The sequence below is a fragment of the Sandaracinaceae bacterium genome (genome assembly GCA_020633055.1).
Lineage (GTDB): Bacteria > Myxococcota_A > Polyangia > Polyangiales > Houyiibacteriaceae > JADJJE01.
In genome coordinates this window covers 173,014-974,549 of sequence record JACKEJ010000006.1, presented here as the reverse complement: position 1 = coordinate 974,549, position 801,536 = coordinate 173,014, and the positions used below count along the sequence as shown (strand labels likewise).

Genomic DNA, 801,536 nt, shown 5'->3' with positions numbered 1-801,536 from the left:
CGACAACATCAGGCGGCGCTCGAGCAGGTGGAACGCCACGCCCGCGCGGATCATGTGCGGGACGTACCAATCCGTCTCAGCGGCCAGGCTGGCTGCCCTGCGGCCACCGATCGACCCGAGGCCGTTCGGCAGGTCGACTCGCCCCGACATGTGCACGCGAACCTGGCTGCGGTACGCAGCGCCGATGGTCACCACGTCGCTCACGTCGTACTGCACCCCCAGAAAGACCCCCGGGATGCCGAAGCCCGCCACGGTCTGCTCTGCCGGCGCCCACGTACCCACGATGTCCTGGAACGCCACAGCCTTGAAGTTCCCGTAGGGGAGGCGCAGGGCGGCCGCCAAGCGGAGCCCCTCGATTGGCTCCCACGCGACAGGGATGGCCAGCTCGGCGATGAAGAGCTGGACGGACTGATCGACCGGAGGGTCCGTCACGAACGGGTCCTGCGTCCCATCGGTAGAGACCACATTGCCCTCGGTGTCGCGCGTCACGCGTGCGCCCTCGGTGAGCAGTCCAATGTTCGTGAAGTTGCCGCCGAACCCGACCGAGATGTACAGGCTGAGGCCGACCACCCAATCGTCGGCCACGCGGAAACCCGCGCCGAGGAACGGGAGCGGTCCGATCAGCGGCGGGCTGTCCTGCTCGCTGCCGTAGCCACCGAAGGGCGCGTTGTACGTGACCAGCAGCGTCGTGAAGCCCAGCGTCAGCTCGAACTTGTCGATGGACAACAGGCCCGCCGGGTTGTGGAAGACCGACGGAGGGCCCTCGACGAACGCCGCGCCGAGGCCACCCGTGCCGGTGTAGCGGGCGCCGTGCACGCTGGGCGGCTCCGAGTTGGCGCGGGCGCGCTGCGCGGGAAGCGCGAGGCCCGTCGCGAGGACGAGGAGTGCCAGCGCGGCGGTGGTCGACTGGCGACGAAACCGAAGCTTCATAGTGGGCGAGTAGACCACGAGCGAAACCCTCCGTAAACCATGCTGAGACCCCCCGTGAGGCGTATTTCCACCATCACGGAGGCGGGTCGACCGACCGTGCGGCGCCGAAACTCGGCGCGGGGTCGGTCGACCACGGCTCAGCCCAAAGACACTGGTGGAATCAGGAGAGCGCGCCGCCGTCGGCGCGGATCTCGGTGCCGTTGATGAAGCGCGCGTCGTCGGAACCGAGGAACGCGAACACGGAGGCGATCTTCTCCGGCTTGGCGAAGCCCACGAAGGGCATGGCACCCGCGAGCAGCTTCATGTCGCCACCGGGAGGCGCCTTGAAGTCCGAGTGCAGGCTGGTGGCGATGCCGCCGCCGACGACGCTGTTCGCGCGCAGGCCCTGCTTCACGTACTCGATGTACAGCGCACGGGTGAAGCTCACCACGGCGCCCTTCGACGCGGCGTAGGCGCTCATCCACGGGTGGCTGCCGATGGCGGCGGTGCTCGCCATGTTCGTGATGCAGCTGTACTTGTTCTTCAGCAGGTGCGGCAGCGCGGCCTGGTTCACGTAGAACGTGCCGTGCATGTTGATGTTCATGATCTGGTGGTACTGATCGAAGGTCATCTCGTGCGTGTGGTAGGTGCGCAGGATGCCCGCGATGTGGAACAGCGTGTCGAAGCCGCCCAGGGCCTCCGCCGCGGCGTCCACCGTCTCTTTGACCTTCGCGCCGTCCGTCACGTCGCACTCGAAGCTGAAGGCCTTGCCGCCCAGGTCTTCGACCATCTTGTGGGTCTTCTCGAGGCCCTTGATGTCGATCAGGGCGACGCTGCCGCCCTCTTCGGCGATGCGCTTTGCCGTCGCCTGACCGATGCCCTGGGCCGCGCCCGTGATGACCACGTTCTTGTTCTCGTACCGCTTCATGGCTGTGTCTCCGCTGTCGTTACATGAGCCCGTGAACGGGCGAGTCGTCAGTACCCGTTGAGCTCGGCCCAGCGCGCCCGCAGCGCGTCGTTGGTGCCGAAGGTCACGAGGGTGGTCTGGGCGCGCTTCAGGTAGAACCCGATGTCGTGCTCGTCGGTCATGCCGATGCCGCCGTGCATCTGGATGGCCTCGCGCGCCACGTCGTAGAAGGCCTCGCTGGCGCGCACTTTCGCCAGCGCGGCGTACTTGGCCACCTCCCGCGGGTCGCCGCTCTGGTCCACCACGCGCGCCGCGGCGAGCACGGCGGAGCGCGCCAGCGCGATGCTGCAGTAGAGGCGCGCGGCGCGGTGCTGCAGGGCCTGGAACGAGCCCAGCGGGCGGTCGAACTGCACGCGCTCCTTGAGGTACGCGACGGTGTCCTCGAAGGCCTGCTCCATGCCGCCCAGCATCTCGGCCGCGAGGCCGATGCGCGCGCGGTCCAGCACGCGGTCGACCAGGGCCACGCCACCGTCGCCGACCTCGAGGGCCGCGTCGCCACCGAGCAGCGCCTCCGCGCCCACCGCCACGTCAGCCAGCGTCACCGTGCCCGCGTTGCGCAGGTCGAGCGCGACGTGCCGCGTGACGGTCACGCCGGCGGCCTTCGGGTCCACCAGGAACAGCCCGAGCGGACCGCCCTCCCCCACCTGCGCGCTGACGAGGATCAGGTCGGCCACGTGCGCGTCGAGGACGCCCACCCTGGTCCCGCTCAGCGTGAAGCCCGCGCCGCTGCGCGCAGCCAGCGCCTTGCCGGCATGCGGGTTGCCACGCGCGCCGCGCTCGTCGAACGCGAGCGTGACCACCTTCTCGCCCGTCGCGATGCCGGGCAGCCAGGCCGCCTGTTGCGCCTCGGTCCCGCCCAGCATGAGCGCCTGCGCCCCCAGCAGCAGCGTGCTCACCAGCGGCTCGGGCATGAGCTTTCGCCCACACTGCTCGAGCACCACCGTGAGGTCGAAGAAGCCCAAGCCCAGGCCATCGTGGGCCTCTGGCACCTGCAGCCCCAGCCAGCCCAGCTCGGCCATCTCGGACCACACGGACGCGCTGTAGCCGCGCTCGTCACGCGCGTCGCGCAGCGTGCGCAGGCGCCCCACGGGGGCGTGCTGGTCCACGAACTGCCGCACGGTGCTGCGCAGCATCTGCTGCTCTTCGTCCAGCACCAGCGTGAGCGTCTCCTGCCCGTTGCTCACCACGACACTCATCACTTCACCTCCGGCAGGCCGAGCACCGCCTTGGCGATGATGTTCAGCTGCACCTCGGAGCTGCCGCCCTCGATGGTGTTGGCGCGCGAGCGCAGCCACTCGCGCGTGTAGCTCAGGTCCTCGTCGTCGAACGCGTCGCCCTCCCAGCCGAGCCCCTGCGCGCCCGCGAGCGCCATGCCCGCCTCGAAGCGCCGCTGCTTCAGCTCGGTCGCGACGATCTTCATGATGGAGCTCTCGGTCCCCGGCCCGCCCGCAGCGCGCGCCTGCGCCAAGCGGTCCAGCGTGAGCTGGAAGGCCGCCTCTTCCATGGAGACCGCCGCCACCCGGTCGCGCTGCAACGCATCGGGCAACGGACCCTCGGGCGCGTCCAGGTGCTTGCGCGCCAGCTTCACCAGCTCACGCTGCGTGGAGCCCGGGTCGCGCCCGATGGACTGCCCGATCATCGAGCGCTCGTGGCCGAGCAGGGCCTTCGCGACCGTCCAGCCCGCGTTGACCTCGCCCACCACGTTGCTGCGCGGCACGCGCACGTTCTCGAAGAAGGTCTCGCAGAACGGGGACGCCCCGCTGATGAGCTCGATCTTGCGCGGCGTGACGCCCTCGGTGCGCATGTCGACCAGGATGAACGTGATGCCCTTCTGCTTCTTCGCCGCGCGGTCCGTGCGCGCCAGGCAGAAGATCCAGTCGCTGCGGTCGGCGTGGCTGGTCCACACCTTCTGCCCGTTGAGCATGTAGTGGTCCGGCCCGTCGGGCTCGCACGCCAGCTGCACGTTGGCGAGGTCGGAGCCCGCGTTGGGCTCGCTGTACCCCTGACACCAGCGGATCTCGCCCGCGCAGATGGCGGGCAGGTGCTGCAGCTTCTGCTCCTCGTTGCCGAACTGCAGCAGCGTGGGGCCGATCATGGCGAACCCGAAGCCCACCACGGGGCGCGGCAGCCCCAGCTCGCGCATCTCGTCGTACAGCACCTTCGCGTGCGCGAACGTGAGCCCCGCGCCGCCGTAGGCCTTGGGCCAGGTGGGCGCCGTCAGGCCACGAGCGAGCGTGACGTCGCGCCAACGCAGCACGTCGGCCGGCACCTCGGGGTGCAGCTTGCCGCCCCAGTAGCCGTCGAAGGGGCCGCAGGGCGACGTGCCCAGCAGGCTCTTGGGCGCCTCCTCACGCATGAAGGCGCGCATCTCTGCGCGGAACTCGCGCAGCTCGGCGCTCTCGCTGTGCTCGCTGGGCTGGCTCATGAGCTCACTCCGCTTCGGCGCTGGCCGCCGCGCGCGCCTTGGCCAAGTCGAGCGCCAGGTCCTCGATCATGTCTTCCTGACCGCCCACGGTGCCGCGGCGACCCAACTCCATCAGGATGTCGCGCGAGGGCACGCCGTACTTGGCGCTGGCGCGCTTGGCGAACAGCAGGAACGACGAGTACACGCCCGCGTAGCCCAGCGTGAGCGAGTCGCGGTCCGTGCGCACCTTGTGGTGCATCATCGGGTAGACGATCTCCTCGGCCACGTCCATGAGCTTGAAGAGGTCCACGCCCGACTGGACGCCCATGCGCTCGAGCACGGCGACGAACACCTCGAGCGGCGTGTTGCCCGCGCCCGCGCCCATGCCCGCCGTCGAGCCGTCGATGCGGTCCGCGCCGGCCTCGATGGCGGCCAGCGAGTTGCTGATGCCCATGTGCATGTTGTGGTGGCCGTGGAAGCCCACCTGCGTGCCGGCGTTCACCTGCGACTTGAGCAGCCCGATGCGGGCCGTGACGTCGTCCGGCAGCATGTAGCCCGCCGAGTCCGTGATGTAGAGGCAGTTGGCGCCGTAGCTCTCCATGAGCTTGGCCTGCTCCACCAGCTTCTCGGGCGAGATCATGTGCGCCATCATCAGGAAGCCCACCGTGTCCATCCCGAGCTTCGCGCCGAGCTTGATGTGTTGCTCGGAGACGTCGGCCTCGGTGCAGTGAGTGGCCACGCGGATGGTGCTCACGCCGCAGTCGAGCGCCATGCGCAGGTGGTCGACGGTGCCGATGCCGGGGAGCAGCAGCGCCGAGACCTTGGCGTTCTTCATCTTGGGCACGACCGCGCGCAGGTACTCCTCGTCGCTCGCCGCGGGGAAGCCGTAGTTCACCGACGCGCCGCCGAGCCCGTCGCCGTGCGTGACCTCGATCAGCGGCATCCCGGCCGCGTCGAGCGCGGTGGCGGTCTGGACCATCTGGTCGACGGTGATCTGGTGCTGCTGCGGGTGCATCCCGTCGCGCAGGCACATGTCGTGGAGGATGATGCTCTTGCCGTTGAGGTTCATGGCGGAGTCCTTTTCGTCTGCGTCGGGTGGGGGTTCAGGCGGCGGCGTCCGCGAGCATCTGCTCCGCGAAGATCTCGGCCGTGCGGAGCCCGGCGGCCGTCATGATGTCCAGGTTGCCGGCGTACTTCGGGAGGAAGTCCCCCAGGCCCTCGACCTCGAGGAAGACCGACACGCGCTTGCCGTCGAACACCGGGCCGTTCTTGAGCGTGTAGCCGGGCACGTACTTCTGGACCTCCTTGACCATCTCCAAGATGGACTTGGTGATCGCCGCCTGGTCGGGCTCGCCCTCGGTCAGGCAGTGCACCGTGTCGCGCATGATGAGCGGCGGCTCGGCCGGGTTGATGATGATGATGGCCTTGCCCTCCTTGGCGCCGCCGACCTCGGTCACGCCGCGCGCCGTCGTGCGCGTGAACTCGTCGATGTTCTTGCGGGTGCCGGGGCCGGCCGACTTCGACGAGACGGTCGCGACGATCTCGCCGTAGGCCACGGGCTGCACGCGGCTGACGGCGGCGACCATGGGGATGGTGGCCTGCCCACCGCACGTGACCATGTTCACGTTCTGGGCCTGCTCGCCGACCATCGCGGCCAGGTTGACCGGCGGCACGCAGAACGGGCCGATCGCCGCAGGCGTCAGGTCGATCATCTTCACGCCGTACTTCTTGACGATGTCGTTGTTGGCGGCGTGCACGTAGGCGCTGGTGGCGTCCCAGGCGATTTGGATGTTGTCGGCGGCGATGTGCGGTTCGAGCCCGGCCACGCCCTCGTGGGTGCACTTGAGCCCGAGCTGACGCGCGCGCGCCAGACCCTCGGAGGCCTCCTCGATGCCCACCATCCACACGGGCTCGATGACCTCGCTGCGGAGGGCCTTGTAGAGCAGGTCCGTGCCGATGTTGCCGGACCCGATGATGGCTGCCTTGATCTTCTTGGACATCGTTGCCTCGCGCTGCGCCGCGTGTGCGGCCGAAAACTGGGGAGATGGAGGAGTGGAGAACGAGCGCGACGCGCTCAGGTGAAGCGCACGCTCGCCGTGCCGACGCCGTCGACCTCGAGGCGCATCTCGTCGCCCGCGACGACGGGCTCGAGCGGCACGAGTGACCCGGAGAGCACCACGTCGCCCGCGTTGAGCGAGATGCCGAACTCGCCGAGGGTGTTGGCCAGCCAGGTGACGCAGTTGACGGGCGAGCCGAGCGCCGCGCTGCCGAGGCCCTGGCTGAGGAGCGCGCCGTTCTTGTAGACGCGCATCTGCAGGTTGGGGAAGTCCAGCCCCTCGGGGCTGACGTGCTCGTCACCCAGCACGAACAGGCCGCAGCTGGCGTTGTCCGCCACGGTGTCCTGGATCCGCACCTTCCAGTCGTTGACGCGGCTGTCGACGATCTCGAAGCAGGCCATCACGTACTCGGTCGCGGCCAACACGTCCTCGTTCGTGACGCCGGGGCCCACCAGGTCCTTCTTCAGCTTGAACGCGATCTCGCCCTCGGCGCGCGGCTGGATGAGCTGCTCGCTGATGGGCATGGGCCCGCCGTTCGGGTACATCATCTTGTCCGTGAGGTAGCCGAAGTCCGGCTGGTGAACGTCTAGCATCTCCTGGACGGCCTTGCTGGTGACGCCGATCTTCTTGCCGATGATGACCTCGCCGTCGTCGCGGATGCGGCGGTTCACCATGTGGAGCGACACGTGGTAGGCGTCGGCGATGGTGATCTCGGGCCAGCGTTGCGTCAGCGGCGTGAGGGTCTTGCGCGCGCGCAAGGCGGTGTAGAGCGCGTCGCCGTGCTCCTCGATCTTCGCTCGGTCCAGCGCGTCGTTCGTCATGTCGTCCGGTCTCCCGCGGCTCAGGCCGTCGTCTCGGGCTTGGGGCGCTTGCGCGGCGGGCGACGGTGCCCCCACTCGCTGATGGCGTGGTACGTGGTGGGCTCCCACGTGGCGTCGTCGATCAGACGGCCCCCATGGCCGAACTCGAACTGGGTGCCGCTCGGCGTCTGCGCGTAGAACGAGAACATCCGGTCGTTCGGGTGCCGGCCCAGCTCCTGCTCGATGACCACGCCGTTGTCGCGGGCGCGGTCGTAGGCCAGGCCCACGTCGTCGATGTTCGCGACCTGCAGCATGAAGTGGTGCACACGCTTGGGCATCGGCCCGCCCATGGCGAGGCTGTGGTGGCGGGGGTTGGTGTGCAGGAACGCGATGTCCACCTGGTACGTGCCGATCTCGCAGACGATGTGGTCGCTGAGCTTGAAGTCGAGCACGTTCATGTAGAAGTCGCGGCTCTCGTCGCGGTTGCGCGTGGAGATGACCAAGTGCCCGAGCCCCAGCTCGTCGGCCACGAAGTGCGAGCCCACGTAGTCGCTGCGGAACGGCTCGCGCCCGAGCGACGGACCGTGGAAGATCTCCACCGGGATGCGGCCGGGGTCACGGAACGCGATGAGACCGAGCACTCCGCGAGCCACGCACATCGCTGCGTCGCCGCGCGTGATCTCGACGCCAGCAGCGGTGAGACGCGCCGCGCACTCCTCGAGCTTGGCGGCGCTCTCCACCTGCCAGCCCATGGTGCGCAGGTCGTCGCGCGGGCCGGGCGTGACCACGAAGCGGTAGGCGTGGCCGTCCATGCGGAAGCGCATGGTTCCGTCCTCGGCCTTGTCCACCAGCTGGGTACCCAGCACCTTGGTCATGAAGCCCTCCCACGCGGGGAGGTCCGAGACCTCGAACTCGAGGAAGCCGAGCTGCTGAATGAGACTCATGTGCGTTCTTGCTCCGTGCTCGGGGCGCGCCGCCGGAAACCCGACGGGCACGCGCACTTCAGATGAAGAAGTCGGTGTTCTTGTTGCCGAACTGCATGGCGCCGAAGTTGGCGGCGGGCTTGTCCGGGCCGTTGGCGTGGTGCGCGCGGATGGCGTGCACGTCCTGCCAGTGACGGTTGATGTCGTTGCCCTGGAAGAGCACGCGGCCACCGCACGCGGTGAAGAGCGCGTCCACCACCTCGACGGCGGCGCTCACGGCGCGCGCCGAGTCGTTGCGGAAGCGCGCGCGGCGCTCGAGGGGGATGGGCTCGCCGCGCTCGAGGTAGCCGAACATCTCGTCGAAGTTGCGCTCCAGCGTGATGATCTCGCGGTCGATCACGGCCGCAGCCTCGGCCGCCGCGATGTTGTTGAGCAGGTTGTCGGAGGCCTTGCCGCCGGTGGCCTGCGAGACCTTGGTCTTCATGTACTCGTTGAACGACTCGAGCGCGCCCAGCGCGGCCCCGAGCGCCGGCGTGCTGACCGAGCGCACGTGGATCTGCCCGAACGGATAGCGGTAGACCGGCGAGGTGTTGACCTCGTTGCCGGGGCTGTTCGAGCGGAAGCCGTCGAAGAACTTGTGCATGTGGTGCGCGGGCACCTTCGCGTTGTTGACGAGGACGTCCTTGCTGCCCGAGCTCTTGAGGCCGGACACGTACCAGTTGTCCTTGATCTCGTAGTCCGCGCGCGGGAGCAGGAAGGTGCGCATGTCCGGGGGGCTGCCCGCCTCGGTGGGCACGAAGCCGCCGAGGAAGATCCACTGCGCGTGGTCGCAGCCGCTCGAGAACGACCAGTGCCCGCTGAGGGTGACCGCGCCGTCGTCCAGCCACGATGACTTGCCGACCGGCATGTAGCTGGACGAGATCAGCGTCTTCGGGTCGTCACCCCAGACCTCGTCCTGCGTCTCCTTCGGGAACAGGGCGAGCTGCCAGGTGTGGACGCTGAGCACGCCGAACACCCACGCGCTCGACGCGCAGCCCCGCCCGAGCTCCACCTGCAGCTGGTAGAGCACCTTGGGGTTCATCTCGTAGCCGCCGTAGCGCTTGGGCTGCACCGCCTTGAACAACCCCAGCTCGTGGAAGTCCGCGATGGTCTCGTCGGGGGTGCGCCGCAGCTCGCTGGCCTTCTCGGCGCGCTCGCGCAGGGTCGGAGCCAGCTTGCGGGCTCGCTCGATCAGGACCTCGGGGGTGACTTCCGCCATGGAATCCTCGTACTGCGGCAGGGCCGCGGCTTCGGGTGGGGGTTTCTGCTGCTCGCGTGCGCGACGGCTTGCGTGGAGCGCGCCGTGCGCCATAAAGTAGAACACGTTCTATCTCACGCAGGTGCCGCTGTCCAGCCGCGCCCGCCGCTATTCGAGCCCCCAGCCGAAAGTCCCCGCATGTCTCTCCCTGCAGACCCCAAAGACTACCGCGCCATCGACCTGATGCTCCAGATCCCCGGCGAGGACAACAGCGCCTGGTACGAGTCCATGAAGCCCCTGCTGCGCGACGAGGAGAGCCGCAGCGTCTTCAAGATGCCCGCGCAGTACATGTTCAAGGACATCCCGGACACGGGGAAGCACGAGGACTACGTCGCCTACACGCTGAGCGAGATGGACCGCTGGGGCATCGCCCAGGCGATGATCAGCGTCAACACGGACAAGAACCAGAACGTCGGCGCCATCGAGCGACACCCGGACCGCTTCTTCGCCTGCTACGGCGCAGACCCCAACCTCGGGATGGACGAGGTCCGCAAGATCAAGCAGCTGCACAAGCAGTACGGCATCAAGTGCGTGACCGGCTTCCCCTCGGGCCTCTGCCCGCAGGTGCCCATCAACGACAAGAAGTGGTACCCCATCTACGCGGCGTGCTGCGAGCTGGACATCCCTGTGTCTCTGACGGTGGGCGTCCCGGGCCCACGCCTGCCCATGGCCCCCCAGAAGGTGGAGCTCATCGACGAGGTCTGCTGGTTCTTCCCCGAGCTGCGCTTCGTCATGCGCCACGGGGCCGAGCCCTGGGTCGACCTGGCCATCAAGCTGATGCTCAAGTACCCGAACCTGTACTACTGCACCAGCGCCTTCCGGCCGAAGCACTACCCCAAGGCCATCATCCAGTACGCCAACACGCGCGGCGCGGACAAGATCATGTACGCAGGGTACTTCCCCATGGGTCTCTCGTTGGAGCGCATCATGACCGACATGAAGGACGTCCCCTTCAAGCCGGAGGTGTGGCCCAAATTCCTCCACGAAAACGCCCGCCGCGTGTTCAAGCTGGCTTGAACTCCAGGCACCGGATCCGCTCAGTATTCGAAGTTTCCACCCCAGCACGACATTTCGGACCGCACTTCCGGCCAGTCGCAGTATGCTCCCGCCGTGGACGAGCGTGAACGCCTGCTCGATGAGATCTCGCAACACTGCGATCTGCAGGTGCGGCTCGCGATCATCCCGCCATCCGCCAAGTGGCGGGGCATGTACTTCAACGCGGTGAGTGGGATGCTCGAACGGGCCGGGAAGCTGGCAGCATACCAACGTCTCATGCCGGAGACATACTCGCCCCTTCGCATGTACCCCGCGGGTGAGCTGCTCGAGCACGTCGCCGTCGCCGGTGCGCTCCTGCGGTCCCCCGAAGAGGTCCACGCGGGCATGCACGAGGTCGGGCGCGACAACGCGGTGTACTTCTCCCGCAGCCTGCTCGGCCGGACGATGTTGCGCCTGCTCTCGGAGGATCCGTTCCGTGTCCTCCAACAGGGCGTGGCCGGACGGCGGCAGTCTGCAACCTACGGACGGTGGCGGCTGGAGCGGACGAGCGAGCGTACGGCGCTCATGCACTTCGAGCAGGAGTACGCGTGGATCGAGTCGTACATGCTCGGCGCTGGGGTGGGGACGTTCGAGTCCGTCGGGGTCGAGGGCACGTTCACCGTCGAGCTGGACGGCCCCTACGATGGGCGCCACGTCATCAGGTGGTAGCCCCAGCCGCCATGGCGTCCGCATTCGCCGGCGATTCCGTGCGCCACGCGAACCAGCGCGGAAAGATCAAGACTTGAAATTTCGAAATTTTCAAAGTCCAGCACTCTTTCTGTAGGTATCCAGTCATGGCATAGTGCCTGCTAGCCGGGCATTCATGACCCGCTCCGCTTCCCCCTCCGCCGCAACCGCCCTCCCACTCGACCCGGCCCACGAGCCGGACGCGCACCGTGACTCTGCCCCCGACGGGGACCGTGGGTCCGACATCCGCGGCATCCTGAGCGCACCGCTCTCATCGTCGCTCGCGCCCGACGCCGCCGCGATGCGACTCGTGCAGGCGCTCCTCGAGCGTGGCGTCGACACCTACTTCGGAATCCCCGGCGGCCCCGTCTGCCCAATCTTCGAGGCGCTCAGGATGACGAACGGGGTGACACTGATCGAGTCACGCCACGAGTCCAACGCTGCGTTCGCCGCGGCGGCGTACCAGCGCGCGAGCGGCAAGACACCATGCGTCGTGGTGACCGCGGGACCGGGCATCACGAACACGGTGACCGGCATCGCGTCGGCTAGCCTCGAGCGGATCCCCATGCTGGTCATCTGCGGCGACGTGCCGTGGGCGACCCACGGAGGCTGCCTGGCACAGGACTCGGGCCCCGCAGGGCTCGGCGTCGAGCAAATCCTGGCGCCCATCACGCGCGGTCGCGTCCGCGTCGCGCACGCACGCTCGGCAGCGACCCAAGCGCTGGCTGCCCTCGACATGGCGAACGCCCCCATGGACCCGGGACCGGCTCTGCTCGTCGTCCCGCTCGATCGAGCCACCGCGCCCGCGCCGGAGGTCCCCGTCACCCCGGCCGCCAAGCGGTACGTGATGGCCCCTGATGCGACGGCCACGGAGACGGCCATGCGCTGGCTGTCCGGTGCCACCCGCCCGCTGATCGTCCTGGGTGGTGCGTGCCGCGGACACGAGCCCGCCATCCAGCGCTTGGTCGACCTCCTGGATGTTCCCTTCGTCACGACGCCGCGCGCCAAGGGCGTGGTGAGCGAGCTGCACCCCCGTTCGCTGCGCACGGGGGGGATGGCAGCCTCGATGTGGGCGCGTCGCTACACGGCGGAGCCCGTGGACGTCGCCATCGTGCTCGGGACCGACCTCGACGACACGTCGATGGGACCCACCCCGTACATCGGGGCCGGAGGCCGGCTCGTCCACGTGGACATCAACCCCGCCGTGTTCAACCGGAACGCGCCAACGGCGCTCGCCATCCAGGCGGACGTCGGAGCGTTCGCGGACACGGCTTACGAGGTCGCCGCGCGCGAGGGGCTGCGCAACGGCGCGTGCCACGCCACGCTCCGCGCCATCAAGCGCGAGTCGGCGTTCGACGTCCCGGACTTCGCCGGCGACGACGCACCGCGCATCCGCCCGCACCGCGCCCTCGCCGACGTACAGGCTGCGATGGCGCCAGACACGCGCTTCATCACGGACATCGGGGAACACATGTTGTTCGCGCTCCACTACTTGGTGGCGACCTCGAGCGATCAGTTCCAGATCCACCTGAACCTCGGCAGCATGGGCTCGGGTATCGCGGGGTCGGTCGGCGTCGCCCTCGCCGATCGAGCACGCCCCGTGGTCTGCGTGTGCGGCGACGGCGGCATGCAGATGGCTGGCATGGAAGCGCTGGTCGCCGTGCGGGAGCGCCTCCCGGTGGTGTTCGCCGTGTTCAACGACGCCCGCTACAACATGGTTCACCACGGCATGAAGCAGATCTTCGGCCAGGCGGACGCCTGGGAGTCGCCCCACGTGGACTTTGCTTCGTGGTCACGCGCCATCGGGATGCCCGCCGCGGTGATCGAGCGGCCGGGGGAGATCACGCCGCAGCTCCTCAGCGACCTACGACCCTTTGGTGGACCGCTGCTGCTGGACATCCGCATCGACAGGGAGAGCCGCATTCGTGGCGGAGGTCGCGTCGAGGCCCTACAGCACATGTCCATGCTCGCAACGGGAGCGAGCGGCCGATGACGGCCGCGTACGTCAGCGGTCTCGGCACGTGGCTCCCGGACACCGTTCGGACCAACGACGCGTGGCCTGCCGAATGGAACGCACGCCGCGAGAGCGTCTCAGCGGACCGTTCGTTCGTCGACATCCCCACGCACACGACGGACCGCGCCGGCGCAGTCTCGGCGCGCTACATCGAGCGTGAGCGCGCGGATGCGTTCCTCGGGGTGCGCGAGCGTCGCGTGGCTGAAGACGCGATGACGGCGCGTGAAGCCGAGACGCAGGCGGCCCACCGGGCCCTGGCCGATGCCAACCTGAGTGGTGAAGAGGTCGACGTCGTCCTGTCGTGGGCGATGGTGCCCGACCGCGTGACGCCATCCTCCGCCAACTACGTGGCGCACGCCATCGGTGCACGCCGCGCCACCGCGTGGGGGGTCGACGCAGCTTGCGCCAGCGCCCTCGTGCAGCTGCAGACGGCCGCGGCGCTGGTGGCGTCCGGGCAGGCGCGCGTCGTCTTGGCCACGCAGTCGCACTTGATGTTGCGCGCGTTCCCGATGTCCCACCCTGCATCGCCGGGACTCGGGGATGGCGCGAGCGCCTTCGTCGTCACGCGCGCGCCAGGACCGTTCCGAGTGGGGGCGATCCACGGAGTCACCCTTGGCGAGCACTATCTATCGGTGGCGTTCGTGCGCGACGGCGACCCTGACGACGCCCCGTGGTTCTGCGCCGGGGGCGCGTCGCGGCTCGGCAGCGTCGACGGCGAGGGGGCGCGGTACCTCATGAAGGAGACCGTCCGCATGGGGGTCGCGACGATGGAGGAGACCGCGCGCGCCGAGGGCATCCGCGTCCAGCAGCTGGACACGCTTTGCTCGGTCCAGCCGCGCGGCTGGACCGGCGCGGCCATCGCGGAGTGTCTGGACTTGGGAGACGATGCCGCGGTCGACACGTACGCATCGATCGGACACCTGGGGGGCTGTGGTCCCGTGGTGAACTGGCACGCCGCACGGGAGCGCGGCCGCCTACCGACCGGCGCCATCTTGGGACTCTATGCGCAAGGCGCCGGGTTCACCCGTATGGGCGCAATCGTCCATTGCGAATGAACGCCCCCTCACCGATCACTGCCCCTCCTGCGTCGCGCATCTGGTAGGCTGCCACGCGACTGCTCGTGGACTCATCGACCGACACCGCCAATCGGGTTTCCGTGCTGCTCGTCGTGCAGGTGCAGAGCGTCGCGGATGCGCTCCGCCCGCTCCTGTCCGCCCACCAGCCCGCGTGGAACTACGAGGTGTCGGTGGAGGCGGACTCTCGACCGGCAGAGACCGCCGTCCTGGCCGCGAGAGAGGGTTTCCCGAACGCCCCCATCGGCTACCTTGCCGCCTCCGAGGTGACCCGTTTCGACGCCATCAAGGCGGGCGCAGACGAGGCCGCCGTGATGCTCGTCCCCGACAGCAAGTCGGTGTCGACGTTCCTCGACTTGCTCGTGTTGCGGGCCCAGCTGCGACGGGAGCACGCGGCGCTCTCCCAGACGGCAGCGCAGAACGAGAAGCTCGCGGCGTTGGCCACCCTCGTCGCGGGCGTCGGACACGAGATCAACAACCCGTTGTCCGCCATCATGCTCTCCGTCGCGGCCTCGCAGCGCTACCTGCAACCCCTGGTCGACGCCGGGAGAGCGGTCAGCGTCGCGTCGGAGTCGGGGGTGGGCCTGGGCGCCGACGACGTCGCGCGGCTGTCGATGTCCGTCACGCCGATCCTCTCCCGCGAGGGCGGGCCCGCCATCATGCGCGTCCTGGACGACATCATGGGCGCGGCTGGCTCCATCGCCTCGGTGGTTCGCGATCTGCGCGTCTTCGCACGGGCCGACGGCGAGGAGCCCGCCAACCTCTGCTCCGTTCCCGAGGTCATCGACCACGCCCTCCGACTGGTGGGCCGAGAGTTCGCGTCCCGGGCGATCGTGGAGCGTGACTACGCGGACGACCTGCCCACTCTGGTGTTGCCGCGCCACCGACTGACCCAGGTCCTGACGAACCTCCTGGTCAACGCAGCGCACGCCATGACCGAGATCGAGCGCCCTACGCACCGTGTACGCATCACGGCACGCGGGGATGGGGACATGGTGATCATCAGCGTGTCGGACACCGGGCGTGGCGTGCCGAGCGACCAGCTGGAGCGCATCTTCGACCCCTTCTTCACGACCAAGCGTGAAGGCCTCGGCACGGGCCTCGGGCTGAGCATCTCACGCTCCATCCTGCACCGGCTCGGGGGCGACCTGCTGGTGGACTCCGTGCACGGCGAGGGCGCCACGTTCATGTGCCTCCTCCCCTGCCCCACCCCCGAGGAAGTGCGCTCTGCGAAGCACGTCCCAGGGCAGCGCATGGAGGTCCCTCTGGAGCGCCCGTATCAATGGTCGGTCCTCGCCGTGGACGACGACGAGCGCATTCTCCGGGCGTACTCCCGTCTGCTCGGCAGGGAATTCCGACTCGTCACGGCGCGCGACGGGCTCGAGGCCATCGAGCTGCTGAGGTCGGGGACGCAAGTGGACGCCATCGTGGCGGAGGTCGACCTCCCCGAAGTGTCGGGACCCGACCTGCTGGAGTGGCTCGCGCAGAACATGCCAAGGCTCGCGTCGCGGATGCTCTTCGTCACAGGCGCCCAAGATCGACCTCCCTTTTCGACCTTCGTGCGCGACCACGCGGAGCGTGTGCTGATCAAGCCGGTCGCACCCGCCCGACTCAGGGAACAGCTGGAGCGCATCGCGTCGCTGCGTCCCGACGACGCGGCGGACCGGCCCAGCGCCCCGCTGGACGCGCCGTGACGCAACGTTCGCGTCTCGGGCCGCCTTGTGCGGTCGAAGGGCGTCGAGCCTGCTACGCTCCGGCGCAATGACCGACACGGCCTGGGGTCCTACGTTCGATGGTGTGCGCTTGGGCATCGACCCTGTCGCGCCTGGCGCGCCCTTGCAGCTGCCGCTGCACATCGAGAACCACGGGCGGACCGCCATCCGCGTGTTCGGGTTCTCCCAGAGCTATCCGCGCTCGCTGCGCATCTCACCGCCGAAGCCCCACCGCCCATACGTGCGCGTGTCCTTCGCCGACACCAACGTGCTGCACCCGCCCGACGCCTTCACGAAGGTGGTCATCGGGGCGCGAGTGTCCACGCTGCTCGACGTGGGCTTCGCCCTCGACCTCGCCGCGACGGGGCCGCTGGACCTATGCTTCGCGTACGACGCGGTGCAAGCGCAGGTCATCGAGCCGTGGAACGCCCCGGAGGGGGTGGAGGCGCTGACGGGCATGCTCACGCTGCGCCCCGCCTGATCGGGCGCGCGCTGTCGGACAGCGCACCGCGGCGCCACCGCTCCGCGACGCGCGACGCTCCCGGGCTGCCGTGCTCCGGCCGGGCCGCCCCTCGATGGCCCGCACGCCATGGGCCACTCCGTCAGATGCTGTAGCCGCCGTCCAGCATGAGCGTCTGGCCCGTGATGTAGCTGGCGCGCGAAGACGAAAGGAACGCCACCGCCTCGGCCACCTCCTCCGCACGCCCGAAGCGCCGCAACGCAATGTTGCGCTTCGACGCGTCGAGGTACGCCTGGTTGAGCTCACCCGTCTCGACCAGGCGGTGGAACATGCCCGCGTCGATGACACCGAGCGCGACGCTGTTGGCGCGCACCCCAAAGCGCCCCTCCTCCTTGGCGATGGCGCGCAGCAGGGCCTCCACCGCCCCCTTGGGGGCCACCGAGAGCACGTCTCCGGTGGGGTAGCGCGCGAGCCCGGCGCTGCTGATGTAGACGAACGACCCGCCGCCGCCCGCCTTGAGCGGGGCGAGCGCGTGGTGTGCGACGTGGAAGAAGCCGTTCACGTCGGCGTCCATCACGCCGCGCCACTGCTCGGGCGTGACCCCGGAGAAATAGGGCTGGTCGATGGGGCTGCCCGCGGCGTGCACCACGGTGTGCAGGCGCCCGTAGCGCTCCGTCACCGCCGCGACGCAGGCGCCCACGCTGGGCTCGTCCGTCAACGACAGCGGGTGAGCCGAGGCGCGCCGGCCCATGCCCTCGATCTCTGCGACCACGGCCTGCGCCGCCGCTTCGTTCGAGCGGAAGGTCACGGCCACATCACACCCCTGCTGGGCGAGGGTCGTGGCGATGACGCGGCCGACGCCGCCGCTCCCACCGATGACGAGGGCGACCCCCTCGGGAAACACGGACTCAGACATCGAGGGACTCCCGCAGCTTGAACTTCTGGACCTTGCCGGTGGGATTCCGCGGGAGCGCGTCGACCACCTTGGCGCTGCGCGGCACCTTGAAGTTCGCCATGTTGTCGCGCGACCACGCGAGGATCTGTTCAGGCGTGACGCTGGCACCGGGGGCGAGCACCACGAACGCCATGCCCACCTCACCCAAGCGCTCGTCGGGCACGCCGATGACGGCCACCTCGCCCACGCCCGGCATACGCAGCAACGTGTTCTCGATCTCGGCCGGATAGGCGTTGAACCCCCCGACGATGAACATGTCCTTCATGCGGTCGGTGATGCGGATGTTGCCCTGCTCGTCGAGGGTCCCCACGTCGCCCGTGTGGAGCCACCCGTCGGCGTCGATGGCCTCGCGGGTCTGCTCCTCGGCGTCGAGGTAGCCCACCATCACGTTGTAGCCGCGCAGCACGATCTCTCCCGGCTCGTTCACGGGCACCGGCTGGTTGTCGGCGTCGACGATGCGCACCTCGACGTCTGGCATGGCCCGGCCGGAGGTCTGCGCGATGGTCTCGGGGGAGTCCCCCTGACGGCACATGGTCACGCAGCCGCAGCTCTCCGTGAGGCCGTAGGCCGTGATGACCGTGTCGAAGCGAAGCTCGTCGCGCATGCGCTCGATCAGCTCGACGGGGATGCTCGCCGCACCGGTGACTGCCAGGCGCAGCGACGAGATGTCGTAGTCCGCGCGCTTGGGGTGCATGAGGATGGACTGGTAGAGCGCGGGCGGGCCCGGCAGCACGGTGATGCCGTCCTTCTGCGTGCGCTCGAGCACCACGTCGACACTGAAGACGGGCTCGGGATACGTGGTGCAGCCGTTCATCAGGGCCGACAGCCAGCCGGCCTTGTACCCGAAGCTGTGGAAGAAGGGCATGACCACCAGGTAGCGGTCACCCGGCCGCAACCCCGCGATGTAGCTCCAGGCGCGGAAGGTGCGGAGGTCCTGCGCGTGGCTGCACATCGCGCCCTTGGGCTCCCCCGTGGTGCCCGACGTGAAGAGCACGTCCGCGATGTCGTCGGGGCTCAGCTCCGCGCGGCGGGCTGCGGCGTCAGCCTCGCTGACGCGCTCGGCGCCCGCCAAGAAGGTGGCCAGCGACTCGCTGCCCGCCGAGACATCGCCGCGCAGGATGACCGTCTTGGTGAGCGCCGGGAGGTCTTCCCCAGCGGACGCGAGCAGCGCGATGTAGTCGTTCCCGAGGAAGCCCGACACGGTGAGCAACACCTTGGCGCCGCTCTTCTTGAGCAGGAACGCGGCCTCGATGCCCTTGTACCGCGTGTTCACGGGCACCACGACCGCACCCGCGGCGTGCGCGCCCACGGCCACCACCATCCACTCCCACATGTTCGGTGCCCAGATGGCGACGCGGTCGCCCTTCTCGACGCCTGCCGCCATGTACGCTCGAGCCGCCTGCTCCACGCGCGCCGCGAAGTCGACGAAGCTGATTCGCACGTCGCCGTCCACGACGGCCAGCGCATCACCGTAGGTCGCGGCGCAGCGCTCCACCATGCCGGGGATGGTGCCGAACTCGAGGTCCCCACGCGGGCATTCTTCACTCATGGGCCTAACGTAGCAGAACTCGGGAAAAGTGAAACACGTTCTAGTTCTACGCCGAGCGTCCGAGACGTGGGGTGCCCCCCGACACGGTCTGTCGCCTGCGACCAGGGCACGACGACGGCACGCTATAGTCCCCCCATGACGACCTCACGCACTCGGGTGGCCCTCGGCTGGCTCATGCTGTCGCTGCTGGCCAGCGCCCTGCCCGCACGCGCGATGTGCCCGGCGCCGCAATACTACGTCACGCTGCGCACGCCCACCGACCAGCCGCTTCCGCCGGAGCTCCCGCTGCTGCTGGTGGTGTCGATGGACCGCACCGGCACGCAGGTGTACACGTCCGACGGCGCCATCGCGCCCCCCTCACTGAGGGTGACGGGCGGAGACGACTTCGCACAGGATCTCGCGGGTGAGCTCGTGGGACCGGGTCTCGTGGCCTACCACGCCGAGCCGTCGCTCGCGCCCGGCGCGTACCAGGTCGAAGGGTTGAGCGCACCCGTGAGCGTCACGGTGGCGGCACGCGCGCTCCCTCCCCTCGCCGCGCCACAGGTGAGCTCGGTGGTGCATCGCGAGCGAGAGTCCGAGGGGCGCTACGGTGGGCGCACCTGGACGGACCGCATCACGCTCGGTGCGCCGTTGCCTCGCGAGGCGGTCGCGCTGGTGTTCGCGCTCGACGGGTCGCGTGCCCAGCTGGACATCCCGTCGAGCGCCCTAGCGTCGGCGGCGCGCGAATTGGAGATCGGCGGGAGCATGGGCGGACACTGCGGCGGCGACCGACCCCCGGGAGACTACCGCCTCGCCGGCCGGAGCGCGCGTGCTTCCCTGGTGGACCAGTGGGGTCGCGTCGCCGTGGCTGGTTCGGACGTGAGCATCGCGCAGGAGGGTGCGCTCTCGCGGGCCAGCTCCGGGGGCGCGAGCCCGCACACGTCGCGGTGCGACGCCGTGGTGAGCGCTCAGGGTTCCCTCGCGTCGCCGCTGCTCACGGCGCTCGCGACGCTGGCCCTCGTGACGTGGCGCCGCCGTTCGGCCCACGCGCGGCGCGCCGCGCGATAGGCGGGCGGTTCGGCGCACGGCTGCTACGCTCCCACGCATGGGTCAGCGCGAGTCCGCGATGGTGGCGCTTCGAAGAGAGTTCACGCTCTACAAGTGGCTGCTGCTCTTCGTCATCGCGTCGTGGTGGGTGGTCGAGGCCATCGACACCGTGCTGCCGGGGATGACGCTGGACGTCTTCGGCATTCGTCCCCGCACCCAGGCGGGCCTGGTGGGCATCCTGCTTGCGCCGTTCCTGCACGGCGGCTTCCAGCACGTCCTCAACAACAGCATCGGCATGCTGTTCCTGGGGGGCGCCGTCATCCTGCGCAGCGTCCGCGACTACGTCGTGGTGTTCCTCAGCGCGATGTTCGTCGGGGGCCTGGGCGTGTGGCTCATCGCGCCTTCCAACAGCGTGCACATCGGCGCCAGCGGTGTGGTCTACGGCTACCTGGGGTACCTGCTGACCACCGGCTGGTTCGAGCGCAAGCCCCTCGCCATCGTGCTGAGCGTGGTCGCCGCGGTGCTGTGGGGCGGCCTGCTCCCCGGCGTGCTGCCAGGCCAACCTGGCATCTCGTGGCAGGGTCACCTGTTCGGCTGCCTGGGCGGCGTGCTGGCCGCGAGCTACCTGGCCAAGCGTGCCCCAGCACGCGAGGCCCGGCCAAACGGCGCCGGGCGCGCGAAGTCGCGCTGAGCCTCTTGCTGGTAAAGGCGCGGCGACGTAAGACAGCCGCATGAGCCACGCGCAGCTTGCCCTCGTGCACGTCGAGGAGCCCACCGACGGTGATCCCGACGCCACACGCTTCTCGTTCGACTCGGCGCTCACCGGCGGCCGCGTCACGCTCGCGGACACGCTCGAGCACCAGCCGGCGGGGCTGCGCAGCGCAGCGCTGAAAGCAGGCATCAAGTACGCGGATACCCTCGACTTCATGGTGGTGACCATGGACGCTGCGGGTCCCGCCACCGGTGTCTTCACGCGCAACCGCTCGTGCAGCCCTGCGGTCACGCTGGACCGCGCGCACCTGGCGGACGGCACCGCGCAGACGCTGGTGGTCATCAGCAAGAACGCCAACGTGTTCACGCCCACGGCCATGGACGACACGCGCGCCATCGTGAACGCCGTCGCCAAGCGCCTCGGCGTGCGCGACGTCGACGTCCTCACATCGGCCACGGGCGTCATTGGCGTGTCGTTGCCGATGGCCAAGGTCAACGCCGCCATCGCGCAGCTGCCCGAGGCCCTGCAAGAAGGCCTGCTCCCGGACGTGGCGTCCGCCATCCTCACCACGGACCGCGGCCCGAAGGTCGCGTCGGCGCGCTTCGGCGACGTGGTGCTGGCCGGCATGGCCAAGGGCGCGGGGATGATCGAGCCCAACATGGCCACCATGCTGGTCTACTTCTTCACCAACCTGGACGTCCCCAGCGAGCGCCTGAACGCGCTCGTGAAGCGCGCGGTGGACGCCACGTTCAACGCCATCTCGGTCGACACCGACACCAGCACCAGCGACTCGCTCATGCTCCTGTCGACCGGGGCGGTCGCCACGTCGCCAGACGCAGAGCGTGACCTCGAGGCGTGCCTCACGGCCATGTGCCTCAAGCTCGCGCGCGAGGTCGTCTATCAGGCCGAAGGCGCGACGAAGCTGATCGAGGCGCGCGTGCACGGCACCGACAACGACGTGGACGCGAAGGCGATGGCCAAGCAGATCATCAACTCGCCGTTGATGAAGGCCGCCGTTTTCGGGGCGGACCCCAACTGGGGGCGCGTGGTGATGGCCATCGGCAAGCCGGGCCCCGGCCGCGAAGCGCTGCTCGATCCCACGCAGATCCGCATCCACATCAACGACGCGCTGCTGTTCGACCGTGGCGCCGCGGTGCCCCTCGACCTCGGCGCGGTCAGCGCCAGCATCCGCGACCGCAAGAAGGTCACCATCGACGTCGCCGTCGGGGGCGGCAACGGCTCCGCCACCGTGTGGGGCTGCGACCTCAGCTACGAGTACGTCAAGGTCAACGCCGAGTACACCACCTGAGGCCTCGCGTGACCGAAGCCCCGTGAGCCTCGCTCAGTCGTCGTAGAACGTGGGCGCGCGCTTGCGGATGAAGCGCATGATCAGCTCGCGGTCCTTGGCCTGCAGGTTCTCGAACTGGATGCCCATGCCGGGATCGGAGTCGGCGCTGAAGTCGAACGGGTCGCGCACGTAGCGGACCCACCCGTTGACCTTGAACTCGTAGCCGCCCGGGAGCGTGACCAGCACCTCGACCGAGCTGCGCACCGCCAGCACGTCGTACGTGGCGAGGAAAACGCCGCCCTCGGAGATCTCGCCGGAGAACCCCACGAAGAAGTTGCTCTCGGTGGTGGCGCCGATGTTGGCCTCGACCGACGCACGCGCGCCCGCCGGCGTCGGGGCGGGGGGTGGCCCGGAGGTGCGCGTGCGCGCGACGGGCTCGGGTTCCGGGGCCGGTGCGGGGGCTGGCTGCAATGCCGCTGGAGCGGGCGCAGCAGCTGCAGGCGCCACGTACGGGGCTGCCGCGGGCGCCGCCTGTTCGGACACGGGAGCCTGGTAGGAGTATTGCGACGGCGAGGGCGCTGGCGCCGCAGCGGCCACGTGGGCCTCCTTGGGCACAGGCGCGTGCGGTGGGATGTGTCCGACCGCGGTCGCGGCGTAGGCGGACTGCGCAGGCGGCATCGACGGCGCGTGCGCGAGCGGGTACAGCGCGCTCATGGACGCCGCGATGGCCTCGACCGCTGGCTCCAGGCGCTGCTTGTATTGGGCCGGTACGTCCTGCAGCAGCGCGAGTGTCTGCCCCAGCGTCCCGAGCGCGTTCTTCACCGACGCGCGACCGTCGAGCTCGGACGACGCGCGCTCGGCCTCGAACAGGGCCCCGATGGACTGCGCGATGTTGGAGGCGACCGCCATGACGTCTTCGGGGATGTCGGAGTGCTGCTGGAGCGCGGCGAGCGCCTGGCCGAGGCGTTCACGCGCGGTGCGAGCGGTCTGGGCCGCAGAGTAGGTCATGTGGTCTGCCCAAGTGGAGTGAAAGCGGGAGGATAGCCACGATCGGCGCAGTGCGTCAAAGGTCCTTGGTGAAGACCATGCGGGCGCGACCGCGACCAGCGTAGTCCGGGTCCTCCGCGCCCTCGAATCCGAGGGCGAGGTGGAAGCGTGTGGGTCCCTCGTGTCCCACCGCGGCGATGGCCTTGACGCGCGCCATCCCCGCCGCGCGCGCGTGTTCGCAGAACGTGGTGTAGAGGTCCTGTCCAACACCACGGCGGCGGTGCTCTGGGTGGATGCCCACCAAGTGGATGTACCCTGTCGCGGGCTGTGAGCGGGTGTGCAGGCCGAGCAGGAAGCCGACCAGCAGCCCCCCCTCCTCGGCGACCAGGGCGGTCTCACCGAACTCGTGGAAGAACAAGGGGTGGGCGCGCTCCGGCGATGGTCCCCCCCACCAGCGGTCCAGAACGGCCACGATTTGATCGAAGTCCGGCTTGGTGGCGGACCTGATCTGGAGTCGCGACTCCGTCGTGACGGCTGAGGTCATGCTGTGGTGCTACCACGGCCCGCCGGGGACATGGAAGCCCCACGAGGGCTGCGACGGCGCATGGTACGCGATGGCGGTTCCCGTCCCGCCCGCTCCTGTGGCGGCGGGGCGCCCTGACGGTCCGGCTGCCGCGGGTGGATGACGGTCGTGGGCACACCGACAGGACCGGGCCAGGCGCGCCGCGGGCACCGTGATGCCCGCGGGCTCACCCCTCGTGCTCGGCCTCGCGCGCTCGCTGCCGTTCGCGCGCCTCCAGCTCTTCGAAGCGCGCGCTGAGCTCGTCCACGGGCGCCACACGCACCTTGGGACCTCGACCGACCAGCTCGACGAAGCGGAACAGCACCACCCCCTCGGAGCTGATGTCCACGCTCACCCGTGCGCCATCCGCGGCCAGGTTCGTGAGCAGCTGCTCCGCGTCGGCCGACGTCATGTGCAGCTCGGTCGCGACGTCCGTGACGGTCAGCACGCCGCCGCGCTGCTCTGCCAGGCGCAGCACGTCCAGCTCGGCCTTGCGCTTGGCCCGCGCGATCGCAGCGTCACCGGCGCGGTTGCCGGCGCGCACGGACAGACCGCCCACACCGACCCCGGCCAGGCCCAACGCCGCGGCCCCTACGACCACCCCAGCGCCGAAGGGAAAGACCAAGAGCAGGGCCCCGGCCCCGAGCACCCCAGCGGCCATGGAGAACGCGCCGAAGGCCCGCAGGGCCGTCCCGGCGGAGCGCCCCGCGGCGAGCTCCAGCTGCGCCCCCGAGACCGGCTCCATCGCGGCCCCAGCGCCGTCGCCGCCGAGCACGACCGTGCCAGGCTTGACGGTGCGCGGCTTGTTGCACGCGACGCAGACGTAGCCCCCGCCCCGCGCACGCACGCCAGCCACCGCGTGGCAGTGGGGGCAGCGGTTGTCCTCACCGAAGACCCGCGCGCACCCTGGACAGCGCGTCGCGCCGCTGGGGATGGGTGTGCTGCACACGGGGCACACGGCGGGGACCGCGCTCACGTCAGCCCTCTCCGAGCAGCTGGCTCATGGACGCTTCGTCGGCGGGGGTGAAGGGCAGCTCGTCGAACTCGTCCGAGGTCACCCAGCGGAAGCCATGCACCGAGCGGGTCTCGAGCGGGGCGGACACGTCCGCGAACGCGCACTGGTACAGGTAGAGGTCCACCGTGTAGTGCTCGTAGGGGTGACTGACGAACGAGATGAGGTCTCCCACCTGCAGCTGCACCGCGTCGCCGAGCCGCTCGGCGAACTCGCGGCAGAGCGCCTGGGCGTCGGACTCGCGGGGCTCCACGCGACCGCCCGGGAACTCCCAGAGGAGGGGCAGCACGGCGCTCGGACGCCGCTGGGTGATGAGATAGCGCCCGTCTCGCTCGACGAGCGCGGCGACGACACGAATCGATTTCGGAGGCGAGGTCACGCGCAGCGGGTATAGCACGCCCCGCTGCACGGCGGCCGTCCGTCAGTCCTCGTACTGCTCGACGATGGCGCGCTCGGGGCGCTCGATGCGCACGATGGGGCTGGTGACGAGATCGCGACCGCTGGCTACGAAGAACAAGGACTCGCCGACGCTGGGCACCCCGTCGGTGGCGCGGACGCCGCCGGCCGCGAGGAAGGTGAGGCCCCCCGACACGCGGCTGCGGAGCGCCAAGTGACCCTGCATCCACTCGCCCGTGCGCGCGTCACGCACCCCCACGCACTGGTTGCGGCGTACGTGGTACTCGGTGTTGCGGGTAACGAACACTTGGTGGATGCGGCGTTCACGACCGATGTAGCGCATGATGGGGCTCCTGGGTTGGGACGGACGGCAACCAACCTACATGTGATCCATGACCCCACCAAAAAACCGACTGAACGCGGTGCGGACCACCCCTGCCATCACGCCCACGAGCCGCACGCCCTGGGGCGGGACGCGTATGGCGGAGCACTACCGCGCGGCGCTCGGACTGGACGCGGGGCAGCGCGTCGGCGAGGCGTGGGTGTTCTCGCTGGACCCTGCGTTCCCGAGCCTGGTCGACGGGACGCCACTCGCTGACGCGGTCGAGAGCACGCTCTTGCTGAAGCTCCTGGACGCCGCCGAGCCCCTGTCCGTGCAGATCCACCCGGCGGACGACTACGCGGGCCTCACCGCCGGGCAGTCTGGCAAGCCCGAGGCCTGGTACGTGTTGGCGCGAGACCCAGGCGCCGGGCTGTTCCTCGGGTTCAAACCGGGCGTCACGGAGGCGCGCGTCGCGCGGGCGCTGGCAGAGAGCGAAGATGTCAGCGCCCTGATGCACTTCGTCCAGGTGGAGCCGGGTGACTTCTTCGTGATCGACGCAGGGACCCCGCACGCCATCGGGGCCGGCGTGATGCTGGTGGAGCCGCAGCGCGTGCTCCCCGGGTGGTCGGGGGTCACGTACCGCTACTGGGACTGGAACCGCCGCTACGACGCGCATGGGCGAGCGGACCCGAGCGGCGAGGCGCGCGAGCTGCACGTCGCGCACGCCCTGGCGGTCACGGACTGGGCGCGGGTCACCCGCCCGGGTTTCGTGGACGAGATCCGGGTGCGCACCGAAGTCGCCCGCGCGTGGGACCCCCCGGTGCAGCAGTTGCTGACCAGCCCCACGCTCGAGGAGCCGAGCTCGGACCGACGGGGTCGCGTGGCGGTGCCCAGCAAAGACCTGTCGGTCATGCGCCTCGCAGGCTCGGGCTCGTGCGAGCTGCCCGACTGGAGCTCGCAGGGAGCGGCGGCGCTGTGCGTGTTGGAGGGTGTCGTCGAGCTGGACGGGCTCATCGCCACAGCCGGACAGACCCTGGCGCTGGTCGCCCACGGGCAGACCGTGGAGCTCACACTCGCCCACGCGATCCTGGCCGCCGCACGCCCCTGAGCGTGATGCACGGGCGCGCGCCGGGCTCAGCCGAACTGCCGTTGAGCCCGCTCGAGGTCAGCCGCGAAGTCAACGTCCATGCACGCGTCCCCGTCGACGTAGAGCACCCCCACCGGTCCTCCACGCTGCGCGATGCGCTCGACGGCCGTGATGTACCACGCCGTCGCGGGGTCCGAGTCCCGCCCCATCGCCTCGAGCTCGTCGCTCAGCAGCTGGCGCCCCTCTCGAAAAAAGGCGCGGATGCCCAGAGACTCGCCCGAGGCCTCGTCGAGCGGGATGGTCTTGGCGATCTCGAGGATGCGTCCGTCGACGATGCGCACCTTCATGTCCTCGGCGTCGTACGCCGGACGCTGCGCCACGGGCACCAGGATGGGATGCTCGTCGCAGCGCGCGATGGCACGCAGCGTGTCCACGGCGAACACGTTGTCGGCGTTGATGACCAAGAAGTCTCGGTCCATGAAGTGTCGGGCGACCCACAGCGAGAACATGTTGTTGGTGGTCGCGAAGTAGGGGTTGTAGACCGTCGAGACGCGCGCCTTGGTGCCCGCAGCGGCCCGCCAGCGGGCGACCTCGGCCTCCATCATCTCGAACGCATAGCCCGTGACGAGCACGATGTCGTCCACGCCGATGGAGAGGCACGCGTCCAGCTGCCGGCTGAGGATGGTGCCCTGCCCCAACGGCAGGAGGCACTTGGGGCGGTCGTCCGTGAGCGGCTGGAGCCGGGCGCCGCGGCCGGCGGCGAGGATGATGGCGCGGTGCAGCATGATCAGTCGGCGGGTGCTTCCTGGGTGAGCCACGACACGATGGGCCGCCCGGTCGCCTTGTAGAGCGCGGCCTGCACCACCTGCAGCAGGTGCACGACGAAGCTGAACACCGTCCAGGCTGCGACGACGAGGATGCCCTCGAGGGGCCGCCCCACGAGCGTGGCCAGCGTCAGGATGATGAGGTTCGGGTTGCGACGGGCCGTCACCAGACGGAACGCGCTGTCGACCGGGCGCCAGATGTGCATCTCGACGCCGAACCCGACGATGAACAGCCCCTCGAGCAGCCGCTGCGCCACGTAGAGGATCATGATCGACCAGAACACCGCGGTGGACCAGGGGTGGTCGGAGAACGCAGCACCCAGGCCCGTCATGAACCCCCAGTACCAGAAGGGCGGGTGCACCAGGTCGATCGAGTGGTCGAAGTAGTCTCCGAACTTCGAAGAGGTGAGCGTCACGCGCGCGAGCTTGCCGTCGACCGAGTCGAGCAGGCACATGCCCCAACCCACGATCACGCCGAGCCCGAATTGGCCACGGTAGAAGAGCCACGTCGCCAACACGGTGAGCACGAAGCTGAGCGTGGTGACGTGGTTCGGGCGCAGCCCCAGGGCGGCGCTGAGCTGAGTGAGCTTGCGCACCGGAAACGGAAACAGGTACTTGGTGGCGACGTCCGTCACGCCCTTGTACGACCCGGCGAACACTTGGCGCTCGATGGCGTCGCGCGCTTCGTCGGAGATGGGCAAGACGTACGGCGTGGCGCGCTTGCGCAGCTGCTGGTTGTACGCGAGATCGGCCGGCAGGACGACGCGCTGGCTGTCGGCGAGCGGCCGAGGGAGCGCGGCTTCCCCAAGCGCGGCGGCCGCGTCACGCGCGAGCGCGGAGGGGACGTGGAAGGCCACCGGCTGGCCGCTGGGGAGGCACAGCACGGTGCCCTCGGTGGCCATGAGGTTGACGATCAACGTCGCCTCGAAAACGTAGTCCCCACGGATACCGATGACCGCTCCCGCCTGATCCGCGCTAGCCCCGGCCGCCAGCACGGCGGCAGCCACGTCCGGCACCAGGGTCGCCTCGATACCGCGCGTCGCGAACAAGCGACGGAGGCGCTCTTCGCCGCTGAGCCCCCACACCCGCGTGGGCACGGAACCGACGATCAGCGCCCGCGGAGCGGGCGATGCGGCTGCGTTGGCCTCGTTCATGGCAGCGGGTGTAGCAGACCTGGCATGGGACGCCCTGACTATAGCGTCCCTCGGGCGTGTGTCAGGGTCCCCTCCTCGACGGTCGCCCACCGGGGTCTGGTGGGCGAGCGGTCGGTCAAGCCGCGATCGGGGCGTGCCCATGTCGCCACGCCTCGACCAGCGCGGTGTCTCCGTGGTCGAGCGGATGGAACGACGGGCGGAAGTAGTCGAGCAGCGGGAGCGCCAGCTGCTGAAGGCGCGCCGGCTTGCCGAACATGAAGCGCCCGAGCTTCACCCACTCGCGGGGCGACGTCGCGATGCCATCCGCGTGCATCAGGCGCACCTGCTGCTCGAACAGCACGGCCCAGAAAATGACGGTCGCGAGCACCATGATGGCGCCGCGCTCGACGGTGTGGCCGCCCGCGGCCTGGTAGACGTCGAAGGCCACGCACTTGTGCTCGCTCTCCTCGGCCGCGTGCCAGTTCCACATGCGCACCATCTCGGGGTGCGCCTCGGCCAGGATCGCGGGGTTCTTGAGCAGCAGGTCACCCAGCAGCGCCGTGTAGTGCTCGAGCGCACAGGTGGCGGCCAGCTGCCAGCGCTTTGGGAGCGTCTTTTGAACGAGGCCCAAGAGCTTGACGAGGCGGGCCTCCAGCTCGTGCGCGGGGTACCCGTGCGCGTCGATCATCGCGTTCATGCGCTCGTGCTCGCGCCCGTGCATCGCCTCCTGCCCGCAGAAAGCGCGCACGGCGGAGCGCAGCTCGGCGTCCGTCACGTGCGTGAGGTGTGCGCGTACGCTGGCGATGAAGAAGCGCTCACCCTCCGGGAAGAGGGTGGACAGGTTGTCGAAGAACAGCGTCACGCCGCGTCCGCCGCCGTGCCAGTGCTTGGGGACGCCGGTCTCCAGGTTGAAGCGCATGTTCCGAACTTCGATGGGGTGAGTCGTCGTTTGCATCGTGCTTTCCTTGGCGTGGGCCGGTGCTTACCGACCTTCTGTGCACAATGTGCCGACGGGCACCCCCTCTGACGAGGGCGGCTGAGGCCGCATTTCGGTCGGATGGGGCCAGCGATGGGGGACCCGACCCGACGAGTCAGCTGCGACCCTGTCGCTGAAAGACCGCAGGGGTCATACCCGTCCAGCGCCGAAACGCCCGCGAGAAGGCGCTCGCGTCGGCGTACCCGAGGCGCTCGGCGATGTCGGCATGAGAGCTCTTGTCCTCGCGCAACCACACCATCGCCCGTTCGCAGCGGGCCTCGTCGAGCACCGAGGTGAAGCTGGTGCCCTGTGTCGCGAGCCGCCGCTTCAACGTGCGCTCCGACATGTGCAGCGCGCGCGCCACCTCTTCCAACGTGCGATAGCCCACGCCATCTGCCGGCTGCAGCACGGAGCGCACGCGCGACACGATGTCCCCGCCGAAGCCCAGGGCCTGCAGCTCCCGCTCGCAGTGCTCGCGCGCCACCTGCATGGCGGCTGGGTCCGACATGGTCATGGGCAGATCGAGCAGCTCGCGCGCGAACACGAGCTGCGCGACCGGCTGATCGAAGCGCAGGCCGCCCGGCATGTACTTCGTGAAGCGGTCCATGTACGCCGGGCGCGGAAACGGGAAGTCGGCCTCGCCTCCGACGGCTTGCCCAGTGGCGGCCTTGGCGATCTGCCAGATGCCCATGGTGAATGCGAAGAGCACCGCGTCGCGCGCGCTCCCCAGGTCCACGTGCTCGTCGATGATCAGGGCCGCCGTGTCGGTCCCCTCGACGACACGCAGACCGATGGCGGTCGTGCGGGTGGGGACGTAGCGGATGGCCAGGTTGAGCCCCGCGCGCACCGTGGCGGACGTGAGCGCGGCGTATCCCAAGAGCCCGTGCGAGGACACGCGCATGTCCATGCCGAAGTAGATACCCAGGGCGGGCTCCCCGGTGAGGGTCCGGGCCCGCTCGATCAGCTCTTGGAAGACGGAGATCTCCAGCCGCCGATCGGGCTGGGTCAGGTCCTCTTGGGTGACCCCGAGACCATCCAGCAGCTCGGCCGGGTCCACCTGCCAGCGCTGCACCAGCTCGGTGAGGTGGTGCGCGTGGATGGCCGGCAGCGAGTGGGAGGTCTCGGTCATGGGCGCATCGTGCCTCGCCAACCGGGGAAGGTCACCGACGAAACGTCCGCGGGGCCTGTCGGCTCCTCACGTTCGGGCGCGTGGCCCGGACTCTGGCGACTCGGCGATGGGATCAATCCCACCACCTCGTCCGCCGGAGCGTCGTGCAGCTCTCGCTCGCCAGCAGCGTCGTACGCCCGCCGGAGCGCGCGGTGGAACGCCAGGCAGCTCTCGAAGCGGTCCGCCGCTTGGTCGGCCAGACCTCTGCGCAAGACGGCCGCGACCGGCGTGGGGACCTCGGACAGCGCGTGCTCCCGTCGCACGAGGCTGTCGGGCGACCACTGCCCGAGGCGACGGTCGAGCGCCGTGACGATGGGCCGGAACAGCGTGGCGCACTCGAGCGCGACCGTCGCCAAGGCGAAGAGGTCGGTCCGACCATCGACCGTGCCCCCCTCCAGGTGCTGCTCCGGGGCCATGTAGCCCAGCGTCCCGACCACTTCGTGCGTCGTGATGTTCACGTCGGCGCGCTGCAGCGCTGCGACCCCGAAGTCGATCACGCGAAACGACGGCGATCCGTCGACGACCATGCGGAAGATGTTGGAAGGTTTGAGGTCACGGTGCACCACACCGTGCTGATGTGCGACGTCCAGCGCGCACGCGACGTCGTGCACCAACACCAAGAGCTCATCGGGGGTGAGCTCGCCGTAGCGCACCAGGTAGCGCTCGAGATCCATCCCCGACAGCAGCTCCATGGCGATGAAGGGAAACTCGTCCGCGTCGCCGCTCACCTCGATGACCCGCGTCAGATAGGGTGAGCGGACCTCGGCCATCACCCGACTCTCGCGCTCGAAGCGCGCGAGGGACTGCGCGTTGACGCCTCCGCGGCCGAAACGCAGCACCTTGACGGCGACGGCGTGCCGACCGTCGTCGCGCGCCTCGTAGACCTCGCCCATGCCCCCGCTGCCCAGCAGGCGCCCGAGCTCGAATCGACCAAGGCGCACCCCCGTGAAGCGACCGCGACCCACCGCGCGCGCCGCGTCCAGCTCGGCGCGCGCGTCGTCGAGGAGAGCTTCGGTGCGAGCGACCGCACGGGCGGAGGTCTCCAGCTCGTGTTGCGCCATCAGGCTCTCCGCCAGGAGGCGACGGCCGAAGAGGTGCGCCATGACGTACACCATGACCGTGCCCGCGTTGACCACCAAGCGCACGGCTTGAGTGGACGCATGACCATGCCAGTCCACGCGGTGAATGGGCGACCCCGGCAGCTCGGAGAGGGCGGCCAGGACGAAGTGCTCGACGCAGACGGTCGCGACGACGACCCGCGGCCAACGCGTGGTGTCGTCCATGGCATGGGCGAGCACCCCCACGGTGATGAGAGCAGCGGCCGCCGAACCGATACCGAAGTACGCCTGCATCAGCATCGCGCCGGTGGCGATGACGACCGCGAGCGGCCCTGCCAGGTGGCGCTGGTCCGTCTGGCCAGGCCGCAACGCGTACAGCTTCCCGAGCGCGCCCGCCATGGCCACGCCGGCGCCCAGCCACGCGACCCACGCGTCCTTGGGGGTCCCAGGGACCGCGAGCACCGGGAGCGCGGCTGCGACGGCGATGGCGGAGGCCCCTGCAGTCCACCGCAGGCGTCGTTGGCGCAGCGCTTCGTGGGGCTCATCGGCCTGCCACGAACGTGCGGGGAGCGGCAGGGGACCAGCGTCTTTCCCTCTCATGAGAGCAAGACGGTAGCATCACAGTCCCATTTTGGGGACCCCTGTATTGGGTCACGCCACCGAGGGCCCGGGGCCTCAGGCGGCCATGCCCATCATGGCGCGGGCTTCCGCCGGAGACGCCACCTCGCGTCCCGCGTTGCGCGCACAGGTGGCCAGGGCCTCGATGAGCTGGCCGTTGCCGGTCGTGCGGTCACCGTTGGGCAAGTAGAACGTGTCTTCGACGCCCGTGCGGAGCATGCCGCCGAGGTCGGCCGCCTTCTGGTGCGCGGGCCAGATCTCCTCGCGGCCGATCAGGGTGCACTGCCACACGGACTTCTCGTCCTTGTAGCGCAGCAGCAGCTCGAGGAGGTCCACGTCGACCGGCATACCCGAGGCCACGCCCATCACGAAGTTGTACTGAGCGCTGTCCGTCATACCCGACTTCATGTACAGCGCGATGGAGCGCACGATGCCGACGTCGAAGCACTCGAACTCGGGGAGCGTGCCGACGCGCTGCATGGCGTCGAGCATCTTCTTCACCTTCTCGACCGGGTTGTCGAAGAGCATGGGCGGCCAGGCCCACGTGCCGTCTGCGCGCAGCTTGAGGTAGTTCAGGCTGCCTGCGTTGAGGGCTGCGATCTCGGGCTCGAGCGCGTCGATGCAGGCGATGGGGCCGGACACATCGGGCCCGAACACGCCGGTGGTCTGGTTGATGATGACACCCGGGCAGGCCTCACGGATGGCGTCCGCACAGGCCTTGGCCACAGCGGGATCCCACGACGGCATGTGGCCGAGGTTGGGCTCCTGCCGCCGGAAGTGGATGTGCATGATGGACGCGCCGGCGTTGTATGCGTCGCGCGCGGACGCAGCCATCTCCTCGGGCGTGACGGGCACGGGGTGCTGCTTGGGGTTGGTGAGGACGCCGTTGAGCGCGCAGGTGAGGATGGCTTTGTCCATGGCGAACAGGGGTAGCGCGTGTTAACGTATACGTCAACCAGCTCCTTCATTGGGCAGATGATGACCGTGCGCCGCAAGCCAGCCTCCCCTCCCCCCACTCCCCGCAGCGCGGACGACACCGCCGGCTTCGTGGACGCCCACCGCGCGCAGCCAGCGCGGCAGGAGGTGTGGGGCATCGGTGAGCTGGCGGAGTCGCTCGGGACCACCGCGCGCGCCATCCGCTTCTACGAAGAGAAGGGCCTGCTCACGCCCCGGCGCGTGGGCCAGAACCGTGTCTACACGCGCCGAGAGCGAGCGCGCCTGCAGCTCATCCTGCGCGGCAAGTCGCTGGGGCTCACGCTGCGCGAGCTGCAACACTACCTGGACCTGTACGGCGAGCACGGCGAGGGGCGCAGCAAGCAGCTGGAGCTGGCCATCGCGCGCTCCGAGCAGATGATCGCCGAGCTGAGGGAGCGGCGGGACGCCCTGGACCGGACGATCGACGAGCTCACGCTGATCCGCCGGGTCAGTCAGGAGCGACTCGCCGAGCTGACGGACGGCAGGCGCGGTCGCTGAGCGCCCCCCAGGCCCACAATTCACCAACGGGTGAGCTTGTGCTCGACGAGCGACCGGGCGATGCTCCGGGCCCCCACATGACTTCCCGCACCCCGATGGAGAGAGAGGACGAGCACACGCACGCGGCCCCGGACGACCGCTTCTGGAACGAGTCGTACTACTTCAACTTCTTCGACGAGCGCGCGGAGCTGGGCGCGGCGATGCGCATCGGCTTCTCACCGAATCGGGGGCACATGGACGGCTTCGTGTGCTTCTACTTCGCGACGGGCGAGGTCGGCTTCGTGCGCCTGCACGCGCCGCTCGAGCGAGACGCCTTCGGGAGCGACGTGAGCCGCGTCGCCATCGGCGCGCTGTCGTTCGAGATGCTCCGCCCCTACGATCGTTGGGTGCTGCGGTACGACGGCCCGATCTTCGTGTCCGCCGACGGAGCCGAGTTCGGAGACCTGATGCAAGCCGCGTGCGTCGACCTCCCGCGCCGCCAGGTTCGCTTCACGCTGACCGCGGACTCGCTGCACCCGCCCTACGACTTCCACGCGAGCTCGCGCAAACGGCCGGTCGCTCGGCGCGCCCTGTGGCAGACCATGGCGCAGCCCGGCCGGCTGATGCGTTTGGGCCTGGCGCTGCGAGCGGCACGCGCGCTCCCGTCCATGGCAGGCGCCGCGCACTACGAGCAGGCGACGCGGGTGCACGGTGAGGTGTTCGTCGACGGGGTGCGCGCAGAGGTGAGCGGCAGCGGGCAGCGGGACCACAGCTGGGGCGTGCGCGACATGCGGGTGCCGCGCCGCTGGCGCTGGGTGTCCTTTCAGTTCGGCGCGGATCTGTGTGTCAATGCCACGCGCGTCGAGGTCCTTTCGCTGGTCGTCGATGGCGGCTACGCGTTCTACGGTGGCCGGTCGCAGCCGCTCGACAGCTTCGAGCTCTCGCCCGACGCGGGCGCCCGAGGCCGCTGGCCAGCGCGGAGCACACTGACACTGGGCATCGGAGGAGAACGCCACGTGGTGGACGTCACGGTGTTGCGGCAGCTGCCGGTCGCCATCGAGACCGACGGCCATGGCAGCCTCGTGAACGAGGCCCTGGCGCGCTTCCACTGGCGGGGGCGGACCACCCTCGGAATCGTCGAGGCCATGGAGCAACGACTGGTATGAGCGCCCGCAGCCACGACCCCTCGAGCGCACCGTTGGTGCTCCGCCTCGACGACCCACGCGCACAGGACCGGCGCATCGCGGGTGGGAAGGGGAGCAGCTTGGCGCGGCTCGTTGGACAGGACCTGCCGGTGCCCGATGGCTTCGTGCTCACGACACACGCGATCTCGCAAGCGCTCCCGACGTCGCTGCAGCAGGCGCTCGAGGAGGCCCTCGCGGCACACCACACCGCGCCAGCACCGGCCTCGGCTGCCGACGCCACGGGCGCGCTGGAGGGGCGGATCGCGTCGTTGCGAGACGCGGTGGCGGCGACCCTGGCCGCAGCCGGCTCTGGTGGGTCGGACCCGGCCACCGTCGACCTGGGGGCGCTCGCGCGCGACGCCGCAGCTGCTTTGGACGACGGGGACGACGCGCTGTTCGCCGTGCGTTCCTCGGCGGTCGCGGAAGACTCTGGCGCCGCCAGCTTCGCCGGGCAGTACGAGACCCGCCTCGGCGTCGCTTGGGCCGACCTCCCCGACGCGGTCGGCGCGGTGTTCATGTCATTCCTCGCCCCGCATGCGCTCGACTACCAACGGCAGCGGGGCGTCGCGCGCCTGGACGCCGCGATCGTGGTGCAGCGACTCGTGCCGGCGGACGCGGCGGGGGTGTGCTTCAGCGTGGACCCGACCGGTCAAGACCCGCTGTCGGTGGTCATCGACGCCAACTACGGCCTCGGAGAGTCCGTGGTCTCTGGCCTCGTCACCCCCGACCACATACGCGTCCCGCGGGGTGGCAGTGGGACCGTGAGCACGCGCATCGGAAGCAAGGGGGTCAGAACGGAGTTGGCGCCAGGTGGCGTGCGCCACGAACCCACCCCGGCGAGCTCACGCGTGGTGGCCTGCCTGACGGACGCGCAGGCGCGCAGCGTCGCGGACCTGGCGCTACGGGTGGAGCGCTTGGTCGGTCACCCCGTGGACATCGAGTGGGCGCTGCGCGGCGACCGCCTCCACCTGCTGCAGTCACGGCCCATCACCACCGGGGACGGAGACCGTGCCGCGTCCTTCAGGGCCAGCCTCGACACCCCGATCGACCCCCGCTACCCGCTGTTCTCGAACGGCAACATCAGCGAGGTCCTCCCCGGCTGCGTGACACCCCTCGCCTTCAGCGCGGTCGCGCCTACCATCGACCACGCCTTCCGCGAACAACTGAGGGAGACCGGCGCGCTCATCGACGACAGCCCGCAGCTGCGCGTCGTCGGGTTCTTCTACCACCGGCTGTACCTGTGTGTGTCGTTCCTGCTCGAAGGAGCCCGCAACAGCCCAGGCATCTCACCGGACCGTGTGCTGGAGGAGTTCGTGGGTCCTGTCGAGACGCCCACGCCCGCCTTCACACGCAGCGACCTGACGCCACGCGGCCTGCTCCGTCTGGGGCGCGCCACGCGTGCCCTCCTGCGGCGCCTGCGCACCCTCGAGCGAGATGGCGCGCGCGCCCTCGAGGCGGTGCGCGCCGAGCATGCGCAGACGGACGCGCCGTTTGCCCGGTCGCTCAGCGACGAGGCGCTGGGCGCCGCGATGCGCTTCGACCCGGACCGCGACCCCATCGCGATGGTGCACGTCTGGGCGTCGACCTTCGCGGTGGGGGCCTTCGGCGCGCTGCGCGACTTCACGCGCGCGCACCTGGACGACGACGGCCCGCTGGCCGCCAGCCTGGTGACTGGGCTCGGGACGCTCCCTAGCGCAGACCCCGCGTTCGGTCTGTTCGAGCTCGCGACGCTGCTCCGCGCGGACGATCAGCTCCTACGGTCGGCCGCCGAGCACCCGTCGGACGACGCGTGGCTGCGTTGGCTGACCGACCCCGCGCGACGTGAGACGGCCGCGTTTCGCGGTGCGCTCGACGCCTTCCTGAAGACCCACGGACACCGCGCGGTGTGCGAGGCCGAGCCGCGCAAGCCCTCTTGGCGCGAGGACCCCACGCAGGTGCTGGCGCTGCTGCGGAACGCCATCACTCACGGCGCCGAGGACCCGCACGCCATCCGTGCGCGTCAGGAGCGCGTGACGGCCGAAGCGGCTCGCGAGGCGCGCCGACGGCTGCCGGTGTACCGCCGCGTGGCGTTCGACAAGATCCTGGGTACCGCGCGGCGGTTCATCGCCCTGCGCGAGCAGCTGAAGGACGGCGTGGTGCTGCGCGCGGACCGGCTGCGCGTGCTGTTCCGAGAGACCGCCGACCGCGGCGTCGCGCGCGGCTTCTTCGAGACCCCCGACGACGTGCACTTCCTCTTGGTGGACGAGCTGGGCGCCATGCTCACGGGCCAGCTCGACCAGGCAGAGACGAAGGCCCGGGTCGCGCTCCGGCGGCGCGACTTCGAGCGTTGTGAGCGCCTGCACGTCCCGAAGCTGCAGGATGGCACGCCCGTCACCACCCGGCCCCCGGCCGTCGTGGGCCTGCGCACGCTGCGAGGCCTGGGCGTGTCCCCGGGCCGTGTGGAGGGGCGCGCGCGCGTCATCCACGATCCTCGACAGTCGGCGACGCTCGAGCCGGGCGAGATCCTGATCGCCCCCGTCACCGACGCGGGTTGGACGCCCCTCTTCGTGCATGCGGCTGCGCTCGTCGTCGACGTCGGCGGGCTGCTCTCCCATGGCTCCGTGGTCGCCCGTGAGTACGGCCTCACGGCGGTCGTCGGCGCCGCGGGGGCCACACAGCTGATCGCCACGGGGGACCGCGTGGTGGTCGACGGAAGCCGCGGCGAGGTGACGGTGCTCTGACCGGACCCTTCGACCGTCCCGCGCCTCAGATCACGCGCAGGTCGATGGTGTTCGGGATGTCGCAGCAGACGATCACCACGGCGCCGCCGCTGAGCTGGATACGACGGCTGTAGGTGACCGCCATGCGGCCCGAGGCCATGCTCACATAGGGACGCGTGCTGTAGGTGCTCCCGTCGGCCAGCCCGAGGAAGTAGTCCTTCAGCGCCAAGTCCGTCCCCGCCACGGCGGGCCGGAAGCTGGCCTTGCGCGGCCCGTCGGCGCGCAGCCACGTGGACGTGAGCTGGATGCCATTCTCGTCCAGCACGTAGAGCGCCTCGAGCCCGTTCACCGCGTCCAGGGCGTCGGCGGTGGCGAGCTCGAGCGTGCCGAGTGACGCACGCACCAAGCGCCCCACCACCAGGCTGACGATGCGGTCATGACGCTTGCGGAGCCTCCGCCGACGATCGAGCTCCAGATCCGCGCGAGAGCGGAGCAGCGGACGACGAGCGGCTACCGCCAGCTCGGCTTGCGAGGTCCCGGCGGCGATCTCGGCGTTGGGACGCGCGATCAAGAACCCTTGGAAGAGGTCGATGCCCATCATGGACAGCTCGACCAGGTCTTGGTCGCGCTCCACTCCCTCGGCGATGACCACGGCGCCGATCGCCCGCGCCAGCTCGGCCACCGACCGACACGCCTCTCGGCGGGGCACCGACGACGCCGCGCCATGCACGAGCGCGCGATCGATCTTGACGATGTCGGGCTCGATGCGGACCAAGCGCTCGGGGTTCGAGTGACCCGTCCCATAGTCGTCGACGGCAATGAGGAAGCCCTCGGCTTTGCGGTCCTCCACGAAACGCACCAGCGCGTCGAGGTTCGGCGCCCGCCCCTCGAGCACCTCGATCACCACGCGCTCGGGAGCGATCTCGCTCCTCTTCACGGCGCGCACGAACTGCTTCGGGTCGTTGTCCGCGGCGCCCAGCGTCCGGGTGTCCCAGTTGAGCGTCAGCAGGGCGTCGTGGGGCTTGTTGCTCTCCGCGAAGCGCTCGATGGCGTGCCTGCGGCAGAAGCGGTCGAACTGTGGCAACAGCCCGGCTCGCTCGGCGTCCGCGAAGAGTGCGAGCGGTGGGATGGTGACGCCGGTCTTGGGGTCCTTGGCGCGACTGAGGGCCTCGACGCCCCACGTGGTGCCCGTGCGCATGGACACGATGGGCTGGAAGTCGGTCCGTAGCTGCCCGCGCTGCACCACGACGGGCGGCGAGGTCTCGCGGACCGGGCGCTCGTTCGGCGTGTCCGCTCGGTCACCGTCATCGGCGTTCATGTGTGTGTACGTCATCCGAGCTCTAGGGGGGTGGCGTCGGTCGATTCAGGAAGAACCTAGGGGACACGCGTTTCCGGTCGATTTCCGAGCTGTAACGATTGACAGCGCGACGCGTGAGCGCCCTTGAGCGGGGGCGCTCACCCCCACACCAGCGGCTACGGAGGGCGCGGCGTGTTTCGTGTGACGAGCCCATGGGCCGCGACACACGCAATGGCATGACCTGCACCACGGCTCCTCTCCCCGCGCGTCGCCGCATCCCGCACCCCTGCATCCTCATCACGCTGTGCCCATGGCTCTTCGCTGCCTGCGGAGGCTCGGGCCCGACATCCGCGAGCGCGCCGGACACCACCCTGAGCGCTCCCCCCAGCGGGATCGTCAACGCGGCCACCGCAGTGACCTTCGACCTCGGTTGCGACGGCGGGGACTGCACGTTCGAGTGTTCCCGCGATGGGGCAAGCTTCGACCCGTGTAGCTCTCCGACGACGCTGACGGGTCTCGGCGACGGGTCACACACCTTCGCGGCCCGCGCCACGCGCGATGGACTGACGGACCCCACGCCCGCCAGCGCGTCGTTCGTCGTGGACGCGCTGGCACCCACGGCGTCCATCACACCTCCCGGGAGTGTCCTGGGCGCGGGCCTGCTGACGTTCGCGTTCGCCTGTGACGAAGCGGCGTGCGCGTACGAGTGCGCGCTGGACGGAGAGGCGTTCACGCCCTGCGCGGCCCGGGCAGACTTCGACTTGTCGCCCGGCGACCACACCCTGCGGGTGCGGGCCACCGACGCCGCTGGGAATCCCCAGAACGACGCGACGAGCTTCTCCGCGAGCGTGGAGCTTGGCTTTCGCGAGGTAGCCGTTGGCACCTCCACCTGCGCCATCGCGTCATCCGGGAGCCTCTACTGCTGGGGACGTGACGAGTACGGCGAGCTGGGCAACGGCGCAGGCACGACCGAGAACCAGACGCTCCCACAGCGCATCGGGACGCGCACGGATTGGGAGCACGTAGCCTCCAACGGAAGGCAGGTGATGTGCGCTTCCACCCGCGCGGGCGAGCTGTACTGCTGGGGCAACCTCGAATACCTCGGTGGCGCGACGCTGACTGACGCGCCAGCGCTGATCGTGAGCGGGCGCCACGTGCGCAGCGTCGGTGTCGGCGCGCGTCACCTCTGCGTCCTAGACGACGCCGGGCTGGTCGCCTGCCTCGGCGACGCGAGCAACGGACCGACAGGCACGGGCTCCACCGCGTTCGTCGGAGCGCTCACCGACGTGGACACAAACCGCTACACCGCCCTCACGGTGGGCGGCCAGCACACGTGCGCGGTGCGCGAGGGAGGCCGTCTGTTCTGCTGGGGCCTGGCGAGCAACGTCGGCATCGCGGCCCTGGCGGACGACGTACTGGAGCCCACCGCGGTCGACGCGAACACCGACTGGACAGCCATCGACGCCGGATACGGTCACGTGTGTGGGCTGCGCTCGGGCGCGCTCTACTGCTGGGGCTACGTATACGGGTTGGACCCTGCGTACACGGACGCGCCGCGCGAGGTGGGCGCGCTGGACGACGCGCTGGTCGTCTGGTCGGGCTCTGGCGGGTCGTGCGTCCGCAGTGAAGGCGGGGTGGTGTCGTGCATCGGGAGCGGTTCCTTCGGCGACACGGAGCCCGCGACGGACGCTCCGCGCGAGGTGTCGGTGCAGCGCGCCGCACGCGCGCTCGCCGACGGCGTCATGACCTGCGCCATCGACGCTGCCAACACCCTCGCCTGCTGGACGGTGCTGGGTGAGAGCCGCTCGAACATCTTCCTCGGCAACGGGGAGTCCTACGCGCGCGCGACCCCCACGTACGCCGACGACGGGTGGACTGATGTGGTGGTCAGCTCGGGCGGCTACCACGCCTGCGGCATCAAGACGGACGGCACACTCTGGTGCTGGGGCTACAACGACCGCGGCGCGCTCGGGCTGGGCGATGAGGAGCTACGCACGGCGCCAACCCGGGTGGGCGAACGCGACGACTGGAGCGTCGTGTCGGCTGGACGCTCGCGCACCTGTGCGATCGCCGACGGAGACCTGTACTGCTGGGGAGACAACCAGAGCGGACGCCTCGGCGTGACGAACGCGCCGGCCCGCGTCCTCGAGCCCGCGCTCGTCGATGGCGCGCGCTCGTGGACGGACGTCTCCGTCGCCCCCGAGACCACCTGCGCGGTGGCCGACGGCGAGCTCTACTGCTGGGGCAGCAACTACGGGGGCATGCTCGGCGTCGGCGACACCGCGCCGCGCGCCACACCCACGCGCGTCGGCACCGAGACGCGCTGGCAGTCGGTGTCCATCGCCGAGCAGCGCGCCTGCGGGACGCTCGCGGACGGCTCGGGCGGGCTCGAGCTGTGGTGCTGGGGCTACAACGGTGTGACGGTCACGGACCCCGCGCGGATGGGCAGCGCCAGCGACTGGAGCGTCGTCGCCGCGGGCGGTGGCCAAGACTGCGCGCTGAACGACGCCGGGCAGCTCTACTGTGTCGAACGCGCCAGCATGGGCCCCGTGCCCGACTTCACGCAGGCGTCTGCCGACACCGGCTTCAGCTTCGTCGCGGAGCCGAACTGGGGTTCGGGGTGCGCCGCACGCGCAGGCCGCCTGTACTGCTGGGGGGCCGACGAGGCCGTGTTCGACGCGACAGGCCCTGTCCCGACGACCGCCCCCCTGGAGGTCCCAATGGCTGGGGTGCCTGCGAGCGTCAGCCTGGGACCGCGGACGTACTGCGCGCTGGACTCCACTGGCGGCCGTCACTGCTGGGGCGACGGTCCTACGCTCGGGCTGGGCCTCGAGTGGCGCACCCCTCAGCGGATCGCGACGCCCGTCGAGTAGCGCGCTGTTCATGGCCTCGAGGGCACGGCGCTCTGCCAGCGGAATGGCCGCGCGCCGCTCGTCCGGACGGGCCGATTCGCCGTCCAGCGAGACTCTCTCCCGGTCCCGCAGAGCGAGGAATCACCAAACAGGGTTCCTCAGAGGTCGATTGGATCGAAGCGCAGCGTGTCGCTTCGGATCAACCGGAGCCCCTCACGCAAGGCGGCCGTATCCGCGCCTCCGTCGGCGAGCCACGCCCGCTCCAAGAGGTCGGCCCCTTCGGTCGGACTGGAGACTACGTGCACGGGGATGACCGGCCGCGAGATCCAGTTGAGGGCGGTCAGCGCGGCACGGAGCGCCGCGTTCTCGAGCACCACCACCGAGCAGACCGAGAACTGGTGACCCTCGGCTTCGAGCTCATCGGTATAAGCGGCGATCTGCTTTCGGTAGAGCGCGTCAGCGCGTGTGGCGCGGCGCGCGTCCATGTACCACAGCACCCGCTCACGACGCGCAAAGGCCCTGGCCATCACCGCGCGAGCCTGGTCCGCGTGCTCCACGCGCAGGTGCCCGAACGTGGCCTGCGCGACGATGGGGAACCAGCGTACGTCCGCGTAGTGTCCATCCGAGCGGCTTGCGTCCATGCGCCGAGGGTCGTCAGCAGGCCCTGGCGCGTCAAGAGGTGACGCCCCGTTCACACGTCTCGAGGCGCTCGTGCGGCCGCCTCGCCCACACGACCACCCACGAGCCCGAACGTTCGGACTCGTGGCGTGGCTGGGGGTTCGTCCTAAGCTGCGCCCCGGAACGCAGACGGGCAGACGCCCGAAGGAACACGCATGAGCTCTACCCCCCGACACCAGGCCATCAGCGACATCACCAACCGGGTGCCGATCCCCGACCGCGCCCCGCACCGTCCGCTCAGCGAGATCTGGGCCTGCGATGTGTTCGACCTGCGCGCGATGGAGGAGCACCTCTCGAAGAGCGCGTTCAAGGCGATGAAGAACACCGTGCACACGGGCGCCAAGTTGGACGCCGCCACCGCCGACGTCGTGGCCGCCGCGATGAAGGACTGGGCGCTCGCGAAGGGCGTGAAGTTCTTCTCCCACATCTTCTACCCGATGACGAACATCACCGCGGAGAAGCACGACGGCTTCATCGTCACCACCCCCGAGGGCAACGCCATCACGGAGTTCACGGGCAGCCTGCTCATGAAGGGCGAGCCCGATGGATCGTCGTTCCCGAACGGTAGCCTCCGCATGACTGCGGCTGCACGTGGCTACACGGCGTGGGACCCCACGAGCCCGGTGTACATCATGCACACGGCCAACGGCGCGACGCTGATGATCCCGAGCGTCTTCATGTCGTGGACGGGCGAGGCGCTGGACAAGAAGATCCCCCTGCTGCGATCGAACGCCGCGCTCGACACGGCCGGCCGTCGCGTGCTCTCGCTGCTGGGCGAGACCGACATCGCGCCCATCAGCGCGAGCTGCGGCGCCGAGCAGGAGTACTTCCTGGTGGACGCCCGCTTCGCGCGCGCACGCCCGGACCTGCTACTCGCTGGCCGCACGCTGTTCGGCGCCCCGCCCGCCAAGGGGCAGGAATTCGACGACCACTACTTCGGCGCCATCCCGTCGCGCGTGCAGGTCTACATGCAAGCCGTGGAGGACAAGCTGTACCGGTTGGGCATCCCAGCCAAGACGCACCACAACGAGGTCGCGCCAGGACAGTTCGAGATCGCGCCGTACTTCGAGGGCGCGAACGTCGCCGCCGACCATCAGCAGCTCATGATGACCATCATGAAGGCGACCGCGCTGGAGCACGGCTTCGTGTGTCTGCTGCACGAGAAGCCGTTCGCGGGCGTGAACGGCTCTGGCAAGCACGTGAACTGGTCCGTGGGCAACGCCACGCAGGGGAACCTGCTGGATCCGGGACGTACCCCACACCAGAACGTGCACTTCCTGCTCTTCTGCGGCGCCGTCATCCGCGGCGTCCACCTGTTCGGGCCGCTGCTGCGCGCCGTCATCGCGTCCGCCTCGAACGACCACCGCCTAGGCGCAAACGAGGCTCCCCCCGCCATCATGTCGGTCTATTTGGGCGACCAGCTGGAGACCATCTTCAACGACATCCGCGATGGCAAGACCTCGGTGTCGACCGAAGGGGGCGTGATGGACCTGGGCCTGCCGCAGATCGCACCGTTCGAGCGGGACCCAGGCGACCGCAACCGCACGTCCCCGTTCGCCTTCACGGGGAACCGCTTCGAGTTCCGCGCCGTCGGCTCGTCGCAGTCCGTTTCGGGTCCGCTGGTGGCGATGAACACCATCCTGGCGGACTCCCTCTCGTGGGTGGCCGACAAGCTCGAGGCCCAGCTGGGGGCGGGGAAGAACACGGCGGAGGCCGTCGCCCTCGTGCTGAAGGAGCTCGTGAGCGCGCACGGGAGCGTGGTCTTCGGTGGGAACGGTTACTCGGAGGAGTGGCACCACACGGCGGTAGCCGAGCGTGGCCTCGCGAACCTGCCTACCAGCGCCGACGCGCTCCCCGCCTTGAACGACCCGGCCGTGGTCGCCCTGTTTCAGCGGAACTCGGTGCTGTCGCCGGTCGAGCTGAAGAGCCGCTACGACGTCTATGCCGAGCAGTACATCCTCTCCATCGGGGTCGAAGCCAAGCTCGTCGTGGAGCTGGCCAAGACTGTCATCTACCCCGCCGCCATGGCCTACGCCGGGACGCTGAGCGCCTCGCTCAGTCAGGCCGCGAGCCTCGGCGTCACGTTCGACGCCACCGTGCTGCAGGCCGTGGCGCGCGACACGAACGCGCTGACGGCCGCCGTCGCAGCCCTCGAGGCGGCCATCGCCAAGCACGACTTCGCCTCGACCGAGGCGCACATGCGGTACTGCGCTGGTCCCCTGCGCGAGGGGATGGATCGGGTTCGAGCGCACGCCGACGCGCTCGAGACGTTGGTCGCCGACGAGCACTGGCCCCTCCCGAAATACCGCGAGCTGCTCTTCATCAAGTAGGCGCGGGCGAGGAGACCCGAGGTCGGACCCACACCGTCACCCGCGCGTGGCTCCGCACGGCGTGTACCGCGGCCCCCTCTGGGCGGGCCGCGGACACGGAACGTCAGCCCGGCGAGTCGAACAAATGCTCCAGCTTGGGCGTCGCCAAGATCGAGTCGTAGGCCGAGATCAGCCCGTCCGGGCCAAGCTCGATGCGCGTGACCACGCGCTCCGCGTAGCGGTCCTTGCGCGGGCCGAACTCGCTCACGATCGCGGGCCCACCGTTCAGCTCCACGATGGCGAAGCGCGTCGGCAGCTCGCCGCGCACGACACGGATCAGGAAGTTGATGACCTTCTCGCGACCGCGGACCATCTTCTTGCTGGCGAAGAACTCGCCGCCCCCGTCCGTGTGCAGGCGCACGTCGTCGGACACACAGGCACGCATGCCATCGACGTCACCGAGCGAGAGGGCGAGCATGAAGCGCTGCAGCATGGCCAGCTGCGCGGCGTGTCCCTGCTCCGTGAGCCGCTGCGTGCGGTACTCCCCCTCCTCGGCCTCGGCGTGGGCGAGCGCCTTCTGGGCGCGGTGCAGCGTGACCTTCACGTTGGACTCCGAGATGCCGAGCGTCCCCGCCGTCTCCGCCACGCTGTGGTCGAGCACGTCCCGCAAAATGAGGACCGCCCGCTGCTGCGGGGTCAGGCGCTCGAGCGCCAGCAGGAAGGCGAAGCTGGCGCTCTCGAGGCGCTCGTAGCGGGCGGCGCTGGGCACCTCGACGTCGTGGGTGTCCGGGAGCTCCACGGGCGCAGGCAGCCAGGGCCCCACGTAGCCGCGGGTCTTGCGGCGGCGCAGGCGGTCCTTGCAGAGGTTGACGGCCACGCGCGTGAGCCACGGTCGCCACGGCTGCGCGGTGTCGGCCGGTGGGCGCTCGAGCGCACGCAGGAACGTGTCCTGCACCACCTCCTGCGCGTCGGCGTGCGTCCCGGTCATTCGGTAGCAGACGCCGTACAAGAACGCCTCGTGTTCGCGCGCGTGCGCCCCTTGAAAGGCGGGGTGTCGCTCGGACCGTTGGGACGAGGGGCTCACGAGGCGCAGCGTAACCCGCCTTCCCGCGCGACGGCGATGCCCCGCACCACCGACACCGCCGACGCTGCAGCCGCGTCGGCCAGGTGCCCCTGCGGTCCCACCCAGTCCCCTGCGAACCACACGCCGGGGACCTGCGATGCGCACGCAGGGCGCCCCAGCATCCCGGCACGCCGCCAGTCGGGCAGGGCATGGTGCACCACGGCGCGCGCCAGCACGCGGCGCTCCACCGTCCGCGCGGCCAAGTCTGGCACGAGACGCTCGAGGGCGGCGTCCAGCAGGCCCGCCGGGTCCGCCACGGCGTCCCCGCCTTCCGCCCCGAGGTACACCCCCGTGTGCACCGTGAGGCCGCCCGCGGGGGCCACGTCGCGCACGCCCCGCTGCGGGGAGAAGTAGACAGGCGTGTCCACGCCCAGCGTGAAGCGCAGATCGCGCCCGGGATCGCGCAGTCCCAGGTCCACGCCCCGCATCGTGACGGGGCGTGCCCCGCGCGCGAACTCCGCGAGCACCGGGTCTGCGCCGTCGAGCAGGCTGGCTGCGACGTTGGGGGCGCACGCCAACACCACGTCCGCGGCCCGCAGCGTGCGCCCGTGATCGTCCGTGACGGTGTGCATGCGGCCCTGCAGCGCCCCAGAAGCCTCCAGGCCGAGCGACGCCGCGCGCGCATGACGCACGGTGACTCCGGCGCGCGCCGCGCGGTCGAGCAGCCCCACCACCAGCGACTGCCACCCGCCGTGCACGTAGCGCACGCCGTGCCTCACCGACGCCGTCAGCTGCGCGTGGGCGACGTCGGCGCTCAGCTCGGACGGGTCTCCGCCGTAGGTCGCGAGGCGCACCAAGGTGGCGAGCATGCGCCGCGCCCCGTCGCGCGTGACCAGCGCGTCGATGAAGGCCGCGGCGGACGTCTCGTGCAGGTCGCTCGTGCCCGCCCCCGCGCGGATGCGACGGAGCGCCGCCAGCATCTCGCGCGCGTCCCGAGCTCCGAACCAGTCGGCGCGCAGGACGCCGCCCAGCCCCACGGGTAGCGCGTCCAGGTGACCGTCGGCAAACAGCGCGCGCGCGCCACCGAGCGAGGGCGCGACCCCCGCGGTCGACACCCCCGCAGCACGCAGCGCATGATGCAGGGGCCCCTCGAGATACAGCGCGTGGGGACCGAAGTTGAAGCGATGAGCCCCGTGCGTTGCCGTCCGCGCGCGCCCGCCCGGGGCAGGCGATCGCTCGAGCACGACCACACGCCGGCCTGCGCGTCCTAACCCCTCCGCGACGAGCAGGCCCGCGAGCCCGCCACCCACCACCACCACGTCCACCGACTCGTTCCGCTGTGTCATGGGGACTCCACGCACCACCCCCGCCGTCGGTTACAGGGCCGCGGAGAAAGTTGCGCTGCTCCGCCCCGCCGCACGGTCCGCTTCGAGCGAACGCGCGATCGCTCGAATCGCGCGCCGAGGCTCCCGCATCTCCGCCCGAGCGCGTAGACTCCCGCGATGGATCAACGACAGATCGCGGTCTTGGGCGCTGGCTCGTGGGGCACCGCCCTCGCCAAGCTGCTCGCCGACAAGGGTCACCACGTCCGCCTGTGGGCGCGCTCCGCCGAGCGCGCGAGCGCCATCGCGTCCGCCAACGAGAACGCGCGCTACCTCCCGGGCTTCTCCCTGCCGCCCACGCTGACGGCCACGGGGGACCTCGCCACGGCCCTGATCGACGCCAGCATGGTGGTCTCGGTCATCCCCACGCACGGTCTGCGCGCAGTGCTCGAGAGCGCCAAGCCGATGATCCCGGCCGGCGTGACCATCGTCAGCGCCACGAAGGGTATCGAGGAGGGCACGCTCATGCTGGTGAGCGACATCTTCGAGAACGTGCTGCCCAAGACCATGCACTGGCAGCTCACCTACTTGGGCGGGCCGTCCTTCGCGCGCGAGGTCGCGGACGGGATCCCGACCGCGGTGTGCATCGCCGGTCACGACCGCGACAGCGTGCGCGACGCGCAGCACACGTTCACGACGGACCGCTTCCGCGTCTACAACACCGAGGACGTCGTCGGCGTGGAGCTGGGAGGCGCGCTCAAGAACGTCATCGCCATCGCGGCAGGCGTCGCGGACGGGATGGGCCTCGGGCACAACGCGCGCGCGGGGCTCATCACGCGCGGCCTGGCGGAGATCTCGCGCCTCGCGACCGCCATGGGGGCCCACCCCCTCACGCTCAGCGGTCTGGCGGGCATGGGCGACCTCGTGCTCACGTGCACCGGCGACCTCTCGCGCAACCGACAAGTCGGGATGGAGCTCGGCCAGGGCAAGACCATCGACGAGATCCTCAGCTCCATGAACATGGTCGCCGAGGGGGTGCGCACCGCGAAGAGCCTCTACAACCTCACGCAGGCGCGCAAGGTGGAGATGCCCATCTCGCACGAGGTCTATCGCATCCTCTACGAAGGCAAGTCGCCCACCAAGGCGCTGACCGACCTGATGTCTCGGCCCCTGCGCCACGAGCGGGAGTGACGTGCCACGGCGCCTGCCCTCCGTGTACTTCGTGCTCATCCCGGCGCTCACCATCGCCGCCGGGGTGCTCGGCTACTACACGTACCTGACCGCCTCGCGCTTCGCCCGCCTGAACGAAGAGGCCATCGCCGCGTCCTCCATGCTGCTCGCGCGGGAGAAGGTGGAGAACATCGAGCGCTACGTCATCCAGCAGGACAACACGGTCTTCACCGACTACCCGCTGGACGACCCCGACAGCTTCGAAGCGGCCTGGCGCCCCACCTCCATCGACGTCACCCCCAGCGTGCGCTCCGTGCTGCTGCTGAACGAGCACGGGCACGTGGTGGGCCTCGCGTCGCGCGCCGGTGCGCAAGACCGGCGCGACTTCCTCGACCTGTTCCTGCAGGACGTGGTGCAGGAGCTCGAGTTCGACGACGCACCTCTGAACCGGCTCAAACACCTGCACGGGCGCTTCCGGGACCGCAGCCACCTGTTCTCGTACATGGCCGTGCGCCACGAGGGGCGACGCATGTTCCTGGTGGCGCACCACGACACCGGCTTCATCGTGCGCTCGCAGTTCCCGACGCTCTTCTCCACGGAGGAGGGTCGCAGCACGTACAACGTCGTCGACATCGACAACCGGCGCGTCTATGGGCCGAGCCTGGCGTCCGCGGGCGACTACGTCGTGGGGCACCGCTTCCCGACCACGCTCTACCAGTGGCGCCTCCAGATCGCGCCGCAGCAGGCCACGCAGCTCGAGACCCAGGGGCGTTCGGGCCGCACCGTGCAGCTGGGCTCGCTGGGCCTCTCGTTCGCGGTCATCCTGCTCGGCATCGCCTTCCTGCTCTACGCCGCCAGCAAGGAGCGGCGCTTGAACGAGATGAAGAGCGAGTTCATCGCGAACGTGTCGCACGAGCTCAAGACGCCCCTCTCGGTGGTGCGCATGTTCGGCGAGATGTTGCTCACCAACCGGGTGCGCACTCCCGAGAAGCAGAAGCAGTACCTCGAGATCATCTGCCGCGAGTCGGAGCGCCTCAGCGGGCTGATCGAGAACGTGCTCGACTTCGCGGCGCTCGAGCGCGGGAAACAGAAGTACGACTTCCACGAGCGCGACATCGGGCCCGTGTTGACGCAAGCCATCGACGCCTTCCGCTACCGCCTCGAAGAGGACGGGAAGCGCGTGACGCTACAACTGGCCGACGACCTGCCGAAGGTCGCCATCGACGAGCAGTCCATCGTCCTCGCGGTCGTGAACCTGCTCGACAACGCCGTGAAGTACGGCGAGGGCTCGGCCATCGAGGTCTCCGTCACCTGCAGCGCGCGCTCCGTGCACGTGCGTGTGCGCGACCACGGCCCCGGCATCCCCACCGACGACCTGCGTCGCATCTTCGAGCGCTTCTACCGGACCGCCAGGCACCGCGAGGTGCGCGGCTCGGGCATCGGCCTCGCGCTGGTCAAGCACATCGCCGATGCGCACGGGGGCCGCGCGTGGGCGGCAAACGCCGAGGACGGCGGCGCGGTCGTGGCCTTCACCCTCCCCGCGGTCTGAGCCGGGTCGAGACTGCGCGCACGTCAGCGCACGGCGCCAGCGCGTCGGAGCTGCAGGAAGACGCCTGGCGCCCCCAGGAACGGGTGCTTTCGTTGCCAGTCGCTCAGCTCGACGGACACGCCCGAGTGACGCTCGACCTTCCACAGCAGGTAGTCCACCCCGCCTGAGAAGGTGAGCGCGCCCTTCACGATGCGCGCGACCGAGATACCCTTGCCGCTGCGCTGGCGCGCCACGAAGCCCCGCTTGGCCACCGCCTGCGCTGCCGCATCGACCACGGGGGTCAGCACCTCGCCATCCACCGTGTAGGGGATGTCGAGCGCCGCCCAGGCGTCGCGCAGCAGGGCGTCGTAGCGCTCGGCGTTCGCGTCGTAGATGATGGCCGGGCGGTTGTTGCGCTCGGGGCGCAGCTCGGCGCCGTACGTCGCCGCGAACAGCGCCGTCCAGTAGTCGCGCGTGCTCCCGGAGCGCGGGCCGAGATAGGCGGCCCAGCGCGCCGCCGTGAGAATGGCCGTCACGATGGTGTCTACCACGCGCTCGCGCGCAGCCTCGTCGGGGGAGTCCAGCAGCACGCAGGGCTGGCAGAAGCGCGCCCAGATGGACGGGCTCCACGCGTCGAAGCGCGAGCCGTCCGCGAACTGCTGCTCGGTCACGACGGCCACCTTGGCGCGCAGCGAGCCGTGCTCCGCGTGCGGGATCATCCAGAAGTAGATGTTGGGAGGGATGAGCCAGTTCAGCCCCGCCAGCGCGCGGCCCCCCGAGCTGCGGCCGTGGAACTCGGCGTGCGAGCGGCTCAGGAGGTACACGTCCATGATGCCCTCGGGGCTGTCCGCACGCAGGCACGACCCGTAGAACAAGGCCGGGCCATACGTGTCCCCGTGAAGCTCGCGGGCGTAGCGCGCCACGTCGTGCGCCTCGGGCAACACGGGGGCGTCGAGCTCGGTCCGCACACGCGCCGCGAGGCGCTCACGCGCGGCGTGCCGCTCGTGTGTCGCGCCCGTGGACTCAGCGTCATGCGCGTGGGTGCCCGCCTGGGCGAAGCTCTCCGAGGCTGGCGACGTGCTCATGACGACCTCCAGCTCAGGGCGCGACGAAGTCCACGACGGGGTCGGCCGTGACGCGCACGCGACCATCCACCGGGCGGAAGATCTCTCCGTCGATGATCATCGAGCGCTGCATGCCGAGGTCGAGCGTCTTGGCCGCGCCCGCGTTCCAACCGGGACCCGCCAGCCACGGCTTGCGGACCACCATCGAGCTGAGCGCGCGGGTGAGGCCCTTGGCGGGCGCGTCCACCTCGACGTACTGGAGCTGGTCCTCGGCGTAGTCGCCAAAGAACGGGGTGCGGCCGAGCACCAGACGCTCGCGTAACGTACTGACCAGCAGCAGCGAGCGGGACGCGTCCGGCCCCTTGTCATCGGCCTTTCCGTCCACCGAGAGACCCAGCGGCTCGCCCTTGAGCAACCCGTCCGGATCTCCCTTGAACAGGATGCGCCCGACGACGCGAGCGACCGTGATGCCCACCGCAGTCGCATGACTGGCTCCGTCCGCGTGCACCTCGGTCTGACATAGCTCGGTGCCGTAGGAGAACGCAGCCGCGCCCATCAGCATGCCGCGTGGAGTCACCGCCACGCCGTCCGTGTCCACGACGCCCTCGACCCGGAGGATGGGACGACGGGTGCGCCGCAGCTCGCCCGCCTTGGCCGACGCGAGCAGGCGCGCCAGCTCGTCGCGGCGCCCGCTCGAGCCCACCTCACCCGCGATCAGGTCCGTGCGCCCAGCCGCCAGGATCGCGATGGCCGGGTGCGGCAGATCGCCGTAGGCCTGTGGGATGGCCGTGAGCACCTCGCGGATGGTCCCATCGCCACCGCTCACCGCCACGATGTTGACCTCGGCGTCCGCGAACCCACGCAGCACGCTGACGAGCTCTCCGCGCGTCGTCGGTTGCCCGCACGCCACGCCGATGGCGCGGAGGGGCGACCGCCCGAGGTTGGCCGCGCTCTTCGGGTTGTAGATGACGCCGATCTTGGGCGTCTGCAGGCCGGAGCGGCGCTCGATGTCGGCGCGGAGCCGCACCCCCTCCCGCAGGGTGCGCTTGGACTCGAGTTGCTTGAGCGTGGCTTCACCCACACGTGCAATGGCTGGCTTCATGAGCGGCTCCGTTCCAGGTTGGTAGCGGAAAGCGATGGCATCGTAAAAATTTCGTACAGCAAGGAACCTCGGGCGGGGGCCGCCATGACTTCACGGAGGTGACGCAAGAAACTCACAGGTGTGAAACGCAACCACACATGGCTTCCAAAAACGTCGTGATCGTGAAGGGTTCGGAGGGTCATTGCGTTCTGCCAGCGGTCCCATGCAACAGCAGTGCCACGAAGGAGACACAGCGTTGCAACCTGGGTCGGCCTTGGGGCCAAAGCGTGTCGAAGACGACCTGCAGGTGAACGGTTGCCGGGCACGCGCCGTGCAGCTAGGTCGCTGCCATGAACGACCCCTCTGACACATCGGTGCCCGGGCCCTACACCGCGCTGCTGATGGCGGGCAGCCGCGGACCCTCCGACCCTGTCGCGACCTTCTGTGGGATCTCGCACAAGGCGCTCGCCGACATCGCTGGCCTCCCGATGGTCGAGCACGTCCTGCGAACCCTGGCGGACGCGCGCGAAGTAGGTCGCATCATCGCGGTGATCGAGGCGCCCGAGCTGATCGAGGCGCTCCCGACCGCGCGGCAGCTCACCGAACAAGGACGACTGATCGTCACGACGGCTGCGCCTTCTCCGAGCCGGAGCGTAACGAAGGTCTTGGACGAGTACGCCCCCTACCCGGCCCTGGTGACCACGGCGGACCACCCGCTCCTGACGACCGCGATGATCACCGACTTCGTCAGCCGGATCCCAGCCGATGTGGACGTGGCAGCCTTGGTCGCCCGCGAAGACACCATCCGCGCAGAGTATCCCGAGACCCGCCGCACCTACTTTCGCTTTGCGGACGAGGCCATCTCTGGGTGCAACCTCTTTGCCCTCCCCACTCCCCGCGGACGCAACGCGATGGCCTTCTGGCGCAAGCTCGAACAAGACCGGAAAAAGCCCTGGAAGATGGCCTACGCCCTCGGACCGTGGACGCTCGTCCGCTTCGCGCTGCGACGCTTGACGGTCGACATGACGGCCGACGCGATCGGCCAGCTCGCGGACGCACGGGCAGCGCTGGTGCGAACGCGCTTCGCCGAGGCCGCGATCGACGTCGACAAGCCCGACGACCTGCGCCTCGTGACGCGGATCGTAAACGCCAGGCGGCCTGCCGGGAGACCGAGGGCCGACAGCACGCCCCCGCGGTGAGTCTCTGCCGAGGTCATCCGACGTCGACAGCACGCGGCCGGCGTCGCCGGGTTGACCTCGGGCCCCGGGATCGGTACAAAAGGACACCAATTTCGCGGATCTGCGGCGCCAAGACACCGCACGCCGCTCCCACACGAGAAGTAGATCATCCCCCACATGCCCGCAGAGTCGCGCGGCGTTACTGCCTCTGAACCGGAAGAGCCGGAGTCCCGCGAGCGGCGTCGCACCGTGGGACTCGGGCGGCGGCTGGTGCTCGCGGTGTGGGGTTGCGGGATCGTCTACATCACCATCGTGGCCTTCACCTCCATCGTGCCGCAGGCGCTCTTTCCCGAGCGTGGTCGCGCGGCGCAGCAGCCTGACGCAGCGGCTGGTTCCGCCACGGACTGCGACCACCGTCTCCGCGCGCTGTACGCCGACCTCATGGCGCACGCCGCCGATCAAACCCAGAACCCGAGCGCAGACGCGTCCCGTGACGCGGCCTTCTTCGGCGCATGGGACCGCGAATACAATGCTCTCACAGGCCAGTGCGACGAGTCGCTGCACGCGAACCTCGGCCGGCTGCGCCACCGTATCCAAACCAGTCTGCGACGCTTCGAGCGCGAGGAGGGCCGCTTGGCGCGCTCCCTGGCGCGGCGGTTGGCAGACGACGGCGCCCACGGCGCGTCCACATCAGAAGAGAATCCACCATGACAGAAGGTCAACCGTCCACCGACGCCCCCGGTGGCGACCCCACCGAGCCCGGAACCACCCCCGCGCCCGAGCTCCCCACGTTCAACGTCCTGCCGCTCAAGCCCGAGGTGCGCCGCGCCATCGACGACATGGGCTGGACCAACCCCACCCCGGTGCAGGTAGAGGCCTACCCCCTGGCCGTGGCAGGTCGGGACATCATCGTCCAGTCGCGCACCGGCACGGGCAAGACGGGCGCCTTCGGCTTGCCGCTGGTCGACCGCCTGATCGACATCGACGGCGGTCCCCAGGCGCTCATCCTCGCCCCCACGCGTGAGCTGGCGCTGCAGTCCGCGCGCGAGATCGGGCGCATCGGCGCGAACGTCGGCGTGCGTACCACGGCGGTCTACGGCGGCGCGCCGATGGAGCGGCAGGTACGCGAGCTGGCCGAGGGCGCGCAGATCATCTCGGGCACGCCTGGGCGCGTCCTGGATCACCTGCGCCGCGGCACCATCAACGGCGACAAGCTGAAGGTGCTGGTGCTGGACGAGGCGGACGAGATGCTCTCCATGGGCTTCGCCGTCGAGCTGCACGCCATCATGGAGATGCTGCCGAAGAGCCACCAGACGCTGCTCTTCTCCGCGACCGTGGACGGTCCGGTGCAGCGCGTGGCCGAGCGCCACATGACCAACCCCGAGTTCATCACGCTGAGCGGTGACGCCGTGGGCGCGCTGGGCATCGAGCACTTCACCTTCATGGTGTCGGGCATGGGCCGCACGCGCGACCTGGTGCGCATCATCGAGGTGGAGGACCCCGAGAGCGCCATCATCTTCTGCAACACCAAGGTGGACACCGAGCGCGTCGCCACGGAGCTGCAGAACGCGGGCTTCAACGCCGAGTGGCTGAACGGCGACATGGCCCAGAGCGACCGCGAGAAGGTCATGGCGGCCACGCGCAAGGGCGACGTGCGCTTCCTGGTGTGCACGGACGTGGCCGCGCGCGGGATCGACATCTCGCACCTGACGCACGTCATCAACTTCGAGATGCCGAACCACCTCGAGCAGTACGTGCACCGTACCGGCCGCACCGGCCGCGCGGGACGCACGGGCACGGCCATCACGCTGGTGGCGCCGCAGGAGCTGGGGCAGCTCTACTACCTGCGCCTGCAATACAGCATCTTCCCAGTGGAGCGCTCCATCCCCACGCCGGGCGAGGAGCGTACGCGCCGCGAGGCCGACCGCATCCTGATGCTGGCGCGGACGTTCCAGGGCGGAACGCACGAGCTGGACCGCGCCGTGGCCAAGCGCCTGCTGACGCACCCGGACGCCGAGCACCTCATCGCGGGCCTGCTCGGGGCCTTCTTCGGGAAGGTCGAAGACGACGTGGACGAGCGCGCCACGGCGGCGCGACGCGAGCAGCGCCCGCGGCCGGCGCCGAACCCGGAGCGCGAGCGGAGCTCCAACAAGGCCACCCGCCCCCTGCGGGTCTCGGGCGCCGCGCCAGAGGCAGAGACGGCTGGGCACGACGACAACGACGACGACAACGACGGTGAGAGCACGGACGGCGAGCGCAGCAGCCGCCGCCGTCGGCGTCGGCGCCGTGGGGAGTCGGGCGCGGCCGAGGGCGAGCAGGGTGAGCTGACGTTCGACGCTACCGCGACGGGCGCCGCCGCGCCGGAGTCCAGCGAGGCCCCACGGCGCGACGACGCCGACGACGCCGCAGCGGAAGACGAGGCCAAGCTGTACGTCAGCCTCGGTCGCCGCGACGACGTGAGCGCGGGCGAGCTGAACCGCCTGTTCATCGAGGTGGGCGGCGTACCGGCAGACCAGGTGGGCCGCATCCGCGTGCGCGACCGGCACTCGTTCGTCTTCCTGCCCGTCGAGCTCGCCGACGCCGCCATCGCGAAGCTCAACGGCACCACCCAGGGTGAGCGCGAGCTGACCGTGGAGTTCGCCCGCAAGTAGGACGAGGAGATCCCGGGCGGTCATGTCTCGCGGGTCAGCGCCGGTGGCTGACACCGCGGGATGATTCGGGCATCGTTCGTCCGTGGATGCTTCACTCGACGGGGCTCAGGGAATGCTCGCCGCTCCGGCGCACGCATGGTTTCGACTCCTCTCGCCTGGGCTGGTCGAGTTGGTGTTCCCCGAGCGGACGAGCGACGCGGAGCTACACCGCGCCTTCCGAGAGCTCGAGCGGTGGATGCGCGACGACGTACACGCCCCCTATGGCTTCTTGGTGCGCATCGATGCACGTGCTGATGTTGACCTCGAAGCAGCGCCAGATCGTGGCGGGATACGAGGCGCGCTACGCAGATGTCGAGCGTCGCTTCAACGCCGGACAGGCGATGGTCGTCGCTTCTCCGGTGCAGCGCGGCCTCTTCACAGCCTTCACGTGGCTATCGCCTCCCGTGTGGCCGTATCGCGTTTTCGGGGATACCGAGGCTGCCCTGCAATGGTTGCGCGCGCACTGGGCCGATGTCACCCACGACTACCCCACCGGCCCGCGATGGATGGGCCGTCTCCGTGGGGACCAGGACAGAACCCGCGCTGGCTAGCAGTCCGTTGAAGAACGGCTAGCGCGAAGTGCAGGATTGCCGGAAGGGCCTTTCGCCGGGCGAAGGTTCGCACGCAAGGTGCGACGACGAGTCAGTCCACGCGCTGGAGAACCGCGATCAGGAAGCCACCGAAGTAGCGCAGCGGGGTGTCCACCACGAGGCTCTCGGCGCGGCGGAGGGCAGCGCCCACGACCGGCACCCTGTGCACGAAGGCGGCCGGGGTGAGCACGCGCACACCACGAAAGCCCTTCAATTCCACGTTGGGCGGCAGCAACTTGGGGATGACGAAGGGCGAGTCCCAGCGCGTGAACATGTCGGCCTCCGTGCGGGTCTCGCTGATGCGCTGCGGCCCGGCGAGGCGCTTGGCCGCGTAGCGCAGGCTGAGCGGGTTGTAGAACTCGAGCAGCAGGTGGCCGCCGGGGCGCGTCACGCGCGCCGCCTCGCTGAGCGCCTGGCCGATGTCGGGGATGTGCGCCAGCACCTTGAAGCTGTAGACAAGGTCGAAGCTCTGGTCGTCGAAGGGCAGCTCCGTGACGCTGCCGAGCTGCACGTCGAGGCCGCGCTCCTTCGCCAACTCGATCATGCCCGGCGAGATGTCCACGCCCTTGGCCGAACGCGCGAGGGGGGCAAGACGCCTCATGATGAGGCCGGTGCCGCAGCCCATCTCGAGGATGTCCTTGCCGCGCGCGAACGGCTCGGCCACCGCGACCTCGATGTCGTCCAGCATCACGTGGTAGCCGCGCGAACGCTCACGCTCGTACCACCCGCTGAAGTCGTCGTAGTAGGTCTTGGCCTGCGCCTGGGACGCGTCCCCCGTGGGGCTCTGCTTGCTGGACATGGCGCGTTTGGTGAGGCCAAGCGGTCCCCGGGTCAAGCGCACAGCTCGTCGTAGAGGGCCTCGTAGGCCGCCGCCATCGGCGCGCGTGTGTACTGCGCGAGGACCCGCGCCCGCCCGCGCTCGCCGTGAGTCGCGCGCGCGCCAGCGTCGTCGACGAGCCGCTGCATCACCGCGAGCACCGCGTCGCGCGAGACCTCGGTGGCAATGGCCGCTCCGTCCACGCACAGCTCCTCGGCCGGCGTCCCAGCGCCGACGACGACCGGCTTGCCCAAAGACATCGCCTCGAGGATCACCAGCGGGTAGTCCATCTTCGCGTAGAGGGTGTCGGTGGGCAGCAGCACCACGTCCACGGCACCGAGCAGATCGTGGATGGCGTTGGTCTCGCCCACCCACACGACGCGCGATCCTACCCCGAGTGACTCCGCGTGGGCGCGCAGCGTCTGCTCCGCCTCCTTCGCCCCCGCCGTCTTCGCACGACAGGCCATGACCAGCAACGCATCGCGCCCTGGCAGCGCCGCGAACGCATCGAGCACGGTGACCGCGCCGCGACCGAACTCGAGGTCGCCCGGGTAGCACAGCACGGGCGCGTCGGTGGGGAGCGAGAACAGGGCGCGCGCAACACCCACTTGCGCCGCCGACCGCGGGGCGAGCGCTTCGATGGCCGGCGGGATGCGCACCAGCCGCTCGCGCGGCACGCCAGCGTCCAGCATGCGCGCCTCCGTGTGGGCGCTCAGCACCACGTTCTTGTCGGCGAAGAGCACCTTGGCCACAGCCTGCTCCTCACGCGGCGCGCTGCAGATGGTGTGCACGGACGGCATGCCGCGCAGCGTCGTCGCCAAGCGGCCCGCAGCCGAGCTCTTGGGGTTGGGCGCAAAGAAGAAGTGCGCCAGGTCGGGAGCTGCGCCCAACACCAGGCGACCCATCACGCGCGCGTTGTCCTTCATGCCCGGCGCGAAGCCTCCCGCGCTGGCAGGGTAGACCGGATCCGCGGCCACCCGCGCACCCAGCGTGTGGTCCTCGCCACGGCGCGTCATGACGGCGGGCTCGTAGCGCAAGAGGCCGAGCGCGAGATCCCGCACAAGGTTCTTGGAGCTGTCGTTCCACGGCGGGGCGACGGGCTTGGACACGTAGAGAACGCGAGGCATACGGGCCGGGATAGCCCATTCCCGACCGGCGCGCCTCCTGGTGCCTCCGGTGAGGTCACCTCCGGGCGCTACGGGTCGTCGCGGCCGCGCCCCTTGTCGCGGTCGCGACCCTTCTCTGGATCGCGGTCGCGCCCCTTGTCGCGGCGTGGAGCCACCTTGGCGCGCACGTCGGGCCTGACGCCCCCTTGGTCGTTCGGGATGAAGCGGATTTCCGTCTTGATCTCGAACGAGAGGCTGGTGAGGGCGCGGTAGAACTCGTCGGCGATGTCGGTGGCGTCCAGGAACTCGCGCACCTCGCGCGCGACGACCCGCACGACGGCGTTCTTGGTCTCGTCGACCTGATTGAAGAAGACGTTCGCGAACTCTTTGGGGAGCTTCACCTCGTCGACCACGCCACGGAAGGCGCTGTCCACCCCTCGGAAGGCACTGTCCGCCTTGGTGAAGGTCTCGACGCCCGCCTCGACGCTCTTCTCGACGGCGCGGCGCAGCGTCTCGCGAAAGAGGCTCTCACGGCGGTCTCGGCGGGGCTCGGACTCGCTGCGCGGTGGCTGGCTGTGACTCTCGGGGCGCGCGCTGCGAGGCGACTCGCGCGGCGGCGTGGTGCTGTCGCGGTGATCGCCGTCCTCACCGCGCGCTCCGCCGTCTCCGTCGTCGTCCAGGTCGCCGCCGTCGTCCTCGTCGTCCTCGTCGTCCTCGTCGCCCTCGTCGTCGTCCGCTGCGGAGGCAGCCCGTGCAGACGCGCTGCCTCCAGGTGAGGCCCCCGCGCTCGATCCACCGCGGTCGCCTCGCGCCCGAGAGCTCGCGCGGGCGCGGGGCTTGGGGCGCTCGTCTTCGTCGGCGCCTTCCGCGTCGTCTTCGTCGAAGAGGTCTTCATCCGTAGGGTCGACCATGCTCCTTCCGTACTCGCTTTGGACCCCTCTGGTCAACGACGGCGAGCGATTGCCCTCGCCGCGCGGGCCTCTACACTGCCGCGCGTGTCCACAGCGCCCGCACTCGGTCGTGTCTACCTCGTCGGCGCCGGTCCCGGCGATCCGGCCCTCATCACGCTGCGGGCCTTGCGACACCTACAGCAAGCTGACGTGGTGCTGTACGACGCGCTGGTGCACCCCGAGCTCCTCGAGCACGCGCCTCCTGGGGCGGAGCGCGTCTTCGTCGGGAAGCGGGGAGGTCGCGTGAGCGAACGCCAGACGGCCATCAACGACAAGCTCGTCGCCGCGGCGCGCGCTGGCCACTACGTGGTGCGGCTCAAGGGCGGTGACCCGTATCTGTTCGGGCGCGGGTCCGAGGAAGCGGAGGCCCTGGCCGAGGCGGGCATCCCGTTCGAGGTCGTCCCGGGCGTTCCGTCCCCGCTGGCAGCGACGGCCTACGCAGGGCTCTCGCTCACCCACCGCGACCTCGCGTCCAGCGTGGCCTACATCACCGCCACGGAGTCGCCCGAGAAGGACGCGTCGAGCCATGACTGGGCGCGCCTGGCGACGGCCACCCAGACGCTCGTCATCTTCATGGGGCGCCGCCGGCTGGCCGGGCTCATGCAGTCGCTCATGGCGCACGGACGCGCACCGACCACGCCAGTCGCCGTGGTGCAGTGGGCCTCGCTCCCGCGCCAGCGCACCGTCGTAGGAACCGTCGCCGACATCCACCAGCGCGTGGCGGAGGCGGGCATCGGCACACCGGCCCTCACCATCGTGGGCGAGGTCGTGACGCTCCGCGACTCCCTGCGCTGGTTCGACAACAAGCCCCTGTTCGGGCGACGCGTGCTGGTCACGCGGGCGGTCGACCAAGCCGGTGCGCTGGTCTCCCGGCTGCGCGCGGCGGGCGCCGACACGCTGTGCGTGCCCACCATCCGCATCGCCCCTCCAGACGACGACGACGCCCTGCGCGCCACCGTGCGCGGCCCGCTGACCTACGACTTGATCGCGTTCACGTCGGCCAACGCGGTGCGTGCCTTCTTCGACGCATTGTACGCAGCCCGGCGCGACGCGCGGGCCCTCGGCGCCGCGCGCGTGCTGGCCATTGGCCCCAAGACCGCGGACGAGCTCCGCGAACGTGGCGTGAATCCAGAGTTCGTCCCCGACGACAGCACGGCGGAAGGGGTGCTCGCGGCGCTCGACGGGGTCCTCCACGCCGGCGCTCGGGTGCTCTTGCCGCGGGCCGAGGTGGCGCGCGAGGTGCTTCCCGACACCCTACGGTCTGCAGGGGTGCTCGTGGACGTGGTCACCGCCTACCAGACCCTCGGACCCGATGCGGCCACCTGCGGCGCGCTCCGAGCCGCCTTGTCCGACGCTGAAGACGAGGACGGCGTTCCCCCCGTCGACACCATCGCGTTCACCTCGTCGTCGACGGTGCGCAACCTCATGGACGCTCTCACCGCCGAAGGTCTCGACGCGCGGACGACGTTGGCCTCCCGCACGCTGCTCTCGATTGGGCCCATCACGTCTGCCACGCTGAGGTCGGTCGGGCTCGAGCCCACGCTCGAGGCCTCGCCACACACGGTCGCGGCCATGGTCGAGACCCTGGAAGCCCACGCACGCGCAAGGACGGACACGCCATGACTCATGCACCCCTGCCCTCCCGGCGCCAGCTCGCCACGCTGTGCGCCCTGCCCTGCGTGCTCTTGCTGCTCTCGCACGCGCTCGCCGGGTGCGGTGACGCCGCCGCACAGACCACCGTCCAGGTCGACGCGGCGGACCTGGCGTGCGCAGACTTCGACCCCACCCTCGAGGCCTGGGAGTCCGCGGGCTGGGCAGGCGACACCTGCGCGTGGATCACCTTCTCGCCGCGCACGACGTTCGAGATCGCACATCCTCTCGGCCGTGTCCCGAAGGCGGTGCTCGTGTACATCGCGTTCTCGGAGAGCGGCGCGTCCGCAACATTGGCCTCTGGCGACGCGGGGCTCATCCTCGGAGCCACCACCGAGACCGTGACCGTGCGCAACAACACCGACCAACGCTTCTTCCTGCGCGTGGTGGCGCACTGAGCGCGATGGCGCTCGACGAGCCCCCGCAGCATCTCGCTTACGCTACCCACGTAGAGCGCGACTTGGCGCGCGCGCGGTTCGTCGCGGCGCTCGTCACTGGGCCGGCCGGTGTGCTGCTCTTGCTCACCACCCACCGCCACGCGATCCTCGGAGTCGTCGGGCTGCTGTGTGTGCTCGCCGCCCTCGGCTGGGCGATGGCGGCGAGGGGGGGCGGGAGGCGTGCGCACGAGCGGGCGACCTGGCGACTGCGGCTCACCAGCGACGCGCTGACGGTCTCCACCGAGAACGGCGACGTGTCCCTTCCCCGCGACGCGATTGGCCACGTCTGGTTGGACGACGACGCCCTGCAAGTCGTGCTCGAGCGACGTGGCGGGGAGCCGCTGCGGCTGGACGCCACATGGGGGGGGCTGGGCGCGGTCGATCTCCATGAACACCTGCGACGCTGGTGGACCGGCGGGCCCACGAAAACGTGCGATAACTAGCCAAAACCAGACGGGTTTCCAGGCGCCGCAATCGTTGACACGCGATTCCGGCGCGAACTATCCTGCGGCTCCCCGTGGCGCCCTAGGGTCCACCAGACCGAGCGCGCGACCGTCGAGCGCCCGTGCGACGGGGCCGAAGGAGCAGCATGTCGCAGCGGATTCTCGTTTTCGAAAAGGACAGCGCCTTCGCCGAGCAGCTCTCGGCGGGCTTTGGACAGGTGGGCGCCAGCGTCTCCGTCGTGGCGGATGGCAAGGCGGGCATCGCCGAGGCCGAGGCGTCTCCCCCGACGCTGATCCTGCTGGCCATCGAGCTCGACGGCATGAACGGCTTTTTGGTCTGCAAGAAGATCAAGAAGGACCCGACGCTGGCAGAGATCCCGCTCGTCATCCTGTCGAGCGACGCCAACGCGGACGAGATCTTCGAGCAACACAAGAAGCTCCGCACGCGCGCCGACGAGTACGTCAAGAAGCCCGTCTCGTTCGATGCGCTCTTCGACATCTGCGCGCGCCTGGTTCCGCTCGACGCAGGGGGCGAGCCCCTCGAGGAGGAGGTCGAGGCCTTCACGGACGACGCGTTCGACTCGCTGCTGCTCGAGGAAGAGCCCGCCGAGCCTGCTCCTGCACCCGAACCCGCTGGCGAGTTCGAGGACCTGTTGGACTCCTTGGAAGAGGACCTTGGTCCAGGGCCGGAACCGGAACCGATCGAGATCGCGGCAGAGCCAGAGCCAGAACCAGAGCCAGAGCCAGTCGTGGTGGAGCCCGAGCCAACGCCGGAGCCCGTGATGGCGGCGCTCACGGCTCCGGTCGTCGACACCGCTGCGGTCGAGGCCGCAGAGGCGCGTGCGCGCGATGCGGAAGAACGCGCGAGCGACGCGGAGGGGCGCATCCGCGAGGCCGAGGCGCGCGCCGAGGCGCTGCAGACGCGCTTGAGCGGCCTCGAAGGCGAGCTCGCGACGGCCCAGTCCCAGGCGAACGAAGCCGCGGTCCTGAAGACCGAGGTCGCCGCCCTGCGCGAGCAGGCCAGCAAGAGCGGCGGCGTGTCGAGCCGCGACTACCTCGACCTGCGCGAGGCGCTCAACAGCAAGGACAAGGAGCTGCTGGGGCTACGCGACCAGATCACGTCCAAGGAGCGACAGCTGCTGGACCTGAACGACAAGAGCCTCGCCACGGAGCGGAAGGTCGCTGACTACGAGGACAAGGTGCTTGGCCTGGAGCGCGAGAAGGTGCGCGCCACGGAGGAGATCACGGCCCTCCGCGCCGACAAGGAGGCCGCTGCCAAGCGCAGCGAGGACCAGAAGGCGCGCATCGAGCGGGCCGAGGCCACGGCCAGCAAGCTGGAAGGTGATCTCGAGGCCGCGCAGGCGAAGGCCGCGCAGGATCTGACCGAGGCGCGTGAGGCGAGCGCGAGCGCGCTGGCCTCACTGACCGAGAGCAAGGACGCCGAATTCGCGATGCTGCGCGCCACGTCGGCGGCTCAGCTGGAGGAGGCCAAGAACGAGGCCGCAGCCGCCCTCGAAGCGCTGCGCTCCGAGCACACCGCGGCAAGCGAAGCGCTACAGGCCAACCACGACGAGGCGCTGCGGAGCGCGCAGGCAGCGCATGAGAGCGCCATGTCCGAGGCAGCTGCGGCCGCTGCAGCGGCCGCCTCCGCGGCCGAGGCCGCGGCCAACGAGGCGCGCGAGTCCGCGCTCGCGACGCTCCGTGGCGAGCTGGAGACTGCCATGGAGCAACAGGCCGCTGCTGCCGCCGCCGAGCTCGAGGCCCGCGTGGCCAGTGAGCAGGAGGCCGGACAGAGCGCCAAACAAGCCGCGCTCGCGGCGGCGGAAGCCGAGCACAGCAAGCAGCTCGCCCTGGTGGGTCGCAAGCTGGCCGACACGGAGTCCAAGCTGGCCGAGGCCAACACGAAGGGCACCGAGCTGAGTGCCCGCATCGCGGAGCTGGAAGAGTCGCTGGCCAGCGTGAACGCACGTCTCGCGGGCACGGAGGCAGAGCGCGATCAGCTGACCGCCGAGCTCGCCACGCGCACGGCCGAGCGCGACGAGCTCGACGCCCAGGTCGCGGCACACGTCTCCAGCATCGCCGCCCTCGAGACCCAGAAGGCCGACGCCGAGGCCAACATCGCGACGCTCACGGCAGAGAAGGCTCAGCTCACCGAGCGCCTGGAACGCGCGAACGCCAAGATCGAGACCGACGAGCAGCTGCTCGAGCGCGCGCGTCGGGCCATGGCCATCGGCCTGGGGCTCCTGGAAGACCAGAAGAACAACGCCATCGCCGCCGAGTAGCCGTGTCGCCTCGCCCGACGGCTGGTCTGGTCATCCTCTCTCCAACGCGGGCGCCATCATGTCGCGGCAGTTGCGCAGCATGAACGGCGTCTTGACGCTGAACCCCAACGCGGGCTCGATGACGGATGCGCTCCTGGACGAACTGCGCGCGCTCGCGGAGGAGCACGACCTCGAGACGTTCATGGCCGAAGGTGCCGACGCGCTCGAGGCGCGCGTGGTGCAGGCCGTGGGCGAGGGATGCCCCCTTGTGGTCGCAGGGGGCGGCGACGGAACCGTACACGCCGTCGCCTCCGCGCTGCTCACGGAAGCGACACGCCAGAGCGCCGCCTGCCCGACCCTGGGCGTGGTGCCGCTGGGGACCGGCAACGACCTCGCGCGCACGCTCGGCCTCGCGTTGGTGCCTACCGAAGCGCTGACGCAGGTCTTGAGCGGAGACACTCGCGCGCTCGACGTGCTGGCGGTCGACGTGGGCGAGACGCGCCGCTACGCCGTGAACGTGGCGGCAGGTGGCTTCGCGGGCCTCGTGGACGAACAGCTGGACCCGGACACCAAGCGACGCCTCGGACCCCTGGCCTACCTGACGGCGGGCGTCGCGGCGGTCCGGGAACTCGAGGGTCACGACGTGAGCTTCGAGATCGACGATCTGCGCATCACCGAGCGCGTGGTCAACATCGTAGTGGCGAACGCCCGCACGTGCGGAGGCGGTGTGCTGGTGGCACCGGCGGCGGACCCCGAAGATGGCCTCTTGGACCTCGTGCTGGTGACCGAGGGTTCACTGCTCGAGCTGGCCGAGGTCGCCGCCAGCCTGCGGCTCGGGCGAGTGCTGTCGAGCTCGCGCGTGATCCATGCGGTCGGTCGGTCGGTCACGCTCACGGGGGCGGATGGCGTGCTGTTCAACCTGGATGGCGAGCTGCTCGACGAATCCCCGTCCCGCTTCACCGTGTGCCGTCGCGCGCTCCCCGTGCGCGTTGGACCGGGGTACAAGCGCGAGCGTTGGACCCTGCCGCCCGACTGACGCCCAGCCAATGCGAGGGTCAGCCCGTAGGACGCAGCAGAGCGTCCAGCGCGCCGCGTCGATCCAGCGCCGCGATGTCCGTGTAGCCCCCATAGGGTCGGCCGTCGATGAAGACCTGTGGCACGGTGTGCTGGCCCGTCTGCTCCAGCAGCCAAGCCCGTTTCGCGCGGTCTCCATCGACGTCGATGCGCTCGTAGGCAACGCCCTTCTGGTCCAGCAACCGCAGCGCAGCATGGCAGTAGGGGCACAGGGACGTGACGTAGATGGTGACCGGCACGGAGCTCATGCTCGCGGAGTCGACGGCGGCGCGTCGTCGTTACGGGCCACCGCAGTACCCAGCCATCCGCCGCGCGCACGAGGCCCCTGGGGAACCGGAGCAAGAAGCCGTCGGCAGCGCGTGGGCAGGTGGCGGCGTCGGTGCGTACGACCCCACGGCGCGATGCACGCCCAGCGTCGGTCTGCTACCCCGGCCGGGTGAGCGCACGACGAGACCTCCAGACCGTTTGGAACCGCGCGCGACCGCTGATGACGACGGCGGCGCGCGCGCCGCGTGTGCGCCAGCGCCCCGGGCGCCTGCGGTTGGCGCTCGCGCTCGTGGTCGCGACGACGGCGAGCGCCTGGGGCGGCAGCGTCGCCGAGGCACAGCGGCTGGCTTCTGGACCCACCGCCTGGACCGACACCGAGCGCGGGGGCATCCGCGGGGTGACCATCGGCCCCATCGAGTCGGCCCAACAACCCGGTCGGGGGTACGGCACCCAATCCAGCGAGGCGCTGCTCGATCACCTCGCCGAGATGGGTGTCACGTGGGTCTCGCTCACCCCCTTCGGACGTATCTGGTCACTGTCCAGCACGGACATCCAGATGGACTTCGAGGCCCCCTACGAAGACAACCGGATCGCCGTGCGGACGATGATCCACCAGGCACGCGAGCGTGGGATCCGCGTGCTGCTGATCCCACACCTGTGGGTGGAGACCACCGGCTGGCGGGGCGAGATCGACCCTGGGACCCCGGAAGGTTGGATCGCGTACCAGGCGAGCTATCGCGCGTTCCTCATGCGCTGGGCGCAGGACGCCGCTGACGCCGGAGCAGACGCCCTGAGCCTGGGCGTGGAGTGCAAGAGCTGGTCGGGGCGCTTCCCGCGGTTCTGGACCGAGCTGATCCGTGACGTGCGCGCCGTGTTCCCTGGCCTGCTGACCTACAGCGCCAATTGGGACGAGGTGGAGGACGTACTGTTCTGGGACCAGCTGGACTTCATCGGCGTGAACGCCTTCTATCCGCTCGCGGAAGCGCACGGCGCCTCGGACGAGCAGTACCTCGATGGCGCCGTCGAGCGCGCCCGCGACGTCGCGGCGCTGGCCGAGGCCATCCAACGGCCTGTCCTGTTCGTCGAGGTCGGCTATACGACGCGCGCCGACGCCGCCGTGGAACCCTGGCTGTGGCCCGACGGCATGGAGGGTGTCGTCATCGACGAGCGGGAGCAGGCCCGCGCCCTCGAGGCCATGTTCCGTGCGTTCCTGGGGGAGCCTTGGTTCGCTGGCTTCTTCGTGTGGCGCTACTACGCCAGCCTGGACGACGTGTCCCAGGAAGCACGCTGGGGCTTCAGCCCGCACACCAAGCTGGCCGAGCAGGTGCTGCGCGACGCGTTCGCAGCGCCGTGGGCCGCCGACCCCTCACCGTTCCCCGCCGAGCGCACACCGCGGAGTTGGCTGCCTCCAGTGTTCGCCGACGATCCGCACCGCTGAGTCCATCGCGCGCAGCCAGCCCCCACGTGGCGCCAGCGAGCGCGCCTGGACCGAACAGCCCGCATAGCAACCCTTCAGACACGGCGTTCGGATACAGTTGCTGCTAGGGGTCGGTGCGGGCCTCGTCGGCCTCGGCGTCCGCCTTTCGCTCCTCGGCGGGCGACTCGTGCTCGGTGTCCTGCGCCTCGCCGCGCGGGGAGACTGGCTGGACGCCGCTGGTGCGCTCCTCGCCGTGTCGCGCTCGCAGCGCGTCCCGAACGTCCGTGACCGGCCACGACAGCGCCTCGACCAAGAGCGCCAGCGACAGGACGAGGCCCAGGTTGCCCGCCACCGAGAGGGACAGCACGCGCCCGAACATCGCCTGGGCAAACAGCGCGGCGAACAACAACGTGACGAGCGAGAACAGGCCGGCCAGCACCCCCGCCAGGTTCAGCAGCGCTCGCCAGCCGCGGCTTGCGACCCGCTCCACCCCGAAGGGCAGCGCCAAGAACGCGAGCGTGACAGGGACCGCCCACCACACCTGCGCCTCCGCGTACACCGAGGTGTGCGAGACGGGCAGCAGCGCCACCGGCGTGTCCGAGGAGCAGCCCTGCGTGCGAACCCCCCACGACGAGAACAGCGTGGGGAGGAGGAGGCCCGCCAGGATCAGGCGGTAGAAGCGACGCGGGGGGAGACGGGAGCGGAGGTCGGTGCCCATGAGCGGCGTGCAGTGTACCCGTCACGCACCAGAAACCCAGCGGTTCGAGGCTGCGCGGGTTGAGCGAGACCGAGCGAGCTGCCAGGCTGCGCGCCGTGATCCGCCTCGACTCCGTCAGCAAGCAACACGGCCGCCAGATCCTCTTCCTCGAAGCGTCGATGGGCGCGTTCGCGGGAGACCGCATCGGGCTCGTGGGTCCGAACGGCGCCGGCAAGTCCACGGTATTCCGCATGATCGTGGGCGAGGAGCCCCCGGACAGCGGAAACGTGGTGATCGAGCGTGGGGTGACCGTCGGCTACTTCAGCCAGAACGTGGGCGAGATGGCGGGCCGGAGCGTCGTGGCCGAGACCATGGCGGGCGCTGGCGAGGTGTCGGTGGTGGGCGCGGAGCTGAGCGAGCTCGAGGAGGCCATGGCCGACCCGGAGCGGATGGACGAGCTCGACGCGCTGGTGGAGCGCTTCGGCCACGTGCAGGCGCGCTTCGACGAGCTGGGAGGGTACTCCCTCGAGTCTCGGGCGCGAGAGGTGCTCGCGGGACTCGGCTTCCGCGAGGAGGTCATGAACGGGCCCGTGGACGCGCTCTCTGGGGGCTGGAAGATGCGTGTCGCGCTCGCCCGCATCCTGCTCATGCGGCCCAACGCGCTGCTGCTGGACGAGCCCACCAACCACCTCGACATCGAGTCCATCATCTGGCTCGAAGGGTACCTGCGGGGCTTCGAGGGCGCGCTCATCCTCACGTCCCACGACCGCACGTTCCTCAACGGGCTGGTGACCAAGATCGTCGACATCGACGGGGGCGAGCTCACGACCTACACGGGCAACTACGACTTCTACGAGCAACAGCGCAAGCTGGCGGACGCGCAGCAGGAGGCCCAGTTCGCACGACAGCAGGCGCGCCTCGCCAAAGAGCAGGCCTTCATCGACCGATTCAAGGCCCGCGCCAGCCACGCCGCGCAGGTTCAGAGCCGCGTGAAGAAGCTCGAGAAGATGGACCTGCTCGAGCCTCCCCGGCGTGTCGCCCGGACACGCTTCGAGTTCCGCAAACCGCCGCGCGGGGGCGACGACGTGGTGCGCGTCGAATGTCTGCGCAAGGCCTACGGCGACCGCGTGATCTACGACTCCTTCGACTTCCTGGTGCGGCGGACGGAGCGCTGGTGCGTGATGGGTGTGAACGGCGCGGGCAAGTCCACGCTCTTGAAGCTCATGGCCGGCATCGGCGAGCCAGACGGCGGCGAGGTGGTGCTCGGCGCGAGCATCAAGCTCGGCTACTTCGCGCAGCACGCGATGGAGACCCTCGAGCCGAACGAGACCGTGGTGGAGTCCTTGCAGCGCGCGTTCCCCACGGCAGGCCTCGGGCAGCTGCGCAGTCTCGCAGGGGCCTTCGGCTTCTCCGGCGACGAGGGTGACAAGCCTTGCCGCGTACTCTCTGGTGGCGAGAGGGCGCGTGTGGCGCTCGCGCGCATGCTCTACGATCCCCCCAACCTGCTGATCCTGGACGAGCCCACCAACCACCTCGACATGGAGACCAAGGAGATGCTGGTGGAGACCCTGCGCGACTTCGAGGGCACGATGGTGTTCGTGTCCCACGACCGTTCGTTCCTGTCCGCCTTGAGCAACCGCGTCCTGGAGCTGACCGACGAAGGCCCCCTGGTGTACGAAGGCGACTACGACGAGTACGTCGCCCGCTCCGGGCACGCGGCCCCGGGGCTGCGCTGAGGAGGCGCGGTGCGGATGCGTCAGGCTGACGCGGACGCTCCGACCGAAGCGCTCGTGACGCTCCTGCTCGCGCGGAGCGCGCACGTAGCCGCACGGACGGACGACGACAGCGAACGTCGGTTCGCCACCGTCCGCTGGCTGCGCGCCAAGCTCGCGGCCCACGGTGTGTGGCTGCTGGACGACCACGACCCGCGGCTCGCGCCCGGCTTCTTCGAGGCCCACGAGGGTGCGCTCGACCTCGACCGCCTGCGGCCCACGCTGCGCTCATGGGAGGCGTTCGACCGCGGGTTCGACGCGTGCGACGCCACGCTCGAGGCGACCCTGGTGGACACGCGGGTCATCCCGTTCCTCGAAGCGATCGGCGTCGCCGAACACTCCGAGGACGCGTTGGATGTGTTGGGGCACCATCTGGTGGTGCTGGACCAACGTTACGCCGGCTCGTTCCCGACGGACCGTTGGCAGGAGCACCTCACGCGGCGCGTTGCCGGGGACGCTGCTCAGAAGCCGAACGACACCCCCGCGTGAACGGCGGCCTGGAGGTACGTGGTCTTGGCGTCGTCGATGTTGAAGTAATCGAGCCGAAAGCCCGCTTCCAAGAAGAGCGCGATGCTGTCGCTCAGGTGCGCCTGCGCGCCGCCGAGCACCCCGGTGGCGAGGCCGAGCTCGGCCTCCGTTCCGTCGGTCGTCGGGACGTAGACGCTGAGCCCGATGGGCACTCCGACGTAGAACTCGAGCAGGCTCCAGTCGAGGTCGATGATGACGCGTCCCTTGAGCCAGCCCCCGACTCCGAGGAGCGCCAGCCGGTCCGTACCCGACGGGGCGCCGCTGGCCTGCAGGGACACGAAGTCGACGAAGCCACCGAAGACGAAGAAGGGTCCGAGGGGGATCTCGAGGCGCGCCCCGAGTGACGGCGCGGGGGCCAGGTCCTGCGTAAACGACGTCCCGCCCAGCGACTGCTGCGCGCGTCCCGCGAAGTGCGGACCGAAGTAAACCGTGCCTCGCACGCGGTCCGGACCATAGCCGGGCGGCCGCTGCTCGACGTACTCGACCTGTTGGGCCCGGGCGTCGCCCAGGGAGGTGGCGAAGGTCACGATGGCCGCCACGACGGCGAACATCCGAGAGAGGGTCATACGGGTCATCATCTTCCTCCGGCAGCGCCGAGAAGAATCGTCCATGCGCGCTGACCGTGCAACTTCGCGTGTTGACGGGCGTACCCGTGTACCCCAGGAGACTCCTCGGAACATGGGCACGCACGCACAGCACGGCCTCGTCGAGGGCCACCCCGAGCGGCGCGAGCTGGTGGGCACGGCCGTGCCCCTCGCGCTCACGGCGCTCTCGTTCGCGCTCATGTCCGCGGTGGACACCGCCTTCGTGACGGGGCTGGGGGTGGCCGCGCTCGCGGGTGTCGGGCTGGGTGGCACGCTCACCTTCGTCGCCATCATCACCACGGGGAGCATCCTGCGTGGCCTCAAGATCTGCATGGTCCAGGCCGAGGGGCGGGGCGAACCCAGCCTGGGCTACCTGGGGGCGGGCTTGCGCCTGGGAGCGCTGGGCGCCCTGCCCACCATGCTCGCGCTGGTGGCCCTGGGCTTCGCGGCGCCGTTGATGCTGAGCACACCGGAGTCGGGACGCGCGGCCAGCGAGTACATCTGGGTGCGCAGCACATCCATCCCGCTCCTCTTCGTGCTCATGAACCTCCGTGAGGCGTTCTATGGCCGAGGCGACACCAAGACCCCGCTCGGCGCCATCATCGGCGCCAACGTTCTCAACGTCGCGCTGAACGCGCTCGCCTTGTACGTCCTCGACTGGGGCGTCCCCGGCATCGCGCTCAGCACCGTGCTCTGCGTCACCTTCCAAGCGCTCTGGCTGGGCCTGCGGCAGCGTCGGATCGGCTTCGGGTGGTCGCTCGCGACCGTCGCCCATCGCCGCGCCATCATGGCCATCGGCCTCCCTCTCGCGGGCCAGAAGCTGCTCGAGACCAGCGCCTTCACCGCCATCGCCGCGATGATCGCGCACACCGGTGACAGCGCGGCCGCGGCGCACCAGATCGGCTTGCAGCTGCTGCTGCTCGGCAACCTCCCCTCGGTGGCGCTCGGCGACGCAGTCAGCCTGGTGTCCGGACGCCTCGCCGGAGCCGGCGATCCCGTGCGTGCCCGCGGTGTCACCTCGTTCGCGCTGCGCCTGGGACTGGGCTGGGCGGCTGGGGTCGGCGCCGTCGCCGCCCTGCTCGCGCCAGTGATCGGGCCACGCCTCGTGCCATCCGACCCGGAGGTCGTCGTCGTGCTGTGGGCCTGCGCGGTCATGTTGGTCCTGGAGTCGACCTCGCTCGTCGCGCAGGGCTACCTGCGCGCGACAGGAGACCCTCGCTACCCGTCCGTGGTCGTCATGGTGAACGCGGTCTTCGTCAGCCCTGCGCTCGCCGCGCTGGGTATCTTCGGGCTCGGGCTGCGCGCCTCTGCGGGTTGGATGGCGTTCATCGTCGAGGTCAGCGTGTCCAGCACGCTCCTCTGGCGGCGGATCGCGAAGCGCACGGCGACCCTCCGCGCCCCCGCGTCGGAGCCGCAGCTGGCCGACGACGTGGCCGACGACACGCTGAACGCCGACACGCCGCTGGCAGGCGGCGTGGGCTGAGCCCGGTTCGACGGTTTGCCGTGCCGCCGAACCTCGCGAGCGAGGCGGCCACCGAGGTGAGCGGGCACGAGGCCGTGGTGGACCGTGCGTCCAAGAGCCCCCGTGCCTCCGGCCCGCTAAGGGGTGGGTGGGACGCGGACCAGACCCACGGCCGCCCAGCGGCGCTCCCCGCTCGCGAGCTCGACCTGGACTCCATGGGAGGCCCGCAACAACACCGTCCCGGGCAGCCACTCCGGCGACTGTCGCGTGCGCGCCTCGATGTGCGCACCCACGGCGATCCCCCCTGCGCGCAGAGCCTCCAGCGGGCGATCCTCACTGCTGCCATCGGCGTAGACCACCCGACGCATGTCGCCCACGATGTCGCCCACGACGGCCTCGTACCAGTGCCCATCCCCGCTGTACTGCGCTTGGACGAGCGAGCCGACTTCGCCGAACGGCACGGCCGCGGTCGGCGTGTAGACGTTGGCGGGGAGCTGGTCGGCCGTGACACGAGCGAGCGCGACCGAGGTCCACAGACGACGACCGTCGGGATACACCACCCCGAGCGCGTGTCCCACGCGATGCTCGATGTTGACTGGCTGGTAGTCCCCGCTGCTCTGTGCGATGGCGCCTGGCAAAGGAGGTGTCAGGCGGTCGGGCAACACGGCGTCCGTCCCGAGCGTCTCCGTGTCGCCATCTGCGTACAGGACGGAAAGCTGGTTGCCTGTCACGGCCGTGATCACGGCCGCGTAGTAGTTCCCGAGACCGTGGTAGTTGGCGAGCACGACCGTGCCTGGCACGGCGGCGCCTACCGGCACGGGAGCGGGCGCCGCTGCCGTGGCAGCTCCAGTGGGTGGCGTCTGCGACGCGCCGGGCGGCGGGACGACTGGAGCCACTGGGGCGGGCGGCGGCGGCGCCGTCGGGGCCTCCGACGAGCAGGCCGCCGTCATGACGAGCATCACGGCGGACAAGCTGTGAAGGCTGAGGCAGGGCCTCGACTGCAGGGACATCATCTCATCTCCTCGCGCTAGGGGTTCATCTGCTCCATGTCCTGCCACGCGGGATCGTGATCCACGAACTGCTGGAGCCAAGGGAAGATCATCGACGTGTCGCCGACCCCGGTGATGGTCCCCGCGACCAACGCGGTGTGTCCCTCGCCAGGGATCAGATAGCGCCCGTAGCGGTCGCCATAGCGCTCACTCAGCGCGGCGGTCTCGCGCCGGAGCTCGGTCTCGAACCAATCCAGCGGCACGCCCAGGAACGTGCTCGCGATGACGTTGTCGCGGGTATGGCTGAGGACGGCCATCCTGATGGCGGGGTCGTGCTGCAACACCCAGTCTGCGAACTGAATGGCGTGACCACCCACGAAGCACTGCGTGCAGCTCTCGGGGATGAACTGCGACGCGCCGAGCGAGTCGAGCAGTTCGTCGACGAATTCGGGCTCGCGCTCCCCACGCGTAATGCCGATGCCCGAGTCGTTGACGACCATCACCTCGGCCTCGGGGAAGTAGATGCGCACCATGGGCGCCGCAAAGAGCGTGGCGAAGCCGCCCGCGCTGACGCCGATGAGCGCAATGCGTGGCGGGTTCGGGAAGCGCTGCGCGATGGCGTCCAACGCCGCCGTGATGTTCTGGCGCCCACGCTGGACGTATTCCTCGCCGTCGAGGACCTGCGTGACGTCCCCGAGGAACAGGCTCCCATCACAGTAAGGGACGTACGCGAGGTCGAAGTCGCGGAACGGCTGCTCGATGGCACCCGAGAGGACGCCAGAGGGGAGGAACGGAATGCCCTCGCGCTCGCACGCGCCCTCCGTGGAAGCGGCGCACAGCCCACCGCCCTGCAGGTAAATGATGAGGTCGTCGCTGTTGCGCTCCCGCGTGATCACCTGGAACACCTGCGTCGCCGGGTCGTCCGTGCCGATGCAACGAGGGCCGTTCTCGGTCGCGGGATCCCAGCGATAGTCGATTCGGCCGCCACTGCCCAGAACCTCCGGCGGGAACACCCCACGGTACTGCAGCGCCCCGTTCTCGAGGAGCTCGGCATAGATGTCGTCTGGGCGTGGGGCCACTGGACCGTCCGTGCCGTGCGTGCAGCCGAGCCCAAACAGGAGGACGGCCAGCGGGGGGAGCGAGCGTCGCATGGTGGCCGAGGGTACGCGGATGGCTCCGGCTGCAACACCCCCAAAGCGGGGCGTGGCGAAACGAATCGCAGGCGCCGCCAGCGCCGGAGTACGGTATCGTCGGCCCATGGCCAAGCCCATCTTGCTCCGCCACGAGGGGTCGGTGTCCACCCTCGACCACACACGACTCGAGCGCCGCAAGCTGTACGGCTACCGCAAGCGCGTGGCCCTCGACCCTGCGGGCGAGCCCTGCGCCCGCGCCGCGCTCACGGAGGACGGGGCGCTCCTCATCCGCGCCGGCATGACCGCGCAGGGGTACTTCGACGACGAAGGCGAGTGGGTACCCAGCAAGGACCTGGTCGGGCTCGATCCCGATGGACGCGCCCTGCCCCTCGTGCCCTCGTCGCTGGGTGAAGAGACGCCGCTCGAAGGCCCGGTAGACCCGCAACTGCTGCTCGATCACGCCATCACGGCGGTCTACGCGCTCTCCCCTGTCGAGCTCGCTCCAGCGCTGGCGGAGGCCCTCTCGGCGGGCGCCATCTTCCGCTTCGCGTTCAACCCGCGAGCCGACTACCGGGAAGACTTCGCGTTCCTGCTGAGCAACCCCGAGGGGGCATTGTTCGCGCTCGCAGGCCAGCCCATCACGCCGGAGTGGCTGACGCTGGCGCAGACCGCCGCTCCCGTCACCGACGACGACGACGAGGGTGACGACGACCTCGACTTCGAGATGTTCTGATGCGACCCATCCACCTCACCAACGCCGCCGGGCGCGACGCCACCGTCCAGTTCGGCAACCTCCCCACCGGCGCCGCGCCACCCCAGGGTATCCCGGGCAAGCGCGTCCACTTCCAGCGCTACCTGGCCGCCACCGAGCGCTGCCTGCACGACGCGCTCACGGCGACCCACGGCGACGACTACCATCAGGCGCTGATCGACGGTGACCCGGAGGTCGACCTCGAGCGCGTGGGGCGCCGCATCGGGAACACCCAGCTGGTGTACCTGACGTCCGGCGGAGAAGTCCTCTACGCGGCGCCCGAGGTCATCGAGGTGCTGTACGCCCCCGACGGGTCGGAGCGCGAGCGACGTGCGCCCTCCGACGTACCCGCCAACACCAACGTGGAGGAGCCCGTGCGCTACACGGGACGCATGTTCACGCGGGCGGACGTGGCGCGACGCTTCGTGTTCCGGCGCACGGTGCAGCTGGTGCACGCTGACGGGCTGACCTTCGACTATCTGTTCGAGATGGCGCGCGAGCTGGACGCTCGCGACAGCGTCGTGCTCCTGGGCGCTGGACCCAAGGGGGCCCAGCCGCTCGTCTTCCAGACCAACGGCAGCCCGTACCGCGCGTTCCTCGAAGGGCGCACCCGCGACGACTCCTATCAGCTCTTGCTGCACCTCTCGAACATGGAGCTGAAGCTCCCGGAAGGAGGGGGGGCGTGACCTTCTTCGACAGAGACGCCGCCCAAGCGTTGGGCGCAGGGCACCGAACGGGGCTGGGAGCGCTGCGCGACGACGAGCTGAGCAGCATCGTCGGCGGCTACAAGCGCAACGTGGCCAGCCGCTACCGCAGCCTCACTCCGGACGAGCCGGAGCTGATCCCGAGTGGACCTCTCTTCGCGTCCCCGAAGATCGACGGTGAGCTGTGGTTCCTGGTGAGGCGCGGTAGCGACCTCGTGCTCGTCAACCCTCGTGGGCGGGTGATGTACGGTGATCTACCGCTCCTGACGGAGGCGCGGCAGACGCTCGGTGGGCGGCTCGAAGAGGATGTCGTCCTGGCAGGCGAGCTCTTTGCCGCGCGCAAGGCTGGGCGCCCACGCGTCGGGGATGTTGCGGCGGCCGTGTCCGAGGACCGCCCCGAGAAGCTGGGCTTCGCGGCGTTCGACCTCGTGCGACAGGGGGACGTGGATGGTTACACGCTGTCCTACGAAGCGCGCCTCGAGCGGCTGCGTGGGTGGCTCGATGGAGGCAAGCGCGTCGCCGCCATGAAGACCGAGGTGGTCAACGACCGCGAGAATGCGCTGCGTCTTTTCAACGAATGGGCGGCTGAGGGCAAGGGCGAGGGTGTCGTCTTGCGTCCTGCCGACGGTCGCATCTTCAAGATGAAGCCGTACGTCACGCTCGACGCCGCGGTGATCGCGTTCACCGTACGTGCGGACGCTCCCGAGCAGGCGCGGTCGTTGTTGCTGGCGCTCATGCGGGAGAACGGCCAGCTGCAGATCATTGGCTCCTGCGGGAACCTCGGAGACGAGGAGCGGCGACGCGACCTGTACGCCCAGCTGGCCGACACGACGGTGGAGTCGAACTATCGCTACGCCAGCAGCTCCGGTGCCCTGTTTCGCTTCGTGCGCCCCCAGCTGGTCGTCGAGGTGCGCTTGACGGATCTGCAGAGCGCAGACTCGAGCGAGCGCCCCGTGGAGCGAATGGCGTTGGCCTTCGACGACGCGCGCGGCTACGAGGCCCGTCGGCCCATGGAGGGCGTGAGCATCCTGCACCCGGTGCTGGAGCGCGTGCGGGAAGACAAGAGCGTCAACCCCACGGACGTGCGCGTGGCACAGGTGCTCGAGCGGTGCCACGTGGACGCGCTGGACGCCGCTGCCGAGGCCATCGCGCTGCCGGCCAGCGAGGTGCTGCGCCGCGAGGTGTACGTGCAACACAAGGGGGACAAGCACGGGGTGCGCAAGCTGCTCGTGTTCCAGACCCACAAGGAGGCGCTGGACGCAAGCTACCCCGCCTATGTGGTGCACTTCACCGACTACAGCTCGGGCCGCAAGGACCCGCTGCAGCGTGAGGTGAGGTTGGCCAACACGCGCGAACAGGCGGACGCCATCGCGGATCAGATGATCGCGGACAACATCAAGCGCGGCTGGGCGCGCGCCGACGCCACCTGACGTCAACCAAGCCGAAACCACCTTGGATCGACGGTCGGGGTCGCCGGCGCCTCGGCCTGGGCCCGGTCGCGCTGGCGCTCCCTGCGGTGCCTCCCCGTTTTCGGCGCGTCGCTGCGCGGCGCTTGAAAACGGGACCCCCCGACACCCTGGCCGAGGCGCCGGCGCCCCCGACCTCATGTGCGCAGGTGGGGGTCTGGGATCGGCTCGACGGATGTCGTGGGCGCGCTTTGTACGCCGGGGGAGGCGGGAGTGAGTGCGACGTCGGGCGCAGGTGAGTGTGGGGCGCTGCGGGCTCGCCGGGTCGGATGGTGAGCGCTGATGAGCGCTGGTGAGCGCTGGGCTCGGCGGGTCGGAGTGGTCAGCGCACGTGAGCGCTCCGCTCACTGGACGATCAGCTGAGCGCACCGAGCGCCCCCCGCGGCATCCTCGTCTCACCCGCGCACCATGAGCCTCCCGCGCAAAAGACCGTCAGGAGGAGCGCGGGGGGAGGCCGTGGCGGCGGGTGTCGGGGGGGCCCCATTTCACGCGCCGAAGGCGCGTAGAAATGGGGGAGGCACCGCAGGGAGCGCCTGCGCGACCGAGCCCGCAGCCGCGGCCTCCCCCCGCGCTCCGCGACCCACGGTCGACCCCTTGCGCCCTAGGCGCGGATGGCGGCCACCAGCGCGCGGGTCACGCGCTCGGCCACGGACACCCCGGGCACGTCGCCTGGCTGCTGGAACGGCCGCAGGTGACCGTCCAGGTAGAGCGACGCCACACCGTGCACGACGGACCACGAGAGCAGCGTGATGTCCTCGGCGTCGAGATCGCCCAGCTGCGCCTGCTGCACGGCGGCGGCGGCCTGGGGCAGGTGTGCGCCCGCGCGTCTGACGGCCTCGGCGAGCTCGGGGGACGCATCGGTCGTGGGCGCAAACTCACCGAACATCAGGCGGAAGAGGGCCGGCTGCGCGACGGCGAACTCCACGTACGCAACGCCCAAGGTGCGCAGGCGCGCGAGTGGAGGCTGGCCGGGGTTGGCGTCCGCGACGCTGCGCAGTGCCGCGTCGAGAGCCATGAAGCCGCGCGCGGCGAGCGCCGTGAGCAGCTCGTCCTTGTCCTTGAAGTGGCGATACGGCGCCCCAGTGCTGACCCCGGCGCGGCGGGCGGCCTCCCGCAGCGAGAGCCCTCGTGGCCCTCCCTCCGACAGCAGCTCGGCGGCGCCGCTCAGCAGCGCCTCGCGCAGGTCTCCGTGGTGGTAGCGCTCCGTCATTCGCGCTTTTCTCTTGCACAGGGCGCGAATGTAAGCAACGCTCACGAAGAAGTATGCGCCGCTTACATGGGCGCCGCCAACGCGGGAGCGAGCCCGCACGGCAGTCCAGCACACGGCAGTCCAGCAGAGGAGCGAGTCATGGCGAAGCGAGCAGTGGTGATCGGGACGGGCGCGGGGGGACTCACGGCGACGGCGGCGCTCGCGCGGGCGGGCTTCGAGGTGGTGGCGCTCGAGCGCGCCAAGCAGCTCGGCGGGTTCCTCAACCCTTTCGCGCGGCGGCACTATCACTTCGACCCGGGCGTCCACTACGTGGGTCAGGCCGCGCCCGGCGAGGGCCTCCACCGCGTGCTACGGCGCGTCGGCTTGGACGCTCAGGCGCTCTTCTGCCCGATGGATCCAGACGGCTTCGACGTCCTGCGTTTCCCCGACTTCGAGCTGCGCATCCCGGTCGGACTCGACCGCTTCCGCGACCGCATCGTCTCGCTCTTCCCAGCCGACCAGCGCGAGATCGACGCGTTCGTCGCGAAGCTGGCTTCGCTGCACGCGCTCATCAACGGTCACGGGCGCGACCTCGCGCGCCTGCGCGGGCTGCCCATCGCTGCGCTGTGGTACACGCGCACGTTCGGCGAGCTGCTGGCCCAGAGCTTCACCAACCCCAAGGTGCGCGCCGTGTTCGCGGCGCAGTGCGGCGACTATGGGCTCCCGCCCAGCAAGGCCCCGGCCATCCTCGGTGTCGCGGTGTTCCTGCACTTCATCGACGGCTCGTACTTCCCCCGTGGGGGCAGCGGGAGCTTGCGCGATGCGTTGGTCGATGAGGGGCGCGCGCACGGCGCGGTCTACCGTCGCCGAGCGGAGGTCACACGCATCCTCACTCACGGCCGCCGAGTGACGGGTGTGCTCCTGTCCGATGGCGAGCGCCTCGACGCTGACGTCGTGGTCTCTGCCGTCGATCCCAAGCTCACCTACGGGCGCTTCCTGCCTTCGTCCGTGCTGCCCAGCGGCATGCGCCGCAAGGTCCAGAAGACGCGGCCCTCGGTGGGCAGCATCTGCTTGTTCCTGGGGCTCGAGCGCGACCTGCGTCAGCACGGGATGGGCGCGTTCAACGTGTGGGACTACCCCACGTGGGACATCGAACAGGCGTTCGGCCCCGCCCTCGAAGGGCGCTTGCCGGACGACTATGCGTTCTTCCTCTCACCCAACTCGCTCAAGGACGACACGGGTGAGATGGCCCCAGCGGGCTGCTCCACCCTGGAGGTGGTCACCCTCGCGCCCTTCGCGCCTTTCGCGGCGTGGGCGGACTCCAAGTCCATGAAGCGCCCGGAGGAGTACGAGACGTTCAAGGAGCAGGTCGGCGACCAGCTGCTCGCAGCGGTGGAGCGCCGCTGGCCCGGCTTGGTGGGCGACGTGGCGGTGAAGGACGTGTCCACGCCCGTCACCAACATCCACTTCGCGGGCGCCGTGGACGGCGCCATCTACGGCCCCGCGGCGGTCCCCGAGCAGTTCGCTCTCCGCGCGTTCAAGCCCAAGGGTCCTCTCGAGGGGCTCTACCACGCCGGTGCCGGAGTCATGGGGCCTGGCGTGGTGCCGTGCCTGGCCAGCGGGGTCGTCGCGGCGAACCTGGCCATCGCGGAGCAGCGGGAGCGGCGGCTGGCGTGGCTGCCGCGTCCGCGCCTGGCTGCCAGCTGACGCTTCGTCGGTCACCGACGCCTCCGCGCGCCGCACGGACTCCGCGGCTGCACCAGCAGCGCAGGGCTGGCATAGTGTGTCGCATGTCGCGTTTCGGTGTAGTCCCTCTGGTCCTCCTCACCTTCGCCCTCGGCGCCGCGGGCTGCAGCTGCGAGAGCGGCGGCCCCAACCGCGGCGACCAGGGCAACGCCGGCGATGGCGGAGGAGGCGACGGCGGGGGAGGTGATGGGGGCGGAGGCGACGCCACGGTGGACATGAACCGGCCGGACAGCCCGCCCCCCGTGCCGCCCGACGTCCACGTCCTCCTGACGGCGGACAACGCGTACGGCTTCGGCTACGGCAGCAGCGCGGCGCTGGTGGACTACTTCGAAGGCGTGGAGGACGGAAGCGATCGGATCTTCCTGTGCAGCGCCGCGTGCGACGACGAGACCCCCTGCGCGGACAACGTCGAGTGCGACATCTTCGGCACCTGCAACGACGACCGCTTCGGTCCCGAGACCTACGTCGTGCCCGGCGACACCGCGCCGGCGAACGGTTACCTCTACGTCGTGGTCTGGTCCGACGAGTTGGTGACGCAAGGGCTCATCGGGCAGTTCCGGACCTCCGACGGAAGCGGCACGGCCGTCTACACCGGATCGCCCGACTGGGAGGTGTGCGCCACGGGTGTCGACATCGACCCGCAGGACGCGGACCCAACCGTGAGTGACATCAACACACAGATTGCGAACTGCAACATGGGCGCCGCAGGCACGACGTTCAGCAGCGGCTGGATCGGCACCGAGTTGGGGAACAACCCGAGCGGCGTGATGGAGCTGAGCGTGCTGACGAACGTCGCCGACGAACCCACGCAGTTCGCGTCGCTGTGCCAGGCGGACGACAACGACGACCCCAACCGCACCGGCGACTCCATCGACGCCGAGGCGCGCTGGATGTGGTTCGACGAGGACAACACGGACGCCACCAGCGCATTCCAGTCGAACGGTCAGCCACGCGGCGACTTCCTCATCTTCCGCTTGCCCATCAACTCGGTCATCTTCGGCTGACGGACCACCCACGCGCGGGTCGGCCTCGGGTCCACGGGCCGCTAGCGACGGCGGACGGCGCGTAGGAACGCACGCACGGCGTATTCGATCAGCTGGCCGCTGGGGCCTGCGGGGTTCGCCTCGCACCCGTGTGTCGCCCACGGCAGCGAAAGCAGGTGATGGGGCACGCCCAGCGCCGCCAACCGCTCGGCCAGCCGCGCGCTGTGGACGGGGCGCACGAGCTCGTCGCGGCCACCGTGGATCAGCAGCGTGGGGGGCGCCGCTGGGCCCGCCGCGAGGTAGGGGGAAGCGTCATCGTACCGCGCCCCCATGGCGGGGCTGTCGTCGGGCGCCCCGCCCATGAACGCGCGCAGCGTGCCAGGAGTGTCCAGGATACGGGGGTTGCTGGGGTGCTCCCAGCTGTAGCGGAGGTCTGTGGGCGGATACAGCGCGACCACGCCCCGCACGAACGGCGCGCCCCACCGGTAGGCGGCGAGCAGCACCAAGTGCCCGCCCGCCGAGCGCCCATAGAGCACGACCGAGTCGGCGTCGATGGACAGCTCCTCCGAGCGCCCACGCAGGTGGTCCACCGCGCTGCGCAGGTCGTCGTAGGCCGCGGGAAACGGATGCACGGGGGCCAGCCGGTAGTTGATGGCCGCAACGGCATACCCGGCAGCCGCGAGGCGCTTGGCCATGGACGTGAGCTGTTCGCTGTTGCCGTTGCGCCACGACCCACCGTGGACGATGACGATCAGCGTGCGAGGGTGTGGGGCCACGCGGCCGCCGTAGAAGTCGAGCTCGAGCGGGGACGACCCGTCGGGCGTGGCGTAGACGAACGTCTCCACGGGCGCGTCTGGATCCGTCAGCGACAGCAGCGCCAAGGCCCGGTAGGGCGCGACGGGCTCGCCAGCGTCCATCGCGGTGACGACGGGCGGACGCACCCCGAACGCGTCGTGCAGCTGACGTGGGAGCTCACGGGCCACCGCCCCCACGCGCGCGAGCGGGCTCAGCAGCAGCACCAACGTGGCTGCGCCCACGGCGCTGAGCGCGATGTCACGTGGCGTCGCGAGCCCCCCGACGAACGCGGGCAGTGTCAGCAAGGCCAGCAGGTAGCCCGCCTCGGTCGCGGCTACGGTGGCGTAGAACAGCACCCCGTGCGGCATGCGGAACACCGCCAACAGCGCCCACGCGAGCATGAGCGACACCCAGAGGACGCGCAGCGCGGCGAGCCAAGGCACCCGCGCAAGGTACCATGGTCAAGCGCGCGCGCCCGTGGCAGCCTCTGCGGCATGACTCACCGTTATGGACGACCGCTGCGCCTCCTGGGCGCGTTCTCGGCCCTGGCCACCACCGCCTGCGCGGGCTTCCTCATGCAGCCCACGGCGAGCGAGCCGCACGCCACGCTGGAGATCCGGCACCAGGTGCACGGCATGATGGGCGACTCCTACGACACCCGCGTGTTGGTCGACGACCGCCTCTACGATACGCGCTCGTACCGGGACAGCGAGATCTCGGGCAACCCGGTGCGCCTGCGCCTGCGCCTCGAAGCGCAGACCATCACGGTCGGCGCCAGCACCTACGAGGCCGGCACGGGCCCCCGCGCGGGCACCGAGGAGCGGCGCGAGGAGTACGCCTGCCAACGCGAAGAGTGCACCAGCGACGACCCGCCCGTGTGCCACATCGTGGACTCCACCTGCGTGCGCACCTACCAGGTGCCCACCTACACGCGCGGCGAGGCCGGCAGCCGCAGCGCGGAGTGCGTGGCCAGCGTGCAGATCGCGCCCGACGTGAACCGTCAGTACGTGATCGACTTCGAGTACACGAGCGAGACCGAGTGCCGCGCGACCTGCACACAGCACGTCAGCCGCGCCGACGGTTCGTTCGAGCGCGTCCCCTGCCCCACCGCGTACTGACGCCGCCTCCTCGAAGCAAGAGCCCCGGGTCGTGACGACGCGGGGCTCTTTCGTTTGCAGGGGGTCGGTCTGGTCAGGATGCGTGCGAACGTGGCCCACGACACGGCGCCCAGGCCTACGCGACTGACGCGCCGTCTCGGGCCAGGCCGCGCTCAGCCCACGATGAGGTTCAGGATCTTGCCGGGCACGAAGACCACCTTGCGCAGCGTCTTGCCCTCCAGCTGACCCGCGATGGCCTCGTCGGCCTTGGCGAGGGCGAGCGCGTCCGGCTCGCTCACCTCGGCCGGCATGGTCACGCGGGCGCGCACCTTGCCGTTGATCTGCACCGGCATGACCACGCTGTCTGCCACCAGGCGCGCCTCGTCGTGCTTGGGCCAGGCGGCGCGCTGCACGCTGCCCGTCTTGCCCAGCAGCTCCCAGGCCTCCTCGGCGATGTGCGGCGCGAAGGGGTGCAGCAGCACGGTCAGGGTCTCGAGGGTCGCGCGCGGGGGCACCTCGTAGGCGACCAGGTCGTTCACCATCACCATCATCTGGCTGATGGCCGTGTTGAAGCGCAGTCCGTCGATGTCCTCGGTGACCTTCTTGATGGTCTGGTGCAGCAGGCGCTCGGTCTCGTCCGACGCGCTGACCGCCGCGCCCGACGCCTCGGTCGCGCGCAGCACGCAATTGAAGAAGCGGTCGAGGAAGCGCCGAACACCCCCGATGGACGCGCTGTTCCACGGCTTCACGGCCTCGAGCGGGCCCATGAACATCTCGTACAGGCGCATGGAGTCCGCGCCGTACTCCTTGGTGATGACGTCTGGGTTCACCACGTTGCCGCGCGACTTGCTCATCTTGTGAGCGCGCGCGTTGACGCTGATCTCGGGCTGCGCGGCGAACACGAAGCTGCCGCCCTTGCCCTTCTTGAGGTCCTCGAAGGCGACCTTGTGCTCGCTCACGAGCGCGCTGTCCGAGCCGCGCACGAACGTGCCAGGGTCGGTCCCCTTGCGCACCTCGCTGGCGGACACGAACGCGCCGTCGTCCCCCTCGCCCAGGCGGAACGCGCTGTACTCCACCTCGCCCAGGATCATGCCCTGGTGCACCAGCTTGGTGAACGGCTCGGGCACGGGCACCACGCCCGAGTCGAACAGCACCTTGTGCCAGAAGCGGCTGTAGAGCAGGTGCAGCACAGCGTGCTCGGCGCCGCCCACGTACAGGTCCACCGGCAGCCAGCGCTTGGCGGCTTCCTGGCTGAACGGTGCCTCGGCGTTGTGCGGGTCGACGAAGCGCAGGAAGTACCAGCACGAGCCGGCCCACTGCGGCATGGTGTTGGTCTCACGCGCGAACCACTTTCCGTCGCGCTGGAAGAAGCGCCAGTCGAGCGCTCGAGTGAGCACGCCCTGCGGGTCGTCGCCCGGGCGGTAGTCCTCGAGGTCCGGCAGGCGCAGCGGCAGCTCGCTGCGGTCCACGGGGATGGGCTGGTCGTAGCGCACGGTGCACGGGGCGCCGGTGCGCGGGTCGTCGCCCTCGGCCACGTCCACCGGGAAGTACACGGGGATGGGCTCGCCCCAGTAGCGCTGCCGCGAGAAGATCCAGTCGCGCAGCTTGTACTCGACGCGCCCCTTGCCCTGCCCCTTGGCCTCGAGGTCCGCGATGATGCGGCGCTTGAACTCGGCCGTCTCGAGCCCGTCGTACGCCCCGCTGTTCACGGCCTTGCCGTGCTCGGTCATGGCGCTGGTGAGCGGCTCGCTCGCCGGCTCGCCCGTGCGGCTGACCACCTCGATGATGGCGATGCCGTGCGCCTGCGCGAACTCGAAGTCGCGCTCGTCGTGCGCGGGGACGGCCATGATGGCGCCCGTGCCGTAGCCGTAGAGCACGTAGTCCGCGATGTAGACGGGCACCTCGGCGCCGTTGACCGGGTTGAGCGCGAACCCTCCCGTGAAGACGCCGCTCTTGTCCTTGCTCTGCATGCGGTCGCGGTCGCTCTTGTTGCGCGCCGCGGCGACGTATGCGTCCACCGCCTCGCGCTGCGCGGCCGACGTGAGCTGCGCCACCAGCGGGTGCTCTGGCGCCAGGACCATGAACGTCGCGCCGAACAGGGTGTCAGGGCGCGTGGTGAAGACCTCGACGAACGTCTCGGGCGCGCCCTTGACCGCGAAGCGCACCTCGGCGCCCTCGGAGCGGCCGATCCACTCGCTCTGCATGGTGCGCGTGCTGCCTGGCCAGTCGAGCTCGGCCAGCCCGTCGAGCAGCTTGTCCGCGTACTGCGTGATCTTGAGCACCCACTGCCGCAGCGGGCGCCGCTCCACGGGGTGACCGCCCACCTCGCTGAGGCCGTCGGTGACCTCCTCGTTCGCGAGCACCGTGCCCAGCGCGGGGCACCAGTTGACCGCCACCTCGCTCTGCTCGGCCAGGCCGCGCGCGTAGAGCTCGAGGAAGATCCACTGCGTCCACTTCACGTAGTCCGGGTCGGTAGTGTTCACCTCCCGCGTCCAGTCGTAGCTGAAGCCCAGCTCCTTGAGCTGCCGCTTGAAGGTCGCGATGTTCGCCGCGGTGGTAGCTGCCGGATGCGTGCCCGTGCGGACGGCGTGCTGCTCGGCGGGCAGCCCGAACGCGTCCCAGCCCATCGGGTGCAGCACCGCGAACCCCTGCGCACGCTTGGCCCGCGCGATGATGTCCGTCGCCGTGTAGCCCTCCGGGTGCCCCACGTGCAGCCCCGAGCCGGACGGGTACGGGAACATGTCGAGGATGTAGGCCTTGGGGCGCGCGTCGTCGTCGACCGGCGTCAGGAACGTCTGGTCTTCGTCCCAGAAGCGCTGCCACTTGGGCTCGATGCTGGCGGGATCGTAGCGGCGCTCGCGCTCGTCGGTCTGCTCGTCGCGCACGGCGCTACCCTCGTTGGGCTCGGTCATGTGCGCGGTCTAGCACCGCCGCGCGCCCGGTCCAAAAAGCTCCGATGTGTGCCGCGCGTGTGATGTACCCTGAGGGCCACCGTGACTCATCCTCCTGCGACCCCGGCGCTCTCCTCTCGCGGCCCACGGGCGCTGATCGCGGCAGCCTTGCTGGTCGCTTGCGCAGCGGCCGGGCTAGGCGTGCCGACGGCCCACGCGCAACGGGGGTCGAGGCCCGCGACGGGGAACCCGGAGAACGCAGACGCATCGCGGCAAGCGCGTGAGCACTTCGTCCGCGGGCAGCAACACTTCGACGCGCGCGAGTTCGCGGAGGCGGTCGAGTCCTTCGAGGCCGCTGCGGCGCTCGTCCCCTCGGCCGACCTCTGGTACAACATCGCGCGCGCCCACGAGGAGCTGCGACACTTCGACCAGGCTGTGGACTACTACCGCCGCTACCTGCGCGACCGTGTCGACCCCCCCGACCGCGCCCGCATCGAGCAACACATCACGGAGCTGGAAGCCGAGGCGGAGGCCCAACGCCTGGCCGCCCACGCCGCACCGACGACCGGGACGCTCACGGTCAGCGTCGCGCAGGACGGCGCCAGCGTGTCGGTAGACAGTGCCCCGGTGGGCACCTCCCCCCTGAGCGAGCCCTTGACCCTGGAGCCTGGCCTGCACGCGCTCTCCGTCGACCTCGATGGGTATGTCCCGTTTCGGAGTGAAGTGCGCTTGAGCGCGGGCCTCGGGACCCTCGCCACGATCGACCTCCAACCGCTGACGCAGTTCCGCAGTGTCCGAGGGCGACGCATCTACACGTGGATCGTCGGGGCCCTGGCCGTCGCGGCAGCGGGGACGAGTCTCGGGCTCGGCATCCGCGCCCAGCGCCTCGAGAACCAGGGGCGCCTGGCAGACGCCCGCGACTTCGCGCGCTACAGCGACATCGCGCTGGGCTCCGGCATCGTTCTGGGCATCGGGAGCATCACGCTCTACTTCGTCGAAGGCCGCGCCATCTCCACGGAGCGCGTCTCGGGTCCCACGCCCAGCGGTGACGAGGACTGAACCCGTCGCGCGTGGTTCTGCCCGAGCACGCGCCGCGCGTCAGCCGTGTTCGCGGAGCATGCTGCGCTCGAACGCGTCTCCCACGACCACGCACGCCTCGCGGACCTCGACCTCGCCCCCTACCAGCACGGCGAGCGGGTTGATCTCGACCGCCCGCACGTACTCCCGGAACGCGTGCAAGAACGCCGCGAGGCGCATCAGCACGTCGCCCACCTCCTCGACGACCACGCGGCGCTCGGCGTCGTTCGGGTAGAGCAACGTCCGGCCCCTCAGACCGTCCAGAACACGCCCGATGCCATCGCGGCTGCGTGGGAGGAAGGTACGCACCCCGTCTCCTGACGCGACGCCGTGCGGGTCGGCGAACTCGAGCTCGCAGCGCACCAGCCCGGCTGGCATCGGAACCAGCTTCACGCGCAGCAGGGCGCGCGCCTGAGTGGCAGCGCTGACCGTGACGCCCAGCAGGCGGTCCTCTGACGCCCGGTTCTTGGCCAAGGCCATGATCTGGCGGAACGCGTCGCGCGTACGGGTGGCGGAGTCGACGCCGTCCAGCGCGAGGTCGGGGTGGTCGCCGATGCGCAGGTCCGGGGACGCGAGCGCCACGCGCACTGGAAACCCAATGCGCTGTGCCTCGGACGCGGCGCGGGACGCGCTCGCGCAGAGCTCCTCGAGCGGCAGCGGCAGATCGAAATAGGCCAACGCGGCCTTGCTGGCTGGGTCGGAGAGCGCCCGGGCCGGCCCGAAGATCACGTCCATCACCGCCGCCGTGTCCACACCCTCCACCGCCGGGGGGCTCAGGCGCTCGCCATGCTCCGCAGCCCGGTACGCGTCGAGCGCGGCCGCAATGTCCCGCGGCTCACCCACCCGGGCGAGCGCCCCGCCCTCCGTCTCGTACGCCAAGAGCCCCGCGTCTTGGCGCGTGAAACGGCCGGCGCCACGGTGTCCGGGAGACAGGTGAAGCTGTGCGCGGTCCGCTCCGCCCAGCCCCCGCGCAGATGCCAACCACGGCTTGTGGGCGCGAAAGGGGAGCAGCGCGGCGGCGGCGAGGGCGGGGCGCACCCCCACGACGGCAACCGCACCGAGATCCCGCGCCAGCTGGACGGTGCTGCTCGGCTCCAGCAGCCCGAGGATGACGACGTTGCCCTGCGCCCGCGCGAGGTCTGCCAAGGTGACCGTGTCGGCGTCGCTCGGGGTGCGCGTGCACAGCAGCACGCACGACTCCCCCCGCGCGAGGATGTCGCGTGCCCGAGCTACGGGGTCGCTCGGCACTTCGGGGCTCAGCGCCAGGCCGAGCGCTTGCGCGACCACGGCGGCGTCCACCGCCAGCTCTGCTTCGTCGCACAGCGCCCGCAGCGATGCCCCATCCGTCAACGCGCAACCTCACCAGAGCCGCTCAGAGGCACCATGCCGCAAGGATACCCGGGATCGCGAGCCCACCCGAAAATTACCGCGGGATACTCGCGCGCTCGTCCGAGCGGGTCCCATCGAGCCATGGGGCCCTCTCGTACCGCCCGTGAAGGGAGACGGAAAGCGTGGGGCCTCTCCCATCAGGGAGAGGCCCCACAGCTTTCACGCGAGGGCGCCTCTCACTCGGAGGCGGTCTCTGCGTGGAACCCTCGCTCCTGCGTCGTGCCACCCTCGGGCTCACTGTCGAACACGCCGCCCCACATGAGGATCGCACCGATGATTCCGACGACGCCAACCACCAGGGCACCCTTCACCGGGGTGCTAAGGTCTTCCCAAAACGACATATGATGGCCTCCTGTAGCCAGTGTGAGTGGGCACTTTGGCCCATGGAGATGTCACAGCGTACGAGCGCTTTCGTGATCGGGTCAACCAATTTCAAGCGCGGCTCACTGGAAACTTTCAACTAGGCCGCTCGACCCCGATTCGTCCGTCCGACGGAGCGCCTGGCCCGTGGCGGACTGCGAACAGCTCGTGAGGCCCGCGGGAGCCCCTTCGTACACCACCCGTCCTCCGTCGCGTCCGCCTCCCGGGCCCAAGTCGATGACGTGGTCCGCGGCGCGGATGACGCGCAGATCGTGCTCGATGACGACCACGCTGTTGCCCGCATCGACGAGCTCGTCGAGCAACCCCAGGAGCACGTCGACGTCACCGAAATGGAGGCCGGTGGTCGGCTCGTCCAGTACGTAGAGCGTACGACCGGTGCCGCGCTTGGACAGCTCGCGCGCGAGCTTGACCCGCTGGGCCTCACCCCCGCTGAGGGTCGTGCCGCTGCGCCCCAACGCGAGGTGGGCGAGGCCCATGCGTCGCATGGTGTCGAGCACGGGCGCGATGCGAGGGTGCGCTGCGAAGAAGTCGGCGGCGGCCCCCACGTCCATGGCGAGCACATCGGCGAAGCTCGCGCCGCGATAGCGAACCTCGAGCGTCTCGCGGTTGAACCGGGTCCCGGAGCACACGGCGCAGGTGACCTCCACGTCGGGCAGGAAGTGCATGCTGACGCGCGTCACCCCCTCCCCGGCGCACGCGTCGCAGCGTCCGCCCTTGGTGTTGAAGCTGAAGCGGGCGCTGGCATACCCGCGCGCCCGAGCCTCGGGCAGCCCCGCGAACAGCTCGCGCAGGTCGGCCAGGATGCCGACGTAGCTGGCAGGGTTGGAGCGCGGCGTGCGCCCGATGGGCGACTGGTCGATCTGCACGAGCTTGTCCAGCTGCGCGAGACCCGTCAGCTCGGCCTGTACGGCGACCGGATGAGCACCGTTGAGGAGCTCGCGCGCCTTGGGCACGAGCGTATGTGTGATCAGCGAGCTCTTGCCGCTGCCCGACACACCGCTCACGCAGACCAGGCGCCCCAGTGGGATCGACACGTCGACCCCGCCCAGGTTGTGGAGCGTCGCCCCCTGCACGCGCACGTGGCTCACCGCAGGCGGACGCCGTGGCTGCTGGTCCACGTCGCCCCTTGGGCGCAGGGCACGTCCCGTGGGCGAGCGCGGATCGGCCAGCAGCACGCTGAGGGGCCCCTCGGAGAGCACACGCCCGCCTTCGCGCCCCGCTCCTGGCCCCATGTCGACGAGGTGGTCCGCGGCGCGGATGACCGCCTCGTCGTGCTCCACGAGCAGCACGGTGTTCCCGCGATCGCGAAGCGCACGCAGCGTGCCGAGCAAGCGCGCCACGTCGCTGGCGTGCAGACCCACCGTAGGTTCGTCCAGCACGTAGAGGACACCCGAGAGAGCTGCGCCGATCTGGGTCGCTAGGCGCACGCGCTGCGCCTCCCCCCCGCTGAGGGTGGCCATGGAGCGCGCGAGGGACAGGTAGCCCAGCCCGACTTCGTCGAGGAACGCCAGCCGCGCGCGCAGCTCACCCAGCAGGCGGTCCGCCACGGCGTGGCTGCTCTCCGGGAGCGTGAGGTCCGCGAAGTGCGCGCGCGCGTCGCGCACGCCGAGCGACAGCAGCGGGACGATGCCCAGCCCCGCGACGCGCACGCCTCGCGCCGCCGCACACAAGCGCCCCCCCAGACATTCGGGGCAGCGCTCGTAGCTCGCGAAGCGCCCGATCTCCCTCTCCAGGTAGTCGAAGATGCGGTCTGGATCGCCGCCCTCGCCGGCCTTGCGTGCGCCGTAGTCGGTCGCGCGGCGCTCGAGGCTCGGGAAGACGCCCTCGTAGCCCTCGCGCTTCGCGGTGGGCGCTTGACCCATCAGAACGGCGCTCCGCGCCTTCTCGCTGAGCGCCGCGAAGGGTTTGTCCAGATCGACACCGCGCAAGGCGCCGACGCGCTCGAGCTGCTCGCGATGCAGGGCCCCGCCGGGCTTCCCCCAGGCTGCAATGGCGCCCTCTCGGAGCGACAGGGTCGGGTCGGGCACGACGCGGGCGGCGTCCCACGAGCGCACCTCGCCGAGCCCGTCGCAGCGTGGGCACGCGCCCACCGGGCTGTTGAACGAGAACAGCTGCGGCGAGAGCTCGGGCACCGAGGGGTGCCCTTTCGAGCAGGTCAGGGCCTCGTGGAAGCGCCGGGCGTGCACCTCGAGGTCGGGACCGCGCGTGCTCGTCTCGACATCCAACACGCCTCCAGCGAGCGCATAGGCCAGCTCCACGGCTTCCGCGACGCGTGCGCGGACACCCGTCTTCACCACCACCCGGTCGATCACCACCGAGAGCGACCGGGGCTGTGCGCTCCTCGCCCCAGCGGACGGGGTGTGCAGCTCGCCGAGCTCGGTCGCCACACCGTCGAGTCGCACACGCACATAGCCCTCGCGTCGGAGCCGCTCGATCCACTCTCCGAGCGCCACCTCGCTCCCCCCGCGCAGCACGGGAGCGAGCAGCGTGAGGCGCGTGCCCTCGTCGAGCGTCAGCAGCTGCTCGACCACGTCTTGCGCGGAGCTCGCGCGCAGAGCCTCGTCACACACAGGGCAGTGCGGTACGCCAGCGCGCGCGTACAGCACACGTAGGTGGTCGCTGATCTCGGTGGCCGTCGCGACCGTCGAGCGGGGGTTGCGGCTGGGCGAGCGCTGAGGCACCGAGAGGGCCGGACGGAGCCCTTCGATGAGGTCCACGTCGGGCTTGGGCAGCTGCTGCAGGAAGCGACGTGCGTGCGCGCTGAGCGACTCGACGTAGCGGCGCTGCCCCTCCGCGAAGATGGTGTGCAGCGCCAGCGACGACTTGCCGGAGCCGCTGGGACCCGTGACCACGACCAGCGCGTCGTGCGGCAGCCGCACGTCCACGTTCCGGAGGTTGTGTACGCGCGCACCACGAACGACCAGCTCACGCAGTGGCGTCATCCGACGGCCTCGCGCCCCCCAGCCGCACGCGTCAAGCGTTGCGCGAGGGCGATGGCGGCCCGCATGCCCTCGTCGTCGGCTTGGCCAGCGCGCGCGGCGTCGTACGCCACGCCGTGGTCCACGCTGGTGCGCACGAATGGCAAGCCCCACGTGACGTTCACCGCGCTGCCCCAGTCCAGCAGCTTCGACGCGATGGTGGCTTGATCGTGGTACATCGCGACCACCCCGTGGGCCCGCCCCGAGCTGGCAAAACGAAACGCAGCCTCGGCCGGGATGGGCCCTTCGAGCTGCACGGCGCCACCTTGCAGCGCGGGGTGCCTCGTGAGCTCGGCGAGAGCGGGTTCGATCGCGAGCTGCTCCTCGTGCCCGAACAGGCCGTGCTCCCCTGCGTGGGGGTTGAGCCCTGCGACGAGGACGCGCAACGGGCGCTGCTCCTCCGCGCGCAGCAGCGCCTCCACGAGGTGGCGCGTGGCGCGCTGTACGCGCGCGCCCGTGACCTGCGCGGGGACATCGGCGAGGGCCAGATGCGTCGTGACCAGCGCCACGCGCAACCGGGGCCCGAGGAACATCATGGTGACGTCGTCGTCGGCCAGCCCCGCGCGCTGCGCGAGGCGCTCGGTCTGGCCGACGAAGCCGTGCCCTGCGGAGACGATGGCCTCCTTGCTGGTGGGGCCGGTGACCACGGCGCGGCCTTCGCCGGCGAGCACCCGGGTGATCGCCTCGTCGAGCGCGCGCAGCTGCGCCTCGCCCCCCTCGGGGCTGGGCGCGTGCGCAGACACCATCGCGTCGGTCCAGTCCGCGACGTGCAGCAACGCAAGCTCGCCGGGGCGCGCATCGGCAATGCTCGCAACGGGCTCGGCGTGGACGCCTGCGGCGCGCGCCATGCTTCCCAGCGCGCCCGCGTCGCCCAGCAAGACGATGCGGTCGCCCGTGACCGCGCGCGCCGCGGCTGTCAGCGCCACGCCGGGCCCCACGCCAGCAGGGTCTCCCACGGGCACGAGCAGCGGAGTCACGGCGTCTTGATCTTGTAGCCGACGCCGCGCACGGTCTCGAGTCCATCCACGGCGGAACCGAGCTTCATGCGCAGGCGCCGGACGTGGATGTCCACCGTGCGGCTGGTGCCGTAGTAGTCGACGCCCCACACGCGCTCGAGCAGCTGCTGGCGCGAGTAGACGCGGCCACGGTTCTGACAGAGGAAGCGCAGCAGCGCGAACTCCTGCTGGGTGAGCTGTACCGGGCGGCTGTCCACGGTGACCTCGTGTGCCGCGAGGTCGATGCAGAGCACGCCCATCTTCAGGCGCTCCGGCGCGTTGAAATCACTCCGGCGCCACTCGGCGCGGCGGATGCGGAGGTAGAGCTCGGGGGCAACGTACGGTACGAGCGCAAAGTCGTCGAAGCCGTCGCTCGGATCGAGGCGCGAGAGGCCGCGGACGGTGACGGCGGCGAGCACGGGCACCTCGGCCAGGGCCGGCGCCGCGCGGAGGCGCATCAACGCCGCGCGGGCGGCGTCGACCTGATCGATCGCCTCGACGACCACGACCGCAGGGGGGTCGTCCACCATCTCGGGCTCGGACAGGGAGTCCCACAGCGTCGCGATCCGCACGTTGCAGCCGAGGTCACGGAGGACGTTGACCGCCCCATCTTCACGTTCCAAGAGGCCTTCGGGCCCGACGACGAGTATCCACATGGTGTTTCCGATGTTTCCGCCGCAGCCTAGATGAATTGGCCAGGCATGCAACGTGGACGACTGACACGTTGACGAATTAGACCGGCGCGGGGCCGAACGGAGAATGCCAACTGGGCCGCTCCCTGATAAGCTCCGGCGCGATGAGCAAACGATGGCGTATCGAGGTCTCCGCGCTGGGTAGCGACGAGACCAAGGCAGAGGCGACGGTCGAAGCTGCCAACTGGATGACCGCGCTGAAGGCCGGCCGCGCTGCGCTGGGAGAGAGCGGGGGGCTGCCCCCGGGAGCGAACCTTCGCCACGAGTCGGGTGGCTCCGTGACCATCCACGACGCGCGCGAGCGCAAGACCTACCGGCTGTATCCCGCCGAGGAAGGCCCCGTCGCGCCCGCGGCCGTCGCCCAGGCCGCCGCGGCCCCGGCTGGGGCCCCTGTGCGCAAGGCACGGCCGAAGACCATCGCCTACATCCCCAGCGAAGACCTGGCGCCCGCGCTGCATGCCGCGACGGCTGCCACCCAGCCCGCGCAGCCGCAACCCGTCGCGCAGGCGCAACCCGTCGCGCAGCCCCAGCCCACCATCATCGGGGCGGACGCACCGCTCGCCGCGAAGAGCAACAAGAAGAAGATGGCCATGACCATGGCCTACATGCCCGGCGACGACCTCCCCGTCGCGCCTCGGCAGGTCGTCGTGAGCGGCCAGGCGGACGTGGGGACGGCCGACACCATCCAGGAAGAGGCGCCCCTGCCCGTCGCCACGCCACAGGCGTCCTCGTCCCCTGCCACGTCCGCGGAAATCGAGCCCACGCTCACCGAGGTGGACGTCGAGCTCTTGCTCTCACGGGACGCCGAGCCGAACGAGGAGAACCCGCTGCGCTACCGCGAGCGCGCCTACGTGGTGCCGCCCACCCTCAGCGCCGCCGAGGCCGAGGCCGTGGCGCGGGGCGAGCTGGCCGCGCTGCAAGCAGAGCTGGAGCCCTTCCCGACGGGCAAGTACGTCTCCATCGCCGTGTTCGACCACGCCTGGGACGAGCACCCCGCGCGGCCGCCCGTGGTCACGCTCGACTGGAAGGACTGGCACGGCGAGCCCGTGGTCACGTTCCCGCTGCAGAAGGACACCGGACGCCCGCTCTCCGTCGCGCCCGCGCCCGCCATGGACCAGGGCGAGCGCCTGAGCGCGGCGTTCGAGGCCTGCCAGGACCTCTTCTTCCTCGAGAAGCCCATCGACGCCCTCGACTTCTCGGTGCGCCTGCTGGCCGAGCTGCTGCCCACCGACGCCACCATCGCGAGCCTCTACGACATCGACACAAACGAGCTGCGCGCGGCGACGGTGCTGGGTGTGGACGGCGTGGCAGGGCGTGGGGTCAGCGCGGACACCGGGCTGCTCGGCGCGGCAGCGCACGAGGCGGTCGCTCTGCGCGTCCACGACCTCGCCGCCGAGCCGCGCTTCGACGCCTCGGTGGAGGGCATCCCCGGGATGAAGGGGGGCGCCGCGCTGTACATGGCCATCGGCCACCAGGGGCGGCTGTATGGGATGCTGCAGCTCTTTCGCCGGTCTCAGCCACGCTTCTCGCGTCATGACGCCGAGCTGGTGCGCTACGTGAGCGAGCAGGTCGGCGAGTTCATGGGGCAGTTCAAGACGGTGCAGGCGCGCCGCTGAGCACGCCCCCGAGGTCGGGGTTGCCGCGCTTGCGCCACACCAAGCCGTCCAGCGCGTAGTGCGTGGTCTGGGGCAACGACAGGAGGGGGACGAGCCACGTGAGCGTCGCGCGGCTCTCGTCGCGCCCATCCCCGAACAGCCACGCGCGCTCGTGCCACACGAAGCGGTCCCACAGGCACTCCTCCGCGAAGGCGAGCCCGAGGACCAGCAGCAGCGCCACCGGCACCCCCGCCCGCATGACCCGCCCGAGCGCGCTGCCCGGGACGTGCGGGGCGCGCGCCCGACCGTACAGGATGGTCAGGCCGAGGTACGGGATGCCGTGGATCAGCACGTTGGTGACGGTGAACGCGTAGTCGCCGTCCGTGAGGATGATGCCCACGGCCCAGCACGCGGCTGTGCTCAGCACCAGCAGGACCACGCCGGGCTGCGCGTCGCCACGGACGAACCGTTGGGCACCGCGGAGGGCGAAGAGCACCAGCAGGCCTGCGTAGACAGGGCCGGCTGCCGCGCTGAGGGCTGCGAGCCACGCCCCGGAGATCCGCACGAAGTCGCCCTGCATGAACCACGCAAAGCGCCGCGGGAGGTGCGCATGCCAGTAGAGCGCCGGGTAGAGCATGCACGCGTAGAGCGTGAGCGTGTCGAGGCCACGATCGAGCGCGGTCGTTTCGGGCGCCCGCCGGTGGTAGAGCTTCAGCCAGCCCACCTGCTGTCGCACGAAGTGGAACAGGGCGAGGTAGGCCAGCGCACGCCAGAACGTGGCATCGGAGTGCGCGTGCAGCGCGACGCCCAGCGCGTAGCAGCTGACCGGGACACCGACGTAGAGCCCGAGGCGGCGGCGCAGCTCGATGGGGTCGAGGTAGACGCGGTACAGCGTGGACCACACGTGCGCGACGTCCACCCCGAGCACGCACAGCAGCCACACCCACTCGGGCGAGTCGCCAGTCGCGAGCCCGAGCGCGTGGCCGCCGAGCAAGAGCGCGAGCGACAGGGCCGCCGACCCGCCAAAGAGCCAGAGGTCGAGGCGCGCACCAAAGAGCCACGGCGCCTCGCCGAAGACCGCGGGCCGCGCGGCGCTCACCCGGCCTCCACGGCCGTAGCGGCGGGTTGGGTCGCGAGAGCCGCGACGACCTCGTCGGCGGCGCGCGTCCCGTGAAAGAAGGCCTCCTCGAAGATCGCAATACCAGACAGGTCGCTGTGCGCGAAGTGAACGCCCCCGAGCGCCGTGGTCAGGCCCGCCCGCAAGTCCGCGCCGAGCCGCCCAACGCGGGGCTGGATCATCGCGTGGCCCCATCGGAACACGTCCAAGCGCGTGAGCACGTCGGGGAGATTGCGGTGGGCGCGCCGGAGGTCGCTGACGATGGCGTCGCGCCAGGTGCCGTAGTCGGCGTCGAACAGGTGCTGCCGTCCGGTGTCAGCGTCCGCCGTGGCAAGCGGCCAGTAGTATGTCAACACGCCCTGCCCTTGATCGCGGCCGCGCTGGTGCGTCGCGCTCACATAGCCGAGAGAAGGGCTGTCGTAGAGCACGTTGTCCCAGCACTCACCGACCCCGCGGGACGTCGGTCGCTCACGCACGTGCAGGTTCGCGACCATCCAAGCGCCATAGGTGAAGCGCGCCGAGGCAACCCGGTCCCGCTCCCCGAGCCCGCGCACGACCCGCTCCGCGATGAAGCGCGGCATGGCGACGATGCAGCGGTCGGCCGTGACGCGCCGCAGCGCTCCGCTCCGGACGTCCTGCACCGCGATCCGCACGGGGCCTCCGGGGTCGGGCCCCGCCGGGATCACCTCGAGCGCCATCTGGCCTCGCTCGATGCGCACCCCGCGTTGCGCCGCGCGCGCCGCCATGTGCTGCACGAGCGCGCCGTTGCCCTCGGGCCACGTGAGCAGGTCCACCGTGTCCTCCCCCGGCTCCTCGGTGCGCGCGACCCAGTAGAACAGCATGGCCCAGGCGCTGGCCTGCTCGGCGCGCAGCCCGTAGTCGTCGCGGCACGCGTAATCCACCAGCCAACGCAGCCGCGCGGAACGGAAGCCCTCGCGCTCGAGCCACGCGGCAGCGCTGAGGCGGTCGAGGCTGGTGATGGCTTCGTCGCGCGAGCTGAGCGCGAGCGGGATGGAGAACGCACGGCGACCCTGCGCGTCGCGGAAGCGCACGAGCTCGTCCACGCGCTGGCGGAAGCGGGCGAGCTCGGCGAGGTCCTCGGCGCTGGCGCCCGCGTAGGGGTACAGGCCGCGCTCCCAGTAGCCCTGGTGGAACACACGGGACTCGGGCTCGCGGACCAGCAGCTCCTCTCGACCGCGCGGGACACCGTCGGGTGTGTCCTCCTCGAGCGCCCCCATGTCGCGCAGCAGTGCCAGGAGATCCGGGTTGTGCGCCATGGGCATCGGCAGGTAGTGCGCCCCCCACGGATACGGCGTCACGTCGCTCGCGGCGCTGCGGCTGGTCCCGCCGAGCACGGTCTCGAGCTCGAACAGCGCCACACCCTCCGAGAGCGACTGGCTGGCGCGATACGCGGCGCTCAGCCCGGCTGGGCCGCCGCCGAGGATGGCCAGCCTCAGGTGCTCGGTGGGCGCCTGACCCAGCGCGGCCAGGCTCACGCCGTCGCGCAGGCGATGCCCCGCCGTGAGGTCCTGGCCCAGCAGCTCACCCTCGATGCGAGCGACGCGCGAGGCGGAGGACGCTTCTCCCCCGCACCCCGCGAGCCACCCACTCGCGAGCGCTTGCCCCAGCAGCGGCGCTCCCAAAAGCGCGCGCAGCACGTCCCGGCGGGAGCTCACTCCACCCTCGACCACTCGCGCTCGTAGTACCGCACGAGCATCTGGTTGTTGAGGCGGTTGGTCTCCACTGGCACAGCCGCCATGTCGGGACCGAAGACGAACAGCGAAGCGAGCGTGGGCCCGTCGAGGAAGCGCAGGTCGGGCAGCGCGGGGGCGCGAGGAGGTTCGAACGGCGCGCGGCGGGCGAGCACGTAGCCCCACTCGCCGAACGACGGAACCGTGGCGTGGAACGCGTGCGTGCTGAAGCCCGCCTCCCGCATGGTGGCCTCGATGCACCAGAAGCTCTGGCGCGCGTAGAGCGGCGAGGTGCTCTGCACCACGACGGCCGCGTCCTCCGCCATGGCGGTCTGCAGGAGGCGATAGAAGCTGCGCGTGTAGAGCTTGCCCAGGCTGAAGTTGTTGGGGTCCGGGAAGTCCACGATCAGCACGTCGAAGGGCGTCGGGGTCGTCCCCTCGGGAGCGTGCCGCATGCGCTCGTCCAGCCAGACCATCGCGTCGTCGTTGATGACCGTGACGCGCGGGTCCGTGAGGCTGTCGCGGTTGAGCTCGCGCAGGAACGTGTCCTCGCGCGCCAGGCGGGTCATGGCAGGGTCGAGGTCCACCAGCACCACCTCCCGCACGTCGGGGTACTTGAGGATCTCCCGCACGGCGAGCCCGTCACCCCCGCCCAGCACCAAGACGCGCTCGTGACGCGCGGCCGCCGCGAACGCCGGGTGCACCAACGCCTCGTGGTAGCGGTACTCGTCGTTGGAGCTGAACTGGAGGTTCCCGTCCAGGAACAGCTGCGTGCCGCGCGCGCCGCGCGTCATGACGATGCGTTGATAGCGCGACTGCTGGGCGTGCACGATGGGGTTCGGGTAGAGGGCCTGCTCGGTGTAGTCGATGATGCGGTCCGCGTAGGCGAACGTGACGCCGAGCGCGACGGCCAGGAGCAGCGCCGTGGCCCGCAGCCGCGCACGCGCCGCCGCTGGAATGAGGGCGCTCAGGAGCGAGACGCCCATCATGGCGACACCGCAGTTGAGCAGCCCGAAGAAGAGCGACGTGCGCATCAGCCCCAGGTTGGGCACGAACAGGATGGCGAACAGGATGGAGCCGAACAGCGCGCCGATGTAGTCGAAGGTGAGGACCCGCGCGACCAGCTCGTCGAACTCGAGCTCCTCCTTGAGGATGCGCATCAGCAGTGGAATCTCGAGTCCGACGAGCGTCCCGATGGCGATGATGGTCCCATAGAGCAGCAGCGCGAACGCGTCCGTGTAGCCGGCGCCGAGCTGCAGCAGGGGCACGGAGCCGCCTCCCACGAGGGCCGCGCCGAGCTCCACCTCGATGAAGCGCCGGGCCACGTCGCGCTTCACGAAGCGTGACAGGTACGACCCGATGCCCATGGCGAACAGGTAGACGCCGATGGTCGTGCTGAACTGGCGGACGGAATCGCCGAGCACATAGGACGAGTACGCGCCCGCCAGCAGCTCGTAGACGAGCCCCGACGTCGACACGATGAGCACCGTGACGAAGAGGAGCGGCGTGCGGAGAGGCGAAGGGGCTGGGGCGTCTGCGCTCGTCGGGTCAGCCATGCATCGCAGCAGACACGATCATCGCGACGCCGATGATGACGGAGCCGATGACGATGCCGAGCGCCGTGTTCTGGTCTTCTTCGATCTCCTTGCGGATGGAGAACGGCGCGACCTTGTTGATGATCAGGAAGGCGATACCGAAGAACACCATCCCGATGATGCTGAACACCACCGAGGCGACGATGGCGTTGACGAACGAGTCGATGCTGCCGCTCATGATTCAATCCTCTCGAAGTGAAGCCCTTGCTATCACGAATCGGGCGTCGAGGGAACGTCGCGTGTCGGGGCCCTTGGACGCAGGAGACCCGCGATGGCGGGCGCCCAGACCAACACGCACGCGAGCAGCAGCGGCCACGGGGTGCGCCGCCCACCGGTCACCCGCACGTGCACGGTGGCGGGCGCGCTCGCGGCGTCCGTCGCGCCTTCGACGCGCAGCAAGTAGCGCCCCGGGGCCACGTCACTGATGTGCGCGCGTGCCAGCGTCTCCCCCTCCAGCAGCTCGAGGGGGACCTCCCGCACGTCCGCCTCGGTGTCCCCCTGGGGCACCACCCCCAGCAGGACGCCAGCCCACCCCGTGGGCTCCTCGCGTTCGAGCGCGACAGCCAACGCCATGCGGTCCTCCACGGCGAAGGGCTCCCCGTGCGTGACCGAGCGCGCGGCCCCCTCTTCGCCGTCGATGGCCTCCTCGAACGTGTGCAGTGTCACCTCCGTCGCGTGATCGAACGCAGGCGCACCGAAGTCCGCGACCCCTGCAGCGACCGCGAGGGCGACGCTGAGCACGAGTGCGACCCCGACCCGCTGCCGGTCGGGCGCGTCCATCAGATGCGGCGCTCGATCAGGGCGGACCGGCGGAGCTCGGTGAGGAAGAGCTGCTCCTGGCGGGCCATCGCGGTGTCGAGCATCTGGCGGAAGATGTGCTCGCGCACGTCCTCGTAGTCGGGCACGTCCGCCTGCCCCTGCTCGCGCTCGTGCAGCAGGAAGATGTGGTAGCCGTTGGGCCCGCGCACGACCGAGCTGATGCGGCCAGGCGTCATGGCCAGGAGCTCCTGCTCGAGGTCCTCGGGCAGGTCCCCCTGACGCAGCCAGCCCAGCTCACCGCCCCCGAACTCGGCGATGGCGTCCTGGAAGTTGCGCGCGGTCAGCTGCGATCGCAGCTCCTCGGCGCGTTCACGCACGGCGGCCACGTCGCTGGCGCTGGCGCCGGCGGGGAGCTCCACGAACACGTGCGAGGCGCGGAAGCGGAGCGTCCGGTTCGAGCGGCGCACCTCCTCGTCGTAGCGCGCGCGCACGTCTTCTTCGGTGATGTTCACGCGGCCGCGGGCGCGCTGGTTGAGCACCTTGAGGCGCAGCAGCTGACGCCGCAGGTCGTCGCGGTACTGCGCCGGGGAGAAGCCCTGCCCGCGCACGGCCTCCCAGAACTCGGCCTCGCCGAGGTTGTTCTGGCGGCGCACGTTGGCGATGGCGCGCTCGACGTCCTCGCTGGAGACGCGCACCCGCATGCGTGTGGCCGCTTGGCGGATGAGCTCTTCGTCGATGAGGCCGTCCAGCACTTGCGTGTAGAGCTGCTCACGCAGCGCCACGCGCTCGGCCTGGCTGGACGCGGCCATGATCTGCGGGACGTAGGGCGCGGCGCGGCGACGCACCTCGCTCAGCCAGATGGCCTGGTCGTTGACGACCGCCACCACGCGCTCCACCACGTCGGCCTGCGCGCTCGGCGCCGCGAGCCCCAGCAGCCCGAGCAGGGACAGGAGGCCCGCCGTGCGGGCGCGACGAGAGGCTGGACGCATCGGCGACTTGGTCATGGCGCTTGGGTCTCCGTCGTCTCGCTCGGCGCGTCTGGCGCATGGGGCACCGGGACCTCCTCGCGTGGCTCCAGCTGGAGGCTGTCGAGCACGTCGAGGTGCTCTTCGATCTGCGCGTCGCCGCGTAGTTCGTCCAACAGACGCTGCCGCGCCTCTTCGCGCTGCGCGGCCCAGAGCGCGTTTCGGATCGGCCCCTCGACGTCGTCGAGCGAGCGCTCGAGTGCAGCGCGACGACCGGTCAGGCGCACCACGTGGAAGCCCATCGGGCTCTCGATGACCTCGGGGCTGACGTCCCCGATGCGCGCCAACGCGAACGCGGCCTCGCGGACGGGCGCGGGCGGACCGTCGCCCTCCATCCCGAAGAACAGCAGGTCGCCACCGCGCTCGCGCGTGTCGTCGATGTTGTGCTGCTGCGCTAGCGCGCGGAAAGGCGCGATGTCGGCCTGGTCGCGCACCTGCTGAAGGTAGCGTTGAGCTTCGGCGCGCGTGCGCACGACGATGTGCACGGCGCGCACCTGAGCTGGCTGGTTGTACTCGCTGAGGTGCGCTTGATAGTAGGCCGCGATGGCCTCGTCCGTGATGTCGGAGCGCTGCACACGGGCGTCCACCAGCTCACGCAGCATCTCCTCGCGCATGGCCTGTTCGCGAGCTTGCACCACCAGCGGGTCGTTTTGGTATCCGAGGCGCTCCGCCTCGGCGGCCAGCAGCGCGAGCTCGATCATCTTGTCGAGGTACTCGCGGCGACGCTCGGGGCTGGCGAACCGCGCCTGCGTGTAGCGCCCCTCGGCCGCGAGGCGGGCGGCCAGCTCACCCGCGGTGATCTCGCGGTCACCGACGCGCGCCAGCACCAGCGCCGCCTGCTCGGGCGTCAGCCCGTTGGTGCGACCGTTCGCGTTGGGATCTTGCTCCGCGCTGGTCGCCGTCGCGGACGCCGTGGACGTGCCCTCGGCACCTTGTTCGCCGGAGCAACCCTGCCCGCAACCCGTGCAGGCGAGCCCGAGCCATAGCCCGAAGGTGCCCGCGAGCAGATGCACGCGCACGGGGGAGGCGGGGCGGACCCGCAGACGGTTCGGGGCGAGCATCGCAGCCGAGCTAGCATATGCCCGCAGCGTCATCAACGCTGCGCGCCGTGCGTGAGACTGCACGCCGGTTCACCCCTGGGGACGACAGCCCACCAACTCCTCGATCCGATCGCTGAGATCGTCGAGATCGAAGGGCTTGTCGAGGTAGGCGTCCGCGCCATACAGGGGGCTGGTCATCTCGTTGAGCCGCTCACCGATGCCCGTGAGCATGATGACCTTCGCGCCCGCGAGGCTCTCTTCCTCACGGATGGCGCGGCAGACCTCCCAGCCGCTCATGCCCGGCATCATGACGTCCAGCAGGACGAGCGCGGGGCGCTCGCTGCGCGCAAGGCGCAGGGCCTCTTCTCCGTCGGAGGCTTCGACGACCGTCGAACCTTCGATGCTCCGCGCATGGGAAGAGATGAGGTTCAGCAGCTCGGGGTCGTCGTCGGCTACCAGGATCTTGATGGAGGGGGCAGTTGTCACAGAGGTTCCTCTCGCCGCGCGATGGTCCGTGTTCGGCGCGGGGAAGTCAACCTGATGCTGCCCCAGTCGGCGCGGATCTGCCGAGTCCGGCGGGGCTCCCTGGGGCGCGGTGGCGGTGGCTCCCTGGGGCGCGGTGGCGGTGGCGGGATCGCTGACGGGAGGGGAGATGGCCGGCAACGGGCCCGGTCGCGCAGGCGCTCCCTGTGGTGCCTCCCCCGTTTCGGCGCGCCAAGGCGCTTGAAACGGGGCCCCCCCAACACCCGTCGCCGGCCATCCCCCCTCCCTCGGCGACGTGTCGGGGCCCGGGGCGCGCGGCTGGGACTCGGATGACTCGGGATCCGCTCTGGGGCCGAGGAGCTCGGGTGAGCGCGGCTGGGACTCGGGTGTACGCGGGGTTCCCGCTCGAGGTGGTGCGTGGGTGCGGGACCGAGATGTGGGGTGCGGGACCGAGATGTGGGGTGCGGGACCGAGATGTGGGGTGCGGGACCGAGATGCGGGGTGCGGGACCGAGATGTGGGGTGCGGGACCGAGATGCGGGGCTGGGCGCGGGTCAGCGGGGGATGGCGCGGGCGACGAAGGTGCCTTGGGCCGCGGACATGACGGCTTGCTGGACGGTGATGTCCATGCGGACGCGGCGATCGTCCAGGATGCGGAAGCAGGCGGCGGCGTCGTCGGGGGCCTCGTGGGCGACGCGGGAGCAGGTGGTGTCGTAGCGTTGGTCGGAGGTCGCGACGAGGGCCCCGACCCCTCCCGTCGTGTGGGTGAGCATGCGGTAGTCGTTGGTGACCGTGACGCTGCCGACTTGCCCGCGTCGCACGACCCCGCGCGCTGGGACGCGCTCTACGACGGCGCACTCGTCGTTCGTGGTCCCGCAGACCAAGAGCAGGCAGTCGCACACCAGCGGGATGGCGCGGAGGTGGTGCACGGCGCGCTCGTAGGGGAGACGCGCCGTGAGCGCCTCGCGCAGCACGAGCGCCACCGGCGCGCCGAGGCCGGGGGCTTCGTCGCTCACGACGGCGTTGAGAGACACGGAGAACGCGCCGGGGGACACGCCCGTGAACACGCCGATGAAGCCGGGCCACGCGAGCGAGCGGCAGACGACCTCGCCGCCTCGGACGAACTCGTGGATCTCGGAGTGGCGCCGGAGCGCGTCGCGCGGGCTGTGCCAGTCGAGGTTGCGCGCATGGACCGGGCCGTGCGCGGTGTTGCTGGCGAACGCGGTGCACGCCATCGCGTGCTTGAACGCGTCGTAGTAAACGTTCACCAGCACGAGGGCCAGCGGGTCCACGTCCGTGCGCGCCGCGATGGACTCCAGCTCGATGCGCTGTTCGTACGGCACGTACGCGTCGCGGTACAGCGTCAGCAGCTTGAGGAAGTCGCCGAGCGGCCCAATGTCCTGCTGGTAGACGTCCACGAGCTCACGCACCGCGTCGGCCCGCACCTCGATGCCCGCCCAGCGCTCCGCGGGAGAGCTGTCGAGGTCGACACGACGTGTGGGGAGGGTGTCCATGGCGGGCTCATCCTGGGGTCCCGGGGTACGTCGTCAAGCATGCCGCGTCAGGGACACGGACGCGCACGCCGAGATCCGGGGCGCGGGCTCAGGCCGAGAACGCGACCGCGCTGGCGACGCTGGGGACGACCACCCGAAACACGGACCCGCGGCCGACCTCGCTCGAGACCTCGATGGTCCCGCCAATGGCCTGCACCAGCTGCCGGACCAGCGCGAGCCCGAGCCCGACACCTCCGTGTTCGCGCACGAACGAGCCATCGTGGACCTGCTGAAACGGTTCGAAGATGCGCTCACGGTCTGCCATCGCGATGCCTACGCCGGTGTCCTCGACCTCGATCACCACGGCGCCGCCGCGTCTGTCGCTGTGCGCGCGCACGAGCACGCGCCCGCCATCCGGCGTGAACTTCACGGCGTTGGTCACCAGGTTGGTGAGGATGTGCTGCAGCATGGCTGCGTCCGTGGTGATGTCCGACACGCGCCCAGCGACCTCTACCTCGATGGGCAGATCGCGGGTGCCCACCATGGCCTGCACGTGCGCGACCGCCGCCTCGATCTGAGCACTCACGTCGACCCGCTCCAGCTTGGGGGTGATGCGCCCGTCCTCGCTGCGCGCAAGCGAGAGGAGGCCGTCCACCAACGCCAGCAGCGAGCGCGCGCTGCGCTTGACCTCGACGTGGGCCTTGCGTTGGCGGTCGGTCACGGGACCGTAGATCCCAGCCTCGAGCAGGTCCGCCAAACCGGAGATACCGTGGATCGGCGTGCGCAGCTCGTGCGTGAGGTTCGCGATGAAGCGGGCCTTCGACTGACTGGCGGCCTCGAGGTCGCGGGTACGCTGCTCGAGCGCGCGAGACTTGGCCCGCAAGTCCGAGAGGATGAAGGTGGTGAACACGGTCGGGATGCCCAGCACGACCCCGTACGCGAACAGCACCACCATCAAGTGTGTCGCGTCGAGCGCGTCCGCCGCGAAGTGCGGCGGCGGGAAGGACGGGATGGTCTTCGTGTAGATCAGGCACGCCATCGCGGCATGGAGGCCCATGGCGAGCCCCATGATGGTCAGCGTCACGCCCACGTTGGAGAGCAGCGCGACCACGGTGAGCTCGATCGCGTAGACGGCGAAGAGGGGGCTCTCCAACCCACCCGACAGATAGATCGCGAAGGTGAGCGCAAGCGTGTCCATGGCGACGTTGAGGCTCGCCGCCTCCACCACGAAGCGGTCCGCCTTGAGGGACCACCACGCGAGCGTGTTCGTTACCAGCTTGAGGCCTACGGGCGCCCAGAAGAGCGGCGTCCACGGGATCAGCCCGGTCTGCATGGTGAAGAGCCCGAACACGGTGAACGCGACGACGATGGTCAGGCCCGAGCGGACGCTGAACCACAGCTTGCTGCGGTGTTCGGGGAGGCCGACCTCCTCGACGTAGGCCGGAAAGCGCACGGGCCGCTCAGGCCGAGGCCACCAGCAAGGACTCCAGCTCGCTCAGCATGGCGCGCATGTCGAACGGCTTCACCAGGTACGCCTGCGCACGCAGGTCCTCACGCGCGTACTTCTTCGCGTGGTCCTCGTCGCGATAGACCGCGCTCATGAGCATGAGCGGCATGGTGCGCCCCTTCTCCGTGCGCTTGACCTCGAAGCACACCTCGAAGCCGCTACGCTTGGGGAGCATGACATCCACGAGCATCGCGTCCGGAGACACGCGCTCGAACTCGGTCAGGGCGTCCACGCCGTTCTTCGCGACCGTCACCTCGTAGCCGTTGGCCTCGAGGAAGTCCCCGATCACCATCGAGCTGAGGGCATCGTCTTCGACTACCAGGATCTTCTTCATGGGGACCTCGGGGGAATGGATGGAGCGTCTAGCTGTGTGAATATTGCACAACCCCGTTATAGCACCGACGGAACCGAAAAATCCACCCCCGAAACATGTTCTAGTGCATCCACAGTGTCCAGCCCTCGTAAGGTCCTACACAAAAATCACAGAATGTCAGCGTAGCTGTCCGACATCCGCCGTGCGGGCCCATCCTTGCCGCGCGCCAAGTCGCAAACGCACGAACCCCTCATACTCGTCGAGGACGACGCCGCGTTCACCAGCCCGCGCTGGCGCGTCCAAAACGGGACTGCGAGCGTCAGGGGACTGGTGGAGCGGCACTTCGTCCTCGAGCACGACGGCCGGCACGCCATCACGCAGCCACCCCTGCTTCACGACGAGTCCGACCGCCGCCACGACGCAGAGCACGAGCGCAAACAGCGAAGCCACACCCGCGGCCACGCGCGGCACCTCGTCTTGCGCCCGACGCCGCGCGACGAGCGCGAGACACAGCAGCGCCACCGTCGACAGCAGCGCGATGGCGAGCGCCTGCTCGCTCACGGAGCGGACCATCGCGCGCACGAAGTGCTTGTCCGTAGCGAGCTCCGCCTCCCCCTCCGCCTCGGCGCGGGCCCTGGCCAGGGCATCCTCGACGGCGGCCAGGCCCCGCTCGATCCCCTCGTCTCCGGGGCGTAGCAACAGAGCGCGCTCGAAGTGGAAGATGGCGCGCGCCAGGCGCCCAGTGCGGGCGTAGCAGACCGCGATGTTCTGCTCGACGTCTGGATCCACGATGCCGACGTCCGTGAGGGCGCCGTAGACTTCGAGCGCGCCCGCGTAGTTCTCTGCAAACGCCAGTTCGTTCGCCCGTCGGAACAGAGCGTGTACCGTGTCCGCCTCGGCGCGACTCTGGTCCGTCGCCCCCGTCGCGCGCATGCTGGACTCGGTCGCCGCGTCCTGCGCACGAACGGGGGACCACGGACGTCCTGCGACTGCCACGACCACCAGCAGCATCAGCGCGACGCGGCGCAAGAGCCCTGTCCCCGTCATGCGCGGCCCTCCCCACTCGCGACGGCAGGTGTGAAGCGCTCCAGGCGCTGCACCATGGCGCGCACACGCGAGAGACAACGCTCGAGCTCTTCGTCGCTGCCCGCCTCGGCGCTGAAGCGCGCGAAGTCGCAGGCCTCGAGCTCTTCCACCAAGCGCTCACGCAGCTCGGCGCTCATGCCGCGTTGTTCCAGGCGTTCGCCGAGCTGCGCGTGCGTCAGGCTGCCCACCGACTCGCCCAGCCGTCCCTCCAGCGCCGCTCGGAGCGCGGCCGCGACCGCAGGATAGAACGCGCCCGCGTCCGCCGTCTTCAAGGCACGCTTCGCCGTCTCGAGCTTCTCGCGCACCAGCGCCGCCGCCTGCCGGTCGGCGCGCTGGTCGTGTGCGCGACGCCGGGCGCGCTGCGCGAGCACACCCCAGCCGAGAGCCAGCGCGAGCGGCATGGCCAGCAGCCCCAGCCAGTAGGCCCACGAGCTGCTCAGTGGGGACCGCGCGCGCAACAGCTCGCTGCGCGTACGGATCTCGCCGATCGTGCTGGCGTCGACCACGGGGGGCTCTTCGGGAGCGGTGCTCGTCGTCGCCGGTGCTGGCGCGGGAGCGACGACCGGGGCACCCGCGACGGTGAGCGTGAGCGGCTCCGACCGCACCGTGTCGTAGCGCTCTGCGAACGGGTCGAACACCACCTGCGTGAGGGGGGGGATGGTGTACGTCCCGGGTTGCTCCGCGACCAACAGCCACTCCATGCGCGTCGTGCCTCCGACGCGTACGCCCTGCGCCCTGATGTCGTCTTCTCGCCGCGGCGGGTGGACGCGCAACCCAGGCAGGTCAGGCAGCGTCAGGCTCACATCACGGAGATTGCCTTCGCCCTCGACGAACGCCGTCAGCGTCACCGCGTCGCCCGTGCGGATGGTGGTGCGGTCGAGCTGTGTTCGAATGGTGTAGCGACCCACCACGGCGCCGCGCGGGGCGGGCGCGGGCAAGGGCCGCACGTGCACCGTCACCGGCACCCCCTCGCGCACCAGCTGCTCGGGGCGTGAGCCGAACATGAAGCCGCCCCCCGTCTGGATCGCCATGCGCGGCGAACCGAGCACGAGGTCTCCGGACTCCAGAGGAAACGCCGCGAAGTGACGCACCACGTGCACGTCGTAGGGAACCCCCTGCACGACCTCGCGACGGGACTGCGGTGGGGGCGCGTTGGGTCCGATCAGGTCGTGGACCCAGAAGCCGTCGGTCGCGATCTCTCGCTCGGGCTGGAGGTTGCGCGCTGCGACGCGCGTGTAGAACAGAAGCGTGACAGTGACCTGCTGGCCCACGACGGGGTCGACGGGGTCCGCCACCGTGCGCAGAAACGCGACCGAGTCGACGTTTGCCCCGTCGAGCACCCCGTTCATCGGAGGAGGCGCGGGCACGGGCGGCGGCGGCGCCGGGCCGACCTGCCCACCAGCGGCGGGGAGCACCTGGAGATCGACCGCGTTTCCCGCATGGCGCTGACCAGCGACTACCGCCACTGCAGGCTCGATGCGGACGCGCCCGGGTTGCCGTGGACGCAAGCGCAGTCGGTGGATGACCGACTCCTGCACGCGCGTGCCGTTGGGCCCCATCTGAACCGAGGTGGGCCGCATGAGGCTGCGGTTCACGATGTCGAACTCCACCAGCGCGGGCAGCTCGAGATTCTGCACCTGGCAGCTGTCGCAATCCGCCCGCACTTCGAGCGAGAAGTCCGTGCCTACGGTGACCTGCGGCGAGCTCGTGGTGGTCACGACGGTCACGTGCTGGGCATGGGCGACGGCGACGAGCGCGTCCAGCGGGAACGAGCCGAGCAGCACGACGGCGAGGAGCACGACACGCTGCACCCGAGCGAGCGGCCCGCGAGCGAAGCGGCCCGACCCACTCACGCACACGCCCGGCCGGCATGAGCGCGTGATCGCGACGCGCGAGCCGAGGGTCGAGTCCGAGCCGCGTAGCCTCGGGTGCGCGTGTGGGATGGGGGTCGTCACCAGTCCTGCTCCACGCGCCGGTTCTCACGCTGTCCGCGCTGCGCCGCGCGATACTGCTCGAGGCTCTCTTCGCCGTCCTGGAGGGCATCCAACACGCGCTGCGCTTGGTTGGGCAGCTGCTGACCGTCGGCCTGATCCTGGCTGTCACGCGGGTCGTTCTGCTCGTCGCCGGAGGAGCTCTCCGGCTCCTGCCCCTGTTCGGGCTGGCTGGGCTCGTCCTGCCCGTCCTGCCCGTCCTGCTGCTGTTGGTCCTGCGAGTCCTGCTGGTTCTGGTCCTGGTCCTGCTGGTCCTGGTCTTGCTGGTCCTGGTCTTGCTGGTCCTGGTCCTGCTGCTCCTGGTCTTGCTGATCCTGCTCGTCCTGGTCTTGCTGATCCTGCTGGTCCTGGTCCTGCTGGTCCTGGTCCTGCTGCTCCTGCTCTTCGCGCTCCTGCTCCTCGCGCTCTTCGTTCAACCGGCGCAGCGCGATCTCCAGGTTCCACGCCGTGTTGTGGTCCGACGGCCGGGCGCGCAGCGAGCGACGATACTCGTCGACGGCGTTGCGAAAGGCGGTCTGTGCCGTCTGGTGGTCGTCCTCCGCGGCTGCCGCCTCTCCGTCTTGGAAGTAGGAGAGGCCCAGGTCGTAGCGGATGTCCGCGACGAGATCCGGCGGCGTCTCCGGCCCGATGGCCAGCAGGAGGGCCTCGCGCGCACGCTCGCGGTCGCCCTTGTGCAGGAAGGCGATGCCGCGGTCCAGGTGCACCCCTGGAGCCGACGGGAGCTCACGCGCCGCGCGATCGTACGCCTCGAGCGCACCGTCGTAGTTCTCGGCGGTGACGCGGGCGTTGCCTTCCTCGACGTTCGGGTTGGGTCGGTGGAACGGGTCCCACCCGCCGAACAGGGAGGCCAAGAAGACGAGTGTGAGCGAGACCAGCGCCTTCATGCCCGACCAGCCTCCCGCTCATCGCTGGTTCGCGCCAGCCGTCGGCGCCGACGCAGCAGCCACGCTTCTGGCAAGAGGCCCTCGAGCACGAGCAGCAAGAAGCCTGGCAAGAGCGCCAACGCATAGCGGTTCTCGTGGACTGTCACGCGTCGTGACTCGCGCTCCCCCTGCTGCAACGTGCGAATCTCTCGCGCGACCTGATCGACGCCGACTCCGCCGTCCTCTGCGCGTAGGTAGCGCCCGCCGGTGGCCTCGGCGATGGCCTGCAGCTGTACTTCGTTCTCCGCCGTGAGCGCGGTGGTCACGACGTTTCCGTCGCGATCGCGCATGTAGCCCGTCCACGTACCATCTTCGCTGTAGGTGGGGATGGGCTCTCCGGTGCGCGACCCGATGCCCACCACGAAGACTTTCACGCCTTCGGCGGCGAGGTCGCGCGCGGCCTGGACGGGGTCTCCCTCGTGATCCTCCCCGTCGGTCATGAGGACCACGACGCGCGCTGGGCGCGTGTCGGCCCACTCGGCGTCGGTCACGCCCTCTGGAGTGCGACTGCTGCGCTCCAGCAAGCGCCCGGCGGCTACCAGCGCGCGCCCGATGGCCGTGCCCCCAACGGGCATGTCGAGGGGCGTCAGGTCGCGCAAGAACAGCTGCACCGCCGCGTAGTCGGTCGTCAGCGGGAACTGCATCGTCTCTCCCGCGAAGGCCACCACGCCCACGCGGTCGCCGCCCAGGCCCTCGATGAAGCGGGTGAGCTCCACCTTCGCGCGCTCGCTGCGGTTCGGGCTGACGTCGCGAGCCAGCATGCTCTTGCTGAAGTCGAGCGCCACCACGACATCGATCCCGCGCTGCCGCAGCACGCGCGTGCGGCTACCGTACTGGGGCCCCGCGAGGGCGGCCACCACCAACAACAGGCCCAACACCAACAGCACGCCCCGCGCGGCGCGTAGGGGCCCCGACCGCCCGACACGCAGGCTCTGCAACGCGGTGGGCTCGCCAAAGCGGCGCGTGGCCCGTTCGCGCAGGCGCCACCCCGCGAGCAGCACACCCGCCACGACCAGCACGGCCAGGACGAACCAGAGGACCACGGGCGAGTGCCACGTCATGGCCACCTCCGCAGGACGAGCGCCCCGAACACGGCCTCCAAGAGGAGCAGCAAGAGGCCGGGCCACACGAACGCGGGGTAGAGCTCGCCATACACCTGACCGAGGTCTTCGATCTCGCTACGCTCGAGCTGGTCGAGGATGCTGTGGAAGGTCCGCTCCAGGGCGCCCCGATCGGCGACCGAGTAGTGCTGCCCGCCCGTGCGGGCCGCGATGCGCTGCAGCAGCTCGGGGTTCACCGGCTGGTTCTGCATACCGAAGATGGTGCGCCGCGTGAGATCCACTCCCTGCGCGACCGGCGCGTCGTCGCTCACCCCCATCAACACCGTGAAGACCTTCACCTGCATCGTCGCAGCCAGCTCCGCCGCCTGCTCTGGAGAGACGTTGCCTGCGTTGCTGTCACCGTCGGTCAACAGGATGACGACCTTGCTGCGCGCGCGGCTCGGGCGCAGGCGGTTCAGGGCCGTCCCGATGGCGTTCCCGATGGCGGTGCCGCGTCCCTCGATGAGCTCCAGCTGGAGCTCCGAGATGACGGTCTGGAGGGCCTCCTTGTCGGTCGTGAGCGGCATGAGCGTGAAGGCGTCGCGACCGAAGACCACGGCGCCGATGCGGTCGTTCGGGCGTCGACGCACGAAGTCCTGCACGACGATCTTGGTCGCCTCGAAGCGGTTCGGACGGATGTCGGCAGCCTGCATCGACAGGGACATGTCCATCACGAGCACGATGTCGATGCCGTCTACCTCGGTACGGTCACGGGCGTGGATGCTCTGCGGGCCCATCAGCGCGATGCCGAACAGCCAGAGCGCGGTGACACGCAACCCGAGCGGCAGGTGCTTGACCCACACGCGATAGCCCGGGCGCACTTGCGCGAGCGTCTTGCCGCGGCTGACCAGCAAGCGCGGGGCGGCCGTCTTCAGCAACCACACTCGGGCGAGCCACACCAGCGGCGCCGCGATGAGCAACAGACCGGCCCACGGGCGTTCGAAGCGGAAGCTGTCGGCGCGCAGCGGCACGCCGTACACACCCTCCACGAGGTAGGCGGACACCCACAGCGCGGGCACCCCCAAGAAGAGGATGTAGAGAGCGGCCATGGAGCGACGGACCCACGCGATCACGACGCGCCTCCCGACGAAGGTTCGTCTGACCCCGAGTCGCTGGCCGCTTCCGAGTCCATCGCGTCTGCAGAGGGGTCCGATGACGCCGTGGGTTCGGACGCGACCCACGGTGACGGTGCTGCCCGTGCGGCCGCGCGCGCGGCTGCCGCCGCCGCCGCTTCTTCGGCAGCTGCAGCGGCTTCCGCGGCAGCCTTCGCCGCCTCACGAGCGGCGCGGGCCTTCTGCGCCAGCGCCGCGGCTTCGTCGTCATCCGCGAAGCCGGGCAGCGTCGGCACGGACTCGTGGGCGTGGACGCTACGGGTCGGAGAAGACGTGGAAGACGACGAGAACGCGGTGTCCGTGGGACTGCCGTCACCCGCGCCGAGCTCGGCCGAGGCGACATCTCCGCGGGCGTCGGGTGAGCCGCCCTCGTGTGAGGGACCCGCCGTGAGTCCGACGCGCGCCCCCAGCGGGAAGGGCTCCATGCGCGTTCGCCCTTGGTCCCCCACGTGGGTCGGCGGGATGACCTTGGCGGTGTAAGGCCGAGGCGCGGGGAGGATCTCGTCGTCTGCGCCGGGCACGCCACCGAGCGCGCTCGCGGGCTCGGAAGACGAAGTCCCCGCCGCGCCTGCTGCCTCGTCGGTGACCATCGAGTCGGCCGAGACGGGCTGGGGCGACGTCGCCTCGCGGGCAGCCAGCCGGTGTGCCGCGTCGAGCGGCGCTTCGTCCCCATCGGGCGCGGCGTGCGTGTCCTCCGTGGCGGGGGCCTCATCCTCGGGATCACGCGGCATCCAGCGGGCGTTCGGGTCTTCGTCCGGCGTCGGCGCGCGCTTGACACGCGATGGTCCGACGCGCGTGTCGGGGATGGGAATGGCCGTGGGCTCCGTCGGCATGGGCGGCAGCGCAACGCCTCCGACGACGGGGCGCGTCTCGCGCACCATCACCAGGGCAGACGCCAGCATCTTGTCGGTCTCTTCGTCGCCCGCGGGCGAGTTCGCGAACTTCACCAGGTCGCACGCGTCCATCAGCTCGGTGACGCGCTTGACCAGCGAAGGGTCGGTCTTGCGCGCCTGGAGGTGCGCCACCAGCTCGTGCGTGGTGCACTCGAGGCCATCGAACTCGTAGCGCGCGCCGAGGTAGCCGCGGAGCACGTCGCTCAGCTTGTCGACCCACGCATCCCAGCGGCCCTCTTCGATGTGCTGACGCCGCGTCTGCGCCAACCACGAGAGCTCGCCCGCGGCGATGTCCCAGGGCGGCAGCGGCGGCGGTGCGGGCTTGGGCGCCTGGGCGCGCTTCTGGAGATAGCGGCGCAAGAGATAGCCGAGCAACAACCCGACCAGGAGGACGCCCAGCGCACCCATCACCCAGTACGGGCGGTCGTCCTCCTCCATCACGCTCACCGGGTCGCTGGGCGGAAAGGGCTCGGCGTCGGGCTCGTTGCCCAGTACGGAGGCCACCGACAGGTGCTGCGCGTCCGCCTCCACGACGCCCACCTGCCCGGACGCGGTGAGCACGCGCACCCGCAGCGGGCCGACATCGTGCTCCCCGGGTTCGAGCAGGAGCAGGTCCAGCTCGAAGTGGAAGTCGCGCCCTTGATCCGTGCGCGTCTCGACGCGCACACGGCTGTCGACCAGCTCGATGGGATCGGGCGTGACCGCGCTGGTGCGCTCCCCGAAGTGCTGTTCTTCGGGGAGCGTGATGTCGTCCCCCGGGGCAGCGTGCACGGAGAGACGCACGGTCGTCATGTCCCCGGTGTGCAGGCCGTCACGCGGTTCCACCGAGATCTCGATGCGCGGCTGGTGCTCGGCTGGGAGCGGCGGCGGCGTCGGACGCGCGACCCCCGCGTCGGACTCCGCCACCCCAGCGTCGCCCGCGCTGGGGACCCCAGCATCTGCGGCAGCGACGGGCGCCACGGGCGCCACGGGCGCGACGGGCGCGACGGGCGCAGGAGCGACGTCTGCGGCGGGAGGCGCGACGGTCGGCGCGTCGGGGGTCGGTACGGGCGTGGCAGGGGACCCGGGCGGCGTTGCCGGAGGCCGCGGGGGTGCAGCCGCGGGACGCGACGTCGCGGGCTCGGCCACGGGGGGCGGTGCGATGGGCGTGGGCGCGGGCACAGGCGCGGGCTGCGCGGCCAGCCGGGTCGCGGGCCCCACGACCAGCAGCGCCAACGGCACCCAGAGCACCGCCTGAGCGGCCCCTTGCCAAAGACCCTCGTACCGGCCCCGCGACCTGGTCACCGGAACCCCATCATGCGCTTCTGCCGAAAGCGAAAGAACTCGGCGATGGGCCGCACGTAGTCCTCGTCCGTGTGCACCGTCAGGTGGTCCACACGCAGCTTGCGGAACAGCCGCTCCCGCAGCGCGCGCTGCCGCAGCACCTCGTGCGCGAAGGCCTGCCGCACGCGCGGGTCGCCCGTGTCCACCTCGACCAGCTCACCGCTCTCGAGGTCTTCCACCAGCGCGAGCCCCACGTCCGGGAGGTTCTCTTCACGCGGGTCCACCACCTGCACGGGGATCAGGTCGTGGCGCTTGGCCGCGACCCGCAGCTGCTTCTCGTAGTCGTCCGCGATGAAGTCGCTCAGCAAGAACGCTACCGAGCGGCGCTTGCGCAGGCCTCCGAGCATGTCCAGCGCGGAAGCGAGGTCGGTGCCGGTGCCCGCGGGGGAGGCGTTGAGGATCTCCGTCACCACGCGCATCACGTGCCCGCGCCCCTTCTTGGGCGGCACGAAGCGCTCCACGCGGTCGGTGAACAGGATGAGCCCCACGCGGTCGTTGTTCTTGATGGCGCTGAAGGCCAAGAGCGCCGCGATCTCGGCCACGGTCTCGATCTTGGGCTTGCCGACGCTGCCGAACTTCTCGGAGGCCGAGAGATCGACCAAGAGCATGACCGTCATCTCGCGCTCTTCCGTGAACATCTTCACGTAGGCGTCGTTCATGCGGGCGCTGACGTTCCAGTCGATGAAGCGCACGTCGTCGCCCGGCTGGTACTGGCGCACCTCGCTGAAGGCCATGCCGCGGCCCTTGAAGACGGAGTGGTAGCTCCCCGCGAGCTGATCGTTGGCCAGGCGCGCGGTGTGGATCTCGATCTTCCGGAGCTTCTTGACGAGCTCGCGCGAGATCATCTCAGGGGACCTCCACCGCCTCGAAGATGCGCCGGACGATGTCGTCGCTGCTGATCTCCTCGGCCTCGGCCTCGTAGGTGCGGATGATGCGGTGCCGGAGCACGTCGGGCCCGATGGCCTTGATGTCCTCGGGGGTCACGTAGCCGCGGTGGCTCACGAACGCGTGCGCACGCGCCGCGATGTTGAGCCAGATGCTGGCGCGCGGGCTGCCGCCGTGGGCGATCATGTCTCGCATGTCCTTGAGCCCGGCTCCGGCCGGGTTGCGGGTCGCCTGCACCACGGAGATGATGTAGTCCTTGATCTTGTCGTCCATGTAGACGTGCCCGATGCAGCGCCGCGCCTCGATCAGCTGCTCGGTCGATGCGACCCGCTGGACGTCCATCGTATTGGGTCTTCCGTCGCCCTCCTTGGGCCCCTCCAGCGTGTGCTGGGCGATGCGCTCCATGATGGTGCGCTCCTGCTCCGCGGTGGGGTAACCGACACGCACGTGCATCATGAAGCGGTCCACCTGCGCCTCGGCGAGCGGGTACGTGCCCTCCTGCTCCACCGGGTTCTGCGTGGCCATCACCATGAACGGCTCCGGCAGCTTGTACGTGGTGTCGCCGATGGTGACCTGCTTCTCCTGCATGGCCTCGAGCAGCGCGCTCTGCACCTTGGCCGGGGCGCGGTTGATCTCGTCGGCCAGCACCAGGTTGGCGAAGATGGGCCCCTGCTTGGCCGTGAAGTCGCCGCTCTGCTGGTTGTAGAGCACCGTGCCCACCACGTCGGCGGGGAGCAGGTCCGGCGTGAACTGGATGCGCGAGAACTCGGCCGCGACGGTCTTGCAGATGGTGTTGACGGTCAGGGTCTTGGCCAAGCCAGGCACGCCCTCGAGCAGCACGTGACCGCCCGTGAGGAGCCCGATGAGCACGCGCTGCACCATCTCCTCTTGTCCTACGATGACCTTCTTCACCTCGTGCAGGAGTGGGTCGATGAAGGCGCTCTCGCGCTGGACCATGTCGTTGATGGCGCGGACGTCGATGCTCATGAGGGACCACCCTGGGGAAACGAAGGAAGTGCGAGCGAAAGAACAGCGGGCGGCGGTACTAGCACGCCGCCATCGGCCCCTTCAACCGCTGGAACGCTGGATTATTCGGGGCGCGCCGGGACCCGCGGGAGGAGAGCGGAGATGGAGGCCGTCAGCCGGGTGCGTGGGTGATGGACACAGCCGCGAGTTGACCCGCGAAGAGCGCGAGCTCCCCGTACGTCCCACCACCGCCCGCGGCGAAGCGCGGCACCGCGAAGAGCGGGGCTTCTCCGGTGCGCTCGGCGACGGCTTCGCGGAGCTTGCCGTAGAGCGCGACGACCTGCGCTGGCGCGTCGAGGGCGGGCGTCTGGCTGGCGATGACGAGGAGATCGTCCGCGAGGCGTTCACAGCGGCGGGCGAGCGGGGGGACGTCTTGCTCGGAGGACATCGCGCGAGGCTACCTCATTCCGAGGCGCTTTGCGCGCGCACCGCCTTGAACGCCTGCTGCGCCGCGCGGAGCGTGGTCGCGAGCACCTCCGCATCGTGCGCCGTGGACACGAACGCGGCCTCGAACTGGCTCGGGGGCCAGTAGACGCCGTGAGCCAAGAGGCTGGCGTGGAAGGCCCCGAACGCGCGTCGGTCGCAGCGGTCGGCGCTGGGCCAGTCGCGCACGGGCGCGTCCGTGAAGAACACGGTCAGCATGGAGCCCACGCGCTGCACCCGTGCGACCACGCCAGCGTCGGCGGCCGCCTGCACCAGACCCGCTTCGAGGGACGCGGAAGCTGCCTCGAGGCCCTCGTATAGCCCCGGTTCGCGCAGCAGCCCCAACGTGGTGAGCCCCGCCGCCACGGCCAGCGGGTTCCCGCTGAGCGTGCCCGCCTGATACACGGGGCCGAGCGGGGCGATCTTCGACATGATCTCACGCCGCCCGCCGTAGGCGCCCACGGGGAGGCCGCCCCCGACGATCTTGCCCAGGCACGTCAGGTCCGGCGTGATGCCGTACAGAGCCTGGGCGCCACCGCGTGCCACGCGGAAGCCCGTCATGACCTCGTCGAAGATCAGGAGCGCCCCGTGCTCCAGCGTCTCGGTGCGCAGCGCCGCGAGCCACTCGGGATCCGGGGGCACGCAGCCCATGTTGCCCGCCACGGGCTCGATGATGACGGCCGCGATCTGCGCTCCCTCGGCGGCGAACAGGGCGCGCAGCCCGTCCACGTCGTTGTACTCCACGAGCCTGGTCGTGGCGGCGATCGACGCGGGGACGCCACCGCTGTCGGGCTCCCCCAACGTCGCCAAGCCGCTCCCGGCCTTGACGAGGAGGTAGTCCGCGCCGCCGTGATACCCGCCCACGCACTTCACGACGAGATCGCGCCCCGTGAACCCGCGAGCCACGCGCAGGGCCCCCATCGTGGCCTCCGTCCCGCTCGACACGAGCCGCGTCATCTCCATCGACGGGAACGCGTCGGCGATGGCCTCGGCCATGTCCGTCTCCCCGGCAGTCGGGGCCCCGTAGCTGCATCCGAGGGTCGCAGCCTCCTGGATGGCCGTGACCACGTCGGGCTGGGCGTGGCCCAGGATCATGGGTCCCCAGGAGCCCACGTAGTCCACGTACGCCGTTCCGTCCGCGCCATAAAGGAAGGGGCCGTTGGCGCGCTGGACGAACACGGGCTCACCGCCCACCGCACGGAACGCGCGGACAGGGGAGTTGACCCCCCCGGGGATGCGTTGCTGAGCGGCGGCGAACAGGGCCTTGGAGGTGGCGTCGGTCATGGCGCGCAGCGTGTCCTCGCGGCGGGCACCCGGTCAACCCAGAAGCCCCCACGAATCAGGTGTATTGCAGCGTTCCTGCGAGGTGCCGACCAGCCTTGACCCCCCCTAGGGTGCGTGCTAGATGCCGGCCGCGTTCGCACGGGGTCCCGTGCCAGCGCAGCTTTGAAAGGAACGGTGCGAAGTGCCCTCGATGTTTCTGGGTCCAGAAGGCCGGAAGCAGCTGAAGGCCCTCGGTGACGTCTCCACCATCGGTATCGAGATGGCGGTGTCGGTCATCGTGGGACTGGTCGGGGGCCGCTGGTTGGACGACACGTTCGCCACCGGCCGAGTGTTCGAGATCATCGGGCTCCTCGCAGGTCTTGCCGCCGCCTTCCGAAGCCTCTACAGGGTCGCTCGCAAAGTAAAACAGCAGCTGGCAGTGACCGACCCGGGGGACGACCCCACACTCTCCAAGCCCGGCTCTTCCAAAGACTCCTCCGAGTCTCCCGCCACCCCCCCGCCTACCTCCCGCCCCTCTTCGCCGAAGCGCCCCTAGCTCCCCATGAACGCCCTCCTCCGCACGACCACCCACACGACGCTCGGCTTCGCTGCCGTGCTCGTGCTGCTGTCGTTCGCGGCCATCGGCGTCCCCACGGGCATCGGCGCCCTGGTCGGCTCGGCGGTCGCGGTGGCCAACTGGTTCCTGCTGCGCGTGAGCCTCGCCAAGCTGGTCGAGGCCCGCGTCGAGCAGCGCGGCGGGATCACCCTTCTTCTTTGCCTGAAGCTCGGATTGACCGGGGTCGTCGCGTTCATCGCGATCCGTCGCCTCCACGTCGATCCGCTGGGCTTCATGATCGGCTTCGGTGCCCTCGTCCTGGGCATCCTGACGGCCTCCATCCTCTTCAGCGCCGAGGCGGCGTCCGCAGACCCTGCGGCCGAGGCCCCCGGCGAGGAGTTCTGAGCGATGCCTCACGGTGAATCGTGGTTCAGCTTGCTTCCCGGATACGCGCACTGGCTGAGTGACGCCCGGCACAGTCACGGCGCGACGTGGATCGCGCACGGCGACGTGGGCATCCAGCACATCCTGCACTGGATCTTCCTCATCGTGGTGCTGGCCGTGGTCGGCCTGCTGGTGCGCTCGAAGGTGGCCGACACCCAGGCTGCCATCCTGCCGGACGGGCACTTCTCCCTGCGCACCCTGATCGAGGGCTTCGCGGGCCAGGTCTACGGCACGCTCGTCGACATGATGGGCAAGAAGGCCGCCAAGTTCTTCCTGCCGCTCATCGGCACCTGCGCGTTCATGATCTTCTTCTCGAACGCGTTCGGCCTCCTGCCCGGCTTCCAGCCCCCCACGTCGAACCTCAACACCACCATGTCCATGGCGCTGGTGATCTTCTTCGCCACGCACATCTTCGGCGTGAAGGAGAACGGCCTCGGGTACTTCAAGCACTTCCTCGGGCCCTTCCTGCCCCTGGCGCCACTGATGCTCCCCATCGAGCTCATCAGCCACATCGCGCGCCCCATCACCCTGGCCGTTCGCCTCATGGCGAACATGACGGCTGACCACTTGGTGCTCGCCATCTTCCTGACGCTGGCGCCGTGGTTCATCCCCCTTCCGCTTCCCCTCTACTTCCTCGGCTGCATCGTCGTGGTGGTTCAGACCATGGTCTTCTGCTTGTTGTCCACGGTCTACATCTCCATGGCCATCGCGCACGACCACTGATCCCTCTCCCAACCCCAAACCCACAGATTCTGCTTTCTCTCCCCTCGATTAACCCTGGGTGGCCGGAGCGCCGCCAAAAACCTCGAGAGAAAGCCTAGGAGGCACTCCAATGAAGAAGACGGCACTTCGACTCGTTTCCCTGCTCACCCCCCTCTTCGTCACGGCCACCGCGTTCGCGCAGGACGCCGCCGGCGGCGTGGACAAGTCCTCCCTGGCGTTCGCCGCGGGTGGCGCCATCGGCGTCGCCGCGTTCGGTGGCGCGCTCGGCCAGGGCAAGGCCGCTGCGGCTGCGCTCGAGGGCATCGCGCGTAACCCCAACGCGTCCGACAAGCTCTTCACGCCGATGATCCTCGGCCTCGCGCTCATCGAGTCGCTCGTCATCTACGCGCTCGTCATCGCGTACATGCTTCAGGACAAGATCTGAGCAAGCCCCGCGTTCGCGCGGAACCATGATGCAACGCCGGCCCCTGGGTCGGCGTTCGTCGTTTCAGCGCCCTGAGCTGGAGGGCTGCGCCAGCCCTCCAGGGTTGGTGCTCGTCGTGTGGGGTGCCTACATCAGCCCCTCCGCGGCCAGCGCGGACACGAGCGCAGGGGCCACGAGCCACGCGCCAACCCTGGCACGCGAGGGAAGACGCCCCCATACTCCGGTGAGATGAGCGCCCCCACTGACACGCCCAGCCTCGAACCAGCCGACTCGTCCGTCGGCGATCTCCCGATCGAGGCCGGCGCCCCCGCACACGCTGCGCGCGAGAGCTCGGGCGGCCTCGGATCCGGCCCGAAGATCATCGCGGTGTTCGCGCTGCTGGGCGCGGCCATGCTGGTGCTCGCCTTCGGACAAGCGTCCGAGGTGGCCACCTACTCGGTGACGGTGGGTGAGGCCCTCGCCCACGCGCAGGGCGATCGCCGCATCCGCGTGGAGGGCGATCTGCGCCACGGCTCCATCCAGTTCCGCGAGTCTCCCTGCGAGTGGCGCTTCACCATCGAGCGCGACGGCCACGAGATGCCCGTCCAGTTCCCCCGCTGCGTGGTGCCCGACACCTTCCGCGACGACTACGACATCCAGGTCGTCGTCGAGGGGCGCGTCGACGAGCACGGCACCTTCCTGGCGGACCAGATCATCCCGCGCTGCCCGTCCAAGTACGAAGAGCAGGCGGCGCAGCTGCGCACGGCGGGTTCTTGAGCTGTCGCGACTCCGGCGGGGTGCGCTGGGGTACTGCGGCTGGAAGAGGCGGTCTCGGGAGCGCCGAATATCCCCGATTTGGTCGGCTCGCCGAACTGGAGAGGCTGTCTCGGGGTGCCCCTACTGAAGCGCCGCCTTGATCGCTGCGGCGACCTCGCCCGCGGGTAGCTCGGTCTGGGTGGAGGCGCGCAGGTCCTTGACCTGCACGGTCCCCGCCGCGACCTCGCTCTCACCCAGCACCAGCGCGAAGCGCGAGCCCAGCGAATCCGAACGGCGCATCTGGCTCTTGAGCGACTGACCGCGCAGGTCGTTCTCGACGCGCAGCCCCGCCGCGCGCAGCTGCTTGCCGAGCAGGAGCGCAGCCGTGCGCTGCTCTGGACGAAGCGCGACGATGAACGCATCCGGGGCGGGCGCGCTCGGCTTCTCTGGCATCGCCAGGAGCAGGCGCTCAACGCCCATGCCGAGACCCAAGGCGGGCACGTCCGGGCCGCCCATGCTCTTGACCATGCCGTCGTACCGGCCTCCGCCCAAGAGCGTGTTCTGCGCGCCGAGATCTCCACCCAACCCACGCACCTCGAAGATCGTGCGTGTGTAGTAGTCGAGCCCGCGCACCACGGACGCGTCCACGACGTAGGGCGTCCCCAGCGCGTCGAGCGCTGCCTTCAAGCCGTCGAAGTGCTCGCGGTCTGCGTCGTCGAGGTGATCCAACAGAGAAGGCGCGAGCGCCGCGATGGCGGCACACGCCGGCACCTTGCAGTCCAGGACCCGCAGCGGGTTGCGCTCCATGCGCCGCTGACAGTCCGCGCACAGCTCCGCGCGCCGCGGCTCGAGATAGGCGAGCAGCGCCTCGCGATACGCCGCCCGGCTCGCCCCGCTCCCGAGGGAGTTCACGCGCACCTCCACGTCCGTGATACCGACCGCTGCCAGGAAGGACACGGCCATGTCGATCATCTCGGCGTCGACGAACGGACCCGGGTCGCCATACACCTCGAGGCCCATCTGATGGAACTGCCGCAAGCGGCCCTTGGCCGGACGTTCGCGTCGGTACATCGGCCCGATGTAGAACCACTTGGTGATGGGGCTCTGCGCGTGGACCGAGTGCTGCACGAACGCGCGCACGGCCGACGCAGTTCCTTCGGGGCGCAGGGAGAGCTGCTTCTCACCTTGGTCTTCGAAGGTGTACATCTCCTTCTCGACGATGTCCGTCGTGTCGCCGATGGAGCGCACGAAGAGCGCTGTCGGCTCGAGCAACGGAGTGCGTACCTCCCCGTAGCCATGCGCCGCCGCCACCGCACGGAAGGTCTCCTCCAGGTGCCGGAAGGCCGAGACCTCAGCGGGAAGGATGTCATTCATGCCCTTGACGGAACGCAGCGTGCTCATGGTCGGGACCTCATAGCGCAACCCTCGTCCCCACGCGACCTTCGGCAAGCCCCGCTCCCATGACGACGTGCACCCCCGGTCGACGATAGCCGTAACATCTGTACACTGCCTGCGTGATGACCGTCCCCCCCCTCCTCCGACCTCGCGCTCGGTCGCGTTCGCTCGTTCTACTGGTCGCGCTCGCGAGCTGCTCCTCTCCCGCGGGCACCCCCCTCGGAGGCCCCGCCCCCGTCGCCTACGCCGGCAAGGCGCAGCCGCCAGCCATCCTGCGGGACGTGTCGATGGTCGACGACGACAACCAGTGGAACAACCCGTTCGTCCCCGGACTACGCACCACCATGGACGGGCGCGTCGCGCTGCGCGTGCAAGGAGGACCCTCGACGCTCTCCTTCTACCTGTTCCGGCCCGAGTCACTGGACGAACCCATCCTGACGAGCCCGGCGGGCGCGCACTTGCTGGCGGACACGACCCCCGTGCAGGTCGTCCTCCCACCCGCGGCCGAACCGAACCTGCTACGCGTCGGACACCACGCCATCTGCGACCCGACCCAGGAGTTCCCCGTGGACGGCGAGCAGCCCAACCCCTATGCGTGTGGCGCAGACCTCGCCAACGACTGCTACGACATCACGGTCATCAGCTCCATCTCGCAGTCCTTCCGCGCGGTGCGCATGTGGGGCACGCCGGTCACCGTCGAGGTGGCCTCTCCGAAGACCCGGGACGCGAACATCGTGCGCGTCGAGCTGGGCGCGTCCGTCCAGGGTGTCGAGATCTCCCTCTCGCCCGAGTTCGCAGAGGTCGCCGTGACCAATGACGGTCGGCTCCTGACGGGCCGGGTCGGCGGTGCGGCGCGCTACTGGACGAACCCCAACACGGGAGAGGAGCTGCTCCGCAGCTACGACCTCATGTACTCGGTGCTGCCCAGCGGCGCAGACCCCTGCGACATCACCGCATGGACCGACTTTCACCCGATGAGCCACGCCCCATTCGACCCGAACATGCGCCACTACGGCCTGGCCGCGTACCCTTTCCGCGACACCGAGGGGCGCCTGATCGGCGACGGCGAGGACATGGGCGGCAGCTACCCTTGGGTGGACCGCGAGGGGTCGAACATGTTCATGACCGGCGTGCCCGGCTACATCACGGAGCAGTCCGAGGAGGACTTCCCACGGCGCTGTGTGGTGGAGGGATGTGAGCAGTTCACGTACGCGATGGACTTCGACCGCGGCTTCCTCGTGGCGGGCCTCTGGACACACGGCAAGCTGGTGCACCTGGACGCACGCATCAACAACGTGGACTGGTCCGTGGGTTCGCGACCCGACGCTCACTACCTCGTGGATCTCTACGAGGACGAGCAGGGGGACCCCGTGGCGGTGCGCTTCGGCGCCGGGCGCGGCCTCGGGACCAGCGCGCCAGGCTACCCAGGCAACGAGAACATCCTGGACTCGCTCCAGAACATGCTCAATCACCACCCCGCCGCGCGGCCCGTCACGCCACGTGACGTGGTGTGGGTCATGAGCAGCGGCGTGGCCACCGACGAGGTGGTGTTCGACGACTTCCTCGACCCGCGGGCCTTCATCGTGTCGAACATGCAGGCCAGCGTCACCCAGCTGCTGGACTATCGCGGGTTCTCCACGGGGGTGCCCGTGCACTGGAACGGCCAGCACCGCGACATCGGCGTCAACCTGGGGATCAGCAACCAGCGCTCGTATCGCCTGGACCACGCGGTGGACGAGGACGTCCACATCCAGAACGCCGCCACGTCGCTCGGCTTCCAGGTGCCGCCCTACGGTCTCGTGGAGGCCGGGACGGGCCGAACCGAACCCGTGGCGCTCGGGGGGTTCTACGGGCGTGGCTTCTGGCTCGATGGGACCAACCGCATCGCCTACGAAGTGCCCGCCCAAGCCGAACCCCTCGAGAGCGACTGGTACATCGGACTCTTCGTGGACGTGCGCAGCGCGGACGGGGCCACGCGCTCGCTGCTCTCCTTCCCCGACGGTAGCTCGGTGCGCCTGGTCGACCGGGACACGCTGCAGTACGTCCGCGACGAGCGCGTCATGCACGCGGTGACCCTCCCCGAGAGCTCGGCGGGCTGGGTCCACCTCGGCTGGAACGTCCGTGACCGCAACCGTGAGCTGACGCTGCTGGTGGACGGCTTCCCCTTCGACCGCTTCGACTCCGGGCGCCCGTTCTTCCTGCTGCCAGAAGGCACGCTCGCGCTCGGGCGTGGGCCGGACCGCCTCGCTGGCGACGCCGACGCGGGTGTCCGCGGCTGGGTGGACGACTTCAAGGTGCTGGCCCACGACGTGGACCTCGAGATCGCGTGCAACCACGCTGGCGGGACGCTCGTCGCGCTCAGCGGCGACGCGCTCGCGAGCACGGCGGCCATCTATCCGGAGTGGGCGCACGCCGAGGTCGCCCAAGGCGTGGGCCGCGAGGCCGGCGGGCGCTACGCGTGCTTCCACGACTACAGCGCCGACAACGCGGCCACGTTGGCCAACATCCCAGCAGGGGCCGAGTCGCTGCGCAACACCATCATCTTCCCCGAGGGCCCGCTACGCGCGGGCGTCCCTCGTCCGGACTCGTCGGACAACGCCTTCTGCCTCAGCTGCCACTCGTCGTCGGGCGTCGGACCGATGGGGCTCGAGGCCCTGGCGCTGCACCCTGGCGTGAACCTCGAGGACGACCCACGGAGGCAGCCACACCAGCCCCCGCGACGGGTCTTCGGCAACATCCCGGGGGGTTGGATCCCTGCCGGCGAAGGCGAGGGGAGCCCCGACGAACCGATGCGCGCGCCGCCTGAAGGGGTGCTCATCGACCGCTGGGTGCTCGCCCACTGAGCCGCCGCAAATGCGACACAACGCCGACGAAGATCCCATGGACCACAGCAACCCGACGACCTCGCGCCCTACCCCTCGCGTCTCCCTGCCGCTCCTCGGTCTCTGCGGCGCGCTCGCGCTCGCCGCCGGGGCCTGCGACGACGACTCAGTCACCGGCACGGCGCCCCCCATCATCGATCTGATGGCGACGGCGGGCGCGCTCCAGGAGAGCACGACGTACACGGTCCCTGGGACGGGGGAGGAGCGCACCCTCCCACTGACCATCTGGTATCCGACCCTCGACACCAGCGGAACCACGACGCGCTTCAACCCCATCCAGCGTGATGGCCTCAGCTTCCTGAATGCCAGCGTGGCGGCCCCGCGGCGCCCAGCGCCGCTGATGGTGTACTCCCACGGTGACCGCGCCTGGGGCGGATCGGCGCACCGCCTGGCGCGGCAGTTCGTGAACAACGGGTGGATCGTCGTCGCTGCGGACCACATCGGGAGCACCCTCCTCGAGAACTACGATCCACGTCCGGGCGAGTACGAAATCGTGCGGGCGTACGACGTTCAAGCGGTGATCGACTACATGGAGAACCTCCCCCCGGAGCACCCGCTGCACGGACTGGTGCGCACGGACGAGGTCTACCTCACCGGCCACAGCTACGGGGGACGCACCGCCTGGCTCAGCAGCGGGGTCACGCTCGACATGGACGCCATCGCGGCGGACTGCGCGGGCTGCACCCAAGGCCAGCTGGACGCCTTCGCGTTGTACCGGCCAGACGAGCGCATCATCGCCATCGCCCCGTTCGCAGGCGACCTGCGCACCAACCGCGCCTCTGCGGCGGGCTACGCGACCGTGGAGATGCCCGTGCTCTTCATGACTGGCACCAACGACGGCGACGGTGGCATGCCGATGTTCGAGCGCGCCGCGCTGGCAGACGTGACCTGGATCCAGTTCCAAGGTGGCTGTCACGAGTCGTTCACCGGCACGCTGACATGCGACACGCTGGACCTCGACGCCAGCGTGGAGGCGACGGCAACGTACCTGATCGCGTTCGGGGAGGTGCACGTGCGCCACTCGTCGAACCCCGCCATGCAGGCGATCGTGGACGGCACCACGGAGGTGGCCAACTTCGCCACCTACCAGCACAGCCCCACGCGTCGCCCCTGACCGTATGGTCCCCGCACGGGGCCGGCCGTGGACGTCGCGGACGAATTCGTGAGCCGCTTTCCGCGGTAGAACCTACAAGCGCTCCGACAGGCCACACATGAGCGCAGCGGAGCAACGAACGGTGACGACCGAGGTCCTGAGACTCCCCGACCGCGAGACGGACGCCCAGCTGGTGCTGGCCGCCCAGGACGGGGACTCGGGGGCGAGCGCACAGCTCTTCCGCCGCCACGTGCGCGCCGCCTACGGGACAGCGTACCGGCTCATGGGTCGCGACCAGGACCTGGAAGACATCGTCCAGGAGAGCTTCACGAAGGCCTTGTCCACCATCGACCAGCTGCGGGACCCGCAAGCGTTCCGGCCTTGGCTGATGCGCATCGTCGTGGGGGTGGCCGTGGCGAACCTGCGACGGCGTCGACTGCTGGCTCGGCTCGGGATGCTACGTACGCGGGCGATCGCGCCGGACGAGCTCATCTCACCGAAGGCTCCGCCGGACGTGGTCGTCGAGCTGCGCGCCATCTACGGCCTGCTCGACCAGCTCCGCACGGATGAGCGCGTCGTGCTGGTCCTGCGGCGGGTGGAGGAGATGACGCTGCCAGAGATCGCGGCGTGCACTGGCAAGTCGTTGGCGACCGTCAAACGCCACCTGGCCCGCGCCGAGACACGACTCGCCGCTGCGCTGGAGGACCCGCGATGAAACATGCGCCCAACCGACACCCCGCTGCACACGTCGAGCCCGAGCTCTCGGAGGCGCGGGTCGAGCGCATGTGGCACGCGGTCTCGGCGCAGCTGGATGCGAGCGGGCAAGGCAGCGCGCGCGGCCATGAGCCCGCGACGCGGTGGCGGTGGCGGCTCCGGCCCTCGCTCACGCTGGTGCTGGGTCTCGCAGGCACGTGCGCTGCCGCCTGTGCTGTCTGGTGGAGCCGCGCGACGCCCACGTCGCCTGGCCCTGCGCCGGCGCTGGTGGCCACCACGGCTCAGGGGGAGTGGGTCGCGACGGCGGAGGTGGGGCGCGTGCTCCACTTCGACGACGGCTCGACGCTCACGCTCGGCCCTCGTACGCAGCTGCGGACGCTCGCCGTCTCCCGCGACGCGCTGCGCGTGCGCCTCGAACGGGGCGGCGTGTCCTGCGCGACGGGCGGGCGCTCGCAGGTCGTCGTCGAAGTCGCAAGCGCGGAGGTCGCGAGCGCGGCCATGGGCGCCGAGCCGTCGCCCGGCGCGACGCGCTTCCACGTCGGCCTCGACATCCCTGGGCGTGAAGGGCCGACGCTGACGGTCGGGGTCACGCGGGGCCGCGTCGAAGTGCGACACGACGGCGCCAACGCCACGCTGGGAGCAGGCGAGACTTGGACCCGAACCCACCGCGCCGCTTCGAGCGAGCCCGTCATGGAAGAAGGGCAGAGCGCCGACTCGCCGACCGAACATGCGAGCCGAGAAGCGACCTCACGGACGTTCCGCGCGCGCGCCGACATCGAGCGTGGCGAAGGGCCTCGGCCCGGTCGGCCGACACGCGAGCCCGCACGTCCGCGCAACGCAACGGAGGAGGGGAGCGCGGAGTCCGATGGCGCGACGCAGCTCTTCGAGGAGGCCTTGCGGGAGCGCCTCGCGCATCGCCCCGCCGAGGCAGCACGCGCCTACGCCGCCTTCGGGCGCGAGCACCCCACGGACCCTCGTGCGCCCCTGGCGGCCTTCGAGCTGGGGCGCCTCCGGCTATACCAGCTGGGCGACGCGCAGGGCGCGCTCCAAGCCCTGGACCAGGCGCTGGGAGGTGGTGGAGGCGGCTTCTTCGCCGAGGACGCCGCCGCGGCGCGCGTGGAGGCGCTCTCGCAGTTGGGCGACGCCGCTCGCTGCCGCGCTGCTCGGACGCGCTTCCTCGCCACCTACGCGACGAGCGTCCACCGCCAGCGCGTGAGCGCGCAGTGCGGCGCGTCCAGCGGGGACCGCCCCTGATGCGCGTCGCCCTGACCCTCCTCGCGTGGGGTGTGGGCCTGTCCTTCGCCCCCACGCTGGCGCGCGCACAGAGCCCCTGCCCCGCGTCGGATCGGCCCCTGGTATTGATGTCGGCCGACGTGTTGCCCCCCGACCAGGTCATCGCCGACGCGCTGCGCGACCACCTCACGGCAGAGCTGCAAGCGCGGGCCGTCGACCTGTGCGTGGCGGAGACCTCCGAGCGCACCGTCATCGCGCACGTGTTCCTGGGAGTCGCCCGCCACGCGGACGGACGGGTGGTGGCGACGATTCGGCTGGGCGACCACATCACCGACAAGCGCGTGGAGCGCGAGCTGGACCTCACCCAGATGCCGAGCGACGCTCGCCCGCTGGCTGTGGCCGTCGCCGCCGACGAGCTGCTGCGTGCGAGCTGGGCCGAGCTGGCCATCCTGGATGCGCCGCCGCTCGCGATGCCCGCGCCCGACGCGGTGCTCACGGCCCTGGCGGAGACCATGGGACCGCCGCCTCCGCCCCCACCTCCGCCCCCAGAACCGTGGACCGTCGAGCTGCACGCGTCCGTCGTTGGCCTGCGCTTCCGGCACCTGACCGCGCTCGGCCCGGAGGTCGGCGCCCAAGCCTGGGCGAGCCATCGTCTGGGCTTCTTTGCCCGGGCGCAGCTCCTGTCGGGCGCCCGCGAGGACGCGCCCACGGGCAGCGCACGGTCCACGCGGCGCGGAGCCCAGGTGGGCGCGGTCTACGCGCTCACCCCCCGCGACGCGCGCATCGGGTGTGCCCTCGAGGGTGGGCTCGGCCTCTTCCGCATGCGCTTCATTCCATCGGCCGACTTCGGCGCGCTCGAGGCGGCGTACCAGGACGTGAGCGTGGAGGCCGTGCTGGTCGCGCGCGCGTGGATCGACGTCGGTCCGCTGCGTCTGTCGCTGCGCGTCGGGGGCATCGCGGGGCTGCGCGCAGCGTCTGCCGTCGATGAGACCATGCGCGTGGTCTCCACCTACGGCGTGGGCGGCGAGCTGGCGCTCGGGCTCGGGCTGCGCTTCTGACCGAACGCCATCGCGAGACGCGTGAGCCGAATGGGCGCCGTCGAACTACCCAGTGCGTATGACACAGCCGAAGATCGCCGTGCCCCCTCGGGGCTCCGAGAGCTCCTCCCCACCACGCGCCAGCGGCCTCACCCCTTCATGGCGCTACGTGGCCGTCGTGTGCGCGGCATGGAGCGCACTGACCGCGGCGAGCGGCTGCGAGGGACGCCGCGAGGTGCTCACGACGCGGCCGCCGGGCGACACCGACGACGTGATGACCGTAGATGCAGAGGGCAACGTGATCCTTCACGTCCCCTACCGCGACGAGTACCCCGGCGCCGGGTCCGCCACCGTCGGGCGACACTGCGTCGCGCGCATCAACGCCTATCGCGCGCGCATCGGCCTCGATCCCTACCAGCGCAACGAAGACGGCGAGGCATGTGCCGCGCGCGAAGCGCGTGACGCGGTGCTGGCAGACGTCGCGCACGTGCTCGACTGCCCTGGCGCGCGCTCGCAGAGCGCCGGGGGCGGCTGGGGCCACCCGGTACGCAGCGCGCTCAGCCCTGAGCTGGACTACCGCGAGGGCCCCAGCGGCGGCCACTACCAGGGCATGCACCGCCCCGTGCCGCGCTCCGTGAGCTGCGGCTACTACCGCTCCAGCACGCTCGAGACGGACGAGGCCCGCGACAAGATCCTGTACGACTACTACAACGATCAGGATGCCATCCTGGGGCTCGCGCAGCCGGGCCCAGCGCTGGCGCCCCAGGGTTCGCTACGCGCCGTAGCGGTCGCCGCTGGCGGCCTGCATACCTGCGCAGTGCTGGAAGACGGCAGCGTCCGCTGCTGGGGCGCGCGTGACTGGGGACAGCTCGGAGACGGAGACTTCGCGCCGCGGGTGGGCGAGGTGGTCGATGGCGTGGACGCGCCGAGCACGGCCGTCCCCCTCGCGGGGCCGGCGACCGCCGTCGCGGCGGGCTACCTGCACTCGTGCGCCCTCCTGAGCACGGGCGAGGTCCAGTGCTGGGGCGCGGGCTTCAACGGTCAGATGGGCAACGGCGTGCTCAAGAGCGGTACCACGCCGCCCGCCGCGGCGACCCCGGGCCGCTGGGACTCGACGGCCTGGCAGGGTGTCGTGGAAGACGAGCGCTCCCTCTTCACCGAGCCCGAGTACGTGCTCTTGCAGGACGGCTCACGGCTCACGGGCGCAACGCGCATCGAGGCGGGGCACAGCGTGACGTGCGCGGACCGCGGAAACACAGGCGGCGTGTGCTGGGGCTGGCTGGAGCGCCCCGTGCGCGGGCAGCACTTCCCCGGAGCGGACGCGCCCGACTGGGTGGGTCCCAGCTCTGTGAACGACTACCCGGGGATCGACGTGGGCTACGCCGCGCCCATTCGTGGACTCGAGGCGGCGGTGGAGCTGTCGCCCGGGGGCATGCACACCTGCGGGCGCTTCGCCGACGGGCAGGTGCGCTGCGTGGGCCGTGAGATCCACGCGCAGGCAGGCGACGGCGTCAACGGAGGAGAGTCGGTGGACGCAGGCGCGTGGTGGCAGAAGGCGGACCAATACGCGCCGCAGTCGGCGGTGGGCCTGACCAACGCCACACAGGTGAGCGCAGGCGGCAGCCACACGTGCGTGCTCGCAGGCAACACGACCGTTCGGTGCTGGGGCAACAACAGCATGGGTCAGGCGGGCACCGCGAACGCCGGGGAGGCGGCCCTGACCGAGCCCCAGACGCTCACGCTGGACTTCGCTCCCGTGTACGTGGCGGCCGCTGGCGCGCACACCTGCGCCATCGACGACGGCGGAGGCGTGCATTGCTGGGGCAGCCCCTACTACGGCCAGCTGGGGAGCGGGGGCACCCTGCCGACCGCCCCAGGCACGCCTGTTCAGGTCAGTGGCCTCGGCGATGTGGTGGCCATCTCCTCGGGGTTCACGCACTCGTGCGCGCTCACGAGCGCAGGCCGCGTGCTGTGCTGGGGCTACAACGAGTACGGTCAGCTTGGTGCTGGCGACACACTGCACCGTTCGACGCCGGTAGCGCCCGTCGGGTTCTGAGCGCGCCGAGCGCCGGGACGCAGGCACCGAACCTGCTACCACTCGCGCATGAAGCCACACCGTGAGACGCATCGCGCGGAGCGGGCCAGCTGGCTCCGGGCCGCGGTGCTCGGGGCCAACGACGGTATCGTGTCCACGGCCAGCCTCGTGCTGGGGGTCGCCGCCTCCAACGCGAGCCCCGAGGCGGTGCTGACCGCGGGCCTCGCGGGTCTCGTCGGCGGCGCACTCTCCATGGCCGCGGGGGAGTACGTGTCGGTCAGCTCGCAACGCGACGTGGAGCAGGCGGACCTCGCGCGGGAGCGGCGCGAGCTCCACGAGCAGCCGGAGCACGAGCTGGTGGAGCTGACGGAGATCTACGCCAACATGGGTCTCGACCGCGCGCTCGCAGCCCGCGTCGCCCAGGCGCTGACCGAGCACGGCGACCCACTGCGCGTGCACGCGCGCGAGGAGCTGGGGCTGGATCCAGACGACCTCGCCCGCCCCGCCCGCGCGGCGCTGGTCTCCGCGCTGTCGTTCGCGCTGGGCGCCGCGCTGCCCCTCGCCGTCATGGCGCTGACCCCTGGAGACGCGCGCGCCGCCGTGACGCTGGCCTCCGCGCTCGTGACCCTCGGGGCGTTGGGCGCCGTCAGCGCTTGGCTGGGAGGCGCACCCATCCCCAGGGCCATTGCGCGCGTCGTCGTCGGAGGCGCGCTGGCCATGGGGCTCACGTCGCTGCTGGGCACGTGGTTCGGCGCCGTCGTGTAGCCCTTCGCGCCTGGACGCCGCGGTTCATGGCGACGCGTCGCATTCTGCCCCGGTTCCGCGCGTCGGGTGTTGACCCGCGCGCCACCGTGCGGAAGAGTGCCGGGCGCTCATGACGACCGACCCGCAGCCCCGCGTCTCCATCATCATCCCCGTGTACAACGAGGAGGCCATCCTCCAGACCGCGGTGGTGGACCTGATCGACCGCCTGCAGGCGTTCGACTGGACGTACGAGCTGTGCCTGGCCGAGAACGGCAGCACGGACCGCACGGTCGAAGTGGGCGAGGAGCTGGCGCGGCGTTTTCCGCAGGTCAGCATCCGCAGCGTGGGAGAGCCCAACTACGGCCTCGCCCTGCGCCGCGGCATCATCGCCGCCCGCGGCGAGTACGTCATCTGCGACGAGATCGACCTGTGTGACACGGACTTCTACCGGCGTGCGCTCGAGGCCCTCGAGACGAAGCAGGCGGACTTCGTGGTGGGATCGAAGGTCATGGCGGGCGCGAGCGACGAGCGCCCCTTGTTCCGGCGCCTCGGCACCGTCGTCATCAACGGGATGCTGCGCGTGGCCCTCGGCTTCCGCGGCACGGACACCCACGGGCTCAAGGCCTTCCGGCGCGCCTCCGTGGTCGACGTCGCCAACGCGTGCCTGGTCGACAAGGACCTCTTCGCCAGCGAGCTGGTCATCCGCGCCGAGCGCGGCGGCGTGCGCATGCTGGAGATCCCGGTGCGCGTGCTGGAGAAGCGCCCGCCGAGCATCGGCCTCACGCGCCGCGTGCCCAACGTCCTCAAGAACCTGGCGCGCCTGTTCATCGCCATCCGTATCCGCGGCTGAGCGCACGAGTCGACGAGAGCGAGGAGCGCGAGCGAGACCATGCGGGGCAGGCGGAGAGGAACGAGGGGTGTCGCGGCCATCAGCGTCGACCTGGACGAGATCCCCTGTTACGCGGCCATCCACGGACTGCTGGACGACGCGGCGCTGCGCGAGGCTGTCCTGGCGTCGCAGTCGGCCATCTACGAGCGCGCGCTGCCGCGTCTCGTCCGCCTGTTCGAGGAGGAGGGGCTGCGCGCTGCGTTCTTCGTCGTTGGTCGCGACGTGAGCACGACCGGCAACGCCGCACGCCTGCGCGAACTGGTCGACGCTGGCCACGAGCTGGGCAACCACACGTTCCACCACCTGTACGACTTCTCCCGTGGCTCCCCCGCCGAGATCGAAGCGGACGTCGCCGACGCGCACGCCGCCATCACCGCCGCCACTGGCTTCGCCCCCCATGGGTTCCGGGCGCCGGGCTACACGCTCAGCGACCTGGTCGTGGAGAAGCTCGTCAAGCTCGGCTATCGCTACGACTCGAGCGTCTTCCCGTGCCCGGCGTACTACGGCGCCAAAGCCCTCGCGATGGGCGCCATGCGCGCGCGCGGACGTACGAGCCGCAGCGTGCTGGACGATCCACGCGTGCTCGCGGCCTCGCCGGACCCGTACCGCATGGCGCGCCCCTATCGCCGACGTGGGCGAGGCATGCTCGAGCTTCCCATCGGCGTCACACGTGCCGTGGCCGGACGCCTGCCGTACATCGGCACCAGCCTCGTGCTGGCGGGGCCCGCGGGCGCGCGGGCGCTGTCACGGGGCATGGCGGGGCGGCCGCTCATCAACTTGGAGCTCCACGGGATCGACCTGGCGGACGCCGAAGCGGATGGGCTCGGGTGGCTCACGCCGCACCAGCCCGACCTACGTGTGCCGTTGGCTCAGAAGGAAGCCGCCCTGCGAGCGGCCATCCGCGAAGTGCGCGCGATGGGCTACCCCTGGGTGCGGCTGGACGACGCGGCCGACGAGTTCGCTGCTCGCGGCTGAGGACCGAAGGAACCTCGACGCCGAATCACGCCGCCGCGTCCCATCGAGTACGACTGGCGACCACTCGGGGCTGCTTCGTGCGCCGCTCGGGAGGCGCCCCTCACGCGTGCTCACATCCCGGGTGGTCGCTCTTCGTCGCGCATGCCGGGCGGGGGCAGCGGGCGCGGCGAATACTCGGGGGTGTCGTCGGGGTCGTCCTGCTCCGACTCGAAGCGCTCGGAGTCGTCGCGTGGCGCGTCATACCCACTCGCCGGCGCGGGCACGGGGGCCGGCCCTTCGACGTACGTGCCCGGCGGGAAATCCACAATCACGAAGTGGTACCCGTTGGCACCGGCCTGCTGGCTGACGGTCGGCATGACGTCCGCGCGCATGTCGAACACGAACGCCAGGTCACGGGAACGGCGCTCCACCCGTGCGCGCGTGACGGGCGTGTTGAAAAAGCGTGTCTCGAGCGGGCGGCGTGTGTTGCGGACGTGGGTGGTGGTGGCACGCACCAGCAGCTCCAGGCGGCCCTCGGTGCGCACGAGCTGTGTCTCGGGTGCGTGGCTCACCTGCAGAAAGAAGCGTGATCCCCCGTCGCGGCGCATCTGGAAGCCAGGCCACGTGATCAGGGTGCGGTCCGAGGCGCGCTGCACCGCGCCATGCCGCGGCGGCGTGTGCCCGTTGTCCGGCGCGACCCCTGCGTACTCCCCCGTCTGACGCGCTTCCCGCACCTCGAGGCGCGGCTGCGCGAGGACCGGCGTGGCCATGACCGCGAGGGCACCCAGAACCAGTGACCAATCGTGCTTCACACGGAAAGGGTAGCGCAGAGAGCGCCCCCGCCGGCAAGTTCGCGACGAAACAGCCGGCTGGCGCTCCCGGGTCTTCGTCGTGCGAGGCGCGACGACGAGTGGATGCCACCGCATCGGCGAGGACGCACCACACCAGCGGCGGCCCGTCGGACGAGCTGGGGCTTCCGCCGCCCCGGCTCCGTGCTCTATGCTCGGGGGTGTCGCCGAACTCCCCCCGTCGCGCCTCCCGGCGAGCCTCCGCATGAGCGGCGCCATCGCGCTACGCGTCGCGCTGGCCTGCGTGTTCGGATACGCGGCCCTGTACCATGGACTGCTGTTCCGAGGCCGGGCACGCGAGCGTGAGCACTTGTGGTTCGCCATCGTCGCTCTGGGGTTCTGCTCGCTCGCGGCCTCCAACGCGCTGGTGCTGGCGTCGGCAACACGCGAGGCGGCCATGCTGGGCACCCAGATCGGCGGCGCAGCCGCCATCATCGTGCTGGGCGGCTCCTACGAGTACAGCACCCTGGTGCTGGGGCTGCCGACGCACTTCCTGCGAGCCCGGCTCACCTGGTATGCTGCTGGCCTCGTCCTCGTCGCGGCTGGCGCCTTCGTGTCCCTCACCCCGCTGCCGACGCTGATCGACCTACCGGGTCCCTCCGCGCCCTACCCGCACATCTACATCACGGTGCCTGGTCAGCTGTACTTCAGCGCGACCTGGGCGCTGGCGCTGCACGGCTTCAGCAGGCTCCTGCGCGCCGCGCGCGCGCATCCCGAGCTGGTGCGCGTGGCCGTGGCGTGGGGGGTCACCTGGCCGATGGCCTCGCACGACATGGCGACCAGGCTCATGGGCGTGAATTCGTTCATGCTGACCGAGGTGTTGGGTCTGGCCACCATCGGCGCCATGACCGCGGCCGTGCTCGACCGCTTCGTCAACGCCGAGAGCGCGTTGCAGCTGCGCACGGCCGAGCTGCACCGCAGCCACGAGGAGCTGGTCGGGATCCAAGAGCGCTTGGTGCACCGCCAACAGCTGGCGGCGGTCGGCGAGCTCTCCGCGGTCATCGCCCACGAAGTGCGCAACCCCATCGCGGTCATCAAGAACGCCGTGTCGGGACTGCGACGCGAGCGCACCCGCGACGAGGACCGTCAGACGCTCCTGGGCATCCTCGACGAAGAGACGGACCGGCTCAACCGGCTGATGCACGACCTGTTGGCGTACGCGCGGCCCGTCGTCCCGCAGTCCGAGTCCGTCGACCTTCAAGCGCTCATCGACCTCACCCTCGAACAGGCCCTCGCAGGACAGGAGATCGATGCGCCCGCCACGCAGGTCGAGGTCGACATCCACCCGCTCACGGCCACTGTCGCGGGCGACCCCAAGCTGCTACGCCAGGCCCTGTCGAGCCTGCTCGAGAACGCGCTCCAAGCCATGCCCGAGGGGGGCACGCTGCGCGTCGAGGCGGGGCCAGCGAGCCTACGCGACCACCCCGCGGTCGCCGTCCGTGTACGCGACACGGGCCACGGCATGGACCCCGAGGTGTTCGGGCGCGCCAAAGAGCCTTTCTTCACGACACGTCCGCGTGGCACCGGCCTGGGCTTGGCCATCGTCGAGCGCGTCGCGCTGAACCACGGCGGTCAGATGGCGATCGACAGCACTCCGAGCGAGGGCACCTGTGTGTCGCTGCTGCTGCCGACGGAGCGCACGAGCGTCGCCCCCCTTCCCCCGCTCGACACGGGTCGCCGCAGCGCACCCAACGAGGCTCCGTGACGCTCTACGCCACGCTTCCGCTGGGGTGGGCTGCGGTCCATACGTTCATCGCAGCCTCGTACTTCTACCTCCTGTTCAAGCGACGTGGTGGGGACGAGTACCTCGGCTTCGCGCTGTTGAGCGCGTTCCTGGCGCTGTACGCTGTCGGTGCGCACTTGTACGCCACGGCGACGGATGAGGCGGAGCTGGTCGTCGCGTTGAACACGCGGCTCTATGCCATCGGCGGCACTACCGCCGCGTTCGTTGCCTTCGGACACCAGCTCATGGGCCGGCCGCACGACCGCGTCGTCACGATCGCGTGGGTCAGCTGCGTCGTGGGCATGGTCCTGACCCTTGGCGGGCTCTTCGTGGACCCTGCCAACAACACCTCGTTCCGCGCGACCTGGGTCGACGTCCCCCCGCCGTTCGCCGTGGAGGGTTCACCGCTGATCGCGCTCTGGGCCCTCTCGACGGGGACGTGCGGTCTGGTCACCAGCATCCGCGCCCTGCGGCGCCCCCCCGATGGCGCCGACCTCCGCCTGCTGGCATGGGGAGGCATCATCACGGTCCCCTCGTTCGTCTTCGACATCGTGGTGAGCGCGCTGCGCATCCGGACGCCAACCCTGTTGGAGCACGCCTCCGTGATCGGCACCGTCCTCGCCAGCTGGATGTTGCTGGAGCGCTCCTTGCGCACGGGGGACGAGCTCGCCGCACGCACGGACGAGCTGCTGCGCACCTACGAGGAGCGACAGCACATCCAAGAAGAGCTCGTTCATCAAGAGCAGCTGGCGGCGGTCGGCGAACTCTCGGCCATCATCGCCCACGAGGTGCGCAACCCGCTCGCGGTGCTCAAGAACGCCGTGGCGACGCTACGACGCGCCAAGCACCCCCCCGAGGTGCACGCGACGCTCCTGAACATCTTGAACGACGAATCCGACCGCCTGAACCGCCTGGTGGGTGACCTCCTCACCTACGCGCGCCCCGTGGCCGTCCAGGCCCAGGCCATCTCGCTGAGTGCGCTGATCGAGGACGCCCTCGACCGAGTCCGCCGCGCCAACCCGCGCAGCGAGCAGGTGCAGTGCAGCCTCGCGCTCGACGACCTCCCGAGCACCCTCGATGGTGACCGCGACCTGCTCGAGCGCGTGTTCATCAACGTCTTCGAGAACGCCCTCCAGGCCATGCCAGGTGGTGGGTCTCTGTCCATCACGGGCGGACGGGAGCTGTTGGATCAAAGCGACGCCGTGCGCATCCGCGTGCAGGACTCTGGAGAAGGGATGGACACCCTCGTCCGCTCCCGAGCAAGCGAGGCGTTCTTCACGACGAAGGCGACGGGCACGGGGCTCGGCCTCGCCATCGTCAGCCGCATCGTGACGGCCCACGGCGGCAACATCGAGTACCTCAGCCGACGCGGCGAGGTCGGCACCACCGTGAGCATCGTGCTCCCCGTCCGCAGCCCGGCGACGACGACTGCGGCCGAGGACCCCGACGGCACCTGAGCCTTCTGGGCATCGCGAGACGAAAACGCCGAGCCCCCCGAAGGTGACCCGGCGATTCCATGCGTGTCGGCCAGGCGCAGCGCGCGCGTCAGTGGGCGTAGCCAAGGGCGCGGAGCTGCCCCTGGATCTCGTCGTCCATGACCGCATCGCCGCCGCGCAGCTCGGTGCCGCGCCGCTGCTGGGAGCCCGTCCAGTTGCCCCGCTCGGTGGAGCCGAGGAACTGAGAGAGCATCACGCGGCAGAAGCGCTGCGCTACCGGGCTCGAGCCGGCCGGGAGCTGCTGACGCTCGCGCGGGTCCTGCTGGAGGTCGAACATGGTGGAGGTGAGGTTCCCGCGCAGCAGGAACTTCCAGCGCCCGGTGGTGATGACACGCCGCTCGTCCTGGAAGTCGCTGAAGGCCACCTGCGGGCCCGGCTGGTTCACGCCCAGCATGAGGTTCACCAGGCTACGCCCCTCCTGCGTGGGCATCGTGGGCACACCCAGCAGGTCGGTCACGGTGGCCGGGATGTTCAGCGTGCTGACCGCCGTGCCGACGCGCGTGTTGGTCGGGATGCGACCCGGAAGGCGGAACATCAGGGGCACGTGCAGCAGCTCTTGGTAGACGGAGTGGCCGTGGCCGTAGGACCCGTGGTCGTTGAACTCCTCGCCGTGATCGGACACCACCACCACCAGTGTGTCCTCCGTCAGGCCCAGCTCCTCGAGGCGCGCCAGGAAGCGGCCGAAGAAGTGGTCGTGCTGCGTGATCTCGGCGTCGTGCAGCGCCTCCAGGCGGCGTCGGTCGCTCTCGTCGAAGGTGACGGTGGGTGGGTTGCGCTTGGCGCCGACCAGGAGATCCGGGGTCATGCGCGCACGCACCTGACCGGCGTAGTTGGGGCGGGCATCGTAGCGGCGCAGGTACTCCTCGGGCGGGTCGTAGGGCACGTGCGGGTCGATGGTCTGGATGTACGCGAAGAAGCGCTCGCCGCGGTTCTGCTCGATCCACGTGGCCGCCTCGCTGAAGACGTTCTCGGCCTCGGTGCTCTTGTTCTCGCGGATGTAGTTCGTGTAGTGGTCCCAGCCCTGGTTGAAGCCGAAGCGGTCCGACACGTAGCCGTTCGCCAAGAAGCTGCCGGTGCGGAAACCCTGCTCCTTGAGGTGCTCGCTGAGCAGCACGGCGTCGGGTGAGAGCGACGAAGACTCCGTCTTCTGGCCATGCGTCATGGGGTAGAGACCCGTCAGCACCGACGCCACGGAGGGCTTGGTCCAATTCTCGGCCGACTGCGCCAGCTCGAACACGGCACCCGCCTGCGCCAGCGAGTCGATGGTGGGGGCCTCGACGCGGCTGTTCGAGTTGAAGGGGCGCAGCTTGTCGGCGCGCAGCGTGTCGATCAGCACGACCACGACGTTGCGGGCCGGCTCGATGGTCGGCCGCTCCACGTGCGGCACCAGGATGCGCGGCACGCTCCAGGCCACGCGCCCGGCGCCGGCGCTCTCGGAGGCGAGCTCGAGGCGCACCACCTGCCCGGCGAACGCGTTCAGGTCGACCACCTGGTCGTTCCAGCTCCCTCCGGCCGTGCCCGAGAAGACCTCCTGCCGGGTGCCGTTGTCACCCGTGACGAAGACCTTCACCGGTGCGTCGCCCTCGCCCTCGAGCCCCACGCCGAAGCCCAGGCGCCCGTTGGCGGGCACCTGCACGTGGTAGCGCAGGCTCATCGGGCGACGCGTCACCACGGCCTGACGCTCGGTTCCGCCCAGCGCGACCGTCGCGACGAGCGCGTCGAAGGCCGGCGCGTCGAACTGACCGTCGGGGAAGCTGCCGCGCACGACGCGCACGGACTCGATGGCCGCAGAGACATCCTCACCGCCCACCTGCGTGCTGCCGCCGAAGACCAGCTGGATGTTGTTCTCGCCCACCACCAGCTTCGAGCCGGGGAGCGTCACGTCGTAGTCGGCGAACTCGCCCTGGCGGATGGTGAGCGACTGCACCGTCTCACCGTTGAGGTACGGCGTGAGGCGCTCCGTGCCGTGCGCGCGCAACCGAATGCGCAGGGTGTGGTCGCCGGCCTCGTCCACCGGGAAGTAGAAGCGGGCGCGGGTCCCTACGAACGAGAAGGTGGCGTCGCCCTCGGCGGCGCGGGCGCCCCAGCCCGAGCGCCAATCGCCGACGCTGTACTTGGCCTGGGCGGCCGTGCCGAAGTCCATGTAGAGGCCGTGGTGGTAGACGTCCGCCAGGTGCACCAGCTCGATCAGGTCCAGCTGGGTGTCCAGGTCCTCGAACACCTCGGACACCGGCGCCTCCGCGCCTTCGCCCGTGCCCGACTCGCCGTCACCGCCGCCGCAGTTGCAGCCCGCTACGCCGAGGGCGAGCGAGAGCAGGAGGAGGGCCGGGATGGGCCGGAGGGGCTCGAGGGGGGTTGTGCGCTGGGTCATTCGCGTTGCTTCTCCTTCACCGCGCTGAACGAACGTTTCCTGCTCAGATGAGCGGCTGTGCACACGTCCAGCGAGAGCTGGCACCTAGCACGCTGCCTGGGAAGGGGTCAAAAAAGCGCCCCTTGACGGTGGCGCGACCCGGGCGCTAGGAACCGCACGTGTTCCTGACCCCCCTCACCCCCACGCCCGAAGCGGCGCTGCGCGACGTGCACGCCACGCGCGCGGAGTTTCGCGTGGCGGCGGCCCGTGCCCTCGGGAACGTGCCGGCCGAGCACCTCGCCGCGGCCCTCGAGGGGCTGCGCACGCTGTGCCGCGACACGGACGCCCGGGTGCGCCTCGAGGCGCTGGCGGCGTTGGGACTGGTGGGCGACGCGACCGTCCTGCCGGACGTGCTGGCGCAGCGTCAGGACCCCGCCCCCGCGGTGCGCGCCACCGCTCTGCTGACGGCGGGTGCCCTCGGATGTGACGAAGCCGTGCTGGTCGAGAGCGTCACGCGGGCGGACCCACCGCTGCAGATCGCGGGGCTCGAGGCCCTCGCCCAGCGGGTCGCGGGCGAGTCCGGCGCGCGCGGCGACGCCCCCGAGCCGTGCCACTCGGCAACGAGCGGCGCGCGGCAGGCCAGCCCGACCGCGCTCCACGCCACGCTCCGCGCGCTGGACGACGTGAGCGAGGCCGTGCGCGCGACCGCCGCCGCCGCCCTGGCCGCGCTCGACGCCCGCTCTGCCACCGACGCGCTGGCGGGGCGCCTCACGGACGTTCCGCGCGTGCGCGCCAGCGCCGCCCTCGCCCTCGCCGATCTGGGCGACTCCCGCGGCGTGCCCGTCTTGATCGAGCAGCTGGCCCGCGGCTCGTTCGAGGCCGCCGAGGCCCTCGGCACGCTGGGGGTCGACGCGGCGCGCGAGCCGCTGGCCGCGTCCGCGGGGCGCCTCTTCACACCCCTGCTCACCAAGGCGGCGGCGGGGGCTGCCCTCATCCGCCTGGGCGATCCGCGCGGCGAAGACGCCCTGCGCGCCGTACTGAAAGCCTTCCGCCCGGACGGCCGCCCCTACGCGGTCACCCAGGTCATGCAGCTGAAGCTCTCGGGCCTGCGCCCCGAGCTGGAGGCACTGGTGAAGCGTCCGCGCGGCGTGGACCTGGACCTCCTGCGCGACGCGCTCTCGGCGCTCGGGACGGGGAGCCCGGCATGACCCTGTTCGACACCCACTGCCACCTGGACGACAAGCGCTTCGAGGGTGACTTCGAGGCCGTGCTGCAGCGCGCACGAGACGCGGGCGTCACCCGCATCGCCACCATCGGCTGCTGCAGCGACGTGGAGAGCGTGCCGCGCGCGCTGAACGTCGCCCGCGCCCACGCGGACTGGGTGGTCGCCTCGTCCGGCGTGCACCCGCACGACGCGAAGAGCTGGAGCCCTGCCCTGCGGGACGCGATCGTCGCCGTGGCGGCAGACCCGCTGCTCGTGGCGATCGGCGAGGCCGGCCTCGACTACCACTACGACAACTCGCCGCGGGCCGAGCAGCAGCAGGCCTTCCGCGACCAGATCGCCCTCGCCCGCCAGGTGAAGAAGCCGCTCATCGTGCACACGCGCTCGGCCCCGGAGGACACCCTGGCCATCCTGCGCGAGGAGCACGCACGGGACGTGGGGGGCATCATCCACTGCTTCAGCGAGACCCCGGACTTCGCCAAGCAGGCGCTCGACATGGGCTTCGTGTCGAGCTTCAGCGGCATCGTCACCTTCAAGAACGCCACGGAAGTGCGGGAGGCGGCGCGGGTCCAGCCCCTCGACGCGCTCCTGGTGGAGACCGACGCGCCCTACCTCGCGCCCATCCCTCATCGGGGACGGCGCAACGAGCCGGCCTACGTGGCGCACACCGCCGACTGCATCGCCGCCCTGCGCGGCATCGACCCCGCCGAGGTGCGTGAGCGCTCCTTCGCGAACGCCCTGCGGGTGTTCGGGCTGCCCCCCGTGGCCGTCGCGGACGCCGGGACGCGCCCGGGATCATAAAAATTGCGCCGTGCGCCTTGACCTGACCCCCCGCGCACGTATCCTTCGCACCCTTTTCCAGACCCTCTGTGTGGGCCTGCCGCGGCGAGAGCGACCAGGCGGAACGCCCCCAAAACGAACTTCGCGATCATGAACACGAACTTTGGTCTCATCGGCAAGAAGCTTGGAAACACCCAGATTTTCCAAGAGGACGGCGAAGTCGCCCGCGTCACCGCCATCCAGACCGGCCCCTGCGTGGTGGTCGGCAAGCGCACCCAGGCCAAGGACGGCTACAGCGCGCTGCAGATTGGCTTCGGCACCAAGCGCAAGAAGCTGGTGAAGAAGCCGCAGCTCGCCGTGTACGAGAAGCTGGGCGTCGAGCCCCCCTCGGTCGTGCGTGAGTTCCGCGTCCCGGCCGACGTGGCGGACAAGTACGAGGTCGGCCAGACGCTCAAGCCGTCCGACGTGTTCTCCGAGGGTCAGTTCATCGACGTGTCCGGCACCAGCAAGGGCCGCGGCTTCGCCGGTGTCATGAAGCGCCACAACTTCTCGGGCGCCGGCACCGTGGGTCACGGTACCCACGAGTACAAGCGTCATGGTGGCTCCATCGGCATGAACATGACCCCGGGCCACACGCTCAAGGGTCAGCGCATGGCCGGTCAGTACGGCAACAAGACCATCAGCATGCTCAACCTGAAGGTCGCCAAGGTCATGGACGAAGAGGGCATCCTCCTCGTCGAGGGTGGCGTCCCCGGTGCCCGCAACGGCATCGTCACGGTCCGCGGCGCGGTGAAGAAGAACCCGCAGCCGCGCGGCTGAGAGCAGCTCGTTGTCTGGTCGACGTCGCAGCGGCGGCGGCAACCGGCGACTCCAGGACACCTATGGCCGTCGCGCGAAAGCCGACGGCTTTCCTGCTCGTTCGGTCTACAAGCTGGAGGAGATCGACCAGAAGGTGCGGCTCTTCCGGCGCGGTCAGCGCGTGCTCGACCTGGGCGCGGCTCCCGGCTCGTGGACCATGTACGCGGCCACCAAGGTGGGCCTCGAGGGCAAGGTGTATGGCGTGGACATCCAGCCGCACCGCGCGGCCCTGCCCCCCAACGCCGTGATCGAGGTACTGGACGTGCACGACCTGCAGCTGGACACGCTCGGCGCGTTCGACGTGGTCATCAGCGACATGGCCCCGAACACCAGCGGCGTCCGCGACGCGGACATGTACCGCAGCTACGAGCTGTTCATGACGGCGCTCGACGTAGCCGACCGCGTGCTGGTGCAGGGCGGACGCTTCACCGGGAAGATCTTCCAGGGCAAGGAGTTCCCCGACGCGCAGCGCGCCGTGCGGGAGCGCTACGAGGAGTGCAAGGTGGTGCGCCCCAAGGCCACGCGCGACGAGAGCTACGAGGTGTTCCTGGTGGGCCTGAAGAAGCGCGCCGCGCCGCCTGACCCGGCCGCGGCGGAGCCCCCGGAGGCGCCCACGCCCGCCGAACCCGTCCCCGAATAGGGGCACACCGGACTGAGGAAGAAGGCGGGACAGATCCCCGAATATGGGCACCCCGGACTGAAGTCCGGGGCAGCAATCTCAGGTGATCGCGTGCTCGAAGTCCGCCCCCTGCGGAGGCGGACTGCGTCTCGTGGATTGCTGTCGGGTGGTCGGTGGGACGGCTGCGTTCTCGGATTTGCGGTGGCGCCGAGCAAGACAGTCCTCCCCCTTGTGGGTAGGACTTTTCCGAGTGCCCGGCGGTAGCCGGGCGCTCGGAAGGATGCTGCCCCGGACATCAGTCCGGGGTGCCCCTAATTCAGGACGGCTATCAGGAGGCCGGTTTCGAGACAGCCTCTTTAGTCCGGGGTGCCCCTAATTCGGGATAGCTAGCCGTTCTGAGACAGCCTCTTCAGTCCGGGGTGCCCCCTCTGCGGCGGGATTTCGCAGCCAACCTCAGCCCGGGTGGGCCGCCAGCCACGCCCGGGCGCTGTCTGCTGCAGGACCATTCGGGTCCAACTGCAGCATGCGGGTGAGCGCCCTGCGCGCCGTCGGCACGTCGCCTTGCTCCGTCGCGATCCGACCGAGCAGCATGTGCAGCGTCGGGTCGTTGGGCGCGCCCGTGAGCGCCTGCTCCACCGTGCGCCGCGCACCCCCCGTGTCACCCCCGCCCAGCTGCGCCAGGGCCAGCTCGGCGGCCAGGGCTGGGGTCTGACGGTCGTCGTTGGCCGTGATGGCGTCGCGCAGCGCCTGCTGGGCGCCCGTGAAGTCTCCCAGCTGACGCAGGGCGGAGCCGATCTCCAGCAGCGTGGCCGCGTCGCCCTGGGCCAGCGAGCGGGCGCGGTTGAGCTCCGTCTGCGCGGCGGTGGTGTCGCCCTGCGTGGCCAGCAAGAGGCCCAGGCTCACGCGTGGGTAGGCGTCGTCGGGCGAGAGACGCGCGGCGCGGCGGTAGGCGTCCAGCGCGCCGGTGGCGTCCCCCTGCGCCTCGAGCGCGAGCCCCAGGTTGAGCGTGGCCTCCGCGTAGCGCGGACGCAGCGCGACGGCGCGGCGCAGCAAGGTGGTGGCCTCGGCGGCGCGCTCGGTGTTCAGCAGCAGCAGCCCCAGGTTGTTGAGCGCCTCGGGGAAGTCCTCGTCGATGGTGAGGGCGCGGCGATAGGCCCGCTCGGCCTCCTCGTACGCTTCGCTCAGCTCCAGCACGAGGCCCAGGTCCAGGTGGGCCCGCGCGTCGTCGGCGTCCTCTGCGATGGCGGCGCGGAAGTCTGCGAGCGCGCCCTCGAGGTCGCCGACCACGAGCTTGGCCTCCCCCGCCCGCACGTGCTCGCTGGCCGGGTGGCTGGCGTCGCCGTCCTCCTCGAAGTCGACGTCGTCGCTGAGCCGTGTGTGGACGCTCTGCGTCGAGCCTCCGCTGCTGCAGCCCCACGCGACTGGCACCGCGATCCCCGTCAGCACCCACAGCACGATGGCCGGGCGCACCCCTCTCGTTCGATGCATCACGCGCGCTTCTCTCCCTGCTCGGCGTGAAACGCCGCCACGCGGTTGCGCAGCGCGTCGCGCAGGGCGATGACGTCCTCGCGCTCGCTGACCTTGCTGCCGTCGGGCCGCTGCACGTAGAAGACGTCGGCCACACGCTCGCCTTCGGTGTTCACCTTGGACAGCACGATGTTCAGCTCGCGGTCCGCGAACACGCGCGCGATGACGGACAACAGGCCCGGCCGGTCGCGGGTGAACACGTCCACCACGGTACAGGTGGACGAGACCTCATTGTCCACCGAGACCTCGGTGGGCGCGTCGGGCACCTGGCGCGTGGCCCACTGCGGCGGCTTGGGCGGGCGCGAGATGAGCTCTTTGGCGCTGACGCGGTTGGCCAGGCGCTCGCGGATGTCGTGCGTGAGCCGCGCCGCGGCGTCGGCCGGGATCGCCCCCGTCCCCGCGGCGCGTCGCACCAAGAACGTGTCGAAGGCCCGCACGGCCGTGCCCGTGTCGCGCGCGTAGACCTCGGCGCCGATGACACCCAGTCGGTGGGCCGCCAGCACCGCCGCCACATCGGCCAACAGGCCGGGGCGGTCGTCGGTCATGACCACCAACTCGAACGCATCGTCCTCGGGGCCGGGACCCAGACGCACGGCCACGTCGTCCGCCTCGTGCGCGATGGCGAAGCGCGCGTGCGCCACGATGCTCTCGACGTTGTTGGCGAGCATGTAGCGCTCGGGCATCTGCTGGACGAAGGCGTCGAGGGCCGCCACCTGGGCAGAGGTTGCCTCGCCGAACGCACGCCGCACCTCGTCGCGGATGTCGGCAACGCGCTGCCGTGGGTCGTGCCCCTCTTCGAAGTAGTACATCAGCGCGACGTACAGCTCCTCGAGCATGCGCGACTTCCAGGTCGTCATGGCCGTCGTGTTGATGGTGCCCAGCACGCAGACGGTCATGACGTAGAGGTCGCTGAGGGCCTCGTGGCTGGCGATGGACTTGGCCACCTCGGCCAGCGTGGCCCGGTCGTGCACGTCCCGCTGCGTGGCCATGCGGTAGAAGTTCCAGTGTTCGCGGATGAGGAAGCCCACGCGCTCGGCGTCGGCCTCGCTCAGCCCAAAGCGGCGCGCCACGTCGTGCGCCATCTGCGCACCACGCGCCTGCTGCCCGCGGCCGTACGCGCGGCCCAGGTGGTGCAGCAGCAAGGCCAGGAAGATGGGCAGGCGGCGTGGTGCGACGGCGGCCAGGCGCGAGGCCATGCCCATCTCCGTGTGGTCGCCGCGGATGAGCGAACGGAACTTCTCGGCGGCCAGGATGGAGTGGATGTCCACCGTGTACACGTGGTAGGCGTCGTGCATGACGCGCCCCACCAGGGGCCCGAACTCGGGGACCATGGCCGTAATGAGGCCCACCTCGTGCAGCTCGGTCAGCGCGCCGCCGCGGAAGGGCGCGTCGCCCACGTCCTTGATGATCTCGACGAAGAGCTGGGTGGCCTCCTCGGAGCGGCGCAAGCGCTCGCGCCAGGTCTTGTTCGCGGCGGAGCGGGCGATGACGTCGCGCGTCTGCGGGTGCGGCGTGAGCTGGTGGCGCAGCGCGCGGCGGTACAGGCGCAGCGCGAGCGCCGGGTCGTCCTTGAGCGACTCGGGGCGCTCGAGATCCACGCGCCCGCCCACCTGCACGGTTCCGTCGCCGAACACGCGGATGCCGCGCGGGTGCGAGCTCTCGCGCACCGCTCGGGCGCGGTCCAGCATGCGTTCGGTGGTCTGGGCCACCACGCGCGCGTGGCGGTAGTAGGCCTGCATGAACTGCTCGACGGCCAGGGAGATGCCGTCCACGAAGCCCAGCTGCTCGGCGATCTCTTCTTGGTCCGCGAAGGTGAGGCGGTCCTGCTGCCGGCCGGCGCGCAGGTGCAGCAGGTTGCGGGTGCGCCAGAGCATCTCGCGCGCGGCCTCCAGGCGCTCCACCTCGCGCTCCACCAGCGCGCCGCAGGTCACGTACTCGGAGACGTCGCGCACGCCGTGACGGGCGCGGATGGTCCACTCGGCCACGTCCAGATCGCGCAGCCCGCCGCGCCCCTGCTTCACCTCGGGCTCCAGCAGGAACAGCGAGTCACCGAAGCGACGGTGACGCGACTCGGTGTCCTCCGTGAGGGCGTCCAGGAAGCGGTCCAGGTTGGACTCGAAGACCTCCTCCTGCCCGCGCTTGTGGAGCTCGTCGACGATGTGCCGGTCACCCGCCACGCAGCGCAGGTCCAGCAGGGTGGTGCTGGTGCGGATGTCTTCGAGGGCGAGGCGGATGGTCTCGTCCACGCCGCGCACGGCGTGCCCGATGTCCACGCCCAGGTCCCACAGGGGGTACAGCAGGCCCTCGGACACGCGCCGCACGTAGGGCTCGGACGGGTCGTCGCACAAGAAGAGCACGTCCACGTCGCTGTGGAGGCCCAGCGTGAGGCGGCCGTATCCACCGACCGCCACCAGCGCGAGGCGGCCGACGGGCTTGGCCTCGAGCCGCGCGGCCGCGTCGGCGGCGCAGTAGAGCGCGTTCAGCAGGCCGTCGATGGCGCGCGCGTGCTGGCAGGCGCCGGCCACCCCGGGCGTGCCCTGACGGACGGCCTCCTCGAAGCGGGCACGGTACGACTTCAGGTACCCTCCGCAGGTCGGGCCGAGTGTGGGGGCGAAGCGGCCGAGATCCATGGTGGGGGAGGACGTTACGTCGCGCACGGTGAGGGAGTATGAGAAGCGGTGGGGGGTACCGCAAGCAGCCGACCTGGGCGGGAATCCGCTTGTCCTCGGGGTTCGCTGGTGTGTGATCGCTAGCTGGTTGCTTGGCGGGCGGGGGGTGGCCTGGTCACGGGCCCGGTCGCGCAGGCGCTCCCTGTGGTGCCTCCCCCGTTTCGGCGCGCCGAGGCGCTTGAAACGGGGCCCCCCCAACGCCCTTTGACCAGGCCACCCCCCGCCCGCCGGCTACGTGGTCGTCGGTGCGGAGCGTGCGCGGCCGAGGTCGGCGGGGTTCCCTGGGACGGTGAAGGGCTCGACTGGGCTGGGAGTGGACGGGTGGGGTCACGTGGGTCACGTGGGGCTGTTCGCAGACCACCTCAGGGCACCGAACGTGGTTCACCCGGCGTGTGCTCATGCTGACGTACAGCGATAACCCACGAATACTGCGCGCGACCGTGGGTGACGACCAGTACATGCGCTCGCCCATCCAGCCCCAACTTCGTGAGAAATCGAGTGGGCGCCGGCGCGCGCGCGGAACTCGAGCGCATGGTCCGCTACATCCTGCGCCCGCCGCTCAAAGAGAAGCGCCTCTCCCTGACCCCCGACGGCGTAGTCCTCGAGCTCAAGGCTAGCGCGACGGTACCACCCACATCCGCATGAGCTGCGACCGCTTCATCGACCGTCTGGTGGCGCTGGTCCCCCCGCCCGCCGCGAACAACCTCCTGTACGGGGGCATCCTCGGCGCCAACGCCCGCCTGCGTAAACAAGCCGTCAGCTACCAACGCCCCTCCGTCATCGGCTCCAAGAGAGCGGTGAAGTCCGCCTCCTCCCGCGCCCGCAACACCGCGTGGGCCGAGCTCATGCGCCACAGTCTTGGTCTAGACGTACTTGCCTGCGAGTTAGCGAGGTTCGGATCCCGTTCAAATAGAACCCCGGTTCTGTGAAATGGCGCCCAGCGCGTCCCACAATCGGGGGATAGGCGTGGCGGCTGAACAAGTGCTATTGGTTCCACCTTCACGAACCGACCACGAGGGAGTTTCCGATGACTCAGGGAATGACCCCCCACCCAGCCCTCCAGGCCGCCCTGCCCCAGCCTGGCGCTACAATCGCCGGTAGATACATCGTCGAGCGCGAGATCGGCCGCGGCGGAATGGGCGCAGTTTTCGTCGCCCGGCACAACGTCACGGGGCGCAGGGTCGCCATCAAGTGGCTGCTCCCGGGCTTCGCCGACGGTGAGCAGGCGGTGGCCCGCTTTCTGCGCGAGGCGCAGCTGGCCGCCTCAGTGGATCACGAGAACGTCGTGGATATCTACGACGTCGGCCGGGACGAGAGCGGCTTCTATCTGGTGATGGAGTTCTTGAAAGGGCGCTCGCTCGCCGACCGCCTAGCCGAGGGCCCGATGTCTGTGCGCGAGCTCGTGGACGTGATGCGCGGCGTGTGCGCGGGGCTCGCGGCGGCGCACCTGACGGGCGTGATCCATCGAGACCTCAAGCCGGAGAACATCTTCCTGGCGGAGGCCCGAAACCAGCAGGGTGGTGTGGTCCCGAAGCTGGTCGACTTCGGCGTGTCCAAGACGCTGGTCACGGGCGAGAGTTACGTGCGGCTGACCGGCACGAACGTCGCGATGGGCACTCCCTACTACATGTCCCCCGAGCAGATCCGGTCCGCGGCGGACGTCGGCATCGAGGCCGACATCTACTCCCTTGGGGTGATTGCCTACGAGGCGCTGGCGGGCGTCCTACCGTTCGTCGGGGACTCCGTGGCCGCCATCATTCTGAAGGTGGGGATGGAAAAGGAGGCGCCCATCCAGACCCACTGCCCGGACCTCCCGGCGCACGTCGCGAACGCCGTCCATCGGGCGCTGTCAAAGGACGCGCAGCAGCGCTTTCCGTCCGCCGGCGCGTTCTACGCCGCCTTGGCCGAAGGCTTCGACGTCGTCTCGTATCAGTCGTTCCCTCATCCTGCTCAGCCACACACGGCGAGCCAGACACGGGCCGTCATCGGAGGCGCCGGCGTTGGGCTGCTCGCGCTAGCGGTGGTGCTCGGCGGCGGGTTCATGAGCTGGTCGCAGCGCGATGTAAGCGCGCACATCGACGGGAGGGGTGGCTCCGGCCCCGGCGGCGGTGCCCCGGCGCATGGCACCCCGGGCACGCCTCAGCCCGGGGTGGAGGGCGCGGGCGGGACCCAGCACCGAGCCTCGCTGTCGCTCGCGGACGCGGTGCGTCCGATCGCCGCGCCGCCGCGCTGCCGGGACGGACAGGTCTTGATCCCAGGAACAGGAACGGAGGCGGCCGGCTCCGGCCCCTTCTGCCTCGACCGCACCGAGGTCTCCATCGCGGCGTTTCGCGAGGCCAACAACTGCGCGAGCACGGGCTCCTGCGCCGCGCTGCCGACCGAGGCGGGCTGCACCAGCGACGAAGGCCTAGACCTAGCGAGCGGTGTCCCGGTCCTCGACAGGCCAGTCTCGTGCGTGCCGTACAACGCGGCCGTCGCGTACTGCGCGAGGCTAGGCGAGAGCTGCCGCTTACCGAGCGCGGCGGAGTGGGAGCGAGTCGCCTCCGCTGCGGGGCCGACGGCGGCATTCCGCGTGTTCGCCGTCAACGCGCCCGCAGACAGCGCCAACACCTTCGGGCTCTTGCACACGCAGGACAACCTGCGGGAGTGGGTGGCAGGCGACGAGCAACGCGACGGCCTCCGTCCTATTCGCGGCGACGGCTGGTTTCGGCGTGAGGCAGACCCCAGGTTCGAGTCCACGCTGGCCGACGCCGCGCGCCCGGCGAGTGATGTTGGATTCCGCTGCGCGTGCGGGGTCCCCATGGGAGACGAAGGATGAGACACATCGGCCACCGGCAATGGACGGTCCGTCGGACGCGGGTCGCGGCGTGCCCGATGGCGCTTCGATTCAGCGCTCTGTTTGCGGCCCTGGTGACCGCGCTCCCCGCCGCGGGCGCCGCCCAGCAGACCGGCACGCGCAGCGCTTCCTCCTGCATGCAGTGCGCCTCTGAGTCCCGCGACCCGCGCTGTTGCCGGACCGCGCCCGCGGCGGAACGTCGCAGCACGAGCCGCGCTGGCGGCAACCGCCTCGGCCGCCTGCGCGCGACCTGCGAGCGCCAGCGGGACGCCACCGACGCCTGCGCCGAGTACGCGACGGCCCTCTTCGAGCAGCGGGGCAACCCCTCGGCGTCCTCGCTGGCCGTCGTCGAGCGCGCCTGCGGCACGCACCACATTGGCGCGGTGTGCACGATCCTCGGAGTGAACGCGATCGCGGGCCTGGCGGGCGCCCAGCCCTCGTGGCCCGAGAGCGCGCGATACTTCGGCTTGGCGTGTGACGAACATGACTGGGAGGGGTGCTCCGCTCTCGCGAGCCTGCTCGAAGAGGGTGGGCCTGGGCTGCCTCGCGACACGTCGCGAGCCGTCGATCTGCGCGCGCGAGCATGCGCCGGTGGGTTCGGCGGCGCGTGTCACGACCTCGCGCTCATGTACCTGAACGGCATAGGCGTCCGGACCGACAACGACCGCGCCCGTGAGTACTTCAGCCACGGCTGCGGGCGCGACTACGGAGACTCCTGCTTTGCCATGGCGATCTTCGCGCGGAGCGGCGGGGCGTCGCTGACCTCTGCCGAGGTGGGGCGTTTCGCTCGACAGGGTTGTGCGCACAGAAGCGCGGACGCCTGCGAGATGGTGCTTGAGCGCGGCGTTCAGGCCGAAGTTCGCGCGGCCTTGACTCAGCTGCGGGCGGGCTGCAACGCGGACCAGGCGTCGGCCTGCGCGGTGCTCGCCGGCCACCTCGCGACGCAACCCCGGGAGCGTCGGGCCTTCGCCAACTTCGCCGCGCGCGGGTGTGCGCTCGGCGCCCCGGACGCCTGTCTGCTCCACGCCGGCGCGATGCTGCGAGGCGAAGGCCGACAGCGCGACCCCTCCGGAGCGGTCGAGCTGCTTGACACGCACTGCACCGCCGGGCTCGCGGGGGCCTGCCTAGAGCTCGGCCGCGCGCTGCTCGGGGTCGCTGGCGTACGCGCCGACGAGCGCCGCGCGCAGCGCGCCTTCAGGGCCGCGTGTGAGGGCGGCTTGGAAGACGGCTGCCGCGCCAGCCGCGCCCTCGAGCCGACCACGGACCTCGAGCGGCGCGAGTTCCCGCAGGCCTGCGGCCAGGCGGCCGGACAAACCGACTACGGCACGCTCACCGCCGGGCAGCAGGTCACGCTCGGGCGCCACCGCCCCTACGCCGGGTCCGACAACTGGTCCCCCGAGATGGACGCCTACGTTGGGCGCGTCGCGCGCGTCGTCGAGCTGCCGGGGCGCGACCTGGCCGGATGCCCCGTTGTCCGCGTGGACGTCGACGGACAGCGCTTCGCGTGGCGCATCCGCGACCTGTCGTCGCGCGCGGCGGCCGCCGTCGACCCGCGCGCGTCGGCCGCGGACCGCTTCTCGCTGACCGCCTCCGAGACGCGGCGCGGCGTGGGTGGCGGCCCCGTGTCGGTTCGCTACCTAGGGGCCTCCTGCGTGGGCTACGTCAACACCGCGCCGTCGCACACCATGACGCTCACCGCGGCTGGCGAGGTGCGCTTGGTCGCCCAATCCACCGGCGATACTACCATAGCCGTTCTGACGCCCGATGGGCGCTGGCTCTGCAACGACGACTTCGACGGCCTCAACGCCGGGGTGCAGGAACACCTCGTAGCGGGGAGGTACCAAATCTGGGTGGGGGCCTATCAGCGCGACGCGAACCCCGCGTACTCGCTCGTAGCCACGCGCACCCAAGAGGCCTACGCGCGAGGTCCCCAGGAGTGCGGACAGGAAGAGGCCAGCGCCAATTTCGGCAGCGTTCGGCGAGGGGCGCGCGTGGTGCTGCGCGCTCACCGCGCGGTCGACTCTGACCCCAACTGGGCGCCCTCGATGGACCGCTTCGTGGGCCAGTCCACCACGGTAACGGACGTGCAAGGAGTCGACAACCAGGGCTGCCCCGTCGTCCGAGTCGCCGCCGACGCCGGCGAGTTCAACTGGCGCGTGCGCGACCTGGAGGTGGTCTCCGCCGCCGCCGCGTACGGCTGGCAGGACTGCGGCCAGATCGAGAGCGCCATGGAGTTCGGACCCATGAGCGCCGGCGCCCGCGTGCGCCTCGGTCGCCACCGACCCGTGGGGGGCGACGACAACTGGGCTCCCGACATGGACGCCTTCGTGGGGCGCCCGGCCCAGGTCGTGCGCCAAGGGACCATCGACAACGCCGGATGCCCCGTTGTCCGCGTGGACGTCGACGGGCAGCGCTTCGCGTGGCGCATCCGCGACGTAGCGCTGACGCAGGGGGCGCCGACCGTGAGCCCCACCGCGGCGTCGTGGCGCATGTGCGGCCAGTCGCGCGACAGCATCGACCACGGACCCTTGCGCGTGGGAAGCGTCGTCACGCTGCGCCGCCACACACCCATCGACGGAGACGCCAACTGGGCCGAAGACATGGACGCCTTCGTCGGCCGCCGGACGCGCGTAACCGCGATCCGCACGTTGGATGACGCGGGCTGTGCGATGGTGGAGGTCGAGGCCGATGCGGGTCAGTTCGTCTGGCGTATCCGCGACCTGGACGTCGACGGTGCCGACAGTGCGCCCACGCCGCCCCCCGCTCCCACGACCGCCCCCTCCCCGGTCCCGTCGTGGCGCATGTGCGGTCAGTCGCGCGGCAGCGTCGACCACGGCCCGCTGCGCGTCGGGAGCACCGTCACGCTGCGCCGCCACACGCCGGTCAACGGAGACGTCAACTGGGTGGCCGCCATGGACGCGTTCGTCGGGCGGCAGACGCGCGTTTCGGAGCTCCGCACCGTGGATGACGCTGGCTGCGCCATGGTCAAGGTCGAGGCCGACGGGGGTCAGTTCGTCTGGCGCATCCGCGACATGGACGTGGAGGGCGCCGCCGGCGTCCCCACCGCGACCACGGACACGCGAGTCATGCGCTACGTCTCCGGGCAGACCGAGACGCTCGTCGTGCAGGCGCGCGGCGAGGTCTCGCTAGCGGGTATCGGCCCGTCCTGCGTCGGCTTCTCGCCGGACCTGGCGCACATCGAGATGGAGGTCGCGGGAGACGCTGGCACCGTGCGCTTCGCGGCGACCTCCGGGACCAACCTGGTCATGGTCGTGCGGCTACCGGACGGCTCCTTTCGCTGCAACGACGACTTCGCGGGCACCAACCCGGCCGTCGACGTGCGGGCGACGTCGGGCGTCTACCGTGTGTGGGTCGGCACGTTCAGCCAAGGCGCGAGCGCCCAGGCCAACGTGACGATCAGTCCGGTGGCTGGTTCCATCTGAGCGCCCCCCACAACGACGCGCTTGACAGGCGAGAGCGATGGAACGTGACCGGGCCCATGAGCACCTATACTGCCTAGGAGGTCGCGCAGCACTACGCGCAGCAGCAGGAGCTGGCCACATGGCTGGCCGCGTCGTTCGAGGAGCCGCGCCGGACCTGCCTCACGGACGAAGCCAAGTTCCACGCCGAGCTGGAATTGGGCCCACCACCGACAGGAACGACCTCTTGTAAGCACGCGAATTGTTTGCCACAAAAACAATGACCGTTCGGTGAGGCGCGCCCTGAGCGCGAGACAAGGCGATGGTATGTTGGCTCAGCCTGAAGGTGACGCGGGTTGGACTCACTACATCGACATGCAGTGGTGAGGGTGCTTCATGTTTCCTTCAGTGAAGCGCCACATGAAGTCAAGTGACCGCACGTTGTGTGTGTGGCGCTTCACAGAAGCCGACATGAACGCGCCTTCGGCTATGGTCCGGGTGGGGGCTGCCGAGGGGGGGGCGTTCCGGCGAGTGCACACTCCCCGTTCGCCTCCTTTCGCAGCGTCCTGCTTGACAGCAAGAGTCGAGGCGAAAGTCATCCGCAGTTCGGAGATCCCCTGTTTGGGGGATTGTTCGACGCGTGCGCCGTCGCTATCAGAACTCGTGCACGATTTCGTCACGACGGCATGTCGTCTGACCACTCGAGGGGGGACATAGCGATGTGCCCTCAAAGGATTCCGATGCCCGCTCACTCCCACCATCTACGACGTCCACAATCCATTGCGTTCTCGCTCCTGGGACTCTTGGTTGGTGTCACCACGGGGTGTGGCGGGGGCGAAGGCACTCCGGCCTGCGTCGATGGCCAAACCTCCATCTGCGCTTGCGCCGGGGGAGTGTCTGGGGTTCAGACGTGTAGCGCAGGGAGCTACGGGGCGTGCGACTGCGGCGGCGGGGGCGACGCTGGGAGGCCTCCACCGGATGGAGGGAACTCGCAGCTCGACAGCGGAACCGCGCCGGACTCCGGAATGATGACGGGCTCGGGTGAGAGCGTGACGATGATGGTCGGAGCGGCCGGCGCGACAGTCGCGCTCGGATCCGCGGAGGTCGTGATCCCCTCGGGCGCGCTCGCGCAAGACACGATGATCACGATCACCGAGACCACGATGCCGACACCAGCCGGCTATCGGGCGTTCTCGCCCCTCTACCAATTCGAACCAGAGGGGACGGCCTTCGCCCAGCCGATTCAAGTGACCCTACCATCGAGCGCGGCCTCGGCCGACGTCCCGCTCGCGACCCTCTTCTGGTCCCGCAACACCGCCGACGGTGGCGGCTGGCAGCGACTCGGCGGCATTCCCACGACGGGCGCGGTGACCGGGGAGGCGGAGCACTTCAGCTACGGGTTCATCGCGGATGGCGTCGACTACACCGCGAACGCGGATCGCTCGTGCGTACGCACTCGAATCCTCGACAATCGCACCGCCGATCCCTCCGGCGTCGCGCTCTTCTTCGCGATGGAGGATTGCTGGGGCCGCCCCATCACGGACCTCTCCCAGTCGCAGCTCGACTCCGGCGAAGTGGTGGTCGAGGAGAACGGTATCGCGACCAGCTCCGAGGCCCAGACCACGCTCCTTGAGCGTCGTGGCCTTCAGGTCTTCGTGACCCTCTCCATCGACATGTCGACCTCGACCACGGCCGTCCTCTCGGATGTCATCGCTGCTTCGAGGCAGTTCGTGGAGACCCTTCAGGAGCCCGCGCGGGGTCTCGTCGACAAAGTTCAGGTGGGCATTCAGCTCTTCGCCGGCGAGGCCACGCCGACCCTGTGGCAGCCCCACACTCTCGATCTAGCGCTAGTGCTGACCCAGCTCGACGCGCTCAGCGGGTACACGGTCCCCGACCCGGGCTCGACGAACCTTCACGGCGGGGTGGTGGACGCCCTCGCGCGCAGTGGCAGCGCACAGCAGGCTTTCCGGACTCGCAACGAGGGCGGGGCCTTCACCTCCGGCTATGTCGTGCTCTTCACGGATGGAGCGGACACGGCAGGGCTGCTTCCCGCGAACGCCGCCGTGGCTGCGATCGGAGCCACGACCGACGAGGTCTTGGCGGTCGGTCTGGTCGGTCGCGACTACAGCGCGTCGGCACTCGCGAGCCTCGTCGGAGAAGAGCACGTCATCGACTCCCCGGACCCCGTGACGCTCGGCCGCGACTTCTCCCACCTTGCGGCCCGAATCGCAGGTCAGGTGCGGCGCACCTATCTGCTCGGGTACTGCTCCCCGAAGCGCTCGGGCACACACACCGTCGTCATCAGCCTCGATGGCGCCACGTCTCAGACTTGGGGTGACCCGACGACGTTCGATGCGACGGGCTTCGGTCCTGACTGTACCACGGCGTCGTTCACGGACGCGTGCTCGGGCATGGAGTGTGGCGGTCTTGGGTGCGGCGCGTGCGATGATCGCGTCGATCTTTGCTCGAGCGGCACATGCGTGGACCATTGTGACACAGCAAATATTTGCGGTGGTGATTCGTTCACGAATTCCCTGGGGTATGACCAAATCTGCACCGACGCCCCTGGTCGAATGTTGTGCGATGCTGCCTGCCGCGATGAAGTCTATCTTCGTCCGATGGGCGGAGCGTGCATGGACATTTCTATTGTCGATCAGTTCGGAACAAGTGGTCAGGCTTCACGACTAACTGTTTCCACAGACAACGCTGGTGCCATCATATTTTGCGGAACATTTCCTGCTCGCGGAGGAGCTGGAGGTAACGTGGGAATTATGCACAGATACCTCCCGAACAGATCCCTCGACTGGGCGCAAGATGTCGGCGACGATTTGGTTCGATGCGTATCATTATCTGATGGAAGCATCGTCGCTCTCGGACTTCAGATCCACGCGTCGGATGGTCTGAAGCACCCATTCTTGGCCCGATACTCGGCGTCAGGTGCCGAGATGTGGAAGGTGGACCTGGCACAGTCTATTTCCGAAGTTCAGGTACAGCATGTGGCGGCCAGCAACGAAATTCTCGCTGTCGTGGGTAGTACCAATGTGTCGCTGAACGGAACCCCAATCAGTGGGACGACCGACGCGTTTGCAATGTTCTTCGACGCTTCGGGAGACCTCGTTCGCACGCTTCAGTTCGGTTCGAGCTCGGGAGACGATGCGCGACGCATTGAATTCTATGGGGATGGTGGATGGATCGTGTCCGGCAACGCTGGTGGATCCATTGGAGGAACGGGAAATACTGCTTCACGCGGTGTCTATTCGAGGCGATATTCCGCAGATAATTCCGAGATTTGGACGGCCCAACACACTTTCTTTGGTACCTATATTGGGAAACAAGTTACGGGGTCTTGTGCGCTTGATGATGGGGGAGGAATCGAGGTAGGTATACACGACAGCGACCACGGATCGAACTCCTATATTCGCCGTTACGATGTGGCAGGATCGGTTCTTTGGAATCATACATTTGGTCTCACTGGAGACGAGGCTCGCTCAGTAAGATGCAATGGCGAAAGCGTCGTTGTGACCGGTGAAACCGGGTCGAATATTGGCGAAACAGGAAGCGATGCAGAACGGTATATGTTCCTGAGGGAGTATGACCTGTCAGGGAGTGCCGTTCGGACGCGTCAATTGAATGCCAACGGTACATTCGGATACGATATCGAGTTCCTGTTCGACGGTAGTGTCGCTGTCGTTGGAACCACTCCGGTCGCACTGGAGGGATTCTCTCAGACCGGGTTGACCGATGCGTTCGTTGCGGAGATCCGACGTCCGTGAAGGGTGCAGATCACTTCCTGAGCACTCCGCGCTGTTAGTTGCCGTCACGCCATGTTAATGGTGGGTGAGCGCAGTCGCGAGAGCGTCGCGCGAGCCAGCCTGCCTGCAGTGGGGTTGGTCAGGAAGCGGGCGGTCGCGGTGCTGGTGAGCTGACGTCGCGCGAGCACCACAGCACCGCGCTCAGTACGCCGAGTCGTGGTACGCATGCGCCCGGATGGTGGCGCCCACGTCGCGCTGCGCGGCGCCGCTCGACGCGCTGCGCGAAAACGACGACTGCCTGCGGTACGTCGCGGCGCGCTCGTTGAGGCGGGCACGGGCTGGGGCGCTGGGGGCTTGGTTGGCTGCGACCTCCAGGCGGGCGGCGGCGGCGTCGAGGGCGGTGGCGGCGGCTTGTTGGTCGCCGGTGCGGAGGGCTTCGACGGCGCGTTCGTTGTCGCGCAGGGCGAGCTGGGTGTGGCTGATGACGTAGGCGCGCGAGGAGACGCTGCGCGTGGCGGCGCGGCGGTCTTGGGTGACCGTGTAGGTCACGGGGCGCTCCTGGACGCGCGCTTCGCGGGTGCGGTTGGGCAGCTCGTAGCGCAGACGCGCCACGCCGAGGGGGTGTGCACCCAGCGTGTCGGTGGGCAGCTGCACGTGCACCAGCAGCTCGACGCGCCGGCCCGTGTAGAGCGAGCCGATGGAGAGCTGGAAGCGGCCGGCCGTGACCTGGCTGCCTTCCGTCACGCCCTCGAGGACACGCACGCCCACGGCGGGCTCGAACTCCACCACGGCGTTGGTCGCGAGCGTCTGAGACAGCGCGGCGATCTCCTCGGCCACCACACCCGCGAGTTGGTGCGGCTCGGCCAAGTGATAGAAGCGCCCGGCGCTGCGCACGACCACCTGCCCCACCGTGGCCGGGTCGTAGTCCACACCCACGCCGATGCCGGTGACGTGTACGTCGTGCTGCAGGCCGGTGGCCGCGAGCGCGCCCAGCTGCTCGGCCGACGACGGACCCACGTTGGCGTGTCCGTCCGAGATCAAGAAGAGCCTGCGCACCGGGTGCTCGGAGCTGGCCTGCGACAGCGCGGCGAGGCCCGCGGCGAGCCCGTCGTACATGGCCGTCCCGCCGCCTACGTCGATGCCCTCGATGGCCCGGACGATGGCCCTGCGCGAAGCCTGAGTCACCACGGTGGGCGCGACGTGCTGCCAGACCTGACTCTCGAAGCCCAAGACGCTGACCACGTCGCCGTCCCGCACGGTCTCCAGCAGCTGGAGCGCGGCCCGGCGAGCCTGTTCGATCTTGGTGCCCGCCATGGAGCCGCTGGTGTCGACCACGATGGAGACCGCCATGGGAGGCCGCCGGGTGGCGCGGGGCGCCGCGGGGACGTCGAGCCAGATGGCGACGTAGGTCTGGCCGTCGTCACCGACCATCACCTGCGTGTGGACGGGATCCGCCTCGATCCACGTCCCGTTCTGCGGTGGAGACGCCTGGGCGCAGACGAGCGAGACGCGCGTCGTGGTGGCGCCGAAGAAGGCGCACGCAAGGCAAAGGGCGGCCAGCGCCCGGTTCGAGAGCCGAGTGGGTTCCATGATCACCTCGTGCGGACGAGGCCCAGCCGAGAGAGCCGGCGCGTGCCCGCGTGCTTCCCCGAGACGCACGACCCCGCGCGATGGTCTCTGCACCGCGTAGAAACTTCAGGACCCGGACACGTAGCGCGTGATGCCCGCCGCGATGCCTTCGGCGAGGGCCTGCCGGTAGCGCAGCGTGCCCAGCGCCGCCGCCTGTCGGGCCTGAGGAAGGAGGCCTCGAGCAGGATGGCGGCGTATGCGCGCGCCCACTGTGGAACTGCCAGCACCCCGCGGTCGGGCAAGCGGGGGAGATCGGCGCCCGCCCGCGAGGTGCCGCGGCTCCTGCCAGCTCGCCGCGAGAGGGCTATCTGTCGCGCTGATGCAAGCCCGCGAGCAACCGCTGCATGTCCGTGATCGCGCGGAGTGTCCGTTTCGCGCGCGGCCCAGGCGGGTTACCTGACGCGCCGCTGGTAAAGTGCCGAACGTAGTCACGCCACCGTGCTCCACCGGCTCGTCGGCGGCGTTGAGGTGGATGACAGCGAGGTCGGCGCCCACGGCGCGGCTATGGCGGTGCGCCCCGAGGAGAGGGGTCACGTCGGCCTGACGCGTGAGCAACACCGCACCCCAGGGCGCGCCGCAGCAGGATGGCGACGCGTGGCCGGTCCAGGCCAGCTGGTCTCGCGGCGCCCTGCCGACGCCCCGCGCCCGGTCCTGCCGCGGCCTGGGTCCAGCATACGATGCGCGCGGGTGCGGCGCGCCCCTCGGGAGCCGAGGCTGCACTGCGCGCGCGACGCTGATGGGCGACTCGATGTCCACCACCAAGCGGAATGGCTCGGGGAGCGCGAACACGCGGTGGCGGGCGCCCGGCATGAGGTCGAACAGCACGCGCACGCCGCCGCTCGCCGTGGTCAGCCGCCGCACCTGCTGGAGCCCGCCCGAGGCGACCCGCCACGTCTCCCCGAGGGTCGGCTCCGCGACCACGTTGGCGATGTCCAGCCATGCGCGCGGCGGCTCGTCTGCCCCGCCTCGGGACTGGCCCACCGTGAAGGTGGGGATGCCGTCGAAGCGCAAGACGGCCCGCGCGCCCTCTTCGCCCCCGGAGTACACCGCGATGTCACGCAGGGTGGGCGCGTCGCCCGAACGCGCGGCCTCGTCGCCCGGCGCGCCTACGCCCGCACCAGCCGGCCCACCCGCGCCGGCGCTCTCCGCGGTCCCGCCATCGGCCACCTCCGAGCCGTGGAAAGCGTGGGGATCCTGCGGACCACCGTCGAGCTCCGCCGCACCGTCCAGCGAGGCGCTCATCCGACGCGCGCGGCGCAGGCAGTCCAGCAGACGCAGCTGGTCGGCGGCGTGCTCGGGCGCGGCGTCCGGGCGCTCGTCGGCCACTGCGAAGCGCTCCACCAGCCCGGCGGCCACGCGGCGCGCGGCGGCCAGGTCGTGCGCCTCGATGGACTCGAGCTTCACCAGCTCGTCGCCCGCCTCACAGCGCTCCGCGTCGAGCGACCACGACGCGACCTCGTCGGCTGGAGCCGCCAGCGCCGACGTGAGCCATGCGCGCGCCTGGTTCAGGTCTGCGGCGTCGCCGGTGCGCGCGGCCAGCATGCGCGCCAGCTGACCTCGCTGCCGAGCGAGTCGGGCGCGTGTGACGGCGTCGCGCGCCTCCTCGACCTCGGCCCCCAGGGCCTCCAGCTCGCTGCGTGTGCGCTCGAGGTCCCAGTCACCGGCCCCCTCCAGGCGGTCCACCGGCTGCTCGTGCTCCTGGGACGAGGCCTCGTCGCCCGCGCCGGACCCGCAGCCAGAGAGCAGCGTCACGGCCAACAGCAGCGCGAGCTGGGCCGTGGCGCACGGTGCCGCTCGCCAAGCTCCGCGCACCCTGATACGTTCCGACCAACTCGGGGGGCCGCCTCGCGCAGGCCCCCTCAACCGCCCTCCCCCGTGAGCCGTTGACCCAGTCCCCACTGTTCCAAGACCGACCGAGCGGGCGCGCCTACCGAGACGCTCCGGAGATGGTGAACGACTACCTCCGCCGCTTCGGCGATCAGGTCGGCATCGCCATCGCGCCGCTGGACCGGGACGGGTACACCGAGGTGCAGCGCGGCTCGGCGACGGTGGGCATCAACGTGCTGGTAGAGCATGGAACCTTGTTGCTCCTGTCGCGCATCATGGACGTGCCGCGCGAGGGCCGCGAGGAATTTTATCGCCGCCTGCTGGAGCTCAACTTCTTGGTCACCAGCGATGGCGCGTTCGCGATCGACAAAGACCGCGACGCCTTGTATCTCCGGGCGCTGCGCCGCCTGGGCGGGCTCGACTTCGAGGAGTTCGAGGACCTCATCACGACGGTGGCGGCGGTGGCCGACGAGTGGGATGACCGCCTGGCGGAGCTCTTCCCAGGCAACGACTGAGCGGGGACCGGCGGTCTTCGGGAGACACGAGTGGCGAAGAAGAAGAAACGAAACAAGGAAAGCACCGCACCGGCGAAGTCGGCGTCCATGGCGCCGGCCGCCAACGACGCCGGGAAGAGCAGCGACACGGGCTCCGCTGCAGCCAGCGCGGTCGACGCTCCCGACACCCGAGCCGCTGCCGCGGACGCCGCGGGCCCAGCGGGTGACGCCCCGGCCACCGCCAAGGCCGGTGCCGAAGACAACCCCAAAGACAGCCCCAAAGACAGCCCCAGAGAGTCCAACCGCCAGGGGGACGCAGCCCCAGCCAGCGCCGAAGCAAAGTCGTTCGACGCGGCCGCGCACGACCGCTTCGCCAGCAGCTTCAAGCCGTCGTGGCAGGTGGCCAACGACGGCGCCGGGGCCAGCCCCGCCGAGGTGGCGCAACGTGAGCACGCGCTGTCTGGGGAGATCTCCCTCGACGCCATCCCGCTCCCGCCCCTGCCCACCGAGAAGCCCAAGCGGCAAGTCATTGGTGTGGTCGTCGTCCTGTTGCTCATCATCGGAGCCGGCGTCGCGGCCAGCATGCGCGGGTCCGAGCCCACGGCCCCCCAGGCTCCAGCAGACGCCCCCAGCGCGGCCGAGTAGCGCGGGGCGCTTCGCCGCCGGGCGCGGAGCGTGCTACACGCGGCTGCATGAAAGGCCTCACCTACCGCGACGCGGGCGTCGACATCGACGCTGGAGAACGCTTGGTCGACCGCATCAAGCCCCTGGCAGCCGCGACGCGCACGCCGCACGTCATCGGCGGCGTAGGGGGCTTCGCGGGGTTGTGTGGGCTCCCCAGCGACATCGAGGACCCGATCCTGGTGTCGGGCACCGACGGCGTGGGCACCAAGCTGAAGCTCGCCTTCGCCCTCGATCAGCACGACACGGTGGGCATCGACCTGGTGGCCATGTGCGTGAACGACGTGCTCACCGTGGGCGCGCGGCCGCTGTTCTTCCTGGACTACTTCGCCACCGGCAAGCTGGACGTGGACCAAGGCGAGGCCGTGGTGCGCGGCATCGCCGACGGCTGCAAGCAGGCGGGCTGCGCGCTGCTGGGCGGCGAGACGGCCGAGCTGCCAGGCTTCTACGCCGGCGGCGAGTACGACCTGGCCGGCTTCGCCGTGGGCGTCGTCGGGCGCAAGGCGGTCATCACGGGCGAGCGCATTGCCGTGGGGGACGTGGTGCTCGGCGTGGCCAGCTCCGGCCTGCACAGCAACGGCTTCAGCCTGGCGCGCCGCGCGCTGCTGGACCGCGAGAACCCGCTATCGCTGAACGACACGCCGGAGGGCCTCGACGCGCCCTTGGGCGAGGTGCTGCTGCGCCCCACCAAGATCTACGCAGACGTCGCGCGCGCCGCGCTCGCCGCCGGCGACATCCGCGGCTTCTGCCACATCACGGGCGGCGGCCTGCCGGGCAACCTGCACCGCGGCCTGCCAGACGGTGTGGGCATGCGCGTGGACCTCGGCAGCTGGCCCCGCCCGGCCATCTTCGACCTCATCCAGCGCGAGGGCGGCGTGGCCGAGCCCGAGATGCAGCGCACCTTCAACCTGGGCCTCGGCTTCACCATGATCGTCCCGCCCGCCGACGTCGCCGCGGTGCAGGCTGCCCTCGACGCCGTCGGCGAGCCCGCCTACCGCGTGGGCGAGATCATCGCGTCGGACGCGACCGGCGAGGCCCGGATCAAGGTCGTCTGAGTGTCCACGGTCGACATCGTGGTGCTCGCGTCCGGCCGGGGCTCCAACCTGTCCGCGATCTTCGAGGCCATCGACGCCGGCCGTTGTGACGCGCGCGTGGTGGGTCTGGTCAGCGACAAGCCCGGCGCAGGCGCCCTCGCGCTGGCCGAAGCGCGCGGCGTGCCCACGCGCGTGGTGCCGCTCCCCCGCGGAGCCGACCGCGACGCGTGGAACGTCACGCTAGCGGACGCCGTGTCCGACCTGAGCGCGCAGCGCGACGTCTTGTTGGTGCTGGCGGGCTTCATGCGCATCCTCGGGCGCCCCCTGCTCGAGCGCTTCCCCGGCCGTCTGATCAACGTGCACCCCTCGCTCCTGCCCAGCTTCACAGGGCACGACGCGCCGCGGCAAGCGGTCGCCGCCGGCGTGCGCCTCACGGGCTGCACCGTGCACGTCGTCGATGACGGCGTGGATACTGGCCCCATCCTGGCGCAGGCGGCCGTGCCCGTGCTCCCCACGGACGACGCAGACGCGCTGCACGCGCGCATCCAGGTGGCCGAGCACGCCCTGCTGCCCACGGTCATCCACTGGGTGGCGCAGGGCCTCTTGACCCTCGCTCCCCCCACCCTCACCCAGGCGCCCTGCGCGGCGGGCTACTACACCGCGCCGCGCTTCGACGACCCCGCATGAGCGCGAGCTCGTACGACGCGGTGGTGCTGGGCACGAGCCTGCCCGGCCTGTTGACGGGAGCGCTGCTCTCGCGCCGCGGCTACCGCGTGCTGGTGCTGGGGCAGCACCGACTGCCCGACACGTACGAGATCGCCGGGTACACCCTGCCGCGCGAGCGCACCCCCTTCCTGGCTGCGCACTGCCCCGTCGCGCGCCGCATCATGAGCGAACTGGCGCTGCACCAGCTGCTGCGCCGCAAGGCGACCGCGATGGATCCAGCCTTCCAAGTCGCGCTGCCGGGCGTACGCTTCGACATGGCGGCCGAGGCCGAACTGCTGGAGCTGGAGATCTTGCGTGAGTTCGGCGACGTGAGGCGCCCGGTCGCCGAGGCGTTGCGCACCGTGACGCACGTGGGGGAGCGGCTCGACGCCCTGTTCGAGCGCGAGCTGGTCTGGCCTCCGCAGACCTTCTTCGAGCGCCGTGAGTTCGCACGCGCGACGGCGCACCAGGGCTTCCGCGAGCGCAGCGGGGACTGGGACCCGCTGGACGAGCTCCCACGCGACCACGCGTTCCGACGCGTGATGCAGCTGCCCGCCATGCTGGGCACCGGCCTCGATCCGCAGCAGCTGGACGGACAGGCCATGTGCCGCGTGTTCGAGGCGTGGTGGAAGGGCGCCGCGCACATCGAAGGCGGGATGACGTGGCTCGAGGAGGCGCTGCGCGAGAAGATCGTCTCGCACAGCGGATCCGTGCAGGCGCGCGACGCCGCCGATCGCGTGCTGGTCCGCGGCGGGCGCGTCGCCGGGGTGCGCCTACACGACACGGAGGAGGACATCGGCGCGGACTACGTCGTCGCGTCCGGTAGCATCTCGGAGCTGCTGCAGCTCGTGCCGGACCGCGGGGTGTTCGAGCCCCTGTTCGAGCGCCGGGGCGAGCCTCAGCCGCGCTGGTTCCGCTTCACGCTGAACGTGGTCGTGCGCGCCGGCTGTGTCCCCGAGGGCATGGGCAGCGATGTCTTCTGCGCGCTCGGCGACCCCAGCGAGGCCCCCCTCTACATCTCGGTCGGCCCCATCACCGACGGCACCCAGCTGCTGTGCGTGCAGACGCTCATCGCGCGACGCGACGTGGAGGAGCGCGGCGACCGTCTGGGGACCGAGCGGGAGCGCGTGCTGGCGGGGCTCGCGGAGCTCATTCCGTTCTTGCTGGACGGGCACCGCCTGCTGTTGGTGGACTCACCCCACGACGGGCGCGACGCGTACGACCCGGTGCGGGACGAGCACATCCCGAGCGCAGCCCCGTGGGAGCGCGGCCCCAGCACCATGACCACGCTCTATGGCTACCCCGTGCGTGACGGACTCGGCTTCTGCGGGCTGCCCACGCGCACGCCCATCAAGAACCTGCTGCTGGCGGGCCCGCACAACGTCCCTGCGCTCGGCATGGAGGGGCTCTTCCTCGCCGCGCAGACCGCGGGGCGCGTGGTGGGGCGCCGCGGTCGCGCCCGTCAGCTGCACAGCCGCGCCTGGATCAAGACCGAACTATAGCGCGCGGGTTCCGGGGACTCTGATATCGTCGGCGCCATGGACGAGCAGCAAGAAGGCCCGCGATTCTCCATCCGACAGCTGCTGAAGGTCATGACCGACCGGGGCGGCTCGGACCTGCACGTCACCACCGGGACCCCGCCCCAGATCCGCATCGACGGCAGCCTCGTGCCGCTGCGCACGCCACCGCTCACGCCCATCGAGACGAAGGCCCTGTGCTACGAGGTGCTCTCCGACGAGCAGAAGATCCGCTTCGAGCGGGACAACGAGCTGGACTTCTCCTTCAACGTGAAGGGCATCTCGCGCTTCCGCGCCAACGTCTTCATGCAGCGCGGCGCGGTCGGGGCGGCCTTCCGCGCGATTCCGTTCAAGGTGCGCACGCTGGACGAGCTGGGGGTGCCACCGGTGTTGCGCGAGATCGCCCACCTGCCGCGCGGCCTGGTGCTGGTCACCGGTCCCACTGGGTCGGGTAAGTCCACCACGCTCGCGGCCATGATCGACGAGATCAACTCCACCCAGCGGCACCACATCCTGACCGTGGAGGACCCCATCGAGTACCTCCACCCCAACAAGCTCTCCGTCGTGAACCAGCGCGAGATCGGCGCGGACACGGAGTCCTTCAAGGGCGCCCTGCGGTACGCCCTGCGCCAAGACCCGGACGTCGTCCTGGTCGGTGAGATGCGCGACCTCGAGACCATCGAGGCCGCCATGACCATCAGTGAGACGGGCCACTTGGCGTTCGCGACGCTCCACACGAACAGCGCCGTGCAGTCGATCAACCGCGTCATCGACGTGTTCCCGCCGCACCAGCAGTCGCAGATCCGCGCGCAGCTCAGCTTTGTGTTGCAGGCCGTCATCACCCAGATGCTCGTGCCACGCGCCGACGGTCCCGGACGCGCCTTGGCACTGGAGGTCATGATTCCGAACCACGCCATCCGGAACCTCATCCGCGAGTCCAAGGTGCACCAGATCTACGGCATCATGCAGACGGGCCAAGGCATCAGCGGCATGCAGACGATGAACCAGGCGCTCTATCAGCTGTACACCAATGGCACCATCGACTTCGAGACAGCGCTTGGGCGCTCCGCGGAGCCCGGAGAGCTGCAGTCCATGATCCGCACCCAGGTGCCCGTCGCGCAGTCCGGACAACGGCGCGAGACCTAGCCCCGCGTGTGGCGGAACGGGGCTTTCGAACGGGCGTTGGGAACACCCATCCCTGATTGGGGATATATTTCATCCCCCCGTCACACCAGTCTTGACTAGCCAATAAACCTACAGGCATTCTGGGGGCAGCATTGAAATGGCGAACGCTCGCATGAACCACACGAAATCCATTGCCTTCGCGCTGACGGCGCTCGTCTTCACCATGGCGCTGGCGGCCAGCGCGAGCGCGCAGGGACGTGAGCGCGCAGCGGCGGCGCAGGCCTTCGACCGGGGCACGCAAGAAGCGCTGACCGAGAACTGGGAAGCCGCCGCGCAGTGGTTCGAGACGGCAGACCGTCTGTCCCCCGCGCCAGCGGCCCTCTCCCACGCCATCGAGGCGCGCCGCCGCGCCGGCCACCAGATGCGCGCCGCGTCGCTCGCGCTGCGCCTGCAGCAGACGTACCCGGACAACGAAGCTGCACAGGCCATGGCGGCCGAGGTGCTCGAGGGAGCCGCCGCCCAGTACGTCCGCATCGACGTGACGTGCGACGCCAACTGCGCCGTCGAGGTGGACGGTTCGCTCACGGGTGGCCTGTCGTTCTTCGTGGAGCCGGGCGTGGAGCACGAGGTCGCCGCTGGCTTCGAGCATGGCCGCGTGACACAGACCGTCCGCGCTCGCGCGGGCCAGACACGCGCGCTCTCGTTCGAGGCGCCGCCTCCGCCGCCCGAGCCGTTGGTGCAGCGTGACTCCGACGGAAACCCGATCGTGATCAACGAGCCCTTCCGCTTCCCGCGCGCCACCTTCATTGTGGCGGGCGCGCTCACGCTCGGCGCGGGCGCCGCGATGCTGTGGTCGGGCATCGACACCCAGAACCATGTGGGCGCCTACGAAGACGCGGCGGAGATGTGCACCAGCGCCGGCGGCGACTGTACGGAGGCGCGGCGCCTGCTGCGTGACGGGCAGCAGCGCGAGAAGCGCACCAACGCGCTCATCGGCGTCACCGCCGGTCTCGCCGCCACCACCCTGGTCATCGGCATCCTCACCGACTGGCGCGGCAGCGACGACGACGAGGACGCGAGCAGCGAGGACTCCCAAGGTGTGACACCGACGGTGGGTCTGTCCCGGCAGGGAGGCATGCTCCTCCTGGAAGGTACGTTCTGAGATGACCGCAGCTGCCAACGCTCCGGGCGGAGCCAACGAAGCACGAAACATGGCCGGGCGCGTGCTCGGCCGCTACGAGGTGCTGACCCAGCTCGCGTCCGGCGGCATGGCAGCCGTGTACATCGCGCGCGCCATCGGCGTCGCTGGCTTCGAGCGCCTCGTCGCGATCAAGGTGCTGCACCCGCACCTGGCATACGAGGAAGAGTTCATCTCGATGTTCCTGGACGAGGCGCGCCTCGCCGCGCGCATCCGGCACCCCAACGTGGTGCCCACGCTCGACATCAGCGACTCGGGCGGCGACGGCTACTTCCTGGTGATGGAGTACATCGAGGGTGACCACCTGGGCGCGCTGCTCGGGCGCTCCGCGAAGCAGGGCCGTCGGCTCGACACCAGCCTGGTGATGAAGATCATCATTGACGCGCTGGGGGGACTCGGGGCAGCTCACTCGCTCACGGGGGACAAGGGCGAGCCCCTCAACATCGTCCACCGCGATGTGTCGCCGCACAACATCATGGTCGGCACCGACGGCATCAGCCGCCTGACCGACTTCGGCGTGGCCAAGGCCGAGGTACGCATGGCCTCCACGCGCGCGGGCCAGTTCAAGGGCAAGCTCAGCTACATGGCGCCCGAGCAGGCCTCGACGGGTGAGGCCGATCAGCGCTCCGACCTCTTCAGCATGGGCATCATCCTGTGGGAGTCGCTCACGGGCCGGCGGCTCTTCCGCGGCGAGAACAACGCGGCGACGCTGGCGAAGATCCTCAACGACCCGATCCCCATGCCGTCCAGCCTGTGGCCGGACTTGGAGCCCTTCGACGCGCTGCTCGAGAAGGCGCTGCACCGTGACCCCAACCTACGCTTCCAGACCGCAGACGAGTTCATGGAAGCCGCGGAAGAGGTGGCCCGCCTGAACGGCGGCATCGGCACCACCCGCGCCGTCGGCGCGCTGGCCACGGAGCTCATCGGCGCCAAGCTCGACGAGGAGCGCGGTCGCGTTCAGGAGGCCATCGAGTCCCTGGGTCAGCGCGAGATGGGCGAGGCGCTCATGCCGGTGGCCCGAGACGGGTCGTCCGGTTCCATGTCGCTGCCTGGCGTGTCCGGCCGGCGCATGATCACGGGCATGCACTCGGAGTCCGGCACCGGGATGATGCCGGTGATCCTGAGCGGACAGCACATGCTGCCCACGATGGGTACCCCTGCGCCGCAGTCCAGCGGTGGGAGCGGCATCAAGATGCTGGTCGTGGCCCTGCTGCTCGTCGCCTTCGTGGGTGGCGGTCTGCTGGCCTGGCAGGTAGCCAACCGGCCGTCCCCCGTGGCGCAGCCGCTCGGGCCTGCCACACCGGCGCCCGTGGTCGAAGCGACGCCGCAGCCAGCCACGGCCACGGTCCCCGATGCGACCCCCGATGCGACCCCGGAAGAGACGCCCGAGGTCGCCGAGGCACCCGCTGCGAGCGCGATGGACACGCACGAGGATGGCGCCGACGAGTCGAGTTCCGGGTCCGAAGGCGGCCACATGCGCAGCGTGGGCCGTCGTCGAGGGTCGAGCGAGGCAGCGGCGGCCACGACGACCGCGGCGGCCGAACCCACCCCGCCTCCGGCGATGGAGCCCACCCCACCACCCGCGACGCGGCCCGATCCGCCGCCCGCTCAGATGGGCTTCAGCTTCGGCACCAACCCCTACCTGCAGCAGTAGCCCCGTCGAATGTGGCTGCAATCGTGTAGCCGATTTTGACGGGCTGCCCACGCTTCCGGTAGCATGCTGGCTTCCGAGAGAAGGTTTCCGGAGGTTTCATGGCCGAGTGGGTTTGGGAAGCGAAAGCGCGCACAGGTGAGACCCGCAAAGGGGTCATGGAGGCCGACACCATGGAAGTGGTGGAGCAGCGCCTGCGCACGCAACAGCTGAACCCGGTCAAGGTCAAGAAGAAGCCGAAGGAGATCAACATCACCATCGGCACGGGGGTGACCGACAAGGACCTCGTCGTCTTCATCCGCCAGTTCGCGACGATGATCGACGCGGGTTTGCCCCTGGTGCAGTGCCTGGACATCCTCTCGACCCAGGGAGAGAACGCGATCTTTCGGAAGATGCTGACCGACGTGAAGGGGTTCGTCGAACAGGGCGGCACCTTCTCGGACGCCCTCCGTGAGCACCCCAAGGTCTTCGACGACCTTTTCGTGAACCTCATCCAGGCCGGTGAGGTGGGCGGTATCCTCGACGCCATCCTGCGGCGCTTGGCCGTGTACATCGAGAAGCGCGTGAAGCTGCAGCGGCAGGTGCGCTCGGCGCTCGTCTATCCATCTGCCGTGTTGGTCATCGCGTTCGCCGTCATCGCCATCATGCTGCAGTTCGTCATCCCGACGTTCCAGGACATGTTCCGGCAGTTCGGCTCCGAGGACGGGCTCCCGTGGCTCACGCAGAAGATCATCGGCTTCTCGAACTGGTTCCGCGGGAACGTGATCTGGCTCATCCTGGGCATCATCGCGATCAGCACGTCCATCAGCTACAGCTACAAGACGCCCGGCGGGAAGCGCTTCTGGCACAAGACGATGATCACCGTGCCCGTGCTCGGACCCGTCATGCGCAAGATCGCCGTGGCACGCTTCACGCGCACCATGGGCACCCTGCTGAGCTCCGGCGTCCCCATCCTGGATGCCATGGCCATCGTCGCGCGCGCGTCGGGCAATGTCATCGTCGAAGAGGCCATCAACAAGACCGCGAGTCAGGTCCGTGAAGGCCGGACCATGTCCGAGCCGTTGATGGAGACAGCCGTGTTCCCGAGCATGGTGGTGCAGATGATCGCGGTCGGTGAGCAGACCGGCGCGCTCGACACGATGCTCAACAAGATCGCCGACTTCTACGAAGAGGAGGTCGACGTGGCCGTGGCGGGCCTGATGTCGCTGATCGAGCCGTTCATGATGGTCTTCATCGGCGGCATCGTGGGCACCATCCTGATCGGCATGTACCTGCCCATCTTCACCATCGCCGACAACATCCAGCAGCACTGAGCGTGGTCGCGCAGCCGAGGTCACGAGTCGAGCGCCGCCTGCTGGCGTGGCTGATGGTGCGCCTCGGGGTGGCGCTGTTGATCCTCGTCGGTGCGACGGCCCTCGGCACTGGACGCTACGCGTTCACGCGCGACACCATCTTCGCGCTGGACGTCGTGCTGTTCGCGTCGAGCACCATCGGGCTGGCGGGTCTCGGGCGTCGCGCACAGAGCGCCACGGCGCTCCTGCTGGGAATGGACCTGCTGGTGACCACAGGTCTACTGTGGCTCACGGGCGCGGCCGCCAGCCCCCTCACGTTCCTGTACGGACTCCTGACGCTCGCTGGCGCGATGGTGGCTGGCCCCCGCACGGCGCTCTGGGTCGCGGGGAGCTCCGTGGTGCTCTTCCTGGGGCTGAGCTGGAGCGTCCTGGCTGGCGTCGTCCCGACCCCTCCCGACCAGGTCGAGATGCTGGGCACGCTCTCCACCGTGGAGCTGGCGACGTTCACGCTGAGCAACGTGGTGGGCATCGGGACGGTGGCGCTCCTGGCGACCAACCTGGCGCTGCGCGTGCAGACCGCGGGTGGGCAGCTCGCGGACGCCGAGCGTACCGTCGCGGAGCTGCTCCGTCGCAACGCGGACATCGTACGATCGCTCTCGTCTGGCTTGATGACGACGGATCTATCGGGGCGTGTGGACTCCATGAATCCGGCGGCAGCGGCGATGTTCCACTCCGATCCGGCACCCCTGCTGGGTCTGCCCGCCGCGCAGCTGCTCCCGCTCTCCGAAGCGGACGACGAACGCACGGAGGGGCTCGCCACCCGCCCCGACGGGACGACCTTCCCCGTAGGGTTCCGCGAGGGACCTCTGATGGACGCCGAGGGCCGCGTCACGGGCGCGGTCATCACGTTCCAGGATCTGACGGACGTGAACAAGCTGAAGCATGCGGCCGCCGAGGCGCAGCGACTGGCCGAGCTGGGGAAGCTGGCCGCGAGCCTGGCCCACGAGATCCGCAACCCGCTGACGAGCATCTCCGGGAGCGTCGAGCTGGTGCGGGACAGCCCCACGATGGACGCCGATGACCAGCGACTGCTCGGCATCGTGCTCCGCGAGACCGAGCGCTTGAACAACCTGGTGGCGACCATGCTCCGCGCCGTGCGCCCCTCCGTCCCGCAGCCCCTCCCCGTGGACGTGGGCGCGATGTGCGCCGAGATCGTGTCGGTAGCGCGCATGGAAGCGGAAGATCTGGGCGTGCGCATCGCGCTGGGGGACCCCGAACAGGAGGGAGCCAAGTTCGTGGTCGAGGCCGATGGCGACCAGCTGCGCCAGGTGCTGTGGAACCTGCTTCGCAACGCGCTGCAGGCATCTCAGCCGGGCCAGACCGTCGTGGTGAGCGTCGTGGACGGCGGCGACAGCGTGCGCATGATCGTGCGCGACCACGGGCGGGGGCTCGATCCCGAGGCGCGCGAGCACCTGTTCGAAGTGTTCTACTCCGGCCGCAGCCACGGCATCGGCCTGGGGCTGGCGCTGGTACGCCAGATCGTGACGGATCACGGTGGGAGCATCTCGGCGGAGGACGCGGACGACGGCGCGGGAGGCGCGAGCTTCTGCGTCACGCTGCCCAAGCGAAGGCGCGGAAGCGATCCCAGCGCGGCTGCCAGCCAGGCCGAGCGCAGCGCATAGCGGAGGAAGCCGGCCAGCACGACGACCACGACCGCCACCGCGTCACGGAGGACGCCGGTGAGCGCGCTCGCCGTGACGAGCGCGACGACGCCAAGGCAAGTCGCCAGCGCCCAGCGGACGTAGAGCCCGAACGACAGCGCGCGCAGCGCGGTCGCCAACGCGGCACTTGCGCCCAAAACCCCTGGGCCGGAGGTGCGCTGCCGCGCGTCGAGCGCCAAGGCCTCGCCAGCGGCTGGGGCCTCGAGCACCAGCGCGGCGTGGCCGAGGTCACTGACGACCCTGAGGGGGCTGAGCCCGAGGAGCCCCAGCGTGAGCGCAGCGAGCGCGGCGAGATCGGAGGCGCGGTCCGAGGCCGCGCGGAAGACCAGCTGAGCGTAGACGACGGCGATGACGATGGTCCCAACCCCGAGCGCGGCGGGCACCAACAGCAGGAGTCGCAGACGCAGAGCGGCGCCCAACCGCGCCACGCCCCGCGCGGCGGCCGCCGGAAGATCGGACGCACCCGAGCGCAGCCCAGCGAGCCACACGAGCTGAAGCAGGGGCGCGAGCAGCGCCCACGCGGCGACGCAGGCGAGCGCGGCGAGCCAAACGCGCGGCGACCCGAACACCAACGGCAGCGCGCCCTCGATCAACCACGGCGCACCGGGAGCCTGGGCCGCGGCGAGCAGGCCACCCGCGTTCGCGAACGCCGCGTCGAGGGGCCCCGTGACGCCGAGGGAGAGCAGCGCCGCGATCACGCTCTCGGCGATCAGCACGTACCCCGCCGTGATGAGGACGGCGCGCGCGTTCACGGCCCCCCCAGAGAGAGCAGCAGCTGGAACAGGGACAGCATGCGCGTGGACAGACCCGCGCCACGCGTGGGCGGCGTGCTGGCTCGCGCCGGAAACACCCGCACGTCGTCCAGTCGACGCGGGTCGCTCAAGTTGCGGCGGCCGGGGTCGACCGTGACGCGATGCACGTGCGCGGGGTCTACGACCACAGTCAGCTCGTGAACGTCTGCGGGGAACGGGAGCCGCCGCGTGCCCTCGTCGGACGTGATCTCGATCTGGAGGGGCAAGGGCAAGCACCCACGACGACGGGCCACGAGCTCCTCGCGGCACCCGGACGCGTCACAACGCGACACGGGTTCGCTCAGCTCCGTGTGCAGCGTACAACCTCGCGTGAAGATCGCGTCGAACACGTCCTCGACGAACCAGGCCCCGTACTCGCGCTCGAACGCTGCGCGCAGCTCTTGCGGACCCGGGTGCTGGAAGCGCCCGGCGCGCGCGTAGTCGCCCAGCGCCCGCAGCAGGCGCTCACGGCCCCAAGTCCGCGCGACGCTCTCGAGCGCGAGCGGCACGTACACGTACACCGTACGAAAGTAGGCGTCCGTGTCGAAGTCCGACGCGGCCGACAGCGGGGAGCGCGGGGTCACGCGAGGCAGCGAGTAGCTACGCTCGACCTCGAAGACATCGAACGTGACACGACCCACACGCCCCCCGCTGGCGTGTCCGTCCCGCGTCTGGAAGAAGTCCATCGCCGCCCAGCTGGTGAGGCCCTCGTCCAACGCGGGGTGTCGCACCTCGTCAGTCGCGACGAGGCCTTGGAACCACTGGTGAGCCAGCTCGTGGACGCAGGTCTCGGCCGCGCCCATCCCGAACGAGGGTCGTGCCGAGGCCCACCACGGACCACTCGACACGAAGAGGGTCGGGTACTCCATGCCCGAGACGGCGACCGCCGCCTCGGGTGGGACGACGACGGTGAGGGTGGCGTAGGGATAGTCGCCGTACGCACTCGCCATGTGCTGGAGCGCGGCGGTCGTGAGCTCCAGCTGCGCCTGCGCGGCGTGCTCGTAGCCCGGCGGGTGGGCGACGCGCAGCCGCACAGCCCCTCGCGCAGCGGGTGCGTCGCGCTCGAGTACGGTCAAGTCGGGGGCCGCCGCAAAGGCGATGTCGTGCACCGCACGCGCTTCGAAGTGGTAGACGCGCTCGCCACCCTCTTCGCGTGCTGGGCGCGCGTCTCCTCCCGCGACGACCGTGAGCGACACAGGGACACGCACCTCGAGCGTGTAGTCCGCGAAGTCCGCGTAGAACTCGCCCATGCCATGGTAGGGGAAGTGTGCCCAACGTCCGTTCGGCTCGAGCCGCGCGAGCTTGGGGAACCACTGCGCCACCATGTGGAAGTCCCCCGCGAAGCCCGAGCGCGCGACCGCTTCCGGGAGCTGCGTCACGAACGAGGCGCGCAGCGTGAGGGTGCCCCCGGGGGGGAGCGGCCGGGGGAGCGACGTCTGGAGCTGGGTGGCGTCATCCGGGATCCCGACGTCCAGGGTCGAGCGGGCGAGCAGGTCCGTGCCGTCGTCCAGCGCGAGGGAGGTGAGCTCGAGGTGGCCCTCCCGACCCAGCGCGCGACGTCGAATCGCCGTGCCCCCTTCGCGCAAGAACACGCTGCCTCCGCGCTCGGGGGCTCGGAAGGCGTTGGGATACAGGTGCCAGTACAGCGCTTCGATCGCGCGTCGACTGCGGTTGGTGAAACGCCACGTCAGCGACCCTTCGACGCGGTGCGTAGAAGGGTCGAGTCGCGCGCGCAGGTCCACCCGATCCCTGGGTTCGTCTGCGGTGACGAGCGCTCGCGACCCCTCGGCCGCGGGACTCGGGCGCTGCGCGGCGCCGCGTGACGCGGACACGCCGACCCCGAAGGCGAGCAGCGCGAAGCTCACGAGGTGGGCGCGGCCGACCACGAGGGTGCGACGCCCGCGAGGCGTGAGGGGCACGCGCGTCACGACGGGGGTGCGCATCCGGGGCATCGTCACAGCCAAGCGTCCAGCACGCAAGGCGGGCACGGCTCTGGGCACGGCCCTGGGCGCGGCGGGGGCAGCGCAGTGTTTTCGCAGTATGCTCGCGCGCGATGAGTCCTCCCGACCACGCCGAGCCCGCGTCGTACGTGATGCCACTCCGGAACGAAGAGCACACCCGCGCACTCGCGCGCGCGCTCGCGGGCACCCTGGCCCCAGGCGACCTGCTGGTGCTCGAGGGACCCCTGGGCGCAGGCAAGACGTTGCTCGCCAGCGCGTTGGTGCATGCCCTCGGCGTGCCGGAGGACGAACCCGTCGCGAGCCCCACGTTCGCCCTGGTCCACGAGTACGACGCGCGTCACCTCGTCCTTCACGCCGACCTCTATCGGCTGTCGGGACCAGAGGAAGTCGAGGAGCTCGGGCTGCTCGAGCGGCGCGAGGAGGGCGCCGTCTGTGTGGTCGAGTGGGGGGCGCGCTTCGATGACGTGCTGCACCCCGACGCGCGCTTGACGCTGGCCGTCACAGGCGAGTCCACGCGCGAGGCGCGTGTGCGAGCCCACACGGCGCGAGGGGCCTCCCTGCTGGCGTTGCTGCAGAGTCTGGTGGGCTGAGCCCACGGAGAGCTCGGCCGATGGGTTCCGCCGATGGGCTCGCCCTCCACGCGCTTGCCCTCTATCATCCGCGGCTCATGCCCGTACCCCCCGACGAGCCACCCGCGGATCCCCCGGCGAGAGACGCGCTCGGAACGCGGCCCGACGAGGCCGGGAGACACGACCGCGCCTCCCCGCCGGCAGGAGAGGGTCTGGCGCCGCCGGCTGTGGGGGTCGGGTCGCCGCCCGGGGCCTGGCTGCGCGCCTGGCTGGTGGGCGGTCTGGCGGCCACCACCGTGGAGCTGGCGGCCAGCCTGGACGGTGAAGTCCCGTTCAGCGCGTCGGGCGCGCTGCTCGTCCTGGGGTTGTTCACCCTCGCCGCGGTGCTCTGCGCCGCCGTGACGGCGGTGCTGGAAGCGCTCGTGGCACCCGGTGGCCTGGACCGCGTCAGCGCGTCGGCGCGGGGCGCGCTCGCCCTCCGGGCGGACGAGGAGACGCGAGCGCGCCGCGTGAGTGGCCGGATCCTGTCGTCGGCGGTCGCCACCGTGGCCCTCGTGTTCGACGTGGCCCTGGCCGTCGCGCTCGTGGTGCGGACGACCCGTAGCGACACCTGGGTCCCGCTGGCGTCGGGCCTGCTCGCGCTCCCCGCAGTCGGGGGCGCGCTGCTCGTGGGTCTCGCGGTGCGCCGGGCCTTCGACACGCTCCCGCGGGTCCCCACTCCGCGCGTGCTCCTGGCCTCGCTCGCGCTCGCCGCGCTGCTGCTGAGCGCGCTCCTCGTCGCCACGCACCACGAGACTCTTTCCCACCTGGGCGCCTACGCGCTGTGCGCGCCCACGGCGCTCGTGCTCGTCGCCCTCGCGGTGTTCGTCCGAGCCCCCCGTGGGCTGCGGCGTCCCGCTCCGCTCGGGCTCGCGCTCGCCGTGCTGGCTGCGGCCACGGTCGTGCTCAGCTGGCGCCAGCCCAGCGCGCGTGCCTTCGCCGGCCGCGCCACGTGGAGCACGGGCTATCTCGTCGCGGGGCTCCAAAGCCTCAGCGACCTCGACCGCGACGGCGTGGCGTCGTTCCCCTTCGGAGGCGACTGCGCGCCGCTCGACGCCACACGCAACCCGCTCGCGCGCGAGCTCCCGGGCAACGGCGTCGACGAGAACTGCGACGGCACCGACAGCGTGGTCGAAGCGTCGCCGGCGCGCGCCGCCGAGAGCGCGTTCGTTCCATTGAGCGGTGTCGCCCCGGATCTGTTCCTGATCACCGTGGACGCGCTACGGGCAGACCACCTGGGCTTCATGGGGTACCGCACGCACCCGACCTCCCCCGACCTGGACGCCGTGGCGGAGCGCGGGATCGTCTTCGAGCGCGCGTACAGCCAGGACTCGGGCACGGGCCCCAGCCTGTGGTCGCTCATGGTCGGCAAGACGCCCTTCCAGGTGGAGCTGGTGGCCGAGGGCTTTCCGCCCAACTACGCCGAGAGCGAGACGACCCTGGCCGAGCACCTCAAAGCCGCTGGCTACACCACCCACGCGCGCCTGTGCGGTTCACTCTTCGCGAACGTCGCGTGGAACCTGCGCCGTGGCTTCGACGAGTTCGACGAGGTGTGCCACCGACGCCCTCGAGACCTGGGGCCGTTCGTGCTGGAGAGCGCCCGCGCGTTGCTCGCCCCACCCGCCGACGACGCCGCCCCCGGGGATCTGGAGCGCGCGCCGCGCTTCGTGTGGCTGCACTTCTTCGACCCGCACCACCCGTACGTCGACCACGAGGCGGTTCGCTTCGGAGAGCAGTCCATCGACCTGTACGACGAGGAGATTCACCACGTGCAAGCGTTCGTGGCCGAGGCGCTGCGCCTGGTGCTCGATCCTGCCCACACGCGGCCACGCTACGCGGTGCTCTCCGCGGACCACGGCGAGAACTTCGGCGAGCACGGCCGTGATCCGCACGCGCGGACGCTCTACCGCGAGGTGACCCACGTGCCGCTGGTTTTCCTGGGCTCTGACGTGCTGCCGCGGCGCGTGCCCGAGCCCGTCGCGACGGGCGACGTCTTCCCGACGTTGCTGAACCTGGCGGGCGTCCCGACGCCATCGAGCGCGACGATGGAGAGCTTGCTGCCCACGCTGCTGGGTGGCAGTCCGGCGCCCGACCGGCCGATCTTCCAAGAGAACTCGTGGTCCCGACCCACGCACCACGTGAAGGCGCTGATTCGAGGGCGCTACCATCTCATCCGCGACCTCACGACCGACACGGTGGAGCTGTACGACATGCTCGCGGACCCACGCGAACGCAACAACCTGGTGGACGACGAGCTGCCGGAGCAGCGCCAGCTGATGCAGACGTTGGAGACGTTCATCGGCACGACGAACGTCCCGGAGGCGTACCGATGAGCGCCCGCAAGGTCGCGTTCTCCGCGCTCTCCGCGGCCACCGTGGCGCTCTTGGTGGGGGCGCCCCTGCTGCTCCGACGCGCGGAACACGGCCTCGACATCGCCGTCACCGTGCGCGACCCGGGTGGCGAGTTTCCGGTCTACCACGGCTACGAGCCCCGCCCTCTGTTCGAGACCAAGCACCGCATCAACGCCATCTTGGTACAGCGCTGGAACTTCCGCGCGCACCCGCTCCCGCGCGGTCGCGTGCCCTACCGGGTGACGCTCGACGGGACCATCGAAGTGCCCGCGGGCGCGCGCTGGACGATCCGTCCCCGGCACACACGGCGCAACGCGTTGCGTGTGGCGAGCGAGGCGGTCGACCTCGACCCCGGGCGCCACCCGCTGACGCTCGTGCTCGACGCGCAGTTCCCGGACGACGCGGCGATCGGCCTCGAATTTCGCGACACCACGCAGCCCGGGAGCGGCTATGCGCGCGTCCCCGTGACGGCGCTGCGTCCCTCACACCCCCTCCCGCTGACCCGCTCGCCCGCCCTCCCCTGGGTGCTCTGGGGCACCGCCCTGCTCGTGGCGTGTGGTGTCCTGCTCGGAACGCGGGACCCTGAACGCTTTCGGCGTCGCGCGGGGCTGGCCGCGCTGCTCGCCATCCTCGCGTTCGGGCTGGGCGCGCGCCTGTTCGACTACGCCGCCATGCCGGAATACGGCGAGAACCCCGACGAGCTGTTCGCCACCTGGAATGGCTTCCAGCTCCTCACCGACGGTGGCACGCGCGGCTGGTCGCTGTGGGCCGACGTGTATGGGGACCGCGTCGCCGTCGAGCAGGTGGACTACTTCGGCCTCAACCCCTTCGCGGTGATCAGGCCATACCTGGAGCACCCTCCCCTGCTGCACCTGCTGGCCGGAGCTGCAGCCAAGCTGGGCGGGGCGCGCACGTACCTCGAGGCGCGCCTGACGTATACGCGCTTGGTCCCCATCGCGCTCTACGTGCCCTCGCTGCTTCTCCTGGTCGCCATCGGGCGCCAGCTGTTCCCGCGCTCGCGCACGCCCTATCTCGCCGCGCTGCTGTACAGCGCCCTCCCCACCCTCATCGTGCAGCAGCGTGTCATCAAAGAGGAGGCGCTGCTCACACCTCTCGCGCTCTTGGGCGTCTACCTCTTCCTGCGCTGGCAGGCGGACGATGACCGTCGCGAGCGCTTCATCTGGGCAGCAGCCTTCGTGACGGGTCTGGGGGCGCTGGCCAAGGTCCCGGGGGCCTTCTTCCTGCCGCCCCTGGTGTTGCTGTTCTTCCTCCACGGCGGCATCCGGCCTGCGCTCGTGGCGTGCGCGGGCGGCGTGTTGGGGCTGCTCCCGCTGGCGCTCTACGGGGCGTACGTCGACTGGGACCTATTCGTGTTCAGCACGGCGCACCAGGCGTCCGGGCGCCCCGCCCACTGGAACATCTTCCCGCGATTCTTCGCCGACGGCCTGATCAACCACAACCTCGTCGGACACGGGCAGGTCCTGTTCGCGTGGCTCGGCTACGCGCTGGGCTTCGGCAAGCTGGACGACGCGCGGCGCAGCGTGCTCAGCCTGCCTCCGCTGGTGTATCTCGCGGCGCTGGCGCTCTCGAGCGGGAACTGGACCTTCGGCTGGTACATCTTGCCCGTCATGCCGTACGTGTGCTTGGGCGCGGGCCACTTCTTGGACGACCTGCTCGAGCGCCCGAACCTCTTCGGCGGTCTCCTGTTGGTCGGGCTGCTCGTCATGTACGGGTTCAATTTCATGCACGAACTGCCATGGGCGATGGAGCCCGCGGGATGGAGCGTGTTGCGGAAGATCATCACCCCGTTCTTGTTGTTCGCGTTGGTCCCGTTCGTCGTGGCGGAGGCCTGGCCCTCGCGCTGGACGACGGGCTGGGCTCGCGTCACGACGGCCGCCGGTCTGCTGGCGCTGCTGGTCAACAGCGCATACTTCGTCGTTCACTACGACGCGCTCTACGAAACCCACCGTGACTTCGACCGACGCACCCACTTCGACCGCTGAGCGCCGAGCTCCGCGGCGTCGAGGTGCGCGGCGGGGGACTCACGCCGCCGCGGTCTCTTCGCCGCGCGGGCGGTAGCCGTACACGAAGACGAGCCAAGACAGCAGCAGCCCCATGCCGGTACCCGTCAGACCCGGCACGAAGGTGTGGGGAGCGTACCGCACGATGATCTTGTGCTCACCCTCGGGTAGATCGACGGCGAGGCGGCCTCGATCCTCGACGACCTCTCCGAAGTTGCTCTGCCAATCGGGGTCGTAGTTCTGGTTGAACACCACGCGGCCGTCACGAATGAGCTGCGCGGTCGCGTGGAAGCGGTTGGGGGTACGCGCCACCTCGACGACCTCGCCGGCCCGGTTGCGCCGGCCTTCGACGCGCGCCTGCGGACGCTCCCCGGTCCACATCCCACTCCCGATGCGCCAGTTCATGTTGCCCACGTAGCACATGGAGGTGCCGACGTTCATGCGCGGGAAGCTGGCGACGAGCAGGCCATAGGTGTGTGGCGGCGCGAAGTGGAAAGACTCGGCCGGAGGCTGCTCCACGAGCGGTGGGTCGTGGAACTTGTTGCTCACCGCCGCGCTCCACACGACGAGCCAGGCGGTACAGCCCACCGCCAGCGCCGGCGCGACGAAGCGCATCACACGCGCGACGTCGAGCCGTGCGCGGCGTGCCAGCAGGCGCGCGCACACGTCCTGCAGCGCTTGGAAGCCGAAGCCCGTCAACGCTGCGACGTAGAGCGTGGCCAGGCCGGAGAAGCGGGAGGGCAGACGCAGCGAGTCGTAGATCGGGAGGCGGTGCAGCAACGCCCACGGGGAAAAGGGGCCGTGGTCACCGAGGAGCAGCGCGATGAAGAAGAGCACGCCGACCCACGCGCCGTGCGAACGACGGTTGATGGCGACCCCGACGCCCGCGATGGCCAAGACCAGCAACGGCGGGCTGATGAACGCGACGTACTCCGGCCAGACGAAGTCGTGCAGTGGGTGCTCCCACGGGAAGGACCAGCGCCCCCACAGGTCGAGCAGCTCGAACGGCTGCATGCGGTCGGTGCTCGGGACTGTGCGAGGGTACCGCCGCAACACGTCCATGATGGGGAGGAAACGGATGGCGCCGAGCAGCCCCGTGAGCGCGGCGGCCGTCAGCACACCCCGCAGGACGGCGCCACGTGATCCGAGGCGCGTGAGGGCGTCGGCCGCTCCTGCACCGGTGCGCCGCGTGAACAGGCGGGTCAGCGCATCGAAGCCTACCAGGACGACGAAGTAGGGGAAGGCGTAGGTGCCGCCCTCCATGACTGTCAGACCCATGAGCCCCGCCAGCGCGACGGCACCTCGCGCGTCGGTCGCGGACGCCCTCGCGGCCATGAGCAGTCCCGGCGCGAAGTAGAACGGCAGGAAGGTGGCGTGCCCTCCCCCGATCTGCCACGCGAAGTAGCCGCTGGCGGCCCACGTGATGCTGGCCACGTAGCTGGGCATGATGCCGAGGCCGTGGTGCGCGCGCGCCCAGCGGTAGGCCCAGTAGAAGCCGAACCACGCATGCAGGATGAGCAACACCTTCAACGCCAGCGTGGTCCCGAGCGGGAACGCCAGCAGGAACTGAGGACCGAAGGCCTGGCTCTCCGGGTTGCCCAGCTGGGGAACCCCGCCGCAGTGAAAGGGGTCCCAGAGCGGCACTTCTCCAAAGCGGGTCACCGACACCCAGGCGGCCTCCCAGCCGTGGTGGACCATCTGCCAGTCGCCGAAGCCCGTGTGGAGCCCCGTCGCCAGGGCGCTCCCCCACTGCCCGAGTGCAAGGCCGAGGGTCACCAGCAAGGCGACCCGCCGCTCTGCCCGGACGTCGACCGCGACGCCCGAGAGCCACGCTCGCACGCGCGCTCCCAACGAGCCCATCACTCCTCCCCTCGGCGGCGAGCGCGGGTCTCTTCGGCCGCGCGCAAGCTGTCCAGACGTCGCTGCGCTTGGGCAGCGTCGTCGTCACGCCCTTCTGCGCGCAGCAGCTCCGTCCGCAGCTCGACCTCGTCGATACGCCGCGAGGAGGCGAGCGCCGCGGCGCGATCGTGGCCCTCGGGCGTCCAGTGCTCGCATACGAACGCGACCGCGTCGCGCACGGCGCGGGTGCGCTCGGGCTCCCAGACGAAGTGCTGCGCGACGACCACCCCCGCGATGAGCACGGCGGCGACGCTGACACCCACGCGCGACACCCTCGAGGGGAGGTCGACGCCATCTGGCGCGGATGACCGGAGCACCGCCAGCAACACGAGCACCAGCGGCGCCATGGAGGCGCTGCCGTACCAGTGGAGCAGGTTGCCCGCGTTGTACGGGGCGTAGTCGTGCCCGATGAGCACGGGCAAGAGCTGGGAGACGGGCGCGGACAGCTCTGGCATGAGGTGCGGGTAGTACATGGACGGGAGCGAGGCGCTGACGAAGCCCGCGAGGAGCAGGCCCAGCCCGAGCCCAGCCGCAGCGACCGGCCAGCGCTGCGCTAGGCGCTCCAGCGCGACCAGACCGAAGAATCCGAGGAAGGGGATCAGCGCGACGAGATAGCGTGGCCCCACCGACCAGCCCGCGTGCCAGATGTTCATGAAGCAGATGAACACGTACAGCCCGACGCAGACGAGCGCAGCAAAGAGGGCGTCTACCCGCGATCCCAGGCGGCCCGGCGAGACGAGCATGACGCCGAGCCCCACCAGCCCGAGCGCGAGCCACGGGGAGGTCCCGAACATACCGAGGCGTCCGTCGAAGAGGAGCGCGAAGGCGCCGTCCCAATGGAACGACTGCGCACCGTAGAAGCCCTCGTGGTGGATCGCCCGGAAGCTCGGGTTCTCGACGAAGAGGTGGCCGGGCGAGAGCGGGTTGCCGAACGCGCGCCACTGGAAGTGCATCATCAGCAGCGTGGGGACCAAGGCGCCGACCCCGAAGCCGACGAGGCGCGACCACGGGCGGACCGCGGTGAGCGCGTAGACGGACAGCAGCACGCTCACCACGAAGCACGGGTACTCGAACAGGCTCGCCCCCGCGGCCAGCATGCCCGCTGCAGTGGCCTGGTCCCAGGAGATGTTCGCGAGCGCGGGGCGCGGGACCCAGCCCCGGGAGCGGCTCCGCGCGCGGGCATCGAACAGGATCATGAACGCGCCGAACGCGCACGCAGCGCTCTGCGTGTGGCTCGCGAACATGTATGCGTAGCCGAGCATCACCGAGCCGAGCGCGACGCCGAAGAACGCGAGCTCTCGCAGCCAACGGCGCCGCGTCTGGCGGCACAGGAAGCGATGGAAGGCGAACAAGAAAAGCAGCGTCGGCAGGATGGTGCCGCTCAGGCGCATGCTGTACACGGCCCACCGCAGCTCGGGCTCGTCTCCCTCACCGAGCAGCGCGTGGTAGATGGCGTAGCCCGGCACGCCGAGAAAGCTCGCTCCCGGCGCCTTGACCGAGTAGTAGCGTCGGACCGCCCCAGCGGGGGCAGTGCGCTCACAGGGCACCAGCGTCCGGTCTGGGAGTTCGTCCACGCACGCGGCGTCGTTGACCCACCCCCAGCGTCGGCGTGGGCCGCCGATGTCGTACGAGTGATCCTCGACGAGCGCCGCCGTCATGTACACACGCACGTTCTCGTTCGGGTTGTTCAGCGCCGGGAAGTACGGGACCACATACAGGTAGACGACGGCGACGAGCGCTACGGAGACCCACGTCTGCCGGGTGGCCGTGCTCGTTGGCCACAGGGGGAGGTCCTCGGGTGCGCTGTCACTCACGGGCGGTTCCGACACGGTGCGGAACGTAGCAGCTTCCACCGCGAAGGACGCGCGGGATGGCACGCCCCGTGGGGAATAGCGGTCCGCGGTCGTAGGGTTGCCGGGGCGATGAGCGCCCCTTACCATCCCGTCGCCGTGCCCACGCCTTCGTCCTCCGACGCCCTCGCGGGCGCAGCCCACGTGCGCGGGCTGAGCATCGTGCTGCCAGCCCACGACGAAGAGGCATCACTCGCCCATGTCGTACGCGCCGCCCTCGAGGTCGGTGCAGCGTGCGCGGACGTGTGCGAGGTGCTGATCGTCGATGACGGGAGCCGCGACGGGACCTCGGAGGTGGCCCGGTCACTCGCCTCCGACGACGCGCGCGTGCGCGTCATCACCCACGCGACCAACCGGGGCTATGGCGCGGCGCTCCGCTCCGGGTTCGAGCAAGCTCGCTTGGACTGGATCTTCTACACCGACGCAGACGGCCAGTTCGATCTCGACGAGCTCCCGGCGTTGCTCGCTCTGCTGGGGCGGTACGACGTGGTGACCGGCTATCGCGCGGAGCGCCGTGACGGGCCGCTCCGTGGCTTCTTCGGGAGCACGTTCAGCGCGGCCGTCAACGGTCTGTTGGGTGTCTCCGTGCGCGACGTCAACTGCGCCTTCAAGGTCTATCCACGCAGCCTGTTCGACGACCTGCGGCTGCACGCCACAGGAGCGCTGATCGACGCGGAGATGCTGAGCGCCGCCCGCCACGCCGGGCTCCGCATCGGCGAGCTGCCCGTCACTCACCGGCCTCGAGAGGCTGGCCTCCAGAGCGGCGCGCGGGTAGACGTGATCGGGCGCGCCGTGCTGGAATTCGTCGCGCTCGCACTACGCCACGGCGCCGCCCGCCGCGCGCGAGCGCTGGCCCAACCGACCCCATGAACTTCAAGCTGCTCTTCCCCACCTACCGCGCTCGGGAGCGGTACATCGCCGCGACCCTCGACACGCTGGGGCGCGCAAGGGGCAGCGCCGACGGGGCCGGCAAGCCCTTCGCGAGAGGGCTGGACGTGGGATGTGGCGAGGGTGAGCTGCACGCCTGCCTCGCGGAACACGCCGAGACGCTGGACGCCTGCGACGTGAACGCGGGGGATCTCGCGCGCGCCGCCACGCTGAACGCCGACCTCCCGAACGTGCGCTACACCCAGGTGTCGGGCGCGCGACTGCCCTACTCCGACGCGAGCTTCGACCTGGTGACCTGCCTCGAGGTCATCGAGCACGTCGAGCAGCCACTGGCTCTGGTGAGCGAGCTCGCCCGTGTGACGCGGCCGGGTGGCACGCTGGTGCTGACCTGCCCGAACCACGACTTCCCCGTGACCTACGACCCTATCAACCACGTCCGGCGCCGTTCGCGCGCGCCGCTGCCGGTGGGCGCGTACGGCTACGGGCACGCGTGGCTGGTCCGTCGTGAGCAAGCAGCGCGTTGGTTGAACGAGGCCGGGTTCGAGGTGGTCCAGGTCACGGGGCTGTCGGGCGCCCTCGCCGCAGCCGCCGAGCTCTACGTGCCTGGCCTGCTCCAACGCGCGCTCAAGGCCAACGCCGCCAACAGCGGTGCAGCGGCGACGGGGAACGCCAAGCGCAGCTTGCACGTGCGCGACCGCCTCCCGCCTCGGGGACTGGTGGCGTTGACCGACACCCTGAACGCGCTCGACGCGCGGCTGCTCGCGCCGCACGCCCCCTCCGTCGGGCTCGCGTTCGTGGCCGAGCGTCGCTGAGGCCGCCCGGTGACGCACGCGACCACCTCGGCCCGCCGACACCGGGCGCGCACCTGGGCCGCGCTGGTGGGGTTGGGCGCCCTGTGCTGCGTGCAGGTCGCGCTGGTGGTCGCAGGGCTGCCCTACCTGCGGAGCATCCCTGCGTGGTTCTATGGCCCCACGTTCCGGGGGCTCGGGGCGGGCTGGGCCATGCTCGCGGTGTGCGTGTTGGTACCGTGGCTGGCCAGCGTCGCGCTCCACGCGGCGCGCAACGGTCGGCGCATCCGCGCGTATGCCGCGGTGTTTGTGTTGGCGTTGTCGAGCCAGGCGCTGTTCGTGCCGCTCGACGCCCGCCGCGTGGAGTCGCTCCTGTCGCGACACGAGGGTGGGCACGGCGAGTTCCACGTCATCGCGGCGCAGCGGCGCGAGGTGCAGCTGGACACCCTCCGTCGCTACGACGAGCTGGCAGAGACGCGGCAGCTAGGCGCGTTTCCCCCGAGCAAGCCCCCAGGCGCGCTGGCCATCTACATGGGGCTCGACGCGCTCGGGCGGGGCCCGCTGGCCGGACACTTCGCGCCCCTACGCCAGCTCGCTCGGCACAGCGCGCGCGTGTCAGGGTTCGAGGACGGCTTCGTGGCCGCCGCGCTGCTCTTCCCCTTGGCCACCGCGCTGCTGGCGCCTCTCGTGCTGGCGCTCGGCGTGCGTCTGCACGGCGATCACGGCACAGGCCCCTCCGAAGACCAGAGCGCGCTCGTCGCGGCGAGCGCGGCGGCGATCCTCACAGCCACCAGCCCGGCGCTCCTGCTCATCACGTATCACCTCGACGGCGCGTGCTACCCCCTGCTGGCCCTGCTGGCCTTGTGGTGCCTCTGCCGTGCCATGCAGGCGAACCCGACGCGTGGGAGCGTTGCCCTGGTCGTGCAGCTGCTCACCTTCGCGTTGCTCGCGGGAGGCCTGTTCGGCCTGGGGCTGTACGTCAGCTTCTCGCTGGTGCCCGCGCTCGGCCTCGCGGTGGGGGTGGTCCTCGCCGTCTCTCTCGCCAGCGCTCCGGAGACGCACGCCAGCAGGCGCGCGCTGCTGACGCTGTTCGGCTTCGCGCTCGGGGTGGCTGCGGTCACGGGCGCGCTCATGGCCTGGCTCGAGTATCACCCCGTCCAGCGCTTCCAAGCAGCCCTCGCGTACCATGCACGATGGAAGGCTGGGGTCCCGGCCGAGCCGTGGCGCGTCGGAGCGTTCCTCGAGTGGACGCTCTACGCTGGGGCGCCGCTGGTGGCGCTCCTGGTCTGGCGCGCAGGCGCTTCGCTGGCACACCTGCGCGACGCGCGGCGGGCGGCCAGCACGCTCTTGCCGTTGGGGGTGTTCACCATGCTGCTCGCCCTGAGCGCGCTGACCGGCACCAACGAGGTGGCGCGCATGTGGCTCTTCATGGTGCCCGTGGCGGCGCTGGCGGCGGTCTCTGGTCTACGGGACACGCGCCTCGCTGCCGCCCTCGGCGCAATGCAGCTCCTGATCGCGCTGGTGATGAAGGCCAACCAGCCGTGGTGATGCCCAAACGCACGTTCGCCTCGCGCCTCTCGCGAGCGCCCAGCGGAAGGCCCGGCTGCCTCGACGGCTAGGCCCCCCGCACGCAGTTGCGACCACCCCGCTTGGCCTCGTAGAGCTTGGCGTCCGCGGCGCGCACCAGATCGTCGCCGGACTGCATCGCCGTAGACCACTCGGCCACGCCGAGGCTGATGGTGATGGGCAGCCGTGTGCTCTCGAACTCGAAGTGGGTCGTCTCCACCAGCGTGCGCAGCTTCTCCGCGAAGACTTGCCCGTGTGCGCCATCGAGCTCGGGTGCCAGGATGGAGAACTCCTCCCCGCCCGTGCGACAGACGATGTCGTCGCGCCTCACGTGATCACGCACCAGGACGCCCAGCTGTCGCAGGACGGCGTCCCCCGCCAAGTGACCGTGCGTGTCGTTCACCGACTTGAAGTGATCGATGTCGAACGTGACCAGCGCAAACGTGCGACCGTAGCGGGTGCAGCGCGACACCTCGCGATCGAGGGCCTCGTCGAAGAAGCGCTTGTTGTGCACCTGCGTGAGGCCGTCCACCGTCATCAGGCGGTAGATCTCCTCGTGGTACTGCGCCTCGACGTTGCCCCCCACGATGAACTTGAGGATGGTGCGCCCCACCTTGAGCTGGTCACCGTCGCGCAGGACGATGGTGTCGACCAGCGTGTCGTTGACGTAGCTGCCGTTGGTGGAGCCCATGTCCTGCAGGGCGTAGGCGTCCTTGTGGAAGATCAGCCGGCAGTGGTTGCGCGACACGCTCTCCTGGTCGATCTGGACGTCGGCCTTGCTGGAGCGCCCAATGACCATCGGCCGGCGCGTCAGCGGGACACGTCGGCCAAGGTCGTCCCCGTAGATGACCACCAAGCACGCATCTTGGTGCTTGGGCGCCTGGGGGGGCATGTCGGCGGCCGTGATGACCGTCCTATGGGGGTTCGTGGTCCGCTCGTCGTCGGACATGGGGGGACCATAGCGAATTTTGCTGCGGCGGACACGACCCAAAAATGAGCTTCGCGCATTCTGCCGTGAGGGCGATCGAGTCCGCTGTCGCCGAACGAGCACGGTCCGGTCTCGACCTGCGGGACACGGACGGGACACCACGTGGGGTGGCTCACAAACTGGTCAGTTGGACCCGGCGGCGGCGGCCCGGCGCTTGGCCGCGAGGCGCTCACAGCGCTTGTCACGCTGGGCCTCGTCTTCGGCCGGGACGGTGTACCGGGCGTGCTCGTGGGCCCGCGCCAGATCCCGGAGGCCGTGCTCGTAGAGCTTGGCCAGCGCCAGGTGCAGCGCGGCGCGCGTCGCGACGTCCACCTCGGGCGCGCCTTCGAGGGCCTTCACCCCCGCCTGCAGCGCAGCCTCCTGGGCGGGCTCGTCCCCGGACCGACGTGCCACGCGCGCGCGCAGCAGCCAAGCTTGGGCCGCCGCGGGGCCCCGCGCCTCGGCATCCGTGGCCGCGCTGGCGAGCGCCGTCGCGAGCGCCGTGTCCCCGGCGCGCTCGGCGACGCGCGCGCACGCCAGCCGGTCGCGTGGGTCGTTCTCGGCACCGAGCCCCTGGAACCTCCCGACCAGCTCGGCCAGCAGCGCGGAGAGCGCAATCAGGTCGAGCCGGTTGTGGTCGATGACCCGCGCGATGGGCTCGGGGTCGCCGCCGCGCAGGTAGCGCATGTAGAGCTCGGGGATCTCGGCGCCGGCCACGTCGTCCACCCGCGTGAAGCCGAGCACCTCGCGCTCGATGTCGATCAGGCGTACACGCTCCATGCGCTCGCGGAACACGCGCCGGGCGCAGTGCAGCAGGTCGAGGTGCGGCGGCACGGGCGGGGCCTTGACGCGGTTCATCACGAAGCGCGTGCGCAGCAGCGGCCAGTCGAAGCTCTTGCCGTTGAAGCTCACCACGCAGCTGGCGGCGCGCAGCTGCTCGGCCAGCGCCTGCAGCATGGGCACCTCCTCGCCCAGCCGGCGCAGCATGTACTTGCGCACCACCAGCGCCTCGCCCTCGAAGGCGGCCGTGCCGATCAAGAACGGGACGGTGCCCGTGCCGCCCATCAGCCCGGTGGTCTCCGTGTCGATGTACAGCGCGCGCGAGAAGTCGAGCCCGCGCATCTGGGGGTCGAGCGCGAGCGTGGCGACGACGTCCCCGTCGACGTGGCGCGCAGGGGCGATGGCGCGCGCCCCGTGATGGTGGTCGGCGGCGCAGCGGTGCGAGACGACGTGCAGCTCGCCGAACGCCGTGAGGTGGGTCTCACCCGGCAGCTCGTCCACACGGGGGCCGCCCCCCCGGGCGCCACGCTCACTTCGCTCGGGGGCACGACGGGTCGCCCGACCGTGCATGCGCAGCCGCTCGAACTCGGCGCGCATGCTGGCACGTGGGTCGTCCTCCGCCCCGAGCGCAGGCACGCTCGCCTGGCCGTGCGGCGCAACGCTGGTCATCCCCTCGGTGGCGACTTCTGTCTGCGCGTGGCGCGCCTCCGCGCTCGCGGTGGCCGTGGCGTGGTCGCGCGCGACATCCCGCTCGGCGCCGGGCGTCGCCCCGCGCCCCTGAGACACGGGCGACGTCAGCCGACCGAGGCGCGTGCGCAACGAGGACACGCGCCATGCGTAGTCGGAGCCGCGCGCCATGTAAAGGTCCGGCGCCACCGAACGCACCAGAACGCCATTGGGCATGCCGCGATCCGCGCTGCTACCCTGAGGGCAGACGACCACGGAGCCTCTCCCGGCACCACGTCGGGACGCGCGATCCGAGGCTCTCTTGGCCGCCGAAAGGAGAGAGTGAGATGTTCAGCGAACACTCGGTCATGCCCGTGTGGGTGCAGATCGCGGTCACGCTCGTGACTGCCGCGATGCTCTTCCCGATGGTGATCGTGATCGCCATCCCCTTGATCGCCGTGGCCCCCGCGACCCTGCCCTTCGTGGCCTTCGCGTTTGCAGGCGATGCCCACGAGGAGAGCGAGGTGGTGCACCTCGTGCTGCACCCGCCACGCGCCCAGCACCGCTTCCGCGTGTCGTTGGTGGGCGGGCTCGCGTACGCGTGACCCACTCAGACACGACAGCCCCGGTTGGGCGCAGCGTACGTGGCGCTCCTCAGGACGATGGGGGCAGCGATGGGTCCCCTCGCTGCAGGGCGAGGTAGTCGCAGAGGAACGAGAACACCGACCGCGACGCTCCCGCGTAGGGCGCCTGATCGCTGAGCAACTCAGCGAGATCTGCCTCGTGACCCGGCCCCCAGGCGCCGCCGTTGGCTTGGCGCAGAAGCGGTATCAACGTGGCCCGTACGTGACGATTCACCTCATCCTCCAATAAGGCGAGTCCGAGTCGTTCCAGAGTGACCTGGCCGCGCGGAGTGACGGCGACCAAGACGTAGCGAAAACGCTCCCACAGCACGCGACGGTCTCGAGGAACCCACCGCAGATGCTCGGACGCGTCGTCCTGTGCAGGGTCTAGCAGAAGTGCATCTTCGCGATGCACTTCGAATGCTGGGCCAGCTCCGTTGCGCAACTGCTCTGCGTCCGGCAGCGAGAGGCGCTCACCCGTTGCGAGCGGAAACCAGTTTCCCTTTCGGTTGACGCCGTTGCAGGACACACAAGCGAAGAACAAATTCTCCCAGGTCCACGCGAGCCACCAGTAATGCCGGGCGTCCGACCCCGCGTTTGGGAGTGTCGCTGGCCTTGCGCCGCCCTTGGGCCGAAAGTGCTCCACCGGTTGAGAGTCGTACCCGACGACTCGCTCGCAGTACGCGCACTTGCCATGTTGCGCGGCGAACAGAGCCCGCTTGGCGATGCCGTAGCCATCGAACCTGACGGATGCTCCCGAGACGTCGGAGTCCGCCGCATTCAGGAGCTTCGCGACACGCTTCGCCGTCAGCTCAGCCGGCTCAGGTCCACGCACCACGCGGATCAATGGCGTCCATCCTCCGTGTCGCGGGTGCCATCCGACACGACCAACGGGAGATCCGAGACCCCCAGCGACTCCAGCTGGCTCCTCAGCGTCGCTATGCCTGCCGAGTCGTGCAATCGATGGTCGGGGTCGGTGACGACCCGGTAGTACTCCCGAAGCTTCTCGCCGCGCTCGTTGAGTGTAAGCCCCTCGACGCCGAAGAAGCGTTCGTACACTTCGGTCCCGGTCATGACCCGTGGGTCGGGCAGCGCAGTGCTAGCGTCTGCTATCGGCACGAGCGAGACTTCCTCCGTCATGGGATCGATGTGCGTCGCGAGGATGTCCCCGGTGTTGGGGTCCTGGCCAAGCACGACGATGGATGCGGGAGCGACGTTGGCAAGTACCACCGGTGAGTGGGTCGTCACGACGAACTGCACGTTCGGAAACGTACGGATCAGCGCCGGGATCAACGTACGCTGCCATCTTGGATGCAGATAGAGGTCGATCTCATCGACCAAGACGAGACCACGCACCTCGGCCATGGTCGGCTTCCCACCATGCTCGAGCATGTAGTGACCGAACACGTCCGAGATCCATGCCAGGGTCGACTGATATCCGTGGGCGAGCGCCACCGCTGGGAGCTTGTAGGAGGTGCCACCGAAGGTCTGGTGGACACGGTCCCGCTCCATCAGGTCGCCAGCTTGTTTGACTCCGCCACGCCCGCGCAGCTCGAGCCCCTCGATACCCGGCACGAGGTCCGACGCGATGACCCGCGCGAGTTCGGATGCGAAGTGCCGCGCTCGATCGTCGTCGAAGTAGTCGGCGAACCGAAAGGCGGTCAGTTGTGCGCTGGCGCCAAACAGTGGCTGGATGCGGTCCACATGGGGCCGATTGAGGTCGACCGTCTTCGCCGGAGAGGGAAGATGTCGGGCCACGCCGTAGGCGGCTACGAAGTAGCCACGCTCTCCTTTCGACCGGACCACGTCGAGGCGCGAGGTACCACCCACAGGATCGCCCATGGACATGATGCCGTCGCTCTTCGCCCCGTCCTCGTACTCCTCGTCGGCGCCCCGGATGACGGTCTCGTCGCTGCCAAGCCACAGCTGAGAAGTCAGCATGCGCGGGTTGGATGCTGCGACATCGCCCGTGCCGGCCGGCATCGGGACAACGAATGCTGCATCGATGCTGAGGGGATCACTGGTACGTCGATCACGCAGGTGCCCTACAACGTCCCCGGCGAGCACGTTCACCTGCGACCGCCCAGTCGCTGCCAGCGCGATCGCCTGCAGGATCGTCGTCTTGGCGGTACCGTTTTCTCCGATGATCACCGTCAGAGGGCGCGGGGTGCCATCCGTGCTGACGAATCTCAGTGTCAAATCACGGATGCGCTTGGTCCGCTTGAGTCGGAGCGCCTTGATGTACATGTGGAAGATCCTACTCGCAGCGGCGGCTGGCGACGACCGCGGTCTCGCGACCGGCTACTCATACCACAGAGCGTCTCGACCGCCCCCGAAGAGAGGTGGGCGTGGCGGCGTTCAGTGTAGCGCCGCCACGCCGAGCGAGCGCAGCACGTCCAGGACGATGTCCTTACGCGTCAGCAGCGCAGCCTCGATGGGCACGCCGTGCTCGTCGCTCTCGCCCGCGTCGGGACCGATGCACGCCGGACACCCCGCGCGACAGTCGCAGGACTCGACCAGCACCCGCGTACGCTGCAGCAGCGACTCGCGCTCGTCGAACAGCCGGGGCGCGAGGCCGATGCCACCCGCCACGTAGTCGAACAGGAAGATGGTCGGGTCGAAGCCCGGACCCCCACCGTGACCCTTGCCGGGCGGACCATCCGCGTCGGTCTTGTCGCCCAGCGTGCGCCCGAGGTCGCGCGGATCGACCATCAGCCCGATGCTGGCCACGGTGTGCATGGCCTTGCTGAGCCCACGCAGCGCGTCGATGACGGCGGCGCGGGGCTCGGGACGCGCCATGACCCAGGCCTCGGGGAACGTCAGCCAGAAGCCCGTGGTGTGCATCTGCATCTCGGGCAGGTGCACGTCGCCGTAGCCCACGTTCTCGTGCGAGTGGTACTTGATCTTCTTGTAGCCCACCACGCGCTCGATGACGCTCACGTCGCCCAGGCCCGCGGCCAGCGACACCTCGGGCGTGAACCGCACGCTGGCCCCGTCGTCTTGCTCCAGCACGCTCACGCGCGTGTGCGTCTGCGCGGTGGTGTAGTAGTCGGGGGCGACGGATCGGACGTAGGCCTTGTGGTTCTCGAAGTCCAGGCGCTCCACCTGGAACTGCCCGCCGTCGTGCTGGTAGATGGCCTGCACGTGCAGCATGGTGTGCGTGCTGCGCCAGTCCATCTCGGCGATGGTCTTGTCCGTGTCGAGATCGATGATGACGAAGTTGTCCCAGCCCACGCTGCGCAGCGACACGTTGTTGGCGGGGTAGCTGTCCGCCGACCAGTGGTAGACCAGCTCGCCGCGACCGTCCCGCGCCGGGTGCAGCACCTCGTTGTCGGCCAGGAACCCAAGGGCGTCGGCCAGCGCGTCCGCGGGGACGTCGCCGAACGCGTCGGACTCGGAGAAGGGCAGCTCGAACGCGGCGCACTTCAGGTGCTGGATGAGGATCTCCACATTGTTGGGGTCGATGCGCGCCTCTTCCACGGGGGCGCCCACGATCTGCTCGGGGTCGCGCGCCACGAACTGGTCGTGCGGCTGGCTGGACGTGACGAGCACGGCGACGCTGGGCTCCTGGCGGCGCCCGGCCCGCCCGAAGCGCTGCCAGAGCCCCGCGATGGTGCCGGGATAGCCGGCGCACACCACAGCCGAGAGCGCGCCGATGTCGATGCCCAGCTCGAGCGCGTTGGTGGCCACCACGCAGCGCACGGTCCCCTCGCGCAGGCCGAGCTCGATGCGCCGGCGGGTCTCCGGCAGGTAGCCGCCGCGGTAGGCCTGGATGCTGTCCGGCGGGATGTCGGGCAGCTTGTCGCGCAGGTACTTGAGCATCACCTCCACGCCGTTGCGCGACTGCCCGAACACGAGCGTGGGCACCTCGGCCGACACGAGATCCACCGTGAGCCGGACGGCCGCCTTGATGTAGCTCTCCCGGATGCCCAGCTCGGCGTTGATGACGGGCGGGTTGTACACGCGCACGTGCCGCGGACCCGCCGGCGCGCCGCTCTCGCCCAGCACGCGCACGGGGCGCCCGATGACGCGCGACGCGTGCTCCCCCGGGTTGCCGATGGTGGCCGAAGCGGAGATGAACAGCGGCTCGCTGCCGTGGAAGCGCGCCACGCGCAGCAGGCGCCGCATGACGTTGGCCAGGTGGGAGCCGAAGACGCCGCGATACATGTGCAGCTCGTCCACCACCACGAAGCGCAGGTTGGCGAAGAAGCGCGCCCAGTTGGCGTGGTGGGGCAGGATGCTGGCGTGCAGCATGTCGGGGTTGGTGATGAGCACCCCCGCGCGCTCCCGCGCCGCGCGCCGCGCGTCGCCAGGCGTGTCTCCGTCGTAGGTGATGGCCCCCTGCGCGATGCCCGCGTCACGCAGCAGGCCGCGCAGGCCGTCCTCCTGGTCGCGCGCCAGCGCCTTGGTGGGGAACAGGTACAGCGCGCGGGCCGTGGCGTCCCGCGCGAGGCCGTCCATGACGGGCAGGTGGTAGCAGAGGCTCTTGCCTGACGCGGTCGGCGTCGCGACCACGAAGTCCCGACCCGCAGCCGCGAGCTCGAGCGCCTCGAGCTGATGCGTGTACAGCGTCTCGATGCCGCGCTTCTCGAGGGCGCCACGGACCGCGCCCGTGAGCGACTCCGGCAGGGGGCCGGTGCGTGCCTCACGCGGCGGCAGCTCGTGCTCGAGCACCATGTTCTTGCCGCGCCGACCCTCCTCCCAGCGCTCGAGCACCGAGGCGATCCCCACTTCACGCTGCCAGGGCGCGCGGCGGCGCCCGTCGAAGGCCTGGCTGGACATTCGCACACTGTACGTGCGTCCAGTAACACGAGCAACAAGGCTCGCGGGGAACGGCGCCCTGACGCTCGGGCCGCAGGCGGAGCCCCGCATGGGCGAGGAGCAGCGGCGCCGCCGACCAGTGCTCCCACCATTGGCAACGTGCAAGGCGTCGGGCCCTTCCGACCGGGTCGGGGCTTCGGCCGGTTCTACGGATGCGCCACGGTGAGCGTCGCGTCGCGCGCAACGTCACGCACGACGATGCGCTGGTCCGTCGCGGGCCAGTACACGTCGACCGCGTGTACGGGCGCATCCCCTGCCCCCAGCCCGAAGTGCGCCACGGCCTCTTCTTGGGCGAAGAGGTGCGCCCCCACGCCGATGTGGCGCACCTGCCAGGCGCCTCCCGCATCCACTTGAACACGCACGACGGCGCCGAGGCTGTGTGGGTTGCCGACGCCCCCCTCGGCACGGACCACGAGCCAGCCGCCGGGGGGGTCGTCGTTGCGGAGCAGCGCCGCGGGCGATGTGTTGCCGATGACCAGCAGGTCCAGATCTCCGTCGCGGTCGTAGTCGAAGGGTACCAGGCCACGACCCCCCGATCGGTAGTCGATGCCAGCCGCGGCGGCCCCGTCCTCCCAGGGCGCTCCCGCGCCGCCCAGCCACAAGCGCATCGGATCGTCCAGGAACGGGTACACCGGCCAACCGCTCGCCAGCGCGAGGTCGAGCACGCCGTCGTGGTTGGCGTCGAAGAACGCTGCCCCCCACCCCCAGTCGCCATCGCGCACCCCGAACGCGTCCGTGACATCGGCGAAGCGACGCGCCCCCACGCTGCGGAACAGACGGTTGCCCGTCGCGTTCGGAGGCCTGTGCACGCCGCTGATGAACCAGTCGAGCACTCCGTCGCCATCGAAGTCGCCGAAGGCCGAACCCATCCCGTTCGCGTTGTTGGACACGCCCGCCGCCGCCGTCCCGTTCACGAAGCGCTGCCCGGCGTCGTTCCAGTAGAGCCTCGTCGTGCCGTAGTCCGCCGCCACCGCCAGCTCCGGGTAGCGGTCACCGTCCAGGTCCACGAACGCGGGCGCAAACGCGAACGCCCCAGCGGGCAACCCAGGCGTGGTGCGATCGTCGTCCAGCGCGACGCCGAGCGCGGCGCCCACGTCCTCGAAGAAGCCGGGCGCGGCGGCGCCCCGATTGCGCAGCAGACGGTTGAGGTCCGGCTGCGCGCCGAGCGCCCCCTCCGGGTGCCAGTCCCCTACGAACAAATCGACATATCCGTCGAGGTCGAAGTCGCCCAGCGCCACGCTCGTGCCGACGTGTGCGTGTTCGCTGGTGACGTCGACGCCGCGCTCCACCGCGCGCTCTTCGAAGTGTCCGCTGCCATCGTTCAGGTAGAGCTCGTTGCGCAGCGCTCCCATCGTGAGGAGCAGCAGGTCCAGGTCGCCATCGCCCTCGACGTCGACCCACGCCGCGCCCGAGTGGACCGCCGTCGATGCGATGCCCCGAGCAGCGCCCTCGTCCGTGAACGTGCCGTCCGCGCCGTTGCGCAGGAGCTGCCCAGGTCCACCCACGCGCGTGACGAACAGGTCGGGCCAGCCGTCGCCGTCGAAGTCACCGACCGCGGCCGCCCCAATGAAGCGCTCGGGTAGGCAGTAGTCCCCTGGTCCGCTGCGGTGCACGTAGTCCAGCAAACAAGCCGGTGGCTCCCGGAGCTCGCCCGGGTCGTGATGCAGCCCAGCGACCACGCTGACGTCCACGAAGGTCGGTGATGGCGGCGAGACCCGCGGCCCCGCGTCGCGCGGCATGGCGTCGCCGCCCGCATCTCCAGGCGGAGGCGGCGATGCCCCGTCGGCGCGGCCCGCGTCGCCACCAGGGACCGAGGCATCGTGTCGGAGCGCAGCGTCGGGACTCGGTGTCTCCACGAAGGCGTCCGTCGCGCCGTCGCTCACGCCCGTTGGCCCCGCGTCACGTTGCGTCCCGCGTGGCGCGCTGCACGCGAAGAGGCACGGCACGAGAGCCGCACACCAGCCCAGCGCGCGGAGGCGAGGCAGGGCGGGGCGCAGCGCGGAGCGGGGCAGCACCCGCTCAGGGTGACCGCATTCCGCGTCGCTGTCCCGAGCAACCTGCCTTGGGGGGCTCAGGGCGCGGCCCGCACCAGCACGAAGTACGCCGTGAAGCCCAGCACCAACGCACAGAAGACGAGCACCACGCGCACCATCCCCGCGCGCCGCGCCCGCGTGCACAACGCCGTCGCGGGGGCCAGCGCATCCTCCAAGACGGCCGCCACCTCTGGCCGCAGCACGCGACGTGGCAGGCTGACCACCACCCGCTGTCGGGTGCGCAGCGCCACGGAAGCCGCGGTCCACGCCACCCGCTCCACGTCTGCGAACGCGATGTGCACGACGCTACGACCCAGGCGATAGTCGAGGCCGTCCTCCGAGACGGCCAACCGAACCGTGCGCGCCTCGGGGGTCAGCGTGCGGTGCTGCCACCAGACGATCACGGGCCCGAGCACGGACAGCGACAACGTGACCAGCGGGAAAGTCAGGTGCGCGCGGTCGACGGGGTCGGGCGACAAGAAGGCGGTCAGGAGGGACAGCAGCCCCATCACCGGGACGAGCATCACGAGGTGCGTGGACACGCCCGACAGCCGCAGCTGGGCTGCGATGCTCGCGAGCATGTCTGCGACGGTCAGCGTCACCGTGAGCTCGGCGGAGGGCGGTGTGGCGGTGTGCCTCACTCCCGCACGCTAGCAGCCCAGTGGACGAACGGCTCTTACATCGCGCTGGCGACCCCGTTGCGCCCGAGGTCGCCACGCAGCGCCGGGTTCAGCGCCCGCGGCGGGGGCGCGCCCGGAGCGGGTGCTGTGGGCCGAGCGTCTCGATGATGGGCGCCGCGGCCTCGCGCTGCGCGGTCGCCTCCGCTCGCTGGCGACCCGCCTGGAGAGCCGTGGCGAACGCCGTGCGCACGACGGCGACGTCGGGGTGGGTCTCCCCATGCACCGCCACCGTCTCGGCGAGCGCTTGGGCACACACCTCGCGGGTGGCTTCGGCCGTGGCCGCGAGCCGCGCCCGCAACGCACAGTCGGCGGCCACGATGCGTGCAGCGCGCGTGTCGGCCTCGAAGTCCCCACTCCCTCGGGTGTAGCGGCCGCGGAGGGCGCCGAGGGAGGGCTCCGCGCTCTCCAAGGAGGAGGCCGAGCTCGCCAGCGCGTCTGCGAAGTGCACGGCGTACGGTTGGCAGACGGGGTTCCCGGCGCGCCCCATGCAAAGGGCACGCATCACGGAGAGCGCCTCGGCGGTCTGCCCCGCGAACAGCAGCACGCGCACGCGCGCGACTCCGTAGTCGGGGAGCGAGGGGGTGGTGTCCGCGTCCAGCCGCGTGAGCGCCTCCTCCTCGCGGCCCAGCAGCGCCAAGGCGGCCGCGCCGCAGCTCCGGACCAGGAACACGTGCTCTGGGTGCTCCGCCTCGCTCACCGCCTCGAGCGCCCGCTCCGCGTTGCCCTGCGCCAGGTGCAGCTCGCACAGGAGCGCGCTGTAGTTGGCGATCCAGTCGCGGGCCTGGTGGTCGCGGTACTGCTCCTGCTCGCTCGGCGGGCTGACGAGCCGCGCCCGGTCGGCCTCGAGCAGCGCGCGCGCGTCGTCGAAGCGACCGAGCACGGCGTAGGCCCGCGCCAGCGTGGTCAGCATGTCCCCGCGGAAGTAGGGATCCGGCTGCGCGCGCACGAAGTCCAGGTGAGGCTCGATGGACTCGATGACGCTCTGCGCCGAGTCGCGCGGCCCCTCGGCGAGCATCATGCGCAGCTCCGCCTCTGCCCGCCCCTCGGGGTCCTCGACGGCCCGGGCGAAGGACTCGATGGGCTCGGGGACGGCCGCCTCCAACATGCGCGCGATGACCTCGTGTCGCGTGTGACGCACGATCTGGTACCCGCCGCGCTGCTCCTCGATGCGCACATCGCGCACGAACTCCACGAGGAAGGGGTGTCCTTCCCTCGCGATGCGATAGCTGACCAGGGCGCGCAGCACGTCGAAGTGGATCTCGGTGAGCTCGCGCCACATGGCCATCCGCCCCTCGTCGCTGGTGACCACCTGGGTCCGCGTCTCGAAGCCGTCGCCCTCGCTGCGGATCTGCCAGCTGACCCCGGTGAGCCCATGGGTCACGAGGCGCAGCACGGCCCGGGAGAAGTTCGCCATCCGTTGCTGGCGAGCCGCGTTCTCCTGCATGTCGGCGCGGTAGCGCTCGGCGTCCTCGTCCGAGAAGCCCTCCGGGATCTCGACCTCCGCCTCGGACGCGGCAGGGTCGAACGTGACGTCGGCGAGCATCTCCGCCACGGCCGGGCTGTCCAGGCGCAGCGCCATCCTCGCGATCCCCCCGGGCCCCGCCACGAGGTGCTCCGCGATGTCGGCCGTGGGACCGCTCTCCTCCAGCAGGGCGTCCACCAGCGGAGTCCACGTCATGGCGCAGAAGGAGTCCCCGCGCATGACCAGCGCGACACCGTTCATGTCGACCACACGGAAGCCCCGTCGCTCCGTCCCATCCAGCCCTTCGCTGGCCAGCCGACAGGCCCGCGCAGCGCCTCCGTCGGCGATGGCCACGAGCTTGGGGAGGCGCCCGTGCAGGCTGCGCGCGAGGTCGGCCCAAGGCGGCGCCGAGCGGTAGTTGCCCTCCGCATCGTACGGGGGCGGAGGCGCGGGCACCGGCACCAGGCCCCCCACCGCGAAGTACATGTGTCCGGTGTCGGCGGCGAGCTCGGCGATGGCCTGGTCTTCGCGCTGGAGCTGGGCCAGGATCGCGTCCCAGTGCGGCGTCCCGCGTAGCGCGCCTACGTCGAGGCGCCCCGCGAAGAACGCGTCGCGCGGCACCAGGTCGAGCAGCGACGTCTCGGCCGTCGGCAGCGTGCCGCGGGTGAGGGCGGCGCTCGGCGCACCACCGCAGGCGACGAGCGAGGAGGCGACGACGAGCAGGCCGAGGGACCCGCAGAGCGTTGCGCGGGAGCGTGCGGAGCGAGGACGAGAGGTGACGAGCATGGGGTCTCCGAGAAGACGCCCATTGCAGCGGAGCCCGCCCGCTGGGTCAATGCCGGAATTCCGAGAGGTGCGTGATGTACCAGCGCTCGTCCCACGCGATCATGGTGCGCACCTCGATCCGCCCTTCCGCGCCTCCGCTCTGGTAGACGATGTGGTTGTGCCGCTGCGCCCAGTAGGGCAGCCGGTTCGACTCTTCGCGCAGCCCCACCCAGCCGCGACGGGTGGAGAACTCGAAGCGCACGAACTGTGCGTCCGCCGGCACCTGCCCGTGCAGCGTGTGAATGTCGTTCTGGAACATGCGGACGATGCGGTCGTAGAGTCCGTCCGGGTCGGAGATGCCCTTGATGGCGCGGAACACCTCACGCGACATGAAGAAGTCCGTGGTCAGCGCCGGGTCGTCCGCCAGGATGGCGGCCAAGAGCGCCCGGGAGCGCTCCTCGACGTCGCCGGGCCCAGGGCGCGGTGGGGCCTCGCGCAAGCTCCGGCGGTTACCTGCCGGGACGGGGATGTCTTGGGCGAGGGTGGTCGCGGACAGCAACGTCAGCAGGGCGAAGAGCAAGACGTGGGAGCGGCGCATCACGCAGGGCTACCGCGGGGCGGACGGACACTCAAGCGGAGCCCCCGCATGCCCACCACGCCAGCGCCTGGTTCCGGGCAGCCATGCGCACGGGGGGGCTTCGACGGCTCCTGCGCTTTCCTGGCGCAAGACTATGGACAAGCGCCACGCGGGACGGTATGAGTCCGCCCTCGTTGGTGCCGTAGCCAAGTGGTTAGGCAACGGTTTGCAAAACCGTCACACACCGGTTCGAATCCGGTCGGCACCTCCACCGCGCCCCTCGCCCGTGTTCTTCGGCGTTCGGGGGAGGAGGCGCGACGCCTGACGGAATCGGGGGTAAGCTGGGGGGGCCACATGCAGGACCGTTTCGACACCGACACCTCACAGTACCCCTTCGTGCTGGTGACCATCCCGAGCCAGCGTGTGCCGGACGAGGAGGTGCTGCGCTTCATCGAAGGGCAGCGTCAGATGCTGGCCCGGCGCTCCAAACACCTGATGCTCTGCGATGCGCGCAATGGTCACGCCATGCCGGCGACACAACGCAAGCTGTTCGGTGACTGGCTGAAAGAGTCGCAGGCGAGCAGCGGCCGATACACGGCGGGGATGGCCATCGTGGTGGACAACGCCCTCATCCGCGGCGCACTCACGGCCGTGCTGTGGTTGGTGGAGCCGGCCTGCCCCACCAAGGCCGTCGGCACCGTCGAGGAGGGCTTCGCCTACCTCACTGAGTGCGGTGAGCGCGCGGGCATGTCCGGCGTGCGCGAGCTGCTCGATGCAGCCCGGCGAGTGCGCCGTAGCGCCTGAAGGTCGGACGCCCGACCGCCCCCGTCCGGCGCCGCGCTCATGACGCGGACGCCGCGGGCTTCCTGACCCGCATGTTGATGATCTCCACGACCAGGCTGAACGCCATGGCGAAGTAGATGTAGCCCTTGCTCACGTGGTGTCCGAGCCCCTCGGCCACCAGCATCACGCCGATCAGGATCAAGAACGCGAGCGCGAGCACCTTCAGCGTCGGGTGCTTCTCGACGAAGTCGCCGATGGGCTTGGCCGAGATCAGCATCACCACCGTCGCCACGATCATGGCCACCACCATGACCCACACTTGGTCCGCCATCCCGACCGCGGTGATCACGGAGTCGAGCGAGAACACGACGTCCACCATGATGATCTGAGCAAGCACCGAGGCGGCGCCGGCCGCGACCTTGGGCGTCTCGTCGTCCTGGCGCGCGGCCCCCTCCACCTTGTCGTGGATCTCGTGGGTGCTCTTCGCGATGAGGAACGCCCCGCCCGCCAGCAGGATCAGGTCCCGCCCCGACAGGTCGTTCCCGGCCACGCTCAGCACCGTGTCGGTCAGGCTCATGATCCACTCGATGGCCATCAGGAGCCCGATGCGCATGCCGAGCGCCAACACCAGCCCGGCCCGTCGCAGCCGCTCACGCTGCTCGTCTGGCACGCGCGCCACGAGGATCGCGATGAAGATCACGTTGTCGATGCCCAGGACGACCTCCATCGACGTCAGGGTCAGCAGGGCCAGGAGAGCATCGATCACGGTCGCGTCCATGGAGCGGGACGGTAGCGCAGCCGGTCCATGGCGGCTATCAAGCGGCATGTCCCCCACCCCGACGAGCGACCGGCCCCTCGCGCGGCTGTTGGCCTATGCGCGCCCGCAGCGCGCGCGCGTGCGCATGGCGGCGGCCTACTCGTTCTTGAACAAGCTGTTCGACCTGGCCCCGCCGCTGCTCATCGGCGCCGCCGTGGACGTCGTCGTCACGCGTGAAGAGTCGCTGCTCGCCCGCGTTGGCGTGGTGGACCCGGTGCACCAGCTGTGGGCCCTGGCGCTGCTGACCATCGTCATCTGGGGTCTCGAGTCGGTGTTCGAGTACCTGTTCCAGGTGGCCTGGCGCAACCTCGCGCAGACCATCCAGCACCAGCTGCGCATCGAGCTGTACGACCACGTGCAGTCGCTCGACGTTGCGTGGTTCGAGGAACGCGGCACGGGCGAGCTCATGAGCGTGCTCAACGACGACGTGAACCAGCTGGAGCGCTTCCTGGACACGGGCGCCAACGAGCTCATCCAGGTGGGCACCACGGTGCTCGTCATCGGCGCGGTGTTCTTCGCGCTCGCACCCACGGTCGCGGTCCTCGCGTTCCTGCCCGTGCCGTTCGTGCTGTTCGGCTCGTTTCGCTACCAGGCGCTCCTCATCCCGCGCTACGCGCGGGTGCGTGAGAAGGTGGGCTCGCTGAACAGCCGGCTGGCCATCAACCTCGGCGGCATCCGCACCATCAAGAGCTTCACCAACGAAGCGCACGAGCTCTCGCGCCTCGAGAAGGAGAGCCGTGGCTACGAGGCCGTGAACCAGGACGCCATCCGCCTCAGCGCGGCCTTCGTGCCCATCATCCGGATGGTCATCGTGGTGGGCTTCGTGGCCACGTTGATCGCGGGCGGTCACCTGGCGCTCGCGGGTACGCTCGCCATCGGGTCGTTCTCGGTGCTGGTGTTCCTCACGCAGCGCCTCCTGTGGCCGCTCACGCGCCTGGGCGAGACCTTCGACCTGTACCAGCGCGCCATGGCGTCCACGACACGGGCGCTCGATTTGCTCGACACGCAGCGCGCCCTGGTCGACGGTGAGCGTGCGCTGGCACTCGGCGACGTGCGCGGCGCGCTCTCGCTGCGGGACGTGCACTTCGCCTACCGCCCGGACGTGCCGGTGCTGCAGGGCCTCGACCTGGAAGTACCCGCCGGTCAGACCGTGGCCGTGGTGGGCGCGACCGGCTCTGGCAAGTCCACACTGGTGAAGCTGCTGCTGCGCTTCTACGACCCCACGCGGGGCAGCATCACGCTCGACGACCACGCCCTGCCGGGTCTCACCCTGCGCTCGCTGCGGGACGCCGTCGGGCTGGTCAGCCAGGACGTGTTCCTGTTCCACGGCACGGTCCGCGAGAACATCGCTTACGGAAAGCTGGACGCGACCGACGAGCAGATCCTCGAGGCCGCCCGCAAGGCCGAGGCGCTGGAGTTCATCGAGGCGCTGCCCGAAGGGCTCGACACGGTCGTGGGCGAGCGCGGCCAGAAGCTGTCGGGCGGGCAGCAGCAGCGCCTGTCCATCGCGCGCGCCATCCTGAAGGACCCGCCCATCCTCGTGTTCGACGAGGCGACCTCCGCTGTGGACAACGAGACCGAGGCCGCCATCCAGCGCTCCCTGGCCGAGGTGAGCCGCGGGCGCACGACCGTCGTCATCGCACACCGACTGTCCACCATCCGTGCGGCGGACCGCATCGACGTGCTCAGCGAGGGCCGCGTGGTGGAGTCCGGGCGCCACGAGGAGCTGCTCGCGCTGGACGGCGTGTACGCTGCACTGTGGCGCGTCCAGACGGGCGAGCTGCCGTCGCACTGAGGGCCGATGGTCCCGGGGGGCGCTGGCAGCGGCACCCTCCCCGTGATACGGGAACCCCCTGTCGCGAAGACGGGTGGAGCCCCGCGACGCCCCGCAGGCATGCCGCAGTATCCGAAACGAGAGCCCCCGCGCCCCTCCCTCGCGCTGAGCTTCCTGGTCGGCGCGCTGCTTCTGTCGGTGTTCCTCCCTCTCTGGGCCGGCGTGTACATCGACCTTCGCTGGTTCCGTTCCCTCGGCCACGGCGCGGTCTACGCTACCATCCTGCGCACACAGCTCACGGTGGGCGTCCTCTCTGGACTGGGGTTCGCGGGCTTCCTCTATGCGCAGGGCAGGCTCGCGCTGCGCCTGTCGAACGGCTTCACCTCGCCCCGGCCACGCACCCCGAACGGGCTCCCCACGCCGCAGCTGGACCTCGGCGACTGGGCGCCGCGCATCGTCAGCCCCGTGTCCACCCTCGCGGGGGTACTCTATGGCATGGTCGCCGCGCGCGACTGGGAGGTCTATTCCAAGTACGTGCAGGGCGTGGCGTTCGGGCGGCAGGACCCCATCTTCGGGCGCGACCTGAGCTTCTACTTCTTCGATCTGCCCGCGTTGACCGCGGTGTTCGGCGCGGTCCAGGCCGCGGTGGTCATGAGCGGGCTGCTGACGGCCGCGGTCTACGCGCTGCGTGGCGGCGTGGTGCTCGACGTCGGCAAGCTCCGGGCTCATCGACGCGTGCGGGTGCATGGCAGCGCGCTGCTCGCCTCGTTCCTCGTGCTGCTCGCCGTCGGGGCTTGGCTCGACCGCTTCGAGCTGCTCTTCTCCGACCAGGGGCCGGTGGCGGGCGCCAGCTATGCCGACGTCCACGCCAAGCTGCCCGCGTTGTTGCTGCTCTCCGGCGTCGCCGTCGTCGCGGCGGTGCTGGTGCTCGTGAGCGCGACCCGCCAGCGTCTCGTCCTCGTCGGCGTGGCCCTCGGCCTGGTCATCGGGACGGACCTGCTGGCGGTGCGCGTGTACCCGGCGCTGGTGGAGCGCTTCAGCGTGCAGCCCAACGAGGCGCAGCGTGAGGCGCCCTTCATCGCGCACAACATCGCCGCCACACGCCACGCGTACGGGCTCGACAACGTCACCGTGCGTGACCTGAACACGGCACGCGCGCTCACGCCCGAGGACATCGCGAACAACCAAGGCACGCTCGACAACGTTCGGCTCTGGGACCACCGCGAGTTGCTGGACACGTTCGCGCAGATCCAAGAGATCCGCACGTACTACGACTTCGAGTCCGTCGACAACGACCGCTACGTCGTGAACGGTCAGCTCCGCCAGATCATGCTCTCGCCCCGCGAGCTGCAGGCAGAAGCGCTGCCATCGCGCACGTGGATCAACGAGCGCTTCACGTTCACCCACGGCTACGGCCTGACCCTCGGCCCGGTGAACCAGGCCACCCCCGAGGGCCTGCCCGTGCTCTACGTCCAGGACATCCCGCCACAGGCGGTCGAGGGCACGACGTTCGAGGTCACGCGCCCAGGCATCTACTTCGGCGAGCTGAGCAACGACCACGTCTTCGTCCGCACGCGCAACGACGAGTTCGACCACCCCGCGGGCGACGAGAACGTCTTCACCACGTACACCGGGCGCGCTGGCGTGCGCCTGGACTCGGTCTGGACACAGCTGCTGGTGGGGCTGCGGTTGGGGCAGCTCAAGCTGCTCCTCAGCAACGACATCACCGAAGACAGCCGGGTGTTGCTGTACAGGAACATCCGCCAGCGGGCGGAGCGCATCGCGCCCTTCCTGACGTACGACCGGGACCCGTACGTGGTGCTGCGCGACAACGGGTCCTTGGTGTGGATCCTGGACGCGTACACACAGAGCGACCGCTACCCCTACGCGCAGCCCCTGGCCGACGGCACCAACTACATGCGCAACGCCGTGAAGGTGGTGATCGACGCCTACGACGGAACGGTGGACTACTACGTCAACGACCCGTCGGACCCCGTGCTCTCGACCTACCGCCACATGTTCCCAGAGCTCTTCCGCGACCTGAGCGACATGCCCGACGACCTGCAGCGGCACCTGCGCTACCCCGAGGACCTCTTCGGGGTCCAGACGCGGATGTTCACCACGTACCACATGAGCGAGCCCGAGCTGGTCTACAACCGCGAGGACCAGTGGGAGATCCCGCAGCTCACGCGGGCGGACGCGTCGCAGGCCATGGCGCCCTACTACACGGTCATGCGCCTGCCGGGGGAGCAGCAGGAGGAGTTCATCCTGATGCTGCCGTACACCCCCAAGCGCAAAGAAAACCTGGCCGCGTGGATGGTGGCGCGCAGCGACGGCGAGCACCGGGGCGAGCTGGTGGTGTACAAGCTCCCGCGCGACCGGCTGGTGTTCGGTCCGCAGCAGATCATGAACCGCATCCACCAGGACGCGGAGATCTCACGACAGGTGTCGTTGTGGGACCAGCGCGGGTCGCAGGCGCTGTTCGGCACGCTGTTGGTCATCCCCATCGAGGAGTCGCTGATCTACGTGGCCCCCCTGTACCTGCGCTCGTCGCGTGAGGGGGCGGGGACACGCGCGCCCGGCACGGGGCCCGCTGGGCGCATCCCCGAGCTCAAGCGCGTGATCGTGGTGTACCAGAACCAGATCGTGATGGAGTCCACGCTGGATCTCGCCATCCGACAGCTCTTCGGGGGCACGCCCAGCGCCCCTCACGCCGGCGCCGAGGGTCGCGCGGCCTCGAGCACGACGGACACCGCCACCGGGGTGGTCGCGCCCGCTGGGACGCTTGCAGATGCGCCGCCCACCGACGAGGGAGACGACACGCTGCCCGACCTCAGCACAGACCCCCGTGTGCGTGCCCACCAGCTGTACGAGCGCGCGCTACGGGCGCAGCGTGAGGGGCGCTGGGCGGACTACGGTGACTCCATCAACGCCCTCGGGGAGACGCTGAGCGAGCTGCGCAGCGACGCGGAGTCGCAGGCGGTGGACACCGGCAACGACTGAGCCGCACGCCGCGTCGGGGCACGCGCCTCACGCACGAGGCTCGATGCCGAGAGGGTCAGCGGCCGTGTCGTCGCGGTCGCCAGCCGCAGTGTTGAGAGCGCCGTCTCACGGCTCCCAGCCACAGCCGGGCCCGTAGATGTCGCCCTCTCCGGAGCCACCGATGGCGTTGAACTCGCGCAGCCAGCTGGTCCAGAACGTCTGCATTCGGCGCGCCAGCTCGGCGACGTCCGCGTCCGTCTCGCCAGCGGCCTGCATGGCCTCCGACGTGGGGTCCACAGCACCGGAGGGGGTGCCCAGACCAGGCACGCGCGACGACAACCGACGCACGCCAGGACCTTCACCCCACGGGTCCTCCGCGGGATCGTCCATGGGCAGATACTCCGGCAGGTCGGACCAGGCCTCGACGAATGTGATCTCGCCCGCGTCGTTGAACGTGAACTCCTCGTAGATGCCGCAGGGCCCTCCGGGATACTGGAACGACACGCGGCAGCGCGCGAAGGGCTGCACGTCGAACGCACGGCAGTCTCGGATGGGCACCATCGAGGGCATGGCGAGGAGGACCACCCGGTCGACCGACTCGATCAGGTCGCGGCCGTAGCCGGTCAACAGCAGCCACGGGGGCCACTCCCAGCGGATGACGCCCTCCGCATAGGTGGGCCGACTGCTCGGATCGGATCCGGCGTCGTAGCTGTCGAAGTAGCGCAGCGCCTGGTCGACGTAGTGCTCCGGGGCCTGCTGCGGCGCCGAGCAAGCGGACAGGGCGCCCTCTCCCACGCAGACTTCGCTGCCACCACAGGCGGAGAGCGCTATGCTGGCGAAGATCAACCCCAAGCGGTGGGTGCGCATCTCAGCACGGTGCGTCATGCCCCCCCATCACGTCAACGCCTGCTCCCCAGGACCCGAAGATGCCCAAGCAAGCCCTGCGCGACGCGCTCGCCACCCTCCACAGCGAGCTGACCGCAACCGAGTCACTCGACGCCGAGACCCGGGCGCTGCTGCTGAACTCTGCGATGGAGATCACGGAGGCCCTCGACCGAGACACCGCGGAGCACGCCGATGGAGCGCTCGGCGCCCGCCTGCGCAGCGCGGTGACGCGCTTCGAAGGGGAGCACCCCGATCTGGTGCGCGCCGTGGGGCGACTGGCCGAAGCGCTGGGTGCCGCCGGCATCTGAGCCCTCGCCGCGCTGGGGGCTTGACGCACGCGCGGGATGCCGCGAGCTTGGTCGCCATGCCCCGCGCCCTCCTCGCCGCGAGCCTGCTCGCCGTCACGTGCGCGCTGACCGGGTCGCCCGCCGGACGGGCACAGCAGGCAGCTGACGCGGAGGAGCCCGAAGCCGCTACGCAGGCGCCCGGGGCCAGCACGCAGGCGCCTGAACCGCACCCCGTCGCGGCGCGCGCGGACAGCCCCTGGGAGGAGCGTCAGCGGCGGGAGCTGGGTGTTTACGCCCGCGAGGAAGTGCGCGTGGGCCCAGAAGACTGGGGGCCGCTGGCGCAGGCCCCGGCCGAGGTGGACCCGGCGCGCTTCGCCACGGCGCTGCGCACGCTCTGCGGCGGGATGCGCGAGCGTACGGCGACGGAGCTCACGGGCTACGTGCTGGCGAGCGCGCGCGAGTTCCAAGTCGACCCGTTTCTGCTGGGCGGGCTCGTGCACCAACAGAGCGGCTGCCGCAGCCGCGAGCGCGAGGCCGGCGGGGTCGGCCTCACCCTGCTGCCCTTCCGCACGTTCCGGCGGCGCGTGCGCGACGGGGCGCTGCGCTACTTCGTGGCGGACACGAGCGGGCTCCGTGAGGCGCAGCTGAGCGTGCCGCGCCACCCGTTCACCCCGGCGCACCTGCTGCGGGCCGAGGCCAACCTGTACCACGCGGCAGCGCTGCTCCACGCCCTGCGCGCCGAGCACGACGCCATCCACCGGGCATTCCCCCAGCAGCAGCCGCACCGGCACGTGGTCAGCCACTTCGTGTGGGGCGACGTGGTGCGCTCGAGCCGCGCAGAGGACCGCATCCTCAGTGAGCGGCGGCGGCTGCTGGAGCACTACGGTGCGTACACGCCGCCTGCGCCCCTGCACTTCCGGGGGTTGCCCATGAGCGCACCTCTGCACGGTGCGCCGCGCGTCATCTTGAGCTGGCGCGGCGCGCGGCGGCAGAACCGCGACGGGTCACGCAGGCAGCACCACGGCACGGACATCGAGTCCTACGCCGACGAGGCGGTGCTCGCTGCCGCCGACGGGAGGGTGGTCGTCGCGGGCGTGGACCTCCCCGGCGTGGCGCACATGGACAACCTGCGCTGGCGCGAGATCCGGATCATCCCGCGCGACACCCTGGGCGCCGGTGGGCGCTACGTGTGCGTGCAGCACGACCCTCCAGAGGGGAGCAGCTTCCGCACCTGTTACATGCACCTCGAGCGGGTAGACGTGCGGCGCGGGCAGGTGGTGACCCGGGGTACGCGCGTCGGCACGGTCGGGCGCACGGGCATCCTCGACTCGGCCGCCCACCTGCACTTCGAGCTGCGCGACCCGGAAGAGCACCTGGACGCCTCCGTGGTGCTGGCGGGGCACCTCATCGGCCACCGGCCGCGTCAGCGCGCGTGGTGGTGAGCGCGTCGTCCAGCACCATGTCCAGCACCATCGCCGGTAGGGACGCGTGAGCGACGGAACAGACTACTCACAATCACGACCACACCCGGCGCGGCACTCGCGCGGGCGCGTCGTGACATCCAGCAGCACGGAGACCTCGCGACCATCAGGCGCGAGCTCGACGAACACGGGGGTGTCGAAGATGCACCGTTGACCGAGAGAGGCGCCGTCCACGGCGACGACCACCTCGCCGAGGGCATCGAACTCGGCGCGGAACCAGCCCGCGCGGTCCGTGACGACCAGCTGATCGCCGACGCGCACGCGTACGTTGGCGAGCGCGCGTCCGTCCACCCGCAGCGCGCCACGCACCCTGCCGGCGCGACTCGGAAGCTGCTGGCACACGTGGGCGACCTGGGCCTCGGCCGTCGCAAACTCGGGCGGCAGCGCGCCTCCCAGCGCCATGCGTCGGCAGCGCAGGGCGAGCGAGGTCGCGTCCAGCACGCGCACGTCGTAGGAGGTCGCGGCGACGATGTGGTCTCCGCGGGCGCTCAGCACGCGCGCCCCTTCGACACGGAAGCGTTCCTGCCCGCTCGCGTCGCGCAGGTGCAGCGCCACGCCGTCGCTCCACACGTACGAGCCGTCGTCCAGCAGTCGCGCTGCGGTGGTCCACGTGCCCAGCGAGAAGCGCTCACGGACCTCGCCCGTCCAGGTGCGCAGCTCCACCTCGCCCCCCGTGTCGATGGCCACCCCCGCCGCGCTCGCGGAGACGAGGGGCAGCTGGTCGGACGTCCAGACACGGAACACGAGGGTGTGGTCGAGGCCGAACACTCCCACCCACGTACGACAGCGCTCGGCCGCAGCGCGAGCACAGCGCAGCACCACGAGCAGACGGTCGGCGTGCTCGCTCACCACCAGCGGCACACGCAGCGGAGAGGCCCCCACGGGCAAAGCATCGCCAGCGATGAAGGGGTCGAGCGACCACTCGCCACCTCGCCAGCGCGCGCGCAGCGGAGCGCCTGGCGAGTCCGATGGAGCGAACACCTCGGGCACGGAAGACGCTCGGTCGGGGACACCAGACTCCGTCTCGTCCCGCGTCACGTCCTCGGACGCGACACGCACCGAGCGCTCGCGCGCCGGCGCGGGCGGATCCGATTCGGGATCGGATCGGGTTGACGGTGTCGCCACGGACTCCGCCACCGCGACCTCACGAGCGCACGGCCGGGCCGCCGCGCAGCCCACGGAGCCGAGGCTGGATGCCACGCTGATGACCACAAGCGCCCCGCGTAGCCACTTGGTACGCCGTCGGCCGCGCTGAGCTGGAGGCTGCCGCACCTCCGCAGGATACGCGCTCGAGCGCGAACGGCGAGCATCCAGCCTCTCACGTGGTCTCCCGTCGAGAGACTGGCCGTCGCAGCCAGGGCCCCATCGATCCCTCCGCTGGGGCGCCTGGGAGCGCAGCCCAGCGCGGAGGCCGCCCCCTACGAGGCCAGTCATGCGGTGTTATTGGCACTGCGTGGTAGTGTTCACCCCATGGCCCGAGGCGGCGTCATCGAGCGACTGAGCTTGATTTGTTCGAACGTGGGGTTCGACCTCCGCGACGTGGACGCCGACGTGCTCAGCCGCCTCGAGCTGCTCGCCGAGCGCTCCCAGACGGTGGCCGACCTCGAGCGCATGGCGACGCTCGCCTTCGGGCTGTTCCGCTATTACGACGCGAACCGCCCGCACGAGCTGTTCGACGAGCTGGAGCAACGCACCATCGTGCTCGGTTGTCTGTTCTCGGACATTGGCAAGACCGGGCCCAAGCGCGCCACCGGCCCCGAGCGCCAGCTGATCGTGGACATGTTCTCCGTGGAGGCGGTGGAGGACGTGATGCAGCCTGTGCGGACGTTCATGGCGCGCTACTTCCCGGACGACGCGGACGAGCGCGTGCACCGCTTCGAGGCGCTGGGTCTGGACGCCGACATGCCCATGCGCGCGCTCTGGAACCTGCACACGTCGTGGACCCTCGAGATCATCGACGGCGCGGGCGTCCCGGCCGAGGCCGTCGCAGCCGCCGCGACGCACCACCTCCTGGACGACATCAACCCGGAGTCCATCGTGGGCGCCGACGACCGCTTCACGCGGGGATTCGGGGCCAACACCTGCTTCGACCGCTCCGAGAAGCTGGTCATCATCCTCGACAAGTACGACGCTCTCCGCCGCCGCGGCCGCCTGAGCCACGCAAAGGCCGTCGCCTGGCTGCGCGAGCGCCTGGAGAACAACGCGCGCTTCCGCGGTGACCGGGAGCTGGAGACGCTGATCGCCGACATCGACGTGGTCGCCGGCGCGCGGGCGGTCCCCTCCAGCTGAGCCCGCGGCCCTCGCGAGGCGCAGCGTCGCCGGGCCTCACGACCGTAGAGCCGCCACGGCGCCGCGTGCCATGATGCGGCGCCGTGACTGCGCCACCCAAGGACAACGCCGCCGCGCTCGCCCGCGCACGACCGCGGCTGCGCTCGGTCGGCGTGACGGGCACCAACGGAAAGACCACCACCACCAGCATGGTGGCGAGCATCGTCGCGGCTGCGGGCGAGGTGGCCGCGCGGGCGACCACGCTGGGCACGTGGGTGGGTGACCGGCAGACCTCGGACCAGGTGACGCTCGACGCGTTCCGGACCCTGGTGGACGAGGCCGTGGAGCGGGGCGTGCGCACCCTCGCGGTGGAGACCACGTCGCACTCCCTGGCGGGTGGCTTCGCGCGGGTGTGGCCCGTGGACGTGGCGGTGTTCACCAACCTCACGCGCGACCACCTGAACGTGCACGGCTCGCCCGAGGCCTACTTGGCGGCCAAGGCGCAGCTCTTCATGGCCGTGCCGCGAGGAGGCGCGGTGGTGTGGAACCTGGCCGACCCGTGCAGCGTGCTGATGGACGGGCTGGTGTCCAGCGAGGTGACGCGCCTCGGATACGTGGTGGGCGACGTGCACCCCGACTGCGCGGCCCTGCCCGTGAGCCTGCGCGCCACACAGGTGCAGAGCGGCCTCGAGGGGACGCGCTTCGAGGTCCAGGCGGACGAAGCGCACCAACTACTCGCGGGCGCGTTTCAGCTGGGCGCCATCGGCGCGGTGCACGTGCATAACGCGCTCGCGGCGGCCCTCGCCACGGCGGCCCTCGGCTACGCGCCCGACGCCATCCGCGCCGGTCTCGCGAGCTTTCGCGGGGTGCCCGGGCGCTTCGAGGTGCTCGCCGCGCACCCCACCGTGGTGGTGGACTACGCCCACACGCCCGACGCGCTCGAGCGTACGCTCGCCGAGGCGCGCGCGCTGGTGGGCGCCGACGGTCGGCTCACGTGCGTGTTTGGCTGCGGCGGCGGGCGCGACGAGGGGAAGCGGCCCGAGATGGGGCGAGTGGCGGACGGCATCGCCGACGACGTGGTGCTGACCGACGACAACCCGCGGCGCGAGGACCCCGCGCGCATCCTCGACGCCATCGAGGCGGGGGTGCCAGCCGGCGAGCGTGACGCGCGTTGGGTGCGCATCCCCGACCGGCGCGCCGCCATCCGGCACGCCGTCGAGCGCGCTCGGCCGGATGACGTCGTCGTCATCGCCGGCAAGGGGCACGAGCAGGTGCAGCTGCTGGCCAGCGGCCCGGTGGCCTTCTCGGACCACGAGGTGGCGCGCGAAGCCCTCCGGGACGCTGGTGTCGAGAGTCCGTCCCGGAGATACTCGCCGCCTCGAAAGGGAAACGACGAATGAAGATCAACAAGGACCTCTTCATGGCCGCGGCCATGGCCCTGGCCGTCCCAGCCTCTCCCCTGGTCGGCTGCGGCGGCGCGAGCAGCGGCTCCGGCACCGTGCACGAAGGCGACAGCACGGGCCCAGCCGACGAGCGCGACTGCAGCGTCGAGGACTGCAGCGACCTGCGCGGACCGTCCGACGAGCGCGACTGCAGCGTCGACGACTGCAGCGACCTGATGGGTCCCGCTGACGAGCGCGACTGTAGCGTCGAGGACTGCAGCGACCTGCGCGGACCGTCTGACGAGCGCGACTGCAGCGTCGACGACTGCAGCGACCTCTACTGACCCCGGGGCGCGCGGCGGTGGTCGGGCTGGGGGACGCGCACCGCTCGGCCCGAAGCAGGTAGACAGCGCGCACGCGGGGCCGCACCCTGCCCCGCATGTCTCTCGTTTCCATGATCAAGGGTCGGAGCGGCGCGAGCGGCTTCGGGTATGCGTCCACCGCCGAGGAGGTCACCGCCGGGCTCGACCTGCGCGGCAAGTCGGTGCTCATCACCGGCGTGAACTCGGGCCTCGGCCAGGAGAGCGCGCGCGTGCTGGCCATGCGCGGGGCGCGGGTGCTGGGCGCCGCGCGCACCAAGGAGAAGGCGGCCGAGGCATGCCGCGCGTTCGGGCCGGACGCCGTGCCGCTCGCGTGCGAGCTGTCGGAGCCCGAGTCGGTGCGCGCGTGCGTGGCCGAGGTGCTCGCGCTGGGCATCCCGCTGGACGTCCTGCTGTGCAACGCCGGCATCATGGCGCTGCCCGAGCGGACCACCAAGCACGGGCAGGAGCTGCAGTTCCTGACGAACCACATCGGCCACTTCATCCTCGTGACGGGGCTGCTCGATGCGCTGACGGACAAGGGCCGCGTGGTGATGCTCTCGAGCGGCGCCCACCACCGAGCGCCACAGGTGGGCATCGACTTCGACGACCTCACGCTCTCGAAGAGCTACACGGCGTGGACGGCCTACGGGCAGACCAAGCTCGCCAACCTGCTGTTCGCCAAGCAGCTAGCCAAGCGCCTGGCGGGCACGGGCAAGACGGCCAACGCGCTGCACCCCGGGGTCATCAACACCAACCTCGGGCGCCACATGAACCTGGCCGTGCGCGTCGCCTACCCCATCGCCGCGGCCATCGCGATGAAGGACATCCCGCAAGGCTCGGCGACCCAGTGCTACGTGGCCACGCACCCGTCCCTGGAAGGCGTGACGGGCGAATACTTCGCGGACTGCAACGTCACGAAGCCCTCTCGGCACGCGCGCAACGAGGCCATGGCCGAGCGCCTGTGGGAGGTCACGGAGGGCATCGTCGCGGGCCTCTGATGTGCTACGGTGCCACTGGAACTTTCCAGGAGAAACCGTGAACCGCATCCCCCCCGCCTGCTTCTTCATCGCCACCCTCTACGCGGCAAGCGCCTCGGCGCAGTTCAGTGTCGTCACCAGCACCACGTCGTCCTACTGCTATGGGGTGAACAACGGCTCCGCGACCGCCATCCCTGTCGGTGGCGTCGCACCGTACATGTACCTCTGGTCGAACGGCGCCGTAGGAGCGACCGCCGTGAACCTCGAGGCCGGGACCTATCGAGTGTTCGTCACCGACAACGACGGCCGGCTGGTCGAGGCGTCGGTCGTCGTCACGGAGGAGTTCGTCGTCCACGCGAACGCCACGATCACCGGAGAGTCGTGCTTCGGCGCTTCGGACGGATCGATCGCGTTGGAGCCGACCAACGGCACAGCGCCCTACACCTACACTTGGAGCAATGGCGACACGCGCCAAACCAACACGGGACTCCAGGGGGGTGTCTATGGCTACTGGCTGACCGACGCCAACGGCTGCACCACGGAGGAGTCCGTCCTGCTGACACTTCCTGGGCCGACGGAACCCTTGTCCGCGTCGATCACGGTGGACGCCGACGAGAGCTGCGCAGGCGGCGCCGACGGCGCGTTGACGGCCGTCGGCGCGGGCGGCACGGCGGACTACACCTTCACGTGGAGCGACGGCCCTGCGACCACGGCCTCGCGCACCGGGTTGGGCCCCGACGAGTACATGGCCACGGTCACGGACGCGAACGGCTGCACCGCGATGGGGTCGGCCAGCGTGGCCGCAGGGAGCGGAGCGTGTGTCGTGGACGCGGGCGTGCCGGAGGACGCAGGCACGATGAGCGACGCCGGCGCGGAGAACGACGCTGCGGTCGACGCTACCGACGCGGGCCAGGCAGAGGACGCCGACACGAGCGACGACAGCGGGACCGTGGGCGGAGACGCCAGCACGCGTGACGCCGGGGCCACGGTCGACATGGGCGCCCCTCGCGGCAGCGGGGGCGGCTGCTCCACGCAGGCCGACGTGTCGCTGGGCTGGTCCAGTGGCGCATTCATCCTTGCGCTTGCGGGCGTCGCCACGCGACGCAGGCGACGTCGCACGCCACGTTGAGCTCTCGTCCTTGACGGGCGCGTGCTTTGCGACCACGTTCCGCTCGCGCTTGGGTCGTGGCTCACCGAGAGTCACGCGAGGTCGCGGCGGAGACATGCCGGGACCGAAGAGGGAAGTCGGTGAAACGCCGACACGGTTCCCGCCACGGTATGCGATCGAACACCGCGTCATGACGCCACTGGGTGTGCGGCTCCACCGGAGCCGCTCCTGGGAAGGCGACGGGGTCTAGGGTCGCGAGTCCGGAGACCTGCTCGAGCGTGCACCCTCCGCTGCGGGATACAGCAACGAGGGCACGCGCCGCTCGGTGCTGCCTCTCTCGCCGTTTCTCCGCACGGGACCCCTTCGCAAGGAACCGGCATGAAACAGGCACTCCCCGCACTCTCGACGCGCTCCTTGGTGGCGCTCGTCACCCTCCTCGCTTTGGCATGTGGGTCGGACGACCCGGCCCAGACACTCACCCTCGGACCCGCCGGAGGCGAGCTCAGCGCCGGCGACGCGCACGTCACCTTTCCCGAGGACGCGCTGACCACGGACACCGAGCTCACGCTGGGGCGCATCTCCCAGCGCGACGTGGCCGCGCTAGGCCCCAACGAGCAGTTCACCGGCGCGCCCTACCTCGTCGCTCCCGCCGACGCCGAGCTGGAGAGCCCCGTCACCATCGTGCTGCCCTACTCCGGCGACGACGCCGACCTGTTCGTCTTCGCCGCGCCCGGCCTCGAGGGCCCGTGGCGCTTGGTGCGCGACCCCGTGTTCGAGAACGGTCGGGCGACGTTCAGCACCAGCACGCTCGGAGTGTTCGTGGTGGTGCGTGCCTTCTCGGCGTCGCTCTCGCCGCTGCCCGCCACGCCACGCTTCGTGGTGGTGAACAGCGACCGCAGCAGCGCCGCCATCTCCATGTTGAACGCTCAGGCCGAGGCCATCGACGCCGAGTGGTTCACGTCGGGCGACGCGCTGTCGGGCTTGGTGGCCGCGCTCGGGAGCGACGTCACGCTGCCGACCACGTTCACGGCGGGGCACATCATGGTGCTCGACCGCTTCCGCGTGGACGTGCTGACGAACATCGCCATCCCGGGCGGCGAGATCGTCGGCCAGCTGCGCACGCACGAGCGCGCCGTCACCACGGGCTTCTCCAGCAACCCTCAGGACTACCTCGAGCTGAGCGCGACCAGCGGGTGGGTGAGCCGCTTCGGAGCCAACCTGGACGAGGCCGCTCCCGCCACGGAGCGGGGATCCGACCTGATCGAGATCGACCCGAGCACCATGCAGCGCACCGGGCGGCGCGTGGACCTGACGAGCTTCACGCAGGTGGTGGACGACACGGACGTGCACCCGCGCCCCTCGCGCATGCTGGCGATGGGTGGCCGGATGGTGATCGGCCTGGGCCTCCTCAGCAGCAACTTCCGTGCGTCCAGCGAAGGCGTCCTGGTGGTCGTGGACCCGAGCGACCTGAGCGTCACCTCGCTCGCGCTCTCGGGGCTGCGCAACTGCGGCACCCTCGTGCCGGTCCCGGGCGACGCGACGCGCGCCATGGTCGCGTGCATCGGGCACTCCCCCACGTATGACGAGGCCGAGGTGCGCGCCACGGCCGGCGTGGTCGTGGTGCACATGAGCGACGCGCACGAGCTCGTCGAAGAAGCGCGCTGGGAGGTCGCTGCGGATGAAGGCGCGGGGGCGTCCGTGTACGGCCACGTCGCGCTGTCCGACGACGAGTTCGTCGCGGTCGCGTACGGCAACCGCACGGCCGGCACGAACGACGTGCTGTACCGCGTGGTCATCTCTACGGGCGAGCAGACGCAGCTGGCCGAGACCGCGGGCCAGTACATGCTGGGCACGCTCGCGTTCGACCCCATGAGTGACCTGCTGCTGGTGCCCGACGCCGCCACGGGGCTCCGCCGCTTCACGCTCACCGGAGACGGCGCGTCCGAGGGCGGCACCGTCGCGCTCACCATGCCGCGTGGCTTGCCCCCGCGTCACGCCTACCTTCTCGCGCCATGAAGCCGGCACGCGACGCCGCGCCGCAGCAGGCGCTGATGGTCATGGGCACCGGGTCAGGGGTCGGGAAGTCCTTCATCGCGACGGGCCTCTGTCGGCTGCTCGCTCGGCGCGGCTATCGCGTGGCGCCCTTCAAGGCGCAGAACATGTCCAACAACGCCGCGCCCGCGGAGGGCGGGGGGGACGAGGCCGAGATCGGTCGCGCCCAAGCCACGCAGGCCGAGGCCGCCGGGCTGCGCCCGCACGTGGACATGAACCCCGTGTTGCTGAAGCCCACGGGAGACCAGCGCGCTCAGGTGGTGCTGCTCGGACGCTCGGTCGGTCACCTCTCGGCAGCCGCCTATCGCGCGCAGCACGCGCGCTGGTGGAACGTCGTGAGCAGCGCCTACGCGCGCTTGGCCGCCGCGAACGACGTGGTGGTGATCGAGGGGGCTGGGTCGCCCGCGGAGTTCAACCTGCGTGACACCGACATCGTCAACATGGCCGTCGCGCTGCACACCCGGGCCAACGTGCTGCTGGTGGGAGACATCGACCGCGGTGGCGTGTTCGCCAGTCTGCTGGGCACGATGGCGCTGCTCGCCCCAGACGAGGCCGCGCGCGTCGCAGGCTTCGTGATCAACCGTTTCCGGGGCGACGCGTCGCTGCTCGCCCCGGCGTTCGCGCCCTTCACCGCGCGCACGCACGTCCCGGTCCGTGGTGTGGTCCCGTACCGCGCGGACATCCTCGTGGACGACGAGGACAGCCAGGGGCTGGTGGACGCGGACCACGTTCGGCCGAGCGCGCTCGACATCGCGGTGGTGCGCGTCCCGACCATCGCGAACTTCACGGACGTCCAACAGCTGGCGGTCATGCCCGGGGTGGCGGTGCGCTATGTCACGCGCGCCGAGCAGCTGGGCAACCCCGACCTGGTCATCGTCCCTGGTGCCAAGGACACCTTCGCCGCGCTCGACTTCGTCCAGACGAGTGGCGTGAGCGGTGCGCTTCACGCTGCGGTGCGGCGACAGATTCCAGTGCTGGGCCTGTGCGGTGGCTACCAGCTGTTGGGTGACGAGCTGGTGGACGAGCACGGACACGGAGGCAGCACGGGGACGCGACGCGGACTCGGCCTCTTGCCCGTGAGCACGCGCTTCGGCGAGATCAAGCGCACCCGCGACGTGCGGGGCGTCACGCGCGGCTCGTGGCTCTTCCCACCCGGCCTGGCCGTCGCAGGGTACGAGATCCACCAGGGTCGAACTCACGGCGGAGAACCCCTGCTGAGCATCGCGCGTCGCCCCGAGGGCGCGGTGAACGGTCTCGTCGCCGGCACCTACGTCCACGGGCTCCTCGACGCCGAGCCCGTACGCGCTGCGCTCGTGGACGCCCTGTGGCGACGACGTGGAGTGGCGCCACCCCGCGGCGCTCCCGAGGCGCTCACGCGTCTCGCGCACTACGACGCCATCGCCGATCTCCTCGAGGCAGAAGTCGACTTGAGCGGTCTGCTGCCGCCCCGACCTCAGCCCGGCTCGCCGGGTTCCAGGAACGGCTCGAGGTCGTGAAAGCGCTCGTAGTCCACCATCATGCGCCCGTCGGGCAAGCGCGAGACCACGTCCACGAAGCGCTGTCCCACGCGGACGTCCGCGCCGCGGTAGAGGTGCCGCGCGTGCGTCGTCTGGGCGTACGTCCCGTCGTGTCCTCGCACGACGGCGATGAACAACAGGCTGTCCGCCTCGGCCTCGAGGTCCACGCCGAAGAGCGGGCTCTGCTCATCGATGACGTGCATGACCGTCCAGGTGAGCCGGAACAGCGGCGTGTTGGAGCGGACGAGCGCGAGGTCGGTGAGGCGCCGCATGTGCTCGCCCTCGCGCGTGATCTCGTCGCGCACCACGGTGAGCGAGATGTTGGCGTCCACCACGTCGTTGCCGCGCGCGTTGCCCAGCCGTAGGTGCAGCGTGGGCACGCCGTCACGCGGGTGAACGGTGAGGGTGCTGGTGAAGAGCGCGCTGGCCTGGGGCCGCGAGACCTTGGCGAACACGAGCCCCGTCGCGAGCGCGGTGCCCAGCACGCCCACGGCGGCTTCGAGGGTCACCACCCAGTCGGCGAAGGGCGAGTCGGGGGTCCACGCGCCGTAGCCGATGGTGGTCATGGTCTGGACGCTGAAGAAGAACGCGTGGGCGAAGTCGACCGGGGCCGGGCCCGCGAGAGAGGCGGGAACCGACACGTACAGCGCCGCGAAGAAGACGTTGGCCACCAGGTACACGAACGTGAACGTGAGAAACAGCCGCGTCCACGACCCGTCCACCAGGAACACGTAGAGGTCGTTGCGCAGCTCGGAGGGCGCGCCCTTGCGCACGGGGGCGTCGGCGCTGCCCGTCACGGCAGGCAGCCGCGAACCCTCGGCTTGGCTGCGGCGAACCTCGTCCGCCAGCGTGTGCGTGGCGTGCGTCTCTGGCGCCGCCTGCAACGGAGACGCGGCCATGTCGAACAGCACCTGCCCGACGCATACGGCCCCGAGCCCCACCAGGAAGACCCACGCGTTCATCCCGACGGCGGCGGGCGCGAGCACCAGGACGAGCGCGCCCGAGGCGACGCGCGCGTTCACCCGCCAACGGTCGCTCAGCTCAGACTGCCGCCGCTCCGTGACCGAGTCCACGATGGCGACCGAGAACAGCGTCAGCGCGAGGGACCCTGCCAGCAGCCACGCGTACTTGGGGTTCGGCGGCTCCGAGAGGTGGAAGTGCACCGCCTTCTTCAGCGCCACGCCCACGGCCGTGATGCCCAGCGTGACGGGCAGGTGCCCGAGGAACCACAGCAGCCACGCCCCTGGCGCTTGGCGCACCCGCGAGCCGCCGATGTCGTCGAAGTAGATCCACCAGAGGCAGCAGGTGATGAGCAGCACGGCGCTGGCCTGCCCCACCTGCTGCGTGCTCGCGCCGGCGCTGGCGAGGTCGGACAGCACCTTCACGAAGGACTCGCCCAGCACGATGATGGTGAGCAGCCCGAAGCGCTCGGACAGGTGCTCGTTGTCGATGGGGAAGCGCTCCTGCAGCGCGCGTGAGGCTCGGCTCATGGGCGCCGAGAGGATGATCACCACACCCAGCGCCCACAGCCCGTAGGCGTACGGGGCCGGGAACAACACGGACACGCCCCACAGCACGGCGCCGATGGCGAACACACCGCCCCAGTAGCGGCTGTAGTCGCGCGAGCTGGGCTCCTGCGCGTGCGAGCGCAGGTGCATGAGCGCCACCGTCGCCTGCGTGGTCGCGTACGACAGCGCGAAGCCACGGAACTCGCCCTCCATGACCCGTGGCGCGAAGATGGCCATGCCGCCCACCGAGAACATGGCCGCGAACGCCGTCACGCGGTGCGCGAAGTCGTCCAGCTCGAAACGGTTCATGAAGAAGGTGAAGCCCGCCCAGGCCACCCACAGCGGCACGAACAGCGCCGCAAAGATGGCGAAGCCCCCCGCCCCGACGTGATCCGCGAGGACGTTGCCCAGCTGGATGATGGCGGCGACGAAGATGAGGTCGTAGAAGAGCTCCAGCCAGGAGACCTTCTTCTCGCTGCCGTGCGAGGGCGTGTGCAGCGTGGGGGCGTGGAACCAGCGGTTGCGCATAGCGGGCGCGGCTAGGATGCCACGGCGGCGGTCAGAGCATGCCCAGCTCGAGCAGGGCGTCCTCGCTCATGCGCTCCTTGGTCCAGGGCGGATCCCACACCAGCGTCACGTGGGAAGTGGCCACGCCCTCCACGTCGCCGCTCTTGTCGGCCACCTCTTTGACCAACATGCCGGCCACGGGGCACGCCGGCGCGGTGAGGGTCATCTCGATCTCGACCTCGCCGTCGGGCTCCACCTTGACGCCGTAGATGAGCCCCAGCTCGTAGATGTTGACCGGGATCTCGGGGTCGTAGACGGTCTTCAGCGTCTCGATGATGGCCTCGCGCACCGCCGCGGTGTCGATCGGGGTCTCGGGCTTGACCCCCGAGCCCCCGTAGGCCTCGCTGATGTCCGCCTCGGATGTGGCGGGCATGGGCGGCAGGAACGTGGGCAGGAACACCCGGCTGGCCTGGTCGTGCGCCTTGGCCGGCGGGGGGATCTTGTTGACCTTGAGGGCCTCGATGTCGGCGTCTTTGTCGCTCATGAGAACATCTCCCGCACCACGTGCAGCCCCGCGACCAGCGCGTCGATGTCCTCGCGCGTGGTGTACAGCGCCATCGACGCGCGCGCCGTGGCCGGGATGCCGAAGCGGTCCATCAGGGGTTGCGTGCAGTGGTGGCCGGTGCGCACGGCCACCCCCAGCTGATCGAGCACGGTGCCCACGTCGCTCGGGTGCGCTCCGTTCATGAGGAACGAGAGCACGCCGACCTTGGCCGCGGCCGTGCCCACCAGGCGCAGGCCCGGCACGTCGTGCAGCTTGGCCGTGCCGTAGGCGAGCACGTCGCGCTCGTGCGCGGCCAGCGCGTCCGGGTCCAGCGCCGTGAGGTAGTCGATGGCCGCGCCCAGGCCGATGCCCCCCGCGATGTGGGGCGTGCCCGCCTCGAACTTGTAGGGCAGCGCGTTCCACGTGGTCTCGGCGAAGGTCACGCGGTCGATCATGTCGCCGCCGCCCTGATAGGGGACCATCGCCTCGAGCAGCTCGCGCCGCCCGAAGAGCACGCCCACGCCCGTGGGGCCGTAGACCTTGTGCCCGCTGAAGGCGTAGAAGTCGCAGCCCAGCTTCTGGACGTCCACGGGCGCGTGCGGCGCCGCCTGCGCGCCGTCGATGCAGACGACCGCGCCGACCTCCTTGGCCAGCTGCACCAGCCGCTTGGCGGGCAGGATGGTGCCGAGGGCGTTGCTCACGTGCGCGAAGCTCACCACCTTGGTGCGCGGCGAGAGCTTGCTGGCGAAGGCCTCCTCGGTGACCTCGCCGGCGTCGTTCACGGGCGCGACCACCAGCTTGGCGCCCGTGACCTTCGTGACGAGCTGCCACGGCACGATGTTGCTGTGGTGCTCGAGCTCGGTGATGAGGATCTCGTCGCCCTCGCGCAGCCGTGGGCGCGCATAGCACTGCGCCACCAGGTTGATGCCCTCGGTGGTGCCACGCACGAAGATGGTCTCCTCGATGCTCGGCGCGTTCAGGAAGCGCCGCGCCTTGTCGCGCGCGTCCTCGTAGCGCTGCGTGGCGCGCTGCGAGAGGGTGTGCACCCCGCGGTGGATGTTGGCGCAGTCCTGCCCGTACACGCTCGCGACCGCGTCGATCACGCTCTGCGGCTTCAGTGCCGTGGCCGCGTTGTCCAGGTAGACCAGCGGGTGCTTGCCGATGCGTTGGTCGAGCGCCGGGAAGTCGGCCCGGGCGCGCGCCACGTCGAAGACCACCGTGGCTGGGGCCGTCACCCGGCGGCTCTCCTTGCGCGAGACTACGTCGCTCATTCGACCTCCCCGAAGAGCTCCAGCAGCCCCTGCCCATCCGGCAGACGGGCCGCCATCTCTTCTTCCACTTTGTGGCGCGTCCCCTCGTCGGAGATGCGCGCCAGCAGCTCGCGCACGAACGCGAAGGTGAGCAGCGCGCGCGCCTGGCTGTCGCGCAGCCCACGTGAGCGCAGGTAGAACACCTGGTCCTCGTCGAGCGTGCCCACCGTGGCGCCGTGACTGGCCACGACCGAGTCCGTGTCGATCTCGAGGTGCGGCTTGGTGTGCGCGACGGCGGTGTCCGTCAGCAGCAGGTTGCGGTTCTGCTGGTGCGCCTCGCTCACCAGCGCCGCCTCGTGCACCCACGCGATGCCGTCGAACACGGAGGTGCCCTTCTCGTCCACCACGCCGCGGTAGTCCTGGTGGCTGGTGCAGTGCGGCGCGCGGTGCTCGACCCGGGTGTGGTGGTCCACCAAATCGCGGCCGGCCACGTGGTAGGCCCCGTCCAGCGTGGCGCTGCCGCCCTTGCCCACGAACGCCACGTGCAGGCTCAGCCGCATCAGCGGGCCGCCCAGCGTGACGACGCGCGAGTGATAGCGGGCATCGGCGCCCACCTCGACGGCCACGTCGCCCACCAGCTGCTGGGCGCTGCGATGCACGCGCACGTGCTCCAGCTCCGCGTTCGCGCCGACGCGCACGTCGGTCACCGCGTTGAGCAGCGTCTTCGCGGCTTCGTCCGTGCGCTTGGCCGAGACGAAGTGCTCGATGACGCTGGCCCGCGCGCCGCGCACCAGCTCCACGTGCAAGCGCGCGTGGGACACGGTGGCCCCGGTGCTCACGTACAGCACGTGGATGGGGTGCTCCTGCTCGCCCTCGACGCGCAGCAGCCCGCCGCGCTCGAAGCGCGCCGTGTTCAGCGCGCGAAAGTGCCGCTCCTGGGTGAGCGCCACGGGCTCGGGCGCCACGCTCCCGGCCAGCGCGTCGTCCAGGCCCATCAGCTGCACGCCCGCGGGGAGCCCCTCCACAGCAGTCACCAGCGGCAGGCCGTCGACCACGGGGAGCACCACCGCGTCTGCCGCGAAGCGCGCGCGCACCTCCGCGCCAGCGCGCTCCAGGTCCCACACGTCGGCTGGCTCGCTCGGCGAAAGCTCCAGCGCAGAACGCACGGGCGTGAAGCGCCAGGCCTCGTCCTTGCGACCTGGCAACCCCCACTGCGCGAGGGCCCGCTCGGCCGCGCGGCGCATGGCGGCCACCTCCGGCGCCTCGGTCGCGGGCGAAACGCGGCTCCCGGGCTGGGGCCGCAAGAGAGCGATACCCTCCTCGCCGTCGTGGGGCGCCGCGCTCACGCTCGCTTGGCTGACACGCACCTCGCTCATGCCGCGCCGCTCCGGTGCTCGGCGTAGCCGTCGCGCTCCAGCTGCTTGGCCAGCTCGGCGTCGCCGCTCTCCGCGATCTTGCCGTCCACCAGCACGTGCACGCGGTCGGGCACGATGTAGTCCAGCAGGCGCTGGTAGTGCGTGATGACCAGCATGGAGCGCGACGGGTCACGCAGCGCGTTGACGCCCCCCGACACCACGCGCAGCGCGTCGATGTCCAGGCCCGAGTCGGTCTCGTCCAGGATGGCCAGCTTCGGCTCGAGCAGCGCCATCTGGAAGATCTCGTTGCGCTTCTTCTCGCCGCCGCTGAAGCCGTCGTTGACCGAGCGCTTGAGCAGCTCGGGGCTCAGCTCCACCAGCTTGGCCTTCTCGCGCGCCAGGCGCATGAAGCTGGGCGCGTCCAGCTCCGCCTCACCGCGCTGCTTGCGCACGCCGTTGAGCGCTGCGCGCATGAAGTAGAGGTTGCTCACCCCCGGGATGGACACCGGATACTGGAAGGCCAGGAACACCCCGGCCGCGGCGCGCTCTTCCACACCCAGGGCGAGCAGGTCCACGCCGTCCAGCGTGACGCTGCCGCCCGTGACCTCGTAGCCCTCGCGCCCCGAGAGCACGTAGCTGAGCGTGCTCTTGCCCGCGCCGTTGGGGCCCATGATGGCGTGCACCTCGCCGGACGGAATCTCGAGGCTGAGCCCCTTGAGGATGGGCGTCCCGCCCACCTCGGCGTGCAAGTCCGTGATCTTCAACATGCGTGTCTCTCCGCTGGCTCTGCTCAGCCGATGGCGCCTTCGAGGCTGACGCCGAGCAGTTTCTGGGCTTCCACGGCGAACTCCATGGGCAGCTCCTTGAGGACTTCCTTGGCGAAGCCGTTGACGATGAGGCTGACCGCGTCTTCCTCGCTCAGCCCGCGCTGCTGGCAGTAGAAGAGCTGGTCTTCGCCGATGCGCGAGGTGGTCGCCTCGTGCTCCACCTTGGCGGTGGGGTTCTTCACGTCCACGTAGGGGACGGTGTGCGCCTGGCAGTGCCCGCCGATGAGCAGCGAGTCGCACTGCGTGTAGTTGCGCGCGCCCTCCGCGCTGCGGGCGATGGTGACGCCGCCGCGGTAGGTCTGACGCCCGTGGCCCGCGCTGATGCCCTTGCTCACGATGGTGCTGCGCGTGCGCTTGCCCAGGTGGATCATCTTGGTGCCCGTGTCGGCCTGCTGCCGGTGGTTGCTGAGCGCCACCGAGTAGAACTCGCCCACGGAGTCGTCGCCCTTGAGCACGCAGCTCGGGTACTTCCAGGTGATGGCCGAGCCCGTCTCCACCTGCGTCCAGCTGATCTTGCTGCGCGCGCCTTCGCACAGGCCACGCTTGGTGACGAAGTTGTAGATGCCGCCCTTGCCGTCCTCGTCGCCGGGGTACCAGTTCTGGACGGTGCTGTACTTGATCTCCGCGTCCTGGTGCGCGACCAGCTCGACGATGGCCGCGTGCAGCTGGTTCTCGTCACGCTGCGGGGCGGTGCACCCCTCGAGGTAGCTCACGTGCGCGCCCTCGTCGGCGATGATGAGCGTGCGCTCGAACTGCCCCGTGTTGGCGGCGTTGATGCGGAAGTAGGTGCTCAGCTCCATCGGGCAGCGCACGCCCTTGGGGATGTACACGAACGACCCATCGCTGAAGACCGCGCTGTTGAGCGCGGCGAAGTAATTGTCGCGCACGGGCACCACCGTGCCGAGGTACTTGCGCACCAGCTCGGGGTGCTCCTTCACGGCCTCGGAGAAGCTCATGAAGATGATGCCCTCCTCGGCCAACTTGCCGCGGAAGCTGGTGTGCACGGAGACGCTGTCGAACACGGCGTCCACGGCCACACCCGCCAGGATGGCGCGCTCGTGCAGCGGGATGCCCAGCTTCTCGTAGGTCTCGAGCAGCTTGGGGTCCACCTCGTCCAGACTCTGCGGCGCGTCCTCGGGGCGCTTGGGCGCCGCGAAGTACGAGATGCTCTGGTAGTCGATGCTGGGGTAGTCGACGTTGGCCCAGGTGGGCTCCTTCATCTTCTGCCAGGCGCGCAGCGCGCTCAGGCGCCACTCCAGCAGCCACTCGGGCTCCTCTTTCTTGGCCGAGATGAAGCGCACGGTGTTCTCGTCCAAGCCGGGCGCGATGATGTCCTGCTCGATGTCCGTGACGAACCCTGCGCCGTAGGACTTCTTGAGGACTTGATCGATCTCTTGGGTTGCTTCGGCCATCTCTTCACCATGCCTGCCGGGTGGGCTCCCGGGCTCGAGCCTGCGCTCAGACGCTCATCCGTGCGCGGTTGGCCTCGCCCGCGCTGCGCACGAGCTGCACGAGGCGCTCGCCGCCGGGCTCGGCCATGTCGGACAAGCGGATGTTCTCGAGCGCGGCGTATACCGCGTCGTTGATGCGCTGCCAGTTGGCGCGCACGCTGCAGCGCGCCTCGTGGGAGCAGACGGTCTCGTCGTCCACGCACTCCGTCACCGCGATGGGCCCCTCGAGGGCCTCGATGACGTGCACCACGCTGATCTCCTCCGGACGCCGCGCCAGCTGGTAGCCGCCGCGCGCGCCGCGCTGGCTGACCACCACCTCGGCCTTGGCCAGCGCCTTGAGCACCTTGGCCACGGTCGGGGCCGGGATCTGCGTCTCGGCGCTGAGGTCGCTCACCGGATGCGGCTCACCGCACGACGCGAGGTGCGTGGCGATGACGATGCCGTAGTCGGTGAGTTTGGAAATACGGAGCATGGGGACAATGAAGACCGGATTAGTCCTCTTTATGTCCCGCAGGCGCCGGAGGGTCAAGCGCGGGAGGCGCTGCATCAACGGATGTGGGCCGCTTCGCGCTCGGCGCAGCGGGCGAAATGCACCGCAAGGACTGGGTCGCTCGGGGCCATTGCGGCCGCCTTGGTGAGCGACGCGAGACACGCCCAGTGCCACGGGCCAGGGTCGTCACGCGGGAACCCGGGTGGGCACTCGTTCGACTGGTCCGCGTAGTCCTGTAGCTCCTGGGCGCGGGCCTGCGCGGCTTGCTGCTGGGCGGGGAGCGCTGGGTCCAATGCACGGAAGGCGTCGATGACGCGCCACATCGCGTCCAGCTCATCGCGCCCGAAGCGGGCAGCGAGCGGCTCGAGCAGCGCGAAGACGTGTTCTGGAGTGTTGCTCATGGTGGTGGTCGTGGGGGACGCCAGCGTAGCGCGAGCCGGGCGCTCGGGACATTCGGCGAGACAACGCGAAGTGCCGAGCGCGATCCGCCCGCTTCACGAGCGCATCTCGCGTGGGGCCCCGATCCGCCCGCTGCACGAGCGCACCTCGCGTGTGGCCCCGATCCGCCCGCTGCACGAGCGCATCTCGCATGTGGCACGCTGCGCCTCCGTCATGCTCGACCCGCCGCACGCACGCATCCGTCCATCGCACACGCGGGGTCCGGCGCGACTCCTGCTCAGCGTGATGCTCGCCGCGTGTTTCGTCGGAACCGCATCCTGCGCTGGCGCACCGTCGTGCCCTGCGTTCCAAGACACGCTCTCGATCGAAGACAACGCACTCAGCTGCGTGTCGGCCCACGTCCCGCCCCCGGCGGCGGGCATCGCCCTCGTGGTCGTGGACGACGGTGACGTGGTGCTGCGCACCAGCCACGGCGAGGTGAACCAAGCCGAGCACCTGCCAGCGACCCCGAGCACGCCGTTCTATCTGGCGTCCGTGTCGAAGCCGTTCACGGCCATGGCCGTCCTCCTGTTGGTCGAGCGAGGACGGCTCCAGCTCGAGGACACGCTGGACCGCTGGTTCCCCGAGGCAGGTGTGCTCTGGGGCGAGGTGACCGTGCACCACCTGCTGACGCATCAGTCGGGCATCGAGGACTACTTCGCGATCACGCGCGGAGGCACCTCGGGGATGACCAACGCCGACGTGCTGCACCTCGTCGCGGAGCGCCCGCTGCTGTTCACGCCGGGTTCCAGGCATCAGTACAGCAACTCGGGGTACGCGCTGGCGGCGACGCTGGTCGAGCGCGCATCCGGGGAGGACTTCGCCACCTTCCTCACGGACGAGATCTTCACGCCCCTCGGGATGACGCACAGCTACGTGCAGACACCGACGCGTGAGCCCGACGCCTTCGCCGTGTCCTATGCGCCCGACGGAACCGCCCTCCCCTACACGCTGCGCACGTATGGCGACGGCGGGGTCTTCGCGAGCGCGGACGACCTGGGTCGCTGGCTGATCGCGGTGGGACGTGGCGAGATTCTGTCGGCGGCCATGTGGGAGCGTGCCCTGACGTCGCATCAGGGTCACGGGTACGGGTACGGCTTCTTCCTGGGCCAAGGCGGCGAAGACGTCGTCGGGCACAACGGGGGCTTGGCGGGCTTTCGGAACGTCGTGCGCTTCGACCGCGCCCGCCAGAGAAGCGTGGTGTTGCTCTCGAACGGCGCCTTCGACGGATGGATCCTGTCGCTGGCGGACGCGTTGATGGAGGACTGAGGCGCGGCGGAGCGGACCGCCGCGGACGGAAGGGCTCAGTCGTCGACTTCGTGCGTGACGAACGCGTCGCACGTGGCGCAGCGCATGTCGTGGATCTCGCTGCGCCAGCCGGTGCCGCTGTCGTTGCGGTAGTAGACGGTCTCCGTCGTGGGCGCTGCACACACGCGGCAGGGGCTCGGTTCCGGGGGCACGCCCTGTGGCTCCTCCGCACGCGTAGGGCAGGTCCAACGCGCGGTGTACACGTGGATGGGGCCCCCCTCCCGGCCGCCGAGATCCGGCTGACCGTCGCCAGGCCCCCGATAGGCAGGGAGCGCGCAGGACGCGGCCGCTGCGACATGACGCGCCGCGCATGACAGGAAGAACCCCACCTCGTGCGCAGTCAGCTCGTGCGCAGCCGCCGCGGCATCGTCCAGCGCACGCGCGTCCGCCGCGTCGCCACCTTCACGCCGTGCGCGCATCCACAAGGCGCGCGCCACGTGAGCGTCGAGCCCTCGCTGCGCCATGCCCTCCGCGACGACGTCGGCCAAGACGGGCTGCACACCGAGAGCTCGGGACACCGCCTCGGCGGCGCGCCGCGGCCACCCCCGGTCGAACGCCTTCGTCACGAACGGCGCGAAGGCTGCAGCCAGCTCCGGCGTGGTCACTGCTGCCTCGAGCGCGTCGATGGTGCGGTCGTGCACCGGCATGCTCCCGCCGCCGAGGCCCACCTCCAGCAGCTCGCGCGCCTCCTTCACGGGCCCTTGCGCGCCGCTCACCCGCGCGAGCAACCGCTCGATGGCCTCGCCCGCCCGCGCGCTGGTCAGCTGCGCGAGGCGCGGAAACACGGAGCCCACCGCCTCGTGCTCGGCCTCCGTCCCCGCGAACACTACGCGCATGAGCTGCTCGAGCCCCGTGCGATAGCTCGCCCGGAGCGTGATAGCCGCGGGCGGACCCAACGCGCGCAGCTCGGTCCGCGACTGCACGAGCGCCTCGTCACCCCGCGTCCACGTGAGCCGCTCGCCGTCGACCTCGACTGACCACTCGCCCACGCGCACGCGCGTCGCCACCGCTACCTCTGCCCATCCGCCGCGCGCACGCCCACGCTCAGCGTCCTGGCAGCGTGCCCATGGTCTTGCAGATGATGTTCAGCATGATCTCGTCTGCGCCGCCGCCGATGGAACCCAGCCGTCCGTCGCGGTACAGCTGCCCGGCGGGGTTCTCCCACATGAAGCCGTTGCCGCCCCAGTACTGCAGGCACGCGTCGGCCACCTCGCGCGTCAGGCGCCCCACCTTCAGCTTCGCCATGGACGCCAGCTGCAGCACGTCCTTGCCGTTGATGTACATCTCGCACGCGCGGTACGTGAGCGCGCGCAGGCACTCCACCTCGCACTTCAGCTCCGCCAGCCGGAAGTGCACGGACTGGTTGTCCAGCAGCGGGCGCCCGAACACCTTGCGCTCCCGCGCGTAGGCCGCCGTCTCGTCGATGACGCGCTCCATGGAGCGGATGCTGTTGGCCGCCGCGAACAAGCGCTCCTCCTGGAACTGCAGCATCTGCATGGTGAAGCCCGCGCCCTCCTGACCAATGCGGTTGCGCTGCGGCACGCGCACGTTGTCGAAGAACACCTGCGCCGTCTCCGAGGCGTGCATGCCCAGCTTCTTGAGGGGCTTGTCCACGGTGATGCCGCCCGCGTCCTTGGGCACGACGATGAGCGACTTGTTCACGTGGGGCTTGCCCTCCGACGTGTTGGCCAACAGGCAGAACCAGTCCGCGCTGGGCGCGTTGGTGATCCACATCTTGGTGCCGTTGATGACGTAGTCGTCGCCATCCTTGGTGGCGGTGGTCGCGACGCCCGCCACGTCGCTGCCCGCCTGCGGCTCGCTCACCGCGATGGCCGCCACCATCTGGCCCGCGATGGCCGGCGCCAGGTACTCCTTGCGCAGCTCGTCGCTGCCGAAGCGCGCGAGGGCCGGGGTGGCCATGTCGGTCTGCACGCCCACGGCCAGCGGCACACCGCCGCAGGTGACGCGCCCCATCTCCTCGGCCATGACCATGCCGTACGAGTAGTCGAGCCCCATCCCGCCGTACGCGGTGGGCTTGGTCACCCCCAGCAGGCCCAGCTCGCCCATCTTCGCGAACACCTCGTGAATGGGGAAGCGCCCTGCGTCCTCCCACTCGCGGACGTGCGGGTTCAGCTCCTGTTCGACGAAGGTGCGGACGGTGCGGCGAAGCTCATCGTGCTCTGGCGTGAAGATCATGCGTGACTCTCGGGGTGACGGGGCGCGTGGTCCGTGCACGGGGCGCGGAAGACGGCCCTCGGGGGCCGGGCGATGGTACCCGCCGCGACGCACCCTGCGAAGACCTGACACGTTCCGTTGCGCGGCCCCCCGTACACGCCGCACCGCGACGTCTTCCGACCCGGTGTGCCCAAGACCCGGACGCGACGCCAGTGACCGAGCGCTGGCGCGATGCCGCCTCGGCGTTCACCTTCACGGCCAGCGCGGGGACCCCGTTCGGCGCCCCGACCCACATCCATGGCAGGCAAGCACTTCGAGAGCCTCGACGACGAGGCACGCGCGCTCCACGACTCCTGGGACTCCATCGTCCGCATCGTGCTCCTGGTGGCGATGCTCACCATCCTGGTGTGGGGCGCCTGCACGCTGCTGCGCCTCGCGGTGCACTTCGCGCTGCACGTGGTGCTGGAGGCCGTCACCCCCAAGACCTGGGAGGCCGCCGCCATCCTGCTGCTCTCGCTCACGGGCTCCGGGATCGTGCGCGGGCTCTTGGCGCAACGCGCGGTGTGGCAGTCGGCCTTCGGCGACGGCATGGGCACGGCGCTGTCCAACTACCACGTCACCTACGACCACGAGGGCGACGACCCCCAGCCGCGCTACGAGCGCCCCGCCTTCGCGCTCGCCGCGCGCAAGTTCGTCACGACGTTGCTCACCATCGGCAGCGGCGCGTCGGGCGGGCTCGAGGCCCCCGTCGTGATGATGGGCGAGGCCGTCAGCGCGGGCTTCGCGCGTGTGCTGGCGGTGCGCAGCGAGCACGAGCTGCGTACGTATCAGCTGGCGGGCATCGCGGCGGCGGTGTCCACGCTGCTCGGCGCGCCCTTCACGGCGGCCCTGTTCGCGACCGAGGTGGCCTACGGAGACCGCATCATCTACCGCAAGCTCGCCTACTGCCTGTGGGCGGGCGTGATCGCCTTCTGGCTGAACGGCTGGCTCAGCGGCGGCTACGAGCCGCTCTTCGTCGGCCCCGCGCACTCCGAGGTGTACTCCATCGCCGAGCTGGGCGCGGCGGCGCTGGTGGCGGTCACCGTCTCGGTACCGGTCGCCTTCGGCTTCGGTAAGGCCATGGTCGCCATCGAGAAGTTCTTCGCCGCGCGCGTCCGGTCGGGGTGGCACGCGGTCGTCAGCGCGCTCGGGACGGGGATCGTGGCGCTGGCCCTCTCCTACGCGGCGGACCTCAGCCCCGCGCACGTGCTGGGCATGGGCGAGCGCACGCTCAGCGGCATCCTCGCGGGCGACGCGGTGCTGGCCACCTGGTGGATGCTGCTGCTCGTCCTGGTCGGCAAGACCATCACCACCGGCCTCACCATGGCGGGCAGCGGCAGCGCGGGCCTGCTGGTGCCGTCCATGTACCTGGGTGGCGTGTCCGGCGCGCTGGTCGCGCACCTGGCCAACCTCACGGGCTGGACCCAGCTGGACCCGGCCCTGTTCGCGGTGGTGGGCCTCGGCAGCTCGCTCGTCGCCGTCATCGGCGTGCCCCTCGCCGCGATCGCGCTGGTGCTGGAGGTGTTCGGAAAATCCTTCGGCCCGCCCGCCATCCTCGCCTGCGGAGTCACCTACCTGCTGACGTTGAAGTTCAAGCTGTACGACGCACAGCGCAGCTCTCCCACGCCCACGGCCGACGAGACTGGCGGGTGAGCTCGTGAGGCAATCGGCCACGACGCCATGGTGCCGCGTTCTCGGGTGCTCGTGCCGCCTTCACGCAAGCGCGTTCCTGCGCCCACATGTCGCAGGCAGCACCACCAAACCACCCTCCGGCGCTACCGCCGCGCCGGTCTGATCGTACACTCAGCACGTGTCCAGCGACGAAGGCTCCCCCCAACTCACACCGCAAGCCGCAGACGCCTCCGGCCGCAGGACCGAGCCGCGCGTCGAGGCCAGCTACCTGGTGCGCTTCCGCTCCATCGACGACATGGTGGAGTCGTACACCCGCAACATCAGCCGGGGTGGCCTGTTCATCGCAACCAAGCGCTTCCTGCCCATCGGGTCCATCGTGCGCCTGAACGTCGAACTGCCTGACGACAAGCCGCCCGCGAGCGTCCTGGCGCGCGTCGCGTACGTGCTGGACGTGGAAGCCGCCGAGGCCCGGAAGAGCAACCCGGGCATGGGCATGGAGTTCCTGCACGCCGACCACGAGGTGGGTCGTCGCATCGCCGAGCAGCTGGTGCGTGGCCTGGACCCGCAGCCTTCGGACATGCCCATCACCGCGGACGTCCTGGTCGTGGACGACTCGCCCATGTATCTGGAGCGCGCCGCTAGCCTGGCGCGCAACCTCGGTCACCGCGTGCGCACCGCCAAGAACGGGCTCGAGGCCATCGGCCTGCTCATGAAGGAGCCCGCGGACATCGTGCTCTCCGACGTGCAGATGCCCATGATGGACGGCTGGCAGTTCCTGCGCATCGTGCGCTCGCGCCCCACCCTGGCGCGCACCCCCGTCATCTTCCTCACCACGCTCACGGGCGAGCCGGAGCGCCTGCGCGGCTACCAGCTGGGCGTGGACGACTACCTCGGCAAGCCCTTCGACGACGAGGAGCTCGCCGCGCGCATCGGCCGCGTGCTCCTCCGCAGCAAGCACCGCCCCAGCAGCTCGGCCGACCGCGGCGCGCTCAGCGGGGACCTCAGCCTGGTGTCGCTGCCCAGCGTCCTCTCTTTCATCGAGGCCGAGCGCCGGACGGGGGCGCTACTGGTCATCTCCGAGCCGCACATCGCCACGCTGCACATCCAGGCGGGCGCCGTCCACCGGGTGGACCTCTCCACGGACGTGGGCCTGGCTGGCGTGGAGCGCCTGTTCCACGTGCTGGACTGGACCCACGGGCGCTTCGAGTTCGGGCCCAGCGACGCCAACGTCGACGACGAGCTCAAGCTGCCCACGTCGTACGTGCTCATGGAGCACGCGCGGCGCCGCGACGAGTCCGGCCGGGACTGACGCGCAGCCGCTCGCCACGCGACCGCGCGCGTGTCGTCCTGCATGCGCGTTCGTGCGTGCCGGGACGTCGTCGTACCGAGGCGCTCGGCCGAGCCTCCTGCCGCGCGTTGCTGGGCGCGCCCCCTGCGCTATGCCCCGCCATGATCGAGATCGAGTTCCTGGGTGCGGCGCAGGGGGTCACGGGCTCCATGCACTTGGTCCACACGCCGCAGGGCAACGTCCTGTTGGACTGCGGGCTGTTCCAGGGGCGCCGCAAGGAGTCGGTGGAGCGCAACCGCAACCTGCGCGTCGACCCGCGCGAGGTGGACGTGGCCGTGCTCTCGCACGCGCACATCGATCACTCCGGCGCGCTGCCCGTGCTCTACAAGGCGGGCTATCGCGGCGCCATCTACGCCACCGAGGCCACGACCGACCTGTGCAGCGCCATGCTGGAGGACGCGGCCGCCATCCAGAAGCACGACGCCGAGTGGATCAACGGCAAGGTGGCGCGCGGCACCACGTCGATGGACCCAGTGGAGCCGCTCTACGAGCAGGCGCACGTGGACGGCGTGATGAAGCAGATGGTGGCCACGCCCTACCACGAGCCGCGGCAGATCCTCCCGGGCGTGACGTTGACCTTCTTCGACGCAGGTCACGTGCTGGGCAGCGCCATCGTGGTGCTCGACATCGACGACGAGGGCGACATGAAGCGCGTCGTCTTCACCGGCGACCTCGGGCGCCACGCCATGCCCATCCTGCGCGACCCGGAGCTGCCGCACGGCGCCAACGTGCTGCTGATGGAGTCCACCTACGGCGACCGGCTGCACCCGCCCCGCAAGGCCATGGAGGACGACCTGGCCCGCATCGTGGAGGAGACGGTGGCGCGGCGGGGCAAGGTGGTGATCCCCTCGTTCGCGCTCGAGCGCGCGCAGGAGATCCTCTACACGCTGCGGCGCCTGCTGGACGCCGGGCGCCTGCCCGAGGTCCCCGTCTACCTGGACTCGCCGCTGGCGCTGAAGGTGACCGACGTGTTCCGTCGCCACCCGGGCTGCTACGACGACGAGACGGCGCAGATGCTCGCCAACGACGGCTCCCCCTTCAACTTCCCGGGGCTGCGTTACGTCGAGTCCGTGCGCGAGTCGATGGACATCGACGCCAACCGCGAGCCCTGCATCATCATCGCGGCCAGCGGCATGTGCGAGTTCGGCCGCGTGGTGCACCACCTGAAGGCCATCGTGGAAGACCCCAACAGCGTGGTGGTCATCGTGGGCTTCATGGCGCAGCACACCCTCGGCCGCCGCCTGGTCGAGCGCCGCCCGCGCGTGCGCATCCTGGGCGTGGAGTGGCAGCGCTCCTGCCGCGTGGAGGTGCTGGAGGGCTTCAGCGCCCACGCCGACCAGCGCGACCTCCTGGCCTTCGCGGAGAAGGTGCGCACCCGCGGCCAGCTCCGGCAGGTGGCCCTGGTCCACGGCGAGCTCACCGGCCTGCGCGCCCTCGAGCACGAGCTGCGGGAGCGGCAGTTCCCGAGCGTGGCCGTGCCCGCCGAGGGGGACGTGCTGCGGTGCTGAGCGCGGGGCGCGTCAGGGGCGCGGGCCGCACGGTGCGCTCTCGACGCGCCTACTCCACGCCATCGCAAGGGTCGCTCATTGGGAGGCTCGGAAAGTAGTTCGCGCAGACACCCGGCCCGCAGTTCGCAATGAACGGTCCATCGCAGTTCTCCGAGTAGCACCAGCACTGGGAATAGCGGTTGTCGATGCAGCAGGTCTCCCAGCGTCCCGCGTCCTGCCCGCCGTCCGGAACTGGCTCGGACCCGCCTCCGCAACCGAGCGCGGCCGCGACGAGCCCGATCGGTATCCAGCGCCGTAGGGCGCGATGGAATTCTCTACGAGTACGTGTTGGCTGCATTCCGAGCTACCTCCATCGCAGGTTCAGACTACGCCCGAATGCGACGAAATCCGACCCATCAATGCCAACCGTCAGGCAACGAGGTCTCGAGCGCCTCGGCAGCCTCTCGCACTCGTGGATTCGAGTCGCACATCAGCTCGGTCCACACCATCAGCGGGTGCGGGACGTCCCGAGGCCAGCCGGGGAGGCCTGCGTGCTCTGCGGCCAACGCAATGGGGAGCCGCAGGACGCGCACGTTGTAGATCGCCGAACGCTGCAGCGGCAGCTCACGCTCGACGTCCACTCCCGGAACCACCGCGAGACGCAGCAGCGGCACGCCATCGACGAGCTCATGGTGCTGGGGGGTGCGCGCGAGCGCGTCGACGCCAGACCACGTCCAGCGCGTCGTGTGTGCGCGTTGGTGCGAGGTCTGCCACGCCTCGGTCAGGATGCTCTCTGCCTTGGTCATGTTGGCGTCCGCGTCCGCGACATGGAACCCACCCAGGTCCAGCTGGGGCCGCAGCACCATGCGATAGCCCTCCAGCCACATCTGGCGTGCGCGGCGGCGCCCATGCGGTGTCCACACGCGGCCCTTGCCAGCGCCCGCCACGTAGCCAAGCTCGTCGAGCCGCTTCCGCATGTCGCGCGCGGCCGTCACGCTTACGTCGGCCGCGTCGCATGTGGCGTGGAGCGTGCCCCCGACGAGGGTCTCGTCCAGCAGCCACGCGAGGAGCACCCGTAGGCCCGGCGCTCGCATGGCCCCCGCGGCCTTCGTGGGCAGCCGCTTCCCTTCAATGTGCACGTACGTCGGCGGGAGCCGCAGCGTCATGTTCCCAGCCTGGTCGACATAGCTCGCGCCCGCGTCGGCGACGGCCGCGGCCATGGCCTTGGTGACCCGGGGCGCCACGAGCAGCGTGTCTGGAGCCAAGCGCGCGGCCAAGTCCCCTGCAGCGCGCCCGCGCAGGGTGACGACTTGGAGTTCCTTCTCGCCGTCGTCGAGCGCAATGCGCACGCGCGTGCCGCGCGGGCCTTCGTGCAGGGCAACACCCTGAACGGGGGGCGCCGCCGCCAGGTGGCCTTCGACGGCCTGGAACAGCTCGATGTCCGCGCCTTGATTCACTCACTAAGTAAATGAATGTAAAATATGCGCGTGTCAATTCTGCCGTGCGTCTAGACCGGACGGAGCGGTCGGGGATCAGGTCGCGTCTGACACCGGACACGAACCGAAGTACAGTCGCGGCGCGCCGCGTGGCGCCAGCAGGAGAGGAGCCCCGATGAACGGCAAACGAGACCAGCCCACGCGATGGTTCGGCGCACTCCAGTCCGAAGGCAGCACCGAGCTGTCCACGCCTATCGCAGAGGCGCTCATCACCACGCGCCGCTTCTCCCTGGGCCGCTTGGTGCTCGGGGTGGGTGGGAGCCTCGCGCTCCCCGTCGTGCTCGGCGTGGTCGGGTTCGGGTTGGACGTGGAGGCGTTCAAGCTGCTGTGCTTCCTCGCGGTCTTCGCCGGCCCCATCCTGGCCGCCACCGCGCTCATCAAGTACGGAGAGATTGCCTGGCGCTACCGCGGCGTGCGGGCCGGCAACACCGTCGAGCGCTTCACGGGGCGCGCCCCCCTGGGCTTCGACGACACCATCACGAAGCGTCTGCGCAAGCGCAAGCTCATCAACGACGAGGGCCGACACACCCTCCTGGTCGACCCCGACTCTGGTGTGGTGCTGGCCGTGGACGACGCCGCCTCGCAACAGGCCGTGCGCGGCACCATCACCGAGACCGCCCCGCTGCGCGCCGCGGACGACTTGCAGCGCCCCCTCGACGCGCTCGAGCGCGCGGAGCTGGCTGGCGTGATGCACCGCATGCAGAAGCTCCCCGTGGGCAACAGCGTCGCCCTCGGGTGGGTCGCCGCCCTCATCCTCCGCCGCTACGTTTGGCTCAGCGACGGCGCCGCGCGCTGGTTCGGCACCAGGGGTTGGATCATCTGGTTCGGCATCGCCGCCGTGCTGCTGGTCGTCGCCCGGCTCAACGCGCGACGCCGCATCGCCGACCTCCGCAACGAGCTCCACGGACCCCTGCACGCACTGCCCGCCGGAGACTGTCCCGGCAGCATGCAGCCCATCGCAGGCTTCCCCCGCAGCGACGTGGTGTGGCAGTGCGGCGCGTACCCGGGCCCCGCGCGCCTGGAAGGCGGAGGCCTACGCGGGAAGGTCGCGCACAAGGCGCGCGGGTAGACGCTCGCTGCCGACAGTCCCCATGACGCTCGCGTGGACGCTAGCGGTCGAGCATCGCGAGATACGGATCAAAACTCGTCTGAGGGATGCCCAGGTTCGGTGTCGCCCCCGCAATGCTCCTCGTGCCTCCGAGGAACTCGGCGTTGAAGCCGAAGACTCCATCCACGCAGCGCATGCGCTGAATGTTCTTGTAGCGGTTCGTCTTGATGGCCTCGCGCTGGTCTCCGCAGGCGATGACGACACCCACCCGATGTTCGATGGCACGCAGCACCGCCAGGGCAAGCACGGCGTCTCGCGACCCCGGCGTGTGCGGCGACCAGTACAGCACGACGTGATGGTCGATCGCATCGTGCGGCGGCAGCGCCGCGTAGAGCGCTCGACCGTCCGCGAGCGCGTCGAGCGGCAGCGACAGGACTCCGACGCGACCCACCTGGCTGGCGAACCGGCGCCATGGACCGACGCCACCCAATTCCTCCCCGCGAAACGCCGCGACCCCCGTGCGCTCATCAAGCAGGATGCTGGCGCGGCGCTCGGCGCTCAGCGACACCGTGATGTCGTCGTACTGTTGATTCGTGAAGGCTTGCTCGTAGGGCTCGCGGGTGCTTCGCGACGCGGGCGCCGTGCGGCTCGGCACCTGATACACCTCGAAGCCGCCGCTTCCCGCGGCCGTCACTTCGCTGCGAACGGCGCGCATGCGCTCCCCGCGATGAAACGCGATCGCCCGCCCCACACCGCTCCTCTGGCCCCGCTCGGCCATCGTGCACAGGAAGGGCGCGTCCAGTTCCAGAGAGCGACCCCGGACGACGTTCGTCCACTTGCGTTCGTTCACGTTGCCGCCGGTGATGTTGATGAACACGTCGGCACCGGCGCGCTGCATGCGCTGTCCGATGAGCCCGAAGAACATGTCGTGGCACACCTGGACCGACAGGCGACGCCCCCCGAGCACGATGGGCTCGAACATCTTCTCCGCCCCCGTCGCGTAGCCGGGCCACTCGAACGCGATCCGCGGGGAAGTCGAGTGCTTCACGTACAGGTGTGCCTCTGTCTCCCCCTTCGAAGGGTGAGGGTTTCGGTAGGCGGCGGTCTGGAAGCCAGACTCCGTCTCGATGCCGAGCATGGTCGCAACGCCGAAGTACCAGGCTTCGTCTTCCGCGATCTCGTCAACGTCCTCGGCAGTTCCGCACGCGTAGTGCTCCGGAAGTACCACCAAGTCCACCTCGCCGTCCTCGCAGGCACGCTGCAGCACCGCAAAGCGAGCATGTCGAGGGTCTTCCCACTCGTATCGGTAGTCCGGCACGACAAGCGCGATTCTCAGCATGGGTGCACCTCGGTTCCTTCACTCAGGCCAGGGGGCCCGTGCGTCGGATCAACCGAGGCCCCTCCCCTCAAGTGTACTCGACCCAGTCTGTGCCGCAGGCTGGACAAGCGCCCTCGGCCCGTGTCCGCGTTGTTGCGCGCCGGTTCGTCAGAATGTGGTGTAGTCGCATGGTGAGCGCCTCCGAGCGCGAGCCTCCGCCATGCGAGCGACTGACGATGCGCCCAGAGACAGAAGTCATGCACACCCAGGTCGAGCACATCGGCCGCACTCTCGGACTGGTCTCCCGACGCGAGGTCAGCGTGCTGAACACCTCGCAGCCGGACGCCTACGCGCCCCGTCTCGACGTCGCGTGGTTCCTCCCGCTGGACGCGAAGAAACGAGCCGCGCTGACGAGCGTTGGTGCGAAGGTACCGCTCTTCGACGGGTCGCTCATCATCGCGGGGTGGGAAATCGAGGGCTCGGACGCGCCCACCCGTGCCATGCAAGCCGACCTCGCGAACATCCGTGTCTCGGGAGCCCCCTATGGGTTCCTCGCGCTCCGCGGCGACACACGAGACAACCTCTACGCACGAGCACGAAACATGGCGCGAGCGCAACGCCATGCGTTCGGCACACACGACGTGCTCGTGCTCGACACGGCTTGGATCGAGCCGCTCAGCCGCACCGCGTGGTCCGCGGTTCATCAGCCCCTCCCAGCCGCGCGCGGGCTCGACAAGAAAGCCTCAGGCGGCGAGACGGAGTGGGCCAAGGACGTGCGCAAGACCCTTCGGAGTCGGGGAGAGGCCGCAGGCTTCGACGTGTGGTTCGACTTCAAGACTCGGGTCCCACCGAAGGCGCCGCGGACGGTCAGCGCCATCGACGTGGTCTGGACGCTCCCCATGCCGCGCGGCCTCGCGAGCCTCGCGGCGGACGTGGTCGCGCGCGCCACGGACCCCCACGACGAACCACACGTCCCCAAACGGTTCCACCATCTGCCCGTCGTCGCGTTCGAGGTCGAGAACAACGCCGCCAAGCATGCTCACGGCGCCCTGCTGAACTTGGCGAGCCACGCCCTCGCGGGTGTGTTCGTCGGAGGCGATGCGGCCGCCGTGCGAGCCGCTCGAGCCGCGCACGACACCTACCGCGACACCTACCCCCTGGCCCGCGTCAGTGTCAGCGCCGACTTCGTGCGGCAAGCGACCAAGCTATCCAGCCCCTGATCGTGGCGACGGCGCAATTCAGTCCTCGTCGTCGACGACCACGGCGACGTGCCGCACGCGGTCTATCTGAAACCGGCGTCCTTGCCGGCCCAGCTCACCCTCGCAGCGCAAGAAACGCCCCTCGTCGTGCGCACGGATGGCCTGGCGGTAGTCGGCAGCGTCCATCGGCACGTGCACCTTGCGCGGCTGTCCATCCACCTGCCCGGCGATCACCACCACGCCTCCCGCTTCCAGGTTGTCGCTGTCGAGGCGCACCACGGCCCCCTCCAGCTCGAAGTCGGGTGTACTCCCGCGCGCGCGGAGCAGGCGCGCCCCTTCCCGCAGGATGGGCGAGAGGTCCGATCCCACGTGCAACGCGGTCGGCGTGCCGGCGGGGACCAACCGGGAAGCCGCCCAGGCAAACTGCAGGTCGAGCGCGGTGGTCTCGTCGCCGTCCACGAACCCCGCGAGCGCATCGCACAGGTTGGCGCTGATGCCCAGGGCGGCACCATCCAGCAGCCCCTCGGCGCCACCGCCCTGCCCTGCGCGCTCCGCGGCCGCCCGCGCGGCCATCGTGGCCGACGCCAGCGTCAGCGTGGCGCGACGCTCGAAGGGGACCTCCCCATGTTCGTCGAAGAGCATCGGCTGCAGTGCAGGCGGCACCGGTGCGTGCACGGTCACCACGAAGCTGCCCTCCTCGGGCGGCCCCAGCTTCACCCGGCGCAAGAACTCCATGGCCTCCGGCGGCCTGCGCGTGCGGTACACCGGCCGCGGGTCGTGCGCGGAGCACGCCGCCGCCAGCACCAGGTCGCGCGTCAGCCCGAACAGCCGCGCCCCCAGCTCGACGGGCACCCGCCCCTGGCCCACGCCCGGCCCTGTCGAGCGCAGCCGGATGATGTCGAACGTGGACGCACGCACCTCGCCCAGCACCCACGCCGCGGGCTTGCCGGTCGCGATGACGAGCGTGTCCAAGACCTCACGCATGCGGCGCGCGTAGTCGCGGAAGCTCGTGCTCAGCGGCAGCTCCACCACGTACTCGCCCTCCGCCCCCGCGTTCTTTCGCCATGTCGCGGCACGGTCGGGCAATACGTCGACCAGCTCCCACCCGTTCGCGCGGAGCCACGCCGCCGCCTGCCGCGGCTCGACGGCCGCCAACATGTCCGTTGGGATCGTCACGGCGCCCGTCGCCGTGCACGGCGGGTCGTGCCTTCCGCGATACCCTGCACATCGTCATTGGGGTCTTGCGGCACGAGCGCGCCCCGAAACGCCTTCGCCAAGATCGCACGTTCGAGCAAAGCCAGCTGCTCAGCGCTTCGGACCGTAGCCCCTCTTTGCATCGCAACGCATTTGTCTGCGGCCTCGATTAGCGGCTCCAGGACGGTCCACTCCGCCGCGGGAAGCACGGGCACGACGAGTTCACGCATGTGGGCGACGTTCAAGCGTTGGACGGCATTTCCGAAAGCCAACCGCTTCATTTGTGCCTGAACTGGCGCACAGCCGAGTGTCCAGAGGATCTGCGGGGCGGACAAAGGTGCCATCGGACGGATCCGAACGGCAGACTGAGTGATGTTCGCGCCCTCCAGCGACGCGTCCACGATCAGGTGCTTTCCAATCGTTCCAACGATCGAGTACACGAGGTCGCCGACCCCGAGAGTCGCTCGCCCGTGCTTCCCCGCGATGGCGGCACTCGTCCGCAGAAGCGCGTGCGGGTCAACGCGCCCCTCAGTAATGTCGGCAGGACGCACGTAGGGCACACCACCGGGTACGTGGGGTCCAGGCTGAACGATCCCGTACACGACAGGAGCCTCTGGTGGCGTGAGTTCTTCCAGCCTCGCCCACGACCACGACGCGGGCAGTTCCGGCAACCCCTCCGTGTCCACCGGCTCGGGCTCGACGTACTTCGCCTTCCACTTGTCGTTCGTGGGCTCCTTGCCCTTCGCGCGCTGTCCGGCGAGGTAGTCCTCCTCCCAGCGGCGGCGGCGCTCGGCGCGGATGCGCTCGAGGAGCTTGTCGGCGGACTCGACGTCGGGGTTCTTAGCGCGCCAGTCCGCCGTGAGGTCGCCGCGGAAGGCCGCCGCGAGCACGGACTGGCGGAAGCGCTCGAGCAGCGGCGGGATGGCGTCGAGGGCCTCCTTCGCGCGCCGACTGCGTTCCGTCAGGGCTTCGATCTTGTCGACGATGCGGCGCTGCTCGTTGAGTGGAGGCATGGACACGTCCACTGAGCGGATGTCGTCGAGTCCGAGTCCGGCTTTGGTTGCACCACGTCGCAGTCGCTCGAGTTGGACCTTCCCCTCAGTGGCGAAGAACCAAGCGAGGAAACGCGCGTCGACGTCGCCGACCGGTCGCGCCAACGCAACGTGCTGATTGATGTACGCCTCCGGTAGGTCCTCAGGGACGAGTCCGACCATGCCGAGTTCCGCCGTGATCGAGATCAGGATGTCGTTGGGCCTGAGCTGCGTGCGATTGCCTTCAGCCCCCTCGGGCGGTCTCACATGCTGGACTCCGTTGAGGTCGAGGCGGATGGTGTTGTGGTCCAGGTTGCCGACGCGAATGAACAATGGACCCTGGTCAGCGTAGTACTTGGCCCACCCGCGCGAGCCGCTAGTAACAAGGGTGAACAAGTCCCGCGCCGCCATGCGCACCCAGCCCGGTGGCAGCTCGTTATTAGTCACAGGGACGTGACCTCGCCACCCAAGATCCCCTGCAGCGCCTCCAGCTCCTCCATCGCGGTCCGCAGGTGGCCCATGATCTCCTCCGCAATCTCGTCCGGCTCGCCCAGCTCGTCGTGGCCCTGCGCGCCGGCGTCCTTCAGCCAGGCGATGTCGAGGTTGTCCCCGCGCTTGGCGATGTCCGCGCGGGTGAACGCTCGGAAGCGGCCGTCCTCGCCTTGGTCCTTGCGCTTGCTGGCGCCCAGCGGGCTCTTGCCGAAGCAGGTCTCGAAGTCGGCAAAGTGCTCGCGGGTGAGCGGGGTGCGCTTGCCGAAGCTGGGGGCGTTGGCGCGCATGTCGTAGACCCAGGTGGTCTTGGTGTTGCCCTTGTCGGTCTTGCCGCGCGTGAAGAAGAGCACGTTGGTCTTCACGCCGCCTGCGTAGAAGATGCCGGTGGGCAGGCGCAGGATGGTGTGCAGGTCGCACTTGTCCATGAGATCCTGGCGAATCTTGGTGCCGGCGTTCTCCTCGAACAGCACGTTGTCCGGCAGCACGACGGCGGCGCGCCCGCCGGGCTTCAGGCCGCGGTAGATGTGCTGCAGGAAGGCCAGCTGCTTGTTGCTGGTGGGGAAGGTGAAGTCGTCGCGCGTGGGGCTGCCACCGCCCTTCTTGGTGCCGAAGGGCGGGTTGCTGAGCATGACGTCGGCCTTGGGCAGGCTCTCCCCCATGGGCGAGAGCGTGTCGCCCAGCACCAGGTCGCCCTCGATGTCGTGCAGCATCAGGTTCATGAGCGCGAGGCGCTGCGTGTCGGGCACCAGCTCGGCGCCGTAGAAGGCGCGCATGCGCTGGAACTCCTGCTGCTCGGTCTTCAGGTCGAACAGGTCGCCCGTGTGCGCCTTCACGTAGCGGTCCGCGGCGATGAGGAAACCGCAGGTGCCCGCGGCCGGGTCCTGCACCAGCTCGCCCGCCTGCGGCTGCACCAGCGCCACCATGGAGTCGATCAGCGGGCGCGGCGTGAAGTACTGCCCGGCGCCGCTCTTCTTCTCGCCGGCGTTCTTCTCCAGCAGCCCCTCGTACAGGTCGCCCAGCTGCTCGCGCTCCACCGAGTACCAGTCCAGCGCGTCGATGCTGTCGGTGAGCGTCTTCAGGTTGCGCGGCACCTTGAGCGCGGTGTTGGCGTTCACGTAGATGGCCTTCACGCGCGCCGAGGCCTCCGTGCCCAGATGCAGCAGCTGGCCGCGGTAGAAGGTGAGCTGCTCGGCCCCCTCGCGCGTGTGCAGGTCGTCCCAGCGATAGCCCTCGGGCAGCTGCTCCTCGCGGCCCGTCTCCTTGGCCATCTTGAGGAACAGCAGGTAGGTCAGCTCGGTGACGTACTCGTGGTAGGTGATGCCGTCGTCGCGCAGCACGTCACACAGGCGCCAGAGCTTCTGAACGATGTCTTGGGTGGTCGTCATGGCCTTCGTTTCGCGGGGCGGGCCCAGGTGGGCGCGGGCGCTCGCTGGGGCGGCATAGCTCAGCCGGCCTCGTCTTCCCAGAGGGCGTCGCTGAGGTCGCCCAGGATCTGCTCCAGCTTGCCGTCGAAGGTCTTGTTCAGGCGGTCGAACCCGCCCTTGGCCTTGAACTGCCCCTGGTCGAGCGCGTCCTTGTCCACCACGTGCTCCACCGTGAGCTGCTTGCCAATGCGCTCCAGCCACTGCCGCTGCGGCGGGGTCCACGGCTGCGAGGCCAGCACCTTCTTCAGCGCGCGCGCCACGCGCTCTTCGTAGGGCACCAGCGCGTCGCCCAGCGCGGCCTGGCGGATGTAGCCCATGATGGACGCGGCGATGTCTTGGTTGGTCTTGTCGCGCCAGGCGGTGCGCAGACTGGCGCTGGTGTAGCCCGCGCGGTCGAGGGCCAGGCGCAGCTCCTTGAGCTGCTGGCGCGTCAGGCTGCGCGGCCGTTGCGTCACCACCAGCAGCGCGGGGATGTCGTTCAGGTGCTCGGTCACGTACTTGGCGAAGCCGGCCAGGTAGTCGTCGGGCTTGGTGCCCGCGCCGTAGCCGTGCTCCACCCGGCGCACCTCGTCCGGGTGGTGGCTGACCAGCATGCCGCCTCCGTCGCCCGTCGCCCGGTCCAGCACCTCGCCCAGCAGCGGGTGCTCGGCGAACCACACGCGCGCGGCCTCGGCGCCATGCTGACGCAGGAACGCGAGCAGCTCCTTGGGGGTCACACCCGCCGCAGCCTCGAAGCGCTCGAGCGCGTCACCCTTCAGGCGCCCGCTCTTGCGGCCCAGCTTGGCCAGCAGCTGGTCCAGCACCTCGTCGCGCGCAGCCTCGCCCTCGGCCTCGCCCAGCTCGGCGATGAGCTGCGTGAACGGCACCGAGGGGTTGGTGACCACGGGCTTCATGTCCGTGTAGGGCGCGAGCGACTTGTAGAGGTCCACCGCGTCGTAGATGCGGAACACCTCCTTGCCTATCTCGTCGCAGCGGCGCGTGGCCCGGCCCAACATCTGCTCGTAGAGGATGCGCGAGCGCACGCGGCGCAGGAACACGATGTTGCAGATGCGCGGGATGTCCACGCCGGTGGTGAGCAGGTCCACCGTGACCACCACGTTGGGCTCGCGCTCGTTGCGGTAGCGGCGGATGAGGTCCAGCGGCTTGTCGGCAGTGCCCGTGATCTTGACCACGGCGTCGTCGTCCACGGCGCCGTACACGTCGCGGAACGCGTCCTTGAGCAGCGTCACCACCATGTCCGCGTGCACGTCGGTGGCGCAGAAGACGAGCGTCTTCTCCTCCAGGCTGGGGTCGATGTGCTTGGCCAGCTCATGGCACACGGCGCGGTTGAAACCCTCGGTCAGCACGCGCTTGTTGAACTGCTCCACCTCGATGCTGACCGCGTCGGGCAAGAGCGAGAGCTGCAGCTGGCCCGTGGCGGGCACGTACTGCTCCACCTCTTCGCCGGCCTGGAAGTGGATGCCGTCCTCGGCCAGCGCGGTGACGATGCGCGTCGGGGGCTCGTGGTCGATCAGCCAGTTGTCGATGACCGCCTCGCGGTAGGTGTACTTGAACGCGGGCTCGCCGAAGATCTCGACGGTGTGCACCGCGGGCGTCGCGGTGAGGCCAATCTTGGTGGCGTCGAAGTGCTCCAGCACGCGCCGGTACTTGGAGATGTAGTCGGCCTCGTTGCGGAAGGTGAGCTCCGCGTCGCTCAGCTCGCGGTCCAGGACGTAGCCGCGGTGGCACTCGTCCACGACGATGCAGTCGTAGCTGTCCACCGGGGGCACGGCGTCGTCCGAGTACAGCAGGCGCTTCACCATGCCCTGCACGGTGGCGATGTGCAGCTTGGTGTCCGAGTCGGGGACGATGTCCGTCAGCTCCTTGATGCCGAAGATGTCGCCGAAGGTGAGCAGGTTCTCGAGGCGCGCGGACTTGAACGCGTTGGTGGTCTGCACCCCCAGCGCGCTGCGGTCCACCAGGAACAAGATGCGGCGGAAGCGCTTGGACTTGAGCAGGCGGTAGCAGAGCCCGATGCACGTCATGGTCTTGCCGGTGCCGGTTGCCATGGCGATCAGGATCTCGCGCTGCCCCTTCTCCAGACACGCCTCGGCGGCCTTGATGGCGCTCACCTGATAGTCGCGCAGCGCCAGGTAGTCCGTGGGCTCCTGCGCGAGCAGGCGATGCGCCTCGTCCATGTCTTGCCGCAGCAGCGCGGACAGCCCCTCGGGCGTGTACCACCCGTCGAGCGCGTGCGAGTGGTTCTGCTTGCGGCGCGCGTCCAGGAACCAGATGCCGCTCTTGGTGGCGAGCTGCTTGAGGTAGGGGCGCCCGTTGGTCGCAAACAGAAACGGGATGCGGTAGCCGTCCCACGGGCCGGCCGCGGCCTTGTCGTCGCCCTTGGGCGTGTACGCGCGGCTGTAGCGCTTGGCCTGCTCGATGGACGCGGCGACGTCCTTGGCGGCCCGCTTGGCCTCGATGACCGACACGGCCTCGAGCCCCACGAACAGCACGTAGTCCGCAGGCCCGCTGTCGGTGGGCCACTCGGCGATGGCCAGGTTCTTGTGCTTCTGGGGCCGGACGCCGCGGCTGTAGCGGAGCTCCACGCTGTCGGCTTCCCAGCCGGCGTCACGCAGCTGGGCGTCGATGAGCTGGCGCGTGTCGGCCTCGTCCAGCGCGAGCTGGGTGCCCACCTCCTCGGCTTGCTCGGCCACACGTTCCAGCTCGGCCGGGGGGGCCGCGAGGGCCTCGGCCTGGAGGCGCGCCAGGCGGTCCAGCATGGCGGCCTGGCGCTCGGCCACCTCGTCCAGCAGCTCCGCCAGCGCGGCCCGCTCGGCATCCGCCGCCCGGGCGCGGTCGCCCGCGGACATGGCCTCGAAGGCCGCGTCTTCAGCGGCCTTCTGCGCCTTCTCGGCCTCGGACTGGCTCGCGGCCAGCTGGGCCCGCAGCTCCGCGATGGCCGCCTTGAGCGCGGCGCTCGCGTCGTCCGGGGGTCGCGGCGGCACGAACGCGCCCGGGCGATAGCCGCGGTCACCGAAGCTCTGGTGAAACCACACCGCCGCTGCGCGCGCGAGCTTGAGCGCGTGCAGGGCGTCACCCGCGTTGCCCACGTTCTCGTGCACGGCCTTGTTGCCCAGCACCTTGAGGCGGTGGAACAGGTCGCCCACGTCGCGGGGGAAGCCCCGCTGCTGGCTCAGCCGGCGCAGCAGCTCGGCCTGGGTCTCGTCGCGCACCTGGTACAGCCCGAAGTGCGCGGCCGCCTCCTGCGCCAGCACCTCGCCGAACTGCCTCAGCCGAATGAGCGTGACCACCGGGTCGTCGTGGAACGCGCGCTCCGCCGCCGCACCGAGCAGCACCAGGCGCTCATCGTAGGGCTTCAGAAAGGTGAAGTTCGGTGAAGGCGCCCTCATCGCTCCGGGAATACTACCCTCTGGGTGAACGACCGCGCGGACAATCATGGGCGGCGAGTGGGATTTCCCGCTGCGTTCCTGGTGGCGTACGGATGCCGCCGCGAGCTGGGCCACCCCTAGGTCAGGCCAGCGCTGTCCCGTGAACCACCACGGGCAGCCGGAACCGCCGCAGCGTCTCATCTTCCAGCCACTGTCCGAACGCCTCGTCGTGGGCGCGCGCGCGCTCCAGCTCCTCGAGGTCCGCGACGAGCTGCCCAATCGCCGCGTCATCGAGCTCGGACGGCTCGCCCATGAACTCCTCCATGGCGCGGTTCTCTCGCTCGGCGTGCTCTGCGGCCGAGCTAAGGCGCCGGCGCCACCAGCGCGCCAAGGGTGCAAACGCGTCGGCGGGCCTCGCGCGCGCAATGAGCTCACCTGCCCGGGTCAGGCCCAGGCACGCGTGCGCGTGTTCCAGCGCTCGCAGGTACTCGGCCTTGTCGGCTGTCCGCTTCCTACGCGAGGTCGGCACGGGCCACTCGACGACGTGTCCAACGCTCCGGGCGGTGGCCTCCACGATGGCCCGGGCGGTTCGCCCGTTCCCGTCGACGAAGGGGTGGATGACGAACAACTCGCGGATGAACATGGCCGCCCACTGCGCGAAACGATGGATGTCCTCTGGCGCACGCGCAGGAGCGAGGCGATCACCCAGCGCGCGGAGGCTGCCCTCGATCTCGTCGCCAGGAGCCCCTTGGAACCGGTGCTGATCGTGGCCGACGACGACGTCCTCCCCTGGAGCGCGCAGGCGGCCCGCGTCATTGCCGAAGGCTCGCTCGAAGATGGTCTTGTGGGTACCCGTGACGAGACCGACGAACGACTCACCGTCCATGGCAAGAGCAACTTGGCCTGGGAGCAACAGATGAACGGCTTCGGTCCCGACCTCGATCTCGCGCCCCATCGCCATGTACTCGGCGACGGTCCGCCCAGGAAAGTTCGCAACCATCGAGACGTCGATGGCATCGCAGAGACGAAAGGTCTTGCAGTGGGGCGTCCCTGGGGGTCCACCCGTGCGCGCGCCGGCGAGAACGCACCCGTGGCAGCGGTTGCTCCGGCTCTTGAGCACGGAACCTACGCTCGCGCGCGGAGCGCCTGCGCCATGTCGTGCAGTGACTCGAAGCGGGCGCGCGGGACCCCATCCACCGACGCGCTCTGAGCGCCCCGGAAGTACACAGGCAGCATCACTCGCCCGTTCGCGAACTTGCGTGCGAAGTGTTCGCGGATCTCGTCGTTGGAGAGCGACGAACGCGCATGCATCGCCCGCACCCAGGGCTCCTCGAGGTGCGACTCGCACCGGATGTCCCAAGACGACAGCCGCCCGTACACCTCGACGACGTCATCCACGACCTGGTGGGCGTCGGGCGTACCCCAGCTCGGATCCGGCAGCGCATCGAGCGGAGGCAACGGGGCAGCCTTGTGCGCCTTGAATGCGTCCCAGATGGGACGACTGACCGGACCGTGCTTCCAGGCATCGAACACGACCGTACCAACCCCATCTGCGACGCCGAGTCCGATGGCCGCGCCATAGGCGTAGAAGCAGAGCTTCTGCAGCTTCAGGTGATCGGTGCCACCACGCACGTCGAGACGCGCGCGCAGCTGATCAGCGAGAGCAAGGGCATGGGAGGAGTGCATGGGGTTCTGATTCTGCAATGAGCTACGCGAACACCAGCGGGGAGGCGTCAGCGCGCAAATCGAGTCTCTATCGGCAATTTATGCAGCATTTTGCGCGAGGCGGGCGAAGATTTGACGAACTGGTGTTCGTGAGCGGGGGTTTTACGGCCAAAGCCTGCAGTCGCAAGCAGCCCGCCCCGCGTGGGACGGATCGCATGCGGGGCGCCCGCCCCCCCCACAGCCCCACCAACGAGCGCAGACCCGCGTCGACAGCACGCCGCGTGTCCCGTGGATGGATTTGGGCTCGATGTCGTCACCCGGCGGGTCACCAAGACTCGCAGACCCCTCGCCTCATGGTTCCGGGAGGAGGATTCGAACCTCCATTCACGGATTCAAAGTCCGTTGTCCTGCCCTTGGACGATCCCGGAGCGTCGGCCCGGGCGTGAGCCCGAGCCGAACGGGGGCGTGTCTATCACGAGTCGCGCTTGGGTGCACGACCCCTTGCGCCCGATGGACCCGCCCCCGCCCTACTCGGCCGCGGCCGCGACGCCCCACGCGGACCACACCGGCGGGGTGACCCCCAGCTGGTCGCGGGCCGGGCCGCTCGGCAGCCAGGTGGGCACGGCGGGCGGCTTGGCCAGCACCAGGCCCGAGCGGGCCAGCGCGCGGTCTCCCTTGCGCTGGTTGCACGGGCGGCAGGCCGTCACGACGTTCTGCCACTCGGTGCGCCCGCCGCGCGCCTTGGGCACGACGTGGTCGATCGTCAGCTCCTTGGCGGTGCCCTCGTGCCCGCAGTACTGGCAAGCGAAGCCGTCGCGCCGCAGCACGTTCAGCCGCGAGAAGCGGATGCGCTGCACCCGAAACGGGACGGGCACCCGCAGCCGCACGACCGCCGGCAGCCGGAAGACGCTGCTCACCGTGCGCACCTCGTCGTCGTACTCCTCCAGCACGTCCACCTTGCCGCGGAACAAGAGGGCGATGCCCTTCTGCCACGAGACGATGCGGTGCGGTTGGTATCCTTGGTCGAGTACGAGGGTGCGCATGGTGGAGTGAACTCCGTAACGAATGTTCCACGACCTAAGGTTATGATGTACATCGTCAAGCGCTCCGTCGCGCTCGCGCGAATGATGACTGTATAAGCACTGACAGGATGTTCATGCGTCTTTCACCTCGATTCCTGCGGACTGCGCTGCTGGCCTCCTCGTTGGCCCTGACGGTCGTCTGCCCCTCCACCGCCTCGGCGGACCGCATCAACGCGCCGTCGCACGACGCGGGCCTGGGCTTCCACACGGTCCGCTTCCGCACCGAGGACGGCGACGCGTACTCGCTGCACGCGCTCACGCTCACGTTCGACTACTGGGTGGGGCGCCGCTTCGGGATGATGCTGCACGGGGAGGCCTACTTCCCCATGCGCGCCGCCCAGCCAGGCAGCGGTGAGAACTACCGCGGCTCCCTCCGCCGCGACTACGAGCAACACTGGGGCCTCGACGGATCGGTCATGGTCGGCATGCACGAGGAGCTTGCCGAGAACCTCCACCTGTACGCGGGCGTGGGTGTTCACCTGCAGTCGTTTCGCATCAACGACGCCGAGTTCTCCGCGGTAGAGGCCGTCACGATGGGCCTCGGGGGCGTGGCGCGCGTGCGCTACGACTTCCACCGGCACATGCACGTCAGCGGGCTGGTGGCCGCGGCGCTCGACCCCATCGACCTCATCAAGCACCGCAACCGGGTCGTCGTGCTCTTCCCCATCACCTTCGCCGTGTCTCTGGGCACGCACTTCTGAGGTCGCAGCATGTCCCGCTCTACCTTCGCTCCGCTCCTCGCCCGCGCCGCTGGCGCGTGTCTCCTGCTCGCGCTGGCCGCTTGCGACAAGTCTGGTGTACACGACCTCGGTCGCGCCAACGACACCCTGTCCACCTGCGGCTCACGGACCAGCACCTGGCTGCGCTCGCTCGACGAAGAGACCGAGCTGTTCGTGCTGGGCAGCACCCGCCCGGGAACGGGCTCGTCCTCTGGCTGCTTCGTGCGTGCGCTGGTCAACCAGGACAGCTCCGTCGCCATGGAGACCGGTACGTACTCGGTGGACGGCGGAGGCGCCGGGAGCACATCCATCACCGCCACCTACCGCTTCCTGTTTCAGCCCGACCGTGGCCCGTTGCAGCGCGAGGGCGCGGTGCGCTTCGATCAGGACCCGCCCATCACGCAGGACCTCCGGATCGGCATGGACGCCGCTCAGCTGACGATCGACGTGGACGGCGAGGCCCGCCACCTGACAGCCCTCCCCGAGGTCATCCGTCGCCTGCAGCCGGACACGCAGGCTGGCGCGGAGGACATCTTCCGCCTGGTCAACATCATGTTCTACATGAGCCAGACGCGCGTGCAGGGCTTCGGCGCGACCGGCATGACCATGTACATCACGCCCTCCGACTTCAACGGCATCGTGTCGGGCACGTACCGTGTGGCCGTGCAGGGGGGTCTGCGCATCGGCGCCGACTTGACGTACTTCGCGCTGCGCGACCTGACCGACATCCAGATGGATGGCAACCAGCACACCATGATCGATCTGGGAGGCAACGGGCCCACCAGCGAGATGATCACGTTCACCCTGGACCACCCCGACCGCTCGACCCCCATCACCTACACCATCTTCTACGACGAGTTGATCGTCGTGAACGGCGCGGCCGGCGACGGGCAGTACGTGGTGGACTCGGACGGGGACATGTTCACCCTCGACTGGCCCATCGCGCAGGACGTGCACCTGCGCAACGTGCTGCCCGTCGGCGAGTAGCGGTCAGGCGCCTCCCGCGCGGGGCGCCTACCCGTGCCGTGCCCCGCGCTCCCCTGGCTCGTCCGACGCAGGTTCCAGGCGCTGGGCTCAGCTGGCAGGACGCGCTGCGCTGGCGCTCGAACCGGCGCTCCCCACGGAAGCCCCGTCCTTGACCCACAGGGCCAGGGCGTCGCGTAGCGAAGCTCGCTCCCGCGCGTAGAACTCCGGCCCCACGTCGCCCGCCGCGTGCTGCGCCTCGAGCGCCGTCAGCTGCTCCAACAGGGCGTCGCGTTGGGCCTCTCGTGCGGCCAGCAGCAGCTGCGTGGCGTCCTTGGGCGAGGTCAGCAGCGCGCCGCCCACCACGAGCAGGAGCAACGCGAGCGTGACCGCGATCAGGCGGCCCGGGCCGGGCCCCGGGATGTTGTCCAGCGTGATGACCATCTCGCCCAGGGGCCCCTCGGTGGCGTGGCGCTGCGCGCCCGTCACCAGCAGCCGCGCCGGCGCCTCGTGGATGCGCGGCTCCGGCAGGCCCGACACCGACAGCCCGATGCCCTGCGCCTCCTCGGCCACCACCTGCACGGTGCGCACGCGCAGCGGCACGCCCATGGCGATGCGCATGGTGCCCGGAGTGATGGGCAGGTCGTAGCCGTAGAGCAGCGTCTGGCCACCTGGGGGCACGGAACCACGCAGCAGGAAGCCCTCGTCGTCGGGCTCGATGCGCTGGTCGCTCATCATGGCCTGCGACTGGAACCCCACGACCCCTTCCGGGAGTGGGAAGCGCAGCCCCTCGTTGGGCAGACGCACGATGGCGTCGCCGCCGTTCACCAACTGCACCTGTTGCACGAAGTGCAGCTTGCCCGCCGTGAACTCCACGCTGGTGTCGTACTGCCAGACGAACAGGAAGCGCGGGTCGTCGGTGATGGGCAGCCGCATGATCTCCACGCGGTAGCCCGCCTCGTCCGGCAGGCGAAAGGGCGTGGTGCTGGTCGTGGCTCCGTCGTCCTCGAGGTTCACGCGGTAGGCCTGCACGTCGCCGGTCGGGAGGTCGCGAAACACCGCCACGCCCTCCGCGTCGGTGCGCGCGTCGTGCGAGGAGCGCGCCTGGTCCTGACCCATGATGCCCAGGCGGATGCGCGCGCCAGCCACCGGCTGGTTGCGGAAGTCGCGCACGTGCACCTCGATGGAGCCCACGGGCACGCCCTGCATGATGCCCGCTGCCGCCAGGGGGATGGCGTCGCCCGCAAGCTGACGCATGCCGAGGCTGGGGGCGGCAGCGGGAGCCGCAACGGCAGCCTCGGGAGTGCTGTGAGGGTTCGAGCCCGGGCCCGTGAGCACGTCCGCCGGACCGCGCGGCGCCGGCGGCGGTGGGGTCTCGACGCCGTCCTGGGCCAACACTGGGCGGGCCATCATGAGGGAGGCGCACAGGGTCAGGCCCAGCCTGGCCAGCGGACGGTGTTGGCGTGGACTACGCATCAGTCGGACTTCCTCGACGAGTCGCTCGCTGCACCCAACGCGGCGCCGCACTTCTTGCAGAACGTAGCGTCCGCGTCGTTGACCGTCTCGCAGGCGCGACACGCGAGCGGCGCCACACGCGCGCGGCACTCCACGCAATACTCCGCGTCGGGCACGTTGGGCGCCATGCAGGTGGGGCACAGCAGGTGGTTGTCGCGCGACCCGCTGTCCGACATGGACGGCCGGCTGCGTCGCCTCGGCTTGGACACAGGGGCCTCCGAGTCCCCCGTGTCGCGCGGTTGGCGCGCGGTCTTGGGGGCTTCCGAACCCAGCCGGGAATCGCTCTCGCGCGCACGGTCGGCGGAGCGCCCGTCCAAGGCCAGCGTCGCCAGCGAAGGGAGCGAGCTGCCAGCGAGGTGCGCCTCGATCAGCCGCTCGGCCTCGGCGCGGTAGGGCTCGAGCTCCTCGTCCAGCGCGCGCAGCACCTCCTTCGCCTCGGCGCGCATCTGCGCGTCCACCACGGCGAAGTCCTCGGCGTTGATCTTCCCGGCGTCGTGCTCGAAGCGCAGGTCCGCGATGCCGTCCAGCAGCGCGGCCTTGCGCTCCAGCAGGCGCGCGCGCTCGCGGTCGGCGTCGTCCGAGAGACCGACCTCCACCACGCCCAGCGCCGCGCGCACGCTCTGCCACACGAAGAAGAGCGCCGTGAGCAGGCCGCCCGCCGCGAGGGTCAGGAAGAACCAGGGGATGATGTCTTGGCTCATGACTCGTCCTCGAGGCGCCGCAGCTCGTCATCGAGCGCGCTGTCGTAGCTGCCGTCCGCGCTGGGAGCCGCCGCATCTTCGCTCGCCGGGGCGCTCACGGGCGCCGCCGCCGCGACGTGCGCCTGCTGCCAGCGCTTGCCGATGGTCACCACCAGCGCGCCACCCAGCACCAGCGCGACGAGCGGCGCCACCCACAGCACCTTCCGGCTGCCCTCGTCGGACGGGATGCTGATGGACGCGTCGCCGTACTGCGCGCGGTAGCTCCGGATGAGCGACGAGTTGGTCTCGCCCGCCGCCATGCGCGCCCGCAGCTCGGCGCGCTTGTCCTCCGCCCAGCTGCACGCGCAGGTGTCGAGGGCCAGGCGCTCGCAGCTGCCGCAGTCGCACAGCAGCGTGTGGAAGAGCTGCCGCTCCTCGTGGTCGTGGATGACCACCGTGCCTGCGTGCAGGCTGCTGCTGTCCCCCTGCGCCGACGCCCACGCGGGCAGGCTCGCCACGGCCGCCAACGCGAGCGCGATGAACGCTGTGGTGGCGAGACGCAGCGCGCGCTGCTTGGGTCCGCGGGTGCCGCGGGCGTCCCGTGCGCCCAGCAGGTCGGCGGTGCGCGGCCAGAGCGAGATGACGCAGCCCAGCAGCACCAGCATGCCGCCGAACCAGATCCACCACACCAGCGGCCGCACCTTCACCTGGAACGTGGCGCGCCGCGTCTGCGGGTCCACGGTGGCCATGATGACGTAGAGGTCCTCGCTGGGGCGGCTGTGGATGGCCACCTCGGTGGTGGGCATCTCGGGGCGCAGGCGGTAGATGAACTTGGCCGGGCTCACGCGTTGGCCGCTCTGCGCGCCGTGGCGGGTGAGCAGCATGTCCGTGAAGATCATCTGCTTGGTGGGGTCCACCTCGCGGCGCGGGCCCTCGTAGCGCAGGTCGTACTCGCCCAGGTTCATGCTGGCCCCGGGCAGCAGCGCCGACTCCTCGGTCCGGTCGTACGCGGCCCCCGTGAAGCCCACGAACATGAAGACGATGCCCAGGTGCACCACGTAGCCGCCGTAGCGGCGCCGCGCGCGGGCCACCAGCTTGAACAGGGCCGTGCCCACGCCCTCGCCCTTGCGCATGCGCACGGCCGCCCCGCGCGCGAACTCCTGCACGATGCTGGCCGCGACGAACGCGCAGGTGATGCTGGACACCAGCGGCGCGGCGTCGTGGAAGGCGCCCATGACGAGGCCCAGGCCGCCGTCGTAGATGGACTCACCTTGCACGATGGCGGGGCGCCCGAGCTTGCCGCCCACCAACAGGTGCAGCGCCCCCGCCACCACCGACGCGGCGATGGGCACGCGCAGCGACATGAGCAGGCTGCGCCCGCTGGCCTTGCGCCACGCGATGAGGGGCCCGAGGCCAGCCAGGAAGAGCAGCGCCAGCCCCAGCGGCGTCATCCACTCGTTGAAGAACGGGGGCCCCACGGTGGCCTCCTCGCCGTAGATCCAGTCCGAGATCTTGGGCCACAGGGTGGCGCCCAGGACGCCCACGGTCATGCCCAGCAGGATCCAGTTGTTCACCAGGAAGGCGAACTCGCGGCTGAGCATGGACTCCATGCGGTGCTGACCCACCAGCTTGGGCAGGCGCCACACGATGACGGCCGCGACCACGGCGATGAGGAAGCCCATGTAGTAGACGAAGTACGTGCCGATGTCGCTCTGGGCGAACGCGTGCACGCTGGCGATGAGCCCCGAGCGCGTGAGAAACGTGCCGAAGATGGTCATGAAGAACGTCAGGCACATGAGGAAGACGTTCCAGACCTTGAGCATGCTGCGCCGCTCTTGAATGAGCGCGCTGTGCAAGTACGCTGTGCCCGTGAGCCAGGGCATGAACGACGCGTTCTCCACCGGGTCCCAGGCCCAGTAGCCGCCCCACCCCAGCTCCTCGTAGCTCCACAGGCAGCCCAGCAGGAGCCCCAGCGACAAGAACGCCCAGGTGACCATGGCCCACGGGCGCGCCATGTGGACCCACTCGTTGTCCAAGCGACCCGACAGCAGCGCCGCGAACACGATGGAGAACGGCACGGACCAGCCGACGAAGCCCATGTAGAGCGAGGGCGGGTGGATGGCCATCCAGTAGTTCTGGAGCAGCGGGTTGAGGCCCTCGCCGTCGGGGGGCCCACCGTCCAGGTAGGTGGCGAAGGGGTTGGCCGGGAACAGCAGCAGGATGCCGAAGAACAGGAAGATGCTCATCAGCGTGGCCAGCACGTAGGGCTGCAGCTCCACGTAGCGCCCGCGCATCCACACAGTGAGGGCCGCCGTGTAGCCCGACATCAGGAACGTCCACCACAGCAGCGAGCCGTCCTGACCGCCCCACAGGGAGGTGACCAGATACCACCAGGGCATGCTGCGATCGCTGTAGCGCGCCACGTAGGTGATGCGGAAGTCGTGGGTCTGGAACGCGAAGGCCAGCACGGCCACGGCCATGAGCACGAAGGCGCACGTAGCGAAGGTGCCCGCGCGGGCCGCGACCAGGAGGTGCCCCCGACCGCTGGCGGCGCCGAGGCTCATGGCCAGCGTGTACGCCGCGCTCACCAGGATGAGGCACAGCGCCAGGTTGCCGAAGAAGGGGATGTCGGGGGTCAGCACGGGCCCGAACATACCCCCTGGCCCGGGCGGGCGCACCCCGTCCGGACGCTTCCTGCCGGATGCCCCGGACCGCCTCCGGCCAGGGCCCACCCGCGCCCGTGCGACAGCGGGGGCCTCGTCTGCTAGCGTCCGCCGCCTATGGTGACCCGCCCCCGGCCCAGCCCCGGCCTCTACGACCGCTTCTGTGGCCTCTACACCCCGCGTCAGATGAACACGGTCGGCCAGTACCTCGAGGAGGAGCTGCAGCGCAGCCAGGAGCTGCTCTCGCGCCCCGGGCACCCCAAGGTCTGCTTCCTTTCGTACCTGCTGCGCAACGAGCGCCGCGAGACCGTGCGGGCCCGCCTGGGCGCCATCGCCGAGCACCGCGTGGACACGCGCACGCACGTGTTCTGCGACGTGCGCGTGGGCAGCTACCGCTACGACCAGGTGGCCCAGGGCGGGCTCGAGGACAACGCCCCCGAAGACGAGAGCGTGCGCTACATCGAGATGCCCACCGAGGTGTCCGAGGACGCGTACCGCGTGGCCCTCTGGCGCCTGACCGAGGCGCGCTACCGCGAGGCCGCGGTGCAGTACTACGCGCGCAAGAGCGACGAGGTCCACTACGTGGACGAGGCCCGCAAGCTCCCCGCGCGCCGCCGCATGGAGGGCGAGCGCCATGGCGAGCTCACCCGCTACCCCGAGCTGGACGTGGAGCGCTGGCACCGCGTGCTCAAGCGGGCTTCGGCCCTTCTGCGCGGCACGCCAGACATCCAGGTGGCCGAGATCGAGCTCTCCGCGTGGCATAGGCAGCAGCGCTTCGTCAGCACCGAGGGCGCGAACATCGCGGAGCAGCGCGTCGTGTACGACCTGCACGCCACGTTCTGGATGCTGGCCCCCGGGGGCTACCGTGTGGAGCAGGAGGTGAGCTTCGTCACGGGCGACGCCGCCGAGCTGCCCGACGAAAAGGGCATCCTCGCCCTGGTGCGCGAGCGCATCAAGCTGCTGCGCCAGATCGCGACCGCGCCACACCTGCCCTCGTACACGGGCCCGGTGCTGCTCGCGCCGGTGCCGGCCGGGCTGTTCTTCCACGAGGTCATCGGGCACCGCCTGGAGGGCTCGCGCCTGCTGTCGTCGGACGAGGGCGCCACCTTCGCGAACCTGCGCAACAAGGCCATCGCGCCCAGCTTCGTGGACATCGTGGACGACCCCACGCTCACGCACTACGGCGACCGCAGCCTGATCGGCGCGTTCCTCTACGATGACGAGGGCGTGCGGGCGAAGCGCGCCAACCTGGTGGAGCGCGGGGTGCTGCAGGGCTTCCTGACCACGCGCACGCCCATCCCCGGGCAACGCGAGCTCAACGGCCACGCGCGCGCGTCGCGGCACGAGCGGCCCATCTCACGCATGGGCAACCTGATGGTGTCCAGCCGTGACCCGAAGAGCGAGGACGAGATGTTCGCGCTGTTCCTGGAGGAGATCCGCCGCCGGAAGCTGCCCTACGGCATCCACGTGCTCGCCACGCTGGGCGGCGAGACCGACACACGCAGCTACGACTTCCAGGCGTTCAAGGGCGAGATCATGCACGCCGAGCGCGTCACGCCCGATGGCGAGCGCACGCTGTGCCGCGGCGTGGACTTCGTGGGCACGCCCCTCTCGGCGCTGGACGCCCTGGTGGCCCTGGGCGACGACGTGACGGTGGACAACGCCTACTGCGGCGCCGAGTCGGGGATGATCCCGGTGTCCACGGTCTGCCCCAGCGCGCTCATGTCCAGCCTGGAGCTGCAGTCCAAGGACCGTCAGCGCTTCGCCCCGTTCGCGCTGCCGCCGCCGCCCATCAATCGGCGGCCCTGAGGGGCTTCGTAGACGGCCAGCGGCTCGTGCAGCGTGGCAGGCGCGACGTCACACGAGGACCAAGACCACCACCGTGGCCACCTTGGCCGCGGCCAAGGACCAGCCCACCACGCGCAGCCTTCTGGGGCTCGGCCGCACGAGCAGCAGGCCCACCGCCACCGAGAGGGTGGGCACGAGCGCCCACGCGAAGGCAGGGTCCACCTCGCCGCGCAGCACGCGGGTCACGAGCGCGATGACCGCGACGGCCACCGACAGGAACCCGACGTAGGCCAGCACCCCCGCAGCGCGCCTGCGCTTGGGGATCAGCTCGCGCACCGTCAGCATGGCGAGCGCCCCCGTCACCGCGAACACCCCGGCCGTGAGCCAGGCGTGCTCCGGCGCCCAGCCGTTCGAGAGCGCCACGGGCACCCCCGACAACGACGCGGAGAGCGCGAGCAACAGCGTCCCCACGTCGCTCTTCTCGGCCCGGCGCAGCGCGACGAACGCCTGCAGCGCGCCGAGCACCCCGAGCACGATGAACGCCTCCAGCGCAGCGCGCGGCGCGACCACCAGCGCCCCCGCCCCCGCCAAGACCGTGACCAAGCCACGCCGCACGAGCGCCCTCCGAGCGACAGCCCCCAGCTCCCGCTTCGCCCGCACCCCACGGTGCCCGAGCAACACCAACGCCGGCTCGTGCGCCAAGAACGCCACCACCGCGAGCACCGCAAACCCCAGCCCCGCCCACGACGGCTCCCCGCGACAGAACGCCGTCAGCAGCGGCGCCAACACCAGCGCATAGGCACCATGCTCCCGCGGCATCAACCACACCCGCGGCGCGGCCTCCATCTCCTCGCTCTCGTTTGGGCTCTCGGTCGGGCGCATGCCCAGATCCCAAGCACACACTGTTCCACCGCCACCCCACGCCGTTTCCAGCGCCGAAGCGCCTCCCTCCGCACACCCCCGCGCAAGACCTGCGCGCCCCGCCCGCCCACGCGCACGAACCCGCCCCGCGCGGCCGAGCCGCGAACCCCTCGCGCCAACCTCACGCCCATCCGAGCCTCCACCACCTCAAACGGACCACGCAGATCCCCCGAACTCACCCGCGCCCATCCGAGCCTCCCCCACCCCGAGCGGACCACGCGCATCCGCCGGGCTAAATCGCGCCAACCGACACGTCGCCGAGGGAGGGGGGAGCTCCGGGCACGGGTGTCGGGGGGGCCCCATTGCAAGCGCCCTGGCGCGCCGCAATGGGGGAGGCACCGCAGGGAGCGCCTGCGCGACCGAGCCCGTGCCCGGAGCTCTCCCCTCCCGCGCGCAACCGCCTCGCCAGCGAGCCACCCCAGACGCGCGCGTTCCGCGCCAAAGGGGTGGGCACTTGCACACATGAGGTTTGATCGGCAGGATGCCCTCGCCTGATCAGCCCAGGCGGAGGCCCACGAATGAGTCAATCCAAGATCCTGCTCGACCTCGTCTACCACTGGGAGCAGACCAGCCCCTCGCAGCTGTACATGACCCAGCCCTTCGGCGGGGAACGAATCGAGCAGTACACGTGGAAGCGCACGATGGACGAGGCGCGCCGGATGGCGTCGTACATCCAGTCGTTGGACCTGCCCGCGGGGTCGCGCATCGGGATCCTGTCGAAGAACTGCGCGCACTTCATCATGAGCGACCTGGCCATCTGGATGGCTGGGCACGTGTCCGTGGCCCTCTACCCCACCCTCGCCGCGGAGACCGTGCGCTACTGCCTCGAGCACGCGGACGTGAAGCTGCTCTTCGTGGGCAAGCTCGACGGTTGGGACGAGATGAAGCCCGGCGTGCCCGACGGCATGGCCTGCGTGAGCTACCCCCTCAGCCCGCCAAACAGCTTCCCCACCTGGGACAAGCTCATCACGGAGCACGAGCCCCTCGCCGGCAACACCGCGCGCACACCGGACGACCTCGCCATCATCGTCTACACCTCCGGCTCGACGGGGCAGCCCAAGGGCGTGATGCACAGCTTCGGCACCATGAGCGTCGCCGCCGAAAACTTCGTGCGCATGTTCAACGTGAACACGCGGGACCGCCTCATCAGCTACCTGCCCTTGGCCCACGTGTTCGAGCGCGCGGCCATCGAGTGCCTGAGCATCTTCTCGGGCGCCCAGGTGTTCTTCGCGGACTCGCTCGACACGTTCGTTCAGGACATCCAGCGCGCGCGCCCGACCATGTTCCAGAGCGTCCCGCGTCTGTGGCTCAAGTTCCAGCTGGGCGTCTTCTCCAAGATGCCGCCCAAGAAGCTGAGCACCCTGCTGAAGATCCCCATCCTCAACAACATCGTGCGCAAGAAGGTCCTCACGGGCCTCGGCCTGCAGGACGCGCGCATCGCCATCAGCGGCTCGGCGCCCATCCCGCCAGACCTCATCGGCTGGTACCGCAGCCTCGGCCTCGAGCTGCTCGAGGGCTACGGCATGAGCGAGAACTTCTGTTACTCGCACATGGCGCGCCCCGGTCGCGTGCGCCCCGGCTACGTGGGTGAGCCCGATCCGGGCTGCGAGGTGCGCATCAGCGACGCCGGCGAGATCCTGGTGAAGAGCCCGGCGAACATGCTGGGCTACTACCTGGCGGACGAGGTCACCAAGGAGTCCTTCACGGAGGACGGCTTCCTCAAGACGGGCGACCGCGGCGAGGAGGACGAGCTCAAGCGCCTGCGCATCACGGGCCGCGTGAAGGAGCTGTTCAAGACGTCGAAGGGCAAGTACGTCGCCCCCGCGCCCATCGAGAACCTGATCAACACCGACGCCAACGTCGAGGTCAGCTGCGTGAGCGGCTCGGGGCAGCCCGCCGCCTACGCCACCATCATGCTGGCGCCGGAGAAGAAGGCCGCGCTGTCGGACCCGGCGCAGAAGGCCGCGCTCACGAAGGAGCTGGAGGCCCTGCTGGCCAGCGTGAACTCGCAGATCGAGAACTTCGAGGAGATGCAGTTCTTCGCCGTGGTGAAGGACGACTGGCAGATCGAGAACGGCTTCCTCACACCCACGATGAAGATCAAGCGCAACGTCATCGAGGAGACCTACGAGACCAAGCTCGAGGGCTGGTACAAGAGCAAGCAGCGCGTCATCTTCGAGGAGTGAGCGCGCGCGCGTTCGGGTAGTCTCCCCGGGTGCCGTACCGCAAACGCGACATCGAAGAGCGCGCCGCGCCCGAGGGCGACGCTGGCATCGTCGGCGACCTGGTCCGTCAGTTCGCCGACCCGTACGCCTTCTTCCGGGAGCTGGTGCAGAACGCCATCGACGCGGGGAGCGCCGACATCCGCGTCGACATCGGCCTCGACACGGACGGCGCGCTGAACATCTCCGTGCGCGACAAAGGCGAGGGGATGGACCGCGAGGTGCTCGAGAACAAGCTCCTGGTCCTGTTCCGCTCGGGCAAGGAGGGCGTCGCCGGGAAGATCGGCAAGTTCGGCATCGGCTTCGTGTCGGTGCTGGCCATCGGCCCGACCGTCGTGAAGGTGCAGTCCACGCGCGGGCGCGCAGGCCACACGCTGCACCTCTACGCGGACCACTCGTACGAGCTGTTCGAGCACGGCGGAGGCACCCCTGGCACGACGATCACGCTGGTGGTGCCCATCCGCGACAAAGCCAAGGAGGCTGCCGTGGTGGAGCACGTGCAGCGCTCCCGCGCCTCGCTGAAGCGCTGGTGTGAGCACGCCCAGGTGCCCATCGAGCTGAGGGTGGACGAGAGCGCGTTCGGCTCGGGTGAGATCGAGCGCGTGGACCGCCCGATGCAGCTCGACGGGTCGCTGTGCGTCGCGTCGGCGTCCAGCAGCGACCAGCGCACGCAGGTGATCGTCGGGCTGAATGGACGCCCAGGGCAACGCGCGGCGTTCTACAACCGGGGGCTGCTGCTGGCCGAGACGGAGGAAGACCTCGGCTTCCCGGGGCTCGCGCTGAAGGTGCAGGACGCGTCGCTCGAGCACACCCTCAGCCGCGACAACGTGCGCCGCGACGCGCACTTCGACCACGCGCTGGGTCTGGCCCGCAGCACGGCCCACGGCGCGCTACGCAAGGCGGTGCACGAAGCCCTGCTCGAAGCCACGGAGTCGCGCGAACGATACCTCGGCCTGGCGCTGGCGCTGACCCAGACCAACCTGGACCCCCTCGGGTTCCCGCTCCCCCTGCTGCGTGCCCCCGCGAGCCGTCGAGGAGGCGACGTGGGGCACGTCCTGGCGGCCAAGGGCGCCAAGCTACGCGGAGCGCGGGAGCACAGCACCATGACGGCGCTGCTGGCCGATCGGGGAGAGCCGGTGGTGGACCTGGCTGCGCTCCCAGAGCTCTATGCACGTCGCCTGCGCGCGGGCGGCGTGCAACTGGACGAGACCTGGCTCCGGGCCCTGTCGGCGGTGGAGCTGATCGGCGTCGCGAAAGGGTCCGCGGACGAGCAGCTGCTGATCTCCGTGCGCGCCACCCTCGACGGAGCGTACCGCGCCCCCAGCGAGGTCTTGCTCGCCACGGTGTACGGCGCCCATGGCGAGCACATCGCGATCGGCCGTCCAGACGACACCGGACGCCCGGAGGACCCCTTCACCCTGCTGCCCTTCCTGCGCGCCCCGCTGGTGCTGAACGCCGCGCACCCGCTGGTGAAGCACGCACGCGAAGCCGCGGCGGAGCACCCCGCGTTCGGCGCCGACATCGTCGTCCGCGGGTTGCTCGAACAGATGGAACAGCTGAACGCCGCGCGGAGCGAGCGCCTCGCGACCGCCACGCTCACGGCGCTCCTCGGGCCGGATGATGGCCGTCAGGAGGGCGCATGAGCCGCGGCCGCATCGAGGGCCCCGGCCGCAAGGTCGCGACGGGGCACTTGCGCGTGGACACCGCCCGCGCCGTGAAGAAGCTGCGCGAGTACCAGCTGGCCGAGCCCGAGACCTGGGTGCTGGAGGTGCTGCGGGCGGCCGTCACGCTCGGCGCGACCCGGCTGTACGTCGAGGGAGACGCGGGCGACGTCGTCGTCGGCTGGGACGGTGGACTGCTCGACGACGAGACGATGCGCACGGTGCTCGACGAGCTGGTCAACCCCGGCGCCGCACGACTCGAGGGCGCCATCCGTCGCCTCGCGACCGGGCTCAACACCGCCCTCGGCCCGGTGCGCGTCCTGGGCCGACACGCGCAGCCGCCGCGCCACGTGGATCTCGAACGCACGGACGCCGATGGGAGCCGCACGCGCGTGCGCTACACGAGCGAGCTCCTGGACGCGGAGGTCACCGCGAACGACGAGCCCACGGCGGGCGAGAGCGCCCTCGCTTCCCTGCGCGCCGAACGTGTTCCCCCCGCGCCTCCCGGCGCCCCCCCGGGCATGCGTGTCCACCTCGAGCGGCGCTCGCTGCACACCTTCGTGCGCTTCCTGGGGCGCGCCGAGCCCGACGAGCTGCGCGTGGTGCGTGAGTGCGCCGACGACGTGCCCGTGCCCCTGCACATCGGTGGAGACGTCCTACACGTCGCGGACTCCTCCTACGACCTCGTGCGCGTCCCGCTCGGGCAGGGCCTGGTCGGGTTCGTCGCGCTCGTCGATGCCGACTCCATCGCGGCCGGGAACCATCCGGCGTGGGTGGACTTCGCCGAGCGCGGCGTCATCCTCGCGCGCGAGCCGCTCCCGCTGGGAGACCAGTGGCGCGACCCCCGGGCCAGCGTTCCCATCCGCGTCTTCTTGGACCGCCAGACGCTACCGACGAACGCGTCGCGCTCCGCCGTCCGCATGGACGGCGCGCTACGCAGCGCCCTGGACGTCGCGAGCGAGCGCGTACCCACGTTGCTGCGGGAGCTGCACAGGGTGCTCCGCGGGACGCTGACGGAGGACGCTGACGAACCTGGTGATCCGGACACCGCGCGCAGCGACGCGAGCGCGCTCGCGAGCGAGCCCAACGCGCCGCTCTCGGAAACGCCGCGACGCCACCATCGGCTACGCAAGAGCGCGCTGCAGCTGCTGGCTGCGCACGTGCGCGGGCGGCCATGGACCTACACGAGCAGCGGCATGCCGAAGGAGCTCGAGCCCCTGCTCGAGCTGCCGCTGCTGCGCGACGCGCTCGGAGCGGCGCGCGGCGTGGGGCACTTCGGAGACGTGGCGGGGCTGGTGTATCGCGGGACGGCGCCCCTCGACCCAAACGTCTATGGCGAGATCCCGACGCGCTTGCCGTACATCCCGCGAGGTGACGCCGCAGAGCGACTGCTGGCCGAAGACGGCCACGACGAGGCGGCCGTCCGCGCGCTCCTCGAGGCCGCCGCCGCCGCTGGGCGCGCGAAGGCAGCCTTCATGCAGACCGCCACGATGGACGCCAGCGTCCCGAGCAGCGACCGGGACGCGTGGCTCGCCATTCCGCTGCGCGCGAAACGCGCACGCTCGCTGGCGCGTGGACGACCCGTTCCCAACGAGGACATCGAGGGCGAGCTCGGTCTGTACGCGACGCGCGGCAGCGCACGTGGACGCATCACGCTGCTGCACGAGGGCCGCCCGTTGGACGAGATCCTGCTTCCTGCGCCCTGCAGCTACCGAGCCGTCGTCGCGTGCAAGCGCATCACACCGCGCGCGGACTACCGTGGCGCGCAAGAGGACGACGTACGACGCGAGGTCGTGGCAGCCGTCGAGCGGGCGCTGATCGTCGCCGCCGAGCAAGCGGCGCTGGTGGAGCGCGGGCAGCGTCCCACCGTCGAAGGGACCCGCGTGCTGCGAGCCCCCGAGAGTGACGACGCGAGCGTCCGAGAGCGGACTCGGGCGCTGCTCGCCGTGTTCGCGCACGCCGCGGAGGACCCCGACGCAGTGAGCGCATCGCCGCTGGGAACCGCGCCGTTGTTGACCGTGCTGGAGCCGTCCGGCAAGCAACACCAGAAGTCCATCGCCCAGGTGCTCACCCAGGCAAAGAACGAGCGTGCGCTGCTCTATCGCCCTGCGCTGCAGGGGAGCCCTCCCACCCATACCGTGGTCATCTTGGACCAGGAGTGGGTCGTCTCACTGGGTGCGCTCATCGGGGTCCCCACGGCGCGGCTCGACGCCACCACGGCGACCACACCCAGCAGCACCATCCCGCGAGTGTCGGACGACGTCGTCTTGCGTGTCTGGTCACGCGACTTCGTCGCGGACATCGGCTGGGGACAGACGTCGGACTCGTGGACCGTCTTTCGCGAGGGAGCGGTGATCGACCGCGGTAGCGTCCAGGGACGGATCGTCCCCGTGAGCGTACGCATCGACGACGCCCGGGTCATCGTCGATGGGCGCACACGCGAGATCGTCGCGCGCCCCGACGCAGCGGGGCAGCTGGCCCTGCTGGAGCGAGAGCTGGTGCTCGCGCTGGTGGCCGCCGCCAAGGGCGACCCGCCCGCCGAGCTGCGCGCGCTGCGCGCCGTCGATGTGCCGCGGCAGCTGTGTCGCGCGATGGCCCTGGCGCCCAAACCGCTCCGCAAGCTCTTCGGGGACGAGCACCAGTGGCTGAGCGACCACCTCGAGCTGCCCACCTCGCGCGGCGCGCACGTCCCGCTCGCCACCCTGCGCAGGCGCGAGGTCATCTACTGGCTACCGACCGGCGTGCGCGTCCCGTTCGAGCACCCGGACTTCGACCCCGTGGCGCTCGACCAGGAGTGGGCCCAGTGGCTGCGCACGATGTTGGGCCGGGGCCTCCAGGACGGCCTCGCGGTGATGTCCGAGTTCGCGCGCCAAGCGGGCGGCAAGGACCAGCGTCGACGCGTGCTCGCGCAGCCGCCGCTCCCGCCGCCGAGGGTCGCGAAAGACGATGCGGGCGCCCTGCGCGTGCAGCACAAAGATGGCGAGGGCACGCTGTGGATCACGAGCGACGCGCGCCCCCGCCTTCGCATCACCGTGGCAGAGCGTGCGCTGATCGAGATCGACACCCCAGACGACCTCCCTCTCGGCGGTCAGCTCGATGTGCCGGAACGCGCCGTGGACGCCGCATGGGATGCGCTCACCCCGGCCGCGATGGCGTCCCTGACTCACGTGCTGCGCGGGCAGTTGAGCGAGCTGCTCGTTCAGCTGGCCGAGCGGCAGCCCTTGGACCTGCTGAGCCCGCGTGGTGAGCGGCTGGTGGCGGCGTGGGCGAACGGTCGGCACGAGAAGAGCGAGTCCCGCGTCCGCCAGGCCCTGATGCACGCCGTGGCGTGGCCCAGCGTGCAGGGGGAGCGCGTCTCGATGCTCACGGCCAAGCGCCGGTCTCGCATCCAGTGCGCCGTCTTCGAAGGGACCTGGCTGGGACAGTCCAAAGGCGAACGGAAGACCACCTACGACCACCCCGTGATCGCCATCGTCGCCCCGGTCGAGAGCTCACAGCTGGCGCGCTACGCCGAGTGGCTGGACGCGGGCGCCGTGGGAGACGTCACCATCGGGCTCCAGCAGCTGCAGGCCCGTCGACGCGTGGAGCAGGGGCACAGTGAGCGCCCGCGACTGGGGCACGCGGACGCGGTGTCCATCGCGGAGCTGTGTCAAGACGAGGCGCGCCTGCGGACCGGCTTGGGTCCGGGCGAGGTCCGGCTCGCGCTGGGCACGGAGGGCAACAACCCGACCAGCGTGCGCCTGCATCGCGGCGGACGCGTGGTCGCCACGCAGGCGCTGCCCGTGTTCCCGCCGCTCCAGGTGGCGCTCGAAGGGAGCGGCTACCTGAGCCCGCAGCGCCCCGACCAGATGGACCCGCTGCAGGTGAACACCTTGACCCAGCGGGTGCAAGCGCTCGCCGCGCTCCTCGTCCAGCGCGCGTTCCAGGCAGAACCACCGCCTGCACTGCGCGGCGCCGTCAGGGACGCGTGGCTGGGTCGCGGGAAGCTCGACGACAAAGCCGTGGCGGCGCTGCCGGTGCTCCAGACCACGGCGGGCACGTGGGTCACCCCCGGGGAGCTCGCGGCGTCCACCGGGCGGCACGGTCAGTGGTACACCACGGACCTCACCTGCACCGTGATCCCCGAAGACACGAGCCGCAGCGCGCTACGGCTCTCGGACCGTGAGGGCAAGGCGCTGGGCCAACGCGTGAAAGTCCGCGACGCGACGGAGGAGCTCGCGCTGCAGCCCATACGTCAGGCGAACCGGGCGCGCCCGAAGGCCACCACCCTGGACGCACGCCAGGTGCTCGCGACGCTCACTCCGCACAGCGACGCCTTGATTCTCGCGTTCCGCGAGTTCGAGACGAGTGACGGGCGGGGGTCGCTGGTGCTCCTCACTCCAGAGGGAGCCGCCTTCGAGGGGCTGCACGTACACCGAGCCATGCATCCCCTCGGCGTGCATGCCTGCCCACTCCCCTGGCCCGCCCTGGTCGTCGTGGACGACGCTGGGCTGACCCCCAACAAGCGCTACGACGGCCCGAAGGAAGACGCGCGCTTCCGGTCGTTGGTCGAGCTTGCCGCGAACGAGGGCTCGGCCGCTCTCACGGCACGGTTCGGCCCGGGCCAAGGGTTCGGTGAGCGCAGCGTGGACCAGACGCTCTCCACCGGCACCCTGGTCCGAGGGCTCGTGAGCTTGGGTGGTCCGAGCGATGGGGGCGCGCTCTCCATCGCCGCGACAGGACGCTCCGTGACCGAGTGGCCGCTGCGCGGCGAGCTCTGGTTGTGCCTCCCGCGCGGCGCCAGGGTGCGCCATGGCGTGCGCGTGGACGAGGTCCGGACGGCCGCTCGAGCGGCCTACGAGCGCCTCCTGTCCGACCTCGGGGACGCGCTCATCGGCGCCGCCCCGGACCCGGGGCACGCACCGTTCGTCGCGCGAGCCAGCAGTTGGTCCCACGCGCAGCGGGACCAGGCGGTCGCCCACGTGATCGTCGGTGCGCGGGCGGGCTGCCTCCACAGAAAGCACCCAGCGCGCACGCGCCTGCATCTGCATGCGTTCACCGCGCCCATGACGCTGGCTGACGTGTTGGCCGTCCTCGACGGACACGTCCCAGTGTTCCGCGCCGCGCCCGGTGACATCTACGCCATCGCCACCGAGGGGCCGGCCCTGCGCATCGACGGCTCACAGACCTGCGCCGTGCTCGTGCGTGCGCTCGGCCTGCGCCTGAGAGCCCGCCCTACCCCGACGCCCCCGCACCGCACCGCCCCCGCCCCGACACTCGCGGAGCTCGAGGACGACACTGCGCGGACACGCACCGAAGGTCGCGGCAGCGTGGCAGCGCCCGCTACCAAGCCCTCCAAGTCGCCCCACCACCCCATTCCGCGTACCGTGGAGGCGCTGCGCTCCCTGCTCGACGTGGCACACACCCCGGGCAAGGTGGTCCGCGTGGCCCTGGCCGTCAGCCCTCACCGCCGACAGCCGCTCGTCATCTACGACCACGTCAAGAAGGTGGTCGCCCTCTCCGGCGGCGCCCCCGAGCTCGAGCGCCTCGAGCAAGCCCTCCGCGCGAGCGACCCGCGGGCGCCCAGGGCCACGGTAGCGTTGGCAGCGCACGTGCTGGCCGTCGTGGACGAGGACGTCCTCCGTCCAAAGCGCATCGACCACGTCGCGCTGCTCGAGACGTGGTGTCGCCTCACGACGGGAATGTAACGCTCGCGCCGCTGGTCCTACTCACGAAGTGTGACTCCCCGGTGACGTCTTCCCCACGCGCTGCTAGGCTCTTTAAACGGGTCAGGCGTCCGCAGTCGAGCCACGAACGCCGTTCCCATTCAGCCTACGCCCTACTCAAGAGAATCAAGCGGCCCAACCGTACGTCGAGCGAGTCGCGAGCCAAGCATCCAGAAGCCAAGTCAAGTCAAGGTCGGAACCAGACCACGCCATGCCGGGCAAGGGACCGCGTGGTCTGGTTCCTAAAGCAAGGCCCAAAGCTTGTGCAACATGGGTGCCAGTGAATACGGTGGAGCACTCCTGACGTCCTCGGGGACCAGCGCGCGTGCGAGAACCCTTTGTTTCGAGCGTGATCACGAGTGGCGCGGGTGACGGGCGTCTACAGGTGGGGACCCGTCGGGAGCGGGATGCCCGTGACATGGCCCGCCGCTGCGTCCACCCTGCATGACACGAATGTCGTGGTGCCCTGCACGGCGCGCCCGCTGGGGTCAGCTCGGTCGTGCGGCGGCCCAGCCCACCCAGACGCAGCAGAGGGCGTTGGCGAGCAACCAGGGCCCCACCAGGAGGCTGGGGATCACCATGAAGAGCACGCTGGGGGACACCGCCTCCCACACCAACTGACCCGCCACGGCGAACGACAACACGCTCAACGCCGGGCCCAGTCGGCCAACGCTCCCCGCGAGACCATACGCTAGAACGGGGAGCCCCGCAGTGTACGCGAGCAGCGCCGACACCCCCCCGAGCTGGAGCAGCGCGTGTGGTCCACACCAGGTGCCGAGCACCGCCGTGGCGGGCGACCACGCGAGCAGCGCCGAGAGGCCACCGCCAACCACGAAGGCCCCAAACGCCGCAGCAGACGGGGCCACACGCAGGCGGCGGCGGCGTCCCCCACCACCAAACAGTGCGAACAGCGCCAGACCGGCCGCGGCGGCGCCCCCCCACGAGCGCTCGCTCGCCTGGGCGCGGAGCGCATCGTCCGCTTGCAGGATGCCAGCCCCGAAGTCGTTCGCCGGACCCGCCTCACGCGCGCTCTCGCGCAGCACCCGCTCCAACGCGTCCGGATCGCGGAGGCCCTGGGCGCGCAGCAGCGCTGCGACGCCTGCCACGTGCGGTGCCGCCATGGACGTGCCTTGGAAGCCCAGGTAGTCGTGACGCATGGGGTCCCCGCGCAGCATCGTGTTCTGCACGACGCCGTCGGGCATTCCGTCGCCGTTCTGATCGACGCGCAGGTCTCCGCCGGGGGCCATCAGGTCCAGCGCGGCCCCGAACGAGGAGTAGAACGCACGCGCACCGTCCGCGCGAACGGCGCCGACCGCGACCACGTGATCATGCGCAGCGGGGTACTCCACGCGGCCACGCCCGGTGTTCCCGGCCGCGGCCACGACCAGGACGCCCTTGCCGTGCGCGTAGCGGATGGCGGACTCGGTCGCGCGTGAGGGCAACCCGCCGCCGAGGCTCATGTTGATGATGTGCGCGCCATGGTCGGCCGCCCAGCGAATCGCGGCGGCGATGTTGCCCGAGCGCCCAGCGCCCCGCGCGTCCAACACACGCAACGGCATGATGGACGCTTCTGGCGCCACGCCCGCGACGCCGATCGCGTTGTGCGTGGACTGCGCCACGGTCCCCGCCACGTGGGTGCCATGACCGTGCTCGTCGTCGGGGGTGTCGTCGCCATCGACGAAGTCCCAACCAGGAACGAAGCGCGTGCCTGCCAGGTCCGGCGCGCGTCGCCCGCGCTCGTGGTCGCGGTAGAGCACCCCCGTGTCGATCACAGCCACGACGCTCCCGCGCCCACGCGTACGGAGCCACGCGGCGGGCATCTGGATCTGGTCCAGGTGCCACTGGTGCTTGTAGTACGGGTCGTTGGGCCGGAAGCCCCCACGCAGGGCCTCGTCCTCGGCCGGGGCGAGGACGCTTGGTTCGGCTGGGCCCTGCTCGTCGTCCGCGGGCGTGACGTCCACGAAGTCGCCGTCCTCGGGGAGGCGCAACGTGTGCTCCAGCTCGAGCCCCTCGAGCGCTTCGCTGTGGCGCAGGGCGCTCACCACGTCCCGCAGCTCACCGCGAGGGACGTGCACTCGGAAGAGCGCAGCCTCATGGCTCAACTCCACGCCGAGCGAGCCGTCCTGCCACGGAAACGGCGCGATGGCGTCGTCCAGCTGCTGCGCGACGCGTGCCCGCGCTTCGCCGTCCAAGTCGTCGTCCAGGTCCAGCAGCAGGTCCACCTCCGCCCCCTGCGCGGCGGCGGCCACGACCTCGGAGGGCAGACGTGGGGCGTCATCGCTCGTTCGTTCAAGGCGGACGGACACGGACCAAACCGTCGCGCCGGTCGCCAGCAGCGCACCGAGCAAGAGCCGAAGCGGGAGGGAGCGCGCGGAGGAGCGGGTCACACGCACACGGTAGTCGGCCAGGCGAACGCCGGCAAACGCCAGCGCGAGCACCTTGGTCGTCGTGTCGCGCGCGGGAGCCGCGCCCGGGTCACTCCCAGAGGAGGCGGAGATCGATCAACTTGCGGCTCTCACGCTCGAACGTCGCGAACGCGATGCCGTCCACCGCGCGCCCGCCGTGCAGCGCCGAGCAGCGCGCCGTGACCACGTCGCCAGACGCGATGGGGTCGCGCAGCGTGAGCCCCAGGTCCAGCGCCGCGAGCTCGTCCAGGCTCAGCGGCTGCTCACGTAGGCGGAACGTCGCGCCCGTCGCGCAGAGCGCGCGCGCGGCTTCGAGGTCCGACGCGCGCAGGGCGTCCCCGAACGCCAGCGTCGCCTCACGTCCGGGCCGTCGCGCGCCTTCCTTGGTGCCCTTGACATAGCGCTGCATCCACGCGCGCCCGAGGTAGCGAGCCATGCGCGCGCTCGAAATCAGCATGGAGCCCTTCCCGCGCAGCCCGGCGCGCAGCGTGCGCTGTGTGGCTCGAGACGCGTCCCAATAGGCCCCGAGCCGCTGCACCACCAGTCGCCCGTCTTCCCGCGTGAGCTCGTAGAGCAAGCGCGTGGGGATGGCCGACTCGACGCCGAACGCCATGGTAGGGCGCAGGACGACGTCCCGAGCCACCACATCGCCCACCACCACGTCGAGCAGGACGTCCACCTGCATGGCCTGCATGCCCGCGATGAACGTGTCGAAGAACAGCTCGAGGTCGTTCTTCCCGGTGCCGGGCCGCGTGCTGTGATCCTTGCGGCAGACGGGTGTCCCCACCGGGTCGCGTACCTCCGCGTCGCTCGCATAGAGCGCCAGCCACTCGGCCCGAGCCCGCCGGTGGGCAGCGTCCGGCGAGGCAGCGGCCACTCCGAGGGCGGCTGCCCGCGAGGTGGAAGGGTCGGCTGTGGTGGCGGGGGAGGCGTCGGCGTTGGCCATGCGCCGCTATAGCAGCGGCTCAGAGCATGAGCATGTCGTCGTCGATGTCGCCGCCATCGAGGGTGAGCTGGGTGTCCATCAGGCGCTCGTCGCCCAGCTGCTCGATGTACTCACGGATCTCCTTCACGGCCTTCACCAGCACGGCGAAGCGCTCGCGCGACAAGAAGAGTACCGTGCATTGGGTCGCGGCCGTCACGCTCGCCGTGGTGCGCTCTTCGTGGATGAGCGCGATCTCACCGAACACATCTCCGGGCTTGAGCGTGGCCAAGAGCACACGCTCGGCACCGTCCACCTTCGACACGTCCGCCTCGCCGCTGAGCAACAGGAACAGGCCGCGCCCCTCCTCGCCCTCACGGATGATCGGGGTTCCAGCCGCGAGGTCGTGGGCCGCGAACCCGCGCACGAGGTCGATCCGCTGCTTCTGGTCCAGCGGGCGGAAGATGGGCGAGGTGGCGAGCAGATTGTTGAGGAGGCGCTCGCGCGTAAACTTCTCGAGGGCGGCCGCGATGGCGCCCACCTGCTCCGCTGCGGCCGAGAGCGCCTCGCGGGGGAATTCGAGGAGGTCGCAGTCGTCGAGGGCCACCACCGTCGCGCTGCGGGGCTGGGCCGACACGAGCGCCATCTCGCCGAAGATGGCGCCGTCGTGGAGCTTCGCGAGCGCCTGCTGCGACCCGTCGTCCCGGGCGCGCACCACCTGGACCTCGCCGCGGGCGAGCACGAAGAAGGACGTGCCGATGGTCCCCTGTTGGATCAGCACCTGACCCGGGCGCGCCCGCACCAGCCGCAGCGCGCCCAGCACGGCCGCGAAATTCCCAGCGGGGAGCTCGCTGAACACGGGAATGGGCGTGACCTTCTCGGGGTAGGCCGCGATGCGGGACAGGTCCATGGCGATCCGCGCGGCCTGCGTCGCCAGCTCGGCGAGGGGGGGTGGCGTATCGAAGCGCAGTCCGTCCGGCAACGCGGTGTCTGGGTCCCCGAGCGAAAGACGCACGCCGCGGCCGAGCTTGGGAGACTCCTTCGCGTAGAGCTCGGCGAGGCCACCCAGCAGCTGCCCCAGCTGCGGCTCGAGCGCCTCCAGCACCTTGAGCGCGACGAGGGCGCGCAGCGGATACCCCGCGTGCGCTGCATACTGAGCGAGCTTGGTGTAGACCATGGCGGCCGCTTGCGGCTCACCGAGGGCCAGCAGACAGTCCGCCACCCGCAGCCGCCCGTCGAGGCTGGCCGGGTTGAGCTGGACCTCCGCAGCGTAGACGTGGAGCGCCTCGGCGTAGCGCCCGGCGTAGAGGTGCTCGTCGGCGTGCTCGTGCAGATCCTTGAGGGTGCGCATCGGCCGCAGCGTACCAAACAATGCGCCGCACGAGCGGGTCGTTGGAATGGAGGTGCGCTGTTGTCAGGGGGTCAGCGCCGTCGCCTGCAACAAGTCCGCCACCCCGGGGCGACAGCCATCCGTCGAGAGCCCCGCGTGCGACACCAGGTGGTCGCGGCGCCGCGCGATCCAACGCATCATCTCTTCCCGCAGTTCGCCCGGCCAGTCGGCTGGCGGCTCCAGCGGGGGGCCACACGCGGCCAGGGGCGTCAACCGGAAGCGGGGCGCGCGTTCGAAGCCACCCCAGAAACGCACGTAGCGGTCATCGTTCATCCAGAGTGGGAGGAAGCGCAGCGCCATCGGCTGCCCCTCGCGCAGCTCCACCCGCACCACCAGCCCCTCGCGCAGCATGGGGTTCTGGTCCTTGGGCATCCCGCGGTAGTAGTCGCGCCGCGGCGTCGCCTGCCGAGCCATGTCGCCGACGAAGTTTCCGAGACCCCATATGATGGGGACGCGGCGCTCCCCCACGACCAGCTGCTCGATGGGCAGCGGGACGTGCGTGCCGTGGACGACGATCACGTCTGCCCCGCCGACCGCCAACGCTCGCGCCCACTCGCGCCAGCGTGGCTTGGGCTGGTCCACCGCTTCGCCCAAGACGTGCACTACGGGGATGAGCAGCTCGGTGTTGGTGCGTAGCGCCGCGAACGCAGCGATGGACGCCTCGCTGAGGTCGGCGAGCGCCGGTGTCCCAGGCTCGAGGCGACCGTTGCGGTGACCGTCGTAGAAGGGCACCAGCGTGATGCGCGCGCCTTCCTCGCCGATCAGGACGGGCCAGCTGGTCCGAGGATGGTGTCCGGCGCCACTGGTGACGAAGCCGTGCTCGTGCGCTGCAGCGAGCGTCTCCACCAGGCCTTCCTCGCCCTGATCGAGCGCGTGGTTGTTGCTGAGCATCAGGCCGTCGACCCCTGTGCGGCGCAGTCCCTCGAGCACATAGGCGGGCATGTTGAGCGGGATGGCCACGAGCCTCTCGCCCCCCCACGTCGAGCGATCGATGGTGTTGCGGCGCGTCGCGACCGGGCTCTCGAGGTTGGCAAAGACGAAGCTCTCGGGGTCGCGCGCGAACCATTCGGCCACCGGGGCGAGGATTCGCGTGTACGCGTCGGCCTCGGTGCCTTCGAGCGCCGCCTCCCCCTCGATGACGCGGCGCATGCCCTCGGAGATGAGCACGTCGCCCGTGATCCACACGACCGTGTGAGCCGCGCGCCGCGCCGCGCCCGGCACCAGCGTCGGGTCTCCGTGCACCGGAACGCCTCCGCCGCCAGACGCCGCGCTCGCGGCAGCAGGCGACGCACCACGCGCGGGCTGCGAGATGCCGAGGCTCACCGGGGGGGCATCGGCGCGGGTGTGCTCGGTACACCCCGCCCCGACGAGCACGACCGGCGCGCTGGTCAACAGCAGGGAGAATACCCACGCGGGTGTTGCGAGCGGCCGCGCGCCACGGGTCCCATCCCGCCAAGACCCCCGCGCCACGTCAACCCGCCCGCAACGCAAGCAGGCGGCGAAGCGCGTCCTCGGAGTCCGGATCACGGTCGAGCGCCGCCTGGAACGCGCGAGCGGCCAGCTCGTGCTGCCCGGCGCGCTCGCCGAGAATGCCGAGGTTGAGGAGGGGGTGGGGGTCGGCCGGAGCGAGGGCCGCGGCTCGCTCGAACGCGACCCGCGCCTCGTCGGTTCGTTCGCTGTACATCAGCGCGACGCCTCGCCCGTTGTGGGCCTCCGACATGCCCGGAGCGCGCGCCAAGACACGGTCGAACACCGACACGGCGCCAGCGAAGTCGCCCAACGTGATGCGTGTGTTGCCGAGGCGCACCTCCGCGACGATCGCGCCAGGCTCGAGCTCGAGCGCCCGCTCGTACGCCTCGACCGCCGCGGGCAGGTCGGCGCTCGCGCGGCGCAAGTCGCCGAGGGCCAGCCACACGGCGGGATCTCGCGGCGCGAGCGCGACGGCGCGCTGCAGATCGAGCAGCGCGGCGGCCGCCAGCCCCTGCTCCATGCGCACCAACCCGCGCCCTAGGACCGCATTCGCGTCGTCGGGCGCCAGCGCGACCGCCCGACCGTAGGCCTGCTCCGCGCTCGCGAGGTCGCCGCGCACGCGCAGCACCCGGGCCAGATCCAGATGGGCGAGGACGTCGCGTTCGTTGAGCCGGATCACCTCCCGGTACGCGCGCTCCGCCCCGACGACGTCGTGTTGCGCTTCGAGCGCCTCGCCGAGCAACGCATGGGCGCGGCTGGCGTCGGGCTCGCGCGCGACCAGCTCGCGTGCGAGGGTCGCGGCGGTTCGCGGTTCGTCACGCACGAGCGCGAGCTCCGCGCCCATCATCAGCGCGCGAGGGTGTCCGGGCGTCGAGGCCAGCGCGGCCTGCAGGTGCTCGGAGGCGCTCGTGAAGTCGGCGGAGCGCCGCGCGATCTCCGCCGCCAACAAGTGCTGCTCGGCGTCCCACGTCGCGGGCTCGCCGGCCGCATCGAGCCGCCGCGACGCCTCGGGGAGGTCGCCCTGCTGAAGGGCGAGGATCACGCGTGCGCGTCTCTCGAGGGACGCCAGGTCCGCCTCCGACACGCCGCTGGCGCGCGCCCGCGCCAGGTGCGACAGCGCGTTACTGGCGGCGAGCCGGTCCAGCGCGGGAGCCTCGACGATGGACGCGGCCAGGCGCTCTCTGGCCTCCGCGAGGTGCCCTTCGCCCTCCGCGCGTCGCACCTCCGCCCAACGCCACCAGCCCACGGCGGACGCCACGCCGACGAGCGACGCGCAGGCGATGACGACCACGCGGCTTCGCGTGAGTAAGCCGAAGGGATGCCGCGTGCTCGTTGGGAACGACCGCATGCCCCTGCTTGCCTCGGCGATGCCGAACAGGTCAACAAATGTGCAGGTGTCGGGCACACATCCCAATTCTGGGGTTCAACATTCCGCTAGGATGCGCTCCCCGCGCATCACTGCTACCTTCGCCGCATGCTCGGGATCCTCAACTCCAAGTACGAGCTCGTAGAACTCGCGGGCGAGGGGGGGATGGCGCACGTCTTTCGGGCCAACACGCTGGGCGCCGAAGGCTTCCGGCGCCCAGTCGCGGTCAAGCGCATCCTGGAGGGCTACACGGACAACGCCGAGTTCCTCGAGATGTTCATCGAGGAGGCGCGCGTCTCGGCCACCATCCACCACCCGAACGTCGTACAGATCCACGACTTCGATCGCGACGACGCGGGGCACTTCTTCCTCGTCATGGAGTGGGTGCCGGGGGTCAACCTGCTCGACTGGTGCGAGGGTCACCGGCAGCGCGGTGAGCGCACGCCGTGGCACCTGGTCGCGGCCATCGGCATCGAGGTGTCGAAGGGGCTCGGTGCAGCCCACGAGAACACCACCGAGGACGGGCGCCTGTCGCCCATCTACCACCGCGACGTCACACCGCAGAACGTGCTGCTGAGCCAGTTCGGCTACGTGAAGCTCACCGACTTCGGGCTGGCACGCGCGACCGACCGCGCCCGCATCACGCGCGAGCACATCGTGAAGGGCAAGGTCTCCTACCTGTCGCCGGAGCTCACCGAGGGCGCAGACCCCTCCCCGCAGTCCGACATCTTCGGTTTGGGCGTACTGCTGTGGGAGTCGCTCATGGGCCGCAAGCTCTTCCACGGCGATGGTCCAGTGGACGTGGTGCGCGCCATCCAAGCGGCGGTCATACCGTCGGTTTGCCGCGAACGCCCCGAGATCCCTCAGGCATTCGACGCCGTGCTGGCGCAGGCGCTCGCGCGCTCACCCGTCGACCGTTACGCCAACACGCGACAGATGTGCCGCGCGCTCTCCAACATTCTGCGCCTCACGCCCGAAGCGACCGACGCCGACGTGCTCGCGCGCAGCGTCATCAACGCACGCGACGCCCTGCGCAACGGCCAGATCACGAGCGCCCTACACGCCGAGGCCGAGGCTCTCCCCCTGACGCGCCGGAAGTAGCCATCCGCTCGTCGGTGCCGGGCCTGCGAGGGCCAGCGCATCGGCGGTGGACCCGCGCCTCGCGCAGCACCACGGCCGACCAGCGTCGAGAACGTCGGCACGAGCGGGCAGCGCGTCGGCGCCGCCCGTCGCCATCACGCGCGTTCGCCACCCGCGAGGATGCTCGCGAGCTCGCCCGACTCGTAGAGGTCGCGCACGATGTCGCAGCCGCCCACCAGCTCGCCGCGCACGAAGAGCTGCGGGAACGTGGGCCAGTTGCTGTAGTCCTTCATCCCCTGACGCACCTCGGCGTCCGCCAGGATGTTCACGGTGGCGAAGTCCGCGACGCCGGCGCGCTTGAGCACCTCCACCACGGTCGCCGAGAACCCGCACTGCGGGAAGTTCTTGGTGCCCTTCATGAAGAGTACGACCGGCGCCTGGTGGACCAAGCCGTCGAGGCGCTCACGGAGCTCGGGAGACAGCGCGCTCATCTCAGCCCTCCCCCGCGCCCTGCTGGGCGCTCCACACGTCCGGCGTGAACGTCTTGAACGTGAGCGCATGCACGGGACCGTCCATCAGCTCGCCGAGCGCGCCGTAGACCAGCTGGTGCTGCTTCACGCGGGACTGTCCCGCGAACGCAGACGCGACGATGACGGCCTCGAAGTGGTCCTTCGTGCCCGTCATGTCCTTGACCTCGACGTGCGTGACGCCGCTCAGGTTCTCGCGGAGCCGCTGCTCCAACACACTTGGTTCGACCATTCCGCATGGCTAAGCCCGCGGCCGCCCCGTGTCAACGGCTGAGGCGGCGTGACACACCGCCTACTCGATGCGAATGAGCTTGAGCCGTCGGTTCACGTCCCGCGCGAGCGTGAGTTCCTGATCGCGCGGCAGCGTGGTGGTGGCCGAGAACAAGGCGAACGCCGCCAGCTCGTGCAGCGCCTGGTGCAGCGCCTCGACCGGGCTGTCGTGCTCCACGGCGTGCAGCGCCTGCGAGATGATGGCAGCGTCGACGCAACCGAAGTCGTCCATCCCTTGCCCGAAGAAGGGCCCGTACCCGCTGCCCTCGATCCACGCGTCCAGCGTGGCGCGCGTCTGGGCCACACCACCGTACGTGGCGACCGCCACGAAGATGTCCTGCATGACCTCGTTGAAGGAAGCCACGAGCCGCGCCACGGTCTCCACGTCGATGTTGGCCGCGCGGCGCAGGGTCACCATCTTGGCCTGCAAGAGGTGGTACACGGCCTTCGTCGTCGCGAACTCGCCGTGACCCGTCAGGCGGGCGAGCTCTTCGATGGTGCGGCGCCCGTCACAGTAGCGGAGCAACCCCTCCGCCGTCTCGTCGAGCTTCTTCGGCGCGGGCGCGTCCGGCACGGGCACAGGGCACATCTGACTGCTGGGGACCCGCTCCCGAAACAGCGCCATCTCGTCGATGCGTTGAACGCCCTCCATCAGGAGACCGTGGATGGGGATGTGCAGCTGCGTGCCGACCGGGTCGTCCTCGTCCGTCGGCAGGTGGAAGACATAGTAGCCCTCCCCGGCGAGCAGCGCGCCGTGGAAGATCTCGACGCTCTGCCGCTGCAGGAACTGGAACAGCTGCGCCTGATCGATGATGCCGCGAGCCACGACCGTCTCGCCGAAGCGGTCGGTGGGCGACATGTCGGAGAGCACCCGCTCGAGGTCGCGCCTCGAGATGCCCCCGGAACGGAAGATGACCTCGCCGAGGCGGTCGTCCTCGGACGAGCTCATCGCCCCCTTGAGTGCGCCCTGGTCGAAGTAGAGCCGTCGCTGCCACAGCGGGGTAGCGACCAGCATCGTGCCGCGCCAGTTGGCGGTGGCGATGACGTTGATCACCTCCATGACCGTCATGCGGGTCACGATCTCGCCTGCCATCAGGACGCGGGCGCGCCCCTCCGCGCTCGGGTTGGCGTCGCCGAGGAGCAGCATCCCGGGCGTCGCCACGGCCACGCGGTATGCCCCGGCGCATCCAGCGAGCGTGGACGTGTCGGCGGTGGCGTTGCGGGCGACCCCGCTGGGTTCGATGACGAGGTCGGCTTCTTCAACCACGGGGGGCATAGTAGTTCAGCACGCGCAGCGGGGGCAACGTTCTCGCGTCGCCCCACTCGCCTTAGTTACCCGAAATTTCAGCCGAATCCGCTGCAGTCGATCGACATGGGGAGGTTCGCGCGGTTGTTTCCGTCGTTGCACTCGGGGACGACGTTGTTCGGGTCGACCACGCCGAACAGCTGGAACAGCGAGCGCGGGACGGTCATGGTGTGCTGGGATGTCAGCTGTCCTCCAGCTGGGACGGTGCCCGTGACGGTGATGGTCTCGATGATGGTGCCCCCCGCCGAGGGGTCACCCGCGAAGAAGCGTACGACGGGATCGGTGACCGGTGCGCTGCCATCGTTGAACAGCGTGAACGACACCATCTGCGAAGGACACACGCCCGTGGACGTGGTCAGCTCGAGGCGAAGGTCCGCTTGCGTCGCGCCGGTCGTGAGGGTCGCGACAGCGTCGTTGTTCCCCTCGCGACACTCGCGCTCCACGTTGGCTTCGTCGATGACCGCACGCACGGAGTCGGGCAACCCCGCGGGGGTCCGCCCGGCCGAATCGTAGCGCGCCACCAGGAAGAGCTCCCCCCCTGCCTCGAGCGACGTCGCGAGCGCCACAGCGAGCGGGCCGCTGCCCGTCATGAGCGGGTGCTCGACGCCCGCCCACGTCCCGAAGAAGGTCACCTCGATGCCCGGACCCACGCGCAGGTCGCCCGCGTTGACGACGCGCGCGGACAGGTCGATGACCGACGAGAAGGACCCGCACGCGGCATCGGGCGAGGACACCTGGAGCCCGGTGATCTGCAGGTCGGGTGCGATGCCGAACGGGCTCTGGGGGTTGCTGCGGTAGGAGTTGTACAGGCGCCCGTTGAGGGGCTCCCAGCTGTGCGGCTCGACGACGGGGACGCCGCCGCCCTCGTACACGTTGGTGACGTGATAGGCATGTTGGTTCCAGACGCGTCGTGCGCTGACCCAGAAGTCACCCGCGTCGCCCCACATCTCGATGCCGTTGTTGAGGAGTGGCCGGTTGGCGGCGATGCCGCAGAAATCGGACTCGTTCGTCGTGGCGAAGAGGATCTCGGCGTTTCCGTCATTGTCCGCGTCCGCGACGACGGGGTACTCGGTGCGTGTGCGGCTCTCGCTCGGCTCCTTGAAGTACACCGTTCCGTCACGCCCGTCGTACACGCGGAAGAAACACTCGTCGTTGTAGACCACCTCCGCCGCGCCGTCGCCGTTGAAGTCGAACAGCGTCGACCCGGTCACTTCGCTGGAGGCGTCCTGCGTCCGTCGCGTCCACCCGTTGTGGAGGCACGTGCAGGTCTGGGCGCGCACGTTGCACACCGCCTCGCCCGGCAAGCCGCAGTCACTGTCCACGCTGCAAGGGAGCGTGTTCGGGGCACGCGTCGGGTTGCCGGCCGGGAGCGGCATTCCGTCCACCATCACGTTCGGCCACGCGGGGCAGTTCGTCGTCGCGGGCTGCAGGTCCAGCATCAGGTACTCGGTGGCACCGGCCGTGCCGATCTCGGGGAAGCCGTCGCCGTCGAAGTCGTCCACGTTCGGCGGACCGCCACGCGTCCCAGGGATGTCCCTGTCGATGACCATCGCGCCAGTCTGCCCATTGAAGACCTGCAGTCGCCCGCCGCTGATGCTGATGACCTCGGGCAGGCCGTCGAGAGGGTTGCTGGGGCCAGGTGTGGCGGCCTGGTTCGCTCCCATCACGTCCGCGATCGCACAGAAGCCCTCGCGCAGCGCGTTCGAGTCGATGGAGCGCGCGTCCCAGAGCCGCAGGAGCGTGCCACTGCAGTACGCCATCTCCTCGGGGTCCGTCTCGGAGCCGCTGCACTCCGACCGCCGGGTCACGCCGCTGGGCGGGTTCGGAAAGCCGTACGCGGTGCTGCCTCCCACGATCTCGAGGCGCGAGTCACCCAGGATGTCGGCCACACAGGAGATGGCCCCCTGGCCGTTCGTCCCGGTGCCGCCCGTGACGCTGGTCGTGAACGTGTCGCGGACCTGCAGGGCCCCCATCGCGCTGTGCTCGAGCGTGAACACCTTGCGCCCGACGATGACCTCCGCGAACCCCGCTCCGTCCACGTTGGCCAGGGAGATGGCGGGGTTGCTGCCGTTCAGCGAGGTCACGAGGGTGCTCTCGATGGCGCCCGTATTGTCGTACACGACGATCCCGTTGGACTCGTGCACGGCGAAGATCTCGGGGACTCCGTCGTTGTCGACGTCGCCCGCCGCGAGGGTCGCGGTGGGATCGAGGATGCCCGCGGTACACGAGCAAGCCGCATCGAATGCCGCTGTGCTCTCGCCTTCGCGCCAGTGAGCGGTGCCGCACGACGCGAAGTAGTCTTGCCCCTTGTTCGGCCCCCCGCCGTGGATGGCCCGCAGCACGCCGTGCATGTCGTAGCGCTCACCCCCGCTGGTGGAGATGCTGTCGCAGAACGTCGTGAACACGATCTCCGGGAAGTCGAGCTCGTTCACGAGACCGTCGCCGTTGTCGTCGTCGAGGTTGATCACGATGGGAGGCACGACAGCCTGCGCAGAGGGCGGGTAGGCGCTCCCCACGGCGTTGCGAGCGCTCTGCGTGCCGCCCCAGGTGATCTCGTTCGTCGGCAACACGCTGGTGAACGGCTGGGGAGACAGGAAGCACGTGGGCGCTACGCCCGTCCCCGCGCAGCGGTCCACCACGCACTCCGTGTTCGCCGGGCAGTCCCAGTCGTCCACGCACGGGCAGGCGGCGGTGCCCGTGGCGTCGGAGCAGGCGTTCGAGCACTCGTGGCGCACGAACGTCCCCGACCCGTTGCCGAGACACTCCAGCACCTGTGTGCCGGAGCAGCTTCGCTCACCCGGGACGCACACGTCGCCGACGCACACCCCGCCCGTGCAGTTCTCCATCGGCGCGCACTGCACGTCCATCGTGCACGTGTTGTCTCGGCAGACATTGCCACCACCCACCGCGGGCTCGCACACCTCCGTGGTCGTGCAGGCGAGGTCCGCGCACGAGTTGTCCACGCACACGAACGCGTTGCTGACGGTGGCGCAGCGCTGCCCCACCCCACAAGTGCTGGTGCAACCCGTCACGCACTCCGGGCTGCCGCTGGCCGCGCTGCACGTCTGCCCAGATGGGCACGGGAAGCCCGTGCAATCCAACACGCACGTGGGGACACCCGAGACGTCGCGGCAGCCGAACCCTGGGTCGCAGGTGATCGTGCTGCAGTCGGCGACACACAGGTAGGTGCTCCCGCGATTCTCGCACAGCTGGTTCGCCTGACACGGGTTGGGGTCGCAGCGGTCCACGACGCCCATGTCCATGGTGCCGCTGTCGCCGCCGCCGAGGTCGTCGCCCCCTCCCCCGCCGTCCATGCGCATTGGGTCCCCATCGCTGCAAGAGCACCCCGCCGCCCCGAGGACGAGCGGCGTCAGGAGCAGCGCCCAGGCGACCGCGGCCGAAGTGAGAGCTGGGAAGGTCGACCGGGAGCGCCACGTACGGAGGTGCATCGCAGAAGGATACACGTTGGAGACGCGATGATCACCGGGCGCCACCGTGCTATCGCACGGCATGACGAAGATCGCATGGGTGTTCCCGGGCCAGGGGAGTCAGACGGTGGGGATGGGGCGCGACGTGTACGACGCCTCCCCGGCAGCGCGGGCCGTGTTCGACGAGGCGGACGCCGCGCTCGGGGAGTCGCTCAGCGGCCTGTGCTTCGATGGCCCTGCGGAACGGCTCGCGCTGACGGCGAACACGCAGCCGGCCATCCTGACGACCTCCATCGCCTTGCTCCGTGCGCTCGAGGAAGCGGGGCCGCTGCCCGTCGATGTCATGGCGGGCCACTCGCTCGGCGAATACTCGGCGCACGTCGCCGCAGGGACGCTCACCTTCTCGGACGCCGTGCGCGTGGTGCGACGGCGCGGACAGTTCATGCAGGAGGCGGTGCCCGTGGGAACCGGGGCCATGGCCGCCGTGCTGAAGGCCGAGCGTGAGCTGGTCGAGCGCGTGTGCGCGGCGGTCGACGGCGTCGTCGAGCCCGTCAACTTCAACTCCCCAGGGCAGATCGTGATCGCCGGCAGCGCCGAGGGGGTCCGTCTGGCGAGCGAAGCACTGACGGCTGAGAAGGCCCGCGTCATGGCGCTGCCCGTGAGTGCACCCTTCCACTCGAGCCTCATGCTGCCCGCCGAGCAGCGCCTCGAGCCTGTGCTGCGCGAGCTGACGTTCGCGGAACCGCGCGTCCCCGTGTATGTCAATGTAGACGCGGCGGCTGTGGTGTCGGGGGACGCTGCCCGCGACGCGCTCGTGCGCCAGGTGAGCCGCGCCGTGCGCTGGGACGAAGCCGTCACGGCGATGATCGCGGACGGCGTCCAGACGTTCGTCGAGATCGGGCCGGGAAAGGTCTTGAGCGGACTCCTCAAGCGCATCGACAAGGGTGCTACCGCGCTCTCCGTTCAGACACTCGCAGACATCCCCGCGGCCCGCGAGGCGCTGCAGGTCGCGCGGGCGTAGGGCACGAAGGCGCCCCCCGCTCATGTGGCGGAGGGCTGGCCATGCCACGCGCGGCAACCCGGGGCAGAGGCGTCATAGCCTCGTTTGGGGACAGTGCGATTTGACGCACTCACGAAATGGGTCATAAGCGGGGCGCGTTTGCGGGCGCCAATCCGGCCCCGTCTCCCGAGCCCCGCACCCCTTACGGGAACAGGAAATCATGGAACAACTCATGTACGCAGCACCCGCTGCTGGCGCTGCCGCGCTCCTCTACGCGGTCTACTGGGCCAGCTGGGTCAAGAAGCAAGACGCCGGCGACCAGACGATGAAGGACATCGCCGAGCAGATTCAGACCGGCGCCATGGCCTTCATCAAGGCCGAGTACCGCGTCCTCGCGATCTTCGTGGTCGCCGTGGCCGGTCTGCTCGCCGCCATCAACATGAGCCCCGGCAAGAGCCCGCTCATCGCGGCCGCGTTCGTCATCGGCGCCGTCGCGTCGGGCATCGCGGGCTGGGCCGGCATGCGCGTCGCCACCAACGCGAACGTGCGCACCACCGCTGCGGCTCGCCTCGGGCTCCCGCAGGCGCTCAACGTCGCCTTCAAGGGCGGCTCGGTCATGGGCATGACCGTGGTCGGTCTCGCGCTGCTCGGTCTCTCCGGCCTGTTCATGCTCTTCACGGGCATGTTCGAGCTGCCGCTCGCGATGAGCGTGCTCACCGGCTTCTCCATGGGCGCCTCCAGCATCGCGCTCTTCGCGCGCGTCGGCGGCGGCATCTACACCAAGGCCGCGGACGTGGGCGCTGACCTCGTCGGCAAGGTCGAGGAAGGCCTGCCCGAGGACGACCCGCGCAACCCCGCCGTCATCGCCGACAACGTCGGTGACAACGTGGGCGACGTGGCCGGCATGGGCGCCGATCTCTTCGAGAGCTACGTGGGAGCCATCATCGGCGCCATGGTGCTCGGCCTAGGCTTCGACGTCGTGACGGCCGAGACGCCCAACACCGCGCCCGTCGTCATCCCGCTCATCATCGCCGCGGCCGGCATCATCTGCTCCATCCTCGGCACCTTCGTCGTGCGCACCAAGGAAGGCGGCAACCCGCAGCACGCGCTCGACGCGGGCGCGTTCGGGTCGGCCGGTGTCATGGCGGCCGCCACGTTCGGCATCGCCAAGTACCTGTGGCCGGAGGCCGGCGCGGTCATCGCGGGTCAGACCGTGACCTTCATCGACGTGGGCATCGCCACCGTCGTCGGCCTCGCGGTCGGCGTCGCGGTCGGCATGATCACCTCCTACTACTGCTCGATGGAGAAGCCCCCCGTCGACAGCATCGCGGAGCAGTCGAAGACGGGCACCGCGACCAACATCATCACCGGCCTCGCGGTCGGCATGCGCTCCACCGCGTGGCCCATCGTCGTCATCGGCGCGGGCGTCGTCGCGGCGGACCACTTCGCGGGCCTCTACGGCGTCGCCATCGCCGCGCTCGGCATGCTCTCCACCACGGGCATCCAGCTCGCCGTGGACGCCTACGGCCCCGTCGCCGACAACGCGGGCGGCATCGCCGAGATGAGCCACCAGGACCCCTCCGTGCGTGAGCGCACCGACAAGCTGGACGCCGTGGGCAACACGACGGCCGCCATCGGCAAGGGCTTCGCCATCGGCTCCGCCGCCATGACCGCCCTCGCGCTCTTCGCGGCCTTCGCGCAGACCGCCGGCATCTCCGGCATCGACATCAGCAAGCCCATCGTCATGGCGGGTCTGTTCCTGGGCGGCATGCTGCCCTTCCTGTTCTCGGCCATGGCCATGAGCGCCGTGGGTGACGCGGCCATGGAGATGATCGAAGAGGTCCGCCGTCAGTTCCGCGACATCCCCGGCCTGCTCGAGGGCACCGCGAAGCCCGACACCGCCAAGTGCGTGGACATCAGCACCAAGGCGTCCCTCAAGCGCATGCAGCTCCCGGGCGCGCTGGCCATCGTGACCCCCGTCCTGGTGGGCTTCGGCGGCAACCTCATCGCGCCGGGCGTCGGCGCGGAGGCCCTCGGCGGCGTCCTCGCGGGCGTGACCGTCTCCGGCGTGCTCATGGCCATCTTCATGTCCAACGCGGGTGGCGCGTGGGACAACGCCAAGAAGTCCTTCGAGGGCGGCGGCTACAAGATGAAGAACGGCGAGGTCCACCCGAAGGGCTCCGAGGCGCACAACGCGGCGGTCGTCGGTGACACCGTCGGTGACCCCTTCAAGGACACCGCGGGCCCGTCGCTCAACATCCTCGTCAAGCTGATGAGCGTCGTGGCGCTCGTCATCGCGCCGAACATCGCCGTGCCCGCCAGCACCGCGGCCACCGAGACCGTGGCGGTCGCCGCCGCGGCGGACACCGCCGAGACCGAGACGACCCCGGCGACGGCGGAGGCCCCCGCGGCCGACGACGCCGAGGCCGAGGCCGCCCCGACGGGCGCCAACCCGATGATCGACGACATCCTCGGGGAAGAGGAAGAGGACGAGGAGCTCGACGAGGAAGACGAAGAGGGTGCGGAGGACGCCGACGAGGCGGACGACCTGCAGCTTCGCCTCGGGCTCTGAGCCGAACCCAGCTACCGTCGCAGAGGCCGCCCCCGGGCGGCCTCTCGCGTTCCGTCCAGCAGCTCCAGAGGGCCCGCTACAGGAACGGATTGTGGCGCCGCTCGTCGCCGATGCGCGTCACGGGCCCGTGCCCGGTGATGACCAGCGTATCGTCCGGGAGCGTCAGCAGACGCTGCTCGATGGACTGCAGGATGAGACGTCCGTCGCCACCCCACAGGTCGGTGCGGCCGATGCCGCCCCGGAAGAGCGTGTCACCCGCGAGGAGCACCGGGGTGTCGCCCTGCGCCAAGAAGCAGAGGCTCCCCGGTGTGTGCCCGGGGGTGTGCAGGACGCCTGCCTCGACGCTGCCCGCGTGGACGCTGTCCTGGTCCTTCAGGAAGCGGTCCACCTCCGGCAGCTTCGGTGCCTTCATCGGCACGCCGAACGCGTCGAGCTGCATCTGGAGGTCGCTGTAGAGGAACAGGTCCCCCTCGTGCAGCATCGTCGGCGCCGAGGTGGCCTGCTGCACGAGGTGCGTCGCGCCGCAGTGGTCGAAGTGTGCGTGCGTGTGGACGATGGCCACGCAACGCAGCCCCTTGGCTTCCAAGCGCGCCAGGATCTTGTCCGCCTCACCGCCCGGATCACAGACGATGGCCTCGCCGCGCTCCAGGTCGCCGAGGATGACGCAGTTGCAGCCCAAGGGGGCCACGGGGAAGTGCTCGACGTACATGCCCCCGAGCGTGCGCGGAACACACGCGACGAGCAACGCATTCGGCACCTGTGGTCCCCGAGGCGCCGCTCACAGCGCCATGACCGCGTCCCGGCGCGCGCTTGCCGCGCAGCCCGTCACAGGATCAGCTGCGTCGGCGCCTCATGCGCGCGACGACCACGAGGCCAAGCAGCGCCCAGGCCGGGAGGGCCGCTTCGTTCGCGGCAGCGCCGACAGAACAACCGCCGCCTCCCTGAAACGCCGTGGTGGGCCCGCTGCTGCTGTGACCGCCGTCGACATCGACGTCCTGATCCAACGGCGGGACCACCGTCGCGTCCCGCACCACACCCACGTCCACCACGCCCGCGTCGAAGACAGGGATGATGCTCGACGTGCAGGGCTCGCTGTCCTCGCGGTTGATCTCCCCGTCCCCATCACAGTCGCCGCGTGAGAGGCTGTAGCGAGTCCCGTTGGCGTCGATGGGCGGCGCGAAGCAAGCCGTCACCGCCTCGAGCGCGCTGGAGAAGAGCCCCGCGCACAAGCCCACGGGCACGCCGTCGATCGCCCCGTAGCGGCAGATCTTGATGTCTCCCACCAACGCCTGACAGCTGACGGCCTCTTGCCCGGCGCGTCGCGGACAGTCGTCGAGCGTGTGGCAGCAGAACAGACGCACGTTCGCGTCATCGTCACCGGGGACGCACACGTTGAGGGACGCGTTCACGGCCACGCACGCGCCGCTCGAGTCGCACCCGCTGCCTGCCGTCGAGCACTGGAACGTGTCGGAGCAGCTCAGCATGATGCCGTTGTCGGAACTACTCACGTCCAGCACGGACAGGGACTGCGCAAAGCCACCGCTCGGAGCGACCATCGACGCCACGCCCGCCAGCATCGCGGCCACATACCCAAAGACACGACAAGTCATCCCGTCATGGTCGCGGCGGGCGTCGCAGAGCGCAAGCGACCCGACACAATTGCCCCGCACACGTGGGTGCCGAACCTACTTGTTCCGACAGTCGCTACACACGCCGTAGAGCTCGTGCTTGTGGCGCCGCAGCTCGAACCCCAGCCGCTGTGCCAAGGCCACCTGCAAGCGCTCGATTTCGTCGTCCTCGAACTCGACGATCTTGCCGCATACCTGGCAGATGAGGTGGTCGTGGTGCTCGCCCTCGTCGGCCACCTCGTACCGCGACACGCCGTCGCCGAAGTGCCGCTCGAACGCGAGGCCGCTGTCCTTCAGCAGCTTGAGCGTGCGGTACACCGTGGCGTACCCGACCCCCTGGTCGATGGCGCGCACCTTCTCCAGCATGTCCTCGATGCTGAGGTGACCCTTGCTCTTGAAGAACACGTCGGACACGAGCCTGCGCTGCGCGGTGCTGCGGAGCCCCTCGCGGTCCATGTAGGCAACCAGACGGTTCTTGAGGTCTTCGGTGTTGCGGTTGGGCACGTTCGCTCCCCCCGGTCTACGGTAGGATGCCCGCGTTGTCTACCACCGACCCCACCCCGGACCCCGACGAGCTCGCCCCCGAAGCGACGTCCACCGCGCTGCGCGGGGCGTCCGACTGGGTGCTGCGCATCGTCCTGCCCATCCTGGTGGCCACCTTGTTCATCGGGGTCCTCATCTACGAACGCGGCACCCACGACGTGGACCTGCGGGTCATCGCGCCCGCCGAGGTCGCGCCAGGCGATCCGATCCCCGTGCGCGCGTTCGTCCTCGAGGGCGTCGGGGCCGCGGAGCTCCCCCGGGTCGTGCCCCACCCGGTGAGCATCGACACGCGGCCGATGGACCTCGAGCACCCTGCGGGGACGCCGTTGACGCCCTCGCCCGTGGCCGGCGTCGAGGGCACCCTCGTGGCCGGAACGGAGGTGGGCGAGCAACGCCTCTATCTGGTGGCCACCCTGCCTGAAGGGGAGCACGCGCGGGTCCAACGTCGCGTGGAGGTCAGCCGTACCCCCGCCGCGATCGCGCGGGTGCCACGCACGACGACCTCGGCACGGGAGTATCAACCGGGGCCGCTGCGCGCGGAGGAGGCTGCTCCGGCCGGGCTACGTCTCGACGCCCGCGTTCCGTCGGGCGTGTGCGTGCCCGAGGTGCCTTGCGAGCTGCTCGTGTGGGTCGGCGGTGAGGTCCCGGCGCGCGTGGAGGTCGAGCCCGGCGAGGGGCTCGAGGTAGTGGAGCCACCCGCGCCGACGGTCGGCATCGCGTCGTTGACCCTGGTGGTGCGCCGCCTCGAGGCCACCGTCACGCTGCGCGCGCTGGTCGACGACACGGTGGTGGCGCGCCGGGCGGTGCAGCTCCCGATGAGCCCAGGCGGCCTGATGGCCAGCATGGACCACGTGATGGTGCCCGCTGGACAGCCCGTGAGCGTGAGCGTGAGCGGCGTGTCGGGTCCGTCCGCCGCTGTCATCAACGTGTTCCGGGGTGGGCACTGGGTCGCTGCCACGTCCATCGCCGCGGGCGACGAGGCCGAGGCCGCGCCCATCATCACGCTGCCGCCCCTCGCGCCGGGCTTGCACCACGTGCAGGCGCAGGCCTCTGCGTTCGACGTGCAAGGCAGCGGCGTCGCGGTGGTGTGCGCGTACCCAGCCGACGACTCGATCGAAGCGTGCCTGCTGGCGCTGACGGGCGACGCGCGTGTGCGCGCCCGGGAGGACGAGCTCGCGGCCACGCTCCGCGGAGAGCACGCGCCGCTGAGCGAGGAGGACGCCGCACGCGCCTTCCGCTTCTTGGCGCACGAGCACGCGCGCGACCTGTACGGGCTACCGTTCCCATCCAGCGGCCTCGAGCAGCTGGCCTATGGCGCCGACGAGCGCATCAGCGGCAGCCGCGTGGTGGTGGCGCTCGCCATGCTGCTGATGGGCTTGGTGGCCGCGTCCATCGTGCTGCGGCGCGCGCGTGAAGGCGCGAACGTGGCCGAGGCGGTCATGCGCGAGGCAGGCGCGAGCGAGGACGAAGCACACGTCACGCGCGGGCGCCTGGGCCGCACCACGTGGCTCGCCGCGCTGCTGGTGCTGGGGGCGTTCGTGCTGGTCGCGATCATGGTGTTGAGCCGAGGGATGTAGCGAGAATCGCACGCGATTCGGCGTGCCCTTGCGCCCACGCGGCCCCCGACTTAGCTTGCAGCGTTTCTTTATCTTCGGAGCGACTTTCACGATGTTTTCCAGGGCTCTCAAAGCAATCCTCGGCAGCAAGCACGAGCGCGAGGTGAAGAAGCTGCAGCCGATCGTGAACGCCATCGGGCAGCTCGAGCCGAAGATGCAGAAGCTCAGCGACGAAGACCTCCGGGCGCGCACCGCGGACTTCAAGCAGAAGCTGGCCAACGGCGCGCCCCTGGACGATCTGCTCATCCCCGCGTTCGCCACCGTGCGCGAGGCGGGCAAGCGCGTGCTGGGCATGCGCCACTACGACGTGCAGATGATCGGCGGCATCGTGCTGCACCAGGGCAAGATCGCGGAGATGCGCACGGGTGAGGGCAAGACGCTGGTCGCCACCCTGCCCTGCTACCTGAACGCGCTCGAGGGCAAGGGCGTGCACGTGGTCACGGTCAACGACTACCTCGCCCAGCGCGACGCGGAGTGGATGGGCCGCGTGCACCAGTTCCTGGGCCTCTCCACGGGCGTGGTCGTGCCGCGCCAGCCCAACGCCATGAAGAAGCGAGCCTACGCGTGCGACATCACGTACGGGCAGAACAACGAGTTCGGCTTCGACTACATGCGCGACAACATGAAGTTCTCGATCTTCGACTACGTGCAGCGCGACCTGCACTACGCGATCGTGGACGAGGTCGACTCCATCCTCATCGACGAGGCGCGCACGCCGCTCATCATCAGCGGCCCCGGCGAGACCGCCAGCGAGAAGTACGCGCTCATCACGGAGCTGGTGCCGCGCTTCCGCAAGGACGAGCACTACGAGCTGGACGAGAAGTCCCGCTCCATGACGCTCACCGAAGAGGGCATGGAGCTGGCGCAGCGGATGCTGGCGCAGCAGGGCCTCTTGGCCGGTGGCAAGACGGGCGACTACCGCAACGTGCCCGAGGCCAACCTGTACGACCCGGCCAACCTGCAGACGCTCCAGATCCTGCAGCAGTGCCTGCGCGCCAACACGCTCTACAGCCGCGACACGCACTACATGGTGAAGGACGGCGAGGTCCTCATCATCGATGAGAACACGGGCCGCACGCTGCCCGGGCGCCGCTGGTCCGAGGGCCTGCACCAGGCCGTGGAGGCCAAGGAGCGCGTCGCCATCCAGGACGAGAACCGCACGCTGGCCACCATCAGCTTCCAGAACCTCTTCCGCCTGTACAACAAGCTGTCTGGCATGACGGGCACGGCCGACACCGAGGCCGGCGAGTTCCACAACATCTACAAGCTGGACGTGGTGGTCATCCCCACCAACAAGCCCATCGCCCGTGTCGACGACGAAGACCTCGTCTACAAGTCCGAGCGCGAAAAGTTCAAGGCGGTGGTGGAGGAGATCAAGGAGGCTCACGGCCGCGGACAGCCCGTCCTCGTGGGCACCACCAGCGTCGAGAAGTCGGACGTGGTCTCGAACCTCCTGCGCCGCAACAACATCCCGCACAACGTGCTGAACGCGAAGCAGCACGAGCGCGAGGCGTACATCGTGGCGCAGGCCGGCGTGCCCGGCGCCGTCACCGTCGCCACGAACATGGCGGGCCGCGGCACGGACATCGTGCTCGGTGGCAACGCCGAGATGCTGGCCGAGATGGACGTCATGCAGAACCTCCCGGAGGAGCTGCGCCAGGACCGCGAGGCCGTGCAGCAAGCGCTGGCCGAGGCCAAGGCCCGCTACGAGGTGCTCTGCAAGCAGAACCAGAAGCGCGCGCTCGACGCGGGCGGCCTGCACGTGCTCGGCACCGAGCGCCACGAGTCGCGCCGCATCGACAACCAGCTGCGCGGCCGGTCGGGCCGCCAGGGCGACCCGGGCTCCTCGCGCTTCTACCTGTCGCTACAGGACGACCTGATGCGCATCTTCGCGGGGGAGCGCGTCGAGGCCATGATGGACCGCATGGGCATGGAAGAGGACGTGCCCATCGAGCACCGCTGGGTGACCAAGTCGGTCGAGAACGCGCAGAAGAAGGTCGAGGAGCGCAACTTCGACATCCGCAAGAACCTGCTCGAGTACGACGACGTGATGAACCAGCAGCGCACCACGCTCTACGCGCTGCGCAAGCAGGTCCTTCGTGGCGAGTACCGCACCGTGCCGACACCAGAGGAGCGCAAGAAGGGGGTGCAGCCGGTCTCGCACGTGCAGGCCGCCGACCCGGAGATCCGCAAGGGCCTCGAAGAGCTGCTGGCGCGCCTGGTGCGCGTACACGCCACCACCGTCGCGCCACCGCCGCAGGACGCCCCGCCCGAGCAGCACGCCGACTGGCAGCGACAGGTGTTCGCCACACCGTGGGCCGAGCTGGGCACGCTCCGCGCCGCGTACGTGGCCGAGGACGTCTACCGCAACTTCGGCTGCGTAGTGCAGGTGGACGACCTGACCGATGATCCGAAGGCGGCCTACGAGCTGCTGCTCGACGCGGTGTCGTACTCGCTGACCGAGCAGCGCGAGCGCTTGTTCGACGTGGTGGACGAGCTGGTGGTCACGCTGGTGGAGCGCTACTGCCCCGAGAACAAGCACCACGAGGACTGGCAGACCGACGAGCTGGTCACCGCATACTCGGAGCAGTTCCACATCGACGCCACGGGCCTGCGGGCCATCTCGGACCGCCAGGAGCTGGCGCGCAAGATGTTCCTCGACGTCGAGGGCCTGCTCATGCGCAAGCAGAAGCAGTGGGGCGTGGGCTCCATGCTGCGCTTCTTCCGCGAGGTCTACCTGCGCGAGATCGACAAGCAGTGGATGGACCACCTACAGACGATGGACCACCTGCGCGACGGTATCGGCCTGCGCGGCTACGGCCAACGCGACCCGAAGAAGGAGTACAAGCGCGAGGGCTTCGACCTGTTCATGGCGATGATGCGCAGCATGAAGAGCGAGCTCATGCGCACCATGTTCGAGGAAGTGAAGGTGGACGACGCGCAGCTGCAGCGCCTGGCCGAAGAGCGGCGCCGCGCGGTGGAAGCGCGCCAGCAGCTCATGCAGGGGCAGCACCCTGGGACCGTCGGGCAAGGTCAGACGGCGCAGGGCGACGCGGGGACGAACGCCGGAGCGAACCCCGGAAGCGCCGCCGATGCGCAGGCCGCCGCGCAGGCCCGCGCCCAGGCAGCGCAGCAGACGCGCATGTCGCAGGCGCCGGTCACGCGCAAAGAGCGCAGGGCCGCGGCCGCGCGGGGCGCTTCGTTGGTCCCCGGAGCCACGCTGCCCGAGCCCGTCACCGTGAAGCGCGAGGGGCCCAAGCTGGGGCGCAACGATCCGTGCCACTGCGGCAGCGGCAAGAAGTACAAGAGCTGCCACTACCAAGAGGATCGTGCCCTCGAGGCGAGCGGCGGCTGAGGCGCACCCGGGGGCGCCGTCGCGTGCACCTCGCGGCCCTCTGGTCGTAGGATGCCGTGATGGAAGCCCCAACCTCCGCGACGGCGCGCTACGACACCATCGGCCAGGGCTACGGGCGCATGCGGCGTGCGGACCCGGCCATCATGACGGTCCACCACTGGGACGAGGGGCTCTGGGCGGGCCTGGGCGAGCTGGCACGTGTCGCGCGTGAGCGCGTGGTCATCCTCACGCTCGACGCGCGCGTGTCCTCCGGCCTGTGGCTGCTGCGCGACTACCTGCCCGAGCTGGCGGAGCTCGAGGCACGCATCTTCCCTGCCCTGGAAGACCTGGCCGCACGGCTCGGCGGGCGCACTGCGGTGGAGGTGGTCCCGCTCTCACGCGACACGCCAGACGGCATGTTGGTGTCCTTCTGGGGCACGCCCGCGGCGGTCCTCGATCCCGCGCGTCGCGCGGCCACGTCCGGCTTCGCGCGGCTGCCGCCCGCCGTGGTGGACCGCGCCGTGTGCGCGCTGCGGGACGACCTGGCGAGCGGCGCCTGGGACGCGCGGAACGGCGCGCTACGCACGCAGGCGGCCTGGGACGTCGGGCTGCGCTTGGTGGTGAGCGAGCTCGCAGGCGCGCCCGATGAGCGCTGATGCCTCCCCCAGCACCGCCCCGCGGCGGCGCACCCGGGTCCTCTTGGCCGTGTGGGGCGTGCTCACGCTGATCACGCTCTTCGCCGGCGGGGTGTTCGTCTACCACCGGCACGTGCAGCGCTCGCTCGCGGACGAACGACACGCCGTGCTCCAACCTCTCGAAGCGCGCCTGATCGCCCTGTGCGAGGAGCGCGGTGCGTGGCCGACGCGCGAAGCGGGCCCGCTGCTGCCCACGCATGGCAGCTGGAGCGCCGCGCCAGGGTTCGAGGTGCTCGGCGACGACCCCGCCCCGCGGCCCCGGCGCTACGCGCTGCAGATGAGCCCTGGCTTTCGTCGCGCGGTGCTGCGCATCGAGCTGGTGGGGCTGCCGGAGACCCCCGCAGAAGACAGCTGGCACACGCGCCGCTGCGTACGTGACAGGGAGGGCTGTCACTGCCGCACCCCGCTCCTGTCGTCCAAGCCCGAGCTCCGTGCACCGCACACGGACGGCGAGCGCGGTGATTGACGCCCCGTACGAGTACGACTGAGCGAGCGGTGCCCGCGCTTTACTTTGCGCGCTGTTGCGAGACACTGCGCGCATGCCTTTCTCTCCGCGTTCCGAACACATGCTCCTCCGCCGGCGGCGCCGCCTCGCCCTCACACTCGTGATGCTCGCGCAGCTCGCGCTGACACAGGGATGCGGCGGGGAGAGCGCCGAGCCCGCCGAGGCGAGCAGGGAGACGAGCGGTGGAGGCGAGCAGCTCCCCGAAGCTCCGCGTGTGACGGGCACAGAGGCGCGCGCGATGGTCGAGAACGGCGCGCTCCTCCTGGACGTCACGCCGCCGGAGCGGGCGGAGCGCTCGTTCATCGAGGGACGCACGCACATCCCGTTGGGGCAGCTCACGGAGCGCATGAGCGAGCTCCCGCGCGACCGGGACATCGTCGTCTATTGCCTCGGCGGTGGTGCCAGCCCGCGCGCTGGCGCACAGCTTCGCGCGGCGGGCTACCGCGCGTTCGTCATGGGTCGCCGCGCCAACTGGGATCTCTGACGCCCGCCGCGCTCGCGACGACGCGTCGGCGCACTCGGCCTGCGAAGGCGCGTCGACGCCGTCGGTCCGCGACGCTCGCTCGTCGTTCGCGAGCAAGCCGGGGACGTTGGAGGATGGGTTCCCACGGGTGCTCCTTCTCGTCTATCCTCGGCGCGACCGGACATGAGCGCGCCTGATCGAGAAGTGACCATCAGCCGCGCCATGACCCTCGCCGCGCCGCACACGGACCACCTGCGCGAGAGCCCGAGGAGCACCATCCGCCCGTCGCTGGCGACCGAGCCGGGCTACGCGAGCGTCGTGGGTGCGGGGGCCTCCGCGACCGGCCTCCAGCTGGGCGGCGTGCTGGGCGAAGGTGGCATGGGCGTCGTGCGCGTGGGAACGCAGCGCGCGCTGCACCGAGAGGTCGCCGTCAAGGCGCTGCGCGACCCGCTGAGCGCGCGCGGAGACCAGGACCCCACGCTGCCCCTGCTGCGCGAGGCCTGGGTCACGGGGAGCCTCGAGCACCCCAACATCGCGCCCGTCTACGACATCTATCGCGACGACGCGGGGCTGCCGCTGGTCATCCTCAAGAAGCTCGAGGGGGACGACTGGCGCGCGCTCATGCACGACCCCGAGACGGTGCGGGCGCGCTACGACGCCGAAGACCTGCTGGAGTGGAACCTCCGCATCCTCCTGCAGGTGTGCAACGCGGTGCGCTTCGCCCACAGCCGCGGCATCGTCCACCGGGACATCAAGCCCGACAACGTGCGCATCGGGACGTTCGGAGAGGTCTACCTGCTGGACTGGGGCATCGCGGTGTCGCTGCGCGACGACCAAACGGGGCGCTTCGTGCTGGCCCGCGACGTCCGCGAGATGGCGGGCACCCCGACGTACATGGCGCCCGAGATGCTGGGCGGCGAAGGCAGCCGCATCGACGAGCGCACCGACGTGTACCTGCTGGGCGCGGTGCTCTACGAGATCCTGTGCGGCACGCCGCCGCATCAGGGGGACACCGTGCAGGCGCTGCTGGGGTCCATCGTGCTGTCGGAGCCGCACTTCGACCCGCGCGCGCCTCGCGACTTGGTGCGTATCGTGCGACGCGCGATGCAGCCCCGGCAGGAGGAGCGCTACGGCACCGCCGAGGCGTTCCAGGCGGACGTGCAGGCCTACCTGCGTCATCAGGCCGCCTCGCGTTTGGTGGAGCGCGCCAACGAGCTCCGTACAGAGCTTGAGCTGGCGTTCGGTCCGCGCGTGGACCGTGCCACGTGGGCTGGGCAGGGGCTGTTCAGTGAGGCGCGCTTCGCCTTCCAGCACGCGCTCGAGATCTGGCCCACGAACCCCGAGGCGCGCGCGGGTCTACACGCGCTGTGCGTCTCGATGGCCGAACAGGAGCTCGCCTTGGGTGAGCCCGAGGCCGCGCGGCGCGTCCTCGCCGAGCTGACCGACGCGCCCACCGAGCTGCTGGACCGCGTGCGCGCCGCCATCGCGGAGCGTTCGGAGCGCGACGCCAAGCTCCACGCGCTGCAGGCAGACCTCGACCCGCGCGGCGGACAGCAGATCCGTGGCGCCCTCGGCGTGCTGACCGGGACGACCTGGGTCCTCACGCCGCTCGTCATGCACATGCTGCACTTTCACGGCGGGCGGCCGGTGTCTCCCTTCGTCGGCGTGGTGGCGGGGCTCATCCTCACGCTCATCCTGCTGGCCCTGTTCATGCGCTTCCGCGACGCCGCCATGCGCACTCGCCTGAACCGCAGCCTGGTGGCTGGCAGCCTGCTGGGACTCCTGGCCGTAGTGCTGACCAACGCGACTGCGCTCACGGGGGAGGTCAGCATGTGGGCGCCGCTGAGCGAGTGCCTGGTGGTGTGGGGCGGCCTCTCAGGTGTCATCGCGGCCACGGTCGAGCCGCGCCTCGCGTGGTCCGCAGCCGCGTACTTCGCGGGCTACCTGGCGCTCGCTGCTGTGGGGCGCGAGTTCGTGCTCTTGGTCACCAGCGCCGCGAACCTGGTCCTCACCCTCAACGTCGCCGCGCTGTGGCGCTCCCCCGGGAGCACTCCATGACGGAGGACGCGCTCGCGTTGACCTAGAGCAGGAAGCCGTCGCACTGTGCGCGCATGTCTGGGTACGTCTTGCTCGATCGATTTTCGCCCGTGCTGGTCCTGCGGCGTACGGGCCCCGTCGACGTAGAGGCGGCGAGTCACCTGCGGGACTCGGTCAACCGTCACCTGCGCGCGTCGTCCGTCCCCGTGTCGGTGGTGTACGACGTCGTCCCGGGCGCCCGCGGCGCGCCCGACGCCGCCGTGCGCAAGGTCCTGGGAGAGTGGATGAAGGCCGAGGACGCCCTGCTGCGGCGGCGCTGCGCCAGTGTTGAGTTCGCGTTCCCCTCGGCCGTGTCGCGCGGCGTCCTGACCGCCATCTTGTGGATGGGTGACCCTCCCATGCCCACGGGTGTGCACGGCACAGCCCGCGCCGCCGTGGAGGCCGCGCTAAGGCGCGCCGAGCGCCCGACAGCCGCGGCGGGAGAGATCCTCCGCGCGGCGGATGCGTTGGTCCGTCAGTCGAGCGCGACCGGGTAGTCGACCGTCAGTGCGGCACGTAGCGCGGCCACGCCGCGAACAGCGCGACCACGCACGTCCCTCCCGCAGTGTTCACCGTACCGTAGCCCACGTCGGTGAAGCGCGGGTCCACGAGGGTCATGTGGTGCGAGGGGCTCTCGGAGAGCACGCGCAGCGCCGCCTGCAGGTCACGCCCCCGCGCGACAGTCTCCCCCACCACGCGCGCCTGCACGCCGCGGCGCAACAGACGCTCCCGCGGGTCCTCGGCGTCCCCCTCGACGCCCTGATGGCGCACGCGGCCGCTGTGGCACACCCGCGCTGCGTGGGCACTGGCCTCGACCACCAGCAGTCGGTTCAGGCGCAGGTCACGCACGCCGTGATGTGCACGCAGCGCCCCCACCCGCGACGGGAGGTCATCGTCGCCGTCCACGGAGAGCGTTGCGCCTGACGCGGAGGTGGACGCGGCGGTGCCCACCAACAGGCGCGAGAGCGGGCGGGGACCCGACGGCCCACTCGCCACCAGCTGCAAGAGCACGGGGCGCGGCAGCCCGGCGGGGACGGTGAAGCCGCGCGCGAGCACGTCGTCGTCCACGGGCCAGCGGTGCAGCTGGTCGTCCGCGTCGCGTCCCGCCAGGTACGCATCACGGAAGCTGGGCGCGAGGGCGACCCGCACCTCATCGGCGCTTGCACCGCTCGCGACGTCCCGCGTCAGCCGACCTGCGCGCGCGGCCACCACGAGCACGCGCACCGTCTCGCTCTCCGCCTCGCCGCACACCAAGGGCGCGTCCGCGCGCTGCCGGGCCTCGGCGAGGAAGCGGGCCCGCGCACGCGCGTCGCTCACGGGAGCTCGCAGGACGCGCGCCCCAGGCAGGTCGGAAGACGCCTCTGCGAGCGCCACGCTGAGCGAGTCCCCGTCGGGAGCGCTCGGACGCAAGAGGAGCGCCGCTGCGGCCTCGTCGAGCGCATCCTCAGGAGCGCACGCGGGCGCCTGTGCGCTCGACGGCGCGGAGATGCCCGGGCCCCCGGGCCAAGCACCGACGGCCACGATGCCTGCCATCAGCGACGCCAGCGCCACCCCCAGCGGGCGACGCGCGGTGCGTTGACGACGGAGGCAACGGGTGGACACGCGGGGAGCAGAGCACGAGCGCGCCCTCCCCGGCCAGTTCGCGACCGGGCCAAGGGCAGGGTCGTGCACGGACGCCGCCTGACGGCGTCGGCTACGCGGCGTCGTCGTCAGGCGTGACCAGCGCCAGCAGTGTATCGGCCTCCACCTGCTCGCTGGCCGCGACGTAGAGCTCGGCCACCACGCCATCGGCGCTGGCGGTGACGGCGTGCTCCATCTTCATGGCCTCCATCACGAGCAGCGTCTGTCCGGCCGCGACGCGGTCACCCGCCTGCACGCGCACCTCGATGATCTTGCCGGGCATGGGCGCCACACAGCCGCCCTTGGGCACCTGCGCCGCGAGGTCCGGGAAGCGCGGCTGCTCGCGCAGCTCGACGCTGGCCTCGGCCCACTGCACGAAGCAGCGCTCGTCGGCCAGCACCACGCGGTAGCTGCGCCGCAGGCCGTCCACCTCGAGCCGCAGCGTGATGGCGCGCCCGCTGGTCTCGGCGGCGATGCGCGTCACCTGGCGCGAACCGCTCGGCAGCGTGACCTCGAAGCGGCCCGCGCCCGCGTGCACGTACTCCACGCGCAGGCTGTCGCCCGAAGGCGGCTCGAACGCGGCCCACTCGGGCGCGAAGCGGTTGTTGCGGAAGCCGCTGGGGACGCCAGGCACGACCGCCCGGGCTCCCTCACGCGCCGCCTGCGCAGCCAGCGCGGCCACCAACGCGGCCTCCTCCAGCTGCGCTGCAGAGGCGTCCGTCGTGATGCCATCCGGGAAGTGCTGGTCGATGAAGTGCGTGTGCAGGTCGCCCGAAAGGAACGCCGGGTGCGCCAGCAGCTGCAGCAGGAAGTCGCGGTTGGTGGCCAGACCCTGCACGGACAGCATGGAGAGCGCGCGCTGCATGCGTCGTACGCTCTGCTCGCGGTCCGCGCCGTGCGTGATGATCTTCGCCATCATCGGGTCGTAGTGGATGCCCACCACGTCACCCGACTCGACGCCGCCGTCCACACGCAGCCCCTCCATGGCGGGCAGGTACCAGTCCAGCACGGGGCCGCTCTGCGGCAGGAAGCCGCCCGCCGGGTCCTCCGCGTAGATGCGCACCTCGAGGGCGTGGCCCATGAGCGGCACCTCGTCCTGCCCGAACGTGAGCGCGCGCCCCTCGGCCACCCGGATCTGCTGCTCCACCAGGTCGAGCCCGGTGATGCACTCCGTGACGGGGTGCTCCACCTGCAGGCGCGTGTTCACCTCGAGGAAGAAGAACTCGCCCTCGGGCGACAGGATGAACTCCACCGTGCCGGCGTTGGTGTAGCCGATGGCCTGCCCACAGAGCACGGCCGCGGCGCCCATCTTGGCGCGCAGCTCGGGCGTGAGCGCGGGCGACGGGCTCTCCTCGATGATCTTCTGGTGGCGCCGCTGGATGGAGCACTCGCGCTCGTGCAGGTGCAGCAGCCTGCCGTGCGCGTCGCCCAGGATCTGGATCTCGACGTGGCGCGGGCGCTCGACGTAGCGCTCCACCAGCAGCGTCCCGTCGCCGAAGCTGTTCTCGCCCTCGCGCCGCGCAGACGCGATGGCGTCGGCCAGCTCGCTCTCGGCCCGCACCAGCTTCATGCCCTTGCCGCCGCCGCCCGCGCTGGCCTTGAGCAGCACGGGGAAGCCCACCTCGAGGGCCTTCTGCGCCAGCACGGCGGGGTCTTGGTCCGCCCCGTCGTAGCCGGGGATGACGGGCACGCCCGCGGCGCCCACCAGGCGCTTGGCCTCGCGCTTGCTGCCCATGGACGCGATGGCGGCCGCCGTAGGCCCGATGAAGATCACGCCCGCGTCGGCACAGGCCTGCGCGAACGCCGTGTTCTCGGACAGGAAGCCGTAGCCCGGGTGGATGGCGTCGGCACCCGTGCGCTTGGCGGCCTCGAGGATCTTGTCGGCGCGCAGGTAGCTCTCCGCGCTGGGCGCGGGCCCGATGCGCACGGCCTCGTCGGCTTCGCGCACGAAGGGCATGGACTCGTCCGCGTCGGAGAAGACCGCCACGGACGCGATGCCGAGGCGCTTGCAGGTGCGGATGATGCGGCGCGCGATCTCGCCGCGGTTGGCGATGAGGATTTTCTGAATGCGTGTGGTGCTCATCTCGAAACCTCTCAGTGCCGGAAGACGCCGAATTCCATGGTGCCCGCGACGGGCGCGCAGTATGCCGCCGACAGGCTGATGGCGAGCACCGTGCGGGTGTCGCGCGGGTCGATGATTCCGTCGTCCCACAGGCGCGCGGAGGCGTAGAGGGGGCTCGACTGATCGTTCACCTGGCCTTCGATCATCATCTTCATGACGGTCAGCTTCTTCTCGTCCACCTCTTCGCCCTTCTTGCTGGCCGCGTCGCGCTGGATGATGTCCAGCACGCCCGCCAGCTGCTTGCCGCCCATGACGGCGATGCGGTGGTTGGGCCACGTGAACACGAAGCGCGGGGCATAGGCGCGCCCGCACATCGCGTAGTTGCCCGCGCCGTAGCTGGCGCCGGTCATGATGGTGATGGCCGGCACCGTGCTGTTGCTCACCGCGTTGATGAGCTTGGCGCCGTTCTTGATGATGCCCTCCTGCTCGTACTGCTTGCCCACCATGAAGCCGGTGGTGTTCTGCAAGAACACCAGGGGGATGTTCTGCTGGTTGCACAGCTGGATGAACTGCGCGCCCTTGTTGGCCGAGTCGCTGAAGAGCGTGCCGTTGTTGGCGAGGATGCCCACCGGGAAGCCGTGCACGTGCGCCCAGCCGCACACCAGGGTCTTGCCGTACAGAGGCTTGAACTCGCTGAAGCGCGAGCCGTCCACGATGCGCGCGATGACCTCGCGCTGGTCGAAGCCCACGCGGATGTCGGCTGACGCGATGCCCAGCAGCTCCTCGGCGCTGTAGCGCGGCTCTTCCACCACACCCGGTCCCGTGGCGGGCATCACGTTGGGCTTGTCGTAGTCGAGGTGCGCCACGATCTCGCGCCCGAGGCGGATGGCGTCCACCTCGTTCTCCGCGAGGTAGTCGCTCACGCCGCTGATGCTGGAGTGCATCTCGGCGCCGCCCAGCTCCTCGTGGTCGGTCTCTTCGCCCGTCGCCATCTTTACCAGCGGGGGGCCCGCCAGGTAGACCTGCGCCTGCTCCTTCACCATCACCACGTAGTCGCTCATGCCCGGCAGGTAGGCGCCACCGGCCGTGGAGCTGCCAAAGACGAGACACACCGTGGGGATGCGCGCCTTGCTGCGCCGCGTGAGGTCGCGGAAGCCCTCGCCGCCGCGCACGAAGATCTTGTCCTGGTTGGGCAGGTCCGCGCCGGCGCTCTCGATCAAGCTGACGCCCACCATGCGGTTCTGCTCGGCGATCTCCATCAGGCGACCGCTCTTGTTCACGCCCATCGGCGTGACCGCGCCGCCCTTGACCGTGGCTTCGCTGGCCGTGATGACGCACTCGGTGCCGCTGATGACGCCGATGCCGCCCACGAGGCCGGCGCCGGTGGTCTCGCCCTTGATGTCGTGCCCGGCCAGCGCTCCGATCTCGACGAAGTGCGAGTCCCGGTCGAGCAGCAGCTCGATGCGCTGCCGCGGCAGCAAGCGACCGCGCTCCACGTGACGCGCCACGTACTTCTCGCCGCCCCCAGCGCGCGACTGCTCGAGCGCCTTGCCCACCTTGGCGAGCATCGCGAGGTTGCCCTTCTGGTTGGCCGCGTAGGCCTCCGAGCGGGTATCGACTTTGGTGCGTAGGACCGGGTACCGTTGCGCCGTCATGACCCGCGAATCCTAGAAGCTGCGGCCCCCGTGTCAACGCCAAAATGAATGAGCATTCAGTCAACGAGCGCCACGGGACGCGCGTGGACGCGCCCTCCCCGCCTGGCAGAAGCCCGCTCCGAGAAGCTCGCTCCGCGCGTGCCGGGAAGACGCCGTCGGCCCGCGACCCTCGGCCCCGAGCGGCGCGCGTGGACCGTTCGAGCCCAGGCGAGCGCCCGCCCTCAGCGGAGCGGCACCCCCAGCGGAGCAGGGACCAACGCGAAGCCCGCCTCGCTGCGCGTGACCTGGTAGCCTCTGAGCGCCTCGAGCGGCCCCGTCAGCACGACCACGTTGCGGGCCGGTCGCAAGCGCACAGTGGCCACGCCATGCACTGCCGACGCGCTGACGTGGCGGGTGGCCTCCGCCCGCGCAGCCACGTCGTCGACGCTCATGCGCGCCGAGAAGGCGCGCTGACAAACCCCCAAGAGCCCTCCTGGCGTCGCGAAGCGCGCCTCCCACTCGCCCCACACAACGCGCCGCGCGCGATCCAGCTCGGCCTCCCCGAGGGGTGCTTGCCGCACGCGCGTCAGCTCGGTGAAGAACGCCGTGAGCGCCGGCACGGCGCGCTCCGCGTCGATGCGGGCCTCGATGAACGCCGCGTGCCCGGGGTAGTCGAACCACGAGCCCCAGCGCACGCCATAGCTCGCGCCCAGCTGGTGCCGGATACGCGTGTTGAGGCTGGACGTGAAGCCCCCGGCGAGCACGGCCTCGAGCACTTGGTACGCCGCCCAGTCGTCTTCGTGCAGCTGGGGGGCGGGCAGCCCATACACCAGCTGCAGTTGCGAGCTGCGCATGCTGCCCGCCCCGAGCGGGAGCTGCGTATCGTGCGCAGGCGGCGCGCTGCGCGTGGCGCGCGGTCGCCCTTCGTAGGGTGCGCCGAGGCGTGGCTCCACCAGCGCGCGGGCACGCTCGGCCGTGATGTCCCCCACGAGGATGACCGCTGTGTCCGCGGGGCGGAACGCGTCACGCGTCACCACGCTGAGCAGCGGCGGCGACACGTTCGCCACGGCGCGGTAGCGATCGCGGCGCAGCGCGCCGAACGACGCGGAGGGGAGGTACAGCGCCTGCATGGCGAAGCTGCGCCCAGCGCCTAGCGGGGAGCTGGCGGACATCTCCTCGTCCAGCAGCAGCTCGGCACGCGCTTGCTGCATGGCTCGAGTGTCGAGCTCGGCCACGATGGCCTCCGCGAACGCGTCGAGCACGGTCTCGAGGTCCCGCGTCTGCGCGGTCCCCGTCACCGCGGCGCCTGTGAGCCCAGCCCCGAAGCCGAGCACCGTGTCCGGTTGGCGGAGCACGCCGAGGCGCGCGATGTACGCGGACGAGAGCTCCAGCGCGCCTGGCTCGTAGTCGAGCTCGGTGGCGCGCGTGACGAGCGCCACCGACACGGTGGGCCACCCGGGCCGTGGCACCACGATGAGCGTCAACCCGTTCGGCAGCTGCACCTCGCTCAGGGCGGGCGCGCGTAGCGGTGGGCCAGGGAGGATCTCGGGCGGGTGTCGACGGAACGGCTCGTCCGGCGCGCGCGTTAGCGGATGAGTCGGCGCGGGGAGCCCTCCGGTCGCGCCGCACCCCACCATCCACACCAACATCAGCAGCGTCGCGAAGCGCGAGCGTGGCGCGAGCTGCGCCGTCCGCGCCCACGACGCCGAGGGAGGACCCGGCTGTGTGACCACACGACTCACTGGAGACCTCCCACGCGCAGCGGCGCCACACGTCCGCCCATGGGAGCGTCCGGCACGCTGCGCACGTGCACGACCAGGCGACGGTCGATGGGCAGCCAGGTGTTCGCCACGCGCCGGACGTCGTCGGCCCCTAGCGTCGCATAACGCGACGCGAGGAAGTGCGGCGACACCACGTGGCCCTCTGGGCTGAGGGCGAGGCTCATCGCGCGGTCGTCGTACCCCTCGTAGCCACGCGTAATCCAGTTGGTGGCGTCCTCGAGGTACGCCGGCAGCGTGCCCGCGCGGAGTGTGTTCTGCTGCAGCTGCGCGAGGTATCCGTCCACCGCCGCGACGTACGGTCGCGGGTCCGTGCCGGGCTCCATGTTGAGCACGATGCTGAACTCCGAGGCGAGCTGATGGCTGGCCTGCGCGGCGCCCGCGCTGCGCAGGGGACCGGTCACCATGGATTCGAGGCGCCGGTCGAGCAGCTTCGCGAGCACATCCAACGTGGCGTCGTCCGCCTCGAGGTAGGGCGGCGTGGGCCACACGAGCATCACGGTATCCGTATACGTCGGAGCTTCGAACTCGACGAACCGCGACGCATCGAGTCGCACGACGGCGGGCTGAGGCACGGGGACGGGCGCGCGGCTCCGCGGGATGGACCCGAAGTACCGCTGCACGCTCGCGATCGCGCGGTCCGGGTCGACGTCGCCCACGATGGCGAGCGTGGCGTTGTCGGGCACGTAGAACTGCTGCAGGAACCACTGCACGTGCGCGAGACGGATGGACGCGACGTGCTCGGGGTCGTCGCCCAGCAGCCGATAGGGGTGCCCCTCGGGGTACATCGCCGCCTGCACGGTCTCGGTCAGCCAGCCGCTGGCCCGGCCGCTGACTCGCTCGCGCCACTCCTGGAGCACCACGCTGCGCTCGCGCGCCACCTTCGCCTCGTCGAGCGCCGTGATGAGGTAGGCCATGCGATCGCTCTCGATCCACAGCGCCAGGTCGAGCTCGCGAGCCGGGAGCTCGACGTAGTAGGTGGTGGCGTCCTGACCGGTCATGCCGTTCATGCCCGTTCCCCCCGCGGGCTCGAAGTAGGCGGCCGCCCCCTCCGGCGCATGCTCCGACCCGGTGTACATCAGGTGTTCGACGATGTGAGGCAAGCCGCGGAACCCCTGCGGCGTGGTGCGGAAACCCACGTGGTACTGCAACGCCACGCCCACACGCGAGGAGCGCCGGTCTCGCTGTACGAGCACGCGCAGCCCGTTGTCCAGGCGGCGCTCGACGACGGGGAGGTTGGGCACCTGCGCGTGTGCGGGCGAGGTCGACCCGAGCGCCCAGACGAACGCGACCGAGCCGAGCCCGACCGCGCACAGGATCGAGAACGCGACCAAGGGGCCACGTGGGGGGATGCTCCTCATCGCGCGAGCATACGCCAGCGGAGCGCGTTGGGCTTCCGTTGTTCCGGAAACATGCTTCCGTTGTTCCGGAACCATGCCCTACTCTGGCGCGCATGAGCTGGGAGTCCGTCGACGCGCTGCCCGAGACCCGCACGAGCGGGTCGCCGTACCACGGCGCGGCAGAGCCGGTCGTCGCGCGGCGCGGGGGCCCAACCGCGTTCGAGCGCGTGCGGCAGTTCTTCGGCTCGACGCCGGAGCTCCCGTCGTCGCAAGCGGCGCGCGAGGTCGTGCTGACGCCGAACCACGTGTACGTGGAGCGCATGACCGGCGTACGGCAGCGCGTGCGCCTGGACGCCCTGCGAGGCCGCCGGGTCGACGGGCCGCGCGTCATCTACGGCATCCACGCGGGTGAGGACCTCGCGCTCTCGACGCGGCCCGGCTGCCCGGTCATGGCGGCGCTCGACGCACGCGTCGTGGGCCCCGGGGAGCCCATCGAGGCGCCGCTCACGTTCCGCACGGCGCGTGCGTTGGGGGTCGGCCTCGCCACCCCTGCGCTGCTCCTCGGGCTGTACTTCTTGACCGAGTACAGCCTGGAAGAGATGTGGGACCGCATCCACGACGGGATGTACACCGCCGAGGTGGTGCTCGGTGTCGCCGCGGGCTTCGCGTGTGTGCTGGTGGGCCTCGCGCTGCTGTTCACGGTGCCTGTGACCTGGCGGGTCGACGCGGTTGGCGTGCACCGCGCGCACGGCATCCTGCCTTGGCTGCACTACCACGAGCCGCCGGAGGATTTTCGCGCGGTGCACGTGCAGACGCTGCGCTCACCGGAGGGCGCCCCCTTCGCCATCGAGGTGCGGCTGCTGCGCCGTGCGGAGAAGAATCGCGAGCTGATCGTGACGCGCCTCTCCGCGCGGAGCGTCGGCGCGGCCGCCGACGCCGAGGCCATGGAGCTGGCGCGGCGGCTCGGCCGACACCTGGGCGTGCCGGTCCAGCGTGGCGGATGACGCGCCCTCAGCTCACGCCGAGGCTCTGACGCAGCGCCTGATACGCCGCCGTGCGCGGCGCGAGAGCCAGCAGCCCCTCGTATCCAGGGCGGCGTTCGGCGTTCATCGTCATGGAGCGCAGCGTGGCGTCGAGCAGTGGCGCGAAGGCCCGCTCGGGCAGGCTGACCCTGTGCTCCACGCCCAAGACCGCGATGGCGAAGAGCGCGTCGCCGCGGATCGCGGGGGCGCCCATCAGGTCGTTGACGATACCCAACAGCTCGAGCAGCGCATCGCCAGGCGCCCCACACTGCAGCACGTGCGCCGCGGCGCGACGCGCCACGACCAGACCGTCTTCGCCGATGTTGCGCGACAACGCGCGGAGCAACCCGCTGCGATGCTGGCCGCTCGGGAGGGCGTCTCCCTGCCCTGTGAGCGCGCCGCCCACCTGCCAAGCAGCCCCGGGCGCCGTGGGCGCCGACGTGGACCCCAAGCCTCCATGTGGCGTGGCTCCGGTGGCCATGGCTCCATGCGGTGTGGCTCCGGGCCCCGGGCCCCCGTGCATGTCCATGCCGGGCCCAGTGACCGGGATGGGACGGGAGACCGCGGGGGCGACCACCGCAGGCGCGGCGGGCGCCGTGTGCGCAGGCAGGCTGACCGACATCGCCGCGACGGTGTCGGCCGTCCCCATCTGCGCCGCGCTCGGACGAGGCACGGGCGCCTCCTCTGCGGCCTGCGCGCGTGCTGCCGCCGTCCCGTCGCCCGCGATGGCGAGCGGCTCCAGCATGTATGCGAACCAGCGGCAGCCGGTCTCCGCGGCCCATGTGAGGCACTCGTGGAGGTGTACCGCCGCCCACGGGTCGAGGCGCGCGTCGGCCACCCCGTCGTGTACTTGCTGGAAAAACTCCGCGCGCCGCATGATGCGTGACGTGGGCGCCGGCTGGGCGGCGAGCAGGCCGAGGCCATCGGGCGTCGTGCCGTAGACCCAGCGCGGATCGTCTCCGTCGGGCTTGTCGTGCGAAGCGCTCAACGCGTAGACCACGAGCACGCGGCAGTCCTGGCGCTGGAAGCGATACGCGGCCGGATCGCCTACGCTCCCCACACGGGCCAGCTCTCCCCGGAAGCGCGAAGAGTGCACGACGGGCAGCAACGAGCCCAGCGGGCGCACGCCCGCCGCGTCCGGGCCACCCGCGTAGAGCACCTCGGGAACTGCGCTGGTGGCGACCTCACACGAGAGCGCTCCTCCCCACGCCGCTTGCGCCAGCTCACGTAGGTCAGCCCGCAGCGCGGCGTCGTCGGGGGCCTCCGTGGCCACCTTCAGCGTGAGTCCATCCACCGCCAAGGCGTCTGGCGCGACCCCTCGAGTCTGCAGACGCCCCACGAGGGTGTCCGTCGCGCGACGACTCGCGGCATCTCGGAAGCTGAGGCGACCCACCACCTTCATGTGCGGCCTCCTCCCAGCACGGCGCGGCGCGTGAGGCGCGGGATGCGCAGGGAGCACCCGGAGCTTTCGAAACGGAACAGTGACCACGACATGCGGGGAGCAGGACTGTGCCACGTGTGCACGCAGCGTCACAGTCCACAGGCAGGAACCCGCCGTCTACCGGCGAGCCGGCCCGGTGAGCCGTGGCCCGCATTTCGCTCGACGCGACCCATCGAGGCGCATTTCGGCAAGAAGTGGCCGCCCTCGATGGGAAGTGTAAGCATGTGCCTACATGACTCGGCGGGCATGCCCCTTGCAGCCGCCGACTGGCCCTGCGCACCGACGCGGGACGCGAGTCGGACGCGACACGTGGGATAGGGAGCACGACATGAACGGAACGCCACAGCCCAGACACGCACCTCGCAGGGGTCGCGCGGCCACGCCCCTCGCGACGCTGCTCGCCCTGCTCGCGTCCCAAGGCTGCGGCGCCCGCGACGGGATCACCACCGAGGCCCCGGATGCCTCTCGCCCTGGCGCACCGGTGGAGGTGGACTGCGGGCGCAGCGTTCAGTACACGGCGCCGCGCCAAACGCTCGAGCTGGTCGCCACCGCGGAGTCGGAAAGCCCCATCATCGACGCGGCCTTCACGTTCATCGAGGGGCCTGGCATGCCAACCCTCGAGCCCCCTTCGGGACCCCGCGCGCTGTTCACGCCGACGGAAGCCGGTACGCACTTGGTCCGTTTCGAGGCGACCAACGCGGACGGCCGGGCAGCTTCGTGCGACATCACGGTGGAGGCGGTGGTTGGCCCACCTGTCGCGATCTGCCCCGAGGATTCTTTCCGCACACCCGTGGACTCGGCCGTGCTCTTGGAGGGGGCAGGCTTCGATGATGACGCGGTCGTGGGCTACCAGTGGGACGTCGTCCGCACCGTCGCCGGCGCCTCGCCGGTGCTGCAGCCACGCACCGAGCCGGTCACCCAGTTCGAGAGCGACGTGGCTGGCGAGTACCTCCTGCGTCTGACCGTGTACGACGAAGAGGGCGCGACCGACGACTGCTTCGTGCCCGTGACGGTGACCGACCGCCCGACCGTCATCTGCCCCGAGGGTCCCATCGCCGCACCGACGCGCCAACCTGTGGCGCTCGAGGCTGTCGTGATGGACGATGGCGCCGTCGTGCGGGAGACGTGGGAGGTGGTGACGCGCCCCCAGAGCAGCAGCGCCTCCCCCACCCCGTCCACGTCGCGGCGCACCACGCTCACCCCCGACCGCGTGGGCGAGTACCGCCTGCGCTTCACGGCCGAGGACCAAGACGGCTTCACGGACAGCTGCGAGGTGAGCGTCATCGGCACCGAGACGCCGCCCTCGGTCATGTGTCCCGCGGTGATCGAGACCACGCCGCTCACGCCCACGGCCGTCAACGGCAGCGCGGTAGACGACGGCGTCATCCGCTCGGCCGGCTGGACGGTCATTGGCGCGCCCACGGGCTCCGCGGCAGGTCCGCCGCGCCCAGCGGACAACGTGCGCACGGTGTACACGCCGGACATCGCGGGTGAGTACACGCTGCGCCTGCGCGTCCAAGACGACTCCGGACACTCGGCGGAGTGCACCACCCTCGTGCGCGCCGTGGCCACGGAGGGGCTGCGCGTGGAGATCTTCTGGGACACGAACGGCACCGACATGGACACCCACCTGTTGCACCCCGACGCGCGCACGTGGAACTCCAGCCTCGACTGCTACTACGGCAACTGCATCGGTGGCCTGTCGTGGTCGGCCCCGGGACAAGCCGACGATCCCCGCCTCGACATCGACGACGTGGACGGGTTCGGCCCCGAGAACATCAACATCATGACGCCGGCCGCGGGGACCTACCGAGTGGGCGTGCACTCGTACCGCGGTGATGGGCGCGTGACCGTCCGCATCTACTGCGGAGGCTCGGCGTCGACACCGCGGCGCACCTTCGGCCCCACACGCTTGTCGCAGAGCGACCTCCTCTGGCGCGTCGCAGACGTGACCATCTCACCGACTGGCTGCGTGATCGACGAGCTCGGCTCCGTGCGGGACTTCTCGCGCACGGGCGAGCCACGCTGACCCGCGCGCTCACGGGTCGAGGCGGTAGACCTCGTTGACCTCTTCGGCCCGGAACAGGCAGTACTGCGCCCACTCCACCCACACGCTCTCGGGGCCCAGCGGCGCCAGGGTGCGGGCGCACACGCCGTAGGCCGAGCCGGCCTGCAGCGCGATGGGCTGGCTGGCCTCCGTCAGGCTGTTCAGGAACACCTCGAGCAGCTCGGGGTCGGCGGCCACTTCCACCGGCACGGGGGCGCCGCGGAAGGCGATGACGAACTCCTCCAGGCTGTAGCCCACGAGGGCACCGGCCACGCCAGCCTCGGGGGTGTTGGGCGTGAACACCCGCGCCGAGTCGACGATGGCCAGCGTCGCGTCGATGCGCGCCTGGGCCCACGGGCTGAACTCGGCGTCGGTCCACGCGGTGACGGCGTCCATGGTGGCCTCGCCCTCGAACTCGGGCGGCGTCATGGCGGAAGCCTCCTCCACCTTGGCCCAGAGCTGCTGCAGCTCGGCGCTCAGCTGGTGCCGCGGCGTGCCCGAGCTGGGCACTGGGATGAGCGTGGTGGTGGGCAGCTGCAGGGTCTCGGCCAGCGGCGGCTCGGTGATGGGGTCCACCTCCGTCTCGCCACCGCTGCTACCCTCGGCCCCCTCACCCTCGGTGGTGCCGGACGAGCTCCCGGCGCACCCGGGCGCGGCCCCGAGCACAGCGATGACGACGAAGGACAACAGGCGGAGATGGAGCGAGAGGCGGCACATGGCCTCTCCCATACCAGCCCCCGGGACGGGAAGGCGAGTTGAAACGCTCGGGCGGGGGGCGCGACCCTCGGGGGCGGCTCCGCGGCTCGGAGCGCGCTCGCTCCGAAAGAAAGACAGCGCATGGGACTCCTGATCGACGGCCAGTGGCACGACGCCTGGTACGACACCAAAGCCACCGACGGCCGCTTCGTGCGCAAGGAGTCGTCCTTCCGCCACTGGGTCACGCCCGACGGCACACCAGGTCCGACCGGCGACGGGGGCTTCGCGGCCGCGTCCGGTCGCTATCACCTCTACGTGAGTCACGCCTGCCCGTGGGCGCACCGCACGCTCATCGTGCGGCGGCTGAAGGGGCTCGAGCCGCACGTGAGCGTGTCCGTGGTGAACTGGCTCATGCAGGAGCACGGCTGGACCTTCGACGACGGGCCCGGCGTGGTGCCCGACCCGCTCCATGGCGCGCGCGTGCTGCACCAGGTCTACACCCACGCCAAGCCCGACTACACGGGGCGCGTCACCGTGCCCGTGCTGTACGACAAGGAGCGCGACACCGTCGTCAGCAACGAGTCCTCGGAGATCATCCGCATGTTCGACGGCGCGTTCTCGGGGGTTGTGGCGGAGGGCCCGGACCTCTACCCGGAGGCGCTGCGCGACGAGATCGACCGCGTCAACGAGCGCGTCTATCACACGGTGAACAACGGTGTGTACCGCGCCGGCTTCGCCACCACGCAAGAGGCCTACGAGGAGGCCGTGCGCGAGCTGTTCGACAGCCTCGACTGGCTGGAGGGGCTGCTGGGCGAGCGGCGCTACCTCGCGGGAGACCAGCTGACCGAGGCGGACGTGCGGCTGTTCACGACGCTGGTGCGCTTCGACCCCGTCTACGTGGGGCACTTCAAGTGCAACCTGCGGCGCATCGTGGACTACCCCAACCTGCGCGAGTTCACGCGCGAGCTGTACCAGCTGCCCGGCGTGCGCGAGACCGTGCACATGGACCACATCAAGGGGCACTACTACCAGAGCCACGAGACCATCAACCCCACGGGCATCGTGCCGCTAGGGCCCGTGTTGGATCTCGACGTGCCGCACCAGCGAGGGTAGTCCAGGGCCATGCGCGTCACTGGACTGTTCGTGTACCCCATCAAGTCGTGCGGCGGTGTGCGCCTCGAGCAGGCCGAGGTCACGCGCGCGGGGTTGCAGCACGACCGGCGCATCATGGTGGTGGACGGCGCGGGGCGGTTCCTCTCGCAGCGCACGCACGCGAGGCTGGGGCGCGTGAGCACACGTCTGGAAGGCGACGGAGTGTGGGCCGAAGCCCCCGAAGGGCGCGTGTGGGTGCCGTTCGCGCTGGACCAGAGCGCCACGCGCGCGACCGTCACCGTGTGGAACGACACCTGCGAGGGCCTGGTGCACGCGGAGGGTACGCAGCTGTTCCGCGAGGTGCTGGGCCTGTCCGACGCACAGCTGGTGGTGCTGCCCGATGGTGGAGAGCGCACGGTGAACCCACGCTTCGGGCAGGCGGACGACCGCGTGGGCTACGCCGACGCCTACCCGCTGCTGCTGATGGGAGACGCGTCGGTGCATGACCTCGCCGCGCGCGCCGGGGTGCCGCTGGACATGCGTCGCTTCCGCCCGAACGTGACCATCGAGGCTGCGCCCTACGTGGAAGACCGCCTGGCGCACTTCACGCTGGGCGACGTGCGCTTCCGCGGGCCCAAGCGCTGCGACCGCTGCGTGCTGACCACGCTCGACCCGGACACGGGCGCACGCGGACCGGAGCCCCTGCGCACGCTGGCCCAGTACCGCCGCGGCGCGGACGGCAAGGTCTACTTGGGCATGAACATCATCCCCGACGGTCCGGGCACGCTGCGCGTGGGCGACACGCTGCGCGACGTGGTGGAGCAGGAGCCGAACCCGTGAGCGCGGGCGACGAAAGAGGGCGCGACCAGGCCGAGCGGGCAGGAGCGCTGGACGACGCGTTCTTCGACCTCGCCCACGTACACGACACGGCGGGCATCGCCGCGCGCGCCGCGAGCCTGTTCGGGGCAGGCTACGGCGGGCGGCCGGGCGTGCTGCACGTCACCGCGGTGGACGGCAACACGGGGCGCACGCTGCGCATCGACGAGCACACCCCCAAGTGCCTGGCGGACACCTTCGCGCTCAACCTCGTGCGGGTGCGGGCCGAGGCCATCGTCATCACGGGCAAGCTCCTGCGTGACGAGCCGGGCCTGTCCTACGCGCCCGGCGCCCCAGGAGCGCCCTGCCCGGCCCTCGCGACCTTCCGGCAGCAGCTGGGCCACACCGCCCCGCCCTGGCTGGTGATCATGACGCGCGGCGCCGACCTGCCCCTCGATCACCCGGTGTTCCACGACGGACACACGCGGCCCCTGGTGTACGGGCCCGAGGAAGGCGTGGCCCCGCTGCGCACCCAGACCGCGGCCGAGGTGGTGGGCGCCGCGCATGACGGTGGGCTGCCGCAGCTGATCGAGACCCTGCGCGCGCGCGGGGCGCACACCGTGTCGTTCGAGGCCGGGCCCAGCACCACGCGGCACCTATACGACGCGGAAAGCCCACGGGTGGACGAGCTGCTGCTGTCCACCTACCGCGGCGCGCCGCTCGCCGAGTCACAGCTGGCGGGTGCCGCGCCGAGCCCTCCAGCGGGCTTCACCGACGCGGGTGTGGGAACGGTGGTGCACGCGGTCAGCGGGCCGTGGCACTTCGCGTGGTTCAAGCGCGGGCGGAGTGGACTGGGATAGCGGTTGGGGTCTGGCGGTTGGGCGGTGGTGATTGGTCGGCTTGGACTGCCGGCGAGGCTGTCTCAATGCAGCTGGCAGTCGGGCCTTGGGGCAGTATGGAGTGCCGGCCAGGCTGTCCTAATTCAGCTGGCAGTCGGGACTTGGGGCACCCCGGACTGAAAGTCCGGGGCAGCAACCTCAGGTGATCGCGCGCTCGAAGTCCGCCCCCTGCGGAGGCGGACTGCGCCTCGTGGACCAGTGTCGGGTGTTCGGCGGGACGGGGGCGCTCTTGTAGCTGCGGTGGCGCCGAGCAAGACAGTCCTCCCCCTTGTGGGGAGGACTTCTCCGAGTGCCCGGCGGTAGCCGGGCGCTCGGAAGGATGCTGCCCCGGACTTCAGTCCGGGGTGCCCACAGATCGGGAACACCGTCCTTCTGAGACTCTTGAAAGTCTGGGTGCCCTGGGGGTGATACCGTGACTCAAGGGTCGAGCATTGCCTGGAACGCAAAAGTCTCAGGGTGTCCGGCCGAACAACGGGTGTGCCGACGACGTTCTTCCCGCTCTTGTCCTCGTTCACGTGGGTCTGGGCCACCCTCACGCCGCCGCCTGTTGCGCTTCCGCCATCGCGTCGCTCGACGAGCGCCTCTTCACGATCTTGGTCGCAAGGCACGCGAGCTTCGGTGTCCCATGCTCGCTGTTGGATGCGGACCGGACCACGTCCACGTCGTCGTTCGGCTCGCCAGCAGCGTGGCGCTCGGCGACCTGGTGCAGCGACTCAAAGGCGCCTCTGCGTACGAGCTGAACGGCGACGTTTCCCGCAGGCATCCCTTTGCTTGGCAAAATGGCTGCTGGCCAGAGTCCTCGGTCCCGCCGACCTCGGGCCCGTCGTTGCCTACGTTCAGCGTCAACGCGAACACCACGACGCTTCCCACCCCGCCGAGCGCTGGGCTTCCGTCAGCGATGCGCCACTCCGCCGGAGCGTGGACTGACTCGCGCACCGCTATGACCACCAAGCTGGGGCGGTCCCGCCACCACTGGGTTGCTGCGCAGCGAAGTGCGCCTCCGAGCGCGGCCGACCTCTCGCGCGGCGCCGCCTGGACCGTTCCGCGAGACGCCATCGTCCGCCAACCACCCGGCCGCACCTCACGAGACGCAGTCCGCGCTCCACAGGGCGGCGGACTTCGATGCGCGATCACCATCCGATTGCTGCCCCGGACTTTCCGTCCGGGTGCCCCCATCCCGCCAGGACGACTCGCCGTTCTGAGACAGCCCCTCTTCAGTCGGGTGCCCTGGTTTCGTATTCACGGATCGTTCTCACCCCCGCGCGCGGCCCGCAGCCAGCTCGTTCATCCGCGCCGCCAGCAGGCGGAAGTCCTCGCGGCTGGAGCCCCCGAGCAGTCGTGCGTGGTCAGCTCCACCTCCGCGGTGGCCCACACGTTGCGCCACTGGGTGGTGGTCGAGCTTCGGCCACGATGGCCACCGCTGCTCTGCCGTGAAGCTGAAGGCCTCCACGAACGAGGGCGAAGCGGAAGGTCTTGCAGATGCGTCCCCTTCGGCCGCTCCTCCCAGCCGCCGAGGTGGACAGCGCTTCGCGTGATGTCCGGCTTTCGGTGGCGGCGGCGTAGGGCACGAACCTGATGATGACTCAGCAGCCGCGCCCCACAGCGAAAGCGGCGCCGGAACCGAAGAAGCGCCAGCGCGTGCCGGTGTAGCCGATGTAGTGAACTCGATGGCGGCCCCCAACACTGTTAGCAGGCGCGCGCGCACGTCCGGCTCGGCCGTGTGCCCACGAACGGCCCACAGGCAGCCGCCCGCCTGCGTAGCCCGTGAAGGTGACCGTGCCGTCGGTGATGCCCGTGGCGCGCCAGTTCTCGCGCGCCGCGCTGCCGGTGGTGGTCACCAGCTCGCCCGACGCCACGGACAAGCCAGCATGGCGCAGTTGATGCCTGGTCGCCACGCCGCCGCCCAGCAGGATGTCGAAGCCCGCTTCGTCGTCGCGGATGGTCCGAGGCCTCGCGCACCACGGTGACGTCCGAGTCGCATGGCACCCATGTCGCAGTCCGGGTTGAGCGTGCTCCTCCGCCGCACTCGTCGGCCGACAGGGAGACCATGTTGCCGCTGCACGTCTGCTGCGGGATCTGCAGGAAGATGCGGTGCGTGTACTCGGGGTGGTTCTGCCGGATGCTGGGCCGGCTGGGCCACACCTCGCTCGGGCACACCACCTCGGGCCGCGTGCAGTCGAGGTCGAAGGTGAGCATGTCGCTGCCGTCGGGCGTGAGCGGCACCTGGAACGTCCCGCCCGTGGCCGAGACCGTGCGCATGTACTCGCGGCGCGCAGCGCCTGCGCCGATGGTGACCTTCACGGTGAAGCTGTCGTCGTACGCGATGTTCCACGCGCCGGACATGTCGGGCGCCGGGTCACGCGCGAACGCGGGCCCGCAGTCCCCCTCGGCCCCCAGCAGCAAGGGCGCGCACGCCACCACCAACGACGACGCGACCACGCGCGACAACCAACGAGACCTCGCAACAGACATCGGCACACTCCTACGCTCGGACCGCCGCGCCACCCACGACGTCCACGGCGCACGACCGAGTGCAAACGCGATACCAAGCCCGACACGCCGGAAATTCCGGCCGGTCAGCGGGGAAGCTGTGAACCCGCGGCCACGCTACGCGGCGGCGTGCGTGACCGTCTGGAGCGCCTGCTCGCACCACTCGAGGAGGTCGCCGATGACCTGCTCGCGGTTGGTCTCGTTCAGCGTCTCGTGCCGCGCGCCGGGGTAGATGGTGCAGCGCGTGTCGCGCATGCCCGCCGCCCGATACGAGCCATGCAGGCGCCGCACGCCGGCCCCGCGGTCACCCACAGGGTCTTCGCTGCCCGAGAAGAGGTAGATGGGCAAGTCCTTCGGCAGCCGCGCCAGCCGGCTGGGCTCGGTCAGCGCCGGCAGCGCGTCCAGCATGTCCAGCCAGGTCTGCACGCTGACGGGGAAGCCGCACAGCGGGTCGTCCACGTACTTGTCCACCTCGTCCGGGTCGCGCGAGAGCCAGTCCGCGTCGGTGCGGTTGGGCGCGAAGGCCTTGTTGAAGTCCTCGAAGCTGAGCTTGGAGAGGATGGGGCTCACGTCGCGGTAGCCCACGCGCAGGCGCTCGAGGCGCGTGAACAGGCGCCCCAGCGTGGCGATGGGTGGTGGCTTGCCGTTGCTCCCCGACAGCACCAGCGCGGAGACGGCCTCGGGGTGGTCCAGCACCAGCTGCTGCGCCATGAACGAGCCCATGGAGTGGCCCATCAGCACGATGGGCAGCCCGGGGTGCGCGGCGCTGGCCATGCGGTTGATGGCGTAGAGGTCGCCCACGGCGCGCGTCCACGAGGCATCGTCCGCCATGTGCCCGGGGCGCCCGTTCTCCGGGATGGTGCGCCCGTGCCCGCGGTGGTCGTGCGCGTACACCACCCAGCCGGCCTGCGTGAAGGCCTCGGCCACGCGCCGGTAGCGCCCCGCGTGCTCGGCCATGCCGTGCGCTATCTGCAACACCGCCTTGGGCTTGTCGCTGTCGGGAGACCACTTGTAGACGTGGACGCGCAGGGCGTCGGGGGCTTCGTAGCTGAGGTGCTGCTCGTTCATGGGACCGACGAGCATACCGGCTCAGGCCTCCTCATCCAAGTTGAGGAAGTCGCGCCAGAGGTCGAGGGCGCGGTCCGTGTAGGCCGAGAGCGTGGCCACCAGCGCGCGCCGCTCGTCGGCCGCCACCAGCTCGTCGGGCAAGAGCGGGTCGAGCACGATCCAGCGGATGGCCTCACGCGCCAGGAGGAAGGCCTCGCGCACGGCGTCCTCGGGCTGCATCTCGTCGATGCGCTTGGTGCTGGCCTCGAGCTGGTCCTTCATGTCGCGGTAGACCGCGCGCAGCGCCTTCTTGTCCCACAGGCTGCGGGCGCGCGACTCCTCGGACGGCTCGAGGTTGGCGATGCGGAACACCACCGCGCTGTCTTCCATGCCCAGCTGCCGCAGGCGCGGCCCCATGAAGGCCAGGTCCCCCTTGAGGTTGGCGGGGCGCACGTGCAGCCCCGGCCGCAGGCGCTTGAAGCCCGCCATCTTGAGCGCCTGCTGACGACGCCGCAGCGCGGGGCGGTCGGTTCGCGAGAGGTCCCCCGTGAAGCACGCCAGCCAGCTGCCGTCCCAGGGCTGCACCTGCCCCTCGAGCAGGCGCCAGCGCGAGACCTGCTCGTCAATGGGGAGCGCCGCCTGGCCCAGCTGGTACTGCCCGCGCTCTTCCGACTCCACCAGGCCCTCGGCGCGCAGTCGGACGATGGCCACGCGGACGCTGTTCTCGGCCACCTCGAACACGTCGGCCGCCTTCACCAAGATGCGCACGGGGACACTCGGGCCGTGGATGAGCGGGGCCACGGAGAGGATCTCGAGGATGATGCTCTTGGCGCTGACGTTCATGGGCCGGGAGAATACTCTGAAAAGTCAGGGGCGAAAGACCATCAACGCGACGGTAATAGTGACCGTGACGACCACCGTCAGCAGCGGCCAGCGCGCGCGGCGCTCCTCGCGACCGGCGGCGTAGAGCACCGCGTGCAGGGTGATGAACGACAGCACGAAGCCCGCGAGGATGAAGGTGGTGAACAGCGAGCGGCCCGTCAGGAACATGAGCAGGATGCCGAAGCACCAGGTGAGGCCGAAGCCCGGGCCGGCCACGCGGTAGGCGAAGATGCGCTGGCGCTCGATGTCGCCCGGGACGGTGGCCCCCACGGCGCCGGCCACGAACGCGAAGGCGGACAGCAGCTTGGCCAGGCGCACCAGCTGGAGCGTGAGCAGGGGGTCCATGAGGCGGCAGCATGAACGCAAAGGGGGGACTGGCCAACGCGGCTCGGCGTGTGGCAAGAGAAGGGGTGCTCATCGCTCGTCGTCGTGCTCCCCGCCGTGGTGCTGGCCATCGTGCCCGCTGGTCTCTGTTGGCCGTGCTCCTGCTGCCGTCGCTGGCGTTCGTGGGAAGCGGTCGTGTAGCCGCTCAGGACGCGACGGCGCCCGCGCCCACGAACGACGGCGTGGTCGGCCGCTGGCGCTTCATCGGAGGCACGGCCGAGGCCAGCAACATCAACCGCGCCATCGACGCGGCCCTCGCGGACTTCAACCCGGTCATGCGCGAGATCGTCGCGTCGCAGCTGCGGGACACCAACCGGGCGTATCCCGAGTTCAGCGTGGCGCTGGACCTGGCGACAACATCGTGACGCGCGTGAACGGCGGGCGCACCGTGAGCACGCCGCCAGCGGCGCGCCGCGCGAGGTGACCACGGCCGAGGGCGCGCGCAGGTCTCGCCAGCAGCATCCAGGGCAACCGGCTGAACGTGCAGACCATAATGGTCAAACCGCAGGCACGCGCACGCACTGCCGCATCACGCGCGGCGCGGACGGCGCCTCTATACGGTGGCGGTGCGCATCACCAGCAGCCACCTGCCGAAGCCAGCATCGAGTACCGGCTGACGTACGGCGCCCGTACGCCTGCGACGAACCCACGGGCCGGCGGCCCGACGCGCGGGATCTTGGCGCACCGCGGCTCGGCTTGCAGCGACTCGGTGCGCATTGGCTCGGCTTGCAGCGACTCGGTGCGCATCGGCTCGGCTTGCAGCGACTCGGTGCGCATCGGCGCAGCTTGCGGCGGCTCGGTGGGTGGCGCCGTTGGCGCGCGCTGCACGGCGCTCGTATAACGCGGGATGGCTCGTCTCAGCGTGAACGTCAACAAGGTGGCCACCCTGCGCAACTCGCGCGGCGGCGACGAACCCAACGTGCTGCGCGCCGTGCGCGCGTGCGTGACCGCGGGCGCCCCGGGCATCACCGTGCACCCCCGGGCTGACCAGCGGCACATCCGCCTGGACGACGTGCGCGCCATCGCGGACGAGCTCGCGCCCATCGCGTTCCAGGTGGAGCTCAACGTGGAGGGCGACCCGCGCCCCGACCTGGTGGACCTGGTGCGCGCCCTGCGCCCCGCGCAGTTCACCCTGGTGCCCGTGCGCCCCGGCGAGATCACCAGCGAGGCGGGCTGGCCCCCCGACACCCCCACCGAGGCCCTGCGCGACCTCGTGGCCGAGATGCGCCAGCTGGGCGTGCGCACCAGCATCTTCGTGGACCCCACCCCCGCCGCCGTGGACTTCGCCGCCAGCCTCGCCGCCGACCGCGTGGAGCTCTACACCGAGCCCTACGCCCGCGCCTTCGAGCGAGGCCCCGAAGCCGCGCAGGCCTCCTTCGCCATGTACACCGCCGCCGCCAAGCACGCGCGCAAAGCGGGCCTCGGGGTGAACGCGGGGCACGACCTCGACCTGCACAACCTCCCCCTGTTCAAGACCCTCCCGGGCCTGAGCGAGGTGTCCATCGGCCACGCGCTCATGAGCGAGGCCCTGTTCCGGGGCCTGGCACCGGTGGTGCGGGACTACCTCGACGTGCTGCGCTGAGCGGCCGGGCGGCTACGCGTCCAGGTTGGGGTACATGCGCAGGTTCGGCTGGCGGGCTCGAGTCCGGCGGACGCACTCGAGCCGCCCGTTCGCGTCGTAGGCGACGTCGTACTCCCCGTGCCGGCACAGCTCGTCCCGGTCGTTCGCGCCACGCGCCAGCGGCACGCCCCCGCTGTCCGCGCAGCCCAGGTTCACGCCCAGCTCCAGCACGCGGTCCGGCTCCACCACGTTCGTGCGGTTCCCGTTCAGGTCATACGCGTAGTCCGCTACCGGCGCGTCCAGCCCGTCCCGCACGCTCACCAGCCGCCCCGCGTCGTCGTACTCGAAGCGCTGCACCCGGCTCACGCCCTCCACCGTCTCCGCCCACTCCGTGATGCGCCCGAGCCCGTCGTGCTGGTAGGCCGACGCATACACCTCGGCCCCGTTCGCACGCACCGTGCTCCCTTGGTAGTCGCCAAAGCCGGGCGTCGTCGCGCTCACGTCCACAGCGTACTCCGTCTGCACCAACCCCAGCACGTCTTGCTCCACGTGCCCCTCCAGCGCGGAACGCGTCAGCGTCATCCCCGCGGTAGACGGACCGCTCACCCGCGACGTCGCCACCACGAGGCCGTCCAGGTCGTCGTACGTCACGTCCACGCTCCCAGACACCGGGCACGTCGCGACCATCGAGGGCCAACAACCACCCCAAGTGGGATCACACACGCGCCTGCGTTGCGCTCGCGGCGGGCAGCGCTCTACAGTGCAGGCTTGGAAGCAGCGTCATGCGTCGCTACGGCCGCACCCCAGTCGCGCCAGCCCCACGGCATGACTGGCCGGAGGGCAGTGCTCACCGTCCTCCTCGCGCTGTGCGCCCCGGCCTGTGGGCGCATCGCGTTCCAGACGCCGTGCTCGGATAGTCCCGGGGCCTGCGGCACCGACGTTGGCGTGGGCGACGCTGGAGCGGATGCCGCCCCTGTCGACGCGGCGTCCGACGCCATGGTGGACGCCGGGGGCCCAGGCATCGACGACGTGATCACGGACCCCGACGGCGACGGCCAGCCCGACCTGATCGCGTTCTATGCGCTCGATGGCTGCAGCCCCGAAGACACCTGGGGCGCGCACGACGGCGCGGTCGTCGGCACCCTCACCAGCGAAGCCGACCGCTTCGCGACCGCCGACGGAGCGTGCCGGTTCCCCGCGAACGCCTACGTCGAGGTGTCGTTCTTTGCCGACCTCGCGAGCCCCACGTTCTCGGTCTCTGTGTGGACCCGCGTGGACTGGGCTGCCATCAGCGGCTTCGGCAGCCTGTACACCTGGCGGGACGACAACCCCGTGTCGGGCTTCAACGTGTTCGCGCGGAACCTGGCGCCGACGGGCCGGTGGGAGCTGTACTTCGCACCCGATCCCCCCAACGCCACGGGCAACCCCTGGAACTCCGATCTTTTCGACGGGACCCAGGACGACGTCTGGCACCACGTCGCCGTGACCTACGACGGGACCGACGCGGTCTTGTACCTGGACGGCGCGGAGATCGCGCGCATGACCAGCAACTACAACGCGACCCACACGCGGCCACTGCGCATCGGCATGGGCACGGGCTCGGGCGGCGGGACCCTGTATCCGTTCGCCGGCATCATCGACGAGGTGGCGCTCTACGACCGCGCGCTCACTGCGGGAGAGGTCGCGGCGATTCAGACCCGGTGAGCGACGACGCGCGGCACGGAGCGCGGCCCCGCCCGTGTATGCTCCGCGCGTGCGCAGCCGCCCCGACCTCAGCGTGTACCTGAGCCCCCAGCGACCCACCCCGGGGGAGCGCCTGCACGCGCGTGTCGTGCTCACCAGCCGGAGCGAGACACCGTACGACCTCATCGAGGTCACGCTCGTCGGGCGCGAGTCGCGCTACGAGCATACCAGCGGCAGCGGCGACGATCGCACGTCGCACTACCACCGCCGCGAGGTGATGCGGCTGCGCGCACGCTTCGACGCGGGGGTGCTCGCGCCGGGGACGTCGGAGAGAATGGTCACCTTCGACATCCCACGTGACGCGCCACCCGCGTACAAGAGCCGCCTCGCATCCATCTCCTACACCCTCGGCGTGCGCGTGCACATCCCATGGTGGCCAGACCGCCAGGCAGCTTACACCGTGCCGGTGGAGACCCCGCCCGAGGGTCCTGGCCGCCCTCGGCCGCAGCTGTTCACCACGCTGCGCGGTGAGCAGCGCGATGACACCCCCGTGCTGGAGTTGTCGCTCGAAGACGATCGGCTGGCGATAGGCGGGCAGCTGGCGGGCGCCGTCGCCCTCACGGGGCTGGGCAACAAGCGCGTGCGTCGGGTGGAGCTGGCGTGCGTGACGGTGGAGACGCCGCTGGTGAAGAGCAGCACGGGCACGACCGACGTGGACCATCGCACGTGGGTCCTGCACAAGGGCACCCCGGCCGACGGTGCGTCCATCCCGTTTCGGCTGGCCATCCCCAAAGACCTCGCACCGACGTTCCGCTCGCCCTACATCCGCGTCACCCACGCCATCGAAGCGCGGGCCGTGGTGGCGCTGGGATCGGACATCGTCCTGCGCGTGCCCGCCGTGGCGCTGCGCTCGAAGGGCACCAAGGAAGCGTCCGTGGTGCCGCTGCTCGGCAGCGCGCGTCACGCCACCGTGTGGCAGGCGGCCCTCCGCGAGGTGCAGAAGCTGCGCCTGAGCGGTCTTCGCGACCTGCGCTACGACGCCGAGCACGGGGTGGGCAGCTTCGCCTGCCACGAGGTGTCCGTGGTGCTGGCGGAGGAAGAGGGCGCGGCACGCAAGCGGCGAACGCAGCGGAGCTCCCTCGTGAGCGCGGACGACACGGGCCCGTGTGTGACCGCCGAGCTCAGCTGGCCGGCCCTCGGGCTGGACCTGCGCGTGGCGGAGCGCAGGTGGACCGACTTCGGGAAGCCGCACGCCGCCCTGGATCGGTCGCTTCACCGCCGCTTCACCGTGAAGGCGCGTGAGCCGGAACAGGCGGCCTCGCTGCTGACCCCGGCGCTGCGTGACGCGCTGTTCGCATTCGACGAGGCGGGCCTCGACGACGAGCGCGTGGTCGTGCTGCGTCGCGGCGGCGTCTACCGGGAAGCGAGCCTGGTACGCTTCGTGCGCGAGGTGCACCGGCTGGCCAGCGTCGTCGCGCCGCTGCTCGCAGGCATCGCGCCCCCGAGCGCCTTCGCGGCCGACGCCGACGCGTGGCGCGCGCTCAGCCGAGCCCACGGCGCGCGCCTGCGCCCGGGGGACTTCGCGCTGGTGGACTGGTCCATGCGGGGCGTGCCCTTGGTGCTCACGCACCGCTGGGAAGACGGCACCCCCGTGAGCAGCGAGCTGAGCACCACCTTGCCCGAAGGGGTGGACACGGACGCCTGGCGCGACGCCCTGGGCAAGGCCGTGCGCGGCACGGGCTTCGTTCACCGCGGCCGCGTGGGCGCCACCCTGCCCTCGCTGGCGCGCCCCGACACGCTGCTGGGGACCGCCGAGGCGTTTGCCACGTGCGTGACACGGCTGTCGGGTGCTGACATGGCGCCCTACCGCTGAGCCGAGCCCCATGCGCCCACGCCCCGACACGCCGCCCTCCGAGAGCCGCTCGCCCGCGTGGGCGCTTGCGCTGCTCGCGGTGCTGGGCGTCGTGCACCTGGCGGCGGCGTGGTCCATCGTGCGGCAGCCCTTTGGCGCGCCCCCCGCCGAGGCCCCGCTGCGCTTCCTGTTCAACGACGGGACGCACCGCATGGGGCCCGGGGCGGACTTCATGGCGCTCTACGGCGCAGGGGCGGCGGCGCGCGCCGGGCAAGACGTGTATGGGCGCATCCCCGACGACGCGGGCGTGCCCTACGCGTTCCCTTACCGCTACTCGCCCGTGGTGGCCTCCTCGCTGGGCGCGGCGCTCAGCATGCTCAGCCCGCGCGCCGCCTTTGTGCTGTGGTGCGCGCTGCTCGAGCTGCTGCTGCTCGCCTGCCTGCGCGTGTGGTGGCGCTACACCGCGGGCGGGCTGCAATGGTTCGGGGCGTGCGCCCTGCTGCTGTCCACGCCCTTCCTGCTGGAACTTCAGATGGGGCAGTTCACGTTCGCGGCCACGGCGTGCGCGTTCATCGCGCTGCTGCTGGCGTGGGAGCGGCCGCTGGTCGCGCCTCTCGCGCTGGCCGCGGGGGCGTTCCTGAAGACCTTCCCGCTGGTGGCGGTGCCCGCCTTGCTGCGCCGCCGCCCGGAGCCGTTCGTGGTGTTCAGCGCCTTCACGCTGCTGTTGGGCGCGGACGCAGCCCAGCGCCCCGACGCGTGGCGCACCTTCCTGCAACTGAACTTCGGGGCCACGCACCTGGCTCCCACCTCGGACGCCGGCAACTACGGCGCGCTGCACGCTGCGGCGCAGTGGGGGCGCGCGCTCGAGGCCCTGCCCTTCGGCCCCGCGGAGGTGGACGCGGCAGCGTGGTGGCTGCGCATCGGTGCCCTCGCGCTGGCGTGCGCGGTGGTCCTCCGCGTGCGCAAGCGTCCGCACGGCACGGAGACGGCGGGCGCGGCCCTGCTCCTGGGGCACTTCGTGTCGTACGCGCACGTGTGGGAGCACCACTACGCCGGCGTGCTGCTGGCGGGGCTGTTGGTGACGCGCGCGGCGCACGGACTGCGGCGCCCCGTGGTCACCGGCGTCGCGGTGGTGTGCGTGCTGCTCATGACTGCCCCCACGCCGTTCTGGCTGTGGGACACGGCGCACGACCCGCGCGTGTGGGACCCGGCGGCACGCTGGACCCCACTGCAGTGCGCGCTGCTCCCCACGTTCAAGGCGGGCCCCGCCCTCACGCTCTACGCGCTCACGCTGGGGCTCGCCGTTGTCGGCCCGCGCCGCGCGCTGGGCTCACCGCACGGCACGGACGCACCGCGCGGCTCGGGCCCAAGCGCCAGCTCAGAAGGCGGCCTCGTCCAGGTCCATCAGCCCCAGGTCCGTGGCCTTGAGCTGCCGCAGGCGGACGCTCAGCTCGGGTAGAACCTCCTTGGCGAAGAAGCGCGCCGACGCGATCTTGCCGTTGTAGAACGCCACGTCCGCCTCGCTCGCGCCCTCGCGGCTCTTCGCGGCCAGCACCGCCTGGTCCAGCAGCAGGTACGCGATGATGACCTCGGCCAGCGACTCCAGCATGCGGTTGGCGTTGAACCCGATGAGGTAGATGGACTCCTTCATGAAGGCCATGCACGCCATCAGCATCTGCTGCATGGTGCCGAGCGCCTCGGCCAGCAGGGCGCGCTCGTTGGCGAACGCCGGCCCGCCGCGCTCTTCCTTCAGGAGCGCCTGCGCGTCGCCCAGCACCCCACGCAGCGTGGCGCCGCCGTCGCGGGCGATCTTGCGGAACACCAGGTCGAGCGCCTGGATGTGTGTGGTGCCCTCGTACAGCGTGTCGATCTTCTGGTCGCGGATGTACTGCTCGATGGGGTAGTCCTTGCAGTAGCCCGACCCGCCGAAGGTCTGCAGCGACACGGCCAGCAGCTCGTAGGCCTTCTCGGAGTTGTAGCCCTTGATGAGCGGCAGCAGCAGGTCGGAGCGCCGCTCCAGCTCGTCCAGCTCGGCCTTGCTGTGGTTGGGGTCCGCCGCCATGGCCGCGATGTCGTCCTGGATGCGCGCGCCCCAGTAGGTCAGCGCGCGCATGCCCTCCACGTGCGCCTTCTGCAGCATGAGCGTGCGGCGCACGTCCGGGTGCTCGATGATGCGCACGCGTGGCGCGCTCTTGTCCGCCATCTGCTTCATGTCGGCGCCCTGCACGCGCTCCTTGGCGTAGGCCAGCGCGTTCAGGTAACCGGTGGACGCGGTGGACATGGACTTGAGCCCGATGAACATGCGCGCGTGCTCGATGACGCGGAACATCTGCCGGATGCCGTCGTGCACTTCGCCCACCAAGAGGCCGCGGCACGGGATGCTGTCGCCCATGGTCAGCTCGCAGGTGGCCGACGCAGAGAGGCCCATCTTCTTCTCGATGGCGCTCACGAACACACCGTTGCGCGCGCCGAGCGTGCCGTCCTCCTCCACCCAGAACTTGGGCACGATGAAGAGGCTGAGGCCCTTGGTGCCGGCCGCTGCGCCCTCGGGGCGCGCCAGCACCAGGTGCACGATGTTGTCCGGCCCGTCGAAGTCACCGTTGGTGATGAAGCGCTTGGTGCCCTCGATCTGCCACACGTCGCCCTCGACGTGCACGGCCTTGCTGCGGCCCGCGCCCACGTCCGAGCCCGCGTCCGGCTCGGTCAGCACCATGGTGCCGCCCCAGCGCTTCTCGAGCATCTGGCGCACGTAGCGCTCCTTCTGCGCCTCGGTGCCCAGCCGGTCGATGATGGTCGCGATGAACGTGCCGAACAGATAGAACGCGACGGCGGGGCTGGCGCCACACACCAACTCCAGCGAGGCCCAGCGCACGCTGGGAGGCGCGCCAACGCCACCGAGGTGTGGCGGCAGCTCGAGCGCCTGCCAGCCGCCCTCGTAGAACGCGTCGATGCCCGCGCGGATGCTGGGCGGCAAAGTCACGTCGCCCTCCTCCAGCTTCAGCGGCTCACGGTCGCCCGGCTCGAAGCTGTCGGCGATGACGCCCGTCGCGAGCTTCTCCACCTCCAGCAGCACGCTGCGGGCGGTGTCTTCGTCCATCTCGGCGAAGGGGCCGGTGCCGAGCACGCTCTGGATGCGCCCGTACTCGAAGAGGTTGAACTGGAGGTCGCGGAGGTTGCTCTTGAAGTGGGTCATGATGAATGCCGATTCAGTCTGACAAACGATACTCGCGTGTCAACTGTCAGCGATTCGAAGTAATGTTCCTGACGTGGTGTGATTGGGAGCAGCAAGGGCACCCTCGGCCCTCGGGCACGCTTTTCTGAAGAGGCTGTCTCAGAAGCAGCGTGGAAGCAGCGGACGTCCATGAAGTGGTGCGCCCCGGACTTCAGAGGCTGTCTCAGAACTGCTGACTGTTCCCTGAATTGGGGCACCCCGGACTAAAGTCCGGGGCAGCGATCATGCTGATCGCCTGCTCAAAGTCCGCCCCCTACGGAGGCGGACTGCGTCTTGGGGACTGCCGGCCGGTGGTTGGCGAGACGGATCTGGTTGGTGTTCGCGGCGGCGTCTCGTGCACAGCACTTCAGTGTTCAGCGGAATGAGCGGCGTCGTGGTGCTCGCGCTGGCGCTGCACGTAGCGGACGATGGACCCGAGGTCGGCTGGACCGAGGGGGACTCGGCCGGGGAGCCGCCCTGGCAAGCCATGGGCTTGCGGGAAACGGCACCGGTCAACTCGTAGGCAGAGGCGCCTTTGAGCCCCTGCACGAGGTCGCCCAGCGCCACGTCGTTGACGAGCCGAACGACGACGTGGATGTCCTGCGGTCCTCGTCGAACGGCGAGCTAGGGACAGCGAACCTCGAGCGACGAACCGTCTTGGTCAACGCCACCCCGGATACCGAGGCGCGACCATCCCGCCACTCACGTGGCTGCAGCCCGCAAGGCGCAGTCCGCCTCCGCAGGGGGCGGACTTTGAGCAGGCGATCACCTGATCGCTGCCCCGGACTTTAGTCCGGGGTGCCCCAATTTGTGGACCATCGCCCCTTCTGAGACAGGCTCTTCAGTCCGCGACGCCCCCGTTTCGGGACATCTTTCCGTTCTGAGACAGGCCTCTTCAGTCCACGACGCCCCAATCGGTGAGCGTCCTCGAGACAGCCCCCTTCACCCCGGCGTGCCCGCCGGATGCAGCCGCACGTCGTTGAACGCCCAGAGCAGCACGAACCCGAACGCGCTGACGATGTGCCACAGCGCGTGGTGGCTGATGACGCGCAGGTCCACCTTGGTGCCATCGGCCGACGCCAGCACGACCCCGAGCACGAAGGTGAAGAACACCGCCGTCAGCAACCCGCGCGCCCGGGGAGGTACCTGGCTCCGGGCGCGGAACAAGAGCGCCGTCACGCCGAGCGCGTCGAGGATGAGCACCAGCTCGCCCACGTTGAACCCACCGTGGCGGCCGAAGCGCATCGGAAAGGGCACGCGCCCAATCACGGTCTCGGCGCCCATCCACAGCACGGCCAACGCGTTGAGGGTGCTGGACGCCAAGAGCACACGGCGCTGCGCGGCGGGCGCGTAGTAGTCGCGCAGCACCGCCACCTGGATGCCGAACGCCAGCAGCAGGTTCGAGCCCGTGTCCGCCCAGCGCCAGCCGGGGTCGAGCGTGGCGTGCCAGCCCAGCGTCGGCACGCCGGTCACCACGATCAGGCCGTAGGCCACGCGCCACCGCAGAGGCTGGGGGCGACCGAGCCAGCACAGCAGCAACGTGACCACCCCCGCGCCGAGGGTCGCAAAGCTGGTCACCGAGTTGGCGAGGTCGGGGGCCGACAGCTCCATGGTGTGCGCGGTCTCGTCCCCCCTACGCGCGCACGGGCTCGTAGCTGGGCACGGGGCCCACGGCGAGCAGCGCGCGCACGTCCTCGAGGGGCTGCTCCAGCAGCGCGAGCCAGTCCGTGGTGGGCAGCCAGCGCGCGCGTAGACCGCGCACCAGGCCACCCACGATGACCTCGCGGTTCTCGAACACGCGTGGGTCCACGAGGCCCTTCGCGCCCGGCTTGCCTGCCACTGCGCTCATCAAGAGCCCGACCGCCACCAGGAAGCCCACGCCCAGGTTGCCCATCTGCGCGAAGCCGAAGGCCAGCAGGGCGAGCTCACCCACGATGTCCCCGCGGTAGCCCGTGAGCGTGTGCCACAGGTCGTGCGTGTCGCGCATGTACTCGCGCAAGAACGCGAGCTCGGGTGAGGTCACGTGCTCTGTGATGCGCCCCTGCCGCGACGCCTCGACGAGACCGTCGGCGGTGATGCCCTCCGCCTCGACGAAGGCCAAGTAGGCTCGCCCGAGGCTGCCCTCCGGCATGCGCCGGAGTCCGTCGCGGTCGGCCAAGGCCTGCACCACGGGCGGCCGCTTGGCGAACAAGGCGCGCCCCTCGTCGGACTCCAGGAAGTGCCCCACGTGCCGCACCTCCAGCGGCCCGATCATGGACTCGAACAGCGTGAAGACGTGACGCGTGTCGTTGGGGTCCTCGAGGATGCCCTTCAGCCCACCGGCGATGCGCGTGGGGTGGAACATGGGCATGCCCGCGCGCTGCATGAGTCGGGCGGTGCGGACGAAGAGGCTCGCTTCGTCGCGCAGCGACCGGAGCGGCAGCGGGGAGAGGGGCAAGGCCATGCCGCAGACTACCACACTGTCAGGGGCACGAATGCGCAGGGGATGGAGCCGCGGCGCACGCCGGGCGCTCACACAAAAAGCATTGACCGAAGAGGACACCAGCGGCCCGCATCGCGCTCACGGAGACAACTTTCAATAATCGGCAGCGCGTTCCACCACGAGTACGAATCGAATACAACATGCAAAATTTGCGCGAATTTTCGATATCGATCGTCACCAAAGGGGTTCACGCACCGCGTCATTTACCTGCGTCCAACCGCTTACCCTGTAGTAACAAGCAAAAATGTACAATTTGTACACAAAAATAGAATCATCACTTTTAAGTCGAAAACAACACGTTTGATAGGTACACATGGCGCACCTCGGAAGGAGACCGCCCATGACCCACACGTTCCAACCTCGACGCTCGCCGCTCTCTTGGTCCGCGGGCCCACCCCAGGCCAGCAAGCCGCTTCTGTCCACCGACCACGCGCGTTGGGCACCGACTGCCGCGCGCATGTTTCTCGTGCTGAGCGCGCTCGTCGCAGGCTGCGCTGGCGACGCACCGACAGCCGCCAACACCGAAGCGGTGATCCCCGCGGACTACCCCGGCGCCGCCGGGCCGACCCCCACGTCGGCTTGCTACGTCGCCATGCACGACCGCGGCGTCGACGCCGCATGTGCCAGCTGCCTCTGCGGGCGCTGCGAGACGCCGGCGCAGGCCTGCGCCGGGAACGCGCAGTGCGTCGCTGCCGCCAGCTGTGCGCTCGAGAACGGGTGCACGGGGCGCGACTGCTACTGCGGCGGTTCGCTGCTGTGCTCGGTGTTGCCCACGGGCCCGTGCCGAGACGAGTACCGCGCGGCCTCGGGCGTGACCGGGTGGACGCGCATCCAGCGCGTGCTCTCCGCAGGCGACCCCAACAACGCGCTCGTGCGCGCCGAGGCCGTGGCTGGCTGCAGCGGGCCCGCGGACTGCGGCACGCAGTGCAGTGACGAAGCCGCCGACACCTGCTTCTTCATGAACGACGAGGCCTGCCAAGACCGCTACTGCAGCGTGGACACCGCGCGTGAGCTCGCGCGCGCCGCTTCTGCCGCGGCGCCGGCGACACCCGTGATCACGCGCGTGCGCGTGAACGGTACCTCGCGCTGGACGTCGGGCAGCACCAGCCCCGTGGTGCTTGCCCCAGGCGACCGCGTGGTCCTCGAAGGCACCGGCTTCGGCGCGGGCCCCGACGTGGACTTCGCGAAGATCATGGTGGGCAACAGCCGCGTGCTGGAGACCGACCTCTCGATGTACGAGCAGCGCCTGAACATCCTCGACGGGCCGTCGGCGCCCGCCCAGGTGAACTACGAGCTGCCCGAGACGCACAGCACGTGGGACCGCGACGTGGTCTCGTGGACGCCGACACGCGTCACGTTCGAGGTGCCGGTGCACGTCGGCGCGGGAGGTCCCATCGTGCTCCAGGTGCAGAAGCGCATCGGCACCATGGAGTCGCTCACGCTGCCTGGTACGCCGCACAGCGTGGTGGACGCCCAGACGCTGCGCATCACGGACCGCGAGTTCGACTTCGCGTGCGACGTGGTGAGCGAGCTCGGCCCGGTGCGCACGTCCAACGCCATCCCCACCACCATCAACAACCCCATGTTCTCGGACTTGGTGGCGCGCGGCGAGGAGATCTTCTGGTCGTACGACTACAACATCGGCCTGGCCCACGCGTTCCGCGACCTGGACTGGACACGCATCCTCGACGGCACCGCCACCGACCCCGTGCGCGGTGGCCCAGCCGACCCGCGCGTGCTGTTCGGCGCCATCCCCACGGTGCGCGGCGAGGTGCCCGACGCCGCGATGGACGACGTGTACTTCGACCCCTACCCCATGGCCAACCCCATCCCCGGCTTCCTGGCCGTGCTCGGTCGCCAGAAGCTCGAGGGCAACACGCGCGACACGGGCTTCGTCGGCTACCGCTACGCCGAGTCACAGCACCCGTTCAACGGCAACGGCGAGTGGATCGGCTTCAACTGCGCCTCGTGCCACGGCTACCGCGTGAGCTACCAGCGCGGCAACGACCAGATCACGCGCGTCATCCCCGGGCTCCCGAACCCCAACTGGAGCATGAAGTGGACCGTGCTGGGCGAGTTCGAGGGCGTGGTGGGCAACGAGCCCGGCCCGCACTGGGCGCCCGGCGACGGCGACATCGACAAGACCTCCATCGCCTACCACATGCCCTACGGCGCGGGGGAGCACGACATGGTGCGCGGCTCGGACGAGGGCAGCTCGACCGACAACGACTACATGTTCTCGCCCATCGCGATCCCGAACGTGACGAACTACATGCCCATCCGGCGCTCGCTCTCGCACACCGAGTCGTACGTGGGCTTCGAGGGCTCGTACATCCACTCGGAGGAGCCCGACGGCGCGATGGGCTCCATGGACGCCGTGTCGCTGCAGGCGCTCACGGCCTACATGACCACGCTGCGCGAGCACGACGACGACCTGCGCAACGTGGGCCTCTCGCGCTGGCTGGCCCACGAGGGTGAGCGCGACGCGCTGGTAGGCGCAGGCGTGTCCGAGGGGCAGTTCGTGCAGCGCGGGTGGCAGGACTTCCCAGCGCTCAGCAACCGCGTCGCGGCCGGTCGCGCCACCTTCGAGACGCGCTGCGCCAGCTGTCACAGCGACGGCATGGGCGTGAACAGCAACGAGCGCATGATCCGCCTGGACGAGGTGGGGCGCTTCTTCACGCCCACCATCTACCAACGCCACACGCAGTCCATCCGCGCGACGTTCCTGCGGGACCTGTACTGGGTGCAGCACCGCGGCCTGTTGACGGACGGCCACGTGCGCAACCTGCCCGAGCTGGTGCACCCCGACCGCTGCACCAGCGGCACGCCGCTGTACGACCGCTACTACACGCTGCACGCGCCCACGCCGAACATGCCCAACGCGGGGCCCGACTTCCCGCCCGACGACCGGCCGGGCGCCAACCCGCGCGGCGACGTGTTCCGCATCCCCCGCTACGACGGGACCACGGCCGAGGGGCGCGCGCGCAACCTCTTCGTGGAACGCCACCGCTACTTCACCACCGTGCCGTGGGATCCGGCGCACTACTACTGGGACTACCAGGCCATGCGACGCGACTACGGCCCGGACGAGCTGGGCACCAACCAGCCCATCGGCATGCCCGACGCGCCGCACCCGTGGTGCGCCGGGAGCGCCGCCGAGGTGGACGACCTGGTGCTGTACCTGCTGACCCTCTGACGGCTCGATGAACCAGGTGGGGGCGGCCGACTGTCCCCATCTGGCTACTCATGGTCATGGGGTGTCGGGCGCAGAGGCACGGGTTCTATGTTCTCGAGCGTGATCAACCACCTCGAGACCCCCCGCGCCGCTCCGCTCCTCGTGGCCGCCGCCACCTTGGTGCTGAGCGGCTGCTTCGTGGAGGCATCGGCAGGCATCTACACGGTGGCCGCACGGGACACGCGGCCGGTGGCCGCCTCGTACGGCCTCGCGGCAGGCTTCTATCTGGACCCAGGCAAGGTGCGCGTCGCGGTGGGTGGGGGCGGGCAGCTGCTGGCCACCAGCCGCGCGCCCGGGCAGGGCACCGCGCGCTACTTTCCGGGCGGCGCGCACGTGCGCTTGGACGCGACGGTGGCCCGCCGCCGCATGCTGTACCGCCTCACCGCGATCGGTGAGTTCGTGGGGCCGGTCGGCTTCGAGGCGGAGGGGTCGGACGAAGGACTCTCCGTGCTGGACGGCGCGCGTGCCGGCGGGGGCTTCGTGGGCCTCACCTTCGCGGACTACCTGTCCGACAACCTCGGGCTGCACATCGCGGTGGGGCCTTCGTTCGTGGTCGCCCGCTCGGCAGACCTGGGCCCGCTCACGGCGTTCGGCGGGCAGCTGCGCGTGACCCTCAGCTTCAAGCTGGGCGGCATGGGCGCGCTCTTCCGCGCCGGATACGACTCCCGCGACGCACAGCTGCGCATGCGGCGCGCGGCCGAGGCCAACCAACGCGAGAACCAGCGCCTGGGCCAAGCCATTCGCGACGAAGAGCGGCGCTCGCGCGAGCAGCGGGAGCGTCAGGAGCGGCTGGGGCGCTGATGAGGCTCGCGACACGCGCGTGCCACGACATCTGACCACATGGAAGGGACAGCCAGGATGACGAACAAGATCAGGACCAACGAGGGGGCCGCGGCGCTCGCTCTCGCCCTCGTCATGGGCGCGCCGCTGCTGGCAGCCGACGCGGGGTGTGGCGGCGCGGCGACACTGCCGCAGCCAGGACGCACGGCGCTGGCCGCACGCGAGACGGGGGCCCGGAGCGCGGGCGTGTCGCTGTGCGACGAGGTGACCGCCGCCAACCTGAGCTTCGAGGCGCCCGTGCTGGGCGGGCGGGTCGGGCGCTCGGACTATGCGCAGGTGGACGGCTGGGAGGCTCCGACGGGGCGCGTGATCATCGGCCGCGTGGACCCTAGCCGCACGCCGCTGCAGACGTCGGCCTACGGCAGCCAACACGGGCTCCTCCACCCCTTGCTGCCGGTGACCAGCGGCCAGCCCGGCAACGAGCTCGAGACCACCATCACGGTGGAGCCGGGTGCGCGCTACGCGCTGGTGTTCTCGGTGGCGTCGCTGCGCTCGGGCAACCAGCTGCGACTCAGGCTGGAGGGCACGGACGCCGAGCCGCGCTCGCTGCCGGTTCCCGAGGGGGCGTGGCGCGAGGAGGTCGTGCTGTTCACCGCCACGGGCCCACGCGTGCGGCTCGAGGCGTTCGCGCCCACACCCACCGTGGACCACGGCGCGCTCGCCTACAACCGTGGCGAGGTGGACGTGCTGTTCGACATCGCGGGGGTGTTCCGCGTGTGCGACGCGCCCACCGAGAGCGCTGCGGATGCTCCCTGACCCAGGCCGCCACGCTCGCGGCGTTCGCCCTTCCCCGGCGCACACGGGCTCGGTAGATTCGCGTCGGCCCTACGTGTCGAGGCGCGCAGCGGCGGCTCGACACACTCGGACCACGACGCGCCGGCGACACCGTGGAACGCCGAGGCGACTCTCGTGAACGACGAAGCTCTCCGCATCCTGCTGGTCGAAGACCACCCCCGCTATCGCGAGGCCCTCGCGGACGCCCTCGTGAGCGTGGGCTTCGCGGTCACCGCCGTCGCCTCAGCCGAGGAGGCGCGTGGGACCCTCGATGACGCGTTCGCGCTTGCCGTGGTGGACCTGCACCTCGAGTCGGAGGTGGCCGGCACCGAGCTGATCGCGGAGGTGGTGCAGCGCGGAGGGCGCGCCCTGGCGCTGACGGCCGCCACGGACGAGCGCTCTGTGTTGGAGGCCCTCGACCGCGGCGCGTCGGGCTACGTGTCCAAGGCGGACCCCCTGTCGCGCGTGCTTGGGGCGATCGAGGACGCGCTCGCCGGGCACAGCCCGCTCTCGAGCGACGTCACGCGCCACGTCATTCGGCGGGCCGCCCTGCCCGAGGTGCGCCTGTCCCCGCGCGAACAGGACCTCCTGGTGGTGCTCGCCCGGGGGCTCACCTACGCCGAGGCGGCCGACGCGCTCGGGATCCGCATGGGCACCGTGCAGACGTATGTGCGCACGCTGTACCGGAAGCTGGGCGTGTCGAACAAGGCCGAGCTGTGCGCCTTCGCCTACGAGCATCAGCTGGTGCGCTGAGCGGCGAGCGACGGGCGCTCTTCGACACCGACCGGCACGCGCAGCACGCAGCGAATGCCGCGCTCGGGCGCGTCGCTCCATTGCACCTGGCCGCCCAGGGCCTCGGCCCGCGCGCGCACGTTGCCCATGCCGCGCGCGGGCGAGAGACCCGCCACACGGCCGCGCCCGTCGTCCGTGAGCGTCACCTGTAGGGTCGCCGACGTTCCTGGCCCGCTCAGCAGCTCGACCACCCCCGTGAGGCAGGTCGCGCGCCCGTGGACGAGCGCGTTGTGCGCGAACTCCTGTGCCACCCGCAGCACGTTGGACGTCACGCTGCCGGGAACGCGCGGCCCGAGCGGGGTCGCCACGCGAACGTCCACCTCGGCGCGCTCGCCAGCGATGGCGCGCAGCACGCGCCCCACCTCTTCACCCAGCTGGCGCGGGCTCGCCGCCTCGCGATCCACCGACGTGAGCACCGCGCGCAGCTCCGCCACCCCCGCGCGGACGCTCTCCTGCAGCTTGGCCGACGCGCTCGACCCCTCGATGCCCAGCGCCTCGGCGTGCAGCAGCGCCGCGCTCAGCTCGGCCCCGAGCCCGTCGTGTAGCTCCCGCGCGATGCGCGCCCGCTCGTGCTCCACCAACGCGCGCCCCGCCCGCTCGGCCAGCAGCTCGCCCCGCGCATTGACCTCCTCCGCGGCGCGACGGGAGCGGGCCGCAACGTTCATGATGAGCTGGATGCTCAACGCGATGACAGCCGCGAAGGCCGCGTCGGTCATGGCGCCACGCACGAGGAGGGCCACGACGGTGAGCGACGTCCCCACACCGATGATGTTGATGTAGCGCCGGAGCCGGACGATGGAGTGCGTGGCGATGACCCCCGCGTAGATGAAGTCGAGCCAGTACACCGTGCGCGCCGTCCCCGCGGCGCCGATGAGGAGCGCCGTCCCGAGCGCCAAGCACACCGCGCTCACCCACGTGCAGCGCGCGTAGGCGACGTTGGCTGGGTCACCGCGGTACGCGACGGACGCCGCGACGGACGCCGCGCCATACAGCCCAAAGACGAGCGCGCTGAGGTGCCAATGCACCCCCGTCAGCTCGAGCCCGCCTGGCAACGCAGGCAGTGCACCCAACGCGGCCACGCCCAGCAGCTTCAGCGCGGTGCCTGCCCTCCCCCGCCACTCGCTCGTTTCCCGCGCCAAGCGCGCGAGGGCGTTGCGCTCGGCCCGCGCTCGGATCTCCTCGGGCGTCGGGATGGCGATGGCGTCGGGCTGCGCGGGGGCCACGCACGAACGATACCGCGGCGCCGCGCCGGGTCCCCCCCGAATTGGGTCCCCAGCGCAGCGCCGCGAAAAGCCAAGCTCACCGTGAGAGCGCGTGCGTCAGTGCGCCATCACGGCCTGAGTCTGAAACTCCCTCGGGGTCACGCCCGTCCAGCGCTTGAACGCACGGTGGAACGCCGAGGGCTCCGCGAAGCCCAAGGTGTAGGCCACCTCCTTGATGGAGGAGTCCGGCCGCTGGAGCGCGTCGCAGGCCAGCTCCTGGCGCGCCTCGTCCACCAGGTCGCGGAAGGTGTAGCCCAGGCGCGCCAGCCGACGGCGCAGGGTGCGCGCGCTGAGCCCAAGGGCCGAAGCCACGGCCTCGTTGTCTGGGCGGCCCAGCTGCACCTGGTACTTGAACGAGTCCTTGACCCGCAGGCGCAGGCGCTCGGCGGTCTGCCGCTCGCCCAGCATGCGCTCCGCCTTGTCGCACATCAGCTGGCACACCCAGGCGTCGGCGTGGCGCTGGCTGACGTCCAGCGCGCTGCGGTCGAAGAGCAGCTCGTTGTGCTCGGCCCCCCACGTGAGTGGAATGCCCAACAGCTCCTCCACCTCGGCGGCGTTCCGGGGCCGCGGGCCGGTGAGGCGCAGCTCGCGGATGCGGGCATCGCCCCCGAAGAAGTGGGGGTTCATGCGCGCGGCGAGGTACCCCAGCAGGAGCTCCGTCGCGAAGCGCGCGGCGCCGACCCCGAGGTCCGGGTGTGCGCAGCGGAAGCACCCCTCGTCCCCGCGCTCCTCGAGCTCACACCCGACCCCCTCGACGACCAAGGGGGCGTAGCGCCGAAAGAGGGTCAGCGCGTCGCGCAGGGTGCGGCTGTTCACCAAGACGAAGCCCACCAGGTGCGCCGCCCCGGCAGGAGCGTGGTACCCAGCACGCAGACCCGCCGCCGGGTCGTCCAGCAGGTCCACCGCCGCCAGGATGAGCCGCTCGTAGTCCACGATGGTGAGCTCTCCCCGCGGGTCGTCGAAGCGCCAGGCGGGCAGGTCGGCTTGACGGAGGAGCTGGTCGACGGGCTTGCCGCGGCGTTCGACCTCGCTGACGACGGCTCGTGCGAGCGCGATGGACACGTACATGACGAAACTTCTCCCTGCGGTGTGGGGGCACGGGGCGCCGTTCCTGGCGCTCCCCCCATCGATGCCGCGTGCCCCCCGAACCGGCTCAAAAAAAAGTCGACGGAGGAAAATTGAGCCGTTCTCGGAGGGGGCGGTCATTAATCGGGTGTGAACCACCCCCTGCCACCCCTGCGCGTCGTGCCGTCGGCCCCCGAGGGGTCCGGCCCGGAGTCCGGCGCCAGCGCGGTGGCGAGCCGTGACCTGGGGGCCCTCTACGTGCGGTACGCGTCCTACGTGGGCGCCATCGCCCTGCGCCTCACGGGGCGCCCCGACGAGGTCGACGACTTGGTGCAGGACGTTTTCTTGGCCGCTCACCGGGGCCTCCAGCGACGCGAGAGCGAGGCGGAGATCAAGGGCTGGCTCGCCACCGTGACGGTACGCATGTCCCAGCGACGGCTGCGGCGCCTGCGCCTGCGCGGGTTCTTCGGGCAGGACGACGGCGCGCGCTTCGACGAACTGGCCGCGCCTGGGGCCAGCCCCGAACAGAAGGCGCTGGTGGCGCGCATCTACCGCGCGCTCGAGCGCGAGCCGGTGGCGCACCGCGTGGCGTGGATCCTGCGCCGCGTCGACGGACACACGGTCGCCGAGGTGGCGGCGCTGTGCGACTGCTCGCCGGCGACGGCCAAGCGACGCATCGCGGCCGCATCGGTGGCGATCGAGGAGGTGATTGGCCGTGGCTGAGCACGAGACGAAACTCGCCGAGGCGCTCCTCTGGGTGCGAGAGGACTGGAGTGAGGAGCGCGTCCGGCGCGGGCGGGTCGCGCTGGAGCGAGCCGCGGCGCGCCGACGACGCGCGCAGCGGGCGACGGTCGCGGGCGTGACGGGCCTGGCCCTGGCCGCGAGCTTCGTCGCTGCCTTCTGGCCGCGCGCGCCGCAAGAGGAGGCGTGGGCGGCCTTCTCCCCCATCGGGGTCACCGCGCCCGACCCGGCGGCGGGGCCCGACACCCCCGGCGCGCTGCGCTTCCAGGACGGCTCGGTGGCCATCCCGCTGGGCACCGACACCGCCATGGCGACGAGCCTGGACGAGCCCGAGCGCGCGGGCCTCGAGCTGATGGGGGGCTCGGCGCGTTTCGACGTGGTGCCGCGCCCCTCGCGCTCGTTCGAGGTGCGTGTGGGCAGCGTGGTGGTGAGCGTGCTGGGGACGCGCTTCGACGTGCGCCGTCAGCCCCGACACGTGCTGGTGCACGTGCAGCGCGGGCGCGTACGGGTGCAGTGGCTGGGCGGCGAGCGCATCCTCACGGCCTCACAGAGCGGGCTGTTCCCGCTCGAGCTCGATGGTGCCGGGACGGTCGAGGGCCCTCCAGGAGCCAGCGACGTTGCGTCCGTCTCCGCCCCGAACGGGACCGACGGAGGCGGCGTTTCGGCGCTCGACACGGCGCCCGACGCGTTCGACCTGGACTTCACCCTCGAGGAGCTCGAGCTCGAGGCGGCCGAGGCGAACGCGGCCGGCGCAGGCGCGAGTGACGCCGCCCGGGACGGGGCGCGCGGCGAGCATGGCGCCCAGGTCGGAGCGCACGACTGGCGCAGCATGGCGCGCGCAGGGCGCTACGACGACGCCTACGAGGCCGCGCGCGGGGTCACCGTCGGGAGCTCCATGGGCGACCTCATGCTGGCGGCGGACACGGCGCGGCTGACGGGGCACCTCGCGGAAGCCGTCACACACCTCGAGCGCGCCCTGCAGCTGCACCCGGGTGACCGCCGCGCACACCTGGCCGCCTTCACCCTGGGCCGCGTGCAGCTCCAACAAGGGCAACCGCAGCGCGCCGCCCGCGCCTTCGCCCGCGCCCAGCAGCTGGACCGCGCGGGGGTCATGACCGAAGCCGCGCTGGCCCGCGAGGTCCAGGCGCTGGCGAGGGCCGGCCAACGCGATGCCGCCAGCCGACGGGCGCGCGTGTACCTCCAACGATTTCCGAGCGGACGCCACGCCGGGAGTGTGAGAGCCTATGCCCACGCTCCGTGACGTGTTCCGCCGTGATGACAGGCAGGCGTGCGCCCTTGGCTGCGCTCGCGCTGCTGCTCGTGCTCATGACCACCGTGGACGTCTCTGCCCAGCGGGCGCGCTCGACACCTGACGAGTCCGTGGACCTCGAGCTGCAGCTCGAGCCGTGCGTCGCACACCTCGAAGAGCGGTTGCGCGAGATCATCGCCATCGAGCTGCGCACCAGCGCGCGGGTGGACGAACACGCCGCTCGTGAGAGCTTCGTCGCTCGCGTGCGCTGCGTCGACGATGGCGTCGTGCTCTCGGTACGCTCGGAGGGCGAGGAGGCGCAGACGGAACAGGCGCTGGGTGCCGCTGCGTTGCGAGGCCCCGACCCCGCGCGCACGTTGGCGCTCTCCATCGTGGAGCTGCTCGAGCCAGCCATCGCCGAAGCCGAGGCGCGCCACGCCGCGGAGGAAGCCGAGGACGAGGCGCGACGGACGCAAGAAGGAGACGCTGCGCCGGGAGGGGGCCCATGGGAGCTCGCGGCGGCCTTGGTGTGGCGGCCGCCCTTCACGAGTCACCCGAACATGGGCGGTGTTCGCGTGCGTGCGCTGCGCCGCTTGGGGCAGCGGCTGCGTGTGGAGTTCGGAGCGCACGTGGAGCGTGGTCGCCGAAAGGTGCCCCTCGGGCGCGTCTTCGCGACCTCGCTCGCGCTCGATGCGAGCCTGCTGGCCGCGTGGTTGGTGGGCAACGTGCGCTGGGCCACCGGAGCAGGGCTGCGTGTTGGCGAGACATTCTGGCGCGGGCGCTCGAACGACCCCGACGTGACCGGCTCGCGCTTCCGCTCGGCGCACCTGGACCTGTTCGTGCGTGGCCTCGTGGACTGGTATGTTGTGGAGCGATGGGCTGTGCGCGTCGATCTCGAGCTGGGTGGTGCCATGGCCGGTAGCCGCGCCGACGCGGTGGGTGGCGAAGACAGCACCAACACGTCGGTGACGGGGTTCCGCGCCGCCCTCGCCGTGGGGGTCGTGCATGCCTTCTGATGCGTACCCGATCGCGGCCCGCGCGGTGGCCCTCGCGCTCTGCGCGGCATGCACCGTGCAGCTGGGGTGCGTCGACGCGGGCGTGGTGCTCGAGCGCGTCGTCGTGGATGGGTCCATCACGCCCGACGCGGGCGTGGACGGCGACAGCGCGGTGGACGCGGGCGACGCCGCCGTGGACGCGGGCCCCGACGCCCAGCAGGACGCAGGCCCGACGGGCAACGTGACCATCTACCTGACGGGCTTCGACGCGTACGCCGGGATGACCATCTACGCGCGCTTGGGAGCGCTCTCCGGCGTGGTCGTGAGCGCCACCATCCAGCCGGACGGTACCGCGGTGATGGTGCTCAACCAGATCTTCACCATCCTCTCGTCGACGTACTTCGAGTCGTACGTGGACGTGGACGGGTCGGGCTCCTGCAGCAGCGGCATCGACCACCTGGCGGCGTCCAACGTGTTCCTGACGCGCAACGGCGACAACTACACCGTCACCCTCGACGAGTCCGACACGACCTCGCCGCTGCTGGGGTGCCTGGTGCTCAACTGAAGCGCCCTTGGGGCACCCCAGTCTCTGAAGTCTTGACACCCCCCGGTTTCGTCGACCGCGCGAGTGGCAATTTCACAGGCTCGGGGCGAGGGGGATGGAGCTACACGTGACCCTTGGCGCAAGGCGGAAGCGGACCGTGCGCACGCCATCCGTGAAGCGAGGTTGCAGTTCGTCCATGGACTCGAGGGCGTGTGCGATCCGGGCGTGCGGCGCGGGCGGGAGCGGCAGCTCGATGGTGACGACGACGTGGCGCTTCTCGAAGCGGAGCGTCCCGGGGGCCTGCAGGAGGGCCATCAGGGTTCGCGCCCGCGTCGAGGCTTCGTGCTCACGGTCGTTCGAAGAGAGCGCGTCCCCGAGGCGGTCGACGAGGTCGCGCACGGGTAACCGCTGCATAAACCCGCTCTCGTCGAGCGTGGAGGACCGCCTCACACTGGGCTCATGCTTCCGGCGACCAGCTCGACGCGCTCAGGCGCGGTCCTCCGCGGGCGACTCTTCGCCCGGGCGGCGCAGCGGAATCGGGTCGGGCACGGTGATCCATCCGACCTCGGCCGCGAGCTCGGCGGGATCCAGTCGGGCGCGCGTCTGGTTCCAGAAGAGCGGCGCGAGCTCGAGGTAGCGGTCCTCGGGCCAGCAGGGGAGGACGCGGATCAGGTCACGGATGTACTCGCGGGGGTTCAGGTGGTGGAGCTTGGCGGAGGCGATGAGCGTGAGGTGCGCCCCGGCGTTCTCGGCGTGCTTGGTGCTCCCGGCGAACAGGGCTGCGTCGCGGATGCGGACCACCTTCCGCAGCTCGCGTTCGCTCCAGTTGTTGTCGATGCGCAGCCGTCCGTCAGCGAGCACTGCACGGAGAGGACCCTCCTGACGGACGACGTACCCCAGCGCAGCGCGGGCGGGGCCGCGGCGCTTCTTCTCGCGCTCGTAGTGCTGCTTCGCGAAGTCGACGAACTCGTCGATCAAGGGCGCGAGGTGCTGCAGGCGCCGCGCCTTGACTGTGGACGGGGGAGGCTTGCCGGCACGGCAACGCCGCTCGACCTCGAAGATCTTGTGCAGGTACACAAGCCCCTCGCGCCCTATCGCCAGCTTTGCGAACGCGGCTTCGAAGAACTTTCTCCGCGCATGCGACCAACACCCCACCTCGGTGGGCAACTCGTCGTCGGGCGCGTCGGGATCCGCCGGGCGAAAGAGCGCGTTGTACACGCTACACGCGTCGGCCTGGATGTGACCGCCGTAGCCTTTGAACAGCGTGACGACGTCTTCGCTGCGCTGGCGCTCCGTGAAGTTGAACAGGATGTGGTCGCGGTCCGCGATGCGCACGAAGTAGTGGCCCTTGCGACAGGGCCGCCGTGGGCCGTCGTCGAGCTTGCCCGGCTGCACCGCGAAGCCCGTGGCGTCCGTGGCGATGCAGAAGGCGCTCTCCATCGCGTCCCGCTCCATGGCGGCGACGATGGTCTCGTTGAAGCGCGAGCCGAGCTGGTCGAGCCAGCGGCACATCGTGCCCCGGTCGATCGAGACGCTCTCGAAGAGCAGCTCTTGCTCCTGCCGGTAGAGCGGGAGGCCTTTGCTGAACTTGTCGGTGATGACCTCCGCCAGCATCGACGGCGCCGCGAGGCAGCGCGGCAGCAGCTCGGGCGGCATGTCCGCCGTGAACATCTCGGTGCGCCCGTTCTCGTCAGGGGACGTGGCGTAGGTCGTACGGAGGATCTCAACGTGGATGTACTCGGCAGGCTTGCGCCCAAGCTTGTGGCTGACCTCTGGCTCCGGCAGGCGACGGGCCAGCCCGGCCTCAACGAGCTTCTCCATGTGAGGATCCGTCAGCGACACAGTCTCCTTGCGCAGCCCCATCTCCTCTACCCGGCGACGCCCGGTCGACTTCGACCGGCGCTTCTTCTTCGCCTCCGGGTCGTTGCTGTCACCGCTCTCGTCGCTCGGGTCACCGTCGCTCTCGGACGGGTTGCCCATGACGCCCGCGAGCGCGTCCAGCTTCTGCGTCAGCGTCTCGAACTCGAGCTGCAGCTGCGTGGTGTCTGCACGCTCCGCGGACGCGATGAAGATCTTGCGCTTGAGTAGCTTCAGCTCCAGCTGCAGCTGCATGTACGCCTCGCGCAGCGCCTCATACTGCGCGGCCTGCTTGGCGATCTGCACCGCCGCGGCATCGAGCTTGGCCTCGCGCGCAGCAAGTGCCGCGTCGCGTGCGGCGAGTTCGGCGTTGCGCTCCGCGAGCGCGGCCACGAGCTTGTCCACGAGCTCGCCGCGCTCTCCGGTCAACGACTCGAGGTCTGCCTTCGTCGCCATCGCTGGGTCGACTCATAGGATCTAGGATCCCGCTTGTCCATAGCCAGATCCGAGATTCTTCACGCACGCGCACGCTATCGGATCAATGCACCGACGGAGTGGTGTTGCGCTTCGCACGCGCGCGCGGAGGAGGCAGCTCTATGCCGTCTAGCAGCACGTCCAGCTGGTCCTCGCTCAGCTCCACCACGCGTCCTTCGTCGATGGGCTCGGGGAGCTGGAAGCGTCCACGGTCGAGGCGCTTGTAGAAGATGCAAAGGCCCGTGCCGTCCGCGAAAATCGCCTTGAGGGCGGTGCGCCGACGGTTGAAGAAGATGAAGAGTCCACCGGTGCGCGGCGAGCGGCCGACGCGTTCCTGCACCTCGCCTGCAAGGGTGTCGAAGCTCTTGTGCAGGCTCACCGGGTCGAGCGCGACGAACACCTCGATATCGGCCGGGATCATCGCACCACCTCCGGGCGCTCGAGCACCGCGAGCACGCGCGACAGCGTCTCCTCGTCAAACCCGCGCTCCACCTCCACGCGCACCGCCCCAACCGACAGCCGCACCCCGGTGCCGCGCGTCACGGACGTGGCCGTCACCGTCGGCCGCGTCGGACGCACCAGAGCCATCCGAATCCCCGCGCCTGACTTCGCGATCTTTCGCGCCGCCTTCTTCTCGTCCTGCATCCGCGCCGACCACGACCAGAGCCTGTTCACGTTCAGGCCGTGCGCCGCGCAGTACGCACGCGCCGTGTCTCCGCTCGCTCGCCACGCACGCACGTGATCGGGCCATTCACCCTGGAGTCTCTTCATCCCCCGAGCGTGGGGCTCGCTCCGCATCTCGTGAAGAGCGGGTCCATGCAGCGGTTACGCGTGGGGCCCGCACCGAACCTCGTGAAGAGCGGGTTCATGCAGCGGTTACGGCTGGCGAGCGCGGTCTGAGCGCGCGCGAGGGCACCGGAGCGGACGTAGCTGGTGGATACGAGACCCGCGTGACGGATCTTGTGGAAGCCCATGGGCAAGGTGTGAAGGATCTGGTCTGCGGTCCTGCCTAGACAAATCTGGTCGTTCGCCGCCCTTCATTCGGCTCTCGAGTGTGGCCTCCTCAGCGGCTGAGCGTGTCTACCGGCTGGTGACGAGAGGCGCGACATGAGCTGCCATGGCATCGATTGCGCGCGTCAGGAGCAGGCTTGCGCGCTGGTCAAGCTGCGCCGTTCCGTCCGAGCGGTACATGAAGCCACAGCCCGCCGCGTCGCGAAACGACGGCCCCGCTTCCACGGGCCGCGCGACCAGTTCGTACGATGCACGCTCCACGTCCAAACGGACCACCACCTGGCCGGTCGAGCGGATGACCTCGCCAACCCGGCAGTGTCCGTGAGTAGCGCGTGTCACGGCCGCGACGATGGCCGCATGCACGCCCGCCGCCGCCACCTCGCCCTGAGGCAGATGGGCCGGCACGCGACGGACGTTGGCCATGTGGTGGCCAAGTGGAGGCGGGGTTGCTGTGCGATCGAACGACCACCATGGGGGATCCACCAGCATCTCCACATAGTCCTCGAGCCTATCGCCGCGTCCCACTCGAGGTTGCTGCTGGTTCACGCCCTCGGCCCGAGTCTTTTCGTCCACCCATTCGCAGGTGTCGCGAAGCTCGGTCTCGCTCCACCCTGGTCCAGACTGGATCTCGAGGGTGATGGGGTGAAAGCGGAGCTCATCCGAGTTCTCGTAGCGGCTCATGAGGGCGTCCGGGAGGACGAGACAGTGGTAGACGCGCACGTTGCACGGAAGGTCCGTCAAGAACGCCATCGTTTCCTTGAACCCCGACGGGCTGTCGCCGGGTAGACCCACGATGACCTCCACGGTGACCCGCGCGACCCTTGCAAGGTCCTCGACGGCCTTGGCGAAATGGTGAGGCTTGAACGGGCGGTCGACGGCCTTCAGTACGTCGGGGTTGGCGCTCTGCAGCCCCAACCCGACGCTGGAACGGGCGTTTGCCAGGAATTCGAGGTGCTCCGGCTTCATCATATGGGGATACATCTCGGTGTCGAAGTACCGCCCCTTGAGGAATCCCGTCTGTGCTTCGGCCTCGGCCAGGTTCTTGAACGCCCGCGCGTTGAGGTTGAGCCCCGCATCGACCATCGAGACACCGAGAAGGTCGCTCTTGGACATGGCCTCGAATTCCTCGATCAGCGCATCGACGGAAAGGACGCCGGACGAGGGGTCGAGGTTTCCCCATTGGCAGAAGGCACACGACATGGGGCAACCACGATAGGTCTCCATGTACGCCGTCGCCCCTTTGGGAGACAGGCCCATCCGGTACGGAGAAGGCAGCCTGTCGATGGACAAGGGCTGGAGCGGCGAGGGCGTCTTTCTCCAGCCTAGAGGACTCTGCAGTGCCAACCCCGGGATCGCGGCAAAGCTTCCGACGCCGTGGCCGTGGTTCGCCGCGATGTCGGTGATGAGCTGTTCTCCCTCCCCGAGCGCGAGCACGTCGATGAACTGAGCTGCTTCCCTAAAGGGAGCCAGGGAGAGCATGGCGGGCCGCGCCGAGGGACCTCCGAACACTGTCAGGCAGTGCGGCGATGCCATCTTGATGGCGCGGGCCAACAACGCGAACGTCGGCAGCGACCAGAGATAGGCAGACGCCCCGAGTAGGTCTGGGTCGAACGCAACCAGCTCATCCACCCACGTGGAGAGTGACTCGGCGCCCATCTCGAATACCCGCACGTCGCTGTCTGCGAGGCGTGGATCGCTCATCAGTGACGCCTGTAGGCGCCGCACCGCCAGGTTGAACGACACATGACGCACCCCCACACGCCAGGGGCTGAGGGACACGAGCGCAATTCGACGCGCTGCCTTGCTCATGAGCGACCAGAGAACGGACCGAAGAGTGACACAACGCGCGAGCCAGGACTCGACATGTGAGTAGCCTAGCTCATCCACGCGTGACGACGCCATGTCCTCGGCACCATGGCCGAACACGTACGCTTCGGTGGCGCGGAGGAATCGTCGCTGCTGACCTTCGCTTCTATCACGGGGAGTGAACTAGACTAGCTGCCCGCCAGCTCCGCTGAGGGTTCGGCCACGGCCGGGTCCGCCAAGACTTCGAGCACATGCTGGCTCATTGCGTCGATCGCACGGCAGATCAGGAGCTCGTCACGAGGAGGGAGGGTCGTCTCGCTGGCGCTGTGATGCACGAACGCCAAGCCCGATGCAATCCGGAACGCCGGGATGCCCTCGGCGGCACGACGGACGCTGAACTCGTAGTTTCGCCCCTCGACGTCTAGACGAGGATTCACCTTGTCGGGCAGAATGCGCAGCGACTCCAGCCTACAGTATCCTTTGGTGGCGCGATGCACGGCGTGTTGAGCTGAGTGCAGCGCTTGCGCCTTTGCCATGACCCCCTCGTTGACATGAGGGGTTGGTGGGCGCTCCCGCCTCTTGGATACGGTTCCCTCACTAAGGCCCCACCACTTGGGATCGACGCGCCCCTCGACGTAGTCCTCGATGCGGTCCGATTTGACGCGGGCTTCGGGCGGAGTGCAATCTTCATCAAAGGCCGACAAGTCGCTCAACCACTCCCCAATCTCTGCGAGGTCACGGGGTGACCACCCTGGCCCCGACCGCAGCTCCAGGGTAATTGGGTCAAAGTCCAAGCCGTCTAACGCTCCCTGCTGCTTCATGAAGGCGTCCGGCAACACCAAGCAGTGATAGACGCGCACCGCGCACGGGAGGTCACGCAACAAGTGCAGAGTTTCGCGGAAACCCTGGATGGAGTCACCGGGCAATCCGACGATGACCTCGACTGTGACCACCTTGGACACGTTGGCCAGGTCAGTGATCACCTTCGCGAAGTGCTGACGCTTGAACTTCCGGTCAATTCGAGTGAGCACGGCCTCGTTGGCCGTCTGTAGCCCCACGCCGACGTTGGCGTCGCACTCGCTGAGAAACTCGATGTGCTCGGGCTTCACGAGCGTCGGGTACATCTCGGCATCGAAGTAGCGATTCTTCAGAAAGCCGGTGCGCCTCGCGGCCTCGTGCAGGTTGCGGAACGCACGCGAGTTGAGATTGAGCGCGGCGTCAGTGAGAGCGACTCCAAAGGGGCAAAGGGTCTCGAGAGCCTCGAACTCGGCCACGATGGCGTCCGTGGACAACACCCCGCCCGCGGGGTCGAGGTCGCCCCATTGGCAGAAGCTGCATGACATGGGGCAGCCTCTGTACGTCTCCAGGTAGGCCATTGCATTCGGCGGAACGAGGCCCATCCGGTAGGGCGAGGGCAGCTTGTCGATGGAGAGAGACATGGTCTGTGCAGGCGTCTTCCGCCAGCCGAGAGGGCTGTGCAACGCGAGTCCGGGGATGTTCTCGAAGCTCCGAACGCCCTCCCCATAGCGGGCTGCCATCTCGCAGATCACGTGTTCCCCTTCGCCGAGAGCAAGGACGTCGATGGACCTCGCCGCGTCGCGAAACGGTGCAAGATCGAGCATCGGTGGACGTGCAGACGGACCGCCCACGATCGTGATGCAGTGAGGCCAACGTCGTTTGACCTCACGAGCCAACACCGTGAACGTTGGGAGCGACCAGAGATAGGCCGAAGCGGCCAAGATGTCAGGCTCGAACTCCTCTAGCGCGGCCGTCCATTCACTCAAGGGAGATATCCCCCTCTCGAAGACGCGCACCTCGGTGGTGGACAGCCGTGGATCGGAGAGAATGGCGGCCTGGAGTCGCCGACACGCCAAGTTGAATGCTGCCGCCATGGATCCGGTCGACCAAGGGCTCATGGACAAGAGTGCAACTCGCTTCGCGGCGTGCGCCATTCAAGAACGATACCGCACGTCATTGGGATGCGAAAGTGCACGCAATTCCGGCCAGCGAGCGACGCCAACGCGTGTGCGTCACGTTCGTCGCTACCAACCGAACGCGAACTCCCTCATGTCGGTGGCCGGCAAGACGGTCTCTGAGCCCACGTGTGGCAGCGGAAATCGACGCACGTCGCCGTCGGACCAAAGCACGAAGAGATAGTCGTCTCCATCGAGCGCCCCCGCACCGCGGAAGTCCACCCGAGCGGGCCGTCCGGCTGCCGTGGTCTCCGAGACGGCGATGGTGCTTCCCAGCACGAGCACGGAGTGGCCGACCCGGAACACGTCGTCGGACGAACGTAGGCGCTGCATGAACCGGCTCTCGTCGGGCATGGAGGACCGGCTCACAGTGGGCTGATGCTTCCGCCGACCAGCTCGACGCGCTCAGGCGCGGTCCTCCGCGGGCGATTCTTCGCCCGGGCGGCGCAGCGGAATGGGGTCGGGCACGGTGAGCCAGCCGATCTCCGCCACGAGCTCGTCGGAGTCGAGGCGAGCGCGAGTCTGAGCCCAGAAGAGGGGCGAGAGCTCGAGGTAGCGGTCCTCGGGCCAGGAGGGGAGGACGCGGATCAGGTCGCGGGCGGCAGAAGGGTGATGACCTGGGAGCGCTTTGCGGCGCTACTGAAGCACCATCCCCTGCCACCGCCCCGCATCGTGCACTCCGCGCTTGGTCGCCCAGCAAATCCACACCGCTGAAGAGCCGGATGCAGTAGTCCTGCACGTCCGGATCTGTGGGAGCCCTGGGAGAGTGATCTCCCGGGGCCACCCGGCCCAAAATCGGGGGCAGCTAGCCCTTCACGACCACGGACGAGCCGTGGCCGAAGAGCCCTTGGTTCGCGGTGACGCCCACCTTGGCGCCCTCCACCTGACGGCCCTCGGCCTGTCCGCGGATCTGCCAGGTGAGTTCGCACACCTGCGCGATGGCCTGGGCAGGGACCGCCTCCCCGAAGCAGCTGAGCCCGCCGCTCGGGTTGACGGGCACGCGACCACCGATGGTGGTGTCGCCGTCGCGCAGCAGCTTCTCGGCCTCTCCCGGGGCGCACAGCCCGATGTTCTCGTACCAGTCCAGCTCGAGCGCGGAGGCCAGGTCGTAGACCTCGGCCACGTTGACGTCCTCGGGGCCGATGCCGGCCTGCTCGTAGGCCGCCTTCGCGATGGAGTCACGGAACCCCACGGGCGGAAGGGGCACGGTGGCGCCCGAGTCCGTCGACATGTTGGGCATCTCGATGACCGTGCTGGGGAACACCGGCGTCACCGTGGAGACGCCCGCGACCGAGACCCACTTGGTGGCGTGCTTGCGCGCGTAGGCCTCGCTGGTGAGCACGATGGCCGCGCCGCCGTCGCTGGTGGCGCAGATCTCGAGCAGGCGCAGCGGGTCGGCCACCACCTTGCTGGCGAGCACCTCCTCGATGGTGACCTCCTTGCGGAAGCGCGCGTTGGGGTTGTGCAGGCCGTGGCGCGAGTTCTTCACCTTCACCTGGGCGAAGTCGGCCGAGGTGGACCCGTAGAGGGCCATGCGGCGGCGCGCCCAGAACGCGAAGTAGGTGGGGTTGGTGGCGCCCATCAGGCGGAAGCGCAGCCAGTCCGGGTCATCCGGGCGGTCGCCGCCCACGGGCGCGAAGAAGCCCTTGGGGGCCGCGTCCGCCCCGACCACCAGCGCCACGTCGCAGAAGCCCGCGAGGATCTGCGCGCGCGCGATGTTGAGCGCCTGCGCCCCCGTCGCGCACGCCCCGTAGGAGCTGGCCACCTGCGCGCCGCTCCAGCCGAGCGCCTGCGCGAACGTGGAGCCCGCGATGAAGCCCGGGTAGCCGTTGCGGATGGTGTCGCCGCCGCTCACGAACTGCACGTCGCGCCAGTCGATGCCCGCGTCGTCGAGCGCTGCCTGGGCCGCGTGCACGCCGTACTCGGCGAAGTTGCGCCCCCACTTGCCCCACGGGTGCATGCCCACCCCGAGGATCGCTACATCGCCGCTCATTGCGCGCCTCCGCTCACCTGCTGGGTCGCGCCCGCACCGTCGGCGACGGGCGTCCACTTCCACACCACATACTCGTTCTGCTCGTCCTCGTAGAGCTTCTCGACGACGAGCTCCATCTCCATGCCCACCACCAGGCTCTCCGCCGGGACCGACGCCGGCACCTGGCCCAGCACCGTCATCTGCTCGGCCTCGAGCTCCACCACGGCGATGGAGTACGGCACGAACGGGTCGGGGGCGATGTAGGGCGGGGGCGGCTGATAGTGCGCCGTGGTGTAGGACCACAGCTTGCCGCGCCGGCTCAGCGCGTACTCGTCGAAGCTGGTGGAGCGACACGCGGGGTTGCGGCAGGCCACTGTCTCACGCGGGAAGAAGACGGTCTTGCACGCCGTGCAGCGCGTGCCGGTGAGCGTCGGAGGGTCGGACATCGTGAACCAGCCCTCGACGGCTGGGACACGCGGCTTCTCGGTCTTGGCTTCGCTCATCGGTGCTCCATCGACGCGCGGCGAGACGCTCGCCACAGCAGCACGTAGGTAGAACGTGTTTCAGTATTTCGCAAGGCGCGGGGGCGCTTCGGGCCTGTTGACATGGGTGGTAGTTGGGGGGCACCAGGCTGAAGCCTGGTGCCCCGAGGCAGCAGCGTGTCCTGCAAGTCCGCCCCACTGCGGGGGCGGACTACCGGCTCGTGGGCGAGGGAAAACCGCAGCGATGTAGTGCGTCCCGCATCGCGATCAGCACGGTTGGCGTTGGCCCTGAGGACCCTCGTGAGGTGCGGCCGCCACCGGCATGCACTCGGCAACGTCGAGCCCGCTGCACCCATCCGAAACCGATCTCGACGTAGTCCGCCCCCGCAGGGGCGCGGACTTTCGGTGAGCACTGTGGCTCCGGGGCACCTGGCTTCAGCCTGGTGCCCCCCATCTCTGCCCCAAGCCCGGGCCCCTCAGCCCACGTGCTCCCAGGCCTGCTCGTGCGCGCTGTCCGCGTCGTGCCCCTCTTCCTCGGCGAGCTCCTGCTTGGCCTGCGCCAAGAGCGCGTCGAGGTCCCCCTGCAGCGCCAGCAGCGCCTCCTGCACCTGCTCGATGCGCGACGGGGCGAGCCCCTCGATCTGACCCAGCGTCTTGGTCAGGCGGCGCACGGCGCTGTGGGCCTTGTCGATCACTTGGCTGCGCTCACGGGCGTCGGTCCGCGGATGAAGCAGCGGGTTGAACTGGCGGCGCAGCGCCTGCACGGGCTTGCCCTCCTCGAACACGGCCGCGCGCAGCTCGGCGATGACGTCGTCGCTGGGCTCCACGTAGGGCGTACCGTCGTTCGCGGGCTCACCGCGCAGCGCCTTGGCGAAGTAGTCCACCGCGTCACACGTGGGGATCTTCTCGCTCACGCCGTCGCGCTCCAGCACGTTGGGCGCGTGCCGCGCGAGCGCCACGTAGCTGCCGGTTAGCTTGTCCACGGTGGGCCGCCGCATCTGCAGCTCGGCCGCGCAGTAGGCGTAAAAGTCCTCGTAGCCCCAATCCAGGTAGTACGAGCGGTCGCGCACGAACACCAGGGCGTTGGCCATCTCGACCCACGAGCGCTTGAACAGACGCGCGCGCTGCACGAGGTCGAGGCGCACTCCATCGGCGCCCATGGCGGCCAGGGCGGAGGCCAGCTGATCGAGTCTCTGATGCGACATCCGGCCCGTATACCGCATCCGGGCCCAGCTGGCTCGGAGGGATGGCGCGGTGTGCTCCTTCAGGCGCGCGGCTGCACGATGCGGTCGAGCGCGGCCAGCACCGCCGCGTGGTCGCCCGACTTGACGAGGGCGCCATCGGCCCCCGAGCGTTCGGCCAGCTGGGCCAGAGCTTCGGGGTCACGGGCCGAGTGGAGGACGATCTTCGCGCCCGTCGAGACCCTCAAGAGCACGACGCGCTGACGCAGGGTCTCGGTGGAGGCGCCCGGCATGCCCACGTCGAGCAGCACCACGTCCGGGGCCCAGGCGCGCAGCTGCAGCTCGAGCCCCGCGAGCTCCGAGTGCGTGGCCACCTCCCAGCCTCCCTGGCTGAGGAGCACGCGCATCAGATCCAGCACCACGCGAGAGTCGTCGACGACCGCGCAGCGTCGAGGCCGGTCCATCACGGCCGCAGCGAAGCCGTGACGCGCTCGAGCTCCGCTACCTCGCGATCGATGCTCACCCCCGTGCGCTCGGCGACCATGCGCTCCAGCTTGGCGAAGGCCCCCTCGAGCGCTGCGCAGGCCTCCTGCGTGTGAGGGGCATCGACGAGCACATTGGCCAGCTTGTCCGCGGCCTCCATCAGCGTGGCGCAGGAGCGCAAGCGCAGCAGCTGCGCCTCCCCCTTGATGCCGTGCACCACGTCCTTGAGCGCGAACACGTCGGCAGGGTGTCCCGCGCGCATCTGTGCCACGGCGGCGCGGCCGACCGGGATGCGCTCGTCCGTCAGCGCCCAGAAGCGTTCGATGATGTCTGCTAGGTCGTTCATCGGACCCCCCCAAGGGCCGGTGCAGAGGAGCGGGGCAAGGAAAACGGAACTGGAAACACGAACGTCAGCTGGCGAGCGCGAAAGGCCGCGAGGAGCCCCCGCGAGCGCTCAGGACGAGATGGGTCCGAGCGGGCACGCCCCTGGGTCGGCCTTCGCGGGGTTCACCGGTGCGCACACCGCCGCCACGGCCTCGAGGGGCTCGCGGTACAGGATGGACGGGGACTCGTAGGGCTCGCGCTCGGTGCGGTCGGTGTCGGCGCGGTGGTCGGTCGTGTTGGTCATGGTCGCCCTCATAGTACAGGAAGGAAGTAGCGCTTGGCTACCGCCAGGCGTTCGGTGGCGGGAGCGTACAACGCGAGCGGGTCACCAGAGTAGGTGTGCGCCGCGCCCGGGCAGAAGTTCATCAATTGCCCTGCGGCTCCGTGCTCGTCAACCATGCGCTTGACGGCGCGGGTGGTCTCGCGCACCCCGTCGAGGGCCCCGCTGCGACCGAAGACACGCTCGATTCCGTCACGGACGTTGCCCACCGTCACGCGCCACTGCACACACGGCAGGATGCCGCCCATCGGGTCGATCGCGACGTGGGCCGAGCCGGCCGCGCAGTGCTTGTCCGACGCCTTTACCGACTCCCGCCGGGTCTCGGCCGCGGCCCGCAGCGCCTGGCGCGCGGCTTCTTCCGTGGGGTCCTCCTTGACCGAACGCCTCAGCTGGAGGTCCTTCAGGCGCTGCCGACCCGCGTCGCTGGCCGTCAGGTCCACCGGGGTGCGGTCGCCGTCGTCGCGGGGCTTCACCTCGGGGTCCACCTGCAGCTGCGCGCCCAGCTCGTCGCAGATGCGGAACATGTCCGGAAGCTCGTGCTCGTTGTAGCGGGTGAGCGTGCTGTTCACCTTCAACCGGATGCCGAGACCCCGCAGCTCGGCCAGGTTGGCCAGCAGCCTGTCGAAGCTGCCCGGTACCCGCGTCTGCCGGTCGTGCACCTCGGCCGAGGCGCCGTGCAGGCTGACCTCCACGATGTAGGGGTCCACCTCTTCGCGTAGCCGTCGTGCGACGGTGCCGCGCAGCGCGTGGCCGTTGGACTTGATGCGCGTGACGAAGCCCAGCTCGCGCGCGCGCCCCGCGATGGCGAAGAAGTCTTTGTGCGCGAGCGGCTCACCCCCGCTGAACGTGAGGTTGAGGACCCCCATGTCGGCCAGCTCGGCGAGCGCCGCGTGGTACTCGGCAAGCGTCAATGGAGAGCCGGCCAAGCCGAGGTCGTTGTAGCAGAACTCGCAGTCGAGGTTGCAGGCGTAGGTGAGCTCGAACAGCACCGACGTCAGCCGGTGCGTGGTCCACGCCCGCTGGTTGAAGTCGGTCCAGCTCACGTGGGGCCCTCCGCAGGCTGGGCGACCAACGCACCCGCAGCCACGAGGTCGCGCAGCAATGCGCTGACGTCTTGCTCTGCCTGCTCGGAGCTCACCTCGAAGCGCGCGACGAGCCCAGACACCAATTCGGCGCGAGAGGCCCCCTCGCGCACGCCGCTCACCAGAGCGGCCGCCACCCGATTCACCACCAGCACCTCGCCCTGCTCCTGCAGCACGAAGACGCCCTCGCCGTCGATGACGCGAAAGCGGGCATGGGGATGCAGGGAGAAACGCTCAGGCTGCGACATGGGACTCGCTGTCGGCCACGACGACCGACCAGAAAGAAGGGTCTTTGGGGAAGTACAGCTTCCGCAAGGAGACGGCGGCGAGCAAGCGCTCGGCCCGCTCGAACACTGAGTCGCTCTCGAACGGGTCGGCATTCACGAACGGACAGGCAGCGACCACGCGCGCCAGGGCCTCGGACGGCGCGCACGCGCCCACGCGGGCCTCCGGGGCCTGCACCAGAGCGTAAATGCGCCGCAGCGGAACGGGCACGGAGCTGAGCGTATCGTGCCCGAAGTCCCCCGCGAACGGCATGGGCTGGAGCAGCGCACCCGGGGCGATGGCGCGCAGGTCGACGGCGTTCAGCTCGTCGGAGAGGATGGCGTGGCCGGTACCGCGGGCGGTGAGCAGCTCGCAGCTGGTGGTCTTGCCAGCCCCCGAGCGCCCGAACAGGATGTAGCCCCGTCCCCCCTCGGCCACCCCGGCGCTGTGGATCACCAGCGTGTCGCGCTTCGCCAGGTGGTAGACCGAGACGATTCGGAAGAGGTTCTCGAACACACCGAGGAAGAAGCGGTCCTCGAGGCAGGTGCGGGCCTCGACACGCGACGTCTGGCGGGTCAGTCGCGCCCAGAACGAGGGGCCCGCGACGTCCACCTCGTCGGCGTGGAAGTCGAGCGCCATGTCGTACTCCCAACACGTGGGCGGCGTGGGGGTGAACGCGTCTGCGGCCGCGGGCGCGAAGTCCACGCCGGGCCGTGCGAGGGGACCCTCGGTGGTGGCGTCGGTCGGGAGCTTCACCACGAGGCTCGCGAAGCGCTCGAGCACCACGTCGCGCTGCGCGGGCGAGAGCCCCCGGAAGACGAAGTCCGCGTCCGCGAAGCGCAGGGCGACCGCGCAAACGCCCCAGGCGGTGTCCGTCGCGGCCGGGACCCCCCGCACCAGGTACTCGCTGCTCGGCTTCATCTCGGGGTCGAGGGTGACACGGGACGGGGCGAACGCCTAGGGCGGGGCCAGAGGGCACACGCCCATCGACCCACGGCACGCAGCCGCACGGGGAGAGGAACCGACACCTGCGCGACCCCCGCCAGCCGAGCTGGTTGGAACGCCGGATCGGCGTGCGGCTCGTTGTCGGCCTGAGTGACGAGGAGTAGCCCACGACGCCCGACCCGCACCCCGAGAAACCGATGCACCGCCAGGCCGGGGTCCTCGCGGCCTCGCCGAAACGCAACGATATCGCCCGGCAGGGGCCACGCCGAGCGCGTGACGCGCACCACCTGGCCGTCCAGCAGCGCAGGCGTCATGCAGTGGCCACGCACGGTCACGCGAAACGCCGCGGAGTCGGAGCCGGGCTCGCTCAGCAGCTCCGCGACCGCCGCGCGGTGGGCCGCGCCGAACGCGGACGACGGAGGCGCAGCCACCACGGTCTACCGCGCGCCCTCGTCGAGGCGGCGCATGCCCTCGAGCAGCAAGCTCTCGGTAGGCTGGTTGATGGCGTTGCGCAGCGGCAGAAAGCTCGGGTCCAGAGCGAACTCTCCGTCGCGCAGGGAGAGCAGCGCGTACACGGCATCCGCCCCGCCCAGCTCTCCGAAGCGGGCGTCGCAGATGGCGCCCGCGCCGAAGTGGAGCTCGCCGCTGCCCGCGGTGGACGTGAGCGTGAGCTTGCCGGACTTGCGGCCGTTCGAGAGGATCTGGACGACGTCGGGCAGCGACATCTCCCGCAGAGAACCGCTGACACCGTGGCTCTGGGTGCGACGCGACTGCGACAGCACCTGACCCACCTTCATCGCGACCACCTCGGGCGAGGCGGGCTTGACCATGTAGTCCGCCGCAGAGAGCTCCACGCCTCGCTGCACACTCTCGCGGTCACCGCGGCGGGTGAGGAAGATGACCGGCGTGTCCGGCTGGCTGCCGGCGCGGCAGCGCTCGACGAAGCGGAATCCGTCCTGTGCGGGGAGATCGACCTCGGTGAGCAGGAGGTCCACCTCGTTCTCCGCGAGGATGTTGAGCGCCTGGTCGAACGAGCGCGCGATGAGCACGCGATGTCCGTGTTCCATCAGGCGCATCTCGAGCACGGTCGTGGACTCGACGTCGGGGTCGAGGAGCAGCACCGTGCGGGCGTCGTCCAGCAGCTGCTGCCGGACCTCGTCGCCCACCGCCAAGCGCTGCAGGAGCTGCACGATGGTGGGGTCGAAGACGGTGCCCACCAGCCCCTGGATGGCCTCGCAGGCCTCGCGCGGGGACAGCCGGCGTCGGTAGGGGTTCTTGCTGCTGGCCGTGATGTCCGCGTAGGTCTCGACCACCGCGAGGATGCGACTCCCGAGCGGGATGTCGCGCTCCTGGAGGCGGTCCGGGAAGCCGTTCCCGTCGAAGCGCTCGTACAGGTGGTTGAGCGACTTGGCGGTGCGGTCGCTCAAGCCAGCGCTCTCGAACAGGCGCATGGGCGCGGCGTAGGACTTCTGCGCCTGCACGCGGTGCCCCTCGTACTGGGCGACGTTGAGGGGCGTGAGGTGGTAGTTGCCCGTCTTGCCGAGGTCGTGGAGGTAGGCCGCGACCACGACATCGAAGGCGTGATCCTTGGGCATGTCGACCATCTCGCACAGCTTGCGCGTCAGGCGCGCCACCAGGGACGTGTGACCGCGGAGCTCGGCCCGCTCCTGCTCCACCAGCGTCACCATGACGTTGAGGGTCTCGAGGAACATGCGCGGCGACACGTTCAGCGCGTGCGCGGCGGGCTCGGGCTCGGGCGCAGCAACCTTGACGCCGGGGGACGCTGTGTGCGCAACGGTCGAGGCGACGGTCACGGAAGCGCTGGGGCTCTGATTGAGCGCGGCCATGAGCGACGCATCGGCGATCTCGACCATGGCAGGAGCCGCCGGCGCCGGCGGTGGCTCTGGTGCCCTCCGCGCAGGAGGGGCGACGCGCGGGCTGCGCTGAGGCGCCGAGGGTCGTCCGCCGTAGTCGTCCGTCCCGAAGTCCACGTCGATGTAGTCGCCGCGGGTCACGGCGGGGGTGCCCAGGGCCTGGGTGCGACGCTGCCGACGAGGCTGCAGGAGCTGGTCGAACGAGTCCACCTCGCCGTAGTAATACTTGCGGATGGCTGCCCGCACCGCCCCAGGGCGCGCGACGTAGGTCGTCACCGCGCGCGCCTCCGTGGCGACGCGGAGCTGCCGCGCCACCTCGACGACTTGGAGGTCGTACGTGACCACGGAGAGCGTCAACGTCTTGCGGTCGAACAGGATCGGGAAGGCGCCCAGGCGCTCGGCCAGCCGGCGCGGCACCATCTCGATCAGGGTGCGGCTCACCTGCGCCTTGGCGAGCTTCTCAGTAGAGACGAACTGTGTGCGCACGAGCTCCGCGACGGTGCGCAGCAGCTCGGGCTCCGTGATCAGCTCCAGCTCCAGGAGCGCCTCTTCGACGCGCACGGCGTGGCGCTCGGCGTGGTGCAGGGCGCGGTCGTAGTCGAAGGGCTCGATCAGGCCGTCAGCGGCCAGCTTGTCGATCACCTCGATACCGTCGGGAGAGACTCCGGTCATGCACTGGGCACTATAGCGCGTCGCCCGCGAGCGCTCGCCGGAACTTTCAGACCGGACTGAACTGCGTGTCTTCCCGTCGTGGAACGGCGGGTCGTCCCGCGTTCCAGTAGAGCGCCTCATGTGGCCGTCAGGGAGCGCGTCTCACGCAAGGACCGAACCCCGTGTCCCGCGGCCGGACGCTGCTACACTCCCGCCGTGCGCACGCTCGTCTCCCCTCGCTCTCTCTGGGCCCGACCCCTGGGCCGGCCCTCGCGTCCGACGGGAGGGCTCCTTCGCCATGGCGTTCTCCTGTGCCTGGGAGCGGCGCTGTTCGTGCCGGCCTGCTCGTCGTCGGGGACGTACCGCGAGGGGAGCTACACGGGCGGCGAGGCCGACTTCCACGTGGGCGAGCTGGACGGGGACTGGACACGCATCCAGGTGCGCGACCAGAACGACCTGGCGTTCATCCACGGGCCCACCTCGGGGGTCATTCAGGCCAACGCGTCGTGCCAGGCGGGGCTCGACATCCCGCTGGAGGCGCTGCGCAATCACCTGCTGATCGGGTTCACCGAGCGTGAGACGGTGGAAGAACGCCGCATCGAGCTGGACGGGCGCGAGGCCCTCGACGTGCACCTGACGGCAAAGCTGGACGGCGTGCCCGTGGAGATGCGGCTCACGGTGTTGAAGAAGAACGAGTGCGTGTTCGACATGGCGCTGCTCACGGCCCCGGCGGACTTCGCGCGCCTCGAGCCCCACTACGACGCGTTCCTGCGCGGCTTCCACTCGGAGGGGCAGGCCGCCCCGCTGGCGGTGCGGTGACCGAGGCCCTGGAAGCCCGGGCTGGCGCCGCAGCCAGCTTCGCCCTCGCGCGTGTGCGGGCGTTCATCGAGCACATCGGTGGCGCCACACAGCTGGCCATCCGCGCGGGGCGGACGCTGGCCACCACGCGCTTCGAGCCCAACACATTCATCTACCAGATGGAGCAGCTGGGCGTGCGCAGCCTCGCCATCGCCGCGGTCACGGCCATCTTCGTGGGCCTCGTGATGGCCATTCAGTTCGCGTTCTCGCTGGAGAAGTTCGGGGCACGGGACACGCTCGGGCGCATCATCGTCCTGTCCGAGGCGCGCGAGCTCGCGCCCACGCTCACCGCGCTGGTCGTCGGGAGCCGCATCGGCGCGGGCATGGCCGCCGAGATCGGGTCGATGGCGGTGACGGAACAGATCGACGCCATCCGCGCGCTGGGCGCGGACCCCATCCGCAAGCTGGTGGTGCCACGCCTGCTGGCCGGGGTGCTCATCATGCCGATGATGACCAGCATCGCCTTCGTGCTCGGCATGTTGAGCGCCATGCTGGTGGCGCGCCTGTCGTTCGGCATCCCGATGGACTTCTTCGTCAGCTCGGCGCTGGACTCGCTGGACATCCGTGACCTGGCGGCGGGCATGGCCAAGACGCCGTTCTTCGGCTTCCTCATCACGCTGCTCGGGTGCTACTTCGGGCTCGAGACCCGGGGCGGCACGGAGGGCGTCGGGCGTTCCACCACACGGTCCGTCGTGGTGGTGTCCATCACCGTGTTGGTCGCCGACGCGCTGCTGACGCAGATCTTCGTGAGCCTCTGAGGGTGGCCGCCGAACCGCCACGGTCAAGCCCTCGTCCATACGCCACGCGCTGGCCCGCGTGGGCGCTGTTGGCGTCGCTTTCGCTCGTGGCCATGTGCGCCCTGGACGCCGTGCGCCGCACCGCCGCGCGGACCGAGGCGCACCACGCGGAGACCCAGGAGACGCTCACCCGGTGGCTGGGCACGGCCGACCTCGCGCTCTCGTCGAGCTCGCGCTGGCTGCGTCACTCCTCGCAGGTGGAGCCGGCGGCGGCGGCGGCAGACGCACCAGCGAGCTTGGACACGGACCCGGCGGGCGCGTGGCTGCCGCCCCGGCGCGCGTGGCTCGGCCAGTCGGCGCGAGACCTGCGGCGCGGCCAGGGCTCGAGCCCTGAAGAGGGGGCCCCGTGAACGCCCAGCTCGCCAAGCTGCGCTTCGCGATTGGCGCCTGCGCGCGACGCGGGCGGCGCACCGCAGCGATGATGGTCGGCCTGGCGTTCATCACGGCGCTGTTCGCGTCCGTGGTGTTCTTGACGGACGCACTGCGGCACGAGGCGCGCCTCGGGGTCTCGACCCTGCCCGACCTGATGGTGCAGCGCACGGTGGCGGGGCGCCCTGCCCTGGTGGACCCGAGCCATGTGGAGGCGCTGCGCGCCATGCGCGGGGTGCGACGCGTGACGCCACGGGTGTGGGGCTACTTGTACGTCCCCTCGCTGGAGGCAAACCTCACCATCGTCGCGCTGCATGGCGACGGCGCCGCAGCGGAGGCCCCCCGCGCGAGGTCCGACGGGCGCGCGGACAATGGGGACGCCGTGGTGGAGGGGAGGCTTCCGACTGACGCTGAGGAGGTCACCGTAGGCGCGACGCTGGCCGAGCGCCTCGGCCTGCGTGTGGGAGACGAAGTGGCGCTGCCCGCCCCCGAGCGGTACCAGCTGGTGCGCGTCGTGGGCCTGTTCCGAGCGGCCTCGGCGCTACGCACGGCCGACGTGGTGCTCGCGCAGGAGCCGCTGGCCCGCACGCTCCTGGGGATGCCCGAGGGGCAGTACACGGACCTGGCCGTGGACCTGACCGTGGCGGACGAAGCCGGGGTCGTGGCCAACCGCGCGGCGATGCTCTTCCCGGGCGCACGGGTGTTGCAGCGCAGCCTGCTGGAGCGCACCCACGCGCTCACGTTCGACGCCCGCGGCGGTTCGCTCGCGGTGCTCTTGCTGCCCGCGCTGGCCGCGCTCTTGCTGCTGGCCTGGGACCGGCTGACAGGCCTCGGCGAGGTGGAGCGCCGCGAGATCGGCGTGCTCAAGGCGGTGGGCTGGCAGACCTCGGAGGTGCTGCAGGTGCGCGTCTACGAGCAGCTGGTCGTCGCGCTCACCGGCGCGTGTGCGGGGGTGGCAGTGGCCTACGTCTACGTGTTCGCGCTGGGCGCGCCCGGGCTGTCGGGCGCGCTGTTCGGGTGGAGCGCGCTGTACCCGGAGCTGCGGCTCGCGCCGAGCATGGACGCCAGCGTGCCGCTCACCATCCTCGCGGCCGTCGTGCTGCCGTACGTGGCGGTGGGCTTGGTGCCAGCGTTCCGCGCGGCGGTGATGGACCCCCTCGACGCCCAGCGAGGTCGCTCGTGAGCGTCGAGCTCGAGGAGGTGCACAAGCGCTACCGCGACGGGCGGCGCACGCACGAGGCCGTGGCCGGGGTGTCGCTCACGTTGGCGCCCGGGACGTTCAGCGTGTTGGTCGGCCCGAGCGGCAGCGGCAAGTCCACGCTGCTCTCGCTGTGCGGGGGCATGACCACGCCCACGTCGGGTGACGTGCGCCTGTTCGGGCGCTCCATCGTCGCCCTGCGCGACCACCACCGCGCGCAGCTGCGGCGCGAGCGGGTGGGCTTCGTGTTCCAAGACCTCGGCTTGATCGACTCGCTCTCCTTGCTCGAGAACGTGCTGCTCCCGCTGGTGCCCACCGGCGGCGCGGACACGGCAGCGCAGCGGCGGGCCGAGGAGTGGCTCACCCGGCTGGGGATCGCGCCGCTCGCGCACAGCCGCGCCAGCGCCCTCTCCGGCGGCGAGCGGCAGCGGGGCGCCCTGGCGCGCGCGCTGGTCACGGGTCCGGCGCTGCTGTTGCTCGACGAACCCACCGCCCACGTGGACCGCGAGAGCGCGGACGAAATCGTGAAGGTGCTGGGCGCCCTGCGCGACGAGGGCACCATCATCCTCGCGTCCACGCACGACCCTCGCCTGGCCGAGCGCCCCGAGGTGGACCGCGTGATCACCCTGCGTGAAGGGAAGCTGGTCGACCGCTAGCCCAGGCGCGGACGAGATCCCCTTCGCGCTGGTGACGGAGGTCCTCGTCTACGCCGGCGGCAGGCTACATCGACGGGGACGATCCGAGGCCGTGAGCCGGCAAGGGGGAGCGGGGGCCACACGTCGTAGTCGTAGCGCGCCGTGACCGCGCCCGTCGTCGTGTTCACCAGCATGCGCAGCGAGCCCAGGTGGTCGGCCACCACGCGGTAGACGTCGCCGCTTGCCGCCACGATGTAGTCCGGCACGTTCGCCCGCGTCACGTACACGTACGTCGCCTGCACCGCGCCCGTCGCGTCCACCTGCGCGATGGGGTTCAGGCTGTCCTTGTACAGCCAGCCCCGCTCGAACACCCCGTTCACCACACGCCCCACGCGCCGGCCCAGCGCGTCGTGCACGTAGTCCACCTTCGTGCTCCCGATGGCCACCTGATGGAGGCGACCGGCGCCGTCGTACGTGTAGACCGTCTCGTCCAGCGGGTCGCTCGCGTTCACGCGCGTCTCGAGCCGCCCGTTCGCGTCGTAGGCGTAGTCGTACTCCCCGTGCCGGCACAGCTCGTCGCGGTCGTTCGCGCCGCGCCCGAGCGGCACGCCCCCGCTGTCCGCGCAGCCCAGGTTCACGCCCAGTTCGAGCACCCGGTCCGCCTCCACCACGTTCGTGCGGTTCCCGTTCAGGTCATAGGCGTAGTCCGCCACCGGCGCGTCCAGCCCGTCCCGCACACTCACCAGCCGCCCCGCGTCGTCGTACTCGAAGCGCTGCACTCGGCTCACGCCCTCCACCGTCTCAGCCCACTCCGTGATGCGCCCAAGCCCGTCGTGCTGGTAGGCCGACGCGTACACCTCGGCCTCGCTCACACGCCGCGCTGTACGTCGCCAATCTGGACGTCAACATGCAGGCGGCTCCAAGCACACGGCGACCTCACCACCGGATATTCGACGGTGGGCGGGAACATCTTTCCGCACACTCCTCGAAACGGTGTGCCTCGGATAGGTCGTCTGTCACAGTAACCTCGTGAATGCTCCACCTTGTGACGTAGTCCTCGTAGCTTACCAGAGTCCATCTCGACGTCCCGCACTGGCGAAAACTGACCCACACGCCTCCTCCCCCATAGGTTCCCAACGTATTCGCCGCATCCCCCGTTTCAAGGCGTCCGATCCCAGGAAAGTGATCGAAATCACCTCCTGTAACAACATCACACAAGTCAGACGAAGACTCGTTCTTCACACGGACTACTACGTTGAAGGTGCCGCCCATCCAGGACACACAGCACAGGCATCCAAGCCACAGCGGGGACGTCGCGATCGCCGCACGCAGTAGTCGCCTCGCGCTCTGCCAAGTCATTGCCAGTACTCATTCGTCCAGAAGGGGTGCGTCGGCAACCGAGGTGTCCCCCATGGGCGTATGTGTTCAAGCGGGGCACCCTCGCATGCATCCGCACAAGAACCCGCTGAGCCTGAGGCGTCGATGCCACAGTCGTTGTTGTGGAAGTCCATCTCTCGCTTCTCATCATCCCCGAACAACTCGAGCTCATGAACCGCGCCAGCGAGTCGCGCGCCGCCCGTACTCCCCCTGCGGGTCATTTCACACATCCAGACACAGTGCCGATATGCATCCTGCTCTGTATCCTCGTTCGGGTGGGGCGTGTCGGGATGCGCGGCATCGCCAAAGCGCGAATGTCCTCGCGCCGCATCACGAGCGGCATCAGCCGAATCGTACGCGTTCCGCACCCAGTGATACACGGCCGTGCCTGCCGCGCCGATGACAACGCCCAGTGCGAAAACGGCGAGGGGTGCGATCCGACCCGTCGGATCGAAATAGTTCACCGGATCCCCGTTGGCATACCGGTACCAGTTCGTCTCCGCCGCAAACCCCAGCGGCTCCGGCGCGGTCCACCGGCCCGTGTCCGCGTCGTAGTCGCGCACCCCGAACCGCACGAGCCCGGTGTCCGCGTCGTAGAGCCCACCCGCGTACCCGAACGGGTGCAAGCCGTGGTCGCCCGACCCGTGCGTCACCCGGCCCCACACGTCGTAGTCGTAGCGCGCCGTGACCGCGCCGGTCGTCGTGTTCACCAGCATGCGCAGCGAGCCCAGGTGGTCGGCTACCACGCGGTACACGTCGCCGCTTGCGGCCACGATGTAGTCCGGCACGTTCGCGCGCGTCGCGTACACGTACGTCGCCTGCACCGCGCCCGTCGCGTCCACCTGCGCGATGGGGTTCAGGCTGTCCTTGTACAGCCAGCCCCGCTCGAACACGCCGTTCACCACGCGCCCCACGCGTCGGCCCAGCGCGTCGTGCACGTAGTCCACCGTCGTGCTCCCGATGGCCACCCGGTGCAGGCGGCCGGCCCCGTCGTACGTGTAGACCGTCTCGTCCAGCGGGTCGCTCGCGTTCACGCGCGTCTCGAGCCGACCGTTCGCGTCGTAGGCGTAGTCGTACTCCCCGTGCCGGCACAGCTCGTCGCGGTCGTTCGCGCCGCGCCCGAGCGGCACGCCCCCGCTGTCCGCGCAGCCCAGGTTCACACCCAGCTCCAGCACCCGGTCCGGCTCCACCACGTTCGTGCGGTTCCCGTTCAGGTCATAGGCGTAGTCCGCCACCGGCGCGTCCAGCCCGTCCCGCACACTCACCAGCCGCCCCGCGTCGTCGTACTCGAAGCGCTGCACCCGGCTCACGCCCTCCACCGTCTCCGCCCACTCCGTGATGCGCCCAAGCCCGTCGTGCTGGTAGGCCGACGCATACACCTCGGCCCCGTTCGCACGCACCGTGCTCCCCTGGTAGTCGCCAAAGCCGGGCGTCGCTGCGCTCACGTCCACAGCGTACTCCGTCTGCACCACCCCCAGCACGTCTTGCTCCACGTGCCCGTCCAGCACAGACCGCGTCAGCGTCATCCCCGCCGTCGAAGGACCGCTCACCCGCGACGTCCCCACCACGAGGCCGTCCAGGTCGTAGCTGTATGCGACGCCGTGCCCGCCCGTGACCTCCAGCTGCGCGGTCTCGAGGAAGTTGTTGTACGTCACGTCCACCCGTCCAGGCACTGGGCCCGTCGCGATCGAAGGGGTGACACCCCCAAGGGCAGCCGGAGCACCAGTTCGACTACGACGCGAGGTCAGCCCGCTCATGTATCCGCGTGCGTCGTAGGTATAGTCCGCGCGCCGGACGGTCCCGTCCCCGCGCCGCGTGGCCGTGAGGTAGCCCTGGGCGTCGTAGTCCACGACCACCGGCCGCTGACCCGGCGGCCGGTGCTCGATGGTGCGCCCGTCCGTGTCGATCACCCGCTGCGCCACACACCCCTCCGGCGACGTGCTCGTGAACGTGCGCGTCGCCGCGTTGTACGCCGTGGTGCTCGTCCGCGTGCCGTTCACGGTGGTCAACGCCGCGCAGGGCGTCGAAGCGTCATACTGACCTAAGCCAAGCCCAGACCCATGCCACCAGGACGCCCGCCACCGGCAGCGCGAAGCGCCGCTGCCGACGCCGAAACTGCTCCAGCAAGTGCGCGTTCCATCCCGTCGGCTTCTTGATACGTGGCTCTTGCCCACTCGCGAGTGAGTAGAGAGCAGCCATGGTGGCTCCAATCGCGGCCATCACAGCGTAGTAGGTGCCGAGTGCAGCCCAGACAACCGCTAACTCGACTCGCCCGAACGCCACCCACATGGACCATGCCATCGCGAGCGTTCGAGGTAGAGGCCGAAGAAGAGCCACCACTGGCCCGAACTCGTCCATTGCCACGCCAATCGGCAACCCCTCGCGGCGCCACGCCCCGATGGCGCTTCTGGCCAGCAGGACGCCTCCGACGATGAACGCGAGTCCTTCGATCACGGGGCGCCGTACCTGCCCATGTAGAACGCAATTCCGGCAGCTCGGCCCGCGCCGTACGCAATTCGTGCAGCGACCCCGCCGGTCGGCCCCGGACCGGCCAGCCCATTCGCGGCGGATCCGAAGCCCGTGATCGTGTTCGCAACCACCTCTGTCGCGCCTTGACCTCCTCCCAGCGCCGAGATCATTCGTATCGCGGCCGGGGAGTTGGGTACGAGGACGAGTTCACCAGAGACAGCAGCGTCCACGGCCGCTCCGACCTCGGCTTCGAAGGTTGGCGCGGCCGTGCGGTAGGCGCCACCCGCCATGGAAGGTCCCGTCACGGGAGCAGCACCTCCGGCACCAACGCCTGTGAACAGCGTCAAGATCCCAAGGGTCCATTGACCAACTCCCCTCCCGAGCCGGTACTCCTCGGCACACTCGTTGACTTCGCTTTCAAGACCGAGCGAGTGACGTACCCATCTGCCAATCCCGAATGACAGTCCGTCGCCGTACGCTGCAAACGTGTTGGACACCTGTCGCAAGGGACCATCGTGCGAAGTGTCCACGTGGTCCAGTAGTTTACGTACCCATTCAGGGAGGGACCCCGTAGGGTCCACGAGGTTTACGGGGTCCCCACCTGCATACCGGTACCAGTTGGTCTCCGCCGCAAACCCCAACGGCTCCGGCGCGGTCCACCTGCCGGTGTCCGCGTCGTAATCGCGCACCCCGAACCGCACGAGCCCGGTGTCCGCGTCGTAGAGCCCGCCCGCGTACCCGAACGGGTGCAGGCTGTGGTCGCCCGACGCGTGCGTCACCCGGCCCCACACGTCGTAGTCGTAGCGCGCCGTGACCGCGCCGGTCGTCGTGTTCACCAGCATGCGCAGCGAGCCCAGGTGGTCGGCCACCACGCGGTAGACGTCGCCGTTGGCCGCCACGATGTAGTCCGGCACGTTCGCGCGCGTCACGTACACGTACGTCGCTTGCACCGCGCCCGTCGCGTCCACCTGCGCGATGGGGTTCAGGCTGTCCTTGTACAGCCAGCCTCGCTCGAACACCCCGTTCACCACGCGCCCCACGCGCCGGCCCAGCGCGTCGTGCACGTAGTCCACCGTCGTGCTCCCGATGGCCACTCGGTGCAGGCGGCCGGCCCCGTCGTACGTGTAGACCGTCTCGTCCAGCGGGTCGCTCGCGTTCACGCGCGTCTCGAGCCGCCCGTTCGCGTCGTAGGCGTAGTCGTACTCCCCGTGCCGGCACAGCTCGTCGCGGTCATTCGCGCCGCGCGCAAGCGGCACGCCCCCGCTGTCCGCACAGCCCAGGTTCACACCCAGCTCCAGCACACGGTCCGGCTCCACCACGTTCGTGCGGTTCCCGTTCAGGTCATAGGCGTAGTCCGCCACCGGCGCGTCCAACCCGTCCCGCACGCTCACCAAGCGCCCCGCGTCGTCGTACTCGAAGCGCTGCACCCGGCTCACGCCCTCCACCGTCTCCGCCCACTCCGTGATGCGCCCGAGCCCGTCGTGCTGGTAGGCCGACGCATACACCTCCGCCCCGTTCGCACGCACCGTGCTCCCCTGGTAGTCACCAAAGCCGGGCGTCGTCGCGCTCACGTCCACAGCGTACTCCGTCTGCACCACCCCCAGCACGTCTTGCTCCACGTGCCCGTCCAGCGCAGACCGCGTCAGCGTCATCCCCGCCGTCGACGGTCCGCTCGCGCGTGACGTCCCCACCACGAGGCCGTCCAGGTCGTAGCTGTACGCGACACCGTGCCCGCCCGTGACCTCGAGCCGCGCCGTCTCCAGGAAGTTGTTGTACGTCACGTCCACACGCCCGGGCACCGGGCCCGTCGCGATCGTCGCCACCGTCGACCGACCGCACGACGGCGAGATGGACACAGAGAGCGTCTCGAAGACGCTCTCCGTTCAGGCGCTGCGGCTGGACGCGTAGGACTGGCGCGCCCATGGTGAGCGCGTGATCGAGAACCTGCTCCACCCCACGCTGCTGGCCCGCGTGCTCTCCGGGCTGGCGGCGCTGGGCGCGACCGTCGTGGCCACGGCGGTAGGCGTGCAGGTGCTGCGCGCCCGCGGGCAAGCCGCCCGGGGCAGCGAAGAGGGCATCGCGCTCGAGCGACGCTCCGAGCTGGCGGCGATGTTGGTGCAAGCGGCCATGGTGTTCCAGCTCGTCAACGCCGTGCTCAGCGTGGTGGCCGCCGACAGGCTGAGCCCCAGCGTGCAGGGCGCCATGTGCGCCTACGGCGTGCTGGACCTGGGCGCGTCGGGCTTCGTCATGCTGGGCGTCACGCTGGCGTCCGCGCTCGCGTGCGCGCTGTGGCTGGCGCTGCACCGCTACGACCTACGCCTGCCGACGGCGACGCTCAGCCCGGTCGCGTGGAGGGCGCTCCTGGGGGTGGCGCCGCTGATGGCGCTCGACTTCGCGCTGACGTTGCGCTTCGCGCTCTCGCTGGACCTCTCGGTGGTTGCGTCGTGCTGTGCATCGCAGCTGGACCCGGAGGTCGCGGCCACCATGGGCGCACAGGTCGGGCTCCCGCGCATCGCGTTCGGCGTCGCCTTGGCGGTCTGCGCCGCGTGCGTGGCGGTGGCCGTGGCCATCCAGCGGCGCGACCACGGCGCGCTCGTGGGCACGCTCGGGGTCCTGAGCACCCTCGCCTGCTGCGCGTCAGTGCCTTCCATCATGGGGTTCGTGGCGCCACACGCCTACGGCTCCCCGGTGCACACCTGCCCGTTCTGCTTGCTGCACGCCGACGTGTGGGGCATCGGCTGGCCGCTCTTCTCCGCGCTCTTCGCCGGGCTCACGCTGGGGCTCACGCCCAGCCTCGTGCGGGGGCTGTCGCGGGTCGCGGGGGAGCGCGAGCAGGCGCGCGCGCTGGAGCGGGACGCCGCGCGCTTCGCGGGCTATGCCTTCGCCGTGTTGTTGGTCTTTCAGCTGGTCCCCGTCGTGCGCTACCTCGCCGCGAGCGGCGGCGCCTCGGTCTTCGGGGGCGCGTTGTGAGCCGTCCGAGACGGCGTCCGCTCACCGCCGCGAGCGCTGCGGTCCGTCGGTTCACCGCAGGTTGCAGCCCACCTGCTGGCATCCCGCGTCTCGCCCTCCTCGCCCTGCTCGTCCCGCTCGCTCTGTTCGGCGGCGCCCTCGGCGCCCTCGGGTGCGGTGACCCTGACGCGCGGGCCCGCTGTGCGCAGTGCGGCATGTACGCCGACGCTGCGCCGCAGTGGACTGCACACGCCACGAGCAGCGGGGGAGCTGCGCTGGCGTTCGATGGGCCCAAGTGTCTCTTTCGGTACGCGGCGGCGCACGCGCCGGACGGTCTGCGCGCCCTGCGCGTGACCGAGTACTACACGCAGGAGGCACGCCCCGCGGACGCGTTGCTCTACGTGCGCGGGAGTGACCTGCGGAGCCCGATGGGGGCCGACCTGGTGCCGGTCGAAGGGGAAGCTGCGGCGGCCGAGTTCGCGCGCGACCACGGAGGGGACGTCCTCCGCTACGCGGAGATCACGCCCGAAGTCTTGGCGGCGCTGGAGTAGCCCGCCGCGTCGAGGCGCACGGCGAAGCGACGCGGACCCGAGAGACGCGGACGCCACGCCCGCGGACCCGAGAGACGCGGACGCCGAGCGGCGCGGACCCGAGCGACACGTGTCGGGCTCGACGACACCCTGCCCTCGAGACGCTCAAGGGAAGATGCCGCGCTCCGCGTAGGCTTGCCCCAGGCGCTCCAGCGCGAGGCAGTAGGCCGCCATGCGCAGCGACACGCCGCGCTGCTCGGCGTAGTACCGAACCTGGCCGTACGCCCCCTTCATCCGCCGCTCCAGCTTGGCGTCGACCGTACCCAGGTCCCACTTCTCGGAGTTGCGGTTCTGCACCCACTCGAAGTAGCTGACGGTGACGCCGCCCGAGTTGGCGAGCACGTCGGGGATGACGGCGATGTTGCGACTCTCGAGGATCTTCTCGCCGTCCGGGTGCGTGGGGCCGTTTGCGCCCTCGACGACCAACCGCACGCGCAGCGCCTCGGCCTCGGCTGCGCCGATCTGGTTCTCGAGCGCCGCTGGCACGAACAGGTCCGCCTCCAGCCCGAAGAACTCGGCGCGCTCGATGGGCTGACCGTGCTCGTAGCCCGCGATGCTGCCATGGCGTCGCACGTGATCCTGCAGCTTGTGGACGTTGAACCCCTCGCCGCTGTGCAGATAGCCCGTGTGGTCGCCCACACCGACGACGGAGACCCCGAGCTTCGCGAGCAACACCCCCGCGTGACCCCCCACGTTGCCGTACCCCTGGATGATGGCGGTCTTGCCCTCGAGGTCGAAGCGCTGCTCGCGCGCCCACTCGGTGATGCAGTGCAGCACGCCCTGCGCCGTGGCCTTCTCGCGCCCCTCGGAGCCACCACACGTGAGCGTTTTTCCGGTGACCACGGCCCGCTGCGCGTTCTTGTCGGCAAACGACAGCGTGTTCATGTAGGTGTCCATCATCCACACCATGGTCTGCGAGTTGGTCCCGACGTCGGGCGCCGGGATGTCGTACGACGGCCCGATGTTGTTGCCGAGCGCGTGCGTGAAGCGCCGAGTGATGCGCATCACCTCGTCGCGGCTGTGACCTCGCGGGTCGAACTTGACGCCTCCCTTGCCCCCGCCGAAGGGGATGTTCATGAGGGCGGACTTCCACGTCATCATGGCGGCCAGCGCCTTGAGATCGTCGAGGCTGACCGTCTCGTGGTAGCGGATGCCGCCCTTGTAGGGGCCCAGCAGGTTGTTGTGCTGGATACGGTAGCCCTTGAACACCTTCATCGTCCCGTCATCCATCGCGACGGGGAAGTGCACGATGATCTCGTTCTTGGGCTGCGCCAGGATGGCGCGTACGTGATCGGGCAGCTCGACCACCGCTGCGGCTTCGTCGAGGTACCCCTGGATGACTTGGAAGAACTCGTATGTCGGAGACATGGTGCCCCACGTCCTACCACGCTTTGCGGGGCCCTGCGGCTGGGATACGCTGCGCCCGTGAGCTCACTCCCCATCGTCTCCAGCGAGGCCTCGACGGACGCTCCGTCCGCGCGCGGCGAAGACCACGACCGGACCAAGGGGCTGCTGCGCCTGACCATGGCGTGCAACGAGCGCTGCCTCTTCTGCAACGTGCCCGTGGAGGACTTCCGACCGGTCACGCCCAGCCTCGCGGCGCTGGACGAGCAGCTGCAAGACTTCATCGCCTCCGGCGCGCAGACGCTGACGATCTCGGGCGGTGAGCCGACACTGCTGCGTGAGCGCCTCGTCGCGGCCGTACGCAAGGCCCGCGAAGGAGGCGTGCCTTTCGTGGAGCTGCAGACCAACGCGGTGCTCATCGACGACGACTACGCGGCAGAGCTCGCGAGCGCTGGGGTCACCTCTGCGTTCGTCTCCTTCCTGTCTCACGTGCCGGCGTTGCACGACGAGCTGGCGGGACTCCCCGGCGCCTACGACGACTGCCTGCGCGGCATGGACGCGCTCGTCGCGAACGGGATCACGGTCACGCTGAACCCCGTCACCGCGTACGCCACCCAGGGGCTCGTCGCGGACTACGTGAGCTTCGTGGCGGAGCGTCTGCCGGCCATCCGTTCCATCTCGCTCTCCGCCGTGCAGCCACACGGCAGAGCGCGGCAGGACGTCCAACTCCTGCCCGACTACGGCGTGTTGCGCGAGCAGGTCATCGAGGCCCAGGCCCGCGCGGCCAAGCATGACATCCGCCTGCTGAACCCGTACTGCGGACTGCCCCTGTGCGTCGGTTGGGACGCCGCCGCCGACCGCAGCGTCGAGGCGATCGAGGCGCTGGAGGTCGACGAGCAGACCCCCTTTGGCGTCGACAACCACCACGACAAGCGGCACGGCCGACCGTGTCGGGGATGTGCGCTCCGCACGCGTTGCGGCGGTGCCTGGAACGCGTACTGGGACGTGCGCCGAGGTCGGGGCCTGCACGCGCCGCTGGAGCGCATCGAGCCTTGGTTTCCAGAGGCCAAGGCCGCGCCCGGGCAGCTCGTCGTCGCGACGCAGTACACCCCCGATGCGCGCGTCGACGGCGACGCATCCATCCCGACGCGCTGGTGCATGGTCACCACCCTGCGGGCCGGAGACGGCGCGCGGCTGCGAGCTCTCGGGTACACGGACGTCGGCATCCTCACCACGCTCACCTCCTTGCGCGACGACATCTCGCTGCAGCAGGAGCTCTCCGCCATCGGCGAGGACAACGCCGCTCGCGACCCTCAGCGCCGCCTGCGCGTCGCGCTCGGACTGCGCGCGCTCGGCCCCCTTCGCGAAACGGCGGAGACCATCATCGGCGCCGTGGTGGCCTGCGTCGACACAGTGGACATCCTCCTCGCGCGGACGCCCACACTGAGCCGTTTCGTCGCGGGGCTGCGCGCAGAGCTGCCGCCTGACACCGTGCTGCGTGTCGGGGGGCGGTCGTAGCGCGCAGCGACACGTGATCGCGCGCTGCAGTCAACGCGCGATCACGAACGGCTGGTTGACGTCCGTCACGGTCTCCGCCGTCGGGAAGCGGATGGCGCGCATCGCCTCGAGGAAGCAGGCCCGCTCCTCCTCGCCGAGGGAGTCCCCACCCAGCGTGGCCTCGGATACCGCCCCGGAAGGTTGAACGCGCAACGTCGCCTGCAGATTGGTGGCGCTCTCGTTCGCGTGCAGGCACTGCCGCAGCGGCCAGAAGTGCCGCCGGATCACGCGCCGCACCACGGGCTCTTCGAGGGCACCCGTGACCGTCGCCCGGCCCGCGCGCAGGGTCACCCGGTCGAGCGGCGTCAGATCGACGCGGGCGACGAACACCCGCCGGACCTCACGGGGTGCCGGCGCGGCTTCGAGCGGCAGCAGCGCATCGACGCTGGCCGGCGGGACGACGTACAGCACGGCGTCCTGCACCGACCCCAGCACGTGCTGCGGCGTTGGAGGCCCTCCGCCAATCCGCCCGATGGTGGTGAAAGGCCGCCCGGGTCTGCCCGACGCGGACACGCCACGGGCCGCCCCGGGACCATTGGCAGCACCGCCGAGCGCCCCCGATCCGATGATCCCGCCCTCCAGGCCGGCGCCCTCTCCATGTGCCCCCGCAGGCGGGCCAGCGGCCGCCGCACCCGACTCTCGACCGAAGAGCGCGTCGCTCCAGGCAGCCATGAACGCGTCGCGCTCGGCGTCCGTCAGACCGGCCTCGGCCAGCGCCTGACCGAGCGTGATGCGCGCCTGATCTCCCGGGACGACGCCGTCGCCCTGCGCCTGGGCCAGCACGAGGCTCTCCTGTCCCACCCCCTCGAGCGAGGCGACGCGCACCATGGTCGTGCTCCGGTCGGCTCCGCGCTGGATGCGCATGATCCAGCCTCGCATGGGCGGCGCCCCGTCGCGGGGTCGGACGCGCACCGCGCCTGCGTCCCCGCGCTCGACGAGGAGAGGCAGCTCGGCCTCGGCGGAGCCCGTCCGATAGAACAGCAGCCCAGCGGCGGTCTCACCCACGTGCACGCAGTCGCTGTCGTCCGTCTCGTAGCGCGCCAGCTCCGACTGCTCACACAGACCGTCCTCTGTTTGGCAGCGCGTGTCCGCGAGGGCGGGGTACGCGCCATGACATGCGCCGCGCGTCACCCGTACCTCGCCCCAGCGGAGCGACGTCCGATCGGCGGGCATGGTCGCGTCCGGGAACACCTCGAGCACGCGCGCGCCTCCGGCGGGGCGCACCGCGACGTCGAGCGTCAGCGCGTCCGTGCCATCGTCCATGTGGACGTACAGCACGGGCTTGCCCACGCCCCGCAGCCCCTCTCCAACGCTCCCCAAGGTGCCGCCCAGCCCACCCACACCGAGGGACCCGAACGCGGACGTGCCCGTCGGTCCCGAAACCATCCGCGCCGTGGCGTTCCCGTAGGTCGCGGCGACGAGGCCCCACTCGTGGAGCGTGTAGGGACCGGGCACTTCAGGCGCCTCAACCGTCACGTGCCGTTCGGAGGGTGCGCTCGTACCCTCGCGGGCGTCGCTCGCGGATGAGCACGCCAAGACGCACGAGGACACACAGGAGAGGAGGAGGGTCCTGGTCGAAGGAGTGGGCATCGCCCGAGGGTCGCACCGCCTTCGCGTCCAGCGCAACGCACGCCCTCCAGGTGCCGATGGGGCGTGCTTGCATCCGACGAGCCCGTGGCCCGCCTCGCCGTGCGGGAGGCCTCACGGCGTCTCCGCACGTGTGGATGCCAGCTCCCAGAACGCCGCCATCGCCCGACGCTCGAGGGTGCGTGGCTTCGCGCACAGCGCCACCGTGTAGCCCGCTGGGGGGCTCGGGACGGGCACGGCCCGGATGGCGTCGCGCAGGGGGCTACCCTGGCGCACCAGCTCCGGCACGAGGCCCACCCCGCACCCGAGCGATACCATCGCGAGGATGGCCTCGTTGCCGTCCACCTCGGCGTAGCGGCTGGGGGAGACGCCCAGCTCGGCGAAGTACGCGTCCACACGCGCTCGCTCGACGCCCCGGCGCGGCATGATCACCGGCAGGCCGTTCCAGTGCTTCCCTCCGTGCCGCACACGCTCTTGCAGCTCCTCGTCGGCGGCGGGCGCGACGAAGGTGAGCGCCGTCGTGGCCAGATCCACGTAGCGCAGCTCGTCGTCGCTGACGTCGGGCGCAGGCACCACGGCCATGTCCACCTCGTCCGCGTGCAGCTGCTGCAGCGAGCGTGCCGCGTCACCCGTACGGAGCTGGAGCGCGATGTCGGGATACAGGGCCCGGCTGCGCGCCAAGAGCGACGGGAGCACGGAGTGGCAGGCTGTCACGGTGCACGCGATGCGCAGCTCGCCGGTGGGGGACGCCTCCTCGGCCGACAGCGCCTCGAGCAGCTCGCGGTGCGCGATGAGCTGCTGCCGCGCGTGGTCGCGGAACAGCTGCCCCGCGCGGGTGAGGCTCACCTTGCGCCGGTCGCGCACGAAGAGCGCGTGGCCCAGCTCCTCCTCCAGACGCTGGATGCAGCGTGTCAGCGCCGAGGGGCTCATCGCCAGCGCCTCCGCGCTGCGCGAGAAGTGCAGCGTGTCGGCCAGGTGCAGGAACTGCGCGTAGGCGTCGAGAAAGGGCGCGGACATGGTGTTGCAGAAACCGCAACACAGAGTACAAGAAATAGACGCACGCGCAACATTGGCAGGAGCGCCCGCGACCCGTACAAAGAAGCTCCCAACCAGGAGATCGCACGATGGCCCGTCAGAACTACTTCAACACCCTCACCATGGCCCAGAAGCTCGACCAGCTCGGCCGCTGCCGCTTCATGAGCGCCAGCGAGTTCAACGGCGTCGAGAAGCTCGCGGGCAAGAAGGTGGTCATCGTGGGCTGCGGCGCACAGGGCCTCAACCAGGGCCTCAACATGCGCGACTCCGGCCTGGATGTCAGCTACGCGCTGCGCCAGGGCGCCATCGACGGCAAGCGCCAGAGCTACCTGAACGCCACCGAGAACGGCTTCAAGGTCGGCAACTACGACGAGATGATCCCGACGGCCGACCTGGTGTGCAACCTCGCGCCGGACAAGCAGCACGCCGACGTCGTGCAGAGCGTCATGCCGCTGATGAAGAAGGGCGCGTGCCTCGCCTACAGCCACGGCTTCAACATCGTGGAGGAGGGCCAGAAGATCCGTGAGGACCTCACGGTGGTCATGGTGGCCCCGAAGTGCCCGGGCACCGAGGTGCGCGAGGAGTACAAGCGCGGCTTCGGCGTGCCGACGCTCATCGCGGTGCACACCGAGAACGACCCCAACGGCGACGGCCTCGAGATCGCGAAGGCCTACGCGGCGGCGACCGGCGGTGATCGCGCGGGCGTGCTCGAGTCGAGCTTCATCGCCGAGGTGAAGAGCGACCTGATGGGCGAGCAGACCATCCTCTGCGGCATGCTGCAGACGGGCGCGCTGCTGTGCTTCGACAAGATGGTCGCGAACGGCATCGAGCCCGGCTACGCCAGCAAGCTGGTGCAGTACGGCTGGGAGACCATCACCGAGGCCCTCAAGCAGGGCGGCCTCACGCTCATGCTCGACCGCCTGAGCAACCCCGCCAAGATCAAGGCGTTCGAGCTGGCCGAGGAGCTGCGCGTCATCATGCGCCCGCTGTTCGAGAAGCACCAGGACGACATCATCACCGGGCACTTCAGCAAGACGATGATGGAAGACTGGGACAACGACGACAAGAACCTGCTGGCGTGGCGCCAGGCGACCAACGAGTCGGCCTTCGAGAAGACGCCGGCCGGCAGCGTCGAGATCCCGGAGCAGGAGTACTTCGACAACGCCGTGCTGATGGTCGCCATGTGCAAGGCGGGCGTGGAGCTGGCCTTCGAGTGCATGGTGGACGTGGGCATGAAGCCCGAGTCCGCCTACTACGAGTCGCTGCACGAGACGCCGCTCATCGCGAACACCATCGCGCGCAAGAAGCTGTACGAGATGAACAAGGTCATCAGCGACACGGCCGAGTACGGTTGCTACCTGTTCAGCCACGCCGCGGTGCCGCTCCTGGCCGAGTTCATGAGCCGCCAGACCACCGACGTGATCGGGCAGCCCTACGGCGCCGGCAGCCAGCAGGTGGACAACCTCAAGCTGCTCAAGGTCAACCAGGCCATCGAGGCGCACCCGGTCGAGAAGATCGGCGCCGTGCTGCGCGGGCACATGACCGCGATGAAGCAGATCGCCGTCGGCGGCTGATCCACCTCCGACCCCCCTGACGCGGCGCGCGGCTCCCTGGGCTGCGCGCCGTGTGCGTTCAGGGCTGGGCAGCGGGCGCCGTGCTCACTTGGGCGGCATGCGGATGCCGCCGTCCACGCGGATGACCTCGCCGTTCATGTACGGGTTGGTCAGGCACTCCATCACCATGAAGGCCAGCTCTTCGGCGGACCCGAGGCGCTTGGGGAACAGCACGGACTCGCCCAGCTTGGCCTTGAACGCGTCGCTGTCCGGCCCCGAACCGTAGATGGGCGTGTCGATCAGGCCGGGCGCGATGGTGTTGACGCGGATGCCCAGCGCGGCCAGGTCGCGCGCCACGGGGAGCGTCATGCCGACCACGCCGCCCTTGGACGCGGAGTAGGCAGCCTGCCCGATCTGTCCGTCGAAGGCGGCGACCGAGGCCATGTTCACGATGGCGCCGCGCGACCCGTCGGCGTCGAGGGGCTCTTGCGTGGCCATCGCCGCCGCGGCCTGGCTGAGCATGTTGAACGACCCCAACAGGTTGACCTTGATCACGAACGTGAACTTCTCGAGCGGCAAGGGGGTGCCGTCGCGACCCACCGTGCGCATGCCGAGGCCCAGGCCGGCCGAGTTCACCAGAGCGCGCAGAGGTCCCAGCTTCTGCGCGGCAGCCACGGCCTCCTGCGCGTTCTCGACGTTGGAGACGTCGCACTTCACGAACGCGCCGCCCAGCTCCTTGGCGATGGCGTCGCCGCGTTCGGCGTTGAGGTCGGCGATGACCACCTTCGAGCCCGCTGCCGCCAGCTGACGGGCGGCCCCCTCTCCGATGCCCGAGGCACCTCCGGTGACGATCGAGGAGCTTCCTTCGAGATTCATACGCGGCATCGCTGCTTCCTTTCCGAGTCTGTCGAGTGGTGACGAGAACGCACGGTGGACGCAGCGTCCACGCCGTGTTCACCGGATGGTGAATAAGCACGGGTGGGCGCCTGGGTCAACGCGCCACTCACTCTGCGGCCGAAGACACATCCGGAGACACGCTGGACGACGCGCTCGGCCGCCACGTGACGTCCACGGCGGGCAAGCCAGGAACGGGGGGCATACGCGTCGCGGACGACGCGCGTCGGAGCGTCTGGTCGCAGCTGGGGAACGCGGGCGACGACCACACCGCCGGGTCCTCCGCCAGCAGCACCAGCACGTCGCGCGCCATGCGCGAGACGGTGCCAGCGTTGCCGAGAGAGTCGTCGAAGAGCGCCTCCACCTCCGCTGCTGCGTCCTCCGAGTCCAAGCGCACGCGGTACGCCACCGCCACGGGTGCGCTCGCCGGGGGGACCGTGACGTCTACGAAGACCCGCACGTGGTCGGAGCGCCAGTGCGTGGCGGCCGCCCAGCTTCGCGCCAAGGACGCCTCGTCTCGTACCCCCTCCGGAATGAGCATGGCGAACAGCAACTCGCCACCCAGGCGCTCGTCGACGATGCCCATGTAGCTGGTCGGCGTGATCGGCAGCTCGCAGTCCTCGAGGGCCTCCACCTCCTCGACGGCCTCGTAGCCCCGCATCCAGCTCGCCGTCGTCGACACGGGGGGCACCCACTGCGTCCGCAGGGCGTCGTTTCCGTGGTCGAAGCGCACCTCACTCAAGTAGGCCCCACCGACGGGGTACTTCATGCGCGCGCGGACGACGAGATAGGGATCGCGGCTGTCGGCGACCTCTTGCTGGGTCGCGAGCAACCACCGCGCGAAGTAGGTCCGCGCGTCCTCGAACCCGAAGCGCGAGCCGCGCAGCTCCGCGCGCACGAGCTCCGAGACGACGACCGCCTCGCCCTCGCTGTGGTGGGAGAGCGCGTCCTGGGTGTCGATGCTCCCGTTCAACCCAGCCTGGGTGGCGAACCCCGCCTGCAGGTCCAGCGCCTGGGCGTGGTGCGTGAGCTCGTGCGCGAACAGCCAGGTGGCGGTGTCTGGGTCCGCGGACTGCGGCCGTTCGATCAGGGTGATCTGCCCCGTCTCGCGGTCGTAGTACCCCCACACGGACATCACGAAGTCGTCGATGCTCCCGCGCGTGACGGCGTCCGGGGACGACACCAGGCGCAACAACATCAGCCCCCGGCCCCACTTCTCGAACAGCGCGGCCTCTTCGGGTGTCAGCGACACGGCGTCTTGCTCCAAGCGCGCCCGCAGCTCGTCTTCCGTGACCACTTCGACGGGTGGCAGCGTCACGGGAGGGCCTCCGCGCACACGGAGGATCTCGGCGGCGATCAGCTCCCGACAGGCGAGCTCGCGGGGATCGCAGGCTCCAGGAGCCTCGTCTGCACAGCCCGCCACCACGACGGCGATCCCCGTGAGGGCGCTCAGCAGGAGGCCCAGCCGACGGCCGGCGTCGCGACGCAAGGTCGAGCTCGCCCATCGCGTGAGTTGTGTCGTCGTCCCTCTCATGTGCGCCCTCCGGTCGTGCAGCTCGCGGACGCTGACACGAACGGGCGACGAAGACCAGGAGCGCGAGTGTCGCCATCGCCACGCCTGCCTGCGGCCAGCTCGGCCTGGCGCGACGCCTGTGCGGCCGGACCGGCCCGACGCGGCGCCACGTCCCGCTGACGGGACACGGGGCCTTTCCCCGGGGTGGTGCACACGGCAGACTGGGAGCCCACCCGGAGACGACCCATGACCGACGACAAGTGCCACGACCGCGGCCCCACCCCCAGCCCCCAGAACGCCCGCTTCCTGGACCTCGAGCCCTCCCAGATGCTCAAGGGGGAGGCCGACCACGCCGCCCGACGCGCCTTCCGCTCCCTGCTGGAAGAAGCGGCGAAGGAGCGTCTGCGTGAGCGCTGGGGCGAGCGCATCGACGGCCTCGCGCGGCTCGCGGTGGATCAGTACCTCAGCGAGCTCGACTCGAGCCTGGGTGTCGAAGCCATCCTCGAGCGCCAGGCCAGGGCCACACAGACCCACGCGAGTGAGCTCGCGGATCTGTTCCGTGCGGGCGTGCAGCGCGAGTCGAAGTAAGACGCGCAACTCTTGCGCGCCGTTCGCTTGACGCATGTCCCAGACCGCTCCACACTCCTCCCAGATGTTCGCCCCCTCCCTCATCTCGCAGAACAGCTCGGTCGCTCTGGCGGCTGCTGGCGTGCGCGGTGGGGTCGTAGTAGTGGACGGCGTCGTTATTGGCCTCCGCGGCCTGCTGCTAATTGGCAGCTGCCTCGGCGAGGACCACCAGGAAGCCTGACACCCCCCGGCCTGCCCCTGATGACCCTCGCCTCCCCGCGAGGGTTTTTTTTCATCCGCAGCGCGCCTCGAAAAAGCTCACCCCTCCCCCCTCTCATCGTGCCCAGCAGCCCCCAACCGCCCACAGGACCAGCATGACTCAGAACGAGTTCCCCGACCGCACCGGAACCACGCTCAACGGCGCCCAGATCATCTGGGAGTCGCTGGTACGCGAGGGCGTCAAGGTCATCTTCGGGTACCCGGGCGGGGCCATCATGCCGGCCTACGACGCGATGATTCAGTACCCCATCCACCACGTGCTCACGCGCCACGAGCAGGGCGCCGCGCACATGGCGGACGGCTACGCGCGCGCCTCGGGTGAGGTGGGCGTGTGCATCGCCACCTCGGGCCCCGGCGCCACCAACCTCGTGACGGGCTTGGCCACGGCGATGCTCGACAGCATCCCCTTCGTGGCCATCACCGGGCAGGTGCCGAGTCACCTCATCGGCACGGACGCGTTCCAGGAGACCGACGTCACCGGCGTCACCCTGCCCGTCACCAAGCACAACTACCTGGTGGACCGCGCGGAGGACATCGCGGACACCATCCGCGAGGCGTTCTACATCGCGCGCTCGGGTCGCCCCGGCCCCGTGTTGGTGGACATCACCAAGGACGCGCAGCAGCAGAGCTGCACGTTCGAGTGGAACACCGACCCGATCGAGCTCCCGGGCTACCGCCCCGAGTACAACCCGATGGACGCGGACCTGGACGAAGCCGCGCGCATGATCCGCGACGCCAAGCGCCCCATCCTCTTCGCGGGTCAGGGTGTGGTCATGTCGGGTGCCAGCGACGTCTTCCGCCAGTTCGTCGAGAAGACGGACATCCCGGCAGCCTGCACGCTGCTCGGCCTGGGCGGCTTCCCGGCCACGCACCCGCGCAACCTCGGCATGATGGGCATGCACGGCGAGTCGTGGGTCAACTCGGCCATCCAGGACGCGGACCTCATCATCGCCGTGGGCATGCGCTTCGACGACCGCGTCACGGGGAACCTCGCCACGTACGCACGCAAGGCCCGCAAGATCCACATCGAGCTGGACCCGGCCGAGATCAACAAGAACGTCCGCGTCGAGCTGCCCATCGTGGGCGACGCGAAGGACGTGCTCTCGCGGCTGCTCCCGCGCGTGGAGAAGGCCGAGCGCCCCGAGTGGCTGGCCCACATCGACGAGATGCGCGGTGACTCCGCGGTGCGCGACATCAAGGACATGCCGGACCACGGCAAGCTGTACGCCGCGCACGTCATCCACGACCTGTACCGCTACACGGAGGGCAAGGCGCTGGTCGTGACCGACGTGGGCCAGCACCAGATGTGGGAGGCGCAGTACTACAAGCACGACTACCCGCGGCGCCTGGTCACCTCGGGCGGCCTCGGCACCATGGGCTTCGCGCTCCCGGCGGCCATCGGCGCCAAGTTCGCGTGCCCGGACGAGAACGTGTGGGTGGTCGTCGGCGACGGCGGCTTCCAGATGACCATGACCGAGCTCACCACCTGCCTGCAGGAGGGCATCAAGGTCAACGTGGCCATCATCAACAACGGCTACCTCGGCATGGTGCGCCAGTGGCAGCAGTTCTTCTACGGCGGCCGCTACGTCTCCACGCCCATGGTCAGCCCCAACTTCGTCATGCTGGCCGAGGCCTGCGGCGCGAAGGGCATCCGCGTGGACAAGCGCGACGACGTGGAAGCCGCCGTGCGCGCCGCCCAGGCCCACCCCGGCACGTGCGTGGTGGAGTTCGTGGTGGAGCAGGTGGACGCGGTCTACCCGATGGTCCCCGCAGGCGCTGACTTGGGCGACATGATCCGCCGGGAGAAGCCCGGCCAGCACAACCCGATCTACGAGACGGGGAAGGACGACTGAAATGAGCGAAGCGAGCTACCGCACGTTCGTCGTGTACGTCGAAGACAAGCCCGGTGTCCTGAACCGCGTCTCGTCTCTCTTTCGGCGGCGAAACTTCAACATCCACTCGTTGAACGTGGGCAACACCAACGAGGTCGGCGTGTCGCGCATGACCATCGTGATCGAGTCCGACGTCGACAAGGCCAAGCGCATCGAGTCCAACCTCTACAAGCTCGTGAACGTGCTGTGGGTGGATGACATCACCGACCTGCCCAGCGTGGACATCGCGCTGGCGCTGGTGAAGGTGGCCGCGCCCCCCGCCCGTCGGGCCGAGCTGCTGCAGGTGGCCGACGTCTTCAAGGCGCGCACCGCGGACATGTCGGTCGACACCATCACGTTCGAGATCACGGACTCGCAGACGCGCATCGACGCGTTCCTGGCCGTGCTCACCCCCTTCGGCGTCGAGGAGATGGTCCAGACCGGCACCATCTCGATGATGCGCGGCTCCGTCGCGCCGCGCCCAGGGCACCCCACCGTGAACGCGCGACCGGTTCGCGCGGCCGAGTAGACCCGGGAAACAGGAGTCCCCCTCAGCATGTCCCAGTCCGACCACGTACGCATCTTCGACACTACCTTGCGCGACGGGGAGCAGTCCCCGGGAGCCACCATGACGAGCAGCGAGAAGCTCGAGGTGGCCAAGACGCTGAGTCGACTAGGTGTGGACGTGATCGAGGCGGGCTTCGCGGCGGCCTCCCCCGACGACCTCAAGGCCGTCCAGGGCATCGCGGCGAGCGTGGGCGTCTTGGCCGTCGAAGGGCGGCCCGTCGCCGAGCCACCGCGCGTGTGCTCGCTGGCCCGCGCCGCCAAGGGCGACATCGACAAGGCGTGGGAGGCCGTCTCGCCGGCCAAGCACCCGCGCATCCACACCTTCCTCGCGACCTCGCCCATCCACCGCGAGCACAAGCTGCGCATGTCCAAGGCCGAGGTGCTCGAGCGCATCACGGAGATGGTGGGCTACGCCCGCAGCCTGTGTGAGGACATCGAGTTCAGCCCCGAGGACGCGGGGCGCACCGAGATGGAGTTCCTCTACGAGGCCATCCAGGCGGCCATCGAGGCGGGCGCGACGACCATCAACATCCCGGACACCGTGGGCTACACCACGCCGGACGAGTTCGGTCGCCGCATCAAGCTCATCCACGAGAACGTCTCGGGCATCGAGCGCGCCATCATCAGCGTGCACTGCCACAACGACCTGGGCCTCGCCGTCGCCAACAGCCTCGCGGCGGTGCAGAACGGCGCGCGTCAGGTGGAGGTGGCGGTCAACGGCATCGGGGAGCGCGCCGGCAACGCGTCGCTGGAGGAGGTGGTCATGGCGCTCAAGGTGCGCAACGACCACTTCAAGCTGGGCACGCACATCGACAGCACGCAGCTCACCCGCATCAGCCGCCTGGTCAGCAAGGTGACGGGCATGTCGGTGCAGCCCAACAAGGCCATCGTCGGCGCCAACGCGTTCGCGCACGAGGCGGGCATCCACCAGGACGGGATGCTCAAGAACCAGGAGACCTACGAGATCATGCGGCCCGAGACGGTGGGGGCCAGCCAGAGCCTGCTCGTGCTCGGCAAGCACTCGGGGCGCGCCGCGTTCGCCAACCGCCTCTCGGAGCTGGGCTACCCGCTCATCGGCGCCGAGCTGCACAAGGCGTTCACGCGCTTCAAGGACCTGGCCGACAAGAAGAAGCACATCACGGACGCAGACCTGCTCGCGCTGGTGAGCGACGAGCTCTACCAGCCCGAGGAGCTCTACCGCCTGGACCAGCTGCAGGTCACGTGCGGCACGGGCATGCCCACCGCCACGGTGCGCCTCGGCTGCCCCGACGGCGAGCTGCGCACGGTGTCCGCCGTGGGCACGGGCCCGGTGGACGCCGTGTACATGGCCATCCAGCAGGTGGTGAAGCTGCCCGTGACGCTGCTCGAGTACAGCGTGCAGTCCGTCACCCGCGGCATCGACGCGCTGGGTGAGGTCAACGTCCGCGTCCGCTGGGACGACGAACCCGAAGGCGGCGACGAGAGCCGCATCAACCCTCAGAGCGGAGGCAGCCGCGCGCGCGTCTACCACGGCCACGGGGCGCACACCGACGTCATCGTCGCGAGCGCCAAGGCCTACCTGGCGTCGCTCAACCGCTTGCTCTCCGTACAACAGAACAGCTCCGCGCGTGACGACGAGGCCGCCTCCGAAGCCTCGGCCTGAGCGCCACACGCCCCTCCCGACGAGAAGAGAACCGAAGATGTCCAGTCAGAACCAGCCGAAGACCTTGTTCGAGAAGGTCTGGGAACAGCACGTCGTCGCCGAAGAAGAGGGCCGCCCCGCGGTGCTCTACATCGACCTGCACCTCATCCACGAGGTCACGTCGCCGCAGGCCTTCACCGGGCTGCGCGAGCGCGGGCTCAAGGTGCGTCGGCCAGAGAACACCCTGGCGACCATGGACCACAGCACGCCGACCGACCCGAAGAAGCTGAAGGTCATCGACGCGCAGGCCGCGGCGCAGCTGGACATGCTCACCGCCAACTGCGAGGAGTTCGGCATCACCCTCTACGGGCTGGGCAACCTGAAGAACGGCATCGTGCACGTGGTGGGCCCCGAGCGCGGCCTGACGCAGCCGGGCAAGACCATCGTGTGCGGCGACAGCCACACCTCCACGCACGGCGCGTTCGGCGCGCTGGCGTTCGGCATCGGCACCAGCGAGGTGGAGCACGTGCTCGCGTCGCAGTGCCTGCTGCAGACCCGCCCCAAGACCCTCGAGGTGCGCGTCGAGGGCACGCTGGCTCCAGGCGTCACCGCCAAGGACATCATCCTCGCGCTGTGCGCCAAGATCGGCACCGGCGGCGCGACGGGCTACGTCATCGAGTACACCGGCAGCGCCATCCGCGACCTGTCGATGCAGGGCCGCATGACGGTCTGCAACATGAGCATCGAGGCCGGCGCGCGCGCGGGCATGATCGCCCCCGACGAGAAGACCTTCGAGTTCATCAAGGGCCGCGAGTTCGCGCCGCAGGGCGCCGACTGGGACGCCGCCGTGGCCCGCTGGAAGCAGCTGCCCAGCGACCCGGGCGCCACCTACGACCGCCTGGTGGAGATCGACGCGTCCGCGCTGACGCCGATGATCACCTACGGCACGAACCCCGGCATGGGCATGGGCGTGACCGAGAGCACGCCCACCGCCGACGCCTTCGAGGGCAGCGAGCGGGCCGCGTACGAGAAGGCCATGGACTACATGGGCATCACGCCGGGCGAGAGCCTGCTGGGCCACAAGGTGGACGTGGTGTTCATCGGCTCGTGCACCAACTCGCGCATCGAGGACCTGCGCGCGGCCGCCAGCGTCTTCAAGGGCCGCAAGGTGCAGGGCGTGCGCACGCTGGTCGTTCCCGGCTCGCACGACATCAAGAAGCTGGCCGAGTCCGAGGGGCTCGACAAGATCTTCGTCGAGGCCGGCGCCGAGTGGCGCGAGCCCGGCTGCTCCATGTGCATCGCCATGAACGGCGACAACCTCGAGCCCGGGCAGTACGCCGTGAGCACGAGCAACCGCAACTTCGAGGGCCGTCAGGGCAAGGGTGGGCGCACCATCCTCGCCTCGCCGCTCACCGCCGCCGCAGCCGCCGTCACCGGCAAGGTCACGGACGTGCGCGAGCTGCTCGGCTGAGCCGCCGCCCTCCCCTTCCATCGTCACTTCGACCGAAAGCCACAGACCACCATGGCCAAGTTCACGACCCTCGAGTCCCACGTCGTCCCCCTCCCCGCGGAGAACGTCGACACCGACCAGATCATCCCCGCCCGCTTCCTCAAGGTCACCGACAAGGACGGCCTGGGCGCGAGCCTCTTCTGCGACTGGCGCTACCTGCCCGACGGCAGCGACAAGCCCGACTTCGTGCTGAACCAGCCCGAGAGTCAAGGGGCCTCCGTGCTCCTCGCCGGCGACAACTTCGGCTGCGGCAGCTCGCGCGAGCACGCGCCCTGGGCGCTCGTCGGGTGGGGCCTGCGCGCCATCATCACCACCAGCTTCGCGGACATCTTCAAGAGCAACTCACTGAAGAACGGCCTGTTGCCCATCGAGGTCAGCAAGGACGTGCACAAGAAGCTCATGGCGACCGTCAACGCGGACCGCGCGGCGCGCGTCAAGATCGACCTCGAGTCGCAGACCCTGACGCTGCCCGACGGCGAGCAGGTGTCGTTCCCGGTCGACGGCTTCGCGAAACACTGCTTGCTCAACGGCATCGACCAGCTGGGCTACATCCTCGGCTTCGAGGAGCAGATCGCGAAGTACGAGCAGTCCCGCCCGTGAGCCGCCTCGGGCCGGTCTCCCTGGCCCGACCCCGTCCCCCGCAGCAGTAGAGCCTCCCACGATGAGCGACGCCGAAAGTCCACGCACTCCCTTGGTGCACGTCTACGACACGACCCTGCGCGATGGCACGCAGGGCGAGGGCATGAGCCTCTCGTGCGACGACAAGATCAAGATTGCGGAGCGCCTGGACGCGTTCGGGGTGGCGTTCATCGAGGGCGGCTGGCCGGGCAGCAACCCGAAGGACGTCGAGTTCTTCGAGCGGGCGCGCGAGCTGACGTGGACCAACGCGCGCATCACGGCCTTCGGCAGCACCCGCCGCGCCAACGTGCTGGCTGCGGAGGACCCCCAGCTGCAGAAGCTGGTGGAGGCGGGCACCTCGGTGTGCACCATCTTCGGCAAGACGTGGAACATGCACGTCACCGAGATCCTGCGCACGTCGCTGGACACCAACCTCGAGATGATCGAGGACAGCCTGCGCTTTCTGGTGGAGGCCAAGCGCCACGCCATCTACGACGCCGAGCACTTCTTCGACGGCTACAAGGCGGATGCGGGCTACGCGCTGGCGACGCTGCGGGCTGCGCAACGGGGTGGGGCCAGCACGCTGGTGCTGTGTGACACCAACGGCGGGTCCATGCCGTGGGAGGTCGACGAGATCGTGCGCGCGGTGCGCGCGGAGCTGGGCCCGGACATCGAGCTGGGGGCCCACGTGCACGACGACGGCGGCTGTGGTGTGGCCAATACGCTGGCGGCTGTGCGCGCGGGTGCGCGTCACGTGCAGGGCACCATCAACGGCTACGGTGAGCGCTGCGGCAACGCCAACCTGTGCGCCATCATCCCGGACATCGAGCTCAAGCTCGGGCTCACCTGCTTGCCCGCAGGGCGCCTGGGCGAGCTGTACGACCTGTCCCACTTCGTGGCGGAGGTGGCCAACGTGCCGGCCAACGAGCACGCGGCCTACGTCGGGCGCAGCGCCTTCGCGCACAAGGGCGGCGTGCACGTGGCCGCCATCCGTCGCCACCCCGCGAGCTACCAGCACATCGAGCCCGAGCTGGTGGGCAACGAGTGCCGCGTGGTCGTCAGCGAGCTGTCCGGTCGCGCCAACGTGCTGAGCAAGGCCGAGGAGCTGGGCGTGACGGTGTCCTCCACCGAGGGCGCCGCCGTGCTCGAGCAGATCAAGCGCGCCGAAGCGCAGGGCTTCGCCTACGAGGCGGCCGAGGCCAGCGTTGCGCTGCTGATGGCGCGCAGCGAGTCCAGCTACGAGGCGCCCTTCGAGGTGCTCGAGTTCCAGACGGCGGTCGGCAAGCGCGTGGGCAGCGAGATGTTCTCGGAGGCCACGGTGAAGCTGCGCATCCATGGGGACGTGGTGCACACCGCAGGCGAGGGGAACGGCCCCGTGAGCGCGCTCGACCAGGCCATCCGCAAGGCCATCCGGGCCACGTACCCCGCCGTCGCGGACGTCCACCTGAGCGACTACAAGGTGCGCATCCTGGACGGCAAGAACGGCACGAGCGCCACCGTGCGCGTGCTGATCGACAGCCGCAGCCACGACGAGTCGTGGAGCACCGTCGGCGCGTCCACGAACATCATCGAGGCCTCGCTGCTGGCCCTGGTGGACAGCCTCGAGTACGCCATCCGGCTCGAGACGGGGCACGCGCTCGAGGACGAGGGCTAGGCGCCCGTGGCGCGTGAGGTCCGAGGCCTGCGCGTGCCGCATCGCCCTGCGAGACGTACACGCTTGGCGCTGTGCGCGCTGCTGGCAGGTTCCAGCGGTTGGCTCGGCTGCGGGGGCACCTCGTCGAGCACGGAGCACGTCACCACGACGCCCGTGCCGGTCGTGACGCCCATGACGCCCGAGCCGCCGCCGACGTTGAACATGCCGCGTCCGCCGCTCACGGTCGAGGCGCCCGCGGACGTCACGGCGCCGCCCGCGTACGCGGAGAGGACCCCCAGCGGGCTGTGGTCACGCCTGCTCTACCCAGGCACGGGTGCTCACCCACGCGCGCAAGACGTCGTCGTGGTGCGCTACACCGGCTGGACCACCGACGGAAACACGTTCGACACGACCTTGGAAGCCGACGTCGCCCGGGCCTTCCCGCTGAGGGCCATGATCCCGGGCTGGGCCGAAGGCCTGATGCTCATGCGCGAGGGCGAGCAGCGGCGCATGTGGATCCCGGAGGTGCTCGCCTATGATGGGAGCTCGAACGGTCCCGCCGGCATGCTGGTGTACGACATCGAGCTGCTCGGCGTGGAGGCGTCCCCGCCGGACGTTCCGGAGGACGTCGCCTCCCCACCATCCCACGCGGAGGTCACGGCCAGCGGACTCGCGTCCGAGGTCGTGTGGGCGGGCAGCGGCAGCGCACACCCGAGCCGGGACAGCCGCGTCACGGTCCACTATTCGGGCTGGACGACGGACGGTGCGATGTTCGACTCGTCCATCACGCGCGGACGCCCCGCGACGTTCCCGCTGAGCGCGGTGATCCTGGGGTGGACCGAGGGCGTGCAGCTCATGGTGGTGGGCGAGAAGCGCCGCTTCTGGATCCCGGCGCAGCTTGCATACGGCAACGCGCCAGGCAGGCCGCAGGGGATGCTCGTGTTCGACGTCACGCTGCTCAGCTACGAGTAGCGCCCAGCGACGCGCAGGTACGGACGTCTCGTGTGCGAGGAACGACCATTCGGTCGCTCTCGCGACGGCTCAGTTGCCGCGCCCGAGCTCCTCGATGTCCACCAGCAGGCCGTCTTCGAAGACCAGGCGGCGCATGAAACGCTGCGGACCGAAGTTGTAGACCCACTGCACCACGCGCACCTCGACGCTGACGGTGTCGGAGACGATCACGCCCGACACGCGACGGTGCACCGTCCGCGAACGCGTCTCGGTGGTGGTGATGATGTCGTCGGGCTCGCCGCAGCGCTCACGGACTTGGCTGGGGGTGTCGCCCTCGCGCACGAGGCGCGTGCCGCAGCGCAGGGCCTGCGCGGGGGCCGGGTCGATGAACGCGAACGCGGCCAGCACGGCCAGACACGAGAGCAAGAGTCGCATGAGGGTCCTCCGAGCGTCAGGGTAGCGGACCGCGTGCCAGCTCGCCCACCTCATGACGCCCGGAGTATACGCTTCAGCGTGCCCCGCAGTCCGCGCAGTCCGTCCCCAGCTGGCACACGCTGTAGAGCGAGTTGGGGCCGCCGTCGTCACACTCCCCGTCGTTCGCGGTGCGGCAGGTGTTGGTGCACATGCCACCGCCGGTCGTCGCGCCGCCCGCGCTCCCGCCGCCGCTCGAGCCGGGTGCCGCTTCGCTGTTCGGGCTGGCTCCCGCAAGTCCTGCGGCGTACTCGAGCGCGGCGCACGGGATGTGGAGCTGCGTGCTGACGCCCACCTGGAGCGCGCCCGCGTAGTCGTAGCCGTCGTGCCCCTGCGTGTAGCCGAAGGCCTGCATGGTGCAGTGTCCGTCGGGCCAGCGCGCGAAGCCCGCGGCCTGCGCGCTGCGCCCGGTGAGGATGCCGGTGTAGCGGTTGCGGGTCTCGCTCCAGCCGCTGATGATCACCGAGAACACCAGATTCTCGCTCCAGCTCTCGCGCTGCGCCTTCTGCAGCAGCGCTTGGTGGAACTCCTGCGCGAGCCCCGAGTCGGCGGGCGGCTGCCAGAAGATCCAGTCGGAGATGGGGCGCGGGTTGAGCGCCACCGCGCGGTGGTCCGTGGCGTCTGCCGGGGCCTGACCGGGGTCGTACAGCACGATGCGGTCGTGCTGGAGGTTCTGCAGCATCTCGGCCGGACCCTGGGGCGTGCCATACCAGTTCATGGGATGACCGAGCAGGCTGCGCTCCCCTCCGCACTCGGTGACATAGAGCCGGTTGGTGTCCCCCTGCACATCGAGCTGCGCGCTGGCGCCGGGTGCGAGCTCGACCTCCTGCGTGGCGTAGCCGCCGTCGTACATGAGCATCAGCGAGCAGACCTGGAGCTGGCTGCGGTTCTCCACCGTCACGGCGCCGCGCACTCCGTCCTCCGCTTCGGGCGTGGTGGTCCGTCCGCCACCGCCGCCACAACCGCCGGCGGAGAGTGCGGCCGGGGCCGCAGCGACCAGGGCGAGGGCCGCGAGGAACTGAGAGACGCGCGTCGCGCGCGAGGCGCGTGAGATGGAGCTGGATGGCTTGGGCATAAGGGCTTTCAAGTTGGGGTTGGCCTCGGGCGAGCCGAGATACCCCCGTGTACGCAGCCCTCGCGGTGCGCTTCCGAGAGCGTGTGTAGAGAGGTCTCCACAGGCACACTCGAGCGGAAGGGCGCGGCTCGGGTGCACGTGCGGAGTCGAGGCGCAGCGTTGCTTCGACGCGCGGGCTCAGCCCTCTTCGCTGCCCTTACCGAGGAGACCGGCGCGGTGCGCGTACGCCACCAACGCCACCTGGCTGTCGACCCCCAGCTTCTGTCGAATGCGCTCCGCGTAGGTGTAGACCGTGCTGGTGGCGAGCTGCAGCTCGAAGGCGATGCTCTTGGGCGCGTTGCCGCGGACGAGGCGCTCGAAGATGGCCCGCTCGCGCTCGCTGAGGGCCTCGTGGGGCCAGCCCTCCCCGCCGCCCGCGACACGCTCGGCGAGCGGGATGGGGATGACGCGCCCACCTGTGGCCACGGTGCGGATGGCGTCGAGCAGCACCTCCACCCGGGCGCTCTTGCTGACGACACCAGACGCCCCCGCGCGCAGCAGCTCGACCACCTGCGCGGTGTCGGGCTCGAGCGTGAACAGCAGCACCGGCGCGTAGCGCGCGCGCAGCGTCTCGACCGTCTCGCCCCCGCGCATCCCCGGCATGCTGACGTCCAGCACGATCACGTCGAGATCCTGGGGGTCTGTGCGGAGCAACTCGTGCACGTCGTACGCGATGCCCACCACGTCCACGTCGGGCACGCCCGCGAGGATGCGCGAGAGGCCCGTGACCATGACCGGGTGGTCGTCGGCCATGAAGACGCGAATGGGGCGCGCTGTGGTGCTCACTGCGGTACTGTTGCGGAAAGCGCGCGTGCGCGCGAGCCCGAAGCACGTGGGGTGTGGGAGGTCGAACGAGAACCAGGGAGCGCGGACATGGCCGGCAAGGCGCCCGATTGGGCACGGTTGCGACACAGCGGGGGCAAGGCGGGTGATCTACCCCCGCTCCTCGAGGCGCTGGACGCCGCAGACGCGGACACCCGACGGGCCGCCTACCAAGGGCTACGGGCGCGGCTGGTGCAGGACGCGCAGTTCTACACGGCGTCCGTGCCGGTGCTGGAGGTGCTCCTCGAACGGGTGGCGCAGACCTCACCGGACGCGCACCGCGCGCTGCAGCTCGCCGCAGACCTGGTGACGTCGGGCCACCACGGGGTGCTCACGACGGGCGTCGACATGGGTGATCCCGCGCTCGCCAAGCTGTACTCCGGGGCGACCGCCAAGCGCCTCGGGAAGCGCCTCGCCGCGTCGCTGGACACGGTGATGACGGCGTTGTCGCACGAGGAGCCATGCGTACGGAGCAGCGCCGCGTTCTGTATGGCGTTCGTGCCGGGCGCGGGTTCAAAGGCAGAGGAAGCGCTGCGAGCACGCCTCCGCGAAGAGGAGGACCCAACCGTCAGGGCCAGCCTGTGGGTCGCCTTGGGGCTCTGCGCCCGCGCCTCGAACAGCGCGCTCCCGGCGAGCGACGTTCGTGACGCTCCTGCGCTCGCCACCGCGGCACGGGTGCTCGCGCGACTGCTGGCGACGCCCGACGCTCTCGAAGGCGATGATGTCACCACCCTCGCCACCGCGATGATGCTGGGCGACCGGGGGGCTGACGCGTGGCCGTGGAAGGCCGGCCGGGTGGACGCCACCATCACGCGCACGGTGATGATGCAAGCTGGCACGGAGGCCGCGGCGGACGTTCTGCTGCGCGCATTGTCGGACGTGGACGCGGACGCGGTCAGCGCCCGCAAGCAGCCAGGTGTCGTGCGCGCGTGGCCGCCGGAGCCGGCGGACGAGACCGACGGCCCCATCCCACGCTGGATGCTGGGCGAGTGGGCCGGCGCGGTGGCGCAGCTGGAGCTCGAGGTGCACCCGGGGCTGCGCGCCCCCGACACGCTGACCGCGCGGCAACGTCACGTGGTGGAGCGGCTGGCGCGCAGCCAGGCGGACGGTGGGGCAGCCTTTGCGCAGCGCGGCCTCCCTCCGGCGCTGGACCTCGCGCGCTACATCGGCGTCGCCCCGCCCGGTCGGCTGGAGCTCCCGCTGGGCGATGCCGCCCATGCATACCTGCTGCTGCAGGGACCGCCCGCGCCGCGAGATGTGCTGCTGCAGGGCCTTCAGGTCCCCGCGTTGGAGAAGCTCGAGCTGCTCGGAGAGATCCTCGAGGGGCGCTATGGGCTCCGCGCCGGGGACCCGGGGGTCGTCCTCTCGGTGGCGCACGAGGTTGGGAACGCAGCCATCCCGTGGGCGCAGGAGCTGGCGCCGAGGTTGGCAGCGACGAAGAGCGCCAACACGAACGTCGCGCTGGCCGTGCTGGTGCGCGCGGGAGCGGCGCTGGGCGACCTGGCCCCGTGCGCGCAGTTCTTCGGCCCTCCAGACCTGACGCGCGAAGTCTTCGCGGCCTCGCCCGACGCCGGGGAGCGCTGCTTGCGCGATGCCTTGGTGTCCTGGGGCGGGGATCGTGATCGCGCGGGTCGCGGTCTGCCCCACTGGCTGAAGCTGACGGACGGCTCGCCGCCCAATCCGGCCCTGGTGGCACCGCTCCTCGATGCCCTCACGCCTCTCGTTTCGAACCCCGGGACGTTCGGGCAGGTCCGCGACCGGGCGCTCGCGATGGCGCGCGCGTTGGCGGGTGACGACGCCGAGGCGCGCGCGCGAGTGCAGGCGGTGGAAGACCAGCGCGCGGGCCGGTGACGGCCTGCGGTCCTGGCGGCCACGAGAAGCAAGCGCCGCGCGAACCGGGCGGTGAGCCCTCGCACGAGTGAGCAGACGTCCCCCGTGGACACGGCTGGCAGCCCGGCTGTACCGTCAGCGCGCATGAAGGCACCGAAGGAGCGTGGTCGCGCGTTGGTGGAGGCCTTGGTGGGGGTGCTGGCATCCCCCGACTCACCGGTCGCGGACCCTACGCCGCTCACGGACGAGGCCCTGAGGGCCGCGGAGGCCTCTGCCGGTGTGGCGCTGTCGCCGACCATGCACGCGCTCCTCGCGCTCGATCACACCTGGGTCGAGCGCGAACTAGGCTGGTTCCATGGCGGGGTCTTCGCGGCCACGTCCGCCGCTCAGCTGATCGAGGCCTGGGCGGGCGAGCTGTGGCCTGCGTACACGAGCCTGGTGAACGCGCGGTTCCCGGCGCGTGCCCTCCCGCTGCAGCGCAGCCAGGACACGTTCTCGCTGCTCTACCTGGGGGACCCCGACGAGCAGGGCGAGTACCCCGTGCTCGAGCTGGACCAGGACGACGTGCCGGTCATGGGCGTCGCGGCAGCTGGCTTCGACGTGTGGCTGGGGCGGCGGCTCGGTCTGCTCGGTCCGCGCGCGTTCGCGACGGAGCAGAAGGCGACCGCCAAGCGCCTGTGGAACCGGCAGTCGGATCTGGGGCTCGACGACGTCCCGAAGCGCCTGCCCGAGCCCGTGGCAGGCCCAGCGCCGGGGACCGTGCACCACACCCCGGTCGTGGCGAGCGCGCCCAAGAAGAAGGCGCGCAAGCTGAGCGACACGCAGCTGAGCAACGCGCTCCTCGCCGCCGCGGAGCAGGGCGCCGTGCGGCGGCTGGCCGAGCTGGTGCCCGACGCACAGGGGCGTGGACTCGGGCCTGCGCCGCTCGACGCCGCATTGTGCGCCGCGGCCCACCACGACCGCCCCGAGGCGGTCGCCCTGCTGCTGGAGGCCGGCGCCAACCCGAACGCCCGGGACCGCTACGGCTGCGCGCTGGCGCGCGCCATGTGGTGCGCCGACGACCAAGTGCACGATCTGCTGCTGGCGCGCGGCGCGAACCCCAACGGCCCCGACGTGAACGGCAAGACGGCGCTGCACGCCGCCGTCGCCCGTGGGCGCACCTCCCTCGTGGCGAAGCTCCTGGCGGCCGGGGCGTCGCTTGCCCGCCGCGACGCGTACGGCCACACGCCGCTGCACACCGCCGTGAGCATCTCCCACCCGGATCCGTTGCCGCCCCTGGCCATCCTCGAGCTGTTGCTGGGGGCTGGCGTCGTCGAGGACGGCAAGGTGCCGCTGCTGCCCTACGCGCGCGCGAACGCACCCAACGAGTACGTGGCGCTGATCAGCCGAGCGCTGGGCGCGCACGGCCCAGCTGGACCCGGAGGAGCCTCCTCGTGAGCACGAAACCGCGCGCGGGGGCCAGGCCCCCCAAGGGCGCTGGGCCCGCCGCACACGGCCCTACCCCAACGGACGCGGCGCTCCGAGACGCGCTGGGCGCCTTCGACGCCAACGACGTGAGCGTGTGGGACGCGCTGCAGCCCGGCGTGGCGGACTTCGACCGGGCCCGGGTCATGAAGCTCCGGGACCAGGGCACGGTGGTGGCGGGTGAGGCCATCGAGGCGCACCTGCGCGAGGCCGGGATCACGGCCCCTATGCTGCACGAGCAAGCGGCCATGGCGTACACCTCGGCCGGCGCCCACGCTCAGGCGCTCTCCGTGCGGCTCACCGCGCTCCCGCGCTGCGCGCGCTACGACAGCTGGGGCACAAGCTTCGCGCTGACCAACATCGCCCGCAGCCTGCGCGCGCTCGAGCGACACGACGACGCGCTCTTCGTGGCGGAGCGCGCGCAGCGCTTTCAGCCGCTCGAGCCCACCAGCTTGGTGGTGCTGGCCGCGGCGCGTGCGGCGGTGGGCGACGACGACGGGGCGGCGCGGGTCCGGGCGTGGCTGTTCGACCGTGGCGTCGGGCCGTGTTGGTTCCCGGGGACGCCAACCGACCGCGACCGCGCGGCCGAGGCCTACGAAGTGGACTGGGCCGCGCTCGAGCCAATGAGCGACGAGGACATGGGGCGCTACTTGGTGTTCTCCCGCGCCGACGTCGTGCTGGTGGGGACGCTCGCTGCGGGTCGTGGGCGCCTCGCGGCGCAGGCGCGTCATGGCGACTGGTCGGCTACGAAGAGCACGTGCTCGTACTACCGGGACGGCTCACCCACCTTCTCCGACGCGGGGCTGTCCCTAGGGCTCCCGATCACGTTCAGCACCGAGTACGCCGCCATGACCGGGCTGATCGACGCCGTCACGGAGCGGGCGAAGCGAGAGAAGAGCGTGAAGCCGGCCGACGTGACGCATCGGCTGGCCGGCGTGCGCGCCCACACCATCCGCGAGCTCGCGGCTTCGGGCGGCACCGTACCGCGCGCGTCATTGACGGACCTCATCTGGGACGTCGCGCGAGCGGCGGGGCAGGCGCTCCCCGACGACCCGGTCACCGCGGCAGCGCGCGCGAGCGAGGAGGACCCGCGGCTGACGTTCGGAGCGCGCGTGTTCTCGGGCGAGCCGCTCCCGCACCAGACGCCGCACACGATCGGCGCGACCGACTACGTCCTCCGCGACGGCGCGAAGGTCACGTACCCCGTCGGACGCACGAAGCCAGACGAGTGGGCACCCGTGCTGGAGCGCGCCGAGTCGGGGCGCGCGAAGTGCAAGGTCTGCAAGGCCGCCATCGCGGCGGGGGAGCTCCGCATGGACGTGCGGTCCAAGTTGTTCCCTGTGGAGCACGCGTACGTGCACGTGGCGTGCGCGCCGAACAAGAAGAAGTTCGCGACGCTGCTGAAGCAAGCGCAGGCGCGCTCGCGCTTCACGAGCTGAGGTGATGGCGGGGGCGGCCCTCCGAGCACGAGGGCATGGCCGGGCGCGAGGGTTTGATCGAGTCGATGCGGGGTGACCGCGAGGAGGTCGAGATGAATGCAGGGGTGTTCGGTGCGTTGACGATCACGTTCGAGTCTGCCGCCCAGAAGAAGGCCTGGCTGGCCACGCCGCTCGTCGCGGGGCAGGCCACGCTCGATGCGGCAAAGCTGGCGTGCGAGGACTCGGACCTGTTCGGCAGCGCCTTCACGGTGAAGGCCAAGTCGCTGAAAGCCGCGCTCGAGGCGCTGACCGACATGGGCTTCGAGATCGAGAAGCGTCACGTGGACGCGTGGGAGAAGACCACGCTGGAGGGCGCGCCGGCCATCGGGCTGCGCACGAAGGGCGAGCTGACCGCCAAGACCGACGCCAAGGCCTGGCTCGCGTTCCTGGAGAAGGCGGCCAAGCGCGGCGACACCTTCTTCGGCGTCACCAACGCGGCCAAGCGCGTGACGGTGCTGGCCTACTTCGGGGGCTACGACGAGTACACGCACGCGCACGAGGGGTTCATGTTGGCGCTGGCCACCGCCACGGACGCTGGTGCACAAGGGACGCTCGCCTTCGTGGGCGACGCCGGCATGCTGGACGAGGCCGTGTACCAAGGGGTCCGCCGCGTCGACGGGGCGCTGGTGGGCACGCGCTACGAGGAGCCGCAGGACCTGACAGAAGCGCTGTACGACGCGTTGCTGAAGGACCACGACCTCGACCCCGAGGCCATCTCGGCCGGACGCGCCGCGTGGTTGGACACACACGCGGAGAAGAAGGTGCTGCTCGAGCGCGGGGGCAAGGCCGCCCTCATCCGAGCGGACGGCACGTTCATGGTGGAGCCGCGCTACATCGGGCTCGGCAGCCCGCGCGAGGGGCGTATCAGCTTCCGCCCCGACGGCGCCCTCTGGGGCTACCTGGACGAGGGCGGCGCCGTCGCGGTCGAGCCGGCGTTCCTCTCGGCGAGCGACTTCCACGAAGGGCTCGCGCGGGTGCGGGTGGAGACCGAGCGCGTGGTCGTGAGCGAGTACTCGGCGCGCGTCAGCATGAAGTATGGGTTCATCGACCCGAGCGGCAGCTGGGCGATCCCGGCCGTCCACGACCAGGTCGAGAACTTCGCGGGAGGGCGGGCGATGGTCACCGTGGGGGGCAAGGTCGGGTTCCTCGACCCACGCGGAGAGCTGGCGGTGCCGGCCGTGTACGACTTCGCGATGGCCTTCGTGGATGGCTTCGCCCTGGTGTGTGAGGGCAACCGCTACGACGGCGGCAAGTGGGGCTTCGTGGGTCCCGACGGCGACGCGCTGGTCGCGCCGCGATTTCGCAGCGCGGGCGCGTTCTATCAGGGCTTCGCGCCGTTCCTCGACGACTCGGGCACGTGGGGGCTGCTCGACACGAAGGGCGCCGTGGCCCTCAGCCCGCGCTTCCGCGAAGCGGCGTTCGTGCAAGAGGAGCGCATCCTCACGCGCGGTGAAGGCGGCTATGGCGTGTTCGACATGCAGGGTGAGGTCGTGCTCCCGGCGAGGTTCCGGCGGATCACACCGCGAGGGATCGTGTACGACGCGCTGTGCGAGGACGGGCGCTTCGAGCTCTACGGTCGTGACGGCGCGCGCCTGGGTGAGCTGCGCCTGGCGGAGCTCGGCGACCTCGGCGATGGTCGCCTCACGGCGCGCGCCGAGCCCGGAGGCCCGTGGGGCTACGTGGACATGGACGGGCAGTGGGCCCTCGCGCCGCGCTACGCGCAGGCGTACCCCTTCGGGGACGGGCGCGCCATCGTGGTGGACGAGGGCGGCGTCGCCGTCATCGACTCGGAAGGCAGCGTGATCGGGCGCCCGGAGAACGGCTACATCGGCAGCGCCACGGCGTTCTACCCGTGTGGCTTCGCGGTGCTGGCGCGCCATGGCTCGCACGCCTTGGTGGACAGAAGCGGCGCGTTGGTCATCCCCTTCCACCTGAGCGCGACGTACCTGAAGTACCCGGGCGCTGCGTGGGTGGAGTACGCGCGGCCCGATCGCTAGGGGACGCACACCCCAGACGCTACGTGCCACCCCGCACCCAAGGAACCCAAGGACGGGTTCGCCTTCGCGCGTGGGTGAGAATGCCATGGCGGGCACGTCCGTTTGCGCGTCAGAATGCGCGCGTGCGCGTGACGCTGCTCACCATCGCCCTCCTCACCTGCGCAGTGAGCGGGGGGGCCCACCCCGCGGCGGCCCAAGACGCACCGGACGACGCCGAGCTGCAGACCGCCGTGCTCGACCTGCGCATCGACCCCGCGCTGACCAGCTGTCCTTCCGAGGGCGTCATCCGCCGCACCGTCGCCGCGCACCTGGGCGCCGATCCCTTCCGGCCGGAGGCACCCCTGCGCATCGTGGCGTCGCTGCGCCGAGACGGAGACGCCATCGAGGCGCACGTCGTCGCGTACGAGGCCGACGGAACCTCCGCGGGGGAGCGCACGGTGCGCTCGCCGACGCTGGACTGCGCCGAGGTGGCGCGGGCGCTGGCGTTGGCGATCAGCGTCGCGGTGGACCCGTTCGCGATGACGCGCGTCGGCGCCGCCGACATCGCGCTGGCGCCCGAGGAGGCTGGTGACCACGAACTCGGTCAGGGAGTCGTCGTGGTGGAGCCGACGGTGGACGAGCGGCCCGAGCGGAGCGAGACACAGCCCCGGTCACCACGCTGGTGGCTCGGCTGCGGCGTGGGTGTCGCGTGGGGCGCGGTGCCACGCACGCGCCCTTTCCTGGATTGCGCCCTGAAGTACCGTTGGCCGCACGGCGTGCTCGCCACCGCCCTCCGTCAGGACTTTCGCGGCGCGGAGGAGGGGCGCAGCGGGGGCACGGCACGCGCCTGGCGCACCCGGGCCGAGCTGCGGGGCTGTGGTGCCGTTGCGGGCCAGCGCATCCTCCTGTGCGGGACCGCGGCCGCGAGCCTGTTCATGGCCCGAGGCGCCGACCTCCAGAACACCAGGCGGGGTGTGGCGTTCGTGCCTTCGGTCGGGGTCGCTGCGGGCTACCGGCACGGAGTGGGTCCGCACACCGCTCTCACCGTGCTGCTCGGGGTGGACGCCCCGCTGGTCCGTCCCGCGCTCGTGGTCCAGTACGAGACGGCGTTCACGCTGCCGTGGCTGGCTCCTTCGTTCCAAGTGCGCCTGGACTGGGGGGCGCCGTGACGGATTCGTCCGGCCGTGGTGAAACAGCAGAGGAGCGGGCGCGGTTCGAGCGCCTGTTCCGAGAAAACGTCGCCTATGTCATCCACACGTTGAGGCGACTCGGGGTCCGCGAGGCCGACCTCGAGGATGTCGCACACGAGGTCTTCTTGGTCGTTCACCGCAAATGGGCCGACTACGACCCCAGCCGCCCGCTCAAGCCGTGGCTGTTCGGCATCGCCATGCGCTGCGGAGCCGCGCAGCGACGCCGCGCGAGCGTACGGCGTGAGCTGCCGACCGACCCTCAGGCCCACACCGCGCTGCAGCGCGTGGGCACCCCTGCGGACTCGCCCGAGCTCGCAGAGCGGCGCGCGCTGGTGCACCGGGCCCTCGAGTTCGTGCACGAGTCGCGGCGACCCGTGTTGATCCTGCACGACCTCGACGGTGTCTCGATGCCCGACATCGTCGCCGAGCTGGGGATCCCGCTGAACACCGGCTACTCGCGGCTGCGATTGGCGAGGGCGGAGATGCGCGAGACGCTGAAGGCGTTGAGCGGAGGGGAGCTGCCATGAGCGACCTGGAACGACGCGACGACGAGGCTTGGCTGTCGGAGATGCTCTCGGCCGACCAGGACGTGCCAGACGTCTCCGCGGACGTGGAGAGCCGCATGCTCGCGCGCCTCGGGGAAGCCCTTGTGGCGGGTGACATCGGTGGCGACGCGGACGCCGACACAACCGCCGACGGTTCGACCGAGGGCGGAGACGCGGGCCCCAGCACGACGGGAGACGTGCCGCAGGTGGATCCCTCCGCGATGGCGAGCGCGGCGGCACCGGCCGCGGCGAGCGGCCCCTCGTGGACCTTGCTCGCCTTGGCTTGTGGCGTGAGCGCCGTGCTGGGGAGCGTGGCGGGATACGTGGCGCACGATGCGGTCTCCGCGCCCTCGGTCTCCGCGCCGCAGCCGTCGAGCGCCACGGCTGTCATCGACGGGCAAACGGCCGAGGAGCCGCTCCCCGTGGTGGACGCGCCCGCGACGCCAGCCGCCGTGGACCCACCCGCCATCGATGGTGCCGACGAAGTGCCCGCGGCCGACAGCACACGGAGCGGCGAACCCCGGCCCTCAGCGAACCCCCGACGGGGCGACGCGTCCGTCGCGGGCGTCACACGCGACGAGAGCGAGCCCGCCACCGCACCCGTGACGGAGGACGTCGCGGGCAACGCGCCCACCGAGGCCGCCGCTCGGGACGAGGCGCTCGCGGACGAGAACGCGCTCATCACGCGCGCTCAGAGCGCCCTCGCGCGTGGACGGGCCGCGGAGGCCCTCACCGCGCTGCGAGAGCATCAGCGCCGCTTCCCCGGGGGTCGCTTCGTCGAGGAGCGCGAGGCCATGACCATCCAGGCGATGGCGCGCACCGGCCAGGTGGACGCCGCCCGAACGCGCGCCGAGCGCTTCTACGCGCGCTACCCCAACAGCCTGCTCACACGCGCCGTGCGCGCGGCGGTGCGGGAGCCATGAGCGCACGCGCCCTGATGTGCTGCACGTGGGCGCTGCTGGCCATGCTCGCCGGTTCGGGCTGCGTGGACGTCTACGAACTCGGGGCCGACGACGAGCCGTGGCCCTACTTCTTTGGGCCCGAAGCGACGTGCGCGCTCGACGTGAATGGCGACTTCCAGTGCGTGGGGACGTACGCGGACGGGCGCCTCGCCATCGGCCCCATGGACTTCACGGACATGTGCGGAGCCCGTGAGTGCGCCTCCGTGTTCGAGGACAGCATGCTGAACGCTCCCGCGGACGCCGCGCTCGGGCCCGACTTCGGGTGCTTCGCCGCGCCGGACGGGGTGCAGTGCAGCGGGAGGAACACGTTCGGTCAGCTCGGCCGCGCGCCCCTCACGACTGTCGGGGACCCCGTCGTGCGCTACGTGGGCGCCAACTTCCACCCCGTGCAGATCGAAGTGGGGGTCGCGCACGGATGCGCCATCTCCGAAGAAGCCGGCGTGTTCTGCTGGGGGCTCGGGAACCAGGGTCAGCTCGGCCGCGCGGCTTCCGAGCTGGACGCTTGCGGCACACCGGATGCCGCGGACGCCGTGCGCGTCGGGCTCGCACCTGCGGAAGACGCGCGTTGCAGCACGATGCCGCTGCCCTTGCCGGGGTTCAGCGACGTGGTGGATCTGGCGGTCACGGACTTCACCACCTGCGTGCTGCGTGCCTCGGGGGAGGTGCGCTGCTTCGGCCTGGACACCTTTGGCGCGGCGGGCCTGGGCGGGGACGAGGCGCGCGTCGCCACCCCGCGCGCGCTGGACGTGCCACCGCTCGTGGAGCTGGTGGCTGGCGCGGGGCACGTCCTCGGCCTGACTGCGGGCGGAGACGTGTGGGCGTGGGGTTCCGACGCACACGGCGAGCTCGGCGGCCTCGGCGCGCCCTCTTGTGCGGGGCAGCGCTGCGTCGTCCACCCCACGCGGCTGCGGGTGGACGCAAGCGGCGGCGTGGCCCTCGGGGCGGGCACGACGTTCGTGCTGGACGACCTGCACGTGCTGCGGTCCATGGGGCGGAACGACCGAGGCCAGCTCGGGCGCACGGGCTCGATGGACAACTGCGCCGGGACGCCCTGCAGCGCGCGCCTCGAGCGCGTCGCGCTGCCCCGCCACGCCATCCACGTGGGAGCAGGCAGCACACACGCCTGCGCCGAGCTGAGCGACCACCGCACGTTCTGCTGGGGCGCTGGAGACGCTGGGCAGACGGGCGACCCTCTGCACGAGGACAGCGCCCTCCCCCGCGAGCTGCCTGGGCCACAGCCGCATCCGTAGGGCTGGCCGTGCTCATCGTGGATCGCGAGCACGCGATGGAGCGCCAGGACCGCCCACCGGCGTCCGTCGTGCCAGTCGCCGTAGCCGTGGCCTGCTGGGCCCCCGCCGTGACGGAACGCGGCACGTACGCGCAAGCAGAGGCGGAGGTCCGCCCATGTCACCTGTGCACGTCCGCTCGTTCCCGCTCCTCATCGCCCTCGCGCTCGCCCCCAGCGTGGGCTGCGGAGAGGATGACCCCGCCGCACCCGACGGAGGCGCGACCAGCGGCGACGGCGGCTCCCCTGCGGACGGGAGCGCACCGGGCGGCGACGCTGGAACATGGACGGACGGCGCGGTCGTCACGCCACCCGACGACGCGGGGGTGGTGATCACCGGGCCCCTCGGGTCGACGCGCGTCCCCAGCGCGGGGGTGGGCGGGGGCGGCTACGAGGACCACGGCTGCAGCACGGGCACGCCCGCGGACGGCTATTCGCTGCGGTATGTCGCGACGACGGGCGACGACGCCGGGCCCTCGCGTGGCACACGTGTCGCCCCGTTCAAGACGTTCGCCGCCGCGCTCGCGAGCCACAGCGGCCCCCTCGTCGTCTGCGTCGCGAGCGGCACGTACACCGAGAACGTGAACCTAGGCACCAACCGCCGAGTCGCCGTGGTCGGCGGCTTCGACGCCGGGTTCGACGCCCGCGACGCGCGTGAGAGCCCCACGCACGTCGTCGCGAGTACGGTGACCCAGTCGACGGTGCGCGCCGAAGCGCCGCGCGAGCTGCTCATCGACGGGCTCGAGGTGAGCGGCAGTCAGCGCCGCGGCATCGACGTCATCGGGTGGAGCGGGGAGCACGTGCGGGTGCGCAACGTGCACGTCCATCACAACGGGACCACATCGAACATCGGCGAGTCGGCGGCCACCGGCGGCATCGATCTGCCGGGCGGGTCGGACGTGACGGTCGAGCTCGCGTACTCGGTGGTGGAGGAGAACGACGGTTGGCACCACGGCGGCGGCGTCAACATTGGCGGGGGCGGTGACGAGGCCAACCCCATCACGCGCGATGGCAGCCACGACGGGTTCGGCAGCATCGTCAGCTTGGCCGCAGGGACGGCGTCCGTGCACCACGTGGTCATCCGCAACAACCGCCTGCACGAGCCGTCGCTCCCCCACGGCGCGGGCCTCGCCGTAGGCTGCAACGCGGACATCCACCACGTGGAGTTCGTCGGCAACGACACCACGGGCACCAACCACTACGGCGTGGGCGGTGGGATGATCGCGCAGCACGGTGTGTCCAACGACGACAGCGCGTCCGTGGTGCTCGTCCACGAGTGTTGGTTTGAGCAGAACCGCGCGGAGAAGGCGGGCGCCGCGCTCTTCTTCGACCAGACCAGCGTGGGCTGGGTCGCCAACTGCATCTTCGCGCACAACATCGGCGAAGGGACGCTGCTGGTCGACGGGGCCTGCGGCAACTCCTGCGCGGGGCCCGACGGCGACTACGACCGCAACTTCGTCACCGCCGTGTTCAACGTCTTCGCGGAGAACGAGGGCGCCGGGTTGGCCGTGCAGGACGCGACGGCGCACCTCTATGGCAACGCCTTCTGGCACAACACGAGCGCCGTGGGCGACGTGCGCTTGATGGGCGGTTCGCCGGGCGCGGACAACGTCGTGCGTGGCGACTCGAACGTCATCGTGGTCGGCGCTGGGGTGAGCACCGAGCTCACAGGGAGCGTCTCGGCGGAGGCCCTCACTCTCTTCGCGGACGTCGCCAGCGAGGACTACCACCTGCGCGCGACGGACACGGCGGCGTTCGAGCGCGTCGCGCCGAGCTACGCACCTGCCTTCGCCGTTCCGGGACCGCTCGCCCGCACCAGCGTCCCACCGCTCGACTATGCCAGCGCCGCGCGCCCCGCCGGTGGTCCCTACGTGTACGGCGCCTACGCCACGCGCGCGCCCTGACCACCTCACCGTGACGGAAAGCGCGCCATGCGCGCAAGCGGAGTCGACCCTCACCCCCACTGCGAGGAACGCATGACTCCGACACGACCACACTTGCTCGCGCGCGGCCTCTGGACCGCGCTCATCCTTCACACCTGCCTCCCTGGTTGCGGCGGTGGCGGTGCCACGCACGGAGGCGCTGACGGTAGCGTTGCCACGCCTGACAGCGCCGTGATCCCGGGCACTGACGGCGGCGTGTTCACGGGTGGGGGCCAAGCCCCCGTCGCGGTGGACTGCCAACACATCGGCAGCGGGCGCGACATCCAGGTGGGCAACCCCGCCGTCGAGAGCGGGAGCGGCATCCTGCAGGTGACGAGCATCGGCGACGTCCCGTGGGAGACCCTGGCCGCGGGTGACACCGTGCGCATCTTCCACCGCAGCGAGCCCTATCGCGAGAAGTTCACCATCGCCACGTCGGGCACGGAGGCGCAGCCCATCCGGGTGTGTGGCGTGCCCTCCGCGAGCGGCGAGCTGCCCGTGCTCTCGGGCGACATGGCCACCACGCGGTCCGCGCTCGGTTCCGTCTTCGGGGCGTACGGCAACGACAGCATGCAGCAGCGCGGCATCGTCATCATCCGCGGCGAGGAGTACGAAGAGCGCGTCGAGTGGATCACCGTCGAGGGCCTGCGCTTCACCGGCACGATGCACGCGCCCTACCACACGGAGGACGCCAACGACTTCGTCGACTGGGACGGCACCACGCGCCCCTACGACGGCGGCGCCGCGGGCATCCGCGTGCAGAAGGCCGCGCACCTGGTCATCCGCGGCAACGAGTTCGACCACCTGCAGGTGGGCGTCTACATGATCAGCCAGGACCTGAACTACGGTGAGCAGTTCATGATCCGCGACGTGCTGCTCGAGGGAAACTACTTCCACGACAACGCCCTGGTGGCCGACTACAACAAGCACCAGGCATACATCCAGGGCATCGGGTTCACCGTTCAGTACAACTACTTCGGGAGCCCGATCGCGGGCTCCCTGGGTAACGACCTGAAGATGCGCACCGCGGGCGAGGTCATTCGCTACAACTACTTCGAGAACGGGGCGCATGCGATCGACCTGGTGGACATCGAGGACTTCGTGGGCGCCGTGCAGCCTTGGCAGTTCGCGTACCAGGTCACGCAGCTCCCGAACGCGGAGCGGACGGACGCCATGACGCGACAGGCCGAAGCGTGGACCGCCTATCAGGCGACGTTCGTGTACGGGAACCTGTTCCACATGGTGGGCGAGGACGCGTGGCCCAGCGTCATCCACTACGGCTTCGACAACAGCCCCTTCGATCGTCGCCCGGGCACGCTCTACTTCTACTTCAACACGCTGGTGTACGAGACGGATGCGGCGGACGACTCGACCATGCGCGTGTTCGACTGCTGCTCGGACTTCGAGGACAGCTACTACGGCGACGACGCCGTACAGGTCGGCGGCCTCTGGCACTACGTCCACGGCGGCACCGACTACGGCCCGATGCTGCAGCAGGTGGCGGAGGACTTTCCGCTGATGCGCGCCATCGACAACGTGTTCGTGTTGAAGAGCCACACGCCCGGGCAACCGCGCAGCGACTGGGAGTGGAACCGCTGGGCGTCGGACCGCGTGTCGCTCGAGCGCAACTTCATCACCACGGGCTGGGACACGCAGGACCTCGACTCGAGCGCGACGCTGGACGGGTTCGGCATGGGCCAGATGCCCGAGTCGGTGGTGTACCCAGGCGCCAACGGCGCGCACCACGTCACGGGTGCGGAGACGCTCATCACGGGCGCGGCGCTTCCCGTGGATCTGCAGACCTTTGCGCCGCTGGCAGGTGGGCCTTTGTTCGACGAGGCCGAGGCGCTCCCCTCGGACATTCCGGCGTCGCTCCACCCGACCCATCAGGTAAGCCTGGTGCCCGGCTCACCGGGCCAGCTGAACATCGAGGCGCGCACGTCGCTCACGACGCTCGGAGCCATCGAGTAGCGCGCGTGACGGAAGCGACGAGCCATGGGCAAACCCTCCCATGACTCGTCGCTCACGCACTCTCCCCACACTCGTCGTCCCCGCGCTGCTGGTCGCCGCCAGCTGCGCGTCCACCAACGCAAGCCCCGATGGAGGCGGCTCCCAGACGGACGGCGGGCCCGCCCCCGACGCCGGCGGACCAAGACCAGATGGCGGCGGGACGAACCCCATCGTCGGCCACGGCGCGTTCTTCGAAGGGGACGCGTTCTTCTACGAAGACATCTCCGACGCGCCGGTGCGGTCGGACTCGAGCGCGATCACGAGCTGGATGGTCGACTACACCACGAACGACGCGGAGACCGGTCCACACGGCTTCGGGACCGGCTCGTCGCAGCTGCGCATCGACTTCAGCATCGTGGTGAACACGGCGCCCGCCAACACCACCAAGTACCCGTTCGACCTGGACCCGGACTACTACTACCCGCCCGACTGCGACCACGCGCCCATGCCCCTGCCGGCGGGCGGCGCCGGGGAGCAGACCTACGGCGTGGACCCCGACCTCTCGGGGCCGCTGTCGGGCTTCGAGTGCGCGGGCTTCGACGACGGCGACGACTGCCACCTGATCGTGTTCGCGCCCGAGGAGGACCGTCTGTACGAGATCTACCACGCGACCCGCAGGCCGAACGGCGACTTCATCGGTGGGTGCCAGGCCATCTTCTCGACGACGGCGGACCTGGGCAGCGAGGGGCGCGGGCAGCACTGCTCGAGCGCAGATGCTGGCGGCTTCCCCATCGCGCCGATGTTGTTCACGGCTGACGAGATCGCGGCCGGCGAGATCACGCACGCCATCCGCTTCATCCTCCCCAACCCGATGATCGTGAACCGCCACTATGTGGCGCCAGCGACCCACGCCACCAACTCCGGCGGCCCGACCAGCGCGGTTCCGTACGGGGCCCGCCTGCGCCTGCGCGCGGACTTTCCGCTCGAGACGCTCAGCGCTGGCGCACGGGTCATCGCGGTCGCGCTCCAGCGGTACGGGATGATCCTCGCCGACGGGGGGCAGGTCGCGCTGACGGCCGAGTCGGACCTCTTCTCGGTACACAGCTGGGATGAAGTCGGCGTGGACTCGTACTCGCTGTCCTCGATCGACGCGACGGACTTCGAGGTGATCGAGGCCGGGCCCTCGATCTACGACACCTGGAACTGCACGCGGACGGCGCTGACGCAGTAGCGCACCGCGCGGGATGGACCTCGGTAGGTTCGCCTGTGTACGCTTGGGCGGGATGCCGCGACCGCACGTTACAGCCCTCGTCGCTTGCTTTGCGCTCGCGAGCGCCTGCCACGACTCCGACACCCGGATCGTGGCGACGCTCTCGTGCGAGCGCGCCTTCGATGCGACGACGACCATGACCTATCAAGTGGTGGACTGGTCCGACGGATCGACGTTCGTGAGCTGCACGTTCAGCGACGACGAGCTGACGACGAGCACCGCGTACTTCTTCGTCCCGCAGCAGTTCGGCGCGGAGCGCGCCGAGTGCCCCCTGACGTACGACCTCGACGAGCCCAGCGGGGGGACCTGGAACTTTCGCGCGATGCCGAGCCCGGAGGCGACGTACAGCGACCCGGGCTCCCCCTTGGATGGCCTCGTCGAAGCGTTCGAACCCGAGGACTGCGTGACGATCCCCCACAACGATGGCGTTCGCGTGGACCGCGGGACGCGAGCCGCACCCTAGTCAGGCTCGCGACGGTCCACGACCGCGTGCGCAAGGTCGCTGCGGGTGAACGAGGCGTCGTCGGCTTGCATTTATTCATACGTTTAAATAGACTCGAGGGATGGCAAAGAAGCCCCTCGAAGAAGCCCCGCCCCCACGTCGCGGCCCGCGCCCCAGCGTCGAGGTGCGCGACGTGCTCTTGCGCGCCGCCGCCGACCTGGTGGCCGAGCGCGGACTGTCCGACATCCCCCTGCGCATGGTGGCCGAGCGCGCCGGCGTGACGCCCGCGATGGTGGGCTACTACTTCGACCGCAAGGACGGCCTGTGGGACGCGCTGGTGGTCAGTGGGATGGAAGCCATCCGCGGCGCCATCGCTCCCTCGGTCTTGGGGCAAGCTGGGGCGCCCGAGCTCGCGGTCGTGATCGAAGGCGTGATGCGCACGCTGCACGCGCGCCCGTGGATGCCCGTGCTGGTGCTGCGCTCCCTGTGGGGCGCTCCCAAGCACCGCAGCGGCGTGGCGCTGCAGCAGGCGCCCATCAACCTCGCGCTGATGCGCACGCTGCTGGCTCGCGCGCGCGTCGACGGGCGGCCGCTGCGCTCGGACGTCCCGGTCGAGGCCATCATCCTCGTCATCGTCTCCACCACGGTGTTCCCGGTGCTGGCGCGCCCTGTGCTGGAGCGCGCGCTCGGGAGGCCCTTCGACGAGGCCTTCTGTCGCGAGCTGGCGCAGTCCGTGGCCGCGCTGATCGCCCACCCCCAGGAGGCCCCATGAGACACGGTCACGGCACGCGAGATGCCGCGCGCATCGCACTGACCGCATGGCTGGTGGTCGCGGCAGGGGGTTGCGACGCCGTTCGAGAAGCCGAGCCCGAAGGACCGGAGCCGCTGCAGGGCGTGGTGGAGCACGAGACGCGGCGCCTTGGGTTCGAGGTGGGTGGGCGCGTCACGAACGTGCCCGTGCGCGAGGGAGATGGCGTGGACACGGGCGAGACGCTGGCCACGCTGGACCCCGAGCTCGCCGAGGTCGAGGTCCAGGCGCGCGCCGCCGAGGTGGCGGTGGCCGAGGCCCAGCTGACGCTGCTGCGCGCCGGGGTCCGCGTTCAGGAGCGACGCGCGACACGGGCCGAGCTGGCTGCAGCACGTGAGCAGCTGCGGGTGGCCGAGCGGCAGCGGGACCGGGTCGTCGCGCTGGCCGAGCGGGGTGCCGCGCCTCGAGCCGACGCCGACAGCGTGGAGGCCGCCTATGCCCAAGCTAGCGCCCAGGTCGCCGCGCTGACGCAGCGCTCCAGCGCGCAACGCCAAGGGCCACGCAGCGAGGAGGAGGCCGTCGCACAAGCGGGCATCGACGCCGCGCGGGTGGCCCTGCATGCCGCCGAGCTGCACCTCGCTCGGCAGCAGCTGCGAGCCGAGTCCACGGGCACGGTGCTCGAGCGCCTGGTCGAGCCCGGGGAGGTGGTCGCCCCCGGGGTGCCCGCCTTCGTCGTGGCCGAGCTGGACCATCCGTACGTCGACGTCTTCGTGCCCGAAGCTCGCGTCGCGGAGGCGCGCGTGGGACGCCCTGCGACGGTACGCGTGGACGCGCTGCCGGACGCGCTGCACGGCGTGGTCGAGTACATCGGCCAGCGCACCGAGTTCACGCCTCGTTACCTGTTCAGCGAGCGGGAGCGGCCGAGCCTGGTGGTGCGCGTCCGCGTGCGTATCGACGACCCACAGCACGCGCTGCGCGCGGGTGTCCCCGCGTTCGTGACGTGGGACGAGGCCACGCCATGAGCGACGCGCTCGCAACCACGGCTCGGCGCGCGGACCCCGAGGCCCACGGGCCGGCCGACGCGCCCCGGGACACGCCTCCGCCCGGTGGTGAGGCCGACCTCGTCATCGACGCGCGGCACCTCTCGCGCCGCTTCGGCGCGCTCACGGCGGTGCGGGACGTGTCCATCGACGTGCGGCGCGGCGAGATCTACGGTGTGCTGGGCGCCAACGGAGCCGGCAAGTCCACGACGCTGCGCATGCTGTGCGGGCTGCTGGACCCCAGCTCCGGCAGCGCCACCGTCGTGGGCTATGACGTGGCGAAGTACCCCGAGGAGGTCAAGGCGCGCATCGGCTACATGACGCAGCGCTTCAGCCTGTACGAGGACCTCACCGTCACCGAGAACCTGCGCTTCTACGCAGGCATCTATGGCGTACCGCGCCGCACGCGACGCGCTCGCGTGGACGGCGTGATCGAGCGCATCGGCCTCGGCGACCGGCGCAAGCAGCTCGCGGGGACGCTCTCGGGCGGGTGGAAGCAGCGCCTCGCCCTCGCCTGCTCCACCATCCACGAACCGCCGCTGCTGTTCCTGGACGAACCGACGGCTGGCGTGGACCCGCTCAGCCGCCGGTCGTTCTGGGACCAGATCCACCGCATCGCGAGCGAAGGCACCACCGTCGTGGTGACCACGCACTACATGGACGAGGCCGAGCGTTGCCACCGGCTGTCGTTCATCTTCCGCGGATCCGTCCTCGAGGCCGGGACACCACACGAGGTGGTCGCGCGACGCGGGCTGCGCATCGTCGAGCTGGACGTCCCCACGGGGGCGCGTGGCGCCGCGGACCTGCTGCGTGACGACCCGCGCGTCGAGGAGGTGGCCCCGTTCGGCTCGCGCCTGCGCATCGCCGTCCGCGCGCAGGACCCCTCCGACGTGGCGCGCGACGTGCTGGGTCCGCTGGGCGTGGCTTACGAGGACTGCGGCGAGCAGCGCACCACGGTAGAGGACGCCTTCGTGGCGCTGGTGCACGAAGACGAGCGCGCGCACGCCGCGTCCCGGGAGCGAGCGCCATGAGCCGCATGTGGGCCATCGCCGACAAGGAGCTGCGGCAGGTCAGCCGGGACCGCATGACGCTGGCCATGATGGTCGCGCTGCCCGTGATGCAGCTGCTGCTCTTCGGCTACGCCATCAACAACGACGTGCGGCACATGCCCACGCTGGTCCTCGACGACGACCGCTCGGCCGCCTCGCGGGACTTCGTGCGCTCGATGGAGGTGACGGGCTACTACGACGTCGTCGGCCACGTGCGCAGCTACGACGAGGTGGAGCGGGCCTTCCGCGCCGGCAGCGCGAAGGTGGCGGTCGTGTTCGCGCGGGGCTTCTCGGAGGACCTCGCGAGCGGTCGCGGCGCGGTGCTGCAGGTGGTCGTGGACGGCTCCGACCCCCAAACCGTCGCCTCGGCCACCAACACCGCAGCTGGGCTCGCGGCGGACCGCGGCGCCGTGCTCTCCGCTCGCCCCTCCCTGCCGCCGATGCGGACGGAACCCACGGTCTGGTACAACCCCGAGCTGCGCACGGCCGTGTTCGTGGTGCCCGGCATCATCGGGGTCATCCTCACCATGACGATGGTGATGTTCACGTCCATGGCCATCGCGCGCGAGCGCGAGCGCGGCACGCTGGAGGCGCTGATCGTGTCACCCATCCGGAGCGTCGAGCTGATGGTGGGCAAGCTGCTGCCCTACGTCGCGGTGGGCTACGTGCAGATCACGCTCATCCTCGCCGCGGGCCACGTGGTCTTCGACGTCCCCTTCCGCGGGTCGCTCCCGTTGCTCTACGCCCTCAGCTTCGTGTTCATCGCGGCCAACCTCGCGCTCGGGCTGGTCTTCAGCACGCTGGCAGCCACGCAGCAGCAAGCGATGCAGATGAGCTTCTTCTTCCTGCTGCCGAACATCCTCCTGTCCGGCTTCGCGTTCCCCTGGGAGGGCATGCCCACGCCCGCGCAGTGGCTGAGCGAGGTGCTGCCCCTCACGCACTACCTGCGCATCGTGCGCGGCATCACGCTCAAGGGCTCCGGGCTGACCGACGTCGTGCGCGAGCTGGGCTGGCTCAGCCTGATCCTCGTCGGGTTCGTCACGTTGGCGTCGCTGCGCTTCCAGAAGAAGCTCGGGTAGCGCGCAGGGTCGCGTTGCGGTCACACGCCCGCGAACGTAGCGCCCCTTGCAGGACTCGGTGCGTGCTCCTGCCTTCCCGGACGTGGCCGCCGACGAGGGCTTCACGGAGGTCGACGCGCTGCCGGGAGAGGGTGACTTCTCGGAGGGTTCCCCAGTCCGTGTATGAGGCGTCATCGTCCGTACACAAGATGCGCCCCACCGCATGGCTACGGTGGAAGTCGAGCTGCGCGACGCGCGCAACGTCCCGACGTACGTGGTGGTAGGGCGATCGACCCGGGGTTCCGGATCCGCCAAGGCTCGAGCGCGGGAGGACCTGCTCCCCATGGCGCAGCGCCTCGCGATGCTGCTCGATGTACGTGGGCCGAGCTGGGCCTGAGCGGAGAGGCGCGCCACGACGCGAGGCCGTGGTCACCCCGGGCTGGGGCCGACCAGCAGCCGCACACGGGGGTGTCCCGCGCCGCGCAGCGTGCTGAGGACGTCGACGACCGTCGCGTGAGAGACGTCGTCGTCGGGCAGCATCTCGATCACCTCGGCGGCGTCGAGGCTGCCCAGCGTGGGAGCGAGCTCCGCATGCGTGACGCGCGCCGACGTTCCGTCCGGGAACAGCACGCGGACGCCGCTCCGGGTGAGCTCCAGCACCACGGGCGGCGCGTCGTGCGGTGTGTCCGCGGGCTGCGCGCTGCGCGGGGACAGGTCCGGTGTGCTGGTCTCGACCGCAGCGAGCTTGTTCCACACCGCAGTCACCAACAGGAACATCACGCAGCAGAGGAGGAGGTCGATGAAGGGCACGAGGGGGATGTCGGAGTCCACCGACTTGCGCCCTCCGCTCTCCGAACCGGTCGAGATGCTGGCCATGGCGGTTCGACACCGCCGCGCGGAGTTGGTTCCCGCAAGCGCGGAAGCCACGTCCTCGTGAAGGCACGCTACCAGCCCTCCCCAGGTTGCGCGGGACGAGCGTAGCAGACCAGCACGGCCTCGTTGTCGAGGTCACCGACGACGCCGACGACGCGAAACCCGCGCTCCCCCCAGCTGGACATTCGCTCGTTCACCGTGGCGGTGGACTGGCCTTCGCAGAACTGCTCCCAGGTACCCACCCCTACGGACGGTGCCCCGAACGTCTGGGCGGTGAGCGCAGGCGCGGCGACACCCGCGACGCAACCGATCAAACAACAAATGACTGGGACGACGAGCTTCTTCATACGCTCGTCCTTACCACGGAGGACCTCACGCAAACCACGGGGTTGACCGTCGTGGCGCGGCTAGGCGCCTGGAAAACGCGCCCAAACGCGCGCCCCTCGCACCGCTCCGTCGCTTGCCGCCCGACTGGGATCCAGACCGAACGTGCCCCCGAGCGCCTCGGCCCGCTCGCGCATGCCGACCACGCCGAAGCCCCCGGGCCCGCTCCTGCGCGTTCCGTCCCCGCTCAGACCGAGTCCGTCGTCCTCGACGGCCAGCCACGTGTCGCCCTCCGCGAGGAACACCCGGATGTCCACGTGGCGCGCCTGCCCGTGCTTGATGGCATTGGTCAGCGCCTCACGCGCGATGGCCACCATCGCCTCGCAGACGAGCTCGTCGGGCTCGCGCTCGGCGTCCAGGTGGAGCGCGATGTGCACGCCGGGCATGCGGTCGTAGGCGTCCTTCAGCTTGCCCAGCGCGAGCTCGAGGCTGCCGAAGCGGCTCGGGTCGCGCAGCTCGCGCACCATGTCGCGCACCTGCCGGTCCAGCCGGTCGACGAGCCCGTACAGGTAACCGAGGTTCTCGGTGGAGAGCTCCTCCCCCGTATCCAGCGCTCGCTCGATGTGATGCAGCTCGAGGCGCGTCCCCGCCACCAGCTGCCCCATCCCGTCGTGCAAGTCGCGGGCGAGCGCCGTGCGGGCCTCGTGCTGGGTGGTCTCCACGCGATCAAGCAGCGAGCGCACCGCGCCCGCTTGATGCCGAACGCGCTCCTCGAGCTGCTGGTTGTCCTGCGCGAGCGCGGCGCTGTGCTGCTCCAGCTGCTGCTCCATGGCGAAGCGCTCCCGCAGCAGCAGCATGGCGCGGTGACCGAAGTAGAGGTCGGCCACCATGATGACCAGCAGGTACGAGAACGCGATGTGGGCGAGCGGGTAGTCGAGGTGTTCGGGGTGCGGCACGAAGAACGCCAGCATGAAGGCGACCACCATCACCAGCGTGATCACCAGACGCTCGAGCAGCGCACACGGGAGCATCATGACGAACGTGGGCAGCACGTAAGCCGAGTAGAAGAACGGCCCCTCGAAGCCGCCCAGGTCCCCCAAGAGGAGGCCACCGAAGCCCGCGATGGTGGCGTAGGCGGCGCCCCCGAGCGCGGTGGGCCAGCGCGCCCCGAAGCGGGTGTAGCGCAGCAGGACCCACACCAACGCGCACATCGCGATCTGGAACGGCAGGCGCTGGAGGATGGTGGCGAACTCGCGCGAGGGGTGCAGGCGGATGGCGTCGAGCGCGAGCGAGAAGCTGAGCATGAGCGCGAACACCCCCGCCTGACGCTCGAGCAGGTAGCGCACCGTCTCGCGTTGGTACGTGCCGAAGTCTCGTTCCGTGTGCGCGCGCTGCATGTGGTCCCCGGGTAGAACGCACGCGCGGGGCGGTCAAGCGACGACCGTGGCGGGCTCGTCTTTCGCGGTCGCCGCGGTCGGCCCGCCCAGACGGCTGGCCCCCAGCAACATCGGGAACGCGAGCAACAGCAACGCGCACCAGCCGCGCGTGAGACCTTCGGCCATGCTGGGCGCCGTGTTCAGCAGCGCGCTCGCAAGGCCGGCGCCGAAGGCCGCCCCGACCGAGTCCGAGATGCCCAGCGCAGTACCTGTGGCGCCCGACTCGCCATCGCACGTGGCGGCGAGGGCCGAGTCGGAGACCGTGTTGTAGACGAAGCCCATGCCCGCCGCGGCTACGGCCCAGAGAGGCAACGCGAGGAACGGGCTGGCCGTTGGGTCCACCAGCGCGTTGAGACCCAACACGGCGAACGCGATGGCGAGCACCCCGAAGAGCGTGATGCGCGACGGACCGAAGCGCGGCAGCAGGCGCGCCTGCACGAAGGCCGCGCTGGACCACGCCATCGCCGCGACCGTGAGCACCAGCCCCACGAACGCGCTCCCGCGCTGATGCACGTCCGTGAGCGCCAGCGGGAGGTGCGCCTCCGCTCCGAAGAACAGCCCGCACGCGAGCGTCTTCACGCCCACCGACGCGGGGAGCACGCCTCGCAGCCGGAAGACCCCGGGAGGCCACAGCACGGCGAGGCCCCCGATCACCGCGGCGCCCCCGACGGCGGGCAGCACCAGCGCGAGCGCGGCTGGAACGCCGGGCAGTAGCGCCCCATGCAGACCTACGAGCGCACCCAGGACCACGACCGTGACGGCGGTCACGAGCCGGCGTGTGCGGCGCGGTCCACCGTCGGTGTCGGCGCCAGGCTCCGCCCCGACACCCGCATCGACGCCTACCTCCGGTGACACCGTGTGGCGCTGCGCGCGCTCGGCCGCGAGCGTCGCGAGAGGGGGCAAGGTGAGCCACCCAGCGAGCGCGACGATGGGCAGCCCCAGCGCGAACACGTAGCGCCAGTGCAGGTGATCCACGATCAGCCCGAGCAGCCCCGGCATGGCCACGGCGCTCACCCCCCACGCGAGCGACAAGAACGCCAGCGTCTGTGCCCAGCGCTCGCGCGGGTAGGCCTGGTGCACGGCGGCGTAGATGACCGTGGTGAGCGCGCCGCCGCCGAACCCCTGGAACACACGGAACAGCAGCAGCAGCTCGATGCGCTGCGCGAGGGTGGCGCCCAGCAGCCCCGTGGCGGCCGCCAAGAGACCCACCCGCAGCGTGCCCCCGAGCCCGTGCGTGTCGGCGCGCACGCCGGCCCACACCAGCCCCACCAACGACCCCAGCAGGTAGATGGTGATGACCGCGCCGTACAGCGGTCGAGCGTTCATCTCGACCGTGAGCGCTGGCAGCGCCGTGTAGACCGAGAAGCCCTCCATGGCGTGCACCCCCACCCCCAGCATCAACCCGGCTGTGAGCTTGCGGGTGCTGTAGGGGGTGGTCACCGCGCTCGCGCTCTCCGGCGTGGGTTCGACCATGCCCGACTGTCGCACGACCCCCCACGAGCGCAACGAAGTGCATGCACGCTCTTGACGCCTCCCTCGGGGCACGACAGAGTGCTCTCATGCTTCGCAGCATCAACGTTTATGCGCGCTGGTGGTTTACCTCCTAGGAGGCGCCGCGCGTAATTCGTTGCTCAGTCATCGTTCGCGGCCGCCTCCTCTGGCGGCCGTTTCGTTTTTCGGCCACCAGACGTGGCGGCTCTGGCCGCCTCCGCGCGGCCGAACGAAGCGAGGACTTCAGCAGGGCGCGAGGGAGGCAAGGAGTCCCCCATGCAGCCCCTCTCGTCCGTATCCGACAGATCCATTGCGACCGACACCCTCGCCACCACGCGGTACGTCACCGCGGGCGGCGTGGTCGTCGATCGCACCACGACCCCCTTGTCCCCGAGCGAGGCCCGCGCGGCCCTCTCGGCCATCGCGTCAGCGCTGGACACGCAGCCAGGCGTGCTGCTGGGCTCCAGCTTCGAGTACCCCGGGCGCTACAGCCGCTACGACATCGGCTTCGTGAACCCGCCGCTGCGCCTCACCAGCGCCGGTGACGCCATCACGCTCGAAGCCCTCGGGGCGCGCGGCGTGCCCCTGCTGCGCATGCTGGCGCCGGTCGTGCGCGCCGTCGCGACCCTCACAGAGGTGAGCGTCGGCGAGACCCGCGTGACCGCCAGGCTGAAGCAAGGGGCGGCCCCCGAGCGCGAAGAAGACCGCAGCCGCTCGGCGTCGGTGTTCGACCTCCTGCGCGCGCTCGTGACCCACCTGCACCACCCGGGCGACGCGTGCTTGGGCCTCTACGGCGCGTTCGGCTACGCGCTCGGCTTCCGCTTCGAACCCGTGCGAGAGCGCCTCCCGCGCTCCGCCGAGGGCCGCGACCTGGTGCTGTACCTGGCCGACGACATCGTGTTCTTGGACGCCCAAGAGGGCCGCGCCGAACGGCACGCGTACGACTTCACGGACGGCGCCGCGACCACGCACGACCTCCCTCGCGCGAACGTGGAAGGAGCCCCGCGGCGATCACGGGGCACGCAGCTCGGCGCCGTGACGAGCGACCACCTACCCGCGGAATTCGAGGCCGGCGTGCGCCGTGCCCTCGAGGCGTTCGCGCGTGGGGACCTGTTCGAGGTGGTGCTGAGCCAGACCTTCCGGGCCGAGACGGACGTGCGCCCGAGCGACCTGTACGACGCGCTGCGGACGCTGAACCCCGCCCCCTACGGGTTCCTCATGAACCTGGGCCGCGACGAGCACCTGGTGGGCGCGTCCCCCGAGATGTTCGTGCGCGTGCGGGGGCGCAACGTGGAGACCTGCCCCATCGCGGGCACCACCGCGCGCGGAGCGGACGCGCTGGAGGACGCGGAGCGCCTGCGTGCGCTGCTGAACGACACCAAGGAGGAAGACGAGCTGACCATGTGCACCGACGTCGACCGCAACGACAAGGCGCGCATCTGCGAGCCGGGCAGCGTGCGCGTGATCGGCCGCCGGCAGGTGGAGCTGTACAGCCGGCTGATGCACACGGTCGACCACGTGGTGGGCACCCTGCGCGAGGACCGCGACGCGCTCGACGCTTTCCTGGCGCACACGTGGGCGGTGACGGTCACGGGCGCGCCGAAGCCCGACGCGCTGCAGTTCATCGAAGACCACGAGAAGACCGCGCGCGGCTTCTACAGCGGCGCGGTGGGCGCGGTCATGTTCAACGGCGACCTCAACACCGGTCTCACGCTGCGTACTGCGCGCCTACGCGCGGGCACCCTTGAGGTCCGCGCGGGGGCGACGCTGTTGCATGCCTCGGAGCCCGAGAAGGAGGCGCGCGAGTGCGTGCTCAAGGCCAGCGCGGTGTTCGACGCGCTGCGCTTGGCCACCCGGTCCCCCGCGACCAAGGCCGTCAGCGCGCGGCCACGCGCCGCGACCACGAGCGCACGCGTGCTGCTGGTGGACCACCGGGACAGCTTCGTGCACACGCTGGCAGACTACCTGCGGCAGACCGGCGCCGAGGTCACCACCCTGCGCGCGGGCTTCGACCCCGCCCGCATCCGTGAGCTCGCGCCGGACCTGTTGGTGCTCTCGCCGGGGCCCGGGCGCCCCGAGGACTTCGGGTGCAGCAGCGTCCTGGACGCCGCCGCGGAGACGGACTGCGCGGTGTTCGGTGTCTGCCTCGGGCTGCAGGCCATGGTCGAGCACGAGGGCGGCGCCCTGGATCAGCTGCCCACCCCGAAGCACGGCAGCTCGTCGCTCATCGCGGACCTCAAGGGCCCCCTGTTTGAGGGCTTCCCACCGGTGTTCCGCGCAGGGCGCTACCACAGCCTGCACGCGCGGACGCTGGATGGCAGCTTCCCCGAGACGCTGCGCATCACGGCCATGGGGCCACGCGAGACGCTGCGGCACCGCGGCGTGGACTACGAGGGCTGCGTCGTCATGGGCGTGTCCCACGCGACGCGCCCGTGGCACGCGGTGCAGTTCCACCCAGAGTCCATCACGACGGACCGCGGGCTGGGGCTGCGCTTGATCGAGAACGCGCTGCGCACGAAGCGGGGCGCGCACGAGCGCAGCGCATGAGGCGCGAGCGCACGAGACTCGTTCGCTCGGCCGCGCCGGGCGCGCAGCACGGCGCGCCCGGCGCGGTCGAGCGACGGGGTGCTCAGCGGACCGCGTTCGTGAGGTAGGCCGCCACGAACCCGACCTGGTTCGTGCGCGCCGGAGACATCGAAGCCGTTGATGCGGGCCTTGGTGTCTCGTCCCCGCGCTTGGTCGTTCGTTTGGCGGACCTGCATGGGTCTGAGGCAGACTCCGGCACATGAGCTACCCAGTCGCTTCCGTCAGTCGTGCCCTCGCAGTGTTGTGCGTACTGACCTCGGCCTGCCTCGCGTCGTGCGGAGACGAAGCGCTCCCCCCGCTCCCCGAGGACCCCGCGACCACCCTGGGCGTGGCCGCCGGACGACCCGCGGACATCCGAGTTCCGCGGGACTACGACGCACGGCAGGCGTACCCCCTGGTGGTGCTGCTGCACGGCTTCTCGGCCTCGGGAGGCGTCCAGAACATCTACTTCGGGCTGTCCAACCAGGTGACGGAGCTGGGCTTCATCCTGGTCGTCCCCGACGGAACTCACAACTCCGACGGCCAGCGCTTCTGGAACGCCACCGACGCGTGCTGCAACTTCGAGGGCAGCAGCGTGGACGACGTGGCCTACATCCGCGCCCTGATCGAGGAGGCGAGCGCCAACTACCGCGTGGACCCGCGCCGCGTCTATCTCTTCGGCCACAGCAACGGCGGCTTCATGAGCTACCGCATGGCCTGCGAGGCGCCCGACGTCATCACGGCCATCGCCAGCCTGGCGGGCGCGACGTTCGAAGACCCCGCGGACTGCGTGTCGGACGAGCCCGTGAGCGTGCTGCAGATCCACGGCACCGCGGACGAAGTCATCCTCTACGACGGAGCCACCGACGCAAACGGGATGTTCCCGGCGGGCTACCCGGGCGCCCTCGAGAGCGTGCGGCGCAGCGCAGCGCGCGCGGGCTGCGACGTCGAGGCGGCCGTAGCGGGTGCCGATCTCGACCTCGACAACAGCCTGGATGGGGCCGAGACACAGGTGCTCGACTTCCGCGCCGGGTGCGACCCGGGCCTCGACATGTCGCTGTGGAGCATCGAAGACGGCGGGCACCTCCCCGTCGTCGACCGTGTGGGGTTCTCGACCGCCGTGCTGGAGTGGCTGTTACGGCACGAGCGGCGCTAGCCGCAGCACGACGGCAGCGCAGCCGCGCGGGTCATGACGCCAACGCGGGCTCGAGGGCGCAACCGTCGATGGTGATGCGGTGCATGACACGACGCTGGCCGGCGTAGTCGTTCTTGGCGTAGTGCCAGGTGGCGCGGTTGTCCCACAGCGCGACCGACCCCGGCTCCCAGGCGAACTTCGCGACGTGCCTCGAGCGTGTGGCTTCGGCGTAGAGGTAGCCGAGCAGCGGCATGGACCCGAGCACCGTGTGGTGCTCGAAGCGGATGGTGAAGCCGGGGTTGACGTAGAGCACCTCGCGTCCCGACAGCGGGTGTCGCACGACCACTGGATGCACGACGTCGTCCATGGCGTCCGCCAACTCCGGGTTCTTCACCTGGTCCTGGCTGCCCACCAAGCGCCGCAGCCACGCGCCGCGCGTGCCGAAGATGTGCTTGGACGAGTGCACCGCGTTCATGGTGCGCAGCTTGCGCTTGAGCGCGTCGGGCAGGCGGTCGAAGGCATCCGCCATGTTCACGAACCACGTGTCGCCGCCAGACTCGGGCAGCTCGCGCGCCACCAGGATGGACCCGAGCGCGGGCTCTTCGTCGTACGAGTGATCGGTGTGCCAGCCGCCCCCGATGTTCGCGCGTTGGTCCGGCTCCTTCACGACCATCGCGATCTCCGGGTAGCGCGGGTTCGGCACGAAGAAGCGGTTCACGTTGATGGTGCCAAAGCGCCGCGCCAGGGAGATGTGGTCGTGCTCGCCGAGCTGCTGGTCGCGGAAGAACACGAGCCCGTGGCGTCGAAAGAGAGCGTTCACGCGCTGGAAGACGTCGTCGTCCATGGTGCGGAGGTCGACTCCCCAGACCTCGACGCCCGCGCCCTGATGTGGCTTCGTCTGCACGAGAGGCACAGTAGCCGCGCTGCGGCCGACCACGCAACCAGCGCGCCGCACCGCTTGTAAACCTCTACGCTGGCCGAGGCTCGCCCTCGGCCCTGACCCTCGCCAGGACGAGCTTCGCGAGAGGCTGCCAGACCTCACGCACGCAGTGCGCCAGCAGCTCCCGCTCGGCCCCTCCGGGCTCTGCGCCTGCGTCCACCACGTAGACGAACTCGCACCCACCGACTGTGACGAAGGCGTTGCTTTCCGGCTGGCGTGCGCGGGCCAAGACCTCGAAGCGGCGGCTCCCGATGCGGAACATGGCATGGAGCGCGTCACCGCGGGAGGAGACCGACTCGACGGTGCAGCGCCCGCGGGTCCGCCGCTCCAGGCGCGTCGCCGCGAGGTGCCGGGCCTCCTCGAGCGCAGGGTCCGCGGGACCCGAGCCGATGGCGGGGGGGCGGCTCATCGGCACATCGAGCTGGGGACGACCCCGGGGCCGCGCTTCGTCTGCGCCTTGGGGGAGGAGCGTCTCGTAGCGCCCGACGTGACGCACCCACGACGGCAGGTCGATGACCTGCTCCACGTACGGCTCCAGGTGGTCCCCGTGCGTCGCGCCGAGCGACCTCACCTGGTCGCCGGTGGCGCCACACCAGCCGTTCAGCCAGTCGCAGGCCGCGTCCAGGTCGCGAGGCGACCACCCGGGCGCTTCGCGAACTTGCAGGGTCACCGGATGGAACCTCAGGTGCTCCGCGGCGGCGTGCTCGGTCAGCAGCGCGTCCGGGAGGATCAAGCACTGGTACACGCGGATGCTGCAAGGCAGGTCGCTCACACGGCGCATGGTCTCCTTGAAGCCCTCGAGGGAGTCTCCGGGGAGACCCATGATCACCTCGACCGTGACGTCGGACACCGCCGCGAGGCGCTCGACGGCGTCCTCGAACAGGCGCTCCTTGTACCGGCGACCCTGCGTGACGAGCGCCTCGGGGTTGGTGGTCTGCAGGCCTAGCCCGACACGCGAGCGGCATCGACGCACGAACTCGATGTGCTCGTCGGTGAGGAGGGTCGGGTACAGCCCCACGTCGAGGTAGCGACCAGCAAGCGCCCCGGTGCGTTCCTCGGCTTCCACGAGGTTCCGAAACGCGCGGCTGTTCAGGTTGAGTCCGGCATCGACGACCGCCACGCCGACCGGGTCGAGCTCCGCGATGGCGTTCAGCTCGGCCTCGATGAGGTCGACGGAGAGCACGCCCTGCGATGCGTCCATCGTGCCCCACTGACAGAACTTGCACGACATCGGGCATCCGCGGAACGTCTCGAGGTACGCCGTCGCGCCTGGTCGCACCAGGTTCATCACGTACGGTGATGGGAGCGCGTTGAGGTCCAAGCTGGTGCTGGGCTTCGGCGTGCGTCGCCACCCGAGCGGGCTCGGCAGCGCGAGCCCGGGCAGGTCGGTGTAGTCCGCGGAGGGACGTAGCCCGCGCACCGCGAGCTCGACGATCAATTGCTCGCCCTCCCCCACGACCAGCGCATCGATGGAACGCCGTGTCTGCTGATAGGGGGGAAGGTCCAGCACGACGGGGCGCGCGGACGGCCCACCGAACACGGTGAGGCACCCCGGCAAGCGCCGCTTCACCTGCTCGGCCAGCAGCGCGAAGCTCGGGAGGGACCAGAGGTACGCCGAGGCGGCCAGCATGTCGGCCTCGTACGCGACGATGCGCTCGACCCACTGGTCCAACGGGATGGCGCCGCTCTCGAACACCTCGATCTGGCTCCCCTCGAGCCGTGGGTCGCTCAGCAGCGCCGCATGGAGGCGGCGGCACGCGATGTTGAACGACAAAAACAACTCTCCCTGCTTCCAGGGGCTCAACGCGACGAGCGCGATGCGCTTCGCGGGGCCAGTCATCGCCCGAAGGAACCAGCGAAGGGCGCGACGCGCGGCGTCGTGCGAGACGTCCGCGGCGCAAGACTCACTCCTACATGCCCACCCGTGATGGTCGTCATCACACCCACATGACCCATGCCCAAGCATACGCTGGCGTTCACCACAATCGCCAGTGTTTCGCTCCGGAGCCCGAGTGGCCTCAACCGGAGCTCAGGGGCACAGCGCCGTGGCCCTGGTCAGGAACCGAACGCGAACGCCGCCAGGTCGGTAGCAGGCCGAACCACCTCGGCCCCTGGGTCTGGCAGCGGGAACCGCCGAACGTCGCCGTCCGACCAGACCAGGAACAGATAGTCGCCACCATCCAGCGGCGTACCTCCCCGGAACAGAACACGTGCAGGACGGCCGTCCTCGGTGAGCTCGGCGACCTCGATGGTGTTGCCGAGCACGGGCACCGCGTCACCGACGGCGAACCGGTCGTCCGACGAGCGAACGAAGACACTCATGCGATCGTTCAGGTAGCCCCCCTCGGGCGCCAACGACAACGTGCGAGCGTCGGGGCGCGAGATGACGAGCGCCTCGGACGTCGCGCCCAGCATGATGACGCCGTTCGCCTCGAGCCACCCCCGCTGCAACGCCAGGCTGGGCGTGAGCGCCGTGATCATCTCGGGCGCGTTGACGAGCACCACCGTGCGCCCGCGCGCCTCGGTCATGGCCTCGAGCGTGGCGAACATGACCCTCTGGTGCCGCCCGAACACGCGATCCATCGTCATGGCGCGAAACGGCAGCAAAACCGCAGCGACGACGATGTGACAGATGATCAGCGTCAGGACGGCGGGGCGACGCCACGCGTCCCCGCGCTCACGGAACGCCACGACCAGGAAGCGCGCCGCCAGGCCACAGCCGCCGATCTGCGCGACCATCAAGAGCCGGTCGTTGATGAAGGCCGCACACGCAGGCCCGGCACCGAGGATGGTGACCAGGAGGAAGAAGCGCGCGTACGGATCACGCCGAAGGAAGCCGCGGAGGCTGAAGAGCAAGGCCAAAGCCCCGACGAGGGCCACCGTCCACCCAACCCAGTATTTCGTGGGTCCGAAGAACAAGAAGGGGTCGGCGGGCACCGCCAAGAGCGTGGAACCCAGGTAGATGGGGAGCTGCTCGAAGACGTGGCGGGCGAAACGCAAGGGCTCCCCGAGAGGGTCGGCGTACATGCCCGACCCGGAGCTGGCCGACTCGTTGAGGGAGTAGATGGCCCGCCAGCAGACCGCGACCAGCGCGTAGGGGGCCAGCGCGCGGAGTCGCTCCCGGAGGGGCGCCTCATCCAGGCAGATGGCGTAGGGGATGAGGATGGCGAGCGCCAGGATGCCGGCCTCGTACGTGGCGAGCGCAGCCGCGAACGCGAGCGGGCCCAGCACCCACCCAGGCCGCCATTCGGTCTGGCGCTGCTTCACATAGGCGGTGCACGCCAACGCGAGGAGCGCCACGGAGATGATCCTGGAGCGCCCGTGGATGTAGCCGATCGTCACCCCGTGCGCGTCGTCTATGGCATACATGAGCGCCGCCAGACCCGCCGTCACTGGTCCGGACGGACCCGCGCGGTCGAACAGGCGGCGGTAGAACACTCCGACGGCCACGGCGAGCCAGAAAAACATGAAGAGGCTGTGCGCGTGCGCTGGGAACGGCTGACCCGGCCACAGGCGTAGGTCGACCCACAGGAAGAACGCGCCGATGGGGCGCATCTGCCTGGGTGTCTGCGCGTCGACGGAGGCCCACCACGGCATGTAGCCGCTCTCTTGCGCCGCACGCACGATGTCGGGCGTGAGCACCTCGCGGCGCAGGAGCGAAAACGGGTCGTTGATGGCGTGATCGAACTGGTGGTAGTCGTCCGCGGACAGGCCTGTGGCGAGGACTGTGGACGACAGCAAGACGCCGACGAGGGCGGCCAGCCATGGCGCCCGGCGTCCACCGAGGATGTCTACGACTCTTGTCCTGATGCTCACGTGCGACCTCGAAGCCCGCGGGAGCGCTGGCCGGGGACGGGACGCTACCACGAGAACGTCGGCGCCGCTCTGACAGCGCACCGCCGGCACCATGGGGTAGACTTCCGCCGATGTCCGTCGAACGTCCTCCCGCGCTCTCCGCCCTCGAAGCGCTCGCCGCCCAGCTGGGCGCGGATCCCGAGCTGGTGCAAGGCGCGGGAGGGAACGTCTCGCTCGAGGACGGCGGGCTCCTGTGGGTGACGGGCTCCGGGACGTGGCTGTCCGAAGCGCTGCTCCGACCGACGTTCCTCGCGCTGGACGTGGGCGACGTTCGGGGCGCGCTCGCGCGGGACGCGGCTGCGCTCGACCCACGCGCCCTCACGCGGCGAGACGCGTCTGGGACCATGCGGCCATCGATCGAGACGCCGCTACACGCCCTGATGCCTCAGCGCGTCGTGCTGCACCTCCACTCCGTGCGGACCCTGGCGTTCGCGGTGCAGTCCGCGGCCCACGACCACCTGGCGGACCGCTTGCGCGGAGTGCCCTGGGGGTTCGTGCCCTATCGGCAGCCGGGTGTTCCGCTCACGCGCGCCGTCGCCGACGTGATCGAGGCCGCCGTTCAAGCGCCCGACGTGCTCGTGCTCCAGAATCACGGGCTCGTCGTGGCGGGCCCCGACGTCCAGTCTGCGGCGGAGATGCTCCGCAGCGTGGAGGCGCGGCTCGACGGCCCTTCGCGGCCGCCCCCCCCTCCCCAGCTGGACGCGCTGAACGCGTGGATGTCCATGGACGCGAGCGGCGCTTGGCGCCTTCCCGCGGAGCCCTGTGTGCACGGCCTGGGCACCGACCCCGTGTCGTACCAGGCCTTCTCCCAAGGCGTCTTGTACCCCGACCACGCGGTCTTCCTCGGCGACGGGTGGCCCAGCGCGAGCCTGAGCGAGCCCCTCACGAGCTCCTTTCATCGTCACCACGAGCGATCCGGCCGAGCCCCGCGTTTCTTGGTCCTGGAAGGGGTCGGGGTCGTCGTCGACGCCGCCATCCCCCGGGGTGCGGAGGCCATGCTCGGGTGCGCGGCGCGCGTGGGCGCGAGGCTCCCGGCCGATGTCGCCGTGCGGCCGCTCGACCCACGTGACGTGGGGGCCCTGACCGAGTGGGAAGCGGAGCGGTATCGGTCCCAGCTCGACCAGGCGGCGCCCTCACCGTGAGCGACACGACCGCAGGCAGCATGCAGCTGATCATCCCCATGTCCGGAACCGGCGAGCGGTTCCGGCGGGCCGGGCACACCACGCCCAAGCCGCTCATCGAGGTCGAGGGAAAGCCCATCGTCCAGCACGTGGTGGAGAGCTTCCCTGGCGTGCAGGACGTCGTCCTGGTCTGCAGCGAAGCGCACCTCGCGGACCCCGCCATCGCCATGCGCACGCGGCTACGGGACGCCGTCCCGCACGCGCGTATCGCGTCCGTCGCGCCCCACAAGCTGGGGCCCGTACACGCGGTGCGCGAGGCGTGTCGAACCCCGGGACTACTCGATCCGGCGCGGCCGGTGATCGTGAACTACTGCGACTTCGCGTGGCGGTGGGACTTCGACCACTTCGTGCGGTTCGTGCGCGAGAGCGCCTGTATGGGGTGCATCCCCTGCTACACGGGCTTTCATCCGCACATGCTCCGTTCGGTCAGCTACGCGTACGTGGACGTCGAGCGGGACGCCTCCGGTGAGAGGACGCTCTGGGGTCGGGGTATCCAAGAGAAGCGCCCCTTCACCCTGGAGCCGATGGAGGAGTATGCGTCGAGCGGGACGTACTACTTCGCGAGTGCGGAGACGATGACGCGTTGCATGGATGCCGTCGTCGCGCGCGACCTCCGGGTGGCCGGAGAATACTACGTGAGCGTTGCCTACACCCCGCTGTTCGAGGACTCCCAGCCGGTCGCTGTGTATCCGCTCCAGCACTTCATGCAGTGGGGCACGCCCGAGGATCTGGATGAATACCTCGACTGGTCGCGCACGTTCCGGGCCCTCGAGACGCACCCCCTCCCGCACGCCACGCACGAGGGGACGACGCTGATCCCGATGGGCGGCGTGGGCGCCCGCTTCGCGGCATCCACGGCGGTCCCGAAGCCCCTGATCGACGTCGCGGGCGTTCCGATGGTGGCGCGTGCGCTGACGGACTTGCCGCGGGCGCCGCGGCAGCGCTTCGTCCTCGGTCCGCAGCTCGCGTCATCGGAGCCTCTGCGTGCCGTACTGTCCGAGGCCTCGCGTGCCCCATCGTTCGTCACGCTCGCGCACGGGACCGAAGGACAGGCGCCGACCTGCCTCGCGGGACTGGACGGCGTGGACCTGGACGCCCCGCTGACGATCGGGGCATGTGACAGCGGCGTGCTCTTCGACGACGAAGCGCTCGAGCGCGCGTTGAGCGATGCGAAAACGGACGTGTGGGTGTACTGCGCACGGGGCTATCCGGGGGCCGCGCGCGACCCGTCGGCGTATGGGTGGGTCGACGCCGACGCAGACGGTCGTGTCCGACGGGTGTCCGTGAAGGAGCCCTTGTCCAACCCGAAGACCGACTTGCTCATCATTGGCACGTTCACCTTCCGGCGCGCGCGCGACTTCGTCGCCGCAGCCGAACGGATGATGGCGCGCGAGGCGCGCGTGCGCGGTGAGTTCTACGTCGACACGTGCATCGACGACGCGGTCGCCCTGGGCCTCGTGTGTCGCACGTTCGAAGTGGACCGCTATCTGTGCTGGGGAACCCCTGACGACCTCGCGACCTTCGGCTACTGGCAGTCGTGCTTCCACCAGTGGTCTTCTCATCCTTACTCGCTGCAGCGTGACCCCCGCGTGCCCGCCGACGTGGTGCCTCGACTAGAGGCCGACTGGGAGTCACCGCCACCGCCCATCCCACGCCCGCGGGACCGCTAGCAGCGGCGTGCGAAGCCTGCGCGCGGCCACGTGTGAGCTCGTGGATTCGTCTTGTCTGGCCGTGGACGCGGAGCCAGACTCGCACGGCCCCGCAACGCCGCGCCCGCATGAAGAACTCCCTGGTTATCCCCTGCTACAACGAGGCCCCCAGTCTCCCCGCGCTGATCGCGCGCTGCGAACGCCTCGTCGCCGAGTCTCCCGAGACGGAGGTGGTGTTGGTGGACAACGGCTCGACGGACGGGACCGCCGCTGTGCTCTCCAAGGAGCTCCGCGACGCGCGGATTCGCTCGGTCCGCGTCGACGTCAACCGCGGCTACGGCCATGGGATCCTCACGGGCCTGCGGGCGGCACGAGGCGCACGGCTCGGCTGGACGCACGCCGACCTACAGACCGACCCGCGCGACGCCCTCGCCGGGTTCAGGCTCATGGACGCCAGCTCGGCGCCGGAGCGGCTCTTCGTCAAGGGGCGCCGTCATGGACGCCCCTTGGGTGACGTCGTCTTCACCGTCGGCATGTCCTTGTTCGAGACCGCCCTGTTGCGGCAGGCGATGTGGGACATCAACGCGCAGCCCACCCTGTTCCACCGTGCGTTCTTCGAGCGCTGGTCCGAGCCACCGACGGACTTCTCCCTCGATCTCTTCGCCTACGCGCTGGCCACTCGCTCCAACCTCGAGATCCGACGCTTCCCGGTCGCGTTCGGGCCGCGCGCCCATGGCCGCTCGCACTGGAACGTGGACCTCGCCAGCAAGCTGAAGTTCATCCGGCGAACGGTGTCTTTCAGCCTGAACCTGAGGCATCGGCTTTGATCCGCGTCGCGCACCGCATCAACACCATCGAGGCGCTACGTCGCACCCCCAAGCACTTGGGGGTGGAGGTCGACGTCCGCAGCGAAGGGGGTCGGCTGCACCTGCACCACGACCCGTTCGTCCCTGGCGAAGACTTCGTGACCTGGCTCGCGGAGTACGAGCACCAGCTCTTGATCCTGAACGTGAAGGAAGACGGGCTCGAAGACCGTCTGAGGTCCACCCTCTCCGAGCGCGGAATCGACGCGTTCTTCTTCCTGGACCAACCGTTCCCCACCATGCTCAAGACGGCACGCCAGGGGGAGCGCCGCTGCGCGGTGCGCTTCTCGGAGTACGAGGCCCTCGCGTCCGTGTTGGCCGTCCGTGGTCTGGTGGACTGGGTGTGGGTGGACGGCTTCCAGCGGCACCCCCTCGACGCGACGTCCGCGCAAGCGCTCCGAGCGGCCGGCTTCCGGACATGTCTCGTGTCGCCCGAGCTGCAGTCGGAGGGCCTCGAGACCGACGCCATCGAGCGGCTGCGTGCGCGGCTCGAGGGCGTGCCGTTCGACGCGGTGTGCACGAAGGCGCCGGATCGTTGGGCGTGACGTACACGACACGCGACGGGAAGGCGCTCGTCATCGGCATCTCGGGCGACTCCGGGAGTGGAAAGGACACGCTCTCCCGCGGCGTGGCCGCGCTCTTCGGCGACGTGAACGTCGTCCAGGTCTCCGGTGACGACTACCACCGGGCAGAGCGCCACGACGCGCTCTGGAACGAGACGACGCACCTCGACCCGGCCGCGAACGACCTCGCCCGGCTTGCGACCGACGTCCGCGCGCTCGCGCACGGCCGCAGCGTCTCGATCCGTCCCTACGACCACCGCACGGGCCGCTTCGGCCCGGACGTCCTCGTGGCGCCTCGTCCCGTCGTCGTCGTCAACGGGTTGCACACCCTGTACACGCCCGAGCTTCGCGAGGAGCTGGACCTATGCGTGCACCTGGACACCGAGGAGGAGCTGCGCCGGCGGCTGAAGCGCCAACGAGACGTCCACAAACGCAATCACACCCACGAAGAGCTCACCCTCTTGATGAGCCGTCGAGAGGGCGACGCGGTGCGGTACATCCGGACCCAAGGCGCGCACGCCGACCTGGTGATCCAGCTCAGCGCGGAACGCCCTGCGGACCTGAGCGCGGAAGAGCTCTCGAGCGCGTTGCCGCTGGTCCTCGACGCCCACGCGACGGGGCGTTGGTCGTCCCACGTGGACGCGTTCGCTGGCTGCCTGGGCACCTGGTGCCGCGTCCTGCCGGGAGACCAGATCCGGAGCGACAAGGCGAGCGGCCTCCACGTCGCGGGACCACTCCCGACCGACCTCCTCACGAGCGCCGCCAGGTCGCTGCACGCCTCTCGGTGTGCCGAGGTGGGGCACACACGGCCCGCAGGCGTCCTGGGCGCCACGGCGCTGCTGGTGTGGCACCTCGCGCTGTGCGCCCTCGACGACCGCACGCCATAGGCACACGGCGGGCGCGAGGGGCCCCGAACGGCGCGGCGAACGAACTCGCGGGACCCGCGCCCCGGCGCCCCCTCGTCCCCGCTACGGCACCAGGCGGATGAGCCTGACCTGCAAGCGCCCCGAGTTGAGCAGCACACCGAGCGCCGCGCCCCCACGGTCCACCCCCGCCAACCGCCCGAGGTGCTCGCCCTCGGCGCCCACGCGCTCGACGAGCCCGAAGAACGTCGGCGCGACGTTCACCGTGATGTCATCGTCGGTCTCGATATGCAGGCCCAGCTCGGCCGCCATCTGCGCGTAGGAGCCTTCGCGGAGCATCGGATCTGGCCACGGGAAGTGCCCCTCGACCAGCGCGTCGGTCAGCTCGCCGGACCACGCAGCGCTCCCCGCCGGCACGAAGTCCGTGAGCGTGATCGCGCCCGCGGGGGCGAGGACGCGCATCGCCTCGCGCAGGAACGCCCGGCGCGAGGGGAAGTGGAACGCGCACTCGAGCGCCAACACGCGGTCCACGGTCGCGTCCTCGCTCGGGAGCGCACCCGCGTCGCCGAACACGAACGAGGGCGCCTCCTCCGGCACGAGGTGGGCCGCGAGGCGACGCGCCAGCCGCAGCTGTCGTTGGCTTCGGTTGACTCCCACGAGCGTCAGACCTCGTCGACGCTCTGCCAAGTCCAAGAGCGTCCCGCCGATGCCACACCCCACGTCGAGCACGCGCTGACCTGGTTCGACACACGCCACCCGGAGAAAGTGCGCCGTCATGGCGCGTTGGGCCGCGAAGACCTCGTCCATCGGCGGCTGGCGCAGCGCCCCGTCCGGCCCGCGCCAACCTCCGAGCTCGGACGGCTCCCACCACCCCATGTGCAGGTGGCGGTTGGGCTGCTGGCCGAGATCGAGGGACCGCTCCACCCACGCGAGCAGCGGCGTCATGTAGTCGAGCTCTTGGTCCTCGACGTCCGTCACTCGGCGACCGCGCCCCGCGGAAGGAGCGGCGCGACCTCGCTTGCGATGGCCTCGATGGTGCGCGTCAGCAAGAGGCTCGCGCGCTCGCCGGGGTGCTGCATGTCGTCCGAACGGAACACGAAGCTGCAGCCAGCGGCGTCATGGAACGACGGACGCCCGGGGGCGGTCCGGCGCGCGACCAGCTCGTAGGGCGCCCGCTCGATGTCCACGTGGATGACGACCTCGTGGGCGGAGTTGCCCCATTGGCAGAAGCTGCACGACATCGGGCAGCCCCGATAGGTCTCGAGGTACGCGGTCACGCCGTTTGGGACGAGGCCCATGCGGTACGGCGAAGGCAACGTGTCGATCGCCAGCGACTGGCGCGGCGCGGGCGTCATGCGCCAGCCCAGGGGGCTGTGAAGCGCAAGACCCGGGATCGCCGAGAAGCTCTGCACGCCGTGACCGTGGTGCGCCGCGAGCTCGGTGATGACGTGCTCGCCCTCCCCCAGCGCGAGCACGTCGACGAACTGCGCGGCGTCGCGGAACGGCGCGAGCGCCAGCATGGCGGGCCGCGCGGAAGGGCCACCGAAGACGGTCAGGCAACGCGGCGACCGTCGCTTGATGGCGCTGGCGAGCAGGCTGAAGGTGGGTAGCGACCACAGGTAGGTCGACGCGGCGAGCATGTCGGGGTCGAACTCCGCGAGGCGCTCGACCCAGGTGGCCAGCGACTCCGCGCCCATCTCGAACACACGCACTTCAGTCTGCGCGAGGCGGGGATCGCTCATCAGGGCCGCTTGCAGCCGGCGGACGGCAAGGTTGAAGGACACGTGCCGGGCACCCAGGGTCCATGGGCTGAGCGACACGAGGGCGATGCGCTGCGCGGGTGTGCTCATGAACGCACGGCCCGTCTGCAGACGTTCAATCGAGAGGGCTGCGGCATGGCGCGCCAGGACGCTCGCGGGGACACTCGCGGGCACCCGTGAGCCCCGGCGGTCGACCGGAGGCGACGCATGCTGGGGAGCGCCTGACGGCTCGGGCGTTCCATGAACGACCACCCGCGTTGTAGGGACACTGCATTTGTCCCGGAGCGACACGCCATCGCTCGAACGTATCGGCGCGGCTCGAGCGTGTCAATCGCGCGGCGACGGCCAGCGCGCGCGCGTCCTCGGCGAAATCGCCCACGCTGCCGCGTCGACGAGGGCGCTCCACGCGTTCGGGCGAGCCAGGCTTCCCAGGGAAGCCAATCGTGCTCTCGCGTTGAAGAACCCTCCCTTCCCCGCGCTTGCAGCCCAAGGACCACTTGCCGCCCGCTTCGGTCGCAGAACCGTCGACGTTCTGCTCCCTCGCCCTGCGGCAATTCAGCGCCGGTTGCCGGCGCGATAGGAAGGGCAGTTCTTCAAGGGGCTGCTAGTGTCCCAACGGCATGCCGTCGCTGCCCGACCTCTACTTGCAGTTCACGTTCGACCTCTTCGCGAGCGCCGCCTTCGACCACCTGCACTGGGGGCTCTTCGATGGCGTCCCGCGAGAGCCGCGGTTCCTGCCAGATGCGCAGCGCGTGTACGCAGAGCGTGTGCTCGCCCTGCTGCCCCCGGGCGAGAGAGTCCTCGACGTGGGCTGCGGGCTGGGGGGGCTGAGCCGCATGATGGTCGAGGCGGGTCGCGAGGTCCTCGCCATCAGCCCTCGCGCAGACCACATCGCGCTCATCGCGGCGGCCGGTGTCCCCAGACTGACGGCGCGCTGCGTGACGTTCGAAGCGCTACCCGACCCCGAGTCCGAGTACGACGCGTTGGTGTTCGCCGAGTCCTTCAACTTCTTCGTGGGTCAACACGCGGGGCAAGCCGCGGGCTCGCTCGCGCTGCTCGCCCAGCGCTGCGCGCGTTTCGTGAAGCCGGGTGGACGCCTGATCTTCGCGGACATCGTCACGGAGGAGATCGATCGAGCGATCCGGGCCATGCCGGGCTTCTCGTTGGTCGCGGAGGAGGACGTCCACGAGTACGCGGCCTATTCGGCCGAAGTGTTCCAACACACGCTCACGCGCGCAGTGCGGCCGTACCACGCGCTGATCATGGGCGTCCTGGAACATCAGGCCCCGGAGCTGAGCGCCGAGGTCGCGCGCGTCCTGGCCAACGTGCCGAACGTGCCCCTCCGCGGCATCTTCGGGGGGCACATGGTCGAGACCGACTTCGCGCGAGACAAGCGCTATCGCATGTACGCGCTGGAGCGGAGGCCAGCGGGCCCCTGAGTCAGCTCCAACGCAGCCACGCCGTTCTGTCGCGCGTGGGGGCCATGAACCCGCCCACGGTCCAGCGCCTACGGGGACCGACGACCGGCAGGATCTGGTGAAAGTGCCGTCCCCCGTCGAACACCAGGAGGTCGCCGTTGCGCAGGGGGATGTGCTTGTGCACGAAGCCCTCTCGGACGCTGTGGAGCACGCTGCGGTCCGCGTAGAACTCGGGCACGCGAGGGTCCGCCTGGTCCAGGTCGTACACGACGAGGTCTCCGCCTGCCTCGGGCGCCGACGCCATCACGAGGAAGCTCAGCAGGGTGTCTGGACAGATCTGGGGGAGGAGGTCGGCGTAGGCGTCGCGGCGCAGCTGCTCGAGCTCGCAGTGCGGAGGGATGAGCCCGCCCTCCGGGTAGCTGCGGACGGTGAAGGGCGCGTAGTCGTCGCCGTCGCGGGAGCGAGGCTGTCTCACGGGCAGTGGCGCTCCGAGCGCGTCGAGGCGCGCCATCAGCTCGGCCACGAACGGCTCACCGAAGCTGTCCGACACCTCGCGGGCGACGCGCGCGGCGTCGTGGTGGTAGCTGGAGCGGTCCGCCCCCGAGAGGTCGAGGATCTGACCGAACGTGTAGGCTTCGAACAGGGGCGAGAACGGGCGCGGCGCCAGCACTGTGGAGCGCTCCACCCCGGCGATGCCGCGCGTGAGCGTCGCCTCGTCGAACACGCCCTCGATCACGACGCCCGCCAGCTCGCGGCCATGGATGGCGTCGAGCGTACCCTGCGGCACCGGGTCGTTCCGCGACCATCGCGCGAGCGGAAAGAACGAGTCCATGCGGTCCTCTATCGACGGGCCGCGGGAAAGTCAACGGCCCGACCGCGCAAAGACGTAGTGGTCAGAAGACCTCCTGGACCCCTAGACTCCGCCCATGAACGACACCGTCGACCCCAGGCTTCGCGTGCTCGCCGCAGGCTCCCTCGACGACGCGGCTGGCACCCTCCAGTCGGTCGCTGGCGGCTCCCTCTCCGCGGCGCTCGTGCGAGGCGTGTACGGCGCGGAGCAAGCGGCGCAGCTGGTGAGCCGCTTGGAGCGCGGCGAGTTCCCGTCACCGTTCCGGATACGCGACGTGTCGGACACGAGCGTGCCTCAAATCCGCACGCTCGGCCTCGCGATCAGCCCGAGCGACCTCTATCCGGCCGGGCCGGACCTCGAGGCGTACCACGCGGCCGCCGTGGAGCTCCGAAACGACGCGGCGTCGTTCTTCGCACCCGTGCCTCCGTTTCCGGAGACGGCGTACGCGATCCTCTCTGCCCTCTCGGGTACGCCCGTGACGCTGGCCGCCGACGACCGCGGCAGAGCCTACGGCGCGCTGACCATCCGCAACATGCCCCACGGCTGCGGGCTGCCGCCGCACTGCGAGAACCACTACATGCACATCCGCGCGTATGACGCGCTGCGCCAAGAGGTCATGCTCGACCACAAGGTGGGGTTCTTCTGCGTCCTGCAGACGCCCCACAGCGGCGGTGAATTCGTGGTGTACGACGACGCGTACAAGGCGGGGGAGTTCGCCTTCCAGACCCGCTCGTTGGACATCGACCACGGGCGCGGGCACGTCGTGGTCCCCGCTGCGGCCGGCGACATGGTCGTCGTCGGGAGCGGCGCCAGATACCATCAGGTGACCCGCGTGGAGGGCGAGCGCAGCCGCTGGAGCGTCGGAGGCTTCGGCGCGTTCGCGACCGACTCCTCCCGCTTCGTGTGTTGGGCCTGACGGTGTAGGGCGCCGACTCGTCGTCGCGCCCTCGACTAGAACTCCGGGCGGTCTTGGTGTCGCCCGAACACGTCTCGGAAGACGTCGCAGATCTCTTGCTCGGTGCAGTACGCCTTGGCCGCCGCGATGATGGGCGGCATCAGGTTGTGCTCGGTGCGACACGTCTCGCGGATGTCCTGTAGAGCGACGCGCACGGCGTCCTGATCGCGCTCGGCCTTGAGGCGCTTCAAGCCCTCCACCTTGTGTGTCTGGATGGTCTCGTCCACTCGCAGCATGGGGATCTTGGGGTCCGCCGACTGCTGGTAGCCGTTGACGCCGACCACGACCTTCTCGCCGCGCTCCATCTGCTGCTGATAGCGATAGGCGCTCGCGGCGATCTCCCGCTGCGGGAAGCCCCGCTCGACCGCCTCGACCATCCCGCCCATCTCGTCGATCTTGTCGATGTAGGCCATCGCCTGGCGCTCGATCTCGTCCGTCATCCACTCGACGAAGTAGCTCCCGCCGAGCGGGTCGATCGTGTTCGCGACGCCGCTCTCCTCGGCCACGATCTGCTGGGTCCGGAGCGCGACCGTCACGGCCTCCTCCGTCGGAAGGGCGTACACCTCGTCGAGCGAGTTGGTGTGCAACGACTGCGTGCCCCCCAAGACGGCGGCCATCGCTTGGAGCGCCACGCGCGCGACGTTGTTGTAGGGCTGCTGCGCCGTGAGGGAGACGCCCGCCGTCTGGGCGTGGGTGCGCAGCATCATGGAGCGCGGGTCCTTCGGGGCGAAGCGCTCACGCATCATGCGGGCCCACATGCGCCGCGCCGCACGGAACTTCGCGATCTCCTCGAAGAAGTCGTTGTGTACGTCGAAGAAGAACGACAGTCGGGGCGCGAACGCGTCGACGTCCAGACCGCGCGCGACTGCCCACTTCACGTACTCGAGCCCGTCCGCGAGCGTGAACGCGAGCTCCTGCGCCGCCGTGGAGCCTGCCTCGCGAATGTGATAGCCGCTGATGCTGACGGAGTTCCAGCGTGGCACCTCGGCCGCACAGAACTGGATGGAGTCGGTGACGATGCGCATGGCCGGTCGCGGGGGGACGACCCACGCGTGCTGCGCGATGAACTCCTTCAAGCAGTCGTTCTGGACCGTGCCCCCGATGGCCTTGCGCGAGATGCCACGGACGTCGGCCAGCGCAACGTAGAAGCCCAGCAGCACCGCCGCCGGGCCGTTGATGGTCATCGACGTCGTGACCTGGTCCAACGGGATGCCATCGAACAGGACCTCCATGTCACGCAAGGTGTCGACCGCGACACCGACCATGCCGACCTCACCGAGCGACAACGGCGAGTCGCTGTCGTACCCCATCAGCGTCGGGAAATCGAAGGCGGTGGATAGCCCCGTCTGACCCTGCGCGAGCAGGTACTTGAAGCGCTCGTTGGTCTGCTCGGGTGTACCGAACCCCGCGAACATCCGCATGGTCCAGAGGCGGCCCTGGTACATCGTCGGCTGCACCCCGCGGGTGAACGGGAACTCACCGGGATAGCCGAGGTCGCGTTCGTACTCGCCGCGGACGTCGGCCGGAGTGGCCAGCATCGGGACCTCGACGTCGCTCAGCGTGCTGAACTTCGTCTTGCGCGGCGGCAGCCTGGCGAAGGCGGGCTCTACTTGCCGGGCATGCCAGGCAGTCTTGCGCGCAGCGTTGTCGCGAGCGTCGTCGGGCTCGGGGCGGTCGTTCGGGTCCGTCATGGGGCCGCAGTGTAGCAGAGATGAACCAGCATTCAGTCCGCGGGAGGCTGCCCGCCCGGGAAGGGGGTCGGCCCGACGGCCGCCGCATCCTGCGTGGAGCGTCGACGCTCACGCGCGCCCGGACCTCAGAACAGAGCGCCGTGAACAGCCTCGGCCCGGGCCTTGAGCAGCGGGTTGGCGTCGAGCCGCGCGCGCGTGGCGACGTAGTGAGGGTCGGCCGCGAGCTGGTGATATCTGCCCAGCAGGGAGAAGCGGACGCGCTCCCCGTGGTTTTCCCCTGCGCGGTGGTACGTGTTCATGCTCGTGAAGAGCGCGTCGCCCCGCTTGAAGTCCGTCGCGCGCACCTCGGCGCCGACCAGCTGATCCGGCGACAGCGCCTTCTGCTCGGCCACCCCATTGGTGGTGACGCTGTGCTGTCCGAAGGTGAACCCCCTGCGGTGACTGGTCGGCACGACGCGCAGCGCTCCCAGCGATGGGGGCGTGTCCTGGAGCGCGATCGACAGCACCAGACCGCGGTGCCCCTCGGGGTTCTGTGGATAGTAGGCGCGCTCCTGATGCCACTCGTAGCCGTTGCGCGGATCTCGTGGGACGTCGACGCGCAGTTGGGCGCCGGAGAGCGCGAGGCCATCGACGTCTTCCCCGAGCAGCCGGGCGACCGTGTCGAGGACCTGCGGCGCAGACAGCAGCCGCGTGAGGACCGCGCCGTTCTGCAGGGTGTCGCAGAACGCCTCGAACAGCGAGGGCTCGTCTCGCTGCGCTGCGCGCACCCAGTCGTCCAACCGCTTGGACTCCCACGGCTCGCTGGAGGTCGCTGCGTCCCCAGTCCACGGGTGAGCGGAGTCTGGGAGCACGTGACACACGGCAAAATAGATGAACCGCCGGACGCGCGTGATGGTGTCTGAGTCGAACAGGCCGGAGACCATCACGAACCCATCACGGTCGAAGGCCTGTCGGTACGTGGCGTCCGTTGTGGTGGTGCTGGTGACCATGTCGTTCCTGGGAGTCGGCCGCGCCATCGCAGTCGCGCTCGACGCACCATACGATGGAGTTATCGGCCGCCGAGACGCACCCGTCAAGCGCGTGTACGGGCGAACGGACGACGGGCCCTCGACGCGCGCATGGCCGCGGTGTATTTCGAGAGCCGATGGCCGCCGCACGCGACACGAACACGAGCCCGCGCGCCCGTACCGGGCTCGGGCAGGTCGCCCGGTGGTACGAGGAGCGTCGAGACGAGATCTTCGGCCGACGCTCTCCGTCCTTGGAGGTCTTGCGTCGCTCTCCCGCGGAGTACGTCGTCGTCGCGCTCGGCACCCCGCGGGACGTCGCAACCGCAGTGCGGAGGGTGATCACGGTCGGCTCGCGCTGGGTCCGAGACGATGGCATCCACGCGCGCCTGGCGCGCTGCCACGACCAGGGCTGGATCCCGGGGGTTCCCACGCGCGCCCAGCTCATCTTCGGAGGCGCGGACATGATCCGCTTCCTCTTCGAGCCGGGCGGCCGCTCCCTCAACCGCGCGCGCGGCATCGACCGGCGTCTCTACTACGTGCTGCTCACGCTGGGAGACCCCGCGACCCTGCTCGACCCCGGGGGCATGACGGCGACGCGCGACGAGGTCGTCCTCCACGTCCTCGAGAACTTCCACTTCTCCCCCGTCTACGACCTGCAGCTGCTGGCGACGTTCGAAGGTGGGCTGGCCGCGCTGGCGGAGGCGTGCACCCAGGTCCTCGACGGCACACACGAGCGGGCGACCGCCCTCAGGGCGCGCATCCCGGAGGACGACTACTTCGAGACGCTGCGCAGGTATGCATTGGAGGCCTCCGCCGGGAGACGCCCTGCCGCCCCCCGTTTTCCGTGCCGCGAGGGAGAGATCAGCGCCCCGAGCGGCACGCCGGAGGAGCTCGCCGCGCTCCAACGTGCTGCGCAGACCTTCACGGAGTTGTGGGCGTTCCTGGCCTACTGCAGCGCGCTCCCTACGGACCCGCTCGAGCTCGCCCGACGACTGCACACCCTTCGAGCGTGCCCCGTCGACGCAGTGCCCACTCTGGCGGCCGCCCCCGGGCGCCCGCCCAGCGACCCGCGCAGCGAGCGCAGACCCGCGCCGGCGAGCACGAACCGGAACCCGCGCAAGCCCTGAGTCGAGGGAGATGCTGGGGCAGAGAGCACGGCGCACAGCCGCGTCTCCTTGCGCGGTCGCGGGGTCCCGCTCTAGCTTGGCGGCCATGGACACCGGACGCGCCCCCTGGCTGACGGACGAGCGAGCGCCCGCCGACGCGGTCGGTCAGCTCTATCGTGGCCGCCTCGATGGCATCATCTTGAAGCAGCTGCTGACGCCAGACGAGTGCGCGACATGCATGGCGGCCGTGGTCGCCCACGGGCGGTGGGAACCAGTGTACCCCGACCCGCATGCGCCGAAGTCCATCGGCGTCATGTACTCGCCAACGCCGATCCACCCCACGGGTCCGCCTCGGGACTACTATTTCCCGGACGCCGCGCAGGACGCTCGGTGGGTCCGAGAAGCGCTTCATCCGCTCATCCCACGCTTCGAGGAGAAGCTGAGCGCGCTGTCCGGGACACGCAGCGTCGGCTCGCTCGATCAGCCCGAGCAACATCGCCTGGCCACGGTCCGCGAGATGGACGTCGGCTACGGCGCGCCGGCGCACGTGGACACCTACGAGCCGAGCGACGGTCTCGCGAGCCTCTTCGCCCACACCGACCGGACGACGCAGCTCAGCTGGTACGTCCTCCTGCAACCCCCGGGGTCGGGTGGTGAGCTCGAGGTCGCGGACCGCAGCGGGGCCATGCGTGTCGTCCCGCTCGAGGCAGGGGATGGCGTGCTGTTCGACGGCGGACGGCTGCAGCACTGCGTCACCTGCGTCGCGTCGAGTCCACCACGCGTCACGGTCGGTGGCTTTGCCGGCATCGCGCGCACGGGAAACCACGTGTACTACTGGAGCTGACTAGCAGCCCGTTGAAGAACTGCCCTTCCTATCGCGCGGGCAACCGAGGCTCAATTGTCGCACGGTGAGGGAGCAGAACCTCGACGGTTCTGCGACCGAAGCGGGCGGCAAGTGGGCCTCGGGCTGCAAGCAAGAGGAAGGGAGGGTTCTTCAACGGGCTGCTAGAGCACGATTCAGGATCGACGAGCCAGGCGCGCGCGGGAACAGCCCGCGTCGCCAGCGTGCTACGCTGCCGCCCGATGAGCGGCTTGCACCCCGACGACAGGATCCCCGTCACCGCGTCGACGAAGCACATGGACTACATCCTGCGCCCGTACGACCCCGTCGTGCCGCCCGCGGGGCGGCTTCAGCCAGCGTCCCTCCTCAAGCACCTGCTCCGCCATCACGGCTGGCTCGACGAGGCCTGGCCCGTGTGTGAGCGGCTGCGCGACGCGGTCGGACACGACGAGACCGTGTGGGGATTCAAGTGGGGTCCCAAGGGAACCGCGATCGAGTTCTACTACTACAACTTCACGCAGAACCAGCAGCCCAACCCCGTGTCGTTCACGAGCGTGCGGGCCGCGCTGGACGGCCTGCTGACGTTCGGGGTCGACGTCGACGAGCGCTCCCCCTACTTCATGTGGAGCTTCGAGATCACCCCAGACGGTGTGCGTGCGAAGGTCGCCGACGATCCACGCATCTACCTCGGGAGCGGCGATCAGGCGCGCAAGACCTGCGGCTTCTCGTATCACATCGCGCCAGACGGGATCCGCATGGAGAACCACTACTGGTTCTACGCGCCGCGCGTGCAGAAGGAGCTCGACGACGTCTACGGCCGCCTACGCTACTCGCCGCGCGCGGGAACGCGGGAGGCGGGACGCGCCCTGGTCCCGAATGCCCTCGAGCGCTGCCACACCATCTGCTACGCCGTGAAGCCTCGGGCGGACGGCCTCTACTTCGCCCGCATCACGACCCCGGAGCTCCGCGAGTGGCTGCGGCCCAAGGACCCGGGGCTGGCGACCATGCTCACCGAGAACGCAGAGGACTTCGCGCATCTGCGCTGGGACCTCGGCTTCGACTTCGCAGGAACCCCGTCGACCACCCACGTCGACATCGACAAGTACGCCGTGCACGGCGTCTTCTGATCGCCATGACCCGATCCGCATCACTCCCCATGTCCACGCAGCTGCTGCACGACGATCCGAGCATCGACAGCCTGACGCTCGCCGTGAACTACAACTGCAACAGCGCCTGTCGCTTCTGTTTCATCGAGCCCGAGCTGTCGCAGCGCCTATCGGACACGCCCGTGGCGTTCCTCGAGCGCGTCTACGACGAGAACCGGCTGCGGGGCGGGTTGTACCAGCGGCTCATCTTCTCCGGCGCGGAGTGTACTCTCCGGAAGGACCTCCCCGACCTCGCGCGGGTGGCGATCGAGCGCGGAGGGTTCGAGGTGGTCCGCATCCAGACCAACGCGCGCCGCCTGCGCAACGAGGCCCTCCTCGCCAGCCTGATCGACGCTGGCATCACCGAGTACTTCGTGTCCGTCCATGCTGGGAACGCCGAGCTGGACGCATGCCTCACCCGCGACCCGCGCTCGTTCGAAGAGATGCGCGGCGGGCTCGCGGCCATCCGCAAGTCGGGCGCCATGTTGGTGTCGAACACCGTCATCACGCGCGGGAGCTACCAGCACCTCGAAGAGACCGCAGACTTCTTGATCGCGGAGCAGATCCCGGAGTGTCAGTTCTGGGCGTTCATCGAGTTCGGCGACATCGGACAGGGGAGCGAACACGTCAGCTACGTGGACAGCGCGCCGTACCTGCGGCGCGCCATCTCGAAGCTGAAGGCAGCTGGGCGCAAGGTCGTCGTCAGCTGGTTCCCGGAGTGCCTGTTGGGCGAGCACGACGACACGCTCGAGAATCACCGCGCGAGCCTGCTGATCCACGACGAGTTCTCACAGCGCGCCGCGCGGTCGAGCGGCTTCTCGTGCCCGAAGCAGAGCTCGTGCGTCCGGTTCGGGAAGTCCTGCCAGGGCCTGCACGAGCGGTACATGGCGAACTCGCAGGATGACCCGGGAGCCTACGTGCCCTACAGACGAGCGCGCACGCCAGGCTGAGCCACACACGTCGAGGCGGCGCCGCGCACCGCCTCCGCGGGGTCAACCCGGCGCGAGAGTGATGAGCAGCTCGTGCTCTTCACGACCGTCACGATACCGATCGATCTGGAGCGCCGACGGCCGCAGCACGAACGGCGCCGCGCCCACCGAGAGCCTCGGGAGCTCCGCGTGGACCAGGCCCTGAAAGGGCGCTTCGACGGATCCGAGCGTCGCCTCTGGGGGGAAGATCAGGCTCCATGTCGCTTTGGGGCCCAGCGCGTCCGTCTCGTGCGTCCGCGTGAGGATCACGTGTTGACGGGCCGCGACCACGATCGACGGCGCGAAGCCAGCGTCCCACGCTGGCGCCAGCCCTCGAAGCACGTCCACGCTCCTGGCCTGGAAGTAGCTCCGCTCGCGGTAGCGACCACCGCACCAGAAGTCGCAGCCGACGCCGATCAAATGCTTCTCGTAGGGCGTGCCGAATGCCCGGGCGACGGCCGCCATGTCCCGCGCGCCGGCCGCAAAGAGCTTGAGCCGGAACCCGTGCGTCGCGTCCCACGCGAGGCCGACATGGCACCCGACTCGCGTCACCTGGAGCTCCGACATCAAGCGGTCCCACGCGTCCACCGCCTCGCCGTCGAAGTGCGCGACGCAGAGGCGTCGCGCCACCCCGAGGTGGTCGTCGCGCCCACCGTGCTCGAACACGGTCAACCCAAAGCGCTGGGCCCCGGTCGGCGCCACCCACTCCATCCCGAGGCTCCCGTCGGGCGTTGGACCGACGGCGATGACGCGATCCAGGAGCGGCTGGAAGGCGCCGACGGGCGCGCCGCACAGCGCCGCGAGCGCGTGTGTGGTGGAGGTGACCGCGTCCTGCCAGCCATCGGCGTCGCGCTGCGGGACGAGCGAACTTCCCATCGAGGGTGTGTGCCACCTCCGACTGCCGCCCGCCAGCCCCGCACCGCGTCGTTGGGCGCGACGCGCGGGACCGCCTCGCGCTACCGTCGAGATGCCCGTCGCTCTCGTGGACACGCGCGACGTCGGCTTGGTAGAGTCGGCCCAGATGGGCAGCGCAACAATCGGCGTCCCGACGTGACGGGCACCCCCATTCGACACTTGGCCATCATCCCGGACGGCAACCGACGGTGGGCGCGTGCTCGTGGAATGAGCGCGCAGGAGGGACACATCGCGGGGATCGGCGCCATCGACGGGGCCATCCGGGAGGCGTTCGCGCAGGGAGTCGAGATGGTGACCTTCTGGTGGGGCTCGCCCGCCAACCTGACGCAGCGCGCCCCCGAGGAGGTGCGAGGCATCGTCGATGCGCTGGGCGACTGGCTGGACGGACCCGCGCAGCGGCTCCTGCGCGACACCGACGCGCGCTTTGGTGCGTTCGGACGCATCGACGAGCTGTGCCCCGAGCTGCGACCGAAGCTGGATCGTGCCCTCGGCGCCGCTGGCGCGGGGCCACGACAGGTGACGCTGCTGATGGGATACGATGGCCGCGACGAGCTCCGCGAAGCCGCCCGAACGTTCGCGCGCGGCGCGTCGCAGTCGCTCGAGGAGGGTCTGTGGACAGCGGGCCTCCCGGATGTCGATCTGCTGCTGCGCTCTGGTGGCTCCGCGCACTTGAGCGCCGGGTTCATGCTCTGGCACATCGCCGAGGCGCGGCTTGCGTTCGTGGACGAACCATGGCCTGCCGTCACCCCTGCCGTCGTGCGCCGCGAGCTCGAGGCGGCCGGCGCCCAGACACGGCGCTACGGACGCTGAGCCCATGGACGACACACGAGGCCGCGCGCGCCAGCACCTGGGCGCCTCACTCGCACTCTACGATGCGCTGTCACGCGCTGGCGGCGGCCACCCAGCCGCGGCGCGTGTGCGACGGATGCTCGACCGACCCGACCGCCTGACCGCGACCGACGAGCCCTTCGCGATGAAGTACGACGGCTACTTGGCGGCCGGGACGCGCGCGGCGTGGGGCTTCACCGTGAACTCTCGCTTCGACGGCCGCGCCCTCTCCGAGTTCCTGGGCGAAGCGATCGACGCAGCCGGAATCACCAACGAAGCGGAGGTCCAGCGCGCTGCCACGCGGCTGTCCGCGGCGCTCCCACTCCCGAGCGTCGCCACGTTGTCGTTTGCGTTCGACGACCCGGGCGCGCCGCCACGGTTGAAGGTCTACTTCCAGGAAGACGCTTGGGGTGCTGGCGTCGGCAGCGCCCGCGAAGTCGACGAGGCGCTCGCGGCCGCCGAGCTGGGCTGCGCACTGCCTGCGTGGCTGGACGGCGCCCCGTCCGTCGGTGTGGTCACGCTGGAAGCGCCCCCCGGTCGCGCGCCGCGGGCCAAGGCCTACGTGGGCGCTGCTGGCCTCGAGGGCGCCTTCGCGGGCGCGCCGGAAGACGTGCGCTCGCTCGCCGACCAGATGGCGGCGGCCTGCCCGCTGGCGTCGACGTACTACTACCTCACCGTGCGGCTCGAGCGCGGGGAGGCGCCGCGCTACGCGGTCAACAAGATCTACGATCTCGCGCGGCAACGGTTTGGCGCCGACCAGCGCGCGACCCTCGAGGCGTTTCGGGACGTGAGCGGGCTGTTTCGAGCCGCGGGGAGGACGAAGGAGCTGCGCGCTGTGCTGTCGGAGCTGCGTCGCCCGGACGCGCACCAGCGCATACCCCGAGTGATCCCCACGGCGTCCGCGATCGAAGACGGCGGCCGCTCGGTGGATTTCTACTGCGCCGCGTTCGCCCTCGATCCCGACGGCGGCCGCGCGCGTGTCCCCGCGTAGGGGTTGTCACCGACACCGTGTGTGGAACTTTTGCGCGAAACCAGATTCGCCTAGCATGACCTGATGGTGAAGCAGGTGGTGGTCCTCGGGGGTGGCATCGGTGGGTTGTCTGCAGCGCACGAGCTGGCATCGCGCGGATACTCGGTGCGGGTCTTCGAGGCCATGGCCATCCCGGGCGGCAAGGCCCGCAGCGTGCGCCTGCCTGGCACGGGTACGGACGGGCGCCCCGACCTGCCCGGCGAGCACGGCTTCCGCTTCTTCCCGGGCTTCTACAAGCACATCACCGACTCGATGAAGCGCATCCCCTACCCGGGGAACGTGGACGGCGTGTTCGACAACCTGGTGCAGGCCACCCAGTTCCAGATCGCGCGCATCAACGAGACCGACCCCGTGCTGGTGGCCCGCTTCCCGCGCAGCCTGGCCGAATTCAAGGACGCCATCGTCGCGCTCGCCACGGCGAACTTCGGCATCCCCGAGCTGGAGGCGGCCTTCTTCGGCACGCGCCTGGTGGCGCTGCTGAGCTCGTGCGACGAGCGTCGCTTCGGGCAGTGGGAGCACCTGAGCTGGTGGGACTTCATCGAGGCCGACAAGATGAGCCAGGAGTACAAGCTGTACCTGGCGCGCGGACTGACGCGCTCGCTCGTGGCGATGCGCGCCGAGATCGGCAGCACGCGCACGGTCGGCTACATCTTGCTCCAGCTGCTGCAGGACCTGCTGCGGCCGGGCGAGACCCTCGACCGGCTGCTCGACGGACCGACCAACGACGTGTTCATCGACCCTTGGGTGCAGCACATCCAGCAGCTCGGCGTGGACTACCAGCTCGAGCGGCCGCTGCACGCCATCCACATGAGCGGCGGGCGCATCAGCAGCGTCGACATCGCGCGCCCCGACGGGACGCTGGAGAGCGTCACCGCAGACCACTACGTGAGCGCCATCCCGGTGGACCGCTTCGTGCACTTTCTCACGCCCGACGTCCTCGCGGCGGATCCCTCCCTGGGGAACCTGAGCAAGCTGCAGACCGCGTGGATGAACGGCATCCAGTTCTACCTGCGCGACGACGTGCCGCTGGCGCACGGGCACACCATCTACGTCGAGTCGCCCTGGGCGCTGACCAGCATCTCGCAGCAACAGTTCTGGAAGCAGCGCCTGTCGCAGGTGGGCGACGGAACTGTGCGGGGCATCCTCTCGGTGGACATCAGCGACTGGGAGTCGCCGGGCTTCCTGCTGCACAAGCCGGCGGACACCATCGACGACCGCGAGCAGATCATGGAGGAGGTCTGGGAGCAGCTGCGCTTGTCGCTGAACGACGACCCCGGCGTGGACCTGATGAAGTCCAACCTGGCGCACTGGTACCTGGACGACAGCATCGTGACCGGTGGGCCCAGCGGGAAGCCCGAGAACCGCGAGCCCCTGCTGGTGAACACCGTGGGCTCCTGGGCTGACCGCCCCGAGGCGCACACCGCCATCGGCAACCTGTTCCTCGCGTCCGACTACGTGCGCACGTACACGGACCTGGCCACGATGGAGGGCGCCAACGAGGCCGCCCGACGCGCGGTCAACGCCATCCTCGACGCGGACCACGACCCCGCCGAGCGCTGCGCTCTCTTCCCCCTCGAGGAGCCCCTCGTGTTCGAGCCCCTCAAGCTGCTCGACAAGCTGCGCTGGCGGTTGGGCCTGCCGCCGCTCGCCGCGCCCGACCTGGTCCCGTGATCGTCCCGCCCGCGCCTCTCGGCGCCCCACCCCTGCCCGGAGCATGCCCATGACCACCCTCTTGCAGCTGGACGCGACGCCTCGTGAGGGGCTCCAATGGGGACGTGGCGAGGTCGCGGAGTGCGAGATCGAGGCGTTCGCCGCGGCGTTGCCCCTCGGCGCCGCAGACCAGCGCGCCATCGTCGCAACCCTCTCGAACTTCCCGAGCGAGTGCCAGGTGCGCGGCATGTTCTTCGACGGCCTGGTGAACGTCATCAAGAAGGAGCGCGACGCGGACACCGCCGAACGCCTCATGCTCCATGCGGGCGTCCGCGCACGGGCCATCCCGTTCGCTCTGCTCCCGCACCGTGACTTTTACAAGCTGTATTTCATGGCGGCGGCGGTGCTCTACCCGGACCTCTCCCTGGACCGCAGCATGCAGCGCATCGCCGAGACCTTCTACCCCGTGTTCCGGGACAGCATGGTCGGCCGCACGCTGAGCGCGATGATGGGCAGCGACCCGCGGCGCATCCTGGCCAAGCTGGTGGACGCCTACTCCATGAGCGTCCAGGACAACTCCCACAGCGTCCGAGTCAGCGAGGAGCACGCCATGCTGTGGGAGTGCCGAGTGGAGCCGAGCCCGTTCTACGGGGGGACGTTCCGCGGGATCGTGCTGGGGACGCTGCACTCCCACGGCGTGACCGGGGGCAAGGTGGACGTGGTCTCACGTGTGGCCGACGGCCCCGAGCACACGCGCTGGGTGTTCCGCATCGGCTGGTAGCGGTCAGTCGTCGCCGCCGTCGCCCTCTTCGTCGTCGCTGCCCGGGAACACCTCGCCGCGGATGAGGTCCAGCAACCCCTCCACCTCGAGCCGCACCTCGACCTCGGGGCCCGTCGCGAGGAAGCGCTGCAGGAAGCCGAAGGCGGGCTTGCGCTCGCCGAGCTGGTAATAGCAGAGCCCCAGCAGGAACAGCGCGTCGGGGTCGTCGCGCCGCAGCATGAGCGCCTGCTTGCCCATGCGGATGGCGCGCTCGGGCTGGCCCATCATGCGCAGCGTCTGGCCCGCGCCCACGCGCGCACCCAGGTACTGGGGGGCTCGCTGCAGCGCCTCCAGGTAGGCGGCGAGCGCCTTGTCCCACGCCTCACGCTCGTAGTGGGCAGCGCCGAGGAAGTGGAACGCGTACGCGTTCTGCGCGTCCTGCACGGCGACCGCCTCGAAGTGCGCGATAGCCCCGTCGACGTCACCTTCACGGAGCAGCTCGACGCCCTCTTCGCAGGCCTCCCAGCGCGCCGCGTCGCGCTCGTCCGGGCCCGGCGCGGCGCGAGGATCGAGGTCGGGGCTGTCGTCGTCGGCGTCGTGCATGCCGCGAGTGTGGACCGCGCGAGCGGGCCCGCAAGTGGGGTAGGCTCCCGCCATGTCGCCCTTCGCCGCCTACGCCGCCGCCCTCCGCCATCTGCGTCTCCCGTTGGCGTACGTGGACGTGGCGCGCTTCGACCGGAACGCGGCGGACCTCGTGCAGCGCGTCCGCGCGGGCACGGGGCGCTCGCTGCCCATCCGCCCGGCGACCAAGTCCATCCGCTGCGTGGCCTTGATGGAGCGGCTGCTCCAGCACGAAGGGTACGAGGGGCTCATGTGCTACAGCGCCGCCGAGGCCGCCTGGCTCACACGCGAGCTGAGCAAGCCCGTCCACCTGCTGGTGGCGTATCCCACGCTGGAGCCGGCCGACATCCGCGCGTGCCTCGAGGCCGTCGAGCGGGGCGCGGACATCACGCTGATGGTGGACGACATGGCCCACGTGCGCCTGCTCGGGCAGCTGGCGGAGGACGTGGGGCAGACGCTCTCCGTAGCGCTCGATCTCGACATGTCACTGCGCCTACCGGGGCTGCACTTCGGGGTGCGCCGCTCGCCCCTCCACTCGCCGCGCGCCGCGCTCGAGCTGGCCGCCGAGATCGCCGACCACGACGCGCTGCGCCTCGACGGCGTCATGGGCTACGAGGCGCAGGTGGCAGGCTTGCAGGACGCGCTGCCCAACCAGCGCGCCATGAACACGGCCATCCGGGTGCTCAAGCGGGCATCCATCATGGACCTCCAGAAGCGGCGCTCGGACACGGTGGCGGCGCTCCACCAGGCCGGTCACACGCTGCGCTTCGTGAACGGCGGGGGCACCGGCAGCCTCGAGGCCACGGCGCGCGACCGCAGCGTCAGTGAGGTGACGGCCGGCTCCGGGCTGTACAGCCCCACCCTCTTCGACAATTTCTCCCACTTCCACCACGCCCCCGCCGCTGGCTTCGTGCTGCCAGTCGTGCGGCGCCCGGCGCCAGGCTTCGCCACGTGCCACGGGGGCGGCTACGTCGCGTCCGGCTCGGCCGGCCCGGAGAAGCTGCCCGTCCCGATGTACCCCGAGGGTCTGGAGCTGCTGCCGACGGAGGGCGCGGGCGAGGTGCAGACCCCGCTCAAGCTGAGCCCCGGCGTTTCGCTTTCCCTGGGCGACCCCGTCTTCTTCCGACACGCCAAGGCAGGCGAGCTGTGCGAGCACTTCAACCACCTGGTGCTGATCGAGCGTGGACGCGTGGTGGACGAGGTGCCCACGTACCGCGGCCAGGGGCGGAGCTTTCTCTGAGAGGCCCGCTTCCGTCCCGCTTCCCGGACAGTGCTCCTTCAACGCGCCGTCGAACGTGGTAGACACGGCCATGGTCCTCGAGCTGCCCGCTGCGCCGCCAACGCGACGCATCTTCGTCAACCGCACCCTGAACCTCCGCAGCATCGAAGCCATCGGCTTCGACATGGACTACACCCTGGTGCACTACCGCCACGAGGAGTGGGAACGCGAAGCGTACAACCACGTCCGTCAACGGCTGCTGGACATGGGGTGGCCCGTGGGCGACCTCGAGTTCGATCCTCGGCTGGCGCAGCTCGGGTTGGTGGTCGACCTCGAGCTGGGCAACGTCGTCAAGGCCAACCGCTTCGGTTACGTCACGCGGGCCTCCCACGGCACGCGGCGCCTCGACTTCGCGGAGCAGCGCAAGACGTACTCGCGGGTGCTGGTGGACGTGGCGCAGCACGGGCACTGGTACTTCCTGCACACGCTCTTCGCGCTGTCCGAGGCGTGCCTCTTCATGCAGCTGGTGGACCTGCTGGACGCGGGGCGCCTGCCGCGCTCGCTGGGCTACGCGGGCCTGCACCGCCTGGTGCGCCGCGAGCTGGACGCGACGCACATGGAGGGCACCCTCAAGGCCGAGATCATCGCCGCGCCGGAGCGCTTCATCGAGCCGGACCCTGACCTGCCCCTGGCGCTGATGGACCTTCGCGCAGCGGGCAAGAAGCTGCTGGTCATCACCAACTCGGAGTGGTCCTACACGTCGGCCATCATGCGCTACGTGTTCGACCCGTACGTGGAGCACGGCACGTGGCGCGACCTGTTCGACCTCGTGGTCGTCTCGGCGCGCAAGCCCGCCTTCTTCGAGCAGCGCAACGACATCTTCGAGATCGTGAGCGACGACGGCCTGCTGCGACCCGCGAACGGCGCGCTCACGCCGGGGGGCGCGTACCTCGGCGGGAACGCGTCGCGCATCGAGGCCCACCTGGGGCTGTCCGGCTCGCAGATCCTGTACGTGGGCGACCACATCTTCAGCGACGTGGAGGCCAGCAAGACACTGCAGCGCTGGCGCACCATGCTGGTGCTGCGCGAGCTGGAGGACGAGCTGGCGGCGCTCGGCTCCTTCTCCGCGAGCGGCGCCGAGCTGGTCAAGCTGATGGGCGAGAAGACCGCGCTCGAGTACCGCTACTCCTCCATGCGTCTCGCGCTGCAGCGCAAGACGAAAGGCTACGGACCGCAAGTGGATGCGACACCCTCCGAGATTCGCGCCGAGGTACAGCGCCTCCGCGAGCAGCTGGCAGGGCTCGATCAGCGCATCGCGCCGCTGGCGCGAGCCGCCGGCGAGCTGGTGAATCCGCACTGGGGCCCGCTGCTGCGCACGGGGAGCACGCGCAGCTTGTTGGCGCGGCAGATCGAGCAGAGCGCGGATGTCTACAGCTCTCGCGCATCGAACCTGCTGTACGTGACGCCCTTCGAGTATCTGCGCTCCGGCGGCACCAGCATGCCACACGACGAAGACTGACGCCGACCAGGCCACCCTCGGTCGCGGCCCCCATCCACCGGCCGGGTGGTCGCCGCCGCACCGTCAGGGGCTGGGCGCGAGCGAGACCGCCCAGCGCACGTCCACGACACCGTCGAAGGGCCGCACACGCAGCGGAGCGAGCGCGTCGGTCACGCACCGCACGCTCACCCCGAACGAGCCCTCGCCGCCCAGCACGAGGCCGCTGATGCTGCCGCTCGGACCGTGCAGACGCGCGTCGATGTAGAGCGTTCCGTGGCTGCTCGGAGCGCACGCCAGGACGGCCGGGAGGTTGTCCGCCAGGGCGTCGTCCAGCTCGGTCACCGAGGGCGGACCCTCGGGCTCGGGCGCGATGGGAATGTCCGTCGGGGCGTACTCGCCGGGTGTCGGCCCGTTCGGGTCCACGGGCAGGAGCACCCCGGGCTCGTCAGGGGACTCGGGCGCGCGGCACACGGCGATGCGTTGCGCTCGCGCCGCGGATCGCCGACTGCGTCCGCCGCGCCCAAGGTTGCCGAAGTTCGGCGCGCGCCCGAGGGCCGCCGACGCGATGACCAGCACGCCGAGCACGACCACCGAGCCTATGGCGCCCGCCACCGCGCGACCCGCCACGCGCCCACGCAAGGCGCGACACTGCTCACGCTGGGCCGCGGTCAGCCCGGCACCACAGCCCGAGGATGTGAGCACGAGGCACAGCGTGAGCCCAGCGGCGAGCGCCCGCGAGGGACGCGCCGGAGGCAAGGCGAATGGACGTGACACACCTCCAGCATACCCCCGCGCGGCCCGGCCGCTTCCCTCTTGGGTCTCACAGGGCCTTGCGGGGCGGTAGCACCAGGTTGGCCACCAAGAGACCGGTGACCAACGCGCCAGCCACGAGACCCACCGCGAACGCTGTGTCGACCGCGGCGACCACGTCCCGTCGCAGGAACGACGCCACGCTCCGAAAGCCCATCGTGCCCGGCACCAACAGGAGGATGCCGGGCACCATCACGAGCGCCGCGGGGCGGTCGCTGAGGCGCGCGAAGGCGTTGCTGCCCAGCCCGAGGACCAAGGCCGACACCGTGGCCGCGAGCGAGGGCCCGAGCCCGTCGTCTAGGAGCGGGGTACACAGCTGACCGGCGGAGAACGCGGAGGTGGCGACGAGCACCGTGGCCCACGCGTCCCGCCGCGGCGCGTGCAGGAGCACCATGACGGCCGGGAGCGCCACCAACAGCCCCACGAAAGGCCAGAAGGCCGCGCGGACCGGGACCGGCGCGGGCAGGAACGCCTGCGCATGGGGCGCGAGGCTCACCACCAGCACGCCGCCCAGGCTGACCCCGACGGCGACCTGGAGGAACGACACCAGCGCGCCCGCGAAGCGCGCGGTGCCCGACACGAGGTGGCCCGTGGCGACCTCGTTCATGGCCGTGGTGAGCGCGAGGCCAGGCATGAGCATGTAGATGCCGGCGACGGTGCTCAGCTGAATCAAGAGATCGGGCAAGAACAACCCGGCCAGCGACGCCGCCACCGAGGCGACGACGCTCCCGAGGAGCAGATGAAGACGGGCGATGGGCTCCGCGCGCTCGGCCCACTGCTCCAGCATGCCCACCAGCAGCCCGATGCCGCCGGAAACCAACGCTTCGAGCGGTCCGCCGCCGAGCAAGAGCGCCGCTGGCGCTGCGACGAAGGGATGCACCACGAGCGGCACCCACGGGCGTTCACGCGACGAACGCGTCACGATGGCATGGAGGCGCCCTGACCCGGTAGTCGCGTCGAGCTCGCCGCGGGCCACGGCGTTCACCAGGGCGTCGAGGTCCGCCAGCTTCCCGAGGTCCTGCTCGCCCGCCTCGCTGCGGACCAGGTAGGTGCGTTGCTCGGGGGGCGTTCCAAAGGCCACGAACACGGCGGTCGGCGTCGAGAAGTACTGTCCGTCCGTGCCCAACTTCGTGCCCAGCGCCGCGAGCAGCGCCTCGATCCGGTGGGCGGGCTGCCCGTACGCGTGCAAGGCGCGGGCGACGTCGATGACGAACGCTTCATTGTCGCTCGCGGGGCTCATGGGGTGCCGAGTGTAGTGGGAATGCCCGCCGGATCGAGCCCACGCCCGAGTGGGGCAGGCCGTTGCGCTGCTCGACAGCAGGCGCGCCGTGACTCATGCCACGCGCGATGAGCGAACCACACGAGCCGAGCGAGCCCGAGCGCCCACGGATCCCCATCCTGTATCGGGACGAGGCCGTGGTCGTCGTGGCCAAGCCCTCCGGCTTGGTGGTGCACCGCGGCTGGGCCCAGGACCGCGTGGTGATGATGTCGCTGGTGCGCAACCAGCTGCGCCGTGACGTGTACCCGGCGCATCGCCTGGACCGCGGCACGAGCGGCGCGCTGCTGTTCGCGCTCTCGCCCGAGACGCTCCGCGTGCTGAACGACGCCTTCGAGGCTGGCCGCGTGGAGAAGCGCTACCTGGCGCTGGTACGCGGCCGCCCGGACCCAGCCGAGGGGCTGGTGGACTACGCCATCCCTCGCACGGAGGACGGCGAGCGCGTCCCAGCGCAGACGCGCTACCACGTGGTGCATCAGCTCGACCACTACGCATGGGTCGAGGCCTTCCCGTTGACCGGCCGCCTGCATCAGGTGCGTCGCCACTTCAAGCACCTGCGCCACCCGATCGTGTTGGACAAGGCCCACGGGCGAGGGCGCTTCAACGCCCGCTGCCAGGCCGACTGCGGCATCGCGCGGATGGCGCTGCACGCGGCATCCATCACGTTCCCCCACCCGCTCACGAGCACGCCCGTCAAGGTGGTGGCTCCGCTGCCGGAGGACCTGCTGACGCCGCTGCGACGCTTGGGCGTCCCCGACACGCACCTGCTCCTCGACTGCCCCTCGACAAACCACCCGAATGTAGGGGAAGGTGGCGCATCCACATAGCGTACGAGTGCGCTGACGCCTCGCGCCAACAGGAGCCCCGATGACCAACTACCGCTTCGCCTTCCAGTCCTTCCAGTCTCTGCTCGTGGCCATGGCCTTCCTCTCCACTGGAGGCTGCTACGTGCGGACGACGGCCCGCACCACGCAACCGGTCACGACCGACCAGACACAGCAGCAGTCCGGCCAGGGCGGGGTCGTGGTGCTGGAGTCCAGCTGCGTGCAAGGTGCGCAGGAGATCTGCAACGGCCTCGACGACAACTGCAACGGCCAGATCGACGAAGGCTGCGGCTACTCCTCCGGTGACGTGCAGATCACGCTCGCCTGGAACACGGGGGCCGACCTCGACCTGTACGTGTACGATCCCAACGGAGCACGCATCTACTACGGCGAGCCACAGGCAGCGAGCGGCGGACACCTCGACCAGGACGCCCGCGGCAACTGCAACCCGTCGCAGCCCAACAACCGTATCGAGAACGTCTACTGGGGTGGCGGCGTGCGCCCGCCGAGCGGCCGCTACACCGTCGAGGTTCACTACTGGGCGGGGGATGGCTGCAGCTCCAACGCGGGTCCGACGACGGGTGTGGTCAGCATCTCGGTCGGCGGAAGCATCCTCGGCACGTACCAGCTGGTACTCACGGGCGATCAGCGCGCCACCTTCGCGACGTTCGACATCCCCTGAGAGAGGTAGCCATGTCCACCCGACCTCCCCTCCGCCTCGCAGGGCTGCGCGCGCTCGGCGCGGGGCTGATGCTGTGGTCGGGTGTCCATGCCGCCGGCTGCGGCAGCCCGACGCCCACCCTCACGCCAGTGGAGACCGTCCCCGCGCCGCCACGCAACCTCCTCAACCAAGACGACCTGGCGCTCGCGAGCCCGCGCGCCGATGGTACGGTCAGCCCGGCTCGCCCGGTCATCCGGACCGCCATCCGACGCTACATCACGAGCGCGGTGTTCTCTCCTGACAGCAAGCGCGTCTTCGCCGTCAGCTCGCACGGCGAGTTGGTGGCCTACGACGTGGAAACGGGCGCGCTGCGCGCGTATGCGCGCCCCTGGTTCGACGAGGACTCCCCGGCGCTGGACGTCGACGCGAGCGGCTCGCGCGTCCTCGTCTCCACGTTCCGACACGGCGCCATCTTGTGGGACTTGCGTAGCGACACCCTGCGCACGCTCGCCCCGGCGCCCTCGAGGGAAGACGAGAGCCGCCTCGTCGGCTATGCGCTGCACCCCAGGGGCGACAGCATCGCGGGTGTACGCGTGGGCGCAGACCAGCTGACGCTCGAGACGGCGCGCCCCGACGACGGCGGCCGACAGGAGACCACGCTGATCACCTCCGGCCCTCAGGACGAGGACGGCGAAGGTTGGCGTGTGCAGGTGCTGTACTCGCCGAGTGGTGCCCGCATCGCCGTCGTCACACCAGACGGACGAGACTTCACGCTCCACGACACATCCGATCTGAGCGTGGTGCACAGCGTGCGCCTCGAGGGCGACGCCCCCGAGGACCCCGACCAACGGCTCCGGGTGGCTTTCCGACCCCAAGGCGGACAACTGCTCCTCGCGCGCCCCGGTCGCATCGAGCTCGCCGACTCGCGCAGCGGGCGGGTGCGCGCAGACTTCGACATGCCGGGCGAAGCCACCCCGGACGTCACCTACAGCGCGGATGGACGTTTCATCGTGGCCGTCGCGGAGACGCAAGGCCTCTACGTCGAAGCCGAGACGGGTCGCGTCCTCGCGCGCGTGGAGCTCCCGGCGGGCGACGTCGACCCGGAGTACGCCACCTTCCGCGTGGTGCCACTCCCTGGCGAAGGTGGGTTCGTGGCCATCGACGGAAACGGCGAGCGCACGTTCTTCGACGCCCGAGGCGTCATCGGCGAGCTGCCCGCGATGGCGGGTCCCTCGGGCGAGCCCCCGCCCGTCTTCTCACCGGACGGGCGCTGGTCCCTGGCGGGGGTGAACCCGCCCGAGCTGCGACGCGGCCGAGACGCCACGCTCGGCTCGTCGTTCGTCCAGGAGGGCGCGCAGGTCAGCGTGTGGGGGGCCAGCTTCAGCATGGATGGCCGCGTCTTGTTCACCCGCTCGCGGGCGGGGGTCTCGCGCTTCGCGGCCGAGGGCATGCGCGACCTGGCGTGCGGCAGCGAGCAGCAGGTCACTCGGGGCCCGACGGGCGCCATCGCGCAGCTGGGTGGTTACTCCAGCTGCCTCTTCGACAGCGACCGCATCGTCGAGAGCAACGTCGTCAGCACGCACGATGGCTCGGTCACGGCGACCTACCGCGACGATGAGTTCGTGGTGCAGCGCTCTGGCGGAGCAGCGGATGTACGCCTCCGCCGCAGCCGCTCGTCCAAGGTGCGCTGCGAAGACCCCCGCACCTGCATGCGGATGGCGCATCTCTCCCCGGACGGCGCGGCCATCGCGTTCCTCGACTCCACGCGTGACGGCGGAACGCGGCGGGTGTGGTGGGAGGTCTACGAGACGCGCACCGGTCGTCTGCGCGCCCAGGGTAGCGCGGAGGGCTACGCGACGCTGCAGATGCTGGCCGGCGGTGCGTTCGCGGTCGTCGCGAACGAGACGTTCCGCTTCTACGACGCCCGCGGGCGCCAACGCCTCGAGGTCCCGCAGCTCGCCAGCCGCGCGGTGAGCGCCGACGGCGCCCTCGTCGCAGTGGGCACCACCGACCGCGAGGTGCGCGTGTTGGACGTCACCAGCGGCCGTGAGCGCGAGCGCTGGACGGCCTCGTCTCAGCTGCACCTGTACCAGATCACGCCGGACCACCAGCGCATCCTGGCGATGGGTGATGGCCACATGGTGGTCGCGACCCTCGACGGGAGCAGCCAACGCGCCTCGTTCTCCGTGGAGGAGCCCACAGCCACGAACTTCGCGGGCACCTTCGGGCTCGCCTGCGAGGGTGGCCGCGTGGTGCGCTTCGACCTCCGCTCGGGCGCGCAGGCGGATGTCGCCCCCTGCGAAGGACGCACCGACGCCATCTCGGAGGATGGGGCCTTCGCCGTCACGACGGTCGGCTCGAGCACCCGCGTCCACCGGCTCTCGGACGGCCGCGTGCTCACCCTCGAGACTCTGGCCGGCGCTTCGTCGCTGCGGGTCGCCTACGACGACACCGGCCGCTGGGACGTGAGCGAGGCCGACCCAACCCGGGTGCTCATCCGCGCGGCGGGGCCGGGGGACACCGCTCCCCTCGAGAGCCCAGCCGACGCTGTGGGCACGCCGGGGCTGTTCGGACTGTTCGTCACGGGCCAGTAGGCTTGACCGCGGGCCGCGCGAGACCCACCTTGCGCGTCCCCGTGCTGGCGCGCGGGGCCCGAGACCATGCACTACGACGACGACATGCCGGACGATCCGGTGGCCGCGCAGCTCGACGCCGGCTGGGAGCGGGTCGCTGAAGGCGACCTCGAAGGGGCGCTCGCCGCCGCGCTGGCGTGCCTGGAGCTGGCCGAGGCGCCCGAGGCGCACAACCTCCTCGGGTACGTGCGCGCCGCGCAGGGCGACGTGGAGGCCGCCCTGCGGCACTACCGCAAGGCCATCGCGCTCGACGAGTTCTTCACCGAGGCGCTGCTGAACGCCGCCGAGCTGCACATGCACCCGCTGCACCAGCCCGAGGAAGCGCTGCGCCTGATCGACCTGGCCATCGAGCACGCGGACTCGAAGGACGCCAAGGCCGACGCCGTACTGCTCAAGGTGGAGGCCATCCTCCAGACCGGGGACCACGAGCGCGCAGCGAAGGCGCTCAAGCGCCTGCCGGAGGGACCTTTCGAGAACCCCGAGCTGGACTTCATGATTGGCCGCGCCTACTTCGAGGTGGGCGACCTGGACGCCGCGGGTGACCGCATCCAGACCGCAGCACGCGACAGCCAGACCAACCCCGAGGTGTTCTACTACCTGGGTCTGTGGCTGGAGGCGAAGGAGGACCGCGCCGGCGCCACCGTGGCATTCCTCCAGTCGCGCGACCTGGATGGGTCGACGCCCCCGCCTCCGTGGAGCACGTCGCGCGCCGTGTTCGAGCGGCGCCTACGGGGCGCCATGAAGAAGCTGACGAAGCGCGTCGCAGACTCCCTCGAGGGGGCGCTGGTGGTGGTCGCGAACCTCCCCGGCCGCGAGGTCATCGCAGAGGGCGTGGACCCGCGCCTGTGCGCGCTGGCCGACGACGTTCGCGACGGCAAGGTCGGGCGACTCTTCGTGTACCAGCGCAACTGCGAGCGCATGGGCGGGTCGGTCGACGCCATGGAGGACACCTGCGCGGAGGCCATCGAGCGCGAGGTGAACGCCGCGCTCGACGCCACCTGACGCCTCGGCCGCACCGTGGGAAGCGAGGGTTCGAGTCGAGCTCGAGCGCACGTCAGCGCCCCGACAGGCCAGCGTACGCCGCCGCGAAGTCGGGCGGAGGTGCGAGCTCCAGCGAGAGCTCACCGCAGCCCGCCGCGAGGTCGGGCAAGCGCAGGGCCGCGCAGTGCAGCATGGTGCGCCGCGCCGTGATCACCCGCCCGTCGACACCCGTCGCCCGCGCGGGACCGCCATACACACGGTCGCCGAAGAGCGGCGCGCCCGCCGCCAGCGCGTGCACGCGCAGCTGATGCGTGCGCCCCGTCTCGGGAAACAGGTGCAACAAGCCTCCGTGCCGCAACCTCTCGGACACGACGAACCGCGAGCGGGCGTGCTTCTCCTGTGCGCCGGGCCCCGCCACGCGCTTCCTCTTGTCACGCGGGTCGACGGCGATGGAGGCGTCCCAAACCCCCTCGTCGGTCGCGGGTGGAGTGAGCGTGAGGGCGACGTAGCGCCGCCCGTAGCGCCCCTCCACGCGCGCCATGCGCAGCGCCTCGGCCGCCGCAGGGGTACGCGCGAAGGTGACGAGCCCACTCACCTCGGCGTCCAAACGCGACGTGGCGTGCAGGCGCGGCGCCCTGGGGTCCAGCGCCTGCGCGCGCCGCACCACGCAGTCGGAGTCGTCCGGCGTGGTGGTGGGTAGACCGCTGGGCTTCGCCAGCACGAGCAGCGCCGCGTCCTGGTGAACGACGCTCACCACCAACGACCGCGTGTCCGGTGGACGCGCCATCTCAGCCGCGAGCCACCCGCTCGATCACGTGGACGCGCCCCGCGCCGCCGTCGACACGGACGCGGTCGCCCGTTCTGAGCTGGCGGGTGCCCGTCTTGACGTTGACCACCGAGGGCACACCGTACTCGCGCAGGACGATGGCCGCGTGCGAGAGAGGCCCACCCAGATCGGTCACGACCGCCGACGCCACGAGGAACAGCGGTGACCACCCCACGTCGGCGCACGCGCAGACCAAGACCTCGCCCGCCCGGAAGTGCGCGGCGTCCGCGGGGGAGTCCATGACGCGCACGGTACCCGTGACGTCGCCCGCACACGCCGAGAGCCCGAGCAGCGTGTCGCTGTCCGGCGCCTCGATGCTGACTGGCGGTGGATAGCCCACGAACGTGTCGGGCGGGTCTGGCAGGCTGCGGTCACGCTCCACGCGCCGCCTGCGGCGCTGCACACGCACCGCCACGCTCTCGCTGCCGTCGCGCAAGAACGCGTCGATCTCGTCCAGGGTGAGGTAGAAGGCCGCGTCCGCGCCCGCCCCGGGCTCCACGCTCTCGATGCGTCGCGAGGTGTCGAGCGCCACGTGCCGGAACAACCCCAGGACGGCCGTCACGTGACTGCGGAGGCGTTCGCGGAGGCGCATGAAGCGCTGCACCAGTGCCAGGAGGTGGCGCACCGCCGTGCGTGTCGGCAGGGGCAGCTTCTTGGAGACCAACGCCAACGCCGCCTCCCGCGCCTGCCGCTGCCGCTCTGCCATCTGCACGGGGTTGAGCCCACGCGCAACGGAGGACGCCCCCTCGCGTAGGTAGATCTGCAGCGTCGCGAACAGGAGGGTCGGGTCTTCGGACCAACGCGGGGCAGCCACCTCGGCCTCGCGCGTCCCGCGGTGGCCGTAGGCCTCGAGGAAGCGCTGCAGGCTACGGCGCGTGGGGCCGTCCGGCAGGGCATCCACCCGCAGCTCGGTCGCGGGGCTGGCCAGGATGGCCTCGCGGACCGCTGGCTCACGCGCGCTGCTCTCCGCGATGTGATAGAGGGTGACCCCAGGCGCGGCGCTGTCCACGTCGGCGAGGCCACCGAGCAGGTCGCGCTGAACAGCTTCGGCCTGGTCGCGGACGACGAGCATCAAGACCCCCTGCAGCAGGACCACGCTGGCCAGCAGGTTGCCGTAGACCGTGAGCATGACGGCGCCCGCCTCGTCCAGCAGGTGTTCCACGTCGCGCAGGAGCGCGGCCATCGACGCAGGAGAGAGCAGCGCCGGGTTGACCGTCTCGATGCGCCGCCGCTCCGCTTCGTAGAAATGCTCGAAGGCGCGCACGCGCTCGGTGACGTTGTAGTTCTCACGCGCATAGCGAGCCGCGGTGACGGGGAGGCGCGCGAAGAAGGCCGCGCGTGAGCGGGGCACGACGTCGGACTCCAAGCGGTCCCCCATGCCACCGCCGCCCAACGCCAGGAGGGTCTTGGGGCGCAGCCCGGGCACCTGGGTGAGGATGCCCATGAACTCGGTCAGGTTGAGGTAGATCCGCCCGCGGAACTCCCCCACGAGCTCGGCGTCGCGCGGGACGCTGCACCCCAGCGAGCCGAAGGCGCGGCGGAAGCCCAGCTCGCTGAAGCTGCTGAGGATGCTCCAGGTGAGCGGGGTGGCGACACCGGGCAGCGCCTCCCCGACGTTGACGTTCGACCACACGATGCGCGCTCGGTCCACACGCGGAACGTCGCCCCGCTTGCGCCAGCTCGCGATGTCCACCGGGGTCGTGATTGGCCGCGCCTGGAGCATGAACAACTGACCACTGGCGAACGCCCACTCGAGATCCTGGGGCTGCCCGAAGCTCTCCTCCACGCGGAGCGCGAGGTCGGTCAAGGCGCTCACCTGGGCCTCGTCCAAGCACAGCTCGGCCCGCAGCGCGAGCGGCACCTCTTGCTCGACGGTCCGTGCCCCCGAGCCGCCGCGACGCTTCAGCACGACCTTCGTCCGCTTCTCGCCGATGACGCGATCGCGCGGACCGCGGGTCGCCTTGTCGACGCGGATGGTGTCCGGAGACACGCGGCCGTCCGCCACGGAGGTGCCCAGCCCGTAGGCGGCGGTGATGACGATCTCCCCACCGTCCCCCGTGAGCGGGTTGGCCGTGAACGTCACGCCCGCCACTTCGGCGTCCACCATGGCTTGGACGACGACGCCCATGCCCGCCTCCTGAGCCCCGTGCCGGCGCAGATAGGTGAGCGCGCGCTCGGTGAACAGGCTCGCCCAGCACGCGCGGATGGCGTCGAACACCTCCGCGTCGGATTCGCAGTGCAGGTGCGTGTCGTGCAGACCCGCGGCCGACGCGTCGGCGCCATCTTCACGCGTCGACGACGACCGGACCGCGAAGCTGCTCACGCCCTCGTGGCGGAGGACGTCCAGCGCGTCCCGCAGCTCGCGCGCGAGCGCCTCGCTGAAGGGGAGCTCCAACACTCGCTCCCGGATGCCGGCCAAGCGCTGCGTCGATGCGGCCTCGCTGGTGAGCAACGCCGCGGGCAGCTCGCTCGGCTCGAGGCGCTCGGCGAACAGGTCGTCGGCCAGGGTCGAGGGGATGGCGACCGCCGCGGGAACCGGAAACCCGGCCCGCGCGAGCTGAGCGAGGTGGCACGCCTTCGCTCCGTATGGGGCGGACCGGCGGGGGGCCAGGGTCTCGATTCGTCGGATGGCTCGCGGCATGGCTCTCTTTGGGGATGTGGTGCGCGTGATCGAGGGGGGAGTCAACAACCGAAGCCCTCCCCGACGACGCGGGGTAGGTACGCGCGACGCGACCTGCTACCTTCCCCGACGTGAGCGTCTCCCAGATTCCGCGCTGCCCCACCCACGGCACGGTGCTCAACCCGAAGGGGGAATGCACGCTGTGCAACCGCCGCAGCGTGACCCCCCCGGCCAGCGGCGTCCCGCTCTGGGCGAAGGCCCTCGGCGGGGCAACGGGGCTGGTCGCCTTGATTGGGCTGGGTTCGTTCGTCTACTCGTACTTCCGGGAGTCACCCGACGCAGCCACCGGCGCCGCGGCCCCGCAGGAGCCGAGCGACGGGCGCTACCGAATCCACGCTGCGCTGCCACGCACGCTGGGCCGGCGCGCTCACATCGAGGCCACCTACACGCGTCGCGTCTCCGCGGTGCAGCGGGCCGGCGGACAGGCGCGGAACGCCACGCCGAGCGCCGCGTACTTCCGGCTGGACGCCATCCAGCGCATCGCCGCCGTGGACCCCCAGGACGGCGTCACCACGTACGAGTACCAGGTGAGCTCCCTGCGGATCGGCACCACGAGCGCCGACGCACGCGATCTGCTGCACGATGCGGTGGTGCGGGTGCAGCCACGGCCCACCGGCGAGGCCGTGATCACCGTGGCTGGCGAGCGCATCGAGCCCGCCCTGGGTGGCACGTACGAGGCGTTTCGCACCATGACGCCGGTGTACCTGGGCCTCGACGAGGACCAACGCTACGGGCTGGACACGCGCCGCGCACCAGGCGACTCGTGGACCGTCACGCTCGAGAACGAACCGCTGCGACGTTCGCTCCAGCTGAACCTGCACATGCAGGATGCTGCGGCCGAGGCCCACATTCGCTTCAACGACGTGGAAATGGGGCTCGGGGCGCTGGACGTGGGCCTCTCGGTCACCGGCGCCAGACCACGGAACATCGGCATGGACGGCACGGTGGAGAGCTACACCCTCTCGGCACGGGAGCGGCTCTCGCTACCCGTCCGGCCCGAGGGCCGGCGCGACTTCGAGAGCACGACCACGTCGACCCTACGCGTCCGCGTGCCCGGCGACGACGGGCTGTCGCGGCTGTTCGACTTCGAGCTGATCGAGCTGCGCCACCAGACCAACACACCGCTGGACTGACGCCGCCCTACGCTCTTGCCTCGGTGGGGCCGTTCTCTCGGCCTATCCAAGCACGCGCTCGACCACCCAATAGCTCGCCATCAGCGCGATGACGACCGACCCGCCGCGCACCACGACGGGCTCGTACCAGGGTGTCCGACCGAGCCGCAAGAGCGGGCCCAGGACCAGCGCGACGAACGCGAGCTGTGCCAGCTCGATGCCCACATTGAAGGCCACGAGCGCGAGCACCGTGTCGCCAGCGGGCAAGCCCAGCTCCCGCAGCACGGAGCTGAAGCCGAAGCCATGGATGAGCCCGAAGCCTCCTGCCACCAGCGGGAGGCCGCCGCGCCGCTGCGGCGCCAGCGCCGTGTGTACCGCCACCGCGACGATGGACGCGGCGATCGCGACCTCGACCGGCTGGCTGGGCAGGACGACGACCTCGAGGGCCGCGAGCGCGAGCGTCACACTGTGACCCACCGTGAAGGCCGTCACGAGCCAGGCGAGCTGCGCGAGCGACGCGCGGTGCGGGGAAGGCGCCTTGACCTCGGACGGTCCAACCGGAGCGCGCGCCTCTCCCGAGGGGTGACGCAGGAGCCCGACGCCCAGCAGCAGCGAGAGCAGGAACAGTACGTGGTCGTACCCCAACGCGAAGTGCAGCATGCCCTCCCAGAGGAACGCCCCGCCCAGCTCCCACGTCGCTGGAGGGGGTCCAGTCAGCACCAGCTCGCGATGGCCCGCGCGCAGCACCGTGGCGCTCTCTCGCCCGCCCCCCACGTACACCAGCGCTTCGTGCTGCCGGTCGTCGGGGAAGACGGTGTCGTCGCGCAGCACCAGGTCGCCCTCGCCCGCGGGCGTGGCGCACCTGAAGGTCAAGTCGACGTCGATGAAGGAGCGCTGGTCGCGAGCGGTCTCTCGCGGAGCGCCCACCTGCCCCGGACACACGACGCCGCCACGCCGCAGCGTGACACCCCCAAGCAGCCAGGCGGCGATCTGGTCGTGCCGCTGGAGCACGGCCCCGACGGGGGCTTCCTCGCCCAGGCCGAGCTGCATGGCCACGTCCACAGTCTCGATGGAAGCCATGACCTGCAGGGTGGGCGCTGGCTCCGAGGCGGTCGCCCCCGTCGATGCTGGCACCTCGACGTACAGGTACTTGGTGCTGCCCAGGTGCGCACGCGCTGGCGACGCCGAGAAGCCCAGCATTATCAAGGCCGCGAGCGCGGACGCGAGCACGCGAGGAGACACGCTGCGGGGGATAGCATGGACTTGGAGCCCTTGCGGCGTTATGAAGCGCCCGTGGCGTACGACCCCGACGACGATCATTTCCGTGACCAATGTGGCGTTTTCGGCGTCTTCGGCGCGGACGAGGCCGCCAACCTGACGTACCTGGGGCTGCACTCGCTGCAGCACCGCGGGCAGGAGGCGGCCGGCATCGTGACCAGCAACGGCGCGCAGCTCTTCGCGCACCGCGGCATGGGGTTGGTGCAGGACGTGTTCACCAACCCGGTCATCGAGCGCCTGCCCGGCAACCGCGGCATCGGCCACGTGCGCTACAGCACGGCCGGCGGGAGCCACATCAAGAACGCACAGCCGCTGGCCGTGGACTGCGCGCACGGCTCCATCGCGGTCGCGCACAACGGCAACCTCACCAACGGGCTGGACCTGCGCGCCGAGCTCGAGGCCGAGGGCAGCATCTTCTCGTCGGACAGCGACACGGAGGTGCTGGTGCACCTCATCGCGCGCTCCCGCGCGTCCGAGACGGAAGACCGGGTGGCCGAGGCCCTGCAGCGCGTGCAGGGCGCCTACTCGCTGGTGTTCCTGTCGGCCGAGGAGCTGGTCGCGGTGCGTGACCCGAACGGCTTCCGCCCGCTGTGCCTGGGCCGGCTGGGCGACGCGGTGGTGGTGGCGTCGGAGCCTCCTGCGTTCACCCTCATCGGCGCCCAGTACGTGCGTGACATCGAGCCCGGCGAGATGATCGTGGTGGACAAGTTCGGGATGCGCACGCTGCGCCCGTTCAAGGGCAAGCCGCGCGAGCCGCGCATGTGCGTGTTCGAGCACGTCTACTTCGCGCGCCCGGACGCCGTGCTCAACGGGGTGAGCGTCTACGCCGCGCGCAAGCGCATGGGCCGCGCCCTGGCCGAGGACCAGCCCGCGGACGTGGACGTGGTGGTGCCCGTCCCGGACAGCGGCGTCGCGGCCGCGCTGGGCTTCGCCGAGGCCTCCAACCGGCCCTTCGAGCTGGGCCTCATCCGCAGCCACTACGTGGGCCGCACGTTCATCGAGCCCCAGCACTCCATCCGCCACTTCGGCGTGCGCCTGAAGCTGCATCCGGTGCAGGAGATCCTGAAGGGCAAGCGCGTGGCCGTCATCGACGACAGCATCGTGCGCGGCACCACGTCGCGGAAGATCGTGCGGATGATCCGCGACGCAGGCGCGAGCGAGGTGCACCTGCGCATCAGCTCGCCGCCCACGGCGTGGCCCTGCTTCTACGGCATCGACACGCCGACGCGCAGCGAGCTGATCGCCAGCAAGCACAGCGCAGAGGACATCGCGGGCTTCGTCGGCGCCGACTCAGTGGGCTACTTGAGCGTGGCCGGCCTGCACCGCTCGGTGGGCGGGGATCCGTCGGGGCACGGCTACTGCGACGCGTGCTTCACGGGCAGCTACCCCGTCGAGGTGCCTTCGCCCAGCGCGCGCCGCCAGCTCCCGCTGGTCACCGCCTGAGCGCCGCGGAGGCGACGCGGGGTCGGCGCTCACCAGATCCATCGCGCGCGCACGGCTTGGTCCGGGCCTCTACGCGAGGGTCTTGTCCAGCAACGACGCGAACCAGCCGAGGAAGCGGTCGGGTGCACCTGCGTCGGTGCCGAGGCCTGCGTCTGCCAACACGGAGTCCCCGATGAGCTCCAGCGCGAACACCGCGAGGAACGCCAACACGAGCGTGTTGCGCGTCTCGCCGAGGTCGGCCTCGGGCACGTCCATGGAGCTTGCCGCCTCCGGCGAGAGCGCCGCGGATGCCGCGAGGCTCCGTCCGTGTCCGCGCGCCCGGGCGGCCAAGCGGCGCTGACGAGCCGCGTGGGCGGCGGCGATGAACGGCTGCCACGGAGGTTTCGATGTGGCGCCGAGGCGCCCGGTCAGCGCCAACCATGCCACCGCACGTGTACGGCCACGGTCGCGGAACGCCTCGAGGCTCTCGCGAACGAAGCCGTCCAGTTCCTGCTCGCTCCCCGCGCGACGCATGGCCTCGAGCGTGCGCGCCGCCGTGCGCTGCATCAGGTGCGCCGTCGCGTCCTGCAGCAACTCGTCGCGTGATCCCACGTGATGGAGCAGGGTCGGGTGGGTCATGCCGACGTCCGCCGCGACATCGGCGATGCGCAGGGCATCCGGGCCCGCGTCCAGCAAGCGCTTGGCGGCCGCCGTGAGGATCTCCTCGCGCGCCTCCTCCTTGGTTCTGCGGCGTCTCGTCGTCGACATGCTTGACATCCTCGCACAGGTTGCTATCTACATTTCTGTAGATAGCACGACGCCCAGTCGGCGCAGCACCGCGGAGGTACTTCCATGCAGACCACTCTCTCCCACTCGGTCCCAGCCCCCTCCACCTCCAAGGCCAAGGCACCCGCGCAGGCGAAAGCGTCCGACGGGGCCACGGCCCCCACGGGGCGCTACGCTCCTCGCCGCGCGCTCCGTGCACTCGCCGCGCTGCTGCGCGACCCGAACGCCACCGATCAGGTGTTCATCATCTTGGACGCTCTGAGCGGCCGCATGCTGGACCGCACGACCGACGGCATGCGCGCCGACCCCGTGGGCGCCGCGCTGCTGGAGAACCCGCCCGCTCTCGTCGAGCGCCTGCTCGACCGCGCCGCGCTGCGCGCGCTCGGGCCCGAGACGCTCGCTCACGCGTACCTCGCCTTCGTCGAGTCCGAAGGCATCACGGCCGACGGCTTGCTCGAGGCGGACGTGCGCACGCGTGACGCTCGCTCGGACGTCGCCTTCATGCAGGACTGGCTGCGCGACACGCACGACCTCGAGCACGCCCTCACGGGCTACAAGGGCGACCTCATCGGCGAGGCGGCCCTGCTCGCGTTCGACCTCGCGCAGCATCCGTCCCCAGGGCTCGCGCTCATCGTGCTCGCGGGCTACGTGCGCTTCGGCGGCCTGGTGAGCGACTACGAGCCCAACGCGCGGCGCATCATCCGGCAGGGGTTCATGCGTGGGCTGCGGGCTCGCAAGCTGCTCCACGTGGACTACACGGACGCCCTGAGCCGCGACGTGAACGAGCTGCGCGCCGAGCTCCGCCTCGGTCCACCGCCGCAGTACCGCGCCGTGCGTCCGCACGAGGTCGACCTGGCCTAAAGCGCGCAGCGGGCCAACGTGCCCGCAAACTTGGGCTCGCGTCCGGGCCCTCGCTCGACCATCCTGAGCCGACATGGACCGCGCCTCGTTGGTGACGCTGCTTCGCGCGTGCACGTTGGTCGCTGGCGCCTCGTGCTTGGTGGCGTGCCACCGAAGCGCCTGGTGCCCAGTAGGGCGTGACTGGGGTGAGCACGAAGTCGACGACAACGCCAGCGAAGACGCTTGTTGGTCGCATCCCACCACGGCGCCTCGAGCCGCGGATCGACTGCTGCTGGACGACCCGCTCGGGTGCGGCGCAGAGAGAGAGCCATGCCTGCAGCGCGCGGACGAGACTCCGCGTGCGTTCGCCGACCGGCTGTGGGCCGAAGGCAACCGCGTAGGACCCAGGCACCCGGTGCTGGCAGTGACGTACTACCGGGCCTCCCTGAGCGTGGCCCCCGACGCCACCCGGGCGAGCTACGTTCAGGATGTGCTGGCCGAGCTCGATCGGCCCTTCGTGTGGGTCGCGGCGTCGCCGCCCCCGGCAGCGGTCTACTCGAGCGTCGACGAGCTGTGCGATGCTTTGGGCGGCGACGCGCGGTCGCGATGCCACCTCGCCAGCGGCTGGCGGCTCGCCAAGCAGAGCGATGGGGAGTCGAGAGGATATGCCATCGCCCAGCTACGCGTGGGCCGCATGAGCGACTTCGGCGCCACCCACTACCTGCTGGCCGCGAGCGGCGACGAGGTGTGGCCACTCCTGGTGCTCGGCGAGGAAGGCGAAGCGACGCGATCACCCGACCTCGAACACCTGTCGGTGGAACTCACCCAGTGGCCGCTCGTGCTGGGGGAGCAGCTCGGGGTGGTGTGGGCGTCCATGCCGTCGGATGAGCGGGGCTGCGCTCGACCGCTCACCAGAACGCTCGCTCGGTGTGACCTCTCGGGGGTTCCTCGCTGCACGGAGGTCGTCGAGCTCGGACCCATGACCGAGTGGCCGCCCCAGTCGATGCCCCGCGAGCCCGCGGCCGCGGAAGCGTGTCTGGGGCCGGCCTCGATAGCGCAGCTGGGAGAAGGCACGCCCCGCGCTGCCAGCTACGCCGCGCAGTTCTCGGTGGAGGTCACCGCTTCACAGCTCGTGGCCACGCGCAGTTGGGACGGTTGGCGAGCGTGCGCACGTCTCGAGGCCAGGCCGCCGAGGACCGCCCAAACGCACGGCCCATAGCGGACGCGAGCGCCACGCAGATGCAGCGCCCGAGCACTGTCGCTCGGGTGCGTGCAGCAGGGGCGGCCCGCAGCACGACGAGGCACCCCGGGGGCTGCGCCTAGCCACCATCCCTGGATCGGGGCACACTGGGACCGCGAAGCGAGCGGTGCCCTGACCCCCACCCGAAAGACCACCTGGCAAGCGTCCGGACTCGTGTTCGCCGGCTACGTCGTGGGCGGCGTGCTCGGGCTGCGTCTGTCGTCCGTGGTCGATGCGGTGACCCTCGTCTGGCCGCCGACCGGCATCGCCATCGCTGCGGTCGTCGTGTACGGCCGCGCCATGGTCCCCGTGGTGTGGCTCGGGGCGCTCGCCGTCAACCTGCTGGCTCGCACGGATCCGCGCGGTGCGCTGTTCATCGCGACCGGCAACGCGCTCGAGGCCCTGTGTGCTGGCTACCTGCTACAGCGCACCGGCTTCTCAGGGCGCTTCGACGTCCGGCGCGAGGTGCGGGACTACGCGGCGCTCGCGTCCCTCCTCGCGCCCCTCGCGTCGGCGCTGGTCGGCGCCTCGGCCCTGGTGGTGAGCAGCGCCGTCACGCCGAGCGACTGGCCCCGGGTGCTCGCGCTGTGGTGGGCTGGTGATGCGACGGGCGCGCTCATCGTGGGCCCTCTCGCGCTGACCTGGCTGCGCCCAGGCCGGCGCGTCCCTGCGGGTCACTGGGGCGTGGCGGTGCTCTTGATCGTATGCGCGTCGGTCGTGGCGTTCGGGACCCCTGGGGTTCCAGTCGAGTTCCAGAGCGCGCTTCTCCTGCTTCCCATCATGGCGCTGGCATGGGCCGCGCTCGAGCTGGGCCCTCGGGGCGCGGCCACGGGATGTGCGCTCGTCTGCTCGCTCGCAGTAGCCGGCACGGCCATCGCACACGGGCCCCTCGCGAGCCCTGGCGGCGCGCTGGCACCAGGCCCTCTGTGGCTGTTCATGACCTCCGCGGGCGTGCTCTCGCTGCTGCTCACGTCGCTCAACGCCGAGCGGGGCACCGCCGAGGCCGCCACCCGCGCAAGCCAGGCACGCTTCGCGAGCGCGTTCGACCACGCGCCCATCGGGATGGCCATTCTCGGCTCCGATGGAGCGGTCGTGGACGCCAACCCGCAGATGGCCCGCATGCTCGCGACCACCACGGCCGCGATGGTGGGGCAGCCGGTGACGAGCTGGCTCGAGACCCCCATCGACGCCGTGCGGGAGGCCACCGCAGCCGCCAGACCGCTCGACCCTCCGCCGTGCGTGTCCGTGGTGGACGCCCGGGGGCAGACGCGCAGCTGGAACGCGCGCGTCACCGCGGTGCCGTTGGGCCGCGAGGAGCAGGCGCTCCTCCTGCAAGCGGAGGACGTCACGGACGCGCAGGCCAACGCCGCGAGTCTCCGTGCGCTGAACGAGCAGCTCGTCCACGCCCAGCGGATGGACAGCGTGGGGAACCTCGCCGGCGGCATCGCCCACGACTTCAACAACCTGCTCCAAGCCATCGGGGCCAACCTGGAGCTGGCCCGTCTCGAGGGAACGAAGGGAAGCGTCCGGGCCCAAGCGCTGAGCGGAGCGAGCGACGCCGTCCAACGCGCCGCCACCCTCACCAGCCGCTTGTTGGCGTTCAGTCACCGGTCGCCCGTACAGCGCGTTCCGGTCGACCTGAACAAGACCCTTGCGCGCGCGCGCGACATGCTGGCCCGCCTGCTGCCGGAGGACGTGACCCTCGACGTGCAGCTCGAGTCGGAGCCCGCCTACGCGCTGGCCGACGAGACGCAGCTCGAGCAGGTGCTGATGAACCTGTGCGTGAACGCCCGCGACGCCATGCCCGCAGGGGGTCGCATCACGCTGCGCCTCTCGCAGACGGAGGACCGCATCGTACTGAGCGCCTGCGACGAGGGCCCCGGCATCCCGGCCGACCTGCGTGCGCGCGTGTTCGAGCCGTTCTTCACCACGAAGGAGCGTGGGCGCGGCACGGGCTTCGGCCTGTCCATCGTGTTCGGCATCGTGCGCGCCCACGACGGGGACATCCGCATCGAGGACGCGCCCGGCGGGGGCGCGTGCGTACGCATCTCGCTGCCTCGGACCGACGAGCGCCCCGTCGAGACCGAGCGCCCGCCGCGAGCGAGCACGAGCGCGCCGCTGCGCGTCCTCATGGCGGAGGACGAGCCCTTGGTGCGGAACGCGCTGGTGCAGATGCTCGAGGGAGAGGGCCACACCGTGCTCGCCGCAGAGGACGGCGCCGCGGCGCTGGAGCGGTTCAGTCAGGAGCAGGGAAGCGTGGACGTCCTACTCTTCGACGTACGCATGCCACGCATGACGGGCCCGGCTGCGCTCCGCGCCATCCGCGCGCGGGAACGCCACTTCCCCGCCGTCCTCATGAGCGGATACTCGGGAGACGAGCTCGACGTGGGCAGCGGCGACCTGGCGAGCGTGGAGCTGCTGGAGAAGCCCTTCGAGCTGAGCGCGCTGAACGCGGCGCTCACGCGAGCCACTCGAGGCCACGCACGCCAGACCTTGCAGCCGACCGCTCAGAGAGGATAGCGACCGAAGAATTCGAGGAGGCGGGCGCTCACCCGCGCCGGCTGCTCGAGCTGCAAGAAGTGCCCCGCCGAAGACACGACGTCCTCGCTGAAGTCCGACGCAAAGAAGCGTCGTTGCCCGCGCATCATGGCGGGGCCGATGCAGCCGTCGTCCTCGCCATGCAGGTAGAGCGTTGGGACCCGGATGGGGGTCGAGAGCAGGCGCAGGACGCCAGGGAGGTCGCGCAACGAAGCGCCGGTCACCCCCGACTGCGGGCGATACCAGGCGAGCGGCTGCGGCATGGAGGCATCGAAGCATGCCCGCAGCTCGTCGAAGTGGGCCTCCGGGAGCGTGTAGCCGGGCGACCAGACGCGCCACAGTCGCTTGATGAAGGCGTAGTCGTCGCGCGGGACCACGGCGTTGGCGAGCGGCACCAGCTGGAAGAAGCCCATGTACCAGCTGCGCCGAAGCTGCGCGGGGCTGGTCAAGCCGTTCACCAGGAAGGCCCGGATGTGCGGCACGGACATCGCGGAGCACGCGCGAAAACGCGACGGGGCACGCGCCGTGAGGGCGTACGTGACCACCGCCCCGAAGTCGTGCCCGACCAGGTAGAGCGGGCGGTCCGGCGACAGCACGCGGCAGGCCTCGAGGACGCGATCCGTGATCTCCAGCAGGTCACCGCTGCGTGGGGCCGGCGACGGGTGGTAGCCAGGGAGGTACGGAGCCACCACGCGCAGGCCCCGCTCCGCCAGCCGCAGAGCCACGGGCTCCCAGCTGAGCGGGATGTCGGGAAATCCGTGCAGGAGCAGGGCGACGGGGGCGTCTGGGCGGGACGTGCCCCACGTGAGAGCGTGCAGCTGGGCGCTGGGGAGGGCCAGGGTGGTCATGGGGGAGCGGGTCACGGCTCGAAGAAGATAGGGTTGGTCACTCCGAAAGGCATGCGCCCCGGATGCACGGGCGCCAGGTCCGTGTCTCCAGCCGCCACGAAGACCGCCCAGGTCGCCGCCCCGCCCGTCGGGACCGCCACGTCCGCGTCGAAGCGCTGCACGGGGTCGAGAGGATCCACCGTGCCCGCGTCCAGCGTGATGGTCTCGACCAGCGTGCCGCCGACGTAGACGCGCAACGTGTCCACGTCGACCCACTGAGGCGCCTGCACCCGCACGCGGACCAACTCGTCTGCGGCGGCGCTCGTCACCACGTCACCGGGACGCGCCCCGGACGCGTGCCGCGCGGTGACGTGCACGCCTCCGTTGACGACGCTGTGCCCTGCCGCCATGGCATCGCGCAGAACCCCGGGCCCCATGCTGCGCAGCGCAGTGGGCTCATCGGTACCCACCCGCGCGCAGGTGCGCGGATAGCCGAGGGGGATACCGAACACCTGATGCGTGTCCGACGAGCCCACCGCGAACACCCGGGTGCCGCGATTCAGGAAGGCGAACCAGTCGGCCACCAGGCTCGGGTTCTCGTCGAAGCTCGAGTCGTTGAACACCTCGAGCAGGTCGAAGTCCGCGCTCCACAGCTCGGGGACGGACGCCGTGTTGGTCTGCGAGTCGTAGCCCGCTGCCGTGAAGTACCCGAGCAGCGCGATGCCCTCGCGCGCGTGGTTGGCGATGACGAGGGGCGAGTCGCCGTCCACCTCGCGGGCGTGCACGCTGTCGAACACCTGCTGTGGCGACCGGCCCACCCAGTCGACGGCGCCGTTGTTGTGCGCGGCGTCGTCCACCTCGAGCGGGAAGACTCCGAAGTGTCCGTAGTCGAAGGTGGTCAGCTCCAGCGAGACCACGCCGTACAAGAACTCCGTGAGGCCCATCGAGGCGATCAGCGGCTCGAAGTCCGCCACCCACTCGTGGTCGGAGCGGAGGGGCACCTCGAGGCCCTCGGCGGCCGCCGCTCGCACCTTGAGCGCAGCGTCGTCTTCGGCGTCGAACGAGCGGTTGGTGTGGATGTGGAAGTCGCCACAGAGTTCGTCGCTGGAGTCCACGACGTGCTCGAGATCCGCCGTGACCGTGGTCGTCTGGCCCGCGCTCACGACGACGTCCTCGGTGTGCAGCTCATACTCGTAGCCACGCGAGACCGTCACCCGATACTCCCCAGGGGGCAGCGTGTAGTGGCCGTCGTCGAGCGTCTGGAAGGCCAACGCGGACAGGCCGTGAGGGGGCAAGTGCTCGCCCCACGCGCCCGGGGTCGAGGGCGCGCTGCCGTTCAGCGGCGCGATGGCGACGCGCGCTGGCAGCGCGTCGTCGGTGCCCGGCACCCGCGCGGCGACGGTCAGCGTGCCGACCGCGGGGTAGGCGACAGCCACGCTCGTCGCCTCGGCGGCCACGTCCACCGCCCCCGAACGACCGAAGCCATCGAGGTACGCCTCGAGCTGGTGCTCCCCATCAGGCAGGTGAACCTGCGCATCACCGTTCGCATCCGTCACGGCTCGGGTCACGTAGTCGCCCGCGCCGGTCTGAACATGCACCCTGGCGCCCTCGAGGCCTGCGCCATCGGCGTCGGTGACGTGCACCGCGACCGAGCGCAGCGTCTCCCCGCGGGTCCGCGCGATGCTGGCCAGCACGCTGTCGAAGCCCTGCTCTCCGATGTGGACGCGCCCCACCACCTCGCTGTGGACGGAGCACGCAGGCAGCTCGTAACGGGGGCCCGCGTAGAACTGCAGGTTGCTCACGGAGAGCAGCGTGTCGATCACGCCGGCGGGCGACTCCCACGCGTAGCTGGTGCCCTCGTCGTCGACGAACACGAGGTAGGGGAACTCACCGGACTGTGTGTCGGCCCCGACGGTGGGCGCGAAGACGGGCATGCGGTTGGCCTGGACCGCGAAGAGCGCGTTGCTCACGACGGTGGCGACGGCGTCGCTCGCGTTGGCCGCGTGGATGGTCACCTCGGCGAACTCGGCCCCGGCGTCGAGCGAATAGTCGATGGCCACCTGCCAACCGTCGTGGTTGCCGCGGAGGATGATCTGAAACAGGTCCGGCAGGAACGCGAAGGAGCGCATCGTGCCCACGACGCGGACCACGGCAGTGCGCCCGCGCCCGCCGGCTTGCAGCACGGTGGCGCTCTCGGGGTGGATGGCGTAGAGCCCCATGGTGGGCACGAGCTCCCCGTAGTCGGCCACGTCGACGATGCGACCGTCGCGCATGCGGCCCAACCCCACGATCATGCCACCCTCTTCGTGGAAGTGGTCGGACGGGCGCACATCTTCGACGATCAGCGCGACGTGCTCGTTCGCGAGCACGAAGTCACGCGCCCGGTACGTGTTGAGGCCGCGCGGATCATCGGGGAGGTGCTCGAGGTCGAGCCGTCCCGCGCGGACCTCGTCGGGACGCACGGCCAGAGGCTCGGCGTGGCCATCGTCGCCCTCTGCGAACACGACGGGTCCCTCGCAAGGATCCCCCTCGGCGATGGGCCGCATGCTGGGCGCGTCGCTCCCACAGCCCAGCTGAATCAGGGACGGACAGAGGAGGAGCACGCCCGCGAGCGACGGCCGCAGCCGGCGCCCCATGGCAGCGAGGACGAGAGACGTTTCCATCGGCGCGAGAGCGTAGCAGGAACCGTCGTGTTCCCCGAGGGTGTTCGCGCGGCTCGGGAATCGTGGGGACGACTCTTCACCATGGCCCGCCGGAACGCGGACGTCGGACGAAGCGTTTGATGGCTTCGGTGCACGGCGCCGATCAGCGAGCGTAGGTTCGGTCGAGGTACTCGAGGATGGCCCGCGACTCGTAGAGCGCCGTCGATGTGTTGGGGTCGATCAGATAGGGAACCTGGATTCGACCGCCCCGCGCGAGCAGCTTTTCGCGCTTCCCCCCCGGCACGGGCGCGTATGGCTTGCCGAACGTCAGGGTCTTCCCCGCAGGGCCGATGTCGGCGCGCTGCTCCTTCCCCAGGTTGTGCAGGAGATAGGCCAGCTCCAGCTCGGTCAGGCGCTCACGCACCAGGCGACTGAAGGGACTCGACTCGAAGCTGTACAGCTCGAGGTCCTGCGCGGCGGGCCGCCCCTCGGTGGCGCGCAGGCCGCGGCCCTTGCGGACGCGCGTCGCCAGCTTGGAGCTGGTAGCTCCGAAGCGATAGCGCAACGGCACGCGCGGGTCGTCTGGCCGATACGTCACGAAGAGGTGCCGCAAGATGGCGCCCTTGCCCTGCGCCACCACGTCCGCTCCGGCGTCGTGCAAGAGGGGTACGCGAGCGCTCCCGCCCCCCAGGGCTACGAGCGCGCCGCGGTGGCGCTGCCCCCCCTCCGGCACGGGCACGATGCGCAGGTCCACGTCCAGCTCGGTCAGCGCTTCACGCACGAGCCGGCTGTCGGCGTCTCCCTCGGCGTCGAACAACGTGAGCGTGCCTGGGGGGACCGGGAGCCTGCCCAACACCATGCTGCCGTACCACTGCCGCACGCTCGAGGCGGCGATGGAGCTGTTCACTGCGCTCTTGTGTCGTCCCATGAGCGCCGGGATACCATGAGCCCAGCGCCAAGACGCTGCTATTCTCGGTCGGTGAGCAGCTCTCCACCGCCCTCGTCCACCCGCCCGTCCCCGCCGGAGCAGGCCCCTCCCCGCAGCAACCGCCTGACGTGGATGGCCCTGGGCGCCGTCCTGCTCGTGCTCGGCGCGGTGGTGTATCAGGTGCGGCAGCGCGAAGGCGAAGCCGCCGCACAGGGTACCGTCGTGCAGGTCGCAGCCCGGGAGGAGCGCCCCGCCACGAGTCCAGGTGTGCCTCCCGGGGCCGCGGCGAACACGCCCGAGCGGCTACGCGTCCACGTGCTCCGGCGCCTGCCTCACGACCCTTTGGCCTTTACGCAAGGGCTGTTCGTCCACAGCGACGGACGCGTCTTCGAGAGCACGGGTCTGAACGGGCGCTCGTCGGTGCGCGAGGTGGTGCTCGAGACGGGCGAGGTCTCACGCAAGCGTGACGTGGACGCACGGTACTTCGCCGAGGGGCTCGCGCTGGTCGGTGACCGCCTGCTGCAGCTGACGTGGCAGGACGGCGTGGCGTTCGAGTACGACCTCGAGACCTTCGCGCCCCGGCGCGAGCTCCACTACACCGGGGAAGGCTGGGGCCTGTGCTACGACGCGGGGCAGGACCGCCTGGTCATGAGCGACGGCTCGAACCGCCTGGTGTTCCGTGACCCCGCCACCTTCGACGCGCGCGGCGAGGTGCGCGTCACGCGCAGCGGCCGGCCCCAGCGTATGCTGAACGAGCTCGAGTGCGTGGACGGCGTGGTCTACGCGAACGTCTGGCAGACCGACGAGATCGTCCGCATCGACCCCAGCGATGGGGAGGTCACGGCGGTGATCGACGCGCGCGGCCTGCTGACCCCCGAGGAGCGACGCACCACGGACGTGCTCAACGGCATCGCCTACCTGCCCGAGAGCGGACACTTCCTCATCACCGGCAAGGAGTGGCCCGCCATGTTCGAGGTGACGTTCAGCCCCGCGAGTGCCCCAGCCGCCGCTCCATGACATCCACGGCCGCGGGGTTCTCGTCGAGCAGCACGTAGCCGCGCCCGTGCGCCGCCGCAGCCGCGCCCGTGGTGCCGCTGCCCGCGAAGAAGTCGAGCACGACGTCACCCGGCTCGGTGTGCACCTTGATGAAGCGCTCCAGCACGCCGAGCGGCTTCTGCGTGGGGTACCCGGTGCGCTCCCTACCGCCCGGCGGCACGATGGTGTGCCACCAGACGTCGGTGGGGGTCTTGCCGCGCGCTGCTTTCTCTGGGCCGACCAGGCCCGGCGCCATGTACGGGATGCGATCCATGGCCTCGAAGTCGAAGACGTAGCGCTTGGGGTTCAGCGCGTACCAGAGGATGGTGTCGTGCTTGGCGCTCCACCGGGACTTGCTGCGCGCGCCGTAGTCGTAGGCCCAGATGATCTCGTTCATGAACGAGGCGCGCCCGAGCAAGCGGTCGAGCGCCACCTTCACGTAGTGGGCCTCGCGGTAGTCCAGGTGGACGAACAGGGAGGCGTCCTCCGTGAGGCACGGCAACGCGGCCTCGATGCGCGGGATGAGGAACGCCAGGTAGTCGTCGAACGCGTCCGCGTAGCGCTGCGTGTCCCCCGCGGCGTCGAGTCGGTAGCGTCGCCCAGCGAAGCCTGCGCGCCCCTCCTCGTCTGCCATGGCGCGTACGGGCGAGAGGGACTGCGTCTTCCCCGTGTTGAACGGTGGGTCGATGTACGCGAGGCGCGCGAACCCCCGCGGCAGGGTCGGTAGCAGCGCGAGGTTGTCGCCCAGCAGAATGCGGCGCACGGGAGACGACGCGTGCGCGGAAGGTGGCGGAGGAGTGGTCACGCGGAAGGGGCCAGGCGCAGCGTGCGCGCAGACGCCGAACGGTCTACCATGAGCGCCCCATGAAGCTAGTTCAGGTCACCGTCAACGGCGAAGCGCGCGACGTGGAAGAGGGCAGCACGGTGCGCGCGCTGCTCGAGTCCCTGGGGCTCGGCGACACCCTCGTGGCCGTCGAGCGGAACCGCGAGATCGTGCCGCGCGCCCAGCACGCGACCGCCACGCTGAGTGGCGGAGACCACGTCGAGGTCGTGCACTTCGTCGGGGGGGGCTGACCCGCGAGGCCAGCAGAGGGCGCATCGAGCGCGCGGACCGTCCACGGCTGGACGGCAGGTCGCACGACCCGCGTCGCCCCAAACGCGCCCCGGCGAGTGAGACCCGCGAAGCGGGAAGCAAGAACCGAGAGCCGAGAGCCGAGAGAAACCGATGAGCGAGACACAGACCGACGACCTCCTGCGCCTGGGCGACTTCACCTTCCGGTCGCGCCTCCTGACCGGCACTGGCAAGTACCCGGACCACGCGACCGCCAAGGCCGCGCTGGCCGCGTCGCAGTGCGAGGTGGTGACCGTCGCGGTGCGCCGCGTGGACCTGAGCGTGCGGGGCGAAGGCAGCGTGTTCCAGCTGCTGAGCGAAGGCGGCTACACCATCCTGCCGAACACGGCTGGCTGCTACACGGCCGAGGACGCGGTGCGCACCGCGCGCCTGGCGCGCGAGATGCTGGACACGCCACTGGTCAAGCTGGAGGTCATCGGCGACGAGCGCACACTCTTCCCGGACGTCCCCGCCACGCTCGAAGCGGCCGCCATCCTCGTGAAGGACGGGTTCACCGTGCTGCCCTACTTCAACGACGACCCCGTGGCGGCGCGCCGCCTCGAGGACCTCGGCTGCGCGGCCGTGATGCCGCTGGCGGCCCCTATTGGGAGCGGCCTCGGCGTGCGCAACCCGTACAACATCGAGATCATCGTCAAGCACGCGAACGTCCCCGTCATCGTGGACGCCGGCGTGGGCACGGCCTCCGATGCGGCCCTCGCCATGGAGCTCGGCATCGACGGCGTGCTCATGAACACGGCCATCGCGAGCGCCAAGAACCCCGTGCTCATGGCGTCCGCCATGCGCAAAGCGGTCGAGGCGGGCAGAGAGGCCTTCCTTTCTGGTCGAATTCCGAGGAAACTCTACGCGACCGCCTCGAGCCCCCTCGAGGGCGTCATCGGCTCGGACCACTGAGCGCCCGTCTCTTTCCGCCCGGAACCCTGGATCCAACGTGAAACTGCTGATCGCGACCTTGTTTGCACTCGCCATGGGGAGCGCGCCCTTTCAGTGCGCGGCGGACCCCGATCCCGAGCGGCGCATGACCGACACCCCCGCGGAGGCCCTGTTCGGCCTCAGCGAGCTCTTCGAGGCAGAGGGCAACGAGGCGGCCCGGCGGACGACCCTCGAGACGATCATCGAGCGCTACCCGAGCTCGCGGGAAGCCGCGCGCGCCCAAGACATCTTGAGCGGCGGTGACGGCGCGGAGGAGCCCTCGGGCGCCGAGCCCCCTGCAGACGAGGCCGGTCCCGAGTCGGCGGCAGCGACCACGCCCAGCCGAGGCTGAGGCGCATGAGCGGGGGAGCTGGGCCAAACACCGAGCGAACTTCGGTGGGCCCCTCACGCCCTGCGCCAGCGAACCTGCTGCCGCGCCTGATGCTGGTCACGGACCAGGACGCCGAAGATCCGCTGACGCCGCTCGTGCGCGCCCTCACTGGCGAGCACGTGGACGCGACGCGCGTGCTGGTGCAAGTGCGGCTGGCGCGCTGGGATGGGGTGGCACGGCGCGCGGCCTGCCAGGCCCTGAGCGACACTGGCGCCGCCGTGGTGGTCAACGACGATCCGGCGCTAGCCCGTGAGCTGAACCTTGGCGTGCACCTGCCGGAGCGGGCGGGTACGGTGTACGCGGCACGCGCCGAGCTCAGTCCGCACGCGCTGGTCGGCCGCTCCTGCCACGACGCCGAGGGCCTTGCGCGCGCGGAGGAGGAGGGGGCCACCTACGTGACGCTCGGGCCCGTGGGCGCCGTCCCCCACAAGGGCGCGGGCCGCGGCGTCGCGTGGCTGACGCGGCTCGCGCAGCACACCAGCCTGCCCGTCCTGGCGCTCGGAGGGGTCTCGCTGCAGGACGTGCGCCCGCTGCGCGACGGGGGCGTCTACGGCGTGGCGGTGATGCGGGCCGTCCCCGGCGCCGCGGATCCGGCCGAGCTGGTTCGGACGCTGTTGGACCTCACTCGCTGACCAGGGTGACGGACACGCGAACCAGCACGCGTTCGGTCGCGACGCGCAAGCGAGGGACTCGCACGTCGTCCCGCAGCGCATCGGCGATGCACCGTGCGCCCTCGGCGTCGCCCAACGTGCTGAGCTCGACGTCGGCGGCGCGGACGTCACCCGTGCTTCCGTCCACGGTCAGGCGCACGACGACCATCGCGTGCGCACGCGCACCCCGTGCCAGCGCGGGCTCGTAGCAGCGTCGGGCGATATGCGCCGCGCGGCCGCGAACCGGGTCGATCCACGCAGCCGCCGGGCGGACGCCGCGGTGTGCGCTGGTCGGGTCTCCGAACACGACGCGTGGCCCCTCTCCAGGGACCTCCACGCGCGCGGGGTCGTCGGCCCACGCCCTCAGCCGGTCGTACTCGGCGCGAACCACCAGCGCCCCGTCCGCGTCCAGCAGCTCCAGGTAGGCCAGGTCACCGCGCACCAGGCTCTGAGTGGCGGGTCCCCGCACGAGGCAGGCGCGCGCGGGCTGCCCATCGAAGCCGAGGAAGAAGCCCACCCGCAGTGCGCCACGGGCGGAGCGCTCGCGCAGCGTGGCCGCGCCCTCTTCGTCCACTGGGAACTCGAGCCGTTCGAGACCCGAGGGGAGGAAGGCCGCGACCCCAGCGAGCACGCGCAGGCTCGGTCGCGCATCGACGGGGAGCGCACCACGTCCCTCGTCGTAGGCCGCGAACTGCCAGTCTCCGCTCTCGACCATGACCTGATAGAGCCGCCGCGGGCCGGTGTCGCGCGCCCCTTCGCAGGCCTGCTCGAGCCCACCGTAGTCGCTGACGGGTGAGCCCCCGCGCGGAGCCTGCGCCGCGACGTTGGGGCTCGCGGCGCAGAGGCCGAGCGTCCCTGCCAGCAGCCCCACGAGCAGCGTCGTGGTGGGCGCACGGTCGAGGCGCAAACGAACGGGGGCTGGCTGCACGTGAGGAGGCATCGCGGAGACGCTCGCGCGGACGCCCCAAAGCGTCAAAGAAGCGGCGCTCGGCGCGGATCCGTCGCGCGCGTCAGCGCACCTCGATGCTGTAGGGTGCAGCCGCCAGCACGGGGTCGTCGCAGAGCAGCAACGGAGCCGCGCCCACGTCTGCCACCCGCGGCGAGATGCGTCCCGCGATCTCCAACCAGAGGGCGTACGACGCGGCCTCTCGACTCTGCGCGCCTGCCAAGGTGGAGAGCGCCTCGAGGACGCCCGCTTCGCGCGGCCACTCTTCGGTCGGAGCGTCGGCGGGCAGCTCGGCCAGCTCGCGGGCACGCTGCAGGGCTGCGGTGAAGCCTCCGAGCGTGTCGACCAACCCAGCCCGGTGACCCGCGACGCCGCTCATCACCCTGCCCTGCGCGACCGCGTGGACGTCCGCGCGCGGCATGTCGCGCGAGCTCCCGACCCGACGCAGGAAGCGCTCGTACGCGGAACGCAAGAGGGCGGTGACCGCGCCACGCTCGTCTTCCGTGAGGCCGCGGGTGGTCGTCATCCACGCCGCGCGCGCGCCGCGCGTGATGACCACTGGCCGCACGCCGAGCCGCTCGAACAGCCCCGAGGCGTCCGCCTTGCCGCCGATGACGCCGATCGAGCCCACGATGGACGCGGGTTGCGCATAGATCTCACGCGCAGCGCTGGCGATGTAGTAGCCGCCGCTGGCCGCCACGTCCCCCAACGACGCCACCACGGGCTTGCGCCCAGCGAGGCGCCGTACAGCGTGCCACATCCGGTCACTGGCCAGCGCGGAGCCCCCTGGGGAGTCGATGCGCAACACCACGGCGCGGACGTCGTCGTCGTCCGCCAGCCGGCGCACCTCGGTCACGAACGGCCCGCTGACGGCGTTGGCGCCGCTTGCGGTCTCGCCGTCCACGATGTGGCCGGTCACATGCACGATCGCCACGTGCGGCCCTGCCACCGCCTCCGCGTCGTCGCCGCCTGCCACCAGCTGCAGCAGCCGGCCGAGCCCCTCTTGGCGTTGGATGGGCAGCTCCAGCCTGCGAACCTTCGCCACGTCCCCTGCGACGCGCGCGTGCTCGCGCGCCTCATCGTCGAAGGCCACCGCGTCCACCAGCCCCGCAGCGCGCGCGGCCTCCGCGCCGTAGGGTCCCGCGTCGATCGCCGCTGCTGCCCTGCCCACGTCTCCCTCGAAGCGTCGCGCGACCGCGTCGACCAACGCCGCGTTGACGTCGTCGAGCAGCGCCCCGGTCGCCTCGCGCGCGGCGGCGGGCATGTCGGTCTCCGTGAAGACGTCGCCAGCGCTCTTGAAGCGACCCATCGCGATGACCTCGGCGCGCACGCCCACGCTCTCGAGCAGCTCACGCGCGTAGAACACCTGAGCGGCGACCCCGACCAGGTCGAGGTGGCCCGCGGGGGTCATGCTCAGCCGGTCACACGACCCCGCCGCCAGCGCGAAGCCTGCGTTGTCGAGGCTGTCGAAGTGACAGTGTACCGGCTTCCCGGCTTCCCGCACTCTCGCGATGGCTTCGGCCAGGTCGGCGACGGTGCCCCACGCCCCCCCCATTGGACCGAGACGCAGAAACAGCCCGCGCGCGCTGTCTTGCTGCTCGACGAGCCGCAGCTGGGCGAGCACCTGGCGCATGGTGGCGTGACCTCCCCCGCCGAGGCCGGAGCGCGCGGGCCCCTCGGCGGGAGGACCGTGGAGCAGCAGTTCGCGCACCTCGACTTCCCCCAGGCCGCCGGACTCGTCGCGGTCGGGCTCGGTCGACACGGCGCAACGTAGGACGCACGTGGACAACAAGCCGACCGTGAACAGCGGCCACAGCCAACGCCGCCGCGGGGGGGCTTCGTGCGGGGCGCTCATGACGGTCCGGGCGCGGCCGGCGCGGGGCTGGGAGCCGGAACCGGCGCGGGGTCTGGGGCTGGCGCCGGTGTGGAGGGGGTGGGCTCTGGGGAAGGCGCGGTCGGCGCAGGCGCTGGGCTGGGCGCTGGGCTGGGCGCGGGGGTCGGCGCGGGGGTCGGACGCAGCGCCTCGAGCCGGGCGCGCGCGGTGTTGGCCAGCGATCCACTGGGGGCGCGCTGGAGGTAGTCTTCATAGGCCTGGATCGCTTCGCTGCGACGACCAAGCGCCTCGTTCGCGCGACCGAGCCCGATGAACGCCGGGCCGTAGCCTTGGCGCGTCGCCTGGCGGAAGCGCTGCACGGCATCGTCGGCGCGACCTCTGCGCAGCAGCACGTTGGCCAGCCCGGTGGAGGCCTCGGACGAGCCGGGACGCACCTCGAGCGCCGCCTGATAGAAGAGATCGGCGCGCGACAGGTTGCCACCCGAGAGAGCGGTGTCGCCGTGCTGGATGTACCAGCTGTAATCTCGCCCTTCGGGCGGGCGTCCGTCGTCCAGCTCCACCTCGGCGCCGCGGCCGCTGCTCTCGGAAGAACCCGTCGATGGCGCGCCGTCGGCGGTCATCTCGTCGTAGGACCGATCGTCCCGCGGCGCCGACGCCCCCGCCGGAGGACTCGATGCGGGGGGCGTCGCGGCCGTCGCGTCGCTCTCGTCCGCTGCTTCTGCCGGGGCCGGCGCGACCTCGGGCTCTTCCGCGGCCTCGGGCTGCGGAGCCTCGCCGTCGAGCCGGCGCCGCACGGCGAGGGCGCCGGGGTGATCCGCCCGGGTCGCGAGCACGTGGGACACGTGTGCGCGGGCCGCCTCGCCGCTCCCAGAGGCGAGGAGCGCTCGCGCCAGCACGATGCGCGCGCGGATCAGACCCGCGTCGGCGCCGACGGCCTGCTGCGCGAGGTCCTGCGCGGCACCCAGGTCCTCCTGTTCGGCAGCCGCCAACAACGCGCCGACCGTGAGCTGGTCCGCGCTGGCCGTGGGAGCCAGCTCGCGTGACCTGTCGTAGTGGCGGCGTGAGCCGCTCAGGTCGCCCGTCAGGCGCAGCGCGTCGGCCAGCGCGACGCGCGCTTCCACCGAGTCGGGCGCCTCGCGCACGGCGTCCTCCGCCTTCACCCGCGCCTCCGCCGCTGCGTCGCGAGCCACGACGCGAAGGGCGGCGGCTTCGGCCAAGCGCGCGGGGTCTTCACCCGCGTCGGCGACGAGGTCCTGCGCGTCGAACTCGTGCATCTGCGCCTTGAGCGCGTACGCCCGAGAGAGCGCCGTCAGCACCCGCGCGTCGCGGTCCGCAACCCCGGAGGCGCGGATGAGCTCGTGAATGCCGCGGCGATAACCGTCCGCGTCGTCGTGTCGCAGCTGCTCCTGCGCGTCGGCCAGGAACGGCGCCGCGAGGTCGGGAGGTGGGCCACGCAGCGCCTCCACCTGCGCCATGATGAGGTCACGCTGCGCGTAGGCCCCGGCCGCGAGCGCGACCATGATGAGTAGAAAGACCCAGCGGCCCCACTTGGGTGAGGAGAGGCCGCGCAGCTGGACGTCGTCCACGTCGTCGTCCGCGCTGACGGGTCGCGTCGCTGGCGACGGAGCGCGTGGAGCCTGGACGGGCTCCTCCAGGAGGTCGCTGGCACGCGTCGCGGCGATCGCGCGCTGTGACGCCTTGGCCGCCGCCGCCGCCGCCGGGTTCGCGCGCTCCGGCGCGGGAGGACCCGCCACGGGTCGCGGGGTCACTGGGGTAGGCGCTGGCGCCGGTTCCGACACCGCCTGTCCCACGGGAGCGGACGGACGCACCGAAGGCGTGTGCGACGGCCTCGGCGCGACGCTCACGCTGGTGATCTGGTCGTCACTCGGGGCGCCCGCCAGTTGATGCCCCGTCGACGAGGCTGGCGGCCGCGCCGAGTCGGACACGGGCGAGTAGCCCATCAACGTTCCCTTGGAGCGCCGCGGCGCGATTGCGGAAGGCGGCAGCGACACGGGCGGGACGGAGTCCGGCCGCGAAGCCCGCGCCTGCGCGAAGAACGTGCCCAGCTCCGCGATGGACCCGAGCGGCTTGTACGGGTCCCCTTGTCGCGCGATCTCGTCGAACTCGCTCAGCTGGCCCGTGGCGATCATCTTCTGGAGGTCGCGCAGGGTCGCGACGAGCTCCTCGCGCCCGTCACGGTGCCGGAGCGTCCAGGGGCGCGCGTCCCCTCCGCCGGGCCGGTAGACCTTGAACAGGTGGGCGCACTGGGTGCACTTGACCGTGGTGCCCCGCTCGGAGACGAGCGTCTCGTCGAAGTCGTACTCGGTCCCGCAGTTCTGACAGATGACGTCCATGAATGCGCGGAGCTTACCAGCGTTTGCGCGCTGGGGGCATCCCGCCGGCGCCGCGCTCAGAGCGCGAAGACGCCGCGGTTCATGATGCCCGCCGGGTCGAGCTCGCGCTTTGCGGCGCGGAAGGCTACGCGGAACAGGTCGGGGACCTGCTGCACGTACCACGGTTGGTGCACGCGGCCGACGGCGTGGTGGTGCGTGATGGTGCCACCGTGCCGCACGACGGCCTCACTCGCGGCCTGCTTCACGGCCACCCAGCGCTCGATCTCGGCGCCGCCACCCGGGAGCACGAAGGTGAAGTACGGAGCTGGCCCGTCGGGATACACGTGCGTGAAGCGACACGAGACGAAGCCCCTCCCGGCCTCGCGCTTCATGGCGTCACGGACCGCCTTGATGACGCCAGCGTGCAGCGCCTCGAAGCGGTCCCACGTGCACGCCGTCTCGAACGTGTCCACCACCAGCCCCAGACTGGCCAGCAGGTTCAGCATGTAGGGCGCGTCGATGAACGCGCGCTTCCACGCGCCAGCGCCGCCCTCGTCGCCGCTCTTCGCGCCCTCCTCCGCGTGCAGCGCCCCCTTGGGGCACCGTCCGCCGTGGTCGGCCACCAGCTCGAGCGCACGCGCCATCGGCCCGTGGAAGGCGTGGTCCGCGCCCTCGAAGCCCAAGATGAGCACGGCGCTCCCGTCCACGCTGACCAGGTTGAGCGCGGCCTCGCGCGCATCCAGCAGACGACAGTTGGCGGGGTACAACCCAGACTGCGAGAGCGCGCGCACCGCGGCGACGGCGTCGTTCCAGGCCTTGAAGAAACACGTGGCCGTGCTGCGGTGCACGGGCTTCGGTCGCACGCGCATCCAAGCCTCCGTGATGACCCCGAGGGTGCCCTCGCTGCCGAGCATCAACCGGTCGGGGCTCGGCCCTGCGCCGCTCCCGGGCAAGCGCCGCGTCTCGACCACGCCCCGCGGCGTGACGGTGCGCGTGCTCTGCACGAGGTCGTCGATGTGCGTGGGCCCCATCGCGAAGTGCCCGCCCGCGCGCGTGGCGATCCAGCCCCCCAAGGTGGCGAACTCGAAAGACTGCGGGAAGAAACGCAGGGTGAACCCGTGCTGCGCGAGCTGGGCCTCCAAGCGCGGGCCGCTCGCGCCGGCCTGGATACGCGCGCTCCGCGAAGGGACGTCCAGCTCCAGCAGGCGCGACAAGCGCGACAGGTCGAGGGACACGAAAGGCGGGCGGGGGCCGTCATCGCACCCCTTCCCCGTCAGCTGCGACGATCCGGCCGAGATGCCTCCGACGACGCTTGTGCCGCCGCCGTACGGGACGACCACCACGTCGTTCGCGCTTGCCCAGTCCAGCACGCGCGTGACGTCGTCTTCGTCGCGCGGGAACGCCACCGCGTCGGGGGCTCCCGCGAAGTCGCCGCGAAAGCCGCGCACGATGTCGGGGTAGTTGCGCCCGTGGGTGTGCCGGATGCGCGCTTCGTCGCGCGTGTCGAACACGGCCGTCAGAGACGCCGGCGGCACGACACGGGCCGCTGCGATCTGCACGTCCCCGAGCGGCACGGGCTCGTCGACGCGCTCGGGCGCGAAGCCCAGCAGCATCTGCGCCTGCTTGCCGCGCTCCCGGCGCTCGTCTGCGCTCGGGAATTGGTCTGCCCAACCCCACCCCCAGTGACTCTTCTCGCGGGTTCCGTCGCTCATGTGCGCGACGGTAACAAATGCAACGATTCGGGCCCATTGTGACGAGCGCCTCACGAGCCCGCGACAAGGCTCGGGCAGGCCGAATTCGCGCTGCTGGATGCGTCATATGGACCCCGTCCGGCGCGCCCCTTTCTCTGCGCGCGGACGCTAGGAGACAGGATCATGACGAACAAGAACTACGCTTGGGTGCAGCGTGCGCTCGCCGTCGGCGCCACGGCCTTCGCGCTCGGCTGCTCCGACGGGGCCGACGGTATGGACGGCGCGCCCGGTACCAACGGCCAGAACGGCACCAACGGCCAAAACGGCACCAACGGTCAGAACGGCGCGCCCGGCACCAACGGTCAGAACGGCACCAACGGAGCCCCGGGTGAGAACGGCGGCGGCACGCTCGCGTTCGAGGGGATCGGCTTCCCCAGCACCGACGCGGAGAAGCGCGCGGTGCGGGCCAGCGCGACGGCCACGGTCAACGGCCAGGAGGTCGCGCTCGACGGGTACCAGGTCCTCGCGCGCACGGGTGACGTGATCGGCGGCAACGCCTTCGGAGTGCTCGTCGACGAGACCGGGGCGCCGCTGCAGACCGAGACGGGCGACGACGTGATCTCCACGGCCACCGACTACACCAGCCTCCTGCGCGTCGGCGGTCGCCTGTTCAGCTTCACGCATCTCGAGGACACCCCTGGCGGTGTGATGTTCTCCGAGGTCGCCCAGGACGCGAGCACGGGCGCGCTCAGCCTGACCTCGACGGCGCCGGTGGACCTCGCCAGCGTCGGCGGCATCTGGATCCCCTGTGCTGGCAGCGTCACGCCGTGGCAGAGCCACCTGGGCTCCGAGGAGTACCCGCCCGACGCGAAGGCCTTCGAAGGTCTGAGCGACATGGCGGGCTTCCGCGGCGCCGTGTCCGGCGGTGGCGGCGCCATCTTCGCCAGCGACTACTTCGGTGTGGACACGACGGACAGCGGCGACCTGAGCGACGCCATGGACGCGTTCCGCCCCTACCGCTACGGCTTCGCGGTCGAGCTGGCCGTGCACATCGACGACGGCGGCACGGCGACGCCAGTGCCCACCAAGCGCTACGCGATGGGCCGCATGAACATGGAGCTGGCCTACGTCATGCCCGACCAGCGCACCGTGATGCTCACGGACGACGGAACGGACGTGGGGCTCTTCATGTTCATCGCGGATCGCCCCGGCGACCTCAGCCAGGGACACTTGTACGCCGTGCGCTGGAACCAGCTCAGCGGCGACGGTGTGGGTGACGCGTACCTCGACTGGGTCTCCCTTGGCCACGCGCAGGACAGTGACGTCGACGCCGCGATCGACGAGGGCGTGGGCTTCGCGGACATCTTCGACACCACGGCGCCCCTCGACGCAGCCGCGGGCACCTGCCCTGCAACCTATCGCGCGACGCACACCGAGGCGGGCTTCGAGTGCCTGCGCCTGCTCCCGACCAGCGACAGCGACATCGCCATCGCCGCGCGCCTCGAGACGCGCCGCGTCGCCGCGTACTTCGGCGCCACCACCGAGTTCCGCAAGGAAGAAGGCATCACCTTCGACCCGACGCGCGGCACCCTCTACCTCGCGATGAGTGAGGTGGCCCGCGGCATGACCGACGGGGGCAGCAACGACCTCGGCGGTCCGAACCACATCCGCGTCGCGGCCAACAATTGCGGCGCCGTGTACGCCCTCCCCGTAGCGCCCAACGCGCTCCCCTCGGATGTCGGCGCCACGCTCGGCGGTGACGTGTTCTCGGCCTACGTGCCGTTCCGCATGAGCGGGGTCGTGTGGGGTCGCCCCGACAGCTCGGTCGCGAGCAACAGCTGCTTCATCGACGGCATCGCCAACCCCGACAACGTCACGGCCGTCCCCGGCTACGACATGCTCGTGATCGGCGAGGACACGGGCTCGGGACACCAGAACGACGCGGTCTGGGCCTACGACCTGTACCGCCACACGCTGACGCGCATCCTCACCACGCCGTACGGCTCGGAGACCACGTCGCCCTACTTCCACCCGAACGTCGGTGGCCACGCCTACCTGATGACCGTGGTGCAGCACCCCTACGGGGAGAGCGACGAGGACCAGCTGATGTCGGAGGACGAGGCCCGGGCCTACGTCGGGTACATCGGCGCGTTCCCGCGCATGGACTGAGCCTCGACGCGGTTCGCCGCGAGGCCCTCGCAAGACGGAGCATGGACATGACCCAGACAGTGAAGCGAGGCGGCTCGTGGCTGAAGCTCGCCGCCCTCTCGACCAGTGTGGTCGGGGGGGCCTCCCTCTTCTGGCTGACGCAGGAGACGAGCGTCGTAGCCAGCGCGCACGCGCGTGACGTCGCCGCAGACGTGGCGAAGGTCGGCCTCCCCCACGGCGTGGACATGGACCTGCGCTCGGACACGATCCGGCGGCCGTGGTCCTACATCCCGCCGCAGTGCTATACGCGGACGCAGACCGACGCCGGAGGACAGGTGGAGTCCGGCGTACCCGCGCACAACCCGTGCTACGCGTGCCACCAAGACTCGCGCGCACCGAACTTCCTCGACGACGCGGACGCGCAGACCGCCTGGTCGTTCGCCGAGCCGGCCGTCGAGAACCCGTGGAGCAACCTGTTCCGGGACCGACGCGCTCAGGCCGAGGCCCTCCGCGACGAAGACGTGGACGCCTACGTGCGCGGCGACAACTACTTCGACCCGGACGGGTCGATCACGCTGGCGCGCGTGCTGCGCGAAGTTCCCACCGGGTGGGACAGCAACGCGGACGGCCGCTGGAGCGGGTACACGCCCGACTGCTACTTCGACTTCGACGCGGAAGGCTTCGACCGAGACCCGGCGGGACGAGACACGGGCTGGCGCGTCTTCGCGTACTACCCGTTCCTCGGCACCTTCTTCCCGACCAACGGCGCCACGGACGACGTGCTGATCCGCTTGCCCGCGGCCTTCCGCGCGCGTGAGGACGGCACGCCCGACCGCGCCGTGTACGCCGCGAACCTGGCCATCGTGGAGGCCGTCATCCGCCAGTCGGACATCGCCATCGCGCCCACCGACGAAGCGCCGCTGGGCGTCGACCTCGACGGTGACGGAGAGCTCGGGACGGCGGTGCAGGTCCGCTACCGTGACCCGCTCGCGCACCCGGCCGCAGGCGCCCCCTCGCCGCCGCTCACGTACGTCGGCCGTGCGCGCACGCTGCTCGCCGAGGGGGATGTCCACATCGGCGCGGGCCGCTACCCGGAGGGCACCGAGTTCCTGCACAGCGTGCGCTACCTGGGGGTGGGTGGAGACGGCAGGGTGGGCATGGCGCAGCGCATGAAGGAGCTGCGCTACATGGTGAAGACGGGGTTCCAAGACGCGCGCACCCTTCGCATGGCTGCCTATGAGGAGGTGATGGAGCGGCGCCGGTTCCCTGACCGCCTGCGCCACATCGTCGGCACTGTCGAGCGTGGTGTGGTCAACGGGCAGGGTTGGCGCCTGCAGGGCTTCATCGAAGACGCCCACGGAGCGTTGCGGCCCCAGACGCTCGAAGAGAGCACCGTGTGCGTCGGATGCCACAGCGGCATCGGGGCCATCACGGACGGAACGTTCGCGTTCCCGCGCCGGTTCGCGCACGGGACGTTCCGCGACGGCTGGTACCACTGGCGCGAGCGTGGCTTCGAGGGCGTGGGCGACCCCACCCGCGCCGACGGGCGCGGCGAGTTCGCGACGTACGTACGGGCCGTTGGCGGGGGCGACGAGTTCCGCGGAAACGACGAGGTCCGGAGCCGCTTCTTCGACGAGCATGGTCAGGAACACCGGGAAGCCTTCGAGGCGCTGCGAGGCGACCTGAGCACGCTGCTGCTCCCGAGCCCGGCTCGCGCCCGCGCCTTGAACGTGGCCTATTGGGTCACCGTTCGAGAACAGAGCTTTTGGCAGGGCCGCGACGCGTCTGTGACTCCCGCCGTGAACGTCCACGCCCGCGTCGAGTTGGACGCGGCGACCGGCGTCGAGGAGCCCCTGGCCGGACCGGGCCCGCGGCTCGGTCTGCCCTGAGGGTCAAACCCTGACCAAAGTTGAAGTAATTCAAGGCCTGTAGAATACTGCCCCTGTGGACGCCATCCAGCGGCTCGAGTGGTATCGCGACTGGCTAGAGCGCCGCGGTCGCGAGGCGTTCCGCGCCGAGTTCACGGTGCCGGTGCTGGTCGCGCGGGAGAACCTGGAGACGGAGACCGAGGCCAGCTTTCACACCGCGTTCATGTCGCGCACTCAGTTCCTGGCCGAGCTCCAGAAGGCGGGCGCCGCTGGGGCCGACGACCGGCCGCAGATCCGAGCGGGAGAGGTGCGCTTCGTCCAGAAGGCGAAGGGCGCCGCCTTCGCGGACCGCGTGGGCGTGGGCCGTGCCCGCAACGCCGACGTGTGGCTGCCCAACCCCCGCGTCTCCAAGTATCACGCGTACTTTCAGGGAGCCGCGGACGGCGGCTACACGCTCACGGACGCCGAGTCGCGGAACGGCACGTGGGTGGACGGGACGAAGCTCACCCCGCGCAAGCCCGTCGCGTTGGCAGACGGGTCGGAGGTGGTCTTCGGGCCCCACCGCTTCACCTTCTACACCCCCGCCGGCTTCTGCGAAAACATCGCGCGCCGGGCACGCTAGCCTTGCGTTCGGCGCAGTGTTCATCGCAGACTTTTCCACTTTGATGGTATCCGCGTCCCGCGGGGCCAAAGGAAAGGGTCAGAATATGGTGAAAGACATCCGCTCTGCGGCACAGCGCGCCGCAATCACGATGGCCATCACGGGCATGGCGTTGCTGGTCGGTTGCGGCGGCGGCGGTGGTGGTGGGGTCGGGACGACGACGGGGCCAATCGTCCAGGGTGCGCCCGCGACCGTCGTGCTGCGTAACATGTCGCGCGAAGCGATCTTCTATGTGTACATGAGCCCGGCGAGCGACAGCAACTGGGGTCCCGACCTGCTGGGCAGCAACACGCTCGGCATCGGCCAGTCGCTCACGCTGTCCAACATCGCCGCCGGCGTGTGGGACATCCGCGTGGTGGACGGCAGCGGGCACTGGAAGGAGTGGCGCAACGAGCAGATCCAGCCCGGAACCCAGTACACGCTGGACGTCGACGGCGAGAACTGGAACTCCCAGCGCTGAGTCGAGGACCCCAGGCCCTGGTGGGTCCGGGGTCCGCCGAGGCCACCCCTGGGGGGTGAGCGTTGCCCCTATCGGCAATCACCCCCATACTGCGTCGCGATGCGCATGCCCTCCCCCACTTGGGCTGCGGTCGCGACGTTCGTTTTCGCCGCCGCAGTCTTCCTCGGTCCGCACGGAGCGGACGCGTCCCGGACGCACACCGTCCGCGCCGGCCAGACGTTGGGGCAGATCGCGCAGCGCTACCGGGTTTCGGTGGACGACATCAAGGCCGCCAACCGCATGCGGGGTACCCGCATCCGCGTGGGGCAGGAGCTGACCATCCCCACGGCAGGCGAGGTGTATGCCCGCCCGGGTCAGACCCTGGAGCGCATCGCGCGGCAGCACGACGTGAGCGTCGACGCCCTGCGACGCGTGAACCGCCTACGCGGCAACCCGCGCCTGCGCGCAGGCCAGCGGCTGATCCTGCCGGGCTACGAGCCCGCGCCGAGCACCCCCGAGAGCTGGGGCGAACCCGAGCAACCGGGCCGCGTGGAGCTGCGCCGCAGCGGTGAAGAGCCCGTGGACGCGGTGCTGCGCGTCGACGCCGGGGTCAGCCGGCGGGGACTGCGGCAGCTCGAGGGCATGCTGCGCCGCGACGAGAGGGACATCGACCGCCACACCACGCCGCGCCTGGCCCTGCTGCTGGCGCGCATCAGTGATCACTTCGGGGGGCGCACCATCACCGTGGTCAGCGGCTTCCGCGACCCGCGTCGGTTCAGCGGGAACGGCAGCCAGCACGTAGCCGGCATCGCGTCGGACATTCAGGTGCAGGGCGTGCCGCACCGCACCGTGTGGGAGTACTGCCGCACCATCGACGCCGTGGGTTGCGGCTTCTACCCCCGCAGCAGCTTCGTGCACGTCGATGCGCGTGAGGAGCGCACGCACTGGGTCGACTGGTCGCGCCCGGGCCGCCGTCCGCGCTACGGCACCCTGCGGGGTCCGGCGCGGGCCGGGCAGCGGCACATGGCCATGCCAGAAGCCACCGTCACGCTCCCGCTCGAGGTGGCCGTGGTGGAGGACGACCCGATGTACGTGGCGCCGCAGCCTGGGACCGCGCCCGTGGCGAGCACCGCGGCACCGGCCGCCAGCCGCGAAGACGACTACGAAGAGCCCTGACCAGGCCGCCACGTGGAGCAAAGAGAAAGGGCGCGTCCGACCATCGCCGGCGCGCCCTTCTCATGTCCGCGGTCGTGCGGCTCAGTCGCCGTCGCTCTTCGCCACGCGGTCGTAGGCGGTCGCGCTGGCCTTGACGAAGTCGCGGTTCATGCGCGCGATGAAGTCCACCGAGATGCCCTTCGGACAGGCGGACTCGCACTCGCCATGGTTGGTGCAGCCGCCGAAGCCCTCGTTGTCCATGGCGGTGACCATGTTGCGGGCGCGCTCGGGGCGCTCGGCCTGACCCTGCGGCAAGAGCCCCAGGTGGGTGATCTTGGCCGCCGTGAAGAGGCTCGCCGAGGCGTTCGGGCAGGCCGCCACGCAGGCGCCACAGCCGATGCACTCGGCGGCGTCCATCGCCATGTCCGAGACCTGCTTGGGGATGGGCGTGGCGTTCGCGTCGAGCGGGGCGCCCGTGCGGATGCTGATGTAGCCGCCCGCCTGGATGATGCGGTCGAAGCCGCTGCGGTCCACGACGAGGTCCTTCACCAGCGGGAAACCCGCCGCGCGGAACGGCTCGATCCAGATGTCGAAGGGGCCGTTCTTGAACTGCCGCATGTGCAGCTGGCAGGTGGTGGTCAGCTTCTGCGGGCCATGGGCCTCGCCGTTGATGACCATGCCGCACATACCACAGATGCCCTCACGGCAGTCGTGGTCGAACGCGATGGGCTCCTTGCCCTTCTCGATCAGGTCTTCGTTCACGACGTCGAGCATCTCGAGGAAGCTCATGTGCTCGTCGGCCTCGACCTTGTAGTCCTCGAACTTGCCCGGTGCGGAAGCGGACTTCTGGCGCCAAACGATGGAGCGTGATGTTGAACGTGCTTCCATGTCCTCTCTGCTCCGTTATAGCTGCGCTTGCTGGAAGCTTGACGTAGTCGAAGGTGAGAGCTCCTTGTTGAGCTCCGGCGGGCGAAGTACTCGCCCGTGCGGCCCACGCCGAGGACAGACGCGAAGTTCTCGTCGTCGCGCGCGGCTTCGCTTAGGATCCTCGTGCTCGGCGCGGAAGTGACCTCCTGCCCAGCTCTCCTCGCGCGTGAGCGCGCGTCGTCACCCATCAGCTCGCCCAGCTCTGAAGAAGTCCTCCACGCGCCCGGCGGCCTTCTCGAGCGTCTGGTTGGCGGAGCTCCTCGCCCGTGCCCGCGTGATCTTCGAAGTGCTTGTCGAACTCGGCGCGCAGCTTAGGGGATCTGGCGGAGCGCCTCCTCGAGGCCCTCTTGGTGCGCGACATGCCGCGCTTGGTCCAGATGATCTTGCCCAGCTCGCGGTGGAAGTCGTCCGGCCGTACTTGGGCTCGAGGCGCAGGCGCTCGACCGCTTGATGCGGGCCTGGACGTCCTTGAGGACCTTCTGGACCTCAGGGTGGTCTCTCGCCGACCTCGGGGAAGGTGCGCTGGCCAATCCGCTTGCTGGCCTCGGTGCCGATGTAGTTGCCCACCGTGTACGGCAGCACGAAGTAGCCGTCGGCGAGGCCCTGCATCAGGGCGGAGGCGCCCAGGCGGTTGGCGCCGTGGTCGCTGAAGTTGGCCTCGCCACCCGCAAACAGGCCGGGGATGGTGGTCATCAGGTTGTAGTCCACCCAGACGCCGCCCATCGTGTAGTGGGTGGCGGGGTAGATGCGCATCGGCGTCTTGTACGGGGACTCGCCCGTGATGCGCTCGTACATCTCGAACAGGTTGCCGTAGCGTTCGCGGATGACGGGCTCGCCCAGGCGCTTGATGGCGTCGGCGAAGTCGAGGTAGACCGCGCGGCGCTCGCCATCGACGACCGGACCCACCCCGAGCCCCTCGTCGCAGACGTACATGGCGTTACGGCTGGCCACGTCACGCGGGACGAGGTTGCCGAAGGCGGGGTACTTCTCCTCGAGGTAGTAGTAGCGGTCCTTCTCCGAGATCTGCTCGGGGGGCTTGCCGCAGTCTTCCTTCTTGCGCGGCACCCAGACGCGTCCGTCGTTGCGGAGCGACTCGCTCATGAGGGTGAGCTTGCCCTGGTACTCACCGGCCCGCGGGATGCAGGTGGGGTGGATCTGCGTGTAGCAGGGGTTCGCGAAGAGGGCGCCCTTGCGGTGCGCGCGCCAGGCCGCGGTGCAGTTGCTGCCCATGGCGTTGGTGCTGAGGAAGAAGACGTTGCCGTAGCCGCCGGTGGCCAGGACGACGACGTCGGCGACGTGAGGCTTGATCTCGCCGGTCTTCAGGTTGCGCGTGATGATGCCGCGGGCCTTGCCGTCGATGACGACCAGGTCGAGCATCTCGGTGCGGGTGACCATCTCGACCGTGCCGGCCGCCACCTGACGCTCGAGGGCCTGGTAGGCGCCGAGGAGCAGCTGCTGGCCCGTCTGACCGCGCGCGTAGAATGTGCGGGACACCTGCGCGCCACCGAACGAGCGGTTGGCCAGGAGGCCGCCGTACTCGCGGGCGAAGGGCACGCCGGCCGCGACGCACTGGTCGATGATGTTCACGCTCAGCTCGGCCAGGCGGTAGACGTTGGCCTCGCGGGCGCGGAAGTCACCGCCCTTCACCGTGTCGTAGAACAGGCGGTAGACGCTGTCTCCATCGTTCTGGTAGTTCTTGGCGGCGTTGATGCCGCCCTGCGCGGCGATGGAGTGCGCGCGACGCGGGCTGTCCTGGAAGCAGAAGCACTTCACCTTGTAGCCGAGCTCGCCGAGACTGGCGGCCGCAGCGCCGCCCGCGAGGCCGGAGCCGACGACGATGATCTCGTACTTGCGGCGGTTGGCGGGCGCGACGAGCTTGCCGGCCATCTTGTGCTGGGTCCACCGCTGCTCGATGGGGATCGACTTATCGGGTTCGTTCGAACGAAGTTCCATGATCTCTCCGAGGGGTCAGTGGTCGCTGGGGGCCAGGTCGTGGGCGCTGCCATCGTGGGCGGCGGCGTCGGCCATCGCCCGCTCGTAGCCCGCGGGGGGGTCGATGAAGCCCAGGTGAACGCTGATGGGGAACATCACGTTCGCGAGGGTGAGCATGGTGGCGAGGCCCACAGCCGCGTCGCGACGAAGCGGGTTGTACTTGGGGTGGTTGGCCCCGATGCTCTGGAAGGCGCTGAAGAAGCCGTGGAAGATGTGCAGGCCGAGGGCGAGGTTGCCCGCGATGTAGACGCCGGCCAGCACGGGGTGGCTGAGGCCCGCGTAGAAGTTCCAGAAGGGATTCTCGAAGTGCGCGGCGTTGAAGAGCTGCGGCGCGAGCGTGAAGTGGAGCAGGTGGAAGCCCACGAACAGGAGCAGCGCGATGCCGCTGATGGGCATGGCCTTGCTGGCCACGTTAGCCTCGTGGTGCTTGGTCACGTGGTAGGCCTGTGGGCGGGCGTCCTTGTTGCGCGTGACGAGCGTGAAGGCGGAGGCGATGTGCAGGCTGAAGCACACCAGGAGCAGGGCGCGCGTAGGCCAGACGATGTACCACGTAGCCTTCAGGGTCTCCGCGTACTCGTTGAAGGCAGCCTCGCCGACATAGGCGTTCAGGTTGCCGAGCATGTGGCCGATCGAGAAGCCGATGATCACGAGGCCGGACAGGGCCATCGCCACCTTCTTACCGATGGTGCTCTGATAGAGCGTCAGCGCTCTCTGCATGGGTATCTCCTGCTGAAGTTCGCGGTCCGCGCGCGATGCGTCACGTGAGCCGAATGCGAGGCCCTATACAACGTACGCTACCCCTTGTCGACGCGGAGGTGCTCACGTGCGCGTCTGGGTCGCTCCTGTTCGAGAACGGTGGCGTGGTCGGGAGCGGGAGGGGAGGCGGCCTGGGCACGGGCTCGGTCGCGCAGGCGCTCCTTGCGGTGCCTCCCCCAATTCGGCGCATCGCTGCACGATGCTTGAATTGGGGCCCCCCCGACACCCGTCGCCCAGGCCGCCTCCCCTCCCGCTGGCTACGTGGCGTTGGTACGCGGGGCGTGTGGCCGGGACGCTTGGTGCGCTTGGGGGTGCGCCGTGGAGTGGGGGTCGGTGGGGTTCGGGTCGAGGTGCGGGTGAGCGCGGATGAGCGTTTGATGGGTGTGGCGACTCGCGGGGTTCCCGCCTGAAGTGGGTCGGGTCGAGATGCGGGTGAGCGGCCTATGGGTGTGGCGACTCGGGAGGTGCGCGACGGGGACCGGGCCCGGGGACCCGGTCCCGGGACGCGTGATGCCGGACTCCGGGTCGGGGGCTCGGGACACGGGAGGCGGGGCGCGGGACACGGGCGGCGGGACGTGGGACACGGGACAGGGCGGCGGGACGCGGGACGCGGGACGCGGGGTCGGGCTCGGGGTCGGCGGACGCGTGACGCGGGAGGCGCTCGGACGTAGCGTAATGGGCTTCCGGCTGGGCCGACTGTGCTGCTCCGGAGTTGTTGTCATGAGTCTTTCTGCGACCGGTTCCTCGCTCCCCCTGCGCATCGACATCGTGTCCGACGTGGTGTGCCCTTGGTGCGTCATCGGGTACAAGACGCTCGAGCGGGCGCTGGCCGCGGTGGGCGAGGCAGAGACGGCCGTGGTGCGCTTTCGGCCGTTCGAGCTGAACCCCCACATGCCGCCGGGTGGGCAGCACCTCGGGGAGCACATCGCGCAGAAGTACGGGTCGAGCAGCGCGCAGAGCCGGACGGCGCGGGAGCGCATCACGGCGCTCGGGGCGGGGCTGGGGTTTGCGTTCCGGTTCACCGAGGAGTCGCGCATCTACAACACGTGGAAGGCGCACCAGCTGCTGCGTTGGGCGCACGAGAGCGCTGGGCCGAAGGCGCAGATCGCGCTGAAGCTTTCGCTGTTCGACGCGTACTTCACGCAGGGGCAGGCGGTGGACCAGGTGGAGGTCCTCGCGGCCGCGGCCGGACGCGCCGGGCTCTCGGCGGAGGAGGCCGCTGCCGTGTTGTACGACGAGCGCTACGCCAGCGCGGTGCGCGAAGAAGCCGAGGTGTGGCGCGACAAGGGCATCCACGCGGTGCCCAGCGTGGTCATCGACGGGCGCAGCCTGCTCACGGGCGCGCAGACCGAGGAGGTCTTCGTGCGCGCACTCACACGCGCCCTCGACGCGCGCACGGCGCAAGCGGGGGACGCTGGCGCGGGGGACGCTGGCGCAGGTGCCGGAGGCGCGCGGCCATGAGTGACGTCAGCCGCCGCGACACGCTCAAGGTGCTCGCCGCGACCGGCGCTGCAGCCGCCGTGGGTTGCCGCGTGGACGGTGGCCAGCACGGCGCGCACACCGCCGCCGAAGCAGACCCGCCCGCACACACTCCTGCCCATGGGACCCCCAGCAGCATGACCGACACCCCCTCCGCTTCCGTCAGCCCCGTGCTCAGCGCCGAGCCGCTGGGCTTCCTGTGGCGCACGAACGACCCCTTCTTGTTCTGTGCGCACCACCTCGACCAGTACCCCACAGGGAACGAGCGGTTTGGCCCCACCACGTCGCTCGCGGGCCGCAACATGGGCAGCGACTTCGAGGTGCGCGACGGCTTCCGCATGTACCACGGGATGGTCGTCCCGGGTTTCCCTCGGCACCCCCACCGCGGCTTCGAGACGGTCACGGTCGTGCGCACGGGTCTCTTGGATCACTCGGACTCGATGGGCGCCGCGGCGCGCTTCGGAGGCGGCGACGTGCAGTGGATCACGGCCGGGGCGGGTATCCAGCACTCGGAGATGTTCCCGCTGCTGTCGAGCGAGCGCGAGAACCCGCTCGAGCTCTTCCAGATCTGGCTGAATCTGCCGCGCGTCGACAAGATGGTGGCGCCCTACTTCACCATGCTCTGGAACGAGACCATCGAGCGAGTGACCACGCGCGACGCGGACGGGCGGGCCACCGAGGTGGCGGTCATCGCGGGGCGGCTGGGCGACACGCGCGCGCCCTCCCCTCCCCCCAACTCGTGGGCGAGCGCGCCCGAGAACGACGTGGCCATCTGGACCGTCAGGCTGGAGCCCGGTGCTCGGTTCACGCTCCCGGCCGCCAACACGGGCACGCGCCGGAGCATCTACCTGCACCAAGGCGCCGGCATGCGCACACGCGAGCGAGAGCTCCCCGCGCGGCACCAGTTCGAGCTGCGCGCGGACGCCGCGGTGGACCTGGTGAACGGCCCCGAGGCGAGCGAGTTCCTCATGCTGCAGGGCAAGCCCATCGGCGAGCCGGTCGCACAGCACGGTCCGTTCGTGATGAACACGCGCGCGGAGCTGCAGCAGGCCTACATGGACTACCAGCGCACGCAGTTCGGCGGCTGGCCGTGGCGCGCGGACGACCCGGTCCACGGGGCCGAGCCGGTACGCTTCGCCCGGCACGCGGATGGCCGGGACGAGCGTCCGAGCCGCGGCTGACAGCCACGTGATGGCCGCACCTCACGGCGCACTCCGTCGGCGCGGCGTGGGTGGAGCGACGGCTCGCGGCTCCCAGCCAGAGATCTGCAGGTCGAGCGCCCGGGCGATGTTGTCCATGACCCCCTCCCAGGTGAGGTGCCCGCTGGCCCACCCGAAGAGCGCCATCACGTACACCGAGAACGCGTTGGACGCCGCGACCCCTGGGTCCACGTGGGCACCGACCTCGCCACGCCGCTGGGCCGCCGCGATGACCTCGCCGACACGAAACAAGAACGTGAACGTGAGCGCCCGCTGCCTGTCGGCTTGGGGCCCCTCTGCCAAGAAGAGCCGCTTGAGGAACGCCTCGGACAAGCGGGGCCGCGCCTTGTAGTTGTCTACGAGCCCGCCAAACAAGAGCAGCAGCTGCGCGCGGAGCGCCACGTCCGCCGGGAGCTCGAGGAACAAGCGGTCCGACGTGTCGCGCAGGTCGTCGTGCAGCACGAGCATGAGCAGCTCCAGCTTGTCGCGCGCGTGAAAGAACAGCGTGCCCTTGGCGACCCCAGCCCGGCGCGCGATGGCGTCGGTGGTGGTGTCGTCGAAGCCGTGCTCGGAGAACAGCTCCCGAGCCGCGTCGGTCACCAGTCGCGCCGTGTCGAGCTTCTGCTGTGCTCGCGAGACCTTGCGAGCCTGCCTGCGGCTCCCGGGCTTTCCGGGTCCCTTTTCGCTGACTTCGGTTGACGTATTCGCCTTTGGTTTCGGCACCATGCACGAATACCACGGCGCTCCCATTGACTCCAGTCAGCGAAGACCTCAGATCCGCATACGTTCACTGACCACGGTCGACGAAAAGGAGCTGTGTGCGCCATGACTGACTTCGCTGCCCCCACCATGCTGGAAGCCCGGGATCAATACTTCGCCGACAACGGGTTCGGACCAGACGGCGGGTACGGCAAGCCGTGGGTCGACTTCAAGTTCGGTCGCGTCCCCTTCCCGTTCCCCAACACGCCCGCGCGTGTGGCGGCGGTGCGCTTCCACGACCTGCACCACGTCGCCACGGGCTACACCACGGACCTCACAGGCGAGTTCGAGATCTCCGCGTGGGAGATTGGGGCAGGCTGCAAGCGCTCCTGGTTCGCGTGGCAGATCAACCTCGGTGGCCTCGCCGCCGGCATGCTGACCGCCCCACGCGCGACGGCGCGGGCCTTCGCCCGCGGCCTGAGCAGCGACACGCTGTACGGAGCCGACTACGACGAGCTACTCACCGACAGCGTGGCGTCGGTCCGCGCACGGCTGGGGCTCGACCGCCCGCCGCGCGCGCTGGGGTTCACAGGAAGCGTGCGGCTCGCGATGGCCATGGTGGCAGGGCTCGTGGTGGGACTGACGCAGCTCATGGTCCTCACGCCGCTGGTGCCGTTCGGTGTGCTCGCGGGGCTACGCGCCAAGCACCATGCGCACCAGCTCGGCCACGGCTAGGGTGCTCAGCTCGGGGCTCGGTCGCGTCGCCGCCACCGCCTGTCCCAAGTACGCCCAGTACGCCAGGTGGGCGCGTGGCTCGGCGTGGTCAGCGTGCACACCATGCTCACGCAGCAGCTCCGCCACGTAGCTCACGCGTACCTGGTCCGTGGCGTCCACCACCCGGCGCGCAACGTCGTCCGAGATGGACCATGCACGCAGCGCTGCCTCGAGGGAGGGATCGGCGCCCACGGTTCGCCGCAACAGCTGCGTGAGTTTGGCACGTGCGCTCGGCTCCGAATCGAGCGAAGCGATGATCGCGTCTGCATAGCGTACGCGCCAGTGCTCGAGCACGGCCACGTGAAAGGCCGCGAGGTCGGCGAAGTGCCAGTAGAAGCTCCCACGACTGACCCCCAAACGTCGGGCGAGGCGGTCGGCCTTGAGTTCCTCGTGTCCATGAGCGGCGAGCGCACGCAAGCCAGCCTCGACCCAGTCTTCCCGACTCAACCTGTCACCCATGCCACACCATACACTTATGTATTGACTTTGTCGAACACCAACATCACCTTTCCATACACCACTGTATGGAAATGAATCAGCATGCATGATCTCATCACCCAGGCTTCCGGCGTCACCGCGATCGCGACCGCGGGCGCTCACAGCATCCTCGCTGAGCGACATCTCTTCCCTCTGCTTGCCGCGGAGCGGCCCCGGCTTCGCCTCGTCATGCGACTGGGTTGGCACATCGGGGCGCTGGGCTGGGCCGCTGGTGGCGTCCTCCTGATCGCGTCTCCCCACGTGATGACCCCGGAAGGGCGCGTCCTCCTCGTCGCGGTGCTGTCGCTGCTCTTCGGCGTGAGCGCGGCAGGGAACGCCTACGTCTGGCGCTTCCGGCACTTCGGATGGGGGGTGCTCGCGCTGGTCATCGCGCTGTCCGTCGCGGGACTGGTGCTGTAGCCGAGCGATGCGCGCTCCGAAGGGAACATCATGGACGCGACACCCGAACCAGAGAGCCAGGCCACATTCGCGGCCCGGCACGACCTCCGCGGCCTGGTCTACCAGAGCGCGGCGATGCACGACGTCGCGTGCCTGGCGGTCGCCGTGGCCCCGTCTGACGCGCCGGTGCTGATCACGGGCCCCAATGGCGCGGGAAAGGAGCGCATAGCAGACATCGTCCATCACAACTCCGCGCGACGAGGCGGTCCGTTCGTGCGTGTCAACGCGGGCGCGCTGCCAGAGGATCTGCTGGAAGCGGAGCTCTTTGGGGCCGAAGCTGGCGCGTTCACGGGCGCACTCAGGGCGCGTGTGGGGCGCTTCGAAGCTGCGCACCGTGGAACGCTCTTCCTCGACGAGTTGGGCAACTTGTCGCTCGCTGGTCAGATGAAGCTCTTGCGGGTGCTGGAGACGGGTGAGTACGAGCGCCTCGGATCCAGCACGACGCGCCGATGCGACGTGAGGGTCGTCTCCGCGACCAACGCCGACCTCGACGTGGCGGTCGCGACCGGGGCGTTCCGAGAGGACCTGTTGTACCGGCTCAACGTGATCGAGCTTCGGCTGCCTTCCTTGGCCGAGCGCGCCGACGACATCCTGGTGCTGACGGACCACTTGCTGCAAGCGCTTCGAATGCAGCACGGCGCCCTCGAGCTCGGACCGGGCGCGAGGCATGCACTCCTGCGGCACCGGTGGCCCGGGAACGTGCGCGAGCTGCAGAACCGCTTACGTCGCGCCAGCTTGGTGTGCCGGGGCGGGGTCATCGTCGCGAGCGACCTGGGGCTGCCGGCGGACGACGGACGCGACCTCCGCGTGCGTCGCACCGAGCGCGGAGCGACACCCATCGCCACGAACGGGCCTGAGCGAAAGGTGGTCGAGCTCGCGCTCCAGCGTGCCTCCGGGGTCGTGTCGCGGGCTGCAGCCGACCTCGGGATGAGCCGGCAGGCGCTGTACCGGCGGATGGAGCGTACCGGGCTGCGCGTCGAACGCCGAGTCAGCGAGTGAGGGCGACGGGCGCCCACCACACGCCGACTCCGCCGACGCGCTCCGCGACACGAAGCGACGCTACTCGCTCGCGCCGACGAGCCATGCAGCACCGTCGTTGGAGAGGATCACGTCCAGCTCTTCCGTGGTGAAAGGGTACTGGCGCAGCGTCGCGATAGCCTCCGCGGGTGTCTCTTCGGGCTGGAACTGAAGATAGTCGGAACCGAGCAGCACCCGCTCGATGCCCCACTGGCGAAAGCGCCACACCATCAGCTCTCGGGTTGCGAGGGGTGCGTCACGGTAGAATCGCAGGCACGCGCTCGTATCCACGAAGGCATTGGCTCGATACCCGGAGCCCGGCACGCGCAGCCAAGCCTCGATGCTGGCGTCGTCCGTGTTCCCAGCGCAGTGCGCATGCGCGATGCGGACGCTCGGGTGTGCATTGATGATCTCCGAGAGACGAGCGAACGCATCGTTGTCCAGTGGCTGACTCCAGGGGTCTCCCGTGTGCAGCATGACGGGTGCGCCACTCTCGTCGATTCGCTCGAACACCGCGGCGAGGGCCGCGACGTGGTCGAGGTTGCGTAGGTCGACCTCCGACGCAGGGAGATGAAGCTTGATGCCGACCATGCCCGGTAGCGCGAGGCATCGTGTGATCTCGTCGGGCGCGCTGTCGAAGCGGGGGTTGATGCCGCAGAACCCTATCAGTCGGTCCGGAAACGCGGCCACCTGCGCAGCGGCGTAGTCGTTCTCTGGACCCACGTACGAATCGTCGGGGAACGGCATGTAGCCAGGAGCGAGCACGACGCCGCGTGTGACCCGCGCCTCGTCGAGACGCGCCACGAGCTCGGCCCCCGTTGGCGCCGGTACCCCACCCCCCGTGAAGAAGTCGGTCAGGGCCTGGCTGGCGACGTGGAGGTGTGCGTCGAGGGCGGCGCCCTCACGCGCGGGTTCCGGGTCCTCATCGGCGCAGCCCATGAGCGCAGTCGTCGCAAGTAGCAGCGACGCCATTCGGCGGGCCCTCGTATGGGCAGACCATGCGCATGATCTCGAGGAAGGACGCAGGGGCACGTTGGGGGGAACTGGGTGCGAGTAGGGCATGAAACTGGACTCCAATGGTGGTCATGCGACGCATCCGTGCGCCGCCTGCGCCGTCCCCAGTGCAGCGCACGTGCCACACGCGCCCGCCGATCGGCGCGCCTCGTACGCCGCAGAATCAAAGCAATTTCCATCACGGGGGGCCTCCATCGAGGAGCTGCGCCGAGCGGACGACCGTCCGTTCCCGACGCGTCGCGGACATGTGTCCGGGCCCACCCGAGGTTCCGCCAGGCCCCGGGGCTCCAGGCCGCCGTGGTGCGTCCCCTCGCGCCGTGCGCGGCCGGCGCATGCCGTTTCGAGTGGAGGTGTCACGCCACGGTGCGCTAATGCCTAGTAGTGCGTGACGTCTCCGTTCCGCCAAGCTCACGCAGGCCTCGGCGCCCTGCTCCTCGTCGCGTGCGCGTCGCGCACCGTCCCTACGCACTTCCCGGAAGGTTCCGCCGCGTCGCTCGATGCGCAGGCTGGCCCGCCAGCGCCGGTGACCCGAGCGTTGGACGCAGACCCACCGCTCCCGGGTGAGGACGCGGCGGGTTGGGCGGGGCTCGGCTCCGGGGGCACGGGCGTCGATCCGCACGCGGGTCACGCCGGACATGCACGACACGGTGCGCCCACCGTCCACGACCCGTCCGCGGACCAAGACGGCTCGGCAGGACACGGCAGCGAGCACGAGGTCGCGCCATGAGGCTCGGCTGGTACAGCCTGTTCGCGGTGGCGCTCGTCGGCTGCACGCGACCTTCCATGAGTCCGGACGTGGCCCGCGTGCGCGAGCTGACGGGCGTGCAGCGCCTGGCCGCGGTGGCCGACGTGGAGGTCGACCCGGTGGCCTCCGAGGAAGCCCATCGGATGTTGGGCGAGCCGCTGACCGCCGACGCCGCGGTGCGCGTCGCGCTGCTGAACAACCGAGAGCTGCGAGCCACGTTGCGGGAGCTGGGCGTCGCCCGCGGGCGCCTGATGCAAGCCGGCGTGCTGCCCAACCCGACCGTCGAGGTGGAGCTTCAGCCGGAACGCAACTCGCGCTTCGAGCTGCGGGTGGAGTACGACCTCACGAGCGCCATCCTCGCGCCCCGACGTGCCCGCGCAGCAGCCCCCGAGCTCACCGCCGCCCGCTTCCATGCCGCTGGCGCGGTCGTGGCGCTCGGCTACCACGTACGCGTCGCGTTCTATCGCGTCCAGGCCAGCGAGCAGCAGCTCGCGCTCGCGCAGCGCATGCTGGACACCCACGCGGCCGGCCGTGACGCCGCGCGCGCCATGTACGCCGCTGGCAACGTCCCCGAGCTCAACGTGGCGAGCATGGAGGTCGCGTACGAGCGAGCCCGCATCACCGTGGCGGAGCTGGAGCTCGCGGTCGCCACCGCGCGCGAAGCCCTGCACCGGCTGCTGGGCGCGCACGGAGCAGACACGGCGTGGGAGCTGACGGGCGAGCTGCCGCCGGTGCCCGAGGCCCCGAGCATCCCGACCGCCGTCGAGCAGGACGTGATCGAGGCCAGCCTGGACCTGCGCGAGACGCGTGAGCGCCTCGAGGGGCTCGCGCGGCGTGCGGGGGTCGCGCGCACCGCGGGATGGTTACCGGACATCGCGGTCGACCTGCACGCGCTGAACGGCAACCCCGAGGACGACCCGATGGGCTCGAGCGGCTGGCGCTTCGGTGGCGGCGTGAGCGTGGGCGTGCCCCTCTTCGACCAGCAGCGCGGCACCACACGCGCGCTGCAGGCGGAGTTCGACGCGCTGCTGGAGCGCTTCTACGGACAGGCCGTGGATCTGCGCTCGGCCGCGCGCGAGGCGCGCAATCGCGTGACGTCGGCGCACGCGCGGGCCCGCCAGTACCAGACCGTCATCGTCCCCGGACAAGCGCGCGTCACCCAGCAGACGCTGCTGCAGTACAACGCCATGCAAGTAGGCATCTACCACTTGCTGCAGGCGCGGCGCGAGGAGCTCGAGGCGCAGCTGGCGCACGTGGAGACGTTGCGTGAGTACTGGAGCGCGACGGCGGAGATGACCGCGCTGTTGGCTGGGAAGCAGGTGGAAGGCGCGCCGCGCGGCGCTTCGACGATGAGCAGCGGGGCCAGCGGCGCCGCGGAGGGCCACTGAGCATGGATCGCCGAGACTTCATCCGATACACCGGCCTGGCTGCGTCCGCCGTGGTCGCCACCCGCGTGGACCGCGCGCAGGCCCAACGCGCCGCCGCCGACGCAGCCGCCGCGACGGAGGCCCAAGCCGAAGCCGCCGCAGCAGCCGAGCGCGCGCCCGGCCGCGCACTCACCGTCGCTCCCGGCGGGCAGCCCGCCGTGATCACCCCCAACGGCGCCACGCTCCCACTACGCCTCGTGAACGGCGTGAAGGTGGGGCACCTGGTGGCTGAGCCCGTCGACCACGAGTTCGCGCCCGGCCTGCGCGCGGAGTGCTGGGGCTACAACGGACGCACCCCGGGTCCCACCATCGAAGCGGTGGAGGGCGACCGCCTGCGCCTCTACGTGAGCAACCGCCTGGCAGAAGGCACCACCGTGCACTGGCACGGCATCGTGCTGCCCAACGGGATGGACGGAGTCGCGGGCCTCACCCAGCCGCCCATCCCGCCCGGTGAGACGTTCATGTACGAGTTCACGGTGCGCCACCCGGGCACGTACATGTACCACCCGCACTACGACGAGATGACGCAGATCGCGCTGGGCATGGAGGGCATGCTCATCGTCCACCCACGCCGTCCCCGCGGCCCGCGCGTGGACCGGGACTTCGCCCTGATGACCCACGAGTTCCGCTTGGACGTAGGGGCGCGACGACCCGACCCGACCGAGATGAAGGACTTCAACGTGCTCACCTTCAACAGCCGGGTGTTCCCCGGGACCGCGCCCCTCCTGGTGGGGCGCGGCGAGCGCGTGCGCATCCGCTTCGGCAACCTGAGCCCGATGGACCATCACCCGGTGCACCTGCACGGCCTGTGGTTCCACACCACCGCCACGGATGGCGGGTACATCCCCGAGTCGGCGCAACGACCCGACACCACCGTGTTGGTGCCGACGGGCAGCACGCGCGTCATCGAGTTCGTGCCCGAGGAGCTGGGCGACTGGGCCATGCACTGCCACATGACCCACCACGTGATGACGCAGATGGGTCACGGCACGCCCCCGGTGACGGGCGCCGACATGCAGCGCGTGGACCGCCGCATGCGGCGCGTGATGCCCGAGTACATGACGATGGGCACGCGCGGCATGGGCGGCATGGGCGAGATGGAGATGCCCATCCCGCCCAACAGCCTGCCGATGCGGGGCGCCCACGGGCCCGCGAGCTACGTGGACATGGGCGGCATGTTCACGGTGCTGAAGGTGCGCGAGCAGCCGGACGGAGCGGACCCGCGGGCGTGGTTCCAACACCCGGCCGGTACCGTCGCGGGTCCAGCCGATGCCGCGCAGATGCGCGCGGACGGTGTGACGGCTCCAGCTCCGGCCCGCGCGCGCCGCGCGAGCGCGGACGAACACACGGCTGTCACACGGGAGCGCGAGGCGCCGAGCGACCGCCAGAGCACGGAGCGCTGACGCGCGAAGCCCACGAGGATCGGTCGTCTCGCCGTGCCCGTGGAGGTGCATTTGTGAGGGAGCCCACAGGGTTGCACGGGGCCTTAGCGCAAGCCTCCGCGTGCCACATGGGCGTTGACGTGGGTGGACGAATCGACGAGCATCGAAGCGTCCAAAGGTGGTGGTGATGTCGAGTCGGATGGGTTGGTGGGCCTCGGTTCTAGCCTTGGTGCTCTTGGTCCCGTGTGAGTTCGCGCGTGCGCAACAGCCCGCGTCCGAAGAGGAAGCGCGCGCCTTGTTCGTGGCGGGCCGCGTCGCCTTCGACGAGGGGCGCTTCGAGGACGCACACGAGTACTTCACCCGCTCGTACGAGCTCAGCCACCGACCCGAGCTGCTGTACAACATCGGCACCTGCGCCGACCGCCTGGGCCACCAGGAGGAGGCGCTCGAGGTGTTCCGCGAGTACGTGGCGCAGAGCCCCGAGTCTCCCAAGCGGGCGCAGGTGGAGGCGCGCATCGCCGTGCTCGAGCAGCAGGTCGCCGAGCGCCGGGCCCTCGAGGCGCGCGCGGGGCAGGTGCCCACGCCCGAGCAGGCGGCGCGCATGGCCGAGCAGCGAGACGGACCGCCGGGAGCAGATCTCAGCCGCGAGGACGAGCGCGGCTCGAACACCGGGCTGATCGTCGGCTTGGCGGTCGGTGGCGCGGTCGTCGTGGCTGCGGTCGTCGTCATGAGCGTGGTGCTCTCGGGTCGCGAAGGCGCCCCGCAGTACGGCGTGCGCGGCGACAGCGGCAACGTCATCCTCACGCTGCGGAGCGCGCCGTGAACGCCCGCAAGCTCGCCATGGCGCTCCTCCTCCTGGGCTTGGGCGTCCCCAGCTGCACCACCACACCTCCCGCGTCGCAGGTGGTCATCTTCGTGTTCGCCGACCCAGGTGTGGTCGACCGCGCCGTGCGCCTGCGCGTGCAGGTGTACGGAGGCGATCGCGGCGGGGCGAGCCTCATTCCGTCCGAGCTGGTGGAGCAAGAAGACTACGACCCGGCGGTGCGCCGACAGCTCGCGCTCGCGCCCCTCGGCAACGACCCCGAGCGCCTGTTCCGGGTCGTGGCGCAGGGCATCGAGGTGGTGGGCGGTACCGAGACGCCCTTCGTCAGCAGCAGCGTGGTGAGCGGCTACATCGAGGGTGAGACGCGTGTCGTCCAGCTGCGTCTGTGGGACACCTGCGTGGGCACCACCTGCGACGACCAGACGTTGGGCTGTGTCGACGCCGTGTGCGTTGCGAACTACAAGCCGCCCACGAGCCTCGACCCGTTCGAAGAGTGCCCCGATGGGCAGCTGCGCTGCTCGGAGGGGTGTCAGACGGTCGACGACGACGTGGCCAACTGCGGCGCATGCGGGACCGTGTGCGCCGCAGGCACCCGCGGCCAGGCGGTGTGCACCGACGGCGCGTGCGGGCTCGTCTGCCCCGTTGGCTCGGCGACATGCGACGGCGACGCGAGCGACTGCGAGACCGACGTGACCACCGCCACCGACTGTGGCGGCTGCGGCATCATGTGCTCGGGTGCGACACCCTTCTGCCAGGACATGGGCGGCGGCACGTTCGAGTGCACCAACTCCTGCGGCGCGCTGACACTGTGCGGGAGCTCCTGCGTGGACACCCAGAACAGCCCGCTGCACTGCAGCGACTGCAACATGCCCTGCCCCGCCCGCAACAACGCGACGCCCAATTGCGACGGTGGGACGTGCGGCTTCGACTGCAACGACGGCTTCGGGGACTGCGACGGCGACCCCACGAACGGTTGCGAGACGAACGTGAACACCAGCGCGCTGCACTGCGGCGCGTGCGACATGGCGTGCCCGATGCGGGCCAACGCCACACCGCGCTGTACGAACCGCACGTGCGGCTTCACGTGCCAGGGGGTGTTCCGGGACTGCGACACCAACCCCACCAACGGCTGCGAGACGGCGACCAACACGACCGTGAACTGCGGCTTCTGCGGGAACGAGTGCACCCCGTCGGGCGCGCCGCCCAACATGATGCCGGTGTGCAACAACGGCGTGCAGTGCGGCTTCACGTGCCAGGGCCCCTACGGAGACTGCGACTCGAACCCGGCCAACGGCTGCGAGGCCAATCGCGACACCGACCCCTCGAACTGCGGGTCATGTGGGACGCGTTGCGGCGCGGCCATGTGCGTCAGCCGGCTGTGCACGTGTCCAGCGGGCTCGCTCGAGTGCGGCGCCGACCCCATCGACTGCTGCTTGAACGGCACGGAGTTCTGCAACGTGAACCAAGGCTTCGTCTGCCAGCCGAGCCCGTGACGCGGGCGACGGCCTGTCGGCGCTCGTGATGGATCTGTCGTCCTCGGCCCGAGCCTACGACGCGCGGGGCGCTGCTGCAGCCGATGCATGGCTGGAGGCGCTCCGCTGCGTCCGTCCTTCCAGGAGCCTTTCCATGCGCCGACCGTTCGTGGCCATCACCCTCTCGCTCGTAGGCGCCCTCGGCTGTGGCGCGTCACGCCGCGGCACACCGAGCATCGCCGAGGTCAGCTCGGACCGACCGATGGCGGTCGGGGTGTCCGCCGCGGGCCTCCCGGGGCACCTGGATGCGACGGTCCCGTCGGAGGTCGCAGAGCTCGCGCGCGAAGGCCGGCCGCGCGCCATCCAACCCGCGTTCACAGCCTCCGCCGGCGCTGTGTCGGGCGCGCGCGTCTTCTGGGTCGGCTACGTCACAGGCCCCTTCCTCGAGCTGCGCGCCCGCGCCGTGGACGAGGGCCGAGGAGACGCGTTCGACGACGAGCTCGACGCGCTGATGACGGCCTGCGAGGAGAACGACGACAGCTCGTGCGATGGCGACTACTGCGTGTCGCCGTGCTGGGAGTCGGTGCCGAACGGGCTCGCATCCACAGACCGTCAGCTGCTCGTCGTGCGTGTGTCGTGGCCCGCTGGCGGCCAACCCGTCGTCGATGGAAGCACCGCGCTTTGGTTCGGCGACGCGGACGACACCACCACCGCGCAGGTGCGCGCCGTCGAGGACATCGATAACGACGGGCGACCCGAGCTGGTGGTCGACGTGGAAACGGGGACCGAGTGGCCCGCTGGCGACGGGGGCTCGAACACGAGGATGGTGCACTACGTCGACGGCGACACCCTGGACAGGCAGCTCCGGCTGCTCGATCTGTACGAGGAAGACGGTCACGGCGGCGCCTTCACCCAGCGCACCGAGGTGACGCGCACCGACGCCAACGCCGACGGCGTGGACGACTTCGACGTCCACTACGTGACCGAGGTGATGCTCCAAGAGTGCTACGGATACCCTACCGAGGAGGACATCGCGGACGGCGCCGAGCCCGAGCCTGTCCCCGCGCAGTGCGTTCCAGCAGACGAGCGCTATCGCGCCGTGTACTCCGCGGCGCGAGACGCGTGGCTGCTCCCGGCTGGGCAACGGTGGCCCTGGGAGGCGCGCTGACGGGACCTCGCGCCCGTCGCCGCGTCTCATCACGGAGGCCTTCTGACGTGCTCGCGCAGATTCCGTGACGGATGCGCCTCTCGGCCCCCGATGACTGAGTATGCAGGCCTCACCCGTGCTCCGCCTCCTGGCGTTCGTGCTCGCCTTGTCGACATTCGGATCCGCGACCCTAGCCCACGCCCAGGAGACGTTCGTCTATCGCGATGGCCTCGACGGATACGCGGGGACACGCTCGGTGAACATCTCCTCGCTGGGTCTCGCCGACACAGGATTCGGGATGAACGGGACGACGTTCACCGACGGGGGCGACTGGTGCATCGGCGACCTCCCGGACACGATGGGCTACGACATCTCCCCGCTCCTGCGGTTCGAGGGGCTCGCGCCTCTCGAGGGCCATCGCCTGGCGAGCGCGACGCTCCGGCTGCGGGTGGTGTGGTGGGAGACGGGCGCACCGCGCGTGGTGGTGCGCTATCTGGCCGTGCCCTGGGACGCGAGCGCACCCGATGGCGAGGGCGTGGGTGTGGGGTGGCGGACGCGCGCGGCGGGGGTGCCATGGAGCGAGCTGGGCGCGGAGGGTGAAGGGACTGACGTGCTCGAGGGATACGAGGCGCTCAGCGAGCCCCTCGGCGTGGGCGAGCAGACCATCGCCATCGCGCTCGAGCCAGCGTTGGTGGAGCGGTGGCTGGACGCGTCGCAGAACTTCGGGGTCGCGCTCCACGTGGACACACCCAATCACCACGTCGGCTTCGTGCCGCCGCTCTCGGACGATCAGGCCCACCGCCCAGAACTCGAGCTAGTGTTTGCGCCTGCGGACCCGCCGCCAGACACAGACCTCCCGGAGCCGCCCGGCGCAGCCGAACGTTTCGATGGATGCGCTGTCCGCGCGCCTGCGAGTGAGCACGGCGCATGGTCGCGGGTGTTCGCCGGACTCGCGCTGGCGCTGGCGCTGCGCTCACGTGTTCGTGCGAGGCGATCGCGGGGGTGAAACGCGTTCCGTCGCGGCCGACATCCGAGCGGGGCTCACGGCTCGACGATGGCCAACCCTTGGGACGTGCGCGGCCCGATGCGCTGGAGGGGGCCACCGATCCAGAGCTCACCGTCGACCGCGAGCAAGGCCTGGACGCCAGGCGTCGCAGAAGGCGCCCACGGCAACACGGTGCCGGTGGGGTCCGTCGCGGACACGGAGAATCGTGTCTGCCCCCCGAATGTCGTGAAGTAGCCCCCGGCGTAGATGGTTCCGTCGTCGGCGATGGCAATGGCCGTGACGTTCCCGCTCGTCCAGCCGGGGTTCCAGCTCAGGTACGAACCGTCCGCGCCGACGGCCGCGATCTGCATGCGGGTGAGCCCGCCGCCGATGACGTTGAACGCGCCGCCCAAGTAGATGGTGTCGCCGTCGATCGTGATGGCCCGTACTGCCCCGTCCGGGTCGGGGTTCCAGGACGAGACGCTGCCGTCCGTTCCCACGGCGGCCACGTAGTTCCGGGTCTGCCCCGAGACCTGATGAAACGTCCCCCCGACGTAGATGTGGTCTCCACCCACCGCGATGGCGTCGACGTCGGCGTCGAACGCCGGCGCCCAGGGCGTGATCGCTCCGTCGGTCGTGATCGCCGCCGCGTGGGCGCGCGGGAGGCCTCCCCCCACGGCGCCGAAGAACCCGCCCACGTAGACCGTCGACCCCGCCACGGCCAGCGCCGTCACCGTGCCGCTCGCGCCCGGGTCCCACCCCGTCAGCACACCGGCGTGATCCACTGCGGCGAGGCGTGACCGGGTCGCGCCCTCGACCATGCCGAACGCACCACCCAGGAAGATGTCGCCACCCGCTTCCGCGAGCGCGTAGACGGGGCCATCCACCCTCGGCGCCCAGTCGCTGAGGGTGCCGTCTGCATGCACGGCGGCGACCATGCTGCGCCGCGCACCCGCGAGCGACGTGAACGCGCCGCCCACGAACACGCCGCTCGGAGCGCTGGCCAGCGTCGTCACGCGGTCGTTCGCGTGAGGCGCCCAGCTGGAGAGCGTACCGTCCGACTCGAAGGCGCCGATGTGATCGCGAAGCTCGCCATCGATGGAGAGGAACGTGCCCCCGACCATGAGGCGCCCACCCGCCCACGCCAGCGCGTCGACCTGCCCCACGACGGAGGCGCGCAGGGGGAGCACGACACCTCCGAACGTGACGGCGGCCAGGCGTGGACGCGACACGGGGACGATCAGCGAGGAGGACAGCGCTGTGAACGCCCCCCCTACGTACACGGCGTCGGGCCCGAGCGCGAGCGCGTGGACGGCCCCGTCCGCGTCAGGGTTCCAAGGAGTGAGCGCGCCGCTCGCGTCGAACGCCGCCAGGCGGCGCCGCGGGGTCGTGAACGTGCCGCTGCCCAGCGCCGTGAACGCCCCGGCCACGTACGTCGTCGTGTCGCTGACCGCGATGGCACGCACCGTGTCGTCGGGGCTGGGATTCCAAGGGAGCAGCAACCCGTTCGCGTCGAACGCGGCGAGGTGCGCGCGTGACTGCCCCGCGACGTTCAGGAAATTGCCCCCGACCAAGACCGTGTCGTCCCGCACCGCCAGCGCCAGCACGTCATCGTCCGCGTTCGGAGCCCATGAGCTCAGTACGCCTTCCGACGTGAAAGAAGCGAGGCGCGCGCGCCCCTGCCCGTCGACCTGCGTGAAGCGGCCACCCACGTAGAGGTTGGTACCGTCGAACGCCAGCGCCGTCACCGGGTGGTCGAAGACCGGCGCGAAGCTGCCCAGCTGTCCGTTGGGCAGCACGTGCGCGAAGTGTCCCCGCGACACCCCGTCCGCGAAGCGCAGGTCCCCACCCACGTACCACCCGCCTGCGCCATCCGAGACCGCCGCCAGCACCTTGCCGTCGATGTTCGCGAAGACCGAGGGCCGTTCGTCGCCCAGGGCGAGCGGCACGCCCCCGCCCGTGTTCACGCCCACGTACTGGAACACGCCACCCAGGTAGCGTGTCCCGTCGTCCCCGAGGGCAAACGCCCGCACCTCGTTGGTGCTGACGTTAGGGAGCACAAAGCGGTCGGGGTGGCCACCCACCTCGTTGGACCACACGGTGTCGTTCGCGACCGAGGCGACCCGCACGAAGACGTTCTCGTCGTTGGGCAGGCCCGTGAGCGTGTACGGAGACGCGACGCCACGCACTACCGCGCCGCCGTCGCAGGCCTCGATGTTCAGCGGGTCGCAGCCCGGCGCGAGCGCGTAGAACACATCGTAGCGCGCGGCGCCGGTGTCCTCCCACGTGAGCACCAGCGAGCCCATGTGCGCCACCGCAGAGAGCGTCACGGCCACGGCGGGTCCCGCGTCCAGCGACGCAGCGTCGAGCGCAGCGTCGTCGTGGGCCAGGTCGACGAGCGCACCGTCCTGAGACGCGGCATCGGACACTGCGCCATCGAGCGCGACCGGGCCGCCACCGCTCCCGCAGCCGCCCACGCAGATGGTGCCGACTGCCACGGCGGCGAACATCGACCGGAGCGACACAGCGGAAGACAGAGCGTGGAGAGGGTGCATCACGGGTTCGGTCGCCCGCACGCCCACGCATCCATCGGACGTTCTCGGACTTCAGCGCTCCACCACGGCCAGGCCGCGGATGTGGCGTCCCCCCACGAAGCCGAACCCGCCGCCGATCCACAGCTCCTCGCCCACCGGAAGGAAGACGTAGGCCGGACCATCCAGCACAGGACCCCACGCGAGCGGCGCCCCCGCGGCCTCGATGCCGGCGACGTAGGCATGAGGCTCCCCGGCGAGCATGGAGAAGAATCCCCCCACGTAGAGGGTCCCGTCCTCGGCCAGTCCGAGGCCATAGACCTGGTTGTCCGCCGCAGGGTCCCAAGCGAGCACGGTGCCGTCCGTGGAGACCGCTGCGAGACGCGCCCGCGGGATGCCTCCCCCGAACGTGCTGAACGCGCCGCCCAGATAGAGGGTGTCACCGCGTCGCGCCATCCTGGCCACGCGGCCGTTGGGGTTCGGGTTCCAAGCCGTGACTGCACCATCCGTGTCGACCGCAGCCAGGTCGTTCCGTGCCTGACCCGACACGAAGCCGAACTCCCCGCCGAAGTACACGGTCGGTTCGTCCACCACGATGGTCCACACATTGCCGCTGTCGAGCATGGGGTTCCAAGCCGTGACGTCCCCGTCAGCGCTGACGGCCCCGATGCGGTTGCGCACGTTCCCGTGGAGGGTGGTGAAGGTCCCACCCACGTACAGCGTGTCTCCCCCCGCCGCGATGACGTTGACCGTGCCATCCGCAGACGGGTCCCAGTCCGTGAGCGCGCCATCGCGCGTCACGGCCGCGAGCCGCAGGCGCGTGGTGCCCCCGACCGACGTGAAGTCGCCGCCCAGATAGAAGACGTCGCCCACGCGCTCGATGGCGCGCACCACGCCGTCGAGGAGCGGCGCCCACGGTGACAACGTTCCGTCCGCACGGATGGCCGCGATGTATTGGCGCGACTCCGCGTGTACGGCCGAGAAACCGCCTCCCACATAGATGCTGGCGGCGCCGCTGGCGAGCGCCGTCACCGTCCCGTTGGGAGACGGCTCCCAGGGGCGTAGCGCGCCGTCCAGGTCGAACGCGGCGAGGCGCGTGCGTGCCTCCCCACCAACGTTCGCGAAGCTCCCACCGATGACCAGTCCATCTGGCGACACGGTGAGCGCGAACACGGGCCCGTCGGTGCCCGGGTCGAACGGGAGGATGGTCCCGTCGAAGCGAATCGCCGCGACGTGCGCGCGGGCCGCGGGGACGAGCGCGGTCGCGTGTAGGCCCACGAATGCTCCTCCCAGGTAGAGCGCGTCTTCCGTCGCCACCATGGCGTGCACCGCGCCGTTCGCGTCTGGGTTCCAGCTGGTCAGGTCACCGTCCAGGTCGAAGGAGGCGGCGTAGCGCCGCACGCCCGCGAACGTTCCGCCCCCGATGGCGCGAAACGCCCCGCCCACATAGGTGGCGGCGTCGGTGAGGGCGATGCAGTGGACGTGGTCGTCGGGGCTCGGGTCCCACGCGTCCACGACGCCCGCGGTGTCCACGGCCCCGAGGTTCGCGCGCCACTGGCCGCCCAGCTGCGAGAACTCGCCGCCGACGTACACGAGGTCGCCCCGCACCGCGAGCGCGCGCACGGCGCCGTTCGCTGCAGGCGCCCAGGGCTGCAGCTGGCCATCCAGGCCGAAAGCCGCGAGACGCGCGCGGGGTGCACCGTCCACGCTGGTGAACTCGCCGCCGAGGTAGAGCGTGTCGCCCGCGAGCGCCAGCGCGAGCACCGCGCCGTCCAAAACGGGCGCGAACGCGTCCAGGGTGCCGTCGGCGCGCACGTGCGCGACGTGCGTGCGCGCTTGGTCGTCCACCACCGTGAACGTGCCGCCCACGAACCAGCCGCCCGTGCCGTCCGGGACGACCGCGTACACGGTCCCCTCCACGCTCGCGTAGGTGGTCGGGCGCGTGTCCTCGAGGGTCAGCGGCGCGCCCCCACCGGTGTGCACCCCCAGCTGCGCAAAGCTGCCGCCCAGGTACACCGTGCCGTCCTCGTCGCGCGCAAAGGCGCGCACGTCGCTGTAGCCGTCCTCTGGCAGCGTCCACTGATCGGGGCGCACACCGACCTCATTCGAGAGCGCCACGTCTCCCGCCACCGAGGCGACGCGCACCCACACGTTGCGGCCGTTCGGGAGCCCCGCCAGCGTGTAGGGCGCGCTGACGCCCGACACCAGGGCCCCACCGCACGCGGCGATGTCCGCGATGTCGCAGCCGGGCTCGAAGGCGTAGTACAGGTCGTAGCGCGCCGCCCCGGTGTCGCCCCACGAGAGCACCACGGAGCCCATGTGCGGCACGCCAGTCAGCGTGACAGCGACGGCGGAGCCCGCGTCCGCGAGCGACGTGTCGGACATCGACGCGCCATCCGGAAGCGACGCGTCGTCCGGTGTGGACGCGCCATCGACGGAGGCATCCGTGCCGCCTGCGTCGGGTGCGCCACCGCCACTGCCGCCGCAGCCTGGCAGCGCAGACGGCGCGAGCAGCGCGAAGAGCACGAGCGGCACGAACTTGGGCGCGAATGCGGACGGGTTCAGGGAGGAGCACACGGCGGCTTGCCGCGCACGCAGAGAGCGGTGTTCGGTCATCGAGGGTGGGTCGCTCGGCGCCCGCCGTTTCCATCGGAGGAACGCACTTGTCGCCGACCGCGATGCTGCGGCGCGCAAGACGTCGAAGCTCGAGAATGCACGGACGCTACCCGCCGTTCGTGAGCCGCGCGCTACGGGCAGTCGGGCGAGGCGGTCTGTGCCGTGGCCATGTCGGAGCGCAGCTCGAGCCCCGCGACGGTGTCCAGCAGCGGGCTGCCCACGAGCCCAGGCACGTCGAACAGCCACGCCGTCTCGGCCGAGGCCGAGAGCGTGTGGAGCGCGCCCGCGTCGAAGTCGGACGTGAAGCGCTCGCCCGTCGACAGGCGCAGCGATGCGAGCTGCATCGAGACGGCTGAGGCCTGGAACAGGTCGCTCGCGACATGCAGGGCGCAGGTGGCCGCGTACGACGGACCAGCCGAGGACTGGGTCTGCACCAGCCCCCCGTCGACGTAGAGGCGTACGTCGTTCGCGCCGTCGTGGACCAGCGCGAAGTGGAACCACGTACCGAGCGCCACGCTGCCGCCTGCGCCCGTGCTGGTGACGAAGCTGGCGCCGCCCGATGCGGTGACGGTGGTGCCCGCGGCGTCGACCCGGACCGACCAGCGCTCGGCCGCTCCGTCGCACGGCGCGTTCGATTCCACGCCGACGAGCTGGCCGTCCACACCAGCGGGGGCCTCGAGGACGCGCGCCCAGCCGTCCAGCGTGAACGCACCTGCCACGGTGGCGTTCGCGATGCGTCCGTTCGCGCCCGCACTGAAGGTCCAGTCGTGGCAGTTCAGCGTACCGGCATCGCCCGTGCCCACGTCGTCCGGGCCGGCGTCGCCCGACCCGCCGTCCCCAGACCCCGCATCGAGGTCGCCCCCGTCGGCCGACCCAAGGTCGACCCCCAGGTCCCCGCCCGCGTCGCCCTCGCCCTGGTCCGCGCCCAGGTCCTGCCCGGTCGCGCCATCACCGTCCGCGTCCGTCACGCGCCCCACCACGCCCACGCCCGTGGTGCAGCCGGCCGCCAACGCGACGAGCGTCGCGAGGCAGACGCTCGCGCGTGTCACGGACAGGCCCTCACCGCTTCCTCGTCGCCGCGCTCGGCGGCGGCCATTCGGCAACGTGCGCGCGAGGCGACCGCCCGACGCTCGGGCGCCAAGACACCGCTCGGGAACTGCTGAGCGTGCTCCGACGCAATCGCCAGCGCCTCGTCGTAGCGGCCGGCGTTCAGCGCAGCGCGGGCGCGGGAGAGCAGCGCCAGCTCGGCGGCCAGTGAGTCCTCGGATGGCTCGGGGTGCGCCGCAGATGGGTGCCCTCCGCGGGGCTCGCGCGCTGCTCTGGTGGACGGTTCGGTGGCCTCGGCCGAAGCGTCGCTGTCAGCGCCCCCGGTCTCTCCGTTCGGCCCGGGCGCGGCCACCCCACGCGAATCCCCCGACCCGCCTTCCACCGCGTCCTCGAGCTCGCGCGCGGCGCCCACGGTCGACTCCTCGCCCCGTCGCGCCCCCGGCTCGACCGTGTCCGACGCTGGCGCGTCCGGCGCGCTGCGTTCCGGCGCGTCCTGCGCGTCCTGCGCTGGTGCAACTTCTGTCGCCCCCTCCACTCCCGAGCCGCTCGAAGACAGCGTCCACCCGAGCGCACCCAAGGCCACGCAGGTCGCCACCCCCACGGCGAGCTTGGCGCGCGCGGTCCACCCAACCGGCGCCGCGGCGCCGCCCTCCACTGCGGCGCGCAGGCGCTCCCAACCCGCGTCGGGCACACCAGGCGCGGCCGATGCGTCTGCGCGCTCCTGGTACGCAGCCTTCTCGCGCGCGATGAGCTTGTCCAGCTCTGACCGTGGCTCGCTCATGCGGTCCCCCTCTCGCGCGCACGCACCCGTGAGAGTGCCCGGGTCAGCGCCTCGCGCGCGGCATGCAGACGCGAGTACACCGTGGGCAGCTTGATGCCCAGCGCGGCCGCGATCTCGGGCGCGGTCCACTCCTCGAGCTCCGACAGCACGAACACCGTGCGCTGCTCCTCGCTCAGCTGGTCGAGCAACACGTGCAGGTCACGCGCGGCATCGCTCCGCCCCTGCTCGCCGTGGCTCACCGTGGGGTGCTCGGCGGCCACGGCGTGCACGCGGCGGATGTGCCGGAAGAGGTTGCGCCGATGCCGCAGCACCAGGTTGCGCGTGACCCCCGCCACCCACGCGCGCTCGCGGGCCGGGGGCCGCAGCTCGGGCTCGGCGCGGGAGATCTCGAGGAACACGTCGTGCGTCACGTCGTCCACCCACGCGTCCTCCACACCAAAGCGCTCCACCAGCCGCCGCACCATCGCGTGATGACGGCGGTAGAGGCCTTCGAGCGCGACGAGATCCTGCGACGGGCGCTTCATGCGGGTGGACGACAACGCGTGGGTGATGGCGGTCATGGCCACACCGCCGCCCAGGTGACCGACGCACGATACGCGACGCGCTGCGCGCGCACGAGCCTGTCGGTGCCTGCCACACCGAACACCGGGCGCAGCAGCTGCTCCGACAGCTCCGCGTCCAGCCCCAGCTCGTGCCGCCGCCGCGGTGCCCAGCGCACACCCACCCGCTGCCCGAGCGATACGCGCGTACGCGTGGCGCGCCCCGCCTGGGGCACCTGCGCCGAGGCACGGGCCGACTCGCCAGCGACGCCGAAGAGCCCACACACGGGCACGGACCACGCGCCCCTGCGCGGGGCGTAGCAGCCCACCGCGTCGCCGCCGTAGTCCAGGACACGCACGTTCCAGCCGGGCTCACCGAGGCCCACGTGGCGGAGACCCAGCAGCGCCAGCCGGAGCTCCACCCGCATGCGACGCCGGAGCAACGCGACCGTGAGCTGCACGCCCCCTGCTGTGGCCGGGTAGAGGTGGAAGGCCATGGTCGCTCCGACCCCGAGGGCCAGCTGGACGGCGGGCTCGGGCGGCAGCACGGGGAGCGAGCCGGCGTCGGGCGGAGCGGCGGTGACGGCGTGCCCGGGGTCGAGCGGGTGCGCCTGCGCAGGGTCGGAAGCGTCGGGTCCGGGCTCGGGGTCGGCCTCGCCCTCGGTGGGGTCCGCGGGCTCGGTCGCAGCGTCCCCCGGATCCGGCTCAGGCTCGGCCACGCCGTCCGTCGCCCCGGAGGGGTCCCCCACGGCGCTCCCCAGCTCGGTTCCGTCCACCCCAGACCCGGCGGGCTCCGCCGCGGCGTCAACTGGGTCCGGCTCGGGATTGGGGGGCACATCCGGCCCGGGCTGTACGTCCGGCCCCGTCACGTGCCGGCCCGCCACGTCAGGATCGATGGCCAGCGCCGCGATCAACGCCGCAGTCTCCAGCAGCAGGTCACAGCGGCGCGCGTGGCGAACGCGACGGTGCGTCGTCGCCCCATCGGCCCGCTGCACGTCCAGGGTCAGCACGAAGCCCCGCCCCGACGCGCGAGCCACCACACGCACCGTGACGTCGTCCGGCACGGCCGCGTCCTCGGGAGCGCGCTCGAGGTAGCGCCGAAGCGCCTGGTCGAGGGTCTGCTCGGCGCAGCCCTGAGGACCAGCGAACGACACGCTCCCGCGCTCGGCGCGGGCGGAGAGGGGCGGCGATACGAAGGTGATGGCCATCGAGATGAGCAGTGCGGAGCAGGCGGTCCGGCGAGCGCGCGGAAGGCCCACTCCCCCCGGTCGCCCGCTCGGGGCTGCATCCATCGATTTTTTCTTCGCGGGCACGCGAAACGCATGATGCGCCTCGTCGCGGAGACCGGCGACCCGACTCCTGGCGTTTTTCGTGAAGGATTCCGACCGCTGGCGACGACCCCCTGGTGGCGCCCGTGTGCGCCGGAAGGAAACGTGGATGCGCGCAGGTGGCGTTGGAAGACTGGTGGGGTTGTTGGTGTTCACGGCCGTGGCGGCGGGCTGCGGCGAACCGAGCGGGACGCCAGACGCGGGGATGGGGCCCGACGGGGACACGCCCGACCTGAGCGTGGTCCAAGACGGGGCGCTCCCGGACGCGGCCGACTCCCCCGATATGGACACCCTGGACAGCGGCGCGGGCCCCGACGCGGACGGCGCCGACGCGAGCGCCGCCACCGACGCCAGCACACCCGACGACGCCGGTGGCCCAGACACGGGCACTGCGACGGACATCGGCACGTCGGATACGGGGCCCCAAGACACCGACATGGGCCCGCCCGAGAACCTGCCGCCCGCGCTCGACGTCATCGCGGACACCGGCAACGTCGCGGGCTACCCCATCCCTCCGTTCACCGTGGGCGTCTACGACGACAGCGGCGATGCCACCCTGGTCACGCTGACGGCGTGGTCCTCGAACACCACGTTCCTGCCCGACGCGAACATCGTGCTCAGCCCCATCACGGGCAACATGGGCGGCCGCGCGGCCTTCGACGTCACGCTCACCCCCGCCACCAACGGCGTGGGCGAGGCCGACGTCACCATCGAGGCCACCGACCCGGAGGGTCTCAGCAGCCAGCGCGTGTTCCACGTGTCCGTCACGGACACCCCCGCGAACGACGTCACCCTGCTCAGCCAGAACGACCAGACGCCCCCGGGCTCCGCCAACGGCACCAGCTCACAGCCCAGCGCCAGCGGCGACGGACGCTTCGTGGTCTACACCAGCACGGCCAGCGACATCGCCGGCGGCATGCCGTCCGCCGGGGACCTCTACGTGCGCGACCGCATGCTGGGCACCACCACGCGCCTCGGCATCGTCGGGCGCAGCGGCGGCGCGCGTATCACCCCGAGCGGGCGCTACGTCGTCTTCGCAAGCACCGCCAACGCGCTGGTCAGCGGCGACCTCAACTTGGTCACCGACGTGTTCGTCTTCGACCGCCTGACGGGCACGTACGACCTCGTCAGCCAGGCCACCGACGGAACGCGCGCCGACGGGCCCAGCTCGGAAGACCCCAGCTACGTGGGCGCTCCGTTTCGCCGCCCCGCCATCAGCGACGACGGGCGCTACGTGGTGTTCGCGAGCGCCGCGACCAACCTGGTCCCTGGCGACACCAACGGCGTGACCGACGTCTTCGTGCGGGACCGCGTGGCCAGCACCACCACGCGCGTCAGCGTCAGCAGCGCGTCCGTGCAGGCGGACGGCGCGTGCGGCGAGGTGGCCATCAGCGGCGACGGCGCGGTGGTGGCCTTCGACTCCGTGGCGCAGAACCTGATCGATGGCGCGCCCGAGAGCGACACGCACGCAGACGTCTACTTGTCCGTGGCGGGCGTGACGACACGCGTCAGCTCGGCGTACGCCGGAGGCGCGGGCAACGGCGCCAGCACCGCGCCCAGCCTGAGCAGCAACGGCCGCTACGTCGCGTTTTCGTCCGCGGCCACCAACCTGCTCCCCATGGTGGAGCTGTTCGGGAAGACCGACATCTACGTGCTGGACCGCACCCTGACCGCCACGACGCGCGTGAACCTCGACCTCGACCCCACGGCGTCCCAAGGCCACTGCTACGCCCCAGTCATCAGCGCCAACGGCCAGCGCGTGGCCTTCGCGAGCGACGGCTACCTCACCGGCGCCAACAACGGCCAGGTCAACGGCTACCTCTACGACCTCGGCGCGGGCACCCTTCTCTTCCTGGGCCGCAGCCTCGTCGGCGGGGCCCCCAACGGAGGCACGGGCTATGGCGTCGCCCTCTCCGCCGACGGCAGCCTCGCCCTGTTCCAGTCCGCCGCGTCCAACCTCTACCCTGGCGACCAGAACGGGAGCATCGACGTGTTCGCGCAAGCCCTGCCGTGATGCGCGTATACTCACCACGTGTCGAATCCCCCCCTCGCCCAAGCATCGCGCAGCCTCGTGCGGCGCAGCCCCCAACGTGCGCTCAGCAAGCGACTCCAACAGGCCACCGACTACCGCTCGTGGCTCGAGACCGCCCAGCAGCTCGACCACCACACCGGCATGGACGCCTGGCGTCAGCGCGAGCCGAGCCACCTGTACGACCACCGTGAGATCCGCCAGCGCCACGACCAGCTCCGCACCGCCATCGACGCGGGCGACGTACACGGCGTGCTCTACGCCCTGAACGAGGGTATCCACGGCAACATGGGGGGCATCGGTCGCGCCACCCTCTACGCGCAGGCCAAGTCGGGCACCAAGGCCCTGGTCGACGACTACGTCAACGTCATCGTCGAGGCCCTGCGCTGCGTCGCCGCCGCGAGCCCGCGCGAGATCCCGCTGGTCGAGAAGGTCGACTTCTTTCGACGGGCCAGCCACTGCTACGGGCGCTCCGCGCTGATGCTCAGCGGGGGCGGCGGCGTCATCTACTTCCATCACGGCGTGGTGCAGACCCTCGTCCACGAGCGCCTGTTGCCCAACGTCCTCTCGGGCGCGAGCGCGGGCTCGTGGCTGTGCGCGCAGATCGGCACGCGCACCGACGAGGAGCTCGAGCGAGGGCACTTCGAGGACTTCCGCTACGACCTGCCGACGCACCTGAGCCCGTTCCGCGTGCTGGCCGGCCTCGAGAAGGAGGTCACGCCCCAGGTGGTCAAGCAGATGGCCATCGACAGCTTCTGCAACGACATGACGTTCCAAGAGGCCTACGAGCACACCGGCCGCTACATCAACGTCTCCATCGCGCCGGTGGAGCGTCATCAAGCCTCGCGCCTGCTCAACGCCATCACCTCGCCCAACGTCTACATCCGCTCGGCCATCGACGCCTCGGCCAGCATCCCGGGCGTGGTGCCCCCCGTGACCCTCTACGCCAAGGGCGCCGACGGCAAGCCCAAGCCCTACCTGCCCTCGCGCAAGTGGGTGGACGGGTCCTTCGCGCAGGACCTGCCGGCCAAGCGCCTCGCGCGTCTGTTCGGCATCAACCACTACATCGTCAGCCTCATCAACCCCGTGGCCGTGCCCTTCGTGGACGACCCAAAGGTCCGGCGTCGGCGGCGCGTGTCCGACACCTTCAAGAAGCTGGGACGCAGCTTGGCCAGCGACACTCTGCTCACGCTGGAGGACGTCGGGAGCAGCCTCGGCCTGCCGTTCCTGAGCCCGGCCATCCTCATGGCGCACGGCCTCTTGGACCAGGACTACACCGGCGACATCAACATCATCCTCAACAAGCGCGACTTCCGCTGGATGAACGTGCTGTTCGACTACGACGGCGAAGACGAGATCAAGCGCTTGATCGACGCGGGCCAGCGCAGCACCTGGCCGCGCTTGGCGCAGATCCGCAACGCCACCGTCATCGCGCGCACGCTCGACGAGATCCTCGAGGAGCTCGACCTGCGCGAGCTGGGTCAGCTTCCAAAGGGTGTCCGACACATCACGGCCGCGACCTAGCGTGACCGACCTCCCCGAAGCGCTCACCTGGGTCGTCACCCAGGACGATAGCGGAGAGCTTGGTCTCTTCGTCTTCGCCGCTGACAGCGACGTCGTGCTCTTCGGACGTTGGGGCTACGAGCGCGCCCCCGGAGACCTGCGCCGCGACGTGGCTTGCCTCCGCGCGGGGGTGCTCCCGGACGCAGGCGAAGCTGACGCGCAGGCACGGTGGGATGGCCTCGTCCCGTACACCGAAGGGCAACCCGGCTTCTGGGTCGTGGCGGACCAGGACGAGGTGGTCCCGGCAGAGGCGATGAGCGCCGCGGCGTGGGCGGAGCTGGGCGCCCGTTGAACCCGAGGTCGAGCTCAGCCCGGAGTGGAAGGCCGAGACAGCCCGGCGCGGTAAAGTCCGTTCCCTGGGACGAGGTCGAGACGCGCCAAGCGAACGCGGCGCGGCTCCTCTCTCGGGAGGTTGTGAGTGCGCGCACGTCGACGTAGACTGGGCTCGTGACGTCGACCGCCGAGAAGCTCTATGAGAGCGCACTTGCGCTTCCCGAAGAGGACCGCGAGGCCCTCGCGCTGCGCATCCTCGACACCCTTCCCCGGATGGCAAGCAGCGAGGTCTCCGCCGCATGGCGAGACGAGGTCGTTCGTCGCGTCGGGCAAGTTCGACGTGGCGAGGTCGAGACCGAGTCGCTGGCCGAGGTCGAGGCACATCTGGACGCCGTGCTGAGCCGGTAGTGCGCGAGCTTCGGTTCCATCGCGAGGCCCGCGCCGAGTTGGTTGCAGCGGCCGAGCACCACGAGGCAGAGCGACCTGGCTACGGCGAGCGGTTTCGCGAGGAGATGCGCAAGCTCGTCGAGCAGGCCGCCGAGCTACCCGCGACCGGGCAACGCGAGGCGGGCTACCCTGCGGGCGTCGACGTCCGGACGTTTCGCTTCCGCGTCTTCCCATACTCACTCGTCGTCTCCATTGAGCCCGAAATGGTCCTCGTCGTCGCTGTCACTCACGGACGGCGCCGACCCGGCTACTGGCGAGACCGCCTCGAGTAGTGCTCACCACCGTCCGCAGACGGCCGGCCGAAGTGCGCCATGCCATCAGGGCCACGAGACCGGCACGAGGCCGCGAGGGAGAGTTCGTCTGTTGGTTGCGATGGGTCATGACGTCAGGGTGGGTGAGGTTCGAGGTCATCGCTGCGTGCGGTGAGCACTCGGTCTCCGTGGTGAGCCGGGGCAACGGGCTGGGCCACTCTCGCACGCGACGGGCCGAGGAGGCGACCCGGTAGCGGAGGCCACCTCAGGGACGTAGACTGGGCTCGTGACGTCGACCGCTCAGAAGATCCTCGAAGACGCCCTGTCCCTCCCCGAGGACGAGCGGGCCGCGCTTGCTGACGCCCTCAACGAGAGCCTGTCTCCGAAGGGTGACCTCAGCCCTGCCTGGAAGGCAGAGATCGCGCGGCGCATCGAGGCGGTCGAGGGCGGCGAGTCCCGTCTCATCCCGGGCGACGAAGCACTCGCCCGTGTTCGGGCCGCTCTCGAATCGCGCTGATGGAGCTTCCGTTTGAGCAAGACGCCCTCGACGAGTTCGAGGCGGCGGCGAAGTACATCGATGCGGAGTGCGAGGGCCACGGCCTGCTCTTCATCGACGAGGTCAAGGCCCGCGTTGCGAGAGCCGCGCGGTTCCCGAGAAGCGGTGTCGCGATTCCGGGGATCGACGCCGAGCGCGATGTCCGCCGGTTCGGTCTCGAGCGCTTCCCGTACTCGGTCATCATCGGAACAGTATCGGGCCGCCGGGCGGTGCTGGCGGTCGCCCATATGAGTCGAGAGCCCGGCTACTGGCGGGACCGCCTGAAGTAGTCCCCGCCCTCCCCCGCCTCCGTGAGATGCACCGCCTCGGCATCCAGCGCCCGCGCAAGCGCCTGCATCCCCGCCGCTCCAAAGTCGGCGTGCGTGCATCGCGCCCCAACGAGCTCTGGCACATCGACGCATCCCGCGTCCGCCTCCTCGACGGCACCGTCCGCTGGCTCCACGGCATCATCGACAACCACTCCCGCAAGATCCTTGCGTGGACCGTCGGCACCTCCTGCCGCGCTTCCGCCACCGAGCTTCTGCTCCGCCAGGCGGTGGCCTACCTGCCCGCGGGCAGCCCGCCGGTCACCGTCATCACGGACGGCGGCTCCGAGAACACCACGGTCGGCCACCCCGACTTTGCCGGCCTGCTCCATCAAGCCCGCGCCCAGGTCGACGTCACCTTCTCCAGCAGCATGATCGAGAGCTTCTGGAACCACCTCAAGCACCGCTGGCTCTTCCTCCACCACCTCGACTCCGAGGAGACCCTCGTCCGCCTCACCGGCATGTACGTCGAGGACCACAACACCCTCATCCCGAGAGCTGCGCTCGGTGGTCGCACGCCCGACGAGGTCTACAGCGACGTCGAGCCCGACCTGCCTGGGCGAATCGCCGCTGAAGCCGTTATCGCGAGACGCCAACGGCTCCTCTCCAACCAGGCCCTCGCCGGATGTGGAGGCTGCGACGGACCTGTCCAGCCCGTCCCCGGAAGGGAGGTCCTCGACAGCCCATAGCCGCTCAGCCAAGCTCATCACAATCTCACTTCAGCCCTTGTTTCATGCTCCGCGCGCACTTGCGCGCTCTTGGTAGGGGGAGGTCCTGACGCACCGCACCGCAGTCATCGTCGAGTCCGGCCCCGCGGCCGACGCCATCAAGCATGTCCGCCTGCGTCGCGACACCGTGCACCTCTGGCTCCTCGACATCGCGGACCACCGCGAGAAATGGGAGCGGACACACGAGCGGGCAGTTCTGAAGGACGTGCTCGGCAACCTCGTCGACTCCTACCCCTGGGTGCTTGCTTCACGCGAGTGAAACCCGGAACGAACTTCCGATCGGCGGCACTAGGTGGTCAGAATGTTCTTGAGCGTACTGAGGGAGATCTCCCGTCGATCGAGCGGAGCACTTTCGAAAGTCTCGCCCTCCCCCAGCTCGAATATTTCGTAGTCGACACCGGCGTCTTCGAACACGTCCGCTACTCCCAGAAGAACTAGGGATACTTCGTCGTGATCGTTCCCGAATATCGCTTCTGAAACGATCGGAGCGCCGTCCATAAGAGATGACCGCAGCTCACCGAGTGCGGTCCCGGTCACCCGCCGTAGCGCGCCCAACAACGAAGCAGACGGATCAACCTGGGCCCGAAGTACAATGGTTGACATCTAGAAGTCCTCAGGAAAATCTGGGTTAAGGGGAGCTCCGAACGTATCGTTTTGGTAGTTTCCACCGTGCCAGCGCCCTAAGTGCTCGGCATCCGTGGCTGGATGGATATTGGTCGGATCGTTGGCGATGTGCGGATGGTCCAGCGCGTTGTACATGTGGTGACCCTCGATGGGGGCACCATTGTGCTGGGGTGTGCGCCCTGCAAGGATCGCCTCCCGTTGCTCCGAAGTCCACTCGCGCGTCCCAGGAAGACCATCCCGGAGCCGCTGACGCTCTGCAGCCCAGAAACGTCTGACCCCGGCCCGTCGCCGATTGTTGAACCTTCGGTCCCAATCGAGGTGCGCCAAATCCTCACGCGACGCAGTTCGGTTGTTGACGCGCTCCTGGATTGCCCTGCGCTGGTTCCGCGTTAGCGGCCGGAAGGGCGTATCATACGTCGGCACTCCCCCCCCGGGGGTCAGGCCGCCCCCCGGCACGTCAGGCGTCCCGCCGTGTGGCACTGACGGCCCCGGCAACTCGGGTCCGTGGTGCGAAGCCTGGGCAGCAAACTGCGCGATCTCCGAAGCACCGTCGACCGCCTCGTCCACGACGTTCACGCCGTTCTTGAGGATGATGGCGCCCACCGCAGTTCCGAGTGCCATCTGCGCGAGCCCACCCAGCGATTGGTACAGCGTGCTCAGCACCGAGCCGACCGTTGCGCTGTCGCCGCTCCGGTACCTGTCGATGAACGCCTGTGGCGCTCTCATGATCGCCACGATCAGCACCTCAGGCGAGTCTTCCAGCACCGCTAGGAAGGTCAGCAGCTCTGAGAGACGCTCGTAGTTCCGCTTCGTCGACAGGGCCCCACCGAGCTCCGACCCTGCGATCATCTCCCCAAGCGAGAACAGCAGGTTCACACCCTCGAGCACCTCCAGCTCGAGGGCCGTCGGCATCGACTCCGAGGTGTAGACCCGGGTCATCTCGAACGGGCTCATCGTCGGCACGTTGCTCGTGTCGATGGGCTGCTGGTTCGGGTCCCAGCCTCGGTTCGCTGCGTACCCCGCCCCGCTTGTGTAGTCCCGACGTTCTCCCCACCAGCCCGTGACGCGCGTGCGCTCGTCGATGCGCTGAGTGATCTCGGCGTGGCGCTCCTCCAGCACTTGCCGCCGCGACTGCACCCAGGAGTAGGCCGCGTTGTAGACCTGCGCGGGCGTGATGCCGCTGGAGATCACGCTGTACGTCCCGCGGGGCGCGGGTGGCGTGGGACGCGCCGCCTGGGTTTGCGGTGCGGGTGCCGCGGAAGACGGGCTCGGTCCGCCGAGCGGGATGACGCTCGAGTCCTCGGGGTATGGAATCCCCCCTTGGCCTCCTGCCGCCTGTTCGCACTTGTCTTTGCCGCTCGTGCAGCCGCCCGGATACACCTCCGTCCAGTGCCCCGTCGGGTCCCAGTACGTGGCCGGGTTCCCGAGCGCATACGCGTACCGGTTCTGCGTGCCCGGGTCCCCGCCCGTACCAAGCCACGTGTCCTGCGTCACAAACCGCCCCGTCTCCGGGTCGTAGTGACGCGCGTTCATGTAGATGAGGCCCGTCTCCGTGTCGGTCTCGTGCCCCGTGTACACCTGCCGGTTGACGGGGTCGCTGCCGCTGCGCACCGCGCCGAACGGGTCCAGGCGGTAGCTGGTCAGCACGTCGCCGGGTGTGTCCGCGCCGCCGCTCCCGGCGGTGAGCGCGCCCGTGTTGCCGCGGCCGTCCAGGTGGTAGTAGCGCTCTTCGCCGCCGCCCTCGTCCAGGCGCGCGAGGCCCAGCGCGTAGTGGTAGTGCCCGAGCGGTGTCCCGGCGCCTCCGCCGCTCACCTCGTGCTCGTCCAGGGTGGAGAGCCCGTCGTACACCGTCTCGATGTCGCCGCGCTGCGTGCCGTGCTGCCGCACCCGGCGGCCTAGGGCGTCGTACTCGTACTGGCCTTGGCTCACCTCCGCGCCTGCCGGGCCCGCGAGCACTTCGCTCAGCTGGTTCTGCACCGTGTAGCGGTACAGCGTCTGCTCGCCGCCGGCTGCGCTGTCCACGCGGCTCAGGCGGTTGCCGTTCGCGTCGTGCGCGTACGTCACCGTCCGCGTCGCGCCGCCCGTCTCGCTCAGCGTCGTCAGCCGGTTCGCGCCGTCGTAGTCGTACACGCGCCGCGCGAGCTCCTGCCCGCCGCCGTCCTGCACGTCCTCCACGCGCCGGTTGTAGCCGCGTGCGCCGCTCAGCTCGAACGCGTAACGCGTCTCTCGGATGTCCTCCGGCCCCGGTGTCGCGCCCGTCTCGCGCCGGTGCAGCGTCATGCGGTCCAGCGCGTCGTACGTGTACTCGTTGCGCTCCTCCGAGCCGCCCTCCGTCACCGTCTCCAGCGTACGGTTCCCGTTGTGGTCGTACGCATACCCGTACGCCAAGAACGGCGTCCCGCCGCGCGTGTGCGTCACCCCCGTCAGCCGCCGTGTCGCCGCGTCGTACCCGAACGTCGCCACCGTCCCGTTCGGGTTCGTCACCGTCGACACCAGGTCCTCGTGCTCCACGTACGAAACGTCCACACGGTCCCCGTCCAGCTCCGCCCAGTCGATGCGCCCCAGCGCGTCGTACTGATACAGCGTCGTCCCCCCGCTGCTCGCCTGCGCCATCTGCCGCAGGCTGTCGTTGTACGTGTACGTCACGTCCCGACCGCGCTGCCCGTGCCGCGTCATCCGCCCGAACGCGTCGTGGTCCCACGTCAGCTCACGCGTGAACGCGGCCCCGCCGCCGTCCGGCTCCAGCGTCTCCGTCACCGCCGTGACGCAGTCCCCGCCGTCGTACGCCGCGTGCGTCGACAGCAACCGCGGCAGCCCCGCCGCCACCTCGCCCAGCGGCGCCGGCAGCGTCACGTCCGTCAGGCGACCGAGCCCGTCGTACGTCAGCGTCGTCTCCTGCCCCAGCGGGTCCCGCACCAGCCGCGCGTTCCCCTCGCCGTCGTAGTTCTCGTACGCCGTCACCAGCGCAGGCTCGCCCTCCGCCATGTGCTGAATCATCGCCGTCGCCCGCCCCAGCACGTCGTACGTCGTCTCCGTGTGCCGGTCCTCCGGGTCGTACGTGTTCTGTAGCAGCGGGCTGAGCGATGCGATCGGGCGTGTTCCTGGTCACGCTCGATGAGGGGACAACAAGACGCCCCCTCCGCAAACTTGACCATCAAGTGCGGAGGGGGCGCTCCTTTAGGTGCTGACCAAAAGGAGCTGTGTTTGTACGAGAAGGTGTTTTCGAATGCGAGCTTTCCGCACGCGTTGCTGAAGCTCGATGCCGACCTGGCCGCTGCTGAGCGCGGCCGCCCGTGCCGGGCGTGTGGAGCAGCGATGCACGTCGCCAACTACCCCCGCAAGCCTCGGGGCGGGCCTTGGGCTTTGGGACCGGAGCACGCGTTCCGGCACGGCCTCTGCTGCAGCCGTGAGGGCTGCCGCCAGCGCGTGCTGCCCGCGTCGGTGCGGTACCTCGGGCGCCGCGCGTACTTGGGCGCGGTGGTGGTGCTTGGGGCGGCGCTGCAGCATGGCGTGAGCGCGGGTCGCGTGACGCACCTCGGGGCCACGCTCGGGGTGGACCGTCGGACGCTGGTGCGCTGGCGGCGGTGGTGGCTGGAACAGTTCCCTCAGACGCGCGCGGGCGAGGAGCTGAGTGCGCTTCTGGTGCCGCCTGCGGAGCCATCGACGATGCCGCGGTCATGGCTGGATCGGATGACGTCGCCGTGCGTGGAGGCGCGGCTGCATGTGCTGCTGGGGTCGCTGGCTCGCTGGCTCGGGCCGCCCGGGGCGTGCTGAACGAGGGCCGACGGCCACACGCAGAGGATGCTCGATGACCGGAGTTGGTCGCGCTTCGTAGCGTTGCCGGCATGACAACAACACTCCCGCCCAGCGAACGCTGGGCCTACTTTCGCTTCGCCGTCGTGGGGTCGCTGCTGACGTCACCGCCGGTGCACGGTGCGTTGCGCGCTGCGATCAAGGCGCTCTCTCAAACGACGTTCACGCATCCCGTGACGGGGCTGCCGGTGAAGTTCGCGTACTCCACCATCGAGCGCTGGTTCTACACGGCGAGCGCGACCCAGGACCCATTCCCGCAGCTCGGCAGGAAGGTTCGCTCGGACGCAGGGAAGCGCCGGTCGCTGTCGCCCGGGCTGAACGAGGCCATTCGCAAGCAGTACCAGGAGCACCCCACGTGGAGCTTCCGGCTGCACCACGAGAACCTCGACGCGGTCGTGGAGAAGGCGCCCGAGCTGGGTCCGTTGCCCTCGTACTCGACGGTGCGGCGACACATGCGCGCGCAAGGCTGGACGCAGCAGAAGCGGCGCACGGACCACCACGCGCATCACAGCGTGCGAGAGGTGCGGAGCTACGAGATGGCCCACGCGCACATGCTCTGGCACCTCGACTTCCACCATTGCAGCCGCCATGTCCTGCTGCCCAACGGAACCTACGCCAAGGCGTATCTGATGGCGATCATCGACGACCACAGCAGGCTCTGCTGCCACGCGCAGTGGTACCTGAACGAGGGCGTCGCCGAGCTGGTCCACGCCCTGTGTCAGGCCTTCATGAAGCGCGGTCTGCCGCGCGCGATCATGATGGACAACGGCTCGGCGATGAAGGCCGCCGAGCTGTGTCAGGGGCTGGGTCGCCTCGGGATCCAGCAGAACTTCACGCTGCGCGAGAGTCCGTACCAGAACGGCAAGCAGGAGTCCTTCTTCGCGCCCGTCGAGGGCAAGTGCATCGCGATGCTCGAGGGGGTCCCAGATCTCAACCTCAAGCTGCTCAACGACGCGACCACGGCCTGGGTCGAGTACGACTACAATCGGACCACGCACGAGGGCATCGACACCTCACCGCTCGAGCGTCTGCGCGCGGCCCACTCGGAGGGGCGTGAATCGCCGAGCATCGAACGCCTGCGCGCTGTCTTCCGCGAGGAACTCGTGCTGAGTGGCGTCACGTGACATGATGGGCCTCCGATCACGAATCATGATGGACGTGTGGCGCGCGTGCCCTGGCCCGAAGACGACGACGCCCGCCAGGGTTCCTGGCGGGCGTCTCGAGTCAGAAGGGGTCGGCGTCTGGGTCCGCGCGCGGGGGCGGGATGGCGAGCTCCACCACGTAGTCGAGGTAGGCTTGGGTGGCCTTCGAGGATCCCGCGAGGGCGGCGCGTAGACGACGGGCGAGACGCACCTCGGTAGAGGGGCAGCCTTCGACACGCTCGAGCGCGTGGACGACCACCAGGGCGGCGTCGGCGGCGTTGACGACGGCCAGCAGCGCGACCAGAGGAGCGACCTCCGGAGCGTAGTGGACCACGCGGGGGTCGAGAGGATTCACCGCTTGCGTCCAGCTGCGCGGGCCGGTGCCGGCGTGGCGAAGACCTCGAGAAAGAGTTTCTCGTCGAGCCTCGGCAGGTCGCGCTCGGCGGCGACGGTGAGTAGCTCGTCGGCCAGGTTCATGAGCACGCGGTAGTTGCCCGCAGCGTGCTCGGCGAGGGTGGTGCGCAACTCGGTGGTCATCAGCTGGGGGGCCCCGGCGGCGTCGAGGAGATGGTCGAGGCAAGCGGCGAGTTCATCGCGACCCGCGGGCTCGAGCTTGAGTCGTCGACGGATCCTGGAGCCAAGAGGGAGCAGGTCGGGAGCGCGGAAGCGGTCGGGCAGCCGGGCATCGCCAGCGAAGACGACGCAGAGGAGAGAGCGCGCGTCGAGGCTCTTGCTGGAGAGGAGGCGGAGCTCGGTGAAGACGCCGGAGATCATCTCCTGCGCCTCGTCGACGATGAGGACGGGCCGGGTGAGGGTGGTGGCGATGTGCTCGCTCCACTTCTCGCGCAGGGACTTGAATCCGGCCCATCGGTTGTGTCCATGGAGGCTCACGCCGAAGATGTCGCCGAGCTCGCGATAGAAGTCGGAGGCGCGCCCGATGGGCCGCTCGATGGTGCCGACGATGAGGTCTTGTCGGCGACGGAGGCGGTCTTCGAGGACGCGCAAGGCAATGGACTTTCCGGCGCCGGGGTCTCCGGTGACCATGGCGAATCCCCCATCGGTCAGGCTGAATTCGACGCGACGACAGAAGGCGTCGACGGCCGGCGAGACGAAGAGCGCCTCGGTGGGGATGTCGGCACGGAAGGGATGGAACTTGAGGCCGTAGAGGGCTTGGAGCTTAGGATTCATGTGTCTCTTCGGGGGTGGTGTCGGTGGACTTCGGCTCGTCGGTGGACTCCGCGAGCGGGACATAGGCGGGCGGGAGGCCGGTAGCGGCGTAGTCCTCCATCAGCGCTTCGAGGAGGGGCGCGACGCCGACGTACGGGTCGTCGACGACCCCCGGTGGGGAGACGGGTTCGACGACGCGGCGGGCACCGGTGGCGTTCGCGGTCTTGTCGAGCGGCAGCAGGGTCGCGAGGTGGGTGCCGTGGCGCTCGTCGACGAGGTCGACCGTGGACAGGTCCCAGCGCGCGTAGCGCACGACCGGACGGAGCAGCACGCGGTAGCGAGACGGAATCTCGAAGCGCACGCCCGCGACGGTGAGGGTCCCGTCGCTACGCCGCTGCGTGCGCTGCACCTCCATGCGGAAGGCCCGGCGCAGCTTGTCGCTGGACCACGATGGGCGGCTCGCGGATGGGCCTTGCAGCATGCGCTCGAGCGGCGTCATGCCGAGCTCGCTGTGGACCCGTGCACCTCGTGGGCTTGCATCGACTGGCCATTGTCGGTGAGCAGCGCCCGCGGCATGCCGCGCTTCTGGAGCGCCTGCTGTAGCCCGTGCACGAACGCCTCGGCGCTCTCTTCGCGGTACCACTGCACGTGGCAAGCGATGCGCGACGCGTCGTCGAGGAAGCCGAGCAGCACGACCTGGGAGTACGTCCCGTCCGGCTCGACCACGCGGCGTGAGCCCACGTGGAAGTCCGCGTGCCAGAGGGCGTGCACGTGACCGACCTCGAAGCTGCGCCGCTCGCGCGCCTCGAACACGGGCTCGTCCGCAGGCTGCCCTCGGCGACGCCGAGGCTTGCGCACCTTGAGGAGCCCACGGCGCTTCATGAAGCGCCGCACGGTCGCCACGCTCGGCACGGTGCCCAGCTCGGGCTGCTTCTTCGCGAGCGCCACGAGGTTGTCGTAGTGCAGCTGATAGGTCCAGCTCGGGTGCGCGCGGTGCTGCTTGGTGAGCGCGTCCTCCACCGCCGCCGACATCGTCGGGTGCGTCCCCGCGTGCGCGTGGACCTTGCGCGCGAGCTTGCCCACCGGGTCACCGGTCGCGTTGCGCGCCGCGTAGAACCAACGCTCGATCGCCGAGCGCGAGAACTGGACGCGCACTCCCGGCTTGGTGGGGTGCTCGTAGCTGCGTGACGCCAACTCGTCGAGAGCCTGCACCAGCATGCCAGCGGCGGGGGGCTCCACGAAGAGCGGACCCACCACCTGAAAGCGAAAGCGAGCCCATCGCACACTCGATGACGCGTGCGTCTTGTCTGACATGACCTGTACCTCCTTCGTGAACGAGTCCGCGGGGTGACCGCGGAATCGACGAGTGAGGACCATAATCAGCCTTGTTTTATGCGGCCATCGCCATCCTCTGCGCGGCTCACCTCCCCATCGCGACTCGTGACGCTTCGGGCGCGACCGACCTCGTGGTCAGCGGCGAGACCAGTCGCAGCAGCCCCGTGACACGCTCGCTCAGCGAACCCACGAAGCGCTCGAGGAGCGACGCCGGTGCGTCCACGGCCGCGACGGGCTCAGCGAAGCGCCCCGCCATCTCCGCGAACCACGGGGTCCGGAAGAACTCCACCGCCCACCATAAGCGGTACCGCCGACGCGTCGCCCACGAGGGGGTGTCACGCGTCATCGCGATGGCCGGCGGCGTGCTGGTGTCGGCCGCGAATCCTGCGCTGACGAGCAACATGGCCAGCGCCGCGTAGACCTTCCGGCCGAGGAAGCGCACGGATGGGGGCGTCGCCCGGTGGCGGCACCCGTCCCGCCCGCAGCACAGCGAGAGCCGCTTCTCGTAGGCCCCTGCGGCCTCTCCCTCGGCGCTCAACCCGCGTGCCTTGCGGGGGTAGTTGGACACGTGGAGCCGACCACCGCAGCGGGGGCAGCCCGCCTCCCGCACACGCTCTGCCGCGCGCTCGTCTAGCGCCAGCAGCACCTCATGCACCTTGAACAGCAGCTCGACTTCATGCGACATCCGACCATCTCCCTGACTACGCGGTTGTGGAGATGGACCCTCTCGGATGCCTGCCAATAGTGGCGAGTTTTCTGAGGGGGTTTCTTATGCCCCCATCGCTATTCGTGACGCGCCTGGCCGCCCCCGCCCTCGAACTACGTGCTCGGGGTCATCGTGCGCACACAGCGTCGCGGCGACGGCACCGTCAGCGTCCACAACGTGCGCTTCGAAGTGCCCTCGCACTATCGCCACATCGAGCGCGTGCACGTGCGGGTCGCGCGCTGGGATCTCACGCGTGTGACGATGGTGGACCCGCGTCACGGCACCCCGCTCGCCGACCTCTTCCCGCTCGACAAGCAGCGCAACGCCGATGGCCATCGCAAGGCGGTCGATCCGACGCGAACGCTCGACGAGCCGCCCGCCGAGACGGGTATCGCCCCGCATCTGCAGCGCCTGATGGACAGAGCGGCAGAGACCGGTCTGCCCGCCGCCTACTTGCCGATGAGCCCCACGACTCCTTCACAACCTTCGGAAACGCCCCATGATTGACCCCCTCCGCTCCACCTTTGGTCTCCGCTTCCACCCCTTTCGCCCAGACGTGCCCGTCACCGCGCTCACCATCAGCGCGCAGGTCGAGGCCTTCCTCTTTCGCGTCGAACAGCAGGTGCGCGATGGTGGCTTCGCCTGCATCACCGGGCAGCCCGGCACCGGGAAGTCCGCCGCGCTGCGACTGCTCGCCGAGCGTATCGACGGCATCAAGGACGCCACCGTTGGCGTGCTCACGCGACCCCATAGCAACAACGCCGACTTCTACCGCGAGCTCGGCCACCTCTTCGGCGTGTCCCTCTCGCCGCACAACCGCTGGGCAGGCTCCAAAGTCTTGCGCGAGACCTGGCTCGCCCACATCGACCAGACGCGCACGCGCCCCGTGCTGCTCGTTGACGAGGCCCAGGAGATGAAGGGCAGCGCCCTCGCCGAGCTGCGCTTGCTCTCTTCGATGAACCTCGACGCGCGTGCGCTCCTGACCGTCGTCCTCGCTGGCGACGACCGACTGACCGCCAAGCTGCGGACCCCCGACGCGCTCCCTATCGAGAGCCGCATCCGCTCCCGTCTACACCTCGACTACGCCAGCAACGAACAGATCCAAGGGGCCCTCCAGCGTCTCCTCGAGCACGCCGGCAGGCCCGACCTCATGTCCGACGGCGTCCTCGTCGCCATCGCCCAGCACGCCCAGGGCAACATGCGCGCCGCCATGACCATGGCCGACAACCTCCTCGCCCACGCACTCCAGCATGACCTCCCAGGCGTCGACGAGCAGGTCTTCTTCGAGGTCTTCCGTGTGCCTGACGACCGCACAGCAAGGCCAACCAAGACCAAGACACGTCGCGTCTCGGCCTGACCCCCGGGCATGAAGATGGCCGCGCGCGCGGCCATCTTCATGCCCACAAACCCATCGCGTTGCGCGCCCGGCGACCCATCTCTCCTGCGCGCCGAACCCATCAACTATCCGGCGCCGAAACCCATCGGTGTACCGTGAGCGCCCCATCGCGGAGCGTGCTCCCCCGTCCATCGAATATCGCTCCCCGGCTCAACGTGTGCCGCAGCAGGTCCCCCGCGTCATACGCGTAGCGCGTCGTCAGCCCACCCTCCGTCACCGAAGACAGCCGGTCCAGCGCGTCGTACTGATACGTGCGCGTCTGCCCCGCGTGCAGCCCGCCGGCTTGCTGCTCCGGCCGCGCCGTGCGGTGGCGGAATCCTCAGAGGGCAGCCGACACCGGGACTGCCCTCGGTCCTCGTCCCTATTCGATTCTCAATGAACCCGGGCGGACGCCAGGACACGCTGCGCGCGCCCATGACGACGGCCCACCAAACCTACGACCATCGCCTCCGCGTCGCTATCGCGAAGACGGGCGACGCTCATCTTTTCCGCGACGTGGCCATCCCCGCCTCGACCCGTCGCTCGTGGACCACCCGGCCCATGCCCAACGTCGTCGCTCTGCACGAAGAAGACCTGCTGGTGGTCGACCTGCATGTCACTCTCGCGCAGGCACAGGCCGCCAACGCGAAGCTCCGCGCCATCATCCGTTTGCTGCTCGCCTTGGTCGCAACCCTCGGTGGCCGCCTCACCGACCGTCGCGTTCCCGAAGCCCACCACAAGCGCCGCCTGCTCTCGGCCATCCACCGTGCCTCGCCGGCCCTTGGGCGCACGGCCGCGCTCCGCATCCTGGGCCTGACGGCGGCGCGCATCCGCGACTGGGAGCGCCGCAGCCTCGCGTGCACGCTCGACGACGCCCCCTCCTGCCCCAAGCACTCGCCCCACCAACTCACCCGGGAAGAGCGCGGCACCATCCGCCGCTACGCCGAAGACCTCGCCCTCCGCCACCTCTCCACCGTCTCCCTCGCGCTCCTCGCCTCGCGGCACGGTCACCTCGTCGCCGCCGTCTCCACCTGGCTCCGCGAGATCCACCGCCTCGGCATCCAACGCCCGCGCAAGCGCCTGCACCCCCGCCGCTCCAAGGTCGGCGTCCGCGCATCGCGCCCGAACGAGCTCTGGCACATCGACGCATCCCGCGTCCGCCTCCTCGACGGCACCGTCCGCTGGCTCCACGGAGTCATCGACAACCACTCCCGCAAGATCCTCGCTTGGACTGTCGGAACCTCCTGCCGCGCAGCAGCCACCGAGGTCCTGCTCCGCCAAGCGATAGCGCACCTGCCCGCAGGCAGCCCGCCCGTCACGGTCATCACCGATGGCGGCTCCGAGAACACTACGGTCGGCCATCCCGACTTCGCAGGCCTGCTCCATCAAGTCCGCGCCCAGGTCGACGTCACCTTCTCCAACAGCATGATTGAGAGCTTCTGGAACCAGCTCAAGCACCGCTGGCTCTTCCTTCATGAACTCGACTCCGAGGAGACCCTCGTCCGCCTCACCGGCTTGTACGTCCAGGACCACAACACGCTCATCCCGAGGGCTGCACTCGGAGGTCGCACGCCCGACGAGGTCTACAGCGAAAGAGAGCCGGACCTGCCCGAGCGAATCGCCGCCGATGCCGTGCTTGCGAGACGCCAACGGCTCCTCTCCAACCAGGCCATCGCCGGATGCGGAGGCTGCGACGGACCTGTCCGAACCGCCCCACGAAGGGAGGTACTCGACAGTCCGTAGCCGCTCAGCCAAGCTCATCACAATCTCACTTCAGCCCTTGTTTCATGCTCTGCGCGCACTTGCGCGCTCCTGGTGGGGGGAGGTCCTGACGCATCGCACCGCGCACTTGCGCGCTTCTGGTGGGGGGAGGTCCTGACGCATCGCACCGCGCTTCTGGTGAGGGGAGGTCCTGACGCATCGCACCGCGACCGTCATCCCGTTGTCGCTGATGGGTCACGGTGCAGCGCCTGGTGCACGGCTGCCACGACTTCTTCGAGAAGCGGCGCAAGATGCCTGGCTGGTGGTGTGGTCACGAACGATAGGCAGACTTCGAAGGGGTCAACATACACAGGCTGCGGCGAAGATGGCCTCAGCCGCACCGCAATGCGCCCGCAGAGTCGACTACGAGGGTCATCACAAATAAGCCAGTAGCCACCGAAACGATTGACAAGAAACTCGCCAACAAAGACGGCCAGGAGACTCGTTATCCATGGGACGTCTTCGACTTCCACGTTCTGTTCGCGCATGAACAGGTCAATCTCGTGAAGAGCCGACGGCGGGTCCGCGACCACACGCGACGGTGGCACAACACCTATGTCTGCGGCAAAATCGGCGAGACGGTCGAACCTCGTTGCCATGAAGTCATCGAAGACAGACTGCTCTGTACGCACGTTGATCATGATGTGGGCTCTGAAACGGACACATCGAACACTATCGCTACATACTATTGATAAACGATGTATGCAACGTTGTGTGCCGTGAGGAAGTCGGCTAGTGCCTGACTCGGAGGCGCGTCAATGAACACCCAGCGCGGGTCGAAGCCGCCAGGGTGGTGGGTCTGCAGCCACGCATCGCGCAGCACCTGCTCTTGGATCTCGGGACTCAGTGGAACGGCGCCCCGCTGGGGCGCACCGTGGACTGTGCGCCAACGCAGATACGTCTTGACTTCCAATCCGAGCACACCGTTCGTCCCGACGACCGGCGCGTCGACGAAGCGCCCTCCCCCGCTCACCCCCGCACCCTGAGCGGGCACACTAAAGTGCTGTTGGCCGGCCGACCCATAGAGTTCCTGAACATACTGTTCACCGCCTTGCCACAAGGACTTGCCTCGCAGATTCCGAACCTGACGAAGCGTCAGCGTCGTCGGGTTCCCGGTAGTCAGCAGGAGCGGCGGAGTCGGCGTACTACCAGGCGATGGTGTGGTGGCGCCACTGCCGCTGGTGCTCGCGACCGATGCGCCTGGCGCTGCTTCTACGGTCACCCCGACGCCCCGCCCAATGCGGCCCAAGGCGCTCAAGGTCTTCCCCAACACGACCCCCCCGAGGGCCATCAGCCCCTCGGTGGTCACGTTGGCCCAGGCATCGAAGTCGCCGAGGGAGAGCGACAAGGCGCGTCGCATCTGCACCATCGGAGACATCGGCATCGTCGCTCCGAGCGGGTCAGTGATTAAGTGCTGGATGTTTCCAGCGCAGAAGCCCAGGTAGGCCTCGATGATGGCGTACGCATGCTCCCCGGCGTCTGCGAAGAACCCCTGTGCTCGGCCGACGTTGACCTCCGCCGCCTGCGAGTCGCCGAGGATGAACGCCAACGCGCCTCCGGCAGCGGTCATGGCGCCCGCGCCCAAGTACGAGCCACCTAGGAATGTGTGGCCTGCAAGGTCCGCTACGCCCCCCGCCATGTCGATGATCGCGTTCGCGCCCTGCTCGATCCCCAAGTTCGTGCGCAGAAGCCTGTTCTGCAAGAAGGCGGGGTCTGCCATTGGCACATCGAGTGCCTCCGCTTGGGCGCGACGAGCGGCAGCGGCTTCTGCGCGGTGTCCTCGCCACGCTTGTAGGTCCGACATCATGTTCTCGAGAGCGTTCGGGTTCGCCGACGTGGCGTCTCCGTCGTTCCCCGCCGTGACCTCGGTGTGCTCGTCGACGCGCCGCCCCGACCGCACGCTGGAGTAGATCGCGTTGTAAGCCTGTGCGGGCATGGCGCCGCCAGAGATGACGCTGTACGTCCCGCGAGGCGCGGGCGGCGGCGGGCGCGTTGCTTGCGTCTGGGGTGCGGGGGCCGCGGACGACGGGCTCGGCCCGCCGAGCGGGATGACGCTCGAGTCCTCGGGGTACGGAATCCCCCCTTGGCCTCCTGCCGCCTGTTCGCACTTATCTTTGCCGCTCGTGCAGCCGCCCGGGTACACCTCCGTCCAGTGCCCGGTCGGGTCCCAGTACGTCGCCGGGTTCCCAAGCGCGTACGCGTACCGGTTCTGCGTCGCGGGCGAGCCTCCACTGCCCAGCCACGTGTCCTGCGTCACAAACCGCCCCGTCTCCGGGTCGTAGTGACGCGCGTTCATGTAGATGAGGCCCGTCTCCGTGTCGGTCTCGTGCCCCGTGTACACCTGCCGGTTGACGGGGTCGCTGCCGCTGCGCACCGCGCCGAACGGGTCCAGGCGGTAGCTGGTCAGCACGTCGCCGGGTGTGTCCGCGCCGCCGCTCCCGGCGGTGAGCGCGCCCGTGTTGCCGCGGCCGTCCAGGTGGTAGTAGCGCTCTTCGCCGCCGCCCTCGTCCAGGCGCGCGAGGCCCAGCGCGTAGTGGTAGTGCCCGAGCGGTGTCCCGGCGCCTCCGCCGCTCACCTCGTGCTCGTCCAGGGTGGAGAGCCCGTCGTACACCGTCTCGATGTCGCCGCGCTGCGTGCCGTGCTGCCGCACCCGGCGGCCTAGGGCGTCGTACTCGTACTGGCCTTGGCTCACCTCCGCGCCTGCCGGGCCCGCGAGCACTTCGCTCAGCTGGTTCTGCACCGTGTAGCGGTACAGCGTCTGCTCGCCGCCGGCTGCGCTGTCCACGCGGCTCAGGCGGTTGCCGTTCGCGTCGTGCGCGTACGTCACCGTCCGCGTCGCGCCGCCCGTCTCGCTCAGCGTCGTCAGCCGGTTCGCGCCGTCGTAGTCGTACACGCGCCGCGCGAGCTCCTGCCCGCCGCCGTCCTGCACGTCCTCCACGCGCCGGTTGTAGCCGCGTGCGCCGCTCAGCTCGAACGCGTAACGCGTCTCTCGGATGTCCTCCGGCCCCGGTGTCGCGCCCGTCTCGCGCCGGTGCAGCGTCATGCGGTCCAGCGCGTCGTACGTGTACTCGTTGCGCTCCTCCGAGCCGCCCTCCGTCACCGTCTCCAGCGTACGGTTCCCGTTGTGGTCGTACGCATACCCGTACGCCAAGAACGGCGTCCCGCCGCGCGTGTGCGTCACCCCCGTCAGCCGCCGTGTCGCCGCGTCGTACCCGAACGTCGCCACCGTCCCGTTCGGGTTCGTCACCGTCGACACCAGGTCCTCGTGCTCCACGTACGAAACGTCCACACGGTCCCCGTCCAGCTCCGCCCAGTCGATGCGCCCCAGCGCGTCGTACTGATACAGCGTCGTCCCCCCGCTGCTCGCCTGCGCCATCTGCCGCAGGCTGTCGTTGTACGTGTACGTCACGTCCCGACCGCGCTGCCCGTGCCGCGTCATCCGCCCGAACGCGTCGTGGTCCCACGTCAGCTCACGCGTGAACGCGGCCCCGCCGCCGTCCGGCTCCAGCGTCTCCGTCACCGCCGTGACGCAGTCCCCGCCGTCGTACGCCGCGTGCGTCGACAGCAACCGCGGCAGCCCCGCCGCCACCTCGCCCAGCGGCGCCGGCAGCGTCACGTCCGTCAGGCGACCGAGCCCGTCGTACGTCAGCGTCGTCTCCTGCCCCAGCGGGTCCCGCACCAGCCGCGCGTTCCCCTCGCCGTCGTAGTTCTCGTACGCCGTCACCAGCGCAGGCTCGCCCTCCGCCATGTGCTGAATCATCGCCGTCGCCCGCCCCAGCACGTCGTACGTCGTCTCCGTGTGCCGGTCCTCCGGGTCGTACGTGTGCCGCAGCAGGTCCCCCGCGTCATACGCGTAGCGCGTCGTCAGCCCACCCTCCGTCACCGAAGACAGCCGGTCCAGCGCGTCGTACTGATACGTGCGCGTCTGCCCCGCGTGCAGCCCGCCGGCTTGCTGCTCCGGGCGCGTCAGCTCCGCCAAGAGCCCCGCCGCGTTGCGCCGCATCGTCGTCGTCTCGCCCCCGAACGTCACCGTCTGCGTGCGCTGCTGGTCGTTGTACGCGATGGTCGTCACCCCGCCCGGCGCCGTCACCTGCACCGCGCGACCCACCCCGTCGTACTGCGTCGTCGTCTCCCGACCGTCCGGCCCCGTCGCCAGCCGCGGCAGGTGCCGGTCGTTGTACTCCCACGTGGATACGCTGCCGTAGCGGTCCTCCAGCCGGCTCAGGCGGCTCGCGTCCGTGTACTGCATCGACGCCAGCGTCACCCCCGCCCGCGTCACGCTCGTCGTCCGGTACAGCTCGTCCAGCCCCAGCGTCGACGTGTACCCGCGCCGGTCCCGCAGCTCCGTCATCACCCCCACGTGGTTGTACTCCATCGTCGCGTACAGCGACTCCGGGAAGTCCACCCGCCGCAGCCGGTCAAGCTCGTCGTGCGTGAACCGCACCACCGAGCCCCGCCGGTCCTGCGCCTCGATCGTCAGACCGCTCTGCGTGTAGCGCACGTAGCTGCTCTGACCCAGCGCGTCGGTCGTCTTCCAGGGCAATCCGTTGGCGTCGTACTCCACCGACGTCGTCGACCCCCGGTAGTCCCGGAACTCCAGCACGCGCCCCATACCGTCGTACGACACCACGGCGGCCGAGCGCTCGAGCGTGTGACCCACGGCGTCCGTCGTCGTCAACAAGCGGTCTTCGGCGTCGTAGGTGAAGCGCGTGATCAACCCCGCGTCACGCGGGTTGCTGCGCGTCTCCACCTGCCCGTTGGGCGTGTAGGTCATGTTCACGGCCGCGCCGCTCGGGTCCACCGCCCGCGTCAGGCGCCCGAGGGCGTCGCGCATGGCGATCCAGTCCTCGCCGTCACCGTCGTTCATGTGGATGACGTTGCCGTGACCGTCGCGCCGGTAGCGCGTGTGGTAGTGGTCGGCGTCCTCCACGTCCTGAACGCGCCCCTCTCTCAGAGGACAGTCGACACCGCGACTGCCCTCTGTCTTCTCTCCTATTCGATTCTCAATGAACCCGGGCGGTCACGAGGACACGCTGCGCGCGCCCATGACCACGGCCCGCCAAACCTACGACCATCGCCTCCGCCTCGCCATCGCAACGAGCGGCGACGCACACCTTTTCCGCGACGTGGCCATCCCAGCGTCTACCCGTCGCTCGTGGACTACGCGGGCTATGCCCAACGTCGTCGCTCTGCACGACGAAGACCGCCTGGTGGTCGACCTGCATGTCGCGCTCGCGCAGGCACAGGCCGCCAACGCGAAGCTCCGCGCCATCATCCGTTTGCTCCTCGCCCTCGTCGCAGTTCTCGGGGGTCGTCTCCATGACCGCCGCGTTCCCGAAGCGCACCACAAGCGCCGTCTGCTCGCCGCTGTCCGGCACACCTCGCCAGCGCTTGGTCGTCCAGCTGCCCTCCGCATTCTCGGCCTCACCCCGGAGCGCGTTCGCAATTGGGAGCGCCGCAGCCTCGCGTGCACGCTCGACGACGCCCCCTCCTGCCCCAAGCACTCGCCCCACCAACTCACCCGGGAAGAGCGCGGCACCATCCGCCGCTACGCCAAAGACCTCGCCCTCCGCCACCTCTCCACCGTCTCCCTCGCGCTCCTCGCCGCGCGCCACGGTCATCTCTTCGCGGCCGTCTCCACCTGGCTCCGCGAGATCCACCGCCTCGGCATCCAGCGCCCCGGCAGACGCCTGCACCCACGCCGCTCCAAGGTCGGCGTCCGTGCATCGCGGCCGAACGAACTCTGGCACATCGACGCATCCCGCATCCGCCTCCTCGACGGCACTGTCCGATGGCTCCACGGCATCATCGACAACCACTCCCGCAAGATCCTCGCGTGGACCGTCGGCACCTCCTGCCGCGCAGCCGCGACCGAAGCCCTGCTCCGCCAAGCGGTGGCCTACCTGACCCCGAGCACGTAGTTCGAGGGCGGGGGCGGCCAGGCGCGTCACGAATAGCGATGGGGGCATAAGAAACCCCCTCAGAAAACTCGCCACTATTGGCAGGCATCCGAGAGGGTCCATCTCCACAACCGCGTAGTCAGGGAGATGGTCGGATGTCGCATGAAGTCGAGCTGCTGTTCAAGGTGCATGAGGTGCTGCTGGCGCTAGACGAGCGCGCGGCAGAGCGTGTGCGGGAGGCGGGCTGCCCCCGCTGCGGTGGTCGGCTCCACGTGTCCAACTACCCCCGCAAGGCACGCGGGTTGAGCGCCGAGGGAGAGGCCGCAGGGGCCTACGAGAAGCGGCTCTCGCTGTGCTGCGGGCGGGACGGGTGCCGCCACCGGGCGACGCCCCCATCCGTGCGCTTCCTCGGCCGGAAGGTCTACGCGGCGCTGGCCATGTTGCTCGTCAGCGCAGGATTCGCGGCCGACACCAGCACGCCGCCGGCCATCGCGATGACGCGTGACACCCCCTCGTGGGCGACGCGTCGGCGGTACCGCTTATGGTGGGCGGTGGAGTTCTTCCGGACCCCGTGGTTCGCGGAGATGGCGGGGCGCTTCGCTGAGCCCGTCGCGGCCGTGGACGCACCGGCGTCGCTCCTCGAGCGCTTCGTGGGTTCGCTGAGCGAGCGTGTCACGGGGCTGCTGCGACTGGTCTCGCCGCTGACCACGAGGTCGGTCGCGCCCGAAGCGTCACGAGTCGCGATGGGGAGGTGAGCCGCGCAGAGGATGGCGATGGCCGCATAAAACAAGGCTGATTATGGTCCTCACTCGTCGATTCCGCGGTCACCCCGCGGACTCGTTCACGAAGGAGGTACAGGTCATGTCAGACAAGACGCACGCGTCATCGAGTGTGCGATGGGCTCGCTTTCGCTTTCAGGTGGTGGGTCCGCTCTTCGTGGAGCCCCCCGCCGCTGGCATGCTGGTGCAGGCTCTCGACGAGTTGGCGTCACGCAGCTACGAGCACCCCACCAAGCCGGGAGTGCGCGTCCAGTTCTCGCGCTCGGCGATCGAGCGTTGGTTCTACGCGGCGCGCAACGCGACCGGTGACCCGGTGGGCAAGCTCGCGCGCAAGGTCCACGCGCACGCGGGGACGCACCCGACGATGTCGGCGGCGGTGGAGGACGCGCTCACCAAGCAGCACCGCGCGCACCCGAGCTGGACCTATCAGCTGCACTACGACAACCTCGTGGCGCTCGCGAAGAAGCAGCCCGAGCTGGGCACCGTGCCGAGCGTGGCGACCGTGCGGCGCTTCATGAAGCGCCGTGGGCTCCTCAAGGTGCGCAAGCCTCGGCGTCGCCGAGGGCAGCCTGCGGACGAGCCCGTGTTCGAGGCGCGCGAGCGGCGCAGCTTCGAGGTCGGTCACGTGCACGCCCTCTGGCACGCGGACTTCCACGTGGGCTCACGCCGCGTGGTCGAGCCGGACGGGACGTACTCCCAGGTCGTGCTGCTCGGCTTCCTCGACGACGCGTCGCGCATCGCTTGCCACGTGCAGTGGTACCGCGAAGAGAGCGCCGAGGCGTTCGTGCACGGGCTACAGCAGGCGCTCCAGAAGCGCGGCATGCCGCGGGCGCTGCTCACCGACAATGGCCAGTCGATGCAAGCCCACGAGGTGCACGAGGGGCTCGAGCGTCTGGGCATCGTCCACCCCACCACGCTCCCCTACTGCCCCGAGCAGAACGGCAAGCAGGAGTCCTTCTGGGGTCGCGTCGAGGGGCGCTTGCTGCCCATGCTCGAGGGCGAGCGCGAGCTGACGCTCGCCCGCCTGAACCAAGCGACGCAGGCGTGGGTCGAGCTCGAGTACCACCGTGAGGTCCACAGCGAGCTCGGCATGACGCCGCTCGAGCGCATGCTGCAAGGCCCATCCGCGAGCCGCCCATCGTGGTCCAGCGACAAGCTGCGCCGGGCCTTCCGCATGGAGGTGCAGCGCACGCAGCGGCGTAGCGACGGGACCCTCACCGTCGCGGGCGTGCGCTTCGAGATTCCGTCTCGCTACCGCGTGCTGCTCCGTCCGGTCGTGCGCTACGCGCGCTGGGACCTGTCCACGGTCGACCTCGTCGACGAGCGCCACGGCACCCACCTCGCGACCCTGCTGCCGCTCGACAAGACCGCGAACGCCACCGGTGCCCGCCGCGTCGTCGAACCCGTCTCCCCACCGGGGGTCGTCGACGACCCGTACGTCGGCGTCGCGCCCCTCCTCGAAGCGCTGATGGAGGACTACGCCGCTACCGGCCTCCCGCCCGCCTATGTCCCGCTCGCGGAGTCCACCGACGAGCCGAAGTCCACCGACACCACCCCCGAAGAGACACATGAATCCTAAGCTCCAAGCCCTCTACGGCCTCAAGTTCCATCCCTTCCGTGCCGACATCCCCACCGAGGCGCTCTTCGTCTCGCCGGCCGTCGACGCCTTCTGTCGTCGCGTCGAATTCAGCCTGACCGATGGGGGATTCGCCATGGTCACCGGAGACCCCGGCGCCGGAAAGTCCATTGCCTTGCGCGTCCTCGAAGACCGCCTCCGTCGCCGACAAGACCTCATCGTCGGCACCATCGAGCGGCCCATCGGGCGCGCCTCCGACTTCTATCGCGAGCTCGGCGACATCTTCGGCGTGAGCCTCCATGGACACAACCGATGGGCCGGATTCAAGTCCCTGCGCGAGAAGTGGAGCGAGCACATCGCCACCACCCTCACCCGGCCCGTCCTCATCGTCGACGAGGCGCAGGAGATGATCTCCGGCGTCTTCACCGAGCTCCGCCTCCTCTCCAGCAAGAGCCTCGACGCGCGCTCTCTCCTCTGCGTCGTCTTCGCTGGCGATGCCCGGCTGCCCGACCGCTTCCGCGCTCCCGACCTGCTCCCTCTTGGCTCCAGGATCCGTCGACGACTCAAGCTCGAGCCCGCGGGTCGCGATGAACTCGCCGCTTGCCTCGACCATCTCCTCGACGCCGCCGGGGCCCCCCAGCTGATGACCACCGAGTTGCGCACCACCCTCGCCGAGCACGCTGCGGGCAACTACCGCGTGCTCATGAACCTGGCCGACGAGCTACTCACCGTCGCCGCCGAGCGCGACCTGCCGAGGCTCGACGAGAAACTCTTTCTCGAGGTCTTCGCCACGCCGGCACCGGCCCGCGCAGCTGGACGCAAGCGGTGAATCCTCTCGACCCCCGCGTGGTCCACTACGCTCCGGAGGTCGCTCCTCTGGTCGCGCTGCTGGCCGTCGTCAACGCCGCCGACGCCGCCCTGGTGGTCGTCCACGCGCTCGAGCGTGTCGAAGGCTGCCCCTCTACCGAGGTGCGTCTCGCCCGTCGTCTACGCGCCGCCCTCGCGGGATCCTCGAAGGCCACCCAAGCCTACCTCGACTACGTGGTGGAGCTCGCCATCCCGCCCCCGCGCGCGGACCCAGACGCCGACCCCTTCTGACTCGAGACGCCCGCCAGGAACCCTGGCGGGCGTCGTCGTCTTCGGGCCAGGGCACGCGCGCCACACGTCCATCATGATTCGTGATCGGAGGCCCATCATGTCACGTGACGCCACTCAGCCTACCTGCCCGCAGGCAGCCCGCCCGTCACCGTCGTCACGGACGGCGGCTCCGAGAACACCACCGTCAGCCACGCAGACTTCGCCGGGCTGCTCCATCAGGTCCGCGCCCAGGTCGACGTGGTCTTCTCGAACAGCATGATCGAGAGCCTCTGGAACCAGCTCAAGCACCGCTGGCTCTTCCTTCATGAACTCGACTCCGAGGAGACTCTCGTCCGCCTCACCGCCATGTACGTCGAGGATCACAACACCCTCATCCCGAGAGCCGCACTCGGAGGTCGAACTCCCGACGAGGTCTACACCGACGTCGAGCCCGACCTGCCCGAGCGAATCGCCGCCGATGCCGTGCTTGCGAGACGCCAACGGCTCCTCTCCAACCAGGCCCGTGCCGGATGCGGAGGCTGCGACGGACCTGTCCGAACCGCCCCACGAAGGGAGGTGCTCGACAGTCCGTAGCCGCTCAGCCAAGCTCATCACAATCTCACTTCAGCCCTTGTTTCATGCTCTACGCGCACTTGCGCGCTCCTGGTGGGGGGAGGTCCTGACGCATCGCAGCGCGCACTTGCACGCTTCTGGTGGGGGGAGGTCCTGACGCATCGCAGCGCGTTCATCGCCCGCTTCGACGCGCTCTAGCGCTCCCCCGCCTCACCCAGGCGGGTCGATGTAGTCCACCAGCTCGCCGCGGAAGGTGCGCAGCGTGGTGCTGCCCTCCCCGCGCGCCACCACCGTCTCGGGCCCCACGGGCACCTTCCCGCGCCCGTTCGGGGTGTCCACGATGAACTTGGGCAGCGCGATTCCGCTCAGCCGCCCCTGCAGCGCGCCCATGATGTCGACCCCCGTGCTCAGGGGGGTGCGCAGGTGACCGGTGCCACGCACGGGGTCCATCTGCAGCAGGTAGTACGGGCGGACGCGCCGCTTCACCAAGCCGCGGAAGAGCGCCTCGAGGGTGTCGGCGCTGTCGTTCACGCCGCGCAGCAGCACCGCCTGGTTCATGACCGGGAAGCCGCCATCCACCAGGCGGGCCAGGGCCGCGGTGGACTCGGGCGTGAGCTCCTGCGGGTGGTTGAAGTGGGTCATGACCCAGATGCTCGGGTGCGCCGCGCGCAGCGCCTGCACCAGCTCGTCCGTGATGCGCTGGGGGATGGTCACTGGCGCGCGGGTGGCGAGGCGCACGTTGGTGAGGTGCTCGATGCGCGCGAGGCGTTCGAACAGGCGCGCGATGCGACCCGTGCTCATCACCAGCGGGTCGCCACCCGACACGATGACCTCCTGCACCTCGGGGTGACTCTCGATGTACGCGAACGCCTCGGCCAGCGCGTCCAGCGAGCGCGCGCCGCCGCCGTCGCCCACCATCCGGCTGCGCGTGCAGAAGCGGCAGTACACGGCGCAGCGGTCCGTCGCCAGGAGCAGCACGCGGTCCGGGTAGCGCTGCACCAAGTGTGGGGCCACCTCGTGCGCCTCTTCGCCCAGCGGGTCACGCAGGTCGCCGGGCACCTCGTGGCCCTCGCTCGCCACGGGCACGCACTGGCGGCGGATGGGGCACGCCGGGTCGGTCTTGCTGGCGAGGCCCAGATAGTACGGCGTGACCGACATGGGGAAGCCTCCGGCCAGCGCACGCGCGGCCCCCTCGCGCTCGCTGGGCGTCAGCTGCAGGGCGGCCTCGAGCCCCTCGAGCGTGGTCACGGCCTCACGCGCTTGGACACGCCAGTCGTCCGCTGCCGCGTGGCCGGGGGCGGCGTCGGCGTCGGACGAAGGGCCGAGCACGCTGGGGCGCTGCACCAGGAGCGGGAGTGAGCTGTGAACACGAGACACGCGGGCCGAGTATGGCGGCGATGGGGGGCCGGCGCGAGCGGGCGGCCTCCCACGGGGCCTCGCACGCGCGTGAGGCCGAAGCCGCAGCCCGCGTCGATGCAGGCCACGCCGCGTCCACGCCGCGCGTATACACGTGGAATACGCTTTGTCCGGCGCGCATGATCCGTTCCGGAGCGCCCGGGTCTACAGTGGTTGCATGAACTTCTCACCTTGGACTACCTCCGGCACCCGCAGCGGCTCACCCAGCGCGCGGGCGCTGCGCATCGCGAGCCTGGCCTTTCTGGGCGCGGCCCTCACCGGTTGCCCGCTGGAGGACAACCCGGACAGTGGCCCGCCGCGTGGCGACGGCGGCATGGCCTGCACGGCCGAGTACGCGCCTGTGTGCGGCGTGGATGGCGTGACCTACGGCAACGCGTGCACGGCGAACGCGCACGGCGTCCTGGTGTCGCACTACGGACCGTGTGAAGACCAGGTCGTGCGCTGCGGCGGCGTCTACGGCGACACCTGTTCCCCCTACGAATACTGCGACTACGGCACGGACGCGGGCGTGGCCGACCTGATCGCCCCGCCCATGTTCGACGGCGGCACCATGCCCCCGCCCCCGCCCAGCGGTGTGTGCCGCCCGCGCGAGGTGACCTACTGCACCGACGACTCGGGCTGCCCCAGCGACCAGTACTGCCAGCTGTCCGGCACCGGCATCGACCTCCCCGTCCCCACCCCCGGCGGCGATGTCCCCGAGTTCATCCCCGCTCCAATCGACGCCGGCATCATCATCGCGGTGGACGCAGGTGGTCCGCGTGACGCGGCGGTGAGCCACACGGACGCGGGCGCCCCGCCCCTCGGCATCTGCCAGCCGCGCGAGGTGCGCTACTGCTACAGCGTCGACGACCCCATCTGCCGCGAGGGCGAGTACTGCGACCTGAGCGACGTGGCCATCGACTTCGCCCCGCCCGAGCCCGGCAACCCGGGCGCGGACCCCGCGCTGCCCATCATCGCGCCGCCCCCGGGGGTGTGCCGTCCCGACGTGGACCCGCCGGGCTGTCCGGACATCGACGACTTCGTGTGCGCGACCAACGGCATCACCTATCAGAACGCATGCGTGGCCGAGTCGATGAACGCGACGGTGGCGTACCCGGGCCGCTGCGTCCCCGGCGGGCAGCGCAGCTGTGGGGGTTGGGTGGGCGACACCTGCGCCGACGACGAGTACTGCTACTTCGAGCCCGCGACGTACTGCGACTACGCCGACGCGTCGGGTGTCTGCGCGCCGCGCCCGGAGGCCTGCACCCAGGAGTACGCGCCAGTGTGCGGCTGCAACGGCGTGACCTACGGCAACGCCTGCGACGCGGCAGGCAACGGCACGTCGGTGGCGACCTACGGGCCGTGCCAGACCGACCCGGCGCCCGGTGGCGAGGGCGCGGACTGCGGCGGCATTGCAGGCCTCGGCTGCAACGCGGGGCTGTTCTGCAACTACCCGCCCGACGCCATGTGCGGCGCCGCCGACCAGCTGGGCGTGTGCACGGTGCCTCCCCAGGCCTGTCCCGACATCTGGGCGCCCGTGTGCGGCTGCAACGGTCAGATCTACGGCAACGACTGTGAAGCCGCGGCCGCCGGCATGTCCGTCGGGCCCACCAGCAACTGCCGCAACATGACCCCCTGAGCCTCGCGACACGAGGAGCGGCACCCGGGCTGCCGGGGTTGGACGAGCGCCTCCGTGCTCAGCCGACCTTGGGCAGCCCGCTGCCCATGTGGAGGGCCTTCAGCGCGCGGTCCTTGTAGCCCAGCGTGGTGGTGGACACGACGCGGAAGACCGCCTGCTGGATGCGCCAGCCTGCTTCGGTCTTCACGTAGGCGTCTATGTAGTACCCGCCGATGACGTTCAGGATCTGCGCGTTGGTGTCCAGCAGGTGGTAGGTGAGCCCCCAGATGCCCGTCGCGCGGCCACCGTCCTGCACCTCGATCTGCGGCGGGCCGCCGTGGTGGATCTCCACGATGTTGGGCTGACAGCCGACCTTCTCGAACACCGCGTACAGGTCGTCGCGGTGCCGCACAAGGCCGACGGGGCCGTCGTAGTCGATCAACACCTCGCCTTCGACGAAGCAGTCGCGCACGGCCTCCACGTTCTTCTGGTCGCAGCTGTACCAGTAGTGGGCCTTGAGCTTCTTGATGGCCTCGATGTCCTCGAGGCGCTCGATGCGGCGGAGCAAGTCGTCCATGCGGGCGACTGTAGCAGCCGCCCCGTCCCTGTCAGCGTCCTCGACCGGGGGCGCGTCTCACCCGACGTTGCCGAAGCCGAGATCCAGCAGCTCCATGGAGATCCATGCCAGCGCAGCGCTCGCGGGCAACGTGACAATCCACGCGACGAGGATGTTGCCGGCCACGCCCCAGCGCACGGCCGAGAGCCGCTTGCTGGCGCCCACACCCATGATGCAGGCGTTGATGCAGTGCGTGGTGGACACTGGGATGCCCAACAGGCTGGCCCCGAAGATGGTGGCCGCGCCGCTGGTCTCGGCCGCGAAGCCCTGCAGCGGCGAGATGCGAATGATCTTGGACCCCATGGTCTTGATGATGCGCTTGCCACCCGCTGCCGTACCGAGCCCAATGGCGGCCGCGCAGGCGACCACCACCCACTGGGGCACGTGCTCGGGGCTGGTGGGGAGCACCCAGTCGGGCACGCCCGTGTGACCCCCGGCCATGAACGCCACCAGCGCGAGGGTGATGATGCCCATGGACTTCTGCGCGTCGTTCGAGCCGTGCGAGAACGCCATCATCATGGCGGAGACCAGCTGGAGGCGGCGCGAGATGGTGTGCACCAAGGCGGGCTTCACACGTCGGAAGATCCACGTGAGCGCCACCATGAAGAAGAACGCGAGAACGAAGCCGATGGTGGGGGAGGCCACGAGGGGCACGAGGATCTTCTGCTTGAGCGCGCCCCAGTAGAAAGCGTCCACGCCCCCATGCGCCACGACGGCCCCAGCCAGCCCGCCCACCAGCGCGTGGCTGGAGCTGGACGGGATGCCGTACCACCACGTGATGATGTTCCACACCGACGCCCCGATGAGCGCCGCCAGCACCACGAGCTGTGTGACGATCGCGGGGTCGGTGAAACCGCTGGCGATGGTGCGCGCCACGGCCGTCCCGGTCACGGCGCCCGCGAAGTTGAGCGCGGCTGCGATGAGCACGGCTGTGCGCATGGGCAGCACGCCGGTGGACACGACGGTAGCGATGGCGTTCGCGGCGTCGTGGAAGCCGTTGATGTAGTCGAAGATGATGGCCGCCACGATGACGGCGATGAGGAGACTAACCATGCTTGACGGCGAGGTTGCGGAGCGTGTGGGCGACGCGGTCGAAGCGGTCGATGGCGTCCTCGAGGGCGTCGAGGACCTCCTTCTCGCGCAAGAGCACCTTGGCCTCCACGTTGGCGTCGTGGAACAGGTCGCTCACGGCGGCGCGGAACACCAGGTCCCCCTCCTTCTCGAGCGCCCGCAGCGAGCGAGACTCTTCGATGAGCTTGCCGTACTGCCGCTTCCGTAGCTCGGGCATGGAGCGGTTGAGCACCGTGGAGCACTTCTCCAGCGTCTCCATGAGGCTGACCATGGGCGCCGTCGGACGCTTGACGCCGTAGAGGACGCACACGCGCGCGGCGTGGTTCATCATGTCGATGATGTCGTCCATCTCGGTCGCCAGCAGGTGCAGGTCCTCGCGATCGAGGGGCGTCACGAAGGTCCGTGCCAGCGCGTCCTCGAGCTCGTAGAGCACACCGTCTGCCGTGTGTTCGATGGCCTGGACGGCCTCACGCACCTCCTCGGCGGTGACGCTGGCGTCGCGGAAGCGCAAGAGCGCGCTGGCGCACTCTTCGGCGAGCGTGGCCTGGCGCTCCAGGAACGTGAAGAAGTGGTCCTCTTTGGGAAGGAACCAGTCGATGACCGCCTGTAAGCCCATGAGCGCCGGGGGTAGAGGATGAGACCCCGCCGGTCAAGGGGTCTTGCCAACTCTCTCGATCCTACTCGGCGGCCAACTCGCCCTCGAGCGCGACATCCGTGTCGCCCGCGGACTCGACCGGGGCACGGATGGGCAACTGGACGGCCGTGGCCTCGCGGGCGCCGCGCTTCTTCTTGACGCCGCGCGGCTTGGCGCCCGCCTCGGAGGGGGTGCTGCGCACGCGCCCGACCGCGTCCTCCAGGGTGGGCTGACCCAAGGCGAACACCTTGGCGTACGCCAGGGCACGACTGCTGCTGCCGAGCAGGTGCTCGCTGCGGGACTTGACCACCTGCCGTGCGTCCTCGAGGGCTCGGTCGAGGGCCTCCACCTCGGCCTGCGCGTGGAGCAGCGCGATCACGTCCGCCTCGAGGGAGGCTCGGTCCACGTCGGGGAAACGCACGTCGGCGAAGGGTCCACGGAACAGCGCGAGGACGTCCTGCGCCAGCGCGGGCGTGGGGTCGATCTCGACGTCGGGACGAGCGTGACCGGGCGCCGACGCGAGGACCGGCTTGGTGCCGTGGGTGTCCTCGGCGGGGTCGCCAACGGCAACATCCGCGGAATCGGAGGCAGAGGAGGAGTCGACGGGGAGAGGGGCGCGGGAAGACGGGCTCATGAATACCTCACGGGGCTGGGAGCCGCCGCAGCGGCTGTACACCCGTTCAGTACCCCAGCGCACCCGAACGCGCAAGATACTCGTCAGACCAGCGTGGCCTCGCCGTCGTCCTCGTCGCCCTCGTCGATGACCCCTTCGTAGTAGAAGCGCTCCTCCACGATCCGGTCTCCCGACCAGCGCTGGACCGCGACCTCCTCCATCCGCATCCAGCGGTCCTCGGCGGTCTTGTAGCGGATCTGCCACTCGATGAAGGCGCGGCCGCTCCCTTCGTTGCAGGCCACCGCGAGGGCGCGGCAGTGAGGCGGCGCGGGCTGCCTCGCGAGAGACTCCCGCTCGAACGCGGCGCAGGCGACGCGGCCAGCTCGCGCCAGCTCGTGGTTCTCGAACACGACGACGTCGTCGGCGTAGAAGCGGTCGATCGCGTCGACGGAGCGGCCGGCCTCGACGAGCGCGATGAGCTGGGCGACATGGTCGTTCAGGGGGGTGGTGGGCACGCGGCATCTGACCCCGAAATGCACTCCGTGTCTACCACTCGAAAGATTCGATGATACAATCGCCCGGTGAGACGATTTTCGCTCGATTCCCGGCGTGTCCTGCGCGCGCTGTTCTGGCTGGGACTGTGCCTCGGTGGCTGCGACACCGTGGGCACCATCGGCACCGCGCCGGCGGATCGTCCGCCGCCCGCAGAGCCCGAGCTGCCCCCGCCACCGTTCCAGCCAGCGCCCGCACAGCTGCAACGCCTGACGGGTGAGCAGTTCGACAACGCCGTGCGCGACTTGTACGGCGCAGACATCGTCAGCGCCCTGCCGCTCGAGCCCGACGTCCGCGAGGGTGGGTTCTTCGCGGTAGGCGCCAGCATCGACAGCGTCTCGGGGGCGGGTGTCGGCCAGTACGAGGCGCAAGCGCTCTCCATCGGCGAGCAGGCCATGGCGGAAGGGCCCACGCGCCAGACGCTCGTCGGCTGCACGCCGAGCGCCGTCCGCGACGACGCGTGTGCCCGCAGCTTCATCACGCGCCAGGGGCGCCTGACGTACCGGCGCGCGTTGACCGAGGACGAGATCGCCCGGTTCGTGACCCTGGCGGGTGAGGCCGCGACCGTACGCGGCGACTTCTACCGGGGTCTCAGCCTGGTAGTCGCCGCGCAGCTCCAGTCGCCGTACTTCCTCTATCGCCACGAGCTCGGAGACGAGGTCGCGCCGGAGGGGGCCGAGCAACCCGGGGTGCGGGAGCTTCGTGGCACACAGCTGGCCAGCCGCCTGAGCTTCTTCCTCTGGAACACGACCCCGGACGCAGCGCTGCTCGACGCGGCCGAGAGCGGGGCGCTGGACACGCCAGAGGGTCTCGAGGCCGAGGCGCGCAGACTCCTCGACAACCCTCGCGCGCGTGCCGCGGTGCGTTCGTTCTTCTCCGAGATGCTCGAGCTGGACAAGCTGGACGACCTCTCCAAGGACCGCAACGCGTTCCTGCACTATTCGCCCCTGGTCGGCCCGGCGGCGCGCGAAGAGACGCTGCGCACCATCGAGGACCACGTGTTCGAGGAGGAGGGCGACTACCGAGACCTGATGACGACGCGCACGACGTTCATCGACCGGACGCTGGCCGCCATCTACGAGGTGCCCGCGCCAGCGCGGGAGGGCTTCGCACGCTTCGAGCACCCGGAGGGCGGTCCGCGTCGCGGCATCCTGGGGCAGCTGTCGTTCCTGGCGCTGCGCGCGCACGCGGTGCGCTCGTCACCCACCCTGCGTGGTCGCTTCGTGCGCATCAACCTGCTGTGCACCAACGTGCCGCCGCCGCCCGCCAACGTAGCGGTCGACCTGAGCGACACCGACCCCACCCTGTCCGTACGCGACCAGCTCTTCGAGCACCGCGAGAACCCAGTCTGTGCCAGCTGTCACGCGCTGATGGACCCGATCGGGCTCGGCTTCGAGAACTTCGACGGCCTGGGTCAGCACCGAGACATCGAGTGGCTGCTGACCTTCGGCCCCGACGGCGACGTGGTGCGCGACGAGAACGGGGACCGGGTGCTCCAGCGGGGTCAGGTCATCGACGCGACCGGCGACCTGGATGGCGTTCCCTTCGCCAACCCCTACGAGCTGACGGAGGCGTTGCGCAACCACCCAGACCTGCCGCGCTGCTTGACCCGCAGCGTCTACCGCTACGCGACCGGACACGTGGAGGTCGACACCGAAGCCATCGAACTCCGTGCGCTGCGTACGCAGTTCGCTGCGGCCGGCTACCGCGTGAAGGAGCTCCTGGTCCAGGTCGCGTTGTCCCCCGGGTTCCGCCGCGCGAGCGGTCTCCGCACGATCACCGAGGAGGAGAACTGATGCGTTCGAAGAAGCTGAGCCGGCGCACCATGCTGAAGGGCATCCTCGGCGGCGGCGCCGCCGTCACCATCGGCATGCCCATGCTGGAGATGTTCTGCAACGGCAACGGCACCGCGCTCGCCGACGGTTCGCCCTTCCCGAAGCGCTTTGGAGCCTGGATCTGGGGCAACGGAAACATCCCCGAGCGGTGGACGCCGCTGTCCACGGGCCGAGACTACGCGCTGAGCGAGCAGCTGCGCGGGCTCGCGCCAGTGCGTTCGGACGTGACCGTCGTGTCGGGCACGATCGCAGCGTCCGTGGCGCGTGAGCCCCACCTCGATGGTTCGGCATCGTTCCTGTCGGGGACCCCCATCACCTCGACGGGACAGCACACCATCGAGGCCGCCACCATCGACGTGATCGCGCGCGAACGCATCGGCGGCGTGACGGCGTTCAGCTCACTCCAGGCCGGCGTGCAGCCGGGGCTCGGCAACTCCACCGTGAGCGTCAACGGTCCAGGCAGCGCGAACCCGGCGACGGTGGACCCGCTGACGCTGTATCAGCTGATCTTCGGCGAGGGCTTCGCGCTGCCGGGCGAGGAGCCGGTCATCGACCCGATGTGGCAGCTGCGTCGGAGCGCGCTCAGCTCTGTGATGGAGGAGTCGGCCAGCCTGCGCGCGCAGCTCGGCACGCACGACCAGCGCCGCTTGGACGAGCACCTGACGGGGGTACGCGAGCTGGAGCTCCGCCTGTTGCGCTTCGAAGAGGACCCTCCGAACCTCGCCTCGTGCGCGCTGCCGGCGGTCCCCGCGGCCGACTACCCCGAGGTGAACAGCCGCCCGCAGATGAGCGTACGGCATCGGCTCATGGCGGACATGCTCACGATGGCCATGGCGTGCGACCGAACGCGCGTGGTCCACATGATGTTCACGCCCGGCGGCAGCAACGTGCGCTTTCCGGGTGTGGCCACGGGCCACCACGAGCTCAGCCACAAGATCGACGCCGTCTCGCAGGACCAGCTCACGCTCATCGTTCAGCAGATCATCGACGAGTACGCGTACTTCGTGCAGGCGCTCGCCAACGTCCCCGAGGGCGACGGGCGACTCCTGGACAACCTCGCGCTGCTCGCCACGAGCGACTGTTCGTTCGGCGCGGAGCACGAGATCACGGAGTACCCCATCCTCATCGCGGGCAACGCGGGCGGCGCGCTGGTCACCGGTCAGCATCTGCGCGCGATCGGCGAGGTGGCGAGCAAGGTGTCGTTCTCGCTGCTGCGCGCCGTGGGCGCCACGGTAGACCGCTTCGGTGTCAACGAGGCCGAGGCCACCACCGGGCTGAGCGGGCTAGAGGTGTGACATGAGGTGGCTGAGCGCGTCACGAACACTCGGGAGGCGTCTGTGCGGCGCGGCCCTGGCCGGCTGTGTGACCATCGCGGGCGTCGCAGCGGGGGCAGCGGGCTGCGACGAGACGGTGCCGGGTGAGACATACGTGTACGTCATCGACGACATGCGCATCCTGATCGACCCAGAGCCGGCCGACGAAGGCCCCGGCGTCATCGATGGATTCGACGTGGACGGTGTGGACGGCCCCGTCGCGGAAGGCAACGCCTGCCGCGCGGTCCAGCAAGAGGACTACACGGCGCCAGACGGGCGTCACGGCATCGACAACGGACTAGCCGGGGGCGGCCTGGTGGGGCTGGTGACGCTGCTCGCCGCGCAGGAGGAAGACAGCGCGGACATCTTCGCGGGGCTGGTGCAGAGCGCGGTCACGGGCGGCACCCTGCTGGTCCTGCTCGAGTTCCAGGACGTGAACTCGTTCGAGAACGACGACCACGTGATCCTGCGCGTCGCCCTCGGTGAGCCCTTCGACGTGGGGGTGGGCACCGACGGTCGCCTGCTGTCCGGTCAGTCGTTCGATCTGCGCGACGTCGAGCCCGTCGTCATCGAGACCAGCATCGAAGACGGCGTGCTGTTCGCGAGCGGCATCTCGCTGCAGCTCGAGGGCTCCATCCTGGACGTGGAGTTCGAGCTCCCCATCTCGCTCGGACAGCTGCGCGTGGACTTCAACCCCAACGGCACCATCACGGGCGTGCTCGGTGGAGCCCTCCCGTGGACCACGCTGGCGGACGTCATCCCGCGCATCGGCGGTGCGTCGCAGTTCGCGACGCTGGGGCGCGCCATCCTGCGCGGCATCGCGGACGTGATGAACGTGGAAACGGGCGAGTGCGACCGCATCTCGGCTTCCATCCGCGTGCACGGCGTGCCAGCGTTCATCTATGGCGACACTGCGGGCACCGCGGACGCTGGCGTTCCGTAGCGCCTTCTGCTCGTTGCTATCCGTCGCTTCGCTGGCCTGCGGCACGCGCTCGGTCGACGAGCCTCCGCGGCCGGAGCACTCGCCTCGCGCGGCGGACCCCCTGCCGCGCGGCCTCACGCTGCGCACGGTGGAGCACCTCGGCGCGCGCTACACGGTCGCCTCGCTGGATCTGAACGAGGTGGAGCTGGACCTGTACGGGCAAGGGCCCGAGGGTGGCAGTCTGAACACGGTCCCCGCCGTCCGCGCGTGGCTCACGGCGCAGGGCCGGAGGATGGTGCTCGCGACCAACGCAGGCATCTTCGAGACCGACGGACGCGCCCTCGGCCTGCACATCGAGCGGGGCGTAGAGCACACGCCGCGCAACCTGGCCGACGCGCCCGGGAACTTCTTCCTCAAGCCCAACGCCGTCTTCTACGTCGCGACGGTCGGCGGGGAGCTGCAAGCCCACGTCGTGGAGACCAGCGCCTTCGACGAACCCGTGTCGCGCGTCCGACTCGCGACGCAGTCCGGCCCGGCGTTGCTGCTGAATGGTGAGCTGCACCCGCGCTTCCTGCCGGACTCCGACAGCTTCAAGCTACGCAGCGGGGTCGGGGTCGCGGCAGGGGCGCCCCACGTGGTGCACCTGGCCATCTCGGACGGCGAGGTGCGCTTTCACGACTTCGGGACGCTCTTCCGCGACGCGCTCGCGTGTACGGACGCCCTGTTCTTGGACGGGACCATCTCCGTGCTGAACGCTCCGGGTCGCCGCGGGGTGGCCCACGAAGGGGACAGGTTCGGAGGGATCCTGGTGGTGAGCGAGCCGCGTTGACCCGCAGGCCGACAAGGTGTCAGCGAGGGTGACGTTCGCAGCCACGCCGGAGCTTTCCCACATGCGTGACAATTGACCTAGATTCAAGGCCCGAAACGCACACGACGCGCACTTCCAGGGACCCCGCAGCGCCCGCTCGTGTCATCCTCGCCGTGATGATGTCCACCCGCACCGTGGCCCTCTCCCTGACCCTCGCGAGCATGGGGTGCGGCGGCGCCGCCGTCGGCGGCGAGGAGACCACCGCCACCCCCACGGCGGCGCCCAGCGGCCTCGGGCCGTTTCGACTCGGCATGAGCGCGGTCGACCTGCGCCTCGCCTGTGTGGACAACGACGGGAGCGACTGGTCTCCCAACCAGCACGCGTTCACGCGCGGGTGCGAGGTGACGCTCGACGTTCAGGGCATCACCTTCCAGCGCTTCGAGATGCGCCTGGACGGCCCCTCGGGCAGCCTCGTGCGGCTGCGGGGGCACGCGGACGACGCCGACGAGCTCGCGGTGCGGCGCGCCTTCCCCGGCGCCGACGTCACCGCGGTGGGCGACGTCGTGCTGGTCACGCTCGAGGCGCCTACGCCGGCTCCAGCCGAAGCAGCACATCCCCCCGATTGATGTCCTCGCCGTCCACCGGCACGACCGCCAGGACGCGCACGCGTTCCGGCAGGTCGTCGCCCGTGAGCGCCAGTCGGTTGAAGGTCTTCATGACCTCCAGCAAGCACACCGTCTGACCGCGCGTGAGCACGGCGCCGACCTCGGCGAAGGCGGGCTTGTCGGGCGCGGGACGCAGGTAGAAGCGACCGCTCATGGGCGCGCGGAAGGCGAGGCCCGTCGTGGCAGCCTGCCCCTGCTTCTCGCCCGCAGCGCCTGCTTCGGCGCCACCCAGCGGCGAGAGCTGCAGCAACTTCGCGCCGTAGTCCACCGTGGGCTCGCGCTGCTCGGGGAAGAGGCGCGCGACGACGCGCCCCGACACGCCCGGTGGCAGCACCAGCCGATGCTCGACGCCCAGCACGCTGAGCACACCGCAGCTGGCCTCGTCGCCGCTGCCCGCGCCCGCGCCGCTCAGCAGCGCGCGCCCCACGCTCGGGCCCAGGCGCCACACGCCGACCCCGGGCGAGGTCAACGTCACGGAGCCGTCTTCGTCGCGCAGCACGCCCACGCGCAGCGTCTTCGGGTTGCCTCCGCTCATCGTGCTGCTCCTCGGGCGACGGCGCGCGAGAGCGCGTCCAGGTCGTGCAGGCTCCAGATGCGCGGGTTCTTCACGCGCCTGTAGCCGTAGCCCTGATAGCTGGCCTCCACCAGCACCTCGAGCCACGCGCGCAGCTCACCGAGGGGGATGATCTCGTCGGTGTCCATCTGCGCCGCTGCGACGTAGGGGTCCATGTCGGCCTCGATGCGCGCCTGCGTCTCGCGCATGCCCTGCTCGATCTGCGCGCGCTCCACCGGGTCCTTGGTCATGATCTCGAAGTCGTCGTCGAGCTTGGTGTTGTACGTGGCGATGGCCAGCGTGCGGCCGTCCATCACGCTCAGGCGCGACGCGGGCGTCGAGAGCTGCAGCACGGGGTCGTACGGCAGGCCCGCCATGGCGTAGTAGCCCGCGCCCGAGGCCTTGCGCAGCAGCACCGTGAACATGGGCGTGGTATTCGTGCTGTTGGTGTAGATGAGGTTGCTGCCGTACCCCAGCAGCCCGTGCCGCTCGGCCTCGGCGCCGATGTCGAAGCCGCTGATGTCCTGCAGCCACAGGATGGGCAGGCCGTCGCTGTCGCAGGCGCGCGAGAACGCACTGATCTTGGCGATGCCGTCGCGGTAGAGCGCCCCGCCGGCGCGCACCTCGCCGGGGTGGTCGGGGTCGTCCACCAGCCCCTGCCGGTTGAGGATGAAGCCCGCGTAGAGGCCGCCCACGCGCCCCACCCCGCAGATCATCTCGGTGCCCACGTCGGGCAGCACCTCCCAGAACAGGCTCTGGTCCGTCAGGCGCGCCACCACCTCGTACGCGTCGTAGGCCTGGCGGTGGTCGGCGGGCACGATGCCCGTCAGCTCGCGCGGGCTGTAGAGCGGCTCCACCGGGCGCGCGTCGCCGCGGTAGAAGTCGGCCGCCGAGCTGGGCAGGCGCGCGACGTCGCGCCGCATGCAGGCCAGCAGCGTCTCGTCGTCGGGCACGCGCACGTCGGCGCAGCCCGACTGGTGCACGTGCACCTCGGGGCCGCCGATGTCGAGCGACGTGATCTTGGTGCTCTTCGCGCCCTTGATGAGGGCCGCGCCGGCGATGACCATGTAGGCCTGCTCGGTCATGTAGACGCGGTCGCTGATGAGCGGCATGTAGCCGCCGCCCGCGATGCAGTCGCCGAACACGCCAGCCACCTGGGGCACACCGGCGTCACTCAGCTGGCTGTTCATCTTGAAGATGTGGCCTGCGCCGCGCTGCCCCGAGAAGCTGCGCCGCTGCTCGGGCAGGTAGAGGCCGCTGCAGTCCACCAGGTAGAGCGTGGGGAGCCGCAGCTGGAGCGCGATGCCTTGTGCGCGCTGGATCTTCTCCGGCGTGCGCGGCCACCACGCGCCCGACGCCACCGTGTTGTCGTTGGCGATGATCATGCACAGCCGCCCGTGCACACGCCCGAACACGGTGATGACGCCCGCGGCGGGGCTCTCGAGCTTGCCGAACTGCTCGCCGAAGTTGACGAACGTGCCCACCTCGTAGAGCGCGCTGCCTTCGTCGCACAGCTGCAGCAAGCGCTCGCGCGTGGTGAGCTTCTGCTTCTCGTGCACGCGCGCGGCGTACTTCTCGCCCCAGCCGTCGCGCACTCTGGCTCGACGCGCCTCGAGCTTGGCCTCGAGCTCGGCGTAGCCCGCGCGCAGCTCTTGGAAGGTCAGGTCGTCCACCACGCTCTCGCGCGCGTGTCCTACGGGGGTCAGCTTCACGAACGCCATCAGCGCGCCTCGCTCGCGGGCCATCCAGGGATGCCCGACGTGTCGTACTGGTTGCTGCGAAACGCCGTCGAGCCGAGGATGGCGCGGTGCATCGCGGTGGTGGTGGGGACGCCCTCGCAGGTGAGCGCGCCGAGCGCGGCGATCATGCGGTCAGCCGCTTCGTCACGGGTCGCGCCGCGCGTGATGACCTTGCAGAGGAGGCTGTCGTAGAAAGGCGGGACCTCGTAGCCGGCCTCGACGTGCGTATCCACGCGCACGGCGCCGGCCACCTGCTCGGGCAGGTCGAAGCGGGAGACCACACCGGGCGAGGGCTTGAAGCCCTGCTCGGGGTCCTCCGCGTTGATGCGGCACTCGATGGCGTGCCCGGTGAGCGCGATGTCGTCCTGCGTGAACGACAGACGGTGCCCCGAGGCCACGCGAATCTGCTCGGCGACCAGGTCGACCCCCGAGCGCATCTCCGACACGGAGTGCTCCACCTGGAGGCGCGTGTTCATCTCCATGAAGCGCAGCGTGCCGCCCTCGTCGAGCAGGAACTCCATGGTGCCGGCGCCCACGTAGCCAATCTGCTGGCAGGCGCGCACGGCGGCGGCGAGCGTGCGGGCCAGCTCGTCGGGCGCCAGACCCGGCGCGGGGGACTCCTCGATGAGCTTCTGGTGGTTGCGCTGCACCGTGCAGTCACGCTCACCCAGGTGCACGACGTTGCCGTAGCGGTCGGCCATGAGCTGGACCTCCACGTGGCGCCCCTTCTCGATGAGCTTCTCCAGATACACGCGGTCGTCGGCGAAGCACGCCAGGGCCTCGGCCGAGGCGTCTTCGAACGCCGCGCGGATCTCGTCGTCCGAGCGCGCGATGCGCATGCCGCGCCCGCCGCCGCCGCTCTCGGCCTTGAGCAGCACCGGGTAGCCCACGGCGCGGGCCACGCGCTGGGCGTCGTCCGCGTCCGCCAGGATGCCGTCGCTGCCTGGGATGAGGCTGAGCCCAGCCTGCCCCATGGCGCGCTTGGCGGGCGTCTTCTTGCCCATGAGCTGCATGACCGAAGGGGTGGGCCCGATGAAGGTCACGCCGTGGGCGGCGCACAGGCTGGCGAAGACGGGGTTCTCGGACAGGAAGCCCCAGCCGGGGTGTAGCGCGGAGCAGCGCGCCTGGACGGCGGCTTGGACCACGCGCGGGGCGTCCAGGTAGCTCTCGCTCGCGCGCCCCTTGCCCAGCACGACCACCTCGCGGCCGCGGGTGTAGGGGGCGTCGCGGTCGGCCTCGGACACGCCGAAGACGGGCGTGATGCCGAGGGCGTCGCAGGTGCGAGCGACCCTCGCCGCGACCTCCCCGCGGTTCGCGATGAAGAGGCGGCGGATGCCGACGTAGGGGCGGGGTGCGCTCGGTTCGCTCATGGCGGGGCGCAGTCTATCACGACTGAATGAAGATTCAGCCGGTGGGTGTAACGAGTGGCCCACGGGGGCTTGCGTGGCGCCGGAGGATGGGCCAGGCTGTTCCATATATTGGATCTTAGTTCCGCATTTCGGAACCACCCTGCGCGCCCATGCCCACCGCGACCTCCATCGAGAAGGCCCTCGACCTGCTGATCACCCTCGGTGACCTGGGCGGGCGCGCGGGCCTGCTCACGCTCGCCGAACGCGCGGGCGTGCCGAAGTCGTCGGCCCACCGCCTGCTGCAGAGCCTCGTGTCCCGCGGGTTGGTGACGCGCAGCGCGGACGGCGACTACCAGCTCGGCTCGGCCCTGGTGGTGCTGGGCGACCTGGCCAGGCGGGGGGACGCGCTCCTGACCGCGAGTGAACCCGCGCTGCGTGACGCAGCGCGACGCACGGGCCAGAGCTGCTTTCTGGTGGTCCCGCGCGAGCAGCGGCTGGAGGTGGCGCTGGTGGCCGAGGGCTCGGGCTTCTTGCGCGCCATGCCCACCGTGGGCGCCCAGGTGCCCGTGCACGCCAGCGCGTCGGGGCGCCTGTTCCTGGCGTTCGACCCGCAGCAGGTGGGGCTCGCCGACGACGCACGCTGGGAGCGCTTCACGGACGCCACTCCGTCTTCGCTGCGCGCGCTGCGCAAGCGCGTGTCCCGGGCGGCCGAGCGCGGCTACGACACCAACGTGGCCGAGTGGATGCCCGACGTGGCGGTCGTCGCGGCCCCCGTGCGCCTCGGCGAGCGGCTGGTAGGCACGGTCGCGCTGGCGGCCACGCCCGGGCACTTCCAGCGCGAGGGCGAGGCCTCGCTCGCGACGGCCGTACAGCAGGCGGCCCAAGACATCGCAGCGCGGCTCGGGCCCGCGCCGCACACGGACAAGAACGGAAGAACGACATGAGCGACATGAAGGTGTGGATGAACGGCGGCCTCGTGGACATGGCCGACGCGAAGGTCTCGGTGCTGGACCACGGGCTGCTCTACGGCGACGGCGTATTCGAGGGCATCCGCATTCGCCACGGCCGCGTGTTCCGGCTGGCCGACCACCTGCACCGCTTCGAGGCCAGCTGCGCCGCCATCGGCCTGACGCTCCCAGGCGGGCAGGACCGCGCGCGGGAGGCGTGCCTGGCCGCGGCGCGCGCGCTGGACAAGGACGAGGCCTACCTGCGGCTGGTGGTGACCCGCGGTGTCGGGCCCCTCGGCATCGACCCGACCACCTGCGGCGCGCCCTCGCTCTTCTGCATCGCGGGGCAGATCGTGCTGTTCGACGCGGCCAAGCGCGAGAAGGGGCTGGACCTGGTCACCTCGTTCTGGCGCCGGCCGCCCTCGGACGTGCTGGACCCGCGCGTGAAGTCGCTCAACTACCTGAACAACGTGCTGGCCAAGCGCGAGGCCAAGCTGCGCCACGCGGACGACGCGCTGCTGCTCAACGCACAAGGGCGCGTGGCCGAGAGCGCCGGCGCCAACGTGTTCATCGTGCGCCGCGGCGCGCTGCAGACGCCCCCGGCGAGCGAAGGCGCGCTCGAAGGCGTGACCCGCCGCAGCATCCTCGAGCTGGCGCGCGAGCACCGGGACACGCTCGGCCTGCGCGTGGAGGAGGTCCCGCTTGCGCGCGCGGACCTGCTGGACGCCGACGAGGTGTTCCTCACGGGCTCGGGCGCCGGCGTGGCGCGCGTGGCGTCGCTCGACGGCGTGGCCCTGCGCGACGGACGGGACCCGGCGGACCCCGCGGCCAAGCGCCCCAGCGAGCAGCTGCTGGACGCGCTGGTGGAGCTGGCGCGCACGGCGGGCACGCCGTTCCGTTAGACCGTGACGCGTTCGACGGGGATGGACCAAGGGCCTCCGCGTGGGACACTGACCCCGCTCGATTCTTGGTCCGCACCTGTTGGCGCCCTCGGACCGTCGGGGGTATACCCCGCCCATGAAGGGGAGCCTACCGATGAGCCGACTGTTCCCTGCGCTCGTTCTGATGTCCGCCGCGGCAGCGTGGTCTGGCTGCGCACAGAGCCACCCATACGCGCACGACGGTGACGCATCCGTCGTCGATGCCAGCGGTCCCCACGACCAAGGGGTCACGGACGACTCGATCATCGACGTCGGCAGTCCGGACGCCGGGATGCTGGACGACATGGGGACCGTGCGTGACGCCGGTCCGCCGCCGACCGTTCCGCTCGTGGCGGGGGACGGTGTCCTGATCGACGCGTTCGTCACCACGGCAGGCATCGTCGTCGTGCTGCGTGACCAGGTGCTGTTGGTGAGCCGCGCGGGTGGCGAGCTGGCCCGCTGGACGGCGCCGCGCGAGATCACGAGCGCCGCCTTCGATGGCACCTACCTGGGCATCGCCGATGGCGCCGCGCTCACGACGCTGACGGCCAGCTTGGAGGAGCAGGGAGACGTGTTCTTGACCGAGCCCTGCGCGTCGTCCGTCATCGTGGGGCAACACCGCTTCGTGTGCGGTCCGTCGAACGACTGGGACCGCGTGTTCTACACGTACGACTTGGTGACGAGCATGTTCGTGGCGAGCTCCGAACCGTACACCTACAACGGCATCCCCATGCGAGCGGTGCCTGGTCGGGACGCGTTCATCACCGTCAACACGCGGAGCAGCCCTGCGGACGTCCACTACTACGCGGTCGAGTCTTCGGGCGTGCCGACGTTCATCAACGACTCGCCGTACCACGGAGACTTCGCGGTCAACGGCGTCTATGCCTTCGACTCCGCCACCGCGACCCACGTGGTCACGCACGAGGGCGTGCTCCTGCGCATCGACCCGTGTACCGAAGCGCACGTCTACCCTTCCACATGCTTCGTCCGTGACGGCGCCGTCGGGACGCTACGCTCCGGCGAGGAGTACCTCGGACTCGACACTGGTGCCGATGGAAACCTGTACGCGCTGGTGGGCAGGGGCGCGCGCTGGGGCGTCGACTCGGTCTGCGACGACGGCTGCACCGGCCAACGCATCGACGTGAGCACGCGCACCGTGACGGCCAGCGCAGGGTGGAACGTGGTGGCGGCCCAGCTCGTCACGGTGCGTCACGACTCGGTCACGGGAGGAATGATCGCGGCCGGACACCGGGAGTGCGACGTGTTCGAGGGGGAGTGCGCGGGCTGGCGCGTGTTCCACCTGGCGTTCGAGTAGCCGCCAGGAACCCGACGCCGCGAACCAACTCGAGGTCCGCCCAGCCTTACTGACAGGGAGGGCCTTATCAATCCGCAATCAGCTCGCCAACAGCCACGAAAGATGCCGACATACTCGTGCAGCTACCGCCTACTTCAACGTCACGAGCCGAGTCTACCCAGAAGCGAACGATTCCGTCAGTCAGATTTCCACCCGACTCTGCGACGAGGTACGCGATGAGTCGCTCAAGTACTTCATCACTCAGAATTCCCCCGAAATACAGCTCGATAGAGGACTCGCCCAATGGTCGCCATAACAGCTGCGTGCTCTCGAGCTCGACCTGTAAGACCGTGTCGCCTGTGAGGTTCAGGGTGATCGGACCACCAGGCAAGGGCGGGATTGACAGGTGATCTGTTGCGAACGTGTGCCACAAGAGAGTTCCTTCGCGATCACCCAACGAGAAGAGGCTGTAGCGTTCGCAAGACAAGCGTTCGCCTGGGTCGAACTGTGAAAAGCCGATGCCTTCCGAAACACAGAGTACCCCAGCCGCGTCTGGACACGGCGAGACGGCACCCAACAGGGACCTAAGATCCAATACAGGCGAGATATCATCCGCGAGGCTGGCAAGTCCGTTGTCGCCACTCGGTCCTTCTTCCATCCCACAGGAATCACGCGTGAAGTCCAAGTCGAAGCCTTGCACGGCGCCTGCCTGGACATCGGCGTAAGGTGGAAGTGTGATCGAGACGATCCGGTAATTGCGCACTTCTCCGGGCGGATCACACACGCGATTCTGCTGCGCATCCAGAGGAGTCCCCAGGTCCGCTGGTGTGCCCATGTCGGCCACGACCTGCACATCCGCTGCGCACGCGCTAGCAAGACCACATAACAAGGTTCCCAGCAGACGGCTACAAGCGCAGATCATGAACGAACTGTAACGTGGGCCTGCCTTACTGACACGGAGGGCCTTATCAATCCGCAATCAGCTCGCCAACAGCCACGAAAGATGCCGACATACTCGTGCAGCTACCGCCTACTTCAACGTCACGAGCTGAGTCTACCAATCCGCGAACGATTCCGTCAGTCAGATTTCCACCCGACTCTGCGACGAGGTACTCGATGAGTCGCTCAAGTACTTCATCACTCATAATTCCCCCGAAATACAGCTCGATAGAGGACTCGCCCAATGGTCGCCACAACAGCTGCGTGCTCTCGAGCTCGACCTGTAAGACCGTGTCGCCTGTGAGGTTCAGGGTGATCGGACCACCAGGCAAGGGCGGGATTGACAGGTGATCTGTTGCGAACGTGTACCACGAGAGAGTTCCTTCGCGATCACCCAACGAGAAGAGGCTGTAGCGTTCGCAAGACAAGCGTTCGCCTGGGTCAAACTGTGAAAAGCCGATGCCTTCCGAAACACAGAGTACCCCAGCCGCGTCTGGACACGGCGAGACGGCACCCAACAGGGACCTAAGATCCAATACAGGCGAGATATCATCCGCGAGGCTGGCAAGTCCGTTGTCGCCACTCGGTCCTTCTTCCATCCCACAGGAATCACGCGTGAAGTCCAAGTCGAAGCCTTGCACGGCGCCTGCCTGGACATCGGCGTAAGGTGGAAGTGTGATCGAGACGATCCGGTAATTGCGCACTTCTCCGGGCGGATCACACACGCGATTCTGCTGCGCATCCAGAGGAGTCCCCAGGTCCGCTGGTGTGCCCATGTCGGCCACGACCTGCACCTCCGCTGCGCACGCGCTAGCAAGACCACATAACAAGGTTCCCAGCAGACGGCTACAAGCGCAGATCATGAACGAACTGTAACGTGGGCCTACGGATGATGCAAATGCATCTCTTCGCCGTGAAGGACGCAACAGTGAGGAGCACCTCGAACGAGCGTTCCGCGATGGACATCAGTGCGGTCGATGCCCAAGATGTGCGCCTCTCCTCGCCGAGCGCGCTGACCCGCTCGCCGCAACACGCCTGCGCTTTGCCCCCCGGGTGCTCGGCGTGTTCGGAGGAACTTGGTCCGCACGCTACGCAGTACAGAGCGTGCACCATCACCGCTCAGTCTCGCTAGCTAGCTAGCACGCCACGGGCATCACTCAGCGCTCACCGATCTGAACTTCGTAGCGCTCTTCCACTGGTTCCGCATCGGATTCATCCAGTATGGTGCCCGCCGCGTCATATCGGACGAGGTTGGCGTGCGTGACCGTCCCGCAACTGGCAAACAGAGCTCCAGCAGCGTTAGAAAGCGGTCTCATCGTCTCCGTAGCATGGGTCGCTAGCACTGAGGTGTCCGCCGCAGGGACTCTCGTGCAGGTTCTTCCGACGACCGGAGCGTTCGGGCAGATGTTAGGAGTATTGCTCAAAGAATTTCGAGGAGTTCGCTGGACCAACCAACGGTCCGGCGTTCCGACCCAAAGATGCCCGTAGACCACCACTTCAGTTCTCGCGACAGTATAACTTCCATCAGCGCCGGGCGGCATACGGATCTCGCGTACGCTTGATTCCAAGACTACGCACTCGACAGGGTGAAAGTCGATCGGGTCGATGGATCCACAGTCCTCAGGCGCCGTCGCATCATGGACTGCCATGCTCTCACTGCAGGACACTGCCGCAAGGAGCGTCACCGCAACTACAGTCAAGCACACGATGCGATGGCTCGCGGACTTCATGGACGCTCCAATGTACATTGAATCCGGAGCGGTCTCTGGCGCGGCCACGCCGCACAGTCGAGTTCTTCAGGCACCGGGAATGCACAGCTACCATCCATTCCGAACTCCCACTCCACTCCCACCACTACTTCACTGTAGGGCCAAGCCGCCGACGCTGGAGCCCACCATTGTGCAGTTAGTCGGACCACCCTTCCCGTTCGCGTATAGGACACTACGCGCCCATGGAGCGCGTCAACGTAGAAGACCCGTCCGCCAGCCGTCCGCCAGTCACTGCCACCGGCAATATCAAGAACGGATACCTCAACACCGTCGGCGAGAGTGCGAAGGAACAGTCCGTTCGAGGACGGCTGATAGTGTTCGGGGGCCTCAAACTCAGCATCGACCCGAAACCGAACAAGACTGCCAACACGGGCCACCGCTACGTCGTACTTCGTCATCGAGTACTCGCCTAGCATCGTCTCGCAACCAACGTTACTAGTAGCAGTACTTGAGTAAACAAACTGACCTTCGTAGCCACCTCGATCAACCTCTCGGGCAGCATACTGCACCGGATTCCTACCTGCGCCCGAGTCAACTATTGGTGCAATCGTGGACGCCATTCCAAGGTAGTGAAATGTCCCGTCGGCAACTCGATACACTGCCACCCCAAGGGAGTCCGGGAAGGCTGGAACAGCATAAACCGCGACGACACCATCGACCACGTCAAGCTCGATCGTCGGCTCGCCTACCTGGCAAGCGTCCCCGATTCCATCGCCCTGAGCGTCGAGTTGGCCTGGATTCGGAGTCTGTGGACAGTTGTCAATGCGATCGGGAACGGTATCGTTGTCACGGTCAGCGAATCCCTCGTCAACTTCGCCATCCGCATCGTCGTCGAAGCCGTTCAAGCGTTCGGCGTTTGGGGGGAAGACATGGTCCGTTCTAGGTGAGGTGCCTAAGCCCCCGACAGGCAGCACCGGGCACTCTTGGTTCCAGCCGATGGGGTCCAAGGGACCAGTCGTCATTCCAGAATCTGCATATCCAGGTATCAGCTCCCGATACGAGCGTGGCTGAAGATAGCAATTCCGGTCACCATCGTGCGGGATAACACTCAGCGTCATCCGTGGTACGTTTCCGCGGTCCGCCGTAGCCTCCATCCTGCGTTGGGGAAAGGGTTCACTTTCGGCGTATGGTCGTGTATCAGCGCGCACCGTCCCCGAACTGATTACACCATCGCAGTTCCAGTCGGTTCCGGGAAGGTTTCCTTCTTGCCGGAGAGTAGTCGACCCAGTCCCACTCATCTGCGGTCTGTCTTCAAGGTCGCCACAGTTCCACGTGAAGACCGGCACGAACCCGTCGTCTGAGTAGACGCATCCCTCTGCGGCGAGAGCCTGGGCCCATGCGGAGTTTGGTCGCTCGTCGAGTCGACGCTCGTTAAGTATGCCTAGGTCAGTCTGCGTGAATCTGTAGTCGATGGTCACCGCACCAGTGGACAGATTTCTACACTCGGCGCCCTCCGCGTCATCGTACCGATAGTTCATGAGGCTGCGATAGTTTGGCATCTGATTGGGTGCGCCAAGTCCTTGGTCCCAGTCGTATCCAACCCGCCCGTTCGATAGTCTTACCCGCTGCTGCAGAGTGCCGGCCTTCCCTCCGTGCCCCAATCCCATCGTGTGGCCAAGCTCGTGCGCCACGATGTTCCGCAGCCGGGTGGAGAGTCTGCAGGATGGCTGTACGTCGGCACAGGCCGACAAATCCCCCGGACAATCACAGAGCACAGGCTGTTGATTGGAGTCGTTGCGGGACGCGAGCGCAGATATGCTAGTGAACCGTCGGCGGGCTCCGCCGTCTTCGCGAATCGCGTTGAACTTGATCGCAGTGTGAGTCCACGACCATTCCGGCGGAAAAGCGTACCCAGAGGGATGAAAGTCGGACGGTAGCGCCATTGTTTGCTCGGCCCCGCGACTTTCTCCTGGAGAAACACGCGGCACTATCACCGAAGTCCAGTGCATCCGAACGCCAAGGTCGCGTAGGTATGTATCCGCAGTGAAGTTCATCGCCGCCTCGATGTCAATGCCTTCCTCAGCCATCGCGTGAACGAAGAGGTCCTTCTGACAGGGGTCTGCGCCCATCGCCGCAAGCGGGACCGAACGCCCGTCGGGAAATGTCAGTTCGGTAAACTCCCAGCCATCGAGCAGACCATCGTCATCACTATCGGGGTTCGACGGATCGGTGCAGTAGTGCGCCTCCAACGTATCCGGGAGCCCGTCTGCATCTGAATCGGTCCCCATCGCGTAGGCGAAGCGGATACTATCGGTAGCGATGCGCAAGCCATCATCCTGAGCAACGATCGTTGCATCGAACCACCCGGGTCCATTCATTGGGATTTCATAGTCGACCGAGCAGACGATGATGTTCCGGTTCCCGGAGCTAGAGTCAAGCATGCACGTGGTGTCGCCGAACGGACTGTTCGGTGAGATGCGAACGACCCTCATCTCGCCCGACGAGGTTGTGGCTCGGACGGTTAAATTTGCGATCTCACCCGCCCGCGGGCGCGCCGGCGAGAGCGTAACCTCGAGCGTCGGGGCCGGTCCTTGCTCGACGACCTGAAACGTACTCATAGCGACGCCGCGTTGCCCAGAACTGTCCTCCGCGATACAAGTAATTCTGTGCATCCCAGGTGCAACGTTTAGGGGTCGTCGGGTGACTCCGCCTATCGCTCGCGGCAGTTCGACATCTGCGTCGCCTTGTAGGCTAGTAGCGAACAAGCGTAGTTCAGTCTCCGAAAGTAGCGGCACGTCGTCGATGAAAACCGAAAAAGACGCGAGATCCACATTATCCGTAGCGCTCCATCGGAACCGCGCTTCGTCGGCAAGCACGCCGAACCCCGCAAGTACTGTAGCGTTCGTCACGGCTTCACATTGAGTGACGAATGGGGGCGATCCGTCGTCCCCGGGGGGGTCAGTGAGCGGAGAGGAGACGTCGCGACAGATCGATGCATCCCATGTAAGGATGGTAGATATGCCGTTTACGATCTCCGCGGCAGAACCAGTAAATGGCCAGACTCCCACTAAGCCCAGCGTACTTGGGTCGATCGGCGAGTTCATTCTCTGAACGATTTCTTGCTGACTGCGTGCGATCGACCAGAAGCGAGTCTCCGAGAAGTTTCCGTTCGCGCCGAACAGCGCATCACTGACGGCCCTTCCGACGGAGAACTCGTGGTTTAGTGGGACAGATGTGAATGCAGTATCTTGGAGGATCCAGAGCTCTGACCCCGGCCCACCCGGGACTTCTGTGACGACAATGCCATCAACGTAGGCGGTGAGTATCATGCCATCAAACGTGATGGCAACGTGGTGCCATTGGTCGACGAGAAACGACGACACCGGAACCTGTACGACGCCGGCTGACTGGAACTCAAGTACGGTGTCACCGCCGAAGTTGTGCACGATGACGGCCAGTCGGTTTCCGATCTCGTCGGGATCGTCTATTTGAAAGAGTACGTGGAAGAAGCTGTCGGTGTCGTCCGGCAGCGCCTTCCGCCGATACCAAGTCTCAACGGTAAACGACTCGGCGGACAGCCGCGGGTCGGGCCCTGCTATCGCACCTTCGAAGTTCAGGCTCGTTCGAACACATAGGGTAGGGTCCTGTGCTTGTGACTTCGTCGGACACCAACAGGACAACGCTATCGCGCACACAACTACTTGCAGCCCCATCCTCTTGTGCATTCGCATGTCGTATCTGATTTTCCCTAGCACGTCAACCGCTATGGTTGTCTTGGGCGGCGTTCCCCCTCGCCGTCCCGCGCCTAGGCTCCCGAAGTCGGGGGCCCCGAAGTCCAGACCGGTCCGCGCCTGCTACGCTCCCGCCCATGAGCGAACCCACGTTGCCCCCGTGCGGGCTGTACAGGACCACCCGCGCCATCGGCGCCGTCCCGGCGGGGCGGCTGGTGTACTTCCACAACCACGGCAACCCGGGGCCCGGCGTGTACCTGCCCGCCAGCTGGAAGCAGAACCGCGCGCAGTTCCACGCGGGCGGCACGACGCTGCCGAGCCCGGAGGACGCGAGCAGCCTCGAGCCGCTGGCGGCGGAGGGGCTGTACGTGGTGCGCGAGGCTTTCCACTGCTGCGACAAGAAGTGTGTGGCCTATGCCCCGGGCATGCTGGTGCAGCTGGGCTACCAGGGCAGCGCGCAGGCGCTGTTGTTCGTGCCGCGCTGGGTGCAGGGCTCGTTCACGCTGCCCGAGCAGGGCAACGCGGTGGACGCCGGCGTGGTCACGAAGCTCGAGGCGCTGCGCGTCCCGGACGAGCTGCGCGAGGGCGCGCAGGACGCCCCTCCGCCCGGGCCGGACGAGGTGCTGCACTGAGCGACTGCGCCCGGCCGAAAGCCCCACGTGCACCACGAGCACCGTCGGCGGCGGTGGGACGTGAGGGGTGAGGCGCGGCGGGACGCATGGAGCGCGGCACGTGCGCGCGGTGCGATGCGGCGTACCGCACCGACCTACGAGAACGCGAGAGCGCCCGCGCCTGAGCATCGGCTGGAACCTCCCACCGTGTGCCTTCGCAGGCCGTACGAACCCACGCCGCCGTCTCGTCGAGGTGGTCGGCGCCCCAGTCGATCGCCCGGAACGCCGCCTCCAGATCGCCGCGGTCCAACACGGCGACGGCCGCCCGTGGGCCGGGGATTGGCAGCTGGTCGAGCGCGAGGCCGAATTGCTCGGGGATGACCTGGTACGCTGCGATCTCCGCTCGGTACGGCGGCTGTTGCACGGTCGCGAGCGTCGCGAGCACCGACGTCCGCAGCACCGCAAACGCTGCGCGCAACTCGTCGGTCGTCTCGGCGTTGCCGAGAGCATCGAGCGCCGTCGTCACCGCCGCCCCCGTGCCCTCGGTCAGGAAGGCGTCCGGGTCGTAGAGCGCCTCCGCTAGGTCCCATACACGGTCGTACGCCTCCGACCCGTCTCCGCGGATCGGAGGGTCGCTGTCCAGCCACTCGAGCAACGCCTGCGCCGCGCTGAGGTGCTGCTGCTGCTCCTCGAGCCACGCGTCTTGTTCGCTGACGTACGAGTTGAGCTCCACGTGGCTGTCGGCCGAGGCCTCCACTAAGGCGTCATAGATCGCCGCGTAGAGGGCGATCGTGCCAATGGAGCAGTCCGTCGGTTGATTCGGCCGCGGGTCCTCCGTGTCGACGTACCGCTGAGTGACGGACAACGACCACTGCGAGAGCTGGAAGGGCGCGTCGCGCATGATCACCTCGAGCATGCCGGTCTGGGGGTCTTCGAGCGCCGTCTGCAGCCCGGAACGGACCTCGTCGACGGCACCTGCCAGCGGGTGCTGCTCCGCCGTGAGGCCCTCCTGCAGCTGCGCGAGGAGCGCGTCGAGCGCGCGGGCGTCAGCCACCAACGCAGCCGTGGCCTCCGTGTCGTCTTCCGCGCCCGCTGCCGTCTCGTCGTAGTACGGACCCGCCGCCTCCTCGTCGTAGTAGTCGGAGCCGCCCCCGCCCTCGTCGAGCGCCGCGTCCAGGTCGAAGCGGTCGGTGGCGGTGAGGTTCTGGAAGAAGAAGTCCTCGAGCAGCTGCCCCGTAGCGTTGCGCGGCTCGACGACGGGCGCCGCGGGTGTCGTCACCTGGGCCGTCGCCGTGGTACCTGCGCCGCGGCCGCAGCCAGCGAGGGACGGGACGAGCGCGAGCACGGAGCAACAGGCGAGCCGCACGAACCGGGAGGCACCTCGGTGGGTCATGGAGCGCATCGTACGTCACGCGCGACCGACGCGTCAGGGCCCCCCGCTCAGCGTCACGTACAGCACTGGCAGCAGCACGCCGAGGCCCACGAGCAGCCCGCGCCGGCCGATGCCGGGCCCGCGCGCCGGGATCATGAACAAGCCGCTCAGCGCGAGGAAGAGCAGGCCCACGGCGTAGGCGTCCGCGAAGTACGTCCAGGCGGCCTTGCCGCGGTTGAGGTGCAGCCAGTTCGCGACACGCAGCAGGGGACGTGGCCGTCGCGCCTCGAGCCGCGCCGTGCCGGCCTGGGTGTCGACGTAGACCACGTCCTCGCCCACGCGCAGCGAGAACGCGCCTTCGCCCTCTTCGTAGCGCTCGTCGAGCGGGCCCGTGACGTCGAGGGCCGCGAGGATGGCCGCGTCGCGCGCGTCACCCTCGTGCTCCGGGAGCTCAGCGAGCGAGACGCTGCGCGACAGCTCCGTGAAGTTGGGGTCCCACTCGCCGATGTGGTTCACCGCCAACCCGCTGAGCGCATAGACCAGCGTCAGACCCACGGCGAGGTAGCCCGCGTCGCGGTGCAAGGAGCGCAAGACGCGGCGTGCACGGGCCGCCGTCAGCCGCTCAGCCATAGCGCTCTTCACGCCAGGGGTCGCCGTGGTTGTGGTAGCCGCGGCGCTCCCAATAGCCGGGCGCGTCGCGCCCCGTGAAGCGGATGCCCGTGACCCACTTGGCGCTCTTCCAGAAGTACAGGCTGGGCACTACGGCGCGCAGCGGGCCGCCGTGGTCGCGCTCTAGCGGGGCACCGTCCAGGCGGTGGCTGATGAGCACGTTCGGGGCCAGGGCCTCACGCAGCGGCACGTTGGCCGTGTAGCCGTAGGGCGCCTCGAAGATGACGTGGCGCGCGGTGGAGCGAACACCCGCGCGATCGGCCAAGACGCGCAGGGGCACGCCCTCGAAGCGCGCACCGAGCACGCTCCAGCCCGTGACGCAGTGCACGTCGACGGTGCGCGTCACCACGCCCATGGCGAGCAGCTGCGCGAAGGTCAGCTCGAGCGGGGTGTCCACGTCGCCGATGACGCGCAGGCGCACGTTCTCGATGGACGGGTCCCCCGGCGTGCCTCCCATGGGGCGGAGACGCCGGATGACCCGCTGGTTCGGGGGGAGTCGCGGTCGCCCGTCGCGCAACGTCTGGGCCCGGGCCTCGCGGGTCAGCCCGTCGTCGATGAGCCCGTAGTACCCGAGCACGGCGAGGCTGGTGCCGCCGAGGGCCTTGGCGATGAAGCTGCGTCGGGTCTCGCGCCGCTGTCGCGCGAGGAACGCGTCGTTCTCGCGTGCGTCGGCCTCGGGGTCTGCGCTGGCGGCTGCGTCGGCTCCCGAATTAGCGCTCGCGCCTGCCTGCGCATCGAGGTCGGCGCTGGTGTCGCCCGCGTGCGCTTCGTGTTCCGTGTCCAGGTGCGCGGGCCGGGGCGCGCGCGAGGGTGGGTCGGCGTTGCTCACCCTCCCTCGTAGTCATGGTCCCCCGGATCGTTACAAGGCGGGTCATCGCGGGCGGCTCGTACAGCCTCACTCAAAACGCAACAGACCGTTGCGTTAGTGACAGGGGCCAGCTAGAACGTGTTCTCGTCATGTCGGCCCCCTCCCCGCGCGCCAGCGCCAGCGCCTCCGAGATCGCCCGTCGGCCCAAGGGCCGCAGCGAACGCGTGCAGCGCCAGGTGTTCGACGCCGCGCTGGCCATCCTCGCGCGTGACGGGCGCGGCGCGCTCTCGATGGAGGCCATCGCGCACGAAGCCGACGTGCACAAGACCACGCTCTACCGTCGCTGGGGCAGCGTCGAGACCCTCGTGCGCGAGGCCTGCGCCGACTACGACGACACGTCCATCAAGGCCCCCGACACGGGCTCGTTCGAGGGCGACGTGCGTGCGCTGGCCCAGCAGTTCGGGCGCTACCTGTCGCAGCCCATCACGCAGGCCATCGTGCGCATGGTCGTCTCGGACGCGCCGCACGACCAGGAGCTGCGCGAGTGGGCCGACGAGTTCTGGCTCACCCGCAGCGGCCCGTTCGATACCGTCGTCGAGCGCGCCATCGCGCGCGGCGAGCTGCCTGCGCACGTCACCGCGATCGAGCTCGCCGAGCCGCTGATCGGTCCGATGATCCTGCGCGCGCTGGTCACGGGCTTCGAGCTCGACGACCGCGACTTCCTCGACCGCCTGGCCACGCTGGTCCTGCGCGGCCTCACCCTCTGACCGCTGCACGAGCAGACGCGCGGCCACGTTCCGAGGACGCGCGCGGCCGAGCCGCCTGTCCTCCCGACCCCGCCCCCGAGAACCACCATGCGCTACGCCATCGACCCCCGCTTCCGCGCCATCCCCGGCACCTCCTCCCCGCTCGAGCTGCGCGCGCTGGTGCAGAACCCGTTCGCGTTCTTCGAGCAGCGCTACCTGACGCACGGGCCCATCTTCCGCTCGAGCCTGGTCTACCCCGTGGTCTGGATGATGGGCGCCGAGGCCAACCGCGCCATCATGGTCACAGACCGCGAGACCTTTTCGTACGCGGGCGGCTACGGGCAGCTCGCGTTCGGCAAGCTGTTCAAGCAGAACGTGCTGGTGATGGACGGCGAGGAGCACCTGCGCGCGCGCACGCTGCTGGAGCCGGCCGTCAACCGGCTGGGGCTGACCGAGGTCATCGACCAGGTGCAGGGCATCTGGGACAGCGCGGCGGATCAGCTGGAGCGCAAGCCTCATGGCGACGTGTACGACATCGCGCAGCGCGCGACCTTCGAGGCCTCGGCCATGGCGCTGACGGGGCTCAAGGACGGCAGCGAGCTGGACGCGATGCGCCCGCACTTCGAAGCGATGATCGTGGGCGCCATGGCGCACACCAAGGTGCGCTACCCCGGCGGGATCCTGGACGCGGGCCTCAAGTCGCGCGACGTGCTGGTGGACATGCTGCGCCCGCACATCGAGCGCGCGCGGCGCGACCCGAACCCCAAGGGCTTCCTGGGACGGCTGGCGCAGGACAAGGACGAGCACGGCCGCTACCTGCCCATCGAGGACATCATCCACCACACGCTGCTGCTGTTCTGGGCGGGCTACGACACCACGGCCAGCGCGGGTTCGTGGGTGCTGCACCTGCTGGCGCACCACCCCGAGTGGCAGGACCGCATCCGCGAGAACGTGTGGGACGTGCTGGGCGACCAGCCCTACGAGCTGAAGGGCAGCGCCAAGCTGCACACGGTGAGCTGGTTCCTGCGCGAGGTGGAGCGCTTCGGTCCGAGCCTTTCGATGTTCCCCCGCACGGCCGTGCGCGACTTCGAGTTCGGCGGCTACACGGTGCCGGCCGGCACCCCGGTGTTCTGGAGCCCGTGGATGAGCCAGCGCTGCCCCGAGGCGTTCCCGCACCCGCATGCGTTCGACCCGGGCCGCTGGGACCCGGCACGCGGCGAGGACCAGGCCAAGGGTAAGTACATGGTGGGCTTCGGCGGCGGGCCGCGCCTGTGCCTGGGCCGCAACTTCGCGCAGATGCAGCTGCGCATCCTGATCACGACGCTGGTGCGTCGCTTCCACATCGAGCCCGACGGAACGCAGCCCTTCCACATCCAGGGGCTGCCCACGCATCACCCGGTGGACTCGCGCGTGCACTTCCGCCCGCTGCTCGCCTACCAGCAGCGCGGCGGGGCGCGGACCGTGCGCTCAGCGGCCGGCGAACAGGCCGTGAACGAAGCGCTGGCGTGACGCAGCAAGTGGGGCGCGCGCGGTGATACGCTGAGCGCGCCCCGGGATGCCGACCAACGCCGCGCTCGTAGCCGCCTTCACGGCGGAGGTGCTCATCATCATCGCCCTGGTGGTGGTGCTGCTGATGACGCTTCGCCGGCGCACGCACGTGGGGTATCGCGTGGCCGTGCTGGGAGCGGCCACGTTCATCGGGTCGCAGGTGGTGCACATCCCGCTGAACCTGCTGCTGGGTCCGCTGCTGGCGCGTGCCGACCGCGTGTGGCTCACGGCGGCGACGCTGGGGCTGAGCGCGGGCTTGTGCGAAGAGCTCGCGCGCTACGCCATGCTGCGCACCGCGGCCCGCGACGTGCGCGACTCGGATGCCGCGCTCATGTTCGGGGCCGGGCACGGCGGCGTGGAGGCGCTGGTCGTGGCGCTCATGGCGGCGCTCGCGCTCGTGAACCTCGTGCTCCTCGGTGACGACCCCGCGCGCTTCCTGCGTGACCTGACCCCCGAGCAGCGCGTCACGGCGCTGCAAGGCATCGAGCAGATGCAGACGATGCCCGCGTACCTCCCGCTGGTGGGAGCACTGGAGCGCGCGATGGTGCTGCCCATCCACCTCGCAGCCACGCTGCTGGTGACGCTCTCGGTGGTGCGTGGGCAGCGGCGCTTCCTGGTGGCGGCCATCGCGCTCCACGCCGCCCTCGATGGGGTCACGGTCTGGCTGCTGCCTCGCGCAGGCGGGGCCGCGGCCGAGCTCTACATCGGGGTGGTCGCGGTGGTGAGCCTGGGTCTGCTGGTGTGGCTGGAGCGGGCGCTGCGGGTGAGGCGCGCGCGCATGGCGGAGCGGCCCGAGGGCACGGGCGCACCCGTGGAGTTGGTGGGCGCGGGCAAACGCTACGGGGCCGACGTGCGTGCGTTGTCGAACGCGCAGCTGACGCTCGCCCCCGGCAGCCGCACCTGCCTGCTGGGCCCCAACGGCGCGGGCAAGACCACGGCCATCCGCATGCTGATCGGCGCCATCGGCGCGACGGAGGGGCACGCGCTGCTGTTCGGGCGGGAGAGCGGGGACGAGGACTTCCTGGTCGCGAAGCGGCGCCTGGGCGTGGTGCCGCAGCTGCCCGGCATGTACCCGGATCTGACGGTGCGCGACTGGCTCGAGCTGGTGCGCGACCTGTACGGCGCAGGGGACGTGGACGCGGTGGCGGGTGAGCTGGGCCTCGCCGCGCTACTGGAGCGCCCCATGGACCAGCTGTCGGGCGGCCAGAAGCGGCGCGTGGCCATCGCGGCCGCGGTGGTGGCGCGGCCCGAGCTGCTCATCCTGGACGAGCCGAGCGCGGGGCTGGACCCCATCGCGTCGCGCGAGGTGCTGGACTACCTGGGCGCGCTCGCGCACACGCACACCATCCTCCTGTGCACCCACGACCTGGTGGAGGCCGAGCGCCTGTGCGACCGCGTGGTGGTCATGCTCGACGGTCGCGTGCTGGTGCACGAGGCCATCGAGACCCTGCGCGCGCGCATCGCGCCGACGCTTTCGCTGCGCATCCTGGGCGAGCTGCACGCGGACGCCGCGGCGGAGCTCACGTCGCAGGGCTTCGCGTGGGAGCGTGGTGAGGAGCCCGGCTGGGTGTCGGTGCCCGTGACGGCCCCGGAACGAGACGCCCCGCGCGTGCTGCGCGCGCTGCTGACCAACGGCACGGACGTGTTCGAGTGCCGGGTGGTGCGCCCCACGCTCGAAGACCTGTTCCTCGACATCGTGCGCGCCGACGAGGCGACGCGCCGGGTGGCCGACCACGCTGCGGAGCGTGTCCAGCCCGGCGAGCATGCCCAGCCCAGCTCTGGCGTCGGCGCCGAGACCGCCGAGGCCGCCGACGCCGTCGATGCCGTGGCGGCCATCGCCGCAGCAACGCGGCCCGCGGCCGACGGCCCACACGCAGGGCGCGAGCCGTTGCCACCGCCCGTGCCCCTGCGCGACCTCCTCGGGGCCACCACCAAGCGCCTGATGGTGAAAGAGTGGCGCCAGCTGCGGAACAGCGGCGCGGCGTTCTGGACGTCCGCGCTGCTGCCCATCTTCTTGCTGCTGCTCGTGCCGCAAGGGCTCATCGCCGCCGTGCTCCAGCCCAGCGGGACGCGGGACGATCAAACGACGGTGGACTTCGGACTGATTGGTGAGCTCACGCAAGACCCGAGGCGCGCGGCCGTGGCGTTCATTCCGGTGTTCATGGCGGTTGCGGCCCTGATCGCGCCCATGTCGCTCATCACGCACGCCGTCATCCAAGAGCGCGAGGCGCGTACGCTGGAGCTGCTGGTGGCGCTGCCGGTGCGCATCCAGCAGGTCATCGTGGCCAAGCTCGGCACGGCGTTCGGGTTCTCGCTCGCCATCTGCGGCACGTGCGCGCTGGTGCTGTGCGGCGAGCTGCTGACGTTGGGTCTGGCGACCGTGTTCGACGTGCTCGCGCTGCTCTCGTTGCTCGTCGCGACGCTGGCTTACGCAACCGCGGGCTCGCTGCTGGTGGCGCTGCTGTGCAAGGACTTCCGGACGGCCAACAACCTCGCGGGCGCCGTCGTCGGACCGGCCATCCTGGTGGTGGTGTTCGGCACCATCTTCGCGCCAGGAGGTGCGGCCCGCCCGCTCACCTTCGCGCTCGTCTTCGCGCTGGGGGCCCTGTTGATCGGCCGCGCATCGCTGCGCTCGGCAACCTTCGAGCGCCTGCTGGACTGAGCCGTATCCGGGGTCCCGGTGTCACGGGTCCCGGTGTCGCGGGTCCCGCCCACCGCGACCTTCCCATCCCGCTCGGAAAAGGGTCAGGGCCGCTGTAGGGTCCGCAGCGGAGCCCCACAGCGCTCGGCGATGTCGTACGCCACGCGCCGCACGGCGAGCGCGGCGACGCTCGTCGGACGCTCGGGGCTGGTCTCGACCACGTGGAACCAGCGCCCCTCGGCCTGCACGCAGGCGGTCAGCGTGGCGAGCTCCGGGCCGAGGGTGTGCAGGACGAGCACGACCTGCTGCACGTCGAGCGGACGCGTCGCCCCGGCCTCCTGTACGACTACGACGAGACCCGCCTCGCCGAGCGTGAGGCCCAGCGGTCGACGCGGAAGAACGAGGCTCCCGTGCCACGGCTGTCCCAGGGACCACGCGAGCCCCGCAGCCCCCCAGCGCGACACGCGCTCACGCAGTCCCAACGCAGCACCCGCGTGCCCGATCTGGAGCGACCCATCGTCGCGCACCTCCACCGACTCGACGACACGGGCCAGCGCCGGCGCGCTCCGCGGCGGAGGCGGCGTCGCCACCGGCTCGAAGCCCGGCGCGCCCACCAAGGAGAGCGGACCGTGACCGAGCTCCCGATAGGTCCCCCCGTCGTCGGCTCGCCTCGGCGCCGCCCCATGCTCCCCGCAGAAGTAGCGCACGCGGTCCACGTCGTCGCGCTGCACGACCACGCGCAAGTCGAGCAGCCACGCCACGCGGTCGACCAGCGTGCGGAGAGTGTCCCTACGCGACAGGCCCGCCACCGTGAACACCGGGCTGACCACCCCAGGCCCCAGCTCGAGCGCGACCCCGAGCCCGCCGCGCGCGTCGACGAGGAACCCACCCTGGAACGCGAGCCCGAGGTCCTCCCCCACGCGACGCGTACGCGTCCGCCGCCCCCACAGCAGGTGGCCGCGCTCGACCATCCACACACGCCCCGTCTGCCCGTCGACGCCCAGCTCGGCGAGCCGTGGTCGTGCAGCTCGCACAACCGACACCGCCCACGAGAGCGAGACGGGCATGGTCCACAGCGCGTGCCACCAAGGCAGCACGAGCCACACGTGCGCCAGCACCGTGAGCGCGAGCGGCCCCACGGCGACGGTACTGGCGAGCATCGTGCGCAACACCTCGAGCGCCCCCACGCCCGTGTCGCGCAGCACGAGGCGGCGCCCGTCCGGGTCGTCGACGACCAGCTGCAGTTCACGCTCACTCGACCCACGCATCGCGGTGCGGCCGAGGGTACCGCACACGCCGAGCGCGCCGAAAGCGGAGAGCCACCGTGCGCATCGCACCAGCGGATGGCTGCCCGCGCATCACGTATCGGTAGACGTCCGCCACGGCCGGGCCCGCCCGTGCAGCAAGCCCGGCCGCGCACCAGTCACCGAGGCCGCGTGCGCTTCAGGTAGAGCACAGCCGCCACGTGGTCGAGCGCGTCGAGCACCGGCTTCGCCCCCGCCGCGCTGAGCGCCCCGCATGCGACCGCCACCCGCACCGCCGCCATTGCTTCCTTCGCCTCGGCGTACGCCCCCTGCAGCTTCGCATCCCGGTTCCCACCCCGAGCGTACGTCCCCTCGGCATGCTGAAGCGCCACGGAGTGCAGAGCCCGCTCGGTCTGCCGAGCCAGGTGAGGCACCCGGCGGTTCATGGTGCGAATGACGGGCGTCGCCCGCTCGATGGTGGACAAGATGAGGTCTTCGGTGCGTGACATGGAGAGGCCTTCCTGCGGCGTTGGGCCGCGCTGAGACCCCGCCCCCCGCACGGAGTCGCAGCCCTGTCCCGCCGTCCTTTTCGGAACGAAAAGCGACCCGCAGGGTCGGGCGTGACAGGGCGAGCACCGTGCTACCCCGACCTCTCCGCGCGGCCCGCCCCAAAGCGTCCCAAACCTCACCCAGCGCCAACGCGCCACCAACCCCAGGAGCGCTCAGTCGAGCAACGAGAGAACGGAAACGTGACACCGGGACTCGTGACGCCGTGACACCGGGACTCGTGACGCCGTGACGCCGGGACTCGTGACACCGGGACCCGTGACACCGTGACTCCGGGACACCGGGACTCCGGGCCCCGGGACACCGGGACTCGCGACTCCGTGACACCGGGCCCCGTGACACCCTGACCCGCGACCTCGCCTCCTCTTGTCCGCCCCCCTCCCCGCCCGCTATCGTCCCGCCCCATGTCCACCTCCCCCGCCCCCACCCCGCAGACCGCGAACCACTGCCAGACCTGCTTCGGCACCGGCGAGGTCGGCGGCCAACACGGCGTCACCACCTGCAGCGACTGCCTCGGTCTGGGCGAGCTCCCGTCGTCCATGGTGCTCGTAGAGCGCCGCCTGCGCGACCTCGAGGCGCGCTACACCGCGCAAGGCGGGCAGGGCCTCGTCGACGTGCGCTGGCTGATCGACGAGGTGCGCCGCAGCCGTCACGCGCTGGTGCAGATCCTCGCGGCGGGCGCGGACTCCGACACCAGCACCGACGCCATGCGCGCGCTGACCCGCCGCATGTGCTTCCTCGCCAACGACGTCCTGGACTACTACCAGCCCGAGCAAGGGTCCGAGGCCAACTGACACGGCAGGCGCGCCCGCTCGCAAAGCCTCGAGCGTAGACACCGCGCGGCCGGACGGATACCCTCGACGCATGTGGGGTCTTTGGATCTTGGTCCCGGTGGTGTTGCTGCTCGCCCTCGCCGTACACGACCGGCGTCAGCGCACCAACACCATCATCGCGAACTTCCCGATCGTCGGGCGCTTCCGCTATTGGTTCGAGGCGCTCGGCGGCCCGCTACGGCAGTACATCGTCACCAGCAACGACGAGGAGCGCCCCTTCACGCGCGACCAACGCCGCTGGGTGTACGCGTCCGCCAAAGTGGAGAACAACTACTTCGGCTTCGGCACGGACAACGAGCTCGAGAACACGCAGGGCTACCTCATCATCCGGCAGTCGACGTTCCCCATCACGTCGCCCGTGAAGGGCCAGCCCGGCTACGACCCCAAGTACCGCCTGCCCTGCGCGAAGATCATGGGCGGCCACCGCAAGCGCAAGCACGCGTTCCGGCCGGAGTCCATCATCAACACCTCGGCCATGAGCTACGGCTCGCTCAGCGGGGCGGCCATCGAGTCCATCAACCGCGGCATGGCCATCGCGGGGGGCTGGCAGAACACGGGCGAGGGAGGGATCTCGCCGTACCACCGCAAGGGAGGCGACCTGGTCTGGCAGCTGGGCACGGGCTACTACGGCTGCCGCGACGACCACGGCAACTTCTCGATGGAGCGCTTCCTCGAGGGCGTCGCGAGCGCGCCTGTGCGTGCCATCGAGATCAAGCTCAGCCAGGGCGCCAAGCCGGGTCTCGGCGGTGTGCTGCCAGCCGCCAAGATCACCCCCGAGATCTCGGCCATTCGGCACGTGCCGATGGGCAAGGACTGCATCAGCCCCGCGTCGCACAGCGCGTTCTCGGACGTGTCCTCCATGCTGGACTTCATCGAGTCGCTGGCCGACGCGAGCGGGCTCCCCGTGGGCATCAAGGCGGCGGTGGGTCAGATGGGCTTCTGGCAGGACCTCGCGAAGCAGATGGAGACCACGGGGCGCGCGCCGGACTTCATCAGCATCGACGGCGGCGAGGGCGGCACGGGCGCCGCGCCGTTGGTGTTCAGCGACCACGTGGCGCTGCCGTTCAAGCTGGGCTTCACCAGCGTCTACCGCACGTTCGCCGAACGCGGCATGCACGAGAAGGTGTTGTTCCTGGGCACCGGGCGCCTGGGCTTCCCGCAGCAAGTGCTGCTGTCGCTCGCGCTGGGCTGCGACCTGGTGAGCGTGGCGCGCGAGGCGATGCTCGCCATCGGCTGCATCCAGGCACAGGAGTGCCACACCGGCAGCTGCCCCACGGGCGTGGCCACGCAGAAGCCGTGGCTCGTGGCGGGGCTCGACCCGATGCTCAAGTCCGCGCGCCTCGCCAACTACATCATGACGCTGCGCAAGGAGACGCTCGCGCTGGCGCACGCTTGCGGCGAAGAACACCCCGGCGTCGTGTCCCTGGACCACTTCGACATGGTGGACGGGTTCTCGACACGTCCCGCGCGTGAGGTCTTCCACTACGACCCCGCGTGGGGCCTGCCGGAAGCGCAGGAGCGTGAAGCGATTCGCGAGCTCATGCGCAGCCTGAGCTGACGCGCATCATCACGAGGCCGCCGTGGCGCGGGGCGGCAGACCGGCCGGGCGCGGATGGTGCGCCGCGCGACGAGTCCCCGGTTGTCGAGCACGGGCAGGCTGCGCTCAGCGTGCTTCGCGTCCGTGTCTTCGGCTGATAGCATCGCCGGATGGATCGCCCGTCCCCCTCCCCGCGCGCCGCGCGTGGTCGCGCCTGCGTCGTGGCGCTCTACGCCGCACTGCTGGTCACAAACGCAAGCTGCCAGCGCGGGGGCGGGGTGCAGGACCCTTCCCGCACCGAGACCCCCGAGTTGCTGGAGCTGCTACCGCACGACGCCGAAGGCGTCTTGCTGCTGGAAGTCGACACACTGCTGGCCGCCCCGTTCGTGCAGCGCCTGGACGAGCGCCTGGCCTCGGTCTTCGACGAGAGAGCACGCGCCCTGCGTGAGCTGCTCGGGCGGGTGGACCGCGTCGCGCTCGCGTACCGCTACCGGCCCGCCGAGAGCGAGAGCGGCGTGAGCCCGTTTGTCGTGCTGGCCCGTGGGCGCTTCGTCGACGAGGATGTGGACCTGCTGGGCCAGGAGCACGCTCCGGGCGAGCACCGCGCGCACCGCCTGCGCTACGGGGACGGCATGGTGCTGGCGCTCGTGGAGGACCACACGCTGGCCTTCGGGACGAGCGACCTGGTGCTCGCTGCGCTGGACCGCGTCGATGGGCTGACCCCGTCGGGCGGGCCCGGCCGGCCCGTGGTGCTCGACGCGGCTCGCCGTGTGGGGCTGGGCGAACACACGCTCACGTACGCGGCCGAGATCTCGGAGACGCTGCGTGGCGAGCTGTCCGAAGACTGGAGCCCGCGGGCGTCGACCGTGTCCATGGGCGCGCGGGTGGACATCGGCAGCGCGGTCGTGGCGCACGCATTTGCGCGCTTCACGGACGACGCGGTGGCGGAGCAGGTCATGGCAGAGCTCGAGGCCAAGCTGGACGAGGCTGCGCAGGAGCCCTATGCGGCCGAAGCCGGCGTGCTCGAGCTGCGCGACGCGCTGCGGGTCAGCACGGAGGGCCCGGTGCTCTTGCTCGACCTCTCGCTCGATCCCAGCGCTGTCGAGCGCGTGATCACCATCGTGCTGCTGGGCTTCGAAGCCGGCGCGTCCTTCGAGGCTCCAGCCGACTTCGAGGCTCCAGCCGACGCCGCGCCGTTGGAAGCGCCCGCCAGCGGCGCGTCGTCAGATTCACCCGCCGACGCCGCGCCGTGACTCCCGGACCGTGTTTCTTTCCGACTGACGTCGCTCCGAGCTCCGTCCCGGACGGTGGCGCGCGTCAGCCGTAGAAGCGGGGCACGCGCCGCGACACGTTGGTGAGCACCTCGTAGTGGATGGTCCCGGCAGAGCGCGCCAGCTCGTACGCGTCGATGTGCTCGTCCCCCTGTCGGCCGAGCAGCACCACCTCGTCGCCGAGCTGTACGCCGGGCACCGCGCTGACGTCCACGCCCGTCAGGTCCATCGAGACGTTGCCCACGATGGGGCAGCGGCGCCCGCGCACCAACACCTCGGCGCGGTTGCTGGTAGCCCGGATGAGCCCGTCGCCGTAGCCCACGGGGATGGTCGCGATGAGGCGCTCGCTCGGGGCGGTGAAGGTGCCGTCGTAGCCCACGCGCGTCCCCGCCGGCAGGCGTCGCAGGGAGATGACCTCCGTGCGCAGGCGCATCGCGGGTCGCAGCCCCGCCTGCTCCGTGCCCGGCGGCCCGTAGCCGAACAGGCCGCTGCCCAGCCGTACCAGGTCGTAGCGGGAGCTGGGGTGAAGGAACGCGCCGGCCGTGTTCGCCGCGTGCAGCACACTCGGGCGGTGACCGTGGTCGCGCACGAGCGCGACGGCCTCGTCGAAGCGCCGCAGCTGCTCGCGCGTGACGTCCGCGTCGCTGTCCGCCGAGCTGAGGTGGGTCATGCACCCGCTGATCTGCACGGCGCCCGTGGGCCCCAGCTCGGCGATGGCGCGCAGGAACGCGGGCAGCACGTCGCAGGGCACACCCAGGCGGCTCATGCCCGTGTCCACCTTGAGGTGCACGGCCACGGGCGCACCCCGCCGCTCGGCGACACGCGAGAAGGCGCGTAGCTCCGGCAGCTCGTAGACCACGGGGGTGAGGCCCGCCGCGACGACCTCCTCGTGAGCGCCGCCGTGCACACCGTTCAGGACCACGATCTCGGTCTGGATGCCCGCTGCGCGCAGCTCGAGGGCCTCCTCGGCCAGCGCGACGCCGAAGCCGTAGGCCCCCGCCTCCTGGAGGCGCTGGGCCACCGGGACCACGCCGTGGCCATAGCCGTCCGCCTTGACCACGGCCAGCACGCGGCTGCGTCCGACCAGCGCCCGCGCGACCCCCAGGTTGTGGACGACGGCGTCGAGGTCGATCTCCGCGCGCGTCGGGCGCAGCGTGTCCTCGGCGGCCTGTAGGCGCGGCTTGAGGATCAACGTGTCGCGGGGCGAACGCACGTCGGATGGCTACCCCGTCGCCCCGCGGACCGCAACGTGGCGCGCCCCAACACGTCGCCCGACGTTCATGTGGCCGGGCGCATCGACTCGAGCGCGTCGAGCAGCGCCACCTCGTAGGTGGCTCGCGCGTCCCCTCCGGTGTCCAGCAGCCACGGGACGGCTTCGCCCAAATCTCCGAACGTGCGCGCGCTGCGCCGGCGTCCGCCGATGGCGTTGAACGTGGTGAGCACGCTGCGCAGGGCGCTGGCCCAGAAGCCGTCCCCCAGCACGACGGTGGCGCCTGCACGCACGCTCTCGTGGGTCTGCTCGATGAGCTGGATGCACACGCGGCGCGCGTCCTCGGTGGGGAACTCGGTGCTGGGGTCGATGACGGTGAGTGACGAGATGGCGTTCGGGCGCGCGCGGCTGGCGACGGCGAACGCGTCGAGGGTCGCGAGCAGGTCCGGGCGGTCCATGGCCCCGTAGCAGCGCAGCAGCACGAAGTGGTCGAGCGAGGCGACGCAGCCGGCCGCCGAGCGGCGGTGCACGGTGAGGGAGTCCGTGAGTGGCGCACGACGCATCCCCAGACTCTACGCGGGTCCAGCTTGACGCGAAAGAGCACAAGCCGCGACCTTTGAGAGCGCCATGCCCCACCCCACCTCACCTCATCCAGCTCTCCTGTTCCCCTCGGTAGCCCTCGTCCTCGTCTTCGCCATCGCGCCGCTCGGCTGTGGGGGCGACGGCGGAGGGAGCACGGATCCCGGCTGGGAGGAGCGGCCGACCACGCTGCTGCCGCCGTGGGCCGAGGGCTGCGAGAACCCTCACGTGCCGGTGGTGATGGTGCACGGCTTCCTCGCCTCGGGGGACACCTACGCCAACCACGTCATGCGCTTTGTCGCGAACGGCTACTGTCAGGACCGGTTGTTCGTCTACGACTGGAACTCCATCGGAGGCGGCAACAGCCCAGCGCTCTTGGACGCCTTCATCGACGAGGTGCTGAGCGTGACGGGCGCCACCCAGGTCGACCTCCTCGGGCACTCGGCGGGGGGCGGCATCGGCTACACCTACCTGAGCGACGACGCGCGCGCAGCCAAGGTGCGGCGCTACGTCCACATCGCGAGCGGCGACGAAGACGCGCCTCCAGGCAGCGCCGGTGGCGTGCCGACGCTGAACCTGTTCTCGGCGAACGACCGCGTGGTGACGAACGACGGCATCGAGGGTGCGACGAACGTCGACCTCGAGACCGCGGACCACTACGAGGTGGCGACACGGGACGACTCGTTCGAGGCCATCTGGGAGTTCTTGAACGACGCCCCGCCCGCCGTGAGCGCCATCGTCGCGCAGGAGGAGCCCATCGTCATCGCCGGGCGCGCCGCGACGCTGGGTGAGAACCGCCCCGCGGAGGGAGCGACGGTGGACATCTACGAGGTGGACGCGGACAGCGGACAGCGCCGACGCGCCCGCCCCCGCGCCACGTTCATCGCGAACGCGCAGGGCTACTGGGGCCCGTTCCAGGGCGCGCCGGACACGCACTACGAGTTCCACATCACGCCCGTCAGCGGGCGCAGCGTGCACTACTTCCGCGAGCCCTTCCTGCGCACGAACACGAAGGTGTACCTGCGCACCTTGCCCACCACAGGGCTCGCGCGCGTGCTCGTCAGCGCGCTGAAGTTCGACGAGGACCAGCCCACCACCGTCATCTTCCTGGCCAACCGCGCGCTCCAGCCGGGCGACCAGCTGCTGCTCGACGACGTCGACCTGAGCGGGGACGCGTACACGAACCGCGACAACACCACCATCGCGCTCTTCTTCTTCGACGACAACGGCAACGACGAGACCGACCTGACGCCCGTCGCGCTGTTCCAGACCTTCCCGTTCTTGGCCGGCGCCGACTTCGCGCCCGGGGCCGACCCGCGCGTGTCCACCGTGGTGCAGCTGGGCGAGCGACGCCTCGCCATGCCGCGCCGCCCCGCCGAGCCCGACGGGGTGAGCATCGTCGTGTTCGACTGAAGGCACCAAGGCGCGTCGCTCGGCGGTCAACCCATGGCCGCGAACGGTCATTGCGCCGAGCGGCGAGTGGCCTCTATCGTTTGCGCATGAGCCCCCCACGCCTCTCCCTCGCGGCCCGCGCCTGCGTGGCCTTGTCGTTGTGCGCCACGGCGCTCGCCGCGTGCAGCACCGCAAGCGAAGACCGCGCCGACCTCTCCGAGGAGCTCAGCGGCGGCGACGGACCGTTCATCGCCTCCGTCGGGGGCGTGGCGGTGCCCGAGGGCTACGAGCTGCACGAGTACCTCGCGACGGGGACCGCGACCGCGTACGCCGCGGGTGACGGGGGCCTGTCCAACGACGGCGTGTGGACCCTCTCGCGCACCACGTCCGCCGAGTATCGCACCCGCATCGTCGTGCGGCGCCCCGTCGACCCGGCGGCCGCGAGCGGCGTGGTCATCGTGGAGTGGCTCAACGTGAGCGGCGGCGTCGACGCGGACCCGGAATACATGACGCTGGTCGAAGAGATCGCGCGGCAGGGCCACATCTGGGTCGGCGTGTCGGCACAGCTGATCGGCGTCGAGGGCGGGCCCGTGCTGGTGTCCACCGGCATCATGGACGAGCGCGCCGGCGTGGGGCTGAAGGTCATCGACCCGGAGCGCTACGGGACGCTGACGCACCCTGGGGACGGCTACGCGTTCGACATCTACACGCAGATCGCGCGCGCCCTGCGACGTGGCGGCCGCGTGCTGGGGGGCGTGCGCCCGAGCCTGCTGATCGCCGCGGGCGAGTCGCAGTCGGCCATGGCGCTCACCACCTACTACAACGGCGTGCAGGGCACGGAGCAGGTGTTCGACGGGTTCTTCGTGCACAGCCGCGGCGGCTTCACGCTGGGACTGGTAGGCCCGGGGGAGTCGGCGGACATCGGCCGCGCCATCTTCTCGCGCGGCCGCCCTGTGTTCCGCGCCGACGTGGAGGCCCCGGTGATGAACATCCAGACCGAGGGCGACATCTACACGGTGCTCAGCTCGTGGCAGGCGCGGCAGCCCGACAGCGACACCTTCCGCCTGTGGGAGATCGCGGGCACCGCCCACGCGGACCAGCACCTCTTGGGCGAAGCCGCGTCGCTGATCGACTGCGGCCAGCCCGTCAACGACGGCCCGACGCACCTGGTGGCCAAGGCCGCGCTGCGGGCGCTCGTCGCATGGCTGAGCGATGGCACGGCGCCGCCCACAGCGGACCGGGTGGAGCTGGACCAGAGCGGCACCGCGACGGCTGCGCTGCGTGACGCGGACGGCATCGCGCTGGGCGGCATCCGCACGCCGCTGGTAGACGTGCCCGTGGACATCCTCTCGGGCGTCCCCGCGAGCTCGAGCGTCATCTGCATGCTGATGGGCTCCACCACTCCCCTCTCGGACGAGCGCATCGCCGAGCTCTACAGCTCGCGGGCGGAGTACGAGCGGCTGTACGAGGCGAGCGCTCAGGACGCCATCGCGGCAGGCTTCGTGCTCGAGGACGATCACGCTGCCCTCACGGCGTACGCCCAGCCCGCGCGGGTCGCGCCTTGACGAGGGTCCCTGGACGACGCCGCCCCCGTGGCAAGCTTGACCGCGCGCCACCTGCAGAAGCGAAGAAGGGGACAGCCACCGCTGCCCCCTTCGTCGCGTCATGCGGTGGAACCCGCGCGTCCGCTACGGCGCTGGCGTGAACACGCGGTAGCGAGCCAGGCGCGAGAAGTCGCCTCGGTTTGCGTCACCCTGGAAGCTGCGCAGCGTCACCGACAGCACCGGCTCACCGATGTCGACGGTGAAGGTGCCGTTCCAGGTGACGTTGCCACCCGGGTCTGCGCAGACGTAGGGAACGAGCGCCCGCTCCTCTGCCGTGTAGTCCGTGTTGGCCTCGACGGCGTCGTGGAAGCAAGCGATGTTCGTCGTGCCGGACGCGCCGGTGGCGAAGATGTAGAGCGCCGACTCTTCCTGCGAAGACCCGAAGTAGTCGATGTCGACCGTGACCTCGCTCGACGTGTTGCCCGTGAGGTCCAGCCGGTAGGACAGCACGTCGTACGACGAGTTCAGGTCAGACCACAGGATGGAGTTCGGGCTGGTCAGCTCGACGATCTCACCCATGAGCGAGACGTTCGTCGGCATGGCGCCGAGCTCGTCGACATGGAGCGCCTGGAACGACGCCAAGGTGCTGTTCGTCGGGTCGGTCCCACGGTCCCAGTCGGAGAAGAGGAGGACCTCGACGCCATTGACGCACGCCACGGTGGTCGGTGCGGCGCCGCCCGGCCCGTCGGCGTCGACCAGGTACGTCCCGTCTCCCTGCGACGCAGCGTAGAAGAGCCCATTCGCGAAGCGCCCCTCGGCGTACTCGGCGCAGCTCGTGGCGTGCGTCCCGTCCGTGTACTCGCCGGGGTCCACGGCGGTGAGGGCGTTGGTCACGCTGTGGTCGTTGCGACGGAGGTAGACCCCGCCTGCGGTCCACTCGTACCCCTCTGGCTCACCGCCGCTTTCGTCCACCTCCAGGCGCAGCGTGCTGCTGGTGAGGCCGGTCGACGCGCGACCGTCGATGGTGCCGATCACCACGTCTGCGGCGAAGGACTGGTAGCCGCCACACGCGGTTCTTCCGAGGGACTGGCCCAAGCTCAGCACCGGACCCGTGTCATCGCCCGCGCCGAGACGCGCGTCTCCGCTCGAGGCAGGGCAGTCTCCGCCAGGGCCCCAATCACCGGTGTGGTAGACGACGTCGGTCGTCGCGCCTGAGCCGGACCGGGAGGTCATCTCGAACCCGCTGGTGAAGAGCTCGTTGAACTGGAAGCCGGTGGCGATGTCGAAGTGACAGCGGTGACTGCCTCCACCGTCCGAGCTGATCGGGTTGTCTCCGTTCAGCGCGCAGGTTCCGGCGAGCGTGTTGACCGTCAGCATGAGCTGGTTGTTGGCCAGCGCCGCGTCCACGAACGTGAAGCCGCCGCCGCCCGTCGTCATGTCGCAGGTGACCTCGAACGCACCCGTTCCGAAGGGGTCCACCAAGTACACACCGTCGCCGGTGTTGCCCTGGTAGGTGTAGCCTGCCGCGGGGTTGCGATAGTCCTGGCAGGAAGCGGCGGTGGAGCCGTCGCCGAACTGCCCCGGGTTCCCGGTCACGAGGCCACCCGCAATCGGGATGGCGCAGTTGCCGCCGTCTAGGACGAAGCCCGTGTCACACACGTCGCACGTCGCGCCGTCGTAGCCCATGTCGCAGGTGCAGACCGTCGCGCCCGTGGCATCGCTGCAGGTGCCGTGGTTGGAGCAGGAGCTGCCGTCGCCGACGCACGCGACCGTGCAGGACAGGTCGCCGTCGTTGTCCTGGAAGCCGGTCGCGCAGTCGCAGACGGGGCTCGCTCCGCTGTCGTTGCAGGTGCCGCCGTTGCCACAGTCGATGCCAGCGCAGTCGGTGACGCTGCAGTCCGCGCCGCTGTAGCCCGTGTCGCAGGTGCACGCGATAGCGCCCGTCGAGTCGTCGCAGGTGCCGTGGCTCGAGCAGGAGCTGCCGTCGCCGACACACGCGACCGTGCAGGAGAGGTCGCCGTCGTTGTCTTGGAAACCCGACGCGCAGTTGCAGACCGCCACGCTCCCGCCGGCGTCACAGGTGCCGCCGTTGCCGCAGTCGACGCCCGAGCAGTCGACGCTGCCGCAGTCCGAGCCACCGAAGCCGGCGTTGCACGTGCAGGTCGCGGTCCCGGAGGAGTCGTCGCACGTGCCCTGGTTGGAGCAGGAGCTGCCGTCTACGGCGCAAGAGGCCGTACAGGAGAGGTCGCCGTCGTTGTCCTGAAAGCCGACCGAGCAGTTGCACACGGCCGCGCCGCTGGCGCCGCTGCAGCTGCCGTTTCCGCCGCAGTCTTGGCCATCGCACACGTTCACGCTGCAGTCCCCGCCGCTGTATCCGGCGTCGCACGTGCAAGTGAGCGTGCCGGAGCTGTCGTCGCAGGTGCCGTGGTTGGAGCAAGAGCTGCCATCTCCGACGCAAGCCGCGGTGCAGACATCGTCACCGTCGTTGTCCTGCGTGCCCTGCCCACAGCCCATCGCCTGGTCCGTCGTCATGCCCAGATCGAGGTTGCCGCCCTGGTCGGCCCCGACGCCCATGTCGGCGCCAGGGGTCCCGTCTCCACCACACGCACCAAGCGCCAGTACCAGCGCGCTCATCAGCACATGCGCTGCTGCACGCCCTACACCATTCGTCTTCATAGTCCGCACTCCGTCATGAGCGCCGGTCGAAACCCACAGCGGCCGAGGTGTCGCCGCGCGCAAGGACCAGCCTTCCCCGGATCGTAGAGATGCTCGCGGAAGTGGTTCTAATGTAACACACCTGTAACTTTGGCACCAAGACGGATTTGGGTTGCTGAGGTCAACGCCCCGCATGACGCGGCGCTGACGTCGGGCGCGGGTCGCCTGACCGCTCCGTGCTGCGGGCTGCTGTGGGGCTGGAGGCTCGGTGGGAAACATGGTGATCGTCCTTCTCTCGGGTTGCAGGGACGACGGCCACGACGATGCGCGCCGGCGTCCACTCGACGCCGGACCAAGAGCAAGCGGCGCGCCAGCCCACCCGCGCGCTCCCGTCGGCGCGGCAGGGCGCGCTTCACGGGAAGTTCTCGCGCGTGTGGCGCCGGGTGGCGAGCGTCCTCTGTCGCATGCAGGCGACAGGTGTCGCTTCGAGTGCTCCCCCGTTTCGCGCGTTGTCGCGATACCTCAGGTGCGGGTCGAGATCCGCGGGTCCGTGGGGTTGTGTCGTGTCCCTCGGCTGCGGTAGCGTCGGTCCGCTGCGTCGGATCCGCCCACGTGGTGATCTTGGTGTTTCGGGTGCAGCGGGTGACAACAGTGCGTGGACTGGGTACGGGCACCGTGGGCGACGCCGCGGCGCGCCCCGCGAAGGTGCATTGGATCCCCTCGGCGCACGTGCCAATGTGCGGCCCCGCATGCCCACCCCCCTCGTGCTCGCGCTCGTGCTCGCTCTGCTCGGGACCGTGTGGGCGTCGCCGGCGGCGGCCCAGCACCGCGAGCTGGCAGCTTCGAGCGAACCGCCGACCTCCGCCGAAGCGGTGGCTCCTCCCGTCACACTCCCGTGGTGGCTCAGCGGCGGCGTGCACAGCGCGTTCCTCAGCGACGTCATCGACGGTTCGTGGCAGGGGCTGACCTTCGGCGCCGAGCTCAAGCTGGGCTTTCGCGGCTCGTCCTCGCGGCTGCTGGGCGTGTTCCTCCAGCTCGACACCTCGTTCTGGCTCGCGCCCGTGGTGGCCGAGGGAGACGCTGGGCGCCCCTTCGACTCGGTGCTGCAGGGCGCACTGAACGTGGGCCTGGGGGCCGACGTGCGCTACTTCGACGACCACCTGCGCGGCGCGTTCAGCGCGGGGCTCTCGGTGTTGCTGCGTGACAACGTGGTCGACAACGCGGGCAGCGTGGGGGTGTTCATCGACTTCCGGCCGGCCGGCGTGCGCGTGCCGCTGCGCCGCGGGGGCGTGCTCGTGATCGACCCGCTGACCTTCACCTTCCTCGCACCGGATCTCAGCCGCATCCCGCTGGTGCAGATCGAGTACCGCACGGTGTTGGTCATCGAGTTCGGCTTGGGAGGGGTGGCATGAGACGTCTTGGCTGGGCGCTGTCCGTCGCGCTGCTCGCCACGCTCGTGGCGGGCGACGCGAGCGCGTTCGAGATCCGCACCGGTTTCTCGCGCGGCTGCCACGAGCAGATCGCCACGAGTGCGTTCCTGCGCCAGGTGGACCAGCTCCCGCGCTTTCCGGACAGCGCCGTCCCCAATGACGAATGGGAGGGTGTGGCCGACGCCTACCTGGGCGACGTGGGCGAGCTCGACCGGGCCACTCGCTTCTTCCTGTTCAGCGTGGTCATGGGGGCGCGCGCGCCAGACACCGAGGGGCACTCTATCACCAACGTGCAGACGCTGCGCGCCGCGCAAGCAGACCCCGGCGGGCAGTACCTGCACTGCCTGCGCGCCGCCACCGACGACTTCGACGCTGGGAACGCGAGCGCGCTGGCCGGCTGCCGCGCGGAGATCCTGGACAGCTTCACACGTGTGGCGGACGCGGCCACGCGGTCTGGCGGTGACCGCGCGGCAGAGGTGGACGAGATCTACGTGACCCTCGACGTGTACGGCGTGTTCGAGGTGAAGGTGTGGGAGCCGGCCTACCGGCTGGGGCGTGCGCTGCACACGCTTTCGGACAGCTTCGCCCACACGCTGCGCACGGCCGACCTGCGCGGCGTGGTGCACGTGATGAACTTCGAGGCGCCGCTCGCGGGACGCCACGACGAGGAGCGCGACGGCATGGCGCACTCCGAGGCGACCGATCGCTGTAGCCACGACGGTGAGGGCGAGAACCGCGACCGCTACGCGGCCGCGGTGGACGCCAGCAGCGACCTGCTGCTGGTCTTCGCGCCCTTCTTGGAGGTGCCCGTGCAGGGCGTCCCGCCGGCGCGTGCGGCGCTGGACGAGGTGCTCGCACGCTGGCTGACGCTCACCGACCCGGCGTCGCTCGGTGACTACGGCGCGTGCACGCGGAGCAACGACTACTGCGCCTCGCCCTGGCTCGAGCTGGCCCGGCGCTCGCCCACCACGCCCGTGCTGTCGTGCTCGGTGGGTCTTCCGCCGCAGCGCTCGCACGTGCCGGCCGCACCGCTCGCTCCGCTCGTGGTCATGACCCTGGTGCGGATGGTACGTCGTCGCGCTCGGCGCCGCGCGCCTCTGGAGGCCGCATGACGCGCGGCGCGCTCGTGCTGGCTGCGTTCGTGGTGTTGGCTCCGGGCGCCGCCGTCGCGCAAGCCGAGCCCGCCCCCAACGGTGTGGCGAGGCGCGACGTGTGGCTGGGCGCCGAGCTGCACGGCTCGTTCTTCGGCGACCTCCAGGACCGGTCCACCGTCCTGCCGCGCTTCGGCTATGGGGTGCGCGCGGGTCGCCGCTGGGGCCGCTACGGACTGTTCGGGCTCGTGGACCGCGACCACTGGATCGTGAGCGAGCTGGACGTCGAGTACGTCACGGGGGTGCTCAACCTCGCGCTCGGCGGCGAGCTGCTCTACGCCGGTGGTCGGGTCAGCGCATCGGTCGCCGTGGGGGTCTCCATCCTGCTGCAGGATCAGGTGCTGGACGACCGCGGCGCCACCGGTCTCTACGTGGCCATCCGCCCCACCAGCCTGCGCTACCCGGTCCTGCGACGCGCCACCGTGCAGCTGGACCTGCTGAGCCTCGTGGTGGAGGCGCCCGTCCTGCGCCACCCGGTGTTGGTGGAGGTGCAGTACCGGGTGGCGGTCAGCGTCGAGTACGGGCTCGGAGCGAGTCGCTGGTAGCCGCAGCGAGGTCGGGGCGGCGCGCTTGTCGCCTGAACCGCCGCTGAAGCCATGGCCCCGTCGGCGGCTACCGCGCGAGGTCGCGCATGCGCTCCTGCGTCTCGCGCTGGAAGCGAAGCTGGTAGCTTCGCGCGACGGGTGCACCGACGCGCGCGAGCACCCCGTGGGGGCGCGAGAAGGCCTGCACGTCGTAGCGCACCGCGTCGCCGTCGAGCGTGACGCTGAAGCTCTCCTCCCCGCTCTCGGCGTGCCCTGGCAACGTTCCAAAGCCGAAGGCGAAGCGGCTGGGCTCCCGCTCCACGTAGATGACGCGACACGGGTGCACCGACGCGAAGCCCAGGTGCCTCGCGACGGTCGCGAACAGAGAGCCCGGCGCGAGCTCACCCGGTGTTCGCACGACACGCGTGAAGGAGGGCGGGTAGTTCTCGAGGTTGGCGAGCGCAGCGCACGCGCGCTCGAACACCTCGTACCCCCGCCCGAGCTCCGTTCCGTAGCGGTCCAGCACGAACCCCGCCGGCGCGGCTGAGAGGGGTGTGCGCGTGAGGCCTACGTCACGGTAGGTGAAGGGCCGGTGCGCGCGAGCGCGGACCAGCGCCAAGACTCGGTCGTCGCTGGGCGGCGCGAGGTGGAACATCGGACACATCCGAAGACGCCCGCTACCGCCTGCGCCGTCCCGCGACCACCACGCCGAGCAGCAGCATCACGCCGAGCGCGCCCGCCGTTCCCGTCGGGGCGCCTGGCCGAACCGCGCAGCCCGAGCCCCCGCCCGACGGCGGCGTGCCGGCGTCGATCGCGCGGCCCTGATCCGGGCTCGTCGCCTGGTCCGCACCTCGGCCGCCATCTGCGCCCTGGTCCGAGACAGCGCCCGCGTCCGTTCCACCCGCTCCCTGGTCCGAGACAGCGCCCGCGTCCGTACCGCCCGCGCCCTGGTCCGAGCCGCCGGTCCCTTGGTCGGCGCTCCCCGCATCTACGACGGTCGAGCCCATGTCGGCGGGGCCCATGTCCTCCGGACCCATGTCGGTGGCTCCCATGTCTGCGGGCCCCATGTCCGCCACGCCGAGGTCCGGCATGCAGCAGTCGCGCGTCACCGTCTGCTGGCAGGTCGCCGTGTTTCCGGACGAGTCGGTCGCCGTCCAGGTGACGGTCGTCGTGCCGAACGGGTAGCCCGCCGCCGGGGCGTCGTTCGTCACGCTCACCTGGAAGCAATTGTCGGCGGCCGTGAGATCGCCCAGCGTCGCCGCCACGACGGCCTCCTCGCTCGGCGGCAGCGTGACGTTCCCGGGGCACGTGATCCAGGGCATCGTGTTGTCCACGATGGTGACGATTGCGTCGCACATGCTCGTGACGCCGCTCTCGGACACGTAGAGCGTGTCGAGGTTCGCTCCGACGTCCGAACAGCTGAACGAACGGGTCGTCGCGGAGATGGATGGCGTCCCACACGCGGCCGTCGAGCCGCCGTCCACGTCCGCTTCGGTGATCGTCACGGTCCCGTTCCAGTTGAGGAACGCCGTGGTGTTCTGGCAGAGCGCCGTCGGCGCCGGTGGCACCACGCTCACCTGGGAGGTGCAGGTCGTGGAGCTCCCCGAGCTCGTCACCGTGAGCGTCACGGTGATGGGGCTCGAATCGACGTCGGCGCAGTCGAAGCCGCTCGGGGTCACGGAGAGGCTCAACGGGCGCCCGCTCGCGTCGCTCGAACCGTTGTCGACCGTCGTCGCGGCGAGGGTCGCCGTGCCATCGCCCCCGAGCGTGACCGTAACGGACGGATGGCAGACGGCGGTCGGCTGCGCGGTGGCGCGGGACGGAGCGAGCGCGACGACGAGGAGCGCGGCGGCGAGGGGGAGGCGCAGACTCATCGCGGCACGATAGCGCAGGTCTACGCTCCTGGGCGGTGTTCCAGAGTACCGAAATCCGGCTTGCACACGGTCATGGCGGCGCCGCTCGTTCGTGCCGCGCGGACCGACACGTCGTGAAGTTCAGGCGTGTACCAGCCTCCTCGTCCGCTGGTGGGAAGCGCAGGCAGACGGGCGAGAACCCGAGGCCTCCTCAGAGATCGTCACGCACCGTGATCGGCACGACGACGCACTCCGTGTCGAGAGAGCCCCCGGGCACGCTGTTGGTCGCGCGGCCGGACGGTGTACACCTGAGACGCACTACCGACGGGGGGTCGTACGCGCCGTGGCAGAACGCTCAGTCGGGCATACACCGATCGCCGAGGAACTGCCCCGTGACGGTCTCCACGCAAGCGTACCCGGTCGGGCACTCGAAGCCGGCTTGGGTGCAGTCCGCACCGAAGCAGCGAAGCACCTCCATGCCCCCGCTCGTGGGACGACTCTCGCACACCGTCCCCACCACGCCGGGGCACGGCTCACCCTCGTTGTCGCACTCCACACGACAGAAAAAGCCTTCGCCGCTCGATGAGCAGGCCATCCCAGCGCCGCAGAAGGGATCCTCCGTGCTGCACGCCTGCTGGCACTCCCCAGCGATGCAGAGGTCGCAGTCGGAGTTTGACGTGCAGGCGGTACCTGGAGCCTTCAGGCAGACCCGCGGCCCCGAGTGCGGGCTGGAGCAGTTGCCCTCCGCACAATCCGAGTGGCGCGTGCAGGCTTCTCCCTCGAGGGCGAGCTGGAAGCAGACGGCCTCGAACCGCTCGCCACGGCACTCCTCGCCCGTGTCGCAGCCGCACATGTCGCAATTGAGGTCGCTCACCTCGGCTGTGACCGTGTCGCAGCCCACGCAGCCCGCGTCCGTGCAGGCCTCCCCAGCAGCGCAGCCGCAGACGCGACACTGCTCGAGGGTGTCGAGTGGCGCGTCGTCACACCGCTGCGGCGCGTCGCCAACGCACGGAGCCGTCCCCACCGAGGCACTGACGCGGAAGGCATGCCGGTTGGAAGGTACGACCTGTAGGAGAACGGTCTCAGGGATCCACGTCGGCCGCGCAACGGAACCCGTACCAAGGGGCCGACGAATCGCCTGGAGTGTCCGCAACGTCCACGAGACCGCCCCCGGAGATCCAGTCCGCCCCGGCGACCACGGGGTCGCCTCGTTGGTCCTCTCCCTCGCCCAGACGGACGAGCTCGCCGTAGTACGTGGAGGTCCACTCGCCGACGTTCCCAGCCATGTCCAGCACGCCGAAGACGCTGGAGTCACGCCGGAAGGAGCCGACTGGCGCGGTGCCCGCGAACCCATCGTCGTATGGGGCGTACCAGCGTTGCGTGTCGAGTCCGAGGGCGTCCCGGTGTCGCTTCAGCGCTTGGTCACCCCAGTTCGTGACGTCCCCCGTGTCGACGCGAGCATCGCCCCACGGGTAGCGACGCCCATCGAGTCCTCGCCCCGCATACTCCCACTCCTCTTGCGTGGGTAGACGCTGGCCGTGAGCCGCACAGTAGGTGGCGGCCTCATCGCGGGTGACACAGTTCATGGGGTGGTGCGCCCGGTCAGCGTGACCGTAGTTGCAGAGGCTGATCATCCACGCCCGCTCGGCCTCCAGCCGTGGCTCACGAGGAGCCGCGAGCGGCGCGGGCGTGGCGTAGGGCGCACACGCCCCGCCGGACACGCACTCGGCATAGGCGGCGACGGTCACTTCCGTACGGTTGATGCGAAAGCTGCTCAGGTACGCGATGCGCAGCGGGTTCTCGGGATAGCCCGCTTCGCCGAGCTGCGGTTCGCCGGCCGGGATGAGCAGCAACGGGTTGCTCGACGCGCCGACGTCGCGCGGCGCCGGCGCTCGGCCGTCGACCTCGGCCGCTGGAAGCGACGGTGCACGGGCTGGCGCCTCGGTCTCGTGGTGGGCCATCGAGGCATGCTGCTCGGCCGCGATGCGACAGCCGGGTTGCCAACCCAGGGTCGCGACGAACAGCGCCACCGTGCGGCACCCTGACCTGCGGGGGCGGAGCAACGTCATGGGTCCAAGCTCGCGACGCGGAGGCGTGGCTGATCGAAGGGGAGTGGCATGGTGGGTATGTCGACATGGACGGGAGTCAGCGATGGGTGCCGGCCAGCGTGAGCGAACGGCGCCCACATTCTGGAGGCGAACACCCAAACCCGACCTGCAGCGTCGAGCGCGACGGCGAAGTCGGGACCCAGCCGAAATCGACTGACGTTCGGCAGAGCGGCCAGCACGGTTGCGCCATGCGCACACGTCAGCGTCCCCGTCGCGTCGAGCGCGCACGCGAGGCCTTCGAGGGTGTCCCGCTGCCCCGCGCCAGGAAGGCGAGTGTCCAGCGCGCGCAAGAGGTATTCGCTCTCCGTGTGAACGCAGCGCTGCTCGCCCCCGTCGGTGACCAAGCAGAGCGTCGCGGGGTCTGCGCCCGCAAAGCCCGCGAACGTCGTGCCACGGCGCACGATGGGCGTCACGTCGCGCCCGGCAGGCCGCGCAGTGCATTGGACCCTCCCCGACGTTGATCGGGTGCAAACGTAGATGTCGTCTGCACGAACCTCGACGACGGGCTCGTCTCGAACGATGCGCCGCACCCGCAGGTGAACCTCTGGCAAGTAGCTCTCGAAGCAGTACACGTGTCCGTCTCGCCTCAACGCGCACGGGAGCGTGTTGCCGACCAACGCCACCACGTCCGGCATGGTGCGGTCGCGGCTGATCAGGACACCGTCCTCCGTCAGGCTGGCGCGACCGGCGACGTAGGCAACGTCCGTGCGTCCGCCGGCCCAGGGCGTCAGCACGACCCGCGTCGTGGCCGCGTCGAGGTCGGTGCAGACCCACGTGCGATCGAAGAGCCGCGCACACGCGCTGAGACCGTTCGCGGCGACGTCGATGCCGCTGACCTGCACGCCGTGAGCGTCGCGCAGCGGGACGAAGCGGTCCGCGTCTGGGTCCTCCACCCACCCCGACGGGAGCGCCCCTGCGCAGCGCAACGTCCCCCGCACCACGCCGCAAGAGAGCGCGTACGACACCGCCAGCCCGCTGCTGGCCGCCAACCGCGGGACCAGGACCGGCTGGTCATGCGGAAGCATGTCTCCCACGCCCAGGTGCGCGGTGGCGTTGGAGCCCCAGCAGTGCACTTGCATGTCGTCGGTCTGAGCGCAGCCAGCGTCATCCCCCATACTCACGTCGCGCACCGGGCCGAGACCAGGCAAGGGGTCGACGCGACCGACGTGTGACGTTCGCGCCGGACGACAGGAGAGCGTGCGGTCGCGGTGCTGGATGCAGACGTCGTCGGACCCGACGAAGACGCGCGCCGCGTCCGTCACACCGCGGAGGCGCCGCGCCATGAGGCGACCCACGCACGCCGGAGCGGGCTCGAACGCATCGTCGCCGAGCTCGCCCCAGCAGTATGCGTGGCCCTCCGAGGTGACCGCGCACGAGTGACCGTCGCCCGCCGCCACGTGCACCGCTCGACCGGTGCAGGCGGTGTTCCACGAAGGTGGCTCGTCGTCTGGGTCACTGCGCTGGTCGGCGCGCGCGCAGATCAACTCGCCCGTCACCGTGTGGGTCGTGCAGAGCGTGTCGCCCTCGACGCTGATGGCGTTCACGCGACGTGCGACCCGCCGGATGCGAGCAGCCGCCCGCTCGGCGCGCATCGTCACGGCCGCTTCGCAGCGCGAACCGTCGCGGTCCCCCGCCCAACAACGCTCAATGGCCGACTCGACTTGGTCGAAGTCCGGTCTGAACGCGTCGACGCCCCAGCAATAGACGTCGTCGCCGGTGGTGCGGGCGCACGCCAAGCCCTCGCCGAGGGACAGCTCGGCGACCCGCCCGGGGAGCCGACCCACCGTGCTGAAGTCGTCGGGCGACTCGCGATGTCGGAAACAGCGCACCTGGTTGTCGCGCATGACGACGCAGCCGCTCGGGCCCTCGACCCCGACGAGAGACACGGCTTGGGCCGACGACCCCGCAGGGCACATCGCCATCCCGAGGACGCACGCCAAGGCTGCGCGGATGACCCGTCCCGACCGTGATTCGCTCCCAGCGCTCATGCAGTCACCATTCCTACCGAGGGATTCCTCCGAGGCTGACCTTCGCCATACATCGTCAGCCAGCGCCTCACTCCGGACAGACTGGGTGCCCTCTGGCGCCGACGTGGACCTGCTCGAGGGTCGTGAGCGGGCGTTGGGCACGAGCGGCATCCGCGGCGGCGCCGATGCACGCGCTCGCATCCAGCGCGGTGCACAGCACGCGACGCGCGCGGACCCCGACGGCGTCCTCTCGTTGGGCGAGCGCTCCGCAGGCCCGGAAGGCGGGCGTCAGCTCGCAGGCGCTCAGCAGGACCGACACCGCAGCCACGTCGCTCGTCCCCGCCATCAGGTCGAGCAACGCGACGGCGACGCACGCGGGCGACTCGACCTCGCAGGCCTGGACCAAGGAGGCCCGCAGCGACGCGCGCGCCTCTCCGGTCCACGCCTCCAAGCGAAGCACGTCGAGCAGCGCGTCCAACGACTCGCCCTCGCTGAGCGCCTCTGCGATCCCCGCCCGCTCCGCGGTACGCGCCCACTCGTGCCTCCCCACGGCGTGCAGGCTGCGCGCGAACTCGAGGCACGTCGCTGGGCGGCCACATGCGTCGCACAATGCGCCGACGCGATGGAGGGCGCGTCGCGCGCGTGCTCCCAGCCGGGCGGGCGCCCGCGCGCGAGCCGGACCCGGACGGGGAGCGCGCGGCTCGTCGACGGCCGTGGGGCTCGCAGGCGGGCGACACGATGGCGCGGTCGGCGCGGGCGTGTCGAAGTCGTGGACGAACCAGGTCTGGACCAGCGCCGCGTCGGCATCCGCTCCCTCCTCGGCGTCCTCCTCTTCGAACTCGTCCCATGCCTCGTCGTCGTTGCGAGGGGCGAAGCTAACCGTCCCGACCAGCTCCGGACGCCCGTCTCCATGGAGGTCCTGCCAGCCAACGTGGAACGTGTCGCTCGAGGCGGACCCACACTCGCTGAACTCGTATCCGACGACCCCTCGCGCGAGGACGTGGCCCCGGTGGTCCAGCACCACGACGTGCGCCGTGCGGCTCTCGGAGTTGCACCAGCATCGGTTGCTGGCGGTGTCGTCGGAGTCGGACCACACCAGCACGAGCACGTCGCGGCCCGACGGCAGGCGATGCACTTCGGCGGACATCTCGTACACCTCGTCGATGTCGTCGATGCTCCCGCCCAGAGGATGTCCGAGCGGGACACCGTGGGAGAACCTGCCGCTCGGCTCTTCGAACACCAGCGCCCCTATCAGTCGTGGGGCGCGCGACGTGCACTCGTCGTAGGACCGGCCCCCGCAGTCCATGGCCCAGATGCGCTCGAAGTCGCGGCGCGGGATGCGGTACGCGCGTTGGAGCTCCTCGGCCAGCGCGCTGAGTCCCGGGCCATCCGAGAGCGGCTCGGAGGGAGGCCCGACCAACGCACGGCGCTGCTCGGGGCTGATCTCGAACTTGTCCCCCGGCTGCTCCGCCTCGGTGCTGGTGAGCACGACGCGCACGTCCCCAAAGCGTACCGTCCGCAGTCCCGAGTCGAGCGGTTCGGCGGGGGCGGGGGCGGGCGCGGGGGCGGGCGCGCTGGCGCTCGGCGCGTCGGCGACTTGCCCCGGCGGGGCGCTGGATGCCGACGAAGGAGGCGGACGGCTGGCGCAGCCGATGACCCCCATCGCGACTCCGAACCACCACGCGCTGCGCCTCCACGTCCTCGACATCGCCCCGAGGTCGCACGTCGACACCTCGCCGTCAACGCCTCGCGTCGTAGCTTGCCCCGCGTCGCCCCCCCGCTCCCGCGTCGTTCACTACGACCCATCGGGCTTCCCGTGGTATCTAGCAGCCCCCATGTCTGCGAACGACGCCGACGCTGACGCGCCCGAGGAGGCGCAATCAGCCCCTGCCCCCGAGACCCGGAAGAAGCGCGTACCGCGCGATCCGAACCGGGCCGTCGGCGCGAGCGCACACGCACAACCGGCGCCCCCTCCCCTGTGGAGGACGGCTGGGGTCAAGCTCCTCACCGCCATCATGAGCCCCATCGCCGAGCTGGGCGCGCTGTCGCGAATGCTTGGCCAGGTGGTCTTCTGGGGCCTGCGCCCGCCGTACCGCGGCCGCATCTTCATCCACTGCATGGAGTACGTGGGCGTCCAGTCCATCTTCATCGTGGGCATCACGGGCTTCTTCGTAGGCGCCGTGCTGGGGCTGCAGCTGGTCAACGGCTTCCGTGACCTGGGCGTGGAGAGCCAGACGGGCTCGGTCGTAGGCTTCGCCCTGTCGCGTGAGATCGGCCCCGTGTTCACGGCGCTCATGGTCTCCAGCCGCGCGGGCAGCGCCATGACCACCGAGCTCGGCTCCATGCGCGTCACCAACCAGATCGACGCGCTCATCACGATGGCCGTGAACCCCGTGCAGTACCTGGTGGTTCCGCGCGTCGTCGCTGGCCTGCTGATGGTCCCCATCCTCACCATCTTCTTCGACGTCATCGGCATGTCCGGTGCCTGGCTGGTGTGCACGAAGCTGCTGGGCCTCGACAGCGGCGTGTTCCTCGACCGCATGCGCTGGATCGTGGACTGGAAGGACGTTCACTTGGGCCTGACCAAGGCGGCGGTGTTCGGCGTCACGGTGTGCCTCATCGCCTGCCGCCAGGGCTTCTACGCGAAGGGCGGCGCGGCGGGCGTGGGCCAGGCGACGAACCGCTCCGTCGTCCACAACGCCATCGCGATCCTGTTGTTGGACTACCTGGTCACGGGCATCGTGCTCGGTGAGGGGCTCGGCTGATGGGCGTGCGTCAGTGGTTCGACAGCTTCACCGGCGCGTCGGCCGAGGCGGTGCGCCGCGTGGACCCCGAGGTCCTGGCCGACCCCGTGCACGTGCGCGTGCGGGACGTCCACAAGCACTACGGGCCGCACCACGTGCTCAAGGGTCTCAGCTTCGACATCATGCGGGGCAAGACCAACGTCATCATCGGCCCCTCCGGGTCGGGCAAGACAGTCTTGATGCGGCAGCTCATCCGGCTGGAGAAGCCCGACGCGGGGCAGATCCTGGTGAACAACCGGGACTTCGTGGTGCTGGACGGCATGGAGCTCGACGCCATGCGCCGCACCATGGGCATGGTGTTCCAGATGTCGGCGCTGTTCGACAGCATGACCGTGTTCGAGAACGTGGCGTTCCCGCTGCGCGAGCACACCAAGATGAGCAACAAGGAGATCCGCGAGCGGGTGATGGACCGCCTCGAGTCACTGGGCATCGGCCACGCCTGGAGCAAGTCCCCCGCGGAGCTGAGCGGCGGCATGCAGAAGCGCGTGGCCGTGGCGCGCTCGATGGTGCTCGAGACGGATATCCTGATCTACGACGAGCCCACGACGGGGCTCGACCCGATCACCACGTGCACGGTGGACGACCTGATCGCGGAGGCCGAGGAGAAGTTCGGCGTGACCAGCATCGTGATCAGTCACGACATGGCGAGCGTGTTCCGCATCGCCGATCGCATCACGTTCATGTACTTCGGCGAGGTGCAGGCGTCGGGCACCCCGCGCGAGCTGCTGGAGAGCCTGAACGAGCCCACGATGGAGTTCATCCTCGCCTCGGGTGTCAGCCGGGACCTGATCGACGGCCGTCGCAACGAGTGAGCCGCGCGCCGCGCCCGGTCGGCGCAGCAGGGAGCGCCGCGACGCGGCTGTGCTTCGCTCCCTGATGCGGTCCCCGAGACCGGACAGACGCTACTGCACCCAGCGGATGCGGTTGTACTGGTCGATCATCTCGTTGTACTCGCGCACCATCCGCGGCGGCGCGGCGTCCACCATCCAGGCGCCGCCGCCGCTGCCGAGGGTCATCATCTCGCCACGCGAGAAGCTCTCGTTGTCGCGCACGCGGCGCATCACGCCCTTCGCCTGCGTGAGCAGCTCGCTGGCGTTGCTGGCGTAGCTCGACAGCCAGTGTCCCGACGTGGAGTCCACTGCACTGGCGCCCTGCCCGGCTCCGATGGCCGCGGTCAGCTGGTCCGTCAGCGTCTCCAGCTGCGTGACCTGCGCCGAGAGAGCTTCCGCGTCGATGCCGGTCAAGTGGCCCCGCTCCACGTTCCAGTCGTGGATGGTCTTGAGCGTGTCGTCGGCCAGCAGCAGGTGGCGCTCCACCAGCACCTGCACAGCACGGCGCGGGTCGCTCGCCATGCGCGCGATGCGGCGCTCGGTGATGCCGCGGTTCGCCGTGTTGACCCGGTCGTCCAGCTCTTGGCTCGCGACGCGGAACGCGTTGAACGCCGCCATCAACCCCGCGTGCATCGCGCGGCCGCGCTCGAAGCCGTCGTCCCGGTAGTTCTCGCGCTCGTAGTACGGATACGCGTCGTTCACCTTGGCGATCACCTCCGTCAGGGCCGCGCCGTACGCCGTCGCCGCAGCCTGCAGCTCGGGGCTGGCCGGAGGTGCAGCGTTGGAGGTCTGGATGGCCGTCTGACAGGCGCTCGGGTCCCCACTGATCTGGTACAGGCCGTAGACGTTGCGCTCGCGCCCCGTGGGCCCGCGCTCCTCGCTCTGCACCCACTGCAGGTAGCGCCCCCGCGAGCGGCCCACCGCCTGGTCGAAGCGGTTGAGGCAGTCTCGGATGAGCGGGCCGATCTTGTCGTTCATCTGCCGGTCCGCGAGCGCGGCCGCGTCCTCACCGGGCGGCACCTGCGCAGGGGCTCCGGGAGGCGGCACCTGACCGGGCTGGGCGACCTGTCCCGGCGCGCCGGGCACGCCTGGCGCGACCCCGGTGTTCTGTGGCGGCGCCACGAGCGGCGCCGGCGGGGGTGGGGGTGGGCTCTCTTCGCCGCAGCCGCTGCCCGCTACCGCCCCACCCACCAGCCACAGCGTGGCGACCATGAGCGCGGCGTTGCCCACGCCAAGAACCGAGTCTCTCGTCTCTGTCATCATTCTCCTCCGTCGCCGTCCCCCTGGACGACCGGCAGGGCATTCTGCCGCACGCCTTGCCGTTCTGCGAGGCTCGTGATATCTGGCCAGCCCTTTTGAATTGCGGAGTCCACCGTGTCCAAGGTCTGCGAAGTCACCGGTAAGCGCGCCATGCGCGGCAACAAGGTCTCTCACTCCAACGTGAAGACCACCATCTTCAACCAGCCCAACCTGCAGGTGAAGCGCTTCTTCGTCCCCGAAGAGAACCGCTGGGTGAAGCTGCGCGTGAGCACCGCGGGCATTCGTGAGATCGACAAGCGCGGCATCGCGGCCGTGCTGCGCGAGATCGCCGCTCGTAAGAGCGCCCCCGCCAGCTGACCTCGTCGTAGGTTCGCTGCTAGCATCGCCAAGAGCCGGCCGGGTCCGCCCGCCGGCTATTGCTGTTTCCGTCGCTCGCGTGGCAGGCGGCGCTCGGGTCCGGCTCGGCGCGGTCGACCGGGCGCCCTTCCCCCACGAGGTCCGCGCTTGAGTCAGCTCCGAAAGATCGTCCTCACGGGGGGCCCCAGCGCCGGCAAGACCGCCGTGCAGCAGGTGGCGCGCGAGCAGTTCGGGGACCGCCTCATCCTGGTCCCCGAGGCAGCCACCCTGCTCTTCTCCGGAGGCTTCCCGCTGCCGACCAGCGACGAGACGCGTCGCGCCGCCCAGCGGGCGATCTACTTCGTGCAGCGCGAGCTGGAGGCCACCTTCACCGCGCACGCCCCCGCCGACGCCGTGGTGCTCTGCGATCGAGGCACGGCTGACGGCGCGGCCTACTGGAAGGGCACCCCCGACTTCTTCGAGGCGGTCGGGTCCACCCGCGAGGCGGAGCACGCGCGCTACCACACGGTCATCCACATGGCCGTCCCCACGGCGAGCGGCGGCTACAACCTCGCGAACCCTACGCGCAAAGAGACGCCCGAGCAGGCGCGCGAGGTGGCCGCGGGGATCGCGCGGGCCTGGGCGGGCCACCCGCGCCTCTTCGAGGTGAGCAACGAGACCGACTTCGTGCAGAAGCTGGAGCACACCCTCGACCTGATCCGCGAGGCCATGGGCATGGACGCGGAGCACGCACTCGACGTGGGCGACTGAAGCGCCAGTACCAGACCCGTTCAGAGGCTCAGGCCGCCGTCGAGCGTGACCACGCTGCCGGTCATCCACTCGGCGTCGAGGACCTGCACGATGAGCTCGGCCACCTCGGCCGCGTTCCCGAGCCGGCCGAGCGGGTGCAGGTAGGCCAGCGCCTCCAGCTGCTCGGCCACCATGCGGTCCCGCTCGGCCCCGACCGGCACCTGCGTGCCCGGCGCGACACGCGGCTGACGCACCATGTCCGTGTCGACGACCCCTGGGGCCACCGCGTTGACGCGGATCGAGCGCGCGGCGAGCTCCTTCGCCAAACCGCGCGTGGTCGCCTCGAGCGCGGCCTTCGTGCCCGCGTAGCCCACGGTCGAGGGCGCGGGGCGCTCGGCGAGCGTGCTGCTCACGGTCACGATGGAGCCGCCGTGGCCCTGCTGCACCATGATGCGCGCGGCCTCCTGGCTGAGCAGGGTCGGCGCCAGCTGGTTCACGCGCCACATCATCTCGAGGGCCTGCGGCGTCATGGTGCCCACGGGCTCGTACTTGACCAGGCCCGCGCAGTGCACCACGCCGTCGAGCCCGCCGAGGGCTTCGGCCGCGTGCCCGACCAGGAGCTCACGTTCGTGCTCGCGCGCGAGGTCGCCCACCACGGCCGTGACCTGCCGCGACGAGATGCGCGCCACCTGCATGAGCGCCTCTTCGTCGCGCCCGACCGCAGCGATGCGCGCGCCGCACTCCACCAGGTGCGCCACGACGGCGCGCCCGATGCCACGGCTCGCCCCTGTGACCAACACTCGCCCGCTGCTCACTCTCATCCGCCAACTCCTGCGTAGGGGCCCCAGGGGGGCTCGGGGGGTACGTCGGCGGGTTCGCCGCTCACGGGACACTCGTCTTCGGGGATGAACGCGGGCGAGTCCACGCACAGGATGGTCTGCCAGCGCTCGGTGGGGTTGTGATAGACGTGCGCCGCGCCGCGCGGCCAACGGTGCACCGTGCCAGGAGGGACGGGCGCGCGCTGGCAGTGCAGCCCGCTGGTGAGCACCATCTCGCTCTCGCGCATGACGCGGTGCACGTGCAGCGGGATCTCGCCGCCCGGCTGGATGTTCAGGCGGTAGATGCCGGCGTCGCGCGTCTCGTGGATGATGTCCACGGTGCCCCACGGCTTCTGCTCCTGCACGAAGGTGGCCCAGCCCTGGCTGCGCTCGATCTCCACCGAGGGGTCCGCGAAGCCTCGCAGCGCGCCCGGCTTGGTGAGCTGCACGCGCACACGCTGCACGAGCGCGCGCTGTTCGTCTGGCGAGGGTGGCGCCAGCAGGTAGCGCGCGATGACGTGCGCGGCCGTCTCCAGCAGGCGGAAGTGGCAGCTCTTCAGCAGGAACACCACCTGCGCGGCGGCGGCCGCGTAGTGCACGGTGTCGCGCACGCGCTCGCTCTCGGCGGCCACCTCGGTGTCCAGCACCAGGTCCAGGTCCACGTGCAGGGGCTGGCTGGCTTCGCGCTCGTGCGGGTACACACCCACGACGCACTCGACGTGCAGGCCGCGGATGCGGATGGTGTCCAGCTGGGTCCCGGGCGTCACGCGAGCGAGCGTACCAGGCCGACGACGGAGTGGCGACGCTGGTGCGCCGCGGCGACGACGGATGACGCGTGTTCCCGCATCGCGGTACAACGGTCGTTCGAGTCATGGAGGTGCTCCCGATGATCCCGTCTGCTGGTCTCCTGTCGCGCCGCGTGGCGTTCGCTGGGTTGGAGATGGCGTGCCTGCTGGCGACCGGCTGTGTGCGCCCGCGCGCCACCGCCTCGGATGGGCCGGAGGGCGCGGCCCATGCCCCCGAGGACGCTCCTGCGCCCACCACGAGCACCGCCGGAACGAGCGGGGCCGACGGCGAGGGACAGCACGCAGGCGCACCGGGATCCGACACGCAGGGAGGTTCCGCCAGTGGCCCGCCTGCGTCCGGACCACCCATCGCAGGGGCGCCACCAGCCGTTGGAACCACACCCGAGGGCGCCGCTCCGCAGTCCGCGCGGGCACCGGGGCAGGTGGAGGCCCTGCGCATGGGCAGCGAGGTGCTGATGCTCGAACCGCGCGGAACGTGGACCGTGCTCGCGGCGACACACACCGTCGCGCAGGGCAGACAGGTGCGCGTGGTGCTCCGCAGCGAGGTCGACCCCTTCGGCCCGCGCACCCCTGCGGCCGTCGCGTGGGTCGAGGCCAGCGCGCCGCTCGCGGCCGACCAGCTGGTGGGCACCTGGGCCGTCAGCGGATCCATCCCGAGCCCGGGCGGGGCCATTGGCTGGCGGCGCGAGTACCGCCTCACCGCGGACGGGCGCTACACGTTCTCGGCGTACCCGGCGCTCACGGGTGAAGGCACCTGGACGCAGCGCGAGCCAGGCTCGCCGTTCCTCGTGTTCGGTGGAGTCAACCAGGGCGAGGGCGTTTTGCTGCGGCGTGACCCGACGCGGGAACCGAGCGAGCCTGGTCCGCTCGCGAACGAAGCGGTGCAGGTGACCCAGACCGACGCCTCTCCCCCGCCGATCCCGTCGGACGCCCCCACGCTCGACCCGTCGGTCGTCGTGCCATCCGAGCCGCCGGCACCACCGCGCACGATAGTGACCGAGCTCCACACCGACGCTGACGGGACTCTCCGGATCGTGGTCGCGTCGTGGGCGCGGCAGCTCATCCTGGTCGACCAGCGGCAGCGGCGTGTGCAGCTCGCGCTGTAGAATCGGCCACGCCGCGACCGCTGCGGGTCGGGAAGCCGACGCCGCCCACCCGGGAGCGTGGCGGGCGACCCATGTCGGTGGTTGCAGGGAAACGGAATCGAGCGCAAGCGTCCGTCCGTGACGTCCCCGGCCGACGCGCGCCCCGGCGCGCCTACCCTGTTCCGCAGCAGGCTCACCAGCCGCTGGCACGAGATCGACGGCTCGCGCGTCGCGCGCCCGCGCGTGCTGATGGACTTCATGGAGCACGCCCGCGCACAGATCCCGACGCACGACGCGGTGCACCATGCGCTGAACCACGGGCTGGCCCGCGCGATCCGGATCGAGCTGCACGCACAGCTCCTCGAGCCTGCGGACATCGACGTCGCGGTGTGGCTCTCGCGCTGCGGGACGAGCAGCTACGCCATCGAGCACGAGCTCACGCGGGCCACGGACGGGGCGCTGCTGGCACGTGCCCAGCTGGTGTTCGTGCGGGTGGGCGCCGACCGCAGGCCCGCCCCGGTGGATCCGGCGGTCACGGCGCGCGTCCATGGACACCCGCAGCCCCTGCGCCTCGGGCGCGACCTGCCAGTGCCGGCGGGAGCACCGCGCTACACGCGCGCGTTCCAAGTGCTGCCCAGCGACGAGAACCGCGGGCGTCACGCAGGCCACACGCAAGTGGTGGACTACCTGGACGACACGCGGCGCCTGGCGCTCCTCACGGGGGCCCTGCCAGGAGCCGCCGGAGAGCACTTCCAAGGGGCTACGCAGGTGGCGGTCGACTACGAGGGCGAGCTCCACGTGGGCGACTGGGTCGAGGCGCGCGTGTGGAGCACATCCAACCGCGCGCCGGGAGCGCTCGTCGCGCTCACGCGGCGCGCCGATGACAGCGTCGTCGCGCGCGGTCAGCTGCTGTGGAGTCCGCCATGAGCGACGGGCGTGAGCCGGAAGCGCGCGAAGCGGCCCCGCCCCTGCGCGTCGCCATCGTCGGCGGCGGCCCGTCCGGGTGGGGAGCCGCAGAGGCCCTCTCGCACCGGCGCTGGGGCGGTGCGTTCGAGGTCACGGTGTTCGAGCGCAACGCCTACTTCGGCGGCAAGTGCCACACGGTGTTCCCCGACGGTACACCCTGCAACGGCGCACCGGGCGGCTACGAGCTCGGCGCCGGGGTGCTTTCCAAGGACAGCTGGAGCACCGCGGACCTCGAGGCCCTGCTCGCTCGCCACGGCATCGCGTACTGTGACGCCGCCGAGCCCCAGCGCGCGAAGTACCGCTTCTACAGCGGAGGCACGCCCGTGACGGGCCGCACGTGGGCGCGTCTGCTGGTCCTCCGGCCGTGGCTTCTCCTGCTCGGGCTGCTCGACTTTCTGCGCTTTCGACTCGGCCTGTTCCGGTACTCGCGGCGCCCCACCCTGGACTACGCCGGGCGCCCCCCAGCCCTGCACCGGCCGTTCAGCAGCGTCCACACGAGCACCCTCAACCGCGCCGTGAGCTTCGGCATGCAGGCCTTCGGGTACGCGGACACGAGCGCCCCGGGCCTGACCGCGCCGCTGCTGTACTACCACCAATACGCGCGCCCCGACGTGCTGTGGAACCCCGTCTACCGCCTCGAGCGCGGCATGCAGGGCATCTGGTGGCGGGTCGCGAGCGCGTATCCTGCAGCGCGCGCACGGCTCCACGCGGAGGTGCTGCGCGTCGAGCGGCACGAGGGGTCCGTGACGGTCGAGACGGCGACCTCGCGGGAGACCTTCGACCACCTCGTGATCGCGGTGCCGCTGCGCCCGCAGCTGCCCTTCCTGGACGCGACCGAAGACGAACGCGCGCTGCTCGCGAAGGTGCGCTGCAATCACTACGTCACCGTGCTGTGCCGCGTCGCCGGGCTGACGGACATCGCGCACGTCGTGGTGGACAACGCGGTGGAACCGCAGCGCCTCGGGGGGGTGGTGTTCGCCTACAAGCGTTACCCCGACTCGGACTGGGTGACGCTGAACCTCTACGCCGACCCCGCGCACGAGCGCACGGACGCCGAGATCCTGGACGTCGTCGAGCGCGACCTCACGCGCGAGCTGAACGCCACCATGGTGGACCGGGCGAGCGCCAGCGTGCACCACCACCCCGACTACTTCCCGCACCTCGCGCCCGAAGACCTCGCCGCGGGCTGGTACGAGCACTTCGAGCAGCGTGTTCAGGGGCAGCGACGCACGCTGTGGGTGAGCAGCGGCCTGCACATGGAGACCGTCGGCTCCTCCGTCCAGTACGCGACGGCCAAGGTGAACGCGCTCGCGCCCATCTGGCTACGCGAGGCCCAGCGAGAACGCTACGCGGAGACGCCGGCCTTCAGCACCGTCGCGCAGTTGAAGGAGTAGATGTACGTGTGGTCGTCCTCCTGAAGCTGTCGCTCGAGCTCCCCATCGCGCTCGATGGCCCCCGGGAACAGCGTGTGCGGTTCGTAGCGCACCAGGAAGAAGCGCTCGCACACACGCGCGCCGGGAGCGGCGGCGTGCAGCAGCGCCTCCCACACCGAGCGGTACATCGTGGGGTCGGCGTAGGACGAGAAGTCGGACACGGAGAACGCCGTGTAGGCGCCTTCGTGCTCGGCCAGGTGGGTCACCAAGGGTGCGTGCACCAGCTCGATACGGTCGAGGCGCCCGCGGAGAGCCTCGTAGTGGCCCGGCTGCAGGTGCAGGGGCATCGCCTCCTCGTGGTAGCCGTCGCCGAACATCAGCTGGATGTAGGGGTTGGTCCACAGCAGCCGCTCCGTGGCGGCGCGCTCGAAGCTCGCCATGAGGTGGTCGGAGACCGAGACCGACTCGGGCACGAACTCGATCCCGGGCTCCTTGAGCACGGTCTTCCACACCCAGCGCCACCCGAGGGGCTTCATCCCAGCCGCCCACACCCAGTTGTTCCAGCGCGCGTAGAGCGCCCGCTGGGTCTCGAGATCCTTGGCGGTGATGAGCTGCTGCAGCAGCTTCCGGCGCGGCATCACGCGCTTCACCTTGCGCATGTAGCTCTCCCAGACGCCGCAGTACATCACGCCCCCCTCGAGCGCAGCGGGCTCGGACCGCCAGTACGCGCGGGCGGCGTCGGAGAGGCGCTCCTCGAGGGCAGCGAACTGGGCCATGCGCTGCGTGCCCGGCGTCACGCCCAGGAACGACAGACACTCGTCGCGCTCGAACTGCGCGATGGCCGCCATCTTCAGCTCGAGCAGGTGGTTCTGCCGCACGTTGAAGTCCACGGCGACGATGCGCTCTGGACCGTCGATCAGGAGATCGAGCGGGCGCGCCCCGCTGCCCGTGATGCACAGGACGCGGTCGGTCGGACCGAGCCGCAGCGCTCGGCGCTCGGACTCCGGATCCTCGTTGGCGGCCGAGTAGACGATCTGCTGGAAGAAGGTGTCCATGCTCATGGTGCGGTTCCTGTCAGAGGTGTGCGTAGAACGACGCGGGGCCGCCCTCGCCCAGCCAGCGCTCGATGCGCTTGAAGCCCGTCTCACGGTCGACGATGGGAGCGTAGTCGAAGTCGCGGCGGGCAGCGGAGAGGTCGTATGTCGCGCTGTGGATGAGGAGCGACGCCAGGTAGCGCGACATGGGTGGCGAGCGCTTGTGCGCGAGGAAGGGCAGGCGCCAGACGACGTCGAGGACCGTGGCCAGGACCCACAGCACCCGCGGCGAGAGGGTGCGCGCGATGGGCGGCACCTGGAAGCGCGCGGCGAGCTCGTCGCAGAACGCCCACACGTCGATGGGCTCCGCGTCCGCCACGAAGTAGGCCTTGCCTCCCACCCGGTCCGAGCGAGCGGCCAACATGCACGCCTCGGCCGCGTTCTCGCAGTAGCAGATGGACGCGACGGTGCGCTTGCCCCCGGACACGTTGGGCAGCTTCCCGTCGTGCATGCGCTTGACCATCTTCGGCATGGCGCCCTGCAGGTCGCGCGGGCCCCACACGCCGCGCGGGCGCAGCGCGCACGTCGTGAAGCCGGGTTCGTTCGCCGCCAGCACCGCGCGCTCGGCGATGGCTTTGGTCTCGGAATACAGGTTGAGGTAGCGGTCCGGGTACGGAGCGCTCTCGTCCACGTCCACCTGGTCTGCGCCAGCCATCACCACGCTCGGGCTGCTGATGAACACGAAGCGGGGCACGCCCGCGCGCTTCGCCGCAGCCAGCAGCCGGGTCGTGCCGTGCACGTTGGCCTCGAGGAACTCCGCCCGCGAGCCGTAGTCCAGCACGCGCGCCGCCGAGTGGTAGACCACGTCGATGCCCCCGAGCGCGGACACCAGCGCACCCTCGTCGGACAGGTCGCCCACGACCAGCTCCACCTCGGCGAGTGAGCGCAGGTAGGCCGTGTCGCTGGTGGGGCGCACCAGCGCGCGCACGCTGTCGCCGCGCGCGAGGCAGGCGTCCACGATGTGGCTCCCGAGGAAGCCCGACCCCCCCGTCACGAAGGCTCTCACTTCGCCAGCTCCTTGGCGCTCACCCCAGCGAAGGGGCGCCAGTAGGTGGCGCCGAAGATGGTGGTCATGCACGCGATGTAGAGCGTGCCGTGGCCCACACGCCGCGCGACGGGCAAGCCCGGGATGATCTGCAGCGGGTGCACGACGAAGTGCAGGAACATCACCACCCACCACAGCGCCCAGAGCGCCGGGTGCGGGAACGGCCACACCAGCGGCAGCAGCTGGTAGAGCCAACCCAGCAGCGGGATGACCATGAGCACGTGGAACGCCGGGGGCATGCGCAAGAGTCCCAGCTTCGCACCCGCCCACACCGCGAGCTCCTCGCGGCCGATCTTGGCGTTGTGGCGTACATCCACGGGGAAGCGCGGGTGGACGATGTAGCGCGTGAGCCCGCGCGTACACTCGTGGGCCTCGGCGAGCGTCCGCAGCTCCTCGAACAGGGTGGCAGGCGTTCCCTCCGCGGCCGCCTCGGGCGTCAGCTCGACGCACACGACGGGGAGCTGCGCCCCGTCCGGCCCGACCCCCACGAGCGCGCTGCGTTGCACGGCCGGGTGCGTGTTGAACACGGCCTCACACATCATCGTGAAGCGCGGTCCCTCGGCGGTGGTCACCGTCTGCGCCTTGCGTCCACACATCCAGATGCGCCCGCGCTCGTCCAGCCAGCCAACGTCGCCCGTGCGGTGCCAGGTCCGCGGGCCGTCGGCGATCTTGTGCAGTGCGTCGTGCTCGGGCGCGTTGTGGTAGCGCTTGCTCACCACCGGGCCGCACAGGGTGATCTCGCCCGGCGTCCCGTCGGGCTCCACCAGCGTGTCGTCCCACGTGGGGATGGGCTCGCGCGTGATGCGCAGCATGCGCGCCTGCATACCGTCGATGGGCGGACCCATGCACACTCCCGCACCGTGGCGCGTGCGCTCGTCGCAGCCGTCTTCCAGCGCGCGCAGGTCGATGGTGGCGATGGGCAGCGCCTCGGTCGCGCCGTACGTGGCGTGGACCGTCGGGTCCCCCTCCAGCGCGCCGCGCACCTGCTGCAACAACGGGAGCGGCGCCGCCGCACCCCCGCACACCACCGTCCGCAGGTTGGGCAAGGGCGTTGCGCGGGCGGTCAGCGCCGGAGCGATGCGGCGCAGGAGCGCGGGAGAACCGAACATGTGCCGCACTTCGTACTGCTCGAGCGTCCCCAGGATGACGTTCGGGTCCACGTCGGCAGGGCGCGTCGGGTCCATGGGCGCGAGGACCGCGGTGCACCCTGTGAAGAGGTCCACCAGCGCGAAGAGCGAGAGCGTCACCAGCCCGCGCTCGCCGTCGTCCAGTGGGTACGTGGAGCGCACCTGTCCCACCAGCGCGTCGAGCATTGCGTGCGTGTACTCCACGCCCTTCGCGGGCCCCGTGCTGCCCGTCGTGAACACGAGCATGAGCAGCGTGTCCGGCGTCACGGGGGGCAGCACGAACGGCCCGCGTCCTGTGCGGTACAGGTCCGCCAAGCGGTGCTCTCCGAAGGCGCCGTCGCTGACCGTGATGCGCACCGACGCGAAGAACTTCGGTCGTGCGCGGCGGATGACGTGTGACAGCGGGATGCCGATGAACGCCTCCGCGCCGACGCTGCGATAGCAGTGCAGCATGCGCGCGAAGCCCATGCCCGGATCCAGCACCACCGGCACCGCGCCGACCTTGTAAAGCGCCAGCAGCACGACGAAGAGCTCGTCGCTGGTGCGCAGCATGAGGATGGTCTTGGTGCCCATCCCGATGCCGATGTCCGTGAACCCATGCGCGAGCGCGTCGGAGCGCGCGTCGACGTCGGCGTATGTACGCTCCGTGAACGGGATGGGCCATGGTCCCTCACGCCGCACGGGCGAGATCAGCGCGGGGCGGTCAGGCGTGAGCGCGACCTGCGCGCGCAGGTGGCGGACGACATGCTGATCGGCGGAGGCGTTCACGGAAGGTTCGACGGCGTTCACGAGAGGCTCTCCTGCTAGCCCAAAATGTTCGTGTGTCGAGTGGACGCACATGTAGCACAGTGACATACAGTACCGAGCGTGCTTGCGCCTTCGCCCGGGCCCGTAGACTGATCGCGATGACCGCTCCCACGCCGCAGACCCAAGACCACCATGTCCGCTTCGAGAGCCTGGGACTCTATCTTCCAGAGCGAACCGTGACCACCCAGGAGCTGGTGGACCGCCTGCAGGCGCCCCCGGTGTTCGCGCTGGAGCAGGTGACGGGGATCGCCTCCCGCCATGTGCGCGGCGACGGTGAGGACACCCTGAGCATGTCCCTGCGGGCAGCGCGCGACTGCCTCGGCCGCTCGCGCTACCGCGCCGAGGACCTCGACGTGATCATCAGCGGAGCCATCACGCGGGTGAAGGGCGAGGCAGAGTATTTCCTCGAGCCGGCCATGAGCCTCTGGGTCAAGAACGCCCTGGGCGCAACGCAGGCGCTCAACTTCGATGTGTCGAACGCCTGCGCCGGCATGTTCACGGGCGTGTACCTGCTCGAGAACCTCATCCGCACCGGGGTGGTGAAGAACGGCATGGTGGTGTGCGGCGAGTGCAACAGCGCCATCTCGGAGACGGCGGTGCGCGAGATCAGCTCACCCTTCGACGAGCAGTTCGCGTCGCTCACCGTCGGTGACGCCGCGACCGCGGTCATCCTGGACGGCGAACCCAGCGCGGACGACCACGTCGGCTTCGTGGAGATGATCTCTTGCACCGAGGCGGCGCTCCTGTGCCTCGGGAAGCCGAGCGAGCTCACGTCGGGCATCGCGCTGTACACGAAGAACAGCAAGCTCCACGCCGGCGACAACCTGCGCCTGTGGCCCTTCGTGGTGGAGCGTGTGCTGGCCGAACGCGGCTCCACGTTCGAGGAGGAGGCCTTCGACCACCTCGTGCCGCACCAGCTCGGACTGCGCTTCACCGACAAGAGCGTCAGCATCGCGGAGGAGGCGCTGGGGACGAAGATGCCGCCACCCATCCACGTGCTCGAGACCTGCGCCAACACGTCGTCCACGTCACACTTCGTCGCGCTCTACGAGGCGCTTCGCGACGGGCGCGTGCGCGCCGGCGACAAGCTCCTCTTCTTCCCTGCGGCCTCCGGCATCGTCACCGGCGCCATCTCCGTCACCGTCAGCCGGATGGGCCTCTGAGTGGGACTCTACATTCACAGCACCGGGCTGAGCTCGGTCGACGCCACCGTGGACTCCATCAGCCACAGCGCGGCCGCGGCGCGCGCCTGCCTCGAGCAGGCCGGCCTCGCCGTCGGCGACGTGGACTTCCTCGTCAACGTGGGCGTGTTCCGGCACCACAACATGTGCGAGCCGTCGGTCTGCGCCCTCATCCAGCACGCCCTCGAGATGTCGCCGGACATCCGGAAGTTCCCAGGCACGCGCGAGGTGTTCTCCTTCGACCTGAACAACGGCGCGTGCGGCCTGCTCAACGCCGTGACCGTGCTGCGCGCCATGCTGACCACGCGCCGCAAGGAGTACGCCCTCATCGTCGCGGCCGATTGCCCGCCCTCCGGACAGCCCGACCCCACGTTCCCCATCACGCCCCTGGGCTCGGCCATGCTGCTGCGACTGGCGCCCGGAGACCGAGGCTTTGGGGCCGTCCAGCAGCGTACGTCCCCCGTGGCCTTCGATGGCCAGACTGGCTCGTGCGACATCGCCGTCCGCGGCACCAAGAGCCGCACCACCATCGACGTGGTGCGCGCGCCGGACTATCTGGAGCGCTTGCAGGCGTTCGCGCGGGAGACGGCCAACGCGTTCCTGGACGAGACGGGCGCGCAGCGTTCCGCTCTGCGACTGATCTGCTCGGAGCCCAGCGAGACCTTCGGCGCGCAGCTCGCGGAGGGTCTCGGCCTGCACCCCGGCGCCCTGTTGAGCACATGGAAGACGCACGCCGACACCCACACCTCGGCCTGCACGCTCGGCTGGCACCTGGCCCGTGAGCGCCAGCCGCTGAGTGACGGTGAGCGAGTGCTGTTCGTGAACGCGGGCGGCGGCCTCACCGTGGGCTGCGCGCTGTACGAGCACGTCGCGCGCTGACGCGCTCCTCGGAGGAGCGCTTTCTGGCGAGGGCCGAGCCGGACCCGAGGGCGCCGAGGGTGAGATGACACGGGATCAACGCGCGGGCTTGGCTGCCTCATCCAGACCGCCACGGGTGCGTCGAGGTGCCACGATGTGGGGGGCCCCCTTGCATCACCCTTCAGCAACAGGCAGATATTTCCGATGCGTTTGTCAATTTGCGCCACACTCGTGGCGGTTGCGGTCACGTTGGCTCCATCGCTCCCCGCTCGTGCGTCCACGACGGTGTCCGACTGCACGCCTGGGTTCTTTGGCACGGCGTGCACCAGCGCACCCTACACGGCTGGGGCGGGCGACATCTTCGTCGGGCAGTCGCGCTGCGAGGGCTCGGGCGCTGGCACGCTGTTCGTCGAAGAAGAGCTCGTGCTGAACTCGGGGACGTTCACCACCGTCGGGTCGGCGGCCTATCAGGGGGCGATCTTCGAGGCGAACTGCACCCGGGCGCAGGTGGTCCCGATCTACCCTGTAGCGGGGCGTCGCTATCGCATCCGGATGACCAAGGGGTCCAACTCGTTGGGCGTGCGCGGGTCCCTCTTGCTGGTCCGCAGCATCACCTCGGCCACCAGCTCGCCGGGCAACTGCATCGCGCACACGGACAGCGGTGAACCGAACTGGTTCCTCTACGCGCCGACCCTCACCGACACCACCGACTCGGTGGCCACGACCAGCGCGAGCGGCTTCGGCGGACTCGACACCCAGACCCGACGGCTGAGCGACTCCGCGATCATGTGCACGGGTACCGCCACGTGCACCTTCCAAGCGAACCAGGGCATCTCCTATCTGATCGAGTCGGAGGAGAGCCGCACGAGGAGCAACGGGCAGCTCTGTCTCCAGTCTGCTGCGCCGCTGCTGCACGTCAGCATGGTCGGCGTGGAGCAGCGCGGGCGCATGCTGACGTGGGAGACCTCGTCCGAGACTGGGACGCTGGGGTTCATCGTGGAGCACGACGACGGCACCGGCTTCGCCCCCGTGTCCGAGCTGTTGCCCGCGCTCTCCGAGCCCGGGGGTGGCGTGTATGCGTTCCACCTGCCCGTCGGGCTGACGGGTGCGCTCCGCGTGGTGGAGCTGGATGTCAGTGGGGCGCGCGCCACGTACGAGCTGGGCGGCGAGGCTGTCTCCGACGACCTCTCCGTCTCGACCGCGGCTCCCTTCGCGTCACTTCCGCACACAGCCCCCATCGTGGTGCGCGCCAAGGACGCCGACGACGAACCGGGTGACGTCGCGCGGGTGCTCGTGCCGTCCGAGGGTCTCGTCCTCGTCAGCAGCGTGGCGCTCGCGGACGCGCTCGGCGTTTCCCTTGGTGCGGTCACGTCGGCCATCACGACCGGCGAGCTCACGATCAGCGGCGCGGGGGCCGCGGTGCCGTACGAGCGCCACCCAGGGGGCGTGCTGTTCTACGCCGACGCGCCCGACCACGTCTTCTCGGATGTGCGTCACTACCTGGTGCGCCTCGACGGAGGCGGCAGCGCGTTCGCCACCGAGGACGCCACGCCCGACGGCGGCGCGGCGTTGGACACGTACGTACGCAGCATCCACCTCGAGCAGGAGGTCTTCGCCGGCATGGTGGTGGTGGAGGATCCGCGCAGTGACTTGTGGTTCTGGCAGACGGTCTCGCCGACCGCCCCGCTGCGCACCTCGTTCGCGCTCGCTGGAGCGGCCCTGGACGACGCCTCGGTCACGGTCGAGGTGCAGACCATCCCCGGCTATGACGGCGGCGACGTGTCACTGCTCGTGGACGGGACGCTCGTTGGCACGCGGACCCCAGCCGGCGGCCGAGAGCCGCTGACGTTCGAGGTGGACGCGGCGCTGCTGTCGGCTGGCACGCACGCCGTCGAGGTGCGCACGAACGTGGGGTTCCTCTACGTGGACCAGCTCGACATCGCCGTCCCGAGCGCGTTCGGCGGCGAAGCGGGTGCGTTCGACGCGAGCGCAGACGGCGTGGTGACGGTGCCCGAGGACGAAGGGCTCCGTGTGCTCGATGTGAGCACCCCGTCGGCGCCGCGCATCCTCGAAGGCCTCGCCGTGGAGGCCGGGACCGTGAGCTTCCGCGTGATGGCGGGGCGCCGCTACTGGATCGACCGCGGCGAGACGCTCTCCCCCAGGTCAGTACGAGGCGCGCACCCCACGGACATCTCAGGCGACCTCGCCGCGGAGTATGTCGTCATCACGCACCGCAGCTTGCTGAACGCCATCGCCCCTCTGGTCGACGCGCGCGCTGCGGACGGCCTCTCCACGGTGGTGGTGGACGTCCAGGACATCTTCGACACGCACTCGGACGGCGTGCCCGACCCCGAGGCGATTCGTACCTTCCTCACGCGCGCCCGCAGGGAGTGGAGCGTGCCGCCGCGCTACGTCCTCTTGGCGGGACACGGCACGTACGACTTCCGCGACCTGCGCGGGTTCGGGGACAACCTCGTGCCCAGCCCGATCACGCGCACGGTCGGGGGTCTCTTCGCCACGGACGGGTACCTCGTCTCCGACTCGCTGACCTCCGGTCCCGCGATCCCGGTGGGACGCCTCCCAGCGAGCTCGGCGGCCGAGCTCAGCCAGATGGTGGAGCGCATCCTGGCCTACGAGCAGCGCGCACACGAGACGCTGCTGACCGTCGCCGATCGCCCCAGCATGGGCGACGACTTCGTCACGGCCGCGGCGGCCGCGAGCGCGCAGGCTCCGACCCACTTCACGCTGGCCGCCGTAGCCCAGAGCGGCGCAGTCGCGGACGCCCGCACGGAGCTCCACGCGGCGCTGGCGGAGTCGCCGGACGCCGTCTTCTACTTCGGGCACGGCGGCTTGGACCGCATCGGGCGCGACGGAATCCTGCGGAGCCAGGATCTACCCGGCCTGGACCCGAGCGGTCTCCCTGCGCTGCACTTCACGATGTCTTGCTCGGTGGGGCGCTTCGACGTGCCCGGCTTCCAGAGCATCGCAGAGGAGCTCGTGCGACTGCCGCAGGGCGCTGTCGCGGTGTTCGGCCCCTCCGGGCAAACCACGCTGGCGGATGCCGACGCGCTGGCGGGCCCCGTCGTGGCGACGCTGTATGCGGACAACGCGCGCTTGGGCGACGCCACCCTCGCCGCCACGCGGTCGCTCGGGGGTCAGTACGACGCCGCACGCCTCTTCAACCTACTGGGCGACCCGGCCATGCGCACGGGCCGGGTCGTCGCGCCCGAGCCCCCCTCGACCGGAGGTGGCTCCGACGTGTTCATCCCCATCCGGTGCTCCGCCTCGGTGACCTCCCACGGCGGCCCGGCGGCGCTTGTCGGGGCGTGGGTCCTCGGGCTCGCGCTCGCCGTCCGTAGGCGTTCGCGCCGCGCGGTCAGCGGTGGCTGCGGATCATCTCGCCCAGACGCGCGAGGGCCGTCTCGATGACCTCCATGTCGGGCCCGAACGAGAAGCGCACGTGGTGCCGGAAGCGGCTGGGCCGGCCCATGCGCCGCTTGCCGGGGTTCACATCGAAGAAGTGCCCGGGCACGCAGATGACCTTGTGCTCGAGCGCGGCCTTGAAGAAGTCCTCACCGTGGCGGATGGACTCGGGCAGCGCGCTGAGGTCGCCCCACGCGTAAAAGGTGCCCTCGGGCTCCACGGCGAAGGTGATCCCCAGCTCGCGCAGGCCCGACACCAAGCGGTCGCGCTTCTTGATGAACGTGCTGCGGATGGCCTCGGTCTCGGCCAGCGTCGGCGCGACCTGCACCAGCTCCACCGCGGCGCGCTGCATGGGGGCCACCGCGCCGCCGTCCAGGAACGAGCCCGCGCTCGCGACGGACTCGATGAACGTCTTGGGGCCCAGCACCCACGTGGTGCGGAAGCCCGGGTAGCGCCAGTTCTTGGTGAGCCCGTCGAAGACGACGATGGGGTCGCGGTTGACGTCGTCGACGTACTCCGCCGCGCTGACGATGGGCTTGTCCCCCACCCACACGTAGTGCGAGTAGAACTCGTCCATGAGCAGCGCGCAGTCCAGCTCGCGCGCCGCGTCGACCCAGGCGCGTAGGGCCTCGCCGTGCACCAGCTTGCCCGTGGGGTTGCACGCGTTGCTCATCAGGATGGCGCCCAGCCCGCGCCCCATCACCTCGCGCCGCAGGTCGTCGGCCGTGAACTCGTAGCCCTGCGCGGGGTCCAGCAGGATGGGGATGGGCTGGAAGCGCCGGAACACGTCCAGCAGCTCTTCGTAGGCCGTGTAGTCCGGCAGGAAGTGTCCCAGATGCACCGGCGCGATGGCCGCACAGGCGCGCATGATGGACACCCGCCCGCCGCCGCAGATGGCAACGTTCTCGGGGCCGTACTGCGAGGCCTTCCCCTTGCGAAAGAGCTCGTTGTACAGGTTGGCGACGGCCGCGCGCAGCTCGGGGATGCCTGGCACCGGGGCGTAGTCGAGGTCGTCCGCGCCCACCGGGACGCTGGTCACGCGAGGCGGCGCGCCGGGAAGCGGCCCCGTCTCGGGCTGCCCTTGTCCGAGGTTGCACCATCCCTCGGCGCCCAGCTGGAAGCCCCGCTTCTGGGCCTCCACGGTAACGTAGATGACGCCTGTGCGGGGCACGTTGCGAAAGGCCCCCATGAGCTCGAGCGCGCTCGTGTGATCGGTTCCGGGCTCGGTGTCGCTGCGAATGGTCATGGCGGTGGCGAACGATAGCAGCCACGCACACAGTCCCGGCCAGCCGCTTTTTTGGGCGACACGTACATGTGGGATAGCGTCGCACACATGGCTACCCCCGCCGCCATCGCGCGCCTCCCGCTCCAGAAGATCCCCATGGGTTCGGTCGTCCCGGCCCGTCCGCTGCGCGACCTACCGCGCCCCTCACCCTTCATCAAGTGGGTGGGTGGCAAGGGGCGCCTGATGGGGCAGCTGGAGCCGCTGCTGCCCCCGGGCGTGGCGCGCATGCGGCATGTGGAGCCCTTCGTCGGCGGGGGCGCGATGTTCTTCGCCCGGCAGCCGCAGCGGGCCGCGCTGAGCGACATCAACCCCGACCTGGTGCACGTCTACCGCTCCATCCGCGACGACGTGGAAGGCGTCATCCGTTCCCTCGCGCCGCTGGCGGCCGCGGGGCACGCGCCCGACACCTACTACCGCGTGCGCGAGCGCTACAACGCAGGCGAGGGCCACAAGCAGCCGCTGCGCGCGGCCATGTTCATCTACCTGAACAAGACCTGCTTCAACGGGCTGCACCGCGTGAACCAACGCGGCGAGTTCAACGTGCCCGCGGGCAAGTACAAGAACCCCACCATCCTCGACGCGAGCGGGCTGCGCAGCGCGAGCGCCGCGCTGGCTCACGCCGACGTGCGCCAGGCTGGCTTCGAGGAGCTGCTCGACCGCGCGCGCCCGGGTGACTTCGTCTACTTCGACCCGCCCTACGAGCCCGTCTCCACCACCGCCAGCTTCACCAGCTACGCGCGCGACGGCTTCACCCAAGCGGACCAGACGCGCCTGCGCGACGTGTTCAAGGAGCTGCACCGTCGCGGGGCCAAGCTGATGCTCAGCAACAGCGACGTGCCGTTCATCCGCGAGCTGTACGCGGACTTCCACATCAGCACCATCGAGGCTCCGCGCGCGATCAACTCGAACGGGCTGCGCCGCGGCAAGGTCAGCGAGGTGGTCGTGCGCAACTACGCTTGATCGGGCTGCCGCGCGAAGAGCAGCAGCCGCAGGTCGAGCTCGTGGCGCAGGTAGTCCGGCTCCATGTGCTGGCACAGCCGGTAGAACGCCTTGTCGTGCTCCTTGTGGCGCAGGTGCGCGAGCTCGTGCACCACGACCATGCGCAGGAACGCGAGCGGCAGCTCCTTGAACAAGCTCGCGATGCGGATCTCGTTCTGGCTCTTGAGGTTCGCGCCCTGCACGCGCACGGCGTAGGTGTGCAGCCCGAACGCCTTGTGGAGCGTGCTCAACTTGTCGTGGTAGCGCACCTTCGCCAGCGGAGGGGAGCTGCGCAGGTGCTCGCGCTTGATGCCCTGCGCGAAGTCGTAGAGGGCCGCGTTGGTGGTGATCTCGTGGCCCAGCGGGTAGCGCTCCAGCAGGCGACGCTCGAGCGTGCCCTCGCGCCGCGCCCGAAGCGCCTTGTCGCGCAGCTCCTCCGGGTAGCCACCCAGGTAGTCGACGGGCGCCGGGTTCATCTACGGCACCTCGAAACCGGCGTCGCCCAGGAGGTCGGTCAGCGCGATGAGCGGGAGCCCGATGATGCCCGTGAAGTCGTCCCCACCGATGCGCTCGAAGAGCGTGATGCCGCGCCCCTCCACCTTGTAGCTGCCCGCGCAGTCGAGGGGCTGGTCTGCGGCGACGTAGCGCGCGATGGCGGCCGCCGAGAGCGCGCGCATGGTCATGGGGTGCACCGAGAGACGCTCGCGCACTTGGCCATCGGGGTGTCGCAGGGCCACCGCGGTGACGAGCTCGTGGGTGGTGCCCTGCAGCCGCGCGAGCTGCGCCTCCGCCCGCGCGGCGGTCCCCGGCTTGCTGAGGATCTCCTCGCCGAACACGCACACCTGGTCCGACCCGAGCACGAACGCGCCCGGGTGGTCCAAGGCCACGCTCTCGGCCTTTTTGCGCGCCAGCTGCATCGCCAGGTCGGTGGGCCGGGTTCCGCGGCCCTTGAAGGCGTCCTCGTCGCAGCGGTGGGCCACCGCCACGTACGGCACGCCCAGCCGCGCGATCAGCTCGAGCCGGTACGGCGAGGTGGTCGCCACGACGAGCCTCGGCGCGGGGTCGACGGTCGCGTTCGCGAGCGCCGTGTCCGGGTTCGTACCCGCGTCGCCCGTGTTCGTGCCGGTGCGACTCATGGGATGGCGTGCCGCAGGTGCAAGCTCTTGAGCCGCGTGAAGCCGTCGAAGCCAAAGCGCGACAGGGTGCAGCCGCGCCCCGAGTCACGCACGCCCACCCACGCCAGCTCGGGGTCCAGGTAGTCGCAGCGGTTCATGAACACGGTGCCCACGTCCAGCTGCGCGGCGAGCTGCTGGGCGCGCTCGAGGTCGGGGGTCCAGAGCGACGCCGTCAGCCCGTAGGCACTGTCGTTGATGCGCGCGACGGCCTCCTCGTCGGAGCCCACGGGCATGACGCCCACCACGGGTCCGAAGGTCTCGGCGCTCATCAGGTCGAGCTCCTGAGTGACCCCCACCACGACCTCGGGCGCGACGTACTGCGAGGGCAGCCCCTCCGCGCTCCCTCCGACCAACCCGCGCGCGCCGGCGCCGTAGGCCTGCTCCAGCTGCGCGCGCACGACGGCCGCGTTGCGGGCGCGCACGAGGGGCCCGAGGTTCGTCGCGGCCTCCCGCGGGTCGCCCAGGCGCAGCGCGCGCACCTCTGCGACGGAGGCCTCCAGGAACGCGTCGAGCACCTTCTCGTGCACGTACACACGCTCGACGGCACAGCACGACTGCCCCGCGTTGTACATCGCCCCGTCCATCACGTTGGCCGCCGCCTTGGCCACGTCCGTGTCCTCGCAGACGTAGGCCGCGTCCTTGCCGCCCAGCTCGTAGCCCACCGAGATGAAGCGCCCCGCCGCGGCGCGCGAGATGGCGTGGCCGCCCTCGACCGAGCCAGTGAACGCCACCGCCCCGACACGCGCGTCGCGGACCGCGTTCGCCGTGACCTCGTGGCTCATGTGGATGTGCTGCAGCACCCCTTCGGGGAGCCCCGCCCGCAGCGCGCTCGCGCTCATGCGCTCGGCCACCAACGGCGTCTGCTCGGCGTGCTTCAGCAGCACGGCGTTGCCGGCCAACAGCGCGGGCACCACAGCGTTCACGGCGGTGAGCCAGGGGTAGTTCCAGGGGGCCAGCACCAGCACCACGCCCACGGGGACGCGCTGAATGGCACGGGTGAAGCCATCCTTCGCCGGGGGCACGTAGTCGGCCAAGGCCTCCTCGGCGAGGCGCGCCATCGTGCGCCCACGGTCCAAGAACCCTGCCAGCTCGGACGGCGCCTGGCTGATGGGGCGCCCCATCTGCAGCATCAGCTCGCGCGCGGCGTCATCCTTCTCCGCCTCCACGTCGGACAAGAAGCGCAACACGGCCTCCACCCGCGCAGCGAGGGGCGACGCCCCCCACGCGCGCTGCGCCTTAACGGCGCGAGACAGCGCCCCGTCCAGCTCCGCCGCAGTCGCGAGGCTCCCTTCGTACACCACGGAGTCATCGGCGGGGGACACGACCACGAAGCGCGCGCTGTTCGTCATGCGCGCATCGGGTCACACGCGCGGGCGCTGGTCAAGGTCCGAGGCGCGTGGCGTGCGCGTGTGAAGCGAGCCGTCATCACGCACAAAGCGGCGCCCTGAAGACCAGAGCGCCGCTTCGCGCGGAGGGGCCGTCGGGTTCAGCGCCTCATTGACAGCGCCCCACTCCGTCGACGCCGGTCCGACACCGCTCGCCGCTGGCGCAGCTCACCGAGGAGACGACGCCTCGCGAGCACAGTCCGACGTGCGTGGCGTCGAGACACGTGCCGGTCCCGGGCGTGAGCGCCGCGTTGCTGTCGTCGCAGTCGAAGGCGTTGGTGACGAAGCCAGGATCGTTCCAGCACCCCGCGAACGTGCAGGACGCATCCCCGAAGCCGTCGCCGTCGACGTCTCGGTACAGCGGCGCCGACGCATCCTCGTCGATGAGCCCGTCGCAGTCGTCGTCGCGGTGGTTGCAGAGCTCGGCAGCGCCCGGATACACGCTGGCGAGCTCGTCGTCGCAGTCGTCCCCCTGCTGATTGAGCCACGGCGCAGCGGGGAACACGTTGCGACACGCGGACGAGACGTACCCGTCGCCATCGAGGTCGGTGTCGCCGACCGTGCTGGGGTCGCAGTCCTCGTCGACGCCCTCGAAGTCGCAGATCTCTTGTGCGCTCCCGAAACGACGCGGATCGGTGTCGTCGCAGTCGGGTCCACCACAGACGACGGAGGCGAAGCCATCCCCATCGTGATCGGAGAGCGCCGGGTCTGCCGGCAGCGTCTCACCCGTGTTGGGGTCGGTCCGCTCCCCACAGTTGCCGCAGCGGCGCAGGTGCTCGATGCAGTGCGGACCAGAGTTCAGCGTCGCGCAGATGGCGGTGTAGTCCGGGCCCGCCACGCACCCGCGCGGATCCGAGTTGATGTTCGTCGGCTCGCAACGAGAGCCGTGACACCAGCCGCCGCAGTCGCCATCGTCGCGGCAGCGTTCGGCGGCCTCGGCGAACACGCGGCAGGTGTGCGTCCCCTCCCAGCAGTAGCCGAGGCGGCTCCTGCACTCGTCGTTGGGCGTGGGACCCGGTCCGACGACGCAGCCTGCCGCGTTGGCCGCGGGATCGCTCGGGTCGCAGACCTCGCCTCGGCAGTAGCTGCATCCGGCGTCGCTGGTGCACTGCCGGCAGCCGACGGCCGGGTTGCAGGACTCGCGCGAGCACCCCGGGGTCGTCACGCAGCCACGCGCGTCCGCAGCCGGCGAGGATGGGTCACAGCTGTGCTGGTCAGCGCAGAGGTCACCCGTGGCCCCGCACTCGGCGTCGGTCGCGCACGTGCGCACGGGGGCCTCGCAGAGGAGCGGCGGGACACACGCATCCTGCACTTCGTCGCAGACCTCACCCACGTCGCACGGGCTCTGTCCGGCCACGCAGCCGCGAGCGTCCGCTCCCGCAGCCGTGGGGTCACAGCGCGACGTGCCGAGGCAGAACAGCCCCGTGTCGCACTCGGCGTCCACCAGGCACGTGGAGACAGGCGGCACCCCCGCGTCGGGGAAGATGACGTCCACGCCCACGTCCAGCTGTCCGGGCTCGAAGATGACGTTCACGTCCTCCACCTGAAAGACGAAGCGCACACCCGCGACGGCGTTGGACTCGACCCGGATCGTCATGGGGTTCATGGAGACGAGCGACGCCGCGACCGGGCCGTCGTGCTCGTCACCAGCCGAGCGCACCAGCGTCCACCCCGAGCGGAGCGTGACCTGGTAGTCGCCGGGAGGGAGCTGGAAGCTGTGCACGGACTCGGCTGGGAAGTCCGCCGTGTTGAAGTCCACGTCGCTCGGACCTCGCACCCGAAAACGCGCGTTCTCGAGTCGATAGAGCGCGCCGTCAGGCCCAGCGCTCACGAGTGAGACGGCTGCGCCGCCCGCTGGAGCTGCGTCTAGTCCCGAACAACCGACCGCGCCGAGCCAGGCGCAGGCCAGAACCATCTTCCACATGTCCTTGCACATGCGCGTGAGGTAGGGTGTAGGTCTTTGTTGGTCAAGACCTACCATGATAGACACAAACTTACACCAACACCATCACCCCCAGCACACCGTCGGAACTCGTCCGGGGCTCACGCCGACTCGGACTGGACCATCCAGCTCCCAGACCTAGAAGCAGCTCAGGGGTAGGCCCAGCACGCCCGTGCTGGTGCCCGCCCTCACCGTGACGCCAGCGGCGCCGCTGGCACTGTTCTCGAGGACGAGCTCGTGGTCCGCCACCCCACCGTCCACCAGGAGCACCGGGCCGGCAGTCTCCACGGGGAGGCCATCGAACGCCGCGAGGCGCTCCATGTACAGCGCCCCCTCGCGGTCGGACGTGGTGCTCGTGGCCGGGGACGCCAGCGAGTCCGCGCCCGCCCACGTGACGTACCACCCTCCCCCTGCGTTGCCGACCGTGGCGCCGCCGCGCTCAGCGTCCTCGGTCAGGAACCCCTGCGGGGCGAAGCGGATCCGTGGCGCGGCGTAGAGGCCGGCCTCGGACAGTGACACCAGAGGCGCTGCCTCGAGCGAGCTCGGGTGACCGGACGCGTCCAACGCCAGGGTGGCGCTACGGAACCGCAGTCGGCCCGTGGCATCGCACGCCGAGCGCCAGGCGAGTCCGACGCGCACGCTGGTCGCGCTCGCCGTCACCTCTTCCGCCGCGAGGACCAGGGAGTTGCTGCCCGCGTCGCCGGGAATGGTTCCGACCAGGCGGATGCCCGAGAGCGGGCTCGTCTCCACGCCGTCTCGCGTGGTGAGATCGACGGGATCGATGCCCATGTCTGGATCGGGGAGAGGATACGCGCCCAGGTTGGCGGGAGGCGCCGGCGGCGTGGGCACGAAGTGGATCGCGATGTCCCCGTCCTCGTCCGGGAACGCAACGAGAAAGCCCTCGTCACCCAGCGCGGCCACGGCTGGACCCGTGCCCGACCGTGTGCGGCCGAGCGTCGAGGGGACCCCCTCGCCCGTCACCTCGACGCGCGGAGCGATCTGCGCGCGCTCGGGCTTGGGCCGCACGTAGACGCCGAACGCCTGCACGTCCACCTCCGTTCCGTCGCCGCAGGCCTCACGCGTGGCCGGCGCAGAGAGGAACGCGAGCAGACCGGCCGTCGTGCCGAGCGCGACGGTGGGGTGACCGACGCCGCAGACACTCTGGACCGACGGGCCGCCGACCACGGGCGGCATGGCCATGGCATCCGCGGTGGCCTGCGCACACGCGTCGGTCGTGTTCATCGAGCAGAAGCGCAGCGTGGGGTGCGGGAGCAAGCCCAAGTAGGTGTTGGAGCGGCGTTGAGGGCCCGTCGCATACAGGACCTCGGGCTGGCCCACGCTCGCCACGCTCAGGCGCAGCTGACCGCCCGCACAGCCGGTGCGGAACGTCTGCGCGTACACCACGTGCTCACCATCCGTCGCCATGGCGTACTCGCTCGCGCCACAGCTCGCCAGCGGGGCGTCGGGATCGCGTCGATAGCACATGTCCGCCGTTTCGGCGGTGAGCACCTCCGACACCAGCGTAGACGACGAGTGCGTCACATAGACGGGCTCGAGCCCCACCAGGGAACCTGCAGCACCCTGCGTGGTCTCCAAGCGCCCGATGAAGTCGTTCGCCCCCGCCCCCTCCGTCCACGCGACGATCTCGGGGCTGCCCGTCGCGGCGGTCAGCGCCGAGACGACCCCGGCGCGCAGGTTCACCTGGGTCTGCCCGATGACGGCCTGACCGCTGCTGCGTTCGTCGATGAGCCCATCGCAGTCGTTGTCGCCTCCGTCGCACACCTCTTCGACGGTCACCAAGACGCAGACGTTGCGATCCTGCGCGTCGTCTCGTTGGCACACGTACTCCTGGCAGGAGGCTGGCAGGCTCGGGTCGCCCAGCACCCGGCAGTCCTGGCTCGAGCTGCACTCGCCGAGCGGGAAGTCCCAGAGCTTGGCGAGCGTGCAGCCGCTGGCGGCGGCGACGGCGGTCGCCAACGACAACGAACGCGCGAGGCGCCACAGCGGGGCGAGCCCGCAGCGCCGTGTCCTCATTGCGTATCCCTGCATCAGAACGCCCCCTGCAGCCGGAAGTCGAAGCCGTTGCGGTCTACCCCGCCGTCGAAGCGCAGCCGGACACGCGCGGACTCGGTTGCCGTGGCCTCGTCATCGCCCCAGTCCGTGGTGAACGCCAGCACCAGCGCGGTCACCCCGAACACCAGCGCGCCTCCGAACATGACGTCTGCGCCGATGGAGAGCCCGCGGATCTTGTCGCGCTCTTCCCGTGTGGCGATGGCGACCGCGGTCGCACCGCCGATGGCGTTCGCGTCGTCCACGCGGTTGCGCCGGCCGCGCACCACGCCAGCGAGCGCGATGCCCCCGACCAGGCTGGCCGCAGCCACACCGGAGGCCGACCAGAAGAGGGCCGGGCTCACGCCGCCGTACTCCTGCGCCAGCGCGTGCAGTTCGAAGTCGACACTGCGGGTCTCGCGCGCGGGCAGCTGGACCTCTTCGCGCCCGGCCTCGTGTCCCGCCGAGCGCACCTCGATCTGGTGCGTGCCCCCCGGGACCATGAAGCGACGCTCGTCCTCGCCGACGCGTTGACCGTCGATCCACACCTCGAAGTGCTCCACGTTGACGGTGATCTCGATCGTCCCGAGCAACCCCTGAAGCACCTGGATCTTGGCACGGACCTCGCTCGCGTCGGCTTCTTCGGCGCCCCCCTCGTCCAGGTAGCGCCGATAGAACTCCATCGCGCGCCCGTACTGGAACAGCTGCTCGTAACACTTGCCGATGTTGTAGAGCACCAAGTAGTGCAGCGGGTGGTCGGACAGCAGCTCGCCCGCGCGCTCGAACTCGGCCAGCGCGGCGTTGTAGTTGCCGCGCTCGAACAGCTCCTCGCCGGTGGCGATGCGGGCGCGCGCCTCTTCCAGCGCGGGGTTGGGGGGCGGGGCTTCGATGCCTTCGGGCGCCAGGACCCCTTCCGCGGCGGGCCCGTCGTCTCCACCCGGAGCCTGCGCCCGCGCGACAGGTCGTCCGTAGGTCAACACCATGCCCGAGGTCACGAGGGCCACCCACCAAAGTTCTCGACACATGGTCGTGACGATACCAGGCCAGCGCCGAGACAGGAACTCGGGTGATCCGCCTCAGAACCGTATCTGCTTGAGCGCCATGTTGGTGTCGGCTGCGGGTTCCGTAGGTGGTGTCGGCGCGGGCGTCGGCGCTGGTGTGGCGACCATCTCGCTCGCCACAGCCATCGGCGGAGCTGGCAACTCGGCGGCCGCCATGGTGCTGGTCGGTGGGCTCGACGCGGGTCGCGAGCCGCTCGAGCGTCGCGTCGCCGCAGTGGAGCGGTCGTCGATGCCGGTGCCGCGCAGCAACGTCAAGCGCACGCGCTGGGGGAACTGGAGCACGAGATCCTGTGCAATGGTGGTGTAGCCCTCGGCGCGTACCTCCAACCGGCGAGGATCGGTGGTCTGGGGGAGCTCGCCGTCGAACGGATTCGGGATGCGCATGCCGTCCAGGTAGACCTCGGCGTTGACGGGCTCCGTCGTGATCTGCACGGTGACCGCCGCCGCTGGCGTGGAGGTCGTCCCAGGGGGTTCTTCCGTCGGAGGCACGGGGGCCGCCGCCTGCACGGGTGTCGTGTCGCCGCCTCCGGGATCCGTCGTGTGGGCTTCGTGACTGCCAGGTGCCTGGGCGCTGGGCGCGACCTCGGGATCATGCCCACCAGACGAGAGCGCCACGGCGGCGCCCACCGCGACCGCGACCAACAGCGCCGCGCCCGCTACGATGGGCAGCGCGTTTCCCCGGGTCGGGAGCGCGGGGGCGGGGTCGTCCATCGCGCCAGGGGCGGCCGTGGCGACGGACGTGACGGGCACCCCGACCGGCGTCACAGTGGCGGCGTGCGCCAAACGCAGCTGTGACTCGCCGAACGAGAGGTCCGTCTGCCCGCCCGCGCGCGCTTGCATCGCCGAGGCGGTGAAGCTGGCTGTCTTCGGGGCGTTCTCGTCCAGCTGCGGCGCGTCGGTGACTTCACGAAAGGCGGACAGCGCGCGCTTCAGCGACGCGCAGTCCTGGTAGCGGTCCGCTGGGTTCTTTTGCAGGCACTTGTCGACGATGTGCGCCAGCCCGGCGGGCAGGTCTCGACGGAAGAGCGCAGCGTTGGGCGCGGGCTCCGTACAGATCTTGAGGACCAACATCGGGTAGGCCTCGTCGTCGAACGGATATTGTCCCGTGAGCGCTTGGAACAGGATCACGCCGAGCGAATAGATGTCCGAGCGGTGGTCGATGTCCTTGCGCCCCTGAGCCTGTTCGGGCGACATGTAGAACGGTGTGCCCATCGCCGTGCCCGTGCGCGTCATGCTCTGGACCGTGTCGGTGTCCTTGAACTTCGAGATACCGAAGTCCACCACCTTCACGAAGTCGGGGTTGCCCGCGCGCTCGATGAGGAAGATGTTCTCGGGCTTGAGGTCGCGATGGACGATGTCCTTGTCGTGAGCGGCCTGCAGGGCATCGCAGACCTGCTCCATGATGCGCACGGTCTTTCCCACCGCCTGGGCTCCACCGCGCTCGAGGTCGTCGGCCCAGTCACGTCCCTGCAGAAACTCGAGCACCATGTACACGGACTGATCGGGGAAGCGCCCCATGTCCGTGACCTCGACGATGTTCTCGTGACCAATGCTCGTGACAGCCAGCGCTTCTCTATGGAAGCGCGCGACGATCTCCGGGTGCGTCGCGAACTGAGCGTGCAGGCACTTGATGGCCACACGGCGTTTGATGAGCACGTGCTCGGCCTCGTAGACCGCTCCCATGCCCCCCTCGCCGACCTTCCGGATGATCCGGTACCGGTCCTGCAGGACCATCCCGATGTTGGGGTCCGCGGACTCCGGCACGTGCAAGGCTTCGCTCATGGTCGGTTCCTAGACTACGCAGCGGCGCCCAGAGGTCAATGTGGGTGCACGGTTACAGAGAGACGCAAGAAGGGTCGGACTCCGATCACACCGACCCGATCCGGGCGTCCGCGCCTCTCGACGAGCCAGCCGCGGCTGGCCCCCAGCGCTTCATGTGGCGTCGGGGCGCTCGCCGGGGCGATGCTCCCAGTACGACGCGGGCCCCTTCGTCCACGCGGGACCGTCGCCCCAGTCGAGGCGTGTGCGCTTGTCGCGATGCTTCGGGTCGTGCTTCTTCAGGGCCTTCTCGTAGTCGAGGTAGCACTGCACGCTGAGCTTCTCCGCCCAGTAGTCCTCCTCGCGCGACCACTTTCCATCGCCCGCGTACTGGAGCACCGTCATGCCCGGGAAGTCGAGGTAGCCCTCGCCGCTCGGGTGGTCGCGGCGGTTGTCCATGTGGAACACGACCCGCCCGTTGCCGCTCGGGTCCACCAAGTGCCAGTGATAGATGCCATAGATCTCACCGTACTTCACCATCAGCGGCTTGATCCACGCGCGCACCGTCTCGCGGCCGATCATGGTCCCGAGCACCCGCTCCTCATAGACCACGTCCTCGGTGAAGAGATCGGCCCACGCGTCCCAGTCCTCGCGGATCATGCCGGTGTTCCAGTAGAGCCGGAAGGCCTCCTCGATCTCTGCCACGTCCCAGGTCTTCATCGCTTCCTCCGTCTCACACGCCAGGTACTCTCGGGCCACAACGAAGAAGGGCGGCCCTGTCGCCGCCCTTCCCACATCACTCGTGCGCGACCTACTCTGCCGCGGCCTCTTGCTGCGGCGCGGCGTAGAACTGCTCGCACCAGCGGCGGAACATGCCGATGGGGCCGTCGCCGTCGCACAGCAGGGGCTGCTTGTGCTGGACCTTGTTCTCCCAGATCGGGATGTCCTGGCCCAGCTGACGGCTGACCTCCTTCACGAACGCCGCGCCCACGCCCTTGGCCACGTTGGCGCCCGCGCTCTTGTTCACGGAGAAGGCGAAGCGCACGTGGACGTGCTCGTCGTCGATGGGCGTGGTGCAGGCCACGTTGAGGGTCTCGACGATGCCCTTGAAGCGCACCAGCGCCAGGCCGAAGCCGTAGGCGAGGCTCTCCACCGAGCCGGGCACCGGACCGCGCGGGGTCTCCATGCCGGTGTTGCTGAACACGCGCAGGACGTGGTCGCGCACCTCGGCCTCGGACTGCGGCATGTTGGTGGCGCCGTGCACGTAGTGGAAGTGCGCCGAGTCGACCGAGTTCTCCGCCATCTCCTGGTTGGTGGTGCGGATGGTCCACTCGCGGATCTCGTAGTCGGTCCAGCTCTCGTTGCGCTCGCCCGCGGCGGTCCCCCACTCCGGGATCTCCTCGGGGATGTCCCACTTGGGCTCACCGCCGTCGGGGTGGTGCCAGGCCATCACCAGGCCGCCGACCTCCTTGAGGTGCCACTTGGGCAGGCAGGCCTTGCGGGGCAGGCGCTGCGCGTAGGGCACCGCCGAGACGTTGCCGTCGGTGGCAAACTGCCACGCGTGGAACGGACACTCGATGTTCTCGCCCTTGACCTTGCCGCCATGGCCGAGGTGCGCGCCGAGGTGCGGGCAGAACGCGTCCAGCATGACCGCCTCGCCGCTCTCCGTGCGGTACAGGACCAAGTCCTTGCCGAAGTACTTCAGCGGCTTCACATCGCCGGCCTTCAGCTGGTCGGTGTACTCGACCTGGAACCAACCGATGGGGATGCCTGGGGTGTAGTAGCGATTCTGCATGAGCTTGCTCTCCGGGGCTGCGCCGCTGTCCTACGGCGACGACCATACTAGAACATGTTTCAGTTTTGGCAAGCGCAACCGCTCGGACGCGAAACCAAGTGGTGTGTCGGGCGCTGCCTGGTAGTCTCCGCGCCATGGCGACGCGGAAAGCCAAGAGCTCCGGATCCACGGTGCGCGCAGCGCGCGCCGAGCTGTATCGCGCTGCCATCCTCACGGCCGCCGAGCGCGTCTTCGCGGAGCAGGGCTACGACGCGTCTCGCATGCAGACCGTCGCGGCCGAGGCGGGCGTGGCGCTGGGCACGCTGTACAAGGTGTTCGCGGGGAAGCAGGACGTCCTGGACGCCATCCACCGTCAACAGGGCGAACAGCTGATCCACGCCGCCACCTCCCACGCGGACTTGGCGAGCGGCCCCCTCGAGGCCGTGCTGAGCGGCGTCGACGCCTACATGCGCTACCTGGCCGCGCACCCGAACTATCTGAAGATCCACCTCGCTGGCGGCCATGCGTGGGCGCTCGGCAGCGGCTACATCAGCCCGGAGCAGGTGCGGCAGTTCGACACGGGCCTCCAGATCATCGCGCTGTTCCTGACGCGCGCGATGGACGCCGGGGTCATGGCGCGCGAAGACCCGCTCCTCTCGGCGCGGCTCATGATCGCGGCCCACCAGGTGATGCTGGCCGACTACGTGGACCGCGGGGATGACGACGTGGATGCGTTGGTCGCCCGTGTGCGGCGCTACATGCTACGCGCGTTCGCGCCGTGAGCGAGCGCCTGCGGGTCTTGTTCGTGTGCAGCCGCAACCAGTGGCGCAGCCCCACCGCCGAGGCCGTGTTTCGTCGGCACCCTGCCGTCGACGCGCGCTCGGCAGGGACCAGCCCGAAGGCTCGCAAGACGGTGAGCGCGCGCGACCTCGAGTGGGCGGACGTCATCTGCGTCATGGAGCGCAAGCACGCCCAGCGCCTACGCGCCGACTACGCGCGGCTGCTCGGTGGAAAGCCGCTGCACGTGCTGGAGGTCCCCGACGAGTATCGGTACATGGACCCGGAGCTCGTGGCGTTGCTCACACAGGTCGTCAGCGAGCGCCTCGGTCTGTGACCACGCACGGCGTGGAGTTGATAGGCTACCGCGATGCACACCGAGCTACTGCCCTACACCCACGAGGACGAGGACTTCGACGTCTTCCTCGTCCGCCCCGACGGCGACGAGCCGCGCCCCGCCGTCCTCATCTGCCACATGTGGGGCGGACGCGAGGGGTTCATCGAGGACAAGGCCCGAGCGCTCGCGAAGCTGGGCTACGTGGCGGCGGGTATCGATCTCTACGGCGTCGGGCAGCGCGGCACGGACGTGGCCTCGAGCCGCGCGCTCATGACGGCGCTCGTGACCCAGCCTGCGGTGCTGCGTAGCCGCCTCGCGAAGGCACACGCCGTGGTCCGCGACGCGCACGGCGTCGACCCCGAGCGCATGGGCGCCATCGGCTACTGCTTCGGAGGTCTGTGCGCCATCCTCATGGCGCGCATGGGGCTACCGCTGCGCGGCGTGGTCAGCTTCCACGGGCTGCTGAAGATCGGCGAGCCGCTCGACGCCGAGGTGCAGGCGCAGATCATGGTGCAGCACGGACAAGACGACCCGATGGTGCCGCCCAGCGACGTCGGGACCTTCGCCGAAGAGATGAAGCGCATCAACGCCGACTGGCAGCTGCACTCGTATCCCGGCGTCGTGCATGGCTTCACCAACCCCAAGGCGAACGACCCGGCGTTCGGGACCGTGTACGATGAAGACGCCGCGCGCCGCTCCTGGATCGAGATGCGCCGCTTCTTCGAGGACACGCTGGGTTGAGGCGCCGCGCGACCTCGGTAGGAGGTTCGCGTCGCGCGCGTCCGATGATGCGGGCGCGCGGGAACTTCGCGCACCCGCCGTTGTCCAACGCCCATGCGCACGCTCGATGCCCGCAAGAGGAAGCTGCTCCGTGACGCCGACCGCAGGCTGAGGGCCGCGCGTGACGCCGGCCCCGACAGCGCCGACGGGGAGCTGAACATCGTGCCGTTCCTGGACGTGGTGGTGAACCTCATCATGTTCCTGCTGATGACGGTGACGGCCACGCTGGCGTTGGCCGAGGTGCCCGTGCGGACACCCGGCACGGCGGACCCCGCGCGCCCCGTCACCCAACACACCCCGGCAGGCGAGGTCGTACCCCTGGTCGTGCACCTCGGCACGGACGGGCTGCACGTGTTCGCGAACGGGCAACGCCTGGCCTCGGGCTGCGCCGCGCCCGGGGCCGACGGCGCGACCATCCCGTTGGTGGCGGGCACGTACGACTGGCTCGCCCTGCGGGGGTGCGCGGCATCCGTCGCAGCGGGGCTCGGGCCCGCGGCAGCGACAGGGCAGCCTGGGCAGGCGCGCCCCCGCGCGGTGATGCTCTCGGCCGTCCCTGACGCCACGTACGACGACGTGGTGCACGCCATGGACGCGCTGCGCGGGACACCCAGCATGCCGCTGTTCGACGACGTGCGCTGGGTGGCGGCGGGGGCGGGGCGCTAGACACGCAGCTGCGGGCGTGCCCCATCCGCAAGACCGGACGAGGCGACCTGAAGCGACTGGACGATTCGAGGTAACGTCTCTCGCGTCGCGGACGACGTACGCCCCGACGCCGGCCCCGGGTGACCCCGAGGCGCACCGAGGAGCCCAGCATGCTGACGACAGAAGCCTTCCGCGAGCGCATCGAAGCCATCGAGCACGCCATCCACGAGCGCGCCTTCGACGACGCCGAGCAGCAGCTGGTGTCCCTGCACATCGCCGTGCATGAGCAGGCCGCGCTCCATCAGCGGGTCCACCTGCTGTGGTTCCGTCTTGGGCGAGCGCAGCGGAGCGTGCGCATGCAAGCGGGGCAGGTCTTTCCCATCGTGTTTGCCGTCCCCGTGTCGCTGGTGCACCGCTACTTGGGTCTAGCCGTGGGGCGGCACCGCGAGCCGGTCTGACCGAACCGAGAGCCTGGGTGGCGAGGGAGCCTCCGCCCAGATGGCGGTCCCTCGCGGTGTGCCATCAGCGAATCAGGTTGGCTAACGACCGATAGCGTCTACACTCGCCGGATGCTGCAGAAGTTCATCTACTGGACCGGGATGTCCGACTTCCTCGTCGGGCTCGCCACGTGGGGCGGCGCTGTGGGAGTGGCGATGGCCGATCCCGTCAAGGGGCAGTTCGTGCCGCTGATCACGCTCGGCACGTTCCTGCTCATGGCGGCGGCGCTGCTCGTGTGGGCGTCGCACGACATGGCCCAGCGCGCCCCGGTGTTCTTCTGGCAGGGGCTGGTGCGCCTGTCTGCCATCTGCGGCGTCATCTACGCGGTGCCCCACCAGCTGTCGGAGACGTGGGAGTACGGCCTGCTCGCCATCGACGGTCCGATCGGGCTGGTCTATGTGATCGGCGCGATGAAGGTGACGGGCTGCTCGTTCATGGAGCTGATGCAGTGCAAGACCACGCCCAAGACCGCGGCGAACACGGGCGGCTGATGGGGAGGGTTTCGCCCACCCCGACGAGCTCGCGCCACGGGACGTGCACGGAGCCGCGCGCTCCGCTGGGCCGGCCCACCCAGACTGCTACAGTCTCGTCATGAAGCGCCTCCCCGTGCTCAGCAGCCGCATGGCGACCTACGACGCGCTCGCGTCGTATCCGCCCACGCCTGCGCGCTTCGGAGACGCCGGGCTCCCGCCGCTCAGCGACGGGCAAGGGCGCCGCTACACGTACGCGCGTATCAGCCTGACCGACCGCTGCGACATGGCGTGCGTGTACTGCATGCCTCCCGGCGGCGAAGAAGAGCACGCCCTGCGGGACGAGCTCATGTCGTTCGAGGAGGTGGCGCGGCTGGTGCGGGTGCTCAGCGAGATGGGCGTCACGCGCGTGCGCTTCACGGGCGGCGAACCGCTCGTACGCAAGGACATCGTCCGGCTGGTGGCGCTCGCCCACGCCGAGGCTCCCTCGGTCGAGCTTGTGATGACCACCAACGCGGGGCGCCTGGCCGAGCTCGCGGGCCCGCTGGCCGACGCGGGGCTGCGCGGCGTGAACGTGAGCATCGACTCGCTCGACGCGACGCGCTTCGCCGAGATCACGCGCGGGGGGTCGCTGCCCGCCGTGCTCGCCGGGATGAACGCGGCGCGAGCGGCGGGCCTCACGCTGAAGACCAACACCATCCCCATGCGCGGCGTGAACGACGACGAGCTGCGCGCCCTGGTGGAGCACAGCTGGTCGCTGGGGGGTACTCCCCGCTTCATCGAGCTGATGCCCCTCGGAGAGGGCGCGAAGCTGCCGAGCACGCTGCGCATGACGCGCGCCGACGTGGAGCAGGTGCTGGGTGACCTGCTGAGCCAGGACGCCTTGCTGGTCGCCACAGGCGCAGACCGCGGCCCCGCCCGCTACGTACGCGCCGCCAACGCCACGCCTCCAAACGCCCCCAAGCGTTCGGTGCACGAGCGCCGCGTCGGCTTCATCACGCCGCTGAGCAGCACGTTCTGCGACAGCTGCAACCGTATCCGCGTGACCGCGCGCGGCGACCTGCGGGGCTGCCTCGCGTCGCGCAGCGCGCTCAGCTTGCGGGACATCCTGCGCGCGGGAGGCACGGACGCCGACATCGCCTGGGCCCTGGGCCACGCGCTCGGCCGCAAGCACGACGGCCACGGCTTCCTGGACCCGAACGAAGCCGAGCACCACCACGTGGGGATGAGCCTGATCGGCGGCTGAGGCAGCCCCCGTCGTGCGGTGGGCCCCGTCGGATGGCCAGGCAGCGCCGGGATTCTTGGCGCTGTCTTTCGTCGCGGTGCACACAGTCTGCCCATCGCCCTCGTGAGCGTGCTCACGCGTCCTCGTCCTCGTCCTCGTGCTCGTGCTCGTGCTCGTGCTCGTGCTCGTGATCGTGGTCGTGCGCGTGCGCGTGCGCGTCCTCGTGAGTGTGCTCGTCCTCGTCCTCGTCCCCGTGATCGTCCCCGTCTCCGAAGCTCAACGACACATCCTGGTCAACATGGCTACCAACCGCACCAAGAGGACCTTCGCCTCGGCAACACGCTCTTCGTCAGCCAGCGCCTGCAACCGAAGCAGATCGAGGATCGCGCCACACTCCATGGCCGATCCTCGCGCGATCGCGTGAAACCGTGCTCGGTCCTTGTGAGTCGGCTTGCCCGCGCCCTCCGCGATATTGAGGGGAATCGAGAGAGTCGCCCGTCTGAGCTGGTCGGTGAGTTCAGCGTGGCCACGGGGCACGCCGTTCAGGATCTGGAGGGATTGCGCCGCAAAGCGCAGGGCGCACTGGTAGGCATCGAGTCTCTCGTGGTCGAGCATGCTGAAGGGTCGGCCTGACGGCATCGCGGTTGCGTCTTTGGCGCACAAGGGCGTGCACTCACGACCACGGGGACGGTCACGAGCACACTCACGGGGACGGTCACGAGCACACTCACGAGGACGCGCACGCGCACGCGCACGACCACGAGGACGAGGACGAGGACGACCACGGGGACGAACCCAGGAACGGGGAGGACCGGGGTTTCTTCGGGGGAGCGCCTCTAGAACGGCTGTTCCTGCCGGAGAATTCCGTCAATGGTTTCCGTATGCTGCAGGATGTCGCACGATAGCCGCTTCTCCCGCTGCCCCTTGCGACCCCACATGACTCCGCACTGCCCATGATCGAAGCCGCGCAACAATCCCTCGATGCCGTGCTGCGCACGCTCGCGGTGGACGCCGACACGATCCAGCGCGCTCCTCAGCGCACCATCGAGCCGCGCCTGCTGCCCGACGAGTCCGCCAAGCGCGCGCTCGAGCTGCTGCAGTCCATCACACCGAGCGAGTCGCGCGGGCGCGCGGTGCACGTGGGCGAGCTGCTGGGCCAGGGCGGCATGGGCGAGGTGCTGCTCGCCGATCAGGTGTCCATGGGGCGCAAGGTCGCGGTCAAGCGCCTGAAGCGCGAAGCCACCACCGAGGCCAACACCATCAAGCTGCTGCAGGAGGCCTGGGTCACCGGCTACATGGAGCACCCGAACATCATCCCGGTGTACGACATCACCGTGGACGAGTCGGGCACGCCGCTCATCCTGCTGATGCGCATCGAGGGGACGCAGTGGGGTCACCTGATGGACGACCCCGAGACCGTCCGCGAGCGCTTCAACACGACCGACCTGCTGGAGTGGAACCTGCGCGTGCTGATGCAGGTGTGCGACGCGGTGCACTTCGCGCACACGCGCGGCATCATCCACCGCGACCTCAAGCCCGAGAACATCATGATCGGAGAGCTGGGCGAGGTGTACGTGGTGGACTGGGGCATCGCCGTCAGCATGCGCCTCGAGCACACGGGCCGAATCCCGCTCGCGCGGCACGCCACGCAGATGGCGGGCACCCCCTGCTACATGGCGCCCGAGATGCTGGGCGGCGAGCACAGCCTCCTCAGCGAGCGCACCGACGTCTACCTGCTGGGCTCCATGCTTTACGAGATGCTGTCGGGCACGGTCCCGCACGGGGGCAAGAAGCTGCCCGAGATCGTGGCGAGCATCATCGCGTCCCCGCCGCCCGCGCCCGACGGCGTGCCCCACGAGCTGGGGCGCATCTGCCGCCGCGCCATGGACGCCAACCCCGCGCAACGCTTCGAGTCCGCGCTGCAGTTCAAGCTGGCCATCGAGAACTTCCTGCGTCACCGGGGCTCACGTCAGCTGGCGCGCCAAGCCGCGGGCCGCCTACGCGAGCTGCTGCGCGAGCTGGAGCGACCGGACGCGGACACCAGCGACGACGAGCGGCACCTGCACCTGCACAACATGTTCGCGGAGTGTCGCTTCGCGTTCCGCGAGTCGCTCAAGGAGTGGCCCGACAACGGCGCCGCCATCGAGGGCATCCGCCGCGCCACGGCCGCGATGGTGGAGTACGAGCTCGGCCTTGGAGACGCCAAGGCTGCCGCCACGCTGCTGAGCGGCCTCGAGCAGCCTCCCGCGGAGCTGCGGCAGCGTGTCGAAGAGGCGCAGGTGGTCAAGGCCGCCGAGCAGCAACGCGTGGACGAGATCGTGCGCGACAACGACTCGGCGACGGGCGCGCGCACGCGCGTTCTGCTGGGCGTCATCATGGGTCTCAGCTGGACGCTCAGCCCGCTGGCGTTGAACCGCTGGCTGCCACGCGTGACGGGCATGACGCGCGAGTCGCACCTGGGGCTCATCTACTCGACGGGCGCGTTCCTGCTCGTCGGGATCGGCTTCGCGTGGTGGGCCCGGGACTCCATGACCAAGACCAAGCTCAACCGGCAGCTCATCACCACGGTCATGTTCACGATGCTGGCCCAGATGGTCATGAACCTGGTGTGCGGGGTACGCGGCATCGACGTCGAGACCACCATGGTGCTGAACTTCTTCCTGTGGTTCGCCATCGCGGGCATGGTCACGCTGTTGCTCGAGCACCGCTTCTGGGTGGCCACGGTGGGCTACTTCGTGGCGCTGGGTTCGGTGACGTTCCTGCCGGAGTATCGCTACTGGATCATGAGCGCGAGCCACCTGCTGCTCACCGTCAACGTGCTCGCCATGTGGGGTCCCACAGCGCTCGAGATGATCCGCCGCGGCGAAGACCCCCCGCCCCTGAACCAACCCCTCATATTGGCTACAGCTAACGACATGTCAGAGGACTCCGAAGAGGTCCGCGAAGAACTTCTGTTCGCGTAGGAGCTCATCGAACTTGTTGAGCAGGATGTGACGTCGATGAGCGGGGGCATTCGGAAGGAGCGCGAACCATACGCATCCCTGACGAAAAAGAGAGTGAGTGCGCGTGGTGACGGTATTTGCCTTGAGCACCCTGTCGAGACCGGTGGCTTCGCTGGCGGCGCCGAGGACTGTGAGGAGCGCCTGGGCGAGCGCAGCCAGTAGAATCAGGCGGTCTCTGCGTTCCGGACGCTTGACTCGCACCTCCGAGAGTCCGAGTCCGTAGCGAGGGTTCTTCGCGTCGCGAAACGTCTCCTCAATTGTGAATCGCCGGCCGTACATCGCTACGATCTGGCTGGCGGTCAGGTCAGTGCGGTTTGTGGCCAGGCACCAGGGGTCCTTCATGTCCTTGGCCTTCACCGTGACGATGCCCGCGACGGGGTGCTCCTGAGTGGTCAGCGTCACGTTCTTCCACAGCCGCGCACGCCCCTCGGTCGAGACGAGCTTGGAGGCGGCCTGGAGCGGCTTGTTGGACACTCGGACCTTGATGTCCTTGCGAAAGCGGATGACGAAGTGCCAGCGCTGCTCGCTCAGGAAGTCGTAGAGAGCGGTGCCACCGAAGCCACGGTCGGCCACGATGGTGACGCGAACATCGTCTGGGATCGCGGAGCGTAGGCGAAGCAGCAACGTGTCCTCGGCGTCGATGCGGCCTCCGTCGCTCAGCTCTGCGCTCGAAACGGTCTTCCAGCAGAGCGGCGTGGCGCGGCCGTGCGACGTGATGACGTTGGCGGCGATGACGCTGTGACCGTCGTGTGCGTACTCGGTCCAGTCGAGCGCAACGATGACGTCCTTTCGCTCGCCGAGCACGAAGCGCGTCCAAGGTACGTCGAGCTGCTCAAGCTGCAGCTTGGGGTTCGACAGCAGGCGGTCCACCTGTTTGGTCGCGTGCTTCGGGTCGAGCCCCTGCGAAGTCGCGAGCGCTGCGCCGATGACCGCCACGCCCAGCGAACCCGCCTGCATGACCCCCAGCACCCCGTCCGCGAGCGAGCCCTCGAGCTTGGCGTGGAGCTCATTGTCTGTCGCCTGGCCGACCATCGAGCGCACTCTAGCCAAAGACACTCCCCCTGTGGTCTCGGATCGACCTGCCTTCCGCTGCCCGGCAGTCGCCGAACAGTCACGCGTCTCAGGCTCTTGAGGGTAGGCCAGTTTCGTCGGGGAGGCAGGCTTCGAGGTCTTCATAGCCCTTGAAACAAGCCTCGTGGCGCAAAATTCCCGACCCGCGGCGATATGTGCTCATGTGCGTGCGATGCGGGGATCCCTCAGCCCCCGCCCTACCCCAAGCTCCCCGAAGTGGACGGCTCACTCATCCGCAGTGGTCTGACCAGCCTGCGTGAGCTGGCCCCCGGCGCCGAGGCGAAGCCCGACAAGCGCACGGTGTCCGAAGAAGTGGAGCTGCGCGACGGGGGCCCACCGCCCACCCCGATGGGCTGACGTCCCTTGCCGTTCGCAAGCCAAGAGCGTCCCACGCCACGTCCGTTGCCACGTCTACGCTCCCGGCGAGGACGCGGGCGCAGGGAGCGCACGCCCCTACGGGAGCGCCTGCGTCGTGATGACCGGCAAGGCCCGCAGGTTGTGCCCCGACGCGTCGGGCTCAGGCGTACCCCAGCAGACGACCTCCGCGGAGTCGTCCGCGCCACATGCCCCCTTGTCGAACAGCCAGATTTGCGTGAACGGCATGCCGAAAGCTGCGGCCACCGGCGTGGGCACGACGCCAGCGGGGACACCCCCGAGCTCGGCTAGCGCATTGCCCCCCCAACCAACCCACGTGAGGTCCGCTCGTTGCGCCAAGCACGACGCACCCGCACAGACGATGGCCTGCGCATCGGTCACCCCCGGGACCTGCACCGGGACGTTGCGATTCGCCGTGGAACCGTTCCCGAGACGATGGCTGCTACCACTGCCAAAGCACCACACCGTGCCGTCTCCACGCAACGCGCAGGTCGAGCTCGCCCCCAACGCAGCAGCGACCACGTCGTCGAGTACGCCAACCCCAGACGGCCCTACGACCTGCCGCGGATAGGCGTAGGTCGCGTTGTTGCCCCCTCCGAGAGTCCCGGTCGATCCGTCGCCCCAGCAGTAGAGGTGTCCCGAGGTCGTGACACCACACGCGTGTGCCGTACCCACGGCGAGTGACGCGAAGGTGAGCCCGCCACTCACGGGGACGGGCGTCGCGCAGGACGTGGTGCTGTTGCCGCACGCCGATGTCTCGCCCCAGCACCAGATCGCAGCTTCGTCGTCGAGGGCGCACGCTACACGATAGCCACCGGCCGCGACGTCCACGACAGGTCCCATGACCGAGTCGTCAACACGCAGCGGCACGTCCGAAGTGTATGTCGAGGCCGAGTGTCCCACGTTGCCCGTGCCCCAGCAGTGCACGCCGCCCGCGTCGTCCAGGACGCAAGCGCGTGACCCCCCTGCGGACACCTTCGTCGCCCCTGGCACGGCGAGAGGCACCGGTAGGGCCCTAGCCAAGCTGTCGCCAAAGCCTGCGCCCATCCTTCCCCAACACGCGAGCCCCGTTGCGTCCACCGCGCAAGCGAAGCCCGACGCGCTCGCGAAGGAAGTCGGATGGTCCAGCCCAGTCGGCCGATTCGGTTGGGTGAAAGGATATCCGGCATGTACCCCGGAGAGGTACCTGCCCCAGCAGGTCACTTCGGAGGTGCTTCGGGCGCAACAGGCCAGCGTGTTGCATTCGAGGCTACTCGCCTCACCGGGGAGGGGAATCCCCACCGCAGCAGCCGGCGCGCGCGCAACCACGCTCTGGACAGACTCACCGAAGCGAGAGTTGAGCCCCGAGGCTCCCCAGCAGGCCACATCGCCATCGGTCAGGGAACACGCGACGCCATCGTGTGTCGACAGTACCGGCGGCACCTCGCCAAACGGGACGTGTGTCGGTGTCGATAGGTCTCCGAACGTCCCCAGGACCGCGGCGCGGGTGTCATCGCCCCAGCAGAACCAGCCAGCATCGGTCCGCGCGCAGACGGAGCTCCCTGTGGAGGACGCCGTGAGTTCGCGCGCGCCCTCCAAGATGGGGACGGGCGTCGGCGACGAGTTGAGGGTGCCATCCCCGAGATAGCTTGCCCCCCAGCACAGCACCTGCCCATCCCCCCTTCGCGCGCAGGTGCGCTGGTTCGACAACGCGATTTCGACGATCCCTTCGGCCCCGTCGATCGTTGTGGGTTGGAGTTGGAAGAACCCTCCCATGAGCGGCCCAGCCTCACCACTGAAGTTTCGCCCCCAGCACGAGACGCGACCATGTTCACTCAGCACACACGCGTGCCCGCTGCCAGCAGACAACGCCACGACGTCGCTCACACCGTCGGGACTCACCAAGCCACTGACGGGATCGCGGTGCCCCACACCGAGCTGACCGCCCGAGTTGTCCCCCCAGCAACGGACGGTACGGTCGCTGAGCCGCACACACGCGAAGCTCCCACCCATCGCTACCTCTTCGACTTGGGTGAGCCCGGGCACGAGCCCGACCTCCGGTGCAAAGCCGGCGCCCCAGCAAGCTACTGAGCCCTCGCCGAGGACCGCGCACCCTGCCCCACCGCCGACCGCCAGGTCTCGGTGAGACACGCAGCCCAAATCGCAGGTGTCCCCTGGTGCGCACACGTCCCCGCCCGTCTCGTCCACCATTCCGTCGCAGTCTTCATCGAGCGCCGAACACAGCTCGGGAGCGCCGCCATGGACCTGTGCGTTGCTCTCGTCGCAGTCGTCCGCGGGATACGTGCCTGGCTGGTCGGAGACGCACGTCGCGTCGCTCGGTGCGTGCCCGTCTCCATCCGGATCCTCGTTGACGTCTGGTCCCCCAGGGTCGCTCACGGACGAGCAGTTGTTGTCGACGCCATCGCAGAGTTCCGGGGCGCCAGGATAGATGAGGGCGTTCCCGTCGTCGCAGTCTCCCGGAAGCGCGCTGTAGCCCTCGGGGGGGGTGCACGACAGGGACGTGGTGGCTGCGGCCGTCTCTCCGACGCCATCCCCATCCAGGTCACGATAGAAGGTGTACGAGTCGCTCTGCTCGTCAATCGTGAGGTCGCAGTCGTTGTCTCGACCGTCGCACAGCTCCGTCGCGAACGGACGAACGTCCTGGCGCGTGTCATCGCAGTCGCCGCCGACCGAGGCCATCCCCTCCGGGCGGGCACAGGCGAGCGTCGGCGTCGCGTTCACGTCACCTGCCTGGTCCATGTCGGCATCGGGCCAGAACGACTCGAGGGTGAGGTTCTCGTCGACGCGCGTGTCGCAGTCGTCGTCGGACCCGTTGCACGTCTCGGCCTGGCCAGGGTTGACCGCCATGTCAGCGTCGTCGCAGTCGAGGCCGCGCACTACCCCATCCGTACTGTCCACCCGAACCGCGATACCGCAATTGAGCACCGTCCCGGATGGAAGCGGGTTCGTGCACAATGCGGAGATGAAGAGGTCGTTGTCGACGTCGCGCGCACCAACCGTACAGGGGTCGCAATCCTCGTCGTGTCCCGCCGCGTCACACACCTCTTGGTTTCCAGGGAAGCGATTCGCGTCTTGATCATCGCAGTCGTCCCCCCCACAAGTGACCGAGAGATGATCGTCAGAGTCGGCGTCGGGACACGCGGACTCACACGACGCCGCGACTTCATCGCACGACCCTCCGGGACACGGAGGCACCCCGCTCACGCAGCCATTGCTGGCGGCGTTCTCGCTGTCGGGCATGCAGCGCTCTTCCCCTGTGCAGTAGAGGCCGTCATCGCACGCAGCGTGCTGCGTGCACACCTCGACCCCCCCATCGACGGCAGGTGCACTGGGCCCACCGCAGCCCACCAGCGAGAGAATGAACACCGACGAGACGCACTTCCACGCAACGTGACGCAGCATCAACGACTCCTTGCACCGTAGACGGCCGCCACGTTCGAGGCGCCTGCCGTGCACGATGCCATGGGACCGCGTCCACGACAACGGACCTGATGGGAGGTTCTTGTCGACGGTGTGGTGGGTTACAACCGTCTCGACAAGCATGCTTCAAGGTGCGTCGTCACGCGTGATACGATTCCGGGAGCACCTCCGAACTCGAGCCCGCATGCCTCCGTACTCGAACTGGTACGTCGACCACGATTCGACGCTCGGATGCCCACGTGGCATGCCCGGCCCCGTGCTCATTCGCGCATCAGGGGACCCGACACCGCCATGAACACGTCGACCTTGAACAGCTGGATCGGTACCGTGCTCGCGGAGCGCTACCGGCTCGACGCGCTGCTGGGGCACGGCGGCATGGGCGCGGTGTTCGAGGCCTTCGACGCCACGCTCCAGCGGACCGTCGCGGTCAAGGTGGTGCTCCCCGAGCGGGTGACTGACGCGGAGGCGGTGGCGCGCTTCCTACGCGAGGCGCGCTCGGCGGCGGCCATCGCCAACCCCGGCATCATCACGGTGCACGACGTGGGGCAGGCAGCGACCGCGCACGGGACCATCCCGTTCCTGGTCATGGAGCGTCTGCGCGGCGAGCCGCTCGCGGCGCGGCTGAAGCGCGGCCCGCTGTCCGTGGACGAGGCGCGCTCGCTCGCCGTGGATGCGCTGGAAGCGCTGGCGCTGGCGCACGACGCGGGCATCGTCCACCGAGACATCAAACCCGACAACGTGTTCCTGCGCGCGCCCCACGGGAAACCGACCATCTTGGACTTCGGCATCGCCACCATGAGCGAAGGGTCTTTCGTCGGCGCGCAGCTCACGCGCGAAGGGCAGAGCCTGGGCACCCCCGTGTACATGGCGCCCGAGCAGCTGCTGGGCGAACGCGTGGGACCCGCCGCGGACCTCTACGCCATGGGGGCGCTGCTGTACGAGGCGGTCACCGGGCGCCCGCCGCACATGGCAGAGACCTACCCCGCCCTGATCCACGCCAAGCTCTCGGTCACGCCCGACCCGACGCCGCTGCTGGCCCGGGCGGGTGACGGACCGTTCGCAAGCACGGTGCTCGCCGCGCTGTCCCGCGCCCCGAGCGAGCGTCCCGAGAGCGCGCGGGCCATGGCGCACGCCCTCGGTTCGCTAGGACAGATCACCGCAAGAGGGTTCGGCGTGAGCGCGTCATTGCCTGTGGACGCGCTGGCCTCCACGGAAGCCCACGACACGCCGAGCAGCGTGCCGACGCCGGCGCCCGTGCAGGCGCTCACCACCGCGTCGCAGTCCAGTGTCGGGACGTCCGCGCTCGGCCGCGCGCTGCTCGTCCTGCTCCCGCTGGCGCTGCTGGGAGGCACCGTCGCATGGCTCTTGTCCAAGTCTCCGCGAGGTCGCGGTGATGCCCCCACGGACACGTCCGACCCGGCGAGCGGCGCGCAAACGGCACAGGCCAGGCCAACACGGACGCCTACACTCGCGCTCGGCGTGTTGCGGGACTTCCACGAGGCGAGCGGCGCGGCCCGGGCCCTGCTCGAGAGCGCCGAGGTGTGGGAGCAGTGCAACGACGACTTCGCGCTCGCGCTCGGGGAAGCCCAGGAGCCCAGCGAGTGGGTCGCCGGACAGGCGCTCTGCGACGGCTTCGCGAAGCTGCTGCGCGGAGAGTCTGCGGAGGCCCTCCTGCGCTGCGAGGTGGCCGTGTTCACCCGCCCGGAGTGGGCCGACGCGCGCGTGCCGCTGGCCGAGGCCCTGTTCAGCGCGGGCCGTACCGACGACGCGGTCGCTGCCCTGCGTGCCGCCATCCGCCTGGACCCCTCCTGGTGGGTGCCGCACGCCAAGCTCGCGAGCCTCTACGCGCGGGCGGGCGAGTTCCCCGAGGCCATCCAGGCCTACCGTCGTGCGCGCGAGGTCGCACCGTCGGAGGCGCGCATCATCGACGCCCTGGCGATGACCTACCACGCGGCCGAGCTGGACCAGCTGGCCGACGAAGCTGCCGCGGAGGCCATCGCGCTCGACCCCGAGGTGCCGTGGGCGCACCTCATCCTCGCGGAGCGTGCGCTCGAGCGGGACGACGGTGAGGCAGCCCTGGCCGCGGCAGAGCGGACGCTCGCGAGCCACCCTGCGTCGGTGACGGCGGTGCTCGCCCGCGCCGACGCGTTGGCGCTGCTGGGACGCGACGACAGCGCGCTGCGGGCCTACGCGCAGTTCCTGACGCTCGTCGGGGACTCCGCGGCCGAGGCGACGGGCGTGCCCGCGGGGCGTGTGGAGCTCGTGCGCAGCGCACTCACGCGCGACGAGCTCCCCGCCAGCCGTACGCAAGTCGCCACGACACGCGGCGACGGTCCGCGCACCACCGCGTCAGCACCGAGGACGCGCTCGACCGGCTCCTCACGCGCCGCGCCGCGGTCGGCGCCACGCTCGGCCCCGGCGGACCCGTTGGGAGGCCTCGACTTCTGACGCGCGGCTCGACGGCCGGCCAGTGCAGGTCGGCCTTGGGCCCCGTGGCACCGGCTCAGGGGATGACCGTCACGCGGCCGGTCCCGCGCAGGCTCACGACGACCTGATCGTCGACCACCTCGAGGCCGATGGGCTGCTCCCCCATCGGCAACGAGAAGCGCTCGATCTCGGCGAGCGTGAGCCCGTTGAAGTGAATCACCTCGCCCGTGTCCCGACTTGCCACGTAGAACGAGCCGTCCGACGCAAAGCCGATCCCCTCCGGCGCCATGAACGCAGGGGTCGCGGTGACCTGGTCCAACAAGGCGCCGGTGACACCGTGGAAGCGCATCACCACGGAGCTCAGGCGCGCCGCCACGTAGAGGTGACCGTCGGGTCCGAACGAGAGGCCCTCCGGGCTGCCCAGCAGGGCGTCGGTCGCGAACTCTCCGAGCAGCGTCCCGTCGCTGCCGAAGCGGACGACGTTCGCGGTGTTGCGGCACGTCACGAAGAGGCTTCCGTCGGGGCCGAAGCGCGGCGTGTTCGGACCATCGATGCCCATGTCCGCGAAGATGTCGATGAACGCGCCCGTGGTCCCGTCGAAGCGCAGGATGACGTTCCCGCTGCCCCGCGCGGCCACGTACAGGTTCCCGTCCGGGCCGAAGTCGAGCCCTTGGAAGCCGGTCCCCGCGGTGGGCTCCGAAGCGAACGCGGTGACGGCCCCCGTCCCCTGCTCGATGCGATGGATGGTGTCGCCGTGCGCGACGTAGAGCGCGCAGTCGGGCCCGACGCGGACGCCCTCGGGCGACGTACCGGACGGAATCACCCCTCCTGCAGGCAGCCCCAACCAACCGGGGCACGCGATGGCCGTGGGAAAGCCGCTGTCCACGGGCCCCGCGTCCACGCTGAGGTCCCCGCCCGCATCGAGGGCCTGGTCGACCGCCGTGGATTGATCGTCGGGCGCCATGGCATCCGCGGCCTGGTCTGGCGGACCCTGATCGGCTCCTTGATCGGCCGTCCCGTGATCGAGCGTCCCCTGCTCGGGTGTCCCTGCGCCCTGATCGGCCGCGGGTCGGCCGCTGTCCTCGTTGGGCACCGTGACGCCATCGGCGCCGCAACCCGCCACGAACGACATGCAAGACGCCGTGGATACGAAGTACGCGAGCACCGCGATGCGCGGCGCGAGATGTCTGGGGGGAGTCGACGCCATGGTCAGGTAGGGTGCCGCACACGACGCGCCGAGGCCACCTTGGTGGCGCTCGCTCGCCTCGCACAGCGGATGCACCCGTCCCCGCTGGAGCCCCTCGCTTGCCGCGTGCCGACACGAGATCCGGAATGCGCCAGCGACGGTCCCAGCCCTCGTGTTGACGCCGTGAAACCACCGTTCTACGTTCCGCGCCATGAGCCTGCTCGCGGAACACCCTGGCAAGCGCGCCGTCGAGCGCTACTGGCTGCTCTACACCCCCGTGTGGGGCGCCATCAGCGCCGTCGTCATGATCGGGGGCTTCGCGGAGCACTGGGGCGACACGGCCTGCATGATCTACGGCGTGGTGCTGATGCTGGGCGCCATCGTCCCGCCCGTGTTGCTGCGGCCCGAGGAGGAGCGCGGGCGACCGCTGTGGCGGACCACCAGCGTCAAGTACGGGCTGAGCGTGACGGGCCTCGCGTTCGCGCTCAACTACAGCCAGACGCCGTACTTCTACGACGTGCTGCACATGCACTACGGGTTCAAGACGCAGATCAACATCCAGAACAACCCGGTGTTCTTGTACTTCGTGAGCGTGGCGTACTTCAGCACGTACGCCGCGCTGTGCTGCATGGCGTTCCGCTTTCTGCGCCGACGCTTCGAGGGGGGCCCGCTCGCGTCCGCTGCGTGGTTCGTGGCCCCCATGGCGATGGCGTTCCTCGAGACGGCGCTCAACGCGAACCCGTTCATGACGCAGCTGTTCTGCTACGACGACCTCGGGCTCATGCTGTGGTTCGGCACGGCCAGCTATGGCGCCGCGTTCGTGTTCGCCCTGCCGATGTGGATGCACATCGACGAACAGCCGGGCGACGACGTCAGCGCGGCGCAGGTGCTCATCTGGCTGGGAGCGGCCATGTACGCGGACGTGCTGACGCTGGACGTGCTGCGCTACCACGTGGCGCCCCTCGTCACCGAGGTGGTCCCGCACGCAAACGGCCTGCGTGACTACGCGGGCAGCTGCCTGACGCCGCCCGCGCCATGACAGGGCGTGGCGGGTACGGGACGAAGGGGGTGCCAAGCCCGTCAGTGGTCGCGGTCAGGTGATGCGCCCGTGCGAGGCGTCGAGGCCCACGTTGCCTGCGACGCCCGCGCCCCACGCGGACACTCAGGGGGCGTAGCCGAAGCGATCGCAGAAGCGCTTGGCGCCCGCGTAGACGCTCTCGCGCGTGAGCCCGAAGTCCGCGAGGGTGTACTCGTGGGCGCTCTCGTAGCAGCGCTGCGCGTGCGTGAAGTCGTACAGGTTCTGCTTGAACGCTGGGGACATCTCGATGCCGAGCCAGTCGTAGATGCGGTGGACCTCTTCGTCGGGGTCCTTGGTGAGCTCGTCGTAGCGCACCACCAGGATGTGCTCGTCCCCGTAGTCGTCGAGCAGGTCGAGCCCGTACTCGTAGTAGTCGAAGGCCAGGCGGATGAGCTGCTGCGCCTCCACGCCGTCCTTCTTGATCTCGGGCGTGTGCGAGACCCACTTCTCCCACCACATGCTGAGGAACGAGGGCAGCGACTCGGCCGGGTCCCGCACCAGGTACAGGAAGCGCGCGTCCGGCATGCGCTCGATGACCGAGCGCACGCGTGGCGTGAAGAAGACGTTCTTGTTCAGGAAGCGCTTGTCCGGTGCGCTGGCGTAGAGGTGACGCTTGATGCTCGCCTCGTAGAAGTCCATGAAGCGCGCGCGGTACTCGGGGTCGATGCGGTCGAAGAAGCGCATGCTGCCGAGCTCTTCGGTGTAGGGCGACAGCAGGTTGATCGTGATGGAGGTCATGCCCATCGCCCAGGTGGCCTCGTCCTCCTCGTGCTGGTCGATGCCCAGCTTGTGGATGCCGTCCCAGCCGTCGAACATGATGTCGTTGATGAGGTCCACCCCGGCGCGCATGGGGTGGCCCGGCAGCTTCTCGTCCAGGTCGCCGAGGGCCTGCAGGCCGCGCTGCACGGAGACGTTGTTGAAGGCGCTCTGGTACAGCTTCATGCCGCTGAACGTGTCCTCGTCGATGGACATGAGGCGGTGCAGCATGGTGGTGCCGCTGCGCGCGTTGCCGATGATGAACACCGGCTCCCGAATGGGCTGATCGCGCCAGCCGGGGAACAGCTTGTCGTCGAGGCGCTGCGCCCCCTGCAGCATCGACACCACGCCGGTGTACACGGAGGAGAACAGCGCCCACGTGGGCAGTCGGCGCAGCTTGACGTGACGCATCACGGCCGCCTTCACCTCGGCGACACCGGGCGCGAAGATGGGGATGCTGCCGTACTCGGGGTCGTGGGGGTTCGAAGGCCGCATCGTCCGAGGCGGAAGTCCGCTGGCAGCGGACGCGGCGGAGACGGAGGCTTTGGGGGACGCCGACATTTGGCCCGCATGTACCCATGAAGCGGGGGGGTGGTCAATGCGGGATGCTATCCTGAGGCCGTGGAGACCCGTCAACGATGGGCCCTTCTGGGCTCCGTGCTCTCGGTGCTGGCCACCGTCGGGACCGTGGCTTGCCTGCGCGGCACGGGGCCGTCAGGACCTCGGCTGCCCGAAGAGCCGGACGTCGCGGAGTCGCCCCAGCCGGACGAGGGACCGACGGAGGTCGTCGACCACCTGCCCCGCATCGAGAGCCCCAGCGACTGGGCGCGCCTGGCCACACGGCCCGAGGCGCATGTGGTGGCGCGCACCGAGACGGTCAAGTTCGTCATCGACACGCAACAGGACGACCGCGTCTACTTCCTCCAGTCGGCGCGCTGGGACCTGCACTACGCGTTCGTGCAGGAGTTCATCGACCGTCGGGCCGACCACGCGCGCTTCAACATCAGCGAGTACCGGCGCGACGACCGACGCTTCCTGCTCGGTTCGCTCATGTACTACCAGGACGGCGAGCAGTTCACGCTCGAGCTGGTGGCCGGCGACACCATGTCGGGGGAGCGCATCGCCAAGGTCTTCGCGCTGGTCCGCGAGCGCGTGTACTTCGGCGACGCGCTGCGCTTCCGGCCGCTGTCGCCCCTGCACGAGCGCAACATCGAGGGGCTCGGGGACCGGCTCCCGGTGCTCCCGGCCGACGCGGTGAACGCGTCGGTGCAGTACCAGCCGCTCGTGCTCGGTGTGGCGTACGGCGTGCTGCGCATCGTGCGCGGCCCCCTCGACCCGGCCAGCGCGCGCCCCAACGACATCCTGGTCACCGAGACCGTCCCCGACGAGATCCCTCCCGTCGCCGCGCTCGTCACCAGCCAGCTTCAGGCGCCGCTGGCGCACGTCGCGGTGCTCAGCCGCAACCGCAACACGCCCGACATGGGTCTACGGGGCGCGACCGAGCGCGCGGACGTGCAGGCCCTCGAGGGCCGCATCGTACGACTGAGCGTCGGCGCGCAGGACTTCACGCTGCGCGAGGCCAGCCGCGAGGACGCCGAGGCCGCGTGGGCGGCGGCGCGCCCAGCGAGGGTCGTCCACCTGCAGGCCAACACGGACATCCGTGCCCTGCGCCCGGTGTGCGGCTGCACCGCAGAGTATGCGGGCGCGAAGGCGTCGCAGCTGAGTCAGCTGTGTGAGCTGGGTGGCCTCAACCTGCCGCCTGGCTTCGTGGTCCCCTTCGCGTTCTACGCCGCACACCTCGAGCGCGTGCGGTCTGCAGCGCAGCTCACCAGGATGCTCGCGGACGACGCCTTTCGCGCCGACGCCACCGTGCGCGCCGATCGACTGCGAACGCTGCGTGACGCCATCCAAGCAGCTCCGGTAGACAGGCGCCTGCTGGCCCAGGTCAGAGCGCAGCTGGCGCGTCTCGGTACGGGTGGACGCTTCATCTTCCGGAGCAGCACCAACGCGGAGGACCTGCCGGGGTTCAACGGCGCGGGGCTCTACGAGAGCGTCGTGGTCCCCGCGGACGCCACCGACCAAGCGCTGGCAGACGCGCTGCGCCGCGTGTGGGCCAGCGTGTGGCTGCAGCGCGCGTACGAAGAGCGGGAGTGGTTCCGCGTGGAGCACGCCGCGGTGGCCATGGCCGTCTTGGTGCAGCCGTTCGTGGCGGACGTGGTGGCCAACGGGGTCGCGGTCACGCGCAACCCCTACGACGAGGCCCGACCGGGCGTGTTCATCAACACACAGGTCACGGGGGGCAGCGTCACGGGGGCGACGGGCGACGAGCTGCCGGAGCAGTTCCTGGTCTACACGTGGGCCGAGGAGCTCGAGCCCGAGCTGCTGAGCCGAAGCTCACGCACGGGTGGCGCCCCCATCTTGAGCGAGGCGGAGGTCATGGCGCTCACGCACCAGCTGACGCGCATCGACGCCAACCTCACGCGGCGCTACCCGGGGACGGCGAACGCGATGGACGTGGAGTTCCTGCTGACGCGCGACCGCCGCTTCGTGTTCGTTCAGGCGCGACCCATCAACGTGCTCTACACGGAGGGCCAACGCTGGCGCTACGACTGAACCCAGCACGTCACACATGGAGCGCGAGCGGAGGTGGTGCCGGGGCGCGTGAGCGAGTGGGGACGAGTTGACAGGCAACCCGCCGCGGGCGCTGCCACACACCGACCGCGCGCGCTCAGACCACGTCGAACGACTCGCCGCAGCCGCAGTCGTTCTTGGCGTTGGGGTTGATCCACTTGAAGCCGTAGCCCATCAGCCGCCGCTCCCAGTCCAGCGTGGAGCCCTTGAGCACCTCGATGCTCTTCTGGTCCACCACCACGTGCAGTCCGTCGAAGTGGTACACGAGGTCCTTGTCGGGGCGGATTTTGGTGGCGTAGTCGATGACGTAGCTGTACCCCGCGCAGCCGCCGCCCTTGACGCCCAGACGCAGCCCGTACACGGGCTCCCCGGCGTCGAGCAGCTTGTTCTTCGCCATCTCCACCGCCTTGGGCGTGAGGGTGAGACGAGGTTCTGCGAGCGTGACGCCATCGGGCAGGGGCAGGGACATGGTCCGGGAAACATAGGGCGCGGCCCCAGCGACCGCCAGCCCCAACCCGCGATCTGATCCGCGCCGCGCCCGCGAGACGCCCCCAGCGCGGACAGCCCGCGAAGGCGCGAGGGAGCGAAGCCCGCGCGCCCGACTCGGATCACCCGCCGCGGAGACCCGCGCGGACCTCGCCGAGCACCTCCAAGAGCACGTCGGGGCAGTCGGTCATCACCGCGTCCACGCCCAGGTCGTAGAGGCGGCGCATCTCGGCGGGGTCGTTGATGGTCCAGACGTGGACGTGGATGCCGTGCGCGTGGGCGGCCTCGACGAAGCGGCGGTCCACGACGCGCAGAGGTCCGTGCTGTACCGGCACCTGGAGCGCGTCGAAGTCGAAGCGTAGGAGCCGATGCACCCCGAGCCGCACGCTCAGCCAGAAGGCCACGATGCCCCGTGCCCCGGGGGACGTCACCACCCGCAGCCCGCGCGCGTCGCGGAGCGCGCGAAAGCGCCGCGTCAGGTCGTCCCGTGCCGACGCCACCAGCACGCGCTCGGCGACCCCGTGGGCCTCGATGAAGTCGAGCAGCGGCGCCACCATGTCGGGCGCGCGCTGCTTCATCTCCAGGTTGAGGCGCAGACCAGGATCCACCGCGAGTGCTTCCTCGAGGGTGGGCACGGTCACCCCTTGGCCCCGGTACGGGAAGGTGCGGCCCCCGTCCTGGGTGAAGCGGTAGCCTGCGTCCAACTCCCGCAGCTCGCTCAGCGTCAGCTCCTTGAGGAGCCCACGCCCGTTTGTCGTGCGCTCGAGCGTCGCATCGTGAAGGCACACGATGTGGCCATCGCGCGTGAGGTGCACATCCGTCTCGATGTGTGTGTACCCGAGCGCCACGGCCCCACGGAACGCGACCAGCGTGTTCTCCGGCCAGCGCTGCACGCCGCCGCGATGTGCGTAGGCGTAAGGGGACTGGCCCAGGTAGGCAGTACGTTGGCGGCGCACGGCGAGTCGGGGGTCGGTCATCGCGCGACGCAGTCTAGCGACGCGAAGCGCAGGGGCCACGTCTCGGCGGCTTCGTCACGGTCCTGGTACACGACCAGGTAACGCTGACCCTCGCGGACCACGTCCGCCGGCAGGCGTGCGGCGGGTCGATCCGCGAGCACGGTGTCTGGCGGCAGCGGGTCACCCATGGCGTTTCGCCGTCGGAGCAAGAGGCGCGTGCCTTCCTCCAGCAGGCGCGCCGGATCGCCCGCTGGGAAGGGCGCCGGCAGGGCCGCTCCAGGGGCGAGCGCGGTCGGTTCGCCGTGCATGGCGCCGGTCGCGTCGATACGCAGCAGGAGCGGCCGAGAGAACTCGAACGTCGCGACCACCCACACCTCGTCGTCGACGATGACCATGGCCTCGATGTCCGCGGCGTCCTCGAGCGCTGGGACGGGCACGCGTGCGTTGGCGGTGGCGAGCCAGACCTGACTATCCGCAGCCTCCGCGGCCCCCTCGCGCACGATGGCCGCGAAGCCACTGTCGTCGAGCGCGACCCCCAGGAGCTGCACCGCGCGGGCGTCGGCCAGCTCGACATCGGGGCTGAGTGCGTGGGGGCCGTCGAAGCGCAGGCGCGCATCCCCCGAGGCGTCGGGGTCGTGGTGGACGGGCAGCGCCAGGGGCGGGTGACGACCGTCCGTCCACACGAACAGCGCGCGGCCCCCAGCGACGCTGCGCCGCACCGCACCGCCCGCGCGCGCCGGGACGGGCAGCGGCAGCGCCACGTCGTCTTGACCGTCCGCACCCAACCACGTCGCTCGGAACGTGGCCTCGGAGCTTGCCGACCCGCCTCGGGAGAGCGTCAAGACCCGCCCGGCGAGGCCAACGGCGGCGTCGAAGCGCTCGGCGATCACCCGGCGGGTGAGCACGCCCAGGGAGGCGTCCAGCAGGAGGAGCTCGGTCTGCTCCCCCTGGCCCTCGACCAGCATCGCGTACACGGCCGGGTTCGCCCCCGCGAGCGTGAGCAGCGTCAGTCGCCGCTGGCGATCGTGCATGGGCAGCTCGGCCGAGCGCACCACGCGGCACGGCGCCACGTCCTGCGCAGGCGCACCATGCGCGTGCGTGTCTCCCACGACCCGCTCTGCGCCAGCGCCGACCGTCTGTGCGCTCGCGAGGGCGGTCCGCTCGGAGGACGCTGTGCCGACACCCGTCGGAGTTCCGAGGTTGGCGCCCTCGTAGGCGGGCGACGCGCCCTCATGGACGGGCGACGCGTCCTCGCTGCCGCTGCCGCAGCCGACGAGCAACCCGGCACACAGGGCGATGACGGCGAACGCGCATGCTCGACGCGTCGATGGCGCGTCTGGCGACGATGTGCGACGCGCGGAGATGCGATCCCCGGCGACCCCTGATATATGGGCCCGATGGCGCCCACCCCGCATGTTCACGCGGTCCAGATCTACTACGAGGACACGGATCATTCCGGGGTGGTCTACCACGCCAACTACTTGAAGTATTTCGAACGTGCGCGCGAGCACTTCCTGGGCGTGCCCGAGCTGGTGCAGCTGTGGGAGAAGGAGGGCGTGGGCTTCGTCGTATACAAGTGCGAGATGACCTTCCGCGAAGGCGCAGTGTTCGGCGACGCGCTCGAGATCCGCACGCGTGTGGAGCGCGAGTCCGACTACCGCCTGGTGTTCCACCAGGACGTGCACCGCTGCGCGGACGGCAAGCGCTTGGTCGAGGGGCAGGTGCAGCTGGTGTGCGTGAACCAGCACAAGACTCTCGTGCAGTTGCCCCTCTCGGTGCTGGCCCGACTGACCGCGGCTCAGGCCGCCGCGGGCCCCGAGCCCGAGGGCGGCTGATGGGGGCGGACGGGCCGAGCGACGGACGCGCGGGGCGGGAAGCACGCGGTGGAGCACGACGCGAGCGCAGGGCGCCGCTCGGCCGCGACCTCGAAGACCAACTGCTCTCGGCGCAACCCCTGGACGACCCGGAGGACCCCACGTCGGGGCGCAACCTCGCCATCCTGTTCGGCTGCCCTACCGTCGTGGTCCTGCTGCTCTGCCTCGGGGGTGGTCTGGCCTGGCACTTTGCCCGCGGGTTCACGGGTGACGCCGGGGACCCCGGCGCGCCGCCCACGACCCCGCTCGACCCGACCCAAGGGGGGGCCCCGATCCCGCCGCCACCTCCACCCCTCCCCGCAGGGGGTGGGGTGGGTGGTACGGGTGGCTCAGGGAGCGACCCCGCGCAGGCCGCCATGCGCCCGCGCTACCGGCCGGGTCCATACGTGACGGTGCAGGGCCTGCTGCCCAGCGGTCTGACCAACCAGCAGCGCCTGACCACGGACCAGCGCGTCGGTCGCACCGTCGAGACCCCCTGGATCGTCCCTGGCGCCGAGCTGCGCGCGGCTCCGCCCCCGGCGGCTTCGGGGCCAGGCTCGCCCGCGCTGCGCATCGAGGGCGACCTCAGCCAGCCGCTGACGGTCATCGCCGGATCTCCCTCGCAGCTCGCCGTGGTGGCGAGTCCGGGCGACGGCACGGAGGGCGGCGTGCAGGCGCTGCAGATCTCGTTCGACGGGTATCCGGGCCACTTCTGGCTCCCCGCCGTCGTGGACAGCGAGCTCGGGCACGTGCGGGTCACGGGCGTGGACGCGGCCGCCTTCCGCTTCGGGATGGACGCACCTGTGGGTCCCGGCGGCGCGCCCATCACGGACAAGCCCTTCCTGGACGTGGTCATGCGTGTGTCCTCCGTCGACGAGGCCGGGCGTGTCTCGCCACCAGCCGCGCGCACCGTGCGCGTCATGACCCTCGGCACGGGCGACGTGGAGGTGACGCTGTCCATGAACGCCGCGACCGACCTCGACCTGTACGTCGTCGAGGGGACGGGGACCATGATCTACTACGGCAACACCACGGCCCCGTCGGGCGGTCACTTGGACCTGGACGCCAACGCAGGCTGCGGCAGCCAGATGGGTGTCAACGCCGAGCACATCTTCTGGCGCACGGGCCAGGCACCGGCCGGCACCTACCAGGTGCGCGTGGCGCACTACCGCAATTGCCGCGGGAGCCAGCCGGTGGACTACACCCTCACCGTGCGCAACTGCGGCGAGACCGCCGTGTTCTCGGGGCGCTTCGAGGGGCCCGGCAGCCCGGACCACTGCACCCAGGATCCAGGCACGCGACGAGACTGGTGTCAGACGGTGGTCAACTTCGACGTCTCCCCGTGCCAGACTGCGGCTCCATGAACGAACACCACGCCTGCTGTGCTCACCGTCGTTCTGCGCTAGGCCTCGCGCGGGGCACCGGCTTCGCCTCGACCACCGCGTCCGCGCACTACGCGCCCGACGTGCGCGTGCTGCCCGAGCACCTCGACATCCACGTCGCCGTGGACGTGGATGCTCGCGCGCTGGAGGTGACGCTGGGAGTACGTGTGCGCGCGCGCGTCGCCCAGGCCACGCAGCTGGTGCTGCACGGGGTCGACCTCGTCGGTGTCCAGGCGGAAGGCGCGAGCTTGCGCTACACCGGCACGGAGCTGACCCTGGGCTTCGAGCCGCCTCTGGCGCGCGACGAGGCGCGCGAGCTCACGCTGCGCTACCGCGTCGAGTCGCCCAAGAGCGGCGTGCTGTTCTCGAGCCCCGAGCCGCATCGCCCCGACGCGCCGCGCTATGCCGTGACCGACCACGAGACCGAGCGCGCTCGCCACTGGCTGGCGTGCATCGACCTGCCCGCGGTGCGCACCACCCTGGCCTGGCACCTGCGCACCCCGGCCTCGTTCACCGCGCTCGCGAACGGGGCGCTCGTCGGTGAGGACGTCCACGAAGGCGGCGAGAAGACCACGCACTACAGGTTGGACACCCCTTGCCCGAGCTACCTGGCGTGCTTCGCGGTGGGCGAGTTCGTGCGCGCCGACGGCGAGCCCGTCGGAGACATCCCGGTCGCATCCTTCGCTGCTGCCCCGTTCGACGCCGAGACGCTCACCCGCACCTTCGGTCGCACGAGCGAGATGCTCACGTGGATGCAGGGCGTGCTGGGCCCCTACCCGTTCCCCAAGTACTTCCAGTTCGCGGCCGAGGGCATCGGCGGCGCCATGGAGAACATCTCGTTGGTGTCGTGGGACGACCGCTTCCTGCTCGACGAGGCGCTCGCCGCGGAGGAGACGCTCCTGGCGGACATCATCAACGTGCACGAGATGGCGCACTCGTGGTTCGGCGACGACGTGGTCTGCCACGACCACAGCCACGCGTGGCTCAAGGAGAGCTGGGCCACGTACATGGAGACCTGCTGGTGGGAGCACCGCTACGGGCGCGAGGCGCTCGAGTACGACCTCTACCGCTGCCAGAAGGCCTACTTCTCGGAGGTCCGCGACCGCTACGCGCGGCCGATCGTGACGCGCACCTACGACTCGTCGTTCGACCTGTTCGACATGCACCTCTACCCGGGCGGCGGCTTCCGGCTGCACATGCTGCGCCGGCTGCTCGGGGACGACGTGTTCTTCCCGGCCGTGCGCAGCTACCTGGCGCGCTTCCGCGGCAAGACCGTGGAGACGGACGACTTCCGCCGCGTGCTCGAAGAGCACTCGGGTCGGTCACTGGGGCGCTTCTTCGACCAGTGGCTGCGCTCGCCCGGGTACCCCAAGCTCGAGGTGGCGGTGCAGCACGACGACGCGACGCGTGAGACGCGCATCACCATCACACAGACGCAGCGGGACGAGGCCAAAGGCATCCCCCTGTTCGCGTTCGACCTGCCCCTCGAGATCACCACCAAGGACCGCACGTTCACAGTCACGGTCGCGGTGAGCGACGCGCGCCACGTCGTGCTGTTGCCCCTCGACGCGCCCGCCGAGCGCGTGCGGGTGGACCCGACCTGCAGCGCCTTGTTCGAGCTCGTGTGGGACCCGGGCGCGCCGGCGCTGCGCGCGCAGCTGACGCAGACCGACGACGTGCGTGGCCGCATTCTGGCGGCGCACGCGCTGGTCAAGACGGGACACCCGCGAGACACGCGTGCCGTGGTCGACGCGTTCGAGCCCGAGCCCTTCTGGGGTGTGCGCTGTGAATGGGCCGAGGCGCTGGGCGACGCACAGACCGAGACGGCCCTGGGCGGCCTGCTCGCGCTGGCCGAGACGCACCAGAACCCCCTCAGCCTGGCGTGTCTGCTGCGCCAGCTAGGGCGCTACCGCGATGCGCGCGTGGTCGCGTGCCTGAAGCGTCGGCTCGACGCGGGTCTGCCTCCACGCGCCCATGAAGCCGCCCTCGAGGCGCTGGGTGCACAGCGAGAGAACGCGCCGCGAGACCTGCTCGAAGCGCACGCGTCGCTCCGACAGCACGGCGGGTTCGCGCCCCGCGGCGCCCTGCGTGGCCTGGGCAAGACGCACCAACCCGAGGCGCGCGACGTGCTGCGCGACGCGCTGCGCCCGGGCGGCCTACACGACCTGGTGCGAGTGGCCGCCGCAGACGGCCTGGGTGAGCTGTGCCCACACCTGAGCGATGCGGCCCAGGGACCCGCCAAGGACGCCCTCGAGGACGCGCTGCGCGACCCACACCCGCGGGTGCGCAAGGCGGCCGCTGGGGCGCTGGTGGCCGCGTCGGCCAGCGAGCGGGCGGGCTCCATCGAGGCCTACGCAGCGACGCTCGCGCATCAAGACAGGGTGACGGTGCAGCGCATGCTGGGCGGCCTGAGCAAGAGCGGGCCAGACGCCAACGCAAAGGCACTGGACGCCCTGCGCGACAAGCTGCGCGCGCTCGAGGAGCGGCTCGTGGCGCTCGAGGCGCGGCGCTCGGACGGGGACGCGGGCGGCCCGGGAGGAGGTGCTCCATGAGCACCGACGTGTTCGATGGCAAGGTGGTGTTCATCACGGGCGCGGCGTCCGGCATCGGTCGGGCCCTGGCCGCGGCCTTGGCCAAGCGCTCGGCCACGCTGCTGCTCGCTGACATCGACGCGGACTTGCTGGAGCGCACGGCGTGGGCGCTGGGCGGCGAAGCCAACGACGTGCACGTCTTCCCCCTGGACGTGCGCAAGAGCTCGCAGTGGGAGCACGTCGTCGCCGAGGTGTACGGTCGCTTCGACCACGTCGACTACTTCTTCAACAACGCGGGCATCGCCGTCGCCGGCCTGGTGCGCGACACCCCCATCGAAGACTGGGAGCGGCTCTTCGACGTGAACGTGCTCGGCGTCGTGCGTGGTGTGGACGCGTTCTACCCGCGCATGCGCGACCAGGGGCACGGTCACATCATCAACACCGCGTCCATCTCGGGCCTGGTGCCCACCTCGCTCATGGCCGCGTACAGCGCCAGCAAGCACGCCGTGGTCGCGTTCAGCGAGACGCTGCGCGCCGAAGCAAAAGGCGACGGCATCGACGTCAGCGTGGTGTGCCCGGGCATCATCGACACGCCCATGGCGCACACCACGGAGCTGCGTGGCGCAGACGGCACCGACTCGGTGTTGGCCAAGCTGCCCAACCCGCCGTTCTCCGTGGAGGAGGCCGTCGAGCAGATGCTGCGGGGTGTCGAGCGCAAGCGCGGCATCATCGTCATCACGCGCGAGGCCTACGCGCTGTGGCGGCTGTACCGCGCGTCGCCCGAAGCAGTGCTCCGCGTCAACGAGAAGACCGTGCGCTTCTTGCGGCGCCTGACGGGCGCGACGGCCAGGCGCTGAGACGCGTGGCCCGAGACGCGACGCCCGCGGGCGAAGGCGGCGCAGCGCGTCAGCTGCCCGGTGGGTACTTCACGCGGATGCGGCGCAGCTTGTCGTGCACCGCGGCAGGCAGATCGGCGCCGATGCGGTCTGCCAGCATGAGCACGCACAGGGTCACGTCGGCCAGCTCGTCGAGCACGCGCTGACGCGAGTCGTCCGCGCGACAGAACGCGTCGGCCTCTTCGCCGGGCACCCAGCGCAGCTCGGCGGCCAGCTCGCCAGCTTCGGACACCAGCGCCATCACGAGGTTCTTGGGGTCGTGGTAGGGCTCCCACTCCCGCTCCGCGACGAACGCGCGCACGTCACGCAGCAGCTCGTCGAGGCGGTCGGGCTCCCGCGGCGGCGCGTCACTCACTTGGCGGTCGGGTCCACCATGCGGCCGAAGCCTGCGCGCAGGGCGGCGTAGAAGTTCTGACCGAGCGCACGCTTGGCGCGCCACAGCACCTTTCCGTCGGTCTGCGGGATGATGTAGAGCGTGCCCCGCAGCAGCTCGTCGACCGCCACCTTGGCCACCTCCTCGGCGCTCCACTTGGCCTCCGTCACCAGCTTGTCGGTCTTCTCGCCGGTGTTGCCGCCGAAGGCGCGCGCGTCCTTGTGGATGTTGGTACGCAGGAAGGTCGGGCACAGCGCGGCCACCGTCACACCCTTGGGCCCGATCTCGGCGAAGAGCGTCTCGGACAGCGCCACGACGCCCGCCTTGGTCACGTTGTAGGGGCCCATCGTGGGTGCCGCGAGCAGACCCGCCGAGCTCGCCACGTTCAGGATGAAGCCGCTCTTCTGCGCGACCATCTTGGGCCCGAAGTAGTGACAGCCCCAGATCACGCCCATGAGGTTGACGTCCACCTGGAACTGCCACTCCTCCACCGGGATGAGGCCCAGCTCGCCCACCACGGCGAGGCCCGCGTTGTTGACCAGCACGTCGGTACCGCCCCACAGCTCGGTCGCATAGGCCTCCATGGCCGCGACCTGCAGGTGGTCGCGCACGTCGACGGTCATGGCGTGCGCCTCCGCGCCGCTGCGGCGCAGCATGTCTGCCGTCTCCTCGGCCGTGCCCAGGTTGACGTCGGTCACCAGCACGCGGGCGCCACGCCCAGCCAGGTCCTGACACAAGGCCCGTCCGAGACCACTGCCACCGCCGGTGACCACTGCGCGCGCATTGTTCGGGAGTCGTTTCATGACTGCGAAGGTACCCCCGTTGCCGGCGCTTGGGGTGGACGATATGCTGAAGGCCTCATGCGCACCCACCTCCTGTCCCCGCGACGGGCGGCGACGCTGCTCGCCGTCTCCTTCGCCCTCGGCGGCTGTGTCAGCTGGGACGAGCTGCCCGCTGGTGCCACCGGCTTCCTCGTGGTGGACGAGGCGCGCGTCAGCGGTACCGTCGACGGCGAGCGGATCGTCCCAGGCAGCACCCGCGCCTCGGGGTACTGCCTGCCGGACGGATGGCGCCTCGAGCTGGACGCCACCACGGAGAGCGGCGCGGAACTCACCCACACGATCGAGGTCCTCGACCTGGACATGCAGGAGCGCACCGCTACCGTGCAGTTCGTACGCCAGGGTCCAGCGCTGCTCGTGCGCGACGCCCGCGAGGCCGGGCAGCTCAAGGTCTGGACCTGCGTCGGCGACGAGGCCGCGCCGACCTTCGAGCAGGAGGCGAGCGACGTGACGCTGGAGATGTCCACCAACGACCAGGGCGACATCGAGGTGGCGTACACCGCGACCTTCGACGGCGGAGATCAGGTGCAAGTCCAATTCGAGATGGAGATGCCGGTTGTCGACTGACAGCCCGAGTGGTCGGCGCACGGATGGGACGTAGCGCGCCAGCCACCCATGTGCTGTCGGTCGTGCTCCTGCTGCTCGCGCCCCGCGCGTCCACCGCGCTCGCCCAGACCGATGGCGCCGCGGACCTGGCAGAGCCTACCCCGGCGCGCCCGACACTGGGCGCAGAACCAACCCTCGCCCCGTCAGCGCTCCAACCCGACCGGCTGCGAGCCGACGCACCGACGGCCCAGCCCCCTGGCGACGCGGCCGACGCACCGTCCGATCTGCCACCGCCCTACGCCACGGCCCCCGACCCATACCTCTACGGGGAAGCGTCCCCCATCGCCCCTGCAGAGGGCTTGCTGGTGGAGGTCCCGCAGTATGTGCCCCCAGCCGTCGCCACCGGGAGCGACCCCGACGCTGCGCGTGCAGCTCGTCGGGAGCGACGGGAGGCGCGCTGGGCCCCTGCGCGACGCAGCGGTCACCGCGTGTCGTTGTCTCTGACGGGCTTCGGCGGCGACATCGATGGTGCCGCGTTCGCGGGCGAGTGGCGCTTCCGCGCCCAGCGCGCGTTCTTCTCGCTCCTCCGTCTCGGCCCGCTGGCTTACGGGGTCGCCGAACGCGATCACATCGGGGTCGCGGACGCGAGCGTCGTCGCCGGGTACGAAACCCGCCTGGTGGCCGCTGGCGTGGGCGTGGGCGTGACCTACCTGCGCGTGGACGAACGGACCCGCCGCGCCCAGGGGACCGCGGCCATCGCGCGCCTCCATCTGCGGGCCGGCGCCCTGGACGGCGTCCACGCGCAGCTCGACCTGGGCGGCACCGTCGTCGACCGGGAGGCGGTCGGCACCCACGGGAACCTGCGTCTACGCTTCCCCCTGAGGCGAGAGCGACAGCTCGACCTGCTGTTCGAGATCATGCCGTCGGCGTCCTGGGTCCAGATCCAGGTCGGGACGACCCTGAACCTCCCTGGCCTGCGCGACTCGCGCTGGCGCGTCCGACCCTATGGCGGCCTGGTCGAGATCATCGACGCGGTTGGCCGCGATGGGGGCGCCGCGATCGGATTCGGCGTACAGCTGATCTACCTCGAAGCACCATGACCACGCAGCCTCCTCCCAACCGCCCCAAGCTCCTCGCCCTCGTCATGAGCCTCGCGCTCCTCGTCAGCTCGTCGATCTCCAGCGTCGGCTGCGCCCATGGCGCCAGCGCGGCGCAACGCCGCGAGTGCCGCCAGCTGCGAGGGCGCGCCGTCGCGCGCGTGATCGGGATGACGCTGGGAGCCGTCGTGGTGGTAGGGGTCGTCATCGCCGCCGCCGCCACCAGCGGCAGCACCCCGAACTTCGGCGGAGGGGGGCGTCGCAGTCGCCGCAGCCAAGCGAGACGCGAGGCGCGCTGGGCCGCGTGCCGGGACACGGGCCCCGCGTCGCCGAGCGACTCCACGCCCAGCGCCGCGCCGGTCGCGGCCCCCTCGCCGACTGTGGTGGAGTTCTCGGACGTGGCGGACATCCCCATCGTCCCCGTGGAGAACGGACCCCCTTCGGTCGAAGAGCTCGACGCGGCCATCCAGCCCCACGCAGACGCTGTGCGCCTGTGCCACGGGCCGAACGCCGGCACGCTCTTCGTGGACGCGCGCCTCGACGGTGCGACCGGATCCGTCGTAGGCGTCCTGCTGCACGGGCCGGCGGCCGAGGGCGTCGCACCGAGCTGCGTCTACCACGCCCTCGACGCACTGCGGGTGCATCCCTTCGACGGGGTGGTGGACGTGCGCTGGGCAATCGACATGGCCGGCGCGGCGCACTGAGGAGGCCCGAACGGCCCGTCGGAAGAGGAAGGGAGGGTTCGTCTATGGGCGCACAACTGCTACTCTCTCGCCGTGTACGCCCCGCCACCGCGTCCCACCCCACGCCCTCGCTCGGGCTCCCTCCGCTGGCCGGGGCGGTTGTCGCTCCTGCTGCTCGTGCTCGCATCGCTGGGCTTCGAGTGGCAGGGCCGCGTCGACCACCTGGCCGAGGAGCTGCGCGTCGCGGAAGCGGGCCGCCGCCGTGACATCGTCCGGCTGCTGGCGGGCTATCCGTCGCCGCGCGCGCGGAGTGCCATCCTGGGCGCCCTGGCCGATCCAGACGCCGACGTGCGCAACGAGGCGGCCGAGGCGTGCGGACGGCTACAGCTGACCGAGGCCATCCCCGAGCTCAGCGAGTGGCTCCTGGACCCTCAGGGCGACACGCGCGCGTCGGCGGCGCGAGCCCTGGGTGCCATGAACGACGCAGGCTCCCTCCCCGCTCTGATCCGCACGCTCGGCGACACCGCTGCCGACGTCCGCATCGCTGCGATCGACGCGCTCGCGTCCATCGGCGGCACCGACGTGATCACGCCGCTGCTGGGGCGCCTCGACGACGACGACGTGACGGTGCGGATCGCGGCCGCGACGGCGCTCGGCGGTCTACGCGACGAGCGCGCCGTGGTCCCACTGATCGGGCGCGCGCGTGATGACTCGGCCGAGGTGCGCGTCGCGGTGTTCGCGGCGCTCGGATCCCTCGGAGACGTCCGCGCCCTCTCCGCGCTCGCGCTGGGCACGCGCGACACGGTCGAGGAGGCGCGACTCACGGCGACGCTCGCGCTCGGTCAGCTGCGCTCACCGCGCGCGATCGATTCGCTGAGAGGCCTGCTCGAGCAACCCGACGTGCGCCTGCGCGCCGCCGCTCTCGACGCGCTCGCGCCCATCCCGGATCCACGCGCCTCGCAGGTCATCCTCGACGCATTGGGCAGCATCCCCGGAGCGCAGACCATCGCGATGGACGCCTTGGTGCAGCGGGCGCGCTCCAACCTGGACGATGCCCTGGTGCCGGCGCTGGCGGATCGCTTGGCCACCGCGAGCCACCAACATGCGACGGCCATCGGGCGCATCTTGGCGGAGGTCGCCGAGACCCAGCCGGACGAGCGCGCCGTGCCCGCGTTGCTGGAGGCGCTCCGCACGGGCCGAGGCGCCGCCGCGCCCTTGCTGCTGGCGCTTGGGCGTCTGGGTGGGGACGTGGCGCTCGTGCCGATCCTGGAGCACGTGGGCCACGCCGACGCGGGCACGCAGAGCGCGGCGCTCGACGCGCTAGATGCCTACTTGGCGCGCTTCGGCGCGGATGGTCGCGCGGCAGACCCGCTGCTGGATGCCCTCCCCAACGCGCGGGGCGAGGCGCGCCTGCGGATCGTTCGGCTGCTGGGCAGCCTCGCCGAGCCGCGTGCCCTCCCCGCGCTGCGACCGCTGCTGTCACACTCGGACGCCGCGCTGCGCCGCGCCGTTCTGCGAGCCCTGGGCGCGTTGGGAGACCCGGGGAGCAGCGACGCCCTCTTCCCGCTGCTCGCCGACACGGACGCAGAGACCCGCTACGAGGCTGCCATCGCGCTTGGCCAGGTCATGGACGAGGCCGGCGTCGAGCGCGTCGCGACCGAGCTGATGAGCCGCGCCCCCCGCGACCGCCACGCGCTGCTGACGGCGCTGACGGACGCGCTGCGGCGGCTAGGTGCGCAGCTCGCGGACGCGCGCCGCGCCACGCTGGCGACACAGCTCGACGCGCTGGTCGACGGGCGTGATCGCGCGCTCGCGTCCCGGGCCATGCACGCGCTCCTGGCCCTCGGCCGGGTCGACGAGCCCGCTCGCGAGCGTCTGCGGGCCCACGCGCAGCGAGGTCATGGCGCGCTGCGCTACCAAGCGCTCGCGGCGCTCGGAGAGCTGGGCGGCGCGGGGTCTCTCGCGGTCCTCCGCGATGCGCTGGGAAGCGGAGATGCACGTGTCGCCGCAGCAGCAGCCTCGGCCATGGGCCGCGCGGCGACACTGCGTGACCTGGACGACGAAGACGTCACGCGCTTGGTCGATGCGACCGAGCGCCCCTTCCCCATCCCCACGGCCGTCAGCTACGTCCTCGCACGGCTCGCGACGCAGCGCGGCGCACCCGTCGCAGACCCAGAGGAAGGGCGCGACCCACTGCGCGACGCGCTGTGTGGCCTGTTGGACCGACGGGAGCCTCACCTGCGCGCCAACGTCTTGGTGGGTCTACGAGCGCTGGGCCACGAACGCTGCTCGTCGCGCCTGTCTGCCTCAGCGCTCGCCCAGCGACCTCACCAGCTCCCAGTGCGGGCCGCGGCGCTGCAGTTCGTGGCGTCTGCCGCCGTCGCGCCGGGCGCCACGCATGCGGCGATGGAGGAGTGGTCGCAGGTCCGCGCCCGCTGCCTGGCGAACGAGCTCACCGACACCCTGTTGGGGTTCTGCCGGCGCGCCACGCCGATGCCCGCGGAGGCTCGCACGCGCGACGTCCGCACGTTCGCGTTCGCGGGCGACGAGCGCACGCTGCTGGTCAATCGGTGGGTGGTCCTCCGCTTTGCTGACGGCAGCGCCTTCGCGGCGTTCACGGACCTGAACGGCTACCTCACCCTCAACGCAGCGCCCCCGGGGGACGTGCGGCTCGAGCTCCCGGAGTCCGTGCCGCTCGAGCCGTGACGGCCGAGGCCGCATGCCTTCGTGCTCCCCAGGTCGCACCGTGAACCCCCCGCGCACCGGTCCACCCCCGCTCGACGCACCGCCGCGGCGGCGCACGTCGCTCGGCCGTAGCGCGTTCACCCGGACGACGGTCTGGGCCCTCGCGTCGAGCGCCCTGTGGCTGTGGGCGGGCTGCGCCACCATCCCCCGCGACAGCTACGGCGTGCACCGGCTGCGCTTCGAGGGTGTCGAGGATCTCGACGCGAACGCCCTCGCCGCGTGCTTGGCAACACGGGAACGCAGCAGCGTGGGCATCGACTTCGGGACCGCTTCCGACCCGACGTGCGGCGAACCACCGTTCGACGGTGGAACGAACACGCTGAGGTTGTGGCGCTGGCCTTGGTCGGACTGGCCCACCTGGGACCTTTCCGTGTTCGAACGCGACCTGCGCCGCATCGAGCGTTGGTATCGCGCACGCGGGTACTACGACGCCGAGGTCGTGCACGTGGAGATCACCCCCGAGGCCGCGGCAGAGTCCGACCGCGTGGAGGGCGACGGAGACGATGCCCCGTGCGAGCGCAACGGTCGGAACCAGGGCTGCGAAGTGGAGGTCACCGTCCACGTCTCGGAAGGAGAGCCCGTCGTCACGCGCCAGGTCGTGTTGCTCGTGTCGCACGAGCAGCGCGCAAATCCTGCGAGCCCAACGCCGCCCCCGCCCCCCACCTCCGACGACCCAGACGCGCAGAGCCAGGACGAAGGCCAGACACCAGCTCCCGACGCGAGCGAGGAGAGCGCCGCCGCCGATCCCGACGCCCAGCCGGAGAGCGCCTCAGAGTTCGCGCGCGTAGCCGACGCAGGCCTCCCCCAGTCCATCGCGTCGGCGCTCACGCGCGCCATCGAGCTGGAACCCGACGCGCCCTTCGACGAGGCCATCTACGAACGCAGCAAGCGCGCGCTGAGTGACGCGCTGGCGCGTGAGGGATACGCGTGCGGCCACGTGGAGGGGCGCGTCGACATCAACCGCGACGAGCGGCTGGCCGACGTCAAGCTGTGGGTGCGCCTGGGACCCCAGTGCGTGGTCTCGAGCGTCACCGTCGAAGGCGACGACGTGCCGACCGCGACCATTCGGGGCACGGCGGACATCCGCCGTGGCGCCCCGTATTCTGAGCAGGCCATGCGGGTCGCCCAACGCGCGGTATACGGACTCGGCGCCTTCGCGGAGGTGGACGTCATCGGCAACCCGCGGCGCGACGAAGCGGGGCTCTGCACGGGTGAGGTGGACGTCACCATCCGCGTGCGCCGTGGCCGCAACTTCCGCTACGGCGTGGGCGTGGGTGTGGAGACCGGCCAGGTCGTCGACGAACAGAACACCTCCAGCAGCACCCCCCAGTGGGACGCGCACGTGCTCGCGTTCGTCGAGCACCGCGACTTCCTGGGCGGCCTGCGGCGCGTCCGACTCGAAGACCGGCCACGCCTCATCTTCCAGACACGCTCCGAGAACGGCATCCAACCGCGCTTCGGTAACGTGCTGAAGCTCGAGTTCCGACAACCCGCGTTCATCGAGTCGCGTACCACCCTCACGCTCAACAGCCACTGGGACCTCGGCCCCGACCCCAACCAGGGCTTCTTCCGCCACGATGTAGACGCTGCCGTACGCGTGAGCCGCCCCTTCTTCGGCGGCAAGTTGATCCTCAGCGGCGGCCTCCACTCCAACTTGCAGCGCACCACCGACCAGGTGCGCAGCTCGGACTACTCCGTGCTGTTCTTCGAGGAGTACGCCCAGGTCGACCTGCGCGACGACTCCCGTTCCCCGCATCAGGGCTTCTTCCTCTCGCTCGGCTTCCATCAAGCCCCGGCCTTTCTCGGCTCGTCGTGGACGTACTACCGCTTCACGCCCGAGGCCCGAGCGTACGCGCCGCTCCCGCTGAACATGGTCCTCGCCGCGCGCTTCGGGCTCGGCGTCATGCTCATCCGCTCCGCCGATCAGTCGCTCGACCAGGTGTCTGCGCTGCTCGGACCTCAGCGGTACCGCCTGCGCGGCGGTGGCCCCAGTTCGCACCGTGGCTTCGCGCCCGGCTTCCTGGGGGACCAGCAGGCGATCGGGGTGCAACCCGCGTGCGCACGCAACAACCCGCCCCCCGACACGGACTGCTCGGAGGCCAACTCGGGCGGCCTGCGGCGCTGGGAAGCCAGCATCGAGCTGCGAGCGCCCATCACGCCAGACTTCGGCGTCGTGCTGTTCGCGGACATGGGCGACGTCAACCGCGGCGACCGCTTCCGGTTCGACCAGATCCACCTCGCGGCGGGCTTCGGGCTCCGCTACCAGACCTTGGTGGGGCCCGTGCGCCTCGACATCGGGTTCCTCTCGAAGCGCGCGCAGGTGGTCGGTGGCGGGGTCAACCTGGCGCCCATCAACTACGTGAACCTCGGCTTCGTCCGCTTCCCTGGCGCCATCCACCTCACCATCGGGGAGGCGTTCTGATGGTCGCGCGGGTCTTGCGCGGCGGGCGTGATGGGCTGCTCTGGCTGCTCGTCCTCTTGCTGCTCTTGCTGCTCAGCGTGCTCTATCACCTCAACTCGCCGCTGGGGCATCGCGTGCTGGGCCGGGGGCTGACGGACTGGGTCTCGTCGCAGATCGACGGGTCGCTCGAGATCGGACGCATCGACTACGTGGGGCTGGACGAGATCGTGGTGGGCGACGTCATCCTGCGCGACCCGAGCGGCCGTCCCGTGATCCGAGGGAGCCGCATCTCGCTCGCCATCGACTACGCGGCGCTGCGAGACGGCGTGCTCCGTTTCTCGCACGCGCACCTGACCGGCGGTGAGCTCGAGCTGATCGACGATGGCGAGGGCACGCCGACATTCCTCTTGGCGTTCGAGCCGACCGACAAGAGCCCGAGCACGGGCGAGCCGTTCCACGCGATCGTCGACGATCTGCGGCTCGAAGGTGTGACGGTGTTCGGGGAGATCCTCGGGCTCTCGGGTCTGCGCATCGAGGGCACCAACGCCCATGGGCGCATGGAGTTTCACGAGACGACCGAGATCCGCGTCTACGCGCTGAGCGGCGACGTGGTGTCTCCCTTCCCTCGGCGGGGTCGCATCGAGAACCTGGTGGGCGTCATCTACGGCGACGAGCGCGGCACACAGGTGACCACGCGGGCCAGCATGGGAGACGAGCAGGTGCACGTGGCGCTGGGGTACGCCCCACCCCCTGGAGAGCCCGAGGCGACCGCGGAGCTGGACCTGCTCGTCCACGCTGAGCCCGTCAACGGGGAGACCCTGTCCGAGCTGGGGTTCGAGTGGGCGTCCATCCTGACCGGGCGTACGCAGGGGTTCGTCCGCCTCAGCGGTCCACCCGATCGGCTGGCGGTGCGCGGCACGCTCGAGACCGCGGGTGGACCCGTGTCCCTCTCCGGCGAGCTGCCGAGTGAAGGGGACGTCGAGGTGCGCATCCACACCGACGGCCTGAACCTCGGCCCGGTCCTCGCCAGCGCGCCCGAGCTCACGGTCCGTGGCGACCTGCGTCTGCGCATCCCGGCGGCTGGCCCCGAAGGCGAGACGCAACTGTCGGCAGACATCGAGCCGTTCGAGTACGAGGGCGTGCGCGTGCCTTCGGTCTCGGCCAACGCCACGCTGCTCGCGGATGGGAGCGTACGCATCGACAGGGTCGAGACTCCGTACGGCGGCGGACACGCCAGCGCGACCGGCACGGTGGACCCCGCGGGTGCGGTCCGCATGCACATCGTGGGCTACATCCCGCAGGTGGCCCGCGACCCCAACATCGCGGAGGCGGTCCCCGGCCTACGCTCTTCTCTGCGCTTCGACGTGTGGTTCGAGCGCAGCGCCGACGAGATCCCGCGTTACGACATCTCCGGGACCGCGACGCTCGCGGGAGTGCGCTACGGGTCCGTCGAGGCCGCTCGCGTCCCTCTCCGTGGACGATTGTTCGGGGACCTCGCCGCTCCTTCATTGGACGCGAACCTGGCGCCCGTGCAGTTGGTCGTGTCCGGTGTGCCACTCGGGAGCGGCAGCGTCAGCCTGGTTGGCGGACCACACCGCTACCTGAGCGTTGGTGAGCTCCGCGACGAAGGCAGGCTGATCGCCTTCGAGGTGGAGGCCGAGATGGGCGAAGGAGCGACCCACGTGGAGGCGCCCCTGCTGCGCGTCGCTGCCGGGGACGCACGGCTCGCGGGTACGGTCAGCGGCCTGGTGCTACACGACGACGGCCGCATCGACCTCGGCACGACTGCGCTGCGCAACGAGGGCGAGAGCGTCGAGGTGACTGGCTCCTACCACCCCCGCCGGAACGATGACATCCGCGTGGCGGTCGAGGGCCTCACGGTGGCGCACATCGCAGACTTCGCGGGGGTGCCCATCGACGCCTCGGGGAGCATCGACCTGAGCGTCCAGCTGGACGGTGACCTCGACCACGCGCCACACGTCTACGCCCGCGGGCGCCTGCACGACGGGCGCTGGCTGACGGTGGATCCCATCGAGATCGAGCACGCCTGGGCCGAGTACGAGCCCGGGGACATCGCCGCCGCGGCCGAGGTGCGCTTCGGTGACCGAGGGACGTTCATCGTGAAGATCAGCGGCGCTCCGGACGACGAGGAGGCCGACGTCGCCGTCGCGCTCGCGGAGAGCGCGTACTACGTGGACATCAGCACGCGTTCCATGGACCTCGCGCTGGTCGGAGACCTCTTCCCCAGCGAGACTCCGCTCCAGCTGAGCGGCGCGCTCGAGGGACACGCGCACATCGCGGGGACCGTCGACACGCCCACGGTCGACGCCTCGTTCAACGTGCCGACGTTGGGCTACGCCGACTGGCCCATCGTCAACGTCAGCGGCGACCTGCGCTACGACGAGTCCAACCTGATGATGGTGCGCACGACGGCGACCGACGCCCAGGGGCTGCTGCTCGAGCTGGAGGGCAACATGGTCCTCGCGCTAAGCAGCCTGACGGCAGAGGACAGCTCCGCGATCGAGCTGCTCTCCTACCTGCCCTGGCAGATCTCGGTGCGGGTGCCCCCTCGCACCGTCGAGGTGCTGCCCCCCTCCGTACGCGAAGGGCTCCCAGCGGGCGCCGAGCAGCTGCGGCTGGCGATCGATGGAACGCTACGCGGCGGCGGCGGCTGGCCGCTGCACGGCAACGTCTTCAGCGCGGTCGACTGGTTGGGGGACATGAGCGACGAGCTGTGCGCGGCAGACAGCAACCCGCGCGGTACGGTCTTCGTGACGCTCGACGGGGGGCGCGCCGAGGCGCTCATCGAGGGCGTGCTGGGCGAGTACCGGGTGCTCACCATGAACGCAGGCGCCGACATCGATCCGCTCGCGTGGCTCGCGTCCGGCGTCTCTTCCTGGCCCGAGATCGTGGTGGCGGGTGCCATCCGCGGCGCGGAGATGTCCTCGCTGCCGAGCGTCTGCCACTTCGTCGGCGGTCCCCTGGACGGCGACTTCGAGGCGCGCCTCTTCGGCGAGGACCCGTACGTGCGCCTGAACCTCGACGCCATCGGCGCCAGGGCGCGGACGCTGGTGCGCGGTGTCCGCCGCAGCGCCGTCGTCCTGCGCGAGACCGACCCCTCGGACGTCCACCTGGTGGTGGAGGCGACCTCCGACGCCATCTCTGGCGCTGTCGACGCGGAGTGGTGGAACGGCGGCACGACGCGTATCGAGGGTCGCGTCCCCATCACATGGGAGGGCGACCCGCAGCTGCCCGCTGTGGGGGAAGAAGCGGAGGTCGAGGCGCACGCCCTGTTCACCCACACGCCGCTCGGCGCACCACTGGCGTGGCTCAGCGACGTGGCGGGGGTGGAGGGCCTGCTCAATGGCGAGCTGAGCGCGCGCGGGGCCGCGCTCGACCCCTCGTGGTACGGCTCGTTGGCGCTCACCGATGGCCGCGTCGAGCTGCGCTCCATCGGACAGCGTCTGCGGGATGTGGAAGGAGACATGATCTTCGACGGGCGCGAGATCGAGCTGCAGCGCTTCCACGCGGCCGACGGCAACGGAGACGTGACCTTCAGCGGTCAGCTGGGCTTCGAGCGTCTCAGCCCCAGCTACATCCGCGGCCTGCGCGCTCGCGCCGATGGCTTCCCGGTGCGTCAGGAGGGGTCGGTAATGGCCACGCTGGACGGAGTAGCCGAGCTGAACGCGTGCATCTGCTCGGCAGAGCGGTCGTGCGAGCTCGACAACACGCAGCGTGAGTGCAACTCCGACACGCTCTTCGGCGAGATCGTGGTGGAGCGTCTGGACGTCGGCTTGCCGGATGACGGCGGACGCTCCTCCATCTCGCTGGCCGCACACCCGGACGTCTACGTCTATGGCGAGACGCACGAGAGCGAGAGCGAGACGGAGGTGCCGTTCGTCTGGCTCATCGACGTCGATGCCGCGAACCGCTTCTGGGTGCGCAGCGCGGCGCAGGACTTCGCCGCCCAAGTCTCCGCGCAGCTGCAGGTGTCGATGGCGGGCGACGCCTTCAAGATCCGCGGCGACGCGCGCTTGCACCGCGGCAACTTCTCCGTGTTCGGCAAGGTGTTCGACGTGGAGAGCGGCTCGATGCTGTTCCGCAACACGGAGGAGGTCGACCCGGTGGTTTCGCTCGTCGCGACGCACACGCTGCGGAACCGCCCAGGCGACACGGTGGGCGTGGAGGTCAGCGGCACGCTGAGCCGGCCCGAGGTGCGCTTCACCACCAGCATCGAGGGTGTCAGCGACCAGGGCGAGATCATCTCGCTGCTGCTGACCGGCGACACGCGCATCGACCGGGCGCTGCAGTCGGACAGCAACAACCCGCAGGGCGCCGCCGCCGAGGCCACCGACTTCCTGGCGGGCGTGGCCTTCGGTGTCGCGACGCTTGCCCTGCGCGAGCAGTTCGGCGAGATCATCCCGACCATCCGCATCGAGATGGGAGACGAGGGCTTCCGCAGCCCCATCATCCGCGCCGGCATCAACGCCGACTCGCTCATTCCCCATGCCTTGCGTGACTACGTGCGGGGTATCTACATCGAGGGCTACTTCACGGCGCGGCGTGCCGATGGAACCGAGGACTCGACCCGCCAGTCGCACGACAACGGCTTCCTCATCGAGCTCCAGTTTCCGCGCAGCATCGTCGGCCGGAGCGACTACGCTCCGCCCAACAGCTGGAGCTTGGACATCACTTGGGAGCCGTGAACGCGGCGCACACGAAGACACGCACATGACTCGATCTCTCTTTGGCACGGACGGCGTCCGCGGCCTCGCCAACGCTGGCAACATGACCCCCGAGACCGCGTTCCGCATCGGCGCGGCGATCACCTACCAGGCGCGGACACGCGTGAAGCACCCACCCCGCGTGGTCATCGGGAAGGACACCCGCATCTCGGGCTACCTCTTCGAGACGTCACTCGCGGCTGGGGTGTGCGCCTGGGGCGGGCGCGTGATGCTGACGGGCCCTCTACCGACGCCCGCCATCGCGCACCTCACCAGCAGCATGCGCGCGGACGCGGGGGTGGTCATCAGCGCTTCGCACAACCCGTACGAAGACAACGGCATCAAGCTGTTCGGGCCCGACGGGTTCAAGCTGCCCGACGAGACCGAGGTCGAGATCCAGGCGCTCATGGAGGACGGGCGACTGGACAAGGGTCGCCCCACCGGCAAGCGCGTGGGCACGGCCGAGCGCCTGGACGACGCGCCGGGACGGTACGTAGCGTTCGTGAAGGCCTCCTTCCCGGACGAGCTCACGCTCGAGGGGCTCAAGGTGGTCGTGGATGCCGCACACGGCGCGGCGTACCGCGTGGCCACGGCCGTGTTCCGCGAGCTCGGCGCCACGGTCTACAGCCTGGGTGACAAGCCGAACGGCACGAACATCAACCACCTGTGCGGCGCGCTGCACCCCGAGGCGTGCGCGCGCGAGGTGCGCAAGCGGGGCGCGGACATCGGCATCACGCTGGACGGCGACGCCGACCGCGTGATCATCGTCGACGAGAAGGGCAAGGTCGTCGATGGCGACGCGCTGATGGCCCTGTGCGCCACGCGCATGCTGCGCCGCCGCGCGCTGCCGAAGAAGACCCTGGTGGCCACGGTCATGAGCAACCTGGGGCTCGAGCGCGCGATGGTCCGCGAGGGGGGCAAGCTGCTGCGCTGCGCGGTGGGAGACCGCTACGTGGTCGAGGCCATGCGGCAGCGCGGGCTCGCGTTGGGCGGCGAGCAGTCGGGCCACCTGATCTTTCTCAAGCACGCCACCACAGGCGATGGCTTGGTCGCCGCCATGCAGGTGCTCGCCATCCTCCTGCGCGAGCAGCGACCGCTGTCCGAGCTCGCCGGCGAGGTCATGGAGCGCGTGCCTCAGGTGCTGGTCAACGGCACGCTGCCCGTGCGACGCCCGCTGCAGAAGATGCCGAAGACGACCGCAGCCATGCGCGACGCCGAGCAGACGCTTGGCGCCGACGGGCGCGTGTTGGTGCGCTGGAGCGGCACCGAGCCGAAGCTGCGCGTGATGCTGGAGGGGCCCAGCTTCAAGCAGATCGACCGGTTGGCCCGCGACATCCTCGCTGTGGCGAAGGACGAGCTGGCGACCGCCGCGCCCTGAGGTGCTGCGCCGGAACAAGCGAGGACGGAAGAAACGACCCGGTCAGCGGCGCAGCTGACCGGGTCGCGGGTGCCTCTCAGAGGATCTTCAGTAACTCAGAGGGTCGTGGAGGATTCGGGGATCGCCCGCTGCATCGGCCGTTGGGCCTCCGCGTTGGTTGACCTTACCAACGCCTGGATACAACACACGTATCATCGTATCAAGAGAAATTGCTGGGGTCATGACGCACGAGGGACGGTCGCGCGTTGATTCGCGTGGTGTTCGGTGTGAGCCGCGCACGCTCAGCGAGCATAGCCCGTCGACCACGAGGGCTGTCCCGCGTCTGGACCCTGGGGGGCGTCCGGCGTGGCCGTGGGCGATGCGTCCTCTGCAGGCGCCTCGCGCTCCCCGCTGTCGCGCCCGGTCGGCGCATCCCCCTCGCCTCGCTCCGACATCGGCTCGGGGGTAACGACCGGGGGCGCGGTGTTGGGCTGCCAACGCAGCCCGATGCCGAGCATGTCGCCCTCCATCGCGTAGCGGCCGTTGCCGATGTACGCCGGACCGTCCGGAGCCATGTCGCCCGCTGCTGGCGGGCGGATGGGGTTGGGCTGCGTCACCTGACTGTTCGTGACGTTCCGGTTCTGCAGGAAGAGGTGTGCGTAGGAGACGTCGAGGAAGATGCCTGGCTTGACCTCGAAGCTGGCACCCAACCCAAGGATGTACTTGCGCGTGTCGAGCGTGAGCACGGTCAGGTGCGAGTCGCTGAAGCTGGACGTCTCGAACATCAGACCGCCGCGCACGCTGAGCCGCTGTTCGAACGGGAGCGTGAGCTCGCCCCCCACGCGTACGGAGTACGTGTCACGCATGTTGCGGGGAATCGACAGGCTGCCCACCTCGTAGTCGCCGATGGCGAGCGCGTCGCGGATCCACACGTCTCGCGGGTCGACCGTGACCTGAGACTGGCTCGACCAACGCTCGAAGACTCCAGCCACTTCGAGCCGTAGGTACGGCGTGGGGCGCACCTCGACGCCCGCGCGCAGCGTGAGCGGGAACGGCAAGGTCACGCGCGCCTTGTTGCCCTCCACGCGCGCCCCCTCGAACAGCACCGCGCTCGGCAGGCGCACGTCGATGGTGGCGTCGCCGCGGATGGCCTTGGGCCACCACAGGAACGAGAAGCCCAGCGACAGCACGTCGTTGCGGTAGATGACGCCACCCTGCAGGCCGGGCTCGATGACCGGGTTGATGGACAGGCGCGCATACCCATCCCACTCGGGGTTCTCGGGCTGCGTGCACAGGAAGCGGTCGCACGCGGTCATCGCCACCACGGCCTGGAACACGCCCACCATCATCTGCACGCCGAGCCCGATGGAGAGCTCGTCGATGGGCCGGTACGCGACCGACAGCGCGAGGTGCGCGAGCGCCGAGCCGTTGAGGTTGATGAGCGAGTAGCGCTGCGGCGCGGGGCCGCAGTTCGGGTCATCGTCCATGTCGCAGGGGTGACCCTGACCGTCCAAGCCCGAGGGATACTCGCCCAGCACCGCGGTGGGGACGAACAGCCCGGCCCCGAACGTCCAGCGCTCGAGACCGAAGTTGTCCGAGTACGCCAGCATGGGGAGCGGCAGCAGCGGCACCTCGGCCTCCACCGTGGGGAGCGTGTTGCCGCCGCTGTCCACGCGCGTGTAGCTCCCGCGGAAGAACAGCAGGTTCGCGTCGATCAGCAGCTGTTGACCCGAGAAGCCGAGGCCCGCCGGGTTGTACCAGAGCGCTTGTGGATCGTCCGCGCCCGCCACGAACGCGAAGCCGCGGCCTGCCGGACGCACACCACGATCGCTGATGTAGAACCCGCCCGCGTGGGCCTCGGTGGGGAGCGCGAGCAGCGCGAAGGCCGCGAGCAACAGCGCGGGGGTGAGACGTTGCGTGGTCACTCTGCGATCTCCCGGTTCTGGACGACCTGATAGATGCGCTCGATGCCGCGGATCTCCCCGGTCAGGAAGTGGTGCACCGACTCGAACACGTCGAAGTGATCGGCGGCGCTCATGGAGCCTCCCTCGTTCGGCACCTGCCGGTTCACCTCGGCCACCACCTCGATGATGGTCTCGAGGGGCGTCTCGGCCGGCCCTGCGGGCGGCAGCGACACGAGGTTCTGGAGCACGCGCGTGATGGTGTGGTTCGCGTCGCGCTCGTTGATCTCGCGCAGCAGCGCGAGCGTGCGGTCCAGCGTGCTCCCGTCGATGTTCACGTCGCCGCCGTTCTCCGCCGCGTCGCGTACGCCGATAGCGAGCGCCTCCGACAGACCCGTCAGGATGGGGTCCATGTGGGCGTCGTCGTCCAGCACCTGCATCAGGTCGGCGATGGCCGCGACGGTCACCGCGAACGACTCGTAGGGCGCCTCGTCGTCCATCAGGTACGCGAGGAAGTGCGCGAACGCGCGGCGCGCGTCCTCGTCCGCTTGGATGGCCTCGAGGAAGCGCAGCGCCGCCGTGCTGACCGCGGAGCCGAGGCTGGTGGACATGCGCTCGTCGAGCCCTGCGGCCCACGGGACCAGGTCTCCCCCGTCGCGGTGCGCCTCGATGCGCTGGCTGGCGAGCGCGGTCAGCGCGCGCAGCGCGGGCGGCGTGTGCGGATTGTCGAAGCGGTGCCCCACCGAGGTGCGCGTGGTCAGGCCGAACGCGTCCACGAGCGCGCTACGACCCGCGAGCCAGCTTTCGTGGCGGTCGGCCTCCGGCTCGAAGAGCGCGTCGATGCCCGCGAGCGCGTCCAGCAGCTGATACAGCGGCGTGACGGGGATGCTGCGGCCGCCGTTGGTGCGCGTGGTGCCCGTGCCGTCCAAGTTGCGCAGCCGCGTGTTGCGCGCCGGGTCGATCAGGCGCTCGCCGAGGGCCGCCAGCGCGTCGATTCCGTCGACGCCCGGGCGCACCTCGATGCCATCCAGCACCTGACCGAGCTCGTGCAGGCGCGTGATGAACTGGGCGCCACGGCTCGCGCTGCATGCACCAGGCGCGCCGACGCAGTCCGCAAACAGCGTCGCGACGATGGGCTCGTAGTTCACGCCCCCATCGCGATGCGCGAACGCGGGCGCGTTGGGGTTGCTGCCCTGCACCATGTCGTTGCCCGTCGTGGGCCAGTGCAGGTGCAGCGCGCTGATCAGCTCCGTGAACAGGAAGCGCCCTCCCGTGCGGCGATCGTACTGATGGAAGGCGCGGATGAGCGGCTGCGCAGCGTCCAGGAACGTGGTCTGGTCGCGCGTGCCGTTGCAGGGCGCGCCATACGGGATGAGCACGTCGTTGCAGAAGTGGTACTCGCGCTCCCACGCGAACACGACGGGCCCGTGGCGCTGCTTGAACAGCTGCCCGTCGCGCGTGAGCGGCGGGTCGATCAGGCCGTCCACCACCGGGCTGTCCACGAACACCAGGCGATTCAGCGCGTACGGCGTGGGGCTGGTGGTGAGTCCGTCGATGCCCGTCAGCGCCTGCAGCAGGTTGTTCACGATGCCGCGCAGCAGCGGACCGATGACGGGCGCGTTGAGCAGGTCGTTGAACAGCTCGATGGAGAGCGGCAGCGTGGCCTCGCCGATGAGGGAGAGCGCATAGGTCTCGGCCACGTCCTCGATGCGGAACAGGTCGCACTCGCCGATGAAGTTCAGCGGCAGCGTGATGGACTGGGGGTTGCCGAAGATGTCCCGGTACTGGAGCACGATCTGCGGGTTGGCCTTGTTGCAGACCGACACGTAGCCGAGGTCGTGGATGGCGGAGATGGTCTGCTGGAAGACGCTCTGGTTCCCCCGCGCGTCGGGCGCGTTGCGGTTCGGCGTGACGGCCCAGTCCTGGTCCGCCAGGTGCAGGTTCACGTCGTTCGCCGGAGGACCCTCCGTGTAATCCTTGTAGGTCATCATCTCCGCGAAGATCTGCCCGAAGCGCCGCGCCTGCGGGTCGGCCAGCGCGCGCAGCAGCGCCTCGAGCAGGCCGGGCTCCTGCACGATCCACTGCGCCACCTGGATCACGTCGTCCCACAGCTCGCTGCCCTCGACGAGGTCGGCGCGCGGGGTCAGGTCGCTGCGCGCGTCGGTCACGTGGCCCGCGTGCACCAGGCCCGCGACGAGCCCCTCGTGATCACGCAGCAGCACCTCGAGGGCGGCGATGGCGTCCGCCGTCTCCGTCTCCGACAAGAGCGGCGCGAGGGCGTGCACGAGCGGACGCAAGGCCCCCTGCGAGTCGTCGTAGCCGGCGTAGTCGAGCGTGATGGCGCCGACCTGCTCCTGCGCGTCCGTGTTGGGGCCCAGCAGCACCGGCAACCCGCGCAGCGTGTCCAGGAGCCCGGGCTGGTCGGGATCCAACAGCGGGGACACGTCGCGCGCGAGCCCCGCCAGCAGCGTGCGGTTGAGCTCGTGGTACGCGAACAGTGGGCGCGCCTGGTCGTCGAGGGCGCGCTCGTCGGCGTCTCGCGCCGGGGCGCCGGGCTCTCCCAGCAGCGCGAAGGGCGCGGGCAGGCTCAGCGGGGCGCCCGACGCGTCGAGGTAGCGCCCCTCGTCGTCCACGTCGGCGAGGCCGTCGGCGTCCAGGTCCACGAAGCCCAGGCTCCCGTCCAGCGCTGCGGGGACGGCCATGCCGCGCGCGTCGCGCTGTGGGATGAGCACGGGCGAGCTGGGCCCGTAGGCGTCGTCGTGGCTGAGCATCAGCTCGCGCGCCACGGCGAGCGTGCCGCGTCCGTCGCCGGTCGGCTCGGGCACGGGGTCGTCCACCGCCAGGTCCGCCGCCAGAGCCTCCACCAGCGCGCGGTACTCGTCGTGCGCGGCGCCCCCCTCGTCGATGGTGGCCAGCACCGTCGTCGCGAAGTTCTGGAAGTCGTCGTAGGCCAGCACGGGCCGCGCCACGCCGAGCGCTCGACGAAGCGGCCGGTAGCCGCGCCGCACACCCACCTGCTCGAGCGCCGTCAGCACCGCCTCGTCGCTCATCAGCTCGTACACCAGGCTGGCCGCGCCGCGTGTGGTGTTGGGCAGCTGCTCGTCCGGACGGTCGTAGAGGGGGAGCAGGTCCAGCAGCAGCGTGTCGAGGTCGTCCTCGAGGGCCTCCGGGAACGTGGCGTCCAGCGCCGTGATCAGCCGCGTGCGGTTCTCCGCCAGCGCGCGCAGCTGCGGGCTGGGGGCGCTCTCGGGGGGTGCCTCGCCTGCGCACAGGGCCCGCGTCTGGCCCCCCGACACGTCGCTCGGCAGCGCCTCGGACGAGAAGCGCTGGCAGACGACCTTGTAGATCTCTGCGCCGATGGTGCCGCGACCGAGCGCGCGACGCTCCGTGTCGAACGGGGCCGAGCAGGCCGCGAACGAGGTCGAAAACAGGGCTAGAACCGCGATCCAAGGGGCGTGTCGCACGTCGTCGTCTCCGAACAAAGAAACAAACAGACGATACTCGTATCACACACACCCGCACACATTCAACTCACCGATAGGTGAATTCGTCATTGGGGTCCGATGGCCCGCGGGACCACGCCTGCCGCGAGCGCGCGAGACGCAGTTGGCGCCGGCGCCACCCGTCTCCGCTCAGAAGAGCTTCACGCTACGCACCTCGGTGTAGCTCTGGCTGCCGTGCGTTCCGTCATTGCGCGCCTCGATCCGCACGTAGCGCGTCTCCACGACGTCACCGAAGTCGATCCGCGTGGGGGACGTCACCAAGCTTCCATCCGTGTCGTCGTGCGCCCCCGGCCCCACCATGCGCTCCGGCCCGAGCGCCTCCCATCCAGCGTCGTCCCACGCTGGCGCCGAGCCCCCCAGCTCGGGATGCACGAAGAAGCGAATGTGCGTGAGCTTCCCGTCGCTGAACATCTGGAACACGCTCGCTTCGGTGAAGCTCACCGTGCTGCAGCCGCGGGCGCAGGCGTCGATGATGAGCTGCCCCGTGACGAGTCCACTCTGACCGTCCCGAGCGCTCCATGTCGCACCCGTGTTCTGGTTCGTGCGGAAGCTCTGCGTGGCGGAGTCGCGGGTGGTCGGCGAGCTACCATCGTCGTCACACAGCGTCCCACTCGGCTCCCAGCTCGCCTCACAGGCGGCGTTCAGGTCGTCCGAATAGACATAGGTGGCGTCCTCGGCGCCGCTCGAGTCGACGGCGGTGATCGCGACGACGCGTGCGTTGCCGCCAGTCTCGACGCCGCTCAGGACGTTCGCGTATGGGGTCGCGTCGGCACCGCCCCCGCAACCGGCGAGCGCAAGCGCAGCGCCCAGAATGGCAAGAGGGAGACGGGTGTCATCAGGCGTCTGGGGAATGGTCATGACCGACCATAGCCCGAACCCGACGCGCGGGGCACGCTCGAGCGCATCGAGCCCACGAGTCCCGCTCCAGCAGACCCGTGGCGCGCGATGCGCAGGAGCGCCGACGAAGGGCAGCCGGGATGGAGCCCCAGCCACCCTTCGTTCAGGCGGTCACAGTCGCAGGTTGAGCGCCTTCAAGCTGCTCCCGCCGCACCGGGTGAAGATGCTCTGCGTGATGATGGTGGTCGTCGTACTCGTGTGCGACCAATCGGTCGGGATCGTGTACCCGCCGGTCCCGAACGGGTCGAGGATGGCGGCGATGCAGATCTCCGGGCTGACGGCGCTGGGGTCGAACGTGTTGAGTGCGCTGTCGAACACGTAGAACGTCGTGCCCCCCTGCGAGAACTGAGCGCGGATGAAGCCCCCCTGCTTGTACCGCGAGCTGATCGCCGCAGCGGGTGGGTAGCGCCACTCGAACCCAAAGAGGTCGTTGGTCCTGTAGTAGAGGTCCGCGAAGTCCCACGTGGGCACGGTGTAGGGGTAGGTGACCCCTCCGTACGTCACGCTGGTCATCGTGTCCCACTCCGAATCGACGAAGTCCCACAGCTTGACCGTGACGTAGCCCGAGTCCGGGGCGTAGCCGTTGACGGTGTTGTATCCGTCATGGTCGATGTCGTCCCCGTCGTAGTGGGTGGAGATGCAACCCACCGAGAAGACGAACGATAGAGAAACAAGTAGCAAGCGCATAAGTGGCAAACGAATTCGGTTCATTGGCTTCCTTCCAAATTCGGAGACGACACGTCCCCTCTCAGCGCCCACGCCAGGCGTGAGCAACGGGAGGCTCGCACAGTCCGCTGCCCATTTGGTTAAATATATCACTAAACAAAAGATTTAATACACACCCCGTCTTGGTTACATCAACTACTCTTTGTGAAAGCAAGTACGTCCTCGAGAAGGAGCGGAAGGGCGCGCGTCTCGAGCGGTGCCCTTGTGATCCCAGATGTCTGCCGATAGCATCAATGGTCTGTCCTTCCCTCACCAGGCCCTCACCAGGAGCGATGCATGCGCGCGAGTCCTCCCCCCGAAGCCGCCGACGACCAACTCACCGTGTTGGTCATCGAGGACGACCCGGACATGCAGCGCCTGTTGGTGGACCTCGTCATCGCTAGCGGGCACCAGGTGGTCGCGGCCGAGTCCGCCGAGGAGGGCCTCGCGCTGCTGACGCAGTGGTCGTTCCAGATGGCCATCCTGGACCACAACCTGCCCGGCATGGAGGGCATCCTGCTGGGCGAGTACCTGCGGCGCCACAACCCGCACATCACCATCGCGCTGGTCACGGGCGACGACGACCCGCGTCTACCGCGCGAGAGCCGGCAGCACGAGATCGAGTTCGTGGCGAAGCCCTTCGAGCCCGAGCGCATCGAGCGCTTGCTGCGGGACGCCGTGATCGCCGGCAAGGAGCGCATGGCCGCGGAGGCCGCGCGTGGGCAAGAGACCTTCGAGCCGCCCATCGCGGCGTACGTCGATCAGGTGGGCCCTTGCTACGACATCCCCAAGGTGCCGGACCGCCTGGCCAAGCGCTTGGTCGACACGCTCAAGCGGCACCTGAACAACCTGCGCAACGCCAGCCGCTACAACGAGCGTGACCGCGTGGTGGCCTTCTCGGGGCTGCTCAGCGCCAAGGTGCTGGGGCTCGACCTGCCGCGTGCTGCGTCGGGCAAGACGCTGTACGAGGAGTACGACGCGCTGATGCGTCAGCATGGACGCCGGCCCGAGTTCGACGAGCGCGCGGCCTGAGGCGCCGCGGCCCGACGGGCATCCGAGCCGGGACCGCGCACGGCAGGCTCACGAGCGGAGCAGGCGCACAGCCTGGAGGGCACAGCGGCTCACGAGCGGAGCAGGAGCACGGCGGTGAGCACCTCGTCGCGGAGGATCGGCAGCGCCACTCCCCACGTCAGCCCGGCGTGGGTGGCGTCGCGATCGGTCGCGTCGTTACCTCCGTCCTCCCGTGTCCAGACCAGCGGCTCCTTTGCGCTCGCCGCGCGCCCCGCGGCGCCCTCACCGGGCATCAGGCACGTGGTCCGGCTGGCCCGAGCGAGCGCTTCGAGGCCCGGCAGGTAGGTGCCGTGCTCGAGCCACAGACGACCCTGTGTGTCGGGCACCCAGATCTCGATCGCGCTCGCGGGCGGGACGCGCTGCGCCGTGAGGAACACCAGCACGTGCTCCACCGCGCCGCCCCGCACGATGGGGACGCCCAGCCCCACGGCAAGCGCGTGCTCCCGCGCGAGAGCGGCGCGCAAGAACAGAGGTGAGGCGCGCACATCGTCGATGATGTGTGGTTTGCAGCGATCCCACGCGATGCCGGGGAGCCCGATGCCTTGCGCGAAGCGCGCCAGCCGGCTGGACAGCTCGAACTCGGTCAGCGTCCCGTAGAAGCCCTCGGCGTGAACCAGGTCGCCGCGTCGGCTGGGCTCCCAGACCTCGATGCCCCCGCCCTGCCCCGACGGGCTGTGGCAGCGCCACACAGCCACTGTCGCCAGCCGGGCGCCGCAGTACACGGGTACGCCCACCAGCACGTCTTCGCGACCGGAGGGAGACAGCTCGGGGCGGCAGGTGGCCAGCACGCGGCGCACCACGCGAGCCGCACCCGTGACCCCGGCCTCGATGGAGGCCTCGCGCTCCTGCTGGCCCGCGGCGCTCGCGACGACGCACCGGAAGAGGTTCCCGCGGAGCGGGGACCAGAGCTCGACCTCGTGGATGAACGCAGCGCCGTGGAGCATGACGAGAGCCTCTCGATGACTCTAGGCAGCCCCACGGAACGGTCGATGTAGGCATCGCGCGCCGTGCCTCTATTTACCCTGCGGACACGCGCGCGAAACGCCCCGGCGTCAGAGCCTGATCACAGCTTGATGTTCGCGAAGGGGTTGTGGCTGAAGCCGCCCTTCTGCTGTCGGTCGCCGCCGCCCTGCCCGCCCTGACCACCACGGCCGCCGCCTTGTCCACCACGGCCGCCGCCGCCTTGTCCGCCGCGGCCGCCGCCTCCGGGCCCGCGCCCGCCACCGCGTGCGTCTGCGCCGCGATCGCGTCCACCGCCAGCGCCGCCGCCCGAGCGACGCGCCCCCGGCTCGGACTTGGCGCTGAGCGCGATGCGCCCACGCTCGAGGTCCACCTCCATGACCGTCACCTTCAGGCGCTGGCCGACCTTGACCACCGTGCTCGGATCCTCGACGAACTTGTCGGACAGCTCGCTGATGTGAACCAGCCCGTCCTGCTTCACGCCCACGTCCACGAACGCACCGAAGTTGGTGACGTTGGTGACGGCGCCCTCCAGCACCATGCCCTCCTGCAGGTCGGACAGCTTGGTCACGTCCTCACGGAAGTTCGGGGCCTCGAACTCGTCGCGCGGGTCGCGACCCGGGCGACGGAGCTCGGCGAGGATGTCGCGCAGCGTGGGCTCACCCACGCCCTCACCCACGTAGCGCTTCACGTCCACGCGCGCGACGTGCTTCTCGTTGCCCACGAGCTCCTCGAGCGGCACGCCCAGGTCGCCCGCGATGCGCTCCACCAGCTCGTAGCGCTCCGGGTGCACGGCCGATCCGTCGAGGGGGTGCTCACCGCCACGCACGCGCAAGAAGCCGGCGGCCTGCTCGAACGCGCGGGGCCCGAGGCCCGTCACCTTGAGCAGGTCCTTGCGGCTGGTAAACGCGCCGTTCTGCTCGCGGTGCTGCACGATGCGCTTGGCCAGCGAGTCACCCACGCCAGCCACGAAGCTGAGCAGCGGCGCGCTGGCCGTGTTGAGCTCCACGCCGACCGCGTTCACGCAGCTCTCCACCACCTCGCCCAGCTTCCGCTTGAGCAGGCTCTGGTGCACGTCGTGCTGGTACTGGCCCACGCCGATGGACTTGGGGTCGATCTTCACCAGCTCGGCCAGCGGGTCCTGCAGGCGGCGCGCGATGCTGATGGCGCCGCGCACGGTCAGGTCCAGGTCGGGGAACTCTTCGCGCGCGATGTCCGACGCGCTGTAGATGCTGGCACCCGACTCGCTCACCAGCACCACGATGGGCTTGGGGCTGGGCACCATCGGGTCGCGCAGCACCTCCCGCACGAAGGTCTCCGTCTCGCGCCCGGCCGTGCCGTTGCCCACCGCGATGGCCAGCGGGTTGTGCCGCGCCAGGAAGCGCAGCAGCTCTTGCCGCGCCCGCTCCACATCACCCGCGCCCTTGAACGGGTAGATGGTGTCCGTGCCCAGGTAACGCCCGGTCGCGTCCACGGCGGCCAGCTTGCAGCCCGTGCGCAGGCCCGGGTCCACGCCGACCACGCTGCGCTGCCCGTAGGGCGCGGCCAGCAGCAGGTGCCGCAGGTTCTCGGCGAACACCTCCACCGCGTCGCGGTCGCTGCGCAGCTTGAGGTCCACGCGCACGTCGGTCTCCACGCTGGGTGCGAGCAGGCGCTTGAACGCGTCCTCGACGGCGGTGCGCATCGGGTCGGCCCACGGCGAGCGCGGGTCGAGGCTCATGGCCGCCTGCATGCGCGGCAGCAAGGGATCGGGGTCGACCTCGATCTTCAGGCGCAGCACGCCCTCGCTCTCACCGCGCCGGATGGCCAGGAAGCGATGCGACGGGATGTCCTTCGCGCCCTCGCGGTAGTCGTAGTAGTCCTCGAACTTGGTGCGCTCGTTCTCCTTGCCGCGCGCCACCGAGGTGATGACCTCGCCCTTGTTGGCGAACGCGTCGCGCAGCATGGCGCGCACGTCGGCGTGGTCCGCCACGATCTCGGCCACGATGTCGCACGCCCCCTTGAGCGCGTCCTCGGCGCTGGCGACCTCCTTCTCGGCGGACACGAACGTGGCGGCCTCGTCGAGGGGCTTGCCGTCGGCCGGCTGCGCCAAGATGCGCAGCGCCAGCGGCTCGAGGCCCTTCTCCTTGGCGATGGTCGCCCGCGTGCGCCGCTTCTGCTTGTAGGGCGCGTAGAGGTCTTCGAGGGCCGCTTTGGTGGTGCAGGCCAGGATGCGCTTGTGCAGCTCCGGGGTGAGCTTGCCCTGCTCGGTGATGCTGGCCAGCACGGCCGTGCGCCGCTCGTCCAGCTCGCGCAGGTAGGCCTTGCGCTCTTGGATGTCGCGGATCTGCACCTCGTCCAGCCCGCCCGTGACCTCCTTGCGGTAGCGCGCGATGAAGGGGACGGTCGCCCCCTCCTCCAGCAGCTGGACCACCGCCGCGACCCCCCGGGGCGGCAGCTGGAGCTCCACCGCAATGGGGCCCACCACGTCGAACTGGCTTCCTGTCGGTTCCGTCATTTGCCTCTCCGCATGTTCAGGGGGCCGGGTCTTAGCGGTCGGGGTCGAGAACCGCAACGGTGGTGTGCGCCCGCCCGCGATCATTCTTTACCCCACGACCGTAGAATACACACCCGTGCGCGCGGTTTCGTCACGCTTTCCCGGCACACACGACAGATTTCAGCACTTGGAAGCGAGGTACGCGTTGCAAACCCACACTGAATTTGTCAAGTTAGGCCGGCTCACCATGGATGCACTCGACCCCACCCCCGGCGATCTCGATCTCCAGCGTGCCAATCAGGAGCTGCGCGACGCCAGCGCCGAGGAGGTCATCTCGTGGGCGGCGCAGCGCTATGGGGAGCGCCTGGTGGTGTCTACCAGCTTCGGGGCGACGTCGGCGGTGATGCTGCACCTGGTCGCCCGCGTGGCCCCCGAGACCAAGGTCGTGTGCGTGGACACCGGCTACCTGTTCCCCGAGACCTACCGCTTCGCGGTGCAGCTGGAGCAGCGCTTCGGGCTGGACCTGCGCTGGGCCACGCCCGCCATCTCGGCCGCGCGGCAAGAGGCCCTCTACGGCAACCGCTGGGAGCAGGGGGACGAAGGCGTGGCCGAGTACCTGCGCATCAACAAGGTGGAGCCGCTCGAGCAGCTGCTGAACGAGCTGGGCACGGAGGCGTGGCTGGCAGGGCTGCGCGCCAACCAGACCGAGCACCGCGCGAGCCTCCCGCGCGTCGGCCGGCAAAACGGTCGCGTGAAGCTGCACCCCATCCTCCCGTGGAGCGACGAGGACGTGGACGCCTACATGGAGCAGCACGACCTGCCCTACCACCCGCTCTACGCGGAGGGCTACCGGTCCATCGGCGACACGCACTCCACGCTGCCCACCACGGCCGACATGGACCCGCGCGATGGGCGCCTGCTGGGCAAGAAGAAGGAGTGCGGTCTGCACCTCCCGCTGACGCCCGCGCAGAACCAGTCGCTGAAGTCGTCGGGCCTCTAGTCGGTCTTCTCCATCGTGGCGGCGGGCGAGCACGGTGCGACGCGGTTGTTGACGGCCGACCCCGTGCGGGGTCGCGTGTTGCTGCTGGACCCTCCAGAGGACACCGCCGTGGCCGCGGTGCGCGCGGCTGCCGGGTCCGACCTGGTAGCGATCCACGCCCGCACGTTCGACATGCGGCGCACCGCCTTCGCCACGCTCTGGACGGGCTCAGCGAGTGAAGACACGGCGGGGAGCTTCGACCTCGCGTTGATGTACCTCCCCAAGGGCAAGGCGCGTCAACACTGGCTGCTGGACCAGGCGCAACGGGCGCTGGGGCCCGCGGGAGAGCTGCGTGTGGTGGGCGGCAAGCGCGAGGGCATCCGCTCCATCCGCGAGGCCGTCAACGCGCGCTTCACCGAGCCCCTGGGTGTGAGCAGCGGCGGGCACGCCCAGTGCGTGGCAGCGCGTCGTCCACGGGCGCCGGAAGCAACGCAGACGCACGGGGTCGATGTCTACGCCCGCGCCGTCACCGTGGACGTCCCGGGCGGACCACTGCGCTGTGTGTGGTACCCGGGGGTCTATGGTGCGGAGAAGCTCGACGAGGGCACCGCGCTGCTGCTGCAGGCCATCGCCCCCGCCATCGACGCCGGCGCTCTCGACGACGCGAAGCGTGTGCTGGACGTGGGCTGTGGCAGCGGCGTGCTGGGGGCCGCCTTGGCGCGTGCTGCGGGTGCGCGGGGCCTGCTGCAACGAGGGCTGCGCGTGGAGCTGGTGGACGTGGACGCGCTCGCCGTCGAGGCCGCCCGCGCCACGCTCGCGGACCTCGGCCTGCCAGACGGGTCCGCTGTGACGTACGGCTCCGACGTGTACGGCGCGACCGCTGGGCGCTACGACTGGATCCTCAGCAACCCTCCGTTCCATGACGGCGTCGGGACGTCGTACGACGTCGCGGACCGACTGATCCGCGAAGCACCTGCACGTCTCGAGCGAGGCGGGCGGCTGACCCTGGTGGCCAACGCATTCCTGCCGTACCGCGATGCGCTCGACCAGGCCTTCGGCGCGCACCGCGTGCTGGCCGAGACGGGACGCTTCCGCGTGTACGAAGCCACACGCAGCTAGCGCGCGAGCGTGCGTTGGCGGCGACTCACACGCCAAACGCGGCGGGGTCGGCCTCCTTCGCGCGTAGGACGAGCTTGCCGAGGGCCTGCATGAACGTGGCTCGCTCACGTTCGCTCAGGTCGGTGGTGACGAAGCCGATCCACGCGTCGTTCCAGCCACGGATCTTGCCGACCATGCGCTCCCCCGCGCGGGTGGGCCACAGCTCCTTGACGCGTCCGTCCGACTCCGACTGCCGCTCGCGCACCAGCCCCTTGTCGCGCAAGCCCTTTACCGCGCGGGCCACCGCAGCCCGGTCGATGACCAGCTCCTGCGCGAGCACGTGCTGCGTGACACCCGGGGCGTGGCCGACGTTCGCGAGGATGACGCCCTCCGAGTAGGAGAGCCCTTCGCGCGCCAGCGACTGGGAGAAGTAGCTCGAGAACGTGCGGTTGAGCACCCCGAACGCGCGCAGGAGCGGGACGTCCTTCATGCCCCCTGGTATCACGGTCCGAGGAAGAACTCGGTGGCGATGCGAACGAATTCGGTGGGCTCGTCCAAGTGCACGACGTGCTCGGAGTCGATCCGCAGGTACGTGCCTGCCGCGAGCAACGACATGGCGCGCGCGGCGTCGTCGTCGTCGAGCGCCCCGTTGAGCGTCCCGTCTTCCAGGTATTCGAAGTTCGCGTGCAGCAGCAAGGTGGGTGCCGCGACGCGCTGCAGGGCCTCGGCTTGGTCGAAGCCCTCGCTCCAGCTCCCGTCGTAGAAGGCGTCGCCGAAGTGCGGGTCGTAGACGTCCAGCCCACGCACCAGGATGCGAACGATGTCGGGCAGGAAGTTCAGCTCGACGCGCTCGCCGGGGTGGTCGACGCGGTAGGTCTCGACGCCCGACACCAGCAGGCGGTAGCCGAAGTTCCCGAACATGTTCACCACGAACTCTTGGTTCGAGGCGACCCAGTAGAGCAGGAAGTCCTCCCGGCTGCGGGTCTCGAGGTACGCGTGACACGTCTCGAACGTGCGGAACGCGATGGTCTCTCGCGAACGAGGCAGCTCGGACGTGAACAGCGGCGGGTCCTCGAGCAGCACGGCCCGTACCCAGCTGGGCGCGTTCGCGGCGAGCCACAGGGAGAGCAGACCGCCGGACGAGTTGCCCGTCACGAACACGGGCTCGCCGATGACGTGCTCGATGAACGCCGTGAGGTCGACACCGATGTGGGTGGCGTCCATGTGGTCGACCGGGCTCTCCGTCAGCCCGTGACCGTGGTACGAGACCGCGAAGACGTGGAAGGTGCGCGCCAGCTCGGGGAGCACGCGGCTGTAGCTGTACCAGTCCATGTGCTGCGCGTGCAGCAGGAGCAGCGGCGGACCCGAGGCGGGCCCCTCCGCGTAGTAGAGGGTCGAGCGGCCGACGCGCACGCGCCGCTCCACGATGCCGGCCTCGGCCAGGGTCACGTGCCAGCCGTCCCGGAAGCTCGCGTCGAGGTCGTCTGGCTGGGGGACGACGTGAGGCTCACAGACCGCCGGGCCAGCATCCGTCCGCACGCAGTCGCCAGACGGCGCACAGCCAGCGACAAGGTTCGTCACGAGCAGCACCACCGCACATTCGAGCCGATTCGAGAGGTTCACACGCCACTCCAACTTGTTGACTCAGTCACCTTACTCGACGTCTCCATCACGATCAAGAGCGACGCTCTGGACGAGGCGGTCGTGGGCGCGTGCTTGCCGTCGGCGGGCACGTCCGTACCATCCGGGCCCATGGAGCCACGGCGCACTTCCAGGCTGATCCTCCGAGGCTGGCGTGCGAGCGACCGGGACGCGTTCGCGCAGCTCAACGCGTCCCCGGACGTCATGGCGCACTTTCCCTCCGTGCTCGGACGTGCGGAGAGCGACGCGCTCGCCGACCGCATCGCCGCGCACTTCGACTCGTCCGGGTTCGGACCGTGGGCCGTCGAGGTCGAGGGTGGCCCGCCGTTCGTGGGGTTCGTGGGGTTGGCGCACGTGGGCTTCGAGGCGCACTTCACGCCTGCTGTGGAGCTCCTGTGGCGCCTCTCACGGGCGGCCTGGGGGCACGGCTACGCCACCGAGGCAGCGCGCGAGGCGTGCCGGTTCGCCTTCGACGACCTGGCCCTCCCCGAGCTCGTTTCGTTCACCGTCCCGGCGAACGTGCGGTCGCGGGCGGTCATGGAGCGCCTGGGCATGACGCACGACGTCCGCGACGACTTCGACCACCCGTTGCTGGCGGCCGGGCACCCGCTCGAGCGTCACGTGCTGTATCGCCTCCCGAGCGCCAGCTGGACGTCGTCGACCCGCGGCGTGGGTTGAGCGGCACGCCGTCCGAGCGCCGCGCGGCTCGAACCTACTCGGACGAATGAGCCCGCCGAGGAGGCTCCCCAGGGCCCGCGCGCCCGTTCACGGTTGGTGTTGCGCGCCACGTACCAGCGCGATGGTGTGGTCGAGCAGCGTCGCATCTCCAGGCTCACCGTGCCCCGGTACGACGACGCGCGGTGCCGGCACGCGACGCCGCACCGCCGACACGGACGCCTCCCACGTGTCGAGCGACGCATCCGCCAGGTTGCCCACCGACGTGCTCGCGAGCTCACGGACCATGCAGGTGCCGAAGAGGACGCCCGTGTCGGGCAGCCACACGACGACGTTGTCGGGAGCGTGCGCCGCGCCGGGGAAGAACACCTCCGCATGGACGCCGTCGACGTCGAGGTTCACCTCGCTGGCGAAGGTCTCGTCGGGCGGGGGCTCGCCCGCCGCGCGTGCCCGCTCGGCCGTCAGGGAGAGCCCGTGCACCGTCACGGACCGACGCTGCAGCGCGCGGATGCCCCCCATGCGATCTTCGTGCGAGTGCGTGACCACGGCGTGGGACACGCGGCGGCCGTGCGCCGACGCGACATGGTCCAGCAGCAGCTCCGTTCCAGCGTCATCCCAGGTCGTGTCGATCAGCAGCGCTTCTCGCGCGCCGAGCACCACCAAGCCGTTCGAGGAGATGCGCCCCCACTCGGGGAGCTCGGTCCAGGAGACGTGCAGCAAGACGCCAGGGCTCAGCTCCCGCACCACGAGATCGGCACCCAGCACCGCCTCGGCGGAGGCGGCGATGGTGGGGACAGGGAGGGTCTCCCGCTCCCCTCCGGCAACGGACGAACGGGCCGGCCCAGACGCTCCGCAGCCCACAAGAAAGAGTAGAGCGAGGCAGCTCGTGCGCATGGCGGCAGCCTGCCACGTGCGACGGCCCGGCGCTAGTCGGGACCCGCAGAACGGCCCGCCACGCGGTGCTCACGCCCCCGCGAGGTCGAGCAGCAGCGCGCGCGGCACGAGGCGCTCGTCGAGGAACGTGTAGGCTCCGAACGCCTCGAGGATGCTCGGCCCGTGGACGGCCAGCACCCACCTCCAGTACGGCGTGAGCGTTGCCTGTGCACCGCCCGAGAGCCGACCGCCTCGCGCGACGAACGCTCTCGAGAGCGCCTCGCCGACGGTCCCCTCCCGTGGCTCCCGGACCTCGGCGTTCCGACCCGAGGTCGCGTAGAACGCGCCCCACGCGGAGTCGTCTTCGGCCGCGCCGCCCTCCGCCGACACGGTGCCGGCCGGCCGCGGGCACGAGGGAGGCAACGGCACCAGCTGCCCCAACAGGAGGAGCGGGTCGACGAGACCGAGGCCGCCCGCCGTCACGGGCCAGAAGCGGTGCGCGCGCGGCAGGTCGGTGGCTCCCCGCGCCTCGAGCGCGCGGTCGATGAACGCGTGCAGACCGCCGTCGGCGACCTCGGCTTCGAGACGCCTCGTCAGCTCTTGCACGATCCGGCTGTGGGATCCCTCCCCGGTCTCGGGACAGCATCGCAGGTGCCCGCGGGACACCACGCTCGAGAGCCCAAACCGAACGTGCGCGTTGTAGGCACGCAGCGCAGCGACGAGCGCGGGCTGCTCGAGCTCCGCACGAGCCCTGGTGAGCAGCTCGGCCAGCCCTGTCTCGGACAGCCGCCAGGTCCCCGATGCCCCCAGCTCGAGCAGGTTCCAGCGTGCGCTGCCCCAGACCGCCTCCTCGATGGGCGGCGGAGCTGGGTCGCCCACGGCGACGGCGCTGGACTTGTCGAGGTTCAACGCGAGACCGAGGTGAGCGAGCGCGGCGCGCAGCTCGTCGTAGGCTGCGACCACGTGCGACCCGCTACCAGCCACGAGCGCGAAGTCGTCGACCAACCGCAGCGTGAGCACGTCGGGGTGTCGGCTCCGCAGGGTCAGCTCCGCCGCCGCCAGAACCACCTCGGCCAGCCGCCGCCCCAGCCTCGTGTTGAGCGGCACGCCCCGTGTCGCACGTGTGACGCCCGAGCTGGCGCGGAACGGGACCCGCACGAAGTCGCGCACCCACGCACGCCACGGCGCGGGGACGCCCAGCACCTCGAGCGCGACGTCCAACGCCTCGTGGTCGATGGACGCGAAGCAGTCCCGCACGTCGACCTTGATGAGGTAGACCGGCGCCACGGGATCCCGGGCGCGCCGCAGCGCGACCTCGGCGTCCACCAGCCGCGCCACCGCCGCGGTCCCCTCGCCATACCCAGCGCCGTAGGCTCCCGACTCGTGGCCCGCGGCAGCGAGCTCGGAGCGACGGACGTCTCGCTCGAGCGTGACCGACCCCACCGCGACCTCCTCGTCGACGACGCGAGGGTCGTTCAGTAGACCCAGAGGGCGAGCCAGCGCGGCGCGCTCGTTCGCGAGGATGATCGGCGGCGCCGCCAGCTCGGTGAGCTTCGCGAGGCGCCCGCGCCGCGTCGCGTGGTCCGTGAAGAACACGTCGGCCAACGCGTCGTCGAACCAGCGGCCGACGGTCTCGAACGCGACGACGTCCAGCAGCGACATGTCTGGGTGGAAACGCGTGCGGTCCGCGGTACGGACGGCGCGCACGGCGACCCCCTCCTCGGGCCAGCGCCAAGCGCGCGGGTCCTCCATCAGGCGCAGCGAGAGGGCGTCACCGAGCGCGCGGACGGTCGGCGACTCGTGCCACGTGCTCTCGTCGCCTGGCGTCAACGCGGCCGCCTCCGCCCGAACTGCCGCGCTCCGCTCGGCGTCTCCTACCACCCGCCGCAGCTCCTCGACGACGGCGACTGAAAGCCTGGGTCCCGTGGGGTGAGCCTCCTCGCTCGGTGGCACCACGTGGAAGTCACTGCCGAAGCGCGCCGCGACCTCGTCGGCACGCGCGTCGAGGCCGATGGCGCGCAGCTCCCGACGCAGCGCCTCGACGTCGATGCGATCCGGTGGCTCCGCCATGCGCCCAAGGAACGCGTCGGCGGCTTCGGGAGCCGGTGCCGACGCTACGGCCAGCTCTCCTGCGACGGTGCCGAACAGGTACGCCACCTGCGACCGTGCGCGGCCATGCATGAGCTCGCGCACGAGCCGCGCCTCCCAACCCGACGCCGCATCCGCCGACGCGAGGCCGAGGTCGTGACCGTGGAAGAGCGCGTCGAGGTCCGGGAGGTCTGGGTGCAGCGGCTCCCCGGCGCGGGTCAGGGTCGCGAGCCCTTCGTGCAGCGCACGCACGCGAGCGACGAGCCCCATGGCCGCGGCGCGCGCCGCGTCCGCCTCGATCGCATCGTAGGCAGCGGTGAGCGCGTCGCGCTGATCGCGCAGGGCCGCCAGCTGGGTGGCGGCGATGAAGCGGGCGATGTCGGACCCCATGGCGGGGCAGCGTACTGCATCCCGAGCGCCACGGAGCCCCGATGAACGCAGAACGCCCCGCGCGAGGCCGGGGCGTTCGTCGTCGTTCGTCTCTCGTCACCCCAGCCCGCGCCTCCGCGGGCCAGCGCTCAGAGCGTCTTCAGGTACTCGATGATGGCGTCACGCTGGTGGTCGGTGAGCCCGTCGCCGAACGTGTGGCCGCCGTTGCCCTGCCCGTACATGCGCGTGTTGTACCAGGTGCGGTTGTTGACCGAGTCGAAGTCGGTCACGTCCATCGGCGCGTACAGCAGGTTCCAGACCAGGATGAGGTTGTCCTGCGCGAAGGTCAGCACCGTGTCCAGCAGCTCGGTCGCCACGCCGGTGGGGTCGCACGAACGGTGCTGGTTGGTGATCTGTCCCAGGAACTGGTTCTGCACGCACTGCACCGCACCGTTCAGGTTCGACTGCAGGTGCAGCACGTCGAGGGGGTTGAACTGGAAGCAGTCGAGCGCACCCGTCACGCCGCCGACGGGGTCACATGCGCGCCCGTAGACCTCTTGGTAGGTCTGGTAGCGCCAGCCCACGTTGTCGTGGTCGAAGGCACGCGTCAGCGACGTGTCGTAGCCCATCATCACCTCGCCCTGCTGGAAGTTGGACGGGGTCGGGGTGGTGAAGCGGCGGAACAGGTCGGGACGCGCGCTCGAGTCGAGCACGCCGCGCAGGTTGGGCACGGAGCCGTTGTGGAGGTACGGGCCCGTGGACCACACCCCGTGCAGCGGCTGCGCGAGGTAGCCAAGCGCGCGACGCGCGGTGCTGTTGCGCGGCGCTGCCACGGGGTCGCGGTAGTTGTTGTGGTTCTGCGGGCCGCAGTAGTCCGCGTTGCCGGCCGCGACCTCGTCCTGGAGCTCGGCGTAGCCGAAGAAGTTGTGCCGCCCGGCCTCGTTCATGGCCTGGTCGTTCACATTGAAGCGCACGCGGTCGGTGCCGATGATGTCGATCGGTGTGATGTACGCCGCCTGCCCGATGAGCGCGGGGTCCGAGAGCCAGTTGGGGTCGTTCGCGTAGCGCGGCGCGTAGACGCCGTGGCAGGTGGAGCACGAACCATTGCCGCCCTCGAGCGTCGGGACACCGGGGCCGCTGCCAGCCTGCCACAGGTTCAGCTCGTGGAAGAGCACGGCGCCCTCCTCGGCCAGCTGACGGTCGACGTTGCCGGGGTACTCGGGCGACTTGAGCGTCAGAGCCCAGTCGTTGATGGCGACGCCGTGGTCGCGCATCCACTGCTGCCCGTCGTTCTCCTCGTCCACGCTGATGAACGCGCTGATGGCCTGGAAGATGTCGGTGTTCTGGCTCTCGTCGAGCCCAGTCAGGTCGACGAGGTCGATGCCAAAGGCGTTGAACACGCCGTTGATGATGTTGAACACGCCTGCTGGGACGTCAGCGGGCCCGAGACCGATGGCGTTGAGCGCCAGGGTCACGATGTAGCCGACCATGTCGACCACGCCGGCGACCGCGTTGACCAGGAAGGTGACGCCGTCGCCGACGACCCCGAAGAGACCGACGATGGGCGTGTAGAAGACCATGTCGACGCGCGGCGCATCCATGGGGAACAGACCGTCGACGAACTTCGCCGTGCGGTGGCCCATGTTCCACCACGCCGGCGTGTCCATCCCGGCGCTGGTGCCGGTGGTCAGCAGGCCGCCCAGCGTGCCGAAGTCGTAGCCCGCGTCGTTGTCCGGGAACAGGAACGCGAGGTTCACGTCGGACGCATTGTTCACGCCGCGTGTCTTGCTGAGGTTGATCCAGAACACGAAGGACGCCGCGTAGCCACGCGGGAGCATGTCGTACAGGAAGAGGTTGTGATCGGCCAGGGGGCTGCCCGAGCCCTCCGTGTAGCCGGAGCGGCCCATGTCGGGCGCGGTCGCGTCGCCGATGCTGCCGGTGTGACAGCCCTGGCACGTGATACCGATGCGGCCGGTGTACGACCCGTCCTCGTCACGCAGGTGCGTGAAGAAGTAGGGCATGGTGCCCGACCCTCCCGTGCGCTCGGCCTCGGGCGTCAGCGTCACGTTGGAGAGGATGTCGAGCGGCGAGTCCACCCCGGGGATGAGGCTGCCCGTGAGCACCTCGTTCCGCGGATCGCCGGGCCCATAGTAGAGCGGGTACGGGTTGCGGACCGGCCCGAAGGGCGAGCCCACGCGCTGGCCGACGAGGAAGTCGAAGTTGTCGGGGCGCTCGTCGAGACCCCAGCTCATCCACATGTTGTTGTAGGCGGTGGCCGGGAAGGTCGCGATGCCGAAGCCCGACGTGAGCTCCCGGTAGTTGTTGCCCGAGAACAGCGCGCCGCCGCCAGCTGCGCCAGGGACCATCAGACGTGCGCCCTCGGCCACACGGGCGCGCAGCTCGCCGCAGGTCGTGGGCATGCCCTCCTCACCGACCACGTCGGGGAGCATGTGGCAGTCCTTCCACGCGACGTTGAAGAGGATGTTCGGGCCCGCAGCGTCGCGGTTCACGTGCGTGCGGGGGTCGAGGTCGGGCCCGATGGGGGTCTCGTCGGGCTTGCAGATGCAGTAGTCCCACACGGCCCAGCCGCCATGGCGCGCCCACAAGAGGTCGTTGGGGTCGGGCTCCGGAATGGGGCCGTTGCCGTAGTACGGGTTCGAGGGGTCGCACGTGTAGCCACCGTCCTCGTAGCCGCCGTCGCCATACCCAGCGTCGTCGTATCCAGCGTCCTCGTAGCCACCGTCCGGGTAGCCGCCGTCGGGTTGGTACACGCCGCCGTCGGGACGAGCGCCTGCATCGACATCACAGCCCGACGTGGCGATCGCGAGTGCGACGAGGGCCAGCGCGGGCGAGTAACGGAAGAAGTGTTCTTGGGTTGCCATCCTCATTCTCCATCCAGGCGAGCCGCGGGGGCACGCTCGATGGGTCGACGATAGCAATATCGAGTTCGAGATACAACATCAGTTTCTTTGTTCCATCGAGACTTTTCGGCAACCGTCCTCGAAGAGGGACGAACGAACGCACGTTTTACGCAAAATTTGGGGCTGGCGCGGACCGCGAGACGCCGTATCCTGCCAACAAATGCACACTAGTCGTATCACCGTCTCCGATCCTGCCCGTGGTTCCGTCTGCTCGGAGCGGGCCGCACCTGCTCGGTTTGGACGCGCGCTGGTGTGGACATTGCCCGCCGTCACGCTGCTCGCCATCGGCTGCGCCTCGGAGCGCGCTGAGCCCACGAACGGACACGTGAGCGCTTCGGCCGCGACGGCTACGAACGAGCATGCCGCAGAGGCGGCCGCGCCCGGCAGCGAGACCGCTGCGCCGCCGACCGTGGAGCCCATTCGCGCCGACAGCCCCGCGAACGCCATGCTGGAGCTGGCGGTGCGCGCCGAGGCCGCGGGGGCAGCTGCTGCAGGCCAGGGCCCATGCGAGGCCGCCCTCGCCTCGGCCACCGCGCTGACGCAGGCCGTGCCCGGCAACCGTCCGCCACCGGACCGAGAGGCGTTCCTGGCCGCGTGCGAGACGCTGCCCGAGGGTGCGCGCCGCTGCATGGAGATGGCCTACGCACGGCAACACGCGGAGGAGTGCCAGGCCGCGTCGGCGCAGGTGTCGCCGGAGCACCGCGCCGCCTTCGCCGCAGCGATGGGCCGCCGCTGAGCCGACGCGCCATCGACGTCCGCGGCTACTCGGGGCGCACGCCGAAGCGGTCGATGTAGAAGTCGAAGCGCCTGCGCAGGTCGGCCGGTTCGGCGCCGAACTGCCCTCGCAGGTCGTAGCGCACGCGGCCCTCCTTCCCGCGCGGGTGCGCGCGCAGGAACGCGGCTTGCTCGTCGCGTGAGCGCTCTGTGCGCGGCAAGGCATAGAGCGCGTAGATGCGGTCGAGCGTGCCCTCCGTGTCGGCCATGAAGGTGTGGAAGCGAGAGTCGTACGAACGCTCCGCACCGACGAGCTCGCGGTCCGCGACGCCCCGTCGCAGCAGGTGCTCGAGGCGGTCGCTCCAGTAGCCGAGCAGGCCCGGCATGTCATACGACGTGCGCGACATGCGCTGCGCGTAGCCGAGCATGGTCACGGTGGATTGGATGACCGCCACCGGGTCCCGATGGGTGAACACGACGGTCGCGTCGGGGAAGGTCGCGAGCAGCGCGGGCAGCTGCTCGAAGTGCTGCGGGCACTTGAGCACCCAGGGGGCGTTCCCCCGTCCGTCCCGGTGCTGGAGGATCTTGAGGACCTTCGCCAGGTAGGCGTAGTGGGGCGTCTGATCGGTCGACAGGTAGTGGTCGCGGAAGCGCGGCACGTGCCCGGTCCACTCGAACAAGTACGATGCGAAGTCGGGCCCCATCAGCTCGAGCTCTTCGTGCACGTGGTCCGGGTTCATCGGGTGCATCGCGGCGACATAGGGGGCCATACCGCGCATGCCGGCCCAGTTCGCGGCGCAGCGCAGGTAGCGTGGGTCGGCGCGCAGCTGCTCGACGCCCAGCCAGTCGCGCGCGCGCTCGGGCAGCCAGCCGTCTACGCGCCCGGCGGCGCGTTCCGCCCACGCTGGCGAGCGCGCCTCGCGCGGGTTGGGCAGCGGCTCCATCGAGACCCACAGCGGCAGCGAGCGGAAGCGCGTGTCCGCCGCGAGCAGGTTCACGAGGTGCGTCGTGCCGCTGCGAGGCAGTCCGACGACGATGAGGGGCCGCTCGATGCGCGCCGTCAGCGCGTCGGGGTGCTCACGCACGTACGCCTCGATCAGCAGCCGGTTGCTCGCGTAGCGGACCAGCTCGCCGCGCACCATGCGCTTGCCCACCTCGCTCATGCCGGGGTCGGCCGCGTAGTCCTCCGTCAGCAGCTGGAGCCGCGCCTCGAAGTCGCGCGGACCGAACTCGTCGAGCCCGGTGCGGCGTCGGGCGTCCGCAAGCACCTGCTCGGGGTCGAAGGTGGTGTGCCCGCGCGAAGCGAGCCACTTGATGCTGCGCTGAGACGGCGTGAGCACGGGGGCGCCCAGGTCGTCGACGAACAGGACGTTGTTGGCTGCGGGGTTGGCGCCCTTCGCGGCGCGTGCAGGACGGCTGATCTTCGCGAAGATGGCCTCCAGCGGGATGGCCTTCTTGCGGTCACCCTCGAACTTGATCTTGCCCTGCAGCGCGGCCTTGAGCGGGTGCAGTTCCCCGTAGTTCAACGCGAGGAAGTCCACGTCGCGGATGGCGATGCGACAGTCCGGGGAGGGGTGGGCGCCCTCGACGACACGGCAGGTGCCGCCCTCCACCACGACATGCCAATGCCCTGCCTCGGCCCCCGTGATGTCGTACTGGTAGACCGCGACGAGCCCGCCCGCCGCCGAGGGGACGAAGCGCGCGGGCAAGCCCGCCATGAGCGCCGCGACCTCGCCCGCGCGGACCTCGTCGGGTTCCTTCGCGACCATGCGCACCTCGAGGGACGCCTGCTGCGCGCGGAGCCACCCGCCGAGCCAGAAGTTCTGCGCGTCGTCGGGTTCCTGCAGCAGCGCCACGTGAGCCTCACGCGCGAGCGAGAGGGCTGCGGCGTGGGTCGGCGCGGACTCGAGCACGGCCTCGGCCAACGACAGCGCGAGCACGGGTTCGGACGGGAGCGCGGCCCGCCCCCTGGCCACGGTGGCCTCTGCACCCGCGAGCTCCGCCAGCACCCGCTGTGTGGGGACGCGCGGATAGAGCTCGGTCGTGGAGCGCAGCTTGAACCACCCGAGGTAGCTCTCCCAGAACGTGCGGACGGCCCACGCGACGCGACCGTAACCCTGACCGACGAACAGCTCGTCCGGCAGCTGGATGCGGGCGGCGAGCGCGTCGATGTCCTCGCCGGCGTTGATACCGTCGAGCGTCTGCTCGTGCACGTAGCGCACGGCGGCCTCGAGCCGATCCAGACACACGCGGATGAGCTCGCGTCCGACGATGGGGTCGCCGTGCCCCGTGATGAGGATCTCCGGCGCCAGCGCGCGCACCCGCGCGAGGGAAGCGACGTAGGCGCCGGCGTAGCGGTACTTGTCGCCGCGCACGGTGTTGAAGTTGGGGAAGTGGGGAAAGAGCGGCCCGAACAGGTTGCCGCTGAAGAGGATGCCTTCGTCCTCGAGGTGCACGACGGCGCTGTCCACGGTCTCGCCGCCAGGCGTGGCGTGCAGCACGAAGCGCCGACCACCGACCAACAGCTCCTCGCGCTCGACGAACGTCCGGTCCGGTAGGGGCGCGTCCTGCACGACGGCGTCGGGGTGCTCACGCGCGACGGTGAGTGCGTGGTCGATGACGTCCGAGAACCAGACGTAGCTGTGCGACTGGCGCCGCCCCGCGATGCGCGCGTCGTCGGCTTGGCACGCGGCGTTCGCGGCTTGCGCGACGAAGACGGTGCCCTCTTCGCGGAACAACCCGACTCCGCCGACGTGGTCGACGTGCCCCTGCGTGACGAGGATGTGGGTGGTCGGCCCCGGACACGCCGCGTCGAAGTTGCGCTTGTGGGTGTAGGCCTCGAAGCCGAGGCCGGTGTTGATGATCACGCGACCGACCTGGGTGCGGACGGCGTAGGCGTTGGAGGTGCCGCGCGACATGAAGACGCCCGGCGCGACCTCCCGCGCTTCGGGGGCATCGGCCTCCTTCAGGGCTTCACCAAACGGGCGGGCGCGCACCAATTCTCGGACGGGGTCTTGCTCGGACATGGTCACCTCGGGTCGCGAGGCTTATAAGGCATATGCCTTAGATGTGCAACCAAAGCTCACACTCATACCGATCCCATTCATTCTCTACAAGACGAAAACAGATTGCTGACTTGAGGCGATCGCCCTACACTATTCTGCGTGCGCCCCGATTCCCTCGCCACCCGTGCCCGCCTGATCGCCGCGGCCGAGCAGCTCTTCGCCGACCGCGGCATCGACGCGGTGTCCATGAACGAGGTGCAGCGCGCGGCGGGGCAGAAGAACAAGTCGGCCCTCCAGTACCACTTCGGCACGAAGGAGCAGCTGCTGCAGGCCATCCTCGAGAAGCACACCCCGGGCATCGAGCTGCGCCGGCACAGGCTGCTCGACGGGGTCGAAGCCGCGGGCACGCTGGACCTGCGGGCGCTCATGGAGGCGCTGGTCCTGCCCGTGGCGGAGAAGCTGGACGACCCCGACGGTGGCCGCGCCTACCTCGCCATCTTCGGTCAGATCGTGGGGGGTCCGCGCACGTCGACCTTCTGGAACGACGCGCGCCTCGGCAACCGCGGGGCCGATCGCCTGCAGCGCCTGCTGCTGCGCGTGGTGCCTGGGCTCCCTGCGCCCGTCCGCATGGCGCGCTACCTGCTCGTGACCGAGCTGTTGTTCCATGGTCTGTCGGACTTCGGGCGCCTCGTGACCAGCGACCCCCAGCTCTTCCCGCCGTCCGCGCGTGAGCTGTTCGTCTCGAACCTGGTCGACGTGCTCACCGCCGTGGCCTCGGCCGAGGTGTCTGGGCAGACCCGCGCGCTCCTCCCGCCCCACGTCACCGCCACCGCAGACGCCGCCGACGGAACGAACGAGACCCCATGACCGCCGCACACACACCTCCTCGCGTCTGCCTGATCACCGGCCCCACCAGCGGCCTCGGCGAGGCGACCGCACTCGCCCTCGCTGGCCAGGGGATGCAGCTGGTGTTGTTAGGGCGCAACCGCGACAAGCTGCGCGACGTGTCGTCGCGCTGTGTGGCGCTCGGCGCCCCCGAGCCGCACCTGCTCGTGGCAGACATGGCTGTGCAGTCCGACGTGCGGCGCGCGGCCGCGGAGTTCCTGGCCACGGACCTCCCGCTGCACGTGCTCATCCACAACGCGGGCATGGTGAACCAACGCCGCCGCGTCACGGTGGACGGCGTCGAGGAGACGTTCGCCGTGCACTACGTCTCGGCCTTCCTGCTCACGTGCCTCTTGGTCGATCGGCTGGTCGCGTCGCGTCCGGCCACCATCCTCCACACGGCCTCCGACATCTACCCCTACGGCCGCCTCGCGCTCGACGACGCCCGCGCCGAGCGCGGCTTCCAGCCCCTGGGCGCCTACGCCAGGTCCAAGCTCGCCACGGTCCAGCTGACGCGCATGTTGGCGGAGCGCCTCTTGCCCCACGGCGTGTCCGTCAACGCCTACAACCCGGGCATGAACTACACGAACCTCGGGCTGTCGAACAACTCGGGCGCCACCAAGACCGTGGCCGACTTCTTCTGGAGCCGCATCGCCGCGCCGGTCTCGGACGGCATCGAGATCCCCGTGCGCATCGCGAGTGCCCCCGACCTGCTCGCGGAGAACGGGGCGCTGTACATGCGCGGCGAGCGGAAGCCCATGGTCCCGAAGGCCACCGACGAACGCGTGGGGAGCGCGCTCTTCGCGCGCAGCGAGGAGCTCGCGCAGCAACGCTGGCCTGCCGCGTACGGGAGGCCAGCGGCGGTCCGTGTGGGAGACGAGGTCCGCTTCGGCGTGCTCGGCGCAGCGCGCATCGCCCCCTTCGCCCTGTTGAAGCAGACGCCGAGCGTTCCCGGCGTGCGGGTCGCGGCCGTAGCCGAGGAGTACCAGTCCTACGACGACACGCTCGCGTATGCGAAGAAGCACGCCATCCCCCGCGTCCACCGGCGCTTCGAGGACCTGCTGCGCGACGATGACGTGGACGCCGTGTACCTCGCCCTGCCCACGCGCATGCACGCCGCACAGGCGCTCGCCACCATCGCGGCCGGCAAGCACTTGCTGTGCGAGAAGCCGCTCGCGTCGAACGCCGACGAGGCGCGTCGCGTGCACGCGGCGGCGGAGTCCAGCGGGCTCGTCGTGGCCGAGGCGATGCACTCCCTGCATCACCCGCTGGTTCCGCACCTGCGCGCGCTGTTGGGCGGCGGGGAGCTCGGCGAGCTGGTGCGCGTCGAGGCGGGCTTCAGCGCCTACATCCCGCAGCGGGACTTCCGCTTCGTGTACGAGCTGAGCGGCGGCGTCATGCTGGACATGGGCTGCTACCCGGTCGCGTTCCTGCGTGCGGTGCTGGGCACGGAGCCCGAGGTGCGCAGCGCCACCGCCACGCCCGTCGCCCCCTCGGTGGACGGTGTGATGGACTCTCGGCTCGCGTTCCCGAACGCGCCGGACGTGCGGCTCTTCGTCGCCATGCGCTCGTTGCGGAGGCCGCTCGAGGTGCGCATGCGCTTCATCGGCACGCGCGGCTCCGTGGACCTGCTCAACTTCATCAAGCCCGAGGTCTACCACCACCTCGTCGTGCGGAGCCCACGGGGCCGGCGGGTGGTGCGCGTGCCCGGCGGATCCACCTACCAGTCGCAGCTGCGCGCGTTCACCGAAGCCGTGCGCGGTGGACCCCCCATCGTGACCACGACGGGCGAGGCCGTGCGCACGCTCGAGGTCATCGACGCGATCTACCGCGAGGCCGGGCTGCCCGTGCGAGGGCTGGGGTGACGCCCCGAGGAGTCGCTGCAGCCGTGGTGCGCCACGCCACCTTTCCGCTGTTCACGTTCGGGCCAGCCGCCGTGGTGCTCGCGTCGCTCGGCGCGGACGCTAGCCGCGCCGAGCTCCCGGGGTGGGACACCTTCGCCCTGGGCGGCGCCCTCATCGTCGGCACCTACGTCGCGCTCGCCGTCTTGGAGCGGGCCTTCCCTCACCGCCCTGCGTGGAACCAGTCGCAGGACGACGTCCGCGCCGACGTCGCGTACTTCGTGCTGGTCGGCCCCGCGAGCGCCATCGCCGGAGGCGTGCTCGCCGCGCTCGCCGGGAGTGCCCTGCACGCGACGCTGCCGGAGGCCGTGCAGCCCACGCTCTGGCCTCGGCACTGGCCCGCCTGGACGCAGGTGCTGCTCGCGTGCGGCATCGCCGAGCTGGGCCACTACGCCGCCCACAGGCTCGGTCACGAGTGGCCGCTGCTGTGGCGCCTGCACGCCATCCATCACAGCGCCAAGCGCCTCTACTGGCTGAACGCCACGCGCTTCCACCCGCTGGACCTCGCCGTGCTCGCGTTCCTGCAGGCGCTCCCGCTCGAGGTGCTCGGCATCCCGCCCGGCATCTTCGTCGCCTACTTCGTCGCGTCGTCGTGCTACGGGCAGCTCCAGCACTGCAACATCGACCTCGACGCGCGCGCCTATGCCTGGTTCTTCGCCACGCCCGAGCTTCACCGCTGGCACCACTCGACCGATCCCGCCGAGGGCGACAGCAACTACGGCGCCATCCTGATCGGGTGGGACGTGCTCTTCCGTACGCGCTTCTGGCCAGGGCGCCCCATCGACGCTCCGGTCGGCATCGGGTCGCTCCCCCGCTTCCCAACCGGGCTGCTGGCCCAGCTGCGCGCGCCGTTCCGGTGGCGCGCGGTGGAGCGCGAGGCGGGTCCCGACGCCACGCCCTGAGCACAGGTGGCCACCGCGCCTGCGCAGCTGTGGGGCCTCATCGCTCGTCAACGCAGCCCGACGATGACGCCGTCGCGCACGTCGATGCGCTCGGCTAGCGGTCGACGAGGGAGGCCCGGCATGCGCACCACGTCACCGGTGAGGACCACGACGAACCCTGCCCCGGCGTTCACCCGCAGCCCGCGCACGGTGAGCGTGAAGTCGCGTGGCCTGCCGCGGCGGGTGGGGTCGTCAGAGAGCGAGCTCTGGGTCTTCGCGATGCACACAGGCAGGGCCCCATGGCCCAGCCGCTCGATGTCGCGCAGCTCGCGCTCCGCGGCCTTGGTGAACGTCACGCCCGAGGCGCCGTACATCGAGCGCGCCACCCGCTCGATCTTCTCGGGGATGGACGCCTCGAGGGGGTAGAGCACGGGCGGGGTGGGCGAAGCGCTCGCCTCGCGGCACGTCGCCATCACGGTGCGCGCCAGCGCGACGGCACCTTCCCCACCACGCGCGAAGTGGTCCGAGACTTCGAACGGCACGCCCAGCGCTTCGCAGCAGCGCGCAACCTCGCTCACCTCACGCGGATCGTCGGAGTCGAAGCGGTTCAGCGCCACCACCACGGGCCGGCCGAACAGCCTGGCGCTCTCGACGTGCGCCACGAGGTTGGGCAAGCCCTCGCGGACGGCCTCGGCGCTGACCTCCGCCGCGCGCTCCAGCGCCTGCCCGCCGTGCATCTTGAGCGCGCGCACCGTCGCGACGATGACGACGCCGTCCGGGACGAGCCCAGCGGCGCGGCACTTGATGTCGAAGAACTTCTCCGCCCCGAGATCGAAGCCGAAGCCCGCCTCCGTGAACGTCCACTCCGCGTGGTGCATCGCCATCCGGGTCGCCAAGACCGAGCTACAGCCGTGCGCGATGTTGGCGAACGGCCCGCCGTGGACGATGGCGGGTGTGCCCCCGAGGGTCTGCACGAGGTTCGGCGCCAGCGCGTCCCGCAGCAGCGCGAGCATCGCCCCCGTTGCGCCGACGTCCCGCGCGGTCACGGGCTGTCCACCCCGCGTGTAGGCCACCACCACGCGCTCGAGCCGCGCGCGCAGGTCGTCGAGCCCCTCGGCGAGGCACAGCATCGCCATGACCTCGCTCGCTGCCGTGATGTCGAACGACGCCTCTCGCGGGACCCCCTGCCCCACCCCACCGAGTCCGATCACCACGTCGCGCAGCGCCCGCTCGTTCAGGTCCAGCACGCGGGGCCAGACGACACGGCGAGGGTCGATGTCGAGGGCGTTGCCGAAGTGGAGGTGGTTGTCGACGAGCGACGCGAGCAAGTTGTGCGCCGAGGTGATGGCGTGGAAGTCACCGGTGAAGTGGAGGTTGATGCGGTCCGCAGGCGTGAGCCGGCTCTGGCCGCCGCCCGTGGCCCCACCCTTGAGCCCCAGGCACGGCCCCATGCTGGGCTCGCGGAGCGCGAGGCAGACGCTCTCGCCGAGCGCCGAGAACGCCTGACCGAGCCCGATGGACGTGGTGGTCTTGCCCTCCCCGGCGGGCGTGGGGGTGATGGCGCTCACCAGCACCAGCTTGCGTCGGGTCGACCCGAGCGGAGACGATCGAGACAGCGCGTCGAGGCTCAGCTTCGCGACGTCGCGGCCAAAGAGGACGACGTCGTCCTCGTGAACGCCGAGCCGCTCGGCCACGTGAGCGATGGGAAGCGACGCGGGGACGGACGCGCGGTCGAGGGATGAGGGCATGGCCGCGGAGTGTACTACCGGCGACACGTCCGCGTCTTGACATATACTCTACGGGGTATAGTATACAACAGGTCACACGGAGCTCCCATGCACGCACTCGACGAGAGCAACAAGGCCGCGCTCGGCAACCGCCTCGCCCGCATCGAAGGGCAGGTGCGCGGCCTCCGCAAGCTCATCGAGCAGGACGCGGACTGCGAGAAGGTGGCGCAGCAGATGGCTGCGGCGCGCAAGGCGCTGGACAAGACCTACCACGAGCTGCTGGCCTGCATGATCGAGCGCGAGCTGCGTGTGGATGGGCAGAGCGAGCGCGCCGCGAAGAACCTCGCGCAGGTGCGCGCGCTGTTGAGCAAGTACGGCTGAGGCGAGACTCGGCCTCGAGAAGGAGCGACACTCATGAGCAACGTCACCGTCAACCAGGGCCTCCGCGTGATGGCCGGGACCTTCACCCTCGCGAGCGTGGCGCTCGGCTGGTTCGTGCACCCGGCGTTCTTCCTGTTCACCGCCTTCGTCGGGCTGAACCAGCTGCAGAGCGGCTTCACGGGGTGGTGCCCCGCCATGTGGATGCTCGAGCGCGCGGGCCTGCGCAAAGAGGCGCCCATCGGGGCGGAAGGCGAGAGCTGCTGCAGCTGAGGACCGTGCGCGCTAGGCGACCGTGGGGGCGCCGCCCTCGGTGGCACGCACCCATGACGGCTTCCGCGAGCGACCCATCGCACGGTCGCTCCGAGCCGCCGCGGCGCCGTCTCACCGACGATGTCGAGCGCTCTTCGTGGCGCGGACCCCCGCGTGTAGAGTGGGCTCCATGACCGACCTCGCCCGCTTCCGCGCCGACGCTACGCTCACCCAGCACGCGGTGGACCTCTGTCAGGCGTTGCTGCGCATCGACACGACCAACCCTCCCGGGAACGAGCGCGAGGCCGCCGACCTGTGCGCCACGGAGCTGCGCGAAGGTGGCCTCGAGCCGGTCATCCTCGAGAGCGCGCCCGGCCGCGCCAACGTCGTCGCGCGCTTGAAGGCGACGCGTGACGTGGGCAAGCGACCGTTGCTGCTGACGGCGCACCTCGACGTCGTGGGCGTGGACCCCGAGCACTGGGACCACCCGCCGTTCGGCGGGGTCATCGCCGACGGATGCCTGTGGGGACGCGGCGCGATCGACATGAAGAACATGGCGGCGATGTCGGTGGCCGTGCTGAAGCGGCTCGCGCAAGAGCGTGTCGCGCTCGACCGCGACCTCATCTTCGCCGGGGTGGCCGACGAAGAGGCGGGCTGCAAGCATGGCTCGTTCTGGCTGGCGGACCACCACCCCGAGCTGGTGCGCTCGGAGTTCGCGCTGGGCGAGGGCGGCGGGTTCAACATGCACCTCGGGAACCGCAACTTCTTCGTGGTGCAGGTGGCCGAGAAGGGCGTCTGCTGGGTCAAGGCGCGCGTGCGTGGCGAACCCGGGCACGGATCGCTGCCTCGCCCCGACTCGTCGGTGCACAAGCTGGCGGCCGGCATCGAGCGCCTGCGTCGGCGGGGTCTGTCCAAGCGGGTCACGCCGGTCATGCGCGACTTCCTCGCGGCCCTGGCCGAGGGACAGCCCAGCGCGGTGAAGGCGCTGCTGCCGCGCCTGCTCGAGCCGCCCGTAGCCGAGCACCTCCTGCGGCTGCTGCCCGACCAGAGCGTCGCGCGCGCGCTCGGGGCCATGGTGGCGAACACGGCCTCCCCCACGGTGGTGCGCGCAGGCAGCAAGACCAACGTCATCCCGTCGCTGGCCGAGGTGGACATCGACGGCCGCATCCTGCCCGGGACTACCACGGAGGAGTTCCTCGCCGAGCTGCAACACGTGCTGGGACCCGACTTCGAGCTCGAGGTGACGAACGCCTGGAACCCCATGGTCACGTCCCCGCGCGAGTCCGGCTTCCTCGACTGCATCCACGAGGTCATGGCCGAGCGCGAACCCGACGCCCCGCTCGTGCCCTACCTGATGCCAGGCTTCACCGACGCCACCGCGTTCACCAGCATCGGGGCGCGCTGGTACGGGTTCGCCCCCGTGAAGCTCCCGAAGGGCATGCGCTTCGCCGACATGTTCCACGGCCACAACGAGCGCATCCCCGTCGATGGGCTGCGCTGGGGGACGGAGACGCTGACGGACCTGCTCGTGCGCTTCGCGGGCGTGTGAGGTCTCGCGATGAGCTGATGTGGAGAGGCGGCCCCCGAGCGCGACGGACACACCCACCGGGACCCACAATCTCGCTCGCCCGGGGTTGACATCGGAGTATTCGTCGGCACACTCCTAAATAGTTATCACTCCTATTTAGGAACAACACGTGAAAGTCCCCGAGAGCGAGATCGATAGACGCGTCGAGCACTTCACCGCAGCCGCCCGGCGCGCGGGGCTCAAGCTGACGCACCAGCGCCTCCAGATCTTCCGCGCCGTCGCGGCGAGCCTCGAGCACCCGAGCGCAGAGGCGGTCTACCGCGAGGTGCGCACCACGACGCCCACCGTGTCGCTCGACACGGTCTACCGCACGCTGTGGACGCTCACCGACCTCGGGGTGCTGACCACCCTCGGCCCGCGCCAGGACAGCATGCGCTTCGACGCGAACGTGGCGAACCACCACCACTACGTCTGCACCCGCTGCGGCTTGGTGCGCGACTTCGAGAGCGACGACCTCGACGCGCTCGAGGTGCCCGACACTGCCAGGCGCTACGGGCAGGTCGTCAGCGCGCACATCGAGGTCCGAGGCATCTGCGACGACTGCGTCCGCGCGGCGGCGAGTGAAGAACCCGACACCCGAAACCAGAGAGGGAGAAGACCATGAGCAACGACCAGGCAAAGAGCGCGAGCACGGGGAAGTGCCCTGTGGCCCACGGCGGAAACACGAACGTCGGCGCAGCTGCCGCGGGGTGGTGGCCGAAGGCGCTGAACCTCGACATCCTCCACCAGCACGACGCGAAGACCAACCCGCTGGGCGGCGAGTTCAGCTACCGGAAAGAGCTCGCGAAGCTCGACGTGGCCGCCTTGAAGAAGGACCTGCACACGCTGATGACCGACAGCCAGCCCTGGTGGCCAGCCGACTGGGGCCACTACGGCGGACTGATGATCCGTATGGCGTGGCACGCCGCGGGCACCTACCGCGTGGCGGACGGTCGCGGCGGCGGGGGCACCGGCAACCAGCGCTTCGCGCCGCTGAACTCGTGGCCCGACAACGTCAACCTCGACAAGGCACGGCGGCTGCTGTGGCCCATCAAGCGCAAGTACGGCAACCGCGTGAGCTGGGCCGACCTGATCCTCCTCGCGGGGACCATCGCGTACGAGTCGATGGGCCTCGAGACGTTCGGCTTCGGGTTCGGCCGTGAGGACATCTGGCACCCGGAGAAGGACATCGACTGGGGCTCGGAGAAGGAGTGGCTCGCCGCCAACCGCTACGAAGACCAGAGCCGCGAGACCCACGACAACCCGCTGGCCGCGGTGCAGATGGGGCTCATCTACGTCAACCCCGAGGGGGTCAACGGCAAGCCCGACCCGCTGCGCACCGCGGCGGACGTGCGCCTCACGTTCGCGCGTATGGCGATGAACGACGAGGAGACCGTCGCGTTGACCGCGGGTGGTCACACAGTCGGCAAGGCCCACGGCAACGGCGACGCTTCCAAGCTCGGACCGGATCCGGAGGGCGCCGCTGTCGGTGAGGCGGGCCTCGGATGGAAGAACCCGAAGGGCAGCGGCCACGGGCGTGACACCGTCACGAGCGGCATCGAGGGCGCCTGGACCACGCACCCGACGCGCTGGGACAGCGGCTACTTCGACATGCTCTTCGGGCACGAGTGGGAGCTGAAGAAGAGCCCCGCGGGCGCGTGGCAGTGGGAGCCCGTGGAGATCGCCGAGGACGACAAGCCGGTCGACGTCCAGGATCCGAGCATTCGCTACAACCCCATCATGACCGACGCCGACATGGCGATGATCAAGGACCCCGAGTACCGCAAGATCTCGGAGCGGTTCCACAAGGACCCGGCGTACTTCTCGAAGGTGTTCGCCCGCGCGTGGTTCAAGCTGACGCACCGCGACATGGGGCCCAAGGCCCGCTACTTCGGGCCCGACGTACCGCAGGAGGACCTCCTCTGGCAGGACCCGGTCCCCGCGGGGAGCACGGGCTACGACGTAGCCGCCACGAAGGCGCGCATCGAAGCGAGCGGCCTATCCGTGAGCGACATGGTCAGCACCGCGTGGGACAGCGCGCGCACCTTCCGCGGCTCCGACATGCGCGGCGGGGCGAACGGCGCGCGTATCCGGCTCGCTCCGCAGCGTGACTGGGCGGGCAACGAGCCCGAGCGGCTCGCCCGCGTGCTCGGGGTGCTCGAGGGCATCGCCAAGGAGTCCGGGGCGAGCGTGGCGGACGTCATCGTGCTGGCGGGCAACGTGGGCATCGAGCAGGCCGCGCGCGCCGCCGGGGTCGAGGTAGACGTGCCGTTCGCGCCGGGGCGTGGCGACGCGACCGACGGGATGACGGACGCCGAGTCCTTCGCGCCCCTCGAGCCGCTGCACGACGGATACCGCAACTGGCTGAAGGCGGACTACGGCGTGAGCGCGGAGGAGCTGCTGCTCGACCGCACACAGCTGATGGGCCTGACCGCGCCCGAGATGACCGTGCTCGTCGGTGGCATGCGCGTCCTCGGCACCAACCACGGCGGCACGGCGCACGGCGTGTTCACGGACCGCGTGGGCGTCCTGAGCAACGACTTCTTCGTCCACCTCACGGACATGCGCTACGCGTGGGCGCCCGCTCCCGACGGAACGTTCGAGCTGCGCGAGCGCGACAAGGGAACCGTGGCGTTCACCGCGACGCGGGTGGACCTGGTGTTCGGCTCCAACTCCGTCTTGCGCGCCTACGCCGAGCTGTATGCCCAGGACGACAACCACGAGCGGTTCGTGCGCGACTTCGTCGCCGCGTGGACCAAAGTCATGAACGCCGACCGCTTCGACCTCGAGGCGTGAGTCACGTCGCCCCAAACGAAAATGGAGAACCCCTCATGAAGATCGACATTGGCATCGAAGCCGCCAAGCGCGAGGAGATCGCGAACGGGCTGTCACGCGTGCTCGCGGACTCCTACACGCTCTACCTCAAGACCCACAACTTCCACTGGAACGTCACGGGGCCCATGTTCCAGACCCTGCACCTCATGTTCGAGACGCAGTACAACGAGCTGGCGCTGGCCGTGGACCTCGTCGCCGAACGCATCCGCGCGCTGGGGCTCCCCGCGCCGGGCACCTACCGGCAGTTCATCGAGCTCTCGTCCATCAAGGAGGAAGACGGCGTCCCCAAGGCCTCCGACATGATCACGAAGCTGGTCGACGGGCACGAGACCGTCGCCCGCACGGCGCGCGAGGTGTTCAAGACCGCCGAGAGCGTCAGCGACCAGCCGACCTGCGACCTGCTCACCCAGCGCATGCAGGTGCACGAGAAGACCGCGTGGATGCTGCGCAGCCTGCTCGAGTGAGGCCGTCTGCGAGCGGCACCGGCTTCACGGAGCGCAGGTGCCGCCCTGCGTCGCCGTGAAGCGGGCGGTGCCGATGAAGCCCTGCATGTTGGCGCCGTAGCCGAGCGAGAGCGCGAGGCGGATGCGGTCGCCGGTCTGCAGGGCGGGGCCGCACGCCTCGGTGGCGCTCTCGCAGCACCCGACGGCAGCCAGTACGTTGCCGGCACCGTCGATGCTGTCGACGCACACTTCGGTCTCGTTCACACCCGTGGACGGGTCGTCGGGGTGGATCGTCATGCGGAGTCGCTGGGTGAACGTCGCGCTGCTGGTTCCGTCGCAGTCGACCGCACCGAACGCGTTGTCCACCAGCGTGGCGCTGCGAAGGATCGGGTCGTCGCCGGGATGCGCCAGCGCGCGCAGATAGCCGCGGTCTCCCACGTTCCGCCAGCGCCACTGCGCGGCGTAGCCCACGCGGTCGTAGGGCACGCCTTGGTCCGCGGCCGCGCCGACCTTCGTCGAGCGGCCGTCCGCGGTGAGCAAGAACAGGGCCCAGCCGTGGGTGGCGACCGGCGCGTCCGTGTGGTTGCACAGGAGGGTCGCTGTGCCTTCGATGACGAGCGTGCCGTACCCGAGGGTCAGGAACGGCGCCATGGCCGAGCCGGCTCCGGACGTGTTGTCGGACGGCCCAAACAGCACGGCCGCCCCCACGCGGGTGGCGTCGCCGAACACGACCGTGTCGTCGTCCGCGACGCCCTGGCTCTGCGTGGTGGTCGCCAACGCCGCGTCGTCCGCGAGCGACCCGTCGTTGTCGTCGTCACAGTAGTTGCAGACCTCCGCCGCCTGGCAGGTGCCCCAGACGCACCCCGCGCTACACGTCTGCGTGGCGGCCGTCGGGCACCCGTTGTTGCACGACCTGGGCGCGTCTCCGCCCATGCCCACCGGGAGCGGACTGCACGGCTGGTTCTCGTCGAACGCCCCGTTGCAGTTCTCGTCGCCCCCGCCGCACACCTCGGGGCCGGTCGTCGTGGGACACGCGCTCCACGTCCCGCTGTCGCAGGTCTGCGTCGCCTGCCCACACGCCCCGAGGAAACCCGCCTCGCTGCACGGTCGAGTCGCGGTGCCGCTGCACGCGCAGTCCTCGTTGGTCTCTCCGTCGCAGTCCTCGTCCAGCATTGCGGCGTCGCAGGCCTCGCCCGCCGACGGGTGCTGTGCGGCGTTGGCGTCGTTGCAATCGAACACGCTCGCCACGGGAACGCGCGTGGTCTCTTGCACGAGGCACGCGCAGCGGGAGACGAAGGTCGACCCCAGCGGCGCGTAGCTGTCGCTGTCCTGGTCGGGGTAGCAGTGCACGCGGAGCCCCTCGTCCACCTGCCCGTTGCAATTCTCGTCGCGTCCCGTGGCGTCGCAGACCTCGAGCTGGTTGGGGTTCACTTGAGCGGTCGCGTCGTTGCAGTCCGTGGTGCTCGGTGAGTCCGGGGCGAGCGCCGTGGTGCCCGCGCCACATACGCAGCGGGGCGTCGGCGCAGCCCCCGCCGCGGCGAAGCCGTCCGAGTCGCCGTCGGGGTAGCACAGCGTCTGGAGACCTTCGTCGATGGTGCGGTCGCAGTCCTCGTCGCGTCCATCGCACAGCTGCTCGTCCGCGAACTCGGGGAAGACGGCCGAGCAGGCCTGAGGCAGTCCGCCCACGCACTGCTGGACCCCCAGCGTGCAGATCCCGATGTCGCTGATGCCGCACGGAAGATCGACGTTGTCCACGCAGCCACACGTCTCGTCGATGAACCCGTCGCAGTTGTGGTCGACCGCGCCGTCGCAGATGTCCGTCACCACCCCGGGGTTCACGTTGGGGAACATGTCGTTGCAGTCGCCCGGGATGGGCGAGTAGCCAGGCGGGGCGCCGCAACGCATGACGAAGTCGGTCGTCACGCCGTAGCCATCACCGTCGAAGTCCCGGTAGAAGCGAAACTCCGGGTTCTCGTCGACCTCGCCGTCACAGTCGTCGTCCACCCCCGCGTTGCAGTCGTCGATGGCGGCCGGGTTCACCGCGATGCGCGTGTCGTCACAGTCCAGGCCACACAGGAGCTCCCCGCCGGGCTGCGTGTTGCAGCACATGTCCGAAATGAACTGGTCGAGATCGAGATCGGGGCCCAGGGTGGACGGGTCACAGTCTTCGTCGTGGCCCAGCGCGTCGCACACCTCGGGGTTTCCGGGGAAGCGGTTCGGGTCGTCGTCGTCGCAGTCGGACCCGCCGCAAGCCACGGAGACCACCCCATCGTTGTCGCGGTCCCCGGTGGGGTCGCACTCGGCCACACACGCCCGAGACGACTCGCTGCATGCCCCAGACCCGCACGGGGCGACACCGGCGACGCACGTGCTCGGACTCCCCTCGCCATCCCCGGGAACGCACTGCTCCGGCCCGTTGCAGTAGACCCCGTCGTCGCAGTCCAGGGCGGTCGTGCACGCGCCCTGACCCGCGTCGTCCCCACCTACTTCGGGCCCGTGCCCACAGCCGGGCGCGCAGAGCAAGAGCATAACGGAGATGCCCAAGCATGCGCGTGGGCAAGGACTCGTCGGCGGACACGTTTTCACTATCACGAGAAGATAGCACCCATCTCACCACATGGATCATGGCGTCCCCGGATGCGGTGCGACGCCTCCGGCGACCTGCTACGAACACGCCATGATCAAGCACCTCGGAACGCTGGAGGATGTCGACGCGCTCGCGCAGCTCGGCGCATGGGCTGGGTGGGACGTCCTGGACGTGGGCTGCGGCCCAGGCCGGCTGAGTCGCGCGCTCGCTCAGCGCGGTGCGCGTGTGCGAGGCTTCGAACCCGACCCGGTGCAGGCCGCGAAGAACGCCGCCGCACCGACAGCGGCCGGTGTGACGTTCGCCCTAGCCCCCGCCGAGGCGCTCCCCGTCGTGGACGCGTGCGCCGACGCGGTCGTCCTGTCGCGCTCGCTGCACCACGTCCCCGCGCAGCACATGGACACGGCCCTGCGGGAGGCGCAGCGCGCGCTGCGTCCGGGCGGCGCCCTGTTCGTGCTGGAGCCCGACATCCACGGGCAGTTCAGCCAGGTGATCCGGCCGTTCCACGACGAGACGGAGGTGCGCGCGTTGGCCCTCGCCGCGCTCGACCGAGCCGCCACACGCTTCGAGCGCGTAGAAGAGTGCTGGTACACGACCGAGGCGCGCTTCGAGTCCTTCGCTGCGTTCAAGGCCCACATGATCGGCATGAGCTTCAACGACATCGTGGCGGAGCGCATCGAGCAGCCCGAGGTCGCGGCCGCGTTCGAGGCGGGGCGTGACGCGGACGGCTACCGGTTCACCAATCCGACCCGCGTGCGGGTGTTTCGCTGAGCCGCGCGCCCGCACGGCGCGACTGCCCCACCATCGGCCCACCCGCAGGCGTCAGTGCGCGCCGCCGGACGCGTCCGGATCGGGGCTCGCCACGGTGCACGCCAGCGTCAGGCTGATCGTCGCCAGGTCGCGCCCGCTCTCGGCGCGCCAGCGGTCGAACGCGGCCTGAACGGCACGTAGGTCCGCTTTGGACGTGGGCTTCTTCTGCACCACCCCGAGCCCGATGAGGGCCGTCACGACGTCGTTGCTCAAGATGAATGTGTCCTTCCCCATCTTGCGCAGCACGCGCGGCCCGGTGTCGCCACCGAGACGACCGCCGCGTTCCTTCAGCATCGCCCACAGCCCCGTGATGTCGGAGGGAGGCCACGCGGCAACAAAGCGCCCGAAGCTGCCGTGCTCCGCGGCGACGTCCGCGACGAAGCCCGCGTTGTCGAGGACCGCTCGGATCTTGGCCGCGTTGCGCACGATGCGTGGATCGCGTCCGAGTCCGTCCACCTGCTGGTCGGTCAGCGCCAGCAGCACGCGCGGGTCGAAGCCGGAGAAGGCCTCCTCGAACCCGGGCCACTTCGTCTCGATCACCTTCCACGAGAACCCGGCCTCGAAGAGGGCCCGCGCCATGGCCGCCACCCAGCGGTGGTCTTCTGTCGCGGCGAGCTCCGCCTCGCTCAGCGTTGCGGGGAAGCGTGCCTCGAGAGCCTTCTTGCCTTTGCGTGCGGCGGCCCGAGCGTAGATCTGCTTGAACGTCTCCATGATCGCGCCGGTCCTTCCTCCGGCGTGGAGGATGGTAGAACGCTCGCCATGAAGAAGCGCATCGTGATCGCAGGCCTCGGCGACACCGGGCTGCTGGTGGCCCTGGGCCTGCACCCCGAGGTCGAGGTCATCGGCGTCTCGCCGAAACCGTGTCTGGTGAGCGGGCAGGAGCTCGGCACGCGCGTCGCCCGGCCCGGGCTGTGGCGCGAGCACTACCTCGTGGACTTTGCGCGCTACCGCAAGCTGCGCGGGATGGCGACGCGCCACGGCCTGATCACGCGCCTGCTCCCGGAGCGAGACGAAGTCGTGGTACGTCGCATGGACGGAACCGAGGAGACGCTGCGCTACGACGCCTTGGTGCTCTCCATGGGCGTGACCAACGGTTTCTGGCGTACGGCTACGCTCGAGGGGCGTGAGGACGTGGAGCAGGGGATCGACGAGGTCGCGTCGCAGCTGGCGGCCGCCGCTTCCGTGGCGGTCGTGGGGGGCGGTGCGACGGCCGCGAGCGCCGCCTCGAACCTGAGGGAGGCGCACCCGGACAAGCCCGTGACGCTCTTCTTCGGTGAGCGCGGGCTGCTCCCGGACTACCACCCGCGCGTGCGCAAGCAGGTCGTGGCGCGACTCGAGCGTCAAGGCGTGGCGCTGCGCCCGGGCCACCGCGCGGTGATGCCCGCGGGCTTCGCGGGTGAGCGGCTGACCCCCGGGCCGATCGCGTTCTCGAGTGGGCAGCCCGCCTTTCAGGCGGACGCCGTCCTCTGGGCCGTGGGCCGGCTGCAGCCCAACACGAGCTTCGTGCCGGCCAACATGCTCGAGGAGGACGGCTTCGTGCGCGCCGACCCCCAGCTGCGCGTGCCGGGCTACAACAACGTGTTCACGGTGGGCGACGTGGCCGCCACGGACCCGAACCGCAGCTCGGCGCGCAACTCCGGCTTCCTGACGGTGGCGCACAACGTGCGATGCCTACTCGAAGGGCGCGAGGACCGCATGAAGGCGTTCGAGGCCACGCCTCATCGCTGGGGCTCGGTGCTGGGCGTCCAGCACGACGGCATGCGCGTGTTCGCGCCCAACGGGCTCAGCGTGGGCATCGGGTTGTTCTGGGTGCGCAACGTGCTGTTCCCGCTCGTCGTCCGGCGTGGGATCTACAAGGGCGTGGACCCCGCCTGATGGCATCCGCCGATTCGTGGGTGCACAGGCCACAAAGAACGCTCCCGAGTCGGTCGAGGTCGGTCGCCTCCCGGCCTTTCGTTCCGAGCCTCGCGGACTTGGGCCCGCCACGCGGGGTCATACCTTGCGCCCACCACGCTGCGTGAGCTCGCCCCCCAGCTGGCGTACCCAGGTTTCGTAGTGCTTGCGGTCTGCGCGGTCGGTGAGCAGGTACAGCTGCTTCGAGGGGGCGCCAGTGGACAAGATGCTGCGCGTCATCCACGCCCCGCGGGCGCCATCGCGGTGGACCAGGACCTGTGCGCGTCCCCCTTCGGCCGCGAGGAGCGTGACGTCCCCCCCGCGGAGGAGGGCGTCGTCGGACACGCCCCGAAAGCACAGCGACCCTGCATTTCCGGGTGTCTTGCCCGGGTCCACGTATCCGCTGAGCCACGCCAGCGGGAGCTCGTCCCACGGCAGCGCCTGCACGAGCTCGGCGACCTTCGAGAACGCGAGCCACACGCGGGCGTCGGCGGCGTCCACGCTGTCGTCGTACGGAAGCAGCAGCCCACCGCCCGCGGCCATCAACCCCGGGTGCAGGTCCGGCAGCAGCAGCTCGCCAGAAAGAGGCCGCGAGGGCTCGAACGCCACGCGACCGCCGCCCCCCATCGCCAACGTGACCAGGTGCTGGGCGACGTACCGAGAGAACGTCGGCGACGCGACGACGGGGCCGTCGAGGTCGCTGTTCAGCCCCATCACAGGGGGGTCCTCCACGTCGGCGTCGAGGTCCAGGTACCAGACCGAGAAGCCGTCCTGAGCCAGCGCGAGGGGGCGCACGGGGACCTGCTGCGGATCCACGCCGAGGCGGTCGAAGACGAGACGCTGCTCGCTGGGCGTATGCACCAGCGCCACGCGAGGGTCGGGGAGCACGGACTCCCAACGCGCGTCGTAGCCGACGTTGGCGAAGAACTCGGCGGCGGCGGGTGGGAGCGCGGCGAGCAGCGGCGCCGATGCTGCATCCCCGAGGGGAGCGCGCACGGGCACCGGCTTCCGAGCGCGAGGCCCCCGGAGGCGCGCGTCCATGTCCTGCAGGAGGTCGACGAGGCGGCTGAAGCGGTGATGCGCGGGTTGCACGTGGGCCCAGTCTACGACGCGAGCCCGCGGCAATTCCCCCGCATGGATCAGCGCTTCTTCGGTCGGTCCGCGACGCGCACGACGCACCGCAGGCCAGACCACGTGGCGTCCACGGCGCAGACCTTGTTGTCCACCAAGCCGGCTGCCAGCGCGACCGCGCGGACCACGTCCTCCGTGACGTCGGTGCTCACCCCGGACGCGCGCTTCGGCCAGGCCACCCAGAGCCCGCCGAACGGGTCGAGCGCGCTCACCGTGCGCGCGAAGCGCGTCTCGAGCACGCGACGCTCGGTCACGAACCAGACGATCACGTCGCGCGCCGCCCCGCGCAAGGTCGACGCGATGGGACCGTCGTGCTCGTAGGCGGCCAGCTCGGCGGGCAACGGCGAAGGCGCGTTCAGGTATGCGAGCCGCTGTCCGGGTTTGATGCCGAGCTTCTTCACCAGAGGCGTGCCGGAGTAGCCCGCCGTCGGTGGGACCGGGCGCAGGTCTTCCCGAGCGCCCACGCTAGCCACCCCTGCGCCCGAACGTGCCCGGGAGAGGAGGCGGGAGCGACCGACCGTGGGCGCCGAGCAGCTGACGCAGGTCGTCGACGGCGACGTCGGGCTTGTAGCGGATGGCGAAGCGCGCGCCCTCGAGGTCCTCGACGATGCGCACCACCTCGCCGGCGAGGTCCTGCTGCGCGCCCTCCAGCAGCAGCGTGACGAACACCGTCTGGCGCACCTTGAGCCACTTGGGCCGGGCGAGCTCGCCCAAGTCGATCAGCGCACCGCTCGAGCTGATGTCGATGATGTCGAGGACATAGTCCACCTCGGACCGGCGTACGCGGACCTGACCCATCAGCGCATAGCGCTCGGCGCGCGGGGTGCGAGGCGGCTCGGAGGGGTGCTGCTCGGGTTCGTCCACCCCGAGAGCATACCTCACGTGCTCAGCGTGGCGGCGTCGTGCGCGCGACGAGGTCGTTGACCGCTGCGGCGAACTCGTCGGGCGCGTCCTCCTGGACGAAGTGTCCTCCGCGCAAGGTGACGTGCGGCTGCCCCTTGGTGCCCGGTACCCGCCCGGCCACGTAGCGGTCGGCACCGCGCGTGATGGGGTCGCCATCGGTGAAGGCGAGCAGGAACGGCTTCTCCCAGCGGTCGAGCACCTCCCACGCGCGCAGGTTCGCGGGGGCGGCGGGGTCGCGGGGGCTCGCGGGCACCAGCGACGGAAACGCACGGGCGCCGGCTTGGTGTCGCTTGCTGGGAAACGGCGCGTCGTACGCAGCGCGCTCGCGAGGGGTGAGCGTCCGCTTGGTGCCCATGGCCACGATGGCGCCCACCGGGAGCACTGGGCTCTTCTCGGCGAACGCGCGCCAGAGCTTGAACGCGCGCGGGAGACTCCGTTCGCCAGTGGGGAGCATGCCGTTGCTGAGCGCGATGCGCGCGAAGCGGGCCTCGTTCTCCGCCGCGACGCGCAACCCGATGAGCGACCCCCAGTCCTGACAGACCAGCGTGACGCCCTGCAGATCGAGACGCGTGACGAAGTCGGTCATCCACGCGACGTGCTGCGCGAACGAGTAGTCACCGAGGCGGGTGGGCTTGTCGGACTTGCCGAAGCCGACCAGGTCGGGCGCGATGACGCGGTTCCCGGCCTCTGCGCACAGGGGGATCATGTGGCGGTAGAGGTACGACCACGAAGGTTCGCCGTGCAACATGAGGACCACCGGCCCGTTGCGCGGCCCCTCGTCCACGTAGTGCATGCGCAGCGCGGGCTCGCCCACCTCCACGTAGTGGGGCGCGAACGGGTAGTCCGGCAGGTTCAGAAAGCGGTGGGCTGGGGTGCGTACGAACTCCATGGCCCGATGGTACGCCGGCGGGCCTCGTCGGTGGACGTTCCGTCGTACGGCGCGCGCGGTGGCCCCAGGCACACCAGGATCCGGTGCTCAGCGCGCCTTGCCCGCGTAGCGGGCCATGGCGGCGAAGCAGGGCACGGCGCTCTTGCGCGGCGGTGCGCCGCTGAACTCGCGGTAGAGCGTGTCGACGTTGACGACGATGCGCTCCGCCTCGCCCCATGCTGCGTAGTCCGCGAGGGAGATGGCGCGCGCCGCCGTTGCCACGTCGAGCCCTGCGTCGAAGCAGCTGCGCGCCTCCCGCGCGAGGTACTCGAGGTACTCGCGCATGCGCGCCACGTCGGCCTTCGTAGCGAGCGGACCGTGACCGGGCACGACGGTGTGGACGTCCATCGCCTCGACTCGGCGACACGCCGCGATCCAGTTGGACACCGGCCCCTCCCACACGACGGGGTGCCCACCGACGAACAGGATGTCCCCCGTGTAGACCACTCCGTCGTCGGGCACGTGCACGATGACATCTCCCTTGGTGTGCGCCGGCCCCACCTCGATCAGTTCCACGCGCTTGTCTCCGACGCGCAGCGTGAGGGCGTCGTCGAAGGTGCGTGTGGGCAACACCAGCTCGATCTCGTCGAAGTGGAACGCGCCGAAGATGTCCACCACGAACGGGGCAGCCTCGATCACATCGGGCAGCATGGGGACGCGCACCGCCCGCGCGAGGCGCCCCACTCCGTCCGCCACGCCACCAAAGCGCTGCGTCAGGCGGGCCACGCGGTTCAGTGTGGTCATGAGCCCGGGCGTGACCTCGCTCATCTCTTCCGCCGAGCGGCGCGACGCGATGATCTCGGCGTCGCGCACCAGCTGATTTCCCCAGCAGTGGTCCCCGTTCGCGTGCGTGTTGACGACGGTGCCGATGTGCCGCGCCGCGCCGACGGCGTCTCGCATCACCCGCAACATCTCGGCCGTCAGGCGGACGTCGAAGAGGGTGTCCACCAGCAAGCTGGCTTCGCCGTCGCAGATCAGCCCGGCGTTGTTCCAGCCCCAGGAGCCGTCGGGTTGGAGGTAGGCGTAGCAGCCGCGCCCCAGGTCCTCCAGTCCACGCGTATACGCTCGCTCGTTCATGGGGCCGGGATAGCACGCCCCACGCTCCTCGCAGGCGGCGTGTCATCCCGGCGCCCACGTGCTGGCCGCGGCGCTACGACGGCATCATGGGGGCGGTGCCAACGACGAGCACGTCCGCGCACGCGCGGCACGGAGCACGCTGCGGCCCATCACGGCATGGGCGGCGACGCATGGCCCGAGATCGCGCCGGCCGCCATGTCAGCGGAGGCGATCACATCCGGCATGCCGACGCCGCGGTACGCGCCCCCCACCAGGTGCAGCCCCGGTCGGGCAGCCACGGCCGCTTCGACGCGCGCCACGCGCTGCAGGTGCCCGACGTGATAGCGCGGCATGGCGTCCTCGTAACGGTCGACGCGCACCAGGTCGGGGGAACGCGTGAGCCCCAGCCACTCACGCAGCGCAGCCCGCGCGAGCGTGACGAGGCGCGCGTCCGGCTCACGGTGAACGCGGGGGTTGGCGTGCCCACCGAAGAACACGCGCAAGAGCGCGACGTCCTCGGGCGCGCGCCCGTCCCACTTGGCGCTCGAGAAGGTGCAGGCCATCACGGCGCGCCGCTCCACGGACGGGACGACGAAGCCATAGGCGTCGAGTGGCCGCCCGAGCGCCGACATGGGTACGGCCACGGTGACCGCCGCCGCGCTCCCCAGCGCAAAGGCCCGCAGCTCGCGCGCGAGGTCCGCCGCGAAGGGCCCCACCAGGCGAGCGACGTGCGGCGCCGGCAGCGCGAGCACGACGTGCTGGGCCCAGAGAGACCGCGCCTCACCGCCCTGCTCGAACGCCACCCGGTAACCGCCCCGCTCGGGGGTCAGCGTCGCCACCCGCGCCCCCACCTGCGCGTGGGCCCGCACCCTGTCGGCGAGGGTGTCGGTCAGCTCCTGCATACCGCGCGGGAGGCTCACGAACAGCCCGTAGCGCGCGCCGGCCGAGACCTCGCCGGTGGCCTGTGCCGCGCGCGCGAGGTGGTGCGCGACGCCACCAGGCAGCTCGGCGTCGAGGAAGCGCGGCATGGTGGCGCGCAGGCTCAGGACCTCCGGGTCCGCGCCGTAGATGCCCGCGGCCAGCGGCTGCGCCAGCCGCTCCAGCACCTCGCCGCCGAAGCGCCTGCGCACGAAGCCCGCCAGGCTGTCGTCCTCGTGGATGCGCGCGGGGACCACCGCGTCGGCCAGCGCGCGCAGCTTGGCGGCGGCGCCTAGAACCGGAGAGCGCAGCAGCGCACGCATGTCCGTGGGCGCCAAGATGGAGAAGCCCTCGGGGATGCGCTCGAGCCGTCCGCGCGTGACCACGTAGGCCCCGCTGGCGCCGCTGCGGGTGCGCAGGAGGCGCGGCCCGAGGCCCAGCTCGCGGGCCAGCGCGACGCCCGCGGGCTTGGTGGTGATCATCGACTCGGGTCCGCGCTCGATCACGAAGTCGTCGACGCACTCGGTGGTGACGAGTCCCCCGAGGCGCGAGCTGCCCTCGAGCAACGTGACCTCGCGGCCCGGGTCGTCCGTGAGCAAGCGGTACGCGCACGCGAGCCCGCCCAGCCCGCCGCCCACCACGACCACGCTCATCGGGTCAGCGCCCCCGCGCGAGCCGCTCGCTCGTCTCGTGTACGTGGTCGATCAGCGCGCGCACCTGCGCGGGGTCGGCCTCGGGCATGATGCCGTGGCCCAGGTTGAAGATGTGCCCGGGGCGCCCCGCGGCCTGCTCCAGCACCTGGGTGGCGGCGCGGAACATCACCTCACGCGGAGCCAGCAGGTAGGCCGGGTCCATGTTGCCCATGATGGCCGTCTCGCCCAGCTGGTCCCACTGCGCGCCGAGTGGCACGCGCCAGTCCACGCCGATGACGTCTCCTCCCGCGCGCTGCATGAGCGGGTAGAGCGCGGGGTTGCCCGTGCCGAAGTGGATGGACGGCACGCTCTTGTCGAGGCCGTCGAAGATGCTCTTCACGTGGGGGAAGACGAAGCGCTCGTAGTCCGCAGGCGAGAGGCAGCCGACCCAGCTGTCGAAGAGCTGCAGCGCCTGCGCGCCTGCGCGCACCTGCGCGTTGAGGTAGGCCGTGATGGCGCGCGAGAGCTTGCTCATGAGGGCGTTCCACAGCCCCTCGTCCGCGTGCATGAGCTTCTTGGTCTCGTAGTAGTTCTTGCTACCGCCGCCCTCGATGGCGTAGCTAGCGAGCGTGAAGGGCGCGCCCGCGAAGCCGATCAGCGGCACCTTCAGCGCGCGGCGCGTCTGCCGGATGGCCTCCATCACGTAGCCGAGCGACTCGTCCGGGTCGATGGTCTCGGCGACGGCGTCCACCTGCGCGGCCGTGCGGATGGGCTTCAGGATCTTCGGTCCGTGGTCGGCCTTGAACTCGAAGCCGATGTGCAGCGGGTCGAGCACGAGCAGGATGTCCGCGAAGATGATGCCCGCGTCGGCGCCCAGCTGCTCCGCGGCCAGCACGGTGACCTCGCACGCAAGCTCGGGCGACTTGCACAGCTCTATGAAGCTCACCTTCTCGCGGATGGCGCGGTACTCCGGCTGGTAGCGGCCGGCCTGCCGCATGAGCCACGCGGGGGTGAACGAGGTCGGTCGGCGGGCGCAGGCGTCGAGGAAGGTGCTCATGACGGAGCCCTATAGCAGCGGGGCGCTCACATGGCGATCGGGGGGTCGCAACGCAGCCCGAGGATGTCTGCGCGCACCTCGCCCAGCAGGTGGATGGAACCCGCCACCACCACCAATCCGTCGGGGCCCGCCAGCGCGTTGGCCCGCTCGAGCCCCGCGTGGACGGTGCTGGCCACGGTGCCCGGGCGGATCTTGCGGAACTTGTCGGCGCGTGCTGCGCGCGTGACCCGTGGCGTCACGTAGACGCGCTTGTCCACCACGTCGTCGAGGGCGGCGAGCATGGGCACGTGGTCCTTGTCCACCATGGCGCCGAAGAGCAGCACCACGCGCCCGGGGTGTGCGCGCCGGACCAGCTCTTTGGCGAGCGTGCGGCAGCCGTCGGGGTTGTGGGCGGCGTCCAGCAGGTAGGCGGGCTTGCCGTGCTTCTTGGGGATCCACTCGAGGCGCCCTGGCCAACGCACCTTCGCGAGCCCGGTGCGGATGGCGTCGTCAGGGACGTCGAGCCCTTTCCCACGCAGCGCGACGAGGGCCGCCACGGCGCAGGCCGCGTTGTCGGGCTGGTGCCCACCCAGCAGGCCCAGGCTGATGTCGTCGATGTGATGCTCACGCACCGTCGCGCGGTAACGCAGACGCCCGCGGACGATCCCCGTCTCGGTCAGCCCGAAGTCCTTGCCGATGCGCCACGAGGTGGTGCCCACGCGCTGCACCCGCTCGGTCAGCACGGCGGCGGCCACCCGGTCGCGCACACTCGTGACCAGGGGCGCACGGGCCTTGATGATGCCGGCCTTCTCGCGCGCGATGGAGCGCACGTTGTCGCCGAGGATGTGCGTGTGATCGAGCCCGATGTTGGTGACCACCGTCACGGTCGGCGTGACCACGTTGGTGGAGTCGAGCCGGCCCCCCAAGCCCACCTCGAGCACCACGACGTCGCAGGCGTGTTCGCGAAAGGCCTCGAAGGCGGCGACGGTCGTGTACTCGAAGAAGGTCAGCGCCGGCAGCCGCGGGTCATCACGTAGCGCGAGCAGGCGGCGCCCCAGCTCGGCCTCGCCGATGGGCCGGCCGTTGATGCGAATCCGCTCGGCGTAGCGGTGCAGGTGCGGCGAGCTGAACCACCCCGTGCGCAGCCCCGCCGCGCGCAGCGCGCGCTCCGCCATGGCGCACACGCTGCCCTTGCCGTTGGTGCCCGCCACGTGCAGGTAGCGCAGCCCTGCGTGAGGGTTGCCGCGCACCTTGAGCGCGCTCTGCATGGGGCCGAGGCCGAGCTTCACGCCCCGGCTCTCGAGGCCGTACATCCATGTCAACGCCGCTTGGTACACGAGGGCTTGGGGGGCTTCAGTCGAGCAAGTGGTCGAGCGTGCGGGCGATGGTGGCGCGCATGTCGTGACGCTCGGCGATGATGTCCAACATGCCGTGCTCGAGCAAGAACTCCGAGCGCTGGAAGCCGTCGGGCAGGGTCTGCCGGATCGTGTTCTCGATCACCCGCGGCCCGGTGAAGCCGATCAGCGCGCGCGGCTCGGCGATGTTCACGTCGCCCAGCAGCGCGAAGCTCGCGGCGACGCCGCCTGTGGTGGGGTTCAGCAGCACGCTGATGAACGGCATGCCCGCCTCGCGCAGGAGCCCCAGCGCGGCCACGGTCTTGGCCATCTGCATCAGGGACAGGGCCCCCTCCTGCATGCGCGCGCCGCCAGAGGCGCTGAGCAGGATGACCGGCTGCTTCTGCTCGGCGCCGCGCTCCATCATGCGGGTGATCTTCTCCCCGACCACGGAGCCCATGGAGCCGCCCATGAAGCGGAACACGAAGCAGCCGAGCTGCACGGGGCGCCCGCCCATGGTGCCCGAGCCGGCCATGAACGCGTCGTTCACGCCCGACTTCTTGATGCTGCTGCTGAGGCGCTCGGGGTATGGCTGCGAGTCCACGAAGTGCAGCGGGTCGAGGGAGCGCAGGCCCTCGTCGTGCTCCGTCCACGAACCGGGGTCGATCAGGTACTGGACCCATGCCTCGGCGCTCAGCCGGTAGTGGTGACCGCAGCGCGGGCAGACCTCGAGGTTGGCGGTGAACTCCTCGGCCTTGAGCGTCTCGGCGCAGCCTTCGCAACGGCGGAACACGCCGCGACCCAGGCTCTTCTTCTCCGATGCATCACCGACCGGCTTCTTCTTTGCGAACAGCGCCATGAGGGCTGGCAGGTAGCACGAAGCCCAGGGCCGGAAAAGGACGAGCCTCTACCGGCCGGTCGGCCAGGGCCCGCATCGCGACTGACACTCGGACCGCCTCCCCCGCAGCTCACGCACAGCCGCCGCTCACCACACTCGGCGCACGGGGGAGAAATCACGCCGTGGTACGGTGGCGGCATGCGCCTCGCCTGGATGTCCTTCGTGGTCGTGGTGGCCATCGGCTGCAGCGAGCCCGCGGTGTCCCGCGCCCCGGTCTCTGCAACGGCCGCGAGTCCCAGCGGCGAGGGCGCCCCCAGCGACTGGCAGGCAGAGCCGGTCGCGCACCAGGAGATCCCCGTGACCCATCCGACCGACGGCCCCGCGCGCCAGCTCGCGCCACCCCACCACACCCTGGCAGTGGGCTCGCAGTTCAGCTGCGCGCTCCGCAGCGGGCGCGTGTACTGCTGGGGTGGCAACTCGGACGGAGCGCTCGGGGTGTCCGGCGATCAGCCGCGCACGCGCCCGGTGGAGGTCCCGGGCCTGCGTGACGTGGTCTCCCTCGCCGCGGCACGCCTGCACGCGGCTGCGCTGCACGCCGACGGTCGGGTCTCGTGCTGGGGCTCGGACACGTTCGGGCGCGTGTCCGGCGTGCCCGCGTCGTTCGGCGCGAAGCCCCCGACGGTGGTCCCGGGCATCGACGACGCCATCCAGGTGGCGCTGGGCGAGAACCACTCCTGTGCGCTGCGCAGAGACGGATCCGTCTGGTGCTGGGGCTACGACCGCATGGGCGAGCTGGGCGACGGGCGCCTCATCGAAGACGGCAACCAGGCCAGCCCTCCAGTCCGTGTCGCGGGGCTCCCCCCTGCCTCGTCCATCGCTGCGTTCGGCGAGCTGACCGCGGCCGTCGTGGACGGCGAGGTCTACTTCTGGGGCATCGGGGCGTACCGCATGGTGAACACGGGCGGGAGCGGCAGCCTCCCCCGCGCTCCGGTTGCGCCCGAGGAGCTTCCGCCTCAGCGTCTCGAAGGCCTGTCTCGGGTGGCGCGCCTGGTGATTCATCGACACCACGGGTTCGCACTGACAGACGACGGGCGTCTGTTCGCGCTGGGCATCGCGCCCGTGGCGTACGGCATCGACCCCGACCTGCCCGCGCCCACGGGGCCGCGCCCGACGCCTCGCAGCCCGCTCGAGTGGGGGGTGGGCGAGGTGCGCGGGCTGGGATCCGTGACGCAGGTGGCGACGGGCGCCGGGCACGCGTGCGTGCGTCTGGCCGACGGCACCGTGCGGTGCTGGGGAGCCGGTGGCAGCATGCCCGGCGCGGGGCCGCGGGGTGATGGGCTGGTGGACTACCGCCTCCCGCCCAGCACGCTTGCGCTGGGTGCCGACGAGGTCGCCGCTGGAGCCGATCACGTCCTCGCGCGCGCGGGCGACACGCTGTGGGCCTGGGGCAGCGGCTGGGCCGGCCAGCTGGGCCAGGGCAGCACGGAGAGCACGGCGACGGCGGTGCGTGTGTCGTTCGAGGGCCAGTGAGATGAGCTCGATAGACGAGATGCCAGCACGACCTTCCGCCCCAGATACACAGATGGCGTCGGTGATCGAGTCCGTTGTGGAGTGGCGTGCTGCAAAGCGCGGGGTGTTGGAGGCCGAATACGTCGAGCGGTCGGGCCTGTCCCGCGTCGAGCACGGATTCGACGCACGAGGCACGCTCGTGGCAGAGCGCTCCGCGGCTGGTCCCGGCGAGCTGATCTACCTCGAGCACCGGGATGAACACGTGGTCGCACACCTGACGCGGGGGGATGGATGGACACCCTACGCCTTGCTGGTGCCACATCGTGGCGCACTGCGGCTCGTCGCCAGGTGGCCAATGTGGAGCGCTACGGCCCCCCCCACGCGCTGGACCTACGTGGACGGCCAACATGGCGTCGAGCGCGCTACGCTCCACGAGCCTTCCGGAGAAGCGCTCGAGGTCCACTACGAGCGAGACGCGGCAGGCACGCTGGTGCGCGTCGTTCAGCACGACGTCAACGGAACGATGCTCCTATGGCCGGTGCCGAACGCGGCAGAGTCGAAGCGGGCGGTAGCAAAGATTGCTGAACTCCGAGCGCCTCTCGGCCGTAGGCTCCAGGAGCTCTCGTCGACCAGTGAAGGCTTCGCGGTGCTCTCCTATGGCTATGACTCCTTCCTGCCCCCCGTGCTTTCTTGGCTGAACGCCGGAGAACCGTCCCAGGACCTCATGGTCGGCGAGTGGCGGCACACCGACCTGGGCTATCTGCGGCCCGAGGAAGCCGAGGAATGGGTAGCGCTGAACGACGCCGTCGCACGCAAGCCCCGCGCCACGGCAAAGGCGCTGGTGGACCTGGCCCGAGCGCTCCGCACGGAACTCGCGACGCAGGGCCTGGTCGCGTACGTGGTCGCGCTCCCACTCGAGGTCGAGGCGCGGCAGGAGAAGCTGCTGAAGGGGCAGCTCACGCGCGATGAGCAGGACGTCCTCCGACGATGGGGCATCATGCGGTAGGGGTCGATGCGACGTGTCGCCTTCCATTAGAACGACGGTGGCGACGCGCGCCCAGCACTTAAGGTAGCGTAGCGCGCATGGCCAGCAGGGAGCTCTCGTCTCCGGTCCGCATCGGCGTGCTCGGCGCAGCGCGCATCGCCCCGTTCGCGCTGATGGCGCCCGCGCGGCAGCTGCCCGAGGCCAAGGTGCTGGCCGTGGCCGCGCGCGACGTGCGGCGGGCTCGCCAGTTCGCGCGCAAGCACGATGTGCAGCTGGCGTTCGGCAGCTACGAGGCGCTGCTCGAGAACCAGCACGTGGACGCCGTGTACAACCCGCTGCCCAACTCGCTGCACGCGCCGTGGACCGTGAAGGCGCTGGCCGCCGGCAAGCACGTGCTGCTGGAGAAGCCGTTCACCTCCAACGCCGACGAGGCCGCCGAGGTGCTGGCCGCGAGCGAGCGCCACGGACGCGTCGTCGTGGAGGCCTTCCACTGGCGCTTCCACCCCATGGCGGCACGCATGGTGGAGCTGTGTCAGCGCGGCCCTTACGGGCGGATCGAGCACATCGAGACCTCCATGTGTATCCCGCTTCCCATGCCAGGGGACATCCGCTTCCAGCTGGGGCTCGCCGGCGGCGCGATGATGGACACCGGGGCCTACGCAGCGCACATGCTGCGCCAGCTGAGCGGCGAGGAGCCGACGGTGAAGGGGGCGCGGGCGACGCTGATGAGCCCCGGGGTCGACCGCGCCATGGAAGCCGACGTGTCCCTCCCGAGCGGAGGCACTGGCCGGCTGCGCTGCTCGCTCCTGTCGCGGCGCCTGCTCGACGTCGGTGTGCGCGTGCGCTTCGAGCGCGGCGAGCTGCGCGCGTTCAACCCCGTCGGCCCCCAGCTGGGACACCGCCTGCGGCACCGAGTCCACGGCCAGCGGTGGGTCAGCGAGACGTTCCCGCGGCGCGCGACCTACACCTATCAGCTCGAGGCATTCTGCGCGCGCCTGCTGCACGGGACACCCCTGCCCACCGTCGCAGACGACGGGCTGCGCAACATGCAGCTCATCGACGCCGTCTATCGCGCCGCTGGCCTCACGCCCCGTGGCCAGCCCACCCCTGTGGGCTCGGGGGCATCCACGGAGGCGTCGCGGTGAGTCAGCCCCCGTCCAGAAGGCCCATGGCGTCCCGGCCAACGCCACGCCCGTCGCGCCCGCCCAGCGGAGGTCCGGGCCGGCCGTCCCGACGCCCGCCGTCCATGGCTCCGGGCCCGCGGCGCTGCCCGGTGCATGACCTGGCGCTGTCGCCGGAGGGAACCTGCCTGCGCTGCGGCGGTGAGCCACGCCTCCGCGCGCGGCCCAAGACGGAACCCCTGCTGTCACCCACCAGCACCCGCACGAAGCTCCTGCGCGCGCTGGTCGCCTCGCTCGCGATAGGCGGCCTCCTGCTGCTCAGTGGACGCTCCGATAGCGGCAGCGAGGACACTGCGCGCGGCCTCGTCGTCGCACGCGACGAGCTCACGGGGACGGCGTCGACGGAGCGAGAGGTGCCAGGGGCCAGGACCGAGATCCCGAGCGAGCCCACGCCAGCGGAGCGCGCGGCAGCGGCCCGGCAGATCCAGGAGCGCCTCCGCGCCGAGGATCAGGAGCGGGCGGAGGAGGCGCGCCATCAGGCGCGTCAGCGTGTCCCGGTCGTGCTCTATTCCACGACATGGTGTGGCGTGTGCCGGCAAGCGCGTGAATATCTGAGCGCCAACAACGTGCGCTACACGGAACACGACGTGGAAGCGAACCCGTCGGCTCGCGCAGATCACCTGCGTCTGAACCCCCGCGGCTCGGTGCCCACCTTCGACGTGGGGGGCGAGGTGCTGGTCGGCTTCAGCGATGCGGCGTTCCGCCAGGCGCTGGATGCGGCCGTGGATCGCCAGAGGTTGTAGCGAGGGGTGCCCACCCCCGCCGCTGCGGCGAACTTCCAGCGACCGGGGCCGCATGCGGACGCCCGTCGGCGTCGTCGTACGCGCCCCCAAGGGCACCGATGCGCCTTGCCACGCTACGCGTGGCTGACGATGGCCGCCAGATGCCGCCCCGTGCGGCCCTGGTCGCGCCGATACGAGAAGAAGCGCGCGGCGTCGTCCAGCGTGCAGCCCCCGACGTCGTCCACGCGGGTCACCCCGGCGTGCGTCAGCTGCAAGCGCACGAGCGCGGCGAGGTCCACGTGGGCCTTGCTCGTCTCAGCCGAACGCACGACCACCGACACCCCCGGCTCACACGCCTGCGCCGCCGCGTCCGCGGCCTCGGCCACCTCGTCGCCCACCTCGAAGCGAGCCACGCGGATGTGCGGACCTACGGCCGCGACGAGCGCGGAGGGGTGCGTCCCGAGCTCGGTGCGCATGCGGTCGATGGTGCGCGGCACGATGTGGTTCACGGCGCCACGCCAGCCCGCGTGCACAGCGGCAACCGCTCCGGTGTCCGTGTCGGCCAGCAGGATGGGCACGCAGTCCGCTGTGCGCACCCCCACGGCCAGGCCCCCCGCGGGCGCGATGAGGGCGTCGTGCTCCTCCTGCCGCACCACGCGCGGGTCTTCGCTTGGGGCGACCAGCCGCACGCTCACGCCGTGCACTTGGCTCACCTCGAACAGCTCGTCGCGCCCGTACGGCACCCGCGCCGCGAAGCGGATGTGGTTCTCCCACACGCAGGCTTCGTCGTCGCCCACGCTGCGCCCCAGGTTCAGCGTGTGGTAGGGCGCGTCGCTGACGCCGCCGCTGCGCAGCGAGAACGCGTGGGCGAACCCAGCGTCCCTCAAGGCTGCGCTGCGGAGGACGTCCGCCATGCCGCGCTCAGGACACCGTCCAGGTGTGGCCCTTGCGCAGCTCCTTGGCCATGTCCGGCGCGCCGAAGCGCTGCACGGCCATCTCGTTCTGCGTCTGCACGCTGTCGTCGTACACCGGCCCGGGGCTGCGGTAGAGCACACCCAGCGCCACGGCGCCGGGCAGGTCCGCCAGCAGGAAGGCCTGCGCCAGGTTCGTCTCGTCGTGCACCAGCAGGTCCGCCTCGGTCACGCCGTCGCCCAGCGCCACCACCTCGGCGGTGAGGGACGTGGCGTTCAGGCGCACGCCCATCTGCCGATTGGCGCCGAAGACGATGGGCTTGCCGTGCTCGAGCCACACCTGGTAGGCGGGGCCCGTCTTCTTGTCGCGGATGTGCTCGAAGATGCCGTCGTTGAACACGGGGCAGTTCTGCAGGATCTCGACGAAGCCGGTGCCGTGGAAGTCGTGGGCCTGCTTGAGCAGGTCGCTCAGGTCCTTGCTCACGTCGAAGCCGCGACCGACGAAGCGGGCGCCCGCGCCGAGGGCGAAGCGCGCCGGCGTGATGGGCTGGTCCACCGACCCGAGCGGGCTCGAGGGCGTGACCTTGCCGACCGTCGTGGTGGGCGAGTACTGGCCCTTCGTCAACCCGTAGATCTGGTTGTTGAAGAGCATGATCTGCATGTTCAGGTTGCGCCGCAGCACGTGCATCAGGTGGTTGCCGCCGATGCTGAGTCCGTCGCCGTCACCCGTGACCACCCACACGTTGAGCTCCGGGTTGGCCAGCTTGACCCCCGTGGCCACCGCGGGCGCGCGCCCGTGGATGGTGTGGAAGCCGTAGGTGTTCATGTAGTACGGGAAGCGGCTGGAGCAGCCGATGCCGGAGATGAACACGGTGTTGTCGGGCGTCGCGTTGCAGTCGGGGAGCACGCGCTGCACGGCCGCCAAGATGGCGTAGTCGCCGCAGCCCGGGCACCAGCGCACCTCTTGGTCGGAGGAGAAGTCGGCGCGCGTGTACGTGGTCTTGGGGACGTTCGGGCTCATCTCACTTGCCTCCTTCGAGGGTCTTCTGAATGGCGCTCACGAGCTCTGAGATACGGAAGGGCTGCCCGGCGATCTTGGCCACCGACTGACAGTCGACCAGGTACTCGGAGCGCAACAGGCGCGCCAGCTGGCCGTTGTTGAGCTCCGCCACGATGACCTTGTCGAAGCGCTTGATGAGGTCGCCCAGCCCGTTGGGGAGCGGCCAGATCTGGCGCAGGTGGTAGTGGCTGACCTTCTGGCCTTCCTTGCGGCAGCGGCGCACGGCCTGGCTGATGGCACCGTAGGTGCCGCCCCAGCCGATGACCAGCACGTCGCCCTCGTCGTCGCCCTGGTCGATGGTGGCGTCCGGGAAGTCGTTGGCCACGTTGGCCACCTTCTGCGCGCGCAGCAGGGTCATGGCGTGGTGGTTGTCGGGGTCGTAGCTGATGTGACCCGACTTCTTGTTCTTCTCGAGACCGCCGATGCGGTGCTGGAGCCCCGGGGTGCCCGGCTTGGCCCACACGCGCGCGAGCGTCTCTTCGTCGCGCAGGTACGGGTGGAAGTCGTCCGTGACCTCCGTGCGGAAGGTGACCGGGAACGGCTTCATGCTCGCCAGGTCCGGGAGCTCCCAGGGCTCGGCGCCGTTCGCGATGTAGCCGTCCGTGAGCAGCATGACCGGGGTCATGTACTTGACCGCGATGCGCACGGCCTCGATCGCCATGTAGAAGCAGTCGCCGGGCGTGGCGGCCGCGAGCACGGGCAAAGGCGCGTCACCGTTGCGGCCGAAGACCGCCTGGTACAGGTCGGACTGCTCGGTCTTGGTGGGCAGACCGGTGGAGGGGCCGCCGCGCTGCACGTCGCAGATGACCAGCGGCAGCTCGGTGATGAACGCGAGCCCGATGGCCTCGCCCTTGAGCGCCACGCCCGGACCCGAGGTGCCGGTGACCCCGAGCGCACCCGCGAAGCTGGCGCCGACCGCCGCCGCGACGGCCGCGATCTCGTCCTCGGCCTGGAAGGTGGTGACGCCGAAGTGCTTCAGCTTGGCCAGGTTGTGCAGCAGGCCAGAGGCCGGCGTGATGGGATAGCTGCCGTACATGATGGGCAGCCCCGCCAGCGCGGCGCCCTGCACGAGGCCCCACGCGAGCGCCTGGTTGCCGTCCACGCTGCGGTACTCACCGGGCTTGAGCTCGGCCTTGGCCACCTGGTAGGCGCCGATGCCGCCGGGCATCTCGGCCGTCTCGCCGTAGGCGTGGCCCGCGTTGAGCGCCGCGATGTTGGCCGACGCGAGGTTCGGGTCCTTGGCGAACTTCTGCTTGAGCCACTCGATGGTGGGCGTGCGGTCGCGGCCGAAGAGCCAGAACATCAGACCCAAGGTCCACATGTTCTTGCAGCGCCCGCCGTCCTTGGCGCCCAGCCCGAACTCCGCCACGGCGGCCAGGGTCATCTTGGTGATGTCCAGCTGGATGACGCGGAAGCGCGCGAGCTCGTCGCCCTCGAGGGGGTTCGACTCGTAGCCGGCCTTCTTCAGGTTGGGCGTGTTGAACGCGCCCTCGTTGATGACCAGCAGGCCGCCCGTCTTGAGCTGCGGCGCGTTCACCTTGAGCGCGGCGGGGTTCATGGCCACGAGCACGTCCGGGTCGTCACCCGGGGTCATGATGTCGTGGTTGGCGAAGTGCACCTGGAAGCCCGACACCCCGTACAGCGTCCCGGTCGGCGCGCGAATCTCGGCGGGGAAGTCCGGGAAGGTGGAGAGGTCGTTGCCCATGAGCGCGGTGGCCGTGGAGAACTGTTGCCCCGTGAGCTGCATACCGTCGCCGGAGTCACCCGCGAAACGGATGACGACCGAGTCGAGCTCTTCGCGCTGGATCGTGCTGGTCATGAAGTGGCTTCCAGAGAAACGTGAGGGGGAGCGGGAGCGCGACCCGTGCCATCCATGGCGGGCCGGACTCCGGCGCAGTGGAATATTGGGGAAGGAGGGAGCGCGCGCCAGCACATTTGTGCAAGATGCAGGCCCAGATGATTGCCGTCACACGCGTCAAGGTCTGCGGGGTGCGCACCCCCGAGGACGCCACCATGTGCGCCGAGTTGGGCGTCGACACCCTGGGCCTCAACTTCTGGCCGGGCACGCCCCGCTGCGTGGACATCCCCGCGGCCCAACGCATCCTGGCCGCGCTGCCCGAGGGCGTGGAGGTGGTCGCCGTGTTCGTGGACCAGCCGCTGGAGTTCATCCAGCAGGTGCGGCGCGAGACTGGGATCACGTGGGTCCAGCTGCACGGCGAGGAGGCCCCGGAGGCCGTGGCCGCGCTGCTCCCCAACGCGTACAAGGCCATCGGCGTGAGCGACGAGTCGCCCCTCGAAGAGGTCCGTCGCTACCCCGGCGAGCACATCCTGCTGGACGCGCGCGTGCCCGGCGCCATGCCGGGTGGTACCGGCGTGAGCTTCGACTGGACCCTGGCCACCAGCGTCGCGGCCGAGCGCAAGCTGACGCTGGCGGGCGGGCTCACGCCGGACAACGTGGCCGAGTGCGTGCGGCAGATTCGGCCGTACCGCGTGGACGTGGCGAGCGGGGTGGAGTCCGCGCCGGGCGTGAAGGACCGCGACAAGGTCGCCGCGTTCGTGCGGGCTGTGCGCGAGGCGTAGGGCGCGGGGTCACGGGGTCACGGAGCACGGGGTCACGGGGTCACTGTGTCCCAGCGTCACTCTCTCACGGTGTCACGGGTTCGCTGTGTCGCGGCGCGCGATGTCTGAGGTCACGGCTAAGCGCGTCGCTGCAACCGCGACCACGCGTGCTTCCACACCGTCCCCGTCGCGGCCCGAGTAGTGCGCGCCGTGATAGAGCACAGGCACGTCACGTGGCACTCTGGAACGCGCGGTGCTGGCGATCACGGCGACGCTACCCATGACGACCCTGACGATCCGACTCGACCCCGCCGCGCTGGACAACGCGGACGTTGACCTCCGCTATGTCCTTCCCGACGCGCTCGCCGAGCGGTCTGGAGGGTTTCTCCGAGCGGACGGGTACGACTACGAGGACGACGACGTGATGGTGGTCTTCCTAGAGGTGGACGCCCCCGATGTTCGGCGCGCGGTCGGGTTCGTACGCGACGAGCTTTCCCAGCAGACGTACCTCGGAAACTCGTTGGCTGACGTGGCGCGCCTCGCGGTCGTCGCTTCCGCGCGTGTCGCGCGCCAAGTCCGTGGTCGCGGCGTCTTCGCGGACGTCACGCTCGAGGTCGGGGTCACACCCGAGGTCACAGGAATCATCCGCGGACCCGCCCCACCCGCTCGTCCCGTCACGGCCCATGGCCTGCCTCGCGCCGCCCTTTGGGATGAGGGCGCGCTTCGCGGCGCGAGCTTCGCGCTCTTCGCGCTCGGACTCCGCACCGACGTCCGCCTGCTGAGCGTGGGCGGGACGCACGCCGATACCACACCTTCCGCCGCCGCCCTCGCCGCGGCGCGTGCCGTCTGGTCCATCCTCGACCTCGAGGTGCCCGCGGCAAGCGTGGCACTCATCGAGCGCTGGGCGTTCGGACCCAACCCCGGGGGCATGGACGAGCTACCGTTCCTTGGCATGGACGCCGCGCAGGGTCGCGACGGCGAAGGAGACGGCTGACGGCTGCGCGTCACACGCTCGACGAAGCCCGCAAGCGCCGCGGCCCGGAGACCGGGATAGACCTATTCCGCAAGTCGGTGGCCGCCTCCCTCACACGGGACGCTAGGGCACGGGGACGCCGGTCACAAGGACATCGTGACCCCGTGACATCGGGACCTCGTGCCACGAGCTTCACCGTCTCCCCGCGCTCTCACCTCACGTCGGAATGTTGAAGCTCGCCGGGTGCGATCCCCTCGACTCCGACCCGCCGTACGTGTGCGTCGCCACGTGCTCACGCGCGTGCACCGCGCACCACGCGTTCAGGTCGCCCGTCTCCTTGCGCTTCGCCACGCAGTCGAGGCACGGCGGCGCGGGCCTGTCGCTCTTGCGAGCGTTCGTGTACGAGCGCGGCTTGGCCACCAGCACGGGGCAGCGCGCCTCGCGCACCAGCATCTCGGCCACCGAGCCGTGCAGCATGCGGTCCATGCCGTGGCGCGCGTGCGTGCCACAGATGAGCACGTGCGCCTCCACGTCGATGCTGAACTGCAAGATGGCCTCGACCGGCGAGCCGATGCAGGTGCGGTACTGCGGGCTCGCCTGCGGCCAGTCGCCCGCACCCACGCACACGGCGCGGAAGTAGTCGCGGACCTCTTCCGGGTCGTCTTCCAGCAGGCGGTTCTCCTCCGTGAGGCGGCGCATCTCGCCCACGCGCCGCGACTGCACGGCGTGCACGATGTAGAGCGCATCTCCGGGGCGCGTGATGCGCACGCCCGCGAGCACGGCGGTGTCGGAGGCGTCGGTGAGATCGACCGCCACGACAATCACCTGGCTCAGGTTGTTGTCTGGTTCGTTCGTGTGTTCCATCGGGAACTCCCTTCGCAGCCGCGGACCGTGCGCCCGCGGCGAGGTGTTCGACGGCGCGCCAACATGGTGGTCGTCGCTTACTAAAGGCTAGCGCGGCGAACCGGCAATCGCACGAACACCCTTGAATTCTGGCCTCCCGGACACTTTCGAGCGCGCCCATCCGCACACATACCGGCGTTCTTCGCTCGCACTGGATTGGATGTGTGCCACCGCGTCGGCTTCCGCGGAAACACGCTCTCGCTCACACTACGTGGGAGCCGAGCCCGCCCAGAAGGCGGACTCGGACCGGCACCGTTCACCGCGGCCTGGTGCGCTTCAGGTAGAGCACCGCCGCGACATGATCGAGCCCCGTGAGCGTCTGCCGCGCCCCCTCGGCGCTCAGCGCCCCGCAAGCGACCGCCACCCGCAACGCCGCCATGGCCTCCTTCGCCTCCGCGTACGCCCCCTGCAGCTTCGCGTCCCGGTTCGCGCCCCGCGCGTACGTCCCCTCGGCGTACTGCAGCGCCACGGAGTGCAGAGCCCGTTCGGTCTGCCGAGCCAGGTGAGGCACCCGGCGGTTCATGGTGCGAATGACGGGCGTCGCCCGCTCGATGGTGGACAAGATGAGGTCTTCGGTGCGTGTCATGGAGAGGCCTTCCTGCGGCGTGGGGCCGCGCTGAAACCCCGCCCCCGGCACGGAGTCGCAGCCCTGTCCCGCCAACCTTTTCCGAGGGAAAAGCGACCCGCAGGGTCGGGCGTGACAGGGCGAGCACCGTGCCACCCTGACCTCTCCCGCGCGGCCCGCCCCAAAGCGTCCCGAGCTTCACCGAGCACCACCACGCCACCCACCCCAGACGCGCCACGAAGGGCACCACGCGACCTGCGCCCCGGTGACCCGTGACCCAGGTCCCATGACCCAGTGACCTGCAGGACTTGGGAAGTCCCCGGTGGATCTGACTGCGCCCTCTGCGACCTTGCCCCGGTTCCCTGTACTGCCTGTGTCCCGCGACATGACCTGTGTCCGGACCCGTGACACTGTGACCCGCTTCGTGACTGAGCCTGTCCAGAAGACGGATTCTCCCGCACCTTCCGACGGCGGGTCGTGCGGCCTGGGCGCTGCGCGATGAACTTCGAAGTCGACGGCGCTCTGGGCGAGCAGACGCGTCGTCGAACGCCGCGATCCACTCGCCGTGTCGCGGTTGCTGGTGATGATCGTGGCGACTCGACCGTTGCGCTCGACAGAGCTGATAGACGTCGCGGCTCTCGTCGCGTGTCATGGGCCTCGGCGCGAAGTCGTCGATATGAGCAGGTCGACGGTCGAGCTCATCATCAGCGCGTCCTGCGAGCTGTCCAGCGGCTCTGCTTGGTCGTCGCGCAGGTCGTCCGGCGCAGGTCATCGCGACCTGGAACGATCGACGCGGCGTGTCCATGGTGCGAGGAACGTCTGCCGACGCCGACGGGGCGGGGATGACGGCGTTGTCTTCGGGGATGGCGGAGCGAGCCTGCGCAAGACGCGCTGGTCGAACAGACCTGCGGACTCTGTCAGCGTTCGATTCTGCGTCCGTTCAGCCCGCGTCCTTCGCGCGCCGCGCTGTGGCGGTGTCGCGTCGATCGATCCGTCGCGAGCAGGAGGGCAACCTCGAACGCCATCTTGCTCTTCTCGGCGACATGATTCGCTGAGCAACGGGTATCTGCCGAGGCGGTTTCGCCGGCCTAGGTCCATGTCGAGTCGTCGTTCACCACTGTCTCCTTCGGGCCTGTTCTGCGCCGTCGCGACGAGTCTGGAAGGCATCACGCCCGGCCGAACCGCGGGTGTTGATCGAGACGCGCGAGAGCACCGCGGCGTCATCGCCTCCATCTCGAACGCCCGCTGAAGCAGCTTCGCCACCGTGGCACGTCAGGACGTCGAACGGAAGTGCGGCGCATCGCGGCGTCGACGCGCTCACGGCCATAGCGGTGCAGAGACGGAGAGCTGGTAGCCCTGTCGCATGCGGGTCACGGGCGATTATCGATCAGCCGCGACATTACTGCCGACGTGCCCTTGACGCGACTCTGTTCGAGGAGGTTGTCGAGGCTGCGCGTGTATCCATCCTTGCCGATTGGTAGTCGTTGGGGTCCGTCGAACGATGACAGGCGTTGCTGCGCCGTCTGATCAGCTCGCCACCGGGTAAAGCTGCACCAACCGACGGTCTCCCGCACGGTCTGGCCGATCTTGTTTCGGCACTGAGTACAGCGCCTCGAGATCGCAGTGATGGTCGGATGCACCTTCTTCGGTCAGCGAACGTCGAAGGTCGTCGTCGGCGCCGGCTTCAGCTTGGCCTCCGCTCGAAGTGTCTCACGTCCGCCTGTCGTCCCGTGCTCACCGGCGACGTCGCGACACCACTGCAGCGCGCTGCGACGCGTGTCCTCGAGGCCCTTGAACTGCTCCCCGTCAGACAGCTCTCGGACGAACGGACTGATTGACGCGCGGCTTGTCCGGGCTGCCGCGCGCGGGGTCCGCGAACCCGCGGGCTGCGCATCTCAAGAACGGTGTTGAATCTCGGAGCGGCGTTCGATCACCATCGTCTTCTGTCGAGACCACGCGCGCGACGACGCTACCGAAATTCCACCTCTGAGACCTGCAGACGCTCGGCTGTCGTCTGCTCGAACGTCAGCCAGACGAACGCATCCGGCTGCACGTCAACGTCACCACCAGGCACCAGAGCGCGCGCCCGGTGTCGTGGTCAGATCGTCCCCATCTTGCGAATCACCTGCGCTCTTCGCCTGGCGGTGTCGTCGACGCGGGAGTCGGCTTCCCTCCCTGCCAGCCGTCGTAGCCAACGGCATGAAGCGCGCATAGTCGTCGACCCGTGACGCAGCGCGTGCACCTTCGCAGTTCAGCGCGCTGCCCCTCCGGGCAGCCACCTGGAGCGCTCTGGGCATCGGCACGCGCGTGGCGCTGGCGCCAGCGGTGACCCTGCACCTCCTGCCATCTGCACCCGCGCATCGTCGGTCCTCCGCGCGTCATGCGTCCACGTACCGTCGCATCGCGGTCCGCGTCTGGGCGATCTGCAGCCATGCCCCGCTTCGACAGCGCAGCACCTCTTCACTTCGATCATCTTCAGCTCCCGATAGGCCATCTGGAGTCGTCGCACGCCCGCTCGCGCGCGACCCAGGGGCCGGGCTCGGTCACCGAACCGAAGGAGCCCTCAGGTGGTCCCTTCAGGCTGCAAATCGGGTGGTCCATGCTCCTGCAAAACACAGGCGCATCCCCCTCGGGTGGTCCCATGAGGCTGCAAATCAGGTGGTCCCATGGGGCTGCAAATCCAGCCCCGGGGGTGGTCCCATGAGGGTGCAAACCGGCACCGTGACCCGCCCCTCAGCGCGTCGGCTTCCTCGGAAACACGCTCTCGCTCACCACCACGTGCTCGTCCGAAGACGGCGGCGACGACGGCATCCGCAGCCCCGGGCTGCTTGGCCGGAGATCCTGCGTCTGGCTGCGCCGCCGCGCGTCCGCCGTGAGCGTCTGCAAGTCCGCGAGCAAGTGTCGGAAGAACTCCCGCATGGCAGGGATGTCGAAGTCCACAGGCAGGCCTTCTCCGTCCACCAGCGTGCCCCCGATGACCCGCCACGGCCCCGGGTGAAAGGACCGTGCCGCCATCAAGCGGGCACGAATCTCAGCTCGTTCTTCGTCGGACATCTCGGTCTCCCATGGCGTGACCCTCGCGCAGCGCCCCGACTGTACCCTCACTCCGGCGCGGACACGAGCGGGAACGGATCCATCGCACCCTGGGGACGCCCGCGCCGCCGACACCACGAAGCAGGCACGCGCCGCTTTCCATGCCGTCCGAAGCGCGCTACCTCTCCAGCGATGTCCACCACCTCCTCACCGGGATACTTCGGGCCGTACGGCGGGCGCTTCGTCGCCGAGACGCTCATGCCGGCCCTCGAAGAGCTCTCCCAGGCCTACGCCACCATCGGGAAGGACCCCTCCTTCCAGGCCGAGCTCGACGCGCTGCTCACGCACTACGTCGGGCGCAAGACGCCGCTCTACCAGGCCAAGCGCCTGAGCGCGGAGGTGGGGCTCGACGTGTGGCTCAAGCGCGAAGACCTGTGCCACACCGGCGCGCACAAGGTGAACAACACGCTCGGGCAGGTGCTGCTCGCCAAGCGCATGGGCAAGACGCGCATCATCGCGGAGACGGGTGCCGGGCAGCACGGCGTGGCGACAGCCACAGCCTGCGCGCTCATGGGCTTGCCTTGCGTGGTGTTCATGGGCGCCGAGGACGTGCGGCGTCAGGCGCCCAACGTGAAGCGCATGGAGCTGCTGGGGGCCGAGGTGTTCCCGGTGCACTCGGGCTCGGCGACGCTCAAGGACGCCATGAACGAGGCCCTGCGTGACTGGGTCACCAACGTCGCGAACACCTACTACTGCGTGGGCTCGGCCGCGGGGCCGGCGCCCTACCCGACCATCGTGCGCGACTTCCAGTCGGTCATCGGGCGCGAGGCACGCGAGCAGATCCTGGAGCAGACCGGCGCGCTGCCGGCCGCGGTGATCGCGTGCGTGGGCGGCGGGAGCAACGCCATTGGCCTCTTCGCGGGCTTCATCGACGACGCCGACGTGAAGCTCATCGGCGTGGAGGCCGCCGGCGACGGGCTGGACACGCCGCGGCATGCCGCGCCGCTCAACGCAGGGCGCGTGGGCGTGCTGCACGGGGCCAAGAGCTACCTGCTGCAGGACGACGCGGGGCAGGTCATCGAGGCGCACTCGGTCAGCGCTGGGCTCGACTACCCCGGCGTGGGCCCCGAGCTCAGCTACCTGAAGGACACCGGCCGCGCGCGCTACGGCGCCATCACCGACGACCAGGCGCTAGCCGCGTTCCAGCAGCTGTGCCGCACCGAGGGCATCATCCCCGCGCTCGAGTCCAGCCACGCGCTGGCCTACCTGCCCATGGTGCGCACCGAGCAGGGCGTGCCCGAGGGTGCGACGGTGGTGCTGAACCTCTCCGGGCGAGGCGACAAGGACCTCGACAACGTGCAAGAGCAGCTGGCCCTCCGCAGCCAGGGCGCGCCCACCACTCACTGAAGAACGAGCCCGAGCAAGCCATGGGACGCATCCAAGAAGCCTTCGAGCGCGCCGAGCGAGAGCAGCGCGCCGCCCTCATCATCTACCTCTGCGCGGGCGACCCCGACCTGGCCACCACGGCGCGGCTGGTGTGCGCCGCGGCCGACGCCGGCGCGGACATCATCGAGCTGGGCATGCCGTTCAGCGACCCCACCGCGGACGGCGCCGCCATTCAGAAGGCCAGCGAGCGCGCCCTCGCCGGGGGCACCACCATGCGTGGCGCGCTCGACGTGGTCGCGACGGTGCGCAAGACGCATGACGTCCCCGTGCTGCTGTTCGGCTACTACAACCCGGTGCTCTCGTACGGCGAGGTGAAGCTCGCGAACGACGCGGCCGACGCTGGGGCCGATGGTTTCCTAGTGGTGGACCTCCCGCCCGAGGAGGCCGGGACGCTGCGTGACGCCGCGGTCGCGCGCGGGCTCGACATCGTCCCGCTCATCGCGCCCACCAGCCACGAGGCGCGCGTGCAGCTCGCGGCCCAGACGGCCACCAGCTTCATCTACTACGTGTCCATGACGGGCGTGACTGGCGCGGTGGGCCTCGATCTCGACGCCGCCTCGAAGCGCGCCGCCGAGCTGTCGGCCCGCGTCGGACGCCCGCTCGCGCTGGGCTTCGGCGTGAGCACCGCCGACGACGTGCGGGGCGTGGCCAAGCACGTCCCGGGCGTCGTGGTAGGCAGCGCGGTGGTGCGCGCCATCGCCTCCGCCGCGACACCCGACGACGCGGTCACCGCGGTCTCGGCGCTGGTGTCTTCACTGGCCGCAGGCACGTCGCGCAGCTGACGCGTCGCTGACACACGGAGACGCCGGAACACGGCGTGTTCCGCCCCTGCGCGCGGTGGGAAAACGCTTCCCGCCGCCCGCGGGCGTGGTGCTACCCTCGCGGCCGTGACGGCAGACCTCCTCGAGACACTCGCCCAGCGCGGCCTGCGCAAGGTCAAGGTCGGCGGCTTCGACGTCGACGGCCTCCTGCGCGGCAAGTTCATGCACGTCGACAAGCTGCCCGGAGCGGCGGGCAAGGGCTTCGGCTTCTGCGACGTCATCTTCGGCTGGGACATCACGGACGCGCTCTACGACAACGCGACGGTCACGGGCTGGCACAGCGGCTACCCCGACGCCCTCGCCCGCGTCGACACGAGCACGCTGCGTGTGCTGCCCTACGAGCCCGACACGGCGCACTTCCTGGTGGACTTCCACACGCAGGACGGCAAGCCCCACCCGGCCTGCCCGCGCTCGCTGCTGAAGCGCACCATCGCGCGCGCCGAGGCCCGGGGCCTGCACCCCAAATTCGGCGCCGAGTTCGAGTTCTGGGTCTTCAAGGAGACGCCGCAGACGCTCGAGCAGAAGGGCTACGCCGGGCTCGAGGCGCTAAGCCCGGGCATGTTCGGCTACTCGCTGGTGCGCGCCGGGCAGCACGCGGAGTTCGTGCACGACGTGCTGGACACGCTGAGCGCGTACGACATCCCCCTCGAGGGCCTGCACACGGAGACGGGCCCGGGCGTGTGGGAGGCGTGTATCCCCTACGACGACGCGCTGGCTGCCGCGGACAAGGCCGCGCTGTTCAAGACCACGCTCAAGCTCATCGCCGCGCGGCACGGCCTGATGGTCACCTTCATGGCCAAGTGGAACGCGGCGCTGCCCGGGTCGAGCGGGCACCTGCACCAGTCGCTGTGGGACTCCACGAGCAGCACCAACCTCTTCGGTGACGCAAAGGCAGAACACGGCCTCAGCCCCCTCGCCCGCCAGTACCTCGCGGGCATGCTGGCGACCGGGCCCGAGATGACCGCGCTCTACGCGCCCTTCGTGAACAGCTACAAGCGCTACGTGCCCGGCGTGTGGGCGCCCATCACCGCCAGCTGGGGCGCGGAGAACCGCACCAGCATGGTGCGCGTCGTCGGAGGTACGGGCAGCGGCGGCAGCGCGTCCGCGACGCGCCTCGAGCTTCGCCAGACGGGGGCCGACATCAACCCGTACATCGCGATGGCCGCCTCGCTGGGCGCCGGCCTCTACGGCATCGAGCAGGGCCTCGAGCTGCCCCCCGAGACGCACGGCGACGCCAGCACGCAGGGCAGGCCCGTGCCGCCCACACTGGAGCATGCCGTGGACGCGCTGCGCGGGAGCGACGCCGCCAAGCAGATCCTCGGCGAGGGCTTCGTCGACCACTACGTGCGCACGCGCGACTGGGAAGCGCGCGAGTACCGCAAGGCGGTCAGCACGTGGGAGCTGCGCCGCTACTTCGAGGCCGTCTGACATGGCCCTGCGACGCCGCTTCTCCGAGCGCCCCCTGCGCCTCCCGCGGCTTCGGCCGTACGTGCCCACGCCCGACGCCCCCGCAGTGTACTGGTTCAACGGGGAGCGCGACGACATCATCCACGAGGTGGTCTCGCGCGTGGCGGGCAAGCACGACAGAGACCCACGCAGCGTGGAGCTCATGCTCAACGACGCGGCGCTGCACGAGGTGCGCCGGCTCACCTCGCAGCGCGACGAGGAGACGCGCGAGTCGCTCGGATTCTGGAAGGGCATCAGCCGCGGCATCGCCCGCATGAGCGACGCCGACAAGCAGCGCATCCTGTCCACCATCGCCGAGCGCATGGCGCGCGACGTGGCGGGCAACTTCGACCCGCGCGTGTTCGAGATGGCGACGGCGGCGGGCCCCAAGCTGCTGAGCGCCATCATGCAGCCTTCGCGTGTTCCGCGAGACCTCACCTCCGGCAGCAGCGCGGTGGACGAGCTGCTCACGGTGGAGGGGGACGTGTCGCACCTGCGGCGCCTCCAGGCGCACGGCACGCTCGTGTACGTGCCCACGCACTCGTCCAACCTCGACTCCATCGTGCTGGCCCAAGCGCTGGAGCGCAAAGGGCTGGCGCCCGTGGTGTACGGCGCGGGCAAGAACCTCTTCACGAACCCCATCATCGCGTTCGGCATGCACAACCTGGGCGCGTACCGCGTCGACCGGCGCGTCCGTGCGCACCTCTACAAGGACGTGCTCAAGGCCTACGCGTCGGTGATGGTGGAGCGCGGCTACCACTCGCTCTTCTTCCCGGGCGGGACACGCTCGCGCTCGGGGCTGATCGAGCAGCGCCTCAAGCTGGGGCTGCTCGGCTCCGCCGTGGAGGCCTTCTCGCGCAACCAGGTGCAGGGCATCGACCGGCGCGTCTACATCGTGCCCACCACCATCAACTACGCGCTGGTGCTCGAGGCCGAGGCGCTGGTGGAGGACTGGCTCAAGGAAGAGGGGCAGGCGCGCTTCATCATCACGGACGACGAGTTCTCGCGCATCGAGCGCTGGTACGACTTCTTCCGGCGGCTGCGCGACCAGCGCGCCGCGTGCGTGATCCGCTTCGGCGCACCGCTCGACCCCTTCGGCAACCCGGTCGACGAAGAAGGGCGCTCCCTGAGCCCGAACGGCCGCGTGATCGACCCCGGCAGCTACGTCCTGCGGCAGGGGGAGCCCACGCTGGACGTGGCGCGTGACCAGGCCTACACGCGCGAGCTCGGCGACGTGCTCTCGGCGCGCTTCCTGTCGGACACCGTCCTGATGACCACCAACGTCGTGGCCCACGCGCTGTTCCGGCACTTCGTGCGCGAGACGCCGTCGGTGGACCTCTTCTCCCGCCTGCGCCTGCGCGGCGACATCACCATCGAGCGCGCGCTTTTACAGCGCGAGGTCGAGCAGGTGCGCGCCGGCTTGGTGCAGCTCGAGCAGCGGGGCGTGGTGCGCGTCAGCCAGATGGTGCGCACATCCGACGCCGAGGCGCTCATCACGCGCGCCCTGCGCGTCTGGCTCGGCTACCACAAGCGCATCGCGGCCCGCGAGGTGGGTCAGTACGTGAGCGCAGAGGATCCCACGTTGCTCATCTACTACCAGAACCGCGTGGTCCCGTTCGCGACGCAGCTCGCGGCGGACACGGACAGCGCCACCCAACGCGCCGCCCTCGAGATCTCGCGCCTCGGAGCGTCCCGATGAGCGCCCCTTCGCAGGCGAGTCGTCTCGGATCTTCGGGTACCGAAGCGGCCAGCGTCGGGGTCGTGGGCGGCGGTGAGTTCGGGCGCTCCTTGGCCCTCGCGGTGGCGCGCTCGGCGGGCACCGTGCTGCACTACTCCCGCGCCGCCAACCCCATCGAGACGCCGGCTGGCGGAGGTGTCGTGCACAGCACGTCCGACCTGGCCGCGCTGCGCGACGCGTCGCTGCTGTTCTTGGCGGTTCCCAGCCCCATCGTGGACGACCTGGCCACACGCCTCGACGCGCACCTCGATGGCCGCCACATGCTCGTACACGTCAGCCGCGGCCTGGCCGCGCTCGACGACGGGCTGGAAGCGCCCGCGCTGGTCACCCTCAGCGAGCGCCTGCGCGCGCTGACCGCCTGCCGCCGCGTGGGCGCGCTGGCGGGGCCGCTGGTCCCCGAGTCGCTCGCCACCACCATCCCCGGCGGCGCCGTCATCGGCACGCCCTTCCCCGAGGTCGCCGCGGCCGTGCGCGCGGCCCTCGGCGGCCCCAGCATGCGCCTGTACGACACCCCCGACCTGCTCGGCGTGGAGCTGGCCAGCGCGTCGGTGGGGGTGCTCGCCATTGCCGTCGGCATCGCGCAGGGGCTCGACGTAGGCCCCGGTGCGCTGGCGGTGTTGTGCACGCGCGGCATGTCCGAGGCCACGCGCCTCGGCGTGAAAATGGGCGCCTCCACGCACACCTTCGCGGGGCTCGCGGGCTTCGGCGACCTGGTCGCCTGCGTCGCGGGAGACGGGCGCGCCGAGCTCTTGCTTGGGCAGCAGCTCGCTCGGGGCACCTCGGTCTCGACCGCGCTCGAGCAGCTCGGCGTGCACGTCGAGGGCGTGCGCCTCGCGCCGCGCATGGCACGCTTCGCCGAACTCACCAACGTCCAAGCGCCCATCCTCGCGGCCATCGCGGGCCTGGTGGGCGGGACCCTCGGCCCCGAGGCCGCCCTCGCGTCGCTCATGGCGCGCATCGTCCACAAGGAGTAAAACGGCCGTCATGACTGAGGTGTGGAGCTTTCCAACGCGCGTCCTCTTCGGGGCTGGTTCGGTCGATCAGGTCGGCATCGAGGCGGCGCGTCTCAAGGCCACCCGCGCGCTCATCGTCAGCGACGCGGGCGTGGTCGCGGCCGGCATGGTCGAGACGGTCGCGACGCTCCTGGGCGCTGCCGGCATCGGGCACAGTGTGTACAGCGGCATCTCGTCCAACCCGCTCGAGTCCGAGGTGCTGAGCGCGGTCGAGGCCTACCGCTCCTCGGGAGCCGACATGGTGGTCGGGCTCGGCGGGGGCAGCCCGCTCGACGTGGCCAAGCTCATCCGCGTGGCCGCCACACACCCGCTGCCGCTCTCCCTGTACGACGACGCCGACAACGGCAGCGAGCGCATCGTGAACCCGCTCCCGCCGATGATCGCCATCCCCACCACGGCAGGCACGGGCAGCGAGGTGGGCCGCAGCGGCGTGCTCACCATCCAGGCCACCAACCGCAAGACGGTCATCTTCGCGCCCTCGCTCATCCCCAACGTCGCCATCCTCGACCCCGTGCTCACCGTGGCGCTGCCGCCCCGCACCACCGCCGCCACCGGCATGGACGCGCTCACGCACTGCATCGAGGCCTACTGCGCCAAGGGCGACCACCCCATGGCGGACGCCATCGCGCTCGAGGGCGTGGCGCTCATCGCGAAGCACCTCCAGACCGCCGTGCAGGACGGCAATGACCTCGAGGCGCGCGGTGCCATGCTGAAGGCAGCCATGATGGGCGCCGTCGCGTTCCAGAAGGGGCTCGGGGCGTGTCACTCGCTGGCCCACCCGCTCTCGGCCGAGAACGGCATGCACCACGGCCTCGCCAACGCCCTCTGCCTGCCGGCCGTGCTGGACTTCAACCGCGGTGCCGTGCCGCTGAAGATCGCACGCATCGCGGGCCTGCTCGGCGCGCGCGGCGAAGACAAGGAGACGCTCGCCTTCGAGTGCGCGGGCGCCGTGCGCTCGCTGCGCAAGAAGGTCGGCCTGCCCGACGGCTTGGACGCCGCCGACGTCGCGGAAGCCGGCCTGCCGCGCCTGGCGAAGCTGGCCTTCGCGGACGGCTGCCACGCCAGCAACCCTCGCCAGTGCACCGAAGAGGACATGCTGGCCCTCTACCGCGCGTCGCTCTGAGCGGCCGATGAGCACCCCGCCTCCGGCCGACGGCAAGCTCCCCAAGCGCCGCATCGCGCGACGTCGCACGCGGCGGGTGGGCAGCCTCGAGTCGCTCGACCAGACCCTGCGCAACGTCTACCCGGGCAAGGAGCAGTTCGACGAGGCGCGCGTGTTCGGCGGGTGGAACGACGCCGTGCCGCCGCGCGTGGCGCTCAACGCGCAGCCCGTGCGCTTTCAGCGCGGCACGCTGCTGGTGCATGTGAAGAGCCCCGTCTGGGCGCAGGAGCTGAGCTTCCTCAAGGAGGACCTGCTGCGCGGCGTGCGCGCCAAGGCTCCCTCGCTCAACGTGCGGGAGCTGCGCTTTCGTGTGGGGCCGCTGCCCGAGGTGGCGCGCATCCCGAGCCTCGAGCGCCCCCCGCCCGTGCCCCCGCCGCGTCGCGCGGCGCTCACCCCGGAGCTGCTGCGGGCGCTGTCTCAAGTGGACGACGAGGGGCTGCGTGAGATCATCCGCGAGACGGCCAGCGTCGGTCTCGGGCGTCTGGAAGAGCACGAAGCACGCGTCGAGCAGGCGCGGGCGCGTCGGGAGGCGCAGGCTCGACGGCCTGAGCCGGGAGACCCACGGCGCAAGTCGCGCTGAGCGCCCCCCGCTGGACGCGCGCTGAGCGGGCCCTAGAGCACCAGGCCATGAGCTACCAGGCGCAGAACAAGCGAATGTGGGACGAGCGGGTCCCCATCCACGTCGCGAGCGAGTTCTACGACGTCGCGGGATGGAGGGGCGGTCGCTGCTCGCTCCAGCCGTTCGAAGCGGACGAGCTGGGCTCGGTCGAAGGGAAGCAGCTGGTCCATCTGCAGTGCCACTTCGGCCTCGATACGCTGTCGTGGGCTCGCCGCGGAGCCCTCGTCACGGGACTCGACTTCTCCCAACCCGCCGTGGACGCTGCGCTCGCGTTGGCGCGTGAGGCGGGGCTCGACGCCCGCTTCGTGTGCGCCGACGTGTTCGACGCGCCCGCCGCGCTCGGTCGGCGCTACGACATCGTGTACACGGGGATCGGCGCGCTGATCTGGCTCCACGACATCCGGCGCTGGGCCAGCGTGGTCCGGTCGCTGTTGAAGCCTGGCGGGTGCCTGTACCTGGTCGAGTGCCACCCGCTGACGGACGTTTTCGACGCGGGTGATCTCACGGTCCGGCACGACTACTTCCACGACCCGAACGGTCAGGTCTGGGACGAGCCCGGGACCTACGCCGACCAGGGGGCGGAGACGGTGGCCAACGTGTCCGTGGAGTTCCGGCACCCCATCTCCGACGTGCTGAGCGCGCTGCTGTCGGAGGGGCTGCAGCTCGAGCTGTTCCACGAGTTCGACCACACGGCGTTCGCCCGCTGGCCGTTCATGCGGCGGGACGCGGACGGCTGTTTCCGCCCGCCTACGGGCACACCGCGCCTCCCGCTGCTGTACTCGCTCCGCGCGCGCCTCCCGGAGTAGCGCCGAGAGTGTGCAGCGCATGGAGCGCGCTCAGCGAGAGCGGATCAGACGGGACGAGGCTCGGCGGGTCCCCGTGGGCCGTGCGGGTGTGCTCCGTGGCGAGCTGCCGCGCCGCGCGCATCAGCGCCTCGAGCTGGGTGCGCGTGGGACGACCAGCGCCCACCCGCGCCATGCCGAGGGCCAGGCGGCGCGTGCGTTGCGCGACGTCCGCGTCGAGGTCCCAGTAGCGCTCGAAGTGGTTCAGCACGCGGCGCTCGTCGGGGTGGATGCGGCCGTCGGAGGCCGCCACCCACACGGCGAGCGCGTAGGCCACGGCGCGAATCGGCGCGGGCGGCAAAGCGTCGTCGAACTCCGAGGTCAGGCTCGCGATGCGCGCGGCGACGTCCGTGACCCCCAAGAGGGAGGCGACCTCGTCCACGGCGCGCACCTGCGCGAACGACATGCGGCCGTCCGCCCAGAGGACGTCGAGCAGTGGCGAGAGGAGGTCGAAGGGACGGGTGTTCAGGGTCTCGGGCATGGCGATGCTCCTGGTGTGCGGATGCCCAGGGGGAGGAGGCGGCTGCGCGCCTCGTCGCCACGGACCCCTGCGGAACACCTCGTCGGCGCATTCCGTTCCCAAATGGATCGGTGACGCCCACGCATGCTGGTGCCCGTGCTGCCGAGGAGGCCGTTCGCGGCTCGACGGTCGGTGCAGACGGACAGTCTAGCGGGACGGGCGAATGGCCGGCAGCGCCCCGTCGTTGGTCGCGAGGAGCACCTCTGTCAGATCGCTGCGCATCGCGTCCACGCGCGCGCGCCCGAGCACCTCGGCCCACTCGTCCTCGAGCTCTGCATAGATGGACTCTGCCGTCGCGAGGAGCCGACGCCCCCTCGGCGCGATCTGGAGCACCTTCGCGCGGGCGTCCGCAGGGTGCGGCTTGCGGCTGACGAAGTGCTCGGCCTCCATCGCATCGATGAGCTTGGAGGCCGCTTGCTTGGTCATTCCCATCAGCTCGGCGACATCGTTGCCGGTGAGCGAGCGGTCACGCGCGGCGAGCAGCACGAACGCGAACGCCGGCCGCACGTCAGGGAAGCCGCGTTCGGCGAGGCGTGCGTGCAGGCCGGTCACGAGCGTGTTCATACCCATCGCGAACAATCGGGCGAGCGGGATGGAGCTCACGGGGTCACACGGCCCAGGGCGGCGTGAAGGGCTCGCCGGATCCGAACTGCGCCTGGCCTCCGACCGGGAGGCAGCAGAGGAGCTCCGCCGGCGCGTCGCCCACGGCAGCGATGGTGAAGTCGACGCCCACCGGGGTGACGATGGCGTCCCCAGCGGCGGCGAACTGCGTCGACCCTTCCGTCGCGCACGCGACACGGCCTTCGAGCACGATGAAGACCTCCTCGCGCGTCACGCGGTGCGGCGTTCCGTCGACGCCGGGCGCGAGCCAGACGCGCCAGACGCTCGTCTCGCGCGAGCCGCGCGCGGGAGTGGCGAGGGAACGGAACCGGGCGTGAGGGAGCTCGTGGGTCCAGTCAGACGGAGCGGGGAGAACGGGCATGGGGCCTCCAGAAAATGGTCTACTTGGTGGACTATATCGACAAGACACAATAAGTCAACCTAGTGGACTAACTCCACGAAACGGTCTGCACCGGGGGCCCCGCGGGTCGCGCACACGGGCCAACGTTCGCGTTCCACGAGCCAGGCCGCTCGGGTCACAGCGCGGCGATCAGGCGCGCTCGAGCCGCCGCGCCAGCAGCACACCCAGCACGCACCACACCACCACCATGGCGTGCCCGAGAGCCATGTGCGCGGTGCCCGTGTTGGCACAGTGCATCTGCAGGAACGTGTTTCCGGCCAAGCCCGCCGCCGTGCCCGCCGCCACGGCCGAGAGGGAGCTCCCGCGATCCAGCAGGCGCACCAGCAGGTACACGGGCAGCGCCACCAGGGCGCCCACCAGCCCGCACGGGCTCAGCAGCTCGGCCACGCCGCGCGAGACGTGCTCGTCGTGCGCGTGGGGCGCCGGGAGCAGACCCACCAGCGCCACCAGCGCCACGGCTGCCCCCGACAGCCCGTAGGTCTTCCACGGGGGCAACGCCGGCAGGTGAGCCCCACGCAGCGCGACCAGCGCGCACAGCACGAACGCGGCGCCATACGCGGAGAGCTCGAGGGCCAGGCGCCACGCGGGGTAGCTGGCGAGGTCCGTGCGGGGAATCGCGACCCACGTGGTCATGACGAGCGTACCGAGGGCGGCCACCCCGACCAGAGCGCGCTGCCAGGTGGGACGCTGACGGAGCCCAGCGAGGGGGCGCCGCTCCTCGGCCGCGACCCCGGCCTGCACCCGCTCTCGCAGCGCGGCGAGGGCCGACGAGTCGCCCGCCGGATCGCCGCTCGCCGCCGAGGACACCCCAGCGGAGCGCACGAAGGCGCGCAGCTCTTCGTCGGGAAGGGGGTTCTCGTCGGTCTCACTCATGGCCAAGCTCCAGCTGCAGCAGCTCCTTCAGCGTCTTGTATGCGCGATGGGCCCGAACTCTTACGGCGCCCTCGCTCGTTCCCACGATTCGGGCCACCTCGGCGAAGGGCAGCTCCTGGATCCAGTGCAGCTCGACCACCTCGCGCTGGGAGTCCGGCAGGCGGCGCAGGGCGGCGTGCAGGGCCTCGGCCCGCTGCCGGGTCTCGATGGGCCCCTGCTCCTCGGCGGGGGCCGCGCGGCGGTCGAGCGTGTCGTCCACGGACGTCTTGCGGCGCTTGGTGCGGCGCCAGTGCTCGCGCACGAGGTTCATGGCGATGGTGAGCACCCAAGGGCGCAGGCGCGCGTCCGTGCGGAAGTCGAAGCGGGCCGCGTGTACCCGGACGAAGGTCTCCTGCACCACGTCGCGGGCCTGGTCCTCGGTCTCGAGGTGCCGGCGCGCCACGCGCAGCAGCAGGTCGGCGTAGCGCTCGAAGAGCACGTCGAACGCCACGGCGTCGCCCGCGCAGTAGACGCGCATCAGCTCTTCGTCCGTCCGCGGGTCGACCATCGGGACGCAAGGTACGCGCGGGCTCGCGCGAGGTCGAGCCCTTGACGCGCGCCGGCCACGGGGTGATGGTCGTGGCGTGCACGACCCGATGCCGTCCGCCGCGCCCAGCGATGAAGCCCCTGAGCCCCCCGTCGCGGCGTTCCCGACCACGAGCGCGGCACGCGCCGGTCAGGCCCGCCGGCTCACCTGGGTCTCTCGGCTTGGCTGGTTCGTGCTGGGCGTCATCCCACTCGCGGTGGTCGTCACCGCCACCCAGCTCACCCCCGCGCCGGAGGGCATGGGCACGCACCAACAGCTGGGGCTGCCGCCGTGCGGGTTCCTGGTGGTGACGGGCATCCCCTGCCCCGGCTGCGGCCTCACCACCAGCTTCTCGCACATGGTGCGTGGCGAGTTCACGGGTGCCACCCGCGCCAACCCCTTCGGGGTGATGCTGTTCTTCGTCACGTTCTTCACCATCCCCGTGGCGGCGGTCGGCTTCTACCGCGGCAGTCCGGTGCTGGACACGCTCGAGGCGCTGCACGCCGAGAAGTGGGCCATCCTGCTCTCGGTGACCTCGATCTTGGTGTGGGTCATCCGGGTCGCCCGGCACATGCTGGGGTGAACGGCGTGCCCCCGCGCTCGAGCAGCGGGCTCGAATTCACAGGTCAGCCCCGGCGGCCACGCGCGGCGCCCACCCGGTGCGTTGCCGCCGCCTCCAGGCTCGCCCTCGCAGTCGTGACGATGGGGTGTGGGGCGGCCCCCACACACCCAACCGCCGTGGAGGTCGCCCCCACGCGACGGGACCCACCTCCTGTGGACCTGTTGGGCTCCCGCGGCGGGCACACCGCCCCAGTCACCGGCGCCGCGTTCAGCCCCGACGGGGAGCGCGTGGTCACGAGCAGCGAAGACGGAACGGCGCGCCTGTGGCACGTCGCGTCCGCGGCGCTGGTCGCGGTGCTCGAAGGGCACTCGGACGAGGTCAACGCGGTCACCTTCGCACCCAACGGGTCGGTCATCGCCACGGGCAGCGAAGACGGCACCGCGATGCTTTGGGAGGCGAGCACGGGTGCAGCCCACAGCACGCTGCACAGCCCTGCCGGCGGCCTGTGGACCGTGGCCTTCAGCCCCGACGGTTCACTCTTGGCGGGCGCCGGAAGCGCGGGGATGGCGGCGATCTGGGACGCCCGCGACAACACCCTGCACGCCACGCTCTCGGGCCACTCCGGACTGATGTGGACCGCCGAGTTCAGCCCCGACGGAACACGCCTGGCGACCGCGTGCGAGGATCGCACGGCCGCTCTCTGGGACACGCGCACCGGTGCCCGCATGGCGACGCTCGCTGGACACACCGCGCCGGTGACCAATGTCTGGTTCAGCGCTGACGGAACACAGCTGGCGACCCGGGGCGACGACCGCACCGTGCGCCTGTGGGACGGGCGCACGGGCGCGGCACGTCACACGCTGACACACGCGGAGGAGGTACACGGCGCCGCGTTCAGCCGCGACGGTGCGCTGGTCGCGACAGGCTCGGACGACACGAGCGTGCGCCTCTGGGATGCCCGCTCCGGAGCCCCCCGTGGCGAGCTCGCAGGCCACACCGAGGCCGTCATCGACGTGCTCTTCACGCCCGACGGCGCGCGGCTCGTGAGCGTGTGCGGCGACGGCAGCGTGAGCGTCTGGGGGCTTCACACGCGTCAGCTCCAGGTGCGCTGGGACGGGGGGCTCGACGCGCCGCTCATGTCGGTGCTCAGCCGCAACGGACGACAGCTGCTCATCGTGGCGGACGACACCGCGCGCGTGCTGGACCTGGAGACGGGCGCGTACCGCGCGACCTTCCCGGGCGAGTCCCACCTGCAGCCGGACGTGCCCTGAGTCGGGCTACGGCTCGGCCAACGACGGCTCGCGCCACTCCGGGTTGCGCACCCAGACGCCCGCCGCGCCGACGTGCACACACGGCAGCGGGCAGTCCGCGGGCAGCGTCTGCGAGGCGACACGCTCTCCGACGGGGTTCTCGTGTCCGGCGAGGAAGTCCGCGGCGTGCGCGTGCAGGCACTTCAGCCCGGCACGCCCCTCTTCATCCAGGCGAATCCCCGCCACCCCACCTGCCGGCGGGTGCGCGACGCCATCGTCCACGTGCGCGTCGCGCTCGGCGGCATAGCGGGTGTGCGCGTCACGCATGGCGCTGGCCAGTGACGCATCGGCTTCGAGCAGCGCCTCCATGCGCCGCACCTCGCCGGCCCCCTCGAGACGCGCGATGCGCCGGTGCAGCAGCGGGCACGTGAGCCAGTAGCGCGTGGGGAACGGTTCTCCCGAGGCGAGGACCGGGGGCATGCGCACCACGACGGGCAGGCGCAGCGTGCACCTCACCAGGACGTCTGGCCGCCCACGCGGCACGCGACCCAGCTGTGCGCCGAGCGCAGCCGTGTCGTCGGGAGCGTCCAGCGCCTCCCGGTCGCCCGCGGCGTTGGCGCTCACGTCGCAGCCTGGGCCTGCTGCCCACGGTGTCGCGCGTAGAGACCGTCGCGCCACTCGAGCAGGTCCGCGAACTCGCGCGCGAGCGCGGGGTCCTCCCACGCGCGGCGGGTGCGCGGGTCGAGCGGGATGAACGTGTCGGAGACGGGCTGCACGAACTGCAGCATGACCGCCATGGCCATGTCGGCAAACGTGAGCTGGTCGAACAGGTGCTCGCGCCCCGCGAGCCCTCGCCGCAGCGCATGGCACGCGTCGCGCAGGGCAGCGCCGTCTCCCGGACACGCCCCGTGGTGCTTGTTCGCGAACCAGGCCATCACGAGCGACGAGCTCGGGTACATCAGGGGCCGCAGGCCGCGCGGCACGCCCGCGTCGATCTGCGCCCGCATGGCCTCCGGGTCCTGCCGAATCTTCTCGATGAGCCCCACCCGAGCCAACGCGCACGCGTCCTGGCCGCGCTCGTGCCATGCGCGAATCGCCTCACGGTGCGGCTCCGGGAACAGCGTGGGCCCACGCCCCACGGCCTCGGCGCGATGCGCGATGTCCCAGCTCTCCCCCAGCACCTCACCGTCGTCGAAGAGCACCGGCACGGTGGCCTTACCCGTCGCGTTGCGCGTGGCGATGCGCAGCTGGGGCTCCCCCAGGAGGATCTTGTACTCCTTGTACGTGTAGGCCACCCCATGGTGGTCCAGTGCCCACCGCGCCTTCTCGGACCAAGGAGAGTACGAGAGCGCCACCAACGTTCGCATGGGCCAAGGCTAGAGCGCGAAGCCCGAGCGACGCAAGGCCCCGACGCACTGAGGACGGCCGCGCGTACACGCCCGACCACGACGCGCAGCGGCGCATCGACGGTCGCGGCGCGCGACCTGGGTGTGTACCCTGGTCTCTCGCCCCCGCTGGGAAGGACCGATGAACGCACCGTCTCTCCGCTTCGCAGGTCGCGACCTCGTGTCCGGCACCGTCGTCTATCTCGTGGCCCTGCCCCTGTGCCTCGGGGTGGCGCTCGCGTCGGGCGCGCCCTTGGCTTCGGGCTTGCTGGCCGGCATCGTGGGCGGCCTCGTCGTCGGCGCCATCAGCGGATCGCACACCAGCGTCGCGGGCCCCGCCGCGGGCCTGACGGCGGTCGTCGCCGCGCAGATCGCGACGCTGGGCTCGTTCGAGGCGTTCTTGGTCGCCATCGTGCTCGCCGGCGTCATCCAGGTCGGTCTCGGGTTCGCGCGCGCCGGCTTCATCGCCTCGTTCTTCCCAAACGCCGTCATCAAGGGGCTGCTCGCGGCCATCGGCATCATCCTGATCCTCAAGCAGGTGCCGCACATCCTGGGGCACGACAACGACCCCGAGGGCGAGATGTCGTTCCAGCAGCCCGACGGCGAGACGTCGCTGACCGAGCTGATCGTGGCGTTCTTCGACATCCACCCGGCCGCCGTCCTCATCAGCGTGGCGTCGCTCGCCATCTTGCTGGCGTGGGGACACGTGAAGCTCCTCGAGCGCAGCCCGCTCCCGGCCGCGCTGGTGGTCGTCGTGTTCGGCGTCGGCGCCAACGCGGTGCTGGGCGCGCTGGGGAGCTCGTGGACCCTGGGCGGCAACCACCTGGTGCGCGTCCCGGTGGCAGAGACCCCCTCCGACGCCCTCTCGCTGCTGGCGTTTCCGGACTGGTCCATCCTCGGGAGCTCGGCAGTCTACTTCGCCGCCGTCACCCTCGCGATCGTGGCGACCCTCGAGACCCTTCTGAACCTCGACGCCGTGGACCAGATCGACCCGGAGCGCAGACACTCGCCCCCGAACCGTGAGCTCATCGCCCAAGGCTTCGGCAACATGGTGGCCGGCCTGGTGGGTGGCATCCCGGTCACGAGTGTCATCGTGCGCAGCAGCGTCAACATCAACTCCGGCGTGAAGACCAAGCTGAGCACCCTCACGCACGGCGTGTTGCTCGCCGTGTCCGTGCTGTTGATCCCCAAGGTCCTGAACACCATCCCGCTCGCCTGCCTGGCCGCCATCCTGATGCACACGGGGTTCAAGCTCGCCAAGCCCGCCCTGTTCCGGCAGATGTGGGCGGACGGTCCCCAGCAGTTCCTGCCGTTCATCATCACCATCGTCTTCATCGTGTTCACCGACCTGCTCGTGGGCGTGATGATTGGCCTGCTGGGCGCCACCCTGTTCATCCTGTGGAGCAACTTGCGGCGCCCCGTGCAGCAGTACACGGAGAAGCACGTCAGCGGCGACGTGGTGCGCATCGAGCTGGCCAACCAGGTGAGCTTCTTGAACCGCGCCGCGCTCGAGCGCGCGATGCGCGCGGTCCCGAGCGGTGGACACTTGCTGCTCGACGCGCGCCAGACCGACTACATCGACCCGGACATCGTCGACCTCATTCGCGACTTCGTCCAAGACACCGCGGTCGCGCGAGGCGTGGGGGTCAGCGGCATAGGCTTCCAGGGCCCGTACGCGGCGCTCAACCGCGGCATCAACTACGAAGCGTACTCGACCTCCGAGGTGCGCGACGCCATGACGCCAGGCGACGTGCTCGCGCTGCTCGAAGAGGGCAACCAACGCTTCCAACGCGGCGACTCGCTCACGCGCGACTTCAAGCATCAGCTGCGGCACACCGCGCAAGGCCAGGCCCCGCTGGCGGTCATCCTGAGCTGCATCGACAGCCGCGCGCCCGTCGAGCAGGTGTTCGATGCGGGGCTGGGCGACATCTTCACGGTGCGCATCGCCGGGAACGTGGCGCGCGAGAAGGTGCTCGGGAGCATCGAGTACGCGTGCAAGGTGGCGGGCGCCAAGCTGATCGTGGTCATGGGCCACACGCAGTGCGGGGCCGTCACGTCGGCCGTGTCCCTGCGGGCGAGCGGTCAGACGGCCGCAGAGGCGACGGACTGCGAGCACATCGACGTCTTGGTGGACGAGATCCAGGCCGCGATGGGCGACGACCACCCCGACCCCGAGGCCTTGGCCGACTCCGAGCGCAAGGGCGCGCTGGTCGACGGCTACGCCGAGCGCAACGTGGAGCGCACCATCCACGTCATCCGCTCGCGCAGCACCGCCGTACGCGCCCTGCTGGACGCTGGCCGGGTGATCATGGTCGGCGCCATGTACGACGTCGGGACAGGCCGTGTGCGCTTCCTGGACGCGTCGGAGGAGCACGGTTCGCCTGCGCTCCTCACGGGCGTCCCCGCCGAGCCGGCGGACGCGAGCGCCCCACCGGCGGCGACCTGAGCACCGCGGGGTGGCCCGCGACCCGGCGCGTGGCGCGTGACGTTTCCCTACGGCCGCATGTGCTTGGAGACGACGTCGCGCCAGGCCTCGGCCTCGCCCACCACCTCGATGATGGTGAGGGCCTCCGCCGCGGCCCGCTCCGCGCTCACGCCTTCGGCGCGGATGAGCTTCTCGCAGTGACGCGCGATGGCCAGCCGAGTGGCCCAGTCGGCGCACGCCACGTCGAAGGACGCGAACTCCGAGAAACGCAGGGACCAGATCGCGTCGGCCACGAAGTCGGCATAGACCTGCCGCGGCAGCCGCTGCGTGGTGCTGCGTGCCTGCGCACGATCGAACGCTGCGGCCCAGGGCCGCCCCGGCGTGCGCGGACGCGCGCCCTCTTGCAGCACGAGGATGGCGTCGCCGAACCACGCGCTGGCGGTACCGTAGCGGGACCCGTCGCGCCCCTCGATCAACTCACGCGCGACGTCGCGCCACGTGCGGCGCTTGAGCCTGGGGAACGGGTCCACCCCCAGCACCGTCCAGGGAGCCTTGCCCTTCTGGAGCTCGGCCAGCAACGGCCGCTCCACCGCGAGCCACTCTTCGAACGAGACCTTCTTGCCTTTGCGCGTGAGACGCACGCGCTTGACGCGCCGGTCCTCGAACAGGTGTCCATCGTCGTCACACAGCGACGGGGCGGCCGCTTCGGGCTCGAGCGGCGGGCGATCGCCCATCGTACGACAGGGGCAGCGGTGCTCGGTTGTGACGCGGCCGCCGTAGGGCGTGGCCGTGAGCCCGATAGGGAAGCGCCGGCACCCCTCGGGCTTTTGCTCCGGCCCGTGGTCCGCGTGGATGCGACAGCGGAGATCGGCCTCGAGGAACACGCAGCCGCCATCCGCTGCCGTACACAGCGCGTAGTCCTCCTGCGTCTCGTCCCAGACGGCGGAGCCTTCGAGGAACTCGGTGACACGCACCACCTCGTCCTCCTCGAGGGGCCCGATCATGTGGATGTCCATGCAACACAGGCCGTCGCCGAAGCAGCGGTAGCGGGCGCCCGGGCGCACGAGAAGCGGCTCGATGCGCGCCTTGGTGCGCCCCTTGACCGGCGTGGGAGCCCGTGCGCCTGTGTGTGTCGTGGCCTCGAGGGTGGATCGATCGACGGTTTTCATGCGAAGTGCTGCGAAATCTTCGTTTGCGATTTGATAGAGCGGACCGAATTGGTCTAGCATCGGCGGAATGGCACAGGGCCAAAGCCCCCTAGTTGGGTACAACACCAACGTTCGACACAAGGGGAAGCTGTACCACATCCAGACCGAGGACTCGGGTGTCAACCGTCCTCATATCATCACGCACCTGTTTGCGGATGGTGGGCGCATCGTCGCGTCCAAGAAGACATCCTACTCGCACCTGATCGGGTCCGACGATCTCGCCACGCTCGTCAAGCAGCTGATGAAGGATCAGCACAAGGCGATGTTCATCGGCCTGCGCGACGGCGAATGGGACGAAGCCGAGGAGGCCGAAGCTGCGGCCGCAGGGGTCAGCGCGAGTGCACCCCGCCCGAGCCCCGCCACGCCGGTCGACTTCGCAGCGCTCGACGCCGCCGCCGCAAAGCTCGAGGGCTCGCGCGACTCCCGCCCGGCACCGCAGAACCTCTACGCCGCCACGCGCAAGCCGGCCGCCGTCGCCGCTGCCCCCGCTCCCGCGAGTCGCCCGCAGCCCTCGGGGTCGATCTTCGGCGGAGACCTCGTGAGCGAGAAGTCGCTCGACGAGGTGATCCTCAGTTACCTGGCGGACGACCTCGACGACGCCTGAGACGGCCCGCGACGCACGCCCGAACGTTTCTCCCCTCGGCAGTCCACGGCTGCGGCTGTGCGTTGACAGGCACGGGAGCCCGCGGTACGCGACCACCTTCCTGCAGGAGCGCCGATTCATGCCAGACGCCACCACGTCCTTCACGCGCGACATCCCGGAGCGCATCGCCAAGAACCCGGAGCGCGCGCGCCAGATCGGCGCCACGTTCGTGTTTCGCATCACTGGCGAGGGGGGCGGCACGTGGTCCATCGCGCTCCAGGACGACCCACGCGTCATCGAAGGCGAAGCCGAGGGAGCCGACTGCATCCTGACCATGACCCATGACGCATGGCGCGAGATCAGCGACCACCCTGCGCGCGCGATGAACCACTTCACGTCGGGAGTGGTGCAGGTGACGGGCAACGCGATGCTCGCCATCAAGCTCCCCGCCATCATCGGCTGAGCCCACCGCTCCCTCCCCCCGACCAGAAGAGACCTCATGAACGACGAATCCCGCTCGCTCGAAGGCGTCAAGGTGCTCGACATCTCACGCCTGCTCCCCGGCCCCTATTGCTCCATGGTGCTCGCCGATCTCGGCGCGCAGGTGGACAAGCTCGAAGACCCGCGCGGCGGAGACTTCTTGCGCATCACGCCGCCCCTCGCCGACGACGGCATGAGCACCCTCTTCCACTGGGCCAACCGCGGGAAGCGCAGCCTGGTGCTGGACCTCAAGACCGAGGCTGGACGCGCGGCGTTCCTGCGGCTGCTCCCCCAGTACGACATCGTGCTGGAGGGCAACCGCCCGGGCGTGATGGACCGCCTGGGGCTGGGGTACGAGACGCTGCGCGAGGTGCACCCCGGGCTCATCTACTGCGCCATCACGGGGTACGGCCAGGACGGCCCGCTGTCGCAGCGCGCCGGCCACGACCTGAACTACCTCGCGCGCGGTGGCGTGCTCGGCTACACGGGCCCCTCCGACCGACCGCCACAGCCCCCCGGCGTGCAGATGGCCGACATCGGCGGCGCGCTCTTCGCGCTTGTGGGCGTACTCGCGGCGCTGCACGCGCGTGCCCGGACGGGCGAGGGGCGCTTCGTGGACATCGCCATGACGGAGGCCGCGCTGTGCCTGGCGCACACGGGCTTCGGCGCGACGGTGGGCGGCTTCCAGCTGCCGCGCGGGCAGGACGTCCTGCTGGGCGGCACGGCCCCGTACAACACATACGCCACGAAGGACGGCCAGGCGGTGTCGCTGGGCGCACTCGAACCGAAGTTCTGGCAGACCTTCTGCGAGGGTGTGGGCCTCCCGTTCGACATGCGCGCTCAGATGCCGGGCCCCAAGCAAGCCGAGTGGAAGGCCAAGCTGGCCGAGATCTTCGCGAGCCGCACGCGCGACGAGTGGGAGGCCTTCTCGAACGAGCACGACTGCTGCCTCGAGGTGGTGCTGACCCCCGAGGAGGTCATGGCGGACGAACACCTCAACGCGCGCGGCGTGTGGGTGGAGCGGCCGACGCACAAGGGCAGCATGGTGAAGCAAGCCCGCACCCCCGTGGCGCCCGCCGCGACGGGGCTGGCGCCCAAGCAGGGCGAGCACAGCGCCGACGTGCTACGCGAAGGCGGCTTCAGCGACGAAGAGGTCGCGGCCCTGAAGGCTGCAGGCGCGTTCGGCTGAGGTTGATCCGCGCCCGGGAGGTCGCGCTCCGTCGTGCGGCCCGCATCGCAGCCCGTGTCCGCGCAAAGTCCAGCCGGCGCCGTTGACCACGGCGCCGCGCCTGGGAATGATAGGCACGTGCTGGGCACCGCCGAACGTGCGCTCCTCGAGCGGCTCGAAGACGAGCAGGTGCTGGAGCGCGCTTTCCGGGTGCGCACGGGGCGCGCGGCGGCACCCGATGAAGCACCGGCGTTGCCCGCACGAGCCGCTGGGCTGCTCGCCGAGCTGAGCCAGACCAGCGCGGGCCGAGACGCGGTCGTCCGCGCGCGGCAGGGTGACACGCACGCCTTGGACGCGCTGCTCGACGCCTCGACCGAGACCGCGAGGTCGCCGCGGCTGCTGCACCACCTCGCGCTGTTCCACGGCGCGGTCGCCGAGGCGGCGCGCGGCCCCGACCCCAGCCCGATGCTGCGGTCCGTCGACTGCTGGGCGTTGCTGTGTTGCGAGAGCGACTACCTGCGCGCGCTGGCGGAGCGCGTCGCGGGCGGAGCGCTGAGCCGCGCCGAGCTGGACGAAGCCATCGCGGGAGCCGCGCTCGCGCCGATCCTTCGCGAAGGGGCGCACCTCGCGGCCGGCGTGGAGGCGCACACCGCCAGCGCCCGCGTAGGGCTCGAGCGCCTGCGCGCGGTCGGCACCCACGCCTTTCCTGCCGCGGTCACGGACGAGATGTGCGACCGGTTTCGCCGCGAGGCGGAGCGACTGACCCGGCGGGCGCTGGACGCCAGCCTCGCGACCCTGACGGATCGTTTCGCTCAGGCAGAGGCCGATCCTCGCGGTCCGGACGCCGAACGCGCCGTCCTCGCCGACGCAGCGCGCCTGTATGCGTGGTCCGGAAACGACTGGTACATCGCGCTCTTCGCGCTGGAGAAGGCCATGGGCACAGGCTGGTCGCTCTACAAGGCCAAACGCTGGGAGGCTCTCTCGCACCTGTGCGAGACGCTGCGCGCGGTGGTGGACGACGCCGCAGTGCGTGTGTCGGCGGACCGCGCCGCGCTGCCATACGCCTCCTTGGTAGCGCAGATGTTGGTGTTTCGCGCCGAGATGGGGAAGACGCTGGGACTGCGCATCACCGACGCGGAGCGCGCACTCGAGCTGTGTGACACGCACCGCAACGCCCGCGTCATCCTCGCAGACCTGCTGGCCGAGCGCGCCACCGACACCCTCGACCGCACGGGCGTGATCGGACGCGACGCGGCGCTCGAAGTCGCGCTGCGTGACTTGGCGCGTGCGGATCAGCTGTGGCCAGGGCTGCCGCGCGTGGTGAGCCTGCGCAAGCGCATCGACCGGATGAGCGGGGTGTCGGCGTGAGGCCCACCGCGCACGGCGCGGCGGCGCATGGCGCTTGCTCGCCGATGGGGGATGGGCGGGGAGGAGCTGCGTGACCCAGCCGGAGCACTCCCCCGAGAACCCGTTCGAACGCTACGACCTCGACCCCGAAGAGGGGCCGCTGGGCCTCACGGAGCGCCTGCGCGACTTGACCGAAGACGCGCGCGACGACGCGGAGCGGGACGCGCTGCGCGCGGCGTGGGAGCAGCTCACGCGCCACCCTCGTGAACGCGTGCGCTTGGCGCTCGGCGCTCACCCGGAGAGCCGCGCGCCCATCCCCGCACCGGGGACCGGAGGGAGGGACCCGCTGGTGGCGCTGGCTGAGAGCGTCCCGCGCGCGCCGGCACCGGGTGACTTCGCAGATCCACCGTCCGTCGAGCGTGCGCTCCTGTCGCTGCTTCGCGCGCAGGGGACGGCTCTGCCCTCCGTGGCCACAGCCCTCGCGCCGCCCCTCGAGGCGGACCCTGTGCTCGTCGGGGCACACCCCCAGGAAAGCTACTCATGACGTTCTTCATCGACCGACCCATCGGCATCGACCTCGGCACCACGCACTCGGAGGTCGCCGTGCTCGACCCCTCGGAGCGCGATCTGCACGTCTACGCCGACCGCTTCGGGCGTAAGACCATGCCGTCAGCCGTCGCGTGGGACGCGGCGAGCGCGTCGTTCTTGGTGGGGCGGGCCGCGCGCGCCAAGCGAGGGAGCGCGACCGCGCCGGTGGAGAGCATCAAGCGGCGCATGGGCCAGGACACCAGCGTCACCGTGGGACCACACACGCTACGCCCAGACGAGGTGTCGGCGCACATCCTGCGAGCGCTGCGCGACCAGATGCACGAATACCTGCGCGCAGGCGCCCCGGCCGCCGTGGACGTGCGCGTGTCGCGTGCCGTCATCACCGTACCCGCATACTTCGACGCGCCGCAGCTCGAGGCCACGCGCAACGCGGGGACCCTAGCGGGCTTGGACGTGCTCGGGTTGCTGCAAGAACCCACCGCGGCGGCCATGTACCACACGTGGCGCAGCGCCCTCGGTGACGGAAACTTCCTGGTCTACGACCTCGGCGGCGGCACCTTCGACGTGAGCGTGCTGCGTTGCCTGGGCGGCGAGTACCAAGTGCTCGCCATCGACGGGGACAACTTCCTCGGAGGAGACGACTTCGACCGCCGGTTCGCGGAGCGCCTGCGTCAGAAGCTGGCGGCTACGGGCTACGACCTCGACCTCGATGTCCAAGGCGACGCCGAGGACCGCGCGCGCTTCGGTCGGCTGGTCCATGTCGCGCAGGAGATCAAGGAGTCACTCAGCACGACCGAGGTGCTGAGCGTGTCGAAAGAGGCCGTCCTCGTCGACAAGTCCGGCGAGCCGGTGAGCCTCGTGCTGGAGGTCAGCCGCGCAGAGTACGAAGAGGCCATCGCCGACCTCGTGGAGGCGACCCTCGCGTGTTGCACGCGCGCCCTCGCACAGAGCCACGAGACTGCGGGCGTGGGCGGGAGCGACATCGATCACGTCGTGCTGGTGGGTGGCTCGACGCGCGTCCCGCTCGTCCAGCGGCGCGTCGCCGAGACGCTCGTGCGCGGTTCTCGGGCCGACGTGGCGTTGCAGGAGGAGGTCGACACATGCGTGGCGCTCGGGGCCGCCGTGCATGCGGCGCAGCTGATGGGACTGCGCCTCGGTCGTCTGGCCGACACCGACGCAACCGCGACGGGCTCGCGCTCCGATGGCGCGGACGACGCAGGCCGCGGAGACGGCGACTCACGAGGGCAGGTCAGCACGACCCGAGCGCCGGCCGTCCAGCTCTCCGTCCGTTCGCCCCTCGTGACCTCACGCGACGTCCTTCGGATGCGCGTGGACGTGGAGCACGGGCCGTCCGACGCGCAGCGGCTCGAGGCGCGTAGCGCGGGCGCGACGGTGGGGAGCGTCGAGGTCCCGGGCGTGCCGGCGGACGGGCTGCGCCTGGATGTCCCGCTGCCCGCTGGTGAGCAGCGGGAGGTCGCGCTCGAGCTCCGGCTGGTGAGCCCCGACGGACACCTCGCCGTACCCCTCACGGTCTACCGCGGGGACGTCCGCCCCCGCGCGAGCGCGCTCAGCAAGCCGTCCGTAGTAGCGAAGGACATCTCGCTCGAGGTCGTCCGGGCGGGGCGACGTGAGCGCAAGGTGCTCTTGGCGCGCGGCAGTGGCCTGCCCGCGAGCGCGGAGCACCGCTTCTTCACGGCCGACCAGAGCGGCGCCGTGGTGCTGCGCGTGCTGCAGAACCGTCTGCCCATCAAGACGCTGGTCGTGGACGTGCCGGGCGACCTGCCACTGGGTACGCCAGTGGAGCTCACGATCTCCTGCGACGACGCGATGCGCATCGAGGCTCGCGCGCTGGTCGCCGGGCAGGAGCTGTGGGCCCAGATCGAACCCGCGAGGCTTGAGCCGCCCCGCGGCGCCGAGGCCTACGAGGCACTGCTGGCGGAGGCGGAGGCGGCGGCCAAGTCACTCTGGGGACACGAAGCCAAGCGCTTCGCGGCCGAGCACGAGATGCTGGCAGCGGGTCTGCGGGAGGTCATCCAGGTGGACCCCGACAAGGCGCGCGCCCTAGCCGTACGCCTGACCGCGTTGATCGAGGAGTACCGTGGCCGCGGCAGCGATGCACTCAGCCCGCCCATGGCGCGCTTCGAGGAGGCACTCGATGGCCTGCGACGCATCGTCTATCGTTCCACCGGACCCATGCTCGGCGTCGACAAGGAAGGTTGGGAGGCACGCATTGGTGACCTGGCCGAGCGCGGGGATCGCGCGTGGGAGGCGCTCGACGAGGTTGCATGGCGGCGCTGCTACAACGAGGCGCAGGCGCTGCGCGAGACCATCGTGCAGCAGGAGTTCGCGGCCGAGGACATCAACTCACCGAGCTACCTCGCACGCCGCAGCCTGACCCTCCGCTTCGTGGCGCAACGCCTCCACCAAGACCTCTCGGACTTCGTACCCTCCAGCGAGGCAGACGTGCGAACGCGCCAGGTCGCCGAGCGCGACCGGCTGCTACGCATCGCAGCGCAAACGCTCCAGCGGCTCGAGGGGCTCGACACCGACGACGCCAAGAGCGGGCGCTCGCAGCTGGACCAGCTGGCGGGTGAGTTGGACCGGGCGTACGCCGCCGCGGAGCGCTTACCGCAGCTCGGCCTCGTGACGGAGCGCGGCGCATGACCCCCAAGGGGCGCCTGGCGATCGCCGCTGCGGAGCAGGCCGGGCGGCTCTTGGGGCCACGCGCCGCCTGCTCGGCGCTGCGCTCGCTTGCGCTCACGCTGCAAGACCCAGAGGACCGCATGAGCGCGCTGCTGAGCGCATGCGAAGCAGCCGCCAGGCTGGGCGACGAGGCCGCGCTCCTCGGCCTCACGACCCTGCTCGGCGAAGTCGGCGGTGCCAGTGCGCGCACGTCGATGCCGCGCCTCACGAAGCTGTGCGCGCGCCTCGCCCATCAGCACCGCCCGAGGTTGGCGGTGGCGCTGGCGCAGGCCGAAGTGCAGCGGGCGCCATCCGCCGAGGGGTTCTACCTGCTTGGCCGTTGCCTGCACGGCGTGGAGCCCGGCGCGGCGGACGAGGCCTACCGAGACGCCGAAGCGCAACCGCCCAGCGAGCGCGGTGGCGACGCACTGCGCGCCGCGATCCGCCACCAGCGGCGCTTGTTGGCGCTCGAGCGGCGGGCGCCCGCGCCCCCCGGGGCGTCTGAACCCACGCCAGCGGGCGACCGCCTGCACGCCCTGACCGACGCCGCCGCGCGCCTCGCCCGTGGGGGCCGCTATGCGCGGGCCATGGCCATCGACCAGCTGGCCGACCTCGCGCAGGACGAGACCCTCGACGCCCAGGAACGCGACACGGCGCTGCGTCTCGTGGCGCGCTACGCCGACGAGCACGCGGAGCAGCTGAGCGAGGTCGAAGCCGAACGCCTGGAGGTGGCGCTGAGCACACACAGCGTCGACCTGGTGCGAGCCTTCGCGCGCCGTCGCGCCTTTCGCTCGCGCCCAGACGACGACGCGCTGACGGACCGCGCGGACCCGACCCCCGCCCAGGCCATCGCCGCCCTGCTCACGCGCGAGGCCTTCGCGCAAGCCGTGGTCGCGCTACGTGCGCTCCGCGCGGAGGCGGCCGGGACGGACGCGCGTGGGTCGGACTACGCCGCGGGCTGGCTCGCGCTCGCGTCGTCCGACCTCGAGGTGTCACGCGAGGGCGCGCTGCTGCTCGAGGCGCTCGTGCGGCAAACCTCCTGCGCACCGCACGGTGGGTTCTTGCGCATGGCGGCGGCACTCCACGCAAGCCACCCGGCCCTGTCTGCCCAGCTGCTGGACCGCGCAGCGGAACGAGAGGAGCCGGGCGCGCTCTCCGCGCTCCGCGCGCTACTTGTCGAGCAAGCGCGGAGAGCGTATGGAGAGGGTGATCGAGGGGCCGCCCTGCGTGCCCTTCGACGCGCGGACCGCCTCGCCGCTGAGACGGCCGTCGCAGCAGCCCACACGACCCCCCACGCGTCGCCCGCTGGCCCAGGCGCCGCGCACCACGACGACCGCCGTCCGACCCGCTAGGAGGCCACCTTGGATTGGAAGCAGCTCATCACCGAACAGAGCATGAAGCTCATGCAGGACCCCCGCGTGCAGAAGGTCATGCAGGACGAGCGCGTGGTGAAGACCATGATGCGCGGCCTGCAGATGCGGCAGCAGGTCCAGGCCCAGGTCGACGAGCGCGTCGAGACCGTGGCCGAGTCGCTCAACCTGGCCACCAAGAAGGAGCTGCGTGAGATCAAGCGCTCCATGAAGAAGATGGAGCGCGAGCTCAGCAAGGCCAAGAGCGAGCTGGCCGAGGCCCGCGCCAAGGCGAAGGAGTAACGGCCCCGGATGATCCTGCGCACCGAGCTCGTGGACCAGGTGGTGGACGGCGACGAGACCGTCACGCTGGTGAAAGACGTCGTGATGACCAGCGGCGTCCCCCTGGGCATGGTGCGCAAGCACCTCCCGCCGCCTGCGCAGACCCGCGGCGCGGTGCTGTTGATCCACGGCTTCGGTCAGAACCGCTACACCTGGCACATCGAGGGGCGTTCGTTTTCGGCCTATCTGGCGCAGCAGGGCTTCGACGTGTTCACGGTGGACCTACGGGGGCACGGCCGCTCGGGGGAGTACAGCGACGCGCGGCCACACGCCGTGGAGCAGTACGTGCGCGAGGACATGCCCTCGTTCGTGCGGGAGGCCGTACGCCTCTCGGGGCACGAGCGCGTGTTCCTGGTGGGCCACTCCATGGGCGGGCTCATCAGCTACGCGTCGGCCTCGACCGTGCTGCGGGACCACGTGCTGGGCATCGTGACCATCGGCTCGCCCTACCGCTTCGGCGACGGTTCGGGCTTCCTGTCCGCCTTCTCCGCGCTGGCACACGGGCTGCGCTTCACCGGCGTGTTCGACTCGAACCCGCGCTTGCCGCTGCGTATCGTGGGCCACCAGTTCCGGGCGCTGCGCGGCTTCTGGGATCAAGCGGGCCTGCCCCTGCCCGTGCGCGGCTGGCACCCCGGCACCATCGAGCCGCACCTGCTCGACCGCTACCTCTCACGCGCGTTCGACTGGACCAGCCTCGGCGTCCTGTTCGACGTACTCAAGGGCGGCAACCGCGTCTCGCTGCGCAGCCGCGACGGGCGCGTGGACTACGCGCTGGCGTTCGAGTCGCTCAACCGCCCCGTCTTGGCTGTGGCGGGGGAGTTCGACCTGCTGGCGCCCCCAGACTCCGTGGAGGCGGCCATCAAGCGCAGCCGCAGCCGCGACAAGCGCTTCCGCATGTTCCCGCTGGGGCACATCGACCTCATCGTGGGGCGCGAGGCCACGCGCACGGTTTGGCCGCTCATCTCGCAGTGGCTCACGCAGAGGAGCGTCCCTCGTGACACCACCGTCACCGCCTGACGAGCACGAGCCAAGCGCTGTAACCGCGCTCGCCGAGGGCCGCCCCGCGGGCGAGCCGCTGCCCGCCTGGGCGCGCATCCTCACGCGTTTGTTGGATGATCTCTTGCGCATCCCTGGCACGGAGCAGGGCGTGGGCCTGGACGCGCTGCTCGGCCTGATCCCTGGCGTGGGCGACACGGTCACGGGGCTCGGATCGATGGCGCTGCTCGTGCTGGCGCTCCGCAAGCGCGTGCCCACCGTGGTGCTGGTGAAGATGCTGGCCAACATCGGCGTCGACGTGCTCACCGGCACGGTGCCCGTGCTGGGCGACCTGTTCGACGTGGCCTTCCGCAGCAACCGCCGCAACCTCGACCTGATCGAGAAGCACGCGTACGGCAAGGAGGAGCCGTCGACGGGCGACTACGTGCTGGTCGGCGGTGGGCTCTTGATCGCGGCTGCGGCCGTGGCGACGCCCTTCGTCATCAGCGGTCTCGTCGGCTTCTCGCTCGTGCGCTGGTTGACGGGCTCCTAGCACCGACGGCACCCCGACGCGCGCCGTCGCGTCGCGGCACGGTGCGCACACGAGCTTGCGCCGAGCCTGCATCGCGCGCTAGCGTCCGCCCAGGGACATGCACACACATTCCGCTCGTCGCTTTGCGCTGGCGCTCCTCCTCTGGGCGGCCACATCGCCACCCGCGCGAGGCGCCGCGCAGAACGTCCGCGGACCGTTCGTGCAGCTCGAGCTCGGCGGCGCGATCGCTGCGCCCATCGCGGCCGGCACCTACAGCAGCCAGGCGCGCTACGGCGGCGGCGACGCGGCCCGTGTCGCGCTCGGCCGTGATCGCTTTGCCATCGACCTGGGGGTCGACGCCGGCGCGATCCGGTTCGATGAGGATTGGGACGGCTGGCGCGTGGACGAAGTCCGCGTTGTGCGAGTGCGCGGAATGGTCGGCGCGCGCTACACGCTGGTCTGGGCAGAACACACCCAGCTGTACGGGCGACTCGGAGTGGGTGTCGAGAGGCGCTCGGCGCGCTACGACCTGTACCTCGACGACATCCCGCGCGGCCGGCGGCAGCACAGTCGGGCCGCCGTGATCGATCCAGCCCTCGCGCTGCGCCTCGGCAGCGCCCGTCGCTTCGCGCTGCTCCAGGTCGGGCTCCCCATGGCGCTACACACGAAGCAGTTGGTGCGACCGTACGGCGACTCCGGTAACGCGCTCGCCGTGGAGCTCGTCATGAGCGTGTTCGCGGGCTGGTCCTGGTCGATCTGACGTGCCACGCGGCGTCATGACGGCGCGCGACCGTCCTTTCGCTGCGCCTCGGCCTGGGCCTCGAGACGCGCCATCGCTGTCGACGAGGACGCGCGGCGGCGCACCGTCTCGCACGTCGTGGGGTCCGCGCGGTGGCTACGCGATGACCTGCAGCCGACGCTGGCTGCGGGGCTCGTAGTGGAAGCGCGGGTCCGCGGTGAGCGAGGCGTAGTCACCGAACACCGCGTCCGGGTCGTCCACCAGGTCGAGGGGCTCGGGCGCCTCGTGCGCCGGGTCCCCGTCGAACACCCGCAGCGCGTCGTAGCGCGTGTTGCGCTCGACCGGCACGCGCCCGGCGTCGCGGATGGCGCGGCGCAGCCCGGCGGGGGTCATGAGCTGCCCGTGCGCGGCCCCGGCCGAGGTGGAGATGCTCTCGTTCATGAGCGTCCCCCCCAGGTCGTTCACGCCACAGTGCAGCAGCCACTGCGCGGTGCGGATGCCCTCCTTCACCCACGAGGCCTGCAGGTTCGGGATGTGCGCCCCCAGCATGAGCCGCGCGATGGCGTACAGGCGCACCACGTCGTCGCCGCTGGGCCCCGGGGTCACGCCGGGCACCTCCTGCTTCACGAACAGCGGCGACTCGGCGTGCACGAAGCTGAGCGGCACGAACTCGGTGAAGCCGCCCGTCTGCTTCTGGATGCTGCGCAGCGTGTCGAGGTGGCGCATGCGGTGCGCGGCCGTCTCCACGTGCCCGAACATCATGGTGCTCGTGGTGGGGATGCCCAGTGCGTGCGCGCTCTCGATGACGTGGATCCAGTTGGCCGTGCTGATGCGCGTGGGCGCGATGCGCTTGCGCAGCTCGTCGTCGAGCACCTCGGCGCTGGTGCCGGGCAGCGAGCCGAGCCCGGCGTCCTTCAGGCGCGCGAGGTACTCGGGCACGGGCTGACGCGCCAGCTGCGACCCGAACAGCACCTCCTCGGGCGAGAACGCGTGGATGTGGATGTCCGGCGCCGCGCTCTTCACCGCGGCGGTGAGCTCCACGTAGGAGTCCCCGGTCAGGTCCGGCGCGAGCCCCGCCTGCAGGCACACCTCGGTCGCGCCCATGTCGCGGGCCTGCAGCACGCGCGCGACGATCTCGTCGTGCGGCAGCAGGTAGCCCTGCTCGCTGCGGATGCCCCGCGCGAAGGCGCAGAAGCGGCAGGTCTTCACGCACACGTTCGTGAAGTTGATGTTGCGGTTGACCACGTAGCTGACGCGCTCGCCCACCTGCGCGCGACGCAGCTCGTCCGCCACGGCCGTCAGCGCGTGTAGCTCGCGGCCGCGCGCGCCCGAGAGCACCACGCCGTCCTCCCACGTGATCTCACCGCCGGCGAGGGCCTTCTCGAGCAGCGCGCGCACGTCGGCGCGGGTCTCGCTGAGGAGCACGTTGGCGAGCGTCGTCATGCCATTCCTCCGTCTGGGGCGTGCTGCGCCACCCCGGCCTTGTCGTGTCCACCGCGCGACGCCTGTGGCGCGTCCGCGACGTTCGCCGCCAGGTCCCGCGCCTCGCGCACTCGGGCCAGCCGCTGCTTGGCGCGTGCCACGGGCTGCTCCAGGTCGGGGTGCAAGAACCCTGGACGCTGCAGGTCGCGCTCGTAGATGGGCAAGCGCGGCGACAGCGGGTGCCCCGCCTGCGCGCAGGTCGCGTAGAGCTCGTCCAGCTGTGGCCAGGGGTGGTCCATGTTGATGAAGTCGGGCGTGACCGGCGACACGCCCCCGAAGTCGTTCAGGCCCGCCGCGATGAGCAGCCCCACGCTGGCCGGGTTGAGGTTCGGGGGGGCCTGCACGCTCACGTCGTCGGGCAGGATCAGCCGGGCCAGCGCGACCCACTGCGCGATCTCGACGTCCTCGGGCTCGGGCGCGGAGGCCATGCGGATCATCGGGCGGGCCCGGAAGTTCTGCACGATGACCTCTTGGATGTGGCCGTGCTCGAGGTGCAGGTCGCGGATGGCGTAGAGCGTGTCGACGCGCTCCTCGAGCGTCTCGCCGATGCCGATGAGCAGACCCGAGGTGAACGGGATGCGCAGCTCGCCTGCCTCGCGCGTCATGCGCAGGCGCTTTTCGGGGCGCTTGTCGGGCGCCTTGTGGTGCGGCATGCCCTTCTCGCACAGGCGCGGGCTGACGTTCTCGAGCATGAGCCCCAGCGACACGTTCACGCGCGCCAGTCGCTGCATCTCCTCGCGTGTGAGGATGCCCGCGTTGGTGTGCGGCAAGAGCCCGTACTCGAGCGCCAGCTCGCCAGCCCACTCGAGGTAGTCGGCCGTGCTCGCCTGTCCCCAGGTGCGCAGCTGCGCGCGGTACTCGCGGAAGCCGGTCTCGGGCGTGTCCCCCAGGCAGAACAGCGCCTCCACACACCCCTCGAGGCGCGCCTGCTCGAAGCGCTCGCGCAGCTCGGTGGGCGACATGGTGTGCTCGCCCGGGTCGCCCGGAGAGCGCCGAAACGAGCAGTAGTCGCAGTGGTTGCGGCACAGGTTGGTGAGCGGCAGGAAGACCTTCGGCGAGAACGTCAGCGCCTTCCCGAACAGCGCGTCCCGCCGCGCGCTCGCGCGCTCGAGCAGCGCGGGCACGAGGTCGCTCGGCAGCCCGGCCAGCTGGAGGGCGTGCTCACGGTCGAGCGGCCCGCGCTGCTCGGCGGCGGCGAGCGCCCGACGTGCCGTCGTAGAGACCGAACTCACGTGCTTCACGCGGGACATGTACCAGAACGCCTCTCGGGGGTCACGCGGACGACGCGCCCACGGCGGGCCCCCTCACCACCCGGCGGTGGCGCCAGGAACCCGGCGTGCGATGGCGGCGGCGCCTTACTGCGCGAGGGTGAAGGTCAGGTCGCAGTGCATGTGACCACGCACGAAGGACGAGCTCATGATCTCGTTGCGGCCGCCCTCCTTGAGGGACACCGTCTCCAGGGCGCGCAGGAGCGACGTCAGGGTGGCGCGCAGCTCGAGGCGGGCCAGGTTCGCGCCCAGGCAGAAGTGAGAGCCGAAGCCGAAGGAGATGTGCTTCTCCTCCTTGGGGTCGCGGCGCACGTCGAACTTGTACGGATCTTTGAAGACGCGCGGGTCGCGGTTCGCGGAGGGGTACTGCATGGCGATCATCTGCCCCTCCTTGATGGTCTTGCCGCGTAGCTCCACGTCGCGCGTGGCGGTGCGGAACATGTTGTTGAAGGGCGTCACCCAGCGAATCATCTCTTCGATGGCGCCGGCGATGACCTTCTCGTCGTCGATGTTGGCGCGCAGGTAGGCCCACTGATCGGGGTTGCGTGCCAGCATCTCCATACCGCCGGCGATCGCGTTGCGGGTGGTCTCGGCGCCGCCCACCAGCAGGAGCGCGTGCTCGAACAGCAGCTGCTCCTCCTCGAGCTTCTGGCCGTCGAGCTCGGCGTTCATCCAGCGCAGCAGCAGGTCCGTGTCGCCCGTGTTGCCCTCGCGCTCCTCGACCATCTCCGCGTGGTGCTCGCAGAACTCGCCGAAGGCCTCGTTGACCTCGTCCGTGACGTACTGCGGCCCCATGCCTCCGGCCGTGAAGGTCTGCACCCAGCGCCGCAGCGTGGGGTGCTTCTCGTGCGGCACGCCCAGCATCTCGCCGATTAGGCGCACCGGCAGCAGCGCCGCCAGGTCGTCCACGACGTCGAACTCGCCCTTGTCGCGGAAGGCCCCGATCAGCTCCGCCACGATGGCGTGGCAGTGCTCGTCGATCTCGCGCATCGCGCGCGGGGTGAAGCCCTTGGAGACCAGGCCGCGCTGCTTCGCGTGCGAGTCGCCATCCTGGTGGATCATCGACGGGTCGGGCGGCAGGTTCGGACGGTTGCCCTCCGTGGAGCACCACGTAGCCGGATCGCGCGCGATCTCGATGATGTCGTCGTAGCGGAACGCGTACCAGACTTCGTTGTGCTCGTCCCAGTAGACCGGGTCGTTCTCCCGCAGGTAGTCGTACATCTCCCACGGCACGTCATGGGTCTCGGGGGCACACATGTCCACACCGCGGTACTTCAGCTCGGTCATCGAAACGGCTCCTTCTGGGGGTCGCGCTCCTCGCCGTAGAACGCGTTCCATTCGAAGGTAGAACGCGTTCTACAGGGCGGCAAGGAGAAACGCGAAACCGTCGTTTCAATTTACAAACCGATGACGAAGCACCGGGTTTTCGTGGGCTCAGGCCGCTGAACCGTCGCGCGGCACGCGGGTGCTGATGGTGCGCATCACGTCCAGCCAGGCCAGCAGCTCGAGGGCGATCAACGGCTTGCCGTTGTTCATGAGCGCCACGCTCAGGTCCCGCTCCGGGTCGGCCCAGCCGAGGACGTTGGTGAAGCCCAGGTGCCCATAGGCCTTCCCCGTCTTGGGACCGTAGAAGCCCACCAGGTCGCTGCCCAGCATGAAGCCGGCCGAGTATGGGATGGGGAGCATCAGCATGCGGTCCACCTCACCGCGGGTAGCGGGCTTGGTGGCGCGCTTGACGGTGTCCTCGGCGCAGATGCGCACGCCGTTCAGCTCACCGCCGCGCCGCAGCATCTCGAAGAAGAGACACACCTCGTTGGCGGTCCCCATGCAGTTGCCCGCCGGCATGATGCCGGTGCGGAAGCGTGGGTCGTTCGCGAAGTCGACCAGCGTGGGCATGTCGAAGCCCAGCGCGTTCTCGAGCAGGTTCTTGTGGGGCCAGGTGGGGATGGGCCCGGTGAAGGCCTCGAGCGCGACCTCGCCCAAGCGCGACTCGGGCACGCCGTAGTTCAGGTGGTCGAAGCCGAGCTTGTCGCCGACCTCCTCGCGCATGAACGTGCGGATGTCGCGGCCGGTCACGCGGTGGAGGATCTCCCCCAGCACGAAGCCACCCGTCACCGCGTGGTAAGCCACCTCCTCGCCCGGCTTGCTGCGGGGCTCGAGGTCGCACGCGACGGCCACGATGCGCTCGCGGTCGTGCAGGATGCCGAGGTCCACCAGGTCCGACGGGATGTTGGGGATGCCCGAGCGATGCGTGAGCACGTCCCGGATGGTGATGCGGTGCTTCCGCTTCTTGGCGAACTCGGGGATGAACGTGGCCACCGGCTCGTCGATGTGGATGAGCTCGCGCTCCTGCAGCATGTGCACGAGCACCGCCGTGATGGCCTTGCTGCCGGAGAAGAAGTTCCAGAGCGTGTCTGGGGTGGCGAGCACCTTCTCGCCGTCCTGCGGGTCGTCCGGTGCGTTGCCGCGCGCGTGCCCGATCGTGCGGTGCAGCACGACCTCGCCCCGCCGCCGCACGCACAGCGCGATGCCGGGGTGGATGGCGGTGCGGTACAGGCGCACCACCGAGGCCCAGATGGCCTCCACGTCCGCCTCCGACAGGCCCACGCTGCGAGGGTCGACCTCGTCGCCGGCCCGTCGCGTGACCGCGTCAGGATCGTCGATCCTGACGCGGCGCCAGATCTTCGCCATCGCGTCTTTCACGCGCGGACAATATCACGCGCGGGGGTCACCCGCCGGTGGTGTTGCGCACGCGGACGAAGGTGCCCTGCTCGTTCCGGGTGGGATGCACGGCGACCCAGCCGTCGGGCACGGTCGGGGAGGTAAAACCGTACAACCAGCGCGCGTCCTTCGGCGACAGGTTCACGCAGCCGTGGCTCATCCGGTTCCCGAAGCGGCGGTGCCAGTAGGCCGCGTGGAAGCCGATCGAGCCCTGGAAATACTGCACCCAGGGGACCGCCTCGACCGAGTAATCCTCGGCCGAGTTGGCGTTTCCGAGGTCGTCCATAGTGGTGATGCCCACCTTGATCCAGATGCGGAACTCGCCGAGAGGCGTGTCGTGGTCGCGGCCGCGCCGACCGGTGGACACCAGCGTGGCGTAGACGGGGCGATCGCCCTCGTAGACCACCATCGTCTGCGTGCCCACGTCCACGTCGATCCAGCGCTCGTTCGCGCCGACAGCCGCAGGGCGGGGGCTGCGCGGAGGCCGCACCACGTCCGACGCCAGGACGCGCTGACCGCCTTCCAGCTGCAGCACCCCGGGCTCGGGCTCGCCGGTGATCTGCAGCGCGGTGAGACGCTGGAGAGATCGCTGCTGGCGCCGGTTGGCGTGCACCGTGCGCACACGGTCGCGGGCCACGAACGCGAGCGTGTTCAGGCCCTCGGGGGTCGCCAGCTCCACCCCTTGGAAGGGCGAGCCGTGCAGGCGCCGCACCTCGTCACGATGCACGAACACGCCATCGCTGATGCGGTAGAGGTCGCCCCCCGGGACGCTGTGGACGCGCCGCATGAAGCCACCGGGCAGGCGCTCCGACGGTGTGCGCGCGCGGGCCGCCTCGGGAGTGGCATAGGCGTCGACGCCGCCGTCCGGGATGATGAGGTAGCTATGCGGCAGCCAGCCACGACCGCGCACGCGCGGGAAGGGCTCGCCATCGGGCTCGCGCGTGCTGGGGCGCACGTCACTGCCGCAGACCCAGGCGTCGACGCCCACGGAGGCCCAGTAGCCGCACCCGTCCGTGGTGCGCATGGCGGTGCCGGCGGGCAGACGCGTGTCGCCGCGCACGCGTCCGCGTATGGCCCCGGCCGTCTGCGGTGTCGTCCGCACGACGAGCCCACGGCGCACCTCCAGCGAGCGGGTGCCTGCAGGCAGCACGGGCGGCGCTTCCGCCTCTGGGGCGGTCTGGGCCAGCGCCTCCCACGGGCCCACACCGAGGGCGCCGAGGAGCAGTGCTCCCGCCGCCGAAAAGGATGCTCCCGCCCAACGCTCTCGTGCCTTCTTGCTGTACTCCACGCTCTCTCTTCTGACCCCGTCTAGCTGTGTTGCGGCGCCGGTCACCCCGCCGCGCGCACCAGAGCAGGTAACGTCGGCGTGAGCGCGTTCCTTCCCTGGGAACGCGTCCGACAGTCCTCATGCTACAACAAACGACTCATGCGTCACGTTGCCGCGCCTGGTTCGACTGGTCCCTCCCCCCTGTGGGTGCTCCTCGCGGCGCTGTGCGCGCTCTCCAGCGTGCCGTCGGTGGCGCGAGCGGACTTCGGCTCGTCGGACCCGGGTGACTGGGTGCGCAACCGCTGCGTGGCCCGCAACGTCATGGTAGCCGGACTGCTGACGGCGCCGGTGGGTCTACTGATGTTCACCAACGACGCGGAGCCGGGCCGCGTCGCCCTCGGCGCTACGCTCCTCGCTGGTTCGGGCGGCACCCTGGCCACGGGCATCACGCTGCGCGCGCTGCAGCCCGACGCGCCCTCTGGCATCAACACGCCGGCGGCCGAGTGGGAGCGTGACGGCTGCTTGCTGCGCTCCGTGGCGATCTACGGCGGGCCCGTCATGGCACTCGGCACGTTGGTGTTCATCAATTCGTTCCACACCGTGCGCAACCCGTTCACGCGCGTCGTGGGACGAATCATGGCGGTCACCGGCTTCGCGATGATCGCTGGGGGCCTCACCATGACGCTCTACGGGAGCATCAAGGTGCGGCGCCGTGAGCGACCGACGACCCCGCTCGACCTGGGTGCGCCGCTCATCGCGGTCCCGACGCGCGCCGGGGCAGTCTCCATCGGCGTGGGTTCCCTCGGGTTCTCGGGCTCGTTCTGAGTACGCGGCGCCGGCCACGCGTGGGCACGCGGAGGGGCGTGTGATAGGCTGCCTCGCGAATCGCACACGAAAACAAGGGGGCTCGATGATCCGACGAAACACCACCCGTGGGGCGCGAACCGCCGTGCTCATGTGTGCGCTCAGCGCGCTCGCGCCGAGCTCCGCGCTGGCTCAGTACGCCGCGCACCACCATCCGCTGCAGCACTTGGCCGCGCCCGACGCGGTCGGTTTGGTGCGCGTCGACATGGCGGCCGTGCGCGCTCAGGGCATGCTGGACCTCGTCGCGCCCCCCGTCGGCGACGCCACGGGCGCCGAAGCGGTCAAGCGCGCGGCCGTGCGCGCCATCGCGGAGAACGCGAGCGAGGTGCTGCTCACCATGCTGCCCGGCGGTGGCGACGAGCCGCCTGTGGTGGGCATCGCGCGCGGCACCTTCGGGAACGTGACGCTGCCGCCGCTGGCGCACGGCGCCACCGAGGAGGTCTACCGCGGGTTCACGCTCCGCTCCAACGAGGGGATGCTGGGTGGCTTCATCGGCTCGCAGACCTTCGTGTTGGGGGACCCGGCCGGCGTGCGCGCCGTCATCGATCGGCTCACCGAGCGCGAGCGCGGCACCGGCGTGACCGACCCGACGCTGCAGCAGGTCGCGACCGACGTGAACCTCTACGCCGCGCCCATCGCAGCGGCGCTGCGTGTGGACGCCGCCGTGCGGAACGAGCTGCCCGAGACCCTGACCGACGCCGGCACCGTGTCGTCCGTCGGCCTCGAGCTGACCGTGGCAGGTCGCAACCTGAACCTGCGCGTGGCGGTCGGCTACGCCACCGCCGCCGAGGCCACCGCGTTCGCGCGTGGCGCGACGGCCGCCCTGCGCGAGGTCAGGCGCAGCCCCGAGGTGCGGCAGCTGGGGATCGGCCCCCTGCTCTCCTCCATCCGTGCCCGTGCGCGCGCGACCGTGGTGACGATCACGGCGCGCCTGCGTCCCGCGGATGTGGAGGCGCTCACACGCATGGCGGGTCACTGACTCGGAGCCCGCGCCACCGTCTCGGGGACTGACGACGAGAGGCCATGGCCAGCTCTCGGTGACCTCCTGTCGCGTCCCGGGCTCCGCGTCCTTCGAGACCGCTATGGGTTTGGGCAGGGCCCGACGGGTGGTAACCCCACCGTGCAGGCCGGTGTATCCTCGCACGTGCGCGCCGGCCCAGCGATGTCGATCGCGCTGCCCATGACGCGACCCACGTGAATGGGCACGTGCGTGACCCCGGAGCGGCTGAAGCGGCAGAACTGCTGGGGACTCCCGTCGTAGGATGGGTCCTCGGTCTCGCCTCCGAGCCACACCTCGCAGCAGCGGCCTACGCGGCGTAGCTCGACCCACGCGCTGCCCAGGGGCAGCGTCTCTCTGTAGCGCCCCTCCCGGCACAGCCCGACATCGAGCACGTCGGGCACGGCGCCCAGGCCCTCACCCGCGCCGTCGAGGGCCTCGATCAACGTAGGTGTCGCCCCGCAGGGATCGCCCGCGCCGACGCTCGGATTCGCCGCGCACCCGCTGACCGCCGTGACCACGATCATCGCAACACCCCTTGGGACCATGAGAAGGTCGAGCAGCCTCACATCCGAACAATAGGCGGCTGGGCAGCGCATGTCACTTCCCAGCGCACCCTACGGGGCGGTGACGCGGGTGACACGTCCCTGCGAACGCGGATCTACGGCCCTTCAGCCCCCGCCCCAACGTCGCCGTCCCAGCTGACGAACGCCCAGTCCGCGTCCTGCGCGCCGAAGACCTCGGGCACGCACGCCATGGCGCGCGCCTCGGAGCCGCGCTCGAGCACGTAGCAGGCGCCGTGCGCGACGTAGAAGAACCCCTCCTGCGCGCAGTCGAGGTAGCCGCGCTGGGTGTCCACCCGCACGGGGGCGCCTCAGCCGGGTGGGCATCGGGACGTCGAGGGTACCATCGTGAGCCGCGGCAGCGCCGGCCGAGTGCGACCGCCCGACGTGTGCCTGCCGAGCGTCATGAGGTCACGAGGGAACCCCGCCGTGCAGCAGGCCTGGAGCGACGCCATCGGGTTCATCGCCACGACGATGTTCGCCGGCGCGAAGCGTGAGCGCGAGGCCCAGGCCCGGCAGGCCGCTCAGCCCTCGGCGTAGTGCGGCACCCAGCCGCTCTGGTCCTTGAACAGACGCACGCAGCGGATGGTCTTCTGGTCCGTGAGCATGAAGCGGTGATGGCGCAGCGCCGGTACGACGATCAGGTCACCTGGCTCCACCACCACGCGCATGAAGCGCCCCGCGAGGGAGCGGATGTCGAAGATGCCCTCGCCCTCGAGCACGAAGCGTACCTCGTCGTCGTCGTGGTAGTGCTCACCCACGAACTTCGCACACAGCGCGTCCAGGTTGGGCGTGCTCGGCGAGAGGGCCACTTCGTCCTGCTCGATGTACCCGCGCTCGCTCATGAGCGCATCGAGCGCGCCCTGGTAGTGTGCGGGGTCGGTCGGTGCCGTCGCGTAGTACACGCCCTCGGCGTTCAGCTCCGCGGGGGTGATCGACTCGGCGCCAGGTGCACCGTCGTGGTCCAGATACGTCGCGTTCATCGCTTGCCTCCCACGCCGCCGACGGCGTCGACCGCCCGCACGTGCACCTCGCCCACAGACGCCTCGAGCCCGAGCTGCCGCATGCGCACAGCCGCCTCGAACAGGTAGTGGTAGCACTCGGCCTGCGTCTTGGCGTGCGCCCAGTCGCGGCCCCAGACGTAGACACCGTGCCTCCGCACCAGCACGGCGTGCGACGCGGGGTAGGCCTCCATGGCCTCGGCCATGCGCTCCGCCAGGTCGCACTCACGGGCGGTGTTGTCGATGATCGGCACCTGCACGCGGTCGAAGTACCCGTGACCCGCGAGCCCCTTGATCATCTCGATCTCGGTGCACTCGAACACGTCTCTGTACAGCAGGGTGACCAACATCGCGTTCATACCGTGGCTGTGCAGCACGGCGCCCGCGTCACGCATGCGGAACGCGTTGTAGAAGAGCGAGCTGCACTCGCTCACCTTCAGCGCCGCGTCCTCGGGCGCGGACACGATGGCCCCGTCCATGTCCAGCTCGAAGATGTCCTCCTCGCGGATGCGCTCCTTCTGGACGCCGCTGGGCGCCATGAACACGCGCCCGCCCTCGCGCACGCTGATGCCGCCGCCCGTGCCGGTGGCCCACCCCTGCGTGTAGAACTGGCGCGACAGCTCGGTGATGACGCGTCGCGGAGACGTCTGCTGCATGGCTGCCGGTGTACCAGCGGCGCAGCGACCCGTCGAGAGGTCCACGCGCCCGCCCCCCCGCGTCGTTTCGCGGTCGTCACACGGGCGCGCGAGAGACGACGCACGCGCAGCCGTCCGTGAGCGGGTCGCCGAGCGCGGTGGACCGAACGGCCAACGAACGCTCGAGGCGGCACCGCATGGCATCCCCAGCCTGCGTGGGTTTGCGGAGACGACGCGCGAAGGCCGTGGCCGCTAGGGGTGCAGGACCACCTTCCCGACCGTCTGCCGACCACCGAGGTCGGCGAGGGCCTGGGCCGCGTCCGTCAGGGGATGCGTGGAGCTGACCAACGGCATGATGCGCTGCTCGCGCCAGAGGTCGAACAGCTCCTGCTGCGCGCGCGCGATGAGCGCCGGGTCGTGCTTGAAGTAGGCCCCCCAGTGCAGCCCGACGACGCTGAAGTTCTTGAGCAGCACGCGGTTCATGGCCAGCGTGGGGATACGCCCCCCCGCGAAGCCGATGACCAACAGCCGCCCCGAGAACGCGATGCACTTGGTGGACAGGTCGAACGCGTCGCCGCCGACGGGGTCGTAGATGACGTCCGCGCCCTTCCCGCCCGTGAGCTCCAAGACCGCGTCCTTCCAGGCGTCGTCACGGTACGTGAACGTGTGCTGCGCGCCGTGCTCACGCGCGAGCGCCAGCTTGTCGTCGCTGCCCGCCGTCCCGATGACGGTAGCCCCCAGGGCCCGCCCGATCTGCACGGCAGCCAGCCCGACGCCTCCCGCGGCCGCATGGACCAGCAGCGTCTCACCAGGCTGGAGGTCCGCCCTGTAGCGCAGCGCGAAGTACGAGGTCTGGTACACGATGCCCATGGCCGCGGCGACGTCGTAGGACATCTCGTCGGGCATGCGGAAGACGCGCTCCGTGGGGAGCACAATGTGGCTCGCGAACGCGCCGTACTCGGCCAGCCCCGCGACGCGATCCCCGACCTTGAAGCCGGTGACCCCGGCCCCCACCGCGACGATGTCACCCGCCAGCTCGGCGCCCGGCGCGAACGGCAGCGGAGGCTTCACCTGGTACTGACCTCGGGTGATCAACGTGTCGAAGAAATTGCAGCCCGCCGCGCGCACCGCCACCAGGACCTCGCCCGGGCCCGGCTGAGGCGCGTCGTCTTCGCGGCGCACGAGCGCGCTCGGGCCATCGAGGGACTCCACCAACATCTGAACTCGCTTCATGCGCGGAGGATTGCACGGACCTCGGGAACCTGCGATCTGTGGTCCGTGCACTCGCTCCATCGCCGCCCAACTCGACACTGCGACCCCCGCAGGAGCGCCGCATCACACGCTGCGCCCCGGCGGCGCCACGCACCGCTCGCCCACGCCGCCGTTCTGGCTGCTGTCGCCGCGTGCGTGGTCACTCTCGCACCGTCCGCGCAGCCTGGCCGCGCCCAGGCCGGTGGTGACGTCCCTGCCCACAACAGCCCGCGCCTGCGCGAGGCCCCGCCCCTGCCGCCCCTGGCAGAGGCCGATCTCGAGCGCGCCCGCACCCTGCTGCGCGGCATCCTCGCGGGCGACCCGGAGATGGCCGCCGCGGCCTACCTCCCGCGCGCGGCGTTCGCACAGATCAAGGGCGTCGCCAATCCCGACCACATCTACGACCGGTTGATGCGCGAGTTCACGGCGGACGTGCATGCGCTGCACGCGGAGGTGCCCGCCGACGCGCGCTTCGAGCGCCTCGAGCTCTCCCGGCGTCGCAGCTGGGTCGTGGTGCGGGAGGAGGCCAACCGTCTGCCGTACTGGTCTGCGCGCCGCAACCAGCTCACGTACAGCACGGAGGTGAACGGCGCGCGCGTCGAGCGCACGCTCGAGGTGCGCACGCTCATCACCTGGGACGACGCGTGGTACATCACGCACCTGCGGGAGTTCCACTGACGGTGAGCCGCGCCCTGCTCATCGTGGATCACGGCAGCCGCGTGGCCGCCGCGAACGACAGCGTCGGGGCCGTGGCCGCGCTGGTGGCCGAGCAGAGCGACTATCCGGTCGTCATCGGCGCACACATGGAGCTGGCCGCGCCGAGCATCGCAGACGCCGTGGCCGACGCCGTCCAGCGCGGCGCGAGCCACCTGACCGTGGTGCCCTTCATGCTCGCCCCAGGCCGCCACGCCACGCAGGACATCCCACGCCTCGTCGCGGAGGCCGTCGCAGAGCACCCCGGAGTGTCCTTCCGGGTGGCCGCGCCGCTGGGCGTGCACGACCTGCTGGCGCAGCTCGTGATCGCTCGGGCCCACGAGGCTGAGCGCGCCCCTCTCGACGCCTCCACCGAGCCGGTCTAGGCTGTGCGGCATGCGAAAGCTCCACCTCGTTGCACCTCTGGTTGCGTTCCTGCCCCTGACCCTCTCGGCCTGTAGCGACGGCGCCTTCGGCACGGGCGTCCCGCCGGAGACGGTGCTGGACGAGGCGAGCGAGCAGGACCTCCAGGACCTGTGCGTGGCGGTCTCCAACGAGATGCTGGCGCTGGTGACGGGGCCCATCCAGCGGGCGTTCTGCACGAGCGTGGGCATCCGGGTCGACTCGGCGAGCGTCAGCTGCCGAGAGGCCCGCGACGTGTGCATCTCCAACGCCGAGCCACCCATGGTCACGAGCTGCGACAACATCAACATGGCGGCGTTCGATGCGTGCGACACCACGGTGGGCGAAGCAGAGGACTGCATGCGTCAGCTGCGCGCGAACGTGAACCGGATCTCGGGGCAGATCACCTGCAGCCTCACCCCAGAAGACCTCGACACGATCGACATCGGCGTCGAGGACCTCCTGCCGGCGGACTGCACGGCCATCGCCGAAGAATGCCCGGCGCTGGGCATGCTGCTGAGCTTCGACCTCGACACGATCGAGTGAGGCTCGGCGGCAGCGCGATCCTGTGCGCCACCTTGGCGCTCGCCTGCGGCGACCGCGACCAGACCGCTCCGTCCAGCGCTCCGTCGACCACCCCGGTAGATGAGCAGTCCGCCACCGAGGCGCGCGAGGAAGCGCGCGCTCGCGAGGAGCAGGCGCGCATCGACGCTGAGTTCCCTGGCTATGCGCTGGTCACCGGGGTCCAGCTGCCCGTGCGCGCCGCCCCGGAGCCCAACGCGACCGTGATTGGCTGGCTGCGTTTGGGCGCGGTGGTGCGCGTCAAGACGGAGAGCACTCCCTCGCCGCGCTGCGCCACCGGTTGGCACGCGGTCTACCCCACGGGCTTCGCGTGCGCAGGTCAGGGGCTCGAGATCGGCGACGAGCCCCCTAGCGAAGACGAGTCCGCTGTGGCCGCCGACCGCACGGCCCCGCTCCCGTACGAATACTTGAAGGTGAAGGAGGACCTCGTCCCCGAGTACCACAACCCGCCCACGCGCGAGGAGCACGCCGAGGTGATGGCGTGGGCGGAGCGCTACCTGGCCCTGCGGGAGCGCAACCCCGACCAAGCGGCGCGCATGCGTCGCGGCGAGCTGCGCAGCGAACCCGGTCCCCCCGCGCGTGTCGCGCGCTTCCTGGAGCGCGGCGTGATCGTGGCCAAGTCCGGCATCGTGCGCCGGGAAGAGCGCCGCTTCGCGCGCACCGTCACCGGGCGCTACATCCTGCGTGTTCAGCTGCATCGCAAGGACGGGAGCGACTTCCACGGGGTCGAAGTGAACGCCGAGCGTCCCTTGCCCATCCCCTGGGCGCGGCGCGCCATCCGCCCACGCGAGCGCATCCCCGACGTGCGGCCCGAGGACCGCCGCAGCGGCGACTGGCGCTTCTTCCGCGACACGGACGCCGCGATCATCCCCGCGGGGACCATCGTCACGTCGTGGCAGCGACGCGAGTGGTTCGACGGCAACGTGATGCACGTGCTCGACGGCGACCGCTACGCCCGCGCTTGGTACATCGGTGTGGCCGAGGTCGCCGAGCCCCCCTTCGAGATCGAGGACGACGAGCCGTGGGTGCACGTGGACCTGGGCGAGCAGACCCTCACCGTGTATCGCGGCCACGCGCCAATCTACAGCACGCTGGTGTCGACGGGTGACACCGAGCACCCCACCCCGCACGGCATCTTCCGCGTGCAACGCAAGATGATCACCAGCACCATGAGCAACCTGGGCGGTGACGTCGAGAGCGATCGCTACCGCATCGAAGACGTGCCCTACACACAGTACTTCGACCAGGGCATCGCCCTGCACGCCGCGTTCTGGCACGAGCGCTTCGGGCAGCTGGTGAGCCACGGCTGCGTCAACCTCGCGCCCATCGACGCGCAGCGTGTGTTCCAGCTGCTGTGGCCCGTCGTGCCCGCGGGCTGGCACGGCGTGGTCACGCACCAGACCGTGTTCCGCGCGAGCCGCGTCTGGGTCACCGACTGAACGACACGACGCTGTCGACGTCCCTGCGGTACAACGCGGGGGATGATCCACGTCTGCTTCGTCTGCCTCGGCAACATCTGCCGTTCCCCCACGGCCCATGGGGTCATGGAGCACCTCGTCCGAGAGCGCGGCGTGACGCGACGCATCGCCGTGTCCAGCGCGGGCACCGGGGCTTGGCACGTGGGCTCCCCACCGGACCATCGCGCCCAAGCGACCGCCCGGCGTCGCGGGTTCGCGCTGCCCGGCAAGGCCGAACACTTCACGGTGGACGACTTCGACCGCTTCGACCGCGTGCTCGCCATGGATCGCAGCAACCTCGGAAACCTGCGCCAGCTGGCCCGCCACGACGCGGACTGGCAGAAGGTCACGCTCTTCCGCACGTACGACCCCCTGGCCACCCCCGGCGACGACGAGGTCCCCGACCCGTACTATGGCGGCCCCGAGGGCTTCGAAGAGGTGTTCGACATGTGCGAGCGCACCTGCGCGGCGCTGCTGGACGACCTGCTGCGGGCACCTGACGCTAGCTGACACCCCGCCGCGACGCGCGCTGGCGAGCCGCGCTCACTCGCGCTCGTAGCCGTCGCCGTCCTCGTCGTCGTCTCCGAGCGCGATGCGCTCGATGCGGTCCTTCCACTCGAGCACGCGGTCGCCCTGGGTGCGCTGGAAAGCGCGCACCTCGTCGAGGCGCTGCTCGACCACCTCTCGGACCTGGTGCGCCCGCACGCCCGCGATGAGCGCCGCCGGACGAACGCTGCCGCGCTCCGAGCGCTCTGGCCGCTCGCTCCGCTCCCCCGGTGGAGGCGGAAGCGTGCTGTTGCGGCGGGGCTCGTCGCCCGACTCGAGGTAGCTGCCGATGGTGCGACGCGCCCGCTCCAGCAGCTCCTCGGCGGGCGCCGTGGGATCCTGAGAGATGCGCAGCAGCTCCGACCTGAGCCTGTCCAACGACACCAGCGAGCGACCGAGGCGAGCGCGCTCCGGCTCCATGTCGGGCTCGGGCGCGGGCGGCTCCGGCTCGGGCGGCCCCTCGAAGTCGGCGAGCGTGGGGATGCGTCCGTCGCTGATCGCATCCACTGCTCCCCGCGCGCGATAGAGCAGCGCATCGATCTGATTGCGGCGCTCGCCGCCCAACAAGGACACCAGCTCGCTGCGCAAGCCGTCGATGGTGACGCCGTCGGTCAGCAGCCTGCCCAGCCCCCCCTCCGCCGTGAAGTGGTCCCCCAGCCCAACCACGCAGAGCTCCTCGAGGTCGTCCAGCTTCTCGAACAACGCGTCGAAATCACCCAGGGCGTCCACTTCCGGCAACAGCTGGCGTGTGGCACGCACCCTCGGCAGGAACGCGAACTGGTCCTCGGAGGCGCGGATCTTCTCCTCCAGCACCTCCACGTGGGTGGCGACGTCCTCGAACTTCAATACGAAGTAGGCCAACGCCGACTCGGGATCGGCCCCTCGCGCGCGGCCGATGATGCGCCCCCGGAACGCCTGACAGTCCACCTGCCAGACGTTGCCCCGCTCGTCGACGTAGCCGAGCTTGTGACCCGCAGACAGCACGGTGTCGCGCGCGTAGACGGCGTTGCCCCGGATGCGCGCGACCACCTCACCGCGCTGCCCCAGGCGCCCGCGGCGCCGCCGCACGCGCTGCTTGTCGTCCACGTAGCCCAGCTCGCGCCCCTTCTTGAAGCGTGTGTCGCGCTCGCGGATGCGCCCCTTGGCGTCGGCATGCCCCACCTTGCGGCCGCGCCGCAGGATGCCGTCTTTCATGTGGATGTCGGCGGAGCGGTCCCGGGACATGGCCGAGAGGATGACACAATCGGTAGCGCGGACAGCGAACGAAGCGCGCCCTGGCCGCGCATTCCGTCGTGGCCGGACGACGCGACGAAGCCCCCCGGAGGATGCTCCGAGGGGCTGCGTGCGGAGGGCTCGTCGAGCGGCGACTCAGCGGCCGAAGTAGACTGTGCCGCCGAGGTTGATGGTGGCGCCGCCGCTGGTGTTGGTGGTGCGCGTCACGAAGCCGGTGTTGTCCACCTCGACGAACTCTGGGCGCGGATCGGAGTCGACGCGCTGGCGGAGGAACCCTCGCACGTCGAGGTTGAGCGCGATGGCGGGGTTGAGGCGGAACTCGAAGCCCGCTCCGGCCTCGCCGCCGAGGTGGACGAAGTCACGCGTCGCGCCGACGTTGTTCTGTGCACGCGCCACCGACACTCCCGCGCCGACCAGCGTGTAGAACTGGAAGCGGTGCCGCGGATTGACGAAGAAGCGCACATCCGCGCGGACGGGGATCTCGACGCGGTCATTGCCGACGTAGTCCGTACCACCGAACACGCCCGCCGTGACGTCGATGGCCATGAAGCGGACGGGGCGGATGCGCAGACCGGCCGCGAAGCCGCCCATCTGCACGTCGGGTCCGACGATGCCGCCGAGCTCTGCGTGGAAGCCCACGATGCGCCGGTTGGCGTCGTCCATGGTCCAGCGTCGTGTCGGCTGCACCACCACCTGCTGCTGCGGCTGAGGCTGCATGACCACGACCTGCTGCTGCGGAGGGGGTGGCGCGGGCTGCACCACCACCACGCGCTGCGGCGGCGGCGGCGCGGGCTGCACCACCACCACGCGCTGTGGCGGCGGCGGCGGCGCGGGCTGCACCACCACCACGTGCTGCGGCGGGGGGGCCACTGGCTGCACCACCACCGTGGGTGGGGGCGGCGCGGGCTGCACCACGACCGCGCGGCGACCTGTGCGCACCTGGACGGTGGCACGACCTCGCGGACCCTGGGCGTCGGCGCAGAACGTGGCGTCAGGGGCGCACTGCGCGGAGGCCTGCTCGGCCACGCTGCAGAGACCCAGTACGGTGGTGAGGAGGATGGAGAACTTCGTGATCCGAGTCATTTCGGAAGAACCCTTGGTGGTGTGCCGGAGCAATCGTTGCGGGGCGCGGGTGCGCATGGCCACGATTGTACGCAAGGAGAGTGCCAGCCATTCACCGTCGGGGCGAGTTCCTTCGAATGGGCCGATTGTGCCGTGGATCGCGCGTCTCTCGACGTATCCGGGCTTCGGCGCGCACGGCGACCCGTGAAGCGTCGTTCACACGCTCCTCGGTGCATTCACGTCAACCAAGGCCCACCACGCCCAGCTGACCGAGGGGCTGGACGTTCACCTCGGGGGCGAGCTCCTGATACGACAGCACCGTCACGTCGGGCAGCTCCACTTCGAGCAGCCGGCGCAGGAAGCGCCTCACGTCGCGCTGTGTGAGCACCACCTGACGCGTAGGCTCGAGGGGGCCAAGGGTGCGCCTCGCGGACTCGATGATGTCGCGGGCCTGATCCGGAGGGAGCGCGAGGTAGGTCCCCCCCGCCGTCCGCTGGATGGCGTCCCTCACCGAGTCCTCGACCATGCCGTCCACGGTGTAGACCGCGAGCGTGCCGCCTGGTGCGTGACGGTGCGTCAGCTGGCGACGCAACGACGCGCGAACCAGCTCTGTGAGCTGCACCGGATCTCGCTCCGTGGGCGCGTGAACGGAGAGCGCCTCGAGGATCTCCCGCAATGGGCGGATGGACACACGCTCCTCCACCAAGCGCCGCAGCACCTCCGTGAGCAGGGGGAGGCTGACTGGCTTGGGGGTGACGTTGCGCACCACCGCCGGATAGGCGCGCTCGAGCTGCTCGAGCATGGACTGCACCTCCTGCAGACCGAGCAGCTCGGTCGCGCGTCGCGCCACGCTCACGTTCAGGGCGCGCGCCACGAACGCCGCCGCAGGCAACACGGTCACGCCCGCCTCCTCCGCGATGCCTGCCTGAGACGCGTCGATCCAGCACGCAGGCGCGCCGAGCGGGTCGGTCGCGGGGAGGCTCATCAAACCCACGGAGGCCAGCGCTTCGGGCGAGTCCAACGCGAGCGCGTGTCCGCTCGGCACCTCGCCGCGAGCCACGGGCACTTCCTGGACGGCGATGACGAAGCCCTGCGGCTCGAGCGCGTTGGACTCCCGCACGCGCACACCAGGCACGGCAAGCCCGAGGTCGAGGAAGAGCGCATCACGGACGGCTGGTACGTGCTCCTCCAGCAGCTGCCCGCCACCAGCGCCGTCAGTCATCAGCTGCGATAGCTCCGTGCCTAGCTCGATGGCGATCGGAACGACGATGGGCACCATGGCGGCGCGGGCGCGGGTCTCTCGCGCGCTCTCCCGCTCGATGTGGATGGCCTCCGCCGACACCGGGACGCGCTGCTGCGTGCGCAGGGTGTGCCCCGCCGCGAAGAACGTCCCGGCGAGCACGAAGAACGGAACCGTGGGGAGCCCTGGGACGATGCCCAACAAGGCGAGGAACCCCGCGCCGATGAGCAACGGCCGTGGATGCCCGAAGACCTGCGCCGCGACGTCGGCGCCCAGCGAGGCGTCCGCGTCCTCACTCGCGACGCGTGTCACGACCAAGCCCGCCGCCGTCGAGATGAGCAAGGCGGGGACCTGGGATACGAGTCCGTCGCCGATGGTGAGCAGGCTGTAGGTGCGCAGCGCGTCGGCCACGCTCAGATCCCTCTGCAGCACGCCGATCAAGAGGCCCCCGAGGACGTTGACGACGGTGATGACGATGCCCGCGATGGCGTCACCCTTGACGAACTTCATCGCCCCGTCCATCGCGCCGTAGAACTGGCTCTCGCGCTGGATCTGGTGGCGCTTCTGCCGAGCCGCGTCCTGGCTGAGCGCGCCGCTACGGAGCTCGGCGTCTATGCTCATCTGCTTTCCAGGCATCGCGTCGAGGGCGAAGCGCGCGCCGACCTCCGCCACACGCTCGCTGCCCTTCGCGATGACGAGAAACTGGATCAGCGTGAGGATGAGGAAGACCACGCCGCCCACCACGTAGTTGCCGCGGACCACGAAGTCCCCGAACGCTGCGATGACCTCGCCCGCGTCGGCTTGGAGCAAGATCAAGCGGGTGGACGAGACATTGAGCGCGAGACGGTAGAGGGTGGTGACCAGCAAGATCGTGGGAAACGCGCTCAGCTCGAGGCCGGAGCGAATGTACATGGCCACCAGCATGAGCAGCACGGCCACCGCGATGTTGGCCGCCACCAACACATCCAACAGCGGCGTGGGAAGCGGAATGATCATCATGCCGACAACCGACAAGACCACACAGGCGAGCAGTATGTCGGCAGATGTGCGCTTCAACATACACGAGAGGTAGCGCGCTATGGACGCTGGGCAAGCAGCAGCGGCTCGAGGTGGGGCACGGGCGCTCCCAAGGCTTCGTCCCAGCTCTGCCCATCCACCAAGACGCGCAACGCACGCACGACCCCTGCGTGAGCCACCAACAGGTGCGCACCGGGCTCGAGGGCGTCGAGCCAGCGCGACACCCTGTGCTCGAGGTCACGGGGACACTCCCCTCCCGGTGGGGCCTCCTCCCGCCAGCGCTCCATGTAGCGCGCAAAGGCCGCAGGCTGCTCGCGCTCGATGCGGTCCCACGGTCGTCCCTGAAAGGCACCGCAGTGGACTTCGTGCAGGCGCAGGTCCACGCGGTGAGGACACCCCCACGCCGCGGCGAGGAGGGCAGCGGGCTCCGCGCACCGCGACACTGGCGAGCTGTGCACCACGTCGGGTATCTGCGTCAGCCGGGCGCGCATGGCGGCAGCGGCCTCGATGGGCGCCATGAAGGTGGCGACGTCGTGCTGACCCACGCACAGACCCTGCGCGTTCGTGGGCGCGTGTCGGATCGCGGTGAGCGTGAGGGACGGACGCACTACCGCCACGCCAGCACGAACAGCACGACGCACTCTGCGACCTGCTCGGTCGCTCCCAGGAAGTCGCCCGTGATACCCCCGGCGCGGGCACGGAAGCGACGCCCGAGCGCGGCGGTGACCACGGTGAGCGCCCCGGCCATGCACAGCAGGCGCGCCGGGGACAGGGCATCGGCCAGCACACAAGCGAGCAACAGCAGCGCGACCCAGAAGCTCGCGATGCGCAGCTCGGCCGCGCCGGCCCGCGCGACGAGTCGCGACTTGGGCTCCGCCACTGGCGACGCGCTGCTCACATATGGGAGCGCGCGCATGAGCGCGACCGCAGGCAGGCGCGCCACACCTTGCGACAGCAGCAGCCCGAGCGGCATCGCAGCGTCCAGCCGCGCCAGCAACGCGCCGCGCAAGGCGAGCGTCAGCGCCAGCGAGGCGGCGCCGTACGCGCCGATGCGCGAGTCCTTGAGGATCGCGAAGAGCTTCTCGCGCTCGAACGCGCCGCCGAGCGCGTCCGCCGTGTCGGCCAGGCCGTCTTCGTGGAACGCCCCTGTGAGGAGGAGCGAAGCCGCCAGCGCGCTGACCGCGGAGACCGTCGCGCCCAGGTGTGGGACGAGGACCCACGCCAGGCTGGCGAGCGCCACACCGAGCACGATGCCGACCAGCGGGAAGTGCCCCACAGCGCGCCGCCACTCGGCGTCCGTGTAGACCCCGCCGCCCACCGGGATGCGCGTGAGGAACACGAAGGCGGCACGCACGCTGCGCCCCGACCACGAAGAGGCGGTCGCCTCCTGGGACTCGCTCTGCACCGTGCCTCAGCTTTCGGGCCAGCGTCCGCTGACATCGGACCAATCGACCTTGGCGTCCGGCCGCGACACGGCGACGACGCGCATGCGGTAGATGACGCGCACGACCGGCGACGTCTCGGAGATGCTCGCGCGGTTGCCTACCTGCTTGGAGAGCACCGCGTGAGCACCGACGCGCGGGAGCGGGTGGGACACCGTCAGGATTCGACCACCGGGGCCACGCTCCTGACCGCCGAGCAGGGTGGCCCCGCGCATCTCGTGGTGGTCGTTGGACTGGTAGGTGCCGCGGTCGAGCACGGTCCGGCAGACGAGCCCCGCGTCGAACGCATAGATCGTGTTGGCGGTCCAGACCTCGACTGCGCGCCAGTGGCCCTGGAGCAGCTGTGGAGGCCCGCTCTCTTGGACCAGCTCGAGCTCGACGCCATGCGCCTCGACGCCTTCGGCCTCGCCGCGACCGATGGCGGGTGCCGTGCGCATGGGCTGGGTAGTGCGCACGTCGGGCTCGGTGTCCGAGAACCCTCGCTGGGTGGTGGTGCCGCGGCGCTTGTGGGTCGACATGGTTTGCCCCGAGGGTACCAGAACGGGAAGGACTCGGGTGATGCAGAAGCGCGCCCAGGGGGCGCCGGGACACGCGCTTCCTTCGAGGGACGTCCCCTCGCGGAGCACGGGGGGACTGCTAGAGTCCGACCATGGATCGCGACGCCCTTGCCCGCTTCATGCGCTTCGAGCACCGCACGTTCCGCTGGAACGACGGCGAAGACCACAGCCGCTACGAGGCTGTCGAGAGCACGGACGAGGGGCTGCGTTGGTACCGCTGGTCCCATCACCCCGAGCTGGACCAAGGGGGGGCGCAGGACGTCGCGCTCCAGGGCTACGCGGCGTTCCTTGCGGACGGCCCCTTGCGCGCCCTCCCGGAAGAGGTCGCGCACCGGCTGCGGGAGCACGTCGCGAAGCTGACGAGCCAGGATTGAGCCCCGCGCGCGCGCGAGCGGTGGTATCAAGGCGCTCATGAGCACGAGCGACGAATCAGGGCGGCTGTCTGGGAAGGTGGCCATCGTCACGGGGGCCAGCCGTGGCATCGGCGAGGCCATCGCGCGGCAGCTCGCCCGCGCCGGCGCCAAGGTGGTCCTCGCGGCGCGCAAGGCCGAGGCGCTCGAGGCCGTCGCGGAGGACATCCGCGCGTCCGGCGGTGAAGCGCTCGCCGTCGCCGCACACATGGGGCAGGACGACGGCCGGAGGGCGCTGGTCGAGCGCACACTGGAGCGCTTCGGGCAGGTAGACGTGCTGGTGAACAACGCGGCCACCAACCCCCACTTCGGGCCGATGATGACGTGCGACTGGGGCGCGTTCCGCAAGACCTTCGAGATCAACCTCGAGGGCTACTTCGGCATGACACGCGAAGTGGTGGCGCACCTCGCGGCGCGCAAGGCCCCGGGCTCGGTCGTGAACATCACCAGCGTGGCTGGGATCCGAGGGGCGCCAATGCAGGGCGTGTACGGCATGACCAAGGCCGCGGTGGTCTCCATGACCCAAACGCTCGCCCTCGAGCTCGGGCCGGCTGGCGTGCGAGTGAACGCGATCGCGCCCGGCCTGATCGAGACACGCTTTGCGTCGACGCTCACCAGCAACGACCAGATCCGCAACCACATCGTGTCTCGCACGGCGGTGGGGCGGGTCGGGCAGCCCGACGAGATCGCCAGCGCGGTGGTCTACCTGGCGTCGGACGAGGCCAGCTACATGACCGGGCAGGTGATGGTCATCGACGGTGGAATGACGCTATCCTGAGCGAACTCCATGAACGACCAGAAGCAGAGGAACGCCACGCGCCGCGGCTTCGCGACCCCCGAGATCGACACGGCCGCGACGACCGGCGAGTTGATGCCGCCTCCCGCAGCGCAGCCTGCGGCGAGTCCCGGGGACACCCCCAGCGCGGCCCAGGTCGCACGACCGCCTGTGCAAGTGGGTCCCAGCATGGCGGACCTGCACGCGAACACACCCGTGGTGGAGATTGAAGTCATCCATCAACATGGACCGGCCCCCAACACGGACAGGCCGTTCCAGACACTCGAGGTGTGGACCCAGAACACCATCTACGTGATGGATCCGACCATGCAATGCGTGGGGGTCCGCGACCGGGCCACGCAGCAGACGCAAGCCGCACACCCCTTCATCGGGCGTCGGCTGGTCGGCGGGCAGACCCGCAACGGCGAGACCATCCAGCTGAGCTACCCCTATCCGCGACCGGGCACGGAGGCCGTCTTCGAGGAGGGGAAGCAGCGGGTGGGTGGCGGCTTCGGAGGCTTCGCGCAGACCAGCACGGTGACGCGCGTCGTGCTGCGCCTGCACATGGTGACCGTGACGCCCGCTGCCTTGACCCCGACGTGGGCGGAGATCACCAAGAACACGGGTGGCATGCCCGCCGTCAAGCTCTGACTCGGGAGGGCCGCAGCTCGACGCCGGCTGCGCGTTGGTCGGCGACCCGGGCGTCCCGTGAGGAGGGTTCGTCGGCCGCGCGGTCAGCGCTCACGCCGGACACGACGCGCAGAGAGCGCGTGGTCATAGCGGCGTCCGATGCGCGCCAGCTCGACGAAGGCGCGCGCGGCGTCCCCAATGCCCACTTTGGACCCCGCCACGTCCGTCCAGACGCGCAGCGGGACCTCGACGATGCGGTCGGCGGGGTCTACTCGCTCCGCTTCGTACTGCGCGATGTAGCGCGCCAGGATCTCCACGTCGAAGATCCAGCGTGAGAGAAAGGGCGCGTTCAGCACGGCGCGGAGGCGCCCGTCCACCCGGAACAGCTTGGCGCCACACTGCGTGTCGTAGACCGCGAGACCGAGGAGCTGCGACACCGCCGACGCAAAGACGCGCCCGTAGGCGTGGCGGTACAGCCGACGGTCGATGTGTCGGCCGAGGAGCGCCACGCGCGCGCCCAGCACCAAGTCGACCTGAGGGCGCCGCTCGAGCGTCTCCACGAACACCGCTAGCTCCTCGAGGGGCGTCGCCAGGTCGGCGTCCCAGAACCCGAGGTAGTCGTGCCCGTCATCGAGCGATGCACCCATCCCCGCGCGCACGGCTTCTCCCTTGCCGACGTTCCTGGGCAGCAAGGTGCACCGCACGCGATCGGGTTCGATCGTCGCGAGCCGCGCCAGCGACGTCGCTGTGCCGTCGGTGCTTCCGTCGTCGACGAAACGGAAGTGGAGCTCGTGTCCGGGGAGCGACGCGCGCAGGAAGTCGTCCCCGCGCAAGCGCGCGCTCTCGTTGAAGCAGGGGACCACCAAGCACACGCGCGCCATGAGGGCGCAACGGTGCCAGCCACCGCCGCGCGGCGCAACGTCCACGCAGAGGCCGGAGGCGAGCTCGGCGCACGGTGCTTCGACGGCGCTCGAGGAGGCTCAGCGCGTCCGTTCGAACACGAGCGTGAAGTTGTTGGCCGGCATCGCCACCTGCTCACGCAAGGCGAGCCCTTCGGAATCGGCGGCCGCCGCGACCTCGGCGACGTCCCGGACGCCCCACGCGGCGTCGCGGGCACGGAGGCTCTCGTCGAAAGCGCGGTTGCTGGGCGCCGTGTGCTCCCCGTCTACGCGGTACGGCCCATAGGTGAAGAGGCGTCCGCCGACTGGCAGCACGGCCCCCGCGCCGCGCATGAGCCCCAGGGTGGCGGTCCAAGGGCTGATGTGGATCATGTTGGTGCAGAGCAGCGCGTCAGCCCGAGAAACGGGCCATGGCCAGGCGCTCGCGTCCAGGCGCAGGGGCGCGCTGACGCAAGCGTGGACGCCGAGCGCCTCGCGCCATGCGGCGATGCTCGCGAGCGCGTCGTCTCCGACGTCGGTGGGCTGCCACGTCCAGCCCGCGAGGCGGGGCGCCAGGTGGACCGCGTGCTCGCCTGTCCCGCTCGCCACCTCGAGGAGCACCCCGCCCCCGGCGGGCAGGCGGCGCGACAACACCTCGAAGATGGGCTCACGGTTGCGGACGGTGGCTGGCGCGGAGCGCTTCGAGTCGGATACTTCCATGGTGTCGACAAGGTACCGAGCGCGCGCGCCTCACTCCCCCGAAAAGTGCTCGCTGCGGGTCCGCGGCCACGTCGGGCCCGTCGAAGCCGCAGTGCTCACGGTGTCCGCCCACCACGTCACGATGCTGCTGACGGTCACGCTGGCGCTGCTCGGCTGCGGGGACACGAGCGCTACGCCGCGTGACGTGTCGGCTGCCAACAATCCTCGGGCCGAGGGCGCCGAGAGCCACGACCACACCGGCGCCCCACTCACCGACCGTGGCGAAGCGGGCCACGACCCCGACGTGGATGACTCGGCGGACGAGCGTGACCCGTCCGCCGCCGCGCGCGAGGCGACGGCGCACGAGGCACCTTTCGCAGGTCCGACGGCGATCGTCGCGGGGGCCCAGCACACCTGCGCACTCGTGGGAGGGCGCGTACGCTGCTGGGGAGGGAACGAGTTCCACCAGCTCGGCGACCCGACGTCCGCGAACGGCCGCGGACGCTCGCGCGCCTCGCGCGAGGAGGTGCGCGGGCTCAGCCGCGTGGTAGTGCTGGGCGCAGGGACGCACCACACGTGCGCCATCGTCGAAGGGGGAGCGCTGCGCTGCTGGGGGCATGGTGGCTACGGCCAGCTGGGTGATGGTGGACGTGACGACCGCCCCGCGCCGACGACCGTGCCGCTGACGCAGCCTGCGCGGTCCGTCGCCGGAGGCGATGGGCACACCTGCGCGGTCGTCGACGACGGGGGGGTGTGGTGCTGGGGCCGGAACGACCACGGCCAACTCGGCGATGGCACCTTGACGGCGCGGGCAGCCCCCGTGCGGGTCCCATCCCTCGACGAGGCCGTCGCAGTGGCGGCTGGACGCCTGCACACCTGCGCGCTGAGCGCCAGCGGCCGGGTGTCCTGTTGGGGCGCCAACCTACACGGGCAGCTCGGACCTCGCGTCCGGGTGCGCGGCGCGCATCGGCCGACTCCCGAAGTGATCGCCCGGCTCGATGACGCGGTGGGCCTCGCGTCCGGCGTGGATCACAGCTGCGCGTTGCGACGAAGCGGGCGGATCGTCTGCTGGGGACGCAACGAGCACAGCCAGCTGCGACTGGACCGGCTTCGCAGGATGCCACAGGGAGCGCGACTGAGCCTGGGCGATGGTCACTCGTGCGCGCTGGTGCCTGGCGTCCGTCTCTCGTGCGTCGGCGCGAACCGGCGGCGCCAAGTCGGCCGCGGCGGCGCCGTGGTGAGCACCCCGCGGCACGTCCGGGACGGCGACACGAGCGTCGATGTCGCCGTCGGCTACAGGCACACGTGCTTCATCCGGAGCGAGGGCGGGATCACCTGCCAGGGGGAAGCCGAGGGCGACCTGCTGGGAGTCGAGCCCGAAGCCCCGAGCACGCGGACCCCGGTCGGCCGCGCGCAGCCATAGCCACCCTTCGCGCTGGCGCCCACGTGCCGCACGAATCGGCCCCCG

675 protein-coding genes, 2 tRNA genes, 7 pseudogenes and 1 riboswitch are annotated in these 801,536 nt (G+C 70.3%); of the genes and pseudogenes, 354 read left to right on the top strand and 330 right to left on the bottom strand.

What is annotated here, in order from left to right:
- The 9 genes from H6726_13520 to H6726_13480 all read right to left on the bottom strand — a co-directional run.
- On the bottom strand, nt 1-930 hold a 930-nt coding region (locus H6726_13520), incomplete at its 3' end, for a hypothetical protein (protein MCB9658663.1).
- A gap of 160 nt (nt 931-1,090) precedes the next feature.
- Nucleotides 1,091-1,837, bottom strand: a complete 747-nt coding sequence (locus tag H6726_13515; protein MCB9658662.1) for an SDR family oxidoreductase — start codon at nt 1,835-1,837, stop codon at nt 1,091-1,093.
- 47 nt (nt 1,838-1,884) lie between these two features.
- Nucleotides 1,885-3,072 (bottom strand): acyl-CoA dehydrogenase family protein, encoded by a 1,188-nt coding sequence (locus H6726_13510; protein MCB9658661.1) that lies wholly within the window; start codon nt 3,070-3,072, stop codon nt 1,885-1,887.
- Nucleotides 3,072-4,301 carry an acyl-CoA dehydrogenase family protein gene (locus tag H6726_13505; protein ID MCB9658660.1) on the bottom strand — a complete coding sequence of 410 codons (1,230 nt, stop codon included), beginning with the start codon at nt 4,299-4,301 and terminating at the stop codon, nt 3,072-3,074. Before H6726_13505 ends, H6726_13510 begins: the two co-directional genes overlap by 1 nt.
- Nucleotides 4,302-4,305: 4 nt before the next feature.
- Nucleotides 4,306-5,349, bottom strand: a complete 1,044-nt coding sequence (dmpG, locus tag H6726_13500; GenBank protein ID MCB9658659.1) for a 4-hydroxy-2-oxovalerate aldolase — start codon at nt 5,347-5,349, stop codon at nt 4,306-4,308.
- Nucleotides 5,350-5,383: 34 nt separating this feature from the next.
- A complete protein-coding gene (locus H6726_13495; GenBank protein ID MCB9658658.1) occupies nt 5,384-6,280 on the bottom strand; it encodes an acetaldehyde dehydrogenase (acetylating) in 897 nt (298 codons plus the stop codon).
- A gap of 74 nt (nt 6,281-6,354) precedes the next feature.
- Entirely contained in the window at nt 6,355-7,143 is a 789-nt protein-coding gene (locus tag H6726_13490) for a fumarylacetoacetate hydrolase family protein (GenBank protein ID MCB9658657.1), read from the bottom strand.
- Between the two features lie 35 nt (nt 7,144-7,178).
- A complete protein-coding gene (locus H6726_13485; GenBank protein MCB9658656.1) occupies nt 7,179-8,081 on the bottom strand; it encodes a VOC family protein in 903 nt (300 codons plus the stop codon).
- Nucleotides 8,082-8,139: 58 nt separating this feature from the next.
- The gene (locus tag H6726_13480) at nt 8,140-9,318 is read right to left on the bottom strand and encodes an acyl-CoA dehydrogenase family protein (GenBank protein ID MCB9658655.1); all 1,179 of its coding nucleotides are present in this window, start codon (nt 9,316-9,318) and stop codon (nt 8,140-8,142) included.
- A gap of 177 nt (nt 9,319-9,495) precedes the next feature.
- Between H6726_13480 and H6726_13475 the strand changes: the two genes are divergently transcribed.
- The 6 genes from H6726_13475 to H6726_13450 all read left to right on the top strand — a co-directional run bounded on the left by H6726_13475 (nt 9,496) and on the right by H6726_13450 (nt 16,359).
- Complete coding sequence (locus H6726_13475) at nt 9,496-10,374, top strand: amidohydrolase family protein (GenBank protein MCB9658654.1); 879 nt, start codon at nt 9,496-9,498, stop codon at nt 10,372-10,374.
- A 93-nt stretch (nt 10,375-10,467) separates the two neighbouring features.
- Entirely contained in the window at nt 10,468-11,061 is a 594-nt protein-coding gene (locus tag H6726_13470; GenBank protein ID MCB9658653.1) for a DUF2378 family protein, read from the top strand.
- 154 nt (nt 11,062-11,215) lie between these two features.
- Nucleotides 11,216-13,072, top strand: a complete 1,857-nt coding sequence (locus H6726_13465; GenBank protein ID MCB9658652.1) for a thiamine pyrophosphate-binding protein — start codon at nt 11,216-11,218, stop codon at nt 13,070-13,072.
- Nucleotides 13,069-14,148: a hypothetical protein gene (locus H6726_13460; protein MCB9658651.1), complete on the top strand. Its 1,080-nt coding sequence runs from the start codon at nt 13,069-13,071 to the stop codon at nt 14,146-14,148. Before H6726_13465 ends, H6726_13460 begins: the two co-directional genes overlap by 4 nt.
- A gap of 65 nt (nt 14,149-14,213) precedes the next feature.
- The gene (locus tag H6726_13455) at nt 14,214-15,860 is read left to right on the top strand and encodes a response regulator (protein ID MCB9658650.1); all 1,647 of its coding nucleotides are present in this window, start codon (nt 14,214-14,216) and stop codon (nt 15,858-15,860) included.
- Nucleotides 15,861-15,927: 67 nt separating this feature from the next.
- Entirely contained in the window at nt 15,928-16,359 is a 432-nt protein-coding gene (locus tag H6726_13450) for a hypothetical protein (protein ID MCB9658649.1), read from the top strand.
- A gap of 121 nt (nt 16,360-16,480) precedes the next feature.
- On the opposite strand, the gene H6726_13445 is transcribed toward H6726_13450, so the two are convergent.
- Together H6726_13445 and H6726_13440 are read right to left on the bottom strand one after the other, a co-directional pair.
- Nucleotides 16,481-17,254, bottom strand: coding sequence for an SDR family oxidoreductase (locus tag H6726_13445; protein ID MCB9658648.1), 774 nt, complete (start codon nt 17,252-17,254; stop codon nt 16,481-16,483).
- Nucleotides 17,247-18,842, bottom strand: a complete 1,596-nt coding sequence (locus tag H6726_13440; protein ID MCB9658647.1) for an AMP-binding protein — start codon at nt 18,840-18,842, stop codon at nt 17,247-17,249. Before H6726_13440 ends, H6726_13445 begins: the two co-directional genes overlap by 8 nt.
- A 135-nt stretch (nt 18,843-18,977) precedes the next feature.
- Here H6726_13440 and H6726_13435 point away from each other — a divergent pair, with 135 nt between their 5' ends.
- Genes H6726_13435 through argJ form a run of 3 tightly spaced genes read left to right on the top strand, consistent with a single transcriptional unit; the run spans nt 18,978 to nt 21,889 of the window.
- Complete coding sequence (locus H6726_13435) at nt 18,978-19,889, top strand: hypothetical protein (GenBank protein MCB9658646.1); 912 nt, start codon at nt 18,978-18,980, stop codon at nt 19,887-19,889.
- Between the two features lie 37 nt (nt 19,890-19,926).
- On the top strand, nt 19,927-20,559 hold the full coding sequence (locus H6726_13430) for a rhomboid family intramembrane serine protease (GenBank protein ID MCB9658645.1): 633 nt from the start codon (nt 19,927-19,929) through the stop codon (nt 20,557-20,559).
- 40 nt (nt 20,560-20,599) lie between these two features.
- A complete protein-coding gene (argJ, locus tag H6726_13425) occupies nt 20,600-21,889 on the top strand; it encodes a bifunctional glutamate N-acetyltransferase/amino-acid acetyltransferase ArgJ (protein ID MCB9658644.1) in 1,290 nt (429 codons plus the stop codon).
- Between the two features lie 33 nt (nt 21,890-21,922).
- On the opposite strand, the gene H6726_13420 is transcribed toward argJ, so the two are convergent.
- The 5 genes from H6726_13420 to H6726_13400 all read right to left on the bottom strand — a co-directional run bounded on the left by H6726_13420 (nt 21,923) and on the right by H6726_13400 (nt 25,168).
- Complete coding sequence (locus tag H6726_13420; GenBank protein MCB9658643.1) at nt 21,923-22,876, bottom strand: PilZ domain-containing protein; 954 nt, start codon at nt 22,874-22,876, stop codon at nt 21,923-21,925.
- 55 nt (nt 22,877-22,931) lie between these two features.
- A complete protein-coding gene (locus H6726_13415; protein ID MCB9658642.1) occupies nt 22,932-23,399 on the bottom strand; it encodes a GNAT family N-acetyltransferase in 468 nt (155 codons plus the stop codon).
- Between the two features lie 205 nt (nt 23,400-23,604).
- Nucleotides 23,605-24,393, bottom strand: a complete 789-nt coding sequence (locus H6726_13410; GenBank protein MCB9658641.1) for a zinc ribbon domain-containing protein — start codon at nt 24,391-24,393, stop codon at nt 23,605-23,607.
- Nucleotide 24,394: 1 nt separating this feature from the next.
- A complete protein-coding gene (locus tag H6726_13405; protein MCB9658640.1) occupies nt 24,395-24,808 on the bottom strand; it encodes a (deoxy)nucleoside triphosphate pyrophosphohydrolase in 414 nt (137 codons plus the stop codon).
- Nucleotides 24,809-24,850: 42 nt separating this feature from the next.
- Nucleotides 24,851-25,168: a hypothetical protein gene (locus H6726_13400; protein MCB9658639.1), complete on the bottom strand. Its 318-nt coding sequence runs from the start codon at nt 25,166-25,168 to the stop codon at nt 24,851-24,853.
- 49 nt (nt 25,169-25,217) lie between these two features.
- Here H6726_13400 and H6726_13395 point away from each other — a divergent pair, with 49 nt between their 5' ends.
- Nucleotides 25,218-26,255, top strand: coding sequence for a class I mannose-6-phosphate isomerase (locus H6726_13395; protein MCB9658638.1), 1,038 nt, complete (start codon nt 25,218-25,220; stop codon nt 26,253-26,255).
- Between the two features lie 26 nt (nt 26,256-26,281).
- Here the strand turns inward: H6726_13395 and H6726_13390 are convergent, their stop codons facing one another.
- The 6 genes from H6726_13390 to H6726_13365 all read right to left on the bottom strand — a co-directional run bounded on the left by H6726_13390 (nt 26,282) and on the right by H6726_13365 (nt 32,929).
- Entirely contained in the window at nt 26,282-27,019 is a 738-nt protein-coding gene (locus tag H6726_13390) for a phosphocholine cytidylyltransferase family protein (protein MCB9658637.1), read from the bottom strand.
- A 2-nt stretch (nt 27,020-27,021) separates the two neighbouring features.
- Nucleotides 27,022-28,212: a CDP-alcohol phosphatidyltransferase family protein gene (locus tag H6726_13385; protein MCB9658636.1), complete on the bottom strand. Its 1,191-nt coding sequence runs from the start codon at nt 28,210-28,212 to the stop codon at nt 27,022-27,024.
- A 115-nt stretch (nt 28,213-28,327) separates the two neighbouring features.
- Nucleotides 28,328-29,146, bottom strand: a complete 819-nt coding sequence (locus H6726_13380; GenBank protein ID MCB9658635.1) for a metal-dependent hydrolase — start codon at nt 29,144-29,146, stop codon at nt 28,328-28,330.
- A 136-nt stretch (nt 29,147-29,282) separates the two neighbouring features.
- Nucleotides 29,283-30,296 carry an AraC family transcriptional regulator gene (locus H6726_13375; protein ID MCB9658634.1) on the bottom strand — a complete coding sequence of 338 codons (1,014 nt, stop codon included), beginning with the start codon at nt 30,294-30,296 and terminating at the stop codon, nt 29,283-29,285.
- Complete coding sequence (locus H6726_13370; GenBank protein ID MCB9658633.1) at nt 30,293-31,993, bottom strand: serine/threonine protein kinase; 1,701 nt, start codon at nt 31,991-31,993, stop codon at nt 30,293-30,295. Before H6726_13370 ends, H6726_13375 begins: the two co-directional genes overlap by 4 nt.
- Before the next feature lie 75 nt (nt 31,994-32,068).
- On the bottom strand, nt 32,069-32,929 hold the full coding sequence (locus H6726_13365; GenBank protein ID MCB9658632.1) for a 3-keto-5-aminohexanoate cleavage protein: 861 nt from the start codon (nt 32,927-32,929) through the stop codon (nt 32,069-32,071).
- 57 nt (nt 32,930-32,986) lie between these two features.
- Between H6726_13365 and H6726_13360 the strand changes: the two genes are divergently transcribed.
- The 3 genes from H6726_13360 to H6726_13350 all read left to right on the top strand — a co-directional run bounded on the left by H6726_13360 (nt 32,987) and on the right by H6726_13350 (nt 37,367).
- Nucleotides 32,987-33,484, top strand: coding sequence for a MerR family DNA-binding transcriptional regulator (locus H6726_13360; GenBank protein ID MCB9658631.1), 498 nt, complete (start codon nt 32,987-32,989; stop codon nt 33,482-33,484).
- A gap of 77 nt (nt 33,485-33,561) precedes the next feature.
- Nucleotides 33,562-34,629, top strand: coding sequence for a hypothetical protein (locus H6726_13355; GenBank protein ID MCB9658630.1), 1,068 nt, complete (start codon nt 33,562-33,564; stop codon nt 34,627-34,629).
- Nucleotides 34,626-37,367, top strand: a complete 2,742-nt coding sequence (locus H6726_13350; GenBank protein MCB9658629.1) for a hypothetical protein — start codon at nt 34,626-34,628, stop codon at nt 37,365-37,367. The genes H6726_13355 and H6726_13350 overlap by 4 nt, the downstream gene beginning before the upstream one ends.
- Before the next feature lie 25 nt (nt 37,368-37,392).
- Here H6726_13350 and H6726_13345 read toward each other — a convergent pair whose 3' ends face one another.
- Complete coding sequence (locus H6726_13345) at nt 37,393-38,679, bottom strand: EAL domain-containing protein (protein MCB9658628.1); 1,287 nt, start codon at nt 38,677-38,679, stop codon at nt 37,393-37,395.
- Nucleotides 38,680-38,879: 200 nt separating this feature from the next.
- Between H6726_13345 and H6726_13340 the strand changes: the two genes are divergently transcribed.
- Nucleotides 38,880-41,516: a hypothetical protein gene (locus H6726_13340; GenBank protein ID MCB9658627.1), complete on the top strand. Its 2,637-nt coding sequence runs from the start codon at nt 38,880-38,882 to the stop codon at nt 41,514-41,516.
- A 137-nt stretch (nt 41,517-41,653) separates the two neighbouring features.
- Here H6726_13340 and H6726_13335 read toward each other — a convergent pair whose 3' ends face one another.
- The gene (locus H6726_13335; GenBank protein ID MCB9658626.1) at nt 41,654-42,136 is read right to left on the bottom strand and encodes a hypothetical protein; all 483 of its coding nucleotides are present in this window, start codon (nt 42,134-42,136) and stop codon (nt 41,654-41,656) included.
- 192 nt (nt 42,137-42,328) lie between these two features.
- On the opposite strand from H6726_13335, the gene H6726_13330 reads away from it, so the two are divergent.
- A complete protein-coding gene (locus H6726_13330; GenBank protein ID MCB9658625.1) occupies nt 42,329-44,503 on the top strand; it encodes a glutamine synthetase III in 2,175 nt (724 codons plus the stop codon).
- A gap of 103 nt (nt 44,504-44,606) precedes the next feature.
- On the opposite strand, the gene H6726_13325 is transcribed toward H6726_13330, so the two are convergent.
- Both H6726_13325 and H6726_13320 read right to left on the bottom strand, forming a co-directional pair.
- Nucleotides 44,607-45,470, bottom strand: coding sequence for a sigma-70 family RNA polymerase sigma factor (locus tag H6726_13325; protein MCB9658624.1), 864 nt, complete (start codon nt 45,468-45,470; stop codon nt 44,607-44,609).
- A gap of 92 nt (nt 45,471-45,562) precedes the next feature.
- Entirely contained in the window at nt 45,563-46,891 is a 1,329-nt protein-coding gene (locus tag H6726_13320; GenBank protein ID MCB9658623.1) for an FAD-dependent oxidoreductase, read from the bottom strand.
- A gap of 156 nt (nt 46,892-47,047) precedes the next feature.
- Here H6726_13320 and H6726_13315 point away from each other — a divergent pair, with 156 nt between their 5' ends.
- Complete coding sequence (locus H6726_13315; protein ID MCB9658622.1) at nt 47,048-48,058, top strand: NAD(P)-dependent glycerol-3-phosphate dehydrogenase; 1,011 nt, start codon at nt 47,048-47,050, stop codon at nt 48,056-48,058.
- A gap of 1 nt (nt 48,059) precedes the next feature.
- Nucleotides 48,060-49,586 carry a HAMP domain-containing histidine kinase gene (locus tag H6726_13310; protein ID MCB9658621.1) on the top strand — a complete coding sequence of 509 codons (1,527 nt, stop codon included), beginning with the start codon at nt 48,060-48,062 and terminating at the stop codon, nt 49,584-49,586.
- Nucleotides 49,587-49,609: 23 nt separating this feature from the next.
- On the opposite strand, the gene H6726_13305 is transcribed toward H6726_13310, so the two are convergent.
- Nucleotides 49,610-50,650, bottom strand: a complete 1,041-nt coding sequence (locus H6726_13305) for a hypothetical protein (GenBank protein ID MCB9658620.1) — start codon at nt 50,648-50,650, stop codon at nt 49,610-49,612.
- Nucleotides 50,651-50,663: 13 nt separating this feature from the next.
- Nucleotides 50,664-51,731: a hypothetical protein gene (locus H6726_13300; protein MCB9658619.1), complete on the bottom strand. Its 1,068-nt coding sequence runs from the start codon at nt 51,729-51,731 to the stop codon at nt 50,664-50,666.
- A 329-nt stretch (nt 51,732-52,060) separates the two neighbouring features.
- On the opposite strand from H6726_13300, the gene H6726_13295 reads away from it, so the two are divergent.
- The 4 genes from H6726_13295 (at nt 52,061) to H6726_13280 (ending at nt 56,129) form a co-directional block, all read left to right on the top strand.
- On the top strand, nt 52,061-52,909 hold the full coding sequence (locus H6726_13295) for an NTP transferase domain-containing protein (GenBank protein MCB9658618.1): 849 nt from the start codon (nt 52,061-52,063) through the stop codon (nt 52,907-52,909).
- A 156-nt stretch (nt 52,910-53,065) separates the two neighbouring features.
- The gene (locus H6726_13290) at nt 53,066-53,599 is read left to right on the top strand and encodes a hypothetical protein (GenBank protein MCB9658617.1); all 534 of its coding nucleotides are present in this window, start codon (nt 53,066-53,068) and stop codon (nt 53,597-53,599) included.
- On the top strand, nt 53,596-55,539 hold the full coding sequence (locus H6726_13285) for a DEAD/DEAH box helicase (GenBank protein ID MCB9658616.1): 1,944 nt from the start codon (nt 53,596-53,598) through the stop codon (nt 55,537-55,539). Before H6726_13290 ends, H6726_13285 begins: the two co-directional genes overlap by 4 nt.
- A 281-nt stretch (nt 55,540-55,820) precedes the next feature.
- Nucleotides 55,821-56,129 (top strand): hypothetical protein, encoded by a 309-nt coding sequence (locus H6726_13280; protein MCB9658615.1) that lies wholly within the window; start codon nt 55,821-55,823, stop codon nt 56,127-56,129.
- A gap of 91 nt (nt 56,130-56,220) precedes the next feature.
- Here H6726_13280 and H6726_13275 read toward each other — a convergent pair whose 3' ends face one another.
- From H6726_13275 to H6726_13265, 3 genes are all read right to left on the bottom strand, one after another.
- Entirely contained in the window at nt 56,221-56,967 is a 747-nt protein-coding gene (locus H6726_13275; GenBank protein ID MCB9658614.1) for a class I SAM-dependent methyltransferase, read from the bottom strand.
- 32 nt (nt 56,968-56,999) lie between these two features.
- Nucleotides 57,000-58,112, bottom strand: a complete 1,113-nt coding sequence (locus tag H6726_13270; protein MCB9658613.1) for a glycosyltransferase family 4 protein — start codon at nt 58,110-58,112, stop codon at nt 57,000-57,002.
- A 68-nt stretch (nt 58,113-58,180) separates the two neighbouring features.
- Nucleotides 58,181-59,002: a hypothetical protein gene (locus H6726_13265; protein ID MCB9658612.1), complete on the bottom strand. Its 822-nt coding sequence runs from the start codon at nt 59,000-59,002 to the stop codon at nt 58,181-58,183.
- Between the two features lie 84 nt (nt 59,003-59,086).
- Here H6726_13265 and cobA point away from each other — a divergent pair, with 84 nt between their 5' ends.
- From cobA to H6726_13240, 5 genes are all read left to right on the top strand, one after another.
- Complete coding sequence (gene cobA, locus H6726_13260; GenBank protein ID MCB9658611.1) at nt 59,087-60,664, top strand: uroporphyrinogen-III C-methyltransferase; 1,578 nt, start codon at nt 59,087-59,089, stop codon at nt 60,662-60,664.
- Nucleotides 60,661-61,089: a hypothetical protein gene (locus H6726_13255; GenBank protein ID MCB9658610.1), complete on the top strand. Its 429-nt coding sequence runs from the start codon at nt 60,661-60,663 to the stop codon at nt 61,087-61,089. The genes cobA and H6726_13255 overlap by 4 nt, the downstream gene beginning before the upstream one ends.
- Nucleotides 61,090-61,094: 5 nt before the next feature.
- On the top strand, nt 61,095-61,571 hold the full coding sequence (locus H6726_13250) for a hypothetical protein (GenBank protein ID MCB9658609.1): 477 nt from the start codon (nt 61,095-61,097) through the stop codon (nt 61,569-61,571).
- A gap of 146 nt (nt 61,572-61,717) precedes the next feature.
- On the top strand, nt 61,718-63,853 hold the full coding sequence (locus tag H6726_13245) for a response regulator (GenBank protein ID MCB9658608.1): 2,136 nt from the start codon (nt 61,718-61,720) through the stop codon (nt 63,851-63,853).
- A gap of 79 nt (nt 63,854-63,932) precedes the next feature.
- Nucleotides 63,933-64,868 carry a diacylglycerol kinase family lipid kinase gene (locus tag H6726_13240; GenBank protein ID MCB9658607.1) on the top strand — a complete coding sequence of 312 codons (936 nt, stop codon included), beginning with the start codon at nt 63,933-63,935 and terminating at the stop codon, nt 64,866-64,868.
- A gap of 19 nt (nt 64,869-64,887) precedes the next feature.
- Here the strand turns inward: H6726_13240 and grxC are convergent, their stop codons facing one another.
- Nucleotides 64,888-65,154, bottom strand: coding sequence for a glutaredoxin 3 (gene grxC / locus H6726_13235; GenBank protein MCB9658606.1), 267 nt, complete (start codon nt 65,152-65,154; stop codon nt 64,888-64,890).
- Nucleotides 65,155-65,342: 188 nt separating this feature from the next.
- Here grxC and H6726_13230 point away from each other — a divergent pair, with 188 nt between their 5' ends.
- Nucleotides 65,343-66,611 (top strand): hypothetical protein, encoded by a 1,269-nt coding sequence (locus H6726_13230; GenBank protein ID MCB9658605.1) that lies wholly within the window; start codon nt 65,343-65,345, stop codon nt 66,609-66,611.
- A 103-nt stretch (nt 66,612-66,714) separates the two neighbouring features.
- Here the strand turns inward: H6726_13230 and H6726_13225 are convergent, their stop codons facing one another.
- Nucleotides 66,715-67,308, bottom strand: a complete 594-nt coding sequence (locus H6726_13225) for a hypothetical protein (protein ID MCB9658604.1) — start codon at nt 67,306-67,308, stop codon at nt 66,715-66,717.
- Between the two features lie 95 nt (nt 67,309-67,403).
- Between H6726_13225 and H6726_13220 the strand changes: the two genes are divergently transcribed.
- Together H6726_13220 and H6726_13215 are read left to right on the top strand one after the other, a co-directional pair.
- Nucleotides 67,404-69,023: an ABC-F family ATP-binding cassette domain-containing protein gene (locus H6726_13220; GenBank protein ID MCB9658603.1), complete on the top strand. Its 1,620-nt coding sequence runs from the start codon at nt 67,404-67,406 to the stop codon at nt 69,021-69,023.
- Nucleotides 69,024-69,038: 15 nt separating this feature from the next.
- Nucleotides 69,039-69,548, top strand: coding sequence for a hypothetical protein (locus H6726_13215; GenBank protein MCB9658602.1), 510 nt, complete (start codon nt 69,039-69,041; stop codon nt 69,546-69,548).
- On the opposite strand, the gene H6726_13210 is transcribed toward H6726_13215, so the two are convergent.
- Nucleotides 69,521-70,153, bottom strand: a complete 633-nt coding sequence (locus H6726_13210; protein ID MCB9658601.1) for a hypothetical protein — start codon at nt 70,151-70,153, stop codon at nt 69,521-69,523. The genes H6726_13215 and H6726_13210 overlap by 28 nt on opposite strands.
- Before the next feature lie 112 nt (nt 70,154-70,265).
- Here H6726_13210 and H6726_13205 point away from each other — a divergent pair, with 112 nt between their 5' ends.
- Entirely contained in the window at nt 70,266-71,654 is a 1,389-nt protein-coding gene (locus H6726_13205) for an MATE family efflux transporter (GenBank protein MCB9658600.1), read from the top strand.
- 116 nt (nt 71,655-71,770) lie between these two features.
- Here the strand turns inward: H6726_13205 and H6726_13200 are convergent, their stop codons facing one another.
- Complete coding sequence (locus H6726_13200; protein ID MCB9658599.1) at nt 71,771-72,433, bottom strand: hypothetical protein; 663 nt, start codon at nt 72,431-72,433, stop codon at nt 71,771-71,773.
- A gap of 37 nt (nt 72,434-72,470) precedes the next feature.
- On the opposite strand from H6726_13200, the gene H6726_13195 reads away from it, so the two are divergent.
- The gene (locus H6726_13195; protein MCB9658598.1) at nt 72,471-72,611 is read left to right on the top strand and encodes a hypothetical protein; all 141 of its coding nucleotides are present in this window, start codon (nt 72,471-72,473) and stop codon (nt 72,609-72,611) included.
- A 49-nt stretch (nt 72,612-72,660) separates the two neighbouring features.
- Here H6726_13195 and H6726_13190 read toward each other — a convergent pair whose 3' ends face one another.
- On the bottom strand, nt 72,661-73,773 hold the full coding sequence (locus H6726_13190) for a hypothetical protein (GenBank protein MCB9658597.1): 1,113 nt from the start codon (nt 73,771-73,773) through the stop codon (nt 72,661-72,663).
- A 106-nt stretch (nt 73,774-73,879) separates the two neighbouring features.
- On the opposite strand from H6726_13190, the gene H6726_13185 reads away from it, so the two are divergent.
- Genes H6726_13185 through H6726_13175 form a run of 3 tightly spaced genes read left to right on the top strand, consistent with a single transcriptional unit; the run spans nt 73,880 to nt 76,640 of the window.
- Nucleotides 73,880-74,488: a hypothetical protein gene (locus H6726_13185; protein ID MCB9658596.1), complete on the top strand. Its 609-nt coding sequence runs from the start codon at nt 73,880-73,882 to the stop codon at nt 74,486-74,488.
- Nucleotides 74,488-75,192, top strand: coding sequence for a hypothetical protein (locus H6726_13180; GenBank protein ID MCB9658595.1), 705 nt, complete (start codon nt 74,488-74,490; stop codon nt 75,190-75,192). Before H6726_13185 ends, H6726_13180 begins: the two co-directional genes overlap by 1 nt.
- The gene (locus tag H6726_13175; protein ID MCB9658594.1) at nt 75,189-76,640 is read left to right on the top strand and encodes a hypothetical protein; all 1,452 of its coding nucleotides are present in this window, start codon (nt 75,189-75,191) and stop codon (nt 76,638-76,640) included. The genes H6726_13180 and H6726_13175 overlap by 4 nt, the downstream gene beginning before the upstream one ends.
- A gap of 637 nt (nt 76,641-77,277) precedes the next feature.
- On the opposite strand, the gene H6726_13170 is transcribed toward H6726_13175, so the two are convergent.
- Nucleotides 77,278-77,886 (bottom strand): TetR/AcrR family transcriptional regulator, encoded by a 609-nt coding sequence (locus H6726_13170; GenBank protein MCB9658593.1) that lies wholly within the window; start codon nt 77,884-77,886, stop codon nt 77,278-77,280.
- A 138-nt stretch (nt 77,887-78,024) separates the two neighbouring features.
- Here H6726_13170 and H6726_13165 point away from each other — a divergent pair, with 138 nt between their 5' ends.
- Both H6726_13165 and H6726_13160 read left to right on the top strand, forming a co-directional pair.
- Nucleotides 78,025-79,572 (top strand): NAD(P)/FAD-dependent oxidoreductase, encoded by a 1,548-nt coding sequence (locus tag H6726_13165; GenBank protein ID MCB9658592.1) that lies wholly within the window; start codon nt 78,025-78,027, stop codon nt 79,570-79,572.
- Nucleotides 79,573-79,655: 83 nt separating this feature from the next.
- Nucleotides 79,656-80,615, top strand: coding sequence for a hypothetical protein (locus H6726_13160; protein MCB9658591.1), 960 nt, complete (start codon nt 79,656-79,658; stop codon nt 80,613-80,615).
- A 41-nt stretch (nt 80,616-80,656) separates the two neighbouring features.
- On the opposite strand, the gene H6726_13155 is transcribed toward H6726_13160, so the two are convergent.
- Complete coding sequence (locus tag H6726_13155) at nt 80,657-81,832, bottom strand: alpha/beta hydrolase (GenBank protein ID MCB9658590.1); 1,176 nt, start codon at nt 81,830-81,832, stop codon at nt 80,657-80,659.
- 51 nt (nt 81,833-81,883) lie between these two features.
- Between H6726_13155 and H6726_13150 the strand changes: the two genes are divergently transcribed.
- On the top strand, nt 81,884-82,507 hold the full coding sequence (locus H6726_13150) for a hypothetical protein (protein MCB9658589.1): 624 nt from the start codon (nt 81,884-81,886) through the stop codon (nt 82,505-82,507).
- Nucleotides 82,508-82,659: 152 nt separating this feature from the next.
- Here the strand turns inward: H6726_13150 and H6726_13145 are convergent, their stop codons facing one another.
- The gene (locus tag H6726_13145) at nt 82,660-85,398 is read right to left on the bottom strand and encodes a leucine--tRNA ligase (protein MCB9658588.1); all 2,739 of its coding nucleotides are present in this window, start codon (nt 85,396-85,398) and stop codon (nt 82,660-82,662) included.
- Between the two features lie 81 nt (nt 85,399-85,479).
- Here H6726_13145 and H6726_13140 point away from each other — a divergent pair, with 81 nt between their 5' ends.
- Nucleotides 85,480-86,436, top strand: coding sequence for a PEGA domain-containing protein (locus H6726_13140; protein ID MCB9658587.1), 957 nt, complete (start codon nt 85,480-85,482; stop codon nt 86,434-86,436).
- A gap of 39 nt (nt 86,437-86,475) precedes the next feature.
- Here the strand turns inward: H6726_13140 and H6726_13135 are convergent, their stop codons facing one another.
- The 5 genes from H6726_13135 to H6726_13115 all read right to left on the bottom strand — a co-directional run bounded on the left by H6726_13135 (nt 86,476) and on the right by H6726_13115 (nt 92,853).
- On the bottom strand, nt 86,476-87,804 hold the full coding sequence (locus tag H6726_13135) for an acetate--CoA ligase family protein (GenBank protein MCB9658586.1): 1,329 nt from the start codon (nt 87,802-87,804) through the stop codon (nt 86,476-86,478).
- Nucleotides 87,805-88,019: 215 nt separating this feature from the next.
- Nucleotides 88,020-88,184: a hypothetical protein gene (locus tag H6726_13130; GenBank protein ID MCB9658585.1), complete on the bottom strand. Its 165-nt coding sequence runs from the start codon at nt 88,182-88,184 to the stop codon at nt 88,020-88,022.
- 102 nt (nt 88,185-88,286) lie between these two features.
- A complete protein-coding gene (gene uvrA, locus H6726_13125; protein MCB9658584.1) occupies nt 88,287-91,166 on the bottom strand; it encodes an excinuclease ABC subunit UvrA in 2,880 nt (959 codons plus the stop codon).
- Nucleotides 91,163-92,179 carry a 4-hydroxythreonine-4-phosphate dehydrogenase PdxA gene (gene pdxA, locus H6726_13120; GenBank protein MCB9658583.1) on the bottom strand — a complete coding sequence of 339 codons (1,017 nt, stop codon included), beginning with the start codon at nt 92,177-92,179 and terminating at the stop codon, nt 91,163-91,165. The genes uvrA and pdxA overlap by 4 nt, the downstream gene beginning before the upstream one ends.
- Complete coding sequence (locus H6726_13115; protein ID MCB9658582.1) at nt 92,176-92,853, bottom strand: response regulator transcription factor; 678 nt, start codon at nt 92,851-92,853, stop codon at nt 92,176-92,178. Before H6726_13115 ends, pdxA begins: the two co-directional genes overlap by 4 nt.
- A gap of 140 nt (nt 92,854-92,993) precedes the next feature.
- Between H6726_13115 and H6726_13110 the strand changes: the two genes are divergently transcribed.
- On the top strand, nt 92,994-94,505 hold the full coding sequence (locus H6726_13110; GenBank protein ID MCB9658581.1) for a GAF domain-containing protein: 1,512 nt from the start codon (nt 92,994-92,996) through the stop codon (nt 94,503-94,505).
- On the opposite strand, the gene H6726_13105 is transcribed toward H6726_13110, so the two are convergent.
- The 21 genes from H6726_13105 to hemL all read right to left on the bottom strand — a co-directional run bounded on the left by H6726_13105 (nt 94,480) and on the right by hemL (nt 117,552).
- On the bottom strand, nt 94,480-95,583 hold the full coding sequence (locus H6726_13105) for a hypothetical protein (protein ID MCB9658580.1): 1,104 nt from the start codon (nt 95,581-95,583) through the stop codon (nt 94,480-94,482). The genes H6726_13110 and H6726_13105 overlap by 26 nt on opposite strands.
- Nucleotides 95,580-97,277, bottom strand: coding sequence for an NAD(P)-binding protein (locus tag H6726_13100; protein ID MCB9658579.1), 1,698 nt, complete (start codon nt 97,275-97,277; stop codon nt 95,580-95,582). Before H6726_13100 ends, H6726_13105 begins: the two co-directional genes overlap by 4 nt.
- Nucleotides 97,274-98,848, bottom strand: coding sequence for a polyamine aminopropyltransferase (locus H6726_13095; GenBank protein ID MCB9658578.1), 1,575 nt, complete (start codon nt 98,846-98,848; stop codon nt 97,274-97,276). Before H6726_13095 ends, H6726_13100 begins: the two co-directional genes overlap by 4 nt.
- The gene (locus H6726_13090) at nt 98,841-99,065 is read right to left on the bottom strand and encodes a DUF350 domain-containing protein (protein MCB9658577.1); all 225 of its coding nucleotides are present in this window, start codon (nt 99,063-99,065) and stop codon (nt 98,841-98,843) included. Before H6726_13090 ends, H6726_13095 begins: the two co-directional genes overlap by 8 nt.
- 32 nt (nt 99,066-99,097) lie before the next feature.
- The gene (locus H6726_13085; protein ID MCB9658576.1) at nt 99,098-99,667 is read right to left on the bottom strand and encodes a hypothetical protein; all 570 of its coding nucleotides are present in this window, start codon (nt 99,665-99,667) and stop codon (nt 99,098-99,100) included.
- Nucleotides 99,667-100,650 carry a SurA N-terminal domain-containing protein gene (locus H6726_13080; GenBank protein MCB9658575.1) on the bottom strand — a complete coding sequence of 328 codons (984 nt, stop codon included), beginning with the start codon at nt 100,648-100,650 and terminating at the stop codon, nt 99,667-99,669. The genes H6726_13085 and H6726_13080 overlap by 1 nt, the downstream gene beginning before the upstream one ends.
- Nucleotides 100,647-101,732 (bottom strand): peptidyl-prolyl cis-trans isomerase, encoded by a 1,086-nt coding sequence (locus H6726_13075; GenBank protein ID MCB9658574.1) that lies wholly within the window; start codon nt 101,730-101,732, stop codon nt 100,647-100,649. Before H6726_13075 ends, H6726_13080 begins: the two co-directional genes overlap by 4 nt.
- Before the next feature lie 69 nt (nt 101,733-101,801).
- Nucleotides 101,802-102,197 carry a response regulator gene (locus H6726_13070; GenBank protein ID MCB9658573.1) on the bottom strand — a complete coding sequence of 132 codons (396 nt, stop codon included), beginning with the start codon at nt 102,195-102,197 and terminating at the stop codon, nt 101,802-101,804.
- 550 nt (nt 102,198-102,747) lie between these two features.
- Nucleotides 102,748-103,707, bottom strand: coding sequence for a hypothetical protein (locus tag H6726_13065; GenBank protein ID MCB9658572.1), 960 nt, complete (start codon nt 103,705-103,707; stop codon nt 102,748-102,750).
- An 88-nt stretch (nt 103,708-103,795) separates the two neighbouring features.
- Nucleotides 103,796-105,139 carry a HAMP domain-containing histidine kinase gene (locus tag H6726_13060; protein ID MCB9658571.1) on the bottom strand — a complete coding sequence of 448 codons (1,344 nt, stop codon included), beginning with the start codon at nt 105,137-105,139 and terminating at the stop codon, nt 103,796-103,798.
- Nucleotides 105,140-105,146: 7 nt separating this feature from the next.
- Nucleotides 105,147-105,527, bottom strand: a complete 381-nt coding sequence (locus H6726_13055) for a response regulator (protein MCB9658570.1) — start codon at nt 105,525-105,527, stop codon at nt 105,147-105,149.
- Nucleotides 105,528-105,683: 156 nt separating this feature from the next.
- A complete protein-coding gene (locus H6726_13050) occupies nt 105,684-106,553 on the bottom strand; it encodes a tetratricopeptide repeat protein (GenBank protein MCB9658569.1) in 870 nt (289 codons plus the stop codon).
- Nucleotides 106,550-108,547 carry a protein BatD gene (locus H6726_13045; GenBank protein ID MCB9658568.1) on the bottom strand — a complete coding sequence of 666 codons (1,998 nt, stop codon included), beginning with the start codon at nt 108,545-108,547 and terminating at the stop codon, nt 106,550-106,552. Before H6726_13045 ends, H6726_13050 begins: the two co-directional genes overlap by 4 nt.
- Nucleotides 108,544-109,467, bottom strand: a complete 924-nt coding sequence (locus H6726_13040; protein ID MCB9658567.1) for a tetratricopeptide repeat protein — start codon at nt 109,465-109,467, stop codon at nt 108,544-108,546. The genes H6726_13045 and H6726_13040 overlap by 4 nt, the downstream gene beginning before the upstream one ends.
- On the bottom strand, nt 109,464-110,567 hold the full coding sequence (locus H6726_13035; protein MCB9658566.1) for a VWA domain-containing protein: 1,104 nt from the start codon (nt 110,565-110,567) through the stop codon (nt 109,464-109,466). Before H6726_13035 ends, H6726_13040 begins: the two co-directional genes overlap by 4 nt.
- On the bottom strand, nt 110,564-111,679 hold the full coding sequence (locus tag H6726_13030; protein ID MCB9658565.1) for a VWA domain-containing protein: 1,116 nt from the start codon (nt 111,677-111,679) through the stop codon (nt 110,564-110,566). The genes H6726_13035 and H6726_13030 overlap by 4 nt, the downstream gene beginning before the upstream one ends.
- Nucleotides 111,676-113,841: a hypothetical protein gene (locus H6726_13025; GenBank protein ID MCB9658564.1), complete on the bottom strand. Its 2,166-nt coding sequence runs from the start codon at nt 113,839-113,841 to the stop codon at nt 111,676-111,678. Before H6726_13025 ends, H6726_13030 begins: the two co-directional genes overlap by 4 nt.
- A gap of 50 nt (nt 113,842-113,891) precedes the next feature.
- A complete protein-coding gene (locus tag H6726_13020; protein MCB9658563.1) occupies nt 113,892-114,779 on the bottom strand; it encodes a DUF58 domain-containing protein in 888 nt (295 codons plus the stop codon).
- Nucleotide 114,780: 1 nt separating this feature from the next.
- Complete coding sequence (locus tag H6726_13015) at nt 114,781-115,806, bottom strand: MoxR family ATPase (GenBank protein ID MCB9658562.1); 1,026 nt, start codon at nt 115,804-115,806, stop codon at nt 114,781-114,783.
- Nucleotides 115,807-115,957: 151 nt separating this feature from the next.
- Nucleotides 115,958-116,233 (bottom strand): hypothetical protein, encoded by a 276-nt coding sequence (locus H6726_13010; GenBank protein ID MCB9658561.1) that lies wholly within the window; start codon nt 116,231-116,233, stop codon nt 115,958-115,960.
- Between the two features lie 14 nt (nt 116,234-116,247).
- Nucleotides 116,248-117,552: a glutamate-1-semialdehyde 2,1-aminomutase gene (gene hemL, locus H6726_13005; protein MCB9658560.1), complete on the bottom strand. Its 1,305-nt coding sequence runs from the start codon at nt 117,550-117,552 to the stop codon at nt 116,248-116,250.
- A gap of 190 nt (nt 117,553-117,742) precedes the next feature.
- On the opposite strand from hemL, the gene H6726_13000 reads away from it, so the two are divergent.
- The 5 genes from H6726_13000 (at nt 117,743) to H6726_12980 (ending at nt 120,434) form a co-directional block, all read left to right on the top strand.
- A complete protein-coding gene (locus tag H6726_13000; GenBank protein ID MCB9658559.1) occupies nt 117,743-118,087 on the top strand; it encodes an AtpZ/AtpI family protein in 345 nt (114 codons plus the stop codon).
- Between the two features lie 6 nt (nt 118,088-118,093).
- A complete protein-coding gene (locus tag H6726_12995; GenBank protein MCB9658558.1) occupies nt 118,094-118,492 on the top strand; it encodes an ATP synthase subunit I in 399 nt (132 codons plus the stop codon).
- A 3-nt stretch (nt 118,493-118,495) separates the two neighbouring features.
- The gene (gene atpB / locus H6726_12990) at nt 118,496-119,254 is read left to right on the top strand and encodes a F0F1 ATP synthase subunit A (GenBank protein ID MCB9658557.1); all 759 of its coding nucleotides are present in this window, start codon (nt 118,496-118,498) and stop codon (nt 119,252-119,254) included.
- Between the two features lie 109 nt (nt 119,255-119,363).
- The gene (gene atpE / locus H6726_12985; protein MCB9658556.1) at nt 119,364-119,678 is read left to right on the top strand and encodes an ATP synthase F0 subunit C; all 315 of its coding nucleotides are present in this window, start codon (nt 119,364-119,366) and stop codon (nt 119,676-119,678) included.
- Nucleotides 119,679-119,906: 228 nt separating this feature from the next.
- Nucleotides 119,907-120,434 carry a cytochrome c maturation protein CcmE gene (locus H6726_12980; protein MCB9658555.1) on the top strand — a complete coding sequence of 176 codons (528 nt, stop codon included), beginning with the start codon at nt 119,907-119,909 and terminating at the stop codon, nt 120,432-120,434.
- Between the two features lie 120 nt (nt 120,435-120,554).
- On the opposite strand, the gene H6726_12975 is transcribed toward H6726_12980, so the two are convergent.
- Entirely contained in the window at nt 120,555-121,814 is a 1,260-nt protein-coding gene (locus tag H6726_12975) for a histidine--tRNA ligase (GenBank protein MCB9658554.1), read from the bottom strand.
- Nucleotides 121,815-121,930: 116 nt separating this feature from the next.
- Between H6726_12975 and H6726_12970 the strand changes: the two genes are divergently transcribed.
- The 9 genes from H6726_12970 to H6726_12930 all read left to right on the top strand — a co-directional run bounded on the left by H6726_12970 (nt 121,931) and on the right by H6726_12930 (nt 133,410).
- Entirely contained in the window at nt 121,931-124,651 is a 2,721-nt protein-coding gene (locus H6726_12970) for a hypothetical protein (protein MCB9658553.1), read from the top strand.
- A 10-nt stretch (nt 124,652-124,661) separates the two neighbouring features.
- A complete protein-coding gene (locus H6726_12965; protein ID MCB9658552.1) occupies nt 124,662-125,804 on the top strand; it encodes a hypothetical protein in 1,143 nt (380 codons plus the stop codon).
- A 121-nt stretch (nt 125,805-125,925) separates the two neighbouring features.
- Entirely contained in the window at nt 125,926-126,498 is a 573-nt protein-coding gene (locus tag H6726_12960) for an RNA polymerase sigma factor (protein MCB9658551.1), read from the top strand.
- Nucleotides 126,495-127,751: a FecR domain-containing protein gene (locus H6726_12955; GenBank protein ID MCB9658550.1), complete on the top strand. Its 1,257-nt coding sequence runs from the start codon at nt 126,495-126,497 to the stop codon at nt 127,749-127,751. Before H6726_12960 ends, H6726_12955 begins: the two co-directional genes overlap by 4 nt.
- On the top strand, nt 127,751-128,788 hold the full coding sequence (locus tag H6726_12950) for a hypothetical protein (GenBank protein MCB9658549.1): 1,038 nt from the start codon (nt 127,751-127,753) through the stop codon (nt 128,786-128,788). The genes H6726_12955 and H6726_12950 overlap by 1 nt, the downstream gene beginning before the upstream one ends.
- 58 nt (nt 128,789-128,846) lie before the next feature.
- A complete protein-coding gene (locus tag H6726_12945; GenBank protein ID MCB9658548.1) occupies nt 128,847-130,823 on the top strand; it encodes a hypothetical protein in 1,977 nt (658 codons plus the stop codon).
- Between the two features lie 48 nt (nt 130,824-130,871).
- Nucleotides 130,872-131,567, top strand: a complete 696-nt coding sequence (locus H6726_12940) for a VIT family protein (protein ID MCB9658547.1) — start codon at nt 130,872-130,874, stop codon at nt 131,565-131,567.
- A 109-nt stretch (nt 131,568-131,676) separates the two neighbouring features.
- Nucleotides 131,677-132,396: a glycosyltransferase gene (locus H6726_12935; protein MCB9658546.1), complete on the top strand. Its 720-nt coding sequence runs from the start codon at nt 131,677-131,679 to the stop codon at nt 132,394-132,396.
- A 39-nt stretch (nt 132,397-132,435) separates the two neighbouring features.
- Nucleotides 132,436-133,410 carry a polysaccharide deacetylase family protein gene (locus H6726_12930; GenBank protein ID MCB9658545.1) on the top strand — a complete coding sequence of 325 codons (975 nt, stop codon included), beginning with the start codon at nt 132,436-132,438 and terminating at the stop codon, nt 133,408-133,410.
- 110 nt (nt 133,411-133,520) lie between these two features.
- Here H6726_12930 and H6726_12925 read toward each other — a convergent pair whose 3' ends face one another.
- Nucleotides 133,521-134,201, bottom strand: a complete 681-nt coding sequence (locus H6726_12925; GenBank protein ID MCB9658544.1) for a hypothetical protein — start codon at nt 134,199-134,201, stop codon at nt 133,521-133,523.
- Nucleotides 134,202-134,442: 241 nt separating this feature from the next.
- Between H6726_12925 and H6726_12920 the strand changes: the two genes are divergently transcribed.
- On the top strand, nt 134,443-135,942 hold the full coding sequence (locus tag H6726_12920) for a hypothetical protein (GenBank protein ID MCB9658543.1): 1,500 nt from the start codon (nt 134,443-134,445) through the stop codon (nt 135,940-135,942).
- Nucleotides 135,939-137,417: a hypothetical protein gene (locus H6726_12915; protein MCB9658542.1), complete on the top strand. Its 1,479-nt coding sequence runs from the start codon at nt 135,939-135,941 to the stop codon at nt 137,415-137,417. Before H6726_12920 ends, H6726_12915 begins: the two co-directional genes overlap by 4 nt.
- An 88-nt stretch (nt 137,418-137,505) precedes the next feature.
- Here H6726_12915 and H6726_12910 read toward each other — a convergent pair whose 3' ends face one another.
- The gene (locus H6726_12910; protein MCB9658541.1) at nt 137,506-139,827 is read right to left on the bottom strand and encodes a sulfatase-like hydrolase/transferase; all 2,322 of its coding nucleotides are present in this window, start codon (nt 139,825-139,827) and stop codon (nt 137,506-137,508) included.
- Nucleotides 139,828-139,985: 158 nt separating this feature from the next.
- Here H6726_12910 and H6726_12905 point away from each other — a divergent pair, with 158 nt between their 5' ends.
- The 4 genes from H6726_12905 to H6726_12890 all read left to right on the top strand — a co-directional run bounded on the left by H6726_12905 (nt 139,986) and on the right by H6726_12890 (nt 143,306).
- Nucleotides 139,986-141,014 (top strand): HEAT repeat domain-containing protein, encoded by a 1,029-nt coding sequence (locus tag H6726_12905; GenBank protein ID MCB9658540.1) that lies wholly within the window; start codon nt 139,986-139,988, stop codon nt 141,012-141,014.
- Entirely contained in the window at nt 141,011-141,829 is an 819-nt protein-coding gene (locus H6726_12900) for a TatD family hydrolase (GenBank protein ID MCB9658539.1), read from the top strand. Before H6726_12905 ends, H6726_12900 begins: the two co-directional genes overlap by 4 nt.
- A 129-nt stretch (nt 141,830-141,958) precedes the next feature.
- Complete coding sequence (rplC, locus tag H6726_12895) at nt 141,959-142,627, top strand: 50S ribosomal protein L3 (GenBank protein ID MCB9658538.1); 669 nt, start codon at nt 141,959-141,961, stop codon at nt 142,625-142,627.
- A gap of 10 nt (nt 142,628-142,637) precedes the next feature.
- The gene (locus tag H6726_12890; GenBank protein MCB9658537.1) at nt 142,638-143,306 is read left to right on the top strand and encodes an RlmE family RNA methyltransferase; all 669 of its coding nucleotides are present in this window, start codon (nt 142,638-142,640) and stop codon (nt 143,304-143,306) included.
- Nucleotides 143,307-143,738: 432 nt separating this feature from the next.
- Here H6726_12890 and H6726_12885 read toward each other — a convergent pair whose 3' ends face one another.
- Both H6726_12885 and glnD read right to left on the bottom strand, forming a co-directional pair.
- Nucleotides 143,739-144,773 (bottom strand): tetratricopeptide repeat protein, encoded by a 1,035-nt coding sequence (locus H6726_12885; GenBank protein MCB9658536.1) that lies wholly within the window; start codon nt 144,771-144,773, stop codon nt 143,739-143,741.
- On the bottom strand, nt 144,773-147,469 hold the full coding sequence (glnD, locus tag H6726_12880; GenBank protein MCB9658535.1) for a [protein-PII] uridylyltransferase: 2,697 nt from the start codon (nt 147,467-147,469) through the stop codon (nt 144,773-144,775). The genes H6726_12885 and glnD overlap by 1 nt, the downstream gene beginning before the upstream one ends.
- Before the next feature lie 543 nt (nt 147,470-148,012).
- Between glnD and H6726_12875 the strand changes: the two genes are divergently transcribed.
- From H6726_12875 to H6726_12855, 5 genes are all read left to right on the top strand, one after another.
- Nucleotides 148,013-148,126 carry a hypothetical protein gene (locus H6726_12875; protein MCB9658534.1) on the top strand — a complete coding sequence of 38 codons (114 nt, stop codon included), beginning with the start codon at nt 148,013-148,015 and terminating at the stop codon, nt 148,124-148,126.
- Nucleotides 148,123-148,410, top strand: coding sequence for a hypothetical protein (locus tag H6726_12870; GenBank protein MCB9658533.1), 288 nt, complete (start codon nt 148,123-148,125; stop codon nt 148,408-148,410). The genes H6726_12875 and H6726_12870 overlap by 4 nt, the downstream gene beginning before the upstream one ends.
- A 98-nt stretch (nt 148,411-148,508) precedes the next feature.
- Entirely contained in the window at nt 148,509-150,299 is a 1,791-nt protein-coding gene (locus H6726_12865) for a protein kinase (protein MCB9658532.1), read from the top strand.
- A gap of 92 nt (nt 150,300-150,391) precedes the next feature.
- The gene (locus H6726_12860; protein MCB9658531.1) at nt 150,392-153,760 is read left to right on the top strand and encodes a sel1 repeat family protein; all 3,369 of its coding nucleotides are present in this window, start codon (nt 150,392-150,394) and stop codon (nt 153,758-153,760) included.
- Between the two features lie 1,025 nt (nt 153,761-154,785).
- Complete coding sequence (locus H6726_12855) at nt 154,786-157,509, top strand: hypothetical protein (protein ID MCB9658530.1); 2,724 nt, start codon at nt 154,786-154,788, stop codon at nt 157,507-157,509.
- Between the two features lie 180 nt (nt 157,510-157,689).
- On the opposite strand, the gene H6726_12850 is transcribed toward H6726_12855, so the two are convergent.
- Together H6726_12850 and H6726_12845 are read right to left on the bottom strand one after the other, a co-directional pair.
- The gene (locus H6726_12850) at nt 157,690-159,078 is read right to left on the bottom strand and encodes a VWA domain-containing protein (GenBank protein ID MCB9658529.1); all 1,389 of its coding nucleotides are present in this window, start codon (nt 159,076-159,078) and stop codon (nt 157,690-157,692) included.
- A gap of 105 nt (nt 159,079-159,183) precedes the next feature.
- Nucleotides 159,184-160,869 (bottom strand): AMIN domain-containing protein, encoded by a 1,686-nt coding sequence (locus tag H6726_12845; protein ID MCB9658528.1) that lies wholly within the window; start codon nt 160,867-160,869, stop codon nt 159,184-159,186.
- A gap of 131 nt (nt 160,870-161,000) precedes the next feature.
- Between H6726_12845 and H6726_12840 the strand changes: the two genes are divergently transcribed.
- From H6726_12840 to H6726_12795, 10 genes are all read left to right on the top strand, one after another.
- Nucleotides 161,001-161,459, top strand: coding sequence for a YbjN domain-containing protein (locus tag H6726_12840; protein ID MCB9658527.1), 459 nt, complete (start codon nt 161,001-161,003; stop codon nt 161,457-161,459).
- An 87-nt stretch (nt 161,460-161,546) separates the two neighbouring features.
- The gene (locus H6726_12835; protein MCB9658526.1) at nt 161,547-162,083 is read left to right on the top strand and encodes a hypothetical protein; all 537 of its coding nucleotides are present in this window, start codon (nt 161,547-161,549) and stop codon (nt 162,081-162,083) included.
- A 47-nt stretch (nt 162,084-162,130) separates the two neighbouring features.
- Nucleotides 162,131-163,174, top strand: a complete 1,044-nt coding sequence (locus H6726_12830) for a phosphoribosylformylglycinamidine cyclo-ligase (protein ID MCB9658525.1) — start codon at nt 162,131-162,133, stop codon at nt 163,172-163,174.
- Nucleotides 163,175-163,840 (top strand): phosphoribosylglycinamide formyltransferase, encoded by a 666-nt coding sequence (locus H6726_12825; GenBank protein ID MCB9658524.1) that lies wholly within the window; start codon nt 163,175-163,177, stop codon nt 163,838-163,840.
- A complete protein-coding gene (locus H6726_12820; protein MCB9658523.1) occupies nt 163,837-165,360 on the top strand; it encodes a hypothetical protein in 1,524 nt (507 codons plus the stop codon). The genes H6726_12825 and H6726_12820 overlap by 4 nt, the downstream gene beginning before the upstream one ends.
- Nucleotides 165,361-165,396: 36 nt before the next feature.
- A complete protein-coding gene (locus H6726_12815; protein MCB9658522.1) occupies nt 165,397-166,521 on the top strand; it encodes a type IV pilus twitching motility protein PilT in 1,125 nt (374 codons plus the stop codon).
- A 151-nt stretch (nt 166,522-166,672) separates the two neighbouring features.
- The gene (locus H6726_12810) at nt 166,673-167,662 is read left to right on the top strand and encodes a hypothetical protein (GenBank protein MCB9658521.1); all 990 of its coding nucleotides are present in this window, start codon (nt 166,673-166,675) and stop codon (nt 167,660-167,662) included.
- Between the two features lies 1 nt (nt 167,663).
- Nucleotides 167,664-169,352 (top strand): protein kinase, encoded by a 1,689-nt coding sequence (locus H6726_12805; protein MCB9658520.1) that lies wholly within the window; start codon nt 167,664-167,666, stop codon nt 169,350-169,352.
- A 98-nt stretch (nt 169,353-169,450) separates the two neighbouring features.
- Nucleotides 169,451-170,662, top strand: a complete 1,212-nt coding sequence (locus H6726_12800) for a type II secretion system F family protein (GenBank protein ID MCB9658519.1) — start codon at nt 169,451-169,453, stop codon at nt 170,660-170,662.
- Nucleotides 170,663-170,664: 2 nt separating this feature from the next.
- Nucleotides 170,665-172,323, top strand: a complete 1,659-nt coding sequence (locus H6726_12795) for a PAS domain-containing protein (GenBank protein ID MCB9658518.1) — start codon at nt 170,665-170,667, stop codon at nt 172,321-172,323.
- Nucleotides 172,324-173,110: 787 nt separating this feature from the next.
- On the opposite strand, the gene H6726_12790 is transcribed toward H6726_12795, so the two are convergent.
- Nucleotides 173,111-175,096 (bottom strand): M1 family metallopeptidase, encoded by a 1,986-nt coding sequence (locus tag H6726_12790; GenBank protein ID MCB9658517.1) that lies wholly within the window; start codon nt 175,094-175,096, stop codon nt 173,111-173,113.
- A gap of 149 nt (nt 175,097-175,245) precedes the next feature.
- Here H6726_12790 and tsaE point away from each other — a divergent pair, with 149 nt between their 5' ends.
- The 3 genes from tsaE to H6726_12775 all read left to right on the top strand — a co-directional run bounded on the left by tsaE (nt 175,246) and on the right by H6726_12775 (nt 180,076).
- Nucleotides 175,246-175,704, top strand: a complete 459-nt coding sequence (gene tsaE / locus H6726_12785) for a tRNA (adenosine(37)-N6)-threonylcarbamoyltransferase complex ATPase subunit type 1 TsaE (protein ID MCB9658516.1) — start codon at nt 175,246-175,248, stop codon at nt 175,702-175,704.
- A 77-nt stretch (nt 175,705-175,781) separates the two neighbouring features.
- Nucleotides 175,782-178,055: a sulfatase-like hydrolase/transferase gene (locus H6726_12780; GenBank protein MCB9658515.1), complete on the top strand. Its 2,274-nt coding sequence runs from the start codon at nt 175,782-175,784 to the stop codon at nt 178,053-178,055.
- Nucleotides 178,052-180,076 carry a glycosyltransferase family 39 protein gene (locus tag H6726_12775; GenBank protein ID MCB9658514.1) on the top strand — a complete coding sequence of 675 codons (2,025 nt, stop codon included), beginning with the start codon at nt 178,052-178,054 and terminating at the stop codon, nt 180,074-180,076. Before H6726_12780 ends, H6726_12775 begins: the two co-directional genes overlap by 4 nt.
- A gap of 39 nt (nt 180,077-180,115) precedes the next feature.
- On the opposite strand, the gene H6726_12770 is transcribed toward H6726_12775, so the two are convergent.
- Entirely contained in the window at nt 180,116-181,954 is a 1,839-nt protein-coding gene (locus tag H6726_12770) for a hypothetical protein (GenBank protein MCB9658513.1), read from the bottom strand.
- Entirely contained in the window at nt 181,954-183,822 is a 1,869-nt protein-coding gene (locus H6726_12765; GenBank protein MCB9658512.1) for a hypothetical protein, read from the bottom strand. The genes H6726_12770 and H6726_12765 overlap by 1 nt, the downstream gene beginning before the upstream one ends.
- A gap of 93 nt (nt 183,823-183,915) precedes the next feature.
- Here H6726_12765 and H6726_12760 point away from each other — a divergent pair, with 93 nt between their 5' ends.
- Genes H6726_12760 through H6726_12750 form a run of 3 tightly spaced genes read left to right on the top strand, consistent with a single transcriptional unit; the run spans nt 183,916 to nt 187,067 of the window.
- Complete coding sequence (locus H6726_12760) at nt 183,916-184,713, top strand: glycosyltransferase family 2 protein (GenBank protein ID MCB9658511.1); 798 nt, start codon at nt 183,916-183,918, stop codon at nt 184,711-184,713.
- Complete coding sequence (locus H6726_12755; GenBank protein MCB9658510.1) at nt 184,710-185,543, top strand: methyltransferase domain-containing protein; 834 nt, start codon at nt 184,710-184,712, stop codon at nt 185,541-185,543. Before H6726_12760 ends, H6726_12755 begins: the two co-directional genes overlap by 4 nt.
- 9 nt (nt 185,544-185,552) lie before the next feature.
- Nucleotides 185,553-187,067 carry a hypothetical protein gene (locus H6726_12750; protein MCB9658509.1) on the top strand — a complete coding sequence of 505 codons (1,515 nt, stop codon included), beginning with the start codon at nt 185,553-185,555 and terminating at the stop codon, nt 187,065-187,067.
- 67 nt (nt 187,068-187,134) lie between these two features.
- Here the strand turns inward: H6726_12750 and H6726_12745 are convergent, their stop codons facing one another.
- Both H6726_12745 and H6726_12740 read right to left on the bottom strand, forming a co-directional pair.
- Entirely contained in the window at nt 187,135-188,034 is a 900-nt protein-coding gene (locus H6726_12745) for a GGDEF domain-containing protein (protein ID MCB9658508.1), read from the bottom strand.
- Nucleotides 188,035-188,196: 162 nt separating this feature from the next.
- Nucleotides 188,197-189,735, bottom strand: a complete 1,539-nt coding sequence (locus H6726_12740; protein ID MCB9658507.1) for a ribonuclease H-like domain-containing protein — start codon at nt 189,733-189,735, stop codon at nt 188,197-188,199.
- Between the two features lie 110 nt (nt 189,736-189,845).
- Between H6726_12740 and H6726_12735 the strand changes: the two genes are divergently transcribed.
- Complete coding sequence (locus H6726_12735; GenBank protein ID MCB9658506.1) at nt 189,846-190,103, top strand: hypothetical protein; 258 nt, start codon at nt 189,846-189,848, stop codon at nt 190,101-190,103.
- Nucleotides 190,104-190,152: 49 nt separating this feature from the next.
- On the opposite strand, the gene H6726_12730 is transcribed toward H6726_12735, so the two are convergent.
- The 7 genes from H6726_12730 to H6726_12700 form a co-directional block, all read right to left on the bottom strand.
- Nucleotides 190,153-190,968, bottom strand: a complete 816-nt coding sequence (locus H6726_12730; GenBank protein ID MCB9658505.1) for a hypothetical protein — start codon at nt 190,966-190,968, stop codon at nt 190,153-190,155.
- A complete protein-coding gene (locus tag H6726_12725) occupies nt 190,965-192,368 on the bottom strand; it encodes an AAA family ATPase (protein MCB9658504.1) in 1,404 nt (467 codons plus the stop codon). The genes H6726_12730 and H6726_12725 overlap by 4 nt, the downstream gene beginning before the upstream one ends.
- 111 nt (nt 192,369-192,479) lie before the next feature.
- The gene (locus H6726_12720) at nt 192,480-194,903 is read right to left on the bottom strand and encodes a DEAD/DEAH box helicase (protein MCB9658503.1); all 2,424 of its coding nucleotides are present in this window, start codon (nt 194,901-194,903) and stop codon (nt 192,480-192,482) included.
- Nucleotides 194,904-195,088: 185 nt separating this feature from the next.
- On the bottom strand, nt 195,089-196,957 hold the full coding sequence (locus tag H6726_12715; GenBank protein ID MCB9658502.1) for a CRTAC1 family protein: 1,869 nt from the start codon (nt 196,955-196,957) through the stop codon (nt 195,089-195,091).
- A 56-nt stretch (nt 196,958-197,013) separates the two neighbouring features.
- Complete coding sequence (locus H6726_12710) at nt 197,014-197,616, bottom strand: hypothetical protein (GenBank protein ID MCB9658501.1); 603 nt, start codon at nt 197,614-197,616, stop codon at nt 197,014-197,016.
- Nucleotides 197,617-197,704: 88 nt separating this feature from the next.
- Nucleotides 197,705-199,903 carry a hypothetical protein gene (locus tag H6726_12705; protein MCB9658500.1) on the bottom strand — a complete coding sequence of 733 codons (2,199 nt, stop codon included), beginning with the start codon at nt 199,901-199,903 and terminating at the stop codon, nt 197,705-197,707.
- A 46-nt stretch (nt 199,904-199,949) separates the two neighbouring features.
- A complete protein-coding gene (locus tag H6726_12700) occupies nt 199,950-200,480 on the bottom strand; it encodes a hypothetical protein (protein MCB9658499.1) in 531 nt (176 codons plus the stop codon).
- Between the two features lie 175 nt (nt 200,481-200,655).
- Here H6726_12700 and H6726_12695 point away from each other — a divergent pair.
- Together H6726_12695 and H6726_12690 are read left to right on the top strand one after the other, a co-directional pair.
- Nucleotides 200,656-200,730: transfer RNA gene (locus tag H6726_12695), tRNA-Cys, on the top strand.
- A gap of 83 nt (nt 200,731-200,813) precedes the next feature.
- Nucleotides 200,814-201,263, top strand: a complete 450-nt coding sequence (locus tag H6726_12690; protein ID MCB9658498.1) for a hypothetical protein — start codon at nt 200,814-200,816, stop codon at nt 201,261-201,263.
- 37 nt (nt 201,264-201,300) lie between these two features.
- Here H6726_12690 and H6726_12685 read toward each other — a convergent pair whose 3' ends face one another.
- Nucleotides 201,301-202,020: a TerC family protein gene (locus H6726_12685; GenBank protein MCB9658497.1), complete on the bottom strand. Its 720-nt coding sequence runs from the start codon at nt 202,018-202,020 to the stop codon at nt 201,301-201,303.
- A gap of 46 nt (nt 202,021-202,066) precedes the next feature.
- Between H6726_12685 and H6726_12680 the strand changes: the two genes are divergently transcribed.
- On the top strand, nt 202,067-203,854 hold the full coding sequence (locus H6726_12680; GenBank protein ID MCB9658496.1) for an ABC transporter ATP-binding protein: 1,788 nt from the start codon (nt 202,067-202,069) through the stop codon (nt 203,852-203,854).
- 99 nt (nt 203,855-203,953) lie between these two features.
- A complete protein-coding gene (locus tag H6726_12675) occupies nt 203,954-206,836 on the top strand; it encodes a UPF0182 family protein (GenBank protein ID MCB9658495.1) in 2,883 nt (960 codons plus the stop codon).
- Between the two features lie 105 nt (nt 206,837-206,941).
- Here H6726_12675 and H6726_12670 read toward each other — a convergent pair whose 3' ends face one another.
- The gene (locus tag H6726_12670) at nt 206,942-207,700 is read right to left on the bottom strand and encodes a hypothetical protein (protein MCB9658494.1); all 759 of its coding nucleotides are present in this window, start codon (nt 207,698-207,700) and stop codon (nt 206,942-206,944) included.
- A gap of 41 nt (nt 207,701-207,741) precedes the next feature.
- Between H6726_12670 and H6726_12665 the strand changes: the two genes are divergently transcribed.
- Both H6726_12665 and H6726_12660 read left to right on the top strand, forming a co-directional pair.
- Nucleotides 207,742-208,008 carry a DUF4404 family protein gene (locus H6726_12665; protein ID MCB9658493.1) on the top strand — a complete coding sequence of 89 codons (267 nt, stop codon included), beginning with the start codon at nt 207,742-207,744 and terminating at the stop codon, nt 208,006-208,008.
- 56 nt (nt 208,009-208,064) lie between these two features.
- Nucleotides 208,065-209,429: a M23 family metallopeptidase gene (locus H6726_12660; protein MCB9658492.1), complete on the top strand. Its 1,365-nt coding sequence runs from the start codon at nt 208,065-208,067 to the stop codon at nt 209,427-209,429.
- A 63-nt stretch (nt 209,430-209,492) separates the two neighbouring features.
- Here the strand turns inward: H6726_12660 and H6726_12655 are convergent, their stop codons facing one another.
- Entirely contained in the window at nt 209,493-210,593 is a 1,101-nt protein-coding gene (locus tag H6726_12655) for a hypothetical protein (protein ID MCB9658491.1), read from the bottom strand.
- A gap of 345 nt (nt 210,594-210,938) precedes the next feature.
- On the opposite strand from H6726_12655, the gene H6726_12650 reads away from it, so the two are divergent.
- From H6726_12650 to H6726_12620, 7 genes are all read left to right on the top strand, one after another.
- Nucleotides 210,939-211,757: a hypothetical protein gene (locus H6726_12650; protein MCB9658490.1), complete on the top strand. Its 819-nt coding sequence runs from the start codon at nt 210,939-210,941 to the stop codon at nt 211,755-211,757.
- 83 nt (nt 211,758-211,840) lie between these two features.
- On the top strand, nt 211,841-213,136 hold the full coding sequence (gene murE / locus H6726_12645; protein MCB9658489.1) for a UDP-N-acetylmuramyl-tripeptide synthetase: 1,296 nt from the start codon (nt 211,841-211,843) through the stop codon (nt 213,134-213,136).
- Entirely contained in the window at nt 213,133-213,462 is a 330-nt protein-coding gene (locus H6726_12640) for a hypothetical protein (GenBank protein ID MCB9658488.1), read from the top strand. Before murE ends, H6726_12640 begins: the two co-directional genes overlap by 4 nt.
- 110 nt (nt 213,463-213,572) lie before the next feature.
- Nucleotides 213,573-214,478, top strand: coding sequence for an SDR family oxidoreductase (locus tag H6726_12635; GenBank protein MCB9658487.1), 906 nt, complete (start codon nt 213,573-213,575; stop codon nt 214,476-214,478).
- Nucleotides 214,479-214,515: 37 nt separating this feature from the next.
- Nucleotides 214,516-215,586, top strand: coding sequence for a hypothetical protein (locus H6726_12630; protein MCB9658486.1), 1,071 nt, complete (start codon nt 214,516-214,518; stop codon nt 215,584-215,586).
- Between the two features lie 105 nt (nt 215,587-215,691).
- Nucleotides 215,692-215,835: riboswitch (cobalamin riboswitch) on the top strand.
- 108 nt (nt 215,836-215,943) lie between these two features.
- Nucleotides 215,944-217,581: a hypothetical protein gene (locus H6726_12625; GenBank protein ID MCB9658485.1), complete on the top strand. Its 1,638-nt coding sequence runs from the start codon at nt 215,944-215,946 to the stop codon at nt 217,579-217,581.
- On the top strand, nt 217,578-219,113 hold the full coding sequence (locus H6726_12620) for a cobyric acid synthase (GenBank protein MCB9658484.1): 1,536 nt from the start codon (nt 217,578-217,580) through the stop codon (nt 219,111-219,113). Before H6726_12625 ends, H6726_12620 begins: the two co-directional genes overlap by 4 nt.
- On the opposite strand, the gene H6726_12615 is transcribed toward H6726_12620, so the two are convergent.
- From H6726_12615 to H6726_12580, 8 genes are all read right to left on the bottom strand, one after another.
- On the bottom strand, nt 219,071-221,170 hold the full coding sequence (locus tag H6726_12615; protein ID MCB9658483.1) for a low temperature requirement protein A: 2,100 nt from the start codon (nt 221,168-221,170) through the stop codon (nt 219,071-219,073). The genes H6726_12620 and H6726_12615 overlap by 43 nt on opposite strands.
- Nucleotides 221,171-221,201: 31 nt before the next feature.
- Entirely contained in the window at nt 221,202-221,582 is a 381-nt protein-coding gene (locus H6726_12610; protein MCB9658482.1) for a DUF59 domain-containing protein, read from the bottom strand.
- Nucleotides 221,583-221,689: 107 nt separating this feature from the next.
- Complete coding sequence (locus H6726_12605) at nt 221,690-222,964, bottom strand: cysteine desulfurase (protein MCB9658481.1); 1,275 nt, start codon at nt 222,962-222,964, stop codon at nt 221,690-221,692.
- The gene (gene sufD / locus H6726_12600; protein ID MCB9658480.1) at nt 222,961-224,319 is read right to left on the bottom strand and encodes a Fe-S cluster assembly protein SufD; all 1,359 of its coding nucleotides are present in this window, start codon (nt 224,317-224,319) and stop codon (nt 222,961-222,963) included. The genes H6726_12605 and sufD overlap by 4 nt, the downstream gene beginning before the upstream one ends.
- Nucleotides 224,316-225,065, bottom strand: a complete 750-nt coding sequence (gene sufC, locus H6726_12595; GenBank protein MCB9658479.1) for a Fe-S cluster assembly ATPase SufC — start codon at nt 225,063-225,065, stop codon at nt 224,316-224,318. The genes sufD and sufC overlap by 4 nt, the downstream gene beginning before the upstream one ends.
- Before the next feature lie 23 nt (nt 225,066-225,088).
- Entirely contained in the window at nt 225,089-226,537 is a 1,449-nt protein-coding gene (gene sufB, locus H6726_12590; GenBank protein ID MCB9658478.1) for a Fe-S cluster assembly protein SufB, read from the bottom strand.
- Nucleotides 226,538-226,583: 46 nt separating this feature from the next.
- Complete coding sequence (locus H6726_12585; protein MCB9658477.1) at nt 226,584-227,048, bottom strand: SUF system Fe-S cluster assembly regulator; 465 nt, start codon at nt 227,046-227,048, stop codon at nt 226,584-226,586.
- A gap of 74 nt (nt 227,049-227,122) precedes the next feature.
- Complete coding sequence (locus H6726_12580; GenBank protein MCB9658476.1) at nt 227,123-227,467, bottom strand: hypothetical protein; 345 nt, start codon at nt 227,465-227,467, stop codon at nt 227,123-227,125.
- Nucleotides 227,468-227,678: 211 nt separating this feature from the next.
- Here H6726_12580 and H6726_12575 point away from each other — a divergent pair, with 211 nt between their 5' ends.
- Entirely contained in the window at nt 227,679-228,773 is a 1,095-nt protein-coding gene (locus H6726_12575; GenBank protein ID MCB9658475.1) for a beta-lactamase family protein, read from the top strand.
- Nucleotides 228,774-228,808: 35 nt separating this feature from the next.
- Here the strand turns inward: H6726_12575 and H6726_12570 are convergent, their stop codons facing one another.
- Both H6726_12570 and H6726_12565 read right to left on the bottom strand, forming a co-directional pair.
- Nucleotides 228,809-229,819, bottom strand: coding sequence for a hypothetical protein (locus H6726_12570; protein MCB9658474.1), 1,011 nt, complete (start codon nt 229,817-229,819; stop codon nt 228,809-228,811).
- 37 nt (nt 229,820-229,856) lie between these two features.
- Nucleotides 229,857-231,008 carry an acyl-CoA dehydrogenase family protein gene (locus tag H6726_12565; GenBank protein ID MCB9658473.1) on the bottom strand — a complete coding sequence of 384 codons (1,152 nt, stop codon included), beginning with the start codon at nt 231,006-231,008 and terminating at the stop codon, nt 229,857-229,859.
- Nucleotides 231,009-231,284: 276 nt separating this feature from the next.
- Here H6726_12565 and H6726_12560 point away from each other — a divergent pair, with 276 nt between their 5' ends.
- From H6726_12560 to H6726_12550, 3 genes are all read left to right on the top strand, one after another.
- The gene (locus H6726_12560; GenBank protein ID MCB9658472.1) at nt 231,285-232,679 is read left to right on the top strand and encodes a chloride channel protein; all 1,395 of its coding nucleotides are present in this window, start codon (nt 231,285-231,287) and stop codon (nt 232,677-232,679) included.
- A gap of 157 nt (nt 232,680-232,836) precedes the next feature.
- Nucleotides 232,837-233,967 carry a response regulator gene (locus tag H6726_12555; protein MCB9658471.1) on the top strand — a complete coding sequence of 377 codons (1,131 nt, stop codon included), beginning with the start codon at nt 232,837-232,839 and terminating at the stop codon, nt 233,965-233,967.
- A gap of 140 nt (nt 233,968-234,107) precedes the next feature.
- Nucleotides 234,108-235,514, top strand: coding sequence for an MBL fold metallo-hydrolase (locus H6726_12550; protein ID MCB9658470.1), 1,407 nt, complete (start codon nt 234,108-234,110; stop codon nt 235,512-235,514).
- A 395-nt stretch (nt 235,515-235,909) separates the two neighbouring features.
- On the opposite strand, the gene H6726_12545 is transcribed toward H6726_12550, so the two are convergent.
- On the bottom strand, nt 235,910-236,950 hold the full coding sequence (locus H6726_12545) for a hypothetical protein (protein ID MCB9658469.1): 1,041 nt from the start codon (nt 236,948-236,950) through the stop codon (nt 235,910-235,912).
- 154 nt (nt 236,951-237,104) lie between these two features.
- On the opposite strand from H6726_12545, the gene H6726_12540 reads away from it, so the two are divergent.
- Nucleotides 237,105-238,058, top strand: a complete 954-nt coding sequence (locus H6726_12540; protein MCB9658468.1) for a hypothetical protein — start codon at nt 237,105-237,107, stop codon at nt 238,056-238,058.
- A 40-nt stretch (nt 238,059-238,098) separates the two neighbouring features.
- Here the strand turns inward: H6726_12540 and H6726_12535 are convergent, their stop codons facing one another.
- Nucleotides 238,099-239,376, bottom strand: coding sequence for a hypothetical protein (locus H6726_12535; GenBank protein MCB9658467.1), 1,278 nt, complete (start codon nt 239,374-239,376; stop codon nt 238,099-238,101).
- A 236-nt stretch (nt 239,377-239,612) separates the two neighbouring features.
- Here H6726_12535 and H6726_12530 point away from each other — a divergent pair, with 236 nt between their 5' ends.
- The gene (locus H6726_12530) at nt 239,613-240,575 is read left to right on the top strand and encodes a hypothetical protein (GenBank protein MCB9658466.1); all 963 of its coding nucleotides are present in this window, start codon (nt 239,613-239,615) and stop codon (nt 240,573-240,575) included.
- An 18-nt stretch (nt 240,576-240,593) separates the two neighbouring features.
- On the opposite strand, the gene H6726_12525 is transcribed toward H6726_12530, so the two are convergent.
- The 8 genes from H6726_12525 to H6726_12490 all read right to left on the bottom strand — a co-directional run bounded on the left by H6726_12525 (nt 240,594) and on the right by H6726_12490 (nt 250,771).
- The gene (locus H6726_12525) at nt 240,594-241,730 is read right to left on the bottom strand and encodes a hypothetical protein (GenBank protein ID MCB9658465.1); all 1,137 of its coding nucleotides are present in this window, start codon (nt 241,728-241,730) and stop codon (nt 240,594-240,596) included.
- On the bottom strand, nt 241,727-243,226 hold the full coding sequence (locus tag H6726_12520; GenBank protein MCB9658464.1) for a restriction endonuclease subunit S: 1,500 nt from the start codon (nt 243,224-243,226) through the stop codon (nt 241,727-241,729). The genes H6726_12525 and H6726_12520 overlap by 4 nt, the downstream gene beginning before the upstream one ends.
- Nucleotides 243,223-244,656, bottom strand: coding sequence for an N-6 DNA methylase (locus tag H6726_12515; protein ID MCB9658463.1), 1,434 nt, complete (start codon nt 244,654-244,656; stop codon nt 243,223-243,225). Before H6726_12515 ends, H6726_12520 begins: the two co-directional genes overlap by 4 nt.
- Nucleotides 244,657-244,715: 59 nt before the next feature.
- On the bottom strand, nt 244,716-248,084 hold the full coding sequence (hsdR, locus tag H6726_12510) for a type I restriction-modification system endonuclease (protein MCB9658462.1): 3,369 nt from the start codon (nt 248,082-248,084) through the stop codon (nt 244,716-244,718).
- A gap of 121 nt (nt 248,085-248,205) precedes the next feature.
- Nucleotides 248,206-249,063, bottom strand: a complete 858-nt coding sequence (locus H6726_12505; GenBank protein ID MCB9658461.1) for a Fic family protein — start codon at nt 249,061-249,063, stop codon at nt 248,206-248,208.
- A 125-nt stretch (nt 249,064-249,188) separates the two neighbouring features.
- The gene (locus tag H6726_12500; GenBank protein ID MCB9658460.1) at nt 249,189-249,749 is read right to left on the bottom strand and encodes a DUF4065 domain-containing protein; all 561 of its coding nucleotides are present in this window, start codon (nt 249,747-249,749) and stop codon (nt 249,189-249,191) included.
- A 333-nt stretch (nt 249,750-250,082) separates the two neighbouring features.
- Nucleotides 250,083-250,156: transfer RNA gene (locus H6726_12495), tRNA-Gln, on the bottom strand.
- A 99-nt stretch (nt 250,157-250,255) separates the two neighbouring features.
- Nucleotides 250,256-250,771 carry an HNH endonuclease gene (locus tag H6726_12490; protein MCB9658459.1) on the bottom strand — a complete coding sequence of 172 codons (516 nt, stop codon included), beginning with the start codon at nt 250,769-250,771 and terminating at the stop codon, nt 250,256-250,258.
- A gap of 113 nt (nt 250,772-250,884) precedes the next feature.
- On the opposite strand from H6726_12490, the gene H6726_12485 reads away from it, so the two are divergent.
- A complete protein-coding gene (locus H6726_12485) occupies nt 250,885-251,511 on the top strand; it encodes a hypothetical protein (GenBank protein ID MCB9658458.1) in 627 nt (208 codons plus the stop codon).
- Between the two features lie 9 nt (nt 251,512-251,520).
- Nucleotides 251,521-252,516, top strand: a complete 996-nt coding sequence (locus tag H6726_12480) for a hypothetical protein (GenBank protein MCB9658457.1) — start codon at nt 251,521-251,523, stop codon at nt 252,514-252,516.
- Between the two features lie 87 nt (nt 252,517-252,603).
- On the opposite strand, the gene H6726_12475 is transcribed toward H6726_12480, so the two are convergent.
- Genes H6726_12475 through ccsA form a run of 3 tightly spaced genes read right to left on the bottom strand, consistent with a single transcriptional unit; the run spans nt 252,604 to nt 257,329 of the window.
- Nucleotides 252,604-253,968 (bottom strand): carboxypeptidase regulatory-like domain-containing protein, encoded by a 1,365-nt coding sequence (locus tag H6726_12475; GenBank protein MCB9658456.1) that lies wholly within the window; start codon nt 253,966-253,968, stop codon nt 252,604-252,606.
- On the bottom strand, nt 253,968-254,708 hold the full coding sequence (locus H6726_12470) for a zinc ribbon domain-containing protein (GenBank protein ID MCB9658455.1): 741 nt from the start codon (nt 254,706-254,708) through the stop codon (nt 253,968-253,970). The genes H6726_12475 and H6726_12470 overlap by 1 nt, the downstream gene beginning before the upstream one ends.
- Complete coding sequence (ccsA, locus tag H6726_12465) at nt 254,705-257,329, bottom strand: cytochrome c biogenesis protein CcsA (protein MCB9658454.1); 2,625 nt, start codon at nt 257,327-257,329, stop codon at nt 254,705-254,707. Before ccsA ends, H6726_12470 begins: the two co-directional genes overlap by 4 nt.
- 138 nt (nt 257,330-257,467) lie before the next feature.
- Here ccsA and H6726_12460 point away from each other — a divergent pair, with 138 nt between their 5' ends.
- Nucleotides 257,468-259,159: a TldD/PmbA family protein gene (locus H6726_12460; protein ID MCB9658453.1), complete on the top strand. Its 1,692-nt coding sequence runs from the start codon at nt 257,468-257,470 to the stop codon at nt 259,157-259,159.
- A 48-nt stretch (nt 259,160-259,207) separates the two neighbouring features.
- Here H6726_12460 and H6726_12455 read toward each other — a convergent pair whose 3' ends face one another.
- Nucleotides 259,208-260,020 carry a YwiC-like family protein gene (locus tag H6726_12455; protein ID MCB9658452.1) on the bottom strand — a complete coding sequence of 271 codons (813 nt, stop codon included), beginning with the start codon at nt 260,018-260,020 and terminating at the stop codon, nt 259,208-259,210.
- 557 nt (nt 260,021-260,577) lie between these two features.
- On the opposite strand from H6726_12455, the gene H6726_12450 reads away from it, so the two are divergent.
- The 3 genes from H6726_12450 to H6726_12440 are packed head-to-tail and all read left to right on the top strand — an operon-like array spanning nt 260,578 to nt 269,629.
- A complete protein-coding gene (locus H6726_12450) occupies nt 260,578-262,245 on the top strand; it encodes an AMP-binding protein (protein ID MCB9658451.1) in 1,668 nt (555 codons plus the stop codon).
- Nucleotides 262,246-262,274: 29 nt separating this feature from the next.
- Nucleotides 262,275-263,924 carry an ATP-binding protein gene (locus tag H6726_12445; GenBank protein MCB9658450.1) on the top strand — a complete coding sequence of 550 codons (1,650 nt, stop codon included), beginning with the start codon at nt 262,275-262,277 and terminating at the stop codon, nt 263,922-263,924.
- Nucleotides 263,921-269,629, top strand: coding sequence for a hypothetical protein (locus H6726_12440; protein MCB9658449.1), 5,709 nt, complete (start codon nt 263,921-263,923; stop codon nt 269,627-269,629). The genes H6726_12445 and H6726_12440 overlap by 4 nt, the downstream gene beginning before the upstream one ends.
- Before the next feature lie 506 nt (nt 269,630-270,135).
- Here the strand turns inward: H6726_12440 and H6726_12435 are convergent.
- The 5 genes from H6726_12435 to H6726_12415 form a co-directional block, all read right to left on the bottom strand.
- Nucleotides 270,136-272,034: a peptidase S8 gene (locus tag H6726_12435; protein ID MCB9658448.1), complete on the bottom strand. Its 1,899-nt coding sequence runs from the start codon at nt 272,032-272,034 to the stop codon at nt 270,136-270,138.
- A gap of 88 nt (nt 272,035-272,122) precedes the next feature.
- Nucleotides 272,123-272,998 (bottom strand): hypothetical protein, encoded by an 876-nt coding sequence (locus tag H6726_12430; protein ID MCB9658447.1) that lies wholly within the window; start codon nt 272,996-272,998, stop codon nt 272,123-272,125.
- A gap of 19 nt (nt 272,999-273,017) precedes the next feature.
- Nucleotides 273,018-274,325, bottom strand: coding sequence for a cyclic nucleotide-binding domain-containing protein (locus tag H6726_12425; protein ID MCB9658446.1), 1,308 nt, complete (start codon nt 274,323-274,325; stop codon nt 273,018-273,020).
- A 63-nt stretch (nt 274,326-274,388) separates the two neighbouring features.
- Nucleotides 274,389-275,756, bottom strand: coding sequence for a CapA family protein (locus H6726_12420; protein ID MCB9658445.1), 1,368 nt, complete (start codon nt 275,754-275,756; stop codon nt 274,389-274,391).
- A gap of 79 nt (nt 275,757-275,835) precedes the next feature.
- Nucleotides 275,836-277,125, bottom strand: a complete 1,290-nt coding sequence (locus tag H6726_12415) for a tetratricopeptide repeat protein (protein MCB9658444.1) — start codon at nt 277,123-277,125, stop codon at nt 275,836-275,838.
- A gap of 183 nt (nt 277,126-277,308) precedes the next feature.
- Here H6726_12415 and H6726_12410 point away from each other — a divergent pair, with 183 nt between their 5' ends.
- Nucleotides 277,309-278,301 carry a serine/threonine protein kinase gene (locus tag H6726_12410; GenBank protein MCB9658443.1) on the top strand — a complete coding sequence of 331 codons (993 nt, stop codon included), beginning with the start codon at nt 277,309-277,311 and terminating at the stop codon, nt 278,299-278,301.
- 134 nt (nt 278,302-278,435) lie between these two features.
- Here the strand turns inward: H6726_12410 and grxD are convergent, their stop codons facing one another.
- From grxD to H6726_12390, 4 genes are all read right to left on the bottom strand, one after another.
- Entirely contained in the window at nt 278,436-278,771 is a 336-nt protein-coding gene (grxD, locus tag H6726_12405) for a Grx4 family monothiol glutaredoxin (protein MCB9658442.1), read from the bottom strand.
- Between the two features lies 1 nt (nt 278,772).
- The gene (locus tag H6726_12400) at nt 278,773-279,039 is read right to left on the bottom strand and encodes a BolA family transcriptional regulator (protein ID MCB9658441.1); all 267 of its coding nucleotides are present in this window, start codon (nt 279,037-279,039) and stop codon (nt 278,773-278,775) included.
- A 60-nt stretch (nt 279,040-279,099) separates the two neighbouring features.
- Complete coding sequence (locus tag H6726_12395) at nt 279,100-280,344, bottom strand: hypothetical protein (protein ID MCB9658440.1); 1,245 nt, start codon at nt 280,342-280,344, stop codon at nt 279,100-279,102.
- Between the two features lie 77 nt (nt 280,345-280,421).
- Nucleotides 280,422-283,832: a hypothetical protein gene (locus H6726_12390; GenBank protein MCB9658439.1), complete on the bottom strand. Its 3,411-nt coding sequence runs from the start codon at nt 283,830-283,832 to the stop codon at nt 280,422-280,424.
- A 61-nt stretch (nt 283,833-283,893) separates the two neighbouring features.
- Here H6726_12390 and fabD point away from each other — a divergent pair, with 61 nt between their 5' ends.
- Nucleotides 283,894-284,832 carry an ACP S-malonyltransferase gene (gene fabD / locus H6726_12385; GenBank protein MCB9658438.1) on the top strand — a complete coding sequence of 313 codons (939 nt, stop codon included), beginning with the start codon at nt 283,894-283,896 and terminating at the stop codon, nt 284,830-284,832.
- A 199-nt stretch (nt 284,833-285,031) separates the two neighbouring features.
- A complete protein-coding gene (locus tag H6726_12380) occupies nt 285,032-287,383 on the top strand; it encodes a sodium-translocating pyrophosphatase (GenBank protein ID MCB9658437.1) in 2,352 nt (783 codons plus the stop codon).
- 76 nt (nt 287,384-287,459) lie between these two features.
- On the opposite strand, the gene H6726_12375 is transcribed toward H6726_12380, so the two are convergent.
- The 3 genes from H6726_12375 to H6726_12365 form a co-directional block, all read right to left on the bottom strand.
- Nucleotides 287,460-288,092, bottom strand: coding sequence for an MBL fold metallo-hydrolase (locus H6726_12375; GenBank protein MCB9658436.1), 633 nt, complete (start codon nt 288,090-288,092; stop codon nt 287,460-287,462).
- A 124-nt stretch (nt 288,093-288,216) separates the two neighbouring features.
- A complete protein-coding gene (locus H6726_12370; protein MCB9658435.1) occupies nt 288,217-288,993 on the bottom strand; it encodes a hypothetical protein in 777 nt (258 codons plus the stop codon).
- A 75-nt stretch (nt 288,994-289,068) separates the two neighbouring features.
- The gene (locus H6726_12365; GenBank protein MCB9658434.1) at nt 289,069-289,467 is read right to left on the bottom strand and encodes a transcriptional repressor; all 399 of its coding nucleotides are present in this window, start codon (nt 289,465-289,467) and stop codon (nt 289,069-289,071) included.
- 83 nt (nt 289,468-289,550) lie between these two features.
- On the opposite strand from H6726_12365, the gene H6726_12360 reads away from it, so the two are divergent.
- The 7 genes from H6726_12360 to H6726_12330 all read left to right on the top strand — a co-directional run bounded on the left by H6726_12360 (nt 289,551) and on the right by H6726_12330 (nt 298,740).
- Entirely contained in the window at nt 289,551-291,131 is a 1,581-nt protein-coding gene (locus H6726_12360) for a hypothetical protein (GenBank protein MCB9658433.1), read from the top strand.
- A 91-nt stretch (nt 291,132-291,222) separates the two neighbouring features.
- Nucleotides 291,223-294,525: a preprotein translocase subunit SecA gene (gene secA, locus H6726_12355; GenBank protein MCB9658432.1), complete on the top strand. Its 3,303-nt coding sequence runs from the start codon at nt 291,223-291,225 to the stop codon at nt 294,523-294,525.
- 59 nt (nt 294,526-294,584) lie between these two features.
- Nucleotides 294,585-295,160: a hypothetical protein gene (locus H6726_12350; protein ID MCB9658431.1), complete on the top strand. Its 576-nt coding sequence runs from the start codon at nt 294,585-294,587 to the stop codon at nt 295,158-295,160.
- Nucleotides 295,150-295,665 carry a hypothetical protein gene (locus H6726_12345; protein ID MCB9658430.1) on the top strand — a complete coding sequence of 172 codons (516 nt, stop codon included), beginning with the start codon at nt 295,150-295,152 and terminating at the stop codon, nt 295,663-295,665. The genes H6726_12350 and H6726_12345 overlap by 11 nt, the downstream gene beginning before the upstream one ends.
- 73 nt (nt 295,666-295,738) lie before the next feature.
- Nucleotides 295,739-296,188 carry a rhodanese-like domain-containing protein gene (locus H6726_12340; GenBank protein ID MCB9658429.1) on the top strand — a complete coding sequence of 150 codons (450 nt, stop codon included), beginning with the start codon at nt 295,739-295,741 and terminating at the stop codon, nt 296,186-296,188.
- A 162-nt stretch (nt 296,189-296,350) separates the two neighbouring features.
- Nucleotides 296,351-298,225, top strand: a complete 1,875-nt coding sequence (locus H6726_12335; GenBank protein ID MCB9658428.1) for a protein kinase — start codon at nt 296,351-296,353, stop codon at nt 298,223-298,225.
- 53 nt (nt 298,226-298,278) lie between these two features.
- Nucleotides 298,279-298,740 (top strand): hypothetical protein, encoded by a 462-nt coding sequence (locus tag H6726_12330; GenBank protein MCB9658427.1) that lies wholly within the window; start codon nt 298,279-298,281, stop codon nt 298,738-298,740.
- A gap of 7 nt (nt 298,741-298,747) precedes the next feature.
- Here H6726_12330 and H6726_12325 read toward each other — a convergent pair whose 3' ends face one another.
- The 5 genes from H6726_12325 to H6726_12305 form a co-directional block, all read right to left on the bottom strand.
- Nucleotides 298,748-299,845: a CAP domain-containing protein gene (locus H6726_12325; protein MCB9658426.1), complete on the bottom strand. Its 1,098-nt coding sequence runs from the start codon at nt 299,843-299,845 to the stop codon at nt 298,748-298,750.
- Nucleotides 299,846-299,936: 91 nt separating this feature from the next.
- On the bottom strand, nt 299,937-301,946 hold the full coding sequence (locus tag H6726_12320; GenBank protein MCB9658425.1) for an ATP-grasp domain-containing protein: 2,010 nt from the start codon (nt 301,944-301,946) through the stop codon (nt 299,937-299,939).
- 11 nt (nt 301,947-301,957) lie between these two features.
- Nucleotides 301,958-303,580 carry an acyl-CoA carboxylase subunit beta gene (locus H6726_12315; protein ID MCB9658424.1) on the bottom strand — a complete coding sequence of 541 codons (1,623 nt, stop codon included), beginning with the start codon at nt 303,578-303,580 and terminating at the stop codon, nt 301,958-301,960.
- A gap of 221 nt (nt 303,581-303,801) precedes the next feature.
- On the bottom strand, nt 303,802-305,301 hold the full coding sequence (locus tag H6726_12310) for an insulinase family protein (GenBank protein MCB9658423.1): 1,500 nt from the start codon (nt 305,299-305,301) through the stop codon (nt 303,802-303,804).
- A complete protein-coding gene (locus H6726_12305) occupies nt 305,298-306,698 on the bottom strand; it encodes an insulinase family protein (protein MCB9658422.1) in 1,401 nt (466 codons plus the stop codon). Before H6726_12305 ends, H6726_12310 begins: the two co-directional genes overlap by 4 nt.
- Before the next feature lie 92 nt (nt 306,699-306,790).
- On the opposite strand from H6726_12305, the gene H6726_12300 reads away from it, so the two are divergent.
- Nucleotides 306,791-307,681 carry a hypothetical protein gene (locus H6726_12300; GenBank protein MCB9658421.1) on the top strand — a complete coding sequence of 297 codons (891 nt, stop codon included), beginning with the start codon at nt 306,791-306,793 and terminating at the stop codon, nt 307,679-307,681.
- A gap of 7 nt (nt 307,682-307,688) precedes the next feature.
- Here the strand turns inward: H6726_12300 and H6726_12295 are convergent, their stop codons facing one another.
- Nucleotides 307,689-309,101: a hypothetical protein gene (locus H6726_12295; protein ID MCB9658420.1), complete on the bottom strand. Its 1,413-nt coding sequence runs from the start codon at nt 309,099-309,101 to the stop codon at nt 307,689-307,691.
- Nucleotides 309,102-309,468: 367 nt separating this feature from the next.
- Between H6726_12295 and H6726_12290 the strand changes: the two genes are divergently transcribed.
- The gene (locus H6726_12290; GenBank protein MCB9658419.1) at nt 309,469-311,169 is read left to right on the top strand and encodes a PKD domain-containing protein; all 1,701 of its coding nucleotides are present in this window, start codon (nt 309,469-309,471) and stop codon (nt 311,167-311,169) included.
- A gap of 9 nt (nt 311,170-311,178) precedes the next feature.
- Here the strand turns inward: H6726_12290 and H6726_12285 are convergent, their stop codons facing one another.
- Complete coding sequence (locus H6726_12285) at nt 311,179-311,904, bottom strand: hypothetical protein (GenBank protein MCB9658418.1); 726 nt, start codon at nt 311,902-311,904, stop codon at nt 311,179-311,181.
- A gap of 120 nt (nt 311,905-312,024) precedes the next feature.
- On the opposite strand from H6726_12285, the gene H6726_12280 reads away from it, so the two are divergent.
- From H6726_12280 to H6726_12265, 4 genes are all read left to right on the top strand, one after another.
- On the top strand, nt 312,025-312,996 hold the full coding sequence (locus H6726_12280) for a glutathione S-transferase family protein (protein MCB9658417.1): 972 nt from the start codon (nt 312,025-312,027) through the stop codon (nt 312,994-312,996).
- 9 nt (nt 312,997-313,005) lie between these two features.
- The gene (locus tag H6726_12275; GenBank protein MCB9658416.1) at nt 313,006-313,815 is read left to right on the top strand and encodes an MOSC domain-containing protein; all 810 of its coding nucleotides are present in this window, start codon (nt 313,006-313,008) and stop codon (nt 313,813-313,815) included.
- Nucleotides 313,812-314,651, top strand: a complete 840-nt coding sequence (locus H6726_12270) for a hypothetical protein (GenBank protein MCB9658415.1) — start codon at nt 313,812-313,814, stop codon at nt 314,649-314,651. The genes H6726_12275 and H6726_12270 overlap by 4 nt, the downstream gene beginning before the upstream one ends.
- Before the next feature lie 586 nt (nt 314,652-315,237).
- Entirely contained in the window at nt 315,238-316,266 is a 1,029-nt protein-coding gene (locus H6726_12265) for a transposase (GenBank protein MCB9658414.1), read from the top strand.
- Between the two features lie 110 nt (nt 316,267-316,376).
- On the opposite strand, the gene H6726_12260 is transcribed toward H6726_12265, so the two are convergent.
- From H6726_12260 to H6726_12245, 4 genes are all read right to left on the bottom strand, one after another.
- On the bottom strand, nt 316,377-317,162 hold the full coding sequence (locus H6726_12260) for a hypothetical protein (GenBank protein ID MCB9658413.1): 786 nt from the start codon (nt 317,160-317,162) through the stop codon (nt 316,377-316,379).
- Between the two features lie 135 nt (nt 317,163-317,297).
- On the bottom strand, nt 317,298-318,248 hold the full coding sequence (locus tag H6726_12255; GenBank protein MCB9658412.1) for a lysophospholipase: 951 nt from the start codon (nt 318,246-318,248) through the stop codon (nt 317,298-317,300).
- 21 nt (nt 318,249-318,269) lie between these two features.
- A complete protein-coding gene (locus H6726_12250) occupies nt 318,270-319,070 on the bottom strand; it encodes a PaaX family transcriptional regulator (GenBank protein ID MCB9658411.1) in 801 nt (266 codons plus the stop codon).
- A 24-nt stretch (nt 319,071-319,094) separates the two neighbouring features.
- Nucleotides 319,095-319,454, bottom strand: a complete 360-nt coding sequence (locus tag H6726_12245) for a hypothetical protein (GenBank protein MCB9658410.1) — start codon at nt 319,452-319,454, stop codon at nt 319,095-319,097.
- 128 nt (nt 319,455-319,582) lie between these two features.
- Here H6726_12245 and H6726_12240 point away from each other — a divergent pair, with 128 nt between their 5' ends.
- The gene (locus tag H6726_12240) at nt 319,583-319,858 is read left to right on the top strand and encodes a hypothetical protein (protein MCB9658409.1); all 276 of its coding nucleotides are present in this window, start codon (nt 319,583-319,585) and stop codon (nt 319,856-319,858) included.
- 208 nt (nt 319,859-320,066) lie between these two features.
- Here H6726_12240 and H6726_12235 read toward each other — a convergent pair whose 3' ends face one another.
- A complete protein-coding gene (locus tag H6726_12235; protein MCB9658408.1) occupies nt 320,067-320,321 on the bottom strand; it encodes a hypothetical protein in 255 nt (84 codons plus the stop codon).
- Between the two features lie 19 nt (nt 320,322-320,340).
- Between H6726_12235 and H6726_12230 the strand changes: the two genes are divergently transcribed.
- Complete coding sequence (locus H6726_12230) at nt 320,341-321,075, top strand: pyridoxine 5'-phosphate synthase (protein MCB9658407.1); 735 nt, start codon at nt 320,341-320,343, stop codon at nt 321,073-321,075.
- Between the two features lie 12 nt (nt 321,076-321,087).
- Here the strand turns inward: H6726_12230 and H6726_12225 are convergent, their stop codons facing one another.
- Nucleotides 321,088-321,705 (bottom strand): RHS repeat protein, encoded by a 618-nt coding sequence (locus tag H6726_12225; GenBank protein MCB9658406.1) that lies wholly within the window; start codon nt 321,703-321,705, stop codon nt 321,088-321,090.
- A gap of 192 nt (nt 321,706-321,897) precedes the next feature.
- On the opposite strand from H6726_12225, the gene H6726_12220 reads away from it, so the two are divergent.
- Genes H6726_12220 through H6726_12210 form a run of 3 tightly spaced genes read left to right on the top strand, consistent with a single transcriptional unit; the run spans nt 321,898 to nt 326,048 of the window.
- A complete protein-coding gene (locus H6726_12220) occupies nt 321,898-322,758 on the top strand; it encodes a LamG domain-containing protein (protein ID MCB9658405.1) in 861 nt (286 codons plus the stop codon).
- 49 nt (nt 322,759-322,807) lie between these two features.
- Nucleotides 322,808-324,610 (top strand): hypothetical protein, encoded by a 1,803-nt coding sequence (locus H6726_12215; protein ID MCB9658404.1) that lies wholly within the window; start codon nt 322,808-322,810, stop codon nt 324,608-324,610.
- A gap of 10 nt (nt 324,611-324,620) precedes the next feature.
- The gene (locus H6726_12210; GenBank protein ID MCB9658403.1) at nt 324,621-326,048 is read left to right on the top strand and encodes a DUF2029 domain-containing protein; all 1,428 of its coding nucleotides are present in this window, start codon (nt 324,621-324,623) and stop codon (nt 326,046-326,048) included.
- Here H6726_12210 and H6726_12205 read toward each other — a convergent pair.
- Nucleotides 325,968-327,782 carry an acyl-CoA dehydrogenase gene (locus H6726_12205; GenBank protein MCB9658402.1) on the bottom strand — a complete coding sequence of 605 codons (1,815 nt, stop codon included), beginning with the start codon at nt 327,780-327,782 and terminating at the stop codon, nt 325,968-325,970. The two genes, H6726_12210 and H6726_12205, sit on opposite strands and share 81 nt — an antisense overlap.
- Before the next feature lie 400 nt (nt 327,783-328,182).
- On the opposite strand from H6726_12205, the gene H6726_12200 reads away from it, so the two are divergent.
- A complete protein-coding gene (locus H6726_12200) occupies nt 328,183-328,323 on the top strand; it encodes a hypothetical protein (GenBank protein MCB9658401.1) in 141 nt (46 codons plus the stop codon).
- 419 nt (nt 328,324-328,742) lie between these two features.
- Here the strand turns inward: H6726_12200 and H6726_12195 are convergent, their stop codons facing one another.
- Together H6726_12195 and H6726_12190 are read right to left on the bottom strand one after the other, a co-directional pair.
- A complete protein-coding gene (locus tag H6726_12195) occupies nt 328,743-329,411 on the bottom strand; it encodes a hypothetical protein (GenBank protein ID MCB9658400.1) in 669 nt (222 codons plus the stop codon).
- A 22-nt stretch (nt 329,412-329,433) separates the two neighbouring features.
- Nucleotides 329,434-330,243: a hypothetical protein gene (locus tag H6726_12190; GenBank protein ID MCB9658399.1), complete on the bottom strand. Its 810-nt coding sequence runs from the start codon at nt 330,241-330,243 to the stop codon at nt 329,434-329,436.
- A gap of 379 nt (nt 330,244-330,622) precedes the next feature.
- Here H6726_12190 and H6726_12185 point away from each other — a divergent pair, with 379 nt between their 5' ends.
- The 4 genes from H6726_12185 (at nt 330,623) to H6726_12170 (ending at nt 335,884) form a co-directional block, all read left to right on the top strand.
- Nucleotides 330,623-333,478: a hypothetical protein gene (locus tag H6726_12185; protein ID MCB9658398.1), complete on the top strand. Its 2,856-nt coding sequence runs from the start codon at nt 330,623-330,625 to the stop codon at nt 333,476-333,478.
- A gap of 99 nt (nt 333,479-333,577) precedes the next feature.
- On the top strand, nt 333,578-334,318 hold the full coding sequence (locus H6726_12180; protein ID MCB9658397.1) for a hypothetical protein: 741 nt from the start codon (nt 333,578-333,580) through the stop codon (nt 334,316-334,318).
- A gap of 57 nt (nt 334,319-334,375) precedes the next feature.
- Nucleotides 334,376-335,113, top strand: a complete 738-nt coding sequence (locus H6726_12175; protein ID MCB9658396.1) for a hypothetical protein — start codon at nt 334,376-334,378, stop codon at nt 335,111-335,113.
- 153 nt (nt 335,114-335,266) lie between these two features.
- On the top strand, nt 335,267-335,884 hold the full coding sequence (locus H6726_12170; GenBank protein MCB9658395.1) for a response regulator transcription factor: 618 nt from the start codon (nt 335,267-335,269) through the stop codon (nt 335,882-335,884).
- On the opposite strand, the gene H6726_12165 is transcribed toward H6726_12170, so the two are convergent.
- Together H6726_12165 and H6726_12160 are read right to left on the bottom strand one after the other, a co-directional pair.
- On the bottom strand, nt 335,869-337,146 hold the full coding sequence (locus H6726_12165) for a hypothetical protein (protein ID MCB9658394.1): 1,278 nt from the start codon (nt 337,144-337,146) through the stop codon (nt 335,869-335,871). The two genes, H6726_12170 and H6726_12165, sit on opposite strands and share 16 nt — an antisense overlap.
- Nucleotides 337,147-337,242: 96 nt before the next feature.
- On the bottom strand, nt 337,243-338,253 hold the full coding sequence (locus H6726_12160; protein ID MCB9658393.1) for an AraC family transcriptional regulator: 1,011 nt from the start codon (nt 338,251-338,253) through the stop codon (nt 337,243-337,245).
- Nucleotides 338,254-338,400: 147 nt separating this feature from the next.
- On the opposite strand from H6726_12160, the gene H6726_12155 reads away from it, so the two are divergent.
- The 4 genes from H6726_12155 to H6726_12140 are packed head-to-tail and all read left to right on the top strand — an operon-like array spanning nt 338,401 to nt 341,800.
- Nucleotides 338,401-338,973: an RNA polymerase sigma factor gene (locus tag H6726_12155; GenBank protein MCB9658392.1), complete on the top strand. Its 573-nt coding sequence runs from the start codon at nt 338,401-338,403 to the stop codon at nt 338,971-338,973.
- Complete coding sequence (locus H6726_12150) at nt 338,966-340,252, top strand: FecR domain-containing protein (protein MCB9658391.1); 1,287 nt, start codon at nt 338,966-338,968, stop codon at nt 340,250-340,252. The genes H6726_12155 and H6726_12150 overlap by 8 nt, the downstream gene beginning before the upstream one ends.
- Nucleotides 340,249-341,256, top strand: coding sequence for a hypothetical protein (locus H6726_12145; GenBank protein MCB9658390.1), 1,008 nt, complete (start codon nt 340,249-340,251; stop codon nt 341,254-341,256). Before H6726_12150 ends, H6726_12145 begins: the two co-directional genes overlap by 4 nt.
- Nucleotides 341,246-341,800, top strand: a complete 555-nt coding sequence (locus tag H6726_12140) for a hypothetical protein (protein MCB9658389.1) — start codon at nt 341,246-341,248, stop codon at nt 341,798-341,800. Before H6726_12145 ends, H6726_12140 begins: the two co-directional genes overlap by 11 nt.
- Nucleotides 341,801-341,872: 72 nt before the next feature.
- On the opposite strand, the gene H6726_12135 is transcribed toward H6726_12140, so the two are convergent.
- The 18 genes from H6726_12135 to H6726_12050 form a co-directional block, all read right to left on the bottom strand.
- Nucleotides 341,873-342,178, bottom strand: coding sequence for a hypothetical protein (locus H6726_12135; protein ID MCB9658388.1), 306 nt, complete (start codon nt 342,176-342,178; stop codon nt 341,873-341,875).
- An 87-nt stretch (nt 342,179-342,265) separates the two neighbouring features.
- Entirely contained in the window at nt 342,266-344,092 is a 1,827-nt protein-coding gene (locus tag H6726_12130; GenBank protein ID MCB9658387.1) for an IS66 family transposase, read from the bottom strand.
- Between the two features lie 82 nt (nt 344,093-344,174).
- Complete coding sequence (tnpB, locus tag H6726_12125; protein ID MCB9658386.1) at nt 344,175-344,531, bottom strand: IS66 family insertion sequence element accessory protein TnpB; 357 nt, start codon at nt 344,529-344,531, stop codon at nt 344,175-344,177.
- Nucleotides 344,528-344,881 (bottom strand): hypothetical protein, encoded by a 354-nt coding sequence (locus H6726_12120; protein MCB9658385.1) that lies wholly within the window; start codon nt 344,879-344,881, stop codon nt 344,528-344,530. Before H6726_12120 ends, tnpB begins: the two co-directional genes overlap by 4 nt.
- 309 nt (nt 344,882-345,190) lie before the next feature.
- Nucleotides 345,191-346,930, bottom strand: coding sequence for a radical SAM protein (locus H6726_12115; protein MCB9658384.1), 1,740 nt, complete (start codon nt 346,928-346,930; stop codon nt 345,191-345,193).
- Between the two features lie 185 nt (nt 346,931-347,115).
- Nucleotides 347,116-348,843 (bottom strand): radical SAM protein, encoded by a 1,728-nt coding sequence (locus H6726_12110; protein MCB9658383.1) that lies wholly within the window; start codon nt 348,841-348,843, stop codon nt 347,116-347,118.
- Between the two features lie 126 nt (nt 348,844-348,969).
- Nucleotides 348,970-349,254 (bottom strand): hypothetical protein, encoded by a 285-nt coding sequence (locus tag H6726_12105; GenBank protein MCB9658382.1) that lies wholly within the window; start codon nt 349,252-349,254, stop codon nt 348,970-348,972.
- Between the two features lie 451 nt (nt 349,255-349,705).
- Entirely contained in the window at nt 349,706-350,893 is a 1,188-nt protein-coding gene (locus tag H6726_12100; protein ID MCB9658381.1) for a lipid-transfer protein, read from the bottom strand.
- Nucleotides 350,890-351,375 carry an OB-fold domain-containing protein gene (locus H6726_12095; GenBank protein ID MCB9658380.1) on the bottom strand — a complete coding sequence of 162 codons (486 nt, stop codon included), beginning with the start codon at nt 351,373-351,375 and terminating at the stop codon, nt 350,890-350,892. Before H6726_12095 ends, H6726_12100 begins: the two co-directional genes overlap by 4 nt.
- Nucleotides 351,376-351,830: 455 nt before the next feature.
- On the bottom strand, nt 351,831-352,559 hold the full coding sequence (locus H6726_12090) for a hypothetical protein (GenBank protein MCB9658379.1): 729 nt from the start codon (nt 352,557-352,559) through the stop codon (nt 351,831-351,833).
- Nucleotides 352,560-352,618: 59 nt separating this feature from the next.
- A complete protein-coding gene (locus H6726_12085; GenBank protein MCB9658378.1) occupies nt 352,619-352,999 on the bottom strand; it encodes a response regulator in 381 nt (126 codons plus the stop codon).
- Nucleotides 352,999-353,364, bottom strand: a complete 366-nt coding sequence (locus H6726_12080; GenBank protein MCB9658377.1) for a hypothetical protein — start codon at nt 353,362-353,364, stop codon at nt 352,999-353,001. The genes H6726_12085 and H6726_12080 overlap by 1 nt, the downstream gene beginning before the upstream one ends.
- Nucleotides 353,365-353,472: 108 nt before the next feature.
- Nucleotides 353,473-353,646: a hypothetical protein gene (locus H6726_12075; GenBank protein MCB9658376.1), complete on the bottom strand. Its 174-nt coding sequence runs from the start codon at nt 353,644-353,646 to the stop codon at nt 353,473-353,475.
- Nucleotides 353,647-353,654: 8 nt separating this feature from the next.
- Nucleotides 353,655-354,725 (bottom strand): radical SAM protein, encoded by a 1,071-nt coding sequence (locus H6726_12070; protein MCB9658375.1) that lies wholly within the window; start codon nt 354,723-354,725, stop codon nt 353,655-353,657.
- Nucleotides 354,722-355,012, bottom strand: coding sequence for a PqqD family protein (locus H6726_12065; GenBank protein MCB9658374.1), 291 nt, complete (start codon nt 355,010-355,012; stop codon nt 354,722-354,724). Before H6726_12065 ends, H6726_12070 begins: the two co-directional genes overlap by 4 nt.
- A complete protein-coding gene (locus H6726_12060) occupies nt 354,999-355,949 on the bottom strand; it encodes a hypothetical protein (GenBank protein ID MCB9658373.1) in 951 nt (316 codons plus the stop codon). The genes H6726_12065 and H6726_12060 overlap by 14 nt, the downstream gene beginning before the upstream one ends.
- Nucleotides 355,946-356,404, bottom strand: coding sequence for a S24/S26 family peptidase (locus H6726_12055; protein ID MCB9658372.1), 459 nt, complete (start codon nt 356,402-356,404; stop codon nt 355,946-355,948). The genes H6726_12060 and H6726_12055 overlap by 4 nt, the downstream gene beginning before the upstream one ends.
- A gap of 6 nt (nt 356,405-356,410) precedes the next feature.
- Nucleotides 356,411-358,519 carry a DUF4388 domain-containing protein gene (locus H6726_12050; protein ID MCB9658371.1) on the bottom strand — a complete coding sequence of 703 codons (2,109 nt, stop codon included), beginning with the start codon at nt 358,517-358,519 and terminating at the stop codon, nt 356,411-356,413.
- Between the two features lie 195 nt (nt 358,520-358,714).
- Here H6726_12050 and H6726_12045 point away from each other — a divergent pair, with 195 nt between their 5' ends.
- From H6726_12045 to H6726_12025, 5 genes are all read left to right on the top strand, one after another.
- Entirely contained in the window at nt 358,715-359,317 is a 603-nt protein-coding gene (locus H6726_12045; GenBank protein MCB9658370.1) for a hypothetical protein, read from the top strand.
- Between the two features lie 158 nt (nt 359,318-359,475).
- Nucleotides 359,476-360,114: an ABC transporter permease gene (locus tag H6726_12040; protein ID MCB9658369.1), complete on the top strand. Its 639-nt coding sequence runs from the start codon at nt 359,476-359,478 to the stop codon at nt 360,112-360,114.
- Between the two features lie 92 nt (nt 360,115-360,206).
- Nucleotides 360,207-360,503 carry a hypothetical protein gene (locus H6726_12035; GenBank protein ID MCB9658368.1) on the top strand — a complete coding sequence of 99 codons (297 nt, stop codon included), beginning with the start codon at nt 360,207-360,209 and terminating at the stop codon, nt 360,501-360,503.
- The gene (locus H6726_12030; protein MCB9658367.1) at nt 360,500-361,705 is read left to right on the top strand and encodes an ABC transporter permease; all 1,206 of its coding nucleotides are present in this window, start codon (nt 360,500-360,502) and stop codon (nt 361,703-361,705) included. Before H6726_12035 ends, H6726_12030 begins: the two co-directional genes overlap by 4 nt.
- Nucleotides 361,702-362,376: an ABC transporter ATP-binding protein gene (locus H6726_12025; GenBank protein MCB9658366.1), complete on the top strand. Its 675-nt coding sequence runs from the start codon at nt 361,702-361,704 to the stop codon at nt 362,374-362,376. The genes H6726_12030 and H6726_12025 overlap by 4 nt, the downstream gene beginning before the upstream one ends.
- Here H6726_12025 and H6726_12020 read toward each other — a convergent pair.
- Both H6726_12020 and H6726_12015 read right to left on the bottom strand, forming a co-directional pair.
- Complete coding sequence (locus H6726_12020) at nt 362,373-363,227, bottom strand: hypothetical protein (protein ID MCB9658365.1); 855 nt, start codon at nt 363,225-363,227, stop codon at nt 362,373-362,375. The two genes, H6726_12025 and H6726_12020, sit on opposite strands and share 4 nt — an antisense overlap.
- A gap of 483 nt (nt 363,228-363,710) precedes the next feature.
- Entirely contained in the window at nt 363,711-365,642 is a 1,932-nt protein-coding gene (locus H6726_12015; protein ID MCB9658364.1) for an RHS repeat-associated core domain-containing protein, read from the bottom strand.
- Between H6726_12015 and H6726_12010 the strand changes: the two genes are divergently transcribed.
- The gene (locus H6726_12010) at nt 365,632-365,772 is read left to right on the top strand and encodes a hypothetical protein (GenBank protein MCB9658363.1); all 141 of its coding nucleotides are present in this window, start codon (nt 365,632-365,634) and stop codon (nt 365,770-365,772) included. The two genes, H6726_12015 and H6726_12010, sit on opposite strands and share 11 nt — an antisense overlap.
- Here H6726_12010 and H6726_12005 read toward each other — a convergent pair.
- Together H6726_12005 and H6726_12000 are read right to left on the bottom strand one after the other, a co-directional pair.
- Entirely contained in the window at nt 365,764-366,186 is a 423-nt protein-coding gene (locus H6726_12005; protein MCB9658362.1) for a hypothetical protein, read from the bottom strand. The genes H6726_12010 and H6726_12005 overlap by 9 nt on opposite strands.
- Nucleotides 366,183-368,024: a hypothetical protein gene (locus tag H6726_12000; GenBank protein MCB9658361.1), complete on the bottom strand. Its 1,842-nt coding sequence runs from the start codon at nt 368,022-368,024 to the stop codon at nt 366,183-366,185. Before H6726_12000 ends, H6726_12005 begins: the two co-directional genes overlap by 4 nt.
- Nucleotides 368,025-368,133: 109 nt before the next feature.
- Between H6726_12000 and H6726_11995 the strand changes: the two genes are divergently transcribed.
- Both H6726_11995 and H6726_11990 read left to right on the top strand, forming a co-directional pair.
- A complete protein-coding gene (locus tag H6726_11995) occupies nt 368,134-369,171 on the top strand; it encodes a hypothetical protein (protein ID MCB9658360.1) in 1,038 nt (345 codons plus the stop codon).
- Entirely contained in the window at nt 369,168-369,701 is a 534-nt protein-coding gene (locus H6726_11990; protein MCB9658359.1) for a nitrous oxide reductase accessory protein NosL, read from the top strand. The genes H6726_11995 and H6726_11990 overlap by 4 nt, the downstream gene beginning before the upstream one ends.
- Before the next feature lie 144 nt (nt 369,702-369,845).
- On the opposite strand, the gene H6726_11985 is transcribed toward H6726_11990, so the two are convergent.
- On the bottom strand, nt 369,846-371,108 hold the full coding sequence (locus H6726_11985; protein ID MCB9658358.1) for a Glu/Leu/Phe/Val dehydrogenase: 1,263 nt from the start codon (nt 371,106-371,108) through the stop codon (nt 369,846-369,848).
- A 57-nt stretch (nt 371,109-371,165) separates the two neighbouring features.
- Here H6726_11985 and H6726_11980 point away from each other — a divergent pair, with 57 nt between their 5' ends.
- A complete protein-coding gene (locus H6726_11980; protein ID MCB9658357.1) occupies nt 371,166-372,602 on the top strand; it encodes a radical SAM protein in 1,437 nt (478 codons plus the stop codon).
- A 30-nt stretch (nt 372,603-372,632) separates the two neighbouring features.
- On the opposite strand, the gene H6726_11975 is transcribed toward H6726_11980, so the two are convergent.
- Both H6726_11975 and ilvY read right to left on the bottom strand, forming a co-directional pair.
- A complete protein-coding gene (locus H6726_11975) occupies nt 372,633-374,117 on the bottom strand; it encodes a hypothetical protein (GenBank protein ID MCB9658356.1) in 1,485 nt (494 codons plus the stop codon).
- A 225-nt stretch (nt 374,118-374,342) separates the two neighbouring features.
- Nucleotides 374,343-375,245 carry an HTH-type transcriptional activator IlvY gene (gene ilvY / locus H6726_11970; GenBank protein ID MCB9658355.1) on the bottom strand — a complete coding sequence of 301 codons (903 nt, stop codon included), beginning with the start codon at nt 375,243-375,245 and terminating at the stop codon, nt 374,343-374,345.
- Between the two features lie 107 nt (nt 375,246-375,352).
- Here ilvY and ilvC point away from each other — a divergent pair, with 107 nt between their 5' ends.
- Nucleotides 375,353-376,837, top strand: a complete 1,485-nt coding sequence (gene ilvC / locus H6726_11965; protein ID MCB9658354.1) for a ketol-acid reductoisomerase — start codon at nt 375,353-375,355, stop codon at nt 376,835-376,837.
- Between the two features lie 84 nt (nt 376,838-376,921).
- Here ilvC and H6726_11960 read toward each other — a convergent pair whose 3' ends face one another.
- A complete protein-coding gene (locus H6726_11960) occupies nt 376,922-377,692 on the bottom strand; it encodes an SDR family oxidoreductase (protein MCB9658353.1) in 771 nt (256 codons plus the stop codon).
- A 127-nt stretch (nt 377,693-377,819) separates the two neighbouring features.
- Nucleotides 377,820-379,199 carry a hypothetical protein gene (locus tag H6726_11955; GenBank protein MCB9658352.1) on the bottom strand — a complete coding sequence of 460 codons (1,380 nt, stop codon included), beginning with the start codon at nt 379,197-379,199 and terminating at the stop codon, nt 377,820-377,822.
- 270 nt (nt 379,200-379,469) lie between these two features.
- Here H6726_11955 and H6726_11950 point away from each other — a divergent pair, with 270 nt between their 5' ends.
- From H6726_11950 to H6726_11915, 8 genes are all read left to right on the top strand, one after another.
- The gene (locus H6726_11950) at nt 379,470-379,811 is read left to right on the top strand and encodes a hypothetical protein (GenBank protein MCB9658351.1); all 342 of its coding nucleotides are present in this window, start codon (nt 379,470-379,472) and stop codon (nt 379,809-379,811) included.
- Between the two features lie 353 nt (nt 379,812-380,164).
- The gene (gene ilvB / locus H6726_11945) at nt 380,165-381,922 is read left to right on the top strand and encodes a biosynthetic-type acetolactate synthase large subunit (protein ID MCB9658350.1); all 1,758 of its coding nucleotides are present in this window, start codon (nt 380,165-380,167) and stop codon (nt 381,920-381,922) included.
- 1 nt (nt 381,923) lies between these two features.
- On the top strand, nt 381,924-382,469 hold the full coding sequence (ilvN, locus tag H6726_11940; GenBank protein ID MCB9658349.1) for an acetolactate synthase small subunit: 546 nt from the start codon (nt 381,924-381,926) through the stop codon (nt 382,467-382,469).
- Between the two features lie 27 nt (nt 382,470-382,496).
- On the top strand, nt 382,497-384,149 hold the full coding sequence (locus tag H6726_11935) for a 2-isopropylmalate synthase (GenBank protein ID MCB9658348.1): 1,653 nt from the start codon (nt 382,497-382,499) through the stop codon (nt 384,147-384,149).
- Between the two features lie 37 nt (nt 384,150-384,186).
- On the top strand, nt 384,187-385,599 hold the full coding sequence (gene leuC, locus H6726_11930) for a 3-isopropylmalate dehydratase large subunit (protein ID MCB9658347.1): 1,413 nt from the start codon (nt 384,187-384,189) through the stop codon (nt 385,597-385,599).
- A 51-nt stretch (nt 385,600-385,650) separates the two neighbouring features.
- Nucleotides 385,651-386,238, top strand: coding sequence for a 3-isopropylmalate dehydratase small subunit (leuD, locus tag H6726_11925; protein ID MCB9658346.1), 588 nt, complete (start codon nt 385,651-385,653; stop codon nt 386,236-386,238).
- 91 nt (nt 386,239-386,329) lie between these two features.
- The gene (locus tag H6726_11920; GenBank protein ID MCB9658345.1) at nt 386,330-387,910 is read left to right on the top strand and encodes a citramalate synthase; all 1,581 of its coding nucleotides are present in this window, start codon (nt 386,330-386,332) and stop codon (nt 387,908-387,910) included.
- 63 nt (nt 387,911-387,973) lie between these two features.
- A complete protein-coding gene (locus H6726_11915; GenBank protein ID MCB9658344.1) occupies nt 387,974-388,861 on the top strand; it encodes an FKBP-type peptidyl-prolyl cis-trans isomerase in 888 nt (295 codons plus the stop codon).
- A gap of 69 nt (nt 388,862-388,930) precedes the next feature.
- Here H6726_11915 and H6726_11910 read toward each other — a convergent pair whose 3' ends face one another.
- From H6726_11910 to H6726_11900, 3 genes are all read right to left on the bottom strand, one after another.
- Nucleotides 388,931-389,275 (bottom strand): DUF2845 domain-containing protein, encoded by a 345-nt coding sequence (locus H6726_11910; protein ID MCB9658343.1) that lies wholly within the window; start codon nt 389,273-389,275, stop codon nt 388,931-388,933.
- A 73-nt stretch (nt 389,276-389,348) separates the two neighbouring features.
- The gene (locus H6726_11905) at nt 389,349-390,386 is read right to left on the bottom strand and encodes a hypothetical protein (protein ID MCB9658342.1); all 1,038 of its coding nucleotides are present in this window, start codon (nt 390,384-390,386) and stop codon (nt 389,349-389,351) included.
- 177 nt (nt 390,387-390,563) lie between these two features.
- Nucleotides 390,564-391,211 carry a response regulator transcription factor gene (locus H6726_11900; GenBank protein ID MCB9658341.1) on the bottom strand — a complete coding sequence of 216 codons (648 nt, stop codon included), beginning with the start codon at nt 391,209-391,211 and terminating at the stop codon, nt 390,564-390,566.
- Between the two features lie 87 nt (nt 391,212-391,298).
- Between H6726_11900 and H6726_11895 the strand changes: the two genes are divergently transcribed.
- From H6726_11895 to H6726_11815, 17 genes are all read left to right on the top strand, one after another.
- On the top strand, nt 391,299-393,098 hold the full coding sequence (locus H6726_11895) for a hypothetical protein (protein MCB9658340.1): 1,800 nt from the start codon (nt 391,299-391,301) through the stop codon (nt 393,096-393,098).
- Between the two features lie 123 nt (nt 393,099-393,221).
- Nucleotides 393,222-394,514 carry an ankyrin repeat domain-containing protein gene (locus H6726_11890; GenBank protein MCB9658339.1) on the top strand — a complete coding sequence of 431 codons (1,293 nt, stop codon included), beginning with the start codon at nt 393,222-393,224 and terminating at the stop codon, nt 394,512-394,514.
- Nucleotides 394,511-395,980, top strand: a complete 1,470-nt coding sequence (locus H6726_11885) for a hypothetical protein (protein ID MCB9658338.1) — start codon at nt 394,511-394,513, stop codon at nt 395,978-395,980. Before H6726_11890 ends, H6726_11885 begins: the two co-directional genes overlap by 4 nt.
- Nucleotides 395,981-396,015: 35 nt before the next feature.
- Complete coding sequence (locus tag H6726_11880) at nt 396,016-398,016, top strand: WG repeat-containing protein (GenBank protein MCB9658337.1); 2,001 nt, start codon at nt 396,016-396,018, stop codon at nt 398,014-398,016.
- Nucleotides 398,017-398,138: 122 nt separating this feature from the next.
- Nucleotides 398,139-399,164 carry a hypothetical protein gene (locus H6726_11875; protein MCB9658336.1) on the top strand — a complete coding sequence of 342 codons (1,026 nt, stop codon included), beginning with the start codon at nt 398,139-398,141 and terminating at the stop codon, nt 399,162-399,164.
- Nucleotides 399,161-399,712: a sigma-70 family RNA polymerase sigma factor gene (locus tag H6726_11870; GenBank protein ID MCB9658335.1), complete on the top strand. Its 552-nt coding sequence runs from the start codon at nt 399,161-399,163 to the stop codon at nt 399,710-399,712. Before H6726_11875 ends, H6726_11870 begins: the two co-directional genes overlap by 4 nt.
- Nucleotides 399,709-400,653: an outer membrane protein assembly factor BamD gene (bamD, locus tag H6726_11865; GenBank protein MCB9658334.1), complete on the top strand. Its 945-nt coding sequence runs from the start codon at nt 399,709-399,711 to the stop codon at nt 400,651-400,653. The genes H6726_11870 and bamD overlap by 4 nt, the downstream gene beginning before the upstream one ends.
- On the top strand, nt 400,650-401,942 hold the full coding sequence (locus H6726_11860; GenBank protein ID MCB9658333.1) for a hypothetical protein: 1,293 nt from the start codon (nt 400,650-400,652) through the stop codon (nt 401,940-401,942). The genes bamD and H6726_11860 overlap by 4 nt, the downstream gene beginning before the upstream one ends.
- A gap of 154 nt (nt 401,943-402,096) precedes the next feature.
- A complete protein-coding gene (locus tag H6726_11855; protein ID MCB9658332.1) occupies nt 402,097-403,881 on the top strand; it encodes a hypothetical protein in 1,785 nt (594 codons plus the stop codon).
- Between the two features lie 72 nt (nt 403,882-403,953).
- Nucleotides 403,954-405,870, top strand: a complete 1,917-nt coding sequence (locus H6726_11850; GenBank protein MCB9658331.1) for a right-handed parallel beta-helix repeat-containing protein — start codon at nt 403,954-403,956, stop codon at nt 405,868-405,870.
- 40 nt (nt 405,871-405,910) lie between these two features.
- Nucleotides 405,911-407,080 (top strand): hypothetical protein, encoded by a 1,170-nt coding sequence (locus H6726_11845; GenBank protein MCB9658330.1) that lies wholly within the window; start codon nt 405,911-405,913, stop codon nt 407,078-407,080.
- A gap of 52 nt (nt 407,081-407,132) precedes the next feature.
- Nucleotides 407,133-407,582, top strand: coding sequence for a hypothetical protein (locus H6726_11840; GenBank protein MCB9658329.1), 450 nt, complete (start codon nt 407,133-407,135; stop codon nt 407,580-407,582).
- Between the two features lie 100 nt (nt 407,583-407,682).
- On the top strand, nt 407,683-408,333 hold the full coding sequence (locus H6726_11835) for a TetR/AcrR family transcriptional regulator (GenBank protein MCB9658328.1): 651 nt from the start codon (nt 407,683-407,685) through the stop codon (nt 408,331-408,333).
- A complete protein-coding gene (locus tag H6726_11830) occupies nt 408,330-409,331 on the top strand; it encodes an efflux RND transporter periplasmic adaptor subunit (GenBank protein MCB9658327.1) in 1,002 nt (333 codons plus the stop codon). The genes H6726_11835 and H6726_11830 overlap by 4 nt, the downstream gene beginning before the upstream one ends.
- Complete coding sequence (locus H6726_11825) at nt 409,328-410,380, top strand: ABC transporter ATP-binding protein (GenBank protein ID MCB9658326.1); 1,053 nt, start codon at nt 409,328-409,330, stop codon at nt 410,378-410,380. Before H6726_11830 ends, H6726_11825 begins: the two co-directional genes overlap by 4 nt.
- The gene (locus H6726_11820) at nt 410,377-411,477 is read left to right on the top strand and encodes an ABC transporter permease (protein MCB9658325.1); all 1,101 of its coding nucleotides are present in this window, start codon (nt 410,377-410,379) and stop codon (nt 411,475-411,477) included. Before H6726_11825 ends, H6726_11820 begins: the two co-directional genes overlap by 4 nt.
- A gap of 202 nt (nt 411,478-411,679) precedes the next feature.
- The gene (locus tag H6726_11815; protein ID MCB9658324.1) at nt 411,680-411,853 is read left to right on the top strand and encodes a hypothetical protein; all 174 of its coding nucleotides are present in this window, start codon (nt 411,680-411,682) and stop codon (nt 411,851-411,853) included.
- 32 nt (nt 411,854-411,885) lie between these two features.
- Here H6726_11815 and H6726_11810 read toward each other — a convergent pair whose 3' ends face one another.
- The 4 genes from H6726_11810 to H6726_11795 form a co-directional block, all read right to left on the bottom strand.
- A complete protein-coding gene (locus H6726_11810) occupies nt 411,886-412,332 on the bottom strand; it encodes a biopolymer transporter ExbD (GenBank protein MCB9658323.1) in 447 nt (148 codons plus the stop codon).
- A gap of 68 nt (nt 412,333-412,400) precedes the next feature.
- A complete protein-coding gene (locus H6726_11805) occupies nt 412,401-412,676 on the bottom strand; it encodes a hypothetical protein (protein MCB9658322.1) in 276 nt (91 codons plus the stop codon).
- Nucleotides 412,677-412,736: 60 nt separating this feature from the next.
- Nucleotides 412,737-414,050: a hypothetical protein gene (locus H6726_11800; GenBank protein ID MCB9658321.1), complete on the bottom strand. Its 1,314-nt coding sequence runs from the start codon at nt 414,048-414,050 to the stop codon at nt 412,737-412,739.
- A gap of 33 nt (nt 414,051-414,083) precedes the next feature.
- Nucleotides 414,084-415,562, bottom strand: a complete 1,479-nt coding sequence (locus H6726_11795) for an MFS transporter (GenBank protein ID MCB9658320.1) — start codon at nt 415,560-415,562, stop codon at nt 414,084-414,086.
- A gap of 294 nt (nt 415,563-415,856) precedes the next feature.
- On the opposite strand from H6726_11795, the gene H6726_11790 reads away from it, so the two are divergent.
- Both H6726_11790 and H6726_11785 read left to right on the top strand, forming a co-directional pair.
- Nucleotides 415,857-418,127, top strand: a complete 2,271-nt coding sequence (locus H6726_11790) for an anthranilate synthase component I (protein MCB9658319.1) — start codon at nt 415,857-415,859, stop codon at nt 418,125-418,127.
- A 238-nt stretch (nt 418,128-418,365) separates the two neighbouring features.
- The gene (locus H6726_11785; GenBank protein ID MCB9658318.1) at nt 418,366-419,301 is read left to right on the top strand and encodes an alpha/beta fold hydrolase; all 936 of its coding nucleotides are present in this window, start codon (nt 418,366-418,368) and stop codon (nt 419,299-419,301) included.
- Between the two features lie 31 nt (nt 419,302-419,332).
- On the opposite strand, the gene H6726_11780 is transcribed toward H6726_11785, so the two are convergent.
- The 3 genes from H6726_11780 to H6726_11770 form a co-directional block, all read right to left on the bottom strand.
- Nucleotides 419,333-420,184 (bottom strand): TauD/TfdA family dioxygenase, encoded by an 852-nt coding sequence (locus tag H6726_11780; GenBank protein ID MCB9658317.1) that lies wholly within the window; start codon nt 420,182-420,184, stop codon nt 419,333-419,335.
- 64 nt (nt 420,185-420,248) lie between these two features.
- A complete protein-coding gene (locus tag H6726_11775; protein ID MCB9658316.1) occupies nt 420,249-422,060 on the bottom strand; it encodes a radical SAM protein in 1,812 nt (603 codons plus the stop codon).
- Between the two features lie 215 nt (nt 422,061-422,275).
- Nucleotides 422,276-424,036, bottom strand: coding sequence for a hypothetical protein (locus H6726_11770; protein ID MCB9658315.1), 1,761 nt, complete (start codon nt 424,034-424,036; stop codon nt 422,276-422,278).
- A gap of 110 nt (nt 424,037-424,146) precedes the next feature.
- Here H6726_11770 and H6726_11765 point away from each other — a divergent pair, with 110 nt between their 5' ends.
- From H6726_11765 to H6726_11745, 5 genes are all read left to right on the top strand, one after another.
- Nucleotides 424,147-425,217, top strand: a complete 1,071-nt coding sequence (locus H6726_11765; GenBank protein ID MCB9658314.1) for a class II aldolase — start codon at nt 424,147-424,149, stop codon at nt 425,215-425,217.
- A 20-nt stretch (nt 425,218-425,237) separates the two neighbouring features.
- Nucleotides 425,238-426,926 carry an NTP transferase domain-containing protein gene (locus H6726_11760; protein ID MCB9658313.1) on the top strand — a complete coding sequence of 563 codons (1,689 nt, stop codon included), beginning with the start codon at nt 425,238-425,240 and terminating at the stop codon, nt 426,924-426,926.
- Between the two features lie 107 nt (nt 426,927-427,033).
- Nucleotides 427,034-427,732 carry a glycosyltransferase family 2 protein gene (locus H6726_11755; GenBank protein ID MCB9658312.1) on the top strand — a complete coding sequence of 233 codons (699 nt, stop codon included), beginning with the start codon at nt 427,034-427,036 and terminating at the stop codon, nt 427,730-427,732.
- On the top strand, nt 427,729-428,313 hold the full coding sequence (locus H6726_11750; protein ID MCB9658311.1) for a hypothetical protein: 585 nt from the start codon (nt 427,729-427,731) through the stop codon (nt 428,311-428,313). Before H6726_11755 ends, H6726_11750 begins: the two co-directional genes overlap by 4 nt.
- A complete protein-coding gene (locus tag H6726_11745) occupies nt 428,310-429,218 on the top strand; it encodes a hypothetical protein (protein MCB9658310.1) in 909 nt (302 codons plus the stop codon). Before H6726_11750 ends, H6726_11745 begins: the two co-directional genes overlap by 4 nt.
- Before the next feature lie 81 nt (nt 429,219-429,299).
- On the opposite strand, the gene H6726_11740 is transcribed toward H6726_11745, so the two are convergent.
- Together H6726_11740 and H6726_11735 are read right to left on the bottom strand one after the other, a co-directional pair.
- On the bottom strand, nt 429,300-430,172 hold the full coding sequence (locus tag H6726_11740; GenBank protein ID MCB9658309.1) for a methyltransferase domain-containing protein: 873 nt from the start codon (nt 430,170-430,172) through the stop codon (nt 429,300-429,302).
- Nucleotides 430,169-431,044, bottom strand: a complete 876-nt coding sequence (locus H6726_11735) for a cobalamin B12-binding domain-containing protein (protein ID MCB9658308.1) — start codon at nt 431,042-431,044, stop codon at nt 430,169-430,171. The genes H6726_11740 and H6726_11735 overlap by 4 nt, the downstream gene beginning before the upstream one ends.
- Nucleotides 431,045-431,574: 530 nt before the next feature.
- Between H6726_11735 and H6726_11730 the strand changes: the two genes are divergently transcribed.
- Nucleotides 431,575-432,393, top strand: coding sequence for a methyltransferase domain-containing protein (locus tag H6726_11730; protein MCB9658307.1), 819 nt, complete (start codon nt 431,575-431,577; stop codon nt 432,391-432,393).
- Nucleotide 432,394: 1 nt separating this feature from the next.
- On the opposite strand, the gene H6726_11725 is transcribed toward H6726_11730, so the two are convergent.
- Nucleotides 432,395-433,204 (bottom strand): 2OG-Fe(II) oxygenase, encoded by an 810-nt coding sequence (locus H6726_11725; protein ID MCB9658306.1) that lies wholly within the window; start codon nt 433,202-433,204, stop codon nt 432,395-432,397.
- A gap of 94 nt (nt 433,205-433,298) precedes the next feature.
- Here H6726_11725 and H6726_11720 point away from each other — a divergent pair, with 94 nt between their 5' ends.
- Nucleotides 433,299-434,138 carry a 2OG-Fe(II) oxygenase gene (locus H6726_11720; GenBank protein MCB9658305.1) on the top strand — a complete coding sequence of 280 codons (840 nt, stop codon included), beginning with the start codon at nt 433,299-433,301 and terminating at the stop codon, nt 434,136-434,138.
- A gap of 35 nt (nt 434,139-434,173) precedes the next feature.
- Here H6726_11720 and H6726_11715 read toward each other — a convergent pair whose 3' ends face one another.
- Together H6726_11715 and H6726_11710 are read right to left on the bottom strand one after the other, a co-directional pair.
- Entirely contained in the window at nt 434,174-435,868 is a 1,695-nt protein-coding gene (locus tag H6726_11715; protein ID MCB9658304.1) for a methylmalonyl-CoA mutase family protein, read from the bottom strand.
- A 125-nt stretch (nt 435,869-435,993) separates the two neighbouring features.
- Entirely contained in the window at nt 435,994-436,857 is an 864-nt protein-coding gene (locus tag H6726_11710) for a phytanoyl-CoA dioxygenase family protein (protein MCB9658303.1), read from the bottom strand.
- A 155-nt stretch (nt 436,858-437,012) separates the two neighbouring features.
- Here H6726_11710 and H6726_11705 point away from each other — a divergent pair, with 155 nt between their 5' ends.
- The 4 genes from H6726_11705 to H6726_11690 all read left to right on the top strand — a co-directional run bounded on the left by H6726_11705 (nt 437,013) and on the right by H6726_11690 (nt 440,917).
- Nucleotides 437,013-438,002, top strand: coding sequence for a hypothetical protein (locus H6726_11705; GenBank protein MCB9658302.1), 990 nt, complete (start codon nt 437,013-437,015; stop codon nt 438,000-438,002).
- A gap of 85 nt (nt 438,003-438,087) precedes the next feature.
- Complete coding sequence (locus H6726_11700) at nt 438,088-438,825, top strand: 2OG-Fe(II) oxygenase (protein ID MCB9658301.1); 738 nt, start codon at nt 438,088-438,090, stop codon at nt 438,823-438,825.
- Between the two features lie 239 nt (nt 438,826-439,064).
- Nucleotides 439,065-439,949, top strand: a complete 885-nt coding sequence (locus tag H6726_11695) for a hypothetical protein (protein ID MCB9658300.1) — start codon at nt 439,065-439,067, stop codon at nt 439,947-439,949.
- A 5-nt stretch (nt 439,950-439,954) separates the two neighbouring features.
- A complete protein-coding gene (locus H6726_11690) occupies nt 439,955-440,917 on the top strand; it encodes a radical SAM protein (GenBank protein MCB9658299.1) in 963 nt (320 codons plus the stop codon).
- Between the two features lie 42 nt (nt 440,918-440,959).
- On the opposite strand, the gene H6726_11685 is transcribed toward H6726_11690, so the two are convergent.
- The gene (locus H6726_11685) at nt 440,960-441,811 is read right to left on the bottom strand and encodes a hypothetical protein (protein MCB9658298.1); all 852 of its coding nucleotides are present in this window, start codon (nt 441,809-441,811) and stop codon (nt 440,960-440,962) included.
- 174 nt (nt 441,812-441,985) lie between these two features.
- Here H6726_11685 and H6726_11680 point away from each other — a divergent pair, with 174 nt between their 5' ends.
- The 4 genes from H6726_11680 (at nt 441,986) to H6726_11665 (ending at nt 446,139) form a co-directional block, all read left to right on the top strand.
- Nucleotides 441,986-442,660: an undecaprenyl diphosphate synthase family protein gene (locus H6726_11680; GenBank protein ID MCB9658297.1), complete on the top strand. Its 675-nt coding sequence runs from the start codon at nt 441,986-441,988 to the stop codon at nt 442,658-442,660.
- 4 nt (nt 442,661-442,664) lie between these two features.
- Nucleotides 442,665-443,669, top strand: a complete 1,005-nt coding sequence (locus H6726_11675; GenBank protein ID MCB9658296.1) for a hypothetical protein — start codon at nt 442,665-442,667, stop codon at nt 443,667-443,669.
- 63 nt (nt 443,670-443,732) lie between these two features.
- Nucleotides 443,733-445,379 carry an FAD-dependent oxidoreductase gene (locus tag H6726_11670; protein ID MCB9658295.1) on the top strand — a complete coding sequence of 549 codons (1,647 nt, stop codon included), beginning with the start codon at nt 443,733-443,735 and terminating at the stop codon, nt 445,377-445,379.
- A 49-nt stretch (nt 445,380-445,428) separates the two neighbouring features.
- A complete protein-coding gene (locus H6726_11665; protein MCB9658294.1) occupies nt 445,429-446,139 on the top strand; it encodes a DUF2378 family protein in 711 nt (236 codons plus the stop codon).
- A gap of 3 nt (nt 446,140-446,142) precedes the next feature.
- Here H6726_11665 and H6726_11660 read toward each other — a convergent pair whose 3' ends face one another.
- Nucleotides 446,143-446,721, bottom strand: a complete 579-nt coding sequence (locus tag H6726_11660) for a tetratricopeptide repeat protein (protein MCB9658293.1) — start codon at nt 446,719-446,721, stop codon at nt 446,143-446,145.
- Between the two features lie 52 nt (nt 446,722-446,773).
- On the opposite strand from H6726_11660, the gene H6726_11655 reads away from it, so the two are divergent.
- Complete coding sequence (locus H6726_11655) at nt 446,774-447,979, top strand: amino acid deaminase/aldolase (protein MCB9658292.1); 1,206 nt, start codon at nt 446,774-446,776, stop codon at nt 447,977-447,979.
- A 70-nt stretch (nt 447,980-448,049) separates the two neighbouring features.
- On the top strand, nt 448,050-449,477 hold the full coding sequence (locus H6726_11650) for an HAD-IG family 5'-nucleotidase (protein ID MCB9658291.1): 1,428 nt from the start codon (nt 448,050-448,052) through the stop codon (nt 449,475-449,477).
- Nucleotides 449,478-449,540: 63 nt separating this feature from the next.
- On the opposite strand, the gene H6726_11645 is transcribed toward H6726_11650, so the two are convergent.
- Together H6726_11645 and H6726_11640 are read right to left on the bottom strand one after the other, a co-directional pair.
- Complete coding sequence (locus H6726_11645; protein ID MCB9658290.1) at nt 449,541-450,230, bottom strand: hypothetical protein; 690 nt, start codon at nt 450,228-450,230, stop codon at nt 449,541-449,543.
- A 46-nt stretch (nt 450,231-450,276) separates the two neighbouring features.
- On the bottom strand, nt 450,277-451,506 hold the full coding sequence (locus tag H6726_11640; protein MCB9658289.1) for a threonine/serine exporter family protein: 1,230 nt from the start codon (nt 451,504-451,506) through the stop codon (nt 450,277-450,279).
- Between the two features lie 107 nt (nt 451,507-451,613).
- Between H6726_11640 and H6726_11635 the strand changes: the two genes are divergently transcribed.
- From H6726_11635 to H6726_11620, 4 genes are all read left to right on the top strand, one after another.
- Nucleotides 451,614-452,369, top strand: coding sequence for a pseudouridylate synthase (locus H6726_11635; protein ID MCB9658288.1), 756 nt, complete (start codon nt 451,614-451,616; stop codon nt 452,367-452,369).
- A gap of 40 nt (nt 452,370-452,409) precedes the next feature.
- A complete protein-coding gene (locus H6726_11630; protein MCB9658287.1) occupies nt 452,410-453,048 on the top strand; it encodes a DUF2135 domain-containing protein in 639 nt (212 codons plus the stop codon).
- A gap of 11 nt (nt 453,049-453,059) precedes the next feature.
- Entirely contained in the window at nt 453,060-455,621 is a 2,562-nt protein-coding gene (locus tag H6726_11625; GenBank protein ID MCB9658286.1) for a WD40 repeat domain-containing protein, read from the top strand.
- Nucleotides 455,622-455,687: 66 nt separating this feature from the next.
- Nucleotides 455,688-456,662, top strand: coding sequence for a tetratricopeptide repeat protein (locus H6726_11620; GenBank protein MCB9658285.1), 975 nt, complete (start codon nt 455,688-455,690; stop codon nt 456,660-456,662).
- A 52-nt stretch (nt 456,663-456,714) separates the two neighbouring features.
- Here the strand turns inward: H6726_11620 and H6726_11615 are convergent, their stop codons facing one another.
- Together H6726_11615 and H6726_11610 are read right to left on the bottom strand one after the other, a co-directional pair.
- A complete protein-coding gene (locus tag H6726_11615; GenBank protein MCB9658284.1) occupies nt 456,715-457,428 on the bottom strand; it encodes an RNA pseudouridine synthase in 714 nt (237 codons plus the stop codon).
- A 1-nt stretch (nt 457,429) separates the two neighbouring features.
- On the bottom strand, nt 457,430-460,108 hold the full coding sequence (locus tag H6726_11610) for a hypothetical protein (GenBank protein ID MCB9658283.1): 2,679 nt from the start codon (nt 460,106-460,108) through the stop codon (nt 457,430-457,432).
- 110 nt (nt 460,109-460,218) lie between these two features.
- Between H6726_11610 and H6726_11605 the strand changes: the two genes are divergently transcribed.
- Nucleotides 460,219-461,280 (top strand): hypothetical protein, encoded by a 1,062-nt coding sequence (locus tag H6726_11605; GenBank protein MCB9658282.1) that lies wholly within the window; start codon nt 460,219-460,221, stop codon nt 461,278-461,280.
- 42 nt (nt 461,281-461,322) lie between these two features.
- Here the strand turns inward: H6726_11605 and H6726_11600 are convergent, their stop codons facing one another.
- Nucleotides 461,323-462,501: a HupE/UreJ family protein gene (locus tag H6726_11600; GenBank protein ID MCB9658281.1), complete on the bottom strand. Its 1,179-nt coding sequence runs from the start codon at nt 462,499-462,501 to the stop codon at nt 461,323-461,325.
- Between the two features lie 15 nt (nt 462,502-462,516).
- On the opposite strand from H6726_11600, the gene H6726_11595 reads away from it, so the two are divergent.
- Nucleotides 462,517-463,980 (top strand): amidophosphoribosyltransferase, encoded by a 1,464-nt coding sequence (locus H6726_11595; protein MCB9658280.1) that lies wholly within the window; start codon nt 462,517-462,519, stop codon nt 463,978-463,980.
- Nucleotides 463,981-464,049: 69 nt separating this feature from the next.
- Here the strand turns inward: H6726_11595 and H6726_11590 are convergent, their stop codons facing one another.
- Nucleotides 464,050-464,727 carry a TetR/AcrR family transcriptional regulator gene (locus tag H6726_11590; protein ID MCB9658279.1) on the bottom strand — a complete coding sequence of 226 codons (678 nt, stop codon included), beginning with the start codon at nt 464,725-464,727 and terminating at the stop codon, nt 464,050-464,052.
- A gap of 84 nt (nt 464,728-464,811) precedes the next feature.
- On the opposite strand from H6726_11590, the gene H6726_11585 reads away from it, so the two are divergent.
- From H6726_11585 to H6726_11575, 3 genes are all read left to right on the top strand, one after another.
- Nucleotides 464,812-465,606 (top strand): hypothetical protein, encoded by a 795-nt coding sequence (locus H6726_11585; GenBank protein MCB9658278.1) that lies wholly within the window; start codon nt 464,812-464,814, stop codon nt 465,604-465,606.
- A gap of 73 nt (nt 465,607-465,679) precedes the next feature.
- The gene (locus H6726_11580; GenBank protein ID MCB9658277.1) at nt 465,680-466,804 is read left to right on the top strand and encodes a hypothetical protein; all 1,125 of its coding nucleotides are present in this window, start codon (nt 465,680-465,682) and stop codon (nt 466,802-466,804) included.
- A 195-nt stretch (nt 466,805-466,999) separates the two neighbouring features.
- Complete coding sequence (locus H6726_11575) at nt 467,000-469,345, top strand: MASE1 domain-containing protein (protein MCB9658276.1); 2,346 nt, start codon at nt 467,000-467,002, stop codon at nt 469,343-469,345.
- On the opposite strand, the gene H6726_11570 is transcribed toward H6726_11575, so the two are convergent.
- The 3 genes from H6726_11570 to H6726_11560 form a co-directional block, all read right to left on the bottom strand.
- Complete coding sequence (locus H6726_11570) at nt 469,333-470,226, bottom strand: alpha/beta fold hydrolase (GenBank protein ID MCB9658275.1); 894 nt, start codon at nt 470,224-470,226, stop codon at nt 469,333-469,335. The genes H6726_11575 and H6726_11570 overlap by 13 nt on opposite strands.
- A complete protein-coding gene (locus H6726_11565; protein ID MCB9658274.1) occupies nt 470,223-472,853 on the bottom strand; it encodes a carboxypeptidase regulatory-like domain-containing protein in 2,631 nt (876 codons plus the stop codon). Before H6726_11565 ends, H6726_11570 begins: the two co-directional genes overlap by 4 nt.
- Nucleotides 472,854-472,995: 142 nt before the next feature.
- A complete protein-coding gene (locus H6726_11560; GenBank protein ID MCB9658273.1) occupies nt 472,996-473,760 on the bottom strand; it encodes a glutathione S-transferase N-terminal domain-containing protein in 765 nt (254 codons plus the stop codon).
- 132 nt (nt 473,761-473,892) lie between these two features.
- On the opposite strand from H6726_11560, the gene H6726_11555 reads away from it, so the two are divergent.
- Nucleotides 473,893-474,777 carry a glutaminyl-peptide cyclotransferase gene (locus H6726_11555; protein ID MCB9658272.1) on the top strand — a complete coding sequence of 295 codons (885 nt, stop codon included), beginning with the start codon at nt 473,893-473,895 and terminating at the stop codon, nt 474,775-474,777.
- Here H6726_11555 and H6726_11550 read toward each other — a convergent pair.
- Nucleotides 474,743-475,558: a site-specific DNA-methyltransferase gene (locus H6726_11550; protein ID MCB9658271.1), complete on the bottom strand. Its 816-nt coding sequence runs from the start codon at nt 475,556-475,558 to the stop codon at nt 474,743-474,745. The genes H6726_11555 and H6726_11550 overlap by 35 nt on opposite strands.
- A 101-nt stretch (nt 475,559-475,659) precedes the next feature.
- On the opposite strand from H6726_11550, the gene thiS reads away from it, so the two are divergent.
- The 4 genes from thiS (at nt 475,660) to H6726_11530 (ending at nt 477,859) form a co-directional block, all read left to right on the top strand.
- Nucleotides 475,660-475,869 (top strand): sulfur carrier protein ThiS, encoded by a 210-nt coding sequence (thiS, locus tag H6726_11545; GenBank protein ID MCB9658270.1) that lies wholly within the window; start codon nt 475,660-475,662, stop codon nt 475,867-475,869.
- A gap of 151 nt (nt 475,870-476,020) precedes the next feature.
- On the top strand, nt 476,021-476,818 hold the full coding sequence (locus tag H6726_11540; protein MCB9658269.1) for a thiazole synthase: 798 nt from the start codon (nt 476,021-476,023) through the stop codon (nt 476,816-476,818).
- A gap of 37 nt (nt 476,819-476,855) precedes the next feature.
- Nucleotides 476,856-477,188 carry a hypothetical protein gene (locus H6726_11535; GenBank protein ID MCB9658268.1) on the top strand — a complete coding sequence of 111 codons (333 nt, stop codon included), beginning with the start codon at nt 476,856-476,858 and terminating at the stop codon, nt 477,186-477,188.
- A 5-nt stretch (nt 477,189-477,193) separates the two neighbouring features.
- Nucleotides 477,194-477,859, top strand: coding sequence for a thiamine phosphate synthase (locus H6726_11530; GenBank protein ID MCB9658267.1), 666 nt, complete (start codon nt 477,194-477,196; stop codon nt 477,857-477,859).
- On the opposite strand, the gene H6726_11525 is transcribed toward H6726_11530, so the two are convergent.
- From H6726_11525 to H6726_11510, 4 genes are all read right to left on the bottom strand, one after another.
- Entirely contained in the window at nt 477,849-478,817 is a 969-nt protein-coding gene (locus H6726_11525) for a hypothetical protein (GenBank protein MCB9658266.1), read from the bottom strand. The two genes, H6726_11530 and H6726_11525, sit on opposite strands and share 11 nt — an antisense overlap.
- A gap of 70 nt (nt 478,818-478,887) precedes the next feature.
- Nucleotides 478,888-480,585 (bottom strand): signal peptide peptidase SppA, encoded by a 1,698-nt coding sequence (gene sppA / locus H6726_11520; protein MCB9658265.1) that lies wholly within the window; start codon nt 480,583-480,585, stop codon nt 478,888-478,890.
- A gap of 89 nt (nt 480,586-480,674) precedes the next feature.
- A complete protein-coding gene (locus tag H6726_11515) occupies nt 480,675-483,011 on the bottom strand; it encodes a zinc-ribbon domain-containing protein (GenBank protein ID MCB9658264.1) in 2,337 nt (778 codons plus the stop codon).
- Nucleotides 483,012-483,067: 56 nt separating this feature from the next.
- Nucleotides 483,068-484,702, bottom strand: a complete 1,635-nt coding sequence (locus tag H6726_11510) for an FAD-binding oxidoreductase (protein ID MCB9658263.1) — start codon at nt 484,700-484,702, stop codon at nt 483,068-483,070.
- A gap of 162 nt (nt 484,703-484,864) precedes the next feature.
- Here H6726_11510 and H6726_11505 point away from each other — a divergent pair, with 162 nt between their 5' ends.
- The 5 genes from H6726_11505 to H6726_11485 all read left to right on the top strand — a co-directional run bounded on the left by H6726_11505 (nt 484,865) and on the right by H6726_11485 (nt 490,973).
- Nucleotides 484,865-486,850: a DUF839 domain-containing protein gene (locus tag H6726_11505; protein MCB9658262.1), complete on the top strand. Its 1,986-nt coding sequence runs from the start codon at nt 484,865-484,867 to the stop codon at nt 486,848-486,850.
- Nucleotides 486,851-486,897: 47 nt separating this feature from the next.
- Entirely contained in the window at nt 486,898-488,718 is a 1,821-nt protein-coding gene (locus tag H6726_11500; protein ID MCB9658261.1) for a hypothetical protein, read from the top strand.
- 55 nt (nt 488,719-488,773) lie between these two features.
- Nucleotides 488,774-489,319, top strand: coding sequence for an FHA domain-containing protein (locus H6726_11495; protein MCB9658260.1), 546 nt, complete (start codon nt 488,774-488,776; stop codon nt 489,317-489,319).
- 85 nt (nt 489,320-489,404) lie between these two features.
- On the top strand, nt 489,405-489,818 hold the full coding sequence (locus H6726_11490) for a hypothetical protein (protein MCB9658259.1): 414 nt from the start codon (nt 489,405-489,407) through the stop codon (nt 489,816-489,818).
- Between the two features lie 105 nt (nt 489,819-489,923).
- On the top strand, nt 489,924-490,973 hold the full coding sequence (locus H6726_11485; protein ID MCB9658258.1) for a LysM peptidoglycan-binding domain-containing protein: 1,050 nt from the start codon (nt 489,924-489,926) through the stop codon (nt 490,971-490,973).
- An 81-nt stretch (nt 490,974-491,054) separates the two neighbouring features.
- Here H6726_11485 and H6726_11480 read toward each other — a convergent pair whose 3' ends face one another.
- The 3 genes and pseudogenes from H6726_11480 to H6726_11470 all read right to left on the bottom strand — a co-directional run bounded on the left by H6726_11480 (nt 491,055) and on the right by H6726_11470 (nt 494,588).
- The gene (locus H6726_11480; protein MCB9658257.1) at nt 491,055-491,840 is read right to left on the bottom strand and encodes a succinate dehydrogenase/fumarate reductase iron-sulfur subunit; all 786 of its coding nucleotides are present in this window, start codon (nt 491,838-491,840) and stop codon (nt 491,055-491,057) included.
- Nucleotides 491,738-493,832 (bottom strand): annotated as a pseudogene (locus H6726_11475) (fumarate reductase/succinate dehydrogenase flavoprotein subunit). Before H6726_11475 ends, H6726_11480 begins: the two are co-directional and overlap by 103 nt.
- A 15-nt stretch (nt 493,833-493,847) precedes the next feature.
- The gene (locus H6726_11470) at nt 493,848-494,588 is read right to left on the bottom strand and encodes a succinate dehydrogenase cytochrome b subunit (protein ID MCB9658256.1); all 741 of its coding nucleotides are present in this window, start codon (nt 494,586-494,588) and stop codon (nt 493,848-493,850) included.
- Between the two features lie 759 nt (nt 494,589-495,347).
- Here H6726_11470 and H6726_11465 point away from each other — a divergent pair.
- Together H6726_11465 and H6726_11460 are read left to right on the top strand one after the other, a co-directional pair.
- Nucleotides 495,348-496,088 (top strand): DsbA family oxidoreductase, encoded by a 741-nt coding sequence (locus H6726_11465; protein ID MCB9658255.1) that lies wholly within the window; start codon nt 495,348-495,350, stop codon nt 496,086-496,088.
- A complete protein-coding gene (locus H6726_11460; protein ID MCB9658254.1) occupies nt 496,085-497,287 on the top strand; it encodes a pirin family protein in 1,203 nt (400 codons plus the stop codon). Before H6726_11465 ends, H6726_11460 begins: the two co-directional genes overlap by 4 nt.
- 21 nt (nt 497,288-497,308) lie before the next feature.
- On the opposite strand, the gene H6726_11455 is transcribed toward H6726_11460, so the two are convergent.
- Nucleotides 497,309-497,905, bottom strand: coding sequence for a TetR/AcrR family transcriptional regulator (locus tag H6726_11455; protein ID MCB9658253.1), 597 nt, complete (start codon nt 497,903-497,905; stop codon nt 497,309-497,311).
- Nucleotides 497,906-498,130: 225 nt separating this feature from the next.
- Here H6726_11455 and H6726_11450 point away from each other — a divergent pair, with 225 nt between their 5' ends.
- Complete coding sequence (locus H6726_11450) at nt 498,131-498,739, top strand: hypothetical protein (GenBank protein ID MCB9658252.1); 609 nt, start codon at nt 498,131-498,133, stop codon at nt 498,737-498,739.
- Here the strand turns inward: H6726_11450 and H6726_11445 are convergent.
- Nucleotides 498,698-499,237 (bottom strand): TetR/AcrR family transcriptional regulator, encoded by a 540-nt coding sequence (locus H6726_11445; GenBank protein ID MCB9658251.1) that lies wholly within the window; start codon nt 499,235-499,237, stop codon nt 498,698-498,700. The two genes, H6726_11450 and H6726_11445, sit on opposite strands and share 42 nt — an antisense overlap.
- 81 nt (nt 499,238-499,318) lie before the next feature.
- Between H6726_11445 and H6726_11440 the strand changes: the two genes are divergently transcribed.
- Together H6726_11440 and H6726_11435 are read left to right on the top strand one after the other, a co-directional pair.
- Complete coding sequence (locus H6726_11440; GenBank protein MCB9658250.1) at nt 499,319-499,675, top strand: hypothetical protein; 357 nt, start codon at nt 499,319-499,321, stop codon at nt 499,673-499,675.
- Between the two features lie 30 nt (nt 499,676-499,705).
- Complete coding sequence (locus H6726_11435) at nt 499,706-500,713, top strand: sigma-54-dependent Fis family transcriptional regulator (protein MCB9658249.1); 1,008 nt, start codon at nt 499,706-499,708, stop codon at nt 500,711-500,713.
- Between the two features lie 60 nt (nt 500,714-500,773).
- Here H6726_11435 and H6726_11430 read toward each other — a convergent pair whose 3' ends face one another.
- On the bottom strand, nt 500,774-501,670 hold the full coding sequence (locus H6726_11430; protein ID MCB9658248.1) for an amidohydrolase family protein: 897 nt from the start codon (nt 501,668-501,670) through the stop codon (nt 500,774-500,776).
- 460 nt (nt 501,671-502,130) lie between these two features.
- Between H6726_11430 and H6726_11425 the strand changes: the two genes are divergently transcribed.
- The 7 genes from H6726_11425 to H6726_11395 all read left to right on the top strand — a co-directional run bounded on the left by H6726_11425 (nt 502,131) and on the right by H6726_11395 (nt 509,747).
- Nucleotides 502,131-502,472: a hypothetical protein gene (locus tag H6726_11425; protein ID MCB9658247.1), complete on the top strand. Its 342-nt coding sequence runs from the start codon at nt 502,131-502,133 to the stop codon at nt 502,470-502,472.
- Nucleotides 502,469-503,878, top strand: coding sequence for a TolC family protein (locus H6726_11420; protein ID MCB9658246.1), 1,410 nt, complete (start codon nt 502,469-502,471; stop codon nt 503,876-503,878). The genes H6726_11425 and H6726_11420 overlap by 4 nt, the downstream gene beginning before the upstream one ends.
- A 2-nt stretch (nt 503,879-503,880) precedes the next feature.
- Complete coding sequence (locus H6726_11415) at nt 503,881-505,320, top strand: copper oxidase (GenBank protein MCB9658245.1); 1,440 nt, start codon at nt 503,881-503,883, stop codon at nt 505,318-505,320.
- 166 nt (nt 505,321-505,486) lie between these two features.
- Nucleotides 505,487-506,122 (top strand): tetratricopeptide repeat protein, encoded by a 636-nt coding sequence (locus H6726_11410; protein ID MCB9658244.1) that lies wholly within the window; start codon nt 505,487-505,489, stop codon nt 506,120-506,122.
- Complete coding sequence (locus tag H6726_11405) at nt 506,119-507,615, top strand: hypothetical protein (protein MCB9658243.1); 1,497 nt, start codon at nt 506,119-506,121, stop codon at nt 507,613-507,615. Before H6726_11410 ends, H6726_11405 begins: the two co-directional genes overlap by 4 nt.
- Nucleotides 507,616-507,748: 133 nt before the next feature.
- On the top strand, nt 507,749-508,762 hold the full coding sequence (locus H6726_11400; protein MCB9658242.1) for a hypothetical protein: 1,014 nt from the start codon (nt 507,749-507,751) through the stop codon (nt 508,760-508,762).
- 115 nt (nt 508,763-508,877) lie between these two features.
- On the top strand, nt 508,878-509,747 hold the full coding sequence (locus tag H6726_11395) for a hypothetical protein (GenBank protein ID MCB9658241.1): 870 nt from the start codon (nt 508,878-508,880) through the stop codon (nt 509,745-509,747).
- A gap of 35 nt (nt 509,748-509,782) precedes the next feature.
- Here the strand turns inward: H6726_11395 and H6726_11390 are convergent, their stop codons facing one another.
- The 6 genes from H6726_11390 to H6726_11365 all read right to left on the bottom strand — a co-directional run bounded on the left by H6726_11390 (nt 509,783) and on the right by H6726_11365 (nt 518,448).
- Nucleotides 509,783-512,224 carry a hypothetical protein gene (locus tag H6726_11390; protein ID MCB9658240.1) on the bottom strand — a complete coding sequence of 814 codons (2,442 nt, stop codon included), beginning with the start codon at nt 512,222-512,224 and terminating at the stop codon, nt 509,783-509,785.
- A gap of 108 nt (nt 512,225-512,332) precedes the next feature.
- On the bottom strand, nt 512,333-514,873 hold the full coding sequence (locus tag H6726_11385) for a WD40 repeat domain-containing protein (protein ID MCB9658239.1): 2,541 nt from the start codon (nt 514,871-514,873) through the stop codon (nt 512,333-512,335).
- Between the two features lie 131 nt (nt 514,874-515,004).
- Nucleotides 515,005-515,922, bottom strand: a complete 918-nt coding sequence (locus H6726_11380) for a hypothetical protein (GenBank protein MCB9658238.1) — start codon at nt 515,920-515,922, stop codon at nt 515,005-515,007.
- On the bottom strand, nt 515,919-516,701 hold the full coding sequence (locus tag H6726_11375) for a hypothetical protein (GenBank protein ID MCB9658237.1): 783 nt from the start codon (nt 516,699-516,701) through the stop codon (nt 515,919-515,921). Before H6726_11375 ends, H6726_11380 begins: the two co-directional genes overlap by 4 nt.
- Nucleotides 516,698-517,261, bottom strand: a complete 564-nt coding sequence (locus H6726_11370) for a sigma-70 family RNA polymerase sigma factor (GenBank protein ID MCB9658236.1) — start codon at nt 517,259-517,261, stop codon at nt 516,698-516,700. Before H6726_11370 ends, H6726_11375 begins: the two co-directional genes overlap by 4 nt.
- Nucleotides 517,258-518,448 carry a hypothetical protein gene (locus H6726_11365; protein MCB9658235.1) on the bottom strand — a complete coding sequence of 397 codons (1,191 nt, stop codon included), beginning with the start codon at nt 518,446-518,448 and terminating at the stop codon, nt 517,258-517,260. The genes H6726_11370 and H6726_11365 overlap by 4 nt, the downstream gene beginning before the upstream one ends.
- A 229-nt stretch (nt 518,449-518,677) precedes the next feature.
- On the opposite strand from H6726_11365, the gene H6726_11360 reads away from it, so the two are divergent.
- The 8 genes from H6726_11360 to H6726_11325 all read left to right on the top strand — a co-directional run bounded on the left by H6726_11360 (nt 518,678) and on the right by H6726_11325 (nt 524,681).
- Complete coding sequence (locus H6726_11360) at nt 518,678-520,582, top strand: PD40 domain-containing protein (GenBank protein MCB9658234.1); 1,905 nt, start codon at nt 518,678-518,680, stop codon at nt 520,580-520,582.
- 18 nt (nt 520,583-520,600) lie between these two features.
- Nucleotides 520,601-522,121, top strand: a complete 1,521-nt coding sequence (locus H6726_11355) for a DUF3336 domain-containing protein (protein MCB9658233.1) — start codon at nt 520,601-520,603, stop codon at nt 522,119-522,121.
- Between the two features lies 1 nt (nt 522,122).
- A complete protein-coding gene (locus tag H6726_11350) occupies nt 522,123-522,452 on the top strand; it encodes a hypothetical protein (GenBank protein MCB9658232.1) in 330 nt (109 codons plus the stop codon).
- A 155-nt stretch (nt 522,453-522,607) separates the two neighbouring features.
- Nucleotides 522,608-522,841, top strand: coding sequence for an addiction module protein (locus tag H6726_11345; GenBank protein ID MCB9658231.1), 234 nt, complete (start codon nt 522,608-522,610; stop codon nt 522,839-522,841).
- Nucleotides 522,841-523,152, top strand: coding sequence for a type II toxin-antitoxin system RelE/ParE family toxin (locus tag H6726_11340; GenBank protein MCB9658230.1), 312 nt, complete (start codon nt 522,841-522,843; stop codon nt 523,150-523,152). The genes H6726_11345 and H6726_11340 overlap by 1 nt, the downstream gene beginning before the upstream one ends.
- A gap of 265 nt (nt 523,153-523,417) precedes the next feature.
- Nucleotides 523,418-523,648 (top strand): addiction module protein, encoded by a 231-nt coding sequence (locus tag H6726_11335; protein MCB9658229.1) that lies wholly within the window; start codon nt 523,418-523,420, stop codon nt 523,646-523,648.
- Nucleotides 523,648-523,956: a type II toxin-antitoxin system RelE/ParE family toxin gene (locus tag H6726_11330; protein ID MCB9658228.1), complete on the top strand. Its 309-nt coding sequence runs from the start codon at nt 523,648-523,650 to the stop codon at nt 523,954-523,956. The genes H6726_11335 and H6726_11330 overlap by 1 nt, the downstream gene beginning before the upstream one ends.
- Before the next feature lie 26 nt (nt 523,957-523,982).
- Complete coding sequence (locus H6726_11325; GenBank protein MCB9658227.1) at nt 523,983-524,681, top strand: transposase; 699 nt, start codon at nt 523,983-523,985, stop codon at nt 524,679-524,681.
- A 327-nt stretch (nt 524,682-525,008) separates the two neighbouring features.
- Here the strand turns inward: H6726_11325 and H6726_11320 are convergent, their stop codons facing one another.
- Together H6726_11320 and H6726_11315 are read right to left on the bottom strand one after the other, a co-directional pair.
- Entirely contained in the window at nt 525,009-525,323 is a 315-nt protein-coding gene (locus H6726_11320) for a hypothetical protein (GenBank protein ID MCB9658226.1), read from the bottom strand.
- Nucleotides 525,324-528,329 (bottom strand): hypothetical protein, encoded by a 3,006-nt coding sequence (locus H6726_11315; protein ID MCB9658225.1) that lies wholly within the window; start codon nt 528,327-528,329, stop codon nt 525,324-525,326.
- Nucleotides 528,330-528,659: 330 nt separating this feature from the next.
- Here H6726_11315 and H6726_11310 point away from each other — a divergent pair, with 330 nt between their 5' ends.
- The gene (locus H6726_11310) at nt 528,660-529,118 is read left to right on the top strand and encodes a hypothetical protein (protein MCB9658224.1); all 459 of its coding nucleotides are present in this window, start codon (nt 528,660-528,662) and stop codon (nt 529,116-529,118) included.
- A gap of 71 nt (nt 529,119-529,189) precedes the next feature.
- Nucleotides 529,190-530,281, top strand: a complete 1,092-nt coding sequence (locus H6726_11305) for a transposase (protein ID MCB9658223.1) — start codon at nt 529,190-529,192, stop codon at nt 530,279-530,281.
- A 100-nt stretch (nt 530,282-530,381) separates the two neighbouring features.
- Here H6726_11305 and H6726_11300 read toward each other — a convergent pair whose 3' ends face one another.
- The 4 genes and pseudogenes from H6726_11300 to H6726_11285 form a co-directional block, all read right to left on the bottom strand.
- The gene (locus H6726_11300) at nt 530,382-530,654 is read right to left on the bottom strand and encodes a hypothetical protein (protein ID MCB9658222.1); all 273 of its coding nucleotides are present in this window, start codon (nt 530,652-530,654) and stop codon (nt 530,382-530,384) included.
- Complete coding sequence (locus H6726_11295; protein ID MCB9658221.1) at nt 530,651-531,487, bottom strand: AAA family ATPase; 837 nt, start codon at nt 531,485-531,487, stop codon at nt 530,651-530,653. Before H6726_11295 ends, H6726_11300 begins: the two co-directional genes overlap by 4 nt.
- Nucleotides 531,477-532,780 (bottom strand): annotated as a pseudogene (locus H6726_11290) (DDE-type integrase/transposase/recombinase). Before H6726_11290 ends, H6726_11295 begins: the two are co-directional and overlap by 11 nt.
- A gap of 106 nt (nt 532,781-532,886) precedes the next feature.
- Nucleotides 532,887-533,486 carry a hypothetical protein gene (locus tag H6726_11285; protein MCB9658220.1) on the bottom strand — a complete coding sequence of 200 codons (600 nt, stop codon included), beginning with the start codon at nt 533,484-533,486 and terminating at the stop codon, nt 532,887-532,889.
- 198 nt (nt 533,487-533,684) lie between these two features.
- Between H6726_11285 and H6726_11280 the strand changes: the two genes are divergently transcribed.
- The 3 genes from H6726_11280 to H6726_11270 all read left to right on the top strand — a co-directional run bounded on the left by H6726_11280 (nt 533,685) and on the right by H6726_11270 (nt 536,625).
- Entirely contained in the window at nt 533,685-534,014 is a 330-nt protein-coding gene (locus H6726_11280) for a hypothetical protein (protein MCB9658219.1), read from the top strand.
- Nucleotides 534,007-534,864: an AAA family ATPase gene (locus H6726_11275; GenBank protein MCB9658218.1), complete on the top strand. Its 858-nt coding sequence runs from the start codon at nt 534,007-534,009 to the stop codon at nt 534,862-534,864. Before H6726_11280 ends, H6726_11275 begins: the two co-directional genes overlap by 8 nt.
- Before the next feature lie 453 nt (nt 534,865-535,317).
- Nucleotides 535,318-536,625 (top strand): transposase, encoded by a 1,308-nt coding sequence (locus H6726_11270; GenBank protein MCB9658217.1) that lies wholly within the window; start codon nt 535,318-535,320, stop codon nt 536,623-536,625.
- 191 nt (nt 536,626-536,816) lie between these two features.
- On the opposite strand, the gene H6726_11265 is transcribed toward H6726_11270, so the two are convergent.
- The gene (locus tag H6726_11265; protein MCB9658216.1) at nt 536,817-537,284 is read right to left on the bottom strand and encodes a hypothetical protein; all 468 of its coding nucleotides are present in this window, start codon (nt 537,282-537,284) and stop codon (nt 536,817-536,819) included.
- A 44-nt stretch (nt 537,285-537,328) separates the two neighbouring features.
- Nucleotides 537,329-541,573: an RHS repeat protein gene (locus tag H6726_11260; protein MCB9658215.1), complete on the bottom strand. Its 4,245-nt coding sequence runs from the start codon at nt 541,571-541,573 to the stop codon at nt 537,329-537,331.
- A gap of 241 nt (nt 541,574-541,814) precedes the next feature.
- Here H6726_11260 and H6726_11255 point away from each other — a divergent pair, with 241 nt between their 5' ends.
- From H6726_11255 to H6726_11230, 6 genes are all read left to right on the top strand, one after another.
- Nucleotides 541,815-542,564 carry a DDE-type integrase/transposase/recombinase gene (locus H6726_11255; GenBank protein MCB9658214.1) on the top strand — a complete coding sequence of 250 codons (750 nt, stop codon included), beginning with the start codon at nt 541,815-541,817 and terminating at the stop codon, nt 542,562-542,564.
- A 134-nt stretch (nt 542,565-542,698) separates the two neighbouring features.
- A complete protein-coding gene (locus H6726_11250; GenBank protein MCB9658213.1) occupies nt 542,699-543,298 on the top strand; it encodes a hypothetical protein in 600 nt (199 codons plus the stop codon).
- 106 nt (nt 543,299-543,404) lie between these two features.
- Nucleotides 543,405-544,901, top strand: a complete 1,497-nt coding sequence (locus H6726_11245) for a DDE-type integrase/transposase/recombinase (GenBank protein MCB9658212.1) — start codon at nt 543,405-543,407, stop codon at nt 544,899-544,901.
- Nucleotides 544,891-545,727 carry an AAA family ATPase gene (locus H6726_11240; protein MCB9658211.1) on the top strand — a complete coding sequence of 279 codons (837 nt, stop codon included), beginning with the start codon at nt 544,891-544,893 and terminating at the stop codon, nt 545,725-545,727. The genes H6726_11245 and H6726_11240 overlap by 11 nt, the downstream gene beginning before the upstream one ends.
- A complete protein-coding gene (locus H6726_11235) occupies nt 545,724-545,996 on the top strand; it encodes a hypothetical protein (protein MCB9658210.1) in 273 nt (90 codons plus the stop codon). The genes H6726_11240 and H6726_11235 overlap by 4 nt, the downstream gene beginning before the upstream one ends.
- Nucleotides 545,997-546,251: 255 nt before the next feature.
- On the top strand, nt 546,252-546,569 hold the full coding sequence (locus H6726_11230) for a hypothetical protein (protein MCB9658209.1): 318 nt from the start codon (nt 546,252-546,254) through the stop codon (nt 546,567-546,569).
- 189 nt (nt 546,570-546,758) lie between these two features.
- Here H6726_11230 and H6726_11225 read toward each other — a convergent pair whose 3' ends face one another.
- Nucleotides 546,759-547,925 carry a KamA family radical SAM protein gene (locus H6726_11225; GenBank protein ID MCB9658208.1) on the bottom strand — a complete coding sequence of 389 codons (1,167 nt, stop codon included), beginning with the start codon at nt 547,923-547,925 and terminating at the stop codon, nt 546,759-546,761.
- A 196-nt stretch (nt 547,926-548,121) separates the two neighbouring features.
- On the opposite strand from H6726_11225, the pseudogene H6726_11220 reads away from it, so the two are divergent.
- The 4 genes and pseudogenes from H6726_11220 to H6726_11205 all read left to right on the top strand — a co-directional run bounded on the left by H6726_11220 (nt 548,122) and on the right by H6726_11205 (nt 549,582).
- Nucleotides 548,122-548,370 (top strand): annotated as a pseudogene (locus H6726_11220) (hypothetical protein).
- A 126-nt stretch (nt 548,371-548,496) separates the two neighbouring features.
- A pseudogene (locus H6726_11215) lies at nt 548,497-549,024 on the top strand (hypothetical protein).
- Between the two features lie 12 nt (nt 549,025-549,036).
- Nucleotides 549,037-549,309: pseudogene (locus tag H6726_11210) on the top strand (hypothetical protein).
- 99 nt (nt 549,310-549,408) lie between these two features.
- The gene (locus H6726_11205; GenBank protein ID MCB9658207.1) at nt 549,409-549,582 is read left to right on the top strand and encodes a hypothetical protein; all 174 of its coding nucleotides are present in this window, start codon (nt 549,409-549,411) and stop codon (nt 549,580-549,582) included.
- 58 nt (nt 549,583-549,640) lie between these two features.
- On the opposite strand, the gene H6726_11200 is transcribed toward H6726_11205, so the two are convergent.
- The 5 genes from H6726_11200 to H6726_11180 all read right to left on the bottom strand — a co-directional run bounded on the left by H6726_11200 (nt 549,641) and on the right by H6726_11180 (nt 553,010).
- On the bottom strand, nt 549,641-550,138 hold the full coding sequence (locus tag H6726_11200; GenBank protein ID MCB9658206.1) for a nuclear transport factor 2 family protein: 498 nt from the start codon (nt 550,136-550,138) through the stop codon (nt 549,641-549,643).
- Nucleotides 550,139-550,195: 57 nt separating this feature from the next.
- Entirely contained in the window at nt 550,196-551,230 is a 1,035-nt protein-coding gene (locus tag H6726_11195) for an inorganic phosphate transporter (GenBank protein ID MCB9658205.1), read from the bottom strand.
- The gene (locus H6726_11190; protein MCB9658204.1) at nt 551,223-551,864 is read right to left on the bottom strand and encodes a DUF47 family protein; all 642 of its coding nucleotides are present in this window, start codon (nt 551,862-551,864) and stop codon (nt 551,223-551,225) included. The genes H6726_11195 and H6726_11190 overlap by 8 nt, the downstream gene beginning before the upstream one ends.
- Nucleotides 551,865-551,925: 61 nt before the next feature.
- Nucleotides 551,926-552,516, bottom strand: a complete 591-nt coding sequence (locus tag H6726_11185; protein ID MCB9658203.1) for a hypothetical protein — start codon at nt 552,514-552,516, stop codon at nt 551,926-551,928.
- An 83-nt stretch (nt 552,517-552,599) separates the two neighbouring features.
- Nucleotides 552,600-553,010: a nuclear transport factor 2 family protein gene (locus H6726_11180; GenBank protein MCB9658202.1), complete on the bottom strand. Its 411-nt coding sequence runs from the start codon at nt 553,008-553,010 to the stop codon at nt 552,600-552,602.
- A 66-nt stretch (nt 553,011-553,076) separates the two neighbouring features.
- Here H6726_11180 and H6726_11175 point away from each other — a divergent pair, with 66 nt between their 5' ends.
- The 5 genes from H6726_11175 (at nt 553,077) to H6726_11155 (ending at nt 558,551) form a co-directional block, all read left to right on the top strand.
- Nucleotides 553,077-554,843, top strand: coding sequence for a DUF1592 domain-containing protein (locus H6726_11175; GenBank protein ID MCB9658201.1), 1,767 nt, complete (start codon nt 553,077-553,079; stop codon nt 554,841-554,843).
- Nucleotides 554,843-556,177 carry a DUF1552 domain-containing protein gene (locus H6726_11170; GenBank protein ID MCB9658200.1) on the top strand — a complete coding sequence of 445 codons (1,335 nt, stop codon included), beginning with the start codon at nt 554,843-554,845 and terminating at the stop codon, nt 556,175-556,177. The genes H6726_11175 and H6726_11170 overlap by 1 nt, the downstream gene beginning before the upstream one ends.
- A 1-nt stretch (nt 556,178) precedes the next feature.
- A complete protein-coding gene (locus tag H6726_11165; GenBank protein MCB9658199.1) occupies nt 556,179-557,138 on the top strand; it encodes a hypothetical protein in 960 nt (319 codons plus the stop codon).
- Complete coding sequence (locus H6726_11160) at nt 557,098-557,946, top strand: phosphodiester glycosidase family protein (protein ID MCB9658198.1); 849 nt, start codon at nt 557,098-557,100, stop codon at nt 557,944-557,946. The genes H6726_11165 and H6726_11160 overlap by 41 nt, the downstream gene beginning before the upstream one ends.
- Nucleotides 557,947-558,101: 155 nt before the next feature.
- Nucleotides 558,102-558,551: a hypothetical protein gene (locus H6726_11155; protein MCB9658197.1), complete on the top strand. Its 450-nt coding sequence runs from the start codon at nt 558,102-558,104 to the stop codon at nt 558,549-558,551.
- Here the strand turns inward: H6726_11155 and H6726_11150 are convergent.
- Genes H6726_11150 through H6726_11140 form a run of 3 tightly spaced genes read right to left on the bottom strand, consistent with a single transcriptional unit; the run spans nt 558,511 to nt 562,252 of the window.
- Entirely contained in the window at nt 558,511-559,125 is a 615-nt protein-coding gene (locus H6726_11150) for a hypothetical protein (GenBank protein ID MCB9658196.1), read from the bottom strand. The genes H6726_11155 and H6726_11150 overlap by 41 nt on opposite strands.
- The gene (locus tag H6726_11145; GenBank protein MCB9658195.1) at nt 559,122-560,864 is read right to left on the bottom strand and encodes a propionyl-CoA carboxylase; all 1,743 of its coding nucleotides are present in this window, start codon (nt 560,862-560,864) and stop codon (nt 559,122-559,124) included. Before H6726_11145 ends, H6726_11150 begins: the two co-directional genes overlap by 4 nt.
- Nucleotides 560,864-562,252 carry an ATP-grasp domain-containing protein gene (locus H6726_11140; GenBank protein MCB9658194.1) on the bottom strand — a complete coding sequence of 463 codons (1,389 nt, stop codon included), beginning with the start codon at nt 562,250-562,252 and terminating at the stop codon, nt 560,864-560,866. Before H6726_11140 ends, H6726_11145 begins: the two co-directional genes overlap by 1 nt.
- Before the next feature lie 149 nt (nt 562,253-562,401).
- Here H6726_11140 and H6726_11135 point away from each other — a divergent pair, with 149 nt between their 5' ends.
- The 3 genes from H6726_11135 (at nt 562,402) to H6726_11125 (ending at nt 565,413) form a co-directional block, all read left to right on the top strand.
- Entirely contained in the window at nt 562,402-563,175 is a 774-nt protein-coding gene (locus H6726_11135) for an IclR family transcriptional regulator (protein ID MCB9658193.1), read from the top strand.
- Complete coding sequence (locus H6726_11130; GenBank protein ID MCB9658192.1) at nt 563,172-564,080, top strand: aminotransferase class IV; 909 nt, start codon at nt 563,172-563,174, stop codon at nt 564,078-564,080. The genes H6726_11135 and H6726_11130 overlap by 4 nt, the downstream gene beginning before the upstream one ends.
- Before the next feature lie 133 nt (nt 564,081-564,213).
- On the top strand, nt 564,214-565,413 hold the full coding sequence (locus tag H6726_11125) for a hypothetical protein (protein ID MCB9658191.1): 1,200 nt from the start codon (nt 564,214-564,216) through the stop codon (nt 565,411-565,413).
- A gap of 67 nt (nt 565,414-565,480) precedes the next feature.
- Here the strand turns inward: H6726_11125 and H6726_11120 are convergent, their stop codons facing one another.
- The 3 genes from H6726_11120 to H6726_11110 form a co-directional block, all read right to left on the bottom strand.
- Nucleotides 565,481-566,314: a hypothetical protein gene (locus H6726_11120; protein MCB9658190.1), complete on the bottom strand. Its 834-nt coding sequence runs from the start codon at nt 566,312-566,314 to the stop codon at nt 565,481-565,483.
- A 46-nt stretch (nt 566,315-566,360) separates the two neighbouring features.
- Complete coding sequence (locus H6726_11115; protein MCB9658189.1) at nt 566,361-567,116, bottom strand: hypothetical protein; 756 nt, start codon at nt 567,114-567,116, stop codon at nt 566,361-566,363.
- Between the two features lie 941 nt (nt 567,117-568,057).
- Nucleotides 568,058-571,765, bottom strand: a complete 3,708-nt coding sequence (locus H6726_11110; GenBank protein ID MCB9658188.1) for a hypothetical protein — start codon at nt 571,763-571,765, stop codon at nt 568,058-568,060.
- A gap of 143 nt (nt 571,766-571,908) precedes the next feature.
- Between H6726_11110 and H6726_11105 the strand changes: the two genes are divergently transcribed.
- Entirely contained in the window at nt 571,909-572,403 is a 495-nt protein-coding gene (locus tag H6726_11105) for a hypothetical protein (GenBank protein ID MCB9658187.1), read from the top strand.
- Here the strand turns inward: H6726_11105 and H6726_11100 are convergent.
- The 3 genes from H6726_11100 to H6726_11090 are packed head-to-tail and all read right to left on the bottom strand — an operon-like array spanning nt 572,312 to nt 575,207.
- Nucleotides 572,312-573,775, bottom strand: coding sequence for a hypothetical protein (locus tag H6726_11100; GenBank protein ID MCB9658186.1), 1,464 nt, complete (start codon nt 573,773-573,775; stop codon nt 572,312-572,314). The genes H6726_11105 and H6726_11100 overlap by 92 nt on opposite strands.
- A 33-nt stretch (nt 573,776-573,808) precedes the next feature.
- Entirely contained in the window at nt 573,809-574,384 is a 576-nt protein-coding gene (locus H6726_11095; GenBank protein ID MCB9658185.1) for a PepSY-associated TM helix domain-containing protein, read from the bottom strand.
- Nucleotides 574,377-575,207: a molybdopterin-dependent oxidoreductase gene (locus tag H6726_11090; protein MCB9658184.1), complete on the bottom strand. Its 831-nt coding sequence runs from the start codon at nt 575,205-575,207 to the stop codon at nt 574,377-574,379. The genes H6726_11095 and H6726_11090 overlap by 8 nt, the downstream gene beginning before the upstream one ends.
- Before the next feature lie 173 nt (nt 575,208-575,380).
- On the opposite strand from H6726_11090, the gene H6726_11085 reads away from it, so the two are divergent.
- From H6726_11085 to H6726_11075, 3 genes are all read left to right on the top strand, one after another.
- Complete coding sequence (locus tag H6726_11085) at nt 575,381-575,998, top strand: TetR/AcrR family transcriptional regulator (GenBank protein MCB9658183.1); 618 nt, start codon at nt 575,381-575,383, stop codon at nt 575,996-575,998.
- Between the two features lie 87 nt (nt 575,999-576,085).
- Nucleotides 576,086-577,486: a cytochrome P450 gene (locus H6726_11080; GenBank protein ID MCB9658182.1), complete on the top strand. Its 1,401-nt coding sequence runs from the start codon at nt 576,086-576,088 to the stop codon at nt 577,484-577,486.
- 46 nt (nt 577,487-577,532) lie between these two features.
- Nucleotides 577,533-580,187: a YhfC family intramembrane metalloprotease gene (locus H6726_11075; GenBank protein MCB9658181.1), complete on the top strand. Its 2,655-nt coding sequence runs from the start codon at nt 577,533-577,535 to the stop codon at nt 580,185-580,187.
- 83 nt (nt 580,188-580,270) lie between these two features.
- Here the strand turns inward: H6726_11075 and H6726_11070 are convergent, their stop codons facing one another.
- Both H6726_11070 and H6726_11065 read right to left on the bottom strand, forming a co-directional pair.
- Nucleotides 580,271-581,434 (bottom strand): hypothetical protein, encoded by a 1,164-nt coding sequence (locus H6726_11070; protein MCB9658180.1) that lies wholly within the window; start codon nt 581,432-581,434, stop codon nt 580,271-580,273.
- A gap of 155 nt (nt 581,435-581,589) precedes the next feature.
- On the bottom strand, nt 581,590-581,919 hold the full coding sequence (locus H6726_11065; GenBank protein ID MCB9658179.1) for a hypothetical protein: 330 nt from the start codon (nt 581,917-581,919) through the stop codon (nt 581,590-581,592).
- 462 nt (nt 581,920-582,381) lie between these two features.
- Between H6726_11065 and H6726_11060 the strand changes: the two genes are divergently transcribed.
- The 3 genes from H6726_11060 (at nt 582,382) to H6726_11050 (ending at nt 585,600) form a co-directional block, all read left to right on the top strand.
- Entirely contained in the window at nt 582,382-582,771 is a 390-nt protein-coding gene (locus H6726_11060) for a hypothetical protein (protein ID MCB9658178.1), read from the top strand.
- Between the two features lie 70 nt (nt 582,772-582,841).
- Nucleotides 582,842-584,368, top strand: a complete 1,527-nt coding sequence (locus H6726_11055) for an FMN-binding glutamate synthase family protein (GenBank protein MCB9658177.1) — start codon at nt 582,842-582,844, stop codon at nt 584,366-584,368.
- Between the two features lie 149 nt (nt 584,369-584,517).
- Nucleotides 584,518-585,600, top strand: coding sequence for a hypothetical protein (locus H6726_11050; protein MCB9658176.1), 1,083 nt, complete (start codon nt 584,518-584,520; stop codon nt 585,598-585,600).
- Between the two features lie 64 nt (nt 585,601-585,664).
- Here H6726_11050 and alr read toward each other — a convergent pair whose 3' ends face one another.
- The gene (gene alr, locus H6726_11045; GenBank protein MCB9658175.1) at nt 585,665-586,831 is read right to left on the bottom strand and encodes an alanine racemase; all 1,167 of its coding nucleotides are present in this window, start codon (nt 586,829-586,831) and stop codon (nt 585,665-585,667) included.
- A gap of 65 nt (nt 586,832-586,896) precedes the next feature.
- Nucleotides 586,897-587,391, bottom strand: coding sequence for a hypothetical protein (locus tag H6726_11040; protein ID MCB9658174.1), 495 nt, complete (start codon nt 587,389-587,391; stop codon nt 586,897-586,899).
- 64 nt (nt 587,392-587,455) lie between these two features.
- On the opposite strand from H6726_11040, the gene H6726_11035 reads away from it, so the two are divergent.
- Both H6726_11035 and H6726_11030 read left to right on the top strand, forming a co-directional pair.
- Nucleotides 587,456-588,820 carry an alpha/beta fold hydrolase gene (locus H6726_11035; GenBank protein MCB9658173.1) on the top strand — a complete coding sequence of 455 codons (1,365 nt, stop codon included), beginning with the start codon at nt 587,456-587,458 and terminating at the stop codon, nt 588,818-588,820.
- An 86-nt stretch (nt 588,821-588,906) separates the two neighbouring features.
- Nucleotides 588,907-590,364, top strand: a complete 1,458-nt coding sequence (locus tag H6726_11030; protein ID MCB9658172.1) for a hypothetical protein — start codon at nt 588,907-588,909, stop codon at nt 590,362-590,364.
- Between the two features lie 123 nt (nt 590,365-590,487).
- Here the strand turns inward: H6726_11030 and H6726_11025 are convergent, their stop codons facing one another.
- On the bottom strand, nt 590,488-592,977 hold the full coding sequence (locus H6726_11025) for a hypothetical protein (GenBank protein MCB9658171.1): 2,490 nt from the start codon (nt 592,975-592,977) through the stop codon (nt 590,488-590,490).
- A gap of 770 nt (nt 592,978-593,747) precedes the next feature.
- On the opposite strand from H6726_11025, the gene H6726_11020 reads away from it, so the two are divergent.
- Genes H6726_11020 through H6726_11010 form a run of 3 tightly spaced genes read left to right on the top strand, consistent with a single transcriptional unit; the run spans nt 593,748 to nt 596,124 of the window.
- A complete protein-coding gene (locus H6726_11020) occupies nt 593,748-594,410 on the top strand; it encodes a hypothetical protein (GenBank protein ID MCB9658170.1) in 663 nt (220 codons plus the stop codon).
- A complete protein-coding gene (locus tag H6726_11015; protein ID MCB9658169.1) occupies nt 594,407-595,540 on the top strand; it encodes a hypothetical protein in 1,134 nt (377 codons plus the stop codon). The genes H6726_11020 and H6726_11015 overlap by 4 nt, the downstream gene beginning before the upstream one ends.
- Nucleotides 595,537-596,124: a hypothetical protein gene (locus H6726_11010; protein ID MCB9658168.1), complete on the top strand. Its 588-nt coding sequence runs from the start codon at nt 595,537-595,539 to the stop codon at nt 596,122-596,124. The genes H6726_11015 and H6726_11010 overlap by 4 nt, the downstream gene beginning before the upstream one ends.
- 67 nt (nt 596,125-596,191) lie before the next feature.
- On the opposite strand, the gene H6726_11005 is transcribed toward H6726_11010, so the two are convergent.
- The 6 genes from H6726_11005 to H6726_10980 form a co-directional block, all read right to left on the bottom strand.
- Nucleotides 596,192-596,758: a DUF1990 domain-containing protein gene (locus tag H6726_11005; GenBank protein ID MCB9658167.1), complete on the bottom strand. Its 567-nt coding sequence runs from the start codon at nt 596,756-596,758 to the stop codon at nt 596,192-596,194.
- A 22-nt stretch (nt 596,759-596,780) separates the two neighbouring features.
- Complete coding sequence (locus H6726_11000; GenBank protein ID MCB9658166.1) at nt 596,781-597,977, bottom strand: HYR domain-containing protein; 1,197 nt, start codon at nt 597,975-597,977, stop codon at nt 596,781-596,783.
- Nucleotides 597,978-598,311: 334 nt separating this feature from the next.
- A complete protein-coding gene (locus tag H6726_10995) occupies nt 598,312-598,980 on the bottom strand; it encodes a hypothetical protein (protein MCB9658165.1) in 669 nt (222 codons plus the stop codon).
- Nucleotides 598,981-599,038: 58 nt separating this feature from the next.
- The gene (locus H6726_10990; GenBank protein ID MCB9658164.1) at nt 599,039-600,025 is read right to left on the bottom strand and encodes an SUMF1/EgtB/PvdO family nonheme iron enzyme; all 987 of its coding nucleotides are present in this window, start codon (nt 600,023-600,025) and stop codon (nt 599,039-599,041) included.
- Nucleotides 600,022-602,052: a hypothetical protein gene (locus H6726_10985; GenBank protein MCB9658163.1), complete on the bottom strand. Its 2,031-nt coding sequence runs from the start codon at nt 602,050-602,052 to the stop codon at nt 600,022-600,024. Before H6726_10985 ends, H6726_10990 begins: the two co-directional genes overlap by 4 nt.
- 67 nt (nt 602,053-602,119) lie before the next feature.
- Entirely contained in the window at nt 602,120-603,529 is a 1,410-nt protein-coding gene (locus H6726_10980) for a hypothetical protein (GenBank protein ID MCB9658162.1), read from the bottom strand.
- A 337-nt stretch (nt 603,530-603,866) separates the two neighbouring features.
- On the opposite strand from H6726_10980, the gene H6726_10975 reads away from it, so the two are divergent.
- Both H6726_10975 and H6726_10970 read left to right on the top strand, forming a co-directional pair.
- A complete protein-coding gene (locus H6726_10975) occupies nt 603,867-604,796 on the top strand; it encodes an ABC transporter permease (GenBank protein MCB9658161.1) in 930 nt (309 codons plus the stop codon).
- A complete protein-coding gene (locus tag H6726_10970) occupies nt 604,796-605,647 on the top strand; it encodes an ATP-binding cassette domain-containing protein (protein MCB9658160.1) in 852 nt (283 codons plus the stop codon). The genes H6726_10975 and H6726_10970 overlap by 1 nt, the downstream gene beginning before the upstream one ends.
- Before the next feature lie 90 nt (nt 605,648-605,737).
- Here the strand turns inward: H6726_10970 and H6726_10965 are convergent, their stop codons facing one another.
- Nucleotides 605,738-606,925, bottom strand: a complete 1,188-nt coding sequence (locus tag H6726_10965) for a YiiG family protein (GenBank protein ID MCB9658159.1) — start codon at nt 606,923-606,925, stop codon at nt 605,738-605,740.
- Nucleotides 606,926-607,039: 114 nt separating this feature from the next.
- Here H6726_10965 and rpmB point away from each other — a divergent pair, with 114 nt between their 5' ends.
- Together rpmB and H6726_10955 are read left to right on the top strand one after the other, a co-directional pair.
- A complete protein-coding gene (gene rpmB / locus H6726_10960; protein ID MCB9658158.1) occupies nt 607,040-607,282 on the top strand; it encodes a 50S ribosomal protein L28 in 243 nt (80 codons plus the stop codon).
- A 147-nt stretch (nt 607,283-607,429) separates the two neighbouring features.
- Nucleotides 607,430-608,032 carry an ATP-binding protein gene (locus H6726_10955; protein ID MCB9658157.1) on the top strand — a complete coding sequence of 201 codons (603 nt, stop codon included), beginning with the start codon at nt 607,430-607,432 and terminating at the stop codon, nt 608,030-608,032.
- 20 nt (nt 608,033-608,052) lie between these two features.
- Here the strand turns inward: H6726_10955 and H6726_10950 are convergent, their stop codons facing one another.
- Entirely contained in the window at nt 608,053-608,832 is a 780-nt protein-coding gene (locus H6726_10950) for an SDR family oxidoreductase (GenBank protein ID MCB9658156.1), read from the bottom strand.
- Nucleotides 608,829-609,596 carry a dihydroneopterin aldolase gene (locus H6726_10945; GenBank protein MCB9658155.1) on the bottom strand — a complete coding sequence of 256 codons (768 nt, stop codon included), beginning with the start codon at nt 609,594-609,596 and terminating at the stop codon, nt 608,829-608,831. Before H6726_10945 ends, H6726_10950 begins: the two co-directional genes overlap by 4 nt.
- A gap of 119 nt (nt 609,597-609,715) precedes the next feature.
- Between H6726_10945 and H6726_10940 the strand changes: the two genes are divergently transcribed.
- The 3 genes from H6726_10940 (at nt 609,716) to H6726_10930 (ending at nt 613,080) form a co-directional block, all read left to right on the top strand.
- Nucleotides 609,716-610,741: a hypothetical protein gene (locus H6726_10940; protein MCB9658154.1), complete on the top strand. Its 1,026-nt coding sequence runs from the start codon at nt 609,716-609,718 to the stop codon at nt 610,739-610,741.
- Between the two features lie 117 nt (nt 610,742-610,858).
- Nucleotides 610,859-611,647, top strand: a complete 789-nt coding sequence (locus tag H6726_10935; GenBank protein MCB9658153.1) for a hypothetical protein — start codon at nt 610,859-610,861, stop codon at nt 611,645-611,647.
- The gene (locus tag H6726_10930) at nt 611,644-613,080 is read left to right on the top strand and encodes an FAD-dependent oxidoreductase (protein ID MCB9658152.1); all 1,437 of its coding nucleotides are present in this window, start codon (nt 611,644-611,646) and stop codon (nt 613,078-613,080) included. Before H6726_10935 ends, H6726_10930 begins: the two co-directional genes overlap by 4 nt.
- Here the strand turns inward: H6726_10930 and H6726_10925 are convergent.
- Genes H6726_10925 through H6726_10915 form a run of 3 tightly spaced genes read right to left on the bottom strand, consistent with a single transcriptional unit; the run spans nt 613,032 to nt 617,114 of the window.
- Nucleotides 613,032-614,120, bottom strand: a complete 1,089-nt coding sequence (locus H6726_10925) for a DUF3419 family protein (protein ID MCB9658151.1) — start codon at nt 614,118-614,120, stop codon at nt 613,032-613,034. The genes H6726_10930 and H6726_10925 overlap by 49 nt on opposite strands.
- Before the next feature lie 13 nt (nt 614,121-614,133).
- Nucleotides 614,134-615,159, bottom strand: coding sequence for an NAD-dependent epimerase/dehydratase family protein (locus H6726_10920; protein ID MCB9658150.1), 1,026 nt, complete (start codon nt 615,157-615,159; stop codon nt 614,134-614,136).
- The gene (locus tag H6726_10915; GenBank protein ID MCB9658149.1) at nt 615,156-617,114 is read right to left on the bottom strand and encodes an AMP-binding protein; all 1,959 of its coding nucleotides are present in this window, start codon (nt 617,112-617,114) and stop codon (nt 615,156-615,158) included. The genes H6726_10920 and H6726_10915 overlap by 4 nt, the downstream gene beginning before the upstream one ends.
- Before the next feature lie 116 nt (nt 617,115-617,230).
- Here H6726_10915 and H6726_10910 point away from each other — a divergent pair, with 116 nt between their 5' ends.
- From H6726_10910 to H6726_10900, 3 genes are all read left to right on the top strand, one after another.
- Nucleotides 617,231-618,295 (top strand): 3-oxoacyl-ACP synthase, encoded by a 1,065-nt coding sequence (locus tag H6726_10910; protein MCB9658148.1) that lies wholly within the window; start codon nt 617,231-617,233, stop codon nt 618,293-618,295.
- Entirely contained in the window at nt 618,296-619,192 is an 897-nt protein-coding gene (locus H6726_10905) for a hypothetical protein (GenBank protein MCB9658147.1), read from the top strand.
- 264 nt (nt 619,193-619,456) lie between these two features.
- Nucleotides 619,457-622,600, top strand: coding sequence for a hypothetical protein (locus tag H6726_10900; protein ID MCB9658146.1), 3,144 nt, complete (start codon nt 619,457-619,459; stop codon nt 622,598-622,600).
- On the opposite strand, the gene H6726_10895 is transcribed toward H6726_10900, so the two are convergent.
- Complete coding sequence (locus H6726_10895; GenBank protein ID MCB9658145.1) at nt 622,548-623,783, bottom strand: pyridoxal phosphate-dependent aminotransferase; 1,236 nt, start codon at nt 623,781-623,783, stop codon at nt 622,548-622,550. The genes H6726_10900 and H6726_10895 overlap by 53 nt on opposite strands.
- Nucleotides 623,784-623,975: 192 nt before the next feature.
- Here H6726_10895 and H6726_10890 point away from each other — a divergent pair, with 192 nt between their 5' ends.
- Nucleotides 623,976-624,839 (top strand): DNA adenine methylase, encoded by an 864-nt coding sequence (locus H6726_10890; protein MCB9658144.1) that lies wholly within the window; start codon nt 623,976-623,978, stop codon nt 624,837-624,839.
- On the opposite strand, the gene H6726_10885 is transcribed toward H6726_10890, so the two are convergent.
- From H6726_10885 to H6726_10845, 9 genes are all read right to left on the bottom strand, one after another.
- Nucleotides 624,830-625,333 (bottom strand): M48 family metallopeptidase, encoded by a 504-nt coding sequence (locus H6726_10885; protein MCB9658143.1) that lies wholly within the window; start codon nt 625,331-625,333, stop codon nt 624,830-624,832. The two genes, H6726_10890 and H6726_10885, sit on opposite strands and share 10 nt — an antisense overlap.
- A complete protein-coding gene (gene maf, locus H6726_10880) occupies nt 625,334-625,993 on the bottom strand; it encodes a septum formation protein Maf (GenBank protein ID MCB9658142.1) in 660 nt (219 codons plus the stop codon).
- Entirely contained in the window at nt 625,990-627,381 is a 1,392-nt protein-coding gene (locus H6726_10875) for an aldehyde dehydrogenase family protein (GenBank protein ID MCB9658141.1), read from the bottom strand. Before H6726_10875 ends, maf begins: the two co-directional genes overlap by 4 nt.
- Before the next feature lie 145 nt (nt 627,382-627,526).
- Nucleotides 627,527-629,341 carry a putative metal-binding motif-containing protein gene (locus H6726_10870; GenBank protein MCB9658140.1) on the bottom strand — a complete coding sequence of 605 codons (1,815 nt, stop codon included), beginning with the start codon at nt 629,339-629,341 and terminating at the stop codon, nt 627,527-627,529.
- A 156-nt stretch (nt 629,342-629,497) separates the two neighbouring features.
- Nucleotides 629,498-631,393 carry a hypothetical protein gene (locus H6726_10865; protein MCB9658139.1) on the bottom strand — a complete coding sequence of 632 codons (1,896 nt, stop codon included), beginning with the start codon at nt 631,391-631,393 and terminating at the stop codon, nt 629,498-629,500.
- Nucleotides 631,394-631,407: 14 nt separating this feature from the next.
- On the bottom strand, nt 631,408-632,433 hold the full coding sequence (locus H6726_10860; protein ID MCB9658138.1) for a PEGA domain-containing protein: 1,026 nt from the start codon (nt 632,431-632,433) through the stop codon (nt 631,408-631,410).
- 51 nt (nt 632,434-632,484) lie between these two features.
- Entirely contained in the window at nt 632,485-634,251 is a 1,767-nt protein-coding gene (locus tag H6726_10855) for a protein kinase (protein MCB9658137.1), read from the bottom strand.
- Between the two features lie 150 nt (nt 634,252-634,401).
- Nucleotides 634,402-634,947, bottom strand: a complete 546-nt coding sequence (locus H6726_10850) for a nuclear transport factor 2 family protein (protein MCB9658136.1) — start codon at nt 634,945-634,947, stop codon at nt 634,402-634,404.
- Nucleotides 634,948-635,038: 91 nt separating this feature from the next.
- Entirely contained in the window at nt 635,039-636,022 is a 984-nt protein-coding gene (locus tag H6726_10845) for a Rieske (2Fe-2S) protein (GenBank protein ID MCB9658135.1), read from the bottom strand.
- A gap of 134 nt (nt 636,023-636,156) precedes the next feature.
- On the opposite strand from H6726_10845, the gene H6726_10840 reads away from it, so the two are divergent.
- The 7 genes from H6726_10840 (at nt 636,157) to moaA (ending at nt 640,751) form a co-directional block, all read left to right on the top strand.
- Nucleotides 636,157-636,783: a TetR/AcrR family transcriptional regulator gene (locus tag H6726_10840; protein MCB9658134.1), complete on the top strand. Its 627-nt coding sequence runs from the start codon at nt 636,157-636,159 to the stop codon at nt 636,781-636,783.
- An 8-nt stretch (nt 636,784-636,791) separates the two neighbouring features.
- Nucleotides 636,792-637,115 carry a phosphotyrosine protein phosphatase gene (locus H6726_10835; protein ID MCB9658133.1) on the top strand — a complete coding sequence of 108 codons (324 nt, stop codon included), beginning with the start codon at nt 636,792-636,794 and terminating at the stop codon, nt 637,113-637,115.
- Between the two features lie 33 nt (nt 637,116-637,148).
- Nucleotides 637,149-637,856, top strand: coding sequence for a dienelactone hydrolase family protein (locus H6726_10830; protein MCB9658132.1), 708 nt, complete (start codon nt 637,149-637,151; stop codon nt 637,854-637,856).
- Nucleotides 637,857-637,949: 93 nt separating this feature from the next.
- Nucleotides 637,950-638,558, top strand: a complete 609-nt coding sequence (locus H6726_10825; GenBank protein MCB9658131.1) for a hypothetical protein — start codon at nt 637,950-637,952, stop codon at nt 638,556-638,558.
- Nucleotides 638,559-638,707: 149 nt separating this feature from the next.
- Nucleotides 638,708-638,995, top strand: a complete 288-nt coding sequence (locus H6726_10820) for a DUF3703 domain-containing protein (protein ID MCB9658130.1) — start codon at nt 638,708-638,710, stop codon at nt 638,993-638,995.
- A gap of 111 nt (nt 638,996-639,106) precedes the next feature.
- The gene (locus H6726_10815; protein ID MCB9658129.1) at nt 639,107-639,526 is read left to right on the top strand and encodes a hypothetical protein; all 420 of its coding nucleotides are present in this window, start codon (nt 639,107-639,109) and stop codon (nt 639,524-639,526) included.
- A gap of 100 nt (nt 639,527-639,626) precedes the next feature.
- Nucleotides 639,627-640,751, top strand: coding sequence for a GTP 3',8-cyclase MoaA (gene moaA, locus H6726_10810; protein ID MCB9658128.1), 1,125 nt, complete (start codon nt 639,627-639,629; stop codon nt 640,749-640,751).
- A gap of 112 nt (nt 640,752-640,863) precedes the next feature.
- On the opposite strand, the gene H6726_10805 is transcribed toward moaA, so the two are convergent.
- Both H6726_10805 and H6726_10800 read right to left on the bottom strand, forming a co-directional pair.
- Nucleotides 640,864-641,010, bottom strand: coding sequence for a hypothetical protein (locus H6726_10805; GenBank protein ID MCB9658127.1), 147 nt, complete (start codon nt 641,008-641,010; stop codon nt 640,864-640,866).
- Complete coding sequence (locus tag H6726_10800) at nt 641,007-641,345, bottom strand: four helix bundle protein (GenBank protein MCB9658126.1); 339 nt, start codon at nt 641,343-641,345, stop codon at nt 641,007-641,009. Before H6726_10800 ends, H6726_10805 begins: the two co-directional genes overlap by 4 nt.
- A gap of 338 nt (nt 641,346-641,683) precedes the next feature.
- Here H6726_10800 and H6726_10795 point away from each other — a divergent pair, with 338 nt between their 5' ends.
- A complete protein-coding gene (locus tag H6726_10795) occupies nt 641,684-643,693 on the top strand; it encodes a serine/threonine protein kinase (protein ID MCB9658125.1) in 2,010 nt (669 codons plus the stop codon).
- On the opposite strand, the gene H6726_10790 is transcribed toward H6726_10795, so the two are convergent.
- Complete coding sequence (locus H6726_10790) at nt 643,649-644,908, bottom strand: IS4 family transposase (protein MCB9658124.1); 1,260 nt, start codon at nt 644,906-644,908, stop codon at nt 643,649-643,651. The genes H6726_10795 and H6726_10790 overlap by 45 nt on opposite strands.
- A gap of 111 nt (nt 644,909-645,019) precedes the next feature.
- On the opposite strand from H6726_10790, the gene H6726_10785 reads away from it, so the two are divergent.
- Nucleotides 645,020-645,160 (top strand): hypothetical protein, encoded by a 141-nt coding sequence (locus tag H6726_10785; GenBank protein MCB9658123.1) that lies wholly within the window; start codon nt 645,020-645,022, stop codon nt 645,158-645,160.
- A gap of 96 nt (nt 645,161-645,256) precedes the next feature.
- On the opposite strand, the gene H6726_10780 is transcribed toward H6726_10785, so the two are convergent.
- Entirely contained in the window at nt 645,257-648,580 is a 3,324-nt protein-coding gene (locus H6726_10780; protein ID MCB9658122.1) for a hypothetical protein, read from the bottom strand.
- A gap of 309 nt (nt 648,581-648,889) precedes the next feature.
- On the opposite strand from H6726_10780, the gene H6726_10775 reads away from it, so the two are divergent.
- The gene (locus H6726_10775) at nt 648,890-651,046 is read left to right on the top strand and encodes a protein kinase (GenBank protein MCB9658121.1); all 2,157 of its coding nucleotides are present in this window, start codon (nt 648,890-648,892) and stop codon (nt 651,044-651,046) included.
- A gap of 55 nt (nt 651,047-651,101) precedes the next feature.
- On the opposite strand, the gene H6726_10770 is transcribed toward H6726_10775, so the two are convergent.
- Nucleotides 651,102-652,232 carry a hypothetical protein gene (locus H6726_10770; protein ID MCB9658120.1) on the bottom strand — a complete coding sequence of 377 codons (1,131 nt, stop codon included), beginning with the start codon at nt 652,230-652,232 and terminating at the stop codon, nt 651,102-651,104.
- A 190-nt stretch (nt 652,233-652,422) separates the two neighbouring features.
- Between H6726_10770 and H6726_10765 the strand changes: the two genes are divergently transcribed.
- Nucleotides 652,423-653,250: a hypothetical protein gene (locus tag H6726_10765; GenBank protein MCB9658119.1), complete on the top strand. Its 828-nt coding sequence runs from the start codon at nt 652,423-652,425 to the stop codon at nt 653,248-653,250.
- 123 nt (nt 653,251-653,373) lie between these two features.
- On the opposite strand, the gene H6726_10760 is transcribed toward H6726_10765, so the two are convergent.
- Nucleotides 653,374-654,540, bottom strand: a complete 1,167-nt coding sequence (locus H6726_10760; protein MCB9658118.1) for a sulfotransferase — start codon at nt 654,538-654,540, stop codon at nt 653,374-653,376.
- A 126-nt stretch (nt 654,541-654,666) separates the two neighbouring features.
- Here H6726_10760 and H6726_10755 point away from each other — a divergent pair, with 126 nt between their 5' ends.
- A complete protein-coding gene (locus H6726_10755; GenBank protein ID MCB9658117.1) occupies nt 654,667-656,658 on the top strand; it encodes a hypothetical protein in 1,992 nt (663 codons plus the stop codon).
- Nucleotides 656,659-656,773: 115 nt separating this feature from the next.
- Here H6726_10755 and H6726_10750 read toward each other — a convergent pair whose 3' ends face one another.
- The 3 genes from H6726_10750 to H6726_10740 all read right to left on the bottom strand — a co-directional run bounded on the left by H6726_10750 (nt 656,774) and on the right by H6726_10740 (nt 659,398).
- Nucleotides 656,774-657,145: an iron-sulfur cluster assembly accessory protein gene (locus H6726_10750; GenBank protein ID MCB9658116.1), complete on the bottom strand. Its 372-nt coding sequence runs from the start codon at nt 657,143-657,145 to the stop codon at nt 656,774-656,776.
- Nucleotides 657,146-657,284: 139 nt separating this feature from the next.
- Nucleotides 657,285-658,139 (bottom strand): glycerophosphodiester phosphodiesterase, encoded by an 855-nt coding sequence (locus H6726_10745; protein ID MCB9658115.1) that lies wholly within the window; start codon nt 658,137-658,139, stop codon nt 657,285-657,287.
- A complete protein-coding gene (locus H6726_10740) occupies nt 658,136-659,398 on the bottom strand; it encodes a hypothetical protein (protein ID MCB9658114.1) in 1,263 nt (420 codons plus the stop codon). Before H6726_10740 ends, H6726_10745 begins: the two co-directional genes overlap by 4 nt.
- Before the next feature lie 117 nt (nt 659,399-659,515).
- Here H6726_10740 and H6726_10735 point away from each other — a divergent pair, with 117 nt between their 5' ends.
- From H6726_10735 to H6726_10720, 4 genes are read left to right on the top strand one after another with little or no spacing between them, the layout of a single operon-like run.
- Nucleotides 659,516-659,953 (top strand): YbgC/FadM family acyl-CoA thioesterase, encoded by a 438-nt coding sequence (locus H6726_10735; protein ID MCB9658113.1) that lies wholly within the window; start codon nt 659,516-659,518, stop codon nt 659,951-659,953.
- Nucleotides 659,953-661,335 (top strand): hypothetical protein, encoded by a 1,383-nt coding sequence (locus H6726_10730; GenBank protein MCB9658112.1) that lies wholly within the window; start codon nt 659,953-659,955, stop codon nt 661,333-661,335. Before H6726_10735 ends, H6726_10730 begins: the two co-directional genes overlap by 1 nt.
- A complete protein-coding gene (locus H6726_10725) occupies nt 661,332-663,905 on the top strand; it encodes a HEAT repeat domain-containing protein (GenBank protein MCB9658111.1) in 2,574 nt (857 codons plus the stop codon). The genes H6726_10730 and H6726_10725 overlap by 4 nt, the downstream gene beginning before the upstream one ends.
- Nucleotides 663,902-664,741 carry an SDR family NAD(P)-dependent oxidoreductase gene (locus H6726_10720; protein MCB9658110.1) on the top strand — a complete coding sequence of 280 codons (840 nt, stop codon included), beginning with the start codon at nt 663,902-663,904 and terminating at the stop codon, nt 664,739-664,741. The genes H6726_10725 and H6726_10720 overlap by 4 nt, the downstream gene beginning before the upstream one ends.
- A gap of 49 nt (nt 664,742-664,790) precedes the next feature.
- Here the strand turns inward: H6726_10720 and H6726_10715 are convergent, their stop codons facing one another.
- Together H6726_10715 and H6726_10710 are read right to left on the bottom strand one after the other, a co-directional pair.
- Nucleotides 664,791-665,021, bottom strand: a complete 231-nt coding sequence (locus tag H6726_10715) for a nucleotide pyrophosphohydrolase (GenBank protein ID MCB9658109.1) — start codon at nt 665,019-665,021, stop codon at nt 664,791-664,793.
- Between the two features lie 110 nt (nt 665,022-665,131).
- Nucleotides 665,132-665,956 (bottom strand): SDR family NAD(P)-dependent oxidoreductase, encoded by an 825-nt coding sequence (locus tag H6726_10710; protein ID MCB9658108.1) that lies wholly within the window; start codon nt 665,954-665,956, stop codon nt 665,132-665,134.
- 57 nt (nt 665,957-666,013) lie between these two features.
- Between H6726_10710 and H6726_10705 the strand changes: the two genes are divergently transcribed.
- From H6726_10705 to H6726_10675, 7 genes are all read left to right on the top strand, one after another.
- Entirely contained in the window at nt 666,014-666,559 is a 546-nt protein-coding gene (locus tag H6726_10705) for a hypothetical protein (GenBank protein ID MCB9658107.1), read from the top strand.
- A 62-nt stretch (nt 666,560-666,621) separates the two neighbouring features.
- A complete protein-coding gene (locus H6726_10700; GenBank protein MCB9658106.1) occupies nt 666,622-667,638 on the top strand; it encodes a hypothetical protein in 1,017 nt (338 codons plus the stop codon).
- Nucleotides 667,635-668,339, top strand: coding sequence for a hypothetical protein (locus H6726_10695; GenBank protein MCB9658105.1), 705 nt, complete (start codon nt 667,635-667,637; stop codon nt 668,337-668,339). Before H6726_10700 ends, H6726_10695 begins: the two co-directional genes overlap by 4 nt.
- A 72-nt stretch (nt 668,340-668,411) precedes the next feature.
- Nucleotides 668,412-671,024, top strand: a complete 2,613-nt coding sequence (locus H6726_10690) for a HEAT repeat domain-containing protein (GenBank protein MCB9658104.1) — start codon at nt 668,412-668,414, stop codon at nt 671,022-671,024.
- A gap of 40 nt (nt 671,025-671,064) precedes the next feature.
- Nucleotides 671,065-673,485 (top strand): BamA/TamA family outer membrane protein, encoded by a 2,421-nt coding sequence (locus tag H6726_10685; GenBank protein MCB9658103.1) that lies wholly within the window; start codon nt 671,065-671,067, stop codon nt 673,483-673,485.
- Nucleotides 673,485-678,170, top strand: coding sequence for a translocation/assembly module TamB domain-containing protein (locus H6726_10680; GenBank protein ID MCB9658102.1), 4,686 nt, complete (start codon nt 673,485-673,487; stop codon nt 678,168-678,170). Before H6726_10685 ends, H6726_10680 begins: the two co-directional genes overlap by 1 nt.
- Nucleotides 678,171-678,195: 25 nt before the next feature.
- Nucleotides 678,196-679,566, top strand: a complete 1,371-nt coding sequence (locus H6726_10675) for a phosphoglucosamine mutase (protein MCB9658101.1) — start codon at nt 678,196-678,198, stop codon at nt 679,564-679,566.
- 281 nt (nt 679,567-679,847) lie between these two features.
- On the opposite strand, the gene H6726_10670 is transcribed toward H6726_10675, so the two are convergent.
- From H6726_10670 to H6726_10655, 4 genes are all read right to left on the bottom strand, one after another.
- The gene (locus H6726_10670) at nt 679,848-681,470 is read right to left on the bottom strand and encodes an outer membrane protein transport protein (GenBank protein MCB9658100.1); all 1,623 of its coding nucleotides are present in this window, start codon (nt 681,468-681,470) and stop codon (nt 679,848-679,850) included.
- Nucleotides 681,467-684,910: a hypothetical protein gene (locus H6726_10665; GenBank protein MCB9658099.1), complete on the bottom strand. Its 3,444-nt coding sequence runs from the start codon at nt 684,908-684,910 to the stop codon at nt 681,467-681,469. Before H6726_10665 ends, H6726_10670 begins: the two co-directional genes overlap by 4 nt.
- Before the next feature lie 168 nt (nt 684,911-685,078).
- Nucleotides 685,079-685,807, bottom strand: coding sequence for a hypothetical protein (locus tag H6726_10660; GenBank protein MCB9658098.1), 729 nt, complete (start codon nt 685,805-685,807; stop codon nt 685,079-685,081).
- A 150-nt stretch (nt 685,808-685,957) separates the two neighbouring features.
- Nucleotides 685,958-686,494 (bottom strand): hypothetical protein, encoded by a 537-nt coding sequence (locus H6726_10655; protein MCB9658097.1) that lies wholly within the window; start codon nt 686,492-686,494, stop codon nt 685,958-685,960.
- A 354-nt stretch (nt 686,495-686,848) separates the two neighbouring features.
- Between H6726_10655 and H6726_10650 the strand changes: the two genes are divergently transcribed.
- Entirely contained in the window at nt 686,849-687,583 is a 735-nt protein-coding gene (locus H6726_10650) for a response regulator (GenBank protein ID MCB9658096.1), read from the top strand.
- 89 nt (nt 687,584-687,672) lie between these two features.
- Here the strand turns inward: H6726_10650 and H6726_10645 are convergent, their stop codons facing one another.
- Both H6726_10645 and H6726_10640 read right to left on the bottom strand, forming a co-directional pair.
- Nucleotides 687,673-688,566: a hypothetical protein gene (locus H6726_10645; GenBank protein MCB9658095.1), complete on the bottom strand. Its 894-nt coding sequence runs from the start codon at nt 688,564-688,566 to the stop codon at nt 687,673-687,675.
- Between the two features lie 119 nt (nt 688,567-688,685).
- On the bottom strand, nt 688,686-691,079 hold the full coding sequence (locus H6726_10640; GenBank protein ID MCB9658094.1) for an RNA-binding transcriptional accessory protein: 2,394 nt from the start codon (nt 691,077-691,079) through the stop codon (nt 688,686-688,688).
- Between the two features lie 226 nt (nt 691,080-691,305).
- On the opposite strand from H6726_10640, the gene H6726_10635 reads away from it, so the two are divergent.
- Both H6726_10635 and H6726_10630 read left to right on the top strand, forming a co-directional pair.
- Nucleotides 691,306-692,058 carry a phosphoadenylyl-sulfate reductase gene (locus tag H6726_10635; protein MCB9658093.1) on the top strand — a complete coding sequence of 251 codons (753 nt, stop codon included), beginning with the start codon at nt 691,306-691,308 and terminating at the stop codon, nt 692,056-692,058.
- A gap of 48 nt (nt 692,059-692,106) precedes the next feature.
- The gene (locus H6726_10630; protein MCB9658092.1) at nt 692,107-693,156 is read left to right on the top strand and encodes a class I SAM-dependent methyltransferase; all 1,050 of its coding nucleotides are present in this window, start codon (nt 692,107-692,109) and stop codon (nt 693,154-693,156) included.
- Nucleotides 693,157-693,181: 25 nt separating this feature from the next.
- On the opposite strand, the gene H6726_10625 is transcribed toward H6726_10630, so the two are convergent.
- Nucleotides 693,182-693,625: a winged helix-turn-helix transcriptional regulator gene (locus tag H6726_10625; GenBank protein MCB9658091.1), complete on the bottom strand. Its 444-nt coding sequence runs from the start codon at nt 693,623-693,625 to the stop codon at nt 693,182-693,184.
- 11 nt (nt 693,626-693,636) lie between these two features.
- The gene (locus tag H6726_10620; GenBank protein ID MCB9658090.1) at nt 693,637-694,716 is read right to left on the bottom strand and encodes an alpha/beta hydrolase; all 1,080 of its coding nucleotides are present in this window, start codon (nt 694,714-694,716) and stop codon (nt 693,637-693,639) included.
- A gap of 171 nt (nt 694,717-694,887) precedes the next feature.
- On the opposite strand from H6726_10620, the gene H6726_10615 reads away from it, so the two are divergent.
- Nucleotides 694,888-695,454, top strand: coding sequence for a GNAT family N-acetyltransferase (locus tag H6726_10615; GenBank protein ID MCB9658089.1), 567 nt, complete (start codon nt 694,888-694,890; stop codon nt 695,452-695,454).
- A gap of 87 nt (nt 695,455-695,541) precedes the next feature.
- Here H6726_10615 and bla read toward each other — a convergent pair whose 3' ends face one another.
- From bla to H6726_10600, 3 genes are all read right to left on the bottom strand, one after another.
- Nucleotides 695,542-696,345, bottom strand: coding sequence for a subclass B1 metallo-beta-lactamase (gene bla, locus H6726_10610; protein ID MCB9658088.1), 804 nt, complete (start codon nt 696,343-696,345; stop codon nt 695,542-695,544).
- A gap of 69 nt (nt 696,346-696,414) precedes the next feature.
- Complete coding sequence (locus H6726_10605) at nt 696,415-698,802, bottom strand: hypothetical protein (GenBank protein MCB9658087.1); 2,388 nt, start codon at nt 698,800-698,802, stop codon at nt 696,415-696,417.
- Nucleotides 698,803-698,930: 128 nt separating this feature from the next.
- Nucleotides 698,931-701,663: a hypothetical protein gene (locus H6726_10600; GenBank protein ID MCB9658086.1), complete on the bottom strand. Its 2,733-nt coding sequence runs from the start codon at nt 701,661-701,663 to the stop codon at nt 698,931-698,933.
- 199 nt (nt 701,664-701,862) lie between these two features.
- Here H6726_10600 and H6726_10595 point away from each other — a divergent pair, with 199 nt between their 5' ends.
- Entirely contained in the window at nt 701,863-702,438 is a 576-nt protein-coding gene (locus H6726_10595; GenBank protein ID MCB9658085.1) for a hypothetical protein, read from the top strand.
- A 25-nt stretch (nt 702,439-702,463) separates the two neighbouring features.
- Here H6726_10595 and H6726_10590 read toward each other — a convergent pair whose 3' ends face one another.
- The 3 genes and pseudogenes from H6726_10590 to H6726_10580 form a co-directional block, all read right to left on the bottom strand.
- On the bottom strand, nt 702,464-703,783 hold the full coding sequence (locus tag H6726_10590) for a sulfotransferase (GenBank protein ID MCB9658084.1): 1,320 nt from the start codon (nt 703,781-703,783) through the stop codon (nt 702,464-702,466).
- Between the two features lie 60 nt (nt 703,784-703,843).
- Nucleotides 703,844-704,185 (bottom strand): annotated as a pseudogene (locus tag H6726_10585) (SCP2 sterol-binding domain-containing protein).
- A gap of 21 nt (nt 704,186-704,206) precedes the next feature.
- Nucleotides 704,207-705,442, bottom strand: a pseudogene (locus H6726_10580) (MBL fold metallo-hydrolase).
- Between the two features lie 138 nt (nt 705,443-705,580).
- Here H6726_10580 and H6726_10575 point away from each other — a divergent pair.
- Genes H6726_10575 through H6726_10565 form a run of 3 tightly spaced genes read left to right on the top strand, consistent with a single transcriptional unit; the run spans nt 705,581 to nt 709,109 of the window.
- A complete protein-coding gene (locus H6726_10575) occupies nt 705,581-706,288 on the top strand; it encodes a TetR/AcrR family transcriptional regulator (protein MCB9658083.1) in 708 nt (235 codons plus the stop codon).
- Entirely contained in the window at nt 706,285-708,171 is a 1,887-nt protein-coding gene (locus H6726_10570; GenBank protein ID MCB9658082.1) for an SDR family NAD(P)-dependent oxidoreductase, read from the top strand. The genes H6726_10575 and H6726_10570 overlap by 4 nt, the downstream gene beginning before the upstream one ends.
- 23 nt (nt 708,172-708,194) lie before the next feature.
- Complete coding sequence (locus H6726_10565) at nt 708,195-709,109, top strand: sterol desaturase family protein (GenBank protein ID MCB9658081.1); 915 nt, start codon at nt 708,195-708,197, stop codon at nt 709,107-709,109.
- Between the two features lie 47 nt (nt 709,110-709,156).
- Here H6726_10565 and H6726_10560 read toward each other — a convergent pair whose 3' ends face one another.
- Nucleotides 709,157-710,836: a formate--tetrahydrofolate ligase gene (locus tag H6726_10560; GenBank protein MCB9658080.1), complete on the bottom strand. Its 1,680-nt coding sequence runs from the start codon at nt 710,834-710,836 to the stop codon at nt 709,157-709,159.
- A gap of 87 nt (nt 710,837-710,923) precedes the next feature.
- Here H6726_10560 and H6726_10555 point away from each other — a divergent pair, with 87 nt between their 5' ends.
- The 6 genes from H6726_10555 to H6726_10530 all read left to right on the top strand — a co-directional run bounded on the left by H6726_10555 (nt 710,924) and on the right by H6726_10530 (nt 716,311).
- Nucleotides 710,924-711,196, top strand: a complete 273-nt coding sequence (locus tag H6726_10555) for a metal-sensing transcriptional repressor (GenBank protein ID MCB9658079.1) — start codon at nt 710,924-710,926, stop codon at nt 711,194-711,196.
- Nucleotides 711,197-711,229: 33 nt separating this feature from the next.
- On the top strand, nt 711,230-711,466 hold the full coding sequence (locus H6726_10550; GenBank protein ID MCB9658078.1) for a DUF2892 domain-containing protein: 237 nt from the start codon (nt 711,230-711,232) through the stop codon (nt 711,464-711,466).
- A 169-nt stretch (nt 711,467-711,635) separates the two neighbouring features.
- Nucleotides 711,636-712,994, top strand: coding sequence for a M20/M25/M40 family metallo-hydrolase (locus tag H6726_10545; protein MCB9658077.1), 1,359 nt, complete (start codon nt 711,636-711,638; stop codon nt 712,992-712,994).
- Between the two features lie 148 nt (nt 712,995-713,142).
- Complete coding sequence (locus H6726_10540) at nt 713,143-713,637, top strand: transcriptional repressor (GenBank protein MCB9658076.1); 495 nt, start codon at nt 713,143-713,145, stop codon at nt 713,635-713,637.
- Entirely contained in the window at nt 713,634-715,808 is a 2,175-nt protein-coding gene (gene katG, locus H6726_10535) for a catalase/peroxidase HPI (GenBank protein ID MCB9658075.1), read from the top strand. The genes H6726_10540 and katG overlap by 4 nt, the downstream gene beginning before the upstream one ends.
- A gap of 35 nt (nt 715,809-715,843) precedes the next feature.
- Nucleotides 715,844-716,311: a DNA starvation/stationary phase protection protein gene (locus H6726_10530; GenBank protein MCB9658074.1), complete on the top strand. Its 468-nt coding sequence runs from the start codon at nt 715,844-715,846 to the stop codon at nt 716,309-716,311.
- A gap of 24 nt (nt 716,312-716,335) precedes the next feature.
- Here the strand turns inward: H6726_10530 and H6726_10525 are convergent, their stop codons facing one another.
- Complete coding sequence (locus tag H6726_10525) at nt 716,336-718,819, bottom strand: putative metal-binding motif-containing protein (GenBank protein ID MCB9658073.1); 2,484 nt, start codon at nt 718,817-718,819, stop codon at nt 716,336-716,338.
- A gap of 148 nt (nt 718,820-718,967) precedes the next feature.
- Here H6726_10525 and H6726_10520 point away from each other — a divergent pair, with 148 nt between their 5' ends.
- On the top strand, nt 718,968-719,645 hold the full coding sequence (locus H6726_10520; protein ID MCB9658072.1) for a class I SAM-dependent methyltransferase: 678 nt from the start codon (nt 718,968-718,970) through the stop codon (nt 719,643-719,645).
- 51 nt (nt 719,646-719,696) lie between these two features.
- On the opposite strand, the gene H6726_10515 is transcribed toward H6726_10520, so the two are convergent.
- Nucleotides 719,697-720,395 (bottom strand): DNA-3-methyladenine glycosylase I, encoded by a 699-nt coding sequence (locus H6726_10515; GenBank protein MCB9658071.1) that lies wholly within the window; start codon nt 720,393-720,395, stop codon nt 719,697-719,699.
- Between the two features lie 48 nt (nt 720,396-720,443).
- Between H6726_10515 and H6726_10510 the strand changes: the two genes are divergently transcribed.
- Entirely contained in the window at nt 720,444-721,559 is a 1,116-nt protein-coding gene (locus H6726_10510; GenBank protein MCB9658070.1) for an FAD-dependent oxidoreductase, read from the top strand.
- Between the two features lie 117 nt (nt 721,560-721,676).
- Here the strand turns inward: H6726_10510 and H6726_10505 are convergent, their stop codons facing one another.
- The 9 genes from H6726_10505 to H6726_10465 all read right to left on the bottom strand — a co-directional run bounded on the left by H6726_10505 (nt 721,677) and on the right by H6726_10465 (nt 730,374).
- Nucleotides 721,677-722,669 (bottom strand): hypothetical protein, encoded by a 993-nt coding sequence (locus H6726_10505; protein MCB9658069.1) that lies wholly within the window; start codon nt 722,667-722,669, stop codon nt 721,677-721,679.
- Between the two features lie 47 nt (nt 722,670-722,716).
- The gene (locus H6726_10500; protein MCB9658068.1) at nt 722,717-723,154 is read right to left on the bottom strand and encodes a DUF3052 family protein; all 438 of its coding nucleotides are present in this window, start codon (nt 723,152-723,154) and stop codon (nt 722,717-722,719) included.
- Nucleotides 723,155-723,173: 19 nt separating this feature from the next.
- On the bottom strand, nt 723,174-723,572 hold the full coding sequence (locus H6726_10495; protein ID MCB9658067.1) for a PilZ domain-containing protein: 399 nt from the start codon (nt 723,570-723,572) through the stop codon (nt 723,174-723,176).
- Between the two features lie 22 nt (nt 723,573-723,594).
- Nucleotides 723,595-724,500: a haloalkane dehalogenase gene (locus H6726_10490; GenBank protein ID MCB9658066.1), complete on the bottom strand. Its 906-nt coding sequence runs from the start codon at nt 724,498-724,500 to the stop codon at nt 723,595-723,597.
- 87 nt (nt 724,501-724,587) lie between these two features.
- Complete coding sequence (locus H6726_10485; protein MCB9658065.1) at nt 724,588-725,580, bottom strand: MBL fold metallo-hydrolase; 993 nt, start codon at nt 725,578-725,580, stop codon at nt 724,588-724,590.
- 185 nt (nt 725,581-725,765) lie between these two features.
- Complete coding sequence (gene hemG, locus H6726_10480; GenBank protein ID MCB9658064.1) at nt 725,766-727,166, bottom strand: protoporphyrinogen oxidase; 1,401 nt, start codon at nt 727,164-727,166, stop codon at nt 725,766-725,768.
- A gap of 4 nt (nt 727,167-727,170) precedes the next feature.
- On the bottom strand, nt 727,171-728,202 hold the full coding sequence (hemE, locus tag H6726_10475) for a uroporphyrinogen decarboxylase (protein ID MCB9658063.1): 1,032 nt from the start codon (nt 728,200-728,202) through the stop codon (nt 727,171-727,173).
- 26 nt (nt 728,203-728,228) lie between these two features.
- On the bottom strand, nt 728,229-729,503 hold the full coding sequence (locus H6726_10470; protein ID MCB9658062.1) for a bifunctional folylpolyglutamate synthase/dihydrofolate synthase: 1,275 nt from the start codon (nt 729,501-729,503) through the stop codon (nt 728,229-728,231).
- Between the two features lie 31 nt (nt 729,504-729,534).
- On the bottom strand, nt 729,535-730,374 hold the full coding sequence (locus tag H6726_10465) for an acetyl-CoA carboxylase carboxyltransferase subunit beta (protein ID MCB9658061.1): 840 nt from the start codon (nt 730,372-730,374) through the stop codon (nt 729,535-729,537).
- A 177-nt stretch (nt 730,375-730,551) separates the two neighbouring features.
- Here H6726_10465 and H6726_10460 point away from each other — a divergent pair, with 177 nt between their 5' ends.
- The 4 genes from H6726_10460 (at nt 730,552) to H6726_10445 (ending at nt 734,771) form a co-directional block, all read left to right on the top strand.
- Nucleotides 730,552-731,883, top strand: coding sequence for a hypothetical protein (locus tag H6726_10460; GenBank protein ID MCB9658060.1), 1,332 nt, complete (start codon nt 730,552-730,554; stop codon nt 731,881-731,883).
- Between the two features lie 61 nt (nt 731,884-731,944).
- The gene (locus H6726_10455; protein MCB9658059.1) at nt 731,945-732,868 is read left to right on the top strand and encodes a hypothetical protein; all 924 of its coding nucleotides are present in this window, start codon (nt 731,945-731,947) and stop codon (nt 732,866-732,868) included.
- Between the two features lie 77 nt (nt 732,869-732,945).
- Nucleotides 732,946-733,992 carry a Gfo/Idh/MocA family oxidoreductase gene (locus H6726_10450; GenBank protein ID MCB9658058.1) on the top strand — a complete coding sequence of 349 codons (1,047 nt, stop codon included), beginning with the start codon at nt 732,946-732,948 and terminating at the stop codon, nt 733,990-733,992.
- A gap of 101 nt (nt 733,993-734,093) precedes the next feature.
- Nucleotides 734,094-734,771: a hypothetical protein gene (locus H6726_10445; protein ID MCB9658057.1), complete on the top strand. Its 678-nt coding sequence runs from the start codon at nt 734,094-734,096 to the stop codon at nt 734,769-734,771.
- Nucleotides 734,772-734,884: 113 nt separating this feature from the next.
- Here the strand turns inward: H6726_10445 and pgeF are convergent, their stop codons facing one another.
- From pgeF to H6726_10430, 3 genes are read right to left on the bottom strand one after another with little or no spacing between them, the layout of a single operon-like run.
- Nucleotides 734,885-735,664, bottom strand: a complete 780-nt coding sequence (pgeF, locus tag H6726_10440; protein MCB9658056.1) for a peptidoglycan editing factor PgeF — start codon at nt 735,662-735,664, stop codon at nt 734,885-734,887.
- 7 nt (nt 735,665-735,671) lie between these two features.
- Entirely contained in the window at nt 735,672-736,682 is a 1,011-nt protein-coding gene (locus H6726_10435) for a 2-oxoacid:ferredoxin oxidoreductase subunit beta (GenBank protein ID MCB9658055.1), read from the bottom strand.
- A 1-nt stretch (nt 736,683) separates the two neighbouring features.
- Nucleotides 736,684-738,540, bottom strand: a complete 1,857-nt coding sequence (locus tag H6726_10430; protein MCB9658054.1) for a 2-oxoacid:acceptor oxidoreductase subunit alpha — start codon at nt 738,538-738,540, stop codon at nt 736,684-736,686.
- Nucleotides 738,541-738,677: 137 nt separating this feature from the next.
- Between H6726_10430 and H6726_10425 the strand changes: the two genes are divergently transcribed.
- Together H6726_10425 and H6726_10420 are read left to right on the top strand one after the other, a co-directional pair.
- Nucleotides 738,678-739,301, top strand: a complete 624-nt coding sequence (locus H6726_10425; GenBank protein MCB9658053.1) for a phosphoribosylanthranilate isomerase — start codon at nt 738,678-738,680, stop codon at nt 739,299-739,301.
- A 259-nt stretch (nt 739,302-739,560) separates the two neighbouring features.
- On the top strand, nt 739,561-740,274 hold the full coding sequence (locus tag H6726_10420; protein ID MCB9658052.1) for a hypothetical protein: 714 nt from the start codon (nt 739,561-739,563) through the stop codon (nt 740,272-740,274).
- Between the two features lie 195 nt (nt 740,275-740,469).
- On the opposite strand, the gene H6726_10415 is transcribed toward H6726_10420, so the two are convergent.
- The 3 genes from H6726_10415 to H6726_10405 all read right to left on the bottom strand — a co-directional run bounded on the left by H6726_10415 (nt 740,470) and on the right by H6726_10405 (nt 744,775).
- Complete coding sequence (locus H6726_10415) at nt 740,470-741,117, bottom strand: universal stress protein (GenBank protein ID MCB9658051.1); 648 nt, start codon at nt 741,115-741,117, stop codon at nt 740,470-740,472.
- A 295-nt stretch (nt 741,118-741,412) separates the two neighbouring features.
- Nucleotides 741,413-741,742, bottom strand: a complete 330-nt coding sequence (locus H6726_10410) for a four helix bundle protein (GenBank protein MCB9658050.1) — start codon at nt 741,740-741,742, stop codon at nt 741,413-741,415.
- Nucleotides 741,743-744,454: 2,712 nt separating this feature from the next.
- Nucleotides 744,455-744,775 carry a hypothetical protein gene (locus H6726_10405; protein ID MCB9658049.1) on the bottom strand — a complete coding sequence of 107 codons (321 nt, stop codon included), beginning with the start codon at nt 744,773-744,775 and terminating at the stop codon, nt 744,455-744,457.
- Nucleotides 744,776-744,946: 171 nt separating this feature from the next.
- Here H6726_10405 and trpB point away from each other — a divergent pair, with 171 nt between their 5' ends.
- From trpB to H6726_10365, 8 genes are all read left to right on the top strand, one after another.
- Nucleotides 744,947-746,161, top strand: a complete 1,215-nt coding sequence (gene trpB, locus H6726_10400; GenBank protein MCB9658048.1) for a tryptophan synthase subunit beta — start codon at nt 744,947-744,949, stop codon at nt 746,159-746,161.
- A 20-nt stretch (nt 746,162-746,181) separates the two neighbouring features.
- On the top strand, nt 746,182-746,982 hold the full coding sequence (locus H6726_10395) for a tryptophan synthase subunit alpha (protein ID MCB9658047.1): 801 nt from the start codon (nt 746,182-746,184) through the stop codon (nt 746,980-746,982).
- Nucleotides 746,983-747,183: 201 nt separating this feature from the next.
- Complete coding sequence (locus tag H6726_10390) at nt 747,184-748,449, top strand: glutamine synthetase (GenBank protein MCB9658046.1); 1,266 nt, start codon at nt 747,184-747,186, stop codon at nt 748,447-748,449.
- A 1-nt stretch (nt 748,450) separates the two neighbouring features.
- Nucleotides 748,451-750,166 (top strand): 1-acyl-sn-glycerol-3-phosphate acyltransferase, encoded by a 1,716-nt coding sequence (locus H6726_10385; protein ID MCB9658045.1) that lies wholly within the window; start codon nt 748,451-748,453, stop codon nt 750,164-750,166.
- On the top strand, nt 750,163-751,179 hold the full coding sequence (locus H6726_10380; protein MCB9658044.1) for an NAD(P)-binding domain-containing protein: 1,017 nt from the start codon (nt 750,163-750,165) through the stop codon (nt 751,177-751,179). Before H6726_10385 ends, H6726_10380 begins: the two co-directional genes overlap by 4 nt.
- A 10-nt stretch (nt 751,180-751,189) precedes the next feature.
- Nucleotides 751,190-752,341, top strand: a complete 1,152-nt coding sequence (locus H6726_10375) for an iron-containing alcohol dehydrogenase (protein MCB9658043.1) — start codon at nt 751,190-751,192, stop codon at nt 752,339-752,341.
- 7 nt (nt 752,342-752,348) lie between these two features.
- Complete coding sequence (locus H6726_10370; protein MCB9658042.1) at nt 752,349-752,960, top strand: DUF721 domain-containing protein; 612 nt, start codon at nt 752,349-752,351, stop codon at nt 752,958-752,960.
- A gap of 47 nt (nt 752,961-753,007) precedes the next feature.
- A complete protein-coding gene (locus H6726_10365) occupies nt 753,008-753,805 on the top strand; it encodes a class I SAM-dependent methyltransferase (GenBank protein MCB9658041.1) in 798 nt (265 codons plus the stop codon).
- On the opposite strand, the gene H6726_10360 is transcribed toward H6726_10365, so the two are convergent.
- The 5 genes from H6726_10360 to H6726_10340 all read right to left on the bottom strand — a co-directional run bounded on the left by H6726_10360 (nt 753,747) and on the right by H6726_10340 (nt 756,802).
- A complete protein-coding gene (locus H6726_10360; protein MCB9658040.1) occupies nt 753,747-754,322 on the bottom strand; it encodes a TerB family tellurite resistance protein in 576 nt (191 codons plus the stop codon). The genes H6726_10365 and H6726_10360 overlap by 59 nt on opposite strands.
- Nucleotides 754,323-754,508: 186 nt before the next feature.
- Nucleotides 754,509-754,964 (bottom strand): winged helix-turn-helix transcriptional regulator, encoded by a 456-nt coding sequence (locus H6726_10355; protein MCB9658039.1) that lies wholly within the window; start codon nt 754,962-754,964, stop codon nt 754,509-754,511.
- A 4-nt stretch (nt 754,965-754,968) separates the two neighbouring features.
- Nucleotides 754,969-755,343, bottom strand: coding sequence for a cupin domain-containing protein (locus tag H6726_10350; protein ID MCB9658038.1), 375 nt, complete (start codon nt 755,341-755,343; stop codon nt 754,969-754,971).
- A gap of 168 nt (nt 755,344-755,511) precedes the next feature.
- Nucleotides 755,512-756,255 (bottom strand): DUF1109 family protein, encoded by a 744-nt coding sequence (locus H6726_10345; GenBank protein MCB9658037.1) that lies wholly within the window; start codon nt 756,253-756,255, stop codon nt 755,512-755,514.
- On the bottom strand, nt 756,248-756,802 hold the full coding sequence (locus tag H6726_10340; GenBank protein ID MCB9658036.1) for a sigma-70 family RNA polymerase sigma factor: 555 nt from the start codon (nt 756,800-756,802) through the stop codon (nt 756,248-756,250). Before H6726_10340 ends, H6726_10345 begins: the two co-directional genes overlap by 8 nt.
- Nucleotides 756,803-757,079: 277 nt before the next feature.
- Between H6726_10340 and H6726_10335 the strand changes: the two genes are divergently transcribed.
- Nucleotides 757,080-757,403, top strand: a complete 324-nt coding sequence (locus tag H6726_10335; protein ID MCB9658035.1) for a DUF2752 domain-containing protein — start codon at nt 757,080-757,082, stop codon at nt 757,401-757,403.
- A gap of 155 nt (nt 757,404-757,558) precedes the next feature.
- On the top strand, nt 757,559-758,653 hold the full coding sequence (locus H6726_10330) for a WD40 repeat domain-containing protein (GenBank protein ID MCB9658034.1): 1,095 nt from the start codon (nt 757,559-757,561) through the stop codon (nt 758,651-758,653).
- A gap of 6 nt (nt 758,654-758,659) precedes the next feature.
- Here H6726_10330 and H6726_10325 read toward each other — a convergent pair whose 3' ends face one another.
- A complete protein-coding gene (locus H6726_10325) occupies nt 758,660-759,256 on the bottom strand; it encodes a DUF501 domain-containing protein (GenBank protein MCB9658033.1) in 597 nt (198 codons plus the stop codon).
- Entirely contained in the window at nt 759,253-759,999 is a 747-nt protein-coding gene (locus H6726_10320; GenBank protein ID MCB9658032.1) for a glutathione S-transferase domain-containing protein, read from the bottom strand. The genes H6726_10325 and H6726_10320 overlap by 4 nt, the downstream gene beginning before the upstream one ends.
- 160 nt (nt 760,000-760,159) lie before the next feature.
- Between H6726_10320 and H6726_10315 the strand changes: the two genes are divergently transcribed.
- Complete coding sequence (locus H6726_10315; protein MCB9658031.1) at nt 760,160-762,463, top strand: bifunctional SulP family inorganic anion transporter/carbonic anhydrase; 2,304 nt, start codon at nt 760,160-760,162, stop codon at nt 762,461-762,463.
- Nucleotides 762,464-762,510: 47 nt separating this feature from the next.
- Here the strand turns inward: H6726_10315 and H6726_10310 are convergent, their stop codons facing one another.
- A complete protein-coding gene (locus H6726_10310; GenBank protein MCB9658030.1) occupies nt 762,511-763,611 on the bottom strand; it encodes a YkgJ family cysteine cluster protein in 1,101 nt (366 codons plus the stop codon).
- A 67-nt stretch (nt 763,612-763,678) separates the two neighbouring features.
- On the opposite strand from H6726_10310, the gene H6726_10305 reads away from it, so the two are divergent.
- The 11 genes from H6726_10305 to H6726_10255 all read left to right on the top strand — a co-directional run bounded on the left by H6726_10305 (nt 763,679) and on the right by H6726_10255 (nt 774,417).
- The gene (locus H6726_10305) at nt 763,679-764,254 is read left to right on the top strand and encodes a hypothetical protein (GenBank protein ID MCB9658029.1); all 576 of its coding nucleotides are present in this window, start codon (nt 763,679-763,681) and stop codon (nt 764,252-764,254) included.
- A gap of 118 nt (nt 764,255-764,372) precedes the next feature.
- Nucleotides 764,373-764,696: an SCP2 sterol-binding domain-containing protein gene (locus tag H6726_10300; GenBank protein ID MCB9658028.1), complete on the top strand. Its 324-nt coding sequence runs from the start codon at nt 764,373-764,375 to the stop codon at nt 764,694-764,696.
- Nucleotides 764,697-764,732: 36 nt separating this feature from the next.
- Nucleotides 764,733-765,902: a CoA transferase gene (locus H6726_10295; GenBank protein ID MCB9658027.1), complete on the top strand. Its 1,170-nt coding sequence runs from the start codon at nt 764,733-764,735 to the stop codon at nt 765,900-765,902.
- Between the two features lie 117 nt (nt 765,903-766,019).
- Nucleotides 766,020-767,249 carry a hypothetical protein gene (locus tag H6726_10290; protein MCB9658026.1) on the top strand — a complete coding sequence of 410 codons (1,230 nt, stop codon included), beginning with the start codon at nt 766,020-766,022 and terminating at the stop codon, nt 767,247-767,249.
- Nucleotides 767,250-767,319: 70 nt separating this feature from the next.
- Entirely contained in the window at nt 767,320-767,772 is a 453-nt protein-coding gene (locus tag H6726_10285; protein ID MCB9658025.1) for a hypothetical protein, read from the top strand.
- Nucleotides 767,769-770,441, top strand: coding sequence for an Hsp70 family protein (locus tag H6726_10280; GenBank protein MCB9658024.1), 2,673 nt, complete (start codon nt 767,769-767,771; stop codon nt 770,439-770,441). Before H6726_10285 ends, H6726_10280 begins: the two co-directional genes overlap by 4 nt.
- Complete coding sequence (locus H6726_10275) at nt 770,438-771,811, top strand: hypothetical protein (protein MCB9658023.1); 1,374 nt, start codon at nt 770,438-770,440, stop codon at nt 771,809-771,811. Before H6726_10280 ends, H6726_10275 begins: the two co-directional genes overlap by 4 nt.
- Nucleotides 771,812-771,820: 9 nt before the next feature.
- Nucleotides 771,821-772,111 carry a hypothetical protein gene (locus H6726_10270; GenBank protein ID MCB9658022.1) on the top strand — a complete coding sequence of 97 codons (291 nt, stop codon included), beginning with the start codon at nt 771,821-771,823 and terminating at the stop codon, nt 772,109-772,111.
- A 9-nt stretch (nt 772,112-772,120) separates the two neighbouring features.
- The gene (locus H6726_10265; GenBank protein MCB9658021.1) at nt 772,121-773,167 is read left to right on the top strand and encodes an alpha/beta fold hydrolase; all 1,047 of its coding nucleotides are present in this window, start codon (nt 772,121-772,123) and stop codon (nt 773,165-773,167) included.
- A gap of 58 nt (nt 773,168-773,225) precedes the next feature.
- The gene (locus tag H6726_10260; protein MCB9658020.1) at nt 773,226-773,678 is read left to right on the top strand and encodes a DUF4112 domain-containing protein; all 453 of its coding nucleotides are present in this window, start codon (nt 773,226-773,228) and stop codon (nt 773,676-773,678) included.
- Between the two features lie 97 nt (nt 773,679-773,775).
- Complete coding sequence (locus H6726_10255) at nt 773,776-774,417, top strand: hypothetical protein (protein ID MCB9658019.1); 642 nt, start codon at nt 773,776-773,778, stop codon at nt 774,415-774,417.
- Between the two features lie 135 nt (nt 774,418-774,552).
- On the opposite strand, the gene cofH is transcribed toward H6726_10255, so the two are convergent.
- The 5 genes from cofH to H6726_10230 all read right to left on the bottom strand — a co-directional run bounded on the left by cofH (nt 774,553) and on the right by H6726_10230 (nt 781,155).
- A complete protein-coding gene (cofH, locus tag H6726_10250) occupies nt 774,553-775,839 on the bottom strand; it encodes a 5-amino-6-(D-ribitylamino)uracil--L-tyrosine 4-hydroxyphenyl transferase CofH (protein MCB9658018.1) in 1,287 nt (428 codons plus the stop codon).
- Complete coding sequence (gene cofG, locus H6726_10245) at nt 775,836-777,110, bottom strand: 7,8-didemethyl-8-hydroxy-5-deazariboflavin synthase CofG (protein ID MCB9658017.1); 1,275 nt, start codon at nt 777,108-777,110, stop codon at nt 775,836-775,838. The genes cofH and cofG overlap by 4 nt, the downstream gene beginning before the upstream one ends.
- Nucleotides 777,111-777,233: 123 nt before the next feature.
- The gene (locus H6726_10240; protein MCB9658016.1) at nt 777,234-778,433 is read right to left on the bottom strand and encodes a cytochrome P450; all 1,200 of its coding nucleotides are present in this window, start codon (nt 778,431-778,433) and stop codon (nt 777,234-777,236) included.
- Between the two features lie 147 nt (nt 778,434-778,580).
- Nucleotides 778,581-779,849, bottom strand: a complete 1,269-nt coding sequence (locus H6726_10235) for a beta-lactamase family protein (GenBank protein ID MCB9658015.1) — start codon at nt 779,847-779,849, stop codon at nt 778,581-778,583.
- Between the two features lie 25 nt (nt 779,850-779,874).
- A complete protein-coding gene (locus H6726_10230; GenBank protein MCB9658014.1) occupies nt 779,875-781,155 on the bottom strand; it encodes a L,D-transpeptidase in 1,281 nt (426 codons plus the stop codon).
- A gap of 138 nt (nt 781,156-781,293) precedes the next feature.
- Here H6726_10230 and H6726_10225 point away from each other — a divergent pair, with 138 nt between their 5' ends.
- Nucleotides 781,294-781,959: a hypothetical protein gene (locus H6726_10225; GenBank protein ID MCB9658013.1), complete on the top strand. Its 666-nt coding sequence runs from the start codon at nt 781,294-781,296 to the stop codon at nt 781,957-781,959.
- 85 nt (nt 781,960-782,044) lie between these two features.
- Nucleotides 782,045-782,977, top strand: coding sequence for a hypothetical protein (locus H6726_10220; GenBank protein ID MCB9658012.1), 933 nt, complete (start codon nt 782,045-782,047; stop codon nt 782,975-782,977).
- Nucleotides 782,978-783,078: 101 nt separating this feature from the next.
- Here the strand turns inward: H6726_10220 and H6726_10215 are convergent, their stop codons facing one another.
- Nucleotides 783,079-783,522: a hypothetical protein gene (locus tag H6726_10215; protein ID MCB9658011.1), complete on the bottom strand. Its 444-nt coding sequence runs from the start codon at nt 783,520-783,522 to the stop codon at nt 783,079-783,081.
- Between the two features lie 134 nt (nt 783,523-783,656).
- Nucleotides 783,657-783,860 carry a hypothetical protein gene (locus tag H6726_10210; GenBank protein ID MCB9658010.1) on the bottom strand — a complete coding sequence of 68 codons (204 nt, stop codon included), beginning with the start codon at nt 783,858-783,860 and terminating at the stop codon, nt 783,657-783,659.
- A gap of 46 nt (nt 783,861-783,906) precedes the next feature.
- Here H6726_10210 and H6726_10205 point away from each other — a divergent pair, with 46 nt between their 5' ends.
- Complete coding sequence (locus H6726_10205) at nt 783,907-784,098, top strand: hypothetical protein (GenBank protein MCB9658009.1); 192 nt, start codon at nt 783,907-783,909, stop codon at nt 784,096-784,098.
- On the opposite strand, the gene H6726_10200 is transcribed toward H6726_10205, so the two are convergent.
- The 3 genes from H6726_10200 to H6726_10190 all read right to left on the bottom strand — a co-directional run bounded on the left by H6726_10200 (nt 784,083) and on the right by H6726_10190 (nt 786,412).
- A complete protein-coding gene (locus tag H6726_10200; protein ID MCB9658008.1) occupies nt 784,083-784,541 on the bottom strand; it encodes a cupin domain-containing protein in 459 nt (152 codons plus the stop codon). The genes H6726_10205 and H6726_10200 overlap by 16 nt on opposite strands.
- Complete coding sequence (gene mtnB / locus H6726_10195) at nt 784,538-785,215, bottom strand: methylthioribulose 1-phosphate dehydratase (protein MCB9658007.1); 678 nt, start codon at nt 785,213-785,215, stop codon at nt 784,538-784,540. Before mtnB ends, H6726_10200 begins: the two co-directional genes overlap by 4 nt.
- Before the next feature lie 231 nt (nt 785,216-785,446).
- Nucleotides 785,447-786,412: an NADPH:quinone oxidoreductase family protein gene (locus tag H6726_10190; protein ID MCB9658006.1), complete on the bottom strand. Its 966-nt coding sequence runs from the start codon at nt 786,410-786,412 to the stop codon at nt 785,447-785,449.
- A gap of 189 nt (nt 786,413-786,601) precedes the next feature.
- Here H6726_10190 and H6726_10185 point away from each other — a divergent pair, with 189 nt between their 5' ends.
- The 5 genes from H6726_10185 to H6726_10165 are packed head-to-tail and all read left to right on the top strand — an operon-like array spanning nt 786,602 to nt 790,089.
- On the top strand, nt 786,602-787,123 hold the full coding sequence (locus H6726_10185) for a hypothetical protein (protein MCB9658005.1): 522 nt from the start codon (nt 786,602-786,604) through the stop codon (nt 787,121-787,123).
- 2 nt (nt 787,124-787,125) lie between these two features.
- Nucleotides 787,126-787,524, top strand: a complete 399-nt coding sequence (locus H6726_10180; protein ID MCB9658004.1) for a sirohydrochlorin cobaltochelatase — start codon at nt 787,126-787,128, stop codon at nt 787,522-787,524.
- 10 nt (nt 787,525-787,534) lie between these two features.
- Nucleotides 787,535-788,086 (top strand): hypothetical protein, encoded by a 552-nt coding sequence (locus H6726_10175; GenBank protein ID MCB9658003.1) that lies wholly within the window; start codon nt 787,535-787,537, stop codon nt 788,084-788,086.
- The gene (locus H6726_10170) at nt 788,083-789,561 is read left to right on the top strand and encodes a L,D-transpeptidase (GenBank protein ID MCB9658002.1); all 1,479 of its coding nucleotides are present in this window, start codon (nt 788,083-788,085) and stop codon (nt 789,559-789,561) included. The genes H6726_10175 and H6726_10170 overlap by 4 nt, the downstream gene beginning before the upstream one ends.
- A 42-nt stretch (nt 789,562-789,603) precedes the next feature.
- On the top strand, nt 789,604-790,089 hold the full coding sequence (locus tag H6726_10165; protein ID MCB9658001.1) for a low molecular weight phosphotyrosine protein phosphatase: 486 nt from the start codon (nt 789,604-789,606) through the stop codon (nt 790,087-790,089).
- Nucleotides 790,090-790,122: 33 nt separating this feature from the next.
- Here the strand turns inward: H6726_10165 and H6726_10160 are convergent, their stop codons facing one another.
- The 6 genes from H6726_10160 to H6726_10135 form a co-directional block, all read right to left on the bottom strand.
- Complete coding sequence (locus H6726_10160; protein MCB9658000.1) at nt 790,123-791,349, bottom strand: hypothetical protein; 1,227 nt, start codon at nt 791,347-791,349, stop codon at nt 790,123-790,125.
- A 144-nt stretch (nt 791,350-791,493) separates the two neighbouring features.
- The gene (locus tag H6726_10155) at nt 791,494-792,441 is read right to left on the bottom strand and encodes a hypothetical protein (GenBank protein ID MCB9657999.1); all 948 of its coding nucleotides are present in this window, start codon (nt 792,439-792,441) and stop codon (nt 791,494-791,496) included.
- Between the two features lie 220 nt (nt 792,442-792,661).
- Nucleotides 792,662-794,680, bottom strand: coding sequence for a type III secretion system export apparatus subunit SctV (gene sctV, locus H6726_10150; protein MCB9657998.1), 2,019 nt, complete (start codon nt 794,678-794,680; stop codon nt 792,662-792,664).
- Between the two features lie 56 nt (nt 794,681-794,736).
- On the bottom strand, nt 794,737-795,294 hold the full coding sequence (locus H6726_10145) for a histidine phosphatase family protein (GenBank protein ID MCB9657997.1): 558 nt from the start codon (nt 795,292-795,294) through the stop codon (nt 794,737-794,739).
- Nucleotides 795,285-796,031: an adenosylcobinamide-GDP ribazoletransferase gene (locus tag H6726_10140; protein ID MCB9657996.1), complete on the bottom strand. Its 747-nt coding sequence runs from the start codon at nt 796,029-796,031 to the stop codon at nt 795,285-795,287. Before H6726_10140 ends, H6726_10145 begins: the two co-directional genes overlap by 10 nt.
- A 57-nt stretch (nt 796,032-796,088) precedes the next feature.
- A complete protein-coding gene (locus tag H6726_10135) occupies nt 796,089-796,637 on the bottom strand; it encodes a hypothetical protein (protein ID MCB9657995.1) in 549 nt (182 codons plus the stop codon).
- Between the two features lie 131 nt (nt 796,638-796,768).
- Between H6726_10135 and H6726_10130 the strand changes: the two genes are divergently transcribed.
- The 3 genes from H6726_10130 to H6726_10120 are packed head-to-tail and all read left to right on the top strand — an operon-like array spanning nt 796,769 to nt 798,512.
- Complete coding sequence (locus H6726_10130) at nt 796,769-797,050, top strand: hypothetical protein (protein ID MCB9657994.1); 282 nt, start codon at nt 796,769-796,771, stop codon at nt 797,048-797,050.
- A 37-nt stretch (nt 797,051-797,087) separates the two neighbouring features.
- A complete protein-coding gene (locus H6726_10125; GenBank protein MCB9657993.1) occupies nt 797,088-797,864 on the top strand; it encodes a glucose 1-dehydrogenase in 777 nt (258 codons plus the stop codon).
- Nucleotides 797,865-797,873: 9 nt separating this feature from the next.
- The gene (locus tag H6726_10120; protein MCB9657992.1) at nt 797,874-798,512 is read left to right on the top strand and encodes a hypothetical protein; all 639 of its coding nucleotides are present in this window, start codon (nt 797,874-797,876) and stop codon (nt 798,510-798,512) included.
- Between the two features lie 83 nt (nt 798,513-798,595).
- Here H6726_10120 and H6726_10115 read toward each other — a convergent pair whose 3' ends face one another.
- Nucleotides 798,596-799,372, bottom strand: coding sequence for a glycosyltransferase (locus H6726_10115; GenBank protein ID MCB9657991.1), 777 nt, complete (start codon nt 799,370-799,372; stop codon nt 798,596-798,598).
- 99 nt (nt 799,373-799,471) lie between these two features.
- The gene (locus H6726_10110; GenBank protein ID MCB9657990.1) at nt 799,472-800,089 is read right to left on the bottom strand and encodes a DUF938 domain-containing protein; all 618 of its coding nucleotides are present in this window, start codon (nt 800,087-800,089) and stop codon (nt 799,472-799,474) included.
- Nucleotides 800,090-800,189: 100 nt separating this feature from the next.
- On the opposite strand from H6726_10110, the gene H6726_10105 reads away from it, so the two are divergent.
- Entirely contained in the window at nt 800,190-801,491 is a 1,302-nt protein-coding gene (locus tag H6726_10105) for a hypothetical protein (GenBank protein MCB9657989.1), read from the top strand.
- Nucleotides 801,492-801,536 lie beyond the last annotated feature (45 nt).

Bases quoted from the DNA above. Each gene is read 5' to 3' on its own strand.
- H6726_11140 (MCB9658194.1), bottom strand. From the start codon at position 562,252: ATGAGCGAACCGAGCGCACCCCGCCCCTACGTCGGCATCCGCCGCCTC.
- H6726_10520 (MCB9658072.1), top strand. From the start codon at position 718,968: ATGATCAAGCACCTCGGAACGCTGGAGGATGTCGACGCGCTCGCGCAG.
- H6726_11000 (MCB9658166.1), bottom strand. From the start codon at position 597,977: ATGAGTCTGCGCCTCCCCCTCGCCGCCGCGCTCCTCGTCGTCGCGCTC.
- H6726_11685 (MCB9658298.1), bottom strand. From the start codon at position 441,811: ATGGGAAGTTCGCTCGTCCCGCAGCGCGACGCCGATGGCTGGCAGGAC.
- H6726_12380 (MCB9658437.1), top strand. From the start codon at position 285,032: ATGGAACAACTCATGTACGCAGCACCCGCTGCTGGCGCTGCCGCGCTC.
- H6726_10780 (MCB9658122.1), bottom strand. From the start codon at position 648,580: ATGCTGCGTCACGTTGCGTGGAAGTGCGTCTCGTCGGTGTTCATTCTC.
- H6726_11820 (MCB9658325.1), top strand. From the start codon at position 410,377: ATGAGCCGCATGTGGGCCATCGCCGACAAGGAGCTGCGGCAGGTCAGC.
- H6726_11935 (MCB9658348.1), top strand. From the start codon at position 382,497: ATGTCCCAGTCCGACCACGTACGCATCTTCGACACTACCTTGCGCGAC.
- H6726_10315 (MCB9658031.1), top strand. From the start codon at position 760,160: ATGAACGCACCGTCTCTCCGCTTCGCAGGTCGCGACCTCGTGTCCGGC.
- H6726_10300 (MCB9658028.1), top strand. From the start codon at position 764,373: ATGCCAGACGCCACCACGTCCTTCACGCGCGACATCCCGGAGCGCATC.
- H6726_12975 (MCB9658554.1), bottom strand. From the start codon at position 121,814: ATGAGCACGCTGCGTTCCGTCAAGGGCATGAATGACATCCTTCCCGCT.
- H6726_12680 (MCB9658496.1), top strand. From the start codon at position 202,067: ATGTCCCCCACCCCGACGAGCGACCGGCCCCTCGCGCGGCTGTTGGCC.
- H6726_10725 (MCB9658111.1), top strand. From the start codon at position 661,332: ATGAACGAACACCACGCCTGCTGTGCTCACCGTCGTTCTGCGCTAGGC.
- mtnB (MCB9658007.1), bottom strand. From the start codon at position 785,215: ATGCAGCAGACGTCTCCGCGACGCGTCATCACCGAGCTGTCGCGCCAG.
- H6726_10715 (MCB9658109.1), bottom strand. From the start codon at position 665,021: ATGGCGCTGGTGTCCGAAGCTGGCGAGCTGGCCGCCGAGCTGCGCTGG.
- H6726_11715 (MCB9658304.1), bottom strand. From the start codon at position 435,868: ATGACGGACCCGAACGACCGCCCCGAGCCCGACGACGCTCGCGACAAC.
- H6726_11120 (MCB9658190.1), bottom strand. From the start codon at position 566,314: ATGATCTGCGCTTGTAGCCGTCTGCTGGGAACCTTGTTATGTGGTCTT.
- H6726_11470 (MCB9658256.1), bottom strand. From the start codon at position 494,588: ATGCAGAGAGCGCTGACGCTCTATCAGAGCACCATCGGTAAGAAGGTG.
- H6726_13435 (MCB9658646.1), top strand. From the start codon at position 18,978: ATGACGACCTCACGCACTCGGGTGGCCCTCGGCTGGCTCATGCTGTCG.
- H6726_10530 (MCB9658074.1), top strand. From the start codon at position 715,844: ATGAAGATCGACATTGGCATCGAAGCCGCCAAGCGCGAGGAGATCGCG.
- H6726_13375 (MCB9658634.1), bottom strand. From the start codon at position 30,296: ATGACCGAGACCTCCCACTCGCTGCCGGCCATCCACGCGCACCACCTC.
- H6726_10830 (MCB9658132.1), top strand. From the start codon at position 637,149: ATGCACACCGAGCTACTGCCCTACACCCACGAGGACGAGGACTTCGAC.
- H6726_11610 (MCB9658283.1), bottom strand. From the start codon at position 460,108: ATGCCGCGAGCCATCCGACGAATCGAGACCCTGGCCCCCCGCCGGTCC.
- H6726_11085 (MCB9658183.1), top strand. From the start codon at position 575,381: ATGTCGGCCCCCTCCCCGCGCGCCAGCGCCAGCGCCTCCGAGATCGCC.
- H6726_11010 (MCB9658168.1), top strand. From the start codon at position 595,537: ATGACGCGCGGCGCGCTCGTGCTGGCTGCGTTCGTGGTGTTGGCTCCG.
- H6726_10895 (MCB9658145.1), bottom strand. From the start codon at position 623,783: ATGGGGGCCTTTCGCAACGTGCCCCGCACAGGCGTCATCTACGTTACC.
- H6726_12605 (MCB9658481.1), bottom strand. From the start codon at position 222,964: ATGAGCGACGTAGTCTCGCGCAAGGAGAGCCGCCGGGTGACGGCCCCA.
- H6726_11025 (MCB9658171.1), bottom strand. From the start codon at position 592,977: ATGAGCGCGCTGGTACTGGCGCTTGGTGCGTGTGGTGGAGACGGGACC.
- H6726_12775 (MCB9658514.1), top strand. From the start codon at position 178,052: ATGAGCGCCCGCAAGGTCGCGTTCTCCGCGCTCTCCGCGGCCACCGTG.
- H6726_13365 (MCB9658632.1), bottom strand. From the start codon at position 32,929: ATGGACAAAGCCATCCTCACCTGCGCGCTCAACGGCGTCCTCACCAAC.
- H6726_11760 (MCB9658313.1), top strand. From the start codon at position 425,238: ATGCAGCTGATCATCCCCATGTCCGGAACCGGCGAGCGGTTCCGGCGG.
- secA (MCB9658432.1), top strand. From the start codon at position 291,223: ATGTTTTCCAGGGCTCTCAAAGCAATCCTCGGCAGCAAGCACGAGCGC.
- H6726_13075 (MCB9658574.1), bottom strand. From the start codon at position 101,732: ATGCTCGCCCCGAACCGTCTGCGGGTCCGCCCCGCCTCCCCCGTGCGC.
- H6726_13350 (MCB9658629.1), top strand. From the start codon at position 34,626: ATGAGCGCCCGCAGCCACGACCCCTCGAGCGCACCGTTGGTGCTCCGC.
- H6726_11080 (MCB9658182.1), top strand. From the start codon at position 576,086: ATGCGCTACGCCATCGACCCCCGCTTCCGCGCCATCCCCGGCACCTCC.
- H6726_10990 (MCB9658164.1), bottom strand. From the start codon at position 600,025: ATGACGTTGCTCCGCCCCCGCAGGTCAGGGTGCCGCACGGTGGCGCTG.
- H6726_12480 (MCB9658457.1), top strand. From the start codon at position 251,521: ATGTCCCGCTCTACCTTCGCTCCGCTCCTCGCCCGCGCCGCTGGCGCG.
- H6726_12085 (MCB9658378.1), bottom strand. From the start codon at position 352,999: ATGGACCGGCCTCGACGCTGCGCGGTCGTCGACGACTCTCGCGTGGTG.
- H6726_13345 (MCB9658628.1), bottom strand. From the start codon at position 38,679: ATGACGTACACACACATGAACGCCGATGACGGTGACCGAGCGGACACG.
- H6726_11695 (MCB9658300.1), top strand. From the start codon at position 439,065: ATGAGCGGCTTGCACCCCGACGACAGGATCCCCGTCACCGCGTCGACG.
- H6726_10340 (MCB9658036.1), bottom strand. From the start codon at position 756,802: ATGGTCGACCCGCGGACGGACGAAGAGCTGATGCGCGTCTACTGCGCG.
- H6726_12370 (MCB9658435.1), bottom strand. From the start codon at position 288,993: ATGACTTGTCGTGTCTTTGGGTATGTGGCCGCGATGCTGGCGGGCGTG.
- H6726_11825 (MCB9658326.1), top strand. From the start codon at position 409,328: ATGAGCGACGCGCTCGCAACCACGGCTCGGCGCGCGGACCCCGAGGCC.
- H6726_12955 (MCB9658550.1), top strand. From the start codon at position 126,495: ATGAAACATGCGCCCAACCGACACCCCGCTGCACACGTCGAGCCCGAG.
- H6726_11375 (MCB9658237.1), bottom strand. From the start codon at position 516,701: ATGAGCGAGCCACGGTCAGAGCTGGACAAGCTCATCGCGCGCGAGAAG.
- H6726_13150 (MCB9658589.1), top strand. From the start codon at position 81,884: ATGACTCACCGTTATGGACGACCGCTGCGCCTCCTGGGCGCGTTCTCG.
- H6726_13295 (MCB9658618.1), top strand. From the start codon at position 52,061: ATGAACGACCCCTCTGACACATCGGTGCCCGGGCCCTACACCGCGCTG.
- H6726_13485 (MCB9658656.1), bottom strand. From the start codon at position 8,081: ATGAGTCTCATTCAGCAGCTCGGCTTCCTCGAGTTCGAGGTCTCGGAC.
- H6726_11830 (MCB9658327.1), top strand. From the start codon at position 408,330: ATGAGACACGGTCACGGCACGCGAGATGCCGCGCGCATCGCACTGACC.
- H6726_11655 (MCB9658292.1), top strand. From the start codon at position 446,774: ATGTCGCCCTTCGCCGCCTACGCCGCCGCCCTCCGCCATCTGCGTCTC.
- H6726_12335 (MCB9658428.1), top strand. From the start codon at position 296,351: ATGAGCGCGCCTGATCGAGAAGTGACCATCAGCCGCGCCATGACCCTC.
- H6726_10115 (MCB9657991.1), bottom strand. From the start codon at position 799,372: ATGGCGCGCGTGTGCTTGGTGGTCCCCTGCTTCAACGAGAGCGCGCGC.
- H6726_13010 (MCB9658561.1), bottom strand. From the start codon at position 116,233: ATGTCCTCCGAGCAAGACGTCCCCCCGCTCGCCCGCCGCTGTGAACGC.
- H6726_10605 (MCB9658087.1), bottom strand. From the start codon at position 698,802: ATGGGGTCCGACATCGCCCGCTTCATCGCCGCCACCCAGCTGGCGGCC.
- H6726_10410 (MCB9658050.1), bottom strand. From the start codon at position 741,742: ATGACACGCACCGAAGACCTCATCTTGTCCACCATCGAGCGGGCGACG.
- H6726_10635 (MCB9658093.1), top strand. From the start codon at position 691,306: ATGGATGCACTCGACCCCACCCCCGGCGATCTCGATCTCCAGCGTGCC.
- H6726_11060 (MCB9658178.1), top strand. From the start codon at position 582,382: ATGTCCACCTCCCCCGCCCCCACCCCGCAGACCGCGAACCACTGCCAG.
- H6726_12455 (MCB9658452.1), bottom strand. From the start codon at position 260,020: ATGCGCCCGACCGAGAGCCCAAACGAGAGCGAGGAGATGGAGGCCGCG.
- H6726_11775 (MCB9658316.1), bottom strand. From the start codon at position 422,060: ATGACTGGCCCCGCGAAGCGCATCGCGCTCGTCGCGTTGAGCCCCTGG.
- H6726_12760 (MCB9658511.1), top strand. From the start codon at position 183,916: ATGAGCGCCCCTTACCATCCCGTCGCCGTGCCCACGCCTTCGTCCTCC.
- maf (MCB9658142.1), bottom strand. From the start codon at position 625,993: ATGAGTCGCACCGGCACGAACACGGGCGACGCGGGTACGAACCCGGAC.
- H6726_13335 (MCB9658626.1), bottom strand. From the start codon at position 42,136: ATGGACGCAAGCCGCTCGGATGGACACTACGCGGACGTACGCTGGTTC.
- H6726_11065 (MCB9658179.1), bottom strand. From the start codon at position 581,919: ATGTCACGCACCGAAGACCTCATCTTGTCCACCATCGAGCGGGCGACG.
- H6726_11485 (MCB9658258.1), top strand. From the start codon at position 489,924: ATGCCCTCCCCCACTTGGGCTGCGGTCGCGACGTTCGTTTTCGCCGCC.
- H6726_13245 (MCB9658608.1), top strand. From the start codon at position 61,718: ATGTCGCAGCGGATTCTCGTTTTCGAAAAGGACAGCGCCTTCGCCGAG.
- H6726_12540 (MCB9658468.1), top strand. From the start codon at position 237,105: ATGAACGGCAAACGAGACCAGCCCACGCGATGGTTCGGCGCACTCCAG.
- H6726_11055 (MCB9658177.1), top strand. From the start codon at position 582,842: ATGTGGGGTCTTTGGATCTTGGTCCCGGTGGTGTTGCTGCTCGCCCTC.
- H6726_10950 (MCB9658156.1), bottom strand. From the start codon at position 608,832: ATGAGAGTGAGCAGCGGGCGAGTGTTGGTCACAGGGGCGAGCCGTGGC.
- H6726_13050 (MCB9658569.1), bottom strand. From the start codon at position 106,553: ATGACGGGGACAGGGCTCTTGCGCCGCGTCGCGCTGATGCTGCTGGTG.
- H6726_12140 (MCB9658389.1), top strand. From the start codon at position 341,246: ATGCCTTCTGATGCGTACCCGATCGCGGCCCGCGCGGTGGCCCTCGCG.
- H6726_12745 (MCB9658508.1), bottom strand. From the start codon at position 188,034: ATGTCCGACGACGAGCGGACCACGAACCCCCATAGGACGGTCATCACG.
- H6726_13495 (MCB9658658.1), bottom strand. From the start codon at position 6,280: ATGTCCAAGAAGATCAAGGCAGCCATCATCGGGTCCGGCAACATCGGC.
- H6726_10190 (MCB9658006.1), bottom strand. From the start codon at position 786,412: ATGTTGGTGGAGTCCCTCGATGGCCCGAGCGCGCTCGTGCGCCGCGAA.
- H6726_11430 (MCB9658248.1), bottom strand. From the start codon at position 501,670: ATGGGCTGCGCCGATGAGGACCCGGAACCCGCGCGTGAGGGCGCCGCC.
- H6726_11110 (MCB9658188.1), bottom strand. From the start codon at position 571,765: ATGCACAAGAGGATGGGGCTGCAAGTAGTTGTGTGCGCGATAGCGTTG.
- H6726_12755 (MCB9658510.1), top strand. From the start codon at position 184,710: ATGAACTTCAAGCTGCTCTTCCCCACCTACCGCGCTCGGGAGCGGTAC.
- H6726_11855 (MCB9658332.1), top strand. From the start codon at position 402,097: ATGTCACCTGTGCACGTCCGCTCGTTCCCGCTCCTCATCGCCCTCGCG.
- H6726_10870 (MCB9658140.1), bottom strand. From the start codon at position 629,341: ATGTGGAAGATGGTTCTGGCCTGCGCCTGGCTCGGCGCGGTCGGTTGT.
- H6726_13095 (MCB9658578.1), bottom strand. From the start codon at position 98,848: ATGGCTGACCCGACGAGCGCAGACGCCCCAGCCCCTTCGCCTCTCCGC.
- H6726_11420 (MCB9658246.1), top strand. From the start codon at position 502,469: ATGAGGCTCGGCTGGTACAGCCTGTTCGCGGTGGCGCTCGTCGGCTGC.
- H6726_12940 (MCB9658547.1), top strand. From the start codon at position 130,872: ATGAAGCCACACCGTGAGACGCATCGCGCGGAGCGGGCCAGCTGGCTC.
- H6726_13270 (MCB9658613.1), bottom strand. From the start codon at position 58,112: ATGCCTCGCGTTCTCTACGTGTCCAAGCCCGTCGCCCCGCCGTGGAAC.
- H6726_12550 (MCB9658470.1), top strand. From the start codon at position 234,108: ATGATCGAGATCGAGTTCCTGGGTGCGGCGCAGGGGGTCACGGGCTCC.
- H6726_13180 (MCB9658595.1), top strand. From the start codon at position 74,488: ATGCGACCCATCCACCTCACCAACGCCGCCGGGCGCGACGCCACCGTC.
- H6726_12430 (MCB9658447.1), bottom strand. From the start codon at position 272,998: ATGGCCAACGCCGACGCCTCCCCCGCCACCACAGCCGACCCTTCCACC.
- H6726_12280 (MCB9658417.1), top strand. From the start codon at position 312,025: ATGGGACTCCTGATCGACGGCCAGTGGCACGACGCCTGGTACGACACC.
- H6726_12885 (MCB9658536.1), bottom strand. From the start codon at position 144,773: ATGCATCGAACGAGAGGGGTGCGCCCGGCCATCGTGCTGTGGGTGCTG.
- H6726_12650 (MCB9658490.1), top strand. From the start codon at position 210,939: ATGGCCCGAGGCGGCGTCATCGAGCGACTGAGCTTGATTTGTTCGAAC.
- H6726_13160 (MCB9658591.1), top strand. From the start codon at position 79,656: ATGTCGCGTTTCGGTGTAGTCCCTCTGGTCCTCCTCACCTTCGCCCTC.
- H6726_12585 (MCB9658477.1), bottom strand. From the start codon at position 227,048: ATGCTCCGTATTTCCAAACTCACCGACTACGGCATCGTCATCGCCACG.
- H6726_13300 (MCB9658619.1), bottom strand. From the start codon at position 51,731: ATGAAGCCAGCCATTGCACGTGTGGGTGAAGCCACGCTCAAGCAACTC.
- H6726_10295 (MCB9658027.1), top strand. From the start codon at position 764,733: ATGAACGACGAATCCCGCTCGCTCGAAGGCGTCAAGGTGCTCGACATC.
- H6726_10175 (MCB9658003.1), top strand. From the start codon at position 787,535: ATGCGAAAGCTCCACCTCGTTGCACCTCTGGTTGCGTTCCTGCCCCTG.
- H6726_10545 (MCB9658077.1), top strand. From the start codon at position 711,636: ATGACCGACCTCGCCCGCTTCCGCGCCGACGCTACGCTCACCCAGCAC.
- H6726_13325 (MCB9658624.1), bottom strand. From the start codon at position 45,470: ATGACCGGGACGCACGCCGACGCGCAGGAGGTGGTGCAGGACACGTTC.
- H6726_12625 (MCB9658485.1), top strand. From the start codon at position 215,944: ATGAAACAGGCACTCCCCGCACTCTCGACGCGCTCCTTGGTGGCGCTC.
- H6726_12200 (MCB9658401.1), top strand. From the start codon at position 328,183: ATGAGCGGCGTCGTGGTGCTCGCGCTGGCGCTGCACGTAGCGGACGAT.
- H6726_10425 (MCB9658053.1), top strand. From the start codon at position 738,678: ATGATTGCCGTCACACGCGTCAAGGTCTGCGGGGTGCGCACCCCCGAG.
- H6726_12615 (MCB9658483.1), bottom strand. From the start codon at position 221,170: ATGCGCAACCGCTGGTTCCACGCCCCCACGCTGCACACGCCCTCGCAC.
- H6726_12815 (MCB9658522.1), top strand. From the start codon at position 165,397: ATGGACGAGCAGCAAGAAGGCCCGCGATTCTCCATCCGACAGCTGCTG.
- H6726_13445 (MCB9658648.1), bottom strand. From the start codon at position 17,254: ATGTCTGAGTCCGTGTTTCCCGAGGGGGTCGCCCTCGTCATCGGTGGG.
- H6726_12095 (MCB9658380.1), bottom strand. From the start codon at position 351,375: ATGAGCGAAGCCAAGACCGAGAAGCCGCGTGTCCCAGCCGTCGAGGGC.
- tsaE (MCB9658516.1), top strand. From the start codon at position 175,246: ATGCCACTCCGGAACGAAGAGCACACCCGCGCACTCGCGCGCGCGCTC.
- H6726_11500 (MCB9658261.1), top strand. From the start codon at position 486,898: ATGACCCAGACAGTGAAGCGAGGCGGCTCGTGGCTGAAGCTCGCCGCC.
- H6726_12260 (MCB9658413.1), bottom strand. From the start codon at position 317,162: ATGTCTGTTGCGAGGTCTCGTTGGTTGTCGCGCGTGGTCGCGTCGTCG.
- H6726_11315 (MCB9658225.1), bottom strand. From the start codon at position 528,329: ATGGCGGAGGGCGAGCCTGCGCTGGTGACGGCGTACGAGAACTACGAC.
- H6726_11460 (MCB9658254.1), top strand. From the start codon at position 496,085: ATGAGTGACGTCAGCCGCCGCGACACGCTCAAGGTGCTCGCCGCGACC.
- H6726_11105 (MCB9658187.1), top strand. From the start codon at position 571,909: ATGAGCGAACCCACGTTGCCCCCGTGCGGGCTGTACAGGACCACCCGC.
- H6726_12350 (MCB9658431.1), top strand. From the start codon at position 294,585: ATGGAAGCCCCAACCTCCGCGACGGCGCGCTACGACACCATCGGCCAG.
- H6726_13165 (MCB9658592.1), top strand. From the start codon at position 78,025: ATGGCGAAGCGAGCAGTGGTGATCGGGACGGGCGCGGGGGGACTCACG.
- H6726_11135 (MCB9658193.1), top strand. From the start codon at position 562,402: ATGCCCACCGCGACCTCCATCGAGAAGGCCCTCGACCTGCTGATCACC.
- H6726_12800 (MCB9658519.1), top strand. From the start codon at position 169,451: ATGGCCGAGTGGGTTTGGGAAGCGAAAGCGCGCACAGGTGAGACCCGC.
- H6726_10965 (MCB9658159.1), bottom strand. From the start codon at position 606,925: ATGACAGAGACGAGAGACTCGGTTCTTGGCGTGGGCAACGCCGCGCTC.
- H6726_11305 (MCB9658223.1), top strand. From the start codon at position 529,190: ATGACAACAACACTCCCGCCCAGCGAACGCTGGGCCTACTTTCGCTTC.
- H6726_12535 (MCB9658467.1), bottom strand. From the start codon at position 239,376: ATGCTGAGAATCGCGCTTGTCGTGCCGGACTACCGATACGAGTGGGAA.
- H6726_13265 (MCB9658612.1), bottom strand. From the start codon at position 59,002: ATGGTCGACCCTACGGATGAAGACCTCTTCGACGAAGACGACGCGGAA.
- H6726_11580 (MCB9658277.1), top strand. From the start codon at position 465,680: ATGGACCGCGCCTCGTTGGTGACGCTGCTTCGCGCGTGCACGTTGGTC.
- H6726_12075 (MCB9658376.1), bottom strand. From the start codon at position 353,646: ATGACCAACACGACCGACCACCGCGCCGACACCGACCGCACCGAGCGC.
- H6726_11095 (MCB9658185.1), bottom strand. From the start codon at position 574,384: ATGGCTGAGCGGCTGACGGCGGCCCGTGCACGCCGCGTCTTGCGCTCC.
- H6726_13055 (MCB9658570.1), bottom strand. From the start codon at position 105,527: ATGAAGAAGATCCTGGTAGTCGAAGACGATGCCCTCAGCTCGATGGTG.
- H6726_11205 (MCB9658207.1), top strand. From the start codon at position 549,409: ATGTGCGGCGCCGCCGACCAGCTGGGCGTGTGCACGGTGCCTCCCCAG.
- H6726_12305 (MCB9658422.1), bottom strand. From the start codon at position 306,698: ATGAGGAGCATCCCCCCACGTGGCCCCTTGGTCGCGTTCTCGATCCTG.
- H6726_11005 (MCB9658167.1), bottom strand. From the start codon at position 596,758: ATGTTCCACCTCGCGCCGCCCAGCGACGACCGAGTCTTGGCGCTGGTC.
- H6726_10310 (MCB9658030.1), bottom strand. From the start codon at position 763,611: ATGAAAACCGTCGATCGATCCACCCTCGAGGCCACGACACACACAGGC.
- H6726_12400 (MCB9658441.1), bottom strand. From the start codon at position 279,039: ATGGTCGAACCAAGTGTGTTGGAGCAGCGGCTCCGCGAGAACCTGAGC.
- H6726_13395 (MCB9658638.1), top strand. From the start codon at position 25,218: ATGACCCCACCAAAAAACCGACTGAACGCGGTGCGGACCACCCCTGCC.
- H6726_11795 (MCB9658320.1), bottom strand. From the start codon at position 415,562: ATGGTCGAACCCACGCCGGAGAGCGCGAGCGCGGTGACCACCCCCTAC.
- sufC (MCB9658479.1), bottom strand. From the start codon at position 225,065: ATGTTGAAGATCACGGACTTGCACGCCGAGGTGGGCGGGACGCCCATC.
- H6726_12110 (MCB9658383.1), bottom strand. From the start codon at position 348,843: ATGAGCCCTTGGTCGACCGGATCCATGGCGGCAGCATTCAACTTGGCG.
- H6726_12065 (MCB9658374.1), bottom strand. From the start codon at position 355,012: ATGTCGCAGCCTGAGCGTTTCTCCCTGCATCCCCATGCCCGCTTTCGC.
- H6726_13440 (MCB9658647.1), bottom strand. From the start codon at position 18,842: ATGAGTGAAGAATGCCCGCGTGGGGACCTCGAGTTCGGCACCATCCCC.
- leuD (MCB9658346.1), top strand. From the start codon at position 385,651: ATGGCCAAGTTCACGACCCTCGAGTCCCACGTCGTCCCCCTCCCCGCG.
- H6726_13380 (MCB9658635.1), bottom strand. From the start codon at position 29,146: ATGCAAACGACGACTCACCCCATCGAAGTTCGGAACATGCGCTTCAAC.
- dmpG (MCB9658659.1), bottom strand. From the start codon at position 5,349: ATGAACCTCAACGGCAAGAGCATCATCCTCCACGACATGTGCCTGCGC.
- H6726_11035 (MCB9658173.1), top strand. From the start codon at position 587,456: ATGCCCCACCCCACCTCACCTCATCCAGCTCTCCTGTTCCCCTCGGTA.
- sufD (MCB9658480.1), bottom strand. From the start codon at position 224,319: ATGAGCGAGGTGCGTGTCAGCCAAGCGAGCGTGAGCGCGGCGCCCCAC.
- H6726_13090 (MCB9658577.1), bottom strand. From the start codon at position 99,065: ATGAGCGGCAGCATCGACTCGTTCGTCAACGCCATCGTCGCCTCGGTG.
- H6726_12810 (MCB9658521.1), top strand. From the start codon at position 166,673: ATGAACCACACGAAATCCATTGCCTTCGCGCTGACGGCGCTCGTCTTC.
- H6726_12665 (MCB9658493.1), top strand. From the start codon at position 207,742: ATGCCCAAGCAAGCCCTGCGCGACGCGCTCGCCACCCTCCACAGCGAG.
- H6726_10380 (MCB9658044.1), top strand. From the start codon at position 750,163: ATGAGCGCCCCTTCGCAGGCGAGTCGTCTCGGATCTTCGGGTACCGAA.
- H6726_11415 (MCB9658245.1), top strand. From the start codon at position 503,881: ATGGATCGCCGAGACTTCATCCGATACACCGGCCTGGCTGCGTCCGCC.
- H6726_12040 (MCB9658369.1), top strand. From the start codon at position 359,476: ATGGAGCAGCTGGGCGTGCGCAGCCTCGCCATCGCCGCGGTCACGGCC.
- H6726_12875 (MCB9658534.1), top strand. From the start codon at position 148,013: ATGGTCCGCTACATCCTGCGCCCGCCGCTCAAAGAGAAGCGCCTCTCC.
- atpB (MCB9658557.1), top strand. From the start codon at position 118,496: ATGCCTCACGGTGAATCGTGGTTCAGCTTGCTTCCCGGATACGCGCAC.
- H6726_11155 (MCB9658197.1), top strand. From the start codon at position 558,102: ATGATGTCCACCCGCACCGTGGCCCTCTCCCTGACCCTCGCGAGCATG.
- H6726_11620 (MCB9658285.1), top strand. From the start codon at position 455,688: ATGCACTACGACGACGACATGCCGGACGATCCGGTGGCCGCGCAGCTC.
- H6726_11270 (MCB9658217.1), top strand. From the start codon at position 535,318: ATGACGACGGCCCACCAAACCTACGACCATCGCCTCCGCGTCGCTATC.
- sufB (MCB9658478.1), bottom strand. From the start codon at position 226,537: ATGGCCGAAGCAACCCAAGAGATCGATCAAGTCCTCAAGAAGTCCTAC.
- H6726_10360 (MCB9658040.1), bottom strand. From the start codon at position 754,322: ATGCCCGAGACCCTGAACACCCGTCCCTTCGACCTCCTCTCGCCACTG.
- H6726_12565 (MCB9658473.1), bottom strand. From the start codon at position 231,008: ATGATCTTCACGCCAGAGCACGATGAGCTTCGCCGCACCGTCCGCACC.
- H6726_13085 (MCB9658576.1), bottom strand. From the start codon at position 99,667: ATGGACGCGCCCGACCGGCAGCGGGTCGGGGTCGCACTCGTGCTCAGC.
- H6726_10885 (MCB9658143.1), bottom strand. From the start codon at position 625,333: ATGAACCCGGCGCCCGTCGACTACCTGGGTGGCTACCCGGAGGAGCTG.
- H6726_10135 (MCB9657995.1), bottom strand. From the start codon at position 796,637: ATGTCGACCCACAAGCGCCGCGGCACCACCACCCAGCGAGGGTTCTCG.
- H6726_13400 (MCB9658639.1), bottom strand. From the start codon at position 25,168: ATGCGCTACATCGGTCGTGAACGCCGCATCCACCAAGTGTTCGTTACC.
- H6726_11145 (MCB9658195.1), bottom strand. From the start codon at position 560,864: ATGGCGTTCGTGAAGCTGACCCCCGTAGGACACGCGCGCGAGAGCGTG.
- H6726_10795 (MCB9658125.1), top strand. From the start codon at position 641,684: ATGATCGAAGCCGCGCAACAATCCCTCGATGCCGTGCTGCGCACGCTC.
- H6726_12175 (MCB9658396.1), top strand. From the start codon at position 334,376: ATGACGAACAAGATCAGGACCAACGAGGGGGCCGCGGCGCTCGCTCTC.
- H6726_11480 (MCB9658257.1), bottom strand. From the start codon at position 491,840: ATGGAAGCACGTTCAACATCACGCTCCATCGTTTGGCGCCAGAAGTCC.
- H6726_12500 (MCB9658460.1), bottom strand. From the start codon at position 249,749: ATGCACTCCTCCCATGCCCTTGCTCTCGCTGATCAGCTGCGCGCGCGT.
- H6726_11595 (MCB9658280.1), top strand. From the start codon at position 462,517: ATGGACTTGGAGCCCTTGCGGCGTTATGAAGCGCCCGTGGCGTACGAC.
- H6726_12185 (MCB9658398.1), top strand. From the start codon at position 330,623: ATGACCCACACGTTCCAACCTCGACGCTCGCCGCTCTCTTGGTCCGCG.
- H6726_10600 (MCB9658086.1), bottom strand. From the start codon at position 701,663: ATGGCAACCCAAGAACACTTCTTCCGTTACTCGCCCGCGCTGGCCCTC.
- H6726_12935 (MCB9658546.1), top strand. From the start codon at position 131,677: ATGACGACCGACCCGCAGCCCCGCGTCTCCATCATCATCCCCGTGTAC.
- H6726_12365 (MCB9658434.1), bottom strand. From the start codon at position 289,467: ATGGACCGCGAGGGGCTCCGCAGCACCGCGCAGCGCAGGCTCGTGTCC.
- H6726_11365 (MCB9658235.1), bottom strand. From the start codon at position 518,448: ATGGCCATCACCTTCGTATCGCCGCCCCTCTCCGCCCGCGCCGAGCGC.
- H6726_11075 (MCB9658181.1), top strand. From the start codon at position 577,533: ATGCCGACCAACGCCGCGCTCGTAGCCGCCTTCACGGCGGAGGTGCTC.
- H6726_12100 (MCB9658381.1), bottom strand. From the start codon at position 350,893: ATGAGCGGCGATGTAGCGATCCTCGGGGTGGGCATGCACCCGTGGGGC.
- H6726_11370 (MCB9658236.1), bottom strand. From the start codon at position 517,261: ATGACCGCCATCACCCACGCGTTGTCGTCCACCCGCATGAAGCGCCCG.
- H6726_11555 (MCB9658272.1), top strand. From the start codon at position 473,893: ATGGCCCTGGGCGCCGTCCTGCTCGTGCTCGGCGCGGTGGTGTATCAG.
- H6726_10825 (MCB9658131.1), top strand. From the start codon at position 637,950: ATGCGCACGCTCGATGCCCGCAAGAGGAAGCTGCTCCGTGACGCCGAC.
- H6726_11275 (MCB9658218.1), top strand. From the start codon at position 534,007: ATGATTGACCCCCTCCGCTCCACCTTTGGTCTCCGCTTCCACCCCTTT.
- H6726_11015 (MCB9658169.1), top strand. From the start codon at position 594,407: ATGAGACGTCTTGGCTGGGCGCTGTCCGTCGCGCTGCTCGCCACGCTC.
- H6726_12410 (MCB9658443.1), top strand. From the start codon at position 277,309: ATGCTCGGGATCCTCAACTCCAAGTACGAGCTCGTAGAACTCGCGGGC.
- H6726_12770 (MCB9658513.1), bottom strand. From the start codon at position 181,954: ATGGGCTCGTTGGGAGCGCGCGTGCGAGCGTGGCTCTCGGGCGTCGCG.
- H6726_13330 (MCB9658625.1), top strand. From the start codon at position 42,329: ATGAGCTCTACCCCCCGACACCAGGCCATCAGCGACATCACCAACCGG.
- H6726_12195 (MCB9658400.1), bottom strand. From the start codon at position 329,411: ATGGAGCTGTCGGCCCCCGACCTCGCCAACTCGGTGACCAGCTTTGCG.
- H6726_12210 (MCB9658403.1), top strand. From the start codon at position 324,621: ATGCGCCCACGCCCCGACACGCCGCCCTCCGAGAGCCGCTCGCCCGCG.
- H6726_11525 (MCB9658266.1), bottom strand. From the start codon at position 478,817: ATGCCTCCTCACGTGCAGCCAGCCCCCGTTCGTTTGCGCCTCGACCGT.
- fabD (MCB9658438.1), top strand. From the start codon at position 283,894: ATGACGAAGATCGCATGGGTGTTCCCGGGCCAGGGGAGTCAGACGGTG.
- H6726_10680 (MCB9658102.1), top strand. From the start codon at position 673,485: ATGGTCGCGCGGGTCTTGCGCGGCGGGCGTGATGGGCTGCTCTGGCTG.
- H6726_11810 (MCB9658323.1), bottom strand. From the start codon at position 412,332: ATGGCCAGCATCTCGACCGGTTCGGAGAGCGGAGGGCGCAAGTCGGTG.
- H6726_12900 (MCB9658539.1), top strand. From the start codon at position 141,011: ATGACCCTGTTCGACACCCACTGCCACCTGGACGACAAGCGCTTCGAG.
- H6726_12255 (MCB9658412.1), bottom strand. From the start codon at position 318,248: ATGAACGAGCAGCACCTCAGCTACGAAGCCCCCGACGCCCTGCGCGTC.
- H6726_12245 (MCB9658410.1), bottom strand. From the start codon at position 319,454: ATGGACCCCCTGCTCACGCTCCAGCTGGTGCGCCTGGCCAAGCTGCTG.
- H6726_10385 (MCB9658045.1), top strand. From the start codon at position 748,451: ATGGCCCTGCGACGCCGCTTCTCCGAGCGCCCCCTGCGCCTCCCGCGG.
- H6726_10560 (MCB9658080.1), bottom strand. From the start codon at position 710,836: ATGCCCTCATCCCTCGACCGCGCGTCCGTCCCCGCGTCGCTTCCCATC.
- H6726_12660 (MCB9658492.1), top strand. From the start codon at position 208,065: ATGCCCCGCGCCCTCCTCGCCGCGAGCCTGCTCGCCGTCACGTGCGCG.
- H6726_11070 (MCB9658180.1), bottom strand. From the start codon at position 581,434: ATGCGTGGGTCGAGTGAGCGTGAACTGCAGCTGGTCGTCGACGACCCG.
- H6726_10840 (MCB9658134.1), top strand. From the start codon at position 636,157: ATGGCGACGCGGAAAGCCAAGAGCTCCGGATCCACGGTGCGCGCAGCG.
- H6726_11050 (MCB9658176.1), top strand. From the start codon at position 584,518: ATGGATCGCCCGTCCCCCTCCCCGCGCGCCGCGCGTGGTCGCGCCTGC.
- H6726_13415 (MCB9658642.1), bottom strand. From the start codon at position 23,399: ATGACCTCAGCCGTCACGACGGAGTCGCGACTCCAGATCAGGTCCGCC.
- H6726_11630 (MCB9658287.1), top strand. From the start codon at position 452,410: ATGACCAACTACCGCTTCGCCTTCCAGTCCTTCCAGTCTCTGCTCGTG.
- ilvC (MCB9658354.1), top strand. From the start codon at position 375,353: ATGGCCCGTCAGAACTACTTCAACACCCTCACCATGGCCCAGAAGCTC.
- H6726_10120 (MCB9657992.1), top strand. From the start codon at position 797,874: ATGAACGACCAGAAGCAGAGGAACGCCACGCGCCGCGGCTTCGCGACC.
- H6726_12910 (MCB9658541.1), bottom strand. From the start codon at position 139,827: ATGACCCAGCGCACAACCCCCCTCGAGCCCCTCCGGCCCATCCCGGCC.
- H6726_12375 (MCB9658436.1), bottom strand. From the start codon at position 288,092: ATGTACGTCGAGCACTTCCCCGTGGCCCCCTTGGGCTGCAACTGCGTC.
- H6726_13080 (MCB9658575.1), bottom strand. From the start codon at position 100,650: ATGACCAAGTCGCCGATGCGTCCAGCCTCTCGTCGCGCCCGCACGGCG.
- H6726_11590 (MCB9658279.1), bottom strand. From the start codon at position 464,727: ATGTCGACGACGAGACGCCGCAGAACCAAGGAGGAGGCGCGCGAGGAG.
- H6726_10110 (MCB9657990.1), bottom strand. From the start codon at position 800,089: ATGGAAGTATCCGACTCGAAGCGCTCCGCGCCAGCCACCGTCCGCAAC.
- H6726_13465 (MCB9658652.1), top strand. From the start codon at position 11,216: ATGACCCGCTCCGCTTCCCCCTCCGCCGCAACCGCCCTCCCACTCGAC.
- H6726_13360 (MCB9658631.1), top strand. From the start codon at position 32,987: ATGATGACCGTGCGCCGCAAGCCAGCCTCCCCTCCCCCCACTCCCCGC.
- rplC (MCB9658538.1), top strand. From the start codon at position 141,959: ATGAACACGAACTTTGGTCTCATCGGCAAGAAGCTTGGAAACACCCAG.
- H6726_11800 (MCB9658321.1), bottom strand. From the start codon at position 414,050: ATGCAGCGCGCGCACACGGAACGAGACTTCGGCACGTACCAACGCGAG.
- H6726_10675 (MCB9658101.1), top strand. From the start codon at position 678,196: ATGACTCGATCTCTCTTTGGCACGGACGGCGTCCGCGGCCTCGCCAAC.
- H6726_12230 (MCB9658407.1), top strand. From the start codon at position 320,341: ATGGCTCGTCTCAGCGTGAACGTCAACAAGGTGGCCACCCTGCGCAAC.
- H6726_10550 (MCB9658078.1), top strand. From the start codon at position 711,230: ATGAGCAACGTCACCGTCAACCAGGGCCTCCGCGTGATGGCCGGGACC.
- H6726_12970 (MCB9658553.1), top strand. From the start codon at position 121,931: ATGACCGTCCCCCCCCTCCTCCGACCTCGCGCTCGGTCGCGTTCGCTC.
- H6726_12460 (MCB9658453.1), top strand. From the start codon at position 257,468: ATGGTGACCCGCCCCCGGCCCAGCCCCGGCCTCTACGACCGCTTCTGT.
- H6726_11720 (MCB9658305.1), top strand. From the start codon at position 433,299: ATGAACGACACCGTCGACCCCAGGCTTCGCGTGCTCGCCGCAGGCTCC.
- H6726_12330 (MCB9658427.1), top strand. From the start codon at position 298,279: ATGTCTGGGTACGTCTTGCTCGATCGATTTTCGCCCGTGCTGGTCCTG.
- H6726_10705 (MCB9658107.1), top strand. From the start codon at position 666,014: ATGCGCACCCACCTCCTGTCCCCGCGACGGGCGGCGACGCTGCTCGCC.
- bla (MCB9658088.1), bottom strand. From the start codon at position 696,345: ATGCGCACGAGCTGCCTCGCTCTACTCTTTCTTGTGGGCTGCGGAGCG.
- H6726_10710 (MCB9658108.1), bottom strand. From the start codon at position 665,956: ATGAAACGACTCCCGAACAATGCGCGCGCAGTGGTCACCGGCGGTGGC.
- H6726_11130 (MCB9658192.1), top strand. From the start codon at position 563,172: ATGAGCGACATGAAGGTGTGGATGAACGGCGGCCTCGTGGACATGGCC.
- H6726_11710 (MCB9658303.1), bottom strand. From the start codon at position 436,857: ATGGTCACCAGCACCACCACAACGGACGCCACGTACCGACAGGCCTTC.
- H6726_11040 (MCB9658174.1), bottom strand. From the start codon at position 587,391: ATGCGTCGTGCGCCACTCACGGACTCCCTCACCGTGCACCGCCGCTCG.
- H6726_11400 (MCB9658242.1), top strand. From the start codon at position 507,749: ATGCGCCGACCGTTCGTGGCCATCACCCTCTCGCTCGTAGGCGCCCTC.
- H6726_12390 (MCB9658439.1), bottom strand. From the start codon at position 283,832: ATGCACCTCCGTACGTGGCGCTCCCGGTCGACCTTCCCAGCTCTCACT.
- H6726_11310 (MCB9658224.1), top strand. From the start codon at position 528,660: ATGCACGTCGCCAACTACCCCCGCAAGCCTCGGGGCGGGCCTTGGGCT.
- H6726_13480 (MCB9658655.1), bottom strand. From the start codon at position 9,318: ATGGCGGAAGTCACCCCCGAGGTCCTGATCGAGCGAGCCCGCAAGCTG.
- H6726_11440 (MCB9658250.1), top strand. From the start codon at position 499,319: ATGCATGATCTCATCACCCAGGCTTCCGGCGTCACCGCGATCGCGACC.
- H6726_12285 (MCB9658418.1), bottom strand. From the start codon at position 311,904: ATGTGCCGCCTCTCGCTCCATCTCCGCCTGTTGTCCTTCGTCGTCATC.
- H6726_10375 (MCB9658043.1), top strand. From the start codon at position 751,190: ATGACTGAGGTGTGGAGCTTTCCAACGCGCGTCCTCTTCGGGGCTGGT.
- H6726_11690 (MCB9658299.1), top strand. From the start codon at position 439,955: ATGACCCGATCCGCATCACTCCCCATGTCCACGCAGCTGCTGCACGAC.
- H6726_10975 (MCB9658161.1), top strand. From the start codon at position 603,867: ATGTCTGCGAACGACGCCGACGCTGACGCGCCCGAGGAGGCGCAATCA.
- H6726_10940 (MCB9658154.1), top strand. From the start codon at position 609,716: ATGATCCCGTCTGCTGGTCTCCTGTCGCGCCGCGTGGCGTTCGCTGGG.
- H6726_10350 (MCB9658038.1), bottom strand. From the start codon at position 755,343: ATGCCCGTTCTCCCCGCTCCGTCTGACTGGACCCACGAGCTCCCTCAC.
- H6726_13370 (MCB9658633.1), bottom strand. From the start codon at position 31,993: ATGAGAGGGAAAGACGCTGGTCCCCTGCCGCTCCCCGCACGTTCGTGG.
- argJ (MCB9658644.1), top strand. From the start codon at position 20,600: ATGAGCCACGCGCAGCTTGCCCTCGTGCACGTCGAGGAGCCCACCGAC.
- H6726_11170 (MCB9658200.1), top strand. From the start codon at position 554,843: ATGCGTTCGAAGAAGCTGAGCCGGCGCACCATGCTGAAGGGCATCCTC.
- H6726_12090 (MCB9658379.1), bottom strand. From the start codon at position 352,559: ATGTCGCATCAGAGACTCGATCAGCTGGCCTCCGCCCTGGCCGCCATG.
- H6726_11265 (MCB9658216.1), bottom strand. From the start codon at position 537,284: ATGATCAACGTGCGTACAGAGCAGTCTGTCTTCGATGACTTCATGGCA.
- H6726_11560 (MCB9658273.1), bottom strand. From the start codon at position 473,760: ATGGGACGACACAAGAGCGCAGTGAACAGCTCCATCGCCGCCTCGAGC.
- H6726_10595 (MCB9658085.1), top strand. From the start codon at position 701,863: ATGCACACTAGTCGTATCACCGTCTCCGATCCTGCCCGTGGTTCCGTC.
- H6726_10415 (MCB9658051.1), bottom strand. From the start codon at position 741,117: ATGGAACACACGAACGAACCAGACAACAACCTGAGCCAGGTGATTGTC.
- H6726_10775 (MCB9658121.1), top strand. From the start codon at position 648,890: ATGAACACGTCGACCTTGAACAGCTGGATCGGTACCGTGCTCGCGGAG.
- H6726_10160 (MCB9658000.1), bottom strand. From the start codon at position 791,349: ATGTCCCGGGACCGCTCCGCCGACATCCACATGAAAGACGGCATCCTG.
- H6726_10280 (MCB9658024.1), top strand. From the start codon at position 767,769: ATGACGTTCTTCATCGACCGACCCATCGGCATCGACCTCGGCACCACG.
- H6726_12725 (MCB9658504.1), bottom strand. From the start codon at position 192,368: ATGTACATCAAGGCGCTCCGACTCAAGCGGACCAAGCGCATCCGTGAT.
- H6726_11790 (MCB9658319.1), top strand. From the start codon at position 415,857: ATGCAGCCCCTCTCGTCCGTATCCGACAGATCCATTGCGACCGACACC.
- H6726_13285 (MCB9658616.1), top strand. From the start codon at position 53,596: ATGACAGAAGGTCAACCGTCCACCGACGCCCCCGGTGGCGACCCCACC.
- H6726_10695 (MCB9658105.1), top strand. From the start codon at position 667,635: ATGACCACGCAGCCTCCTCCCAACCGCCCCAAGCTCCTCGCCCTCGTC.
- H6726_12980 (MCB9658555.1), top strand. From the start codon at position 119,907: ATGAGCGCCCCCACTGACACGCCCAGCCTCGAACCAGCCGACTCGTCC.
- H6726_13185 (MCB9658596.1), top strand. From the start codon at position 73,880: ATGGCCAAGCCCATCTTGCTCCGCCACGAGGGGTCGGTGTCCACCCTC.
- H6726_11860 (MCB9658333.1), top strand. From the start codon at position 400,650: ATGAGCGCACGCGCCCTGATGTGCTGCACGTGGGCGCTGCTGGCCATG.
- H6726_13275 (MCB9658614.1), bottom strand. From the start codon at position 56,967: ATGTCCAGCAAGCAGAGCCCCACGGGGGACGCGTCCCAGGCGCAGGCC.
- H6726_10255 (MCB9658019.1), top strand. From the start codon at position 773,776: ATGCACACACATTCCGCTCGTCGCTTTGCGCTGGCGCTCCTCCTCTGG.
- H6726_10155 (MCB9657999.1), bottom strand. From the start codon at position 792,441: ATGACTCGGATCACGAAGTTCTCCATCCTCCTCACCACCGTACTGGGT.
- H6726_10510 (MCB9658070.1), top strand. From the start codon at position 720,444: ATGAAGAAGCGCATCGTGATCGCAGGCCTCGGCGACACCGGGCTGCTG.
- H6726_11125 (MCB9658191.1), top strand. From the start codon at position 564,214: ATGAGCCGACTGTTCCCTGCGCTCGTTCTGATGTCCGCCGCGGCAGCG.
- H6726_12060 (MCB9658373.1), bottom strand. From the start codon at position 355,949: ATGAAGCCGAGCAGCGAGTACCTGGTGCGGGGGGTCCCGGCCGCGACG.
- H6726_10215 (MCB9658011.1), bottom strand. From the start codon at position 783,522: ATGATCGTGGTCACGGCGGTCAGCGGGTGCGCGGCGAATCCGAGCGTC.
- H6726_12515 (MCB9658463.1), bottom strand. From the start codon at position 244,656: ATGACGACCACCCAAGACATCGTTCAGAAGCTCTGGCGCCTGTGTGAC.
- H6726_11385 (MCB9658239.1), bottom strand. From the start codon at position 514,873: ATGACCGAACACCGCTCTCTGCGTGCGCGGCAAGCCGCCGTGTGCTCC.
- H6726_11625 (MCB9658286.1), top strand. From the start codon at position 453,060: ATGTCCACCCGACCTCCCCTCCGCCTCGCAGGGCTGCGCGCGCTCGGC.
- H6726_11845 (MCB9658330.1), top strand. From the start codon at position 405,911: ATGACTCGTCGCTCACGCACTCTCCCCACACTCGTCGTCCCCGCGCTG.
- H6726_10420 (MCB9658052.1), top strand. From the start codon at position 739,561: ATGACGACCCTGACGATCCGACTCGACCCCGCCGCGCTGGACAACGCG.
- H6726_11640 (MCB9658289.1), bottom strand. From the start codon at position 451,506: ATGAGCCCCGCGAGCGACAATGAAGCGTTCGTCATCGACGTCGCCCGC.
- H6726_11565 (MCB9658274.1), bottom strand. From the start codon at position 472,853: ATGGAAACGTCTCTCGTCCTCGCTGCCATGGGGCGCCGGCTGCGGCCG.
- H6726_11030 (MCB9658172.1), top strand. From the start codon at position 588,907: ATGAGCCCCCCACGCCTCTCCCTCGCGGCCCGCGCCTGCGTGGCCTTG.
- H6726_12870 (MCB9658533.1), top strand. From the start codon at position 148,123: ATGAGCTGCGACCGCTTCATCGACCGTCTGGTGGCGCTGGTCCCCCCG.
- H6726_11325 (MCB9658227.1), top strand. From the start codon at position 523,983: ATGCACCGCCTCGGCATCCAGCGCCCGCGCAAGCGCCTGCATCCCCGC.
- H6726_10365 (MCB9658041.1), top strand. From the start codon at position 753,008: ATGAGCTACCAGGCGCAGAACAAGCGAATGTGGGACGAGCGGGTCCCC.
- grxC (MCB9658606.1), bottom strand. From the start codon at position 65,154: ATGAGCTCCGTGCCGGTCACCATCTACGTCACGTCCCTGTGCCCCTAC.
- H6726_12050 (MCB9658371.1), bottom strand. From the start codon at position 358,519: ATGACCGGAGTCTCTCCCGACGGTATCGAGGTGATCGACAAGCTGGCC.
- H6726_11465 (MCB9658255.1), top strand. From the start codon at position 495,348: ATGAGTCTTTCTGCGACCGGTTCCTCGCTCCCCCTGCGCATCGACATC.
- H6726_13190 (MCB9658597.1), bottom strand. From the start codon at position 73,773: ATGCGACGCTCGCTCCCCCCGCTGGCCGTCCTCCTGTTTGGGCTCGGC.
- H6726_10645 (MCB9658095.1), bottom strand. From the start codon at position 688,566: ATGCTCCACGGCGCTGCGTTCATCCACGAGGTCGAGCTCTGGTCCCCG.
- H6726_11165 (MCB9658199.1), top strand. From the start codon at position 556,179: ATGAGGTGGCTGAGCGCGTCACGAACACTCGGGAGGCGTCTGTGCGGC.
- H6726_12505 (MCB9658461.1), bottom strand. From the start codon at position 249,063: ATGGTTGCGAACTTTCCTGGGCGGACCGTCGCCGAGTACATGGCGATG.
- H6726_13145 (MCB9658588.1), bottom strand. From the start codon at position 85,398: ATGACCGAGCCCAACGAGGGTAGCGCCGTGCGCGACGAGCAGACCGAC.
- H6726_10130 (MCB9657994.1), top strand. From the start codon at position 796,769: ATGGATCGCGACGCCCTTGCCCGCTTCATGCGCTTCGAGCACCGCACG.
- H6726_13430 (MCB9658645.1), top strand. From the start codon at position 19,927: ATGGGTCAGCGCGAGTCCGCGATGGTGGCGCTTCGAAGAGAGTTCACG.
- H6726_11020 (MCB9658170.1), top strand. From the start codon at position 593,748: ATGCCCACCCCCCTCGTGCTCGCGCTCGTGCTCGCTCTGCTCGGGACC.
- H6726_11530 (MCB9658267.1), top strand. From the start codon at position 477,194: ATGAGCGGGGGAGCTGGGCCAAACACCGAGCGAACTTCGGTGGGCCCC.
- H6726_12160 (MCB9658393.1), bottom strand. From the start codon at position 338,253: ATGTACGTGTCCATCGCGCTCGCACGAGCCGTCGTCAGCGAGGTCGAA.
- H6726_11505 (MCB9658262.1), top strand. From the start codon at position 484,865: ATGACGAACAAGAACTACGCTTGGGTGCAGCGTGCGCTCGCCGTCGGC.
- H6726_10490 (MCB9658066.1), bottom strand. From the start codon at position 724,500: ATGGAGTTCGTACGCACCCCAGCCCACCGCTTTCTGAACCTGCCGGAC.
- H6726_10650 (MCB9658096.1), top strand. From the start codon at position 686,849: ATGCGCGCGAGTCCTCCCCCCGAAGCCGCCGACGACCAACTCACCGTG.
- H6726_12105 (MCB9658382.1), bottom strand. From the start codon at position 349,254: ATGCCCGACGAGAGCCGGTTCATGCAGCGCCTACGTTCGTCCGACGAC.
- H6726_13215 (MCB9658602.1), top strand. From the start codon at position 69,039: ATGCGTCAGGCTGACGCGGACGCTCCGACCGAAGCGCTCGTGACGCTC.
- H6726_13385 (MCB9658636.1), bottom strand. From the start codon at position 28,212: ATGAACGAGGCCAACGCAGCCGCATCGCCCGCTCCGCGGGCGCTGATC.
- H6726_11150 (MCB9658196.1), bottom strand. From the start codon at position 559,125: ATGAGCGGAGGCAACCCGAAGACGCTGCGCGTGGGCGTGCTGCGCGAC.
- H6726_10430 (MCB9658054.1), bottom strand. From the start codon at position 738,540: ATGACCAGCACGATCCAGCGCGAAGAGCTCGACTCGGTCGTCATCCGT.
- H6726_11950 (MCB9658351.1), top strand. From the start codon at position 379,470: ATGACCGACGACAAGTGCCACGACCGCGGCCCCACCCCCAGCCCCCAG.
- H6726_11320 (MCB9658226.1), bottom strand. From the start codon at position 525,323: ATGTCAACCATTGTACTTCGGGCCCAGGTTGATCCGTCTGCTTCGTTG.
- H6726_13315 (MCB9658622.1), top strand. From the start codon at position 47,048: ATGGATCAACGACAGATCGCGGTCTTGGGCGCTGGCTCGTGGGGCACC.
- H6726_10240 (MCB9658016.1), bottom strand. From the start codon at position 778,433: ATGACCGAGCTGAAGTACCGCGGTGTGGACATGTGTGCCCCCGAGACC.
- H6726_11510 (MCB9658263.1), bottom strand. From the start codon at position 484,702: ATGAGCGACGGAACCCGCGAGAAGAGTCACTGGGGGTGGGGTTGGGCA.
- H6726_12720 (MCB9658503.1), bottom strand. From the start codon at position 194,903: ATGTCCAGCCAGGCCTTCGACGGGCGCCGCCGCGCGCCCTGGCAGCGT.
- H6726_12345 (MCB9658430.1), top strand. From the start codon at position 295,150: ATGAGCGCTGATGCCTCCCCCAGCACCGCCCCGCGGCGGCGCACCCGG.
- H6726_11615 (MCB9658284.1), bottom strand. From the start codon at position 457,428: ATGGCGCGTCCACCGGACACGCGGTCGTTGGTGGTGAGCGTCGTTCAC.
- H6726_11410 (MCB9658244.1), top strand. From the start codon at position 505,487: ATGTCGAGTCGGATGGGTTGGTGGGCCTCGGTTCTAGCCTTGGTGCTC.
- H6726_11200 (MCB9658206.1), bottom strand. From the start codon at position 550,138: ATGGACGACTTGCTCCGCCGCATCGAGCGCCTCGAGGACATCGAGGCC.
- H6726_12130 (MCB9658387.1), bottom strand. From the start codon at position 344,092: ATGGCGACGAAGGCAGACCTCGAGTCGTTGACCGGAGAGCGCGGCGAG.
- H6726_12930 (MCB9658545.1), top strand. From the start codon at position 132,436: ATGCGGGGCAGGCGGAGAGGAACGAGGGGTGTCGCGGCCATCAGCGTC.
- H6726_10890 (MCB9658144.1), top strand. From the start codon at position 623,976: ATGGGTTCGGTCGTCCCGGCCCGTCCGCTGCGCGACCTACCGCGCCCC.
- H6726_12440 (MCB9658449.1), top strand. From the start codon at position 263,921: ATGAGCCGCGGCCGCATCGAGGGCCCCGGCCGCAAGGTCGCGACGGGG.
- H6726_11255 (MCB9658214.1), top strand. From the start codon at position 541,815: ATGCCCAACGTCGTCGCTCTGCACGACGAAGACCGCCTGGTGGTCGAC.
- tnpB (MCB9658386.1), bottom strand. From the start codon at position 344,531: ATGATCCCGGCCGATATCGAGGTGTTCGTCGCGCTCGACCCGGTGAGC.
- H6726_12120 (MCB9658385.1), bottom strand. From the start codon at position 344,881: ATGAAGAGACTCCAGGGTGAATGGCCCGATCACGTGCGTGCGTGGCGA.
- H6726_12965 (MCB9658552.1), top strand. From the start codon at position 124,662: ATGCGACACAACGCCGACGAAGATCCCATGGACCACAGCAACCCGACG.
- H6726_10865 (MCB9658139.1), bottom strand. From the start codon at position 631,393: ATGAGGACACGGCGCTGCGGGCTCGCCCCGCTGTGGCGCCTCGCGCGT.
- H6726_10275 (MCB9658023.1), top strand. From the start codon at position 770,438: ATGACCCCCAAGGGGCGCCTGGCGATCGCCGCTGCGGAGCAGGCCGGG.
- H6726_13240 (MCB9658607.1), top strand. From the start codon at position 63,933: ATGAACGGCGTCTTGACGCTGAACCCCAACGCGGGCTCGATGACGGAT.
- hemL (MCB9658560.1), bottom strand. From the start codon at position 117,552: ATGACCGACGCCACCTCCAAGGCCCTGTTCGCCGCCGCTCAGCAACGC.
- H6726_10395 (MCB9658047.1), top strand. From the start codon at position 746,182: ATGGGACGCATCCAAGAAGCCTTCGAGCGCGCCGAGCGAGAGCAGCGC.
- H6726_13115 (MCB9658582.1), bottom strand. From the start codon at position 92,853: ATGTGGATACTCGTCGTCGGGCCCGAAGGCCTCTTGGAACGTGAAGAT.
- H6726_12920 (MCB9658543.1), top strand. From the start codon at position 134,443: ATGAGCGGCGCCATCGCGCTACGCGTCGCGCTGGCCTGCGTGTTCGGA.
- H6726_12295 (MCB9658420.1), bottom strand. From the start codon at position 309,101: ATGAAGGTGGTGGGTCGCCTCAGCTTCCGAGATGCCGCGAGTCGTCGC.
- H6726_10745 (MCB9658115.1), bottom strand. From the start codon at position 658,139: ATGACCGACCCCCGACTCGCCGTGCGCCGCCAACGTACTGCCTACCTG.
- H6726_10200 (MCB9658008.1), bottom strand. From the start codon at position 784,541: ATGAACGCGACGTATCTGGACCACGACGGTGCACCTGGCGCCGAGTCG.
- H6726_11190 (MCB9658204.1), bottom strand. From the start codon at position 551,864: ATGGGCTTACAGGCGGTCATCGACTGGTTCCTTCCCAAAGAGGACCAC.
- H6726_13340 (MCB9658627.1), top strand. From the start codon at position 38,880: ATGACCTGCACCACGGCTCCTCTCCCCGCGCGTCGCCGCATCCCGCAC.
- H6726_11360 (MCB9658234.1), top strand. From the start codon at position 518,678: ATGCGCGCAGGTGGCGTTGGAAGACTGGTGGGGTTGTTGGTGTTCACG.
- H6726_12315 (MCB9658424.1), bottom strand. From the start codon at position 303,580: ATGACGGCGCAACGGTACCCGGTCCTACGCACCAAAGTCGATACCCGC.
- H6726_10625 (MCB9658091.1), bottom strand. From the start codon at position 693,625: ATGAAGGACGTCCCGCTCCTGCGCGCGTTCGGGGTGCTCAACCGCACG.
- H6726_11880 (MCB9658337.1), top strand. From the start codon at position 396,016: ATGGCCGGGCGCGAGGGTTTGATCGAGTCGATGCGGGGTGACCGCGAG.
- H6726_11840 (MCB9658329.1), top strand. From the start codon at position 407,133: ATGCCGCGACCGCACGTTACAGCCCTCGTCGCTTGCTTTGCGCTCGCG.
- H6726_11515 (MCB9658264.1), bottom strand. From the start codon at position 483,011: ATGGACGTCATCTGTCAGAACTGCGGGACCGAGTACGACTTCGACGAG.
- H6726_11730 (MCB9658307.1), top strand. From the start codon at position 431,575: ATGCCGTCGCTGCCCGACCTCTACTTGCAGTTCACGTTCGACCTCTTC.
- hemE (MCB9658063.1), bottom strand. From the start codon at position 728,202: ATGAGCACCTTCCTCGACGCCTGCGCCCGCCGACCGACCTCGTTCACC.
- H6726_12640 (MCB9658488.1), top strand. From the start codon at position 213,133: ATGAAGATCAACAAGGACCTCTTCATGGCCGCGGCCATGGCCCTGGCC.
- H6726_13170 (MCB9658593.1), bottom strand. From the start codon at position 77,886: ATGACGGAGCGCTACCACCACGGAGACCTGCGCGAGGCGCTGCTGAGC.
- H6726_12300 (MCB9658421.1), top strand. From the start codon at position 306,791: ATGAGCTGGGAGTCCGTCGACGCGCTGCCCGAGACCCGCACGAGCGGG.
- H6726_11735 (MCB9658308.1), bottom strand. From the start codon at position 431,044: ATGAGCACACCCGCGCAGCGCATCGCCCTCGTGTCGCTCAGCCCATGG.
- H6726_11245 (MCB9658212.1), top strand. From the start codon at position 543,405: ATGTCAGACAAGACGCACGCGTCATCGAGTGTGCGATGGGCTCGCTTT.
- H6726_10855 (MCB9658137.1), bottom strand. From the start codon at position 634,251: ATGAGCGAAGCCTTGCACGTGCCGGAGTCCGCGGACCCCAACATCGGG.
- H6726_12530 (MCB9658466.1), top strand. From the start codon at position 239,613: ATGCACACCCAGGTCGAGCACATCGGCCGCACTCTCGGACTGGTCTCC.
- H6726_10460 (MCB9658060.1), top strand. From the start codon at position 730,552: ATGCGCCTCGCCTGGATGTCCTTCGTGGTCGTGGTGGCCATCGGCTGC.
- H6726_12995 (MCB9658558.1), top strand. From the start codon at position 118,094: ATGAACGCCCTCCTCCGCACGACCACCCACACGACGCTCGGCTTCGCT.
- H6726_11960 (MCB9658353.1), bottom strand. From the start codon at position 377,692: ATGAATCTCGAAGGAAGCTCCTCGATCGTCACCGGAGGTGCCTCGGGC.
- H6726_11905 (MCB9658342.1), bottom strand. From the start codon at position 390,386: ATGCCCAAGCCATCCAGCTCCATCTCACGCGCCTCGCGCGCGACGCGC.
- H6726_13255 (MCB9658610.1), top strand. From the start codon at position 60,661: ATGACTCATGCACCCCTGCCCTCCCGGCGCCAGCTCGCCACGCTGTGC.
- H6726_11635 (MCB9658288.1), top strand. From the start codon at position 451,614: ATGAGCGAACCACACGAGCCGAGCGAGCCCGAGCGCCCACGGATCCCC.
- H6726_11705 (MCB9658302.1), top strand. From the start codon at position 437,013: ATGGCCGCCGCACGCGACACGAACACGAGCCCGCGCGCCCGTACCGGG.
- H6726_13130 (MCB9658585.1), bottom strand. From the start codon at position 88,184: ATGTCGTTTTGGGAAGACCTTAGCACCCCGGTGAAGGGTGCCCTGGTG.
- H6726_11670 (MCB9658295.1), top strand. From the start codon at position 443,733: ATGGTGAAGCAGGTGGTGGTCCTCGGGGGTGGCATCGGTGGGTTGTCT.
- H6726_10770 (MCB9658120.1), bottom strand. From the start codon at position 652,232: ATGGCGTCGACTCCCCCCAGACATCTCGCGCCGCGCATCGCGGTGCTC.
- H6726_10750 (MCB9658116.1), bottom strand. From the start codon at position 657,145: ATGTCCCTGCCCCTGCCCGATGGCGTCACGCTCGCAGAACCTCGTCTC.
- H6726_10860 (MCB9658138.1), bottom strand. From the start codon at position 632,433: ATGTGTCGAGAACTTTGGTGGGTGGCCCTCGTGACCTCGGGCATGGTG.
- H6726_11585 (MCB9658278.1), top strand. From the start codon at position 464,812: ATGCAGACCACTCTCTCCCACTCGGTCCCAGCCCCCTCCACCTCCAAG.
- H6726_11805 (MCB9658322.1), bottom strand. From the start codon at position 412,676: ATGAAGAAGCTCGTCGTCCCAGTCATTTGTTGTTTGATCGGTTGCGTC.
- H6726_12490 (MCB9658459.1), bottom strand. From the start codon at position 250,771: ATGCGCACCCTCGTACTCGACCAAGGATACCAACCGCACCGCATCGTC.
- H6726_12635 (MCB9658487.1), top strand. From the start codon at position 213,573: ATGATCAAGGGTCGGAGCGGCGCGAGCGGCTTCGGGTATGCGTCCACC.
- H6726_12580 (MCB9658476.1), bottom strand. From the start codon at position 227,467: ATGAGCAACACTCCAGAACACGTCTTCGCGCTGCTCGAGCCGCTCGCT.
- H6726_12950 (MCB9658549.1), top strand. From the start codon at position 127,751: ATGCGCGTCGCCCTGACCCTCCTCGCGTGGGGTGTGGGCCTGTCCTTC.
- H6726_11985 (MCB9658358.1), bottom strand. From the start codon at position 371,108: ATGTCTCCGACATACGAGTTCTTCCAAGTCATCCAGGGGTACCTCGAC.
- H6726_10445 (MCB9658057.1), top strand. From the start codon at position 734,094: ATGGCTCCGGGCCCGCGGCGCTGCCCGGTGCATGACCTGGCGCTGTCG.
- H6726_12485 (MCB9658458.1), top strand. From the start codon at position 250,885: ATGCGTCTTTCACCTCGATTCCTGCGGACTGCGCTGCTGGCCTCCTCG.
- H6726_13040 (MCB9658567.1), bottom strand. From the start codon at position 109,467: ATGAAGGCGCTGGTCTCGCTCACACTCGTCTTCTTGGCCTCCCTGTTC.
- H6726_13320 (MCB9658623.1), bottom strand. From the start codon at position 46,891: ATGACACAGCGGAACGAGTCGGTGGACGTGGTGGTGGTGGGTGGCGGG.
- H6726_10845 (MCB9658135.1), bottom strand. From the start codon at position 636,022: ATGCAGAATCGCTACTACACCCCAGGCATCCCCATCGGTTGGTTCCAG.
- H6726_11160 (MCB9658198.1), top strand. From the start codon at position 557,098: ATGGCGACACTGCGGGCACCGCGGACGCTGGCGTTCCGTAGCGCCTTC.
- H6726_11665 (MCB9658294.1), top strand. From the start codon at position 445,429: ATGACCACCCTCTTGCAGCTGGACGCGACGCCTCGTGAGGGGCTCCAA.
- H6726_13065 (MCB9658572.1), bottom strand. From the start codon at position 103,707: ATGGACACCCTCCCCACACGTCGTGTCGACCTCGACAGCTCTCCCGCG.
- H6726_10910 (MCB9658148.1), top strand. From the start codon at position 617,231: ATGACCGCTCCCACGCCGCAGACCCAAGACCACCATGTCCGCTTCGAG.
- H6726_12620 (MCB9658484.1), top strand. From the start codon at position 217,578: ATGAAGCCGGCACGCGACGCCGCGCCGCAGCAGGCGCTGATGGTCATG.
- H6726_13305 (MCB9658620.1), bottom strand. From the start codon at position 50,650: ATGAGCACGTCGCCAGCCTCGGAGAGCTTCGCCCAGGCGGGCACCCAC.
- H6726_12690 (MCB9658498.1), top strand. From the start codon at position 200,814: ATGCAGGACCGTTTCGACACCGACACCTCACAGTACCCCTTCGTGCTG.
- atpE (MCB9658556.1), top strand. From the start codon at position 119,364: ATGAAGAAGACGGCACTTCGACTCGTTTCCCTGCTCACCCCCCTCTTC.
- H6726_10515 (MCB9658071.1), bottom strand. From the start codon at position 720,395: ATGGAGACGTTCAAGCAGATCTACGCTCGGGCCGCCGCACGCAAAGGC.
- H6726_11435 (MCB9658249.1), top strand. From the start codon at position 499,706: ATGGACGCGACACCCGAACCAGAGAGCCAGGCCACATTCGCGGCCCGG.
- H6726_12735 (MCB9658506.1), top strand. From the start codon at position 189,846: ATGTTCAGCGAACACTCGGTCATGCCCGTGTGGGTGCAGATCGCGGTC.
- H6726_11725 (MCB9658306.1), bottom strand. From the start codon at position 433,204: ATGGACTCGTTCTTTCCGCTCGCGCGATGGTCGCGGAACGACCCGGTG.
- H6726_11835 (MCB9658328.1), top strand. From the start codon at position 407,683: ATGGCAAAGAAGCCCCTCGAAGAAGCCCCGCCCCCACGTCGCGGCCCG.
- H6726_12190 (MCB9658399.1), bottom strand. From the start codon at position 330,243: ATGGCCTTGCCCCTCTCCCCGCTGCCGCTCCGGTCGCTGCGCGACGAA.
- trpB (MCB9658048.1), top strand. From the start codon at position 744,947: ATGTCCACCACCTCCTCACCGGGATACTTCGGGCCGTACGGCGGGCGC.
- H6726_12320 (MCB9658425.1), bottom strand. From the start codon at position 301,946: ATGAGCACCACACGCATTCAGAAAATCCTCATCGCCAACCGCGGCGAG.
- H6726_10730 (MCB9658112.1), top strand. From the start codon at position 659,953: ATGGGGGCGGACGGGCCGAGCGACGGACGCGCGGGGCGGGAAGCACGC.
- H6726_12945 (MCB9658548.1), top strand. From the start codon at position 128,847: ATGACACAGCCGAAGATCGCCGTGCCCCCTCGGGGCTCCGAGAGCTCC.
- H6726_10125 (MCB9657993.1), top strand. From the start codon at position 797,088: ATGAGCACGAGCGACGAATCAGGGCGGCTGTCTGGGAAGGTGGCCATC.
- H6726_12425 (MCB9658446.1), bottom strand. From the start codon at position 274,325: ATGCGCACCCTCAAGGATCTGCACGAGCACGCCGACGAGCACCTCTAC.
- H6726_12780 (MCB9658515.1), top strand. From the start codon at position 175,782: ATGCCCGTACCCCCCGACGAGCCACCCGCGGATCCCCCGGCGAGAGAC.
- H6726_10570 (MCB9658082.1), top strand. From the start codon at position 706,285: ATGACCGCCGCACACACACCTCCTCGCGTCTGCCTGATCACCGGCCCC.
- H6726_13210 (MCB9658601.1), bottom strand. From the start codon at position 70,153: ATGACCCTCTCTCGGATGTTCGCCGTCGTGGCGGCCATCGTGACCTTC.
- H6726_12115 (MCB9658384.1), bottom strand. From the start codon at position 346,930: ATGAGCAAGGCAGCGCGTCGAATTGCGCTCGTGTCCCTCAGCCCCTGG.
- H6726_10930 (MCB9658152.1), top strand. From the start codon at position 611,644: ATGAGCGACGGGCGTGAGCCGGAAGCGCGCGAAGCGGCCCCGCCCCTG.
- H6726_10985 (MCB9658163.1), bottom strand. From the start codon at position 602,052: ATGAGCGCTGGGAGCGAATCACGGTCGGGACGGGTCATCCGCGCAGCC.
- H6726_12450 (MCB9658451.1), top strand. From the start codon at position 260,578: ATGAGTCAATCCAAGATCCTGCTCGACCTCGTCTACCACTGGGAGCAG.
- H6726_11445 (MCB9658251.1), bottom strand. From the start codon at position 499,237: ATGGGTGACAGGTTGAGTCGGGAAGACTGGGTCGAGGCTGGCTTGCGT.
- H6726_10450 (MCB9658058.1), top strand. From the start codon at position 732,946: ATGGCCAGCAGGGAGCTCTCGTCTCCGGTCCGCATCGGCGTGCTCGGC.
- H6726_10970 (MCB9658160.1), top strand. From the start codon at position 604,796: ATGGGCGTGCGTCAGTGGTTCGACAGCTTCACCGGCGCGTCGGCCGAG.
- H6726_10735 (MCB9658113.1), top strand. From the start codon at position 659,516: ATGGCGCCCACCCCGCATGTTCACGCGGTCCAGATCTACTACGAGGAC.
- katG (MCB9658075.1), top strand. From the start codon at position 713,634: ATGAGCAACGACCAGGCAAAGAGCGCGAGCACGGGGAAGTGCCCTGTG.
- H6726_11230 (MCB9658209.1), top strand. From the start codon at position 546,252: ATGATCGAGAGCCTCTGGAACCAGCTCAAGCACCGCTGGCTCTTCCTT.
- H6726_13000 (MCB9658559.1), top strand. From the start codon at position 117,743: ATGTTTCTGGGTCCAGAAGGCCGGAAGCAGCTGAAGGCCCTCGGTGAC.
- H6726_10165 (MCB9658001.1), top strand. From the start codon at position 789,604: ATGATCCACGTCTGCTTCGTCTGCCTCGGCAACATCTGCCGTTCCCCC.
- H6726_13505 (MCB9658660.1), bottom strand. From the start codon at position 4,301: ATGAGCCAGCCCAGCGAGCACAGCGAGAGCGCCGAGCTGCGCGAGTTC.
- H6726_10435 (MCB9658055.1), bottom strand. From the start codon at position 736,682: ATGAGCCCGAACGTCCCCAAGACCACGTACACGCGCGCCGACTTCTCC.
- H6726_10765 (MCB9658119.1), top strand. From the start codon at position 652,423: ATGAGCCTGCTCGCGGAACACCCTGGCAAGCGCGCCGTCGAGCGCTAC.
- H6726_10925 (MCB9658151.1), bottom strand. From the start codon at position 614,120: ATGAGCATGGACACCTTCTTCCAGCAGATCGTCTACTCGGCCGCCAAC.
- H6726_12790 (MCB9658517.1), bottom strand. From the start codon at position 175,096: ATGCGCACCCCCGTCGTGACGCGCGTGCCCCTCACGCCTCGCGGGCGT.
- thiS (MCB9658270.1), top strand. From the start codon at position 475,660: ATGAAGCTAGTTCAGGTCACCGTCAACGGCGAAGCGCGCGACGTGGAA.
- H6726_11910 (MCB9658343.1), bottom strand. From the start codon at position 389,275: ATGCGACTCTTGCTCTCGTGTCTGGCCGTGCTGGCCGCGTTCGCGTTC.
- H6726_10660 (MCB9658098.1), bottom strand. From the start codon at position 685,807: ATGACCATTCCCCAGACGCCTGATGACACCCGTCTCCCTCTTGCCATT.
- H6726_10390 (MCB9658046.1), top strand. From the start codon at position 747,184: ATGCACGTCGACAAGCTGCCCGGAGCGGCGGGCAAGGGCTTCGGCTTC.
- H6726_10820 (MCB9658130.1), top strand. From the start codon at position 638,708: ATGCTGACGACAGAAGCCTTCCGCGAGCGCATCGAAGCCATCGAGCAC.
- ilvB (MCB9658350.1), top strand. From the start codon at position 380,165: ATGACTCAGAACGAGTTCCCCGACCGCACCGGAACCACGCTCAACGGC.
- H6726_12340 (MCB9658429.1), top strand. From the start codon at position 295,739: ATGCCTTTCTCTCCGCGTTCCGAACACATGCTCCTCCGCCGGCGGCGC.
- ilvY (MCB9658355.1), bottom strand. From the start codon at position 375,245: ATGTCCGCGCCCTTTCTCGACGCCTACGCGCAGTTCCTGCACCTGGCC.
- H6726_13035 (MCB9658566.1), bottom strand. From the start codon at position 110,567: ATGACGTGGCACTCGCCCGTGGTCCTCTGGTTCGTCCTGGCCGTGCTG.
- H6726_10220 (MCB9658012.1), top strand. From the start codon at position 782,045: ATGATCCGACGAAACACCACCCGTGGGGCGCGAACCGCCGTGCTCATG.
- H6726_12850 (MCB9658529.1), bottom strand. From the start codon at position 159,078: ATGGAACCCACTCGGCTCTCGAACCGGGCGCTGGCCGCCCTTTGCCTT.
- hemG (MCB9658064.1), bottom strand. From the start codon at position 727,166: ATGAGCGTGGTCGTGGTGGGCGGCGGGCTGGGCGGGCTCGCGTGCGCG.
- H6726_11850 (MCB9658331.1), top strand. From the start codon at position 403,954: ATGACTCCGACACGACCACACTTGCTCGCGCGCGGCCTCTGGACCGCG.
- bamD (MCB9658334.1), top strand. From the start codon at position 399,709: ATGAGCGACCTGGAACGACGCGACGACGAGGCTTGGCTGTCGGAGATG.
- H6726_12035 (MCB9658368.1), top strand. From the start codon at position 360,207: ATGTGCGCCCTGGACGCCGTGCGCCGCACCGCCGCGCGGACCGAGGCG.
- H6726_13020 (MCB9658563.1), bottom strand. From the start codon at position 114,779: ATGATCTCGCGCGAGCTCGTCAAGAAGCTCCGGAAGATCGAGATCCAC.
- H6726_11240 (MCB9658211.1), top strand. From the start codon at position 544,891: ATGAATCCTAAGCTCCAAGCCCTCTACGGCCTCAAGTTCCATCCCTTC.
- H6726_13475 (MCB9658654.1), top strand. From the start codon at position 9,496: ATGTCTCTCCCTGCAGACCCCAAAGACTACCGCGCCATCGACCTGATG.
- H6726_11890 (MCB9658339.1), top strand. From the start codon at position 393,222: ATGAAGGCACCGAAGGAGCGTGGTCGCGCGTTGGTGGAGGCCTTGGTG.
- leuC (MCB9658347.1), top strand. From the start codon at position 384,187: ATGTCCAGTCAGAACCAGCCGAAGACCTTGTTCGAGAAGGTCTGGGAA.
- H6726_13420 (MCB9658643.1), bottom strand. From the start codon at position 22,876: ATGACCTACTCTGCGGCCCAGACCGCTCGCACCGCGCGTGAACGCCTC.
- H6726_10320 (MCB9658032.1), bottom strand. From the start codon at position 759,999: ATGCGAACGTTGGTGGCGCTCTCGTACTCTCCTTGGTCCGAGAAGGCG.
- H6726_13015 (MCB9658562.1), bottom strand. From the start codon at position 115,806: ATGAGCATCGACGTCCGCGCCATCAACGACATGGTCCAGCGCGAGAGC.
- H6726_13290 (MCB9658617.1), top strand. From the start codon at position 53,066: ATGCCCGCAGAGTCGCGCGGCGTTACTGCCTCTGAACCGGAAGAGCCG.
- H6726_13460 (MCB9658651.1), top strand. From the start codon at position 13,069: ATGACGGCCGCGTACGTCAGCGGTCTCGGCACGTGGCTCCCGGACACC.
- H6726_12610 (MCB9658482.1), bottom strand. From the start codon at position 221,582: ATGCCCGCCACATCCGAGGCGGACATCAGCGAGGCCTACGGGGGCTCG.
- H6726_10305 (MCB9658029.1), top strand. From the start codon at position 763,679: ATGGCACAGGGCCAAAGCCCCCTAGTTGGGTACAACACCAACGTTCGA.
- hsdR (MCB9658462.1), bottom strand. From the start codon at position 248,084: ATGAGGGCGCCTTCACCGAACTTCACCTTTCTGAAGCCCTACGATGAG.
- H6726_10555 (MCB9658079.1), top strand. From the start codon at position 710,924: ATGCACGCACTCGACGAGAGCAACAAGGCCGCGCTCGGCAACCGCCTC.
- H6726_13280 (MCB9658615.1), top strand. From the start codon at position 55,821: ATGCACGTGCTGATGTTGACCTCGAAGCAGCGCCAGATCGTGGCGGGA.
- H6726_13450 (MCB9658649.1), top strand. From the start codon at position 15,928: ATGACCGACACGGCCTGGGGTCCTACGTTCGATGGTGTGCGCTTGGGC.
- H6726_13515 (MCB9658662.1), bottom strand. From the start codon at position 1,837: ATGAAGCGGTACGAGAACAAGAACGTGGTCATCACGGGCGCGGCCCAG.
- H6726_12700 (MCB9658499.1), bottom strand. From the start codon at position 200,480: ATGCGCCGCTCCCACGTCTTGCTCTTCGCCCTGCTGACGTTGCTGTCC.
- H6726_10760 (MCB9658118.1), bottom strand. From the start codon at position 654,540: ATGCGGCCTTCGAACCCCCACGACCCCGAGTACGGCAGCATCCCCATC.
- H6726_12740 (MCB9658507.1), bottom strand. From the start codon at position 189,735: ATGCCCAATGGCGTTCTGGTGCGTTCGGTGGCGCCGGACCTTTACATG.
- H6726_12675 (MCB9658495.1), top strand. From the start codon at position 203,954: ATGCCGCAGTATCCGAAACGAGAGCCCCCGCGCCCCTCCCTCGCGCTG.
- H6726_10345 (MCB9658037.1), bottom strand. From the start codon at position 756,255: ATGAGTGAGACCGACGAGAACCCCCTTCCCGACGAAGAGCTGCGCGCC.
- H6726_10800 (MCB9658126.1), bottom strand. From the start codon at position 641,345: ATGCTCGACCACGAGAGACTCGATGCCTACCAGTGCGCCCTGCGCTTT.
- H6726_11195 (MCB9658205.1), bottom strand. From the start codon at position 551,230: ATGGTTAGTCTCCTCATCGCCGTCATCGTGGCGGCCATCATCTTCGAC.
- H6726_12835 (MCB9658526.1), top strand. From the start codon at position 161,547: ATGGCGCCGGCCGCCAACGACGCCGGGAAGAGCAGCGACACGGGCTCC.
- H6726_12205 (MCB9658402.1), bottom strand. From the start codon at position 327,782: ATGACCCACTTCAAGAGCAACCTCCGCGACCTCCAGTTCAACCTCTTC.
- H6726_10720 (MCB9658110.1), top strand. From the start codon at position 663,902: ATGAGCACCGACGTGTTCGATGGCAAGGTGGTGTTCATCACGGGCGCG.
- H6726_13225 (MCB9658604.1), bottom strand. From the start codon at position 67,308: ATGGGCACCGACCTCCGCTCCCGTCTCCCCCCGCGTCGCTTCTACCGC.
- H6726_12865 (MCB9658532.1), top strand. From the start codon at position 148,509: ATGACTCAGGGAATGACCCCCCACCCAGCCCTCCAGGCCGCCCTGCCC.
- H6726_11785 (MCB9658318.1), top strand. From the start codon at position 418,366: ATGAGCTACCCAGTCGCTTCCGTCAGTCGTGCCCTCGCAGTGTTGTGC.
- pgeF (MCB9658056.1), bottom strand. From the start codon at position 735,664: ATGGCGGACGTCCTCCGCAGCGCAGCCTTGAGGGACGCTGGGTTCGCC.
- H6726_12575 (MCB9658475.1), top strand. From the start codon at position 227,679: ATGCTCGACCCGCCGCACGCACGCATCCGTCCATCGCACACGCGGGGT.
- H6726_10335 (MCB9658035.1), top strand. From the start codon at position 757,080: ATGGGCACGCACCAACAGCTGGGGCTGCCGCCGTGCGGGTTCCTGGTG.
- H6726_10370 (MCB9658042.1), top strand. From the start codon at position 752,349: ATGAGCACCCCGCCTCCGGCCGACGGCAAGCTCCCCAAGCGCCGCATC.
- H6726_11815 (MCB9658324.1), top strand. From the start codon at position 411,680: ATGGCTACGGTGGAAGTCGAGCTGCGCGACGCGCGCAACGTCCCGACG.
- H6726_11700 (MCB9658301.1), top strand. From the start codon at position 438,088: ATGGACACCGGACGCGCCCCCTGGCTGACGGACGAGCGAGCGCCCGCC.
- H6726_12290 (MCB9658419.1), top strand. From the start codon at position 309,469: ATGAACGGAACGCCACAGCCCAGACACGCACCTCGCAGGGGTCGCGCG.
- ilvN (MCB9658349.1), top strand. From the start codon at position 381,924: ATGAGCGAAGCGAGCTACCGCACGTTCGTCGTGTACGTCGAAGACAAG.
- H6726_10465 (MCB9658061.1), bottom strand. From the start codon at position 730,374: ATGGCGCTGTTCGCAAAGAAGAAGCCGGTCGGTGATGCATCGGAGAAG.
- H6726_10640 (MCB9658094.1), bottom strand. From the start codon at position 691,079: ATGACGGAACCGACAGGAAGCCAGTTCGACGTGGTGGGCCCCATTGCG.
- H6726_10875 (MCB9658141.1), bottom strand. From the start codon at position 627,381: ATGACGAACAGCGCGCGCTTCGTGGTCGTGTCCCCCGCCGATGACTCC.
- H6726_11755 (MCB9658312.1), top strand. From the start codon at position 427,034: ATGAAGAACTCCCTGGTTATCCCCTGCTACAACGAGGCCCCCAGTCTC.
- H6726_13250 (MCB9658609.1), top strand. From the start codon at position 61,095: ATGGCGCTCGACGAGCCCCCGCAGCATCTCGCTTACGCTACCCACGTA.
- H6726_11185 (MCB9658203.1), bottom strand. From the start codon at position 552,516: ATGAGCCCGTCTTCCCGCGCCCCTCTCCCCGTCGACTCCTCCTCTGCC.
- H6726_10790 (MCB9658124.1), bottom strand. From the start codon at position 644,908: ATGAAGACCTCGAAGCCTGCCTCCCCGACGAAACTGGCCTACCCTCAA.
- H6726_12830 (MCB9658525.1), top strand. From the start codon at position 162,131: ATGAAAGGCCTCACCTACCGCGACGCGGGCGTCGACATCGACGCTGGA.
- H6726_11650 (MCB9658291.1), top strand. From the start codon at position 448,050: ATGGTCCTCGAGCTGCCCGCTGCGCCGCCAACGCGACGCATCTTCGTC.
- H6726_13355 (MCB9658630.1), top strand. From the start codon at position 33,562: ATGACTTCCCGCACCCCGATGGAGAGAGAGGACGAGCACACGCACGCG.
- moaA (MCB9658128.1), top strand. From the start codon at position 639,627: ATGAAGCGCCTCCCCGTGCTCAGCAGCCGCATGGCGACCTACGACGCG.
- H6726_11100 (MCB9658186.1), bottom strand. From the start codon at position 573,775: ATGACCCACCGAGGTGCCTCCCGGTTCGTGCGGCTCGCCTGTTGCTCC.
- H6726_11540 (MCB9658269.1), top strand. From the start codon at position 476,021: ATGAGCGAGACACAGACCGACGACCTCCTGCGCCTGGGCGACTTCACC.
- H6726_11285 (MCB9658220.1), bottom strand. From the start codon at position 533,486: ATGTCGCATGAAGTCGAGCTGCTGTTCAAGGTGCATGAGGTGCTGCTG.
- H6726_10405 (MCB9658049.1), bottom strand. From the start codon at position 744,775: ATGTCCGACGAAGAACGAGCTGAGATTCGTGCCCGCTTGATGGCGGCA.
- H6726_11250 (MCB9658213.1), top strand. From the start codon at position 542,699: ATGTCGCATGAAGTCGAGCTGCTGTTCAAGGTGCATGAGGTGCTGCTG.
- H6726_10265 (MCB9658021.1), top strand. From the start codon at position 772,121: ATGATCCTGCGCACCGAGCTCGTGGACCAGGTGGTGGACGGCGACGAG.
- H6726_13110 (MCB9658581.1), top strand. From the start codon at position 92,994: ATGAGCAAACGATGGCGTATCGAGGTCTCCGCGCTGGGTAGCGACGAG.
- H6726_12275 (MCB9658416.1), top strand. From the start codon at position 313,006: ATGCGCGTCACTGGACTGTTCGTGTACCCCATCAAGTCGTGCGGCGGT.
- grxD (MCB9658442.1), bottom strand. From the start codon at position 278,771: ATGAGCGCGCTGTCTCCCGAGCTCCGTGAGCGCCTCGACGGCTTGGTC.
- H6726_12080 (MCB9658377.1), bottom strand. From the start codon at position 353,364: ATGAACGACCTAGCAGACATCATCGAACGCTTCTGGGCGCTGACGGAC.
- H6726_11490 (MCB9658259.1), top strand. From the start codon at position 489,405: ATGGTGAAAGACATCCGCTCTGCGGCACAGCGCGCCGCAATCACGATG.
- H6726_10815 (MCB9658129.1), top strand. From the start codon at position 639,107: ATGCTGCAGAAGTTCATCTACTGGACCGGGATGTCCGACTTCCTCGTC.
- H6726_12475 (MCB9658456.1), bottom strand. From the start codon at position 253,968: ATGCGTAGTCCACGCCAACACCGTCCGCTGGCCAGGCTGGGCCTGACC.
- H6726_11295 (MCB9658221.1), bottom strand. From the start codon at position 531,487: ATGAATCCTAAGCTCCAAGCCCTCTACGGCCTCAAGTTCCATCCCTTC.
- H6726_13390 (MCB9658637.1), bottom strand. From the start codon at position 27,019: ATGCTGCACCGCGCCATCATCCTCGCCGCCGGCCGCGGCGCCCGGCTC.
- H6726_11660 (MCB9658293.1), bottom strand. From the start codon at position 446,721: ATGCACGACGCCGACGACGACAGCCCCGACCTCGATCCTCGCGCCGCG.
- H6726_11765 (MCB9658314.1), top strand. From the start codon at position 424,147: ATGTCCGTCGAACGTCCTCCCGCGCTCTCCGCCCTCGAAGCGCTCGCC.
- H6726_13205 (MCB9658600.1), top strand. From the start codon at position 70,266: ATGGGCACGCACGCACAGCACGGCCTCGTCGAGGGCCACCCCGAGCGG.
- cofH (MCB9658018.1), bottom strand. From the start codon at position 775,839: ATGACGACGCTCGCCAACGTGCTCCTCAGCGAGACCCGCGCCGACGTG.
- uvrA (MCB9658584.1), bottom strand. From the start codon at position 91,166: ATGACGCCACTGCGTGAGCTGGTCGTTCGTGGTGCGCGCGTACACAAC.
- H6726_11450 (MCB9658252.1), top strand. From the start codon at position 498,131: ATGACTGACTTCGCTGCCCCCACCATGCTGGAAGCCCGGGATCAATAC.
- H6726_12470 (MCB9658455.1), bottom strand. From the start codon at position 254,708: ATGAGCCAAGACATCATCCCCTGGTTCTTCCTGACCCTCGCGGCGGGC.
- H6726_12250 (MCB9658411.1), bottom strand. From the start codon at position 319,070: ATGAACGTCAGCGCCAAGAGCATCATCCTCGAGATCCTCTCCGTGGCC.
- H6726_12705 (MCB9658500.1), bottom strand. From the start codon at position 199,903: ATGCTCGTCACCTCTCGTCCTCGCTCCGCACGCTCCCGCGCAACGCTC.
- H6726_12820 (MCB9658523.1), top strand. From the start codon at position 163,837: ATGAGCGCGAGCTCGTACGACGCGGTGGTGCTGGGCACGAGCCTGCCC.
- H6726_12685 (MCB9658497.1), bottom strand. From the start codon at position 202,020: ATGGACGCGACCGTGATCGATGCTCTCCTGGCCCTGCTGACCCTGACG.
- H6726_12805 (MCB9658520.1), top strand. From the start codon at position 167,664: ATGACCGCAGCTGCCAACGCTCCGGGCGGAGCCAACGAAGCACGAAAC.
- H6726_11330 (MCB9658228.1), top strand. From the start codon at position 523,648: ATGGAGCTTCCGTTTGAGCAAGACGCCCTCGACGAGTTCGAGGCGGCG.
- H6726_11675 (MCB9658296.1), top strand. From the start codon at position 442,665: ATGGACGACACACGAGGCCGCGCGCGCCAGCACCTGGGCGCCTCACTC.
- H6726_10850 (MCB9658136.1), bottom strand. From the start codon at position 634,947: ATGAAGACCTGGGACGTGGCAGAGATCGAGGAGGCCTTCCGGCTCTAC.
- H6726_12560 (MCB9658472.1), top strand. From the start codon at position 231,285: ATGGCAGGCAAGCACTTCGAGAGCCTCGACGACGAGGCACGCGCGCTC.
- H6726_10225 (MCB9658013.1), top strand. From the start codon at position 781,294: ATGCGTCACGTTGCCGCGCCTGGTTCGACTGGTCCCTCCCCCCTGTGG.
- H6726_12670 (MCB9658494.1), bottom strand. From the start codon at position 207,700: ATGACGCACCGTGCTGAGATGCGCACCCACCGCTTGGGGTTGATCTTC.
- H6726_13510 (MCB9658661.1), bottom strand. From the start codon at position 3,072: ATGAGTGTCGTGGTGAGCAACGGGCAGGAGACGCTCACGCTGGTGCTG.
- H6726_10615 (MCB9658089.1), top strand. From the start codon at position 694,888: ATGGAGCCACGGCGCACTTCCAGGCTGATCCTCCGAGGCTGGCGTGCG.
- H6726_10525 (MCB9658073.1), bottom strand. From the start codon at position 718,819: ATGCTCTTGCTCTGCGCGCCCGGCTGTGGGCACGGGCCCGAAGTAGGT.
- H6726_11895 (MCB9658340.1), top strand. From the start codon at position 391,299: ATGGCCGGCAAGGCGCCCGATTGGGCACGGTTGCGACACAGCGGGGGC.